This is a genomic window from Lichenicola sp. GTC18331 (assembly GCF_055386855.1).
This window is the reverse complement of record NZ_AP045015.1, coordinates 1,351,705-2,165,000: the sequence shown is the minus strand read 5'-3', so window position 1 is coordinate 2,165,000 and position 813,296 is coordinate 1,351,705. Positions and strand designations below refer to the sequence as shown.

General features: G+C 67.0%; 724 protein-coding genes, 5 tRNA genes, 1 other RNA gene, 3 pseudogenes and 4 riboswitches (1 of these 737 running past the window's edge). Of the genes and pseudogenes, 365 read left to right on the top strand and 368 right to left on the bottom strand.

Going from position 1 to position 813,296, the window contains the following annotated elements:
* The 6 genes from clpB to ACZ5BM_RS09915 form a co-directional block, all read right to left on the bottom strand.
* On the bottom strand, positions 1–1,141 hold the start of the coding sequence (gene clpB / locus ACZ5BM_RS09940) for an ATP-dependent Clp protease ATP-binding subunit (protein WP_498907743.1). Its footprint begins 1,478 nt before the window's first position; 1,141 of the gene's 2,619 nt are visible here — the first part of the coding sequence; its start codon is at positions 1,139–1,141; its stop codon lies beyond the left edge, outside the window.
* A gap of 114 nt (positions 1,142–1,255) precedes the next feature.
* Positions 1,256–2,344 (bottom strand): 2OG-Fe(II) oxygenase, encoded by a 1,089-nt coding sequence (locus ACZ5BM_RS09935; RefSeq protein WP_498907742.1) that lies wholly within the window; start codon positions 2,342–2,344, stop codon positions 1,256–1,258.
* Positions 2,345–2,453: 109 nt separating this feature from the next.
* A complete protein-coding gene (locus ACZ5BM_RS09930) occupies positions 2,454–2,864 on the bottom strand; it encodes a flagellar biosynthesis repressor FlbT (protein ID WP_498907741.1) in 411 nt (136 codons plus the stop codon).
* Between the two features lie 89 nt (positions 2,865–2,953).
* On the bottom strand, positions 2,954–4,027 hold the full coding sequence (locus tag ACZ5BM_RS09925; protein ID WP_498907740.1) for a flagellin family protein: 1,074 nt from the start codon (positions 4,025–4,027) through the stop codon (positions 2,954–2,956).
* A gap of 8 nt (positions 4,028–4,035) precedes the next feature.
* Complete coding sequence (flgK, locus tag ACZ5BM_RS09920; protein ID WP_498907739.1) at positions 4,036–5,598, bottom strand: flagellar hook-associated protein FlgK; 1,563 nt, start codon at positions 5,596–5,598, stop codon at positions 4,036–4,038.
* Positions 5,599–5,673: 75 nt separating this feature from the next.
* A complete protein-coding gene (locus ACZ5BM_RS09915) occupies positions 5,674–6,996 on the bottom strand; it encodes a flagellar hook protein FlgE (RefSeq protein WP_498907738.1) in 1,323 nt (440 codons plus the stop codon).
* Between the two features lie 246 nt (positions 6,997–7,242).
* Between ACZ5BM_RS09915 and ACZ5BM_RS09910 the strand changes: the two genes are divergently transcribed.
* The 4 genes from ACZ5BM_RS09910 to ACZ5BM_RS09895 all read left to right on the top strand — a co-directional run bounded on the left by ACZ5BM_RS09910 (position 7,243) and on the right by ACZ5BM_RS09895 (position 10,831).
* Positions 7,243–8,973: a flagellar hook-length control protein FliK gene (locus ACZ5BM_RS09910; protein ID WP_498907737.1), complete on the top strand. Its 1,731-nt coding sequence runs from the start codon at positions 7,243–7,245 to the stop codon at positions 8,971–8,973.
* 22 nt (positions 8,974–8,995) lie between these two features.
* Entirely contained in the window at positions 8,996–9,736 is a 741-nt protein-coding gene (locus ACZ5BM_RS09905; RefSeq protein ID WP_498907736.1) for a flagellar hook assembly protein FlgD, read from the top strand.
* 62 nt (positions 9,737–9,798) lie between these two features.
* Positions 9,799–10,155: a hypothetical protein gene (locus ACZ5BM_RS09900; protein ID WP_498907735.1), complete on the top strand. Its 357-nt coding sequence runs from the start codon at positions 9,799–9,801 to the stop codon at positions 10,153–10,155.
* A gap of 31 nt (positions 10,156–10,186) precedes the next feature.
* Entirely contained in the window at positions 10,187–10,831 is a 645-nt protein-coding gene (locus ACZ5BM_RS09895; RefSeq protein ID WP_498907734.1) for a DedA family protein, read from the top strand.
* On the opposite strand, the gene ACZ5BM_RS09890 is transcribed toward ACZ5BM_RS09895, so the two are convergent.
* Positions 10,828–11,337, bottom strand: coding sequence for a nucleoside deaminase (locus tag ACZ5BM_RS09890; RefSeq protein WP_498907733.1), 510 nt, complete (start codon positions 11,335–11,337; stop codon positions 10,828–10,830). The genes ACZ5BM_RS09895 and ACZ5BM_RS09890 overlap by 4 nt on opposite strands.
* A 104-nt stretch (positions 11,338–11,441) precedes the next feature.
* On the opposite strand from ACZ5BM_RS09890, the gene ACZ5BM_RS09885 reads away from it, so the two are divergent.
* A complete protein-coding gene (locus ACZ5BM_RS09885) occupies positions 11,442–12,983 on the top strand; it encodes a S10 family peptidase (RefSeq protein WP_498907732.1) in 1,542 nt (513 codons plus the stop codon).
* Positions 12,984–13,019: 36 nt separating this feature from the next.
* On the opposite strand, the gene pqqE is transcribed toward ACZ5BM_RS09885, so the two are convergent.
* The 5 genes from pqqE to pqqA are packed head-to-tail and all read right to left on the bottom strand — an operon-like array spanning position 13,020 to position 16,139.
* Positions 13,020–14,090, bottom strand: coding sequence for a pyrroloquinoline quinone biosynthesis protein PqqE (pqqE, locus tag ACZ5BM_RS09880; RefSeq protein WP_498907731.1), 1,071 nt, complete (start codon positions 14,088–14,090; stop codon positions 13,020–13,022).
* A complete protein-coding gene (pqqD, locus tag ACZ5BM_RS09875; protein WP_498907730.1) occupies positions 14,087–14,362 on the bottom strand; it encodes a pyrroloquinoline quinone biosynthesis peptide chaperone PqqD in 276 nt (91 codons plus the stop codon). The genes pqqE and pqqD overlap by 4 nt, the downstream gene beginning before the upstream one ends.
* On the bottom strand, positions 14,359–15,084 hold the full coding sequence (pqqC, locus tag ACZ5BM_RS09870) for a heme oxygenase-like domain-containing protein (protein ID WP_498907729.1): 726 nt from the start codon (positions 15,082–15,084) through the stop codon (positions 14,359–14,361). The genes pqqD and pqqC overlap by 4 nt, the downstream gene beginning before the upstream one ends.
* Positions 15,081–15,980, bottom strand: a complete 900-nt coding sequence (pqqB, locus tag ACZ5BM_RS09865; RefSeq protein ID WP_498907728.1) for a pyrroloquinoline quinone biosynthesis protein PqqB — start codon at positions 15,978–15,980, stop codon at positions 15,081–15,083. The genes pqqC and pqqB overlap by 4 nt, the downstream gene beginning before the upstream one ends.
* 21 nt (positions 15,981–16,001) lie before the next feature.
* Entirely contained in the window at positions 16,002–16,139 is a 138-nt protein-coding gene (gene pqqA / locus ACZ5BM_RS09860) for a pyrroloquinoline quinone precursor peptide PqqA (protein WP_498907727.1), read from the bottom strand.
* Positions 16,140–16,334: 195 nt separating this feature from the next.
* Here pqqA and ACZ5BM_RS09855 point away from each other — a divergent pair, with 195 nt between their 5' ends.
* Positions 16,335–16,700 (top strand): DUF4087 domain-containing protein, encoded by a 366-nt coding sequence (locus ACZ5BM_RS09855; protein ID WP_498907726.1) that lies wholly within the window; start codon positions 16,335–16,337, stop codon positions 16,698–16,700.
* 177 nt (positions 16,701–16,877) lie between these two features.
* Here the strand turns inward: ACZ5BM_RS09855 and ACZ5BM_RS09850 are convergent, their stop codons facing one another.
* Positions 16,878–17,795: a glycoside hydrolase family 19 protein gene (locus tag ACZ5BM_RS09850; protein WP_498907725.1), complete on the bottom strand. Its 918-nt coding sequence runs from the start codon at positions 17,793–17,795 to the stop codon at positions 16,878–16,880.
* A 168-nt stretch (positions 17,796–17,963) separates the two neighbouring features.
* Entirely contained in the window at positions 17,964–18,539 is a 576-nt protein-coding gene (locus tag ACZ5BM_RS09845) for a bactofilin family protein (protein WP_498907724.1), read from the bottom strand.
* A 414-nt stretch (positions 18,540–18,953) separates the two neighbouring features.
* Here ACZ5BM_RS09845 and ACZ5BM_RS09840 point away from each other — a divergent pair, with 414 nt between their 5' ends.
* From ACZ5BM_RS09840 to ACZ5BM_RS09805, 8 genes are all read left to right on the top strand, one after another.
* Positions 18,954–19,964 carry an adenosine kinase gene (locus tag ACZ5BM_RS09840; protein WP_498907723.1) on the top strand — a complete coding sequence of 337 codons (1,011 nt, stop codon included), beginning with the start codon at positions 18,954–18,956 and terminating at the stop codon, positions 19,962–19,964.
* Between the two features lie 28 nt (positions 19,965–19,992).
* Positions 19,993–20,430 carry an RbsD/FucU family protein gene (locus ACZ5BM_RS09835; RefSeq protein ID WP_498907722.1) on the top strand — a complete coding sequence of 146 codons (438 nt, stop codon included), beginning with the start codon at positions 19,993–19,995 and terminating at the stop codon, positions 20,428–20,430.
* Between the two features lie 231 nt (positions 20,431–20,661).
* On the top strand, positions 20,662–22,488 hold the full coding sequence (gene typA, locus ACZ5BM_RS09830; protein ID WP_498907721.1) for a GTP-binding protein TypA/BipA: 1,827 nt from the start codon (positions 20,662–20,664) through the stop codon (positions 22,486–22,488).
* Positions 22,489–22,762: 274 nt separating this feature from the next.
* Positions 22,763–23,041 carry a hypothetical protein gene (locus ACZ5BM_RS09825; protein WP_498907720.1) on the top strand — a complete coding sequence of 93 codons (279 nt, stop codon included), beginning with the start codon at positions 22,763–22,765 and terminating at the stop codon, positions 23,039–23,041.
* A gap of 116 nt (positions 23,042–23,157) precedes the next feature.
* The gene (locus ACZ5BM_RS09820; protein ID WP_498907719.1) at positions 23,158–24,432 is read left to right on the top strand and encodes an MFS transporter; all 1,275 of its coding nucleotides are present in this window, start codon (positions 23,158–23,160) and stop codon (positions 24,430–24,432) included.
* A 71-nt stretch (positions 24,433–24,503) separates the two neighbouring features.
* A complete protein-coding gene (locus ACZ5BM_RS09815) occupies positions 24,504–25,922 on the top strand; it encodes a protein adenylyltransferase SelO (protein ID WP_498907718.1) in 1,419 nt (472 codons plus the stop codon).
* Entirely contained in the window at positions 25,919–26,965 is a 1,047-nt protein-coding gene (locus ACZ5BM_RS09810; RefSeq protein ID WP_498907717.1) for an enoyl-CoA hydratase/isomerase family protein, read from the top strand. Before ACZ5BM_RS09815 ends, ACZ5BM_RS09810 begins: the two co-directional genes overlap by 4 nt.
* A 293-nt stretch (positions 26,966–27,258) precedes the next feature.
* A complete protein-coding gene (locus ACZ5BM_RS09805; protein WP_498907716.1) occupies positions 27,259–28,116 on the top strand; it encodes a MurR/RpiR family transcriptional regulator in 858 nt (285 codons plus the stop codon).
* A 10-nt stretch (positions 28,117–28,126) separates the two neighbouring features.
* On the opposite strand, the gene ACZ5BM_RS09800 is transcribed toward ACZ5BM_RS09805, so the two are convergent.
* Genes ACZ5BM_RS09800 through ACZ5BM_RS09780 form a run of 5 tightly spaced genes read right to left on the bottom strand, consistent with a single transcriptional unit; the run spans position 28,127 to position 35,196 of the window.
* Positions 28,127–29,623, bottom strand: coding sequence for a CoA-acylating methylmalonate-semialdehyde dehydrogenase (locus ACZ5BM_RS09800; protein WP_498907715.1), 1,497 nt, complete (start codon positions 29,621–29,623; stop codon positions 28,127–28,129).
* A 35-nt stretch (positions 29,624–29,658) separates the two neighbouring features.
* Positions 29,659–30,456, bottom strand: a complete 798-nt coding sequence (gene iolB, locus ACZ5BM_RS09795; RefSeq protein ID WP_498907714.1) for a 5-deoxy-glucuronate isomerase — start codon at positions 30,454–30,456, stop codon at positions 29,659–29,661.
* Entirely contained in the window at positions 30,453–31,334 is an 882-nt protein-coding gene (gene iolE / locus ACZ5BM_RS09790) for an IolE/MocC family protein (protein WP_498907713.1), read from the bottom strand. The genes iolB and iolE overlap by 4 nt, the downstream gene beginning before the upstream one ends.
* A 30-nt stretch (positions 31,335–31,364) precedes the next feature.
* Complete coding sequence (gene iolD, locus ACZ5BM_RS09785) at positions 31,365–33,224, bottom strand: 3D-(3,5/4)-trihydroxycyclohexane-1,2-dione acylhydrolase (decyclizing) (protein ID WP_498907712.1); 1,860 nt, start codon at positions 33,222–33,224, stop codon at positions 31,365–31,367.
* A 22-nt stretch (positions 33,225–33,246) separates the two neighbouring features.
* On the bottom strand, positions 33,247–35,196 hold the full coding sequence (locus ACZ5BM_RS09780; RefSeq protein ID WP_498907711.1) for a 5-dehydro-2-deoxygluconokinase: 1,950 nt from the start codon (positions 35,194–35,196) through the stop codon (positions 33,247–33,249).
* Positions 35,197–35,452: 256 nt separating this feature from the next.
* Here ACZ5BM_RS09780 and ACZ5BM_RS09775 point away from each other — a divergent pair, with 256 nt between their 5' ends.
* From ACZ5BM_RS09775 to ACZ5BM_RS09755, 5 genes are read left to right on the top strand one after another with little or no spacing between them, the layout of a single operon-like run.
* On the top strand, positions 35,453–36,592 hold the full coding sequence (locus ACZ5BM_RS09775; RefSeq protein ID WP_498907710.1) for an ABC transporter permease: 1,140 nt from the start codon (positions 35,453–35,455) through the stop codon (positions 36,590–36,592).
* Positions 36,592–37,431, top strand: coding sequence for a sugar ABC transporter ATP-binding protein (locus ACZ5BM_RS09770; protein WP_498907709.1), 840 nt, complete (start codon positions 36,592–36,594; stop codon positions 37,429–37,431). The genes ACZ5BM_RS09775 and ACZ5BM_RS09770 overlap by 1 nt, the downstream gene beginning before the upstream one ends.
* Entirely contained in the window at positions 37,431–38,243 is an 813-nt protein-coding gene (locus ACZ5BM_RS09765; protein WP_498907708.1) for a TIM barrel protein, read from the top strand. The genes ACZ5BM_RS09770 and ACZ5BM_RS09765 overlap by 1 nt, the downstream gene beginning before the upstream one ends.
* Positions 38,244–38,274: 31 nt before the next feature.
* On the top strand, positions 38,275–39,267 hold the full coding sequence (iolG, locus tag ACZ5BM_RS09760; protein WP_498907707.1) for an inositol 2-dehydrogenase: 993 nt from the start codon (positions 38,275–38,277) through the stop codon (positions 39,265–39,267).
* Positions 39,268–39,311: 44 nt separating this feature from the next.
* On the top strand, positions 39,312–40,268 hold the full coding sequence (locus ACZ5BM_RS09755; protein WP_498907706.1) for a type 1 periplasmic-binding domain-containing protein: 957 nt from the start codon (positions 39,312–39,314) through the stop codon (positions 40,266–40,268).
* Between the two features lie 188 nt (positions 40,269–40,456).
* Here the strand turns inward: ACZ5BM_RS09755 and ACZ5BM_RS09750 are convergent, their stop codons facing one another.
* From ACZ5BM_RS09750 to ACZ5BM_RS09705, 10 genes are all read right to left on the bottom strand, one after another.
* Positions 40,457–41,614 carry a Gfo/Idh/MocA family protein gene (locus tag ACZ5BM_RS09750; protein ID WP_498911568.1) on the bottom strand — a complete coding sequence of 386 codons (1,158 nt, stop codon included), beginning with the start codon at positions 41,612–41,614 and terminating at the stop codon, positions 40,457–40,459.
* A 101-nt stretch (positions 41,615–41,715) separates the two neighbouring features.
* Entirely contained in the window at positions 41,716–42,585 is an 870-nt protein-coding gene (locus ACZ5BM_RS09745) for a MurR/RpiR family transcriptional regulator (protein WP_498907705.1), read from the bottom strand.
* Between the two features lie 335 nt (positions 42,586–42,920).
* Complete coding sequence (locus ACZ5BM_RS09740; protein WP_498907704.1) at positions 42,921–44,174, bottom strand: MFS transporter; 1,254 nt, start codon at positions 44,172–44,174, stop codon at positions 42,921–42,923.
* Positions 44,175–44,176: 2 nt separating this feature from the next.
* Positions 44,177–44,623, bottom strand: coding sequence for a DMT family transporter (locus ACZ5BM_RS09735; protein WP_498907703.1), 447 nt, complete (start codon positions 44,621–44,623; stop codon positions 44,177–44,179).
* Between the two features lie 13 nt (positions 44,624–44,636).
* Positions 44,637–45,884 (bottom strand): arsenic transporter, encoded by a 1,248-nt coding sequence (locus tag ACZ5BM_RS09730; RefSeq protein WP_498907702.1) that lies wholly within the window; start codon positions 45,882–45,884, stop codon positions 44,637–44,639.
* The gene (locus ACZ5BM_RS09725; protein ID WP_498907701.1) at positions 45,881–46,999 is read right to left on the bottom strand and encodes a metallophosphoesterase family protein; all 1,119 of its coding nucleotides are present in this window, start codon (positions 46,997–46,999) and stop codon (positions 45,881–45,883) included. The genes ACZ5BM_RS09730 and ACZ5BM_RS09725 overlap by 4 nt, the downstream gene beginning before the upstream one ends.
* Positions 47,000–47,346: 347 nt before the next feature.
* Positions 47,347–47,432: transfer RNA gene (locus tag ACZ5BM_RS09720), tRNA-Leu, on the bottom strand.
* A 45-nt stretch (positions 47,433–47,477) separates the two neighbouring features.
* A complete protein-coding gene (locus tag ACZ5BM_RS09715; RefSeq protein WP_498907700.1) occupies positions 47,478–48,242 on the bottom strand; it encodes a M48 family metallopeptidase in 765 nt (254 codons plus the stop codon).
* Positions 48,239–48,754, bottom strand: a complete 516-nt coding sequence (locus ACZ5BM_RS09710) for a YcgN family cysteine cluster protein (RefSeq protein ID WP_498907699.1) — start codon at positions 48,752–48,754, stop codon at positions 48,239–48,241. Before ACZ5BM_RS09710 ends, ACZ5BM_RS09715 begins: the two co-directional genes overlap by 4 nt.
* A 10-nt stretch (positions 48,755–48,764) precedes the next feature.
* Positions 48,765–49,307, bottom strand: coding sequence for a hypothetical protein (locus ACZ5BM_RS09705; protein WP_498907698.1), 543 nt, complete (start codon positions 49,305–49,307; stop codon positions 48,765–48,767).
* 15 nt (positions 49,308–49,322) lie between these two features.
* Between ACZ5BM_RS09705 and hemA the strand changes: the two genes are divergently transcribed.
* The gene (hemA, locus tag ACZ5BM_RS09700) at positions 49,323–50,528 is read left to right on the top strand and encodes a PLP-dependent aminotransferase family protein (protein WP_498907697.1); all 1,206 of its coding nucleotides are present in this window, start codon (positions 49,323–49,325) and stop codon (positions 50,526–50,528) included.
* Positions 50,529–50,650: 122 nt separating this feature from the next.
* On the opposite strand, the gene ACZ5BM_RS09695 is transcribed toward hemA, so the two are convergent.
* Both ACZ5BM_RS09695 and ACZ5BM_RS09690 read right to left on the bottom strand, forming a co-directional pair.
* Entirely contained in the window at positions 50,651–51,832 is a 1,182-nt protein-coding gene (locus tag ACZ5BM_RS09695) for a type 2 periplasmic-binding domain-containing protein (RefSeq protein WP_498907696.1), read from the bottom strand.
* 140 nt (positions 51,833–51,972) lie between these two features.
* Complete coding sequence (locus tag ACZ5BM_RS09690; RefSeq protein ID WP_498907695.1) at positions 51,973–53,100, bottom strand: ABC transporter ATP-binding protein; 1,128 nt, start codon at positions 53,098–53,100, stop codon at positions 51,973–51,975.
* Between the two features lie 54 nt (positions 53,101–53,154).
* Between ACZ5BM_RS09690 and ACZ5BM_RS09685 the strand changes: the two genes are divergently transcribed.
* Both ACZ5BM_RS09685 and ACZ5BM_RS09680 read left to right on the top strand, forming a co-directional pair.
* A complete protein-coding gene (locus ACZ5BM_RS09685; RefSeq protein WP_498907694.1) occupies positions 53,155–53,436 on the top strand; it encodes a hypothetical protein in 282 nt (93 codons plus the stop codon).
* Positions 53,437–53,445: 9 nt separating this feature from the next.
* Entirely contained in the window at positions 53,446–53,886 is a 441-nt protein-coding gene (locus tag ACZ5BM_RS09680) for a phage holin family protein (RefSeq protein WP_498907693.1), read from the top strand.
* Positions 53,887–53,968: 82 nt separating this feature from the next.
* Here ACZ5BM_RS09680 and ACZ5BM_RS09675 read toward each other — a convergent pair whose 3' ends face one another.
* A complete protein-coding gene (locus ACZ5BM_RS09675) occupies positions 53,969–54,391 on the bottom strand; it encodes a flagellar FliJ family protein (protein ID WP_498907692.1) in 423 nt (140 codons plus the stop codon).
* 11 nt (positions 54,392–54,402) lie between these two features.
* Positions 54,403–55,773, bottom strand: a complete 1,371-nt coding sequence (gene fliI, locus ACZ5BM_RS09670; RefSeq protein ID WP_498907691.1) for a flagellar protein export ATPase FliI — start codon at positions 55,771–55,773, stop codon at positions 54,403–54,405.
* 155 nt (positions 55,774–55,928) lie between these two features.
* Between fliI and ACZ5BM_RS09665 the strand changes: the two genes are divergently transcribed.
* On the top strand, positions 55,929–56,660 hold the full coding sequence (locus ACZ5BM_RS09665) for a response regulator transcription factor (protein ID WP_498907690.1): 732 nt from the start codon (positions 55,929–55,931) through the stop codon (positions 56,658–56,660).
* Between the two features lie 168 nt (positions 56,661–56,828).
* Here the strand turns inward: ACZ5BM_RS09665 and ACZ5BM_RS09660 are convergent, their stop codons facing one another.
* The 11 genes from ACZ5BM_RS09660 to fliF form a co-directional block, all read right to left on the bottom strand.
* Positions 56,829–57,623, bottom strand: coding sequence for an NAD kinase (locus ACZ5BM_RS09660; RefSeq protein WP_498907689.1), 795 nt, complete (start codon positions 57,621–57,623; stop codon positions 56,829–56,831).
* Between the two features lie 23 nt (positions 57,624–57,646).
* Positions 57,647–58,495: a carbon-nitrogen hydrolase family protein gene (locus tag ACZ5BM_RS09655; protein WP_498907688.1), complete on the bottom strand. Its 849-nt coding sequence runs from the start codon at positions 58,493–58,495 to the stop codon at positions 57,647–57,649.
* A gap of 53 nt (positions 58,496–58,548) precedes the next feature.
* Positions 58,549–58,671 carry a hypothetical protein gene (locus ACZ5BM_RS09650; protein WP_498907687.1) on the bottom strand — a complete coding sequence of 41 codons (123 nt, stop codon included), beginning with the start codon at positions 58,669–58,671 and terminating at the stop codon, positions 58,549–58,551.
* A 129-nt stretch (positions 58,672–58,800) separates the two neighbouring features.
* Positions 58,801–59,562, bottom strand: coding sequence for a P-loop NTPase family protein (locus ACZ5BM_RS09645; protein WP_498907686.1), 762 nt, complete (start codon positions 59,560–59,562; stop codon positions 58,801–58,803).
* Between the two features lie 89 nt (positions 59,563–59,651).
* Positions 59,652–60,728 carry a flagellar biosynthesis protein FlhF gene (locus ACZ5BM_RS09640; RefSeq protein WP_498907685.1) on the bottom strand — a complete coding sequence of 359 codons (1,077 nt, stop codon included), beginning with the start codon at positions 60,726–60,728 and terminating at the stop codon, positions 59,652–59,654.
* A 12-nt stretch (positions 60,729–60,740) separates the two neighbouring features.
* On the bottom strand, positions 60,741–62,816 hold the full coding sequence (gene flhA, locus ACZ5BM_RS09635) for a flagellar biosynthesis protein FlhA (RefSeq protein ID WP_498911567.1): 2,076 nt from the start codon (positions 62,814–62,816) through the stop codon (positions 60,741–60,743).
* Between the two features lie 51 nt (positions 62,817–62,867).
* Entirely contained in the window at positions 62,868–64,214 is a 1,347-nt protein-coding gene (locus ACZ5BM_RS09630) for a sigma-54 dependent transcriptional regulator (RefSeq protein ID WP_498907684.1), read from the bottom strand.
* 2 nt (positions 64,215–64,216) lie between these two features.
* Positions 64,217–64,540: a flagellar motor switch protein FliN gene (gene fliN / locus ACZ5BM_RS09625; RefSeq protein WP_498907683.1), complete on the bottom strand. Its 324-nt coding sequence runs from the start codon at positions 64,538–64,540 to the stop codon at positions 64,217–64,219.
* A gap of 1 nt (position 64,541) precedes the next feature.
* Positions 64,542–65,213 carry a FliH/SctL family protein gene (locus ACZ5BM_RS09620; protein ID WP_498907682.1) on the bottom strand — a complete coding sequence of 224 codons (672 nt, stop codon included), beginning with the start codon at positions 65,211–65,213 and terminating at the stop codon, positions 64,542–64,544.
* An 8-nt stretch (positions 65,214–65,221) separates the two neighbouring features.
* Entirely contained in the window at positions 65,222–66,241 is a 1,020-nt protein-coding gene (gene fliG / locus ACZ5BM_RS09615; protein ID WP_498907681.1) for a flagellar motor switch protein FliG, read from the bottom strand.
* Entirely contained in the window at positions 66,238–67,926 is a 1,689-nt protein-coding gene (fliF, locus tag ACZ5BM_RS09610; protein ID WP_498907680.1) for a flagellar basal-body MS-ring/collar protein FliF, read from the bottom strand. Before fliF ends, fliG begins: the two co-directional genes overlap by 4 nt.
* 228 nt (positions 67,927–68,154) lie before the next feature.
* On the opposite strand from fliF, the gene ACZ5BM_RS09605 reads away from it, so the two are divergent.
* On the top strand, positions 68,155–68,634 hold the full coding sequence (locus tag ACZ5BM_RS09605) for a glutathione peroxidase (RefSeq protein ID WP_498907679.1): 480 nt from the start codon (positions 68,155–68,157) through the stop codon (positions 68,632–68,634).
* A gap of 70 nt (positions 68,635–68,704) precedes the next feature.
* On the opposite strand, the gene rocD is transcribed toward ACZ5BM_RS09605, so the two are convergent.
* Together rocD and ACZ5BM_RS09595 are read right to left on the bottom strand one after the other, a co-directional pair.
* Positions 68,705–69,922, bottom strand: a complete 1,218-nt coding sequence (gene rocD / locus ACZ5BM_RS09600; RefSeq protein WP_498907678.1) for a PLP-dependent aminotransferase family protein — start codon at positions 69,920–69,922, stop codon at positions 68,705–68,707.
* A complete protein-coding gene (locus tag ACZ5BM_RS09595) occupies positions 69,915–70,808 on the bottom strand; it encodes a dimethylarginine dimethylaminohydrolase family protein (RefSeq protein WP_498907677.1) in 894 nt (297 codons plus the stop codon). The genes rocD and ACZ5BM_RS09595 overlap by 8 nt, the downstream gene beginning before the upstream one ends.
* 181 nt (positions 70,809–70,989) lie before the next feature.
* Here ACZ5BM_RS09595 and ACZ5BM_RS09590 point away from each other — a divergent pair, with 181 nt between their 5' ends.
* On the top strand, positions 70,990–71,427 hold the full coding sequence (locus ACZ5BM_RS09590) for an Lrp/AsnC family transcriptional regulator (RefSeq protein WP_498907676.1): 438 nt from the start codon (positions 70,990–70,992) through the stop codon (positions 71,425–71,427).
* An 80-nt stretch (positions 71,428–71,507) separates the two neighbouring features.
* On the opposite strand, the gene ACZ5BM_RS09585 is transcribed toward ACZ5BM_RS09590, so the two are convergent.
* Both ACZ5BM_RS09585 and ACZ5BM_RS09580 read right to left on the bottom strand, forming a co-directional pair.
* Positions 71,508–71,583 (bottom strand) — tRNA-Ala (locus tag ACZ5BM_RS09585).
* Positions 71,584–71,670: 87 nt separating this feature from the next.
* A complete protein-coding gene (locus ACZ5BM_RS09580; RefSeq protein ID WP_498907675.1) occupies positions 71,671–72,279 on the bottom strand; it encodes a Maf family protein in 609 nt (202 codons plus the stop codon).
* A gap of 354 nt (positions 72,280–72,633) precedes the next feature.
* Here ACZ5BM_RS09580 and hemE point away from each other — a divergent pair, with 354 nt between their 5' ends.
* Both hemE and hemJ read left to right on the top strand, forming a co-directional pair.
* Complete coding sequence (hemE, locus tag ACZ5BM_RS09575) at positions 72,634–73,716, top strand: uroporphyrinogen decarboxylase (protein ID WP_498907674.1); 1,083 nt, start codon at positions 72,634–72,636, stop codon at positions 73,714–73,716.
* Positions 73,713–74,159 carry a CopD family protein gene (gene hemJ, locus ACZ5BM_RS09570; RefSeq protein ID WP_498907673.1) on the top strand — a complete coding sequence of 149 codons (447 nt, stop codon included), beginning with the start codon at positions 73,713–73,715 and terminating at the stop codon, positions 74,157–74,159. The genes hemE and hemJ overlap by 4 nt, the downstream gene beginning before the upstream one ends.
* A 66-nt stretch (positions 74,160–74,225) precedes the next feature.
* Here the strand turns inward: hemJ and ACZ5BM_RS09565 are convergent.
* From ACZ5BM_RS09565 to mnmE, 6 genes are all read right to left on the bottom strand, one after another.
* Positions 74,226–74,301: transfer RNA gene (locus ACZ5BM_RS09565), tRNA-Lys, on the bottom strand.
* A gap of 104 nt (positions 74,302–74,405) precedes the next feature.
* Positions 74,406–75,311: a ParB/RepB/Spo0J family partition protein gene (locus tag ACZ5BM_RS09560; protein ID WP_498907672.1), complete on the bottom strand. Its 906-nt coding sequence runs from the start codon at positions 75,309–75,311 to the stop codon at positions 74,406–74,408.
* Complete coding sequence (locus ACZ5BM_RS09555) at positions 75,308–76,150, bottom strand: ParA family protein (RefSeq protein ID WP_498907671.1); 843 nt, start codon at positions 76,148–76,150, stop codon at positions 75,308–75,310. The genes ACZ5BM_RS09560 and ACZ5BM_RS09555 overlap by 4 nt, the downstream gene beginning before the upstream one ends.
* On the bottom strand, positions 76,116–76,718 hold the full coding sequence (rsmG, locus tag ACZ5BM_RS09550; protein ID WP_498907670.1) for a 16S rRNA (guanine(527)-N(7))-methyltransferase RsmG: 603 nt from the start codon (positions 76,716–76,718) through the stop codon (positions 76,116–76,118). Before rsmG ends, ACZ5BM_RS09555 begins: the two co-directional genes overlap by 35 nt.
* Complete coding sequence (gene mnmG / locus ACZ5BM_RS09545) at positions 76,718–78,586, bottom strand: tRNA uridine-5-carboxymethylaminomethyl modification enzyme MnmG/GidA (protein WP_498907669.1); 1,869 nt, start codon at positions 78,584–78,586, stop codon at positions 76,718–76,720. The genes rsmG and mnmG overlap by 1 nt, the downstream gene beginning before the upstream one ends.
* 9 nt (positions 78,587–78,595) lie before the next feature.
* Positions 78,596–79,870, bottom strand: a complete 1,275-nt coding sequence (gene mnmE / locus ACZ5BM_RS09540) for a tRNA uridine-5-carboxymethylaminomethyl(34) synthesis GTPase MnmE (RefSeq protein WP_498907668.1) — start codon at positions 79,868–79,870, stop codon at positions 78,596–78,598.
* Positions 79,871–79,899: 29 nt separating this feature from the next.
* Here mnmE and ACZ5BM_RS09535 point away from each other — a divergent pair.
* From ACZ5BM_RS09535 to ACZ5BM_RS09505, 7 genes and pseudogenes are all read left to right on the top strand, one after another.
* Positions 79,900–80,112 (top strand): annotated as a pseudogene (locus ACZ5BM_RS09535) (hypothetical protein); the annotation flags it as partial.
* A gap of 6 nt (positions 80,113–80,118) precedes the next feature.
* A complete protein-coding gene (locus ACZ5BM_RS09530) occupies positions 80,119–80,403 on the top strand; it encodes a methylated-DNA--[protein]-cysteine S-methyltransferase (RefSeq protein ID WP_498907667.1) in 285 nt (94 codons plus the stop codon).
* The gene (locus ACZ5BM_RS09525; protein WP_498907666.1) at positions 80,400–81,374 is read left to right on the top strand and encodes a quinone oxidoreductase family protein; all 975 of its coding nucleotides are present in this window, start codon (positions 80,400–80,402) and stop codon (positions 81,372–81,374) included. Before ACZ5BM_RS09530 ends, ACZ5BM_RS09525 begins: the two co-directional genes overlap by 4 nt.
* A gap of 84 nt (positions 81,375–81,458) precedes the next feature.
* Positions 81,459–81,686: riboswitch (cobalamin riboswitch) on the top strand.
* 37 nt (positions 81,687–81,723) lie between these two features.
* Positions 81,724–83,982 (top strand): TonB-dependent receptor, encoded by a 2,259-nt coding sequence (locus ACZ5BM_RS09520; protein ID WP_498907665.1) that lies wholly within the window; start codon positions 81,724–81,726, stop codon positions 83,980–83,982.
* On the top strand, positions 83,982–84,737 hold the full coding sequence (locus ACZ5BM_RS09515) for an ABC transporter ATP-binding protein (protein ID WP_498907664.1): 756 nt from the start codon (positions 83,982–83,984) through the stop codon (positions 84,735–84,737). Before ACZ5BM_RS09520 ends, ACZ5BM_RS09515 begins: the two co-directional genes overlap by 1 nt.
* 5 nt (positions 84,738–84,742) lie before the next feature.
* Positions 84,743–85,690 (top strand): ABC transporter substrate-binding protein, encoded by a 948-nt coding sequence (locus ACZ5BM_RS09510; RefSeq protein ID WP_498907663.1) that lies wholly within the window; start codon positions 84,743–84,745, stop codon positions 85,688–85,690.
* Positions 85,687–86,676 (top strand): FecCD family ABC transporter permease, encoded by a 990-nt coding sequence (locus ACZ5BM_RS09505; RefSeq protein WP_498907662.1) that lies wholly within the window; start codon positions 85,687–85,689, stop codon positions 86,674–86,676. Before ACZ5BM_RS09510 ends, ACZ5BM_RS09505 begins: the two co-directional genes overlap by 4 nt.
* A gap of 31 nt (positions 86,677–86,707) precedes the next feature.
* Here ACZ5BM_RS09505 and rho read toward each other — a convergent pair whose 3' ends face one another.
* Positions 86,708–87,982, bottom strand: a complete 1,275-nt coding sequence (gene rho / locus ACZ5BM_RS09500) for a transcription termination factor Rho (protein WP_422863917.1) — start codon at positions 87,980–87,982, stop codon at positions 86,708–86,710.
* 260 nt (positions 87,983–88,242) lie between these two features.
* Here rho and ACZ5BM_RS09495 point away from each other — a divergent pair, with 260 nt between their 5' ends.
* Positions 88,243–90,339, top strand: coding sequence for a TonB-dependent siderophore receptor (locus tag ACZ5BM_RS09495; protein ID WP_498907661.1), 2,097 nt, complete (start codon positions 88,243–88,245; stop codon positions 90,337–90,339).
* 145 nt (positions 90,340–90,484) lie between these two features.
* Here the strand turns inward: ACZ5BM_RS09495 and ACZ5BM_RS09490 are convergent, their stop codons facing one another.
* Positions 90,485–91,081, bottom strand: coding sequence for a hypothetical protein (locus tag ACZ5BM_RS09490; RefSeq protein WP_498907660.1), 597 nt, complete (start codon positions 91,079–91,081; stop codon positions 90,485–90,487).
* Positions 91,082–91,104: 23 nt separating this feature from the next.
* A complete protein-coding gene (locus ACZ5BM_RS09485; RefSeq protein ID WP_498907659.1) occupies positions 91,105–92,118 on the bottom strand; it encodes a magnesium transporter CorA family protein in 1,014 nt (337 codons plus the stop codon).
* 141 nt (positions 92,119–92,259) lie between these two features.
* Between ACZ5BM_RS09485 and trpB the strand changes: the two genes are divergently transcribed.
* The 6 genes from trpB to ACZ5BM_RS09455 all read left to right on the top strand — a co-directional run bounded on the left by trpB (position 92,260) and on the right by ACZ5BM_RS09455 (position 99,055).
* Positions 92,260–93,564 (top strand): tryptophan synthase subunit beta, encoded by a 1,305-nt coding sequence (gene trpB, locus ACZ5BM_RS09480; protein WP_498907658.1) that lies wholly within the window; start codon positions 92,260–92,262, stop codon positions 93,562–93,564.
* Positions 93,561–94,424 (top strand): tryptophan synthase subunit alpha, encoded by an 864-nt coding sequence (gene trpA / locus ACZ5BM_RS09475; RefSeq protein WP_498907657.1) that lies wholly within the window; start codon positions 93,561–93,563, stop codon positions 94,422–94,424. Before trpB ends, trpA begins: the two co-directional genes overlap by 4 nt.
* Positions 94,421–95,287, top strand: coding sequence for an acetyl-CoA carboxylase carboxyltransferase subunit beta (gene accD / locus ACZ5BM_RS09470; protein WP_498907656.1), 867 nt, complete (start codon positions 94,421–94,423; stop codon positions 95,285–95,287). Before trpA ends, accD begins: the two co-directional genes overlap by 4 nt.
* 108 nt (positions 95,288–95,395) lie before the next feature.
* Positions 95,396–96,685 carry a bifunctional folylpolyglutamate synthase/dihydrofolate synthase gene (locus ACZ5BM_RS09465; RefSeq protein WP_498907655.1) on the top strand — a complete coding sequence of 430 codons (1,290 nt, stop codon included), beginning with the start codon at positions 95,396–95,398 and terminating at the stop codon, positions 96,683–96,685.
* Positions 96,686–96,777: 92 nt separating this feature from the next.
* Positions 96,778–97,971 (top strand): pectate lyase family protein, encoded by a 1,194-nt coding sequence (locus ACZ5BM_RS09460; protein WP_498907654.1) that lies wholly within the window; start codon positions 96,778–96,780, stop codon positions 97,969–97,971.
* A 139-nt stretch (positions 97,972–98,110) separates the two neighbouring features.
* Complete coding sequence (locus ACZ5BM_RS09455) at positions 98,111–99,055, top strand: nucleoside hydrolase (protein WP_498907653.1); 945 nt, start codon at positions 98,111–98,113, stop codon at positions 99,053–99,055.
* 22 nt (positions 99,056–99,077) lie between these two features.
* On the opposite strand, the gene ACZ5BM_RS09450 is transcribed toward ACZ5BM_RS09455, so the two are convergent.
* Both ACZ5BM_RS09450 and ACZ5BM_RS09445 read right to left on the bottom strand, forming a co-directional pair.
* Positions 99,078–99,698 carry a hypothetical protein gene (locus ACZ5BM_RS09450; RefSeq protein WP_498907652.1) on the bottom strand — a complete coding sequence of 207 codons (621 nt, stop codon included), beginning with the start codon at positions 99,696–99,698 and terminating at the stop codon, positions 99,078–99,080.
* Between the two features lie 259 nt (positions 99,699–99,957).
* Positions 99,958–100,488: a Fur family transcriptional regulator gene (locus tag ACZ5BM_RS09445; protein WP_498907651.1), complete on the bottom strand. Its 531-nt coding sequence runs from the start codon at positions 100,486–100,488 to the stop codon at positions 99,958–99,960.
* Between the two features lie 63 nt (positions 100,489–100,551).
* Here ACZ5BM_RS09445 and ACZ5BM_RS09440 point away from each other — a divergent pair, with 63 nt between their 5' ends.
* Genes ACZ5BM_RS09440 through ACZ5BM_RS09430 form a run of 3 tightly spaced genes read left to right on the top strand, consistent with a single transcriptional unit; the run spans position 100,552 to position 103,120 of the window.
* On the top strand, positions 100,552–101,490 hold the full coding sequence (locus ACZ5BM_RS09440) for a TroA family protein (RefSeq protein WP_498907650.1): 939 nt from the start codon (positions 100,552–100,554) through the stop codon (positions 101,488–101,490).
* Positions 101,487–102,269 (top strand): metal ABC transporter ATP-binding protein, encoded by a 783-nt coding sequence (locus ACZ5BM_RS09435; protein ID WP_498907649.1) that lies wholly within the window; start codon positions 101,487–101,489, stop codon positions 102,267–102,269. The genes ACZ5BM_RS09440 and ACZ5BM_RS09435 overlap by 4 nt, the downstream gene beginning before the upstream one ends.
* An 11-nt stretch (positions 102,270–102,280) precedes the next feature.
* On the top strand, positions 102,281–103,120 hold the full coding sequence (locus ACZ5BM_RS09430) for a metal ABC transporter permease (protein WP_498911565.1): 840 nt from the start codon (positions 102,281–102,283) through the stop codon (positions 103,118–103,120).
* Here ACZ5BM_RS09430 and ACZ5BM_RS09425 read toward each other — a convergent pair.
* Entirely contained in the window at positions 103,044–103,301 is a 258-nt protein-coding gene (locus ACZ5BM_RS09425) for a DUF3126 family protein (RefSeq protein WP_498907648.1), read from the bottom strand. The two genes, ACZ5BM_RS09430 and ACZ5BM_RS09425, sit on opposite strands and share 77 nt — an antisense overlap.
* 275 nt (positions 103,302–103,576) lie before the next feature.
* On the opposite strand from ACZ5BM_RS09425, the gene ACZ5BM_RS09420 reads away from it, so the two are divergent.
* Entirely contained in the window at positions 103,577–103,768 is a 192-nt protein-coding gene (locus ACZ5BM_RS09420) for a helix-hairpin-helix domain-containing protein (RefSeq protein ID WP_498907647.1), read from the top strand.
* Positions 103,769–104,146: 378 nt separating this feature from the next.
* Here the strand turns inward: ACZ5BM_RS09420 and ACZ5BM_RS09415 are convergent, their stop codons facing one another.
* The 3 genes from ACZ5BM_RS09415 to ACZ5BM_RS09405 all read right to left on the bottom strand — a co-directional run bounded on the left by ACZ5BM_RS09415 (position 104,147) and on the right by ACZ5BM_RS09405 (position 107,738).
* Positions 104,147–104,662, bottom strand: a complete 516-nt coding sequence (locus ACZ5BM_RS09415) for a DUF4142 domain-containing protein (protein ID WP_498907646.1) — start codon at positions 104,660–104,662, stop codon at positions 104,147–104,149.
* A gap of 165 nt (positions 104,663–104,827) precedes the next feature.
* Positions 104,828–107,332: a glycosyltransferase gene (locus ACZ5BM_RS09410; protein ID WP_498907645.1), complete on the bottom strand. Its 2,505-nt coding sequence runs from the start codon at positions 107,330–107,332 to the stop codon at positions 104,828–104,830.
* Positions 107,333–107,387: 55 nt separating this feature from the next.
* A complete protein-coding gene (locus ACZ5BM_RS09405) occupies positions 107,388–107,738 on the bottom strand; it encodes a Rid family hydrolase (RefSeq protein WP_498907644.1) in 351 nt (116 codons plus the stop codon).
* A 67-nt stretch (positions 107,739–107,805) separates the two neighbouring features.
* Here ACZ5BM_RS09405 and ACZ5BM_RS09400 point away from each other — a divergent pair, with 67 nt between their 5' ends.
* The 6 genes from ACZ5BM_RS09400 to ACZ5BM_RS09375 all read left to right on the top strand — a co-directional run bounded on the left by ACZ5BM_RS09400 (position 107,806) and on the right by ACZ5BM_RS09375 (position 114,519).
* A complete protein-coding gene (locus ACZ5BM_RS09400; RefSeq protein WP_498907643.1) occupies positions 107,806–108,273 on the top strand; it encodes an HPr kinase/phosphorylase in 468 nt (155 codons plus the stop codon).
* 233 nt (positions 108,274–108,506) lie between these two features.
* Positions 108,507–108,995 carry a PTS sugar transporter subunit IIA gene (locus ACZ5BM_RS09395; protein ID WP_498907642.1) on the top strand — a complete coding sequence of 163 codons (489 nt, stop codon included), beginning with the start codon at positions 108,507–108,509 and terminating at the stop codon, positions 108,993–108,995.
* Between the two features lie 11 nt (positions 108,996–109,006).
* Positions 109,007–109,300: an HPr family phosphocarrier protein gene (locus ACZ5BM_RS09390; protein WP_498907641.1), complete on the top strand. Its 294-nt coding sequence runs from the start codon at positions 109,007–109,009 to the stop codon at positions 109,298–109,300.
* A gap of 54 nt (positions 109,301–109,354) precedes the next feature.
* A complete protein-coding gene (ptsP, locus tag ACZ5BM_RS09385; RefSeq protein WP_498907640.1) occupies positions 109,355–111,241 on the top strand; it encodes a phosphoenolpyruvate--protein phosphotransferase in 1,887 nt (628 codons plus the stop codon).
* A 208-nt stretch (positions 111,242–111,449) separates the two neighbouring features.
* A complete protein-coding gene (gene purH, locus ACZ5BM_RS09380) occupies positions 111,450–113,024 on the top strand; it encodes a bifunctional phosphoribosylaminoimidazolecarboxamide formyltransferase/inosine monophosphate cyclohydrolase (RefSeq protein ID WP_498907639.1) in 1,575 nt (524 codons plus the stop codon).
* Between the two features lie 439 nt (positions 113,025–113,463).
* Positions 113,464–114,519 carry a helix-turn-helix transcriptional regulator gene (locus ACZ5BM_RS09375; RefSeq protein ID WP_498907638.1) on the top strand — a complete coding sequence of 352 codons (1,056 nt, stop codon included), beginning with the start codon at positions 113,464–113,466 and terminating at the stop codon, positions 114,517–114,519.
* Between the two features lie 93 nt (positions 114,520–114,612).
* Here the strand turns inward: ACZ5BM_RS09375 and ACZ5BM_RS09370 are convergent, their stop codons facing one another.
* Positions 114,613–115,035 (bottom strand): MAPEG family protein, encoded by a 423-nt coding sequence (locus ACZ5BM_RS09370; protein ID WP_498907637.1) that lies wholly within the window; start codon positions 115,033–115,035, stop codon positions 114,613–114,615.
* A 192-nt stretch (positions 115,036–115,227) separates the two neighbouring features.
* On the opposite strand from ACZ5BM_RS09370, the gene mbfA reads away from it, so the two are divergent.
* The 6 genes from mbfA (at position 115,228) to ACZ5BM_RS09340 (ending at position 120,317) form a co-directional block, all read left to right on the top strand.
* A complete protein-coding gene (mbfA, locus tag ACZ5BM_RS09365; protein WP_498907636.1) occupies positions 115,228–116,184 on the top strand; it encodes a VIT1/CCC1 transporter family protein in 957 nt (318 codons plus the stop codon).
* Between the two features lie 116 nt (positions 116,185–116,300).
* Positions 116,301–116,990: a LolA family protein gene (locus ACZ5BM_RS09360; protein ID WP_498907635.1), complete on the top strand. Its 690-nt coding sequence runs from the start codon at positions 116,301–116,303 to the stop codon at positions 116,988–116,990.
* Between the two features lie 146 nt (positions 116,991–117,136).
* Positions 117,137–118,081 (top strand): class I SAM-dependent methyltransferase, encoded by a 945-nt coding sequence (locus ACZ5BM_RS09355; RefSeq protein ID WP_498907634.1) that lies wholly within the window; start codon positions 117,137–117,139, stop codon positions 118,079–118,081.
* 83 nt (positions 118,082–118,164) lie between these two features.
* Positions 118,165–118,344, top strand: a complete 180-nt coding sequence (locus tag ACZ5BM_RS09350; protein WP_498907633.1) for a CsbD family protein — start codon at positions 118,165–118,167, stop codon at positions 118,342–118,344.
* 117 nt (positions 118,345–118,461) lie between these two features.
* On the top strand, positions 118,462–119,658 hold the full coding sequence (gene nagA, locus ACZ5BM_RS09345; protein WP_498907632.1) for an N-acetylglucosamine-6-phosphate deacetylase: 1,197 nt from the start codon (positions 118,462–118,464) through the stop codon (positions 119,656–119,658).
* Between the two features lie 185 nt (positions 119,659–119,843).
* On the top strand, positions 119,844–120,317 hold the full coding sequence (locus ACZ5BM_RS09340) for a GNAT family N-acetyltransferase (protein WP_498907631.1): 474 nt from the start codon (positions 119,844–119,846) through the stop codon (positions 120,315–120,317).
* A 54-nt stretch (positions 120,318–120,371) separates the two neighbouring features.
* Here ACZ5BM_RS09340 and rsmI read toward each other — a convergent pair whose 3' ends face one another.
* Positions 120,372–121,313: a 16S rRNA (cytidine(1402)-2'-O)-methyltransferase gene (gene rsmI, locus ACZ5BM_RS09335; protein ID WP_498907630.1), complete on the bottom strand. Its 942-nt coding sequence runs from the start codon at positions 121,311–121,313 to the stop codon at positions 120,372–120,374.
* A gap of 20 nt (positions 121,314–121,333) precedes the next feature.
* Here rsmI and ACZ5BM_RS09330 point away from each other — a divergent pair, with 20 nt between their 5' ends.
* Positions 121,334–122,704 carry a penicillin-binding protein activator gene (locus ACZ5BM_RS09330; RefSeq protein WP_498907629.1) on the top strand — a complete coding sequence of 457 codons (1,371 nt, stop codon included), beginning with the start codon at positions 121,334–121,336 and terminating at the stop codon, positions 122,702–122,704.
* A gap of 43 nt (positions 122,705–122,747) precedes the next feature.
* Here the strand turns inward: ACZ5BM_RS09330 and ACZ5BM_RS09325 are convergent, their stop codons facing one another.
* The 7 genes from ACZ5BM_RS09325 to fabI form a co-directional block, all read right to left on the bottom strand.
* Positions 122,748–123,110, bottom strand: coding sequence for a hypothetical protein (locus ACZ5BM_RS09325; protein ID WP_498907628.1), 363 nt, complete (start codon positions 123,108–123,110; stop codon positions 122,748–122,750).
* Positions 123,111–123,259: 149 nt separating this feature from the next.
* Complete coding sequence (locus ACZ5BM_RS09320) at positions 123,260–124,186, bottom strand: lysophospholipid acyltransferase family protein (protein WP_498907627.1); 927 nt, start codon at positions 124,184–124,186, stop codon at positions 123,260–123,262.
* Complete coding sequence (lpxK, locus tag ACZ5BM_RS09315) at positions 124,183–125,166, bottom strand: tetraacyldisaccharide 4'-kinase (RefSeq protein ID WP_498907626.1); 984 nt, start codon at positions 125,164–125,166, stop codon at positions 124,183–124,185. The genes ACZ5BM_RS09320 and lpxK overlap by 4 nt, the downstream gene beginning before the upstream one ends.
* Positions 125,163–126,464 (bottom strand): 3-deoxy-D-manno-octulosonic acid transferase, encoded by a 1,302-nt coding sequence (locus ACZ5BM_RS09310; protein WP_498907625.1) that lies wholly within the window; start codon positions 126,462–126,464, stop codon positions 125,163–125,165. The genes lpxK and ACZ5BM_RS09310 overlap by 4 nt, the downstream gene beginning before the upstream one ends.
* Positions 126,461–127,150, bottom strand: coding sequence for a lysophospholipid acyltransferase family protein (locus ACZ5BM_RS09305; protein ID WP_498907624.1), 690 nt, complete (start codon positions 127,148–127,150; stop codon positions 126,461–126,463). Before ACZ5BM_RS09305 ends, ACZ5BM_RS09310 begins: the two co-directional genes overlap by 4 nt.
* Positions 127,151–127,187: 37 nt before the next feature.
* Positions 127,188–128,261 (bottom strand): chorismate synthase, encoded by a 1,074-nt coding sequence (gene aroC, locus ACZ5BM_RS09300; protein ID WP_498907623.1) that lies wholly within the window; start codon positions 128,259–128,261, stop codon positions 127,188–127,190.
* Between the two features lie 26 nt (positions 128,262–128,287).
* Positions 128,288–129,130, bottom strand: coding sequence for an enoyl-ACP reductase FabI (gene fabI / locus ACZ5BM_RS09295; protein ID WP_498907622.1), 843 nt, complete (start codon positions 129,128–129,130; stop codon positions 128,288–128,290).
* Between the two features lie 176 nt (positions 129,131–129,306).
* Between fabI and pdxH the strand changes: the two genes are divergently transcribed.
* From pdxH to ACZ5BM_RS09280, 3 genes are all read left to right on the top strand, one after another.
* Positions 129,307–129,906: a pyridoxal 5'-phosphate synthase gene (pdxH, locus tag ACZ5BM_RS09290; RefSeq protein ID WP_498907621.1), complete on the top strand. Its 600-nt coding sequence runs from the start codon at positions 129,307–129,309 to the stop codon at positions 129,904–129,906.
* The gene (locus ACZ5BM_RS09285) at positions 129,903–130,811 is read left to right on the top strand and encodes a universal stress protein (protein ID WP_498907620.1); all 909 of its coding nucleotides are present in this window, start codon (positions 129,903–129,905) and stop codon (positions 130,809–130,811) included. Before pdxH ends, ACZ5BM_RS09285 begins: the two co-directional genes overlap by 4 nt.
* A gap of 99 nt (positions 130,812–130,910) precedes the next feature.
* Entirely contained in the window at positions 130,911–131,225 is a 315-nt protein-coding gene (locus ACZ5BM_RS09280; protein ID WP_498907619.1) for a hypothetical protein, read from the top strand.
* Between the two features lie 63 nt (positions 131,226–131,288).
* On the opposite strand, the gene ACZ5BM_RS09275 is transcribed toward ACZ5BM_RS09280, so the two are convergent.
* The gene (locus ACZ5BM_RS09275; protein WP_498907618.1) at positions 131,289–131,954 is read right to left on the bottom strand and encodes a histidine phosphatase family protein; all 666 of its coding nucleotides are present in this window, start codon (positions 131,952–131,954) and stop codon (positions 131,289–131,291) included.
* A gap of 93 nt (positions 131,955–132,047) precedes the next feature.
* Positions 132,048–134,234 carry a hypothetical protein gene (locus ACZ5BM_RS09270; protein ID WP_498907617.1) on the bottom strand — a complete coding sequence of 729 codons (2,187 nt, stop codon included), beginning with the start codon at positions 134,232–134,234 and terminating at the stop codon, positions 132,048–132,050.
* A 188-nt stretch (positions 134,235–134,422) separates the two neighbouring features.
* Between ACZ5BM_RS09270 and rfbB the strand changes: the two genes are divergently transcribed.
* Genes rfbB through ACZ5BM_RS09240 form a run of 6 tightly spaced genes read left to right on the top strand, consistent with a single transcriptional unit; the run spans position 134,423 to position 139,218 of the window.
* Positions 134,423–135,478, top strand: a complete 1,056-nt coding sequence (gene rfbB / locus ACZ5BM_RS09265; protein WP_498907616.1) for a dTDP-glucose 4,6-dehydratase — start codon at positions 134,423–134,425, stop codon at positions 135,476–135,478.
* Between the two features lie 30 nt (positions 135,479–135,508).
* Positions 135,509–136,384 (top strand): glucose-1-phosphate thymidylyltransferase RfbA, encoded by an 876-nt coding sequence (rfbA, locus tag ACZ5BM_RS09260; protein WP_498911563.1) that lies wholly within the window; start codon positions 135,509–135,511, stop codon positions 136,382–136,384.
* Positions 136,385–136,406: 22 nt separating this feature from the next.
* Positions 136,407–136,967 carry a dTDP-4-dehydrorhamnose 3,5-epimerase family protein gene (gene rfbC, locus ACZ5BM_RS09255; RefSeq protein WP_498907615.1) on the top strand — a complete coding sequence of 187 codons (561 nt, stop codon included), beginning with the start codon at positions 136,407–136,409 and terminating at the stop codon, positions 136,965–136,967.
* Positions 136,967–137,872, top strand: coding sequence for an SDR family oxidoreductase (rfbD, locus tag ACZ5BM_RS09250; RefSeq protein WP_498907614.1), 906 nt, complete (start codon positions 136,967–136,969; stop codon positions 137,870–137,872). The genes rfbC and rfbD overlap by 1 nt, the downstream gene beginning before the upstream one ends.
* 18 nt (positions 137,873–137,890) lie before the next feature.
* The gene (locus ACZ5BM_RS09245) at positions 137,891–138,817 is read left to right on the top strand and encodes a glycosyltransferase family 2 protein (RefSeq protein ID WP_498907613.1); all 927 of its coding nucleotides are present in this window, start codon (positions 137,891–137,893) and stop codon (positions 138,815–138,817) included.
* A gap of 11 nt (positions 138,818–138,828) precedes the next feature.
* Positions 138,829–139,218: a hypothetical protein gene (locus tag ACZ5BM_RS09240; RefSeq protein ID WP_498907612.1), complete on the top strand. Its 390-nt coding sequence runs from the start codon at positions 138,829–138,831 to the stop codon at positions 139,216–139,218.
* Positions 139,219–139,222: 4 nt separating this feature from the next.
* On the opposite strand, the gene ACZ5BM_RS09235 is transcribed toward ACZ5BM_RS09240, so the two are convergent.
* From ACZ5BM_RS09235 to ACZ5BM_RS09220, 4 genes are all read right to left on the bottom strand, one after another.
* Positions 139,223–140,152 carry a metallophosphoesterase family protein gene (locus ACZ5BM_RS09235; protein ID WP_498907611.1) on the bottom strand — a complete coding sequence of 310 codons (930 nt, stop codon included), beginning with the start codon at positions 140,150–140,152 and terminating at the stop codon, positions 139,223–139,225.
* 70 nt (positions 140,153–140,222) lie between these two features.
* Positions 140,223–141,134, bottom strand: a complete 912-nt coding sequence (gene prpB / locus ACZ5BM_RS09230) for a beta/alpha barrel domain-containing protein (protein ID WP_498907610.1) — start codon at positions 141,132–141,134, stop codon at positions 140,223–140,225.
* A gap of 10 nt (positions 141,135–141,144) precedes the next feature.
* Positions 141,145–142,293 carry a 2-methylcitrate synthase gene (prpC, locus tag ACZ5BM_RS09225; protein ID WP_498907609.1) on the bottom strand — a complete coding sequence of 383 codons (1,149 nt, stop codon included), beginning with the start codon at positions 142,291–142,293 and terminating at the stop codon, positions 141,145–141,147.
* The gene (locus ACZ5BM_RS09220; RefSeq protein ID WP_498907608.1) at positions 142,293–143,792 is read right to left on the bottom strand and encodes an MmgE/PrpD family protein; all 1,500 of its coding nucleotides are present in this window, start codon (positions 143,790–143,792) and stop codon (positions 142,293–142,295) included. The genes prpC and ACZ5BM_RS09220 overlap by 1 nt, the downstream gene beginning before the upstream one ends.
* A gap of 126 nt (positions 143,793–143,918) precedes the next feature.
* On the opposite strand from ACZ5BM_RS09220, the gene ACZ5BM_RS09215 reads away from it, so the two are divergent.
* Entirely contained in the window at positions 143,919–144,722 is an 804-nt protein-coding gene (locus ACZ5BM_RS09215) for a DODA-type extradiol aromatic ring-opening family dioxygenase (RefSeq protein ID WP_498907607.1), read from the top strand.
* Positions 144,723–144,774: 52 nt separating this feature from the next.
* Here ACZ5BM_RS09215 and ACZ5BM_RS09210 read toward each other — a convergent pair whose 3' ends face one another.
* The 3 genes from ACZ5BM_RS09210 to ACZ5BM_RS09200 all read right to left on the bottom strand — a co-directional run bounded on the left by ACZ5BM_RS09210 (position 144,775) and on the right by ACZ5BM_RS09200 (position 147,901).
* Entirely contained in the window at positions 144,775–145,806 is a 1,032-nt protein-coding gene (locus ACZ5BM_RS09210) for an NAD(P)-dependent alcohol dehydrogenase (protein WP_498907606.1), read from the bottom strand.
* A gap of 128 nt (positions 145,807–145,934) precedes the next feature.
* On the bottom strand, positions 145,935–146,342 hold the full coding sequence (locus ACZ5BM_RS09205) for a flagellar biosynthesis regulator FlaF (protein WP_498907605.1): 408 nt from the start codon (positions 146,340–146,342) through the stop codon (positions 145,935–145,937).
* Positions 146,343–146,413: 71 nt separating this feature from the next.
* Positions 146,414–147,901 carry a flagellin family protein gene (locus ACZ5BM_RS09200; RefSeq protein ID WP_498907604.1) on the bottom strand — a complete coding sequence of 496 codons (1,488 nt, stop codon included), beginning with the start codon at positions 147,899–147,901 and terminating at the stop codon, positions 146,414–146,416.
* A 175-nt stretch (positions 147,902–148,076) separates the two neighbouring features.
* Here ACZ5BM_RS09200 and ACZ5BM_RS09195 point away from each other — a divergent pair, with 175 nt between their 5' ends.
* Together ACZ5BM_RS09195 and ACZ5BM_RS09190 are read left to right on the top strand one after the other, a co-directional pair.
* Positions 148,077–149,027, top strand: coding sequence for a 2-hydroxyacid dehydrogenase (locus tag ACZ5BM_RS09195; RefSeq protein ID WP_498907603.1), 951 nt, complete (start codon positions 148,077–148,079; stop codon positions 149,025–149,027).
* 81 nt (positions 149,028–149,108) lie between these two features.
* Positions 149,109–151,769 carry a PAS domain-containing protein gene (locus ACZ5BM_RS09190; RefSeq protein ID WP_498907602.1) on the top strand — a complete coding sequence of 887 codons (2,661 nt, stop codon included), beginning with the start codon at positions 149,109–149,111 and terminating at the stop codon, positions 151,767–151,769.
* A 6-nt stretch (positions 151,770–151,775) separates the two neighbouring features.
* Here the strand turns inward: ACZ5BM_RS09190 and ACZ5BM_RS09185 are convergent, their stop codons facing one another.
* Together ACZ5BM_RS09185 and ACZ5BM_RS09180 are read right to left on the bottom strand one after the other, a co-directional pair.
* A complete protein-coding gene (locus ACZ5BM_RS09185) occupies positions 151,776–153,197 on the bottom strand; it encodes a diguanylate cyclase (RefSeq protein ID WP_498907601.1) in 1,422 nt (473 codons plus the stop codon).
* A gap of 209 nt (positions 153,198–153,406) precedes the next feature.
* Positions 153,407–155,776: a heavy metal translocating P-type ATPase gene (locus ACZ5BM_RS09180; RefSeq protein ID WP_498907600.1), complete on the bottom strand. Its 2,370-nt coding sequence runs from the start codon at positions 155,774–155,776 to the stop codon at positions 153,407–153,409.
* A gap of 213 nt (positions 155,777–155,989) precedes the next feature.
* On the opposite strand from ACZ5BM_RS09180, the gene ACZ5BM_RS09175 reads away from it, so the two are divergent.
* Positions 155,990–156,190 (top strand): heavy-metal-associated domain-containing protein, encoded by a 201-nt coding sequence (locus ACZ5BM_RS09175; protein WP_498907599.1) that lies wholly within the window; start codon positions 155,990–155,992, stop codon positions 156,188–156,190.
* A gap of 52 nt (positions 156,191–156,242) precedes the next feature.
* Here ACZ5BM_RS09175 and ACZ5BM_RS09170 read toward each other — a convergent pair whose 3' ends face one another.
* Positions 156,243–157,319 (bottom strand): type 2 periplasmic-binding domain-containing protein, encoded by a 1,077-nt coding sequence (locus ACZ5BM_RS09170; protein WP_498907598.1) that lies wholly within the window; start codon positions 157,317–157,319, stop codon positions 156,243–156,245.
* A gap of 65 nt (positions 157,320–157,384) precedes the next feature.
* Positions 157,385–159,370: a phospholipase C gene (locus ACZ5BM_RS09165; protein WP_498907597.1), complete on the bottom strand. Its 1,986-nt coding sequence runs from the start codon at positions 159,368–159,370 to the stop codon at positions 157,385–157,387.
* On the opposite strand from ACZ5BM_RS09165, the gene ACZ5BM_RS09160 reads away from it, so the two are divergent.
* A complete protein-coding gene (locus ACZ5BM_RS09160) occupies positions 159,369–159,509 on the top strand; it encodes a hypothetical protein (protein WP_498907596.1) in 141 nt (46 codons plus the stop codon). The two genes, ACZ5BM_RS09165 and ACZ5BM_RS09160, sit on opposite strands and share 2 nt — an antisense overlap.
* A 42-nt stretch (positions 159,510–159,551) precedes the next feature.
* Here the strand turns inward: ACZ5BM_RS09160 and ACZ5BM_RS09155 are convergent, their stop codons facing one another.
* Together ACZ5BM_RS09155 and ACZ5BM_RS09150 are read right to left on the bottom strand one after the other, a co-directional pair.
* A complete protein-coding gene (locus tag ACZ5BM_RS09155; RefSeq protein WP_498907595.1) occupies positions 159,552–159,968 on the bottom strand; it encodes a hypothetical protein in 417 nt (138 codons plus the stop codon).
* Positions 159,965–160,702: a tetratricopeptide repeat protein gene (locus ACZ5BM_RS09150; RefSeq protein WP_498907594.1), complete on the bottom strand. Its 738-nt coding sequence runs from the start codon at positions 160,700–160,702 to the stop codon at positions 159,965–159,967. The genes ACZ5BM_RS09155 and ACZ5BM_RS09150 overlap by 4 nt, the downstream gene beginning before the upstream one ends.
* Before the next feature lie 90 nt (positions 160,703–160,792).
* Between ACZ5BM_RS09150 and ACZ5BM_RS09145 the strand changes: the two genes are divergently transcribed.
* Complete coding sequence (locus ACZ5BM_RS09145; protein ID WP_498907593.1) at positions 160,793–162,967, top strand: TonB-dependent receptor; 2,175 nt, start codon at positions 160,793–160,795, stop codon at positions 162,965–162,967.
* Between the two features lies 1 nt (position 162,968).
* On the top strand, positions 162,969–163,640 hold the full coding sequence (locus tag ACZ5BM_RS09140; RefSeq protein ID WP_498907592.1) for a PKHD-type hydroxylase: 672 nt from the start codon (positions 162,969–162,971) through the stop codon (positions 163,638–163,640).
* A gap of 165 nt (positions 163,641–163,805) precedes the next feature.
* Here ACZ5BM_RS09140 and ACZ5BM_RS09135 read toward each other — a convergent pair whose 3' ends face one another.
* From ACZ5BM_RS09135 to ACZ5BM_RS09090, 10 genes are all read right to left on the bottom strand, one after another.
* The gene (locus ACZ5BM_RS09135) at positions 163,806–166,601 is read right to left on the bottom strand and encodes a PAS domain-containing protein (RefSeq protein WP_498911561.1); all 2,796 of its coding nucleotides are present in this window, start codon (positions 166,599–166,601) and stop codon (positions 163,806–163,808) included.
* A gap of 2 nt (positions 166,602–166,603) precedes the next feature.
* The gene (locus tag ACZ5BM_RS09130) at positions 166,604–167,308 is read right to left on the bottom strand and encodes a hypothetical protein (protein ID WP_498907591.1); all 705 of its coding nucleotides are present in this window, start codon (positions 167,306–167,308) and stop codon (positions 166,604–166,606) included.
* Positions 167,305–167,694: a response regulator transcription factor gene (locus tag ACZ5BM_RS09125; RefSeq protein ID WP_498907590.1), complete on the bottom strand. Its 390-nt coding sequence runs from the start codon at positions 167,692–167,694 to the stop codon at positions 167,305–167,307. The genes ACZ5BM_RS09130 and ACZ5BM_RS09125 overlap by 4 nt, the downstream gene beginning before the upstream one ends.
* 117 nt (positions 167,695–167,811) lie before the next feature.
* Positions 167,812–169,986: a PAS domain-containing hybrid sensor histidine kinase/response regulator family protein gene (locus ACZ5BM_RS09120; RefSeq protein ID WP_498907589.1), complete on the bottom strand. Its 2,175-nt coding sequence runs from the start codon at positions 169,984–169,986 to the stop codon at positions 167,812–167,814.
* 40 nt (positions 169,987–170,026) lie between these two features.
* Positions 170,027–170,308: a hypothetical protein gene (locus ACZ5BM_RS09115; protein WP_498907588.1), complete on the bottom strand. Its 282-nt coding sequence runs from the start codon at positions 170,306–170,308 to the stop codon at positions 170,027–170,029.
* On the bottom strand, positions 170,305–172,278 hold the full coding sequence (locus ACZ5BM_RS09110) for a chemotaxis protein CheA (protein WP_498907587.1): 1,974 nt from the start codon (positions 172,276–172,278) through the stop codon (positions 170,305–170,307). Before ACZ5BM_RS09110 ends, ACZ5BM_RS09115 begins: the two co-directional genes overlap by 4 nt.
* Positions 172,275–173,120 (bottom strand): CheR family methyltransferase, encoded by an 846-nt coding sequence (locus ACZ5BM_RS09105; protein ID WP_498907586.1) that lies wholly within the window; start codon positions 173,118–173,120, stop codon positions 172,275–172,277. Before ACZ5BM_RS09105 ends, ACZ5BM_RS09110 begins: the two co-directional genes overlap by 4 nt.
* Positions 173,117–174,205, bottom strand: coding sequence for a chemotaxis protein CheB (gene cheB / locus ACZ5BM_RS09100; protein WP_498907585.1), 1,089 nt, complete (start codon positions 174,203–174,205; stop codon positions 173,117–173,119). Before cheB ends, ACZ5BM_RS09105 begins: the two co-directional genes overlap by 4 nt.
* On the bottom strand, positions 174,202–175,614 hold the full coding sequence (locus tag ACZ5BM_RS09095) for a chemotaxis protein CheW (RefSeq protein WP_498907584.1): 1,413 nt from the start codon (positions 175,612–175,614) through the stop codon (positions 174,202–174,204). The genes cheB and ACZ5BM_RS09095 overlap by 4 nt, the downstream gene beginning before the upstream one ends.
* 19 nt (positions 175,615–175,633) lie before the next feature.
* A complete protein-coding gene (locus tag ACZ5BM_RS09090) occupies positions 175,634–177,541 on the bottom strand; it encodes a methyl-accepting chemotaxis protein (RefSeq protein WP_498907583.1) in 1,908 nt (635 codons plus the stop codon).
* A gap of 297 nt (positions 177,542–177,838) precedes the next feature.
* On the opposite strand from ACZ5BM_RS09090, the gene ACZ5BM_RS09085 reads away from it, so the two are divergent.
* Positions 177,839–178,975: a polysaccharide pyruvyl transferase family protein gene (locus ACZ5BM_RS09085; protein ID WP_498907582.1), complete on the top strand. Its 1,137-nt coding sequence runs from the start codon at positions 177,839–177,841 to the stop codon at positions 178,973–178,975.
* 26 nt (positions 178,976–179,001) lie between these two features.
* On the opposite strand, the gene ACZ5BM_RS09080 is transcribed toward ACZ5BM_RS09085, so the two are convergent.
* On the bottom strand, positions 179,002–179,937 hold the full coding sequence (locus ACZ5BM_RS09080) for an isopenicillin N synthase family dioxygenase (RefSeq protein WP_498907581.1): 936 nt from the start codon (positions 179,935–179,937) through the stop codon (positions 179,002–179,004).
* Positions 179,937–180,500: an NUDIX hydrolase gene (locus ACZ5BM_RS09075; protein WP_498907580.1), complete on the bottom strand. Its 564-nt coding sequence runs from the start codon at positions 180,498–180,500 to the stop codon at positions 179,937–179,939. The genes ACZ5BM_RS09080 and ACZ5BM_RS09075 overlap by 1 nt, the downstream gene beginning before the upstream one ends.
* Before the next feature lie 141 nt (positions 180,501–180,641).
* Between ACZ5BM_RS09075 and ACZ5BM_RS09070 the strand changes: the two genes are divergently transcribed.
* The 3 genes from ACZ5BM_RS09070 to ACZ5BM_RS09060 all read left to right on the top strand — a co-directional run bounded on the left by ACZ5BM_RS09070 (position 180,642) and on the right by ACZ5BM_RS09060 (position 182,671).
* Positions 180,642–181,874: an MFS transporter gene (locus ACZ5BM_RS09070; RefSeq protein ID WP_498907579.1), complete on the top strand. Its 1,233-nt coding sequence runs from the start codon at positions 180,642–180,644 to the stop codon at positions 181,872–181,874.
* A 42-nt stretch (positions 181,875–181,916) separates the two neighbouring features.
* Positions 181,917–182,513: an LOG family protein gene (locus ACZ5BM_RS09065; RefSeq protein ID WP_498907578.1), complete on the top strand. Its 597-nt coding sequence runs from the start codon at positions 181,917–181,919 to the stop codon at positions 182,511–182,513.
* A gap of 81 nt (positions 182,514–182,594) precedes the next feature.
* Positions 182,595–182,671: transfer RNA gene (locus ACZ5BM_RS09060), tRNA-Pro, on the top strand.
* Between the two features lie 81 nt (positions 182,672–182,752).
* Here ACZ5BM_RS09060 and hemH read toward each other — a convergent pair.
* A complete protein-coding gene (hemH, locus tag ACZ5BM_RS09055; protein ID WP_498907577.1) occupies positions 182,753–183,802 on the bottom strand; it encodes a ferrochelatase in 1,050 nt (349 codons plus the stop codon).
* A 113-nt stretch (positions 183,803–183,915) separates the two neighbouring features.
* Positions 183,916–185,406 carry a catalase gene (locus ACZ5BM_RS09050; RefSeq protein ID WP_498907576.1) on the bottom strand — a complete coding sequence of 497 codons (1,491 nt, stop codon included), beginning with the start codon at positions 185,404–185,406 and terminating at the stop codon, positions 183,916–183,918.
* A 160-nt stretch (positions 185,407–185,566) separates the two neighbouring features.
* Here ACZ5BM_RS09050 and ACZ5BM_RS09045 point away from each other — a divergent pair, with 160 nt between their 5' ends.
* The gene (locus tag ACZ5BM_RS09045; RefSeq protein ID WP_498907575.1) at positions 185,567–186,505 is read left to right on the top strand and encodes a LysR substrate-binding domain-containing protein; all 939 of its coding nucleotides are present in this window, start codon (positions 185,567–185,569) and stop codon (positions 186,503–186,505) included.
* A 134-nt stretch (positions 186,506–186,639) separates the two neighbouring features.
* Here the strand turns inward: ACZ5BM_RS09045 and ACZ5BM_RS09040 are convergent, their stop codons facing one another.
* Entirely contained in the window at positions 186,640–187,227 is a 588-nt protein-coding gene (locus tag ACZ5BM_RS09040) for a hypothetical protein (protein WP_498907574.1), read from the bottom strand.
* Complete coding sequence (locus tag ACZ5BM_RS09035) at positions 187,227–187,406, bottom strand: hypothetical protein (protein ID WP_498907573.1); 180 nt, start codon at positions 187,404–187,406, stop codon at positions 187,227–187,229. Before ACZ5BM_RS09035 ends, ACZ5BM_RS09040 begins: the two co-directional genes overlap by 1 nt.
* A 150-nt stretch (positions 187,407–187,556) precedes the next feature.
* On the opposite strand from ACZ5BM_RS09035, the gene ACZ5BM_RS09030 reads away from it, so the two are divergent.
* The 5 genes and pseudogenes from ACZ5BM_RS09030 (at position 187,557) to ACZ5BM_RS09010 (ending at position 191,927) form a co-directional block, all read left to right on the top strand.
* On the top strand, positions 187,557–187,841 hold the full coding sequence (locus tag ACZ5BM_RS09030) for an Lrp/AsnC family transcriptional regulator (RefSeq protein WP_498907572.1): 285 nt from the start codon (positions 187,557–187,559) through the stop codon (positions 187,839–187,841).
* A 203-nt stretch (positions 187,842–188,044) separates the two neighbouring features.
* Positions 188,045–189,247: pseudogene (locus tag ACZ5BM_RS09025) on the top strand (tyrosine-type recombinase/integrase).
* A gap of 139 nt (positions 189,248–189,386) precedes the next feature.
* Positions 189,387–189,821: a hypothetical protein gene (locus ACZ5BM_RS09020; protein WP_498907571.1), complete on the top strand. Its 435-nt coding sequence runs from the start codon at positions 189,387–189,389 to the stop codon at positions 189,819–189,821.
* 1,341 nt (positions 189,822–191,162) lie between these two features.
* Positions 191,163–191,285, top strand: a complete 123-nt coding sequence (locus ACZ5BM_RS09015; RefSeq protein WP_498907570.1) for a hypothetical protein — start codon at positions 191,163–191,165, stop codon at positions 191,283–191,285.
* Positions 191,286–191,303: 18 nt separating this feature from the next.
* A complete protein-coding gene (locus ACZ5BM_RS09010; protein WP_498907569.1) occupies positions 191,304–191,927 on the top strand; it encodes a hypothetical protein in 624 nt (207 codons plus the stop codon).
* 470 nt (positions 191,928–192,397) lie between these two features.
* Here the strand turns inward: ACZ5BM_RS09010 and holA are convergent, their stop codons facing one another.
* From holA to ACZ5BM_RS08985, 5 genes are all read right to left on the bottom strand, one after another.
* Positions 192,398–193,438, bottom strand: a complete 1,041-nt coding sequence (gene holA / locus ACZ5BM_RS09005; RefSeq protein WP_498907568.1) for a DNA polymerase III subunit delta — start codon at positions 193,436–193,438, stop codon at positions 192,398–192,400.
* A gap of 13 nt (positions 193,439–193,451) precedes the next feature.
* Positions 193,452–194,099, bottom strand: coding sequence for a hypothetical protein (locus tag ACZ5BM_RS09000; RefSeq protein ID WP_498907567.1), 648 nt, complete (start codon positions 194,097–194,099; stop codon positions 193,452–193,454).
* Positions 194,096–196,726, bottom strand: a complete 2,631-nt coding sequence (leuS, locus tag ACZ5BM_RS08995) for a leucine--tRNA ligase (protein ID WP_498907566.1) — start codon at positions 196,724–196,726, stop codon at positions 194,096–194,098. Before leuS ends, ACZ5BM_RS09000 begins: the two co-directional genes overlap by 4 nt.
* Positions 196,727–196,754: 28 nt before the next feature.
* Positions 196,755–197,279, bottom strand: a complete 525-nt coding sequence (locus ACZ5BM_RS08990) for a DUF3576 domain-containing protein (protein WP_498907565.1) — start codon at positions 197,277–197,279, stop codon at positions 196,755–196,757.
* Between the two features lie 65 nt (positions 197,280–197,344).
* Positions 197,345–199,564: an AfsR/SARP family transcriptional regulator gene (locus ACZ5BM_RS08985; RefSeq protein WP_498907564.1), complete on the bottom strand. Its 2,220-nt coding sequence runs from the start codon at positions 199,562–199,564 to the stop codon at positions 197,345–197,347.
* A 150-nt stretch (positions 199,565–199,714) separates the two neighbouring features.
* Here ACZ5BM_RS08985 and ACZ5BM_RS08980 point away from each other — a divergent pair, with 150 nt between their 5' ends.
* A complete protein-coding gene (locus ACZ5BM_RS08980; RefSeq protein ID WP_498907563.1) occupies positions 199,715–200,812 on the top strand; it encodes an alkene reductase in 1,098 nt (365 codons plus the stop codon).
* A gap of 42 nt (positions 200,813–200,854) precedes the next feature.
* Here ACZ5BM_RS08980 and ACZ5BM_RS08975 read toward each other — a convergent pair whose 3' ends face one another.
* The 10 genes from ACZ5BM_RS08975 to ACZ5BM_RS08930 form a co-directional block, all read right to left on the bottom strand.
* Complete coding sequence (locus ACZ5BM_RS08975) at positions 200,855–201,259, bottom strand: hypothetical protein (protein WP_498907562.1); 405 nt, start codon at positions 201,257–201,259, stop codon at positions 200,855–200,857.
* Positions 201,260–201,304: 45 nt separating this feature from the next.
* A complete protein-coding gene (locus ACZ5BM_RS08970) occupies positions 201,305–202,573 on the bottom strand; it encodes a transglycosylase SLT domain-containing protein (protein ID WP_498907561.1) in 1,269 nt (422 codons plus the stop codon).
* A gap of 124 nt (positions 202,574–202,697) precedes the next feature.
* Complete coding sequence (locus ACZ5BM_RS08965; protein ID WP_498907560.1) at positions 202,698–203,126, bottom strand: DUF1489 family protein; 429 nt, start codon at positions 203,124–203,126, stop codon at positions 202,698–202,700.
* Positions 203,127–203,171: 45 nt separating this feature from the next.
* Positions 203,172–204,278, bottom strand: coding sequence for a nucleoside hydrolase (locus ACZ5BM_RS08960; protein ID WP_498907559.1), 1,107 nt, complete (start codon positions 204,276–204,278; stop codon positions 203,172–203,174).
* An 11-nt stretch (positions 204,279–204,289) separates the two neighbouring features.
* A complete protein-coding gene (gene hemW, locus ACZ5BM_RS08955; RefSeq protein ID WP_498907558.1) occupies positions 204,290–205,453 on the bottom strand; it encodes a coproporphyrinogen-III oxidase family protein in 1,164 nt (387 codons plus the stop codon).
* Complete coding sequence (locus ACZ5BM_RS08950; protein WP_498907557.1) at positions 205,453–207,468, bottom strand: potassium transporter Kup; 2,016 nt, start codon at positions 207,466–207,468, stop codon at positions 205,453–205,455. Before ACZ5BM_RS08950 ends, hemW begins: the two co-directional genes overlap by 1 nt.
* Positions 207,469–207,508: 40 nt before the next feature.
* A complete protein-coding gene (locus ACZ5BM_RS08945; protein WP_498911559.1) occupies positions 207,509–208,279 on the bottom strand; it encodes a YggS family pyridoxal phosphate-dependent enzyme in 771 nt (256 codons plus the stop codon).
* Positions 208,280–208,314: 35 nt separating this feature from the next.
* Entirely contained in the window at positions 208,315–209,502 is a 1,188-nt protein-coding gene (locus tag ACZ5BM_RS08940; protein WP_498907556.1) for a hypothetical protein, read from the bottom strand.
* The gene (locus ACZ5BM_RS08935) at positions 209,499–210,797 is read right to left on the bottom strand and encodes a hypothetical protein (protein WP_498907555.1); all 1,299 of its coding nucleotides are present in this window, start codon (positions 210,795–210,797) and stop codon (positions 209,499–209,501) included. Before ACZ5BM_RS08935 ends, ACZ5BM_RS08940 begins: the two co-directional genes overlap by 4 nt.
* The gene (locus tag ACZ5BM_RS08930) at positions 210,790–211,932 is read right to left on the bottom strand and encodes a hypothetical protein (RefSeq protein WP_498907554.1); all 1,143 of its coding nucleotides are present in this window, start codon (positions 211,930–211,932) and stop codon (positions 210,790–210,792) included. Before ACZ5BM_RS08930 ends, ACZ5BM_RS08935 begins: the two co-directional genes overlap by 8 nt.
* Positions 211,933–212,044: 112 nt before the next feature.
* Here ACZ5BM_RS08930 and ACZ5BM_RS08925 point away from each other — a divergent pair, with 112 nt between their 5' ends.
* The 5 genes from ACZ5BM_RS08925 to ACZ5BM_RS08905 all read left to right on the top strand — a co-directional run bounded on the left by ACZ5BM_RS08925 (position 212,045) and on the right by ACZ5BM_RS08905 (position 218,826).
* Complete coding sequence (locus tag ACZ5BM_RS08925) at positions 212,045–213,319, top strand: 16S rRNA (cytosine(967)-C(5))-methyltransferase (protein ID WP_498907553.1); 1,275 nt, start codon at positions 212,045–212,047, stop codon at positions 213,317–213,319.
* A gap of 197 nt (positions 213,320–213,516) precedes the next feature.
* Entirely contained in the window at positions 213,517–215,070 is a 1,554-nt protein-coding gene (locus ACZ5BM_RS08920; RefSeq protein WP_498907552.1) for a thioredoxin family protein, read from the top strand.
* A gap of 94 nt (positions 215,071–215,164) precedes the next feature.
* Positions 215,165–215,851: a ribulose-phosphate 3-epimerase gene (gene rpe, locus ACZ5BM_RS08915; protein ID WP_498911558.1), complete on the top strand. Its 687-nt coding sequence runs from the start codon at positions 215,165–215,167 to the stop codon at positions 215,849–215,851.
* A gap of 19 nt (positions 215,852–215,870) precedes the next feature.
* Positions 215,871–217,613 (top strand): heparinase II/III family protein, encoded by a 1,743-nt coding sequence (locus tag ACZ5BM_RS08910; protein WP_498907551.1) that lies wholly within the window; start codon positions 215,871–215,873, stop codon positions 217,611–217,613.
* A 16-nt stretch (positions 217,614–217,629) separates the two neighbouring features.
* A complete protein-coding gene (locus tag ACZ5BM_RS08905) occupies positions 217,630–218,826 on the top strand; it encodes a glycosyltransferase family 4 protein (protein ID WP_498907550.1) in 1,197 nt (398 codons plus the stop codon).
* On the opposite strand, the gene ACZ5BM_RS08900 is transcribed toward ACZ5BM_RS08905, so the two are convergent.
* From ACZ5BM_RS08900 to ACZ5BM_RS08890, 3 genes are all read right to left on the bottom strand, one after another.
* Positions 218,741–221,329: a DEAD/DEAH box helicase gene (locus tag ACZ5BM_RS08900; RefSeq protein ID WP_498907549.1), complete on the bottom strand. Its 2,589-nt coding sequence runs from the start codon at positions 221,327–221,329 to the stop codon at positions 218,741–218,743. The genes ACZ5BM_RS08905 and ACZ5BM_RS08900 overlap by 86 nt on opposite strands.
* Positions 221,329–222,846 carry a site-specific DNA-methyltransferase gene (locus ACZ5BM_RS08895; RefSeq protein WP_498907548.1) on the bottom strand — a complete coding sequence of 506 codons (1,518 nt, stop codon included), beginning with the start codon at positions 222,844–222,846 and terminating at the stop codon, positions 221,329–221,331. The genes ACZ5BM_RS08900 and ACZ5BM_RS08895 overlap by 1 nt, the downstream gene beginning before the upstream one ends.
* 164 nt (positions 222,847–223,010) lie before the next feature.
* Positions 223,011–224,258: an aminopeptidase gene (locus ACZ5BM_RS08890; protein WP_498907547.1), complete on the bottom strand. Its 1,248-nt coding sequence runs from the start codon at positions 224,256–224,258 to the stop codon at positions 223,011–223,013.
* 122 nt (positions 224,259–224,380) lie between these two features.
* On the opposite strand from ACZ5BM_RS08890, the gene ACZ5BM_RS08885 reads away from it, so the two are divergent.
* Positions 224,381–225,625 carry a pyridoxal-phosphate-dependent aminotransferase family protein gene (locus ACZ5BM_RS08885; RefSeq protein ID WP_498907546.1) on the top strand — a complete coding sequence of 415 codons (1,245 nt, stop codon included), beginning with the start codon at positions 224,381–224,383 and terminating at the stop codon, positions 225,623–225,625.
* A 9-nt stretch (positions 225,626–225,634) separates the two neighbouring features.
* Here ACZ5BM_RS08885 and ACZ5BM_RS08880 read toward each other — a convergent pair whose 3' ends face one another.
* Positions 225,635–226,003: an HU family DNA-binding protein gene (locus ACZ5BM_RS08880; RefSeq protein ID WP_498907545.1), complete on the bottom strand. Its 369-nt coding sequence runs from the start codon at positions 226,001–226,003 to the stop codon at positions 225,635–225,637.
* A gap of 172 nt (positions 226,004–226,175) precedes the next feature.
* Entirely contained in the window at positions 226,176–226,505 is a 330-nt protein-coding gene (locus ACZ5BM_RS08875; RefSeq protein WP_498907544.1) for a hypothetical protein, read from the bottom strand.
* Between the two features lie 125 nt (positions 226,506–226,630).
* Here ACZ5BM_RS08875 and ACZ5BM_RS08870 point away from each other — a divergent pair, with 125 nt between their 5' ends.
* A complete protein-coding gene (locus tag ACZ5BM_RS08870) occupies positions 226,631–228,073 on the top strand; it encodes a glycosyltransferase family 4 protein (protein WP_498907543.1) in 1,443 nt (480 codons plus the stop codon).
* Between the two features lie 95 nt (positions 228,074–228,168).
* Here the strand turns inward: ACZ5BM_RS08870 and ACZ5BM_RS08865 are convergent, their stop codons facing one another.
* Positions 228,169–228,648 carry a lytic transglycosylase domain-containing protein gene (locus ACZ5BM_RS08865; RefSeq protein ID WP_498907542.1) on the bottom strand — a complete coding sequence of 160 codons (480 nt, stop codon included), beginning with the start codon at positions 228,646–228,648 and terminating at the stop codon, positions 228,169–228,171.
* A gap of 93 nt (positions 228,649–228,741) precedes the next feature.
* On the opposite strand from ACZ5BM_RS08865, the gene gspG reads away from it, so the two are divergent.
* The 4 genes from gspG (at position 228,742) to ACZ5BM_RS08845 (ending at position 232,863) form a co-directional block, all read left to right on the top strand.
* A complete protein-coding gene (gene gspG, locus ACZ5BM_RS08860) occupies positions 228,742–229,179 on the top strand; it encodes a type II secretion system major pseudopilin GspG (protein ID WP_498907541.1) in 438 nt (145 codons plus the stop codon).
* 10 nt (positions 229,180–229,189) lie between these two features.
* On the top strand, positions 229,190–229,927 hold the full coding sequence (locus ACZ5BM_RS08855) for a prepilin peptidase (protein ID WP_498907540.1): 738 nt from the start codon (positions 229,190–229,192) through the stop codon (positions 229,925–229,927).
* 219 nt (positions 229,928–230,146) lie between these two features.
* The gene (locus tag ACZ5BM_RS08850; protein WP_498907539.1) at positions 230,147–231,865 is read left to right on the top strand and encodes a GspE/PulE family protein; all 1,719 of its coding nucleotides are present in this window, start codon (positions 230,147–230,149) and stop codon (positions 231,863–231,865) included.
* 173 nt (positions 231,866–232,038) lie between these two features.
* On the top strand, positions 232,039–232,863 hold the full coding sequence (locus ACZ5BM_RS08845; RefSeq protein ID WP_498907538.1) for a glycerophosphodiester phosphodiesterase family protein: 825 nt from the start codon (positions 232,039–232,041) through the stop codon (positions 232,861–232,863).
* Positions 232,864–233,031: 168 nt separating this feature from the next.
* Here ACZ5BM_RS08845 and ACZ5BM_RS08840 read toward each other — a convergent pair whose 3' ends face one another.
* The 3 genes from ACZ5BM_RS08840 to hchA form a co-directional block, all read right to left on the bottom strand.
* Positions 233,032–233,769: an SH3 domain-containing protein gene (locus tag ACZ5BM_RS08840; protein ID WP_498907537.1), complete on the bottom strand. Its 738-nt coding sequence runs from the start codon at positions 233,767–233,769 to the stop codon at positions 233,032–233,034.
* 89 nt (positions 233,770–233,858) lie between these two features.
* The gene (locus tag ACZ5BM_RS08835; protein ID WP_498907536.1) at positions 233,859–234,578 is read right to left on the bottom strand and encodes a PA1136 family autoinducer-binding transcriptional regulator; all 720 of its coding nucleotides are present in this window, start codon (positions 234,576–234,578) and stop codon (positions 233,859–233,861) included.
* Positions 234,575–235,438: a protein deglycase HchA gene (gene hchA, locus ACZ5BM_RS08830; RefSeq protein ID WP_498907535.1), complete on the bottom strand. Its 864-nt coding sequence runs from the start codon at positions 235,436–235,438 to the stop codon at positions 234,575–234,577. Before hchA ends, ACZ5BM_RS08835 begins: the two co-directional genes overlap by 4 nt.
* Before the next feature lie 128 nt (positions 235,439–235,566).
* Here hchA and ACZ5BM_RS08825 point away from each other — a divergent pair, with 128 nt between their 5' ends.
* From ACZ5BM_RS08825 to ACZ5BM_RS08805, 5 genes are all read left to right on the top strand, one after another.
* The gene (locus tag ACZ5BM_RS08825) at positions 235,567–236,688 is read left to right on the top strand and encodes a PilN domain-containing protein (RefSeq protein ID WP_498911556.1); all 1,122 of its coding nucleotides are present in this window, start codon (positions 235,567–235,569) and stop codon (positions 236,686–236,688) included.
* Positions 236,685–237,332 (top strand): type II secretion system protein GspM, encoded by a 648-nt coding sequence (gspM, locus tag ACZ5BM_RS08820; protein WP_498907534.1) that lies wholly within the window; start codon positions 236,685–236,687, stop codon positions 237,330–237,332. The genes ACZ5BM_RS08825 and gspM overlap by 4 nt, the downstream gene beginning before the upstream one ends.
* Complete coding sequence (locus ACZ5BM_RS08815) at positions 237,329–238,024, top strand: hypothetical protein (RefSeq protein WP_498907533.1); 696 nt, start codon at positions 237,329–237,331, stop codon at positions 238,022–238,024. Before gspM ends, ACZ5BM_RS08815 begins: the two co-directional genes overlap by 4 nt.
* A 10-nt stretch (positions 238,025–238,034) precedes the next feature.
* Positions 238,035–240,425, top strand: coding sequence for a type II secretion system protein D (gene gspD, locus ACZ5BM_RS08810; protein WP_498907532.1), 2,391 nt, complete (start codon positions 238,035–238,037; stop codon positions 240,423–240,425).
* Between the two features lie 89 nt (positions 240,426–240,514).
* Positions 240,515–241,294, top strand: a complete 780-nt coding sequence (locus ACZ5BM_RS08805; RefSeq protein ID WP_498907531.1) for a hypothetical protein — start codon at positions 240,515–240,517, stop codon at positions 241,292–241,294.
* Between the two features lie 19 nt (positions 241,295–241,313).
* Here ACZ5BM_RS08805 and ACZ5BM_RS08800 read toward each other — a convergent pair whose 3' ends face one another.
* Entirely contained in the window at positions 241,314–242,516 is a 1,203-nt protein-coding gene (locus ACZ5BM_RS08800) for a glycosyltransferase family 61 protein (protein ID WP_498907530.1), read from the bottom strand.
* Between the two features lie 575 nt (positions 242,517–243,091).
* Here ACZ5BM_RS08800 and ACZ5BM_RS08795 point away from each other — a divergent pair.
* From ACZ5BM_RS08795 to pepT, 4 genes are all read left to right on the top strand, one after another.
* Positions 243,092–244,120, top strand: a complete 1,029-nt coding sequence (locus tag ACZ5BM_RS08795) for a GDP-mannose 4,6-dehydratase (RefSeq protein WP_498907529.1) — start codon at positions 243,092–243,094, stop codon at positions 244,118–244,120.
* 17 nt (positions 244,121–244,137) lie between these two features.
* Positions 244,138–245,070, top strand: a complete 933-nt coding sequence (locus ACZ5BM_RS08790) for a Rossmann-fold NAD(P)-binding domain-containing protein (protein WP_498907528.1) — start codon at positions 244,138–244,140, stop codon at positions 245,068–245,070.
* Between the two features lie 179 nt (positions 245,071–245,249).
* Positions 245,250–247,529 carry a DUF6600 domain-containing protein gene (locus tag ACZ5BM_RS08785; protein WP_498907527.1) on the top strand — a complete coding sequence of 760 codons (2,280 nt, stop codon included), beginning with the start codon at positions 245,250–245,252 and terminating at the stop codon, positions 247,527–247,529.
* 101 nt (positions 247,530–247,630) lie between these two features.
* The gene (gene pepT / locus ACZ5BM_RS08780) at positions 247,631–248,872 is read left to right on the top strand and encodes a peptidase T (protein WP_498907526.1); all 1,242 of its coding nucleotides are present in this window, start codon (positions 247,631–247,633) and stop codon (positions 248,870–248,872) included.
* On the opposite strand, the gene ACZ5BM_RS08775 is transcribed toward pepT, so the two are convergent.
* Positions 248,824–249,546 (bottom strand): restriction endonuclease, encoded by a 723-nt coding sequence (locus ACZ5BM_RS08775; protein ID WP_498907525.1) that lies wholly within the window; start codon positions 249,544–249,546, stop codon positions 248,824–248,826. The two genes, pepT and ACZ5BM_RS08775, sit on opposite strands and share 49 nt — an antisense overlap.
* A 373-nt stretch (positions 249,547–249,919) precedes the next feature.
* On the opposite strand from ACZ5BM_RS08775, the gene ACZ5BM_RS08770 reads away from it, so the two are divergent.
* The 10 genes from ACZ5BM_RS08770 to ACZ5BM_RS08725 all read left to right on the top strand — a co-directional run bounded on the left by ACZ5BM_RS08770 (position 249,920) and on the right by ACZ5BM_RS08725 (position 269,510).
* Complete coding sequence (locus tag ACZ5BM_RS08770) at positions 249,920–258,112, top strand: hypothetical protein (protein ID WP_498907524.1); 8,193 nt, start codon at positions 249,920–249,922, stop codon at positions 258,110–258,112.
* 81 nt (positions 258,113–258,193) lie between these two features.
* Positions 258,194–259,183: an NAD-dependent epimerase/dehydratase family protein gene (gene galE / locus ACZ5BM_RS08765; RefSeq protein ID WP_498907523.1), complete on the top strand. Its 990-nt coding sequence runs from the start codon at positions 258,194–258,196 to the stop codon at positions 259,181–259,183.
* Positions 259,184–259,228: 45 nt separating this feature from the next.
* Positions 259,229–260,968: a glycosyltransferase family protein gene (locus ACZ5BM_RS08760; RefSeq protein ID WP_498907522.1), complete on the top strand. Its 1,740-nt coding sequence runs from the start codon at positions 259,229–259,231 to the stop codon at positions 260,966–260,968.
* Positions 260,961–262,349: a glycosyltransferase family 4 protein gene (locus ACZ5BM_RS08755; protein ID WP_498907521.1), complete on the top strand. Its 1,389-nt coding sequence runs from the start codon at positions 260,961–260,963 to the stop codon at positions 262,347–262,349. The genes ACZ5BM_RS08760 and ACZ5BM_RS08755 overlap by 8 nt, the downstream gene beginning before the upstream one ends.
* Before the next feature lie 93 nt (positions 262,350–262,442).
* Positions 262,443–264,203, top strand: coding sequence for a glycosyltransferase family 2 protein (locus tag ACZ5BM_RS08750; RefSeq protein ID WP_498907520.1), 1,761 nt, complete (start codon positions 262,443–262,445; stop codon positions 264,201–264,203).
* Entirely contained in the window at positions 264,200–265,669 is a 1,470-nt protein-coding gene (locus ACZ5BM_RS08745; RefSeq protein ID WP_498907519.1) for a glycosyltransferase family 4 protein, read from the top strand. Before ACZ5BM_RS08750 ends, ACZ5BM_RS08745 begins: the two co-directional genes overlap by 4 nt.
* Before the next feature lie 64 nt (positions 265,670–265,733).
* The gene (locus ACZ5BM_RS08740) at positions 265,734–266,846 is read left to right on the top strand and encodes a hypothetical protein (RefSeq protein WP_498907518.1); all 1,113 of its coding nucleotides are present in this window, start codon (positions 265,734–265,736) and stop codon (positions 266,844–266,846) included.
* 69 nt (positions 266,847–266,915) lie between these two features.
* Entirely contained in the window at positions 266,916–267,761 is an 846-nt protein-coding gene (gene kdsA / locus ACZ5BM_RS08735; RefSeq protein WP_498907517.1) for a 3-deoxy-8-phosphooctulonate synthase, read from the top strand.
* Between the two features lie 10 nt (positions 267,762–267,771).
* Positions 267,772–268,509, top strand: a complete 738-nt coding sequence (locus ACZ5BM_RS08730) for a 3-deoxy-manno-octulosonate cytidylyltransferase (protein ID WP_498907516.1) — start codon at positions 267,772–267,774, stop codon at positions 268,507–268,509.
* On the top strand, positions 268,509–269,510 hold the full coding sequence (locus ACZ5BM_RS08725; RefSeq protein ID WP_498907515.1) for a KpsF/GutQ family sugar-phosphate isomerase: 1,002 nt from the start codon (positions 268,509–268,511) through the stop codon (positions 269,508–269,510). The genes ACZ5BM_RS08730 and ACZ5BM_RS08725 overlap by 1 nt, the downstream gene beginning before the upstream one ends.
* 10 nt (positions 269,511–269,520) lie before the next feature.
* Here the strand turns inward: ACZ5BM_RS08725 and ACZ5BM_RS08720 are convergent, their stop codons facing one another.
* The 5 genes from ACZ5BM_RS08720 to tyrS all read right to left on the bottom strand — a co-directional run bounded on the left by ACZ5BM_RS08720 (position 269,521) and on the right by tyrS (position 276,271).
* Complete coding sequence (locus tag ACZ5BM_RS08720) at positions 269,521–271,029, bottom strand: hypothetical protein (RefSeq protein WP_498907514.1); 1,509 nt, start codon at positions 271,027–271,029, stop codon at positions 269,521–269,523.
* Between the two features lie 234 nt (positions 271,030–271,263).
* Entirely contained in the window at positions 271,264–272,640 is a 1,377-nt protein-coding gene (locus ACZ5BM_RS08715; protein WP_498907513.1) for a hypothetical protein, read from the bottom strand.
* A gap of 111 nt (positions 272,641–272,751) precedes the next feature.
* Positions 272,752–273,846 (bottom strand): glycosyltransferase, encoded by a 1,095-nt coding sequence (locus ACZ5BM_RS08710; protein ID WP_498907512.1) that lies wholly within the window; start codon positions 273,844–273,846, stop codon positions 272,752–272,754.
* Between the two features lie 264 nt (positions 273,847–274,110).
* Positions 274,111–274,956: a hypothetical protein gene (locus tag ACZ5BM_RS08705; RefSeq protein WP_498907511.1), complete on the bottom strand. Its 846-nt coding sequence runs from the start codon at positions 274,954–274,956 to the stop codon at positions 274,111–274,113.
* Positions 274,957–274,981: 25 nt separating this feature from the next.
* Entirely contained in the window at positions 274,982–276,271 is a 1,290-nt protein-coding gene (gene tyrS, locus ACZ5BM_RS08700) for a tyrosine--tRNA ligase (RefSeq protein WP_498907510.1), read from the bottom strand.
* 92 nt (positions 276,272–276,363) lie between these two features.
* On the opposite strand from tyrS, the gene ACZ5BM_RS08695 reads away from it, so the two are divergent.
* On the top strand, positions 276,364–277,422 hold the full coding sequence (locus ACZ5BM_RS08695; RefSeq protein WP_498907509.1) for an anhydro-N-acetylmuramic acid kinase: 1,059 nt from the start codon (positions 276,364–276,366) through the stop codon (positions 277,420–277,422).
* 39 nt (positions 277,423–277,461) lie between these two features.
* Here ACZ5BM_RS08695 and ACZ5BM_RS08690 read toward each other — a convergent pair whose 3' ends face one another.
* Entirely contained in the window at positions 277,462–278,127 is a 666-nt protein-coding gene (locus ACZ5BM_RS08690; RefSeq protein WP_422864788.1) for an alpha/beta hydrolase, read from the bottom strand.
* Between the two features lie 354 nt (positions 278,128–278,481).
* On the opposite strand from ACZ5BM_RS08690, the gene ACZ5BM_RS08685 reads away from it, so the two are divergent.
* Genes ACZ5BM_RS08685 through mnmA form a run of 4 tightly spaced genes read left to right on the top strand, consistent with a single transcriptional unit; the run spans position 278,482 to position 282,141 of the window.
* Positions 278,482–279,600 carry a cysteine desulfurase family protein gene (locus ACZ5BM_RS08685; RefSeq protein ID WP_498907508.1) on the top strand — a complete coding sequence of 373 codons (1,119 nt, stop codon included), beginning with the start codon at positions 278,482–278,484 and terminating at the stop codon, positions 279,598–279,600.
* Positions 279,597–280,754 carry a cysteine desulfurase family protein gene (locus ACZ5BM_RS08680; protein WP_498907507.1) on the top strand — a complete coding sequence of 386 codons (1,158 nt, stop codon included), beginning with the start codon at positions 279,597–279,599 and terminating at the stop codon, positions 280,752–280,754. Before ACZ5BM_RS08685 ends, ACZ5BM_RS08680 begins: the two co-directional genes overlap by 4 nt.
* Positions 280,742–281,056 carry a ferredoxin family 2Fe-2S iron-sulfur cluster binding protein gene (locus tag ACZ5BM_RS08675; RefSeq protein ID WP_498907506.1) on the top strand — a complete coding sequence of 105 codons (315 nt, stop codon included), beginning with the start codon at positions 280,742–280,744 and terminating at the stop codon, positions 281,054–281,056. Before ACZ5BM_RS08680 ends, ACZ5BM_RS08675 begins: the two co-directional genes overlap by 13 nt.
* The gene (gene mnmA / locus ACZ5BM_RS08670) at positions 281,056–282,141 is read left to right on the top strand and encodes an MnmA/TRMU family protein (RefSeq protein WP_498907505.1); all 1,086 of its coding nucleotides are present in this window, start codon (positions 281,056–281,058) and stop codon (positions 282,139–282,141) included. Before ACZ5BM_RS08675 ends, mnmA begins: the two co-directional genes overlap by 1 nt.
* A gap of 132 nt (positions 282,142–282,273) precedes the next feature.
* On the opposite strand, the gene ACZ5BM_RS08665 is transcribed toward mnmA, so the two are convergent.
* From ACZ5BM_RS08665 to ACZ5BM_RS08655, 3 genes are all read right to left on the bottom strand, one after another.
* Complete coding sequence (locus ACZ5BM_RS08665) at positions 282,274–283,146, bottom strand: AraC family transcriptional regulator (RefSeq protein WP_498907504.1); 873 nt, start codon at positions 283,144–283,146, stop codon at positions 282,274–282,276.
* Between the two features lie 77 nt (positions 283,147–283,223).
* The gene (locus tag ACZ5BM_RS08660) at positions 283,224–283,907 is read right to left on the bottom strand and encodes an NrsF family protein (protein ID WP_498907503.1); all 684 of its coding nucleotides are present in this window, start codon (positions 283,905–283,907) and stop codon (positions 283,224–283,226) included.
* A complete protein-coding gene (locus tag ACZ5BM_RS08655; protein ID WP_498907502.1) occupies positions 283,897–284,451 on the bottom strand; it encodes a sigma-70 family RNA polymerase sigma factor in 555 nt (184 codons plus the stop codon). The genes ACZ5BM_RS08660 and ACZ5BM_RS08655 overlap by 11 nt, the downstream gene beginning before the upstream one ends.
* A 169-nt stretch (positions 284,452–284,620) precedes the next feature.
* Between ACZ5BM_RS08655 and ACZ5BM_RS08650 the strand changes: the two genes are divergently transcribed.
* From ACZ5BM_RS08650 to ACZ5BM_RS08640, 3 genes are all read left to right on the top strand, one after another.
* A complete protein-coding gene (locus ACZ5BM_RS08650; protein WP_498907501.1) occupies positions 284,621–285,268 on the top strand; it encodes a cytochrome b/b6 domain-containing protein in 648 nt (215 codons plus the stop codon).
* Positions 285,265–286,026, top strand: a complete 762-nt coding sequence (locus tag ACZ5BM_RS08645) for a molybdopterin-binding protein (protein ID WP_498907500.1) — start codon at positions 285,265–285,267, stop codon at positions 286,024–286,026. Before ACZ5BM_RS08650 ends, ACZ5BM_RS08645 begins: the two co-directional genes overlap by 4 nt.
* A gap of 101 nt (positions 286,027–286,127) precedes the next feature.
* Positions 286,128–286,463, top strand: a complete 336-nt coding sequence (locus ACZ5BM_RS08640) for a pentapeptide MXKDX repeat protein (protein WP_498907499.1) — start codon at positions 286,128–286,130, stop codon at positions 286,461–286,463.
* Positions 286,464–286,642: 179 nt separating this feature from the next.
* Here ACZ5BM_RS08640 and ACZ5BM_RS08635 read toward each other — a convergent pair whose 3' ends face one another.
* Complete coding sequence (locus tag ACZ5BM_RS08635; RefSeq protein ID WP_498907498.1) at positions 286,643–286,945, bottom strand: ArsR/SmtB family transcription factor; 303 nt, start codon at positions 286,943–286,945, stop codon at positions 286,643–286,645.
* Positions 286,946–287,021: 76 nt separating this feature from the next.
* Here ACZ5BM_RS08635 and ACZ5BM_RS08630 point away from each other — a divergent pair, with 76 nt between their 5' ends.
* Entirely contained in the window at positions 287,022–288,113 is a 1,092-nt protein-coding gene (locus ACZ5BM_RS08630; RefSeq protein WP_498907497.1) for an NADH:flavin oxidoreductase/NADH oxidase, read from the top strand.
* Positions 288,114–288,152: 39 nt separating this feature from the next.
* Here the strand turns inward: ACZ5BM_RS08630 and ACZ5BM_RS08625 are convergent, their stop codons facing one another.
* The gene (locus ACZ5BM_RS08625) at positions 288,153–289,028 is read right to left on the bottom strand and encodes a DMT family transporter (RefSeq protein WP_498907496.1); all 876 of its coding nucleotides are present in this window, start codon (positions 289,026–289,028) and stop codon (positions 288,153–288,155) included.
* A 79-nt stretch (positions 289,029–289,107) separates the two neighbouring features.
* Here ACZ5BM_RS08625 and ACZ5BM_RS08620 point away from each other — a divergent pair, with 79 nt between their 5' ends.
* Positions 289,108–289,809 (top strand): aminotransferase-like domain-containing protein, encoded by a 702-nt coding sequence (locus tag ACZ5BM_RS08620; RefSeq protein ID WP_498907495.1) that lies wholly within the window; start codon positions 289,108–289,110, stop codon positions 289,807–289,809.
* Positions 289,725–290,465, top strand: a complete 741-nt coding sequence (locus ACZ5BM_RS08615) for an aminotransferase class I/II-fold pyridoxal phosphate-dependent enzyme (protein WP_498911554.1) — start codon at positions 289,725–289,727, stop codon at positions 290,463–290,465. The genes ACZ5BM_RS08620 and ACZ5BM_RS08615 overlap by 85 nt, the downstream gene beginning before the upstream one ends.
* A 148-nt stretch (positions 290,466–290,613) precedes the next feature.
* Here ACZ5BM_RS08615 and ACZ5BM_RS08610 read toward each other — a convergent pair whose 3' ends face one another.
* A complete protein-coding gene (locus ACZ5BM_RS08610) occupies positions 290,614–292,179 on the bottom strand; it encodes a GMC family oxidoreductase (protein ID WP_498907494.1) in 1,566 nt (521 codons plus the stop codon).
* A 103-nt stretch (positions 292,180–292,282) separates the two neighbouring features.
* Between ACZ5BM_RS08610 and ACZ5BM_RS08605 the strand changes: the two genes are divergently transcribed.
* The 4 genes from ACZ5BM_RS08605 to ACZ5BM_RS08590 are packed head-to-tail and all read left to right on the top strand — an operon-like array spanning position 292,283 to position 294,887.
* Entirely contained in the window at positions 292,283–292,771 is a 489-nt protein-coding gene (locus ACZ5BM_RS08605) for a DoxX family protein (RefSeq protein WP_498907493.1), read from the top strand.
* Positions 292,768–293,211 carry a cupin domain-containing protein gene (locus ACZ5BM_RS08600; RefSeq protein WP_498907492.1) on the top strand — a complete coding sequence of 148 codons (444 nt, stop codon included), beginning with the start codon at positions 292,768–292,770 and terminating at the stop codon, positions 293,209–293,211. The genes ACZ5BM_RS08605 and ACZ5BM_RS08600 overlap by 4 nt, the downstream gene beginning before the upstream one ends.
* Positions 293,212–294,117 carry an SMP-30/gluconolactonase/LRE family protein gene (locus ACZ5BM_RS08595; protein ID WP_498907491.1) on the top strand — a complete coding sequence of 302 codons (906 nt, stop codon included), beginning with the start codon at positions 293,212–293,214 and terminating at the stop codon, positions 294,115–294,117.
* Positions 294,114–294,887 carry a VOC family protein gene (locus ACZ5BM_RS08590; protein WP_498907490.1) on the top strand — a complete coding sequence of 258 codons (774 nt, stop codon included), beginning with the start codon at positions 294,114–294,116 and terminating at the stop codon, positions 294,885–294,887. Before ACZ5BM_RS08595 ends, ACZ5BM_RS08590 begins: the two co-directional genes overlap by 4 nt.
* Before the next feature lie 48 nt (positions 294,888–294,935).
* On the opposite strand, the gene ACZ5BM_RS08585 is transcribed toward ACZ5BM_RS08590, so the two are convergent.
* The 6 genes from ACZ5BM_RS08585 to ACZ5BM_RS08560 form a co-directional block, all read right to left on the bottom strand.
* A complete protein-coding gene (locus tag ACZ5BM_RS08585; protein ID WP_498907489.1) occupies positions 294,936–298,016 on the bottom strand; it encodes a TonB-dependent receptor plug domain-containing protein in 3,081 nt (1,026 codons plus the stop codon).
* A gap of 551 nt (positions 298,017–298,567) precedes the next feature.
* Positions 298,568–301,492: a TonB-dependent receptor domain-containing protein gene (locus tag ACZ5BM_RS08580; RefSeq protein ID WP_498907488.1), complete on the bottom strand. Its 2,925-nt coding sequence runs from the start codon at positions 301,490–301,492 to the stop codon at positions 298,568–298,570.
* 470 nt (positions 301,493–301,962) lie between these two features.
* Entirely contained in the window at positions 301,963–303,390 is a 1,428-nt protein-coding gene (locus ACZ5BM_RS08575) for an OmpP1/FadL family transporter (RefSeq protein ID WP_498907487.1), read from the bottom strand.
* A gap of 121 nt (positions 303,391–303,511) precedes the next feature.
* Positions 303,512–303,934, bottom strand: coding sequence for a DUF3574 domain-containing protein (locus ACZ5BM_RS08570; protein WP_498907486.1), 423 nt, complete (start codon positions 303,932–303,934; stop codon positions 303,512–303,514).
* A gap of 2 nt (positions 303,935–303,936) precedes the next feature.
* A complete protein-coding gene (locus ACZ5BM_RS08565; protein ID WP_498907485.1) occupies positions 303,937–304,341 on the bottom strand; it encodes a hypothetical protein in 405 nt (134 codons plus the stop codon).
* Between the two features lie 135 nt (positions 304,342–304,476).
* Complete coding sequence (locus tag ACZ5BM_RS08560; protein ID WP_498907484.1) at positions 304,477–306,135, bottom strand: ArnT family glycosyltransferase; 1,659 nt, start codon at positions 306,133–306,135, stop codon at positions 304,477–304,479.
* A 289-nt stretch (positions 306,136–306,424) separates the two neighbouring features.
* Between ACZ5BM_RS08560 and ACZ5BM_RS08555 the strand changes: the two genes are divergently transcribed.
* Entirely contained in the window at positions 306,425–306,967 is a 543-nt protein-coding gene (locus tag ACZ5BM_RS08555; protein WP_498907483.1) for a GNAT family N-acetyltransferase, read from the top strand.
* A 131-nt stretch (positions 306,968–307,098) separates the two neighbouring features.
* Here ACZ5BM_RS08555 and ACZ5BM_RS08550 read toward each other — a convergent pair whose 3' ends face one another.
* From ACZ5BM_RS08550 to ACZ5BM_RS08505, 10 genes are all read right to left on the bottom strand, one after another.
* Positions 307,099–307,827, bottom strand: a complete 729-nt coding sequence (locus ACZ5BM_RS08550) for a glycosyltransferase family 2 protein (protein ID WP_498907482.1) — start codon at positions 307,825–307,827, stop codon at positions 307,099–307,101.
* Between the two features lie 22 nt (positions 307,828–307,849).
* Entirely contained in the window at positions 307,850–308,362 is a 513-nt protein-coding gene (gene atpF / locus ACZ5BM_RS08545) for a F0F1 ATP synthase subunit B (RefSeq protein ID WP_498907481.1), read from the bottom strand.
* 12 nt (positions 308,363–308,374) lie between these two features.
* A complete protein-coding gene (locus ACZ5BM_RS08540; protein ID WP_498907480.1) occupies positions 308,375–308,968 on the bottom strand; it encodes a F0F1 ATP synthase subunit B in 594 nt (197 codons plus the stop codon).
* Between the two features lie 14 nt (positions 308,969–308,982).
* Positions 308,983–309,207, bottom strand: a complete 225-nt coding sequence (locus ACZ5BM_RS08535; protein ID WP_422864018.1) for an ATP synthase subunit C family protein — start codon at positions 309,205–309,207, stop codon at positions 308,983–308,985.
* 48 nt (positions 309,208–309,255) lie between these two features.
* Positions 309,256–310,005, bottom strand: a complete 750-nt coding sequence (locus ACZ5BM_RS08530) for a F0F1 ATP synthase subunit A (protein WP_498907479.1) — start codon at positions 310,003–310,005, stop codon at positions 309,256–309,258.
* A gap of 22 nt (positions 310,006–310,027) precedes the next feature.
* Positions 310,028–310,360 carry an AtpZ/AtpI family protein gene (locus tag ACZ5BM_RS08525; RefSeq protein ID WP_498907478.1) on the bottom strand — a complete coding sequence of 111 codons (333 nt, stop codon included), beginning with the start codon at positions 310,358–310,360 and terminating at the stop codon, positions 310,028–310,030.
* Between the two features lie 74 nt (positions 310,361–310,434).
* Positions 310,435–311,832 carry a Dyp-type peroxidase gene (locus ACZ5BM_RS08520; protein WP_498907477.1) on the bottom strand — a complete coding sequence of 466 codons (1,398 nt, stop codon included), beginning with the start codon at positions 311,830–311,832 and terminating at the stop codon, positions 310,435–310,437.
* Positions 311,833–311,846: 14 nt separating this feature from the next.
* Positions 311,847–312,965: an NHL repeat-containing protein gene (locus tag ACZ5BM_RS08515; RefSeq protein WP_498907476.1), complete on the bottom strand. Its 1,119-nt coding sequence runs from the start codon at positions 312,963–312,965 to the stop codon at positions 311,847–311,849.
* 8 nt (positions 312,966–312,973) lie between these two features.
* Positions 312,974–314,356, bottom strand: coding sequence for a carbohydrate porin (locus ACZ5BM_RS08510; protein WP_498907475.1), 1,383 nt, complete (start codon positions 314,354–314,356; stop codon positions 312,974–312,976).
* A gap of 351 nt (positions 314,357–314,707) precedes the next feature.
* A complete protein-coding gene (locus tag ACZ5BM_RS08505; protein WP_498907474.1) occupies positions 314,708–315,103 on the bottom strand; it encodes a nuclear transport factor 2 family protein in 396 nt (131 codons plus the stop codon).
* Between the two features lie 114 nt (positions 315,104–315,217).
* Between ACZ5BM_RS08505 and ACZ5BM_RS08500 the strand changes: the two genes are divergently transcribed.
* Entirely contained in the window at positions 315,218–315,763 is a 546-nt protein-coding gene (locus tag ACZ5BM_RS08500; protein WP_498907473.1) for a TetR/AcrR family transcriptional regulator, read from the top strand.
* Positions 315,764–315,793: 30 nt separating this feature from the next.
* Here ACZ5BM_RS08500 and gcvP read toward each other — a convergent pair whose 3' ends face one another.
* The 4 genes from gcvP to ACZ5BM_RS08480 are packed head-to-tail and all read right to left on the bottom strand — an operon-like array spanning position 315,794 to position 322,564.
* Entirely contained in the window at positions 315,794–318,676 is a 2,883-nt protein-coding gene (gene gcvP, locus ACZ5BM_RS08495; protein ID WP_498907472.1) for an aminomethyl-transferring glycine dehydrogenase, read from the bottom strand.
* 14 nt (positions 318,677–318,690) lie between these two features.
* Positions 318,691–319,851: an aminomethyltransferase family protein gene (gcvT, locus tag ACZ5BM_RS08490; protein ID WP_498907471.1), complete on the bottom strand. Its 1,161-nt coding sequence runs from the start codon at positions 319,849–319,851 to the stop codon at positions 318,691–318,693.
* Complete coding sequence (gene glyA / locus ACZ5BM_RS08485) at positions 319,851–321,149, bottom strand: serine hydroxymethyltransferase (protein WP_498907470.1); 1,299 nt, start codon at positions 321,147–321,149, stop codon at positions 319,851–319,853. Before glyA ends, gcvT begins: the two co-directional genes overlap by 1 nt.
* Positions 321,150–321,160: 11 nt before the next feature.
* Positions 321,161–322,564: an L-serine ammonia-lyase gene (locus tag ACZ5BM_RS08480; protein WP_498911552.1), complete on the bottom strand. Its 1,404-nt coding sequence runs from the start codon at positions 322,562–322,564 to the stop codon at positions 321,161–321,163.
* Positions 322,565–322,764: 200 nt separating this feature from the next.
* Positions 322,765–322,862, bottom strand: a riboswitch (glycine riboswitch).
* 235 nt (positions 322,863–323,097) lie between these two features.
* Here ACZ5BM_RS08480 and ACZ5BM_RS08475 point away from each other — a divergent pair.
* The 15 genes from ACZ5BM_RS08475 to ACZ5BM_RS08405 all read left to right on the top strand — a co-directional run bounded on the left by ACZ5BM_RS08475 (position 323,098) and on the right by ACZ5BM_RS08405 (position 341,745).
* Positions 323,098–323,622: a hypothetical protein gene (locus ACZ5BM_RS08475; protein WP_498907469.1), complete on the top strand. Its 525-nt coding sequence runs from the start codon at positions 323,098–323,100 to the stop codon at positions 323,620–323,622.
* A 340-nt stretch (positions 323,623–323,962) separates the two neighbouring features.
* The gene (locus ACZ5BM_RS08470; protein WP_498907468.1) at positions 323,963–325,069 is read left to right on the top strand and encodes an ROK family transcriptional regulator; all 1,107 of its coding nucleotides are present in this window, start codon (positions 323,963–323,965) and stop codon (positions 325,067–325,069) included.
* Between the two features lie 167 nt (positions 325,070–325,236).
* Positions 325,237–327,048, top strand: coding sequence for a glycoside hydrolase family 15 protein (locus ACZ5BM_RS08465; RefSeq protein ID WP_498907467.1), 1,812 nt, complete (start codon positions 325,237–325,239; stop codon positions 327,046–327,048).
* Between the two features lie 235 nt (positions 327,049–327,283).
* Entirely contained in the window at positions 327,284–327,973 is a 690-nt protein-coding gene (locus tag ACZ5BM_RS08460) for a glutathione S-transferase (RefSeq protein ID WP_498907466.1), read from the top strand.
* 14 nt (positions 327,974–327,987) lie between these two features.
* The gene (locus ACZ5BM_RS08455; RefSeq protein ID WP_498907465.1) at positions 327,988–329,091 is read left to right on the top strand and encodes a glycosyltransferase family 4 protein; all 1,104 of its coding nucleotides are present in this window, start codon (positions 327,988–327,990) and stop codon (positions 329,089–329,091) included.
* Between the two features lie 26 nt (positions 329,092–329,117).
* Complete coding sequence (locus ACZ5BM_RS08450; RefSeq protein WP_498907464.1) at positions 329,118–330,473, top strand: O-antigen ligase family protein; 1,356 nt, start codon at positions 329,118–329,120, stop codon at positions 330,471–330,473.
* On the top strand, positions 330,473–331,447 hold the full coding sequence (locus ACZ5BM_RS08445) for a CobW family GTP-binding protein (protein WP_498907463.1): 975 nt from the start codon (positions 330,473–330,475) through the stop codon (positions 331,445–331,447). The genes ACZ5BM_RS08450 and ACZ5BM_RS08445 overlap by 1 nt, the downstream gene beginning before the upstream one ends.
* Positions 331,444–332,517 (top strand): WD40 repeat domain-containing protein, encoded by a 1,074-nt coding sequence (locus ACZ5BM_RS08440; protein ID WP_498907462.1) that lies wholly within the window; start codon positions 331,444–331,446, stop codon positions 332,515–332,517. The genes ACZ5BM_RS08445 and ACZ5BM_RS08440 overlap by 4 nt, the downstream gene beginning before the upstream one ends.
* Before the next feature lie 102 nt (positions 332,518–332,619).
* Entirely contained in the window at positions 332,620–333,969 is a 1,350-nt protein-coding gene (locus tag ACZ5BM_RS08435; RefSeq protein WP_498907461.1) for a methyl-accepting chemotaxis protein, read from the top strand.
* 248 nt (positions 333,970–334,217) lie between these two features.
* The gene (locus ACZ5BM_RS08430; protein WP_498907460.1) at positions 334,218–335,309 is read left to right on the top strand and encodes an aldose epimerase family protein; all 1,092 of its coding nucleotides are present in this window, start codon (positions 334,218–334,220) and stop codon (positions 335,307–335,309) included.
* A 138-nt stretch (positions 335,310–335,447) separates the two neighbouring features.
* Positions 335,448–337,178 carry an IlvD/Edd family dehydratase gene (locus ACZ5BM_RS08425; protein WP_498911550.1) on the top strand — a complete coding sequence of 577 codons (1,731 nt, stop codon included), beginning with the start codon at positions 335,448–335,450 and terminating at the stop codon, positions 337,176–337,178.
* A gap of 98 nt (positions 337,179–337,276) precedes the next feature.
* Positions 337,277–338,284 (top strand): arabinose ABC transporter substrate-binding protein, encoded by a 1,008-nt coding sequence (locus ACZ5BM_RS08420; RefSeq protein ID WP_498907459.1) that lies wholly within the window; start codon positions 337,277–337,279, stop codon positions 338,282–338,284.
* Positions 338,281–339,801 (top strand): ATP-binding cassette domain-containing protein, encoded by a 1,521-nt coding sequence (gene araG / locus ACZ5BM_RS08415; protein ID WP_498907458.1) that lies wholly within the window; start codon positions 338,281–338,283, stop codon positions 339,799–339,801. The genes ACZ5BM_RS08420 and araG overlap by 4 nt, the downstream gene beginning before the upstream one ends.
* A 99-nt stretch (positions 339,802–339,900) precedes the next feature.
* Entirely contained in the window at positions 339,901–340,905 is a 1,005-nt protein-coding gene (araH, locus tag ACZ5BM_RS08410) for an ABC transporter permease (RefSeq protein ID WP_498907457.1), read from the top strand.
* Positions 340,906–341,076: 171 nt separating this feature from the next.
* A complete protein-coding gene (locus ACZ5BM_RS08405; protein ID WP_498907456.1) occupies positions 341,077–341,745 on the top strand; it encodes a GntR family transcriptional regulator in 669 nt (222 codons plus the stop codon).
* Positions 341,746–341,787: 42 nt separating this feature from the next.
* On the opposite strand, the gene ACZ5BM_RS08400 is transcribed toward ACZ5BM_RS08405, so the two are convergent.
* From ACZ5BM_RS08400 to ACZ5BM_RS08380, 5 genes are read right to left on the bottom strand one after another with little or no spacing between them, the layout of a single operon-like run.
* Entirely contained in the window at positions 341,788–343,659 is a 1,872-nt protein-coding gene (locus ACZ5BM_RS08400) for a DUF885 domain-containing protein (RefSeq protein WP_498907455.1), read from the bottom strand.
* A 23-nt stretch (positions 343,660–343,682) separates the two neighbouring features.
* Positions 343,683–345,284 (bottom strand): DUF5597 domain-containing protein, encoded by a 1,602-nt coding sequence (locus tag ACZ5BM_RS08395; protein ID WP_498907454.1) that lies wholly within the window; start codon positions 345,282–345,284, stop codon positions 343,683–343,685.
* Entirely contained in the window at positions 345,284–346,486 is a 1,203-nt protein-coding gene (locus tag ACZ5BM_RS08390) for a M24 family metallopeptidase (RefSeq protein WP_498907453.1), read from the bottom strand. Before ACZ5BM_RS08390 ends, ACZ5BM_RS08395 begins: the two co-directional genes overlap by 1 nt.
* Positions 346,487–346,490: 4 nt before the next feature.
* Complete coding sequence (locus ACZ5BM_RS08385; protein WP_498907452.1) at positions 346,491–348,035, bottom strand: APC family permease; 1,545 nt, start codon at positions 348,033–348,035, stop codon at positions 346,491–346,493.
* 2 nt (positions 348,036–348,037) lie between these two features.
* On the bottom strand, positions 348,038–349,276 hold the full coding sequence (locus ACZ5BM_RS08380; RefSeq protein WP_498911420.1) for an NAD(P)/FAD-dependent oxidoreductase: 1,239 nt from the start codon (positions 349,274–349,276) through the stop codon (positions 348,038–348,040).
* A gap of 101 nt (positions 349,277–349,377) precedes the next feature.
* Here ACZ5BM_RS08380 and ACZ5BM_RS08375 point away from each other — a divergent pair, with 101 nt between their 5' ends.
* Positions 349,378–350,265 (top strand): dihydrodipicolinate synthase family protein, encoded by an 888-nt coding sequence (locus tag ACZ5BM_RS08375; protein WP_498911418.1) that lies wholly within the window; start codon positions 349,378–349,380, stop codon positions 350,263–350,265.
* A gap of 135 nt (positions 350,266–350,400) precedes the next feature.
* Entirely contained in the window at positions 350,401–351,408 is a 1,008-nt protein-coding gene (locus ACZ5BM_RS08370) for a proline racemase family protein (protein WP_498911416.1), read from the top strand.
* 30 nt (positions 351,409–351,438) lie between these two features.
* On the opposite strand, the gene ACZ5BM_RS08365 is transcribed toward ACZ5BM_RS08370, so the two are convergent.
* Positions 351,439–352,959 (bottom strand): alginate export family protein, encoded by a 1,521-nt coding sequence (locus ACZ5BM_RS08365; RefSeq protein ID WP_498911415.1) that lies wholly within the window; start codon positions 352,957–352,959, stop codon positions 351,439–351,441.
* Positions 352,960–352,970: 11 nt separating this feature from the next.
* Positions 352,971–354,320, bottom strand: a complete 1,350-nt coding sequence (locus tag ACZ5BM_RS08360) for a dicarboxylate/amino acid:cation symporter (RefSeq protein WP_498911549.1) — start codon at positions 354,318–354,320, stop codon at positions 352,971–352,973.
* Between the two features lie 225 nt (positions 354,321–354,545).
* Here ACZ5BM_RS08360 and ACZ5BM_RS08355 point away from each other — a divergent pair, with 225 nt between their 5' ends.
* Positions 354,546–356,267, top strand: a complete 1,722-nt coding sequence (locus tag ACZ5BM_RS08355; protein ID WP_498911413.1) for a sensor histidine kinase — start codon at positions 354,546–354,548, stop codon at positions 356,265–356,267.
* Entirely contained in the window at positions 356,264–357,541 is a 1,278-nt protein-coding gene (locus tag ACZ5BM_RS08350; protein ID WP_498911411.1) for a sigma-54-dependent transcriptional regulator, read from the top strand. The genes ACZ5BM_RS08355 and ACZ5BM_RS08350 overlap by 4 nt, the downstream gene beginning before the upstream one ends.
* A gap of 110 nt (positions 357,542–357,651) precedes the next feature.
* Here the strand turns inward: ACZ5BM_RS08350 and ACZ5BM_RS08345 are convergent, their stop codons facing one another.
* Positions 357,652–358,722: an SDR family oxidoreductase gene (locus tag ACZ5BM_RS08345; RefSeq protein WP_498911409.1), complete on the bottom strand. Its 1,071-nt coding sequence runs from the start codon at positions 358,720–358,722 to the stop codon at positions 357,652–357,654.
* 104 nt (positions 358,723–358,826) lie between these two features.
* On the opposite strand from ACZ5BM_RS08345, the gene ACZ5BM_RS08340 reads away from it, so the two are divergent.
* Complete coding sequence (locus ACZ5BM_RS08340) at positions 358,827–359,234, top strand: winged helix-turn-helix transcriptional regulator (protein ID WP_498911407.1); 408 nt, start codon at positions 358,827–358,829, stop codon at positions 359,232–359,234.
* Between the two features lie 79 nt (positions 359,235–359,313).
* Here ACZ5BM_RS08340 and ACZ5BM_RS08335 read toward each other — a convergent pair whose 3' ends face one another.
* The 4 genes from ACZ5BM_RS08335 to ACZ5BM_RS08320 all read right to left on the bottom strand — a co-directional run bounded on the left by ACZ5BM_RS08335 (position 359,314) and on the right by ACZ5BM_RS08320 (position 362,948).
* Positions 359,314–360,234 (bottom strand): Gfo/Idh/MocA family protein, encoded by a 921-nt coding sequence (locus ACZ5BM_RS08335; protein WP_498911405.1) that lies wholly within the window; start codon positions 360,232–360,234, stop codon positions 359,314–359,316.
* A complete protein-coding gene (locus ACZ5BM_RS08330; RefSeq protein WP_498911403.1) occupies positions 360,234–360,866 on the bottom strand; it encodes a 2-dehydro-3-deoxy-6-phosphogalactonate aldolase in 633 nt (210 codons plus the stop codon). Before ACZ5BM_RS08330 ends, ACZ5BM_RS08335 begins: the two co-directional genes overlap by 1 nt.
* Positions 360,867–360,886: 20 nt before the next feature.
* Positions 360,887–361,819, bottom strand: a complete 933-nt coding sequence (locus ACZ5BM_RS08325) for a 2-dehydro-3-deoxygalactonokinase (protein WP_498911401.1) — start codon at positions 361,817–361,819, stop codon at positions 360,887–360,889.
* A 295-nt stretch (positions 361,820–362,114) separates the two neighbouring features.
* Positions 362,115–362,948 (bottom strand): FadR/GntR family transcriptional regulator, encoded by an 834-nt coding sequence (locus tag ACZ5BM_RS08320; RefSeq protein ID WP_498911399.1) that lies wholly within the window; start codon positions 362,946–362,948, stop codon positions 362,115–362,117.
* Positions 362,949–363,124: 176 nt separating this feature from the next.
* On the opposite strand from ACZ5BM_RS08320, the gene ACZ5BM_RS08315 reads away from it, so the two are divergent.
* Positions 363,125–364,663 (top strand): aldehyde dehydrogenase (NADP(+)), encoded by a 1,539-nt coding sequence (locus tag ACZ5BM_RS08315; RefSeq protein WP_498911397.1) that lies wholly within the window; start codon positions 363,125–363,127, stop codon positions 364,661–364,663.
* A gap of 90 nt (positions 364,664–364,753) precedes the next feature.
* Here the strand turns inward: ACZ5BM_RS08315 and ACZ5BM_RS08310 are convergent, their stop codons facing one another.
* Positions 364,754–366,838 (bottom strand): putative bifunctional diguanylate cyclase/phosphodiesterase, encoded by a 2,085-nt coding sequence (locus ACZ5BM_RS08310; protein WP_498911395.1) that lies wholly within the window; start codon positions 366,836–366,838, stop codon positions 364,754–364,756.
* 257 nt (positions 366,839–367,095) lie between these two features.
* Between ACZ5BM_RS08310 and ACZ5BM_RS08305 the strand changes: the two genes are divergently transcribed.
* Positions 367,096–368,235 (top strand): PA0069 family radical SAM protein, encoded by a 1,140-nt coding sequence (locus tag ACZ5BM_RS08305; protein WP_498911392.1) that lies wholly within the window; start codon positions 367,096–367,098, stop codon positions 368,233–368,235.
* A complete protein-coding gene (locus ACZ5BM_RS08300) occupies positions 368,235–369,596 on the top strand; it encodes an amidohydrolase family protein (protein WP_498911390.1) in 1,362 nt (453 codons plus the stop codon). The genes ACZ5BM_RS08305 and ACZ5BM_RS08300 overlap by 1 nt, the downstream gene beginning before the upstream one ends.
* Here the strand turns inward: ACZ5BM_RS08300 and ACZ5BM_RS08295 are convergent.
* A complete protein-coding gene (locus ACZ5BM_RS08295) occupies positions 369,524–370,915 on the bottom strand; it encodes a uracil-xanthine permease family protein (RefSeq protein ID WP_498911388.1) in 1,392 nt (463 codons plus the stop codon). The genes ACZ5BM_RS08300 and ACZ5BM_RS08295 overlap by 73 nt on opposite strands.
* Before the next feature lie 5 nt (positions 370,916–370,920).
* Positions 370,921–372,078 carry a cation diffusion facilitator family transporter gene (locus ACZ5BM_RS08290; protein WP_498911386.1) on the bottom strand — a complete coding sequence of 386 codons (1,158 nt, stop codon included), beginning with the start codon at positions 372,076–372,078 and terminating at the stop codon, positions 370,921–370,923.
* 90 nt (positions 372,079–372,168) lie between these two features.
* Here ACZ5BM_RS08290 and ACZ5BM_RS08285 point away from each other — a divergent pair, with 90 nt between their 5' ends.
* The 5 genes and pseudogenes from ACZ5BM_RS08285 to ACZ5BM_RS08265 all read left to right on the top strand — a co-directional run bounded on the left by ACZ5BM_RS08285 (position 372,169) and on the right by ACZ5BM_RS08265 (position 376,043).
* Positions 372,169–373,800, top strand: a complete 1,632-nt coding sequence (locus ACZ5BM_RS08285; protein ID WP_498911384.1) for an NAD(P)/FAD-dependent oxidoreductase — start codon at positions 372,169–372,171, stop codon at positions 373,798–373,800.
* A gap of 61 nt (positions 373,801–373,861) precedes the next feature.
* Positions 373,862–374,473: a PAAR domain-containing protein gene (locus ACZ5BM_RS08280; RefSeq protein WP_498911383.1), complete on the top strand. Its 612-nt coding sequence runs from the start codon at positions 373,862–373,864 to the stop codon at positions 374,471–374,473.
* Positions 374,454–375,107 (top strand): annotated as a pseudogene (locus ACZ5BM_RS08275) (Tle-like phospholipase domain-containing protein). Before ACZ5BM_RS08280 ends, ACZ5BM_RS08275 begins: the two are co-directional and overlap by 20 nt.
* Before the next feature lie 125 nt (positions 375,108–375,232).
* The gene (locus tag ACZ5BM_RS08270; RefSeq protein WP_498911381.1) at positions 375,233–375,601 is read left to right on the top strand and encodes an ankyrin repeat domain-containing protein; all 369 of its coding nucleotides are present in this window, start codon (positions 375,233–375,235) and stop codon (positions 375,599–375,601) included.
* Entirely contained in the window at positions 375,591–376,043 is a 453-nt protein-coding gene (locus ACZ5BM_RS08265; RefSeq protein WP_498911379.1) for a DcrB-related protein, read from the top strand. Before ACZ5BM_RS08270 ends, ACZ5BM_RS08265 begins: the two co-directional genes overlap by 11 nt.
* A gap of 148 nt (positions 376,044–376,191) precedes the next feature.
* Here the strand turns inward: ACZ5BM_RS08265 and ACZ5BM_RS08260 are convergent, their stop codons facing one another.
* The 6 genes from ACZ5BM_RS08260 to ACZ5BM_RS08235 form a co-directional block, all read right to left on the bottom strand.
* Positions 376,192–376,482, bottom strand: coding sequence for a putative quinol monooxygenase (locus ACZ5BM_RS08260; RefSeq protein ID WP_498911377.1), 291 nt, complete (start codon positions 376,480–376,482; stop codon positions 376,192–376,194).
* Between the two features lie 64 nt (positions 376,483–376,546).
* Positions 376,547–377,656 (bottom strand): sulfate/molybdate ABC transporter ATP-binding protein, encoded by a 1,110-nt coding sequence (locus ACZ5BM_RS08255; protein ID WP_498911376.1) that lies wholly within the window; start codon positions 377,654–377,656, stop codon positions 376,547–376,549.
* Between the two features lie 11 nt (positions 377,657–377,667).
* Complete coding sequence (locus tag ACZ5BM_RS08250; RefSeq protein ID WP_498911375.1) at positions 377,668–378,507, bottom strand: ABC transporter permease family protein; 840 nt, start codon at positions 378,505–378,507, stop codon at positions 377,668–377,670.
* 244 nt (positions 378,508–378,751) lie between these two features.
* On the bottom strand, positions 378,752–379,600 hold the full coding sequence (cysT, locus tag ACZ5BM_RS08245) for an ABC transporter permease (RefSeq protein WP_498911373.1): 849 nt from the start codon (positions 379,598–379,600) through the stop codon (positions 378,752–378,754).
* Positions 379,601–379,604: 4 nt separating this feature from the next.
* Complete coding sequence (locus ACZ5BM_RS08240; protein WP_498911546.1) at positions 379,605–380,585, bottom strand: sulfate ABC transporter substrate-binding protein; 981 nt, start codon at positions 380,583–380,585, stop codon at positions 379,605–379,607.
* Positions 380,586–380,766: 181 nt separating this feature from the next.
* On the bottom strand, positions 380,767–381,657 hold the full coding sequence (locus ACZ5BM_RS08235; protein WP_498911371.1) for a hypothetical protein: 891 nt from the start codon (positions 381,655–381,657) through the stop codon (positions 380,767–380,769).
* 204 nt (positions 381,658–381,861) lie between these two features.
* On the opposite strand from ACZ5BM_RS08235, the gene ACZ5BM_RS08230 reads away from it, so the two are divergent.
* Positions 381,862–383,586, top strand: coding sequence for a methyl-accepting chemotaxis protein (locus tag ACZ5BM_RS08230; RefSeq protein WP_498911370.1), 1,725 nt, complete (start codon positions 381,862–381,864; stop codon positions 383,584–383,586).
* Positions 383,587–383,703: 117 nt separating this feature from the next.
* Here the strand turns inward: ACZ5BM_RS08230 and ACZ5BM_RS08225 are convergent, their stop codons facing one another.
* From ACZ5BM_RS08225 to metH, 7 genes are all read right to left on the bottom strand, one after another.
* Positions 383,704–384,477 (bottom strand): SDR family oxidoreductase, encoded by a 774-nt coding sequence (locus ACZ5BM_RS08225; protein WP_498911368.1) that lies wholly within the window; start codon positions 384,475–384,477, stop codon positions 383,704–383,706.
* A gap of 70 nt (positions 384,478–384,547) precedes the next feature.
* Entirely contained in the window at positions 384,548–385,234 is a 687-nt protein-coding gene (locus ACZ5BM_RS08220) for a Rossmann-fold NAD(P)-binding domain-containing protein (protein WP_498911366.1), read from the bottom strand.
* A complete protein-coding gene (gene purF, locus ACZ5BM_RS08215; protein WP_498911364.1) occupies positions 385,231–386,748 on the bottom strand; it encodes an amidophosphoribosyltransferase in 1,518 nt (505 codons plus the stop codon). The genes ACZ5BM_RS08220 and purF overlap by 4 nt, the downstream gene beginning before the upstream one ends.
* A 67-nt stretch (positions 386,749–386,815) precedes the next feature.
* Positions 386,816–387,358 (bottom strand): CvpA family protein, encoded by a 543-nt coding sequence (locus ACZ5BM_RS08210; protein ID WP_498911362.1) that lies wholly within the window; start codon positions 387,356–387,358, stop codon positions 386,816–386,818.
* 141 nt (positions 387,359–387,499) lie between these two features.
* Positions 387,500–387,886 (bottom strand): phosphoribosyl-ATP pyrophosphatase, encoded by a 387-nt coding sequence (locus ACZ5BM_RS08205; protein ID WP_498911360.1) that lies wholly within the window; start codon positions 387,884–387,886, stop codon positions 387,500–387,502.
* A 209-nt stretch (positions 387,887–388,095) separates the two neighbouring features.
* A complete protein-coding gene (locus tag ACZ5BM_RS08200) occupies positions 388,096–389,790 on the bottom strand; it encodes a Hint domain-containing protein (RefSeq protein ID WP_498911358.1) in 1,695 nt (564 codons plus the stop codon).
* Positions 389,791–389,954: 164 nt separating this feature from the next.
* Positions 389,955–393,455, bottom strand: a complete 3,501-nt coding sequence (gene metH / locus ACZ5BM_RS08195) for a methionine synthase (protein ID WP_498911356.1) — start codon at positions 393,453–393,455, stop codon at positions 389,955–389,957.
* A 132-nt stretch (positions 393,456–393,587) separates the two neighbouring features.
* On the opposite strand from metH, the gene ACZ5BM_RS08190 reads away from it, so the two are divergent.
* From ACZ5BM_RS08190 to ACZ5BM_RS08160, 7 genes are all read left to right on the top strand, one after another.
* Positions 393,588–393,947: a hypothetical protein gene (locus ACZ5BM_RS08190; protein WP_498911354.1), complete on the top strand. Its 360-nt coding sequence runs from the start codon at positions 393,588–393,590 to the stop codon at positions 393,945–393,947.
* Between the two features lie 131 nt (positions 393,948–394,078).
* A complete protein-coding gene (locus ACZ5BM_RS08185) occupies positions 394,079–396,343 on the top strand; it encodes a peptidase domain-containing ABC transporter (RefSeq protein WP_498911353.1) in 2,265 nt (754 codons plus the stop codon).
* Positions 396,344–396,345: 2 nt separating this feature from the next.
* Entirely contained in the window at positions 396,346–397,794 is a 1,449-nt protein-coding gene (locus ACZ5BM_RS08180; protein ID WP_498911351.1) for an HlyD family secretion protein, read from the top strand.
* Positions 397,795–397,836: 42 nt separating this feature from the next.
* Positions 397,837–399,621, top strand: coding sequence for a tetratricopeptide repeat protein (locus ACZ5BM_RS08175; RefSeq protein ID WP_498911349.1), 1,785 nt, complete (start codon positions 397,837–397,839; stop codon positions 399,619–399,621).
* 64 nt (positions 399,622–399,685) lie between these two features.
* Positions 399,686–402,871 carry a glycosyltransferase gene (locus ACZ5BM_RS08170; protein WP_498911347.1) on the top strand — a complete coding sequence of 1,062 codons (3,186 nt, stop codon included), beginning with the start codon at positions 399,686–399,688 and terminating at the stop codon, positions 402,869–402,871.
* Between the two features lie 40 nt (positions 402,872–402,911).
* Positions 402,912–404,012, top strand: a complete 1,101-nt coding sequence (locus tag ACZ5BM_RS08165) for a hypothetical protein (RefSeq protein ID WP_498911345.1) — start codon at positions 402,912–402,914, stop codon at positions 404,010–404,012.
* Between the two features lie 171 nt (positions 404,013–404,183).
* Positions 404,184–405,407, top strand: a complete 1,224-nt coding sequence (locus ACZ5BM_RS08160) for a glycosyltransferase family 4 protein (protein WP_498911344.1) — start codon at positions 404,184–404,186, stop codon at positions 405,405–405,407.
* Between the two features lie 61 nt (positions 405,408–405,468).
* Here ACZ5BM_RS08160 and ppa read toward each other — a convergent pair whose 3' ends face one another.
* On the bottom strand, positions 405,469–405,993 hold the full coding sequence (gene ppa, locus ACZ5BM_RS08155) for an inorganic diphosphatase (RefSeq protein WP_498911342.1): 525 nt from the start codon (positions 405,991–405,993) through the stop codon (positions 405,469–405,471).
* Between the two features lie 136 nt (positions 405,994–406,129).
* Between ppa and ACZ5BM_RS08150 the strand changes: the two genes are divergently transcribed.
* The 3 genes from ACZ5BM_RS08150 (at position 406,130) to ACZ5BM_RS08140 (ending at position 408,494) form a co-directional block, all read left to right on the top strand.
* Positions 406,130–406,202, top strand: a tRNA-Ile gene (locus tag ACZ5BM_RS08150).
* Positions 406,203–406,288: 86 nt separating this feature from the next.
* A complete protein-coding gene (gene ettA / locus ACZ5BM_RS08145; protein WP_498911340.1) occupies positions 406,289–407,968 on the top strand; it encodes an ABC transporter ATP-binding protein in 1,680 nt (559 codons plus the stop codon).
* 31 nt (positions 407,969–407,999) lie between these two features.
* A complete protein-coding gene (locus ACZ5BM_RS08140) occupies positions 408,000–408,494 on the top strand; it encodes a GNAT family N-acetyltransferase (protein ID WP_498911338.1) in 495 nt (164 codons plus the stop codon).
* Positions 408,495–408,548: 54 nt separating this feature from the next.
* Here the strand turns inward: ACZ5BM_RS08140 and ACZ5BM_RS08135 are convergent, their stop codons facing one another.
* Positions 408,549–409,193, bottom strand: a complete 645-nt coding sequence (locus ACZ5BM_RS08135; protein ID WP_498911336.1) for an MlaC/ttg2D family ABC transporter substrate-binding protein — start codon at positions 409,191–409,193, stop codon at positions 408,549–408,551.
* Positions 409,194–409,210: 17 nt separating this feature from the next.
* On the bottom strand, positions 409,211–410,005 hold the full coding sequence (locus tag ACZ5BM_RS08130) for an MlaA family lipoprotein (protein ID WP_498911334.1): 795 nt from the start codon (positions 410,003–410,005) through the stop codon (positions 409,211–409,213).
* Positions 410,006–410,152: 147 nt separating this feature from the next.
* Between ACZ5BM_RS08130 and metF the strand changes: the two genes are divergently transcribed.
* Positions 410,153–411,151, top strand: a complete 999-nt coding sequence (metF, locus tag ACZ5BM_RS08125; protein ID WP_498911332.1) for a methylenetetrahydrofolate reductase — start codon at positions 410,153–410,155, stop codon at positions 411,149–411,151.
* Positions 411,152–411,207: 56 nt separating this feature from the next.
* Here metF and ACZ5BM_RS08120 read toward each other — a convergent pair whose 3' ends face one another.
* Together ACZ5BM_RS08120 and ACZ5BM_RS08115 are read right to left on the bottom strand one after the other, a co-directional pair.
* Positions 411,208–413,859, bottom strand: coding sequence for a glucosidase family protein (locus ACZ5BM_RS08120; protein ID WP_498911330.1), 2,652 nt, complete (start codon positions 413,857–413,859; stop codon positions 411,208–411,210).
* On the bottom strand, positions 413,856–414,581 hold the full coding sequence (locus tag ACZ5BM_RS08115) for an N-acetylmuramoyl-L-alanine amidase (protein WP_498911329.1): 726 nt from the start codon (positions 414,579–414,581) through the stop codon (positions 413,856–413,858). Before ACZ5BM_RS08115 ends, ACZ5BM_RS08120 begins: the two co-directional genes overlap by 4 nt.
* Positions 414,582–414,705: 124 nt before the next feature.
* Between ACZ5BM_RS08115 and ACZ5BM_RS08110 the strand changes: the two genes are divergently transcribed.
* From ACZ5BM_RS08110 to adhP, 3 genes are all read left to right on the top strand, one after another.
* Positions 414,706–415,659: a sigma-54-dependent transcriptional regulator family protein gene (locus ACZ5BM_RS08110; protein WP_498911327.1), complete on the top strand. Its 954-nt coding sequence runs from the start codon at positions 414,706–414,708 to the stop codon at positions 415,657–415,659.
* 149 nt (positions 415,660–415,808) lie between these two features.
* Positions 415,809–417,329: an aldehyde dehydrogenase family protein gene (gene adh / locus ACZ5BM_RS08105; RefSeq protein ID WP_498911326.1), complete on the top strand. Its 1,521-nt coding sequence runs from the start codon at positions 415,809–415,811 to the stop codon at positions 417,327–417,329.
* A gap of 38 nt (positions 417,330–417,367) precedes the next feature.
* On the top strand, positions 417,368–418,396 hold the full coding sequence (gene adhP / locus ACZ5BM_RS08100; protein WP_498911324.1) for a zinc-dependent alcohol dehydrogenase: 1,029 nt from the start codon (positions 417,368–417,370) through the stop codon (positions 418,394–418,396).
* 25 nt (positions 418,397–418,421) lie between these two features.
* Here the strand turns inward: adhP and ACZ5BM_RS08095 are convergent, their stop codons facing one another.
* From ACZ5BM_RS08095 to queA, 7 genes are all read right to left on the bottom strand, one after another.
* Entirely contained in the window at positions 418,422–419,954 is a 1,533-nt protein-coding gene (locus ACZ5BM_RS08095) for a glycosyl hydrolase family 28-related protein (protein ID WP_498911322.1), read from the bottom strand.
* Between the two features lie 25 nt (positions 419,955–419,979).
* A complete protein-coding gene (locus tag ACZ5BM_RS08090; protein WP_498911321.1) occupies positions 419,980–420,822 on the bottom strand; it encodes a co-chaperone DjlA in 843 nt (280 codons plus the stop codon).
* 125 nt (positions 420,823–420,947) lie between these two features.
* Complete coding sequence (locus ACZ5BM_RS08085) at positions 420,948–421,127, bottom strand: hypothetical protein (protein ID WP_498911320.1); 180 nt, start codon at positions 421,125–421,127, stop codon at positions 420,948–420,950.
* Positions 421,128–421,192: 65 nt separating this feature from the next.
* Entirely contained in the window at positions 421,193–421,450 is a 258-nt protein-coding gene (locus ACZ5BM_RS08080; RefSeq protein ID WP_498911318.1) for a ribbon-helix-helix domain-containing protein, read from the bottom strand.
* Positions 421,447–422,544 carry a tRNA epoxyqueuosine(34) reductase QueG gene (gene queG / locus ACZ5BM_RS08075; protein ID WP_498911544.1) on the bottom strand — a complete coding sequence of 366 codons (1,098 nt, stop codon included), beginning with the start codon at positions 422,542–422,544 and terminating at the stop codon, positions 421,447–421,449. Before queG ends, ACZ5BM_RS08080 begins: the two co-directional genes overlap by 4 nt.
* A gap of 47 nt (positions 422,545–422,591) precedes the next feature.
* Positions 422,592–423,716 carry a tRNA guanosine(34) transglycosylase Tgt gene (gene tgt / locus ACZ5BM_RS08070; RefSeq protein WP_498911316.1) on the bottom strand — a complete coding sequence of 375 codons (1,125 nt, stop codon included), beginning with the start codon at positions 423,714–423,716 and terminating at the stop codon, positions 422,592–422,594.
* A gap of 109 nt (positions 423,717–423,825) precedes the next feature.
* On the bottom strand, positions 423,826–424,869 hold the full coding sequence (gene queA, locus ACZ5BM_RS08065; RefSeq protein WP_498911315.1) for an S-adenosylmethionine:tRNA ribosyltransferase-isomerase: 1,044 nt from the start codon (positions 424,867–424,869) through the stop codon (positions 423,826–423,828).
* Between the two features lie 98 nt (positions 424,870–424,967).
* Here queA and ACZ5BM_RS08060 point away from each other — a divergent pair, with 98 nt between their 5' ends.
* From ACZ5BM_RS08060 to ACZ5BM_RS08045, 4 genes are all read left to right on the top strand, one after another.
* Positions 424,968–426,329 carry an MATE family efflux transporter gene (locus tag ACZ5BM_RS08060; protein ID WP_498911313.1) on the top strand — a complete coding sequence of 454 codons (1,362 nt, stop codon included), beginning with the start codon at positions 424,968–424,970 and terminating at the stop codon, positions 426,327–426,329.
* The gene (locus ACZ5BM_RS08055; RefSeq protein WP_498911311.1) at positions 426,329–427,783 is read left to right on the top strand and encodes an MATE family efflux transporter; all 1,455 of its coding nucleotides are present in this window, start codon (positions 426,329–426,331) and stop codon (positions 427,781–427,783) included. The genes ACZ5BM_RS08060 and ACZ5BM_RS08055 overlap by 1 nt, the downstream gene beginning before the upstream one ends.
* Before the next feature lie 92 nt (positions 427,784–427,875).
* Positions 427,876–428,988, top strand: a complete 1,113-nt coding sequence (locus ACZ5BM_RS08050) for a YjgN family protein (protein WP_498911310.1) — start codon at positions 427,876–427,878, stop codon at positions 428,986–428,988.
* Positions 428,989–428,994: 6 nt separating this feature from the next.
* Positions 428,995–430,017, top strand: a complete 1,023-nt coding sequence (locus ACZ5BM_RS08045) for a M48 family metallopeptidase (RefSeq protein WP_498911308.1) — start codon at positions 428,995–428,997, stop codon at positions 430,015–430,017.
* A 129-nt stretch (positions 430,018–430,146) separates the two neighbouring features.
* Here ACZ5BM_RS08045 and ACZ5BM_RS08040 read toward each other — a convergent pair whose 3' ends face one another.
* The 6 genes from ACZ5BM_RS08040 to ssrA all read right to left on the bottom strand — a co-directional run bounded on the left by ACZ5BM_RS08040 (position 430,147) and on the right by ssrA (position 434,554).
* Entirely contained in the window at positions 430,147–430,821 is a 675-nt protein-coding gene (locus ACZ5BM_RS08040; RefSeq protein ID WP_498911306.1) for a TrmH family RNA methyltransferase, read from the bottom strand.
* Between the two features lie 80 nt (positions 430,822–430,901).
* The gene (locus ACZ5BM_RS08035) at positions 430,902–431,423 is read right to left on the bottom strand and encodes an SRPBCC domain-containing protein (RefSeq protein ID WP_498911305.1); all 522 of its coding nucleotides are present in this window, start codon (positions 431,421–431,423) and stop codon (positions 430,902–430,904) included.
* 4 nt (positions 431,424–431,427) lie between these two features.
* Positions 431,428–431,820, bottom strand: a complete 393-nt coding sequence (locus ACZ5BM_RS08030; protein WP_498911303.1) for a VOC family protein — start codon at positions 431,818–431,820, stop codon at positions 431,428–431,430.
* Between the two features lie 2 nt (positions 431,821–431,822).
* Positions 431,823–433,484 (bottom strand): fumarate hydratase, encoded by a 1,662-nt coding sequence (locus ACZ5BM_RS08025; RefSeq protein ID WP_498911302.1) that lies wholly within the window; start codon positions 433,482–433,484, stop codon positions 431,823–431,825.
* Positions 433,485–433,547: 63 nt separating this feature from the next.
* Positions 433,548–434,102 carry an SspB family protein gene (locus ACZ5BM_RS08020; protein ID WP_498911300.1) on the bottom strand — a complete coding sequence of 185 codons (555 nt, stop codon included), beginning with the start codon at positions 434,100–434,102 and terminating at the stop codon, positions 433,548–433,550.
* A 136-nt stretch (positions 434,103–434,238) separates the two neighbouring features.
* Positions 434,239–434,554: a transfer-messenger RNA gene (gene ssrA, locus ACZ5BM_RS08015) on the bottom strand.
* Positions 434,555–434,579: 25 nt separating this feature from the next.
* On the opposite strand from ssrA, the gene thyX reads away from it, so the two are divergent.
* Positions 434,580–435,545, top strand: coding sequence for an FAD-dependent thymidylate synthase (gene thyX, locus ACZ5BM_RS08010; RefSeq protein WP_498911298.1), 966 nt, complete (start codon positions 434,580–434,582; stop codon positions 435,543–435,545).
* Positions 435,546–435,563: 18 nt separating this feature from the next.
* Positions 435,564–435,737: a hypothetical protein gene (locus tag ACZ5BM_RS08005; RefSeq protein WP_498911296.1), complete on the top strand. Its 174-nt coding sequence runs from the start codon at positions 435,564–435,566 to the stop codon at positions 435,735–435,737.
* A 4-nt stretch (positions 435,738–435,741) separates the two neighbouring features.
* Here ACZ5BM_RS08005 and ACZ5BM_RS08000 read toward each other — a convergent pair whose 3' ends face one another.
* Positions 435,742–436,467 (bottom strand): SDR family oxidoreductase, encoded by a 726-nt coding sequence (locus tag ACZ5BM_RS08000; protein ID WP_498911294.1) that lies wholly within the window; start codon positions 436,465–436,467, stop codon positions 435,742–435,744.
* A 152-nt stretch (positions 436,468–436,619) separates the two neighbouring features.
* Here ACZ5BM_RS08000 and ACZ5BM_RS07995 point away from each other — a divergent pair, with 152 nt between their 5' ends.
* Together ACZ5BM_RS07995 and ACZ5BM_RS07990 are read left to right on the top strand one after the other, a co-directional pair.
* Positions 436,620–437,486 (top strand): AraC family transcriptional regulator, encoded by an 867-nt coding sequence (locus ACZ5BM_RS07995; RefSeq protein WP_498911292.1) that lies wholly within the window; start codon positions 436,620–436,622, stop codon positions 437,484–437,486.
* Between the two features lie 105 nt (positions 437,487–437,591).
* A complete protein-coding gene (locus tag ACZ5BM_RS07990) occupies positions 437,592–438,533 on the top strand; it encodes a hypothetical protein (protein ID WP_498911291.1) in 942 nt (313 codons plus the stop codon).
* 11 nt (positions 438,534–438,544) lie between these two features.
* Here the strand turns inward: ACZ5BM_RS07990 and ACZ5BM_RS07985 are convergent, their stop codons facing one another.
* Positions 438,545–439,492, bottom strand: coding sequence for an MYG1 family protein (locus tag ACZ5BM_RS07985; RefSeq protein WP_498911290.1), 948 nt, complete (start codon positions 439,490–439,492; stop codon positions 438,545–438,547).
* Between ACZ5BM_RS07985 and ACZ5BM_RS07980 the strand changes: the two genes are divergently transcribed.
* The 5 genes from ACZ5BM_RS07980 (at position 439,457) to ACZ5BM_RS07960 (ending at position 443,629) form a co-directional block, all read left to right on the top strand.
* Positions 439,457–440,512, top strand: a complete 1,056-nt coding sequence (locus tag ACZ5BM_RS07980; RefSeq protein WP_498911289.1) for a hypothetical protein — start codon at positions 439,457–439,459, stop codon at positions 440,510–440,512. The genes ACZ5BM_RS07985 and ACZ5BM_RS07980 overlap by 36 nt on opposite strands.
* A complete protein-coding gene (locus tag ACZ5BM_RS07975; protein WP_498911287.1) occupies positions 440,497–441,216 on the top strand; it encodes a fumarylacetoacetate hydrolase family protein in 720 nt (239 codons plus the stop codon). The genes ACZ5BM_RS07980 and ACZ5BM_RS07975 overlap by 16 nt, the downstream gene beginning before the upstream one ends.
* Before the next feature lie 2 nt (positions 441,217–441,218).
* Positions 441,219–441,932, top strand: coding sequence for a Rossmann-fold NAD(P)-binding domain-containing protein (locus tag ACZ5BM_RS07970; protein WP_498911285.1), 714 nt, complete (start codon positions 441,219–441,221; stop codon positions 441,930–441,932).
* Between the two features lie 206 nt (positions 441,933–442,138).
* Positions 442,139–443,170 carry a ribonucleotide-diphosphate reductase subunit beta gene (locus ACZ5BM_RS07965; protein ID WP_498911283.1) on the top strand — a complete coding sequence of 344 codons (1,032 nt, stop codon included), beginning with the start codon at positions 442,139–442,141 and terminating at the stop codon, positions 443,168–443,170.
* Between the two features lie 96 nt (positions 443,171–443,266).
* The gene (locus ACZ5BM_RS07960; protein ID WP_498911281.1) at positions 443,267–443,629 is read left to right on the top strand and encodes an HPF/RaiA family ribosome-associated protein; all 363 of its coding nucleotides are present in this window, start codon (positions 443,267–443,269) and stop codon (positions 443,627–443,629) included.
* A gap of 83 nt (positions 443,630–443,712) precedes the next feature.
* On the opposite strand, the gene ACZ5BM_RS07955 is transcribed toward ACZ5BM_RS07960, so the two are convergent.
* Positions 443,713–444,612 (bottom strand): LysR family transcriptional regulator, encoded by a 900-nt coding sequence (locus ACZ5BM_RS07955; protein WP_498911279.1) that lies wholly within the window; start codon positions 444,610–444,612, stop codon positions 443,713–443,715.
* A gap of 110 nt (positions 444,613–444,722) precedes the next feature.
* Here ACZ5BM_RS07955 and ACZ5BM_RS07950 point away from each other — a divergent pair, with 110 nt between their 5' ends.
* A complete protein-coding gene (locus tag ACZ5BM_RS07950; protein WP_498911277.1) occupies positions 444,723–445,553 on the top strand; it encodes an alpha/beta fold hydrolase in 831 nt (276 codons plus the stop codon).
* Here ACZ5BM_RS07950 and ACZ5BM_RS07945 read toward each other — a convergent pair.
* Positions 445,498–446,286, bottom strand: a complete 789-nt coding sequence (locus ACZ5BM_RS07945) for a tRNA1(Val) (adenine(37)-N6)-methyltransferase (protein ID WP_498911276.1) — start codon at positions 446,284–446,286, stop codon at positions 445,498–445,500. The two genes, ACZ5BM_RS07950 and ACZ5BM_RS07945, sit on opposite strands and share 56 nt — an antisense overlap.
* A gap of 174 nt (positions 446,287–446,460) precedes the next feature.
* Between ACZ5BM_RS07945 and ACZ5BM_RS07940 the strand changes: the two genes are divergently transcribed.
* A complete protein-coding gene (locus tag ACZ5BM_RS07940; RefSeq protein ID WP_498911543.1) occupies positions 446,461–447,411 on the top strand; it encodes a polyprenyl synthetase family protein in 951 nt (316 codons plus the stop codon).
* Positions 447,412–447,552: 141 nt separating this feature from the next.
* On the opposite strand, the gene ACZ5BM_RS07935 is transcribed toward ACZ5BM_RS07940, so the two are convergent.
* Genes ACZ5BM_RS07935 through ACZ5BM_RS07925 form a run of 3 tightly spaced genes read right to left on the bottom strand, consistent with a single transcriptional unit; the run spans position 447,553 to position 450,712 of the window.
* Positions 447,553–449,121 carry a glycosyltransferase 61 family protein gene (locus tag ACZ5BM_RS07935; protein WP_498911274.1) on the bottom strand — a complete coding sequence of 523 codons (1,569 nt, stop codon included), beginning with the start codon at positions 449,119–449,121 and terminating at the stop codon, positions 447,553–447,555.
* Entirely contained in the window at positions 449,115–449,990 is an 876-nt protein-coding gene (gene murI, locus ACZ5BM_RS07930; RefSeq protein ID WP_498911272.1) for a glutamate racemase, read from the bottom strand. The genes ACZ5BM_RS07935 and murI overlap by 7 nt, the downstream gene beginning before the upstream one ends.
* Positions 449,987–450,712 (bottom strand): orotate phosphoribosyltransferase, encoded by a 726-nt coding sequence (locus ACZ5BM_RS07925; protein ID WP_498911541.1) that lies wholly within the window; start codon positions 450,710–450,712, stop codon positions 449,987–449,989. Before ACZ5BM_RS07925 ends, murI begins: the two co-directional genes overlap by 4 nt.
* A 335-nt stretch (positions 450,713–451,047) precedes the next feature.
* On the opposite strand from ACZ5BM_RS07925, the gene ACZ5BM_RS07920 reads away from it, so the two are divergent.
* The 3 genes from ACZ5BM_RS07920 to ACZ5BM_RS07910 all read left to right on the top strand — a co-directional run bounded on the left by ACZ5BM_RS07920 (position 451,048) and on the right by ACZ5BM_RS07910 (position 456,087).
* On the top strand, positions 451,048–451,287 hold the full coding sequence (locus tag ACZ5BM_RS07920; protein ID WP_498911270.1) for a hypothetical protein: 240 nt from the start codon (positions 451,048–451,050) through the stop codon (positions 451,285–451,287).
* Positions 451,288–451,573: 286 nt separating this feature from the next.
* Positions 451,574–453,595 (top strand): S53 family peptidase, encoded by a 2,022-nt coding sequence (locus ACZ5BM_RS07915; RefSeq protein ID WP_498911269.1) that lies wholly within the window; start codon positions 451,574–451,576, stop codon positions 453,593–453,595.
* 467 nt (positions 453,596–454,062) lie between these two features.
* Positions 454,063–456,087 carry a S53 family peptidase gene (locus ACZ5BM_RS07910; protein ID WP_498911268.1) on the top strand — a complete coding sequence of 675 codons (2,025 nt, stop codon included), beginning with the start codon at positions 454,063–454,065 and terminating at the stop codon, positions 456,085–456,087.
* 186 nt (positions 456,088–456,273) lie between these two features.
* On the opposite strand, the gene gltA is transcribed toward ACZ5BM_RS07910, so the two are convergent.
* The 11 genes from gltA to ACZ5BM_RS07855 form a co-directional block, all read right to left on the bottom strand.
* Positions 456,274–457,575, bottom strand: coding sequence for a type II citrate synthase (gltA, locus tag ACZ5BM_RS07905; protein WP_498911266.1), 1,302 nt, complete (start codon positions 457,573–457,575; stop codon positions 456,274–456,276).
* Positions 457,576–457,730: 155 nt separating this feature from the next.
* The gene (locus tag ACZ5BM_RS07900; RefSeq protein WP_498911264.1) at positions 457,731–458,252 is read right to left on the bottom strand and encodes a SixA phosphatase family protein; all 522 of its coding nucleotides are present in this window, start codon (positions 458,250–458,252) and stop codon (positions 457,731–457,733) included.
* Positions 458,249–458,593 (bottom strand): chorismate mutase, encoded by a 345-nt coding sequence (locus ACZ5BM_RS07895; RefSeq protein ID WP_498911262.1) that lies wholly within the window; start codon positions 458,591–458,593, stop codon positions 458,249–458,251. The genes ACZ5BM_RS07900 and ACZ5BM_RS07895 overlap by 4 nt, the downstream gene beginning before the upstream one ends.
* A 65-nt stretch (positions 458,594–458,658) precedes the next feature.
* A complete protein-coding gene (locus ACZ5BM_RS07890) occupies positions 458,659–459,174 on the bottom strand; it encodes a GNAT family N-acetyltransferase (protein ID WP_498911260.1) in 516 nt (171 codons plus the stop codon).
* Positions 459,175–459,181: 7 nt separating this feature from the next.
* Positions 459,182–459,910: a metallophosphoesterase family protein gene (locus ACZ5BM_RS07885; protein ID WP_498911258.1), complete on the bottom strand. Its 729-nt coding sequence runs from the start codon at positions 459,908–459,910 to the stop codon at positions 459,182–459,184.
* Positions 459,907–461,352, bottom strand: coding sequence for a cryptochrome/photolyase family protein (locus ACZ5BM_RS07880; protein ID WP_498911256.1), 1,446 nt, complete (start codon positions 461,350–461,352; stop codon positions 459,907–459,909). Before ACZ5BM_RS07880 ends, ACZ5BM_RS07885 begins: the two co-directional genes overlap by 4 nt.
* 106 nt (positions 461,353–461,458) lie before the next feature.
* Positions 461,459–462,730: a GGDEF domain-containing protein gene (locus ACZ5BM_RS07875; RefSeq protein ID WP_498911254.1), complete on the bottom strand. Its 1,272-nt coding sequence runs from the start codon at positions 462,728–462,730 to the stop codon at positions 461,459–461,461.
* A gap of 153 nt (positions 462,731–462,883) precedes the next feature.
* Positions 462,884–463,585 carry a ligase-associated DNA damage response endonuclease PdeM gene (pdeM, locus tag ACZ5BM_RS07870; RefSeq protein WP_498911252.1) on the bottom strand — a complete coding sequence of 234 codons (702 nt, stop codon included), beginning with the start codon at positions 463,583–463,585 and terminating at the stop codon, positions 462,884–462,886.
* A complete protein-coding gene (locus ACZ5BM_RS07865; protein WP_498911250.1) occupies positions 463,582–466,095 on the bottom strand; it encodes a DEAD/DEAH box helicase family protein in 2,514 nt (837 codons plus the stop codon). The genes pdeM and ACZ5BM_RS07865 overlap by 4 nt, the downstream gene beginning before the upstream one ends.
* A gap of 455 nt (positions 466,096–466,550) precedes the next feature.
* Positions 466,551–467,099 (bottom strand): hypothetical protein, encoded by a 549-nt coding sequence (locus ACZ5BM_RS07860; RefSeq protein WP_498911248.1) that lies wholly within the window; start codon positions 467,097–467,099, stop codon positions 466,551–466,553.
* A 57-nt stretch (positions 467,100–467,156) separates the two neighbouring features.
* Entirely contained in the window at positions 467,157–467,585 is a 429-nt protein-coding gene (locus ACZ5BM_RS07855) for an Lrp/AsnC family transcriptional regulator (RefSeq protein WP_498911246.1), read from the bottom strand.
* A 73-nt stretch (positions 467,586–467,658) separates the two neighbouring features.
* Here ACZ5BM_RS07855 and ACZ5BM_RS07850 point away from each other — a divergent pair, with 73 nt between their 5' ends.
* Positions 467,659–468,870: an MFS transporter gene (locus ACZ5BM_RS07850; protein ID WP_498911244.1), complete on the top strand. Its 1,212-nt coding sequence runs from the start codon at positions 467,659–467,661 to the stop codon at positions 468,868–468,870.
* A 21-nt stretch (positions 468,871–468,891) separates the two neighbouring features.
* On the opposite strand, the gene ACZ5BM_RS07845 is transcribed toward ACZ5BM_RS07850, so the two are convergent.
* The gene (locus tag ACZ5BM_RS07845) at positions 468,892–469,815 is read right to left on the bottom strand and encodes a LysR family transcriptional regulator (protein ID WP_498911242.1); all 924 of its coding nucleotides are present in this window, start codon (positions 469,813–469,815) and stop codon (positions 468,892–468,894) included.
* A 148-nt stretch (positions 469,816–469,963) separates the two neighbouring features.
* Between ACZ5BM_RS07845 and ACZ5BM_RS07840 the strand changes: the two genes are divergently transcribed.
* The 4 genes from ACZ5BM_RS07840 (at position 469,964) to ACZ5BM_RS07825 (ending at position 475,288) form a co-directional block, all read left to right on the top strand.
* A complete protein-coding gene (locus ACZ5BM_RS07840) occupies positions 469,964–470,734 on the top strand; it encodes a substrate-binding domain-containing protein (protein ID WP_498911240.1) in 771 nt (256 codons plus the stop codon).
* Positions 470,731–472,026 carry a tricarballylate/proton symporter TcuC gene (gene tcuC, locus ACZ5BM_RS07835; RefSeq protein WP_498911238.1) on the top strand — a complete coding sequence of 432 codons (1,296 nt, stop codon included), beginning with the start codon at positions 470,731–470,733 and terminating at the stop codon, positions 472,024–472,026. The genes ACZ5BM_RS07840 and tcuC overlap by 4 nt, the downstream gene beginning before the upstream one ends.
* Before the next feature lie 71 nt (positions 472,027–472,097).
* Positions 472,098–473,561 carry a carbohydrate porin gene (locus ACZ5BM_RS07830; RefSeq protein ID WP_498911236.1) on the top strand — a complete coding sequence of 488 codons (1,464 nt, stop codon included), beginning with the start codon at positions 472,098–472,100 and terminating at the stop codon, positions 473,559–473,561.
* 92 nt (positions 473,562–473,653) lie between these two features.
* On the top strand, positions 473,654–475,288 hold the full coding sequence (locus ACZ5BM_RS07825) for an ABC-F family ATP-binding cassette domain-containing protein (RefSeq protein WP_498911234.1): 1,635 nt from the start codon (positions 473,654–473,656) through the stop codon (positions 475,286–475,288).
* Positions 475,289–475,309: 21 nt separating this feature from the next.
* Here the strand turns inward: ACZ5BM_RS07825 and ACZ5BM_RS07820 are convergent, their stop codons facing one another.
* Complete coding sequence (locus ACZ5BM_RS07820) at positions 475,310–475,708, bottom strand: VOC family protein (protein WP_498911232.1); 399 nt, start codon at positions 475,706–475,708, stop codon at positions 475,310–475,312.
* Between the two features lie 85 nt (positions 475,709–475,793).
* Here ACZ5BM_RS07820 and ACZ5BM_RS07815 point away from each other — a divergent pair, with 85 nt between their 5' ends.
* On the top strand, positions 475,794–476,492 hold the full coding sequence (locus ACZ5BM_RS07815; protein WP_498911231.1) for a helix-turn-helix transcriptional regulator: 699 nt from the start codon (positions 475,794–475,796) through the stop codon (positions 476,490–476,492).
* 119 nt (positions 476,493–476,611) lie between these two features.
* Positions 476,612–478,975: a TonB-dependent receptor gene (locus ACZ5BM_RS07810; protein ID WP_498911229.1), complete on the top strand. Its 2,364-nt coding sequence runs from the start codon at positions 476,612–476,614 to the stop codon at positions 478,973–478,975.
* On the opposite strand, the gene ACZ5BM_RS07805 is transcribed toward ACZ5BM_RS07810, so the two are convergent.
* Positions 478,976–479,920: a quinone oxidoreductase family protein gene (locus ACZ5BM_RS07805; protein ID WP_498911227.1), complete on the bottom strand. Its 945-nt coding sequence runs from the start codon at positions 479,918–479,920 to the stop codon at positions 478,976–478,978. It lies immediately after the preceding gene.
* 61 nt (positions 479,921–479,981) lie between these two features.
* On the opposite strand from ACZ5BM_RS07805, the gene ACZ5BM_RS07800 reads away from it, so the two are divergent.
* Positions 479,982–480,476, top strand: coding sequence for a MarR family winged helix-turn-helix transcriptional regulator (locus ACZ5BM_RS07800; RefSeq protein WP_498911225.1), 495 nt, complete (start codon positions 479,982–479,984; stop codon positions 480,474–480,476).
* Here ACZ5BM_RS07800 and ACZ5BM_RS07795 read toward each other — a convergent pair.
* The 3 genes from ACZ5BM_RS07795 to ACZ5BM_RS07785 all read right to left on the bottom strand — a co-directional run bounded on the left by ACZ5BM_RS07795 (position 480,428) and on the right by ACZ5BM_RS07785 (position 483,529).
* Positions 480,428–481,186 carry a siderophore-interacting protein gene (locus ACZ5BM_RS07795; RefSeq protein ID WP_498911223.1) on the bottom strand — a complete coding sequence of 253 codons (759 nt, stop codon included), beginning with the start codon at positions 481,184–481,186 and terminating at the stop codon, positions 480,428–480,430. The two genes, ACZ5BM_RS07800 and ACZ5BM_RS07795, sit on opposite strands and share 49 nt — an antisense overlap.
* Complete coding sequence (locus tag ACZ5BM_RS07790; protein WP_498911221.1) at positions 481,183–481,818, bottom strand: PadR family transcriptional regulator; 636 nt, start codon at positions 481,816–481,818, stop codon at positions 481,183–481,185. The genes ACZ5BM_RS07795 and ACZ5BM_RS07790 overlap by 4 nt, the downstream gene beginning before the upstream one ends.
* 127 nt (positions 481,819–481,945) lie before the next feature.
* Positions 481,946–483,529, bottom strand: coding sequence for an APC family permease (locus tag ACZ5BM_RS07785; protein WP_498911220.1), 1,584 nt, complete (start codon positions 483,527–483,529; stop codon positions 481,946–481,948).
* A gap of 185 nt (positions 483,530–483,714) precedes the next feature.
* On the opposite strand from ACZ5BM_RS07785, the gene ACZ5BM_RS07780 reads away from it, so the two are divergent.
* From ACZ5BM_RS07780 to rplT, 11 genes are all read left to right on the top strand, one after another.
* Complete coding sequence (locus ACZ5BM_RS07780; protein WP_498911218.1) at positions 483,715–485,553, top strand: glycoside hydrolase family 15 protein; 1,839 nt, start codon at positions 483,715–483,717, stop codon at positions 485,551–485,553.
* A 115-nt stretch (positions 485,554–485,668) separates the two neighbouring features.
* Positions 485,669–486,574: an SDR family oxidoreductase gene (locus ACZ5BM_RS07775; protein ID WP_498911216.1), complete on the top strand. Its 906-nt coding sequence runs from the start codon at positions 485,669–485,671 to the stop codon at positions 486,572–486,574.
* Between the two features lie 138 nt (positions 486,575–486,712).
* Positions 486,713–487,186 carry a hypothetical protein gene (locus ACZ5BM_RS07770; RefSeq protein ID WP_498911214.1) on the top strand — a complete coding sequence of 158 codons (474 nt, stop codon included), beginning with the start codon at positions 486,713–486,715 and terminating at the stop codon, positions 487,184–487,186.
* Positions 487,183–487,434, top strand: a complete 252-nt coding sequence (locus ACZ5BM_RS07765; protein WP_498911213.1) for a monovalent cation/H+ antiporter complex subunit F — start codon at positions 487,183–487,185, stop codon at positions 487,432–487,434. The genes ACZ5BM_RS07770 and ACZ5BM_RS07765 overlap by 4 nt, the downstream gene beginning before the upstream one ends.
* Positions 487,431–487,781 carry a cation:proton antiporter gene (locus tag ACZ5BM_RS07760; RefSeq protein ID WP_498911211.1) on the top strand — a complete coding sequence of 117 codons (351 nt, stop codon included), beginning with the start codon at positions 487,431–487,433 and terminating at the stop codon, positions 487,779–487,781. Before ACZ5BM_RS07765 ends, ACZ5BM_RS07760 begins: the two co-directional genes overlap by 4 nt.
* Positions 487,778–488,059 carry a DUF4040 domain-containing protein gene (locus tag ACZ5BM_RS07755; protein ID WP_498911209.1) on the top strand — a complete coding sequence of 94 codons (282 nt, stop codon included), beginning with the start codon at positions 487,778–487,780 and terminating at the stop codon, positions 488,057–488,059. Before ACZ5BM_RS07760 ends, ACZ5BM_RS07755 begins: the two co-directional genes overlap by 4 nt.
* Positions 488,056–488,829 (top strand): Na(+)/H(+) antiporter subunit B, encoded by a 774-nt coding sequence (locus ACZ5BM_RS07750; RefSeq protein ID WP_498911207.1) that lies wholly within the window; start codon positions 488,056–488,058, stop codon positions 488,827–488,829. Before ACZ5BM_RS07755 ends, ACZ5BM_RS07750 begins: the two co-directional genes overlap by 4 nt.
* Positions 488,826–489,194 carry a sodium:proton antiporter gene (locus tag ACZ5BM_RS07745; RefSeq protein WP_498911205.1) on the top strand — a complete coding sequence of 123 codons (369 nt, stop codon included), beginning with the start codon at positions 488,826–488,828 and terminating at the stop codon, positions 489,192–489,194. Before ACZ5BM_RS07750 ends, ACZ5BM_RS07745 begins: the two co-directional genes overlap by 4 nt.
* A 10-nt stretch (positions 489,195–489,204) precedes the next feature.
* A complete protein-coding gene (locus ACZ5BM_RS07740; protein ID WP_498911203.1) occupies positions 489,205–490,992 on the top strand; it encodes a complex I subunit 5 family protein in 1,788 nt (595 codons plus the stop codon).
* 191 nt (positions 490,993–491,183) lie between these two features.
* Complete coding sequence (rpmI, locus tag ACZ5BM_RS07735) at positions 491,184–491,387, top strand: 50S ribosomal protein L35 (RefSeq protein ID WP_176621972.1); 204 nt, start codon at positions 491,184–491,186, stop codon at positions 491,385–491,387.
* 13 nt (positions 491,388–491,400) lie between these two features.
* On the top strand, positions 491,401–491,760 hold the full coding sequence (gene rplT, locus ACZ5BM_RS07730) for a 50S ribosomal protein L20 (RefSeq protein WP_422863544.1): 360 nt from the start codon (positions 491,401–491,403) through the stop codon (positions 491,758–491,760).
* 72 nt (positions 491,761–491,832) lie between these two features.
* Here rplT and ACZ5BM_RS07725 read toward each other — a convergent pair whose 3' ends face one another.
* From ACZ5BM_RS07725 to ACZ5BM_RS07715, 3 genes are read right to left on the bottom strand one after another with little or no spacing between them, the layout of a single operon-like run.
* Entirely contained in the window at positions 491,833–494,160 is a 2,328-nt protein-coding gene (locus ACZ5BM_RS07725; protein WP_498911200.1) for a putative bifunctional diguanylate cyclase/phosphodiesterase, read from the bottom strand.
* Positions 494,161–494,164: 4 nt separating this feature from the next.
* Complete coding sequence (locus ACZ5BM_RS07720; protein ID WP_498911198.1) at positions 494,165–494,722, bottom strand: methyltransferase family protein; 558 nt, start codon at positions 494,720–494,722, stop codon at positions 494,165–494,167.
* A 4-nt stretch (positions 494,723–494,726) separates the two neighbouring features.
* Positions 494,727–495,410: an N-acyl amino acid synthase FeeM domain-containing protein gene (locus ACZ5BM_RS07715; protein ID WP_498911196.1), complete on the bottom strand. Its 684-nt coding sequence runs from the start codon at positions 495,408–495,410 to the stop codon at positions 494,727–494,729.
* A gap of 180 nt (positions 495,411–495,590) precedes the next feature.
* Between ACZ5BM_RS07715 and ACZ5BM_RS07710 the strand changes: the two genes are divergently transcribed.
* From ACZ5BM_RS07710 to ACZ5BM_RS07695, 4 genes are all read left to right on the top strand, one after another.
* Positions 495,591–495,818 (top strand): hypothetical protein, encoded by a 228-nt coding sequence (locus tag ACZ5BM_RS07710; protein WP_498911194.1) that lies wholly within the window; start codon positions 495,591–495,593, stop codon positions 495,816–495,818.
* A 128-nt stretch (positions 495,819–495,946) separates the two neighbouring features.
* Positions 495,947–497,035: a phenylalanine--tRNA ligase subunit alpha gene (pheS, locus tag ACZ5BM_RS07705; protein ID WP_498911192.1), complete on the top strand. Its 1,089-nt coding sequence runs from the start codon at positions 495,947–495,949 to the stop codon at positions 497,033–497,035.
* Between the two features lie 6 nt (positions 497,036–497,041).
* Positions 497,042–499,489, top strand: a complete 2,448-nt coding sequence (pheT, locus tag ACZ5BM_RS07700) for a phenylalanine--tRNA ligase subunit beta (RefSeq protein WP_498911190.1) — start codon at positions 497,042–497,044, stop codon at positions 499,487–499,489.
* 541 nt (positions 499,490–500,030) lie between these two features.
* A complete protein-coding gene (locus ACZ5BM_RS07695) occupies positions 500,031–501,149 on the top strand; it encodes an AI-2E family transporter (protein ID WP_498911188.1) in 1,119 nt (372 codons plus the stop codon).
* Position 501,150: 1 nt separating this feature from the next.
* Here the strand turns inward: ACZ5BM_RS07695 and ACZ5BM_RS07690 are convergent, their stop codons facing one another.
* A complete protein-coding gene (locus tag ACZ5BM_RS07690; RefSeq protein ID WP_498911186.1) occupies positions 501,151–502,719 on the bottom strand; it encodes an adenosine deaminase in 1,569 nt (522 codons plus the stop codon).
* Positions 502,707–505,847 carry an Rne/Rng family ribonuclease gene (locus ACZ5BM_RS07685; RefSeq protein ID WP_498911184.1) on the bottom strand — a complete coding sequence of 1,047 codons (3,141 nt, stop codon included), beginning with the start codon at positions 505,845–505,847 and terminating at the stop codon, positions 502,707–502,709. Before ACZ5BM_RS07685 ends, ACZ5BM_RS07690 begins: the two co-directional genes overlap by 13 nt.
* Positions 505,848–506,473: 626 nt before the next feature.
* Here ACZ5BM_RS07685 and ACZ5BM_RS07680 point away from each other — a divergent pair.
* Positions 506,474–507,358, top strand: a complete 885-nt coding sequence (locus tag ACZ5BM_RS07680) for an N-acetylmuramoyl-L-alanine amidase family protein (RefSeq protein WP_498911539.1) — start codon at positions 506,474–506,476, stop codon at positions 507,356–507,358.
* A 139-nt stretch (positions 507,359–507,497) separates the two neighbouring features.
* Here ACZ5BM_RS07680 and ACZ5BM_RS07675 read toward each other — a convergent pair whose 3' ends face one another.
* A complete protein-coding gene (locus tag ACZ5BM_RS07675) occupies positions 507,498–507,797 on the bottom strand; it encodes a hypothetical protein (RefSeq protein ID WP_498911182.1) in 300 nt (99 codons plus the stop codon).
* Positions 507,798–508,042: 245 nt separating this feature from the next.
* Between ACZ5BM_RS07675 and ACZ5BM_RS07670 the strand changes: the two genes are divergently transcribed.
* From ACZ5BM_RS07670 to ACZ5BM_RS07660, 3 genes are read left to right on the top strand one after another with little or no spacing between them, the layout of a single operon-like run.
* Positions 508,043–508,393, top strand: a complete 351-nt coding sequence (locus tag ACZ5BM_RS07670; RefSeq protein ID WP_498911181.1) for a LapA family protein — start codon at positions 508,043–508,045, stop codon at positions 508,391–508,393.
* Between the two features lie 10 nt (positions 508,394–508,403).
* Positions 508,404–509,111, top strand: coding sequence for a beta/alpha barrel domain-containing protein (gene pyrF, locus ACZ5BM_RS07665; protein ID WP_498911179.1), 708 nt, complete (start codon positions 508,404–508,406; stop codon positions 509,109–509,111).
* Positions 509,101–509,742, top strand: a complete 642-nt coding sequence (locus tag ACZ5BM_RS07660) for a phosphoribosylanthranilate isomerase (protein ID WP_498911177.1) — start codon at positions 509,101–509,103, stop codon at positions 509,740–509,742. Before pyrF ends, ACZ5BM_RS07660 begins: the two co-directional genes overlap by 11 nt.
* Before the next feature lie 45 nt (positions 509,743–509,787).
* Here the strand turns inward: ACZ5BM_RS07660 and ACZ5BM_RS07655 are convergent, their stop codons facing one another.
* Positions 509,788–510,162: a hypothetical protein gene (locus ACZ5BM_RS07655; RefSeq protein ID WP_498911175.1), complete on the bottom strand. Its 375-nt coding sequence runs from the start codon at positions 510,160–510,162 to the stop codon at positions 509,788–509,790.
* A gap of 152 nt (positions 510,163–510,314) precedes the next feature.
* Positions 510,315–511,616 carry an adenosylhomocysteinase gene (gene ahcY, locus ACZ5BM_RS07650; RefSeq protein WP_498911173.1) on the bottom strand — a complete coding sequence of 434 codons (1,302 nt, stop codon included), beginning with the start codon at positions 511,614–511,616 and terminating at the stop codon, positions 510,315–510,317.
* A gap of 140 nt (positions 511,617–511,756) precedes the next feature.
* Between ahcY and ACZ5BM_RS07645 the strand changes: the two genes are divergently transcribed.
* Positions 511,757–512,713, top strand: a complete 957-nt coding sequence (locus tag ACZ5BM_RS07645; protein WP_498911171.1) for a threonine/serine dehydratase — start codon at positions 511,757–511,759, stop codon at positions 512,711–512,713.
* A gap of 123 nt (positions 512,714–512,836) precedes the next feature.
* Here the strand turns inward: ACZ5BM_RS07645 and ACZ5BM_RS07640 are convergent, their stop codons facing one another.
* Positions 512,837–513,760 (bottom strand): dihydrodipicolinate synthase family protein, encoded by a 924-nt coding sequence (locus ACZ5BM_RS07640; RefSeq protein WP_498911169.1) that lies wholly within the window; start codon positions 513,758–513,760, stop codon positions 512,837–512,839.
* Positions 513,761–513,945: 185 nt separating this feature from the next.
* Between ACZ5BM_RS07640 and ACZ5BM_RS07635 the strand changes: the two genes are divergently transcribed.
* The gene (locus tag ACZ5BM_RS07635; RefSeq protein WP_498911167.1) at positions 513,946–514,830 is read left to right on the top strand and encodes a FadR/GntR family transcriptional regulator; all 885 of its coding nucleotides are present in this window, start codon (positions 513,946–513,948) and stop codon (positions 514,828–514,830) included.
* Here the strand turns inward: ACZ5BM_RS07635 and yjfF are convergent.
* The 5 genes from yjfF to ACZ5BM_RS07610 all read right to left on the bottom strand — a co-directional run bounded on the left by yjfF (position 514,760) and on the right by ACZ5BM_RS07610 (position 520,554).
* Positions 514,760–515,734, bottom strand: coding sequence for a sugar ABC transporter permease (gene yjfF, locus ACZ5BM_RS07630; protein ID WP_498911165.1), 975 nt, complete (start codon positions 515,732–515,734; stop codon positions 514,760–514,762). The two genes, ACZ5BM_RS07635 and yjfF, sit on opposite strands and share 71 nt — an antisense overlap.
* A complete protein-coding gene (locus ACZ5BM_RS07625; protein ID WP_498911163.1) occupies positions 515,731–516,792 on the bottom strand; it encodes an ABC transporter permease in 1,062 nt (353 codons plus the stop codon). The genes yjfF and ACZ5BM_RS07625 overlap by 4 nt, the downstream gene beginning before the upstream one ends.
* Entirely contained in the window at positions 516,789–518,321 is a 1,533-nt protein-coding gene (locus tag ACZ5BM_RS07620; RefSeq protein ID WP_498911161.1) for a sugar ABC transporter ATP-binding protein, read from the bottom strand. The genes ACZ5BM_RS07625 and ACZ5BM_RS07620 overlap by 4 nt, the downstream gene beginning before the upstream one ends.
* 13 nt (positions 518,322–518,334) lie before the next feature.
* Positions 518,335–519,495, bottom strand: coding sequence for a galactofuranose ABC transporter, galactofuranose-binding protein YtfQ (gene ytfQ / locus ACZ5BM_RS07615; RefSeq protein ID WP_498911159.1), 1,161 nt, complete (start codon positions 519,493–519,495; stop codon positions 518,335–518,337).
* A gap of 108 nt (positions 519,496–519,603) precedes the next feature.
* Positions 519,604–520,554 (bottom strand): type 2 periplasmic-binding domain-containing protein, encoded by a 951-nt coding sequence (locus tag ACZ5BM_RS07610; RefSeq protein WP_498911157.1) that lies wholly within the window; start codon positions 520,552–520,554, stop codon positions 519,604–519,606.
* A gap of 130 nt (positions 520,555–520,684) precedes the next feature.
* Between ACZ5BM_RS07610 and ACZ5BM_RS07605 the strand changes: the two genes are divergently transcribed.
* The 4 genes from ACZ5BM_RS07605 to ACZ5BM_RS07590 all read left to right on the top strand — a co-directional run bounded on the left by ACZ5BM_RS07605 (position 520,685) and on the right by ACZ5BM_RS07590 (position 525,171).
* Positions 520,685–521,641 carry a sugar phosphate isomerase/epimerase family protein gene (locus ACZ5BM_RS07605; protein ID WP_498911156.1) on the top strand — a complete coding sequence of 319 codons (957 nt, stop codon included), beginning with the start codon at positions 520,685–520,687 and terminating at the stop codon, positions 521,639–521,641.
* A 69-nt stretch (positions 521,642–521,710) separates the two neighbouring features.
* Positions 521,711–523,423 carry a dihydroxyacetone kinase family protein gene (locus ACZ5BM_RS07600; protein ID WP_498911154.1) on the top strand — a complete coding sequence of 571 codons (1,713 nt, stop codon included), beginning with the start codon at positions 521,711–521,713 and terminating at the stop codon, positions 523,421–523,423.
* Between the two features lie 2 nt (positions 523,424–523,425).
* Complete coding sequence (locus ACZ5BM_RS07595) at positions 523,426–524,199, top strand: triose-phosphate isomerase family protein (protein ID WP_498911152.1); 774 nt, start codon at positions 523,426–523,428, stop codon at positions 524,197–524,199.
* Between the two features lie 6 nt (positions 524,200–524,205).
* Positions 524,206–525,171 (top strand): 3-hydroxyacyl-CoA dehydrogenase family protein, encoded by a 966-nt coding sequence (locus ACZ5BM_RS07590; protein ID WP_498911150.1) that lies wholly within the window; start codon positions 524,206–524,208, stop codon positions 525,169–525,171.
* A gap of 55 nt (positions 525,172–525,226) precedes the next feature.
* Here ACZ5BM_RS07590 and ACZ5BM_RS07585 read toward each other — a convergent pair whose 3' ends face one another.
* Complete coding sequence (locus ACZ5BM_RS07585; protein WP_498911148.1) at positions 525,227–526,390, bottom strand: iron-containing alcohol dehydrogenase; 1,164 nt, start codon at positions 526,388–526,390, stop codon at positions 525,227–525,229.
* A gap of 122 nt (positions 526,391–526,512) precedes the next feature.
* Between ACZ5BM_RS07585 and ACZ5BM_RS07580 the strand changes: the two genes are divergently transcribed.
* A complete protein-coding gene (locus ACZ5BM_RS07580) occupies positions 526,513–527,148 on the top strand; it encodes a hypothetical protein (protein ID WP_498911146.1) in 636 nt (211 codons plus the stop codon).
* Here the strand turns inward: ACZ5BM_RS07580 and ACZ5BM_RS07575 are convergent.
* From ACZ5BM_RS07575 to ACZ5BM_RS07555, 5 genes are all read right to left on the bottom strand, one after another.
* A complete protein-coding gene (locus tag ACZ5BM_RS07575; protein WP_498911144.1) occupies positions 527,081–528,157 on the bottom strand; it encodes a LacI family DNA-binding transcriptional regulator in 1,077 nt (358 codons plus the stop codon). The genes ACZ5BM_RS07580 and ACZ5BM_RS07575 overlap by 68 nt on opposite strands.
* A 66-nt stretch (positions 528,158–528,223) precedes the next feature.
* The gene (locus ACZ5BM_RS07570; protein ID WP_498911142.1) at positions 528,224–529,234 is read right to left on the bottom strand and encodes a rhamnose ABC transporter substrate-binding protein; all 1,011 of its coding nucleotides are present in this window, start codon (positions 529,232–529,234) and stop codon (positions 528,224–528,226) included.
* A gap of 62 nt (positions 529,235–529,296) precedes the next feature.
* A complete protein-coding gene (locus ACZ5BM_RS07565) occupies positions 529,297–530,316 on the bottom strand; it encodes an ABC transporter permease (RefSeq protein WP_498911140.1) in 1,020 nt (339 codons plus the stop codon).
* The gene (locus ACZ5BM_RS07560) at positions 530,313–532,979 is read right to left on the bottom strand and encodes an ATP-binding cassette domain-containing protein (RefSeq protein ID WP_498911138.1); all 2,667 of its coding nucleotides are present in this window, start codon (positions 532,977–532,979) and stop codon (positions 530,313–530,315) included. Before ACZ5BM_RS07560 ends, ACZ5BM_RS07565 begins: the two co-directional genes overlap by 4 nt.
* A gap of 187 nt (positions 532,980–533,166) precedes the next feature.
* On the bottom strand, positions 533,167–533,589 hold the full coding sequence (locus tag ACZ5BM_RS07555) for an OsmC family protein (protein ID WP_498911136.1): 423 nt from the start codon (positions 533,587–533,589) through the stop codon (positions 533,167–533,169).
* Between the two features lie 110 nt (positions 533,590–533,699).
* Between ACZ5BM_RS07555 and ACZ5BM_RS07550 the strand changes: the two genes are divergently transcribed.
* A complete protein-coding gene (locus tag ACZ5BM_RS07550) occupies positions 533,700–535,049 on the top strand; it encodes a purine-cytosine permease family protein (RefSeq protein WP_498911133.1) in 1,350 nt (449 codons plus the stop codon).
* Positions 535,046–535,321: a DUF3297 family protein gene (locus ACZ5BM_RS07545; protein ID WP_498911131.1), complete on the top strand. Its 276-nt coding sequence runs from the start codon at positions 535,046–535,048 to the stop codon at positions 535,319–535,321. Before ACZ5BM_RS07550 ends, ACZ5BM_RS07545 begins: the two co-directional genes overlap by 4 nt.
* A 145-nt stretch (positions 535,322–535,466) precedes the next feature.
* Here ACZ5BM_RS07545 and ACZ5BM_RS07540 read toward each other — a convergent pair whose 3' ends face one another.
* From ACZ5BM_RS07540 to ACZ5BM_RS07525, 4 genes are read right to left on the bottom strand one after another with little or no spacing between them, the layout of a single operon-like run.
* Complete coding sequence (locus ACZ5BM_RS07540; RefSeq protein ID WP_498911129.1) at positions 535,467–536,462, bottom strand: DUF2891 domain-containing protein; 996 nt, start codon at positions 536,460–536,462, stop codon at positions 535,467–535,469.
* A complete protein-coding gene (locus ACZ5BM_RS07535) occupies positions 536,459–537,427 on the bottom strand; it encodes a 5-oxoproline transporter, DUF979 family subunit (RefSeq protein ID WP_498911127.1) in 969 nt (322 codons plus the stop codon). The genes ACZ5BM_RS07540 and ACZ5BM_RS07535 overlap by 4 nt, the downstream gene beginning before the upstream one ends.
* On the bottom strand, positions 537,424–538,071 hold the full coding sequence (locus ACZ5BM_RS07530) for a 5-oxoproline transporter, DUF969 family subunit (RefSeq protein ID WP_498911537.1): 648 nt from the start codon (positions 538,069–538,071) through the stop codon (positions 537,424–537,426). The genes ACZ5BM_RS07535 and ACZ5BM_RS07530 overlap by 4 nt, the downstream gene beginning before the upstream one ends.
* Positions 538,072–538,094: 23 nt before the next feature.
* On the bottom strand, positions 538,095–538,601 hold the full coding sequence (locus ACZ5BM_RS07525; RefSeq protein ID WP_498911125.1) for a winged helix DNA-binding protein: 507 nt from the start codon (positions 538,599–538,601) through the stop codon (positions 538,095–538,097).
* A 100-nt stretch (positions 538,602–538,701) separates the two neighbouring features.
* On the opposite strand from ACZ5BM_RS07525, the gene ACZ5BM_RS07520 reads away from it, so the two are divergent.
* Positions 538,702–542,274, top strand: a complete 3,573-nt coding sequence (locus tag ACZ5BM_RS07520; RefSeq protein ID WP_498911123.1) for a hydantoinase/oxoprolinase family protein — start codon at positions 538,702–538,704, stop codon at positions 542,272–542,274.
* A gap of 89 nt (positions 542,275–542,363) precedes the next feature.
* On the top strand, positions 542,364–543,212 hold the full coding sequence (locus tag ACZ5BM_RS07515; protein ID WP_498911121.1) for a Rossmann-fold NAD(P)-binding domain-containing protein: 849 nt from the start codon (positions 542,364–542,366) through the stop codon (positions 543,210–543,212).
* Between the two features lie 64 nt (positions 543,213–543,276).
* On the opposite strand, the gene ACZ5BM_RS07510 is transcribed toward ACZ5BM_RS07515, so the two are convergent.
* Genes ACZ5BM_RS07510 through ACZ5BM_RS07500 form a run of 3 tightly spaced genes read right to left on the bottom strand, consistent with a single transcriptional unit; the run spans position 543,277 to position 546,256 of the window.
* Positions 543,277–543,927, bottom strand: coding sequence for an NUDIX hydrolase (locus tag ACZ5BM_RS07510; RefSeq protein ID WP_498911119.1), 651 nt, complete (start codon positions 543,925–543,927; stop codon positions 543,277–543,279).
* An 11-nt stretch (positions 543,928–543,938) separates the two neighbouring features.
* On the bottom strand, positions 543,939–545,444 hold the full coding sequence (locus tag ACZ5BM_RS07505; protein WP_498911117.1) for a nicotinate phosphoribosyltransferase: 1,506 nt from the start codon (positions 545,442–545,444) through the stop codon (positions 543,939–543,941).
* Entirely contained in the window at positions 545,441–546,256 is an 816-nt protein-coding gene (locus ACZ5BM_RS07500) for a ribose-phosphate pyrophosphokinase-like domain-containing protein (protein WP_498911116.1), read from the bottom strand. Before ACZ5BM_RS07500 ends, ACZ5BM_RS07505 begins: the two co-directional genes overlap by 4 nt.
* 192 nt (positions 546,257–546,448) lie before the next feature.
* Here ACZ5BM_RS07500 and ACZ5BM_RS07495 point away from each other — a divergent pair, with 192 nt between their 5' ends.
* Together ACZ5BM_RS07495 and ACZ5BM_RS07490 are read left to right on the top strand one after the other, a co-directional pair.
* Entirely contained in the window at positions 546,449–547,471 is a 1,023-nt protein-coding gene (locus ACZ5BM_RS07495) for a lysylphosphatidylglycerol synthase transmembrane domain-containing protein (protein WP_498911114.1), read from the top strand.
* Positions 547,468–548,364, top strand: a complete 897-nt coding sequence (locus ACZ5BM_RS07490) for a prephenate/arogenate dehydrogenase family protein (protein ID WP_498911113.1) — start codon at positions 547,468–547,470, stop codon at positions 548,362–548,364. The genes ACZ5BM_RS07495 and ACZ5BM_RS07490 overlap by 4 nt, the downstream gene beginning before the upstream one ends.
* Positions 548,365–548,557: 193 nt before the next feature.
* Here ACZ5BM_RS07490 and ACZ5BM_RS07485 read toward each other — a convergent pair whose 3' ends face one another.
* The 7 genes from ACZ5BM_RS07485 to ACZ5BM_RS07455 form a co-directional block, all read right to left on the bottom strand.
* Positions 548,558–549,094 (bottom strand): GNAT family N-acetyltransferase, encoded by a 537-nt coding sequence (locus tag ACZ5BM_RS07485; RefSeq protein ID WP_498911111.1) that lies wholly within the window; start codon positions 549,092–549,094, stop codon positions 548,558–548,560.
* 168 nt (positions 549,095–549,262) lie between these two features.
* Complete coding sequence (locus ACZ5BM_RS07480; protein WP_498911109.1) at positions 549,263–551,533, bottom strand: AsmA family protein; 2,271 nt, start codon at positions 551,531–551,533, stop codon at positions 549,263–549,265.
* A 117-nt stretch (positions 551,534–551,650) separates the two neighbouring features.
* The gene (locus tag ACZ5BM_RS07475) at positions 551,651–551,833 is read right to left on the bottom strand and encodes a hypothetical protein (protein ID WP_498911107.1); all 183 of its coding nucleotides are present in this window, start codon (positions 551,831–551,833) and stop codon (positions 551,651–551,653) included.
* A gap of 178 nt (positions 551,834–552,011) precedes the next feature.
* A complete protein-coding gene (locus ACZ5BM_RS07470) occupies positions 552,012–552,164 on the bottom strand; it encodes a hypothetical protein (protein WP_498911106.1) in 153 nt (50 codons plus the stop codon).
* A gap of 73 nt (positions 552,165–552,237) precedes the next feature.
* Positions 552,238–553,146 (bottom strand): MlaA family lipoprotein, encoded by a 909-nt coding sequence (locus ACZ5BM_RS07465; protein ID WP_498911104.1) that lies wholly within the window; start codon positions 553,144–553,146, stop codon positions 552,238–552,240.
* A gap of 115 nt (positions 553,147–553,261) precedes the next feature.
* Positions 553,262–554,062, bottom strand: coding sequence for a phytanoyl-CoA dioxygenase family protein (locus tag ACZ5BM_RS07460; protein ID WP_498911102.1), 801 nt, complete (start codon positions 554,060–554,062; stop codon positions 553,262–553,264).
* Positions 554,059–554,856 (bottom strand): phosphocholine cytidylyltransferase family protein, encoded by a 798-nt coding sequence (locus ACZ5BM_RS07455; RefSeq protein WP_498911100.1) that lies wholly within the window; start codon positions 554,854–554,856, stop codon positions 554,059–554,061. The genes ACZ5BM_RS07460 and ACZ5BM_RS07455 overlap by 4 nt, the downstream gene beginning before the upstream one ends.
* 75 nt (positions 554,857–554,931) lie before the next feature.
* Here ACZ5BM_RS07455 and aepX point away from each other — a divergent pair, with 75 nt between their 5' ends.
* From aepX to aepY, 3 genes are read left to right on the top strand one after another with little or no spacing between them, the layout of a single operon-like run.
* Positions 554,932–556,719 (top strand): phosphoenolpyruvate mutase, encoded by a 1,788-nt coding sequence (gene aepX / locus ACZ5BM_RS07450; RefSeq protein WP_498911098.1) that lies wholly within the window; start codon positions 554,932–554,934, stop codon positions 556,717–556,719.
* Positions 556,716–557,045, top strand: coding sequence for a hypothetical protein (locus tag ACZ5BM_RS07445; protein WP_498911096.1), 330 nt, complete (start codon positions 556,716–556,718; stop codon positions 557,043–557,045). Before aepX ends, ACZ5BM_RS07445 begins: the two co-directional genes overlap by 4 nt.
* Before the next feature lie 40 nt (positions 557,046–557,085).
* The gene (aepY, locus tag ACZ5BM_RS07440; RefSeq protein WP_498911095.1) at positions 557,086–558,231 is read left to right on the top strand and encodes a phosphonopyruvate decarboxylase; all 1,146 of its coding nucleotides are present in this window, start codon (positions 557,086–557,088) and stop codon (positions 558,229–558,231) included.
* Between the two features lie 58 nt (positions 558,232–558,289).
* Here the strand turns inward: aepY and ACZ5BM_RS07435 are convergent, their stop codons facing one another.
* Together ACZ5BM_RS07435 and ACZ5BM_RS07430 are read right to left on the bottom strand one after the other, a co-directional pair.
* On the bottom strand, positions 558,290–558,589 hold the full coding sequence (locus tag ACZ5BM_RS07435; protein ID WP_498911093.1) for a hypothetical protein: 300 nt from the start codon (positions 558,587–558,589) through the stop codon (positions 558,290–558,292).
* 40 nt (positions 558,590–558,629) lie between these two features.
* Complete coding sequence (locus ACZ5BM_RS07430; RefSeq protein WP_498911091.1) at positions 558,630–559,529, bottom strand: bifunctional 5,10-methylenetetrahydrofolate dehydrogenase/5,10-methenyltetrahydrofolate cyclohydrolase; 900 nt, start codon at positions 559,527–559,529, stop codon at positions 558,630–558,632.
* Positions 559,530–559,593: 64 nt separating this feature from the next.
* Here ACZ5BM_RS07430 and ACZ5BM_RS07425 point away from each other — a divergent pair, with 64 nt between their 5' ends.
* From ACZ5BM_RS07425 to ACZ5BM_RS07410, 4 genes are all read left to right on the top strand, one after another.
* Positions 559,594–560,661 carry a threonine aldolase family protein gene (locus tag ACZ5BM_RS07425; protein ID WP_498911089.1) on the top strand — a complete coding sequence of 356 codons (1,068 nt, stop codon included), beginning with the start codon at positions 559,594–559,596 and terminating at the stop codon, positions 560,659–560,661.
* A 608-nt stretch (positions 560,662–561,269) separates the two neighbouring features.
* On the top strand, positions 561,270–561,950 hold the full coding sequence (locus ACZ5BM_RS07420; protein ID WP_498911088.1) for a peroxiredoxin-like family protein: 681 nt from the start codon (positions 561,270–561,272) through the stop codon (positions 561,948–561,950).
* Positions 561,951–561,954: 4 nt separating this feature from the next.
* The gene (locus ACZ5BM_RS07415) at positions 561,955–562,698 is read left to right on the top strand and encodes an SDR family NAD(P)-dependent oxidoreductase (protein WP_498911086.1); all 744 of its coding nucleotides are present in this window, start codon (positions 561,955–561,957) and stop codon (positions 562,696–562,698) included.
* A gap of 36 nt (positions 562,699–562,734) precedes the next feature.
* Positions 562,735–563,484, top strand: coding sequence for an SDR family NAD(P)-dependent oxidoreductase (locus ACZ5BM_RS07410; protein WP_498911084.1), 750 nt, complete (start codon positions 562,735–562,737; stop codon positions 563,482–563,484).
* Between the two features lie 145 nt (positions 563,485–563,629).
* Here the strand turns inward: ACZ5BM_RS07410 and ACZ5BM_RS07405 are convergent, their stop codons facing one another.
* Positions 563,630–564,553 (bottom strand): LysR family transcriptional regulator, encoded by a 924-nt coding sequence (locus ACZ5BM_RS07405; RefSeq protein WP_498911082.1) that lies wholly within the window; start codon positions 564,551–564,553, stop codon positions 563,630–563,632.
* A 114-nt stretch (positions 564,554–564,667) separates the two neighbouring features.
* On the opposite strand from ACZ5BM_RS07405, the gene ACZ5BM_RS07400 reads away from it, so the two are divergent.
* On the top strand, positions 564,668–565,825 hold the full coding sequence (locus ACZ5BM_RS07400) for an iron-containing alcohol dehydrogenase (RefSeq protein WP_498911080.1): 1,158 nt from the start codon (positions 564,668–564,670) through the stop codon (positions 565,823–565,825).
* 38 nt (positions 565,826–565,863) lie between these two features.
* Positions 565,864–567,384 (top strand): CoA-acylating methylmalonate-semialdehyde dehydrogenase, encoded by a 1,521-nt coding sequence (locus tag ACZ5BM_RS07395; protein WP_498911078.1) that lies wholly within the window; start codon positions 565,864–565,866, stop codon positions 567,382–567,384.
* 39 nt (positions 567,385–567,423) lie between these two features.
* Here the strand turns inward: ACZ5BM_RS07395 and ACZ5BM_RS07390 are convergent, their stop codons facing one another.
* From ACZ5BM_RS07390 to ACZ5BM_RS07380, 3 genes are read right to left on the bottom strand one after another with little or no spacing between them, the layout of a single operon-like run.
* On the bottom strand, positions 567,424–569,778 hold the full coding sequence (locus ACZ5BM_RS07390) for a PEP/pyruvate-binding domain-containing protein (RefSeq protein ID WP_498911076.1): 2,355 nt from the start codon (positions 569,776–569,778) through the stop codon (positions 567,424–567,426).
* Positions 569,775–570,662, bottom strand: a complete 888-nt coding sequence (locus ACZ5BM_RS07385; RefSeq protein WP_498911074.1) for a phosphatase PAP2 family protein — start codon at positions 570,660–570,662, stop codon at positions 569,775–569,777. The genes ACZ5BM_RS07390 and ACZ5BM_RS07385 overlap by 4 nt, the downstream gene beginning before the upstream one ends.
* A complete protein-coding gene (locus tag ACZ5BM_RS07380) occupies positions 570,655–571,560 on the bottom strand; it encodes a lysophospholipid acyltransferase family protein (protein WP_498911072.1) in 906 nt (301 codons plus the stop codon). Before ACZ5BM_RS07380 ends, ACZ5BM_RS07385 begins: the two co-directional genes overlap by 8 nt.
* Before the next feature lie 103 nt (positions 571,561–571,663).
* Here ACZ5BM_RS07380 and ACZ5BM_RS07375 point away from each other — a divergent pair, with 103 nt between their 5' ends.
* Positions 571,664–572,242 (top strand): TetR/AcrR family transcriptional regulator, encoded by a 579-nt coding sequence (locus tag ACZ5BM_RS07375; protein ID WP_498911071.1) that lies wholly within the window; start codon positions 571,664–571,666, stop codon positions 572,240–572,242.
* 17 nt (positions 572,243–572,259) lie between these two features.
* On the opposite strand, the gene ACZ5BM_RS07370 is transcribed toward ACZ5BM_RS07375, so the two are convergent.
* The 7 genes from ACZ5BM_RS07370 to ACZ5BM_RS07340 form a co-directional block, all read right to left on the bottom strand.
* Positions 572,260–575,631: an acyl-[ACP]--phospholipid O-acyltransferase gene (locus tag ACZ5BM_RS07370; protein WP_498911069.1), complete on the bottom strand. Its 3,372-nt coding sequence runs from the start codon at positions 575,629–575,631 to the stop codon at positions 572,260–572,262.
* 148 nt (positions 575,632–575,779) lie between these two features.
* A complete protein-coding gene (locus ACZ5BM_RS07365) occupies positions 575,780–576,286 on the bottom strand; it encodes a TspO/MBR family protein (RefSeq protein WP_498911067.1) in 507 nt (168 codons plus the stop codon).
* Positions 576,283–577,458, bottom strand: coding sequence for a Rossmann-fold NAD(P)-binding domain-containing protein (locus ACZ5BM_RS07360; protein ID WP_498911065.1), 1,176 nt, complete (start codon positions 577,456–577,458; stop codon positions 576,283–576,285). Before ACZ5BM_RS07360 ends, ACZ5BM_RS07365 begins: the two co-directional genes overlap by 4 nt.
* A complete protein-coding gene (locus ACZ5BM_RS07355) occupies positions 577,455–578,768 on the bottom strand; it encodes a BCD family MFS transporter (protein WP_498911064.1) in 1,314 nt (437 codons plus the stop codon). Before ACZ5BM_RS07355 ends, ACZ5BM_RS07360 begins: the two co-directional genes overlap by 4 nt.
* Positions 578,765–579,661, bottom strand: coding sequence for a UbiA prenyltransferase family protein (gene chlG, locus ACZ5BM_RS07350; RefSeq protein ID WP_498911062.1), 897 nt, complete (start codon positions 579,659–579,661; stop codon positions 578,765–578,767). Before chlG ends, ACZ5BM_RS07355 begins: the two co-directional genes overlap by 4 nt.
* Positions 579,658–581,070: a transcriptional regulator PpsR gene (gene ppsR / locus ACZ5BM_RS07345; protein WP_498911061.1), complete on the bottom strand. Its 1,413-nt coding sequence runs from the start codon at positions 581,068–581,070 to the stop codon at positions 579,658–579,660. The genes chlG and ppsR overlap by 4 nt, the downstream gene beginning before the upstream one ends.
* Positions 581,071–581,091: 21 nt before the next feature.
* On the bottom strand, positions 581,092–582,012 hold the full coding sequence (locus ACZ5BM_RS07340; protein ID WP_498911059.1) for a cobalamin B12-binding domain-containing protein: 921 nt from the start codon (positions 582,010–582,012) through the stop codon (positions 581,092–581,094).
* 228 nt (positions 582,013–582,240) lie between these two features.
* On the opposite strand from ACZ5BM_RS07340, the gene bchF reads away from it, so the two are divergent.
* From bchF to ACZ5BM_RS07250, 18 genes are read left to right on the top strand one after another with little or no spacing between them, the layout of a single operon-like run.
* Complete coding sequence (gene bchF / locus ACZ5BM_RS07335; protein ID WP_498911057.1) at positions 582,241–582,756, top strand: 2-vinyl bacteriochlorophyllide hydratase; 516 nt, start codon at positions 582,241–582,243, stop codon at positions 582,754–582,756.
* Positions 582,753–584,009, top strand: coding sequence for a ferredoxin:protochlorophyllide reductase (ATP-dependent) subunit N (locus tag ACZ5BM_RS07330; RefSeq protein WP_498911055.1), 1,257 nt, complete (start codon positions 582,753–582,755; stop codon positions 584,007–584,009). The genes bchF and ACZ5BM_RS07330 overlap by 4 nt, the downstream gene beginning before the upstream one ends.
* 1 nt (position 584,010) lies before the next feature.
* Positions 584,011–585,540 carry a ferredoxin:protochlorophyllide reductase (ATP-dependent) subunit B gene (bchB, locus tag ACZ5BM_RS07325; RefSeq protein ID WP_498911053.1) on the top strand — a complete coding sequence of 510 codons (1,530 nt, stop codon included), beginning with the start codon at positions 584,011–584,013 and terminating at the stop codon, positions 585,538–585,540.
* Positions 585,530–589,132: a magnesium chelatase subunit H gene (locus tag ACZ5BM_RS07320; RefSeq protein ID WP_498911051.1), complete on the top strand. Its 3,603-nt coding sequence runs from the start codon at positions 585,530–585,532 to the stop codon at positions 589,130–589,132. Before bchB ends, ACZ5BM_RS07320 begins: the two co-directional genes overlap by 11 nt.
* Positions 589,129–590,046, top strand: coding sequence for a ferredoxin:protochlorophyllide reductase (ATP-dependent) iron-sulfur ATP-binding protein (gene bchL, locus ACZ5BM_RS07315; RefSeq protein WP_498911049.1), 918 nt, complete (start codon positions 589,129–589,131; stop codon positions 590,044–590,046). The genes ACZ5BM_RS07320 and bchL overlap by 4 nt, the downstream gene beginning before the upstream one ends.
* Positions 590,046–590,744 (top strand): class I SAM-dependent methyltransferase, encoded by a 699-nt coding sequence (gene bchM, locus ACZ5BM_RS07310; RefSeq protein ID WP_498911047.1) that lies wholly within the window; start codon positions 590,046–590,048, stop codon positions 590,742–590,744. The genes bchL and bchM overlap by 1 nt, the downstream gene beginning before the upstream one ends.
* Positions 590,741–592,171, top strand: a complete 1,431-nt coding sequence (locus ACZ5BM_RS07305; RefSeq protein ID WP_498911045.1) for a BCD family MFS transporter — start codon at positions 590,741–590,743, stop codon at positions 592,169–592,171. The genes bchM and ACZ5BM_RS07305 overlap by 4 nt, the downstream gene beginning before the upstream one ends.
* Entirely contained in the window at positions 592,168–592,959 is a 792-nt protein-coding gene (puhA, locus tag ACZ5BM_RS07300; RefSeq protein ID WP_498911043.1) for a YlmC/YmxH family sporulation protein, read from the top strand. The genes ACZ5BM_RS07305 and puhA overlap by 4 nt, the downstream gene beginning before the upstream one ends.
* Positions 592,956–593,630: a photosynthetic complex putative assembly protein PuhB gene (gene puhB / locus ACZ5BM_RS07295; protein ID WP_498911041.1), complete on the top strand. Its 675-nt coding sequence runs from the start codon at positions 592,956–592,958 to the stop codon at positions 593,628–593,630. Before puhA ends, puhB begins: the two co-directional genes overlap by 4 nt.
* On the top strand, positions 593,627–594,088 hold the full coding sequence (gene puhC, locus ACZ5BM_RS07290; RefSeq protein WP_498911040.1) for a photosynthetic complex assembly protein PuhC: 462 nt from the start codon (positions 593,627–593,629) through the stop codon (positions 594,086–594,088). Before puhB ends, puhC begins: the two co-directional genes overlap by 4 nt.
* Positions 594,085–594,390 (top strand): O2-dependent cyclase accessory protein, encoded by a 306-nt coding sequence (locus ACZ5BM_RS07285; protein ID WP_498911038.1) that lies wholly within the window; start codon positions 594,085–594,087, stop codon positions 594,388–594,390. Before puhC ends, ACZ5BM_RS07285 begins: the two co-directional genes overlap by 4 nt.
* Positions 594,387–595,460 (top strand): magnesium-protoporphyrin IX monomethyl ester (oxidative) cyclase, encoded by a 1,074-nt coding sequence (gene acsF, locus ACZ5BM_RS07280; protein WP_498911037.1) that lies wholly within the window; start codon positions 594,387–594,389, stop codon positions 595,458–595,460. Before ACZ5BM_RS07285 ends, acsF begins: the two co-directional genes overlap by 4 nt.
* Before the next feature lie 12 nt (positions 595,461–595,472).
* Positions 595,473–597,194, top strand: coding sequence for a putative photosynthetic complex assembly protein PuhE (gene puhE, locus ACZ5BM_RS07275; RefSeq protein ID WP_498911035.1), 1,722 nt, complete (start codon positions 595,473–595,475; stop codon positions 597,192–597,194).
* The gene (gene bchI / locus ACZ5BM_RS07270; RefSeq protein ID WP_498911032.1) at positions 597,191–598,234 is read left to right on the top strand and encodes a magnesium chelatase ATPase subunit I; all 1,044 of its coding nucleotides are present in this window, start codon (positions 597,191–597,193) and stop codon (positions 598,232–598,234) included. Before puhE ends, bchI begins: the two co-directional genes overlap by 4 nt.
* Complete coding sequence (locus tag ACZ5BM_RS07265) at positions 598,231–600,024, top strand: VWA domain-containing protein (RefSeq protein WP_498911030.1); 1,794 nt, start codon at positions 598,231–598,233, stop codon at positions 600,022–600,024. The genes bchI and ACZ5BM_RS07265 overlap by 4 nt, the downstream gene beginning before the upstream one ends.
* Before the next feature lie 2 nt (positions 600,025–600,026).
* Positions 600,027–600,956, top strand: a complete 930-nt coding sequence (gene bchO, locus ACZ5BM_RS07260; RefSeq protein WP_498911028.1) for an alpha/beta fold hydrolase BchO — start codon at positions 600,027–600,029, stop codon at positions 600,954–600,956.
* Positions 600,953–601,210, top strand: a complete 258-nt coding sequence (locus tag ACZ5BM_RS07255) for a hypothetical protein (RefSeq protein WP_498911026.1) — start codon at positions 600,953–600,955, stop codon at positions 601,208–601,210. The genes bchO and ACZ5BM_RS07255 overlap by 4 nt, the downstream gene beginning before the upstream one ends.
* Positions 601,210–602,028, top strand: a complete 819-nt coding sequence (locus ACZ5BM_RS07250; protein ID WP_498911024.1) for a DUF429 domain-containing protein — start codon at positions 601,210–601,212, stop codon at positions 602,026–602,028. Before ACZ5BM_RS07255 ends, ACZ5BM_RS07250 begins: the two co-directional genes overlap by 1 nt.
* Positions 602,029–602,089: 61 nt before the next feature.
* On the opposite strand, the gene ACZ5BM_RS07245 is transcribed toward ACZ5BM_RS07250, so the two are convergent.
* The 3 genes from ACZ5BM_RS07245 to crtD form a co-directional block, all read right to left on the bottom strand.
* Positions 602,090–603,682 (bottom strand): GMC family oxidoreductase, encoded by a 1,593-nt coding sequence (locus ACZ5BM_RS07245; protein ID WP_498911023.1) that lies wholly within the window; start codon positions 603,680–603,682, stop codon positions 602,090–602,092.
* 76 nt (positions 603,683–603,758) lie between these two features.
* Positions 603,759–604,694, bottom strand: a complete 936-nt coding sequence (locus ACZ5BM_RS07240; protein WP_498911021.1) for a carotenoid 1,2-hydratase family protein — start codon at positions 604,692–604,694, stop codon at positions 603,759–603,761.
* Positions 604,634–606,166 (bottom strand): phytoene desaturase family protein, encoded by a 1,533-nt coding sequence (gene crtD / locus ACZ5BM_RS07235; RefSeq protein ID WP_498911019.1) that lies wholly within the window; start codon positions 606,164–606,166, stop codon positions 604,634–604,636. The genes ACZ5BM_RS07240 and crtD overlap by 61 nt, the downstream gene beginning before the upstream one ends.
* Positions 606,167–606,304: 138 nt before the next feature.
* Between crtD and ACZ5BM_RS07230 the strand changes: the two genes are divergently transcribed.
* The 18 genes from ACZ5BM_RS07230 (at position 606,305) to ACZ5BM_RS07145 (ending at position 624,924) form a co-directional block, all read left to right on the top strand.
* Positions 606,305–607,129, top strand: a complete 825-nt coding sequence (locus tag ACZ5BM_RS07230; protein WP_498911017.1) for a polyprenyl synthetase family protein — start codon at positions 606,305–606,307, stop codon at positions 607,127–607,129.
* On the top strand, positions 607,117–607,332 hold the full coding sequence (locus tag ACZ5BM_RS07225) for a hypothetical protein (protein WP_498911015.1): 216 nt from the start codon (positions 607,117–607,119) through the stop codon (positions 607,330–607,332). The genes ACZ5BM_RS07230 and ACZ5BM_RS07225 overlap by 13 nt, the downstream gene beginning before the upstream one ends.
* Before the next feature lie 3 nt (positions 607,333–607,335).
* Positions 607,336–608,400, top strand: a complete 1,065-nt coding sequence (locus ACZ5BM_RS07220) for a class I SAM-dependent methyltransferase (RefSeq protein WP_498911013.1) — start codon at positions 607,336–607,338, stop codon at positions 608,398–608,400.
* A 77-nt stretch (positions 608,401–608,477) separates the two neighbouring features.
* Positions 608,478–609,428 carry a chlorophyll synthesis pathway protein BchC gene (gene bchC, locus ACZ5BM_RS07215; RefSeq protein WP_498911011.1) on the top strand — a complete coding sequence of 317 codons (951 nt, stop codon included), beginning with the start codon at positions 608,478–608,480 and terminating at the stop codon, positions 609,426–609,428.
* Positions 609,425–610,342, top strand: a complete 918-nt coding sequence (locus ACZ5BM_RS07210; protein WP_498911009.1) for a P-loop NTPase family protein — start codon at positions 609,425–609,427, stop codon at positions 610,340–610,342. Before bchC ends, ACZ5BM_RS07210 begins: the two co-directional genes overlap by 4 nt.
* A 1-nt stretch (position 610,343) precedes the next feature.
* Complete coding sequence (bchY, locus tag ACZ5BM_RS07205; RefSeq protein WP_498911007.1) at positions 610,344–611,750, top strand: chlorophyllide a reductase subunit Y; 1,407 nt, start codon at positions 610,344–610,346, stop codon at positions 611,748–611,750.
* Positions 611,750–613,225 carry a chlorophyllide a reductase subunit Z gene (gene bchZ / locus ACZ5BM_RS07200; protein WP_498911005.1) on the top strand — a complete coding sequence of 492 codons (1,476 nt, stop codon included), beginning with the start codon at positions 611,750–611,752 and terminating at the stop codon, positions 613,223–613,225. The genes bchY and bchZ overlap by 1 nt, the downstream gene beginning before the upstream one ends.
* A gap of 3 nt (positions 613,226–613,228) precedes the next feature.
* On the top strand, positions 613,229–613,456 hold the full coding sequence (gene pufB / locus ACZ5BM_RS07195) for a light-harvesting antenna LH1, beta subunit (protein WP_498911003.1): 228 nt from the start codon (positions 613,229–613,231) through the stop codon (positions 613,454–613,456).
* Between the two features lie 12 nt (positions 613,457–613,468).
* Complete coding sequence (pufA, locus tag ACZ5BM_RS07190) at positions 613,469–613,675, top strand: light-harvesting antenna LH1, alpha subunit (protein ID WP_498911001.1); 207 nt, start codon at positions 613,469–613,471, stop codon at positions 613,673–613,675.
* 31 nt (positions 613,676–613,706) lie between these two features.
* The gene (pufL, locus tag ACZ5BM_RS07185) at positions 613,707–614,531 is read left to right on the top strand and encodes a photosynthetic reaction center subunit L (protein ID WP_498910999.1); all 825 of its coding nucleotides are present in this window, start codon (positions 613,707–613,709) and stop codon (positions 614,529–614,531) included.
* Between the two features lie 9 nt (positions 614,532–614,540).
* Positions 614,541–615,563, top strand: a complete 1,023-nt coding sequence (gene pufM, locus ACZ5BM_RS07180; RefSeq protein ID WP_498910997.1) for a photosynthetic reaction center family protein — start codon at positions 614,541–614,543, stop codon at positions 615,561–615,563.
* A complete protein-coding gene (pufC, locus tag ACZ5BM_RS07175) occupies positions 615,560–616,714 on the top strand; it encodes a photosynthetic reaction center cytochrome PufC (RefSeq protein WP_498910995.1) in 1,155 nt (384 codons plus the stop codon). Before pufM ends, pufC begins: the two co-directional genes overlap by 4 nt.
* The gene (locus ACZ5BM_RS07170) at positions 616,711–618,396 is read left to right on the top strand and encodes a c-type cytochrome (protein WP_498910993.1); all 1,686 of its coding nucleotides are present in this window, start codon (positions 616,711–616,713) and stop codon (positions 618,394–618,396) included. Before pufC ends, ACZ5BM_RS07170 begins: the two co-directional genes overlap by 4 nt.
* A gap of 18 nt (positions 618,397–618,414) precedes the next feature.
* A complete protein-coding gene (locus tag ACZ5BM_RS07165; RefSeq protein WP_498910991.1) occupies positions 618,415–618,618 on the top strand; it encodes a hypothetical protein in 204 nt (67 codons plus the stop codon).
* Positions 618,618–620,108 (top strand): phytoene desaturase family protein, encoded by a 1,491-nt coding sequence (crtI, locus tag ACZ5BM_RS07160; protein ID WP_498910989.1) that lies wholly within the window; start codon positions 618,618–618,620, stop codon positions 620,106–620,108. The genes ACZ5BM_RS07165 and crtI overlap by 1 nt, the downstream gene beginning before the upstream one ends.
* Entirely contained in the window at positions 620,105–620,995 is an 891-nt protein-coding gene (locus ACZ5BM_RS07155; RefSeq protein ID WP_498910987.1) for a phytoene/squalene synthase family protein, read from the top strand. Before crtI ends, ACZ5BM_RS07155 begins: the two co-directional genes overlap by 4 nt.
* Before the next feature lie 325 nt (positions 620,996–621,320).
* Positions 621,321–622,496 (top strand): acetate/propionate family kinase, encoded by a 1,176-nt coding sequence (locus ACZ5BM_RS07150; protein ID WP_498910985.1) that lies wholly within the window; start codon positions 621,321–621,323, stop codon positions 622,494–622,496.
* Between the two features lie 43 nt (positions 622,497–622,539).
* Entirely contained in the window at positions 622,540–624,924 is a 2,385-nt protein-coding gene (locus ACZ5BM_RS07145; protein ID WP_498910984.1) for a phosphoketolase family protein, read from the top strand.
* A gap of 46 nt (positions 624,925–624,970) precedes the next feature.
* On the opposite strand, the gene ACZ5BM_RS07140 is transcribed toward ACZ5BM_RS07145, so the two are convergent.
* A complete protein-coding gene (locus tag ACZ5BM_RS07140) occupies positions 624,971–625,429 on the bottom strand; it encodes a GNAT family N-acetyltransferase (RefSeq protein ID WP_498910982.1) in 459 nt (152 codons plus the stop codon).
* A 391-nt stretch (positions 625,430–625,820) separates the two neighbouring features.
* Between ACZ5BM_RS07140 and ACZ5BM_RS07135 the strand changes: the two genes are divergently transcribed.
* A complete protein-coding gene (locus ACZ5BM_RS07135; RefSeq protein ID WP_498910980.1) occupies positions 625,821–626,276 on the top strand; it encodes a hypothetical protein in 456 nt (151 codons plus the stop codon).
* Here ACZ5BM_RS07135 and ACZ5BM_RS07130 read toward each other — a convergent pair.
* The 14 genes from ACZ5BM_RS07130 to ACZ5BM_RS07065 form a co-directional block, all read right to left on the bottom strand.
* Positions 626,271–626,660: a DUF3293 domain-containing protein gene (locus tag ACZ5BM_RS07130; RefSeq protein ID WP_498910979.1), complete on the bottom strand. Its 390-nt coding sequence runs from the start codon at positions 626,658–626,660 to the stop codon at positions 626,271–626,273. The genes ACZ5BM_RS07135 and ACZ5BM_RS07130 overlap by 6 nt on opposite strands.
* On the bottom strand, positions 626,657–627,808 hold the full coding sequence (gene rodA, locus ACZ5BM_RS07125) for an FtsW/RodA/SpoVE family cell cycle protein (protein WP_498910978.1): 1,152 nt from the start codon (positions 627,806–627,808) through the stop codon (positions 626,657–626,659). Before rodA ends, ACZ5BM_RS07130 begins: the two co-directional genes overlap by 4 nt.
* Positions 627,809–627,911: 103 nt before the next feature.
* Entirely contained in the window at positions 627,912–629,360 is a 1,449-nt protein-coding gene (locus ACZ5BM_RS07120) for an FAD/NAD(P)-binding protein (RefSeq protein ID WP_498910976.1), read from the bottom strand.
* A 39-nt stretch (positions 629,361–629,399) separates the two neighbouring features.
* Positions 629,400–632,063 carry an excinuclease ABC subunit UvrA gene (locus ACZ5BM_RS07115; protein WP_498910975.1) on the bottom strand — a complete coding sequence of 888 codons (2,664 nt, stop codon included), beginning with the start codon at positions 632,061–632,063 and terminating at the stop codon, positions 629,400–629,402.
* Positions 632,064–632,111: 48 nt separating this feature from the next.
* The gene (locus tag ACZ5BM_RS07110; protein ID WP_498910972.1) at positions 632,112–632,525 is read right to left on the bottom strand and encodes a VOC family protein; all 414 of its coding nucleotides are present in this window, start codon (positions 632,523–632,525) and stop codon (positions 632,112–632,114) included.
* The gene (locus ACZ5BM_RS07105; RefSeq protein ID WP_498910970.1) at positions 632,522–633,124 is read right to left on the bottom strand and encodes an NUDIX hydrolase; all 603 of its coding nucleotides are present in this window, start codon (positions 633,122–633,124) and stop codon (positions 632,522–632,524) included. The genes ACZ5BM_RS07110 and ACZ5BM_RS07105 overlap by 4 nt, the downstream gene beginning before the upstream one ends.
* 142 nt (positions 633,125–633,266) lie before the next feature.
* Complete coding sequence (locus ACZ5BM_RS07100; protein WP_498910968.1) at positions 633,267–634,286, bottom strand: DUF697 domain-containing protein; 1,020 nt, start codon at positions 634,284–634,286, stop codon at positions 633,267–633,269.
* Complete coding sequence (locus ACZ5BM_RS07095; RefSeq protein WP_498910966.1) at positions 634,283–635,554, bottom strand: YcjX family protein; 1,272 nt, start codon at positions 635,552–635,554, stop codon at positions 634,283–634,285. The genes ACZ5BM_RS07100 and ACZ5BM_RS07095 overlap by 4 nt, the downstream gene beginning before the upstream one ends.
* A 77-nt stretch (positions 635,555–635,631) precedes the next feature.
* A complete protein-coding gene (locus ACZ5BM_RS07090) occupies positions 635,632–635,817 on the bottom strand; it encodes a YqaE/Pmp3 family membrane protein (RefSeq protein ID WP_498910964.1) in 186 nt (61 codons plus the stop codon).
* 92 nt (positions 635,818–635,909) lie between these two features.
* On the bottom strand, positions 635,910–636,620 hold the full coding sequence (locus ACZ5BM_RS07085; protein WP_498910962.1) for a hypothetical protein: 711 nt from the start codon (positions 636,618–636,620) through the stop codon (positions 635,910–635,912).
* A gap of 25 nt (positions 636,621–636,645) precedes the next feature.
* Positions 636,646–638,556 carry a penicillin-binding protein 2 gene (gene mrdA / locus ACZ5BM_RS07080; RefSeq protein ID WP_498910961.1) on the bottom strand — a complete coding sequence of 637 codons (1,911 nt, stop codon included), beginning with the start codon at positions 638,554–638,556 and terminating at the stop codon, positions 636,646–636,648.
* 58 nt (positions 638,557–638,614) lie between these two features.
* Positions 638,615–639,151, bottom strand: a complete 537-nt coding sequence (locus ACZ5BM_RS07075; RefSeq protein ID WP_498910959.1) for a hypothetical protein — start codon at positions 639,149–639,151, stop codon at positions 638,615–638,617.
* A 27-nt stretch (positions 639,152–639,178) separates the two neighbouring features.
* Complete coding sequence (gene mreC, locus ACZ5BM_RS07070; protein ID WP_498910957.1) at positions 639,179–640,114, bottom strand: rod shape-determining protein MreC; 936 nt, start codon at positions 640,112–640,114, stop codon at positions 639,179–639,181.
* A 95-nt stretch (positions 640,115–640,209) separates the two neighbouring features.
* Positions 640,210–641,256 (bottom strand): rod shape-determining protein, encoded by a 1,047-nt coding sequence (locus ACZ5BM_RS07065; protein ID WP_498910955.1) that lies wholly within the window; start codon positions 641,254–641,256, stop codon positions 640,210–640,212.
* A gap of 274 nt (positions 641,257–641,530) precedes the next feature.
* Between ACZ5BM_RS07065 and ACZ5BM_RS07060 the strand changes: the two genes are divergently transcribed.
* Together ACZ5BM_RS07060 and ACZ5BM_RS07055 are read left to right on the top strand one after the other, a co-directional pair.
* The gene (locus ACZ5BM_RS07060) at positions 641,531–641,767 is read left to right on the top strand and encodes a YMGG-like glycine zipper-containing protein (protein ID WP_498910953.1); all 237 of its coding nucleotides are present in this window, start codon (positions 641,531–641,533) and stop codon (positions 641,765–641,767) included.
* A gap of 3 nt (positions 641,768–641,770) precedes the next feature.
* The gene (locus tag ACZ5BM_RS07055; RefSeq protein WP_498910951.1) at positions 641,771–642,241 is read left to right on the top strand and encodes a YMGG-like glycine zipper-containing protein; all 471 of its coding nucleotides are present in this window, start codon (positions 641,771–641,773) and stop codon (positions 642,239–642,241) included.
* 35 nt (positions 642,242–642,276) lie between these two features.
* Here the strand turns inward: ACZ5BM_RS07055 and ACZ5BM_RS07050 are convergent, their stop codons facing one another.
* The gene (locus ACZ5BM_RS07050) at positions 642,277–643,512 is read right to left on the bottom strand and encodes an MFS transporter (protein WP_498910950.1); all 1,236 of its coding nucleotides are present in this window, start codon (positions 643,510–643,512) and stop codon (positions 642,277–642,279) included.
* Positions 643,513–643,576: 64 nt separating this feature from the next.
* Between ACZ5BM_RS07050 and ACZ5BM_RS07045 the strand changes: the two genes are divergently transcribed.
* Entirely contained in the window at positions 643,577–644,218 is a 642-nt protein-coding gene (locus ACZ5BM_RS07045; RefSeq protein ID WP_498910948.1) for a YoaK family protein, read from the top strand.
* 8 nt (positions 644,219–644,226) lie between these two features.
* Here ACZ5BM_RS07045 and ACZ5BM_RS07040 read toward each other — a convergent pair whose 3' ends face one another.
* From ACZ5BM_RS07040 to ACZ5BM_RS07020, 5 genes are all read right to left on the bottom strand, one after another.
* Positions 644,227–644,544, bottom strand: coding sequence for a hypothetical protein (locus ACZ5BM_RS07040; RefSeq protein WP_498910946.1), 318 nt, complete (start codon positions 644,542–644,544; stop codon positions 644,227–644,229).
* 54 nt (positions 644,545–644,598) lie between these two features.
* Positions 644,599–644,985 (bottom strand): hypothetical protein, encoded by a 387-nt coding sequence (locus tag ACZ5BM_RS07035; protein WP_498910944.1) that lies wholly within the window; start codon positions 644,983–644,985, stop codon positions 644,599–644,601.
* Positions 644,975–645,421 (bottom strand): hypothetical protein, encoded by a 447-nt coding sequence (locus ACZ5BM_RS07030; RefSeq protein ID WP_498910943.1) that lies wholly within the window; start codon positions 645,419–645,421, stop codon positions 644,975–644,977. Before ACZ5BM_RS07030 ends, ACZ5BM_RS07035 begins: the two co-directional genes overlap by 11 nt.
* 478 nt (positions 645,422–645,899) lie before the next feature.
* The gene (locus tag ACZ5BM_RS07025) at positions 645,900–646,529 is read right to left on the bottom strand and encodes a hypothetical protein (RefSeq protein WP_498910941.1); all 630 of its coding nucleotides are present in this window, start codon (positions 646,527–646,529) and stop codon (positions 645,900–645,902) included.
* 73 nt (positions 646,530–646,602) lie between these two features.
* Positions 646,603–647,427 (bottom strand): sulfotransferase family protein, encoded by an 825-nt coding sequence (locus ACZ5BM_RS07020; protein WP_498910939.1) that lies wholly within the window; start codon positions 647,425–647,427, stop codon positions 646,603–646,605.
* Positions 647,428–647,601: 174 nt separating this feature from the next.
* On the opposite strand from ACZ5BM_RS07020, the gene ACZ5BM_RS07015 reads away from it, so the two are divergent.
* From ACZ5BM_RS07015 to ACZ5BM_RS06980, 8 genes are all read left to right on the top strand, one after another.
* Positions 647,602–648,537, top strand: a complete 936-nt coding sequence (locus tag ACZ5BM_RS07015) for a sugar ABC transporter substrate-binding protein (RefSeq protein WP_498910937.1) — start codon at positions 647,602–647,604, stop codon at positions 648,535–648,537.
* A 4-nt stretch (positions 648,538–648,541) separates the two neighbouring features.
* Positions 648,542–650,077 (top strand): sugar ABC transporter ATP-binding protein, encoded by a 1,536-nt coding sequence (locus ACZ5BM_RS07010; RefSeq protein WP_498910935.1) that lies wholly within the window; start codon positions 648,542–648,544, stop codon positions 650,075–650,077.
* Positions 650,078–650,091: 14 nt separating this feature from the next.
* Positions 650,092–651,060 (top strand): ABC transporter permease, encoded by a 969-nt coding sequence (locus ACZ5BM_RS07005; RefSeq protein ID WP_498910933.1) that lies wholly within the window; start codon positions 650,092–650,094, stop codon positions 651,058–651,060.
* A 519-nt stretch (positions 651,061–651,579) separates the two neighbouring features.
* Entirely contained in the window at positions 651,580–652,293 is a 714-nt protein-coding gene (locus ACZ5BM_RS07000; RefSeq protein ID WP_498911711.1) for an RNA-dependent RNA polymerase family protein, read from the top strand.
* A complete protein-coding gene (locus tag ACZ5BM_RS06995) occupies positions 652,193–652,900 on the top strand; it encodes a reverse transcriptase domain-containing protein (protein ID WP_498910931.1) in 708 nt (235 codons plus the stop codon). Before ACZ5BM_RS07000 ends, ACZ5BM_RS06995 begins: the two co-directional genes overlap by 101 nt.
* A gap of 122 nt (positions 652,901–653,022) precedes the next feature.
* Complete coding sequence (locus tag ACZ5BM_RS06990) at positions 653,023–654,132, top strand: S-(hydroxymethyl)glutathione dehydrogenase/class III alcohol dehydrogenase (protein ID WP_498910930.1); 1,110 nt, start codon at positions 653,023–653,025, stop codon at positions 654,130–654,132.
* A 2-nt stretch (positions 654,133–654,134) separates the two neighbouring features.
* Complete coding sequence (fghA, locus tag ACZ5BM_RS06985) at positions 654,135–654,971, top strand: alpha/beta hydrolase family protein (RefSeq protein ID WP_498910929.1); 837 nt, start codon at positions 654,135–654,137, stop codon at positions 654,969–654,971.
* Positions 654,972–655,167: 196 nt separating this feature from the next.
* Complete coding sequence (locus ACZ5BM_RS06980; protein WP_498910927.1) at positions 655,168–657,345, top strand: prolyl oligopeptidase family protein; 2,178 nt, start codon at positions 655,168–655,170, stop codon at positions 657,343–657,345.
* A gap of 213 nt (positions 657,346–657,558) precedes the next feature.
* Here ACZ5BM_RS06980 and ACZ5BM_RS06975 read toward each other — a convergent pair whose 3' ends face one another.
* The 7 genes from ACZ5BM_RS06975 to ACZ5BM_RS06945 all read right to left on the bottom strand — a co-directional run bounded on the left by ACZ5BM_RS06975 (position 657,559) and on the right by ACZ5BM_RS06945 (position 667,795).
* Positions 657,559–658,749: a mannosyltransferase family protein gene (locus ACZ5BM_RS06975; protein ID WP_498910925.1), complete on the bottom strand. Its 1,191-nt coding sequence runs from the start codon at positions 658,747–658,749 to the stop codon at positions 657,559–657,561.
* 90 nt (positions 658,750–658,839) lie between these two features.
* Complete coding sequence (locus ACZ5BM_RS06970; protein ID WP_498910924.1) at positions 658,840–659,886, bottom strand: glycosyltransferase family 2 protein; 1,047 nt, start codon at positions 659,884–659,886, stop codon at positions 658,840–658,842.
* Complete coding sequence (locus ACZ5BM_RS06965) at positions 659,886–661,238, bottom strand: glycosyltransferase (RefSeq protein WP_498910922.1); 1,353 nt, start codon at positions 661,236–661,238, stop codon at positions 659,886–659,888. Before ACZ5BM_RS06965 ends, ACZ5BM_RS06970 begins: the two co-directional genes overlap by 1 nt.
* Complete coding sequence (locus ACZ5BM_RS06960; RefSeq protein WP_498910921.1) at positions 661,223–662,263, bottom strand: glycosyltransferase family 4 protein; 1,041 nt, start codon at positions 662,261–662,263, stop codon at positions 661,223–661,225. The genes ACZ5BM_RS06965 and ACZ5BM_RS06960 overlap by 16 nt, the downstream gene beginning before the upstream one ends.
* Positions 662,264–662,266: 3 nt before the next feature.
* The gene (locus tag ACZ5BM_RS06955) at positions 662,267–663,385 is read right to left on the bottom strand and encodes a class I SAM-dependent methyltransferase (RefSeq protein WP_498910919.1); all 1,119 of its coding nucleotides are present in this window, start codon (positions 663,383–663,385) and stop codon (positions 662,267–662,269) included.
* A 1,567-nt stretch (positions 663,386–664,952) separates the two neighbouring features.
* Positions 664,953–666,137 carry a hypothetical protein gene (locus ACZ5BM_RS06950; RefSeq protein WP_498910918.1) on the bottom strand — a complete coding sequence of 395 codons (1,185 nt, stop codon included), beginning with the start codon at positions 666,135–666,137 and terminating at the stop codon, positions 664,953–664,955.
* Positions 666,134–667,795 carry a hypothetical protein gene (locus tag ACZ5BM_RS06945; RefSeq protein ID WP_498910916.1) on the bottom strand — a complete coding sequence of 554 codons (1,662 nt, stop codon included), beginning with the start codon at positions 667,793–667,795 and terminating at the stop codon, positions 666,134–666,136. The genes ACZ5BM_RS06950 and ACZ5BM_RS06945 overlap by 4 nt, the downstream gene beginning before the upstream one ends.
* A gap of 208 nt (positions 667,796–668,003) precedes the next feature.
* On the opposite strand from ACZ5BM_RS06945, the gene ACZ5BM_RS06940 reads away from it, so the two are divergent.
* Positions 668,004–668,984, top strand: a complete 981-nt coding sequence (locus tag ACZ5BM_RS06940) for a DUF1796 family putative cysteine peptidase (protein WP_498910914.1) — start codon at positions 668,004–668,006, stop codon at positions 668,982–668,984.
* Positions 668,985–669,002: 18 nt separating this feature from the next.
* Here ACZ5BM_RS06940 and ACZ5BM_RS06935 read toward each other — a convergent pair whose 3' ends face one another.
* Positions 669,003–670,607: a glycosyltransferase family 4 protein gene (locus ACZ5BM_RS06935; RefSeq protein ID WP_498910912.1), complete on the bottom strand. Its 1,605-nt coding sequence runs from the start codon at positions 670,605–670,607 to the stop codon at positions 669,003–669,005.
* A gap of 114 nt (positions 670,608–670,721) precedes the next feature.
* Here ACZ5BM_RS06935 and ACZ5BM_RS06930 point away from each other — a divergent pair, with 114 nt between their 5' ends.
* Positions 670,722–670,961: a hypothetical protein gene (locus ACZ5BM_RS06930; protein WP_498910910.1), complete on the top strand. Its 240-nt coding sequence runs from the start codon at positions 670,722–670,724 to the stop codon at positions 670,959–670,961.
* Positions 670,962–670,974: 13 nt separating this feature from the next.
* On the opposite strand, the gene ACZ5BM_RS06925 is transcribed toward ACZ5BM_RS06930, so the two are convergent.
* Entirely contained in the window at positions 670,975–671,367 is a 393-nt protein-coding gene (locus tag ACZ5BM_RS06925) for a lysozyme inhibitor LprI family protein (RefSeq protein ID WP_498910908.1), read from the bottom strand.
* A gap of 109 nt (positions 671,368–671,476) precedes the next feature.
* A riboswitch (TPP riboswitch) is annotated at positions 671,477–671,572 on the top strand.
* On the opposite strand from ACZ5BM_RS06925, the gene ACZ5BM_RS06920 reads away from it, so the two are divergent.
* The 7 genes from ACZ5BM_RS06920 to ACZ5BM_RS06890 all read left to right on the top strand — a co-directional run bounded on the left by ACZ5BM_RS06920 (position 671,566) and on the right by ACZ5BM_RS06890 (position 680,796).
* Positions 671,566–673,893 carry a TonB-dependent receptor gene (locus ACZ5BM_RS06920; RefSeq protein ID WP_498910905.1) on the top strand — a complete coding sequence of 776 codons (2,328 nt, stop codon included), beginning with the start codon at positions 671,566–671,568 and terminating at the stop codon, positions 673,891–673,893. (Overlaps the previous riboswitch by 7 nt.)
* On the top strand, positions 673,893–674,846 hold the full coding sequence (locus ACZ5BM_RS06915; RefSeq protein WP_498910903.1) for a type 2 periplasmic-binding domain-containing protein: 954 nt from the start codon (positions 673,893–673,895) through the stop codon (positions 674,844–674,846). Before ACZ5BM_RS06920 ends, ACZ5BM_RS06915 begins: the two co-directional genes overlap by 1 nt.
* A gap of 206 nt (positions 674,847–675,052) precedes the next feature.
* Positions 675,053–676,633: an efflux MFS transporter permease gene (locus ACZ5BM_RS06910; RefSeq protein WP_498910901.1), complete on the top strand. Its 1,581-nt coding sequence runs from the start codon at positions 675,053–675,055 to the stop codon at positions 676,631–676,633.
* Positions 676,634–676,645: 12 nt separating this feature from the next.
* The gene (locus ACZ5BM_RS06905) at positions 676,646–677,806 is read left to right on the top strand and encodes an HlyD family secretion protein (protein WP_498910900.1); all 1,161 of its coding nucleotides are present in this window, start codon (positions 676,646–676,648) and stop codon (positions 677,804–677,806) included.
* 9 nt (positions 677,807–677,815) lie between these two features.
* Positions 677,816–679,249 carry an efflux transporter outer membrane subunit gene (locus tag ACZ5BM_RS06900; protein ID WP_498910898.1) on the top strand — a complete coding sequence of 478 codons (1,434 nt, stop codon included), beginning with the start codon at positions 677,816–677,818 and terminating at the stop codon, positions 679,247–679,249.
* Between the two features lie 76 nt (positions 679,250–679,325).
* Positions 679,326–680,102: a 5'/3'-nucleotidase SurE gene (surE, locus tag ACZ5BM_RS06895; protein ID WP_498910897.1), complete on the top strand. Its 777-nt coding sequence runs from the start codon at positions 679,326–679,328 to the stop codon at positions 680,100–680,102.
* Between the two features lie 154 nt (positions 680,103–680,256).
* Positions 680,257–680,796: a GNAT family N-acetyltransferase gene (locus ACZ5BM_RS06890; protein ID WP_498910895.1), complete on the top strand. Its 540-nt coding sequence runs from the start codon at positions 680,257–680,259 to the stop codon at positions 680,794–680,796.
* A 67-nt stretch (positions 680,797–680,863) separates the two neighbouring features.
* On the opposite strand, the gene ACZ5BM_RS06885 is transcribed toward ACZ5BM_RS06890, so the two are convergent.
* The 4 genes from ACZ5BM_RS06885 to ACZ5BM_RS06870 all read right to left on the bottom strand — a co-directional run bounded on the left by ACZ5BM_RS06885 (position 680,864) and on the right by ACZ5BM_RS06870 (position 685,508).
* Positions 680,864–681,880, bottom strand: a complete 1,017-nt coding sequence (locus ACZ5BM_RS06885) for an LLM class flavin-dependent oxidoreductase (protein WP_498910893.1) — start codon at positions 681,878–681,880, stop codon at positions 680,864–680,866.
* Between the two features lie 117 nt (positions 681,881–681,997).
* Complete coding sequence (locus ACZ5BM_RS06880; RefSeq protein ID WP_498911535.1) at positions 681,998–683,953, bottom strand: OPT family oligopeptide transporter; 1,956 nt, start codon at positions 683,951–683,953, stop codon at positions 681,998–682,000.
* 163 nt (positions 683,954–684,116) lie between these two features.
* The gene (locus ACZ5BM_RS06875; RefSeq protein WP_498910891.1) at positions 684,117–684,410 is read right to left on the bottom strand and encodes a nuclear transport factor 2 family protein; all 294 of its coding nucleotides are present in this window, start codon (positions 684,408–684,410) and stop codon (positions 684,117–684,119) included.
* An 81-nt stretch (positions 684,411–684,491) separates the two neighbouring features.
* Positions 684,492–685,508, bottom strand: coding sequence for a zinc-binding alcohol dehydrogenase family protein (locus tag ACZ5BM_RS06870; RefSeq protein ID WP_498910889.1), 1,017 nt, complete (start codon positions 685,506–685,508; stop codon positions 684,492–684,494).
* A gap of 98 nt (positions 685,509–685,606) precedes the next feature.
* On the opposite strand from ACZ5BM_RS06870, the gene ACZ5BM_RS06865 reads away from it, so the two are divergent.
* A complete protein-coding gene (locus tag ACZ5BM_RS06865; RefSeq protein ID WP_498910887.1) occupies positions 685,607–685,969 on the top strand; it encodes a winged helix-turn-helix transcriptional regulator in 363 nt (120 codons plus the stop codon).
* Between the two features lie 138 nt (positions 685,970–686,107).
* On the opposite strand, the gene ACZ5BM_RS06860 is transcribed toward ACZ5BM_RS06865, so the two are convergent.
* Genes ACZ5BM_RS06860 through ACZ5BM_RS06850 form a run of 3 tightly spaced genes read right to left on the bottom strand, consistent with a single transcriptional unit; the run spans position 686,108 to position 688,250 of the window.
* Positions 686,108–686,647: an ester cyclase gene (locus ACZ5BM_RS06860; protein WP_498910885.1), complete on the bottom strand. Its 540-nt coding sequence runs from the start codon at positions 686,645–686,647 to the stop codon at positions 686,108–686,110.
* Between the two features lie 11 nt (positions 686,648–686,658).
* Entirely contained in the window at positions 686,659–687,324 is a 666-nt protein-coding gene (locus tag ACZ5BM_RS06855) for an SDR family oxidoreductase (RefSeq protein ID WP_498910883.1), read from the bottom strand.
* 29 nt (positions 687,325–687,353) lie between these two features.
* On the bottom strand, positions 687,354–688,250 hold the full coding sequence (locus ACZ5BM_RS06850) for a polysaccharide deacetylase family protein (protein WP_498910881.1): 897 nt from the start codon (positions 688,248–688,250) through the stop codon (positions 687,354–687,356).
* 172 nt (positions 688,251–688,422) lie between these two features.
* Between ACZ5BM_RS06850 and ACZ5BM_RS06845 the strand changes: the two genes are divergently transcribed.
* The 5 genes from ACZ5BM_RS06845 (at position 688,423) to ACZ5BM_RS06825 (ending at position 694,282) form a co-directional block, all read left to right on the top strand.
* Positions 688,423–689,307, top strand: coding sequence for a LysR family transcriptional regulator (locus ACZ5BM_RS06845; RefSeq protein ID WP_498910879.1), 885 nt, complete (start codon positions 688,423–688,425; stop codon positions 689,305–689,307).
* A 121-nt stretch (positions 689,308–689,428) separates the two neighbouring features.
* Positions 689,429–689,809, top strand: coding sequence for a DUF2946 family protein (locus ACZ5BM_RS06840; protein WP_498910877.1), 381 nt, complete (start codon positions 689,429–689,431; stop codon positions 689,807–689,809).
* A 79-nt stretch (positions 689,810–689,888) separates the two neighbouring features.
* Positions 689,889–692,174: a TonB-dependent receptor family protein gene (locus tag ACZ5BM_RS06835; protein ID WP_498910876.1), complete on the top strand. Its 2,286-nt coding sequence runs from the start codon at positions 689,889–689,891 to the stop codon at positions 692,172–692,174.
* 3 nt (positions 692,175–692,177) lie between these two features.
* On the top strand, positions 692,178–693,515 hold the full coding sequence (locus ACZ5BM_RS06830; RefSeq protein WP_498910874.1) for a PepSY-associated TM helix domain-containing protein: 1,338 nt from the start codon (positions 692,178–692,180) through the stop codon (positions 693,513–693,515).
* A 257-nt stretch (positions 693,516–693,772) separates the two neighbouring features.
* Positions 693,773–694,282, top strand: a complete 510-nt coding sequence (locus tag ACZ5BM_RS06825; protein ID WP_498910872.1) for a phage fiber-tail adaptor protein — start codon at positions 693,773–693,775, stop codon at positions 694,280–694,282.
* Positions 694,283–694,334: 52 nt separating this feature from the next.
* On the opposite strand, the gene ACZ5BM_RS06820 is transcribed toward ACZ5BM_RS06825, so the two are convergent.
* From ACZ5BM_RS06820 to ACZ5BM_RS06800, 5 genes are all read right to left on the bottom strand, one after another.
* Complete coding sequence (locus ACZ5BM_RS06820) at positions 694,335–694,763, bottom strand: hypothetical protein (protein WP_498910870.1); 429 nt, start codon at positions 694,761–694,763, stop codon at positions 694,335–694,337.
* A gap of 54 nt (positions 694,764–694,817) precedes the next feature.
* The gene (locus ACZ5BM_RS06815) at positions 694,818–695,588 is read right to left on the bottom strand and encodes a DUF4145 domain-containing protein (RefSeq protein ID WP_498910869.1); all 771 of its coding nucleotides are present in this window, start codon (positions 695,586–695,588) and stop codon (positions 694,818–694,820) included.
* 346 nt (positions 695,589–695,934) lie between these two features.
* Positions 695,935–697,149, bottom strand: a complete 1,215-nt coding sequence (locus ACZ5BM_RS06810; protein ID WP_498910867.1) for an MFS transporter — start codon at positions 697,147–697,149, stop codon at positions 695,935–695,937.
* Between the two features lie 342 nt (positions 697,150–697,491).
* Positions 697,492–697,869, bottom strand: a complete 378-nt coding sequence (gene gcvH / locus ACZ5BM_RS06805) for a glycine cleavage system protein H (RefSeq protein WP_498910865.1) — start codon at positions 697,867–697,869, stop codon at positions 697,492–697,494.
* Positions 697,870–697,883: 14 nt separating this feature from the next.
* Positions 697,884–698,453, bottom strand: coding sequence for a hypothetical protein (locus tag ACZ5BM_RS06800; RefSeq protein ID WP_498910863.1), 570 nt, complete (start codon positions 698,451–698,453; stop codon positions 697,884–697,886).
* Positions 698,454–698,582: 129 nt separating this feature from the next.
* Between ACZ5BM_RS06800 and ispH the strand changes: the two genes are divergently transcribed.
* The 4 genes from ispH to ACZ5BM_RS06780 all read left to right on the top strand — a co-directional run bounded on the left by ispH (position 698,583) and on the right by ACZ5BM_RS06780 (position 702,867).
* A complete protein-coding gene (gene ispH, locus ACZ5BM_RS06795; protein ID WP_498910861.1) occupies positions 698,583–699,587 on the top strand; it encodes a 4-hydroxy-3-methylbut-2-enyl diphosphate reductase in 1,005 nt (334 codons plus the stop codon).
* 9 nt (positions 699,588–699,596) lie between these two features.
* A complete protein-coding gene (locus tag ACZ5BM_RS06790) occupies positions 699,597–700,568 on the top strand; it encodes a homoserine kinase (protein WP_498910859.1) in 972 nt (323 codons plus the stop codon).
* Positions 700,565–701,047: a ribonuclease H family protein gene (gene rnhA, locus ACZ5BM_RS06785; protein WP_498910857.1), complete on the top strand. Its 483-nt coding sequence runs from the start codon at positions 700,565–700,567 to the stop codon at positions 701,045–701,047. Before ACZ5BM_RS06790 ends, rnhA begins: the two co-directional genes overlap by 4 nt.
* Positions 701,048–701,181: 134 nt before the next feature.
* Positions 701,182–702,867, top strand: a complete 1,686-nt coding sequence (locus tag ACZ5BM_RS06780; RefSeq protein WP_498910855.1) for a methyl-accepting chemotaxis protein — start codon at positions 701,182–701,184, stop codon at positions 702,865–702,867.
* 18 nt (positions 702,868–702,885) lie between these two features.
* Here ACZ5BM_RS06780 and ACZ5BM_RS06775 read toward each other — a convergent pair whose 3' ends face one another.
* Positions 702,886–703,635 carry a dienelactone hydrolase family protein gene (locus tag ACZ5BM_RS06775; RefSeq protein ID WP_498910853.1) on the bottom strand — a complete coding sequence of 250 codons (750 nt, stop codon included), beginning with the start codon at positions 703,633–703,635 and terminating at the stop codon, positions 702,886–702,888.
* 202 nt (positions 703,636–703,837) lie between these two features.
* On the opposite strand from ACZ5BM_RS06775, the gene ACZ5BM_RS06770 reads away from it, so the two are divergent.
* Positions 703,838–705,712, top strand: coding sequence for a hypothetical protein (locus ACZ5BM_RS06770; RefSeq protein ID WP_498910851.1), 1,875 nt, complete (start codon positions 703,838–703,840; stop codon positions 705,710–705,712).
* Positions 705,713–705,904: 192 nt separating this feature from the next.
* On the opposite strand, the gene ACZ5BM_RS06765 is transcribed toward ACZ5BM_RS06770, so the two are convergent.
* Positions 705,905–707,308: a sugar porter family MFS transporter gene (locus tag ACZ5BM_RS06765; protein ID WP_498910849.1), complete on the bottom strand. Its 1,404-nt coding sequence runs from the start codon at positions 707,306–707,308 to the stop codon at positions 705,905–705,907.
* 138 nt (positions 707,309–707,446) lie between these two features.
* On the opposite strand from ACZ5BM_RS06765, the gene ACZ5BM_RS06760 reads away from it, so the two are divergent.
* The 3 genes from ACZ5BM_RS06760 to ACZ5BM_RS06750 all read left to right on the top strand — a co-directional run bounded on the left by ACZ5BM_RS06760 (position 707,447) and on the right by ACZ5BM_RS06750 (position 711,836).
* Positions 707,447–708,232: a sulfite exporter TauE/SafE family protein gene (locus ACZ5BM_RS06760; RefSeq protein ID WP_498910847.1), complete on the top strand. Its 786-nt coding sequence runs from the start codon at positions 707,447–707,449 to the stop codon at positions 708,230–708,232.
* Between the two features lie 104 nt (positions 708,233–708,336).
* Complete coding sequence (locus ACZ5BM_RS06755; protein WP_498910846.1) at positions 708,337–710,733, top strand: TonB-dependent receptor plug domain-containing protein; 2,397 nt, start codon at positions 708,337–708,339, stop codon at positions 710,731–710,733.
* Positions 710,734–710,750: 17 nt separating this feature from the next.
* Complete coding sequence (locus tag ACZ5BM_RS06750; protein ID WP_498910844.1) at positions 710,751–711,836, top strand: pyridoxal phosphate-dependent aminotransferase; 1,086 nt, start codon at positions 710,751–710,753, stop codon at positions 711,834–711,836.
* 45 nt (positions 711,837–711,881) lie between these two features.
* On the opposite strand, the gene ACZ5BM_RS06745 is transcribed toward ACZ5BM_RS06750, so the two are convergent.
* Positions 711,882–713,510, bottom strand: a complete 1,629-nt coding sequence (locus ACZ5BM_RS06745; RefSeq protein WP_498910843.1) for a Do family serine endopeptidase — start codon at positions 713,508–713,510, stop codon at positions 711,882–711,884.
* A gap of 125 nt (positions 713,511–713,635) precedes the next feature.
* Positions 713,636–714,094, bottom strand: a complete 459-nt coding sequence (locus tag ACZ5BM_RS06740; protein WP_498910841.1) for a nucleoside deaminase — start codon at positions 714,092–714,094, stop codon at positions 713,636–713,638.
* A gap of 43 nt (positions 714,095–714,137) precedes the next feature.
* Here ACZ5BM_RS06740 and ACZ5BM_RS06735 point away from each other — a divergent pair, with 43 nt between their 5' ends.
* The 4 genes from ACZ5BM_RS06735 to ACZ5BM_RS06720 are packed head-to-tail and all read left to right on the top strand — an operon-like array spanning position 714,138 to position 717,021.
* Positions 714,138–714,866, top strand: coding sequence for a gamma-glutamyl-gamma-aminobutyrate hydrolase family protein (locus ACZ5BM_RS06735; protein WP_498910839.1), 729 nt, complete (start codon positions 714,138–714,140; stop codon positions 714,864–714,866).
* A complete protein-coding gene (locus ACZ5BM_RS06730) occupies positions 714,863–715,612 on the top strand; it encodes a pseudouridine synthase (RefSeq protein WP_498910837.1) in 750 nt (249 codons plus the stop codon). Before ACZ5BM_RS06735 ends, ACZ5BM_RS06730 begins: the two co-directional genes overlap by 4 nt.
* Before the next feature lie 3 nt (positions 715,613–715,615).
* Entirely contained in the window at positions 715,616–716,176 is a 561-nt protein-coding gene (gene rsmD, locus ACZ5BM_RS06725) for an RsmD family RNA methyltransferase (protein WP_498910836.1), read from the top strand.
* The gene (locus ACZ5BM_RS06720) at positions 716,149–717,021 is read left to right on the top strand and encodes an AAC(3) family N-acetyltransferase (protein WP_498910834.1); all 873 of its coding nucleotides are present in this window, start codon (positions 716,149–716,151) and stop codon (positions 717,019–717,021) included. Before rsmD ends, ACZ5BM_RS06720 begins: the two co-directional genes overlap by 28 nt.
* 171 nt (positions 717,022–717,192) lie before the next feature.
* On the opposite strand, the gene ACZ5BM_RS06715 is transcribed toward ACZ5BM_RS06720, so the two are convergent.
* Positions 717,193–718,836, bottom strand: a complete 1,644-nt coding sequence (locus tag ACZ5BM_RS06715) for a putative bifunctional diguanylate cyclase/phosphodiesterase (protein ID WP_498910832.1) — start codon at positions 718,834–718,836, stop codon at positions 717,193–717,195.
* 259 nt (positions 718,837–719,095) lie between these two features.
* Here ACZ5BM_RS06715 and ACZ5BM_RS06710 point away from each other — a divergent pair, with 259 nt between their 5' ends.
* A complete protein-coding gene (locus tag ACZ5BM_RS06710) occupies positions 719,096–719,311 on the top strand; it encodes a DUF4396 domain-containing protein (RefSeq protein WP_498910830.1) in 216 nt (71 codons plus the stop codon).
* Between the two features lie 194 nt (positions 719,312–719,505).
* Here ACZ5BM_RS06710 and ACZ5BM_RS06705 read toward each other — a convergent pair whose 3' ends face one another.
* From ACZ5BM_RS06705 to ACZ5BM_RS06685, 5 genes are all read right to left on the bottom strand, one after another.
* Complete coding sequence (locus ACZ5BM_RS06705; protein WP_498910828.1) at positions 719,506–719,751, bottom strand: hypothetical protein; 246 nt, start codon at positions 719,749–719,751, stop codon at positions 719,506–719,508.
* Between the two features lie 79 nt (positions 719,752–719,830).
* Positions 719,831–720,571, bottom strand: coding sequence for an alpha/beta fold hydrolase (locus tag ACZ5BM_RS06700; protein ID WP_498910826.1), 741 nt, complete (start codon positions 720,569–720,571; stop codon positions 719,831–719,833).
* 685 nt (positions 720,572–721,256) lie between these two features.
* Complete coding sequence (katG, locus tag ACZ5BM_RS06695) at positions 721,257–723,509, bottom strand: catalase/peroxidase (protein WP_498910824.1); 2,253 nt, start codon at positions 723,507–723,509, stop codon at positions 721,257–721,259.
* A 311-nt stretch (positions 723,510–723,820) separates the two neighbouring features.
* The gene (locus ACZ5BM_RS06690) at positions 723,821–725,191 is read right to left on the bottom strand and encodes a hemolysin family protein (protein WP_498910822.1); all 1,371 of its coding nucleotides are present in this window, start codon (positions 725,189–725,191) and stop codon (positions 723,821–723,823) included.
* Positions 725,192–725,360: 169 nt separating this feature from the next.
* Positions 725,361–726,473, bottom strand: coding sequence for an NADH:flavin oxidoreductase (locus tag ACZ5BM_RS06685; protein WP_498910820.1), 1,113 nt, complete (start codon positions 726,471–726,473; stop codon positions 725,361–725,363).
* A 100-nt stretch (positions 726,474–726,573) separates the two neighbouring features.
* On the opposite strand from ACZ5BM_RS06685, the gene ACZ5BM_RS06680 reads away from it, so the two are divergent.
* The 3 genes from ACZ5BM_RS06680 (at position 726,574) to msrA (ending at position 728,257) form a co-directional block, all read left to right on the top strand.
* Positions 726,574–726,942 carry a winged helix-turn-helix transcriptional regulator gene (locus ACZ5BM_RS06680; RefSeq protein ID WP_498910818.1) on the top strand — a complete coding sequence of 123 codons (369 nt, stop codon included), beginning with the start codon at positions 726,574–726,576 and terminating at the stop codon, positions 726,940–726,942.
* Positions 726,943–727,013: 71 nt separating this feature from the next.
* Positions 727,014–727,526, top strand: a complete 513-nt coding sequence (msrB, locus tag ACZ5BM_RS06675) for a peptide-methionine (R)-S-oxide reductase (RefSeq protein ID WP_498910816.1) — start codon at positions 727,014–727,016, stop codon at positions 727,524–727,526.
* A 14-nt stretch (positions 727,527–727,540) separates the two neighbouring features.
* The gene (gene msrA / locus ACZ5BM_RS06670; RefSeq protein WP_498910814.1) at positions 727,541–728,257 is read left to right on the top strand and encodes a peptide-methionine (S)-S-oxide reductase; all 717 of its coding nucleotides are present in this window, start codon (positions 727,541–727,543) and stop codon (positions 728,255–728,257) included.
* On the opposite strand, the gene pspF is transcribed toward msrA, so the two are convergent.
* Positions 728,215–729,324 carry a phage shock protein operon transcriptional activator gene (gene pspF, locus ACZ5BM_RS06665; RefSeq protein WP_498910812.1) on the bottom strand — a complete coding sequence of 370 codons (1,110 nt, stop codon included), beginning with the start codon at positions 729,322–729,324 and terminating at the stop codon, positions 728,215–728,217. The genes msrA and pspF overlap by 43 nt on opposite strands.
* A gap of 194 nt (positions 729,325–729,518) precedes the next feature.
* On the opposite strand from pspF, the gene pspA reads away from it, so the two are divergent.
* From pspA to ACZ5BM_RS06645, 4 genes are read left to right on the top strand one after another with little or no spacing between them, the layout of a single operon-like run.
* A complete protein-coding gene (pspA, locus tag ACZ5BM_RS06660) occupies positions 729,519–730,229 on the top strand; it encodes a phage shock protein PspA (protein ID WP_498910810.1) in 711 nt (236 codons plus the stop codon).
* A gap of 11 nt (positions 730,230–730,240) precedes the next feature.
* Positions 730,241–730,522 (top strand): hypothetical protein, encoded by a 282-nt coding sequence (locus tag ACZ5BM_RS06655; protein ID WP_498910808.1) that lies wholly within the window; start codon positions 730,241–730,243, stop codon positions 730,520–730,522.
* Between the two features lie 12 nt (positions 730,523–730,534).
* A complete protein-coding gene (locus ACZ5BM_RS06650; RefSeq protein WP_498910806.1) occupies positions 730,535–730,966 on the top strand; it encodes a PspC domain-containing protein in 432 nt (143 codons plus the stop codon).
* A gap of 5 nt (positions 730,967–730,971) precedes the next feature.
* Positions 730,972–732,030, top strand: a complete 1,059-nt coding sequence (locus ACZ5BM_RS06645) for a DUF4097 family beta strand repeat-containing protein (protein WP_498910804.1) — start codon at positions 730,972–730,974, stop codon at positions 732,028–732,030.
* A 75-nt stretch (positions 732,031–732,105) separates the two neighbouring features.
* On the opposite strand, the gene ACZ5BM_RS06640 is transcribed toward ACZ5BM_RS06645, so the two are convergent.
* Together ACZ5BM_RS06640 and ACZ5BM_RS06635 are read right to left on the bottom strand one after the other, a co-directional pair.
* On the bottom strand, positions 732,106–732,444 hold the full coding sequence (locus ACZ5BM_RS06640; RefSeq protein ID WP_498910803.1) for a hypothetical protein: 339 nt from the start codon (positions 732,442–732,444) through the stop codon (positions 732,106–732,108).
* Positions 732,445–732,583: 139 nt separating this feature from the next.
* Positions 732,584–733,219 carry a class I SAM-dependent methyltransferase gene (locus ACZ5BM_RS06635; RefSeq protein WP_498910801.1) on the bottom strand — a complete coding sequence of 212 codons (636 nt, stop codon included), beginning with the start codon at positions 733,217–733,219 and terminating at the stop codon, positions 732,584–732,586.
* Between the two features lie 148 nt (positions 733,220–733,367).
* Here ACZ5BM_RS06635 and ACZ5BM_RS06630 point away from each other — a divergent pair, with 148 nt between their 5' ends.
* A complete protein-coding gene (locus ACZ5BM_RS06630) occupies positions 733,368–733,844 on the top strand; it encodes a Spy/CpxP family protein refolding chaperone (RefSeq protein WP_498910799.1) in 477 nt (158 codons plus the stop codon).
* Positions 733,845–733,846: 2 nt separating this feature from the next.
* Here ACZ5BM_RS06630 and ACZ5BM_RS06625 read toward each other — a convergent pair whose 3' ends face one another.
* On the bottom strand, positions 733,847–734,206 hold the full coding sequence (locus ACZ5BM_RS06625; protein WP_498910797.1) for a response regulator: 360 nt from the start codon (positions 734,204–734,206) through the stop codon (positions 733,847–733,849).
* 111 nt (positions 734,207–734,317) lie between these two features.
* Between ACZ5BM_RS06625 and ACZ5BM_RS06620 the strand changes: the two genes are divergently transcribed.
* Complete coding sequence (locus ACZ5BM_RS06620) at positions 734,318–735,532, top strand: hybrid sensor histidine kinase/response regulator (protein ID WP_498910795.1); 1,215 nt, start codon at positions 734,318–734,320, stop codon at positions 735,530–735,532.
* Here the strand turns inward: ACZ5BM_RS06620 and ACZ5BM_RS06615 are convergent.
* From ACZ5BM_RS06615 to ACZ5BM_RS06590, 6 genes are all read right to left on the bottom strand, one after another.
* On the bottom strand, positions 735,516–736,616 hold the full coding sequence (locus ACZ5BM_RS06615; RefSeq protein ID WP_498911533.1) for an AI-2E family transporter: 1,101 nt from the start codon (positions 736,614–736,616) through the stop codon (positions 735,516–735,518). The genes ACZ5BM_RS06620 and ACZ5BM_RS06615 overlap by 17 nt on opposite strands.
* A 248-nt stretch (positions 736,617–736,864) precedes the next feature.
* Complete coding sequence (locus ACZ5BM_RS06610) at positions 736,865–737,104, bottom strand: acyl carrier protein (protein ID WP_498910793.1); 240 nt, start codon at positions 737,102–737,104, stop codon at positions 736,865–736,867.
* 12 nt (positions 737,105–737,116) lie between these two features.
* Positions 737,117–738,985 carry an HAD-IIIC family phosphatase gene (locus ACZ5BM_RS06605; protein WP_498910791.1) on the bottom strand — a complete coding sequence of 623 codons (1,869 nt, stop codon included), beginning with the start codon at positions 738,983–738,985 and terminating at the stop codon, positions 737,117–737,119.
* Between the two features lie 31 nt (positions 738,986–739,016).
* Positions 739,017–740,177: a hypothetical protein gene (locus tag ACZ5BM_RS06600; protein ID WP_498910789.1), complete on the bottom strand. Its 1,161-nt coding sequence runs from the start codon at positions 740,175–740,177 to the stop codon at positions 739,017–739,019.
* A gap of 224 nt (positions 740,178–740,401) precedes the next feature.
* Complete coding sequence (locus ACZ5BM_RS06595) at positions 740,402–742,033, bottom strand: stimulus-sensing domain-containing protein (protein ID WP_498911531.1); 1,632 nt, start codon at positions 742,031–742,033, stop codon at positions 740,402–740,404.
* Between the two features lie 60 nt (positions 742,034–742,093).
* Positions 742,094–742,804 carry a response regulator transcription factor gene (locus tag ACZ5BM_RS06590; protein WP_498910787.1) on the bottom strand — a complete coding sequence of 237 codons (711 nt, stop codon included), beginning with the start codon at positions 742,802–742,804 and terminating at the stop codon, positions 742,094–742,096.
* A gap of 183 nt (positions 742,805–742,987) precedes the next feature.
* Between ACZ5BM_RS06590 and ACZ5BM_RS06585 the strand changes: the two genes are divergently transcribed.
* The 11 genes from ACZ5BM_RS06585 to ACZ5BM_RS06535 all read left to right on the top strand — a co-directional run bounded on the left by ACZ5BM_RS06585 (position 742,988) and on the right by ACZ5BM_RS06535 (position 753,053).
* A complete protein-coding gene (locus ACZ5BM_RS06585; protein ID WP_498910785.1) occupies positions 742,988–743,509 on the top strand; it encodes a hypothetical protein in 522 nt (173 codons plus the stop codon).
* 3 nt (positions 743,510–743,512) lie between these two features.
* Positions 743,513–743,959, top strand: coding sequence for a DUF421 domain-containing protein (locus ACZ5BM_RS06580; protein ID WP_498910783.1), 447 nt, complete (start codon positions 743,513–743,515; stop codon positions 743,957–743,959).
* Between the two features lie 119 nt (positions 743,960–744,078).
* Entirely contained in the window at positions 744,079–744,534 is a 456-nt protein-coding gene (locus ACZ5BM_RS06575; RefSeq protein WP_498910781.1) for a hypothetical protein, read from the top strand.
* A 182-nt stretch (positions 744,535–744,716) separates the two neighbouring features.
* Entirely contained in the window at positions 744,717–745,349 is a 633-nt protein-coding gene (locus tag ACZ5BM_RS06570) for a nucleotide exchange factor GrpE (RefSeq protein ID WP_498910779.1), read from the top strand.
* 168 nt (positions 745,350–745,517) lie between these two features.
* Positions 745,518–747,446 (top strand): Hsp70 family protein, encoded by a 1,929-nt coding sequence (gene dnaK / locus ACZ5BM_RS06565; protein WP_498910777.1) that lies wholly within the window; start codon positions 745,518–745,520, stop codon positions 747,444–747,446.
* A 113-nt stretch (positions 747,447–747,559) separates the two neighbouring features.
* Entirely contained in the window at positions 747,560–748,693 is a 1,134-nt protein-coding gene (gene dnaJ / locus ACZ5BM_RS06560) for a molecular chaperone DnaJ (RefSeq protein WP_498910775.1), read from the top strand.
* A gap of 2 nt (positions 748,694–748,695) precedes the next feature.
* Positions 748,696–749,439: a 4-hydroxy-tetrahydrodipicolinate reductase gene (gene dapB, locus ACZ5BM_RS06555; RefSeq protein WP_498910773.1), complete on the top strand. Its 744-nt coding sequence runs from the start codon at positions 748,696–748,698 to the stop codon at positions 749,437–749,439.
* 273 nt (positions 749,440–749,712) lie between these two features.
* On the top strand, positions 749,713–750,900 hold the full coding sequence (metK, locus tag ACZ5BM_RS06550; protein WP_498910771.1) for a methionine adenosyltransferase: 1,188 nt from the start codon (positions 749,713–749,715) through the stop codon (positions 750,898–750,900).
* Positions 750,901–750,918: 18 nt separating this feature from the next.
* Positions 750,919–751,605 (top strand): tRNA (guanine(46)-N(7))-methyltransferase TrmB, encoded by a 687-nt coding sequence (gene trmB / locus ACZ5BM_RS06545; RefSeq protein WP_498910770.1) that lies wholly within the window; start codon positions 750,919–750,921, stop codon positions 751,603–751,605.
* A 61-nt stretch (positions 751,606–751,666) separates the two neighbouring features.
* Positions 751,667–751,981, top strand: coding sequence for a hypothetical protein (locus ACZ5BM_RS06540; RefSeq protein ID WP_498910768.1), 315 nt, complete (start codon positions 751,667–751,669; stop codon positions 751,979–751,981).
* A 46-nt stretch (positions 751,982–752,027) separates the two neighbouring features.
* Positions 752,028–753,053, top strand: coding sequence for a LacI family DNA-binding transcriptional regulator (locus ACZ5BM_RS06535; protein ID WP_498910766.1), 1,026 nt, complete (start codon positions 752,028–752,030; stop codon positions 753,051–753,053).
* A 59-nt stretch (positions 753,054–753,112) separates the two neighbouring features.
* Here the strand turns inward: ACZ5BM_RS06535 and ACZ5BM_RS06530 are convergent, their stop codons facing one another.
* The 3 genes from ACZ5BM_RS06530 to ACZ5BM_RS06520 form a co-directional block, all read right to left on the bottom strand.
* Complete coding sequence (locus ACZ5BM_RS06530) at positions 753,113–753,346, bottom strand: hypothetical protein (protein WP_498910764.1); 234 nt, start codon at positions 753,344–753,346, stop codon at positions 753,113–753,115.
* A gap of 8 nt (positions 753,347–753,354) precedes the next feature.
* Positions 753,355–753,690 (bottom strand): hypothetical protein, encoded by a 336-nt coding sequence (locus ACZ5BM_RS06525; RefSeq protein ID WP_498910762.1) that lies wholly within the window; start codon positions 753,688–753,690, stop codon positions 753,355–753,357.
* 112 nt (positions 753,691–753,802) lie between these two features.
* A complete protein-coding gene (locus tag ACZ5BM_RS06520) occupies positions 753,803–755,698 on the bottom strand; it encodes an AI-2E family transporter (RefSeq protein ID WP_498910760.1) in 1,896 nt (631 codons plus the stop codon).
* A gap of 132 nt (positions 755,699–755,830) precedes the next feature.
* Between ACZ5BM_RS06520 and ACZ5BM_RS06515 the strand changes: the two genes are divergently transcribed.
* From ACZ5BM_RS06515 to ACZ5BM_RS06490, 6 genes are all read left to right on the top strand, one after another.
* Positions 755,831–756,592, top strand: a complete 762-nt coding sequence (locus ACZ5BM_RS06515) for an AIM24 family protein (protein WP_498910758.1) — start codon at positions 755,831–755,833, stop codon at positions 756,590–756,592.
* Positions 756,589–757,089: a GNAT family N-acetyltransferase gene (locus ACZ5BM_RS06510; protein WP_498910756.1), complete on the top strand. Its 501-nt coding sequence runs from the start codon at positions 756,589–756,591 to the stop codon at positions 757,087–757,089. The genes ACZ5BM_RS06515 and ACZ5BM_RS06510 overlap by 4 nt, the downstream gene beginning before the upstream one ends.
* An 82-nt stretch (positions 757,090–757,171) precedes the next feature.
* Complete coding sequence (locus ACZ5BM_RS06505; protein WP_498911529.1) at positions 757,172–758,155, top strand: DMT family transporter; 984 nt, start codon at positions 757,172–757,174, stop codon at positions 758,153–758,155.
* The gene (locus tag ACZ5BM_RS06500; RefSeq protein WP_498910754.1) at positions 758,152–758,796 is read left to right on the top strand and encodes a DUF2459 domain-containing protein; all 645 of its coding nucleotides are present in this window, start codon (positions 758,152–758,154) and stop codon (positions 758,794–758,796) included. The genes ACZ5BM_RS06505 and ACZ5BM_RS06500 overlap by 4 nt, the downstream gene beginning before the upstream one ends.
* A 174-nt stretch (positions 758,797–758,970) precedes the next feature.
* Positions 758,971–759,315, top strand: coding sequence for an SDR family NAD(P)-dependent oxidoreductase (locus ACZ5BM_RS06495; protein WP_498910752.1), 345 nt, complete (start codon positions 758,971–758,973; stop codon positions 759,313–759,315).
* A 1,912-nt stretch (positions 759,316–761,227) separates the two neighbouring features.
* The gene (locus tag ACZ5BM_RS06490; protein WP_498911527.1) at positions 761,228–761,800 is read left to right on the top strand and encodes an SDR family oxidoreductase; all 573 of its coding nucleotides are present in this window, start codon (positions 761,228–761,230) and stop codon (positions 761,798–761,800) included.
* On the opposite strand, the gene ACZ5BM_RS06485 is transcribed toward ACZ5BM_RS06490, so the two are convergent.
* The 5 genes from ACZ5BM_RS06485 to pip form a co-directional block, all read right to left on the bottom strand.
* The gene (locus ACZ5BM_RS06485) at positions 761,786–762,832 is read right to left on the bottom strand and encodes a diguanylate cyclase domain-containing protein (protein ID WP_498910750.1); all 1,047 of its coding nucleotides are present in this window, start codon (positions 762,830–762,832) and stop codon (positions 761,786–761,788) included. The genes ACZ5BM_RS06490 and ACZ5BM_RS06485 overlap by 15 nt on opposite strands.
* A 160-nt stretch (positions 762,833–762,992) precedes the next feature.
* The gene (locus ACZ5BM_RS06480) at positions 762,993–764,147 is read right to left on the bottom strand and encodes an MFS transporter (RefSeq protein ID WP_498910748.1); all 1,155 of its coding nucleotides are present in this window, start codon (positions 764,145–764,147) and stop codon (positions 762,993–762,995) included.
* A gap of 4 nt (positions 764,148–764,151) precedes the next feature.
* Positions 764,152–764,322: a hypothetical protein gene (locus ACZ5BM_RS06475; RefSeq protein ID WP_498910746.1), complete on the bottom strand. Its 171-nt coding sequence runs from the start codon at positions 764,320–764,322 to the stop codon at positions 764,152–764,154.
* A gap of 5 nt (positions 764,323–764,327) precedes the next feature.
* On the bottom strand, positions 764,328–765,347 hold the full coding sequence (locus ACZ5BM_RS06470) for an aspartyl protease family protein (protein ID WP_498910744.1): 1,020 nt from the start codon (positions 765,345–765,347) through the stop codon (positions 764,328–764,330).
* Positions 765,348–765,494: 147 nt separating this feature from the next.
* Positions 765,495–766,457 carry an alpha/beta hydrolase family protein gene (gene pip, locus ACZ5BM_RS06465; RefSeq protein ID WP_498910742.1) on the bottom strand — a complete coding sequence of 321 codons (963 nt, stop codon included), beginning with the start codon at positions 766,455–766,457 and terminating at the stop codon, positions 765,495–765,497.
* A 447-nt stretch (positions 766,458–766,904) separates the two neighbouring features.
* On the opposite strand from pip, the gene ACZ5BM_RS06460 reads away from it, so the two are divergent.
* Genes ACZ5BM_RS06460 through ACZ5BM_RS06450 form a run of 3 tightly spaced genes read left to right on the top strand, consistent with a single transcriptional unit; the run spans position 766,905 to position 770,541 of the window.
* Positions 766,905–768,074 (top strand): ABC-three component system protein, encoded by a 1,170-nt coding sequence (locus ACZ5BM_RS06460; protein ID WP_498910740.1) that lies wholly within the window; start codon positions 766,905–766,907, stop codon positions 768,072–768,074.
* Positions 768,071–768,580, top strand: coding sequence for a three component ABC system middle component (locus ACZ5BM_RS06455; RefSeq protein WP_498910738.1), 510 nt, complete (start codon positions 768,071–768,073; stop codon positions 768,578–768,580). Before ACZ5BM_RS06460 ends, ACZ5BM_RS06455 begins: the two co-directional genes overlap by 4 nt.
* Entirely contained in the window at positions 768,580–770,541 is a 1,962-nt protein-coding gene (locus ACZ5BM_RS06450; protein ID WP_498910736.1) for a DUF3732 domain-containing protein, read from the top strand. Before ACZ5BM_RS06455 ends, ACZ5BM_RS06450 begins: the two co-directional genes overlap by 1 nt.
* A 189-nt stretch (positions 770,542–770,730) precedes the next feature.
* Here ACZ5BM_RS06450 and ACZ5BM_RS06445 read toward each other — a convergent pair whose 3' ends face one another.
* Entirely contained in the window at positions 770,731–771,675 is a 945-nt protein-coding gene (locus tag ACZ5BM_RS06445; protein WP_498911525.1) for a tyrosine recombinase XerC, read from the bottom strand.
* A 588-nt stretch (positions 771,676–772,263) separates the two neighbouring features.
* Positions 772,264–773,241, bottom strand: a complete 978-nt coding sequence (locus tag ACZ5BM_RS06440; RefSeq protein WP_498910734.1) for a LysR family transcriptional regulator — start codon at positions 773,239–773,241, stop codon at positions 772,264–772,266.
* Positions 773,242–773,333: 92 nt separating this feature from the next.
* Here ACZ5BM_RS06440 and ACZ5BM_RS06435 point away from each other — a divergent pair, with 92 nt between their 5' ends.
* Positions 773,334–774,116: an NAD(P)H-dependent oxidoreductase gene (locus tag ACZ5BM_RS06435; protein WP_498910732.1), complete on the top strand. Its 783-nt coding sequence runs from the start codon at positions 773,334–773,336 to the stop codon at positions 774,114–774,116.
* A 156-nt stretch (positions 774,117–774,272) separates the two neighbouring features.
* Here the strand turns inward: ACZ5BM_RS06435 and ACZ5BM_RS06430 are convergent, their stop codons facing one another.
* Positions 774,273–774,932, bottom strand: a complete 660-nt coding sequence (locus ACZ5BM_RS06430; RefSeq protein WP_498911709.1) for a hypothetical protein — start codon at positions 774,930–774,932, stop codon at positions 774,273–774,275.
* A 56-nt stretch (positions 774,933–774,988) separates the two neighbouring features.
* Here ACZ5BM_RS06430 and ACZ5BM_RS06425 point away from each other — a divergent pair, with 56 nt between their 5' ends.
* A complete protein-coding gene (locus ACZ5BM_RS06425; protein WP_498911523.1) occupies positions 774,989–777,283 on the top strand; it encodes a primosomal protein N' in 2,295 nt (764 codons plus the stop codon).
* Between the two features lie 597 nt (positions 777,284–777,880).
* On the opposite strand, the gene ACZ5BM_RS06420 is transcribed toward ACZ5BM_RS06425, so the two are convergent.
* Positions 777,881–778,498 carry a hypothetical protein gene (locus tag ACZ5BM_RS06420; RefSeq protein WP_498910730.1) on the bottom strand — a complete coding sequence of 206 codons (618 nt, stop codon included), beginning with the start codon at positions 778,496–778,498 and terminating at the stop codon, positions 777,881–777,883.
* 595 nt (positions 778,499–779,093) lie between these two features.
* Here ACZ5BM_RS06420 and ACZ5BM_RS06415 point away from each other — a divergent pair.
* Entirely contained in the window at positions 779,094–779,504 is a 411-nt protein-coding gene (locus ACZ5BM_RS06415; RefSeq protein ID WP_498910728.1) for a YhaZ family DNA alkylation repair protein, read from the top strand.
* Positions 779,505–779,514: 10 nt separating this feature from the next.
* Here ACZ5BM_RS06415 and ACZ5BM_RS06410 read toward each other — a convergent pair whose 3' ends face one another.
* From ACZ5BM_RS06410 to ACZ5BM_RS06400, 3 genes are all read right to left on the bottom strand, one after another.
* The gene (locus ACZ5BM_RS06410; RefSeq protein WP_498910726.1) at positions 779,515–780,372 is read right to left on the bottom strand and encodes an Fpg/Nei family DNA glycosylase; all 858 of its coding nucleotides are present in this window, start codon (positions 780,370–780,372) and stop codon (positions 779,515–779,517) included.
* A 177-nt stretch (positions 780,373–780,549) separates the two neighbouring features.
* Positions 780,550–781,866 (bottom strand): xylose isomerase, encoded by a 1,317-nt coding sequence (xylA, locus tag ACZ5BM_RS06405; RefSeq protein ID WP_498910724.1) that lies wholly within the window; start codon positions 781,864–781,866, stop codon positions 780,550–780,552.
* Positions 781,867–781,885: 19 nt separating this feature from the next.
* Positions 781,886–782,914 carry a LacI family DNA-binding transcriptional regulator gene (locus ACZ5BM_RS06400; protein WP_498910722.1) on the bottom strand — a complete coding sequence of 343 codons (1,029 nt, stop codon included), beginning with the start codon at positions 782,912–782,914 and terminating at the stop codon, positions 781,886–781,888.
* 370 nt (positions 782,915–783,284) lie between these two features.
* On the opposite strand from ACZ5BM_RS06400, the gene xylF reads away from it, so the two are divergent.
* The 4 genes from xylF to ACZ5BM_RS06380 all read left to right on the top strand — a co-directional run bounded on the left by xylF (position 783,285) and on the right by ACZ5BM_RS06380 (position 789,576).
* Positions 783,285–784,349 (top strand): sugar ABC transporter substrate-binding protein, encoded by a 1,065-nt coding sequence (xylF, locus tag ACZ5BM_RS06395; RefSeq protein ID WP_498910720.1) that lies wholly within the window; start codon positions 783,285–783,287, stop codon positions 784,347–784,349.
* Between the two features lie 259 nt (positions 784,350–784,608).
* Positions 784,609–786,183 (top strand): xylose ABC transporter ATP-binding protein, encoded by a 1,575-nt coding sequence (locus tag ACZ5BM_RS06390; RefSeq protein ID WP_498910718.1) that lies wholly within the window; start codon positions 784,609–784,611, stop codon positions 786,181–786,183.
* Between the two features lie 46 nt (positions 786,184–786,229).
* Positions 786,230–787,441: a sugar ABC transporter permease gene (locus ACZ5BM_RS06385; protein WP_498910716.1), complete on the top strand. Its 1,212-nt coding sequence runs from the start codon at positions 786,230–786,232 to the stop codon at positions 787,439–787,441.
* A gap of 110 nt (positions 787,442–787,551) precedes the next feature.
* Positions 787,552–789,576: an alpha/beta hydrolase family protein gene (locus ACZ5BM_RS06380; RefSeq protein ID WP_498910714.1), complete on the top strand. Its 2,025-nt coding sequence runs from the start codon at positions 787,552–787,554 to the stop codon at positions 789,574–789,576.
* Positions 789,577–789,711: 135 nt separating this feature from the next.
* Here the strand turns inward: ACZ5BM_RS06380 and ACZ5BM_RS06375 are convergent, their stop codons facing one another.
* The 5 genes from ACZ5BM_RS06375 to ACZ5BM_RS06355 form a co-directional block, all read right to left on the bottom strand.
* A complete protein-coding gene (locus ACZ5BM_RS06375) occupies positions 789,712–791,889 on the bottom strand; it encodes a TonB-dependent siderophore receptor (protein ID WP_498910712.1) in 2,178 nt (725 codons plus the stop codon).
* 110 nt (positions 791,890–791,999) lie between these two features.
* On the bottom strand, positions 792,000–792,728 hold the full coding sequence (locus ACZ5BM_RS06370; RefSeq protein ID WP_498910710.1) for a DUF4386 domain-containing protein: 729 nt from the start codon (positions 792,726–792,728) through the stop codon (positions 792,000–792,002).
* A complete protein-coding gene (locus tag ACZ5BM_RS06365) occupies positions 792,725–793,171 on the bottom strand; it encodes a DUF6326 family protein (RefSeq protein ID WP_498910708.1) in 447 nt (148 codons plus the stop codon). The genes ACZ5BM_RS06370 and ACZ5BM_RS06365 overlap by 4 nt, the downstream gene beginning before the upstream one ends.
* Positions 793,172–793,313: 142 nt before the next feature.
* Positions 793,314–795,023 carry a hypothetical protein gene (locus ACZ5BM_RS06360; protein WP_498910706.1) on the bottom strand — a complete coding sequence of 570 codons (1,710 nt, stop codon included), beginning with the start codon at positions 795,021–795,023 and terminating at the stop codon, positions 793,314–793,316.
* 113 nt (positions 795,024–795,136) lie between these two features.
* Entirely contained in the window at positions 795,137–798,529 is a 3,393-nt protein-coding gene (locus ACZ5BM_RS06355) for a S41 family peptidase (RefSeq protein ID WP_498910704.1), read from the bottom strand.
* On the opposite strand from ACZ5BM_RS06355, the gene ACZ5BM_RS06350 reads away from it, so the two are divergent.
* The 3 genes from ACZ5BM_RS06350 (at position 798,528) to ACZ5BM_RS06340 (ending at position 800,415) form a co-directional block, all read left to right on the top strand.
* Positions 798,528–798,770, top strand: a complete 243-nt coding sequence (locus ACZ5BM_RS06350) for a hypothetical protein (protein WP_498910702.1) — start codon at positions 798,528–798,530, stop codon at positions 798,768–798,770. The genes ACZ5BM_RS06355 and ACZ5BM_RS06350 overlap by 2 nt on opposite strands.
* A 98-nt stretch (positions 798,771–798,868) precedes the next feature.
* Positions 798,869–798,976, top strand: a riboswitch (SAM-I-IV-variant riboswitch).
* Between the two features lie 60 nt (positions 798,977–799,036).
* Complete coding sequence (locus ACZ5BM_RS06345; RefSeq protein ID WP_498910700.1) at positions 799,037–799,378, top strand: hypothetical protein; 342 nt, start codon at positions 799,037–799,039, stop codon at positions 799,376–799,378.
* Positions 799,379–799,401: 23 nt separating this feature from the next.
* Positions 799,402–800,415: a 1-phosphofructokinase family hexose kinase gene (locus ACZ5BM_RS06340; protein ID WP_498910698.1), complete on the top strand. Its 1,014-nt coding sequence runs from the start codon at positions 799,402–799,404 to the stop codon at positions 800,413–800,415.
* A gap of 10 nt (positions 800,416–800,425) precedes the next feature.
* Here the strand turns inward: ACZ5BM_RS06340 and ACZ5BM_RS06335 are convergent, their stop codons facing one another.
* On the bottom strand, positions 800,426–800,950 hold the full coding sequence (locus tag ACZ5BM_RS06335) for a 2'-5' RNA ligase family protein (protein WP_498910696.1): 525 nt from the start codon (positions 800,948–800,950) through the stop codon (positions 800,426–800,428).
* Between the two features lie 195 nt (positions 800,951–801,145).
* Here ACZ5BM_RS06335 and ACZ5BM_RS06330 point away from each other — a divergent pair, with 195 nt between their 5' ends.
* From ACZ5BM_RS06330 to atpC, 5 genes are read left to right on the top strand one after another with little or no spacing between them, the layout of a single operon-like run.
* Positions 801,146–801,676, top strand: coding sequence for a F0F1 ATP synthase subunit delta (locus tag ACZ5BM_RS06330; RefSeq protein ID WP_498911521.1), 531 nt, complete (start codon positions 801,146–801,148; stop codon positions 801,674–801,676).
* On the top strand, positions 801,676–803,211 hold the full coding sequence (atpA, locus tag ACZ5BM_RS06325; protein ID WP_498910694.1) for a F0F1 ATP synthase subunit alpha: 1,536 nt from the start codon (positions 801,676–801,678) through the stop codon (positions 803,209–803,211). Before ACZ5BM_RS06330 ends, atpA begins: the two co-directional genes overlap by 1 nt.
* A gap of 7 nt (positions 803,212–803,218) precedes the next feature.
* Positions 803,219–804,100 carry a F0F1 ATP synthase subunit gamma gene (locus ACZ5BM_RS06320; protein WP_498910692.1) on the top strand — a complete coding sequence of 294 codons (882 nt, stop codon included), beginning with the start codon at positions 803,219–803,221 and terminating at the stop codon, positions 804,098–804,100.
* Between the two features lie 24 nt (positions 804,101–804,124).
* Positions 804,125–805,588 carry a F0F1 ATP synthase subunit beta gene (gene atpD / locus ACZ5BM_RS06315; RefSeq protein WP_498910691.1) on the top strand — a complete coding sequence of 488 codons (1,464 nt, stop codon included), beginning with the start codon at positions 804,125–804,127 and terminating at the stop codon, positions 805,586–805,588.
* Positions 805,589–805,592: 4 nt separating this feature from the next.
* Positions 805,593–806,012, top strand: coding sequence for a F0F1 ATP synthase subunit delta/epsilon (atpC, locus tag ACZ5BM_RS06310; RefSeq protein WP_498910689.1), 420 nt, complete (start codon positions 805,593–805,595; stop codon positions 806,010–806,012).
* A 314-nt stretch (positions 806,013–806,326) separates the two neighbouring features.
* Here the strand turns inward: atpC and ACZ5BM_RS06305 are convergent, their stop codons facing one another.
* A complete protein-coding gene (locus tag ACZ5BM_RS06305; protein WP_498910687.1) occupies positions 806,327–806,839 on the bottom strand; it encodes a hypothetical protein in 513 nt (170 codons plus the stop codon).
* 667 nt (positions 806,840–807,506) lie between these two features.
* A complete protein-coding gene (locus ACZ5BM_RS06300; protein ID WP_498910685.1) occupies positions 807,507–808,427 on the bottom strand; it encodes a LysR family transcriptional regulator in 921 nt (306 codons plus the stop codon).
* A gap of 98 nt (positions 808,428–808,525) precedes the next feature.
* Here ACZ5BM_RS06300 and ACZ5BM_RS06295 point away from each other — a divergent pair, with 98 nt between their 5' ends.
* Positions 808,526–809,386 carry an alpha/beta fold hydrolase gene (locus tag ACZ5BM_RS06295; RefSeq protein WP_498910683.1) on the top strand — a complete coding sequence of 287 codons (861 nt, stop codon included), beginning with the start codon at positions 808,526–808,528 and terminating at the stop codon, positions 809,384–809,386.
* A 6-nt stretch (positions 809,387–809,392) separates the two neighbouring features.
* Here the strand turns inward: ACZ5BM_RS06295 and ACZ5BM_RS06290 are convergent, their stop codons facing one another.
* Positions 809,393–810,502 carry a YeiH family protein gene (locus ACZ5BM_RS06290; protein WP_498910681.1) on the bottom strand — a complete coding sequence of 370 codons (1,110 nt, stop codon included), beginning with the start codon at positions 810,500–810,502 and terminating at the stop codon, positions 809,393–809,395.
* A 99-nt stretch (positions 810,503–810,601) separates the two neighbouring features.
* On the opposite strand from ACZ5BM_RS06290, the gene ACZ5BM_RS06285 reads away from it, so the two are divergent.
* Positions 810,602–811,504 (top strand): LysR family transcriptional regulator, encoded by a 903-nt coding sequence (locus tag ACZ5BM_RS06285; RefSeq protein WP_498910679.1) that lies wholly within the window; start codon positions 810,602–810,604, stop codon positions 811,502–811,504.
* A 143-nt stretch (positions 811,505–811,647) separates the two neighbouring features.
* Here ACZ5BM_RS06285 and ACZ5BM_RS06280 read toward each other — a convergent pair whose 3' ends face one another.
* On the bottom strand, positions 811,648–813,036 hold the full coding sequence (locus tag ACZ5BM_RS06280) for an MFS transporter (RefSeq protein ID WP_498910677.1): 1,389 nt from the start codon (positions 813,034–813,036) through the stop codon (positions 811,648–811,650).
* Between the last annotated feature and the right edge of the window lie 260 nt (positions 813,037–813,296).

Genomic DNA, 813,296 nt, shown 5'->3' with positions numbered 1-813,296 from the left:
AGCGGTTGCTCAGGTTGGCCGCGGCGATCAGCGCACCGTCGGTGATGCGGATGCCGTGATGAAGCTCGTATTTTTCTTTGATGCCACGGAGGATCGAAATCGTGTCGGATACGGACGGCTCACCCACAAAGACAGGCTGGAACCGGCGCGCAAGCGCCTGATCCTTCTCGATGTATTTCCGATACTCGTCGAGTGTGGTCGCGCCAATGCAGTGCAACACCCCGCGCGCCAGTTCCGGCTTCAACAGGTTGGACGCGTCCATGGCGCCGTCGGTGCGCCCGGCTCCCACTAGCGTATGCATCTCGTCGATGAACAGGATCACCTGCCCGGACGCCGACTCGATCTCCTTCAGGACCGCTTTCAACCGCTCCTCGAACTCGCCCCGGAACTTGGCGCCGGCCACTAGCGCACCGAGATCGAGCGCCAGCAGGCGCTTGTTCTTCAGCGCCTCCGGTACGTCGCCGTTGATGATCCTAAGTGCCAACCCCTCGACGATCGCCGTCTTGCCGACCCCGGGCTCTCCGATCAGCACCGGATTGTTCTTGGTACGCCGCGCCAGCACCTGGATGGTCCGGCGGATCTCCTCATCACGGCCGATCACCGGGTCGAGCTTCCCCGACCGCGCCACTTCCGTGACGTCGCGCGCATATTTCTTCAGAGCATCGAAGCCGGCCTCCGCATTGGCACTATCGACCTTGCGTCCCTTACGGGCCGCGGCGAGAGCCTGCTCCAGAGCGACGGCGGATGCGCCGGATCGCGCGAGAGCCGCACCGGCCGGCTGGTCAGAGGCCGCCAATGCCACCAGTAGCCTATCCTGGGCGACGAAGCTGTCGCCCGCCTTCTTGGCACCCTGCTCGGCCTGATCCAGCACCCGCACGAGTTCGGGCGTGGCTTGCGGATGACCAGCACCGGCCCCCTGCACCTTCGGCAGCTTGGCCAGATCGGCTTCCACGGCGGTTTTCGCGAGGTCCGGATTGCCTCCGGCGGCACGGATCAGCGCCGATGCTGCCCCCTCGGGGTCGTCGAGCATGGCCTTCAGCAGATGCTCGGGCGTCAGGCGCTGGTGATAGTCGCGAAGAGCGATGGTCTGAGCGGCCTGGAGGAAGCCGCGTGACCGTTCGGTAAAGCTTTCCATATCCATCAAATTCTGTCCCTTTTCAGCAGGCGACGATCGATCCGACGCTCAGAACGTCCCTCTTGGAGGCAACGCATAGGCCATCGGACCATCGAACATGTGGGACGCTCCGTCTCCGACTCAAGAGCCTGCGGACGCGGCGGCGGCGGCCTGATTGGTCCGCTTCAAGGCGGCACCCGCCTCGTCATAGACGAATGGCAGACAGGCGAGGCGCCTTCCGGCGGTGACAGGCGTCACCTGGTGCATCAAGGAACAAGAAAAGATCACCGCACCGCCAGTGCCGGGCCGATATCGCCTCATCCCGAACTCTGGAAACATCAGCTCGCCGCCTTCGAAACCATCATTCAGGTTGATGGAAACGGCGAACTTGCGGTGGGCCGTCGCCGAAACGGTGTTGTCCCGATGCGGCCCAAAACAGCCGAGCTCGGCACTGTCATAGGAAGCGAGAATCAGCCGGTCGAGCTGGGTTGCCTCGAACTGGAACGCGTTGCGGATCGCAGGCACCACGCGGCGCACGATACGGGCCTGGATCTGCTCCACCAGCGCCCGATCGCGTACCAGGCAATCGTTCCGGCGCTTGAACCGGTTGTCCGTCACGGCGTGCGAGGGCGCGTCGCCACGTTGAGTAAAGACGCCCGAAGGAGTTCCGCCCTGCCGCCCATAGTAGTCGATCAGCCTAGTGCAGAATTCGGGTTCGAAAACATTCGGCAAAACCAGCGCGGGTGCAGGCCATTCGATGGCCGCCTGCTCGTGCTGCAGAGCCCGTTCGAGTGCCGCCACCATCTGTTCCGCGGCTCCTGGTGCATCGAGCATCACTGCGATCACGCGCAGGGAGCGATCCAGAAGGAACCAGATGGTCCGTCCAGGGCCGTTCCCGTCAGCCGGTCTGCTGCCATAGAGCCGCCCGACGGTGCCGTCCGCATCCCTGAAGAAACGGATGCCGGGCAGAACAGCCTGCAAACTTTCCTCGTCCCCCGGGTCGGCGCTGACGCCGAAAAAAGAACCATTCCTGTCATCGAACAGGTCGCGTCGGCCGACAATTCGATCGAGGCCGCTGCGCACCGGAACAGCTGTCGAACTTCCGAACAGGAACAGCAGAACGAACCGGCCGGCGGACATGTCGAAGGTGTAGTCGCCGTGCGGAGTGGTGCAGCGCTGGCGGAACCAGGGCGCAGGATCGCCGATTAATAAAGTGGCGAACGAGCTCATGACACTCCCTCGGGGCTTCGCAATGGCCGCGCCCGATCGGGAGTATGCGCAACCGAGCCGACCGGGGCAACCAGACGCCCCCAGCCTCGCCGGTAGTCTGTGCGGCGCGCTAGACGGCCTCGGCCACGCGAGACCGGGCCGATTCCGTCGGCGCAGGCCGCAACGCACTACGAAGCAGCTTGAGAGCGGCATAGTGATCGCCGCGCTCGATCAGGGCGCCGATCCGCGCCGCCGCATCCGGCAGGCCCGGTAGCTCATCCGGCCTCATTTCGGACAGAAGCGCCTCGACGCGGGCGCGGGCGTCGGGTTCGCCGTCCGGCTGGCCGACGTATAGGGTCTGGATAGCGCAGTAGAGACGCTCCGGGACGGTCGCATCGTCATGATCCTCCAGGATCTGCTTGCCGAACAGAAAGCGCGCCTTGGACACCAGCTCCACCCTGCAACGGTTCCTGAAGCGGATGGCAGCTCCGTTCACGAGCATCGTCTCGCCGGGGCGAAGTTCAAGCACGAGATGAGACATTCGGCACCGTATCCTGCAAACAACTGGATCGCTGTTCGCGTTCTGAGACCATAAACCGAGGTCTGTTGCGAAAACGTTAAGCCTCCTCATCAAATATAGGAGGCCAGCGAAAGTCCTTTCATGTCCGCGATCAAACTGTAGGACGCGGTGAGCTGATTGCGGATATCCGAAAGCTGCGTAGCCAGCGTTGCCGGATCGGCATCTTTCAAACTGCCCAGTTGACGGGTCAGAGCGTCCGACAAGGTGGATAGCGAACCGGATTGCGTGGCGAGGTCGTTCTGAGTCTGGCCGAGCGCCGCCTGCGTCCCTGTGATCGCCGCACCCGTGGCCTGCACACTGCCGACCATGGTGTTCACCAGACTGGAAAAAGCCGCGCTGTTCGAGTCGGCGCTCGGTAGACTGGCCACGACGGCAAGCTGTCGGATCAGATCGCGTATTGGCGAGCCCGTCGAGCTGCTCGTGGCCGCAGTACCTCCTGTCAGAACGAAACCCACAGTCAGCCGGTTGTCCGATCCGACGATCGTGCTCTGCGCCTGCGCACTGGCCGTGGTCGGGTCTGTGCTCAGCGCAGCGGAGAACAGCGAGCGGCCGGCGCCGTTGTCGGACGCAGCAGCAAGCGTCGCGCCTTCCACAGCGTTGGCCCCCACGGTCCCTAGCGATGCCACGCTGGCAACGATCGAGGTCACGGTGGTGCTTTGAAGAATATCCCCCGGGTCCGATAGCGGCGGAGTGTCCTGCTGGGTGCCCGCGAACACGTAGGTGTTGCCGCTTTGCGTGTTGGCCAATGCTGCAAGCGTCGTCAGTGCCTGACGGGCCTGCGTGGCGATGGCACTGACGGTCGATGCACTATGGTCGCTCTGCAAGGTGATCAGGTTGGTCTGCAAGGTGCTGGCAATGTTGCCGATCTGGCTCAGCGCTGTCTGTGCCACGCTGAGATTGTTCTGGGACGTCGAGATGTTCTGCTGCCAACCGCTGATGGCAGTCAGCTGCGGCTGAAGCGACAAGGCTTGGTAGCGACTGGACCCGAGCCCGGCATAGCTATCCGACACGACGCCGGACGCCGTCTGGCCCTGCAACGACGCGTACTGCGTGTTCAGCCGATCCAGCGCCCCGGTGAGGGACAGCATGGAAGGCGAACCACCGTTGATGCTGGGGATCGTCATGGCGAAGCTCAGCTGATGGCGGTCAGAAGAGAGGTAAACATCGACTGCACAGCCGTGATCACCTTGGCATTGGCCGAATACGCATTCTGCAGAGCGACGATGGCCGCCATCTGGTCGTCCACCGAAACCCCGGACACCGAGGCGATCTTGCTGGTCATCGCCGTTTGCAGGGCGGTTCCGTCCGACAAGGCACTTGTAGTGTCGCCGATGGTCGCCCCTTGCGCGCTGGTCAGCGTCGCGGCCAGCGCGGTGAGAGATCCGCTCCCGCTATAGGGCGCAGAAAGGGTTCCATTGGCGCCCAGGCCGGTGGTGGCGGAAGCAACCTGGCTCACCCCGGGCTGCACGACTGTGCCGAGCGAGAAGGTCAGCAGACGGTTCAGCAAGGTGGTATCGCTACTGCCCCGCGTAGTGTTCACCGTGAAGGCCGACGCTCCCGTGGCCGATCCCGCCACATCGTGCGTACCGTCCCGCACTGTGGACGCATTGGCGGCAACCGCAGGATTGACCTGAATGGTGGCGGCAAAACCAAGCTGTCCCGCGGGCGCCATGGCGATGGTGTTGGCCCCCGGTACGGTGCCGTCGGAGTTGGAAAACAAGGTCAGACCCTGTGCATCGAAACGCGACGCAAGGGTCTGCGAGAACGAATCGAGTTCTGCCTGCATGGTCGGCAGGATCTGGTCGCGGAGCTGGATGTTACCGCCCAGAGTGCCACCGGACAGCGACGTCGTGACGTCCCGGTCCGGTGTCGAGGACGGCGTGCCATCCACATGCAACGTGATTGCCGGAATCGAGCCGGGATAGGCTTTCGTAGCGTCCAGCGTCGCGTCCGCAGTGAAAAGGGGGCCGTCGGCCTGATGGGTCGGCAAGTTGGTGCCGTCGGCGGCGCTCACCAGCATGTCACCGGTGGAGGTTTCCTGAAATCGAACCGAGAGAACGCTGGACAGACTGCTCATCGCCGCAGCACGCTGGTTCTCCAGATCGGCCGTGCTCTGGCCCATGACCCGGAGCTGGCCGATCTGCTTCGAAAGCTTGCCGATCTGCCCCAGATCCTGGTTCACGGTAGAGACCTGATCGACGATCGCCTCCTGCGACGCCTGCCGCGCGGTCTGGTAGGCCGCCGCGGTGGACCGCAGACCACTGGCCAGATTGCCGGCTGCACTCACCACCGCCTGCTGCGCCGCCGAATTGGTCGGATCGCCGTCCAGCGTCGTCAGGCTCGTTTGCAGATTGCCGACATTATCGGCCAAGGTATTGCTACTGCCGGGGGCGGCACTCGTGGAGCCCTGGAGCGCCGAGATGGTGGACAGCCCATCGTTGATGGTGGTCAGACTGCCGACCACCGCATTCTGAGTATATAGGCTGTTCTCCAACGCCGCGTTGACCGCGCGGGTCGTCAGACCGACTACGACGCCGCCACCCTGACCCCCCGCAGTACGCGACGAAACACTCGACCGTTCTGCGACATAGCCAACTGTGCTGGCGTTCGAAACATTCTGCGACGCAACAGCCATTTCCGACTGAAGCGCCGACAAGCCGCTGGATGCGATCGCCAGTGAACTGTTGAGCCCCACGGCTTTCTCCCGCCATTCTCCAAGCCGATTGCAGAGACGGCAGGATAGCGGCCAATCCTTTAGAAAGGGTTAACGCTACTGCTTCATGGCCAGAACGGTCTGCAGCATGTCGTTAGCCGTGGTCACCACCTTCGCGTTGGCGCCATAGGCCTGCTGCGCGGTGATCAACCGGGTGAGGTCGGTATCCAGGCTGGTGGTCGAGTTCTCTACCGACGAAGTTTCCAGCGCGCCGGCACCGTTCTGGCTCGCCAGAGACTGCACGGCCGTGCCGGAACCGGAGGACGATGTATAGGCCTGGCCGTCATGCGCCGTCAGAGCGTTCGCATTGGCAAAGGTGGCGAGGGGAATCTTGCCGATCAGCTGCGAGTGGTCGTTGTCGAACGTTGCCATGATATTGCCGTCCGAGGTCATGGTGATGCCGGTATAGGAACCCGACGTCACGCTATCGCTCTGGATGGTGGCGGCGGAGCCGGGGCTGGCGGGATTGGTCGCCATCACCGTACCCGAGCTCGACCCGATCGAACCCAACTTCACGGTGACGGCCTGCGAACCGCCGCTCAGACCGGTCGGCACCGAGAAGCTGGCCATGGACCCGGTGATGGTGGTGGCGGGCCCATAGGCTGCAGGGGTGGAACCCACATTGGTCTGTTGGGCAACGGATTGCATGGTGCCGTCCGACCCGAATGTCACCAGCGCCGACGCGCTCGGCGTGGAGGCACCGTCCACCGTCGAGGACACTGTCCAGCTATTGCTCGACCCGTTCACTGGCGTCCAGCTGAAGTTCATCGTGTGGGACTTGCCCGAAGAGTCGTAGACCGTCTGCGACTGCGTGGTCGCCGGGCTCGCCCCGCCGCCCGATGCGGCGCTCCCCGGCAGACTCGCCCCGTAGGTGATCGTCCCGGTCTGCGTCGGGCGGAACGTCACGTTGGATACATTGATCGGATTGAGGCTGGTGGTGTTCACCGAACCATCCGGATTCACCGTATAGGCCTTCAGATACTCGTTGGACGAGTTGACCAGATAGCCTTGATTGTTCTGCGTGAAATCGCCGTTCCGGGTATAATAGTTCGTCGTCTGGAACGCCGTCGAACTCGACGTGGAATCGCCGCTCTCCTCCGCCACGTTGAAGAACCCGTTGCCCGAGATCGCCAACGCCAACGCATTCGAGCTGGCCGTGATCGTGCCCTGGCTCTGGTTCTGATAGGTGGTCGCGGCACGAACCGTCTCGGACGTTCCCTGCGTCGCAGCGGATGTCAGCACGTAGTCGCTGAAGCTAGTCTCGGTGGCCTTGTAGCCCACCGTCTGGCTGTTCGCGATGTTGTTGCTGATATCCGTGAAAGCATGCGACTGCGCGGACAGGCCGCTGACTGCCGTGTTTAGTGCGCCGAAAACCGACATGGCCTGTTCCCTCGTGGATGGTGATCCGTTCAGAGGGCATAGAGCAGGAAGCGTGCCAGAGACTTCGCCACGTCGATCGGGCAGTTTTCGAACGAAACCCTATCTCGCCCCGTCCGATCTTGTGCCGATCGGCAGGAATTGCCGGGCCATTCCTGCCCAGCACGAACGATGCCGGCCCTTCAGTCGCGATCTTCGTGCGAAAAACGCACTGGCCCGTCGCTTGCACAGGCCGTGCAGGGGGTCTCGATGTCCAATATCACCGTGTGTCCGATCACCACGAAGATCGCAGCCAAATCGCCGTTGATCGACACGGCATCGGCAACCTCGTTCGGAACGCATCTCCAGGATGCATTGCAGACGGTTCCCGACCCGCGCCGGCCCGTCCAACCGTGTGTGTCGGACGATCCGAAAGGATCGAAGCCGCTTGCCGGCAATACGGCTGTGCCGAACCAGACCACTCTCGGCACGGCGTCGACCGCATCACAAGGCGACCTCCCAAACCAAATACCGGCGGAGAACGCGCTCAGCACGGCCACCGACATCGCGACTTCGGTTCCCCCAAACGGCCAACTCCGGACGAGTTCCGAGTCGATCGGCTCCCTCTCTCGCACGCCGTCGAGCCTCGCGGCCGTTACGATGACGCAGAATCAGACCGCCATCGCATCCGTCCGGCCCGACCCGGGAACGCGCACGGACGACCTGGATACGCCGTCGCCGACTGCCACGCGGCCCCACAGCGCACGATCCCGCACCGAGCGTCTGCGAACGGATGATTTTTCCGCATCTTCACAGAAAACTAACCAAAGGACGGCAGACTCCGACAGTCCAACCCCGCAAACGGACAAGCCGCGAACCGAGACGATGCCCAGCGATGCCCCAAGACCCGTCCTTTCACCGGAAACGATTTCGGCGAAGATCGCGGTGGATTCCGGCGCGGTTGCTTCTCCCGTCGCAAGCGGCATTCCGCCTGCGAGCACGGCCGTGACAGCCAAACCGTCGCAAGCGATCGCGCGTGCCAGAACACGACACGATGCGAAGGCTTCCGACGACGATGCGCCAAGCACGAAGCCGGCGGGCGAACTGCCATCCCCCCCTTCGCAGATAACAGCGGAACTGCCGCCCCCTCCGGAAACGGCTCAGCCGGGGCGAAACGGAACGCCTGGGGAAACGCACAGCCGAGCCAGCTCCGCCTCCGCCCATGCGGCGCAGTCCGGCACCGTGCAAGCAGGGGCACCGAAGAACGCGGGCGAGTCGGCTGGCGATACCGCCTCACAGGACACAAAGATTGCAGTCGCGGAAGCATCTTCGCATCCAGGCTCCAATCGCCTCGAAGCGTCGGCGACAACGGCCAACGCACCCGGTCCGCAGCAATGGGAGGTCTTGATGGCATCCCAGGCCCCGCAAGGTCCGGTATCCGTTGCGACGGGACCAGCACCGGTCGCAACAGCCACCGCCACCGAGCCGACACGATACGGGCAGGGTGCGGCCGAACAACTGACCGGTCCGGTCGTGTCGCTGGCGCAAGGCTCGAACGGTGCCAGCAGCATGGAAGTGTCGCTGCATCCGAAAGAACTCGGCGAGGTGAGGATCAGGCTCGATCGCGACGCCGCCGGTGCCGTTCGTATCGTCGTGGCCGCCACGGAGCCCGGAACGCTGCGCAGCCTGATGGCGGAGCAGACCCATCTGCATGCGGCGCTGGATGCCGCTGCGATCCCGGCCACAGACCGACAGATCTCATTCGAGTTAGCGCCACATCAGCCTGACACGACGACAACGAACACGGATACGGGCGGCCAGACCGGTAGCCAAACGGGCAGTCAGACCGGTAGCCAGGGAAGCGATCAATCCTGGCGCCAGGACCGTGAGCCCCAGCCGCGCCGGCCCAGCGACCGCCTTGCACAAAACGAGACACAGACAATCCCCGCCGCCTTCCTGGGGACCCGCACCTACCGGACCGGCGTGAGCATCACGGCCTGACGCAGCAAAAAGGACCTTCCCCGTGAGCAGCATCATCTCATCGACCGATCTGGCGACGGCGGCCGCGACGGCAGCCAAGAAAGCGCACACCAGCAACGTGGCCAGCAGCGCCGCTTCCAGCACCAGCGCGAACACACCGAACTCCCTGTCGTCGCTCACCAGCAACTACAACCAATTCCTCACCCTGCTCACGGCGCAGCTGCAGCACCAGGACCCGACCAGCCCCACCGACACCAGCAGCTTCACCAGCGAACTCGCCCAGTTCGCCGGGGTGGAAGAACAGATCAAGACCAACACCAACCTGAATCAGTTGATCGCCCTCAATCAGACCAGCGAGGTGAGTCAGAGTTCCTCGTTCGTCGGCAAGCAGGCCGTGGTGTCGTCCAGCCAGATGGCGCTTCAGAACGCCTCCGGCACGCTGCAATTCAATCTCGGCACGGCGGAAACAGTGGGCATCGCCGTCACCAACTCCGCCGGCAAGGTAGTCGCCAATCGGTCGGTCGACATTCCCGCGGGAACGAGCACATGGAGCTGGAACGGCAAGGACGACGCCGGCAACACGCTCCCGGACGGCACCTACGACGTCGCCGTGGTCACGCCGAACGCGTCCGGCAGCTCCAACGCAGTGCCGTTCAGCGTGATCGGCACCATCACCGGCATCAGCAAGAACAGCAATGGCGGCGTGAACGTGCAGATGGGCAGTACCTCCGTCGACATGAGCGCGGTGACATCGCTGCTCAGCGCCGCCACCACCTCCTCCTGAGACCACGCATGCCACCATCTCCCGGCCACGGCGTTGCAGCCGCTCCGGACGGGAGGAAACAGGTGGGCGAGAAACACAAGGCGGTGCCGGGCGAGATCACCACGGCGCGCGGCCCATGGACGACCTCCGTGCTTCTGTGTCGCAAATGCGGCAAGAAGCTCGGCGGCGGCTTCGGGCCCAAGGGCGACGAATCCCTCGCCGGCGTCCTCAAGCACACCCTCCGCGATCGCGGACAGCGAAAGCGTGTCCGGGTGATCCAGGTCGGTTGCCTGGATATCTGCCCGCGTGGCGGCGTGGTGGCGATGCGCGGCGATGCACCGGGCGAGATGATGATCGTCCCGGAAGGCATGAATGCGGACGCCATCGCCGAACGTCTCATCGGCCACGTCTTGACAGAGCCGGCCACAGCCGGTTCCTGACGGGTTCATCTGCGAGCGCTCCGACCCCCACATGCACCATCTCGACCATCTGCTCGCCCATTACGGATATGGCTTGGTCGGTCTTGTGGTGATGCTGGAAAGCATGGGTGCGCCATTGCCGGGCGAAAGCCTGCTGATCGGCACAGCCCTCTACTGCGCCACCACGCACAAGCTTGATATTTACTGGGTCATCGCCGTCGCCGTCACCGGCGCGATCATGGGCGACAATTTCGGCTATCTGATCGGCCGGTCGGTGGGCTTCCGCGTTCTCGCCCGATGGGGCCGTCACGTCGGCCTGACCGAGGACCGTCTCACTCTCGGCCGCTATCTGTTCCGACGCCATGGCGGCAAGGTCGTGTTCTTCGGCCGGTTCATCGCCATTCTGCGCACTTTCGCCGCCCTTCTCGCCGGCGCCAATCGCATGCCCTGGCACAGCTTCCTGTTCTGGAACGCGCTCGGCGGCATCGGTTGGGCCGGCGGCTACTCCTTTGCGGCCTACCTGCTCGGCAACCAGGTGGAGAAGCTCTCCGGCCCGATCGGCATCGGGATGGGCGTCCTCGCTCTGGCGATCGCGGTGCCGACCTTTATTTTCCTGAAGAAGAACGAACGCCGCCTCACCGAAGAAGCGATGAAAGCCGCCAAGGCGGAGAAAACCAGCGGGCGGCACAAACACTAGATGTTGGCCTGCTCCTCGACCGGAGGCTCGTCCCCGGGTCCGTAGTACAACGCCGCACAGTCCTCGCGCAGAACCCCGGCGGTGAAACGGATATCGTCGCGATACGCATCCGCCAGGATATCGTCCAGGTTCAGCGACCGGCACTCGAAATACATGCGATGCACGTCCGGTCGGCCGGCGCCATAGACGATCCGGCCCACGCTGGTCCAGATGCTCGCCATCGAGCACATGCCGCAAGGCTGCAGCGTCGAATACAACGTCGCCCCGCGAAGATCGTCGCGCCCCAGCGCCGCACAGGCCCGTCGGATCGCCGTGGTCTCGGCATGGGCGGTCGGATCGTGGTCGGCCGATACCTCGTTATGCGCCTCGCCTACAACCTGCCCGTCCAGCAGGATGACGCAGCCGATCGGACCGCCGCCACGGCTGTTCTCACCGGCGCGGGCAAGCTCCAACGCCCGTTGCATCCAGAGCGCATCGTCGTCGGTGGGCGGCATCATGTTCGGCATGGGCGCTCAACGGCGATGCCTGCACCGCGTTCCGCCGCGTACCCGACTGGACGCGGGCGCGGTTTGCCGAAACAGTCCAACCCGACTGCAACAACGGACACGCGATGACCCGCTCGTTTCTCCCGTCTCTTCTTCCCCTGGTGGGCGTGCTCGCACTCTCTGCAGCACCGGCCTTCGCCGCCGAACCTCCGGGCAAGACCACACAGCCACCCGAGGCCGCCACGGCACCGGCCGAGCCGCAGCCCAAGATCGACAACGCCCAGATCGCCCTGCTGCCGGGCGACAGCGTCACCCATCACAGCTTCAGCGCCCCCGGCGGCCCCGCCATTGCCTACACCGCCACGGCTGGCACGCTCGTGCTGCGCGACGACAAGGGAGCGCCTTCGGCGAAGGTCTTCTATGTCTCCTACGTCGCCGACGGTCAGGGCGCGCGGAAACGGCCGGTCAGCTTTTTCTTCAATGGCGGCCCCGGTGCCGGCAGCGCGTTTCTGCATCTCGGCGCGGCAGGCCCCGTGGTGCTGAACTTCCCCACCGCCAACCCGACCGACGGCGCCAACGCCATCCTGGCCCCCAACCCGGATAGCTGGCTGCGCTTCACCGACATGGTGTTCATCGACGCGGTCGGCACCGGCTACAGCCGCCCGGTCGATCCGGACAAGGCCGCCAAGGAATTCTACGGCGTCAAGCAGGACGGCTCCGCCTTCGCTCAGGCCATCCGCCTCTGGATCGAACGCAACCACCGCGAAAGCTCCAACAAATATCTGGTCGGCGAGAGCTATGGCGGCATCCGCTCCATCCGCACCGCCTATGCGCTGGAAACCGAGCAGAACATCCTGCTGTCCGGCATCGTCATGGTGTCGCCGGCGATCGAGATGGGTCTGCTCGACAACAACGCCGACCCGATCGGCAACGCCATCACCTTGCCCAGCCTCGCCGCCGGCGAGATGGAACGCCGCCACACTCTCACCCCGCAGGCGCTGGACGACGCCTATCACTACGCCTTCGGCCCCTATGTCTCGATCCTCGCCGGCGCGCCCCCCACCGGCGACGTGGCGAAACAGTTCTACGGCAAGATCGCCGACATGACCGGCGTGCCGGAACGCGTCGTCACCGCCCAGCGCGGCATGCTCGATGTGCAGTCGCACGATGTCCGCAGCCGCGACGGCCGCCTCTACAGCCTCTACGACGACACGCTCTCGATCGCCGACCCGTATCCGAGCGGGGAAGACAATTCGGACAGCCCCGAGCCGGTGCTCGCCGGGTTCGGCCTTGCCTACGGCAACGCCTTCACCGGCTATGTCGGCGACACGCTCGGCTTCCACACCGAGCTGAAATACGACCTGCTCAATCTCGAGGTGAACGGCGCCTGGGACTACAAGGCCGACGGCGAGCCGATGGCGCACAACATGCCGGAGCTTCGCAAGCTGCTGGCGCTGAACCCGTCGCTGCACGTGTTCATCGCCCACGGCATGTTCGATCTGGCCTGCCCGTTCTCCGGCTCGCGCTGGCTGGTGGAACATATCCCCGTCGGCCGCGACCGCATCCGCCTCAAGCTCTATCCGGGCGGCCACATGCTCTACACCCGTCCCGACAGCCGGGCCGCCCTCTCGCACGACGTGGCCGCACTCTACGCCACGGCACCCTGACCGCCCGCCCCGGTCCGGCTATCGCCGGGCCGGTTTTCAATACCGCCGGTAGACGAGTTCCGGCGCCACCACAGGCCGTTCCGCCAGGATCGCATCCACGGCGGAACGATGCGGCGACCGGCCGCATACCGGATCCATCGCCGACGCATCGCCCGCCAGCGCCAACGCCTGGCAACGGCACCCGCCATGGTCGATCGCGCGCCGGTCACAGCTCCGACATGTCTCGGGCATCCAATCCTCGCCCCGGAACCGCTCGAACGCCTCCGACCGCGCCCAGATCTCCGCCAGCCTCTGCTCGCGCACCGATGGAAACCGCAACCCCGGGATCGTCTGCGCCGCATGACACGGCAGCGCGATCCCGTTCGGCGCGACGTTCAGGAACCGACTGCCCCATCCACCCATGCACGGCTTGGGTTCGTCGGCATGATAGTCCGGCGTCACGTAGTCGATCGTCAGCCCATCGCCATGACGCAGCCGTGCTTCCGCCACCGCCCGGTCGGCCGCCTCGAGCTGGGCTCGATCCGGCAGCAGCGCACCGCGATTGGTCTCCGCCCAGCCATGATACTGGGTGTGGGCGATCTCCACCCGGTTCGCCCCCGCCGCGGCGGCGAAATCGATCATGGCGCCAATGCGCGCGCAGTTCTGCCGATGCACCACAAAGTTGAAGGTCAGCGGCAGATCGCCGTCACGGATCAGTTCCACCGCACGCAGCTTGGCGTCATGCCCGCCGCGATAGCCGCCGATCCGGTCCGCCTCCGCCGGCACGACGTCCTGGAAAGAGAGCTGCACATGGTCGAGCCCCGCCTCCGCCAGCGCCGCGACCCGCGCCGCATCCATCAGCACGCCGGAGGTGATCAGGTTGGTGTAGAGCCCCAGCCCGAACGCATGCCGCACCAGATCCGGCAGATCCGGCCGCGCCATCGGCTCCCCGCCGGAGAAATGCACATGCAGTACGCCCAGACCCGCCGCCTGGTCGAGCACGTCGCACCATTCCGCCGTGTCCAGCTCGCCCTCCCGCCGTTCCAGCGCCACCGGGTTGGAACAGTACGGACAGCGCAGCGGACAACGATGCGTCAGCTCGGCCAGCAGGCTGAGCGGGCCGTTCACGCCTTCAGCACCTTGCGCGCGATCAGGTCGTCCACCATCGCCAGAACGTCGGCCGCGATCACCCCGCGCGGCGCGTCGAAGCGCGCGGCCAGCTCGTCCACCATCGCGCCGATGCTGCGCGCTCCGTCCACGAGCTGCAGGACTGCCAGAGCGGTCTGATCCGGCACGAACAGCTTCTCTGGCGCCAACACCACCCAGCGATCCCGCGCCTTGTCGTGGCTCAGGCGCGTGCCGCGCACGAAGGCCGGCACGGAGCTCTCCGCCGCACTCACGGACGAAACGCTCCCGGAGGGATTTGGCCGGGCACCACATAGGCGTGCTCCAGCGCATCCAGCATCGACCAGAGCACATCGCATTTAAATCGAAGTGCCGCCAGAACCGCGTCCTGCTGCGCGGCCGTCACCGCATGCTCGCGCACATAGGCCAGGGCGAACGCGGAATCCTGCGGTGCCTGCGTCAAACGCGGCGTGAAATAGGCCAGCGCCCGCTGATCCACGAACGCGTAATGCCGGAGCATGCCCGATACGCGCTCGCTGATGATGGTCGGCGCGAACAACTCCGTCAGCGAGGAGGCGATCGCCTCCAGGATCGACCGGTCGCGCACGAAATGCACGTAAGCCTCCACCGCGAACCGCGTCGCCGGCAGGATACCGGACAGCGATTCCACGAAGGCGCGGTCGAGCCCGAGCGCATCGGTCAGAACCAACCAGCGGGCGACGCCACCCTCGCCCGGCACCTCGCCGTCATGGTCCACCAGACGCGTGCGCCACGCACGACGCAGCTCCGCCGTCGGCAGACGCGCCAGCAAGGTCGCGTCCTTCATCGGAATATGGCTCTGGTAGCAATACCGGTTCAGCGCCCAGGCCTGCACCTGGGTCCGGTCGAGCCGACCGTCATGCAGAGCGCGATGGAACGGATGCAGGTTGTGGTAGCGCTCGGCACCGATCCGGCGCAGAGCCGCTTCCAGCCCGTCCGGGGTCAGAATCCCGCTCACAGCACGATCTCCATGCCGTCGAACGCCACGCGCCAGCCGGCTTCCTCGGCCTCGCGCCGCTCCGGGCTGTCGCCCAGCAGCAGCGGGTTCGAATTGTTCAGATGGATCAGGATTCGCTGCCCGATCGCGATCCCGCTCAGCCCGGCGATCACCCCCGACGGGCCGGACACGGACATATGCCCCATGCGCGCCCCGGTCTTCGGACCGAGCCCGGCCCGGATCATCTCGTCGTCACGCCAGAGCGTGGCGTCGAACATCACCGTATCCGCCCCGTCGAGACGCGCCAGCAGCGCCTCCGTCAAACGGGCACATCCGGGCAGAAACACGAGGCGACGACCGCCGTCGTCAATCTCGAACCCGACCGTGGCATCGTCCGACGCATCGTTCTCGCCCGTCTCCGCATAAAGCGGCACCTTGCCAGGCGCGGCGAACGCCGTGATCTGCAGTCCACAGGCCTCCACCGCCACCGCCTCGTCCACCGCCAGGGCCGTGCGCGACACGACATCGCTCCTGAGCACGTCGAAGATCGGGTTGCGCGCCAGTTGCGCCAGCGTATCGGCGGTCGCCAGAAGCCGGAACGGCTGGGATTCGCGCAGGGTCAGGAGCCCGGCGACACTGTCCACCTCGGCGCCGGTGAGCGCCACTGCAGCGATCGGCGTGCTGCGAAGCCCGTGTTTCGGATGAAGCTGCGTCGTGCGCTCGATCTGAATGCGCAGATCGGGCGACGCGTTCAGGACGATCCAGCTTTCGCCGTTGCCGGACACGGCCACGGATGTCTGCGTGCGCGGCAGGGCGGCCGGATCGCCGGCACGCGCCCGGTTGCAACCGGGGGCATTGGAATTCCATTGCGGAAAACCACCCCCGGCCGCGGCGCCCAGCACGATGGCATGGATCATTCCGGATCGATCAGCGATCGATCAGGCGCGTGTGCCGCAAACGTAGCTGTTGATCTCGGCGCCGACGGGGATCTCGACGATGCGCGGGGTGGTCCAGGCCATGGGAAACTCCTTGCTGGATGGAAAGCGGACATGCGGCAGCCTGCGGCGACCCCGCACGCTTCCGGCCCGAGAGCCAAGCTAGCGACGCGGTCGCGCCCCTGTCGAGCCCGGAACCGGGCACGATTCCGGCATCCGAACGGATAACAGCCCCGCGCGAAGCGGTCCGCTCGGCGGCTTGGCAACCCGCACGGCTGCTGTAGCGTGTTCTTCGCCGGCGTGTTCGAGCACGCCCAGCCTCGGGGATGACGGATCATGAAACGGCACCATCTCGCCGTCGCCTTGTTTCTGGCGGCGCTCTCGGCCGCAGGCGCGGGCCAGGCCGCTCCCGCCCATCGCTGCGGCTGGGTGGAGAACCCGACCCCCGGCAACTGGTGGCTCAAGGACCGGAGCGGAACCTGGACCATCGCCGAACAAGGCGGCTTCACCGCCGACGGGTTCGACGACATGCCCGACATGTCCACCAAAGGATGGGTCGAGCAGAACGGATCGCACGGCTATGGCTGCGGCTGCATCGACGCGGAAACCGACCGCGGCACCATGCATGTGACCAAGCTGACGAATGCGACGCCGCTGCCGCTCGACCGTTGCCGCGCCGACAGACATTTGCCGCGCCCCTGATAGATATCATCTACTCAGAGTCGAAGACGGAAGGAGGAAGCGTTCTTTCTTGGAAGAAAGAACCAAAGAACTTCTGATTGCTTGATTACAGGCACGAGCCGCCAGACAGGACCAAGCGGATAAAAGTCTTTTTGCTTCTTTTTCTTCAGAAAAAGAAGACCCTTCACGCAATCCCCATCACGCGGCCGCCTTCGGCGTGATGCTCTCCATCAAACACGCCTCGATCGCACGGGCGATGCTGGCGATCGTTTCCGCCTGATCCATCCCGTTCACCATATGCCGCGCATGGGCATAGTCGCTCACGGCGCCGATGAAATAATCGCTGAACCGATGCCCGTTCGCGAAGATCGTGCCGTCGCACATGCCGGTGGACATGATGCGATAGGCATTGTCCGCGTCCAGAACCAGATCCGGGTCGAACAGGAAATCCAGCCCCTTTCCGGTCGCCGCACCCGCCTTGGCATAGTTGTACCACCAGGTGAGCTGCACGTAACCGCGCCCGAAATACACTCTGGATACGCCGGCGCCTCCGGCCGGACCGGACGCCGCATGATGCGGGGCCGACGTTCTGGCACGGTGATGGTGGCCACCCACGGCATGTTCGGGATGGTAGCTTCCGTCTGCGGCGACCAGAAACACCTTGCCGTCGCTGGCCGTCACCCGCGCGCCGTTGCCCGATCGCGCCACACGCACCGGCTTCGCATAGGCCCGCGTGCCGCCTTTGTCGGATTCTTCCACCGGCACGAAGGTCTCGGTCACACGGTAGTCGCCATGCCCGTGCTTCCGCTTGATGCCGGAATCGACGATATGCGCGCTTTCCCAATAGGTCGTCGCCAGCATGTACGCCGCCCAGCGCACATCCGTGATGGCCGGATCGTGATTGATGCGGGACGCGACGTCGCTCAGATTGGGAATGCAGAACCGATCGCCGATGGTCGAGTATTTCGCACCCAGAGTCCCGCTCTGGCCGGCATGCGCCTGGGCACCCTGCCTGAAACGCTCGATGAAGCCGGGAACGTCGATCGTCCGGCCCACCAGGGAATATCGCAAAGCAGTCGAAACGGCGCCTCGGGCGATATCCGGATCACTGGCCACGATCTGATCTCCGCTCTTCCAGCCAGATTATTCGGTGGCCGAGCGGAAAGAAAAGAGCTGTCCGCACGGCATCCGGCGACGATCGCCGGTGCCAGAGCGGAACCGGCCCGCCTGGAAAGCGGACCGGGCGGGGGAACCGGCGCGAAACGCCGGCTCCCGCAAACCGGATCAGGCCGGCGGCGCGGCGGGATCGAGCGCCGGGGTCGGCACCGGGGCCGGACGGCTGGCGGTGATCGGCTCGCCCACCGGGGTGGCCGAACGAGCGGCGCCGTCGGTGATCATCTCGAGACGGCCGGTCACCTGACCGCCATCCTCGACCTGGAGGCGGCGGCACTTGGCGGTGCCGATCAGGCGGCCGGTGGCGCGGATGGTCAGGTTGCCGCGCGCGGTCAGCGTACCGTCCACGGTGCCGGCCAGCTCGGCATCCTCGACCTCGACCTCGCCGCGGAACACGCCGCCCGGCGCGACCGACAGCTCGGTGGCATGGATCATGGTCGCCTCAACCGTGCCCTCGACCACCAGGCGCTCGGCATCCTGCACCACGCCCTGAACGGAGATGCCGCGGCCGACCACCAGGGTGCGGCGCTCCACGGCGTCCTTCTTCGGAGCGGCGGGGCCGCCGGGCTGGCCCGGAACGGCGCCGGGCATCGGCGCGCGCGGCGCGGCGCCGGGCTGGGCGGGCTGCGCGGCGGCAGGGGCCGCCGACGGGGGGGACGGGGGGGCAGGGAACGGGGAACGACCCATCGGGGCCTCCTTCGGCGCGGTTGGAGTGGATACGGGTGTGGAAGCGCTCCCGGCGGGAGCGCGGCCGGCCTCGGGGCCGTTCTGCATGGGGCTGGACGTCGCCGGGCCTGTCTTGATGGGGGCGGCTGCCACTTCGGGCTTGCGTCTGTTGAACAAATGAACCCCGCTGCTCTGATCGATCGTTCGGTTCCGAGCGGCGCTTGTGCTTTCCGGGCATCTGCCCTGCACAAGACCGATGAACGGCTTACACGCAGCCGATGGTGGGCGACAAGCAGGCGAATGAAGGGTTTGTAGGCCGTTCCGTAAGCCGAACGGAAACGAGGCGCCCCGGGAAGCGCCCGTTCGGGGCCCGCGTTGCCGCCCGATCGGGGCGGTGATAGCGAGACGCTTCCTTTCGCGAACGAGACCGACACCGTGCCATTTCTGTCCGCTTCCGCCGACGCGGAGTTCGATCTGCTCTGCATCGGCAACGCCATCGTCGACGTGCTGGCGCCCGTGCAGCCCGGTGTGCCGGAAGCCGAAGGGCTGGTTCCGGGCAGCATGACCCTGATCGACGCCGCCCGCGCCGACGCGCTCTATGCCCGCCTCACGCCGGAACAACAGACCGGCGGCGGCTCGGCCGCCAATACGGCGGTGGCGGCGTCGCTGCTCGGCGCACGCACCGCCTATCTCGGCACGGTCGCCGCCGACGCGCTCGGCCTCGCTTATGCCGACGATCTGCGCAGCGCCGGCATCTTCTACCCCACCGCGCCACTCGACGCGGACCGCGCGGGCGACCATTCCACCGCACGCTGCCTGATCCTGGTGACCCCGGACGGGCAGCGCACCATGAGCACCTATCTCGGCGCCTGCACCGCCTTCGGCCCGGCCGATCTGGACGAACGCGCGATCGCCACGTCGCGCATGCTCTATCTCGAGGGCTATCTGTTCGACCCGCCGGCAGCCCAGGAGGCGTTCCGGCGCGCGGCCGAGATCGCCCATGGCGCCGGCCACAAGGTGGCGCTCAGCCTCAGCGATCCTTTCTGCGTCGGCCGCCATCGCGACGCGTTCCGGGCGCTTGCCGCCGGCCATGTCGACATCCTGTTCGCCAACGAGGACGAGATCCTGTCGCTCTACGAGACGGATGATTTCGAGCGGGCCGCCGAGCATGCCGGGCGCGACGTCGACCTCGCGGTGCTGACGCGCGGCGAGAAAGGCAGCGTGGTGTTCTGCCGCGGCGAGCGCACCGACATCGCGGCGGAGCCGACCACCCTGCGCGACAGCACGGGTGCGGGCGACGCCTATGCGGCCGGGTTCCTGTTCGGTCTGGCGCGCGGCCTGCCGATCGCCGAATGCGGCCGGATCGGCGCGGTGGCCGCTTCCGAGGTGATCTCCCATTTCGGCGCCCGCCCGGAGGGCGATCTGCGCGCCCTGGCCGGACTCTGATCCCAACACGCTTTCGGAGTTCATCCCCATGCTGATCGGTATCGACCCGCTGCTGTCCCCCGAGCTGCTCCATTCCCTGGCCGCCATGGGCCATGGCGACGAGGTGGTGATCGTGGACCGGAACTTCCCGGCCGACTCCATCGCCACGCGCGTGCACCGCCTGCCCGGCATCAGCGCCGCACAGGCGCTCGACGCCGTGCTGTCGGTGTTCCCGCTCGACACCTTCGTGCCCAACCCGGCCGCGACCATGCAGGTGGTCGGCGATCCCGACGCCATTCCCCCGGCCGTCGCCGACCTCACCGCCGTGCTGGAACGCCACGGCGCCCGGGCAGCGGAAACCGTGGAGCGGTTCAGCTTCTACGAACGCGCCCGCAAGGCCTTCGCCATCGTCCAGACCGGCGAGGACCGTCCCTACGGAAACATCATCCTCGGCAAGGGCATCATCATCGCCAAGACCGAAGGCTGAATACCGCCCGGCGACGTGTCCGGCGGGACAGGCAGTCCTGCCAGAACCGGCCTGCGGGATTTTAGGGCGTGCAATCGGAACGGCATCGCTCTATCTAGCCGCCCAGCATCTTCCCCGATCCGGGGCCAAGCGGGTGTGCCTGCGTCGTCGTCGTCCGCCCCCGAACGGGGGACGGGCGCCGCCGGTGCTCGCTCTGCCCGCTTCACACGCGACGTCGAGAGCCAGTTCCGCATGGATATTCGCAACATCGCCATCATCGCGCACGTCGATCATGGCAAGACCACCCTGGTGGACCAGCTGCTGAAGCAGTCCGGCTCGTTCCGCGAGAACCAGCAGGTGGCCGAGCGGGCCATGGACCGCAACGACCTCGAGCGCGAGCGCGGCATCACCATTCTCGCCAAATGCACCTCCGTGGTCTGGAAGGACACGCGGGTGAACATCATCGACACCCCGGGCCACGCCGATTTCGGTGGCGAGGTCGAGCGCATCCTGAACATGGTGGACGGCGCGATCGTGCTGGTGGACGCCGCCGAAGGCGCGCTGCCGCAGACCAAGTTCGTGCTGACCAAGGCGCTCGCGCGCGGCATCAAGCCGATCGTGGTGGTGAACAAGGTCGACCGTCAGGACGCGCGTCCGGACGAGGTCCACACCGAGATGTTCGACCTGTTCGCGGCGCTGGGCGCCAATGACGAGCAGCTCGACTTCCCCATGCTGTTCGCGTCGGGCCGTCAGGGCTGGGCCGATACCGAGCTGGACGGGCCGAAGAAGGACCTGGCGCCGCTCTACGATCTGGTGCTGAGCCACGTGCCGGCGCCCAACCTCGACAAGGAAGCGCCGTTCGCCATGGTCGCCTCCATTCTCGAGGCCGACAACTTCCTGGGCCGCGTGCTGACCGGCCGCGTCGAGCAGGGCCGCGCCCGCGTCAACATGCCGGTGAAGGTGCTCCGCGCCGACGGTTCCGTGGTGGAAACCGGCCGCCTCACCAAGCTGCTGAGCTTCCGCGGCCTGGAGCGGGTGCCGGTGGACGAGGTGGAAGCCGGCGACATCGTCGCGGTGGCCGGCCTGTCCGAGGCGACCATTCCGGAAACCATCTGCGCCCCGGAAGTGGCCGAGGCGCTGCCCGCCATCCCGGTCGATCCGCCGACCCTGACCATGACCTTCCGCCTGAACGACGGCCCGCTGGGCGGCCGCGAAGGCAAGAAGGTGACGTCGCGCCAGATCCGCGACCGCCTGTTCAAGGAAGTGGAAGGCAACGTCGCCATCCGCGTCAGCGAAAGCCCGGAATCGGAAGCGTTCGAGGTCGCCGGCCGCGGCGAATTGCAGCTCGGCGTGCTGATCGAGACCATGCGCCGCGAAAGCTTCGAGCTGACCATCGGCCGTCCCCGCGTGCTGACCCGCGAGAATCCGGAAACGGGCGAGCGCGAAGAGCCGTTCGAGGAAGTGCTGGTCGACGTGGACGAGCCCTATTCGGGCGTGGTCGTGGAGAAGCTGTCGCTCCGCAAGGGCATGATGCAGGACATGCGTCCGTCCGGCGGCGGCAAGGTCCGCCTGACGTTCATGATCCCGTCGCGCGGCCTGATCGGCTACCACAGCGAATTCCTCACCGACACGCGCGGCACCGGAATCATGAACCGCCTGTTCGCGGGCTATCAGCCCTGGGCCGGCTCCATCGCCGGACGCGTGAAGGGCTCGCTGATCTCCTCCGAGGACGGCGCTGCGGTGCAGTACTCGCTGTTCTCGCTTCAGGATCGCGGCGTGCTGTTCGTCGACCCGGGCGAGAAGGTCTATGTCGGGATGATCCTCGGCGAGCATTCGCGCGAGAACGACCTGGAAGTGAACCCGATCAAGGAAAAGAAGCTCACCAACATCCGCGCCGCCGGCAAGGACGAGGCGCTTCTGCTCACCCCGCCGCGCAAGATGAGCCTGGAACAGGCCATCGCCTATATCGAGGACGACGAGTTGGTGGAGGTGACCCCGTCGGCGGTGCGTATCCGCAAGCGCTACCTCGACCCGCATGAGCGCAAGAAGGCCGAGCGCAAGGGCGACAGCGCGGCCTGATCCGATCCGGGGCGTGGGATTTCGGTCCCACGCCCTTTTTCTTTGCGCTTTTTCTCGGTTAACTCACGGACCGCCATAAATCCGACATGATTTGTTACCGGTGTCGCTGAGGATTTCGTTGTAATTCGGGCGCTTTCGTAAGAAACTTATTCGGATTGTCGAACTTGCCCCGCGACGCGCCTGAAACGGCGTGTTATGGATTCAGGGCGCGGCGGTTCCGGTCTCCGGACACCGCCAGCACGTAACGGCCCCGTCCCTACCCGCGGAGACATCCATGACCTTCACCACCCGGTTCCTCGCCACCGTTTCGACCGTTGCCCTGATGGGCGCCGCCGTTCCGGCCTTCGCCCAGACCACGACCGCTCCGGCCAACACGATGGCTCCGGCCGCCGCTGCCCCGGCCGCTCCGGCCGCCGCCGCACCGACCACCACCACCGAGGCTCCGGCTGCTCCGGCCGACACGATGGCTCCGAAGAAGTCCTCGCACCACCACAGCAAGCACGCCCACCACGGCAAGAAGGCCGCCGCTTCCAGCGAAGCCGCGCCGCAGTAATCGTCCTTCCGGACGGCGCCAGTTTCTGGCGTGGGGTCGGGGGCGCTCGGGTCGGGAAACCGGCCCCGGCGCCCCCGATCGTTTTCAGGGTCCGCTTTTCCCGCTAGACCCGCCGCATGAGCACCGAGCCCACGCAGCGCCCGTCCGCCCGCATGCTGGGATCGATGGGAGCGCTCGGCTTCGCGTCCGGCTTGCCGCTCTACCTGACGTTTTTCACCCTCCAGCAATGGCTGGTCGAGAACCACGTCTCGCTCCGCGCCATCGGCGGCGCCGCGCTGGTCGGATTACCTTACATCGTAAAATTTATCTGGGCGCCGTTGCTGGACCGCATGGCGCCGGGCCCGCTGCGACAGCTCGGACGCCGGCGCGGCTGGATGCTGCCGATCCAGCTCTGCCTCACCGCCACCATCGTCCTGCTGTCGCGATACGACCCCAGAGTGGCGTTGCCCGGCATCTTCGCCACCGCCTGCCTGCTGGCCTTCCTGTCCGCCAGCCAGGACATCGTGATCGACGCCTGGCGCATCGAGAGCTTCCCCGGACCGCTCCAGGCCGCGGCGCTGGGCGCGTATAGCTGGGGCTATCGCATCGCCATGCTGTGTTCCGGCGCCGGCGCGATCTGGCTGGCAGCCAGGATCGGCTGGCCGCATTCGCTGCTGGCAATGGCGGCGCTCAGCCTCATCGGGCCGTGCATGGCGCTAGTGATCCGCGAACCGGCGGTACCGGGCGCGGAACAAAGCGGCGACGGCTGGCGCGCGGCGCTGCGGCATCGTGTGATCGACCCGTTCCGCGACCTGCTCGGCCGTCCGGATTCGGTGCTGGTGATCCTGTTCGTGCTGGTGGCCAATCTCGGCACGCAGCTCGCCGACACCATGGCCTATCCGTTCTACCATGCGCTCGGCTTCGCTCCGACCACCGTGGCCGCCGCCAACGGCGTGCCCGCTCTGGTCGCCGCCCTGGCCGGCGCCGCCGCCAGCGGTTTCCTGGTCGCCAGACTCGGCCTCGGACGGTCGCTGATCCTCACCGCCTGCGTGCAGATGGGTTCCATCCTTCTCTATGTGGCACTGGCCCGTTCCGGCCCGGTGCCGGCATTGCTTTTGGCCAAGGTGACGCTGGAAGGTTTCGCCGAGGTGATGGCGGCAACCACCTTCTCGACCTACCTGTCCCGCCTGTGCTCGCTGAACTACACCGCCACCCAGTTCGCGCTCTTGTCCTCTCTGGCGCCTGTGGCATGGCGCACGCTCGGCGGCACCACCGGGATCCTGGCGCAGTCCTTCGGCTGGACCGGCTTCTTTCTGTTCGGGGTCGCGGCCTGCCTGCCCGGCATTGCGATCATGCTGACGCTGCTCCGCCGCCATCCGGGCGGGTTGCCGCAACGCGCCGCGCCGGTTTGAACTGCGGCCCCGTTCCCCATATGCGGGGGCGGGCCGCCGCTCCGGCGATCCTGTCTGCGGGGTTCGCGTTCATGGCCAGCACACCCGGTTTCCGCCCCTCCACGACCCATGCGGCGCTGGGCGAACTGTTCTTCGATCCGGTGCAGCCGGCCGCGTTTCCCCGGCATGTCCTGCGCTATCGCCATCAGGCCGCTTCACGCGAGGTCGGGCTGGACAACTTGTCCGATGACGACTGGGTGCGCCATTTCGGCCGGTTCGAGCCGCTCCCCGGCTCGTTCGAGCAGCCCCTGGCGCTGCGCTATCACGGCCACCAGTTCCGCTCCTACAATCCCGATCTCGGTGACGGACGCGGCTTCCTGTTCGCGCAGCTGCACGATCTCCGTGACGGGCGCCTGCTCGATCTCGGCACCAAGGGCAGCGGCACCACACCCTGGTCGCGCAGCGGCGACGGCCGTCTGACGCTGAAAGGCGGCGTGCGCGAGGTTCTGGCCACCACGCTGTTGCAAGCGCTCGGGGTCGACACCTCGCGCTCGTTCTCCTTGATCGAGACCGGTGAACGGCTCGCCCGCAACGACGAACCGTCGCCGACGCGTTCCTCCGTTCTGGTGCGGCTCAGCCACTCGCATATCCGCATCGGCACCTTCCAGCGCTTGGCCTATCTCGGCGAGACCGAAGCGATCCGCCGCCTGATCGATCACGCCATCGCGCATTATCTGCCCGAAGCGGCGCGGGACACGGAAGCGGAGCGGGTTCCGGCCTTTCTCGACGCCGTCTGCGCCCGTGTCGCGGCCACCGGCGCGCACTGGATGGCGGCCGGCTTCGTGCACGGCGTCCTGAACACCGACAACATCAACATCACCGGCGAAAGCTTCGATTACGGCCCCTGGCGTTTCCTGCCGACCTACGATCCGGGCTTCACCGCCGCCTATTTCGACAGCTCCGGCCTCTACGCCTTCGGCCGCCAGCCGGATGCGCTGCTCTGGAACCTCGCCCGCCTCGCCGAATGCCTGCTGCCTTTCGCCGAACAGGACGTGCTGGAAGCGGTGCTGATGCGGTTCGGCGCGATGTTCCACGACGCCCTGTCGCGCGCGATGCTATGGCGGCTCGGTCGCGGCAGCGCGGGCGAAGAGGCGGACCGCGCCCTGACGCGTCAGATCTGGGAGGCGCTGCGCGACAGCGGCGCCGGGTTCGAACGGTTCTTCTTCGACTGGTTCGCCACCGTGCCGCCCGGCTACGAGGGCGAGGCCTGCGACACGCTCCGCCTCCTGCTGGCGGCGCATCCCGTCACCGGCACGCGCGACCACCCGTATTTCGCCGGCGACGCGCCCTGCACGCTGCTGATCGACGAGGTGGAGCGGATCTGGTCCGCCATCGCCGACGCCGACGACTGGTCGGTCTTCGAGACCAAACTGGCCGCCATCGAGACGATGGGCCACGCCCTGCGCGGCTCGCATAACCTGCCCGCCAACACAGAAGGAACCGCCCGATGAGCGAAGCCAGGGTCAAGACGCGGCGCGAGGGCCGGCTCGGACGCATCGTGCTCGATCGTCCGCAGGCGCTGAACGCGCTCAGCCTCGACATGATCGAGCTTCTCGACGCGGCGCTGATAAGCTGGCGCGACGATCCCGAGATCGCCTGCGTCCTGATCGAAGGCAACGGCCCGCGCGGCCTTTGCGCGGGTGGCGACGTCCGCGCCATGCGGCAGAACGTCCTGGACGGTGCGCCGGAGCGCACCGACGCCTATCTGGCGGCGGAATACCGCATGAACGCGCGGATCGAGTCGTTTCCGAAGCCCTATGTCGCCTTCATGGACGGCATCACCATGGGCGGCGGCGTCGGCGTGTCCGCGCATGGCTCGCACCGGATCGTCACCGAACGCACCAAGCTGGCGATGCCGGAGGTGCTGATCGGCTTCCTGCCGGATGTGGGCGGAACCTGGCTGTTGTCGCGCGCACCGAACGAGTTCGGCACCCATGCCGGACTCACCGGGGCCGGTCTCACCGCGCATGACGCGATCGTCTGCGGTCTGGCCGACGTGCATGTGCGCTCGGATCGTCTGCCCGCTCTGGCGGAAGCGCTGGAGACGGCGGCGGATGCGGACGCGATCCAGCGGCTGATCGCAGACCATGCCAGCCCGGCGGACCCTGTCGGCTTCACCATCGATGGCGGCTGGATCGCGCGCTGCTATGCCGGGGACGATCCGCAGACGATCCTGCACGCTCTGCGAACGGCCTCGGAACCGGCGGCGCAATCGGCGGCCGCGGCGATCGAGGCGGCGTGTCCGATGTCGGTTGCGGCGAGCCTGCGTGCGCTGCGCCTCGCACCGGCACTCGACGGCTTCCACGCGTGCCAGGAACTGGAGCAGCGCGTCGGCGAAGCGCTGCTGCGACGGGCCGACTTCGCCGAGGGCGTGCGCGCCGTGGTGGTGGACAAGGATCGCGCGCCGCGCTGGTCGCCCGGGACACTGGCCGACATCGCTCCGGCCGAGCTGGACGCGGTGTTCGCGCACGCCCCCCGTCCACGGACGCGCTGAACGACATGTGCGGCGTTCACCCGCATACGGATCATGCTGCACTGCGGAATCATGCAGTCCACGACTTCGTATTCCGCCGTTCTTCTCCGGCGGAACCGGAAACGGCCCTTTTCGACATGCACGCCAAGCAGGCTCGCCGGATATCACGCCATCGGAATCGTTCGTTACCATTCCGGTCGCAATAACAAACGCGTCCTGCCGAACACATCGCCCCGGATTCGCCTGGCCGCTATGGTCGCCATTCGGTTCCGGTTCTATGCTGAGGCCTGGAAACGTTTCCGATAGGCTTTTCCATGGACGACGATACGCCTCGCAGCGCGCCGCACGATTTCGCAGGCTTGCGTTCCATGATCGTCGAGCGTCGCGCGTCGCTGCCGAAAAGGCTTGTCCAGGTCGCTTCTTTCGCCATCGAACATCCGCAGGAGATCGCGTTCGGCCGCGTCGCCGACATCGCGGCCCAGGCCGGCGTGCAGCCGTCCACGCTGGTGCGGTTCGCGCAGAGTTTCGGCTATTCCGGGTTCTCCGAACTCCAGGCTGTGTTTCAGGACCATGCCCGCCAGCGCTGGCCCGATTACCGGGAGCGTCTGGAAACCCTCGGCGAATCCGGCGACAGCGAGACCGAAACCGCGTCGCCGCAGCGCCGTCTGCACGGCTTCGTGCGTGCGGCCCAGCAATCGATGCGGGAGCTCGAGCAAGGGATCGATCATCGCGCGCTGGACGATGCGGTCGCGATCCTGTCCAGCGCACGCTCGATCCATCTGCTCGCGATGCGACGGGTCTATCCGGTGACGCTGTATCTGCTCTACGCGTTGCAGCGTCTCGGCGTGCGCTGCGAGCTGGTGGACGATGCGGGCGGTCTCGGCCTGCGTCAGGTGGAGTTGCTGGAACCGGGCGACGTGATGCTCTGCATCACCTTCACGCCTTATGCGCCGGAGACCCTGGAAATCGCCACGGCGGCGGCCCGGCGCGGCGTGCGCATCGTCGGCATCACCGACAGCCCGTTCTCCCCGCTCACGCCGATCGCGGAAACCTGGCTGGAGGTCGCGGAAACCGACCATGCCGGGTTCCGCTCCCTGTCCGCCACCTTCGTCCTGGCGACGACCCTGGCCGTGTCCGTGGCCGAACGGCGCGCGATCGCACCGTCCGGCTGACGGATCTTCCTCAGCCCAGCGTCGGCATCTGGAATTCGGCACCGGATCGGATGCCGGTCGGCCAGCGCGCCGTCACCGCCTTGAGCTTGGTGTAGAAGCGGATTCCTTCCGGTCCGTGCATGTGGTGATCGCCGAACAGCGACGCCTTCCAGCCGCCGAAGGAATGGAACGCCATCGGCACCGGGATCGGCACGTTGATGCCGACCATGCCGGCCTGCACCCCATGCGCGAAGGCGCGCGCGCTGTCGCCGTCGCGGGTGAAGATCGCCGTGCCGTTGCCGAACTCGTGCTCGTTCACCAGGGTGAGGGCCGCATCGAAATCCGGCACGCGCACCACGCTCAGCACCGGTCCGAAGATCTCCTCGCGATAGATGCTCATCTCCGGCGTGACGTGGTCGAACAAGGTGCCGCCGATGAAGAACCCGTTCTCGTAGCCTTGCAGCTTCAGGCCGCGGCCATCGACCACCAGCGACGCGCCTTCGCGCACGCCCGCATCGATATAGGAGCTGACCTTGTCGCGATGCACGCCGGTCACCAGCGGGCCCATCTCGCTGCTCTTGTCGGTACCGACGCCGATCTGCAGCGTGCGCACGCGCGGCGCCAGCGCCTCCACCAGCCTGTCGGCCGCGTTGCCGACTGCGACCGCCACCGAGATCGCCATGCAGCGCTCGCCGGCCGAGCCGTACGCGGCGCCCATCAGCGCATCCACCGTCTTGTCCAGATCGCAATCCGGCATCACCACGGCATGGTTCTTGGCGCCCCCCAGCGCCTGAACGCGCTTGCCGTAGGCGATTCCGGTCTGGTGGATATAGCGCGCGATCGGCGTGGAGCCGACGAAGCTGACCGCCTCGATACCCGGATGCTCCAGGATCGCGTCCACCACCTGCTTGTCGCCCTGCACCACCTGGAACACGCCCCTGGGCAGCCCGGCTTCAGCCAGAAGCTCGGCCAGAACCAGCGACGCGGACGGATCGCGCTCGGACGGTTTCAGGATGAAACAGTTCCCGGCGACAAGCGCCATCGGCGCCATCCACAGAGGCACCATCACGGGGAAATTGAATGGCGTGATTCCTGCCACCACGCCGAGCGGCTGACGCACGGTGTAGGCGTCGATGTTGCGGCCAGCCTGTTCGGTGAAATCGCCTTTCAGCAGCTCGGGCGCGGCGGTGGCGTATTCCACAACCTCCATGCCGCGCGTCACCTCGCCCATGGCATCGCTCAAAACCTTGCCGTGTTCCGCGGTGACGATCGCGGCCAGGCGCTCCGCATGCTTTTCCAGCAGATCGCGAAAGCGGAACATCACGCGCGCCCGCACCAAAGGCGGTGTCGCGGCCCAGGCCGGAAACGCGCGCCGTGCGGCCCGGACCGCCGCATCCACATCCGCAACCGTGCCCTGCACCACCTGACGCGCCACCGAACCCAGAGCCGGATCGAACACGTCGGCGCGGCGCGCGCCGGTGCCGGACACGAGCACGCCGTCGATGGAATGCTGAACGAGGTCGAGCATGAAAGGAGACTCCGAAAACAGGACCAGGATCGCGTTCAGTAGGGCAGATGCGCCTGATCGGGATCCATGGTGAATTTCCACTGCCGGACGGGACCGGCCATGACGTTCAGATAATAAAGGTCGAAGCCGTGCGGCGCGCCGACAGGATGGTATCCCTTCGGCACCAGAACCACGTCCCGATCGGCCACCGCCATGGTCTCGTCCAGCGATCCGTCCTTGGTGTAGACACGCTGCAACGCGAAACCGGAGCCGCGCCTGAGGCGGTGATAATAGGTTTCCTCGAGATAGGTCTCGTTGGGCGCGTCGTCGGTATCGTGCTTGTGCGGCGGATAGCTCGACCAGTGACCGCCCGGCGTGACCACCTCGACCACCAGCAGCGTTTCCGCCTCTGCCGTATCGGGAAGGATGTTGCGGACGTAACGAAGATTGGTGCCGGTGCCGCGCACGATCTCGCCCACCGCGTCCGGCGGGATCAGGCGCGCCGGAAAGCGGCCCTTGGCCGGCGAGGAGCAGACCGCCAGCTCGACCGGCCCCTCCGCCTCGACTGAAACCGACAGACCCGGCGGCACATAGACCGAATACGGGCTGCCCTCGAACGGCGACGTCCGGCCGCCGATCAGGCCGTAATCCTCGTCGCCCGCCCGGACACGCGCCGAGCCGGTGACGAGCACCAGGCACAGCTCGCGGTCGCCTTCCTCGCGCTCGAACCGTGCACCGGGAGCGAGATCGATCGCTTCGAAGCCGACGAAGCGCCAGCCGGCGCTTGCGGGCGTGATGCGATGCACGACGCCGTCTGCGGCACCCTTGCGCGGGCGGACCAGAAGCCGGCTCATCGCAGCCCCGCCTCGGCCAGGAAACGGACCATGTTGCGATGGCCCAGCGTGGCGTATTCGAGCGGGTTGGCGACCGCCGGATCCTGTTCCGCTTCCACCACAACCCAGCCCTGGTAGCCGGGCAATTCGCGGAACACGGAAACGAAATCGATATGGCCGTCGCCCGGCACGGTGTAGACGCCGTTCAGCACGCTGCGAAGAAAGCTCCAGTCCTCGGCATCGGCTTTGGCGCGCGTCTCGGCACGGATATCCTTGCCGTGCACATGCGCGATCCGGGCGCGATGGCGTTTCGCCAGCACCGCCGGGTTCGAGCCTCCCCAGGTGGCGTGACCGGTATCGAGCAGCAGATGCACGGCAGGCCCGGTCTCGCGCATCAGCCGGTCGATCTCGGCCTCGGTCTGCACGATCGTGCCCATGTGGTGGTGATAGACCAGCGTCAGGTCTTGCCCGGCCAGCAACTCCGCGAACCGCGTGAGCCGCTCTGCGAACCGCGTCCAGTCGGCATCGGGCAGAACCGGTCGCGTCGAGAGCGGTGCGTCGATAGTGCCGTGGATGGTGTTGGAACATTCGCACACGATCATCACGCGGCTGCCGGCGCCACGCAGCAGGCGGATATGCGCCTGCGCCGCCTCGAACTCGGCCTCCGCATCGCGCTCCAGCAGCGCCGTGGAATACCAGCCGGACACGAACGCCAGATCGAACGGCTTCAGCGCCGCCAGGAGCGCATCGGGATCGCTGGGGAACTTGTTGCCCTTCTCCAGCCCGTCATAGCCGGCCTGTTTCGCTTCCGCGAGGCAGGTCTCGAGCGGCGTGTCGCCGCCCAGCTCCGGCATGTCGTCGTTGGACCAGGTGATCGGGTTGATGCCGATGCGGATCATGGAACCGTTCCTTCGCAGCGCCGCGTTGTCTCAATGACCAATGCGCTGATGCTTGCGCTTGGTGACGTAGCTGTCGTGCGCGTCCTGCACCGTGGGGCGCACGGAGACTTCCGGCACAGCGACATCCCACCATGCGCCGCCGACCGTCGTGGTGGCCATCGGATCGGTGTCGATCACGATCAGGCTGGTGCGGCCCGAGGCGCGGGCCCGCGCGATCGCGTCTTCCAGCGCCGTCGGATCGGCCACCTTCTCCGCCTGAGCGCCCATCGCACGCGCATGTGCTGCGAAATCGATGCTGGGATATTCGGCCTGATGCTGGCTGTCGCGCCAGAGATTGTTGAACGGCGCGCCGCCACAGGCCTGTTGCAGGCGGTTGATGCAGCCATAGCCGTTATTGTCGAGCAGGACGACGATGATCGGCAGGCCCAGCATCACCGCGCTTTGCAGTTCGCTGTTCATCATCATGTAGGAGCCATCGCCGACCATCACGATCACGGTGCGATCCGGCTCGGCCATCTTCACGCCGAGAGCGCCGGCGATCTCGTAGCCCATGCAGGAAAAGCCGTATTCCAGATGGTAGCCGCCGGCCTTTTCCGTCCGCCAATGCTTGTGCAGTTCCGCGGGCAATCCGCCGGCCGCGCACACCACCACGTCATCGGGCCGGCTCTGGCGCAGAACCGCGCCGATCACCTGCGCGTCGGACGGCTTCTCGTTGCTCTCCGGCGCGGGCAGGGCGGTAAAGGTTTCGGCCTGCTCTCGCCATTCGGCACGCGCGCGTTCGGCATCCTCGCGCCACGCCGCCGGCGCGCGCCAGTCGCCCAGAGCCGCGTCGAGCGCGCCGAGCCCGGCCAGAGCATCCGAGACCAGGGGCAGGGATTGGTGCTTGGCGGCATCGAACGCCTGCGCGTTCAGGCCGATGATCCGCATTTCGGGGTTCCGGAACAACGCCCAGGAGCCGGTGGTGAAATCCTGCAACTTGGTGCCGACGGCGAGGATCAGATCCGCCTCGGCGGCGAGCGTGTTGGAGGCGCTGCTGCCGCTGACGCCGATGCCGCCCATGTTCAACGGGTGGGAATCCGGGATCGCCGACTTCCCGCCCTGCGTCTCGCAGACCGGCACGTCGCGTTCGGCGCAGAACCGCGACAGCGCCTCGTGCGCGCCGGAGTAGAGCGCTCCGCCACCCGCGATCACCAGCGGCCGCTTCGCCGCACGCAGCGCCGACACCGCCTGCTCCAGCTCGTGCGCGTCCGGGGCCTGACGACGCAGGCGATGGATGCGCTCGACGAAAAAGCTTTCGGGATAATCGAACGCTTCCGCCTGCACGTCCTGGCACAAAGACAGCGTCACCGGGCCGCATTCGGCCGGATCGGTCAGCACGCTCATCGCGCGCTGGAACGCCGGAACCAACTGTTCCGGCCGGGTGATGCGGTCGAAATAGCGCGACACCGGGCGGAAGCAGTCGGAGGCGCTGGCGGTGCCGTCGCCCCAATCCTCCACCTGCTGCAACACAGGATCGGGCAGGCGATTGGCGAACACGTCGCCCGGCAACAACAGCACCGGCAAACGGTTCACATGCGCCACGCCCGCACCCGTCACCATGTTGAGCGCGCCCGGCCCGATCGACGAGGTGCAGGCCATGAAGCGGCGTCGGCGCATCGCCTTTGCGTAGGCCACGGCAGCATGGACCATGCCCTGCTCGTTATGGCCGCGAAAGGTCGGCAGTTGCTCGCGCACACCATGCAGCGCCTCGCCGAGCCCGGCCACGTTGCCATGACCGAAAATGCCCCAGACCCCGCCGAAGATCGGCAGGATCTCGCCGTCGATCTCGCAGCGTTGCGCGGCCATGGCGCGGACCAGCGCCTGGGCCATGGTGAGACGGATGGTGTTCATCGTGCCGATCTCCAACCCGCGCTCAGGCCGCGCGGCTTTCGCCGTGTCCGGCCGGGCGCACCCGTTCCCAGGCCGCCACCAGATCGGCGAAGCGGCTCGCCATGCGGTCCACCGCCTCGTCGTCGCCGATCCGCCCGGCCATCCAGTCATGTGCCGGCTCGATGAAGATGGTGCGTCCGATCGCGAAACCCTTCACCAGCGGGATCGTCGCCGCGGCGCCGAACGCCTCCACCAGCTCGGCGGCCGGTGCTTCCAGGCCCAGCATGACGATGCCGCGGCAGAGCGGATCGTTGCGCTCCACCACGGCGGCGGTGCGTTCCCAGGCGGCGCGGTCGCGCTGCGGTTCCAGCTTCCACCAGTCCGGCTTCAGCCCGATCGCGTAGAGCCGTTCCAGGATGTGGGCCACGGTGTCCGGCGCCAGCGGGCCGTGCTTGCCAGCGATGATCTCGATCAGGAGGTCGCGGTTGAGGCGGCGGCAGGCATCCTGCGCGCGCAGCATCTCGCGCTCCTGCTGCGCCCGCAGCGCCGCGTCGTCGTCCGGATGGTAGAAGCACAGACACTTGATGACATGGTCGGTCGGCCATTCCACCAGAGCCGCGCCGAGGCTGCCCGCGGCGGTGCCGTCCGGCCCGCTTTCGAACTCCAGAGGGCGCGATCCGGTGCGTTCCACCGGCCGCGCGGTCCAGAGTCCAGCATGGGAGGCGTCGAACAGCGCCTCGCGGCCATAGCGCCCGTCCAGGAACATGCCGAAGCCGGGCCGTCCCGCCGCGACACGCGAAGCGGCGCGCACGGCCAGCCGCTTGAAGGCCGGAATACGGTCGAACGACACGCCTTCCGCCCTGGCGACCGCTTCGAGCTGCATGCGGTGGTCGCAGGCCAGCGCCAGGATACGCTCCGGCGTGGGTGCGCGGGTGGCGGTGGCCCAATGCAGATGGTTCAGCGTGCTGTCATGGCGCAGCGCGCGCAGAGAGCTGCCATCGCGCAGAAAGAACTGCAGTTCGGCGAAGCTCGGAATTTCCGGCGAGCAGAGCAGGCGGGACACCGCGAAGGCGCCGCACGCATTGGCATAGGCGCAGCAGGTCTCCAGCGCCTCGTCGCGCAGCCAGCCGCGCAGGAAGCCGGACATGAAGGCGTCGCCGGCGCCGAGCGTGTTGTAGACCTCGACGGGGAAGCCGGGGCCGCTGACGCCATCCTCCAGCCGCTCCGGGATCGCGCCGGGAAACACCACGCAGCCCATCGGTCCGCGCTTGCAGACGATGGTGGCGTCCGGGGCCAGAGCGCGGATCGCGCGGATCGCGTCGAGCGTGTTCTCGGAACCGCCGGCGATGTGCAGCTCTTCCTCGGTGCCGACGATCAGGTCGCATTCCGGCAGGATTTCGGCCAGGCGCTGCGTCACCGTTTCGGAACGGATGTATCGGTTCTCGCCGTCGCCATGCCCGGACAGGCCCCAGAGATTGGGCCGGTAATCGACGTCGAACACGACGCGACCGCCGTTGGCACGCGCGATCCGCATCGCCTTGCGCTGGGCGGCGGCGCTGTGCGGGCGGGAGAAATGCGTGCCGGTGACGACGATCGAACGCGCCGAGGCGATGAACCGCTCGTCGATGTCGCTCTCGTCCAGCGCGCCATCGGCGCAATCGCTGCGATAGAAGATCAGCGGAAACGTGTCGCTGTCGCGCACGCCCAGGATCGCCAGCGCGGTCAGGCGCGCGGGGTCGGTGCGGATGCCATCGGTGGCGACTCCCTCGCAGGCCATGCGCTCGCGAATGAAACGGCCGAAATGCTCGTCGCCGACGCGGGTGACGATGCCCGAGCGCAGTCCCAGACGGGCCGTGCCGATGGCGATATTGGCTGGACAGCCGCCCACCGCCTTGGAGAACGACCCCATGTCTTCCAGCCGCGCGCCGACCTGTTGACCGTACAGGTCCACCGACGAGCGACCGATGGTGATCACGTCCAGCATCTGGCTCATGGTGTTCAGCCCTCCGTCGCAATCCAGATGCGACGTTCCATGATTGCGGTCAACATGGAATTGACGATCCATATATTTTTCTGCGTTGCACAATAAGCGGGTGCAACAGAAGGATATTTAGAACTTGCTTGACAGAAAATCCGGACGGTCGGAATAAGCGTTCCAACAAAGCGCCGAAAGCAAAACGGCCTGCTTGCAGGAGGACGTTGATGATCCGCCAAACGGACCAGGCTTCATGTTCCACGGACGCGCCGTCATGAGCGCCGCCCAACAGAACGGCGCCGCCACCATCGCGCCTCCGCCGGCCAAGGCGCCCGACGAGCGCCTGCGTCGCTCCTCCCCGTTCGCTTCGCTGCTGCGACGTCCCGAACTCGGCGCCATCGGCGGCCTGGTGCTAGTGCTGGTGTTTTTCGGCATGACCGCCAACAGCGCCATGTTCACGCTGAACGGGCTGATGACGGTGCTGAACCCGTCGGCGCAACTCGGCATCATGGGGGTGGCGGCGGCACTCCTGATGATCGGCGGCGAGTTCGATCTGTCGATCGGCTCCATGGTCGCCTTCGCCGGGCTGATCCTCGGCGTGCTGATGGTGCAGCTTCATCTGCCGCTGCTGGTGGCCGTGCTGGGCACGATGGTGGTCGCCGCACTGGTCGGCGCGGTGAACGGACAGCTCGTGATCCGCACGCGACTGCCTTCCTTCATCGTCACGCTCGCCTTCCTGTTCATTCTGCGCGGCCTTTCCCTGGTTGGGCTGAAGCTCGCCACCGGCGGCAGCACGCAGATGCGCGGCTTCCATCCTCTGGTGGAGGCGAGCAGCCTGGCGCCGTTCTTCTCCGGCAACGCCTTCGGCGGCGTGTTCCGCTTCCTGGCGGCCCACCACATCATCGAGAGCCTGCCGGACGGCAGCCCGGCCGCGGCGGGCGTGCCGATCGCCGTGGTGTGGTTCGTGCTGATCACCGCGCTGGCCACCTGGGTTCTGCTGCGCACCAAGCTCGGCAACTGGATCTTCGCCAGCGGCGGCGACGCCAATGCGGCGCGCAATTCCGGCGTGCCGGTGGATCTGGTGAAGACCGGACTGTTCATGGTCACCGCCTGCTCGGCGGCCCTGGTGGCGGTGCTGACCGTGTTCGATGCCGGCTCCACCGACGCCATGCGCGGCCTGCAGAAGGAATTCCAGGCGGTGATCGCGGCGGTGATCGGCGGATGCCTGCTGACCGGCGGCTACGGTTCGGCGATCGGCGCCTTCTTCGGCTCCATCATCTTCGGCATCGTGTCCATCGGTCTCACCTACACCTCCTTCGACAGCGACTGGTTCCAGGTGTTCCTGGGCGCGATGCTTCTGGTGGCGGTGATCTTCAACAACGGCCTGCGTCGCCGCGTGACGGGAGAACGCTGATGTCCGCCGCTCTCGACTCGTTCCCCGCGCACACCGCCCATCCGGCCACGATGCCGCGCACCGACACGCCGCTGATCGAAATCCGCGACGTACGCAAGGAGTTCGGCCATGTGATCGCGCTGGCCGGCGTCTCCCTGACCGTGCGGGCCGGCGAGGTTCTCTGCCTGCTGGGCGACAACGGCGCCGGCAAATCCACCCTGATCAAGACGCTGAGCGGCGTGCATCGCCCGACCAGCGGCAGCTTCATGGTGGAGGGAAAACCCGCCGCGTTCTCCGGTCCGCGCGATGCGCTGAACGCCGGCATCGCCACCGTGTTCCAGGATCTGGCGATGATCCCGCTGATGTCGGTGACACGCAATTTCTTCATGGGACGCGAGCCGACACGCGGCGTCTGGCCGTTCCAGCGCGTCGATTTCAAGCAATGCCGCGACGTCACCCATGCCGAGATGCGCCGTATCGGCATCGACGTGCGAGACCCGGATCAGGCGGTCGGCACGCTGTCGGGCGGCGAGCGGCAATGCGTCGCCATCGCCCGCGCGGTGTATTTCGGCGCCAAAGTGCTGATCCTCGACGAGCCCACCTCGGCCCTCGGCGTCGCGCAGACCTCGATGGTTCTGAAATACATCAATCTCGTGAAGAGCCGTGGCCTGGGCGTGATCTTCATCACCCACAATGTCCGCCACGCCTACGCGGTCGGCGACAGCTTCACGGTTCTCAATCGTGGACGCACACTCGGCACCTATCGCAAGGACGAGATCGCCATGGATGCGCTGCAAACGCTCATGGCCGGCGGCAAGGAGTTGCAGGACCTGTCCTCCGAACTCGGCGGCACCGTGTGATGCAAGCCCGCGCAGCCGCCCCGGCCTCGTTCCCGCTCGCGGCTTGCGCGGAAATGCTCTACCGCGATCTGCCGATGGTGGATCGCGTCCGCAAGCTCCATGCGCTCGGCTTCATGGTCGAGCTATGGGACTGGACACGGCACGATCTCGACGCGCTGCGCGAGACCGGCGCGGTTTTCTCCTCCATCACCGGTTCCGTGTCCGGCCGTCTGGGCGACGCAGACGGTGCTGCCGAACTCCTGCAGTCGGCGAAACGATCGATCGCGGCGGCGCAGCATCTCGGCGCGCCACGGCTCAATCTGCACGGCACCGCGCTCGGTCCCGACGGATTGCCGCTCCAGCCCTGTTCCGAGCCGACCGGCGCGATGTGGACCACCGCACGCGACACGCTCCGCCGTTTGGCAGATCTGGGCGCGGAACACGATGTGACGTTCGTGCTGGAAAACCTGAACGCCGTTGTCGATCATCCCGGCGTTCCGTTCGGCCGCGCCGCCGATTGCCTGGCGCTGGTGCGCGCCGTAGATCACCCGAATCTGGGTCTGATGCTTGATCTGTATCATGCGCAGATCGGCGAGGGGAATTTGACGAGCTTGCTGCAGGAGGCGTTGCCGTTCATCGGCGAGATCCAGGTCGCCGACGTCCCCGGACGCTGCGAACCCGGCACCGGCGAGATCAACTACCCGCATCTCGCCCGCGCGTTGCAGCGGCTCGGCTACACCGGACCGATCGGTCTGGAAGCCTTCGCTTCAGGTGACGAGATCCTGGCCCTGGCGCGATTCCGGGCCGCCTTCACTCTTCCGGATACGCAATGATTTGTGTATTCTTTCCTCAAGGACGGATTCCATGATCTCTGTCGCTTTGCTCGGCGCAGGCCGGATCGGCGCGCTGCACGGACGCAACATCGCAGCGAGCCGCAGAGCGCGCTTCGCCGCCATCGCCGACGCGATCCCGGCCGCCGCGGACTCGCTCGGCCGCGAACTGGACGTTCCCGTGCGCGACGTGGACGAGATCCTCGACGACCGCTCGATCCAGGCGGTGATGATCTGCTCGCCAACAGACACCCATGCAGAGCTGATCGAGCGCGCCGCCGCCGCCGGCAAGGCCGTGTTCTGTGAAAAGCCGGTCGACCTCAGCGCGGAACGCATCCGTGCCTGTCTGCGCAAGGTCGAAGCCAGCGGCGCCACGGTGATGATCGGCTTCAACCGCCGCTTCGATCCGCATTTCGCCGAGGTGCAGCAGCGCCTGCGCGACGGCGAGATCGGCGAGGTCGAACTCGTCACCATCCTGTCACGCGATCCCTCGCCGCCGCCGGTCTCCTATATCGAGCGTTCCGGCGGCCTCTTCCGCGACATGATGATCCACGATTTCGACATGGCGCGCTTCCTGCTCGGCGAGGAACCGGTGGAAGTACACGCGGTCGGCTCGGCCCTGGTCGATCCGGCGATCGGCGCCGCAGGGGACGTCGACACGGCGGCGGTGCTGCTGAAAACGGCGTCAGGCCGGATCTGCCAGATCTCCAACTCGCGCCGCGCCACCTACGGCTACGACCAGCGCATCGAAGTGCATGGCGCCAAGGGCATGCTGCGCGCGCAGAACCTGCACAGCTCTGCCGTGGAGCACGCCGATGGCGGCGGTTTCCGCAGCGCGCCGGTGATGGATTTCTTTCTGGAACGCTATACGCCGGCCTATCATCGCGAGCTGGATGCGTTCTTCGATTGCATCGAGAAAGGCACGACGCCGAACCCGAGCGGGGAAGACGGTCTGCGCGCGCAGATCCTGGCCGATGCCGCAACCAAGTCCGCACAAACCGGACAGGCGCAGCGCGTCGATCTCTGATCGCGAGCTGTAAACAACAAAGACAAAACAAAGGGAGTTCTTCGATGGCGTCCATTCGTTCCGGTCTGCTCGCGACCGCTTTCGCGGCCATGTTGCCCTTCGCCGCGGCCGGTTCCGCATCGGCGGCGGCCGACAAGCCGATCACCATCATCCTGGTGGATCACGGCCAGCCGTCCGATCCGTTCCACAACGTGATCAAGCATGGCGCGCAGGATGCGGCCAAGCAGATGGGCGTTCATCTCGAGATCCGTCAGCCCGACACGTTCGACATGACGCAGATGGCCAACCTGATCACCGCGGCCGCCAACCAGCATCCCGACGGTCTGGTGACCACCGTGCCGGACGCGGAAGCTCTGTCAGGCCCGATCCACAACGCGATCGCCCAGGGCATCACCGTGATCACCACCAACGGCTCGCCCGCCAGCGGCCACAAGGTCGGCGCCGTGCTCAATGTCGGTCAGGACGAGACCGCAGCCGGCATCGCCGCCGGCAAGGCGATGGCGGCTGCCGGCGGCAAGAAGGCGCTCTGCGTGAACCATGAGGTCGGCAACGTGTCGCTCGATCAGCGCTGCGCGGGTTTCGCGGAAGGCTTCGGCGGCTCCTCGCGCGTTCTGCCCACCGACACCGATCCGAGCGTCACCAAGTCCAAGATCGAAGCCGCCCTGCGCTCCGATCCGTCGATCGACTCGATCATCACCCTGAACGCCTCGCTCGCCGGCGAACCGGCGGTGCAGGCCGTTTCCGATCTCGGCCGCACCGGCAAGGTGAAAGTGGCGTCCTTCGATCTCTCGCCCGGCATGCTGCGCAATGTCGCCAATGGCTCGGCGCTGTTCGTGGTGGATCAGCAGCCCTACCTGCAAGGCTACCTGCCGGTGCTGTTCCTCGCCCAGCATGCGAAGTACGGCTTGATCCCGAGCGGCGACGTCGCCACCGGCCCGAACCTGATCACCAAGGCCGATGCGGCAAAGGTGATCGACCTGACCAGCCAGGCCATTCGCTGAACCCGGGGTCGCCGACCGATGGAGAGGCTCCGGGGCGATTGCTCCGGGGCCTTTTTTCGTTTCGGACTGCAGAAAGTCGTTCTTTCTTGAAAGAAAGAACCAAAGAACTTCTGTTCGTTTGGGTTTGTACCAAACAGACAGAAGTCTTTTTGCTTCTTTTTCTTCAGAAAAAGAAGACCATCCCCGTCTCAAGCATCCGCAATCTCGTCCATACGCACCCAACGCTCTTCCGCCGACGACAAACGCGCCGCTTCCGTGACCCGCAGCACGGACAACGCATCGCGGAACCCGGTCTCGGCGTCCCGTCCCGCCGCCATCGCGTCGAGCAGCTTCTTCGCCTCGATCGTCTTCAGATCGTTGAAGCCGATCTGATGGCCGCCGGCAGGGCAGAACGCGCCGTACTCGCCATGCGCCGGCCCGGCATTGATGGTGGTAAACCCTTTGCGCGCGCCGTCGCCGCCGACACGGTAATAGCGCAGCTCGTTGAAGCGCTCCTGCGTGAACACCAGCGCACCCTTGGTGCCGCTGATCTCGAAGGCGAGCTGCATGTCGCGCCCGCTGGCGAGCCAGGAATTCGAGACGATGGCGGTGAAGGGCCGGTCGCGGAAGCGAAGCAGCATCGAGGCCTGATCGTCCACATGCACGGGTGCGGAGCCGCCGCCCGGTAGAGGACGCGCGGTATGGATCGTATCCAGGCTGGCGAAGACGCGATCCACCTCGCCGAGAAGAAAGCGCGCCATGGCGACGGCATGGCTGCCGATATCCGCCAGGGCGCCGCCGGCCTCCTCCGGGCGGCAGCGCCAGGAGAACGGCGCCTCCGGATCGGCCATGAAATCCTCGGCATGGATTCCGCGATAGCCAGTGATCTCGCCGATCTCGCCGGAGCGGACGATCTCGCGCGCGACCTCGACCATCGGGTTCTTCAGATAGTTGAAGCCGACCATGGTGGACACGCCGGCCGCTTCTGCGGCGCGAGTCATGGCGATCGCCTCCTCCAGCGTGGCCGAGAGGGGCTTTTCGCACCAGACATGCTTGCCATGCCGGATCGCGGCCAGCGCCATCGGCGCGTGCAGGCGGTTCGGCGTGGTGATCGACACCACATCCACCGCCGGATCGGCTACGAGCGTCTCCCAATCGGCGGTGGCCCGCCGGAAGCCCAGGGCGAGGGCCGCACGTTCCGCCGAATCCTCCGTGCCGTCCGCCAGCATCTCCAGCACCGGTCGCCGTTCCAGGCCGAACGCCTGTGCCACGGCGCCGAAGGCGAAGGCATGCGCCCGCCCCATGAAGCCGCTGCCGATCAGTCCAACGCCCGGACCCGAACGCGCCCCTGTTTGCGGATCGACCATTCGCTTCACCCCCTGATTTCGTTTGGGTGAAGTCTAAAACATTCCATTCTACCAGAGAAGATGGAACTCACTTTCCATGTGGTCTGCGATTGGTCGCGTGCTCAGGCCGGGCTCGGCAGGCGACGGCGTTCCGCGAGGGCCACCATGATGGTAATCGCCAGGGTCATGCTGGCGGTCAGGGAGCGGAACCCGCCATGGTCGGTTTCCACCACTTCGAGCCAGAGCGACGCCAACTGCGCCAAAGGCGAGAAGGCGCTGTCGGTCAGCGCCAGAACCTCGGCTCCGCCACGCACGGCAGCCTCGCAGAGTTCGAGCGTCTCGCCGGCATAGGGGGTGAAGCTGATCGCCAGTACCACGTCGCCCGCGCCCAGAAGCTCCACCTGCCGGTGGCCGAGACCGCCGGCATTATCCACCATATCGCAGCGTAAACCGAGTTTCCGCAGGCCGTAGCAGAGATAAAGCGCCACCGGGTAGACGCGGCGCATGCCGACGATGCTGACCGAGCGCGCATGGGCCAGACGGTCCAGCACGGCATCCAGGACGGTGGGATCGACGGTCTGGCCGAGATGGTCGAGCGAGACCTGGCCCGCATGGATGAAGGCCTGCAAGCGCGCGGGAGAGCCGTCCGGCGCCTCCGTGTCGGCATCACCCAGCGCCTCCAGACGCTCGCGATAATCCGGCCAGCGCTGCCGTGCATGGGCGCGGAACACGGCCTGGAGGTCGGAAAAGCCGGAATAGCCCAGCGCCTGCGAGAAGCGCACCAGGGTGGAAGGCTGCACGCCGGCCTGGGTGGCGAGTTCGGCCACGCGCCCGAACGCGATCGCCTGCGGATTCTCGACGATGAAGTCCGCCGCCTGCACCAGACGCTTCGGCAGCTTCGGGCGTCGCGCGGCGATCAGCGTGCGCAGACTTTGGAAATCACGCGGAATGTCGCCGGCAGCAGAGTCGATCACCGTTTCTGTTTCGGACACGACGCGATCCATGACTTCGTCCCAGCCCGGACCCGATCAGCCCGCAGCGGACCGGGCGTTTCGCCGCTGCTCCCACCAGGAAGTCACGGTCGCACCCGTCCGGCAAGATGGAATGAACGTTTCAGGCACGATCTCTCGCGTTACGCGTGTTCGGTCTGCAGCCTGGCATCGGAGATGGATGAGAAAAGTGTTCTTTCTTGGAAGAAAGAACCAAAGAACTTTTGTCTGTTTGGCTCCGTGCAAACCAGCACATTCAGAACCAAACAAACAGAAGTCTTTTTGCTTCTTTTTCTTCAGAAAAAGAAGGTTTCTACTCTGCTAGGATATTTCAGCGATCAGGCGGCCACTGCCTCGCAGGTCGGCGCGTTCTTGCCATCCTTGCGCATCGTCTCCGGCATCAGGGTCACGAACAAGCCGAAGCCGATCGCGGCCGCGATTGCCAGGGCGAACCAGGCGGCCTCGTAGGACTGGAATCCGTCATGCACCAGCCCGGCCAGAAGCGGGCTGAGCGATGCGCCCACGCCCATGGTGGTGGCGACGAGACCCTGGGCCAGATTGAACCGGCCTGTGCCACGGGTAAGATCGGCGATCATCAGCGGCACGATCGCGCCGTAGATGCCGGCACCGATGCCGTCCAGGATCTGCACGCCGATCAGCCAGGGCGCCGCATGGCTAAAGGTGTAGAGCACGCCGCGGATGGGCAGGATCGCGAACCCGGCCAGGAAGATGCGTCGCCGGCCCCAGGAATCCGCCTTGCGGCCGCACAGGATCGCCAAAGGCAGCATCACGCCCTGCGCCGCGATGATGCAGATCGACATCATGCCATCGGCCAGTTGCTTGTGCGTCTCCGCCAGCTCCTGCCCGACTAGAGGCAGCATGGCGGCATTGGCGAGATGGAACATGAAGGCGCTGGCGCACAGAACCAGCAGCGGCCGGCACTTCAGAAGCTTGCCGATCCCTGTGGCGGTGTCGCTTTCCTCGCTTTCGCCGTCATCGTGATCCATGCCGCGCGCGCGGCGGTTGTCGACCGCATCGGCCGGGATCGACAGCGTGGCCAGAATGGCCAGCAGGCCGACGATCGGCACCAGAAGAAACACGGCCCGTTCGGAGATCAGCGTGCCGACGGCACCGACGGTCAGCGCGATGACGATGTTGCCGGCATGGTCGAAGGCGTTGTTGCGGCCGATGCGGCGGGCCAACATGCGGCGGGCGGTGAGGCCCAAAGTCAGGGCGGTCACGGCGGGCGCGAACACGTCGCTGACTACGCTCACCAGACCGTTCGCGATCACCACAGGCCAGAAGGACGCCGTCAGCCACATCACCAGCGACCCGGCGATCAGCACCGAGACGGCGCCGACGATCACGCCGCGCCGCGCGGTGGTGCGGTCGATCAGCGCACCGGCCGGCGTCTGCAGGATCACCCCCGCAATGCCGGTGATCGCCCCCATCACGCCAACCTCGCGCTGCGTCCAGCCATGGAAGCTGGTGAGATAGACGATCAGGAACGGCCCCAGCGCGCCGCGAACGTCGGCCAGGGTGAAATTCAGCGCGTCCAGCGACGCGGGGTGATAGCGCCGGCCGCTGGCCATGGTCAGAACCGGGCGATCAGGGTGACGCCGGCGATCATCAGCAAGGCCCCCACGGCGCGCCAGCCATTGAACGAATGCTGGGCCATATGGAACAGGCCGAAATGGTCGATCACCAGCGAGAACAGGATGTTGGCGGTGATGGTGACGCCATTGACCGGGCCTGCGCCGAGTTTCTGGATCAGCATCAACCCGGCGAACACCGCCACGGCGCCGACGATGCCGCCTAAGGGCGCCCACCACGGCATGCCCGCCGCATCGGCAGCTGTCGGCAGCGGTCGCGGCATGCAGGCGAACAAGGCGATCGCCAGGAACAGGACCAGGAGGAACGAAATCGCGGTGGCGAGATAGGGATTCACCAGCGACTTGTTCAGCGCACCGTTCATCGCGGCGCCCATCGCCTGCATCATGCCGGCGACGAAGATGAAGGGGAATGCCCAGGCTGCGTTCATGGGAACCGTCCTATCAACCGAGAAGGAGCCGGGCGCCCAGCGCCGCGGCCAGGGCGGTCGGCATCACCACGATGCCCACCAGAAGGAAGCGCCAGAAGCCGACATCCTCGCCTTCGCGGCGGATCGCCTGCAGCCACAGGATGGTGGCAAGCGAACCGGTCACGGACAGGTTGGGGCCGAGATCGACGCCGATCAGCAGCCCGTCCACCACCAGACTGGGCGGATGCGCCTGCTTCACCATCTCGGACGCCACGAGGCCGGCCGGCAGGTTGTTCACGAGGTTGGAGCCGAAGGCGAGCACGGTGCCGCTGACCGCCGCCGCCTCGTGCGGATCGGTCATGCTCTTCACCAGGGCGGCGAGTTGTCCGATCACGCCGGTCTGTTCCAGCGCTTCCACCAGAACGAACAATCCCGCGACCAGAGGCAGGACGCCCCAGGACACATCGCGCACCAGCTTCACCGGCGATGTTCTGGTGAACAGCGAAACACCCAGCGCCGTGGCGATACCGGCCAGAGCGGTCGGCAGCCCCAGCGGCAGATCCACCGCGGACATCACGATCAGCAGCATCGCCGTCAGCACGATACCGCCCAGCGCCAGCATGCCGCCCTTGCTCAGCGACTCGCTCTCGATGCTGGCGGTGCATGCGCCGGTCAGACGACGGCGCTCCATCAGCCACAGAAACAGCAAAGTCACTACGATCGAGGCGATGGCCGGCAGGCCGAACGAGGCCAGCCAGTGCCCGAGCGGCGGCATGTGGCCCCCGTACAGCACCAGATTGGCCGGGTTCGAGATCGGCAGAACGAAGGAGGCGGCGTTAGCGATCAGCGCACAGGCCAGCAGCAGTGGCAGAGGTTCGGCTTCCGCCTTGCGCGCCACGGCGAACACGGCCGGCGTCAGCACCACCGCAGTGGCATCGTTGGACAGAAACGTCGTGACAACGACGCCGACGCCATAGACCAGCAGGAAAAGGCGCGTGTTCGAGCCGCGCGCGCCGTTCACGGCCGTGGCGGCGACCCAGTCGAACACGCCGTTCGCCCGCGCTGTCTCGCTCAACAGCATCATGCCGGTCAGGAACAGATAAACGTCCGAACCCTTGAGCACGGCATGCCCGGCACTGCCGAGGCTGATCAGCCCGAACACCAGGAGAAGTACGGCGCCGGACACGGCCCAGATCCATTCCGGCCAGCGCATCGGGCGGCCGATCACGCCGGCCGTCGCCAGGCCGGAAATCGCCCAGATGGCGGTTGTTCCTGTTGTCACCAATCCCGTCCGTTGCTGTTGGGTCCAAGGCGCGTTCCGAGAAGACCGGCTTCCGGCCAGGCGCCGATCGTATGGCAGGTGTCGCCGGGCACCACGACTGGACGCCGCTTCGGCAGACGCTCCAGCGGCCGCACCAACACGTCGATCTTGTCGCCGGCCGCGCCGCTGGAAACGGTCAAACGGTGCAACCCGGGCGCGTCGATCCGCAGATCGGCCTGCCAGAGACCGTTCTCACCCCGTTGCATCGCGACACTGTCGCCGCCATCGACGGACAGTATGGGCACATGCTCGATGGGGCCGAAGCTGCGCACGACCACCGGAACCGGACCAGGACGCGGCACCTGGGTCGTCTCGGCCGGCCGCGTGACCATGCGCAGATCGGCCGGAGACACGATCTGCAGAGCCGGCCAGGGCGCACCCAGGGACCGGAAACGCCAGCTCGGCACGCCCTCATGCACACAGACCAGCGTATAACCCGGCTGGCCGTCGGCTTCCTCGATCTGGCCGGTGGAGCGCGTGGCGCCATAGACCACGCGACCGTCGTTCAACAGCTCGTTGTAGTGGGTGTGCCCGGTATCGACGAAGCGCACGTCGCCGTCGGCCAGCACACCGGCGACCTCCGCACCGTCGGCAGCCAGATCGCAGGGATAGGCATGCATGAACACGAGGGCGGTCTGCCCGGCCGCTTTCGCCGTCGTCAGCTCCTCGGCCAGACGCAGACGCTCGCCCATCGGCAAACGAAAATCCGGCCCGCCCGCACCCTCGGAGACGATGTCGAGGAAGATGCAGCGATGCCCGGCGAACACCTCCTGCTTCGGACGGTTCTCTTCCGCGATCGCCGTCTCGTACTGCGTGATCGAGCGTCCCTCGAAATCATGGTCGCCCGGAATGGTGCGCCAGGGCAGCGTCAGCGGTTGCAGCGCCTGCAGCATCGCCGCGTATTCGTCCGGATGTGCGTTGTTGGCGTTGTCTCCAGGCAGAAACACAAAATCGATCCCGTGGCCGATCGCGTTCGCTTCCGCAACGATCGATTCCAGACGGCGCAGACTTTGCCAGCCGTCCGCAGCTTCGAGATGCAGGTCACCGACATGCAACCAGGCGATCGTGCGGCTCACACCGGCCTCCCTCTTGCGCCTTGTTATTTCGTTACGAATGCGGACAAGCCACGTGAGAACGCACGACGCTGAAATAGTTTCTCAAACGTTTTGGGTACGTCACATGTCCGTTCTCGCCAGTGCAACCGATCATCAACTCGGTTGGAGACAACCGAAATTTCGATCTGGTCTTCATGGCCGTAATAACAGGCTACCTCTATACGCGACGATCCATCGAAAGAGTCGGCACGGCAACCCTCGTTTCTCCCCGGACAGTCGCGGAGGCGAGGCTTTTGCGAACGAGGATTGCGGATCGGCGCGGAGGCGATGACGTCACCCATCGGCCTGGCGTCGATCAAGGCCGGCACTGGTGCCCGCCGCCGGACTCGAACCGGCACGCCCATACGGACTGCGGATTTTAAGTCCGCTGCGTCTACCATTCCGCCAGGCGGGCACGCCGTCACTCCTAGCCGCAACGCGCCGGGAAGGAAACGCCCGCTCAGCCCGTGCGCAGCAGGGCCGCGCCGTGATGCTTCAGCCAGCGCTCGGCCACCACGCGATGCGGCGTCAGCTCGGCCACCAGCGCCCAGAATCCCGGCCCATGATCCAGATGCCGCAGGTGCGCCAGCTCGTGCGCCACCACGTAGTGCTGCACGTCCGGGGGCGCCATCACCAGCCGCCAGGAAAACATCACCACGCGTTCCGACGAACAGCTGCCCCAGCGCGTCGCCGTGTCCTTGATCACCAGGCGCGACGGGGCGAGACCGCCGGCCGCCTCGGGTGACGCCGCGATCTCCGTCACCAGCCGGCTCAACCGCGCGCGCGCTTCCGCCCGCAGGAAATCGGCCACGCGACGCCGCAGGAACCCGGCCTCTCCGCTGACGCGGATCTCGCCGTCCTCAACCCAGACGCCGCGCCGCCCTTCCGGCACATGCCGGATCGGATGCAACCGGCCGCACAGCATCAGCTCGGCGCCCGCCTCGAACCGCACCGCGCTGGGCAGCGCGGCCAGACGGCTCGCCGCCCAATCCGCATGGGTGCGCAGAAGCGCCAGACCGGCATCGCGTGCCGCACGCGACGGCAACGTCACCACCACGGCCCCGGCCCTGGGATCGATCCTCAGCGAGATCCGGCGCGCCCGCGCGCAGCGGTTCCAGCGCACGGGCAGCGCCCCGTTCGGCAGCATCAAGGTCTCGGAAACGGATTGCGGAACGGGGTCGGCTTTCGGACGGCGCGCCGGACGACGGACCGCCGCGTCGCTCATCGGCGTCCGGCCGTGCGCTTGGCACCGGATGCGGTCACCCGTCGGATTTCCGGCACCGTGGCAGGCGGCAGCTCGCCCGGCCAGTCCACCAGATGGTCTTCCAGCGCCCCCGCGACCCGCTCGCTGATCACCCGGCCGCGCACAGAAATCCCCGCCTCGTGCACGGTCTCCGTGCTGCCCGACACCAGCGGATGCCACCAGGGCAGATCGGCCCCTTCCTTCACCAGACGGTAGCCGCAATTGGGCGGCAGCCAGTCGATCTCGCGCAGCTCCTCCGGGGTGAGCTGCACGCAATCCGGCACCTTGCGCCGGCGCCGCGGATAGTCCGAACACAGACAGCTCTCGGTATCCAGCAACCGGCACGACACCTCGGTATGGACCACCGCGTCGGTATCCTCGTCACGCAGCTTGTGCAGGCAGCAGCGCCCGCAGCCGTCGCACAACGACTCCCACTCGGCAGCATCCATCTGCTCGAGCGTCTTGGTTCTCCAGAAAGGCGGGTCCGCGTCCATGATCCCTAATCTAGGGTGCCGGGGAGGGCGCGGAAAGCGCCGATGCAAGGTGACGTCGCGCATAATGGGAAGCCGCCGCATCCGCTCCACCGGCCAGAAGCAACCCGGCCAGACATGCAGGCCCCATCTGCGGCCACCACAGCAGCCGGAACTGCGCGTAAGTCGCGGCGCCCAGCCCTCGTGCCGCCCGCCCCTGGCCCTCCGGCATACGGGCGAGCGACCACAAGGCGGGCAGCGCCAGAAGCGGCAGTGTCGCCAGCGCCCGGCAGGCGATCAAGGCCGGCTCATTCCGCATGCCGAACAGATCCGGCCGCAATGCCAGAACGAGCCCGGGCAGCAGCAGCGCCAACAGAACGGTGCGGACCAGCGCCGAAACCCGGGCACCCGCAAGCGCGCTCGCCGCCGTCACCAGCGCCGCCAGCAGCACCGACACGGGCAAACACATCCAGCCCATCACCTCGAACCGGCCTCCCACCGCATTGCCGCCGCCCCTGTCCTGCACACGGTGACGGTAGCGATCCGCCGCCGGTTGGTGGAAGATCGCCCGATCCACAGCGCCGAGGATGCCATGCGATACGAAACCTTCTTCCGCGACCAGTTGGCCGCTCTGAAGGCTGAAGGCAACTACCGCACCTTCGCCGAGCTGGAACGGATCAGCGGCCGCTTCCCGCGCGCCTTCCATCACGGCATCGGCCGCGAGGTGACGGTCTGGTGCTCCAACGACTATCTCGGCATGGGCCAGCACCCGGCCGTGATCGCCGCCATGCGCGACGCGGTGGAAAAGCACGGCGCGGGCGCTGGCGGCACACGCAACATCTCCGGCACCAGCCCGCAGCATGTCGCCCTCGAACGCGAACTGGCCGCCCTGCACGGCAAGGAAGCCGGTCTGCTGTTCACCTCCGGCTACATGTCGAACTGGGCCACCATCGGCACCCTCGCCGCCCGCATGCCCGGCTGCATCGTCCTGTCCGACGCCGCCAACCACGCCTCCATGATCGAGGGCATGCGCCATAGCCGCGCGCCCAAGCACGTGTTCCGCCACAACGACGCGGCCGATCTCGACCGGGTGCTCGGCGAATTGCCGGCGGACGCCCCCAAGATCGTCGCCTTCGAGTCGGTCTACTCCATGGACGGCGATGTCGCGCCGTTGTCCGACCTGTGCGACGTCGCCGAGAAGCACGACGCCATGACCTACCTGGACGAGGTGCACGGGGTCGGCCTCTACGGCCCGACCGGTGCCGGCGTCAGCGAACGCGACGGCGTGCAGCATCGCCTGACCGTGATCGAAGGCACGCTCGCCAAGGGCTACGGCACCGTGGGCGGCTACATCGCCGGCTCCGCCGCGCTCTGCGACTATATCCGCTCCTTCGCGTCCGGATTCATCTTCTCCTCCGCCCTGCCGCCGGCCGTCGCCGCAGCCGCCCTCGCCAGCGTGCGCCATCTGCGCGAAAGCAGCGAGGAGCGCCGCATCCATCAGCAACAGGTCGCCACGCTGCGCCGCCGTCTGGACGAGGAAGGCCTGCCCCATCTGCGCAACCCGAGCCATATCGTGCCGGTGATCGTGGGCGACCCGGTCCGCTGCCGCGGCATCTCCGAGCGTCTGCTCGACCGGCACGGCATCTACGTGCAACCGATCAACTACCCCACCGTGCCGCGCGGCACCGAGCGCCTGCGCTTCACCGCCACGCCGCTGCACAGCGATGCCGACATCGAGCATCTGGTCTCGGCGCTATCGGAAACCTGGTCGGAATTCAGCCTCGCCCGCGCTGCGTGAAATAGAGAGAGTGTTCTTTCTTTGAAAGAAAGAACCAAAGAACTTCTGTCTGTCAGGATTCAAACCAAACGGACAGAAGTCTTTTTGCTTCTTTTTCTTCAGAAAAAGAAGACCAACTCCGCCTACGGGTGGCTCGACGCCGTTCCTGCCAGCCAGCGATCGAACCGCGCCTGGATCGCCGGCAGATGCTCGGCCCAGAACGACGCGTCCACACGGATCGCGTCCTCGCGATGCTCGGCGGTATTGGCACTGTCCGGCGGCAGGCTTCCGGCCCCCGCCGGGTCCTTGCGCAGAAGACTTTGCGCCGGATAGCGCGACACGAACTGCATCTGGCGCGCAGGCGCCAGGGTGAAGTCGATCAGCGCATAGGCGTCGCGTTCGCGCTCGGTCAGGCCGGCCGGGGTGCCGGCCGCAGGCGGATGGCCCGGCAGAACCCAGTCCTGCATCGTGCTCAGGCTGTTCTCCCACTGGATGCCGAAATCGCGATGCCCGGCGCGGTTCGCCAGCGCGATCTCGCTGTTGGGCGCGCTGGTCATCAGAACGGCGCCGGTCTCGATGATCCGCACCGCCTCGGCCGGATTGCGCCACCACACCACGTAGGGCTTGAGCTGATCGAGCTTGCGGAAGGCGCGATCGAGCCCCGCCTCCGTGCCCAGAGTCCGGTACAGCGCATCCGGAGACACGCCGTCGGCCAGAAGGGCGATCTCCAGAGTGCCGCGCGGATCGCGGGCCAGACCGCGCTTGCCGGGACGGCGCGCCACATCCCAGAACATCGACCAGTTCGGCGCGGTGTCGATCCGGCTCTTGTCCCACGCCAGTACCAGATCGGTGCGGAACGCGCCGATGCCGCAAGGGCTGATGGAATCCACGTCCAGCGGCCCGTTGCCGACGCCCAGGGACGGGATCGCGGACGGGTCGATCGGCAGCAGCAGCCCCTGGCTGCACGCCGCAAGGGCCACGCTGTCGTCCATCAGCGCCAGACCGTTCCCGCTGGCCGGTGCGGCACCGTGCGGTCCGCTCTGGAGCCCGGCCAGAGTGCCGTCCCAACGCGTCACGCGTACGCGGCGATGCTGCTCGGCCGCGTACGGCCCGAAGAAAGCCGCCTGCTGCGCATCCTGGAGCGCCGGGCCCAGAGTGGCGACCTCGATCGGCGGTGGCGCGACCCTCGCGGCGGTGTGCTTGCCTTTGACATGGGCGTGAGCTTCGGCGCCGGCACCGAACCCGCCCGACAGAACGATGGCAACGCAGAGCAGGGCACGCGCGGAACGCGATGGGTGAACCGGAACGGCGGTGGGCGAAAGCATTCTCACGCTGGCTCGGTCTCGGCACGGCCCGGATACGGGGCCCGGCCGCTTGGGAAAAAGGTCATCCGGCCGGGGCCGATCGCTCTCGGGCACGAGGCTAGAACAGAAGCGCCGCTCTGTAACCCTCCGCCGGACGCCCTCTAATCGACAACGGGAAACACACGCGCCTGGTGCGCCTGCCAGGCCAGCATGGCGACACGGCCGGGCCGAAGTTCGGCCAGAACCGCGGCAGGAGGACGCCTGACCAGAAGCTCGGTGCCGTCGGCGAGACGGAACCGCAGGCGCAGATGGTCGCCCAGATGCACCACATCCTGCAGCGTCCCCGGAAGGGCGTCCTCGGCGGCCTCCATCTCCGAACCGCGACGGGTCAGGAAGGCGGTGGCAATCCGGTCCGGGCGGACAGCCAGCGTGCAGGCGGCATTCTCGGTCAAAGGGCCGCACGGCTCGGCATCCATCACATGCCCGGTGGGCAAACGCACGCGCGCCAATTCGCCGTCGTTCTCGATGATGCGCCCGGGCAGGAGGTTGGCATCGCCGATCCTCGCCGCGACGACCGCATCCTCCGGCCGCTCCAGAAGCGCGGCACCAGGGGCGACCTGGTGCAAGCGGCCCCGGTGGAGAACGCCGATCGCATCGCCCAACGACAGCGCCTCGTCGCGATCCTCCGTCGCGAGCAGCATGGTAAGCCCGCGCGCCGCGGCGAGACGCTTCAAACTGCGCCGAAGCTGCTCGCGCTCGTGGTGACGCAGAGCCTGCAACGGCGCGTCCAGAAGAAGAAGCGCGGGATCGGCGGCCAGAGCGCGGGCGATCGCCGCGCGCACGGCATCCGCGGGGTTCAGCGCAGCCGGACGCAGATGCGCCACGGCATCGAGCCCGAGCAGGGCCAACCCATCGCCGATGCGACGGTCGCGCTCGGCAGCAGGCAGACGGCGCGCGCGCAAGGGAAAACCGATATTCCCCCTGACATCGAGATGGGCGAATAACGGGTCGCGGGGCGAAACCAGCCCGATGCCGCGATCGCGCGGGGGCAGGGCATGGACCGGCTTTCCGTCGCAGGCCACCGCGCCACGATCGATCCGGGCGTGACCGGCGATCGCATCCAGAAGCAGGGACGTCCCATCCGCCGGCTCGCCCAGCAGCACCAGCGTCCGTCCCGCCTCGATCGAGAACGACACGGCCTCGAGGGATCGTCCGGCATCGTGTGCGCTCAACCCCTCGACGAGCAGGCGGGCGGACGAGTCGGTGGAAAGGGGGGTGGGTATCGTCATGGAACCAGCGATCTATGACGGCGTTCGTTTGCCCTGTCACGGAAGGGTCGAACGATGCTGTTTTGCAAGAAAGCCACCAAGAAGGCCAAGAACGTCGCCAGCGACACCCAGGACCAGATTCAGACCCTGCGCGCGCAGGTCGAGAAGCTGCTGAACCAGAAGGTGACGCCTGCGCTCGGCGATGCGGCCGACAAGGCGGAAACCGCGGTGAGCAACGCGCGCACGGTGACGAACGCGCAGGTCGAGAACGTGTCCGAGCAGGTTCGCAGCCAGCCGCTGATCGCCATTGGTATCGTTGCGGTGATCGGCTATCTGGTCGGCCGCATTCTTCGATAGGACCAGATCATGAAAGCCGTCGATCTCGCCAAGGTCGCAGCCGCCGCGGAAGGCCTTCGTATCAAGAAGCAGGCGCTGAGGGTCGGAAGGCAGATCGCCTTCCTGGTTCTCGCGGCGGTGTTCGGGTTCTTCGCACTCGTCGGCTTTCATGTGGTTCTCTGGACGATCTGCTACGGTCCCTGGGATTTCGGCAGGGTCGGCGCCTCGCTCGCCGTGTTCGGCTTCGATCTTGTCATCGCCCTGGTGCTGGTGCTGCTGGGTCGCAGCCGCGCACCGAGCATGGCCGAGATCGAGGCGCGCATCACGCGCGACCGGACCATCTCCGAACTGAAAAGCGCTGTTGCCCTGACGGCAGTGGCATCCACGGTAACCGGCCCGGCAGGTCGTTTCGCCGCGAGATCCGCCTGGGGTCTGGTGCGCAACATGCTGCCGAAACGCAGACGCGGCTGACATCGGGCACAAGGAAACGTTGCAAGGGCCGCCGATAAGGCGGCCCTTCGTCGTTTCGGGTGACAGACAAACGCGAGCCTGTTCAGCTGTTTCTGACAGCCTTGTCCCGACAGCGCAGGGCAAACTCGTCGAGTTCGATCTGTTCCTTCCGCGTCCGCCCGCGCGCCTGTTCGGCAGCACGCGTCTCCATCAGGGTCTCGACGGCCCGCGCCGACGCACGCGCAAGGGTCAGAACGGCGCGCACGCGATCCAAGGTCATGGTCGCCTCGCGCTGCTTGAGATGCGCGTCCGAGATTCGCTTCCGTCCCACGGGCAGCCATTTGGCGAAGGCTTCCACGGCGTCGTCGCCGGCCGAGAGGCTGCTGGCGACGCGCATCTCCTGTTCCAACGTATCCGTTTCCGCACGGACGGCAGCGATCGCCTCCTGCTCGACACGGTGTGCGTCGGCAAGGGCCTTCTGCGCTTCGTCAACCGCCGTCTGACGGAAGCGCAGCAGGGATGCCAAAGGATCACGGCTCATACGGCCACTCCCATGATGCCGCGTAGAGCGGCGAAACTCGCCTCGATCGTGGTGGCCTCGTTTCGGTCCTGATTGAGAAGCGACTCGATCCGCGGTGCCAAAGCGACCGCCTCGTCCACCACCGGGTCCGTACCCGTCTTGTAGGCACCCAATCTCACCATGTCCGCCATGTCGGCGTGAACCGACAGAACCGACCTGACCCGGCGCATCAGGGCGTTTTCCTCGGCGCTGTTGCAGCCGGGAACAGCGCGGGACAGGGAACGCAGAACATCCACCGCAGGATAGCGTCCCTGCTCGCCGATCCGGCGATCCATCACCACATGCCCATCCAGGATGCCGCGTACGGCGTCGGCCACGGGTTCGTTGTGATCGTCGCCTTCCACCAGAACGGTGAACAAGGCGGTGATCGAGCCGGCAGTGCCGTCCTCGGCGATCGGCCCGGGCCCGGCCCGTTCCAGCAGACGGGGCAGTTCCGCGAACACGCTGGGCGGGTAACCGCGCGTGGCCGGAGGCTCGCCGGTGGACAGGCCGATCTCGCGCAGGGCGAGGCAGAAGCGGGTGACGCTGTCCATCATCAGCAGCACGGATTTGCCCTGATCGCGGAAATGCTCGGCGATGGCCATGGCCGAATAAGCAGCTTCGCGACGCATCAAGGGCGGCGTATCGGAGGTGGCGATCACCACCACGGATCGCGCTAGACCGGCCTCGCCCAGATCGTCCTCGATGAATTCACGCACCTCGCGCCCGCGCTCGCCCACGAGGGAAATCACGGCGACATCGCAATCGGTATGCCGGGCCAACATGGACAAAAGGGTCGATTTGCCGACGCCGGAACCGGCGAACAATCCGAGCCGCTGTCCGGTCCGGCAGGTGGTGAAGCTGTTCAGAACCCGGATCCCCAGATCCAGACGCGGTCCCAGCCGTGCCCGGCGCGTCGCGTCGGGAGGCGCCGCGCGAACGGGACGAGGATGTTTGCCGCGCGGCATCGGCCCCTTGTTGTCCATCGGCCGGCCGAGCGGATCGATCACGCGTCCCAGCCAGCGATCGTTGATCGCGAGGGTTCCGCCATGAGTGCCGTCCCGGTGGCCGAAGCGGATGGATGCGGAGCTGCCCGGCCCCAGCCCGTCCAGCGGGCCATAAGCCATCGCCTGGGCATGTCGATCGCGAAATCCGACGATCTCGGCCGCGATCGGCTGACCGCCACGGGGCTGCAGGGCGACGCGATCACCCACGGCGGCATGTCGGTCGAACCCGGACAGCTGCACGCTGAGCCCGGATACGCCCACAACACGTCCCTGGATGATCGCAGGAGAGATATCGGCAAACTGGTCGGCCAAGTCGCCGAAATCGCCGCTCCCACCGTCCATTCCTCGCTCCTGTCGCCCTGGAATTCCTTCCTAACTAGCTGTAAACGTTTAATTACACGTTAAACGGGAAAAATTAATCGTTCTGCAACCGAATTTGCTTGAGCCTCACAACCTCGGATGGTAAAGATGTGTCAACAAAACCTGGAGTTGTAGACATGAGGGTCCTTCTCGTTGAGGGCGACGTCACCGCCGCGCAGGGTCTGACCGCGATCCTGCAAAACGCCGGCTTTCTGGTTGATCACACCGATATGGGTGGTGAAGCCCTGGAAATGCTCCGCCACTACGATTACGACCTGACCCTGGTCGAGCTTGATCTGCCGGATATGGATGGCAGCGAACTCGTCCGTCGCATGCGCATCGCCCGCCATCCGGTTCCTGCCATGGTGTTGTCCGGCGCCGCTCAGGCCGCCACCCGCATTCGCGCCCTGGTTGCAGGCGCGGACGACGTTGTCGCCAAACCGTTCGACTCCGCCGAGCTGATCGCCCGCGTGCATGCCATCATGCGCCGCTCCAAGGGCTATTCGGCCCCGATCGTGCAGGTCGGCCCGCTGGAACTGAATCTCGACAGCCGCAGCGTCACCGTCGACAGCCGCCCGGTCCATCTCACGGGCAAGGAATATTCCATTCTGGAGCTGCTGGTGCTCCGCAAGGGCGTCGTCCTGACCAAGGACGCGTTCCTCAACCATCTCTACGGCGGCATGGACGAGCCGGAGATGAAGATCATCGACGTCTTCGTCTGCAAGCTGCGCAAGAAGCTGCAGATCGCCGGTGCAGGCAACCTGATCGGCACGATCTGGGGACGTGGCTATATGCTGCGCGACGATGCGCCGGCGATTCCGACCGTGCGACCGGTCGCCTTGTCCGCGAGCCGCCTGGTCGCCGCCTGACGATCACCGCAGGCATGCCTGCGATGCCGTTTCCACGACAAAGGCCCGGTTGTCAGTTCGTCAGCGAACGCGCACATCAATCTGGTCGGCGCCGATGCGTGCCCATCTGCGACCGGACTGTGGTCGGCGGGAGGCGATGAGCCTGGACGCCGGCCACAACGGGAACCGTCACACGGTGAACTGTTCCACCAGGATCCTTTCCGACAGGCTCTGATCCGGGTCGAACAGAACGGTTGTCCGCAAGCTCCGGTCCTCGCTCACGGCCACCGACACCACATCGCGCACCTCGGTGAAATCGGCCACCGCCGCAACCGGGCGTTTGTCGACTTCCAATATCTTGAATTCCACATCCGCTGAGCTGGGAAGCAGCGCGCCCCGCCAGCGCCTGGGCCGGAAGGCGCTGATCGGCGTCAGTGGCAAAAGATCCGAGGATAGCGGCACGATCGGTCCGTGCGCAGACAGGTTGTAGGCGGTCGAACCGGCCGGGGTCGAAATCAGGATGCCGTCGCAGACCAGTTCCTCCAGCCGCACACGTCCATCGACCACGATCTGGATCTTCGCCGCCTGCCGCGTCTGACGGAACAGGAACACATCGTTCAGCGCCAGGGCTTCCTCGACGAGGCCCGATTGGGTGACCGCATGCATGCGAAGCGGATGCAGCACGGCCGCCTGGGTCCGCACGAGCCGTTCCGGCAGATCGTCCTCGCACAACGGGTTCATCAGAAAACCGACCGAGCCGCAATTGATGCCGTAGACCGGGGTATCCCGATGCAGCACCGTATGCAGCGTCTCCAGCATGAAGCCGTCGCCGCCAAGACACACCACGACTTCGGCCTCGTTGACCGGCACGTTGCCATAACGCTGCGTGAGCTGGGCGGCGCAGGTCTCTGCCAGTTCGTTCGGAGCGGCGACGAAGGCCAGCCGGGTCAGCACAGTGCCGACCGGCCAGGGGGAAGAACGCATTTCGGTCGTCCGCAAAGGCTGAGTCACTGCAGGCGCCGATGCTGCACCACCGGAATCGCGTTGCGGATCCTCTCCGTCATCGCCCGATCGACGGTGGCCGAGGCGATCCCTGGTCCACCCGACGCCTGCGCCACAACCGCGCCCCAGGGATCGACGATCATGGAATGGCCGAACGTCTGCCGCGTGCCGCCATCGGCATCTTCATGCGCACCGACCGTTCCGGCCGCCGCCAACCAGCACTGCGTCTCGATCGCCCGGGCGCGCAGCAAGGTTTCCCAATGCGCGGAGCCGGTTTCCATGGTGAACGCCGCGGGCACCACGAGCATATCCGCACCCTGATCGCGCAGTTGGCGGAACAACTCGCCGAACCGGATATCGTAGCAGATCGCCAGGCCCAGGCAGACGCGTCCGAAGCGACCCTCGATCGGCACAGTGACCACCTCGTCACCGGCCCGATAAGTGTCGCTCTCGCGGTAGCCGAGACCGCTCGGCGTCGTGATGTCGAACAGATGGATCTTGCTGTAACGCGCAACGATCTTGCCGCTCGGTCCGATCACCACCGAGGTGTTCAACAGGCGGTCGCCGGCCTTCTCGGCCATCGAACCGGCGTGGATGAACAGGCCGTGTTCGCGTGCAAGACGCCGCATCGCGGCAATCGCATCGCCGCCGCCATCGTCGCTTCCGACCGGGGGAATCTCCTCGGCGGCTGCGAATTTCTGCTCCGTCGTCCCGCCGAGACAAGTCCAGACTTCGGGCAGAACCACGATGTCCGGGCTATCCTGTCGGACGGCATGTGCCAAATAAGTTTCAGCCTGTATGATATTCGCGCGCTTGTCGCTTCCCGGCGACATTTGGACGACACTGACCTTCATGCGCGTATCCCGACCACCGTGAACGACGGGTGCGTTCTAGCACGGAATCAGGGTCAGTGTTCGCCACGCGGTTCCGGCTGCTCCGAGAGGATCGCCATTAATTCGTCCGGCACCGGCTCATCGAGCGCCTGATCGAAACGCTGCTGAAGCGTCGTCTTGAGCCAATTGTCGAACATGGGCGACTTTCCACTCACCGGAGCGCACCGACGCGAACCAGACGGGGTTTCCGGGCACATCATACGAAATCATCGTTTCGGTGCGGTGGAAGGTTGCATGTCGGGACGGGGGAGCACCGTTGTGGGTCATTATCGCAACAGCATGGTGGCGACGCGGGCGATGTCGCCGGCGACCTGTCCGTGCGGATGGCGACTGAGAACGGTGGTCTGCCGGCGGATGGAATCCGGCACATGGCTGTCGCGGCGGATCACCCCGGCAAGAGCCGGGGTGGCGCCGAGAAAGGTTTCGCAGGCGCGGGCCAGGGCATCGTAGGTGCGGCGGCCGCTGGTCTGGGTGGTGCACTGGTTGATCACCAGACGCACATCCGCCGGGGCGGCGCCCGGTTCGCGCGCCTTGCGGTCGCGCGCGTGCAGCTTCAGCACGGCATAGGCATCGGCCAGGGCGGTGGGTTCGTCGGTGGAGATGACCACGAGCGTGTCGGCCGACGCGGACAGGAAGCGTGTGGTGGGGTCGATGCCGGCGCCGAGATCGAGCAGTACCGTGTCGTAGCCCTGCAAGCGGCGGATGGCCTGCAACAGGCGCCCCAGGACGCCGACATCGAGAGCGGCCATGGAAGCCGCACCCGACCGTCCGGGCAGGATGTCGAAAGCCGCGTCGGGCAGATCCGGATCTCTGTGGGTCAGGATCACGTCGGGGATACTGCGCCGTCCGGCCAGGATCGCCGTCAGATCGTGATCCGGCATCAGGCCGAGCTGGATGTCGACATTGGCAAGGCCGAGATCGCAATCCACCAGCAGAACACGCCGGCCGCGCATGGCGAGGCTCTGGGCGAGGGCGATCGACAGCCAGGTCTTGCCGACGCCGCCTTTGCCCGAGGCCACCGCGATCACGCGATGGCTGGTTTGAGGCGTCGAGACAGCGGCCGGTGACGGGGTCCGGGTCCGACGTGGCGCCGGAACCGTTGCATGCGTCGTATCCATCATGACGGTTTCTTCCAGGATGCCATCCGGCTCTTGCCGGCCTGCGCTGCGATATGGGCGGACAGAACGTTGATGCCGGGTTGTGTCCGGCGGAACGGGACGATTTCGCCCTGGGGCTCGGATGCCTCGCGGGGTGCTGCCGCCTCGGGTGCCAGCCGAAGCGCGACCGTTTCGGCGGTGAGGGTTTCGAGGCCGTCCACCACGGCGGCGGCGACGCCGGCCTCGGTGAGGGCCAGATCGCCCGCGCGTGCGGCGGAAAGGATGCCCCCGAGGCGGCCGCGTCGATCGAGCCGGGTCGCCAACAGATGGCATGCGCCGTGTCCGGCGGCCTGCTGTGCCGTTTCCGCGGCTTCCATCGGATCGATCCCGCACGGCAGTACGAGGGCCGGCTCGGCCCTGGCGGCGGAAAGCAGGTCGGCCAGCAGCGTGTTCTGGCCCGGGTCGTCGAGATGCAGGCCAGGCGCATCGATCAGCACCGGCGCGCCGTTGGTTCTGCGCGAAAGAGCGCGTGCCAGCGTTTCCGGCCGTCCCGCCGCGATCAGGGTCAGGCCGAGAAGGCGTGTGAATCCCGCAAGCTGTTCCACCGCGCCCGCACGCTGCTCGTCGGCCGTGATGACCAGGGGAGTCTGGCCTGCGAGCACCAGCTTGGTGGCGAGCTTGGCGATCGTGAGGGTCTTTCCCGATCCCGGGGGGCCGACCAGCATCAGCGGCGGCGCGCCTTGCGCCAGCGGCAGGGATGCGAACCGGAACAAGCGCTGGCATACGGCCTGGACCGGTGCCTGCGAGAGCGCGTGCTCGATCTCGGGCGGCAGATTGTGGCGCGACCAGGGTCGAGCGACGGGCAGCGGCGTCGGCGGGAGAAGTTCCCCGACCGGTGTTTCGTCTCCAAACGCGATCACGCCGGGCAGGGGCGAGAAAACCTCGTCGTCCTGTTCTTCTTCCTCGACGGCGGCCGTGATCTCGACGCCGCCCTCGATGCGGACGGTGTCGAGGATCAGCGCGTCGAGACCGAGCGCGTCCCTGATCTCGGCCATCGCCTGGCCGACGGTGGCGGCGCGGAAGAGTTTAATCCGCATGCGGTGTCATCTTCAGATCGTCCCGATGGTGCGGATGCGGGCGCGTGGAAAGATCTCGGCCTGGGACAGCACCGGCGTCGCCGGACGCAGACGCTCCACGATGGCCCGCACGGGCGCGCGGATGCCGGAACTGGTCAGGATCACAGGCACTTCGCCTGCGGCACTGGCGGCGTCGAGAGCGGAGCGCAGACGTCCGATGAAGTCGTTGAGACGACTCGGTGCCATGGCGAGCTGGCGGTCCTCGTGCGGTCCGACCAGACTGTCGAGGAAGGCTTCCTCCCATTCCGGCGACAGCGGGATTAGCGGAATGTAGCCGGCCGGACCGACCAGGGAGTCGCTGATCTGTCGTGCCAGACGGGCACGCACATGCGCCACCAGAAGCGGCACCGCCCGGATGCCGTTGCCGCAGGCTTCCTGGAGCCCTTCCAGGATGGTCGGCAGATCGCGGATGGAGATGCGCTCGGCCAGCAGGCCTTGCAGAACACGCTGCACCGCTCCGGTGGAAATCTGCGACGGGATCAGATCGGCAACCAGCTTCTGTTGTTCGCGCGGCAGCTCGTCCAGCAGCTTCTGGGTTTCGGAATAGGACAACAGCTCGGCCATGGTCTCGCGCACGGTCTCGGTCAGATGCGTGGTGAGAACGCTGACCGGATCGACCACCGTGCAGCCACGGAACATGGCCTCCTCGCGATGGGACGCATCCACCCAGAGCGCCGCCAGACCGAAGGCGGGCTCGGTGGTGCGCTCGCCCGGCAGGTCCGGCACGCCGCCGCGCGGGTCCATCACGAGAAACGCGTTGGGGCGCAACATGCCTTTGCCGGCCTCGATCTCCTTGACGCGGATCGAGTAGTTGTCCGCGCCGAGCTGCATGTTGTCCTGGATGCGTACCGGCGGCAGCACGAAGCCCATCTCGCTGGCGATGGTTCTGCGCAGCGCCTTGATCTGCTCGGTCAGTCTCGGCTGTTCGCCACCGGCCAAGGGCAGCAGGCCGTAGCCGAGTTCAAGCCGGATCATGTCGATCCGCATGGCTTCGGCGATCGGCGGTTCGCTGGGCGCGCTGGACACGATCGACGCCGCTTCGTCCTCGGTTTCCGCCTTGGTCGGGGTCTTGTGCCGAAACCATGCGCCGGCGCCGGCGAGGCCGGCCAGACCCAGAAACGGCAGTGCCGGCAGGCCGGGCATCAGGGCCAGCAGCAGCGCCGCGCCTGCGGCCATCGCCATCGGCTTCGGATTGCCGCCGAGCTGGCGCACCAGGGCGGCATCGGCAGCCCCCTCCGTGCCTCCCTTGGTGACGACGATGCCGGACGCCGTGGACACCAGCAAAGCGGGGATCTGCGACACCAGACCGTCGCCGACGGTCAGGGTGGTGAAGGTGGCAGCGGCGTCGCCGAACGCCATTCCATGTCGCCCGACGCCAATGGCGAGGCCGCCGATGATGTTGATCACCGTGATCAGCAGGGACGCAATGGCATCGCCGCGCACGAATTTCGCCGCGCCGTCCATGGCGCCGTAGAAACCGCTTTCTTCCTCCAACTCGCGACGGCGCAGGCGCGCGACCTTGTCGGTGATGGCGCCGGCGGACAGCTCGGCGTCGATCGCCATCTGCTTGCCCGGCATCGCATCGAGGCTGAACCGCGCCGCGACTTCGGCGATACGGCCGGAGCCCTTGGTGATGACCATGAAGTTCACCACCAGGAGGATGATGAACAGGATGATGCCGATCACCACGTCGCCGCCCATCAGGAAGCCGCCGAACGCGGCCACCACATGGCCTGCGGCGGTGGGGCCTTCGTTGCCGTGGCTGAGGATCAGCCGCGTCGTGGCGACCTCGAGCGACAGGCGCAGCAGGGTGGTGAGCAGCAGCAGGGTCGGGAACGAGGTGAAATCGAGCGGGCGGCGCAGGAACAGGGCCACCATCAACACCAGCACCGAGGCCGTGACGGAAAGGGCCAGGCCCATATCCAGCACCATGGTCGGCAGCGGCAGGATCAGGATCGACAGCAGCACGACCACCGCCAGCGCGAGACCGATATCGGTGCCCGGCACGTAGTTGCGCCAGCGTCCGCCCGGCAAAGCGAGCTTCGGCATGGCGAACCCGCGACGCGGGCCTTCGACGGTGGCGACGGCGGTTTCGCTCACTCAGGCCACCATGCCGGCCATGGGCGGCGGCACGCATACGCCCTGGTTCGCGTAGTCGCGCAGCTTGTTGCGGAGCGCGCGGATGGAGATGCCGAGAATGGTCGCGGCATGAGTGCGGTTTCCGGCCGTGCTGCTCAGCGTTTCCAGGATCAGCGCCTGTTCCACCGCATCCATCCGCTGTCCGACCAGCGCAGACACGCCGGACGGCGCAGCGCTGTCGGCCGCGGCGGAACGCGTTTCGGAGACCGGAGCCGGGGAGAGGCCGAGATGCGTCGTGTCGATCTCGCCCCGTTCGGCCAGGAGCACCGCGCGGTGCATCATGTTCTCGAGTTCGCGGACGTTGCCGCGCCATTCGTGCCGCGCGAGGCGCGACAGGGCCTCTTCCGGAAGCGCCGGGGTGTCGACGCCGTTGGCCTGCGCGTAATGGCGGACATAGTGCGCGGCGAGCACGCCGATATCGCCGGGACGCTCGCGCAGAGGCGGGATGTCGAGCCCGACGACGTTCAAACGGAAATAGAGGTCCTCGCGGAACCGGCCGGCACCGGCCTCGGCACGCATGTCGCGGTTGCTGGTGGCAAGGATGCGCACGTCCACCGGCACCGGCGCATGACCGCCGAGACGGTCGATCTCGCGTTCCTGGATGGCGCGCAGCAGCTTGGCCTGGAGCCGCACATCCATCTCGCTGATTTCGTCGAGCAACAGGGTGCCGCCCGAGGCCGCTTCGAACCGACCGATGCGTCGCGCCACCGCGCCGGAGAACGCGCCCTTCTCGTGGCCGAACAACTCGCTTTCCAGCAGATGTTCCGGAATGGCGGCACAGTTCAGGGCGATGAACGGACCAGATGCGCGGCGCGAGCGGCGATGGATGTGGCGGGCGAGGATCTCCTTGCCCGTACCGGACTCGCCGGTGATGAGGATCGACGCATCGGAGCGTGCGATCTGTTCAGCGCGGCGCACCGTGGCCAGCATCACCGGATCGCGCGCGATCAGGGCGTGGGTTTCGCCGGAAGCCGCTTCGAGGATGGCGGCGATCAGTTCGGGATCAGGCGGTAGCGGCAGGAAATCCTGCGCGCCGTCGCGAACCGCCTGGACGGCTGCATCCGGATCGTTTTCCTGCCCGCAGGCGATCACCGGAACCGCGATGCGTTCGCGCACCAGACCGCGTACCAGCTCGCCGATCGGCTGACCCAGTTCGCACAACACCAGATTGACGCGCGCGTCGCGTCGCAGGCGGGACAGGCAGTTCGGCACGTCATCGACCTGATCGAGCTCGGCGCCGCGCGCCGTGGCGATCTGCGCGGCCCGCCCCAGTTCCCCGCCCAGCGATCCCACGATCAGCACGCGCATGATCAGAAGCCGCGCTCGGACTTGATGATTTCCGTCATGGTCACGCCCAGACGATTGTCATCCACCATCACCACCTCGCCGCGGGCGATCAGGCGGTTGTTGACATAGATGTCGATCGCTTCGCCGAGCTTGCGGTCGAGTTCCACCACCGCACCGCGGCCAAGCTTCAGGAGCTGGCTGACCTGCATGGTGGTCTTGCCAAGCACCGCGCTGACGGTGACGGGAATGTCGTAGACCGCTTCCAGATCCTGCGCGTTGCGGGGGATACCGGTTTCGGCGAACACGCTGGTTTCGGGCAGTTCGGTGAGTTCGACGTCCGTGGTCATCTCAGAAAGCCTTTGCGGAAGGGGTGGTTCGTTCGCGCATGCCGGACACCATCGCAGCGACCTGTGCGCAAAGGGCGCGCGTATCGCGGAGCATCATGCCGTCCTGCCATTTGACGCCGATATCACCGGGTTCCATCGCCTCCACCGCGATCCATTCGATCTGTGCCGATCCTGCCATCGCGATGGTTTCCAAATCGTTACGGAGCAGCTCCAGAAGCGACGGATTGACCCGAATCTGCAGTTTCGGTTCGTCGTCCATCGACGGCAGCAGCAAACGCAGAAGATCCTTTGCTTCAAACAAACCGTTTTCGGCGGCGAGTGCCGGAAGAATGGCGGAAACGCTGGCCAGAACGGCGCGTGACAGATCGGCGGCGGCAGCGCCGGCGATACGGCTGCAATCCGCGCGCGATTGACGCAGCGCGTCGGAGATTGCCGACAGGGCATCGATCTTTCGTGCCTCCAGCCCCATCGCTGCTTCCTCGCGCTCCTCCAGCCTACCTTCCTCGCGTGCGTGCTGCGCGGCGCTTTGCAGTTCCACCAGGCTGAAGGTCGGTTCCAGCACGACGGGTTCGGCGACCGGACGCGCCGGCTCGCGGTTCGCCGTTCGTATCTCGGGAGCATCAGCAGGAAGATCGAAATCCTCGGCGTACAGAACGCCTGGAAGGGAGCGCATGCCTTGCATCAGCCGATCATCTGCTCGTCTTCACGCTCGTTCAGTTCGATCTCGCCCTGCGCGCCGAGTTCCTTGGCTAGCAGCACGATCGCGCCCTGGGCTTCGTCCACGTCTCGCAGGCGGACCGGTCCGAGCGCCGCGATATCGTCGCGCAGGAGTTTGGAGGCACGTTCCGACAGGGTGCCGAGGAACAGCGTGCGGATCTCCTCCGATGCGCCCTTGAGGGCGATCGGCAGTTTCTCCTTCTCCACCGCACGCATCAGCTTGCCGACGGCATCCGGGGTCAGGCGGATCAGGTCGTCGAAGGTGAACATCAGCGACTTCACCCGTTCGGCCGCTTCGCGGTTGCGTTCCTCCAGGGCCGTCATGAAGCGGCCTTCGACCTGACGATCGAGATTGTTGAAGATCTCCGCGATGAGTTCATGACTGTCGCGTCGCGTGGAGCGGGCGAGGTTGGACATGAATTCGGAGCGCAGCGTCTTCTCCACGCTGTCCAGCACGTCCTTCTGCACGCTTTCCATGCGCAGCATGCGCATGACGACTTCCATCGCGAAGCTGTCGGGCAGAAGGCTGAGCACGCGCGCCGCGTGGCCTGGACGGACCTTGCCCAGTACCACCGCGACGGTCTGCGGATATTCGTTCTTGAGATAGTTCGCGAGCACGGCTTCGTTCACGTTGCCGAGCTTGTCCCACATGGTGCGTCCGGCGGGGCCGCGGATTTCTTCCATGATCTGCGCGGCACGTTCGCGGGAAAGGGATTTCTGCAGCAGCCTTTCCGTGCTGTCGAACGAGCCGATCAGCATGCCGGCCGATGTGATGCTCTGCGAGAAATCAGCGCAGACCGTTTCCACTGCCTGCGCCGATACGCTGCCGAGTTGCGACATGGCGAGCGAGATCTCCTTGATCTCTTCCTCGTGCATCATGGAGAAAAGCTGCGCGCACTGATCCTCGCCGAGCGCCAGCATCAGGATGGCCGCGCGTTGCAGCCCGGGATATTGGTTGGCCACCACGACCGCCGTGCTGCTCATGGGTTTCCCTCCTTCGCGAGCCATCCGCGAACGATGTTGAGGCTTTCCTCAGGGTGCTGATTCACCAGCGTCGCGATCTGCCGCAGCGACGCGGCGCGCAGACGGCCGTTCACGTTGGCGACGTTGACCATTCCGTCGTCATCGGACACGGGAACCAGATCGGTTCCCGTACCGGTGCCGGGGAGCGCCATGCCGCCGGACAGTCCGGCGAGCGCGCCGCCCGGGCCTGCGATCGCGACCTGCTGTGTGACGCCATCCGGTCCCGTGACCAGAAGGCCGGTTCCGGCATCGACCGAAGAGGCGCCGGTCATCCGGTTCACCATCGGCCGCACGACGAACACCAGGGCGAGCAGGAGGAACAGGCCCAGCACCACGTTCTGGCCCGCGTGCACCAGATCAGCCTGGTTCATCTTCAGGCCGAGCCAGCCGGCGGGAACCGGCGGCGGCTCGATGCTGCGATCGACGAACGGCATCGACACGACGCTGACCGTATCACCGCGTTTCTGATCATAGCCGATCGCGCTCTTCACCAGCGTGGCGATCTGGTCCAACTCGGCCTGGGACCGGGGCTGCCAGGTCGACTTGCCATCCGCGCCTTTCGCCAGTGTGCCGTCGACCATCACGGCGAGGCTGATGCGTTGAAGACGCGGCTGGTCCTGCACCAGCGTGCGGACGGTCTTGCCGATCTCGTAGTTGTTGGTTTCCTCGCGTCGGTCGCCCTGTGAACCGGCGGCGTTCTGCGCGGCCGGTGCGTTCGGCAGATTGTTCTGCACGCTGGTGTTGTTCTGTTCCGGCTCGGTGCTGCGGGTCTTGTCGCTCACCGTTTGCTGCGAGCGCAGCACCTGCTGGTTCGGATCGTAGCTCTCGCTGGTTTCGCGCACCTGATCCGTGTTCATGGTGACGGCCGCTTCGGCGCGCACATGGTCAGCACCGAGCGAGGGTTCGAGCATTTCTTCCACAGCGCGGGAGAGGCGCATTTCCATATTGCGCTTCTGTTCTTCCGCCGTACTGACCGCTCCATCGGCACCGGACGGAACGCCGGCCCGTGCCAGCACCGTGCCGTGATTGTCGATGATGGCGATGTTCTGGGCCCGCAGACCAGGAACGGCCGCGGAGACGAGATTGATCACCGCCTGAACACCCTCATGGTCGAGATGGGCGCCCCCCGACATCGACAGCAGCACGCTGGCCTGTGCCGGCACCTGTTCGGTGGCGAAAGGTTCGCGATGCGGCAGCACGAGATGCACCCGGGCGCCGCGCACGCCGCTGATGAGGCGGATGGAGCGCGACAACTCGCCCTCCAGCGCGCGTGTCTGGTTGATGGTCTGCTCGAACTGCGTGGCGGTGAGATTGTCGCCACGGTCGAAGATCTCGTAGCCGACCGATCCGCCCGACGGCAGGCCGCCTTTGGCCAGAAGCAGGCGCGCGGCTGCCACCTGATCCGCCGGCACCATGATGCGATCGTCGCCGGCAAGTTCGTGCGGGATATGCGACTTGTCGAGCAGGTCGGCCATCTGTCCGGCTTCGCGCAGGTCGAGATCGCCATAGAGAAGCGCCATCGGCTGGTGCCCGCCGCCCTGCGCCATCAGCACGCCCAGCATGCCCAGCACGATCGCTGCGACCACACCCATGGCCGCGAGCTTGGGCGTGCCGAGTGCCCGCAATCCGTCGAGAAGCGGCTTCACCGTGCCGGTTCGCAAAAGCTGGGGGACATGGCTCTGTTTCCCTGACGCGGCGAAATGCCGACGGAGGCAGGGTGGCAGCGAAAGATTAAGCTGCGATTAAGTGCCCGGCAGTTTTTGCCCGGCATTTTCAGCCGGGATGCGTGTCGACAGCGATTTCCACTGTGGATAGGGTTTCCGGAAGCAGGCGCGTTCGAGCACGGATAGCATCGCCGGCAGGAGCATGCGCGGATGAGCAGCGTCTACGATTTCACGGCCACCGATATCGCCGGCAACGCAGTTTCGCTGGGAGATTATCGCGGCAAGGTGCTGCTGATCGTCAACACGGCGAGCAAATGCGGGTTCACGCCACAATATGAGGGGCTGGACGCGCTCTACCGGGAGTTGGAGGGACGCGGACTGGTGGTGCTGGGATTTCCCTGCAACCAGTTCGGCAGGCAGGAGCCGGGCGACGCGACGGAGATCGCCACGTTCTGCAAGCTGACCTATGACGTCAGCTTTCCGCTGTTCGGCAAAGTCGCGGTCAACGGAAACGGGGCCGAACCGCTGTTCATGTGGCTGAAAGCGGAAGCGCCGGGGCTGCTTGGAACCAAACGGATCAAATGGAACTTCACCAAGTTCCTCGTGGACCGCAGCGGACAGGTGCGAAACCGGTTCGCGCCGAGCACCAAGCCGGCCGATCTGCGTGGGGCGATCGAAGCCTTGTTGTAAGCGCGTTGTTCGGGCTGGCCGGATTGTTTCACGTGAAACATCGCAGCCGACTGGCCGTCCGACCGCACGTTCAGACCAGCGCCCGGATCACGTTGCCGACCTGTTCCGCAAGCCAGTCCGCTTCCGCCATCGTCAGCACCAGAGGCGGCGACAGACGAATGGTGTGATGGTGCGTGTCCTTGCACAACAGACCGGCGTCACGAAGCGCTTCCACGAAGCGACGTGCGTCACCTAGTGCTGGATCGAGTTCGAGCGCCAGCATCAGACCGCGCCCGCGCACGTCACGCACGCCCGGCAGTTCCGCGGCCCGGAGGGTGCGGAGAAGATGCGCGCCGACACGATCGGCATTGCCGATCATGTCTTCTTCGACGAGCACGCGTAGAGCAGCTCGAGCCACGGCGCAGGCGAGAGGATTGCCGCCGAAGGTACTGCCGTGTTCGCCGGGACGTAGCGTGCCAAGCGCCTCGTTGTTGGAGAGCACGGCGCTGACGGGGTAGAAACCGCCGCCGAGTGCCTTGCCGACCAGGGTCATGTCGGCTTCGACGCCCTCGTGTTCTTCTGCCAGAAGGCGGCCGGTGCGGCCGAGCCCGGTCTGGATCTCGTCCAGCACCATCAGCACATTGTTACGGTCGCAAAGGCGTCGCACGGCGCGGAGATAGCCGTCGGGCGGAATGATGACGCCGGCCTCGCCCTGGATCGGCTCCAGAAGCACGGCGGCGGTGTTAGGCCCGATCGCAGCCTCCATGGCGGCGGCATCGCCGTAAGGAACCACGCGGAAGCCGGGCGTGAAGGGGCCGAACTCGTTGCGGGAATCGTCGTCGGTGCTGAAAGAGACGATGCTAAGCGTACGGCCATGGAAATTGTCGGCGCAGACGATGATCTCGGCCTGGTTTTCCGGCACGCCGCGATGGCGATAGGCCCATTTGCGGGCGACCTTGAGCGCGCTCTCCACCGCCTCGGCGCCGGAGTTCATCGGCAGGACGCGCGTGGAGCCGGTCAGTTCGGCGAGCTCCTGGTAGAACAGGCCAAGCTGGTCGTTGCGGAACGCGCGTCCGGTGAGCGTCAGACGACCGGCCTGCTGCGTCAGAGCCGACAGGATGCGGGGGTGGCAGTGCCCCTGGTTCACAGCCGAATAGGCGGACAAACAGTCGAGATAGCAGCGTCCGTCGAGGTCCCAGACCCAGACGCCTTCGCCGCGGCAGAGGACCACGTCGAGTGGTGCGTAGTTGCGCGCACCGTAGCGGTCTTCCAGCGCAATCAGAGCGTCCGGGCGAAGAAGCTCAGGCATGAGCGTGAACCGGTCGTGCGGCGCAGGCTTCGGTGGACACGGTCCGGTCCAGGCGCAGGGTCATGCAATAGGCAGCACCGCCGGAAAGAAGGAACGGCGCCAGATCGACCTGCCGCACGTCGTAGCCGGCTTCGACGAGACGCCGCCGCAGGGTATCTGGCGCCTTCGCCATGGTGACGGTGCGACCGATATTGACGGCGTTTACGCACAGGGCAGCAGCGTCTTCCTCGGTCGCCTCGATGCGGAATTCGGGCGGGACGTGACGATGGATCGTCGCCAGGCCTTCGGCATCGAACGCCGCCGGATAGAACAGCACATGACCGCCGGAAAGCGGGCAGAAGCAGGTGTCGAGATGGTAGAAGGAGGGCGACACCAGACGCAGGGTCACGATCTCCTTGCCGAAGAAGCGGCCCACGGCCTGAGCGCCGGCCAGATTCGATCGCTGTCCGTGACCGGCCCAGAAGAAACCGCGATTGGCGTCCCAGATCGCATCGCCGGCGCCCTCGTGCAGGACGCCGTCAGGCATGGCGGCGACCTCGGTGAACAGGCCGCGATTGGCCATTTCGGCAAAGATCCGATGAAAGCGCTGTTCCTCGTCCGCCCGCTCGGGATGTGCGAAGCGAGCCACGATCACGCGGCCATCGAGAACAACGCCAGCATTGGCGGGGAACACCATATCGGGCAGCCCCTCGACGCCGTCGGCGATCTCCAGGCGGGCACCCGCGGAGCGAAGCGCCGCGGACAGAGCATCGAACGACGTCCGTGCGGCACGGCAGTTGCGCTCTGCATCGGCAGCCCATGCGCCGGGTTCCATCCACGGATTGATCCGGTAGCTGACCTCGAAATGGGCCGGATCGACGAGAAGAAAGACAGGCTGGTCGGTCACGCGCGTCTCGCTCGCTGGAGAATGGAGCCGCACGGTGCAAAAGGCCGGCGTCGGCTGCAAGACGAGGATTGTCACGTTTCAAGGTCGTTCGATGAGCAGAACGAGCAGTCCCATGAGCATGATGCTCAAATCGGCTGGCCGACCGATTTTGCAGGATGCCTGTTTCGGCTAGGTTTCGCTCATGGACGATCTCGACCGACGGCTAGTGGCGCTTCTGTCGGAGGACGCTCGTCTTCCGGTCAAGACGATCGCCGGCCGCCTCGGCATCGCACGCAACACGGTGGAAGCGCGGTTGAGCCGCCTGCGGGCCAGCAGCGTGATCGCAGGCTTCACGGTCCGGCTGGGTCCTGCAGCGGCGGAGGACCGCGTCCGGGCGGTGATGATGGTGAGCGTCGCGTCGAAACGTCCGGAAGAGGTGATGGTGAGTCTGAGCAAGCTCGTCGGTGTGAGCATGGTGCATACGACGAACGGGCGCTGGGACCTGATCGCCGAGCTCAATTGCGCAGATCTGCGGGCGTTCGATCGCCTGCTCTCCGACGCACGAACCGTGGACGGTGTTTCGGAAACGGAAAGCTGCCTGCTCCTGACGTCGCGGGCGGGAGCGGTTCCGAATTGTTGAAGCGGTGCCGTCTCGGACTGTTGGACCGAAATTCGGATTCCGACTGAGATCGAAACGGGCGGATATCGTCCGGATCGGACTGGTGGAGCCGAGGGGAATCGAACCCCTGACCTCCTGAATGCCATTCAGGCGCTCTCCCAACTGAGCTACGGCCCCGCATCCGGGGGGCGGTCTCGCTTGCGGGATCGCCCTTGGGTGGCGGGCATATAGCCGGGTGCGAGAAGGCTGACAAGAGCGTCCGGCTCAAGAAATCAAAACGCCCTGCATACGGAGGAAATCCAGCAGCGGCAGAAGAGGCAGGCCGAGGATGGCGGCGTGCTCGCCCTGCACCGTTTCGAACAGCTGGATGCCCGGCCCTTCCAGCCGATAGGCGCCCACGCTCGACAGGACGGGCTCGCCTTCGGCTGCGAGATAGCGATCGATGAAGGCGTCGGAAACGGCGCGCAGACGCAGGCGCGGCCGGGCCAGATGCGACCAGATCGTTTCGCCGTTCCGTCGGCAGACCAGTGCGGTCTCGAGAACGTGCTCGCGGCCGCGAAGAGCGCGGAGATGCAACGCCGCTTCCGTCATATCGGCCGGCTTGTCGAACGAGCGACCGTCGCAGACCAGGATCTGGTCCGCACCCAGGACGAACCCGTCCGGATGCTGCCCGTCCAGACACGCTGCCTTGGCCTCCGCCAGCCGAAGCGCCGCCGTTCCGGCGTCGGGAGCGGATCGCTTGATCGGTGCTTCGTCGAGATCGGTGGGCTGGGCGGACACGTCGAGACCGGCCGCGCGGAGCACCTGCAGACGCACTGCGGAGGCACTGGCCAGAATCAGGGGTCGAGTCGCGTCCTGGAAGGGGTTCGGCATCGGTCCGGGAGTCCTGGGGTACATGGGGGTTGAATCGATGCGGTGTACAACCTGTACCGAGTCCTGGGGATGACGGGTACAACCGACGAGGGGGTGGAGTTGTACACAGCGTCGGTCGGATGGATTCGGGATAAGCCTGAAAAGCGGTTCGGAAACAGGCTACTGCGAGTTGTACACTCTGTGGGAAAAACGGGGTACGTTTTGCCGGAACCGGGTACCCCGACATCCACAGGGCCCCTTAAGACTCCCACCATTCTCTTCTTCTTTTTTCATGTTTAGACCTTGGGCAGATCGGAGCAGACAGGCAGCGTCGTTCCGGCGATCTTCGGCGAACAGGACGGGCGGTATTCGCGTATGACGGGAAAGAAACTGCTTCGGGCCCTGCACGGCGACGCTGTATGGCCGCCGCCGGTCTGGTTGATGCGCCAGGCCGGGCGCTATCTGCCGGAATTCCGCGCGCTCAGAGAGCAGGCGGATTTCATCACGCGTTGCATGACGCCAGACATAGCAACGGAAGTTACATTACAGCCCATTCGCCGGTACGCGATGGACGGGGCGATCCTGTTCAGCGACATCCTGATCCTGCCCTGGGCGATGGGTCAGCCGCTCGAATTCAAGGAGAATCTGGGCCCGGTTCTGGAGCCGATCCGTACGGAAGCCGATCTCGATCGTCTGCGTCCCGAGCGTGTGCGCGAAGCGACCGCGCCTGTGATGGAAACGCTGCGCAGGCTGCGCCGGACCCTGGATACGCCGGATGATCCCGCCGTTCTAGGCGCCGCGAAACCGGGCGAGACCACTCTGATCGGCTTTGCCGGATCGCCCTTCACCGTCGCCTGCTACATGGTCGAAGGTGGCGGTTCGAAGGAGTTCGCCGCCGTTCGCCGCATGGCCTATGCAGAGCCCGATCTGTTCGGGCGTCTGATCGACCTTCTGACACGCACGACGGCCGACATGCTGTGCGATCAGATCGAGAACGGCGCGGAAGCGGTGATGCTGTTCGACAGCTGGGCCGGGATCCTGCCGCCTGCTCAGTTCGACAAGCACGTGATCGCCCCCACACGTCGCATCGTGGATGCGATCCGCAGCCGCCACCCGACCGTGCCGATCGTCGGCTTTCCCCGTCTCGGCGGCGTTCTGGTCGGCCGCTACGCCCGGGAAACCGGTGTGGACGCGATGGCGCTGGATACGGCGTCGGATCTCGGCATCGTACGCGACATGGTCCCGGACACAGTGACGCTGCAAGGCAATCTGGACCCGCTCTGCCTCCTGGCCGGTGGTCCCCCCCTGGTGGAGGCCGTCAAGGCCGTCAGGAACGCAATGCGGGGCCGTGCGCATGTATTCAATCTGGGCCATGGCGTTCTGCCTCAAACTCCGCCGGAGCATGTCGGGCTTCTGGTCGAGACCCTGCGCGACGTGAGCGACGAGCCTGCGGCATGATCGCAGCGCTCGCGCCCTGGCTTCTGTGGGAGAAGGCGTTTCACGTGATCGCCGTGATCGCCTGGATGGCGGGGCTGTTCTATCTGCCGCGCTTGTTCGTCTACCATTGCGGCGTCGCCGCGGGGTCGGCACAGAGCGAACTGTTCAAGGTGATGGAGCGCAAGCTCCTACGTCAGATCACCACGCCGGCGATGATCGTGGCGCTCGTCTTCGGCGTGCTTCTGATCCTGACGCCGGGCGCCGTGGACTGGCATGCCGCCTGGTGGTGGACCAAGCTCGCCTGCGTCGTGGGGATGATCGTGTTTCACGGTTTCTGCGCGCGCTGGCGCAAGGATTTCCTGCAGGACCGCAACACACGTCCGCACCGCTTCTACCGGATGGCGAACGAAATACCGACCGTGCTGATGCTGGTGATCGTAATCATGGCGATCGTGCAGCCGTAGACGGCTTCGCGATCGAAAGGATCATCAAAATCTGGGAGGATTGTCACCGCCGGTTCGGAAGAACCGTGGTGGGCGCACAAGGACTCGAACCTTGGACCCGCTGATTAAGAGTCAGCTGCTCTACCAACTGAGCTATGCGCCCGATCGTGGACCTTGTGGGGTCGTTCACGGTGACGGCGCTATAGCAGCGGGATTCCGGGGCTGCAAGAGGGCAATACCGCCGTCATCCGGAAATCCTGCCGCAGATCAGCCGTTCAGCAGACGCAGAACGCCGTCGAGCTGGTCGAGCGTGTCGTAATGGATGCGCATCTGCCCACCCTTGCCGTTGAACTGAAGCTCGATCTTCAGGCCCAGCTTCTGCTTCAGCTCGCGCTCGAGCGCCACGATCTCCGGATCGCGATCCTCGCGCGCGCCGACCGGGATCCGCGCTTCCACCGGTGCGATCTTCGCCGCCGTGCTCTGGCTCTGCACCATCTGTTCCGTTTGGCGCACGGAGAGACGCTTGGCGATCACCGCCATCGCCGCCTTGGCCGGGTCCGGATGGTTGATCAGAGCCCGTGCATGCCCCGCGCTCAACGCGCCGTTCATCACCTCGCGCCGAACCCCTGAGGGCAGTTGCAGCAGGCGCACCGTGTTGGCGACGTGGGAGCGGGATTTTCCCACCGCGCCCGCGAGCTGCTCCTGCGTCATGCGGAACTCGCCCAGCAGGCGCTGCAAGCCCTCGGCCTCCTCGATCGCGTTCAGGTCGCTGCGTTGCAGGTTCTCGACCAGAGACGCGGCCATGGCATCGGCGTCGGGAAGGTCGCGCACATGCACCGGAACCTCGTGCAGTTCGGCCATCTGCGCAGCGCGCCAGCGTCTTTCGCCAGCGATGATCTGGTAGCGCCCCGGTTTGCCCGGATGCGGACGCGCCAGGATCGGCTGCAGGATGCCGCGCGTGCGGATGGAGGCAGCCAGCTCCTCGAGCTGATCCGGCAGCATGATCTGCCGCGGCTGGAACGGGCCGGCTTCCAGCAGATCCACCGCGATCGGATGCACGCCGTTCTGCCGTCCCGGGCGGATCGGATCCGTGTCCGGCCCCCTGTCGCCCAGCAGGGCCGCCAATCCGCGGCCCAGCCTCGGCGGCGGTGCGTCCTTGCGCTTGCTGCTCATTGTGCCGCCTTGTGGTTCGCCAGCCTCGCGAGCAGCTCATCCGCCAGCGCCGCATAAGCGACCGCACCGCTCGATTTGGCGTCGTACAGATGCGCCGGCTTGCCGTGGCTCTGCGCTTCGGAAATGCGGATGTTGCGCGGAATCACGGTCTCGAACACCTGCTCTCCGAAGAACCCGCGCGCATCCGCCGCCACCAGTTCGGACAGGTTGTTGCGCCTGTCGAACATGGTCAGCACCAGCCCTTCCATGCGCAGCGCCGGATTGAAGGCACGCCGCACCCGATCCACCGTCCGGATCAGCTGGCTGACGCCCTCCAGCGCGAAGAACTCGCATTGCAGCGGCACCAGTACCGAGCCTGCCGCGATCAGCGCGTTCAGCGTCAGCAGTCCGAGGCTGGGCGGACAGTCGATCAGGATGAAATCGTAGCCCTGGGCGTGCGCGTCGCCGTCTAGCGCCTGTTTCAGGCAGTATTCGCGCCGTTCGCGATCCACCAGTTCGATTTCCGAGCCGGCCAGCTCGTTGTCGGCCGGCACCAGCTGCAGCGTCTCGATCGCCGTATCGCAGACGAGGCCGCTCAATGCCGCGCCATCGGCGATCAGCGCATAGGACCCCGCATCGCGTCCGTCATAGGCGATGCCCAGACCCGTGGAGGCGTTGCCTTGCGGATCCAGGTCGATCAGCAGAACGCGCTTGTTCTGCAGGGCCAGCGCCGTGGCGAGATTGATCGCCGTCGTGGTCTTGCCGACGCCGCCCTTCTGGTTCGCGACGGCGATGATGTGCGGCGTCCGGACGGCAGCGGCAGTGCTATCGCCCGGTCGCCCGGTCGGGCTCTTTGACACGCCTGATTTCACTCAATCTGAGGATGACCCCGTCCGAACTGCTCCGGCTCGGGCGTCTGGAGACCGTCATGTGCCATTCCGCCCCGGCCGCGGTCAATTCGTCCTCGGCGTTACGGCCCTTCAGGAACAGGCAGAGTCCGTCCGGCCGCAGGAAGCGTGTCGCCCAGTCCAGCAGCAGCGGCAGCGGCGCCAGCGCGCGCGCCGTGACGATGCCGACCGACGCGATCTTGGCCTCCTCGATCCGTTTCGCCACCACCGTCGCGTCGGCTCCGGTGCTGCGCGCCGCTTCGCGCAGGAAGCTCGCCTTGCGCTGGTCGCTTTCCACCAGCGTGACCGGATTGCCTGTCGCGATCGCCAGGATCAGGCCGGGAAAGCCGCCGCCCGACCCCAGATCCACGAACGGCACGCCCGGCGGCATATCGTCGGCCAATTGCAGGCTGTCCTCGATATGGCGCGGCCAGAGCTGGGCCAGATCCTTCGGCGACACCAGATTGATGCGCTGGTTCCAGCGTTCCAGCAGCGACGCGAACACCTCCAGCCGCGCCATTGTTTCACGTGAAACATTCATCAGGCGGCGGTCCGCAGATGTGCCAGCAGCGCCATCAGCGCCGCCGGGGTGATGCCGGGCACGCGCTGCGCCGCGCTGAACGAGGCCGGACGAGCCGCCGCCAGACGCTCGCGCATCTCCGCACTCAACCCGCCGATGGCGGTGAAATCGAGTGTCGCCGGCAGAGACAGCGCCGTTTCGCTGCCGAGCTGGCGGATCTCCCGCGCCTGCCGGCCGAGATAGCCGCGATAGCGCGCCTCGGTCTCCAGATGCGCCCGCGCCCGTGGCGACAACCCATCCAGCCACGGCGCGAGAGCGGACAGACCGGGCGCCGCCGGATCGATCGCCAGCAGATCCAGCAGCGTACGGCGCCGACCGTCGGCCGGGGCACTCAGCCCGTGCTGGCTCAGAACCGGCGGCGAGAACAGTTCCGCTTCCGCACGCGCCGTCGCGTCGCCGATCTCCTCACGGTCGCGCCGGAACAAAGCGGCACGCTCCGCACCGACGCAGTTCCAGCCGATCCCGGCTTCGGTCAAACGCAGATCGGCATTGTCCGCCCGCAGCGTCAGCCGATACTCGGCGCGCGAGGTGAACATGCGATACGGCTCCGACACGCCCTGGGTGGTCAGATCGTCGATCATCACGCCGAGATAGGCGGTGCCGCGATCCACCGTCACCGCGTCCGCGCCGGAGGCCACGCGGGCGGCGTTCAATCCCGCCAGAAGCCCCTGCGCGGCGGCTTCCTCGTAACCGGTGGTGCCGTTGATCTGCCCGGCCAGAAACAAACGCGGCAGCGCCTTCAGCTCCAGGGTCGGCCAGAGCGCGCGCGGGTCGATATGGTCGTATTCGACGGCGTAGCCCGGCTGCACGATCCGCGCACGCTCCAAACCCGGCATGGTAGCGATCAAACGCGCCTGGATCTCGGCCGGCAGGCTGGTGGAGATGCCGTTCGGATACACCAGATCGCCGCCGGGATTGCCGGGCAGCGCTTCCGGCTCCAGGAACACCTGGTGCCGGTCCTTGTCGGCGAAGCGCACCACCTTGTCCTCGATCGACGGGCAGTAGCGCGGGCCACGGCCGGAAATCGCCCCGCCATACACGGCGGACAGATGCAGGTGCTCGCGGATCAGCGCGTGCGTCTCCGGGGTGGTGCTGCTCACCCGGCAGGACACCAGCGCGTTGTCGATCGACGCGGTCAAACGGCTGAACGGCACCGGCACGGCATCGCCGGCATCTTCCGGCAGCGCCTCCCAGTCGATGCTGTCGCGGGCCAGACGCGGCGGGGTTCCAGTCTTCAGACGCCCCATCGGCAGACCGAGCGCCTCCAGGCGTGCGCCCAGAGCCGCAGCCGGCGCCTCGCCCACACGCCCCGCTGCGGTCGTCTCGTGCCCGACATGGATCACGCCGCGCAGGAAGGTGCCGGCAGTCAGAACCACGGCCCCGGCGCGGAACCGGCGTCCATCCGCACACACCACGCCGCAGACGGCACCGTTCGCGTCCAGAAGCAGATCGTCCACCGCTGCCTCGACGATCTCCAGCCCCTCCTGCCGCGCCAGAAGATCGCCGATCGCGGCCCGATACAGGGATCGATCGGCCTGGGCGCGCGGGCCATGCACGGCCGGACCCTTGGACCGGTTCAGCAGCTTGAAATGAATGCCGGCCCGGTCCGCCGCCACACCCATCAACCCGTCCAGGGCGTCGATCTCGCGCACCAGATGGCCCTTGCCGATGCCGCCGATCGCCGGATTGCACGACATGGCACCGATCGTGGCGATCCGGTGCGTCAGAAGCAGGGTGCGGGCGCCGGACCGCGCGGCGGCGGCGGCAGCCTCGCAACCGGCATGGCCGCCGCCGATGACGATCACGTCGCAGGAGGAGGAATGGGACATGAGAAGGATCTACTTGCCGATGCAGAACTGGTTGAAGACGGTGTCTAGCAGATCTTCGACGCCGATCCTGCCGGTCAAACGTCCCAGCGCCTGCATGGCCAGTCTGAGCGCTTCGCCGCGCAACTCGGGCAGATCGAGACCGGAGGCTGCGTCCAGATGATCCAGCGCCTCCGTGATCCCGGCGCGATGGCGTGCCCGCGTCAGCGGCGGCGCCCCGGCCAGATCGGTCAGGCGCGCCACTTCTGCGGCCAGACGCGCACGCAACGCGTCCAGCCCGGCCCCGGTCTGCGCGCTCACGCCGAGCCAGCCCTCGGGTGCGACGGCCAGATCCGTCTTGTTCCAGACCAGGATGCCGTCCGTGCCCCCGGGCTCCGATCCGGCACAGGCGACGCGCAGCACCAGATCGGCGCGCTGGGCATGGCGTAGCGCACGACGCACGCCTTCCTGCTCCAGAGGGTCGTCGCTGTCGCGCACGCCGGCCGTGTCGATCAGCGTGACAGGCACATCGGCCAGAACCAGGCGAACCTCGATCGCGTCACGCGTGGTGCCGGCGATATCGGACACCATCGCCGCATCGTGCCCGGCCAGACGGTTCAGGAGGCTCGACTTGCCGACATTGGGCGGCCCGACGATCGCCACCACCAGGCCGTCGCGGATACGCTCGCCCTGCGCGCCGGTGCACAGATGCGCGCGCATCTCGTCCGCGAGCGATGCCGTGTCCTGCGTCAGCGCGTCCTCGATTTCTGGCGGCAGATCCTCGTCCGGGAAATCGATCAGCGCTTCCTGATGCGCGAGCAAGACGCGCAGACGCTGCGCCCAGCCATCGTAGAGTCGGCTCAGAACACCGTCCGCCTGCTGCAGGGCCTGCCGCCGCTGCGCCTGGGTTTCCGCTTCCACCAGATCGGCGATGCCCTCGGCTTCCAGAAGATCGAGCCGGTCGTTGGCGAAAGCGCGTCGGGTGAACTCGCCCGGTTCGGCAGGACGCGCACCCAGCGACGCCAGCGCCTCGGCCACGGCCTCCACCACGGCGGGACCGGCATGCAGATGCAGCTCCGCCCCGTCCTCGCCGGTGTAGCTGCGCGGCCCCGGAAACCACAGCACCAGGGCCCGGTCCAGCAGATCGCCGTCCCGGCGCAGGGCGCGCAGCGTGGCACGGCGCGGTTCGGGCAGGGTGCCGCACAAAGCGCGCAGGATCGCCGCCGTGTCCGGGCCGCTGAGGCGCAGAACCGCGATGGCGGCGCGGCCGGTTCCCGTGGCACGGGCGAAGATGGTAGATGGGTTCAAAGCTGCTTCCTTGAACAAGGGAGCCGGCCCTGCTCTGTTTTCTCGACCGGCTCCGGAGTGCGTTCGCCCTGCCTCAGCTCTCGCTGCATTCGCCGCTCGGCGACCTGACCCTCACGGAAGAGGACGACGCGATCGTCGCCCTCGACTGGGGCTGGGCCGGCGCACAGGAGAACACGGCGCTTCTCCGCCGGGCCAGGGACGAGATCAACCGCTATTTCGACGGCGAACTGCGATGCTTCACCGTTCCGGTGAATCCCGTCGGCGCCACCGCCTATCGCAAGCGCGTCTGGGCCGCCCTGTCGGCGATCCCGTACGGCGAAACCCGCACCTATGGCGCCGTCGCGCGCGACACGGGCGGCTCGGCCCGTTCCGTCGGCCAGGCCAACCGCTTCAACCCACTGCCGATCATCATTCCCTGCCATCGCGTGGTGGCGGCGGGCGATCTGGGCGGGTTCAGCATGGAAGGCGGCCAGGACACCAAGCGCTTCCTGCTTTCCCTCGAAACCGCCGATCTTTCGGGACTCGACCGATGACAGATTCCGTTCGCGTTCACGCCTATGGCGGCCCGGAAGCGCTGAGCTTCGACCAGATCCCCAAACCCGCCCCCGCCGCGGGCGAGATCCTGATCCGCCAGGACGCGATGGGGGTGAACTTCATCGACATCTATTACCGTACCGGCCTCTACAAACTGCCCAGCCTGCCCTGCGTGATCGGCATGGAAGCCGCCGGGGTGGTGGAGCAGGTTGGTTCGGACGTGTCGGGGATCGCGGTCGGCGATCGCGTCGCCTATCCGACCCAGCTCGGCGCCTATGTCTCCCACCGCACCATCGCCGCCGATCTGGTGGTGAAGCTGCCCGAGACCGTGTCCACGCGCACGGCCGCGGCGATGATGCTGCGCGGCCTCACGGTGCAGGTGCTGCTGCGTCAGGTGCGCATGCTCCAGCCCGGCGACACCATCCTGGTGCATGCGGCGGCCGGCGGAGTCGGGCTGATGCTGTGCCAATGGGCCGCCTATCTCGGCGCCACCGTGATCGGCATCGTGTCCACGGACGCCAAGGCGGAACAGGTCCGCGCGCGCGGTGCGCAGCATGTGCTGGTCGGCTACCAGGACGTTCCGGCCCGGGTGCGGCGCATCACCGGCGGAGCGATGGTGCCTGTGGTGTACGACAGCGTCGGCAAGGACACCTTCGTCGACAGCCTGGACTGCCTGGCCCCGCGTGGGCTGATGGTGTCCTACGGCAATGCGTCCGGCGAGGTCACAGACGTCGCCCTGCGCATGCTGGCCGCGCGCGGCAGCCTGTATGTGACCCGGCCCAAGCTCGCCACCTTCATCGCCCGGCCGGAACAACTCCGCGCCGCCTCCGCGGAACTGTTCGAGGTGGTCGGAAGCGGCGCGTTGACGGTGGAGATCGGCCAGGAATTTCCCCTGTCCCGCGCCGCGGAGGCGCATCGCGCCCTGGAAAGCCGCGCCACGATCGGCAGCACCATCCTGCTGCCGGGCTGACCCGGCGGCTCTGGTCTTCCCGATCAATGTTACGTTATACTATAACGTATGCGAGTTCCGATTGATCGCGCGACGGTTCGCGCCTACCCGTTTCCCGTCGATGGTCCCGCGCGAGCGGGTGAAAAGGGAACGCCGAAGGGTTCCGGCGGGACATTGCGTCCGGGAACCTCGTCGGCGGCTGCCCCCGCAACTGTGAGCGGGAAGCGCCGTGCCGGATGCCACTGGGCCCGCTTCCCCGGAAGCAGGCCCGGGAAGGCGGCGCGACGTGTCTGATCCGCGAGCCAGGAGACCTGCCATCGTCGCGTATCGAGCGCCGCCGGGCGGGGTGTACCGGAGGCCGGAGTTGTTCATGTCCGGTTTTCTTTGGGGCGATCCGCGCCCGTTCCGTTCCGTCCGGCCCTTCGCCGCGTTTCTGGTTCTGGCCGCGCCGTTCTGCGTTTCACACGCGGCTCTCGCGCAGACCTCGGCGACGGACGATCCCACCGAGCATCTCGACGTCCCGGGACGCCGTCCGCTCGACCGCCCCGCCCCGGTCGGCAGCCGCCTCGGCCTGTCTCTGCGCGACACGCCTGCCACGGTGGACACGATCTCCCGCGACACCGCCCTGCAACGCGGCGCCCTGTCGGCCGAGGCGGCGGCGGACATGCTGCCCGGCATCACCTCCGGCGGCTCGCCCGGCAATCCGGGCCAGTTCGTTCTGCGCGGCTTCACCGCCAACGAGATCACCGTTCTGCATGACGGCACCTATCTCGGCCCGGTGACGATGGTGAACAGGCCTCAGAACAGCTTCAATCTTCAGGACATCGAGGTGCTGCAGGGCCCGGCCTCGGTGCTGTACGGACAGGGCGCGGTCGGCGGCGTGGTGGACGAGCGCTCGCGCGATCCCGTTCTGGGCCGACGCTCGGCCGATCTGCTCGCCTCCTACGGCTCGTTCGACACCTGGAATGCCGGCATCGGCATCAACCAGCCGATCGGTCGCGATGCCGCCGTGCTGGTCGATGTCAGCCGCTCTTCCTCGAACGGCTATGTCCCGGGCTCCGATCCCGCCTCGCTCGACGTCACAGGCGCCCTGCTCTGGCACGCCCCGCATCGCGTCACGTTGCGCCTCGGTCTCGACGTCCTGCGCGACCAGCTCTCGTCCTATTACGGCACGCCTTTGGTCCCGGCCGCATCGGCCTCGTTCTTCGGCGGCATCGCGGGCGGCCTGCTTTCCTCCGGCACCGGCCTCGCCGTCGCCCGTGATTCGCTCTGGCAGAACTATAACGTGCGCGATTTCACCACGACCAGCACGTCGCTGCGCCCCACGCTGCGGCTCGATTGGCGCGCCACGGACCGGCTCACGATCCACGAGAAGGCCTATTTCTTCTACGCAGCGCGCCGCTGGCAGAACGCGGAAAGCTACAGCTTCATCCCACCGGGCACGGACGCCGTGGATGCGGACGGAAACGCGATCGCCGCAGGCAGCATCGCCCGCGACCGCTTCCATGTGTTCCAGAACCAGCATCAGGTGGGCGACACGCTGGACGCCACGCTCGACGGCCACCTGTTCGGGCTGCCCAATCGCGTGGTGGCCGGGATCGACGGCTCCTATCTCCGCTTCATTCGCGATCGCGGCTTTCCCGACGCGCCATACGCCGATGCCGTTTCGCTGTCCGACCCGGATCGCGGCGAGTACGGCGCCTTCGCCGGCGACCTGCCGTCGCGCAAATCCCCCACCGATCTCGGCGATCTCGCCCTGTTCGCGGAGGACGTGTTGTCGCTCACACGCACCCTGAAACTCGTCACGGGCTTCCGATACGACTGGCTCTGGCTGGGCCGCGACAATTTCAACCAGGACGGCTCCTTCAACGCCAGGACCAGCTTTTCCGGCACCTATCACCCGAACAACGGCCGCGTCGGCCTGGTCTGGAACGCCACACGCGATATCAGCCTCTACGGTTCCTGGACCAGCGCGGACGATCCGCCAGGCGCCAACATCTTCCTGGCCAATCGCGGCCAGTTCGACCGTCTGAGCCACGCGCAGCAGGCCGAGATCGGTCTCAAGGCCGCCCTGCCCGACGGTCGTGCGGATCTCACGCTTTCGGCCTACCATATCGAACGCAACAGGATGCTGGTCGCGACCGGGCCGGACACCGTCTCCACCGCGGGAAGCCAGCATTCCAACGGCATCGAGACGCAGGCGAACTGGCGTCCCGCAGCGCACTGGACCGTTTCCGCCAACGCCGCCTGGACACGGTCACGCTACGGCAGCTTCCACCCCGACGCCGCAATCGATGCCACGGGCAACCGGCCGCCCGACGTTCCGGCCCTGGTCGGCAATCTCTGGCTCGTGCGCGATCACGTCGCGGGCACGCCGGTGGATCTCGGCGGCGGCTGGCGCCATGTCGGCGACCGCGCAGGCGACTATGCCGACACCCTGTCGCTCAAGGCGTACGACACCGTCGATCTGTTCGCAGCTTACCATCTGCGCCCGGCGGTCACCCTGTATGGGCGGATCGGCAATCTTCTCGATCGGCACTATGTGCAATGGGCCGATGTGAGCTATCCGACGGAGGTGATTCTCGGCGCGCCGCGCTCGTTCTCCCTTTCCCTTCAGGCGAGCTTCTGATGCCGCTCGGTCCCATGCTCGTGGTGGAGAATGCCGGCATCCCCGGCATCCTGTCGCCCGTTTCCGTGTCGGTCGCGCAGGGCACGTTTCTCGCCCTGCTCGGCCCCAACGGCGCCGGAAAGACCAGCCTGATGCAGCTCATGGCCGGCCGCAAGGCGAGTGCAGGGCACGTCTCCATCGCCGGGCAATCGCTTCGCGCGCTGGACCCCAGGCGCCGGGCGCGTCTGGTGGCGCATGTCGCGCAACGCGACGATCCTGATCCGCACTTCGTCGTTCGCGACTACGTCTCTCTCGGACGCCTGCCGCATCAAGGCACGATCCACGCCCGGTCCGACGCCGCCGCCATCGCAGACGCGCTGGAGCGCTGCGGCGTCGCGTCGCTGGCAGGCCGCACACTCGGCTGCCTCTCCGGCGGCGAACTCCAGCGCGTGCGTCTCGCCCGCGCCGTGGCACAGGACACGCCGGTCCTGCTTCTGGACGAACCGACCAACCATCTCGACCCCGCCGCCGCCACCGGTTTTCTCCGCACCGTGCGCACGCTCGGACGCACCGTGGTCGCCGTTCTGCACGATCTGGCCTCGGCGGATGCGTTCGCAGACCGCGTGCTCCTGCTGCGTGGCGGCCGCACGGTGGCGGAAGGAACGCCTGGGGAATGTCTCCAGTCCGCCCTCGTGCGCGACGTGTTCGGTCTCGACTGCGCGCGTCTGCACGCACCGGACGGCACACGCCATTTCGTGCTGATGCCGGCCGGCTGAACAGGATGCGTTTCCTGCTCGCTGCGACAGCGATCTTCCTGTCTCCATGTGCACCCGCCCTTGCCGCCGGCTTTCCCCTGACCGTGGAAAGCTGCGGCAAGCCCGTCACCATCGCCGCACCGCCCGAGCGCGCCGTGGCGGTGGATCTGAACATGGCCGAGATGCTGTTCGCGCTCGGCGTGCAGACACGGATCGCGGGTCTGGCCGGCATCACCGGCTTTCATCGCGTCACGCAGCACTTCCGCTCCGAACAAGGCAGCATCCCGGAACTGTCGCCGCGCTACCCATCGCTGGAAACCATCCTCGCCGCACGCGCCGATCTGTTCGTCGCAGGCTGGAACTACGGAATGCGCGTCGGCGGCGACGTCACGCCGGAGACTCTGGCCCGTTTCGGCATCCCGACGCTGGTACTGACGGAAAGCTGCGCCATCGACGGCTCCGTGCGACGCGACCCGAGCATGACACTCCTCTACGACGACGAGCTGCGCCTCGGCCGCGTGTTCGGGCGGGAGGAACGCGCGCAGGCTCTGGTCGCCGGCTGGAAAGCCCGCATCGCCGCCCTGCGCGACCGCATCGGCACGGCCCCGCCGAAAACCGTCTTCCTCTACGACAGCGGCGACACCGCCCCCTTCACCGCCGGCCGCTACGCCCTGGCCAATGCGCTGATCGAGATCGCAGGCGGGCACAACATCTTTTCCGATCTCCCGACGAGCTGGGGCCAGGGAAGCTGGGAGCGCGTGGTTGCCGCCGATCCGGACTGGATCGTGCTCACTGATTCCGGCTTCGGCACCGATGCGCTGGTGCATCGCCTGCGCACCGATCCGGTTCTGAAGACCCTGCGCGCCGTCAGGGACGATCATCTTCTTCCCCTGCGCTACGAATCCCTCACCCCGGGACCGCAGGATATCGACGCGATCGAATCCCTCGCCGCCGCCCTGCATCCGCCGCGATGAAGCGTTTCCGGCTTCTCTTCCCGGCCGTGGCCGTCATCGCTCTTCTGTTCGTGGCCGAACTCGCGCTCGGCAGCGCCGGCATCGGCTGGCGCGCGTCGCTGCATGCGCTCTCGCCCGGTGCGCCGAAGGATGCCGGCTGGTTCATCGTCCGCGATCTGCGGCTGCCGCGCGCGATCCTGGCGGCGCTTGCCGGCGCCACTCTGGCCGTCTCCGGCGCCCTGCTCCAGACCGCCACGCGCAACGCCCTGGCCGACCCCTTCCTGTTCGGCCTGTCCTCCGGCGCGGCTGCCGGCGCCGTCGCCGTCATCACCCATGGCGGCGAGCGGTTCGGCGTCTGGTCGCTCCCGGCCGCCGCCTTGGCCGGTGCCCTGCTCTCCGCCGTTTGCGTCCTGGCGCTCGTCTCCGCCACGCGGCGCAGAGGCGGCGGCGCCGAACGTCTGGTGATCGGCGGTCTCGCCGTCTCGTTCTTGTTTTCCGCTCTCACCGACGTGCTTCTGTTCACGGGCGATCAGCGTGCGGCGCAATCGGTGCTGTTCTGGTCCCTGGGCGGCTTCGGCGGCGCGCGCTGGTCTACGCTGCCGCTCGCCCTGTTCGGCGCGATCACGATCCTCGCCGTCGGGCTCTGGCAGAAACGCGGCCTTGATGCGCTTCTGGCCGGCGACGACACAGCCTCGTCCGTCGGCGTGCGCGTCGATCGCCTGCGCATGCTCGCCTTCGCCACCGCCGCCATCGGCACGGCCTGTTCCGTGGCGCTGTGCGGCGTGATCGGCTTCGCCGGGCTGATGGTGCCGCATCTGTGCCGGGCCCTGGTCGGCATCCGCCACGGCGCGCTCGTACCCACATCCGCTCTCGGCGGTGCCGCGCTGATGCTCGGCGCCGATCTGTGCAGCCGCATCGTCCTGCCCGGCCAGGACATGCCGGTCGGCATCATCGTTTCCGCGCTGGGCGCCGCGTTCGTGCTCGCCCTGCTTCTGCGCCGGGCATAAAAAAGCCCCGCCGGAGCGGGGCCTTTCGCGATCAGGTGTTCATCGCGTCGAAGAAATCCTGGTTGGTCTTGCTGTATTTCAGCTTGTCCAACAGGAAATCCATCGCATCCATCGTGCCCATCGGGCTCAGGATGCGGCGCAGAACCCACATCTTCGACAGAGCGCTCTTTTCCACCAGAAGCTCTTCCTTACGCGTGCCGCTCTTGGTCACGTCGATCGCCGGGAAGGTGCGCTTGTCGGAAAGCTTGCGGTCCAGCACCAGCTCCGAATTGCCGGTGCCCTTGAACTCTTCGAAGATCACCTCGTCCATGCGCGAACCGGTATCGATCAGCGCCGTGGCGATGATGGTCAGCGAACCGCCTTCCTCGATGTTGCGCGCAGCACCGAAGAAGCGCTTCGGGCGCTGCAGGGCGTTGGCGTCCACACCGCCGGTCAGCACCTTGCCCGACGACGGCACGACGGTGTTGTAGGCGCGCGCCAGACGGGTGATCGAATCCAGCAGGATCACCACGTCGCGCTTGTGCTCGACGAGGCGCTTGGCCTTCTCCAGCACCATCTCCGTCACCTGCACGTGGCGGGTCGCCGGCTCGTCGAAGGTGGACGACACCACCTCGCCGCGCACGGTGCGCGCCATGTCGGTCACTTCTTCCGGACGCTCGTCGATCAGCAGAACGATCAGGAACACGTCGGGATGGTTGCGGGCGATGGCGGTGGCGATGCTCTGCAGCATCACCGTCTTGCCGGTGCGCGGCGGCGCCACGATCAGGGCGCGCTGGCCCATGCCGATCGGGGACACCAGATCGATCACGCGCGGCGTCATGTCGCGGCTCTGGCCCTTGGCCAGCACCGGCGGATTCTCGTCCTCCATGCGCAGGCGGCGATCGGGATAGAGCGGGGTCAGGTTGTCGAAATTGATGCGATGGCGCACCGCCTCGGGCGGTTCGAAATTGATCGAGTTCAGCTTCAGGAGCGCGAAATAGCGCTCGCCGTCGCGCGGGGCGCGGATCTGGCCTTCCACCGTATCGCCCGTGCGCAGCCCGTAGCGGCGCACCTGGCTCGGCGAGACGTAGATATCGTCCGGGCCGGGCAGGAAGTTGGCTTCCGGCGAGCGGAGATAGCCGAACCCGTCCGACAGGATTTCCAGAGTGCCTTCGCCATGGATCGCCTGGTCGTTCTCGGCCAGGGTCTTCAGGATGGCGAACATCATGTCCTGCTTGCGCAGCGAGGACGCGTTCTCGATCTGCAGCGACTCCGCGTAGGAGAGCAGGTCCGAGGGTGATTTTGCCTTGAGATCGGCGAGGTGCATGGGGGACGCCTCGTGTGCGGTCACGCAGAAGGGGGAGGAACGCAGGACGGGAATGGTCGCCCGGCGGGAGCCGCCGGAAAGGTCGCGACCGGAAGGACCGGGGGCCCTTCAGAACCGACATTGTTCCGAGTGGAAGCGTCCCGCAGGCACGGAATGCCACGAGACGACCGTTTGATAGGCGCGAAACCCGCACAACGTCAAGCAGATCAGCCTGCCGCTGATATTGCGAATGAATATCAATATCAGTTATGGACGCGGTCATGTCCCACGCGCCGTTCCGCACCGCCCTCCTTCTCATCCTAGGCGCCGCTCCGGCCTGGGCAGGGACGGCGCCGGAGCGGACACGCCCGCACGAGCGCATCACCGTGCAGGCGCAGCGCGGCGGCCTGCTCGCCCCCGCCACCAGCGCCGCGACCAAGACCCGCACCGCTCTGGTGCTCGTCCCGCAGAACGTCTCCGTCATCACCGCCGACCGCATGGCGCTGCTGAACGAGCGCAGCCTGAGCGAGGTCGTGCGCTACAGCGCCGGCGTGTCCGATTACGGCGGCAAGGACGACCCGCGCGGCTATTTCGGCACCATTCGCGGCTTCACGCCGGATATCTATCTCGACGGCACCCGCCTGCCCGATGCCGCAACATCGCTGTCCTGGGCGATCGAGCCGTTCGGCCTGGAACAGCTCGACATCCTGCGCGGTGCTTCCTCCGGCCTCTACGGCGCAGGCCAGCTCGGCGGCATCCTGAACGCCGTCAGTAAGCGCCCGCGCCTTTCCGCCACCGACAGCGCCGACATCCAGCTCGGCTCCTTCAAGCGCATGCAGGGCGATGCCGATCTCGGCGGCAGCCTGAACGCGTCGCACTCACTGCTCTGGCGGCTGGTCGGGCTGGCGCGCCATTCCGGCACCTATGCCGACAACATCCTCGACAACGAGATCTACGTCGCCCCGTCCCTGCGCTGGATCGCCGGTCCGCGCACCGACATCACCCTCCTGTCCAGCTACACGCAGCGCGACAACGGCTCCACCGCGCAGTTCCTGCCGGCGCTGGGCACCATCACGCCGAGCCGATACGGCCGCATCCCGCGCGACGCCCTGTCCAGCGACCGCGATTTCGACGTGTATTCCAAACGCCAGGTCTCGGTCGGCTATGCGCTGACGCACCGGCTGGCGGAAGGATGGACCGTCAACCAGACCGTCCGCTTCGCCCATCTCGACACGCTCTACCGCTTCGTCACCACCCAGTCCCTGGCCGCCGACCAGAAGACCCTCGCCCGTCAGGCCCTGCTGCAATCCGGCAACGACAACACGGTCACGGTCGATACCAACACCGAGCTGCGCGCCGTCACCGGCTCCGTGGCGCACGACCTGCTCGCAGGAGTCGATTTCCGCGACGATTTCGTGGGCATCCGGCGCGGCGCCCGCGCGGCGCCGTCCATCGACATCTACGCGCCGAAACCCGTACGCGTCGCCTATCCCCGCCCGGCCTCCACCATCAGCACCAACGAGACCGAGCACCAGACCGGACTGTATCTCCAGGATCAGGCCCAGTGGCGCCGCTTCACCCTCACGCTCACCGGACGCGAGGATCTCACCGGCAGCACCACCGTCGACAACCTGACCCGCCGCCAGACCCCGCAGACCAACAACGCGACCACCGGCCGGGTCGGTCTCGTGTACGCCGCGCCGTTCGACCTGTTCCCGTACGTCTCCTACGCCACATCGTTCCAGCCCCAGGTCGGCACCACCCGGCTCGGCGCGTCGTTCGTGCCCACCACCGGCAAGCAGATCGAGGCCGGGATCAAGTATCGCGCCCCGAACGGCCGCTTCCTCGCTACCGCGGATGCCTTCGATCTGGTCGAGCACAACGTGCTGACCACCGATCCGGCCGATTCCACCTACAGCATCCAGACCGGCGCGCAGCGGACACGCGGCGTCGAACTCGAAGCCACCGGCCGGCTGCCCGGCCGGATCGACGTGATCGCCGCCGCCACCTACCAGGAACCGCGCATCACCCGCAGCAGCGCCGCCGCGCAGATCGGCCAGCGGCCCGTGACCGTGCCGAGCCACATGGCCTCGGCATTCGTCGAGAAGGGCGTGCGGCTTTCCCCCACCGTGGATGGCGGACTCGGCGTCGGGATGCGCTACACCGGCAACACCGCCGGCGCGCTCCCGAACAGCTTCCTGGTACCGAGCCAATTGGTCTGGGACGCGCAGGCGCATCTGGACTACCGGAAGCTGCATCTGCAGCTCAACGGCACCAATCTTGCCGACCGGCACTATGTCGCGATCTGCACCCGGTCCGTTGCCTGCTCCTGGGCACCGGGACGCGCGGTCTTCTTCACTGCCGGCTATAGCCTTTAGAAGTTTTCATCCAGATTGATACTGGAGAGATAGATGTTCTTTCTTGAAAGAAAGAACCAAAGAACTTCTATCCGTTTGGTGCCGTATCCACCCACGCACGCATAACCCAAACGGATAAAAGTCTTTTTGCTTCTTCTTCTTCCTCCTAGGACGGAACGAAATCCGGCCTGCGCACGACCGGATCGAACGACGCCCCCGTCAGCCAGAACCGCCCGGTCGCATCGCTTCCGCCCCACCAGTGGATCAGCCGACCCAGCAATGCAGGACGCGGCGGCGCGGACCGCATTTCCCCCGCCAGGGTCGTGTCGGTGCAGGTGCCCACCATCAGAACCGTGCCCGCAGGCCGCAGCGTCGCCGCGGGCGCGCCGCCCGGCAGCGACACCCCGTCCACGGTCAGTTTCAGCCCGCACGCGCTCGCCGCGTTCGCTTCCGCGGGCCGGATCACCCCGTCGAGCGTGCCCTGCGCCACCATGCGCCGCGCATCGTCGAACAGGATCGCGCGGCCTCGCACGGCGCCGTCCGGCGCCGGCGTGTCGAGTCCCATCGCGATATGCACGGGCCGTCCGCCCACCTCGGGCAGACCCAGCAGCCCGCCTTCCAGATCGCCGCCATAGCGCAACGGTTCGGCGGCGATCGCCCGCATCAGCCCGACAGGGTCCGGTTGCGCCGTCTGTGCCCGCGCACCCGTCGCCATGGCGCCCACCGCCAGCGCCGCCACCAGTCCCAGCATCGCATCGCGCATCGCCCGCACTCCCCTTCGAACCTTCACCGGCTGCCGAGCCAGCCTTTGCGCCAGAACCAGATCAACGGAAGCACGATGGTCAGCGCCATCAGCGACAGCGCGTACCAGTAGCCGAAGCTCCAGTTCAACTCCGGGATATCCTTGAAGTTCATGCCGTAGATGCTGGCGATCAGGGTCGGCGGAATGCCGATCAGGCTCACAACCGTCAGCAGCTTGATGCCGTTGTTCTGTTCGATGTTGATGAAGCCCAGCGTCGCGTCGAGCAGGAACTGGGTCTTGTTGTTCAACTGCGCATCGTAATCGTTCAGGGACGAGATGTCCTTCGACATCAGCGTCAAACGCGCCCCGAACCGCTCCGAGCACGGCCTGTCGCCGTTCTCCCGAACGAAGGTGGCGATGCGCTGCAAGCCCAGAAGACTGTCCCGCACCGACGAGACCAGATCGGTCAGCGTGCCCAGCTTCGACAGAAGCGCGCGCAGCTTGCGATCGATATCGCCGCTGCGCGGCTGCTGGGCACTGAACACGCGCTTGGACAGCGCATCCAGATCGTGCCCGGCGATCTCCAGGATGTCGGCCAGACGATCCACCATCGCTTCCAACAGAAGCTGCATGATGGTCTCCGCATCCGGCGGCGTGCCCGGCTGCACCTCGCCCACGGTCGGGATCGCCGGCTTCTGGTCCGGTGGGGTCGCCAATTGCCGTCCCACCGTCTCGAACACCATGTAGTCGGTGTAGCGAATGGTCACGAGCCGGTCATGCGACAGAACGAAGCCCACGGGCGAGTTGAACGAGGTGTCCTCGAACCGGCGCACCAGAGGCGTGGACAGATACAGCACCTTGCCCACCGTATAGACGCGCGACGAGATCTCGATCTCCTCCACGTCCTGCCGGGTCGGGATGCGCAGCCCGGTCAGACGCTCGGCCAGGGCGTGCTCCTCGTCGGTCGGGTTCAGAAGATCGAACCAGGCGGCGATCGAAGGGTCCGTGCGCTCCGAAACCGGAACAGCCTCGGTGCCGAGCGGATGGGCAAGAAACATCGTCTCTCCGGGGAACAGAAAACGGGGGCGGGACAGGGTGAACGCGGCGGACCCCGCTTTCGTGTCATAGCATGAGCGACACGCCGGGACGTGACCTGCCGCGGGGCGTTTGATAGGACACGCGATCCAGGAGGGTTTCCGTTGAATACGCACGCACGTCCCATGCCGGCCGAAGCCGCCGGCGCGACCGCATCCGCGCAGCCGGTCTCGGCGCAGCTCGGCACGCTCGCGGCCGAACACCGCGCCAACACGCTGCGTGGCGGCCCGGACGAGCGCGGCCGGTTCGGCATCTTCGGCGGCCGCTTCGTCGCCGAAACGCTGATGCCGCTGATCCTGGAACTCGACGAGGCCTACGAGGCGGCGAAGAAGGACCCCGCCTTCCGCGCCGAGCTGGATTTCTACCTCAAGGATTACGTGGGCCGTCCTAGCCCGCTCTGGCATGCCAAACGCCTGTCCGGCGAACTCGGCGGCGCCAAGATCTATTTCAAGCGCGAAGAGCTGAACCACACGGGTTCGCACAAGCTCAACAACGTCATGGGCCAGATCCTGCTGGCCCGCCGCATGGGCCGCACACGCATCATCGCCGAAACCGGCGCGGGCCAGCACGGCGTCGCCACCGCCACGGTCTGCGCTCTGCTCGGGCTCAAATGCGTGGTCTACATGGGCGCCACCGACGTCGCGCGTCAGAGCCCGAACGTGTTCCGCATGCGTCTGCTGGGCGCAGAGGTGCATGCGGTGGAAACCGGCGCAGGCACGCTCAAGGACGCGATGAACGAGGCGATGCGCGACTGGGTCGCCAACGTGTCCGACACCTACTACCTGATCGGCACGGTCGCGGGCCCGCACCCCTATCCGGCCATGGTGCGCGATTTCCAGTGCGTGATCGGCGACGAAGCCCGCGCGCAGTTGCAGGAGGCCGAGGGCCGTCTGCCGGATGCGGTGGTGGCGGCGGTGGGCGGCGGCTCCAATGCCATGGGCATCTTCCATCCGTTCCTGGACGAGCCGGACGTGGCGCTGATCGGCGTGGAAGCGGCCGGTCGCGGCCTCGATTCCGGCGAGCAGGCGGCCAGCATCTCGCGCGGCCGCCCCGGCGTGCTGCACGGCAACCGCACCTATCTGCTCCAGGACGACGAGGGCCAGATCCAGGAAGCGCATTCCATCAGCGCCGGGCTGGACTACCCCGGCATCGGTCCGGAACATGCCTGGCTGCACGAGATCGGCCGTGCCCAGTATGTCGGCATCACCGACGACGAGGCGCTGGACGCGTTCCAGCTCTGCACGCGCACCGAGGGCATCATCCCGGCGCTGGAATGCGCGCATGCGTTGGCCTACGTCGCCAAGATCGCTCCGGCCATGGACCCGGAACGCATCATCCTGATGAATCTGTCCGGGCGCGGCGACAAGGACATCTTCACCGTGGCCGAGCGCCTGGGAGTGAAGCTATGAGCCGTATCGCCGCGAGGTTCGCCGCCCTCCGGAAAGAGGGTCGCGGCGCGCTGATCCCCTATCTCGAAGCCGGCGACCCGGACATGGAAACGGCGGCCGCGATCCTGGCCGGCATGCCGGACGCCGGCGCCGACCTGATCGAGATCGGCGTGCCCTTCACCGATCCGATGGCGGACGGCCCGATCATTCAGGCCGCCGCCCGTCGCGGGCTCAAGGGCGGCGCCACCCTGAAGCGCACGCTGGAGATGGTCGCCCGCTTCCGCGAACAGGACGACCACACGCCGATCGTGCTGATGGGCTATCTCAACCCGATCGACAGCTACGGCCCGGAACGGTTCTGCGCCGATGCAGGCCGCGCGGGCGTGGATGGGCTGATCATCGTCGATCTGCCCTCCGAGGAAGCCGATCTGATCGAGGCGCACAGCGCCGCCAACGCGATCGACATCATCCGTCTGGTCGCCCCCACCACCGCCGACGAGCGCCTGCCGCTGGTGCTGCGCAACGCGTCCGGCTTCATCTATTACGTGAGCATCACGGGCGTGACCGGCACGCGCACGGCCAGCGAGTCCGACCTCGCCGCCGCCCTGCCGCGTCTGCGCGCCAGGACCGATCTGCCGGTGGCGATCGGTTTCGGCATCCGCACGCCGGAACAGGCCGCCTCCGCCGTCCGCATCGCCGACGGCGCCGTGGTCGCCTCCGCCCTGATCGAAACCCTTTCCGGCACGCTCGATGCCGAAGGCCGCGCCGGACCCGATACGGTCCGTCTCGTGCTCGACCAGGTCAGAACCATCGCGAACGGCGTCCGGTCGGCGCGCGCGCGCCCCGAAACCCAGGCAGAAGCAACGGAGCTCCCGGCATGAGCTGGCTCACCACCTATGTGCGTCCGAAGATCCGCAACCTGCTGGGCAAGCGGGACGTGCCGGACAATCTCTGGACCCAGTGCGATTCCTGCTCGCAGATGATCTTCGCGGCCGATCTGCACAAGAACCAGAACGTGTGCCCGCATTGCGGCCACCATATGCGCGCTTTGGTCACGGATCGTCTGGACTGGACGTTCGATGCCGGGTCCTACACCCGCATCGAGCTGCCCAAGGCGCCGATCGATCCGCTCGGGTTCCGCGACCAGAAGCGCTACACCGACCGCCTCAAGGACCAGCGCGCCAAGACCCATCTGGACGAGAGCCTGGTGGTCGCGCACGGCACCATCACCGGCCACAAGGCCGTGGTCGCCGTGATGGCATATGAATTCCTGGCCGGCACCATGGGGGCCGCCCTGGGCGAGGGCATCGTCGCCGCCGCCCGTCTGGCCGTGCTCCAGCATGCGCCTCTGGTGGTGTTCACAGCCTCCGGCGGCGCGCGCATGCAGGAAGGCATGATCAGCCTGATGCAGATGCCGCGCACCACCATCGCGGTGCAGATGGTCCGCGATGCGGGCCTGCCCTACATCGTGGTGATGACCAACCCGACCACGGGCGGCGTCACCGCCTCCTTCGCCATGCTGGGCGACATCCAGATCGCCGAGCCGAACGCGCTGATCGGCTTCGCGGGGCCGCGCGTGATCGAGCAGACGGTGCGCGAAACGCTGCCGGACGGGTTCCAGCGCTCCGAGTTCCTGCAGGAGCACGGGATGCTGGACATGGTGGTGGCGCGGAAGGATATGCGCGAGACACTGGGGCGGATCATCGGGCTGCTCGGGCGTCAGCCGGTGGCGGATGCGGCCTGAGACCAGGGGCGCTGCCCCTGGACCCCGCCAGAGGCTCGCCTCTGGACTCCCATCGCTAGGGTCCAGGGACGACTGTCCCTGGCGGGTCCAGGGCGGAGCCCTGGTGCAGTGACCCCGGAGTTCACAGGCCGCCCCGGCGCCATCCTCCAGCGCCTGCAACGCCTCTACCCCTCCCTGATCGACCTCAGCCTCGGCCGTCTCGAAACCCTGCTGGCCAAACTCGGCCATCCCGAGCGCCGCCTGCCGCCCGTGATCCATGTCGCGGGCACAAACGGCAAAGGCTCCACCTGCGCTAACACGCGCGCGATCGCCGAGGCGGCGGGCTGGCGCGTGCACGCCACAACATCGCCGCATCTGGTGGACGTGGTGGAACGCTTCCGCGTGGCCGGAACGTTGGTCTCCGAGCCGGTGCTCAGCGAGACCCTGGAGCGGATCGAGCGCATCAACGACGGCGCGCCGATCACCGTGTTCGAGGTGCTCACCGCCTGCGCCTTCCTGTTGTTCGCGGAACACCCGGCCGAGCTGGCGGTGATCGAGGTCGGCCTCGGCGGACGGTTCGACGCCACCAACGTGCTGGCGAACCCCGCCGCCTGCGCCATCACCGCCTTGTCGATGGATCACGAGGCCTTCCTGGGCGACACGCTCGGCAAGATCGCCGGCGAGAAGGCGGGGATCATCAAGCCCGGCCGCCCGGTGGTCACGGGACGGCAGCCGCCTGAAGCCCTGGCGGTGATCGAAGCGGAAGCCGCGCGCCTCGGCGCCCCGCTCTGGCGGCGCGACCGCGACTGGTTCATCGAACAGACAGGGGACGGCACGCTGCTCTACCGCGACGCGCGCGGCACGCTGGCGCTTCCCGCGCCCGCCCTGCCCGGCCCGCATCAGATCGACAATGCCGGCCTCGCCGTCGCCACCCTGCGCGCGTCCGGCCTCGACCTGCCGGACGCCGCCTTCTCCGGCATCGCCCGAACGCGCTGGCCGGCCCGGCTGCAACGCCTCGACGGCGCGCTGGCGGACCGTCTCGGCCCGGGCTGGGAACTCTGGCTCGATGGTGGCCACAATCCGGGTGCGGGCGCGGTGCTGGCGCAAAGCCTCGCCGCCTGGAATGACCGCCCGCTGCACATCCTGGTCGGCATGAAACAGACCAAGGACCCGGCCGGCTTCCTCCGCCCGCTGCTGCCGCTCTCCACCACCCTGCACGCCGTCGCCGAACCCGATCAGCACATGGCGATGCCGGTGGAACAGATCGTCGCCGCGTCCGACGGCCAGGCCCATCCCGGCCCCACCCTCGCCGAAACGCTCGACCGGCTTCGCACCGAACCGCCTGGCCGCGTCCTGATCTGCGGCAGCCTTTACCTGGCCGGCGTCGTGCTCAAACAGGATGGCTGGGTGCCGAACTGACGATTAACAACATATTTTGATACCGATACGTCATCCTTGAGTTGTCGTGTTTGTGACTTTAAGTTTCAGGCGGGTAGCTAAGGATGTGACAGATGGCCAAAGTGCAAATCTTCGTCGCTCTAACGTGCATCGCACTAAACCAAACTCTGGAACGATACGCATACGCTCAGTCGAGCCCGTCAAACATCATCAATGTCAAAGATTACGGCGTAGTATATGATGGTGTGACAGACAATACCGCTGCTCTCAGAAATGCTTTTGCGGCAGCGCAGAAATACCTGACGGCTGGAACGCCGGTGCAGGTAATATTTGGCCCCGGGAATTTTTCGGTAGCTGGAACTCTTTCGCTTGATGCTTCGAAGGCGTCCGTATCAATCGTCGGTGCCGGTGCTGGGATAACAAATATCATCGAACACGGAACTGGAGATGCGATTGACATTCTGAATTCCGCAACATCGACCACCAATATTGTTGGATTCAGTATTGCCAGAAATGCAAGTTCTTCTATGGGAGGTAATGCTATCAGCATCGACAATCGTTCTGGCTTTCAACAGACAGGGAAAGCAACCGTTGAAGATGTTACGATCAATAACGTTTCGGGAGATGGAGGATTTGTGACTGGGATTGCTCTTCATAGCCAGTCCATACCAAACTTACACAATATAAAAATATTTGGAGGATACAAGGGTGCTAATGACGATGGAAGTTCCGGTGTAATAATAGATGGATACTCCGCAAGTGCGTTTTCGATCAACGTTAAGATTAGTGACTCGACGATGCAGGGACAGTGGGCAGGAATTCGTATTGGCAATTGGACACAGGGTGTGTTTGTAAACAATGCAGATATACTTGGAAATACGGTAGGAATTAATTGGACACCACAAACAAATACCGACACAGAGTATCTTACTGTAAGCAATAGCCACATAAATACGTCTGATTTTGGTATTCGCGTGTCAAATACGGACGGTCTTGTAAGTGGGTGCTACTTTTTAGCGTTCAAACAAGGACGAGTGTGGCACGCTGTTGATGCTGCCGGTCTTGCAAATCTTTCCGTTGTCGGGAATATGTTTCGAACCCAATCTGGCTTAACTAATGGTGATACGGGAATCTACTACAGCAACGGGCAGTGGGGCAATTTTTCGGCGAATACATTCGATGATTTTACGACAGCTATCGATTTGGAAGGATCCGCGTGGGCAACTATCGGCAGCAATGTTTATATATACGACTCAAATAGTATTGTAGACAACGCAAAAAGTCAGTACACTCACATCATAAACTAGAATTTGTCCAGAATGCATCCTAACCAGGACATCCGCATCATGTCGGATGTCCTGGCTTCTTCGGAAGACAAGGTAAGTCGATAGCTGACGGCTCGAACGCCCGTGTTATGCTGATTGTCGAATTGAATAGGGAACGACCATGCGCAAGGTGATCTTCGATACCGATCCCGGCGTGGACGACGCCATGGCGCTGGCCTTCCTGTGCCGCAGGCCGGAGCTGGAGCTGATCGGCGTCACCACCGTGCACGGCAATGCCGATATCGACACCGTCACCCGCAACGCCCTGTTCCTGAAGGACAGGCTCGGCTTCTCCGCCCCCGTCGCCCAGGGCTCCGGCGTCACCTTCCTGAACCGTCGCGGCAACACCGCCACCCATGTGCATGGCGACAACGCCCTGGGCGGCATCGCCATCGACGCGCCGCGCGCCACGCTGGACGGCCGCCGCGGCCATCGCATGATCATCGATCTGGTGCGCGCGCATCCGAACGAGGTGACCATCATCGCCGTCGGCCCGCTCACCAATCTGGCCCGCGCGCTCGACAAGGACCCCGAGATCGCCCGTCTGGTGCAGGGCGTCGTGGTGATGGGCGGCGCGTTCGGTTCTCACGGCAATACCGGCAACGTGTCGCCCGTGGCCGAAGCCAACGTCCATAACGACCCCGAAGCCGCCGACGCCGTGTTCACCGCCCCCTGGCCGGTGACGATCATCGGCCTCGACGTGACGCAGCGCGTGGTGATGGACGCCGCCTTCCTGCGCACGCTGGGCGAGCGTGGCGAAATCGGCCGTCTGCTGCACGATGTTTCGCGTTTCTACCATGGCTTCCACCAGCGCTCGCGCCGGCTGGACGGCATCTTCGCCCATGACAGCCTGGCCGTGCTGTATGCGGTGCGGCCGGATCTGTTCACGCTGCGTCACGGCCCGGTGCGGGTGGTCTGCGGCGGCATCGCCTCGGGCCAGACCATTCAGAAGCCGGAGGATTCGCCGTTCCCGATCGGCGCCTGGGACCCGCACCCGTCCCAGTCGGTCGCGGTCGATGTCGACGTGGAGGCGGCTCTGCGCTTCTACGCGGACAGCTTCGCGTGAGGATTAAATTACACGCTGCAACTTAATCGGCCTCGGCGGCGAGCAGGAACGAGGCCGGGTGGGGTCCGGGACGCAGGAACGGCTCCACCGCGATCCGCTTCAGCCGCAGCACCGCGATCCCGGCGGGGCTGAAATCCGGGTCCTCGGCCAGGGCGGCTAGTTGCGGCAGCACGGCCGGGCGGTCGGAGAGCAGCAGCGTTTCGCCCGCCTCGATCGGCAGGCCGTCACGCAGCGCGTCCTGCGCGCCGTCGCGGTCTGTGAGCCAGTAGAGCCAGGAATCCGGGCGCTCGTTGGGGCGGAAGGAGCGCGGATCGACGCGTTGCAGCAGGATCTCGTCCGGAAGCAGGGACGCGCGGACGGGTTCCGGCGCCGGCGGTTCCGGTGGGTGCGTTTCGACCGCCGGCGCGGCGGGTTCGGGCGTTTCGGGTGACGCGTCCGGGGTGGCCGGTTCGGGGGACCGGCGTTTCAGGGCGTTTCTGGCCGGTTTTTCCGCCTCGGTGGCGGCAACCGGTGTCGGTTCGGGGGCGCCTCCAAAAAGGTCGGCGACCGGCAGGGCGACGCGTCGGGCGCGCTTGACGGAAGCCGGGCGCGGGGCCGGGTTCTCGCCGCGCGGCATGTCGAGCGGCAGGGACGGTTCGATCACGCCTCGGTCGGCGCCCGGCGGCCGCACCGGTCTGCCGCGTGATACGGCAGGCCCGGACGTGTTCTGGCCGAAACCGGCTGTCCGGGACGGAGGACGCTCCGGCCGTGCCGGCTTGAGCGCGTCCGTGCCGGAGCCGTGGGGCTGGACCGGGTCCGGCTGCGGCCGGGATGGTTCCGGCTTGCTCCTTCCGGAACCGTCCGCCTGCGACCGGTCGCGCGGGTTCGGGAGGGGGGCCGGATCGTGCTGGGGCACGGCCGCTTCAGCCGGGTGCCTGGGCCTGTCCGGCGCTGTCCGCCTGGGCGACGCAATCGGCGCAGAGACCTTCCAGCTCGATAGTCGAGCGGCGGGGTACGAAGCCGTGTCGTGCCGCGGCGGCTTCCAGCGCTTCGGCGATGCGCGGCTCGTCGATCTCCACGGTGCGCTGGCAGCGGGAGCAGATCAGGAACTGCACCTTGTGGTCGTGATGGGCGTGGTCGTGGTCGTGATCGTCCTGCACGCAGCCGACGAAGGCGCTGAGGCGCTCGACCTTGTGGATCAGCCCTTGTTCCTGAAGGAAGTCGAGCGCGCGATACACGGTGGGCGGGGCGGCGCCCTTGTGCGACTGGCGCAGCCTGTCGAGCAGATCGTAGGCGCCGACCGGGCGGTCGCTGTCGAGCACCAGACCCAGAACATGGCGGCGTATATCGGTCAGGCGGGAGCCGTTGCGGTCGCATGTACGCGCGGCGCGGTCGAGCAGTTTGCCGGTTTCGCTGCCGAACGTGGCTCCCATCACCGCACCGGTCCCGGCCATCACGACCACCTTTCGAGTATCGACGTTATAGTATAACAGAGCGGCGGAGCGGAGGGCATCGTCATGCGCAAACCTATCACGACAATCCCGGCCGGGTTGCTTCTGTGCTGCGCATGGTTCCTTCCGGCCGCCGCCGCTCCGCAAGCCGCATCGCAGACCGCGCCTTCGGGCGAGCCCATCCGCATCGTCGCCGCCGAGAACATGTGGGGCGCGCTCGTCGAGCGTCTGGGCGGGGAGCATGTGAGGGTTCAAAGCATTCTGAGCAACCCCGACCAGGACCCGCATCTGTTCGAGGTCAGTCCCGGCGTGGCGCGGGCCATCGCCCGGGCCGACATCGTGATCCGCAACGGCATCGGCTACGACCCTTGGATGAAGGGGTTGCTGGGCGCGCGCGGCAAGGCGCCGGATGCTGTTCTGTGCGTGGCCGATCTGGCCGGCCGGCATGACGGCGACAATCCGCATCTCTGGTACGATCCGACCGTGATGCCTTTGGTGGCGCGGGCTCTGTCCGCGCAGCTCGCCAAGGCGGACCCGGCCGATTCAGCCTTCTATGCCGAGCGTCTGAAACAGGTTTTGGCCGCGATCGCGCCCGTTTCCGCGCGGGCCGCCGCTCTACGGGCGCGGTTCGCGGGAACGCCGGTGACGGCCACCGAGCCTGTGTTCGGCCTGATGGCGCAGGCGATGGGGCTCGACATGCGCAACCGGCGCTTCCAGCTCGCTGTGATGAACGACACCGAGCCCGCCGCCTCGGACGTCGCGGCGATGGAGACCGATCTGCGCCAGCATCGCGTGCGTCTGCTGATCACCAACAGCCAGGCCAGCGACAGCGCCGCCGACCGCCTGAAACGGATCGCGGCCGAAAGCGGCGTTCCCACCGTGGGCGTCACGGAAACCGAGCCTGCGGGAAAGAGCTACGAGGACTGGATGCTGGAACAGCTCGATGCCGTGGCGTCGGCGTTGCACTCCGGTCCGCACGGCGAGACGGCGTCGGCACGGCGGTGACGGACGCGGTCGTCTTCGACGGGGTTCGGCTGGCTCATCCGGGCGGGCGGGTGGTCCTGTCCGGTGTCGATCTGCGGATCCGGGCGGGCGCCTTCGTCGGGCTCGTGGGCGCGAACGGCGCCGGCAAGACCACGCTGATGCGGGCCATTCTGGGTCTGGTGCCGCCGCGTGCGGGGCGCATCGACCTGTTCGGCCGGCGGGCCGTGCGGGGCAGCGCCCTGGTCGGCTACATGCCGCAGATGCGGGCGGCCCTGAGCGTGCGTTTGTCCGGACGGGCTCTGGTCGCCGCCGCGGTGAACGGGCGTCGCTGGGGCATGGCGTTGCCGACGGCCGCCTTGTCGCGCGAGGTGGACCGGGTTCTGGAGCTGGTGGGAGCGGAGGCGCTGGCGCCACGTCCGCTCGACGAACTCTCCGGCGGCGAGCGGCAGCGTCTGCTGCTGGCGCAATGCCTGATCGGCGATCCGCGCCTTCTGTTGCTGGACGAACCTTTGAACAGCCTCGACCCGTCGCGTCAGGCGGAGCTGGTGGCGCTGGTGAGCCGTTTGCAGCGCGAGCACGGGATCACGGTCCTGTTCAGCGCGCATGAACTGAACCCGCTCCTGGGGGCGCTGGATCAGGTTCTGTATCTGGCTGGCGGCCATGCGGCCCTGGGCAGCGTGGATGCGGTGGTGACGAGCGAAAGCCTGTCGCGTCTCTATGGGGCGCCGATCGAGGTGATCCGCTCCGGCGGGCGGATCTTCGTTCTGCCCGGCGCGCCTGCTCTGGAGCGCGCGGCCTGATGCTGTTCGGCCTGCTCTCCTTCGGCTTCATGATCAACGCCTTCCTGGCGGCGACCGCCGTGGCGCTGGTGGCCGGGCCGGTGGGCTATTTCCTGGTGCTGCGCCAGCAGAGCTTCGCGGGACATGCGCTGTCGCATGTGGGCTTCACCGGCGCCACCGGGGCGGTCCTGCTGGGCCTGCCGCCGCTCTGGGGATTGATCGGCATGACGCTTCTGGCCGGTCTGGCGATGGGCTCGCTGGGCGAGCGTCTGGCCGGGCGCGACGTGGCGATCGGGCTTGTTCTGGCCTTGTCGCTCGGCCTGGGGCTGTTGTTCCTGCATTTCTTCACCGCCTATGCGGCGCAGGCGACGGCGCTTCTGTTCGGCAACGTGTTCGGCGTGGACCGTCCGACCCTGCTGACCCTCGTCGGGCTCGGCGTGGTGACGCTGGCCGGGCTGGCGGCGATCGCCCGGCCGCTGCTGTTCGCGAGCCTGCAGCCGGAACTGGCCGAGGCGCGCGGCGTGCCGGTGCGTCTGGTGTCGGTGCTGTTTCTGGGGCTGGTGGCGCTGACCACGGCGGGTTGCGCGCAGATCATCGGCGTTCTGCTGGTGTTCACGCTGATGGTGGCGCCTGCCGCCACCGCCCAGCGCCTGAGCGGGGGTGTGCGCGGGCGCTGGGGGGTAGGCGTCGGGGCCGGCGTGGCACTGTCGGCCGCCCTGGCCTTGTTCCAGGCCTGGGGCGGGCTCGTTCTGGCCTACGAGACCGACTGGCCGGCCTCGTTCTGGATCACTGCCCTCAGCGGCGGGTGCTACGGGCTGGCTTTGCTGCGTCGGCCGTCTCCGCCGGGGCCAGATCCTCTTCCAGCACGATGATGTTGATCGAGTAAGAGGTTTCGCCCTCGTCCTCGTCGCGATGCACCGTGCCGATCACCTCGGAGCCGACCGCCAGCTCCACCGTGGCGCCCTTGCGCGGCGGGGCCACCACATTGATCTTCTGGTTGTCGAGCAGCTGTCGCAGATAGGCCTGCACGCGCGCGATATCGTTTCCGGTCATTCTGGTTTCCGATCTGTCGGGGAAGCGTTGGCGGGGTGGATAGGCCGGAAACGCGCCGGAAGGAACCCGGGATGCGGCGATGCCGGGTCCGTCTGGCCTTGAGGGTCGGGTTCGCCGGCAAGCCGCGACGGGACCAGGCTTTCGTTGCGGCCGCGATCGGCCTGGGTGGCGGCGCCCCAACTCCGGGCGCGTTCGCGTGTTTCGTCGGGAAAGTCCGGGACGGGAACGCCGATGCGGCTTTCGTCCGGGCAGTCCATGCGTGGGGTAAAGCACCGATGATCGATCTGAACACGGCGACGGCGGCGGAACTGGACGAGGTGCCGGCGCTGAAGGGTCATGGTTTCGAGATCGTGCGCTATCGCGACGATCGCGGCCGGTTTTCCAGCCTGCGGCAACTCGACGAGGTTCCGGGTCTGTGCGGCAAGACGGACGGCATCGGGGACTCGGTGTCGGTCGGGGGCGGCTGACACCGGTCCCGGTTCGGACCGGCTCCCATGGGCCGGCAGTGTGCCGCGACCCGCCCGGTCATGATTCCGGTTGCACGTCGCCGCAGACACGGATCAAATCCGTAACGAATCGCCTGGCTCGTCGCGTTCGTGCGTGACGGCGGCTTCAGGCATGTTGCGATCGTCCTTGAACGTCGCGCGACAGGAAGGAGTCCGGTTCGGAACACGAGGCTGACCGGCGGCGAGGGTCGCGCGTTTCCTGACGCAGCGCCCAGGTTTCGCGATGGTCCAGCGCTGGGTGATGGGCACGGTTCTCGCGGGGCTGGCGCTGAGAATGACGACCGAGGCACGACGTTGAGCCGAGGTAGGCCGGTCCGTTGGCGGACCGGCCAGGGTTCGTCAGTTGGCGGGCAGGGCTTCGGCGGCGGTGAGGTGGGATTGCAGCACCGGCACGCCCTGGGCGGCGTATTGCTTCAGGGCCGGGTTGGTCCCGCTGGCGGCTTCGGTCTGGTAGGCCTGGAGCAGCGCCTTCTGGCGGGTGATCTCGCTGGCGGCGTAGTTCTTGTCGAACGTGGCGCCGCTCTGCTGCGACAGGGTGTTGATCGCGGCGAGCTGATCGGGGCTGGCGGCGGTGGGTACGGTGATGCCGGCGCCGGTGGCCGCGTTGCGCAGGCCCGCGTTCATGTTGTCGAAATCGGAGAGCATGCGGGTGGCGAAGCTCTTCGTGGCGGGTGCCGTGGCCTTGGAGGCGGCGTAGCTGGCGGCGAGTTCTTCCGCCATGCCGCCTTGGAACGCGGTCTGCACGAAGCCTGAATCGCCTGTCGCTGCCGGGCTGCCATCCGTTCCGGCGGGGCCTGCGCAGGCGGCCACGGCGAGGAGGGGAAGAAGCAGAAGCGCGTGCTTGCGTTGAATCATGCCGATGCATCCAGCTCTGGAGAAAAGGATGGAGCACGGCGGGGTCGCCGTGTCCCAGGATGATTTGTAACAAGATTGAGCCGGGGTTGTTGCGGAAGAGGTCATGATTTCCGGGATTTAACGTGCTCGTAGGCCGACACGCCCGGAGATTCGCATTGCGCCGGCTCAGCCACCCGGCGGATCGAGCAGGGCGCTGAGCACGCTGTCGGACAGGGCTTTCGGCGAGAAGCGGCGTGCGGCGAGCGCGCGCTGCGCGCCGGATCGGTCGCGCCAGAGCCTGTCATCGGTCAGCAGGGCGGCGAGGGCGGCGGCGATGCGGGCGGGGTCGTCGGAGATCGTGACCGCGTCGTCGAGATCGGGAATGCCTTCGGCGCCGATGGGTGTGGTGACGAGGGGCAGGCCGTGCGCCAGGGCTTCCACCACCTTGCCTTTGACGCCTGCGCCGGCGCGGAGCGGCACCACGGCGGCGCGTGCGGCACGATACTGCGCCTGCAGCGCCTCCTCGCTGAGGGCGCCGGTCACGGTGATGCCGGCACCGGCCAGCGCCTGCACGGCGCGCGTCGGGTGCGAGCCGGCGAGGACCAGGGCGACGTCCGGCACCTTCTCCCGCAGGAGAGGCAGGATCTCCGCGACCAGCCAACAGGCGGCGTCGATATTGGGCGGATGGGCGAAGCCTGCGACGAACAGCACGGTCCGGCCGGGCGGTGGAGCGGCGCGTGCGGGGGTGCGGTCGAATGCGAACGGGACGATGGCGCGGGCGTCCGCCTGCGGCACCAGGGTGCGGACCAGCGCCGCTTCCACCGCCGAGGGATAGATCACGGTGTCGAACAGCGCCCAGAGCGCGCGTTCGCGCCGTTCCATCGCATCGGCCTCGCGGGCCATCGCGTCGTCGTTCGTGAGCGCGGCCTGACGGCGCATGCGCAGATGGTGGACGTCGTGCCCGTAGAAGCTCAGGCGGGCGTTGGTGCGGGTCATGAGCCCGGACAGGAATTCCGGCGCGACGGTGGGGCGCATGACCAGGGCGTGGTCGAACTGGTGGCCTTCGCGGCCGATCCACTCGTCGAAGCCGAGCGGCATACGATGATCGAGCACGGCGATGCCCATCGCCTCCAGGATCGGCGTGTAGTCGTTGCGCTGCCTGTTGGCGGGCCAGAAGCGCACCACCCAGCCGGCGTCGCGCAGCGCGCGCAGGATGGCGAGCGTGGAGCGGGAGCCGGCGTCGCGGTCCGGTTCCGGCACGTAATGGTCGATCACCAGGATGGTGAATTTGTGCCGGGCGTGTTCGGCGGCGCGCATCGGCTGTTCGCCGGAGGGGAAGTGCTCGGCGGCGAGCAGCCTGGGCCAGCGCGACACGAAGCGGTGCCGGTTGATCTCCTGGTTCCGCTTGATGCCGGCGGTGATGTCCGTGCCGTGCGAGACGCCTTCGTGATGGATCACGAGGCTGGCCGGCTGCACCAGCACGCGCAGGCCGCGCGCGCGGATGCGGAAGGCGAGGTCGGTATCCTCGTAATAGGCCGGGGCGAAGAGCGGATCGAAGCCGTCGAGGGTTTCGAACAGGTCGCGCCGCAGCAGCATGGCGGCGCCGGACACGTAATCGGTGTCGCGCAGGGTATTGTATTCCGGGCGCTCGGCGTCGTCGTTGCGGCCGTAATTCCAGCCCGTGCCGTCCTGCCAGACGATGCCGCCGGCTTCCTGCAGGCGGCCGTCCGGGAACAGGAGCTTCGCGCCGACCAGCCCTGCGCGGGGGACCGCCTCGATGGCGCGCAGCAGCGCGTCGAGGAAGCCCGGCATGGGCTCGGTGTCGTTGTTGAGGAACAGCAGGTAGCGGCCGCGTGCGGACAGGGCGGCCTCGTTGCAGTTGTGGAGGAAGCCGAGATTGCGCTCGTTCCGGAGCAGGCGGATTCCGTCCACCTGAGCCAGCAGGGCGATGTCGGGGTCGCCGGACGCGTCCTCGGCGACGATCACTTCGAACGGTGTGACGGTTTCGGCGGCGGCGATGGCGCGCAGGCAGCGCAGCGTGACCGGGACCTGGCCGAAGCAGGGGACGATGATCGAGACAATCGGCGTGTCGCTGGCGGAGAGCCGGAGCGGCGGGTCGAGACGGGTGGGTGCAGGCGGCGTCGCGGGGGGCGGCGGTTCGGCCAGGGACAGGGGCAGGGGGGCGGCGATGGTTTCGGCCTGCACGGCGAGCCGGGCCTGCCAGTCGCGGCGTTCGCGGAGACGGCGCGTCCATTGGCCCGTGAGCGTCCACCAGCCGGCCTTGGCGGCGCGTCGTCCCGTGCGGGCGAGAACGGGATGGCGGTCCAGCGTGCGGCGCAACGGCCAGCTCGCGCGCCAGACGGCGCTGGTCTCGAAGGCGGCGAGATGCTGTCGCAGCCGGTTGATCTCGATGTCGCGTGCGTCCACGGCGGTTTGCAGGATCTCCACGCGGTCGTGGGCGGCGCGCAGGGCGTCAGTGACATCAGGATCGTGCCGGGTCGCCGAGACGGCGTCGCGCAGGGCGGCGAGCCGTGTTTCGGTCTCGATGCGCAGGACGCGCTCGTGGTTCTCGGCGCGCCGAAGGGTGAGGAGGCGGCTTTCCGCCAGCAGAAGCGCGTGTCGCAGCGCGGCGATCTCGGCCTGCGCTTCATCCAGTTCGGGGGCGGACGGCTCGGGCGCGGGGTCGCTCATGCGACCGGTTTAGAGCAGGCCGCGCGCGGGAGGAAACCGGCCCGGCGGCGGGGCCTCAGTTGGGGGCGCGGGTGCTCGCGACGAGTTCGAGCTCGATGCCGGTATCGGGCGTGTCGAGCCGGGTGACCATGCGCAGCGTGGCGGCGGGGCGGGCATCGCCGAACACGTCGCGCAGCACGGGAAAGCAGGTGGAGAATTCGGCGGAGTCGCGGACCAGGTAGACGACGCGGGTGACGTCCTCGATGGAGAGGCCTTCCGCGCGAAGCAGGTCGGCGCCGTTGGCGAAGGCCTGGCGACACTGATCCGACACGCTGGCGCTCAGCATGTCTCGCCCCGGTGTCGCGCCGGTCACGCGGCACACATGCTCGCGTCGACGCGGGTAGGAAACGCTCGAGGGACAAGGCATCGTTTCGGCTCCCCAATCCTGTGTCACAGATGCGTCATGAATTGCCGCACTGCAACAAGAAAATACGATGATTGATCAGGTTTCATTCGGCGGAGAGGGTTCGACGGTGCACGCGAGCTGCGTGTCGCGGGCCGGGCAGGGCGTGTTGATCCGGGGAGAGAGCGGCTCGGGGAAGTCGGATCTGGCGTTACGGCTGATGGATCGCGGTTTCGCGCTGGTGGCGGATGACCGTGTGGTTCTGCGGGGCGGGATGGCGGAACCGCCGGACGCGCTTCGCGGGATGATCGAAGTCAGGGGGGTGGGGATTCTGCGCGTGACGCCGGTGTTTCCGGTGACGGTGTCGCTGGTGGTGAGATTGTTGGAGCAGGCGCCGCGTTTGCCGGAGCCGGTGCGCGATCCGGTTCTGGGCGTTCCCGAGATCGTGCTGTGCGCGAGGGAAGCGTCGGCGGTGTTGAAGGTGGAACTGGCGCTGGCCTGCGTGTCGGGGGAGCGCAGCCTGGCGGCGGGATTTGTCGGGCAGAGCGATGTGGTTTAAGCATGGCCGCACTGTGACGGACACATGACAGTTGCGTCAGAATCTCGTCGCAAGCCCTTCATCCGCCCCATATTGGTGGGAACCATGTCGCTGTCGTGTCGTACCGGCGCTGCCCGTTTCCAATCCGATATGCCTGGACAGGGCCGGTTTGGTGCTGCGATGGCTCCGCTCGACGGAAACGTGGAGCATCGCCTTCCCGGCGACTGTGTTGTCTTTGTAATGGTTCGCGAACGATGATCGGCCTTGTGCTCATCACCCATGGCGAGATCGGCACTGCCCTGGCGGCGGCGGCCGAACATGTGGTCGGACAGCAGCAGCAGCTCCAGTGTTTGTCGATCGGCGCCGATGACAGCATCCAGGACCGGCGGCGCGATCTGCAGCAGGCGGTTGCGGCGGTGGATCACGGCGATGGCGTGGTATTGCTGACCGACATGTTCGGGTCGACCCCCTCCAATCTCGCCGTGGCGATGCTGGACCGTGCGGCCGGGATCGAGGTGATCGCCGGGGTGAACCTTCCGATGCTGGTGAAGCTCTGCAAGATCCGGTCGGACCGGACGCTCGCCGAATGCGTGGGCATCGCCGAGCTGGCCGGGCGCAAATACATCGCCGCCGCGTCGTCCCTGCCGGCGGATTGTCTGGGTGGCGCCGCGTGCTGCCAGATGAGTGCCGAGCCGATCCTGCGTCCCGCGATCGCCGAGCGCGCGCCCGCTCTCGCCAACTGAGTCCGGACAGCATGGCCGCCCCGGCCGACCGGCTCCGACGCAGCGTCACCATCGTCAATCTGCGCGGGCTGCATGCGCGTGCCGCGGCGCGTTTCGTGGTGGCCGCGGAACGGTTCGCGACGCCGGTCGATGTGTCCAAGGGCGGGGAAACGGTGTCCGCCCGGTCCATCATGGGTTTGATGATGCTGGGGGCCGGTCGCGGCGCCACCATCACCCTGGAAGTGGATGCGGACGGCTGGGATGCGCAGCAGGCGCTGGATGCGCTGGCCGCTCTGGTCGAATCCGGGTTTGATGAGGGAGAATAGGACCCCGTCTGGCGCGTAGCGTCCGGAGCGGGCGTTCTGGAGCATGAGCCGGCCGTGACCAGCAAGACAAGGCGCAGCGCCCCCGAGGGCACCAAGGCTCCCAAGAGCGCCGCACGCCGGCCGGCTCCGCCGAGGCGCAGGAAGCAGGACGCGCCGGCTCGATCCGCCGAGACGCACTACAGCGGGATCGGCGTGTATGCCGGGATCGCGGTCGGGCCCGTGGCCTTCGCGGACGAGGCACCGACGACGGTGGATCAGCGCCGGCTGGAGGCGGATCAGGTCGAGCCGGAATTGAAGCGGCTCGACGATGCGGTGGAACGCTCGCAGCGTCAGTTGGAGAAGCTGAAGAACCGGCTGGCGCTGCTGTCGGAGGACAGCCAGGCCGAGATCGCGCCGCTTCTGGATGCCTACCGGCAGATGCTGGGTCCGTCGCGTCTGCTGCGACAGGTGCGGCGGCGGATCGAGGACGATCGTCTGAACGCGGAGGCGGCGGTTCTGGCGGAATCCGAGACGCTGGCGACGCGTCTGGCGGATGTGACCCTGGCCGGCAGCGTGGATGCGGAGGAAGCGACCAACGCGCTGCGGCGTGCGGAAGAGGTGCGCGAGATCGGTCGTCGTCTGGTGCGCAATCTGATGCGGGCGCCGTTCCGGTCCTTCGCCGCCGTTCCGGCCGGGGCGATCCTGGTGGCGGAACAACTGCGCCCGGCCGACGCGGCGCTGATCGATCCGGCGCGCACGGCCGGCGTGGTGATGGACGAGGGCGGCACGGCGGACCACACCGCGATCATGCTGCGTGCGCTGGGGATTCCGGCGGTGCTGGGCGTGCACGGTTTCACCGCCCGGGCCCGGAGCGGCGCCAAGGTCGTGGTGGACGGCTCGACCGGCACGGTGACGCTGGACCCTGCGCCGGACACGCTGGAGATGGCCGAGCGCGCGGTGGTGGACTACGCCCGCGAGCGGCAGAAGCTGGGGCGTCTGCGCCGTCTGCCGGCGCGTTTGTCCGGCGGCGAAGGGGTGGAGCTGCAGGCGAACCTGGAGCTTCCGGCGGAGCTGCCGCTGATTCCGCAGGCGGGTGCGGCGGGGATCGGCCTGTTGCGCACCGAGTTCCTGTTCATCAACGCGGCGCAGATGCCGAGCGAGGGCGAGCAGGAGGCGATCTATCGCGCCGTGATCGCCGCCATGGGCGGGGATTGCACCACCATCCGGGTTCTGGACTGGGGCGGCGAGAAGCATAGCGAGGCGTTGAGCGGGATCGGCGTGCTGGGGGCGGACATCAATCCGGCCTTGGGCGAGCGCGGTTTGCGTCTGCTTCTGCGCCATCCGGCCCTGTTCGAGACCCAGCTCGCGGCGATTCTGCGCGCTTCGGTGGAGGGCCCGGTGCGGGTGCTGCTGCCGATGGTGACGACCGTCGATGAGTTGAAGGAAGCGCGGCAGATCTATGAGCGCGTGGCGCGACGCGTGCGCCGCAAGGGCGTGAAGCTGGGCGACACGTTGCCGCCTCTGGGCATCATGGTGGAAACGCCGGCTGCCGCTCTGGGGGCGGAGGTTCTGGGGCTGGAAGCCGAGTTCATGGCGATCGGCACCAACGATCTGACCATGTACACCCTGGCGGTGGACCGTGCCGCGGCCGGCGTGTCCAAACTGTATGATCCGCTGCATCCGGCTGTGCTGAAGATGATCGGGCAGGTGACGGATGCGGCACTGCGTTTGCGCCGGCCCGTGTCGCTGTGCGGCGAGATCGCCGGCGATCCGCTGGTGGTGCCGTTGCTGATCGGCATGGGTTTGCGGTCGTTCAGCATGAATGCGCAGTCGGTGCCGCGCGTGAAGCAGGTGGTGCGGCATGCCACGCTGGACGAATGCCGGCGTCTGGCGCGTCGGGCGATGGAGGAGAGCGATCCGAAGCGGATTGCGGAGCTGCTGAAGGCGTTTGCCGGGCGGTAGGTGTTCTTTTTTGCAAAAAAGAACCAAAAAACTCTTGTCCGTCTGGGGCGGAGAACCTGCCGGTTCTGCGAATCCTGAACGGATAGAAGTCTTTTTGCTTCTTTTTCTTCAGAAAAAGAAGAACAGCTCCAGACTCCGCGAACCGTTTCCGTTCCGCCGGATGATGTTCTAGAACCCGCCTCCTTCCACCTCCCCGAAGGTCCGTCCCATGCCTGACGATATTCTCCCCATCCGTCGCGCGCTTCTGTCCGTGTCCGACAAGACCGGCCTGGTGGAGCTGGCGCGGGCTCTGGTCGCGCAGGGGGCCGAGCTTCTGTCCACCGGCGGGTCGGCCAAGGCGCTGCGGGATGCGGGGCTGCCGGTGACGGAGGTGTCGGACCATACCGGCTTTCCGGAGATCCTCGACGGGCGCGTGAAGACGCTGGTGCCGCAGATCCATGGCGGCATTCTGGGGCGCCGCAATCTGCCGGAGCATCTGGCGCAGATGGAGCAGCACAGGATCGCGCCGATCGATCTGGTGTGCGTGAACCTGTATCCGTTCGAGGCCACCGTGGCGTCCGGCGCCGGGGCGGAGGACTGCATCGAGAACATCGATATCGGCGGCCCCGCGCTGATCCGCGCCGCGGCGAAGAACCACCAGCACGTGGCGATCCTGACCGATCCGTCGCAGTACGAGGCGGTGATCGACAGCCTGAAGGCGCTGAAGGGCACCACCATCGCCGATCGCCGTGCCTGGGCCGGCGCCGCCTATGCCCGCACCGGCGCCTACGATGCGGCGATCGCCGCCTGGTTCGCGCGCGAGCGCGGCGATGCTTTGCCGATGCGTCTGGCGATGGTCGGCACGCGCGCGGAAGCGCTGCGCTACGGCGAGAATCCGCACCAGTCGGCCGCGTTCTACTCCGACGGCAGCGATCGTCCCGGTATCGCCACCGCGCGGCAGGTCCAGGGCAAGTCGCTCTCGTACAACAACCTGAACGACACCGATGCCGCGTTCGAGGCGGTGGCCGAGTTCGAGCGTCCGGCCGTGGTGATCGTGAAGCATGCCAACCCGTGCGGCGTGGCCGAGGCGGCGGATCTGGCGACGGCCTGGGATCTGGCGCTGCGCTGCGACCCCGTTTCGGCGTTCGGCGGCATCGTTGCGGTGAACCGCACGCTGGATGAGGCGGCGGCGATCCGCATCGCCCGCATCTTCACCGAGGTGATCGTGGCGCCGGACGCGACCGAGGAGGCCAAGACGGTTCTGTCGGCGAAGAAGAACCTGCGTCTTCTGCTGACCGGCGGTCTGCCCGATCCGGCCAAGCCGGGCGTGGTGGTGAAGAGCGTGGCCGGCGGTTTCCTGGCGCAGACGCGCGATGACGGGCGCGCGACCGCGTTCAAGGTGGTGACCAAGCGTGCGCCGACCGAAAAGGAGCTGGCCGATCTGCAGCTGGCGTTCCGTGTCGCCAAGCACGTGAAATCGAACGCCATCGTCTACGTGAAGGACGGGGCGACGGTGGGGATCGGCGCCGGGCAGATGAGCCGTGTCGATTCCGCGCGCATCGCGGCCAGCAAGAGCGCGGAAGCGGCGCAGGCTGCGGGGATCGAGCAGCCCTTGACCACCAACAGCGTCGTCGCCTCGGACGCGTTCTTTCCGTTCGCGGACGGTCTGGAAGTCGCGATCGCGGCCGGTGCCACCGCCGTGATCCAGCCGGGCGGCTCCATTCGCGACAACGAGGTGATCGCCGCGGCGGACAAGGCGGGCGTGGCGATGGTGTTCACCGGGATGCGTCATTTCCGGCACTGAGCCGGGGTGGGTGTTCTTTCTTGAAAGAAAGAACCAAAGAACTTCTGTCCGTTTGCGGTTGAGAACCGGCAAGGTTCGAGAACAAAGAACGGGCAGGAGCATTCTTTCTTATTCTTCTCCATAAGAAAGAATGCTCTCTCAATATATTAAATTTGTTGTAATATGTAAAACTCTGAACGGTTCAGGTAAGCCAACAAATCAAATCTATTCGGGTTATTATTTATTTTGCAACAAAACGTCAATGCATGAAAGCTTTTTGACTTGCCATTCTTTCTGGTGGTGAGGTTGGTCTTAAAAACTACTTTGTGGCGCTGCTTTCCAGCCAGTTCGCTTTTGTCAGCGATCAGCCGCAGCAGCGCGTGTGAATCACTCTTGAGATTTCGGGATAAATGCGCATATATACGTATATATGAGATTGCTTTGAGAAATGAGCCAAGTGATGATCAACCGGCTGAAACATTTTCGGGTTATGAATGCCGAGACCCAAGCTCAAGCTGCCAAAGCGGCCGGGGTTACACAACCAACCTATCAACGCTGGGAAACCGGCAAGACCGAGATTCCGGCGAGCCACCTGACCAATCTCGCAAAGCATTTCGAAACTACCGAACTAGAGTTGCTTGGGCGGCATCCGCCGAAGCAAGTTACATTCTATGATAAAAAAGCGCCGAAAGATACGCAATATTACGGTGAATGCGCGGTTCACTTCTGCGGCGGCGGCGAGCCGTTAGTGCTTTCGATTTCGGAAGCGACGTATGAGCAAGTCTACAGCGAGATGCAGAGCAAAAAGCGGTTTATCGTCATGAAAGATCTGGGGAATCGAACTGTAGCAATTCGACAAAAATCTATATCCGAGTTCTATTTCTCGAGCGAAGCATATGACACTTATGGTCCAGATCATGGTGAATATAAAATAGCAACGCCGATCCAGATGTCTGATACTCGTGATTGGGCTATTGTTGAGGCTATCTACCGTGAGGAATTCGATGTGGACGAATGCATATCGAATTTCGCTCCAGAAGATGTCGAGCGCGTTCGGCACCAGATTATGATTACCGACGAGCAGTTCGAAAAACTTGTCTCCGAAGGAGCCATCAAATCTGAGAAGCTTGCGATAGAAAAGGCTGCAAGATCAGCAGAAACCGGGGAAATTCTGTCCCTATCTCACACGGTCACCATCCAGTTTTCGACTGGAAAGCGACGAGAAATAGACTATGTCGACTGCAATCTTTTTGAGTGTGTTGAGCCTCTCATCGATATTCACTACCCTTACGGCAATCACGATGACGATGAACCAAATATGATCCGATTGCCCTATGAGGGCTACGATCGTGCCGCGTTCTTCAATCCGGACGCACTGGACTATATCTCGTTCCCTACCCACAAGATTGAAGCAGATGAGATCGACAGTTATGACGATGGCATAATCGACGGAGAAGACTCTGATGATGAAGTGATCAAGTCGCCAAAGGTACAAAAGAAGGTGACGAAAAAATAAGTTTTTACAGGCTTACCGCCGCGTTGGGGCTTCACGTGAAGGAAGGGAAGCGGAGGTTCATTCTCTTCCAATTGAACAAGGGCTCAAGACCCTTTAGAGGCCTTTCCATCCAAAACCGAACGGCGCGCCGGCGACCAGCATGATCACGAGTCCGGCGACCGAGACCAGCCAAGCATAGGAGCGGATCTGTCGCACGCCGCCGAGATAGAGCGGCAGATAGACCACACGGGCGACCAGCCAGATCCAGGCGCCGAGGATCGCGAGATGGCTGAGCGGTGCGGTGAACAGGCAGAGCAGCGTCGCGGCCAGGAAGACGGGATAGGTTTCGCGGAAATTGTTGAAGCTGCGATCGGCGCGTGCGGCGACGTCGCTGAGCGGCTTCGGCGTCCCGTCGCGTGCGCCCATGTTCCAGCCGAGGCCGCGTTCGCGCGTCATGGTGAGGTCCTGCGCCAGAAGGTGCACGACGAACAGGATCACCGAGCAGAACAGGACGGTCAGCAGAGGGGACAGGATCATGGCGCCGTGCTCCGGGCTCGTGGCGCGCTCTTATCGGACGGCGCCGGGGCCTGCGGCAAGGAGACAGCCGCGGAACTGCGACTCAGTCTCGGATGCAGTGAGGTTGAGAATGATTGTCGTTATGCTGTTATGGCAACGATCAATACTTGCCGAGTGCTTTGACGATTTGGCGGACCATGCCATCATGCGGTCATGCGCAAATTCGATGACCTTTCCGAGAGCGAGCTTCTGGCCCTGGCGATCGCCGCGGAAGAAGAGGATGGGCGAATCTACGCCGATTTCGCGCATCATCTGCGGCGCGACTTTCCCGACAGCGCCGCGATCTTCACCGACATGGCGGAGGAAGAGAACGAGCATCGCCGGGTTCTGATCGACCTGTTCACCGAGCGTTTCGGCCCGCACATCCCCCTGGTGCGACGACAGGACGTGGCCGGTTTTGTGCAGCGCAAGCCGGCCTGGCAGGTGCAGCGCAGCGGGATCGAGGCGATGCGCCGCCATGCCAGCCAGATGGAGCGCGATGCGGCGCGCTTCTACCGGCAGGCGGCGATGCGCAGCACCGATGCCTCCATCCGCAAGCTGCTCGGCGATCTGGCCGCAGCCGAGGATGCGCACGAGCAGGAGGCCGGGCGCATCGCCCTGCGCCGCCTGCCTGCGTCGCGCCGCGAGATCGAGGACGAGGATGCGCGCCGGCGCTTCGTGCTGCAGGTGGTGCAGCCGGGGCTGGTCGGGCTGATGGACGGGTCGGTGTCGACGCTGGCGCCTGTGTTCGCCGCGGCGTTCGCGACCCATACCCCGCACAACGCGTTTCTGGTGGGTCTGGCCGCCTCGGTGGGGGCGGGCGTGTCGATGGGGTTCGCGGAGGCCTTGTCGGATGACGGCAAGCTGTCCGGCCGCGGCGCGCCCTGGCTGCGCGGTCTGGTGTGCGGCCTGATGACCATGGCGGGCGGCATCTTCCATACGGTGCCGTTCCTGATCCCGAACTTCGCCGAGGCGACCACGGTGGCGCTGGTGGTGGTGGTTCTGGAACTGGCGCTGATTTCCTGGATCCGCTGGCGCTGGCAGGACACGCCGTTCCTGTCGGCTGCCGTGCAGATCCTGTTCGGCGGCGGTCTGGTGTTCGCGGCGGGCGTGTTGATCGGGTCTTCCTGATCCGAGGGGCCTGCTGCGCCGGCCGGAACGCGCGCCCGGCTGCGTTGTTACTGGGGGTATCCCCTCCGTCCGCCTGATTCCGTTCGGCCGGGCGATGCTCTAGGCTCGGTTCCATCATGCGCCATTTCCGTTCCAGCCGTTTTCTGTCCGTCGCCGCCCTGCTCGCTCTTGGAGCGTCCATGGGAGCGTCCGTGCCGGCTCCTGCTCGTGCCCAGGCGCAGGCTGCCCAGGCACAGGCCCCGGCGGTATCCCAGGGCGGCGCGCAGGCGGCTGCGATCAGCCCGGCCGACCAGGGCTGGGTGGCGCGCATCCAGGACACGTTGAACGGCATCACCACGCTGAAGGGCCGCTTTCAGCAGATCGCGCCGGACGGCAAGCGCACCACCGGCACGGTCTGGCTGCATCGCCCCGGGCGGATGCGGTTCGAATACGACAAGCCGAGCCCGCTTCTGCTGGTGGCCGGCAATGGCAAGCTGGTGTTCACCGACAAGTCCGTCGGCCAGACCACGGATATTCCGCTCGACCGCACGCCGCTCGGCTTGTTGCTGCAGCCGCATCTGAGCCTGTCCGGCGACGTGACGGTGACGGGGTTCTCGCGTGCCAACGGCTTGTTGCAGGTGACGCTGGTGAAGACGGCGAGCCCGTCCGACGGCAGCCTGACCGTGATCATGAACGAGCAGCCTTTGGCGTTGCGCGGCTGGCGCGTGGTGGATGCGCAGGGGCGGGAAACGCGGGTCGACCTGTTCGACGTGACCACAGGCGTGTCGATGCCGGATCGTTTGTTCGACACCAGCGCGGCGGACTGAGCGGAGGCGTTCCGGCGGGGGCGCGGCGCTTACGCGCGCTTTATCGCCGGCCCCCATGTTCCGCATGGCCCGTTTACGCGGTTGGGGGCGAGCATGCGGCACCGCGCCGGGGACGACCAACCGGCGCGCCGATGCCGGAGTGTTCCATGTCGATAACCTTGCTGTCGCGTTCGGCGACGTTCGCGGATGTGCTGCCGGAAGAGGGCCGTGCCTATGATGCCGTGGGCGGGCGCTATTCCGCCTATGCCGATGGCGATCCGGAGCGCGTGTTCGATTTTACCGGCCGCTACGGTTTCGCGGATGGACGGATCTGGCGCGCGATCGACGCGGTTCTCGTGTCGATGGTGTCGTCCGGTCGCCGGTCACTGAACGTTCTGGATGTGGGTTGCGGGCCGGGCGCCTGGATCAAGCGCGTGGTGTTGCGGGCACGCGAACTCGGGTTCACCCGCATCCGCGTGCGGGGGGTCGATCTGTCGCAGGCGATGGTCGGGCGTGCCGTGGCGGTGGCGGAGGAGCTGCGTTGCGCGATGCCGCGTGGTGCCGCCTTCGTGTCGATCCAGCATGGCGATGCCACGATGCCGCTCGCCGAGGAGACCGGCTCCGTCGATCTGTGTTTGTGTCTCTACGGGGTTTTGAATCATCTGCCTGCGGAAGCGCTGCCGGGCGTCGCGGCGGAGCTGGCGCGCGTGACGGGCGGACATCTTCTGGTGACGGTACGTGCGGCCGGTAGTCTGCCGACGATCTATGTGGACGGGATCGAGCAGGCGGCGCGATTCCGGCAGGACAACCAGCAGGATCGGATGGAGGTGGATCTGGCGGATGGCCGGCACCTGAGTTTCCGCTCGCATCTGTTCCGCTCCGCGGAACTGGGCGCCTTGTTCGCGCCGCATCTGGGTCGGTTCTCCCTGCATGGTCTGGACCTGTTCCATTCCCGCTTCGCCGCCGATCCGCGCTGGAATCCGGCGTGGCTGAGCGCGGATGCGGCGTTCAAGGACAGGCTGGAGAAGCTGGAACTGTCCTGCGCCGACGATCCGGCTTTTCTGGATCGTGCCGCGCATATCCTACTGGACGGATCACGCGCTCGGCATTGACCGTTCCGCATGCGACCGGGAACCGCGCTTCGCAAAGCCCGTTTGCTCGACACGGGACATGTGGTCCCAAGGGAGAACAAGCGATGGACAAGGATCGCATCGACGGCGTCGCGCATCAGGTCAAAGGCGCGCTGAAGGACGTGGCCGGCAAGATCACCGGCAACAAGGAATTGCAGGCCGAGGGCAAGGCGGAAAAGACCGCCGGCAACGTCCAGGAAGGGTTCGGCAAGGGTAAGGACGCTGTTCGCGACGTCACGAAATAGCGCTTCCGATCCGTTCGTAAGCTCATCGCAGCCGGCCCGTTCGCAAGAGCGGGCCGGTTTTGCATGTGTAGCGTCGCGGGGTTCGACGGGCGGGTCGGACCTGCTAGACTCGGCCGAATGTTCCAGAAAGCATTGATCGGCGCGCCGATCTTCACCGGCGACGACCTGTTGATCGACCATGCGCTGTTGCTGGACGGCGATCGTGTGGTCGGCATGGCGCCGCTGTCCTCGCTGCCGCGCGACACGCGCATGCAGGAGGTGGACGGGCTTCTGGCGCCCGGCTTCGTGGATATTCAGGTGAATGGCGGCGGCGGTGTGCTGTTCAACGACAGCACGGATGCCGAAGGCGCCGCCGCGATCGCACGCGCGCATCTGTTGCATGGCTGCACGGCGATTCTGCCGACCTTCATCACCGGACCGGATATGGGCATCGCCGCCGCCATCGCAGCGGTGCGCGTGGCGATTGCGCGCGGTCTGCCGGGCGTGGCGGGGCTGCATCTGGAAGGGCCGTTCATCGCGCCTGCACGCAAGGGTGTGCACGATCCCGCCTTCATGCGTCCGATGGCGGAGCAGGATCTGCAGATGCTGCTGGACAGCGGCATTGAGCATCTGTTGCTGACGGTGGCACCGGAGATGGTCTCGCCGGAGCAGATCCGGCGCCTGGTGCGTGGCGGGGTCGTGGTGAGCCTGGGGCATAGCGATGCGGACCACGAGACCGTGTCCGCGGCGATCGATGCGGGGGCCACGGGGGTCACGCATCTGTTCAACGCCATGTCGCAGATGTCTGGCCGTGCGCCGGGTCTGGTGGGCACGGCTTTGGATCGTGGCGAGGTCTGGGCGGGTCTGATCGCGGATCTGCACCATGTGGATCCGGTGATGATGCGGATCGCGCTGGCGGCGAAGCGCGGGCCGGGGCGCTTGATCCTTGTGAGCGATGCGATGCCGCCGGCTGCCGGTGGGCCGGACCGGTTCGAACTGGGCGGGCGCACCGTGTATCGGCGCGACGGACGTCTGGAACTGGCGGACGGCACGCTGGCCGGGGCCGATCTGGGGTTGGACCATGCCGTGGCCTGCATGGTGGCGTCGCAGGGGGTTCGTCTGGAGGAGGCGCTGCGGATGGCGTCTCTGTATCCGGCACGGTTCATGAGCATGGACCACCGTCACGGGCGGATCGAGGCCGGGCGCAAGGCGGATCTGGTGCTGCTGGACGATGCTTTGTCCTGCGTCCGCACCTGGCAGAACGGGGTGGAAACGGTGCATGCGACGCCGATCCTGGTCGATGCGCCGTCGCGTTCGGGGGCAGTGCGGGGATAAGGCGCCGACCGGTTCCATCGGAGCCACCCGCGTTCTTTGCCGCGCGCTTCTTGTCGCTGTCCGGCGTCTTTCGGCCGGAAGATACTCTTGGACGGGACGGTAGCGTCGACACCAGGCAGGCCTCGGTCGACAGGATGCGCAGCGACGTTATAACGCAGACGCAGAATCATCGTCGGGAGGCGCGAATGGCGTTCGACAGCATGGGCCTCCGTCCGGCCGAGGAAGCGGACGTGCCGGTTCTGGTGCGCCTGCTTCAACGCTCCTGGATCGTCACCTGGGCTCCTGAACTTCCTTTCGAGGCCGTGCAGGTTTTCGCCGCCTCCGATCCGGCGCGTGCCTATGCGGAGAGTGCGTGGCGAGACTTCGTCGTGGCCGTCGGCGACGATGGGGTCGTCGGGATGGTGCATGTGGTCGGCGACGAGGTTGCGGCGTTGCATGTCGATCCGGGATGCTGGACCGGCGGTGTGGGCTCCGCACTCCTCGGTGCCGCCGAGCGACAGATCGCATTGTCGCATGCGGTGGCGCGACTCGAGGTTCGAGCTTTCAACACACGGGCTCACGCCTTCTACCTGCGTCGCGGATGGAGCGAGGCGCGGCGGTTCCCGGCCGAGGAATATGGAAGCCCGGTCGAGAGCATAGAGATGCGGAAATCGGTCTGAATTCCGGGTCTTGGTCTCGGCTCTTTCGGTGAACTGTCGTCTGACCGGGCCCGGTCAGTCGCCGCGTTCCTCGGCGACGTCACCGCGCGCGAGTTCCATGGCGCGGGAATAGACCACGCGCCGGGGCAGTTTCATCGCGCCCGCGACCAACGTGGCAGCGTCCTTGACCGAGAGCGTGGCGAGGGCTTCGCGCAGGCGGGTGTCGAGGCCGTCTGCATCCGCGCCGTCCTGTTCCTCCGGCGGCGGCCCGACCAGAACGGTGATCTCGCCGCGCGCGGGGGTATCGGCATAGAAGCGGGCGAGTTCGGCGAGCGTGCCGCGACGGACTTCCTCGAAGCGTTTGGTGAGTTCGCGGGCGACGGCGGCGTCGCGGTCGCCGAACACGGCGTGAAGATCGGCGAGCATCTCGGCGAGGCGGTGCGGCGCTTCGTGCCAGATCAGCGTGGCGGCGAGGCCGGCGCGTTCGGCGGCGCGCAGAGTGCCGAACGCTTCGAGACGTGCGGCCGAGCGCGGGGCGGGGAAGCCTACGAACAGGAAGGGGTGCGGCGGCAGGCCGGACAAGGTGAGCGCCGTGACGGCGGCATTGGCGCCGGGGGCGGTGCGGACCGGGATGTCGTTCTCCAGGCAGGCCCGCACGAGGCGGAAGCCGGGGTCGGAGAGCAGCGGCGTGCCTGCGTCGGAAACCAGGGCGATACGGCGTCCGGCCTGCAGCATGCCGAGAAGCGACGGAATGCGGTGTCGTTCGTTATGATCGTGCAGCGGCTCGGTGCGTGCGGCGATGCTCTTGGCGAACAGAAGGCGTGCGGTGACGCGCGTGTCCTCGCACAGCACCAGGTCGGCCTGTTTGAGGCATTCGACGGCGCGCTCGGTGATGTCGCCGAGATTGCCGATCGGTGTGGCGACGAGGGTGAGCCCAGGAAGGCCGTGTTGTGCTACGGACTCGGGTTCTGAGGTGGAGGAGGCGGACGGTGCGTCGGACGACGGAACTTCTGGCATCGAGCGAAAGGGCGCGCCGAATGGCGTCACGTCAATCTTTGTCGCGCCCCTTGTCGCGTCATGGCGCGATCCTGCCGGCGCTGACGGCGGGCGTTCTGCTGCTGGGCGGCTGTTCGCAGCTTCCCTGGGGGAGCGACTCCGGGACGGGCGCGCAGCCGGCCCCCGTGGTGACGGATAACGGCGCGATGACCGCGCCGCCGATCGGCCAGCCCGTTCTGCCGCCTCCGGGTCCCGTCGTTCCGCCAGGACCGAAAGTGGGGATTCTGCTGCCTTTGAGCGGGCCGAATGGCGGGCTGGGGGCGAGCATGCTGCGCGCGGCGCGTCTGGCCGTGGCGGCGCCGGGATCGCCGGTTCTGGACACGCACGACACGGCGGCGATGGGCGGCGACGCGGCTGCGCGTGCCGCCGTGCAGTCGGGCGACAAGATGATCCTGGGACCGCTGACCTCGGGCGAGACCGCCATCGTGGCGCCGGTCGCGCGAAGCGCCGGGATTCCGGTTCTGGCCTTCACCAGCGACGTGACCCAGGCGGGTCCGGGCGTGTGGGTGATGGGCGAGACGCCGGAACAGCAGGTGCGCCGTCTGGTTCTGGCGGCCAAGGCGGACAACCGGACGCGGATCGCAGCGCTTCTGCCAGGCAACGGGTTCGGCGACGCTTTGGCGACGGCACTGACCAAGGCCTGCGCCGATGCCGGCCTGCCCGCGCCGACCATCCTGACTCATGCGCCCGACAAGGACAGCATCGAGTCGACCATGAAGCAGCTGACCGACTACTCCGCGCGCCGGTCCGCGGCCGACCAGGCCGCTGCTGCGAATCCGGAAACGGGGGCGGACAAGGCTTCCGCGCCGATGCTGCCGACGCTGGCGCCGATCATGAAGGCGCCGAAGCCCGTGGCCGCTGCCGCCCCGCCGATGGCGCCGCCGCCGTTCGACGCGCTGTTGCTGGGCGATACGGGGCTACAACTCCAGTATGTGATTTCTGCCCTGAACGAGACCGGGGTGGACTCCGCGCATGTGCGGATCATGGGGCCGGGGCTGTGGGGGGCGTTCGCCTCCAAGCTGCGGGCGCTGGCGGGGGCGTGGTTCGCGGCGCCGGATCCACAGGCCCGTGTCGGGTTCGTGCAGCAATACCGGGCGGCCTATGGCCAGTCGCCGAAGCCTCTGGCCGATCTGACCTACGACGCGGCAGCGATGGCCCGCAGTCTGGCGGCGACTGGCTACGACACGGCCTCGTTGACACGCAAGGATGGGTTCGCGGGTGTGGACGGTGTGTTCACGCTGCAGCCGGACGGGCATGTGCGCCGGTCCTTGGCGATCTTCCAGATCGGGCCGAATGGCGGCGCGTCGCTGGTGCAGCCGCCCTTGGGTTCGACCTTCGCGTCGGGAAGCTGAGGAAGAAGCCGGCGCCTCCCTCGGGGCGCCGGATCCGCCCTGATCAGGCGGCGACGATTTCCTGCGCGACCAGAACGGGGCGGATGCAGGACAAGGCGGCCTCGAACGAGGCGAACGAGCCGAGGCGGTGGTCGCGCAGATGGTCGATCACCAGCCAGCGCATGCCGTCTGGACGGATGACGTAGGCCGGATCGGCGTTCTCGCGCACCCAGACGGTGACGTGTTCGAGAATCACGGGCGAATCGACGGGCGTGCGCGGCGAGACGTCGACGTCGCACAGGCCCATGCTGATGCCGGCGTCGAGCCAGCGCATGAGATATTCGCGATGACGCGGCAGGAAGCGGAGCCGCAGCGGCACCACGTTCGAGTTGGCCGGAAGGTCGGTAAGCGAGGCGAGCGTGGGCATTAAGGGACCCTCAGGCATCTGATCTCGATTTCGTGATCAAGATTAACGGGGCCCTGAGGGTGGGGGCAAACGGAATCTGCGGGACTCCGGGGCTGGAAGGCTTCGTTACGATTCCCGCCGCTGCTCTGTGGCAAAAAAGCAATGTAATATTACGATAGCGGTTGTTTCGGGTGCAGATGCTTGGGCCAGCGGCGGTGCAGCCAGAGCCAGCTTTCGGGCTTTTCGCGTATCCAGCCTTCGATCACGTCGTTGACACGCTGGGTCAATTCTGCCTGGTCGGCGCGGCGATCGCCGCTGTCGGGCAGGGGAACCGGCGGCTCGACCACCAGCCTGAGACGCGCCGGGCCGATGCGTTCGACGTGGCCGGGAATCACCGGACAGCGCAGGCGCAGCGCCATGGCGGCGAGGGCCGGTGCGGTCATGGCGGGATGACCGAACAGCCGCGCCTCGATGCCGTCGTTCATCTTCTGGTCGACCAGCATGCCGAGCGAGCCGCCGCGCAGCAGATAGGCCAGGGCCGCGCGTGCGCCGCGCTGTCCCTTGGCGAACATCGGCACGTCGGCCCCGATCGCGTCGCGTCGCAGCCCGCCGATGGTCGCGTCGACCAGGGGGTTGCCGGCGGCGCGGTAGAACGAGGCGAAGGGCAGTCCGAACGAGGCGACGGCGGCGGGCAGCATTTCCCAGTTGCCGATATGGGCGGAGCAGAACAGCACAGGGCCGCCTTTCGCCGCTTGCTGCTCCAGGATCTCGCCGCCGCGCACCTCCCAACCGGGGCCGGACGGGGTGTCGCGTCGGAGGCGGCCGAGATGAGGAAATTCGCCGACGGTTCGGCCGAGATTCTCCCAGACGCCGGCGACGATCCGCTTGCGTTCGGCGGCATCGAGCGTGGGAAGGGCGAGCTGGAGATTCCTGTCCGCGACGCGGGAGACCGGGAGCTTGGTGCCGATCGCGCGGGCCAGCGTGCCGCCGAGCGTGGAGGCGGCGGCGGGCGGAAGGGCGCGGAGCAGGGCGAGTACGCGTCCGGCGGCAAAGGCTTCCAGGCGGTGCTGCAGCCTGATCCTGTCAGGGGTGCTCATGCGGGGACGATCCTGTCGAGCAGACGATCGAGTGCGCGTTCGTCCGACCAGCGGAGGGAGACACGGGCGACGGCGATGCCGTCGCGCTCGGCCGGAGACAGGCGCACGGCGTCCTTGGCCGTGGTGACGAGGGTGGCGCCCAGGGCGGCGGCATCCGCGCGAAGGCGACGGAGCGCGTCGGGTTTGAATGGGCGGTGATCGGCAAAGCCGCGCGTGCCGGCGAGATCGAGGCCTTCGGCGCGCAGGGAGAAGAAGAATTTTTCCGGCCGGGCGATACCGGCGAAGGCGAACAAGGGTCGTCCGGCGAGGGTGCGGACGGCCGGGTCCATGGCGAGGGTCGCGCGCAGCACGGGAAGGTCGGGCGGCAGCAGTTCGGCGATGGGGGCGCGTTCGTCGCCGATGACGACGGCACATCGGGCACGGGCGGCAGCGGTGGAGACCGGCTCGCGCAGCGGGCCTGCGGGAAGGAGGCGGCGATTGCCGAACCCGACCGCGCCGTCGATCGCCAGGATCGGCATGTCCTGAAACAGGCCAGGGTTTTGCAGCCCGTCATCCATGATCAGGAGGTCCACGCCGGCGTCCACCGCTGCGCGTGCGGAGGCTGCGCGATCCGCGCCGACCCAGCAGGGAGCGATGGCCGCGAGGAGCAGGGCCTCGTCGCCGACCGTGGCGGCGTCGTGCCGGAGCGGATCGACGCGGGTCGGTGCGGTGGTGCCGCGACCGCCATAGCCGCGCGTGAGGCAATGCACGCGAAGGCCGCGCGCGTGCAGGCGTTGCGCCAGATCGAGCACCAGAGTGGTCTTGCCCGCGCCGCCGACGCCGGCATTGCCGCAGCAGACCACCGGGACGGGGGCCTTCCAGCCGGTTCCGCGCAGGCGGCGCGCGGTGAGGGCGGCGGTGATCGGTTCGATCGGCGAGAGCAGGGCGCCGGCGAGGCGCGCCGTGGGGGTATCCGAGAACCAGAAGCCGGGGGCTTTCACCGGCTCTGTTCCGGGAGCAGGGCGAGCAGGCGTTGTGCCAGGCGATCGGGGAGATCGTTGTCGCGTTCGGACAGGCGCTGCGCGGCATCGGATGCGGCGTCGCGCTCCGTCGGGTTCGACAGCATGCGGTCGAGCCAGTCCAGCATGGCGGACCGGTCGGGCAGAATGCGGAGGGCGCCGGCTTCCGTCATCTCGCGTACGTCCTCGGCGAAATTCTCCATGCGCGGGCCCGCGCCGAGCGCGCAGCCGAGTCTGGCCGGTTCCAGCGGGTTGTGTCCGCCACCGCGTCCGGCCACGTCGGCGAAACTGTTGCCGAGCAGCACGACCGGGCACAGGCGGTAGAGCAGGCCGAGTTCGCCCATCGTGTCGCAAAGCCAGACGGGGTCGCCCGGTTGCGGGATCGCGCCCTCGGAGCGGCGTGGCAGTCCGGGCGACAGGGCGGCGATCTCGTCGCCGCGCAGCGGATGGCGTGGGGCGATCAGCAGCAGCGCGTCGGGATGGCGTTCGCGCAAGGCCGCGTGCAGGGCGAGCGCTTCCGCTTCCTCGTTCGGGTGTGTGCTGGCGGCGAGCCAGAGCGGGCGGTGGCCGATCAGGTCGCGCAGGCGGGACAATTCGGCGTCGTCGCAGGGCAGCGCTGCCGCGGCGCGCTTGAGGTCGCCGTCCTCAGATACAAGGGCGGCGCCGAACACGCGCAGGCGCGCGGCATCCTCGGGCGATCGCGCCGAGATCATCGCGAAGCTGCCGAACAGGGCGCGGCCGATGGCGCCGCTGCGGTTCCAGCGTGCGAAGGAGCGTTGCGACAGCCGCCCGTTCACCAGCGCCAGGGGAATCGCGCGTGCGCGGCACCGTGCGATCAGCGTGGGCCAAATCTCGCTTTCCACCAGCAGCAGCAGATCCGGCTGCCAGCGATCGAGGAAGCGGTCGACCCAGCTCGGCACGTCGAGCGGGGCGAAGCGGACCAGAACCGGCGTTCCGGCCAGGCGCTCTTCGGCGAGGCTCTGCGACGTGACCGTCCCTGTCGTGAGCAGCAGGGAGAGCGTCGGATCGCGTTGGCGGAGTGCGTCGATCAGCGGTAGCAGGGACAGGGTTTCGCCGACCGAGGCGGCGTGCAGCCAGACCAGCCGGCCGGGCGGGCGCTGCGTGTCGTCGCGGCCTGTGCGCTCAGGCAGGCGTTCGGCGATCTCCTTGCCGGCGCGCACCCGCCTGCGCAGGCTGAAGCGGAGCAGCGGAATGCCGAGCGTGCCGAGCAGGCCCCACACGGCGAAGGCGGCGCGCGCATCGGCCCGGCTCCGCGTCACGCGCCGGTGCCTTGCACGAGCTGTTCCATGGCGTCGGCCAGGATCGCATCCGCCTCGCTTCTGTCGGTTCGGGCGAGGTTGATCGGGGCGGAGCAGCGGATCGTGCCGCGCCCGAACGGCAGCGGCAGCACCATGCGGTCCCAGGAGCCGAGGCGCTTATGCGCGCTGGTGCGGCCGGCGCAGGCGATCACCGGCACGCCGGACAGAGCGGCCAGACGTGCCGTTCCGGGTTGCAGCGTGCGTCTGGGGCCGCGCGGGCCGTCCGGCGTGATGGCGACGAGGCTGCCGTCGCGCAGCGTGTCCAGCAGCACGCGCACCGCCGCTGCGCCGCCCTTGTCGCGTCCGCCGGATTTCTTGGCGCTCGAGCCTGCGACGGCGCCGATCCCCCAGCGTCCGATGATGTCGGTGATCATGCGGCCGTCCCGGTGCCGGCTGATCAGCACGGAAACCCGCAGCGCCGGGTTGATGCTGTGGGCGCGCATCCAGAGTGCCGGGGTGAGCGGCAGGAATTCGTGCCAGAAGGCGATGATGACGGTGCGTCCGTCCTGGCCGGACAGGAACGGCCAGGATTCCGGCGGCACCTCGAAGCGCCAGCGCGTGGTGCGGAGCGCGAAGCCGAGATAAAGCCCGATCGCGCGTCCGAGCAGTCGATGCAGGGCGTCGCTGCGCAGAACCCGGCGGATCATCGCGTCCGACCTTGTTTCACGTGAAACACGAACCCGGTCAGCGTCCTGTCTGGCCGCGATGGCGGAGCATGTGATCGGCGAGGGTGCAGGCGAGCATGGCTTCGCCGACCGGCACGGCGCGGATGCCGACACAGGGGTCGTGACGGCCCTTGGTGGAGACCATCACTGCCTCGCCGGTGGAGGAGACCGACGGCACAGGGGTGAGGATCGAACTGGTGGGTTTCACGGCGAAGCGGGCGATGATCGGCTGGCCGGTGGAGATGCCGCCCAGGATGCCGCCGGCGCGGTTGCCGTCGAACGCCACCGCGCCGTTCTCCATCCGCATCGGATCGGCGTTTTCCTCGCCGGTCAGCAGGGCGGCCTCGAAGCCGGCGCCGATTTCCACCGCCTTGACCGCGTTGATCCCCATGAGTGCCGCGGCGAGGTCGGCATCGAGCTTGCCGTAGAGCGGCGCGCCCCAGCCGGGCGGCACGCCGATGGCCTCCAGAGCGATCACGGCGCCAACGGAGGAGCCGTTCTTGCGGATGGAGTCGAGATACTCTTCCCAGACCGGCACGGTGTCGGCGTCGGGGCAGAAGAACGGGTTCCGATCGACCGCGTCCCAGTTCCAGCGCGCGGGATCGATCGCGTGCTGGCCGATCCGCACCAGCGCGCCGCGGATGCGCACGCTCTCGCCGAGCACGCGCTGGGCGATGGCGCCGGCGGCAACGCGCATCGCGGTTTCGCGGGCGGACGAGCGGCCGCCGCCGCGCGGATCGCGCAGCCCGTATTTCCGGTCATAGGCGACATCGGCATGACCGGGCCGGTAGCGGTCGGCGATGGCGCCGTAGTCGCGCGAGCGCTGGTCGGTGTTCTCGATCAGCAGGGAGATCGGCGTGCCGGTGGTGCGGCCCTCGTAGGTGCCGGACAGGATACGGACCTGATCGGGTTCGCGCCGCTGGGTGGTGAAGCGCGATTGGCCGGGGCGGCGGCGATCCAGGAAGGGCTGGATCCAGCTCTCGTCCAGAGGCAGGCCGGGCGGGCACCCGTCCACGACGCAGCCGATCGCCTCCCCGTGGCTTTCGCCCCAGGTGGTGACGCGGAACAGGTGACCGAAGCTGTTATGCGACATGGGAGAACGGGTGCCGGTGGTTCGGGTCAGTCCTTGATGGCGGCGATATCGGGCGCGGCCGGGTTCTTCATGCCGACGATATGGTAGCCGCTATCGACGTGATGCACCTCGCCGGTGACGCCGGAGGACAGGTCGGACAGCAGGTAGAGCCCGGCGCCGCCGACCTCTTCCGTGGAGACGTTGCGCTCCAGCGGCGCGTTCAGCTGGTTCCATTTTAGGATGTAGGAGAAATCGCCGATGCCGCTGGCGGCCAGGGTCTTGATCGGGCCGGCGGAGATCGCGTTGACGCGGATTCCGGCGCCGCCGAGATCGGCGGCCATGTAGCGCACGGAGGCTTCCAGCGCCGCCTTGGCCACGCCCATCATGTTGTAGTGCGGCATCACGCGCTCGGCGCCGAGATAGCTCAGCGTGAGCAGCGAGCCGCCCGGCTGCATCAGCGCGCTGGCGCGGCGCGACACAGCGGTGAAGGAGAAACAGGAAATGTCCATCGCCTGCAGGAAGGCGTCGCGCGGGGTGTCGAGATAGCGGCCGCGCAGGTACTGCTTGTCGGCCCAGCCGATCGCGTGGACCAGGAAGTCGAGCTTCCCCCACTTGGCTTCGATCTGGGCGAAGGTCTCGTCGATGGCGGCGTCGTCGCTGACGTCGCAGGGCAGGACGATGTCCGAGCCGATGCTCTCGGCGAGCGGACGCACGCGCTTTTCCAGCGCCTCGCCCTGGAAGGTGAAGGCCACCTCTGCGCCCTGGAGCGCGCAGGCCTGCGCGATCGCCCAGGCGATGGAGCGGTTGTTGGCGACGCCCATGACGAGACCGCGCTTGCCCTGCATCAGGGTGCCTCGGGCGGGAAGTGCGGTGGTGTTGCCCTCTGACATCGCGATCTCGTTCCAGGATCAAGGGGGTGGGATGCTGCGCTCGTGGTCGCACACCGCTCCAACCCCGACAAGAGCCGGTGCCGTTTCCGGCCGCGCGGGTGCCGTCGCACCGGGCCCTTGGCGCATGCTCCGGCGCGGCGCACAGTCGTGCCCGACCCTTCACGGATGGATGCTGTATGCCCGACGCGGCTCTCGATCCTTCCCGCGACCCGTTCGAGCTGTTCGAGGAATGGCTGGCCGAGGCGCGGGAAAGCGAACTGAACGATTCCAATGCCATGGCTCTGGCGACGGCCTCGCCGGGCGGCATTCCGTCCGTGCGCATGGTGCTGCTGAAGGGCTGCGACCGGCGCGGCTTCGTCTTCTATACCAACAAGCAGAGCCGCAAGGCGTCGCAGCTTGCCGCCCATCCGGCCGCAGGGCTTCTGTTCCACTGGAAGTCGCTGCGCCGTCAGGTGCGGATCGAAGGCGTGATCGAGGACGTGACCGACGCCGAGGCGGACGCCTATTTCAACAGCCGTGCCCGCATTTCGCGCCTGGGCGCGCATGCCTCCGACCAGTCCCGGCCTTTGCTCGATCGCGCCGTGCTGGAGCGTCGACTGGCCGAGTACGACGCGCGCTATCCCGGCGACACGGTGCCGCGTCCGCCGCATTGGTCGGGGTATCGCGTGATCCCCGACATGATCGAATTCTGGCAGGACATGCCGCATCGTTTGCACGACCGTGTCGTTTATCGCCGTGACGGCGAAAGCTGGTCCAGCGAGAGGCTTTATCCATGACGGGCGACGCTTCGAACATCGCTTCGATCCTCCTGCCGCTGAACGGCGTGCCGAGCGAGAGCGAGGCGCTGCGGTTCGGCCTGACCCTGGCGCGTCGTTTCGGCGCCCGGCTGCAGGTGCTGCATGTGGCGACGGACGGGCGCGACGTGGCGCCCCTGGCGGGCGAGGGCCTGTCCGGCGCCATGGTCGAGGAGATGATGAGTGCGGCGGAGCGTGAATCCGACAGCCGCACCGTGTCGGCGCGGGCGCTGCTGCAGCGTTCCCTGGATGCGGATCAGGCCGTGTTCGGCAACGCCCTGCCGCTGCGGACCGAGGCATCGCCGCCGAGCCCGGGCGAAGCGGGCGTGGTGTTCCGCTGCGTGAAGGGGCGCGAGCACGACATGGTGGCCTATGCGGCGCGCCTGTCCGACCTGATCGTGGTGCCGCATCCGGATACGGTGGAAGAAGCGCTGTCCTCGGCGGAAGCCTTGCATGCGGTTCTGTTCGACAGCGGCCGGCCGGCGATCATCGCGCCCAAGACGGCGCCGGAAACGGTCGGACGGCGCATCTGCGTGGCCTGGAACGGCACCGCGGAAGGCGCGTCCGCGGTGTTCTGCGTGCTGGGCTGGCTGAAGCAGGCCGACAGCGTGCATGTGCTGCATTCGCCGGAATATCAGCGTCGCGGTCCGGTGGCGTCGGAACTGGTGTCCTATCTGGCGCTGCACGGAATCGCCGCGACCTCGTCGGAATTCACCCCCAAGGGCGGCGAGGTCGGCGCGGCGCTTCTGGCGGCCGCGGAGGCGCAGGGTGCGGACATGCTGGCGATGGGGGCGTATTCCCATTCCCGTCTGCGCCAGCTTCTTCTGGGCGGTGTGACGCGCCATGTGATCGCCAAGGCGACGCTGCCGGTGCTGATGGCGCGCTGATGACGGGGGCCTGAGACGCGGCGGTTCCGGCAGGAAGGCAACCGGCCGGGACCGGTCGTCGTTGTGTTCTCGCAACTTCACCACGGCGGGGAAACGACGATGGTCTTGCAGGAGAATCCCGGTCCGAGGACCGGCGGCACGGGTGGCGGTCTCGGCGGACTGATCGGCGGGCGCGGCCGGATCGGCATCGTCGGCATGGTGATCATCGTCGCGGCCGCTCTATGGTTTGGCGTCAGCCCGCGTGCGGCGTTGGATCTGTTCAACGGCACGTCGGGCGGCACGCCTGCCGCGCAGACCGGCGCGCCGGCCGGCACGGCGCCCGCAACGACGGCACCCACCACGACCGCCGTCCCGGGAACGCAACAGCCGACCGAGGCCCAGCCGGCGCCGCCATCGGAAGCGCCGCACTCCTGACATCGCGGTCGGGGATTGCGACGCATCGGCGCCGGATCGTTCCGGCCGGCGCGCCGCGGCTTCTCAGGCGCCGGGCAGCTCGTTGATGGTCACGACGCGCCATGACGCGGGATGGCGCTCCAGGATGGTCAGCGACAGGTTCTGCACCGAAAGGCGCAGGGCCGTATTGGCGCTGATGTCGAGCGCATGGGCGCAGGCCATGCGGATGGTGCCGCCATGGCTGACGGACACGATGTCGCGTCGGTCGTGACGATCGGCCAGACGTTCCAGGGCGCCGCCGACGCGCAGCAGCATCTGGTCCATGCTTTCGCCGCCTGGCGGGACCTCTTCCGCCGCCATCGGCCAGAACGGATGCGGCGTCATGCCGAGCCGCTCGGGCAGGCGGTGATGTTCCAGGCCGTGATAGTCGCCCATGGATTGCTCGATCAGGTCGGGCTCGACGCCGAACTCGGTGTGCGGATAGCCGGCCTTGAGGATGTGCTCGGCGGTGATGCGCGTGCGCGACAGCGGCGTCGTGATCCAGACCGCATCGCGCGGCAGGCGCGCGGCAAGGGATTCGTACATCGGCGTCTGCGACACCAGGCTTTCCGGGCAGAGCGGAACGTCGGTCGAGCCGTAGAGCCGTGCGCGGGCGTTCTCTTCCACGAGGGCGTGCCGGATCATCCAGAAGCGCGTGACGCCCGGGGCCAGGGCAGGGGTATCGAGAAAGGCACCGTATTGCTGCTTCATGGGAGTCCGATCCGAAATTCTATAGGCGAGACGCCGGTTGCCACCACAACATGACCACAGCAAGGCGGTTCGGGGGCGCGACCGGTTCGCAACTCAGATATTCAGCCCCGCGTCCGACGGTCGGCGTTTGGAGGCGTCCGGCGCGTAGCGCGGCACCGGATCGTGCTGCAGCAGGGCCGGCCAGCAGCGCAGCAGCAGGCCGATCTTGCCGAGAATGCGCGCGACGTCGCCGATCTCGCGCTGCATGCGCCTGTCGCCGCCGAGCCCCGCATGGGACGGCTCGCCGGACAGGAGGCGGGCTCCGACCGAGATCCTGAGCGCACCGGCCATGCCTGCAGCGTTCGTGCCGGCCAGCCTGTCGCAGCCGACGGGGGCGGGCTGGCCGATATGCACCAGGAGGCGGGCCAGATCACGATCCTCCAGCGTGGCGGTCGGCGGCAAGGCGCGCGTCACGTCGGCGTTGAGCCAGCGATACACCAGACGCGCCTGTGCGACGTCGAGCGGCAGGCGTTCCGCATCCTCCCGTGCCGGTTCCAGCACCAGGAAGGAGCGGATGGTCTGCACCTGATCCCAGCACGGGCCGTCGGCCGTGTCCGGCCGCTGCGGGGGCGGCACGTCCACGGCGACCACGTCCGGGCTGCGCGCGATCGCGGCGTCCACGCCGGCCACGAACCGGTCCACCAGGGCGCGCGCCGTGGCGTAAGGCACGGAACGGAACGCTTCCATTTCCATCAGTGCGGCCTGCCAGCGCAGCACCATGCCGGCATTGGCGCCGGGCGGGCACGGAACGGCCTGGGCGCCGGGCGGCCAGTCGGAAGCGCCGCCGTACTCGGCGAGGCCGCACGGCAGGCTGTGCGGGCCATGCAGCCGCGCGGCGATGGCGGGCGGCAGCAGCAGCGCGCCGCAGAAGGGCGGCCCGGTGAAGAATTTCGAGCCGGTGACCATGACCATCCAGCCGCGATCGAGGCTGTCGCGGATGCGGGATGCGTCGAGCCGGGCCTGACACGCATCCACCACCAGTTCGAGCCGGTCCCCCAGACGGGCCTGCAGTCGTTCGATGCAGTCCATGCCCGGGGCCAGCAGGCCGGTTTTCGACAGATCGAGCCTGTGCAGCAACACCGTGCGGCCTTCGGCGGCTTCCGCTTCCACGATGCGGGTGCAGTCCGCATCCACCACGTCCTGCGGCAGGAGGCGTCCGGCCGCATCGCGGATCGCCACGGGGAGGACGCGCGTGGTGTCCGGGAAACCGTCGACCAGCGCATTCCTGGTCACCGCGCGTCCGAGCGCGGTGTCGTCGGCGAAATGCCGGCCGGCCGCAGCCATCGGCACGCCGGTTCCGGTTTCCTCCGGCGCCAGTAGCACGTTGCTGATCGGTCTCGCTTCGGCCTCGCCGTCGCGCGGCAGGCTGCACAGGGCCAGGGCGGCCATTTCCAGGTCGGTGCCGGAGGCCGACAGCACCACGGCGCAGCCGGGCGGAAGCGCGTAATGGGCCGCGATTCCGGCGCGCACGGCTTCACATTCGGCCGCCAGTGCGGTTCGCGCGTCGCCATCCAGCGCTGCGACGGCGATTCTCCTGCGGGATGCTTCGGCACCCGCGAAGCCGCGTTCCGACAGGGAGGATGCGGTGGAGGAGGCGAAGGTGACCGCCCAGGGACGCGGCCTGTGCGAACAGCCGTAATGGTTGAGGCCGGTGGCGGGGTCCACCGCGAGACGGGCATCGCCGCCTTCCGCCATCAGCGTTTCTGCCGGTCCCAGCAGCGACCATGCGTTGCGCAGTGCCTCAAGAACGGCGTCCGTGACGGCGTCCGGATCGGTCAGGCCCGGCCCGTGTGCGCCCTGCAACGCCGAGAGCCGGCTCCATATCTGGGCCAGAACGTCGCGTCCGGGCATGGAGGGGGCGGACATGGTGGCCAGCCAGGAAACGGGATCGGGCTGGGGCGGTGCGCCGGGCGGGGCGGCATCCAGCAGAAAGAACCGTGCCGCGACGCGGGCGGCGGACAGGCCGGCCAGGATGGCGTGTTGCTCCGGCCCGGCGGAATTGTCCGGCGTCGCCGGGGCATCCAGCAGCAGGGAGAGTTCCAGCGCGTGACGGAGGTGGAAGGCGGAGACCCTGTCCTCGCCGGTGACGGCGCCGCCCAGGACGATGCGCCGGCCGCGATCGACGCGGAACGGCGTGTCGAGGGTGGGATCGAAACCGATCGCGCTGTCGCCCGCGACGATGCGCAGATCGGGGCGCTCGAGCGCACTCAGCAGCCGGGTGTTCAGGTCTTCGGCAAACACAAACCATCTCCCGCGCTTCGGCATCGCGTCATGACGGTTCTAAAGCAACCGGTTGCGTGGTCGAGGGTAGAATTGTTCGAGAAGATTGTGCGCTGCGAAGGTGCAACGGTTGCCTGTCGCCGTCCGCACTGCCATCGTGCGCGCGACGACATCATCCCCTCAACGGCGTTCGGCACGGAAAAAACGGAATGCGGATACTTCTGACCGGCGGTTGCGGTTTCATCGGATCGGCCGTGGTCCGGCATCTGATCCGGTCCACTGAACACTCGGTGGTGAACGTCGACAAGATGACCTACGCGGCATCCGAGGACGTGCTGGAAGAAGCGCTGACCGATCCGCGTCACACCCATATCAAGGCCGACATCGCCGATCTGGCGGCCATGACCGCGATCTTCGCCGAACACAAGCCGGATGCGGTGATGCATCTGGCGGCGGAAAGCCATGTGGACCGCTCGATCGACGGTCCGGCCGTGTTCATCCAGACCAACGTGGTCGGCACGTTCTCCATGCTGGAAGCGGCCCGCACCTACTGGTCCGGCCTGGATGTGGAGGCGAAGAAGCGCTTCCGTTTCCACCACATCTCGACCGACGAGGTGTTCGGTGCGCTGGATGCTGACGATCCGCCTTTCGTGGAAACCACGCCCTACGATCCGCGCAGCCCGTACTCCGCGTCCAAGGCCGCGTCCGACCATCTGGTCCGCGCCTGGTACCACACCTACGGCCTGCCCGCCTTCGTCACCAACACCACCAACAATTACGGTTTCTGGCATTTCCCCGAGAAGCTGATCCCGCTGGTGACCATCAACGCCATCGAAGGCCGTGAGCTGCCGGTCTATGGCGACGGTTCCAACGTGCGCGACTGGTTGTTCGTGGAAGACCATGCCAAGGCGCTGGTGCTGGCGGTGGAGAAGGGCGTTCCGGGCGAGACCTACGCGATCGGCGCCCGCCAGCCGCGCTCCAATCTCCAGGTCGTGCAGGCGATCTGCCGCACGCTGGACGAGTTGCGGCCCGATCCGGCCGGCCCGCGCGAGCGTCTGATCCGCTACGTCACCGACCGTCCCGGCCACGACTGGCGCTACGAGATCGACGCGACCCACGCCGAAAAGTCCCTGGACTGGAAGGCCGACCACGATTTCGAAACCGGCATCCGCCGCACCGTGCAATGGTATCTCGACAACCAGGAATGGTGGGAAAAGATCCGCGCCGGCCGCTACACCGGTCAACGTCTTGGAACGAAGGCTTAATTGATGCGCCCGACCGAAAGCCCCACCGGAATGAAGGGCATCCTGCTCGCAGGCGGCTCCGGCACCCGGCTGCATCCGATCACGCTGGCGGCGAGCAAGCAGCTGCTGCCGGTGTACGACAAGCCGATGATCTATTACCCGCTCAGCACGCTGATGCTGGCGGGCATCCGCGACATCATGATCATCTCGACCCCGGCCGATCTGCCGCAGTTCGAGCGTCTGCTGGGCGACGGGTCGCGTTTCGGCGTCCGGTTCGAATACCGCGTGCAGCCGAGCCCCGACGGCATCGTGCAGGCGTTCCTGATCGCCGATGACTGGCTCGGCAAGAGCCCCTGCGCACTGGCGCTGGGCGACAACCTGATCTTCGCCGACCATCTGGGCGTTCTGCTGCGTGCCGCCTCCGCACGTCCGGAAGGCGCCACCGTGTTCGCCTATCAGGTTCGCGATCCCGAGCGCTACGGCGTGGTGTCGTTCGACGAGAGCGGCCGCGCCCTCGAGGTGGTCGAGAAGCCGGCCAACCCGGCCAGCAACTGGGCCATCACCGGCCTTTATTTCTACGACAACCGCGTTCTCGATCTGGCCAAGAAGATCAAGCCGAGCCCGCGCGGCGAACTGGAGATCACCGATCTCAACCGGCTCTATCTCGAGGAGGGCACGCTGCACGTCGACCGTCTCGGCCGCGGCTGCGCCTGGCTCGATGCCGGCATGCCGGACAGCCTGATGCAGGCGGGCACCTTCGTGCAGACCATCCAGTCCCGCCAGGGCATGCTGGTCGGCTGCCCGGAGGAGGTCGCGTTCCGCATGGGCTTCATCGACGCCGCCCAGCTGCGCGATCAGGCGAAGAAGCTCAGCAAGACCGAACTCGGACGTCTGCTGCTCGAACTCGCCGACGGCGTGCACGCCTGAACCGCACGGAAAGAACGAACGCATGAAGGTCGAACGGCTCGCCATCCCCGAGGTGGTCCTGATCACGCCGCCGAAGTTCGGCGACGCGCGCGGCTTCTTCTCGGAGACCTACAACTATCCGCGTTTGAAGGAGGAGGCCGGCATCGACCTCGCCTTCGTGCAGGACAATCATTCGTTCTCGAAGCAGCGCGGCGTGGTGCGCGGCCTGCACTGCCAGCTCGACCCGCACGCCCAGGGCAAGCTGCTGCGCTGCTCCAAGGGCGCCATCTACGACGTGGCCGTGGACGCCCGCACCGGTTCTCCGACCTATGGCCAGTGGGTCGGCGCCGAGCTGACCGGCGACAACTGGGCCCAGCTCTGGATTCCGCCGGGCTTCCTGCACGGGTTCTGCACCCTGACCGACGATGTCGAGGTGCTCTACAAGTGCACGGATGTCTGGAACAAGGCGAGCGAGCGCGCCGTGATCTGGAACTGCCCCGAGATCGGCATCGACTGGCCGATCAAGCCCGAGGAAGCCCTGCTGTCGGAAAAGGACGCGGCCGCGCCGCACTTCTCCGAGGCTGCCGGCTGGTTCCAGTACTGATGGCGGCGCTTCCGGACGGCGGTCCGATCCTGGTCACGGGCGGCAACGGCCAGCTCGCGACCTCCCTGGTCCGGTTCGGCGGCGCGCGTATCCGACGCGTCGGCCGTCCGGACTTCGATTTCGATCGTCCGGAGACGATCGAGGCGTCGTTCCGCGCCATCCGGCCGTCGGCGGTGATCAACGCCGCCGCCTGGACCGCCGTGGATCTGGCCGAGACCGAGCAGGACGGCGCCGCACGCGCCAATCGCGACGGTCCGCGCCGTCTGGCCGAGCTCTGTGCCGAGGCCGGCATTCCACTGATCCACGTTTCCACCGACTACGTGTTCGACGGCGACAAGCGCGAACCGTATGTGGAAACCGATCCCACCTGCCCGACCGGCGTGTATGGCCGCACCAAGGCCGAGGGGGAGCAGGCCGTTCTCGCGGCCAATCCGCAGACCGTGGTGCTGCGCACCGCCTGGGTCTATTCGGCCTCCGGCAAGAACTTCGTCCGCACCATGCTGGGAGCCGGGGCGAAGAATCCGACCCTGAAGGTGGTGGGCGATCAGATCGGCTCTCCCACCTCCTCCGACGATCTGGCGGAAGCGATCCTGTCCATCCTGGCCACGATCGAGACCGGCGGCTGGAAGCCGGATTATGCCGGGCTGTATCACGCCACCGGGTCGGGCGAGACCTCCTGGCACGGCCTTGCCGTGGCGGCGCTGGAGCGCGCGGCCGAGCATGGCCAGCCCATGCCGGAGGTGCTGGCCATCCGCACCGAGGACTGGCCGACCCCGGCCAAACGACCGGCCGATTCCCGCCTAAATGGCAGCAAGCTGCATCGGGTGTTCGGCGTGCGTCTGCCGGACTGGCGTGCCAGCGTGTCGCGCACCGTGGACGAGCTGATGGGACGCTCGCCCGCATGATCCACGATCGCTGATCGCTTGGAGACTACCGGGCAGGTTTCCATCCTGCTCTCGACCTTCAATGGCGCTGCGTTTCTCCCGGCGCAGCTCGCCTCCTTCGGCACCCAGAGCTGGCGCGACTGGGTGCTGTACTGGCGCGATGACGGCTCCACCGACGGGACGCCCGATCTGTTGCGCGCCTTCGCAGCGGGCGACGGCAAAGGACGCTGCATCGAGATTGCCGATACCGCCGGCCATCTCGGCATCGCGGGCTCCTTCCTGACCCTGCTGCGCGCGGCCCCGCCCGATACCATCGCCGCTTTCGCCGATCAGGACGATGTCTGGCTGCCGGGCAAGATCGAGCGCGGCGTGGCGGCGCTGAGCGGGCTGCCGGAAACGCGTCCGGCCTTGTATTGCAGCCGTCAGACCCTGGTCGACGAGGAACTGTGCACGCTGGGCCTGTCTCCGCATCGCGGCGCACCGGCGGTGTTTCCGGCCGGCCTGACCCAGAACGTCGCCACCGGTTGCACCGTGATGCTGAACGGCGCCGCTGCCGCCCTGGTGCGCGCTTCGGACGCGCCGGACGGTACGCTGCATGACTGGTGGTCCTATCTCGTCGTCAGCGCCGCCGGCGGCGCTTTGATCAACGATCCTGTGCCGACCGTTCTGTATCGTCAGCACACGGCCAACGCCGTCGGCGCGCCGCATTCGGCGCTCAGCCGCGGCATCGCCGCGCTGCGACGCGGTCCGGATGCGTTCATGGGGCTGTTCCGCCGGCATGTCGCGGCCCTGCTGCGCACGCCGCGGCAATTGTCGCCGCAGGCGCTGCGCGATCTTCGAATGCTGGACCGGGCGCTGCAGGGCGGCCCGGTGGCACGCTTGCTGGCGATGGGGCGCGTCCGGCATCTGGTGCGACAAACCCGTCTGGAGACGGCCTTGTTCCGCCTCTGGTTCCTGCTCGGCTGAGGGAGAACGCGATGCGACGCGACCCGATCGGACTCGTCTGGCTGGCCGGGCTCGGCCTCGCCGTTCTGCTGACCGTGTATGGCCCGTCCGTCCTGGGCTTCGATCCGGGGCTGATCCTGAACCGGATCGGCGTCACGCTGCGCGGCCTGAGCGATCCGGCGCTGCGCATGGTCCGTGGGTTCGCCATTGCCGCGTTCGCGGTGTTCGTCGTGCTCTGCGTTCTGGCGCGCCGTCGCGGTCAGCCCGCCATGGCGATGGCGATCGTGGTGTCGGTCCTGTTCGTGATCCTGGCCGGCGGCCCGGGCGGCTGGAACACGCATCTGCACGACGCGCACTGGCCGGCGGCGCTGCTGGTGTCGCTGGTCGGCGCCCTGCTGATGACGGGGCGCCTGCGCCGCTGAGCGCTCAATCGTCGCGCCGGTCGACGCTCTTGAAGCCATAGGTCTCGTAGCGTGTGGTCAGACGGTTGTTGGCGACCTGCACCACCGTGAAACCCTCCGGCGTGCCCAGATGGGTGCCGTGCCACCAATTGCCGCTGACCGCGCCGCCGGTGATGAACGGGATGCCGCGCCAGAGCACGGTCTCGTTGACGTGCGTGTGACCCTGCAACACGCCGAGCACGTTGCGTCCGTAGAACAGCGCCAGCACTTCGGCCGCGTTGATCACGCTGAGCTTGTGCTTGCCGCAATCCGGAGACGGCGGCAGGTATTGCCCGTAGGCGGTGACCAGCGGGATGTGGCTGGCGACGATGATCGGCTGGCCCGGCGGCAATGTGTTCAACTCCGAAGCCAGCCACGCGATCTGCGCCGCGTTGATCCGGCCTTCGTAGTCGCGATCGTCGGTCAATCCGATCGAATCCAGCACGAAGAACTGCACGCCGCGATGGCGGAAGCCGTAATGCAGCGCGCCCCAATGGTCCTGGAAGTATTTCTTGCCGTAGAGCGGATCGCTCGGCAGCGCGCCGCTCTTGGGATAGACGCCGAAGCAGTCGTGATTGCCGATCATGTTGCGGATCGGCAGCGCCAGATCCTGTTCCGTCCGCTTGTACAGATCGGCCAGCATGTCCGCCCGTCCGCGTGCCACGCCCAGCGCGTCGAACACGTGGTCGCCGCCCTGGAGCACGAAATCGCCGCCGATCGCCCGGGCGCGCCGGAACGCGTCGGCGCAGCCGGCGGTGGCGTTCAGCTCGGGCTGGAGATGCGTGTCCGTGACGAACAGGAAGGAGAAGCTTTCATGCGGCAGCGGCGCGACGTCGGCGCGTGCAGCGCCGCCGATCAGGCCCAGAGTGGCGATGCCGCCGCCCAGAAGCGTGCGCCGTCCGATTGGCGTGGTCATGTCGCGGCTCCCGTTCGGTTCCGCGCCTGCATGCGCGCTGGGAGCCGGCGGGTAAAATGACGGTTTCGCGTCAGGACGGGTCCGGCAGCACTGTGCGGACGATGGAGGCGTCGAGCGCTTCGTAGTCGTCGTAGCCGATGGTGGCGTAGAGTTCGCGCCGCGTCTGCATGCGCGGCAGCATCGCCTCGGTCGAGCCGTCGCGCCGGATCGTCTCGTACAGCTCCTGCTGTGCCCTGTTGGCGACTCGCAAGGAACTGACCGGCCAGATCACCATCTTGTAGCCGAACTGCTCGAACGCCGCGGCGGTGAAGAACGGCGTGCGGCCGAACTCGGTCATGTTGGCGAGCAGGGGAACGCCCGGCATGCGTCGCGCGAATTCGCGGAACATCTCCGCGTCGAGCATGGCCTCGGGGAAGATCGCATCCGCACCGGCTTCGACGTAGAGTTTGGCGCGGGCGATCGCCGCGTCCATGCCTTCGGAAGCGGCGGCATCGGTGCGGGCGACCACCACCAGGTGGCGTCGCGCTTTTGCCGCCGCGGCGATTTTCACCGCCATGTCGGCCGGTGCGGCGAGTTTCTTGTCGTTCAGATGCCCGCATTTCTTGGGCAGGAGCTGGTCTTCCAGATGCAGCGCCGCAGCGCCCGCTTCCTCGAAGGCGCGCACGGTGTGCATTACGTTCAGCGCTTCGCCGTAACCCGTGTCGGCATCGACGAGAACCGGAAGGCCGGACGCGCGGGAGACCTGACGGATAAAGAAACACACCTCGTCCACGGTGATGATGCCCAGATCGGGCAGGCCCATGGAGGCGGTCATCGCGGCGCCGGACAGATAACAGCTTTCGAATCCTGCAGCCTTCGCCTGCAACGAGGCCTGACCGTTATGCGTGCCGGGAATCTGCAGAATGCCGTCGCGTTCGAGGAGGCGGCGGAAGCGAAGCCCTGCGGGTTCGGTCGGGAGATCCTGCGCGATGAGATAAGGCATGATTCTGTGCTCAACCGCGCGCGTCGAGCGGCACGAAGGGGAGGTTCTCCGGGCCGATATACTGCGCTGTCGGGCGGATGATCTTGTTGTCGGCGCGCTGTTCGATCGCGTGCGCGGCCCAGCCGGCCGTACGGGCCATCACGAACAGGGGCGTGAACATCGCGGTGGGAACGCCCATCGCGGCGTAGGACACGGCGGAAAACCAGTCCAGATTGGCGAACATCTTCTTGCTGTCGGCCATCACGCGTTCGATACGCTCAGCGACCAGAAACCGTGCGAGCGTGCCTGACTCTTCGGAGAGTTCGCGGGCGATCCGTTTGATCACCGCATTGCGCGGATCGCTGACGGTATAGACCGGATGTCCGAAGCCGATCACCACCTCCTTGCGGGCGATCCGCTCGGCGATATCCGCCTCCGCCTCGTCCGGCGTGGCGTAACGCGCCTGGATGTCGAGCGCGACCTCGTTGGCGCCGCCATGTTTGGGGCCGCGCAACGCGCCGATTCCTGCCGTTACCGCCGAATACAGATCCGAACCGGTACCGGCGACCACGCGTGCGGCGAAGGTGGAGGCGTTGAATTCGTGTTCCGCATACAGGATCAGGGAGATATGCATCGCGCGCACCCATCTCTCCGGCGGTTTCTCGCCGTGCAGGAGATGCAGGAAATGCGCGCCGATGCTGTCGTCATCGGTATCCACGTCGACCGAGACGCCGTTCTGCGTGGCGTGGAACCAGATCAGCAGCATGGAGCCGAGCGAGGCCAGCAAGCGGTCGGCGATGTCGCGCGCGCCGGCGAAATTGTGGTCGTCCCGTTCAGGAAGAACGCAGCCCAGCGCCGAAACACCCGTGCGCATCACGTCCATCGGGTGCGATGCGGCCGGCAGGTTTTCCAGAACGGCCCGCACCTGCGCAGGGACGCCGCGCAGACGCTTGAGCTTGCGCTTGTATGCGGCGAGTTCGGTACGGTTGGGCAACGAGCCGTGAACCAGAAGATGAGCGACTTCCTCGAACTCGCATTGTTCCGCAAGATCCAGAATGTCGTAGCCGCGATAATGAAGATCGTTTCCGGTGCGGCCGACCGTGCACAACGCCGTGTTGCCGGCGACCACGCCGGAAAGGGCGACGGATTTCTTCGGCTTCGGTGCCGTGTTCTCCGTCATCAGAAGATGCCCTTCTCACCGCGTTGTAGCGAGTCTCCGGGCAGGGCGATGGTGAGTTGCGACAGGTCCCGCGCGTCGAGGTCCGGCAGGCGCTGCACCAGGGAGAGATAGCGCTCCGACTCTGCCGGCTCGAGAATATCCCCGGTCAGGACACGGAATTTGCGAATGTAGTCCGCACGCTGCCAGGGCGTGCGGCCGAGCGTATGCGCGTTTGCGACGGCCAGTTCGCCGTCCACGACCGCGCCGTTGCGGAGCGTGATGACGATGCGACCGCCGAACGCCTTCACGGCGGGGTCTTCGGAATGGTAGCGCGCGGTCCAGTCCGGCGTTTCCACGGTGGAGATCTTGCGCCACAGAGCGACCGTATCCGGACGTCGCGCGCGCTCCGGCGCGTAGGAGCGCTCGTGGTGCCATTCGCCGTCCTGCAGCGCGACGGCGACGATATACATGATGGAATGATCGAGGGTTTCGCGCGATGCCTGCGGATCGAATTTCTGCGGATCGTTGGAACCGGTGCCGATCACGTAGTGCGTATGGTGCGAAGTCTCGATCAGGATGCTCTCGACATCGTCCCAGTTCTCGATGCGCTGGCCGAGATCGAAAGCCAGATCGATCAAGGCCTGGCTTTGATATTCGGCGGAATGTTCCTTGGTGTAGGTCGCGAGAATGGCGCGCTTCGGCTCGCCGGGTGCCGGAAGCGGCACGGTGTAGCGCGCGTCCCTGCCGTCCAGCATCCAGCTGATCACGCCGTCCTCGCCCTCGTAGATCGGGCTCGGCGCGCCCTCGCCGCGCAGGGCGCGATCCACCGCCTCGATCGCCAGCTTGCCGGCATGGCTGGGGGCGAACGCCTTCCAGGACGAGATCTCGCCTTTGCGCGACTGGCGTGTGGCCGTGGTGGTGTGCAACGCCTGCTGCACGGCCTGGAAGATGATCTCCGTCGGCAGGCGCAGCAGGGTTCCGATGCCAGCGGCTGCGGACGGGCCCAGATGCGCGACGTGATCGATCTTGTGCTTGTGCAGGGATATGCCGCGTACCAGATCGACCTGGATCTCGTAGCCCGTCGCGAGGCCGCGGACCAGCTCGGCGCCGGTGCAGCCGCATTGCTGCGCCACTGCCAGGATCGGCGGGATATTGTCGCCGGGATGGGAGTATTCCGCCGCGAGAAAGGTGTCGTGGTAATCCAGCTCCCGCACGGCGGTGCCGTTGGCCCACGCGGCCCACTCCGCATGCACGCGCACATCCGGGCCGCAGCCGAACACGGTGGCGCCGCCGGGACGGGGATGCGCCAGCGCCTGATCGCGCGCCGTGACCACCGGATGCCGGTTCGCCGACGCGATCGCCACGGCGGCATTGTCGATCAAACGGTTGACGATCATCTCCGCGACGTCGTGTTCCACGGCCACGGGATCGGAGGCCACAGTCGCGATCTTCCAGGCGAGCTGGTTTTCGCGCGGCAGGCGATCGCTTTCAGGATGAACGCGCACCTCGTGGGAAATCATCGGCAAATCCTGGAGCCGTGGGAACTGATCGCGACTATCCGCCGTGCGACGCGGACGGCAAAGCCCCGCCCCTGCATTTTCCTGTGATGCTGCAACGCACAAATGAATGTGACGTGGCGTTGCCGGATGATCTCTTCCGTTCCGGCGGGACGGCACCAGCTTCAGGCCATGCAGCCGACATTCCTCATCAACCACGGCGGCGCTCCATGCTTCTTTCTCGAACCCGGTCCCATACGCGACGCGTGGAGCGATCTGGAAACCCATCTCCGTGGCTTCGAGGCGGCGCTGGATGCGAAGCCGTCGGTGATCCTGGTCGTATCGGGTCATTGGGACGAGGCGGTGCCGACGGTCAACAGTGCCGCCGCGCCGGACTTGCTGTTCGATTACAGCGGCTTCCCGCCGCACACCTATGCGCTGCAATGGAATGCTCCGGGCGTGCGCCGCTTGCTGCGGGATCAGGGCACTCCCAACGGAGAAACGAGCCGGCGTGGCTGGGACCATGGCGTCTTCGTGCCGTTGAAGGTGGCGTTTCCGTCCGCCGAGATCCCGACGCTTCAGCGGTCCATGCAGAGCCATCTTGATCCGGCTGGGCATCTGGCGATCGGCCGGGCGTTGACGCTGCTGCGGCGGGAGAACGTGCTGATCCTCGGCAGCGGGCAGACCTATCACAACATGCGCGGATTCCGCGGCGCGGCTGGTGGCGCCGATGCCCGGGCAGAGGCCTTCGACGCATGGCTGCGTACGGCGATGACGAATGGCGACATGCGGGACGATGCGCTGATCGGCTGGGCGACGGCACCCGGCGCGCGCGACGCCCAGCCGCACGAGGACCACTTGCTGCCGCTGATGGTGGCGTCCGGCGAACCCGGCCGCTTGATGTTTCATGGCCGGGGTTTCGGCAAACCCTTGTCGGGTTTCCGTTTCGGTTAAGGACGGGTCTGCCCGGGGGGGAGGGGGACGCCAGGCCCCCGGGCAGACCGGCCTAGAGGCGAACGACTGGCTTGAGTTGTGCCGGATCGTGCGTGGCGTCCAAGGCGTCCTGGGTGTGGTCGAGGTCGAACACGCTGGTGATCATGCCGTCGAGGTCGACGGCACCGCTGGCGGCCAGATGGACTGCGGCAGGCCAGGTATCGGCATAGCGGAACGTACCGGTCAGGGTGATCTCCCGCACCTGGATGATGGAAACGGGTAGCGGAATTTCGTCCGCACCCATTCCGACCAGCACGGCATGACCGCCGCCGCGAACCGCCCGGATGCCGGACTGCACCGCGCGGGCGGCGCCGGAGCAGTCGATGAAGGCATCCACGTCCAGCGTCTCGACGCTTTCCTGCGACGGGTCGATCGTTCTGGTCGCGCCGAAACGAAGGGCCGTCTCGCGTCTGGCCGGCATCAGATCGGTGACGATCACCTCTGCCGCGCCGAAGGCCCGGGCGCACTGCGCCGTCATCACGCCGATCGGACCTGCTCCGGCGATCAGAACGCGCGATCCCGGCACGATCGCCGCCTTTCGGCACGACCAGATCCCGACAGAAAGCGGCTCGAACAGGGCGGCCGCATCGTCCGACACCGTGTCGGGAACGGCGTGGGCGAACATGTCCTGGATCGCCACGTAATCCTGGAACGCACCGTCGATCGGCGGCGTGGCGTAGAATTCCATCTTCGGGCAGAGATTGTAGCGGCCGGCCAGGCACTGCGCACAGCGTCGGCACGGACGCTGCGGTTCGATCGAGACGCGCTGGCCGAGCCTGGACCGGGACACATCGGTACCGACGGCGACGATGCGGCCCGATACCTCATGACCGAGCACCAAAGGCCGTTCGACCACGAAATCGCCGATACGGCCTTCGCGGTAATAATGCACGTCAGAGCCGCACACGCCGACCGACGCGACCTTCACCAGCACCTCGTCTGCCGCCAGGGTCGGAACCGGACGGTCTTCCATCCGGACGACGCCCTTTTCCATCAGAACCGCCGCCCGCATGCGGTCCGGGATGTTCGTGTCTGCCGTGGTCATGGATCGTTTTCCTCCTCGAGCCCCCGTTGTGCGACTATGGGGCTCGGCTTGGAAAGGGTTGGACGTTTTTTCCAGGACGCTTGTCGTGGTTTCGCGAGATTGTGGGGGACCGGGGGTTTCCGATGGTCTCAGGCCAGCGCGTGGGCGGGTGCGGACATGGTGCCGGCCATGACCGGTGCCGGCATCGCCGGGTCCGAACGCTCCGGGCGCTCAAGTCCATCGGCCATGTCGGTGTTGACCTGAACCAGAGGCGCCAGTGGCAGGTCGTTCAGCACTGCCTTGGTGGAGTAATTCAGGGAGAACACGGCCAGACGGAGCAGATCGTCGCGAAGAATTTGCGGCAACGCACAGCTCGGGCTGGTCACTTCGCGATAAACACCCGACCATACCCGATGATTGATGTTGAGCGCGTTGTTCCGGTCGGCCTTGTTGGACGCTTCCTTCAAGGTCCGTGCGGTCAGGCGGAACGCCATCGCCTCTTCCTCACGCGGTGACAGGGCGGGGGAGCGGGCGGAGTAGGCGGAATAGCCCTTCATGGCTTCGATTCCTCAAAACGGTTCGTCAAAACCGCCCGCCCCGATAGGCGGGGACGGGCGGTGAAGCGATATCAGCGGAACAGCGACATCAGCGACGAAGACTGCGAGTTCGCGATCGACAGCGACTGGATGGCGAGCTGCTGCTTGGTCTGCAGCGAGGTCAGCTTGGCGCTTTCCGCCGACAGGTCGGCATCGGTCAGCGCGCCTTCGCCGGTGGTCAGCGCGTCGCTCAGCGACGACACGGTGCTCTGGAGACCGGTCAGCTGGTTGGTGGAGGAACCCAGCGAGGAGCTGATCTTGTTCATGGACGTGATGGCGGCATTCACGGCCAGCAGCGCGTAGGTGGAGCCGGAGGTGTTGGTCGCCTTGGCATTGGCGTCGGAGGCGACGGTGACGGCCGCGCCGTTGACGGAGTCGAGGTTGCCGCCGGCGATCTGGAGGTCGCCCGTCGTGGAGTCCTTGGAAACGCCGAAGCCCTGGTTCTGCACCGCCGCCATCATCTTGTTCGCCGTCGTGCTCGCCGAGTCGGTGGACTTGGTCGCGACTTCGACGAAGGTGCTCTTGGCGGTGATGTTGCCGTTCTGGTCCATGCCGGTGGACACGCTGACGCTCATGTTGCCGCTGGCGTCCTGGCCATAGCTCAGGGTCTGGGCGGCGCCCGTCGTGTTGTTGGTGATGACCATGTTGGTCATGCCGCTGCTGTCCACGCTCGACGTGGCGGTGAAGCCGCTGCCGATGGTGACCGTCGGTGCCCCGCCCATGGTCGTCTGGTTGAAGGCGAAGGTGAATGCCTTGGTGGCCGTGTTGCCGGTGCCCTGGGTGTTGGCCTTGTTGTTGATCGCGGTGGTCAGCGCGGTCTCGCCGGCATCGTTGCCGCCGGTGGCGGATGCGACCTCGAACGTCAGGGAGTTCGCCTGATTGGTCGCGGATCCGGTGCCGCTGGCGACCGAGCTCGTCTGCAGCTTCAGGCTGTCGCCGGCGGCGAGGCCCGCGGTGCCGATCGAGATGTCGAGGCCGCTCTGGTTCACGTTGAGGCCGCTCAGACCCAGGCCGGCGGAGGTGGCGTTGTAGCCGGTCTGGGTGAACAGCGTGCCGTTCACGTCCTGGGCGGCGGTGGCCTTGGTGGAGGTGACGCCGTTGCCGATCGCACCGGCCAGCAGGTTGGCGCCCTTGAAGGTGGCGCCGTTGGCGGCCGCGTCGATCTGGCTCAGCGTCTTGTTGATGGTGTCGTTCATCGTCGAGGCATCGAGATTGCCGGTCTGGCCTTCGGTGAGCGACTGGGACAGGGTGGACAACAGGTTGGAGATGGTGGCGCCCTGCGTGGAAGCCATGCTCACGACCTGGGATGCGGTCTGCAGACCGGTGGACACGCCGGACAGGGCGGAGATCTGCGAGTTCATGGTCTGCGAGATGGCGTAGATCGCCGGGTCGTCGGACGCGCCGTTGACCTTCTTGCCAGTGGAGATCTGGTTTTCGGTCATGGTGAGCGCGGCATTGGTGCTGCGCAGGCTGGCGAGCGCCGCCATGGACGCGGTATTGGTATTGATGGAAAAGGCCATGATCGTTTTCCTTCGAGATTACTTCGGCATGATCGTGAGCCTTTGGGGTTAAGCGCAGGTTAACGGCTGCGAAGAGTCTCGTGTCCGTCGTGGAACAATCTGCGTGCGCGGGTTGAATTCGGTCCTGGTGCGGGCTTTTCTGCCTTTTCTCATCGCGAGAAGGGATCCGGTGCCGATGAGCCTGCCCGTTCTGTTGCAGCTTTGTCCGATGCTGCCTGCCACCGAAGATGTCCTGCGTGCTCGCTATACCGTGCTGCGCATGCCGCCGCCCGGCGCCTCCGAGGCCGAGCGGTCGCATTGGCTCGACACCGAAGGACCGGCCGTGCGCGTGGTGCTAACCGGCGGCCATCTCGGCATCGACACGGTGCTCGCGCGGCGGCTGCCGCAGCTCGGCCTCGTCGCGGTGAACGGCGTCGGCTACGACCGGATCGATCTCGATGCCATGCGCGCGCTTGGCATCGCCGTCTCCAACACGCCCGACGTGCTGACCGACGACGTGGCCGATCTGGCGATCGCCTTGATGCTGAACGCGATGCGGGCACTGCCCGCCGCCGAAGCGCTGGTGCGGCGCGGTGACTGGCCGCGCGAGCAGCCGCCGCTCGCACGGCGTGCCTCGGGCCTGAATTACGGCATCATCGGGCTTGGCCGGATCGGGCAGGCCATTGCCCGCCGTCTGGCCGGTTTCGGCGGACGCATCGCCTATACCGGCCCGAACCGCAAGGCGAGCGAACACCGGTTCCACGAGCGGCTGATCGATCTGGCGCAGGAGTCCGACGTGTTGTTCGTCGCCACCGCCGCCACGGACAGCACGCGCGGCATGGTGGATCGCACGATCCTGGACGCGCTCGGTCCGCGTGGCGTCCTGGTCAATGTGGGGCGCGGTTCTGTCGTGGATGAGCCGGCCTTGATCGAGGCGCTGGTCGAAGGGCGTCTGGGGGGCGCCGGCCTGGACGTGTTCGCGCACGAGCCCGACGTGCCCGAGGCCTTGCGCGCTCTGCCCACCGTGGCGCTGGCGCCGCATGTCGGCAGCGCCACGGTGGAAACCCGCGCCGCCATGGGCCAGCTCATGCTGGACAATGTGGACGCTTTCCTGGCCGGCCGACCGTTGCCCAGCCGTGTCGTCTGAACTTGCCCGGATGCGGCGCCGCCGCTAGATCGGCGATCATCCGCATCCCGTCTCCCACGGGCAGCGCCGGCGAGTAGAATCGTGTCCGATCCAAACGATCCCCTGTCGCGCCGCCGCCTGATCGGTGAGCCGCCTCTTGCCGCCGAGGACCCGGAGCTGGTGCGTCTGCGCCGGCGCGAGCGTGCGCTGGAAACCGCCAACACCGCGCTCCGCGTGCTTCTGGCCAGCCAGCCGTCCGGCCGTGGCGATCGCGGGGGCGCGTCTCTGGGCGACGACCACGCGCTGCTGTCGGCGACGGTGGAGAAAGCCCGCTCCGCCATGGTGGTGACCGATCCCACTCTGCCGGACAATCCGATCGTCTTCGCCAACAAGGCGTTCCGCACCCTGACCGGCTATTCGGCCGAGGAGGTGATCGGCCGCAACTGCCGCTTCATGCAGGGCCCCGGCACCGATCCTGCGGGGATCGCCGCGATGGCCGACGCGATCCGCAACCGTCACGACGCGACCATCGATCTGCTGAACTACCGCAAGGACGGTTCGAGCTTCATCAACGAGCTGTTCATCAGCCCGGTCTTCGGGCCGGACGGCGATCTGCGCTATTTCTTCGGTTGCCAGACCGATGTGACCCAGCTGCGCAATGCATCCGAGCGTCTGGTGGGGGCCGAGCATCGCTGGCGCCAGCGCTTCGAGCGCCTGCAGGAAGGGTTCCTGGTCGGCGAGATGCTGTGGGATGCCAGCGGGGAGCCGCAGGATTTCCGCTATCTCGAGGTCAACGACGCCTGGGGGCGTCTGACGGGTCTTCCGATCGAAACCACGCTTGGCCGACCGAACAGCGAGGTTCTGCCCGAACTCGAATCGGAATGGCTGGACGATTTCGCCGCCGTGGCCTTGTCGGGCGAACCGCGTACGGAAACGCGCTGGGTCCGCGCTCTGGGGCGGGCCTACGAAGCGCGCATATTCCGGCCCGAGCCGGGCCAGTTCGCGGTTCTGTTTCAGGATGTGAGCCTGCGACTGCGCGAGGAAGCCCGGCGCGACGTCCTGCTGCAACTGAGCGATATCCTGCGCGAAGAAAACCATCCCGACGAGCTCGCGCATCGCGCCGCGGCCCTGCTGGGGCAGAAGCTCGGGGTCAGCCGCGCCGGTTACGGTACCATCGATCTGGCGACCGAAACCATCCTGATCGCGCCGGACTGGCGCGGGCCCGGCATCCGTTCGATCGCCGGAACGCTGCGCTTTCGCGACTACGGTTCCTATATCGACGACCTGAAAAAAGGCGTCACGGTCGTCATCGACGATACGCGCCTCGATCCCCGCACCGCGGTGAACAGCGCCGACCTGGAAGCGATCAGCGCGCGCTCCTTCATCAACATGCCGGTCACGGAGGAAGGCGGTTTCGTGGCCTTGTTGTTCCTGAACAACGACGTGCCGCGCGCCTGGACCGAGGACGAGATCTCGCTGATGCGCGAGGTCGCCGAACGCACCCGCGTGGCGGTGGCCAGGCGTCGCGCGGAACGCGATCTGCGGCAGTTGACCGCTTCGCTCGAATCTAAGGTCGAAGCGCGGACCGCGGCGCTGCTGGCGGCGGAGGAGCAGTTGCGCCAGAGCCAGAAGATGGAAGCGGTGGGCCAGCTCACCGGCGGAATCGCCCATGACTTCAACAATCTGCTGACCGGGATTTCCGGCAGTCTCGAGCTGCTGACCGTTCGGCTGGCGCAGGGCCGGTTGAGCGAGCTCGGCCGCTACGCTGCCGCCGCTCAGGCCGCCGCCCAGCGGGCCGCTGCGCTGACGCACCGGCTGCTGGCCTTCTCGCGCCGGCAGACACTGGACCCCAAGCCCACCGCCGCCGATGTTCTGGTCGACGGCATGGAGGAGATGATCCGGCGAACCGTGGGGCCGGCGATCGAGATCGTGGTCAGGCATCCGGCCGGTCTGTGGCCGGCGATCGTGGACCCGAACCAGCTCGAGAACGCGCTCCTGAACCTGTGCCTGAACGCGCGCGACGCCATGCCCGACGGCGGCTGCATCACCATCGAGACCGAGAACGCGGCGCTGGAAGCGGCCGCTGCCCGCGCGCGCGATCTGCCGGCGGGCGACTACGTCTCGCTCTGCGTGATCGATACCGGTACGGGCATGACGCCGGATGTGATCGCCCGCGCTTTTGATCCGTTCTTCACCACCAAGCCGCTGGGTCAGGGGACCGGGCTCGGTTTGAGCATGATCTACGGTTTCGTGCGCCAGTCGGGCGGACAGGTGCGGATCACATCGGAGCCGGGACAGGGCACCACGATGTGCCTTTATCTGCCGCGCCATCACGGCAGCCTGGATGGGCATGGCCCGCAGCTTGCGGCTGGCACGCCGCAGCGTGCGGAGCAGGGCGAGACCGTGCTGGTGGTCGATGACGAACCCAGTGTCCGCATGCTGGTGACAGAGGTACTGGAAGAGCTCGGCTACGTGGCGATCGAGGCGGAAGACGGGGGTGCCGGGCTCCAGGTGCTGCAATCGGGCGCCCGGGTCGACCTTCTGGTGACGGATGTGGGGCTGCCCGGCGGGATGAACGGACGGCAGGTGGCGGATGCGGCGCGGATCCTGCGCCCGGATCTGAAGGTGCTGTTCATCACCGGCTATGCCGAGAACGCCGTGGTGCAGAACGGCCATCTGGAGCCGGGCATGCATGTCCTGACCAAGCCGTTCACCATCGATCTGCTGGCCGACAGGATCAGGAGCCTGATCGAGACGCCGTGACGGCGCTCACACCACCGCCTGGCGGACATGATCCCGGGTCCAGCCGAGCGAACCGGTCGAAACACGGTCGCCGTACAGGCGGAAACCGTCGCGCCCGGCTTCCTTGGCGGCGTAGAGCGCTTCGTCCGCGTGGCGGATCACCTCGTCCATCGTCTCGAGTGGAGCATCGAGCGCCGCACCGCCGATGCTGACAGACAACCGGGCCGTTCCGCCATCGAGATGATAAGGTGAGCGCGCCACGTCCAGGATCGCGGCCAGCGTGGCGCGCAGCGTCGTGTCGGTCGGCAGGCGCGGCAGAAACATCGCGAATTCGTCGCCGCCGAAGCGCGCCATCATGCCGCCTTGCGCCCGCGCGCAGCGTTCCATCCGCTCGCTGAACAAGCGCAGCACCGTATCTCCGGCCTGATGCCCCAGCGTGTCGTTCACCACCTTGAAATGGTCGAGGTCGATGAACAGGAGCGTCCCGCCCGGGCCGGCTGCCATGCAGGCGGCAAGTCTGGTCTTGAACAGCTGCCGCGTCATCAGCCCCGTCAGCTGGTCGTGGGTCGCCGCATGTTCGAGATGGGCGCGCAGCAGGCGGAGCCGCCGGGCGTAGCGCACCTTCTCGCCGACCATCGTGTTCGCCGGCAGGGCGGACAGAAACAGCGTCCAGAGATACGGCTGCAGCACGCCCTGTGTCCGCATCAGACCGTTCGGCGAGATCCGGGCGATGGGCCCCAGATCGTGTACGGTGAAGACGGACGCGATGATGGACACGAACAGCACGGTGCTGAGCGCCCAGACCGGGCGGGCCCGGAACGCCAGCGTCACCAGGGCGGGATAAAGAAAGAAGAACAGAAACGAGCGCGGCGACAGGAAGCTGACGATGGCGAGGAGAAGGATGCCGATCATCAGCACCATCGGTTCGACCGTGATGCCGGTCGGCAGGCGACGGTTGGGAAGCCAGTTCATCAGCAGCAGAACCGCCGGCGTGGCCAGCATCAGGCCCAGCGAGTCGCATAGCAGCCACTGGAACCAGTCGGCCAGGATGCTGTTTTCATCGCCCAGGAACAATCGTTCCACCGTCATGCCGATCGCCGCTTCGACCGCAGTGGTGACCAACACGATCAGGCCGAACCGTCCCTGACGCCGCAACCGGGTCAGGTCGGTGCGGGCGCCGCAGAACCGGCGGGTCGGCGGCGCGGCCAGCAGCACCAGCAAGATGTTCATCATGCAGGCGAGGATGCCCTCGCTCAGCGACAGGCCGCTGATTCGGTTCAACGCCAGATTGAGCGCGAAACAGCACACCAGCACGAGGCCGGCCAGGCCGGCACGCAAGCGCAGCAGCGCGACCAGAAGGGCGGCGTTGGCCGGCCAGAACGAGGAATAGCCATCGGCGTCCGCGCACAGAAGCCGCGTCATCAGACCCATCAGGGTGAAGACAAGCACCAGAACAGCGGCGGTTCCGATCCCCGCCCGAGGTTCGGCTGCACGGCAGGGGCGCCAAGCCTGAACCATCGTCCTCGTCATTCCCCCCGCAAGATCCGTCTTCACGAATAACAGGCAATCATGAGGAAACGGTAAAGCATTCCGTTTTCTCGATGATACCGTTTCGACGAGCGGGCGCGTGTCCAGGTTCGGCCCGGTTTATCGCTCCATCAGATCCCGCGCGGCCGCCAACGGCTGAGCAACAGGGCGTTGCAGACCACCAACACGCTGGAACAGGCCATCGCCGCTCCGGCCACGACCGGACTCAGCAGGCCGGCGATGGCCAGGGGAATCCCCAGCACGTTGTAGGCGAATGCCCAGAACAGCCCGGAGCGGATACGGCGCATGGTGCGCCCGGCGATATCCAGCGCGGCCGGCACCAGCATCGGATCGCCCCGCATCAGCGTGATTCCGGCCGCCTCCATCGCCACGTCGGTGCCGGTGGCCATCGCCATGCCGAGATCGGCGGCGGCCAGAGCCGGGGCGTCGTTCACCCCGTCACCCACCATCGCCACAGGGCCGCTCTCCCGGAGCGACGCCACGCGCGCGGCCTTGCCTTCGGGCGGCACGCGGGCATGAATGTCGTCGAGCGCAAGCGCGCGTCCGGCCGCGTCCGCCGCGCCCTGATTGTCGCCGGTCAGCAAGGCCACGCGCAGGCCTTTCCGGCGCAGCGCGGCCACCGCTCCGGCAGCCTCGTCGCGCAGCGGATCGGCGAAGCCGAACACGGCCAGCAGCCTCTCGCAAGAGGCCAGAAACGAGACCGTGCGCCCGTCCGCCTCCAACGCCTCGGCTTCCGCGGCCAGCGGCGCCGTGTCGATCCCGGCTTCCGTCATCAGCGCCTGATTGCCCATGCGAAGGGTGTGTCCGTCGACCGTGCCGCTGGTACCGCGACCGGGCAGGCTGCGGACCGACCCGGCGGCCGCCCCGCTCGCGTCCGGCGCGGCATCGCGGATCGCACGGGCCAGAGGGTGTTCGCTGTTGCGCTGCAGTTGGGCCGCCAGACGGAGAACCGTTTCCCGCGTTTGTTCCGGCGCGAGCCGCAGATCGGCCAGTTCGGGCCGGCCCACCGTGAGCGTGCCGGTCTTGTCGAACGCCACGGTGCGCACACGCTCCGCCTGTTCCAGAACGGCGGCATCCCGGATCAGGATGCCGTGGCGTGCGGCGGCGCCGATCCCGGCCAGCATCGCCGCCGGCGTGGCGAGACCCAGCGCGCAGGGGCAGGCGATCACCAGCACGGACACCGCGCGCACGATCGCCAGCTCCACGCTGCGCCCGGCCAGCCACCAGCCGAGCAGGGTCAGCGCCGCCACCAGCACCACGGCCGGCACGAACACGGCGCTGACGCGATCCACCAGTTTCTGCACCGGCGGCTTGGCGGCCTGGGCATCCTCGATCAGACGCACCATGCGGCCGAGACGGCTTTCCCCGCCGATCGCCGTCACCTCCGCCAGCAGCACCGCATCGCCGTTCAGCGCCCCGCCGACCAGGGCGTCGCCGGGCGCCTTGTCCACCGGCATGGATTCACCGGTCAGCAGGCTCTCGTCACAGCTTCCGGTGCCGTCGCGCACCACGGCATCGGCGGCGATCCGCTCGCCCGGACGCACCACCAGCAGGTCGCCGGGCCGGAGCCCACGAGCCGGAACGTCGCGTTCGCGGCCATCGGTCTCGCGCACGGTGGCGGTCTCAGGGGTGAGCCGGTCCAGCGCCCGGATCGCGCTGCCGGCCTCGCGCCTCGCCTTGCCTTCCAGCCACTTGCCGACCCGCACCAGCGCGATTACGGCGGCGGAGGCTTCGAAATAAAGCGGTGCCCCGGGATCGGTGAGCATCGCATACAGGCTCAGCCCGAACGCGGCGCTGGACCCGAGCGCCACCAGCGTGTCCATGTTGCCGCCGCCGTTGCGGAGAGCGACGAAGGCACCGCGATAGAAACGCGCGCCGAACACGAACTGGACGATGGCGGCGAGAACGAGCTGCACCGGCGCCGGCAGCATCGCATGGATCCCGAACGGCATCAGCAGCATCGGCAGGAGCAACGGCGTCGCGGTCAGGATGGCGCCGAGCGCGAACCAGCCGTCCCGGTCGCGCCGAACCGTGGCGGCTCCGTCGTTCGCGTCCGGCAGCACCACGCCATAGCCGGCGGCCTCCACCGCGTCGCGCAGCATCTCCGGTGTCGCGAGCCCGCTCGCCACGATCACCCGCGCCCGTCCGGTGGCGAGGTTCACCGTCGCCTCCCGGACGCCCGGGACGCGCTTCAGCGCCCGTTCCACCCGGCCGACGCAGGCGGCGCAGCTCAACCCGGAGATCTCCAGATCGATCGGCTCCGACGCGGCCGGGTAGCCGGCCTTGTCCAGCGCGGCCAATGCAGCGCCCAGCTCGAAGTCCCGGCTGGTTTCCATCGAAGCACGGGCGGTGGCGAGGTTCACGGACACGGAGGCCACGCCGGGCACGTTGCCCAGGGCGCGCTCCACCCTTTTGACGCAGGCGGCGCAGGACAGTTCGGTCAGGCCGATATCCCGCCTGATCGTCGTCGCTCCGTCCATGGTCCGATCCTCCGCACTGCCGGTTCCGGTGATCAGGTTATGACGGATGCCGGGGTCAAGCAGGACCTCAACGCAAACCGTCTCACCGGTTCGCGATGTCCGCTCCTTTATGAGGAATGATTCAGGAACGGGAAACGTTGTGTTCCACCGGTTGGCCTTCGGGGCGAACCGTACCATCTCGGCTGGGTTCGAGCTTCAAGGAAAGGCGATCCCATGACCACTTTGGCAGTTTCCGGCATGACCTGCGGCCATTGCGTGCGCGCCGTCACCGAGGCGATCCACGCCGTGGATGCTTCGGCCTCCGTGGCGGTGGATCTGAAGGGCGGCACCGTGACCACGGACAGCGCCTTGCCGAAAGACAGGCTGGTTCAGGCGATCGCCGCTGAAGGATACGAGGTGAAAGACGCGGCCTGAGGAATCGGGGGCCCGCCGGCGGAGCGGAACGCTGCCGGCGAGCCTCGGCCGGTCATTGCGGGGACTGCACCGGCAGCGACCACAGGGCACCGCCCCGTTCCACCGGCGCGCTCCGGCCGCGCGGCAGCTTCAGCTCGGAATGCGCGCCGACATCGCGATCGAAGATCTCTTCCGCGTTGCCGACCTGTTCCAGCGCCTTGGTGAAGCCGGTGTCGTCGATGCCGAGCGAACGGCCGATCCAGGGTTCGTGGCCGAGCAGGCGCTTCACCACCGGATCGGTGCTGTCTCCCAGCTTCGGCAGGGTGGAATGATCGATACCGTGGATCTCCGCCTGTAGCGGCGCCCAGATCGTCCAATCCACCAGCGCGGCCCATTGCGTGTCGCCGAGGCGATAGGCGGGCGAGAACGGGTCGGTGGACAGAACCGCGTCCAGAACGTGGAAATGCGCGGCGCGCTTGTCGAAGCTGTTGCGCACATTGGCCATGAGCGACACGTCGCCGGCCGTGGCGTCGCAATGACCATCCTCCAGCGCCACGTTCATCTCGCCGCGTTCCGAATACGGGAAACGCTTCTCGGGCGTCTTCAGCAGCGGTTCGAGCAGGTCGTAGACCGCATGTTCCGGCGCCGACGCGTTGATGAAGCAGAGACGCTTGCCGGACAGATCGGCGACCGTCTTGATTCCGCTCGAATCGGACACGAGAAAACCGAACCCGTCCAGCATCATCGGCGGTCCGAATGCCACGTGGTATGCAGAGCCCATCACCGGGCTGGGTGTGGCGCCGAACAGAACGTCGATCTTGCCGTCGCGCAGCTTCCTGAGTGCGGTGGGTTCGTCCGGCTGGGTCAGGAAGCGGGCGCGATTCTGGTCGCCGAAGATCTCCGCGGCCAGGGCGCGGCAATAATCGGCGCCGAGCGCGGACAGATTTCCGTGCGTATCGGCTTCGGAATAATCGTCCTCGTCGGCGATGAGGCCGCACGCGACGATCCCGGCTTTGCGCACATGCGCGAGCGTGGAGCCTGGCGCGGCATCGGGCGCGCCGACGGCGGACGGCGCCGATGCCTGGACGGAAACGGGAAAAGCGGCCGCAAGAAGCGAGGCCGCTGCGACAAACTTCGAGAAACGAGACACGTCGGATCGACTCCGGAAACGAAAACGGGAGCCGGCCGAAGCCGACTCCCGCGGAAGGCGGAAGATCAGGGCGTCCAGGTGCCCGAGGTCGGGATGCCCGGGGTGGTGGAGGGGCGGGGATTGAAGTCCGCCGGCGCCGGGTCGATCAGCTTGCCGTTCCGGTAATCGGTCGGAACGATGTTGAGCATGTAGCAGCCGCCCAGCGGATAATGCGGCAGGGACGGCTTCTGGTTCGGCTCGATCTCGGCATAGGAGGCCGGGAGCGGCGGGGCCTGACCGGTCAGGCGGGCATTGTCGAAGGCGGCCAGCATGTCGCCGACGCCGGGGGTGTTGTCGTCGGCCGGACCCATGAAGTCCTGGCCTTCCTGGCGCTTGCCGAGACGACGGCCACGCACCTCGTCCGGCAGATCGGCGAGCGGGATCAGGTCGAACAAGCGGTCCACGAACTTGATGATCGAGCTGTGCTCGGAACGCTCGCGGATGATGGCGTGCGCCTTGGCGTAGGGCGAGATCACGATGGCCGGAATGCGCGACGACGGCTCGAGCGCGTTGCCCTCGGGGTCCTTCACCCGCGTGCGCACCGCGTCATGGTCGTAAAGACCGTCGGTCTCGTCATAGGTGATGATGATCGCGCTGTCCTTCCAGTACGGGCTCTGCGCGATCGCGTTCACCTCGTCGGCCAGGAGCTGTTCGCTGATCTGAAGATCTGAATAGCCCGGATGATCGTCACCGCCCAGGAAGGCCTGCTGCACGGCCGGGTTCGGATCGACCGCGGTTAGACCGTCGTTGTTGTCGTAGCCGCCGCGCACATAGGCCACGCCGCCGTCGGAGGGCAGCATGCGGTATTTCACCGCCAGGAAGAAATCGTTCAGGCCGTACAGATGCTTCTGCGCGAGCTGCGGGTTGTCGCCGACATAGCCGAAATATTGCGGCGCGTTGTGATGGGTGATGTAGGAGCTGTGCTCGGGGAAGGCGGCGGTGTCGGTCGGCTCCGCGTCGTAGCCTTCCTGGAACCAGCCCCAGTTGGTCGGCTTCCTGCCCGTGCCGGCGATGGTGTCGATGTCGTGCTGCACGTCGGCCAGATCCAGCGCCGGGTTCTGGTCGGTGCTGGTGTCCTTGTGCGCCGCGCGGCCCATGAAGCTCAGCGGCAGGGTGGCGTAGGTCTGGTTCAGCGCGGGCGAGTTCGGGCTGACGTCGTTCTGGCCATAGGGCGGCTTGATCGTCGCGGTATCGAGGCTGGAACCGGCGAACGGGCCCTGATCGGTCACCATCGGCACGCCGCTGCTCTTGGCGACGACCGGGCTCGCGGTGTTGCTGCTGGCCTGATCGGGATGCAGCGCCCACTGCGTCAGGCCGCTCTGGCCGGCGATCATGGCGATCGCGTTCGGCGTGGAGGCCGAGGTGACCGTCATGTGGAAGTTGTCGAACATCGCGAAGCGGTCGGCGAACTGCCACATGTAAGGGGCGGTGTCGCAGTCGACGTGGCCCATCACCAGCTCGCCCATCTGCTTCTGCTTGAGCGTGGGGTTGGCGCTGGCCGGCAGACCGGTCTTGCGGCTGACGATGTTGCCGCTGGCGTCGGTGGTCAGGCCTTCCTCGTTCAGCGCGAAGCGGTCGTTCAACGAAACGTCGCTGACGAAATGCTGGCTGTTGACGATGCCGGTGTGGGAATGGTCGGTGGAGGCGGTGTCGGCCGGGTAGATCTGCACCGTCTTGCCGTTGATGTCCGTCACCGTCTGCGGGATCAGGAACGGGCTCACCGTGCTCACCGTGCCGTCGGTGTTGACGATCGGCTGGGTGAAGCCGGGGGTGCGGCCATGGCTCTGCGAGAACAGGCCGCGCACGCCGGGGAAGGTTCCGAAATAGAAGTCGAACGAGCGGTTCTCCTGGAACAGCACGAAGACGTATTTCACCTTCTTGCGCAGCAGCGCCACCTTCTGGGCGGTGGACAGGTAGGGCTGGCGCGAAAGGTCGGTCGCGAAGGAGCGCACGAGCGCACTGCTGCGCGGACCGATCGTCACCGCTCCGGGCGCCTCCTGGGCGCTGGCCATGACCGGCTGCGCCATCATCGAAAGCGTGAGGATGGTGGCACAACTGGATTTGCACCAGGTCCTGAACGTCATGTCTGCTCGCTCACACGAAGGGGCCGCGTTCATCGCCGCCCGGCGGCTCGCTTTTGAAACGTTCTGACATCAGATGGACAGAGATAATTCGATGACAGTCCTGTTGCGCTCACAGCGCGACCATCAGCATGGGGAGAGCGGTTCCCGCGGCCAGCAGCACCCAGCCCAGCTTCCGCCGCTTCACATGGGTCAGCCCCAGCCAGAGCCCCATGATCGTGGAGCCCATCAAGGCCAGCGTCGCGATCAGGAACATCCAGCGCAGCAGCAGGGTGCGGATCGACGGTGCGGGCGGGTGCGGCCGGTCCTCCCGCGCTCCGGGCCCGGCCGGAGCGGGACGGCGCGCCTGCGGAACGGCGAAACGCTGTTTCTTGTGCAGCATGGCGATCTGCTGCAGCAGCACCGGCGGCCGGTAGCCGTCGCGCGGTGTGTGCCAGTCGAACAATTGCAGCGCGCCGGTCAGGCAGAAGAACAGGATGATCGGCGCGGAAGCGATCGACAGATAGGCGTGCAGGCGGCGAAGCATCATCGGGCGGCGATCCCGGTCCGGCGGCGAAAACGATTCGGGGCCGGTGCGTGTGCGGTGGCGTCCGGCGGCGACGCTTGTGCCATCCGGCGCCGCACCGGGTCGAGCAGGGCCCGCGACCCTTCGGTGTCGATCTGCGACAACGCCGCCTCCATTGCCGACAGGATGTCGGGCGTGGCGTCGGTTAGCGCCCGCTCCCACCACGCCACCGCCTCGTCGATGCGGCCCATCTCGGCCAGCAGCGTCGCCAGATTGTGGCAGCCGCGATAATCACCGGCTTCGGCCGAGCGCCGATACCAGCGCGCCGCGGCGATACGGTCCCGCGGGCGATCCCAGCCTTCCTCCAGAAAGCGCGCCACCAGGTTCATCGACTTGGCATGGCCGTTTCCGGCCGCGTCGCGGAACAGCGCCCAGGCCCGCAACCGGTCCCATGCGACACCGCGCCCGCGCAGCAGCATGTTGGCGAGATTGTAGCGCGCCCAGTCGTCGCCCAGCGCCACCGCGCGCTCGTACCAGCAAGCGGCCTCGGCAGGATCGGCGACGACGCCCCAGCCTTTCTCCAGGGAGCGCCCGACCATGTTGCAGGCCGGTGCGAACCCGGCTTCGGCAGCGATCCGCCACCACGACAGCGCCCCTTCCGGGTCCGGCGGCCCGCCCGCCCCGTCCAGCAGCGCCTGGGCCAGAACGGTCTGCGCGGCGACATGTCCGTTCTCGGCGTCGCGTCGGATGCGTCGCAACCGTTGCGTTTCTTCACCCATTGACATAAACGACCGCTCGCAGCTTTGAATGAGAACCATTCTCATTATCCACGGTCGAGGGCGAACACAATGGCGGACGGAAACAAGCGGGCATGCTCGATCGGTCTGACCGCGACCGTGGGCGCGGCGATGGTCGGGGCCTTCCTGGCGCCGGAGGAAGGGTGGGCCCAGGCAGCGCCGGAGGCCGGCGCACAGGCGGAATCGAACGAGGCGCTCACCGTGGTCGGACAGCGGGCCGAGTTCCAGCAGACCAAACCGCATCTGAGCCGCATCACCACCTCGCTCAAGGACACGCCGCAAAGCATCGCCGAGATCCCGCAGAAGCTGCTGCGCGATCAGAACGACACCAACCTGCTCGACGCGCTGCGCTCGGTGCCCGGCATCAGCATCGCCGCCGGCGAGGGCGGCCAGCAGGGCGACAACCTTTCGATCCGAGGCTTCAACGCGCAGAACGATTTCTATCGCGACGGCATGCTTGATTTCGGCTCCTATTATCGAGACCCGTTCGATATCGATACGATCGAGGTGCTGAAGGGCCCTTCCGCCACCCTGTTCGGCCGCGGCTCCACTGGCGGCGTGATCAACGAGGTCACCAAGCGCGCGCAGATGGGTGCGATCACCGCCGGCACGCTGAGCTTCGGCACCGACGCCACCAAGCGCCTGACGATCGACGAGAACGTGTCGTCGCATTCGCTGGGTGGTTCGGCCATTCGCCTCAATGCGATGGTGCACGATGCCGGTCTGGCCGGGATCGACGACGCGCATATGCGCCGCTACGGCGTTGCGCCCTCCTTCGCGATCGGTCTCGACACCAGCACGCGCCTCCGGATCGATTATCTGCGGCAACAATCCTACGACACGCAGTACTACGGCATTCCCTGGCTGAACGGTCGCCCGGCGCCGGTGTCGCGCTCCAATTTCTACGGCTATGCCGACAGCGACTATCTGCGCTCCATTGTCGATAGCGGCACCGCACGACTGGAGCACGATTTCTCCGAAGCCGTCGAACTGCACGACCAGATCCGCTACTCCTCGTTCCATATCGGACAGCGCGCGGTGGAGCCGCTGCTGTTAGGTTACGGGCCCGGCACCAACATCGTCACCGGCAACCCTCCGCTCTCGTCGTTGAACGTGATGCGCAACGTGCTGGCCCTGTCCGGCCCGTCCACCCTGCTCGACAATCAGCTCGAGGGCACAGCGCGTTTCCACACCGGGCCGTTCCGCCATGCGCTGGTGTTCGGCTTCGAGGTGCAGCACCAGACCTCCGACATCACGCGCTACAACTATCCGCGCATCGCCACTTCGCTGCTCGACCCGATGCAGGATGCGCCGTTCCCCTACAGCTACACGCTGCGTTCGATGAGCAGCAGCACCAGCAACGACACGGCACCGTACCTGAACGACACGATCGATTTCGGCAAACGCTGGTCCGTGATCGGCGGCTGGCGCTTCGACCACTACACCACCGAATACAACCAGATCGTGGCGCCGCGCGTGCATGTCTCGCGCACGGACGACAAGCCGTCCTGGCGCGGCGCTCTGGTGTTCAAGCCGTCCGAAAACGGCAGCGTGTATTTCTCCTACGGCGATTCCTTCGATCCGTCCGGCGAGAACATCTCGCTCACGGCGGCGACCGCCGCCGTCGCACCGGAAAGCTCCGACACCTACGAGGTCGGCACCAAATGGGATATCGGCCGCCTGTCGCTGACCGGCGCGTTGTATCAGATCGAGAAGCACAACGCGCGCGAAACCGATCCGGCCGACGCGACCCGTACCATTCTCGCCGGCAACTACCGCTCGCGCGGCTTCGAGTTGACCGCGGCCGGACACATCACCCCGGTCTGGGAAGTGTTCGGCGGATACAGCTACAACGACGTGGTGGTGGTGGCCTCGCCGAACCGGCTGGAGATCGGCAACAGCCCGCCGAACGCGCCCAAGCATACGGTGGCGCTCTGGACCGAATACAGCTTTCCCGCCTACCGCCTCACCTTCGGCGCCGGCGTGAACTACACCTCGAGCCGCACGGCATCGTCTCTGCCACAGGCAGGCACGACGATCATCGAGCGCGCGCCCGGCTACACCACGCTGCAGCTGATGGCGAAGTACCACATCACCAGGCAGCTCACCGCGCAGGTTAACGTTCAGAACGCGACCGACACGCGCTACTACGCGGCGCTGCATCCGTCGCATATCGTGATGGGACCGGCGCGTTCGGCGCTGTTCTCGCTGGCCGCTTCCTACTGAGATGCTGAACGTTATTCGCGTTCTGTCGGAGGAGGAGGCCGCGTCGCTCCGCACGCGACTTCTGCCCTGCGACTGGGTCGATGGTCGCGTCACGGCTGGACATCAATCGGTTCGCACGAAGCAGAACCTGCAACTTTCGGAAGATGATCCGGTAGCGCGTGCCGAAGGAGAGACGCTTCTGCGCAGACTCGGCACGGTGCCGGTGTTCGTATCGGCGGCATTGCCCAAGCGCGTGTTTCCGCCCGTCTTCGCGCGCTATCGTCCCGGCGACCGCTTCGGTACCCATGTCGACAATGCGATCCGTTACGGTTCGCGCGGCACCATTCGCACCGATCTCAGCGCCACGCTGTTCCTGTCGCCGCTCGACGAGTACGACGGCGGCGCCCTGGTGATCGAGGACACGTTCGGCACGCGGGAGATCAGGCTCCGGCCTGGAGAGATGGTTCTCTACCCGTCTTCCTCGCTGCATCGCGTCACGCCGGTGGAGCGCGGCGAGCGGGTTTGCGCCATCACCTGGATGCAGAGTCTGGTGCGCGACGAGGGCGAGCGGCGGCTTCTGTTCGAACTGGATCAGCAGATCCAGGCTTTGGCTGCCGACACACCGGATGATGCGCGTGTGACGGCGCTGACCGGCATCTACCACAATCTCGTCAGACGCTGGGCCGATCCCTGAAGAGGTATCCTTTAAGATCCTTCAGGGAAGAGGAGAAGGATGTTCTTTCTTGGAAGAAAGAACCAAAGAACTTCTGTCCGTTTGGGCCTCGGTATGGCGGATTTCTAGAACCTAACGGACAAAGTCTTTTTGCTTCTTTTTCTCCAGAAAAAGAAGACCATTCCGTCAGGAATCCATCAAGGTCTTGATCCGCCCCGCCAGTGTTTCCATCGCGAACGGCTTGGTCAGCACATGCATGCCGGCTTCGAGCTGGCCGTTTCCGACCACGGCGGTCTCTGCGTAGCCGGTGATGAACAGAACCTTCAGCTCCGGGCGCGCCACGCGCCCGGCATCGGCCACCTGCCGCCCATTCAATCCGCCCGGCAGTCCGACATCCGTCACCAGAAGATCGACCCGCGCATCCGATTGCAGAACCTGCAGTCCGGCAGAACCATCCGCGGCTTCGATCGCGACATAGCCCAGGTCTTCCAGAACTTCCGTGACCAACATCCGCACGGTGGGTTCGTCGTCGACGATCAGCACGGTCTGGCCGGTCGTCGCGCGCAGATCGCCTTCCGTGTCGGGAACCGTGCCATCGTCCACACCATCGTCTCCCTGGTGACGCGGCAGATACAGACGCATGACCGTGCCGCGTCCCGGCTCGGACTGTATGCGAACCTGGCCGCCGGATTGGCGCATGAAACCGTAGATCATGCTCAAACCGAGACCGGTGCCTTCGCCGATCGGCTTGGTGGTGAAGAACGGGTCGAATGCGCGCGCCATCACGTCCGGCGTCATGCCGGTACCGGTATCGCTCACGCTCAACGACACGTAGTGGCCGGGCGGGATGTCGTGCTCGCGTGCAGCGGAATCGTCCAGCGCCACGTTCGCGGTTTCCACCGTGATGCTGCCGCCGTCGGGCATCGCGTCGCGGGCGTTGATGCAGAGATTCAGGACCGCGTTCTCGAGCTGGTTCGGATCGACCATGGTCGTCCATGGATCGGCGGCGAGCACGGTGTGCACCGCCACCTGCGGCCCCACCGTGCGCCTGACCAGCTCTTCCAGACCTTGCAGCAGCGCATTGATGTCCGTCGGTTTCGGATCCAGCGTCTGCCGGCGGGAAAAGGCCAGAAGACGATGCGTCAGAGAAGCTGCCCGCCGGGCGGCGCCCTGGGCCGCGTTGATGTAGCGTTCCACATCCTTGAAACGCCCCTGCGCCACACGCGTGCCGAGCAGTTCCAGACTGCCGGCGATGCCGGTCAGCAGATTGTTGAAATCATGCGCGATGCCGCCGGTCAGCTGGCCGACCGCCTCCATCTTCTGGCTTTGCCGCAACTGTTCCTCGAGCTGGAACCGTTCGGTCACGTCGCGCCCGGCGGCATAGAACGCGTCGTTGTCGCGGCTGTATTGCCAGGAATAGCGACGCCATCCGCCATCGGCGGCGCGGAGCCGCAGATCGATCGGATGACGATGCTCGTTTAGACAGGCGGCGAACTGGGCACGGGCAAGCGGCAGATCGTCCGGATGCACCAGCGCCTCGAACGGCGTGCCGACGATGTCCTCGATCCGGAAACCCAGCGAGGCGGTCCAGGCCGGATTGACGCTCCGGATCGTGCCGGACAGGTCGCACAGAACGAACAGATCCTGGCTGGTGCGCCACACCACGTCGCGCTCGCGCGTACTCTCTGCGACGCGAAGTTCCAGAGTCTCGTTCAGGAATCGCAGTTGTTTCTCGACCAGCTTGGCGGTGGTGATGTCGTAGATGACGCCGCAGAACCGGTCCGGCTGGTTGGTCTCGTCGTCCGGACGCCCGTCCACCTGTTCGCCACGGCGCGCGAGCCAGCGGATCTCGCCATCGCTCGGGCGGCGTATGCGCGTTTCGATCTCAGCGCCCATGGTGCCGCCGGCGCGCGCGCCGTTTGGGTCCAGCAAAGGTGGATCTCCCGGCAGCACGACGTTGTTGACGGTGCGTACCGGCAACTCCGCGCTCGGATGCAGCCCGAGAAGCTGGCAGAATTGCTGCGACACGGAGACGGTGGCGAAACCGTCCGTGTATTCGAACGTGCCGATCCCGCCTGCGGTCTGCGCAACGCGGAGTTGTTCCTGCACGCGTTTCTGTTCGGCGATGTCGACCAGAGCGCCGCTGAACGATACCGGACGGTCGTCCGCATCGTACAGGCAACGCGCTCTCGCATGCATCCAGCGCACCTTGCCGTTCGGCAGCGTCAGCCGGAACTCGCGCGACAGGAGCTCGGCCCCGCGCAGCATGCCGCCGATGGCGAGACGCATGCGCGTGCGATCGGAAGGATGGATCTGCGACACGAATCGTGCCGGCGAAATTCCAGACAGTGCCTCGGCCGGATCGATGCCGTAGAGGGCGGCGAAGCGCGCGTCGCCGACGATCCGCTCGGCGGCAATCTCCCATTCGAACGCCGCCGCCAGCCCGGAGCCGGCCAGCGCCGCCTGCAACCGCTCGCTGGTCGCATCGGCGGCCGGTGCGATCTGCACGGGCGTGGCCGATGCAACGGATTCGGAGACGATCTCCGCGACTGTGGCCATGAAGAACACCACGGAACCGTCCGCTCCGGCCAGGGGCGTGATGCAGAGGCGATTCAGAAAAGGCGTGCCGTCGGAACGATAGTTCAGGATCTCGGCATCGGCGCTGATCCCGGACCGGACCGCGGCGGCGAGCCGACGGCGGCTGTCGGGATCGGTGCGAGGACCCTGCAGCAGACGGCAATTGCGGCCCAACAGCTGTTCCGCTGCGTAACCCGTGAGACGCAGACAGGCATCGTTCACGAACACGATCGGATTGTCGGCCAGATGCGGGTCCGTCACCATCACCGCCATGCCCGAACGCAGAACGGCGTTGCAGGCAGCGTTGTTCAACCGTTGCAGCGCCAGCCTGACGTCTTCGCTGCCATGGTTCTCGGCGTTGAAGGCGGGGTGCTGGCTGGAATGGCTGGCGGCGAAAGCGGACATGATCAAGGCGCCGCCGTTCCGTCGTCCATGACGCTGTCGATGAACGTGCCGATCAGGCGCTTCAGCACCGTGAGCGACGGAAGGTCCATCAGCATGGCGATGTAGCCGCGGATGTTGCGGTCTTGAACGGTGAAGTTGATGTAGAGAAAGAGGACCAGCCCATCGGCGCCTGCCTCGCCGGAGAGATCGAACAGATCCTGTCCGGAACCTTCGGACACTTCGGGCAGCGACATGTTCAGCGACTGGCGCAGCATGTTCGCCATGGAAGCGAGACAGCCGTTCAGAATGATGTTGCCGGTTTCCGCCAGCGCCTCGCGCTCCATCTCGGCCAGCTCGGCTTCGTTCAGCGTATCTCCGGCGACCGCACGCACCAGATGGATGGAGGAGGAACGGGGAAAGATCAGCATCGCGCCGCCGGAGAACGCGCCCTCGAAATTCTGATGGACCGCGATCAGCCCTTCGGTTTCCCGTTCGGAGATCAGCGAGGAGGCCATGGCGCGGCTCATCGCCTCCACTGCCGGGATCGACAGGATGACCTCGCGCCCGACCATCTTGCGCAGCGCGGCGGCGGCGCGGCTGACGCCGATATTCACAAGTTCGGTCAGGGCATCGCGTTCCAGCTCGTCCAGGATCGGCGCGATCCCGCCCGTGGCGTCCGACCCAGCCCCCTGGGCGTTGCCGGCGTGATGCTCGGTGTCGGTGATCATGTGGTCTGGCTGGCGGCGCGCAGTCGCAGAGCCGCGCCGGACAGGAACGGACGCAGCGCCTCTTCCGTCACGGGTTTGGCGACGAACGCGGCGTTGGCGGCGCGGGCGCGGGCCACGATCTCGTCCTGGATGTTGGCCGTGATCACCGCGATCGGCATGGAAGGATAGTCCGCCCGAAGCTCTGCGGCCAGAACCAGCCCGTCCTTGCCCGGCATGTTGAAATCCACCAGCACCACATCCACCCCGCCGGCGGCCACGAGCGACAGCGCCTCGTCGGCATTGCCGGCTTCCAGACGTTGCCAGTCCGGTTGCAGCGCGTTCACCGTTTTCCATGCGACGATGCGGGCGAGTTTGCTGTCATCGACGATCAGAACGGTGGTCGGCATCGAACGGAACTCCAGCGCGGCCCGGACAAGGAAGCCGATCAGTAAAGCATCCCGCCCGTGCGCACGCCACGGTGGCGCCGCCAGCGGCCAGGACGAGACGACGCACGCGGCAACGCATCAGCGGTCGAAAGCCGCACGTACGGTGGCGGACAGAAGCGCGATGCCATAGGGCTTGGGCAGAAGAGCGGCGCCATCCACCAGCAACGCCTCCTGGCCACCGGTGTTGCGCGCATCCCCGCTGGTGAACACCACCTTCAGACCGGGGCGGCGCCGCCTGGCCTCGATCGCCAGCGCGCGCCCGTCCATGCCGGGCATGACGATATCGGTGAACAAGAGGGCCACCTGTTCATGGTCGTCCAGCAAGCGCATCGCCTCGGCCGCGGTTCCCGCTTCCAGAACGCCGTATCCCAGTTCGCGCAGACCCAGGGCTGCGAGTTCCCGCACGCGGCGGTCGTCTTCCACCACCAGCACCATTTCGTCCGCCCGGCCGGGGGACACCGCCTCGCGGACGGGGATCGGGGCGGGCGCCGTCGTGGTCTCGTCGAGACGCGGCAGAAACAACCGGACGCAGGTGCCGCGCCCGGGTTCGGACCGGATCCGCAGTTGGCCGGCGGAATGCGTCACCGCGCCCAGGACCTGGTTCAGCCCCAACCCGGTGCCCGCCCCGGCGCGCTTGGTGGTGAAGAACGGGTCGAGCACGCGCGCGGCCAGTTCCGGCGACATGCCGCAGCCGGTATCCATCACCTGCAACAACACGTAATGCCCCGGCGCGATCGCTTCCGCGTTCTTCGCGTCGGTTATGGAAACGTTGCCGGTTTCCACCACGAGATGCCCGGCGCCGTTCATGGCGTCGCGCGCATTCACCGCCAGGTTCAGCAAAGCGTTCTCGAGCTGGCTCGGATCGGCATGGACGCGCCACAGGTCCTGGAACAAACGCAGCTCCAGCACGATCGCCTCGCCGATCGTACGACGCAGCAGGTCGTCCATGCCCTGCACCATCGCGTTCAGGTCGAGCGATGCGAGCGCCAGCGGCTGATGGCGGGAAAACGCCATCAGCCGCTGCGTCAGGCTGCCGGCGCGCTGGGCGCCGTCCATGGCGGCGTCCACGAACCGGCCGATATCGGGATCGTTCTTGCGCAGACGGCGCTGCACCAGCTCCAGCGCACCGATCACCACCGCCAGCATGTTGTTGAAATCATGCGCGATACCGCCGGTGAGCTGGCCCAGCGCGTCCATCTTCTGGAGCTGGCGCACCTGTTCCTCGGCCAGGGCGCGCCGCTCCTCCGCGCCCGTGAACGCCAGCCGGCTGTTGCGCAGGTCCGAGGCGGCGGAAACGGCCTCACCCACCAGGCGGGCGTTGGTGCCCAGAAGCGTTTCCTCCGTGCGCCGGGCGGCGTCGATATCCTCGATCATCGCCACGGCGCCGGTGATGGCGCCCCGATCGTCGCGAATGGCGCCGCCGGTGACGCGCACCCAATGCCGGGCGCCGTCTTCGCCCGGACGGAGCGCTTCCAGGACCGGCCGTTCCTCGCCCGCCAGGGAACGGGCCAGAGGATGGGCGCCGGGAGGAACCCGGCTGTTGTCGGCGAAGCGGAAATCCCAGTCGGCATAGTCCGCGATCCGGGCGGAGCGCGGCCAGTCCGGGCCGAACAAGCGGTCGCAGGCGGAATTCGCCAGCACCAGTCGTCCGGACGGCGCTTCCGCGACGACGATGCCGATCGCCACCGTGTTGAACACGGCCCGCAGGCGGTTCTCGCTCTGCTCCAGCGCAACGCCGGTGCGGCGCGTCTCGGTTCGATCGGCGAGAACCTTCAGGAAACCGGTCGCGACATCTGCCGAATCACGGATCGGCACCAGAAGGCTGCTGCCCCAGAAACCGCTTCCGTCGCGCCGCGGATGCCAGCGTTGATGCCGGGCGCGCCCGTCGCGCAGCGCTTGCTCGAACTCGCGCTCCGGCACGCCGCCCGCGCGGTCTTCGGGCGTGAACAACGCTTCGGTGCCGGCACCAAGCATCTCGCTCTCGCGCCGGCCGAACAAGGCGGTCGCACCCGGGCTCCATTCGACGATCCGCCGGGCGGTGTCGAACACGATGAAGGCGCGATCCTCGGCACCGTCCAGAAGGGCGCGGAAACGATGCTCGCTGGACGACGGGGCGGGCGGCCCGCGCAGCACCTGTTCCAGGGCGTGAACCGCATCGGCTTGCGTGCGGAAACGCCCTGCCGCGACCGCTTCCGCGATCAGGTCGCCGAGCGCAGAGGAAGGGGAAGCGTTCGGGCCCGGGAACCGCACCATAACGTTCGATACTGCAACGATATCGGGGAAACAATGCTCTTTATGCGGGAGAATCTTTCGATGTGTTGCCGTTGTCGTCCTGCAACGTCGGCAAGAGCCACCGCGCGACGAAGGGGTGCCCGCCGCCGCCCAGAATGCGGGGTCGAAACAACAACAGAAGCTGCATCACCGCGCCGTGCGGCAACCCGGCTCCGTCCAGATCGACGGTCGCCCGGCGCCCGGCTGCCCGCTCCGCGCACAGGAAGCGCCAAAGCGGCTCGGCATCCTCCACCAGGGACGGAGCCGACAGCGTCGCCACGCCATTCGACACGCGAACGCTCATGCGGCCGGCTCCTGTCGCGACAAGAGTTGCGCCGGGTCCAGCACCATCAGAACGCGCCCATCCGGGCCGGTTGCCGTTCCCGCGACTCCGGGAATGCCGGACAGCACCCCGTCCAGCGCGCGCACCAACAGATCGGCCCGCGCCGAAACGCGGTCCACGCGCAATCCGACCGGGCGGTCCCGGTCGCGGAGCACCAGAACCGGCCCATCGGCCGATCCGGTTTCGGACAGACCCAGCAGCGGCGCGAGCGGGAGCAGCGGCACCACCTGGTCGCGCAGGGTGAAGGCGCTGGCCGAGCCGACCGCGACCAGCATCTCCGGCCGGGGTCGCACGATCTCGCGCACGCTGCCGGCCGGAACCGCGACACGTTCGCCTCCGGTCTCGCACAACAGCGCCGTGGTGATCGACAGGGCGCGCGGCAGGCTGATCCGCACGGCGGTCCCTTCGCCCGGCCGGCTGCTCAGCGACACGCGCCCCCCCGCCTCTTCCACCGCGCCGCGCACCGCATCCATGCCGACGCCGCGACCGGACAGTTCGGTCACGGCGGACGCGGTGGAAAATCCGGGCAGAAACAACAGGTCGAGACAGCCTGCGGAATCCAGCGCCGCCAGCCTCGCCGGATCGAGCAGGCCGCGTTCGGCGGCGATCGCCCGGATGCGTTCCGGATCGATCCCGGCCCCGTCATCCTCCACCGCGACCGTCACGGTTTCGCCGGCGGCTTCCGCCCGCAGCACGATCCGCCCGCACTCCGGCTTGCCGGCCGCCCGCCGCATGTCCGCCGATTCGATACCGTGGCCGACCGCGTTGCGGAGCATATGCACCAGCGGTTCGAACAACCGCTCCACCAGGGTGCGATCCAGCTCCACCCCGCCGCCCTGCACCGTCAATGCGACGGTCTTGTTTTCGGCAGCGGCGATGTCGCGCACCAGACGCGGCAAACGGCGGAACAACGGCTCCAGCGGCGCCAGACGCAACCCGGCGGCTTCCCGGTGCAGGGCACGGGCGACGCGGTCGATCTCGGCGAACGCCGTCGCCAGCGCATGCAGATCCCGGTCGCCGCCCTCGGCCGCCCGTTCGCCCAGCAGCGCACCCAGACGGTTGCGCGCCACCAGCAGCTCCCCGGCCAGATCCACCACCCCGTCGAGACGCGCGGCATCCACCCGCACCAGGCGTGCACCGCCTCCGTCCGCTTCCGCCAGGGCGGCCTCCGCCGGCACGGGAACGATCTCGATCTGGTCCGGCACTGTGCGGAAGGCATGGCGCAGCGCCTCGGCGGACGCCGTGCTGAGCAGGGTCGCCATCAGAACGCAGCGGAACGGATCCGACAGAACCCCTTCCGCATCCGGCACCGCCTCCAGCCGTAGCGCAACCGGCTCCGGCACCGCCGACAACAGCGCCATCGGGTCGTCGCCGAGAAAGAAGCAGTCCGGCACCGGGCGATACCGCACCGCGTGCAGGACGCGTCCGTCGCGATGTTCGCGCCGCACGGTCTCGGCCTCGTTCGCCAGCAGGGCGGCCATCCAGTCCGGCGTTGCGCTGTCCGCCTCGTTCCGCACCGGCACGATGTCGGCCGGCGGAGCATGGCGTCCGGGCAGAGCGCGAATCAGCGACGCCGCCAGACCGGCCGCATCGGGCGGCAAGGCGCCGCCGCGCTCGATCGCATCGAACCAGCTTTCGCACGCGCTGAGACTGTTCAGCAGGGCATCGAACGGCAGGATGCGCTGCCCGGGATCGTCGCGCAGCAGGCCGAGAGCGTCCTCGGAAGCATGCAGCAGCTCGCCCATCGGCCTGAGATCGAACAGCCCGGTCGACCCTTTCAGCGTGTGCACGGCGCGAAAGGCGCGATCCAGAACCTCCCGGTCCAACGCCATACCCGGCGGCGTCCGTTCCAGGATCAGCAGCGCATCCGCAGCGTCCTGGATCAGCTCCCGCCCTTCGAACAGGAATTGCGGCAGCAGCTCGTCCGTCATCGCCCGTTCTCCGGCGGACGTTGCGCGACCACGGCCTCGGCAAAGCGCCGCTGGGTGAAGCGCGTCGAGATCCGGCTCATCGATTCCGTGTGTCCCAGGCACACGAAGCCGCCGGGCAGCAGAGCGTCGAACAGAAGATCGGCGGCGCGTGCGCGTGAATCGTCGTCGAAATAGATCAGCATGTTGCGGCAGAAGATCAGGTCGAACCGTCCCTGCGCCGCCACCGACGCGGCATCCACCAGATTGGCGGTGGTGAACCGCACAGATTCGCGAAGGTCGCCGATGATCTGCCAGGTGTCGCGGTCGAGCGGCTCGAAATAGGCATGCAGCACCCGCGGCGGCAGACGATTCAGCGCCCTCGTGCCGTAGCGCCCGATCCGCGCAGTTTCCAGCGCCGCCGTGTCGATGTCGGAGCCGACGATCTCGATGTTGTAGGCATCCACGAGAGGCCAGTTCTCCAGCAGCCAGAGGGCGATGGAATAGGACTCTTCCCCCGTGGAACACGGCGCGGACCAGATCCGCACCAGATCGCCCGGACCGCGCCTCCGCACCAGCTCGGGCAGGATCGATTGGCCCAGGCAGCGCAGCTGGTGCTCTTCGCGATAGAAATAGGTCTCGTTCACCGTGATGCTGTTCACCAGACGTTCGGCCTCGGCCTCGTCGGCGGCGAGACGGGCCAGATAGGCCGACACGGTGCGCGACTCCGTGCGTCGCATGCGGTCGTTCAGGCGGCGCTCGATGAAATAGCGCTTGCCTTCGCCGTAGCTCATGCCGGTGCGGCGGTAGATGAAGCCGCAAAGCTGATCCAGCTCCGTCGCGGACAAGGGCGTCTGCTCGCTCACGGCAGCAGCGCCATCAGCTGCGCCGGTATCTCGTCCAGCGGCGCCACGATCTGCGCACCGCCGGCCCGGACCAGCTCGCCCGGCATGCCCCAGACCACCGCGCTCTCCTCGCTTTCGGCGATGGTGCGCCCACCCGAGGCCGCCAGCAGGCAGAGCGCGTCGGCGCCGTCATTGCCCATGCCGGTCATCAGGATGCCGGTCAAACGCGACGGGCCGAGCTCGATCATGGCCGAGCGCACCAGACGGTCCACGCTGGGGTGCCAGGGACCGGCGCCGGGCGGCGCCGCCATCGCCATCTCGACGCCGTCCCGGCGCGACACGATCAGATCCGCATCGCCGCGCGCGATGCACACCAGCCCGGGGCGCAACGGCAGCGGCTCGCGCGCTTCCAGGACCTCCAACGCGCAGAGCCGGTTCAGACGGCGTGCCAGCGCGGCGGTGAAGGAAGCGGGCATGTGCTGCGCCACCAGAACCGGCCAGGGGAAATCCGCTGGCAGGGCGCCCAGCAGCACGTCGAGCGCGGGCGGCCCCCCGGTGGAACAGCCCACCAGCACCACCCCGTCCGCCGGGCCGCGCGCGGGCGGCAACGGCACGGTCGACGGTCCGGCCGGGGCGTGGCGCTGCGCCGTCGCGGACGGCGGCTTGCGCGTGCGCAGACGCACCCGTTCGGTCAAACGCCGGGCGCGGCTCACCCGCGTGCGCGCGGCACCACGCACCTTGTCCAGCAGCACCGGCGCCAGGGTCTCCATCGACAAGGAGATCGCTCCCCCCGGCTTGGGCACGAAATCCACCGCCCCCGCGGCAAGCGCCTGCAACGTCACCTCCGCCCCGGCCTCGGTCAGGGACGACACCATCACCACCGGACAGGGCCGTTCCAGCATGATCCGGTCGAGACAGCGCAAACCGTCCATGCGCGGCATCTGCACATCCAGCGTCACCACATCCGGCCGGAAGGCATGGAGTTGAACCAGCGCCTCCTCGCCGTCGCGGGCGAAGGCAAGCTCGAACGCGCCGTCCCCGCCGAACACCTGGCCCATCAGGCGCCGCATCAACGCGGAATCGTCCACCACCAGCAGCCGGATCATGCACCGGCCCCTTGCAGCGCAGCGGCAAGATCGGCCGCCACGCCGCGCAACACGGCGTCGGGGTCGAGCAGCAGAACCGGCGCGTCGCTCCCATGTCCGCCCGGCGTCGCCACGCGGTCGAACGATCCCTCCGCACCGAAACCGGGCGCGGGGGACAGGGTTCCGGCGGGAAACCCGGCCAGCGACAGGGTCGCCTCCACGGCGATCCCGAGCGGAACCGTGTTCGCCATCACCACCACGATGCGGCGCTCCCGGTCCTGCCCCGGTCCGGCGCCGAGCCGCATCGCCTGGTCGATCACCGGCAGAACCCGGCCGCGCAGGCTGATCACGCCGTCCACGAAACCGGGCGCGTTGGGCAAACGGGTCAGCCGGCCCGGATGCCGCACCACCTCGCGCACGCAGGACAAGGGCAGGCCGTAGCGTTCGCCGCCGAGCCGCACCAGCAGAACCCGTTCGACCGCCTCCGCCGGTTCCGGCGTAGCTGCTTCCACGCCAATGCGCGGCAGAACCACCGCGCTGTCGCGCAACAACCGGTTCTGGTCCAGAAGCTGCACCAGCCGGGTGCCGTTCTCCAGACGGCACAGCCCCGCCACGCGGGCTTCCGCGCCTTGTCCGCGCTGCAACAGCGGCGGGACCGCGTCGATGGCGGCGGGATCGACATGAAGGATGCCGCTCACGCCCTCCACGGCGAGGCCGCACAGATGGCCGCCGGTTCGCAGCACGACGAGGCGGGTCGTCGTCCGGCGCGCCCTGCCGAGCAGAACGGCACCGCTCAGCACCGGCAGCGGCAAACGCCGCCATGCGATCACCCCCAGCATCGCCGCATCGCAATCCGGCACCGGCTGCGGCGCGGCCGGGCCGTCATCCGCGAGCGTCGTCACCGCATCCACGGCCGAGAGCGGCAGGGCGAAGTCCTGGCCGCCGATCCGGAACAGCAGCAACGCCACGCGGCGATCCGCCAGCAACGACTCGGTCCCGCGCGATCCGGCAGGATTCGGTTCGGAGCGGGCGGCTTCTCGTTCGGTCGCGCTGCCGCCCGGCGCGAACGAGGCAGGCAACAGCGTGGCCGGGTCGACGGCGCGCGCTTCCTCCACACGGCCGGGAAGCACCGCATCCACCAGAAGCCCGATCCGCTGTCCGCCGCGTGCGATCACGACGAGGCGCGCGGCGGCTCTCGTCGTCGCGACGCCGCCCAGCAGAACGGCGAGCGACGCCACCGGCAGCACCTGCCCGCGCAGATTGGCCAGTCCCAGCAAGGCCGGCGGCGCGTGGGGCACACGCGTCAGCGGGAGCGGACGCAGAATCTCCAGAACAGACCGGAGTGGAAACCGGACGATGTCGTGCCCGGCCGACACGCAAAGACCCGCCTGCGCGAGCGGAAGCGGCGCAGCGGAAGAGTCCGGCGCCATCGCGGCGGATCGCGCGTGGTCAGACGACGGACGCACGCAGCTCGTCGGCGAGGCTGGCGATCTCCTCGATCGCGGCGGCCAGATCCTCGGCCCCGCGCGCCTGCTGCCGTGCCGCCGTGGTGGCCTCGCCGGCGGCGTCGCTGGCTTCGGCGGCGGTGGACGCGATGCGCTCGGTGCCGGCCAGAACCTCACGCACCGTGCCGAGAACGCTGTCCGCGCCGCGCAGAACCTCGCTGGCGCCGTCGCGCAGGGCGTCCATCTCGGTTTCGACCTGGTCCAGACGCTCCAGGCTGCCGGTCTGGCGGCCGGTCTCGCCGCGCGCACCGAACTCGAGCTGCTCCATCTCCGCCCGGACGATGGCGATCTGGTCGCGGATGTCCCGCATCACGTCCTTCATGCGGTCGGCATTGGCGGCGCTGTCGCGGGCCAGCGCGCGGATGTCGGCGGACACGATCGAGAAACCCTGGCCGGACGCGCCGGCACGCGCGGCCTCCACGGCGCCGCTCACCGCCAGCATGTTGGTCTGCACCGCGACGAGGGCGATGGCGTCGACGATCTTCTCGATCCGGCGGGCGGTCGCATCCAGAGCGGCCACGTCACGCGCGATGGCGCCGGTTTCCCCGGCCGCGATGCCCACGCTGTCGGCCAGACGCCGCATCGCGTCGCGGCCTTGCGCGAACAAGGGCGCGATCGCCTCCAGGCGCGCCGCCTCGTCGGAGGCTTCGGTCTTCATCAAGGCGGCGGCGCGTTCGATCTGCGCCATGGCGGAAGCGGATTGCCGCGCCGCCGATGCCTGCGCTTCGGCCCCGCGACCGATCTGGTCGATCGCCAGCAGGATCTCGCCGGCAGCCCCGCTCAGTTCCTGCACGGTGGCCGACAGCTCCTCGGCGGAGGACGCCACGATCTGCACCGCGCTGGCGCCGTCATGCAGGGTCTCGCTGGTCAGCGCCAGCGCTTCGGCGGTCTGCTGGCTTTGTTCCAGCGCCTGGCTCTGCTGCTGCACGGCACGCTGCGCTTCGGCGGTGGCGGAGGATTGCTGCTCGGCGGCGATGGCGACCTGTTCGGCGCCGAGCCCGATCTCGCGGCCGCCATTCTCGGCCGAGATGGCGGCATCCAGGATCGCGCGCGAGCCTTCGGCGATCCGTTCCAGATCGCGCCGCACGGCCTCCAGCGTCCCGTTGACGCTGCGCCCGCGCTGCGCTTCCGCCTGTGCCCGCTCCGCGGTGTCGCGGATCCGGGCGGCGATGCCGCGCACGCCCTCGGCGATGGCAGCGACCAGCGTCTGCACGTCGCGCGCGCTGTGTTCGGAGGTTTCCGCGAAGGCGCGGACCTCGTCCGCCACCACGGCGAAGCCGCGCCCGTGTTCGCCGGCCCGTTCCGCCTCGATCGCCGCGTTCAGCGCCAGAAGATTGGTCTGGTCGGAAATCTCGCCGACCACGCGGGTGATCTGGTCGACGCGACCGGCCTGTGCTTCCAGCGCGCCGATGCGCGCCACGGCGGCAAGCTGGCGCTCGGCATGTTCGCTTACCGCGGCGACGGACGCATCCACCTGCGCCGAAACCTCGATCAGCAGCCCCTGCAAGGCGCCGGTGCGGTTGCGCGCGCCTTCCGCGCGGGTGCGGGAGTGGTTGAAGATGAGGCCCAGCTCGTCCACGGCGGTGCGGGACCGCGCGGCGGCATCGGCGGCGTGTTCGGCGGCGCCGGCGATCTGGTCCAGGGCGCGACGGAGCTGTTCGGCGGCGGCGGAGGCTTCGGCAAGCCCGGCGGCGAGCTCCTCGGTCGCCGCGCCGATGCGCTCGGCGGCCTTTTCCTGACGCAGCCGCGACCGGTCCTGGGCGCGCCGGCGGGCGGCGGTCGGCGCGGGGGCGTCGGTGGCTCGGTTCGCGAAACCGCGTGCGCCCAGCTCGGTCGTCTTCACCAGGGCCATGCGGATCTCCGGAAACACCGTTTCCGCCGATACACCGGATGGGCCGGGGACGGAAGTGGACCGCCACGCAGCGCCCGGTGCCGTGATTTTTGCAACGAAAGCTCTCCGGAGATTTTTGACAAATCGTGTTTCCGGCTCGGCAATCGTCGTCGAACCCACGCGAGTAACGATTTTGTAACGACTTTGACGCGTGGTGGCGAATCCTATACCGTCATTTCCGAGCTTGACGAGGCTGTGTCGGATTTCGAACCAAGCTGGCGAATCCGACGAGATTCGCCCATGCCGGGATTTGGAATCATGCGCAGACCCATCTTTCTCGGCATCGACCCCGCTCTTTCGGTTGAAGATCATTCCGATGCTGCAACACTGTTTGCCCGGACCGGTGGAAACACCGGCAATCTCGCCTTCCTGAACGCCGTCCGGTCTCATCTGGGCGGAGACGTGACCGCGCTGCCGTTGGGCGCAGCGCGACGCGACATCCGGGCGGCGGGCGATGTGCTCGTGGTGCCGCTGGCCAATCAGCTCGGCGCGCACACCGATCTCGGCGACTGGGCCAATTGGTTCACCGATTATGGCCTGCCGGTGATCGGCATCGGCCTGGGCGCGCAGGCGCTCAAGCAGGGCGAGGCGATCAAGCTGTCGGACGGCACGGCACGCTGGCTGGCGACCCTGGCCAGATTGTCGCCGGGCAACGGCCCGGCCCTCGGCCTGCGTGGCGCGTTCACCGCCGATCAGATCGCCCGGGCCGGTTTCCCCGACATCGCCACCGTCACCGGCTGCCCGTCCAACTTCACCAGCGTCGACAATCCTGCCGACGTGCTGGCCGAAGGTTACAAGCGCCGTCCGCAGCGGATCGCGGTGAATGCAGGCATTCCGTTCCTGCCGGCGTTGGCCAGGGTGGAGCGCATGCTGGTGCCGCTCGCGACCGGGGAGCGCGACTACATCGTTCAGCATGGGCTGGAGATGATCCGGATCGCTTACGGCGAGTTCGACCTGATCTCTCCGGGCGAACTCGAGCTCACCCACCGATACATCATGCCGGACCAGGACCTCGACACCTTCAAGAGCTGGTGCCGGACCCACGCCGTGGCGCTGAACAGCGTCCAGGGCTGGATGAATCACGTCAGGCAGTTCGATTTCGTGGTCGGAACGCGCTTCCACGGCGCCATGCTGGCGATCCAGGCCGGCGTGCCGGCAGGCTGCATCACCATCGACAGCCGCACGGAAGAGATGTGCCAGACCATGGGCATCCCGTACTGCAACTATCGCAAGATCGACGGGCTCACGCGCGATACCGTGCTGGATTTCTTCCCCTTCGATCCTGACAACTATCGCGAAACCCGCCGGACGCTGCTGGACCGCTATCTGAAGATCTACGCCGACGCCGATATCGCCATCAGCGACCATCTGCGCGCGGTGTCGCGCGCGACCTGAGCGGCCGCGCGACGGCGAGGCCCGCGTCAGGCCGCCTGGAGTTTGATCTCGCGCAGCCGCTCCATCAGGTAGTCATGCGCGGTGATCGGTTCGGGGAAATGGTCGCCCTCCGCGCCGATGCAGCCGGGCAGGCTGCGGATCACGTATTCCATGTTCGGCGCCAGGAAGAACGGCATCGAGTAGCGCGAGCGTCCGGCCCCGGCCCCGGCCGGGTTGTTCACCCGATGGGTGGTGGACGGATACACCCGGTTGGTGAGGCGCTGCAGCATGTCGCCCACATTCACCACCAGCGTGCCCGGCTCCGCCTCGATCGGCAGCCAGGCGCCGTCCCGGGTCAGGATCTCCAGGCCGGATTCGGTGGCGCCGACCAGAAGCGTGATCAGCGAGATGTCCTCATGCGCCTCGGCGCGCACGGCGGGCAGATCCTTCGGGTCGATCGGCGGATAATGCAGCGCGCGCAGGATGGAATCGCCGTGATCCACCACGTCGCGGAAGAAATCGGGCTGGAGGCCGAGATCGGAGGCGATCGCCGACAGGACGATGCCCCCGGCGTTCTCCATGGACGCGAACAAGGCTTCCGCATGGGTGCGGAACTCCGGCATCCCGGCCGGCCAGAGATTGGGTCGCAGCACCGGATCGCCGTTCGGTCCCGGCTCGCGGCCGATATGGAAGAACTCCTTCAGGTCGGGGATCGTGCTGGTGCGCGCGGTCTCGACCTTGAAGCCGACATAGCCGCGCCCGCCGCCGCCGGCGGTGGTGACGGCGCAGCGCCGCTTTTCCCCTTCGTCCTGCGCGAAGAAGCGCGCGAAGGCGGCATAGGCGTCGGCGATCACCGCGTCGTCGATGCCGTGATGGCTGAAGCAGCAGAAACCGAAGCGGCGATAGGCCGCACCCAGCTCGGCGACGAAGGCGTCCCGTTCCGTTCGGAAACGGCGCAGGTCCAGGGTCGGAACGCGGTCCATCACAGCAATCCCTTCAAACGCAGCAGGCCGATGGCGGCGATGGTGGTCATGCAGACGATCTCGCCGTCGCGGATCATCCGCTCCACCTCCGCCAAAGGAAAGACGCGGGAGATCATGTCCTGCTCGGTGTGCTCCCGGTCGGTCCCGGCTTCGCGCAGATCGGTGGCCAGAAACAGATGGCCCTTCTGCGAACAGAAGCCGGGTCCCTGATACAGGATGCCGACATGCCGCATCTCGGCGGCGACGAGGCCGGTCTCCTCCTGCAACTCGCCGTTGGCGATCTGCTCCGGCGCGGCGTCGGGGCGTTCCTCCCACATGCCCATGGGCAGCTCCCAGAGGCGCTGGCCGATCGGGTAGCGGAACTGTTCCACCAGGGCGAGGGTCGGCGCGCCGTCCGCGCCGATGCCGAGCGGCGCCACCACCACGAAATCCTCGCGCTCCACAACACCGTAGAGCCCGTCCGAGCCGTCGGGGCGGCGGATGACGTCCTCGCGCAGACGCAGCCAGCGGTTCTGATAGGCGATCCTGCTCGACAATGTGAGGTAGCCGCCGCTTGTCCGCATGGGCTCTGTGCTCCACAGCTTGTGTTGCGTTGCAGCGTGGCAGGGTAGACCAGCCCGGATCGATTCAGAACCGGGCAGCGTTCGAACCTGCCGCCGCGGCGTCCTGTTCCGTTCATGACGCCCGCCGGGAGAGTTCGAAGCGTGTCCGAAACCTCCTCGCGCCATCGCGACGCCGTCCGGATCGCGGGCACGGTGTTCTTTACCCTGCTGGCCTATATCTCCATCGGCCTCCCTTTGGCGGTGATCCCGTCCTTCACCCATACGGGGATCGGCTTCGACGTGGTGCTGGCGGGCCTCGCCGTCAGCCTGCAATATCTGGCCACCTTCGCGTCGCGGGGCCTCGCCGGACATATCGTCGACAGCATGGGCGCGCGGCGTTCGGTGCTGCTGGGGCTGATCCTGCTGGTGCTGGCCGGCGTGCTCACCGCGGCGGCGGGGGCCCTGGCGGCGACGCCATGGCTGGCGCTGGGGGCGCTGCTCCTGTCGCGTCTGGCGCTGGGCGCATCGGAAAGCTGCACGGGCACGGGCTGCATCACCTGGGCCATCGGCCTGGTGGGGCCGGCGCGCACGGCGCAGGTGATCTCGTTCAACGGCATCGCCTCCTATGGCGGCATCGCCCTGGGCGCGCCGCTGGGGCTCGCCCTGGCCGGCGGCCATCTGGCGCGCGGGCTGGAATCGGTCGGCGTGCTGACCGCCGTTCTGGGCGTGTTCGGCTTTCTGCTCGCCCGGACGCGCCCGGCGGTGCCGCCGTCCGGCGGCGGCGCCTCGGTGCGGTTCTGGCGCATCCTGCGCACGGTGTCGCCGTTCGGCGCGGCCCTGGGCCTGGCCTCGGTCGGGTTCGGCGTGATCGCCACCTTCATCACCCTGTTCTACGACCAGCAGGGCTGGCATCGCCCCGGCGTGGCGCAATCCGGCCCGTTCGGCGCCGGCACGGCGTTGTCCGTGTTCGGCATCGCCTTCATCCTGGCGCGCGTGTTCTTCGTGAACCAGATCGGCCGGCGCGGCGGCGTGGCGGTGACGATCGCCTCCCTGTGGGTCGAGATCGCCGGGCTGCTGCTGATCTGGCTGTCGCCGGCTCCGGTGGTGGCGGTTCTGGGCTGCGGGCTCGCCGGGGCCGGGTTCGCGTTGGTGTTCCCGGCCATGGGCGTGCTGGCGGTGGATCGCGTCGGGCCCGGCAGCCGCGGCTCGGCGATCGGCGCCTACAGCGTGTTCCTGGACGTCTCGCTGGGGCTCAGCGGGCCGGTGCTCGGCGTGATCTCCAAGGGGTTCGGCTATGCCTCGCTGTTCCTGTGCGCGGCCCTGGCCAATGCGGCGGCGCTGTGCCTGTGCCTGTGGCTGCGCCGCAGCCTACCGCCCCGGCAAACGCTCGGTTAGGCTGTCCGCCGTCCCGTCACCCTTCAGGAGGTTCGTTCCGCGATGCCGACCCGCTTTGCCTCCGTGGCCGTGTTTCTGGGCTCCCGCTTCGGTAGCAACCCGGCCTTCCGCGCGGCGGCCGAACAGTGCGGCCGCGCTCTGGCCGAGGCCGGCATCCGGCTGATCTACGGCGGCGGGGATGTGGGTCTGATGGGCGCCGTGGCGGATGCCGCGCTGGCCTCCGGCGGCGCCGTGTCCGGCGTGATCCCGCATTTCCTGAAGACGCGCGAGGTGATGCACCAGGGCGTCACCGATCTGGTCGTCACCGATTCCATGCATACCCGCAAGCAGAAGATGTTCGCCGATGCGGACGCGTTCTTCATCCTGCCGGGCGGGCTCGGCACGTTCGACGAGTTCTTCGAGATCCTGACCTGGAAGCAGCTTCGCCTGCACGACAAGCCGATCCTGATCGTGGACGTGGCCGGCTGGGGCGACACGCTGGTGGCGACGATCGACCGCGCCATCGCCGACGGTTTCGCCGATCCCTCCGCCCGCACCCTGTTCGAGCCCGTGGCGGGCGTGGACGCGGCGCTGGCGCGTCTGGCCGAATTGTCGCGCACGGCTGAACCCGCCCAGACCGCCGATCCCGCCATGCTGTGAACGCCGGACTGCCCGTCGCATCATCGCGCTGTCACACGGTCTTGCGTTCGGCCGGACGCCCCTGTATGAACCCGCCGCAGCCGGAGTGTAGCTCAGCCTGGTAGAGCACTGTGTTCGGGACGCAGGGGCCGGAGGTTCGAATCCTCTCACTCCGACCATTCGAAAAGCCCCCTCTCGCGAGGGGGCTTTTTCGTTTCCGGCGCCCCGATTAAATTACATGATGATATTTAATCGTCACCCTAACGCCAGCCGCCCAGCTCGCGCCTGACCAGACGCTCCAGCAGGGCGATCGCGTCGGGGCTGTCGTTCAGGCATGGGATGGTCGCGAAACGCTCGCCGCCGGCGTGCTCGAACGCCTCGCGCAGCTCGTTGCCGATCTCGTCCAGCGTCTCGATGCAGTCGGCCATGAAGCCGGGCGTGATGACCGCGATGCGCTTGATGCCGTTGGCGGCCAGTTTGAGCACCTTGGGCTCGGTATAGGGGCCGAGCCAGCGTGTGGGGCCGAAGCGGGACTGGAAGGTGAGCGGCAGTTCCTGCGGCGTCATGCGCAGTTCCTCGCGCAGCGCGTTCATGGTGCGCGCACATTCCGTCACGTAGGGATCGCCGCGCTGGACGTATTCCACCGGCAGGCCGTGGAAGGAGGCGATCAGCACCTCGGGGATCCAGTCCAGCTCGCCCAGGCGTTTGCGGACGCTGGCCGCCAGGGCCTGGATGTAGTCCGGGTCGTCCGGAAAGGAGGGGACGGTGCGGATGGCGGGCTGGCGGCGCAGGCGCATCAGGGCGCGGAAGGCCTGGTCGTTGGCGGTGGCCGTGGTGGTGGCGGAATATTGCGGATAAAGCGGCAGGAGCACGATGCGGTCGCAGCCGCGCGCGATCAGCCGGTCGATCGCGCTGGCGGTGCTGGGCGAGCCGTAGCGCATGCCCCATTCCACCGGGATGTTGTCGGCGGCGAGGCGGCCTTCGAGCTGTTCTGCCTGGGAGCGCGTGTAGGTGCGGAGCGGGCTTTCGTCCCGCTCGGTGTTCCAGATGCGCTTGTAGTTGGCGGCGCTCTTGCGCGGGCGCGTCACCAGGACGATGCCGCGCAGGATCGGCTGCCAGATCAGCGGGTTGGCCTCGATCACGCGCCGGTCGGACAGGAACTCGGTCAGGTACCGGCGGACGGACGGCGTGTCCGTGCCGTCTGGAGTGCCGAGATTGACCAGCAGGATGCCGGCCGTGCCGGGACGCACGGTTTCGGCCGCCGTGCCGCGATTGCCGGTGCGGATGTTCCGGGCGTCGATGAAGCTCATGGTCCCTTCAACTACCCCAAAACCCCCCGGTTGCGTAACAAGCTCACAACCGGGTTTCCAAAGGGCAAGCCCTTTGGCGGGGCTTGGGGCAGAGCCCAAACCCCTGCGTCAAACTACTCCGCCGCCTGCAACGGCGCCGACTCGCCACCGGCCTCCGCGGCCATCCGCGCCAGCGATGCCCTGACCCCTGCCTCCCAGGCCGGATCGGCGGCGCGGAAATGCGCCATCTGCCGCTCGACGATCGCGTCCGGTACGCCCTGCATGGCGCCTGCGATGTTGTCGAAGAAGCGCTGGCGCTGCGCCGCATCGAACATGCGGAACAGGTTGCCCGGCTGGGTGTAGTCGTCGTTGCCGGCGCGGTGGTCGTAGTAGCCAGCGTCGCCGTCGATGCGCAGCGGCGGCTCCTTGGCGGACGGCGCTTCCACCGGGCCGTTGAACGAGTTCGGCTCGTAATAGGCATCGGTGCCGCGCGGGGCGTCGAAGCGCATCGGGCCGTCGGCATGGTAGGAATGCACGGCGACGCGCGGGCGGTTGACCGGCAGCGCCTCGTAATGCGTGCCGACGCGGTAGCGATGCGCGTCCGCGTAGGCGAACAGCCGGGCCTGCAGCACCTTGTCGGGCGAGTAGCCGATGCCCGGCACGATGTTGGACGGCGAGAACGAGGACTGCTCGATCTCGGCGAAGTAGTGTTCCGGGTTGCGGTTCAGCTCCACCACGCCGACCTCGATCAGCGGGTAGTCCGCGTGCGGCCAGACCTTGGTCAGGTCGAACGGGTTGTAGGGCGTGTCGAGCGCTTCGGCTTCCGGCATGATCTGCACGCAGACGCGCCAGCGCGGGAAGTCGCCGCGTTCGATCGCCTCGTAGAGATCGCGCTGGGCGCTTTCGCGATCCTCCGCGATCACCGCGTTGGCCTCCGCGTTGGTCCAGTGCTTGTGGCCCTGCATCGACTTAAAGTGGAACTTCACCCAGAAGCGCTCGCCGTCGTCGTTCCAGAACGAGAAGGTGTGGCTGCCGTAGCCGTTCAGGAAGCGATAACCCTGCGGCAGGCCGCGATCGCTCATCAGGATCGCCACCTGGTGCAGGCTTTCCGGCGACAGCGACCAGAAATCCCACATCGCGGTCGGCGAGCGCATGTTGGTGCGCGGATGGCGCTTCTGGGTGCGGATGAAGTCCGGGAACTTCATCGGGTCGCGGATGAAGAACACCGGGGTGTTGTTGCCGACCAGATCCCAGTTGCCCTCGTCGGTGTAGAACTTCACCGAGAAGCCACGCACGTCGCGCTCGGCATCGGCCGCGCCGCGCTCGCCGGCCACGGTGGAGAAGCGCATCAGCAGATCGGTCTGCTTGCCGACGACGCCGAACAGGCTGGCCTTGGTGTAGCGGCTGATGTCGTGCGTGACGGTGAAGGTGCCGTAGGCGCCGGAGCCCTTGGCGTGCACCACGCGCTCCGGAATCCGCTCGCGGTTCTGATGGGCGAGCTTTTCCAGCAGCTGGTAGTTCTGCAGCAGCAGCGGGCCGCGCGGACCGGCGCTGAGGCTGTTCTGGTTGTCGGGCACCGGCGCGCCGGCGGTGGTGGTCAGCGTGGGGCGGACGATGTCGCTCATCGCGGGAAACTCCTCGGGCGGCGCGTCTGACCCGGAGGCCGACGCGTGATGGAGGTGTGATGCCGTGCGGGCGGAGATAAGTGAAATCGATCGTTCTTAACGGGATGATAGGAAGTCTCTATATGTCGGTGGCATCGACGTCTTGAAGGATCTTGCCCACATGGCGACTCTCCACTTGGCCGGTTTGTCCCTGCGCGATCTGGAATATGCGCTGGCCGTGGCGGAGCTGAACCATTTCGGGCGTGCGGCGGAGCGCTGCGGCGTGAGCCAGCCGGGGTTGAGCGAGCAGATCCGCAAGCTGGAGGCGCTGCTCGGCACGCCCTTATTCGAGCGCGGGCGAGGCGGAGTGAGCCCGACGGCGGCGGGACAGCTTCTGTTGAAGCAGATCGCCGTGGTGGTGCGCGATGCGCGTGCGCTTCTGGAGATGGCGCACAGCCAGACCGGCGCCCTGAACGGACGCGTCGATCTGGGCGTGATCCCGACCCTGGGGCCGTACTATGTGCCTCTGGTGTTGCGCGAACTGCGCCGACATTTCCCCGAGCTGGTGCTGCGTCTGCAGGAGCACCAGACGACGCAGCTCGTGGAGTCTCTGTCGCGCTTCACGCTGGATGCGGCTCTGGTGGCGTTGCCGGTGGAGGCGGAGGGGTTGACCGCCGAGCCCTTGTTCTTCGAGCCGTTCCGGGTGCTGCTGCCGCAGGATCATGCCCTGGCCGGGCGCGAGCGGATCGCAGTGCGCGATCTGGATGGCGGAGACCTGCTGCTGCTGGAGGAAGGGCATTGCCTGCGCGACCAGGCGGTGTCGCTGTGCCATGTGTCGGGCAAGGCGGAGGGGAACGCGCCGCCGCGCTTCGCCACCAGTCTGGAGATGCTGCGCCATATGGTGGCGGCGGGGGAGGGGTTCTCCCTGATGCCGGCTCTGGCGACGCGGGAGGCGGCCGAGCTGAACGGGCTCGTGCATCAGCGCCCGCTGGCCGATCCCGAGGCGGGGCGCACCATCGGGCTGGTGTGGCGCGCGACCGATCCGCGCGAGCCGGATTTCCGGCGTTTCGCGGCGCTTTTGCGGGAGAATGCGCCGCGGGGGACGGTGGCGGTGGGGTAGAAGCCTTCTTTTTCTGAAGAAAAAGAAGCAAAAAGACTTCTATCCGTTATGGGTTCTCGAACCTAGCCGGTTCTCCGCTCCCAAACGGACGAGAGTTTTTTTGGTTCTTTTTTTGCAAAAAAGAACGAAAGCCTTCAGTGCCTTATGTTCGGCGTGAACGGCCCCGGCGAACGATCCCGCCCGGTGCAGGCGGCCGGATCGTAGTTGGCGATCAACGCGGCGATCCGGGTGCGCAGCGCATCGCGGTCGGCCAGGATGGCGGCGGCTTCCGTGCGCTGCTCGGGTGACGGCAGGGCGGAAAGGGCGGCCAGACGCTGTGCCGCGGAGGCGGCCGGCACCTCCGACAAGGCGACGAAGCTGAGCGGCAGGGTGATCTCCTGGCCCTGGGTGCGCGATCCGTTGCCGGTGAGGGAGGTGGAAAGCGGACTCGGGCCGACGGTGAAGCCGCCGCCTGCGGTGAAGGAGCCGGTGAGGTTGATCTCCAGCTCGTGTGCCAGCAGCGGCACTTCGGGGTCGGCCTGTTTTCCCGCGCATTGCGCCTGCTTCACCACGGCGGCGAAGCGGGCCGGATCGGTGCCGACCGCGCTGACCATGCCGGCCTCCGCCAGTTGCCGCTGCACCTCGGTCAGTGCCTGGGCGATGGTGATCGGCGCGCTGGCCTGTGTGCAGGCGCCGAGCAGAAGCAGGGCGGACAGGGATGCGGCGCGGTGTCGGTTGACCATCAGGGGGCTCCCAGACGTCCGCCGCCCGTGTGCGGGGTGGGGCCCAGCGTCGGCCTGGGCGCGTCGCCCGGCTCCGGCGCGCTGGAGAGGTCGAGCGGCCCGCGTGCGGCGGGGGCTGGCGCCGGCGCGCAGGCGGACAGCAGCAGAAGCGGGAGCAGCAGGGGGACGAGCAGACGCATGGGGGAACGCTATCCGTTCCCCCGCGGCTTGTCTCGGCTGGTTGTCGCTCGACCGTTTCCCGCTTCGTCCTGCAGTTGCGGAGCCTCCCGGTTGGTTCCATCAAGGGTGTGCCGGTCGTGCCGCGCGGCGGTCCGGAGGATGGAGGCGACATGAGCAGTTCGAACGAGGGATCGGATGCGGCGGGGCGCCTGCGGCATATCTTCGTGCAGATTCGCTGCGATATCGGCCAGACCTACAAGGTGGCCGCCGAGATCGTGGACACGGTGGAGGATTGCGGCGAGCTGTTCTCGACCTCGGGCGATTACGACCTGATCGGGCGGTTCTATATCTCGCAGGGCGATCCGGGGCTGTTCGTGACGAACCAGCTGCACCGGATCAAGGGGATCACGGCGACGAAGACGATCATCGCGTTCGATGCGTTCACGCCGCGCTGAAGTGCTTTCATAAGGCGGGGAGGCTGGTGTCCGCGGCGGGATTCGAAATAGCGTGTCTCAGCGTATCCCGACGGGTCAAAAAGCCCAGCAATTCGAGGGACATATCCTGAACTGTGTGTCCTGTTGTGTCTCTGTGATCCCCTAAAGCCCACCCCTTAAGTTGGGTGGTAAGGTGGGGAGGGGGAGGTTAGAATCCGCCGATCATGAGCAAGCTGTCGCCCAATCAGATGACCGTGCGGAAGCTGGAGTCGCTCAAGGATGGCGTGCACGGGGACGGCGGCAATCTCTGGATCACGGTGGCCGGCAAGAGCCGAACATGGTCGGTGCGCTTCAAGAGCCCGGTGACGGGCAAGCGCCGCGAAATGGGCATCGGCAACGCTCGCGACGTGTCCCTTGCTGCCGCTCGGCTGGCTGCGTCTGAGGCCCGGGCGCTGCTCCGCGACGGCGTGGACCCGATCGAGCACAGGAAGGCCAGCAGGGCGGCATATGTCCGTCAGCAGGCGTTGACGTTCGAGGCAGTCGCGACCGGGTAGATCACTGACCAGACTGCCGGTTGGCGCGATCCTCGGTTGCCGGGGATCTGGACCAGCTCGCTCAAGCGGCTGGCGTATCCGACGATCGGCGGCAAGTCCGTGGACGCGGTGACGACGGAGGACCTGCTCGCCGTGCTCCGGCCGATCTGGACCACCACCAACGAGACGGCAAATCGGGTCAGGGGACGGATCGAACGTATCCTGGACTACGCCAAGACGCAGGGCTGGCGGGAGGGCGAGAACCCGGCCCGATGGAAAGGGCACCTGGCGCATATCCTGCCAAAGCCATCCACCGTAACGAGGGTCGAGCACCGTGCCGCCGTACCGTGGCAGGAGATCGGCCCGGTGATGGCGAAGCTGGCCGCGTCGAGCGGTATGGGCTCGCTGGCCGTCCGGTTCGCGTGCCTGACCGCCGCCCGTTCCGGTGAGGTGAGGGGTGCCACGTGGCGGGAGATCGACCTAGCGGCGAAGGTGTGGATCGTGCCGGCCGAGCGGATGAAGATGCACCGGGAGCATCGCGTTCCGCTGTCATCCGCGGCGCTGGCTGTGCTGGAGCAGGCGCGAGAGCTGGGCGACGAGCCGGATGCGCTGGTGTTTCCTGGAGCCAAGGCTGGGCGCCCGCTGTCCGACGTAACGCTTTCGAAGGCGCTTCACACGGCAGCCGGCACGAAGGACGTGACAGTGCACCGGCTGCGCTCCACCTTCCGCGACTGGGTGGCCGAGGCAACGGACTATCCGCGCGACGTGGCCGAAATGGCTTTGGCTCACGCCATTGGGGACAAGGTAGAGGCGGCGTACCAGCGTGGGGATCTGATGGCTAAACGGGTGGAGATGATGGAGGCGTGGGGTGTTGCTGCAGCTTACAACCTTTGATATCGCGTCGGCCCAGAGCACATCCAATTTGAGTGTTGTTTTTCGGCAACACCTACAACCAAACCCCTTTCGTGCCGTTGACTCTTGGTATTGTATGCTTCGGGTCTCTTTATGCCCGATTCGCTCCTGAGGTGATGATATGAGTTTCAAAAAAAGGATGGAGGAGCGATCAATTGCGAAAAAAGTATTCACCAGCCAGTATCAGAAACGGCAAGAAAACAAATCTCAGAAGAATCTAGATATCCATAAGCCGAGGGTTGTTGCTTTTGCAGATGAGCGATTTCTAACCTCCGCCGGAGACGATCTGCGACAGGATGTTTGGAATCTAGTTGTAGAGACGCTATCTCCGGCTAGGGTGCTCGATATCAAGGTTGCCGAGGGTGAAGATGGACATGGCAACCCGATCTACAGAATCGACGTGGTTCTCGACTTGTCAGCTAAGCAACCTGAACGAAGCAAGATGCTGGGTTTGGTACGCCGCCTCCACCCGCTTCTCGTTCAGCGGGAAGAGCGTCGTTTTCCTGTTCTCAGTTTCCTCAGCAAGACTGATGTGAAAACACGTGAGGTCGCCTGACCTGATCGAAGCTGCTCGGCTCCTGCTCCCTCATGGCAGGAAGCCGACGCAAGCTTGTCTTCGAAGGGCTCAGAGTACGGCGTACTATGCGCTTTTCCACTGTCTTGCCCGCGAGGGGGCCGATCTCCTAATTGGAACCACTAAGGCAGCTAGAAGTGATCTAGCTTGGCGACAGATTTATCGGTCACTAGACCACGGAACGGCAGCCAACCAATGCCAAGACGAAAAGGTGATGTCGAGATTTCCCGTTCCGATACAGGATTTTGGCTACCAGTTTCGAGCGATGCAGGCCAAACGACATGCTGCTGATTACGATCCTCACGCCTTCGGGACATTTACAAAAAACTCAGTGCGTTTTGATTTAGATATTGTTGAGTTAGCCATTCAAGATTTCCGAGCATGCCGGAAAAAGGATAGGAGAGCGTTTTGTACTTGGGTCTTATTCAAAAAAGCTCGGAACGAAACGATCCTGCCAGCCACAAGAACACTCGGACGTCCATAGTTCAATAGAGTGCCTACCGAGGGATTATGATATCCGGTTCGGTGGTAGAGCAGGCCTTCACACGGCGGGGGTCACAAGTGCTCAAGCTCTCCGGGACCTCGCGAACCACCGCCACGGCGATAGAACCAAGATAGTGCCGAAAATCAGACATTGCGTGCAGATGAGCCTCCTGCTGATCGTAAGCAATGCTCCAAGCCCCGCTGTCAGCGGTCGCAAGGTGGCTCGCGTACATCCCGGCGTCCGGCTGGGCGGATTCATAGGCGAAAAGACACAGACCGACTAAGCACGCCCCAACGCCAACGATGCGAGCTGGCGTCCAGCTTGCCGTCACTCCGGCGGATCCGCGCGCAGCCCCGCCTCGATCAAACGGCGGATGGCTTCAGGACGTGTGGGCAGGTCCGGGCGCGACCGCCGCCACGCATCCAGTTCGGCAAGATCAGCAGCTCCGATGCGAACCATGATAGGCGTCGTGTCCGCTCGCGGGCGGCCCCGCGACGATTTCTTAATATCTTCGCTTGCGCCTGTCATGCGGGATTGATATCAAGAAATCAGGCCGGGCGGAAGAGGCAACTTCCGCCCGGCCCTGACCACCAACCGACCGGAGATCGGCAATGGCTACCCCTACACTACCACGCCAAGGCGTGAACGGCACCGGCTGCTCGTTCGGCGTGCGCAACAGCGCCACATCCACCTCGCCGACCGTTCGGCCGTACAGGCAGCGATCCGGCACTTGGTCAACATTCTCGACGTACTGAACATGCGCCCACAGTTCTTCTCGGACCTCGCTATCGAGCGCGCGTTCTCCGGCACCGTCCCTCTTCTGCAACTGGTGTATTGATATGCCCTGGAGCAACCCGCTTGCGATTGCCGCTGCCGAACCGACGGTCGTGGAAGACCGGCACGAGGTCACGCAGGGCTTGTCCATCGGCTTCGTTGTCGGGCTCGACCTGGGCAAGTCGTAGGACTTCACGGCGGTTGCCGTGGATGAGTTGTTCCGGTGCGAGCGTCTCCACTGGCGCCGGACGGCGTTCGAGCCGCAACCCACGGTCCATCGTCGCCGAGCCGTAATCCGGCACCAGATCGTTAACCTGCACCGCTACCCGAAGGGCACGCCGTACCCGGAGATATACCGATCGGTGCAGGGCGTGATGCGGCAGTTGCCAGTGCGCGACCGGCCGTCCGAGCTGGTTGTCGACAAGACCGGCGTAGGCGCCCCCGTGGTGGACGCGATGCGAGAGATGGGCATGACACCCATCGCGGTTAGCATCACGGGTGGCCGGACGGTGCATATGGTCTCGTCCTGCGACTACACCGTACCCAAGGCGATGCTGGCGTCTGTCATCGACATTACGTTGGCTGAGGAACGGCTCGAGATCACCGAGGCGGCGCAAGCATCGCAGGCGCTTCGGGCTGAGCTGCAGGGCTTCCACGTTAGGATCAGTGCCACCGGGCGCGAAACGATGGAAGCCTGGCACGAAGGCGTGCATGACGACCTGGTGCTGGCGTCAGGACTGGCGTTGTGGCGCGGTGAGAATCTACCGGAGCCGGCGCAGTGGGTGAATATACCCCGGTTGGAGGGGTGCAACCCGTGGATGGCAAGGTAGGAAAGCACGCTTTGACGTGTCCCCACGTCTCCTACCAATGCAAGCTATAAGGTGGGGTTGAAGAACGATCGCCCCAATTTAGCGAGCGAGAACAATGCTTTGGATGGGACTGTTGGTGTCCGCGGCGGGATTCGAACCCACGGCCCCAGGATTCATCCCACTTCGGCTTTCGCCGCCGCCGCCCGGAGGGGGCGACGTTCGTGGTCTGGACTGTCCCTTCACCCTAGGCCGGAACCCTTAGGTGCCGCCCGTCCAGTCTCTACACCTTCCCGCCCCGGAGGGTGGGCTTGGCTCGGGATCGGCATGGCGCGAGAGCGCCGCAGCTTTCCCCGACTTTGAGCGGATCCATCACGCGGTTTCCCCTCGTGACGCCCAGTTGGTGACAAGGAATCCTGTGCTCTATCCGGCTGAGCTACGCGGACAACCGGGGCGGAGTTAAGCAGAAGCGCCGCTCAGCCACAACAGGATCGTCAGGCCCCGGCGCGCGCCCTGTTGCGGGCGCGGGCTTCGGCCATCGCCTGCGCCGCGACGGACGCGACGTGGCGGCGGCACAGGAGCGCGTCCGGAGCGCCGGTCTGTTTGCAGGCCAGCTCCAGCGCCTGGGTCTGTTCGGCCACGCGCATCAGGGCGGCAGCACTCCAGAGCGACAGGGCCTGACCGAAGGCGGCGCTGCGCTTGAAGAACACCGGTGGGCGCAGCGTGCGCATGGCATCGGCGGAGGACACGCCGTTCCGTTCCATCGCCAGACGGGCCAGGCGCAGGCGATTCACGTGCGACAGAAAGGCGCGCGCGACCGCGACCGGGCTGGTGCCTTCGCCGAGTGCGCGCTCGATGGCGAGATCGGCGGCGGGGCGGTCGCCGATCGTGGCGGCGAAGGCGGCCTCGTCCAGCGACACGCCTGCGGCGTCGCCGGAACATTCCATCGCGTCGTCCAGCGCGATCCGGCCGGACTCGCCCGCATACAGGATCAGTTTTTCCACCTCGCCGCGCGTGGCGGCGCGGTCGGCGCCGAGTCTGGCGCAGAGCCAGGTCAGCGCATCGGGGTCGATGCCGACGCCGTTGTCTTGCAGGAGCTGACGCACCTGCGCTTCGAGCGCGCGGCCTTCTTCCGGGTAGCAGGCGATGGCAGCGGCATCCGGCATCGCCTCGATCGCGGTCTTGAGCTTGGAGCGACCTGTGAGGCCGGGCCCTTCCAGAACCAGCAGCGTGTCGCCGGGCGTGGCGAAGGCGCGCTTGAGGGCCGGCAGCAGGGCGTCTCCGGCTTCGCGCACCCAGACCACGCGTCGTCCGCCTGTGAGGGAAAGGGCGCCGAGTTCCTCGTCCAGCCGGTCATGCGCTTCGCGCGCGAGAGTGGAAACGCGGAACGGATCGTCCAGCGTTCCGGCCACGGCGCGGACGGCGGTGATCGCGCGCTCACGGATCAGCCCGGTATCGTCGCCGTGCAGCAGGATCGCCCGGAGCGGCCCGGGCTGGGCCAGAACGCGTCCGGCCTGTCGGGCATCGAGCTTCACCGGCGGCCCGGGATCAGTTCATCGGCGCGCGGCCGGTGGCCGAGGCCGGCAGGCCGTCTGCGCCGACGGCGGTGAGCGGCGACTGGTCGGAATTGCCCGGCACGTTCTGCGGCGACAGCGTGCGGCTAGGCGCGACCACCGGACGGATCGTGGCGGGCGCCTGGTGGTTGGAGAACCAGGTGGCGATCTGCTGCACGATGGTATCCGCGAGCGCGTTGGCGACGCGCTGCTGCGTGGTGTCCTGCGCGACGCCCGAGGCGAAATACTGTTCGTTGATGATGTTGAAGCCGTCCATGGTGGTGGCGTCTCCGCTGGCCACCTGTTCCGGCACCGGCGCCACCGTGAACAGCACCCAGTGCGACCGGCCCATCACGCGCGTGCGTTCGGAAGTGTTGTCGCCATGGATGCCGATCGCTTCGCCGGACGCGGACATGGAGGCGACCAGCGTGTAGCCGTTCGGCTGCGCGTCGCTGGTGCCGGCCAGACGCTGTTGCAGCGCCAGGCGCAGCTCCTGCCCGGAGCGTTCCGGGATGTTGGCGACGTAGATGTCGGGCAGCCTGGCGGTCACGCTGTTGGCGCCGCCGCCGTAGAGCGGCTGGAAGCCGCACCCGGCGAGCGGGGCTGCCAGCAGGGTGGCCAGCAGGAGTGCCGCGCGCTTCATCCGGCGATCACCAGATTGACGATGCGGTTGGGCACGTGGATGCGCTTCACCACGCGCTTGCCTTCGATCAGACGCGCCACGTTCCCCTCCGCTTCCGCCGCCGCGATCACCTGATCGGCGGGGGCGTCGGGCGGCATCTCGATCGTGCCGCGCAGCTTGCCCATGATCTGCACCGCGATGGTCACGGTGCGCGCGACCAGCAGCGCCGCGTCCGGCTCCGGCCAGGCTGCGTCGGCGACCAGGCCGCGCTCCGGCAGCAGGGAGGACCAGAGTGTTTCCGCGAGATGCGGCATCATCGGGCCGATCAGCAGGGACAGGGTTTCAGCGCATTCGCGTCTGGCCCAGTCGAGATCGGCGCTGCGCGTCTGCTGAGACGCGTCCGACAGGGCGGAGGCGAGTTCGTGCAGGCGGGCGACCGCGGTGTTGAAGGTGAAGCCTTCCAGCGCCTCCGTCACGGCGGCGATCGTGCGGTGCGTGGCGCGGCGCAGCGTGTCGGCGGCTTCTCCGAAGGCGTCGGGCAGCGGGGCCGACGCGGTGTCGGCGGCGACCTGGGAGACGAGGCGGAACACGCGCTGGCCGAAGCGTGCGGCGCCAATCACGCCGGCTTCGGTCCATTCCATGTCCCGCTCCGGCGGGCTGTCCGAAAGCACGAACCAGCGCGCGGTGTCGGCGCCGAAGCGGTCGATGATCGCCTCGGGCGACACCGTGTTGCGCTTCGATTTCGACATCTTTTCGACGCGGCCGACCTGCACCGCCTCGCCGGTGTCGCGGCGCACCGCCCCGGTGGAGGAGCGGGTGATCTCGTCCGGATACAGCCAGCCGCCTTCGGCGTCGCGGTAGCTTTCGTGCAGCACCATCCCCTGCGTGAACAGGCGCTGGAACGGCTCGTCCACGCCGAGATGGCCGGTGGCGCGCATGGCGCGCGTGAAGAAGCGCGCATAAAGCAGGTGGAGAATCGCGTGCTCGATGCCGCCGATATACTGGTCCACCGGCAGCCATCCATCCGCCGCCGCGCGGTCGGTGGGCGTTGCGGCGTGCGGGGCGGTGAAGCGGGCGAAATACCAGGCACTGTCGACGAAGGTGTCGCAGGTATCGGTTTCGCGCAGTGCGTCGGCGCCGCAGCGCGGGCAGGCGACGTGTTTCCAGCTCGGGTGATGGTCGAGCGCGTTGCCGGGGCGTGCGAAATCGAGATCGTCGGGCAGGCGGACCGGAAGCTGGTTTCCCGGCACCGGCTGGGGACCGCAGGCGGCGCAGTGGATCACCGGAATCGGGCAGCCCCAGGCGCGCTGGCGCGAAATGCCCCAGTCGCGCAGGCGCCAGTTCACCACGCCGCGTCCGGCGCCGTCGGCTTCGAGCCGGTCGATCGCCGCGCGCTTGCCGGCTTCAGTGTCGAGGCCGTCCAGGAAGCCGGAATGGATCAGCGTGCCGTCGCCGTCGAGGGCGGTCTCACCGACCGCGATCGTCTCTGCATCGGCACCTTGCGGCAGCACCACGACGGGCACCGGCAGGTCGTATTTGCGGGCGAAGTCGAGATCGCGCTGATCGCCGCACGGGCATCCGAACACGGCGCCGGTGCCGTAATCCATCAACACGAAGTTGGCGATCCAGACCGGGAAGGTGGCGCCTTCGATGAAGGGATGGCGCACACGCAGCCCGGTGTCGTAGCCGCGCTTCTCGGCGCTCTCGATCGCTGCTTCGCTGGTGCCGAGGCTGCGGCATTCCGCCACGAAGGCGGCGGCTTCCGGGTCGCGCTCCGCGGCGAGGGCGGCGAGCGGATGGTCGGCGGCGATGGCCAGGAACGACATGCCGAACAGGGTGTCGGGGCGTGTGGTGTAGACCTCGATCGCGTCGATCGCGCCGGCGGGCTGGTCGAGAGCGAAGCGCACGCGCGCGCCTTCGGAGCGGCCGATCCAGTGCGCCTGCATCACGCGCACGCGCTCGGGCCAGTCGTCCAGCCCGTCCAGGGCGGACAGGAGGTCGGGCGCGAAGTCGGTGATCTTGAGGAACCACTGGCTGAGGCGCTTCTTCTCGACCACGGCACCGGAGCGCCAGCCGCGCCCGTCGATCACCTGCTCGTTGGCGAGCACGGTCTGGTCGATCGGGTCCCAGTTCACCAGCGCGTCGCGGCGTTCCACCAGCCCGTGGCGCCACATGTCGAGAAACAGCTTCTGCTGCTGGCCGTAATAGTCGGGCAGGCAGGTGGCGATCTCGCGATCCCAGTTCAGCGAGAGGCCGAGGCGCTTGAGGGTGCCGCGCATGGTGGCGATGTTGTCGAGCGTCCAGCCGGCCGGGTCGGAGCCGCGCTCGCGCGCTGCGTTTTCCGCCGGCAGGCCGAACGCGTCCCAGCCCATCGGATGCAGCACGGCGTGGCCGCGGGCGCGCTTGAAGCGGGCGAGCACGTCGCCCAGCGTGTAGTTCCGGACATGGCCCATATGGAGCTGGCCGCTCGGATACGGGAACATCTCCAGCACGTAGTATTTCGGCCGGTCGGCGGGGGGGATGTCCGGCACGGAGAAGCAATCCGCCGCGTCCCAGGCGTGCTGCCAGCGTGCTTCCGCCGCACCGAAATCGTAGCGTGCGCCGCCGGTCTCGGCGGGCGCGGCGGGGGATGCGGTGTCGGTGGTCATCGGCTCGAAGCGGCTCGTGTCGGGGTGATCAGTTGGTGCCGCCGGCGTCGGCGCGGAGCTGGCGGGCGCGGGCCAGGATCTTGCTGGTGATGTCGGCCGCCGTGTTGGGGGCCACCGGCTGGTCGACCCACTCGCCGCCCTGCCTGACCTGACGGAACACCGACACGCGGATGTTGTCGGAGCGCAGTGCCTTGCCCAGCACGTAGGCATTGGCCTTGAAGCGTTCGCCGCTGGTGGTGGGCGGGCTGTACCAGTCGGTGATGATGATGCCGCCCTGCGGTTCGGCCGCGGAGAACGGCATGAAGCTCAGCGTGTCGATCGCGGCGCGCCACAGATAGGCGTTCACCCCCGCGGCGCTCTCGTCGACGTTGTCCGAACCGGACGGGGAACCCATCAGATGGTTGTCGTGCACCGGCGCGGCCAGTGCCGCGGTGCTGCCCGTCATGGGGCTGGAGCTGTCGCTGCCATGCCCACAGGCGGCCAGGCCGGACAGGAGAGCGGCCCCGGCGAGGGCGCGGAGGGCAAACGCGGAGCGTGCGGGCAAGCGAAGCATCGTGACGCCTCTTCCAGGGAACGGGGCCAAAAGGGGGCTCGAACGAAACCGTTCTGCGGCTGTGTCTATCCTGCAAGCGGTTCCGCGCCAAGCGGCCGGCGCGTGCGCCGGGTCCGGGGGGCGGAAGCCCCGGTCTTGAGCGGGGCCGGCGGCGTGTTCGGCTGCGGATCGCCGCCCGGGGACAATCCGGCCAGAAGCAGCCCGTCATGCAGGATCGCGGCATGCGCCGGATCGCGCAGACCGGCGCGCGCGACCAGCGTGGCCGTATCGCTATCCGGCCAGGATTGCAGCAGACGCTCCAGGATGCGGGCCGCTTCGGCTGTGCGACGGAGATGACCCAGCGCGGCGAGATAGGGCACCTGCCCGGGCAGGAAGCCCGGATGCAGTTCGGTGTGCTGGAGTCCCAGACGCCCTGCTTCCTCGAAATCGCCGCGCAGCAGAGCGAGCATGATCCCGGCCGGATCGAGCATCGCCGCGAAAGGATGGGTGTCGTACAGGGTCTTGTAGCGCTGGTGATGTTGTGCGGCGTCGTCCAGCAGGCCGAGCCGGAGCTTGATGTTGGCGCCCACGGCCCAGGCGATGGACGAGTACGGATCGACCAGCAGGGCGCGTTCCACCATCACCAGGCCGGCATCGGGCCGGTTCTGGAGTTCGCTCAGCACCAGGGCGCAGCCGGCCAGGGCCACGGTCTCGGACGGTTTCAACGCGAGGGCGGCGCGAGCCTCCGCTTCCGCCCTGACCGTGTGCATCGCGGTGTCGCCCCACCGTTGCTGGGCCAGGATCAGATGCGACAGGCCCAGCACCACATGGAGATGCGCGCTGTCCGGCGTGGCCTCCAGTGCGCGGGTCAGCATGCCGATGCACAGCTCGATGCCGGCGCGGTCGGCTCCGTTCAACCGTTGCAGGACCAGGGCCGCCAGCTGGTGCGGTTCCAGTTCGGCGGTCGAGCTCCGGCGGGACTGAACCGCCTCGGCCATCACGATCTCCGTTGGTAGGCGGGCGGAGGCCTGTTCGGCGATCCGGTCCTGCAGCACCAGCAGAGCGTCCATACGGCCATCGAAGCGATGCGCCCACAACAGCTGGCCGTTGGCCCCGATATCGCTCAGCCGCAGGATCACCCGCACGGTCTCGCCCAGAGGCTGTACGGTGCCGTCCACCACGAACCGGGCGCCGAAGCGGCGGCGCAGCAGGGCGTCGTCGCGACCGTGCGACAGGCATTCGTCCAGGGCGCTCCCGGACACGACGCGGCTCCAGCTGTTGCCGACCAGCGTGGTCTGCAGCGTCTGCACTAGCCCGGCGGCGAAGCTGGCGATGCGGGCATCCGCATTCGCATCGAGTACCATGACCGGAACGATCACCAGCAGAGGCTGGTCGCCAGACTGGACCTGTTGCGCCGGCCAGACCGGCGCGCCGGCATTCGGCGTCGCGGCCGGGGTGGGCGCCGCGAGGTCGGCGGGGACGGGAAGGGCGTCCGTGTGGTCCCCGTCCGGACGGAGCGTCGCGGCGTCGGCCGGCGCGGTCTCGATCGCGGGCAACGAGCCGCCGAATTCGCGTTCCAGGCCCAGCGCCTGGAGTGCCTCGAGCAGGTCCGGCCCGGATGCGCTCAGCGATGTCGCGTCCATCGCGGCGATGCACCGTTCGCCGAGTTGGCGCGCGAGCGCCAGATTGCCGAGCTCCCGATGTGCCTGGAGGATCGAGAGCCAGGCGCGGGCGTGCTGCGGATTGAGCGACAGAAGCTGTTTCGCTACCGTGATGATACCGTCCGGGTCGCGGTGCCGCCCCAGCATCTCCTCGAACAGGGCGGTGGCGTGGTCGCGCAGACGCGAGCGCTCGGTCGCCAGCCAAAGGTCGAGCGCCGGGTCGGTGCCGTTCAGTTCTTCCAGCAGCACGCCGTCGATCGGCGGCAGCCCGTCCGCCTGACCGGGCCGGGCGGTGAGGATGCGCTCGGCGTCCACCGACGTCAGTGCCGGCTTGAGCGCCATGGTGTGACGGTCCACCGCGACCACGTCCGTGCCGAGCGGGCTCAGCGCCTCGCTCAGGCGATGGATTTCCTGGCGCAGGGAGGCGCGCGCCTGTTCCTCCGAACGGCGGCTCCAGAGAAGCTCGGCCAGACGCAGGCGCAGCACCGGACGGCGTCCGCTCATGGCCAGGATCGCCAGGAGTCCGCGCGTCTTGCGGCCCAGCGGCAGGACGCTCTCGTTTCCGAGCGTCAGCGCTTCCATATGGCCGATCAGCTTCAAGCGGAGCAGCACCGCGTCCGGCCTCGGCAGGGCCGGCCTGTTCATCAACAACACGTTCGCGCTCGCCTTTCCTTTTGGGCGATGTCGGGAAAACTCTCCGGCCGGAGCATCCTAGGCCCGTTTCGATTCGGTTGCCCATCCGACCGATCGCGACACGAGCGGAACTCGGGCGTCGATCGCGGCGATGGTGTGCGCATGAGCACAGACATCCTGTTTACCCCGATTTCCGCCGGCGCGCTGACCTTGCGCAACCGCATCGTGATGGCGCCCCTGACCCGCAGCCGCTCCAGCGAGGACGGCATCGTCCCGTCCTTCGCCGCCGACTATTACGCCCAGCGCGCCGGAGCCGGGCTGATCGTGTCGGAAGCGACCAATATCTCCCCTCAGGCGCGCGGCTACGCCATGACGCCCGGCATCTGGAACGCGCGGCAGGTGGAGGCCTGGCGCGGCGTGACCGATGCCGTGCATGCCAAAGGCGGCCTCATGGTGCTGCAACTCTGGCATACCGGCCGCATCTCCCATCCCGATCTGCATGGCGGCGATCTGCCGGTGGCGCCGAGCGCGATCCGTCCGGTCGGCCAGGCCTTCACCCGGGACGGCATGAAGGACCATGTCACCCCGCGGGCGCTGGAAACGGACGAGATCCCACGCATCGTGGAGGATTACCGCAACGCCGCACGCTGCGCCCGCGCCGCCGGGTTCGACGGCGTGGAGGTGCATGCTGCCAATAATTATCTTCTGGAACAATTCATCCGCGACAGCACCAACACGCGTGACGACCGTTATGGCGGCTCGGTGGAGAACCGCATCCGCTTTCCTGTCGATGCGGTGCGGGCGGTCACGGAGGAATGGGGCGGCGGCGATCGCGTCGGCATCCGCCTGTCTCCCGGTACCACCATGCCGGGCGAGACGCCGCTCGACAACGATCCGGCCGGGACCTACGGCGCATTGCTGACGGCGCTGAAACCGCTGGGCTTGGCCTATGTGCACATGATCGAAGGCGTGACGCAGCAGAAGCGCGATCAGCCGGAAGGGCTTGATGCGGCCTGGATGCGACGGCATGTGGACGGGATGCTGATCGGCAATAACGGTTATTCGGCAGAGATGGCGGCCGAAGCGATCCACGAGAAGCGCGTCGACGCCGTCAGTTTCGGGCGGCCGTTCATCGCCAATCCCGATCTGGTGGAGCGGCTCCGGACCGGCGCGCCGCTGGCCGAAGCGCCGAAACAATACTGGTACGGCGGTGGCAGCGTCGGGTACTCGGATTGGCCGTCGATGCCGTCCGGCGACTGATGTGCCGTCGGCCGGGCGGTGCGATCCGCCCGGCCGGCCATCTCAGAAACGGCGCGGCGCCTCGTTCAGCGCCATGTCGCGCATGTCGCTGCCGACCACGCCGTCCTCTTCGTCGGTGTCGGACAACGAGTCGCCGTTGGCGCTACGATCGCCATGGTGCTCCAGGATTTCGTGCTCGCGCGGACCTTCCGTGCGGTCGATCAGGAAAAGCCGGCCGATCCCGGCATCCTTCGCGGCCTCCGTGGCGCGCTGACGCGCCTCGTCCAGCGGCAGCGGCGTGCCGTCGCGGGTGATCAGACGGCTGGTTTCCTCGGACTGGTTCGCATGGATCACGATCAGCTCCATCATCAGCTGGTGCGGATCGTCTTCCTCGAACCGGTGCATCAGTACGACCGCGGGGCCGTCCGGCAGCGGGTCGTGCGGCTTCAGCGTAGTGAACTCGCTCATGGTTCATCCTCCTGTCATCGCAAACGATGCCGGGGAGGGGGCGGTTCATCCGCCGGGCTGCACCACCATGCAGGGAATGCTGTGCGCGGACAAAGAGGAGCAGGCCTGCCCGGCATCGGCGCGGGCCAGCCCGGCGAGGCGGGCGCGATACAGCACGCCATGACCGAAGGGGGTGGTGGGCTGCACCACGCTCTGACTGCCCGCGAGCAGGGAATAATCGGCCTGACGCGCCATGGTGGTGGCGAAGCGCGCCTGCTCCACCGAGGCATAGGCGCCGACCTGGATCGCCCAGTTGCCGAAATTGGCCGGGGCGCGGGCGGCCACCGGGATCGGCCTCGGGCGGGCATAGGCGGTCGCCGGCTGATAGGCGGGGACGGTCGCCGGTGCGGCCGAGGCGATGGCGACCGGGGCGGCGGTGATCGGGGCGGCGGGGCAGGGCTCGTCGTAGGCGGCGTCGGGATTGCTGGCGCAGCCGGGCTGTGGCATGGCCTGGGACTGGCCGATCGGGGGTGCCATCGGCACCGCGCTGGCGATCGCCACCGGGGCGGCGATGGGGATGGCGGCCGGAGGCGGCGGCGTCTGGCACGGCGCATCGGGATCGTAGGCCGCGTTCGGATCGTGCCAGCAGGCTGCGCCGCCGCGCCTGCGACGCGACCAGCTGCGCGAGACCGGCGTGCGGTAGGAGGCGAGCTGCACGGGGGCGGTGTAACTGTCCGGCGTGCCGCCTGTGGCGTAGGCGGCGAGCGGGCCGCTCATCGCGATCTCCGTGCCCAGATTGGGGGCGATGGAGGCGACGTAGTTCACCGTCTCGTTGGGCAGGGACCGGCCGCGATACAGGTAGTCCTCGAGACGCTGTGGGCCGGCATTATAGGCGGCCAGAAAGGCCGGCGCGCCGTACTTGCCGTACATCTGCCGGATATAGGCGGTGCCGGCGAGGATGTTGTCGTGCGGTTCGAACGGATCGTTGCCGAGATTGTACTGCGACTGCAGATCGGCATAGGTGGCTGGCATCAACTGCATCAGCCCCATGGCGCCGGCGCCGGACACGATCGGCTGGCCGTTCCTGTATTCGTGGCCGCCGGATTCCTGATGCATCACCGCGCGGATCCATTGCTGCGGCACGGAGAAGCGGTTGGAGGCGTCGCGGATATAGGGGCGCCACGGATCGCCCGGCGGGCCGGGTTCGGGATAGACCTGGCTTCCCGGCGAATAGGCATCCGTGCGGGCCAGACGCGATCCGCCGCCGCACGCTGCCAGCAGGCAGAGCGTCGGCAGCAGCCACAGACCGGGTGGCATCGAGGGGCGGGCGCGCATGAACGCATGGTGACGGGCCGGACAGGCCGGATCAATCTCCGGTTGTTCCGGTCAGACGATTCCTGGCCGTACTTGCCGATCTGCCACAGGCATGCACGCTAACTCATTGGTTCGTCTGGTCTGCTCACAGCAGACAGAGTGCCAGCAATGCGCGTCGCAGTTCCGGCGGCAGGGTGTCTCCCGTCGCCGGGTTGCCTTCGAGATCGGCCGGGGCGTCGGCGGCGGAAAGATAACGCCAGCCCTGAAAGGCTTTCACCGCGCGCGGCGTGACCGGCACGACGGGGCCGTCCAGCACCACGCCGGTGCAGGGTGTGCCGTCCTCGCGCTGGTCCGGCACGATGGCGTGGATGCGCTGCCGGCACAGCAGCATGCCGCCCGTAACCCAGTAGATCGAGCCGCCGTCGAGGATTTCGTCCGCACGGCGGGGGAAGTTGCGGGTGCGGAAGAAGGGGCGGCCGCCATGCGCGCCGGTTTCGGCGGCACGGCGCTTCTGCCAGCCGGCCAGCACCTCCGGCGTGGGCGAGCCGACCGCCAGCTTGATCAGATGAAGCATGGCTCTCTGTCTAGCAGGCGGGCGCCCTGCGCCAACAGCCCGGCGTCAGGGATGGGGCGGCGTGAACTGCGCGTCGTGCACGAAGCCGTCCACGAACCGCTTGAAGTCGATCTCCTGCACCACGCTGACCGGACGCAGACCCATGCCTTTCGGCGCCAGAGCCGGGGCCCAGACATGGGCATGGCCGTAATTCACTCCGTCGGTGAGATCGACATCCATCATCGCGTCCACGGCGTGGGTGATCAAAGACGGATCCACGGCGACGGCGGCGGCCATCTCGTCCCAAAGCGGCAGCGGCGCCATGTTCGCCTGGAGATAGGTGGTGAGCGGCGTCTTCACCGCGGCGATGCGGTCCATCAGTGCCTTGTCCATCATGATCTTGCCGGACACATTGCCGAGCGAGACGATCTTGGGCCAATCGGCGGTGAGCACGATATGGGCGGCTTCCGGATCGAAGATGAAGTTGAAGTCCGACGCCCAGTCGGCATTGCCGGTGACGGCCTCCATGTTGGTGTCGATCAGCGCGCCCATGAACACGAGCTGCTTGGCGTTGGCGGCGAAGGTGGGGTCGAGACGGATCGCGAGAGCGAGATTGGTCATCGGTCCGACGGCGACGATCGTCACCTGATGCGGATGCGCGTGCACTTCGCGGATCAGGAACGCGGCGGCGGTCTCTGCGCCGGTATGGGTGTGCGGTGCGCCTTCGGACAGAGTTCCGACCGGCGGCTGCGTGGCGGGGACGTTGTCGATCGAGCCGAGCCCGCCCCAGGCGCCCTTCCAGGGGATCGTGCCGAAGCGTTCTTCCCAGTTGCGCATGCGGGCGACGCTGTTCACCAGCGGCAGGGTGGCGCCGTCGAAGACCGGCACGTCGGAACGGCCGGCGATCTCCAGGAAGCGCAGCAGATGCGCCGCTTCCGCGTTCTCCCAGCCATCGCCGGCCACCACGGTGAAGCCCAGCACCTTCACATGCGGATTGGCGAGCAGAGGCAGGGTGGATTGCAGATCGGAGCCGCCCGGACCCAGGAAATCGTTGTCCTCGATCACCAGCATGGGCGCTTCCGCGCGGGCGTGCGGCGCGGCGAGCGTGGAGGCGGATAGCAGGGCCAGCGCGGCCAGTCTGCGGCCCCAATCCCGGCTTCGGGTTCTGTTCAACGCGTGCACTCCTATCTCACCAGCGCGCCCAGCAGCGCCTCGAGCCTGATCCGGCCGTCTTCGGTGGCACGCAGGCAACCGTCGTGCCAGTCGAGGTAGTTCTCGGCCAAAGCCTGTTCGAGAATGTCCGGCTCCAGCGCATCCGGCAGGGTTGTGCCCGTGCGAGCCTGGAAGCGGGCGGCATCAATGCCTTCGCGCAGACGCAGCCCCATGAGCAGCATTTCGCGTGCCGGCTCCGGGGCGACCAGAACGGTTTCGGCGGTGCTGCCGTGGCCGTCTCGTTCCACCAGATCGGCCCAGGGTTCGGGTGCGCGATGGCGTCTGGTGGCGTGGATGGCGAGGTTGCCGTCGGCATCCGGCAGGGTCAGCCGGCCATGCGCGCCCGGACCGATCCCGGCATAGTCGGCGTAGCGCCAGTAAGCGAGGTTGTGCCGGCTTTCCGAGCCGGGGCGGGCGTAATTGGACACTTCATAGGCGAGCAGGCCGTGCTGGGCGGCGACGCGCTCGGTTTCGGCGTAGAGTTCCGCGCCCAGCGCCTCGTCCGGCAGGGCGATGAGGCCCTGGCGGTGCAGCGCCTCGAACCGCGTGCCGGGTTCGATGGTGAGCTGGTAGAGCGAGAGGTGGTCGGCGGCGAGGGCCAGGGCGCGGTCGAGTTCGTCGCGCCACGACGCGACCGTCTGGCCGGGGCGGGCGTAGATCAGGTCGAACGAGAAGCGCGGGAAGATGGCGCGGGCGGTTTCCAGCGCCGCGATCGCCTGGGCGCCGTCATGTTCGCGGCCCAGCATGCGCAGATCGGCATCGTCCAGGCTCTGCACGCCGATCGAGATGCGGTTGATCCCGGCCTGACGGAAGGCGCGCAGACGTCCGATCTCGATTGAGGTCGGGTTGGCTTCGAGGGTGATTTCGAGATCCGGCGCCGGATCGAACAGGGTTGTGGCGTCGGCGATCAGGGCCGCCACCGTTTCGGGTGCCATCAGGCTTGGCGTGCCTCCGCCGAAGAAGATCGAGCCAAGACGCCGGCGGCCCAGACGTGCCGCCTCCCAGGCGAGTTCGCGACGCAGCGCGCGGGCGAAACGCTCCTGCGGCAGCACGTCGCGCACGTGGCTGTTGAAATCGCAGTACGGGCATTTCCGCAGGCAGAACGGCCAGTGGATATAGAGGGCGAGCGTCTGCATCAGATGGCGATACGGACGCCCAGCTCCACCACGCGGTCGGACGGGATGCGGAAGAACTCGATCGCCGGAACCGCATTGCGGGCCATGACCAGGAACAGCGACATGCGCCAGAGCCGCATCTTGGGGATGGTGCCGCGCACCAGCACCTCGCGGTTGATGAAATAGGAGGCCTGCATCGGGTCGAAATCGACCCCGTGCGCGCCGAGTTCCTCTAGGGCGCGGGGCAGGTTGGGGCTTTCCATGAAGCCCACCCGGATGGTGACGCGATGGATGTTCGGGGCCAGCTCCTCGACCTGCATGCGGCCGCCGGCATCGGCCTCGGGCTGGTCGAGATTCTGCACCGTCACGAACAGCACGCGCTCGTGCAGCACCTTGTTGTGCTTGAGGTTGTGCAGGAGGCAGGCCGGTACGTATTCGGCATTGGCGGTCAGGAAGATGGCGATGCCTGGAACGCGCAGGGTTCGCGATTGCGGCAGGCGGGCCAGAAAGGAGTTGAGCGGCAGGCTGTCCTGACGCCAGCGGTTCAGGATCAGGCCGCGCCCGGTCTTCCAGGTGGTCATCAGCGTCGTGAGCACGACGCTCAGCAGCAGCGGCACCCAGCCGCCTTGCGGGATCTTCAGGGCGTTGGCGGCGAAGAAGGTGGCATCCAGCAGGAAGAAGCCGCCGAACACGGCGACGGAGGCGAAACGCGACCATTTGTAGACGCGCCGGAACACGACCATGGCCAGAACGCAGGTGCACATGAAGGTGCCGGTCACGGCGATGCCGTAGGCGGAAGCGAGGTTGGCGGAGGAGCGGAACGCCAGCACCAGCAGCACCACGCCCACGGCCAAGGCCCGGTTCACCTGCGGCACATAGATCTGGCCTTCCTCGTCCGCATTGGTGTGCAGCACGCGCATGCGCGGGAAATAGCCGAGCTGGATGGTCTGGCGGGCGACGGAGAAGGCGCCTGTGATCATCGCCTGGCTGGCGATCACGGTGGCCAGGGTCGCCAGGATCACCATCGGGAGCTGCGCCCAGGGCGGGCAAAGCAGAAAGAACGGGTTCTTGATCGCCGCGGGATTGCCGATGATCAGCGCTCCCTGGCCCAGATAATTCAGGGCCAGGGCCGGCAGCACCAGCGCGATCCAGGCGGCGCGGATCGGCTTGCGGCCGAAATGGCCCATATCGGCGTAGAGCGCTTCGGCGCCGGTGACGGACAGCACCACCGCGCCCAGGGCGATGAAGGCCATGTAGCCGTGATGCGTCACGAACCGCACGGCATGATGCGGCAGCAGTGCCTGCAGGATGAAGGGGTGGTGGACGACTTCGGCGGCACCGATCACGCCGATCGCGCCGAACCAGAGCAGCATCACCGGGCCGAACACGCGGCCGACCCGGCCCGTGCCGCACCACTGCAAGCTGAACAGCGCCACGATCACGATCAGGGCGATCGGCAGCACCACTTCCGCGGCGCTCGGGATGCTGACTTCGAGCCCTTCCACCGCGGACAGGACCGAGATGGCGGGCGTGATGGTGCCGTCGCCAAAGAACAGGCAGGCGCCGACGATGCCGACCAGCCCGAGCGTGGCCCGGAGTTTCGGGCCCGGCGCCACGCGCTGCGCCAGCGCCATCAGCGCCAGGATGCCGCCTTCGCCGTTGTTGTCGGCGCGCATGATCAGGGCGACGTATTTCACCGTCACCACCAGGATCAGCGACCAGAAGATCAGGCTCTCGATGCCGAGCACTTCCCAGGGGGAGGGCGGGGCGTTGGCGCTGATGATGTTGATGGTGGAGCTGAGCGCGTAAAGCGGGCTGGTGCCGATATCGCCATAGACGACGCCGAGCACGGCCATCAGCGACGCGGCGGTGACCGCGCGGTTGCGGACGGTTCCGTGGCCGCCGCCGGGCGCAGGTGTGTCCGCGGCGCCGCGCGCGCCCTGCCGGCCGCTTGCAGGCGTTTGGGGCAGCGGACCCGTGGCGGGGGGTGCTGCGGCGCCCCCTTCGGGGCCGGACGTGCCGACGAGGTCGCTCATCGGGCGAAGCTCCGGAGGAGAGGGGACATCATGCCGCGGTTCATGCAATTGGGTTCGGCGGCGACTCAAGCGTCATCCCAGCACCCGGTTCCGGACGCGTGCCGAAGATGGCGCTGCCGACCCGGACGGAGGTCGCGCCGTGCCGGATCGCGATCGGGAAATCGTCCGACATACCCATGGACAGCTCGGACAGCCCGTGCGCCGCCGCGATCGCGGCCAGGCGGGCGAAGAATGGCGCGGAATCGGCGCCATTGGGCGGGATCGCCATCAGCCCGGTCAGCGCGGTGCCGAACCGGCGGCGGCACGCCTCGATGAACGCATCTGCGTGCTCGGGCGACACGCCGGCCTTTTGCGGCTCCTCGCCGATATTGACCTGCACCAGCAGGGACGGCAGACGGCCGTGCTTTTGTGCCGCTGCCTCGATCGCATCTGCCAGACGCGGACGGTCCAGCGTTTCGATGCGATCGGCGATGCGCACCGCGTCCGCCGCCTTGTTGGTCTGGATCGGGCCGATCAGATGCAGGCGCAGCGCGGGATGATCCGCCCGAAGCCCGGCGAACTTGTTCTCCGCTTCCTGCACCCGGTTCTCGCCGAACACGGTCTGGCCGGCGGCGAGCGCCGCGAGCACGGCCTCGTGCGGCTGGAATTTCGACACGGCGACCAGTTCGATCGCGTCCGGCGCGCGGCCGGAAGCCAGGGCGGCCTCGCGCATGCGAGCGCGGATCGTCGCCAGCGCAAGGGCGATCGACGTTGTTCCGGCATCGGCAACCGGGCGCCCGGAAGGGGGCGTTCGATCCAGGGAAGGAGACATCATCGGCTGTTGGTTCCTTCGCCTGGGCCGGAACGTCAAGCGCCGCCGATCTCCAGCAACAATTCCCGGGCGCGCAGACGCTCGTTCCGCGCCAGGATCATGGAGCTTCTGCTGGCCGGGTCGCCGGGTATCTCACCCTGCGGCCGGCTTTCGCCATTGCCGACTATGCGGGTCAGGATCGCCATTTCCGCAATCACCGCCTGCCTTCGCCCCGGCGTGTCCGGATCGAACCACAGCAGGCAAACGCGCGCCCAGCCATCGAGAACCGTTTCGAGCCGGTGCATCCAGTCCGGCCCCTGCCGGACGCCGTCGCGCCAGGCCGCCAGCAGCGGCATCGGATCGAGCAGGGCCGCATCCACTTCCGGCAGAAGCCGGTCCAGCGCGGCAAGACTTGCGTCCGCAGCCTGTATGATCCGGCCGATCACGGCACCGTCCGTACCGTGGCTGGCGCTGTGTTCCTCGGCGAGCGAGGTGCGGAGTCTTTGCAACAGCGTGGCGATGCGTCCCCAGCGTCCGGTCCCGTTGCGCGGGATGCCCGCCGGGCCCCAGTGGTCCGACGGCGCATGACCGTCGGCGGCGATGCCGGTGCAGACGGTGGCGAACTGCGCCGATACGGTCCGGAGCGATTCGGCGAGTTCGGGAGCGTGCCAGCCGAGCCGCCCTGCCAGTTCGAAGAAGCCGGCCCGGCTCAGGCAATGCGCCGCTTCCTCCGGCCGGGTGAAACCGGCACGCCGGGCGATCACCAGCAGAAGCTGGCCGCCCAGACGGAGAGCGCCGTTGCGCTGCTGTTCCTCCACGTCGCGTGCGGCCTCGGTCGCGCCCAGCCCGGCATGTCCTTCCTGGGCGACGGCGCGGGCCGCGTCGCGCACGACGCGAGGGTCGATCCGCTTCTCGCCCGACAAGCGTCCGATCAACAGCGTGTCGTGCAGGCAGGGCGTGGCGAAGCCGGTCACCACCGGCCAGGACGTGACGTAGACGCCGCGTCCGCCGGACGGGTTCGGCAGGATGAACTCGGTTCCGTTGCTGCCCATACGAAGCCGGAGCCCGGCCAGCGTGGGCGCCAGGAGCGGCAATTGCACGCCCGCATCGGAAGCGTTCTCGTCGCGCTGGAGCAGGACGCCGGGACCGCGGGTGTAGGGCGCGAAGGATCGGCCGCCCGCAGGACGAGCCGGAACGGACAAAGGCGCGACGCGGCCAGTTGGTGCGATCTGAGCGGCGATCATCGCGGTTCTCCCGGAACGGAGCGCCGCGCCCTGGCGAGCTGAACCGCCTTGTCGCTGCCGCACAACAGTTCGACCAGCCGCAGCCGGGCGACGGCGGTCTGGTTGTCCAGGACGCTCACCAACGGCATCACGCTTTGCTCGATCATGATCTGGTAATCCTGCCCGCGGTCCAGTCCGGCCGCGGCGGCGGCGAAGGCGTTCAGATGGCGGGCATCCGTCTCGATGGTCTCGAGAATGGCGAGATCGGCCGGATCGGGCGCGGACGTCGCCAGGGCCCGCTCGAATCTGTCGAGACGGCCGCGCAGGCAGCGACTGAACAGGGTCCGGCTGCCGGCATCCAGCACGTCCCTCAATCTTTCGGCGCGCTTTTGTTCGAAGCCGGGGCGGTTCTCGATCTGATTCAGGTCTGCCACGCGTCGCATCACCTCGAGACGGCGCAGCAGCAGGGCGGGATCGTCCGGGGACGGGTCGTCGCCAGCGGGTCGCGCGGCCTGTTCCAGATGCCCCAGCATACGCGTCACGGCCTGATCGATGCCCGTGCGGAGCATCGATCCCAGGCGATGGCCACGGGCGAACGTGCCGGCGAGGCGTATCAGCAGATCGGCCGGGACCTCTTCCATCAGCAGTGCGAGCATGACGCCCCAGCCGATCGGTCCGGTTTCCGCAGCCGTATCGAGCAGAGACAACAAGGCCGGTTCCAGCGCCGGGTCGCGCGGGGAGGGCAGGACGCGGATGGCGTGCGCGCTGCGGAACACGAGAACGAGCACGGGCAGAAACTCCCGCAGCGTCGCGGGGGAGATGCCGCTCGATGCCGCCCAGGCGGGGTCGTTCCAGCCGGACGGGATAAGCGAACCGCTCAGGATGGCCGCGGCCGCACGCCATAGCGGACGGCCATGCCGGGACAATTCGGTCGTGTCGTCGGCATCGAACACCGGGGGGGTGGGAAGGGTCTTGTCGTCTGCCGCCTCGAGCAGGGCGAGCACCGGGCCCACGATCGAACGTGGCACAGTGGGCGTGCCCGGCTGCCAGCGCGCGGCAGGAACGAGCAGACGGTCGAAAGGCGTGAACAGGAGCCGGTTGCGATGCATGGTCCGAACCGGGCGCAGGGTCGCCAGCCGGTCGCGCAGCGGTTCCAGCAACGCATCGGCGGCGCCGCGTTCGGGCATGCCGTCGATCAATCGGGTGACCTTGCGAAGCTTGGCGTCGCTGACCTCGCGGAACTCCTCGCCCAGGGCGGTCAGATGGGCGGTCGCCGTTTTGGGCGGAGTTGTTCCGATGCCCGGTGCGTCAACCATGCGCGCCGCCCAGATCCAGTTCCAGCACGCGCGCGCGTTCGTTGCGGGCCACCAGCTCCGAAGCCGATCCCGCGAAGCGGGGGCCTGCCGGGCGTTCGTCGTCCTCCGCCGCCGGTTCGGGGACGACCGGTTTGTGGACAGGATCCGGGACCGTGTCCGGATCGGTCTGACTCCGTTCCGCGGCCAGGCGGGCCAACAAGGCGAGCTCCGGCAACACCGCGATGCGCGCAGTGGCGCTGGTGGCGCTCATCCAGAGAGCGGCGATCCTGTCCCAGCCATCAAGCCCGGTTTCGACGTCGGCGATCAGCCGCAGCGGGGCGAGGGGACCCGCCTGCCACAGAATCAGAAGGTCGAGGGGCCGCTCCAGCAGGGACGCCGCCGCATCGAACACGGACTGACCGTGGTGCCGGCACCGTTCCAGGTCGGGCAACAACCGGCGCAAGGGGGCGGGCAGGTCGTGATCGCTGCCGCGGTCTGCCCGGAGCAGGGAGATCTCGTGCGCGATCTCGCCGCGCATGCGATCGAACCGGGTCAGCAGGACCGCAAACCGTCCGTTGGGGAGAACCGGCGTGTAGGCGGCGGAAAGACGGGCCAGGGCATCGAACAAGCCGGCGGGGGTCCAGCCCAGCCGTATCGACAGCGCTTCAAGACCGGGAGTCATCAGGCACGGGCCGGCCTGGCCCAGCTTCTGGAGATGCCCGATCCGTTCTTCGGGGAGCAGGCCGGCGGCGTCGATCAGGGCCATCAGAAGCCGCGACCAGAGCCGGAGCCGTTCGCCCTGCTCACGGGCAGCCGCGCGTTCGGCCGCTTCGGCGACGGCGCGCCCGGCGTAACCCTCCGACCCCACCGCTTGCGCCAGGCTGCGCACCGAGGGTGGATCGATCACGGGCAATTCCGCCAGCCGGCCGGCGAGAACCACGTCGTGCAGGGTGGGTGACGCGTACTCCGCGATCGACGCCCAGCTCACCACGTAGATCCCACGGCCTCCGGACGGATTGGGCAGCAGGAAATCGGTCTTGCTGCCGGCGCGGCGCACGCAGACGCCGCACAGAAGCGGCGCGGTGAAAGGAACGAGCGTGCCGGAGGGGTCGTCGGCGCTGCGCTGGTTTCGTTGCCACTCACGCGAGAGCATCATCGACGGTCATCCTGGGACACTTCTTGTCGGAGGCGGCGCCCTGGCGGTTCGTCCACTCGCGTGGCATTTGTCCGGCGGCGCACCGCACCGTGTGGAATACTGACCGAGAACGATGAACAGTCGATTAACGCGCCCCCCGTCTTCCGACCCGACCCGCCAGATCGCCTTCGACGTGCTCGTGGCCGTGAGCGAGAAACGCCGGGCGCTGGAGGATGCGCTCGATGCGGCGGATCCGGCGGACAGCCCTGTTTCCTCACGCGATCGCGCGGCGGCGCATCGTCTGGCGGCCACCGTTCTGCGTCGTATGGGCACGCTGGATGCCGCCGTGGAGCCGTTTCTGAAGAAAGCGCCGCCGGAGCGGGTGCGGCTGGCGCTTCTGATGGGCGCGGCCCAGCTGCTGCTGCTGGACACCCCAGCGCATGCGGCCGTCGGCACGATCGTGTCGCTGGTGCGCGCCAACAAGCTCGAACCCTTCGCCGGGCTGGTGAATGCGGTCCTGCGCCGTGTGGCACAGGCCGGGCCGGCGGCGCTGGAGGGGCTGGATCAGGCGCGCCTCGACGTTCCGGCGTGGCTCTGGTCGAGCTGGGGCGCCGATGCGCGCCGGATCGCCGAGGCTCTGGGCGGGGAAGCGCCGCTCGATCTGTCTCTCGCTCCGGAGGCCGCGGTGCCGGACGGCGGCATCGTGCTGCCAAACGGTTCGGTGCGCTTGCCTGCGGGCACGCGCGTGGCGGCGTTGCCGGGGTTCGAGGAAGGGGCGTTCTGGGTGCAGGACGCCGCAGCCTCTCTGCCGGCGCGATTGCTGGCGGCCCGGCCGGGCGAGTTCGTCGCCGATCTGTGTGCCGCGCCGGGCGGAAAGACCGCGCAGCTCGCCCATTCCGGCGCCCGCGTGGTGGCGGTGGAGCGCGACGCGCACCGTTTGCGCCGCCTGCGCGAGAACGTCGCCCGGCTTCGTCTGGAGGTGGAGCTGGTGCAGGGCGACGCCACCGAATGGCGACCCCCGCAGCCTTTGGACGCGGTTCTGCTGGACGCGCCGTGTTCGGCCACCGGCACAGCGCGTCGCCATCCGGACGTGCTGCGTCTGCGCCGCGTGGCCGATCCGGGCGGGCTGACCGAGACCCAGGACCGCCTGATTGAAGCGGCGGCGCGCATGCTGCGTCCGGGCGGTCGGCTGGTCTACGCCGTGTGTTCGATGCAGCCGGAAGAAGGGCCGCAGCGCGCGACGGCGGCGTCGCGGTTCGGTCTGCGCCCCGATCCGTTCACGGAGGCGGAGCTGGCGATGCTGCCGGAAGCGCGCACGGCCGAGGGCTGGCTGCGCACCCATCCGGGCCTGTGGCCGGAGCATGGGGGCATGGACGGATTCTTCGCCGCCCGGTTCTTTCGCGTCTGATCCTCCTGACGGCACCGAGACTGCGGCGATGGCTCCGCTGCCCGGTGCCGTCGACGCAGACCGTGGAGGCGCCGTAACATGCCCGCCTGACGGGGTGGTGCGGCGCGCGGCGCGCATCGCGACTGGCCAGCACGGCACGGTTCCTGCACGATCCCGCTGTCATGACGCGCAGGCGCCGTTCGCTGGAGGGTCGATCCATGGGTCGTTGGTTGGGACTTCTGGTCGCGGGATCGGCGATCGCGGCGATGGGTGCGGCACCGGGACTGGCACTGCCACCGGCTCTGGCGCAGGCCACGACGCCCGCCACCGCCGCGCAGAGCCCGGCCGCCGCCGCACCGCAGATCGACTGGCGCGAAGGCGACGTGGAGGATGCGTTCGCGGAAGCGCGCGAGAAGAACAAGCCGGTGCTGCTCTACTGGGGCGCCAAATGGTGCCCGCCCTGCAACCAGTTGAAGCAGGGCCTGTTCAAGGATCCGACCTTCATCGCCGAGACGCGGAATTTCGTGCCGGTGCATCTCGATGGCGATGCTCCGGACGCGCAGAAATGGGGCGAGCGCTTCGGCATCGCCGGCTATCCGACCGTGATCGTGCTGCTGCCCGACCACACGGAGATCACCCGCCTGTCCGGCGGCTCGATGGCCGATACCCTCACCGGCGTGCTGAAGCTGGCGGCCGCGCGCACCAGCTCCACCGAGGATCTGCTGGCGCGGGCGGAGAACCCGGCAAGTTTGTCGCCCGCCGACTGGCAGTTGCTGTCCAGCTTCGACTGGCTCGACGATCCGAAACATGTGGGCGATCTGGCCAAGGGGTCGATCCTGGTCGCCAGGCTGGCCAAAGCCGCGCCCGACCCGGCGATGCGACGCCATTTCGCGCTGACCGCCCTACTGATGGCCAGCGGCGATGCGGACCAGCCGAAGCTGTCCGCCGAACAGCAGGCGGTGCTGCGCCAGACCCTGCCCGGAATTCTGGCCAGCTATGCCGAGGTCAAGAACAACCGGCAGGAGCTGGCCGAGGGCACCGCGACCCTGATCCTGGCTTTGCCGCCGGGTGCGGAGCGTGCGCGTCTGGCGCATGATCTGGTCGCGGCGATGGACCGGATCGCCGCCGACGACACCGTGCCGCTCGGCGACCGCGTGTCGAGCATCGATCCGGAGATCGTGCTGTCCAAGGCCGCCCATCACGGCACCGTGCCGCCTGACGTGCTGGCCAAGGTGCGGGCCCGCGTGGCGATGGCCGATCGTCTCGCCACCAACCCGCAGCTGCGCCAGGGCGTGATGCCCGGCGCCGGGGAGTTGCTGGTCGAGGCCGGCGATCCCAAGGGGGGTGCCGCCGTGTGGGAAGCCGAGCTGCCGCATGCCGTGGCACCGTTCTACTACATGGCCGATCTGTCCGATCTGGCGGAGACCGAGAAGAACGACGCGTCGGCGCTCGACTGGGCGCGCAAGGCGGCGGAGTCCGCCGAAGGGCCGGCGACGCGCATCCAGTGGGCGATCCGGTATTCGGACGCGGTCATGAAGCTGGAGCCGGCGCAGAAGGAGGCGGTGTCGGCGGCGGCCTCGATGGTGATCGACCGGCTGGCGCACAACAGCAGCGGCTATGCCGAGCGGACGCAGCGCAAGGTGGCGCGCTGGGGCGACCAGCTTCGGGCCTGGAGCGCGAAGAACGACGGCGCGTCGGTGTTGCGGACGCTCGACGCCCAGCTGGACGCCGCCTGCGCCGGCGGTCGCTGCCAGAACGTGCTGAAGAGCTGACGGAGCGTTCGGCCGCCCCGGCGATCGTTTCGCCGGGAGCCGACCTTGTGCCGGCTGGTTGATCCATTGCACCATGCGCGCACGCATGAGCACCATCGAACCAGCCTCCGATCCGAACGCCATCCTGGTGGCGCCCAGCCTTCTCGCCGCCGATTTCGGCCGGCTCGACGAGGAGCTCGCCTCCATCGAGGCGGCGGGCGCCGACTGGGTGCATCTGGACGTGATGGACGGCCATTTCGTGCCGAACATCAGTTTCGGCGCCCCCGTGATCAAGGCGCTGCGTCCGCGCAGCAAGCTCGTGTTCGACGTGCATCTGATGATCGCGCCGGTCGACCCGTTCCTGGAGATGTTCGCGGAGGCGGGCGCCGAGCACATCCACCTGCATGTGGAAGCCGGCCCGAACACGCATCGTTCGCTCCAGGCGGTGCGCGCTCTCGGCATCAAGCCCGGCATCGCCATCAATCCCGCAACGCCGGCCGAGATGATCGCCCCGGTGCTGGATCTGGTGGACATGATCCTGGTGATGACGGTGAATCCCGGTTTCGGCGGGCAGAAATTCCTGCATTCGCAGCTGAACAAGATCCGTACGCTGCGTCGCATGGCGGACGAGACCGGGCGCCACATCCGCATCGGCGTCGATGGCGGCATCGACCACGAGACGGCCGGGCTCTGCACCGAAGCCGGCGCCGACGTGCTGGTGGCGGGAACCTCCGTGTTCGGCCAGGCCGACCGCGCGTCGGCGATCCGGTCCCTGCGCGGCGGCGGCTCCGTCGCCGCATGACGCATCGGCGCGGCCGCGAATGGTGATGGGTCGCTGGACACGGGACGCGCGTCTGGGAATCGCCCGCTTGTCGCTGGCCGGCATGCCCGGCCTGTCCGGCAGCCGCGTGCCCGACGCGCCGTCCGTGTCCATCCGCGATCCCTGGCCGGGTGATACCGGACGCGGCAGCCGCCTGATGAAGGGCGAACTCGTGTTCGCCGGCACCACCATCCGTCTGGCCCCAGGGCAAGGCGAAGGGCAGTGGAACGACCAGACCGTGCCCGAGACGCTCCGGGCGCACGCGCACGGCTTCTCCTGGCTGCGCGATCTGCGCGCGCTGGGTACGGATGGCGGCAGGCTGCGGGCGCGCGCCCTCGTGCTGGAATGGTTGTCGCGACCGCCGCACGATCCGGTGGCGCGTCTGCCGCATGTGGTGGCCTCCCGCGTCACCGCCTGGTTGTCTCATTTCGATTTCTTCGCCGCCTCCGCCGACGACGCGTTCCGGCAGAAGCTGATGACGCGTTTGTTCGCCGAGGCGCGCCTGTTGGCGGCGGGAATTCCGACGCCGGAGCACGACCATCATGCCCTGGCCTGTTTGAAGGGCCTGCTGGCCTGCGCCGTGGCGATGCCGGGACAGTCCGGCTACCTGTCGCGCACCCTGCGCCATGTCGGTCCGGAGATCGGCCGACAGATCCTGCCGGACGGCACCCATGCCGAGCGCAGCCCGGCTTCGCAGCTCGCCGCCTTGCGCGAGTTGGCCGAGATGCGTCTGCTGATGCAGACCGGACAGATCGCGCCGCCTTTGGCGATGGCCGCGGCCCTGGACCGGATGGCGCCGGTTCTGCGCGCGCTGCGCCATCCCGATGGCGGCCTGGCCTTGTTCAACGGCGCCTACGAGGAGAACCCGGCGCGGATCGATCTGGTGCTGAGCCAGGCCACGCGCGGCCGGTCGCAGGCGACGGCGATGCCGGATGGCGGTTTCGTGCGCATCCAGTCCGGTCGCGTCGTGCTGATCGCCGATGTGGGTCCGCCGCCGCCGCCGGGCTTTTCAGCCGACGCCCATGCCGGAACGCTGTCGTTCGAGCTGTCGGTCGGCCGCGAACGTTTGATCGTCAATTGCGGCGCGGGCACGGCACCGGCCTGGCGCGACGCGCTGCGCGCTACCGCCGCGCACTCCACCCTGGTGGTGGCCGATACCTCGTCTTCCGAGTTCCGCGCCGGTCATGTGTCGCGCCGGCCCAACAAGGTGACGGTGGATCATCACGAATCGTCCGGCGCGCATTGGCTCGATCTGACCCAGGACGGCTATCTGCCCGGCTTCGGCGCCACCCATGCGCGGCGCATCTATATCGCCGAAGGCGGCGAGGATATTCGCGGCGAGGACGCGCTTCTGGGCGAAGGGCTGGCGGACAAGCCGGTGCCGTTCGCGCTGCGCTTCCATCTGCATCCCGCCGTGACCGCGCGTCGGGAATCGCCGGCGGACGAGGATGGCGGGTCCGTGCTGCTCACGCTGGAGTCCGGCGCCAAATGGCGCCTGCGGGCCGATAGCGGCCGCTTGTCGGTCGAGGAAAGCATCTATCTGGGCGGCGAAACCCCCAGGCGCAGCGCACAGATCGTGATCGCGGTGACGCCTGCCGCCGCCAAGCCCGCCGACAAGGACGCGCCTGCATCGGAGACCTCCGCGGACGAAGCCGAACCTGCCGACGCCGTGCAGGAGACCGGACCGGACGCCGCTCTGGCCGCCCGTACCGTGCGCTGGGCGCTGAGCCGGGTGGAAACCTGACCGCGGCTGTGTCCCGATGAAGATTCTCGAGATCACCAACGTCGATTTCTCCCTGCGTCATTTCCTGCTGCCCTTGATGGAGGGGTTGCGCCGGAACGGGCACGAGGTGGTGGGGGTCTGCGCCGACGGGACGCTGCTGGACGACGTGCGCGCGGCCGGGTTCCGGGTTCTGACCCCGCCGATGGCGCGGTCCTTGTCGCCGGTCGCGCAGGCACGGGCCTTCTGGGCGCTGCTGCGGTTGATCCGGCGGGAAAAGCCGGATCTGGTGCACGCGCACATGCCGATCAGCGGCGTTCTGGCGCGTCTGGCGGCGCGTCTCTGCGGCGTCCGGGCGATCGCCTATACCTGCCACGGCTTTCTGTTCAACCAGCCTGGTTCGCGCAAAAGGCGGTGGCTGGCACTCGCGCTGGAATGGATCGCCGGGCGCGTCACCACGCTGTATCTGACCGTGTCCGACGAGGAGGCGGCCGATGCGCGCAGGCTCGGGCTGCATAAAGGCGCAACCGGCATCGGCAATGGCCGCTCGCCGACGCTGTTCCGGCCGGATGCGGAGGCGAGGCGGCGCATCCGCGACGTGTTCGGCGTGCCGGACGAGCGGCCGGTGGTGATCGCTGTGTCGCGTCTGGTGCGGCACAAGGGCTATCCGGAGCTGCTCGAAGCGATGGAGGCGGTGCCAGGGGCGGAGCTGTGGGTAGTGGGCGAGCGCCTGCCGTCCGATCACGGCGAGTCGCTCGATGAGGCCTTCGCGCGGGCCGAGCGTGTGCTGGGCCCGCGCCTGCGACGCCTCGGCTATCGCACCGACATCGCTGCCCTGCTCGCCGCCGCCGACATCTTCACCCTGCCCAGCCATTTCGAGGGGCTGCCCATGTCGGTGATCGAGGCCATGCTGTGCGGCCTGCCTGTGGTGGCGACCGATATTCGCGGCCCGCGCGAACAGGTGGTGCCGGGCGTCACGGGCCTGCTGGTGCCGCCGCGCGCCGTGCCGCCGCTGGCGGATGCGTTGCGGCGGCTGACGGCGGATGCCGCATTGCGCACCCGCATGGGCGCGGCCGGGCGCGCGCGGGCGGTGGAGCGCTACGACGAGGCGGCGGTGGTGGCGCGGACGGTGCGGTTGCTGGAAGGTAGTTCTAACCGATCGCTGCGTCGAGCTGCTGGCAAATCCCGCCTGCGCGGTCCTTCTCCAGCCAAGCGAAGACCAGACGCCCATCGCTGATTTCCTGGAGTCGTGCACCGATGTTGCGCTTTTCCAGGCTGTCCGCATTGTCGGTGCGGTCGGCGCCCTTGTACTCCGCGACAAGCATTCGCCCATCTGTTAGTTCGGCGATGAAGTCGGGATAGAAAAAGTCGCTCGATGTCGGGATCTTGTAGGACCACTCGGTTCTGTCGACATTGCGGACCCAAAGTTTCACGGCGGGATGGTCGTCGATTTCAACGGCGGCACAGTACTCTTCGCCGCCATGACGTAAGTCGCCGACCCGTGCGAAGAAATGTTTCTTGGGCTTCCATGGCCCCGTATAGGGCGTGCGCGGATCATAGCCCGCCCTGCTGAATCGGAAGGCAAGATCACCGTAATCGAGCTTTGGCGCCATGTCGTCGAGCACGAGCTGGAGACCCCTGCGTCCCGCCTCGTGTCTCAATTGCGCCACGCGCGCGATGATCGCGCGTCGGAGCGCGAACTTGCCGCGCACGAGGATCGGCAGCGCGATCCGCGTCGCCGCCTCCGTCACCACCCGTCGGCAATATTCCAGGAACACCGGCTGCGCGACATCCCGCTGTCGTGTCGAGCGATCCAGCCACCGGGAAAGGGTCGAGGCATCCCAGCCGGCGGCGTCATCGAGTGCCAGCTCCACTGTGTTCTCAATGCGGCTGAAAATTACGTGGTCGCCCTCTACATCCATGGCAAACACGTCCGGACGATCCGTCAGGGTGAAGCCGGGCAGAAGCGCATCAACCGTTCGAAGATCCCAGCCGCCCAAGTCAACGAAACTCTCTGGAAAGACGAGTTCGCGCTGACCGTCGGTGTCGAGTGTCAGCCGGGGCAGCACCAGCACCTGCCCCTGTTCAGCCGGTGATAGGGCGACCGCCGCCCTGGCCCGAAATCGATCCAAGAACGACTCCGCCTCCGGCGCATCATGCAGGATCGCAACGGCGACTTCGCGGACAACCGGCTCCGGCGTTGCCGGATCAATGGTGATCGCGACACTGCCATCCCCGCTGTCGGCGATCCGGGTTGCCGCGACCATCTCCGGCGTCCAGTTCGTCTGGTCGGGCCGCACCGTCGCCCGCAGCAACGGGGGTGTCGGCCGATCGGAAATGGGGTACTGGCCATCAAGGTTGAGCGTCGGGGGCGCCTCGACGATCGCCTCCAGCGCGCTGCGCTCGTCAAAACCCATCTCAACCAAACGGTCGCGCAAACCGTCCGCCGCGTCATGGAAGCTGCGCTCCGAGACGTGAGCGTAGGCGCGGTTCAGCTCCTCCGACGAGCGGCGCGTGGCGAACGGCATCCGCAATACCCGGCCCAGCAATTGCTCAACCGCGCCGCTGCTGCGAATGCTGGCCAGCGAGCAGAATACGTAGGCGAAGGAGCAATCCCAGCCCTCCCGTAGCGCATCGACGGTGATGACGTGCTCAATTACGCAGGCCGGATCGAACAGGTCGATCCCGTCCAACTCGCGCTGGCTGCCGGTGGCGACCGCGATTCGATCGGCGGGTATGCGGCAATTCTCGATCAGGTGCTGCTTTACCACCGCAACTTTCGCCTCCGCCCCCTCGCGCTCGGGCTGCGCCTGATAGAGCGCGATCGGGCGTATCCCGCCGCCATCCGTCGACGCAATGGCCGCCAGCCGTGCACGGTTATCGACCGCGTAATCGATCGCGGCCTGCCAGCCTGCATGTTGCGAGAGGTGGATCGGCAGCTTGATCATGTCCGCCGCCTTGAGCTCGGCGGCGGTGGCCGAGACGATCACGTTCGACCGCACCGGCGTCGCGGTGAACTCCACCACGGCGGCGGGGGACAGACGCTCGAAAACTTCGCCCGTCAGTGTGGAGATGAAGTTGTGCGCCTCGTCCACGATCAGCAGGGGGCGATGCAGTTTAAGCAGATTGGCGAAACTGGCGATCGGCCGGCCCCGGCGTGACCCGCTTTCATGCAGCATCAGACCAGGCTGCGACGGTATCGCGGCGAAATGCGGCTCCAACTCCTCGTCGTCGCGAAAAACATTGCGGTCGGGCGCGTTCCTGACCCGGAAGGACTGCACGGTCGCGATGATCACGGTGGCCGAGTCCGTCAGATCCTGCGGGCGAATCTGCCGCCGTTCGTCAATGCCGTAGACCCGCACTGCGCCGCCGAACGCGGTTTCCAGCGCCTGCCTGTAAGGATGACCGATGCGCTTGAGCGCGCCCAGTGTCTGCTCGGCGATGGTGGTGGACGTGACCAGCCACAGCACCACCGGGAATCGCCGGGCAAGGTAGGTATCGCGCGCGATGCCGATTGCGTGCGCGGCCAGAAGCGTCTTGCCGCCGCCGGTCGGCAGGCGCAGGCAGCAGTAGGGAACGTCTGGCAGGCCCGCGAGCGGGCGATAGCTGGCGGCATAGCTGCCTGGCCGGCCAAGCGCGCAGGCCGCCTCGTAAGCCTTGGCGTGGGGGCTGATCGTCGCTCGGTCCAGAAACACCCGCAGCGCATCGAGCGCGCGCGTCTGATAGCCTTTGAGCTGCATCAGCGTGCCTTCACGTCGTAGGGCGTCTGCTTGAACACGATTCCTGCATCGGCCAGCCGCTGCACACCCAGCCGGCTGCGCTCGCCATAGACAATCATCGGGCCGTCCGATCCCGCCTCCGCGCGTAGCCGCGTCAGCAACGCCGCCGTCAGCACGTTGCCGCCGTTCACTGAACGATCCCCGAGGATGCCGTTGTAAAGCAGCGCGTAGGCGGTGCCGTCATGCACGCCCAGCACCGGCCCGGTCACGGCACCGCCGAACGGCGTTCCCGTTTCGCTGAACCAGACATGGGCGGCCAGCGTGGCGAAGGAGATGCCGTCCGTGATGTGTCCGTCGGCATCGAACACCGTCTCGCCCAGCCGAAAAAAGCGGTAGCCACCGCCGCCACGCCAGCCGACCGCCTCCGAGATGCCTCCCTGCTCGCCGGCGATCACTTTGTCCAGCCGGAGCTTGCAATGCGTTTCCGCATGATCGCCCATTTCGATGCCGATCCAACGCCGCCCCATCTTATGCGCCACCGCCGCCGTGGTGCCGGAGCCGAGGAAGCTGTCGAGCACGAGATCGCCAGGATTGGTGGCAATATGGATTATGCGCTGAAGAAGACGTTCGGGTTTTGGAGTTCCGAACGGTGTCTCGTCATCAAACAGCGTTAAGATTTCTCGTTTCGACTCCTCGTTAGTGCCAACATCTCCAGCCAACCATAGGGACATTGGCACCAAACCTACTTCTTCGCCGGCAAACTGCTTGATACGCGGGCGGCCGCCACCCTCGCGTGGGAAGTAAACACGGTTCTCGGCCTCGTATCGGCGGAAAACCTGCTCGGTCGCGCCCCAGCAGCGGCCACGGGGCGGCTCATGTCGTTCGCCATTCGGCCCCTCGATGATATACATCTGATTAGGCCTGTGACCCTGTGCCGAGAATGGAATGGAGCGCCAAGGCCCGCGTGGATCGGCGTCCGGATTAGAAAAGCCGTTCAGGTTCGGCGGCAATGGGTTTCGGACTGTTTTCCAACGGGTGGGTGTCATCTTGCTATAAGCAAGCGCCGTGTCGTGTGCCAAGCCAATGGCAGCGCGATTTTCACGTGATGTGCGCTTCTGCCAAATGATTTCTGCTAGAAAATTTTGTCTCCCAAATACCTCGTCCATCACAACTTTGAGGTAGTGCCCCTCGTTGTTGTCAATCGAGACCCAAATGCTGCCGTCTTCTGCCAGTAACTCGCGCAGCAGCACGAGACGCGGGTAAATCATCGCCAGCCATTGGCTGTGTTCAAGATTGTCGTCGTAGTGCTCGAACGCCGAGCGAGTATTGTAGGGCGGATCGATATAGATGCAGCGCACCGCGCCCTTGTAGTAAGGTAGCAAGGCCTTCAGCGCGTCGAGATTGTCGCCCCGGATCAGCATGTTGGCCGGATCGGCGTTGCCGCCGTCCAAGTCGGGAGTCGGCTCCAGCAAACGATAGGGCACCGAGGCGGCTGCGTGTATGTCGGTTCCGCGCGTCATCCAGTCCAGTATCGGCACCCGGTCCCCGCCTTCGATGGAACCGGCGGCGAGCGGCCGGCGGTTTCCGGCAGATTATCGTCCGCGCCGGGTCGAACGCCAGTCCCGCCCGGTAGGGACGACCGGGTTAAAGCGCGCGCGCCGCCGGGACCGTTCGGCGGTCAATCGGACGATGTCAGGGATGTTCAGCACCATTCGCCGGCGCGCATCAGCGGAACCGCGTTGCCGCTCTTCTCGATCGCATCGACGTCGATCGCGCCGGAGCCGATCATCCAGTCGATATGGATCAGGCTTTCATTGGCGCCGCGTTCGGACAGCGTGCCGGGAACGCCGTCGCGCATGCATTTGCTGTAGGCCTGGCCCAGCGCGATGTGGCTGGCCGCGTTCTCGTCGAACAGCGTGTTCTGGAACAGGACGCCGCTTTGCGAGATCGGCGAGGAATGCGGCACCAGCGCCACCTCGCCCAGACGCGCGGCGCCCTCGTCGGTGCCGAGCACCTTCGCCAGCACGGCCTCGCCCTTCTCGGCATGGGCGTCCACGATGCGTCCGCCCTCGAACCGCACCTGGATGCCGTCGATCAGCGTGCCCTGGTAGGAAAGCGGCTTGGTGGAACGCACCGTGCCGTCCACGCGCAGGCGATGCGGGGTGGTGAACACCTCTTCCGTGGGCAGGTTCGGATTGCACAGCACGCCGTTGGCGGCATGCTCGGCGCCGCCGGCCCAGAGATGGCCGTCCGCCAGGCCCACCGTCAGATCGGTGCCCGGGCCACGGAAGCGAAGCGACGCGAAATCGCGGTCGTTCAGCATGCGGCCGCGCTCGGCCAGCACGCGGTTATGCGCTGCCCAGTCCGCGACCGGATCGGCGCCGTCGACGCGCGAGGCGGACAGGATCGCGTCCCACAGCCGCTCCACCGCCTCGGCTTCCGGCAGCGCCGGAAACACGGTGCGCGCCCAGGCCGGGGTGGCGTAGGCGACGATGCTCCAGTTGATCGCGAAATTGGTGATCAGTTCCAGCGACGGCCGGTTGACGCGCGACTGAGCCCGGCTGGCGCGGGAGACCTTGTCCGTGTCCTGTCCGGCCAGCAGGGATGGATCGTCGCCGGTGATCGCCAGCCTGGCCGCGTTCTGCCGGAAGGCCTGGGCGATGCCGTCGGCGAGCCAGCCCGACGCCGTATCGAAACTGTCGTCCGGCGCGAAGCGGAACCGGGCGAGGCGGCTTTCGTCGTCGTTGTAGAAGGTGGTCACCAGGGAGGCGCCGGCGCGATAGGCGTGCTCGGTGATGCGTCGCACCAGCGGCACGGCGTCGAGCGGCGCCGTGATCAGCAGCTCCTGACCGTGCTGGATGTTGAGGCCCACGCGTACGGCGGTTTCCGCCAGACGATCCAGCTTCTGCACGAACGGCGCGATCGCCTGGTCGGTCGGAATGGCGTTCATCGGCAATCTCCTGATCCAGACCCCTCTCTGCGCGGCTGGGGACAACGGTGCAAGTTGAAACCCGGCCACGCCCGGTGGATGCTCTTCTGATCCCCGTTCTCCGTCCGAAAGGTTGCCGCGACATGAATCCAGCCCAGACCGTCGCGCCGTTCGCCGAGATCGACCCGCCCGCGCGCCTGCTGATGGGGCCGGGGCCGATCAACGCCCATCCGCGCGTGCTCCGTGCGATGTCGGCGCAGCTTCTGGGACAGTTCGACCCCGAATTCACTGGCTACATGAACGAGACCATGGCGCTCTACCGCCGGGTCTTCCAGACGGAGAACCGCTGGACCTTCCTGATCGACGGCACCGCGCGCGCCGGGATCGAGGCTGCCCTGGTGTCGCTTCTGGAGCCGGGCGATCCGATCGTGATCCTTAGCGCCGGGCGGTTCGGTCTGCTTCTGCGCGAGATCGCCGAGCGCTGCGGCGCCGAGATCAGCGTGGTGGAGGCGGAATGGGGACAGGCGATTCCGTTCTCCGCTATCGAGGAGGCGGTGATCCGGGTGAAGCCGCGCGTCGTCGCCGCCGTGTTCGGCGATACCTCCACCACCATCGCCCAGCCGATGGACGGGATCGGGCGGCTTTGCACCCGGCATGGCGCGCTTCTCTATATCGACGCCACCGCCACCCTGGGCGGCATGGATGTGCCCGTGGACGGCTGGGGCGCCGACATCGTCACCGCCGGCTTGCAGAAATGTCTGGCCGGCCCGTCCGGCTCGGCTCCGATCACGATATCCGACCGGGCCGCGTCGCGGATCGACGGCCGCCGCCATGTGGAGAAGGGCATCGCTTCAGGAGGCGACCGGCCGGCTTCGGGGCGCCGCATCGCCTCCAACTACTTCGATCTGGCGATGTTGATGGATTACTGGTCCGAGCGCCGGCTGAACCACCATACCGAGGCCAGCACCATGCTCTACGGCGCGCGCGAATGCGCCCGTCTGGTGGTCGAGGAGGGGCTGGAACGCCGCATCGCCCGGCACAGGCTGAACGGCGAGGCCATGGCACGCGGGCTGGAGGCGATGGGGCTCAGCCTGTTCGGCGACCAGAACCACAAGATGCACAACGTGGTGGGGATCGAGATTCCGGCCGGCGTGGATGGCGAGCGGGTACGGGCCGCCATGCGCGAGGAGTTCCAGATCGAGATCGGATCGTCGTTCGGCGCCCTGGCCGGGCGGATCTGGCGCATCGGCACCATGGGCTACAACTGCCGCAAGGATGCCGTGTTGACGACGCTCGGCGCGCTGGAAGCGGTGCTGCGCGGCGAGGGTGTCGGGGTGCGCTCGGGCGCGGCCGTGGATGCGGCGCGCGCCCGATACGCGGAGGGCTGAAAGCCCGCCTTACTTCTTCTTCGGCGCGGCCTTCTTCGGCGCGGCGTCCTTCTTCGCGGCCGGCTTGTCGGACTCGCCGTTCAGCGCGTCCTTCAGGCCCTTGGCGGCGCGGAAGCGGGCCGCCTTGCTGGCCGCGATCGAGATCGCCTCGCCGGTCTGCGGGTTGCGGCCCTGGCGCGCGGCGCGCTCGGACACGTCGAAGATGCCGAGGCCGGAATAACGGACCTCTTCACCGGCGTTCAGCGCCTCGACGATGGTCTTCGCGACCGCCTCGAGCACCTGGCCGGCGGCGTCACGGGACAGATCGGCGTGCGATGCGACCTTCGCCACGAGATCGGCATGATTCATGGTTCTTCCTCCGATTGGTGAGAGCAGCAACGTTCGGCCCGCAGGAAGTTGCCGGGTCGGTCCGTGCTGCGGCTATGCCCCGCCTGGGGCCGATAGCACCTGGGAGCGAGAAAGACAGCACCTTAGGGCCGCTTCAAGCCCCCCGAATGCACGGAGATGTGGAAAACTCGGGCAATCGGCCCGGATTTCGCTGTTTTGGCGATCACGGTTGCGAAGGTGCAGCGATCTCCCACCCGTCGCCCACCGCGCGAAGGGGAAAATATTGCGGTCGCAGCACCACCTTGCCGTCGCCGGGACGGCGCACCTGCTCCCAGACCGAGCAGCGCAGACGGTCCGGCGTCGGGCCCGGCGCGGTCACGACGGGCGCATGCAGGATGCCCACATGCGACACATCGGCGCGCGCATCGGCCTGGTCCAGGAAATCGAGCACGTAGGGGTTGGCGCAGGAGCGGGGCGCGCAACCGGACAGAAGGGCGGCGGCGCACAGCAGAACGGGGATCGCCGCAGCGGCTCGGGGCTTGAGGACGGTCACGTTGACGCATGGCTCCAGATGGCGCATCCCCGGCCACCATTCGGCCGTGCGATCGAAACAAGTCTGGCAGTCCAGGCAGCCCGACGCCATCCCATGCGATGCCGAACCGATCGGGGGAGCGCTTGATGGGAACCGCGATCGGGCAGGCCCGGATCTGGGTCGATGTGGAAGATCTGTTCCAGTATGCGGCCACCAGCACGCGGCCGAGCGGCATCCAGCGCGTCGTGTTCGAGCTGTGCCGCGCGCTTCAGGCCGCGCCGGACGTGGCGGGGCGGATCGGCTTCCTGCGCCACGACCCGGTGCGGAACGGGTTCGTGTCGGTGTCGTTCGAGCAGATCGACGCCCTGCATCGCCGCCTGACGGCCCCTTCCCCGGCATCGCCCCCGAGCGCGCTCACGCAGCGCGACGCCAGCGCCGACGGCGCCGCCGCGCCTGGAGCCCTGCGCCGTCTGGCCTATCGCCTGCCGCCCGAGATCCGTGCGCCTGCCGTCCGTCTGCTCAAGGCGCAGAAGGAGGGCGTGGTGTCGGTTGCGTTTCTGGCGCTGGCGGTCGGGCGTCTCGGCGGCGGGCGCCTGCGCCGGTCGGGGCGGCGGGCCGCGAAGGAAGCCACGTCCGAGACGGCAGCGCCTTCGTTGCGGTTCGAACGGGACGTGCGGTCCGGCGACGTGCTGCTGGTTCCCGGTTCGCCCTGGTTCCACCCGTTCTATGCGGCGATGGTGTCGGACGTCCGCCAGCGTCACGGGCTGCGCGTCGCCGTGCTGTTCCATGACGTGATCCCTTTGATCCGGCCGGAATGGTGCCAGCGCAATCTGGTGGCCCGGTTCGGGCATTGGGTGGACACGCTGCTGCCTCTGGTGGACGTACCCCTGGCCGTCAGCCGCTCCACCGCACGCGATCTGGAGCGCCATGCCGCTCGCCAGAATGTCGCCCTGCCGCGTCCGCCGCACGCCATCCCGCTCGGCACCGGGTTTTCCAGGCCGGGACAGAGCGGGGCGGCGCGGCCCGCAGCGTCGGCGAGGCTGCCGGCCCCCGGCAGCTACGTGCTGATCGTGTCCACGGTGGAAGTGCGCAAGAACCATATCCTGCTGTTCCGGGTCTGGCGGCGTCTGCTGGACGAGATGCCGGTGGAGCGGGTGCCGACCTTGGTGTTCGCGGGGCGGATCGGCTGGATGGTGGAGGATCTGGTCGGCCAGCTCCGCAATACCGACTGGCTCGGCGGCAAGATCGCCTTCGTGGAAGACCCGGACGACGGCGAGCTGGAACAGCTTTATCGCGGCTGCCGCTTCACGGTGTTTCCGTCCTTCTATGAGGGCTGGGGATTGCCGGTGACGGAAAGCCTCGGCTTCGGCCGGCCCTGCGTGGCTTCGAACAGCAGCGCCCTGCCGGAAGCGGGCGGCGTGCTCGCCCGCTATTTCGACCCGGAGGACGGCAACGCTGCCTTCGCCGAGATCCGGCGGGCGATCGATGACGAAGACGGCACCGAGGCATGGGCGGCGCAGGTGCAGAGTGCGTTCCAGCCGGTCCGGTGGGACGAGACGGTCCGTGTGTTGCTGGAAGCGCTCGAATAAGGCGAAGCGTCGGCCCAAGCCGGGGAAAGCCAGGAAATTTGGGTTTCCAAAGGGCGACCGCCCTTTGGTGAGGTCTGGAGCGAAGCTCCAGCCACCTACGATCGGTTTTTGATCATCCGCCGCTGCAGCGCGATCCGCTGCGCTACGCTCCGTTGCACCACTGCCGGCGCCGCTCCCGGATCGAACAAACGCTGCGCCGAGCGCATCACCAGCCCCTGATAGGCGATGTTCAGTTCCGGCGTGTGCGAATGGTAGTTGCCCACCGCCCGCATCAGGTCGCCATGCGTCTCGTCCAGATAGGTGCGCATGATCGCGCCCGCCGCGGCCACGTTGTAGCAGGTGTCGTCGCGCAGGCGCCGATAGACCGTGGCCGGATCGGTGTGGGTGTAGCGCGCCAGGGGCCAGAGCCAGGTGGTGTTCACCTGCATCACGCCCAGATCCTCGGTGGCGTTGCTGTTGCGATGCACGAGACCGGGGCTGCCGCCTTCCACCGCCTGGATCGACGGCAGGACGCGCGGCGGCAGATGGTAGAGCCCGGCGACAAGTCCCATGCAGGCCAGAAACGGGACGGGCATCAGGGAGCATCGCGGCGGTGCATGGCGGGCATCCTATCGCATCCGCCGGCTTCGTGCGAAATCTTCTGCGTGCGGAGAAGAGCGAGACCATTCATGCGCAAGGCTGACCTGTTGCATCGCCGTGAGAACGAGGCGGGCTTCACCCTCATCGAGCTTCTGGTGGTGATCGCCATTCTCGGTCTGCTGATCGCCCTGGTGGCGCCGTCCGTGCTGCGTCAGCTCGGCGGGGCCAAGGTGTCGATCGCCAAGCAGTCGATCGAACGGGTCGGGCAGATCCTCGACCTCTACAAGCTCGATGTCGGCAACTACCCGACCGGCGACCAGGGACTGCAGGCGCTGGTGGTCAAGCCGGACGGGGTGGAGAACTGGAACGGCCCCTACGTGAAGAGCAACCAGGTGCCGCTCGATCCGTGGAACCACCCTTACATCTACCACAACCCCTCCACCCGCGAGGGGCTGGAGTACGATCTGTGCTCGCAGGGGCCGTCGGGAAACGCCGGCGATACGTCCTCGCAGATCTGCAACAAATAGCGCCGTTCCGGTGGGCGTCGTCTGGCCCGCCTGTCTGCTGCCGATCCTTTTCTCGCCGTTCATCGGCAGCCTGATCGGCGTGCTGGCGATGCGTCTGCCGGAGGGGCGACCGGTCGGCATGGCGCGGTCGGCCTGCGACGGATGCGGCCGCACGCTGGGCGTCCTCGATCTGATGCCGGTGCTGAGCTATCTGGCGCTGCGCGGCCGCTGCCGTACCTGTCGCGCCCCGATCGGCCGTGCGCATCTGTTTGTCGAGCTTGTCGCGATCGCCGTCGCCTGCGTGCCGGCGGTGTTCGAACCGGAGGCCAACCCGCTTCGGACCTGGAGCATCTGCACGCTCGGCTGGGCGGCGCTGCTGCTGAGCTGGATCGACTGGCGGGCGATGCTCCTGCCGGACGTGATCACCCTGCCGCTGCTGCTTCTGGGGCTCTTGCTGTGCTGGTTGGCCGATCCGGCCATGCTGCCGGACCATGCGCTCGCTGCCGTGTGCGGCTATGCGCTGTTGCGCGCCATTGCCCTCGCTTATCGACGGTTGCGCGGTCGGGAGGGCATGGGCGCGGGCGACGCCAAGCTGCTGGCGGCCGGTGGCGCGTGGCTGGGTTTGCAGGCCCTGCCGCTGATGCTGTTTGGCGGCGCCGTGGCGACGCTGCTGCTGGCGCTTGCGACCGGTCGTACGCGCGGCGGCGATGCGGTGCCGTTCGGGCCGGGTTTGGCCGTGGCGATGTGGGTGGTGTTTCTGGTGGGCTGAGTTGTTTTGTGTAATAAGATAGAAGAGATGTTCTTTCTTGGAAGAAAGAACCAAAGAACTTCTGTTTGTTTGGATCGGTGTCGAGCCGTTGCTCCGACCCAAACGGACAGAAGTCTTTTTGCTTCTTTTTCTTCAGAAAAAGAAGACCCTTGCTGCTTTCATCCTTCCAGATCGTATGACACCCTTTAAACTGGCTGTCCCGAGCATCCTGGGACCGCCATGAACCACATCCCGCCCACTCCGAACCCGCCCGAAGGCGAGACGCTGCTCGACCGGCTCGGCCAGATCCTGGTGGAAACGGGCCGTTGCGACGAGCGGAGCCTGGAGCGCGCGAAACGCGCGGCGGAAGAAAGCGGCCGCCGGTTCGACGGCGTGCTGCTGCAGCTGGGTCTGGTGTCCGAGCGCGGCCTCGCCGACAGCTTCGCCGCCCTGCTCGGCCTGCCGATCCTCCAGGCGGATGCCTATCCGGAAGAACCCGTGCTGCCGGAGCGTCTGCACGCACGCTTCCTGCGCGACGTGCGCGCTCTGCCGGTTTCGGCGGGGCCGCAGGGATTGATGCTGGCGGTGGCCGATCCGCTCGACGATTTCGCGGCGCAGGCGATCGGGGTCGCAACCGGTCTGCCCGTTTCGGTCGGCATCGCCGTGCCGATCGAGCTTGAGGCGGCGTTCGACCGGCTCTATCCGCGCGACGATACGGGCGCCACACCCGGCGGCGAAGACGAATCGCCGCTGGAAGAAGATGCAGAGCGGCTCAAGGATCTCGCCTCCGAAGCGCCCGTGATCCGGCTCGTGAACCAGATCGTGTTCCGTGCGGTGGAAACGCGCGCCTCCGACATCCATATCGAGCCGTTCGAGGACCGTCTGCGCATCCGCTATCGCTATGACGGCGTGCTGCACGAGATGGAAAGTCCGCCGCCGCGTTTGATCCCGGCGATCGTGTCGCGCATCAAGATCATGGCCAAGCTCGACATCGCCGAGCGTCGTCTGCCGCAGGACGGCCGCATCAAGCTCGCCGTGCGCGGCCAGGAAGTCGATTTCCGCGTGTCCACCATCCCGTCTCTGCACGGCGAAACCGTGGTGCTGCGCGTTCTCGACCGCAATGCGGTGACGTTCGATTACGAGAAGCTTGGCCTGGCGCCACGCGTCGTCGCGAGACTGGACGAGATGCTGGCGCTGCCGAACGGCATCGTTCTGGTGACGGGCCCGACCGGCTCGGGCAAGACCACCACGCTCTATACCGGGCTGCTGACGTTGAACGCGGTGACGCGCAAGGTGGTCACGGTCGAAGATCCGATCGAGTATCAGCTGCGCGGCATCAACCAGATTCAGATCAAGCCGCAGATCGGATTGTCTTTTGCCGCTCTGCTGCGTTCGATCCTGCGCCAGGATCCGGACGTGATCATGGTCGGCGAAATCCGCGATCTGGAAACGGCGCAGATCGCCATCCAGGCGGCCCTGACCGGGCATCTGGTTCTGTCCACGCTGCACACCAACTCCGCGGCTGCCGCCATCACGCGCCTGCGCGATATGGGCGTGGAGGACTACCTGCTCACCGCGGTTCTGCGCGGCGTGATGGGGCAGCGTCTGGTGCGCAGGCTCTGCGATTCCTGCAAGCGCGAGGAGGAGGCGGCGCCGGAGATGATCGAACGCTTCGGGCTCGACCGCCGCACGCAGCGTCGCCCGATCACCCTGTTCCATCCCGTCGGCTGCGCCGCCTGCCGCAACACCGGCTATCGCGGACGTCAGGCGATCGCGGAGTTCCTGGCGCCGGATGCGGAGGTGGAGCGTTTGATTTTTGCCAGAACCGATCACACAGCGATCGAGCGCGCTGCCGTGCAGGCTGGCATGGTGACGATGTTCGAGGCCGGCGTGGAAGCGGCTTTGGCCGGCACCACCACGATCGAGGAAGTGGCGCGCTCGATCCGTTCGGAGAACTGACGCACCGATGATTTGTCATCGTATGGTGTCTTGAAAGAAAGAACCAAAGAACTTTTTTTCGTTTGGTGCGGTGCTGAAACACACGCATAGCCCAAACGGACGAAAGTCTTTTTGCTTTTTTTCTTCAGAAAAAGAAGACCTTCTCCGTCTTTGTGCTCCTCCCGGAGAGCCGCATGAACCCCATTCCGCGCCTTCTGTGTCTTGCAGCTCTGGCCGGCTTCGGATCAGCTCCGGCATATGCCGCCGATCTCGCTGCGCGCCTGAATGGATCAGGGCCGATCATCTGCGCCCATCGCGGCTGGCTGTCGCCGTCCGAGACCGAGAACGATCTGCAAACCTTTCAGCACACGGAACAAGCCGATCCATTCATGCTGGAAATGGACCTGTCCGTCACACGCGATGGCGGCATCGTTCTGATGCACGACGCGACGGTCGACCGAACCACCGACGGGCATGGCCCGGTATCGTCCCTGGACACGGCGCAGATCGCGCAACTGCATCTGCGCCCGCGTGGTGGCGTCGCCGGGCCGGACGCGCCGCCGACTTTGGGATCGGTGCTGGCCTGGGCCGCCACCGATCCCGATGCGCTGTTGATGCTCGACATCAAGAAGACCCCGCCCGACAAGGCGATGAAACAGGTGCGTGCGGCCGGTATAACGCCGCGGGTTCTGCTGCTCACCTTCGATCGCGACACGGCTGCCCGTGCCTTCGCGTCGGACCCGGAGGTGCTGGTGTCGGTCCTGATCACGAAGGAGACCGATCTGGACCTTTATCGGGCGATGGCCGGCGCTGGACGTCGTTTCGCTGCCTATGTTCCGGCGAGCAGTCCGGCCGCTTTGTTCGAGCGCGCGCATCGAGCGGGTGCGTTCGTGATCACGGATCTGCTGGACCGCCGGGATGCACTGGCGCCAGGGGCCGATCCATCCGTTCTGGCGGGGCGGCATGCCGATATCGTCGTCAGCAACGATCCGCGCGCGACGCTTGCCGCCATGCGGTGAGCGACGTTTTCAGATCAAGCGACATAAGCACAAGGCAGATCTTCTTTTTCTGAAGAAAAAGAAGCAAAAAGACTTTTATCCGTTTGGGTTGTAAGTGTGTTTCTGCCGCCGTGCCAAACGGACGAAAGTTCTTTGGTTCTTTCTTTCAAGAAAGAACATTCCTCTCCTTCAGTGCGGCGGCCCGTCCAGCATGCTCTGATGCACCCAGCCCCAGGGCGCATCATCGCCCACCTGATACCAGCCGCCCGGCGCGGTGCCGAACACATGCAGCGCCGTGCCCTGCGGCACCACGCGCATGGATTCCCCCTGCGGCGTGGCATGCAGATTGGCGTTCTGGCGCATCGTCACGGTGCCGCTGGCCGGCGTCACCCCTGGCGCCGCACCCTGCGGCGTTCCCCCCGGGACGGCTGGCGCGCTCGCGGTGGACGAGGCGGTATTCTCCGACGGGCGTGGAATCTCGTTCGGCACCGGCGGGATCGGCGCCACGCTTTGCACGGGTCCGTCGGATGGGCCGCCCTTGTCGTAGCAATGCACCACGAGGGCGAGATAGGTGCGGTCGGCATCGGCCACGCTGGTGCCGATGAAACGCGCATCGTCCGGATTGCTCCAGCCGCCTTTCGCGTCGCGCTGCATCACCGCCACGAACGGCACGAACAGGGCCGGATCGTCCGGATAGGGCGAGACCTGGCCGCACACGGCGCGCCGGTCGTCCAGCGCCTGGGCGTAGCTCTGCACGCCGCGGAACGCGGCGCTTCTGGCGTTGGGCAGCGCCGCACGGATCGCGGCTTCTGCGGCGGAAACGGCGGCGGGGGCGGCTGCATCGGTGGCGGAAGCGGGCGTCTTGGCCGGCTTGCACCCGGCGACGAGCAGCATCGCCGCGAACCCCACCCAAACCGTCTTCCGCATGTGTTCATGTCCTCCCGCAGGCCCAACAGACGCCGGAAACAGGGCGGAAGTTCGTTCGGGCGGAAACAGTCCGGGCTGACGGCGCCCTTTCAGCCCTCCAGCTCGCCCCGGCGCATCGCGACGCGCACCGCCTGCGCCGTGGTGGCGACGCCCAATTTGATCCGAACGCGACGCAGATGGTTTTCCACCGTTCGTTCCGACAAGGCCAGGGTTTCGGCGATCTCGATCTGCCGCCGCCCCGCTGCGGTCCAGCGCAGCACCTCGCGTTCCCGCTCGGACAGGGCGGCGCCCCCGTGCCGGTCCGGCTGGATCAGCAGCCGTTCCGCCGCCCGGAACGCCGCCACCGCCAGCACGGGCAGAAACACGCGCGACACCGCACCGGACGCGATCCGCGCCCCGCCCAGGCTCATCGCTCCCTCCAGCCCGTTCGGCCCGAACACCGGCACCTGCAGGCCATGCAGTCCCGGTCCGGTGGGTGCGCGCCGGATGCGGTAACGCTCGCCGCTCGCCGTGTGCATCTTGCTCCAGAAGAACGGCGCCCGCGCGTCCAGAACATGCTGCGTCATCGGGCAACGCCGCACATAGGTGTCCGCATCCACGGCGTCGCCGTTCTCGAACCAGTCCCCCTCGATCCACAGGATGCGGTCCACCCCCGGCTCGGCGGAACCGGCGGTAGAAAACAGGACGAACCGGTCGAAGCCGAACGGTGCCGCGGCCGTCCTTACCGCATCCTGGACCTGCGCCGGCCGGTCGGCCGCCTCCACCGCCAGAACGGCGCGGAGGATCGAGCCGGCCGGGTCGTCGCTCAAGGCGCCAGATCGGCCAGCAGGGTTTCCGCCGCCAGTTTGCCGAGCGCGTTGGAGGCGAGCGGGCTGTCGCCGGTCAGGAGGCGGCGATCCTTGTGCACCTTGCCGGTGATGTCGTCGTTCAGGATCTCCACGCCCAGCGCCCGAAGGCGCTCGCCGACCAGCCAGGGCATCGGCCCGGGCAGATAGCCGATCTCCACATTGGCGCCTTTATCCAAAGCGTCGGGAAACACGCAGATCTTGTAGCCCTTGAACGGAAACGCATCCGTTTCGCCGTCCAGCCCGACGGCGAGCAGGGCGGCGGGACCGTGGCAGAGCGAGATGATGTGCCTGTTCCGCTCCAGCGCCCAGCGCAGGGCACGGCCGACATCGGCATTGTCCGGCACGCCGTTCAGAACGCCGTGGCCGCCCGGAACGAACAAGGCGACGTAATCGCCGCCATCCAGATCGGCCGCGATTTCCGACAGCTTGCGCGGCGATTTCAGCCGGTCGCGATACTTGGCGAAGGTCGCGTTCACCGCCGCATCCTCGTGCGGAAACGCCCACCATTCCAGCTTCACCGGATCGCCGGTGGGGGTGGCGATCTCGATCTCGAACCCGGCCTGATCCAGATGGTGCATCGGCAGAAGCATCTCGACCGGATGGTTGCCGGTGGAGAAGAAGGTGCCGTTGCCCATCAGCAGGTATCGCTCCTGCGAGGCGATCATCAGCACCTTGCCGGTGCCGGCGTAGCGGTGCGGATAATCGGCACCGTCGAAATCGGTCTTGGCGGCGGTGTATTGTCTCAACGAGTAGGGTGACGGAAAGAACGCGTTATCTTCGGCCCGGTCCGGCGTGGGTCGGCGATCGTCGGTGGTGGTCATGGCGTGCTGCCTTTCTTTCGACTGTCCGCGTCACTCTGGGTGGACGTGGCGGCGGCGCAATGCGGGTTTTCCCTCAATCGCCCCCGTCCGGACCCGGTTCGATCACGGCGGTTTGATGCCGCGTGTCGATGCTCTATCCTGCCGTCCGGATGATCCGCGACGCCCTCGTCTGGTGGTCGGACCAGATGCTCGATCTGGTGCCGGCGCGCTTCACCCGCCCGGACCCGTCCGAGGCGGGCGCGCTGCTCGTCGAGCCGCTGCCCGGCGCGGTGCGCCTGTGTCTGCGCGAAGCCGGGGCGGAGCGCGTGCTCGAAACCCTGCCTCTCGCCCTCGTCGTTCCGGCGCTGGTCGAACCGGATGCCGATCCCGCACCGCTGGTCGAGGCGGCCGATGCGGATGGCTTCCTCCGGGCGATGGAGTCGGCGCTCGGTCCGGAGCGCGCCATGCCGGTGCTGCTGCGCCTTCCCGCCGCGGCCGTTCTGCGTCGCGACGTGACGCTGCCGCTCGCCGCCGAAGCCGGGCTGGATCGCGTGCTCGCTTTCGAGATGGACCGGCTTACCCCGTTCTCGGTCGACGAGCTGTTCTTTTCTTCCGTCGTCACCGGGCGCGACCGTGCAGCGGGCCGCCTGCTCGTCCGTCTCGCCCTGCTGCCACGCGCACCCTTGCGGCCGGTCCTGTCGCTGCTGGCCGCAGCCGGCACGGAAGCGCAGGCGATCGACGTGCCTGCCGCCCCGGGCGAGCCCTCCCTGCGCATTCCCCTCGCGCATGAAGCGCCGGTTTCCGCACGCAGGCAGCGTTTCCAGCTCCGGGCCGCCTTCGGTGCCTGCGCGGCGCTGCTTCTGCTTGCCGTCGTCCTGCCGTTCGTCCTGCAGCAGATGGCGCTGAACACCGCCGAGCGACGCATCGCCGCGCTGCAAACCCCCGTGCATGCGGTGCAGGCGCTGCAGAGCCGCATCAATAGCGGTTCCGCCGGCGCGCTTCTGGTGCGGGCCGAACGGGCCCGGCTCGGCGACACGTTGTCGGTTCTCGCCGCCATCACCACAGTTCTGCCCGATGACAGCTACCTGACCGATCTGGCGCTGCGTCGCGGCGAGCTCACGATCAGCGGCCAGTCGCCCTCCGCAGCGCGTCTGATTCCGGCGATCAGTGCCGTACCCGCCTTCACCGCTCCCGCCTTCACCGCCCCGGTGACACGTATCGAAGGGCAGGGACAGGAATTGTTCTCCATCAAGGCCGGGATCGCGCCGTGAGTACTGCACGCACGCTGTCCCTGCCCACGGGACGTTCCGGCCGCCTTCTCGCCGTGGCGGCGTTGGTTCTGCTGCTTCTGCTGCTGTGGTCGGCCGTGGGGGCGCCGCTGCTCGGCTGGTATCGCGACCGCGCCGCCACCCTGGAGAACCGCCGCGCGGTGGCCGCGCATATGGCGGTGCTGGCGGAACGGCTGCCCTCGCTGCGGCAACAGGCGAGCGAAGCGGCGCTCAGCGCCGGTCCGTCCGCGCTCATGACCGGCAGCAGCGACGCCATCGCCGGGGCCGCACTGCAGGACCGGGTGCAGCAGATGGCGTCCTCGCTCGGCGCGACCCTGTCCAGCAGCGAAACCCTGGCCGCCTCGGCGGCGGGCGAGCATCAGGCCGGCGGTCCTTATCGTCGGGTCGGCGTCCGGATCGCCGTCACCGCGCCCTTTAATATCATGGTGAAATTTATTGCCGCGATCGAGCAGGCCTCCCCCGCCATGCTGATCGACGATCTTCAGCTCCATGGCCCCCGGATCCAGATCAGCGCCGACCCGCCGCTGGAATGCGCGATGACCGTTCTGGCCTTCCGCCATGCCGGTGCAGGCGACTCCACCGCCGCTCATGCCGATGCCGCAGCCGCCCCGGACGACGCGCCGTGAGCGGTGGTGCGACCCGGTCGATCCGGTTCGAGGTCCTGCTCGCCGCCGCCGGCGGCATGGCCCTGTTCCTGCTGCTCCTGCTGACGCTGGAACTGCGCGCGGGCCTTGCCGGGCCGGCCGCAACCGTCGCCGTGCCGCTCCATGCCGGGGAAAGCGGCCGCGAGGCCGCTCCGGCCGACGCCGTTTCCGCCTTTCTGTCGCCCGACGCGGTGGAAGACGCGCAGCGCGTGGTTCTGGCCAGGCCGGTGTTCAGCCCGCAGCGGCGGCCGCCCAGCGTGGCCGTGGCCGGTCCGCAGCAGCCGCGTTTGTCCGGCATCATCGTCGGTCCGCATGGGCGGCGGGCGATCTTCGCAGGCGCCGGCGATGCGCGCGGAGTGGTGGTGGATGTGGGCGGGCAGGCCGGTGCGTGGCACGTGCTGGCGATCGACGACCATTCGGTCCGGGTGAGCGGTCCGGACGGGCCCCGCACCCTGCACCCGTCGCGCGACAAGGCCGGTGGGCAGGACGACAACCCCCTGGGCGGCGCTCTGGGTGGCGGCGACGGATCGTCGCATCCGTCCATTCTCGATCTGCTTCGCAGCCGGGACGGTGGCCGTGGTATAGGCCCCGGCCTGATGGACGGTCAGTTGCCGCTGCCCCAGAACGGCGACGCGCAGACTCCGCAACAAACAGCCCCGGCGGCTCCAGAATGATTCTCGCCCGATGACCCGTTTCCGCCAGGCCGCGCCGATCCTGCCGCTGCTGCTTCTGTTCGGCTGCAATCACGCCGAGCAACCGGTGCTGGAACCACTGCCGGCGCTGCCGGGCGGCGTGCACAGCGCGCCGCCACGGCTGAACGGCGATATCGGCTCCACCGCGCCCAACCTGCCGGCCCAGGTGAGCTATGGACGGCCCCGCGTGCCGACCGTGCGCACGCCGAACGTATCGTCCAGCGGCGGTTCCACCACGCTGGATTTCGCCGATACCGACGTGCGCGACGCCGTGGCGCAGATCCTGGGCAATCTGCTGCATGCCACCTACACCATCGATCCGGCGGTGAAGGGCACGGTGACGCTGCATACCGCGGCGCCGCTCGACAACAACCAGCTCGTGCCGACCCTGCAGACGTTGTTGTCGCAGGTGGGCGCGGAATTGTTCCGGTCCGGCGCGATCTATCGGGTGGTGTCCGTTGCGAACGCCCCCGCTTCCGGCCCCGGCGTGGTCGGGGCCGCGGGCGCCGGCAACGCCGCCAACAACCAGGTTCTGTCCGGTGGCGAAGGGCTCGGCGGATCGTCGATGGTGCCACTGCGCTATGCCGGCGCCGAGGACCTGGCCAAGGCGTTGCAGCCTTTCGTGCAGTCCGGCGCCAAGATCGTGCCGGTGCAGGGCTCCAACGCCTTGCTGGTGAGCGGCGATCCGGCCGTGCGCGGCACGCTGTTGAGCCTGATCCAGGCCTTCGACACCGATGCGCTCGCCGGCCAGTCCTATGCGCTGCTGCCGGTGGATTCCGGCGACGCCAAGGACATCGCCGCCGCCGTCACCGAGGCGATGCAGGGCCGCGGCAAGTCGCTGAGCCAGGTGGTGAAGGTGGTGCCGATGACGCGGGTGGACGCCGTGCTCGTGATCGCCAGCCAGCCTGCCTATATCGACGATGCGCGACGCCTGTTCGGGGTGATCGAGCGCACCCGCCGCATGACCGTGCGCTCCTGGCACGTCTATTATCTCCAGAACAGCCATGCCAACGACGCCGCCTACGCGTTGCAGCAGGCCTTCACCCCAAACAACGTCACCGCCCAGCCCAGCACCAGCCCGCAGGCGAGCGGTCTGACCGGGCAGAGCAACGGCAACGGCTCCAGCGGTTTCGGCGGCATGGGCGGTGGCGGTCTCGGCGGCGGCATCGGGGGGCTGGGCGGTTCCGGCGGTGCCATGGGCGGTCTCGGCGGCAGCGGCGGTCTGGGCGGCGGCCTCGGCGGCGGTGGCGGGATCGGCGGTGGTCTCGGCGGCAACACCGGCCTTGCGGGCGGGCAGACGCCCGGCGCGCCCGGTGCCTCCAACACCCAGGCCAGCGCCAACCCCCTGCTCGGCGGTCTGGACAGTTCGGGCGGTGGCGGCAACGCCGATGTCAACGCGATGCGGATCATTCCGAACCCGCAGAACAATGCGCTGATGATCTATGCGACCGCCCAGGAGAACGACACGGTCAACCAGATGCTGCGCAAGATCGACATCCTGCCCTTGCAGGTGCGGATCGACGCGGTGATCGCCGAGGTGCAGCTCAACGACTCGCTGCAATACGGCACCCAGTTCTTCTTCAAGTCCGGCGGGGTGAACGGCATTCTGAGCACCGGAAGCGGCAACATCACCGGCCCGATCGCCAATGCCGCCCTCAACAGCACCTTGCCGGGCTTCGTGATCGGCGGGTTGAACAATGGCGGCGCGCCTGTGGCGATCAACGCGCTGCAGCAGGTCACCACCGTGCATGTGCTGAGCTCGCCCGAGCTGCTGGTGCTCGACAACCAGCCGGCCCGGCTCCAGGTCGGCCAGCTGGTTCCGTATTCGACCGGAACCTTCAACAGCACGCTCAACACCAACGGCAGCGCATTCAGCCAGTTTTCCTACCAGCCAACCGGCGTGATCATGCAGGTGACGCCGCGCGTGAACAACGGCGGTCTGGTCACGCTCGACATCAGCCAGGAGGTGAGTTCGCTCGCCGGCGGCAACGGGTCGTCCGCCAGCACGAGCAGCAATCCCACCTTCAACGACCAGTCGGTGGTGTCGCGCATCGTGGTGCAGGACGGCCAGACCGTGGGTCTGGCCGGTCTGATCACCGACACGGCCACGCGCGGCAATACCGGAATACCCTGGTTGAAGGACATTCCGATCCTCGGTTTCCTGGCCGGGAGCCAGAACAACAACCGGACCCGCAACGAGCTGCTGATCCTGATCACCCCGCATGTGATGCACGATCAGCGCGACGCCCAGGCGCTGACGGAGGATTTGCGCGACACGCTCAGCAACGCCGCCGCCGTGCCCTACGAGCTGGGGCCGATGCGCCAGAGCGGCAGTTCCGATCCGCAGCAGCGCGTCCGCAAGGCGGTCGGGATCGGCTACTGAGCAGCCTCGCCGCCCGCACCCGTGCCCAGGCCCGCGCCGTATCGGGGCGGGAGCGCGGCTTCGCGCTGCTGATCGTCCTGTGGTCGCTGGTGCTGTTCTCGCTTCTGGTGTCGGCGATCACCGCGGCAGGCGGCGGACGGGCGCGGGAAGCGGGCGAGCTGATCCGCAACGCCCAGCTTCGCGCCTGCGCCGAAGGCGGCATCGACCAGGCGATGTTCCATGTTCTGGAGCCGACCCCGGCGCGCTGGCCGGCGGACGGCGTGGCGCGGCTCCTGCGCGGCGATGGCTGCGCCTTGTCGGTGTCGGTCAGCAGCCAGGACGGCAAGATCAATCCCAACATCGCCTCTGCGGCTCTGTTGAGCGGGCTGTTCCAGGCTGCCGGCGTGGACCCGCATCAGGCACCGGTGATCGCCGCCGCCGTGGTGGCCTGGCGTTTTCCGGTCGCCCAGTCCGACGTGCCGCGCGGGATCGACTACAGGCCGCCGGGCGCGCCGTTCCAGAGCCTGAAGGAGATCGGGCTGGTGCCGGGCGTGACGCCTGCGCTGCTGGACCGGATCGCGCCGGTCCTGTCGCTGTATCACGACGGCGATCCCAACCTGTCCGACGCCTCGCCGCTGGTGCGGCGCGCCGTGTTTCTGGGCAGCGGCGTCGATCCGGACGGGGATGGGGGTCCGTCCGCCGCGCAGGGTCCGTCGCCCGCCTCCGGCGAGCGGTTCGACCCGTCCGTGGTGGAGGTGGTCGTGGCGGCATCGGACCGGACCGGGCACCGCGTCCGACAGGACGTGATCGCCGTGACGGGCGCTGGCGCCGGGCGGGATTCCACTGGAACCGCAGCGCCCTACAGGATCGTGGCGCTCGGCCCCCGGTAAGGGTCGCCTTCGGGCAGACTCAGGATGCGAAGCCCAGCTGCCGCAGACGTTCGAGAACGGTTTCCAGCACGGTCGCCGGCGCGAGGTGCCAGGGCGTGTGTACATAGCCGGGCCGATCGCGCAAGGCGGCATCGTCAGCGCGTCCGACGATCACGTCGAGGCTGCACGGGGCGTTGATCGAGGCGAGCATCTGTTCCGAGTATTGCACGAAAAGCGGAGACGTCATCACGATCACGGCCTGCACCGACCGGGCGAAGGCAAGATTGAACAGGTTGCTGCCGCTGCACCCGACAATCACCTTCGCCTGCGCGAACAGGTGGATCTGATCGTAGGGATGCATCGTTTCGGGAACGAGAACATGGAAGCCGAGGGATTGCAGGGCATGCTGGATCTGCTGTTCTTCCATCAAGGCTCTGGTCGGATTGATGTACCGGGAAACATAGAGCAGGTCGTGGCCTGATCCGGTCCTGTCGATCCGTTCCGCCATGCCCCACAACATCCGGGCAGCGGGCGGTGCGATGTATTGCTGGATCTGGAACGCCTTGCTTGCCAACACCAGCGATCGGCAGACGACGGGTTTGTTGATGAAGATGATCTTGTCGTGCGGCATGCCGAGCAGAACGAGAAGATCGAGGACGAAGGTGTAGTTCGGCCGAGAGCAGAGGATGGTCAGATCGGCGATGCCGAGAAACGACCGGCAATATTCGTAAGCCCAGCCCGGACTGAGCAGGTCTCCGAGAACGTGGCCGAACCAGTCGATGTGCTGATCGTCCAGGTAGAAGGCGGTGCCCTCGAAGCGGTCGATGTTGCCGGCATGAACGCCTCTGTCGGCGTTCGGATGCCATCGCCCGTCTGTCAGTCGCATATGCCGGTGCTGGCCCGTGTCCCATACCGCGCTGAAACTGTTGGCGAAGACGGTCCGGTCGCGAAACACGATGCCGCCGGGGACGCAGACCGCATGCGCGACGCGGGCGATCGAGAGGGTGGGATAGGCGAGGCGGGGCCGAAACCCGTCTCCCTGGAACGGCATGCCGATCGGTCTGTGGATCGGAACCGTTTCGGGAGGCACGAGGGCCGAGCGGATCGCCGTTCCGTCGCCACCGGTTTCCATCCGGCAGACCGGAACGGGCAAGTCGCTGCTGCCCGCGGCAACGACCGGTGTCCATCCTTCCGATCCGTTCGCCAGCTCGCTCGAGCCGATTTCCGGGAGAACCTGTTCCATCGGTTGCTGGATCAGGCCGTCCCCGACAGATCGGTTGTGATCGTTGATGGTGTCCGTCACGGTCGCTGGCGTGGCTGTCGTTGTCTGGCCGGTGGGTTCGGGGTCATCCGCATGGGGGGCCTCCGTGACCGATCCGTCCTGTGTGGACCGGCTTGCCGGCGGGATACGGTTCAGGGAACGACTGCATCACAAAACGACCGCGGTTGTCGCTGATATACGCCCGTGATGGCGGCGACCCTATGCTGGATGGGGCATGTGTCGGCTTGGAGATCCCCGGGGTGAGAAGGGCCGGCATTTGGGGTGCAAGCGAACGGAAAACTCTTCTTTTTCTGGGAAAGGGGAAAGAAGCAGAAAGACGTCTACATATTTGGTTCAGCTGAGCCGGTCGAACCCGTAATTAAACGGACCAGATCTCTCTGGTTCTTTCTCTCAGAAAGTACGCCTCTTCCACTCGTCTTCGGTTCCGAACGACCAGCAAGGCGTGCATGACACCCTCCGGACGGACCTGCCCACGACCAGATGGCGCATCCAAGCGCTTCTGGACCGGGGGCAAGGATTCCTCTATCGGCTTTCCCATGTCGGACATGATCAAGGACCCGCCTTCCGGTTCTACCAGGGCCAGTCGCACGGCGCTGGTTACCGGCATCACCGGTCAGGACGGCGCCTATCTGGCGGAACTGCTGCTGAGCAAGGGCTACCGCGTGGTCGGCATGGCCCGCCGCTCCGCCTCGGCCGACATGGTCAGCGCCCGTCTGCGCTGGCTGGGCGTGCTGGACCGGGTGGAGCTGGTGGACGGCGACCTGCTGGATCTGTCGGCGCTGATCCGTATCGTGCAGAGCGTGGAACCGGACGAGGTCTACAACCTCGCCGCGCAGTCCTTCGTGGCGGCGTCCTGGCAGCAGCCTCTGCTGACCGGACAGGCAACCGGCATCGGCGCCGCGAACATGCTGGAAGCGGTGCGCATCGCCCGTCCGCAGGCGCGTTTCTATCAGGCTTCGTCGTCGGAGATGTACGGCCTGATCCAGGAAAAGGTGCAGTCGGAGAAGACTCCGTTCTATCCGCGCTCGCCCTATGCCGTGGCCAAGCTCTACGCGCACTGGATGACGGTGAACTATCGCGAAAGCTTCGGCCTGCATGCCTCGTCGGGCATCCTGTTCAACCATGAAAGCCCGCTGCGCGGCATCGAGTTCGTGACCCGTAAGGTCACGGACGGCGTGGCGCGGATCAAGCTCGGGCTGGCGGAGACCCTGCCGCTCGGCAATCTGGAAGCCACCCGCGACTGGGGCCATGCGCGCGACTATGTGCGGGCCATGTGGCTGATGCTGCAGCAGGACGAGGCGTCGGACTACGTGGTCGCCACCGGCCGCACCACCTCCATCCGCGAGTTGTGCCGCATCGCCTTCTCCCATGCCGGCCTGAACTACGAGGACCATGTGCAAACCCGCGCCGACCTGATCCGGCCGGCCGAGGTGGACGTTCTTCTGGGCGATGCGACCAAGGCGCGCGAGACGCTGGGCTGGAGCCCGGTGACGACGCTGGAAGAGATGATCGCCGAGATGGTGGAGGCCGATCTGGCCCGCCATCGTGCCGCGTCCGTACGCTGAGTCCGGGGCACGGCGCCGTGAGCAGCGCCGGTCCGGTGCGGGTTCTGGTCACGGGTCTGTCCGGGTTCGTCGGGGTGCATCTGCATCGCAGCATGGCGCGTCACTGTCCGGACGCGACCCTGTTTCCGCTCGAATGCGATCTGTGCGACGCGGAGGCGGTGGAGCGTCGCGTGCGTGCGCTGCGACCGGATGCGTGCCTGCACCTGGCGGCGATTTCCGCCATTCCCGTTGCCCGTGCCGAGCCGGAACGCGCCTGGGCGGTCAATCTGCACGGCACCCTGTCTCTGGCCCAGGCGATGCGGGTCCATGTGCCGGAAGCGCCGCTCCTGTTCACCTCGTCCGCCGATGCCTATGGCGCATCGTTCCGGGCCGGGATCGCGCTGGACGAGACGGCGCCGCTCGCACCGATGAACCTCTACGGCGCCACGAAGGCGGCCGCCGATCTGGCGCTGGGCGCGATGGCGGCGGAAGGGGCGCGCGTGATCCGCTTGCGCCCGTTCAACCATGTCGGTCCCGGCCAGCAGACCGATTTCGTGATTCCCGCCTTCGCCCGGCAGCTGGCCTTGATCGCGGCGGGGCGTCAGGAGCCCCTGATCCGGACCGGCAATCTCGATGCCGAGCGTGATTTCCTGCATGTCGGCGACGTGTGCGACGCCTATGCGCTCTGCCTGCGCAGCGCGCGGGACCTGGCGCCCGGCACCATCCTCAACATCGCCTCGGGCACGCCACGGCGGATCGGCGACGTTCTGGACGATCTGATCCGGCTGGCCGGGCTCGACGTGTCGCGGGCGTTCGATCCGGCCCGGATGCGCGCGGCCGACATTCCCCGCGCCCTGGGCGATGCCGGCCGCGCGCGTTCGTTGCTGGGCTGGGAACCGCGCATCGCCTGGGAGCAGACCTTGCGGGACGTGCTCGACGACTGGACGAAACGGGTCGCGGCCGAGGCGTAGCACCCCAACCCGGTGCATCCCGTTCGGTGATATTTCGTAACCACTCCAAACGTCTGACGGGCCGGGGCTGGGAAACGACCGGACACAGAGCCGGATTGCGGCCTGTTCCAGTCCGAAACTGCCATCTTTCTGCCCTCTCCCGCGTTTCATGGTTTGACATAAACCAGGGGGTGGAAGCGATGCGGTTGTCTTTGCGCGACACGAGATGGGGGCGTCTTCTGGCGGCGACGGCGCTGATCGCCCCGTCCGTTCTGATGTCGCCTGTGCTGGCGATTCCGGCGCGGGCGCAGGTGCAGCCGCCGGTCCAGGGCGAGATCGCACCGTCCCGGGTCGGGCGTCTGGCCCGGATCGACGGTTCCGTGTCGGCGCACGGCGCCGGCGGCACCACCTGGACCGACGCCGTGATCAACACGCCGCTCTCCAACGGCGACGCGATCTGGACCCAGCCGGGCGCGGATGCCTGGATCGATCTTTCCGGCGATACCATCGTTCTGTCGGAGCAAACCGAGCTCGATCTGGCGACCATCGCCGAGCGGCAATTCGCCGCGACGACGCCGCAGGGCGAGGTGTTCCTGAATCTGCGCAATGCGCCGAGCGACGATACCTACGCGATCACCACGCCGCGCGGCGTGATCAGCCTGCAGCCGGGCGGCGAGTATGACATCGTTGCCGGTTCCAGTACCTCGCCGACCTTGGTGGCCGTGGTGGCCGGCGCGGCGCAGATCCAGAGCGGCTCCTTCTCGCTCGCGGTGTCCGCCGGACAGACCGCGACCGTGACCGGCAGCGACGCGCTCCAGGGCAGCATCGGGCCGATGCTGCACGACGCCTTCCTGGATGCGCGTCTGGCGCGTCCGGCGCCTGTGCCGGCCGGTCCGCCGCAGATCCGTTACATGACCGGCGCCAGCACGCTGGCCAGCTACGGCACGTGGCAGGCGCAGCCACAATACGGCCAGGTCTGGTATCCGCAGGTGCCGGCGAACTGGGCGCCGTACCGGGAGGGAAGCTGGTCCTACGTGCAGCCCTGGGGCTGGACATGGGTGGATGCGGAGCCCTGGGGGTTCGCGCCGTTCCATTACGGGCGCTGGTCGCAGTTCGACGGGCGCTGGGGCTGGGTGCCGTGCGCGCCGGGGGCGCCGCCGATCAGCTACGAACAGCCGGCCTACGCGCCGGCGCTGGTGGATTTCGTCGCCGCCGGTGCGGTGGCGGGCGCCCTGGCCGGTGCCGCCGTCGCCGCGCTGGATCATGGCGGTCCCGGCGGCTTCGGTGGCGGCTATGGCGGCGGTTCGGTCGGCTGGATTCCGCTGGGTCCGCAGGAAGCCTATCAGCCGCCGTTCCATGTCGGCCCGACCTACATGCAGCGTGTGAACTATGGCCGGATCGACAACATCCATATCAACAAGACGGTCATCAACAATAACAACACGACCATCATCAACAACTACGTCAATCGCAATGCGCTGACGGTGGTGCCGGCCGCAGCGATGGCCAATTCGCGGCCTGTGCGGGAGTTCGCCCGCACCGGTCCCGGCGCGTTCGGTCCGGCGGGTGCCGGCGGACGGGATCTGCATCTGGTGCAGACGGCGATGCCGGTGCGTCCCGTGGCCGATACGCGCGGCCTGACCCCGGTTGCCGCGCATGCGCTGGGGCTCGGCCCGATCGCGCGTCCCGCGGCGCCCGGACCGCAGATCGATCCGGCCCTGTTCCATCCGCACGCCTTGCCGCAGAGCCGGGCGCCGTTCCGCACCGACGTGGCGATGCAGCCGGGTGGTCGCCCGGAGATGCCCGGCATGGGCGCGCATCCGCAGCCGCCTGGAGCGGGCGCTCGTCCGGATGTGTTCGCGCCGGGTGCGCATCCGCCGGGAATGCCGGGCGGCGATGCCCGTGCCGGCCGGCCGGGCGACGACGTCCATCCGAGCCCGCCGGCGCCGGGTGCGCAGCCGGCACGTCCTGGTCTGCCGGTTCTCCGCGCGCAGGGTGCCGAGCGGCCCGGGATGCCCGAGCACGTGCGGGACGATGCGCACCGTCCCGGTGCCGCCGCGCCGCCTGCCGGCCCGCATCACGGACCGGAACAGCATCCAGGTCCGAACGGTGTCGCGCCGCGCGAGGAGATGCGGGCCATGCCGCACCCGGACGCGCGTCCTGCGGCGCCCCACGAGGCGGCGCCGCGTGCCCAAGAGCCACGTCCGCCCATGCAACATCCGTCGATGCAGCACCCCGAGATGCAGCGTATGGAGCAGCCGCGTCCGGAGGCGCCGCACGCCGCCTTCCATCCGCCTGCCGCCCCGCAGCCACAGATGCAGCGTCCGGAATTTCGGCCCGAGGCGCGTCCTGAGCCGCGACCGGAGCCGCGCCCCGAACCGCGTCCGCAGTTCCATCCGGAAGCCAGGCCCGCGCCGCGTCCCGAACCGCAGCACGCGCCGCCGCCGCATGAGGGCCGCCCCGACGACCATCCGCACTGACGGGTTTCCGCACCCGGCCGTCCTTCGGGGCGGCCGGGTCGCGTTTTTCGGTGTTGTGGGCGTGCTATGAGGACATGTTGCTGCGCGATCGGACCGTGCCCATGCCTCATGCTTTTCCCGACCTGTCGGAACGACTGGTCGGACGGTTTTTCCGCTATCTGTCCATCACCACGCAGAGCGACGCGCGCGCTACGACGCTGCCGTCCACGCCGGGGCAGTGGGATCTGGCGCGTCTGCTCCGGGACGAGTTGGACGTGCTCGGGCTCGCCGACATCCATCTCGACGAACACTGCGTGCTGACGGCGCGTCTGCCCGGCACGGTGGCGGATGCGCCCAGGATCGGGTTCTGCGCGCATCTGGATACGGTGGATGTGGGGCTGTCGCCGGATATACGGCCGCAGCGCGTCCGGTTCGACGGAGGCGATCTGGTTCTGTCGCCGGTCTGCACGATGCGCGTGGCCGAGCATCCCGAACTGATCCCTTATCGTGGTCAGGAGTTGATCCTGTCCGACGGCACCAGCGTGCTGGGCGCGGACGACAAGGCGGCGATCACGGTGGTGATGGAGCTGCTCCAGACGCTCGTGCGTGACACGCCGGCGCATGGCGACGTGGTGGTGGCGTTCGTGCCGGACGAGGAGATCGGTCTGCGCGGCGCCAAGGCGATGGATCTGTCGCGGTTTCCGGTGGATTTCGCCTACACGATCGATTGCTGCGCGATCGGAGAGTTCGTGTGCGAGACCTTCAATGCCGCCCAGGCGACGATCCGCATCGAGGGCGTCACCGCCCATCCGATGTCGGCCAAGGGGGTGATGGTCAATCCGGTTCTGGTGGCGACGGATCTGATCGGCCGGCTCGATCCACAACAGACGCCGGAGCATACGGAAGGGCGCGACGGTTATTGGTGGGTGAACACCGTCGTGGCCGATGCCGCCGAGGCGACGCTGACGGTGTCGATCCGCGATTTCGATACGGACGGGTTCGCGCGGCGCAAGCGCGTGCTGGAAGACATCATCGCGGCGGTCCAGCGGGATCATCCGCGTGCCGCCGTCTCGCTGCGGATCGCCGATATCTATGCCAACCCGGCCGGCGCCCTGGCAGAGGAGCCGCGCGCGGCGGCGTTGATGCGCGCGGCCTATGAGCGGGCCGGCGTGGCGCCGGAGGTGATCGCCATGCGGGGCGGCACCGACGGATCGGCGCTTTCCGCACGGGGCGTGCCGACGCCGAACATGTTCACCGGCGCGCTCAATTTCCATTCGCCGTTCGAGTTCCTGCCGGTGCCGTCCTTCCTCGCGTCCTATCGCGTGGCGGAAGGGATCGTGTCTCTGGCGGCGTCCGGCCGGTAGTCGCGCAGCTCCTCGTGGTGGAGGAGCGCCACGCGGTTGGTGCGGGCCAGCGCCTGGGCCGCGGCGGTGAAGCGTGCGTTCGAGACGACGATCGCCGCCTGGGCGTTCTGGTGCGCACGCGCCGCCGCGACCTGCTGCACCGCATCGTTGCCGACCGCGCTGCGGTAGAGCTTGCATTGCACGACGAGGCGGCAGCCGGCGCGTGACGCGAGGATATCGGCGCCCTGATCGCCGCTGGCCGGGGTGAGCTGCGTTTTCCAGCCCGCTTGTTCCAGCAGCCTTGCGCAGAAGCGTTCGTAATCCAGCGGGTGCATGCCGGGTTCGAACCCCGCGGGTCCGTTCCGGCCGCGCCAGGCGACGCGCTCGATGCGCCGCAAGGCGGATGGTTCGACGGTCGGCCACCAGCGTTTCAGTCCGCGCCGGGCGAGAGCGGGGCGAAGGGTCGCATCGCAGAAACGGATCTTTTCCTTTTCCCAGCGCTCCCGGTTCTGTCTGGTCCCGCGTCGCTCCGTGCCCAGAACCTGTAGCCGCCTGATGCGAAGCGCTCGTCCCGCCCGGTCGATCTCGGTCTTCACCAAGGCCAAGGCCAGCCGGCGGCGGCGTCGTCTGTGCCAACGGCGCAGAAACGGCGCCGAAGCACTGCCCAGCAGCAAGGCCAGGGACGCGGGAAGCATCCAGCCGAGAGCCTCTGGGTGCCGCAAAGCCGGGCGAGGCGTGGCGATCACGTGGGATGGCCGCGACGGAGAATGCGCCAACGGTTTGTGATGGGCGGCCAGCGACGTCCGGGGCGGCTGCGCGGCGGCGCTTGTTGGCGAGCTGTTGACGAGAAGGACGGAGCCGAGGGCGGCCAGAAAAATCTTCAAGCGGAATGTCGGCCCGGACGGAGGGATCAACCGCGTCGCGGCGGCCTGGGACTGTCCCTGAAGGGTCTTCGCATTGCGGTCAAATTTAATGTTGATTTAACGAAAATCGTTATAGACGTTTCGACCCAGAAAGTGTTTTGACGAATAGGCTAAGCGTTAAAAAGACGTAAAGAGGCTGTTAATCATGGCGTCTCCGAGCAAGACCTCCACCATCTTCGTCGGCAGCTCCTTCGGTCTGGACACGCTGTCGGCGAGTGCGATCGCGAACCCCCTGCTGGCCGATGGCGACGTCAGTTTCTACGGCCACATGAGCGGCGTCGTGCGGAGCTACATGGACGGCACCGAGCAGAAGGTGGTGTCGACCTGGGCAGGCACGGGGGCTGGCCTCACCGAGTTGAACGAGGACCCGATCAATGCGGTGATGCGCGTCAACATCGCCAACACGAGCGGCGCCGCCATTGTCATTCCGGTGGGAACGCTGGTGTCTTCGGCCAGTGGCATCCAGTATCAGATCGCCCTTCAGCCGACCTTGGCGCAGTACTGGTCGCAGGGGTCCGGTGGCGCGGGGATTTTCACCATACCGGCCGGGCAGTCGATCAGCGTGCTGGCCCAGGCTCTGGCGGTCGGTACGTCCGGCAATCTGGCCGACAACCAGGTGACCCAGATCGGCATCAACGGCGCTTCGATCGTCGGCTCGTCGTTGGATACGGCGGTTCTGCAATGGTCGAGCGGCACCATCACGCTGCAGAACACCACCGCCAGCAGCACGATCCTTTATACGTCGATGACGGTGACGGGCAGCAACGGCAAGACCTACCAAATCGCCGTCGATCCGACCGTGAGCGGGTTCGTTGCCACGGATGCAGATTCCAGCAGCGGCTATTATCGGCTGGCCGCCGGGGCCAGCATCACGGTGCCGATCGGCTCCGTATCGCCCAACACGGCGACGACGGCGGCCGGATACGTGCAGCAGGCGCTCGCGTCGAACGCGGCGGCGAACTCCATCACCGGCACGGGAACTCTGCCGTCCGGCGTGTCCATCCTGTCGTCAAGCGCCCTGGTGACCGCCGGCCCGACCAGCCCGGCGAAGGCCGGGATCGAGTCCGCGCTCGGCAGCACCTCGTTTCTGACGGATGCCCAGTCGCCGGTCTTCACTACGCAGCAGGGCTACAACCCGACCGAAGCGAATGTGAACACCTACAACGAGACCATCTGGAGTGCGCAGGATCTCGCGACGTGGAAGGGGTTCGTCGATAACGCACGTGCCCAGGGTTATCTGAATCTCGCGCCGATGATGGCGGAGTACGAGGAGGGCGATTTCGCCACGGCGGCCGCGACGGCCAATATCCGGGCGGCGGCGCTCTACAGCGGCGGCATCACATTCGATCTGCCGCCCTGGTTCTTTCTGGCGCGGGATACGGCGTTTCAGAAAAGCACGGAGGCGGAGATCAGATGGGCGACGGCCAACGGGCTGCGCTCGTCCATCACCTTGTCGCCGCAATTCGGCGGCGATCCCAACCTGCTGTCCGACACCAAGACGCTGGTGTCGATGTTACAGGCGGCGAATGCCATGCCGACGCAGATCGTGGTCAAGGATGGCGGGGCGACGGGAAACAGCGTTATCTATTCCAACAGCGATCCCAATGCGCTCAACAGTGTCGCCAATTGGCTGTCTTCCCTGACGCTGACGCCGTCCAATTCCGAAAGCGGATTGGAAGTCCGTGGGACCAGCGCCCGTCCGGACGATCTGATGACGGGCGTCGCCCCCAGCCTGTCCCTGATCGGCGGTGCGGCCCTGACGCCCTATGCGATCGCCCAGGTCTTCGCCGAAACAAGGACCACGACCGGAACCCTGACGGTGACGCTCAGCAGCGCGTCGCTGGGGCGGCTCGTCGCGGCGAGCGGTCTGGGCGGCGTGTCGCAGAACGGCACCGTATTCACGGCGTCCGGCACGATGGCGCAACTCACGGCGGCCTTGCAGGCGATGTCGTTCGCCGCTGCCGCCGGCGTGGTCGGCAACGGCGCCCTTACGGTCACCGTCACCGATGCCGCCGGCACCATCACGGGCCAGACGGCGATCGCGGTCGACAATTTGATCGCGCTGTCCGGCATGCCGTCGACGGCGACCGTTTCCGGCACGGTTCTGGCCGAGCAGTCGTTGGTCGTGAACGCGGGAAATGCCGCGACGGTGCTCACCGCGACCGTGACCCTTTCCAGCCCGATGCTGGCATCGTTCTGGAACACCGGCAGCGGTGTCCTGTCCGATGACGGTTCGACGCTGACCCTGGTCGGCAACGCTGCCACGTTGCAAACGGCGCTCAGGCAGCTCGAAACGGTGATGCAGGTCGGTGCGGCCGGAACCCAGGTCGAGACCGTTTCGATCACCGACGGCACCCAGACCGTATCCGCCGTCACCACGTTTTCCGTCACCGCCGCGACACAGCTGACGGCCGGGGGCGTTCCCAGCCTGATGCTGGCGGGGTCCATCGGCCAGACCTTGCCGTTCGGCAGTATTCTTGTCTCCAACACCGCCAATCCGAATGCGAGCCTAACGGCCACGGCGAGCCTGCCGCGCGGAGCGGCCAGACTGGTCGCCGGTGCCGGAGGCACCGTGTCGGCCGATGGGTCGACCTTTTCCGTGACTGGCAACGCAGCCCAGATCGAAGTCGCGCTGCGCGGATTGGGCGTGTCGGTGCCGCCTGGGACCGCTTCCGCCACCGAAGCGCTGACCTTGTCGATTCCCGGAATTGGCACCCACGTGACGATGCTCCAGCTCGGCTCGACGTCGACGGTATTTGTTGGTGCACCGGATGGGACGATGTCTGGGTATTCGTCGTCGTCGGTATCGTCTCCGCTGGTATCGACGGGGTCGGTCGGGTTGGTGGACGACTACAACGGCATCGTTTCCACGGTGGTGAGTGGCGGGGGTGCTGCGCTCAAGAGTGCCTGGTCCGGGACGGCGCCGGGCGTGTTCACCTTCACGGGCACGTCCGCGGTGGCGCAGCAGACGATCACGGTGCGCAATGGCGGGTCGGGGACGCTTTCGATCCCGGTGGGCACGCTGGCGTCCACGGCGACCGGCGTACAGTTCCAGGTGGTGCAGAGCGGGCTGGGCAACGCGAACTGGGTGTCCGGCACGAGCGGGGACGGATCGCTGGGGTCGTTCGTGGTGCCGGCGGGCGGCTCGATTACGCTGACGGTGGAAGCGTTGCAGGCGGGCTATGGCGGCAACGTTCCGGCCAACGCGATCACCAGCCTGTCGGGGATCGCCGGTGCGACGATCACCGGCTCGGCGCCGAGCGTGCTGGTGCCGGAAGTGGCGGGCGGCACGGTGACGCTGACCAATACCGGCAGCAGCACGGTGAACGTCTACGAGGGAACCCAGCTGAGCAATTCCACCGGCACCTACCAGATCGGCAACACGCCGACGGCGAACGGCTACACCGCGTTCGCGTCCGACAACAGCAACGGCTACTACATGCTGACGCCGGGCCAGAGCACCACGGTCGCGGTGTATGGAAGCAACGCGCTGTCCGGAACGGCGTCGAACCAGCTGAACCAGATCCTGGCGCAGACGACGACCGCGACCAACACGCTGTCGGGCACGGCGCTGCCGTCCGGCGTGGTGGTGAGCGGCTCGAGCGCGATCGCAGCCACGGGTCCGGCGACGGCGTCGCAGGTGGTGGGCTGGGGTGGTGCCGGTTTCGGCACGGGCATCCTGACGCAGAACGGCTATGGCCGGCTGGTGGCGGCGCCCGGGTTCGGGGGCAGCGAGAGCAGCCTGTTCATGCCGCTCTCGACCAACGCCACCGCGGCCGATCTGAGCGCCATGCAGGCCTATGTGGATACGCTGCGCGGGCTGGGCATGATGAACGTGTCGATCGCGGTGTCGGGGATCCAGGATTTCTCCTCCTCCGCGGCGACAGCCAATCTGCGCGCGGCGGCGCTGTATGGCGGCGGGATCGATCTGGACGTGACGCCGTCTGCCATTCTGTCGTCCGGTGCGTCCGGGCTGGCATCGATCGAGCATGACATCGCCTGGGCGACGCAGAACGGCCTGCGGTCGACGATGACGCTGCGGGCCTATGGCGATGCGTCGTTCATGGACGAGACGAAGTCGGTGATGACGCAGCTGCAGGCGGCGGGGACGCTGCCGAGCCAGGTTCTGGTGCTGGGGTCGCCCAGCCTGTCCTGGATCGACAGTTCCGAGCTTTCGCCCGCGGTGGCGGGCTATGTGGCGACGCTGGGTCTGACGCCGACCGCATCCGAGTCCGGTCTGCAAACCGTAGGCAGCACCGTGGATACGGTGATGACGGGGGTGCAGAACAGCGAAAGCGTGGTCGGCACGGCCGCGGTCGCGCCCTATGCGGTGGCGCAGGTCTATGCGCAGAACCCGGCCGCGGTGCTGACCGCGACCGCGGCGCTGACCAGCACGGTGCTGGGCACGCTGTCCCTGTCCGGCACGGTGGCGGCTGCCGCCACCGTCTCCGCCGACGGCTCCACCGTCACCCTCGTCGGCACACAGGGCCAGATCGACAGCAGCCTCGCCGCCATCCGATACACGCCCGCATCCGGCGCGAGCGGAAACACAGCCCTCAATCTCTCCGTCACAGACACAAACGGAACCATCACAGGACAAACAAAACTGGCGGTCGATGCGCCGCTGATGATCTCGGGCGTTGCCAACCAGTCGGTGAATGGCTGGATCCTCCTCCAGCACAATCTGACGCTGTCGGCCGCCGCCGGCGCTCTCGTTTCCGCCACCGTCACCTTGTCGAATCCGAGCCTTGGCAGCTACTGGAGCGTGAACGTGAACGGCGTGACCGTTTCCGCGGATGGCGGCACGGCGACCATGACGGGCACGGCCAGTGACGTGCAGAACTTCCTCTCCTGGCTGGTCTTCATGCCGACACGTACGGCGAGCGGGACCGAAACCGAAACCATCACCATCAGCGACGGTCTCGCCACGACCAGCGTCACCAGCACGTTGTCCATTTCGGTGGCGACCAATTTCGTGGTCAGCGGCCTCGTCGCCTCCCACACCATCTCGCCCTTGGTGGCGAACGCGCCGTATCAGGACATCGCCGTCACCAAATCGACCAGTCCCGGGCAGGATATCTTCGTTTGGGTCACCCTGTCGGCCGGGAGTGCGAAGCTCGTGTCTTCGGGCGTCGGCGTGGTGTCGTCCGATGGTCTGACCTACAGCTACGACGGCACGCCGGCCCAGCTTCAGGCGGCGCTACGCGGATTGACCGTGTCGGTGCCGACGGGCGCATCTCCTGCGACCCAGACCATAACGCTGTCTATCAACGGGCGTAACAACGTCGAAACCCTGACCATCGCACCGACGTCGACGGTATTTGTTGGTGCACCGGATGGGACGATGTCTGGGTATTCGTCGTCGTCGGTATCGTCTCCGCTGGTATCGACGGGGTCGGTCGGGTTGGTGGACGACTACAACGGCATCGTTTCCACGGTGGTGAGTGGCGGGGGTGCTGCGCTCAAGAGTGCCTGGTCCGGGACGGCGCCGGGCGTGTTCACCTTCACGGGCACGTCCGCGGTGGCGCAGCAGACGATCACGGTGCGCAATGGCGGGTCGGGGACGCTTTCGATCCCGGTGGGCACGCTGGCGTCCACGGCGACCGGCGTACAGTTCCAGGTGGTGCAGAGCGGGCTGGGCAACGCGAACTGGGTGTCCGGCACGAGCGGGGACGGATCGCTGGGGTCGTTCGTGGTGCCGGCGGGCGGCTCGATTACGCTGACGGTGGAAGCGTTGCAGGCGGGCTATGGCGGCAACGTTCCGGCCAACGCGATCACCAGCCTGTCGGGGATCGCCGGTGCGACGATCACCGGCTCGGCGCCGAGCGTGCTGGTGCCGGAAGTGGCGGGCGGCACGGTGACGCTGACCAATACCGGCAGCAGCACGGTGAACGTCTACGAGGGAACCCAGCTGAGCAATTCCACCGGCACCTACCAGATCGGCAACACGCCGACGGCGAACGGCTACACCGCGTTCGCGTCCGACAACAGCAACGGCTACTACATGCTGACGCCGGGCCAGAGCACCACGGTCGCGGTGTATGGAAGCAACGCGCTGTCCGGAACGGCGTCGAACCAGCTGAACCAGATCCTGGCGCAGACGACGACCGCGACCAACACGCTGTCGGGCACGGCGCTGCCGTCCGGCGTGGTGGTGAGCGGCTCGAGCGCGATCGCAGCCACGGGTCCGGCGACGGCGTCGCAGGTGGTGGGCTGGGGTGGTGCCGGTTTCGGCACGGGCATCCTGACGCAGAACGGCTATGGCCGGCTGGTGGCGGCGCCCGGGTTCGGGGGCAGCGAGAGCAGCCTGTTCATGCCGCTCTCGACCAACGCCACCGCGGCCGATCTGAGCGCCATGCAGGCCTATGTGGATACGCTGCGCGGGCTGGGCATGATGAACGTGTCGATCGCGGTGTCGGGGATCCAGGATTTCTCCTCCTCCGCGGCGACAGCCAATCTGCGCGCGGCGGCGCTGTATGGCGGCGGGATCGATCTGGACGTGACGCCGTCTGCCATTCTGTCGTCCGGTGCGTCCGGGCTGGCATCGATCGAGCATGACATCGCCTGGGCGACGCAGAACGGCCTGCGGTCGACGATGACGCTGCGGGCCTATGGCGATGCGTCGTTCATGGACGAGACGAAGTCGGTGATGACGCAGCTGCAGGCGGCGGGGACGCTGCCGAGCCAGGTTCTGGTGCTGGGGTCGCCCAGCCTGTCCTGGATCGACAGTTCCGAGCTTTCGCCCGCGGTGGCGGGCTATGTGGCGACGCTGGGTCTGACGCCGACCGCATCCGAGTCCGGTCTGCAAACCGTAGGCAGCACCGTGGATACGGTGATGACGGGGGTGCAGAACAGCGAAAGCGTGGTCGGCACGGCCGCGGTCGCGCCCTATGCGGTGGCGCAGGTCTATGCGCAGAACCCGGCCGCGGTGCTGACCGCGACCGCGGCGCTGACCAGCACGGTGCTGGGCACGCTGTCCCTGTCCGGCACGGTGGCGGCTGCCGCCACCGTCTCCGCCGACGGCTCCACCGTCACCCTCGTCGGCACACAGGGCCAGATCGACAGCAGCCTCGCCGCCATCCGATACACGCCCGCATCCGGCGCGAGCGGAAACACAGCCCTCAATCTCTCCGTCACAGACACAAACGGAACCATCACAGGACAAACAAAACTGGCGGTGGGCAACCCGGCGGTCTCGGTCAGCGTGGCCGCCGCATCCACGAAGGCCGCTCTCGATCCTGCACTCGGTGCGGGCGGCCAGAACGGCACGGCGGGGAATGCTGCCAGCACCGTCACGATCACCACCGGCTCGACCAGCGATGCTCTGCTGGCGACCGCCGGCGGCGCCGTGACCGGCAACAGCTTCACCGTGACGGGAACGGCGGCGACGGATGCCCATGCCCTGTCCGGTCTGATGCTGACGCCGGCCAACGGCAAGGTCGCCGATCTGCACATCACTTTGGCCGGCAGCGGGCTGAGCTTCACCGATACCAATCCCGGCAACGATCTGATCACGTCGTCCGGCGGCGAGGCCATTCACCTTTCCAATGGCATCGACACGGTGTCGGCCGGTCTCGGCGACACGATCTCCGCCGGCGCGGGATCGGTGTTCGCATCCGGCAGCCAGAACTTCACCTTCCTGGGCGGTCTCAGCGCGGCGGACAGCGTGGCCGGTGGGGCGGGCGGCGGCACGTTCACGGCCGGCAGCGGCGGGCGATCCGTTCTGGCCGCCGGCACCGGGGCCACCACCCTGAATGCCGCAGGCGCCAACGATACGCTGATCGGCGGCGGGGCCAGCGTGCTGAACGGCGCGGATAACCTGTCCACCCGCATCGTGGCCATGGCGGGCGACACGGTGAACGGCGCCATCGGCTCGATCATCCAGGGTCCGCACGGCGGAACCGCCCCGGCGATCATCAGGCTCGGAGCCGGCGGCGAGACCATCATCGGCGATACCGGCAGCATGAGCGTCACCGGGGGTGCCGGTGCCTCGCATCTCCAGCTCGCAAGCGGTGCCGCCACCGTCACCGGCGGATCGGGCGCGGAGGTCGTCAACGTGGTCGGTGCCACCCATGCCACGCTGATCGACGGTACCGGCGCCGAGCTGGTGTCGCTGACCAAGGGCCTGTCCGCAGGCGCCGTGCTCACGCTCAGCGGGTTCAGCCCAGCCAAGGACCAGCTGCTGTTGAAGGGATATGGCAGCGCGACGTCGGGAACGGGGAGCGCCTACAGTCAGCATGCGGTTTCGGGGGGGACCCAACTGACGCTGTCGGACGGCGCCACCATCACCCTGCTGGGTTTGTCGCACGTCGATGCGTCCGCGATCGTGCTGCAGTAACGAAGAGCGCCGCAGCCTCGACCCGAATGATCGTTTCGGCCATAGTTCGATCCGTTCGGGCAATCGGAAAGCGAGGCTGCGGTGAAACTCCTGGTCACCGGCGGTGCCGGCTATGTCGGCAGCAACGTCGTCCTGGCACTTCACGATCGCGGCGACGAGGTCGTCGTCTACGACAATCTCCGCCAGGGCCATCGCGAGGTTCTGCCCGGGGCCGTCCGGCTGGTGGAAGCCGATCTGGCGGATACGGCCACGCTGGATGCCACGCTGGCCGAAGGCGGCTGGGACGGCGTGCTGCATTTCGCCGCCCTGTCCCTGGTCGGCGAAAGCATGCAACGGCCGTTCTTCTATCTCCAGGAGAATGCCGGGCTCGGGTTTTCCTTGATCGACGCCTGCGTCCGGCACGGCGTGAAGCGTTTCATCCTGTCCTCGACGGCGGCCTTGTTCGGCAATCCGGACACCACGCCGATCACGGAGGAAACCCGGATCGATCCCGGCTCGCCTTACGGCGAAAGCAAGCTGATGATCGAGCGCGCCCTGCACTGGGCCGATCGCATCCACGGCCTGCGCTATGCCTGTCTGCGGTATTTCAACGCGGCCGGCGCCGATGCGGAAGGGCGTTCCGGCGAGGATCATCGGCCCGAGACCCATCTGATCCCGCTGGTGATCGACGCCGCCCTCGGTCTGCGTCCCGAGATCGTGGTGTTCGGCGACGATTATCCGACCGCCGACGGCACCTGCATCCGCGACTACGTGCATGTGTCCGATCTGGCGCAGGCGCATCTGGCGGCTTTGGGCCGGCTCGACGACGGCAGCGTCACCTACAATCTCGGCAGCGGCACCGGCCATTCCGTGCTGGAGGTGATCCGCAGCGTCGAGCGCGTCAGCGGCGTCCGCGTGCCGATGCGCATCGTCGATCGCCGTCCGGGCGATCCGGCCATCCTGGTGGCCAGCTCCGCCCGCATCCGGGCCGAAACCGGCTGGACCCCGCGCTACACCGAGCTGGACGAGATCGTGTCTACGGCGCTCAATTGGCGGCGGGCGCATCCGAACGGCTACGGCAACGAGGGCTGACCCGGCTGTCGACCACGGCCCGGACCGGCCTATAAGAAGATCGAGATGAGCGGCTGCGTCGACATTCACGGGTACTCGGAAGCCACCGGCAGCTATCTGCTGTGCGGCTGGGCGCCAATCGAGGCGTCGGACGGGCTTCCCGGCTACCGGATGGTGTCCCTTTCATTCGAGAAGGGTGTGGTCGCGGTCGAAGGGCTGATCGCGCACACGCTGCGTGACGACCTGGGCGGCCGAGGCCGCGGCGTGGCGATCCATCTGCCCGCCTCCGACCATGCCTTGGGCCCTCTGCGGTTCGCCGAGGTCGCAGCCCCGTCCGGCCTCGTGCATCTGGACACCACGGGCGGCACCGAGCACGCTCCGCCCCGGATCCTGCTGGACCGCATGCGCCAACAGCGTCTGGCGCCCGGCAGTGCCGGCGAACGGCTCCGCGCCGTGCTGGACCGTTCCGGTTTCGACGGGCGCGACACGCTGGACCGTCTCGACGGGCAGGTGGCGTTCCAGATCGACGAGGCGGTGTCGACCGGCACCACAGGCTTGCTGTTGAGCGGCTGGATGCTGAGCGCGCCCGACGCGGTGCGGTCGGTTCGGCTGCGCTCCGGCGGCCGGTCCACCCCGCTGCGGATCGACACGGCGATCCGTCTCGATCGCGCCGACGTCCTGGCCAAGCACGGCGACCGACTGCGCTCGCGCCAGGTGCGCTGCGGGTTTCTCCTCCCGGCGGAGAACTGCCTGGAGCCGGGCGAGCCCTGCTTCGTGGAGATCGAGACCGTGCACGGCGATGTCGGTTATCATCCCGTGCGCCTGTCCGCGCAGCACGGTCTGGTCGCCATTCGCGCCGCCCTTGCCAATCTGTCGCCGCGCTATGACGAGGTGGCGTCGGTGTTCGACCGGCTTGGACCCACCATCACCGCGCTCAATACCGATCGCCTCGCCGGCAAGCGCGACGGGCGCGAGATCCGGTTTGGCCATGCGCCGGCGGAGCCTGTCTGCTCCGTGATCGTGCCGCTCTACGGCCGGCTCGACTTCATGGAGGTGCAGGTGGCGCTTCTGGCCGGCAGCGGCTTCGCCGACCGGCACGAGCTGATCTACGTAGTGGACGATCCGGCCGCGTCGGGCGGCGCGATCCATCTCGCCGACACCTTGTTCCGGCGCTTCGGCACGCCGATCCGCCTGTGGCTGCAAAACGACAATCTCGGCTTCGCGCCGGCCTGCAACGTGGGTCTTTCGCTGGCTGCCGGCCGGACCGTGTGTTTCCTCAACTCGGACGTGTTCGGCACCGACCCGGACTGGATCGACCGGCTGGTGGCGGATCTGGAGCGCATCCCGGAGGTGGGCATCGTCGGCCCGCTGCTTCTGTTCGAGGATGGCAGCGTGCAGCACCAAGGTATGGGATACGCGCCGTTGCCGGAATTCGGCAACTGGCTGTTTCCGACCCATCCCGGCAAGGGCGCGCGGCCGCGCGGGCTGTCCGGCCTGGTGCGCGAACGGGTGATCACGGGCGCCTGCATGGTGATGACGCGCGACCTCGCCACCTCGCTGGGCGGGTTCGACGAGGCGTTCGTGATCGGCGATTTCGAGGATTCCGATCTCTGCCTGCGCGCGCGGGGCCTGGGTGTCGGCTGTGCCGTCGACCATGACGTGCTGATGTTCCATCTGGAACGCAAATCGCAGATCACCGGCGCCGAGCCCTGGCGTCTCAACGTCACGCTCTACAATGCCTGGCTGCACCAGAAGCGTTGGGGTCGGCGCCTCGCCAACGAGGCGGGAGGACGTGCGGATGGCTGATCGTTTCTTCGCCGACGGAGCGCCCGTGCGGGTGTTGATCGGCTCGCACAGCCATCCACGCGTGCAGAATGGCGGGTCGGAGGTGGCGTCGCACGCCCTGTTCGAGCGGCTGGAGGCGGAGCCGGGCTGGTCGGCGCATTATCTCGGCTGCGCACGGGGCACCGTGTTCCAGCGCGCGGGACAGGCCATCACCCAGCCCTTCGCCGAGAACGATCATCTCTACACGGTCGGTGAGTTCGACATCTTCAAGTTCGCCAATCGCGACATGGCGTTTCCGCGCGATTTCCGCGCTCTGCTGCGCGCGGTCGATCCGCAGATCGTGCATCTGCACCACTACGTCAATTTCGGCATGGAAACGTTCTTCCATGTGCGCGAAACGCTGCCCGATGCCCGGTTGGTGCTGACCCTGCACGAGTTCCTGGCGATCTGCCATCAGCAGGGACAGATGGTGAAGCGGCACACCAACGCGCTGTGTTATCGCGCCGATCCGGTCTCCTGCGCGCGTTGTTTTCCCGAGGTCGAGCCGCAGGATTTCTTTCTGCGCCAACTCTACGTGCAGCATTTCCTGCAATGCGTCGATCAGGTGATCGCGCCGAGCCGCTTCCTGGCCGGGCGCTACGCCGAATGGGGTATTCCGGCCGAGAAGATCGCGGTGATCGAGAACGTGCCGCGCCAGACCGAGGCCGCCGTCCTCACGGCGCGCCAGCCGCGGCCGGGCCGTCTGGTCGTCGGGTTTTTCGGTCAGATCTCGCAGCTGAAGGGCATGGACGTTCTGCTGGATGCGATCGAGCTGCTGCAGAGCGACGGCCGCACCGACATCGTGTTTTCCATTCATGGCGATCACACCAACCAGCCGCCGGCCTATCAGCAGCAATTCCTGGAGAGGATCGCACAGACGGGCAGCACGGTCTCGTTCCATGGCGCCTATTCCAACCTGTCGGTGGACGGGCTGATGGCGGCGGTGGATCTGGTGGTGGTGCCGTCCGTGTGGTGGGAGAACTCCCCGGTCGTGATCCAGGAAGCGTTCCGCAACGGTCGCGCCGTGCTGTGTTCGGATATCGGCGGCATGGCGGAAAAGGTGCAGCCGGGCGTCACCGGGGCGCATTTCGCGGTGGGCAACGCCCGGGCCTTGGCCGATTCGCTGGCCGATCTGGCGGCCGATCCGGGCGAGGTGGTGCGGCTCGGTCATGTCGCGTCGAGCCGTTGGGACGGGCAGGCCGCGTTCGACGCCCATCTGGCGCTGTATCGGCAGCTTCTGGGCGGCGAAAGCGCGTCGCACGTCGTGCCGGAGGCTGGGGCCGTGGTGCCGCCGCCACCGGATTTCCTGTCGGCGGAGCCGCCGCTGCCGCCTCGGGCGGTGCCGCGCTTCGGGATCGGGTGAAACGGTCCGGCCTGTTGGTCGCAGCCGGGTTCCATGGTGAAATGACGTCGTAGCGAACGGGTGGCGGAACCAATGTCGGGCATGTTTCCAGCGGTGACGTCACAGGGTTGCATCGATTTCCTGTGCTATGCGCCGAGCCTGGACGGGTGGCTCGCGGGCGGCTGGATCGATCTCGGCTGGGACGACCAGGACGAGGCGCCGCATTGCGCGCTCGAGCTGGGCGAGAAGACGATCACCGGTGATGCCGTGGTCATCACCTTTCCCCGCGCCGACGTGCGCAAGATCGGCTACGGGCTGATCCTGTTCGTTCCCGGTGAGAACACCCGCGCCGAAGGCCTTCAGGACGTCATTCTCACACGCCACGGGCAAAGCTTCCGTCTCACCCCGTCCGAACCACTGGACCATCTGACGGAAGCGGACGGGATCGCCCGGACCAAGGCTCTGGTCTCCACGGCGATGCGCTCCAGCCGGCGCGCGCATCTGCTGCGTTTGTTGAGCCGCCCGGCCTTTTCCGGTTACGACACGCTCGACCAGTTGCAGCCGCCCGTGTTCCTGGAGCTGGATTCCGCGTCCCTGTGTCCGCCGGATGGCCTGTTGTTGCGCGGCTGGATGCTGGATCCGTTCAAGAGCATCGAGTCGATCCGGCTGCGCTGCGCCGGCAACAGCGCGGTGATCGACCGAGACCATTTCGTGGCGATCGCGCGGCCCGACGTGCGCGAAGGATTCTCCAAGCAGTTCGGCGGCCTCAGCGATCTGTGCGGCTTCCTGTCCTATGCCGCAGGGGTCTATCAGCCGGGCGAGATCGTTTATTTCGAGGTTCGGACGGTCAACGGCGATATCGGCTTCAAGCGCATCCAGCAGGTGCGTTCGCCCGGCATCGACACCATCAAGGACACGCTCGGCCATCTCGAGCTGCGCTACGAGGCGATGGAGCGGGCCTACGACCATGTTTTGGGTCCGGCGGTGAAGGCGATGAACGCGTTCCGCCTCCAGAAGGAGGTGGGCTATCGCGAGATGGCGCTGGGCGAACAGCCCGAGGCGCCGCGCTGCACCATCATCGTGCCGCTCTACGGCCGCATCGATTTCATGGAACTGCAGCTCGCTTTCTTCTCGCGCACGCTGGGACGTCAGTACGAGATCATCTACGTGCTGGACGATCCGAACCTGCAGCGGGCGACGGAAGCGTTGGCGAATTCCTGTCTCGCCCGGTTCCGCCTGCCGTTCCGGCTGGTGGTGCTGGACGAGAATGTCGGCTACGCGCCGGCCAACAATGTCGGTCTCAAGCTCGCCCGCGGCGAGTATGTGTGTTTCCTGAACTCCGACGTGTTTCCGAAGACGCCGGACTGGCTCGACCATATGGTGGAAACCGCCGATGCGCGCCCGGATGTGGGCGTGGTCGGTGCGCTGCTGGTGTTCGAGGACGAGACGGTGCAGCACGAGGGCTGCTCCTACGAGATCCTGCCAGAGTTCGCCGGGTGGACCTTCTCGCTGCATCCGCGCAAGGGACGCTTTCCGTCCGACGATGACGGGATCGCGCCGGCCGACGGCATCACCGGCGCCTGTCTGATGATGCCGACGGCGCTGGCGCGCACGGTCGGCGGGCTCGACGAAGGCTATGTGATCGGCGATTTCGAGGATGTGGATCTGTGCCGGAAGGCGCAGGCGATGGGCCGGCAGTGCGTGGTGGACCGTCGTGCGCGGCTCTACCATCTCGAACGCCAGTCGCAGGGCGGCCAGCAATCCTTCTGGCGCCTGAACCTCACCCTCTACAATGCGTGGCGGTTCCAGAATCGCTGGACGCGCGGCACCGATCCGTGGATCGCGCCGTCCGAGGTCGCGGACGTTCCGGCATGAGCGGGTTCGAGAACGAGGAACAGCGGATGGACACGATCGCCGACACGCTGGTGTCCGTTGGCCGAAGCGACGGCGAGCGGCGCCTGCCCAGCGTGCTGGTGATGACCCATTCCCACCCGAAGCTGACGCGCGGTGGTGCCGAGATCTCGGCCAACACGCTGTTCCGCGAGCTGAAGGCGCGGGGCGCCAAGGCGTGGCTGATCGGTTGTTCCAGCCCCAAGAGCGAGGTGCGTCTGGGCGCTACGCTGACGCAGCCTTACGGGCCGGACGACTACGTCTATCACCCGAACGCGCCGTTCGATTACTTCAAGTTCGCCAACCCGGACCCGAAATTCCCCGACGAGATCGCGGAGCTGGTGGCGGAGCTGAAGCCGGACATCGTGCATTCGCACCATTTCGTCCGGTTCGGGGTCGAGATGTTCGCGGCGATCCGGCGTGGCTGGCCGCAGGCGAAGATCGTGCTCAGCCTCCACGAATACCTGGCCATCTGCAATCACCACGGCCAGATGATGAAGACGGTCACGTATCGTCTGTGCGAGAAGGAGACCTATTCGGCCTGCGCCGCGTGTTTTCCGCAGCATGGCGAGCGCGATTTCTTTCTGCGCAAGCGCTATCTGCAGATGTTCTTCGAGGACGTGGACCTGTTCATCTCGCCGAGCCACTTCCTGGCAGAGCGGTTCATCGCCTGGGGCCTGCCGAAGGAAAAGCTGGCGGTGCTGGAGAACATGCCGCCGGACCGCTCCGGCAGCCCGTTTGCGGCGGCATGGGACGCGCGGGGCGAGGGATTCGAGCCGGAGGCCGAAATGCCGAAGGCGCCGGTGAGGATCGCGACGATGCCGATGTTCTCCGGCGCGGGGCGCTCCTCCGCGGCGGAAGCCACCGGCACCCCGGCGACGAAGAAGCGCCCGTCCGCCGTGCGTCCGTTGAAGATCGGGTTCTTCGGTCAGATGTCGCCGCTCAAGGGCATCACGGTGCTGATGGATGCGGCGCGCCGACTGACGGCGCAGCAGATCGACAATCTGGTGATCGAGATCTACGGCGATTACTCGTCGCAGCCGCTTGAATTCCAGAAAGTCGTCACGGAAGCGCTGGAAGAAGCCGGAGAGAACATCGTCTTCCATGGTGCTTACGACAATTCGCAGGTGAACGAGTTGATGCAGCGCATCGACGCGATGGTGATTCCCTCCACCTGGTGGGAAAATTCGCCTGTCGTGATCCAGGAAGCCTTCACCAACGGCAAGCCGGTGATCTGCTCGAACATTGGCGGCATGGCCGAGAAGATCGTGCATGGCGTGAACGGGCTGCAGTTCGAGGTCAGCCGTCCGGCCAGCCTGGCGGAGATGCTGGCGGATCTGGCGACGAAGCCGGGATTGCTGGAGACGCTCGTCGCCGGTGTCCGGCCCCCGCCGACGGCGGCGGAAATGCTCGACAGGCATCTCGATCTTTACGATAGCGTTATGCCTTGAGAGCAGATCAGCGTTTCGTCTATGTTGCGCCGCGGCAGGAAGCCAGACTGGCAAAGGACGTCGAATGAACAGCGTGATGATCCGAGGCGCGGTGGATAAGCTGGACGGTGCCGGCGCCGTCGGCTGGCTCTACGGAGCGGGCTACCAGAATTCGCCTGTCGTGCGGGCGTTCCTGCATCACGAGCTGATCGGTGAAACCGTCGCCGACGAGTATCGCGGCGATCTGGAGCAGGTCGGGTTCGGCGACGGTCATTGCGGCTTCCGCATCGCCTTCAACCGTCCGATCGACGCTGCCTATCTCCCGTTCGTGACCATTCGTCCCGAGAACGTCGACCTGCTGCTGCCTTTGCCGCCTGCGGACGACAATTATCGTGATCTGATCAACAGCGTTCTGGTTGGATACCCGGCGGCGGGTCGCCATCGTTCCGTACTGGGCGGTTTGTGGACCGACCGCCTCGATGCGCCGCAACTCCTCGCCGGCCGCGTCGCGGTGGGGGCCTGCCCGGCCGATCTTCAGCCGGCGCTGCAGGGCCTGATCCGCGACGGCCACGTGTTGCTGCATAACGCGTTGGCGCCGCACGGTGTCACGGCCCGCGACGTGTCCGCATTCGAGGCCGCGACCGAATTCGGCGCTGCCGGCGACGGCCAGCGCAGCGCGGCGTTGAACACGGTTGCGACCGTTCTGTTCCGCGAACAGGTGGTGCGCCTGTTGCGCGCGTTGTTCGACGATCATCCGGTGGCTTACCGCTTCGACCTGCTCGCCGGCGACCAGCCCTATGTTCAGGCATGCGCCGTCGAGGACATGCCCTCGCCGAACGAATGCGTCGCTCTTTATGTCGGCAACCCGAACGCGACTGTTCGGATCGACTGCGTCCGCGACAGCCACGACCTGCCCGAATTCGGCCCGAGCGGCTTGTCGCGCTGGACCCCGAAGGGTGCGAACGAGGCAGGCAGGTTCGCCATGGATGCCGGTCGGTCGATCCAGATGCTGGAACTGGATGCGCTCGATATCGCCATCGTCGGTCCGGGCATGATGCATCGCGTCGTGGCGGAGGATGGAGCGCCGGCGTTCCGCGCCATTCTGGCGCCCCGTCGCATCACCCCGCGCCGCTTCCTGCGCGGCAACACCACTTGGTCCGAAGTCGGGCACGTTTCTGGCGCGCGCATCCGGGTGTAGGATGGCGGATCGCCCCGTCCGGCCCTGGAGCCGGCGGGGCGACCCGATCCCGTACCGGAGTTGCCTGTCGTGACCACCACCCCGAATGCAGTCGTCACCGCCGGAACGGTTTCGTTCGGCAACGCCCTGCCGTTGTCGCTGATCGCCGGCCCATGCCAGATGGAAAGCCGGGCGCACGCGTTCGAATGCGCTCATGCGCTGCGCGAGATCGGTCAACGACTGGGCGTCGGGATCGTCTTCAAGAGCTCCTACGACAAGGCGAACCGCACCAGCCTGTCCGGCGCGCGCGGCATCGGCCTCGACGGCGCGTTGCAGGTGTTCTCCGATCTGCGTGCCGAACTCGGCATGCCGACCCTCACCGACGTGCATGAGCGCGAGCATTGCCGCACGGTCGCGGAAGCGGTCGATGTGCTGCAGATCCCCGCCTTTCTGTGCCGTCAGACCGATCTGCTGATCGCCGCCGCCGAGACCGGCCGGGTGGTGAACGTGAAGAAGGGCCAGTTCCTGGCGCCGTGGGACATGCGCAACGTGCTGAACAAGGTGACGGCGTCGGGCAATCCGAACGTGATGGCCTGCGAGCGTGGCACGTCGTTCGGCTACAACACGCTGGTATCCGATTTCCGCGGCCTGCCGATCATGGCCGGGTTCGGTTCGCCGGTGATCTTCGATGCCACCCATTCGGTGCAGCAGCCGGGCGGGCAGGGCGGATCGTCCGGCGGACAGCGCGAATTCGTGCCGGTTCTCGCACGCGCGGCGGTCGCGGTCGGCGTGGCGGGGCTGTTCATCGAAACCCATCCGGACCCGGACAATGCCCCGTCCGATGGCCCGAACATGATCGCCCTGCGCGATTTCGAGGCGCTGGTGGCCGATCTGCTTCGGTTCGACCGGGTGGCGAAGTCGCGCCCGGCCGCCTGAGCGTTCCGACATGAACCCGATCGTGCTGGTTCCATCCCGCCTCGGCTCCACACGCCTGTCGGACAAGCCCCTGGCCGATATCGCGGGCGAGCCGATGATCGTGCATGTGTGGCGGCGGGCGACCGAAACGGGTCTCGGTCGCGTGGTGGTCGCCGCGGATCACGAACGCATCGCCGAGGCGGTGCGCGCGGCGGGTGGCGAGGCGGTGCTGACCGATCCCGATCATGCATCGGGCAGCGACCGGATCGCGGAAGCGCTGCGGACGATCGATCCCGAACATCGGCATGACGTGGTGATCAACTTCCAGGGCGACCTGCCGACGGTGGCACCGCATGTCAGCCGGCTCACAGCAGCGCTGCTGGACGACGCGGCGGTGGATATCGCCACGCCGGTGGCGCTGATCACGGAACCGGCGGAAGCGATCGCCGACAGCGTGGTGAAGATGGTGGGCAGTCCGTTTGCTCATGGGCGGTTCCGCGCGCTCTACTTCACACGCGCCCGCGCGCCCTGGGGCGACGGGCCGTTGTTCCACCATATCGGGCTGTATGCGTGGCGCCGGACGGCGCTCGAGCGCTTCGTGGCGCTTCCGCCTTCCGCCCTGGAGCGGCGCGAAAAGCTGGAACAACTGCGGGCTCTGGAAGCCGGCATGCGGATCGACGCGGTTCTGGTGGACGACGTACCGCTGGGCGTCGACACGCCGGCCGATCTGGAACGGGCGAGGACGCTGCTGTCGAAGGCCGCCGCGTGATGGATGCGGCCGGAACCGGGCCGAAACGCGCCGCCATCGAACAGGCCTTGGCCAGCGTGTCGCGCACGTTGCAACTGGAGCGCGCAGGGCTCGACGCGGTGGCGGCCGCACTGGAGAACGGACTGGCGGAAGCATTCGCCAGGGCGGCGGACCTGATCGAGTGGGCCGGCGGCAACGTGGTCGTCACGGGCATGGGCAAGTCCGGCCATGTCGGCAAGAAGGTCGCAGCGACGCTCGCCTCCACAGGAACGCCGAGCCATTTCCTGCATCCGGCGGAAGCCAGCCACGGCGATCTCGGCGTTCTGCGCGAGACCGACGTGGTGCTGGCTCTGTCCTGGTCAGGCGAGACCACGGAACTGGCCGATATCGTCGACTACACGCGGCGTTTCGGCCTGCCGCTGGTGGCGCTCACATCGCGTCCGGACAGCACGCTCGGCCGTGCCGCGGATCTGGGCCTGTTTCTGCCTCAGGCGGACGAGGCCTGCCCGAACGGGCTCGCCCCCACGACGTCGACCCTGATGCAGCTTGCGGCAGGAGACGCGCTGGCCGTGCTGCTGCTGGAGCGACGCGGTTTCACGGCCAGCGATTTCAATCGTTTCCACCCCGGCGGCAAGCTCGGCGCCCGTCTGGTGCAGGTCCGGCGGTTGATGCACAGCGGCGCCGACATGCCGCTGGTTCCACACACGGCCACGCTGTCTCAGGGCATCGTGGAGATGACCTCCAAGCGTTTCGGCATCGCCGGCGTGGTGGACGAGGCCGGACTGCTGGTCGGTGTACTCACCGACGGCGACGTCCGCCGCGCCTTTCAGGCCGATTTCCGTGACCGCCCTGTGATGGAAGCGATGGGCACATGTCCGCAAACGATCGACGGTGATGCGCTTGCGATGAAGGCGCTGTCCCGGATGAACGAGGCGCGGATCACGTCGATGTTCGTGGTGGAGGAGGGCAGGCCGGTCGGGCTTGTGCATATGCACGATCTGCTGCGGGCGGGGGTTGTGTGACCATACGGCATTAAGTTGCGACTTTTTCGGTCAGCCGTTCGCGAAGAGATTCCTGCGCCGGATGGCCGGGGCATTTTTCTTCCAAGAGATCAAGCATCCAAAGGGCTAACGACGGTTCGCCTCTCATCTCAAAAAGATAGGCGGATTCCAGGTAGAAGACAGGATCGTTTGGGAAACGGTGCATGCCCAGCGCTAGTAATGCTTGTGCTTCGTGAAAAAGACCAAGTTCTCGTGCGGCAATACCCCCTCTTACATAACCTTCGGTATGATCCGGGAAGCGTTCGCGCATCGTTCTAAAGCGCGTCCGCGCCGTTTCCCAGTCCCGGGCCGGAAAGCTGATCAGCGCGCATTCAAGGTATAAATTGGAATCATGAGGGAACATCGCCATCGCTAAAGAGCCAAGCTGTTCCGCTTCCTCAAAACGACTGGCTTCTCTTAGGCAGAGTACGCCCAACGAATATCCGTCTACTCTTGACGGTTCAAGTTCACGATAAGCCGCCCAAACATCAACGCCATCGTTCCAGGTGCGTTGGGCGATCTTTTCAAGGCCTTTCTTGTATAAAGTCTCAGGAAATAAGCGGTCCTGATGATATTTATGGAGATAACAAGCGACCAGAAGCTCTGCCTGAGTAGCCGGTATACCAACATCGTTAGCGTAAGCGACGGCGTCTATTGGTTGGGGAAGCAGGACGTTTGCGATCATGTTCGCGTTTTTTGGGGGTGTTCCGTTTTCCCACAGCAATAAAAAGCGATCAATCTCATTGCTGTCGACGATATCAAGCATCACGTCGCTCGAGACTCGCGGCGCATAATGCAAGCTATCGTAATAAACACTTTCATAGTCGAAAAAGTATTTCTTCAAATGATTTCCAACGCCATCAAATTCGCGAAGTGCATTTAAGTCTGTTGTATCAACAAAAGGCACAAGTTTATCGCGTGCGTTTTCCAGGAGGTTAGGGAAAGGTTTATTATGAAGGTGTACGTAGACGATATCGCAGGGCTTCCAATCTTTTCCGGATATTGAGCGAGCTTCATGAAATCCATGATCGATATCGATGAAATCGCTTGCCGGAACAATGCACTTGTAGTGACCAATCAACGCGAACGTGTCTAGGGAGCCCGGAACATTCATCAAGCAATGAGATGTCCTTAATATGGAATTTGATCCAATTCTTTCATTCAAGTAGTCATTGACCTGATCGCTATTTCCGCTGAATCGATGATTTGTTGTCACGCAAACAAACTCATCGCAGTCCATTGGAAAATAGAAATCAAACGAATTATCACTCTGTAGAGATCTTATTTTCTCTCCTATTATGAATCCCTTCCCGTTAAAATCATCAGGCTTGGAGTATTCTCTGTACACATTGACGCCGATATTCTCGTAATGTGTCAAAATGCTAGATATTTCTGGAATAGTCGAACCATTATCATAGACATGAAGGTTTCGATAACCAAACAAGTTGCCATGGTGCTTCAACCACGGCTCCAATAGCAGGGTTTCATTCTTTTGCATCATGAAACACGCTACTCTGGCCATGTGGATCCTCTGGCATGGGCTAGGCGATTATCTTATTGCATTCTCTCCGTGCTGAAAACGGTTACGATATGCGGACCCGTCCATGGCAGATTTGCCCATTTTGACGGCTATCGCCGAAGCGTGTCATCCGACCTCAGGACAGGCTTTTGTCGAGATTCCCGACGACGGGAAGGGCAGATGGTTTGCCAATCGCCAGACCTGCGATCCGACCTTTTATGGACTTCCAACTACGGGGGCGGTTTTGAAAATCGGCGCAGACCCATCATCCGGGAATCGTGCCAGCCTTACGCCGTTGCACCGCAATACGAGTCCCGAGGGCGACACGGTGCTATCATGGAAAAAAATACAGGCTGGACTGTATTGGATTGCGTTCCCATCAGCAAGAACAATGTTTCCCGGCACTACCGCTGACGTCGGCGAGAATGAGTAAAGCCGTTTGCCAGACGAGCCGATTATGGACACTTGCTGCAAAGCATCGTTCCTGATTGTGATATCGTTGGCGGTACCGTTTCCGTTGAAAGAAATGTAAGGAGAGCCAGACGCGGGTGCTGATCCGCTGCTCGTACCCAGCGTCAGATTACCATTCTTACCGTCGGTCCCCAGCGCGAATGTCGGCGAAGTCATGGACCCGCCCAGTCCCTTTGAACCTGTGCCGATGCGGATTGTCCCGTCTGGAAGGAACAGATTGCCGTTGCCGTCGATGTCGACAAACTGATCGCCGTCATAATGGGCAGCTTGGATTACGTGGTCGATGACACCATGCCCGAGCTTGCCTGCGGTGGAGCTGCTATCAACTTGTTCGACAAGTTGAAGGCCAGATCCGTGTCCATCGATCAGGGCCGCAAACCAAGCCTGCATCGCCGACTGACCGGCGGCTGTTCCGTCGTCGTTGGGGTGTCCGGACGTGTTGATAACGCCTTCCTGCATATCAAGAAAATAAGGAACGGTGTTGGTCGTCGTATCGACAACCGAGGTGTGCTCTTCCATGTAAGCCGTGAAATTCTGCGAACGAAGTGTGCTTGCGACGTCGATGAGAACGCCACCTAAATCGCCGGCGTCGCTCGCGGTCTGCGAGTTTGGATTGAGGCCGTCCTGTCGCCCGACGATATTGAGACAGTCGATCTCGCCGACAGCCGGAGCTGCACCGAAATAATCCTTTTTGATGCAGGTATCGCTGATCCCATGATGTGCCGTAGCGGGACCGGGAAATCCCGGCGTACCTGGAGTCACCATGTCGACGTCGATACCGCTTTGACTCGCGGCATTGGAGAGTGCAACCGGTGTTGCACTGGTTCCTATGCTTAGCGGCCCGGTCATGGTGCCTCCGCCTGCGGGCAGGGCTGTCGTCGCCAAAGTTTGGGCGGAGGCGATGGCACTGATCATGCCATTCAGCGTGGTGGAGCCGACGATGGCTGTTCCGTCGAGCGATCTGAAATGCGCGGTACCGGTATTGGCGTCGATCGAATAGGTTGGCGTTGGGCCTGGAGCCTGGATACTGCCCGTGTGGGAGAAAATGGGACCGTCAGCGAATGATGGAACTGGCGATCCCAGGATCATAACGCTGACAACGAAAGGCAATATCCGCATCACGGCACCCGTTCCAACCACATTGGGCCTTATATATGACCCTACAATCGGCTGCAGTATGCGGTGCTGATCGCATACGCAGTTCCCGGGTGAGCAATGCGAGCCGTATGTCTTTTAATTGTTCACGATATCATCGGTCAGCTGGCTATAGTGGCGTCTGGAGGGAAATATCAGGCTTTGCCCCTTCTTGTGCGCTATATCATGGTATAAAAATCCCTCGTCTGCGGATTTGATTGTGCGGTAGCTTGCCGCCGAGATAACGCGTTTTATTGCTATCGTGTAAGCGATCGGACCTGTCACCTTATAGACACCGAATGCTCCAACACCGACGGTTTTTCGGTCGTAGAGTTCGATACGCCGGATAACCTCATCGATAACGGAGGCTAAGAACTGATGCCCTGGTTCCGAAACGATGAACCATTGTTGAAATTCTCCATGACCAAACAAATCGATCAACTCGTCATGGTTGCCGAAATTGGAAAATTCGCTCCCCCAAAGAGAGAGCAGGAAGCTATCGTCTGGATTTATTATTTCGTCTAGATTTCTACTAACATTAGACTTAAGGTCTAGATATATTCCGCCAAGTTTATACATCAAAAGATAACGGAAAAAATCGGCTCTTGCCGCGCCATATCGAGGATTGATCAAAAGATATTTGCTGAGGACGCCGTGCCCATACCAGCTTAATATCGACTCTATTATTTCTTCATCAGTCCAAAATCTATGGGCGTAGTGACCGTTCTTTTCTCTGAAAGACTCTTTTTGGGAATCTATAAATTTAGATAGTATATTTCTTTTTATTCCGGTTCCTAAAAATACATTGTGTATAGTATTGGGAATTCTCCGTGGTGTTATTTCTATATATGTTTTTGCATCAGAGCACAGTGTTACAGAATTCAGATCGACAAGAGTGAAAGTCTCCCAACCCTGAGCGGAACTTCTGTCGTTGCTAACATTTCCATCTGGAGAGGGGCATAGATAGCCGTCTCTTTTGATGGCGACGGTCTTTCCGCCTTCCAAGATTGTAACCTCGAAATTGCTATCGATTTCTGGTTCGGGATCGTAGGGATCCGCCCAGGGCAGCCAAGCGGAAACACGAGGAACCGGAAGTGTGTCGATATCGACTACCAAAATCCGACCGAGAAACGTTCCAGAATGGGCGTGAGTTAGTCGGTTCGTTCGCATCTCAAAGTACAGGATCGTACCCAAATAACTCTTCAATGCGTATCGTGCCATGCCGAAATCTCACAAAACTTCGCGTTTGAACCGACTGCGCATAGAATGGCATATTTTCTACCTGAGAGAAAGGAATGACCAATTCGTCAGAACCGATGTTTAAAGTCTGCTTCAGGATTTGGGCTATTAGTGATAATATAATATATCAACAAATGCCTTCGACATATTATATGTAATTATTCATAATATATTCGCAATTGCAGAAAATTATAAATGCGTTATAGACTTTACTCATATCTAAATTTGTTCATAAAAGCTTTGTTCTTCCAAAATCCTCTTAACAATATTCTTTTCGGCAGGAAAGGTCTCATCAATATTGGCTAGAAAGGCTTTCATGCGGGTATGATATTTGGTTCCCGCAACGACGGGATGGTAAATCCGATCATTGAAAGGTACGGATTGAAGCCATTTTTCAGATGTTGGCTGCGTAAAGGTGAACGTGTCTCGCGTGCTGAACGCTCGGTGAAAATCGGCGAAAACCTGAATCGTCAAACCTTGCGCCTCGACAACCGCGCCAACGAACGCCTCATCGTTTGGCCACTGGTCGGCGGAGAGCCCGTTTCGAACAAACTCTCGCGTGAGTGCCTGTCGTCGGGACAGGAGTGTTGTTGCGGCTTTCCTGGAAAAGCGACAGAGCTGCATCATGCAGTTGTTGACGTTCGGATAGAACGGCGCAATCGATTTATACCAGACCCATGCGCTGGATGAGCGAACGAACCAAGGGGTAACGAAGTCAGTGCTTTCGTCGAGATGAGATCCGTCGAAGAATGATGCACTCCGCTCCGTGTGTATACGAACGTCCGGTTCAATGAGCCAAAAAAATTCTGTTTCCGGCAATGCTGCCTGAGCTGCATAGAGAAAATAATCCCCGCAGCGCCAGCCGAAATTCGCGTGCTCGTAAAGACCAAGTCGTGTCGGATTGACAGGAATCTTCAGCATATCTGCAGGGACTTCGACAGACCCTCCGGTTTCGTCGACAGCGATGACGACTTTCCGTCCAGAAGTGCGCTGCAAATCACGGACCAGATCGTCCGTCTGACGGTCGTAGACGTTGGTTCTCAAGACGATCGTTTCAGAAGTCACGGCTGAATGTCCTGATCGTTCGCGATCATATCGACTTCGGCACGAATGCGAACGACTTGGTATCGTCCGGTCGAATGAGAACGTGCTTTTTGCGGCCAACTGAAAGTTTCAGGCCTTCTGAACCGAAATCCGGGACTGTAACGACCCGATTCTCTTCGTTCATCCCGACCGGTTGATCACTGACGCGGATGCCGCCGCCTCGAATCAAACGCCGTCCTTCGCCATTGCTGGCCACAAGTCCCGTTTCCATCAGAAGCTGAAGCAGCGGAATCCCCGCCTCCAGCGCCTCCGCCGACACCACGTGCACGGGCAATGCCCCCACCGCAACACCGCCGCCTTCGAACTGCTGCCGCGCCGTTTCCGCCACCTGCTCGGCCGTCTCCCGCCCGTGGCACAGCGCCGTCGCCTCGGTCGCCAGCACCTTCTTGGCCTCGTTGATCGCCGCACCCTCCAGCGCGCCCAGACGCTCGCATTCCGCTATCGGCAGATCGGTGAACAGCTTCAGGAAGCGGCCCACATCCGCGTCCTCGGTGTTGCGCCAGAACTGCCAGTAGTCGAACGGCGACACCCGATCGGCCGATAGCCAGACCGCCCCGTTGGCGCTCTTGCCCATCTTGGCGCCCGACGCGGTGGCGATCAGTGGCGTGGTCAGGCCGAACAACTGCGTCCGGTCTGTGCGACGCGCCAGTTCCACGCCGGAAACGATGTTGCCCCATTGGTCGGAGCCGCCCATCTGCAGGACGATGCCATGCCGCCGGTTCAGTTCGCGGAAATCGTAGCTCTGCAGGATCGAGTAGTTGAACTCCAGGAAGCTCAACCCCTGTTCGCGCTCGAGACGCAGCTTCACGCTGTCGAAACTCAGCATGCGGCTCAGGGAGACATGCGGCCCGACGTCCCGAAGTAGGTCAATGTAGCCCAGCCGGTCCAGCCACTCGGCGTTATCGACGATCAGCGCGTCCGTTTCGCCGTCACCCAGACGCACGAAGCGACGCAGCACGCCCAGAATGCCGCGGCCGTTCTCCGCGATCCGCTCCGGGGTCAGCAGCTGGCGCGCCTCCTCCTTTCCGGAAGGGTCGCCGATCTTGGTGGTGCCGCCACCCAGAAGCAGGACCGGACGATGGCCGTGCTTCTGCATCAGGCGCAGCAGCATGATCTGCACCATGGAACCCACATGCAGGCAATCCGCGGTCAGATCGAAACCCGTATAGCCGGAAACGCGACCGGCCAGGAACGCTTCGTCCAGCGCCTCCTCGTCCGTGCACTGGAACACGAAGCCGCGTGCGCGCGCCTCGGTCAGGAAATCGCTTTTGCTCATCTCGGCCACCATACGCTGCCGCCTGTTCGCGCGGCCTTCCTGCTGTAGCATGGGCCCGAACCGGGTTGGAAATCGGCGGGAGCGAAGCGGCGATGCGCCGGGTGATCGGATTGATGAGCGGCACCTCGCTCGATGGCGTCGATGCGGCTCTGGTGGAGACCGACGGCGTGCGCGTGGGCGGGTTCGGCCGCACCCTCACTATTCCCTATCCGCCCCGGCTCCGTGCCGATCTGCGCGCGCTGCTCGACCGCGCCGTGCATCTTCCGCCGGACGATCCCGAGCTTCTCCGTCTCGAACGCGCCCTCACCCTCGTCCATGCCGAAGCCGTGCGCGCCCTGGCCGAGCCCGCTTCGCTGATCGGCTTTCACGGCCAGACCATCCTGCATCGCCCGGAGCAGGGCCGCACCTGGCAGATCGGCGATGCGGCCCTGTTGTCGCGTGAAACCGGCCTGCCGGTCGCGTTCGATTTCCGCTCCGCCGACGTTGAGGCCGGCGGACAAGGCGCGCCGCTGGTGCCCGTGTTCCACGCCGCCCTCGCTGCATCGCTTTCCTTGCCTGTCGCCGTGCTCAATCTCGGCGGCGTCGGCAATCTTACCTTCATCGGCGCGGACGGCGCCCTGCTCGCCTGCGACACCGGCCCCGGCAACGCGCTTCTGGACGATTGGGCGCTGCGCCATACCGGCGTGCCCTGCGACCGAGACGGCGCTCTCGCTTCGGCCGGGCGCGTGGACGAGTCGATTCTCGCCACGTTGATGGCGCACCCGTTCTTTTGCCGTCCGGCGCCGAAATCGCTCGACCGGCAGGCGTTTCACGACGCGCTCGACCGCATCGCCGCCCTGTCGCCGCAGGACGGCGCCGCCACGCTTGCCGCTTTCACCGTCGCCACCGTGGCGGCCACCATCCTGCCCGTCCCGCCGAAGCGCTGGCTGGTCTGCGGCGGCGGACGGCGCAATCCGGCCATCATGCAAGCGCTTTCGGCACGGCTCGATGCGCCGGTCGAGGCCGTGGAGTCCGTGGGTTGGGACGGGGATGCGCTGGAAGCGCAGTGTTTCGGGTTTCTGGCGGAACGCGTCCGCCTCGGACTGCCGCTATCTTTTCCGGGCACGACCGGCGTGAGGGGGCCGCAGACCGGAGGCCGGATGGTCGGCTGAACCCGGTCCGGCCGCGAGGCCGAACCGGGGCAGGGGGTCTCAGTCGGCGGCCAGGGCCAGCGCCTTGCGGGCGATGATCTTGCCGACATAGTCCTCGAGCGCCGCCGACACGGTGTCGGCATGGCTCGCGAACACATGGTCGGCGCCCGGACAAACCCGGTAGTCGATCGACACGCCCTTCTGGGTGTTCAGCTTATCGACCAGCTTGCGCACCGATGGCTCCGGCACCAGCTCGTCCGCATCGCCATGCAGCATCAGGCCGCCGCACGGGCAGGGGGCCAGAAAGCCGAAATCGTACGAGTTCGCCGGCGGCGCCACGCTGATCCAGCCGGAAATCTCCGGACGGCGCATCAGCAGCTGCATGGACACGAACGCACCGAACGAATAGCCGGCGATCCACAGCCCGGACGAGTTCGGATTGACCATCTGCATCCAGTCCAGCGCCGCCGCGGCGTCGGCGATCTCGCCGATGCCGCCGTCGTAGCGGCCCTGCGAGCGGCCCACGCCCCGGAAGTTGAAGCGCATCACCGAGAAGCCGAGCTTCTCGAACGACCGATACATCGAATAGGTGATGCGGTTGTTCATGGTCCCGCCATGCAGCGGGTGCGGATGCAGGATCAGGGCGAGCGGGGCATTGCTCTCGCTCGAATGATGATAGCGTCCCTCGAGCCGGCCGTCTGGACCGGCGAACATCACCTCAGGCATGATATCCCGCGATTCCCGAAAACTGCGCCCGATGGCATGGGCGGCAGTGAAGTTAATGTGCGATCGGCGACGGCGATGCCCCGCCCTGTCGCCCCGACTGAATGGCCGCCGTTCTTGATCCGGGGCCGCATATGGCGAATCGTTTTCCGTGTTTCAAACGCCCCGTGGCTCACGGGTGCAACTGACGCGGATCTCCATGTATATGAGAGGGGAACTGCGGTTCCGAAATACGGTCCGCATCCGCTGCATGCCTTGTCGGCCCGTTGAGCGTTGCCCTTCTATAACGGGCCTGTGCAAGCAAACACAACGGAATAGCGCATGCGTGCGCCGTTTAACTGATCGCGGAAGCCCGTCATGTCTTCGACCACCGTGTATCTGGACGCCAATGCCAGCGAGATCCTGCGTCCGGAAGCCCGCGCGGCGGCGATCGCGGCGCTCGATCTGGACGGCAATCCGTCCTCGGTCCATCGCGCCGGGCGCCGGGCGCGTGCGCTGCTGGAAGAGTCGCGCGAACGCATCGCCGCGGCCTTCGGCGCCGATCCCGCCGGGCTGGTGTTCACCTCCGGCGGCACCGAAGCCGATGCTTTGGCCATCGCGGCGCTGGGCGCCGGTCGCCGTATCCTGATCGGTGCCACCGAGCATGACGCCGTGCGCGCCGCCGCCCCGGACGCCGTGCGCCTGCCTGTGCGCCCCGACGGCACCCTCGATCCCCGTATCCTTCGAGATGCGCTCGATTCCGGTGACCGACCGGCGCTGGTCTGCCTGATGCTGGCCAATAACGAGACCGGCGTCCTGCACCCGATCGCCGAACTCGCCGCTCTGTGCCGCGACCGGGGTGCGCTGCTGCATGTGGATGCGGTGCAGGCAGCCGGGCGCATTCCCGTCTCCCTTCCCGAACTTGGCGCGGACAGCCTCGCTTTGTCCGCGCACAAGCTCGGCGGCCCCAAGGGCGCCGGGGCGCTGCTGCTGCGTTCCGGCGAGCGCGGCTTCCATCTCGCCGCGTCCATCGCTGGCGGCGGTCAGGAGCGTGGTCGTCGCGGCGGCACCCCGTCACTGCCGGCCATTGCAGGCTTTGCCGCCGCCACGGAGGCCGCCTGCGCCACGCTGCCCCGCTTCGCCGCGCTCGCCATCCTGCGCGACCGCATCGAGGCCGAGGCCCGTCGTCACGGTGCGCTGGTCGCCGGCGCCGACGCGCCACGCCTCGCCAACACCAGTTCCTTGGTTCTGCCCGGCCGTCGCGCCGACGCGCAGCTGATCGCGCTCGATCTCGCCGGCATCGCCGTGTCGGCGGGTGCAGCCTGTTCCTCCGGCAAGGTTGCCGCCAGCCACGTCCTGGACGCGATGGGCTTCGGCAACGGCGCCGAACAGGCGATCCGCGTGTCCCTGCCCTGGAACGCCACCGACGACCACGCCGACCGCTTCATCGCCGCCTATGCGCGCATGGCCGCGACCCCGTCGAGGCTGTCCGCATGATCTATCTCGACAACCAGGCCACCACGCCCTGCGATCCGCGCGTGCTCCAGGCCATGCTGCCCTGGTTTACCGAGCGCTTCGGCAATCCGCACGGCACCGAGCACCGCATGGGCCAGGACTCGGCCGACGCCGTGGAGCACGCGCGCGCTGCCGTCGCGACCCTGCTCGGCGCCGATCCGCGCGAGATCGTGTTCACCTCCGGCGCCACCGAGAGCAACAACCTCGCCATTCGCGGCGCCGCCTTGCAGGCCCTGGCGGCCGGCGACAACAGACGTCGTATCCTCACTGTCGCCACCGAGCATCCTTGCGTGCTGCAGACCGTGCGCGATCTCGAACCGCTCGGTTTCGAGCCGGTGATCCTGCCGGTCGGTTCGGACGGGCTGCTCGATCCCGACACGCTGCGCGCAGCGTTGTCCGCGCCGACCCTGCTGGTCAGCATCATGGGCGTGAACAACGAAACCGGCGTGATCCAGGATCTCGCCACCCTGGCGCCGATCGTCCGTGCGGCCGGCGCGCTGTTGCACAGCGATCTGGCGCAGGCGGCGGGGCGCATCCCGCTCGATGGGCTCGACCTCGATCTGGCCTCGCTCAGCGCCCACAAGATCTACGGCCCCAAGGGCGTCGGTGCGCTCTACGTCCGCAGGCGCCCCCGCGTGCGCCTCCGGCCGCTGTTTTCCGGCGGCGGGCAGGAACGAGGGCTGCGTTCCGGCACCCTGCCGACGCCGCTTTTGGTCGGGTTCGGCGTCGCGGCGAGCTTGGCCCAGGGCGAGCGCGAGACCGACGCCGCCCGCATCGGCCCGCTCCGTGACCGCCTGTTCGATCTGCTCGCCGCCCGCTTTCCCGGCCTCGCCCTCAACGGCAGCCGCACGCGGCGCATTGCCGGCAACCTCAATCTCCGCTTCCCCGGCCACACCGCCCGCGCGCTGATGGAGGGCGCGCCGGAGCTTTGCGTCAGCACCGGTTCGGCCTGTTCCAGCGCGGACCTCGCACCCTCCCATGTGCTCACGGCGATGGGGCTGGATGCGGCAGAGGCCGCAACGTGCTTGCGCCTGACGGTCGGACGCTTTACCTCCCCCGGCGATATCGACCGGGCCGCAGCGATGCTGGGCGGCGCCTCCGGCCTTTCCGTTCAAGGACCGCCATGCCTTCCATGACGTTCATCCAGCGCGATGGCACCCCTCTCACCGTGGACGCGAAGAGCGGCCTGTCGGTGCTGGAGATCGCCCATCGCCACAAGGTCGATCTCGAGGGCGCCTGCGAGGGCTCGCTCGCCTGCGCTACGTGCCATGTGGTGGTCGACCCGGACTGGGCGCCCAGGCTCGCCAAGCCGACCGAGGACGAGGAAGACATGCTCGACCTCGCCTTCGGCCTCGAGAAGACCTCCCGCCTCGGCTGCCAGATCGTCATGACCGACGCGCTGGACGGTCTGGTGGTGCGTCTGCCCCGCACCGGCTGATGCGCATCCTCGTCGCCATGTCCGGTGGCGTGGACAGCTCCGTGGTTGCCGCCATGCTGGTGGCGCAGGGCCACGAGGCGATCGGCGCCACGCTGCAGCTCTACGATCATGGCGCGGCCGCGAAGCGCAAGGGCGCCTGTTGCGCCGGCGACGACATCCACGACGCGAAGCGCGTCGCCGACCGGCTCGGCATCCCGCATTACGTGATCGACGCCGAACAGCGCTTCCGCGACAGCGTGATCGCTCCGTTCGCCGACGCCTACGCCGGCGGTGAAACCCCGGTGCCGTGCATCGCCTGCAACCAGGGCGTCAAGTTCACCGATCTGCTCGAGCTGGCGCGAGAGCTCGGCTGCGAAGCCATGGCGACGGGCCATTACGTGCGCCGCATCGACGGCGAAAACGGCCCGGAACTCCATCGCCCGCGCGATGCAGAGCGCGACCAGAGCTGGTTCCTGTTCGCCACCACCCGCGACCAGCTCGACTTCCTCCGCTTTCCGCTCGGCGACATGCCGGACAAGGACGCCGTGCGCGCCGAAGCCGCCCGCCACGGCCTCGTCACCGCCGCCAAGCCGGACAGCCAGGATTTGTGCTTCGTCCCCAACGGCACCTACAGCGATCTGGTCACACGCCTGCGCCCCGAAACCGCCCTGCCCGGCGAGATCGTCGATGCGAGCGGCACCGTGCTCGGCCGTCATGAAGGGCTCGCCCGCTTCACCGTCGGCCAGACCAAACGCCTTGGCGACGCCGCCATGGTGGATGGCGCACGCCAGCGCGTGGTGGCGCTGGAACCGGCCACCCGACGCGTGGTGATCGGCCCGCGCGAAGGCGCCGGCGAAACCCGCTTCACCCTGCGCGACCTGAACTGGATCATCCCCACACCGTCCGGGCCGGTCCGCTGCCAGGTGCAACTCCGCGCCCGCGAAGCCGTACGCGATGCGGTGATCGACGGCGACACCGTCGTGCTGGACCAGCCGGCTCTGCCCGCGCCCGGACAGGCCTGCGTGTTCTATCGTGGCTCCCAGGTCCTGGGCGGCGGCTTCATTCGCCGCAGCGACCCTGCAAACCGTGGAGCGGTCTGCAGTTGAAAAACGATAAATCTTCTTTTTCTGAAGAAAAAGAAGCAAAAAGACTTTGTCGGTTTTAGTATGAGTACCGGCTTAGCGTCGAGCCAAACAAACGAAAGTTCTTTGGTTCTTTCTTTCAAGAAAGAACAGTCTCTACACTAACGGCAGAAACAGCTCCGTCAGCGCCTCGTGTTCCGCCACGTCCGGAAATAGCCTCAGACGCCGGCAGAACAAAGGCGCATCGCGCAACACCTCGCCGCTCCCCGGCAACCAGTCCCGATACAGAAACCAGGCCGGCACCTCGAGATCGTCGCCACGCCCGTGTACCGTCAGCACGGCATGACGACCGCCGCCGATCTCGCTGTCCACGATCGCCTCGCCATCCGCCGGAACCGTCCGATCCACGCCCACGCAGAGATCGAGCCGGAACAGATCCGGCGGCGTCGCATGCGGATCGTCGTGGAACACGTTGAAGGTCGGATAGGAGGCGGGCGGCAAACGGTTGCGCTTCCGCCAGGCGATGAAGCGCGCGATCGTGTCGCCGATTCCCGCCGGGTCGCCCCGATGCGAGAGCATCGCCACACGGATCGGCTCGGTGGTGCGAATCTCCACCTGGGCGCAGGAAAACGATACCGGCCAGCTTCTCGCCGCGTCGAGCGACCGGAACGCCTCCCGCCACCGCGTCCAATCCGGCGCGTCCCGGAACGCGCTGGGAGACTGCCCGACATGCTGCCGGAACGCGCGCGCGAACCCGTCCGGGGTGTCGAACCCGGCCTCCAGCGCGATCTCGATCACCGACAGCGAACGCCGGAATGCCAGACGATGCGCCGCGCGCTTCAGCCGCAGCAGCTGATGGTAGCGATAGGGCGGAAGGCCGAACGAGGCCGCGAATCGCCGCTGGAAATGGAATCGCGAGCAGCCGGCCTCCGCCGCAAGCGCGTCAAGATCGAGCGCCGCATCCTGCTGCCGCTCCATCCGTCGCAGCGCGCGACGCATCCCCGCCTCGCCGTTCTCGCTCCCCCGCATCGTCCGCCCCGCTCCGGTTCGACCCGAGCAAGCCATATCGCGCCTTTGCGCGCCCGGCCGATCTTGCCATCCCGGCGCTACCAGCGCGCCACCCAGCCCAGGATCACGCGCGACACCGCCGACACCAGCGCCAGCCCGACAGCGTACCAGGCCGCGATGTAGAGCGGATCGTCGGATGGACAGGCGAACACGAACACGAACGCCCCCGCGGCCGCCGCCCCCAGCCCGCCGGCCCAGGACGTCGCCGCCCCGTCGAACGGCGCACCTCGGCGCAGCAGAACGCCGAAGCCGAGCACGGCCGGGATCGCCAGCACCGCCATCTTCCACACGCAGCCGATGCCCTGGCGCCAGTCCAGCCGCGCCAACAGCGCGGCGGTTCCGGGCCGCGCCGCATCCACCAGCCAACCCAGCGCCACGCAGAGCAGCACAAGCAGGAGCGTGATCCGCAGTCCGCGACGCGGCGACCGGGCCGGGTCCAGGGACAGAAGCGCCGTGCCCAGGCCCGCGATCCCGATCGCGCCCATGCTGCCCAGTTTCCACCACCAGGAGGGCTGTTTCATCGCCATCGGCATGTCCGGCCGCAGCCCGCCCATCGCGAGGAACAGCACCAGTTCGACCGCGACGATCGCCGCCAGCACGGCGGCATCGCGCCAGGCGGTCCGGCGCCGTACGGGTTTGAGGTCGCCGGCCAGACGCTCGATCAGCGCGCCGGTCGCGTCGTCGGCCCGGCGGCCTGAGGGGGGAGGGGCGTCAGCCGGCATCGTGAACTCTTCGCACGAGCGCGCCGAGACGGCGCAGACCGCGATGGATGTTAACCTTCACCAAAGACGGACTCTGCTTTGCCCGCAAAGCCGCTTCCTCCACGCTCAACCCTTCCAGCTTCACCAGACGGATCGCTTCCGCCTGCTGCGGCCGCAACTGCGCCAGCAGCGTGTCGAGCGTGAACGCATCGGACACCGCCGCGCCATGGTCGTCCGGGGCGGGCAGGGCCTCGTCCAGCACCTCGGTCGGCATGGTCCGCATCGCCCGCAGACGGTCGATCCATTTGTGCCGGGCGATCGCCGCCAGCCAGGGCTCGAACGGTCGCGCCGGGTCGTAGGTGTGGCGCTTCTCGTGCAGCGCGATCAACACGTCCTGCACGGCATCGTCCCACATCGGCGGCGGCAGGCGATGGGCGTAGTAGCGCCGCAGCCACGGCGTCACCTCGCCCAGCAGGCGCCGGTAGGCTACGGCATCGCCATCCTGCGCCGCGCCCATCAGCACGCCCAGACCGGCACCCGGCGCGAGATCTTGTTGTTTCTGCAACACCGAAACAGGAAGATCGAGAAACGCGCCGTCGTCAACGCCACTCCGCCCGATCGAGCAGTTCCTCGGCGCCAAAAAATTATCCACCCTGCTGTAACCGAAACCGCCTTGCGTCCGAACAACCGCCCATATTGCCACCGGCGAACAGGCCAGAACGGAGTCGATACCCGTGCCCATCCTCCAACGGCGACCAGGCCGCCGCGCCGCCCACCCGCTGATCGTCCGGCTCAGCCACTGGATCGCGGCGGCGGCGATGATCTGCATGATCATGAGCGGCTGGCAGATCTTCAACGCATCGCCGATCCTGCCCTTCCTGTTTCCCTCCTGGGCGACCCTAGGCGGCTGGCTCGGCGGTGCGATCGCCTGGCATTTCGCGGCGATGTGGGTCTTGTTCGGCGCCGGTCTCGTTTATCTCGCCTACGGCATCGGCAGCGGCCATCTGCGTCGCGACGTGGCGCCCGTCGGTGCAAGGGCGGTGGCGCGCGATCTGTTCGCCGCGCTGCGCTTCCGGCTCGCGCACGAACCCGGACATTACAACGCGGTGCAACGCCTGCTTTATGCCGGCGTACTGCTGGTCGCAGTGCTCACCGTTCTGACCGGTTTGTCGATCTGGAAACCGGTGCAGCTCGGTTGGCTGACCTGGCTGTTCGGCGGCTACGATCTGGCGCGACGCTTCCATTTCGCCTGCATGGCGCTGATCGTCGGCTTTCTCGTCATCCATATCGCCCTGGTGCTGATCGTGCCGCGCACGCTCTGGCACATGATCGCAGGCGGCCGCCTCGAGCCGGACACGCAAAATCCGGAGACCGCGCCATGAGCGATCCCAAATCCTATCGCCCCGATCTTTCCGCGCTCCAGCCGGAATTCCGCCGCATCGAACGTCGGCTGATGCTGCGCGGCGCCTTGTCGCTGGGTGCGCTCAGCCTGCTCGGCGGCTGCGGCGAGCTCGACAGCGACGACGCTGTGGACCGTGTCCTGCGCGACATGCTGTCCTTCAACGATCGTGTCCAGGCTTGGCTGTTCAGCCGGACGCGGTTGGCGCGCACCTTTCCCGCCAGCGCCATCACCAAGCCGTTTCCCTTCAACGCCTATTATCCGCGCAGCGAAGTGCGAACGGTCGATGCCGCGCAATGGCGTCTCGAACTCTCCGGTCTGATCGAGAACAAGAAGCCCTGGTCCCTGCGCGAGCTTCGGGCGCTGCCGCAACAGTCGCAGATCACGCGTCATATCTGCGTGGAAGGCTGGAGCGCGATCGGCTCCTGGTCCGGCGTGCCGTTGTCGCTGTTCCTGCAACGCATCGGCGCCGATCTGCGCGCGAAATATGTCGAGGTGAAGTGTTTCGACGATTATTTCACCAGCATCGACATGGAAACGGCGCTGCATCCGCAAACCATTCTGGCGCTCGACTACGCCGACGAAACCCTGCCGCCGGAATACGGTGCGCCGTTGAAGATCAGAATGCCGACCAAGCTCGGCTACAAGAATCCGAAATACGTGTCATCGATCGGCATCACCAACACCTACCCGGGCGGCTACTGGGAGAACCAGGGATATGACTGGTTCGGCGGATCGTGAGGAAAAAATCCTGACGCTGTAACCGGAAACGGCGTCGCGTCGAACAAGGAGATGATCGCACCGGCAATCCAGCGCGGTGCGAACGCCTCGGACATCGAACCATGACGATTCTTTCCTCCAAGCCCCTGTCGATCTTCGCCACGCTCGCCTGTCTCGCCGCACCCGTGGCGATGATCTCCACCGCACATGCGCAGGACAATTCCGCCATGAGCAATTCTGCCATGGCCCATGATTCGATGGGCCACGACTCGATGTCCCACGACTCGATGGCGCCCTCCGGGAAGGACGGCATGTCGCACGACTCGATGATGCACCATCCGACGAAGAAGGATGCGATGCAGCACGATTCCATGTCCAAGAATTCGATGTCGCACGATGCCATGTCCGGGGGCGCGATGTCGCACGACAGCATGTCCCCGAACCAGCCGAAGCCCTGATCGCGCCGCCCGGAACGCGCGGTCCCTCCGCGCCTTCCGGGCCTGCACCGCCTCTCTCCCGAAGCGACGCCTTTCTCAGATTGGAGCGGTCTTCCGGTCCACCCGCGATACGGTCGCCCACCGGCAAAAGCCGGGAGCGTCGGACAGGCCGGCACCAGACGCCCCTCCACACGACGTGATCAGGCGGCCGGCGCGCCCAGCACCGCCGCCAGCAACCCCGGAAACGCCTCGTCCAGTTCCGCCCGGCGCAGCGTGTTCATATGCGTGGTGCCCTCCGCCCAGGTCCGCACCAACCCCGCTTCGCGCAGGACCCGGAACTGATGCGACATGGTGGATTTCGGCCGCCCGCCATCGAGCGCGGCGCAGGAACTGTCGCCCTCCCGCGCCAGTTGCCGGACGATGCCCAGCCGCACGGGGTCTGCCAGCGCCTGCAACACGCGGCACAGATCGAGCGTCCCGTCCGGTGATCCGCCGCCTCGCATTTTTCCGGTCTCCACCCCTTGTTGTAGTTCGAATCATATCGAACTTAACGGCTCGTCAACCAGCCCGGAGCCGTTCATGCCCGCCTTGTTCGACCCCTACAGTCTGAAATCCGTCACGCTGCGCAACCGCATCGCCGTATCGCCCATGTGCCAGTATTCGGCCGTGGACGGCGTCGTGAACGATTGGCATCGGGTGCACTACGCCGGGCTCGCCCGCGGCGGCGCCGGGCTCGTCGTGGTGGAAGCCACCGCCGTGTCGCCGGAAGGACGCATCAGCTGGGGCGATCTGGGTCTGTGGAACGACGCGCAGGCGGAGGCGCTGCGCCCGATCGTCGCCTCCATCGAGGCGGCGGGCGCCGTGCCCGGCATCCAGATCGGCCATGCTGGCCGCAAGGCGTCCGCCAACCGGCCCTGGGAAGGCGACGATCACATCCCCGAGGGCGAGCCCAACAGCTGGGAAACGATCGCCCCCTCCGCCATCGCCTTCGGCGACGGCCTCGACCGCGCTCCCCGCGCCATGACTCTGGACGAGATCGCCCGCATCCAGAGCGACACGGTGGCGGCGGTGATCCGCGCCCGCGACGCCGGTTTCCGCTGGCTCGAACTGCACATGGCGCACGGCTATCTCGCGCAGAACTTCTTCTCGCCCTACTCGAATACCCGCGACGACCAGTATGGCGGTTCCGCCGAGAACCGCGCCCGTTTTCTGTTCGAAACCCTGAAGACCGTGCGCGCCGTCTGGCCGGAAGACCGTCCGCTGACCGTGCGCCTCGGCGTGGTCGAGTTCGACGGCAAGGACGGCATGATCGAGGAAGCGATCGCGCTTCTCCGCCGCATGAAGGCGGAAGGTCTCGACTTCGTCGACGTGTCGATGGGCTTCAACACACCGGACGCCCAGATCCCCTGGGGCCCGAATTTCATGGGCGACATTGCCGCCCGCGTGCGCGCAGAAACCGGCCTGCCCGGCACCACGAGCTGGTATATTGCCAAGCCGGAAGACGCCGATGCGCTGGTCCGCGACAACAAGATCGATCTGGTGAGCCTGGGCCGTCCGCTCCTGGCCGATCCGCATTGGCCCTATGCCGCGGCTAAAGCGCTCGGCGTCGAGAACCCGGCCTGGGCCACCCTTCCGGCGCCATACGCCCATTGGCTGGCGCGCTATCGCTGAGCCGGACCGGACGCGCGGGTGACGAACCCGCGCGTCTCGTCACGCGAACCGCTTTGCCCCCGCCACACAGACCAGTACGGCGCCGGCCACCGCCACCATGCCCGCCGGAACCGGCTCGCCCAGAACCATCCCGCACAGCGCCATGCCGCCCAGCGGCTGCAACAACTGCAACTGGCCCACGCGTGCGGTGCCGCCGATCGCCAGGCCGCGATACCAGAATACGAAGCCCAGCATCATGCTGAACGCGGACACGTAGCCGAGCCCGACCCAGGCTGGCATCGGCACCACCGCCCAGGAGACGGGCCGGAAGGCAAAGGCGAGCATCGTCATCGCCGGTGCGGCCAGGCACAGCGCCCAGGAGATCACCTGCCACCCACCGAGACGGCGCGACAGAACCGCGCCCTCCGCGTAGCCCAACCCCGCCGCCAGGATCGCCGCCAGCATCAACCCGTCGCCACGCCAGGAGCCGCCCTGGTCCTCGCCCAGGGCGAACGCCACCACGGCGGCCGCCCCGGCCAGGGAGAACAGCCAGAACCCGACCGAAGGACGCTCGCCCCCGCGCAGAACGCCGAACAGGGCGGTGGAAAGCGGCAGAAGCGCGGTCCAGACGATCGAATGCGCCGTGCCGATCGACCGCAGCGCCAGACCGGTCAGCAGGGGAAACCCCAGCACCACGCCGAGCGCCACCAGCAGCAAGGGCGGCAGATCGGCCCGTCGCGGCAGCGCGGCGTGCAGCCACAGCAGCATGGCCCCGCCGATCAGCGCCGCGATCGCCCCGCGCGCACCGGTCAGGAACACCGGATCGAAGCCGAGCTCGCCCAAACGCGTCGCCGGTAGCGTGCCGCTGAAGATGGCGATGCCCAGAATGCCGCTCCCGTAACCCGCCGTCCTGTTGATTGCATCGCCTCCTGTCATATCGTCGCATCATGCGACCGGGCGAGGTCGAACGACACATACGGTTCCATACGGTTTGATCGAACTGTATGGTTCCATCATGGCACACGACCCCGGCTTGCCGCCTCGAAGCGAGACCCGAACCGAGCAGGCCATGCGGCTGATCCGGGAGCGCATCGAGCGCGGGATGCTGCCGCCGGGAGACCGGCTCCCCTCCGTACGCCGTTTCGCCGCCCAGTGCGGCCTGTCGCCCTCCACGGTGGTCGAAGCCTATGATCGGCTGTCCGCCGAAGGGCTGATCCAGGCGAGGCCGGGTTCGGGTTTCTACGTGATGCGCGCTGTCACGCCGCCGGGCCCGGCCGGTCCGGAACGGCGCGAGCGCGTGGTGGACCCGTTCTGGGTATCCCGTCAGTCGCTCGACATGGACCCGTCGGTGCTCAAACCGGGCTGCGGCTGGCTGCCGGCCGATTGGATGCCGCAAACGGCGATCCGCCAGGCTCTTCGCGAGGCGGCCCGCGCACCGGACAGCGTCCTGGTCGATTACGGCCCGTCCAGAGGCGCGCGCGAATTGCGGGAGATCCTGTCGCGCCAGTTCGCGTCGGAAGGCCTGGCCGTCTCGCCCGATCGTATCCTGCTCGCCAACTCAGCCTCACACGCCACCGATCTGGTCTGCAGGCTGCTGCTGCGCCCCGGCGATGCCGTGCTGGTGGACGACCCCTGCTACTTCAACTTCCGCGCTCTTCTGGCCGCGTACCCAGTGCGCGTGGTGGGCGTGCCGTTCACAGGCCGCGCCTCTATCTGACCAACGCCGCCCTGCACAACCCGACCGGCGCGACGCTGTCGCCCGCCATCGCCCATCGCCTGCTCCGCATCGCCGCCGAGCACGGGCTCACCATCGTCGAGGACGACGTGTTCGCCGCTTTCGAACCGGAACAATCGGTGCGCATGGCGGCGCTCGATGGGCTGGAGCGCGTGATCCGTATCGGCAGTTTCTCCAAGACATTGTCCTCGTCGATCCGCTGCGGCTACGTCGCCGGCACGCCCGCCTTGATCGAGGCGTTGGCCGATCTCCAGGTCGCGACCGGCTTTACGGGACCCGGTCCGATCGCCACCAGCACGATCCGGGCCGTACTGCTCGGCGGCGGTTACCGGAAGCATCTGGATCAGCTGCGGCGCCGTCTGGCCCGTGCGCGACGCGACACGGCGGACCGTCTCGCGCCCCTCGGAATCACACCCTGGCTGATGCCGCGCGGCGGCTATTCCCTCTGGTGTCGTCTGCCGGACGGCGTGGATGCGACACGCATGGCCCGCACCGCCCTCGATCTCGGCATGCTGCTCGCCCCCGGCGACATCTTCAGCGTCTCCGGTACTGCCGGCGGTTTCATGCGCGTCAACGTGACGCAGATGCCGTATCCCGTTGCCTACGACGCCATGGCCCGCGCCATGGATGGAGGATAGGCAAGAAGTGTTCTTTCTTGAAAGAAAGAACCAAAGAACTTCTGTCCGTTGGAGGATGGACGAGCCGAACCTCCAAGCCAAACGGACAGAAGTCTTTTTGCTTCTTTTTCTTCAGAAAAAGAAGACACCCGTCAAATGATCGACGTGCTCAGCCCAAACGCGCCGCGATCACATCCGCCACACGCAGCGCATTGGCGATGATCGTCAGCGTCGGGTTCACAGCGCCGATTGACGGAAAGAAGCTGGCATCCGTCACATAAAGGTTGTCGAGCTCATGCGCCTTGCAGTTCGTATCGAGAACCGATGTGTCCGGATCGGTGCCGAACCGCAGCGTGCCGGACTGGTGCGCGGTACCGCCGATCGGCGTGTCCTTGCCGAGATACAGGCTCTTCTCGAACAAGTGCGGATGCATGTCGAGATCGTCCAGCATGCCGTGCAGCTTCTTCTTCAGCCGCTTCAGTCCTTCCATGTTGGTCTCGGTCAGGTCCAGATGCACCTTGCCGTCCTTGTAGAAGATGCGGTTCTGCGCCAGCGGCAGATCTTCCGCGGTCAGCCAGAAATCCACCGAGTGCTTGGCGATGTAGTCGAACGGCATCTCCGGCAACCATTGGAGGAAGGTCGGCAGACCTTCGCCATGCACCTGCACGCCGTCCGATTTGCCGACCATCTGGATATGGCCCAGCGGATAGTCCCAGTCGTCCGCCCCGAAATAGAAATCGTTCAGCCCGAGCGTCTTCTGGAAACGGGTCGGATTCGGCGTGCGCGACAAGGCCAGCATGGTGGAGTTGTTGTGCCGCATGTAGTTGCGGCCGACCTGATCGGAGCGGTTGGCCAGACCGTTCGGATGTGCATCGTTGGCTGAGCGCAACATCAGCAGCGCGGATGACAGTGCTCCGCACGCGGCGACGACGATATCGGCGGTAAAGGTCAGGCGCTCGCCTTCCTTGACCACCTCCACGCCGGTCACGCTCCGCCCGGACGGATCGGTCAGCAGCCGCTCCACATAGGCGTTGGTCATCAACGTGATGTTGTCGTTCTCCCGCACGGCCGGGTCCACGACCATGATCTGCGCGTCGGCCTTGCCATTGGTGGGGCAGGGATAGCCGTCGAACGCGTCGCAGCGCACGCAGCGGCTCCAGGGCAGCGTCACGCCGTCCTTCTCCTCCAGCAGCACGCCCACGGGCAGATGGAACGGGTGATGGCCGAGGCGCTTCAGCCCGTCGAAAAGCTGCTGGATTCGCGGCTCATGACTTACGGGAGGATGAGCGTAGGGCTGCGGACTTGGCGGTTCAGTCGGGTCCTCGCCCCGCTGGCCGTGCACGGCGAACAGTTCCTCCGCCGCCTGATAATACGGCTCGAACGTCTCGTATTTCACCGGCCAGGCCGGCGAGATCCCGTCCGGATGCTGGATCTCGTCGAAATCCCGCTCCCGCAGGCGCAGAAGAACGGAACCGTAGAACTTCGAGTTTCCGCCGACATAGTAGTGCAGGCCGGGATGGAAGGTCTTCCCGTTCGAGCTGTACCACGTCTCCGGGGCCTGGTACTTGCCGTCGACGAACACCTCCTTGCTGTCCCAGTTGTCGCGGCCGCGTACGAGATAGTCGCCGCGCTCCAGCAGCAGGATGCGCTTGCCGGTCTTCGCCAGCTTCCAGGCCATGGTGCCGCCGCCAGGGCCGGAACCGACGATGACGACGTCGTAATGCTGGCTGTCCATGCGATCACTCCCGCGTGCTTCCGCGCGGCAACGTTCCGACACGCGACGCGTTGCACTGCCCGATGCGGGCGACCTCCCGTCGCCGGCCCGCGCGGAGCACACGATGACCGGTCTCGGAATCCTGGCCACGATCGCCGTGCGCTATCTGCTTGTCATGCTGTTTTTCCCGTTCAGCGCCCTGGACAAGATCCTGAACTTCCCCGGCGCCGTGGCGCAGGCTCGCCAGGTCCTGCCGTCCCGCGCCCTGTCCACCCTGATGCTCATGGCGGGTCTCGCCACAGAGATCATCATGCCGGTCTGCATCCTGACGGGTTTCGCGGACCGCCTCGCCGCCTTCATCATGGCCGGCTACTGCATGGTCACGGCCCTCCTGTTCAAACAGTTCTGGGCGCCCGGCGATTTCTGGGCCGGCAGCGAGAGCAAGGGCCGTGGCCTGTTCTGGGATTTCCTGAAGAACTTCTCGCTGGCAGGCGGTTTCCTGCTCGTCACGGTCGGCACGATGTCGGTGGAAAGCTTCATCGCCGACCCGCTGTCCTCCACCCATCCCTACGCGGCGCATCCGGCCGCGATCGCAGCGAGCACCACCCCATGAGCGATCAGGACAAGCCGCGCATCCCTTACTGGCATATGTATGTCGATGCGGACGGCATCAGCCGTTTCGCCGAATGCGCCATGACCGAACTGGAGTTCAAATCGCTCACCAGCGCCCCGCAATGGCAGCACGAGAAAGAGACCGGGAAATTCAGCGTCTCCTTCACTGTGCTTCCCGTTGGCTGGTTCGGTGACTGGCATGAAAGCCCGAAGGCGCAATGGGTGATCCCGCTTTCCGGCTCCTGGTTCATCGAAACCATGGACGGCAAGCGCGTGACGTTCGGCCCAGGCGGAATCCATCTTGGCGAGGACATCGGCTGCACGACGATCGAGGGCAAGACAGGCCATCTCTCCGGCGTGGTCGGCGACGAACCCTGCGTGCAGATGATCGTGCAGTACGAAACGCCGCCGGTACGCAATCAACCCTGCCGGATCCGCTGAATGGACGGGTTCGACATCCGCGACCAGCGCTTCGCCAACATGGTGCTGGGCAACGCACCTTTGGAAAAACTCGGTGACGGTTTCCGCTGGATCGAGGGCCCGGTCTGGATGGCCGACTGGAACTGCCTCCTGTTCCAGGACCTCCCCAACAATCGCACCATGCGGTGGAGCGAGGCCGACGGCGTATCCGTCTGGCGCGCCCCGTCCAACTACGCCAACGGCCAGACACGCGACCGCCAGGGACGCCTGATCGCCTGCTCGCATCGCGGTCGATGCCTGTATCGTACCGAGCATGACGGCAGCGTCACGACGTTGGTCACCCACCATGACGGCAAACGCCTGAACGCGCCCAACGACGTGGTGGTGAAAACGGATGGCTCGATCTGGTTCTCCGACCCGCTCTACGGCCTGCTGAACGACTATGAGGGCGGTATCCAGCACAGCGAACAACCGCCTGCTCTCTACCGGCTCGATCCCGAAACCGGCGATCTTCGCGTCATGGCCGGCGATTTCGACGGACCCAACGGTCTCGCCTTCTCGCCCGACGAGAAGCGTCTCTACGTCGCGGAGACAGGCGATCAGAGCGGCCCGGACCCGAAGCAATATCTCCGCGTGTTCGACATTTCCGCCGACGGCCTCTCTCTCTCCGGCGGCGACATCTTCCACAAGGTCGAACCCGGCTATTCCGACGGCTTCCGCGTCGACCAGAGCGGCAATCTCTGGAGCAGCGCCGCAGACGGCGTCCATTGCATCGACCCGGACGGCAAACTCCTGGGCAAGATCCTGGTGCCCTATACGGTTTCCAACGTCACCTTCGGCGATCGCGCGAAAAGCCGGCTGTTCATCGGCGGCTCGCACACGCTGTACTCGATCTTCCTCGGCACACGCGGCGCGCAATACCCATGAGTCCGATCCGCTTCACGCTGAACAGCGCCGACCCGCAGCGGCTCGCCGCCTTCTATCGCGACGCCCTCGGCTTCTCGGTCGGAACGCCAGTCACCGATACCCCCCGGACGATCGCGCTCCAGCTCGGCGCGCAGCGGATCGACGTCATTGCAACCCCACCGGGCGGCGCCCCCTATCCCGCCGGCAGCACCAGCCATGATTCCTGGTTCCAGCATCTGGCCCTGGTCGCCACCGACATCGACGCTGCTTACACGCGCCTCGTCGCGACCCCAGGCTGGATGCCGATCAGCACATCCGACGGCCCCGTGCCGCTTCCGCCCTCTTCCGGTGGCGTTCGCGCCTTCAAGTTCCGCGATCCGGAAGGCCATCCGCTCGAATTGCTGCAATTCCCGCCCGGTAAAACCCCGCCACCCTGGTCGGATTTCGGTCCGGATGACGGACCTCTCGTCGGAATCGACCATTCGGCGCTCGTGGTCACCGATCTCGCCCGGAGCCTGTCGTTCTATGAACGGATCGGATTTGCGGTGATCGCCGAAAGCGAGAACACCGGACCGGAACAAGATGCACTCGACGGTGTCGTCTCGGTCCATGTCTCCGTCCGCGCCCTGTCGCGCAGCGACGGGCCGCCGCATCTCGAGTTGCTGGCCTATCGAAACCCGGCGGTGCGGGTCGGTCCGGTCGAACCGGACGGAGTGGCCTGCACCCGGACCGTCCTGGACGAGACCGGGGCCGCCGCGCATGACCCGGATGGTCACGCGCTGATCGTCTGACGAGCGGCCGATCCTTCCCGAGGAAAGAACCGGCCGCCGCCGTGCGGGTCAGAACGTGCCGTGGATGCCGAACTGGAAGTTGCGCTGAACGATGCCGTTCTGCGACCAGGCCGGGTTGTAGAGATAGCCGCCATAGGTGCCGAAATCGTACGGCGAGCGGAAGCCCAGCAGGTTGTAGACGTTCAGGTAGGCCGTCACCTTCGGCGTCAGGTCGTAGCTGACCGTCAGATCGACGTCCCACCATGCCTTCACGTGGCACTGCGACGGGTTGTAGGAGTTTGAGGATAGCGCCGTGGAGCAATCGTCCGCCGTGCCGGGACCGTTCTGATCCTCGGCCGTCGTCCGATAACCGCTGGTGTAGTACACCGTCGGCGTGACCGACAGCTTCTTGTAGATGAATGTATTGGACCAGTTGGCATGCCAGCCCGGCGTGCCGGACGCGGACACGGCGCCATAAGGGCCGAGCGTCCCGGCATAGTGATAGGTGCCGCCGCCATCCGGCAGGGTCAGGTTCAGGCTGTGCACATAGGTCGCGCGACCCTGGCTGATCCACATCACGTCGTGCAGCTTGCCCGGCAGATGAGTATGCGACTGCAAGGACAGATCGAAGCCGTCGGTGGTCAGCTTGTTGGCGTTGACGTAGCCCACATCCACTTCCGCCGGACGCAGCGCCGCGCCGGGGGGCGCCGCGGTGTCCGGGATATCCGCACGAACGCTGATCGGCAGACCGGTCGCCGGATAGGCGGCGTTGTTCGCAAGCCAGGCATTGCCGACCGTCGTGATCGCGACCGGGTTCGGCGTGATGTAGTTGTCCTTCTTGATGTAGTAATAGTTCGCCGTCAGCGTCAGCCACTTGGTCGGCATGAGGATCGGGCCGCCGGTGAAGTTGGTCGATTTCTCCGGCTGCAGGTTCGGATTGCCGACTGTGCGGTTGCCGATCGAGTAGGCCTGCGCATAGGCGTTCGGCAGGCCGTTCGGTGCCAGATGCTGCGCGAGGAAGTTCGGATCGGTCGGGGTGAAGGTGGTGTAGCCGACCGTGGTGCCGCCGGTTTCCGCAAAGCTCGGCACCCGGAAACCCTTGGAGAAGGTGCCGCGCAGCCAGAACTGCTCCAGCGGCTTCAGCGTCAGGCCGACCTTCGGCGAGAAATTGCTGAATCCTTCCGAGTAATGATCGTACCGGCCCTGAAAATCGAGATCCACCATCTTGATCAGCGGCGCGCTGATTTCGAAGAAGCCGGACTCAACCCAACGATGGCCGGAAGCGCTCACCGGATTGATCAGGCCGGTATACTGGTTCGGATCGCCGGACGGATACAGGTTGGCGCTCGGATCGTTCAAGCCCTCGTAACGGAAGTTGCCGCCAATCGCGAGATGTACCGTGCCGCCCGGAAGCTGGAACAAGCCTTTGCTCAAAGTGCCCTGCAGCGAATATTCCTGCGAGTCGGCCCGGATGTGGTTACGCGGCGCGATCGAGTCCAGCACAGCCTTCGAGTTCTGGCTCGGATCGACGAAGTTGTAGGAGCCGCTGTTGATCGCGTTCACGATGCCGCCGATGGTCGGCACGCCGGTGATGGTCTGGTCGAGAACGCTGTTCATGCCGACGAAATTGGCGTCGTAATTCCACTCCGAACCCCATTTGGATGGAATGTAGCCGTGGTAGTCGACCGATCCGCGATAATTCTGCGACAACTCCGTCGTGGTCGGTAGAAGATCGGCGAACTGATAGCTGATCTCGGCAGGAACGCCTTCGGCCGCGAACGGGTTGTTCGGGTTGAGCTGGCCGTTCGGCAGATACACCGGCAGCGGCGTCCGCAGCGTGTTGATCTGCCGGTCTTGGCTCTGCACGCGCACGGCATTGGGCGTGCCGGTCGTCACGGACTGCACCTGGCCGTAGTTGAACATCGTCACAAGCTGCGACCTGTCGGTGACGTTCGCGGTGAAGTGCGCCGTCGTGTTGATGCGGCGCAGAGATGGCGAGATCTGCGTGTAGCGCTGGCTGTTCTGTTCGCAGGCCTGGCTCTGGCCATTATCGCCGGCGACGGCGGAACCGGTCACGAGCCCGCCGATGCCGCTACCGTAGCAGCCGGCCGACGGATTCAGCAGCTGCCACGGTCCGATACCGCCGGTACCGCCGTTGCTCGGACGGACCACGGGAACGGTGGTCGCGGCGAAATTGTTGATGTTCCCCTGGCCGTCCGAGACATTAGTGTTGCCGTTGCCGCCGCCGATCGCGGTTTCGTCGCCGGTGTTGTAGGGACGGCCGGCCTGACGGCCGTAATAGGCGTCGTCCTGCTGGTATTCGCCGTTGATGTAGAAATTGTAGCCGTCATGGTTCAGATCGCCATGACCGTAGGTCAGGTAGAGGCGCTGATGGCCTGAATTGCCGTTCTGCGCCACGCCGCCTTCGGCGAGACCTTCCCAACCCTTGATCTGCTTGCGTGTGACCATGTTCACCACGCCGGCCACCGCGTCGGCGCCATAGGTGGCGGAACCGCCATCCTCCAGCACGTCGACCCGCTCCATGATCGACATCGGAATCCAGTTGGTGTCGACGAAGTTGCGCTCGCCGTCATCTGCCAGCGGATAGTAGGACAGGCGCTGCCCATCCATCAGCACGAGCGTCGAATCGGTGCTCAGGCCGCGCAGAGAGGGTGCGGATGCGCCGGCCGCGAAGCCGCCGCCGGCAGACCAGGAGTTGGTCAGGGTGCCGGCGCCGTTGGACGACAGGGTCTGCAACGCGTCCGTGACGGATTTGATGCCGCGACGGGACAGTTCCTGACGCGACAACCGTGTGATCGGCGAAGCCGTGGCCAGGTTCGGATCGCGAAACAGCGTGCCGGTGACGACGACGTTCTCGTTCTGAGCGGCCGGTGCCGCGGCCGTCGCCAGCGGAGCGGCAGCTGCGGCCGTTGCGGCGACCGGCGCTGCCGCGACTCGGGCTGCCGTCTGAGTCGCGGGCGCGGTACGCGTCGCCGCGTGCTTGCTGACGACGCAACGGCCGCGATGATCGTGCACCTTGCCGGTCGGGCATGCGGCAGCTTGCGCGTGGCCCACGGAAAGAATGAGGCAGCCTGCAAGTGCGGTCGATGACGCCAGCCATCTGCCGTAGGAGGAAACACGTTGCGTCATGGTGTTTTTACGACCCCAACCCGGAACGATGCGGTGGAACCGGGTTCCTTACCGCAGGAGCCAAATTGGTAACTTTTCGGACATGTTTCGGCAACGTGACAGAGCGTCTGTCGTAACACCGGCCGTCGAGGCAGTTGCCATTTTGCAACGCCCGATTCTGACATGGTTGGCATGTGTCTGGCGCATCGAAAGTCAGGCGCCATAACGGATAAAAACGGGTCGATTGCGCAATGAAAGCCGAATCTGGCGGTCCGTGATCGCAGCCGAACAAGAAAAAAATTCGCGATCGAACCCGAGGCGATCCGCCCGCAGCGGGGATATCGGTTCCGCCAACCGGCTGCCGATGGACCGGAACCAGCCTGGACCGGATTGGCGGAACGTCGTTCGCGCCGTCGTCCTCACGGATGATCGCTCCGGCGTCGACATCACGCTGAAAAGGGTGCCGGGCGATTTGCCGGCGTGTGGACCAGCGACAGAGTGATGTCGCTGGTCATGTCGTCTGCAGCGAAGGGTCGGACAGGAGCCGTGTTCCGGCCCTGTCCAGCCGTTTCTCAGAAACGAACGGACGCGCGCGCGAAGATGGTGCGGCCCGCGAAATCGTAGACGTTGGGATCGGTGTTGGTCGACGCGTCGAACACGAACGGCGGACGCTTGTCCAGAATGTTGTTGATGCCGCCGGTCAGAACGAAACGGCCAAGCAGGTAGGTGGCGGAGACGTCGTGGTAGAACACGCCCGGCACCTTGTACTGCCCGTCGACGCCCTTCACCAGATCCGACGATCCGTCGAACACCTGCATGCCGCCGATATACCGCATCTGGTAATTCACGCTCAGCTTGCGATGCGTGTAGGTGACGCTCGCCGTATCCCGCACCCGCGCATAGGCGTTGTAGGTCGAGGTATCGAGACGCCCGGCATAGTTGATGAACGGGCCATCCGCGACGTTCTGCGAGATGTAGCCGATCAACTGCTGATACTGGTTTTGCAGCGTGATCGAGTTGTGCTCGTTGATCCGGTAGAGATAGTTCAGACCGAAATCGATGCCGTTGGTCTTGGTGACGCCCAGATTCTGGTCGATCGCGTTAACGGACGAGATGTCGGCGCCGCCGGAACGTCCATTGATGTAGCTGCAATACGCCTCGTTCGTGCCGGTGTAGCACTGATCGACGATGTACTGCGTGCTGACCGCGCTGATCGTGTTGGCGATCGAGGTGTGCCAATAGTCGACCGTCGCCTGGAAGTTCGGCACCCAGCGCGGCGAGATCACCGTACCGATGGTGTAGGTTCGCGACGTTTCCGGCTTCAACTGGGCGTTGCCGCCAGTGATGGTCGCGATCTGCGAGCCGCTCTGCTGGAAGTTGGGATTGACCCCCTCCCGGGCGCAACGGGCTGCGACGCGACCCGATGCCGAGCCGTAGCTGGAAATGTTGGCGCAAGGATCGCTGGCGGTCTCGAACGACAGCGACTGGCCACCGAACAGCTCATAGATGTTGGGCTGACGGAACGCCGTCCCGATGGTGCCGCGGAACGCGATGTCGCGCGTCGGCGCCCAGAGCAGATCCACCTTCCAGTTCTGCGTGTTGCCGAAGGTGTTGTAGTGCGACCAGCGCCCCTGGCCGTCCAGGGTCAGTTCTTTGGCGAACGGCGCGTTGACCAGGAGCGGCAGCTTCAGCTCGCCATAGACTTCCGTCGCATTGAACCCGCCGCCGGTCGGCGACTGCGAGTTCTCCAGAGACTGGCCGGACTCGATGATCGGATCGGGCGTGTAGTTGCCCTGCTCGGAACGATGCTCGACACCGAAGCTGAGCCCGATCGGGCCGCCGAACTTGTAGGGCAGGCGCGCAAGCTTCGCGTTGCTGATGCGGAGATTGAAGTCGCGCAGTTGCTGTTCGGCATGCGCGTGCTGGGTGAAGCGCGCGTAGTCCACGCCTTCCGGCGTGATCGATCCGTTGCCGAAGATGTTCTGGATATGGCAGCCGGCCGAGGCGTGGCAGATCGAGGGATCGTAGACCACGGGGCTCGACGCATCGCTCGGATCGGTCTGGCGGATGCCGAGTTCCTGCAGAACGTTGGCGTAGTTGACCTCGCCCTGGCCGTTCAGGGTCGTCATCGTCTTGCCGTAGCCGAACGAGCCGTCGTACTTCCAGTCGTCGACGATCGTGCCGCGCAGGCCGGTGGTGATCTGATACAGATCCGCCGCCTGATCGGTCTGGCGCGGGCCAAATTCGTTCAGGCGTCGGAACAGCTGAAGATCCTGGCCGGGGAACGGGTTGTATGGATAGTCGCCCGGGATGATCAGCGGATTCGGCAGCGTGTTCGGCGGGATCGAACCCGTCATCGGCTGCGGCGCCAACTGTTGCTGCGCAGTGCGATGGTTGTAGTTGGCATCAACATACGCTTCGAAATGCTCGTTGAACTCGTAGCGCGCCTTGCCGACCACGTTCGAGTCCTGCAGGTAGTTCTGCAGCTGCGTATCGTTGTTGAAGTTGTAGCGGTCGCTGCTCCCGAACGGGTGCGGCGCCTGCCCCGGCTGCGACACGGCGTAAGAAGCCCCGTCCGGATCGTTCAGCTGCACAAATCGCCCACCGGAGGCGATGGAGGAACCATAGATCGGCGCCTCGCCGGCCGTGTTGCTCTGCTGCGACTGGGCCGACCAGGGACGATCGCGATTATAGATCGGTCCCTGCGTCTGGTAGTTGGCGCCGAGCGTGACGTTGCCGCGGCCCTGGTCGAAGTCGAAACCGCCCAGCACGCCGATATTGGCGGTCTTGCCGTCGCCGACATCGGTGAGCGAGCCGTCGGCATGCATCGACAGGCCCTGGAAATTCTTCTTGGTGATGACGTTGATCACGCCGGCGACCGCATCGGCGCCGTAGAGTGCGGAACCGCCATCCTTCAGGATCTCGATCCGCTCGACCATGTCGGTCGGGATCTGATTGAGGTCCACGCAGGAGAATCCGAACGCGCCGGACTGCACGCGGCGCTTGCCGTCGATCAGGATCAGCGTGCGCTGGAAGCCCAGGTTGCGGATGTTCTGGCAGCTCAGACCGTCGCCACCATTGGTGGTGGCATTGCCCTGCGGCGTGCCCAGAGACGGGATGCGGCGCAGGTAGTCGTCCAGCGTGATCGCCGAGGTCTGCGAGATTTCCTTTGCGGTGATCGTCTGCACCGGAGCGAGCTGCACCGCATTGCGCCGAGAGGCCAGCGACGAACCGGTCACGACGATCGTTTCGGCGCTCGAATTGCCACCGTTCGCCGTGGTCAGAGCCGCAGCGGGTGCCGTCGCCGCGGGGGTGATCGCGGTGTTCGCGATCGGCTGAGCCAGGGGCGAGTTCGGTCCGGCCGCGCTCGTGACGCCCTGCGCGAATGCCGGCATGGCCGGGAGCGCAAACAGAGGAGAAAACACCGTGGTGGCGATCAGGCCGACACGTACCGCTCGAGAGCGCGTGGCGACGCTCTGGCGTTGATCAACGGGCATAGTCAGGCCCCTCCGTTGCGAAATTGTCATAACAGAGGCGCTGATTACGCCTTCCTCTCCGGCAAAGCGATGCGCAAACGGTCCCGGAAGAGCCGATTGGTAACATTCCGGAGTCCGTTGTGACATTGCAGCAACAAAATCGCGCCGCCCGTCTCTGGGCGACCAAGATCCGGTCTGTCGGAACACACACAAGACCTGCGCTCTACATCGCCGATTCCGATCAAATTGATACCAAATCGAACCGACATCTTTTGGTCTCGAAACGATTACTTTGTCCGTTCGTGCGAGCGCGTTAGCCCAGGCGGGCGATCGGATCACCAAGCCTCGTGCAGGAAGAAGACAAACGAAAAAAGGGACCACCGGAATCCGGCGGTCCCTCTTCATGCCTGTGGCGAGCGGTGGGGGCGTACCGTCACGTCTCCTATCGAACGGGCCGGTTCACCCGCTCGATGCAAGACGCCCCGAACCGGTCAGAACACCTGCTTGAAGCCGATCGCCAGGGCGTCGTTCGCAAGGTTGTAATGGCCCCTGATGGTGCCCGAATTCAGCGTCACGTTGCCCAGCGGCGTTGCGCTGGAAACGTTGCCGATCGAGTTGTCGATCGTGTTGCTGCCGGGGAAGAAGTAGTGCGTGTAGGCCAGCGACAGGGTGATGTTGCGAGTTGCCTTGTAGGACGCGCCGACGCCGATCTCGACGCGGTCGCCATCCGGAATGGTCGCCTGCCGGTTGCTGTTGGTGACGGGGCTCTCGTCGTAGGTCACGCCGCCCTGAAGCATCAAACGCGGCTGCCAGCGCGGCCGGTAGTTCACGCCCACACCGGCCGTGACCGTATCGCGGAAATGATACTGGATGTCGGTGCTGGAGAAGATCGACGAATCGTCCGGCACGACCTTGTTGTGCTCGAACTGCGACCAGTTGGTCCAGGTCACGTTGCCCATCACCGCCCACTCCGGCGAGATCTGCCAGTAGGCCGAGGTATCCAACCAGCCCGGCAGGGTGACGTTCACCGACGCGTTGTAGGTCTGCGCCTTCAGCGAATTCGAGACGATGTTGCCGATGCCCGGGATCAGCGCGTTCAACGGATTCAGTGTCGCCACCGCTTCCGGCACGTAGGTGTCCTGGTAGCCATGCAGTTTGTAGTACGTGGCGGAGTGGTAGTTCATGCCCACGCGGACATTGTCGTTGAACTGATACAGGGCGCCCACGTCGTAGCCGACCGACCAGTCGTCGCCCCTGAACTGCGCCACCGGGTCCACGCCCTGCGGACCGAGCGAGATCGTTCCGAGTGCCGTCTGGGCGTTCTGCAAGTTCAGCGCATGCGCCTGCCGCTCCTTGAAATACGACACGATCGGACCGCCGCCGATCGACAGATGCCGGTCAATCGCATAGGCGACCGAGAACAGCGCCTGGATGTTGGTCGGAATGTTGCGGGTGGCCTGGTAGCGCCCGGTATAGTCGGCCGGCTCGAAGGCCAGACGCGAGGCGAACGGGCTCTGCACCGCCAGACCCAGCTTCAGCCGGGGTGACAACGAGATCACGGTCGCGGTGCCGCCGGTCACGGCGGAGTCGATGCCCTTGCTCGATTGCCGGCCCGGAACGGCGACCCCGTTCACGTAGTCCTGGCCCCGGAAAGCGACACTCGGATCGATCAGATTGACCGTGCCGTCGAACTCGTTGCCCTGGATGCGGACCATGCCCGCAGGGTTGGTCCAGGCCGTGCCGGCGTCATAGGCCTTGGCCGCTTCGCCGGCATAGGCGTTGGCCGTCCAGTCGGCCATGCCGTCATTCAGGCCGAACCCGGCATTGGCGTGCGCTATCTGCGGACTGAGCCCGATGGCCAAACCCACAACCGGTGCCAGACCCAGCCGGGCGGTCGACCGCGCGCTGCGTGTCGTCATGATCCTGTCGCTCCCAACGAGGCGCCCTTTGGCGGGCGCTCCCCTATTCGGCAACGCCATGGCGTAACCGTTAAGCGACAGCTTGACGCCCCTTGACGCCGTTTGCCAAGCCCGAAGCGGATCAGAACGAAACGCGTGCTGTTTGCGTCACACTCAGAACTGACCGGTCTCCGGTCATGCGCTTCCAGGCCGCCCGGATCACATCGAGGCGCGCATCGTCCGCCGCATCGTCGGGGTGATCGATCACCAAAAGCCTGGAACGCAGCCGTTCCGGCGCCGCGGCGCCCGGATCGCGCCACTGGCCGTACATGTCGATCACAGACAGGCCGGACGGAAAGCGAGGCGTCACCTCCCGGTCCAGAAACGCCCGCCATTGCGCCTCGCTGACACCCTTTGTCTTATCGTCGGCTGGCCCAAGCCCGAAGGAAAGCCTGGTTTCGGCCCAGCCGACCGCCTGAACGGGATGCGACGGATCGGCAGGCGCGGTGGCGGCGCAGCCGGAAAGCATCAGCGCCGCGACAAGGAAAGCGGATCGTACGCCCATCCTCACACCGCCTCCCGGCGCCACGCGGCCAGCAGACCCGTGCCGATCTCCCAGGCCGCCCAGATGAACCAGCCGATGCCCAGCCCCCAGGGCAACACCATCAGCACCAGGCCGAAGCCGAAGGTGACGGCGCCGAGCCCGGTCACGGCCGCATGCAGCAGACCGATCAACAGAAGCGCCAGCAGCGAGCGCCAGAACACGGAAATCTGCCGGTCGAAATGCGTGCGGGCCAACATCCCGGCCCGGTTGCGTGCCGCATGGGCCAGGATCACACCGACCACGGAGAGCGGCGGCAGGAGAAATGCGGCGGCAAACAACAGATAGCTCACCAGCACCAGATCGAAGCCGGGCGCCGCACCGGAGCGGTCCCAGCGATCATAGGGAAGGGAATAAGCCGGCGTGCGCATGGAGGGGCTCCGGAAGAAATATGCCCTCCTCATCGCAATCCGCGTGCCAATCCTTTCTTCCGCGTAACCTAACGCTTTTCGCCGTAGTTCTATGGGGCGCGTTGGCGAATCACGCCACGAATTGGCCGACCCCGCCTATGGCGCATCCTTCCCCGGATCGGCCCGATACAGACTCAGCGCAAGATGCTTGCCGTTAGAGTAATTCACCCCGTCGATCTCGGCGAGCTTCGACACGCCCATCCCGTCCAGGGCCGCCCGGAACGCCGCATCGTCGCGCGACCCGATCAGCGCCAGCCCGCAGGCGCGGTTCTCGCGCAGGAAGCCGGCCGCTCCGGCCGCGTTCACCAGACGCGTATCCTGACCGACCAGGAACACCAGACTCGGCTCCGAGAACGACGACGACGCCAGAACGCTGTCCGGACAGGGCCGCACGCGCGCCACGGTCTCGGCGATGCGCGGGCTCAGCCAGATCGTCGTCAGGCGCGGCACCACGACCAGGAACAGCCCGACATACAGAATGGCCGCCCCCCCGGCGATGCTGCACAAAGCGTCCTTGGGCCGACCGCGCAGCAGCAGATACGCCGACAGCAGCACCAGCGGCAAAGCCAGAACCGGCGCCACCAGGGACACCAGCGGCACGCCATGCTGCAGGATCGCCAGCAGAACCGGCCCCGCCACGCACAAAGCGAGGCCGATCGCCAGCCAGAGCACGGCATACACACCCAGCAGCGCACGCCCCCACCATGCCGCCGGCAGACGCCAGCCGCCCGCCTGCGCCAGTGACGCCGCGGCCAGAAGCGCGATCGCCGGATAGGTCGGCAGAACGTAGTGCGGCAGCTTGGTCGCGATCAGCTCGAACACCACCCAGTGCGGCACGATCCAGCACAACAGATAGCGCACAGACGGCGTGCGGCGGCGCAGCCAGACGAACGGGATCGCCATCGCCGCGAACAGCGAGCCGGGCCAGAACGCGATCGCGAACACTCCCAGATGGTAGCCGGGAGGCAAGCCATGCGCCTGCTGCCCGGACGCCACCTTGCCCAGGAAGTTGGTCCCCACCGCCCGCTCGAAGAACAGACCGTGCGACCGCAGCCAGATCGCCACGCACCAGGGCAGCACGATCAGAAGCGTCAGCGGAACGCCCCAGCCCGGCTGCAAACGACGCCACCAGCCCGTGCGACGCTCCACCAGCGCCAGGGCGGCGGGCGTGCCAAGCGCCGGGATCAACATCACCGGCCCCTTCAACATCAGCCCCACGCCCAGCGCCGCCCAGAACAGGATCGGCGCCCAGAGCGGCGTCCGGTTCTCCCCGTCCCGGTCCGACCAGGCGCGTACCAGCGCCAGCTGCACCGCCAGGATCGCCGACAGAAGGCAGCTATCGATCGTCGCCATCCGCCCTTCGGCGGTCATCAGCACCGAGACCGCCAGCAGCAGCGCGCCCATCAGCCCGGTCTCGAAGCCGAACAACACCACGCCCAGGCGCAGCGTCATCAGCACCGACGCCACCACCGCGATCAGCGTCGGCACCCGGTAGGCCCAGACCTCGCGCTGATCCAGCGTGCCGGTGATCGCCACAGAGGCCGCTTCCAGCCAGTAGATCCCGGCCGGCTGCAGATAGCGCGGCTTGTCCTGGAACCGCACGTCGATGAAATCGTGGCTGCGCAGCATCTGCGCGCTGGCTTCCATGTAGCGCGGCTCGTCCCGATCCAGAGGCGGCAGCGTGCTGCGCCCCGGCAGGAACAGGAGGAACACCATCAGGGCGGCGAGCAGGTAGGGGCGGACCGAGTGCGTCATCGCCGCACCGGATCGCACGACCGGGAAGGATTGAACAGAAGCAGGGTCGCGGTCCTGCTGCGTGCCGGTCAACGGGCGTCGGTCAAAATGTGGCACCGGTCCATGGAACGCCCCACTCCCGCCATCCATGGGCGCATCCGGCCGAACCGCCGGGCCACCGTGCGCCGCGATCCACCCCGGCCGATCGGTAGCGGCTTCTGACCAATCCCGGTATCAGTGGTGGACCGACCATCCGCGCCAGCCCAATGGCGGCGATGCCGTTCCGCGGTTGCGATCCTCGGAGATGTTCATGCTGCCGGACACGCTCGAAACTGACCGGGTGCGCCTGCGTCCAGCCGTCGTCGCGGATGCAGACTCTTTGTTCGCCGCCTATGCCGCAGACCCGGAGGTCGCGCGCTATACCACCTGGCGTCCGCACCGCAGCGTGACGGACACGGCGGATTTCCTGCGGAGTTGCGTCGGCCGGACTGCCGCCTGCACCTACATCCTGAACGAACGGGCGTCGCAGCAGCCGATCGGTGTGCTCGATCTGCGCCGCCCTTCGCCGAGCCGGATCGAGTATGGCTGCGCCCTCGGGCGCGCCTTCTGGGGACGGGGACTGATGACGGAGGTGGTGCGCGCGGCCATCGCCTGGGCCTTCCTGCAGCCGGAAGTGTGGCGCTTCGGCGCCTTCGTCGATCTGGAGAACCACGCCTCGGCGCGGGTGATGGAAAAGGCCGGATTGATCCGGGAAGGCGTGCTGCGCCGCTGGCTGGTGCATCCCAATCTCGATACCGCCCCGAGGGACTGTGCGTCCTATGCGGTCACGCGTGCCGACGGCATTGGAGACTGAGAGCCTTCTTTTTCTGAAGAAAAAGAAGCAAAAAGACTTTTGTCCGTTCAGGTGCGTGTGTTGGCTTGGCACGGAGCCAAACAGACAGAAGTTCTTTGGTTCTTTCTTTCAAGAAAGAACACCTTTGCCCCTTACCGCTCCCGCGTCGATCCCGGCAGGCGGGTGCGGTTCTGCAACCAGATCACGCCCATCATGTCGCGGATACCGACGATCGCGCGGTTCAGATTGGTGTATTTCGACGCCCCATGCAGACGGGCGCGATGATGCACCGGCTTGCAGATCAGCTCGCTGCCGTAATGCTGGAACAAGGCCGGCAGAAAGCGATGCACACCCTCGAATTGCGGCAGGCGCAGGAAATCCTCGCGCCGGAACAGCTTCATCGGCGCGCCCGTATCCGGGCAGCCGTCGCGCAGCAGGCGACGGCGCAGACCGTTGGCGAAGCGCGTGGCGAAGCGGCGGGAGAAATTGTCGTTGCGCTTCAAACGCACGCCCACCACCAGCGGGCCCGGCGCGCGGTTGCCGGCACGAAGCGCCAGATCCAGCATCGGCGGAATCTCGCGCGGATCGTCCTGGCCGTCGCCGTCGATGGTGGCGATCCAGGTCCCGTGTGCGGCCTCGATGCCGGTGCGCAACGCAGCGGACTTGCCGCAACGCTTGTCGTGGCTCACCACACGCATGTTGGGCAGAATGTCGCGCGCCGCCAGCAGCGCCTCCACCGTGCCGTCGGTGCTGCCGTCATCGACGAATACCACCTCCCAGCTCGGCAGGGAGGCAAGGGCGGCCGCCATCTCCTCGCAGACGGGCCGGATATTCTCCGCCTCGTTCAGAACCGCGGCGACGACGCTGAGGGTCGTGCTCATGGCGTCCACACTCCGCGTCGCCTCAGGCGGCGACGCGCTTGGCGAAGGAGGCGGGCAGGTTGCCGATGGCGCGATCGATCAGGCCGGCATCGGTCTGCGCACCCAGCGATTCCGCCACCACGGCACGGGCGGCATCGGCGGCGATCTCGGCCGCGGCGGTGCGGACCTCGTTCACGGCGGCACGCTCGGAAGCGGCGATGCGGTCCTGCGCCATGCGCTCGCGACGCTGCGCGGTCTGCTCCGCCTCGCGACGCGCGGCCTCGGCGATGCGGACGGACTCGGCGCGGGCATTCTCGATCATCGCCTTGGCATCGGCCAGGGCGGCCTCACGCTCGGCACGGGCCTCGTTCAGCATCTGCTCGGCTTCGCGACGCAGACGGGCCGCGCCGTCCAGCTCGGCGCGGATGTTGGCCGCGCGACGATCCAGCATCGCGACGAGCGGCCGCCAGATCCGGCGGCCGAACAGTACGAAGAACAGCACGAACGAGACGGTGTACCAGAAGATCGGCTCGTGCAGGAGGGACTGGGTTTCCATGATGGCGTTCCCTCAGGCGGCCGGACGGGCGGCCAGCGCCGCGTCCACCTTGGTGCCGACCAGACCGGCATCGGCGACATGCCCGGTCAGACGCTCGACCAGGGTCTGTGCGGTGCCGGTGGCGACCTCGCGCAGCGAGCCCATCGCGGTGGCGCGGGCGGCGGCGACGGACGCCTCGGCACGGGCCACGTCGGCTTCGAGGCGCGCATTCATCTCGGCGGTGCGCGCGGCGGCTTCGGCGCGCGCCTCGTTCACCACCTTGTCCACCATCGCGGCGGCTTCGGCGGCGGCGTCGCGACGGGCGCGGCGCAGTTCGATGGTCGCGCGGTCGGCCTCGTTCCGGGCGGCCTTGGCGGCATCCAGGTCGGAGTCGATCCGGCGGCGGCGCTCTTCCAGCACCGAACCGACGCGCGGCAGCGCCGAGCGGCTCAGGATCACGTAGAGCAGCAGGAAGATCACGGCGCCCCAGAACAGCTGGGCCACAGTGAGCGGATTGTTGAACTTCAGCTGCGGCATGCCTTCGGCGAAGGCAGGCGCGCTGGACAGCAGAAAGGCGGCCGGTGTCGCCGCAAACGACAGGATGGCGATCCTGAGGGCGCGCGACATGGCCGCCATCCTTCTCAGACGAACAGGATGATAAAGGCGATCACCAGCGCGTAGAGCGCGACCGCCTCGGTGAGCGCGAAGCCCAGGATGCCCAGGCCGAACACGTGCGGACGGGCGGCCGGGTTGCGGCCGATGGAGGAAACCAGGGCGGCGAAGATGTTGCCGATGCCGACGCCGACGCCGGCGAGAGCGATCACGGCGAGACCGGCACCGATATACCGAGCGGCGGCGAGATCCATGGGGTCAGTCCTTGTTCTTGAAATGGGAGAAGGAAACGGATCGCCGCGTCAGTGCGCGACGGCCTCACGCAGATAGATGCAGGTGAGGATGGCGAACACGTAGGCCTGCAACCCGCCCACCAGCAGCTCCAGCGCCATCAGGGCGATGTTGATGGCGATGGGGGCGATGCCGAGCACCGGGCCGATCAGGTGGATGCCGCCCAGCATGATGGCGAAGGCGGCGAACATCTCGAACATCACGTGTCCGGCCATCATGTTGGCGAACAAACGGACGCTCAGGCTGATCGGGCGCGACAGGTAGGACAGGATCTCGATCGGCACCAGCAGAGGGGCCAGCGCCACGGGCGCGCCTTCCGGCATGAAATGCGCGAAGAAACCGAAGCCCTGCGCGCGCAGCGCCACCAGCAGCCCGACCACGAACACCAGCAGGGCCAGGCCCGCGGTGACCACGATATGCGAGGTGAAGGTGAAGGAACCCGGCACGAGGCCCAGATAATTGCCGAACAGGATGAAGGAGAACAGCGTGAACACGAACGGGAAGAAGCGCTTGCCTTCCGGCCCGATCTGATCGACCGCCATGTTGTGCACGAACTCGTACATCACCTCGGCCGCGGCCTGGAGACGGCCCGGCACGATCGCGCGCGGACGCATGCCGACATACAACAGCAGCAGGATCAGCGCGGACGCGATCACCATCAGCAGCGCGGACTGGCTGAAACGCAGGCTCTCGCCCAGCGAACCCAGAACCGGGTGCAGTTCGAACTGACCGAGTGCGTCGATGGAATGCCCGCCCGCCACGTCCGTTTCCCCTTCCTAGACCCTAGCTCTTGCGGCCAGGGTTCGGTGCCGGCGACACGATGCGCCAGACATTGACCATCCCGGCGATCCCGCCGAGCACCACGAACAGAATCAGGAGAAACGGCCTGGTGTGGAACAAGCGGTCCAGCCCGTATCCGATCAACAAGCCCGCCACCACAGCCGAGAGCAGCTCGATGCCGACCCGGAAGAACACGGTAAAGGCGGACATGTCCGTCGGCACCGCGTTGGGCTGATCCGAAGGCCTGTCGAGACCCCGCTTGCTGCGGGCTTCGGCCAGTCTCGAATCGAAAGACTTGGTCTCGGTCGTTCCGGGGCCGGTCTTATCCTCATCCATGAAACGCACCTCCTGACAGGCGCATCGGCTCACTACCGGCGGTGCAACGACCTGTCAAGGAACTGGCAAACCTTTCAGTAGGATGCACTTTTCTTGGTCAGATCTGTGGCCGGCGCGGCACGCAGCGCCACACCCTCGAACAGGGACTGTCCGATATAACCGCCAGGACCTCCGGTGCCGGGCGGGATCAGGAACAGGCCGCCGCCCACATGGGTCGCGTACTGGTTCAACAGATCCAGCTTCGACATGCCGTCATAGATCCGCACGAAACCCGAACGCGGGTCGCGCTGGTAGCAGATGAAGAACAGGCCGGCATCGTATTCCAGCCCCTGGTGCCAGGGCGGCCAGCGCTCGGCCACGAAATTCAGCCCGTCATTGTAGGAATAGGCCCGGCGCAGGATCTCGGCCCCGTCCGTCGTCGCGGCGGAACCCAGGCGCACATGGCTGTTCTCGCCGATCACCGGGTTGCCGTCCTTGTCGGTCGCATCCAGGTCGAGCGGGTCGAACTCGCTCTTGCCCGTCAGCGGCGCTCCGCTCAGCTTCTTGCGGCCGAACACCTCCTCCTGGAACGACACCGCGGTGCGGTCCCAATGCTCCAGGAAGATGCGGATGCGGCGGGCCACCATGTAGGAGCCGTTGCGCATCCAGTTCTGGTCGTCGCCATCGGCCCAGACCACCTTCTCCGGCGAGCCCGAATAGAATTTCTTGCCGCCGCAGATCGCATGCACGTCGCCGGGACGGCTCGAGATCGGGTTCTGGGTGCCGTCCTTGAACCCCATCAGGTTGCGCGGCGTGTCCTTGGCCGCGAACTGGGCGTTGTAGCCGTTCTGAATCCAGCGCAGCTGCGCCACGCCGTCGGCCATGCGCGCGAGCTGCCGCACGGCATGGAACGCCACCTGCGGATCGTCGGCGCAGGCCTGGATCGACAGGTCGCCGCCGGTATTGCCCGGCACGAGCTGGTCGCCGTTGAACCGCGGCAGGTCGATCATCGCCGCCGGACGGCGCGACTTCAGCCCGTAGCGATCCACCCCGTTCTTCTCGAACAAACCGGCGCCGAAGCCGAAGGTGATCGACAGGCGCGCGGGTCCCAGACCCAGCGCGTCGCCGCTATCCACCGGCGGCTTCTCCGGATCGCCGTCCATCGGTGCCACGGTCTGGCCACGGCAAAGACGGCGCGCGGCCTCGGTCCAGCGCTGCATCAGCGCCTTCACCGCCGGGCCGTCCTCGGTCTCCAGATCCAGCGCCACGAAACAGGTGTGGTTCTGCAGCGGCGTCAGGATGCCGGCCTGATACGGCCCGTCGAACGGCACGCTTTCGTTGCGAGACGGGCCGCGCGCCTCGGGCGTGATCCCCTTGGCCTCGGTCTGGGTGGCGGCACGCGCGCCGGAAAACGGGCAAACGGCCCCGGCGGCGGCAAGGCCGCCGGCGCCCTTCAGGAAGTTCCGCCGCGAAGCGGACTCGTCGCTGGACAACGAACCGGTATCCTTCAATGGGCGAGAACGAGCGTGTTCACGTCGTCCTCGACATAATAGAAGCCCTTCTTGTCGGGCGTCAGGGCAAGGCCGAACAGATCGCCGCTGCCGGGCGGCTGCTGCGCCTTGTCCACGTCGATCCATTGCGACGTCACCTGCTTGTGCGCGGCGGGATCGATCTCCACCGCGCGGCCGTCGAGACCGTTCGTGGTCAGCAGCGTGTCCCCCGGTCCGTTGATCAGCGCCAGAGGCCGGTTCAGGAGCCCGTCCTTGGTGATCTCCACCCCGGTCCCGGCGCTGTCGGTGCGGGTCAGCGCGTCGGGGATCTGCACGATGCGGTTGCCGATCGCGTCCGAGACGTAGATCGACCCGTTCGGACCCAGCGCGACCCCGGTCGGGCCGATGATGAACACGCTCTTGTCGGCCTGCTCGGCGAACCCGTCCGCGACCACCACCGGCGCGCCATGCTCCGGCTTGCCGCCCTTGGGGATCGTCACCGGAATCCGCACCACGGTCGCTTTGGACACGATCGGCGCGGCGCCGGTCTTCGGGGGCGCCCCCACCCCATAGCCGGTGTTGCTGACGAACAAGGTGGCGCTGTCGCCCTTGTCGATCACCGCCATGTTGCCCCACGGCCCGTTGATCTTCGGGTCGGTCCACACATCGGCCAGATCGCCGTTCCGGTCGAACACCAGCAGGCAGCCCTGGCCCTTGGTCGCCGTGGTGCCGTCCTTGGACGGCAGGCTGCCGACGATCACCCAGCCGCTGCGCAGAACCGCCATCGCCGTGGTCAGACCCACGCCGCCGGGGCAGCGATCCAGCGTGCGCGGCACGGAGGCGAACAGGGACAACGACTTCTTCGCCGGATCGATCGACACCAGCGTGCCGCCCGCCCCCTGGAGATTGCCGTCATTGTTGAAATTGCTCACCAGCACATGGTCGCGCACCAGCTTGCCGGTGGTGACGGGCGACACCACCACCGCATAGGGGTTCTGGTCGCCATTGGCCGGAACGGTGGTGCTCACCGTGCTGCGACGCTTCAAGCCGGACAGGAACGACGCGTCGCCGGCGAGGGCCGGGCCGGCCAGAGCCAGCAGCGACACGGCGGCGGCGAGCAGGGATCTGGTGGTCATCGTGCGTCCTAGAAGGTGACGTTGAAACGGAGCCCGGCGACGAACTCGTTGGAGATCCGCCGGTCCGGCCGGTTCTGGTCGGCGATGCCTCCCCCCGGCGTGAAGATGTATTGCAGGTCTGGCTGCAGCATCAGCCACGCCACCGGGAAATACTGGTAGGCCAGCTCCAGATAGCTTTCCGACGTCCGGATCGGCGAATACACGCCCGGCCCGGCATAATCCTGCGCCATGCGCGACGCCTCGGTGGCGTTGCGCGCCAGCTTGGTGAACCCGCCGCCGAACATCGCCGAATCCGAAGACCGTCCGACGAACGGCTCGTGCAGCACCACGCCCAGATTGGCGGCGAAATCCACCAGGTTACGGTCGCCCGGCGCGCCCATCACCCGGCTGAACAGGTTCACGCTGCGCGCATCGTTCGGGTCCGGGCGCCAGATCATCTGATCCACCACCCCGTACATGGCGAAATTGTGCCGCCGCATCAGCTGGTGCCCGTTGCTGTCGGGCGAGGAGAACGGCACGAAGCGGTTGTCGTAGCGCAGGTCGGGGAAATTGGCGCTGTCGAACCACGCCCCCAGCTTGTAGGTGCCGGGCAGGCCGGGCCGGGCCGCACCCTTGGCCATCTCCCCCGACACGGGCGCGTTCAGCGCGTAATCGATCTCGGCGATCATCAGCGCGCCGGTCTTCAGGTTGAAGATCTCGCTGCCGCCGCTCGCCGGCTGCGGGTCGTTCTCGAACGGCCCGCCCCCCGGATTGTCGTCGAACACGCCGCCCAGAACGGTGAAGCGGCCGATATTCGCCCGTCCGCGCACGCCCAGCGACGACAACGGATAGGCAGGGCCGCCCGCATACATGTCGTAGGAGGGCAGGGCCGGCCAGCCGAACATGGTGTTGGCGAACAGAGCGGCGCTGGCGCTGGTGATGAATTCCTGGTCCAGGCTCTGCAGGCCGATCTTGGTGTCGATCTGACCGTCCCGGAACTGCTGGTCGTACCACAGCTCCCACAGCCGCGTGGCACGGCTCGCCTCGATGCCGCTGATGGTGTTCAGGTTGTCGAGATTGTCCTGGCTCAGGCTGCGGCCATGGATCTGGAACGCGCTGACGTTGAAAATGCCGCCCTGGAGACCGATCGCCCGCCCCAGATCGACGCCGACGCTGGCCTCGGTCAGCCCGTCATAGGTGGCGCCACGGTTGATGCCGCCGGTCGGATTGCCGAATACTTCGCCGATCTCGCTCAGCCCGAACGTCACGCCGTACTGGTTCAGCCAGGGCCGCGCGCCCCAGGCCGGCCCAAGCAGGTTGCCGCCGCTGGGCTGCGCATGCGCGGCCATCGGCAAGGTCAACAGCAGGGCGGCACCGACGGATACGGCGCGCGGATCGATCCGACGGGCCAAGCAGTATGTCTCCAAGACAAAGAATGACAATCAGTCGCAACAACGCGCGTGCTTGTAGGTCAGCCTGCCGAATACCGTCAATCGTCATGTTTTGACATCATCGAGACATCTCGATGTCGGCCGCGCCCGCTCCGTCGCGCCCACACCGGACCGGCGAACGCCGTATCGCGCATATCATCCTGGAATCATGCCGCCGATCTCCGATCGGTACTCCCGATCAACCGGCCAGACCCGGTTCCGCCAGGCGTGACGCCCCCCGGCTGGCGTCTGGCAGCCGCGCGTCGGCGCCATGACGGCGCCATGACGGCGGCAGCGGCGGCGACCGGCGAAACCCGGGCCTTGCCGTCTTTTTCAATCGATGGGCAGGCGCGCCATGTAGTCGCGCATCAACGTCACCTGTCCGTTCCGGCGGGTGATGAACCAGACATAACCGATCCGGAACGGCACCCCAGCCGTGTCGTGATGGTCACCGGTCGCCTCGACGATGGTCTCTTCACCGTCTTCGTGCACATGCGTGACGTCGAAACGCCCGAAGCGGATGCGGGCGAACACCGCCTCCAGATAGGCGCCGATCGCGTCGCGTCCTTCCACCCTGCGTGTGGACCCGGCATCGGCGAACGGAAATTCGTGTACCCCGTCCGGTGCATAGAGCGCCATCCAGCCGGCAAGCTCGCCCCTGGTCAGCGACGAGACGGCATCGGCCAGCCATTCGGGGAGAACGGGAGTTGCGATACGATCGTTGGGCATGATCAGCCATTCCCTGAATTAAGGACCATGAGTCCGAAAACCTCTAGCATAACGGACCCCGGGTCCGAAAGAGGCGAGCCGCGTCGCGGCCGACCGGCCGCCGATCCGGCACGTATGCTTGCGGCCGCCGAAACCCTCTTCCAGGCGGCGAAACAGCCCGGATCGGTCACGATGGAGGAAATCGCCGCCGCGGCCGGTGTCGGCAAGGGAACCGTGTTTCGTGCCTTCGGCACCCGCGAGGGCCTGCTCGACGCGCTCTGGGCGGCGAAAGGCGCCGATCTGAGGGCGCGGCTGGAACCCGCGCAGGCGGAGACGACCGAAGCGGCGACGCTCGAGACGCTGCTCGCGTGTCTCGACGCGCTCCTCGTCTTCAAGATCGCCAACCGCCATCTGGTACGGGCGCGGGAAGGCGCGCCGGACCTGGCCCGTTCGGAGAATTACCGCTGGGCGCGCCGCGTTCTCCGCACGCTGCTGGACCGCGCGGCACCCCGGGCGCCCACGGACCGCGTCGCCTATGCCGCCGAGCTGATGCTCGCGGGGCTCCACGTCGACCCGATCGAGCACCTGCTGGAACAAGGGCTCACGGAGCGGGCGCTGCGCGATACACAGCGCTTCCACGCCGAAGCCATCGTCGAGACGCTGCGCCAATGGCCGGCCTGACCACCGTCAGGGCCGGCCCCGGATGAAAGCCTATTCCGCCGCTTCGGCGTAGGTCTCCATCGGCGGGCAGGAACACACGAGGTTCCGGTCGCCATAGGAATTGTCGAGACGACCCACGGGCGGGAAATACTTGTCCTGCGCCGTCACGCCGCCGGGCAGACACCCCGCCTCCCGGCTGTACGGACGATCCCACCCGCTCGACACCAGATCCGCCAGCGTATGCGGCGCATGGCGCAGCGGGCTGGCGTCCACCGCCATCTCGCCGTTCTCCACCGCCTCGATCTCGGCGCGGATGGCCAGCATCGCATCGCAGAACCGGTCCAGCTCGACCCGGCTTTCCGACTCCGTCGGCTCGATCATGAAGGTGCCCGCCACCGGGAAGCTCACCGTCGGCGCATGGAACCCATGGTCGATCAGGCGCTTGGCGATGTCGTCCACGGTGATGCCGTGCTTGTCCTTGAACGGACGCAGATCGACGATGCACTCGTGCGCCACGCGGCCCTGCGCGCCCCGATACAGCACCGGATAGGCGCCCTCGAGACGCTTCACGATGTAGTTCGAGTTCAGGATCGCCACCTGCGTCGCGCGGCGCAGCCCGTCCGCCCCCATCAGCAGCATGTAGGCATAGGAAATCGGCAGGATCGAGGCCGACCCCCAGTTCGCCGCCGACACGGCATGCGCGCCGCCCCGGTCCGGACGACCGGGCAGGAACGGCGCCAGATGCGCGCCGACGCCGATCGGGCCCATGCCGGGACCGCCGCCGCCATGCGGAATGCAGAAGGTCTTGTGCAGGTTGAAATGGCTCACGTCGGCGCCGAACGCGCCCGGACGCGACAAACCCACCTGGGCGTTCAGATTGGCCCCGTCCAGATAGACCTGCCCGCCGGCCTCGTGCACCAGATCGCAGATCTCGCGTACCTGCTCCTCGAACACGCCATGCGTGGACGGGTAGGTGATCATGATCGCCGCGAGCTGGTCGCGATGCTGCGCGATCTTGGCGCGCAGATCGCTCACATCCACGTTGCCCTCGCGGTCGCAGCCCACCACCACCACGCGCATGCCGACCATATGGGCGGAAGCCGGGTTGGTGCCGTGCGCGGAGGCCGGGATCAGGCAGATGTCGCGATGCGCCTCGCCGCGTGCGCGGTGATAGCCGCGGATCGCCAGCAGACCGGCATATTCGCCCTGGGCGCCCGAATTGGGCTGCAAGGACACGGCATCGTAGCCGCTCACCGCGCAGAGCTTTGCTTCCAGATCGGCGAACAGCTCCGCATAGCCCTCGGCCTGATCGGCCGGCGCGAACGGATGCATGTCGCAGAAGCCCGGCCAGGTGATCGGCATCATCTCCACCGTGGCGTTCAGCTTCATGGTGCAGGAGCCGAGCGGGATCATGGTCCGGTCCAGCGCCAGATCCCGGTCCGACAAGCGGCGCAGGAAGCGCAGCATCTCGGTCTCGGAATGATGGGTGCGGAACACCTCGTGCTCCAGCAGCGCCCCGGTCCGGCGCAGCTCCGCCGGGATGGCGTCCTCCGCCGACAGGGACGCCTCGTCCGGCTGGCCGCCGAAGGCCTGCCACACCGCGCGGATGATCTCCGGCGTAGTGGTTTCGTCCAGGCTGACGCCCAGCCGCCCGTCATCGATCCGGCGCAGATTGATGCCCGCGTCGAGCGCGCGCGCCAGGATCGCATCGGTCTCGGTTCCGGTCTTCACCGTCACCGTGTCGAAGAAGCGGTCGTTCTCCACCGCGCAGCCCAGCGCGCGCAGACCCGCCGCCAGGACCTGCGCCCGGCGCGCCACGTGCGACGCGATCGCGCGCAACCCGTCCGGGCCGTGATGCACCGCATACATCGCGGCGATCACCGCCAGCAGAACCTGCGCGGTGCAGATGTTGGAGGTCGCCTTCTCGCGGCGGATATGCTGCTCGCGGGTCTGAAGCGCGAGGCGATAGGCCGGACGCCCGGCCGCATCGATCGACACCCCCACCAGACGCCCCGGCATGGAGCGCTTGAACGCGTCGCGCACCGCCATGTAGGCCGCATGCGGCCCGCCATATCCCATCGGCACGCCGAAACGCTGCATCGAGCCGATGGCGATGTCCGCGCCCAGCGCGCCCGGCGAAGCCAGCAGAACCAGCGCCAGCGGATCGGCCGCCATCGCCACCAGCGCGCCCGCCTCGTGCAGACGGGCGATCAGCGCGCGCGGATCGCGGATGCGGCCATGGGTGTCGGGATATTGCAGCAGCGCGCCGAACACGGCCCCAGCGTCGGCCGTTTCCGGATCGCACACGACGAGGTCGATGCCCATCGGCTCGGCCCGGGTCCGCAGCACCGCCAGGGTCTGCGGATGCACGCCCGCATCGACGAGGAAGCTGTTGCTCTTCGCCTTCGCCATGCGCTTGGCCAGCGTCATCGCTTCCGCCGCCGCCGTCGCCTCGTCCAGAAGCGAGGCATTGGCCACGTCGAGACCGGTCAGGTCGCAGACCAGGGTCTGGAACGCCAGAAGCGCTTCCAGGCGACCCTGGCTGATCTCCGGCTGATACGGGGTATAGGCCGTGTACCAGGCCGGATTTTCCAGGATGTTGCGCTGGATCACGCCGGGCAGGATGGTGCCGTGATAGCCCTGGCCGATCAGCGAGGTGAGAACCCGGTTGCGCCCGGCCATGCCGCGCAGCCTGGCCAGAACCGCCGTCTCGGTCAGCCCTTCGCCCAGACCCGCCGCCGCCCAGGCGTCGTCCCAGGCCCCCGGCGCCATGCGGATCGAGGACGGCACGGTTTCCGCCGTCAACGCTTCCAGATCGGCCGCGCCGATCACGCGCAACATCGCTGCGACCTCGGCCGCATCCGGGCCGATATGCCGCTTGGCAAACGAGTCGCCCGATGCGCTCGTGCCGGCCCAGAGTGTCTGCTCGGTCATCGGACTATCGATTCTTAACGCTTGTAGGTGGGGGGAACGAACGGGGTCGGGCTCACGGTCACGGAAACCGGACGGCCGCGCAGTTCGGACAGGAGAACGGTGCCCGGCTGGGCCAGGGCGGTCGGCACGTAGCCCATCGCCACGGGCGCCTGCAGCGTCGGCCCGAACGCGCCGGACGTCACATGCCCGACCGGCGTGGTCGGATCGTCCGGCAGGAACAACGGCGCACCCGCCCGCAACGGCGCGCGGCCGTCCGGGCGCAGACCCACGCGGCGGCGCGCGGCCCCGTTCTCCAGCTCGGCCAGAATGCGCGCGGCGCCGATGAACCCGTCGCCCCGCACGCCGCCGAAGCGGCGGCTCTTCTGGATCGCCCATTCCAGCGCCGCTTCCACCGGGCTGGTGCCGGTGTCGAGATCGGAACCGTACAGGCACAGACCGGCTTCAAGGCGCAGGCTGTCGCGCGCGCCCAGACCGATCGGCAGAACGTCGGGCTGCGCCAGCAGGCGGCGCGCGATCGCCTCGGCCGCACGGGCCGGCATGCCGATCTCGAACCCGTCCTCGCCGGTATAGCCGGAGCGCGACACGGTGCAGTCATGCCCGTCGATCGAGAGGCGGCGGAAATCCATGAACCGCATCGCCGTCACTTCGGGCGCCAGGGCGGCCAGAGCCGCCTCCGCGCCCGGACCCTGCAATGCCAGCAGCGCCCGGTCGGCCTGGAACACGATCTCGCAATCCGCGCCCAGATGCTGCTGCAGATGCGCCAGATCGGCCAGCTTCGGCCCGGCATTCACCACCAGGAACAGACGATCCTCTTCGGCGGCGACCATCAGATCGTCCGAGATGCCGCCTTCCGGCGTGGTGAACAGCGCATAACGCTGCCGCCCCGGCTTCAACGCGACGATATCCGCCGGCACCAGACGCTCCAGCGCCAGAGCGGCATCCAGCAGCTTGCCCGAGCGATGGCGCAGGCCGATCTGGCCCATGTGCGACACGTCGAACAGGCCGCAGGCGGAGCGCACATGGGTGTGCTCGGTCATGATCCCGGTCGGATACTGCACCGGCATCTCGTAGCCGGCGAACGGCACCATGCGGCCGCCCAGCTCGAGATGAAGCGCATGCAGCGGCGTGCGCGACAAAGGCTCCGGCGTCACCGCCGCGATGGCATGCTCGTCCATCAGGCAGCCTTCGCACCGGCGGACGCGGTACCGGCGCCGTAGAGCGGGAAGCGCTTGCACAAGGCCTTCACCGACGCATGCGCGGCGTTCTCCGCCGCCGAATTGTCGTCCGGATTCTGCTTCAGCCCGTCCAGGACGTCGGCGATCAGGTTCGCCACCTCGCGGAACTCGGCTTCGCCGAAACCGCGCGTGGTGGCGGCAGGCGACCCCAGGCGGATGCCGCTGGTCTGCGCAGGCGGCAGCGGATCGTAGGGGATGCCGTTCTTGTTGCAGGTCAGGCCGGCCCGCTCCAGGGACGCTTCCGCCGCCTTGCCGGTCACGCCGGCACGACGCAGATCCAGCAGAACCAGATGCGTGTCGGTGCCGCCCGCCACCAGCTCGTGCCCGCGCGCCACGAGCTGCTCGCCCAGCACACGCGCATTCACCACCACCTGGGCGGCATAGTCGCGGAAATCCGGACGCAGAGCCTCGCCGAACGCCACCGCCTTGGCGGCGATCACATGCATCAGCGGCCCACCCTGCTGGCCGGGGAACACCGCCGAATTGATCTTCTTGGCCAAAGCCTCGTCGTTGCACAGGATCATGCCGCCGCGCGGACCGCGCAGGGTCTTGTGCGTTGTCGTGGTCGCCACATGCGCGTGCGGGAACGGGCTCGGATGCGCGCCGCCCGCCACGAGACCGGCGAAATGCGCCATGTCCACCATCAGAAGCGCGCCCACCTCGTCGGCGATGGCGCGGAACCGGGCGAAATCGATCTGGCGCGGAATCGCCGAACCGCCGGCGATGATCAGCTTCGGCTTGTGCTCGCGCGCCAGGCTCTCGACCTGGTCGTAATCCAGCAGACCGTCCTGGCGGCGCACGCCGTACTGCACGGCGTTGAACCACTTGCCGCTCACGGTCGGCTTGGCGCCGTGCGTCAGATGGCCGCCGGCATCGATCGCCATGCCGAGAAACGTGTCGCCCGGCTTCAGCAGCGCCATCATCACGGCGCCGTTGGCCTGCGCGCCCGAATGCGGCTGCACGTTGGCGTAGCCGCAGCCGAACAGCTTGGTCGCGCGCTCGATCGCCGCCGTCTCGACCACATCAACCTCGGCGCAACCGCCGTAATAGCGCCGGCCCGGATAACCCTCGGCGTATTTGTTGGTCAGCACCGAACCCTGCGCCGCCAGAACCGCCGGAGACACGATGTTCTCGCTGGCGATCAGCTCGATGCCCTCGTCCTGACGCACCAGCTCGGCCGACAACGCGTCGGCGATCAGCGGATCGTCGCGGAGCGAGCGGGAAAAGAAGTCCGACATGGTGCTATCCTTCAGCATTCGACGTGGTTGACCGCGAGGTTGACCGGAAGGCGGCAGGTCACGGCAAGCCCGCCCAGGCTGGTTTCCTTGTATTTCGAACGCATGTCGTCGCCGGTCTGGCGCATGGTCTCGATCACGGCGTCCAGCGAGACGATGTGCTGCCCGTCGCCGCGAAGGGCAAGATAGGCCGCGTTGATCGCCTTCACCGCCCCCATCGTGTTGCGCTCGATGCAGGGCACCTGCACCAGACCGCCGATCGGATCGCAGGTCAGGCCCAGATTGTGCTCCATGCCGATCTCGGCCGCATTCTCGACCTGCGCATCCGTGCCGCCCAGAACCGCGCACAAAGCGGCGGCGGCCATGGAACACGCCACCCCCACCTCGCCCTGGCAGCCCATCTCGGCCGCGGAGATCGACGCGCGCTTCTTGTAGAGAAAGCCGATCGCCGCCGCCGTCAGCAGGAAACGTCGCGCACCCGCCGCGTCCGCGCCGGGGGTGAAACGCTCGTAGTAGCGCAGAACAGCGGGCAGAACCCCGGCAGCGCCGTTGGTCGGCGCCGTCACCACCCGGCCGCCGGCCGCGTTCTCCTCGTTCACGGCCAGAGCCCAGAGGCTCACCCATTCGAACACGTCCTGCGGACCGGGCGTGCGATCGGCGGCCTCCAGCGCCGCCTTGATCGCACCGGCACGGCGACGCACGCCGAGCCCGCCCGGCAGAATGCCGGACGCGCTGCAGCCGCGATCGATGCAGCCCGACATCGCCCCCGCCACGGCATCCAGAAACGCGTCGGTCTCCGCCTCGGAACGCCACACGGTCTCGTTGACCGACACCACCCCGGCAATGCCCAGACCGGACACGGTCGCCCGGTCCAGCAGCTCCTCGCCGGACGCGAAGGGGAAGGGCTGGCGCACATTGGCCGCCACCGGCGGCACGCCCGCTTCCAGAACCACCCCGCCGCCGATCGAATGGAACACGCGCTCCATCGCGCTGCCGTCTGCGAAGCCGCAGGTGAACAGAAGCGTGTTGGGGTGGCCGGGATGGAAGGTGTCGCGGTCGAACACCAGATCGCGCGCCTGGGCGAACGGCACCGGGACGCGGTCGCCCAGCATCAGCGTTCCGCCCGTCGCGATCGCACCCAGCAAAGCCGGCACGCGATCCGGATCGATCCCGTCCGGCGCCCAGCCGGCCAGACCCAGGATCACGGCGGTGTCGGTGGCATGGCCATGTCCGGTCAGCGCCAGGGAGCCGTAGAGGCGGCAATGCACCGAGACGGGCACGGTGCCGCGCTCGTCCGCCGTCTCGATCGCCGCCTGCGCGAACAAGCGCCCGGCCCGCATCGGACCCACGGTGTGCGAACTCGAAGGACCGATGCCGATCGTGTAGAGATCGAACACGCTGATCGCGCGGGCGAGCATGTCGCCGTTGGGGCGGCGTTCGGTGCGCAGGTCGGTGGTGTCGGCGTCGGTCATGGCACGGCGCTCCCGGGTGCGATCCTTGGTGCGATCGCCGGGGAACGGACGAAACGGTCCGTCAACGCGCCCCTTCTGTTTGCTTTGCCTGAGATCGTTATCCCGTCGGCGGACGCTCCCGCGGGGAACGCCTCTTTCCAGAAGTTCGAACCGATGCGGTCCTTCTGCCTGAGAGTTTCCGGGGCGGTTGCTCCTTCGGCGCCGGCCGGACCGAAGCCCCGCCGATCTCTCCCACATCGATGCCGGCTTCATCGCAGCCGGCAGGAACGGTGTCAATCAAAGAGACTCGGGCAAAGAGACACGGGACGCACCTCCAGCCAGACGGTCGCGTCCTGCCTGATGCGGACGACGCGGCGGACATGTCGGCCCTCCCGACGGAGACGGTTCTGTGCAAGCCTGCAACGATCAAGGAGCGTGCGGATCAACGAAGCGTCCGGTCGTGGAAGGCGTCGATGATCCGCCGAAATGCGAGAGGCCCCATGTCGCGACGACTGCTCGTCCTGCTCCGGGAAACCTTCGTTCCTTCCTTGCTCGTGGCGCTTCTCTCCGGGCCGATCGCGGCGCCATTCCTTGTTCTTGGCGCGTGCGTGCTCGAGCTTCGGAAAAATCTCTTTCAAGCTCCCGGCTACGTCGCCGCCTGGTCGAACGTCACGCTGGCGTGGTCGGATTTTTCCATGAGCCTGATGGTTCCGGTTCTCGGTCTGATCGGCTCTTTCGCGCTCTGGAAAACGACCTTGTCGTTCGGCTTCGTTTCTGCTCTCGCCCAGCATTGGGCAGGCCCATCCCGGCGAACCTCGATGGTAGTCGGCGCGATCTATGGTGGTGTCTGGGCCGTCTCATGCCGAATAATACATGTGGCCGAAGGCTCGGCGTGGATCCGCGCGGCATCGTTGATCGAAGACGTAGTTGTAAGCATCGCGATCGGCACGATCGTCGGCCGTCTCCTTCCATGGCGCTACCTGATTCGGTCCTGGTGGGAACCGGCCGAGAAGCGAGCCGAATGACGAACCACGGTCACGGCTCGTGACGCACCGACGATGTCGCCATCGCGGACGGCGTGCGGCGGAGGTCGTTCTGTCGCTGAAGGGTAGGACACAGTCGAGAAAGGAGATCGTGTCGACCGGATCGCGGCGGGGGGCTGTCTTTCTCCGGCCGGGCGCGCGGCGGGAGCGGCGTGATGCTTGGAAGGGGAGGCGACACTGCAGCCTCTTGCGGGCATTAAATTACACCATGTATGATAATGTGATCACGATCCCGTGGCGGTGGTTCCCCGTGCGGTTTCCGGGGCGGGGCAGGGCGTCGAAACGACGGGGCGTCATGCCGCGTCCGGCGGGTGGTTTTCCGATGGTCGATCGCGCAGGACGTTTCGCTTCCAGGACCGGCCCCCTGGCCGACCTGACGTCGCGCGAGCGGCTCGTGCTGCGCACGGTCCGGGCGCGCGGCACGGTGAGCCGCGCCGAACTGATCGAAGCAACCGGCCTGCCGGGCGTCGCCGTGTTCCGCGCCACCACCGATCTGGCCGGGCGCGGCCTGCTGGAGATCGGCGACACCGTGCTGCAGAAGCGTGGAAAACCCAGCAATGCGGTGCGACTGCGTGCGGGCGCCATCGCCGTGCTCGGCGTTTCCGTCATGGCCGATCATGCCGAGGCGGTGCTGATGGATTTCACCGGTACGATCCGCGCGGCGGCTCCCGTCGGCGTGCCCGGCCTGCACAGGGGCGAGGTGGCGGGTCGGATCGAACGGTTCCTCGACACCCAGCTGAACGGATCCGGATTGAAGCGGCGCGGCCTGATCGGCGCCGGGCTGGCGGTCGCCGGTTCCTTGCCCGGCGCGCCGGAGGACTGGACGCTGCCCGACCTGCCGGGCGCGATGCAGCAGGCGCTGGGCCTGCCGTTCGCGGTGGAGACCATCGCCCATGCGGCGGCGGTGGGCGAGCAGCTGCTCGGCGCCGGGCAGCGCTTCGAAAGCTTCGCGTATCTGGATATCGGGCATGGCTTCGGCGCCGGGCTGATCGATCGCGGCAGGCTGCTCCGGGGCAGGAGCGGCAAGGCGGGCGAGATGCAGGCTGTGCTGGCGGCGGCCGGTCTGCCCGTGCCGACGCTCGGCTCGCTCCGCGCCGATCTCGAGGGCGACGGGGTGCGGTTCCGCGACGCGGGCCATCTGGTCGCCGAACTCGATCCGTCCCTGCCGGCGGTGGAGCGCTGGATCGACCGGCACGCCCCGTCGGTGTCGTTCGCGGCGAACGCCGTGCAGGCCCTGTTCGACAGCGACGCCGTGGTTCTGGGCGGGCTGCTTCCTTCCGCCCTGGCCGATCGGCTGATCGGGCGCATCCGTTGGCCGGACGAGGAACGGGCGCTCCGGCCGCGACTGCTCAAGGCCGATGTGACGCGACACGCTGCCGCGACCGGCGCCGCCGCCACCCTGCTCGCCCAGGCCTTCCTGGACGGTTGAACGGCCGCGTCGGTCGGGACGCATCGGGGTCCCGAGGCGCGGAGAAGCCTGTTCCGGACCGGTCGAACGCCACGGTGAACGATGACGTGGTCACGGCGCAGATCGGCCGATGGCAACCGGGAGGCTCACCGTTCCGTTACGACGGACCAGCCACAGGAGTCCGCCCCGTGCCCCATGCGATCGAAGACCACGGCGTCATCGGCGATCTGCGCACCACTGCCCTGGTGGCGCTCGACGGAACCATCGATTTCCTGTGCTGGCCGCGCTTCGACAGTCCCAGCATCTTCGCCTCCCTGCTGGGCGGGGACGAGGACGGCTCGTTCTGTCTTCGCCCCGCGCTGAACGGGGCGCGTCACAAGCAGCTCTATGTGCCGGACACCAATGTCCTGCTGACGCGCTTCCTGTCGCACGAAGGCGTGGCGGAGGTGTCGGATTTCATGCCGGTCGCGGAAACGGCGGATTGCCAGCGCCTGGTGCGGCGCGTGAAGGCGGTGCGTCACGAATGCCGGTTCCGCATGCGTTGCGCGCCGCGGTTCGATTATGGCCGCGCCGCGCATACGGTGACCCTGGAAGGGAAATCCGCCGTGTTCGCGCCGGAGAACGGCGGTCAGCGTTTGCGTTTGTTGTCGACCAAGCCTTTGTCGATCGAGGATGGGGCGGTGGTGGCGGAGTTCTCCCTGAAGGAGAACGAGACCGCCGCGTTCGTGATCGAGGAAGCCGATCGCGCCGACAATGCCTGCCCGGACACGCTGGACGACGACATTGTGTCGCGCGATTTCAAGCGGACCTGCGATTTCTGGCGCGACTGGGTGGGGCGTGCGACCTATCACGGACGCTGGCACGATCAGGTGACGCGCTCCTCGCTCGCCTTGAAGCTGCTGTGCTCGGCCGAGCACGGCTCCATGGTGGCCGCGGCGACGTTCGGCCTGCCGGAAGAGATCGGCGGGATCAGGAACTGGGACTACCGCTACACTTGGCTGCGCGACTCCGCTTTCTCCATCTACGCCTTTCTGCGCATCGGCCATACGGAGGAAGCCAATCGCTTCATCAGCTGGCTCGGCGACCGCGCACGCGACCTTCCCGAAGGCGGTGCGCTCAGCATCATGTATTCGGTGGACGGTTCGCCGACGCCGGACGAGGAAGAGTTGCCACATCTGTCGGGCTATGCCGACAGCCAGCCCGTGCGGATCGGCAATGGCGCCAACGGGCAGTTGCAGCTCGACATCTATGGCGAGCTGATGGATGCGCTCTACCTCTGCGACGCGCATGGCGAGCAGGTGAGTTTCGAGCGCTGGAACGGCGTAGTGCGGTTTCTCGACTATCTGTCAGAGAACTACGACCAACCGGACGAGGGTATCTGGGAAGTTCGCGGCGGGCGGCAGCATTTCCTGCATTCGCGCCTGATGTGCTGGGTCGCGTTCGATCGCGCCATCCGTCTGGCGACCAAGCGTGGCCTGCCGGCGAAGACGCTCTGGACGGAATGCCGCGACGAGATCTATCGCGAGATCCACGAGGAGTTCTGGAACGAGGAGCTGGGCTATTTCGTGCAGTTCAAGGGCGGCACCGCCCTGGACGCATCCTGCCTGTTGATGCCTCTGGTGCGGTTCATCAGCGCCACCGATCCGCGGTTCCGCTCGACCCTGGATGCGGTGGGGCGCCTCCTGGCCGCCGACAGCCTCGTTTATCGCTACGACACCGACACGGCGGATGGCGGTCCCGGCCATGACGGGCTGCATGGCGACGAGGGCACGTTCACCATGTGCTCGTTCTGGTATGTGGAGTGTCTGGCGCGGGCCGGCGATGTGGCGCAGGCGCGGTTCCTGTTCGAGAAGATGCTCGGCTACGCCAATCATCTCGGTCTCTTCGCCGAAGAGCTGGGGCCGGCTGGCGAGCATCTCGGCAACTTCCCGCAGGCCTTCACCCATCTGGCGCTGATCTCGGCGGCGTACTATCTGGATCGGGCTTTGAGCGAAGGGTGAAGGATCTTCTTTTTCTGAAGAAAAAGAAGCAGAAAGACTTTTGTTCGTTTGGAGCGGTGGGGCGCCGCAATACGGAATCAAACGAACAGAAGTTCTTTGGTTCTTTCTTTCAAGAAAGAACGCCTCTTCGTCTCGCCATTCGATTCGCGCGCTGAGACCTCGTGGCGAGGCGGTTTGCGCCGGGACTGGTGGCTGCCCTAAGAACGGAGCGGTTTCAGCAGGGGGAGCGCTTCCGATGTCGAACAATCCCGGATCGCCCGATCCGCGGGACCGCGGCACGCTTCTGATCGGCACAAGGCGTTATTCCTCCTGGTCCCTGCGCGGCTGGCTGCTGGTGCGTCTGGCCGGGCTCGATCCGGCGGTGAAGCTGATTCCTCTGGGCCAGTCGCCGAGTGCCGTGGGCGATGCCAGCCCGAGCGGGCTGGTGCCGTTCCTGTTCCATGGCGGATTGCAGGTCTGGGAAAGCCTCGCCATCGCCGAATATGGCGCCGAACTGGAGCCGGCCTTGTGGCCGGACACGCTTGCGGCGCGGACCCATGCGCGGGTTCTGTCCGCGGAGATGCATGCCGGGTTCCGGGCGCTGCGCATCGCCATGCCGATGAATCTGGGCCGCGACCGGCCGCTCGCCGACGGCATCGCGGAGGATGTGCAGCACGATATCGACCGGATCGAGCAGCTCTGGTCCGACGCGCTGCATCGCTTCGGCGGCGGCGGGCCGTTCCTGTTCGGCGCGCGGTTCGGCGCGGCGGATGCGATGTTCGCCCCCGTCGTGGCGCGTCTGGACGGCTATCATGTGCAGACCGGCCCGGTCGCCACCGCCTATCGCGCCGCCGTCAGGGCGCATCCCCTGATGCGCGAATGGTATGACGAGGCCGCCGCCGAGCCTGCCTCCTGGCAGCTCGACCGCTACGAGGATGTCGCCTGATCGCCCCGCCTCCAGTGCCTTCCGCCGAGCCAGCACCGCGCATCGCCATCGTCCTGCCGCCCCGGGAGGGATTCTCGCCCGATTCCGTCGGCGCCGTCGGGCTGATGGTGCATCGGCTGGCCGGGGCGGAGGATCTGGTTCTGGGCCGGGCCGGGATCGACGCGCCGTTCGCCGGCACGCGGTTCCGGGGCGTGGTGCCGCCGCGCTGGTCGCCCCTGCGCGCGGCCCTGCGCTATGCCGCCGGGGTCGCCGCCATTCTGCGTCACGCGCCCGTGGACGCGATCGAGGTGCATAACCGGCCGGACGTGGCCCGGTCCCTGGCGCGCCGCTTTCCCCGCTGCCGGGTCAGTTTGTTTCTGCACAACGATCCGCAGGGCATGCGCGGCGCCGGAAGCCCTGCCGCGCGCCGGGGGCTGTTGAAGCGTGTGCGTGTGGTGGCAGTGTCGGATTGGGTGGCGCAGCGCTTCCTGGCGCGTTTGCCGCCGGGTGCCGCCGTCGAGGTTCTGCCGAACTGCCTCGATCTGTCCGCCCTGCCGACGCGTGCCGCGCGACGCGACCGCACCATCCTGTTCGCCGGGCGCACCGTGGCCGACAAGGGCGCGGACTGCTTCGTGCGGGCGATGGAAACGCTGCTGCCCGAGTTGCCGAACTGGCGCGCGGAGATGATCGGCGCCGACCGTTTCCGGGCGGACGCGCCGCGCACCCCGTTCGAGGACGTGGTTCTGCCGCGCGCCGAAGCGGCCGGGATCGTGCTGCACGGTCACCGTCCGCATGAGGCGGTGCTGGACGCGATGGCGCGTGCGGCGATCGTGGTGGTGCCGAGCCGCTGGCCGGAGCCGTTCGGTCTCGTGGCGCTGGAGGCCATGGCCAGCGGGGCCGCCCTGGTGTGTTCCGGCCGTGGCGGGCTGGCGGAGGTGGTGGGCAATGCGGCTCTGGTTGTCGAGCCGGAGCCTGCGGGAGCGCTGGAAGACGCGATCCGGCGTTTGGCGGGGGATTCGCGTTTGCGGAATCGTCTCGGCAAGGCCGGTCTGAAGCGGGCGGCCGGGTTCGATCTGCCGCAGGCGCGTGCGCGGCTGGCAGAGTGGCGCCTGGCGGAATGGCGGGGGACGGTGGGTTGAGCGGTCGGATCGGGGATGGGCGTGCGGTGTCCACCGCTGTGGAGCCGGTTCTGCCGCCGCGCCGTGCGGCGATCGTTCGCGTGTTCGACCGGATCTGCATCGGTGCGGCGCTGTTGTGTCCGCTGTTCCTGACCCATGGGCGCGGTCTGGCCGAGGCCTGCATCGACACCGCCGCGATCCTGTTCCTGCTGCGCTCCGTCGTGTCGGGCGGCTGGTTCTGGCTTCGCACGCCCTGGGTCGGCATGGCGGCCTTGTGGTGGGTCTGGCTGTGCATCTGCTCGATGCCGTTCGGGCCGTTCGGCGCCGGGGGCTGGCCCGGTCTGTTCCAGGCGCTGATGACGGTGCGGTTCCTGGTGTTCGCCGCCTGTCTCCAGCATGTGGCGCTGCGCGACGACCGCGTGCGCCGGGCGATGCGCTGGATCGTGGTGGCGTGCTGCCTCTACATCGCCGCGCAGATGCTGATCCAGGCGGTGCTGGGGTTCAACCTGTTCGGCGATCCGCGTTTCGGCGACGGTACGCTGACCGGGCCCTACGACAAGCCGCGTGCCGCAGCGCCCTTGTCGCGTCTGCTGCTGCCGGTGATGCTGGCGGGGAGCGTGTGGCTGGCGGCGCGCGTGGGGGCCGTGCGGGGGCGCGTTCCGGGCGGAATCGTCGCGGCGGCGCCGCTTCTGGCCGGGATCGCCGTGATGGTGCTGGCCGGGCAGCGTATGCCGCTGCTTCTGTTGTTGTTCGGGCTTCTGGTGTCGGGGCTGTTCCTGCGCAGCCTGCGGCCGATCCTGCTGGGCGTGCTGGTTCTGGCGCCTGCGCTGGTTGCGGCGTCCGCGCTGGTGTCGCCGGAGAGTTTCGGCCATCTGGTGCTCTTGTTCCAGCGCCAGATGGAGCATTTCGGGCGCAGCCCCTACGGGCTGATCTTCAACCGTGCCGCCAGCATCGCCTATTCCAACCCATTGACCGGGCTCGGTTTCGATGGGTTCCGGCATGGCTGCGACGATCCGGCCTATTTCCATGCCTGGCCGCCCTGGGGCGATCGTCCGGGCGATGGCGGCGGCGCGGATATCTGCGTGCAGCACGCCCACAACCATGCGCTGCAGGCGCTGACCGATGCCGGCGTGCCGGGGCTGATCCTGTTCGCCGCGATGGTGGTGTTCTGGCTGGCGGCGCTGGGGCGTGGGCTGTTGCGTCGGCGTCCTGGCACCGACGGGACGCTGTTCGCGTGGCGCGTCGGCCTGTTCGCGGCGGTGTTCATCCACGAATGGCCGATCGCCTCGTCCAGCGCCTTCACCAACATGCCGCTGGGCGGGTGGTTCTTTCTGCTCCTGGGCGTGGGGCTGTCCGAAGCCTATATCGAGCGCCGACGCATTCTCCCCCGGAGCGAGCCTTGATGTCTGACGTCCCTTCCAACACCCTGGTGCCGGTGACGGTGCTGACCGGCTATCTCGGCGCCGGCAAGACCACGCTGCTGAACCACATCCTGACCGCCAATCATGGCCGCAAATATGCGGTGGTGATCAACGAGTTCGGCGAGCTGGGCGTGGACAACGACCTCGTGGTGGATGCCGACGAGGAAGTGTTCGAGATGAACAACGGCTGCATCTGCTGCACCGTGCGCGGCGACCTGATCCGCATCCTGGGCGCGTTGATGAAGCGGCGGCAGAAGCTGGACGGGATCATCGTCGAGACCACCGGGCTGGCCGACCCGGCTCCGGTCGCGCAGACCTTCTTCGTGGACGATGCCGTGCGCGAGAAATGCCGTCTCGACGCCGTGGTGACGGTGGTGGACGCGCTGAACCTGCCCGCGCGGCTGACGGACAGCGCGGAGGCGCGCACCCAGGTGGCCTTCGCCGACGTGGTGATCCTGAACAAGTGCGATCTGGTGGACGAGGCGGCGCTGTCCGCGCTTGAGGATCGCATCCGCTCGATCAACCGGCCGGTGCGCATCCATCGCGCCGTGCGCGGCAACGTGTCCCTGACCGACGTTCTGGACCAGGGCGGGTTCGACCTGCAGCGGGCGCTGGAGATCGCGCCGGACTTCCTGGAGGACGAAAGCCACAGCCATGACGAGGACGTGTCGTCCTTGTCGTTCGAACTGCACGAGCCGCTCGACCCGAAGAAGTTCCAGAGCTGGATCGGTCAGGTGCTGCAGGAGCAGGGCGCCAACATCCTGCGCTCCAAGGGCATTCTGTCCTACGTCAACGAGCCGCGCCGCTTCGCCTTCCAGGCCGTGCACATGATGGCGGACGGCGATTTCGTGGCGCCGTGGAAGGAGGACGAGGCGCGCACCTCGCGCATCGTGTTCATCGGCCGCGACCTGAACCGCCCGCGCCTGCGTCGCGGGTTCGAAGGCTGCCGCGCATGAGCGACGCCGCCGACAACGCGGCTGCCATGGCCGATCACGACCATCTGCTGCGCACGCGCGGGGTGGAGCGCGGGCTGGACGGGTTCGTGTCCGGCTGCGCGTTCTCGCGCGACAACCGGACGGTGTGTTTCTCGACGGCGGAGGGGCGCGTCGCCCTGTGTTCGTCGGAGGGCGGCGACTGGCGCGACAGCGATGCGCATGACGGGGCGATCCTGTCTCTGGCGGCGGATTCCGGCCCGTTCGGGTTCGTGTCCGGCGGCGACGACAATGCGCTGAACCGGATCGACGCGGACGGCGCGGTCACGCCGATCGGCAAGGGGCGCCGCTGGGTCGAGCATGTGGCGAGCTTTCCGGGCAAGCCGGGTTCCGGCGCGGGCGGGCTGATCGCATCGGCGGTGGGCAAGCAGGTGGAACTGCGCGACGGCACCGGTGCGCTGTTGAAGACGCTGGAGCATCCGAGCACGGTGTCCGGGCTGTGTTTCGACGCCAAGGGCAAGCGGATCGCGGTGTCGCATTACGGCGGCGCGTCGGTGTGGTTCACCGCGTCGAAATCCGACACCCCGCGCCGTCTGGAGTGGAAGGGCTCGCATATCGGCGTGGTGCTGCATCCGGACGGCGAAGCGCTGGTGACGGCGATGCAGGAGAACGAGCTGCATGGCTGGCGTCTGGCGGACGGGCACAACATGCGCATGTCCGGCTATCCGTCGAAGTGCCAGTCGATGGCGTTCTCGCGCAACGGGCGCTGGCTGGCGACGGGGGGTGCGGAAGCGATCGTGCTGTGGCCGTTCTTCGGTGGCGGGCCGATGGGCAAGGCGCCGACGGAACTGGCCGGCGTGCCGGATGCGGTGGCGGTGCGCGTGGCGTTCCATCCGCAGCACGACATCGTGGCGGCGGGATTCTCCGACGGCACGGTGCTGATGTCGGATGTGGGCACGCGTCGTGTGCTGCCGGTCTGCGGCGCCGGACGAGGCGCGGTGTCGGCCTTGTGTTTCGATGCGAGCGGCACGCGTCTGGCGTTCGGGACCGAGAATGGCGCCGTGGCCGTGGTGGATCTGTCGGCGAAGACCTAATCAATGGGCGGCGTCCGGAATGATGGGCGCTATTAACCGTTTGTTCTCCTCTCGGTCTTACGATGCGGTTCTCGCCCAACGTTGGACCGATTAGGAACGATTATGTCAGGTCGTGTCGACCAGCAGCATCGCCGCCGGCTGGAAACATTCTGCATTCTCGATGTGGATCTGGATTGTCTCGAGACATTCGCGACATTCGCCCGGGATCGTCTGCCGCAACTCGTGGAGGACGCGCACCAGGAACTCTCGTTCTGGCCGGAGATCGCCCGCGCCCTGAAGGAGCCGGCGCTGCACAAGGCGCGCCTGGATCACTGGCAGCGCGTGGTCACCGGGCGGTTCGATGCCGAGTTTCTTCCGTCCGCCCAACGACTCGCGAACGCGTTTCTGGCCTGTCAGGTGCCCGGCTATGCCCTGGTGCTGTGCCATGCGACCGTCAGCAAGATGATCCTGCGGGACATGAAGCTCGACGTTCCGTGTAACCGCCGCACGGGCATCAAGGAATCCATCCGCAAACATACGCATGCCAATGCGCTGCAGAAGGCGGCGTGGCTCGATGTCGAGCTTCTGTTGGAAACCTATGCGGAACGGGAGACCGAGGCGCGCCGCCTGCTGGTGTCGGGTTTCGCGGATGCGTTCGGGGCCCGGATCGGCGGCGTGGTGGAGGAGCTGGATCGTTCCGCCGCCGCTCTCGGCAGCACCTCGCGCGGCATCGCCGATACGGCGGAGAATTCGGGCGGGTCGGTGGATGCGGTCGTGGTGGCGATGGCGGAGGCGAGTGCCGGCGTGCAGACGGTTGCCGCGGCGGCGGAGGAGCTGTCCGCTTCCGTTTCCGAGATCAAGCGCCAGGTGGACGAATCCGCCGGCGTGGCCGGGCAGGCGGTGGAGGATGCGCGCCGTACGGATGGGGTGGTGCAGGCGCTCGCCAACGGCGCCGCGCGGATCGGCGAGGTGGTGCGTTTGATCGAGGCGGTCGCGGGCCAGACGAACCTGCTGGCGTTGAACGCGACGATCGAGGCGGCCCGTGCGGGCGATGCCGGCAAAGGGTTTGCCGTGGTCGCCAACGAGGTGAAGGGCCTTGCGCAGCAGACGGCCAAGGCGACCGCGGATATCGCGCGCCAGATTGCGGACATGCAGGCCGCGACCACGGAGGCGGTCCAGGCGATCGCCGGGATCGCGCAGACCATCGCCCGGATGAACACCATCAGCAGCGGCATCGCCGCGTCGGTGATGGAACAAGGGGCGGCCACCGCCGAGATCGCCCGCAGCGCGTCTCAGGCGGCCACCAACAATCGTGAGGTGGATCAGCTGATGGCGGCGATCCAGACGGATACGCGTCGGACCACGGGCGCGACCCGGGAGCTGGATCGTTCCGTTCGGTCGATGACGGATCGCTCCGGGCGGCTGACCGATGCGGTGCGGGATTTCCTGGCCGAGGTGAAGAGCGCGGCATAGGCGTTTCGCCCCGGTTCCGAGGCGCGTCCGGCGAATTTGGGACGGCCGAATGGCCTGAAATGACGTGCGAGCGGGGAAGCTTCTCCGCGATCGGCGGTGGGTCCGGATAGAGGCGGCAGCAGGCGATCCGAAGACTGTTCGTCCGCTGGCGGTGTCGGCAGTCTGGGCTGCGGCGAGATCGAGGACGGTGTGATGAAACGCTCGTCCGGCCGCTTGCCAGTGGCCGGGATTGGCTTATTGTATGAGTAATGAAGACTCTCGATGATCCGGCGCCGGAGCGCGGTTCGTTCGGCGTTCTCGCGGACGGGACACCGGTCGCGTCCGTGTTGCTGCGCAACCGGGCCGGCATTCAGGCGCGGGTGATCGCCTTCGGCGCGACCTTGCAGGCGTTGCACGTGCCGGATCGGGACGGGCGTCCGGCGGATGTCGTGCTGGGCTATGCGAGCGCTGCCGAATACGAGAGCCGGCCGCAATATTTCGGCGCCACCATCGGCCGGTTCGGCAACAGGATCGGCGGCGGCCGGTTCTGTCTCGACGAGCGAGAATACCGCATTCCGCCGACGGACGGGGCGGAAGCGCTGCATGGCGGCGTGCGCGGTTTCGATGTGCGGCTTTGGGAGATCGAGCGGGTGTCCGGACCGGGCGAGGCGGCTTCCGTGACGTTCCGGCGCACCAGCCCGGACGGTGAGGAAGGCTTCCCCGGCACGCTGGACGTGCGGACCACCTATACGCTGGGCGAGGACGGGCTGGCGCTCGACTACGAGGCCGTCACCGACGCGCCGACCGTGATCAACCTGACCAACCACAGCTTCTTCAACCTGTCCGGGGAGGGAAGTGGGCGCAGCGCGTTGGAGCATCGCCTGATGGTGGCCGCGGACCGGATCACGCCGGTGGGTCCGACCATGATCCCGACCGGAGCGTTGATGCCGGTGGCGGGCACCGCGCTGGATTTCCGCACGCCGGCCCGCATCGCCGATCGCGTGCGCGACGCCTCGGAACCGCAGATCGTGCTGGGGCGCGGTTACGACCACAACTATGTGCTGCGCGATGCGCCCGCCGATGAGCCGGTTCTGGCCGCGCGTCTGGAAGACCTCCATTCCGGCCGCGTGCTGGAGGTTCTGACCACCGAGCCGGGGGTGCAGGTTTATTCCGGCAATTTCCTGGACGGCACCATCGCCGGAAAATCCGGCCTCCTTTACCGCCAGGGCGACGGGCTTTGCCTGGAAACCCAGCACTTCCCCGACAGCCCCAACCATCCGCATTTTCCCGACACCCGGCTCGATCCCGGCCGTGTGTTCCGGTCGCGGACGATATGGCGCTTTTCCACCGTCGCCGCCTGACAGGACCGTTCCATGAGCCAGCCCACCGATCCCGTCCTGTCGCCGGAACAGCAGGTCGAACGGGACAGCAAGCCGCATGATCGCGGCCGCACCCGTCTGCGCTCCCGCGCCTGGTTCGACGATCCGACCAATCCGGACATGACCGCGCTCTATCTGGAGCGCTACATGAACTACGGCATCTCGCAGCGCGAATTGCAGTCGGACCGGCCGATCATCGGCATCGCCCAGACCGGTTCCGACCTGTCGCCCTGCAACCGGCACCATCTGGTTCTGGCCGAGCGCCTGCGCGAAGGCATCCGCGAGGCGGGCGGCATCGCCATCGAGTTCCCGGTGCATCCAATCCAGGAAACCGGCAAGCGCCCCACCGCCGGGCTGGACCGCAACCTCGCCTATATGGGTCTGGTGGAGGTTCTCTACGGTTATCCGATCGACGGCACCGTTCTGACCATCGGCTGCGACAAGACCACGCCTGCCTGTCTGATGGCGGCCGCGACGGTGAACATCCCGGCGATCGCCCTGTCGGTCGGGCCGATGCTGAACGGCTGGTTCCGCGGCCAGCGCACCGGGTCCGGCACCATCATCTGGCGCGCGCGCGAGCTGCTGGCGACCGGCGAGATCGACTACGAGGGCTTCATCAAGCTCGTGGCCTCGTCCGCGCCCTCCACCGGCTACTGCAACACCATGGGCACGGCGACGACGATGAACTCGCTGGCCGAGGCGCTCGGCATGCAGCTGCCGGGCGCCGCGGCGATTCCCGCGCCGTATCGCGACCGGCAGGAATGCGCGTTCGAGACCGGCAAGCGCATCGTCGAGATGGTGCGCGAGGATCTCAAACCGTCCGACATCATGACCAAGGCGTCGTTCGAGAACGCGATCCGCGTCAATGCGGCGATCGGCGGCTCCACCAACGCGCCGATCCATCTGGCCGCCATCGCCCGCCATCTCGGCATCGACCTGCCGCTCGAAAGCTGGCAACGGCTGGGGCTCGACATTCCGCTTCTGGTGAACCTGCAGCCGGCCGGCGAATATCTGGGCGAGGATTTCTATCGTGCCGGCGGCGTGCCCGCTGTGATCGGCCAGTTGATCGGCCAGGGGCTGATCGCCGAGACCGCCATCACCGCCAATGGGCGCACGATCGGCGAGAATTGCCGGCACGCTCGTATCGAGGACGAGGAGGTGATCCGTCCCTATGGGCGTCCGCTGAAGGAGCGGGCCGGATTCATGGTGCTGACCGGCAACCTGTTCAACAGCGCGATCATGAAGACCAGCGTGATCTCGGAGGAGTTCCGCCAGCGCTACCTGAGCGATCCGACCGACCCGGATGCGTTCGAGGGCCGTGCCGTGGTGTTCGATGGGCCAGAGGACTACCACGCCCGCATCGACGATCCGGCCCTGGCGATCGGCGAGCGCGACATCCTGGTGATGCGCGGTGCAGGCCCGATCGGTTATCCGGGGGCGGCCGAGGTGGTGAACATGCGCCCGCCCGCTGCTCTGATCGAGCGCGGCGTGCATGCTCTGCCCTGCATCGGCGACGGGCGGCAATCCGGCACCTCGGGCTCTCCATCCATCCTGAACGCCTCGCCGGAAGCGGCGGCGGGCGGCAATCTGGCGCTTCTGCGCACCGACGACCGCATCCGCGTCGATCTGAAGACCGGGCGTGTCGACATGATGCTCCCCGAGTCGGAGATCGTCGCGCGCCGGCAGGATTTCGATCGTGCCGGCGGTTATCGCTACCCCGCGCACCAGACGCCATGGCAGCAGATGCAGCGCGCCGTGGTGGGGCAGCTGGAAACCGGGGCGGTTCTGGAACCTGCCGTGGAATTCCAGCAGATCGTCCAGACCAAGGGTTTGCCGCGCGACAGCCATTAAACATATTAATTGTTGAAACGAGCTATTTGTCCGACAAGACTTTCGCGCTAGAACGGCGCCAACGCGGCGACAAACAGCCGCTCTCCGGGAGGACCACCATGATCACCAGCAGACGCCGTCTTCTGCAGATGTCTTCGCTCGGCGCGGCCGGCGCCCTGGCCGGCGGCTTCGTCGGCCGTGCGGCCGCGGCCGACGCGCCGGTCAAGATCGGCTTCATCGTCAAGATGCCCGAGCAGGCCTGGTTCATCAACGAACAGAAGGCCGCGACCGAAGCCGGGCAGAAGGACAATTTCATTGTCGTGAACCTGGCCGGCACCGACGGTTCGGCGGTGATGAGCGCGATCGACAACCTGAATGCCCAGGGCGCCAAGGGCTTCGTGATCTGCCCGCCGGACGTCCGTCTCGGCACCGCGATCTACAACCGCGCCAAGGCCGACAACATGAAGGTCGTGTCGGTGGACGACCAGTTCGTCGGTCCCGACGGCAAGCCGATGGCCGATGTGCCGCATCTGGGCATGTCCGGCTACAAGATCGGCGAGCAGGTCGGCGAGGCGATCGCCGCCGAGATGAAGAAGCGCGGCTGGAAGCCGGAAGAGGTCGCGGCCTGCCGCATCACCGACCAGGAACTGCCGACGGCCCGCGAGCGCGTCGCCGGCGCCACCGACGCGCTGCTGAAGGCCGGCTTCCTGAAGGCCAACATCTTCGACGCGCCGCAGCGCACCACCGACACCGAAGGCGCCAACACCGCCGCGAGCCCGGTCTTCGCCCGCCACAGCAACTTCAAGAAATGGGTGATCTACGCGCTGAACGAGGAAAGCGTGCTGGGCGGCGTGCGCGCGGCCGAGCAGTTCCATCTCGGCGCGGACGACGTGATCGGCGTCGGCATCAACGGCACCGGCGCCGCCTTCGCCGAGTTCAGCAAGCCCGCCCCGACCGGCTTCTTCGGCACCGTCGCCGTCAGCTCGGCGCTGCATGGCCGCCAGAGCGCCGAGAACCTCGTGAACTGGATCCGCACCGGCACCCGCCCGCCCGCGAACACCCAGACCACCGGCGTTCTGATGACGCGCGACAACTGGCAGCAGGTGAAGGCGCAGCTCGGCTCATGAGCGAAGCGGCGGTTCTTCCGGATCCGAAGGAGGGCCGCCCGCTGCTGGCTCTGTCCGGGATCGTGGTCGAGTTTCCGGGCGTGAAGGCGTTGCGCGGCGTGGATCTCGCCGTGCATGCCGGGTCCGTGCACGGGCTGATGGGCGAGAACGGCGCCGGCAAGTCCACCCTGCTCAAGGTGATGAGCGGCGTGAACACGCCGCGCGCCGGCACCATCCATGTGGACGGTCAGGCGCTGTCGTTCCGCGGCGCCGCCGACGCGCTCGAAGCCGGCATCGCCATCATCTACCAGGAGCTGCATCTGGTTCCGGGGCTGAGCGCCGCCGAGAACCTGATGCTGGGCCAGCTTCCCAGCCGCCTGGGGCTGATCGACCGCAAGAGCCTTCGGGCGCGTGCGGAAGCGGTTCTGCGCGATCTGGGCGAGGATATCGACCCGTCCACGCCTGTGGGCCGTCTCTCGATCGGCCAGCGCCAGATGGTGGAGATCGGCAAGGCGCTGCTGCGCGATGCCCGCATCATCGCCTTCGACGAGCCGACCTCGTCCCTGTCCGCGCGCGAGGTCGAGAACCTCAAGCGGATCGTCCGCCGCCTGCGCGACGAGGGGCGGGCGATCATCTACGTGACCCATCGCATGGCCGAGCTGTTCGAGCTGTGCGACGCCGTCACCGTGTTCCGCGACGGCGCCCGCGTGGCGCACCATCCGACCATGGCGACGGTGACGCAGGACCGTCTCGTAACCGAGATGGTCGGCCGCGCGATCGAGGACATCTATGGCTGGTCGCCGCGCCCGGTGGGCGGTGTGGTGGCCGAGATCCGCGAGGTGACCGGCCCCGGCCTGCGCGCGCCGGTCTCGTTCGACGTGCGGGCCGGCGAGATCGTCGGTTTCTTCGGGCTGGTCGGCGCCGGGCGCACCGAGCTGATGCGTCTGCTCTGCGGCACCGAGAAGGCCACCGGCGGCAGCGTGACGCTGCGCGGCAAAGGGCTGCGTCTGGGCTCGCCGCGCCGGGCGATCGAGGCGGGCATCGCCATGTGCCCGGAGGATCGCAAGCGCGAGGGCATCTTCCCGATCGCCTCGGTGAACGACAACATCAACATCAGCGTGCGCCGCCGCTACGCCCACGCCGGCCTGGTGGATTTCGCCCGCGAGAAGCAGAACGCGGTCCGCGCCATACGCGACCTCGACGTGCGCACCGCCAGCGGCGAAACGCAGATCCGCACCCTGTCGGGCGGCAATCAGCAGAAGGCGATCCTGGGACGCTGGTTGTCGGAGAAGATCGAGCTGTTCGTGCTGGACGAGCCGACGCGCGGCATCGACGTCGGCGCCCGGGCGCAGATCTACAAGATCCTCTACGGCCTGGCCGAGAAGGGCATCGGCGTGATCGTGGTGTCGAGCGATCTGCCCGAGGTGAGTTCGGTGTGCGACCGCGTGCTGGTGATGGCCGACGGGCGTCTGACCGCCGATGTGCCGCGCGCCGAGATCACGCCTGAGCGCCTGCTCGGCCACGCTTTGCCGCGATAGGCGGCCGGACCCCGTTCCGCACCGGCCCGCCGGCCGGTGCGCAGACCCGACATCGAACCGAGACCGGCTCCGGGCCGGCGCATCGAACCGAGTGACGCCATGCAAGCCAGCCTTTCCGAGCCGCGCGCATCCGCCGCACCCCGAAGCGGCTCCACCGCCCGCACCATCCGCCGTCTGGTGCAGCAATCGGGCATCGTGATCGTGTTCCTGCTGCTGCTGGTGGTGCTGGCGGCGCTGGTGCCGGACTTCACCTCGCGCGGCAACATCACCGGGCTTCTGCTCAGCGTAACGCTCACCGGCACCATCGCCGCGAGCATGATGATGGTGCTGGCGCTGGGCGAGGTGGATCTGTCGATCGGCTCCATCGTCGCGTTTTCCGGCGTGGTGGGGTCGATCGCCGCCAATGCGCTGGGGGCGCCGCTCGGCATCCTGTGCGGCGTTCTGGCCGGCGGGGCGATCGGGCTGTTCAACGGCGTGGTGGTGGCCGGTTTCGGCATCAATTCGCTGATCGCCACGCTGGCGACCATGGAGGCGGTGCGCGGTCTCGCCTACATCTCCTCCGGCGGCGACGCGGTGGCGATCCTGGCGCCCTCCTTCTTCGGCCTGTCCGCGGCGAGCTTCCTGGGCATGACCACCCCGGTCTGGGTGATGTTTGCGAGCTTCGTCGTGTTGGGCTTCGTTCTGAACCGCACCGTGTTCGGGCGCGACGTCCTGGCGATCGGCGGCAACGTGGAGGCGGCACGTCTGGCCGGCATTCCCGTGACCCGGATCCGTGTCGCGGTGTTCGTTCTGCAAGGCCTGCTGGCCGGTCTGGCCGGCGTTCTGCTGACCTCGCGCATGGGTCTGGGCGACCCGAAGACTTCCATCGGCCTGGAGCTGGCGGTGATCTCCGCCTGCGTCCTGGGCGGGGTGTCGCTGTCCGGCGGCATCGCCACCATTTCCGGCGTGGTGGTGGGCGTGCTGATCATGGGCTGCGTGCAGGACGCGATGGGCCTACTGAACGTGCCGGCCTTCTACCAGTATCTGGTGCGCGGCGGCATCCTGCTTCTGGCGGTGATGTTTGACCGCTGGAAGACCGGCAGGAAGGCGTCCGTGCTGCGCTGAAACGGCTGCCGGCCTGCCCGGAAGACGACCATCCGGGCAGGTGATAGCCGGGGACGCCCGGCACGGCAGCGGTGCGGAAAAGTAACGCTGTCAGATCGATGGTTCTGTGTCAGAATGGCGGGGAATAGTTAATTATAAGGTAAGATGCCTAAAATATTGACAGAGCCCGCCGTGTCTGGTGCCGCCTTAGAGATACGAACCCTTGCGGAGCGGGTGCACGATCTGGTGCGCGACCGCATCCTGTCCGGCGGCATCGCTGCCGGCGAACCGATCCGCCAGGACACGCTGGCGGCGGAATTCGGCATCAGCAAGATCCCGTTGCGCGAAGCGCTGGTGCGTCTGGAACAGAGCGGTCTCGTGCGGTCCCAGGCGCATCGGGGCTATGTGGTGGCCGCCTTGTCGATGGCCGAAGCGGAGGAGGTGTTCGCGCTTCGTCTGCAGCTCGAACCCGCCGCCATCGCCCGCGGCAGCCGGTTCGCCGATCCTGCCGCCCATCGCGCCGCCCGCACCATGCTGATGTCCCTCGACGACAGCATCCATGCCGGTTCGGAAGACCAGGGACGGTTGAACCGGCTGTTCCACATGCTGCTGATGCAGCCGGGCGCCGGACCGCTCACCACCAGTTTCCTGGAACAGTTGCATACGCTGTCGGAGCGCTACACCCGTCTGCATCTGTTGCAGACCGGTCGGGACAGCCGCGCCTGCGATGAACACCGGCAGATGCTCCATCTGTGGATCGACGGGCAGCAGGATGCGCTGGAGGAACTGACCCGCAAGCATCTGCGCGACACCTTGCAGGATCTGCGTCTGGAATTGCTCGAGGGCCGGGGAGAAGGCTGAGTCATGCGCGGCGAACGGCCGGACGCCGGGTCCCCGCTTTCCTTATGTCCCGCCGGAAACGATCCAGTCCCGCACACGCTGCGACAGCACGGAAAGCGGCATCGCGCCCTGCAACAGGATCACGTCGTGGAAGCGGCGCAGGTCGAAATTCGGACCGAGTTTCGCTTCCGCGTCGGCGCGAAGTCCTGAGATGCGGAGCTGGCCGATCTTGTAGCCGAGCGCCTGTCCGGGCCAGGCGATATAGCGATCAACCTCGTTCTGGATGTTCTTCTCCGCGAGCGCCGTGTTCTGTCGCAGATAGGCGACGGCCTGATCGCGGGTCCAGTTCTTCCAGTGTATGCCGACATCGATTACGAGACGGCAGGCGCGCCACATCTCCATCGAGAGCATGCCGAAGCGCTGATACGGCGTTTCGTAGAGGCCGAATTCGCGCACGAGCTGTTCGCAATACACCGCCCAGCCTTCCACGTAGGCGGTGATGTCGGATTGCTGGCGGAAATCCGGCAGGTCGGTGAGTTCCTGCGCGAGGGCGATCTGCAGATAATGGCCGGGCGCGCCTTCATGCGCGACCAGCGAAGGCAGTTCGTAGAGCGGCCGCTGATCGAGATGCGAGGTGTTGATCAGTAGTTCCGCGGCGATGCCCTGCCTGGGATCGCCCGGCTGCGCGCGGCCGGAGGTGTAGCCGTCCTCGATCTCGCGCGGCACCTCGACGACGCCGTAGCTGAGGCGCGGCAGGGTGCGGAAGAAATGCGGCAACTGCCCGTCGATGCGCTTGGCGAGGCGGCAGGCCTTCTCCATCAGCGCCTCGCGCGTGGTGACGTAGAACTGCTTGTCGGTGCGCAGGAACTGCAGGAAGGCCGGGAAATCGCCGGTGAATCCGCTGGCGGCGATCTCGTGCAGCATCTCGGCATGGATGCGCTTCACCTCGCTTTCGCCGAGATCGAACACCTGGTCCGGCGTCATGTCGGTGGTGGTCTGGTCGCGCACGCGATAGCTGTAATAGGCGCGGCCGTTCGGCAGGGACGATACGCCCAGAGTGGTGCGTGCGGCGGGGATGTAGGTGTCGCGGAAGAAGATCGCCAGCGTGCGTTGCGCCGGCTGCACGGAATCGCGGATCGCCGCCACCGCGTCCGCGTGCAGGGCGTCGCGCGTAGCGGCGGGAATGGTGGGCGGCATGGCGTCGATCGGCGCCAGCAAAGGGCTTTTTTCGGGCGGAGTGGCGAGCTGCGCGTTCACCGTCGCCGCCGCCTTCTCCGCGACCAGACGCGGCTGCGTGAATTTGTCGGCAATGCCGCGCCGCATGTTGGCGATCTCGCGATCGTAATAGGCCGGCACGGCATGGAGACGGGCGATCCAGTCGCGCGCCTCGGTTTCGGTGTGGATCACGGTGCCTTGCGCCGCATAGCCGGGCACCAGGAAGAACCCGTCATCGGCGCTGAACGGGATGCGGTTCTCGTCGAACACGAAGGCGGCGATTTCCTGCCCGAGACGCCATTGCAGCAATTCACGGTTCAGCTTCTCTTCCGGCGACAACCCGGCATCGCCGATCGCATCCAGACGGGTCTTGCAGGCGCGCAGGGCATCTTCCTGCGTCCGGGTCGCGGCGGGGGAGTTGTCGGGCCAGCGCCGGCGTGCCGCGGCGTCGCCACGCTGCCCGGCGTCGATCGGGTCGGCTTCGCGTTCGATCCGGTCGTATTCGGCGATCACCGCGGCGAGGCGCTGCGACGGCGTGCCCGATCCGGGCGCGGCGGCAGGAGCGGGCCTGGTGCCCTGGGCCTGGGCCTTGGCGTCCAGCACGAGGCCGGCGACGGAGCTGGCCAGCAGCATGGTCGCGCTGCGCCGGCCGAACCGCACCGTGTCCGAGCGCCCGAACACCGAGAGACCGCAACAGCCGTTTTCGCAAACATGGTTCATGTCGAGTTCTCGCGGATGTCGTGTCAGGGGCCGAGCGTGACGCGGACGGTTTCGCCCTGCGGATCGAGCGCGATTCCGTAATCGGTCTCGTCGCCGTTCAGGATGCGGTCGGTGGTCCAGCCCGCATCGGTCATGTGTCCTTGCTCGACGCGCAGGATCTCGTGCGCGCCGGTGGCATCGTCTTTCGGTTGCAGCTCGATCCGTGCCGACATGCCGGCGATCAGGATATGCGTCGCGTCGATCGGCACCACCAAAACGCGGCCCGGCGCGAGCGCGTCGAACGGTGCGGTGGTCGGACTCGGTTTGCCCCACTCGGCGCCGAACGCGGCAGTGATGCGCCAATCGCCGATCTCGGTGGAGGGATTCGGTGCGCCGGGATCTTCGAGCAGGGCGGAGATGCGCTTCTCCCTGGCTGCTTCGGCCAGAAACGCGCCCATCGGTGCGAGAAGCTGGTTGTTGCGGCCATGGGCGATCAGCGCCGGAGTCAGATCCGGATCACCAGGCTGGTGGTCGATGCCGAATTGCGATGCGCCGATGCCGCCGCGCCCGAGCGTGTCGAACACCCAGCGCGCGGTGGCGGGGGTGATGCCGCTTTCGGACACGAACGGCACGTTGTCCGGCCGATCGTACGGCAGCACGCCCTTGCGGAATTCGGCGAGGGAGTTGGTGTAGACGTCGGTGCCGAGAACGCCGATCGCCGGCGTCATCGCCTTCCAGATCGGCAGCACGGTCCAGGCGCCGCCACCGCTCGGATAATCGGTGCCCGGCTGCGTCAGGCCGCGATAGCGCAGCCAGACATTGGCATAGATCGGCAGCGGATCGGCGGCGCGTCCTGCTTCGGCCACTGCATTCACGTAGCGCGACACGGACCATGCGGCGAAGCATTCGTCCGCGCGCGCGCCGAAGGCGTCGTGCCAGTTCGGATGGCCGCCTTTCGCGTCGATGTTCATCGCCCGCAGCACCGCATCCGGCACGGGCGCCGCGAAGGCGGCGTTGGCGGCATCGGTATGGTCGCGAACCGTGCCGAACAGTCCGCTCTCGTTCTCCACCTGAACGAGAATCACGGTGTGCTGCGCGCCGTCGATCGCCCGCACATGCTGCATCAACGCCGTGAAGGCGGCCTTGTCGCGGGCGAGGGTTTCGGTGCCGAACGGCGACAGGCCGTTGGCGGTGTCGTTGCCGTCCGCATCGCGCAGGCGCGGATAATGCTGCCGGTCCTGTTTGATCCAGTCCGGCACGTAGCCCATCGCGCCGTTCTTCCACGTGCCGAACCAGAGCAAGGCCAGACGCTTGCGATGCGTGCGAGCCTGATGGACCAGCATGTCGGTTTCGGCGAAGTCGAACCGTCCCGGCTGCGGTTCCAGGGTTTGCCAGTAGACCGGCGCTTCCAGCGTGTTGACCGCCATCGCGTCGGCCGCCGCCCAGACGGCGTTCATCCGGTCTGGCCAGGCGGAAGAGTTGTGCGGCTGGGCGGCCAGAACGAGAAACGGCCTGCCATCGACACGCAGCGACATGCGCCCGTGTCCGTCGTCCACGAAAGCGGGAGGCGGGTTCGGCGTGGGCGCCGCGGCAGCCGCGGCAGAGACACCCAGACAGGCGGCTGCCGCCAGGAGCCAGTGTCGCATCAGGCGGCTCTCCAATCGGTCGCCGGCTCGGTGAACCAGCGCGCGCCGGTGTCTGTGACGCAAACACAATCCTCCAGACGGACGCCGAAGCGTTCGGGGATGACGATCATCGGCTCGATCGAAAAGCACATGCCGGGTTCGAGCAGGGTGGTGTCGCCGCGCACGATATAGACCGGCTCGTGGATCGACAGGCCGATGCCGTGGCCGGTGCGATGCGGCAGGCCGGGCAGGGCGTAATCCGGGCCGAGCCCATGCGCTTCGAGCATGCGCCGCGCGGCCGCATCCACCGTTTCCGCTGCCACGCCGGGGCGCACCGCCGCGAACGCGGCCTGTTGGGCCTCGCTTTCGATCCGCCAGATGCGGTGCTGCTCGGCGTCGTCCGCGCCGATGCGCCAGCAGCGCGTCATGTCGGACTGGTAGCCGTGCAGGATGCAGCCGGTATCGACCAGAACGAGCGCGTCGCGTTCGAGAGACTGGTCGCCGGGAATGCCGTGCGGAAAGGCGGTGGCGCGGTCGAACTGCACGGCACAGAACGAGGCGCCGTCGGGCGCGCCGAGCGCACGATGCGCCAGATCGACGAAGCGACGGATCTCGCTGGCGCGCAGCCCTGGTTCCAGCGCCTCTGCCGTGGCGCGATGCACCCGGGCCGTGATGCGCATGGCGTGGTCCATGATCGCCAGCTCGGCCGCGCTCTTGCGGCGGCGCACGCACTCCAGCACCGGGGCGGCGTCGGACAGGCGCAGATCGGCGCGGTGCTCGGTCAGCGCACGGGAAAAGCGGAACGGCGTTTCGGGATCGAGCCCGAGACGCACGCCCTGTTTCAGCAGCGGCGACAGGATCGCGGCCGGGTTCTCGTGCTCGTCCCAGGGCAGCGGCTCGACCGGGAACGCGAGTCCTTCGGCGACGGAGCCGGTTTCGAAGCGCGGGCACAGCAGGCGTGGAACGCCGTCGCGCGGCAGCAACAACGCCACCGCGCGCTCCGTCGGGCTGAAGGCGAGGCCGGTCAGGTAACGCAGAAATGGACCCGCGCCGATCAGGATCGCATCGAGTCCGGCCGCGTCCATGCCGTGCAGTACAGCGCTCAGACGATCGCGGTGCTCGGCCGCCGCGATCGGCGGCGGCATCGGCGCGTCGTCCGGCGACAGGGTTTCCAGCGCGCGTTGCAGCCGGGACGGAAGAGCCAGAACGGAGCCGGATGCCATGCGGTCAGTCTTCCAGGAAAGCGCGGAACGGGTCGGGCCGTCCACGGCGTTGCGCCACGGCGAAGCAGCACAAGGACAGCGCCACCACCGCCACGTCGTCGAACGGATGCGCGATCCAGCCGCGCCCGCCGAAACTGCCCGCAAAAGACAGCAGCATCAAACCGGCGATCCAGCCGAACAGCCACGCACTCTCGTGCCACGCCTCGCGGCCGTAGCAAACGGCGACGGCAAGGCCAGCAAGACACTGGAAACCGAGCAGCCAGCGCAGCACCGGCCAGCCGGTCCAGAACACGATCAGGGAGGCAACCGCGAAAGAAACCGGCGCCACCACGGAAAAACCGCGCAGACGGAACGGGCGCGTCAGATCCGGCGCCGTGCGCCGCAATGCGGCGGCGGCCGTGGGCGCCAACGCATAGCTCATCATCAGCGCGGAGGAGACCACGCCGATCAGCGCCTGCCAGGACGGAAACGGCAGCGTCCAGAACACGGACAAGGCGAAGCACAGCCAGAGTGCTGGAACCGGAACGCCGCTGCGCGGATCGACGCGCCCGAACAGGCGCGGAAAGGTGCCGCTGCGTGCCCAGGCGAACACCACACGCGGCGTGGCGCCCAGATAAACGTTGCCGGTGCCGGTCGGCGAGGCCATCGCGTCGCACACCACCAGAGTCGCCAGCCAGCCCGCACCCAGCATCACCGCCAGATCGCGGAACGGCAGCGCCAGCGCCGTGTCGAGGCCGCTCCATCCCTGCACCAGCAGCGCCTGCGGTACGCTGCCGAGAAACGCGGCCTGGAGCAGCACGTAGACCAGCATCGACAAAAGCACCGAACACAGCAGCGCGAACGGGATCGAACGCTGCGGATCGCGCACTTCCGACGCCACGGACACGATCGGCGTCAGCCCCAGATAGGCGAAGATGATCCCGCCGGTGGAGATCGCCGCTTCCACGCCGGACGCGCCGCCCGGCGCGATGCCGTGCGCGACGAAATTCGCCACGTGCATGTGCAGAAGAAGAAAGATCGCGACCAGGGCCGGCACGCAGAACTTGAACAGAGTGACGATCGTGTTCACCAGCGCGAAGGTGCCGATGCCGACGCGATTGATCCCGAACAGAACGATCAGGATCGCGAGTTGCAGAAACCAGCCGGCCAATGTCGGATCGCCTGCCGCATCGCGTGTCAGGCCGGGAATCCAGGCGCCGGCATATTGGCGCGCGGCGACGATCTCGATCGCGATCAGCGACGTATAGGCGATCGTGGTGACGAGCCCCATCAGGAAGCCGCAGACCGGGCCGTGCGACCATTCCGGGTAGCGCACCACGCCGCCCGCATGCGGCAGAGCCGCGCCTAGTTCGCAATAGACCAGCCCCAGCAGCAGCACCGCGCCGCCCGCGACGATCCAGCTCAGGATGGAGGCCGGCCCGGCGATGGCCGACACGTGGGCGGCGGCGAACAGCCAGCCGGAGCCGAAGATCGAGCCGAATCCGATCATGGTCAGATCGAGACGGGACAAAGAGCGTTTGAAACCGCTCGCGTCGGGATCGTTGTTCATCGTCACGCTCCGAAACGGGCCGGGTCGAACGGCGACAGCCCCTCCACCGCCTCGCCGTGCAACAAGCTGAGCGCGATCTCTGCGGTGCGCGGGGCGAGGGTCAGGCCGAGATGGCCGTGCCCGCTCAGCACCATCAGGTTGGGCAGGCCCGGCAGCGTGCCGATCGCCGGCAGATAATCCGGCAGAGTCGGCCTGGCGCCCATCCAGTGCCGGAACGGCGAGGCGACCGGCAGACCGAGCGCGCGCACATGCTCTTCCAGACGCCGCCATTTGCGCCCGTCGGGCGGTGCGTCCTCACGGTCGAACTCCACGAAGGAGGAGGCGCGCAGACGATCGCCGAAGCGCGACACGATCAGGGCGCGCTCCTCGAACACCAGAGGCGGGAACGGCCAGGATGTCTCGTGCCGCCACTCGATATGATAGCCGCGCTCGGCGATCAGCGGCAGGACGCGGCCGATCCCGCGCAGCAGGCGCGCCGTGCCAACGCCAGCGGCGAGGATCGTCCGATCGGCCTCGACGGTCGCGCCATCCGCCAGCGTGACGATCCGCCCATCGGCGGAGATCGCCCGGACGCCCTGCCGTACCACCTGGCCGCCCGCCGCCGCGAACGCCTCCAGTACGACGCCGAGGCAGCGCACGGGGTCGTCCACCTGTCCGGTCTTCTCGAAGCGTATGCCGCCCGCAAAGGGTTGTCCGAGCCGGTCGGAAAGCGTGCGGAGCGTGTCCGGCTCGAGCGGACGCGACCGGGCCGTGCCGGTGTCGCCCCCCGCGGCCATCGCCTTCCGCAGCGCAACCGGGTCGCGCCACAACATCAGGTGGCCGTGATCGCGGACCAGGTCGGGTTCGCCGAGCCCGTCCGCCAGACGTTTCCAGGCCGGCAGGGCGTCGGCCAGCAGAAAGGCCAGCGCCCGCTCTCCGGCCCGGGCGCGTAGCGTGGCGCGCGCGAAACGCAGGCTCCAGGGCAGCCATGCGCCGGGCCTCCGCCAGCCCAGGTCCAGCGCGCCGCCGAAACGGAACAGCCGGCGCGGCGCGCTGAACAGGTAGGATGGATTGGCGAGCGGCCTGATCTGTTCGGTGGCGATATGACCGGCATTGCCGAACGTGGCCGGTCCGGTGAAATAGTCTCCGAACGGTACCTGCGCCGGATCGCGGTCCTGCGGCCAGCACAAGGTCACGGAGAAGCCGTTCCGCTGCGCCGCCAGAGCCGCGACGCGGCCGACGATGCCGCCGCCCACCACCACGAGGCGGCGCGGTCCCGGACACGACAGCGGACGGCTTGTTCTTGGAACTTGCATATCGTATACGATACATCACCATCGACGCCGTGCAAGCGAGGATCATCATGAAGTGGACAGGCGTTTTCCCGGCGGCGACGACCCAGTTCAAGGACGACTATAGCGTCGATCACGACGCCACGCGCGGCGTGCTCGATGCGCTGGTGCGTGACGGCGTGCACGGTCTGGTGGTGATGGGCACCTGCGGCGAGAACAACTCCCTGGAGCCGGACGAGAAGATCGCCCTGCTGCGCGAGGCGGTGGACGTGGTGGCCAGGCGCGTACCGGTGATCGTCGGCGTGTCCGAGTTCGACACCGCGCGCGCCTGCCGCTTCGCCGCCAAGGCGGCGGAACTCGGCGCGGACGCGCTGATGGTGCTGCCGGCCATGGTCTACGTGCCGCAGCCGCACGAGCTCGAAGCGCATTTCAGCGCGGTGGCGAAGGCGTCCGACCTGCCGATCATGCTGTACAACAACCCGCCGGCCTATCGCGTCAGCATCGGCATGGACGTGCTGGAGCGTCTCGCCGCGCTGCCGACCATCGCCGCGGTCAAGGAAAGCGCGCCGGATACGCGCCGCTTCACCGACCTGCACAACCGCTTCGGCGATCGCTTCGTGCTGATGGCCGGTCTGGACGACGTGGCGCTGGAAGGCCTGATGCTGGGTGCGGCCGGCTGGGTGTCGGGCCTGACCAGCGCCTTCCCGCAGGAATCGGTGGCGCTGGTGGAAGCGGCGATGCGCGGCGACTACGCCGAGGCGCTGCGGATCTATCGCTGGTTCATGCCGCTGCTGCATCTCGATGCCGAGCACGATCTGGTGCAGTCGATCAAGCTGGCCGAGCAGATCATGGGCCGAGGCTCGGAGCGCGTGCGCATGCCGCGTCTGCCGCTGACGGGCGCGCGCCGGGCGGAAGTGACGGCGATGGTGGAAAAGGCGGCGGCGACGCGGCCGTTGTGAGACCAGGGGCTTTGCCCCGGACCCCACTCAAGGCTCGCCTTGAGAATCCAGTTGTTTGATCAATTGGATTCCAAAGGCGAGCCTTTGGCGGGTCCAGGGCAGAGCCCTGGAATACGTTTTCGAGGATTCCCGCTCATGCGCCACACCTTCTTCTGCATCGACGGCCACACCGCCGGAAACCCGGTCCGTCTGGTCGCGGGCGGCGCCCCGCTTCTGCGTGGCAACAGCATGAGCGAGCGCCGGCAGGATTTCCTGGAGCGCTTCGACTGGATTCGTACCGGCCTGTGCTTCGAACCGCGCGGGCACGACATGATGTCGGGCGGTTTCCTGTATCCGCCGACGCAGCCGGACACGGATGGCGGCATCCTGTTCATCGAAACCAGCGGCTGTCTGCCGATGTGCGGCCACGGCACCATCGGCATCGTCACCTTCGCGCTGGAGAACGGGCTGTTCACGCCGCGCGAGCCGGGCAGGCTGCGTCTGGAAGTGCCGGCCGGAATCATCGAGATCGGCTACACGGAAGAGAACGGGCGGGTGCGGTCGGTGGCGATCCGCAACGTCGCATCCTTCGTCGCGGCCGAGGATGTGCAGATCGACGTGCCGGGGTTGGGGCCGCTTCGCGTGGATGTCGCCTATGGCGGCAACTTCTATGCGATCGTGGAGCCGCAAGGCGCGTTCGAGAGCATCGACGCGCTGGGCGCCGCGCGCATCCTGCAACTCAGCCCGGTCGTGCGCGCGATGATGCGCGAGAAGATCACGCCTGTGCATCCGCTCGATCCGACCATCAACGGCGTCAGCCATGTGCTGTGGACCGATGGCGCGCCGGTGCGCGGAGAAAACGGGATCGTCGGTCGCAACGCGGTGTTCTATGGCGACAAGGCGATCGACCGTTCGCCCTGCGGCACCGGCACGTCGGCGCGTCTGGCGCATCTGCATCATCGCGGATTGCTCGGCGTGGGCGAACGGTTCGAGCACCGCTCGATCATCAACAGCCGGTTCTACGGCACGGTTCTGGAGGAATGCCGCCTGGGCGACCGTGCGGCGATCATTCCCCGGATCGAAGGCTCGGCGATCGCCACAGGATTCAACACGGTCTGGATCGACCGGGACGATGCGTTCTGGCAAGGCTTCCAGGTCTGCTAACGCCTCTTGAAAGCCCTGGCCTGGAGCGTCTTAGAACCGATAACTCGCCCACCCCGCCAGGAAATCCGACCCGCTGAACCGCGCCCGCGTCAGCGCCGGCCCTGCCGCCAGATGCTCGTAGCGGCCGGTGAGGTTCAAACGCGGCGTGGCGGTCCAGACCGTTTGCAGACGCGTCACGTCGGCGACCTTGCGGGCGCGGTTGTTCTGGGTCCCGGCGAAGGCGGTGCCGTTGGCGCGATAGACCGCGTCGCCGGTGCTGTCGCGCCAGGTCCATTGCTGCTCGATCGTGATCCGCACGCTCTCGATCGGCGACACGGTGAAGCTTGGGGCCAGCGCGATGAGGTTGGTCGGCGTCAGATAGAGCTGGTAGCTGTAATAGATGTTGTTGCCGAACGGCGCGAAGGCGTCGTGCAGCGCGCCGCGATTATAGGCGCCGCCGCCGCTGGCGTAATCGGCATGGAAGCCGATACGCGGCGCGGTCGGCGATGTGCCGAGCTTGTAGGTCTGGGCTGCGAAAATCTGCCCGGCCTGGATCGGACGGTTGCCGGAGCGGCCGCCCTGGTAGTTCGCCGTCCAGTCGATCGTCCAGCGTCCGGCATCGCCCCAGAAACGGGCGCCGTAGTAGAACCGCTCCTCGGTGCTGTTGGTGCGTCCCCACACGGCATGGTCGTTGGCCAGCCGCCACACGAACGGGTCGAGATAAAGCTTCGATCCGCCCAGGAAATTCCGGGGAATCACCGCGCCGGTGGTGGCGCCGCTGAATCGGATGCTGCGCTCGACATAGTCGTCGCCGGCGCCGCCCACGCCGAGGCGGGTCGGATGGAAATCGAACAGATCGGCGCGGAGCGTCTTGCCGCGCACCCAGAGGCGCACGCCGTTCAGAACGTAGCGGATCGTGTTGTTGTCGCGCTGGGAGACGAGAAGGTTGGAACCGTCGGTGAATTCCTGCCGGCCGTAGCGCAGGCCGAGCCGCGCCTGCCCGATCGTCTGGTCGCCTTCCACGAAATATTGCTGGAAGATGAGCCGGTTCCGGAACGATCCGCTGACGGTGCCGAGTTCCTTTCCCCAGAGATCGGCACGGGCGATTTCCGCATAGGCGCGCAGATGCGGGCCGATATGCAGATCGGCGCCGCCGACGCTGCGCAGGATATCCTGCTTTTGGCGCGGGCCGAGCTTCAGGTTCGGATTGCTGGTCTGGTTGAAGCGCAGGCGCAGCTCGCCGGACAAAGTGAGATACACCGAGCCGCTCTTGTCGAGCGGCAGGTATTTCAAACGATCCAGCCAGTCCTTGCGCTTCTTCGGATCGCGCATGGAGCGCCAGTCCTCGGCCCAGCGCGACAGGTTGTAGCCGGCGGTGGAGAGACCGTCTCCGGCGGCCGGCGCCGGATAGGCGCTTACGGCCGGTTCGGCCGGGTTGCGTGTCAGGCCGCTGGTCGGGGCAGGATTGAGCTGCGCGCGTGCGGGCGTCGAGTCCAGAACGGGCAGCAGAACGGCGGACAGCAGGGCGAGCCTGGGGGTGGCGCCCCGCAGGGCGCGATCGAAACGACGCATGGAACCGCTCCTCAGGCTGCGGGGCGGATGGCGGCGGAAGCGGGAACCTCCAGATCGTCCTCGACGGCCGGCAGACGATTATGCAGGGCCGCATCGAGTTGTTCGTGGTCGAGCACGCCTTCCCAGCGCGCGACCACGATGGTTGCGACCGCATTGCCGATGAAGTTGGTCAGAGAGCGGCACTCGCTCATGAACCGGTCCACGCCCAGGATCAGCGCGATCCCGGCCACCGGAATGGTGGGCATGATCGACAAAGTGGCCGCCAGGGTGATGAACCCCGCCCCGGTCACGCCCGCCGCACCCTTGGACGACACCATCGCCATGGACAGAAGCAGAAGCTGCTGACCCAGGCTCAAATGAATCCCGTACGCCTGTGCGATGAACAGCGCGGCCAGGGTCATGTAGATGTTGGTGCCGTCGAGATTGAACGAGTAGCCGGTGGGTACCACCAGGCCGACCACCGATTTCGGGCAGCCCGCGCGCTCCATCTTCTCCAGCAGGCTCGGCAGGGCGCTTTCGGACGAGGACGTGCCCAGCACCAGCAGCAGTTCCGCTTTCAGATAGCCGATCAGACGCAGGATCGAGAAACCGCACAAGCGAGCGACGGTGCCCAGCACCACGAGCACGAACAGCAGCGAGGTGAGATAGAACGTGCCGACCAGGGCGGCGAGATTGGCCAGCGTGCCGACGCCGTACTTGCCGACGGTGAAGGCCATGGCGCCGAACGCGCCGATCGGAGCCGCCTTCATCAGGATGGCGACGATGCGGAACGCGATCGCCGAGACGTCCTCGATCAGGCCCAGCACGCGTTCGCCGCGCTCCCCGGCCATGGCGAGGGCGATGCCGGTCAGGATCGCCACGAACAGCGCCTGTAGGATGTTGCCCGAGGTGAAGGCGGACACGAAGGTGTCGGGGATGATGCCGAGCAGGAAGCCGGTGAGGGTGGTCTCGTGCGCGCGTGCGGCATATTGCGCGGCCTCGCCGCCGCCATGGGCGGAAGCGGGATCGACATGCATCCCGCTTCCGGGCTGGAGCACGTTGGCGACCACGAGGCCGACGATCAGCGCCAGGGTGGAGAAGAACAGGAAATAGGCGAAGGTCTTGCCGGCGACGCGGGCGGTGGCGCGCAGGTCGCGCATCCCGGCGATGCCCGAAACGATGGTGAGAAAGATCACCGGGGGGATCACCATCTTCACCAGACGGATGAACCCGTCGCCGAGCGGCTTCAACGCCGCGCCCGTTTGCGGCCAGAAATGGCCGATCACGACACCGGCGACGATCGCCACCAGCACCTGGGTGTAGAGATGTGCGTACCAGGGGCGTTTGGCGTGCGGCGCTGCGCCGTTGGCGGGCTGGATCATCATGCTGGGCTTCCTCGCGACATCGCGCGCCTTTCCCGGCGCGTCTTCATCGGAAGCATTCTTCACCCGGCGGCCATGCGGCGTCGCTTTTTCGGTGTGCGCCGCAATAAGGTCAAGGAAAACAACAATCTGTCCGGTTCCCGGCTGCGAACCCGTCCCGAAATCGGCACACCGCGCGGCGGCGTGTGTGCTGGTTTCGGCACAGGGCCGTGCTAGGCTCCGCGCGTGCGTATCGCCTCCGTTCCGATCCGGCCGGTGCTTCTGCTGCTGGCGGCCTTGTTCTGCGCCGGACTGGCCGCGCTGGCGGTGGGCGGACTGGTCGAGCACGCGGCAATTCGCGGCCTGCTCGACCGGGCCCGTTCGGATGCCGAATTGCGCGCCGCCCTGCTGAACAGCGAGATCGCCCGGTTCCGCCTGCTGCCGCTGGCGCTCGCCGACGATCGCGACATCGTCGCCGGTCTCTCCGGCGGCACCGCCGACCGGCAGATGTTGAACCGCAAGCTGTCGGATCTGGCGGCCAGCACCGGCGCCTCCGTGATCTACGTGATCGACCGAGACGGCATCGCGGTATCGGCCAGCAACTGGGACGGCCGCAACAGCTTCGTCGGACGCGACTACCGGTTCCGGCGCTATTTCCGGCAGGCGATCGCGCAGGGGCAGGACGACCAGTTCGCGCGCGGCACGGTGAGCCGCAATCCCGGGCTTTACCTGGCACGGCGCAACGAAACCGGCGGCGTGACCGTGGTGAAGGTCGAGTTCAACCGGCTGGAAGCCGAATGGGCCCGGGCCGGCGGCATCACCTTCGTCGAGAATCCGGACGGCGTGGTGCTGGTCAGCAGCCGTGCCGATTGGCGCTTCGGCGTGGCGCGTCCGCTGTCGCCGGAACGGGCGGCGGCACTCGGTGCGGAGAACAGCATCGCGCCGTCCGACCTGAAACCGCTGCCGGTGGCGGGGCAGGGCGACCGCGCCGTCGTGGACGGGCGCGCTTTCGTGTCGGCGACGGTGGACACGGCCGAGAATGGCTGGCGCCTGACCCTGCTGCTGCCGGTGGGGGCCGGGCCGAAGGAGGCCGCGCGCGGTGCCGCGGCGGTGACGGCGGTGGCGGTTCTGGCGGTTCTGTCGCTGTTGCGGGCGATGGGCGCGCGCCGGCGTCGTTTGCGCCTGCAAACGGCGGAGCTGGAACGGGCGGTGGCGTCGCGTACGGCGGAGCTGACGCGGGAGATGGAGGAGCGGCGGGCGATCGAGGCGCGCGCGGCCGACCTGCGCGAGCGTCTGCGACAGGCCAATCGTCTGGCGTCTCTGGGGCAGGTGACGGCCAGCGTGGCGCACGAGACCGCGCAGCCGGTGGCGGCGATCCGCACCTATTCCGAGACCAGCGAGAAACTGCTGGATCGCGGCGATCTGGACACGGTGCGCGGCAATCTGCAGGCGATCCGTCGTCTGGCCGATCGCGTCGGCGCGGTGACGACGGAGCTGCGCGGTTTCGCGCGACGGGCGACCGGGCAGCTTCGGCCAGTGGCGCTGGGCGAGGTGATCGACGGGGCGCTGCTGATCCTGCGCGAGCAGCTCGCCACGATCCGGCTGGAACGGCCGTCGGTGGACCCGTCCCTGCGCGTGATCGGCGGGCGCGTGCGTCTGGAACAGGTGCTGGTGAACCTGCTGCAGAACGCGATCGAGGCGTTGTCCGGGCGCCCGGATGCGTGCGTCGATCTGGTTGTCGCGCGGGAGGGCGAAACGGTGCGTCTGGTGGTGTCGGATAACGGGCCGGGCATTCCGCCATCGGTGGCCGATCGCTTATTCACCCCGTTCGTGACCACGCGCGACAACGGTCTGGGCCTCGGTCTGGTGATCGCGCAGGATATCATGATCGATCTGGGCGGTTCCCTGCGTCTGCTGGAGCGGGCGCAGGGAGCGGCGTTCGAGGTCACGATGCAGGCGGCGTCATGAGTGCCGCTGCCGGAACGGTTCTGCTGGTCGACGACGACGACGATGCGCGCGAGGCGACGCGACAATTGCTGATGCTGGGCGGGTTTTCCGTGCGCGCCCTGTCCGATCCGGTCGAGGCGTCGCGTCTTCTGGGGCCGGAGTTTCCCGGTGTCCTGGTGACGGATGTGCGGATGCCGCGTCTGTCCGGCATCGATCTGTTCGATCAGGTCCGCACGCGCGATCCGGACCTGCCGGTGATCCTGATCACCGGCCATGGCGACGTACCGATGGCGGTGGATGCGTTGAAGCGCGGCGCCTGGGATTTCCTGTCCAAGCCGTTCGACGGCGACGCGCTTCTGGCCAGCGTGGCGCGGGCCTCCGCGGCGCGGACCCTGGCGCTGGAGAACCGCGCGCTGCGCGAGGATGCGGAGCGCAGTGCCGCCGGCGGGCTGATCGGCGAGTCCGCGCCGATCCGCGGCTTGCGGGCGATGCTGCCGGTGCTGGCGGAGGCCGATCTCGATCTGCTGATCGAGGGCGGCGACGGTACCGGCAAGACCATGCTGGCGCGGGCGATCCATCGCAGCGGCCGCCGCGCCCGGCATCGTTTGACCGTGATCGATTGCGCCACCGCCTCCGCGCCGGAAATCCTGCCGTCCTTGTTCGCGCGCGGCGGCACCATCTCGCGCACCCATCGCGGTACGCTGCTGCTCGCCGGTCTGCATCGCGCGTCGGACGCTTTGCAAGATCGCCTGGTGCTGCTGGCGGAAACGCGATCCGTGGGTGCGGATGCGCGCGAGCCGGAAACGCTCGATCTGCGCATCATCGCCACCGTGCGGGAAACCGATCGTGCGCGTGTGCGGCCGGATCTGTTTCATCGCCTGGGCGGGATGCCGCTGCGGATGCCGCCCTTGAGCGAGAGGCGCGAGGATATTCCTGTGCTTTTCGCGTTTCTGGTCGCGCGTGCTGCCGAAGGAATGCGGCAACCGGCACCGCCTCTGCGCGATCTGCCCTACACGCTGGCCGGCCGGGACTGGCCGGGCAATGTGCGTGAGCTTGCGAACTATGCAGAGCGCTTCTGCCTCGGTCTGGCCAGCGATGCCGAAAGCGGCGGCGGATCGCTGCTTCTGGGCGACCGCATGGACGCGTTCGAGCGCACCCTGATCGAGGACGCCCTGCGCGCCGCAGACGGCGATGTGAGCCGGGCCGTGGTGGCGCTGGGGATTCCGCGCAAGACGTTCTACTACCGGGTCAAACGGTTGGGGCTCGACCTGACCTCTTTGCGCGGGCGGCGGTGATGGAGTGTTCTTCTGAGTTTTCTCAGACCGGAAGGTTCTCCGTCCCAAACAGACAGGAGTTTTTTGGTTCTTTTTTGCAAAAAAGAACAAGCCTCATCGTACCATCCTTTCTACGGGATCAGCCGGTCCGCCTTAAGTCGATCGAACAGATCGAAGAAGCTTTCGTCGGTGGCCTGATAATCCAGAAAGCCCAATCGCCGGCTCTTGCTCATATCGGTCACGACCTCGATCGGCCGGCCGAGATCGGCGTCCGTGTGCCAGGGCGAGGCGAGGCGCGACAGGTCCGGCTCCGCCAGGTTCTCGCGCCCGGCGATGCGGCGCCAGAGGGCGGCATCGTCCCTCATCTGTTCTTCCAGCGTCAGGAGCGTGCCGTCGAAGGGAGCGGGCTCCAGCCCGAAGCGGTCCGCGATCCGCTGCCACATCCAGCTCCACCGGAACACGTCGCCGTTGACGACATTGAATGCTTCGTTGGCCGCGTCCGGTGTTTCCGCCGCCCAAAGCAGCTGCCGGGCAAGCTGGCGCGCATCCGTCATGTCGGTAAGGCCGTTCCATTGCGCGGACGAGCCGGGAAAACGGAACGGGCGTCCCGTTTCGCGGCACAGTGAGGCGTAGACCGCCAGTGTCGTGCCCATGTTCATGGCGTTGCCGACGGCTTTGCCGATCACGGTATGCGGACGGTGGACGCTCCAGGTGAAACCGTCGCGGCGCGCGGCGGCGAAGAGTTCGTCTTCCTGCGCGTAGTAGAAATTGTCGACCGGGAGCCGGCCCTGACTTTCGCGGAACGGCGTCTGCGGAAGCGTGCCTTTTCCGTACGCCTCGAACGGACCGAGATAATGCTTGAGGCCGGTCACGAGAGCGACATGGCGGACCCCCTTGCGGCCATTCTCCGGCGACAGGGCATCCAGCAGATGGCGCACCATCGTGCCGTTGACGCGGATGTTCTCCGCTTCCGTCCGCTGGCGCAGCCAGGTGGTGATGAAGACGCAATCCGGCGCGTGGCCGGCGAGCGCCTTCTTCGTCGCACCGTCATCGAGCAGATCGGCCGCGACCGGCTCGATGCCGGGCTGGTCCACGGGGCGGCGCGCCAGGCCCAGCACCCGCCAGCCTTTATGGGCGAGAAGCGTGGCGAGCGCGCTTCCCGCGATGCCGCTGGCGCCCGCCACGAGTGCCGTTCTGGTCATGCCGCGTGTCTTCCTTCTGTAGGCGTCACGCTGACCTGGGCAGGCGGGAGATGAATCGCTAGACGGCACCGAATGGGGACATAGGCACCGGAAGGGATCCATCCATGCGGCCCGGCACTGCGGACGAGGAGTGGCGCGAGGATTGCGCGCCGCGACGTGTTCTCGAACTCTTCGCGACCAAATGGACCAGCATGGTCCTGCATACGCTCCACGCGCGACACGCCGGAGCGGCGCGCACGGGCGTCCTGCATCGCTCGCTGCCCGGCATCTCGAAGAAGATGCTGACGCAGACGCTGCGCGAGATGGAAGCAAGCGGGCTGCTCACCCGCCATGTGGCCGGGACGGTGCCGCCCGCGGTGGAATACCGGTTGACGTCGCTCGGCAGCCGGTTCGTGGAGCCCGTCGAGCTGCTTTATCGCTGGGGACGCGACAACGCGGACGCGCTCGACCAGATGGGCGAACGGGCGACGTCGCGGCGACGCGGTGGCCGTCCCGACGACGACCGGGCCTGACGGCCGACCGGTCCTGGGCGCGCTTGCGGCCTCATTCCCGGTCGCCGCACGGTACGGCGGCCCGTCCAGAACCGCTTGCTCACTCCCTCCGTGCGAGACTGAACGCGTCGGCGGCCAGCATCAGCGGGCGGATCTCCACGTCGGAGCGGCCGGCACGCACGAGATCGAGGAAATGCGCGTAAAGCCGGGGATATTCCGTGTCCGGCGCGTCGAGAAGAGCCTTGCCATCCAGCGCCAGCGCGCCGCCGCCGCGCGACAGGTCGAGGATGCCGCCGTCGTCCAGGGTCCAGCGAATGGTCCAACGTTCCAGGCCCCGATAGTCCCAGTCGAACCGTGCTTCGAGCCCGGTGTCGCGCGAGGGGGTGGCGAAAGCGAGATCGGCGGCGACGGGGGTTTGCTCGCCGGGACGGACGCGGAAGCTGGCCTGGCGGATGAACAGCGGCTCCGGCGAACAGGCCACCGCGATCGATAGCGCATTCACGCCCGGATCGAACACGCCCATGCCGCCCGGCTGCCAGAACCAGTCCACGCCGGGATGGAATTTGTGCACGTCCTCCTCCCAGTCGATCCGCATCGCGCGCATGCCGCGCTCGGCCAGGATCTTTCGCGCCGGGGCGACGGCGGCGGAGAACATGGAATGCCAGCTCGCCAGCAGGGTGCGGCCGGTCTCGGCGGCGATGCGGGCGAGGTCCTGCGTTTCCGCCACCGTCTGCGTCGGCGGCTTCTCCATGAACACGTGCAGCCCGGCCAGCAGCGCTTCCCGAACCAGCGCGTAGCGCACCTGCGGCGGGGTGCAGAGCACGACCGCGTCGATGCCGCCGGCGGCGATCATCTCGCCGAGCGTGGTGTGCAGCGCCACGCCCTCCGGCACCTCGGTCTGGGCCCGGCTGGCGATGGCGACCAGACGGAAGGCCGGGTTGGCGGCGATGGCCGGCAGATGCTGCACGCGGGCGATCTGGCCCAGCCCGACCAGGCCGAGGCGGAGCGGTGTGTCGGTCATCACTGCTCTCCGGAAACGCTGGCGCGCCAGGCGGTCTGGTATTCGGCGGCACGACGTCCGACCTCGGCGGCGTCGCGTCCCGGGGCGTAGAGGCCGGAGCCGAGGCCGAAGCCCGCCGCACCCGCCTTCAGGAATCCCCCGACATTGCCGGGCACGATCCCGCCCACGGGCAGGAACATCGTTCCACGCGGGAACACGGCGCGCATGGCCTTCAACACGTCCGGGCCCATCGCTTCGGCCGGGAACAGCTTCAGCGCGTCCGCGCCAGCCGCGAGCGCGGCGAAGCCTTCCGTGGGGGTGCAGATTCCCGGCGTGCAGAGCATGCCGGCCGCCTTGGCGGCGCGGATCACCGCCGGATCGCCATGCGGCATGACGATCACACGGCCGCCCGCCTCGCGCACCTTCGCCACGTCGGCGGGATCGGTGACGGTGCCGGCGCCGATCAGGCAGCTCTCGCCGAAACGATCGGCCAGGATGCGGATGCTCTCGAACGGCTCGGGCGAGTTCAGCGGCACCTCGATGATGCGCAAACCCGCATCGACGATGGCCTGCGCGACAGGCACCGCCTCCGCGGGCGTGAGGCCGCGCAGAATGGCGATGAAGGGCGAGGACTGGAGATGATCGGCCAGCACGGCGTCGCTTCCTTTCCGGTTCAGCCCGCCAGCCCGGCGGACACGGCGATTCGATAAAGCCCGCGCACCGCGGCGGCTTGCAGGGTTTCCGGCACGGGGCGGCCCAGAGCGGCGAAGGCGCTTGCGTAGCGCTCCGTCAGGGCAGGATCGCCGACCAGGACGATTCGGGAATCGGGCGCGGTGCGCAGCGCCGCGGTGAGTTCCTCGCCGATCAGCAGACCGGACAGATGCGCCGCTGTGCAGCCGGGATCGAGCGTACCGGTGAGCATGCGGGCGCGCGTGCGGAACAAGGCGGCGGCGAGGCCGGTCTCGGCGGCTTCGCGCACGGCCTCGGCGAACACCGTCTCCGTGTCGGCGGCGGGCTCGGCGGTGCCGGCCAGGATCGAGCGCGTGTTGAGCAGGGCGAACAGTTCGCCGGTCATGAAGGTGGAGAAGCCTTCGACCACGCCGCCGTTCACGCGCAGCCATTTGCTGTGCGTGCCGGGCATGACGAGCAGCAGCGGCTCCTTCGGGTGGCCGAGCGCTTCCAGCGCGCCGATCGCCTCGGTTTCCTCGCCGCGCATCACGTCCGGGCCGGCCGGATCGAGCAGGCCGGGGACGAGCCGGAGGGTGATCTCGCCGCCGTCGGGGAGCGGGCAGGCAACACTGTCGAGCGCATCGGCAAGGCCGGACGGATCGGCGGGCAGGGTGCGGTATTCGACCTGTTTCCAGCCGGCGCGGCTGCCGACCATGCCCGATGCGATCACGGGCAGGGCGCGGATCGGCCAGTTCTCAGTGATCTGAAGGAAAGCGGCCGGATAACCGCCGTCCGGCAGGGCGGAGATACCCCAGGGGCGATGTCTCTGTTCCAGCACCGTGCCGTCGGCTGCGAGCAGAAAGGCGCGCAGGCTGCTGGTGCCCCAATCGAGCGCGATCAGGGCGGCAGGGGCGGTATGGGAATTATTGTCAGACAAATCTCATCCTCCGCGAGCCTTATGCGCGTGCCACGCGCCGGCGACAAGTCGCGCCTGCGCGGTCCGGGCTGTTGCGCGGAGATCGGTCGGCAGGGGGGCTGCGTCGGATGCAAGACCCGGATCGGGCCGCCGGTGCTGCCACTCGCAACGGAAGGTCTGGATTTGTTCTGAACAACTCCAGGTTGTAAGAAGTTAACGAGAGGTCGGGCCGTCTCGTATTGTCGTTCGGATGACGGCCGTGCCCGATCGCCCCCGCCCCGGCTGGCGGGGCGACGGGCATCGCGTCAGGCGCGGCTCACGCGCGGGTCAGGCGGTCGCCGTCGGTGCTGAGCGAGAGCTGCATGTCGTCGAAGGCGAAGCCGACCAGTTCGGCCATGGCGTCGCGGGCGCGTTCCGGCTCGCGGGCGCGGATCGCGTCCAGAACCGCGCGATGCTCCGGCAAAGGATCGCGCGGGGGCTGCTGCGTGCGGGCCTTGAACAAGGTGGTCCACCAGATCGCCGCCGCCACGGTGGGCGACAGGGCGGAGATCAGCTCGTTGCCCGTGGCGGCGAGGATGGCCTGATGGAAGGCGCGGTCGGCGGCGCGGCCTTCCTCCGTGCCGAGCTGGAGCTGGGCCATGGTGTCCAGCGCCTCGGTCATGGCGTCCAGATCGCGTCTGGTGTGATGGGTCGCGGCCAGGGCGGCGGCCTGCGGCTCCACCATCTGCCGCACGCCGAACAGGTCGCGCACGAAGGCTTCGCTGGGCTTGGTTTCCAGGAACCAGCCGATAACCTCGGGGTCGAGAATGTGCCAGCGCGCACGGGGGCTGATGCGCGTGCCGGTCTTGGTGCGGCTTTCCACCATGCCCTTGGCGGCGAGGATGCGGACCGCCTCGCGATAGGCGGTGCGGGACACGCTGAACTGTTCCGCCGCCTCGATCTCTCCGGGCAGCAGGTCGCCGGGCTTCAGCGTTTCGGCGGCGATGCGGATGCCGATGCCGCGCGCGATGTTGTCGTGCAGGCGACGCGAGGCGGGGGTGCCGGCGGCACGGCCGCGCAGGGTCTGCGGACGCAGGCCGTCGATCGCGTCGTGACGGGTGCCGTGTCCGTCCTGCGCGGTTGCGGAATTCCGCTCGATCCGATCTGCCACGTGGAACGCTCCCTGCACCCAATCCGTCATTCTCGTTGCAAACCGCGTCTGGTGCCAGCCTTCACGGGGCTCGGGAGCCATTCTCGTCGCGACGGCGCCCGTGCCGCGTCGTTGCCGGACGTCGGGACGGATTGTAGATCGTGTACGGATCATTGCCCCGAGCAAAGGATTGCGAGATGACCACCCAGGCCGCCGCCTTCAGAAGCATCGACCCGCGCACCAATCAGACGACGGGGCCGGACCTCGCGGTGCATACGGCGGAGGACGTGGCGGCGGCGGCCGCGCGGGCGGCGGCGGCGTTCGATCCCTACCGGGCCACCACGCCGGAACAGCGTGCGCGTTTCCTCGACGCGATCGCGGCACGGCTGGAAGCGAACCGGGTCGCGATCGAGACGGCGGCGTCGCTGGAGAGCGGTCTTCCTCCGGCGCGCATCGCCGGCGAGCTGGGCCGCACCACCGGCCAGCTGCGTTTGTTCGCCCGCACGATCCTGCGCGGCGATTGCTTCGGCGTGCGTCTGGATCCCGCTTTGCCGGAGCGCACCCCGCCGCGTCCCGATCTGCGTCTGCGTCGCATCCCGGTAGGGCCGGTCGCGGTGTTCGGCGCGTCCAACTTCCCCCTGGCGTTCTCCGTTGCCGGCGGCGACACCGCGTCCGCGCTGGCGGCCGGCTGTCCCGTCGTGGTGCGCGGCCATCCCGCCCATCCGCACACCAGCCTGCTGGTGGCCGAGGCGATCACCGCTTCCGTGCGTGAATGCGGATTGCCGGATGGCGTGTTCGCGCTGATCTCCGGACCCGGCACGGCGCTGGGGCAGGCGCTGGTGGCCGATCCGCGCATCGCGGCGGTGGGGTTCACCGGCTCGCGTGCCGGCGGTCTGGCGTTGAGCCGGATCGCTGCCGAGCGTCCCGTGCCGATCCCGGTCTATGCCGAGATGAGCAGCATCAACCCGGTGATCCTGTGCCCGTCTGCGCTGGCGGCGCGTGGCGAAGCGATGGCGGACGGGTTCGTCGCCTCGCTGGTGCTGGGCTCCGGGCAGTTCTGCACCAATCCCGGCCTGATCCTGGCCGTGCGCGGCGCGGCGCTGGACGCGTTCGTGGCGCGGGCCGGGCACGGGCTGGCAGCGTCGCCGGGCGCCACCATGCTGACGGCCGGAATCCACGATGCCTATAACAGGGGCGTGGACGCGCGTTCCCTGGTGGACGGGGTGCAGCTCGTGGCGGCCGGTCTGGTGGGCGAGGGCGAGAACCAGGGCCGGGCGGCGCTGTTCACCACCGATGCGAAGCGGTTCGTCGCCGAACCGTCGCTGTCGGAGGAGGTGTTCGGCGCCAGCGCGCTGATCGTCGCCTGTGACGACGCGTCGGAGCTGCTGTCGGTGCTGGAACGGCTCGAAGGCCAGCTCACGGCAACGGTGCAACTCGACGACGCCGATCACGATTTCGCCGTGCGTCTACTGCCGATTCTGGAAACGCGCTGCGGCCGCATCCTCTGTAACGGTTGGCCGACCGGCGTGGAGGTGTGCGACGCGATGGTGCATGGCGGACCGTTTCCGGCCACCACGGACGGGCGCACCACCTCGGTCGGCTCGGCGGCGATCGACCGGTTCCTGCGTCCGGTGTGCTACCAGAACCTGCCGGCACCGCTGCTGCCGGCGGAACTGAGCGACGCCAATCCGTATCGCTGGCCGCGGCTCGTGGATGGGGCGATCGTGCTCGGCTAAGGCGCTGGGGCCCTTTCATCCCCGAACGTCTGGGTTTCCAAAGGGCGACTGCCCTTTGGTGAGGTCTGGAGCGAAGCTCCAGGATGATGCTCAATCGCTCGGGAGCGGATTGCTTTTGAGATGATCCAGCAAAGCCGGAAGCGGCAGCGGACGGCTGATGTAATAGCCCTGGACGTCGTCGCAGCCTTCCACGGCGAGCTGGGTGAACTGCTCCACCGTTTCCACCCCTTCCGCCACCACGCCCAAGCGGAGCCCGTGCGCCATCGCCACCACGGCGCGGACGATGGTGGCGTCGTCCTCGTCGGAGAGCAGGTTGCGGATGAAGGACTGGTCGATCTTGATCCGGTCCGCCGGCAGGGCCTTCACATGGCCCAGAAACGAGTAGCCGACGCCGAAATCGTCGATCGACACCTGCACGCCGGACGCGCGGAGCTGGCTCAGCGCCCGCGCCGCACCCTCGAGATCAGCCACCAGATCGCTTTCGGTGAGTTCGATCTCCAGCAGGCCGGGCGGCAGGCCGCTGTCGCGCAGCGCGGTGGCGATGGCGTCCAGGGTGCGATCGGTGGAGATGCGCGCGGGCGAGATGTTGACGCCGACGCGGACCTCCTCGAACCCGGCGCGGCTCCAGCTGACCGCCTCCCGGCAGGCGCGCCGGAGCACCCATTCGTCAATCTCGTTCATCAGGCCGACTTCCTCGGCGACCGGCAGGAATTCGCCGGGAAGCAGAAGCCCGCGCACCGGATGGTTCCAGCGCAGCAGCGCTTCCACCCCGCACACGCGGCTCGTGCGCAGGTTCATCTGCGGCTGGTAGTGCAGAACCAGCTCGTCCGCGCGCAGGGCGCGTTCCAGCTCCCGATGCAGCCCTGCCGAACGTTCGATGCGCCGGTCCATGTCCGGCACGAAGAAGCGCAACCGGTTGCCGCCCTCCTCCTTGGCCTGGAACATGGCCAGATCGGCATGGCGCAACATCTCCGCGGCACTTCCGGTGTCCACCGAGGACAGGCTGATGCCGATGCTGCCGCTCACCGCCACGGTCTGGCCGGACAGAACGGCCGGACGCGTGGTCGTTTCGAGAATCTGCTGTGCCAGAATGGCGGCGTCTTCGACCTGCACCACGGAATACTGCAGCACCGCGAACTCGTCGGCGCCGATGCGGGCAACCAGATCGGCCGGGCCGATGCAGGAGCGCAACCGGTCCGCGATCACCCGCAGCAACTCGTCCCCGGCCATCTGGCCGAGCCGGTCGTTGACCTGACGGAACCGGTCAAGATCCAGAAGATGCAGCGCCACCAAGCGGTTTCCCAGACCGGCGCGCTCCAGCGTCGCGTTCAGCCGCGCCTGCAGCATCGACCGGTTGGGCAGTTCCGTGAGGCTGTCATGGCTCGCCGCGTGCTGCAGATGCTGTTCGAGTTCCTTGCGTGCGGTGATGTCGAGCGAGGTGGTGAGAACCCCGTCCACCGCGCCGTTGCGGTCGCGCAAAGGCGATTTCGTGGTCAGCAGCACGCGCCGTCCGCCATCCTGGCTCGCGACCTCCTGCTCGAAGGTCGGCAAAGCCCGTCCGCTGCGGAACACCAGCGCATCCAGCGCCCGGCTGCGCTGCCGGTAATCCTCGTCGAAGGCCGGCACGCCGTGGAGAGGGGCATGGACGTTGCGCTTCGGATGGGCCGCATGCATCGCATTGGTGAAGACGACGCGCCCGTCCCGCGTGGCGGCGCTGATGAAGGCCGGCAGGGCGTCGATCATCTGCGACAGCGAGTCAACCCGTTCGCAGACGGTTCTGGCCATCGTCTGGTTCTGGAACGCGGAAACGTCGCATCGCTCCTGAAGCAGCCGATGCTGCCGGTTCAGGCGCAGCAGCGTCCGGCTGCGCGTCACGAACTCGAACCGGTCCACGGGGCCGGTCAGGAAATCGCTGGCTCCGGCATCGAGAGCCTGTTCGCGCTGCGTGCGGTCGTCCGCCGCGGTGACCACCAGCACCGGAACATGCTCCCGGCCCGGCAGGGCGCGCAGGCGTCGGATGAAGGCGGCGGAGTCGAGCTTCGGCATGTGGAAGTCGGCGACGATCAGATCGGCCTCGTAGAGTGCGAGCCAGTCCAGCGCTGCCAGCGGGTCGGCGAAGCCCCGCGCATCGTCGGCGACGTCGCGCGCGAAACGCAAGAAGGCGCTGCGATCCAACAGCTTTTCTTGGATAACGACGATCAACGACACGAGGACGCAACGCCGTGGGTGATCAGCATCGATATGATCCTGCTGCCAGGGGGCTGAGAGCCTAGCCGATCCTAAGCATTTGCCTAACGGGGTTTTATCGTTTCGCAACATTGTTATGGCGGCGCAAATGTTCCTATTTTGTTCTTGATTTGCCGTCGGGAAGGGTGGAGGATCGGGCCGTGGCCGCGATGGCCCCGACCGAGGCAGGACGCGGAGGCGGACCGATGGATCAATGGATGGATTGGGAGGCGAACCTGCCTCCAGTGCCGATCCGGCACGGACGCGGCGTGTCGGACAACGTGCCGAACCGGTTCGAGCGCACGGTGACGGAGCCGTTCGACGATGGCTGGCCGGGCGAGGCGGAGGCGGCGCCGATCGATGCGCCGCTGCCGCCGCTCGCCACCACGCTGACCCCCGACCGCAGCCGCAGCGCGATCTCGCGCAACCAGAGCCCGGATCTCGGATTCGACCGCGCGATCAACCCGTATCGCGGCTGCGAGCATGGCTGCGTGTATTGTTATGCGCGGCCGAGCCACGCTTATCTCGGCTGGTCGCCGGGGCTCGATTTCGAAACCAGACTGACCTTCAAACCCGGAATCGCCACCTTGCTGGAGCGCGAGCTGCGACGTCCAGGCTACGAGGCGCGGCCGATCGCGCTCGGGTCCAACACCGATCCCTATCAGCCGGTGGACCGGACGCTGGCGCTGACTCGTCAGGTTCTGGAGGTGCTGGAGCGGTTCGATCATCCGGTCAGCATCGTCACCAAGTCGGCCGGTGTGCTGCGCGACGCTGATATTCTGCGACGCATGTCGGAGCGTGGTCTGGCGCGCGTGTGGCTGTCGGTGACGACGCTGGACCATGCGCTGGCGCGCCGCATGGAGCCGAGGGCGGCGGCGCCGCATCGCCGTCTGCAGGCGGTGGAGCAGTTGGCGAAAGAAGGAATCGCGACCGGGGTTCTGGCCGCGCCGATGATCCCCGGGTTGAACGATGCCGAGCTGGAACGCATTCTCGAAGCCTCCGCCCTGGCCGGTGCGGATGCGGCCGGCTATACGCTTCTGCGCCTGCCGCTGGAGTTGCGCACCCTGTTCGAGACCTGGCTGCATCAGCATTATCCGCAACGCGCCGCGCATGTTCTGACGCTGATCCGGCAGACGCGGGACGGGCAGCTGAACGACAGCCGGTTCGGCCGGCGTTTCATCGGACAGGGCGCCTACGCCGACCTGCTGGCGCAACGCTTCGCCATCGCGTCGCGCCGGAACGGCCTGTCGCGGCCGGCATCGTTGCGATGCGATCTGTTCCATGTGCCGCCGGACCCGAACGCGATGGTCGCGCGCGGCGCGGAGCGGCAGATGGCGCTGTTCTGATGCGCGATCTGCGCGGATGCTCGGTTCTGTGCGACGCGTTCCATGCCCCGGCACTGGGAGAAGCATCGCGTCTGCGCAATGCGCTGATCCGGATCGACCGGGACGGGGTGATCGAGCGCGTTCTCGCAGCCGACGATCCCGACCATGCGGCGGCGGCGAAACGGGCCGACCGGGACGGAGCCTTGCTGCGCCTGGACGGGTTTCTTCTGCCCGGCTTCGTCGATCTGCACATCCATGCGCCGCAGATCCGTCAGCTGGGGCAGGCGCTCGACCGGCCTTTGGAAGAATGGCTGCTTCACTACACCTTTCCACTGGAAGTGCGTTTCGCCGATCTCGCTTTCGCCGATGCGACCTATGCCGCCCTGGTGGCCGATCTGCTGGAAGGCGGCACCACCACCGCGGTCTATTTCGGCACGCTGCACGGTGCCGCCACGCTGCGTCTGGCCGAACTCTGCGTGGCGCTCGGGCAAAGAGCGATGGTCGGGCGTGTGGCGATGGATCGCGCTGAGCTCTGCCCGGCTGATTATCGCGATCCGGACGCGAACGCGGCGCTGGACGGCACCCGCGCCTTGATCGAGCAGATCGCCTCGATCCCGAACAATCGCGGTCTGGTGCGGCCGATCGTCACGCCGCGTTTCGTTCCGGCCTGCACCGATGCGCTGCTGCACGGCCTGGGCGAGATCGCGCGCGCGCATGACTGCGCGGTGCAGACGCATTGTTCGGAAAGCGACTGGGCGCACCACGATGTTCTGCAACGCTTCGGACGCAGCGACGCCGCCGTTCTGGACGGGTTCGGCCTGCTGACGCGCCGCACGGTTCTGGCGCATGGCGTGGCGCTGCAGCCGGACGACATGGATCTGATCGCCCGTCGCGGCGCCGGCGTCGCGCATTGCGCGCTCTCCAACGCCTATTTCGCGGGCTCGGTGTTTCCCCTGCGTGCCGCTCTGGCGCGCGGCGTGCGCGTCGGGCTCGGCACCGATATCTCCGGCGGTCCGAGCGCGTCGATGTTCGAGGCCGCGCGCATGGCGGTGGCGGCCTCGCGCATGCTGGACAGCGGCGTGGACCCGTCTCTGCCGCCGGAACAACGCGGGCGTCCCGGATCGCGCATCGATATCGCCGCCGCCTTCCACCTCGCCACGGCGGGCGGGGCGGACGTGCTCGATCTGCCGGTCGGACGCTTCGCCCCCGGCATGCTGTTCGACGCGATCAGGATCGATCCCAACGCGCCGGGCGGCACGCTGCGGATCTGGGGTGGCGAAAGCGATGCCGATCTGCTGGCGACGCTGCTCTACGGCGCCTCGCGCGCCAACGTGGCCTCGGTCTGGACCGGCGGCAGGCTGGCGGGCCGCTCCGCACGCTGATGCGTGGTTCTGCGCGCCGGCAGAACCAGATTGAGCAGCACGGCAGCCCCCGCCCCCACCGCCGTGGCCGAGCCGAACAACTCGCGCACCGGCAACGGCCAATCGGCGATCAGTGCACGCGGCAGCAGCGCGGTGCCGAGCCCGAGCAGGATCGGCAGCCCGGCCACCATCGCCGTGCGCTCGTCATGCCCGTTCTCCTCCGATGCACGCGCCAGGATGCGCAGACCGTTCATCAGGATCACCACGCACAGCACGCCGAAAATGCCGCCGATCAATGGCGCCGGAACGCAGGCGATGAAAGCCGCCAGCTTGCCGCACAAACCGAACGCCACCAGAAACAACGCCGCCACCGCGAACACGCGCCGGCTGCTGACGCCCGTGAGCGCGATCACGCCGCCATTCGCGGAATAGCCCGTCACCGGCGTGCTGCCGAGCAGGGCGGACACGAGACAGCCGAGCCCTTCGCCCAACGCCCCGCGATCGGCCTGCTTCTCGCCGAAGGGCTGGCCGGTGATGGCCGACACCACCAGCCACGTGCCCGTGGTTTCCGCCAGCACCACCGCATAGACCAGCAGCATCGCCAGCATCGCGCCCGGCTGCACATGGAACGGGAAATCGAGGCCGATGAAGCGCGGCCGCGCCACCCAGGCGGCGGCCCGGACCGGCGATAGATCGAGCCGTCCCATCGCGAACGCAAGGAGCGAACCGCCCAGCAGCGCCACCAGCACGGAGCCGCTGCGCAGGATCGCGCCCGCGCGTCCCAACGACGCGCCGCCCAGGCTGGCGCCGACCAGGAGGGCGGCGGACGCCATCGCCAGCAGCAGGTTGCCGTCCAGACGCTCCGGCGCGTCGGCCAGAACATCGGCCTGGATCGCCACCGGCATCAACGTGATGCCCACCACCACGATCACCGCCCCGCCGACCAGAGGCGGCACCAGCCTGCGGATCACCCGGTGAAACAGGCGCAGCGGCCAGCCGACCAGGCAGAGCAGCAGCGCGCCGGGGATCAGTGCTGTGACCGCCGTGCCGATCCCGTCCACCCCGCCGCCGGCCGAGGCGGCGATCGCGATCATCGCGCCGATCGGCACGTAGGACGGTCCCTGCATCAGCGGCAGGCGCAGGCAGAGCTGCGACTGGATCAGGCTGGCGACGCCCGCCGCCACCAGCGACGCGGCGATCAGCGACGCCATCAGCGCGGCCGGCAGGCCCAGCGCCGTGCCGATCAGGAACGGGACGATATAGACGTCCATCGAAAGCGCGTGCTGCAGGCCGAGCGGTACGGCCTGCCAGACGGGAATGCGGTCGTCGACCCGGTGCATCGGGGTCAGGCCGCCGCGCAGTCGATGCAGTCGGCCGCCTGTTCCACCTGGAAGGTGGCATGGCCGATTCCGAAGCGCTCCTGCAACTGGACCGAGGCGGTGCGCAGCAGCGCATCGTCCGGCGGCAGGCCGGGACGGACCAGATGCACGGTGAGCGCCGTTTCCGTGGTGCTCATGCCCCAGATATGGAGGTGGTGCAGGTCGGACACGCCCGGGAGCGCCCGCAGATATTGCGCCACCGCCGCCTGATCGATCCCCTGCGGCACCGCATCCAGCGCCAGGGCGACCGACTGGCGCAGCAGCGACCACGTGCCGATCACGATGATCGCCGACACCAGCAGGCTGATCGCCGGGTCGATCCGCTCCCAGCCGGTCAGGGTGATCAGCAGCCCGGCCACCACCACGGCGGCGGCGGTGAGCGCATCGGACAGCATGTGCAGAAAGGCACCGCGCAGATTGAGGTCGTCCTTGGCGCCGGACATGAACAGCAGCGCGGTCACGCCGTTCACAACGATGCCGATCGCGGCCACGATCATCACCAGCGTGCCGCCGACCGGCACCGGATGCAGCAGGCGCCAGATCGCCTCCCAGGCGATGCCGCCGGTGATCACCAGCAGCAGGGTGGCGTTGAACAGCGCCGACAGGATGGAGGAGCGGCGCAGACCGTAGGTGAAACGCCCGGCCGGCCGTCGCTTCCCGAGCACGCTGGCGAGCCACGCCGCGCCGATGCCGAGCACGTCGCCGAGATTGTGTCCCGCATCGGACAACAGGGCGAGCGAGCCGCCGATCACGCCGTAGACGGCCTCGCCGGCGACATAGAGCAGGTTGAGGGTGATGCCGATGGCGAAGGCGCGGCCGAAACTGGCCGGGGCATGGGAATGGCCGCCGAGACCGTGCGAATGGCCGTGATGATCATGGCCGTGTCCGTGTCCGTGTCCGTGTCCGTGCGCGCCATGACCGTGCCCGTCATGGTCGTGATCGTGGTCCCCGGCACCGTGGCCGGAAGGGGCGTGCCCATGAGCGTGTTGATGGTCGTGGTCATGGCCGCAGCCGCAGCCATTTCCGTGGCTGTGATCGTGCGCACGGTCCTGCGCTCCGGCGTCGTCGGGGCCGTCTTCGCCGTGGCGATGGTCCGCCGTCTGGTCGTGATCTCGCTGCTGCATGGGCCACCTCCCTCATCCGTGCTTGCACGCCCCCGACGCCGGGGCGATATCCGGGCGCATGGTTTCTGCCCTTTCTAGCCGGGTTTCTCCATGCTGCGCGTGACGGAACTCAAACTGCCGCTGGATCATGCCCCGGAGGCGGTGCTGCCGGCCATCGCCGCGCGCCTCGCCGTGCCCGAAACGGACGTGCTGTCGCACGCCTTGTTCCGGCGCGGCTACGACGCCCGCAAGCGTGGCGCGATCAGCCTCGTCCACACCTACGACGTGGCCCTCCGCGACGAAGCCTCGGTGCTGGAGCGGCTCCGCGACGATCCGCGCGTAGGGCCGACGCCGGACATGCGCTACCGGTTCGTGGTCGAGGACGGCGAGGCGCGCGCGGTGCGTCCCGGCTATCGCCGTCCGGTGGTGATCGGTGCTGGACCGTGCGGCCTGCTGTCCGCGCTGATCCTGGCGCAGATGGGGCTCCGCCCGCTGATCCTGGAGCGCGGCCGCGCCGTGCGCGAACGCACGGTGGACACCTTCGCCCTGTGGCGGAAGGCGCGGTTCACAGCGGAAAGCAACGTGCAGTTCGGCGAAGGCGGCGCCGGCACGTTCTCCGACGGTAAGCTCTACAGCCAGGTCAGCGACAAGCATCATTACGGCCGCAAGCTGCTGCACGAATTCGTGCGCGCCGGCGCGCCGGAAGAGATCCTGACCGTCTCCAAGCCGCATATCGGCACCTTCCGTCTGGTGTCGATGGTCGAGCGCATGCGCGCAGAGATCGAGCAGCTGGGCGGGGAATACCGCTTCTCCGCCAAGGTGACCGGCTTTTCCATCGGACGCGACGCCGAGGGGCAGCGCCGCATCGAGGGCGTGACGCTGGAGAACGGCGAACACATCCAGGCCGACCACGTGGTGCTGGCGATCGGCCATTCCGCGCGCGACACCTTCGCCGCCCTGCACCAGGCCGGCGTCGAGATGCATGCCAAGCCGTTCTCCATCGGCGTGCGGATCGAGCATCCGCAATCGATCATCGACGCGGCCCGCTTCGGCGATCATGCCGGGCATCCGCTGCTCGGCGCCGCGGACTACAAGCTGGTGCATCACGCGAAGAACGGCCGCGGCGTCTACAGCTTCTGCATGTGCCCGGGCGGCACGGTGGTGGCGGCCACATCGGAAGAGAACCGCGTCGTCACCAACGGCATGAGCCAGTATTCCCGCGCCGAGCGCAACGCCAATGCCGGCATCGTGGTCGGATTGACGCCGGAGGATTTCGCGCCGTTCGGCGAAGGGCCGCTGGCTGGTCTCGCCTTCCAGCGCCACTGGGAAAGCCTCGCCTTCCAGGCCGGCGGCGGCGGCTACCGCGCGCCCGCGCAGCGCGTCGGCGATCTTCTGGCCGATCGCGCGTCGCACGAACTCGGCGCGGTGGAACCGTCCTACAAGCCGGGCGTCACGCCCACCCATATCGGCACCTGCCTGCCGGATTACGCGGTGGAGGCGATCCGCGAGGCGCTGCCGGCCTTCACCCGCCAGATCAGGGGGTTCGACATGGCGGATGCGGTGATGACCGGCGTGGAAACCCGCACCTCGTCCCCCGTGCGCATCACCCGTGGTGCCGATCTGCAAAGCCTGAACACGCGTGGCCTGTATCCGGCAGGCGAGGGCTGTGGCTATGCCGGCGGCATCCTGACGGCAGGGATCGACGGGATCAGGGTGGCGGAGGCGCTCGCTTTGGCGGGGTGATGCCGCCGGGTGGACAGGCCCCGCCCGGACGTGCACGGTCCCGATCCGGAACGGAGCCTGCATGAGCCTTCATCCCGCCGCCAGAGTGACGGATCGCTTCGGCCATAATGCCCAGCTGCAGGGCGTGTTGGCGAGGATCGCGGTCGGCGCATTGATCGGGCTGGGCATCGTCGCAACGGGCGGTCTCGGAGCGATCGCCGCCGGCGCCGCGGTGGCCACCACGGGCATCGCCGGTCTCCTGGGCGACGCGATCGGCAGCGCCATGGCCGGCCCCGAGACGGGCGCGCTCACGATCGGCTCGTTCAACGTGTTCATCAACGACCTTCCGGCGACCATGGTCCAGAAGGCCATGGGCGAATGCCTGATGCACGGCGAGGAGCCGCTGCCGGTCGCAACGGGCTCCGCCGCCGTATTCATCAACGGCCGCCCCGCTTCGCGCGTGACCGATCTGCTCGTCTGCGGCGCCATGATCCGCTCAGGCTTGCCCAACGTCTTCATCGGCGGACCGCGACAATCGCCGGTCTGTTCGGCGCTTCGGGGCCAGCAGAACGATCTCGCCCGCTTCGCCATCGACGCCCTACGATCCGCCAGAAACGCGCAAGGCGCCGGACGGATATCGCAATGCGACGACCGAGGACCTGACGGCGCTCGGTTTGACCGAGAAGATGCTTGAGCACCCTGGTGATCCAGACAATCATGACAAACCTACAGAGTTTCGCGCAGCCGTATTCGTAGATAATAAAACAGGGGCGCCGCTGATTGCCTTTAAAGGAACCTCTATTTTCAGCGGTCAGGACTGGCATGCCAATTTGAAGTAGGGTCTTGGCGATCAGACGTTCTACTACTCGCAAGCTCAGCTTATTGCCACGAACGTCGCCGGATCACCTGCCGGGGCAAGCGCCCGGTTCACTGGACATTCGCTGGGGGGCGGCATGGCGTCCGCTGCTGCGGAAGCATCCGGCCTCCCGGCTACGACATTCAATGCTGCCGGCCTCAATGCCCGAACAGTCCCCCATCCAGTTCCAGCCAATATCGATGCCGTCTACGTGAAAGGAGAGGTCCTGCGGGCGAGCCAAGCCATTCCTGGAATGCCGAAATCTGCCGCGACGCGGACCTGGGGACTGGATGCCGCAGATTATGGCCGGCAAACGGCGGTCGTCGCGTTGGCGGCTCTCGGACCGTGGGCCGCCGCGGGAGGGATCGCCGTACGAAGCGTTCTTCTGCACATGATGAGTTCGGTCAACGGCGCTCTGGCTCAGAAACAGGCGCAGGTATCCCAAGCGCTCATTGAGAATGGCTGTCTGTAATGCGGAAAGGCGTTCTGGTGTCTTGCCTGCTTCTTAACCTGGCCGTGATGCTCGCAGGTTTCAAAAGTATGGCAGGGGAGGATTTGATGAACGGATCTACAGGACGCTCACTCTTCGGAGCGATCATGCACGGCGACACGGACGGCGTGAAGGAACTGGTGGCTCAAGGACGAAATCTAAACGAGCGTAGTCCAGAAGATCAGGGAACTCCCATGATCCGAGCCTCACAAATCGACACATGGCCTCTGGTCGAGATTCTTCTGGATCACGGCGCCGATATTTGGGCCCACGATCAGTTCGGAATAACAGTCGCACAACGTGCAGTGGCGAGCCGCATCCTCCCCGGTTCGCCAGAAGACGCGGCCCGTCTCCGCGTGATCGAAAAGCTCAAGGCGCGCGGCTATCCGTTCCCCCCGCCGGGGCGTGCGGAAATCCTGGCGCTGGACAAAGACGGCAAGTGGCCGCCGAAGAAGGAAGACTCTCATGTCCGGTGACCTGACCAGCACGGTGCAATCCATGCGGATCACCTGCCCGCCGGGCTGGACGGATGCGTCCATGCTGATCGTCACGGCGGGAACGCCCGGTGCGTCGGGGGTCACGCCGACGCTGGTGGTGTCGAAGGAGGCGGTGCCGGACGACCTGCCGGAGGAGCGCGTCGAGCGCCTGACGCAGTTCGTTGACCGTCAGGTCGAGAAGATGCGCGCCTCGCTGGACCGGTTCACGCCGGTCTCCCGCCGCGACGCGACGCGCGAGCGCATGACGGTGGAGCTGCGCATACGCTGGGCGTCGAGCGGCATCCCGGTGACGCAGTCGATCCTGTTCGCCTTCGCGGACGACAAAACGGTTATCACCTCGACCGCCACGGCGGGCGATGCGGATTTCGCCGCGCTCGAACCGACCTTCCGCACCATGCTGCAGAGCTTCCGAAACGGTTGAGATCGGCGCAGCGTTTCTTCTTTTTCTGAAGAAAAAGAAGCAAAAAGACTTTTACCCGTTAGGGTTCTCGAACCTTGCCGGTTCTCAGCCCCGAACGGACAAGAGTTTTTTGGTTCTTTTTTGCAAAAAAGAACGCGAACCTCTCACCTCAAACAGGCGACAGAAACACCACCTCGGAACGCCCGTTCTCGACCAGATCGGCGATCGCGGCGTTGAACCGCAGCCCGTGCGCCGTGCGCATATGCGCCTGAAAGGCAGCCTCGTCGCGATAGGTCTCCTCGACGTGGAAATGGTTCGGCCGGTCGGCGAGCGTGTAGACCACGAAGCGTTCGTTGCCCGGCTCGGCCTCCACGTCCTGCTTCAGGCGACGCAGCAGATCGGCGACGATCTCCCGCTTGCCGTCGAGCGCCACCATCGTCGCATACAAGGTCACAGTCATCGTCCGCTCCGCATCGATCCGGGACCGGAGAAGGAAACGGATACCGGCGCCGGTCAAGCCGGTCTCAGGCGGCGACGAAACCGGGCGCTGCGTCCTCCGGGACCGGCGATGCGGCTCCGTCCGCGAACAGATGCGCAGCGGACAGATCCAGCACGCACGCACTGCCGACGGGAATCAACGCCCGGTCGGCCGGCACATGGATCTCGATTCCCGGCTCGGAGACCTGTCCGGCAGGCGCGACGCGGTAGCGCAGAAACGCCCCGCGCCGGATCGCACCGATCACCTGCGCCGCCGGGCCGGGACCGGACGAGGGCAGCAGCCCGATCGCATGCGGACGCGCCATCACCAGCACCGGACCGTCCGGCACCGAAGCCTGCGGCAGAACGATCCCGGCCTCGCCCCAGGCGCCGTCGAGACGGATCGCGCCGCCCGCGCTTCGGCCCGGCAGGGACACGGTCTCGCCCAGGAAGCGATGCACGAAGGGCGAGCACGGCGCGTCCTCCAGCATCGCCGGGGTGCCGATCTGCTCGATGCGCCCGTCGCGCAGGACCGCGATCCGGTCCGCCACCTCCAGCGCCTCCTCCTGGTCGTGGGTGACCAGGATGGAGGTGAGGCCGAGACGGTTGTGCAGCCCGCGCAGCCAGGTGCGGATCTCCTTGCGCACCAGCGGGTCGAGGGCGCCGAACGGTTCGTCCAGCAGAAGCAGCTCCGGCTCGGTGGCGAGCGCGCGGGCGAGCGACACGCGCTGCCGCTGGCCGCCGGAGAGCTGCGAAGGGTAGCGCCCGGCCAGATCGCCGACTTGCACCAGATGCAGCAGGGCGGACACGCGCTCGCGGATCTCGGCCCGGCCCGGCCGCGTCGCGCGGGGCCGCACCTTCAGCCCGAACGCCACGTTGTCGGCCACGCTCATATGCGGGAACAGGGCGTAGTTCTGGAACGCGAAGCCGATATTGCGGTCCCGGGCCGGAACATGCGTCACGTCGCGCGCGCCGATCCGCACGCTGCCGTCATAGCCCGGCTGGAGCCCGGCGATGATGCGCAGAAGCGTGGTCTTGCCGGCGCCGGACGGCCCCACCAGCGCCAGGAACTCGCCGCGCGCGACGGCGAGATCGATCCCGCGCACCGCCGGGGTCCGCCCGAACACGCAGGACACGTTCCGAAGTGCGACGCCCATTCCGTCTCCCGTCATGCCGCAGCGTCCCGTGCCGAAACGGCCCCACCCTGCCGGCGCCATTCCACCACGCCGCGTACGGCCACCAGCAGGCCCGACGCCAGCGCCAGAAGAGCCGCCAGGGCGAAGGCGGCGGTGGTCTCGTAGCCATCATACAGCGCCTGGATGCGCAGCGGCACGGTTTCGGTTAGGCCCGGCACATGCCCGGATACCACCGACACCGCGCCGAACTCGCCCAGGGACCGCGCGGCGCAGAGCAGGATGCCGGACAGAAGCGCGGCCCCGGCTTCCGGCAGGGTGACGCGGAACAGGATCGGCAGGAAACCGGCGCCGAGCATGGTCGCGGCTTCCTCCTGCGCCCGGCCGCGCGCCTCCATCGCCGGCATCACCGTGCGGGTGACGTAGGGAAAGGTCACGAACAACGTCGCCAGCAGAATGCCGGGCAGGGTGAACACCAGACGGATGCCGTGCGCGGCGAGGAAGGGCCCGAACCAGCCATGCCGGCCGAACAACAGCACCCAGACCAGACCCGCCACCACGGGCGACACCGAAAGCGGCAGCTCAATCAGCACCAAAAGCAGCGCGCGGCCGGGGAAATCGAACCGCGTCAGGGCGAAGGCGGCCAGAAAGCCGCAGGCGGCGTTGATCGGCAGAACGATCGCCGCGACCAGCAGGCTGAGACGGATGGCGGCGCGCGAATCCTCGTCCGCCAGCGTCGCCAGCGCCGCGGGAACGCCCTGGCGCAGCGCCTGCCCGAACAGGACGCCAACTGGCAGGATCAACATCAACAGCACCGCCAGCCAAGCCGCGGCGCTCAGCAACCACCCGACCGGCGTGATCCGCACGCGGCTCATGACCGTGCTCCGGAGCGGTCGCCGGTCCGGCGTCGCGGCGTCGGGCGCCGAAGCGAACAGACGGCGAGCACGATCCGGATGGGCCTCGCCGCCGCGCCCCGCGCAGCAGGCTCGAACGGTGTCGCGGCGTCGCGATCGCCGCCCACGCGGCAGGCCCGAACCGGGCGTGCTCCACGACTGCGCTCCGTGCAGCGCCCGCGGGCGACGACGATCGGCCATCCCACTCGCGTGGTTCCCGGCGGGATCATGGCCGCACCCCGCGCAGGGCCGGCAGGTGGCGCCGCAGCACGGTGACCAGAAGCAGGCAGACGGATGCGGCCAAGAGCATCAACAGACCGATCCCGGCGGCGCCGGCATAATCGTCCTCCGACAGGCGGATCACGATCAGCAGAGGGGCGATCTCCGAGCGCATCGGGCGGTTGCCGGCGATGAAGATCACGCTGCCGTACTCGCCGACGCCGCGGGCGAAGGCCAGCCCGAAGCCGGTGAGCAGGGCCGGCAGCAGGGCCGGCACGATCACCCGCCACGCGACCTGGAACGGCGCCGCACCGAGCGTCGCCGCCGCTTCCTCCAGCTCGAACGGCAGCGCACGCAGCACCGGCAGAACCGCACGCACCACGAACGGCAGACCCACGAACATCAAGGCGAGCACGATCCCGAGCGGGGTTCCGGCGACGGGTAGGCCGAGCCGGGCCAGGGGCGCGCCGATCAGCCCGGTGGGCGCGTAGAGCGTGGCCAGGGTGATCCCGGCCACGGCGGTCGGCAGGGCGAACGGCAGGTCGATCAAACTGTCCAGCAGGCGCCAGCCCGGCGGCCGGACCCGGTCCAGCACCCAGCAGATCAGCAGGCCGAGCAGGGTGGTGGACGCGGCGGCCAAGAGCGCGCAGCCGAACGACAGCCGCAAGGCCGCCAGCGTCCGGGGCGCCGACAGCGTGTGCAGCATGGTGCCGACGCCGTTCTCCCACGGCCGCGCCGCCAGCGCCGCCAAAGGCAGCAGCACCAGCAGACCGACCCAGAACAGAGTGATGCCGAAACTGGGCAGCGCCCCCGGGATCACCGAGGGCGTGCGCGGACGGCGCCGGACGAGGTTCACCCGGTCAGCGGCCGCCGCCGGAGATGCGGTCGAACACGCCGTTCTGATCGAAATGCTTGCTCTGGACAGCGCGCCAGCCGCCGATCTCGGCCACGTCGTACATCTTCACGGCCTGGAATTCGCCGGCATGTTCCTTGGCCACCGCCGGGTCGATCGGGCGGTAATGGTTCTTCGCCGCGATCTCCTGACCCTCATGCGAATACAGGAATTCCAAATAGGCCTTAGCCACCGTTTCGGTGTGGTGCTCACGCGCCACGCTCTCGACCACCGCCACGACGGGCTCGGCCTTCACGGACGTCGACGGGTAGACCACGTCGAAACTGCCCGCGCCGAGATCGTGCGCGGCCAAAAGCGCCTCGTCCTCCCAGGCCAGCAGAACGTCGCCCTGTCCGCGCTGCACGAAGGTGTTGGTGGAGCCGCGCGCGCCGGTGTCGAGCACGGGAACGTGCTTGTAGAGATCGGCCAGGAACGCCTCGGCCTTGGTCTCGTTCGCGCCCGGCTGGTGCAGCGCCCACAGCCAGGCGGCGATATAGCTCCAGCGTCCGCCGCTCGAGGTCTTCGGGTTCGGCGTGATCACCTGCACCCCGTCGCGCACCAGATCGGACCAGTCGTGCAGGTTCTTCGGATTGCCGTGCCGGACCAGGAACACGATGGTGCTGGTATAGGGCACCGCATGGTTGGGCAGCTGCTCGGTCCAGTTCTTCGCGACCAGTCCCTTATCGGCCAGCACGTCGATGTCGGACTGGATGCCGAGCGTCACCACGTCCGCCTGCAACCCGTCCAGCACGGCGCGGGACTGGGCGCCGGAACCGCCATGCGAGGTCTTGATGCGGACCGGACCGCCGCCCGGCTGCGTCTTCCACCAGTCGGCGAAGCGCGCATCCACCTGCTTGTAGAGTTCGCGCGTGGGATCGTAGCTGACGTTCAGCAGCGCGGTCTGCGCCAGCGCCATGCCGGGCAGAAGGCAGCCCATCGCGGACGCCATCAGCGGGCCGAGCAGCGTTCGGAAGCGATGCGTCATGTGGGTGATTCCCGTTCGGAAAGCGTGCCGATCTCGTTTCGACGGCCTAAGGAACGGGTATCATGGTGGTATGCGACATGCAATCACGCCGCATCGTTATTCGTATTAAATTACACGATGTATGAAAGTATTTCTTTCGCGTCGGTCAGGCGGCCAGCGCCCGCATCAGCCGCCCCGGATCGTCCACACGCAACAGCACCCCGCCCCCTGCCACGCCGAGCCGGAGATTCGGCTGGTCTAGCCCGAACAAACGCTGTTCGTCAGGCCGTCTCGGCGTTTCCCCGTCATGGGGACGCACGGTCTCAATGGCGGCGCGCTGCACCATCCGCCGTGCGACCACGCCCAGCCTGATCTCCAGCCGGTCCGAAAACAGAAGCGTGGGCCGGAACATCAACGATTTCGCATAACCGACGAGATAAACAGCAAGAATCGCGTGCAGCCCGGTGCAGATCCAGGCGGTCGGATGGCCGCAGAGATGCGCCAGCAGGACATGCATCAGCGGTGTCTCGATCAGGAAACCGGCCGCTGTCAGCCAGCACATCGCCACCTCCATGCCCGTGGCGGTGGCCGGAAACGGTTCCGCGCCCTGCGGCAGATCGGACGCATTCCGGCGCCAACGGCACAGGCCGAACCAGAACAACCGCAGTTCCGCTCCGGCGACCGGAACCAAATCCGGAAAGGCGCGCGCCAACAGCGCAGGCACGCCGCGTTCGCCGACGGGTGCTCTCCGTGCCACGCTCCAGATGCGCCAGAACAAGGCTGTCGCGAGCATCAGCCAGGCAATGGCGACGAGCGGGAGGCGGGAGGACATGCCGTCGGCCTGGACCAGCACCGAGGGTGTGGTGGCGGCCAGAACCAAAGGAAGCGCTGCATGTTCGGCGCGGAACGGACGCTTCAACAGCAGGGACAGAAGAAGCAGGCTCCCCGAGGCGATGGCCAGTGCCGCGGCATGGGCGTGCCGGATGCCGACATGGAGCAGCCAGGGGCCGAGCAGGGCGGCGAGACAGGCGAGAGTGGAGAGCATTCTGGCGCGCATGGTACGGTGGTCTCCGATCCTTGCGCAGTATGGCTGGACGGATCGTCTGAGGCGACAAGTCGATGCGGCAACCGTTCTTCCGCCCAAGACCTTCGTCCGTCAGGGGGGATGACGGCTCGGACGTCCGATACATTCTGTATCGGCGTTAGAACTTTCTTCAAGTTTTCGATCGTAGAACCGAACGGATAACGAAAGGTCCGCTCGATGCCTACGACCAGCAGCTCTTCCCGTCCCCTCGCGAACGTGCGGCTTTCCATAGGCACGAAGCTTGCCGCCAGCTTTCTCGGTCTGACACTGTTGACCGTCGCGATGGGAACCCTGTCCCTCAACCGGATGGCGGTCATGGACGCGGCTGCCGGCTCAATGCGGGACAACTACCTTCCGAGTACCCTGAACGCCGGCCTGATCGGGATCGGGATTGCCAATGTCAGGCGCCACGAACTGGGACTGACCGCCTTCGGCCTGACCGATCCCAAGATCCGTGGCGATCAGATCGACAAGCTCGAGGCCGGTATCGAAGCGGTCGATCAGGCTCGTCGTGATTACGAGCCGGTCATCGATGCCGGAGAAGAGCGAGAAAAATATACCGCTGTGTTCGACAAACTGTGGCCGGAATACAAGGAAAGCCTCCGTCGGATCATCGAACAGGTGCGGCAGAACCAGATCGCGACGGTTCCGAGGCAGGTCTTCGACGAAGGCGCGGCCTTCATCAACCCGCTCACCGACTTCGTGCATTGGGACATGGACTACGACAAGAGACTCGGCCAGCAATCCGGACAGATTTCGCTCGCGACGTACCAGACGACATGGTGGTGGCTCGTATCCGGTCTCGGAATCGCGATCGTGCTGAGCATCGCCCTGTCGATGTTCCTGATCCGGCATATCGCCGGCGCGATTTCCGCCATAACCGGCGCGATGCGTCGGCTGGCCAGGCGGGAAATGACCATCGACATTCCGGGGCAGGCGCGCACCGACGAACTCGGCGAGATGGCGGCTGCCGTGCAGGTGTTCAAGGACAACATGATCCAGGCGGACGCGTTGTCTGCCGCCCAGGCGACGGAACGGGCCGAGAAAGAGCAGCGCGCGAGCAGGCTGCAGGACCTCGTCAACGGCTTCGAGGCCAAGATCGCGCAGATGGTCGGTCTTCTCGCCTCGGCATCGACCGAACTCGCGGCGACGGCCAGGACCATGAACGGCACGGTGGAGCAAACCAGCCGCCAGTCCGGCATCGTGGTGGATGCCGCTCAGGAAACCAGCACCAATGTGCAGAATGCCGCCGCCGCGGCGGAGGAACTGTCGGCATCGATCCGCGAGATCAGCCAGCAGGTCTCCGCCGGCGCCGAGCAAGCCCGTTCTGTCGCCCAGGACGCCCAGCGCACGGATGCCGTGGTCGAGGAGCTGTCGCAGGCATCAGGCCGGGTCGGGCAGATCGTCGAACTCATCTCGTCGATCGCCAGCCAGACCAATTTGCTGGCGCTGAATGCGACCATCGAGGCGGCGCGGGCTGGTGAGGCCGGAAAAGGGTTTGCCGTGGTGGCCTCGGAGGTGAAGAGCCTGGCTCAGCAGACCGCCAAGGCGACGGACGGCGTGACCGATCAGGTCAAACAAATCCGACAGGCGACGGAAGCGGCCGTCGCCGCGTTGGGCGGCGTCCGAATCGGGATCGAGAACATCAACAGGAGTTCGGTCGCCGTCGCTGCGGCCGTAGAGCAGCAAGGTGCCGCGACCGGCGAGATCGCGCGCAACGTCCAGCAGACGGCCGCCGGCACCCGCACGGTCAGCGAAAGCATTCTGGCGGTCAGCCGCTCGACCCAGGAGAACGGCGCGGCGGCAACGCAGGTATTGGCGTCGGCCGGGGAACTGTCCCAGCAGGCGGAGATGCTCAATCGCGAGGTCAAGAGCTTCCTGCATCTGGTGAAGGCGAACTAGCACGATCCCGAACGGGCCAGACGGACAACCGAACGGAGACATGCGCCATGAGGATGCGGTGCCGGCCCGCTTCGTGGCGCGGCACCGTATCACGCAGGCCCGGCTGGGTCCGGCGGGTCAGGAGCCGCCTGCCTCGCGTGCGGCCCTGGCGCGTTCGTTGAGGGTGACCAGCGTGTCGGCGAAGCGGTTCTCGCGTTCGGCGTCGCGCAGGAAGCGGACGTTCTGCACTAGCAACTCGGCCGGTGTCGGGTCGGCGCTCCAAAGCTGCATGATCTCGTCGGCGAAGGTGTCGAGCGGCATGTAGCCGGGGCGTGTGGACTGCCCGGGCGTCAGACCGGTCTGCACGCCGGGCGGGGCGAGCTCGATCACCTCGACGCGGCCTTTCAGCTCGGCGCGCAGGCTTTCGGTGTAGGAATGGATCGCCGCCTTGGTGGCGGAATAGGTGGCCGTCGCGGTCAGCGGCACGAAGGCCAGGCCCGAGGTCACGTTGACGATCGCGCTGTCGGGCTGCGCGCAGAGATGTTCGACGAACGTGTCGATCAGGCGGATCGGCCCGAGCAGATTGGTGGCGATGGTGGCTTCCGCGTCGGCGAGGTCGCGTTTCCGGTCCAGGGTTTCGAACCGCATGATGCCGGCATTGTTCACCAGCACGTTCAGCGTGGGGTGATCGGCCAGGACCCGTGCGGCCATGGCGGCGATGGAGGCGGGGTCGTCCATGTCCACCGTGACGGCGTGCATGTTGGCGCGGCCGTCGATCGCGCGTTCCAGCATTTGCCTGCGTCGGCCGGACACGATCACGGTGTTGCCGGCATCGTGCAGCCTGTGTGCGAGGGCTTCGCCGATGCCGGAGCCGCCGCCCGTGATCAGAATGGTGTTGCCGGTCTTGCGCATGATGCCGCTCCTTCTCCGTTGCGAAGGGAAAGCGGATCGACGGTCGCCCGGTTCCGCCATCCCGGCCGGATCACTCGCGGCAGAGGGCGGCGATCCGCTCTCCTGCTGTGTCGGGTGCGGCCAGATGGCTCTTGTTCTCGCCCGGAAAGGCGCTGGCGCGGAAGCGCGTGGCGGTCGGTCCGGGGTCGAACAGATGGAGCCGGATGGCGGGATTCTCGGCGGCCCAGCTTCCGGCCATCGCGGCCAGTGCCGCGCGCGTCGCGGCAAGCGCGCCCCAGAACGGTTCGGGCGCGGCCGTGCCGGTCAGCAGCACCGCGCGCGGATCGGGCGCGCGGAGCAGCAGCGGGGTGAGGGTCCGCAGCAGGCGCCAGCCTGCGGACAGATTGACCGACAGCGCGCGGTCCCAGTCGCCGGCTGCGAGATGGGCTACCGGGGTCAGCGGCGGCGGGTGCGCCGCGGCATGCACCAGCAGGTCGAGCCGTCCGAAACGCTGCGCCAGCGTCGGGCCGATCGCATCGATGCTGTCGCCGTCGGCGAGGTCCATCGGCAGCAGGGTGGCCGGGGCGCCGCCCGCGCCCTGGGCGAGATCGTCGGTTTCCTCGAGACCGCCCACCGTGCGGGCCAGCAGAACGCAGCGCACGCCGCGCCGCGCCAACGCCACGGCAGCGGCGCGGCCGATGCCACGGCTCGCCCCCGTGACGAGGGCGATTGGGGCGACGGCGGCGGCGACCGGGGCGGTTGACGCGTTCGCGCTCAATGCGCGCCGGTCAGCAGATCGGGGCGGGCGCGGCTGTCCTCGTCCAGATCGACCAGGCTGATCGGGTAGTCGCCGGTGAAGCAGGCGTCGCAATAGAACGGCTTGCCGGCGTCGCGGCCTTCCGCGTGGCCGAGCGCGCGATACAGCCCGTCGAGCGAGATGAAGGCGAGGCTGTCGGCGCCGATCAGCCTGGCCATCTCGTCCGTGTCGTGATTGGCGGCCAGCAGCTTGCCGCGCTCCGGCGTATCGATGCCGTAGAAGCAGGAATGGGTCGTGGGCGGCGAGGAGATGCGCATATGCACCTCCTTGGCGCCGGCCGCGCGGACCATCTCGACGATCTTGCGCGAGGTTGTGCCGCGGACGATCGAGTCGTCCACCAGGATCACGCGCTTGCCCTCGATCATCGCCTTGTTGGCGGAATGCTTCAGCTTCACGCCGAGATGGCGGATCTGGTCGGTGGGCTCGATGAAGGTGCGGCCGACATAGTGGTTGCGGATGATGCCCAGCTCGAACGGGATGCCGCTTTCGTTGGCGTAGCCCATCGCCGACGGCACGCCGGAATCCGGCACCGGCACGATCACGTCCGCCTCGATCGGATTCTCGCGCGCCAGTTCGGCGCCGATCCGCTTGCGGGCCTCGTAGACGCCATAGCCGTCCAGCACCGAGTCGGGGCGGGCGAAGTAGATGTATTCGAACACGCAGAACCGGCCGCGCCGATCGCCGAACGGCTTGATGGAGCGCACGCCGTCATTGTCGATGATGACGATCTCGCCCGGTTCGACGTCGCGCACGAACTCGGCGCCGACGATGTCGAGCGCGCAGGTCTCGGACGCCAGCACCCAGGCTTCCTTGCTGTTGTTGGGGCCGATCTGGCCATCCGGGTGCGGGATGCGGCCCAGGATCAGCGGGCGCACGCCGAGCGGATCGCGCACGCCGATCAGCGATTCGCGGCTGAGCACGACCAGCGAATAGGCGCCGATCACCTGCTTCACCGCGTCGATCAGCCGGTCCACCACGTCGGTGTAGAGCGAGATGGCGATCAGGTGGATGAACACCTCGCTGTCGGTGGTGCTCTGGAAGATGCAGCCGCGCCGCACCAGCGCCCGGCGGAGGTTCGTGGCGTTGGTGAGGTTGCCGTTATGGCCGACCGCGAGGCCGCCGAACTCGAACTCGGCGTAGAGCGGCTGGACGTTGCGGATCAGCGTGGCGCCCGTGGTGGCGTAGCGGTTGTGCCCTACCGCCGCCGTGCCGGGCAGGCTGGCCATGATGCGCGCGTCGCCGAACACGTCGCCGACGAGACCGAGACCCTTATGGGTGTGGAAGCGGGCGTCCGGGCCGGTTTCGGAGAACGACACGATGCCGGTGGCTTCCTGGCCGCGATGCTGCAGGGCGTGCAGGCCGAGCGCAGTCATGGCGCCGGCATCCTGGGCGTTCCAGATGCCGAACACGCCGCATTCCTCATGCGGCTTGTCGTCGTCATAGGGGCCGATCGGCGCGCCGGACAGGTCGGTCATCGCGGGAAACTCCTGTTTCGGGGTGCGGACGCGGCGGAGCGGATCGGTCCTGGATCAAGCCGGGCGATCACGGGGAGCGGTCCGTTTGCGGAGGGGACAGGGCATCGTCCGGGCCGGACAAGGCAGCGTCCGGCCTGTAGCGATCGGGCAGCAGGGCGGAGACATGGGTGGCGGTGCTGCGTACCGGCGGCAGGAAGCGGCTCTGCGCCACGGCGGTGGGCCATTGCGACACCGGCCAGACAGAGACCGCGAGCATGGCGGCGATCACCAGCACGGCGAAGCCGCGCAGCAGGCCGAACAGAAAGCCGAACAAACGGTCGATCCCGCCCAGCACCGATCCGCGCGCGAGGCTGCCCAGGGCGGCGGCGACCAGCAGAAACACCACCAGCAGCACGGCGAACACCACCAGAAACGCGACCGGCCCGGCAATGCTGGGATCGGGGATCATGCGGCTGGCGAACGGCATCGCCTGCGGTGCGAGCCGGGCCGCCACCAGGGCGGCGCCGACCCATGCGGCGAGGCCGAGCGCTTCGCGGACGAATCCACGTGCCAGCCCGAGCAGGGCGGACAGCGCCAGCAGGATCAGCACGGCGATATCGACCCAGTTCATCGGGAGGGCCCGTGCGAGCGGGGGTGAGGAAGGGGATGGGGCGTCACGATGGGCGCTATATCGTCCCGCAGCCCCGGCAACGCCAGCCCAAACGTTGTGAAACAATCCTGCCGTGCGTCGGATCGTATACCGGATGGCGTGTCACGGCAGTTTGGTGCTGTCCACGCGCCAGGGTTTGAGTGCGCGCCGCGGCAGCCGGCTCTGTGCCTGGTTGAGCTGCATCAGCAGGGTGCCGAGCTGTTCGCGCTTGTGCAGCTCGATCCAGACCTCGCGCGGATCGAGGCCGATCCTGGCCCAGATCTCGAACAGATGGGCGAACAAGGCGGCGCTGTTGCGCACCAGTGCGTCACGATCGGTCCGGATGGAGGCGGACACGCAATCCATCGCCGTTTCGCCGAAGGCGCGTCCCAGGACGGAGATGTCGGCGGGGTGCGTTTCGGCCGGGTCCGTCGCGGGACCGGCCTGGGACCCGGCTTGCCGCCACAAGGCGCGGAGGACGGCTTGAACCGTATCGGTCCGCGACGTCATCGGGCCGGGGAACAGGGGTGGCGACGGGATCGCCGGGAAGGGCACAGGCGCATGGGGATCCGTTTCGTCGCCGACGGTGTTCCACCTATAGGGGGCCTGTGCCGATCCTGCGAGGATTACCGGGACGGCCCCGGAATTCCGCGTCGAGCATGCAATCGTCTCGACGAGCATCCCGATCCGCCGAACCGGTCCGCCCGGCGGACGATGCTCTAGCCGGCGTGGTAGCGCAGGGTGCCGGCGAGGTGCACGTCGAGGAACCGGTCCTCGTCCGCCGGCGGCAGGTCGAGCGCGGCGTTTCCGTCCGTCCAGCTCGCCATGCCGACCTCGCTGTGCCAGCCGCGGCCGCTGGTCGGCATGTCAGCGGCGTCGAGCCCGTTCCACAGCACCATCCGGTCCACCGCCACGCCCAGCGTGCGGCGATCGTCCACGAACGGGCCGATGGTCTCGGACGGGACCGCCGCGCGCGAGCGCAGCCGCACGGGCTGGGCGCCGCGCGGGATCTGGAACATGTGGCGCTGCGCGTCGCGGCGGCATGCGGCGATCTCGCTGCCGTCGTCCAGCAGCAGGCGCAAGGCGGGATCGTCGGTGAAGGCGGCCGGTGCCGTTCTCGCCGGGCGCAGGCCGAGCATGGCGGCGCGTTCGCGCAGCGCGTTCCAGACCGGTTCCACCAGCGCGCGCGACACCGCCAGGGGCGCCGCCAGTGCGACCGGCTCGGTCCCCGTGGCGGTCCGGTTCAGGTGCAGCCGGTTGTCGCCGTCCAGATAGCTTTCCGTTCGGAGCCCGTCGGACAGGATGATGGCGTGCTCCGGCAGTTCGACATGGAAATAGTCGTACCGGGTGAGATCGCGATCGATCACGATCGAGGCGCCGTTCACCAGCATGCGCGCCGGCACCAGGCCGGCATCGGTCAGGATGCAGTGCTCGGGCGTCACCAGCAGGTCGCGATGCGGCACCCTGGCGGCGAAGGCGTCGCGGCGGATCCGGATGGGAAACGCGCTGTCGCGGAAGGCGTGCTGCGCCGCATCCATGCTGTTGCCGCCGGCCCAGCGCACCGGGCGTGGCACCGGACGGCCGTCGACGATCGCCGTCACCAGATCGTCCTCGCGCAGGTCTTCCACCGCGCGTTCGCCGAACGGGGTGTCGATCATGGTGCCGCGCAGGAAGCAGGGCACGAAGGACAGCACGAGATTGCCGTTGAAGGTCTGGGTGTTTCCGCCCTCGACGGCGGCGGCGTTGCCGAGGCTGAAATTGCCGATGGCGGTGTCGGCGCCGAGGCCGGAGATCGTCACCACCGTGCTGGTCGTGCCGTTGGAGAAGCTCAGCGTGCCGGTCGTGGCCGTCGGATCGAAGTTGTAGGACAGGAGCCGGGCATTGCCGAAGGCGACGCCCTTGAACACGACCTGGTCGCCGGAAGCGGCGAAGCCGGTCAGGGCCAGGGCGCCGGGTTGGGCGCCGAGATTGAGCACCAGTGTGTTGTCGATGCCCTTGAAGGAGATGATGCGGGCCTGGGCGAAGGCGTCGGCGGACAATTCTATCGCGCCGTAGCCTTCGACGGGGTTATCGTAAGAATAGCTGCTCGACGTGTTGACCAGCGTGGTGCCGGTGTTGGTATTGGTCTTGTTTCCGCTCGCGATCGATGTCGAGCTGTAGCCGATCACGAAGTCGGATTTGGTGGGCGAGCCCTGAAAGGTTCCGCCCTTGCTCAGGATGGTCAGGTAGGAATAGGCGCCGGCGTCGATGATCGGGTTCGGAAACACGCTGGGCGCGTTGATGATGGCCGAGACGATTGCGCCGGGCGCACCGTAGCTGACGATCTTCCCGAAATTCTGCAGGTTCGTGTAGACGCTGCTGCTCGAATAGATCAGCTCGACATTCGTGTAGGCGAGGTCCGGAGAGGTGGTCATGCAGGCGATCCCGTTCGGCGGGTCGCCACGAAGCCCGGACCCACTAACTAAATGTTAGCTTGCTGGCGCCGGACTCTGCAACGAAAACTAACGAAGCGTTAGAAATCGTGATCGGTCGGTCGCAGGCAGGGTGCCGAGGTGTTGCTGCCTGCGATACTTCGGTGTCAGACCGCGAAATATTTCGCCTGCGGATTGAAGATCACCAGGGCGCTGGTCGACTGCTCGGGGTGAAGCTGGAACCCGTCCGACAGCGACACGCCGATGCGTTCTGCCTCCAGCAGGCGCAGCAGCGGCTCCTGATCTTCGAGCCTGGGGCAGGCCGGGTAGCCGAACGAGTAGCGCGAGCCGCGATAGCCCTGGCCCAGCATGCGCTCGATGTCGCGGTCGTCCTCGGCGGCGAAGCCGAGTTCGGCGCGCATGCGCTTATGCGCGTATTCGGCCATCGCCTCGGCCATCTCCACCGACAGGCCGTGCAGATAGAGATAGTCCTGGTAGCGGTTATTCTCGAACCAGACCCGGGCGACGTCGGAGGCTTTCTGCCCGACGGTGACGACCTGGAGACCGACCACGTCGCGGCGCTCCGGGCCATCGTCGATGTCGCGCACGAAATCGGCGATGCAGGCGCCGTCCTCGCGCGGCTGCCTGGGCAGGGCAAAGCGGGCGGCCTCAGTGATGCCGTCCGGTTCGAACAGGATCAGTTCGTTGCCGTGTCCGGCGGCCTTCCAGTAGCCGGTGATGGCCTGCGGGCGCAGGATGTCGTCTTCCGCGCACAGGGCCAGCATGCGCTTCATCACCGGGCGCAGTTCCTGGCGGGACCAGGCGAGGAATTCCTCCAGGGAACGGCCCTGTTTCCGGAAGCCCCACTGGAATTGGTAGAGCGAGCGCTCGTTCAGGAACGGGATCACGGCGCTGGGCTGGGCTTCGGTGATGCGTGCGCCCCAGAAGGGTGGCGTGGGAACGGCGAGGCCGTCGTTCAGGCGGCGTCTGCGGGCCTGTGCCGCCGGCACGTCGGCGGTGGCGTAGCCCCGGGTCTCGGCGATCTCCGGGGTGCGGGGCCGCGCCCGCGCCTTGCCGGCGCGGCGGGTCTGGATCGCGCCGAGATAGCCGTCGATCTCGCCGGAGGTGACCTTGTCCATCAGGCCGAGCCCGTCGAACGCATCGCGTGCGTAGGCGACGAGGCCGCCGCCATAGGCCGCCACGCATTCCTCCTCGACGTAGTTGCGGGTGAGCGCCGCGCCGCCGAGCAGAACCGGCAGAGTCAGGCCCTGTCGCGCCATCTCCTCCAGGTTCTCGCGCATGACCACGGTGGATTTCACCAGCAGGCCGGACATGCCGATCGCATCGGCCTTGTGTTCCTGGGCTGCGGCGATCATGTCGGCCAGCGGCACCTTGATGCCGAGATTCCAGACCTTGTAGCCGTTGTTGGTGAGGATGATGTCGACGAGGTTCTTGCCGATATCGTGCACGTCGCCCTTCACGGTGGCGAGCACGATGGAACCGCGCGCCTGTCCTTCGACGCGCTCCATGAAGGGTTCCAGATAGGCCACGGCCGTCTTCATGGTTTCGGCGGATTGCAGCACGAAGGGGAGCTGCATCTTGCCGGCGCCGAACAGCTCGCCCACCACCTTCATGCCGTCCAGCAGAACGGTGTTGATGATGTCGAGCGGGGCCATGGTGGCGCGGGCTTCGTCCAGATCGGCTTCGAGCCCCTTGCGGTCGCCGTCGACGATGCGGTCCTTCAGGCGCTCCGGGGCGGTTTCGGCGCGCTTCTTCTTGACGGCGTCCGCGGCCTTGCGGTCGGCGAACAGTTCCAGAAGCCGCTTGAGCGGATCGTAGCCGTCGCGTCGGCGATCATGGATCAGGTCGTCGGCGACCTGCACCTCTTCCGGCGCGATCAGATGGAGCGGGCGGATCTTGCTCACATGCACGATCGCCCCGGTCATGCCGGCCTTGACCGCCTGATCGAGGAAGACCGAGTTCAGCACGGCGCGGGCGGCCGGGTTGAGGCCGAACGAGATGTTGGACAGGCCGAGGATGATCTGGATGTCCGGGAAGCGCTCCCGGATCAGGCGGATGCCTTGGAGCGTCCACAGACCGAGCTTGCGGTCGTCCTCGTTGCCGGTGGCGATGGTGAAGGTGAGCGGGTCGATCATCAGATCGGATTGCGGCAGGCCGTGCTTGTCGCAGGCGAAGGCGACGAGGCGTTCGGCGATGCGGAGCTTGTCTTCCGCCGTCTTGGCCATGCCCACCTCGTCGATGGTGAGCGCGATCACGGCGGCGCCGAACTTGCGCGCCAGCACCATGCGGTCCTCGGCATGGCCCTCGCCGTCCTCGAAATTGATCGAGTTGATGATCGGCTTGCCGCCATGGAGCTTGAGGGCGCTCTCGATCACCGGTGTCTCGGTGGAATCGATCACCAGCGGGGCATTCACGGAGGCGGTGAAGCGGCGCACCACCTCGTCCATCTCCGCGACCTCGTTGCGGCCGACGAAGGCGGTGCACACATCGAGGGCGTTGGAGCCTTCCGCTGCCTGTTCGCGTCCGACGGACACGCAGCCGTCCCAGTCGCCGGCCTCCTGCAGCTCGCGCCATTTCTTGGAGCCGTTGGCGTTGCAGCGCTCGCCGATGGAGAAATAGCTGTTCTCCTGTCGCAGCGGGGTCTGTCCGTAGAGGCTGGCGACGGCGGGAATCCAGACCGGCTTCCGGGCCACCGGTGCCGGGCGGTGTCTGGCCTTCGCGCGTCCGCGCAGCATCTGGTCCAGCGCCTGGATGTGCGGGGTGGAGGTGCCGCAGCAGCCGCCGACGAGGTTGAGACCGTCCTCGACGATGAAACGCTCGACCCAGGAGGCCATCTCGGCCGCGCCGAGCGGGTAGTGGGTCTTGCCGTCCACCAGTTCGGGCAGGCCGGCATTAGGCTGCACGGAGATGAGGCGCGGCCAGTTCGCGGCCAGCCAGCGGACGTGCTCCGACATTTCCTGCGGCCCGGTGGCGCAGTTGAGGCCGATCAGCGGCACGTCGAGGGCATGGATCACGGTGGCTGCGGCGGCGATGTCCGGGCCGACCAGAAGGGTGCCGGTGGTTTCCACCGTGACCTGCACGAAGATCGGGGTGTCGGTGCCGGCGGCGCTGCGGGCGCGCTTGGCGGCGTTCACGGCGGCCTTGATCTGCAGCGTGTCCTGGCAGGTCTCGATCAGCAGCGCGTCCACGCCGCCGTCGATCAGCCCGGCGCACTGGTCGGCCAGGGCGGATTCAAGCGGGTCGTAGGCGACGTTGCCGAGGGTGGGCAGCTTGGTGCCGGGGCCGATCGAGCCGACCACGTAGCGGTGCCGGCCGTCGGAAAAGCTGTCCGCTGCTTCACGGGCGAGTTCGGCGGCGACCCGGTTGATCTCGTGGGTGCGGTCCTGGAGACCGAACTCGGCCAGGGTGATGGTGGAGCCGCCGAAGCTGTTGGTTTCGACCATGTCGGCGCCGGCCTCGAAATAGCCGCGGTGGATTTCGCGCACGAGTTCGGGCCGGGACAGGTTCAGGATTTCGGTGCAGTTCTCCTGGCCCCAGTAGTCGCGCTCCACCTCCAGATCGAGCATCTGCACGCGCGATCCCATGCCGCCGTCGCACAACAGGACGTGGTCGTGGAGCGCATCGAGGAGGTGGGGGCGGGTGGTCATGATGGGGAGGGTCCTGTCCGCGTCGGGCCGGGCCGGATTGCCGTGAGCGTCCCGAGGGGCGCACGCTTCTCACAAGATGACCGGATTCTGTCCAGCATCGCGTGAGCAGGGCAGGGTTCCAGGGGAGGGTCGATGCGTCTGGATGCGCGGATCGGGGTGCGGGTGGTGATCCATGGCGAGGAAGGGGCGCCGTCGGATGCGATCGCGCTGGTCAGGCTGGGCGACGGGGCGACGATCGATCGGGCGGGCTGGGCGGCGGTCTGCGTCCTGCCGACGGAGGCTGGCGGCAGGCATGAGGCGAACTGCCGATGCTGTGCCGGGCGTTCGGCTCTCGCCGACACGTTGGGCAAGCTGTTCACCCAAAGGGCAAGAGGTGAAGTCGGTTTTTTTGGACAAGTTCTGTTGTCTGTTCCAGGCGGTCTTGTTCACGAAGCGGTAGCAATTCTGGAACATGATCCGCTGATAGCCGGGCGATACAGGGTGCTCGGATGACTCGGCAATAAAACAGCTTCGGTGGCATCCGGCCTGTGTTATGGTAGTGGGTGTATGCCGAAAGGTTTCGGGAGACAGGTGGTCTCGTTCTTTCGGTGGCGGAACAGCACCGGCGTGGTGAAGGGAATAACGTGGACCAACGCAACGACGATGCCGGCCGGTCGAACCGTGCGACGCAGGGCCATGGTGAGAACCACGGCCATGCCGCCGACCCGGTGACGATCCGTCTGCGCGCGGCGATGGCCGCCGCGAAGTATCACGGTGTGGAGCTGGATCCGCGGACCTTCCGCGCGGAGCCGAACGAGCCGTCACCGTCTCCGGCGACCTTGGTGCGCTGGCTGGACGAGCAGGGGCTGGTGGCCAAGGGCATGCGCCTGAAATGGCGCTATCTGCTGCGGATGCACAACACGCCGCCCATCGTGCTGATGTTCAAGGATGGTTCTGCCGGTTTGTTCATATCGGCCGACCATAATCGCGGCGTGGTCTGGCTGCGCGATCCGATGGGGGGCGAAAGCGACCCCATGGTGGCGGTGGACGAGCTGCGTCTGAGCCAGGTCTGGACCGGCGACGTGCTGTTGTTGCGCCGCGCCCGGTCCGGCGCCGAGGTGGAGACGCCGGTCGACATTCGCTGGCTGATGCGGGTGGTGATGCGCGAGAAGAGCATCATGCGCGACATCATGCTGTCGTCGATGGTGCTGTCGGTGCTGACGATTCTTCCGGCGCTGATCATCATGCAGGTTATCAACAAGGTCATCTCGCAGCATTCCATGGCGACGTTGTTCTCCGTCACCATGATTCTCGTGATCCTGACGTTCTACGAGACCTTGCTGTCCTATGCCCGACGCGAACTGACGCTGGTGGTGACGGCGCGCATCGACAGCCGGATCAGTCTTCACGTGTTCAATCGCCTGCTGGCTCTGCCGCTCGAGTATTTCGAGCGACAGCAGACCGGTAACGTGATCGGTCGGGTGATGCAGATCTACAAGGTCCGCGACTTCATGACCGGTTCGCTGCTGCGGACGTTCCTGGACCTGTTCACCGTGATGGTGATTCTTCCCTTCCTGTTCGTCCTCAGCGCGACCCTGGCCTGGATGACGCTGGCGGCGGCGGGCGCGATCGGCCTGATCGTGATCGTGTTCATGGCGCCGGTAGGATATTACATCGGGCGCGTCATCGCCGCCGAGATGGAGCGCGGTTCTGTGCTCTACGAGAGCATCGCCGGTATCCGGACCCTGAAGACGCTGGCTTTGGAGCCGTCGCGTCGCCAGGAATGGGACGAGAAGACCGCGGAAGTCACGCGCTGGAAGTTGGCATCCGGCCGGATGAGCAACTGGCCGCAGACCATCATCATGCCGATCGAGATGTTCATCAGCCGCGGCGTGCTGCTGGTGGGTGCCTATCTGGCGTTGAAAGACCCGAACGGCAGCGCGGTGGGCGCCGGTGGACTGGTGGCCTTCATGATGCTGGGCGGCCGCGTGGCGGCTCCGCTGGTGGGGTTCGCTCGTCTGCTGGAAGACTTTACCGAGGTGCGTACAGCGCTGGGCGAAGTCGGTTCCGTGCTGAACAATCCGACCGAAACGCGAGCGCTGACGACCGGCATGCGTCCGACCATTCATGGTGCGCTGTCGTTCGTGGACGTGAACTTCACCTACCCCGGTGCGGCCAACAAGGCACTGGACGGTGTGGATTTCTCCATTCCCGCCGGGACCATGCTGGGCGTGGTCGGTCGAAGCGGTTCGGGCAAATCCACCATCACCCGTCTGCTTCAGGGCGTCAGCCGCTCCTACACCGGCTATCTGAAGCTCGACGGCATCGACATGCGCGAGATCAACCTGAACCATCTCCGCCGGTCGTTCGGCGTGGTGTTGCAGGACAACTTCCTGTTCCGCGGGACCATTCGCGACAACATCACTGCGGGCCGCCCGGGTCTGACGTTGGACGACGTGGTGCGGGCCGCGCGCCTTGCCGGAGCGGAAGAATTCATCGAGCGCATGCCGGCGGGATACGAGACCTTCATCGAGGAAGGATCGACCAACATCTCCGGTGGCCAGCGTCAGCGGCTGGCGATTGCCCGCGCGCTGATCTCGGATCCCAAGCTGCTGATCCTGGACGAGGCGACCTCGGCGCTGGACCCGGAAAGCGAGGCGCTGGTGAACGCCAATCTCGCCCGGATCGGCAAGGGGCGCACGATGGTGATCGTGTCCCACCGTTTGTCTTCTCTGGTGGATTGCGACCAGATCCTCGTCATGGAGCAGGGCAAAGTGAACGATATCGGCCCGCATAGCGTGCTGGTGGAGCGTTGCGCGATCTATCGCCAGCTCTGGCTGCAGCAGAATCGCCATCTCGATACGAATCGTTCGGCCGGGCCGGCGCCCATGCTGGCGGAAGGAGACTGACCATGAGCTCCACCGAGATGGTTCCGGGCGACCGGAACGAAGCCGCTCTCGCCGAAGTATCGCGTCGCCGCCGGTCGGAAGACACCGACGACATGCCGCCGGCGCTGCTCGAATTCCATTCGCCGAGCGCGGCGATGGCGTCGCTGCCGCCGACTCCCTCGGCGCGCTACGTTACCTGGATCATCTCGTCCATGGCGATCGCCAGCGTGCTCACCATGGCGTTGTTTCCGCTCGGCGAGGTGGTGACGGCTGCCGGCGGTCTGGTGCCGACGGTGCCGACCATCGTGGTGCAGCCTTTGGCGACCTCCATCATCCGGTCGATCGACGTCCATGAGGGCGAGATCGTGCATAAGGGCCAGATCCTGGCCCATCTGGATCCCACCAGCACCGACGCCGATTACGTCAATCTGCGGGATCAGGTTGCGAGCCTGACCGCTGAAGTGAATCGTCTGACCGCGACGGTGAATGGCAAGGATTATGTCGCCGTTCCGAACGATCCGGCCTCGACGCAGCAGGCCGCGATCTTCCTGCGCCGGCAGTCGGAGTTCAACTCCAAGCTCAGCAACTACAACCAGCAGATCGCCGCTCTGCAGAGCGATCTGGTCGGCTATCAGGCCAATGCCGCGATGTATGCCGGCCGGGTGAAAGTGGCCGCCGACGTCAACAACATGCGTCGGCAGCTCGAAAAGGCGCAGGTCGGCAGCCGATTGAATTCGCTCGCCTCGCAGGACGAGCTGATGGAGATGGAGCGTTCGCAGATCGGCGCCCAGCAGAACGCCGCGGCGGCGCGCAGCAAGCTGAACGCGATGATCTCCGAGCGCGACGGCTACGTTCAGAGCACCAAGGCCGACGATTATCAGGCGCTGACCGAAGCCCAGCGGAAGCTCTACGAAGCGACCGGGTCTTTCACGAAAGCGACCCAGCTTCGCGATCTGCTCGTAATGCGTGCCGACCGGGACGCGGTGGTGCTGAACATCGCCCATCTTTCGGTCGGTTCGGTGATCAGCGCGGCACAGCAGTTCATGACACTGACGCCGCTGGACGCTCCTCTCGAGATCGAGGCGCGTCTCCCGGCCGATCAGGCCGGCTACGTGAAGCCGGGTGATCTGGCGCAGGTGAAATTCCAGACCTTCTCCTACGTGCAGTATGGCGGCGCCGATGCTCACGTCGTGAACATCAGCGCGGACGCCTTCTCGCCGGATCAGGCACAGGCCGCCACAGCCGCGGCACCTGCGAACGGCCTCGCTACGCCGGGCAGCGGAAAGGAGACCTTCTACCGCGTCCGTCTCGTCGTGGATCGCTATACGCTCCATGGCGTGCCGAAATTCTTCAAGCCCACGCCCGGCATGAGCGTCAGTGCGGACATCAATGTCGGCAAGCGCACGATCTTGCAGTACCTGCTGGCCACGGTGATGCCGACCGTGACCGAAGGCATGCGCGATCCTGGCTGATCGGACGCGTGGCCGCGGCACGAAGGAGCATCGTCTGATCTCATGGTGAACCTTCTGGCTCAGCGGCTGGCCGCCGCGTTCTCTCCGCAGGCGAAATTCCGCTACGCCCAGTCTCTTCTGGCGTCGGGCGACACGGCGAAGGCGTTCGCGCCGATGAGCGCGGCGGCGATCGCGGGCATCCCGGAAGCACAGTTCCGGGTCGGCCGTGCCTATCTCGACGGTGCCGGAGTGCCGGTCAGCCGCGACGAGGGCGCGCGGTGGATCGAACGTGCCGCCGAATCGGGTTGGGTCGAAGCCCAGGTTGTTCTGGCCACCATGTTCCTGTTCGGGCTGCTCAGCGGTTCCGCCGCCAGCTCGATGTTCACTGTCGCGCCGGCGCGAGCGGACGCCCAGCCGAACTACGAGAACGCGGCGTTGTGGTCCCGTCGGGCGGCGGAAGCCGGCTCGCCGGACGGACAGGCTCTGTACGCCTATATCCTCACCTCCGGACCGGCCGAGCTGCGGGATATCGAAGCCGCGGACGCCTGGTACGAGAAAGCCGCCGCAGCAGGTTCGCCGCAAGGCCATCTGGGTGTCGCCCTGGCGCTGCTCCGGAACGCGCTCGATGCGGAAGGACAGAAGAAAGCCGCGACCAGTCTCGCCAAGGCTGCGGAAGGCGGCCTCGGTACCGCTTTGTATCTTCTGGGAGTGATGACCGAGCGGGGGGCCGGTGTACCGCAGGATATCGCGGCCGCGACCGATCTTTATCGTCAGGCGGCGGAACGTCGCGTTCGGTCGGGCGAGGCGCGTTACGGTCTTGCCCTGATGGAAGGGCGCGGCGTCGAACGGAACGTCACCGCCGGTGAAAGCTGGCTGCGTCGTGCCGCCTTGGCCGGCGATGCCGAGGCCGCCGCCCTGGTCGGCGATCTGTATTCCAAGGGCGGAGACCTTCCGCCGAATTACACCGAAGCCGCGACCTGGTACGGACGCTCCGCCGCCGCCGGCCATGCCGCGTCTGCGCGCGCGTTGGGCCTGCTTTATCTGACGGGCGCAGGCGTGCAGCGCGATCCGGAAGAAGCCGCGCGCTGGTTTCGTCATTCCGCGGAGCGGGGGGACCAGTCCGCGCAGGTGGATCTGGGCAATCTCGTTCTTGCCGGAGGCGGCACGGAAGAAGATCGATCCGCTGCGCGGGCGCGTTTCGAGCGCGCAGCGGAAAGCGGCGATCTGGTGGCGGCCTTCAATTTCGGCGTGTGTCTGGCGGAAGGCGTCGGGATCGAACGCAACGATCGTCAGGCGGCGCTTTGGCTGCGTCGCGCCGCGGACGGTGTCGTCAATGCGCAATACTGGTATGGCCGCATGCTGGCCGAAGGCCGGGGCGTCGAGGTCGATCTGAAGGAAGGCCGCTTGTGGATCGAGCGTGCGGCCGATGCCGGTCTGGCGGATGCCGAGATGGCGCTCGGCGAGATGCAACTGGCCGGGCGCGGTGGTCCTCGCGACCATCGTGCGGCTCTGCGCATGTTCGAACGCGCCGCGGGCCAGGGCAACGTCAACGCCATGTTCTCCGTGGCGGCGATGCATGGCGGCGGTCACGAGGTGCCGGAGGATCGGCCGACTGCCCAATACTGGTTCCGGCAGGCGGCCGAACGGGGGCATGCGATGGCACAGCTCATGCTCGGCCGTTACCTGTCTCGCGGGCTTGGTGGGGAAACCGACGTCGCGGAAGCGCGGCTCTGGCTGCAGCGCGCCCAGGCGCAGGGAATCACCCAGGCGGAAGCGGAGCTGGGGCGTATGGGCGGACGGCCGCCGGCTGCCCCCGCGCCCGTGGCGCGCGCCGCCAGCCAGCACTGACCGATCGATCGTCAAGGCAGGGCGGAAGCAGCGTCGTGCGTTCTCAAACCGGCCCGCGCCTTCCGTGAGCGGGAGCGATCTTTCATCCGCTACTCATGGGTCGCTGCGGATCAATCGCGTCACTGAAGCCGACCGTGCCGCCTGGCGCGCCTGGGCGACCGAGAGGGCTCAGGACTCGTTCCGTCGCGGACGCGAGGCGACCGAACTCGGCCAGTTCGCCGAGGCGCGACGGTGGTTGGAACGCGCGCATCGTTTCGCGCGCGAGTCGTCGATCGTGATCTTTCCCCTTGCGGTCGCCCGGTTGCAGACCGGCGATCCGCTCGGCGCGATCAGCCTGCTGCAGGGATTGTTGCGGCGGTTCGATCAGCGTGAATGTTGGGTCATGCTCGCCGCTGCCCGCATGGCCGCGCATCAGGTCGATCAGGCAGCCGAAGCATTGGGCGAGGCGTTGCGCCGGAATGCGCCCGATCGGGCGATGCTCGGGTTCATATCCGACATCGCACAGGCCGCGGGCTGGCCCGGCTGGTGCGGATTGTCCGGCGATGGAACGCTGTCCGCCGTTCTGGGCCGGGGCACCAGCGGAACGCCGGAAATCCTGATGGATGGCGTGCCGGTGAAGGCGCGTTCCAGAAATGGGCGTGTCGTGCTGCCCGCCGGCTGGGCCATGGCGCGTTCGATCGCGGTGTCTCGCCATGGCATTCCCTTGCTCGGCAGCCCGATCGACGTTGCCGCCGTGATCCGCACCGAAGGGTTCGTGGAGGCGGTGGACGGACAGCTCACCGGGTGGGTGTGGCACCCGGGCGAGCCGGAACGCGCCCCAGAGGTGATCCTGCGCGACAGCCTCGGCGGCAGCGTACGGGTGGCGATGGAGCAGATGGCCGAGATCGCCACGGCGGATGCGCCTTTGGCGCGTCCCCGCCTGCTGCGGTTCGATCCCGTGCACCTGGCCGGTCTGGCCGTCGCCTCAGGCGAAGTGACCGTGACGGGAAGCGATGGACGCGCCCTGGCCGGCAGTCCGCTGGACCCGGCTTTGGAGCATCGTGCCGCCGCCGCCCTGGCCGCGATCCAGGCGGGCGCCAGCAGCGTCGCCGCCTTCGCGCGCGCCGGTCTGAAGCGGCCGAAGCGTTCCGTGGCTCCGCCACCGGCCTTTCTGCCCGTGCATGCCGCGGTGATGGGCACAAACCCGGTCGTCGGCCCTGTCCGCGAGACCGACGTGGTGGTGCCGGTGTTCAAGCATCTCCGCCGGACGCTGGATTGTCTGGAAAGCGTTCTGGCGGTGATGCCGAAGGGCGGGCGGCTAGTGGTGGTGGAGGATCGCTCGCCCGATGCCGCCTTGGTGGCCGCTTTGATTGCCATGGCAGCGGAAAAACGCATCGTGCTGATCCGCAGGGCGGAGAATGGCGGTTTTCCGGCCAGCGCCAATGACGGGATCACTGCCTGCGCCGGGCGTGACGTGGTGCTGCTTAATGCCGATACGCTGGTCGCGCCGGGTTGGCTGGAAGCGCTGCGGCGGGCGGTCTACAGCGCGCCCGATATCGGCACCGCCACGCCGTTCTCCAACGAAGCCACCATCCTGTCCTATCCGGATCATCGCGACCGTAATGCCTGCCCTGATCTGGCCGGCACGCGCCGGATGATGGCACTGGCGGCGGCCGCCAACGGCGATGGCGTGGTGGACATCCCCACCGGGCACGGATTCTGCCTTTATCTGCGCCGCGATTGTCTCGATCAGGCCGGTCTGTTGCGCGAGGATCTGTTCGCGCAAGGGTATGGCGAGGAGAACGATTTCTGTCTGCGCGCGCGTCATCTCGGCTGGCGTCATGTGGCCGTGCCGGGCGTGTTCGTCGCACACGAGGGCAACGTGTCGTTCGGGGCCGCGCGCACCGGGCTGATGCGCCGGAACGGCGAGATCCTGAACCGGCTGCATCCGGGATACGACGCCTTGATCGCCGCCCATATCGAGGCCGATCCGCTGGCGCCGGCGCGGTTCCGGCTCGATGCCGCGCGCTGGGCCGCTTTGCGTCGCCGTGGCGAGCGGGAGCAGACGCCGCGCGCCGTTCTGCTGATCACCCATGCCCAGGGGGGCGGCGTCGATCGCGTGGTGCGCGAGCGGGCCCGTCAGGCGCAGATGCAGGGTCTGCGGCCGATCGCGCTTCGTCCGGATGGAGAGGGGGTGCTGCTGTCCGATCTTTCGGTCGAGGAGCGGTTTCCCAATCTGCGGTTCGCGCTGCCGGGGCAGTTCGAGGCCCTGGTGGCGTTTCTGCGCCCGGACGGGGTGGTGCATGCCGAATGGCACCATCTGCTCGGCCATCACGCGGCCTTGCGCGGCCTGTGCGCGCGGCTCGGCGTGCCGTTCGACGCCTTCATCCACGATTATGCCTGGTTCTGCCAGCGCATCGCTCTGGTCGGGCCGCAGGACCGCTATTGCGGCGAGCCCGATCCGGCCGGCTGCGAACGCTGCATCGCCGTGCAGGGCTCCAATCTGGCCGAACGGATCAGCGTTCCGGCGCTTCTGAAACGATCGGCGCGGGAGCTGGCGGATGCGCGACGCGTGATCGCACCGTCCGAGGATGCCGCACGCCGGATCGCGCGTCACTTCCCGGGCATTCGACCCGAAATCTCGTCCTGGGAGGACGACCGGCCGGATCTGTCTCTGGCCCGTCTGGCGGCGGTATCGTCTCCCGTGCCGCGCCCGCCCGGGCGTCGAGCAGGGCCCGACCGTCCGGCGCGGATCGTGGTGATCGGCGCGATCGGGCGTGAGAAGGGCTACGACGTTCTGTTGAACTGCCTGATCGACGCGCGTGCCCGTGCCTTGCCGCTGGAATTCGTGGTGGTGGGCCATACGCCGGACGACATGGCATTGATGGACCAGGGCTGCCTGTTCGTAACCGGCGAATATCGCGAAGAGGACGGCGTCGGGCTCGTGGCCGAGCAGGACGCGGATTTCGCCTTTCTGCCTTCCATCTGGCCGGAAACCTGGTGTTTCACCTTGAGCGTCGCGTGGCGTGCCGGATTGCCGGTGGCGGCGTTCGATATCGGCGCGCAGGCCGACCGGATCCGCGCCACCGGGCGCGGCGCGGTTCTGCCGCTCGGTTTGCCGATCGCCGATCTGAACACCGTGCTGCTGCGCCTGTGCCGTCCGAACGGTGGAATTGTGCAACAACCGAGATCGCACGGCGCGGTTGTGGCCGAACGTGCCGCGCAGCCCATTGCGAAGCGCACGCTGTCGTCGCACCATCCGCAACGATAACCTCCCCCCTTCTCCCGACATCAGCAGACGGATCATACGTATGTCGCAGACCAGCCCGACACCGAACCAGCGCGTGGTGACCGAGCTGAAAGTGTCGGCCCATCTGATGCTCCTCGATCCTGGGGTGTTCTGCATCTTTCATGCGCCGGGAACCCAGCCGCCCGATCCCGCGACCAACCTGCCGGGTGTCCGCGTGTCGCGTCCGCCCGCCGTGTCCGCCGATGCGGTGGAGATCAGCACCTTCAGCCCCGATGGCTGGCTGGGCGGGGAAGGCGGTGCGGCGCTGGTGCGGATCACCGGCGGCCAGACGCAGGTGCTGGTGTCGATCTACCAGTCGGTGAACAGCACCCAGGAAGCGCCCAAGCTGCAGGTTCTGCGTTTGAGCGAGCAGGCGGCCCCGTCGCAGCCGACGGTGCCGCAGCCGGCGCCGGAGCCGAGCGTGCCGGAGGCGCAACCGCAGCCGGCCGCGGCCGCCGCGCTGAAGCCCGAGGTCGCCGCCCATGTTCAGCGCTCCGGCGATCTGTTGACCCGTCTCGGCGAATGGATGGGCAAGCGCGGCAGCCAGAACTGGATCGAGGGTTTTGCCATCCAGCCGGCCAGCCGCATCGAGCCGACCGATATCGAATATCAGGCGGTTCTGGGCAAAGGCTGGCTGTCGCCCTGGGCCGAAGGCGGAAAATACTGCGGCAGCAAGGGGATGGCGCTGCCGATTCTCGGCCTGCGCGTGCGCCTGAAGGGCGAAGCGGCGGAGAAATACACCGTCAGCCTGCATGCCACCTTCATCGACGGGAGCGAGGTCGGCCCGGTGGACGGCAGCCAGACCGCCGAAACCGAGACCCTGGCGCCGCTGGAAGCCTTCAAGGTCGAACTCGTTCCTGTGAACGGCGCGGAAAACGAGGAAGCGGACCTCCCGGCCGCCGCACCTGCCGCTGCGGTTGCGACCAAGACCGCTCCGGCCGCGGCGTCGCCCAAGGGCAAGCCGGCCAAGCCGGCCCGTGCCGCGCCTGCGCCCGCTCCCGCCCGTAAAGCGGCGCCGGCGCGCCCGGCCGCTGCGGTGCGTTCCGCGAAAACCGCGCCGCAGCCTGCGGCCAAAGGCAGCACCCGCACCCAGAAGCCGACAAAGGGCGGCCGCTCGCGCTGAGCAGGCGCGTGTACGCGGAAACGTTTCGTCCCGCTGCAGGTTGGACACGTTTCCGCGACTCGGCCTGGTTCGTGAGCACAATCACGGACCGGCTTCTTTCCGAAGACGTCCATCCGTGATGCTGTGCGCTCCGACGCCCACAGAAGCGTCCAAGAACAACGCGAGCCGCTTTTGAAATACCTGTTCGTTCATCAGAACTTTCCGGGCCAGTTCCTGCATCTGGTCCGCCACCTCACCCGTCAGGGCAACAACGAGGTGGTGTTCATCAGCGAACCCAACAGCAACACCATGCCCGGCGTCCGGCGCGTCTTCTACAAGATGCCGCGCGGCGCGGCTCCCGAAACCTCGCCCGCGGCGCAGGAATTCGAGATCGCCACCTTGCGCGCCGAGATGGTGGCCGGCATGGCGCGCAGCTTGCGCGATCTGGGTTTCAGGCCTGACATCATCATCGGCCATCATGGCTGGGGCGAGATGCTGAACCTGCCGGACGTTTATCCGGACGTGCCGATGCTGGGCTATCTCGAATTCTATTATCACACCGACGATTTCGACGTCGGTTTCGATCCGGAATTCCCCAGCGATCCGCTGATGTTCCCGCGCATCCGGGCCAAGAACGCGGTGAACCTGCTTGCCCTGAACAATCACGGCGCCGGCCAGACCCCGACCCTGTTCCAGAAATCGACCTATCCGGACTGGTCGCACGACCGCATCACCGTGCTGCAGGAAGGCGTCAATCTCGATGTCTGCGCGCCGGACCGGTCTTTGGCCAAGGCGCCGTTCCATCTGCGCGGCATCACCGTCCGGCCCGACGAGAAGCTCGTCACCTATGTCTCGCGCGACCTGGAGCCGTATCGCGGCTTCCATCGCGTGATGCGGGCCCTGCCGCGCATCCTGGACGAGAGGCCGGATGCGCGGGTGATGCTGGTCGGCGGCGATGGCGTGTCCTATGGCGCCAAGCTGTCGCAAGGGACTTGGCGCGAACTGCTGCTGGCGGAGGTGGGCGACCGGCTCGACCTGTCACGCGTGCATTTCGTCGGCAAGCTCGACTATCGCGCGTATGGCGATCTGCTGAAGCGCTCCGACGCGCATCTCTATCTGACCTACCCGTTCGTCGCGTCCTGGTCCTTGCGCGAAGCGATGGCGACGGGCTGTGCCATCGTCGGCAGCGATACCGGTCCGGTGCGAGAGTTCATCCGCCATAAGAAGAACGGATTGCTGGTGCCGTTCTTGGATGCGGATGCGCTGGCCGATGCGGTTCTGGAGCTGCTGGAGAACACGACGCTCAACACCAAGCTGCGCCGGGCGGCGCGCAAGGATGCGGAGCGGAGTTTGGCGATGGAGGATTACCTCGCCAACTACGAGACCCTGATCCGGGACACGATCGAAGCCGGATAGAGCGGCCGGCCTCGCACGGGACTGCCTTCCTCCCCAGGAAGGAAGGCAGCCGGTCGCGTGTCTACTTCTTCGCGGCGTCGAGGGAGTCGCGGATCACCTGGCCGGCTTCTTCGCGCCCGGCCCAGCCGGTCACCTTCACCCACTTGCCCTTCTCCAGGTCCTTGTAGCGGGTGAAGAAGTGCTCGATCGCCTGGCGGGTGATCTCGGGAAGCTGGCTCACCTCGGTGATCTCGGTGAACTGGGTGTGCATCTTGTCGTGCGGCACGCAGACGATCTTCTCGTCCTGGCCGCTCTCGTCTTCCATGCGCAGCATGCCGATCGGACGCGCGCGGATCACCGCGCCCGGCACCACGGCGGCCGGCGCCAGCACCAGCGCATCGGCCGGATCGCCATCGGCGGCGAGCGTGTTGGGGATGAAGCCGTAAGCGGCCGGGTAGGCCATCGGGGTGAACAGGAACCGGTCGACGAAGATCGCGCCGCTCTCCTTGTCGAGCTCGTACTTCACCGACGAGCCGGCCGGGATTTCGACCACGACGTTGATGTCCCAGGGGACGTCCTTGCCGGCGCTGATCTTGGAGACGTCCATGACGGGTCCTGTTCTTCTTGAAGACGGTGCACGATTGCGCCCGGAAACTATCGGCGGCGGGGCTTTCTGCCAAGCGCGGCGCGCGTTCGGATGCTTGCCAAAACACGTGGTTTGGGCGATGGGGGAGGCGGCTTGTGCGCCTGTAGCTCAATGGTTAGAGCGGGCCGCTCATAACGGCTTGGTTGCGGGTTCGAGTCCTGCCGGGCGCATGTGCCGCCCTCGCGCCGTTCGGGCGCGCCGCGGCAGACCGCGCCGACCGTATCCAGCCGACCACCTCGTTCCCGGGAGCCTCTCCATGGCCGCCTACCAGTATGTCTATGTGATGAAGGACCTCACCAAGGCGTTCCCCGGCGGGCGCGAGGTGTTCAAAGGCATCACGCTCTCTTTCCTGCCCGGCGTGAAGATCGGCGTGCTTGGCGTGAACGGCGCTGGCAAGTCCACGCTGCTCAAGATCATGGCCGGGATCGAGAAGGAGTTCGGCGGCGAGGCCTGGGCGGCCGAAGGCGTCCGGATCGGCTATCTGGAACAGGAGCCCAAGCTCGACGAGACCCTGACCGTCGGCGAGAACGTGGCGCTCGGCTTTGGCGACCTGAAGAAGGCGGTCGACCGGTTCAACGAGATCTCCATGAAGTTCGCCGAGCCCATGGACGACGACGAGATGAACACCCTGCTGGCCGAGCAGGCCGAGCTGCAGGAGAAGATCGACGCCGGCGACGGCTGGGAGCTGGACCGCAAGATCGAGATCGCGCTCGGCGCGCTCGCCTGCCCGCCGGCGGAAAGTCCGGTGACCAAGCTCTCGGGCGGCGAGCGCCGCCGCGTGGCCCTGTGCCGCCTGCTGCTGGAAAAGCCCGACATCCTGCTGCTGGACGAGCCCACCAACCATCTCGACGCCGAGAGCGTGGCCTGGCTGGAGCGGACGCTGCGAGACTACGAAGGCACCGTCATGGTGATCACCCATGATCGCTACTTCCTGGACAACGTCACCAACTGGATCCTCGAGATCGAGCGTGGCCGCGGCTATCCGTTCGAAGGCAACTACTCCTCCTGGCTGACGCAGAAGCGCAAGCGCCTGGCCCAGGAAGAGAAGGAGGAGAGCGCCCGTTCGCGCGCGCTCGCGGCCGAGCAGGAATGGATCGGCGCCAGCCCGAAGGCGCGCCAGGCCAAGAACAAGGCGCGCATCCAGAAATACGAGGAGATGCTGGCGCAGAACCAGGAGCGCGCCACCGGCGTCGCCGACATCGTCATCCAGCCGGGTCCGCGCCTGGGCGGCACCGTCATCGAGGCGAACCAGCTGCGCAAGGGCTACGGCAACCGCCTGCTGATCGACGGGCTCGACTTCAAGCTGCCCCCGGGCGGCATCGTCGGCGTGATCGGCCCGAACGGCGCCGGCAAGTCCACCCTGTTCAAGATGATCACCGGCGACGACCAGCCCGATGACGGCTCGCTCAAGATCGGCGAGACGGTGAAGCTCGGCTATGTCGACCAGAGCCGCAACTCGCTCGACGACGACAACACCGTCTGGCAGGAGATCACCGGCGGCACCGACGTGATCTATCTGGGCAAGCGCGCCGTGCAGAGCCGCGCCTATGTGGGCGCGTTCAACTTCAAGGGTGCGGATCAGCAGAAGAAGGTCGGCATCCTGTCGGGCGGCGAGCGCAACCGCGTGCATCTGGCGAAGATGCTGCGCAAGGAAAGCAACGTCATCCTGCTCGACGAGCCGACCAACGATCTCGACGTCGACACGCTGCGCGCCCTGGAAGACGCGCTGGCCGAGTTCGCCGGCTGCGCCGTGATCATCTCCCATGACCGCTGGTTCCTGGACCGTCTGGCCACCCACATCCTCGCCTTCGAGGGCGACAGCCACGTGGAATGGTTCGAGGGCAACTTCCAGGCCTACGAAGAGGACAAGCGACGCCGTCTCGGCGAGCACGCGACCGACCCGGCGCGCATCAAGTATCGTCCGCTCGCCCGCTGAGGCGGGCCGTCCTCTGCTGACCCCGGCGCCGGTGGGACGCGTGGTGAGAACCGCGCGTCTCGTTCTGGCGCCGGTGGGGTGGCGCGATCTGGACGACATGGCCCGGTTGAAGGGCGATGCCGGCGCGTTCGCCCTGATGCTGGGCGGGGTGCGGTCGCGCGTTCAGGCGGAAGCCGAAATGGCGGACGACGTCGCCTTCTGGGCCAGACGCGGCGTCGGCATCTTCACCATACGCGAGAACGAACAGTTCGTCGGCATGACCGGGCTGCACGAGCGCCCCGACGGTCGCGGGCTGGGTCTGCGCTTCGCGTTGTTTCCACAGGCGCGCGGACGGGGGCTGGCCCGGGAAGCGGCTGCGGCGGCGTTGCGGTTCGCGCATGATGCGGGCGAGACGCGCGTGGTGGCGATCGCGCGGGAAAGCAATTTCGCCTCCCGCACCACGCTGGGCGGGATCGGCATGACGGTCTGCGACCGGTTCGATCGCGACGGCCATGCCATGCTGACCTATGAAAGCGTTCGCGGCTGAACGGCACCGTGGCCCGAACGGAGCGCCACCCGTCCGGGCGGCGCTCCTGCGCGATCAGTCGCGCGCGACCTGACGCTGCAGGGCGGCGATCAGCTTGCCGACATCGTTGCCGTTATGGGCGAGGAAGCTGGCATAGTCGCTGCGCTGGGTCAGGCTGAGGCTGACGCCCTCCGCCACCACGTCCACGATGCGCGGCGAGCCGCTGGCGTGGCTGATCACCCATTGCACGTTGGCGGTGGGCTGGTTCGGCCGGGAGATGACGGTGGCGACATAGGTCTTGCCGTCCTGCTGGGTGGCCTGACCGACGGTGATGCCGACGCCGCGATATTCGCCGAGCTTGTCGTCGATCGAGTTGGTCAGCACCTGATGGAACAACGCGGTGTATTTCGCCTGCTGGTCAGGGGTGGCGGTGCGCCAGAACCGGCCCAGGCAGAAGCGGGCGATCGCATCGACGTCGACGTCCTGATCCAGCATCGGCTGGATCTGCGCCTTCTTGGCGGCGGCCGAACCGGGGCCGTTGACCACGGCGATCATGCGCTGCGCCAGGCTCTGCACGAAGGCGACGTCGCCGGTGCTGCTCTGCGCCTGTGCGGTGGAGAGCAGGCCGGGGGCCAGCGGGGCGGCTACGGCGGTCGCGAGCCCGAGAGCCAGAGCGAGCGGGAGGCGCCGTGCGGGGGAGAGCGAGGAAAGCTTCGGCATCGTTCGTTGTTCCCGTTTCAGTGGGAGTACCAATCCGGAACCGTCGCCCGGTGGTCGTTCCGCATCGCCTCGATTTCGGCATTGGTGTGCTGACGGTAAAGGCTGCGGATCGTGGCGTAGGGATCCAGCGCGTTCTTCTTGATCTGGTCGAGATCGTTCAGAACCGAGGCGCGGGTGGACACGATCCCGACGCCGTAGAGCGCCCAGTTCAGCGTGATCAGCCCGTAGCCGCGCGGCACGTAGGTGAGCGGCGAGAAGCCGACATCCATCGCGAAGCCGGTGGCGGCGCGCGGGCTGGACGGGCCGACCAGCGGCAGGAACAGGTATGGGCCGGAGGGCAGGCCCCAGGCCGCCAGGGTCATGCCGCCATTGGCGGAATGCTTCGGATAGCCCCAGCCCTGGGCCACGTCGAACACGCCGGCCACGCCCACGGTGGAGTTGATCAGGAAGCGCATGAAGGTGTCGCCGGCGCGGCGCGGCTTGGCCTCGAACACGTCGTTGAAGAACACGGCCGGGCTGGAGATGTTGCTCAGAACGTTGGACACGCCGGTCCGTGCCGGCAGCGGCACCGCCCAGACATAGGCCTGCGCCACCGGCTTCAGCGTATAGGCATCCACCTTGTCGCTGATGTTGTAGATCACGCGGTTGGTGGGCTCGAGCGGGTCGTTGCGCTGGTTGTAGTCCGCGAGAGCCGTCGGATCGGTCGGCTTGGTGGCGCATCCGGCGGCGCCCAGCGCCAGCATGGCGGCGAGACCCATGCGGCCGGCCGCGCCACGGGCCTTCTTCGAACGGGAATGCTGGTTCTGCTGCATGCTCGACCTCGGCTGGAACGCGATGCCGGGGCTGGATCCCGGGCGTAGGCAGGAACCCACTTCATACCTGTCTAACATGGGACGCGTCCCGCGCAATCCGGGCGGGTGCTTGCGCCGGGGCGAGCGGGTTCTAAAATCGGTATCAATATGAATCATCCCCAATCTGACACGCCGGCCGCGACCGATGCGGCCGGACCCGCTTTCCCCGACGGGCGGGAGAAGCCCGCCCTCGTGCGCTGGCTGACCGGCCCCCGTTTCGGCGCTCTGCCGAAGCCAGACGCGTTCGCGCCGCCCCGGTTGTCGTTCGAGTTCTTTCCCCCGCGCACCGAGGCTTTGGAGCAACAGCTCTGGGCCTCCATCCGTCGTCTGGAAGCGCTCAATCCCAGCTTCGTTTCCGTGACCTACGGCGCCGGCGGCTCCACCCAGGCGCGAACGCACGACACCGTGTCGCGCATCGTTCGGGAGACGGCCCTGGTCCCGGCGGCGCATCTCACCTGCGTGGGCGCCAGCCGTGGCGAGGTCGACGACGTGGCGCGGCGTTACTGGGAATGCGGTGTGCGCCATATCGTCGCGCTGCGCGGCGATCCGGCGGAGAAAGGCAGCCGGTTCGAGCCGCATCCGGACGGGTATCGCAATGCGGCCGAACTGGTGGCCGGGTTGAAGCGCGTGGCCGAGTTCGAGATCTCGGTCGCGGCCTATCCCGAGGTGCATCCCGAGGCGTCGAGCCCGTCGGCCGACCTCGACAATCTGCGTCGCAAGCTCGATGCCGGCGCCACCCGCGCCATCACCCAGCTCTTCTTCGACGCCGACACCTATCTCCGCTTCCTGGACCGCTGTCTCGCCGCCGGAATCACCGCGCCGGTGGTGCCGGGCATCATGCCGATCTCGAATTTCGCCCCGGCCAAGCGGTTCGCCCTGTCCTGCGGCGCCACCGTGCCGGATTGGCTCAATGGCGTGTTCGAAGGCACCGAGCACGACCCCGACACCCGCCGCATGGTCGGGGCTGTGGTGGCGGCGGAGCTGGTGCGTCTGTTGCAGGCCAACGGCGTGGACGAGTTCCACTTCTACACGCTGAACAAGCCCGATCTGTCCTATGCCATCGCGCATATCCTGGGTGTGCGCCCGACGGCGACGACGGTCGCCTGAACGGCCATTCGCCGACAGGATGACGGGCTGACCGGCATCCTGTTGGGCATGTTCGGTCAGGGGCGGGGCGGGATCGCCTGCGGACCCGGCCAGGCGCGGTTATGGATCAGCAACGCCACCAGCCCGGACCACCCGGTCTGGTGCGACGCGCCGACGCCGCGACCGGTATTGCCATCGAAATACTCATAGAACAGCAATAGATCGCGGAAATGCGGGTCGTTCTGCAGCAGCTCGTGATCGCCATGCACCGGCCGCTTGCCGGACGGGTCGCGCACGAACAGGTCGATCAGCCGGTGCGACAATTCCGCCGCCACCTCGGCCAGGGTGAGCATGCGGTCCGAACCGGTCGGGCAGGCGATCCGGTAGCCTTCGCCATAGAACTGGTGAAGCCGCAGCAGGCTTTCCACCAGCAGGTAGTTCACCGGCATCCAGACCGGGCCGCGCCAGTTCGAGTTGCCGCCGAACAGGCGCGAGGTGCTTTCCGCCGGCTCGTAGTCGAGTTCGAACGTCTTGCTCTGCCATTCGAACCGGTAGGGTTCCGCCTTGTGGACCTTGCTGACCGCGCGCAGACCGTGCGGCGACAGGAACTCGTCCTCGTCCAGCATGCGGGTGAGGGTCAGCGTCATCCGATGGGCGCGCACCAGCGCCACCAGCGCCGTATCGGCGTCGCCGACCCGGTTCCAGTCCGAGACCTGTTGGGCCAGATCGGGGCGATGCTGGAGGAACCAGTTCATGCCGCCGGCGAAGTCCGGCAGCTTCTCGATCTTCTGCCGATCGAGACAGGTAACGGCCAGAAGCGGGATCAGCCCGACCATGGAGCGGGCCCGCAGCGGCACGCGCTTGCCGTCGTCCAGATTGAGCGTGTCGTAGAAGAATCCGTCCTGGTCGTCCCAGAGCGCGCTGCCATCCGCTCCGGCGATCAGCAGGAAATGCTCGAAGAACTTGGTGGCCATCTCCTCGTAGACGTCGTCCTGAAGCGACAGCTCGACCGAGATGTGCAGCATCGCCAGCGCATACATCGCCATCCAGGCCGTGCCGTCTGACTGCGACAGGGTTCCGCCCGTGGGCAGAGGCGAGGAGCGGTCGAAGATGGCGATGTTGTCGAGCCCCAGGAAGCCGCCCTGGAACAGGTTGTGCCCGTTCGCGTCCTTGCGGTTCACCCACCAGGTGAAGTTCATCGACAGCTTGTTGAACACGCGCTTCAGGAAGTCGTGGTCGGCGTGCCCGGTCAGGGTGCGGTCGGTTTCGAACACCCGCCATGCCGCCCAGGCGAACAAAGGCGGGTTGGCGTCGCCGAACGACCATTCATAGGCCGGCAAGGCGCCGTTGGGCGCCATGTAGCCGTCGCGCATCAGCAGACGGATCTGGTGCTTGGCAAAACCGGGATCGACGATCGCCAGGACGACCGTGTGCAGCGCCAGATCCCACGATGCGAACCAGGGATATTCCCATTTGTCCGGCATGGAGATGATGTCGGCGGCGTTGAAATCCGGCCAGTCGGCGTTGCGGCCGGACCAGCGCGCCTTGGGCGGGGCGGGTTCGGCCGCGTCGCCGCGCAGCCAGGTGCGGACGTCGTAGCGATAGAACTGCTTGGACCACAGCATGCCGGCGAAGGCCTGGCGCTGGACCAGTTTCTGGTCCGGGCATTCGATGCGCTCCTGGAGCGCGGCGTAGTACGCGTCCGCTTCCTGCTGACGCTGATCGAACAGCGTGTCGAAGTCGGCGAGACCGCTCCGGGTCCCGGCCGGGGCGAAGCGCAGGCGCACCACGCGCTCCTCGCCCGGCGCCAGGGTGAAGCGGTGCAGCACGGCGCATTTGGTGCCGGTGCGGGCCGGGTTCACCGCCGTGTCGCGCCCGTCCACGACGAAATCGTTGATCGCGTCCTTGGGATAGCCGGACGGAGGACGCCCGAACAGCCGCGCCTCGTTGGTGTCGTTGTCGCAGAACAGCAGCGCCGCACCGGGCTCCGCGTCGAGCCGCATCGGCGGCAGTTCGGGGTGGGTGGCGGACACGGCGGCGTCGCCGGCCGCCTGCAGGACCGGGCGATCCGTCCTGGCGTCCCAGGTCCAGATGTTGCGCGCCCAGAGCTGCGGCAGCAGGGTCAGCTCGGCCGGATCCGGTCCGCGATTGACCGCCCGCACCCGCATCAGGATATCGTCCGGCGCCCCCTTGGCGTACTCCACGAACACGTCGAAATATCGATTCTCGTCCAGCACGCCGGTATCGAGCAACTCGTATTCCGGCTTGTCCTGTTCGCGCCGCCCGTTCTCGTCCACCAGATCGGCGTAGGGGAACGCCTTCTGCGGATATTTGTAGAGCATGCGCTGAAAGGAATGGGTCGGCGTGGCGTCGAGATAGTAGTAGAGTTCCTTGACGTCCTCGCCATGGTTGCCTTCGGCATTGGTGAGGCCGAACAGGCGCTCCTTCAGGATCGGGTCCTGCCCGTTCCACAGCGCCAGACCCAGGCACCAACGCAGATGGGTGTCACCGAACCCGGCGATGGCGTCCTCGCCCCAGCGATAGGCGCGCGAGCGGGAATGGTCGTGCGGGAAGTAATCCCACGCATCCCCGCCTTCGCTGTAATCCTCGCGCACCGTGCCCCATTGCCGGTCGCTCAGATACGGCCCCCACTCCTTCCAGCGCAGCCCGTCCGGGCCGTTCAGCCGTTGCCCTTCGGCGGTGGCGGCGGTTTGCGGCTGGCCGCTCACGCGTAGAGCCCCGCTACGGCCCGGAGGCGCGCGACGGTGCCGGCATCGGCCAGCCCGTTCACCGTTTCCGGTCGCCAGCGGCGCTGGAATGCCAACAGAACGATGCGCAATGCCTGGTCCATCTCGCCCTCGCGATCGATGCCGAAGCCGATCGAACGCAGCGCGGCGCGAATGGGTGCGAGCCCCGCGGCATCGGAAACGGAATTCTCCGTACCCGCATCCGCGACCCCATGCGGGAACAGGCCGATCCCGGCTCGTGCAAGGTTCTCCCAGGGAAACAGCTCGCCCGGGTCCTGCTTGCGATCGGGTGCGATGTCGCTATGGCCGACGATGCGCCGCTGCTCGATCGGATGACGCGCCATAATGCCGAGGCACAGCGACCGCACCGCCTCGATCTGTGCTGGAGGGAACGGACGGTAGCCCCATTCATGGCCGGGATTGACGATCTCGATGCCGATCGAGCTGTCGTTCAGCATCTCCCGTCCGCGCCAGACCGAGATTCCGGCATGGGCGGCGCGCAGCTCTTCCGGCACCAGCCGGAACACGCGCCCGTCTTCCTCCACCACGTAATGCGACGACACTTCCGCCACCGGGTCGCGCAGACGGTCGATCGCCGCCTGTCCGCTCCGCATGCCGGTGTAATGCAGCACCAGCGTGTCGATGGCGGTGCCGTCCGGCCGGGCGCGGCGATTGGGGCTGGGCAGGTCGATGACGGAGGACATGCGGCGCTCCTGTTGGCGGGATGCGGCGAGCATGCCTGCACGCGACGGGCGAGGCGAGAGGCGCGGTCCGCCCATCGTTTGACCGGCGCCCGCGCCACGGATACGGTCGGAACCGGAGCCGATCATGACGCGATCTTTTTCCGATCACGCGAATGCCGTTCTGGCCACGGTCAGATCGCCGGGCCATGCGGCCACGTCGGAGATCGCGGCTTCGTGGCGGCGTTCCGCACTGCACCATAAGATCGATCCCGCCGCCACGGTCGAGCGCGACATCATCGAGCAGAAACGTCTGGCGGATCTGCGCGAGATGAACGGCTTCCTGCTCGCCGTCGCCGAACCGATTCTCGATCATCTGTATCGCGCCGTGGGCCGATCCGGATGCGGCGTCGTGCTGAGCGATGCGGAAGGCACGATCCTGGACCAGCGCATCGGGCCCGCCGATCGCGACGTGTTCGAGGCGGCCGGGCTGGTTCCGGGCGCAAGCTGGGCGGAAGCGCACGAGGGCACCAACGGCATCGGCACCTGTCTCTACGAGAAGAAGCCGGTGATCGTGTTCCGGCATCAGCATTTCGCGGCGCGCAATATCGGACTGAGCTGCGCGGATGCACCGATCTACGACCCGTCGGGCCGTCTGGCCGGCGCGATCGACGTCTCCACCTGCCGGACCGACCACGGCACGGAAACGGTGGAAATCATCGCCGCCCTGGTGGCCGACTGCGCGCGCCGGGTCGAGCGGGACCTGTTCTGCCGCCATTTCTCGTCCGCCCGGATCATCTTCCTGTCCGACGATCCGCATAGCGGCACCGTGCTTCTGGCGGCGGACCGGGACGATCTGCTGATCGGCGCCACGCGGGATGCGCGCCGGCGCTTCAATCTGGGCACCGATCTGGTGGCGGGCGTGCAGTCGATCAATCACGTGCTGGGCGACAATTCGGTTGCCGGATTCAACGACGGCGACCGTGCCGTGCTGCGTCAGGCGCTGGCGAACGCGAACGGAAATGCCAGCAAGGCAGCGGCACTTTTGGGAATCGGCCGGGCGACGTTGTATCGCCGGATGGCACGCGCCGGCCTCAGCTGATCGTGCCGCATCCGCGGTCCGGTCTGTCTCGCAGGTGAGACAGACGATCCGGTTTTCGCCCCGGACCGGCTTTAATCGCCGCAGGCACGGTCGCACTGTCCCTTCCCAGAACGACGGTCGGACACACGATCGCGACGGAGGGCTCTCTCATGGATACTTTGGCGCAGGATCTGGCGCTTTCGGCGAACGTGTTCGCTGAACGCTACGACAACTTCATCGGCGGCCGGTTCGTTCCGCCGCAGGCGGGGCGCTATTTCGACAATCCATCGCCGGTGCATGGACGCAATCTTTGTCAGATCGCGCGTTCGGATGCGTCGGATATCGAGCTGGCGCTGGACGCCGCCCATGCTGCACGCGAGGCCTGGGGCCAGACCGCGCCGGCGCAGCGCGCGGCGCTTCTGCTGAAGATCGCGGATCGCATGGAAGCCAATCTCGACCGTCTGGCGCTGGCCGAGACGCTCGACAACGGCAAGCCGATCCGCGAAACCACGGCCGCCGACATTCCTTTGGCGATCGACCATTTCCGCTATTTCGCCGGCTGCATCCGCGCCCAGGAAGGCTCGCTGTCGGAAATCGATCACGACACGGTCGCCTATCATTTCCATGAGCCGCTGGGCGTCGTCGGCCAGATCATTCCCTGGAACTTCCCACTGCTGATGGCATGCTGGAAGCTGGCCCCGGCCATCGCCGCCGGCAACTGCGTGGTGATGAAGCCGGCGGAACAGACGCCCGCCTCCATCATGGTGCTGATGGAGCTGATCGCCGACATTCTGCCGCCGGGCGTCCTGAACATCGTCAACGGTTTCGGTCTGGAAGCCGGCAAGCCGCTGGCGTCGAACAAGCGCATCGCCAAGATCGCGTTCACCGGCGAGACCACCACCGGCCGGCTGATCATGCAGTATGCCAGCCAGAACCTGATCCCGGTCACGCTGGAGCTTGGCGGGAAGTCTCCGAACATCTTCTTCGCCGACGTGGCCAACGAGGACGACGACTTCTTCGACAAGGCGCTCGAAGGTTTCGCGATGTTCGCGTTGAACCAGGGCGAGGTCTGCACCTGTCCGTCGCGCGCGCTGGTGCATGAAAGCATCTACGAGCGCTTCATGGAGCGTGCGATCAAGCGCGTCGAGGCGATCCGTCAGGGCGATCCGCGCGATCCCGCCACCATGATCGGCGCGCAGGCCTCCACCGAGCAGGTGGAGAAGATCCTGTCCTATCTCGACATCGGCAAGCAGGAAGGCGCGGAACTGCTCACCGGCGGCGGCCGTGCCGAACTCGGCGGCGACCTCGCCGGCGGCTGCTACGTGCAGCCCACCGTGTTCGCCGGCCATAATCGCATGCGCATCTTCCAGGAAGAGATCTTCGGGCCGGTTCTCTCCGTCACCCGGTTCAAGGACGACGAGGAAGCGCTGTCGATCGCCAACGATACGCTCTACGGGCTGGGCGCGGGTGTGTGGACCCGCGACGGCACGCGGGCCTACCGCTTCGGACGCGCGATTCAGGCCGGTCGCGTCTGGACCAACTGCTATCACATGTATCCGGCCCATGCCGCGTTCGGCGGCTACAAGCAGTCCGGTATCGGTCGCGAGACCCACAAGATGATGCTGGACCACTACCAGAACACCAAGAACCTGCTGGTGAGCTATTCCCCCAAGGCGCTCGGATTCTTCTGAGCAAAGCAAACAAAGAAACGAAACGGGAGAAACGTTCCATGTCCAAGACCATGAAGGCCGCGGTTGTTCGCGAATTCGGCAAGCCGCTGACCATCGACGAGGTTCCGGTCCCGCAGGTCGGGCCGGGCCAGATCCAGGTCGCGATCCGCGCCTCCGGTGTCTGCCACACCGATCTGCATGCCGCGCATGGCGACTGGCCGGTGAAGCCGAACCCGCCCTTCATTCCGGGCCATGAAGGCGTCGGCTACGTCTCGCAGGTCGGCGCGGGTGTGAAGAACGTCAAGGAAGGCGATGCGGTCGGCGTGCCCTGGCTGTACTCCGCTTGCGGACATTGCCGCCATTGCCTGGGCGGTTGGGAAACACTGTGCGAAACGCAGGAGAACACCGGCTATTCCGTGAATGGCGGTTTCGCCGACTACGTGATCGCCGATCCGAACTACGTTGGCCATCTGCCGTCCAACGTCGATTTCACGGCGATCGCCCCGATCCTGTGCGCCGGCGTCACGGTGTATAAGGGTCTGCGCATGACCGAGGCCCGCCCCGGCGATTTCGTCGCCATCAGCGGCATTGGCGGTCTCGGCCATCTGGCGGTTCAGTATGCCAAGGCGATGGGCTTCAATGTCGCCGCCATCGATGTCGATGACGCCAAGCTCGATCTGGCCCGCAGGCTCGGCGCGACCGTCACGGTGAATGCGCGCAAGGACGATCCGGCGACGGTGATCAAGCGCGAGACCGGTGGCGGCGTGGACGGCGTCCTGGTGACGGCGGTGAGCGAGAAGGCGTTCGAGCAGGCGATCGGCGTCACCCGACGCGGTGCCACCGTCGCGCTCAACGGCCTGCCGCCGGGCGATTTCCCGCTCAACATCTTCGGTCTCGTGCTGAACGGCATCACCGTGCGCGGCTCGATCGTCGGCACCCGTCTCGACCTGCAGCACGCGATCGACTTCGCCACGGCCGGCAAGGTCAAGGCGACGGTGGAGGCAGGCAAGCTCGAGGACGTCAACGCCATCTTCGACCGCATGCTCAAGGGCAAGATCGAAGGCCGCGTCGTGATGGAACTAAACTGACCGGAAGAAGAGCTGTTTCTGCGCGCTACCAGCTCGACAAGGGAAACCGCTTCCAGCGGTTGGTCGCGACGCAGAGATAGAAGAACGTCTCGTCATGCGCCGTCGTGTCTTTGGCGCAGGCGCTATGGGATGTGGACGGAACCGGGCCGCCGCCGAGCAGCACGGTTCCGTCCAGTTTCACGTTGGGACCGATCTCGATCGTGCCGGCCTTGTTCGGCAGATCCGTTCCGATCCAGGCGTTGCCGACATTGTCGGTGCTGATGCCGAGGCAGGATGCGGCATGATCGCCGCAGATCGCGGCGCCGTTCTCGAAACGCGGCGTGCTGGTGAAGCCGAACACGCCGCCATCCAGATTCGGGCCGATACCGTTGCTGGTGTTGCCGCTGCGGTCGATCACGCAGTTGCGTCCGAGACAAGTATTGCCGGAGATGGTGACATAGGCGGTGCCGCGATCGAGCACGATCGGCGTGCCGTAGAGATTGGTGAACACGTTGCCGGACACGACGCTGCCGGCCGCAGGATCGCCGCCGAGATCCCTGGTATGGATCATGATGTTCTGGGCCGGCCCGACGCTCGGGGGGCCGAGATAGAAGACGTTGCCGGTCACCACCAGACGGTCCATGTGCTCGGCGTGGATCGCTTCGGCGCCACCCAGGAAATACGAGCCGGTCACGATCAGCGTGTCGGCGCCGTCGTCGAAGATGTCGTCGTATTTCGCGTTGAGCTGAGCCCCCTCCACCGTGATCTCGTCGATCGGCCCATGCCCGGCGCTGGTCGCGACCAGGCAATGGTCGGTTCCGGTGCAGCTCAGGCCGCGGATGGTGAACCCCTGGAGCGGTCCGGTGAGGCCGGTATGGCCGATCCTGAGCCCGGTCGCGCCGCGCCCGTTCACGTAGAGATCCTTGATGTGATGCTCGACGCTGATCTGACCCGGCGTGTCGTAACGCACGCAGGTGCCGTGGAAGCCGACGCCGCAATAGGTGTCGCTCAGCGTGGTGACGTTGTCGGCGGAGAGAAGCAGGCCGGTGGCGAAGGAGCCCGTTCCGGCGAAGACGAGCTTGTCCGTGGCGACGCCCGGCATCATCGCTCCGCCGCCCTCCGTGGTGATGGCGAGGGCGGTTCCGCCGGTATCGTCGCCGCCATGGAGAAACGACAAACCACTGATCGCGACGGAGAAGCCGGATGAACCGGCTTTGCCGCCGCGCATGGCGACGGTGAGGAGCGTGTCCTTGTATCCGCCCGGAACGAGCAGCTTGGCGCCGTTCGTGCCGGGGCTGGCGATGGTGAACGACGTATCGCCGCCGATCTCGATATGCAGATGGCCCGCGATCAGATAGGTCCTGCCGCCCGGCACGAGCAGGGACCGCGCGCCGCGCCCGTCATCGCGTGCCGCGTCGAGCGCGTTCTGGAAGGCCCGCGTATCGTCCGCCACGCCGTCCCCGACCGCGCCGAAATCCTGCACGTTCAAGGCTGCCGGCGAAGAAGGAGCTGCCGCCAGACACGCGGCACCGTGCGACAGCAACAGAACCGCCAGCGCGCAGAAGCGGAAAACTCTCATCCCGACGCGCATCCGGCGGCCGGACTCACAGGCCGCGATCGCGCTTGATCCTGTCCCACGCGGCGTTGATGCGCGCCACTTTCTCCGAGGCGCCGGCGATCTCCGCCACGGAGGCACCGCGCGAGGCCATCGAATCCGGGTGGTTCTCGCGCATCAGGCGGCGCCACACGGCGCGCACCTCCTCGTCGGTGGCGCGGCGGGCGATGCCCAGAACGGCATAGGCGTCAGGCTCGTTCGGCGAAGGCCGCGCGCCCCCGTTCTCGGCGCGATCCCAGGCGCCGGGACCGAGGCCGAAGGCGCGGTTCACAGCGTTCAGGAAGACCAACTCCTTGTCGTTCACGGGCCCATCGGCGCGGGCGATGGCGAACAAGGCGGAAAGCGCGTTTTCCAGCATGGCGGGCTGGTCGGTGAAGGCGCGCGCCAGTTCCTCCGCATAGGGCAGAAAATCGTCGGTGCGGGACCGGGCCTGATCGAACAGGCGGCCGATCTCGCGTGCGTTCTCCGGCGGAATGCCGAAATTGCGCTTGAAGGCGTCGATCTCCTGCCGGTTCACCGGCGCGTCGCATTTGGCGAGCTTTGCCGACAGAACCACCACCACCAGGGCGAACAACTGGTCGCGCTTGCCGGTCAGCGCCGCCATCTTGGCGGCGAGACGCAGGGCGGCGTTGTTGGGATCGGCGGCCTGTCGATTGAGGGGATCTGTGCCGAGAAAGCCGGTGCCGCCCCAGGCGCCCCATTGGCCGGGCGGCGGATCGAGCAGCGAACCGCGATCGGCCGCATGGCCCAGGGCCGCGCCGATCACGGCCCCGATCGGGCCGCCCATCATCGCGCCCGTCACCCCGCCGAACAGCTTGCCCCAGATCGCCATGCCCTGCCTGTATCACATGCCCAGCAATTTGGGCTCCCGGCAAAACGGCGCGACCACGTTCTGGGTTCGCTCGAACGGAAAGGAGACCGGCGCCAGGGGATCGGCGCCGGGGCGACGTGGCGGGTTCAGCGCTGCGGTCCGTCGTTGCACACCGAATGCGCGAGACGCAGCAGGCGGGACGCGCTGCGCGGCAGGCCGGCGCGATGCGCTTCCTCGGCGAGGGACAGGAGCTGGTGGGACAGCATCAGCGGGCTGACCGGGTCGGCGCCGCGTGCGGTGTTGGTCTGGGTGCGGATGGGAGCCATGGATTTCTTCCTCGTGCTTTCGGCTCCGTTCTGGTGCCGACCAGCGCACGATGACTCTCCAACCCTTAACCCGCGGTAAACGGTGCGCCAGCCGGAACGATTTTTTTGGCGGTTTCTTCGAGCGCCAGGACGCGCAGGGCCGAGGCGAGGCTGCGCGCCGGATCGCGACCGGAATCCACCCGCTCCACGAGCTGCGGCAAGGTCTCGCCGCCTTCGGTGGCGATGCGCTCGAGGGCGCGCCAGAATTCCGGCTCCAGCGCCACGCTGGTGCCGTGCCCGGACAGAACCAGGCTGCGTTTGCTCATCGCCCGCGGCTTGCTCATCTCCCGTGCTCCAGCCGCGCCGCCGCCCAGCCGGCCGCTTCCGCCACCACAGGATCGGGGTCGTCCGTCAGCGCCCGCACGGAGGGCAGCAGGGCCGTGTCGCCGGAATTGCCGATCGCGATCGCCACGTTGCGCACGAAGCGGTTGCGGCCGATGCGCTTGACCGGCGAACCGGAAAACAGCGCCCGGAAGCCGGAATCGTCCAAAGCCGCCAGCGCGGCCAGATGTGGTGCGTTCAGCTCGGTGCGCGCCTGCAGCTTGGCGGTATGGCCGGCCACGGCGAAGCGGTTCCAGGGGCAGACGGCCAGGCAATCGTCGCAGCCATAGATGCGGTTGCCCATCGCCGGACGCAGCGCTTCCGGGATCGGCCCGGCATGTTCGATGGTGAGATAGGAGATGCAGCGCGTGGCATCGAGCCGATACGGCGCCGGAAACGCGTCGGTGGGGCAGGCGGACAAACAGGCGGTGCAGGTTCCGCAGCTCCCGGCCGGGATCGCCGATTGGGGCAAGGCCAGCGTGGTGTAGATTTCGCCCAGGAACAGCCAGGAGCCGTGCGTGCGCGACAGAAGGTTGGTGTGCTTGCCCTGCCAGCCGAGCCCCGCGCGTGCGGCGAGCGGTTTCTCCATCACGGGCGCGGTGTCGACGAACACCTTCACGCCGCCGCCGCCCTGCTTCACCACGAACTGCGCCAGATGCTTCAGCATGCCCTTCACCACGTCGTGGTAGTCGCGGTTGCGGGCATAGACTGAGATGGCGCCGCGATCGCGCAGAGCCTGGAGCGCACGCGGATCGTCCTCGGGCGCGTAGGACAGGCCGAGCGCGATCACGGACCGTGCTTCCGGCCACAGCGTGCGCGGGTCGCTGCGCTGGTCCACGCGTTCGGCGAGCCAGCCCATCTCGCCGTGATGGCCCTCGGCCAGGAAATCCACCAGACGGCGTCGCGCTTCCGGGCCCAGCGACGCTTCGGTGATGCCGAACGCATCGAAGCCGAGTGCGAAGGCGTGGTCGCGGATCCGGGCCGCCAGCCTTTCGGCATCGGCCGAAGCGGGCGACCCGGAGCGCAGCGTCGGCGGCGGACCGTCGTTGCCGCCCATGGCAGGCGTGGCGCCGGATGGCGCTTCTGCGCGCTCCGGCGCCTCCGTCATGGCGGCGGATCGCCTCCGGCCCAGGCGGCGCGCAGCTCGGCCGCATGCGCGTCCAGACGGTTCTCGGTGATGGCGGTGCGGATGCCGCGCATCAGCGACTGGTAGTAGGTCAGATTGTGCCAGGTGAGCAGCATCGGCCCCAGGATCTCGTCGGCCCGGAACAGGTGATGCAGATAGGCGCGGGTGTGCTTGGTGCAGGCCGGGCAGGCGCAGCCGGCCTGGATCGGACGCGTGTCCTCGGCATGACGGGCATTGCGCAGGTTCAGCGTGCCGAACGCGGTGTAGGCGCGCGCGGTGCGGCCGGCCCGGGTCGGCATCACGCAGTCGAACATGTCGATGCCGCGCTGCACCCCGCCCAGCAGATCGTCCGGCGTGCCGACGCCCATCAGATAGCGCGGCTTGTCGCCCGGCAGCAGCGGAACGGTGGTGTCCAGGGTGGAGAACATCAGCGCCTGGCCCTCGCCGACCGCGAGGCCGCCGACCGCGTAGCCCTCGAAGCCGATCCCGGTCAGGGCGCGGACGCTTTCGGCCCGCAACTCGGGTTCCACGCCGCCCTGGACGATGCCGAACTGGGCATAACCTTCACGCTGAATGAAAACCTCGCGCGACCGTGCCGCCCAGCGCATGGACAGGCGCATGGAGGCGGCGATGGTCTCGACCGATGCCGGGAGGGCCGGGCATTCGTCGAAGCACATGGTGATGGTGGCATCGAGCGCGTGCTGGATCTCGGTGGAGCGTTCCGGGGTGAGGCGGTGCTTGGAGCCGTCGATATGCGAGTTGAAGGTGACGCCGTCCTGGTCGAGCTTGCGCAGGCTGCCCAGCGACATGACCTGGAAGCCGCCGGAATCGGTTAGGATCGGTCCCGGCCAGTCCATGAAGCGATGCAGCCCGCCCAGGGCGCGGACGCGCTCGGCGCCGGGGCGGAGCATCAGATGGTAGGTATTGCCGAGCACGATGCCGGCGCCGGTGGAGCGCACCGCGTCGGCGGTCATCGCTTTCACGGTGCCGGCTGTGCCGACGGGCATGAAGGTGGGCGTTGGCACGGCGCCGTGCGCGGTGTGGAGGATGCCGGCGCGGGCTTCGCCGTCGGTGGCCTCGCGCTGCCAGAAGAAAGCGCTCATCTTTTCCCGAAGAAAACGAAATTCGTCTGTTTGGTGCTCACCGCGCGGCCAGTCTCCGGTCCAAACGGACAGAAGTTTTTTGGTTCTTTTCTACGAAAAAGAACACCCTTCATGACTGCCGCTCCAACAAACACGCATCCCCGAACGAATAGAACCGATACCCCGTCGCCACCGCATGCGCGTAGGCGTTTTTCATCCGCTCGGTGCCGGCGAAGGCGCAGACCAGCATGAACAGGGTCGAGCGCGGCAGATGGAAATTGGTGAGCAGCATGTCCACCGCCCGGAAGCGGTGCCCCGGCAGGATGAACAGGCTGGTTTCGCGATCGAACGGATGCACGGTGCCGGTCTCGTCCACCGCGCTTTCCAGCAGGCGCAGCGCCGTGGTGCCGATCGCCACGACCCGGCCACCTGCCGCGCGGGTGCGGTTGATCGCCCCTGCCGCGTCCGCGCCGAGAATGCCGCGTTCAGGGTGCATCCTGTGGTCGGACACGGCATCGGCGCGCATGGGCAGGAAGGTGCCGGCGCCGACATGGAGGGTGACGGTGGCGAGTTCGATGCCGAGCGACGCCGCTTCCGCCAGCAGAGCGGGGGTGAAATGCAGCCCGGCGGTGGGCGCGGCCACGGCGCCGTCATGGGCGGCGAACACGGTCTGGTAGTCGCTCTTGTCGGCCTCGGTCGGGCCGTCCGGGCGGGCGATATAGGGCGGCAGCGCCAGGCGGCCGGCTTCGCGCAGGAAGCGGTCGAACGCCTCGCCTTCCGCCGCGAAGCGCAGCTCCGCGCCGCCGCCCTCTTCAAGCGCGATCACCGCGGCGGTGGTCTCGCTGCCGGGAAAGCGCAGCTTGTCGCCGACGCGCAGGCGGCGGGCATTGCGCACCAGGGCATGCCAGCTTCCGTCCGGCAGAACGCGATCGAGCGTGATGCCGATGCGGGCTTCGCCGCGCAGGGCGGCCAGCTGCGCCGGGATCACCTTGGTGTCGTTGGCGACCAGGAGATCGCCCGGCCGCAGCAGCGTGGGCAGTTCGGACACGACCCGGTCGAACACGCCGTCGCCGCGCACGTCGAGCAGGCGCGCGCTTTCACGCGGCCGCGCCGGGGCCTGGGCGATGCGTTCCGGGGGCAGGGGAAAATCGAAATCGGCGGCGAGCAGAACCATGATGCGGCGGGATTTAACGGAGCCGGGCCCGATCGGCCAGCGTTTCGGGCCCGGGCCTGCTGGCGCGCGGACCGCTTTCATGGTCTGACAAGCACAAGATGCCGCCGCGCCATGATCCGTCCCGCCCGCTCTGGCTACAGTTCATGGGGTTTCTCGGCCCGATGATGCTGAGCAACGTGTTGCAGGCTTTGTCCGGCACGGTGAACAACATCTATCTCGGCCAGATGATCGGCACGGATGCGCTCGCGGCCAGCAGCGTGTTCTTTCCGGTGCTGTTCTTCTTCATGGCTTTGATCCTGGGGCTGGGCGCAGGCGCGTCGGTTCTGTTGGGCCAGGCCTGGGGTGCCGGGGATCGCGAGCGGGTGCGCGCCATCGCCGCCACGACGATCTTCGCCGCCCTGGTGCTGGGCGTGGTGCTGGCGGTGTGTCTGACGCCGTTTTCCGGTTCGATCATGCGCATGCTGCACACGCCGCCGCCGGTTCTGCCCGGCGCCATCGCCTACGCCACGGTGATGTTCGCGGTGATGCCGGTGATCTTCCTGTTTCTGCTCGTCACGCAGCTTCTGCGCGGCATTGGCGACACCACCACCCCGCTCTGGGGGTTGCTGCTGGCGTTGATGATCTCGCTCGTTCTGACGCCGGCGCTGATCCGCGGCTGGTTCGGCCTGCCGCAGATGGGGGTGGCGAGCGCCGCAGCCGCGGCCGGGGCGGCGTGGTTCGTGTCCCTTCTGGCGATGGGGGTCTATCTGCGTGTGCGCGACAGTGCGCTGGCGCCGGACGCGGCCTTTCTGCGCGCCATGCGTCCCAACCGTCGTTTGATGGCGCAGGTGCTGCGCCTCGGACTGCCGTCGGCGGCGCAGATGGTGACCATGGCGGTGGCGGAAACGGTGCTGCTGGGGCTGGTGAACCGGTTCGGCGCCGATGCCACTGCCGCCTACGGTGCCGTGAACCAGATCCTGGCCTATGTGCAGTTTCCGGCCTTTTCCATCGCCATCACGGTGACGATCCTGAGCGCGCAGGCGATCGGCGCAGGGCGCACGGCGCGCCTGCCCGAGATCCTGCGCACCGGGATGCTGGTGAATCTGGCCGTCACGGGCGGTCTGGTGCTGCTGGCCTATGCCCTGTCCGGGCCGGTGGTGCGGTTGTTCGTGACGCGGGGTGCTGTGGTGGCCGAAACCGAGCTGCTGCTGCACATCGTGCTGTGGAGCGCCGTGCTCTACGGGGCGGCGCTGATCCTCTCCGGGCAGATGCGGTCCAGCGGCGTGGTGCTGGTGCCGACCTTGCTGCAGATCGGCTGCATCGTGCTGGTGGAGGTGCCGGTGGCGTGGCTGCTCGGCGCGCGGATCGGCCTGTCCGGCGTGTGGTGCGCCTATCCGGCGGCCTTCTCGGCCATGCTGCTGGTGCAGGCGCTGTTCTTCGCGCTGGTCTGGCGCCGGCGTCCGGTGATGGCGATCCGTTGATGCAGGCGACGCCGACACAGAAAGGGCAGCGCCGTCCGGCGCGGTTCTGTTCCGGTTCGATCATGCGCCATACGGCGGTGATGGCCGGCACCGGCGCGATCGGCCTCCTGGCGCTGTTCGTGGTCGATCTGCTGAACCTGTTCTACATCTCGCGCCTCGGCGACAGGAGCCTGACGGCGGCGATCGGCTTCACGGGTGCTGTCGGCATGCTGCAGATGTCGGTCTCGATCGGGCTTTCGATCGGTCTCGGCGCGGTGGTGTCGCGGCTTCTGGGCGCGGGTCATGACGAGGAGGCGGGCCGGATCGCGTCCACCGCGCTGATCGGCATGTGCGCGCTGATGTTCCTGATCGGCATCGGCACGGTGGCGTTTCTCGGGCCGATTCTGCACGGGCTCGGGGCGAACGGTGCGACCGCCGAGGCTGCCGCCGATTTCATCCGCATCGTCTCGCCCTGCCTGTTCGTGATGCCGCTGACGATGGGGTTTTCCGCCCTTCTGCGCGCCGTGGGCGATGCGAGGCGGTCGATGACCATCACGCTCTGGGGCGCCGCCGTGTCGGCGATCCTCGATCCGGTGCTGATCCTGGGGCTGGGCACGGGTCTGCATCTGGGGCTGGTGGGGGCGGCGATCTCCACGCTCGCCTCGCGCGGCACCGTGGCGCTGCTGGGCTATGTCGGCGTGCGCCGGCATCATCTGCTGTATCGGCCGGTGGCGGCGACGGCTCTGGCCGATCTGCGCCGCGTCGGCACCGTCGCCATGCCGGCGATCCTGACCAATCTGGCCACCCCTGTCGGTGGCGCCTTCGTCACCCACGCCATGGCCCGGTTCGGTCTGCAGGCCGTGGCCGGGCAGGCGACCATCGACCGCATCACCCCCGTGGCGTTCGCCTTCATCTTCGCGCTGACCGGCTCCGTCGGGCCGATCATGGCGCAGAATCTGGGCGCCGGGCTGCTGCCGCGCGTGCGGGAAACCTTGCGCGCCTCGCTCTGGCAGGTGCTGGGCTGCGTTCTGGTCGCCTGGGCGGTGCTGGCGCTGTTGCAGAACCATCTGGCGGTCTGGTTCTCCGCCACCGGCACGGCGGCCGAGCTGCTGCACCTGTTCTGTTCGTTCGTGGTGGCGAGCTTCCTGTGGGTCGGCGCGCTGTTCGTGGCCAATGCCGCGTTCAACAATCTGGGCTTTCCGCTGCTCTCCACCGCGTTCAACTGGGGACGTGCGACGCTGGGGACGATCCCGTTCGTCTTGATCGGCATGCGCTACGGGCCGGTCGGCGTGCTGCTGGGGCAGGCGGCGGGCGGCGTGGTGTTTGGCACCGCCGCGGTGATCACGGCGTTCGTGGTGACGGGGCGGCTGAAGCCGGGGAGCGCCGGTTTCGGGGCCGCGCCGACGGTGCAGGCAGGCACGGCGAAGGCGGCGGGCGGGATGCTGGCGGAGGTGGACGGGACGGATCGGGAGTAGGGGCTTCATGTCCGCTCGGCCGTCAGGCGACTTGTAACAACGATCGGTTCGGGACCATTCTGCTCTCATAACGAGTGCGAAGGGAGGTTCGGATGACCGTGTCCCGCCAGGAGAACGTCGTTCCGTTTCTCCGCTATGACGGCCGTATCAGCGACCTTTACGGAATCTTCATCGTCAACCTGTTGCTGACGATCGTCACGCTGGGCATCTGGCGATTTTGGGCGGTGACCCGGATGCGGCGCTATATCTGGTCGCGCACGGCCCATTCCGGCGAACGCTTCGAATATGACGGCACAGGCGGCCAGCTCTTCGTCGGTTTCCTGATGGCGCTCGGGATCATCCTGGGGCTCGTGGTCGTCACGCTGCTGCTGTCTGTCGGTCTGGTCCGGGTCGAGAGATCCCTGGCCGTGCTGCCGGTGATCCTGTTCGAACTGGCGATCGTCGTTCTGGCGCTCGGTGCCCCGCTCTCGGCACAGCGTTATCGCCTGAACCATACGCTCTGGCGCGGCATTCGCGGCGGGTTGAACGGATCGATGCTGTTATACGGGCTGGTGTCGCTGCTGTATTTCGTTGCTTCCGTCTGCACGTTCTATCAGCTTCTGCCCTGGATGTGGCTGCGCCTGTTCGAGCGCCGCACCAATGCGAGCGTCTTCGGCACGCAGCGCTTCCAGTCTTCCAGCCGTGCGATGCCGCTTTATCTCGCGTGGCTCGGCACGTTCGTGGCGTTGCTCGCATTGCTGATCGCGGTGGCGGTCGCGTTCTGGCTGGTCGAATCCAGCGCGATCATTCTGTTCGTGCAGGCACATGAGCCGATGCTGCGCAACGCGGCGATCTCCATGATGCTGCCGGCATTGATCGTGGCCTATCTCGTGTTGTTCATCGGCAGCGCCTTGATCGTTTGCGGCTTCCAGGCGCGTTTCCTGCGCCAGATCGCCGGCAGCACGACGCTCGGCGGCATTCGCTTTTCGTCCGATGCGGATGCGGGAAGCGTGCTGCGTCTCGTCGGCGGAAACCTGCTGATCCTGTTCTTCACGTTCGGCTTCGGCCTGCCGATCATCATCCATCGCAACCAGCGTTTCCTGGCCGGGCATCTGCTGGCCGACGGCGCGCTCGATCCGGCGACGCTGCACCAGACCGATCAGCGTCCGTCCCGTTACGGCGAGGGCATGTTCCAGGCGCTGGACGCGGGCGCCGGGATCGGCTGAACCGCGATGGCGACCGGCCGGCTGTTCGATGGCAAGACGGCGCAGGCGCATCCGGTGCTGTTGACCCTGGACGGCGACGCGCTGGCGATTCTCGACCCGGTCAGCGGGACGATGCTGCGCTGGCCGGTCGCGGATATCGGCCGCGTCGATATCGACGGGCCGGGGCCGGAGATGACGCTGCGGCATCGTCGCGATCCGGCGCGGCTTGTGGTGTCGGACCCGGTGCTTCTCGAAACCCTGGCGTCCGCCAACCGGTCGCTGCGACAGCGCACGCGCTGGATGGCGCGGCACTGGTTCGGTGCCGTCTCCGCACTCGTGCTGTCGGTCGCCGCGGCGGCAGTGTTGGTGGACCGCGCGCCGCCGCTGCTGGTCGGGTTCGTGCCGCACTGGCTGGAACGGAAATGGTCGACGCAGATCGAGACGGCGGTGTCGCTGGGCTCGGACCGTTGCCATGGCGCGGCGGGGCAGGCGGCTCTGGACCGGCTTGTCGGCATCATGGCGCCCGCCGCTGGCATCGAACGGACCCCCTCGATCGCGGTGATCGACGACGAACAGGTGAACGCGTTCACCTTGCCCGACGGACGCATTCTCTTGTTGCGCGGGCTGATCGCGCATGTATCCGATCCCGACGAGCTCGCCGGCGTGATCGCGCACGAGCTCGGCCACAACCGTCGTCGCGACCCGACGCGCGAGGCGCTGCGTCGCATGGAGCTGTCGATGCTGACCAGTACGCTCGGCTGGGGCAGCCAGTTCGGCGGCCAGATGGCGGCGCTATCCTACGGGCGGCGGATCGAGGCCCGCGCGGATGCAAGCGCGGTTGCAACACTGCACAAGGCCGGGCTGCGCGCCGACGGGCTGGCGCGGTTCCTGGTGTCGCTGAAGACCGGCGATGCGGACACGCGCCTGGCCTTTCTTTCCGACCATCCGAACGACGCCGCGCGCATCGCGGTTCTGCCGCTGGACAAGAGCGGGCGCAGCGCGATGGGCGAGGCGGCGTGGCAGTCGGTGAAACGGATGTGCGATCGGTGAACAGATGGCATCTGGCAGAGGCTCATCCGTTCTGAGGACGCTACTGTGCGAAGCCGGCGGATGAGCAGCAACCGGGCGCCTGCGTATTCATGCCCCTTTCCGTTTACCAGCCATCTCGAACAAAGCGTGTCAGGTAAGCTCGGATTCTGACGCGATGACGACTGGCAGCGGATCGGCGCGTTCGCCGCGCCGGCGGCGGAACATGAACCGGCTTTGATAAGCGCGGCGCTGCTTCGTGATCTCATAGAACACGATGCCCGAACTCGTCCCAAGATTGAGGCTTTCGATCATGCCGAACATCGGGATGCTGACGCAGACATCGCTGCGCTCTACCGCACGGTCGCTGATGCCGACGGACTCGCTGCCAAACCACACGGCAAGTTTCGTGTAGGCGGTATAGTCGCCATCATCGAGAATGATGTTTTGCTTGCCTTTGACATGGGGTGAAGTCGCGATCGACCGATAGCCGAGATGTTCCAGATGGTCGAAGCACGCATCCGTACTATCGAAGCGCTTCGTGAACGTCCATTTGACGGCAGACACGGACGTTTTGCCGATCGACCGATTTTGGCGGAGTTGTTGCCAATCATCCGGGAGCGACCGTTCGCTATCGACGATATAGACTTTTTCGACTCCCAGTGCGTTCGCGTTGCGGATCACTGTGCCGATGTTCTTGACGTCGTGTGGATTCTCCAGGACGGCAACGAGGTGCCGGCATCGATACGGTTTGATCGCGTCTGCGCGCTGACGCATCGACGAACGCGGCCTGGCATGGGCGTCTTCCGCCAATGTCGTTTCTGTCATGTCGTCTCGCTCTACTCGTTCCGTCCACGCTGCCTGTTGAAAGGATGCGGGAGAATCACCGTGTTCGGTGTCGACGCTTATCACAGCGCCTGCCGTTTCGCTGCAATATCGAGCGCGACGAGCCAGCGTGCGTCCGTACCCGACAGATCGGCCCGATCCATGAACCAGCCAAGCAGGAACCCCGAGAGGGACTCGTCGCAACGCACGAGTGTTCCGCCGTCGCCGGTCGGGTGAAGCGTCCAGACATGCACGGCGTGGAACCAGAGTAGTCGGCCTGTCCAGGCGAGACGCTGGTCGGGCGAGAAGACGACGATACGGGAACGGATGTGGCCAGCATCCACGGTCCAGCCGAAGGTCGCGCCAAGGCGCAGGGTGGCATCGGCTTCGACGGCATGGATATCCGGCTGCCAGCGCGGCCAGTTTTGGATGTCGGTAAGGAGATGCCAGATCGTCGCGGGCGGGGCCGCGATCCGCTTTTCGAGGTGAACGACCAGCGGGGCGCTCAGGTCGATTTCGCCGGACGAGGAGGAATGACGATTCCTGCTGTCGCAACCGGACAGAAACAGAAGAACGGCGGCGATACGAAACCGCGCCGCTGCCACGCTTTCACCCCTGATACGAGGCGATCTCCACCAGATTCCCGTCCGGGTCCTTGCAGTACACCGACGTGATCGGCCCCAGCGCACCCAGCCGGTGCACCGGGCCTTCCGTCACCACCACGCCGCATTCGCGGAGATGGTCGATCACGTCCTCGCTCGCCACGGCGGTGACGAAGCAGAGATCCTGCGAGCCCGGCATCGCGTCGTCGGCCGTTTCCCAGCCATCGGCGCCGAAGGGGCGCAGATTGATCTTCTGGCCGCCGAAGCGCAGCGCGCAGCGACGGTTGCGGCCGTATTCCTCGTGCTCCATGCCCAGCACGCGCTGGTACCAGTTGGACGAGGTGGCCACGTCGCGGCAGGTGATCACCAGATGGTCGAGACGGTCGACGGTGAAGCGCATGATCAGGTCAGCCCGTCATAAAAATCGTTGCCCTTGTCGTCGATGACGATGAAGGCGGGGAAGTTCTCGACTTCGATGCGCCAGACCGCTTCCATGCCGAGCTCCGGATATTCCAGCGTCTCGACCTTGCGGATGCAATCCTGCGCCAGACGCGCCGCCGGGCCGCCGACCGAGCCCAGATAGAACCCGCCATATTTCTGGCAGGCCTCCTTCACGGCGCGCGAACGGTTGCCCTTGGCCAGCATCACGAACGATCCGCCCGCCGCCTGGAGCATGTCCACGTAGCTGTCCATGCGTCCGGCGGTGGTGGGGCCGAACGAGCCGGTGGGCATGCCTTCCGGCGTCTTGGCCGGGCCGGCGTAGTAGACCGGATGGTTGCGCAGATAGTCCGGCACGCCTTCGCCGCGATCGAGCCGCTCCTTGAACTTGGCATGGGCGATGTCGCGCGCCACCACGATGGTGCCGGTGAGCGACACGCGCGTCTTTACCGGGTAGCGCGACAGAAGGGCGCGGATCTGGTCCATCGGCTGGTTCAGATCCACCGGCACCACGTCGCCGCCGAGAATGGCATCGGTGGCCTCGGGCAAATAGTGCGCGGGATCGGTCTCGAGCTGTTCGAGGAAGATGCCTTCCGGCATGATCTTGGCCTTGATCTGCCGGTCCGCGGAACAGGACACGCCGATGCCGACGGGCAGGGACGCGCCGTGACGGGGCAGGCGCACCACGCGCACGTCATGGCAGAAATACTTGCCGCCGAACTGCGCGCCGATGCCGAGCGTCTGGGTCAGCTTATGCACCTCGCCTTCCAGCGCCACGTCGCGGAAGGCCTGGCCAAGCGCGTTGCCTTCGGTCGGCAGCGCATCGAGGTATTTGGTGGAAGCGAGCTTCACCGCCTTCAGCGTCAGCTCGGCCGAGGTGCCGCCGATCACCACGGCGAGGTGGTAGGGCGGGCAGGCGGAGGTGCCGAGCGTGCGGATCTTGGTGCCGAGCCATTCCAGCAGCTTGTCCTGGCTGGACAGCAGCGCGCGTGTTTCCTGGAACAGGAAGGTCTTGTTGGCCGAACCGCCGCCCTTGGCGATGAACATCAGATGCAGTTCGTCAGCGTGGTGGTCGCCAGGTGCCGCGGCGATGTCGAACTGCACCGGCAGGTTGGTGCCTGTGTTGACCTCGTCGAACATGGTCAGCGGCGCCATCTGCGAATAGCGCAGATTGGTCTCGGTGTAGGTGCGGTGGACGCCGTGCGAGAGTGCTTCTTCCTCGTTGCCGTCGATCCAGACGCGCTGGCCCTTCTTGCCGAACACGATCGCCGTGCCGGTGTCCTGGCACATGGGCAGCACACCGCCTGCGGAGATGGAGGCGTTCTTCAGCAGGTCGAGCGCCACGAAGCGATCGTTGGCGGAGCTTTCGGGGTCTTCGAGAATGCGGCGGAGCTGCGCCAGATGCGCCGGGCGCAGCAGATGCGACACGTCGTGGAACGCGGTGGCGGCGAGATCGGACAGCGCCTGCGCCGATACGGTGAGTACGCGCTTGCCGTCGTGCTCGGACACGGACACGCCCGGAATGTCGAGCTTGCGCCAGGGCGTCGCGTCCTCGCCCAGGGGAAACATCGGCCCGTACTGGAAGGGCTTCGGTTGCGGGCGGGACGGCGGCGTCATGGCGTTCATCGGCGGTTCCGGTTCGTGCGTCGCTTTACGGGGCGGGAGCGCTGCGCGGTCGCGCTCTGGGGGTCAGCTCGGGTTGGACCGCTTGCGGAACGCATCCAGGCTGACGACCTGCGGGGTCGGATCGGGCTTCTCGCCCTCTTCTTCCGGTTCCGGCGCCGCGGCCGCTTCGGTGCCGGAATCGGGCGCCGTGTCCTGCGGCGTGTCGTGCGGCTCGGGGGTGAAGCGCAGGGCCAGCCGCACCTGCGGATCGGCGAAGCCGGTGATGGCGCGCAGCGGCACGGCGAGCGTGGTGGGGACGGAGCCGAACGACAGGCCCACGGTGAGGAGCTCCGCGTCCTCGTCCACCTTCAGGTCCCAGAACTGATGCTGCAGGACGATGGTCATCTCGGTCGGGTACTGCGCCAGCATGCGCTTGGGCACGACGGTGAGCGGATCGTCGGTGCGGAAGGTCAGATAGAAATGATGCGCGCCCGGCAGTCCTTCGGCGGCGGCATGGTTGAGGGCGCGGATCATCACCTGGCGATAGGCCTGCTCGATCCAGCGATCGTACGGCAGCAGGCTGTCCGCCATCACGCCGTCATTCTCGTCGGCGATGCCGCCCGAATCGTCCTCGGCCATGATTGCGGCCCCCCTGCCATCTCGAACCGCGCGACGATGGTGTCTGTTCGCGGCTTTTCGGTGTCGTTCCGGTGCAGCCATGCGACAATTGGTGTTCTGCCGCAAGGCACAGCAGGGAACGAACCGGTCTTCGTGAAGTGGGGGGGCTTCTGTTGCCCGGTGCCCCCCCGAACCGCGCTTATCGCTTATGCAGCGACAGCGAGCGCCTCATGGTTATCATTGGCACTTGTGATTTGACCCGATGACGGCGGTATCATGCCGGGCAAAAGGTAGGTCTTTACCACGCGTGTCGAGCCTGTTTCGTCCCCATATGCCCCGTTTCCGGGATGGTGGAGACGCCGGGCACTGCCCCCGGGTCCACAACGTTTATTCCACGTACCGTTTATCGCCATAGCCGAGGTTGCCCTCTTGCACGGTCAGATATAGGTGACCGATCCGGCCGCGTCCAGGGCGAGTCGGTTGTTTCGGAGCCGCGCCATGCAGAACCTGACCGAGAGCCAGCTCCGCGAGATCGCCGAAAGCCGCGAAGCGAGCGCCCCCACGCGCCGGCCGATCAGCGAAGGGCTGGAGGCCATCCTGTTCCAGCCGGCGCCGGTTCTGGACAAGGGCTTCGTCCGCGTCGTTGACTACATGGGCGACGACAACGCGGTGGTGCAGGGCGCGCGCGTCTCCTACGGGCGCGGCACGCGTGCGGTGCAGAGCGATCGCGGCCTGATCCGCTATCTGATGCGCCATCGGCACACCACCCCGTTCGAGCTGTGCGAGATCAAGCTGCACGTCCGCGCGCCGATCTTTGTCACGCGGCAATGGTTCCGGCATCGCACAGCGTCCATCAACGAGTATTCCGCGCGCTATTCGGTGCTGGAGCGCGAGTTCTATTCGCCCGATCCCGGCGGCGTCGCGGCGCAGAGCGCGTCCAACCGCCAGGGGCGCGGCGAGGCGATGGCGCCGGAGGATGCCGCCCGCGTGGTGGCGATGCTGCGCGACGATGCGGCACGCTGCTACGACAACTATCTCTGGATGCTGAACGAGGACGAAAGCGGTGAGCCGGTCGATCCGGAACGACCGGGCGTGGCGCGCGAGCTGGCGCGCATCAACCTGCCGGTCGGCATCTATACCCAGTTCTACTGGAAAGTGAATCTCTGGAACCTGCTTCGGTTCCTGAGCCTGCGCGCCGATCCGCACGCGCAATATGAAATCCGCGCCTTCGCCGAAGCCATCGCGGAGATGGTCCGCGCCTGGGTGCCCGCCGTGTTCGAGGCGTTCGGCGACTATGTGCAGAACGCCACCACCCTGTCCGGTCAGGCGACGGCGCTGCTCCGCGCCGCCCTGGCCAGCGCGGAGAAGGTGGACCCGGCCGGGTTCGGCCTGTCGGGCCGCGAGCTGCGCGAATTGCTGGACACGGTGCCCGAACTGCGGAACAGGGTCATCTCCGGCGGCTGAACCCCGAAAGGCTTTCCGATGCAGGACCCCGACAAGCCGAGCAAGTTGCCGAGCCTGATGCCGTTCGTGGTGATCGCGGCCGTGCTCGTGCTGATCTATGCCGGGGTCTCGCTGTTTCCGTATTTCAAATCGTACATGGTGCGGCAGGACTGCATCGCGTCCGGTCAGACGAGCTGCATCCAGCCGCATTGATGGCTCACCACGCGACGACGCCGCCGTCGTCGAAGAATCCGCCGGTGGGGCCCTCCGCGTCCAGGGTCGCCAGCCTGACGGCGATGGCGGCGCCCTGTTCGGGCGTGCGATGGCCCTGGTGCTGGTTCAGATCGGTGGCGGTGTAGCCCGGGCAGCAGCTGTTCACCTTGAATCCGTCCGGTCCGAGTTCCTTGGCCAGGCAGAGCATGATCATGTTCAGTGCCGATTTGGAGCTCGCATAGCCGAGCAGGTTCACCTCCGACATCGGCGCGCCGAAGTCGGACGCCCAGCTCAGCGAGCCCAGCGACGAGCTGACCATGACGATGCGCGGCGCGTCCGCACGACGCAGCAAGGGCAGCATGGCCCGGGTGACGCGGATCGGGCCGAACACGTTCACCGCATGGATGTCGCGGATGCTGTCGAGGCTTTCTTCCGTGGGTTTGGCCCGGCCGGCCGCGATTCCGGCGTTGTTCACCAGCGCATCCAGCCGCTCTGTCTGATCCGCGAGCGCACGGGCCGCGTCCGCCACGCTGGCATCGTCCGTCACGTCCAGCGTCAGCGCCCTCACGTCGAGCCCTTCGCCGCGAAGCGCATCCGCCGCCGCGTCGCCGCGTCCGGCATCGCGGCTGCCGAGCCAGACGCGATAGCCGCGCCGCCCTAGCCCGCGTGCGATCTCCCATCCGATGCCCTTGTTGGCGCCCGTGACCAGCGCCGTCTTCCGATCCGTCATGGGTGTCTCCCTGGTTCCGACGCCGAGATGGGCGTTTCGCGCGGGGAGCGGATGTCGGTTCTGCGCGTCGATTTGCCCGTTCCGCTCAAACAGCCGCGCCGGTGGCATGGCGGGCGCTTGTCGGGACGCCGGCGTCGAACGATCTTGCCGGTATGCAGGACGTGCTGGACCGGATGTGCGAGATCGTCGGGCGCCATGTTGGCCGTCTGCCGCCGGAAGCGGGCGACGGGGTGTTCTCCCGGGTCGGCATGGTCGACGCTGCGCGGCCTCCGAGGCCTGTGGACGGTGTGTACCCGCCGACGATGGCGCTGATCCTGAGCGGAAAGAAGGACATCGCCATTGGCCGGAGCCGCCTGCACTACGATCCGGCCAGCTATTTCATCGCCACCGTGTCCCTGCCGGCGACGGGCTGCGTGCAGCACGAACCGTTCCGCGCCGTCAGTCTGACGCTCGATCCGCTCCTGCTGGCGTCGCTGCTGCCGGAGACCGCGCGGACAGAGGATCTGGATCCGCCACAGGCAGCGTTCGCGGTGAACCCGGTCACGCCCGAGCTGCTGGATGCGTGGTGGCGCTTGCTGCGTCTGCTCGACACGCCGTCCGATATCGCCGCGCTGGCCCCGCTCGCCGAACGCGAGATCCTGTATCGGCTGCTGCAGGGGCCGCAGGGGGCCATCCTTCGGCAGATCGCCCGCACCGACAGCCGCCATGGCCGCGTCGGCCGCGCGATCGCCCTGATCCGTGGCGAATTCGACCGGCCGCTGCGGTCGGAGCGGCTGGCCGATGCGGCCGGCATGAGCGTCGCCTCGCTGCACCGGCATTTCCGGGCCGCCACGGCGATGAGCCCGCTGCAATACCAGAAGGCGCTCCGTTTGCACGAGGCGCGCCGCCTGTTGCTGGGCGGACGGGAGGTGTCGGCCAGCGCCTATGCGGTCGGCTATGAAAGCCCGTCCCAGTTCAGCCGCGACTATAGCCGCTTGTTCGGTACCGCGCCGTCGCGCGATGCGGTCCGGGCAGCCTGAGCGAATGCCGGAGCCTGCCGTCTTCGGCGGCGCTTTGGACGTTAACGCCGGGTTAGAGTTCCGCTGCTAGGGTCGTTCTGCTTTCGGAAAGACGAGGAACGGGACATGCTGCGTTCGGTTTTGGTTCTGCTGGGCCTCGTCGTGGCCGCGCCCGCGTTCGCCCAAGGGGGCGCGCTGTCCATTCCCGTGCTGCCGTCGCACGCCGGCGGCAAGCCGACCTATGTTTCCGTGTCGATCGGCGGCGGTCCGCCCAGCCCTGTCGGCATTGATACCGGTTCCACCGGGCTCTACGTGTTCAGGCGCGACATCGGGCCCGACATCCAGTTGAGCGACGAGCCGCTCCATCAGAGCTATGTGGACGGAACCAATTTTCGCGGCGTGATCGGAACGGCGCGGGTGGTGTTCACCGAAGCCGATGGGCGGGTGGAAACCAGACCGATGAGGATCGGGGTCATCACCCAGGTTTACTGCGCAGAATCGCACCCGAACTGCCCGGGCAGCGATCAGAAGCCGGGCGTCATGGGGATCGGCATGGATACGGGCGGCCGGTTGGCCAGCCCGCTGGCGCAGATCGACGGGCCGGGCGCGGACGGGTTCATCGTCGATCTGCGACAGGGCGCGGAACCCAGAATCGTGGTCGGACCGACCCCGCGTGTTCTGCGCGATTTCCGCTTCACGCCGCTGAAACCGGGTCGTCCCAGCACTATCGGATTGCCGTCCTGGGATGCGGGCTCTGCGGTGGGCATCTACGGCGTCAACGGCGAGCGGAGCGCGCCGCAACAGGTGATCCTGGATACGGGCGAGTTCGACACCGTGTTCGATCCTGGTCCGATCCGCGCCATGTCGCTGGGGCCGCGCGGCTTTCTGCTGCCCGGACAGGACTTCACCCTGACGATTCCGGGCGTGCTCGACGTCGCCATCCGCACCGACCGGACGACCTTCATCAAGCCGAAAAGCACGCCGCGATCCAATAGCGGCGTGCTGCTGTTCCGCCATGTGGCGGTCGCGTTCGATGCCCGGAACGGGCGGGTCGGCTTTTCCCGCTGAGGCGTCGGACCTCAAGCGTTCCGAAGCGCCAGTCGGGCCATGGCGATCGCGCCCTCGCGGCTGCGCGCCGCCGCCACGAAACGGCGCAGATGCGCGAACACGGCATCCGGCACGCCGGTGAGGGTGCGCAGTTCGCCTTCCGGCAGTCCGCCCCATTCCGCCGGGAGAGGCAGCTTCTGCGCGAACGAGCCCGGCTCCGGCGGCACCGTATCCAGCATCCAGTTGCCGTTGGAGGCCGGGGACACGGCGAGCAGCACCGGCAGATCGCGTGCCAGAACCACGTTCTTCCACGGCATGCCGCGGTCCAGCACCAGCAGGCGCGGATCGCTCCCGGACGCGTGCGCCGTCAAGACCTCGGTTTCGGCGGCAAGACGCGCGCGCATCACCTCGATCTTGCGGCGCAGCACGGCTTCGGCCAGGGCGGAGGCTTCGGCGAAAGCGGCGTCGCCGGCGGTGTCGCCGGTGGCGGCCGGATCGTCCCAGGTCGGATTGAAATCGCCGATCAGGGAGGCGAGACCGAGCGAATCCCGGCGACGCGGTCCGTCCTGGCCAACGCCGTTGTCGATCTCGTCGATGGTGCGAACCACGCCCTCGTCCAGGTCGGCGGCGATCACGGCGGCCTTGCCGGCATCCGTGTCCGGCAGAACGGCACGCACCGCCTGCTCGCCGAACCGGCGCCACACCAGACCTGCGGACGAGAACGGCGTTCCGTCCGGGCGCAACGGCGCGCCGCGCTGGTGATGGTCGAACCGATCGGTCGCCTCGTCATGAACCCCGCCGACATCGAACACGATGTCGCCGGCCTCGATCGCGGCCGGCTTGCGCGTGCGCAGCAGCGTGTGATCGCGGCCGGCGTGCTGCAGACCGAGCGCCAAACGCAGCACCGCGTAGGCGAACACTTCGTCGCAATGGAACTTGCCACTATGGGTGACGAGAACGGGGCGGGTTTGATCGGTCATCAGGGCAGGTTCCGGCGGTTCGGCGCGCTATACAGCATGGATGCGGGGTCGCCGATACTGTCGGCGAACCGGCCGCATGCGGTGTTGCGACGGCTTCATTTGCCGAAGAAGCGGAACCGGGTTAGTAAAGCTCATTGCCGTTCGATTCCTCCCGCGTTTTCGGCGGGCGAAGAAACGGCACTCCATGCAGAACTTTCGCGCGGTTCCGGTTTTTCGGTGCCGCCGGCCCGAGGCCAGCCGCGCGCCCCTGCGACAGGATGTGTTTTGAATCAAAAGCTTACTTTGAATCCGACCGCGGATTCGTCGGACGATGTCTCCATCCCGTCCGACGATGCCGTTCGTCAGGCGTTGTTGCGCATGGGCTCGGGCCGGCCGCGTGTCGGTACCATGACCAAGCAGCCGGAACGCGGCCTGGAACGCAGCAACGAGCGCGCGCACGGATATCAGCAAGGCGGAAACCGTCGCGGCAACGATACGGCGCAGACCGCTTCGCCCGATGCGCGCCGTCGACGTTTCAGTCAGAACGAACACGTTCCGGTGGAATACGTGTCGCGCGATCGTCCGGCACGCGGCCAGGAGACGATGCGTCTCGATCTGGGCCGGGTCGAGACCGCCGAACCCGTCGACGACCGTGCAGGTTTTCTGGAGCGCGAGCTGGATCGGGAGCGCCAGGCACGCCAGGCCGCCGAAGCCGCGCTGGCCGAAAAGACCAAGGTGATCGAGACGCTCCGCACGCGCGTCGTTCATCTGGAGATCGACATCCAGGAAGCGCGTTCGCAGCGTCAGGCGATGATCGATCTGGCCCAGTCCGCTGCACAGCAATCCGCGGCGCAGCAGGCCGCTGCCGCGCAGCAGGCGGCCGAGGCCCGCGCCGCCGCGGCCGCGCTTTCCGCCGCGAATGACGAGGACGATGCCGGCGAGCCGTCGCCTGTGCGTCGTGGCCGGGGGCGTCCGCGCCGCGTGCCGGTGCAGGTCGAGGCGGATGCCGAGCCGGAACCGGTGAAATGGTGGACGGACTGATCTCCATGCCGCCGATCGTGGTGGCGCTTCCGGTCGTGCCGGTGCGTGGCCAGCAAGCGCCGTTTCCCGTGCGCCGGATCTGGTGCGTCGGACAGAACTACGCCGACCACGCACGCGAGATGGGCGGCGATCCCGATCGGGCGCCGCCGTTCTTCTTCTCCAAGCCCGGCGATGCCGTAGTGCCCGGCGGCGGCGATCTGCCTTATCCGCCGCAGACCGGCAATCTGCATCACGAGGTCGAGCTGGTGGCGGCGATCGGCATCGGCGGCAGCGAGATCGCAGCGGAGAACGCCCTGGCGCATGTGTTCGGCTATGCCGTGGCGCTGGACATGACCCGACGCGACCTGCAGGCGGAGGCCAAGGCGGCCGGGCGTCCCTGGGCGTTCAGCAAGGGATTCGACCAGTCCTGCCCGATCGCGCCGATCGTGCCGGCGGCCGAGATCGGCCATCCGCAGAAGGGGGCGATCACCCTGACCGTGGACGGCGTGCTGCGTCAGACCGGCGATCTGGCGGACATGATCTGGAGCGTGGCCGAGGCGATCGCGTTTCTGTCGCGCTTCGTGGCGCTGGCGCCGGGCGATCTGGTCATGACCGGGACGCCGGCGGGGGTGGGGCCGGTGAAACCGGGCGAACGGATCGTCGGCGCGTGTTCCGGCGACGGGTTCGATCTGGGCGAGATCGCCGTCCGGTATGGAGCGGCCTGATCATGCTGGTGGTGGTCACGGGCGGGTCTCGCGGTCTCGGTGCCGCCTTCGTGCGGGCGCTGCTGGCACGCGGCGATACGGTGGTCGCGGCTGCGCGCGGCCAGGCGCCGCTGGAGCATCCAAACCTGCATTGGGTTCCGGCGGATCTGTCCGATCCGGCGCAGGCCGGCGACTGGATCGAGCAGGCGCTGGCGCCCTTGCCGCCGTTCGAGCGCGCGTCGCTGATCCTGAATGCCGGCATGATCGACCCGCTCTGCCCGGTCGCAGCTCTTCCGGTTGATGCGCTCGACACCCATCTGCGCGTCAACCTTACCGGGCCGATGCTCAGCACGGCGGCGTTCCTGCGCGCCACCGAAGGCTGGGGTGCCGACCGGCGCGTGCTGGCGATCTCGTCCGGGGCCGGGCGACGCGGCGTGCCGCACTGGTCTGCCTATTGCGCCGCCAAGGCCGGCCTCGACGGCTTCATCCGCGCCCTGGCGAGCGAGGCGGATGTGCGCGCCGTGTCGATGGCGCCCGGTCTGGTGGATACGGCGATGCAGGAGATCGTGCGCACGGTGGACACGCCGACGCGTTCGCGTTTCCAGGACGCGCACGAGACCGGCGGGCTGGCGAGCCCCGATTCCGTCGCCGCACGCCTGATCGAGCATCTCGACTCCGAAGCGTTCGGCGACAAGGTCGTGGACGACATCCGCGAGCTGGAGCCGCGCGGAGCTTGAGGCTCGGTGCGAGGGATAGGGGTTTCGCTCCCGCTCTCGCACAATATCTTGTGGATAGACGAACGATGCCCGGTTTCCCGCCAGGGCGCTCTGCGGCATAGTCCGGCCCGCGCCCGACACTCTCGCGAGTCCCGGGCAAATCCTTCCGATCGCATGCGAGACGCCGTTTCGGCGGACGCTGCGGCTTGCTTTTGGAGCGTCACGTCATGGACCAAGCCGTTGGGGAAACCAGGTTCGACCTGCTGACCGCGAACCCGGTCTATAAGCCGTTCCGTTATCCCTGGGCCTATGAGGCCTGGCACACGCAGCAGCGCGTGCACTGGCTGCCGGAAGAGGTTCCGCTGGCCGACGACGTCAAGGACTGGCACCGCAACCTGTCCGATGGCGAGCGCAATCTCGTCACGCAGATCTTCCGCTTCTTCACGCAGTCCGACGTGGAAGTGAACAACTGCTACATGAAGCATTACAGCCAGGTCTTCAAACCGACCGAAGTGCTGATGATGCTGTCCGCCTTCTCCAATATCGAGACGGTGCACATCGCGGCATACAGCCATCTGCTCGACACCATCGGCATGCCGGAGCAGGAATACTCGGCCTTCCTCCAATACAAGGAGATGAAGGACAAGTACGATTACATGCAGGGCTTCTCGGTCGACAGCAAGCACGAGATCGCCAAGACGCTGGCCGCGTTCGGCGCCTTCACCGAAGGCCTTCAGCTCTTTGCCTCGTTCGCGATCCTGCTGAACTTCCCGCGCTTCAACAAGCTCAAGGGCATGGGGCAGATCGTGACCTGGTCGGTGCGCGACGAGACGCTGCACTGCCTGTCCGTGATCCGCTTGTTCCGCACCTTCGTGCAGGAGAATCCGGAGATCTGGACCGACCAGCTCCGTGCGGAGCTGAGCGAGATCTGTGCCACCATCGTGCATCACGAGGACGCATTCATCGACCTCGCCTTCGAGCTGGGTCCGGTGGAAGGGCTCGATGCGGCGCAGGTGAAGCAGTATATCCGCTTCATCGCCGATCGCCGCCTGATCCAGCTCGGACTGGAACCGCTCTACAACGTCGCCAGCAACCCGCTGCCCTGGCTGGACGATCTGCTGAACGCCGTCGAGCACGCCAACTTCTTCGAGAACCGTTCCACTGAGTACAGCCGCGCCTCCACATCCGGCACCTGGGAGGAGGCGTTCTCCTCCTCCATCGGCGCCGACTGGCATGAGGAAACATCGGTTCCGGCCTGATCCCGGCGGTGGCGAGCGGCCGAAACCCGTTCGTCACCCGACCGTTTGGTTCTCTTGCCGCAGGTGACCTGTCGCCTCGGCAAAAGGAGACAAGCCATGGACCGTCCGCTCGAAATCGCCTTCCACAATCTGCAGCGCTCCGAGTCGCTCGAAGAGGAGATCAGGGCGCAGGTCGAGAAGCTGGAAGCGCGCTACGGGCGATTGATCGGTTGTCGTGTGTCCGTGGAGGCGCTGCATCAGCAGCACCAGACCGGAAACTCCTACGAAGTCCACATCACCTTCTCCGTTCCGGGCCAGGAGATCGTGGTCTCGCACGAGCCGCATCATGCCAAGGAGCGTCGCGCACACCCGGACGTGCGCAGCGCCACGAAGGAAGCCTTCAAGGCGGCCGAACGGCGTTTGGAGAGCTACAAGAGCCAGAAGCGCTCGAACGACAAGATCAAGCAGGACGTCGTCTGAACACAGGTTCGCGCGGTGTCGGTGCGTTTGCCCGGCACCGCATCTGCGCTGGGAGTCGCTGTCGCGGCGTGTCGTCTCGCCCGTCACGGATCGCGTCGGAGCTGCTCCGCAAGCATGTCGATGAAGCAGCGCACGTGGGTGCCGACATGTCGCCTGGATGGGTACACGACATGGATGTCCAGGGCCGTCGTCGCATGGTCCGGGAGAATACGCTCCAGAACGCCGCGATGCAGAGACGCGGCGAAGGCGAAATCCGGTCCGAACGCGATGCCCGCACCGGAGACGGCGGCTTTGACGAGCACATCGACGGAGTCGGCACGCAGACGGATACCGGCCTCGTTCTCGATCGTCGTGGCTCGGCCGTCGGGATCGACGAAACGCCAATCGCCGGGCGAGGTCGCGCCGGCAAAGACGAGCCGGTCGAAATCCCGCAACTGTTCGGCCGTGGCCGGGCGGAAGTGACGGTCCAGATAGGCGGGCGAGGCGCAGGCGATCAGGCGGCACGTGCCGACCCGTCTGGCCACGAGGCTCGATTCCGCCATCTCGCCGATGCGGATGGCGAGATCGAACCCGCCTGCAACCAGATCGGTGAGACGGTTCTCGGCCGTCATATCGATCCGCACCCGGGGATAGCGTAAGGCGAAGTCGGCCAGGAACGGGCCGAGCCGGTGGGTCGCGAAGGTGGGCGGCGCCGCGATCCGCAACGTGCCGCTCGGTTCGCCGTCCGCGTCCCGCGCGGCGCGGTCGGCCTCGTCCACCGCCTCCAGAATGGCGCGAACGCGCTTGTAATAGAGATCGCCCGCTTCGGTGGGATGCAGACGCCGCGTCGTCCTGTGCAGGAGCCGCGTGCGCAAACTCGTTTCGAGAGCGGCGAGGTGTTTCCCGGCCATCGCCGGGGTCATGCCGAGAGTGCGGGCGGCAGCGGCGATGCTGCCGCGTTCGACCGCTTCCGTGAACACGCGAAATCCCGTCAGCCGGTCCATTCGATCGTCCTGTGATCGAGTGCCGTCGGAAACGCACAGATTATCGCGCGGTTCGTGTCGTCGCATCGTCTCCGCCAAGGACGGTCCCGTCCTCAGAGGAGAGATAATCGATGATGATCGACACAGGCGACGTGAAGCTCCACGCCGAAATGCGCGGCGAAGGCGATGTCGCCATCCTGTTCCTGCATTATTGGGGCGGAACCGCCGAAACCTGGTCGGCGGTCGCCGAAGCGCTGCCGGATGGCGTCCGCGCGATTGCCCTGGACGCGCGCGGCTGGGGCGGGTCCGACCGCCCCGACACCGGCTACGACATCCGCACCATGGCCGACGACGTGCTGGCGGCGATCGATGCGCTCAGGCTGGAGCGTTTCCTTCTCGTGGGTCACTCCATGGGCGGCAAGGTGGCGCAGCTGGTGGCGTCGCGGCGGCCGCGAGGGCTGATCGGTCTGGTTCTGGTGGCGCCGTCGCCGGCCCAGGGCAAGATACTGCCGGCAGAACAGCGCGCGGCGATGCGCGCGGCGTATCTGAGCGAGGAGGCCGCTGCCTTCACGGTCGACCACGTTCTGGGCGGCGTGTCGCTGCCGTCGGAGGTGCGGGCGCGGGTGATCGCCGGCAGTCTTGCAGGCGCGGCCGAGGCCAAGAAGGCCTGGCCCGCGCACGCCATCGCGGAGGATGTCGGCGAGGACCTTCCACGGATCGCCGTTCCGGTTCTGGTGATCGGAGGCACCGCCGACCAGGTCGACACGGTGGCGATGCTGCAAGACGTGGTCGTGCCGTCGCTGCCGAGGGCGGTGCTTGAGATCGTGAACGGGGCCGGACATCTGCTGCCGCTGGAAGCGCCGCCGCGCGTGGCGGCACTGATCGCGGGGTGGCTGGACCGTTGCGTCAGCGCAGAGGCAGCGCTGCACCGTGGCGCAGAACCGCCTCCGCCTCGTCGGTGAAACCGCCCTCCGGGCGGTGCAGCACCAGCCCGGGCGACACGACGCCGTCGCCACGCCCGCCCAGCACGCCCTGCACGAGCACGATCCGCGCCGAACGGCCGGGCTTCGGCCAGAACGGAAACAGCACGAGGCTCCCGCACCCGGACGCAAGCAGGGCGGAGGCGGCTTCGGCGTGCTGGCTGGCCGGGAGCGCCAGGGTGAGGGTGCCGCGATGCGAGAGACGTGCGGCCAGAGCGTCGGCCCATTCCCGAAGCGTGCCGGGCGCGGCGCGGCGCGCCAGGTCGCGTCTCGGATCGGGGGACGCCGTGGCGGCGGCGCGATGCCAGGGCGGGTTGGCGAAGGCGTGGTGGACCGTTCCCGTTTGCTCGGACCCTAAGTCCTGCAGCGCCGTTTGCAGCACCGGCCAATCGAGCCCGTTCGCCGAGAGATTATGTCGCGCCAGCGTCGCCATGGCCGGATCGCGCTCGATGCCGGCTCCGTGCAGACCAGCGACGCGCGCGTTCAAACACAAGAGGCCGGCGCCGGCGCCGCAACCGGCTTCCAGCACACGCTGTCCGGAGCGCGCCGGAACGGCGGCGGCCATCAGCACCGGTTCCAGCCCGGTGCGATAGGTGGCGCGATACTGGCGGTAGGACACCCGGCCCCCCAGAAGGGCGCCGTCGGTGGCGAGCAGCGTGTCCGTATCGTCCTCGGGGGCGGTGCCCTGCTTGACCCACCCCGGATCGCCGCTCATATGTGCCTCGCCTTTATGTGGCCGTTCGCCGCTGCCGCAAAGCATCGCCTCAAGGAGCATTCCGTTTTGGGCCTAGCCGACAGTCGCGACGCCAAACTGACGGAAACGCCCCAAACCTCAAGGCCGCAAGGCGAGGAAGCGTTGGCCGCCCTGTCCGCGCTTCTGGCGGACGACATGGCGGCGTGCAACCGCGCCATCGTCGCCCGGATGGACAGTCCGGTTCCGCTGATCCCGCAGCTTGCCGCCCATCTGGTGGCGGCCGGCGGCAAGCGTCTGCGTCCGCTGCTGACCCTCGCCGCGGCGCGCCTGTGCGGCTACGCGCCCGAGCCGGGACAGCCGGCGCGTCATGTCGGTCTCGCGGCCTGCGTCGAGTTCATCCACACCGCGACCCTGCTGCATGACGACGTGGTGGACGAAAGCGCGCTCCGTCGCGGCCTCGCCAGCGCCAATGCCGTGTTCGGCAATAAGGCGTCGGTTCTGGTCGGCGATTTCCTGTTCGCGCGCTCCTTTCAGCTGATGACCGAAGACGGTTCGCTGGAAGTGATGGCGATCCTGTCCCGCGCCGCCGCCACCATCGCCGAGGGTGAAGTGCTGCAGATGGCGACCCAGAACGATCTCTCCACGTCCATGGAGAAATATCTGGAAGTGATCCACGGCAAGACCGCCGCCTTGTTCGCCGCCGCCTGCCGCGTCGGCGGCGTGGTCGCCGAGCGCCCCGCGGTGGAGGCCGATGCGCTGGACGCCTACGGCACCAATCTCGGCATGGCGTTCCAACTCGTGGACGACGCGCTCGACTACGCAGCCGATCAGCGCACGCTGGGCAAAACGGTCGGCGACGATTTCCGCGAAGGTAAGATCACCCTGCCGGTGCTGGCCGCGTTCCATGCCGGCACGGACGAAGACCGGGTCTTCTGGCGCCGCGTGATCGAGCAGAGCGAACAGACCGAGGCTGATCTCGATCATGCGCTGTCGTTGATCGACCGGACCGGTGCCATCCGCACCACGATCGAGCACGCCACCGCCTATGCGGACCGCGCCTGCGCCGCGCTTGAGATCTTCCCGGACAGTGAGGTCCGGCAGTTGCTGACCGAGGTGGCGGCTTACACGGTCAGTCGCGGGCGCTGAGCGCAGTTCAGAGAGCTGCACTCTGTGTTGCCGCGATCCATCGGCTTGGTCCCGGCTGGAAGCGAGCGGCTGCATGTCAGTCTGTTTTGCGTCCCGAAAGGGAACTGGTTCGTGCGGGAGTTAGATGGTTCAGGTGATCGACTAGAAAAAGGTCGGCGTTCTTTCTGCTAGTTTCAGACCGAAAACTTCGACCTGATCCAGATGCAGGAAGTCGCGGCCTTCGAGTGAAACACGAATGAATCGCGTTTCGAACGGGCGATCCGACCACCACCGCCAGGGGGTACGGTTCGGATCGCCGCCGTAATCGTCTGTCTGTTCGCGTCGGGTCAGCTTGCGCCAAATATTGCCGTCATTCGATGACGACAGGATGAGATGTCGGGCGCGTTCGCGGGCATCGTCGTTTCGGTTGTAGATTCGGATCTCGGTCACCAGACAGCGTTGCTCGAGGTCCACCTGCCACCAGGGCTGATCGTCCGGTCCGGTATGGAATTGATACGTGGCGCTTAGTCGCCCGCTGACGGCGCCGCGTGCTTGCTGCGCCGTATCGCCGTCGTTGCGGCTCCAGGCGGGGTCGGCCGAACTCATCTGCGTCGGTCTTCCGCGCGACAGGTTGTGTCCGAAGGGTTCGTCCAGATAAAGGGAAGAAGAGAGCGTGTCCTCCATTCTCCGAAGCCGCATGCAGTCGTTCGTATTCTGCAAATAGGTAATCGCCCGCAAGGCTGCGCCTGCGGTGACGGGCGGGTCCGTCAGCCGTAGCGCAGAGTCGAAGCCGGGACGCTGCTCGCCGACGGCGAAGTCGTCCGAGCAGTTCAGATACAAACACTGGTGATCGGCAACCGTGTCGATCAGGACCTGGTTCGACGGGGCAAAAGAGTTGCTGCTCAGACTCAGCAGCTTCTTGTTGCGGACGAAAATGGCGTTGTGTCCGGCCGATCCTTCGAACGACATGATGAGAGGATGGCGACGCCAAAGCCGTATCTGCTCGGCGAGCGTCAATGTTTCCGGACTGGCAACGACGACGCCAGCCCTTTCGAGCACGGCAGCGAACTCGGCTTCGCCATCAATCGTGCGAACGCCGCCTTGCAGTCTGTGTTTGCTGAGGAAGAGCGGGCGGCCGTCCCGGTCGCGTGTGTCGTCCGGGCCGGCGATCCGTTCGGCAAGCTCGATCGCGAAGCGCGAGAATTCCGTATGCGCCGCACTGTTCTCGACCAGCAGCGCTTCCGGAACGGCGATGCTCGGAAAGATCGTACCGTCCGGAACAGCGATGACCCTGTCTGCCGTTATGCCGAGAGCGTCGAAAATCGTCGTTACGAACGGAAGTGCGAGGGTCTTCTGCAATTGCCCCGACCATGGGGTGACCAGCTTTGCGTTCGGTGCCTGCCGCAGGATCGACCACAGGCGCGATACTGTGCTGATCAGGAAATGACCGAAATGCTCGTGCATATGGCCGATCCAGACATACTCCTCGGTGTCGGGCATGACCTGCCCGACGCGGATGTTCCGGTTGGTGGTGCTCTCGGCGCCGATCGTGGTCAGTCCTAGGCGGCCGCTTTGAAGACCCTCGCGGGTGAAGGGTGAATCCGGCACCAGAAGACGACGATCGTCGTACAGCGCCCAGCCGATGACCATCGCGTTCCGGATCACCGTCAGTCGCGGCACGTCGTCCCGGATATCGAAGCCGCCGAATGCGGTTCGGGTGCGGATCAGCATGCGGGCTTCTGCTCCAAAAGCGTGATGTCCGAATAACCGTGGGCGGCGATCCCGCTCCGTAGGCGATCCTGCTCGCAAGGCGTCGCGGTGAACCAGGCGCGCCCCGGCGTGGCCCGACCGGACGGGATCGGACGCTGGCGCGTCGCGACGAGGTTCGTTGTCTGGCGGGCGACGGCCCCGGCAGGATCGAGCCACGTCACCTCCCGCGGCGACAAGCGCCGCAGGGCGGGCAGCAGCACGCTATAATGCGTGCAGCCGATGCCGACCACGTCGATCCCATCGCCACCCGGCTGGCCGAACAACCCGTCAAGTTCGCGCCCAATCGCCGTATCGTCGGGATCGTGGCCGCGAAACACCTGCTCCGCGATGTCGGCCAGACCGCGCGCGCCGTGCGCCAGCAGGGTGCAATCGGCGGCGAAGCGCTCCTGCAGATCGCGCAGATAGGGGCGCCGCACCGTGGCGCGTGTGGCGAGCAGGCCGATGGTGCGCGTCCGGCTGAGGCTCGCCGCCCACTTGATCGGCGGCACGCAGCCGACGAACGGGATGGCGAAACGCTCGCGCATCGCGGCCAGAGCCACGGTGCTGGCGGTATTGCAGGCGATCACGACCACATCCGGCTGCGATCGCGCGATGGCGGCGGCGAGCACGGCCTCGACGCGGGCGATCAGCACGTCGTCGGCAAGTTCGCCGTAGGGAAACACCGCGTTGTCGGCGACGTAATCGACATGCAGCCCAGGCGCCTGTTCCCGGATCGCCCGGACGATCGACAAGCCGCCGATCCCGGAGTCGAACGCCAGCACGCGCCCGTTCGACAAGTCAGGGTCCGGCGCTTCGGGTTGCAGAATGTCCGGGGCGGCGCCCTGGATCACTTCTCCCCCATCTTCCGGGCCAGCGCTTCCTCGGCGCTCGCCACGCCGCCATGCTTGGCGGACCAGGAACACGGATCCTCCAGGAAGCGGCGCACTTCGGCGGCTGCCGCGTCGGAGAAATACGGCCGTTCGCGGCAGGCCTCGAGCACGTCCCACCAGGTGCAGAGCGCATGCAGCGACACGCCCATGTCGGCCAGCGTGCGATGCGCGCCGGGAAACACGCCGTAGAAGAACACCACGAAGGTGTGGTCCACCACCGCACCCGCCTCGCGCAGCGCGTTCGCGAACACGATCTTGGATGCACCGTCGGTGGTGAGATCCTCCACCAGCAGGGTGCGCTTGCCTTCCGGCACGTCGCCTTCGATCAGCGCGTTGCGGCCGAAGCCTTTCGGTTTCTTGCGCACATAGGCCATCGGCGCCGACATGCGGTCGGCGATCCAGGCCGCGAACGGAATGCCGGCGGTCTCGCCCCCCGCCACCACGTCGATGCTCTCGTAGCCGATATGACGGCCGATCTTCTCCACCGCCAGCTCCATGATCTTCGCTCGGGCGCGGGGGAAGAAGATGATGCGGCGGCAGTCGATATAGACCGGCGACTTCCAACCCGAAGTCAGGGTGTAGGGCTCCTCGGGACGGAAATTGACCGCCTTGATCTCGAGCAGAAGGCGCGCGGTGGTCAGCGCCGCATCGCGGTCCCAATCGGTCGGTGCGGTGCGGATCATCGGGCCGGGTTCCGCCTGGAAGGACGCGTCTGCGCTCATGCTCGTGGTTCCTTTGTATCCGGGTATCTGGACCCGGCGTCCTGTCCATCTCCAGTATCGTTTATCGCCCGGGTCCGAAAGCCGCACGGAAGGCGGGGGGCGTAGTCAGGGCGGCGCGGATCGCTTTCGATGTTCCGGCGGAGGAAGCAGCGTGTCCTATGGGACACCGATCGGCCGTCATCTGCCGCACTGCGGAACAGAAGCCTTGAACCAGGCCTGCCAGAGCGCGCATAATAGAGCCCTGCAAGTTGCGAACGATTTGCAATTCTTCTCCGTGTTTTCGAAGGATCACCCCATTGAGCGATCGGACGACCGGGATCACGCGCAACTGCGAACGCGCCGTGGTGACCGCATATCGCGAATTGCGGGCGTGCGGCACAGTCGACATGCAGGCGTTCCACGCCTGCACGACGCTCTACCGCATCCATCACCCGGAAGCGTCCATCAGCGAGGCACGCCGTCTCGTGTCGGAGTGGATCGACCATCATGTCGTGCGCGAAGCCACCGGCGAAACGCCCGGCTGCGATTGCGACTGACGGGATTTCCGTCCGCTTCGTTGTCGAGGCGCCACCATTCAGAGCCCGCCCGCTTTGCCGGGGCGGGCTTTTTTGTTGCGCGCTTCCAACCGGTCGACCTTCCGAAAATGTCCCGGAACAGGTCGATTTGATTTCGGAACGAATTGCGGACTGGTCATTCCGTCGATAGTATACCTTCAACTCGGGCAGGGGTTGCGTGAAACGCATGGATCGATGTCCGGCTGACCAGGCGCGGCTGCCTGCCAGCACCTGAACCGGGTGACATCGGCAAGGAAACACCACCTCCATGATGAAGGTTCTTCTGAAACCCGTTCGCGCCCTGACCGGTGCGGCCCTGCTTCTGGCGGGCACGGCTTCGGTTCCTGCAGCGCATGCCGCGACGGCGTTGGATCTGGGCACGGCCCCGGGCAGCACCGTCCTGAGCGCCCGCGTCACGCTGCCGTTCGCCAACCAGGCGGCGCTGAACGAGGCGCTGAAGGCGCGCTACACGTACGGCAACCCGCTGTTCCACCACTGGCTGTCCTCGGCCGAGGTTTCGGCGCTGGGCCCGAAGAGCGACGACATCGCCGCCGTGAAAACCGCGCTGGCCAGGGCCGGCCTGACGGTCACCGGCACCAGCAAGACCGGCACGGTGAGCGTGCGCGGCACGGCCGCCGCCATGCAGCGCGCCTTCGGCACCTCCATCCACACCATGAGCCGAAACGGCGTACGCTCCTTCGCCGCCGGAAACTTCCATCCTCAGGGCGCCTTGGCCGGACGCATCTCCGGAATCTCGGGCCTGACGGTCGGCGCGATGCAACCGATGCTGGCGCATCAGCGCAATGCCGACGGCAGCATCGTGGCGGGCGTTCCGGTTCCGGCCGCCGGCAGCAATGCCGCGTCGCCCTTGGATTCTTACACGAACAAGTGCTTCACCAACGGCAGCAGCTTTGTCGCCCTGTCGTCCGGTTCGACCTCCGCCACCTATAGCGGCATCGGCTATCAGCTGGACGGCAAGAGCTGCGGCTACACCCCGCAGCAGATCGCCAAGCATTACGGCCTGGATCAGGCCTATGGCTACGGCATCGACGGCCGTGGCCAGACCATCGTGATCGTCGACGCCTATGGCTCGCCGACCGCCAAGGCGGATGCCGCCACCTTCTTCAATGCAGTCGGCATCACGCCATTCACCGACGACAACTTCCAGATCATCTATCCGGCGGGCCAGCCGACGACGACCAGCGCCAACTGGGCGCTCGAAACCGAGCTCGACATCGAGATGGCCCATGCCATCGCGCCGGGCGCCAAGATCGTGCTCGCCGTTTCGCCGACCAGCAGCAATGCCGACCTTCAGGCGACGGTGCAGTACGTGATCGACAACCATGTCGGCAACGTGGTGTCGAACTCCTACGGTCAGCCGGAAAGCACCAGCGACGCGCCGACCATGGCCGCATGGGACAAGCTGAGCCAGGAAGCAGCGCTCCAGGGCATCTCCCTGCTGTTCTCCACCGGCGACAGCGGCGATTACGCCGCCGAATACGGTGCGACCGCCACCTCGTCTCCGTCCGACTCTTCCTGGGCCACCGCGGTCGGCGGCACCGCCATCGACATTCCGAGCGGCAACGGCTTCGCCGAAACCGGCTGGGGCAACGATTACTCCGCGCTGAGTTCGGCCAACGCGCCCCTGGCCGCGCCGAAACCGTCCGGCTTCCTGTTCGGCGGCGGCGGTGGCGTCAGTACCGTGATCGCCAAGCCCTTCTGGCAGAGCGACCTGCCCGGCAATTATCGTCTCGAGCCGGATATCGGACTGATCGGCGATCCGTTCACCGGCGCGATCATCGTCGAGCCGCAGGCGAACGGCCCGTCCGTGTTTGCCGTTCTCGGCGGCACCAGCCTCGCGGCACCCGTGCTGGCGGCGATGTGGTCGATGGTGAACGAGGCCTCCGGCTGGAACCCGGCCGCCGGCCAGATCACTCCCGGTTCGTCCTTCGGCGTGCCGGGTCCGCAGCTCAAGACCTTCCAGTCCTATCTGCTAACCGACGCGCTGCCGCTCACCCCGCCGTCCCCGGTGGCGATCTCCATCACAACCACCAGCAACGGCACCCCGACCACCACCACCTATGACGGGTTCAGCGCGCTCGGCATCGCCAGCAACCCCGGCGCGATCACTGTTCTGCGCCGCAGCGTGGTCTCCAAGAGCTACTCGGTGCTGAGCTTTAACACCGACAGCTCGCTCACCACCACGACCGGCTACGACAACACCACCGGTCGCGGCGTTCCGAACGGTGCCGGTGCGGTGGCGCTGGCGGCCATGCTGTTCGGCCACTGATCGCACCACGCGATCGGCTTCCGGATCGACGCCAACGGGCCCCGATGCAAGTCGGGGCCCGTTCTCTGGATCAGCAGGCCGGCAGCCGGGCAACGCTTCCGAGAACGGTCCTGATGTCCGGCCGCTGCCACCTGTCTCGACGGCCGGGATTCCGCGAATTTCCGGCGTGGTGCGACCTGCGGCCAGGCGTCGCCGCCACCGTCACGCAACTCTGCCGAGGATACCCTCCGTCGGTAAGAGCTTACGCAAGACATGATTACATTTTGTTGCTGTGGTCATCTTTTTTAACCAATTTGACCGATCTGTCTTCGGAACGGATTGCTGGCCCGTAATGTCCTCGCTAGGCTGCTTTCAACTCGGAGCAGGGTTGCAAAATACGCAGGGATAACCGTCCCGACGGGTGAAGCAGCGTGTCTGCGCATCTGGTCCCTCGCCCGGGCGAAGATCGGCAAGGAAACACCACCTCCATGATGAAGGTTCTTCTGAAACCCGTTCGCGCCCTGACCGGTGCGGCCCTGCTTCTGGCGGGCACGGCTTCGGTTTCTGCGGCGCATGCCGCGACGGCGATGGATCTGGGCACGGCCCCGGGCAGCACCGTCCTGAGCGCCCGCGTCACGCTGCCGTTCGCCAACCAGGCGGCGCTGAACGAGGCGCTGAAGGCGCGCTACACGTACGGCAACCCGCTGTTCCACCACTGGCTGTCCTCGGCCGAGGTTTCGGCGCTGGGCCCGAAGAGCGACGACATCGCCGCCGTGAAAACCGCGCTGGCCAAGGCCGGCCTGACGGTCACCGGCACCAGCAAGACCGGCACGGTGAGCGTGCGCGGCACGGCCGCCGCCATGCAGCGCGCCTTCGGCACCTCCATCCACACCATGAGCCGAAACGGCGTACGCTCCTTCGCCGCTGCCGGCGGGTTCCGTCCGCAGGGTGCGCTCGCAGGTCGCATCTCCGGCGTGTCCGGTCTGGTGAAGGGCCGGATGCAGCCGATGCTGGCGCATCAGCGCAACGCCGACGGCAGCATCGTGGCGGGCGTTCCGGTTCCGGCCGCCGGCAGCAATGCCGCATCGCCGCTGGATTCCTTCTCGAACCAGTGCTTCACCAACGGCAATACGTCCGCCATGCTTTCCTCCGGCAGCACGTCCGCGACCTATAGCGGCATCGGCTTCCAGTTGAACGGCAAGATCTGCGGCTACACCCCGCAGCAGATCGCCAAGCACTACGGTCTGGATCAGGCCTATGGCTACGGCATCGACGGCCGCGGCCAGACCATCGTGATCGTCGACGCCTACGGTTCGCCCACGGCGAAGGACGATGCCAACACCTTCTTCAATGCGGTCGGCATCACGCCGTTCACCGACGACAACTTCCAGATCATCTATCCGGCCGGCAAGCCGGCATCGGTGAATTACGGCTGGGCCGGCGAGACCGCGCTCGATATCGAACTCGCCCACGCCATCGCGCCGGGCGCCAAGATCGTGCTCGCCGTGGCGCCGACCAACTACGACACCGACCTTCAGGCAACGGTGCAGTACGTGATCGACAACCATGTCGGCAACGTGGTGTCGAACTCCTACGGCGAAAGCGAGAACGACAGCGACGCCGAGACCATGGCCGCGTGGGACAAGCTGAGCCAGGAAGCAGCCCTCCAGGGCATCTCGCTCCTGTTCTCCACCGGTGACGATGGCGACTATTACGCGAAGCAGGGTGCGAAGAGTGTTTCGTCCCCGTCCGACTCCTCCTGGGCCACCGCGGTCGGCGGCACCTCGCTCGACATTCCGAGCGGCAACGGAGTGGCCGAAACCGGCTGGGGCGGCTACTACGCCAATCTGAGCAAGGCCAACACGCCGCTCGCAGCGCCGAGCCAGCTCGGCTTCCTGTTCGGCGGCGGCGGCGGCGTCAGCACCGTGATCGCCAAGCCCTTCTGGCAGAGCGACCTGCCCGGCAATTATCGTCTGCAGCCGGATGTCGGCGTGATCGCCGATCCCTATACCGGCGCGATCATCGTCGAACCGCAGGACGGTGCGGCGTCGGTGTTCACCACCATCGGCGGCACCAGCCTCGCTTCGCCGGTCTTCGCCGGCATGTGGGCGCTGGTGAACGAGGCCTCCGGCTGGAACCCGGCCGCAGGCCAGATCACTCCGGGCTCGTCCTTCGGCGTGCCGGGTCCGCAGCTCAAGACCTTCCAGTCCTATCTGCTGACCGACGCGCTGCCGCTCACACCGCCATCGCAGGTGGCGATCTCCATCACCACCACCACGAACGGCACCCCGACGACGACGACCTATGACGGTTTCAGCGCTCTGGGCATCACCGGGAACAGCGGTGCGCTCACCGTGCTGCGCCACAGCCCGTCTTCCAAGAACTACGCGGTGCTGAGCTTCAACACCGACAGCTCGCTCACCACCACGACCGGCTACGACACCACCACCGGCCGTGGCGTTCCGAACGGCGCCGGTGCGGTGGCGCTGGCCGCCATGCTGTTCGGCCACTGATCGCACCACGCGATCGGTCTCCGGACTGAAGGAAAGCAGGCCCCGGCATACGCCGGGGCCTGTCCTGTTGCTGCGAGTCGGACGCCGGCGTCCTTCTTCCGCGGCCCCCGAAACGAAACGGGCCCCGGCAGAAGCCGAGGCCCGTTCCAGATTTCGAAACGACCGGGGAGAGCTCCCGGGCAATCCTCAGCCGCGCTGGGCGAGCGGAACCAGATCGCGCTTGGCGGCGCCGGTGTAGAGCTGACGCGGACGGCCGATGCGCTGGCCCGGCTCCTCGATCATCTCCTTCCACTGGCTGATCCAGCCCACGGTGCGCGCCACGGCGAACAGCACGGTGAACATGGAGGTCGGGATGCCCATCGCCTTCAGGATGATGCCCGAATAGAAATCGACGTTCGGATACAGCTTGCGCTGAACGAAATACGGATCCTCGAGCGCGATCCGCTCCAGCTCCACCGCCAGGTCCAGCATCGGCTCGTCGGTGATGCCGAGTTCGGCCAGCACCTCGTGACAGGTCTGCTGCATGATCTTCGCGCGCGGATCGAAGTTCTTGTAGACCCGGTGTCCGAAGCCCATCAGCTTCACGCCGGAGTTCTTGTCCTTCACCTTGGCGACGAAGTCCGGGATGTTCTCCTTGCTGCCGATCTCGGCCAGCATCTTCAGCACCGCCTCGTTCGCGCCGCCATGGGCGGGGCCCCACAGGGCGGCGATGCCGGCAGCGATGCAGGCGAACGGGTTCGCGCCGGTGGAACCGGCCAGACGCACCGTCGAGGTGGATGCGTTCTGTTCGTGATCGGCATGCAGGATCAGGATGCGGTCCATCGCACGGGCGAGCACGGGGCTCACCTCGTACTTCTCGGACGGCATCGCGAACATCATGTAGAGGAAGTTCTCGGCATAGGTCAGATCGTTGCGCGGATACACGAAGGGGAAACCCTGCGTGTATTTGTAGGCCCAGGCCGCCAGGGTCGGCACCTTGGCGATCAGCCGCATCGCGCAGATCTCGCGCTGCTTCGGATCGTTGATGTCGAGATGGTCGTGATAGAACGCAGCCAGCGCGCCGACCGTGCCGCACAGCATCGCCATCGGGTGGGCGTCGCGTCGGAAGCCGTTGAAGAAATGACGCAGCTGCTCGTGCAGCATGGTGTGCTGGCGCAAGGTGGCGTTGAACGCCGCGTCCTCGGCCTGGGTCGGCATCTCGCCGTTCAGCAGCAAAAACGCCACCTCGGGGAAGGTGGCGTTGGTGGCGAGCTGGTCGATCGGATAGCCGCGATGAAGGAGCACGCCTTCGTCGCCGTCGATGAAGGTGATCTTGCTGTCGCAGGCCGCCGTGGTGCCGTAGGCCGGATCGTAGGTGAACACGCCCAGCTCGGCCTGGAGCTTGCGGATATCGGCGACGGCCGGGCCCAGCGTCCCCTTCAGGACGGGCAGGCTGGCCGTCTTGCCGTCGAGACTGATGGTGGCCGTGGACGTTGCTGTCGCGCTCATGACGTTATCCTGTGGTTCGTGGACAGGCGGCGTTTCCGCGCATGTCGTTCAGGCTTGGCGTTTCGCCGCGGAGGATGGAACGTTGGTTTTTGCGACGCAACACCCCGGATCCCTCCTGCCTGTCCGCATTCCCCTTCCGGCCGCCGATGCTGCGGTCAGGGACGTATCTGATCCAGCACGGCGAGCGTTTTCCCGCCGAGTTCGGTCCAGCTCTGATCGGCCGCCAGCCGCACCATGGTGCAGGTGTTCAGCCCGGCGCGCAGCGAAGATGGCGCCGCATCGCCGGCCAACAGCAACGCCAGCTGATGCAGACCTGGGTTGTGCCCGATCACCAGGAGGGTCCGAACCGCGTCCGGAACGGACCGGATCGCCGCCAGCAGCTCCGGCGGTTCGGCCAGATAAAGCCGGTCGCTCACCAGAAGCGCCGGCTGCGGGTCGTCGAACCGGCCGAGCATCTCCCAGGTGCGCACCGTGCGCCTGGCGCTGCTGACCAGCGCCATGTCCGGCCGCAGGGATTGCCGGCGCATGATCCGGCCCATGGCGGACGCGTCGTGACGGCCGCTATCAGCCAGATCGCGCGCATGGTCGTTGGCGTCGCCGGCCGGGCCGGGATCGCTGGCGGTGGCCTTGGCGTGGCGCAGCAGCAGCAGCTGGTGCGGGGGAGGGGTGTCGTTCATTCTTTGCGCCCGGCCTGCTCGTCGGAGCGGGCGATCGCCTCGTGATGGCGGATCACCTCGCGGATCACGAAGGCCAGGAACTTCTCGGCGAAATCCGGATCGAGCCTCGCGTCTCGGGCCAGTTCACGCAGGCGCGCGACCTGCCGGCTTTCGCGGTTCGGATCGGCCGGGGGCATGCCGTGCCGTGCCTTCAAACGCCCCACCGCCTGGGTGCAGCGGAACCGCTCGGCCAGCATGTGGATGAGGGCGGCGTCGATGTTGTCGATACTGCCACGCAGCGATTCCAGCGTCGCGACCGGGTCGCTTTCCTGTTCGGGCAACAAATCTGGCGTCACGCTCACCTCCGGGTCCGATCCCTGCACGCGTTCGGCAGTTCCATCAAGGGGACCGGCCGGCCGCCGCCCGTTCAATCGGCCAGCAGGGCCCAGCGCTGGTGATCCCGCCACGCGCCGTCGATCCGCAGATAGCGCGGCGAGAACCCTTCCAGGCGGAATCCGACCCGCTCCACCAGCGCGATCGAGCGCGCGTTGCCCGGCTGGATGTTCGCTTCCAGCCTGTGCAACTCCATCCGGCCGAAGGCTTCCTGAGCGACGAGCCGAAGCCCCGAAGTCATCAGCCCCCGGCCGCCGAAACCCTGCAGCCCCCAATAGCCGAGATAAGCGCTGCGGAAATTGCCGAGCGCGATCCGCGACAGGTTGAACACGCCGGCAATGTCGCCGGAGCGGCGCTCCAGGACGAGAAAGCTGGCGGCGTCGTCCCGGGTCTGGTTCTCGAACCAGGCGTCGAACGCCGTTTCGGTCAGGAATGGCGATACCCATGGCGAAAGGGCGGCGCGGCTTCGATGGTTGCCGGCAAGCAGTGCCTGCTCATCGTCGCGCCGAACGTGTCGGATCATCACGGAGGAGCCGGACGCAGTCGTCATCGTCCGGTCAGTCGGCGCCGGAGGCAGGGACCTCGATTTCGGCCGGCAGGTCGATCCAGGCCAGATGGCCGCCCTTTCCGGCACCGGTATCGGTGAACACGGCGAGACCGCCGGCACGGCCGCGCTTGCGCCAGGGGCGACCGTCGGTGGAGCGCTGGTCATGGCCGCAATACACGGTGAAGCCGTCCGGAATATGGTCGATCCAGTTCAAACGCCGTTCTGGAAAACCGTCATCCTGCATGCGGCCGGTGGTTTCGCCGAACAGGGCGCGCGACAGCAGATGTGTCACCCGCTCCAGACCCGGCGGCGGCAGTTGATGCAGCATGCCGGTATGGAAGCCGCCATGCACGAAGCCGGTGCGGCCGCGCACGATCCAGGCCGGAGCACGGGCGATCTCGTCGAAGGCGCGCTCGGTCAGCGCGGAATCCCGCTGCAACTGGCGGAGCGTCGCCTCCAGAGGCGGATCGGGACGCATCTTCCGCCCGGCCAAAGCGCGACCGAGCTTGCGGTCGTGATTGCCGAGCAGGAACAGCCCGCGCCCTTCGTCGATCAGGTCGAACATGATTCGCAGAACGGCGGCGCTGTCCGGGCCGTGATCCACCAGATCGCCGAGCTGCACGACGAACCGGTCGGTCGCCACGGCGTGACGAAACGCGGTGGCGTCGCCATGCACGTCGCCCACGACACGCACCTTCCTGTCGGGCGGGATCAGCCCCCGCTCGCCGGCCGCGTTCATGCAGCCTTGTCCTTCTTCGCGCCGCGCACGTGTTTTCTGTACGCCTCAAGCGCGCGGTCGCGACCCTCGTCGAGATCGAGGATCGGCGCCGGGTAATCGCGCCCGAGCACGATCCCGGCCTTGTCCAGCACCGGATCCGGCGCCTGCCACGGACAATGCAGCCACCGGTCGGGCAGGGTTTTCAGCTCCGGCACGTATTGCCGCACGTAACGCCCGTCCGGGTCGTGCGTCTTGCCCTGGGTCACGGGATTGAAGATGCGGAAGAACGGTTGCGAGTCGGTGCCGCAGCCGCCGATCCACTGCCAGGACGCGGCGTTGGTCGCCAGATCGGCATCCACCAGCGTATCGGAAAACCAGGCTTCGCCATCCTGCCACGCCACCAGCATGTGTTTCACCAGAAACGAAGCGGTGATCATGCGCACACGATTATGCATCCAGCCATGCTGCCAGAGCTGCCGCATGCCGGCATCGACGATCGGGATGCCGGTGCGGCCCTGCTGCCAGGCGCGCACGCCCTTCGCGTCACGGCGCCAGGGCAGCTTCGCGTAGGCTGCGCGAAGCGGTTCTTCCGGCATGTCCGGGTTGTGGCGCAGCAGATAGGCGGAGAAATCGTGCCACAGGATCTCGGCCGAGAAACTGTCCCAGCCTGCCTTGGCTTTCCCGTGCCCGGCCGCTTCCCGGGCTGCGTGCCAGACCTGGTTCGGCGAGATCTCGCCCCAGCGCAGATGCGGCGACAACATCGACGTGCCTTGCGGATCGCCCGGGACGTTGCGCGAATCTCCGTAGCCGCCGAGCCGGTTCTTCAGGAAATCTCGCAGCTTCTTGTCCGCGCCGTCCTCGCCGGGCTTCCACATCGTGCCGAAGCCGCCGGACCAGTCCGGCTTGGTGGGCAGAAGATCCCAATCGTCGAGTGCCTCGGAGCGCGGCAGTTTTTTCGGCGAAGGGATCGACGTCGGCGCCGGTATCGGCGCGTCCGGCTCCGGCTGGGCACGGCAGGCGCGCGCGAACGGGCCGTAGACACCGTAACGACCGCCGGTCTTGGTGCGGATCGAGTCCGGATCGAACAAGGTGGCCACGCGGCGACGATGCACGGGCACGCCGACGGCTTTCTCGACGGACTCCGTCAGCGTTCCGAGCCACGGCTCATGCGTCTCGCCGCAGAACAAGGCCTCCGCGCCGGTTTCCCTCACCAGATCGGTCAGAACGGAAACGCTGTCGCCACGGCGCAGGACCAGACCGGATTTGTGCTTGCGCAGGGCCGTATCGAGCGAGGCCAAGCTGTGGTGCAGCCACCATCGCGCCGCCCCGCCGACCTGCCAGCGTCCCGCTTTCGCATCGTCGAGCACGAACACCGGAACGATCCGGCTGTAGCCTTCCAGAGCGGCGGCGAGCGCGTGATTGTCGGACAAACGCAGATCGTGACGCAGCCACAGGATCGCCACGCCGTCCGTTGGCCCGCGTCTTGATTCCGTGCGGGCCATTCTGTGCGTTCTCCCCAGGAAAGGATGGGAAGAACAATCGAGCCCCGCCCAGGGTTTCGCCCTGCCGTCAGCGGATCGCCGGCTGAAGCGAATGGCTGGCGCTGTCGCGTTCGTCTGATGCTGCGGAATCCGGAACGGTGGCGCTCTGCGCGGGGCCGGGAGAGCTTCGAACCTGTGCCACCACGACCCGGTTGCGACCGCCTTTCTTGGCTTCGTAGAGCGCATCGTCGGCGACGCGCAGCGGCTCGGCCGGCATGCGGCAATCGGGATGGACGAGCGTCACGCCGGCGCTGGCCGTGGCGGAAATCGCCGTTCCGGACATGATCGTGGGGATGGCCGCGAAGCGCCGGAGCACCGCCTCGGCGATCAGCGCCGCTTCCGTGATGTCCGCAACCGGCAGAAGCACCGCGAACTCCTCGCCGCCGAGGCGCACGAACACCGCGTCCGGTCCGAACACGCTCCTGCCTACCCCGGCGAAACACCGCAGCACCATGTCGCCCGCGGCATGGCCATGCTTGTCGTTGACCTGTTTGAAGTGATCGAGATCGAACAGGATCAGCGCCACCCGGCGCCACGTTCCGGCCTCCGAGACGACCCCCGGCAGCGCCTCGTTGAACATCTGCCGGTTGCCGAGCCCGGTGAGATAATCCGTGCGCAGCGCCGTGTTGAGGAGCCCCTGCCATTCCTCTCGCAGCAGAAGCAGCAGGGCGGTCGGCAGCGCCACCGAGAACACCACGCCTTCGTACATCGTCGCCTCGGCCAGCAGCTCCATCCCGTGACGGGTCAGATGCGACGCCAGCAACGGCAGTGCGGTAGCGCGGCCGAGATAGATCACGGCATGAATCGACAGGATCGTCACCACCACCGGGATCGAACGGGTGCCGCCGAGATCGCGGTTGCGTGCCATGTCGTACGCGGTCGCGGCGCAGACCAGCGCGATCTGCGCGCCGCAGGCGAAGGTCCACATGCTCACGACGTGATGCAGACCCCAGAACAGCCACACCGCCGCGCTGGCCCCGAACACAGCTGCACAGAAGCCGCGTCTGTCGCGTCCATCCAGGCGGGCGATGCCGAGCTGGATCGCCAGATATCCCGCCACGATCAATAGGTTGGCGGTCATGTCGAGCAGGGGTGGCGACAATCGCGGCGCATAGGCGGCCAAACGAAGCACGACCACCGCGCAGCCCGTCGCCAGCAGCCCGTAGCCGATCGCCCAGGAACGGAGCGCACGGCCATGACGGGGGCGCCCATGGCTCTCCCAGAGCGTCATGGCAGCACCGGTGAGCAACGTGCCGATCACCAGGCAGTACAGCGTCAGGAGGGTTCCATGAGTCGACATGCCCGCGGTCTCGGCCGGAAATCAGAAATCGGTCTCACCAGATTATCGTTACTCTGTCGTTAAAGCACCATCGGGTGCAGCCGCCGCGAGACAGGAAGACAGCGAGGGCCGACCGAAACTGTTGCGAAAACACAACGATCGGGCAGCATCGTATCAGGCGGCCTGACGGCGTATCTCCGTGAGCGCGAACGAAAACAGCCGATCGGCTCCGAGCAGGAACGCACGGCCGCCGCGTGGAAACAGCGTCGCGATCGCCGGATGGAGCACGTCGAGACCGCCGGTGTAGCAGCCGAATGCAGGCAGGATCAGGCGTTGCTCGGTGCCGATGAAGCACGGGCGCGACACGGCGCCGCCACGCGTGACGACCCGCGCCTTGGGGTGGTGATGGCCGCAGATCTCCGCGCCCTCTCCCGGTGGTGCCGGCGAGCGGCCGAGCGATTCATGCCGGAAAGACAACGGACCCATGCGTAATTCCGCCATCGCTTCGCCGGGCAGGCCCTCCGGGGGCACCGGATCGTGGTTGCCCAGCACCCAGATCAGACGCATCTGCGCGGCGATCCGGCGCAGGCGGTCGGCCTCGGCCGCGGGCAGGCGGGACGGCCCGCCCGGATCGTGGAAACTGTCGCCCAGCGCGACCAGGATCCTGGGCCGGAACGCAGCGATCCGCAGCAGCAGCCGGTCCAGGGTCAGACGACTGTCCCAGGGCGGCACCAGACCGCCACGCTTCGCGGCGGCACTGCCCTTTTCCAGATGCAGATCGGCCACGGCCATCAGCCCCGTGGCAGGCCAGAACAGGACGCCGGACGGGTCGAGCATGACCCGTTCACCGGCCAGATGGAACGGTGCAGGCGTCACGCGGGCAGGCCGCGCCCGCCACCGGGGATCGTTCGACGCCGACGCTCGCGCGCCCGGTCCCGACCGCGTTCGCGTCCGCCCGGCGTGCGGGTCAGGCGGCGCAGCTCCTGCGCATGGCCGGGCGCCAGCACCAGTTCTTCCGTGGAGGGTTCCGCTTCGCCCTTGGCCTCGGCCAGCAGCGCCTCGGTTTCGGCCAGCAGTGCATCCTCGTCCGCCTCGTTGCGCACGAATTCGCGGCCGATATCGAGCATCACCGGAATCGCCAGGGGGGACACGCGCGACAGACGCGCTACGCGGATATGGTCCTGCACCCGCACCAGCATGTCGGCCAGACGATCCACGTCGGTCAGGCCGCCGGATGCCTCTGCCCGCGTCGCGCGCAGGAGAACATGGTCCGGCTGATGCCGCCGCAGGACGTCGTAGACGAGGTCGCTGTTGATGGTGACCTGACGCCGCGTGCCGGTTTGGCCCGGATGCTGTCGCTCGATCAGCCCGGCGATCACCGCCACGTTCCGGAACGTCCGCCGCAGCATCGAGCTTTCCGCCATCCAGTCCTCCAGATCGTCGCCCAGCATGTCCGGCGCGAACAAAAGAGGAATATCGCCGGGAGGGTTGGCGCACCAAAGGGCCAGGGCATAGTCGGTGGCGACGAAGCCGAGCGGTGCCGCCCCCTCGCGCGACAGCCTTCGCGTCAGCAGCATGCCCAGGGTCTGGTGCGCGTTGCGGCCCTCGAAGCAGTAGGCCACCAGGAAGAAGCGGCCATGGCGGGGAAACACCTCCACCAGCAGATCGTCCGGCCCGGGCAGAAGCGAGCGTTCTCGTTGCAGTTCCAGCCATTCCCGCACCGGCTCGGGATAGGCGCTCCAGGCCGAGGGATCGTGCAGCATGCGGCGCACGCGCGCGGCGAGGCCGGAACTCAGCGGGTATTTCGACCCGGCATAGGTGGGCACCACCGGATCGCCCGGGCCGCCCTCGCTCACCTCCACCACCGTTTCACGCAGACGCTGGAAGCAGAGCTTGCGTCCGGCGAACAGGAACGCGTCGCCGGGGCGCAGCGCATTGGCGAAGCTTTCCTCGATCTCCCCCAGCGTAAATCCACGCGGCCCGCCCAGGCGCACCTTCAGAACCGGCGCCTCCACGATGGTGCCGGCATTCATCCGCGCCTGGCGTGCCACCCGCTCACCGCGGATCTGGATCAGCCCCTCGCTGTCGCGGAACAGCTTGCGATAGCGCTCATAGGCCTGCAGCGCGTAGCCGCCATCTTCGACGAAGCCGAGCGTGTCGTCGAAATCGCGACGGCTGAGCGTCGCGTACGGTGCCGCCAGACGCACCTCGTCGAACAGCGCATCCGCGGTGAACGGCGCGCTCGCCGCCATCAGCAGGATATGCTGCGCCAGCACGTCGAGCCCGCCCGGACGCGGATGCTCGCCATCCAGCTCCATCGCCTCCACGCCGGCGATCGCCGCCTGGCATTCCAGCACCTCGAACCGGTTCGCCGGCACCAGCACAGCGTTGGACGCCTCGTCCATGCGGTGATTGGCACGGCCGATCCGCTGCAGCAGGCGCGACACTCCCTTGGGCGCGCCAACCTGGATCACCTGATCCACACCGCCCCAATCGATGCCGAGATCGAGCGAGGATGTGGCGATCACCGCACGCAGACGCGCGCGCCCGTCGCCACGCGCACCGCGTGCCATCGCGGCCTCCACGCGTCGGCGCTGCTCGATGTCGAGGCTGCCGTGATGCAGGGCGATCGGCAGCGTGTTCTCGTTGATGCGCCAGAGCGCGGCGAACAACAGCTCCGATTGCGCCCGCGTGTTGACGAAGACGATGGTGGTCTCGGCGTCCTCGATGCGTCGCAGGATCACCGACGCGCCCGCCAGCCCCATGCGCCCGGACCACGGCACATGCGCCTCTGGCAGCATCATGGATAAGGCGGGCGGCGTCCCGCGCGGCGCCTCGATCAGCGTGGCGGGCCGCTCCGGCGTGCCGACGAAGGAGCGCAGCGAGTCCGGCCAGGCCACGGTGGCGGACAGGCCGATGCGCCGCGCCTCCGGCGCCAGCTTCCGCAGACGCGCCAGACACAAGGCGAGCTGGTCGCCGCGCTTGATCCCGGCCAGGGCATGAACCTCGTCGATGACGATGCGGCTCAGCCCGGCGAACGCCTCGGGCGCATCCGGCCGCGACAGCAGCAGAAGCAGGCTTTCCGGCGTGGTGAGCAGGATCTCCGGCGGATGCGCGCGCTGCCGGGCCCGACGGTCGGCAGGCGTGTCGCCGGTGCGCGTTTCCACGCGCAGGCCGAGCCCCATCTCGTCCACGGGATCGAGCAGATTGCGGGCGATGTCGGTGGCCAGCGCCTTCAGCGGGCTGACATAGAGCGTGTGCAGCCGGCCGCGTTCGCCGGTTTCGCTCAACGCGACGAGGCTGGGCAGGAACCCGGCCAGGGTCTTGCCCCCACCCGTGGGCGCCACCAGCAGCACGTCGGCACCCGCTTGCGCCGTTTCCAGCACGGCAAGCTGATGCGGACGCGGACGCCAGCCGCGCCCGGCGAACCATGCGGCGAACCGTGGCGGAAGAAGTGCGTGCGCGGTGTCGGTCCGGCCGGGCTGGTCTTTCCGCTTCGACCGCGCCGCGTTGCTCGACCCGTTACGCTTTTTCGGCGTCGAAACGGGATTTCCGCTCGCCGACGATGGGCGTCTCTGCAGCGACTCGGCGGCATCGGTCTCGACCGCGGTTCCAGCACGCGCCGGCCGCCGTTTCGGGGGCGCCGTTACGGTTCCTTCGCACGCTCCGGCCTCTCCGACGGCGCTCGACGACGCCTTCAGACGCTTGCCCGTTGGTCCGGACGCCTCCGCTTCAGCCTGCACCGCGATATCGGGCGAGAGCGGCACGGGCTGGGCTGATCTGCGGGACGGCATGATGCAGCAGATAGGCGGTCGATCGCCGTTCCGAAACCGCCGTCCTCTCACGCATAGAGCGAGGACACGCGTTTCAGCTCCATGGCGTTCAGCATGTCCGCCGTGACCGGGCCGCCTTCTCCGCCCGGGTCGCCGATCCTGGTGCCGCTCGCCGCCGCATAGGCGGACAATTCGGCGGCGGTCCAGGGCCGGTCGGCGGAATCGGCGCCTGCGCCCGCCGCACCGGTCGCGGGGGTAACCGGGGCACTGCCCGCATGCGCTGCCTCGTCATGGTGGAATACGCGATGCAGCAGCGAACGGGCGATCCGCTCCGGGTCGATGCCGGTGATCTTCTCCGCCACCGTAATGCCCACGCCGAGCGGTCCGCCCAGCGCGAAGGAGGTGCCGAGCGAGGCGACGAAGCGCATCGTCTGGTTGCCTTCGTCGCCGGTGACGGCGCGATACACGGCGCCCACCACGGGGATGTATTGCAGCGGATTGATGTCCGACAGGAACTCGCGGAACGTCAGCCCGCCTTTCGCGGATGGCGCAGGGGCGGCCACCGCACCGGTTCCGCTCGCCGCCGTCACCGATGCCGCGTCTCGGACCGACCCCATGGAACGCCCCCTTCACCCGGAAGCCTAGCGTCCAAAGATGAATCCGCGCTTAACGTCTCAGCGCTGGATGCGCGTGCTGAGCAGCACCATCGAGTGCGTCCGGCTCACCCCGTCCAGCGCCGCGATCCGGTCGATCACACGGTCCAGCTCCGCGGTGTCGGCGGCGGCCAGAACCGCGATCAGATCCACGGTGCCGCCCACGGCATGCAGTTCCCGCACCTGCGGCAGCCCGCGCAGAACGTTTTCCACCGAGGCCGTCTGCCGCGCGGACAGGGTGATGTGCACATGCGCCCGGACCTCCGCGCCGGGGCGTGGCGTGGTGCGCAGCGTGTAGCCCTGGATGGTGCCGTTGCGCTCCAGACGCTCGATCCGGCTCTGCACCGTGGTGCGCGACAGGCCGAGCCGGCGCCCGATGGCGGCGGCGGGCAGGCGTGCGTTCTCGGAAAGCAGCGCGAGAAGCTGCCCGTCGGTGCTGTCGGATGGCATGCGGCAAACGGTAGCGGCGAGGGGCGGGCGGTTCAATCTGGACCGCATTGCCCGAGGCTCTATCGTGCCGCGCATGATCAAGACAGGCGTACTGGCAGAACCCGATTTCCGTCGCCTGCTCGCGGCCGATCTGGTGTCCATGACCGGCAGTTCCATGGTGCCCGTCGCCCTGTCCTTCGCCCTGGCCGGACGGGGCGCCGGCGCCGGCGCGATCGGCAGCGTCCTGTTCGCCGAGACCATGCCGATGGCGCTGCTCCTGCTGCTGGGCGGGGTGGTGGCCGACCGCCTGTCGCCGCGCCCGGTGATGGTGGCGGCCGATGCGGTGTGTTTTCTGGCCCAGGCCGTCCTGGCGGTCCTGCTGTTCACCGGCCGGGCGCCTTTGGTCGCGATCATCCCGTTATCCGCGCTGATCGGCATCGGCGCCGCGTTCGCCATGCCGGGCCGCTCGGCTCTGCTGGTGCGCATCGTCGCCGGCGAGCAGCTGCAAAGCGCCAATGCGCTGCTCACCATGGCGTCCTCGATCAGCTCGCTGATCGGGCCGGGCGTGGGCGGGCTGCTGGTCGCGTCCGTCGGGCCGGAAAGCGCGGTCGGGATCGATGCCCTGTCCTATCTGGTTTCCGCCGTGCTGCTGCTGCATCTCCGCCTGCGCATCCCGCCGCCCGAACGGCAGGCGGAGAGCTCCGTCGCGGCCTCCTTCGCCGCAGGATGGACGGAGTTCCGCCGCCACCGCTGGATCTGGCTTCTCGCCGCCCAGGCGAGCCTCGTGTTTCTGCTGTCCTGGGGTCCGTTCACCGTTCTCGGCGCGCTGACCTACGCCGCCCTGCCGCACGGATCGGTGCAATGGGGCGGGCTTCTGTCCATTCTGGGCGCCGGCGTCGGGATCGGTGCGCTGCTTGGCGCCAGGCTCAGGCCGGAACGGCCGATCCTGTTCTGCCTGCTGGGGTTCCTGATCTATCCGGTCGTCCCGTTCGGGATCGCGTTGCACTGGCCGTTCGCGGTGCAGGCCTGCTGCATGCTCGTCGCGGGAACCGGCTTCGGTCTCTACAACGTCCTGTGGGAAACCAGCGTGCAGCGTACGATCCCGCCGGACCTGCTCTCGCGCGTGTCGTCCTTCGATCAGTTCAGCTCGTTCTGCATGATGCCGCTCGGCTTCGTGGTCGCAGCACCCTTGTCGGATTGGCTCGGCACCGATCGGGCGCTCATTCTGGGCGGCGTCATCACCGTTCTCTGCATCACCCTCTGTCTCGGCCTGCGCGACATCCGCGACGCCGCCCGCACGCGCTGATCGCGCCGGTCGCGACGCGGTTCACCCCTCCGGCACGTCCGGGCGGCGCAGATGCCTGCGGCAGGTGGAGATGAAGTTGCGTTTGCTGGCGCTCATCGGCAGACGCGCGAAGGCCAGAAACAAGGGCGCACACAGCGCCGTGCCGGGTGCCAGCGGACGCATCGCCACGTCGCCGCCGGCGAACCGCGCCATCGAGGCCGGAAACAAAGATACGCCGAGACCGGTCTCGATCAGGGTCAGGGCCGACAGCATGCGCGGCACGACCTGCGCTTCGACCGGCACGAAGCCGGCCAGCGCGCAGGCTTGCAGGATCGCGGCATGGAAGCCGGGATTGTCGGCGACGCGATAGCAGACGAACGGTTCCTCGCGCAGTTCGGCCAGTGCGATCGGCATGTCGGCCGGGCGCTCGGCCAGGGCGTGCCCGCGGGGTACCGCCACGACCATCGGCTCTTCCGTCAGCTTCTCCAGCGCGATCCCGTCGGGCTGCTCGTTCGGTGTGCGCAACAGCGCCACATCCACCTCGCCGACACTCAGCTCGTGCAGGAGCGGGCCCGTATTGGCGTCGCGGATGATCAGCTCCACATCCGGCCACGCTTCACCGAAATCGCGTAGCATCGCGGCGGCGGCCGGATGGCACAGGGCGGAGCTGGTCACGCCGACGCAGAGCCGCCCGAGCTGGCCGCGCGCGGAACGTCGGATCCGGCGCAGCATCGCGTCGTGACGGTCGATCAGCGCGTCCGCTTCTTCCAGCAGCGCCTGCCCGGTTTCGGTCAGGCGCATGCCGCGCGCGGTGCGGTCGAACAGGCGCGTGCCGAGTTCGCCCTCCAGCGTCGCGATCTGTCGGGTCAAAGGCGGTTGCGCCATGCCGAGCCGCTCGGCCGCACGGGTCACGCCGCCTTCACGCGCGACGGTGACGAAACTTCGCAGCAGTCGCAGTTCGATCATGCAGCACCATACCGTCTCGGTATGGAAGATGACAAAGACACGTATGGGGGAATGTGCCACCTCTCGGCCTCGGGTCGTGCGGCGGAGATCGCGCACCCGGAACGGGGTGGATCACGGTTCATCTCGGCCATGCGGGGAAACGTGGATCATGATCAGACATGCTGCTCCGGCCGTCTTGGCGGCCGTCCTGCTCTCGTCTCCGGCAGCGCGCGCCGCGGATGTCGTGGTGATGGCGTCCGGCGGCATGGCGGCTTCGCTTCGGGCGCTGGAGCCCGCCTTCGCGCGCGGCGGCGACCACCTCGTGTTGGTGCGCGGCCCGTCGATGGGCGCCACGGCGGACGCGATCCCGGCCCGGCTGGCGCGCGGCGAACGCTGCGACGCGGTGGCGATGGTGGGCGGCGCGCTGGACCGGCTGCATGCGGAAGGGCTGATCGGCGCCGGCACCGTGCTGGCGATGTCGCGGATCGGCGTCGTGGTGCGGGCCGGCGCGCCGCATCCGGCGATCGACACGCCTGAGGCGTTGCGCCGCACCCTGCTCGAAGCGCCGTCGGTTGCCTATTCCGACAGCGCCAGCGGGGTCTACGTGTCGCACGCGCTGTTCCGCCGCCTCGGGATCGCGGACCGGATGCAGGGCAAGGCGCGGATGGTTCCGGAAACGCCGGTGGCGGAGGTGGTCGCCGCAGGCAAGGCGGCGATCGGCTTCCAGCAGATCAGCGAGATCCTGCCGGTGAAGGGCGCCGAGCTGGTCGGGCCGATCCCGGAGGATCTGCAGAAGCGCACCCCCTTCGCCGTGGCCTCGTGCCGCGACGCGCCCGACCCCGCCGGTGCGCAGGACCTTCTCCGCTTCCTGTCCTCCGAAACGGCCCGAACGGCAATGCGATCGAGCGGGCTCGATCCGGTGGAACGAGCAACGCCATGAGCGATATCGCCGCCGCGCCGTCCGTGTCGTCCGGAAGCGGACAGGCGAGAAGGGGCGCCATCGCCAACGCGTTCCGTGCGGCGTCCGGCAATTTCCTCGAGATGTACGACTTCATGGTGTTCGGCTATTACGCCGGCGCCATCGGCCGGGCGTTCTTTCCCGCGGGCGGGGGCGCCGCCACCTCGCTTCTGCTCGCCTTCGCCACCTTCGGCGCCGGCTTCCTGATGCGTCCGCTCGGCGCGGTCCTGCTCGGCAGCTATGTCGATCGGATCGGCGTGCGTCGCGGCCTGATGCTGACCCTGTCCCTGATGGCGGTGGGCACGCTGACCCTGGCCCTGATGCCGGGCTACGAAACGGTCGGGCTGCTGGCGCCGATCCTGGTGCTGTTGGCGCGTCTGCTGCAGGGCTTTTCCGCCGGGGTCGAGCTCGGCACCACCTCGATCTATCTCAACCTGATCGCCCCGCCCGGACGGCGCGGCTTCTTCGTGTCGTTCCAGTCCGCTTCGCAGCAGGTGGCGGTGATGTTCGCCGCCGTGCTCGGGCTTGCGATGAACACGCTGCTGACGCCGGCGCAGATGGCCTCCTGGGGCTGGCGCGTGCCGCTGTTGATCGGCTGTCTGATCGTGCCGTTCCTGTTCGTGCTGCGCCGGAGCCTGGGCGGGGACGGGTCCCATGTGCAGACGCATGAGAGCCTGGGCGTTCTGCTGCGCAACCTCGTGTCGCATTGGCGGGTGGTGCTGGCCGGCAGCCTCATGGTCTGCATGACCACGGTGTCGTTCTACCTGATCACCGCCTACACCCCGACCTACGGCGTGCGCGAACTGCATCTTTCCACCCGCGCGGCCCTGATCGTCACCTTCTGCGTCGGCGCGTCCAACCTGGTCTGGCTGCCGCTGGCGGGCGCGCTCTCCGACCGGATCGGCCGCAGGCCGATCATGATCGCCGCCACCGCCGTCGCGGTCCTCACCGCCTATCCCGCCTTGTCCTGGCTGGTCGCGGCCCCGTCGGTGGAGCGTCTGCTCGCCGTGCTGCTGTGGCTGTCGTTCCTCTACGGATCCTACAACGGCGCGATGATCGTGTTCCTGACCGAATACGTGCCGCGCCGGGTCCGCACCTCCGGCTTCTCCGTCGCCTACAGCCTCACCACCTGCGTCGGCGGCTTCACGCCCGCGATCTGCCAGCTGCTGATCCGCGGCACGGGGGACGGCGCGATCCCGGCGGTGTGGCTGATGGCGGCCGCAGCGCTCAGCCTCGGCGCGGTGCTGATGGTCCGCGAACCGCTTCCGGACTGAGTGTCCCGGCGCCGGGACGCGCCCGGCGTAACCGGTCGTCTCGAACCCACAAGAAAAACGGGCAGGAAACCATGAGGGTCTCGTCTCGCATGGCAGCGAGCGCGCGTCCGCGCTCGTCGCCGGCTGCCGTTCTCGTTCTCGCCGCCGGGCTCCTCGCGGCGACGCTCGCTTCCCCGGCCAGGGGGCAGGCGATCAATGGCGGGCTGTCGATCAGCCCCAGCCTCAACCTCGCCACGCCGATCCGCCCCGGCCTGCCGTTCTTTCCGGACACCGTCCTGCCGACCGTCCACCCGATCTACGGCGATCCGTTCGGGCTGCGGAACCGGCTGCGCGACCGGGGCGTGGATATTCTGGCCGATCTGCGCAGCGAGCTGGGCGGCAACGTGTCCGGCGGCACGCGGCGCACCTCCGCCATGGTCAACCAGATCGGCCTCGAAGCCGATATCGACTGGAACCGCCTGGCGCGGATTCCCGGCCTGTCCACCTCCATGGTGGTGGTCAACCGCACCGGCGCCTCCGTCAGCGGCGGCTACGGCGACAGTTTCGTGCGTAGCCAGGACCTGCTGCGCTCTTCGAGCGGCGGCGCCGTCGCGCATCTGGTCTATGCCTATGCGGAAGAGAAGATCGCGCATGGCCGGCTGGCGCTTCAGCTCGGACGCGAGCCGGTAGCGCTCGATTTCGCATCCTCGCCGCTGAACTGCGCCTTTCTGTCCAACGCGCTGTGCGGCAACCCCAAGGCGCTCACCGGACGCGATCCGGGCTTCAGCGTGTATCCCAACTCCACCTGGGCCGGCCGCCTCATCGCCTATCCGCTGCGCAATCTCTATGTCCAGGCCGGCCTGTTCGCGCTCGATACCGGCGCCGATGCCGGTGCCACCTTCGATCATACCGGCTGGCAGTTCGACTCCGCGCGCATCAAGGGCACCACCAGCGTGGGCGAGATCGGCTACATCCCGAGCATCGGGCCCCGGGCGCTGATCGGCCACTACAAGGCAGGGATCGCGCACGAACACGGGCCGTTCACCGAGATCGGCACCGACGTGAAGGGCGCGGCCCTCGGCGTCACCGGACGCGCCGCCCGCAATGCCAGCAACCGCACCAAGGAATGGGTGCTGTTCGACCAGATGCTGGTGCGACACGGCGCGGGCATTGATGGTGGGCTGATCGTGGTCGGCGGCTATGTCCACAACCAGCCTTCCGTGTCCAACTACGGCGACCAGCGTTATCTCGGCCTAGTGGACCGGGGATTCCTGAAGCGCCGCCCGGCGGACACGGTGGGTCTGCTGTACTCCACCGTGTCGGCGAGCGAGGTGCTGACCGAGACCCAGCGTCTCCAGACCGCGCATCGGCATCGCCTGTCCAACGGCGCCGGCGGGGTGCAGACCTCGGAGACGATCTTCGAGGCGTTCTACGACATGCATGTCTGCACCGGGCTCAATGTCGCGCCGGATGTGCAGTACGTGATCCGCCCGAACGCGGAGGCCCGGATTCCCAACGCCACCGTGCTGAGCGTGCGCAGCCGGGTGTCGTTCTGACGACCGGCACGCTGCCCGGGGCGGCGCGCAGCCGTTTCCGCCGCCGGGCCGGGCTTGTTTGCAGCGCGCCGCCGATGTCCTAGAAGCCGCCCATGCTCCAGATCGACAGCATCACCCTGAACGCCTGGGGTCGGCGATTCTTCGACCGCGCCTCCGCCAGCCTGCCCAATCCGAGCAAGGTCGGGCTGGTCGGGCGCAACGGCGTCGGCAAATCCACCCTGTTCAAGCTGATCAAGGGCGAGCTGCAGCCCGATAGCGGCGAGATCGGCATTCCCAAATCCGCCCGCATGGCGACGGTGGATCAGGAGCATCCGGCCACCCCCGTGTCGCTGATCGACACCATCCTCGCCGCCGATGTCGAGCGCGCAGCACTGATGGCGTCGCTGGAAACCGCCGAGCCGGAAGCCATGGGCGACATCTGGGCCCGGCTGATGGAGATCGACGCCGACACCGCCCCTTCGCGCGCGGCCGAGATCCTGAACGGTCTCGGCTTCTCCACCGCCGATCTCGATCGCCCGATGGCCGAGTTCTCCGGCGGCTGGCGCATGCGCGTGGCGCTGGCGGCCGCCCTGTTCTCGCAGCCCGATCTGCTGCTGCTCGACGAGCCCACCAACTATCTCGACCTGGAAGGCGCGCTGTGGCTGGAAGCGCGTCTGGCGCGCTATCCACATTCGGCGATCATCATCTCGCATGACCGCGAATTGCTGAACAACTCGGTCGATTTCATTCTGCACGTCACCGAGCGCAAGCTCGAACTCTATACCGGCGGCTACGACAGCTTCGAGAAGCAGCGCGCCGAGAAGCTTCGTCTGCAAAGCGCCGCGCGCGCCAAGCAGGAAGCCGAACGCGCCCATCTGCAATCCTTCGTCGACCGCTTCAAGGCGTCCGCCGCCAAGGCCGCCCAGGCGCAGAGCCGCGTGAAGCGTCTGGCCAAGATGGAACCGATCGCCACTACGATCGAGGAGCGTGTGGCACCCTTCATCCTGCCCTCGCCGCCGCGTCCTCTCGCGCCGCCCTTGATGCGCCTGGAGAATGTCGAGATCGGCTACGGCGACGATCCCGCCGTGCTGCGCGGGCTCGATCTTCGTCTCGATATCGACGACCGTATCGGCCTTCTGGGCGTGAATGGCGCCGGCAAATCCACCTTCGCCAAGATGGCGGCCGGCGCCCTGCAGGCCCGTTCGGGCCGGGTGACGCGCTCGGCGCGCATGGAGGTGGGCTGGTTCCATCAGCATCAGATCGAAGCGCTCGATCCCAACCAGACCCCGCTCGACATCATGCGCGAGGCGCGCCCGCAGGACAGCGACCAGTCGCATCGCTCGCGTCTGGCGCAGTTCGGCATCGCCTTCGAAAAGCAGGGCACCACCGTGTTCAACCTCAGCGGCGGCGAGCGTGCGCGTCTGCTGCTCAATCTGGTGGCGATGGCCTCGCCGCATCTGCTGATCCTCGACGAGCCCACCAACCATCTCGACATCGACAGCCGGCGCGCGCTGCTGGATGCGCTGAACGAGTACGAAGGTGCGGTGATCCTGATCACCCATGACCGCTCGCTGATGGAGCTGGTCGCGGATCGCCTGTGGCTGGCGGCGGACAACACCGTGGTGCCATTCGAGGGCGACATGGACGATTACGCCCGCTTCGTGATCGAGCGCGCACGCGGGGGCACCTCCGCGCCCTCCCAGGCGGCCGCCAAGGAGAAGCGCAACAAGAAGAACAAGCGCGGCTGAACGGCCTGCATCGCTTTCCTTTTAGCGCCCGGCGAAGCGCTGCCGCGCCGTGTCGCTGACCGGTGTGTAGAGCGACACCAGTGTTCCCTCCGGGTCTCGGATCAGCATCGTGCGGTTGCCCCAGGGCAGCGTCTTCGGGGCGTGGACCAGATCCACTCCTCCGTCGAGACGCGCGAACGCCGCGTCCACGTCGTCTACCTGGAATTCCAGGATGGCCGTGCGGTTCACACCGGCTTCGGCGCTGCCTTCCTGGAACAGGGCGACGGTCTCGAGGCCGCCGATGGCGAGGGATGCGCCCGGGGTGACGATCTCCGCGAATACGGGCGCAAGCCATTCCGCCGCATGACCGGTGACCCGCTCATAGAAGCTGACCATGACGTGAAGATCACGGGCGATCAGGCGGGTGGATGCGAACTTCATGGCAAAGTCTCTCGGAACAGTCAGTGACCGCAGCGTTATGCGCCCTCGCTGCTGACAGCGTCGTGGCAACAGGCGATCATGGCCGATGCGCCGCGCCGATCGATTGTTCCAGATCATCCAGATCCTCCGCCGGTCCCACCGGCCGGTCACCGCCGCCGCCTTCGCGGACGAGCTGGAGGTGTCGGTGCGGACGGTCTACCGGGACATCGCCGACCTGACCGGACGGCGCGTGCCGATCCAGGGCGAGGCAGGTCTGGGCTACGTGCTGGCGTCCGACTTCGACATGCCGCCGCTCATGCTGACGGCGGAAGAGATCGAGGCGCTGGTGCTCGGTGCACAATGGGTGAGCCGCCTGCACGACCCCCAACTCGCAGCCGCCGCGCGCGACGGGATCGCCAAGATTGCCGCCGGCCTGCCTGCGGCGTTGCAATCCTCCATCGCCGAACCGGCCATTGTGACCAAGCCACCCGAAACGCCCGGCATGCCCGGGCTCACCCTGCGCTCGCTCCGTCAGGCGATCCGCCAACATCGCAAGCTGCATCTGAATTATCGAGACGGGAACGAAGACGTCACCGACCGGACGGTCTGGCCGGTGGTGATTGGCTATGACGAAACGCATCCCCTGCTGATCGCCTGGTGCGAAATGCGCGAGGCGTTCCGCCATTTCCGCATCGACCGCATCCTCGCCATGGAGGTGTCGGACCAGTCCTATGGGCCGCGTCGAAGCGACTTGCTGCGGCGATGGCAACGGTGGCGCGAGGCTGAGCGCGGAAAGACGGCGTGACCTGAACGCGGCCCCTCCCGCCCCGGGAGCGGGCCGGACCAATTGGCATCGTCCTTGCATTGTTTTGTCATGAGACCGTTCCGATAGCGTTGCGGTCGCCAAAACAGTGGGGACCAGTCATGACCGCGCGCCTCCCGACCCTGCTGCTCCTCGCCGGAACCGCCCTCGGCTCGCAGGGCTTCCTGTCCGCAATGGCCCTGGCACAGACGTCGGAGTCTCAGACCACCTCGACCAGCGTGGACAAGAACGGCACCGAGGAGGTGCGCGTGACCGGCACCGCCGGGCATCGCAGCGCCGACGGCGTGACCGGGCTGCAACCGGGCGGCGGCCTGATCAAGGTGCAGACTGCGCCGAAATCGGTCAGCACGGTGAGCAACGACTACATCCAGAAGCAGGCGCCGGCGACCAGCCCGTTCATGCTGGTGCAGCTTCTGCCGGGCGCGGTGGTGTCGGAAGTGGATCCGTGGGGACTTAGCGGCGGCTCGATCGCGCTGCGCGGCCTGGACCAGACCGAGATGGCATTCATCTGGGAAGGCATGCCGATCTCCGATGTCGGCGTCTACACGACCTACCCGTCCGAATTCGCCGATGGCGAGAACATGAGCGAGCTGTCCCTGCAGCAGGGCTCTTCCAACATCGACACGCCGACCATCAACGGATCGGGCGGCCTGTTCACCTTCCACGACCGCGATCCGTCGCAGCACATGGGCGGGTTGTTCGACTACGGCTACGGTTCCTACAAATACAATCGCGAATTCGGCCGCTTTGATACGGGCGAGATCGGCAACACCGGCATCCGCGCCTTCATCTCCGCCTCCTATCAGCACGATCGCGCCTGGCGCGGCTCGGGCGTCGACAACAAGACGCATATGGACTGGAAATTCCTGAAGGAATGGGGCAACGGCAATCGCGTCGCCCTGGCCGGCGCGTATCAGTATGCGATCCAGAACAGCTATCCCAACCCGACCCTGGCGCAATGGGACCAGTATGGCCGCTCGTTCAATTTCGACGGCACCTACAGCTATGGCGACCTGAACTACTGGAAGCTGAACCGCAATCCGTACCATAATTTCGAGATGTCGGCGCCGTCGCACTTCAATCTCGGACGCGGCGTGACGGTCGATTTCACGCCCTACATGTGGCACGGCTACGGAAACGGCACGATCGCGCTGCCGGTCTATAACGGCGTCAATTTCCTCGGCGCGCAGGCGGTGAATCTATCGGTTCCGGGCGGCGATTCTGAAAACGGTGCACCGTTCCTCTACGCCTTCATCGACGACCAGTACCGCTCCGGCTTCAACAGCACGGTGAAATACCGCTCCGGCATCAACACGGTCTATGCCGGCTGGTGGTTCGATTACTCCAACGACCACGATTACTATACCTACAGCCCGGTCGGGCAGAACGGCGAGCCCGTCAGCGTCTGGGGCGATCGCGGCATCCTGCGCGACACGGACGGTACGCCGTTCCTGGGCCGCAACGACGACACCAAGACCACCATCCACGCGCTGTATCTCGGCGATCAGCTTTCCCTGCTCGGTGACAGGTTGAAACTCGATGCCGGCTTCAAGGAAGCCATCATCAACCGCGACGGCACCAATTATCTGCCTGGCCCGCAGTACAAGGCGGTGCTGAACGATTCGCAGCCGCTGCCGGCGATCTCGGCGCATTACCAGGTCAACGAAAAGAACCAGATCTTCGCCAGCGTCTCGACCAATTTCCGCTCGCCGGTGAACACGACGCTCTACAACACCTATTCCTATCTCGACGGGTCGGTGGCGAATATCGGCTCCACGGACGTGCGCGACGAGTATTCGATCTCGGAGGAGCTCGGCTATCGCTATACCGGCACGGAGCTGGTCGCGTCCGTTTCCTATTTCCACTACAACTTCACCAACCGGCAGATCGCCACCGCCGTCGCCGGCACCAACGGCGCCGTCACCACCAGCATCAATGCCGGCGGCCAGACCTCGGACGGCATCAACGTCGAACTCGGCACACGGCCGTTCTTCCATTTCCGCCCCTACGTCGCCGCGCAGTATCTGCACACGAGCATCGACAACAACATCGCCGTTGGCGGCGACGATTTGCCGACCAGAGGCAAGGATGCCGTACGCTCGCCGCATTTCGTCGGCTCCGTCGGCATCGATTGGGACAATGGCCGGTTCTTCTGGAACTGGAACATGCGCTATATCGGCAAGCAGTATTCCACCTTTATGAACGACGAAGCGATCCCGGCCTATTACGAGATGGGCGGCACCGTCGGTCTGCGACTGCCCGATATCGGCCGCGCCAAATCGCCGACGCTCCAGCTCAATCTGGTCAACCTGACCGACAACCACTTCCTCAGCGGCATCAACTCGGTCTCCACCAATGCGCTGAACACGGTGGGCAAGTTCGGCACCGTCATCGACGGCACGGCACCGAACTACAATGTCGGCGAAGGTTTCGCCGCCATCGCCACGGTCAAGGTCGGGTTCTGATCACACGGCGAACACGATCCGGGCGTCGTTTTCCGGCGACGTCCACGCCGTGTTCACCTCGGCCAGCGGCACGACGCGATGCCGCACGCTCAGCTTTGCCGCCAGGGACGCAGCGAACACGCCGCCGATACCCGCCACCAGACGCGGCAGCGACACGCTGCCGAGCCCGCTGCCCATCACGCTGATCGGGCGCGAACGCAGGGCCGCCGCCGGTAGAACCAACTCCGGCCCGGTCAACGAGCCGATCTGCACGAAACGCAGTTCGCGATCCGGTTTCTGCGTTTTCGCCGCCGCCATCAGCAGCCCCTTCGCGCTGTCGCCGCACAGGTAATCGAGCACCACGTCGACGCCCGCCTCGAAAATCGGCCGGCAGGCAGCGTCGAACGCGTCCGGATCGGCGTCCAGAACCAGGATCGCATCCGCACCGAGCGCTTGCAGCTTCTCCTTGTTGCGCCCGGTAGCGATCACACGCGACGCGCCGAGATGCCGCGCGATGCCGATCGCCAGCCGTCCCGATGCACCGGTGGCGCCGTTGACCAGCACGGTCTCGCCCCTGACCAGCCTCGCCCGTTCCGTCAGCGCCGCCCAGGACGACATGCCGGGATTGGCGAGCGCCGCCGCTTCTGCGGGGTCCAGCCCGTCCGGCAGCGCGACGCAGTGCGTCCGGTCCGCCACGCTCCGCTCCGCCATCGCGCCGAACGGCGCGCGCGGCAGCACGAAATACACGCGCTGCCCGTCGGAAAGGCGCCCGACCCCGTCCACGCCCGGCACGAACGGCACCGGCGTCCGGTCGCTGTAGTGCCGTCCGGAGGCGCGCCCGCGCGTGAGCTGGCTCAAGGCGGCGAACTCGACCGCGATCAGGTGCTCGGATGCGGTCGGCTCGGGCTGCGGGAACACACCCAGAACGGGGGCCTCACCCAATGTCTCGACAAGGGCTGCTTTCATGGTTCGTCCTTTCGTGTGCATAATGCACACATAAAGGCCGCCGCGAAGGAACGTCAACTCCGTGCATGATGCACACTTTAGCGCGCAGCTTCGCGCGCTCCACGATGCGCTGCTGAGCATCGTCGCCGTGATCAACCGGCCGGAACGGGACGAGGTGCTGATGCGCGACGCCGGCATCCAGCTTGATCGTGCCCTGTTTCCCCTGCTCGTCCTCGTGGAGCGCTACGGGCCGATCGGCATCGTCGATCTGGCCGGCAGGGTCGGGCGCGACCACAGCGTGATCAGCCGGCAGGTCGGGCGGCTGATCGCGCTGGGCCTGGCCGAACACGTGCCGGATCCGTCGGACCGGCGCGTGCGCATGGCCGCGCCGACCGCACAGGGCCGCGCCATGGCGCGCGCGATCGACGCGGCGCGCGAGCGTTTCGGCCGTGCCGCCCTGGCGGACTGGTCGGACGCGGAGGTGACCCAGCTCGTGACGCTGATGAGCCGCTTCGCCGCCGCGATCTCTCAGGAATCGACCCGGCCGCCGCCATCGGACGCGCCCAGCCGCCAGTAGCCGGCAGCCCGGATGCGGGCGCGGTCGATGCCGCGCTCGGCGATCAGCCCGTCGCGCAGACGCCGCACCGTGTCGATCTCGGCGGCGATCCGGAACACGGCCCCAGGAGGCAGGCTGGCTTCGCGCAGTGCCCGGTCGAGCAGATCGGACTGTCCGGCCTCCACTCCGTCGCGATGCAGGAACCGGATCGTGGCGTTGCCCGGCGTCGGTAGGTAGCGCTCCTCGTCCGCGTCGGCCACCTCGATCAAGGCGAGACAAGGCTGGCCGGGACGCAGCTCGGACAAGGCGCGGCCGATGGTGGGCAAGGCGGTCTCGTCGCCGATCAGCACCCAGGGCGTGTCGTCGTCCGGCGGCACCAGGGAGCCGCGCGGCCCGGCCACGCCGAGCAGGTCGCCCGGCGCGGCGGCGGCGGCCCAGGACGAAGCCGGACCATGCCCGTGCAGCACGAAATCCAGCGTCAGTTCCAGCCGTTCGGGGTCGAAGCGCAGCGGCGTGTAGTCGCGTCGCGGCGACGCGAACACCGCCTCAGGTTCCAAGACCCCGGCCTTCGGGAAGAACAGCTTCACGTGGTCGTCCGGCCCGAGCGACACGAACCCGGCCAGCTCCGCGCCGCCGACCACGATCCGCCGCATGCGCGGCGAGACCGGCTCGGCCGACACCACCCGCACGAGGCGGCGTCGCAACTCGTGCGAAACGCGTGTGCCGATCATGACGGCTTGCCCGCGGCGATCTCGGCGGCGGCCCGCTCCAGCACGCCGGCGATGCGTCGCAGCTCGTCCGGGGCAGAGCCGCGTGCCCGAACTAGGGCGGCCTTCAGCGCGTGGCGGGCCCGGAACAGCGCGTCCGACGCCTCCGGGTCGATATCGCCCAGCCCGGCATAGGCTTCGCGCACCCCTTCCATGCGGGCGGCGATACGGGCGAGCATCTCCAGCATGGTCGCGACATCCGCGCGCTTGCTGTCCAGATGGGCACGGCCTTCGTCGGTCAGGGTGTAGAGCTTGCGATTGCCGTCGGGGGAAACGGCGGCGTGGCCGATCTCGTCCAGATAGGTAAGGGCCGGATACACCATGCCGGGGCTGGGCGCGTAGAAGCCGCCCGATCGTTCTTCCAGCGAGCGGATCAGTTCGTAGCCATGCGCCGGACGTTCCTCCAGCAGCGCCAGAAGCAGCAATTGCAGATCGGTGGAGGTGAAACGGCGCCCGCCGGGCATGCCGTCGCCGCCGCCCCAGAAGCCGCGGCCGCCGCCATGACGGCCACCTCCGAAGCCGCCATGTCGTCCGGGGCCGGGACCGCGCCCGGCGTGAAAGGGATAGGTGAAGGGGGAGTTCGTATCTTCAAACATATCTTACGATATGTCTCACGATCGGTGGATTGCAAGAGCGGATTTCGAAGGCCGGGCTCGAAAACGAAAAAGGGCCAGAACCGCGTGGCCTGAGCCACGCCGCTCCGGCCCGGATCGGCGGAGGCCGTCAGGCTTCGATCAGATCCGCCAGGATCGGCTCGGCGAGACCGCTGCGCACGCCCCAGAAGCAGAAACCGAGCGAGACCAGACCCACGATCAGCATGTCCCAGCCATAGGGCAGGATGCCGATGCCGCCGAACTGTCGGCTGCCGATCCAGCTCAGGAACGCCAGCGACGGCAGGAAGCACAGCAGCCAGATCGAGGCGCGGAACTCGGCCATCAGCGCCTCGGCGCCGGCATTGCGACGGTAATAGCCGTAGATCGGCACGGCAGCGGCCAGAAGCACGATGATCTCGGCGGTGAGCGGCCAGCGCGCCCAATAGAGCAGCTCGGAGGCGACCACGAAGGCGACCGGGCCGAGCACGCCCAGAGCCGGGGTCCGCACGGGGCGGCGCAGGGCGGGCGCGGTGCGGCGCAGGGTCAGGGCCGCGATCGGGATCATCAGATAGGAGATCACGGTGGCGACAGACACCACCGCCGCGAGCGCGCCCCAGCCGCGGAAGAAATAGAGAAACACGAAGGAGATCACGAGGTTGAACCACAGCGCGTTGCGCGGCGCGCCGTAGAGCGGATGGACGCGTCCCAGAGCGACCGGCGCGGTGCCGTTGCGCTCCATGCCGACGATCATGCGCGAGGTGGAGGCCATATAGGCCGAACCGGTGCCGCTGGGCGACAGGAAGGCGTCGAAATACAGCAGGAAGGCCAGCCAGTTGAGCTGGAACGCCAGAGCGAGCTGGGCGAAGGGCGAGGAGAAGTTGATACGCGCCCAGCCGCCCGCGGACAGGAGCTGCGCCGGGTTGATCGCGCCCAGATAGGACACCTGCAGCAGCACGTAGATCACGGCGGCGATGGCGACCGAGCCCACCACCGCGAACGGAATGGAGCGGTCCGGATTGCGCGCCTCGCCGGCCAGGTTCAGCGGGCTCTGGAAACCGTTATAGGCGAACACGATGCCCGAGGTGGCGACGGCGGTCAGCACGCCGGCGGCGCCGAACGGCATGAAGCCGCCGCTGCCCGGCGTGGTGCCGGACACGTTGCCGGAATGGAATTCGGAGCAGAACAAGGCGACGCCGGTCAGCGCCGGCACCACCAGCTTGAAGATGGTGATGGCGAGATTCGACTTGGCGAAGATCTGCACGCTCCAATAGTTCAGCAGCATGTAGATCACGACCAGCACGCCCGCGATCAGCAGGCCCGGCGTGGTCAGGCTCGAGCCGGTATAGAGCGCGTGCGCCCAGGCATAGGGCCAGGAACTCATATACTGGACGGACGCCTCGGCCTCGACGGGAATGGCGCTGACGATGGCGATCCAGTTGGCGAAGCCGGCCAGGAAGCCGACCAGCGGCCCATGCGTCGCGTTCGAGAAGCGCACCATGCCGCCGGAGACGGGAAACATGCCGCCGAGTTCGGAGGCCACCGTCGCCAGGATCAGCACCACCGCGGCGCCAATCAGCCAGGCCAGGATCGCGGCCGGACCGGCGATGGAAGCGGCGCGCTCCGCACCGAACAGCCAGCCCGAACCGATGATCGAGCCGATCCCGGTGAACAACAGCGACCAGCCGCCGACCGAACGTTTCAAGGATGGGGGCATGGGGCGCGATACTCCTGACACTGGCCGGTCGTTCTGGGCCGCGCCCTGTCGCTTTTTTGACTTCGGCGCATGGCCGGTATGCCGTAGAAGCGGGATCATTGCCATAGCGGCAACAAAATCCCGCCCCGCGAACCGCTCCCCCGGTCCCCACGTTGCCCAGGTCCAGTGCGGGAGCGGGCAGCCCTATGAACTACGAGATCGGTGCGAGCGACGGCCAGAACCATCCTTCTGGGCCGAACGATGGGTTCTGGCCGATCGGCGATTACGCGGCGCTCGGGGACGGGCGTTCGGTGGCGCTGGTGGCGCCGGACGGGTCGACCGATTGGTGGTGCGTGCCGAACCTGGACTCGCCTCCGGTGTTCGACCGTCTGCTCGACCGGAAGGGCGGCTTCTTCCAGCTCCGCCCGACCGAAGCCTTCACCGTGGAGCGCCATTATCTCACGGACAGCAATGTCCTGCGGACGGTGGTGCGGACGGAAGGGGGCGAGGCGCGGGTCACGGAATCGCTGAACAGCTCGCTCGCCGGCCGTCTGCCCTGGACCGAGTTCGCACGCCGGATCGAAGGGGTGAGCGGGCGGGTATCGTTCCGTCTCCTGGTCCGGATGGGCACGTTCTGCGGCACGGCGTCGCCCTGGCTGCAACCGAACCCGAACGGGTGCATCTTCCATGTCGGCACGTTGCTGGGGATGCTGCGTACCACCGAGAACGTCCGCATTCTTCGGGAAGAGGACGAGCTGATCGAGGCGGTGGTCGAGGTCGGCGAGGGCGAACAGGCGACGATCGCCATTCTCGCCGGAGACGACGAGCCCCTGGGCGTGCCGCCGGTCTGCGAGATCGACGGCCGCATCAACACCAGCGACGATGCGTGGCGCGAATGGGCCGACAACCTGCATTATGACGGGCCGCATCGCGATCTGGTGCGCCGCTCTGCGCTGGCGCTGAAGCTGCTGCTGTATTCGCCGAGCGGGGCGATCGTCGCGGCGGCGACGACTTCGCTGCCGGAACGGATCGGTGGCGACAAGAACTGGGACTACCGGTTCGCCTGGATACGCGATTCCGCCTACACGGCGAACGCGTTTCTGCGTCTGGGCGCGGTGCCGGAAACCAAGGCGGCGTTCACCTGGCTGATGAAGCGGCTCGGCGATCACGGTCCGAAGGTCCTGTATTCGCTGTCGGGCGACATCGTCGGCGATCAGATCGAGCTGGACGAGGTGGAAGGCTATCGCGGTTCCAGGCCGGTGGTGATCGGCAACCAGGCGACGCATCAGCATCAGCACGGAATCTACGGCGACATCTTCGAGACGGCGTCCCTGTTCGTGCGCTGCGGCAACATCCTCGATCAGAAAAGCGCGCGTCTGCTCGCTGAGCTTGCCGATCAATGCGCCGATCGCTGGCGGCAGAAGGATGCCGGCATGTGGGAGCTGACCGATCAGCGCCACTACACCATGAGCAAGATCTCCTGCTGGCAGGCTCTGGCACGCGCCTGCGAACTGGCGAAGGACGGTCACATTCCGGCCGATTGCCTGCCGCGCTGGACGCGCGAACGCGACCGGGTCGAAAGCTGGATCAACGAGCATTGCTGGTCGGAGGAGAAGGGCGCGTATCTGTTCTATCCTGACAGCGACAGGCTTGATGCGTCTTTGGCGCTTGCGGTGCGGTTCGGCTTCGACGGTAAGGCGCGCTGGGTCTCGACCATGCGCGCCATCCGTCGCGAGCTGGGGCACGGGCCGTTCCTGTTCCGTTATTCCGGCGCGGAAAAGGAGGAGGGCACGTTCCTGGCGTGCGCGTTCTGGATGGTGGAAGCGCTGGCGACGCTCGATCTTCGCGACGAGGCCTCCGATCTGTTCGACGAGATCGTTTCCGCCATCAAGCCCAATACCGGAACGCTCGCAGAGATGATCGATCCGAAAACCGGCGATCAGATCGGCAACACGCCGCAGGGGCTCAGCCATCTGGCGCTCGTGCACGCCGCCTGCACCATGGCCGAACAGGAATGTGCGCCGATGCAGAACTGCAACGACTGATCGTTTCGACCGCGTCACCCTCGCGCAATCGTGGGTGATGCTTTCGGGACGCGCTGAAACCGCTTGCGCCCTGTGTTCTTAGAGGGGCCGCAACCGATTGAGACGAGTTTTTCCCATGAGCGACAGCAAGACCAACCGCGTCACCATGCAGGATCCGCGCTTCCAGTATCCGCAGCCGCCGTTTCCGCGTCAGCCGCAGAGCGCCCCCGGCCTGGACGCGGAGATGGACCCGAAGCCGGATCATGGCGAATCCTCCTATGTCGGTCACGGTCGTCTTTCCGGCCGCAAGGCGCTGGTGACGGGCGCGGACTCCGGCATCGGCAGCGCCGCCGCGCTGGCCTTCGCACGCGAAGGCGCCGACGTGGCGCTGAGCTTTCTGCCGGAAGAGGCCAAGGACGCGCACAAGATCGCCGCTTTGATCGAGGCGGAAGGACGCAAGGCGATCCTGCTGCCGGGTGACATCACCGATCCCGCCTTCTGCAAGACCTTGGTGAAGGACGCAGTGGACGCGCTCGGCGGTCTCGACATCCTGGTCAACAATGCCGGCAAGCAGACCAATCAGGAGAGCATCGACGACGTGTCGGAAGAACAGTTCGACCGCACGTTGAAGACCAATCTCTACGCGATGTTCTGGATCACCAAGGCGGCGGTGCCGCACATGAAGCCGGGCGCGTCGATCATCAACACCGCGTCGGTTGTGGCCTACAAGGCGCCGGAAATCCTGCTCGACTACGCCACCACCAAGGCCGGCATCATCACCTTCAGCAAGGTTCTGGCGAAACAGCTGATCGAGAAGGGTATTCGCGTGAATGCCGTGGCGCCCGGCCCGTTCTGGACCGCTCTGCAGCCGTCCGGCGGTCAGCCGCAGGATGCGATCGAAAAGTTCGGCTCGTCCGTGCCGCTGGGCCGTCCGGGACAGCCGGTCGAGATCGCGCCGATCTACGTGTTCCTGGCGTCGCAGGAGGCCAGCTACGTCACCGGCGAGACTTACGGCGCCACGGGCGGCACCGGTCTGGCCTGACCGCGAAAGAGACCCGTCACCGTGCTCTGGCACGGTGATTTTGTGTTGCTGGACGGAGCCGGGGAAAGCCCCTAGGCTCCGTTCTCGCGTCTGGGACCGCGGATCTCCCGTGTCGTTCGGCGCAGGCGGAGCGTCGCGGTGGGGTTGGTCCGTCCGGTTCTCCTGCTCTGCGCGCTTCTGCTGCTGTATGCAGCGTTCGCCGGTAGCGTCAGCATCCACGAAATCCTGGCCGGAATCGGCTGCGCCGTGCCTCTGGGCGTTCTCGTTGCGGTTCTGCATCGTGGCGAACGCCGCAAGCTGGTTCTGCGACCGCCCTTGCGCGTGTTTCTCCTTGTCGCCTCCGCTCTTCTTGTCGATACGCTGCGCGTCGGCCGTGTTCTGTGTGCTGCGATCCTCCGTCGTCCCGCCGGACGCGCCGGCACGATCGACACCGTCGCCTTCCGGCATGGCGATCATCGTCCCGACGAGGCCGGACGCCGGGCGGTGGTGGTTCTGGCGGCCTCCCTGGCCCCGAACGGCTTCGTTCTGGCCGCCCCGCGCGGGCGCGACGAGCTGGTGATGCAGAGGCTGGGGCCCGCGCCCGATCCTGCCGGGCGCGAGTGGCCGGTATGACGATCTGGATGCTGGCGACATTGGGTCTGCTCCCGCCCGCTGCCGCGGCACTTCTGTGCGCGGGGCGCGGCGACAGCTTCAAGCGTTTGGCGGCGTTGCAGTTGGGCACGTCTCTTTCGGCTATGGTGCTGGCGCTGATGTGTTTCGCGTTCGATCAGCCAAGCTTCATGGATCTGTCTCTGACGCTGGTGTTGCTGTCCGTGCCGGCGACGTTCGTGTTCGCGTTGTTCTGGGAGCGCTGGCTGTGACCGCCGTCGCGATTGGCATCCTGCTGGGGCTGGCGGTTCTGTGCGCCGTCATCGGCACGCTCGGGTTTCTGCGCCTGCGCGACACGCTGGACCGGATGCATTGCGCCGTGTTCGTGACCACCAGCGTCGGGTTTCTCCTGACCGTGTCTGCGTTCCTGTCGGACGGCGCCTCGGACCGGGCGATCAAGATGGCGCTGATCACGCTGTTCGCACTGCTGGGCGGCGCGGCGTCGTCGCATGTGCTCGGCCGGGCGATGGTCGCGCGCGGTGGCGTGCCGGAGGCGCTGCCGGCCTCCGCTCTGCCGGAACCGTCCGACGCGCATCATGGCGACGAGAGACTCGGATGAGCCTGCTGCTGCCGCTTCTACTGCTGGTCGCGATCACCGGCACGGCCATCGTGTTTTCCCGCGTGCCGCGCCGTCAGGTGGTGGCGATCGCCGCCAACGGAATCGCCCTGTCGCTCCTGTTCATGGCCTTCCGGGCGCCGGACGTGGCCTTCGCGGAGCTGGCCGCCGGCAGCGTGGTGACCCCGCTTCTGTTTCTGGTGGTTCTGGCCAGCGTGCGGACCGATCTGACGACGGAGCGCGTCGAGCGCCCGGACGATGGAGAGGATGCGCCCTCGTGAGCCCGCGTATACGCCGCACCCTGTTTCTCGTCTTTTGTGCGCTGATCCTGCCGGCGGTGCTGCACGTCGCCGCGCACATGCCGCGATTCGGCGATCATCCGATGCCGTACGGCGATCTGATCAACGCCGTGGGCCTGGCCGAGCGTCACACCACCAACATGATCAGCGCGATCAACTTCGATTATCGCGGCTTCGACACGCTGGGCGAGGAATTCATGCTGCTCTGCGCGGTGGGAGGGGCCACCGTTCTGCTGCGCGGCAGCCGCGGCGAAACGGAATGCGATCCGCAGCGCGTGCCGGGCCGTCCGATCATCGCCCGCGCCGACAGCACCGTTCTGGCGTGCCGCCTGTTCGGCGCGGTGATCGTGCTGTTCGGCCTGTACGTTCTGCTGCATGCCATGACCACGCCGGGCGGCGGGTTCCAGGGCGGGGCGATCATCGCCACCGGGTTGCTCTGCGTGTTTCTGGGCGAGGGCTATGCTGGCTGGCGCCGCGTCGCGCATTCGGAGCTGTTCGACGCGCTCGAGGGCGGCGGCGCCGCGCTCTATGCCCTGTGCGGTTTCGCGTCCCTGCTGATGGGGCTGCCGTTTCTCCAGAACATGCTGCCGCTCGGGCAGAAGGGCGATCTGTTCTCGGGCGGCCTGATGCAGTTCGAGAATGCCGGCGTGGGCGCCGCCGTGACCGGCGGGTTCGTGATCCTGCTGATCGAGTTCCTGGAAGAAACGCGCGAGCCGGTCCCGGACGGCGACGACGAGGGCGACGATCCATGAGTGCCATGCTGCATGCGCCGCCCTTCACCTTGCTGCCCTGGCTGGTGGCGGCCTGGTTGTTCGGCATCGGCCTCTACGGCATCGTCACCTCGCGGCACTACGTGCATCTGATCGGCTGTCTCGGCGTGGTACAGGCCTCGACCTATGTCCTGCTTCTGGCGGTCGGCTATCGCTGGGACGCGCCGGCGCCGATCTTCTATTCGCATCCGCCCGGCCGTGCGGTGGACCCCGTGGTGCAGGCGCTGGTGCTGACCGATATCGTGATCGGCGTGACGGTGACGGCACTGTTGCTGGCGCTGGTGCTGCAACTGCACAAGCGGAAGGGCACGCTCGATCCGGAGCGCGTGCGTCCGATGCAGCCATGAGTTCGCGGGAATGAGCCTCCAGCAGATGGTGGTGCTGCCGGTGGCGATTCCGCTGCTCTGCGCGGCGCTGATCCTGGCCACCGGATCGTTCCTGCCGCGCCGCGTGCCGGATGTGCTGGCGATCCTGGTCGCCCTGCTCAGCGCCGGCTTGTGCGGGTTCCTGGCCGACAAGAGCGCGGCCGGCCCGATCGTAAGCTGGTTCGGCGGCTGGACCCCGCGTGGCAGCCAGCCGATCGGCATCGCCTTCGCGGTGACGCCCGCGGGCGGGTGGATCGCCGCCTTCATCGCCGCCTTGTTCGCGACCACGCTGGTGTTCTCCTGGGGGTTCTTCCGCAGGACCTCGGCGCATTACCACCTGCTGATGCTGTTGTTCATGGCCGGGCAGATCGGGTTCTGCCTGACCCACGATCTGTTCAACCTGTTCGTGTGGTTCGAACTGATGAGCGTGGCGGCGTTCGCGCTGACCGGCTACGCGCTGCGCTCCTCCGCTTTGTCCGGGGCGCTGAACTTCACCGTGGTGAACACGATCGGCGCCTATCTGATCCTGGCCGGGATCGGCCTGGCCTATAGCCGCACCGGCGCGCTCGATTTCGCCGGTGTTGCCCGTGGCGTCGCGGCTTCGCCGGACGATCCGGTGGTGGTGGCGGCCTTTTGTCTGCTGTCGGCGGGGCTGCTGATCAAGGGCGCGCAGGTGCCGTTCCAGTTCTGGCTGCCGGACGCGCATTCGGTGGCGCACAGCCCGGTCTCGGTGATCTTTTCCGGCGCGATGGTTGCAATCGCCCTGTTCGGCATCGCCGAGCTGTACTGGGCGGTGTTCGCTGCGGCGCCGGTGGTGCATGCGCTGATGCACGGCCTGTTTCTGGGCATGGGCACGGCGAGCGCGGCGCTGGGCGGGGTGATGGCGCTGCTGCAGCGGCATTTCAAACGGATGCTGGCGTTTTCCACCATCTCCCATGCCGGGATCATGCTGCTCGGGTTCGCCCTGCTCGAGCGGAACGGCGTGTCGGGCGCGCTGGTCTATCTGGTCGGGCACGGGCTGGTGAAGGCATCCTTGTTCATGGGCGCCGGAATTCTGCTGGCGAGCCTGGGCGGCGCGGACGAGATCGGATTGCGCGGCGCCGGGCGGCGGATCTGGCCCGCTGGCGTGGCGATCGGATTCGGCGGCCTGCTGCTGGCCGGGCTGCCGCTGGGCGTGATGGATGTCGGGCTGGAGCGGATCTGGCATGCGGCCTGTGCGGATGGGTGCTGGCCCGCGCAGATCGCGATCGTCATCGGGCTGGTGTGCACGGGTGCTGCGGTACTGCGGGTGACGGGCCGCGTGTTCGCCGGGCTGGGGCCGGTGCCGGGCGAGGAAGAGCGCTCGCCCACGGAGCAAGAGCGCGAGGACGCGGACCGGCCGCTTTGGCTGATGCTGTTGCCGGTGGCGGTGCTGCTGGTGCTGTCGGTTCCGCTCCGTCACGAGGCGGACCGGCTCGGCTGGCTGGCCGCCGAGGCGCTGATGGCGCCGCAGACGGACGCGATCCTGGGCCTGGGGGCGCTCCATGCGATCGTGCCGCCGCCCTGGTCGGCGGCGCCGTCTTCCGTGCTGCCCTGGCTGGCCACGGCGGCGGCGATCCTTCTGGCGGCGTTGGAGCTGTTCTGGCACCACCTGCCGCGTGGACTCGCACGGGGATTCGACCGAGGCGTGGGGCCGGTGCTGCGAGGGCTGTCCGCGCTGCAAAGCGGCAAGGTGGCGGATTACGTTCTGTGGCTGGCGGCGGGGCTGGCCCTGTTCGGGGTGGCGGCGTCGTTCGGTTAAGGCCGGGGATGCCGAATCCCGCGCCGGGACTCGCGATCTCGCTTGCTTCGGCGGCCGGTTGCCCCTAAACGTCCGCGCTCGTTCGCGCGTCCGGGCCTGGAATGGGCATGCCCGGCCGCGACGGCTGTTTCGGGGTCCGATGGCGGACCGGCCCTTCGGGGCAAGAGGCAGCTCCAGTCGAGGAGATCGAAATGCCCAAGATGAAGACCAAGTCGTCGGTCAAGAAGCGGTTCAAGATCACCGCGACCGGCAAGGTGCTCGCAGGTCCCGGCAACAAGCGCCACGGGCTGATCAACCGGCCGCAGAAGATGAAGCGGACCAACCGGGGCAGCCAGACGCTGACCGAGATGGACGGCAAGACCGTCAAGCAATGGGCCCCGTACGGGCTGGCCTGAGGAGCGCTGAGATATGGCACGCGTCAAGCGGGGCGTTACCACGCACGCCCGTCACAAGAAGGTTCTGGCCCAGAGCAAGGGCTTCGTCGGCCGTTCGTCGACCAACTATCGCATCGCGCTCGAGCGTCTGGAGAAGTCGCTCCAGTACGCATATCGCGATCGCCGCAACAAGAAGCGCGAGTTCCGCGCCCTGTGGATCCAGCGCATCAACGCCGCGGTGCGCGAGCACGGCCTGACCTACAGCCGCTTCATTGCCGGGCTGAACACGGCCGGCATCGAGATCGACCGCAAGGTCCTGTCCGCGATCGCGTATGACGATCCGGCGGCATTCGGCGAGATCGTCGGCAAGGTGAAGCAGGCGATCGCCGCCTGATCGGCTGATCGTCCTGATCGGGAAGAGGCCGCTCCCTGCCGGGGAGCGGCCTTTTTCGTATGGGCGTGGTCCTCAGGCCGGGCCGTGCTCCACCGTGCAGGCCGTGATCTGGCTGCGTTCGGCGGCGGCAAGCGCCATGGCGCTGACGGGGTCGGTCCCGGGCCGGCCGAGCAGGAAGCCCTGGGCGAAGGCGATGCCGTTGCCGCGCAGCCAGCGGAGCTGTTCCTCTGTCTCGACGCCTTCCGCGGTGACGTAGATGTTCATGTCGGAGGCGAGGCGTCCGATGGTGCGGACGATGGCGCCGACCTTGCGCGAATGCGGCAGGTCGCGCACGAACGACGCGTCGATCTTGATGCCGTCCACCTCGAAGCGGCGCAGATAGGTCAGCGACGAATATCCGGTGCCGAAATCGTCCAGTACCAGCCGCACGCCCATGGCGCGGATCACGTCGAGCTGGTGGATGATGCGCTGGCTCGCATCGAGGAACACGGTTTCGGTCACCTCCAGGATGAGCCGGTTCGGCGGCAGACCGGTCGCGGCCAGACATTCGGTGAGGATCGGCACGAAGCGGCCGGACCGCAGCTGACGCGGCGACAGGTTCACCGAAACGGGGATCGGGGCCGACCAGTGCATCGCCGCCTCGCAGGCAAGCCTGAGCATGCGCGCGCCCAGCGGTTCGATCAGGTCGCTGCCCTCGGCGGCGAGAACGAAACTCCCAGCCGTGAGCTTGCCGCGTGAGGGATGCGACCAGCGCACCAGCGCTTCGGCCGAGACGATCTGGCCGCTGCCGATATCGGTGATGGGCTGGTACTCGGCGAAGATCTGGTCCTGGTCGAGCGCGGTGGCGAGTTCGACCAGCAGACGCTGGCGGCTCAGGAACGCATTCTCCATGCGCATCTCGAACAGGCGCGCGATGCCTTTGCCCTGGCTCTTGGCCTCGTAGAGCGCGAAATCCGCGCGGCGCATCAGCACATCGAGGCCGCAGCCATGATCGGGCGAGACCGCCAGGCCGACGCTGGCGCTGGTGGGTAGGCTCGAACTGCTGCTTCCGGCATCGATCAGCAGGGCTTCGCTGAGTTTGATGGCGCGTGTCTCGGCCGCTGCCCGATCCGGCACGCGGATCAGCAGGGCGAACTCGTCGCCGCCGATCCTGGCCGCCAGCTCGTCGGGTTGCAGGTCCCGCGTCAACCGGGCCGCCACCGCTTCCAGAAGCGCGTCTCCGGCGGCATGGCCCAGATCGTCGTTCACCTGCTTGAAATCGTCGAGATCGACCAGGATCAGCGCGTTGGTGCGGTCCGGATGTCGATTGAGCAAGGCGTCGGTCTCGGTGACGAAGGTGCGGCGGTTGAGCAGACGCGTCAGCCCGTCATGCCGGGCCATGAACTCGATCCGTTGCCGGTCGAGCCGGACGGTGGTGACGTCGGACCCGATGCCGCGATAGCCCTTGAAGACGCCCTTGTCGTCATGCACCGGGTGGCCGGTGACGCTCAGCCATCGCGTACCGTTCGGCCCGGCGACGACGATCTGGCGGTCACGGAACGCGATGCCGTTGCGCATCGCCTCGATGACGCCGGCTCCGTCGCTGTCGTCGAATTCCGGCGTTCCGGGATGCTGGAACAGGTCGAGGCTTTCCAGCCGTTCGATGGTCGTGTTGAGCACCTCGGTCAGTCTCGGCGCCACGTTGCGCAGCCGGTGGTTGGAATCGGTCTCCCAGAGCCAGTCGGTGGAGACTTCCTCGTACTCGCGCAGAAAGACCTGGACGATCTCGTGCTCCCTCTGGAGCTGCAGGCGTCCGAGCAGACGGTCCATGATGGTCTTGTTGGTGTAGAAGATCCCGCACAGGGCGAAAATCAGATAGGCCACGAAGGAGATCTGCACGGCATAGCCGACATCCACCGCGGCGATGATCACGTGCAGGCAGGCGATCGCGACCGGAACATAGAACGCGAGCGCCGCCAGCAACGGCACGCTCAGCATCGGCGAGGCGACGAGGGCCATCGTGATGCCGACCAGGGCCGGCTGCATGCCCGGTTCGTAGGCATCGGCGAACAAGGTGACGAGGCCGCCCCACGCGGTGCCGAGGCAGAGCAGCAGGGGAATGGACGAGCGGATCAGGCGCACGTGACGGCCGCTGCGGCGCCAGCTCAGGGCGACCGCGAGAAGGCTGGCATAGATCAGCTGGACGACGATATAGGCGGCGGTGGTCGCCGGGTCGCTCCAGCCGTCGAACGCGACCATGAAAAGCGCGGAAACGCAGATCCCGCATACGATATACAAGCGGTTCGTCTGGAACAGGATCGATGCCTGTTCCGACTGCAATGTCGCCTCGGTGGGGAGGCGGCACTGCACGTCGAAAAACGAGACCATCGCTGCAAGAATCGCGTTCCCGCGCAGCGCCATTCGGCTATCTCCAAATCGACGGGATGAACATTCCCGTTCTCTGCCTGTAGTCGGCATAGGCGGCGCTATGATTGGACTGGGACAGGCGGCGTTCCTCCGATCGGGCGATCCTGGCGTACCAGACAACCATCAGAAGAACGGGGATCCATTGCCAGGCTCCAGCAAGCAAACCCGTACCGATCCAGAAAAGAAGGTACGCAGTGTAGAACGGATGTCTTACCAAAGCGTAAGGGCCGGTCGAAACGATGTCGTCGGTGCTGCCTTTCTGATAGGCGATCCGCAGACCGATTGTCGATGTGGTGCCGACCGCCCACCAGAACACCATGGTGGCGGAGCAGAAGGCGATCTGCCCGGCAATGGTTTCGAAAAGATCGGGCGGTGACGCTCTGAGCGCCAGAAAGGCAAGAAAGCTTGCATAGACGGCAGCGTTGAAAAACGTCAGCGCCCGCATTGCGTGCGGCATGGGGCCAGGGCAAACGAAATGCTTCCGGGCCGCCCAGGCGAAGGACGCGAACGGAATCGTCGACAGCGCGGCGCTGCTCAGCGTGATGGCGTTGTTCATGATGTCAGGGTCCCACGATGGTCAAAGACACGGGTTCGCCGGCCAGAAAGCCGTTCAGTGGTCCGGTGGCCGCCGTGTAGGCATCCACGACCGGGTAGGTGAAACGCATGTGGTCGAAAGCCGCCCGCGTGCAGAACAGAAGCTCCATCGGGCAGTTGAGCCCGGGATAGGGACGGGCCGGCGCCGCCGGGCGAAGTCCCAGGCGCTTGTAGAAGGGAAGGTGATGCGGACGGACGCAGGCGAAGATCAGCTGGGAATGCGACGTCATCGCGACGTAGCCGGCCATCCGGTAGAGCAGGAGAACCAGCCCCTGGTTGTTCTCGCATTCCGGGCTGCGAACCAGACGGTTGAATTCGATCCCTCTTTGTTCTCCCGCCGGAACGGCGGTGAGCAGCGAATCGACGGCATCGGAGAAGATGTCCCCGGCCGCGCAGCGCTGACCGTGTCCGACGGACATGATACTGGTCCGGACCGACGCTACCGGGCGCCCATCCAGTTCGAGTAGGATGCTGACGCTGTTCGGAAGATCGTCGTATTCGTCTTTGAAGAGCTCGTCGGCGTTAGGGGAAATGTAACCGTGTGCGAGGTATGCACGGTAGCGCAGGCGGTAGACGGCCTCTCTCGCTTCGGGACTCAGGGCGACACGGGCCGTGTACTGCGCCGGTATGAGGCGGGGCAGAGGAACCATGATATCGCTGGATCGCGACGGTCTCTGGGAGATACCAGTCATCCTATCACCTTTTTCGTTCGAGACGGGTTTCAGGGCGGCTCAGGACACGCGCCGCCCGGGTCGGTGCCGGACAGCAGCCCGGCATTCGAACCTTTCGGTTCGTCCGCATCATGGAAAGGTACGGCGATGACAGAATACGTGCCTGTCACAACAGTCGAGGAGTATCGACTTTTAGACGAGGCCGAGATCCTGGAAGGTTATCTCGATGGCGTATCGAACGGTCCCGAGCCGGGATCGCGACGTTCGCGCGCTTACTGGCATGGCTGGCTGAACGGTTGCGTGGATGCCGGCCGTTCGTCGCCGACGCCGGCGCAACAGCAACTCGAGGCGGCGTTCGAGGCCTTGCGGCACTCCGCCCTGCATTGACCCCTCGGTCTGCCGCGCGGGACGCAGCCCTGTTCGCGCGGGGGTGGATCGGATAAGCCACGCCCGGAACAATGACCGGCTTTCCAGGGCGATCGCTCCCCGGAAGGCGACCAAGGGCGGGAAACGCGATGCCGGACGATCTCGACGCGCTGAAACACGACACGCTGGCCGCTCTGGCGGACGCGGCGGATCATCGCGCCTGGGACGCGGTGCGCGTCGGCACGCTGGGCAAGTCCGGCCGTCTCACCGGACTGCTGAAGGAGCTGGGCCGCGCCGCGCCGGAAGAGCGCAAGAGCCGGGGTGCGGCGCTGAACGCCCTGCGCGACGAGCTGGGCCGGGCGATCGAGGCGCGCGGACGCGAACTGGAGCGTGCGGCGCTCGATGCGCGCCTGGCCAACGAGCGCGTGGACGTCACCCTGCCGCCGCCGCCGGAAACCGCTGGGCTGATCCACCCTTTGTCGCGCACGATGGAAGAGATGGTGGCGATCTTCGGCGCGATGGGTTTCTCGGTCGCCGAAGGACCGGACATCGAGACCGACTGGCACAATTTCTCCGCGCTCAACACGCCGGACCACCACCCGGCGCGCACCGATCACGACACCTTCTATCTGCCGCCTCTGCCGGGCGAGGGGCCGAACAGCCGGGTGCTGCGCACGCAGACCTCCGGCGTGCAGATCCGCTCCATGCTGGAGCAGACGCCGCCGCTGCGGATCATCGCGCCGGGACGCACCTATCGCGCCGATCACGACGCCACCCACTCGCCGATGTTCCATCAGTGCGAGGGGCTGGTGATCGGTCCGGCGACCGGCGCCGGCGCCATCACGCTCGGCCATCTGAAGGGCACGGTGATCGAGTTCCTGCGCGCCTTCTTCGCCCTGCCGGAGCTGCCGGTGCGGTTCCGCGCCTCCTATTTCCCGTTCACCGAACCGTCGATGGAAATCGACATCGGCTGGAACAAGCGCACGGGCGAGCTGGGCGGGGGCGGCGACTGGTTGGAGGTTCTCGGCTCCGGAATGGTGCATCCGCGCGTTCTGGCCAATTGCGGTCTCGATCCGCGCCAATGGCAGGGCTTCGCCTTCGGCATGGGCATCGAACGCCTGTGCATGCTCAAGCACGGCATTCCCGATCTGCGTTCGCTCTACGAGAGCGACCTGCGCTGGCTGCGCCATTACGGCTTCAGCGCCCTGTCCCCCGCCACCCTGCATGAGGGGATCTGAGCCGTCATGAAGTTCACCCTGTCCTGGCTGCGCACCCATCTCGACACCGGGCATTCGCTCGACGAACTCTGCGCGGCGCTGAACCGCATCGGGCTCGAAGTGGACGGCGTGGAGAATCGTGGCGCCGCCCTGGCGCCGTTCCGCACCGCGCGCATCCTGAGCGCCGAACAGCATCCGAACGCCGATCGGCTGCGCGTGTGCCGGGTCGATGCCGGGCTGGAGGAGCCGGTGCAGGTGGTGTGCGGCGCCCCCAATGCGCGCACGGGGATTTCGGTGATCTTCGCGCCGCCGGGCACCTATGTTCCGGGCCTCGACATCACCATCAAGAGCGGCGAGATCCGCGGCGAGAAGAGCGGCGGCATGCTGTGCTCCCTGCGCGAGCTGGGGCTCGGCAACGAGCATGACGGCATCGCCGAGCTGCCGGACAACACCACGCCGGGCCAGAGCTACAGCAACTATGCCGGGCTGGACGATCCGGTGATCGACGTGGCCATCACCCCCAATCGCGGCGATGCGCTCAGTGTGCGCGGCATCGCGCGCGATCTGGCCGCCGCCGGCATGGGGCATCTGCGTCCCTGGCTGGCCGAAACCGTGGAAGGCTTGTTCCCGAGCCCGATCCGCTGGGAGAACCGGTTCCCCGAAGCGTGCCCCTGGGTGCTCGGCCGCCTGGTTCGCGGCGTCCGCAACGGACCCAGCCCGTCCTGGCTGCAGGAGCGTCTGCTGGCGGTGGGGCTGCGGCCGATCAGCGCGCTGGTGGACATCACCAATTTCTTCGCCTTCGATCTCGGCCGTCCGCTGCATGTGTTCGATGCCGGCAAGATCGCCGGCGACGTGCTGGTGATCCGTCGTGGCGCCGGCGAGACCATGCGGGCGCTGGACGGCAAGGATCGCGTCGCCGACGCCGAAGACTGCGTGATCGCCGATGCGGCGGGCGTGCAGTCCTTCGCCGGGTTGATGGGTGGCGAGCCGACCGGCTGCACCGACGAGACCACCGACGTGTTCGTGGAATGCGCCTTGTTCGACCCGGTGCGGATCGCGCTGAGCGGGCGGCGTCACGGCATCAGCTCGGATGCGCGCCAGCGTTTCGAGCGCGGCGTCGATCAGGCGCTCCCCGTGGCTGCCCTGGAAGCGGCCACGCGCATGATCCAGGAGCTGTGCGGCGGCGAGGCGAGCGACGTGGTCAGTGCGGGCGCCGAACCGGACTGGCAGCGCGACGCGAGCTTGCGCTTCGCGCGCATCCGCGAACTGGGCGGCCTCGATCTCGCGCCGGACGAGGCGGTGCGGGGGCTGGAGCATCTCGGTTTCGCCGTGCGCACACGCGATGAGGCGAGCGTCACCGTGGCGGTGCCGTCCTGGCGCAACGACGTCGCGGCGCCGATCGCGCTCGCGCTGCGCAACGCGGACAGCCTCGCAGACGCGGTGGAGTCGGTGCGCAATGCCGAACCGGAAGCGGAGCTGATCGAGGAGGTGCTGCGTCTGCGCGGTCTCGACAGCGTGCCGCCGGTGCCGCTCCCGTCGCTGAGCCCGGTGCCTCTGCCGTCCTTGACCCCACGCCAGACCCGCAATGCGGTGGCGCGCCGGGTGCTGGCGTCGCGCGGTCTGGCCGAGTGCGTCGGATTTTCATTCACGGCGCATGATAATGCGGCCCGGTTCGGCGAGACGCCAGAGAGCCTGCGTCTGCTGAACCCGATCGCCGCCGATCTGGACCAGATGCGCCCGACCCCGCTCGCCACCCTGGTGGAAGCGGCGTCGCGCAATCTGGCGCGTGGCCAGCAGGGGCCGTCTCTGTTCGAGATCGGCGTCGGGTTTGACGAAGGCGGCCAGCGGACGATCGCTGCCGGACTGCGCACCGGCCATGCGCCGCGCCATCCCGGCCGGGCTTCGGCGGCGGTGAGCGTGTGGGAAGCCAAGGCCGATCTTCTGGCGGTTCTGGCGGCCCTGGGCGTGCCTGCGGAAGCGTTGTCGGTGACCGCCGATGCGCCGGAGCACTACCATCCCGGCCGCTCGGGCGTGGTGCGCCAGGGGCCGAAGATCGTTCTGGGCCGGTTCGGCGAGTTGCATCCGGCCCTGGTGGCGGCCACCGATCTGGGTGGGCCCGCGGTGGGGTTCGAGCTGTTCCTGGATGCGGTGGCGGATGGCAAGAAGCGTCGCAAGGCGGCGCCGGACCTGTCGCCCTTGCAGCCCGTGCGGCGCGATTTCGCGTTCCTGGTCGGCGGCGGCGTGACGGCGGAGGCGGTGCTGCGCGCCGCGCGGGGCGCCGACCGTGCGCTGATCGCCGGGGTATCGCTGTTCGACGTCTACGAGGGCGAGAAGCTGGAGCCGGGCATGCGGTCGCTGGCGATCGAGGTGGTGTTCCAGCCGCGCGACCAGACCCTGACCGAGGCGCAGCTCGAAGCCGCCTCCGCCCGCGTGGTGGCGGCGGTGGGCAAGGCGACCGGCGCGGTTCTGCGCTGAGGGCCTGCCTCCGCCGGCGTCCGCCCGTGCCGGGTCGGCATCATCGGGGGCCGCATTGTCGTCCCGGCGGGGGATGGGCGCGTCTGTCCCGCAGGATGGGGTGAGCCCTGTGCCGGGCCGATCCGGAGCGATCGGCCGCTCGGTGGAGTCTGCGAGATGGGGTTCCAGCGCGAACCATGTCGCGGCATGCCTGCACGATCGGCTGCGACCGATCTGCGCGCTGTCGGGCAGGAGCGGGTTTGCGGGCGGAAGGGCGACTCGCGCCGCCTCGGGGTCAGCCGTTCAGGGCGGCGACCATGTGATGGGCATCGTGGTCGACCATCGCAAGCGCGATGCCGACAAGGGCCGCAGACACGACAAGACGAACGATGCGCATGGGATTGTCTCCGCCACCCATATGGCGAGCCTTTGGCGGCGGGACAGAGGGGTCGCCCGGGATATGCGGCGTCCTCGTTCCGGCTGCAAACGAAATCGGCGCTTAAGCGTTGGGAAAGGCTGGGGTCTGCCGTTCGCGCAGCGCGCATGAAGAAGAGGTAATGTCATGGAGACACGAGCTGCCGATCCGCAAGGGGGCGTTGCCGGCGCGGGGGTGGCCGTGGAGACCGATCCGCGTGCGGCCGCGCTGAACCGGATCTATGCGCTGCTGCGTCTGGCGCTGGCCGCGACCTTCATTCTGCTGGCCGTGTGGCTGGTGAAGGACGTGCTGACCGTGGTGTTCGCCGCCTCCCTTCTGGCGGTGATCCTGCACGGGGTGGCGCGTCTGGTGCAGCGCTTCACCCGGATGCCGTTCTGGTTGTCGCTGACCCTGGTGGTGCTGGTGATGATCGGGCTGTTCGCCGGCTTCGTGCTGGTGGCGGGGCCGGGGCTCGCGGACCAGACGGTGAAACTGAAGAAGGCGTTGTCGGATCAGGCGCATGGGCTGCACGACCGTCTCGCCGGCACCAGCTGGGGCGATGCGGTCCTGAACCAGTTGCCGGCATCCCTGGGCGGCAACCAGGAGGGTGGCAGCCTCGGCAGCGGCTCGATCAGCAAGGAGATGTTCGGCTCGGTGGCCGGAATCCTGGGCTCGGTGTTCGGCCTGTTCGGCACGCTGCTGGTGATCGTCGTGGCCGGTCTGTATCTGGCGGCGTCGCCGGAGACCTATGCCAACGGCGTGCTGCGCCTGGTCTCCAAACCGCATCGCGAAAAGGCCAAGGAATTGCTGCAGGCGGCGGGGAGCGCGCTCTGGGCCTGGAGCGCCGGACAGGCGCTGGACATGCTGGTGGTGGGCGTCCTGTCCGGTCTGGGTCTCTGGGCGATCGGCGTACCCTTGGCGCTGGTGCTCGGCGTCGTGGCCGGCTTGTGCAATTTCGTGCCCTATATCGGCGCGGCGATGGGGGCGATCCCGGCGATCATCATCGCGTTCTCCGTGGGGTCCGGTGCCGGTCTGGAGACCTGCGCGCTTTATGCCGTGATCCAGGGCTTCGAAGGCAACGTCATGGCGCCCCTGATCCAGAACCGGGCGGTGCATCTGCCGCCGGGGCTGACCATTCTGTCGCAGACCGCGTTCGGGGCGATTCTGGGCGTGCCCGGGCTGATCTTCGCGACGCCCTTGACCGCCGCGATCCTGGCAGTGATGGGCAAGGCCACCAAGAAGCTGTCGGAGAACGAGTCGCTCTGATTCAGGGCGGCGTGGCGAGGATCGTCTTCTCGAAGGCGGCCAGATCGCGCTCCAGCGCCCATTGTTGTCTGGCCTTGTCGCTGCTCTGGAGCAGCGACGGGCCGGGCGGATGGGCGAAGTCGGTGCCGGGCGGCAGCGGCGCGCCGGCGAGGAAGCTGTTGAAGACGGCCGAGCGGGCCATGTCCTTCAGGGCGGGATAGTCGAGCTTCCAGCTTTCGACGGCACGGACATATTCGTGGGTGAGGTCGATCCGCTCCACGCCCTCGTCGTCGGTGGAAAGGGTGAGTGGCACGCCGTGGGCGCGGTAGAGCGGGAACGGGTGCTGCGCGCCCGTGACGCCGAGGATCTGCTCGTTGCTGGTTTGGTTGATCTCGACGGTCACGTGTTTCTGGGCCATCTCCCGCAGCAGACCTGTGGGGTCCTGCTCAGAGGCGATGTCGACGCCGTGGCCGATGCGGGAGGCGCCGGCGATCTCGACCGCCTCGCGGATATGGGATTCGAGCGCTTCCGGCGGCACCAGACCCAGCGCCAGCTCGCCCGCATGCAGGCTGAGCCGCACCTCCGGGTGGGCGCGGTGGAAAAAGCCGAACATACGCATGTGCAGGTCGTAATCGCGCAGCGCGACCGGATCGTCCTCCGGGGCGACGATGTTGACGCCGACGAAACGCGGGTCCGCGGCCACCAGCGCGTAGCTGTAGGCCATCTGCGCGAACACGGCGCCCGGCGGCAGCACGCGGAGCAGGAAGGTCTGGAACCGGATGGTGACGCGGCAGCCGGGATCGGCCTCCGGCGTGTCGCAGCGGAGCACCTGACGCATGCGCGCCATCGCCTGGTCGGTGTCGGTCTTCGCCTCGGCGAGCAGGGTGGGGATGCCGGGCGTGATGGCGGCGAGGTCGGCGGGAAAATCGGTCGGCGAGAACGGGTGGGACAGGCCGAGCGCCGCGGAATCGCGCACGCGGGGGTACCACATGATCTCCAGATAGCCGGTATTCTCGGCTGCGGCGCGATGGGCCTCCTCGGCCAGCACCTCGCCGATGCGGCCGGTCGCGGCGGCGTCGAACTTGTGGAAGGTGGCGAAGAAATGGTCGTGCCCCGAGGCGTCGCCGGGACGGGGGACGAAGGCGCGCATGGAGAGCGCGTCGATCATCGCGTCGCGGAAGGCGGGATCGCGCGCCTGCATCTCCGCGAGGGCGGGATGGGCCGGATCGCAAGGCGGGCGCGAGATCGTATGGGTGTTCGGGTCGACGCAGAGGCCGCCCGCGCCGGCCCAGTCGAGATAGCTTTCGGCGTAGACCGCGCCGGCCAGATGATTATGCAGATCGCCGCCCTTGGGCATGGCGTGCAGGAAGGCGCGCAGGCGGGCCGGGTCGGTCTCGACGCGCCGGAACAGGGCGGACACGGCGTTCGTCGTGTCCGCGGCGTTGTTCGTGATGCTCTGGGCGGCGGCGAGGGCCGGGAGCGGGGCGGCGCAACAGAGAGCGGCGCTGGCGAGCAGCACGCGAACGCGCTGTCCGCCGCCCTTTCGGGCGACGGACAGAACGGAACGGCGTCTGCGGCTCAGCGCTTCCACCAGCCGGTGCGGCGTGTGGCCGGCGGGGCGGCGTCGCCGATCACCCGCGGCTGCACGATGCTGGGATCGACCTCGGTGGCGGCGGGCGCGGCGGCTTCGGCGACCGGGGCCGGTGCGGCCGTCGCTTCGGGCGCTGCCTCGACCGGGGCGGCGTCTGGAGCGGCCTCGGGCGCAGCGACGGTCTCGGTGGCCGCTTCGACGGCCTTGGCGGCGGTCTTGCGGCTGCGCGCCGGGGCCTTGCGCTTCGGCTTGGCCGGAGCGGCATCGGAGGCTTCGGCCTCGGCGACGGCTTCCGGCGCGACGGCGGCGGCAGCCTTGGCGGGCTTCTCCTTGGTCGTCGCGGTCGCCGCGGCCTTGGGCTTGCGCGGCGCACGCGGCTTGCGGGCCTTGGTTTCCGTAACCGGGGTTTCGGAAACCGGAGCTTCGGCGTCGGCCGGAATGGCGTCCGCGGTTTCGACCGTTTCCGCCGCCACGGGCTCGGACGCCGTTTCGGCAACCGGCACCGTGTCGATGACCGGCTCGGCCTGCGGCGCTTCCACCACCGGCTCCGCTGCGACGGGCTGCGCGACAGGGGGCGTGGTCTGAACCGGGGCCTGGGCCGCCACCGCGTCCATCTCGTCCGCGTCCCGGTCCATCATCTCGAAGATGTCGAACGAGCCCGCGAACGGGTCGGCCGGGGTCGGGCCGTTATAGGCGCGCTGCGCGGGGCGGTTCTCGGTCTGCTCGTGACCGGACTCGCTCTCGTGCTGACGGTTGCGGTTGCGCCCGCCGCGACGGCGACGGCCACGCGGGGCGTTGTCGCCTTCGGCGGTCTCCGTGCGTTCGGTCGCGACCGGTTCGGCCGACGGGGCGGCGTCGGCTTCGGCGGCGACCGGCGTGGTCTCCGCGTCGTCGTCGCCCTCGTCCTGATCGGACTCGTGCTCGTTCTGCTCGCTGCCGGTCTCGACACCGTTCTCCGTGCCATTCTCTGGGCCGTTCTCGCGACGTCCGCCACGGCGGCGGCGGCGGCGCTTGCGGCGGCGTCCGTTCTCGTCGCCCTCGCTCGCGGTGCTGCCGTCGGTCTGCTGTGCGGCGGGACGCGCGGCCTCATCGCCGGCCTCAACCGTGTCATCCTGCTCGAACGGATCGAGCGAAGGCGGCGCGGCGGCAGCGATCGGCACGTTGGTGACGGCGGCCGTCTGCTGCGCGGGGGCGTAGCTGGCGGGGGCTGCCGGCGGCAGATAGGGGCGGATGCGGTCGATGCGCAGATTGGGCGGCAGCAGCGAGTCGTCGGCGGCCAGATGCACGGTGAGGCCGTAGCGGGCCTCGATCTCGCCGAGCCAGGTGCGCTTGTGGTTGAGCACATAGAGCGCGACCGGTCCGGCGACATGCACCAGGATCTCGGACGCCTTGCGCTTGCCGGCTTCTTCCTCGATCGCGCGCAGGACGTGCAGGGCCGAGCTTTCCGTGCCGCGCACGAAGCCGGTGCCGGCGCAATGCGGGCAGGTGACGAAGGAGCTTTCGGCGATGGACGGGCGCAGGCGCTGGCGCGACATCTCCAGCAGGCCGAAATGCGAGATGGAGCCGACCTGGATGCGGGCGCGGTCGTTGCGCAGCGCGTCCTTCAGGCGGCGTTCCACCGCGGCGTTGTTGCGCCGGACTTCCATGTCGATGAAGTCGATGACGATCAGACCGGCCAGATCGCGCAGGCGGAGCTGACGGGCGACCTCGTCAGCGGCTTCCATGTTGGTGCGGAACGCCGTTTCCTCGATGCCGCGCTCTCGCGTGGAGCGGCCGGAGTTGACGTCGATCGCGACCAGGGCCTCGGTCTGGTTGATCACCAGATAGCCGCCGGAGCGGAGCTGCACGGTGGGCTGCAGCATGGCGTCCAGATGGTGTTCGACGCCGTGATGGCCGAACAGGGTCTGGCTGCCGTCGCGCCACAGGCTGACCTTGTTGGCGTTGGCCGGCATCAGCATGCGCATGAATTCGCGCGCGCTCTTCCAGCCGGCTTCGCCGTCCACGACGATCTCTTCCACGTCGCGGGTGTAGACGTCGCGGATGGCGCGCTTGATCAGGCTGGCTTCCTCGTAGACGAGGCAGGGCGCGGTCGAGGCGAGGGTGGTTTCGCGGATGTCGTCCCAGGTGCGCAGCAGATATTCGCCGTCGCGGCGGATCTCGGCGCGCGGGCGCTGCGCGCCTGCGGTGCGGACGATCATGCCCATGCCGCGGGGGATCTCGAGCTCCTGGGTGATCTCCTTGAGGCGGCGTCGGTCGGCGGCCGAGGTGATCTTGCGCGACACGCCGCCGCCGCGTGGCGAGTTCGGCATCAGCACGGAGAAGCGGCCGGCAAGCGAGATGTAGGTGGTCAGCGCGGCGCCCTTGTTGCCGCGCTCTTCCTTGACGACCTGCACCAGGATGATCTGGCGACGGCGCATCACTTCCTGGATCTTGTACTGACGCAGGAAGCGGGCGGTGCGGCGCTGGGCGTGGCCGTCATCGGAGGATTCGCCGCTGACGGTTTCCGGCGCCGGGCCGTGCTGCTCGTCGCCATCCTCGAAATGCTCGCCGTCGGCGGCCTGCGCCGCGTCGCTTTCGGCGACCACGGTCTCGGCCTCGATCTCGAGCGGCATCTCGATCACCGGGCGGTCGTCGCCGGAGGCGGGCTCGTCCGAGGAGGCGTCCGGCGTGGCGGGCAGCATGGCCTCGGTGGCGGGCACGTCCGGATGGGTGTCGGCGCCGATATCGATCCCGGCATCGGGGGCGGCGTCGTGTTCGGTGGATGCGGAGTCGTCGCCATCGCGGGCGGCGCGCTCGTTTTCCTCGTCCTCGCGATCGGCGCGGGCTTCCTCGGCGCGGGCTTCTTCTTCCTGAAGCGCGATCAGCCTTTCGCGGTCGGCGACCGGGATCTGGTAGTAGTCGGGGTGGATTTCGCTGAAGGCCAGGAAGCCGTGGCGATTGCCGCCGTATTCGACGAACGCGGCCTGGAGGCTGGGTTCGATGCGAACGATCTTGGCGAGGTAGATATTGCCCTTGAGTTGCTTCTTGGCGGACGTCTCGACGTCGTAATCGTCGAGTCTGTTACCGTCCAGGACGACGACGCGCGTTTCTTCTGCGTGCGTCGTGTCGATCAGCATACGCTTGGTCATAAGCGGGAAAGCTCCGAAAGGCCGGGGGGCGGCGTCCCGGACCCGGATCAGCCGCGTGCCGGGGGCGATCGGATCGCGCCGGGTTCTGGCCTGTCGGGGTGGGGGCGGTCGCGGCTCGCGCGGCGAGGATGGGGGATCGAAACGGCGATACGGCGCGCAGAACGCGAACCAGAACGGACGCGGCACGGTGAAACACCGTTCTCGTTCCGTATGGGCTGGTCGGCGGGTTCGCGGCGGTCATCCGGTCCTTAGGCGTCATGGTGGCGGAACCGCGCGATGCCTGATGAGGCACCCGGGCGGGTTCCGCCGAGGCGGGCGTGGCCTTGTGGGAACGATCGGGATCGTCCTGGCGGGCGCGGCATTCCGTTCGTCGCGTGACCGCTCGCCCGGCCTGGGGGCGTCGAACGCGATACACCCGCGAACCGGGATGCCGGACGGTTTGCAGTTGCCGCTGGCGATGGTTTTCGAAACCGTCGCTCCGCCTCGCCTGCATGCGCGTCACACGCCGTCAGAATGCGCGAAAGCGGCACGAACCGCAAGCGTATCCCGGTTCCGGGGTGGAAACGCTGGCGGCGGGGGATCGGTGGGGCTAGTTTATGCCCCATCACGATCGACGCGGTGCGCTGATGGCGAACGACGAAGCGGGCCCGGTAATAGCGGGGTTGGACGGGGTTGGGGGAACGCGGCGGCGGTTTCTCGGCCTGGGCGGCGCCGGGACGGTGCTGGCTCTGCTGGGGACGCGGCACGCCGAGGCGGCGCCGCATCGCAGACTGGCCGCGCCGGCCGTGGTCGGCCGTGCCGCGCCGCCCAAGCCGCTGGTGATGCTGGATCCCGGCCATGGCGGAAAGGATCCCGGCGCCATCGGCGTGTCCGGCACCTATGAGAAGCACATCGCCGAGGCGGCGGCGACCGAGTTGCAGACCATGCTGATGCGGTCGGGGCGTTACCGCGTGGCGATGACGCGCGGGCGCGATATCTTCATTCCGCTGGAGGATCGGGTCGGCATTGCCGAGGGCAAGCAGGCGGCCTTGTTCGTCTCCATGCACGCGGACGCGCTGCACGATCCCGGCGTGCGCGGAGCCAGCGTCTATACCTTGTCCAGCGGGGCGTCGGACGCGCAGACGGCGGCCCTGGCGAACACGGAGAACAGTGCCGACCGCTTCGCCGGGCCGCGTTTCCATGGCACCTCGCCCGACGTGCAGCGAATTTTGGCGAGTCTCGTGCGCGAGGAGACCCGGGCGGGGTCAGCGCGGATGGCGGGGAGCGTGGTGCGGTCGTTCCGGCCGAGCGGGATCGGGCTGCTGACCAATCCGTCGCGCCATGCCGCGTTCGTGGTGTTGAAGGCGGCGGACATCCCGAGCGTGCTGGTCGAGATGGGGTTCATGTCCAACCGGCAGGACGAGGCGGCGTTACGCCAGGCATCGCACCGGACGGTGGTGGCGAGCGCGATGATGCGGGCGGTGGACAGGTTCTTTGCCGGAGGGAGCGCGTATACCGGGCTTCAGGGATGAGTAAGGTGTTCTTTCTTGAAAGCAAAAACCAAAGAACTTTTAGCTGTTTGGCTCCGTAATAAGCCGTCTGCTCGTTACTAAACGGATAAAAGTCTTTTTGCTTCTTTTTCTTCAGAAAAAGAAGACTCTCCTCGTGTTTTCAGATGAACTGCCCGCGCAGGAAGCCGAGCGCGGGCAGCGGGGTCCAGGCGCGAGGAAGATCGGCACGGCGGATCGGGGCGACGCTGTAGCGCGGAACCGGCTCGCGCAGGCTACGCAGGAAATGGCTGTAAGCGCGCACCTGTTGCTCGCGCCAGGCGCGATCGGCCAAAGCGGCGTCGCGGGCGGCGAAGATTTCGGCGACCCGGCTGGTGCGTCCGGCTTCGGCGATGACGGCCCAGAGCGTGTCCTCGCGGCCGCCCTGCGGCGAGGCGGGGCGGAAGGGGACGATCTCGCTCATCGGCCGGTCTCGTCCGTCCGGGGCGCACGCGAGCGGGACGATGCCGCCGGAGTGGCGAGGCGAGGCTTCGGCGCGGTTGCGATGATGCTCACCGGGATACGAGACCATGGTGGCGGCGGCGCGGCAAGATGACGGTTGGGCGGCGGGCCGGAACCGTCCCGCCGGGCGGTCGTTGCGTCGGGAGGGCGACCGGTGCGCGTTTGTCGCGCTTGCCGCGGCCGGTCCGGGGCGATAGGAGCCGTTGCATGCTGCGACTCATCATGATGCTGCCCTTCTTGATCGTTCTGGTGGCCTTCGTGCTGATGAACCAGACGCCGGCCGCCATGGAGCTGCCCTCCCTGTCCTGGCAGTCCTCGGCCGGGGCGGTAGCGCTGATCTTCGCCGGCGTGTTCTTTCTGCTCGGCGCGCTGCTGGTGTGGTTCTCCGAGCTGGGACAGCGCCGTCGGGCGCGCCGGGCCGAGCAGCAGGTGAAGCAGCTCGAAGCAAAGCTGGCGGAGCTGCATGCGCAGATGAGCCAGGCGGTGGCCCAGCACAGCACGACCTACGTCGCGACGCCGGGCGCCGTTCCCGCGATCGGTCCGTATTCGGCGCCCTGAGGCTGGTTCGGTGACCCGTCGTACCAAGCTGATCCTGGCGCTCGACACCACCGACGCCGGACAGGCGAGCGCCTGGGCCGATGCGGCCGGCCGGAGCTGCGACGTGCTGAAGCTGGGGCTGGAATTCACCTATGCACGCGGGTTCGATGCGGTGCGGGCGGTGGCTGGCACGCGGCCGTTGTTTCTGGACCTGAAGCTGCACGACATCCCCAACACCGTGGCGGGTGCGCTGCGCGCGCTGGCGCCTGTGCGTCCGGCGATGCTGACGATCCATGCCGGCGGCGGTGCGGCGATGATCGAGGCGGCGCGCCGGGCGGTGGATGACGGGTTTCCGGAGGGCGAGCGGCCGATCCTGCTGGCGGTGACGGTGCTGACCAGCCTGGATGCGGAATCGCTGCATGGGGTGGGCGTGGCCGGTGGGCCGCGGCAGCAGGTGCTGCGTCTGGGCCGGCTGGCGATGCAATCCGGGGCGGACGGGCTGGTGTGCAGTCCGCACGAGGTTTCGGCTTTGCGCGATACGCTGGGCGGCGCGCCCTGTCTGGTGGTGCCGGGGATTCGTCCGGCGGGTGCGGCGCAGGGCGACCAGAAGCGGGTGATGACGCCGGGCGAGGCGGCGCGTGCGGGTGCGGACTGGATCGTGGTCGGCCGTCCGATCACGGGAGCCGCCGACCCCGCTGCCGCTGCGCGCGCGGTGGCGGCCGAGCTCGATGCCGGCTGAGGCCGGGCGGGTCCGGGTCAAGATTTGCGGCCTGTCCGAGCCGGACACGGTGGATGCGGCGGTTCAGGCCGGTGCCGACTGGGTCGGGTTCGTGTTCTTTCCGCGCTCGCCGCGCTGCGTATCGGTCGGAACGGCGATGGCGTTGCGCCAGCTTGTGCCGGACACGGTGGGGGTGGTCGGGCTGCTGGTGAAGCCGAGCGACGCCGAGGTCGACGCCGTGTGCGCGGCGCTGCCGGGGGCGATCCTGCAGATCTACGACGATGCGGCGCGTTGCACGGCGATCCGGGCACGTGTGGGGGCGCCGGTCTGGCGGGCGATCGGCGTGGATCGGGCAGAGGACCTGCCAGCGGAGACCGGGCTGGACGGGCTGGTGGTGGAATCGCGCCCGCCTGAAGGGGCGGATCGGCCGGGGGGCAACGGGCAGGGGTTCGATTGGCGGATCACTGCCGGTTGGCAAGCGCCGTCGCCCTGGCTGTTGGCGGGCGGATTGCGGCCGGACAACGTGGCCGAAGCGGTGCGGCAGAGCGGCGCTCGGGCGGTGGACGTGTCGTCCGGTGTGGAAAACGCACCGGGTCGGAAGGGTGCCGGGATGATCGCGGCGTTCGTCAGGGCGGCGCGCGGCAAGGCGTAGTTCAAACGCGAACCGCGCGGGGTGAGCCGCGCGGTGGGGCCACGATCAGTAGCCGTAATAGCCGTAGGACGGGGTGACGACCACGGGCGCTGGGGCTGCGTAGCCGTAGACCGGGGCCGGGGCGACGTAGACCGGCGGGGGCGGCGGCGGGGCATAGGAATAAGCCGGATAGCCATAACCGTAACCGCCATACGGTGCGGCTGCGGCGGCACCGATGGCAGCGCCGGCCAGGAGTCCGACGCCGAGTCCGACGCCCGCGCCACCCCAGCCGTGGTGGTAATAGCCGCCACCCCAGCCGTGATGGTAACCGCCCCAGCCGCCGCGATAATAGCCGCCCCAGGCATGGGCCGGCTGCGCGGCGATGGTGGTGCCTGCCAGACCGAGCACGGCGGCAGCGGCGAGCAGCATGGACCTACGCATCGACATCTCCCTCTCCGGCGGTCAGTTGAGCCGGCATGTGGAGATAAGGCGCCGATCTGGACGAAACAAAGGCGGCAACGTGTCGGGATCGTATCCGCCGCGATTCGTGATCGCCGCCGCCGCCCGGACGGACCGGGCGGCGGTGGGACGGATCAGTAGCGGTAGAGGTCGTGCTTGAACGGGCCGGCGTTGGACTCCAGGCCGATATACTCCGCCTGGGCCTGCGACAGGCGGGTCAGCTCGGCGCCGACCTTGGCCAGATGGAGGGCGGCGACCTTTTCGTCCAGCGCCTTGGGCAGGGTGTAGACCTTGCGCTCGTACTTTCCTTCCGGCGCGGTCCACAGCTCGATCTGGGCCAGGGTCTGGTTGGTGAAGGAGGCCGACATCACGAAGGACGGGTGGCCGGTGGCGTTGCCGAGGTTCACCAGGCGGCCTTCGGACAGGACGATGAGGCGTTTGCCGTCCGGGAATTCGACCTCGTCCACCTGTGGCTTGACGTTGTCCCAGCGGAAGTTGCGCAGGCCCTCGATCTGAATCTCGGAGTCGAAATGGCCGATATTGCAGACGATGGCGCGGTGCTTCATGGCGCGCATGTGGTCGACGGTGATGACGTCGATGTTGCCGGTGGCGGTCACGAAGATGTCGCCGCGCGGGGCGGCCTTCTCCATGGTGACGACCTCGTAGCCTTCCATTGCCGCCTGAAGGGCGCAGATCGGGTCGGCTTCGGTGACCAGCACGCGGCAGCCTGCGTTGCGCAGCGAGGCGGCCGAGCCCTTGCCCACGTCGCCGTAGCCGGCGACCACGGCGACCTTGCCGGCCATCATGACGTCGGTGCCGCGACGGATCGCGTCCACCAGGCTCTCGCGGCAGCCGTAGAGGTTGTCGAACTTGGACTTGGTGACGCTGTCGTTGACGTTGATGGCCGGCACCTTGAGCGTGCCCTTCTTGGCCATCTCCCACAGGCGATGCACGCCGGTGGTGGTTTCCTCGGAGATGCCGCGCACGTCGGCGAGCAGCTCGGGATACTTGTCGTGCATCAGCACGGTGAGGTCGCCGCCGTCATCGAGGATCATGTTCGGCGTCCAGCCATCCGGACCGCGCACGGTCTGCTCGATGCACCACCAGAACTCTTCTTCCGACAGGCCCTTCCAGGCGAACACCGGAATGCCGGCCTCGGCGATCGCGGCCGCGGCCTGATCCTGGGTGGAGAAGATGTTGCAGGAGGACCAGCGGACCGTCGCGCCGAGCGCGATCAGGGTCTCGATCAGCACGGCGGTCTGGATGGTCATGTGCAGGCAGCCGGCGATGCGCGCGCCCTTGAGCGGCTGCGATGCGCCGAATTCCTCGCGCAGCGCCATCAGGCCGGGCATCTCGCCTTCGGCGATGGAGATTTCCTTGCGGCCCCAGCCGGCGAGGCTGATGTCCTTGACCTTGAAGTCCTGCGTCTGGCTCATGATGCCGTCCGATCCTTGTTCGCGCGTCGTGTTGGGCGCGGATATATCGCGGGGTGGCGCAAAGCGGAAGGAAGGGCGTCTGGCCGGGTGAGGTGGCACCTGCGCAGAATGGCGGCTCGTCGCTGGAGGATCGCCGCCTTATGTTCACGCTCGCCGAGCTGGAAGTCGCCCTGGAGGCGGTGCATCGGGTGTTTCCCGGCACGCCTCACTATGACTGGCCGCTGCTGAGCGCGCGGGTCGGAACGGAGTGCTGGGTCAAGCACGAGAACCATACCCCGACCGGCGCCTTCAAGGTGCGCGGCGGGCTGATCCATGTGGAGCGTGTGGCGCGCGACGGGGCGGCGCCGAACGGGCTGATTTCCGCCACGCGCGGCAATCACGGCCAGTCCCTCGCCTTCGCCGGGCGGCGTTTCGGCGTACCGGTGACCATCGTCGTTCCGCACGGCAACAGCGCGGAAAAGAACGCGGCCATGCGGGCCTTGGGCGCCGAGCTGGTCGAGCATGGCGCGGATTTCGATGCCGCGCGTGGGGAGGCGATGCGTCTGGCGGCGGAGCGCGGGCTTCGGTTCGCGCCGTCGTTCCATCCCGATCTGGTGCTGGGCGTGGCGACCTGGGCGCTGGAGCTGTTTCGCGGCGCGCCGGCTCTGGACGTGCTGTATGTGCCGATCGGGCTCGGTTCGGGGATCTGCGGCGCCATTCTGTGCCGCGATCTGCTGGGGCTTTCGACCGAGATCGTCGGTGTGCAGAGCGAGGGCGCGCCTTGCTATGCGCGCTCCTTCGCGGAAGGGCGGCCGGTGCATCTGGACAGGGCCGACACGCTGGCCGACGGGCTGGCGGTGCGGGTGCCGGACCCGGAGGCGCTGCGGATCATAAGCGGCGGGGCGTCGCGGATCGTGACCGTTTCGGACGATGCGATCGCGGACGCCATCCGGGCCTACTGGACCGACACGCATAATCTAGCGGAAGGGGCCGGTGCGGCGCCGCTGGCGGCTCTTCTGGGCGAGCGTGAACAGCAGCGTGGGCGGCGCGTGGGTGTGGTGCTGTGTGGGGGGAATATCGATCTGGCGTTGTTCGGGCGGTGGGTTCTGAAACACTAGGGAGGGTGTTCTTTTTCTGAAGAAAAAGAAGCAAAAAGACTTTTGTCCGTTTGGTATGAGTGTTCGTCTGGAGCGTTGCCAAACGGACAGAAGTTCTTTGGTTCTTTCTTTCAAGAAAGAACATCACGTCCCCCAGCGCAGCACCAACGGATCGAGTCGCCGCGCGATCTCGATCAGCCCGGCGCGTGTCTCGGGATGCAGCGGGGCGACCGGGGCGCGGGGGGCGTCGCAGCCGATGATCCCCCCTTCCTGCATCAGGATCTTTGCCGCCTGAGGGCCGCATTGGCGGTTCTCGTGATTGATCAGCGGCAGCCAGCGCGCATAGGCGGCGGCGGCTTCTTCGCGGTCGCCGGCGGCATGGGCGTCGACGATGGCGCGGATGCCGTCCGGAAAGCCGGCGCCGGTCATCGCTCCCGTGGCGCCGGCATCGAGATCGGCCATCAGGGTGATGGCCTCCTCGCCGTCCCACGGGCCCTCGATGGCGTCGCCGCCGAGCGCGATCAGTTCGCGCAATTTGGCGGCGGCCATGGGGACTTCGATCTTGAAGTAGCAGACCTGCTCGATCTCTTTCGCCATGCGGGCCAGCAGGGGAGCCGACAGGGCGGTGCCGCTGACCGGTGCGTCCTGGATCATGACCGGGATGCGGATCGCGTCGGAGACCGTCTGGAAGAAGCGCTCGATGCCGGCTTCCGGCACCCGGATGGTGGCGCCGTGATAAGGCGGCATGATCATCACCATCGACGCGCCCATCGCCTGGGCTTCGTGCGAACGCTCGGCGCAGATCTGCGTGGAGAAGTGGGTGGTGGTGACGATCACCGGCACGCGGCCTGCGACATGATCCAGGATGGTGCGGGCGAGCAGGGTGCGTTCCGCGTCCGAAAGGGCGAACTGCTCGGAGAAATTGGCGAGGATGCAGAGGCCGTCGGAGCCGGCATCGATCATGAAATCCACCGCGCGGCGCTGCCCGTCGAGATCGAGCGCGCCCGTCTCGTCGAAGATGGTCGGCACCACGGGGAACACGCCGCGGAAGCGGGCAGGCCGGATCATAGCGTTTTTCTCCCCGGATATGATTTGTCTGCTTAATGCGGATCGCATCGGGGAACAATCCGGCGGCGCGTCGCGTCCATGACTGGCGCTGGGGCCGAGGCTGGGGGATCGGTTCCCAGCCGGTGGTCACGCGCTATAACGAGGGAGACCGGTGTTGCGGTTCGTCCTGCCAGGAAAGTTCGTCGATGACAGAGCGACCGCGCCGTTCCGCGATTCCCGTCGATGCGCCCGTGCGTCGCCGCCGGGCCATGCACGATCTGGCGTTCGGCAAGATCGGCTCGGCCATCGTGCGCGGCGATTATCCCGAAGGCTCTCTGCTGCCGTCCAAGGACGAGCTGATGGCGGAGCTGGGCGTGTCGCACACGACCATCCGCGAGGCGATCCAGACGCTGACGGCCAAGGGGCTGATCGCGGCGCGTGCGCGCGTGGGTACGCGCGTCCTGGACCGGTCGCACTGGAACATGTTCGACGCCGACGTGCTGGAATGGCGTCTGGAGGCGGGCATGCCGCGCTGGATGCTGTCCATGCTGGTGGAGATCCGGCAGAGCGTGGAGCCCTTGGCGGCGGCGCTGGCGGCGACGCATCACTCGGACGCCGATCTGGCGCGGCTGCGGGCGTTGCTGGAAGAGATGCGGAGCCATTCCGGCTGCGGGGAAGGGTTCGTGCGGGCCGATGTGGCGTTCCACAGCCTGATTCTGGGCCTGTCGGGCAATGCGTTCATGGCGTCGCTAGCGGCGGTGACGGGGGCGGCGCTGTCGGCCTCGTTCCAGCTCAGCGCGCCGGACCGCGACGCGGCGCTGGCGCGCAAGGTTCATGAGCAGCACGCCGCGATCGTGGAGGCGATCGAGCGTCGCGACCCGCAGGCGGCCAGCGACGCGATGATGCTGGCGATCCGCCAGGGCTGGACCAATGCCGGCGGCGACCAGCCTTCGCCGCTGGCCCGGCTGGAGGTGTTCTCGTTTCCCGCCGGCGCGGAGGAGGCGGGGACGCCGAAGCCGGTCAGGCGGAAGCGGGCTTCCGGCGCAGCGAAGACAGCAGGCCCCCGGACAGGATCTGCTGGAACGCGATGAAGGCGAACAGAAGCGCGCCGGTGACGATCTTGGCCCACCACGAGGACAGGTTGCCGTCGAAGGTGATGTAGGTCTGGATCAGCCCCTCGATCATCACGCCGACGAAGGAACCGAACAGGGTGCCGACGCCGCCGGACAGCAGCGTGCCGCCGATCACCACGGCCGCGATGGCGTCGAGCTCGTTGCCGACGCCGGACAGCGAATAGCCGGACGAGGTGTAGATCGAGAAGATGATGCCCGACAGCCCGGCCAGCAGCGAAGAGAGCATGTAGACGCGGATGGTGGTGCGGGCGACGGGAATGCCCATCAGCGTCGCCGAGCTGCGGCTGCCGCCGAGCGCATACACGTTGGCGCCGAAGCGGGTGAGATGCAGCAGCACGCCGAACACCACGAACACCAGCAGCATGAGCATGGTGATGAAGGGGATCTGTCCGCCGCCGGGCAGATGCAGGCGGAAGCCGACCAGCGCGTTGTAGAACGGCGAATTCACCGGAATGGACTGTGTGGACAGCAGGAACGCGCCGCCGCGGGCCAGGAACAGGCCGGCGAGGGTCACGATGAAGGGCGGCATGTCGAGATACTGGATCAGCGCGCCCATGACGGCGCCGAACGCGGCCGAAAGGGCCAGCACCATGACGAAGGCGAGCGGTGCGGGGATGCCCCAGTGCCCGATCGCCAGGGCCAGGAACACGGTGGTGAAGCCGAGCACGGCGCCGACCGAGAGATCGATGCCGCCCGAAATGATGACGAAGGTCATGCCCACGGCGAGCACGCCGAGATAGGCGTTGTCCGTGAGCAGGTCCGCGACCACGCGTGTGGAGGCGAAATGGCGGAAATGGAATCCGCAGAGCGTGAAGCCGAGCAGGAAGACGATCGTGGTGACGATCACCGGCAGTCGCCTCATGGCTGTGCTCCCTGCTGGGGTGTCGCGGCCTGTGCGGCCGGTTTCGGTGCGGGCGGGCTTCTGCCGAACAGGGTGCGCAGGCGCGGCGCCTGGGCCAGCAGCACAGCGAGCACCACGACCGCCTTCACCACGAGGTTGAATTCCGCCGGCAGGCCGGACAGGAGGATGCCCGTGTTCATGGACTGGATGATCAGCGCGCCGACCACGGCGAGACCGATGGAGAAGCGTCCGCCCAGCAGCGACGTGCCGCCGATCACCACCGCGAGAATGGCGTCGAGTTCGAGATAGAGACCCGCATTGTTGGCGTCCGCGCCGAGAATGTCGGCGGCGACCAGGATGCCGGCGACGGCGGCGCACACGCCGGACCAGGCATAGACCGCGACCGTCATGCCGCGCGTCTCGATGCCGGCGAGGCGGCTGGCGCGGGCATTGCCGCCTGTGGCTTCGACCATCAGGCCGAGCGCTGTGCCGCGCACCAGCAGGCCGGTGACGACGACGGCGCCGGCCGTGACCACCACCGCGGCCGGCACGCCGAGCACCGATCCGCCGCCGAACCAGGACAGGCCGGGATCGGAGAAGGTGAGGATGCGTCCGCCGGTGATGAGTTGCGCCACGCCGCGGCCTGCGACCATCAGGATCAGGGTGGCGACGATCGGCTGGATGCGCAGGAACGCGACCAGGATGCCGTTCCATACGCCGCAGAGAAGGCCGATCAGCAGGGAGGCGCCGAGGGTGACGACCAGCGGTTCGCCCGCGAGCGTGGCGGCGACGGCGCCGCTGATGGCCATCACCGCGCCGACGGACAGGTCGATGCCGCCCGTGGCGATGACGAGCACCATGCCGAGCGAGAGCATCGCGACCGGCGCGCCGTGATTGAGCACGTCGATGACGCTGCCGAACAGGCGGCCGCCGCTCATGCGGATATCGAAGAAGCCGGGCGAGACGATGCGGTCGATGGCGAGGATGGCGACCAGGGCGACGATCTGCGGCAGGGCCGCGCGGGGAATGCGCGGCATACGGCGCGTGTCGGCCGACGCCGTGCGTATCGCGCCGCTCATGCCACCTGCTCCGTGGTCGCGGTGTCGTCGGATGCGATCGCCGCCAGGATGGAGGATACGGTCACGGATTCTCCTGCCAGGCTGGCGACCTGCTTGCGATCGCGCAGCACGATGACGCGATCGGCATAGGTGACGATCTCGTCGAGCTCGGAGGAGACGACCAGCAGTGCCAGGCCGTCTTCACAGAGTTTGCGGATGAGCTGGATGATCTCGGCATGCGCGCCGACATCGATGCCGCGTGTGGGTTCGTCGAGGATCAGGATGCGCGGTTCCGTGGCGAGCCAGCGCGCCAACAGCGCCTTCTGCTGGTTGCCGCCGGAGAGCAGGCCGATCGGACGTTCCGGATCGGGCGGGCGTATGTCGAGCGCCTTGATGAAGCGCTTGGCGATCGCGTCCTGTTCGCGACGGGGGATCGGCCGCCACATGCCGCGCCGCGCCTGGAGGGCGAGGATGATGTTCTCGCGCACGGTGAGTTCGGCGACGATGCCTTCGGTCTTGCGTTCTTCCGGGCAGTAGCCGATGCGTCGGCGCAGCGCGTCGCGCGGGGACTGCAGGCGGGCTGTCTTGCCGTCGAGTTGCGTGGTGCCGGTGTCGGCCTTGTCGGCGCCAAACACCAGCCGGACGGTTTCGGTGCGGCCGGAGCCGAGCAGGCCGGCGAGACCGACCACTTCGCCGCGATGCAGGTCGAGATCGAACGGATCGATCGATCCGCGACGGCTCATGTTACGGAATTCGCCGATGCGCTCGCCGAGCGCGCGTCCGGCTTCGCGCGTGGATACGGAATGTTCGAGCGCGCGACCGAGCATCATGTGGATCAGGTCCATGCGCGGCAGCGTGGTCTTCTCGCGCTCGCCGACAAGGCGGCCGTTGCGGAGCACGGTGATGCGGTCGCACACCGCATAGACCTGATCGAGGAAATGCGTGACGAACAGGATGGCGAGGCCGCGTGCGGCGAGATCGCGCATCACGCCGAGCAGGATCTCGACTTCGTGCGCGTCGAGGCTGGCGGTGGGTTCGTCGAGGATCAGCACGCGTGCGGACAGATCCACCGCGCGGGCGATCGCGCAGATATGCTGCACCGCGACCGAATAGGAGCCGAGTGGACGGGCCGGATCGATGTCGAGCCCGAATTCCTGCAGCAGCACACGGGCGCGTTTGCGCATGACCCCGCCTTGCACCACGCCGAAACGCGTGGGTTGGCGACCCAGGAAGAGGTTCTGCGCCACCGACAGGTTCGGCAGCAGGTTCACTTCCTGGTAGACGGTGGCGAGGCCGGCCGCCACCGCTTCTTCCGTGGTGCGCGGGGCGATCTCTCGTCCGCACAGCCTCACCGTTCCGGCGTCACGTCCCTGCACGCCGGTGACGGTCTTGATCAAGGTCGATTTGCCAGCCCCGTTCTCGCCGAGCAGGGCATGGATTTCGCCCGCGCGCAGCACGAGATCGACCCCGTGCAGCACCTGGATCGCGCCGAAGCTCTTGGACAGGCCGCGGATTTCGAGCAGGATTTCCGCGTTGGGGCTGGCATTCATCGTGTCGGCCCGATCAGTAGCCGAGGTTCTTTTTCTCGTCGTAGATCTGCTGCAGGTCGCTGTCCTGCGACGTGTGCAGGGTCGACTTGGTTTCGATCCATTTCGGCGGAACGGTGCCGGACTTCTTGTAGGCGTTGAGCGCCTGGAAGGCGGGGCCGGCCATGTCGGGGGTGAGTTCGACGGTGGCGTTGGCGTCGTGGGCCATCATCGCCTTGAACATGTCGGGGACGGAATCGACCGACACGGTCAGGATGTCCTTGCCCGGTTTCAGCCCGGCTTCCTTCATCGCCTGGATGGCACCGATCATCATGTCGTCGTTATGCGCGTAGACCGCACAGATGTTGTTGCCGCCGACGGATTTGATGAAGCTTTCCATCACCTGCTTGCCTTGCGAGCGGGTGAAGTCGCCGGTTTCGGAGCGGACGATCTTGATGTTCGGGTCCTTGGCGACGGCGTCGTCGAAGCCCTTCTTGCGGTTGGCGGCGACGGAAGCGCCGACGGTGCCTTCGATCTCGACCACGTTGCAGGGCTTGGAGCCCACCTGCTTCACCAGCCAGTCGCCGGCGACGGTGCCTTCGTGCACGCTGTCGGAGGTGACGGCGGTGAGATAGAGCGCCTTGTCGGCCGGATCGATGTCGCGGTCGAGCAGGATCACCGGGATCTTGGCGTCCTTGGCCTCGGTCAGCACCTGCGTCCAGCCGGTGGCGACCACCGGAGCCAGGAAGATGCCGTCCACGCCCTGGGCGATGAAGGAGCGGATCGCCTTGATCTGGTTTTCCTGTTTCTGCTGGGCGTCGGCGATCTTGACGGTGTCGCCGTTCTTCTTGGCTTCTTCCTTGGTGACGGTGGTTTCCGCCGCGCGCCAGCCGGATTCCGAACCGATCTGCGAGAAGCCGACCGTCAGCCCCTCGGCCCTGGCCACGCCGCCGGCGCACAGCGTCGCTGCGATCGCCGCAGGCAGCATCACGCTCCTGATACCCATTCTGTTTCTCCCCGTTTCGATCTTCTTCGGATCGTGTTCCGACGGTGCTTCGCCGTCGCGATGTTTGGTTTGAGCCCGGTTCTCGTAGCACCCGTTCAAAAATAGTAAAATACCATGATAGCGGATGTGCGATGAACCTTCCGACCTGACGTGGAACCTCCCGCTTTTCGTCTCGCTCGTGCTGCGCTGCAAAAAACGCGAACGGTTCTTCCGCTGACGCCAGCATCCGCCGAACGCGGGACGGAGGCAACTGCTTGTCTGACAAAATGGCCGGAGGTGTCCGCAGGGCAGTGCGGCGTTTCACGACTGCTCGGTCGTCTCGGTCGGAAAAAGCAGGCGGATCATTGTCGCCGCCGCCGGCGAGAGCGGCCGGTGCGCGGGCAGGATCAGCCCGTAGCGTCCGGCCGAGACCTCGGCGGACAGGGGCAGGATGCAGACTTGGCCGCAGGCCGCCTGCTGCCGTGCCACCGCCTCCGAGACTATGCTGATCGCATCCGTGCCGGTGACGTAGGCCAGGGTCATCAGCAGGGAGTTGGCGCTGACGATGCGCTGCGGCGGCGTTTGACCGGCCTCGTGGAACATGGCGTCGACGCGGGCGCGCAGACGCGAGCCTTGCGCCTGGAGGATCCAGTGTTCGTCGCGCAGTTCTGCCGGCGCCAGCCGCGTTCGGCGGGCGAGCGGGTGGCCGATCCGGCCGATCAGCAGCAGCGATTCGTCGGCGATCTCGCGATAGGTGATCAGCCCGGCATGTTCGCCGCCGGTCGGACGGCCGAGCACCATGTCGAGCTGACCGGCGACCAGACGCTCCAGCAGCACGCCGCTGGATTCGGCCTGCACCTCGACTTCCATGCGCGGGTAGAGCGTTTGTGCCTGCGCCACGGCGCGCGTGACGGTGAGGATGGCGGGCGCGTCGATCGAACCGATCGCGACGCGGCCGAGATGGCCGTCCTGGAGCGCGTTGATCTCGTCCCGGGCACCTTCCAGCTCGGCCATGATCGCCTGCGCCCGGCGGGTGAGGATGGCGCCGAACGCGTTGGGCTCGAGCGCGCGGCTGCGGCGCTCGAACAAGGGTTGCTCCAGGGCGGTTTCCAGATCGATCAACAGCTTGGAGGCCGCAGGCTGGGACAAGCCGACCTGATCCGCCGCCTTGTGCAGCTTGCCGTGCCGGGCGAGTGCCACCAGCACTTGCAGGTGCCGTAGGCGCAGGCGGCTCTGGAGAAACCATTGGGGCGGCAGGCGGCGGCGTTCCATGGCGATCCATATCAGAAACGGTATGGATCACCTCTATCTTGCAATTAGACGGACATGTCACCAAAACCCTAGTCTTGTCTGACAAAACCGCGGGCGCTTAACGTGCCGCGTCCTGGGGGAGAGCGAGACGGTGGCCGAGATCGACGCAAACGGTGCGATGACGCGCGAGAACTGGCCGATCGCCGCGGCGATGATCCAATACGCCAACGTCCTGCCGGACGGGTCTTCCGTGCAGGAGCAGAGCGCGGAAGCCTGGGCCGCGACCATGGGCGAGATCGCCGATGCGGGCTTCACCGAGATCGATCCCACCGATTGCTGGCTGCGCGTCGCCGATCTGACGCAGGCGCGCCGTGACGAATTCAAGACCGCGCTGAAGGCGGCCGGGCTGACGGTGCCGGCGATCTCCACCGCGCGCCGCTCAATCATCGATCCCGAGCGTGGCGGCGAATATCTCGAATACTGTCATCGCGTGATCGATGCGGCGGCCGATCTGGGCGCACGCACCGTGTGTTTCGGTTTGTTCGGGCCGCTGACCGATGCGCAGAAGCAGGTTCTGTGGTTCTGGACCGTGGACGGCTATCGCAACCCCGACGATCCGGCGGTGTATCGCCGCGCCGTGGACGGGATGCGCGAACTCGGTGCGCACGCGGAGCGGAACGGTCTCGATATCGCGCTGGAGATGTACGAGGACACCTATATCGGCACCGCCGACGGTGCCGTGCAGTTCGTGCGCGACGTGAACCACCCCGCCGTCGGTCTGAACCCCGATCTCGGCAATCTGATCCGTCTGCATCGCCCGGTCGAGCATTGGGCGAGCATGGTCGAGAAGACGATGCCGTTCGTGCGCTACTGGCATGTGAAGAACTATCTGCGCATCGTCGACGAGAGCAAGGATGTGTATCTCAGCGCGCCGGCGCCGCTCGAGACGGGTCTGATCAACTATCGAGTCGCGGTGAAGCAGGCGATCGCGCATGGCTTCCGCGGCGCGTTCTGTTGCGAGCATTACGGCGGCGACGGTCTGAGTGTGAGCGCCAGCAATCGCGCGTATCTGCGTCGCATTCTGCCGAAGGAGCCGGTTTTTCGCTGACGCGCCCAGCGATTCCGAGAACGCCTCCGTCGATGTTGTTTCCCCTCGCGGGGACAGAAAGCCAGGACCATGACTCATATCGTTGAAACTGCCGAGAGCTTTGCCGATACCGCCGTGCGGGGGTATTGCGCCGTGTATGAGCGCCTCGTGCGTCCGGTGCCGGGCGGCGTGCTGCGCTCCACCGCGACCCCGGAGGGCAAGGTCGCCGTGGTGATCGGCGGCGGCAGCGGCCATTATCCGGCTTTCGCCGGTTATGTCGGGCATGGTCTTGCCGATGCGGCGGTGGCGGGCGACGTGTTCGCTTCGCCGGCCACGCGTCTGGTCGCGTCCGTGGCGCGCAAGGCGCATCGCGGTGGCGGAATCCTGCTCGGATTCGGCAACTATGCCGGTGACGTGCTGAATTTCGGCTTTGCGGCACAGCAGCTTCGCGCCGACGGCTACGATGTGCGTGTGCTGGCGGTCACCGACGACGTAGCGAGCGCCGCGGCGGACGATACCGCGCGCCGTCGTGGCGTGGCGGGCGACATTCCTGTGTTCAAGATCGCCGGGGCGGCCGCCGAGGCGGGTGCCTCTTTGGATGAGGTGGAGCGTCTGGCCCGCCACGCCAATGCGCGCACCCGCTCCTTCGGTGTGGCGTTCGGCGGCTGCACCCTGCCTGGCGCGCATGAGTCGCTGTTCACCGTGGCGGAAGGGCTCATGGCGATCGGCCTCGGCATTCATGGCGAGCCGGGTGTGAAGGAAACCGCGATCCTGCCGGCCTCGGAGCTGGCGCAGCTTCTGGTGGATCGCCTGGTCGAGGAAGCGCCGCCGGGTGCGTCCGGGCGGGCGGCGGTTCTGCTGAACGGTCTCGGCGGCACCAAATACGAGGAGTTGTTCGTTCTATGGACGTTCGTGAGTGCTGCGCTGGAGAAAGCCGGACTCACGGCGGTGGCGCCGCTGGTGGGCGAATACGTCACCAGCCTGGACATGGAAGGTTGCTCGCTGAGTATCACCTGGCTCGACGAGGAGCTGGAGCCGCTCTGGCTGGCGCCGTGCGATTCCGCGGCCTTGCGTGTCGGCACCGTGCCGGCGGCCGAACGGGCGCCGGCTTTGCCGCCGGACGATGAAGGCCGGATGTCATTTCCCGACGCGACGCCGGAGGGCCAGGCGGCGGGTAAGATCATGACGCTGGCCCTGGCGCGCCTTGCCGCCACGCTGCGGAGCGCGGAGGCCGAGCTGGGCCGGATCGATGCCCTGGCCGGTGATGGCGACCATGGCCAGGGCATGACGCGAGGCTCCCAGGCGGGCGCCGATGCCGCCGCAAAGGCGTCCGAGGCGGGGGCCGGCGCTGCCGGCGTCCTGGCGGCAGCGGCCGATGCCTGGGCGGCGCGTGCCGGGGGAACCTCCGGCGTGATCTGGGGGCTTGGTCTGCAAACCGCCAGCACGGCGCTGAACGATCGCGAACGTCCCACCGCGACGCAGATCCGCGAGGCGGCGACGGGCGCGCTGGAAGCGGTGATGCGTCTGGGTGGGGCGCGTCCGGGCGACAAGACGCTGGTGGATGCGTTCGCGCCGTTCGCGGAAACCCTGGCGGCGGATCTGGAACGCCGGGAGCCGATCAAGGTCGCCTGGGCGCATGCGACCGAGCGTGCGTTCAACGCCGCCAACGCCACGGCCGATCTGATGCCGAAGCTGGGGCGTGCGCGCATCCACGAGGATCGCAGCAAGGGGCATCGCGATGCCGGTGCGGTGTCGTTCGCGCTGGCCGCGCGCACCATCGGCGACACGATCAACGAGCAGTGAGGATGGCGAGCGTGAACGGGCGCCGTGCGATCGTCGGTGTCAGCCTCAAGATGTATATGGGTCTGGCGCAGACGAGGCGCTGGATGGATGCGCTTGCCGCGATGGCGGCGGACGCTCTGCCGGACGGGGTCGACCTGTTCGTGATCCCCACCTTCGTCTCCCTGCAGGATGCGCGTGAAAGCCTGGCCGGCACGCCGGTGATGCTGGGTGCGCAGGACGTGTTCTGGGAAGATGCGGGCGCCTTCACCGGCGAGATCTCGCCGCCGATGCTGGTCGAGGCCGGTTGCCGGATGGTGGAGATCGGCCATGCCGAGCGTCGTCGTCTGTTCGGCGAAACCGATGATGTGGTCAACAAGAAGACCGTCGCTGCCCTTCGTGCGGGTCTGGTTCCGGTGCTGTGCATCGGCGAGCACGAGCGCATGGAACCGGAGGCGGCGGTTGCGGCCTGCATGGCGCAGTTCCGGGCCGCGACCGAGGGCACCGATCCCGCTTCGCCGCTGGTGGTGGCGTGGGAGCCGGTCTGGGCGATCGGCGCCGCCGAACCGGCCGGGCCCGATTTCATTCGTGCGGTCGGCGCCGGTCTGCGTGCGGCGCTGAGCGATCGCGCCGGAACGCGCCTGATCTATGGCGGCAGCGCCGGCCCCGGGCTGTTGCAGCAACTCGATGGTGCGGTGGACGGCTTGTTCCTGGGCCGGTTCGCGCACGACATCGACAATCTTCGCCGCGTGCTCGCGGAAGCGGGCGATTGCGTTTCTTCTCTTTCTCACGCCGGATAAACAAGAATGATCGAAACCATCAGAACCGCCGCGGTGATCGGCGCCGGCTATATGGGCGGCGGCATCGCGCAGTCGCTCGCCGCTGCCGGGATCTCCGTGACCTTGGCCGACGTGTCCGCCGAGGCCACCGAGGCGTCGCTCGAGCGTCTGCTGCGCGAAGCGGGCGAGTTCGAGGCGCAGGGACTGTTTCCGGCCGGATCCACCGCCGCGATCACCGCCAATCTGCGTACCGCCCCGTCGATCGAGGACGCCGTGCGCGACGTCGATTTCGTCGAGGAAGCGGTCCCGGAGGTGCCGTCGATCAAGCACGACGTGCTGCGCCGCATCTGTGCCGCCGCGCGGCCGGATGCGATCATCGGCACCAACACCTCCACCCTGCCGGTGAAGCTGCTGGTGACGGCGGTGACGAATCCGGAACGCTTCCTGACGGTGCATTTCTCCAACCCGGCGCCGTTCATTCCGGGTGTCGAGCTGGTGTCCGGCGAGGCGACCGATCCGGCGGTGATCCCGGTGGTGAAGGACATGCTGCGACGGGCCAGGCGGTCCAGCGCGGAAGTGGCCGACGTGCCCGGCTTCGTTTTGAACCGTCTGCAATACGTGTTGCTGAAGGAAAGCAATTCGATCGTCGAGGAAGGCATCGCCACGGCGCAGGATGTGGACACCATCGTCCGCTCCACCTTCGGTTTTCGCTTGCCGTTCTTCGGGCCGTTCGCGATCGCCGACATGGCCGGACTCGATGTGTATGCGAACTGCTTCAAGACGTTCGAGGATTCGTTCGGCGAACGTCTGGCGACGCCGGAACTGCTGAAGTCGCTGGTGGCGGGGGGCAAGTACGGCGTGAAGAACGGCGAAGGCTTCTACGGCACATTCGATCCGGAGATGGCGGCGAAGCTGGTTGCGTATCGCAACAAGGCCTATGCGCGCATGGCGCAGCTTCTGGAAGAGCTGGGGCCCTCGCCGCTGGAGCGATAAGAGCGTCCTCGCAGCGAAACGACGCGCGGCCTGTTCGGGCCGCGCGTTTTCGTGTTCATCCGAGCGCGTCGCGATAGATCGCCAGCGCATCCTCGCGCGTGACCGGGCGGGGATTGTTCACCAGCAGGCGGGTTTGCAGCATGGCGTCGTCCGCCATCTGTGGAAGATCGCTTTCGGTGACGCCGATCTCGCGCAGCGTGGTCGGAAGCCTCACCGACCGGGCCAAAGCGTGCAGCGTGTCGATCAGGGTTTCGGCGCGCTGCGGGGGCGGAATGTCGAGCAGAGGCGGCGAGACGTCCGAGGCGATCTCCGCATAATCGTCGGCGCAGGCGGTAAGATTGAACCGCATCACCGGACACAGCATCAGCGTGGTGGACACCCCGTGCGGCACATGGAAGCGTGCGCCGATCGGATAGGCCAGCGCATGCACTGCCGCCACCGGCGCGTTGCCGAAGGCCTGCCCGGCCATGCAGGAGCCGAGCAGCATGGCGCCGCGCGCCGACGCGTCGCTGCCGTCCGACACGGCGCGCTGCAGATTGGCGCCGAGCAGGCGGAGGGATTCCCGCGCCAGACCGCGCGAGATCGGGTTTGCGCTGGGCGCTGCCGAGCTGTGCGCCTCGATGGCGTGGATCATCGCGTCGAGACCGGTGGCGGCGGTGATGGCGGGCGGCAGGCCGAGGGTGAGATCCGGGTCCAGCAGGGCGATGTCGGGGATCAGCAGCCGGGACGAGACGCCTTTCTTGCTGCCGCCTGCGGTGAGAATCGCGACGGGCGTCGCTTCGGAGCCGGTGCCGGCGGTGGTGGGCACCAGCAGGAGCGGCAGGCGCGGTCCCTTCGCCAGGTTGACGCCATAGATCGCCTCGAGTGCTTCGCCGCCGCCGGCGATCAGCGCCGCGAGCTTGGCGACGTCCATCGCCGAGCCGCCGCCGAACCCGACCACGCCGGTGGCGCGCATCTCCCTGGCCATGGCGACGGCGGCGTGGACGTTGTCGTCCGGCGGTTCCGGCAGCACGTCGGAGAAGAGGGCGATCTCGGCGCCGGTTTCCTGCAAGGCGGCCACGAACGGGTCGGCGAGGCCGAGCTTTCGCACGCCGTTATCGGTGACCAGCAGCACGCGCGGGCCGAGCAGGGCGGTGACCTCCGTGGGCGGCTTGGCGGCGAGACCGGCGCCGAAGCGGATCTGGCGCGGCACCTGGAAATCGAAGGGTCGCATGGTCATGGCCTCCCGTTTTCCCGAGCTTGCCGTCAGCGGGCGCGCGGGGCGAGCCCGGGGCCGAACACGATGGGGCGAACGGGATCTCGCTTCCCGCCGGGACGGGAAGCGGTGCTAGACTCCGGCGCATGAGCGAATCGCCGTCGCTGTTTCCCCAGACCGAACCCGTTCCGCTGCGGCTGCCCTGGGAGATCCATCCGTCCCTGAAGGAAGAGCGGCTGAAATTCTGCGCCCGGATGCTGGCGGAGGCCCGTGCGGACGCCGTGCGGCTCGCTCAGCCCAGGCTGGGGGACGATGGCTGGTCCGTGGGGTGCCGCGCCTATGCGTTCGGGCGCAAGCGTTTGCGGCGTGCCGCGGACGAGGGCGCGCATCCGTGGCTGAGCATCCGGGATTCGTCCAGCCGTTTCATCTTCCGCATCGGCGATGTGGATGTGCGGTTCTTTCGCGGTTCGGCCGAAGAGCCGACGCGCCGGACTTTGCGGCGCTACGGCGAAGAGGCACGGCAGATGGCGCTGGCGCTCCATGTCGACATCACCGCCGGGCTGGTGTTCCGCTTCGCGCTGGAGGTGGACGAGGCCGGGGGCACCGAGCGCGTGGTGTTCCTGGCTCTGCACGGCGAGGACGGGCATGCGGAGTGCTTCTGGCCGATCCCGCTGGATGCGGCGCCGATGCGTCATGCGCGGGCCAGCGGGCAGCTCAACCTGTTGGGCGAGGACGGGCAGTCGGGCGATTGGCGGGAGGGGGGCGGCGCGGCGAAAGCCTGAGCGGCGTCCGGAGCAGTGCCGCGGGCAGGTTGGTGCCGCAGGAATCGCGCACCACCAGGGTCGGCGCATAGGTGACGGTGCGGGGCGGTGCGGTCGGGTCGGCAATCGCCGTTTCCATCAGCGACAGGGCGGTCTGGCCGATCCGGTCCACCGGTTGCGCGACCACGGTGAGGCGCGGATGGAAGCTCGCGGCCCATTCGAAATCGTCGAATCCGGCGATGGCGAGGTCGTGCGGCACCGACAGCCCGGCATCGTGCACCGCCTGCATCAGGCCGATGGTGGAATGGTTGTTGGCGGCGATCACCGCGCTCGGTCGTTCGGTGTGCGACAGAAGCCGGGCTCCGGCCCGTCGCGCGGCGGCCACGTCGACGGTGCCGTCTTCCACCAGATCATCCGGCGCGTTCGTGAGCTGACGAAAGGCGGCGACGCGCTGTTCGGTGGTGGCGATGCCGGGCTGGCCGCTGATCAGCCCGATGCGGCGATGGCCGAGCGCGTGCAGGTGCGAGACCAGCAGGCGCATGCCCTCGGCGTTGTCGCTACCGGTCTGGCTGAAATCATCGCGCACGATCCGGTCCACCAGCACGGTGGGGAGCTTGACCGAGGCGAGATAGTCCAACGTCGGCCAGGGCGCTTTCGTCCCTGCGGCGGCGAGCAGGATGCCGTCGACCCGCCGGTGATGGAACGAGCGCACCACGCTGAGTTCCTGGTCGGGATCCTCGTTGGTGTCGGCCAGGAACACCATGACGCCGCGCTCGGAGCATGCGTGCAGGATGGATTGCACCAGTTCGATGAAATACGGGTTGGACACGGCGGAGATGGCGAGGCCGAGCGTGTTGGTGCGGGCGCCGCTTCTGGCCAGCGACCGGGCCAGCATGTTCGGCACGTAGCCCGTGGCGACGATGGCCGCTTCGACTGCCGCGCGCGTGTCGGGTTGCACGTGCCGCGTGTTGTTCACCACATGCGACACGGTGGACACCGTGACGCCGGCGTGGCGCGCCACCTCCAGCATGGTCGCCAGGATCGGTCCTCCCCGTTTGAACGGCCCGGAGGCGAGGTGCCTCCGGACCGGGTGATGTCAGAACGGGAAGCTGTCCACGTTCTCCGGCGTCGCGACTTTCGGCGGGCCCAGCAGCACGATTCCGTCGGCTCCGACGGTGTACTTGCCCAGATGGCCAGCCTCGAAGGTGGCGCCGGCTTCGGGCTTGACCTTGCACTGCGCCAGCGCCTGCGCCGCGTAGTACGATAGATAGCCGAGATCGGGCACGTTCCACCACACATCCTGCAACGATCCGTCACGGACGTATTTCTTCACCAGGCTGACCGGGCCGAGGCCGGACAGCTTGATTTTGTTGGACAAACCGGCCTGATCCAGGGCGCGTGCCGCGGCCGGAAGACCGATGCCGGCGGGAACGATGATGCCCTTCAGCTCGGGAAAGGCCTGCACCAGCGCCAGGGTCTGCTGCTGGTTGATCTGTTCGCTTTCCTGGCCGTAGGCGACCTGGACCAGCTTCATCTTCGCGAATTTCGGGTCTGTGGCGATGGTGTGCTTCATCGCCGCGATCCACTTGTTCTGGTTGGTCGCGGTCGGCGTGGAGGAGAGGATGGCGAACTGGCCGTCATAGTTGATGGCCTTGCCGAGGCTTTCCAGCATCTGCGCACCGAGCAGCGCGGAATCGGCCTGGTTGATGAACAGGGAACGCGCTTTCGGCGCGACGTCGGAATCGTAGGCGATCACCCAGATGTTCTGGGCTTCGGCGCGTCGCAGAGCGGGGGCTACCGCATTGGCGTCGTTGCCGGAGATGGCGATCACGTCGACGCCCTGGGTGACCATGTTGTTGATGAAGGCGATCTGCGCTTCCGCCGTGGCTTCGGAGGGGGCCTGCAGCAGCAGCTTGCCGCCGATCTCCTTTTGCGCCTGTTCCGCGCCCGTGTTGGCGGAGCGGAAGAACGGATCGGTATCGAGCTTGGGGATGTAGCCCACGGTGACGGGGCCTTTGCGGCATTCCGCGGCCTGCGTGGCGGCCGGGAGGGCGGCGCCGAGGGCGAGAAGCGAGGCCGCTGCGAGCAGCGTGCGTGTGCGGGACATGGTTGGTTCCGTTTCCTGTTGTTCGTTGCCGGGTTCTTTTGTTCCGTTCGTCGCCGGTCCGGTCAGACCGGCGACACCACGGTCGGGGGAGGGGGAGCGGGCGGCACCGGAGCAGGGGGCGCGCGACGACGCGCCGCCGCCGAGCGGGCCTGCACCACGCCGTTGAGCAGAAGGGCGCCGATCAGCAGCAGACCCACCGCGATTCCCTGCGCATCGCCGCCGATGCCTTCGAGGCCGAGCACGTCGCGTAGCAGCGCCAGCAGCAGCACCGCCCAGATCACGCCGCTCAAACGGCCGCGTCCGCCGAACACGCTGATGCCGCCGAGCAGCGCCATGGTGATGATCTCGAGTTCGAAGCCTTGTGCGTTGTTGGCGCGCGCGTTGGACAGGCGTGCGGTGAAGACGATGCCGGCGACGGCGCACAGGACGCCGGACAGGGTGAACAAACCGATCCTGATCCTGTCGGCGTCGATGCCGGAATAGCGTGCGGCCTCGGGGCTGCCGCCGATCGCGTAGAGGCGGCGCCCGGTGGCGGTGGCATGCAGCACGAAGGCGAAGATCGGCGCCACCACGAGGAACGGCACGATGGTCTGCGGCAGGAACGCGGTGAAGGCGGTGCCGATGCCAAAATCGCTGAGTGCGTCTGGCAGTTCGTTCACGGAATCCGCGCCGAGCAGCACGTAGCCCAGGCCGCGATACAGCCCCATGGTGCCGAGCGTGACCAGCAACGAGGCGAGGCCGAGACGGGTGACGAGCCAGCCGTTCAGCGCGCCGCAGAGTGCGCCGGCCAGGATCACCACCGGGATCGACGCCGCCAGCGGCCAGCCTTGTTGCAGCAGCGCGCCGAGAATGCAGGAACACAAGGCGAGGATGCTGGCGACCGACAGGTCGATCTCGCGCACGATCATCAACAGGGCCATCGGCAGCACGATCAGTGCTTTTTCCGAAACCAGTGCCAGGGCCTGGGAGATGTTGAAGCTGCTGGCGAAGCGCGGCACGGCGACGGCGGAGAGCAGGATCGCCAGCAGCGTCACCGCGCCGAGGCAGGTATCCCAGGTGAGGAAGCGACGCACGCCGTTCATCGCACGTCTCCGGAAGCGGGTTTGGTGGCGCGGGCAGGGGGAGGCGGCGTTCGGGCCAGGGGCGCCTGCGGGCCGCGTGAGGTGCGGGCGCGTGCGGCGCTGCGCACCACCAGCGCATCGAGCGCGATCGCCAGAACGATCACCAGCCCATACACGCCCTGCAGCCAGAGCGGGTTCACCCGTACCAGCGTGAGCGCGTTCTGGATCGCCAGCAGCAGCAGAGCGCCCAGGACAACGCCGGACAGCGTGCCGACCCCGCCGCGTATGGCGGTGCCGCCGACCACGACGGCGGCCACCACGGTCAGTTCGTAGCCGCTGGCGACGCGCGCATCGACCACCGCATAGCGCGAGGCCCAAAGCGCGCCGTCCAGCCCGGCCAGAATGCCGGACACGACGAAGGCCAGCAGCACGAGTTTCTCGCGCGGAATGCCGATCAGGCGGGCGCCGTCCGGGTTGGAGCCGATCGCGAAGAGTTCCCGTCCCTGACGCACGAAGCGGAGAAACACGGCCATCGCCGCCATGACCAGTGCGGAGAGCAGCAGGATCGCCGGAATGCCGAACAGATGCGCGCCGGTGAGGTCGAGCCAGCCTTGCGGCACCTGTTCGGAGGAGATCTGCCGTCCGCCCGCGACCATGCTGTCGAGGCCGCGGATCAGCGACAGGCTGCCGAGCGTGACGACGATGGAGGGCACGCGGCCGATCGCCACCACCAGACCGTTGCCGAGTCCGCACAGGGCGCCGACGAGACAGGCCAGCAGCACCGCGCCCGCCACCGGCATGCCGGGAAACAGCCGGAAGGAATCCGCTGCGACATAGGCGCCGAGACCGATCACGGACGCCACCGACAGGTCGATGTTGCGGGTGATCATCACCACCATCATGCCGGCGGAGACGATCATCAGCAGGGCCAGATCCATCGCCACGGCATCGAGGTTGGCGGCGGACAGCATGCGGGGATTGACGAGCGCCGCCGGCAGGATCACCGCGGCGACCGCGGCCAGCAGGCCGAGTTCGCGACGCATCCAGCTTCGGCGCGACGGCACCGGCGGGCGGACGTCCGGATCGGCGCGCGCGGCGAGCACCGCGCCGGTATCGGTCGCCTTCTCCTCACCCACGCTGTCTTCGGGCGGAAGGCGGAGGGCGGCGCCGGCATCGGTGGCGGCACGCAGAACCGCTTCCTGGCTGGCTTCGGCACGCGGCATCAGCGCGGCGAGATGGCCCTCGCGGAACACGGCGATGTCGTGGCACATGCCGAGCAGTTCGGGCATGTCGGAGGAGATGACGATGATCGCCATGCCCTGGCGTGCCAGCTCGGCGACGATGGCGTGCACCTCGCCCTTGGCGTTGATGTCGATGCCCTGGGTGGGTTCGTCCAGGATCAGCACGCGCGGTTCGGTCGCCAGCCATTTGGCGAGCACGACCTTCTGCTGATTGCCGCCGGACAACGTGCTGACGGGCTGGTCGTAATCGTTGAAACGGAGCCGCATCTTCCGCAGCGGCTCCTGCACCAGCGAGAGCGAGCGGGCGCGGTCCACCACGCCGTGACGCGTGGCGCGCGGCAGGACGCTGAGCACGGCGTTGTCGAGGATGGAGAAATCCATCACCAGGCTTTGGCCGAGCCGGTCCTCGGACACGTAGGCGATGCCGGCGCGCATGGCGTCTCCGGCGCTGCCGAAATGCTGCGGCTGCCCGTCCAGCAGGATGCGGCCGCCGTCGGGGCGGTCGATGCCGAACAGCACGCGCGCGACCTCGGTGCGTCCTGCCCCGACCAGACCGCCGAAGCCCAGGATCTGTCCGGCGCGGAGCGAGAAGGAAACGCCGGTGAAGGCGCCGTGTCGCGTGAGACCGTCGACACGCAGGACTTCCCGCTCCGTGGCGGGGGCGAGGGCGGGAAACAGGTCGGCCAGGGCTCGGCCGATCATGAGGGTCACCGCGGCGTTCTGGTCCAGCGCGGCCGCGCTTCCTTGTCCGACCTGGCGCCCGTCGCGCAGCACCACCACGCGGTCGGCGATGCGATAAACCTCCTCCATGCGATGGCCCACGAACATCATCGCCACGCCCTGACGCTTGAGCCCGGCCACCACGGCGAAGAGTTTCTCCACCTCGCCACGCGACAGGGAGGCGGTGGGTTCGTCCATGATCAGCACGCGCGCATCGACCGACAGCGCGCGGGCGATCTCGACCAGCTGCTGTTCGGAGGAGCGCAGCGACCCCAGGATCCGGTCCGGCGAACACTCCAGCCCGACCGCGCGCAGCAGACGGCGCGCATCCGCGTCCATCCGCGTGCGGTCGAGTGTGCCGAGCGCTGCGCGTGGCATATGGCCGATGGCGATGTTCTCGGCGACGCTCAGATCGGGAAACAGTCCGGGATGCTGATGCATCACGCCGATCCCGGCGGCGAGCGCGTCCTGCGGCGACCGCAGCGAGACATCCTTGCCGTCGACGCGGACGCTGCCGGTATCGGGTTGATGGACGCCTGCGAACAACTTCACGCAGGTGCTTTTGCCGGCGCCGTTCTCGCCCAGAAGCGCCACGACCTCGCCGGCATGCAGTGCGAAATCGGCATGGGCCAGCGCCACGACGCCGCCGAAGCGTTTGCTGACCCCGGCCAGTTCCGCTGCCGGCACCGTACGCGGTTCGGCTGTGTCGATCGCGATCGACATGTTTCCTCCTCGCATGCGCTTGCCCGGGTCCGTTTTCGGACTCCCGCGCATGCCGTTCCGTCTCGATTGTGCAATTATCGAAGCGTTTGCGCAAGCGCTTGTCTGAGGAATCGATGGGCGATCGGTCTGAGACAGAAAAAGCCCGCCTGCGAGCAGGCGGGCCGACGGAACGGTGCTGGAAGCCTGATCAGGCCAGCTTGGCGTCCAGCGTAACCTCGGCGGTGAGCAGCTTGGAGATCGGGCAGCCGGCCTTCGCCTTTCCGGCCAGCTCCTGGAACTTCGCGTCGTCGATGCCAGGCACCTTGGCGCGGAGCGTGAGGGCGGAGCGGGTCACGGCGAAACCGTCCCCCTGCTTGTCGAGGGTGACGACGGCCTTGGCGTCGAGTTCGTCGGCGGTGAAGCCCGCCTCGCCGAGGATGTTGGACAGGGCCATGGCGAAGCAGCCGGCATGAGCCGCTGCGACCAGTTCCTCCGGGTTGGTGCCTTTCTTGCCTTCGAAGCGGGTGTTGAAGCCGTAGGGCTGGTTGGCGAGCACGCCGCTCTCGGTGGAGATATGGCCGGTGCCGTCCTTCAGGCCGCCTTTCCAGACGGCGGAAGCGAACTTGTCCATGAACGGTGATCCCATGCTGTTCGTGTTCATGCGGACCAACGCGACGCGGGCGCGGTTGTTCAATGCCGGTTCGCGCCGCACCATGCGTTCCGCTGGAAGAGGGGCGACGCATGGCGGGCTGGCGCGACGGTCTGGTGATGGAGGAAGCCGGCGCCGGCGCGGTGTCGGAGCCGGTGCCACCTGAGCGCAAGACCATGCGCATGGACCGGGTGTTCTGGAGCCATTTCTCGCCCAATCTCGGTCCCGGCGGCTGGGTGACGGGCGTGCTGCTGGTGCATCTGGGGCTCGGGTTCTGGAGCGGGCTGGCGGCGATCCTGGTGGGCAATCTGGTGGGGGCGCTGCCGGTGGCGCTGGCGGCCGCGATCGGGCCGGTGACGGGGTTGCCACAGATGGAGGCGTCGCGCCGCGCGCTGGGTCGGCTGGGCCTGCGTCTGCCGGCCTTCCTGAACTGGATCTACTGCATCGGCTGGGATGCGGTGAACAACGTGCCGGCGGCGGTGGCGCTGATCGCGCTGCTGGCCCTGGGCGGGGTGGGGGCGCCGTTCTGGCTGGCGCTGGGCGTGCTGGCCTCGGTCCAGATGGTGGCGAGCATCTACGGGCACGATGTGGTGCAGGCCTTGCAGAAATATCTGGGGGCGCTGCTGCTGGTGACGCTGGGGGCGATCGGCATCCTGGTCCTGGTTCGGTCCGGCGGGGTGCCGCATGCGGCGCATGCGCCGGGGGCAGCGGTCTTCGTGCTCGCGACCGCGATCCTGGCGTCGTTCAATCTGAGCTGGGCATCCTATTCGTCGGACTATACGCGCTATCTGCCGGCCGACAGCGATCCGGCGCGCGTGGTGCGTCTGGCGTTGTTCGGCTTGCTGGGCTCGGCGGTGCCGTTCCAGGTGTTGGGCCTGCTGACGGCGTCGGCCAGCGCGGAAGCCTCGCCCACGGCGGTGATCAACGGTCTGGCGCAGCAGGCGGGCTGGCTGGGGCCGGTGGTGCTGGGGGCGATCGCGCTCTCGTCCATCACCGGCAATTCGTTCAACGACAACACCGCGAGCTACAGCCTGATCTCGGCCGGCATCCGCGTGCCGCGCGTTCTGGCGGCGATCCTCACCGCCGCGATCGGCTATGCGCTGGCGGTGGCCGGGGCCGGGCATTACGCCGATCTGTATGCGTCCTATCTGGTGATGACGTTGTACTGGATCGCGCCCTGGATCGGCATCGTCCTGGCGGACTGGTATCTGGTGCGCGATCGCAGGCCGCTGTCCGATCCGTCGGGCTGGACACGCGGTGCGACGATCTTCGTGGTCACCGCCGTTCTGACCATCGCCCTGTTTTCCGTGAGCGATCTCTACACCGGGCCGGTGGCGCGACTGCTCGGCGGCGCGGATATCGGCTATTATGTCGGTTTCGCCGTGGCCGCCTTGTGGTATGCCGCCGGCCGCAAGACCGCTCGAGTTGGAACCCCTGCATGACCGAACAGAACGACACCCTGCCGGACCGCCTGGCTATCAATCCGCGCTCGCCGCATTTCGACGAGGCGCTGCTGGCGCGCGGCATCGGCATCCGCTTCAACGGCGTCGAGAAGACCAATGTCGAGGAATACTGCGTCAGCGAGGGCTGGATCCGTGTCGCCGTTGGCAAGACCATGGCGCGGGATGGCAGCCCGATGACCATGAAGCTGAGTGGCAAGGTCGAGCCCTATCTGCGCGACCAGAACGGGGCCGAGCCGGCTGCCGACATTTAACGCAGTCAGAAGGAAGAGTGTTCTTTCTTGAAAGAAAGAACCAAAGAACTTCTATCCGATTGGCTCCACGCCGAGCCGTCTGCTCGGCAGCAAACGGATAGAAGTCTTTTTGCTTCTTTTTCTTCAGAAAAAGAAACCTCTTCCCTCAGTCGGTAAGCGCCAGCAGGGCGAAACTCGCCAGCCAGTGCTCGCCCATATAGTCGCCAGCCACGTTGCCGAGCGATGCGGCCAGATGGTCGTCGGCGGCCTTCAAGAGAACCGTTTTCGCGTCGCCGTCATCGAGCGTCCGCGCCAGACCGCGCATGCACCAGGCGCGGCTCAGATTGAGCCCGTCCAGATGGGCGATGCGGCCATCGCTCCTGTCGCTGACGGACACGGGGGTGAACAGGGCGGCGGGTTCGCGCTCAGCCAGGTGCGGCAGGAAGCCCGCGAACCAGGGCGCGAACCGCTCCGGCGGCAGAAGACGCGCCATCGCCAGGGATTCCACCAGGATCGGCGACAGGAAATCCTCGCCGCTGGGTTCGAAGCCGCGCGCGTCGGTGTCGGCGCCGAACCAGTGAGACGCGCGCTCCTGCAGCAAAGTGTGGAACGCGGTGTCGCCGGAAAGGCGGGCGTAGCGTTGCATCAGCACCAGGGCGAAACCGGTGCTGGCATGGGTTCCGGCGCGTACCGGAAAGGAAAGTTTGGGGAAGTAGTCGCGGCAGAGCGACGCGAAATCCTCGGCGAGCGGGCGTAGCGCGTCCGCGTGCGGATCGCCGCTTGTCTGCAATTCGGCCCACAGCATCATCAGCCATGCCCAGCCATAGGGACGCTCGAAGCTGCGTGCGCCGGGGCGGTGCAGATAGGCGCGTTCCGCGGCGATCTTCTCCCCCGTGAAGCTGTCGGCGAACAGGCTGTCGATCGCGCCGGTTTCGACGATGTCGGGATGCAGGCGGCGGACGCGGGCGAGCAGCCAGAAACCGTGCACGCAGCTATGCCAATCGAAACTACCGAAGAAGATCGGGTGCATGTCCCGCGGCAGATACGCGTCCGTGTCCGCGCTCATCACGTGGTCGGCCTTGTGCGGGTATTCGCGCGTGACGTGGCCGAGCGCGATGCGGGCGAAGGTGCTGGCCAGCCCGGCGGGAAACGAGTCGGTCATGGCGAGACTCCGGGAAAGGCGCAGACCAGAAGGACGGCGACGTTGACGAGAAGCAGCAGCATCGCGGTCGGTGCCTGCACGCGGATGACGGCGTATTGGCTGCGCAGATCGAGCAGGGTGGTCGGCACCAGATTGAAGGTGGCCGCCATCGGCGAGACCAGCGTACCGCAGAAGCCGGACAGCATGCCGAGCGATGCGACGATCGCCGGGTCGGCGCCCATGTGGCGCACCAGGATCGGAATGCCGATGCCGCCCATCATGATCGGGAACGCGGTGAAGGCGTTGCCGATCAGAACGGTGAGTCCGGCCATGCCGATCGCGAACAAGGCCGTCATGAGCAGATGGGAATCGAAGGGGACCACGGCGGCGGTAGAGGCGGCGATGATCTTGCCGACGCCGGCCATGGCGAAGATGCCGCCGAGTGCGGCCAGAAGCTGCGGCAGCACCATGGCCCAGCCGTAATCGTCGGACAGGCGGCGCGATTCCGCGACGATCGCGCCGCGTGGCGGCCGGGTCAGCAGCAGGGCGAAGGCGGTTGCGGCCAGCAGGCCGATGGTGAGCCCGTACAGCGTGGCATTGCGCGGATCGGTGAGAGGGCGGCCGTGCCATGCGAGTTTCGGCAGTAGGATGGCGCCGGAAAAGGTCAGCAGCGGTGCGGAAAGGGCTGGCAGGAACAGGCGATACCCGAAACGCCGGGCCGAGACCGCGCGCTGCGCCTCGCTCGTGGACCGCCCCGCCCCGGGCCGGAGGCCGATCGTCGCCAGGGTGACCATGAGCAGAACCAGAGCGCCGTTCGCGAGGGAAGGCAGAAACGGTCCTGCACCGGCTGTGATGGCGAAGGCGCCCCAGAAGGTGGCGTTGCGGAATCGCCTGGGAGAGTCTCGATCGGTCAGATGATGCAGCGCCGCCGCGGCCGGCAGCAGGGCCAGCACGACGCCCAGGACCGTGTCGCCGTGCAGGGTCACGGGGCCCGGTCGCGGCGCAAGCGGCGGTCCAGCAGAAGAAGCCGCGCGCCATGGATCAGCAGCGCGGCGATGGCGGTGGGGATGGCCCAGAACGCCACGCGCAGCGGCGCGACGTCGATGCCGTTCTGCGCCAGGACCGCGCGGATCAGCAGTACCGATCCGACCGCGACGAACACGTCCTCGCCGAAGAAGGAGCCGATATTGTCGACAGCGGCGGCATGGGCGCGGAGGAGACGGCGTTTCGGCGCGTCCGCCTCCGGTTCCGCTGCTTCGGTCATCGGCGCGACGATCGGCCGCACCATCTGCACGTGGCCGCCGAGACCACGCAGGCCGAGCGCTGCGGATAGTTCGCGGAATGCCAGGTAGGCCAACAGGATCCGGCCGGGCGTGGCGCCGCGCAGGCGGCCGATCAGGTGTTTCGCCTGTTCGCGGAGCCCCGCGCGTTCCAGCACGCCGACCATCGCCAGGGCGAGCAGGGGCAGAGACAGCAGCCGGTTCTCGACGAAGCCGTGTCCGATCATGGCGATCACGGCGAGCGGCTCGTAACCGGCTGCCATCGCGCTGGCGAAGGCGGCGAGGGTGACGACCAGCATCGGGTTCAGGCCGAGCCCGAAGCCGATCACGATCACCAGAATGCCGGACAGGACCAGGATGGTTCGGGTGTCCTCTACAGCGTCGCGGCGGCACGGGCCGCCTGATTGTACTGCCCTGACAGGCGCCGGAGCAGGGCGGCTGCGTCGGACAGGATGGCGCCGTTCGGTTCGGCATCGGCGACGGAGGCGGCCAGGATCTGTTCGCGAACCTCCCGATAGCGGGCGCAGAAGGCGCGGCCCCTGGCGGTGGCGCCGACCAGCTTCTCCTTGCCGTCGCGTTTTGTGCTGACCAGACCGGCGGCTTCCAGCTTGCGCAACGCGTAGGTGACCAGATGGATGTCGTCGATGTCGAGCACCAGGGCGATGTCGGCGAGGCGTTTGAAGCGGTCGCGATGGCGCACCGTGTGCAGGATCAGCACTTCCAGCGGCGACAAGGACAGGCCCGCCGCCGAGGCGCAGCGGCCGATCCAGCGCTGATAGGCGGTGGCGGCCAGAGTGAGGCTGAATTCGAGCTCGCTGAGCGCAGGCGAGGCACCGTCCGCCAGATGCGCCGAGGACACGATCGCCGGTCTGCCGCTCATGCCTGTTCCCCGCTGCCGGGCGCAGCATCGGTTCTGGCGAGGCTGGCTGTCAATCTGTATACGATACGGCGACGATTTCTCGACAAATCGGGAGGGTTCCATGGGCGGCTGGGAATTCTGGATCGACCGCGGGGGTACCTTCACCGACATCGTGGCGCGCGATCCGGACGGCGTGCTCAGCACCGCCAAGCTGTTGAGCGAGAACCCGGAGCGCTACGACGATGCCGCCGTGGCCGGCATCCGTGCCATTCTCGGCGTCGCCCCGGGCGAGGCTTTGCCCCGTGCGCTGATCCGCTCGGTGAAGATGGGCACGACGGTGGCGACCAACGCGCTGCTGGAGCGCAAGGGCGCGCGGACGCTGCTGGTGGTGGATCGCGGCTTCGGCGATCTGCTGCGGATCGGCACCCAGGCGCGGCCGCGTTTGTTCGATCTGCATATCCGCCTGCCGGAACCGATCCACGAGGCGGTGGAGGAGATCGGCGGCCGGATCGATGCCGAGGGCAGGGTGGTGGCGCCGCTGGACGAGGCGGAAACGCTCCGGATGCTGCGTTGCCGGCGCGCGGAAGGGTTCGAGTCGGTGGCGATCGTGCTGGCGCACAACTGGCGTTTCCCCGAGACCGAGCAGCGCGTGGCCCTGCTGGCGCGGGAGGCGGGTTTCACGCAGATCTCGGCGAGCCATGCGGTGTCGCCCCTGGTCGGGCTGGTGTCGCGCGGGCGCACCAGCGTGGTGGATGCGTATCTGTCGCCCGTGTTGCGCGGCTACGTGAACCGGGTGTCGTCGGCGTTGGGCGATACGGCGCTGAGCTTCATGCAGTCCAATGGCGGTCTGGCGGCGGCGGACCGGTTCGGCGGCAAGGATGCGATCCTGTCCGGGCCGGCCGGCGGCGTGGTGGCGGCGGCGCGCACGGCGGAGGCGGCCGGATTCGGCGACGTGATCGGCTTCGACATGGGCGGGACCTCCACCGATGTGGCGCTGTATTCCGGCCGGTTCGAGCGTGTTTTCGATACGGTGGTGGCCGGGGTGGAGATGCGCGTGCCGATGATGCGCATCGACACGGTGGCGGCGGGGGGCGGTTCGATCCTGCATCACGATTCCGGCCGGTTCCGGGTGGGGCCGGACAGTGCCGGCGCCCGGCCCGGCCCGGCCTGTTACCGCAACGGCGGTCCGTTGACGGTCACGGACGCCAATCTGCTGACCGGTCGGCTCGATCCGGCGCATTTCCCGTCCTTGTTCGGACCGAACGGCGATGCGCCGCTGGACCGTGCAGTGGTGGAGCAGAAATTCGCCGCGCTAGCGTCGGATATCGGAGGCGATGTCGATCCGCGTGACGTTGCGGAGGGGTTTCTGCTGGTGGCGGTGAACACCATGGCCGCCGCCATTCGGCGTGCGGCGCTGGAGAAGGGCCGGGACGCGTCGGATTTCACCCTGCAATGTTTCGGTGGGGCGGGCGGCCAACTCGCCTGTCGCGTGGCGGAATCGCTCGGCATGCGACGTGTTCTGATCCACCCGATGGCCGGCGTGTTGAGTGCGTTCGGCATGGGGCTGGCCGATCGCATGGCGATGCGGCAGCGTTCGGTGGAGCGCGCGCTCGACGCGGAAAGCGCCGAACTGATCGCGGAGGTCGCGGAAGAGCTCGCTCGGGACGCTGAGGGCGAACTGGGCGTGGCCGATTCCAGGCGCAGCGTGGAGGTGATGCTGCGCTATCGCAACAGCGATACGGCTCTGGCGGTGACGCCTGGACGTTTCCCCGGATTGCGCGAGCAGTTCGAGGCCGTTCACCGCGCACGCTACGGATTCGTCGATCCGGCGCAGACCGTGATGGTGGATAGCGTGGTGGTGGAGGTCGTATCGGCGGGTGCGGCCGTTTCCTTGCCTGTGCTGCCGCCACGGGCCGGCGCGGCGCCCGTTCCGGTCGGTCGTGTCGTGCTGTGGTCGGACGGGCAGGCGCTGGATGCGCCGGTGCTGGAGCGGGCTTCGCTGCGTCCTGGCGATCGCATCGACGGGCCTGCGCTGATCCGGGAGCCGATCGCGACCACGGTGGTGGAGCCGGGCTGGCGGGTCGAGATCGGCGCGCAGGGCGAAATCCTGCTGCATCACGCGACGGCGATGCCGAAATCTGCGCCCGATCCGGACGTGCCGGACCCGGCGCAGCTCGAATTGTTCAATATCCGTTTCATGGGCATCGCCGAGCGCATGGGCGTCGTGCTGCGCCAGACCGCCAGCAGCGTGAACATGAAGGAGAGGCTCGACTTTTCCTGTGCGCTGTTCGACAGGGATGGTCAGCTGATCGCCAATGCGCCGCACGTTCCGGTGCATCTGGGCGCGATGGGGGAGAGCGTGCGTGCGGTGATTCGGTCGCGCGGGAACACGCTCAAGCCGGGCGATGCCGTGGCGCTGAACAATCCGTTCAACGGCGGCACGCATCTGCCGGACATCACCGTGATCTCTCCTTCGTTCGACGATACCGGCGCAATCCGGTTCTTCGTCGCCAATCGCGGCCATCATGCGGATATCGGCGGACTGACGCCGGGCTCGACGCCGCCCGGATCACACCGGCTCGACGAGGAGGGCGTGGTGATCGACGATTTCCTGCTGGTCGGGAACGGCGTTCTTCGGGAGGAGGCGTTCCGCGATCTGTTGACCGGCGCGCGCTGGCCTGCGCGTTCGCCCGACACCAATCTGGCCGATATCCGCGCCCAGCTCGCCGCCAATCAGGCCGGGCTGGCGGAGCTGGCTGCGCTCGTGCGCGAGCATGGCTGGGCGCTGGTGGAGGCGTATATGGGCCATGTCAGGGCCCATGCGGAAGAAAGCGTGCGTCGCGTGATCGGGCGTCTGGAAGACGGCGCCTTCAGTTATTCGATGGATGACGGAGCGACTCTTCGTGTAGCGATCGGGATCGATCGGGACAGCCGGTCGGCGGTGATCGACTTCACCGGCACTTCGGCCGCGGATGGCGGCAATTTCAACGCACCGCCGGCGGTGACGCGCGCCGCCGTGCTCTATGTGTTCCGCTGCCTGCTGGACGAGGATCTGCCGCTGAACGAAGGTTGTCTGGCGCCGTTGCGGATCGTTCTGCCGGAGAACAGCTTTCTGAGCCCGCCTCCCGGCAGCGCCGTGGTGGCCGGAAACACGGAGATCAGCCAGGCCGTGTGCAATGCGCTGCTGGGGGCGCTCGGTGCGCAGGCGGCATCGCAGGGCACGATGAACAACCTGCTGTTCGGCAATGAACGTTGCCAGTACTACGAGACCATTTGCGGCGGTGCGGGTGCCGGGCCAGGCTTTGACGGTGCGTCGGGTGTGCATACGCACATGACCAATACGCGCATCACCGATCCGGAGATCCTGGAGATGCGTTATCCGGTCAGGCTCGACCGGTTTTCCTTATGGCCCGGATCGGGCGGGGCCGGGCGTTGGTCGGGCGGATGCGGCGTGGAGCGGGCGATCGTGGCGTTGGAGCCGATCGAGGCGACGATCGTCTCATCGCGGCGCAGCGTGGCGCCGTTCGGTGCCGCAGGTGGCGAAGCAGGCGAACCCGGGCGGCAACATGTGGATCGCGCGGACGGCACGCGATATGATCTGGCCGGACGCGATCGGGCCCTGCTGGCGGCCGGAGACAGGCTGGTGGTTCTCACGCCTGGCGGCGGCGGATGGGGTGTTTCGGAAGCATCCTGATCCCGCCATCGTCCTTTTCAAGCGCGAGACGGTCGCCGAAACCCGGTACCGATCGCGTCGTTCGCGCCAAGATCTGAGGAGGTTTCGTCATGTCGGATACCAACACACCTGTCTGGTTCATCAGCGGCTGCTCCACCGGGTTCGGCCGCGATCTGGCGACGCTGGTGCTGGAGAAAGGGGGGCGTGCCGTGGTCACGGCGCGCGATGCCGCGCGCGTGGCCGACCTGGTGGAAGGACATGAGAACGATGCGCTCGCGGTCGCGCTCGACGTGACGGATCAGACGGCGATCGACCGTGCCGTGGCGGCGACAATCGAGCGTTTCGGCCGCATCGACGTTCTGGTGAACAATGCCGGCTACGGCTACCAGGCGTCGATCGAGGAAGGCGACGACAAGGAGATCCGCGCGCAGTTCGACGCCAACGTGTTCGGCTTGTTCGCCCTGACGCGTGCGGTTCTGCCGGCCATGCGGGCGCAGCGGCGCGGGCATGTGATCAACATCACCTCGATGGCGGGTCTCGTCGGGTTTCCGGGCTCCGGTTACTACTCGGCCAGCAAGCATGCGGTCGAAGGCTGGTCGGACGCGTTGGCGATCGAGGCCGCACCTCTGGGGATCAAGGTGACCTGCATCGAGCCGGGTCCGTTCCGCACCGATTGGGCCGGTCGCTCCCTGCGTCAGACTCCTGGCCGCATCGCCGATTATGCAGAGACGGCGGGTGCGCGGATGAAGAACACCGCTGCGGCCAGTGGCGAACAGAAGGGCGATCCGAAGCGGGCGGTGCAGGCGATGTTCGAGATCGCTCTGAGCGAAACCGCGCCGCGTCATTACGTTCTGGGCGCGATGGCCAACGATGTGGTCCTGTCGCGGCTGAAGCAGCGCATGGCGGAGATCGAAGCCTGGCAGGAGAAGGGCCGGGCGACCGACTTCCCGGAAGGCTGAAGAGCGGCGCGCCTTTCGGACCGCCCGGTCAGGAGGCGTTCTCGCGCTTCGACGACCGGCCGGATCAGCTCAGCAGCGGGCGCCGGAACAGCAGTTCGGCGCCCGGACGGACACCGAAAAGCTGGGTCGGACGACCGATGTCGCGTCGCTCGCCGCGTTTTTCCAGCACGTCCTGCGCCAGCAGTTTGCGCCGGAAATTCGCCGCGTCGATCGGGCCGCCTGCGACCAGCCGGTAGGCGGTCAGCGCTTCCGTCAGGGTGAAGGGTTCGGGGATCAGGAACAGCGGCAGGGCGCTGTAGCTGGCTTTGGCACGCAGCCGGTCGAGCGCCTGGGCGACGATCTCGGCGTGGTCGAAGGCGAGGGGCGGCAGGTTCTCGGCATCGTGGAACTCGAGGCCGGGTGCGGGGCCGGACAGAATGGCGGCGTAGGACACCGACAGGCTCCAGCCGCGCGGATCGCGCCGCGCGTTGCCGCGCGTGCCGAGCTGCTCGCCATAGGCCGGCTCGGCGCCGACCTTCGTGCGCAGCACACGCCGCATCACCGCGTCGAGATCCGCATCCTCGCCCACGCGGACGAACCCGCCCGGAAGGGCGCGTTCGCCATAGGCGGGTTCGTCCGGTGCGTCGCGGCGGAGCAGGCCCACGGACAATGCTCCGTCCAGAAGGGCCAGCACCACCACATCGACCGTGGCGATCGGGCGTGGATGATCCGCCATCGCCGTCCGGCTCAGAAGATCTGCGCGGCCAGACGGGCGCGGATCTGCGCCAGGCTTTGTTCGCGCAGAAGCTTGCCGTTCTCGAACACCGGCTCCAACGCGCCGCCTTTTTCCTGTTCGGGCGTCTGGTGATCGTGCTGGACGTAGGTGCCGTCCTGTTCTTCCACCCGCAGCAGGCCGGCGGCGGAGCGCTTGGCGCCGGCCGAGGTTTTCGGGTCTTTCATCAACAGGCGCGGTTCGCCGTTCACCTGCGCCCAGGTCGCCTTCATGGCGATGGAATAGCTGTCGCGGGTGACGAGCTGATAGGAGAACGAGCCGATTCCGAACACGAGGTTGGTGGAGGCGTAGCCCTTCGCTTTCAGCCCTTCGATGATGTCGGTGGCGCGTTCCAGCGTGATGGCGTCGCCGTAGATCAGCCCGACGGCGGGATGGAGCACACGGTAGCCTTGTTCGGTGGTGGTGCCGCCGAAGATGTCCCACAGGATCTCGACGGACCCCTTGCGTGCGGGATCGCCCTCGGGCGCGTCCGGGTCGCCGCAGATGATGCGGACGGGATCGCCGGAATCCGGCCGGAACACCACTTTGGCCATGCCGTTCGCATCCGGCGTGCGGGCCAGGATCTCGGTCTTGAGCCGGCGCGTGTAGTCTTCGAGCACCTGGAAGTAGTCCCAGGTATCGGACACGATGGAGACGATGCCGCTCGGGTGGACGTCGCAGATCAAACGGCGATAGGTCTCGATCTCCTCTTCCTGGCCACCGATGCACATGACCATGTGCTCGGTGGCGGGCACGGAGGCGCCGATCAGATAGGGCGGCCGCATGTCGTCGCCGCCGTAGAAGCGTTCCGCCACGTCCAGGGCCGCCACCGTGTCCGTGCCGACGAAGGAACAGAGATGGGCCACGCCTGAATTGGCCGCGTCCAGATGCCCGCTCATGCCGCGCATGGAGAAGTCATGCCCCTGGAACGGGACGAAATCCGCGTTTCCTGTCGTCTCGATCGCGGCCTTTTCCAGCAGACGACGGAATTCGAACGCCTGGCTGGCATTCACGCAGGGCTTCCAGAGTTCGGCCGAAAGGACGGATTCGAGATAGTTGGTGAGCCAGGGGAAGCGCGGATCTGTGTTGATCACGGTGAGCGGCGCCACCTGCATCGGCACGCGCGCGCCTTCGGGAAGGGCCTTGATCAGCAAGGGAAGATGGCCGAGCCGGTGCAGGGCGCGGAAGCCTTCCACGTCGGCGCAGCCCGGCCCGATCGCGCCGTCGATGCGCGCGCGCAGCTTTTCGATCACCTCGTCCTCGGGGCGATGGAAGAAGGTCTCGTTCCACTGCCCGATCAGGAAATCCTTGATGAAGCGCTGGAGCCCGAAGAACACCATGCGGTGGTCGCTGTCGGGCAGTTCGCGCGCCAGCTTGGGCGAACGCGGGGTGAGGTTGGAATAGATGTATTCCGTGCCTGCGGGCAGCATCTTGTGGTGGCCGGTCTTGTAGAAATCGACCGCGTGCGGAGCGAAGATCATCGAACGTTCTCCTGGCCGGCGGGAAGGGAAACCAGTGTCACCTGATCGGCGAGCGACGGGTCGAACAGATTGGCGCACAGAACCTCGTCGAAGATTTCGCGCAGTTCGCCGAGGCCCTGCGAGAAGATGCCGTGCGTGACGTAGAGGCGCAGCGGGGCGCGCGTGACCGTGCGCAGGAAGCGGCCGAGATGGGTGAAGGTGCGGCCGCCGTCGCAGATGTCGTCTACCACGAGCACCGGTTCGTCGGGGCCCAGGGCGTCGAGCAGTTCCGGGTCGCGCACGTCGCCGGTATCGGGGTCGCGTCGCTTGATCGCGCGCAGCAATCTGTGGTCGTCGTCGGCGCAGGCGCCGGAGCGTTCCACCGCGCCCTTGTCCGGCGCTACCACGCGCTCTCCCTTTTTCAGATGGGGGCGGACGAAGGCGGCGGCGGGGATCGAGCGCAGCCTGGGCACCTGTTCCAGCGAGACCGGGGAATGCACGTCCCAGGTGACGATCTCGGCCCAGTCGTGCAGCGCCAGCATGCGGCCGAGAACGGACAGGGCGAAGGCCTCGCCGGTCCATGCGGCGCGGTCCTGGCGGGAATAGGGCAGGTAGGGGATCAGCAGGTGCATCGGCGCCGGGCTCAGGCGACGGATGGCGTCGCCCACCAGCATCAGCGCCATCAGCGTGTCGGAGTCGTGGACATGGGCGGTGACGTCCCAGCGTGCGACGTGCTCCGGCGGATCGAGCAGCCTGATCTGCACCTCGCCTGCGGAGAAGTTGAAGCGCTTGAGGCCGATCTCCTGCCCGTCGGCGCGGATGGTGATGCTCATCCGGAACTCCCTCGGTCGTTGTTGAGAGTAAAATGCACATTGCAAATAATAAGGACAAGTCACGGCTTTGCGAGCGCCCCGCCTGAAGCCGGATCGGCGCGACCCTGCCCGGCCCAGCGCGCTGTGGCACGGGCGGACGCGAGGGTGTAGGGAGCACGCTTTCACGGAACAGCGACCGGAAGGGCCGCCCGCTTGAAGACGGTCTCCCTCCTGCTGGCTTTGCTGGGCGTGGCCCTGCTGACGTTTCTGGCCGGCTGGTTCGGCGCTGGCGCGGTTCTGAAGGCGGTTCTGTCCGTCGGCGCAGGCGGGTTTGCTGCCCTGGTTCTCGCCCAGCTCGCCATCGATCTGGTTCTGGGCGTGGCCTGGAGCGTGGCCTGCCCCGGCATCGGATTCCGCCGTCTGTTGTCCGCGCGGATCGTGCGCGAGGCGGCGACCACCTGCCTGCCCTTCTCCCAGCTCGGCGGCATCCTGATCGCCATCCGTGCGACGTGTTTTCCCGCCACCCGCCGCCGTCATGCCGTGCTCTGGCCGGAGGCGTCGGCTGCGAACGTGGTGGACATCACGGTGGAGGTGCTGGGGCAGATCCTGTTCGTGCTGCTGGGGCTGCTGTTCCTGCTCGACCGCCGGCCGGACAGCTCGTTCGCCGGGCCGGTGGCGCTGGGCATGGGGCTGATGCTGGTGGCGATGGGAGCGTTCATCGTCGCGCAACGGAGCGCGTCGGGCCTTCTGCGCCGTATTCTGGGCGGGCTCGGGCGTCACGTGGCCGGGCAATGGCAGGAGGCGATGCGGGACGGCATCGACGCGCTGCAGGAGCGGCTGAACCTGTTCTATGCGCGTCCGGGCCGCCTGGCAGTGGCCGCCTTGGTCCATTTCGCGGCGTGGACGGCCGGTGCGGCATCGGTTTGGCTGGCCTATCGCCTGCTGGGTTCGCCGATCGGGTTCGGGGACTCGCTGGCGATCGAAGGCGTGGCCAGCGGCGTCCTGTCGGTGTCGTTTCTGGTGCCGGCGGCGTTGGGCGTGCAGGAAGCCGCCTACGTAGCGCTGGGAAGTTTGTTCGGCGTCGATCCGGCCGTATCGCTCGGCCTGTCCTTGCTGCGCCGCGGCCGCGATCTGGTGATCGGCATTCCGGCGCTTCTGGTCTGGCAACTCGTCGAATTCGTCCGTTTGCGTCGGCAAGAGGCCGGCGCACGGCCGCAACTGGAGCCTTCCGCATGAGCGCCGTTCCCGAAGCGCCCATTTTCCGCCGCCTCTGCATCGTCGGGCTGGGCCTGATCGGATCTTCCCTGGCGCGGCGCGTGCGGCAAGACCGGAGCGTGGCGGAGGTGGTGGCCTTCGATGCCGATCCCGCCGTGCGGAAGCGCGTGGCCGAGCTGGGCATCGCCGATCGCGTGGCCGAGACCGCGCAGGAGGCCGCCGAAGGGGCCGATTGCCTCGTGCTGTGCGTGCCCGTCGGCGCCATGGGACGGGCGGCCGCCGATCTGCTGCCGCATGTGCCGCCGGGCGCGGTGGTGACGGATGTGGGATCCACCAAGGTGTCGGTGATTCGCGAGGTCCTGCCGCTCGTGCCGGACGGCGTGCATCTGGTGCCGGCGCATCCTCTGGCAGGCACCGAATATTCGGGCCCGGATGCCGGGTTTTCCACCCTGTTCGACGGGCGCTGGTGTCTGCTGACCCCGATCGAGGGCAGCGAGCGCGCGCCGGCGGAGGCGGTGGCGGCGTTGTGGCGGCGTTGCGGCGCCATGGTGCAGGAGATGGACCCGGAGCATCACGACCGCGTTCTGGCGATCACCTCGCATCTGCCGCATCTGCTGGCCTTCACCATCTGCGGCACCGCCGACGATCTTCAGGGCGAAACGCGTTCCGAGGTGCTGCAATTCGCCGCGTCGGGCTTCCGTGATTTCACCCGCATCGCCGCGTCCGATCCGGTGATGTGGCGGGACATCTTCACCAACAACCGGGACGCGTTGCTGGAGATGCTGGCGCGCTTCACCGAGGATGCGCAGGCGATGGCGCGCGCGATCCGCTGGGGCGACGAGGATTTCATCGTCGATCGCATCGAGCGTGGCCGGCGTATCCGGCGCAGTCTGATCGAGATCAAGCAGGCCTGACCGGAATTGGAACGGTCTTCTTGTTCCGAAGAAGCAAGAAAGTTCTTACCCGCTCAGGGAAAGTGAGCCTGAGTCGATCATGCGGCGAGAAACAAAGTTTTTGTTTCCTCCTGGAGATTGTTCGGCTCTGACACGCTGCCGAGACCTGCCCTGCCGTACTGACGCTCCATAGCTGATACCAACCCTCCAGCTCTCAATCACGCAGATGGGCGTCGCCTCCGACGGTTCGGCTGAATACGATCCGGCGATGGCTCCGGGTCTTGAACGTATCAGGACCGACTCGCTGAATTTCGCCGAATCCCAGCCTTTTCCAGAAACGTTCCGCCGCGCCGTTTTCCTCGAGCACGGCCAGGCGGATAACATCTGCGCCTCGGCTAGCCGCGTATTCCTCGATTGCTGCATAGAGTCGTTGACCATACCCCTGGCTCCGGATGGCGGCATCTACCAGCAGGAAGCCAAGATACCACGTGCCGGGTGATGGAAAATCGCGAAGTATCGCCGCGACGGCATAGAGCTCCTTTTCGTTCTTCCAACCGAGAATGGCTTGATCGTCGGGAGATTTTTCGGATGGGACATCGGTGAAGAGCTCGAACGCATCCGCGAGGGCTGGTGCAACACCGTCCTGTAGGATGAAGTAATCGGTGCATCGACGGTAAAGGCTCTCAACATCGAGCACGTCTGTTGTCGATAATTCAATCGGAGGATCGGGGGACAGATTTCGATCATTCATAACCGGAACCTATTGGCATGGTTGGTAACCGAACGCCCACTCCTCTCTCGAAGTCCTGGTAACGGTCGGTGCGATAGGCGATCGCGCGTCACCTCACACCCAGGAGTGCCGCGTGAGCATACCGTCACAGACCGCTCGCGTTCCTCCATCCAAGGACGAATATCTTCTCTATTCTGTTTCCAATCCAGCATCCCGGCACGTATGCGGGTGATCGCCGCCGAACAGCGCGTCGAGCAGCAACCCGACCTTGTCCAGCCCGTCGGCATCGACGGTGACGGAAGGGGCGTCGAACGGGCCTTTGACGACCACCGGAACCGAGACGCGCGATCCGACCAGGCGGGCGAGCGGGTGCAGTTTCAGCGCGAGTGTCTTCTGGACGAGATCGATTGTGCCGACGCCGCTCAGCACGAGGCTGCCTGTATCCACCGCCAGGGTGGAGAGTTTCAGCACCCCGTTCGCGACGGTGCCGCGCAGGCCGAAGCAGCGGACGATCGTGTGGTTGTCATGCGGTGCGCGGGCGCCCAACTGTTTCAGGGCCGGTGCTGCCAGGGCGGAGAGCGTGTCGTAGCTCATGCCGGCGCCGGCGGTGGCCATTGCCACCGTGCCGTCGAGGCTGGACAGCAACGCCTTCGGGGTGTCGCCTCGTGCAGACAGATCCAGCGCCATGCGCAGGGTGCCGGTGACGGGGTCGCTGGGCGGCATCGGCAACCCGGCCAGCCCGAGCAGAGGGCGCAGCGGAAAATCGTGCGTGTGCACCGAGAGCCGGACCGGCACCGCGGCCGGATCGGCGATGGCGTTCACGCTCGCGGTTCCGCGCAGGGCGCCGTCCGGCATGTCGATCGACAGCGCGCCGCGGTCCAGGATGGCGTGCAGGGCCAGGGCCGGCCATTGCTGTCCGTGCCAGTCGATCCTGTCGATGCGCCAGTCCAGATCGAGCCGGTTCGCGTGACGGAGCGCGTCCCAGGGCAGGCGTGTCTGCAGGAATGGCGTGTCGCGTTTGGCCGTGCCGGAGGGCAGCAGCGTGTCGAGCGACAATCGGTCGGTGTGGAGCGTGGCGGAAAGCGAGGGGGTGCTGCCGCGTCGCAGAAGAATGTTGCCGGCGAGATCGCCTTCCTCGGTTCGCAACGACAGGGAGCGCAGGTCGATGCGGTCGAGCCCTGCCGGCACGCTGATACCGGATTCGAACGACAATCCGGTGAAGGCCGGCAGGGCGGGGGAAACGAGCGGCCGGAACCCGGCCAGTGTCGCGCTGCGAAGCGACATCTTGCCGACGAAGCCGTCGAACGCGGCGGTCTCCAGCGTCAGCCGGCCGTCGAGAGCGAATCTGTCGCCGGGATGGAGACTGCCGTTGCGGCCGGCCGTGACGGTGAGTCCGGCGCTGCCCGTGGAGCGCCCGTCGAGATGCGTCGGCAGGTCGAACCGCCCGTCCAGCCGGAATGGCTGGTCCTTGTAGCGCCCGTCGGACTGGAAGGTCGCGACGGCGCCCTGCTCCGGCACACTCAGATGCAGCTTCGACAGGGACAGGCCGGCGACATGGTCGTTCATCGACAGGCTGTCCGCCGTCATCTCGGTCCTGCCCGGATCGGGCAGCGTTCCGGCTGCCTTGTCGATCAGGTGAGTGGACAGAACCATGCCGTGCAGGGGCGGCAGCTGGAGCGAGGGCAGCAGTTGGTTGAGCTGTTCCAGCGCCGGTGCGTGCAGCTTCACGTTCAGATCGAACGCGCCGGACAGGCTGGTCGTGCCCTCCGCTTGCAACGATTCGTCGAACGCATGCGCCTCGAGCCGGGTGGTCCAGGGGGCGAACGCGTCGCCGGTCGGGATGGCGGTCGAGTGATACGAGAACGGTTTGAAGTCGCGATACACGAACACCGCGTCGAGACGCAGCGGGTCGGTCCACAGCACATGCGCGTAATCCAGCGAGCGCACGCCGATGACGTTGGTGCGTGCCGGGAAATGGAACGTCAGCATGCCGTTCTTGACGTGAGCGGTCTCGATCGAGAGGCCGGGGGCGTTGTTGGCGTGTTTGGGTGTCGCCGCGGCGCGTTTGAAGGTCCAGTTCGGAACGCCGTTCGCCGGTTCGAACAGGATATTGGGACCGATCAGGGTCAGCCGAGTGACGACGAGTCGCCAGTGCAGCAGGGCGAGCAAGGAGAGCCGGGCGTCGATCCGGTCGACGATGGCCATGTCCGGGCGCGATCCGCCCGGAAGATTGCTCAGGCGAATACCGGAGAACGACAGGGTCGGTTGCAGAGCCCAGCTGATCTGGATCGGGCCGTCGATCGAGAGCGTGCGTCCGGTCTGCGCGGCGACCAGCGCCTCGATGCGCGGTTTGTAGCGGTCGGGCTGGATCAGCGATGCCGCGACGACGAGTCCCGCCGGCGGCAATGCGACCACAACCGCGCCGATCGCGATCGCCCATCGTGTCTTTCGTCCCGCCACCGTCCCTCCCGTGTCGGCCGCTCACGGGCGGGCCGAACACGGTGGTGCCATCTGGAAGGGAGCGTGGCCAGTGCGAGCGCCCCCGCGTGGCGTGTCGAACGGTTCAGCGCCGCGGCCTCAATGGGCGATGAACAGCCAGGCGATGGCGGAAAAGGGCATCAAGGCGAGGGAGAAACGGATCGCCAGATCAGTGGTGGCGGTCAGGCTTTCCGGGGGCAGCGGATCGGCGCGGTTGGCGGTACGCAGGACGGCGTTGGCGAAACCGGCGGCGCGGACGCTGTGGAGGCTGATGCTGTTCATGGTGCTTCCCTTTCGTGTTTCTGGCCAGTGCGGCCACGAAAGAGAGGTTGCATCAGGCGTGCCAAAGCCTAAGCTCTTGAAATAGAAGGTTTATTTCTGCCGTGCCAACATAACGATGCCAAATCGCGCCAAGATTTCCATTTCTGGACTCGTTCTTGGCGAATTAAGCCATGTCTGTTCAAATGATGCTGGTCCAGCGCCGTTCATCCTGTCTCGGCAGCGGTACCGCTTCGTCGGTTTCGTGGTCGAGCGCGACGATCAGCGAGGTGAACAGCAGACCCAGCGCCAGAACGGCGCCACTGGCCAGCACGACCATCATCCAGAACGACATCGAGCGTCTCCTTTCCGCGAGATGTCTGCTCTAGCGCAGTCTCGCGGAACGGATTCGGGCGAATTGTAGCGGGTTATTGCGGCGTGGCGGCGGTCGCGCCTGCCTGCGGCGTGCCGGCATGCGACACGACGGGGCTGATCACCGGCAGCGGCAGGGTATTGTGTGCCGGCGTGGCCGGTTTCGGCCCGCCCGTTGCGCCGGGGTCCGGATACCAGTCCGGCACGGTGGCGCGCTTGTCGTCTTCCACCGATTTCAGGCGCGATTGCTGAAGCTGCCGATACAGCGAACGCTGGGTGGCGTAGGGATCGAGGGCTTCCTCGTTCAGCTTCTTCAGATCGTCGATATGCGGCGCGACCGCATCCACCGCCGACAGACCGGTGGAGATGGCGTTCATGTGGTTCACGCCGTTGAAGGTCACCCAGGTATAGGGGTTCACCGCCGAATCCACGCCGCGCCCGATGCCGTCGCGCACGCCGGACGGCCCGAACAAGGGCAGATAGAGATACGGGCCGGCGGGAATGCCCCAGACCGCCAGCGTCAGGCCGCCATCGGCGGAATGATCCGGGTAACCGATCGACTTGGCGACGTCGAACACGCCGCCGATTCCGACGGTGGAGTTCACCAGGAAGCGCACGAAGGTGTCGCCCGCACGTCGCGGCTTTGTTTCCAGCACGTCGTTGGCGAACTGAACCGGCGAGCCGAGATTGTTCAGCACGTTGTGGATGCCGGTGCGCACGGGCTGCGGCAGCACGTAATTGTAGCCGCGTGCCACGGGCGTCAGCACGTAGGTCAGCAGCCCGTCATTGATCGAATAGAACACGCGATTGGTGGGTTCGAACGGATCGTTGGTGGCCTTGTAGTCCGCCAGCGCGTCCGGATCGCTTTTCGGCGGCGGGGTAGCGCAGCCGGACAGCAGCGTCGCGCCGAGCCCGGCGACGATGGCTGCCGCGCTCGTTCTGAAGCCCCGGATCGGTCGCCGCATCGTGTCACCCCATTCGCGCGTCCCGAACGATCGCGCCCAATCCGGCATGGATACGGTGCCGCGACGATCAGCGAAAGAGCAGGCGTGCCACACAGAAGAGCCGAAACGGTATGGCTCAGACCCGAAACACGTAGGTGTCGCCGGCCTTGCGCTCGATGTCGGGCGGAAAGGCGGCGCGCTTCTCGTCGAAATAGCGCCGGCGATGGTCGCCCGCATCGGCCAGATTGTAGGTCAGATACAGCACGCGTCGCTGGGTCTGCGTCAGGTTCGGCTTGGAGGCGTGCGGCACGTAGCTGTCGAAGAAGATCACGTCGCCGGGCTCGGTCGGCACTGCGACCAGACCGAGCGCATCCTCGGACAGCGGCTCCCATTCCGCCCCGATCATCTCGGTGGTGCGCGGCATGGTGGCGATCTCCAGGCAGCCGTTCTCCACCGTGGCGCGATCGATCGTCACCAGCGCGGTCACGAACAGGGGGGCGTAGCGGGTCCAGCCGGCGGCTTGGTCCTGATGCGCCTTGAAGCCGTCGCCGCCCGGATACTTGAAGTTGATCTTGTCCTTGAACAGCACGGTTTCGCCGCCCATCAGCGCTTCCAGCCAGCGGCTGAGGGCGCCGTTGCGCGCCACCTCGTCCATGGCGGGATGGAACGAGCAGAAATCCTCGATCCGCTGGATCACGCGTTGGCCCGGTTCCAGCAGGCTGTTCTCGCCGTATACCATCTGCCCGCCCGCCACTTCCGGCTGCGCGGCGATATGGGTGGTGAGGGCGACGAGCGCCTCGGTCTCTGCGGCGGAGAAGAAGTTCGGCACCACCAGATAGCCATCGCGGCGCATGCGGGCGATCTGCCCGGCATCGGGCAGGGCGGCGCCTGCACCCAGAAGGTCGGTGCGTCGTTCGGGGGCGGACAGCTCGTTCATCGCGACGGCTCCATCAGATGCGGGACCAGCGCTTCCGCCTTGGCCACGTCTTCCACGAAATCGATCTCGGTCCAGGGCAGGCCCGACACGTCCTCGAAGCCGAACCGGTTGCCGTCGCGATCGGCCTTGATCAGCGCGCGGATCGGTTCCTCGTATTCCAGCGCCTCGCCGTTTTCGGCCGACATCATCTGCCGGGCACGATCGGCCAGCTCCGCGGCCAGCGCCGGCTCGAAGCGGAAGAAGCCGACGCTTTCCCCGTGCCACTCATGCGGCGTGTCCGGGCGCTTGGCGAAGTCCACCATCCGGCCCTGCGCGTCCACGCAGATCTTCACCGGCTCGTCGCCGGGTTCCAGCTCGCGGTCGAGCAGCAGGGCGGCCTCGAAACGGCTGGCGAACAGCCGGTCGATCAGCATCTGTCCGTAGATCACGTCCGCATCCATCAGCACCACCGGCCTGCCGGAGCGCAGCACCCTGTCGCCGGCCAACATGGAGACGATGCTGCCGGTCTGCCAGTTCGGATTGCGGATCAGCTCCACCCGGGCGCTCTGGCCGAGTCGATCCAACTCGGCCGCGATCCGGTCCGCCTCGTAGCCGACGACCAGCACGATGCGACCGGCGCCGGCACGCTCCAGACGCTCCAGATGACGATCCAGCAGGCTGCGTCCGCCGAAGCGCTGCAGGATTTTCGGGCCGTGGTGATGCGGGCCCAAACGCTTGCCGCGCCCGGCCGCCAGCATCAGCACATCCGGCGCCGCGTTCGGGCGTGCGGGCAGGACGGGATCGGGGGGGAGCATATTTCGGGTGGCCGAACCGTCAGGAATGAGGCAGGAAAGAGACCGTTACATGACAGTTCGACGAGGATTTCGCAATTGGCGAACCGATACGAGCCTACCCGCGAGAATGCCGACCTGCGCGCGACGGCTCCCGCTTCCGATCGCCCCGCCGCCCCGTCCAGCCGGTTCGCCCGGCTGAAGCACATGCTCCAGGGGCCCGACCTGGCCTTTCTGATGGAAGCGCATAGCGGCCTGTCCGCGCGCATCGTCGCCGAGGCCGGGTTCGACGGCATCTGGGGCTCCGGCCTGTCGATGAGCGCCGCCATGGGCCTGCGCGACAACAACGAGGCCTCCTGGACCCAGGTGCTGGACCAGGTCGAGTACATGGCGGACGCGTCGGACCTGCCGATCCTGCTCGACGGCGACACCGGCTACGGCAATTTCAACAATGTCCGCCGTCTGGTGCGCAAGCTGTGCGAGCGCGGCGTCGCCGGCGTGTGCATCGAGGACAAGCTGTTCCCGAAGACCAACTCCTTCATCGGCGAAGCCCAGCCGCTGGCCGACATGGAGGAGTTCTGCGGCCGCATCCGCGCCGGCAAGGACAGCCAGACCGATGCGGATTTCCAGCTCGTTGCCCGGGTGGAAGCGCTGATCTCCGGCCATTCCATGGATGAGGCGCTGCGTCGTGCCGAGGCGTATCATCGCGCCGGCGCCGACGCGATTCTGATGCACTCCAAGAAGCGCACCGCGCAGGAAATCCTCGGCTTCATGGAGCGCTGGGGCGATCGCTGCCCGGTGGTGATCGTGCCGACCATGTATTACGGCACGCCCACGGACGCGTTCCGTCAGGCCGGGGTGTCCACCATCATCTGGGCCAACCATCTGGTGCGCTCCTCCATCACCGCCATGCGCGAGACCGCCGCCACCATCCGCGCCGAACAGTCGCTCACCGCGATCGAAGGCCGGGTCGCCAGCGTGAAGGACATCTTCGCGCTGATGGACAATGACGAGCTGGAGCGGGCCGGCGACCGCTACCTGCCGGTGGTCGGCGCGCCCGTCACCAGCGTCGAGCCCGAGATCGCCGCCGCCACCGGCGCCGCGGGCGATCTCGCCGCTCCGGCCGAGCCGGTGCGCGGCATCGTGCTCGCCGCGTCGCAGGGTGCCGCCCTCGGCGTGCTGACCGCCGACCGCCCGAAATGCATGGTGGATGTGCGCGGCCGGCCGCTGTTGACGCAGCTTCTGGAAACCCTCCGCCAGAGCGGCGTGCGCGAGATGGCCGTCGTGCGCGGCTACGCCAAGGACGCGATCAATGGGGAGACCGTTCCGGCGGACGGCGTGGTGCTGCTCGACAACGACGCCCATGCCGAAACCGGCGAGGTGTTCTCGCTGCTGCGCGCGGCCGAGCACCTGAACGGCGAAACCGTTCTGGTCTACGGCGACGTGCTGTTCCGCCGCTACATCCTCGACGCGCTGATGGGCGTGGAGGCGGATATCGTGGTCGCCGTGGATGCGCTGCGCCAGCGGGCCCAGAACGAGCGGGACGCGCGCCGCGCCCATCCGCGCGATCTGGTCGCGGCCGACAAGCCGTTCTCGGCCGATTATCTCGACGACGCCCCGGCGCGCCTGTCCGCGATCGGCGAGGTCGCGGCCGAGGACAGCGCCGGCGAGTGGATCGGCCTCGCCCGGTTCAGCCCGCGCGGCGCGGCCCTGGTGCGCGAGGAACTCGCCGCCATGCAGGCCGACGGCACCGCCGAACAGGCCGACATTCCGGCGCTGTTGTCGCGTCTCGCCGCACGTCACGAGGTCGCGGTGCACTACATCACCGGCCATTGGCTCGATGTGGACACGGTGGCCGATCTGGCCGACGCGCGGAACTTCCAGTGATCGCCGCCCGCCTGTTCCCCCTGCTCCTGCTTGCCGGTTGTGCGGGCGGTGCGGTGGAGCAGGCGGGCGAGACCGACGTCGCCTGCATCCATCGCCTCTACGATTTCCCCAACCGCGCCGTGCCGTTTCCGAGCGCGGTCGCGCAATGCGCGGGCGACCGGAAGCCGGATCTGACCGGGGACAAGCGGTTCCAGCTTCAGGCCAGCACCTTCAACATTCCCTATGTCGACCACGACCCGGCCGGAACGCCGGGCCTTGTCGTCACGGGAAGCCGCTTGCCGGTGCCGACCGACCAGCCCCTACCGCCGCAGCAGCAGATCCGCTGAACCGCTTGGCGGACACGCCGCGCTCCGGCTAGACCGGCGCATGATCCAAGCCCAGACCTTCCTCGACGAGGCCGCCGCGCGCGGCCTCGATTTCTACAGCGGCGTGCCGTGCTCGTTCCTGACCCCGATGATCAACCGGGTGATCAGCCGGGCCGGCAGCGGCCTCGATTATGTTGGCGCCGCCAGCGAGGGCGAGGCGGTGGCCATCGCCGCGGGGGCCTGGCTGGGCGGGCGCGGCGGCGTGGTGATCTGCCAGAACTCCGGGCTCGGCAACTGCGTCAATCCGCTCACCTCGCTCAACGTGCCGTTCCGCATCCCCGTGCTGCTGGTCACCACCTGGCGCGGCCAGCCCGGCGTGAAGGACGAGCCGCAGCATGTGCTGATGGGCCAGATCACCCAGCAGATGCTGGATCTCTGCGGCGTGCCGAACCTGCCGTTCCCGACGGCGAACGAGGCGATCCGCCCGGCTCTGGATGCCGCCGCCGCGCGTTTCGAGCGCGATAGCCTGCCGTTCGGCTTGGTGATGGAACAGAACAGCGTCGCCGAGGAGGATCTGTCCGAGCCCGCTCCGCGTGCTCTTCCCTCTGGTATTTTCTCCGATTTGCGCCGTCATGGCGAGCGCCCGAGCCGCGTGACGCTGCTGGAGCGTCTGCTCGCCGGTCTGCCCGAGCGCGCCGCCGTAATCGCCACCACCGGCAAAAGCGGGCGCGAGCTGTTCACGCTTCAGGACCGCGAGCAGCACCTCTATCAGGTCGGCTCGATGGGTGGCGCCTCCGGCATGGCGCTCGGCGTCGCCCTGACCGTTCCGGACCGGCCCGTGGTTGTGCTGGACGGCGACGGCGCGGCCCTGATGAAGCTGGGTTCGCTGGCGACGATCGGCGCGCGTCAGCCGCGTAATCTGGTGCATGTGCTGCTGGATAACGGCGTGCACGATTCCACTGGCGGGCAGCGTACCGTGTCTGCCTCGGTCGACTTTGCGGCGGTGGCGCTGGCCTGTGGCTATCGCCGGGCGATCGCGGTGGACGATGTGGCAGGGTTCGATGCGGCCCTGGCGGAAGCGCTGGCGGGCGAGGGACCGGTGATGATCCATGCCCGGATCAGGCCGGGGTCGATGAAGGTGCTGGGGCGCCCGACCGTGGCGCCGCATGAGGTGGCGCGGCGGTTCAGGGATTTTCTGCGGGGGTGAAGGCCAGGGGCGCTGCCCCTGGACCCCGCAAAGGGCGGTCGCCCTTTGAACCCTGACGTTATTCCGCGGCGGCTTTCTTCGCGGCGTGTTTGGCGTCCGCCGCGGCGGCTTCGGCGGCGGCAGCGGCGTCGGCCTCCGCTTTCTCGCCGTGGATCGTCGTGTAGATCAGCGAGGCTTCGGTGGCGTGACGGGTGCCGATCTGGCTCTGGTCCAGCGCCGAATGCGAATAACGCTCCGCTTTTTCGTAATTCGCCGAGCCGGCATGCTTGGCCGCTTCGCGATGCGCCTGCGCGGCATGCTCGAACGCGGTCGCGGCCGCCTCGTGATGCTCGACGGCCTGTTCCTTGTGGGCGGTCATGGAAAACCCTCCTTCGATGGTGGGCGCTCCAACGATCCGGTCAGGCGTCGGGTTGCAGCCCACGCACGGAACGCTCCGCCGCCGTCAGCGTGTTGCGCAGCAGACAGGCGATCGTCATCGGCCCCACCCCGCCCGGCACCGGCGTCAGCCGCCCGGCGCGACCCATCGCCTCCTCGTGCACAACGTCGCCCATCAGGCGGCTCTTGCCTTCCTGGGTCGTGACCCGGGTGATGCCGACATCGATCACCGTGGCGCCCGGCTTGATCCAGTCCCGACGCACCAGCCCCTTATGGCCCGTCGCCACCACCAGAATGTCCGCCTGACAGGCGAGCGACCCCACATCCGGCGTTGCCACATGGCAAACGGTCACCGTGCACTCTTCCTGCAGAAGAAGCTGCGCCATCGGCCGGCCGACCAGATTGGACTTGCCCACCACCACGGCATGCAGCCCTCGCAAGGTGCCCAGTTCCGAACGCAGCAGCAGCAGACAGCCCAGGGGCGTGCACGGCACCAGACCTTCGAGCCCGAGCGTGGTGCGGCCCACATTCTCCGGCGTCAGACCGTCCACATCCTTGCCCGGATGGATCGCGCCGGTGATCCGGTCGGACGAGATGCCGCGCGGCAGCGGCAACTGCACCAGAATGCCGTGCACCTCCGGATCGCGGTTCAGGCGGTCGATCAGCGCCAGAAGCTCCGCCTCCGTGGCCGAGCCCGGCAGCTTGTGCGCCACCGAGCGCATGCCGACGCCTTCCGTGTGCGCGATCTTGTTCCGCACATAGACCTCGCTGGCCGGGTTGTTGCCGACCATCACCACGGCCAGACCCGGCACCACGCCGTGCTTCTCGCCCAGGGCCGTCACCCCGTCGCGCACGGCGTCCGTCAGCCGGCGCGCATACGCCTTGCCGTCGATCAGGCGGGTCTCGATCGGGGCGGGCTGCATGCGGGACACTCCATCGGGCGCGGCGCTCTGGAACTTCCCCCGCCGAGAGGGCAAAAGAGCGGTCATGACCACGCCCATACGGAAGAATTTCAGCAGCGACAATGTCGGTCCGGTCTGTCCTGCCATCATGCAGGCGATGATCGAGGCCAATACAGGCGACGTTCCGTCCTATGGCAGCGACCCCTGGACCGAAAAGCTCACCGCCATCGTCCGAGAGCGCTTCGAGGCGCCGGAAGCGGAGGTGTTCGCCGTGTCCACCGGCACGGCCGCCAATGCGCTGGCCTTGTCCGCGCTGGTTCCGCCCTACGGCGGCATCTATTGCGATGGCGTCGCCCATATCCAGACCGACGAGTGCGGCGCGCCCGAATTCTTCACCGCGGGCGCCAAGCTGCTCACCCTCCCCAGCTCGGACGGCAAGCTGTCGCCCGAGGCGCTGCGCCGCAAGCTCGATGCCAGCCGGTCGCTCGGTGTCAACCACGTGCTGCCGACCGCCATCAGCATCACCCAGGCGACCGAATGGGGCACGCTCTATGCGCCGGACGAGGTGCGCGCCATCACCGGGCTCGCCCGCGATCTTGGCCTGCATGTGCATATGGACGGCGCACGTTTCGCCAACGCGCTCGCCACGCTCGGCTGCGCGCCGGCCGAACTGACCAGCCGCGTGGGCATCGACGTTTTGTCGCTCGGCGCCACCAAGAACGGCGCCATGGCCGCCGAGGTGGTGATCTTCTTCACGCCGTCCCTTGCGCAGGAATTCGCCCGCCGCCGCAAGCGCGCCGCGCATACCTGGTCCAAGGCCCGGTTCCTGAGCGCCCAGCTGATCGCCTATCTTTCCGACGATCTCTGGCTGGAGAACGCCCGCACCGCCAACCGCGCCGCCACCCGCCTCGCCGAAGGTCTCGCCGCGATCCCGGGCGTGGAGCTGCTATTTCCCGTGCAGATCAACGAGCTGTTCGTGGTGATGCCGGACGTGTTGATCGCTCGTCTCCGGGACGCGGGATATTTGTTCTACGACTGGTATCTGCCGGATGGCGTCGCGTCGCGGGAAGGGGCGTCGCCCGTGCGGCTGGTGACGTCGCTGGATGCGACGGAGGCGGATGTGGAAGGATTGCTGGGGGTCATTCCGGTTTGAAGGCGGCAACAAGACTCTTCATGCCCTAGATCACGCACCGACTCTGCGCGTCATCTCGAACATCCGGAAACGCGTCTTCATTGGCAATAGCGGACGCAATTGTGTGCGTCAGTTGAGATCGTCCGCGCGAGGATGCGATGCCAACAAGACTGCCGGACGCAAGCGGCACATCGCGGTGGATACGCATGGTCAACCGCCGATCGTGACGTGACCCCAGCCGGTTTCTGCGACATCCTCGCCGGTATCCACAAGCGGTGGCCGTGACTGAAAGCGCCTCTATGCCGGCGGCGCCAGGTGAAGGATTGCGAGAAGCGTCTCGACGTATCCGGCGCCATGATCGAAGCCGCCTTTGGCGCTCTGCTGCTCGGCTATATGAATCAACAGTCTTCGATGGTCATTCCACCGCAGAGTAGCAACGCAGCAAGAGATAGAACCGAGAAAACCAAAAAATACAGTTTGGATATTCCGCGGTGGAATAATGGAAATGCCTCCCGGTGTTCTACGGGCATACCGAGATCGTCGTTAAGTCCAGAGGCAGAGCCCGCCGGTGCGGGCCCATGCTGAGCTGCCCGTTACGGGCATTCGACGCTCATACGGATGGACCCATTATGACCCTGCAAAACAAGCTGGATGCGTTCAAGGCAGATTTTGAGGCCGGCAAGCCGCCCTACAACGTTCCGCACTCGGTCATCGAGACCATGCACAAGGCCACCGCCGAACTGAAAGCCTCCGGCCTCGCCGATCGCGCGAAGAAGGTTGGCGACAAAGCGCCGGTTTTCAGCCTGAGGGACCCCGAGGGCAATCTCGTATCGTCCGAGGATCTGTTGAAGAAGGGGCCCTTGGTCGTCAGCTTCTATCGCGGCGTCTGGTGCCCTTATTGCAACATGGAACTGCAGGCGCTCCAAGCAGCCTCTTCCGAATTCGAGAAGCTCGGCGCCAGCCTTGTCGCGATCTCGCCTCAGACGGCACCGAACAGCCGCAAATCCACCCGTCAGAACCAGCTGACCTTTCCGATCCTTTCGGATGAGAAGGGCAAGGTTGGCGAGGCTTTCGGCCTCAAGTTCGAGTTGCCCGGTTATCTGGTCGATCTCTACAAAAGCCTGAAGAACGATCTTCCGACCTTCAACGATGACCCGGCCTGGACCCTGCCAATGCCGGCCCGCTATGTCATCGGCCAGGACGGCACGATCGTCTACGCTGAAGTCAATCCGGACTATACGCAGCGCCCGGATCCCGAAGAACTCTTGCCAGCGCTGCGCCAGGCCAGCGTCGGCACGACCAAGGCCTGACCCCGTGACCGATCTCACAGGTCGTAAGGCATTGGTCACGGGAGCCTCGCGCGGCATCGGCCGCGCGATCGCTCTCTCGCTTGCGCAGGCAGGTGCCCACGTTGTCGTTCATTACGGAAGCAGCCATGGCGAGGCGCAGAACGTCGTGGAAACAATCCGATCGGCAGGTGGAGCGGCCGATCTGGTTTGCGCTGATCTCAGCAGCCCGCAGGGGCCGGCTTCGCTTGCCGAACACGTCGGCCAACGTGTCAATCGGCTCGACATTCTCGTTGCCAATGCAGGGATCGGCGGTGCCGCTTCGCTCGTGGAACAAGAGCTGAATCACTTCGATCGTTTGTATGCGGTGAACGTCCGGGCGCCTTTCTTCCTCGTCCAGAAGCTTCTGCCGTTGCTGGGGGACGGGTCAAGCGTCACCGTCATCACGTCGCTGTCGGCTCGCGCTGCCGTCGGCGATCTGTCGGCCTACGCAACGACGAAGGGTGCGACTGAGACGATGGTCCGGCATTTCGCCTCGAAACTGGGCGAGCGAGGGATCCGTGTGAACGCGCTGGCACCCGGCATCGTTGATACCGAAATCTCGAGTTTCACGAAGACGGAGAGCGGGCGTGATTACGCTCTCGGGCTCCAAGCTTTGAAGCGTATCGCGACGCCCGAAGACGTCGCTCCCGTCGTGCGGTTTCTGGCGTCCAGTGATGCCCGATGGATCACCGGCGCATCGATCGCTGTCGATGGCGGCTCCAGGCTCTGACCGCGGACCTGATCAAAAACAAATAAGAGGACTGTCATGAATCGACTTCGAAACAAGGTCGCGGTGATCACCGGTGGAACGAGCGGCATCGGTCTGGCGACAGCCCAACGCTTTGTCGCCGAAGGGGCGTTCGTTTACATTTTTGCGCGCCGTCAGGAGGAGCTCGACAAGGTTGTCGCCGCGCTCGGTGCCAATAGTGCCGGCGTATCGGGCGATGTGCGCAACCTCGCGGATCTCGACCGTCTCTATGCCAAGGTGGCGTCCGATGGCAGGATGATCGACGCCGTCGTCGCCAATGTCGGTGCTGTCGACAGCGTGAAGCTCGCCGATGTCACGGTCGACAGCTTCAACCACAATTTCGAGGTCAATGCTCGCGGCGTTCTCTTCACTGTCCAGAAATCCCTGCCGCTTCTGAACAAGGGCGCGTCGATCGTTCTGACAAGCACGATCGCTTCCCTGCGAGGCTTCCCTGGTCGCTCAGCCTATGCCGCATCTAAAGCCGCACTTCGGTCCTACACCCGAACTTGGACGATGGAACTCAAAGATCGCGGCATTCGCGTGAACACCATTACGCCAGGCCCTTGCGACACGCCGCTGATCGACGCTCAGGAGAAGTCGCCAGAAGCGGCAGCAGCAGTGCGGGCGAGACATGCGGCAAACATACCGCTCGGTCGCATGGCAAGGCCTGAGGAGATAGCGTCCGCAATTCTGTTCCTGGCTTCGGAAGAGAGCAGTTTCGTTGCCGGTAGCGAGTTGCTGGTGGATGGTGGGATGTGTTCCGTGTGATGCGTTCACGCTGCCGAACGGCTCTGTGACGCGGCGGTCCGAAATTCCGGATACTGTCGGCTGCTGATGGAGAGGCGCCTGGAGGACGAGGATTTGCCGGTCTGCTCCCGCTGTTTCCGGAAGACTGATTCCTGGCGTCGTGTATTTATCGCGCCTCCTCCTCCCGCACCGGAAAGAACCCCGGCACCTCCGCCTGCGCCACCGTGTCCCGCAGGAAGCGCCGCGTCAGACGCACCTGCGCGCTTTCCGCCATGTCCGCGTCCGAGACCATCCAATAGGATCGTGTCAGCGTCAGCATCTCCGGCAGAACCGGCACCAGATCCGGCATCGCGCAAGCCACGTAATCCGGCAGCACGCACAGCCCGACGCCCTGCGCCGTGGCGACCAGCTGCGCCTGCAAACTGCTGTTCTGGAGCCGGGCGCGCAGATGCGGGCCGATCTCGTTCAGGTAGTTCAGCGCGCGGGTGAAGATCAGATCGTCCACGTAGCCGATGAATGGATGCGTCAGCATGTCGTCGCGGCTTCGGATCGGCGCGTGCCGGTCGAGATAATCGCGCGCGCCATACACATGCAGCCGGTAATCCGCCAGGCGCTCCAGCACGACGTTGCCGGCGGCGGGCGGGGTCATGGTGATCGCCACGTCCGCCTCGCGTCGTGACAGCGAGACGATCTGCTGGATGGTGATCAGCTCCACCGTCAGCCCCGGATAGGCGGCGATCAGCGCGCCGATCCGGCTTGCCAGAAAGAAATTGCCGAACCCCTCCGGCGTGCTGATCCGCACGGCCCCGGTGACGCCGTGCTGGTGTCCCGCGGCGGTCTCGGAAATACGGTTCGCATCCGCCTCGATCGACCCCGCGAGGCTTAGCAACGCCTCGCCATGACGCGTCAGCAGATAGCCGCGCGGCCCGCGCTCGAACAGCTGCACGCCCAGCGCCTCTTCCAGCATGGTGATGCGCCGCCCCACCGTGGCGTGGTCCGCCCCCGTGCGCCGTCCGGCCACGGACACGGTACCGTAGCGCGCCACGGCCAGAAAGAAACGGAGGTCGTTCCAGTTGAACGGCTGGGTCATTGTGCAATCCTGCACGGAGATTGGTCGAAAACACTTATTTCAGTGCAGTCCCGTCGATGCTAGCCCAAGGGAATGCAAGCCCGAACGGGCGATGGTCGAAGGGGAGCTGGACGGATGGCCTCGATTTTCCTGCCGCGCGCGATGCGGGTCGGCGGCGGCACGCTTCAGGAGCTGCCGGCTGCCCTGGCGCAGCTCGGCTTCAGCCGGCCTGTGATCCTGACTGACGCCTTCATGACCAGCTCCGGCATGCTCGCGCGCGTCCTGACCGTGCTGGCCAAGGCCGGGATCGAGGCGCGCAGCTTCTGCGGCGTGGTGCCGGATCCGACGGTGCGCGCGGTGGACGAGGCCGTGGCCTATGTCCGCGAAGGGCAGCACGACTGCATCATCGGCTTCGGCGGCGGCAGCTCGATCGACACCGCCAAGGCGGTCGCGGTTCTGGCCGTGCGCGGCGGCACCATGCGCGCGCTGAAAGCCCCGCATCAGGAGGACGAGCCCGGCCTCCCGATCGTGGCGATCCCCACCACCGCCGGCACCGGTTCGGAAGCGACCCGCTTCACCGTGGTCACGGACGAGGCCAATGACGAGAAGATGCTCTGCGCCGGTCTGGCCTATCTGCCGACGCTGGCGATCGTCGACTACGAACTCACCCTCGCCAAGCCGCTGCGCCTGTCCGCCGATACCGGCATCGACGCGCTGACCCACGCGATCGAGGCCTATGTCTCCGCCAAGGCCAACCCGTTCTCCGACGCCCTGGCGCTGGCGGCGATGGGCGCGATCTGGCCCAATCTGCGACGCGTCTGCGCCGAGCCGGGCGATCGTGCCGCGCGCGAGGCGATGATGCTGGGCGCGCTCCAGGCCGGCATGGCGTTCTCCAACAGCTCCGTCGCCCTGGTGCATGGCATGAGCCGGCCGATCGGCGCGCATTTCCATGTCGCGCACGGCCTGTCCAACGCCATGCTGTTGCCGACCGTCACCGCCTGGTCGGCGCCGTCCGCGCTCGGCCGTTATGCCGCCTGTGCCCGCGCCATGGGCGTCGCGGAAGCGGGCGAGGGCGATCAGGCTTCGGTGGCGCGTCTGGTGGACGCGCTGAAGCAGATCAACCAGGACCTCGCCGTGCCGACGCCGCGCTCCTACGGCATCGACGAGGCGCGCTGGTTCGCCCTGCTGCCCTCCATGGCCGAGCAGGCTCTGGCCTCCGGCTCCCCCGCCAACAACCCGCGCGTGCCGGACGCGGCGGAGATCCAGGCGCTGTATCGCGAAAGCTGGTCCTGACCGAACGCATCGCAACCGACACCAGAAGGATATTTCCCGTGTACGACACGCCCTCGACCGACACCGTGATCGATCATGTGATCGACAACCGCGACTCTCCGGCACAGCCTGCCGGCGACACTGCCCGCGTGTTCAACCCGGCCACCGGCGCCGTCACCGCCACGCTGGTGCTCGGCGGTCCCGCCGAGGTGGAGCAGGCCGTCGCTGCCGCCGCCCGCGCCTTTCCCGGCTGGGCGGCGACCGCGCCGCATGTGCGCGCCCGCGTGCTGTTCCGGTTCCGCGACATGGTGGAGCGCAATCTCGACCGCCTCGCCGCCATCATCACCGCAGAGCACGGCAAGGTGCTGAGCGACGCCAAGGGCGAGGTGATCCGCGGGCTCGAGGTGGTGGAGTTCGCCTGCGGGATTCCGCAGATGCTGAAAGGCGAGTTCTCGGAGCAGGTCGGCACGGGAATCGAGGCGGTGTCGTTCCGCCAGCCGCTCGGCGTCGTCGCCGGCATTACCCCGTTCAACTTCCCGGCCATGGTGCCGATGTGGATGTTCCCCGTCGCCCTGGCCTGCGGCAACTGCTTCATCCTGAAGCCGTCCGAGCGCGATCCGAGCCTCGCCAACGAGATCGCCGCCATGCTGAAAGAGGCCGGGCTGCCGCCGGGCGTGTTCCAGGTCGTTCATGGCGGCAAGCCGGTGGTGGATGCGCTGCTCGACCATCCGGGCGTGGATGCGGTGAGCTTCGTCGGCTCCACGCCGATCGCCGAATACGTGTATCGGCGCGGCACGGAAGCCGGAAAGCGCGTGCAGGCGCTGGGCGGCGCAAAGAACCACATGATCGTCATGCCGGACGCCGATCTGGACAAGGCGGTCGACGCGCTGATGGGCGCTGCCTACGGCTCGGCCGGCGAACGCTGCATGGCGATCTCCGTCGCCGTGCCGGTGGGCCAGGAGACTGCCGACGCGCTGGTGGCGCGTCTGGCCGAGCGCGTCCGGGTGTTGAAGGTCGGGCCGGGCACCGACGCTGCTGCCGAGATGGGCCCGCTGGTGACGCGCGACCACGCGGCCAAGGTGCGCGGCTATATCGACAGCGGCGTGGCCGAGGGCGCCGAGCTGGTCGTGGACGGACGCGAGATCGCGGTGCCGGGGCACGAGAACGGTTTCTTCGTCGGCGGCACCTTGTTCGACCACGTCACGACGGAGATGAAGATCTATCGCGAGGAGATCTTCGGCCCGGTTCTGTCCGTCGTGCGTGCGCAGAGTTTCGACGAAGCGCTCGGATTCATCAACAGCCACGAGTTCGGCAACGGCACGTCCTTGTTCACCCGCGACGGCGACACCGCGCAGGCCTTCATGACGCGCGTGCGCGCCGGCATGGTCGGCATCAACGTGCCGATCCCGGTGCCGATGGCGTTCCATTCCTTCGGCGGCTGGAAACGCTCCTTGTTCGGCGACCACCACATGCACGGCCCCGAGGGCGTGCGGTTCTACACCCGTCTCAAGACCGGAACCGTGCGTTGGCCGAAGGGCATTCGCAGCGGCGCTGATTTCGTGATGCCGACCCTGAAGTAAGGAAACGCCGCCGGGTCGTCCACGCCCCGGCCAGGACAGTCATGCCTCCGCGTCCAGTGCGGTGACGACGCCGCTTCGGCCGTCGATCCGGACGCGTTGCCCGTTGCGCAACGTCGTCATCGCGCCGCGCACCGCCATCACCGCCGGAATGCCGTGTTCCCGTGCGGCGATCGCGCCGTGCGAGAGCGGGCCGCCGCTTTCGGCGACGATGCCCGCGGCATGCGCGAAGATCGCGGTCCAGGCCGGCGTGGTCGCACGCACCACCAGAATGGCCCCGTCCGGACAAGCGCCGAAATCCGCCGGCGAGCGCAGAATGAAGGCCGGCCCCTCCGTCCTTCCGGGGCTGCCGGGAATGCCGGACAGGGCATCGTCCGAGACCGTGTCGTCCCGGCTTTCGTCCAGGGTCCAGGGCGGCGAGGCCAGTGTCTGTTCGGCGTGACGCTGTTTGGCGTCAGCGATCTTTCTCCCCAGAGCGTGCCAGCCAGACGCGTCGTCGCGCGCGACAGCTTCGGCCAGAGCCGCTTCGCTGGCGAAGAACAGATCGAGCGGCGTCTCGATGGCGCCGATCGCCGCGGGATGGCGGCCGAGCGCGCCGATCGCGCGTCGCAGCAGGGGGGCCAGGCGGGCGGTGTGGTAGTGCTCGACATCGTCGAGTTCGGTATAGAGCCGCGCCAGACGCACCAGCTCGCCCAGAAGCAGCGCGGTGTCGTCCGGTAGCGAGGCGCTCAGACGACGCAGGGTGCGTTCCGCCGCGATGCGGTCTGCCAGAGTGTCGCGTGGCGTTGCCGGGCGATCCAGACGGGCACGCACGGCCTCGAGTGCGGCATCCGGCGCTTCCGCCCAACCCGGCTGATACGGATCGAAATCGAGTTCGCGATGGCCGTGCTCGTCGAGCAGCGCGGTCCAGGCCGTGTGGAACATCGGGAACCCGGTCAATGTGCCGCGTGCGATCAGCTCCGCCGCGCCTTGTTCCCGCAATGCTCGCGATAAGACGGCATCGTTCCGGGCGATGGCGGCAAGCTGCTCCAGCGCGTCGTTCACATGGGCGGTGCGCGTGCGCACGGGGGCCATCAGCGTGTCGTAGGCGGAATCGGCATCGTGTGTGAGAGTCTGCAAAAGTGCGCGAAGCGCCTTGTGAATCGCGGTCTGGCCGATCGAGATGGCGATGTTGTGCCGGAAATACGCGCGACCGGCGCGGTTGATCTCGCCGACATGCGCCCAGATCGCCGCTGCCGGCAGCGCGTCGAGCGGTTGTGCCTTGAGCCTGCCGACATCGAGCAGGAAACGGTCCAGAGAACGTTCCCATTCGCCGGGCAGCTCGAGCAGCCAGCCGAAGCGTCGCACCAACTCCGGCAAGGCTGCTTCCAGGGACGGGCCGGACGGCATCGGCGTGCGGCCGAGATAGATCTCCACGGCGGTCTGGTTGCCGTAGATGAAACCGTCGAAGCGCCCGAACCATTTGGCACGCAAAGGTGGCAGACCCATCCGGGCAAACGATGACGACAGCGCCTCATGGAAACCGGCCTCGGCGAAATCCCAGGCCAGAGGCGTGACCGGAGACGGAAAGCGTTCGGCGGACTCGTCCCGGGTCCAGCGCGGCGGCAGGGCGGTGACGGGGCGCGCCTGCAGCACGCGCACGCCGGTCCCGTCCACCGCCCATTCCACGTCCTGCGGGAATCCGGCCTTTTCTTCCACGGCACGCGCGATCGCGGCGATCGCGGCGGCTTCGCTCTCCGTCAGACACGGCGCACCGCGCGGAAAGGCCGTGTCGCGGACGGTGAGATCGGCTTTGTTCAGGACGAAACGATCCACCTCCGCCTCACCGCCGACCACGGCCTCGCCCAGACCGGGATGCGCCGAAAGATGGATCTCGTCGAGTTTTCCGTTGATCGGATCGAGGGTGAAGGCAACACCTGCGGCGCGCGCATCGACCATGCGTTGCACCAGAACCGCCATGGACGGTGTCTCGTCGATGCCATGGTGGCGGCGATAGGCGACGGCGCGCTCGTCGTAGGCTGAGGCGTAGCATGTGCGGATCGCGTCCTCGATGGCGGAGAGACCGATGCAACCGAGCACCGTGTCGTGCTGTCCCGCGAACGACGCCTCGCCCAGATCCTCCAATGTCGCGGAAGAGCGGACGGCATAGGCGACATCGTCGCGAACGAAGTCGCGCAGAGCACGGAGAACCGGCTCCGGCAGTGCGATGTCGTTTAGAGCCGCCCGCGTCACCACGCCGCCCGGAAGGCTCTCCGCCACCTGACGATAGGCCTCCACCGTGACGATCAGAGCGTCCGGAACGTCGAAGCCCCAGTGGACGAGTTTCGCCAGCCCAGCCGCCTTGCCGCCGCACAGATCGACGCGCCCGGCATCCGGATGACGGAGATCGAGGATCATGCCCATGAACGTGCTCCGTGAGGGATCGTGGTTCGGGAAGAGATGTTGCGGCGTGTGCGCAGCAGAAGGGCGGACAGAAACAGACAAGCGATCGCCAGCAGGAAACCCGCCAGAACATCGACGCCGTAATGGAAACGCAGCGCCAAAGTGGAGAGCCACAGAATGCAAACCGGCAGCGCGCAGAAGGCGGCGCGGCGTCCGGAGCCGAACAAGGCCTCGAAACCGAGCAGAAAGGCCGTGACGGCGCAATGCAGAGACGGAAACGCGTCCGCGCGGTTGGTGCCAAGCGGTACCGCATCCAACAGCATGCGCGTGATGGCGAAACCATGGACCGGCTGCGCGAAGGACATGGTCGCGTACGGGCCGAGCGCCGGCAGCAGCGTATAGCCGGTGAATCCGATCGCGTAGAGCGTGAACAAACCGCTGTAGAACGCGCGCGCCTTGCGCGGCGCGGCGAACAGCCAGCCGATCGTACAGACCAGGAGATACGGAAAGAACAACGCGTAGCAGAGGCTCATGGCGTCGGTGGCCGCAGGTCCGAAGCGGCCGGAAAGCCATTCCGGGAGGCTCAGACCGAAGATGCGCAGATCGAGCGTTTGCAGAAGCGTGTCGACATGGACGGGATGGAACAACGGAACGCTTTGCCGAAGATCGCGAAACACGAAGCACATCAAAGGCACAAATAGAAACAACCGCGCACGCCAGGCCCAGCGCGATATGCTGCAAGAGAAAAGCAGGATCGCTAGCGGAAGCGCGACGGTAAGCCCGCCCAGAAACAGTGTTTGCGGATTCGACCAACCGGCATGCACCCCGACGCGCAGCGCGGTGACGGCGAGGAAGGCGATGAACAAAGCCTCGTGCAGCATGAGACGACGATCAGGCATCGAACCGTTCCGTGCGACGCGCGAACCGGATCGCGAACAGGGCGGCATAGATTGCGGCGAGCCAGGGCAGGCCAAACCGGATGGCGGCGCAGACAATCGTTGCCGACCAGCAGAGCTGCAGCGGCAGCAGCAGGAGTGCGGCGATCGGCAGCACGGCGGTATCGTCGTCGGCAAGGCGCCGTCCGAGCCATGTCGCCAGCAGGCGCACCGGCGCGTCGATCCCGTCGAGAGGACCGGCCCCGGCCTCCGGCGCGGCCGAGGGCAGGGCGCGCAGCATCGCATCCATGCGCGCCTGCGCCTGCGGAACGGTGGCGTTCACCAGGCGGCGCGCCGGTCCGAAGCAAATCGACACCGCCGTGCCCAGCGAACGCGGATCGGCATAGGTGATCGACACCGGCACCACCTGCACGCCGGAGGACACGATCGCGAGCCGCGCCGCGCCGGGCTGCAGCGGCAGAAGCGCATCGTCGAGCGTGCTGGTGCCTTCCGGGTAGACGAACAGTGCGCCGCCCGACTCCAGCACGCGACGGCATTCGTCGCGTGCGGCCTTGTTCGCGACCGAGCGATCCGCATCGCCGTCGCGGCGGCGCTTCACGGCGATGCCGCTTACCAGCGGGCGCAGCCACCATTTTCGTTTCAGCTTCTCTGCGATCATGAAGCGGGCCGGGCGCGGCAGGGCATGGGCGTGCAGCCAGCCATCGGTCAGGCCGGTTCGGTGCCGGGCCACGAACAGCACCGGGCCGTCCGGCGGCACATGGCCCAGCCCGCGCACCTCGACCCGGCCGGCGAACAAACGCGCCGCCAGAAAGGGAAGGGCGCGGTCGAACCAGAACGAGCGCGGCATGGCCGGGACCGGGACCGGACGGACGGCGCAGACGGTATGGACGCTTGCGATCACGATGTCGCTCTCTTATGAACGTTGTTCACGAGGAGACGCTAGCTCGGCCATGAACATCGTTCAAGATGAAAATGAACATCGTTCACGCGATCGTAATCCGGTCTTGTTCGACCGCCTGCTGGCGCTCGCCGAGCACGCCATCGCCGAAAGCGGGCTGGATGGGGTGAAAGCGCGTCCGCTGGCGGAAGCCGCCGGATGCTCGGTGGGCGCGATCTACAACCTGTTCCCCGACCTGCACGCGCTGGTGCTGGCGGTGAACGGCCGCACGCTGGACGCGATCTCGGCGGCGATGGCCGCGGTGTCGGACGGCACGGACCCTGCCGACACGCTCGTCCGCCTCGCCGATACCTATCTCGATTTCGCCATCGCCAACGGGCCGCGCTGGCAGGCGCTGTTCGCGCACCGTCTGCCGGCGGGCCGCGTGCTGACCGACGCCTACGAAGCGCGGCGTCTGGCCGCCTTTTCATTCATCGAGCGGCCGTTGGCGGGTCTGCGTCCCGATCTTGGCGAGGACGACCGTGCGATCCTGGCGCGGACCCTGTTTTCCGCTGTGCACGGCATGGTGGAGCTGGGGCTGAGCCGGAAGCTGGGCATTCTGACGGTGGACGCGTTGCGCGAACAGGTCCGAATTGCCGTGTCCGCGATCGCGGCGGGCGTGGTGCGGATCGCCCCCCGGCGCTGAGGCCGGAGGGCGACACGTCAGGCCGCCAGCATCTTGCCGGCGGCACCATAATCCACCTTGCCCGTGCCGAGGCGGGGCAGCGAGTCCACCACGTGAATGGTGCGCGGCACCGCGATCTCGGCGCTTCCGCGCTGGCGGGCATGGGCCAGCAACGCGGCGGTTTCGGCGTCTTTCTGCGTGGTCATCAGAACCAGCGCCTCGCCCTTGCGCCCGTCCGGCACCGACAGAACGGCGTGGTCCGCGTCCGGCCAGAGCGACGCGGCCAGCGCCTCCGCCGCCGGCATCGAGACCATCTCTCCGGCGATCTTCGCGAAGCGCTTGGCGCGGGCGAGGATGGTGATGAACCCCTCCGCATCCACCTCGCAGATGTCGCCCGTGTCGTACCAGCCGCCTTCCGGCGCTTCCAGAACGCCCGGCGCAGTGGCGCGGAGATAGCCCAGCATCACGTTCGGGCCGCGCACGATCAGACGGCCGCCCTGGGGAATCCCCTCCACGGGCTCGAGCCGATACTCCATGCCAGGCACCAGACGGCCGGCGGCGCCCGGCTTGCTGTGCATCGGCGAGTTCAGCGCCAGAACCGGCGCCGTCTCGGTGGCGCCATAACCCTCCAGCACGCGCACGCCGAATTTCTCCGCATAAAGCCTGCGGGTTTCGTCGCGCAGCTTCTCCGCACCGGCGAAGATGTAACGCATGGAGTAGAAATCGTACGGATGCGCGAAGCGCGCCCAGCCGGTCAGGAACGTATCGGTGCCGAAGGCAATGGTGGCGTCGGTGTCGTAGCTCAGTTCCGGCACGATGCGGTAATGCAGCGGCGACGGGTAGAAAAACGTCCGCACGCCGGACAGCAGCGGCAGCAGGGTTCCGCCGGTGAGGCCGAAGGAATGGAACATCGGCATCGCGTTCAGAACGCGATCGGTGCTGTTGAAGTCGATCACCGAGGCAACCTGGGCGATGTTGGACAGGATGTTGCGATGGCTCAGCACCACGCCTTTCGGCGCACCCTCCGAACCGCTGGTGAACAGCACCACCGCCGGCGCGTCGGGGTTCGCCTGCGCACCCGGCAGTCTCTGCGCCAGCAACGCGTCGAGCATGCCGCGCAGCTTGTCGCCGAAGCGGAAGCCTGCGCGCACGTCTTCGAGCCAGACGAACCGGACCTGTTCCTCCATCCGCGCCACCACGGGCAGGAGCTTGGCGCGTTCCACGAAGGCGCGTGACGACAGAACGGTCTTCACTTCGGCAGCAGCGCAGGCCGACAGCATCGCATCCGCGCCGGCAGAGAAGTTCAGCATCGCCGGAACACGGCCCCAGGCCTGGAGCGCCATGAACGTCACCACCGCGCCGTTGGCGTTGGGCAGCATCAGTCCGACCTGTCCGCCTCCGGGTGCTTCCCGCGACAACCGGCGTCCCAGAACCGCGGCGCCCAGCAACAGCTTTCGGTAAGAGAGCGGTTCGCGCGCGATGTCCTCGGCAATCAGGAAACCGGGCCCGTAGCGATGCTTTGCCGCCAGCAGAGCGGCGAACACGGTGCGGCCGGTCGGCGCGGTGGCGAAGGCGGATTGCTCCATCACGCCCTGCAGGATCGTGCCCACCGCCGCGCGACGCTTGCGGCCGAACAGGTCTTCGCCGACGTGCAGCGACACTTCCGGCAGAACGGTCAGACTGAGCAGCGGAAACCAGCGTCGCGGCGTGCGTCCGGCGAGGCGCGTCATGCGGGTGAATTGCAGCCCATCGATCCGCACGGGCACGATCGCCGCGTCCGCCTTGTCGGCGATCATGCCGGCGCCTTCGTAGACCTTCATCAGGGCGCCGGTGGTGGTGAGCCTTCCTTCCGGGAAGATCACCAGGCGCTCGCCCTCGCGCACGGCATGCACCATGGTGCGCGTGCTGAACGGATTGGCCGGGTCGACCGGAAAGCAGCGTATCGCCAGAAGCAGCGGCTTGAACCACCAGCGGCGGGCGATGTGGATGTTGATGGCGAAGACCGGTGCGCCGGGCAGAAACGCGGCGACGAAGCAACCGTCCAGGAAGCTCTGATGATTCACGACGAACACCGTGCGGCGTCCGGCTTCGGGAATGTTCTCCAGCCCGCTGACCTTCACGCCATGGAAGACGCGGAAATACCAGCGCATCATCCCGCGCAGCGTTTCGCGCGGCAGGATGCGAACGATCCAGATCGCCACAAGGAGATTGGCGATCGCGCCGATGCGCAGGATGGAGGCGGGGCTGTTGCCGCACCAGATCAGCCCGGCCACGACGGCCGCGGAGGCCACCATCGCCGCGGCGTTCAGCAGATTGTTCGCGGCCACCATGCGCGCCTTCTCGGTCGCACCGGACCGTTCCTGCATCACGGCGTAGAGCGGCACGGAATAAAGCCCGCCGCAGACGGACAGAAGCAGAAGGTCGATCAGCATGTGCCAGCCGGACAGGCTGTGCAGCACGGCGCCGATATCGGGCAGCGCGCCGGCATGGGCGGCGGTGCGCCCGAAATCGAACAGGAACACGGACAGGCCCAGGGCCGCGAACGGAACGATGCGGGCCGTCACCTCGCCGCGCAGCAGACGCGCGCACAGCATCGAACCGAGCCCGGTGCCGACGGCGAAAAACCCGAGCATCAAGGAGAACACGACCGGCACGGCCTGCAGCGTGTCGCGCACCAGGATCGGCAGTTCGGCCAGGATCACCGCGCCGATCGCCCAGAACCAGCTCAATCCCAGCAGGGACAGCCAGACCGGACGGTTGCCGCGCGCGTCCCGCACGAGCCGGGCGGTTTCGGCCAGGACGTTCAACCTGATGCGCAGATCCGGCGTACGCGATGGGGCGCGGGGAACGAAGGCCGCGGCGAGAATCCCGCAGGCGGACACGGCGAGACCGGCGATCGACACGATCCGCGGCCCGTCCGGCAAGGCGAACAAGGCGCTGCCGGCAAGAGTGCCGAACAGGATGCCCAGAAACGTGCCCGCTTCCATCAGCCCGTTTCCGGCCACCAGCTCAGCCTTGCGCAGGTGGATCGGCAGGATGCCGTATTTCAGCGGCCCGAAGAACGTGGCCTGGGTGCCGAGACCGAACAGGACCGCGAACAGGAGCGGCATGGCATGGAGCAGGAACCCCGCAGCGGCCAGCGCCATCAGCCCGATCTCGCAACACTTTGCGAGCAGGATCAGCCGGCCCTTGTCCCAGCGCTCCGCCACCTGTCCCGCCGTCGACGAGAACAGGACGTAGGGGAGGATGAACACCCCGCCCGCCAGTGCCACGAGGGAGGGCGCACCGCTCGCACCGGCCCGAAACAGGATCAGTACGACCAGGGCGTTCTTGAACAGATTATCCGCAAGCGCACCCAGCATCTGGGTGATCAGCAGGGGCAGCAGGCGCCTGGACAACAAGAGCGGCATGAAGAGCGTTCCCGTCCGTGAACATTGTTCAAGGACGGATAGACGGCCTGTGAACGTTGTTCAAGCTTCCCGTTCACGTATCACGCTGTCGTGCGCGTGAATCGGTTTGCTGTCATAACGATCCCGTTGCCGGCGGGTTCGCCCGGCCTCAGGCCGCACGGTGCGCCTCGGCGCCGAACGGCTGGTTCAACCGCACGATGGCGCGGTTGAGCACGGCGGCAATGCCGACCCAGACCAGATAGGGCAACAGCAGAACGGCCGCGAACGGCGACACGACCCAGCTCAGCACCACGAGGCTCAACACCGACAGCCAGAGCGGCACCACCTCGACCAGAGACCAGTCCGGACGCTGCAGATGGAAGAACAGGCCGCTCCAGAGCACGTTCAACACGCCGTTGATCGCGAACAGCGTGATCGCCGTGCCGGTCAGGCCCGCCGCGGACAGGCCCGGCCAGGCCTGCGACACGGACCACACGGTGAGAACGGCGATGCTGGTCCAGACGGTGGGGAACACCCAGCCCGGCGGCTGCCAGGAGGGTTTGCGCAAGCGCTCGTACCACGGGCCGAGCCTGGTCAAAGCCCCGCCCAGCCCCATCACCACCGTGGCGCCCACGGCGGCGACCACCACGGGACGCTCGAGAAACGCGCCGATCATGCCGCGACCAATCCCACCAGATGAGCGATGTTCTTGCAGAAGATGCGCAGATGCGCCGCCGGCTTCGCCCGCACCAGCGCCTTGGTCATATAGGCCGCCCAGGTCAGATCCTGCACGTCGGGATCGCGGCAGATGGAACAGAAACGCTCGCGCCGGTCGTCGTTGGCGTACCAGAAGCGCTGCATCATCCCCAGCATGCGGAACACGTTGCCATGCGCGCGCATGAAGGCGCGCCGTGCGCCGCGCAACGCCCGAACGTCGCCGGTGCGGCAGAAATCCTCCGCCGCCTGCGCCGCCAGCCTGCCGCCCAGCAGGGCGTAGAAGATCCCCTCGCCGGACGCGGGCGCCACCACGCCGGCTGCGTCCCCGGCCAGAACCACGTTGCGGCCGTCGTCCCAGCGCCGCAGCGGCTTCATCGGGATCGGCGCGCCCTCGCGACGCAGCAGCGCGGCGTCCGCCAACCCGGCGGTGCGACGCAGCCCGTCCAGCGCCGGGCGCTGCCGGAATCCCTTGCGCGCACTGCCGAGCCCGACGCTGGTGGTTTCTCCATGCGGAAACACCCAGCCGTAGAAATCCGGCGAATGGACCCCGCCGTAATACACGTCGCACGCATCGGCGGCGGGATCGGGCGACCGGACGATCTCGTGCACGGCATAGACATAGGGCATGCGCGCCGCCCCCTTCACGGTCTGGAGCGCCACCGCCGAGCGCGCGCCGTCCGCCCCCACCACCACGCGCGTCCGCACCTCCCGCTCGGCACCGTCCGGCCCGGCATAGATCACCGTCGCGTCGCCGCCGGGCTCCCGGCGCAGACGCAGAAAGGTGCCGCAGCGTCGTTCCGCGCCGGCTTCGGCGGCACGCACGCGCAGCCATTCGTCGAACCCGTCCCGGTCCACCATGCCGACGAACCCGCCATCGCGGATCGGCATATGCGCGACCCGGTTGCGCGGTGATACGATCCGGGCCGATGTGATCCGGGCCTTCAGCAGCGAGTCCGGCAGCGCGAACGCTTCCATCGCCACGGGCGGGATCGCGCCGCCGCAGGGCTTGATCCGTCCGGCCCGGTCCAGCAGCAGAACCGGGCGCCCGGCCTGCGCCAGCTCGTGCGCGGCCGTGGCGCCGGCCGGACCGCCGCCCACCACCACCACGTCGAACCGATCCACGCCGTTCATCCGATCGCTTCCTTTTCCGCCGGCGCGAAGCCGCCGCCGAACACGCGCATCGCCTGCAGCGCCGCCGCGCCGAACAGAACCGCCTCCAGCCCGAGCAGCACCGCGAACGCCGAAGCGGGCGCGGTCAGGAACCGCATCGAGGCCTGCATCGCGATTCCGGCCCCCAGATCGCCGGCACCCATCGCCAGGGCCTGCGCCGCCCCCCACAATCCGATCCTGACCCCGCCGCCGCGATGCCCGGCCATCTGCATCATCGCCCCGACCGCCGCCACGGCGAACACGCCGTTGCCGAGACCCAGCAACAGTACCAGCGGCGACAACAGTGCCGATTGCCCGGCCAGGGCGCAGCCCGCCAGCCCCGCCAGCGCCAGGGCGGACAGCAGACAGCCGCCCAGAACCCAGTGCCGTACCGGCGGCGACCAGCGCCAGGGCGACAGAACCGCCACCAGCAGCATGCCGACCAGCGCCCCCGCATGCTGCTGTCCGGTGAGCTGCGCCGTGCTGCCGGGCGGCCAGGCGAACACGAAGCCGGCGAACGGCTCCAGCAGGATCTCTTCCGCGCTGTAGGCCAGCATCGACAGCGCCACGAACACGGTAAAACGACGCGCTACCGGATCGCGCCACGCCTGTGTCAGCGCCGCCCCCAAGGTCGGACCACCCGGGGCCGCGACCGTTCGCACCGCCGGCCTGCGCTCGATCCCGATCGTCGCCAGGATCGCGAGCCCAACCGCCAGTGCTGCAACGATGCCCGTTACGACGAACAAACGATGCAAGGAGAACGGTGCCAGCGCGTGCCCGGCCACGCCCGCGCACACGGCGATCCCGGCGATCATCATCATCCACACCACGGCCGCTGCACTGGCCCGACGCGACGGTGCGACCGCCTGACCCAGCAGCGCCAGCAGCGCCGTTCCCGCCGTGCCGACGCCGATGCCGATCAGCGCATAGGCCAGAACCGCCAGCGCGATCCCCGCCGGACGCGCGCCGCCGCCGATCAAGGCCAGCGATTCCGCCGCCAGCAGTGCGCTCCCCGCCATCAACAACACGCCGCCGCGTATCCACGGCACGCGCCGCCCGCCGCGATCGGAGCCGTGCCCCATCGCCGGGCGGATCACCTGAACGAAATACTGCAGAGCGACCAGAAAGGCGGGCAGGGTGGCAGGCAAACGCAGCTCCACCAGCATCACCCGGTTCATGGTCACCGTCACCAGAACCACCACGGCGCCGAGCATGGCCTGCACCAGCCCCATGCGCAGGATTCCGCTCCAACCGAGCGGTGGCGCATCCTCGGTCGTCGCGGCGCCGATCACCCCTGCACCCGCAACGCCAGCGCCGCCGCCAGCATGCCCAGCACCAGAAGCGAGGTGCCGGTCGCATTGTAGCGGATCGCTTCCCGTTCCGGCGCCCGCAGCAGGCGCGGCATCAGCACGAACTGCGCCAGCAGCAGCACTCCGACCACCCCGGCATGAACGGGCGCCTGCCAATGCAGCAGCAGTGCGATCACCACCCCCTGCGGCAGCGCCATCGCCACGCAGGCCAGCCGGCAGGCCCGATCGACGCCGAGCTGCACCGGCAGGGACCGGAGACGCAAAACCGTGTCGCCGCCGACGGACTTGAAATCGTTCAGGATCATGATGCCGAAGGTGGCAAGGCTGTAGAGCACCGCCAGCCAGATCGTCCGCCAGCCCGGCATGGTCCCGGCCGCCGCCGCGGCGCCCGCGAACCAGGACAACCCCTCATAGGACACGCCCACCGCCAGATTGCCGAACCAGCCATTGCCCTTCAAACGCAAGGGCGGCGCGCTGTAGGCCCAGGCCAGAACCGTGCCGAAGGCGGCGGCAGCGAAAACGACCGGCCCCAGCAGCCAGGACGCCGCCAGCGCCAGCAGGCTCCAGCCGATCGCGATCCCCAGCCCCCAGCGACCGGGAATACGCCCGGACGGGATCGGCCGCTCCGGCTGGTTGATCGCGTCCACATGGCGGTCGAACCAGTCGTTGGTCGCCTGGCTGGCGCCGCACAGGAGCGGCCCGGCCAGCACCGCGCCGAGCAGGGCCACAGGCCAGCAACGCCCGAGTGGCACACCCGCCGACAGGATGCCGCAGCCGAACGCCCAGACCGGGGCGAACCAGGTGATCGGCTTCAGCAATTCCAGCAGCGCGGCCGGCGCGATCGTTCCGCGACGGGGCGCCAGGGTCGTGCTCACCTCGAATCGTCCCCGAGCTCCGCGTCCACCAGACCGAACCGGCGCAGCTTCACATAGAGACTCTGCCGGCTCAGCCCCAGCATGTCGGCGGCGGCGGCGCGGTTGTTGCCGGTCATCTCCAGCGCGCCCTCGATGCACATGCGCTCGATCGTGTCCGCCGATTCGCGCACCAGCTCCTTGAGCGGAACACGCCCGATCAGCGCCCCCATGCCATCCGCCGGGCGCGGCACCGCCGCCGCACGATCCGGCGGCACGGGGCGGCGCCCAACATCGCGCAGATAGAAGGCGAAACCGCGCCCTTCGCCTGGACGCAGGCTGGCCGACAGCTCCACCTCCGTGCGCAGCCCGCCTTCACCATGCATCTCGGTCGCGAACAGGCGCACCGCGCCGCGCTGGCGCAGATTGGAGATCAGCACGTCCAGATCCACGCCGTCCCGTCCGACCCAGCGCGACAGCGGCTCGCCCGCGACAGGCTGCTCCCGCGCCAGACCGGCCAGGGCCCGGAACGCATCGTTGGCGGCCACGACGTCGCCGCGCTCGTCGGTCAGCACCGCCGCATCCGGCATCAGGGACAGCAGATCGGGCAGCGCCTCGTCCCCGGCGGCCGGCTCGGACGGCGGATCGTCCGGAGACAGGCGCGCCAGCAGGAACCAGCCCTCCTCCTCGCGCAGCCCGGTCACGGTGATCCGCACCGGGCGGTCGCCCAGCCGGGCCTGCACGGGACCCGGCTGGCCGCCGGCACGGGCGGCATTGAGCGCGCCGGCGACGGCCGCGTCCGGGTCGGCGAACCATTCGGCGAAGGAGCGGATCGCGGCGCGGCGCGCGTCCCGGCCCAGCAGCGTCCGCGCCGCCGGATTCAGCTCGATCGGCCGGAAGGTGGCGGCGTCGAGCACCGCGATCCCGTCGCGCGCGGTTTCGAACAGGATCCGGTAGCGCGCTTCCGTGCGTCGCAGTGCGAGATAGTCGCGCTCCAGATATTGCTGCGTTTCCACCAGACGCTGCTGAAGCACGGCGGTCTGGCGCATGTCGCGACCGATCAGGATCGCGCCCTCGTTGCGGTTGTCGGGCACGGCGGACCAGGAGATCGCCACGTCGATCCCGTCGGTGGCGGGATGGTTGAGCTGGCGCCAGCGCACCGGCTTGTCACCGGCCGCGTCGGCCAGCATCGCGTCCAGCTTGGGCCGGCTTTCCACCGTCATGCCGTTGCGCCAGTTGCGGTCGAGCCAGTCGCCGCGATCGGCCAGCTCCCCCCGCAGGCTCTGGTCGCGGAACTGCACCTCGCGCACCGTTCCTGCCCGATCGAGCCGGAGCGCCACATCCGCCGCGGTCAGCACCATGGTCCTGACCGTTCCGGCGTCGAGGTCATGAAACAAGGGATCGGGCAGGGAGGAGATCGCGTTCTTCACCATGTCGTCGCCATATCGGATCGATCACGCCGGTCGGCTCGGGAGGGCGGACCGGGCAAGACCCGCATCCAGACCCCCGGCACCGCGTCTGGCCGCGGAATCCGGCAGCATTGCGGCCAGCCTGGCCGGAGCACGGGCGCCATCTGTCACCACCAGATCGGCGTCGAACCGCGTCGCCATCCCGGGCTGAACCACGAAAAGCGGACCGCCCAGCGTGATGCGGATCCTCGGATTGCGCGACACCGCACGCACCATGCGCAGCGTTTCCGTCAGCCGCTCGACCTGGACGTCGCAGCTCACCGCCAGACCCACCGCATCCATCTCGTGCGCGCGCAGATGCCCCTCCAGCCCCAACGGCGAGGCGGCGCCATCCGTCACTATCCAGCCCGCGTGCCGGAAGAAATCCGCCGCCATGCTCAGTCCGAACGTGTGCTGGTTTCCCGCCAGCGGCATCATCAGGATGGTCGGCGCACGCGAAACCCCGCGTCGCGGCGGCAGAACCGGCAGCAAGCCGTACAGGGCGCGCTCCAGACGCATGGTGCCCAGCGTCACGTCCACGAAATCGAGCTGGTCTTCCACCCAGAGCTTGCCCAGATGACGCGCCGCCGGGGCCAGAACGTGCAGGCAGAGTTCCTCGGGATCGGCGCCGCCCTCCAGCAGCCGCTCCAGCCGTGCCCGCACCCGTTCGGGGTTCGCCCCCACCGCGTCCACCGCCATTTCCACCGAAAGGCGCGCAGAGAATTCCGGCGTGCCGGTGATGAACGCACCGTCGGGCGGCTGTGCTCCGTGCAGCCCCAGCAGATGCGGCACCACGCGCTGCTCGATCATGTGGCGCAGTTCCGCCCCACGCGACGCGGCCGGAGAGGCCGCCGCCGCGCCTCCCGCACCGCCTGAAGTGGCGGCCGGGCCGGGCCGGCTCGAACCGGTATGCTGGATGCCGTTCATCGCCCTACCTCGCGGTCCACAAACTGGCGAGAACCCGGCTGAAGTGTCAAGCAAGGTTTACGTTCGGTTTGCTTGACACTTTCCGTCATGGACGCCTAGCGTGTCATGAAGGCGGAACAATCGTGCCGCCATCCGGAGTGTCGGACGGAACCGGCCTTCTCGCCAGTGCAAAACCGTCCGGACACGCGATCGCCCGAATCCGCCGGGCGCTGGAGTGGAGGCTCGATCATGCCGAAAGCTCTTTCCCGTAGGCCGCTCTACACACCCGCCGAGCGCGAACGGCGCGATGCCTCCCCCTGGACGGTGGTGCAGGGCGCCCTGGCGCCGCTCCAGTTCCTCCTTTTCGGGATCAGCCTGGTCCTGGTGCTGCGCTTCCTGCTCACCGGCGACGGCCTGCACGAGGCGATGCTGTCCGTGCTGCCCAAGGTCGCGGCGCTCTACGCCATCATGATCACCGGCGCGCTCTGGGAACGCGACGTGTTCGGCCGCTACCTGTTCGCGCCCGCCTTCTTCTGGGAAGACGCCGTGAGCATGATCGTGATCGCGCTGCACACGGCCTATCTGGCGGCGCTCTGGTTCGGCATCCTTCAGCCGCGCGCGCTCATGCTCCTCGCCCTGCTCGCCTATGCCAGCTACGTTGTGAACGCGGCGCAGTTCGTGCTGAAGCTGCGCCGCGCCCGGCAGGATCCGGTGCTGCCCTCCTCCTTCAAGTCCTGCGCCCTCGCGGGAGACATGGCGCGGTGAACGCGATCCTGCCCGCACGCGATACGGAGATCGTCCGCGAAAGCGGACAGCGTTCCGTGTTCTGCGGTCTCACCGGCATCGTCTGGCTGCATCGCCGCATCCAGGACGCGTTCTTTCTCGTGGTCGGCTCGCGCACCTGTGCGCATCTGCTCCAATCCGCCGCCGGCGTCATGATCTTCGCCGAGCCGCGCTTCGCCACCGCCATCATCGAGGAACGCGATCTCGCCGGCCGCGCCGACCCGGAAGACGAGCTCGATCGCGTGGTGGAACGCCTGCTGGAGCGCCGCCCGGATATCCGCCTGCTGTTCCTGGTCGGCTCCTGCCCGTCCGAGGTGATCAAGCTCGACCTGTCGCGCGCTTCCGCACGGCTCTCGCGCCGCTTCGCCCCCGCCGTGCGCGTGCTGGATTATTCCGGCAGCGGAATCGAAACCACCTTCACCGAGGGCGAGGATCGCTGCCTCGAAGCCCTGGTGCCGACTTTGCCGCAGGACGATGCGTCGGCCCTGCTGGTGGTCGGCGTGCTGGCCGACGTGGTGGAAGCGCAGTTCCGCCGCTTGTTCGAAGCACTCGGGATCGAACGCGTCCGCTTCCTGCCGGCCTCGCGCGCCGGCGAGATGCCGGCGATCGGCAGCGGCACGCGGATCCTCTGCGCGCAGCCTTTCCTGCACAACACGGTGCAGGCCCTGCAACGACGCGGCTGCGTGCCGGTCGCGGCGCCGTTTCCCCTCGGCGCGGAAGGCACCACGCTTTGGGTCGCGGCGGCGGCGGCGTCGTTCGCGATCCCGCCCAAGCGTGTCCGCGCCGTGTGCGAAGCCGGCGAAGCCCGTGCCCGCACCGCGCTCGCGTCGCATCGTGCGGCATTGTCCGGCAAGACCGTGTTCCTGTTCCCCGACAGCCAGCTCGAAGTGCCGCTCGCGCGCTTCCTGCAACGCGAACTCGGCATGGTCGCGGTGGAGATCGGCACGCCTTTCCTCCATCGCGGCGCGCTTACCCCCGAACTCGCTCTGCTGCCCCCCGGTTCCGCCGTGGTGGAAGGCCAGCACGTCGACCGGCAGCTCGACCGCTGCCGTGCCGCGCGGCCGGACATCACCGTCTGCGGACTCGGACTCGCCAATCCGCTCGAAGCGGAGGGCCTCACCACCAAATGGTCGATCGAGCTTCTGTTCACGCCGATCCAGGGCTTCGAACAGGCCGCCGATCTTGCCGCCCTGTTCACGCGCCCGCTCGACCGGCGCACGCGATTGGCGGTCTGAGATGCAGCTCGCCCTCTGGACCTATGAAGGACCACCCCATGTCGGCGCGATGCGCGTCGCCACCGCGATGAAAGGCGTGCACTACGTTCTGCACGCGCCGCAGGGCGATACCTACGCCGATCTGCTGTTCACCATGATCGAGCGTCGCGGCCAGCGCCCGCCGGTCAGCTACACCACCTTCCAGGCGCGCGATCTCGGCGGCGACACCGCGACTCTGTTCCGCGACACGCTGTCCGACGCGTTCGAACGCTTCCAGCCGCAGGCGATGCTGGTCGGCGCATCCTGCACGGCGGAACTGATCCAGGACGATCCGGGCGGTCTGGCCCGCGCGCTCGCCTTGCCGGTGCCGGTGGTGGCGCTGGAACTGCCCTCCTATCAGCGCAAGGAGAACTGGGGCGCGGGCGAGACTTTCTATCAGCTCGTGCGCGCCTTCTGCGGCGACGAGAAGCCGCCACGCGCCGAGAACGCGGCGCCCTCCTGCAACATTCTCGGGCCCACCGCGCTCGGCTTCCGCCATCGCGACGATCTGCGAGAGATCCGCACCCTGCTGGACGAGATGGGCATTCGCGTGAACGTCGCGGCGCCTCTGGATGCGACACCTGCCGATCTTTCCCGGCTCTCACAGGCCGATTTCAACGTGGTGCTCTATCCTGAGATCGCGGGTCCGGCCGCGGCGCTGCTGGAGCGACGGTTCAAACAGAAGCAGACGCGCACCGTGCCGATCGGCGTCGGCGCCACGCGCGATTTCATCCGCGAGGTCGCAGTCCTGGCCGGCATCGATGCCGAACCGATCCTGTCGCGCGCGCAATCGAACCTGCCCTGGTATTCGCGCTCGGTGGATTCCACCTACCTCACCGGCAAGCGCGTGTTCGTGTTCGGTGACGCCACCCACGCCATCGCCGCCGCGCGCGTCGCCACCGAGGAACTCGGCTTCACCCTGGTCGGCCTCGGTACATACAGCCGCGAACAGGCACGCGATCTGCGTGATGCGGCGAAGAAGCACGGCATCGAGCCGCTGATCAGCGACGATCATCTCGACGTGGAGGCCGCCATCACCGCGTCCGGCGCCGAACTGGTGCTGGGCACGCAGATGGAGCGGCATATCGCCAAGCGTCTCGGTATTCCCTGCGCGGTGATCTCGGCGCCGGTGCATGTGCAGGACTTCCCCGCGCGCCATTCGCCGCAGATGGGGTTCGAAGGCGCCAACGTCCTGTTCGACAGCTGGGTGCATCCGCTGATGATGGGGCTGGAAGAACATCTTCTCGGCCTGTTCAAGGACGATTTCGAGTTCGCCGACGGCGCCGCGCCGTCCCATCTGGCGGCCGAGGAGCCGGTCATGGCGGTGGCGGCCGAAACGCCCGTATCGGACACGACCGTCTGGGACGCGGATGCGGAGCGCGAGCTGTCCCGCGTGCCGTTCTTCGTGCGCGGCAAGGCGAGACGCAACACCGAGCGCTTCGCGAGGGAGCGTGGCCTGTCGAGCATCTCCCTCGAAACGCTCTACGACGCCAAGGCGCATTATGCGCGGTGACGGCCCCCTTCCCGTCGCACCGGTGCGGGTGGCGATCGTCACCATGGACAGCCATCTGTCCTCCGCGGCGACGCGCGCGGAAGCGATGCTGCGCCGGGAGATGCCAGGCCTCGAACTCGTCGTGCATGCGGCGGCGGAATGGAACAGCCGGCCGGACTCCCTGCAGGACTGCCTGCGCGACATCGCCCGCGCCGATATCGTCGTCGCCACCATGTTGTTTCTCGACGAGCATATCCGCGCCGTCCTGCCCGCACTGAAAGCGCGCCGCGCCAATTGCGACGCCATGGTCTGCATCATGGCGGCGGGCGAGGTGGTGAAACTCACACGCCTCGGCCGTTTCGACATGTCGGCGGAAAGCAGCGGCGCGATGGCACTGCTTCGCAAGCTGCGCGGCAATCGCGGCAAGAGCGGCGGCGCGCCGTCCAGCGGCGAGAAGCAGATGCGCATGTTGCGACGCCTGCCGCAGCTCCTGCGCTTCATCCCCGGCACGGCGCAGGATGCGCGCGCCTATTTCCTGGTGATGCAGTACTGGCTGGCCGGTTCGGATCAGAACATCGCCGGCATGGTCCGACTTCTCATCGGCCGCTACTGCACGGGAACGCGTCAGCCGCCGGCCTCGTTCGCACGCCTGCAGGCCCCGGTCTCCCACCCGGATGTCGGGCTGTATCATCCGTCCCTGCCGCAGCGCATGACCGAAACCCTGTCCGATCTGCCGAAAGGTTCCGCATCACACGGCACGGTCGGACTTCTGCTGCTGCGTTCCTATGTGCTGGCCGGCAATGCCGGTCATTATGACGGCGTCATCGCGGCGCTCGAGGCGCGCGGTCTGCGTGTCATCCCGGCCTTCGCCGCCGGGCTCGACCAGCGTCCGGCGATCGAGCGGTTCTTCCTGCGCGACGGAGCGCCCACCGTGGATGCGATCCTGTCGCTGACCGGATTCTCCCTCGTCGGCGGCCCGGCCTACAACGACAGCGACGCGGCGTCGGAGATCCTCGCGCGTCTCGACGTGCCCTATCTCGCCGCCCATCCGGTCGAATTCCAGTCTCTGGAGGAATGGGAGAAGAGCGCGCAGGGTCTCGGCCCGGTGGAAGCGGCGATGATGATCGCGATCCCGGAGCTGGACGGTGCCACCGGCCCGATCTGCTTCGGCGGACGCTCGCAGAAAGCGGAATCGCGTCATGACATGACGGCGCATGCGGAGCGCGCCGCGACGCTGGCCGCGCGCATCGCCAGGCTCGTCGCCCTGCGCCGCAGTGCGCGCAGCCACCGTCGCGTGGCGATCGTGCTGTTCAACTTCCCGCCCAATAGCGGCGCCGTCGGCACGGCGGCCTTCCTGTCCGTGTTCCAGTCGCTGCACAACACGCTGCAGGCTCTGGCCGGTGCGGGCTACGACGTTTCGCCACCGCCGGACGTGGAGGCGCTGCGACGCGCGATCGTCGAGGGCAACGCGGCGCAGTACGGCACAGACGCCAACGTGGCAGCGCGCATCCCGGCAGACGAGCATGTGCGCCGCGAACCGCATCTGCGCGAGATCGAGCGCTGCTGGGGCCCGGCACCCGGCAGGCAGAACAGCGACGGCCAGACCATCCAGATTCTCGGCGCACGGTTCGGCAACGTTTTCGTCGGCCTGCAACCGGCGATCGGCATCGAGGGCGACCCGATGCGTCTGCTGTTCGAAGGCACCTTCGCCCCGACCCATGCCTTCTCCGCCTTCTACCGTTTCCTGCGCGAAGACTTCGCCGCCGATGCGGTGCTGCATTTCGGCACCCATGGCGCGCTGGAATTCATGCCCGGCAAGCAATGCGCCCTGTCCGCCGCCTGCTGGCCGGACCGGTTGATCGGCGATCTGCCGAATCTCTATCTCTACGCCTGCAACAACCCGTCCGAGGGTGCTCTGGCCAAGCGCCGCGGCGGCGCCACGCTGATCTCGCATCTCACCCCGTCTTTGGCTCGGGCCGGTCTGTATCGCGGCCTGCTCGACCTGCGCGCGTCGCTGGATCGCTGGCGCGCGCTGCCGCCCGACGCTCCCGCCGAACAGCGCGCGCTGCTGCACACGCTGATCCAGGCCCAGGCCGCTTCGGTGGAGATGGCACCGGCCGAACCCGCCTGGACCGACCCGGAAGCCGCGCTCTCGCGGCTGGTGCCGGCCCTGCTCGAACTGGAACAGGCGCTGATCCCGCACGGCCTGCATGTCGTCGGCGCTCCGCCGGATGCCGAAGCGCGCGCCGCGCTTCTGGACGCGATGCCGGCGGCGGATGCGGAAACCCGTGCGCGCATCGACGCTCTTCTGGCGGAGGACACCGAGCTTCCCGCCATCCTGCACGCACTGGATGGCGGTTTCGTCCGTCCCGCACCGGGCGGCGATCTGGCGCGCACGCCCGCGGTGCTGCCGACAGGACGCAATCTGCATGGTTTCGACCCGTTCCGGATTCCGTCCGCCTTCGCCGTCGCCGATGGCCGCCAACAGGCCGATCGGCTGCTCGCACGCCATGAAGCCAGCGGTGCCTCGCTGCCGGAAACCGTGGCGATGGTTCTGTGGGGCACGGACAATCTGAAAAGCGAAGGCAGCCCGCTGTCGCAGGTTCTCTGGCTGCTGGGCGCCGTGCCGCGTCACGATTCCTATGGCCGGCTTTGCGGCGCGACCCTGCTGCCCCTGGCCGAACTCGGCAGGCCCCGAATCGACGTTCTCGTGACCCTGTCCGGCATCTTTCGCGATCTGCTGCCGATGCAGACGCGCCTGATCGCCGAAGCCTGCCTGCTGGCCGCGCAGGCGGATGAACCCGTCGAGCGGAACTACGTCCGCAAGCACGCTCTGGCCTTCATGGCCCAGCAGGGCGGCAGCATCGAGGATGCGGCTCTGCGCGTGTTCTCCAACGATGACGGCGCCTACGGCTCCAACGTCAATCTTCTGCTCGACGACGGCGCATGGCAGGACGAGACCGAACTGTCGGAAGCCTTCCTGCGCCGCAAGGGGTTCGCCTACGGCGCCACCGGCGCACCGCGCCGTCATGACGCCCTTCTGTCGCACGTCCTGTCCGCCGTCGATGTCGCCTACCAGAATCTCGAATCAGTCGAACTCGGCGTCACCAGCCTCGACCATTATTTCGATACGCTCGGCGGCGTCACCCGTGCCGTCCGCGCCACGCGCGGCGACGATGCCGCCTCCGTCTATATCGGCGACCAGACGCGCGGCGACGGCGTGGTGCGAACCCTCGCCGAGCAGGTCGCGCTGGAAACGCGCACGCGCGCGCTGAACCCGAAATGGTTCGAGGCCCTGCTCGAACACGGCCATGAAGGCGTCCGCCATATCGAGGCGCATGTCACCAACACGCTCGGCTGGTCCGCCACCACGGGACAGGTCGCTCCCTGGATCTATCAGTCCCTGTCCGAAACCTATGTTCTGGACGATGCCATGCGCGAGCGTCTTGCTGCGCTGAACCCCACCGCCGCCCTGCGCATCGCCAACCGTTTGATCGAGGCGCATGAGCGTCGCTACTGGAGCCCGGATCCTTCGGTGATCGACCGTCTGCGACGCGCGGGCGAACAGATCGAGGACCGGCTCGAAGGATTGCCCATGGAGCACGCCGCATGACCGTCCTCGATCTCCCGGCCAAACTCCGTGCCGCCTCCGCCTGCAACACCTGCGAGGACGGCGAAGGCAGCGTCCAGGTGCGTCTCGACACCGGCGCCCGAGTCGGCGCCGCCAAGGTGTTCGCGGTCTACGGCAAGGGCGGCATCGGCAAGAGCACGACCTCGTCCAATCTTTCCGTCGCCTTCAGCAAACTCGGCAAGCGCGTGCTGCAGATCGGCTGCGATCCCAAGCACGATTCCACCTTCACCCTCACCAAGCGCCTCGCTCCCACGGTGATCGACGCACTGGAAGCGGTGGATTTCCACCCCGAGGAGCTGCGCGCGGAGGATTTCGTGTTTCCCGGCTATAACGGCGTGATGTGCGTCGAAGCCGGCGGTCCTGCGGCCGGTACCGGCTGCGGCGGCTACGTGGTCGGCCAGACCGTCAAGCTGCTGCGCGAACACCATCTTCTGGAAGAAACCGACGTCGTCATCTTCGACGTTCTCGGTGACGTGGTGTGCGGCGGGTTCGCCGCTCCCTTGCAGCATGCCGATCGCGCCCTCGTCGTCGCCGCCAACGATTTCGACTCCATCTTCGCGATGAACCGCATCGTCGCCGCCATCGCCGCCAAGTCCCGCAACTACGACGTGCGTCTCGGCGGCGTCATCGTGAACCGGTCCGCCGACACCGATCAGGTCGCGCGCTACAACGACGCCACCGGCATGCGCACTCTGGCGCATTTCCCCGATCTCGACGCCATCCGCCGCTCCCGCCTCAGCAAATCCACCCTGTTCGAGATGCCGGACTCTCCCGAACTCGACGCGGTCCGTGCCGAATATCTCCGTCTGGCCCAGTCGCTTTGGGACGGCGTCGATCCGCTGCCAGCCGCGCCGATGAAGGATCGCGACATCTTCGATCTTCTGGGGTTCGAGTGATGAGCGCCGCCTACGCCGAACGCCGCGACACGCTGCATCGCTATTTCGATCGCACCGCGGCCGATGCCTGGGCGAAACTCACCTCCGACGCGCCGGTCGGCCGAATCCGCGCCACTGTGCGCGCCGGGCGCGACGCGATGCGGCAGACGTTGCTCGACTGGCTTCCGGCCGATCTGTCCGGCACGCGCATTCTCGATGCCGGCTGCGGGACGGGTGCGTTCAGCATCGAGGCCGCGCGGCGCGGTGCGGAGATGGTCGCGCTCGATCTCTCCGACACGCTGCTGCACACAGCACGCGAACGCCTCCCCGCCGATCTCGCCGGCCGCGTCCGGTTCGAGACCGGCGACATGCGCGACGCCGCCCGCTTCGGCAGCTTCGACCACGTCGTGGCGATGGACAGTCTGATCCATTACCCGGCAGCCGAGATCGCCGCCGTGCTCGCCGCCTTCGCCCCCGTGATTCGCCGCTCGATACTGTTCACCATCGCCCCGCGCACCCCCGCTCTCGCGGCGATGCATGCGGTCGGCCGCCTGTTCCCGCGCGGCGACCGCGCGCCCGCGATCGAGCCCGTATCCTGGCCGAACGTCGCCGCCCGCATCGATGCCGAACCGGCTTTGTCGGGTTGGCATGCCGCGCGTCACGCCGCCATCTCCACCGGCTTCTACAAGAGCCACGCACGCGAGCTGGTGCGCGCATGAGCGGCGCGGTTCCGGCCCGGACCACGCGTTGGGGCGAATGGCTGCTGCCGTTCGCCAACGTGTCCACGCCGGAACTGCCGCTGAACCGCATCCTGCGTTTGTCGCTGTTCCAGGTCTCCGTCGGGATGGCGCTGGTGCTGGTGATCGGCACGCTGAACCGGGTGATGATCGTGGAGCTCGGCGTTCCGGCCTGGCTGGTCGCGACCATGATCTCCCTGCCGCTGGTGCTGGCGCCGCTGCGCGCGGTGATTGGCCACCGCTCCGACGAGCATCGTTCGCTTCTCGGCTGGCGCAGACTACCGTTTCTGTGGATGGGCACGCTGCTGCAATTCGGCGGCTTCGCCATCATGCCGTTCGCGCTGATCGTGCTGTCCGGCGATGCGCCACGCGCGCCACACATCGTCGGTCCTGCTGCCTCCGGCCTCGCCTTCCTGCTCGTCGGCGCCGGGCTGCACACGGTGCAGACCACGGGCATGGCGCTGGCCACCGATCTCGCCCCGCCACGCGCCCGCACCAAGGTCGTCACGCTGCTCTGCGTCATGCTTCTGCTCGGCATGCTCGGCAGCGCGGTTCTGTTCGGCCGTCTGCTGTCGCCGTTCAGCGAAGTGAAGCTGATCCAGGTGATCCAGGGCGCCGCCGTTCTCACGCTCGCCCTGAATTTCATCGCCGTCTGGAAGCAGGAAGCACGCGACCCGAACCGCACCGCCGCATCCGCGCCGCGCACCAGTTTTGCCGACGCCATGCGCGCTTTGTCGAACGGCGACCGTCCGGTCCGCCGCCTCGCCAGCGTCGCCCTCGGTACGATCGCGTTTTCCATGCAGGACGTTCTGCTGGAGCCCTATGGCGGTCAGGTGCTGCATCTGCCCGTCGCGATGACCACCGCACTCACAGCCCTGCTCGCCGTAGGCGGTTTGCTCGGCTTCACCGTGTCCGCAGGCTGGCTGTCGCGTGGCGCCGACCGGTATCGCCTCGCCGCGATCGGCATCCTAAACGGCCTGCTCGCCTTCATCCTGCTGATCTTCGCCGCCCCCGCCGCGTCCGGCGCCCTGTTCGCCGCCGGCACGCTGCTGATCGGCTTCGGCAGCGCCTGTTTCGAGGTCGGCACCCTCTCGGCTGCGATGGAACAGGCGCGCTCGGGCCGCGGCGGTCTCGCGCTCGGAACATGGGGCGCGGTGCAGGCCTTCGCCGCGGGTCTTGCCATTCTCGGCGGCGGGATCACGCATGATCTCGTCGGCGCGCTCGGCCGCTCCGGCCGCCTCGGCGCCACGCTGGCGGTGCCCTCGGTCGGCTACGGCGCCGTCTACGTCATCGAGATCGTTTTGTTGTTCGCGACCCTGGCAGCGATCGGACCACTCGCCGCCGGGCCTCGTTTTCAGATACCCGCTTTCCCGGCCGCGTCCCGGCCCCTCGGAGGATCGCCCACGTGAGCGCCGCCATCACCGGATATGTCGACGTCGCCCAGATCGCCCTCTACATCTTCTGGGGCTTCTTTCTGGCGCTCGTGATCTACATCCGACGCGAGGACAAGCGGGAAGGCTATCCGCTCGTGGGCGAGGGGCCGCAACGCTTCGTGCGCGGCGCCATCGAAGGCTTTCCACCCACACCCGCACCGAAATTCTATCGCCGCAAGGAGGGCACGCTGGCCCCGGCCCCGCAGACCGTCCCGCCCGACGGTCCCGTGATCGGCGCGGTGCCGATGGAATCCCATCCCGGCGCGCCGCTGATCCCCACGGGCGATCCGCTGCGTGACGGCATCGGCCCGGCCGCCTGGGCGATGCGCCGCGACATCCCGCTCCGCACCTGGCGCGGCCAGAACATCATGCGGCCGCTGCGCCTCGCCACCGAATACTCCGTGTCGCGCTTCTCCACCGATCCGCATGGCTGGCCGGTCGTGGGTCTCGACGGCATCGTCGCAGGCCACGTCGTCGATATCTGGATCGACGACGAGGAGAACGACACGCGCTATCTCGAGATCGCGCTCGTGTCCGCCATCGACGTCGCCGAACGCCGCGTGCTCGTGCCGCATCCGTTCGTGCGTTACGACCGCCGCCGCGAACGCGTCGTGGTGCGCGCCCTGCACGCCGCACAATTCGCGCACGTGCCCGCACTGGCGAACCCGGATCAGGTGACCGCGCGCGAGGAAGATCGTCTGGTCGGCTATTACGGCGGCGGCATGCTGTACGGCACCCGCAACCGCATGGGGCCGCTGCTGTGATCGGCCGCACCAAGCGTCCGCTGGTCCGCCGGCGAGACGATCCTCTGGGCGGACTGCCGGCGCGCCTGCCTGAAGGCGAGCGCGTCCTGTGGCAGGGCCGGCCCGATGCGTCGCTGCTGGCACTCCGCGCTCTGCATGTGCGCAAGATCGCCGTCTATCTCGCGATCATGCTCGCCTGGTTCACGATCAGCGACTTCTCCGTCGCGCACTGGCAGAGAACCGTTGCCGGCATTCTCTGCCTCGCACTGGCGGGTGCGGCGGCGATCGGCCTGCTCTGCGGGTTCGCCGTTCTCCTGTCGCGCAGCACGATCTACACGCTCACCGATCGCCGCGTGGTCCTGCGCTTCGGCGTCGCCCTCACCATGAGCGTCAACCTGCCTCTGGTGCTGGTCGAGAACGCCGATCTGCGCCGTGCGCCTGACGGCAGCGGCGACGTGATCCTGCGCATGAGCGGCCGTCAGACGCTCGGCTACGCGCTGCTCTGGCCGCATGCCCGGCCCTGGCGCTTCTCCCGCCCGGAGCCGATGCTGCGCGCGGTGCGGGACGTGTCCGCCCTGGCTGCCCTGCTGTCCGAGGCTCTCGCGCACACCGTTCCGGAACGTGAGGCCTCCATCGCATCCGGCGAAAGCGTGCTCGTCAAGGCGCCGTCGCCCGTCATGGTGCCGGCATGAGCGCTCGTGCCGCTCCGGCCGGGCTGCCGATCGGGCCGTTCCTGGCCGCGGCGGGCGTACTCTTCATCGTGGCGCTCGCTCTGTGCCTGCCGAAGAACCACGGCGCACTGATCCCCGTTTATATCGACAAGGCGCCGATCCTGTCCGCTCGCGCCTTGCGCTTCGACGAACACGCCGACGGCACATTGGACGTCTTCGATGCTGCGAACGGCGCGTTGATCGAGAACCTTCCGGTCGATCGCAACGGTTTCCTGCATGCGCTGGTGCACGGCCTCGGCGCCACACGCAGGCGTGCCCACGTGCCGCTCGCGCAATCCTACAGCCTGACCCTGTTCAAGGACGGAAGACTGGTGCTGGCCGATGCCGCCACGCACACCAGTATCGACATGGAAGGCTTTGGCCCGACCAACATACACGGCGTCCTGGCGCTGCTCGCCGGGCAGGGATCTCGGCCGTGAGCCGCACCCTGTCCGTTCGCTGCGCGGTGGAGATCGCGAAGACGCCGGAAACCTTTCACGCCTATGCGGTGCCGGAAGGCGTCGCCCTGCGTCCCGGCGATGCGGTTCTGGTGCACGACGCGCCGACCGAGATTGCGTTCGGAGAAACTCTCCGGCGCGATTGCCGCGCCACCGTGCGACGTGCCGGATGGCTGAAACGCGCCTGGACGCGCGCCACCTCGATCTTCCTCCTCACCAGCCTCTATGAGGTCGGCTTCGAACCGAAACCGGCCCTCCCTGCCTGCGGGACCTCACACCCATGAACGCCACCACACGCATCGTGCCCGAGGGAACGCCCAACGACGCCACGCGCAGCGCGCAGGAAAACACCGTCCTGTCGCCGCGTTTCTACACCACGGACTTTCCGGCCATGGACCGGATCGATGTCGGCGGCGTGCGCAGGGAGTGGGATGACCTGATCGCGGAACTGCGTCGCGACGACAACCGTCACCACTTCCTGCGCGACGAGTCCTTCGATCTCGACCTGTCCACCCTGCCGCCCGATCTGCGCGCCGAATTCCTCGACTTCCTGATCAGCTCCGTCACCGCCGAATTCTCCGGCTGCGTGCTTTATGCCGAGATCAAGAAGCGCATCACCAATCCCGACATTCGCGAGCTGTTCAGTCTGATGGCCCGCGACGAGGCGCGTCATGCCGGGTTCATCAACGACACGCTCAAGGATTTCGGCGTCGGCGTCGATCTCGGCTTCCTCGCGCGGGAAAAGAAATACACCTTCTTCAAACCGAAATTCGTCTTCTACGCGACCTATCTGTCGGAGAAGATCGGCTACGCACGCTACATCTCCATCTTCCGTCAGCTCGAGCGGCACCCGGAATACCGCTTTCATCCGATCTTCCGCTGGTTCGAGAAATGGTGCGGCGACGAATTCCGTCATGGCGAAGCCTTCGCACTGCTGATGCGCGCCGATCCGAAACTCCTCCGTGGCCGCAACAGGCTCTGGATCCGCTTCTTCCTGCTGGCCGTGTTCGCCACCATGTACGTGCGCGATCATGCGCGGCCTGTGTTCCACGCCTCTCTCGGGCTCGACCCGACCGAATACGACATGCAGGTGTTCCGCATCACCACCGAGATCACCCGGCAGGTGTTTCCGGTCTCGCTCCCGCTGGACGATCCGCGCTTCGCCGCCGGCCTCGAAACGCTGCGCGGCATCACCGAGCGGATGCGTGCGGCGGCCGCACGTGGCGGCATCGCCGGCCGGGTCGCCAAGCTCCGGCTGACGCTTCAGGCCGGCCTTGCCTTCGCGCGGCTCTATGTTCTCCCGGTGCAGCGCAACCGGCTGCCGCGCACGGTGCGCTTGCAACCGGTCTGGTAGGAAACGGAGAGCATGACCACGCATCTCTGGCCCGTTCTGTTCGCCCTGTTCGTGTGGTGGTTCAGCACCGGCATCATCATGTTTCTCGACGGTCTGCCCAGACGGACCTTCAAATGGAGCATGATCGGCGCGACGGTGTTGCTGGCGACCTCGTTCTGGGGCCTGCACGCATCCAGCACCGATCTGTCCGTGCGCGGCGCCTATATCGCCTTCACCTGCGGCCTGCTCGCCTGGGGCTGGCAGGAGATCTCGTTCTACATGGGCTACGTCACCGGCCCGCGCAAAGATCCCTGCCCGGAAGGCTGCTCCGGCTGGCGCCATTTCGGCCACGCGATCCAGACCAGCCTGTGGCACGAGCTGGCGATCATCGCCGCCGGCATCGCCGTGGTGCTGCTCACCCGTCACGGACAGAACCAGGTCGGCACATGGACCTTCATGGTGCTGTGGTGGATGCATCAGAGCGCCAAGCTCAACGTGTTCCTGGGCGTGCGCAACCTGAACGAGGAATTCCTGCCGGAACATCTGCAATTCCTGCGTTCCTTCCTGCGCAAGAAGCCGATGAACCTGCTGTTTCCGGTTTCGGTCACGGTTTCCACGGTGATCGCCGCGCATCTGGTGTCGCTGGCGATCCACAGCACCGATTCGTTCTCGCGCGCCGGATACGATTTCCTGTCGGCGATGATGGTTCTGGCGATCCTGGAGCATTGGTTGCTGGTGCTGCCGCTTCCGGCCGCATCGCTTTGGGGCTGGAGCCTGCGTTCGCGCGGCACGATCAAGCCGTTCGAGGTCGAGGTGGTCGCGGGCTTCCTCGGCGCCGGCAAGACCACCTTTCTCCGCAACGTCCTGTTTGGCCATTCCGAGCGCCGCACCGTTGTCCTGGTCAACGACTTCGCCGCCGTGGGCGTGGACGGTTCGCTTCTGCGCGAACGCGGCGCCGACGTGGTGGAACTGCCGAACGGCTGCATCTGCTGCTCGCTCAAATCCGATCTCGCCACGCAGATCACCGCTCTCGTGCAGACATGGAAGCCGGAACGCGTGCTGATCGAGCCGAGCGGCGTCGCTGATGTCGCGGCGCTGATGGGCGTTCTCGGTCAGCCGGCGTTGAAACGCCAGATCAGCACCCTGCGCGTTCTGTCCGTGATCGATGCGGGCGCGTTTCTCCGCGACTTCGCCCGCAGACGCGCCTTCTTCGAGGCGCAGGCGCGCGTCGCCGATGTTCTCGTGGTCAACAAGGCGGATCTGGTGTCCGACGCTGAGCGCGCGATGGTGGAAACCACCCTGCGCGGGCTCAATCCCGCCGCATCCATCGTTCCGGCCCGATACGGCATCCTTCTGCCCGGCCATGCGCTGCCGCGTGCGGCGGCGCGCGCCGCCGAAGCGGCAGAACACGCGCACCACCACGATCATCATCACTACCACGATGGTGCGCCCGCCTTCCAGTCCTGCGTCGTGTCGCTCGACATCCCCTGCGATCCCGAGCGCGTGCGCGCGGTTCTCGCACGCGCCGCCGAAGGCGCGTTCGGGCGGGTGGAACGTCTCAAGGGCATCGCCCGCACGCGCATCGGCTGGATGCGATTCGATCTGGCCGGCGGCGTGCCGTCGATGGAAGCCTTCGCCGCCGACGAGACCGAAGTGCCGCGCGTGATCGCCATCGGCGCCGATCTCGACGATGCCGCCCTGGCCGCGGCCTTTGCCGACTGCGCGCAGGACACGCGTCTTCCGGCGCCGGTATGATGGACGGCCTGGCGCATCGCGTGCGCGCACGCCGTCGAACCGCGTTTCCGTTTGCCGCCATTGTGGCGCAGGAAGACATGAAACGCGCGCTGCTGCTCGCGGCGATCGATCCGTCCATCGGCGGCGTTCTCGTGTTCGGCGATCGCGGCACCGGCAAATCCACCGCCGTGCGCGCCCTGGCCGATCTCCTGCCGCCGATGGCCGTGCCGGAAGGTTGCCGTTTCAACTGCGATCCGGCCGACGGTCCGCTCTGCGTCGAAGGCTGCACCCATGACGGTGCGCCGATCGCCATTCCCGTGCCGATCGTCGATCTTCCCTTGGGCGCCACAGAAGATCGCGTCGCCGGCGCGCTCGATCTGGAGCGGGCGCTGTCTTCCGGCGTGCGCGCCTTCGAACCGGGCCTGTTGGCCCGGGCGCATCGCGGCTTCCTCTACATCGACGAGGTGAACCTGCTCGAGGATCATCTGGTCGATCTCCTGCTCGACGTCGCGGCCTCTGGCGAGAACCTCGTCGAGCGCGACGGACTCAGCATCCGTCACCCCGCACGCTTCGTTCTGGTCGGCAGCGCCAATCCGGAAGAAGGCGAGCTGCGCCCGCAACTTCTCGATCGGTTCGGTCTGGCGGTGGACGTGTCCACACCGGCCACGCTGGCCGAGCGCGTCGAAGTGGTGCGCCGTCGCGACCGCTTCGATCGCGATCCGCTCGGCTTCGCGCGCGACTGGGAGCCCGACGCCGCGCAACTCCGCGAGCGCCTGCGCGACGCACGCGTCCGCCTGTTCGACGTCGTCGTGCCGGACGCCGTCGTGGAAGCCGCAGCCGCGCTCTGCATGGCGCTCGGTACCGATGGCTCGCGCGGCGAACTCGCGCTGCTCCGTGCCGCACGCGCCCTGGCGGCTTTCGACGGCAAGACCGAAGCCGATCTCGACACGCTCCGCACCGTCGCCGTCACCGTCCTGCGCCACCGTTTGCGCCGCAATCCGCTGGACGAGACCGGCTCCGCCGCCCGAGTGGAGCGCGCGATCGCCGAATTGCTGCCGTGATCGAGCCCGATGCGCCGCCGGCCGCATGGCCGGACGGAACGCTGATCGCCGCCCTTGTCGCCATCGAACCCAGCGGTCTCGCCTTGCGCTGCCGCCTCCCGCCCGGCGCCGCGCGCGACTCCTGGTTGTCGCTGCTTCGCACAGGGCTTTCGCCGAACCGGCCGATCCGTCGCGCGCCGGCGGCGCTGGACGACGACCGCCTCCTCGGCGGACTCGACCTCGCCGCCAGCCTCGCCACGAAACGCCGCGTCATCCGCCCTGGCCTGCTCGACGAGGCAGCGGACGGCGTCCTGATCCTGTCCGCGCCGGAACGCCTGCCGCCGCATGCGCTGGCGCATCTGGCTGCCCTGCTCGACGACGCCCGCGCCGCCCTGGTGCTGCTGGACGAGACCGGTCCCGACGATCCGCCCCTGGCCACCATGCTCGCCGACCGCCTCGCCTTCACCTTCTGCGACGCGCCCTGCGCACGCAGCGCCGATCCGCTCGCGCCGCCCGAGCCGTTCGCGCCTCCGCCCGGCTATGCTGCCCGTCTGCAACGCGCCAGGAATCGCCTGCCGACCATCGAAACCCCGGACGATCTCCCGGGCGCTCTCTGCGCAGCCGCCCTTTCCGCGGGAATCGCCTCCCTCCGCGCGCCTCTGCTCGCTTTGCGCGTCGCCCGCATCGTCGCCGCCCTGCACGATGCCGACACCGTGACACCCGATCACGCCGCCATTGCCGCCCGGCTGGTTCTGGCCCCACGCGCCGTTCTCGCCCCCCCGCCGGAGCGTGCCGAAGCGGAGGACCAGAGCGCCGACACCCCGCAACAAGCGCCGGACACCGCAGACGATGCCGGTGCGTCCCCGGAACATGCACCCGACCAGTTCGACGCCGATCGGGCCGCCGGCACCGACATGACCGGCACCGTGCTCGCAGCCCTGCGTGCAGCCCTGCCGCCCGATCTGCTCGACCGGCTCCGCGCTCCCGCCGGCAGTACCCGCCGCGTCGCCGAGGGCCGCACCGAAGCCGGCCGCACCATCCGTCCGCGCCTGGCCCGTCGCGGACGGCCGATCGGCGCGCGCCCCGGCGATCCGTCGCGCGGCCGCCTCGACGTGCTCGCCACCCTCCGCGCGGCACTGCCCTGGCAGTTCCTCCGTGGCCGCGCCGATACCCGCATCCAGGTCCGACGCGCCGATCTGCACATCACCCGCTTTGCGCCGCGCCTTCGCATGGTGACGATCTTCCTGGTCGACGCCTCCGGCTCCGCCGCCCGCGCCCGTCTCGCTGAAGCCAAAGGCTGCGTCTCGACCCTTCTTGCCGAATGCTATGCCGATCGTGATCAGGTCGCGCTGATCGAATGCCGCAACCGTGCCGCGACCGTGCTGTTGCCCCCCACCAGCTCCGTGGTCCGCGCCAGACGCGCGCTGGAGTCCCTGCCGGGCGGCGGCGGCACCCCGCTGGCGGCCGGGATCGAAACCGCGCTCGCCCTCGCGCATCGCATCCGGCGCGAGGGCGGCACGCCGCGCCTGGTTCTGTTCACGGACGGACGCGCCAACGTCGCCCGGGACGGCAGCGCCGACCGCGACCGGGCCGTGCGCGACGCCGTGGCCGCCGCCACGCTTCTGCGCGCCGCCGGATTGCCGTCCATGCTGGTGGACATCTCCGCGCGCCCCGGCCCCGCTTCGCCTGCCCTGGCGAAAGCTCTCGGCGCGAACCTGCTGCTTTTGCCACGCAACGACCCGGAAAGAATCGCGCGGGAAGCCGCTTCGCTCGGTCGGCCCGGCGCCCCGATGCGCCTCGCCGCCCGATGACCATGGTTCTCTCCGCCGGCCCCCGCTCCCTCCCGGCCGGCGCCCCGCGCATCGGTGTCGCCCCGCATCCGGACTGGGCCACGGACGGGCGCGACTGGCCCAACCGGGCGTCGAGCCGCTTCGTCTCGGCAGCCGGTTTGTGCTGGCATGTGCAGCGAGCCGGTTCCGGCCCGGTCGTTCTGCTCCTGCACGGCACGGGCGCCGCCACCCATAGCTGGCGCGACCTGCTGCCGCTGCTGGCACGGAATTTCGACGTGGTGGCCCCCGATCTTCCCGGCCATGGCTTCACGGGAACGCCGCGCGCGGCGCTGATGGGCCTGCCCGGCATGGCGCGCGGCGTGTCCGCGCTGCTCGACCGTCTCGGAATCGTTCCCGATCTGGTGGTCGGCCATTCCGCGGGCGCCGCGATCGGCGCGCGCTTGTGCCTCGATCGCAGCGTCGCGCCGCGAACGCTTCTGTCGCTGAACGGCGCCTTGCTGCCGCCGCCCGGTCTGCAGGCGACCTTGTTTCCCGTCGCCGCACGCCTGCTCGCAGGCCTGCCGCTGCTGCCGCATCTCGTCGCGCGCACCGCTAGCGACGCGCGTGTCGAGTCGCTGCTGCGCGATACCGGCTCGGTGCTCGATCACGAAGGCCTCCGTTTCTACCGGCGCCTTTTCCGTCGCCCGGACCATGTCGCGGGCGCCGTCGCCATGATGGCGCGCTGGGATCTGCGCAGCCTCCCGGACGAACTCCCGCGTCTCGGACGCACCCTCGTTCTGGCGGCCGGAAACAAAGACGGCATGATTCCCGCCGAGGCCGCCCGCACCGTACACGAGCGCGTTCCGGGATCGCGCCTCGTCGCATTGCCCGGCCTCGGCCATCTCGCGCACGAGGAAGCTCCCGACCGTATCGCCGCCCTGATCGCCGATCTTCTGCCGGCGCCGCGCCCATGACCAGACGCCTGGCCGAATGCGTCCTCGCCGTCCTGTGCGTCGAGGCGCTCTTTCTGTCCCTGCGCCGCACACGCACGAACGCGACGCCCTCCCTCCCGGACATCGCAGCCACGACCGGCGCAGGCGCGTTTCTCTGCCTCGCCCTGCGCGCCGAAGCCCAACGCCGTCCGGCCACTCGGATCGCCGTTTTCCTCGCTCTCGCCGGTCTCGCCCATGTTCTCGACCTGCGCTTCCGTCTCGCCGGAACGCGCTGATGCGTTTCCTCGGCATCGACTTTTCCGGCAGCGCCGGGCAATGGTCGGCCGGCTGTCGCCGTCCCACGGTCTGGATCTCCACCGTCTCCGAACCGGAAACCGGCCGCTTCCAACTGCATGATCTGGTGCCGGTGCAGGCGCTGCCCGGTTCCGGCACGCCGTTCGACCGGTTCTGCGCCATGCTGCGCGCGGGCGATTTCGCCGCGGCTTCCATCGACGCGCCGTTCTCCGTGCCGGCCGCGTTTCTTCCCTCCGGCGGCCATGCGGCGCTGCTCCGCGACGTCGCCGCGCTGCCGATCGAGACCGGCAGACCGTTCCCGCGCGGCGGCGCCCTGCTCGATCTCCTGCGAGCGAGCGGTCCGGACACGACGCTGCGCGACGCGCCACGCGGCATCAAGCATTATCGCGACACCGAACGCGGTCGCGGCGTGAACGTCCGCTCGACGCTCTGGAACGGTCCGCGCGGTGGCGCCCCCTTCACGGTCGCCTGCCTCCTGGCACTGGCCCGCGCGGATCGTCCGATCTGGCCCTGGCGAAGCGGCCCCGGCATGCTGGCGGAAGCCTTCCCGACCGCTCAGCTCCGGCACTGGAACCTCCCATCCAGCCGCTACGGTCTCGACCATCAGACCGCGACACGCGCCGACATCCTCGCCGGGCTCGAACCCTTCCTCCATATCGAGAACGGACATCGCAGCCTGATGCTCGAACACCCCGACGCGCTGGACGCGGTTCTGGCCGCGTTCGGCGCCGTCGCCGCCACGCGCGAAGGCGTGATCGCCGATCCGCCCGCCGATGGCCGGATCGCCCTGTTGGCGTAAAGGCGAAACGAAAAGGCGTTCTTTCCTTCTTTTCCTCAGAAAAAGAAGACCCTTTCCGTCTTTACCCTTCCAGGATCATCGCCGCCGCCTTCTCGCCGATCATCACCGTCGGCGTCTGCGTGTTTCCGCTGATCAGGCTCGGCATGACCGACGCATCCGCGACGCGCAGACCCCGCACGCCGCGCACCCGCAGGCGCGGATCGACCACGGCGCCGTCGTCCGAGCCCATGCGGCAGGTGCCGACCGGATGATAGATCGTGTCGGCCCGCTGCCGGATCAAAGCGCGCAGCGCGTCGTGGTCCTGGTTCTTCTCCCCATAGGCCGGCCGGCCGCCCAGCGATGCCATGGCCGGCGCGTCGAGGATTCGTTCCGCCAGGCGCGTTCCCGCCACCAGCGTTTCCAGGTCGCGCTCATCGGAGAGAAAACCTGGATCGATCACCGGCGCCGCGCGCATGTCGCTGCTCGCGATCCGCACCGCGCCGCGACTCCAGGGACGCAGCGCGCAGACATGCACCGAATAGCCCGGCCCCAAGCGCGGCCGGCGATTATGGTCGTCCACCAGTCCGATGCAGAAATGCAGCTGCACATCCGGCCGCTCCACCGCGTCCGACGTGCGCAGGAAGCCGCCTGCTTCGGCGACGTTGCTGGTCAGCATGCCGCGACCGTGCCGCCTCCAGCGCAGATACGCCCCCGGCAGACGCCGTGCCGTGCGGAGGTCGATGCCGAACAGCCCTTCGGCCGGGCAGCGCATGTTGATCGTGTAGTCGAGATGGTCCTGGAGGTTGCGTCCAACCTCCGGCCGGTCAACCACCACCGGGATGCCCAGGCCGCGCAGGGCGTCGGCGTCGCCGATGCCGGAGGCGAGCAGAAGCTGGGGGGTGCCGAACGCGCCCGCGGCGAGAATGATCTCGCATCCGGCCTCGATCGTCTCCGATTTCATATCACGGTGTAATGTAATCCCGATCGCCCTCCCGTCCCGGAACCGGATGCGCGAGACGAGCGCCCCGGACAGGATGCGCAGATTGGGCAGCCGCGTCCGCGCGTTGGCGAGATAGGCGGTGCCGGCATCGCGCCTGCGGCCGCGATCATGGAACACCTGGAAACGGCCGACGCCCTCCTGGCTCTCGCCGTTGAAATCGTCGTTGATGGCAAATCCGGCCTCGAGTCCGGCCCGGATGAACCGTTCCGTCACCGGGTTGCGCTCGCGCAGTTCCTCGACCCGCAGCGGACCGCCGGCGCCATGCCATTCGGTCTCGCCGCCGACATGGTCTTCGAGTTTGCGGAAAAAGGGCAGAACGTCGTCCCAGCCCCAGCCGTCGCAGCCGGAATCCTTCCAGCCGTCGTAGTCCTGGCGCTGGCCGCGAATGGAGATCATGGCGTTGATCAGCGTCGAGCCGCCGATGCCGCGTCCGCGCGGCTGGTAGCCCTTGCGTCCGCCGAGGCCGGGCTGCGGCACGGTGTTGAAGGCGTAGTTGTGCCGGCCCTTCAGCCCGACCAGTCCGGCGATGCCGAGCGGGATCCGGCACAACGGCGACGGTTCGGCAGGACCGGTTTCCACCAGCATCACGGTCCGGTCGGGTCTGGCCTCCGCCAGCCGGGCCGCGACCGCGCATCCGCCCGCGCCGGCTCCCACCACGATGAAGTCCGCCTGCATGCGCCTCTCCGGCCGTCGTTTCGGCGAAACATGCGCCCTGTCGGTCACGCGCGCATCGTGCAGTGCAGCGCGCGGCTCAGCCGAGGCGCTTCGCAACCCGGAACGGCAGCATCGCCTGCACGGGCAGGGCGCGGAACCGGTCGCAATCCAGGCTCTCATGCACGCAGGCGCCGCGCTCGCCGCCGAGCCGCGCGTCGATCAGCGCGCGGGTGTAGAACGGCGCATCGACGAAACTGCGACCAGCGCGGGCCCAGCCATCCTCCGAGCGCGTTTGCCGGGACACACCCCAGCGGGACCGAGCCAGCGTGACCGGGGGCGGCGGCTCGATCGCCGATACGCCGCCGTCGCGGCCGATCCGCAAGGCGAGCCCGGTCCAGCCGTCCGTGCGCCGCTTGGCATCGTAGAGGATCACGGCGCCGTCTCCGCGTGGCGCGCGGCACCAGTGCCAGGAGCGGAACGCCTCCTCGATCGCGCCCGCGCCGTGATTGCCGTCGAGATAACCGTCGCCGCTCCAGCGTGCGTCGGGGGCGGAAAGATCGACCTCGACGCGCGCCCGCGGCGAGAGCGGCGTCCAGCGATGATCGCCGGTCTCGGACAGGACCGCCTCGAAACCGGTGAAGGCCTGCGGACGCACGATCACCGTGCCGCGCACGCGCTCACCCCAGGGCATGGTGCGCTCGTCGATGCGGATGGCGAGCGCATCGCCGCGCCATTGGAGCGCGCTCGGGCCGATCCGCAGGGTGGCGGCGTCGCGCTCGACCGCATCTGCGCCGCGTTCGGTCATGCACCAGCGTCGCGGCGCACGCGCCCCGCCGGTGCGATACAGCGCCACATGCAGCGCGCTGTGGGCGAGCGGATCGGCCGCACCCCTGCGTCGCGCCCAGGCATAGAACGGGGAAAACACGCTGCCCAGAAAGGCGATGACCGTGATGCCGGAACAGCCATCGTCGCTCAGCGCGTCGACATACCACCAGCGATAGCCGCCGGGCGCGACAGGCTGGTCGAAACGCAATCCGCCAGCATCGCCTCCGCCGCCATCAGACCGGACAGCGCCGCCATGCTCAGCCCCGGCCCCGGATGCGCGCTGCCTCCGGCCAGATAGAGCCCCGGCAGCCGGCTCCTGCTGCCCGGGCGCCGGAACGAGGCCAGCGGCCCGTGCGTCGCCTGACCGTAGAGGCCGCCCCCCGTCCCGGGAAACAGGCGCGCGAACTGCGCCGGACCGGTGATCCATCCCGGCGCCGCTTGACGAATCTCCATCCCGCATCGGCGCAGTTCCTTGAAAGACGCTCGTTCGTATCGTCGCAACTCCGGCGTGTCGCGTCCATGCGCGGAACCGGGCGCGTCGCCGTTCGCCGGGGCGTTCATGACCAGAAGCAGTCGTTCGCCGTCCGGCACGGGATGCAGCAACGCGCCCCGGTCGTCGCGATCCTGGGCGCAGACATAGACGGTCGGCGCGTCCGGCAGGCGTCCGGCGGCAAGGGCGGCGAACTCCGCCGGATAGTCGCGGGAAAAGAACACACCATGCCGGGTGAGGGGAAAGCCGGAGATCTCGGCGCGCAGCGCGATCGTCATGGCGGAAAAGGAACGTCGGTCCGGTCGCGTCCTCGGCACCGCGCGACGGGCGGCATCGCCGAACATGCCGCAGGACAAAGCGGAGATGTCGGCGTTGAACAGAACCGAGTCGGATGCGATCTGCTCGCCATCGTCCAGCACCACGGTGTTGCAACGCCCGTTCGTGACGCCGATCTCCCGCACGCCGCTGCCCAGCCTGAACACCACGCCGCGTCGTTCACATAGCGCGCGCAGCACGGTGGCGATCCGCGCCATGCCGCCCTCGCACAGCCAGACGCCGCTGCGTTCGACATGCGACACCAGCATCAACGTCGCCGGCGCCCGGAACGGCGACGATCCGCAATAGGTGGAATAACGGCCGAACAATTGCCGCAAACGCGGATCGCGGAAATACCGGGCGGTCTCGCGCCAGAGCGTGCGGAACGGGTCGATTCCGGCGAGCTGTCCTGGCGGCACGTCGCGCAGCAAGCGCAAGAGACCGGGCTTCGGCCGCTGCATGAACGGACGATCCAGCGTGTCGTGGATCTCGCGCGCGCGTTCCGAATAACGCAGGAAGGCACCGGACTCTTCTGCACCGCACAAAACGCCGATTGCGTCCGCGGAGCGTTGCAGGTCGGCGAACAGATCGAGCCGGTCGCGATCGTTCCAGGCGTGCCGCGCAAGGATCTCCGCCGGTTGCAGCTGAAGATGCGATTCCAGCGTTTCGCCGGCCGCGTCGAACACGGCGTCCAGCACCGGACGCATGGTGAGCACCGTCGGGCCCGCATCGATTCCATCGATCTGCCGCAGCTTGCCGCCCACCGAAGTCGCGCGGTCCAGCACCGTCACCGCAGCACCGTTCTGCGCCAGCACCAGCGCTGCGCAGAGCCCGCCCATGCCGGCGCCGATCACCGTGACACGATGTGTCAGCATTCTGTTGTGAGTGTCCATCTCTCGTGACACTAATAAGAGACAGGCTATCCTGACAGTCCATATGAGGACGCCGGTGATCCTCGGGAGGCAGCGATTAGCGACGAATCTGCCCACATCAACCAGATCCTGCTGCAGGCCATGGAGACGGCGACGGGACCTGGCGCACCGCCCGGCCTCGCCGCGGCGCTCCATCATGCCGTATTTCCGGGAGGGGCGCGCATCCGTCCCAGGCTGTGCCTGGCCGTGGCCGAGGCCTGCGGCATGCCGCATCCGGTCCTGTCCGGCGCCACCGCCGCGGCGATCGAACTCGTGCATTGCGCGTCTCTCGTGCACGATGACCTGCCGTGTTTCGACGACAGTGCGCTGCGTCGCGGCCGTCCCTCCGTGCACGCGCAGTTCGGTGCGCCTTTGGCGGTTCTCGCCGGCGATGCGCTGATCGTGCAGGGCTTCGAGACCCTGGCGCGTTTCTGCCACGAGGCGCCTCTGCTGCTGCCGAAACTCGTTTCCGTCCTGGCTGCATGTTCGGGCATGCCGCATGGCATTGCCGGTGGGCAGGGGTGGGAATGCGAACCGCGCGTCGACCCCGTCGCCTATGCACGCGCCAAGACCGGCGCCTTGTTCGCCGCCGCGACCATGGGCGGGGCTGCCAGTGCGGGTGAAGCGCCCGAGCCCTGGCGCGCGGTTGGCGAACAGCTCGGTCTGGCCTATCAGGTGGCCGACGATCTGGCCGATCTTCTGTCCGATCCGGCGGCGATCGGTAAACCGGTCGGGCGAGACGGAACCCTCGGCCGGCCCAACGCAGCGACCCTGCTCGGTGTGGACGGGGCGCGTCTGCGTCTGGAAACGCTGGTGGGCGAAGCCGTCGACGCCGTGCCGCCATGCCGAAACCGGGACCGGTTGGTGTCGCTGGTTTCCGCCGAAGTCAGACGCCTGCTGCCCGCCGATCTGTCGTGCGCGGCATGAGGGCGGCCTGCCGCACGCTGCGCCAGCAACCACGCGGCAATCATCGCGGCCGCGTTGCAACGGTGCGCACGCGCTCGTTCCGCCGTCGGCGCCGCGTTGCCGCGCCGCGTATCGACCGTTGGGGCGTCCTGTGCGCCGCCGCCTGGGCGGCCTTGCATTCGGGACGGCCGAGCCTGACGCCGCCGGCGCAGTTCGACAGCTGATCCGTGCTGGAACGTCTGCAGGCGAGCGGCCGGTTCCGCGCCTTCGCGGCGGCGATGCCGCTGCTGCGTTTGGTCGCGCGCCGTCGTGCCCGCGCCGTGTTCGATCTGTGCGCCGGCTTCGTCTACACCCAGACGCTTCTTGCCCTGGTGCAGCTCGGGATTCCGCAGGCACTCCTGTCCGGTCCGAAACAGGCGGACGAGCTGGCGCGAGACCGCGATCTGCCGCCGGAGCGGATGGAACGGCTGCTGCGCGCCGGGGTGTCGTTGCGCCTGCTGCGCCGTTCGGGAGAACGGTTCGCGCTGGGCCCGCTGGGTGCCGCGCTGATCGACAATGACGGGCTGGATGCGATGATCGCGCATCACGCCGTGCTTTATGCCGATCTGGCCGATCCGGTGGCGCTGCTGCGTCGCGGCGCGGGATCGCTGGCGCCGTTCTGGGATTATGCCGCGGACGCACCGGAAGAGCGCGTCGCGGCTTATTCCACCCTGATGCGGCGTTCGCAGCCGATGATCGCGGCGGAGATCCTGGCCGCCCATCCGGTTCGTCGTCACCGTCTGCTGCTCGACGTCGGCGGCGGATCAGGTGGTTTCGCGTGCGCCGCATTGCGGAAGGCGCCGGATCTGCGGGCAATCGTGTTCGACCGGCCCGGCGTGGCGGCGGAAGCGGAACGGGTGGTGCGCGAGACCGGCCTCGCCGGGCGGTGCAGGGTCATCGGCGGCGATTTCCTGCACGATCCGTTGCCGGACGGCGCCGATCTGGTGTCGCTGGTGCGCGTCCTGCACGACCATGACGACGAGAACGCGCTGCGCCTGCTGCGACGCATCCGCGCGATCCTGCCGCCCGGCGGGATTTTGCTGCTGGCCGAACCGATGTCGGACACGGCGGGCGCGGCGCCGGTGGGGGACGCGTATTTCGGCTGGTATCTGCTGTCGATGGGGCGCGGTCGGCCGCGCAATGCCGCGCGGATCGGCGCGATGCTGCGACAAAGCGGGTTCGACACGGTGCGTCTCCGGGCGACCCGTATGCCGATGCTGGCGCAGGTGATGACCGCGCGTGTCGCGAAATGAGTTTTTGTCCATTCCCATTTACAACGTAACGTGTAAGGTAAGCCTGACAGTTTCGAGATCGGCTTGAAACGAGGTGCATGATGCAGACCAACGCCGTGCTTCTCCGTCAGCCGGAACATCTCGTTCTGGAAACCCTCCCGCTCGATGCGCCCGGTTCGGACGATCTCGTTGTCGCCGTGGACTGGTCGGGAATCAGCACCGGCACGGAGCGTCTGCTGTTTTCCGGCCAGATGCCGCCTTTTCCCGGCATGGGTTATCCGCTTGTGCCGGGCTACGAGGCGGTCGGACGTGTGATCGAAGCCGGCGCCGAATCCGGAATCGCCGTGGGAACGCCGGTTTTCGTGCCCGGTGCGCAATGTTTCGGTGCCGTGCGCGGTCTGTTCGGGGCGTCGGCGTCGCGTCTGGTGGTACCGGCGTCGCGTGCTCTGCCGCTGGGACCGGCGAACGGAGAGGTTCCGGATCGGAGCTTCGTGCTCCTGGCCTTGGCCGCGACGGCGCAGCATGCCCTGTCCGCAGCGCCGGTTCTGCCCGAACTGATCGTCGGTCATGGCGTGCTGGGACGGCTGCTGGCGCGTCTGGTGTTGGCGGCCGGCGGTGCCCCGGTGGTGTGGGAGCGCGACCCGGCGCGGCTGGGCGGTGCGGTGGGCTACACCGTCTGCGATCCCGCTCGTGATTCGTGCCGCGATTATCGCGCCATCGTCGATGCCAGTGGCGATTCCGCTCTTCTGGATACGCTGATCGGGCGCGCGGCGCGCGGCGGCACCGTGGTTCTGGCAGGGTTCTATCCCGACCGGGTCGGCTTCGCGTTCGCACCCGCCTTCATGCGCGAGATCACGCTGCGGATCGCCGCGGAGTGGCAGAAGGCGGATCTCGACACGGTGCGACGGATGGTGGGCGACGGAACGCTGTCGCTCGCCGACCTGGTCAGCCACGCGCAACCGGCATCGAACGCCGATCGCGCCTATCGCACGGCCTTCTTCGATGCGGCCTGCATCAAGATGGTCCTGGATTGGAGTGCGTACGCATGAGCGAAAAGCCGGAAACCCAGATCATCGCCATCTACGGCAAAGGCGGGATCGGCAAGAGCTTCACGCTCGCCAATCTCAGCTATTCCATGGCACAGTCCGGAAAGCGCGTTCTGCTGATCGGCTGCGATCCGAAGAGCGACACCACCTCGCTCCTGTTCGGCGGCCGGGCGTGCCCGACCATCATCGAAACCTCCGCCCGGAAACAGGCGGCGGGCGAAAAGGTGCAGATCGGCGACGTGTGCTTCAAGCGCGACGGCGTGTTCGCGATGGAGCTGGGCGGCCCGGAAGTGGGCCGCGGTTGCGGCGGGCGGGGCATCATCCACGGTTTCGAGCTGCTGGAGAAACTCGGTTTTCACGACTGGGGTTTCGACTACGTGCTGCTCGATTTCCTGGGCGACGTGGTGTGCGGCGGTTTCGGTCTGCCGATCGCGCGCGACATGTGCCAGAAGGTGATCGTGGTCGGTTCCAATGACCTGCAATCGCTCTACGTCGCCAACAACGTGTGTTCTGCGGTGGACTATTTCCGCAGGCTGGGCGGCAATGTCGGCGTGGCCGGGCTGGTCATCAACAAGGATGACGGGACGGGCGAGGCGCAGGCTTTCGCCGATGCGGTCGGCATCCCGGTTCTGGCCGCGATTCCCGCCGATGACGACATCCGCCGCAAGAGCGCCAATTACGAGATCGTCGGCCGTCCCGGCGGTCGCTGGTCGCCGTTGTTCGAGGCGCTGGCGGCGGAAGTCGGGAGCGCACCGCCGCTGCGGCCGACGCCGCTGAGCCAGGACGGGCTGCTCGATCTGTTCAAGGGCGAGGCCGTGGGCCGCGACGTCGTGCTGGTGCCGGCGACCATGGAGGATATGTGCCCGAACGGGACGGCGGACAGACCGTCTCTCGAAATCCTCTACGAGCCCGCCTGAGATGGACGGGATCGCCCATCTCGACGAGCAGGCGGTCCGGACGCTGGAAAGCGCGTCCGGTTGCCATGGCGGACGCGAGACCATGCTCGACGCCGCCGCGCGCGCCGGCAAGAGCGAGGCGATGGATGCGCTGATGCGCGATTATCCGCGTGGGCCGCACGACCAGCCGCAATCCATGTGCCCGGCCTTCGGCTCCTTGCGCGTCGGCCTGCGCATGCGTCGCGTGGCGACGGTGCTGTGCGGCTCGGCCTGCTGCGTCTACGGTCTGAGCTTCACGTCGCGTTTCTACGGTGCGCGCCGCTCGGTCGGCTACGTGCCGTTCAACTCGGAAACGCTGGTGCGTGGCCAGGTGTTCGAGGACATCCGCGACGCCGTGTTCGGTTTGGCCGATCCGGATGCGGTCGATGCCGTCGTGGTCATCAATCTCTGCGTTCCGACCGCTTCGGGCGTTCCGCTGGATCTCCTGCCGCGCACGCATAACGGCGTGCGGATCATCGGCATCGACGTTCCCGGTTTCGGCGTGCCGACCCATGCCGAAGCCAAGGACGTTCTCGCTGCGGCGATGCTGCGTGTGGCCCGTGGCGAGGCCGAGGCCGGACCGGTTCAGCGCCCCGCGGGGGCTGTGGACGGCGTACGGACGCTGGCGCTGATCGGCGAGATGTTCCCGGTCGATCCGATCTCGATCGGCGCCCTGATCGAGCCGATGGGTCTGGCGGTGGCGCCGCCGACGCCGGCGCGGGAATGGCGCGATCTCTACGGCGCCCTCGACAGCGTGGCGGCCTGTGCGATCCATCCGTTCTATGTGGCGTCCGTGCGTGAGTTCGCGGCGGCAGGACGGCCGGTGATCGGCTCCGCGCCGGTCGGGCTGGACGGCACGGCGGCGTGGCTGGATGCGGTGGCGCGCGTGGCCGGTGTTCCTGCGGCGCAGGCCGATGTGGCGCGTGCGCGCGCGCTCGAGCCGCTGAGCGCCGTGCTGGATGCGAACAGGATCGAGTCCCGAATCACCGTGTCCGGCTACGAAGGTTCCGAGTTGCTGGTCGCGCGCCTTCTGATCGAGATGGGCGCGCATGTGCCTTACGTCGGCACCGCCTGTCCGCGCACGGACTGGAACGAGGCCGATCGCGACTGGCTGGAAGCGCATGGCGCGCATGTGCAGTTCCGCGCCGCGCTGGAACAGGATCTGGCGGCGATGCGCGAGGTGAAACCCGATCTCGCCATCGGCACCACGCCGCTGGTGCAGGCGGCGAAGGAGCAGGGAATTCCGGCGATCTATTTCACCAACATGGTGTCCGCGCGGCCCTTGTTCGGGCCGGCCGGGATCGGTGCGATGGCGCAGATCGTGCGGGCGCAGGCCGGCGGTCGGGAACGGTTCGGGCGCATGCTGTCCTTTTTCGAAGGGGACGCCTGATGCTCGTGCTCGATCACGACCGGGCCGGCGGCTATTGGGGCGCGGTGTATGCGTTCGCGGCGCTGAAGGGGCTGCGCGTGCTGATCGACGGCCCGGTGGGGTGCGAGAATCTGCCGGTGACCGCGGTGCTGCATTACACGGATGCGCTGCCGCCACACGAATTGCCGGTTTCCGTCACCGGACTGGCCGAGGATCATTTGTCGATCAGCGGCACGGAAGGCGCGATGGCGCGCGCCGACAAGGCCGGGGACAGCCGGGTCCCGGGTGTGGTGGTGACGGGATCGATCGCCGAGATGATCGGCGGCGGCGTCGTGCCCGAAGGGGCCAATCTGAAGCGCTTCATTCCGCGCACCATCGACGAGGATCAATGGCAGTGCGCCGATCGCGCGCTGTTCTGGCTGCACGCGCAATACGGCGCGCGCAAGAAGACCGTGGTGCGTCGCAACGCGAGTGAGGGCGAGACCGTCGCGACGCCGCGCGTCAATCTGATCGGCGCGATCTACGGCGCGTTCAACAGCCCGTCCGACATCGCCGAGATCCGTCGTCTGGTCGAAGGCATCGGCTGTTCGGTCAATCTGTGCTTCCCACTCGGATCGCATCTCGACGATGTGCCGAAGCTGACGGAAGCCGACGTCAATATCTGCCTGTATCGCGAATGGGGCCGTTCGCTGTGCGAGGAGCTGGGCAAGCCCTGGCTCTTCGCGCCGATCGGACTGTTCTCCACCACCGCGTTCCTGCGCAAGCTGGGCGAACTGACCGGGCTCGATCCCGAGCCGTTCATCGCGCGCGAGAAGGACACCACGATCAAGCCGATCTGGGATTTGTGGCGATCGGTGACGCAGGATTTCTTCGCGACGGCCTCCTTCGCCGTGGTGGCGGGCGAGACCTATGGGCGGGGGCTCCGTCAGTTTCTCGAAGACGAGATGGGGATGCCGTGCGCATTCGCGATCACGCGCCGTGCGGGGGAGAAGACCGATAACCGGGTCGTACGGACGAAGATCCGCGAAACGCCGCCGATGGTGATGTTCGGTTCGGTGAACGAACGGATCTACATGGCGGAGGAGCGCACGCGCGGTACGTGGATCGCCGCATCGTTCCCGGGCGCCATCATCCGTCGTGCCACCGGAACCCCGTTCATGGGATATGCCGGCGCTACATACATCGTTCAGGAATTCTGCAACGCCCTGTTCGACGGCCTGTTCAACATGCTCCCGCTGGCGGGCGATCTCGACCGCGTGGCGCCGACGCCGGCGCGGTCGGGCCAGGATCGCGAACTCGCCTGGGATGCGGATGCGCTGATCCTGCTGGACGAGGCGGTGTCGCGCGAACCCTTCCTGCTCCGCATCTCCGCTGCCAAGCGGCTGCGCGAGCGCATCGAACGACGTGCCGCCGAAGCCGGCGAGAAGCGCGTTTCCGTTTATCGCGTCCGCGAGGAAACGGACCCCGTCACCCATACCAACAACAAGGAGTTCTGAGCGATGTCCGACAATCCCGAACGCTCGAGCCTGTCGGGCCTTTCCGTCGGCGAGGCCAAGGAGTTCAACAAGATCTTCGTGATCTCCTTCATCATCTTCGTGGCGATCGCGATCGTCGCGCACTACCTCGCCTGGATGTGGCGCCCGTGGCTGCCCGGCGTGCACGGCTACCAGACCTCCATGCTCGACGCCGCCGACATGGCCCACCACCTCGTCTCCGCGATCGGCTAGGGAGAACCCGCCATGTACCGCGTTTGGCTGATGTTCGATCCGCGCCGCGCGCTGATCACCTTGTTCGTGTTCCTGCTGGTGCTCGCACTGACGATCCATTTCATTCTGCTGAGCACGGATCGCTTCAACTGGCTGGACGGCCCGCATCACGATGCGCTGCGTAGCTCCGCGCAGATGCAGCAGATGACGCCGCTGCCCCCCGGTCAGGCACCGCAATAGCGCAACCGCGCCGAGCGGAAAGGTCCCGCCCATGTCCATGCTGAACTACGAACCGAAATACAGGGTCCGCGGCGGTACGCTCGTCGGCGGCGACCTGTTCGATTTCTGGGCGGGGCCGTTCTATGTCGGCTTCTTCGGCGTCACCACGATCTTCTTCACGCTGATCGGCGTGTCGCTGATCCTGTGGGCGGCGTCGCTGGGGCCGACATGGAACATCTGGCGCATCTCCATCGCGCCGCCGGACCTGAAATACGGTCTGGCGCTGGCACCCCTGCGCGAGGGCGGGCTTTGGCAGCTCATCACCGTCTGCGCGGTCGGTGCCTTCGTGTCCTGGGATCTGCGCATGATCGAGATCGCGCGCAAGCTCGGCATGGGATTGCACACGCCGATCGCCTTCGCCTGCGCGATCGCCGCCTACGTGACGCTGGAGGTGATCCGTCCGGTGCTGATGGGAGCCTGGGGAAACGCGTTTCCCTACGGAATCATCTCGCACCTCGATTGGGTGTCGAACGTCGGCTACCAGTATCTGCAGTTCCACTACAATCCGGCGCACATGATCGCGGTGACGTTCTTCTTCACCACGACCTTCATCCTGGCGATGCATGGCGGCGTGATCCTGTCGTCGCTCAATCCGCCGGCAGGCGAGGAGGTCAAGGAAGGCGCGCATGAAGACGCGTTCTTCCGCGATCTGATCGCCTATTCCATCGGACCGCTCGGCATCCATCGCGTCGGTTGGTTCTGCGCCATGAATGCCGGGCTGTGGAGCGCGCTCTGCATTCTGCTGAGCGGCCCGTTCTGGACACGCGGCTGGCCGGAATGGTGGTCCTGGTGGCTCAATCTGCCGTTCTGGAAGTAGGGGAAGCACGTGCTCGAGAATCGCGCGCGCCTGAACGACCGTCCGGGCGGGATCGAATACCAGAATCTGTTCAACCGCGTGCAGATCGAGGGGCCGCTGCATCCGGGTCCGCCATTGGCGGCCAGCAGCGAACCGCGCTCGGGCCGGCCGGTCTTCTCCTGGCTGATGGGCGTTCTGGGCTCGAACCAGATCGGCCCATTCTATCTCGGCAAGCTCGGCATCGCCTCGCTGATCTGCGGCCTCATCGCCTTCGAGATCATCGGGCTGAACATGTTCGCCTCGGTGGGCTGGGATCCGGTGCAGTTCGTGCGCCAGCTCTTCTGGCTCGGCCTGCAACCGCCGGCGCCGTCCTGGGGGCTGCGTATCCCGCCCCTGAACGAGGGCGGCTGGTGGCTGATGGCCGGCTTCTTTCTCACCGCCGCGATCTTGCTGTGGTGGGTGCGCGTGTATCGGCGCGCACGGGCGCTCGGCATGGGCACGCATGTGGCCTGGGCGTTCGCTTCGGCGATCTGGCTTTATCTGGTCGACGGATTTCTTCGCCCGCTGCTGATGGGCTCCTGGAGCGAGGGCGTGCCGTTCGGCATCTTTCCGCATCTGGACTGGACCGCGTCGATTTCGATCCGGTACGGCAACCTTTACTACAACCCGTTCCATATGCTCTCGATCGTGTTCCTCTACGGATCGACGCTCCTGTTCGCGATGCACGGCGGCACCATTCTCGCCACCTCGCGCTATTGGGCCGAGCGTGAGGTGGAACTGGCGGTCGATCGCGGCACGGCGGTGGAGCGCGGCGCATTGTTCTGGCGCTGGGTGATGGGCTTCAACGCCACCTTCGAATCGATCCATCGCTGGGCGGTGTGGTTCGCGATCCTGTGCACCCTCACAGGCGGCATCGGCATTCTTCTCACCGGCACGGTCGTCGACAACTGGTATCTCTGGGGCGTCAAGCACGGTTTCGCGCCGCAATACCCGCGCGTCTACGCACCGATCACCGATCCCGGTTATCTCAGGGCAGTTACGGCGCAGCCATGAGCACCTCCCATAGCAAACCCGGCCTGGTCGCAGCGCCGTTCGCGGCCGTCGCCCGCGCGATCGCCGCAACGGTCGAGACAGTCCGCACGCACCCCTGGCTCAGCGCCACCGCAGCGGCGGGCCTGTGCGGGGTCATTGGCGTCGGGGCCCTGGCGCTCACGCTGGAGCGCCCCCCGCTCCAGGTGGTGCAGACCGGTTTCCGCGGCACCGGCATGCAGGCGGTGTACAACGACCACAATCTGCTTGCCGAAGCGCGCTTGCAGCATCCCGACGCGCCCCTGCCCGCGGTGCAGCTCGCAGGGCGTCCGGCATCGGCGGTCTACAAGAACGTCAAGGTCCTGGGCGCGGTGGACGCCAACGAGTTCCTGCGTCTAATGGCGGCGATGACGCAATGGGTGGCACCCGCGACCGGCTGCGCCTTCTGCCATTCGCTCAACAACATGGCCGACGACAGCTCCTACAATAAGATCGTCGCCCGGCGCATGTTGCAGATGACGGCCGATATCAACAGCCAGTGGAAGGCGCATGTGGGCCAGGGCGGCGTCACCTGCCAGACCTGCCATCGCGGCGAGGCGATCCCGGCAGGCGCCTGGTTCGTGCAGCCGGCGCCCTACGGCACGCGCGGTCTCACGCAGGCCGATAGCGGGCAGAACGTCGTCTCGCCCGTGGCCGGGCTGACGGCGCTGCCGTACGATCCGCTCACACCGTTTCTCCTCCAGGCGAACCCGATCCGCGTGACGCCCACCACGGCGCTGCCGAGCGGCGGCGTGCGTCCGTCGATCAACCAGACCGACTGGACCTATGCGCTGATGATCCATTTCAGCGACAGCCTCGGCGTGAACTGCACTTTCTGCCACAACACGCGCGCCTTCGAGGAATGGGACCAGGGCACGCCGCACCACGTCACCGCCTGGCACGGCATCCGCATGGTGCGAGCGATCAACAGCACCTACATGAACTCGCTCGCCGGCACCTTCCCGCGCGCGATGCGCGGACCGCTCGGCGACGAGGCCAAGGTGAGCTGTGCATCCTGCCATGCCGGCGCCTACAAGCCCTTCTTCGGTGCCTCCACCCTGTCGGCCTATCCGGCGCTGTCGCAGGTGTCGCAGGACTGGACGCCGCCGGCCGCTCCGGGGGGAGCCGCGCCATGAGCAAGTTCTCTTTTCTTCTCGGCGCCACCGCGTTGTTCGGCGTTTCGGTCGCGAGCCTGCCCGCCTCGGCGCAGGAGCGCGCGTGGAACGGCACCGAGACCTACAACAGCAACGTCCCGGCCGATCAGCCGCCGAGCTTTCCGCAGGGCAAGCCGACCGCGGCGCAGCTCGATCCCGCCAGCGTGGCCAAGGGCGCCGACGCCACCGCGACCGATATCCTGGCACGCGGCAAGTATCTGACCGACATGGCGGACTGCGCGTCCTGCCACACGCATGACGGCGGTCCGGAATTCGCCGGCGGCCGGCCGATGGGGATGCCGTTCGGCACGCTCTATACGCCCAACATCACGCCGGATCGCGAGACCGGCATCGGCGGCTGGACGATCCAGGATTTCGTCACCCTGTTCCGCAAGGGCCGCAACAAGCACGGCCAGAACGTGTATCCGGGCATGCCGTACCCGTGGTACGCGTCCATGCGCGACGACGACATCAAGGCGATCTACGCCTATATCATGTCGCAGGCGCCGGTCCGGTACAAGATCCCCGAGAACAAGATCCTGTTCCCGTTCAACTTCCGGCCGGCGATTGCGCTCTACAATCTCGCTTTCGTTCCCAGCGGTATTTTCAAGGACGATCCGAAGCAGAGCGCTCTGGTCAATCGCGGCGATTACATCGTCAACTCCTTCGCGCATTGCACGGAATGCCATAACGGCCGCACCCTGCTCGGCAAGCGGGACATCGCTCTGCCGTTCGCGGGCGGCGTGATCACGCACTGGGCCACGCCGAACATCACCAACAACAAGGCGAGCGGCCTCGGCCGCTACACCGACGACCAGCTCTTCAACTATCTGAAGACCGGCGCGGACGACGTGATGGGCACGGCCGTCGGGCCGATGCGCGAAACCGTGGATGTCAGCCTGTCGAAGTTCCGCGACGAGGATATCCGGGCGATGATCGCCTATCTACGCACGCAGGACAGGCCGTCCACCTACAGCCCTTACAAGCGCGATGCCTACAAGGGGCCGAACCCGCCGGGCGCGCAGGTCTACAATTCCTTCTGTTCGTCCTGCCATGGTGCGAACGGCAAGGGCGAGAAAGGCGTCGTGCCGGCGCTGGACGGAAACGGCATGATCCTGGCGGCGGGACCGCACAACGTCATCAACGTGATCATCGGCGGCGTGGAAGCCAAGGGATCGTTCGGCGTGATGCCGGCGCTTGGCGACAGCATGACCGACAAGCAGATCGCCGACGTCGCCAACTACGTGCGCCAGGCCTGGAGCAACAACGCGCCGCCGAACGCGGATGCGTTCCTGGTTTCGGTGAACCGGGTGGATGCGGACGGCGCGGCGCAGAGCATGCTGAACGGCAAGCATGCCGGCGGATGCCCGAAGCTCGACGAACCGGAGCTGGAGAAGGTTCTCGCCGATAACGGCAACGGCATCCAGGCCGCACTCTCGGCGATGACACTGCCGACCATGCTGCCGACGGTGAACGACGTGGTGGCGAAGGTGAGACAGGCCGCGCCGGATCTGAAACAGGAACAGATCGTCAACGGTCTCACCGTGGCGTATTGCCCGATCCTGTATCGCGACAGCACCGTCGCCCCCACGCAGAAAAGCGCGCAACTCGCGAATTTCAGCGCGCGCGTCTACACGCAGCTCAGGACCGATGGCGCCTACTGATGCGAACCGGAGCGTGACATGTATTTTCCGCTGGTGATCACCGTGGTTCTGGTGGCGCTCTGGCTCGCCGGCGGGATCGTGTACGGGTGGTGGAAGCGTTTCTTCGGCTGGTTCGTGGCGCTCGGCGCCCTGGGCGCGGTGGGGGGCAGCGCACTCCTGATCATCCTGTTCGTCGGCCCTTACTGGAAGGTGATCTACGACACGGTGATCCAGCCGGGCTGATGAGGGCGGAGGCGAAACGGTCTGGCCGTGTCGTGGTGATCGGTGCGGGCTTCGGCGGTCTCGCCGCCGCATTGCGTGCACGGGCCATGGGTTACGACGTGCAGGTGATCGAACGTCTCGACCAGCCGGGCGGACGCGCACGCGTGTTCCGGCGCGACGGCTTCACCTTCGATGCCGGACCCACCGTGATCACCGCGCCCGATCTGTTCGACGAACTCTGGCGCCTGTTCGGCGAGGAGCGCGCGGAGCATGTCGCGTTTCTGCCCGTGCAGCCCTGGTACCGGATCGGCTTCGCCGATGGGCGCTTCTTCAATTACGGCGGCACGGTCGAGGAGATGCGCGCGCGCGTCGCAGCCTTCGCGCCCGGCGACGCGGCGGGTTTCGAGCGTCTGGCCGAACGCACGCGGGCCTTGTACCAGGCAGGCTACGTCCGGATGGGCGCGATGCCGTTCCATCGCCCGTTGGCGATGCTGCGTGCCGTGCCGGCGCTTCTGCGTCTGGGGGCGTGGCGCTCCCTGTATCGCTTCGTCGCACGCGATATCGCCGACGAATCGCTGCGACGCGTGTTCACCTTGCAGATGCTGCTGGTGGGCGGCCATCCGTTCCGCTCCCCGGCGCTGTATGCGCTGATCCAGCAGCTCGAACGCGAGGGCGGAGTCTGGTTCGCGCGGGGCGGCACCACCGAACTTGTCCGGCAGCTCGTGCAACTCGGCGAACGGCACGGCATCGCGATGCGCTATGGCGCGACGGCGTCGCGTCTCTCGGTCGAGAATGGCGAAACGCGCGGCGTGGTCCTGGAAAGCGGCGAGTTCGTGCCGGCCGAGATCGTGATCGCCAATGCCGACGCGCCGATGGTGCACGAGACCCTGCTGCCGCCGGGCCGGCGTCGCTCCAAACGGCGCCTGGATCGTTTGCAGCCCTCGATGGGGCTGTTCGTGCTGTATTTCGGCACGACGCGGACCTATCCCGCCGTCGCGCATCACACGATCCTGCTCGGACGATCCTACCGCGAACTGCTGGACCGGATCTTCGGCACGGATCCGGCGCTGCCGGAGGATCTGTCGCTGTATCTGCACCGGCCGACGGCGACCGACCCGTCTCTGGCGCCGCCGGGGCAGGATGCGTTCTACGTGCTCGCACCCGTGCCGAATCTGCGCGCGCCGATCGACTGGGACCGGGCGCGGGTGGTGCTGCGCGACCGCATCGTCGCCCTTCTGGCAGAGCGGACCCTGCCGGGTCTCGAACGCTGCATCACCTCCGAAAGCAGCCTCGCGCCGACGGATTTCAAGACCGATTATCTGTCGCGTGATGGTGCGGGCTTCTCCATCGCGCCGATCCTGCGCCAGTCGGCCTATTTCCGGTTCCACAACCGCGTACGCGCGGTGCGCAACCTGTATCTGGTCGGCGCCGGCACCCATCCGGGTGCGGGCGTGCCGGGCGTTCTGTGTTCCGCCAAGCTGGTCGAAACGCTGATGCGGGAGGCGGCATGAGCGGGCTCGCGCATGAGCTTCCGGCCTCGGTGCGCGCGGAGGAGGCGATTTTCGACGCAGCACCGGCCGATCTGGCGGTTCTGTCGCGTCACGGGCGCTCGTTCCGTCTCGCCGGACGCCTGATGGGGCGGGATTCGTTCGCGCGTGCGGCGGCGCTGTATGCCGCCTGCCGCGCCGTGGACGATCTGGCCGACGAGGCGCCGGACCCTGTCTCGGCACGCGTGTCGCTGCTGGCGATCGAGGCCGATCTCGCGGGGCAGGGGCCCCGCACGGCCCTGGGCGCGCGGTTCCGGCAGCTCGGCGTGTGCCGGATCAGCGCCGCCGCCCTGGTGCGCGCGATGCTGTCCGATCTGGAACCGGTGCGGATCGCTGACGAGGCCGCGTTGCTGCGCTATGCCACTGGCGCCGCGGGCACGGTGGGCGTCATGATGTGCGACGTGCTCGGTATCGCGGACCGGACGGCCAGGACGCAGGCCGAGGCGCTCGGCATCGCCATGCAGCTCACCAACATCGCTCGAGACGTGGCGGAGGATGCCGGGCGGGACCGCATCTACCTGCCGGCCTGTTGGCTGCCTGCCGACAGCGTGCCGGACACGCTGCTGCAAGACCCGTCCGCCGTGTTCCCCGCCGTGCGCAAGCTGCTGGCCCTGGCGGAGCGGCATTATGCGCTCGGGGCGCTGGGCTATGCGGCGCTGCCGTCGCAGGCGCGGTTGTCGATCCCGGTGGCGGCGGCCCTGTATCGGCGGATCGGCGAGACGATCCTGCGACGCGGGCCATCCTATCTTGTGGGGCCGCGCACGGTGGTATCTGGTCCTGCACGTGCCGCTCTGGTGATGCGGACCGTTTTCGCCGAATGGATCGCCGTGAACGGCCTGCCGCGGCGCTGACCGGCACCCGACGATCGAGCGTCCCATGTTCGGACGGAGCTGCGTCCGCACACAATCGCGTCATGCCGACCAACACCGCAAGAGCGGGACTGGCGGGTCGAATCCTCCTCCGGGCGGCGCTCCGCCTGGACCGAGCCCGTGCCCACCGCCGGCGATGGCGGCACTGCCCCGCCGGGGCGTCACGCAAACATCATGACGCGAAGCGTGGTCCAGGACGCCGATCGGCGCTCGATTGATCTGGATCATGGTCCGGACGAGGGCCGCGGATCATCGTTCTCCTGCGTGCCGGGCGAGAGCCGGCCGCATGCCCAAGGATCGGAGCGTCATGTTCCTTGCCCTGAACGCTGGGTCGTCGACCCTGAAATTCGCCTTGTCCGCCCTCGGCGCGGACGGCACGCCGCGACGCCGCATCACCGGACAGGTGGAGGCGATGGACGGCGAGGCGCATGTGCGCGCGACGGATTCGGCCGGTGCCACGGTGCTCGACCGGGCTCTGGCGGAAGGCGACCATGACGCACGGCTGGGCGAGTTGCTCGGCTGGATCGAGAACCATGCCGAGGACGGTCTGGCGGGTGTCGGCCATCGCATCGTGCATGGCGGGCGCGATTATGCCGAACCGGTGCGGGTCACGCCCGAGGTGCTGGAGACACTGGAGCGGCTGACCGCGCTGGCGCCGCTGCACCAGCCGCACGGTCTGGCGCCGGTGCGGGCGCTGGAAACGCTGCGGCCTGGTGTGCGGCAGGTCGCGTGTTTCGACACCGCGTTTCACCATGCCATGCCCGAAACCTCCTGGCGGTTTGCTCTGCCGGAAGCGTTCGCACGGCAGGGGATCAGGCGTTACGGGTTCCACGGCCTGTCCTACGAATACATCGCCGCGTGTCTGCGCGAGCACGAGCCGGATCTGGCGTCGGGCCGTGTCGTGGTGGCGCATCTCGGCAATGGCGCCAGCCTGTGCGCGATGAACAACGGTCGCAGCGTCGACACCACGATGGGATTCACCGCGCTGGACGGGCTGGTGATGGGCACGCGCTGCGGTGCGCTCGATCCGGGCGTGATCCTGCACATGATGCAGCAGCTCGGCATGGATGCCGACAGGATCGAGGACGTCCTGTATCACCGCTCCGGCCTGCTCGGCCTGTCCGAGGGGCTTTCGAGCGACATGCGCGTTCTTCTGGAAAGCGGCACGCCCGCGGCGAAGCGTGCGGTGGACATGTTCGTGAGCCGCGTCGCACGCATGATCGGGGCGATGGCGGTTTCGCTCGGCGGGCTCGACGGGATCGTGTTCACCGCCGGGATCGGCGCCCATGCGGCGGCGATCCGCGCGAAGATCTGCGCGCAGCTCGGATGGCTCGGCGTTTCGCTGGATTCTGACGCCAACGAACGGCATCGCGACACCATCTCGATCCCGGAGAGCCGGATACGCGTGCTGCGTCTGGAAACGGACGAGGAAGCGATGGTGATCCGGCACACGATCGACACGCTGAACGGCGCTTGCGGCTGAGGTCGCGGCCAGCCGTTCCGACGACACCATGATGGAGAAACCGATGATGCAGAGCCGATCGAACGACGGCGCGGCCGTTTCGGCACCCCTGGACGCGGAGGAATTGCGGCGGATGGACGGTTGGTGGCGCGCCGCCAACTACCTGAATGTCGGGCAGATCTACCTGATGCAGAATCCACTTCTGCGCGAGCCGCTCAGCGTCGATCACGTCAAACCGCGTCTGCTCGGGCATTGGGGCACGTCGCCGGGGCTGAACCTGATCTACGTGCATATGAACCGGCTGATCCGCAAATACGATCTCGATGCGATCTACATGGCCGGCCCGGGCCATGGCGGTCCCGCCCTGATCGCCAATGTGTGGCTCGAAGGCAGCTACACCGACATCTATCCGCAGGTGACCCGCGACGAGGCGGGGATGCTGAAGCTGTTCCGCCAGTTCTCGACGCCGGGCGGCGTGCCGAGCCATGTGAGCGTGCCGACGCCGGGCTCGATCCATGAAGGCGGCGAACTCGGCTATGTGCTGGTGCATGCGTTCGGCGCGGTGATGGACAATCCCGATCTGCTGGTGGCGGCAGTGGTGGGCGACGGCGAGTCCGAGACGTGCCCCCTGGCCGGAAGCTGGAAGAGCATCGACTTCATCGATCCGAGCCGCGACGGCGCGGTTCTGCCGATCTTTCATCTGAACGGCTACAAGATCGCCGGACCGACGGTCTGGGGGCGCCGCTCCGACGCCGATCTGGAGCAGTTCTTCCGCGGCCAGGGCTACGACCCCGTGTTCGTGGAAGGCGACCGGCCGGCGCAGGTGCATCAGGATTTCGCCGCTGCCAGCGAGGCCGCGATCACCAAGATCAAGGCGATCCAGCAGGCGGCGCGCAGCGGTGCGAGGCCGGACGATCTGCGCTGGCCGATGATCGTTCTGCGCACGCCGAAAGGCTGGACCGGACCGAAGATCGTCGACGGCGTGCAGGTTGAAGGCACGTTCCGCGCGCATCAGGTTCCGGTGGCGGAGGTGAAGACCAATCCGGCGCATCTTCGCATCCTGGAAGACTGGATGCGCAGCTACCGCCCGGAAGAGTTGTTCGACGAGAACGGCGTCCTGCGTGCGGAATACGCCTCCCTGTCGCCGGACGGCGCACGCCGGATGGGCAGCAATCCGCACGCCAATGGCGGCCTGCTGCGCAAGCCGCTCGATCTGCCGGATTACAGGGACTACGCGATCGCCTTCAGCCAGCGCGCTGCCGAACGCACCGGATCGACCGCCGTGCTCGGCCGCTATCTGCGCGACATCTACAAGAACAATCCAGACAATTTCCGTTTGTTCTGCCCGGACGAGACGAACTCGAACCGGCTCGGCGCGGTGTTCGAGGTGTCCGATCGCTGTCTCGCCACCGAGATCCTGCCGAACGACGACCACGTGTCGCATGGCGGGCGGGTGATGGAGGTTCTGAGCGAGCATTGCTGCCATGGCTGGCTCGAAGGCTACACGCTGACAGGGCGGCACGGGTTGTTCGCGAGCTACGAGGCGTTCGCGATGATCATCGATTCGATGGCGATGCAGCACGCCAAATGGATCGAGCATGCGCGTCGCCTGCCCTGGCGTGCGGACATTCCCTCCTTCAACTATCTGCTGACATCGACCTGCTGGCGCAACGACCATAACGGTTTCAGCCATCAGGGGCCTGGCTTCATCGACACCGTGATCCATCGCAAGCCGCTGGTGGCGCGCGTGTATCTGCCGCCCGATGCGAACTGCCTGCTCAGCGTCGCTAATCATTGCTTCCGCAGCGTGAACTATCTGAACCTGATGGTGATCGACAAGCAGCCGCAATTGCAGTGGCTGACCATGGAAGAAGCGGACGCGCATTGCCGCCTGGGTGCGGGCATCTGGCCGCAATACAGCCGTGAGCCGGAACAGCCGGATGTGGTTCTCGCCTGCGCCGGCGACATTCCGACCCAGGAGATCGTCGCCGCTTCCTGGCTGCTGCGCCGTCATGCGCCGCAGGTGAAGGTGCGTGTGGTGAACGTCGTCGATCTAATGCGGCTCTGCCCGCAGGACCGCCATCCGCACGGCATGGAAGCAGCCGATTTCAACGCCATCTTCACCGAATCCGCGCCGGTCGTGTTCGCGTTCCACGGTTATCCCGGCGTGGTGCACGATCTGCTGCACGGGCGCGCCTGGCACGACCGGTTCCATGTGCGCGGCTATCAGGAGGAAGGCACTACCACCACGCCGTTCGACATGGTGGTGCAGAACGAGATGAGCCGTCTGCATCTGTGTCTCGATGTGACGCGCTATCTGCCGCATCTCTTCGCCGATACGGCGCTCGCCGATTACTGCGAGACCACGCTGGCGCGGCACGACGCCCATATCCGTGAGGCGTTCGACGATCTGCCCGAGATCCGCGACTGGGTGTGGACCGAGGACTGACGCGATACATCCGGGGCGCTGCCGGCGCGGCGCCCCGTTCGCGCGTTCAACCCTGCGTCTGCCGGCGCAGCGAGCGCACCATGCGGCTGCCGAGCATCGTGAAGCCGGTCGCAGCACCGAATTCGGCCAGCGCCGGCGCGTCCGGGCCGATCTCCAGCACGATCCGGTCGCAGCCCGCCACGCGCGCCGCCTGCGATGCGGCCTTCACCAGCAACCGTCCGATGCCGCGACGACGCTGCTCGCGATCCACCAGCAGCGTGCTGATCCGCGCCACCGGATGCGCCTCGAACAAGGACGGGTGCCAGTGCATCGACACCATCCCGCTCGGCGGCCCCCATTCCAGCGCCAGCAGAACGGTACCGCTCGGCGTCGCGCGCTGGAGCTCGATGCGCTCGGACAGAATCCGCGCGGGCAGGGCAAGGCCGTTTGCGTCCAGCATCTCCGACAGCCCGGCCGCATCGGCAGACTGGGCCGCGCGGATCTCCAGCCCGTAGCGGCTGCTCATAGCGAAGCGCTCAAGATGCACCGTAACCCACAACTGCCCTGTCTCTCTGATGAAAATATGTCGAACGTGGGAGTCCAAAGAAGAATCAATGTGGACTCCCATTGATCGGTTCGTTGTGAAAACCATCTCCTTGCGGGGAGGGAATGTTATGTCGCTGGATCATCCTCACTTGCGTAAGCTTCTCTGTCTGTTTTTCGCAGACCCTCGACTACGGCGACGGAAACTACGAGAAGATATACGATCTCAGCTTGCAAAAGATGCAGGCGTTAAGGGAGGTGGGGGAGACTTCCACGTACCATTCTGGGCCGATGCCAAAAGTCATGTCTTCGGCAGGCTTGATTTGGCAACTGTAAGCCGAGAGCGTATAGGCAAGAACTCAAGGCGGAGTAACTTGTATCCGCAATTGTCGCAAGGCTTTCTCAAATGGTGGAACGATCGCAGGCGATGGACGAACACCCCATTCTATCAAGGTAAGTCCTACAAAGCGGACTTTCCGTTTGACGCCTTGCAAGCATCTGTAAAAATCGACAACATTCTTTCTGTGGTAGATGCTGATGGTGCTGAGCGTCTGGTCTACCCGTATTTCTCGTCTAGCCCTGAATTGTCTGTTGAAGGTGCAAGGCTGGGTTTGTGGATTATCTCGTCTGCTTTCCCAGACGTTCCGCCTGAAAATATTCGAATACTCGATGTGATTCGCGGCAATACGTACTCTATTGACCGAGACCCGTTGCTTGGTGATGAGGCATCGGACTTTCATCAACGGTATGAAGCTTTGCTTTCGGAGCGGGCGGCTCTGGAAACGGAATATCCCCGAAGAAAGAAGGACGGTAAGCGGTCAAATTCATAATAGGAGCAACTCGGCCGGCCGGTCGCGCCGCAGCACCAGGATAGCGTTCTGCCGGAAGCGCCGGGCCAGGATCGCGGCCGGGCGTGCGGGCAGGCGCGCCAGCAGCAGCGGCTCGCCCCAGCGTCCCAGCCGTCCTTCCCCCGCGACATGCGGCACCCGTCGTAGCGCCTGTTCCAGACGCCGCATGGCGCGCCGGTTCCAGCCCTCCGGCATCAGCCGCCCGCCCGGATTGGCGGCGCTCAGCATCGCGAGCGTTTCCCGAGGCCCATAGCCCGTCATCCCGCGCGGCACCCGGCCGACATGCGCAACGACCGGACCGGCGCGATAGGTGCTGAGGCGGTAGGAACGCAGAACCGCCGGCGTCGGCGGCAGGATGCCGCTCAAGCGTTGCCCTCGTTCTCGCCGAACGACGCGTCGCGATGCACGTAGACGGAAAGCAGCAGCCCGAAGCCGAACATCACCGTCAGCATGGCCGATCCGCCATAGGAGATCAGCGGCAGCGGCACGCCGCCCACCGGGATCGCCCCCATCACCATGCTCAGGTTCACGACGCAGTAGAGAAAGAAGTTCATCGAGATGCCGAGCCCGAGCAGCCGGCCGAACTGGTGCTTGCAGCGCATCGACATCAGCATCCCGCCCATGATGATCAGCAGCAGCAACCCCATCACCGTCAGCCCGCCCACCAGCCCCCATTCCTCGGCGATCATGGTGAAAATGAAGTCGGTCTGCTTCTCCGGCAGGAAGTTGAGCTGCCCCTGGGTGCCGTGCAGATAGCCCTGGCCCCACATGCCGCCCGAGCCGAGGGCGATCTTGCTCTGGATGATGTTGTAGCCGGCGCCGAGCGGGTCGCTCTCGGGATGCAGGAAGGTGGTGATGCGCGCCTTCTGGTAGTCGTGCAGATGGGAATAGGCGAACTTGCCCAGAAAGGGGATCGGCGCCACCAGAAGCGCGATCTGCCACAGCCGCATCCCGGCGGCGAGAAAGATGGACGCGCCCACCGCGGCGATGATCACCGCCGTGCCCAGATTGGGCTCCTTCAGCACCAGACCCACCGGCAGCAGCACTAGGATCGCCGGCGGGACCAGGAACAGCGGATTGCCCATGCGCTTGTGCCCGGCGCGGTGGAACCAGGCAGCCAGAACCAGCGCCAGGGCGATCTTGGCGAACTCTGAAGGCTGCACCTGCATCCCGCCGATGATTAGCCAGCGTTCCGCGCCCTTGCCCACATGGCCCATATGCAGAACGGCGGCCAGCAGCAGCAGGGACAGGCCGTAAAGCGGCCAGGCCAGACGTGCCAGCACGCGCGGGCTCAGCATCGCCACGCCCAGCATCAGCACCAGGCCGAAGCCGAAGCGCAGGCTCTGCGGACCCGCGAACGGCTTGGCCGAGCCGCCACCGGCGGAATACAGCGCGCCGTAGCCCACCCCCGCCAGAACGCAGATCAGCAGCACGTAGAGCCAGCTGACCCGCCACAGCTTGGCCAGGAACCGGAAGCTCGGCTCCGCGCGCAGAAGGCGTTTCTCGGTGATCATGGGCGCACAGATGCCGTGGCGCCGCGCACGAGTCTATCACCAAGGTTGGCACCAAGGTGCGAGCGGGCCCGATCGTTCCGCCGACGCCGCGTCCGATCGGCGGTCACGGCCTCCGCCGCGGCCAGATCGCCGCCACCGAGGCGGCCACGTCGCGCGGTTGCAGCGCCACCTGCGGCAGACCCATCAACTCGCCATGGGTGCCGCGCGCGAGCGGCCCGGCGACGAACAGGCCGGGCGAGGGGGCGCCGTCGCGATCCAGCACGCGGCTCTCCCCATCCACGTCGATGCCGAGACGGCACGGGTCCGCCCGCAGCGCGCCCCGCTCGGCCAAGGCGCGCAGCAGGGGATGGGCCTCCACCACCGAGCGATGACCGGGGCCGGTGCAGTTCACCACCGCCGCCACCCGCACGACGTCGATCCCGCCGCCGCGCCGCCCGATCCGCACCGTGATCACTTCGCCATCCGACGCGCTATCCGCCTGGACGTCCAGGAGGCTCCCGGCCCGTACGGTCAGCCAGCCCGCCTCCCGTCCGTCCGCGATCACCCGGTCGATCTGCGGCGCGCACTGGAAGCGATGCACATCCCAGAACGGCCGGACATGGCGCAGCAGCCGTTGTTTCTCGGCGACCGGCAGCGCGCCCCAGACCACCCGCGCCTGGTTGCGCAGCGCCGCGATCACGTCCTCCCAGGGCCGGCCGAGCCCCGTCGCCTCCGCAACGGCGGCACGCACGCGTCGCAGCAGGGCGAGCGCCGTCGCTGCCGGCCATTCGTCGAACCGGCCGAAACTTTCCACCGGCAAGAGCGTGCGCGGGCGCGGCAGCAGACCACGGCGCGACACCATGGAGATCCGCCCGCGATGCCCGCGCGCGCGGAGACTCGCCACCACGTCGCAGCCGGTCAGTCCGGTGCCCGCCACCAGCACCGCATCGTCGGCGCCGATCCCGGCCAGGGCGTCGCGCACCCAGGGATCGGCGACCAGACGGGGATCGCCGGACAGGGACCGCATCGGGCCGGGCAGCGCGGGCGCGCTGTGGCCCACCGCCAGCACCACCAGCGGCGCCAGCCAGTGCGCGCCATCGTCCAGCGTCAGCACCCAGCCCTCCGGCACCCGTTCGGCGGACAAGGCGCGGGCGCGCAGCCGCACCACCTCCAGCGGCGTTTCCGCGATCTGCGCCGAGACGGTCTCGTGCACGTAGCGGCCGAACAGCGCCCGCCTTGGATGCAGCGACCCGTCCGCACCCAGCGCCTCCCGGTCGGGCACGGCCGCGCCGGTGCGGAACAGCCAGTCGGCGAAATGGCCCGGCTGGTCGGGAAACACGGACATGCGCCCGGCCGCCACATTGACCCGGTGCGCCGGGTCGCAGGTGCCGTAGGCGAGCCCTGCGCCGAGACGCCGCCCCGGCTCGATCACCAGCACACGCCCGCGCAAGGCGGGATGGTCGCGCAGCAGATGAACCAGAAACGCCGCCCCGGACAGACCCGCCCCGACCAGGATCAGATCGGCCCGATCCGGGTTCTCCGGCGCCGGGGGCGGGGTCGATGCCATGGTCATGAGACCGATTTGCGACGCTCCGTCGCGATCCGTCCAGCGTCACCCCGCCGGGGCGTGCAACGCGGCGGCCAGAAACGGCGCGGTCTGACTCTCTGTTCGCTGCGCCACCAATTCGGGCGGCCCGCTGGCGACGATCCGCCCGCCCGCCTTCCCGGCGCCGGGGCCCAGATCGATCACCCAATCGGTCTGCGCGATCAGGCGCATGGTGTGTTCCACCACCACCACCGTGTTGCCGGCCTCCACCAGCCCATGCAGATGGCGCATCAGCCGGTCGGCATCGGCGGGGTGCAGGCCCGAAGCCGGCTCGTCCAGCACATAGAGCGTGTCGCCGCGCTGTGCGCGTTGCAGTTCGGTGGCCAGCTTCACGCGCTGCGCCTCGCCGCCCGACAGTTCCGTGGCCGGCTGGCCCAGACGCAGATAGCCGAGGCCGATCTCGCGCAGCAGGTCGAGCGCCCGCGCGACCGGCGGTTCGTCGCGGAACACGGTGCAGGCATGGTCCACCGTCATCTGCAACACGTCGGCGATGCTGTGGCCGTTCCAGTCCACCTCCAGCGTTTCCGGGTTGAAGCGCGTGCCGCCGCACGCGGAGCAGGGCGCATAGACGCTGGGCAGAAACAACAGCTCCATCATCACCGAGCCTTCGCCCTCGCAAACCGGGCAGCGGCCCTCGGCAACGTTGAACGAGAACCGGCCTGGCCCGTAGCGCCGCTTGCGCGCCAGCGGCGTGGCGGCGAACAACCGGCGCACATGGTCGAACAGGCCGCTATAGGTGGCGAGGTTGGAGCGCGGCGTGCGGCCGATCGGCTTCTGGTCGACCCGCACCACGCGCCTTATGCCGCCGAGATCGCCCGTCACGCGCCCTTCCGTGACCGGATCGGGCGTGTCGAGCAGAAGCGCGTCGTCTTCCGCGTCTTCCGCAGGCGCGTTCTGGCCCAGGCGTTCGCCGACCAGATCGGGCAGGGCCTGGCTGACCAGGGTGGATTTGCCCGAGCCGGACACGCCGGTCACGGCGGTGAAGCAGCCGAGCGGAAATGACACGTCGAGCCCGTGCAGCGTGTTGCGCTCGATGCCGGTAAGTTTCAGCCAGCCGCTCGGCGTGCGTGCTTTGCGTGTGGCGGCACGCGGCGGATCGAACAGATAGCGGCGCGTGGCGGAGTCCTGCACATCGGCAAGACCGGCGATCGGCCCGCTGTACAGAACACGTCCGCCGCCCGTGCCGGCGGCGGGGCCGACATCGACGATCCAGTCCGCGTTCCGGATCAGATCGAGATTGTGCTCGACCACGAACAAGGAATTCCCGGCTTCGCGCAGACGATGGAGAATCGTCAGCAGCGCCGCATCGTCGGCCGGATGCAGACCGGCGGAAGGTTCGTCCAGAACATAGACCACGCCGAACAGATGCGAGGAAAGCTGCGTCGCCAGACGCAGGCGCTGCATCTCGCCGGAGGACAGGGTGGGCGTGGCGCGATCGAGCGAAAGGTAGCCGAGACCGAGATCGATCAGCGGATGCAGCCGTTCCAGCAGCTCTTCCGCCAGACGTTTCGCCGCCAGACGCTTCTCGCCGGACAGGTTCGGCGTGCGCCGGATATCGGGCGCGGAACCGTGCGCCGAGCCGCCCGCGGCGACGCGCTTGGAAACGGCATCGGCGCGTTTTTTCTTGTCCAGAACGACACCATCCGGAATCTCGCCGCCGAATTCGCCGCGCGCGATCGGTGTGAACAGGTCGCGCAGTTCGGAGAACGGCAGCGCACCCAGGCCGGCGATGTCGTGGCCGGCGAAGGTGACGGACAGCGCTTCGGGCTTCAGGCGCTTGCCGCCGCAGGCGGGACAATCCCGGCCGATGATGTAGCGCGACACACGCTTCTTCATCATCGCGCTCTTGGAATTGGCGAAGGTTTCCAGAACGTAGCGTCGCGCGCCGGTATAGGTGCCCTGGTAGCTCGGCTCCGCCTGGCGCCGCAGCGCGTCACGCGTCTGCTTGGGCGTCAGCCCGGCATAGACCGGAACCGTCGGCGATTCCTCGGTGAACAGGATCCAGTCGCGATCCTTGCGCGACAGATCGCGCCAGGGCACGTCGATGTCGTAGCCCATCGAGACCAGGATATCGCGCAGATTCTGCCCGTGCCAGGCGGGCGGCCAGGAGGCGATGGCGCGTTCGCGAATGGTGAGCGACGGGTCCGGCACCATGGTCGCTTCGGTGGCGTCGTAGATCCGGCCGAGACCGTGGCAATCCGGGCAGGCGCCCTGCACCGTGTTGGGCGAGAAATCCTCCGCGTACAGCATCGGCTGATCGGCGGGATAGGTGCCGGCGCGCGAGTAGAGCATGCGCACGAGGCTGGACAGGGTGGTGACGCTGCCGACCGAGGAGCGCGCCGTGGGCGTGCCGCGCTGCTGTTGCAGGGCGACAGCCGGCGGCAATCCGTCGATGCGGTCGACTTCCGGAACGCCGGCCTGATCGATCAGCCGGCGCGCATAGGGGGCGACGGATTCCAGATAGCGCCGCTGCGATTCCGCATAAAGCGTGCCGAAGGCGAGCGAGGACTTGCCGGAGCCGGACACGCCGGTGAACACCACGAACCGGTCGCGCGGAACATCGACGTCCACATCGGCGAGATTGTTCTGCCGCGCGCCCCGCACGACCACGAAGCCGGTGTCGGTCCGCGCGTCGCGAGCGGTTCGATCCGCTGTGTTCGGCTCAGCCATGCAGAAACTCTCGAAATGGGACCAAGGTGGTTTCGAATTCGGTCCGGCTCACGACGCCGTCGCGGCCGGCGGAAAATAGGGCGCGGTCGTCATGCGTTGCAGCACCCACCTGAGCGTTCCGGCAGGATCACGCACGCCGCCCTGCCTGTCGCCATAAGGCATGTCGGCAACGTCCATGACCCGGACCGCACCGGCGCCTTCCACCCGACGCATCGCCGCATCGGCGTCGGACACGAACAGATAGAACGCGGCGCGGCTTGCCGGAAACACCTCCGATGCCTCGCCGAGCATGATGGTCGTTCCGGAGAAACGAAGCTGGCAGTTGGCGATCCGCCCATCCGGAAGGACGCTGCGGCCGGTCTCCTCCGCGCCGAAGGCATCCTGGAGAAACCACGCATGCGCGTCCACGCCATCGACGAAGACATAGGGCGTGACGGTCCCGAAGCCGTCGGGAACGTTCACGATCCGGCGTCCCCAGGACGGCCGGATCGCGTCAAGGCCGCATGTTGCAGCATGACGATCGTCTTCGCATCGGTGATGCTGCCGTCGCGCATCATCGACAGCGCCTCGTCCAGGGTCGGCTCCAGAATGCGGATGCGTTCGCCTTCCTCGTCCAGCCCGCCGCCGGCCGCGACGCGATCGTGCTCGCCGTAATGCGCGGTGAACAGATGCACCTTCTCCGTGGTGCTGCCGGGATTCATGTAGAGCACGAAAGCCGGTTCGATGTCGTGCAGACGATAGCCCAGCTCCTGCAGGGCCTCCTTCTCCACCGTGCGTTCCGGCGCGTCGCCCTCGTCCACCATGCCGGCGCAGAGTTCGGTCATGTAGGCCGGATCGCCGTTCAGATGGGCTGCGATGCGAAGCTGGCGCACCAGCAGGATCGTGCCGCGCGACGGATCGTACGGCAGAACGGCGGCGCCGGGCCCGTTATGGTAGACCTCGCGATCGAGAATCTGTTCCTTCCCGTCCTTCTGGCGGAATTCAATGCGCTCGAGCTTGCGGAACGCTTCGGACAGCATCGTGCGTCCGGTGACGTCTATCTCGGGGAATGACAGGGTCATCGGTGCACTCCGGAAGGGTGAGGATCTTCTTTTTCTGAAGAAAAAGAAGCAAAAAGACTTTTGTTCGTTTGTGGCGAAGAACCGGCTCGTCCATGCTTCAACGGACGAAAGTTGTTTGGTTCTTTCTTTCAAGAAAGAACATCTATTCCGGCGGCAACGGCGTACACGCGACCGCAGCCGCCCGTCCCAGCACCACCATGCGTCGCGCGGCGACAGCGCCCCCGGCCATCTCCCCGGCCAGATGGCTCAGGAGCGGCGTGCTCAGCAGCGCATGGGCGGCGCTGTTGATCGCGACCTCGGTCACGGCGGTGGCGGTCGCGGCGCCCGCGGTCCGTCGCAGCAGCCCCAGCGTGCCGAGCAGGCCGGGACGCATCCCATAGAGCGTCGCCACCTGACGGATCAGACGCAAACCCCGCCAGCTCACCAGCAGGACAACCAGGGACGGCGCAGGCGTCGCCGCCATGCCGGCCACCACGCCCATGGCCGCGCGACGCCCCAGCGCATCGGCCTCGCGCCGCAGCCGCGTTTCCACACCGGCCCGCAGCAGCGGCAGAACCGCGTCCGGATCGTTCAGGGCATCCAAAGCCGGGCGCAGCGACGCGCCGCCGTCCACCATCGCCAGCCAGTGCCGCGCCGCGTCGACGCGGGCGACGGCGTCGGTCCCGGCCAGGGCGGCGCGGAGGCGATCGACACTGCGCAGACGCATCACCGCACGCAGCTCGCGCCAGATCCCGGCCAGAACCAGCCCGAATCCACTCACCGCCACGGCCAGCGTCACCCAGCCGAGAATGGCGGAACGGTGGAACTGCTCGGCGACGAAGTTCCCGGTCTGCAATCCGGCCAGACCGAGCGCCAGCACGGAGAAGCCGCTCAGCACCAGGGTCGGCATGCCCCAGCCGGGATCGACCGGCGCGGCGAGCGTTTCCGGCACGCCGGGTGCCGCGAGCGACAGGCGCGCGGCCAGCGCGGCTTCCTGCTCGATCCGGGGCGACGGGCGGGGCGGTTCCGGTTCGGCGAAGGCGGGGCCGACGCTGGCCCGGCTCCTGCCGGAGGCGACGGCATCGTCCTGCGCCTGCCCCGTCCTGCGCGGCTCCGCCCCTTCGGTCTCGATCCGGGGCGACGGCCGGAACGGCTCCGGCGCGATCCCTGGCTCGTCGTTCACAGCAGATCCCCCAACAGCGTTTCCAGCAGCGCGTCGAGGCCGATATTCGGCACGCCGTTGCGCCCGCCATCGGCGAGCACGGGTGGTTCGAACACGGGCAACGCCAGAAACGGATGCTGCCAGAAGTCCGGCCCCGGCGCCCGGTCCGGCACCTCGCCGGGATAGGAGCGCGTCATCCGGTCCTCGCCCAGACGGCGCCCGCGCACGGCGGACACCGGATGGCCTTCCAGCGTCCAGACGAAATCCTCGGTGCAGCGGAGCGAGGCGATGGCCAGACTGCTGGCCCCGTTCTCGGTGCGCAGGCCGCGACGCTGCGGCGTGTCGGTGAGCGCGCCCATCAGGGCGGCCAGATTGCCACGCTGGCGCTCGGACACGTGGTCGGCCTTGCTGGCGGCATAGCAGACGCGGGAGATTACACGCGGCGGCAATTGCAGGCGGGCGAGCGCGGCCACGGCATGCAGCCAGGAGCCCTGCCAGCGCAAAGCCCCGGACGCCGCCGCCAGAGCCGCCTGCGCGTCCGCGAAGGCGTCCGGCCCGGCATGCAGCGCGCCGAGAATATCGGCCAGCACCACCAGACGGTCGATACGCCCGAAGGCCGGCGACAGCAGCGAGTCCCGCGTCGCCTCGACATACTGCTCGTAGCGGCGCTCCATCAACCGGGCGAGCGAGGAGGACGAGGCCAGCGGAAAGAACACGCTCCAGGGCGGCGCCTCGCCGGGGGCGGGCATCAGGAAGCGTCCAGGCTGCAGCAGGGACAGGCCGAACCGGTCGCGCAAGGCTTCCAGCGTCGAGACGTAGAGGCGATGCCCGGCCGCCACCAGCGCCTCGTCGGCCTCCGCACCGGCAGGGAGCGCCGTGGCAAAGCGCAGAAACGGCTCTGTGACCTCACGAACCGACGGGGCTTCCAGCCGCGCCATCACCTGACGCGACCAGTCGCCGAACGACAGGTCCAGTAACGGCAGGTCGAGCAGCCATTCGCCGGGATAATCCAGCAATTCCAGCCGGATCTGCCGGTCGGGCAGACGCCCGCCGTCGAGGGTAAGGTCGAGCGCCAGCAAGGACACGGCGTTGGTGCGATCCGGCCAGCGCGGCGGGTCGGCCGCCAGTGCCGCCAGATGACGCGCGACATCGAAGCGCGGCAGCGTCTCGGCGCCGGCAGGAGCGATCCGGGCCGAGACCACACGCCCGCCCAGCGCGCCGCGCGCCAGCAGCGTCGCCGCCAGCGTCGTCAGCAGCACCGTCTTGCCGGAGCGCGCCAACCCGGTCACCCCCACGCGCACCGTGCGCGGGCGCAGATGGTCGAGCGGGTTGCGCAGACTCAGCCCGGCCAGGGCGGGCGGCAGGCTCAGCGGGCGAAGCCCAGCTTGCGGTCGGTGTTGTACTCGTTGAGCGCATACACCGCCCAGATCGCCGCCGGCACCCAGCCGATGATGGTGATGTGCAGCAGCAGACAGATCAAACCGGCAACGGGGCGGCCGATGGTGAAGAACAGCAGCGGCGGCAGCACCAGGGCGATCAGAAGACGGAACATGGACGCGAACTCCGGTCTCGGGGACGTTGCCGCATCAACGCCGCGAGACGGGCCGGGGCTGCATGGCCGGGCATGTCGATTTGTGCGCCCACTCATTCGATCCGGAGGAAGCGCGTGCGGGGAAAGCCCGGCGGTTCGCCATAGACGTCAGCCAGCGCCTCGTAATCGGCCCAGTCGGCTGAGGTTTGTTCGGCATAGGCCGCCTTGTCGGTGCGGCCGGCCCTGAACGCCGCCGCGTGCCCGGTCATGCAGCGCTCCTGATCGGCGAACAGGGCGTCCACCGTGTCCGGCGGCGTCCGGCCTTCGTCGCGCCATTCCGTCCAGACCCGCTCGGCGAGATCGACCCTCGTGCCGGCGGGCAAGGTGTCGGCTAGGCGCCGGAACCCGGCCATCTCTGGATGCGCCACCAGGGCGGCATAGCGGTGCGCGAGCTGTCGTTGCCCGGCCTCGTCCTGGAGCTCCTGCACCCCGAAGACGCCCAGACCGGCCACGATCGGCAGGGTCGGCACCAGCAGCAGCCAGTCCCACGGCCGGGGTCTGCGTCGCGCGACCGCACTGCGGACCGCAAGGCCGAAGCTCGCGGCGAGACAGAACGGCGCGGCCCAGAGCGCGAAGGTGAGCGCCAGCATGGCCGTCGTCAGCAGGCCGCGATCCATCGCTTTCGGATCGTCCCACAGGAAGGGCGACATGACCGCGGCGAGAAGGGCCGGCGGAGCGATCAGGACGTCGTAGACGACGATCAGCAGCGCGGCGATCCGGCCGTCGAGAAGGCGCCATTTGGCGGGAAACGAGGCCTGGCTCACGGGCGTGCCTTTCCCGGACCCGCGTTCAGATCGCGTCCGCGACCTTCTGGCCAGGCGCGTCCTTGTGGTTCACCGGGTCGCGGGTGAGGGTGTCCATCATGATGTCCCGGGCCAGCGGGGCGGCCACCTCGGCGGCGGCGTTGCCGTGCTCGACCACCACGGCGGCGGCGTAGCGCGGATTGTCGTACGGCGCGAAACAGATGAACAGGGCGTGCGGGCGGAATTCCCACGGCAGCTTGGAGCTGTCGAAATGGCCGTTCTCGCGCGCGAAGCGGCTGACGTGCCGGACCTGGGCCGAGCCGGTCTTGCCGGCCATCTGCACCCCGGCCAACGGCAGCCGGGCTTTCGGCGCGGTGCCGTGCGGCTCGTTGACCACCGCGTACATGCCGGAGCGGAGGGCCTCGAGATGGCCCTCGGGGAACGGGATCGCCGGCCAATGCTCCGGGTTCACCGTCGGCTGAGTCGCCTCGTCGATGGCGCGGGTCAGATGCGGCTGCACCATGCGGCCGGTGGCGAGGCGCGACGCGTAGGTGGCGAGCTGGAGCGGGGTGACGGTGACGAAGCCCTGGCCGATGCCGGCATTGATGGTGTCGCCGCCGTTCCAGTGATGGCCCTGGGCGCGTCGCGTGGCCGGCGTCGGGATCGCGCCGGTGCGCTGATGCGGCAGCTCGATGTCGAGTTTGGTGCCCAGTCCGAACACATGCGCGGTGGCGGCGATCGGGTCCATGCCGGTGCGCCGGGCGACCTCGTAGAAGAACACGTCGCAGGAGAACTTGATGCCCTGATGCAGGTCGATCGAGCCGTGGCCGTGCTTGGCCCAGCAATGGAACCGCGCCCCACCCACGTCGATGTAGCCGCGGCAGGTGATGCGGTCGCCGGGGGTGAGGGTGCCGGCCTGGAGCGCCGCCATCGCCACGGCGGGCTTGAAGGTGGAGCCGGGCGGATACACGCCGGCCACCGTCTTGTTGATCAGCGGTGTGCGCTGGTCGGCGGTCCATTCCGCCCATTGCTGTTGGCTGACGCCGGAATCGAACAGGCTGGGGTCGAAGGAGGGGGTGCTGACCATGGCCAGCACCTCGCCGTTGCGGGCATCCATCACCACCGCGCTGGCGGCCTGATCGGCGATGCGTCCGAGCACGGCCTGTTGCAGGCCGAGATCCACCGTCAGGCCGATCGTCTTGCCCTGCTGGCCTTCGCGGCGGTCGAGCTCGCGCATCACCCGGCCGACGGAGTTGACCTCCATCTGCACCGAGCCCGGCGTGCCGCGCAGGGCCAGATCGTGGAACTGCTCGATGCCGGCGCGGCCGATGCGCATGCCGGGCAGAGCGAGATCGGGGTCCTTGGCGACGTCGCGCTCGTTGGGCGGCGCGACGTAGCCGACCACATGCGCCATGGTCGGACCCTGCGGGTAGAGCCGCGTGGTGCCGACATCGATCAGGATGCCGGGCAGTTCGGGGGCATTCACCTCGAGCCGGGCCATGTCGTCCCAGCTCAGGAAGTCCTGCACCACCACGGGAATGAACTTGCGGCCGTGCTTGAGCTCGCGATCGATCCGGGCGCGCTCGCGGTCGTCGAGCTTGAGGATGCTCGAATAGCGGTCCAGCGTGCCGTTGACGTTGGTGGTCTGCTCGGCCAGCAGCAAGGCGCGCCAGTTGACCTTGTTGCCGCCGAGCGTGGCGCCGAAGCGGTCGACGATGCGCCCGCGCGGCGGCGACAGCAGGCGCGTGCTGACCCGGTTGTTCTCGGCCAGCGTCGCGTATTTACGGCCGTCGGAGACCTGGAGCTGATAAAGCCGGTTGCCCAGCGCGCCCAGGGCGGCGGTCTGCAGACCCATCAGCACCAGGGCGCGGCGTGTGAAGATGCCGCGCGACGGGGTTTCGTTGGGCGTGCGCGCCGGCGCGCGCCGGGTCGCGGCGGCGCCTTTGCGGGACAGCATCGTCCCGAAGGGCAGTTTCCTGGTTGCGCGCCGGAACGACCACCGCCTCATGCGGCACCTAGGCCCGCGACGGATCGGCGATGCCGCGATGCGCCCAGGTGAACAGGGCGCTCAGCAGCGGATACACCCCGGCCGACAGCGCCAGCTCGAACAAAGCGGGCTGCGGCGGCAGCAGACGCAGCGTGAAGGCGCAGAGCAGGGCGAAATCGAGCACGATGGCGACCGAGGCCACCAGCAGAAAGGTGAACCACACCAGCACGAAGCCCTGACGGGCCAGATTGTGCCGCACGCCGATGCCCACCGCGTGCACCAGCAGCAGCGTGACCGCCTCCAGGCCCGGCGGGGAGAAGCTCAGCAGATCGTACAGCATGCCGATCAGGAACACGATCGGCGCCGGCATGGAGGCGGGGCGGAACACCGACCAGAAGAACACCGAGGCCAGGGTGACGCCCGGCAGCATCGCCTGCTGCTGCGGAATGTCGAACGGCGCGCACAGCAGCAGCACCAGCAGCGCGGTGAAGGCGGCGGGCAGGGCGCGCCGCGCCGCCGCGTCCAGCCTGCGCCAGATCGTCGGTCTCGGCCGGATTCCCGGCATGCGTTCCGATTGCGAGAGTTTGCCCACTCATCCGCGCCCGATCTGCACCGGACGGCCCGGCACAGTCCCGAACTCGCTTTGGTCGCGGCCGCCGTCGCCGTCGGCATGAGTGCGGGGGATCACCCGGCCCGGCGCTTCCGGCGGGGTGATCGCGGACAGGCCGTAATCGAACAGCCGCAGGATGCTGACGTGGTCGAGCCGCGCATAGGGCTCGAGCACCGGCTGCCCGGAGGGGAGGTAGTGCACCGTGCCGACCGGCAGTCCGGCGGGAAAGGCGTTGGCGACGCCGCTCGTGACCACCCGCTCGCCTTCGACCGGACGAACATCCTCGGGGTAATCCATCAGCCTGGGTGCCGCGCTGTTGTTGCCGGCGACTATAGCGGGTGCGTGCGAGGCTTCCAGCATCACCGGCACGCGGGAGGTCATGTCGTTGATGAGCATGACGCGGGCCGACCGGCTGCCGACCTCGGTGACGCGCCCGACCAGCCCCGCGGCGTCCATCGCCACCATGCCCTTGCTGAGCGCGTGGCCTTCGGGAACGAACAACAGCACGGAGCGGGCATAGACGCCGCTGGCATCGGCCACCGCGCGGGCGGTGACGAAGGCGGGCGCCGGTTCGGGCATCCAGTTCAGGTCGGTCTTGAGCGTCGCGTTCTCGGCCGCCAGCGCCATGGCGACGTCGTACCAGCGTCGCAGGCGCTGGTTCTCGGCGCGCAGACGCTCGTTCTCCTCGGCGACTCCGACCAGCGAGCGGGCTTCGCGTCCGATCGCCCGCATCCGGTCGATCGGCTGTGCCAGGAAGCCGTAGAACGGCGCCAGCAGGTCGGCGACGCCGGTGCGGGCGCTTTCGGCCAGACGCCGGTCGGCCTGACCCACGAGCATCACCAGACAGGCGAGCGCCAGAAGCAGCGGCAAGGTCAGCTTGCCCAGCGCCTGACGCAACTGGATCGACAGGCTGAACAAAGAACCGCCCTCCCCAGGGTCTCGTGGTTGGTCTCGTCGTTAACGAATCAGCAGGCGGACATGCGACCGGAACGTTGCGGCGCTGTTCCGGCTTCCTAATACATGCTTGTGAGCACGTTCCGAAGCCGCTTCATCTCTTCCAACGCGCGTCCGGTTCCAAGCGCGACGCAGGAGAGCGGATTTTCCGCCGCCATGACCGGCAGGCCGGTGGCCTCGCGCAGCACCTCGTCCAGACGATATAGCAGAGCGCCGCCGCCCGTGAGCATGATTCCCTTGTCGACGATGTCTGCGGCGAGCTCGGGCGGCGTATTCTCCAGCGCCGTCTTCACCGCGTCCACGATCTGGCTGACCGGCTCGGCCAGGCTTTCGGCGATCTGGCGCTGGCCGACCACGACTTCGCGCGGCACGCCGTTCATCAGGTCGCGGCCCTTCACTTCCTTCCAGGGGCCGTGATCGTTGTCGTCGTCGGGCACCTTGGCGGCGCCCAGCTCGATCTTGATCTTCTCGGCCGAGCTCTCGCCGATCAGCAGGTTATAGTTGCGGCGGATATAGGAGATGATCGCCTCGTCCATCTTGTCGCCGCCGACCCGGACGGAGCGGGCATAGACGATGCCGCCCAGCGAGATCACCGCGACCTCGGTGGTGCCGCCGCCGATATCGACGATCATGGAGCCGGACGGTTCGGTCACCGGCAGCCCGGCGCCGATCGCGGCGGCCATCGGTTCCTCGATCAGCAGCACCTTGCGGGCGCCGGCGCTTTCCGCGCTTTCCTGGATGGCGCGGCGTTCCACCGCGGTGGAGCCCGACGGCACGCAGACGATGATCATCGGCGAGGCGAATCCGCGCCGGTTGTGCACCTTGCGGATGAAATGCTTGATCATCTCCTCCGCCACCTCGAAATCGGCGATGACGCCGTCGCGCAGCGGACGGATGGCGGTGATGTTGCCCGGCGTGCGGCCGACCATGTTCTTGGCCTCGTTGCCGACGGCCAGCACCTGCTTCTTGCCGCGCACGTCGGCGATCGCCACCACGGACGGCTCGTCCAGCACCACGCCGCGGCCCTTCACGTAGACCAGCGTGTTGGCGGTTCCGAGGTCGATGGCCATGTCGGCCGACATGATGCCGAGCAGGCGAGAAAGCATCCGAAACTCCAGTCTTGATCCGGTCCGGCCATTGGAGCGCGTTCGAACCGGGCCGCCGTGCCGGGCGAGGGCGGGCACGGCTTAGCGGTGTGCCGCCCGCCCGGCAAGGCGGTGTATGAGATTTCACAGCGCCGTGAGGTTACGCTCTGCCACGCTTTGGACCCGTAACCGCCACGATCACGGCGCGTTGTGCTGATTTGGAAGGTGCCGGAACGGTTTCCGGCGTGTCCAAGGGGCCGCTCCCGGGCCTCGTATTCAACAAGGAAGAACGGTCATGATCCGCAAGATTTCGCTTCTCACCGCCGCTGCCGCCATGACCCTGGGTCTGGCTGCCTGCGACCCCTACAGCCCGGGCCAGCGCGCGGTCGGCGGCGGTCTGCTGGGCGCAGGCGCCGGTGCCGCGATCGGTGGTCTGGCGGGCGGCGGCAGCGGTGCCGGCATCGGCGCCCTGGCCGGTGGTGCGCTCGGCGCCGTCGGCGGTGCGGCCACGACCCCCAGCCGCGGCTACTGAGGCATGACCGTCCCCGCGATGCGTGCGACGCCACGCATCCGGCTCGGGCGGGCTCTGCCGCTGCTCGTTCTGGCGGCGGCGACCGGCCTGGCCGGATGCACCGATGCGTATGACCCCGGTCAGCGCGCGGTCGGGGGCGGATTGCTCGGTGCGGGTGCCGGGGCTGCCCTCGGCGCCATCGCCGGCGGTGGACGGGGCGCCGCGATCGGCGCCCTGGCCGGCACCGCCGTGGGCGCCGTGGGCGGCGCTGCGACCACCCCCTCGTATCGGGGCGGTTCGTCCTATGGCGGCTATGCGGCCCCGGCGCCCGCGCCGGTCTACGCGCAACCGGCCTACGCCCAGCCGACCTATGTCCAGCCCACCTACGTGGCACCGGCTCCGGTCTACGTGCAGCCGGCCTATCCGGCGCCCGTCTACGCGGCACCGCCCGCGCCGCCACCGCCACCGCCTCCCGGCTATGGTTACGGCTACTGACGGATTGGGGCGGCTTCGGCCGCCCCGTCTGATTTTCAGGGAAGGCGTTCCGTTCCCATCCGGACATGACGCGTTTCCCGCCCGAACAGCGTCAGCACCGCCACCAGCACCGAAACCGTCCCGATCACCACGGCCAGCGACCAGCGTATGTCGCCACCGAACATCCGGGTCAGCCAGAGCTGGATGTTGGCGTTCGGCGCCGAGAACAGATTGCCGAGCTGGTAGACCACGCCGGGGAAGGTGGCGCGGATGGTGTCCGGCGAGATCTCGTTCAGGAACGCGGGAATGACGCCCCAGGCGCCCTGCACGGCGAACTGGAGCACGAAGCCGCCGAGGGCGAGCGCGAGCACGCCGTGACCGAATGCCCAGAGCGGAATCGCTGGCAGGGCCAGCAGGGCGGCGCCGGCCAGGGCCCAGCGCCGGCCGATGCGCTGCGACAGGAAACCGAGCGTCAGGCCGCCGACGATGGCGCCGACATTGTAGCTCACCATCATCCAGACCACGACGCGGTGCGGCAGGTGGTGATATCCGGTCAGGAACAGCTTCGGATAAAGATCCTGTGATCCGTGCGAGAAGAACAGCATGGCGGTGAGCAGGAGCACGGCGTAGAGGGTCAGCCCCTTGTTGCGGCCGAGCACGGACAGGATTGGTTCGCGTGTCTCGTGCTGCTGCAGTGCCCAGTCCGGGCTTTCGGGCACCGTGCGCCGGATATACAGCACCAGCAGCGCGGGCAGGGCGCCGACCACGAACATGCCGCGCCAGCCGAGCCACGGCTCGGCCGCGAACAGGAGCGAGGCGAGCAGATAGCCGGTGGGATATCCGGTCTGCAGGATGCCCGACACGAGGCCGCGCCAGCGTCCGGGGATGCTTTCCATCGCCAGCGACGCGCCGACGCCCCATTCGCCGCCCATGGCGACGCCGAACAGGGCGCGCAGGATCAGGAACACGGTGAAGGACGGGGCGAAGCCGGACAGGAGTTCGAGCGCCGCGTAGCTGAGCACGTTGATCATCATCACCGGGCGGCGTCCGAACCGGTCGGCGAGCCGTCCGAAGAAGGCTGCGCCGATGACGCGGCAGGCGAGCGTGGCCGTGAGCGCCCAAGCCGTGGCGCCGACGCCGACGCCGAAGGTCTTCGCCACCGTGTCGAGCACGAACACCATGATGAAGAAGTCGAAGCTGTCGAGCATCCAGCCGAGATAACAGGCGATGATCACGTGGACTGGGGAGCCGGCGGCCGGGGGGAGGGGGTCTGTTCGGGTGCTTGCGCTCACGGTACGATCCTCGACCAGGATGGCGGGCCGGGGTCGGCAGCCTGGAACCGGTTCAGCGAAGCACATGACACCCCAAGAGAGAACCGCCCGCCGATCCAACCTCGCGCTGGGTTTCGGTCTGGCCGCCGTGGCCGGATGTTCGGACTCGATCGCCTTTCTGTCCCTGCACGGGTTCTTCGCCTCGTTCATGAGCGGCAATTCGACGCGTCTGGCGATCGGCCTGGCACAGCGGAACCTGCATGATTTGCTGGAAGCGGCGGTGCTGATCGGGCTGTTCGTCGCGGGCGTGGTGACGGGTGCGCTGATCGCGGTGCCAGGACGCGTGCTGATGGCGGTGTCGGTGTTGCTGGTGCTGTCGGCGGGGATGGCGAGCCTGCCTGCGCTCGCTCTGCCGCATCATGCGCCGATCCTGCTGCTGGTGCCGGCCCTGGGCGCGATGAACAACGTGGTGCAGCGCGTCGGCAAGGTGAGCGTCACCGCGACCTACATCACCGGAACGCTGGTGCGTCTGGGGCAGGAGCTCGCGCAGGCCTTAAGGGGCGGGCCGCGTTGGGATTGGCTGCCTTACGCGGTGCTGTGGTCGTCGCTGCTGACGGGGGCGGTGATGGGGGCTGCGTTGTTTCCGGCGGTGGGATTGCGGGCGCTATGGCTGCCGGCGGCAGGCGTGGTGTTGCTGACGGTCTGGAAGGGGCGGGTTGGGGGCTGAGGGCCGACCTACAAGGAGCGCCAGATCGCCGTCGGGACGATGAACCCGTCGCGGACCGCGCCATGAATGTCGGTCAAGAGAACGTCGAGCCAGAAGAGGGCTTCTGCCTCGGTCGGAGTCAAACGTTCACGGCAGGCTTTCAGTGCCGCGACGGATTTCATGCAGCCGCCCAGTTCCATCGAGGCGGCCGCAGATCCAACCCCGATCATTGGTAGCAATATTTGATTGTAGGGTAGCGAGCGTGACCAATCCGGAAATGAGCCAGTCTCACGTTCGATAACGGGGCTCAGAAGATCGACAACGGTCTCGAATCCAACGCGGATCATGTCGGAGCGGCACATCCTGCGCCAGAGGTCGGGTGCTCGCACATCGCCGACGACTTAGAGTGGGATAAATGCAGTCCAGGCTTCGGCAGGGAGAGATTGAGACTCGAATGTTTGTATGTGATAGTCACGAATGGTCGTCCAAGGCAGCTCTATCTGTCCACTATTCATCTGCTGTCTGGCAGTTATATCTGCGGTCATGAGCAGTTCGCTAATTTGAAGCCAGACGTGTTGGTCCACGGAGATGCCTGATCGACGTCCGACTTCCACCGCGAAGTTCTTGGCAACCCTGCCGGAGATGAGGGATTGCTTGACGACGCCAAGTGCAAGACTGCCATAAGGGTCGCCGTTATCGCGAACGATCTCGTAGTATTTTGTTCTGTCTCTCCTGTCGTAGGCATCCTGCAGGCTTGATAACATTGTGACGTGAGAGCTATCCGGCATTTTTAATCTCCGAGAAGGAGGAAATCTTACCTAAGACGGCATTTTTGATTTCTAGCCACTCTCCTACGAGGTTTCTTGGATAGGTAATTTGATAGTAGAAATCTCTGTCAGTAAAATTCTGTATACATGTTGGATGAGGTGCCGTGATCTTTGACGAACATGAAATTATATCACTGGGGTCCTTTCTGTTAACGACATAAATCTGTTTCCATGGCGTGAGTGGAAGAACCTTCGCCGACAACATTGCTTCCAAACCGTTTCCTTTTGGCGTGGCCTCAGCTGCTGAGCTGATCTTTGTAAGATCAGTATCTTTGTGCCCTAATTCTGTTACCGCGTGTAGGCGCCTCGCCATTGAGAGCTGTACACTACCGCCAGGGCCGAAAGGTTGGATCAGGATATGAATTCCGCGTGCGTCTTCATTGCTGTCGCCTGTCATGGCTGGCTAGTCGGCGCCGAGCAGGAGGCCGTCCGCTTCGCTACCTTTTTGCGGGAAAATTCCATCCAGAAAGTATTCTGCGGGAATCGATAAGTGACGCCCGCCCATCGTTACACTAACGATTTCACCGGCCGCGTTTGCCACAGTTGTAAGTGTGGTCGTGGCCGTCAGCAGGAGGACCGCTAAAAGACGTGTGGAGCTTAGCATGCTTCACCCTTTCGATGGCTATGCAGCATGTCCTTCCTTGCTTCTTGATAGGGTAGGTCGGTGACCGTTTCGAAGCCGATGGGGATCATGTCGGATCGGCACATCCTACCCCATAAGCTTGGTGCTCGGTCGTCTCCGACGACGTTGAGTGGGACGAGGGCAGTCCGGGCTTGGCCGGGGAGATGATGAGTGCCGAATGTTGCAAAGTGATCGTTGCGAATGGTTACCCATGGTCGTTCGAACTGATCGCCGGTCGTGGTCTGTCTGATTTTCACCGTCCCTCGAAGTGGGAGAAGAGCCGTTCGGTCTGTGTCTTGATGTTGCTCCAGTTCGTGACAAGGTTTCGTGGATACGTGATCTGAAAAAGGAACTGGCCAAAAGCGAAATGCTGTATGCAGCTGGGAACAGGGATATCCTTGATAGACGCGCATTCGATGATGTCAGTCGGGCTTGAAGGATTTACGACATACGTCTGTTTCCAGATGTAAATGTCGAACACCCGTGGCTGGGGGACCAGCTCAATTCCATCGCCTTGCGGTACAGGTTCCGCACCTGTTTGCACTTTCATGGACGTATTGCCCATACGGGTCAGGAACTCAAGCCGTCTTGACAGGATAGACGCACCACTCTTGTTGCCGGTGATGGGCTGGATCAAGATACGCAGTCCTTGCGCATCTTCATCGCTATTGCCCGTCATCGCCGGCCAGTTCGCGCCGAGCAGCAGGCCGTCCGCTTCGCTCCCCTCGCGCGGGTGGATGCCATCCAGGAAATATTGCGCGGGGATGGCGAGATGCTGGCCGATCATCGTGACATGAATGACGTCCTGGGCGGTGGCGGCATGGGATGCCCCGCAAAAGGCGGCAAGCAAGGCTCCAAGGAGAAGCCGTTCACGGCGTCGCATGGGTGGTCGTCTCCGAACCGTCAGGTTGAGCGTGCTATGTTCTGAACTTGGAAGCAACGACCCGGCCGCCGCTTCAATCCTGCCCGATCACGAACGCGCCGCCGGGATTGTTCGTCTCGTCGCGCCAGAAGGCAGTGTCGGCGAGGCGGGACACGATCTGAGGCGGCAGGATGGTACGACGATGCGTGCGGCCGACCGAGGGGCGCAGCGCGTGCAGGCCAGGCGTGTGCAGATCGGCGTCAAAGGCGGCCGCGTCGATCGGCGGCACATTCGCCGGATCGTGCGCGAAGGCGGGTAGGCGCAGTCGATCGTAGAGAAGTGCCAGCACGCGCAAAGGTTCGGCGACCAGAGCGTCGTAATCGACCACGACGAGACGGTGCGCATGTTCGCCGAAGAAGGCGTCCTGCAACGCTTGCCAGGCCGCGCCGAACGCCCCGGTGACGGCCATGAGCCGCTCCACGCGATCGAACACGGTGGCGGCGTGTGCGGCGCCATGCAGGCCGGAGATCCGGTAGGTGTTGCGTCGGATGAGCTGCTCGAAACTGTCGATGATCCAGACGGGATCACGCACACAGGCGATCACGACTGCATCGGGACAGAGATCGGCAATCAGCCGCATATGTGCGCACCAGGCGCGATTGGTGTCGATGGTCACGCGCCCGGGCGCGTCGTGCCCGAGGAAGCCGTCGACCAGACCATGCAGCACGCGCCGGCGCAGAGCATCGTCGAACGCGCTCGCGTATTCCCCAGCACCCATCAACGGCAGGAGTTTCTCCACCATCACCGCCAGCGGCGAACTCATGCCGGTGCGGAGGAGCGGGTTCTGCGACAGCAAGGCGGCGAGCAAGGTCGAGCCGGAGCGCGGCAGGCCGGACAGGAAATGGATCGAACGGGGCATGCGCGGGCTCGCTGTAGTTCCGTCGGGCGTTGTGCCACGAAACGGGTGTGTCCTGAATGCTGCGCTGCCGCAAACGCCGCTTCCACAGCGGGGCGACTTCCCTCCCGTGCTTTCCATCGCTAGGGTCGCGACCAAGAGACCGGCAAAAGATCGGCTCGGGAGGAGTTCGTTTCCATGGATCGTCGTACGTTCCTGGCTGGCATCGGTGCCGCCGGGGTTCTGTCGCTGCCGTTCGGCACGGCATTGGCGCAGTCGAAGAAGCCGGTCGTCGGGCTGGTGATGAAGTCGCTGGCCAACGAGTTCTTCAAGAACATGCAGGAAGGCGCCGTCCAGCACGTGCAACAGCTCGGCACCTGCGAGCTCATCCCGCTGGGTATCCAGTCCGAGACCGACATCGATGGGCAGATCGCGCTGGTGGAGAACCTGATCACCCGCAAGGTCGACGCGATCGTGATCGCGCCGGCCGACAGCCGTGCGTTGATCCCGCCGCTCGTCCGCGCGGCCAAGGCCGGGATCAAGCTCGTCAACATCGACGTTCTGCTCAATGCGAACGACCTGAAGAAGCATCACATCGATATCGTCTTCGTCGGCCCCGACAACCGCGAAGGTGCGAAGATGAGTGCCGATGTCCTGGCCAAGGCGCTCGGCGCGGGTGGCAAGGTCGTGATCCTGGAGGGCAACCCGGGCGCCGCGAACGGCGTGCAGCGCAAGGAGGGCTTCATGGATTCGATCGCGCAAAACAAGCTCGATCTGCTCGACAGCCGCACCGCGCATTGGGAAACCGAAGAGGCCAACACGGTGTTTTCGAACATGCTGACCGCGCACCCGGATATCCAGGGCGTGATGGCGGCGAACGACGACATGGCGCTCGGCGTGGTGAAGGCGATCGAGGCGGCGGGCAAGAAGGGCAAGATCAAGGTGATCGGCTTCGACGGCATCGCCGCGATCCAGCCGCTCATCAAGGACGGCGAGGTGCTGGCGACGGTCGACCAGTTCGGGGCGCAGCTTGCCGCGGACGGCATCGATACGGCGCTAAAGGAAATCGGCGGCCAGACCTTCACCGGCTGGGTGAAGACGCCGATGAAGCTGGAAACGGCATCGACGATCTGATCACGTGACGAACGCGAACGAGCCCATTCTCAGGCTCAGCGGGGTTTCCAAGCGCTTTCCGGGCGTGCTGGCCGTGGACGGGATCAGTCTCGACGTGGCGCCCGGAGAGATGCTGGCGCTCGCTGGCGAGAACGGGGCCGGGAAATCCAGCCTGATCCGTCTTCTGGCCGGCATCCACAGGCCGGACAGCGGCGAGATGCGTCTTGCGGGGCAGATCTATGCGCCGCAAACGCCGCTCGACGCGATCCGCGCCGGGGTGCGCGTGGTGCATCAGGAATTCAACCTGCTGCCTGCGCTCAGCGTGGCCGAGAACCTGCTGTTCGAGCACCTGCCGCGACGTCGGTTGGGCCCGATCGGCGGCATCGTCGACCGGCGCGAGATGGATCGTCGCGCCGAGGCGCTTCTGGCCCGTGTCGGGCTGGACGAGATCGGCCCCCGCACGCCCGTGGAGCGGCTCGGCATCGCTCAGAAGCAGCTGGTCGAGATCGCGCGCGCCTTGTCCGGCGACGGGCGCGTCCTCGTGCTGGACGAGCCCACCGCCACGCTGACGCCGCGCGAAGCCGGGCGCCTGTTCGAGCAGATCCGTCTGCTGAAGGCGCAGGGCATGACCATGCTCTACGTGTCGCATCACCTGGCCGAGATCTTCGATCTGTGTGATCGCGTCTCCATTCTCCGCAACGGCGCGCTCGTGGACACGATGCGCATCGCCGACACCGATCCGGCCGCGCTGGTGCGCGCGATGATCGGACGCACCCTGGCCGCGCAGGCGCCGATCGGCGGCGGCACTCTGGGCGGACCCGCGCTCGGCGTGCGGGCGCTGCGTCCGCGCGGATCGCCGGAGGACGGCGCGCTCGACTTCACCGTGCGGGAAGGTGAGATCGTCGGTCTGGCGGGGCTGGTCGGGGCCGGGCGCACGGAAGCGGTACGCGCGATCTTCGGCGCCGATCCCGCGATCTCCGGCACGATCGAGCGCGACGGCAAGCCCGTGCGCATCCGTTCGCCGCGCGATGCGGTGGATGCGGGCATCTGTCTGCTGACCGAGAACCGCAAGGAAGAGGGGCTGGTGCTGCCGATGGCGGCGCGCGTGAACACCACGCTGGCGCGCCTGAAGATGGTGTCCCGGTTCGGCTGGCTGCGCCCTGCGGCGGAGCGCGCGGAAACCAGGCGGCTGGCGAAGGATCTGGCCACCAAGATCACCGGGCCGGAACAGCCGGTGATCGAACTCTCCGGCGGCAATCAGCAAAAGATCGTTCTGGCGAAATGGCTGATGGGCGACAAGGCGCGCGTGCTGATGCTGGACGAGCCGACGCGCGGCATCGATGTCGGCGCCAAGGCGGAGATCTACGCCCTGCTCGGCCGCCTGGCGCGGGAGGGCAGGGCGATCCTGGTGGTGTCGTCCGAACTGCCCGAGCTGACGCATCTCTGCGACCGCATCCTGGTGCTGTCGCGCGGCGTCCTGGCCGGCGAGGTGGCACGGCCCGATTTCTCGGAAGAGCGCATTCTGTCGCTCGCCTATAGCCGCTACATGCGGACCCATTGAAGGGACCAGAAAGAGTGTCTTCCGCTTCTTCCGCCACGATCCGGCGCGTTCTGCGCGAGGCCGGCATCGGTCTCGCCCTTCTGGCGATGGTCGTGTTCTTCGCCGTCGTGGCGCCCGATTTCAGCACGCACGAGAACATCTCCAACATCCTCACCCAGATCACGATCAATCTGATCCTGGCGACGGGCATGACCTTCGCGATCCTGATCGGCGGCATCGATCTGTCCGTGGGCGCGGTGATGGCGCTGTGCGCCGTGGTCGCTGGGCGTCTGCTGACGCTGGACGGGGTCTCCGAGCCGCTGGCCGTGGCGCTCGGCGTGGCGGGCAGCCTGCTTGTCGGCATGGTCTGCGGCGCCGCGAATGGCTGGATTTCCTCGTTCTGGGGAATCCCGTCCTTCATCGTGACGCTGGGCATGTTGAACATCGCCCGTGGCGGCGCCCTGCAGGTCACGAACGCCCGCACGATCTACGACTTTCCTGACAGCTTCAACGCCTTCGGCACCGCGACCGTGCTGGGCGTGCCGGTGATGTTCGTGCTTGCGCTGGTTCTGCTCGGGCTGGGCTGGCTGGTGCTGACGCGCACCGTGTTCGGCCGCATGATCTACGCCATCGGCAACAACGAGGAAGCCGTGCGCCTGAGCGGGCACCGTCCGATGCTGACCAAGGTGCTGGCCTTCACCGTCACCGGCCTGTTCGTCGGCATCGCCGCGATCGTCTACATGGCGCGCCTGACCATCGCCAACCCGATCCTGGGCGTGGGCTTCGAGCTGAACGCGATCGCCGCCGTGATCATCGGCGGCACGTCGCTTTCCGGCGGGCGCGGCTCGCTGATCGGAACGCTGCTGGGCGCCGCGATCATCGGCGTGCTGGCGAACGGGCTGATCCTGATGGGGGTGAGCGATTTCATCCGGCAGATCGTGACCGGGGTGGTGATCATCCTGGCGGTGGTGTTGGATTCGTATCGAGCGCGGTTGACTCGGTGATACCATGCGGTTCCTCCGCGGATGCAGAGGGATGAGGATTGGAGTCGAATCGGGAGCTTTTACTGAGGCCGCGTTTAAAATCAGCACCTTAACGCTGAAGCACGCAACGAAGAAATTTTTGGATGGCATTGCTCTGTGGGAACAGAGTATAAAGGTGATGCCTCCCGAACTGGCGGGAAGGGAGAAGTGTTGAAGTTGTCAAGTAGACGCCAGATGATGCCGTCGCCATGTCCTAGGACATGCCGCCAGCACCACCCGGCTACCGCTTTGATGATCATGATTGCTAGCTCCTCTTTGAGCAGATCATACCACTGACCGTTGTGTTACGCGTTGCGGAGCTTCTCAGCGCCGTGAGTAGGGGATAGGGCTCAGTGCAATCCGCATTGTGGTTTGAGTCCCCAGCTGATACTTATTAGACAGTGTCGGCTGAGAATTCGAGAGGGTCATGCCTTTTCTACTATTTGGGTATGGGTCTATAGGCCGGATACACGCGCATTCCTGCCCTCTCGAACTTCACAAATGCTAACATCGAAGCGTCAGGCACGGCGTGCGAAGAGAGTAGACTGGTATCCAATCAAATCTTACAAGCATTTTGATGTGGCGCCGTCGCGCGTTAACGCCACTAAGTTTGTAACCGACCCCGTTGAAGTCGCGTCGCATGACTTTCTGCCATTTATTACGTTTGATAGAATTGATCGACGCTACAGAAGGAAGAAAAAGGGCATCGAGATTAGTCAGAAAGTTCGAAGACTTGCTTACTGTTCAAACGTAGACGCATGCGTATTTTCTTATTACGCCTCAATATTGAACAATTCATATGAGGATATGATACGGAAGCATGCCCTGGACAAAGTGGTAGTTGGCTATAGGAAAAACGGATCTAATATAGATATTGCGATGGAAGCTTTTTATGAGATTAAATCAAGAATCAAATGTGTAGCGTTCGCGTTTGATATATCTGGATTTTTCGACGATATAAGCCATAAAGTTCTCAAAGAAAACTGGAAGCTGGTTTTAGGTTGCGGCAGCCTTCCTGATGATCACTACAACGTATTCAAGCATATTACAAAGTACTCCTCTATTGATCGGCGTGCTTTATTGCGTCGTCTGGGATTCGACCCGAAGGCAAAAGATGCTGCCCTTCCAGGGCCCCCCTTGTGTTCAATCTTGGAATTCCGCAAAGTCATTCGCGGCGGGGACGGTTATCAACGTAAATCTTGTGGCGCCCGGTGATAAACGTAAGCGGGGGATACCACAAGGCAGCCCAATATCTGCCGTCGCAGCAAATATTTCTATGCTTAAATTTGATCTGCATTTGATGTCGGCGCTGCGAGAAATTGGTTGTTCGTATAGAAGATATTCTGACGATATATTGATTGTCGCTCCTGTAGAATACGCTGAGACGATCGAGCCGCTGATTCGACAGATGTTGCGGACCCATGCGGGAGGGCTTGAAATAAATGACAAGAAAACAGGGAAAACCATTTTCGATCTAACAAAATCAACCGCTGCGGGCTTTAAGCCACTTCAATATCTGGGGTTTCTCTACGACGGCCAGAAAACTCTTATTAGGCCTAATACAATATCCAAATACTGGAGGCGTGTACATCAAGAGGTGCGGAGGGCGAAGCGGCTGCGAAGACGGGCATTGGCGAGCGGTAAGCTAGCTACTTCCGCACCATTGCACAGAAAGAGCTTGCTGCGGAAGACGACTCACTTAGGGTCCGACAATATCGTGGCAACCTACGTCCGCTCTGCAGAGAAGAAGATGAATGGGAAATTCATAAAGAGACAATTCAAAAATCATGCAAGAAAAATAAATCGGTTGTCGGTCTGCTAAGAAAGAAGCGTTGTTTCAGCTCTCTTCTTCGGGCCTGTTGATGTTCCGAGGGGTGTTCGTAAATCTACCCAGCACCTTGTATGCTCCGATCTGGCCGTCCAACATCTAGGAGCACCAACACCATGAAGACACGCGCAGCCGTCGCCTTCGAGGCCAAGCGTCCTCTGGAGATCGTCGAACTCGACCTCGAAGGTCCACGCGAGGGCGAGGTTCTGGTCGAGATCATGGCGACCGGGCTGTGTCATACAGATGCCTATACGCTGGGCGGGCTGGACAGCGAGGGGCTGTTTCCGTCCGTGCTCGGCCATGAGGGCGCCGGCATCGTGCGGGAGGTCGGCGCGGGCGTGACCTCGGTGAAGCCCGGCGACCACGTGATCCCGCTCTACACGCCGGAATGTCGGCAGTGCAAAAGCTGCCTGTCGCGCAAGACCAATCTCTGCACCTCGATCCGGGCGACGCAGGGTAAGGGGTTGATGCCGGACGGGACCAGCCGGTTCTCTTACAAGGGCCAGACCATCTTCCATTACATGGGCTGTTCGACCTTCTCGAACTTCACCGTGCTGCCGGAGATCGCGGTGGCGAAGATCCGCGAGGATGCGCCGTTCGACACCGCCTGTTATGTGGGTTGCGGCGTGACCACGGGCGTGGGTGCCGTGGTGAACACGGCGAAGGTCGAGCCGGGATCGACGGTGATCGTGTTCGGGCTCGGCGGGATCGGGCTGAACGTGATCCAGGGGGCGCGTCTGGTAGGCGCCAAGCGCATCGTCGGCGTCGATCTGAACAACGACAAAGAGGAATGGGGCCGTCGTTTCGGCATGACGGATTTCGTCAATCCGAAGGATGTGGACGGCGATATCGTCGCGCATTTGGTGGCACTCACCGAGGGCGGCGCGGACTACACCTTCGACTGCACCGGCAACACGACCGTGATGCGTCAGGCGCTGGAAGCGTGCCATCGCGGCTGGGGCGTGTCCGTGGTGATCGGCGTGGCGGAAGCGGGCAAGGAGATCTCGACGCGTCCGTTCCAGCTCGTGACGGGGCGTGTGTGGAAGGGCTCCGCATTCGGCGGCGCGCGCGGGCGCACGGACACGCCGAAGATCGTGGACTGGTACATGGACGGCAAGATCGAGATCGATCCGATGATCACGCATCGCCTGACGCTGGAGCAGATCAACGAGGGGTTCGAGTTGATGCACCAGGGCAAGTCGATCCGCTCGGTGGTGGTGTTCTGAGCATGGAGATCGTCTCGCGCGAGCGGGCGCATGGCGGCGAGCAGTTCGTGTGCCGGCATCGTTCGGACAGCACGGGCACGGAGATGGCATTTTCCGTGTTCGTGCCGCCGCACGCGCTTGGCGCGCGCCTGCCTGTGGTGTGGTTCCTGAGCGGGCTGACCTGCACGCATGCGAACGTGACCGACAAGGGCGAATATCGAAGGCTCTGCGCGGAGCTGGGGCTGGTGTTCGTGGCGCCGGATACGAGCCCGCGGGGCGAGGGCGTGCCGGACGATCCCGATGGCGCCTACGATTTCGGGCTCGGGGCCGGGTTCTATCTGGATGCGGTCCGTGCGCCGTTTGCCGAGCATTACCGGATGCGGCGCTACGTGCTGGACGAGCTGCCGGCGCTGATCGCCGCGGAGTTCCCGGTCGATCCCGCGCGGCAGAGCATCACCGGCCATTCCATGGGCGGCCATGGCGCGCTGACGCTCGGGTTGTCGAACCCGGAGCGGTTCCGGGCCGTGTCGGCCTTCGCGCCGATCGTGGCGCCGAGCCAGGTGCCGTGGGGGCAGAAGGCGTTCCGTGGCTATCTGGGCGAGGATCGTGCGGTGTGGCGTCGCCACGATGCGGTGGCGCTGATCGAGGACGGGGCGCGCGTGCCGGCGCTGCTGGTGGATCAGGGCGACGCGGACCAGTTCCTGGCGGAGCAGTTGCGGCCGGAGCTGCTCCGGGAAGCGTGCGTGCGAGCGGGGATCGCGCTCGAGCTGCGTCTGCAGCCGGGGTATACGCATTCCTATTTCTTCGTGTCGTCCTTCATGGAGGATCATCTGCGCTGGCATGCGGCGCGGCTTGGGTAGAGGTTCTTCTTTTTCTGAAGAAAAAGAAGCAAAAAGACTTTCATCCGTTTGTTGAGTTTCAGGTTCGCCAGTTCTTCGTACCAAACGGACAAGAGTCTTTTGGTTCTTTTTTGCAAAAAAGAACGAAGACCCTCCGCGCTTGACCGACGACGACGAGGCGACGACGCTACGGCGTCCCACAGCCCGGAGTTCCCCGATGCGCCTCGGTCGCGCCATGCCCTTCGCTCTGCTCGGCGTGGTTCTCGCGCAGCCTGCCCATGCAGCAACGCTGCCGAAGCCGCCCGTGGCCAAGGTGGCGCCCGTCACCGACGATTATTTCGGCACCAGGATCACCGATCCGTATCGCTGGATGGAGTCGCGGCCGCAGCCGCAATTCACGGCGTATCTGCGCGGGCAGGACACGTACGCGCGGGCGGTTCTGGGGCGGATCCCCGGACGCGACGCTCTGGCGCGTGAGATCGGCGCGGTCAGCGGGTTGTTGCCGCGCGTGCATTCGGTGGTGCTGGCCGGCGATCGCGTCTTCTATCTGAAGCGTCCGGCCGGCGCGCAGGTGGACCGTCTGGTGATGCGGGACGCCAAGGGGCGCGAGATCGTGCTGGTGGACCCGTCCACGCTGGGCAGCAACGGGCGCCATGCCGAGATCGACCAGTTCGCGCCGACCGAGGACGGTTCCAAGGTCGTCTACGGCGTGTCCGAAGGCGGGTCCGAGAACAGCACGCTGCATGTGATCGACACCGAAACCGGCAAGGTCGGGCCGGACAGCATCGACCGCGCGCAATTCGCCAGCGTGAGCTGGGCGCCGGACGGCAAGAGCTTCTTCTACGACCGGCTGCCGGCTTCCGCCGCGACGGCAAGCCCCGTGGACCAGTACGCGCATCAGATCGTGTTCCGCCATCGCCTCGGCGAGGACCCGAGCCAGGATACGCCGGTGCTGGATTCCGACCATCTGCCGTTCCCGTTCAAGGCGGCGGCAGTGTTCCCGTCGATCGCCATCGTGCCGGGCTCGGATTTCGCGCTGGCCTCGATTTCCAACGGCGTCGCGCCGGAAATGACGCTGTATGCCACGCCTCTGACGGCGCTTCTGGCCGGGCATCCGGACTGGAGGAAAGTGGTGACAGCGGAGGATGGCGCGGTCGATCTCGCCGTGCGCGGCGACCGGATCGATCTGCTGACGCACAAGGATGCGCCACGCTTCCAGATCGTGGAAACCAGCCTCGCCGCGCCGGATCTGGCGCATGCCAAAGTCGTGGTGTCGCAGGGCGAGGGCGTTCTGACCAGCACCGATGCGGCGCGGGACGGGCTGTATTACACCAGCCGCGACGGCGCGACTTTCTCCTTGCATCGTCTGGGCGAGGGCGCGGTGCGTGCGGACGACATCGCCCTGCCGTTCGCGGGCACGATCGCGCCGGAGGGTGGGCTCGTGACCGATCCGACCCGGCCCGGCGCGCTGGTGAGCCTGGAATCCTGGGTGCGTGCGCGGGAATGGCTGCGCTACGATCCGACCGCCGGTTCGCTGTCGGACACGCATATCCTGCCGCCGTTCCCGCGCGACCTTTCGGCGTACCAGTCGGAAGAAACGGTCGCGGTGGCGCCGGACGGGACGCAGGTGCCGGTGTCGATCGTCAGCCGCAGGGATGCGCCGCATGACGGCAAGCGCCCGACCTATCTGGTCGGCTATGGCGCCTACGGCATGAGCTACGATCCGGCCTTCAACCCGTCCTTCCTGCCCTGGCTGGATCGTGGCGGGATCTATGTCGTGGCGCATGTGCGCGGCGGTGGCGAGAAGGGCCAGGCCTGGCACGATGCGGGCAAGATCGAGACCAAGCAGAACACGATCCACGACTTCATCGCCGCGGGCGAGATGCTGATCGCGAAGGGCTACACCGACAAGGCGCATCTGGGCGGCGAGGGCACCAGTGCCGGCGGCATCCTGATCGGCGGGGCAATCACGCAGCGTCCCGATCTGTTCCGCGCGGCGCTGATCCGCGTCGGCGCCACCAACACGATCCGCGAGGAATACACCGCAGGCGGGCCGGCCAATATTCCCGAGTTCGGCACGGTGACGAACAAGGAACAGTTTCCGTCCATGCTGGCGATGGACGCCTACAACAACGTCCGCAAGGGCGTGGATTACCCGGCGGTTCTGCTGACCGGTGGTGCGGAGGACCCGCGCGTGACGGTGTGGATCCCGGCCAAGATGACGGCGAAGCTGCAGGCGGACACGGCGAGCGGACGTCCGGTGCTGCTGCGCGTGGAGTTCGACGCCGGGCACGGCATCGGCTCGACCCGCAAGCAGCGCGACGACGAAACGGCGGACGAGTTCGCGTTCCTGTTGTGGCAGTTCGGCGAGAAGGGGTTCCAGCCGGCGCACTGACGAAACCGTTCGTCGTCACGTCGAAACACGAGATCGGCGTCTGCGCGGCGCCGGTGTCGTGCGGCCGGACGCTTCTCCTGCATCTGAAGAAATAGAAGCAAAGAGATTTCTGTCCGCTTGGATACAGATGGTCGGCTACGCAAATCTGCCTTTGCCGAGAGACAGGCGGGACATGCGTGATTCCTGTCGGCACGATGCGGAGCCCGTCGGCGGTCAGGTCATGAAGGCCGACAGGTTGAACCACGCGAACACCAGCACGACCTGCGCCGCGCCGAACAAGGCCGGCACGCTCCAGCGCACCGGCAGGGGCAGCTTCTCCAGCGCCACCACGATCAGCGCGATCGAGACCGGGTTGCAGAACATGTAGCGTGGCTCGGACTCCAGTCCGGTGGCGCTGGACAGGATCAGCGTGCCGAGCAGAAACACCCCTTCCACGGGCGCGCCCAACGCGAACGCCCACAGGATCAGCGGCAACGACAGAAGCGCGAACAGCGCCAGATAGGTCTGTGGGCGGTACTCGGATGACAGGAAATGCGCCGCGCCCATGTCGTGCAGCGACAGGGCGTAGCCGATGCGCGCCAGCGGACTAGCATAATGCCGGTCCCAGGCCCCCATGGCATGCGAAAAGGCGAGCGGATCGCCGACCAGCCTGTCGAGATAGAGCGCGTAGCACAGCAATCCGGCGACGCCGATGATGCCGAACGCCGCCAGACGTGCCACCTGCGGCATCGCGGTGCGGAGGGTCTGCTGCCCGCGCAGCAGCGCCATGACCAGGCGGACCAGCGCCACCAGACCGATGCTGCCGACCAGCAGGATCCCTGTCGGGCGGCAGAAGCAGGCCAGGCCGGCGAACAGCCCCGACGCGAGCAGCCTGCCGCGCGCGGCAAGCAGCAGCGTCGTCAGCACCAGCAGGCCGTAGAGGCTTTCCGAGTAGGGAAGGCGGAAATAGATGCCGATCGGAAAGCACAGGAACACCAGGGCGACGAAGAACGGGTCACGCGATCCGAAGCGCTGCCGGCAGAAAGCCGCGCCGGCGACCACGACCGCGAAGAACGCGGCGAAGTTCAGCGCCGAGGCGCAGGTGACGAAACTCTCGCCGCTGAGATGCATCAACCCGCGCGACAGCAGCGGGAACAAGGGAAAGAACGCCCAGTTGGCATAGCCGCGCCCGTCCGGATGCGCGTCGTAACCGCGCGTGGCGATCTCGCCGTACCAGTTGCAGTCCCAGTTGCAGACCGTGTTGCGATACGAACCGTGCGTGGCGCCGATCAGCAGATAAACGCAGAAGATCGCGATCTCGAACGCGGCCACGAACACGAGCAGGCGCCGGTCGAGCAGGATGCGGAGCGCGTCATCGGCCGCAGGGCGCATGAGGTCGCCGGCAGCGCGGCTTCTGGGCAGCATGGGATGATCCGAATTCATCGCGCCGGGATCGCGCATGGACAGGGCGGCGTGGAGAAAGGCCGCGACCGGCAGGCCGCGCCGCGGCGCAACCTACCGGCGATCGCCGATCGGGTCCAATCCCACCGCCCCGCCCTCGGTCTGGCCGCCATGATCGAGCTTGGCCACATGAAAGCGCGGGCGTGCCTTGGCTTCGAGATAGATGCGGCCGACATATTCGCCGACGATGCCGAGGCCGAGCAGTTCGATCCCGCAGGAGAGGTAGACCGGGATCACGATGGAGGCCCAACCGGGCACCACGGCCGGGTTGACGATCCGGGTATAGAGCGCCCAGACCGCCATCAGGAGCGAGACCAGCGAGATCAGGAATCCGGCGATCGCCACCAGGCGCAGCGGCCGGATCGAGAACGAGGTCACACCTTCAAGCGCCAGGGACAGCATCTTGCGCAACGGATAGTGCGAGGTGCCGGCGAAACGCTCGGCGCGTTCGTAGGTGACGATCGCGGAGCGGAAGCCGAGTTGCGGGATCAGCGCGCGCAGGAACAGGTTGGTCTCGCCATATCCGCGCAACGCTTCCACTGCCCGTCGGCTCATCAGCCGGTAGTCGGCATGGTCGAACACGATCTCCACGCCGAGCTTCTGCAGGATGCGGTAATAGAGCCGCGCGGTGACCCGCTTGCCCACGCGGTCGGTGGCGCGCGACGAGCGCACGCCGTAGACGATGTCCGCCCCCGCCTCATGGGCGTCGAGCATCCGGTGCACTGCGTCTACGTCGTCCTGCAGGTCGGCATCCATCGACACGACGATGTCGCCGCCTGCGTTCAGAAGTCCGGCCAGCAGGGCGTTCTGATGCCCGCAATTGCGCGACAGCATAAGGCCGCCGAACATTGGCGCCCGGGCATGGGCGGCCTCGATCAGCGCCCAAGTGGAATCGCGCGAGCCGTCATCCACGAACAGCACGTGGCTATCCCCGGCGATACGGTTTCCCTGCTGCAGCATGGCGACGAGGGCGCCCAGGCGGCGCATGGTTTCCGGCAGCACCGCCTCCTCGTTGAAGCACGGCACCACGATCGCCAGGCGTGGCGGTTTCGTCAGGCCGGCGGGCGGCGGATGGAGAAGGCTGGCCTCTGCGGTGCGCATCAGCCGACGGCGGACTGGATGGCATCGTGGCCGATATCGGTCTTCGCGTCGGGCTCGCGCGTCGCCGGTACGACATCGGCGCCGAACAAGGCGAGGACGGCGCGTTCGGCCAGCAGCGTATCTGGCCGATTCGGCTTGCGGAAGCGCTGCGTCAGCGCACGCGCCAGCGTGGCCCGTTGCCGTTCACGCTCGCCCTGCAGGATCTGCATCAGGGCCGACACGTAGTCGCGCGCATCGTGCGTTGCGCGAACGTGGCGGAGTCCCGCTTCGCCCATGCGGTGGTAGTGATCGGGGCGGCAACAGAAATCGATCAGCAGATGCATCAGGTCGTCCGCCTCGCTTTCGGCGTCGATCTTCTGCACGCAGTCCGACGGCAGATCGGCGTACCAGCCATGGTCGGTTACCACGGAAGCGGCACCGTTGGCCCAGATGCGCAGCTGACTGCCGGATGCTTCGCCCACGGTCGGATTGCGCAGGTTCAGCACCAGATCCGCCGCGGCGATCGCCGCGTTCAGCGTCTCGAACGAGACGAAGCCATGCACGGAGACGATGTCGCCCAGATCGTACTCCTCGATCAGCGCCTCCAGTGCTTCGGGATCGTGGAACATGCCGTAGATGTCGAGCGTGTAGTTGTCCCGCATCGGGCTGTCCGCCAGCACGTGCAGGATCTGCTCGACGCGCCGGTTCTTGCCGAGGAAACCGAACGCCACCAGCCGGTACGGTTTGCGCGCCGCCGGACGCGGCGACGGTTCGGGCCAGTCGCGATCGGCAAAGGGCAGCGGCAGAAAGAAGACCGGCACCGACGTCTCGGCGGCGAGCGCCGTCGCTGCGGACCGGTTGTGCATCAGGATGCCGGTGGCGCGTGCCGCCGGGGCCATGGTGCAAGGATAGCGCTTCATCACATCGCCCATCCCGCCATGGGCAAGCGCGTGCCGCGCCTCGTCGAGCGCCGCCACGCCGTGGCAACGCGTCATGATCTCGGCATAGGTGGCGAGACGGCCGGCATGGTACATCTCCAGCGAGAAGTCATGCAGGTTGACGTCGTGCAGCACCACCAGTCCGGGCACGCGACGGGCCACATCGAAGATGTCCTCGTGCATCTCGCGATTGTTGCCGATATGGAAGATGTTCACGTCGGCGGCGTTGAGATCCCAGAACGCGATCGCGTCGGCGCGGAACGGATGCACGCGTATGCGGCGATCCTCCAGAGGGTCCCAGTATTCCTGCGGCGTCCAGACCGTGACGTCGGCCACGTCCTGCATCAGGCTGATGATCGGCAGGTTGACGTTGGCGATGTCCGTGTGCGCGGGCGGCAACGGCGTGAAGACGTTGACCCTCAGTCGAGCAGACATGACACCACGTTGTCCCAGGAGATGTTGAGGGAGCGGTAGCGCTCCCATCCCGCCTCGCCGGCCTGGCGCGCGAAGGCTGGGTTGGTCCAGATCCGGTCGAAAGCGTCCGCCAGAGAGGCCGCCTCCGGCGCGGTGATCAGGCCGGTATGGTCATGCTCGACGAACTCCAGCGAGCCGCCGGAATCGGTGCAGGTGATGACCGCCTTGCCGGACACCATGGCTTCCAGCGTGCCGTAGCCGTAATCCTCGTCGATCGGCGGAAACACCACCGCGCGCGCGTTGGCGTAGAGCCTGATGCGCTCTTCGTCCGACACGAACCCGGTCCAGGTGACGCGATCGCCCAGCGGCAGCGAACGCTTGCGCAGCATGTCGCCGTAATCCGGGCGGTCGGGATGGCCCATGAACACCACACACACATCGGTGCGGCATAACGCCAACGCTTCCAGCACCAGATCTTGACGCTTGGTCTCGTTGATGCGCGCCGGAACCAGCAGGTAGTCGCCGTACTCGCCGCGATGCAGTTTCTCCACACCCGGCGGCGGATGATAGAGAACGCGCGAACCGAGCCCGCAATAGGTCTCGAGCCTGCGGGCGACGTTGCGGGAATTGGCGAACACGTGCCGCGCGCGCGGGATGTAGTGTCGATCGGTCTCGCGCAGGAAGTCACGGATCGCCCCGCCCTCGGGATCCACCGCCAGCGCGTTGTTGGTCTCGCCCCAGAGATCGTACGCCTCGCGATGCTGGTGCAGCATCCAGATCACCTGGTCCGGATGATTGGCCAGATAAGCGGGAAACTTCAGCGCGATCACCTTGTCGATCGGCACGCCGTTGCTGGTGGACAGGTCGATCAATCGCCAGATCGCCATCTGATCGACCAGACGCGCGGCCGGATACCATTTGAACGGAACCGAAACGATATCCACCTCGTGTCCGGCGTGCTTCAGCGCGCGCTGGAGTTCCTCCGCATGGAACTCGGCGCCGCCGCGCACGAACGGCACCTGAACGGTGGTGATGGCGATGCGCATCGCTCAGAGCTTCCTGGCGATCATCGCGTAGTCCTGGGGACCGAAGAACAACGCGTCGAGCTGGGCGATCAGCTCCTGGTCCTGACCCCGGAAGCGGCTGTCGGACGGGTTCATGCGCCGGATCTCGACGCTGTCGAACCCGCGCGTCTCCGCGACGATGCGCACCATCAGGCTCGGCATCGGATTGTGGTGCGTAGGGTCCATGTAGAAGGTGTGGCTGCCGACGATGACGTTTTCCGGATCCGGCGTCTCGAACAACAGGATGCCGCCCGGGGCGAGCACACGCAGCGCCTCGTCCAGCAGGCCTACGAACACCGCGTAGGGCAGATGCTCGATGATGTGGAAGCCGGTGATCAGGCCGATGGACTCGTCGGGCAGCGTACGCAGGGTGCCGAGCGCATCGGCCTCGACGCAATCGAGCCCCAGCGCCTGGCACGACGCCACCATCGCCTGGTTCAGGTCGACGCCGCGCGCCTGCTTCTCGTGGTCGCGCAGCAGTTCCAGCCACTCGCCGCGACCGGCGCCGAGATCCAGGATCGGACGTTCGGCGCTGCCTGCGCCGGCCTCGTCCAGCAGCGGCAGATAGGTCGCCTGGCGCTGCTTGATCTGCTCGCGGCTGCCGCGGGCGCGGTCCTCGAAGGCGAGATAAAGCAGGTCGAGCGCATGATCCTGTTCGGCCGGCGCGGCCGCACCCTCGGCGGCCGCCGACACGGCACGCAGCGCCTGCCGCGAGCGGCCGGACAGCACGCGCTGCAGCATGTCCTGCCGTTCGGCGATGGCGGCGATCTGCGCGCCGAGATCGTCGGCCAGATCCCCGGAGCGTCGCTCCCCGCCGGTGGCCAGGGCCTCGACGCGCTCCTGCATCGCTGCCACGTCCTGGGCGAGCGCGTCCACGCGCTCCACCAGCCCGGACAGGGAGGCGACGAACTTTTCCGCCATGCGCTGCTGTCCGGCGATCTGTTTCGCCCGCGCCATGCGGAACCCGTCGACCTCGGAGGCCATGGTTTCCAGAAAGGCGGTGCGCTCGGCGGAAGTGCGGGCCCAGCCCTCCATCAGGTCGACGCGCTTCTCCAACGCATCGGCCCGGAGGCGGAGCCGGTCGGTCTCGGGGTTGCTGCGCACGGTCTGCACCAGGTCCTTGACAAGAGAGTGACTAGCTTGGTTGCCGACCGTTTCGGACGGCAATGGGCGGGCCGCTACGTTCACTCCAGCAACTTTTGCAGACGCCAATCTGGCGGGGGGCGGAGGGAGGGCGGGATTAGAATGCGAAGCTGAGCCTTGACGGCTGTTTGGAAACCGAACCAGTTCACGGATTATCCGCCTGGTACGCTCACCAAGTTGACGGATCGGATGCGCAGACAAGTCCAACAATCTCCATGATTCGACAGGGCTTCCCGCCCCAAGGGTACAGACTGTCTAATCAAATGTAAAATCGCTGCCTATTGCCAGCTCATACAGGCGGTCCTGGCTGTCAGTAGCTCGCTTTCTCGTAAGGGACAGTCGGTTTGACATACTACCCCTTACGTATATCTGCTACCTGACGAATGTCTGATAGATGACTATCTGACTATCCATTTGGGTTCGACATGACAATGTGTGCATTCAAATTCGTAGGAACTTAGACTTCAAAATAATACGCGGCAACATAACTATTGCCGATGACGTATCGGCAACATACCCCATAAATGTAACGAGCGGCTTCCCGTGATCCATTGGAGGCAACACAGCCGCCATGGAGAACGATGAAGCCTTATCACTGTTAAGTATATCGTGCTTAAGCAAAGTCGTCTCGTCGAGCGAAGTTGGTGCCAAACTTCGATCTTATATCTATTGAGTAATGCTTGATCTTATTTGTCGAATCTGAAGAAAAACATAAGAAATAGTGTATTCACCCATTTTTGAAGCGTTTCTAGTTATTCTGCTAATATAATTCACGAGAGATTATGAATGGCGCTGGGATATGAATTTTTCTTTGAGAGAATATTGAGCTGCCTACTGTGACTCTGAAGACAAAAGCAGCGTCGCGCTATCGTTTTCCGTCGTGCTCTGTCCTATTCTTTTCTAACAAAAATCTTATCTATGCAGACGCTCTTGGGTCTAAGTTGCGTTAAAAGAGATGTGATATTTGGAGATATTCCAACAAATGTTTCTGCGGTATCCTCTGTTACAAAGGGTAATCCATACGTAGACCTACCCGGAAAGTCTACAGAGAGACTCCTTTTTGTAAGGCAGATATCGTTGGACAGATTTATTATAATGACTTGACTTGACAATTTGTGGATTATTTTACCTTTATTATTAATAAACAAGTCTACGGCAACGCTGCCGTAGGAAAGAGCAGGTTTGGATTTGTAAGACAGATAGAACCCTTCGACTGATTTTCTCTGCACGTTGTCATAGCTCTCATATTCTTTCTTTCCAGTAACATTAAAGTGCGTATGAAATATACTGTCCATATTACTGGGTCGAACCGCATCAACCGCGATCAGGGTTCTAATGTGCGAAACGAGCTCTGCATTTTGGGCGGGTTCGCTTGAATTTGCACTGAAAAAAACCGTCGGAAGCCAGGAAAAAATGACTCCAACTATAAATCTAGTTACAACACGCCGTGGCCAAGCCATAAACTACTTCCACAATAATAGTCTATGACAAAAACTGTCACCTTTGTTACACAAGCTCATTGAAGCCATCATGTCAAGAACGCCCAGCCGTTGAACCAGGCCAGCACCAGCACCGTCTGCAGCATCAGGAACACCGACAACACGCCCCAGCGCACCGGGGCCGGTGCCCGCGCGAACAGGCTGCCGATCAATAGGATCGACACGGGATTGCACAGCGCGATCCTGGGCAGTGCTTCCAGCGAAGTGGAGATGGCGGCGAACAAGGTCAGGAACAGGAAGATCGCTTCAGCCGCCAGGCGACGAGCCACCGCCACGCCCACCAGAACAAGCCCCGCGACGCCGGCCAGCGCCAGATAGCGCCCGCTGTTGGTTGAACGGCTGAGAAAGTTCGGCATCAGCATGTCGGGCGTGCGGAGCCCGTGCCAGAGCCGCAGCAGCGGATTGCCGAATTCGCGGTTCCAGGCATGTTCCACATGGCTGAAGGCGAGCGGGTCGCCCACATGCAGATAGAGATAGAACATGTAGGACAGCAGGCCGCAGCACCCCATCGCCACGAACAGGACGCCGCGCAGCAGCCTGATCGCTGCGGCACGACGATCCTGCGCGAGCAAGAGCGCCGTCTGGCCCAGGAAACACAGGCCGATCGCGGCCACCAGCAGGATGCCGGTCGGCCGCGTGGCGCACAGCAGGGCGGCGAACACGCCCGCCAGCACGACGCGGCCGGCGGCATGGTTCCACAGCGTCAGCAGGATCAGCAGCCCATACACGGCCTCGGAATACGGCACGCGGAAATACAGCCCGAACGGGAAGCTGATCAGCAAGGCGGCGACGAAGAACCCGTCCTCCATGGCCAACCGCCGTCTTGCGTAGCCGACGCCGGACAGAAGCAGGGCCAGAAAGGCGAAGAAGTTCACCGCCTCCAGCGATGGCACGAAGAACAGTCCGAAAACGCGCGAAACGGCCCTGCCCAACAGCGGCACCAGCGGAAAGAACGCCCAGTTGGCGTAGCCCTGCGCATCCGCCTGCTTGTTGTAGCCGCGCTCGATGATGCTGCCGTACCAGTTGCAGTCCCACTGACAGACAGCGTGCGAAAACCCGCCGAACAGCTGGGCCAGCCCGACATAGCCGCCGAACACGGCCAGATGTGCCAGCAACGCGAACAGGGCGATCCGGCCGAATCCGGCACGCGGCCGCCAGTCCTGTGCGGAGGCGCGCGCAGTATCGTCCACGACGATCTCGGTGCTCCCGCTCACAGGGACGGCCTGCAAACGGCGCGATGCGGCTGGATCGCGCAGGGCAGACCGAACACCAGGGTCATCCGTACCAGACGTGGATGCGCGTCGGCAGGAACGTTCACATCCGGCGTCAGGTGGATCAGGGCATCGCCGGCCGGCAGCGGACGCAGCGCGCTGAGCGCGAACCCGCCCGGCAGCGGCCATGCCTTGAGATCGCCGTTGTAGCCGAACGAGCGTCCACCTTCGTCGATACCGTCCGGACCGCCGTAGATCGCATCCTCGCCACCGCTGGCCGGCACCAGCACGGCCAGATCGGGCCGGGTCAGGCCGCCGCGTACCAGCAGTTCATGTGGGCCGCGCACCGTCACCGCGTCGGCGCGGCCCGGCACGTCGACCATCCGCACATGCCAGCAACAGCACAGCAGCACGATCCCGATTGCTCCGGCGACGGCGGCGCGATCGGTGCGACGCAGCAGCGCCCGGCCCAGCGCCAGCACGAGCAGCAGGGCGTAGAAGCACAGCAGCCCCTGCGTCCACTTGAAGTAGTGGTAGTTGCTGAAGCGCCAGAGCCCCTCGGGATGCAGGTCGCGGTAGCAGAGATACACGCACCAGTGCACGACGATCGCACCACCGACCAGAAGATGCACCGGACGGTCGCTGCGGCGGGCGAGAATCGCGGCCAGGATGCCGGCGAAGCCCGGCAGCACCCAGGGAAACACCACCGCCAGCCCCTGGAAGCGCTCATGCGCCGGACGCGCATCCAGCACCAGCCAGCTCCAGCGCAGCGGCAGCAGGCGCAGCTCGAAGCCGGTGCCGAGCGATTGAAGGAAATAATCGCCCCAGCTCCAGCCCCAGACGATCCAGTGCAGCCAGACGGTCACGCCTGCCAGCAGCAGGGCGGCGCCGATTCCGGCCGTAGCGGCACGCACCCGCGCCGCCACCGGCAGTTTTGCGCGGAGCACGGCCACGGCGCAGAACAGGATCGCCGGCAGCGAGGACCAGGTCGCCTCGGTCGGCCGGGTCATCAGGATCAGCCCCCACAACCCGCCGCACAGGGCGGCGAGTCCGGCGCTGGGACGCTCCCGCAGGGCGAGCGCCGCCAGAAGCAGGCCCAGCAGAAGCGGCGCCGTGGGGGTGGTGGTCCAGGGCTCCACCCAGCTCTTGATCGCGAACTGCGCCGAGATGTCGGACACGTGGAAGGTCAGGTCAGCCACAAAGAACGCCACCGCGCCCCAGAAGCGCGCGAACGGCAGTTCGGGTGCGATCCGCGGAGCCAGGGCGCACAGCAGCACGCCGCTGAGGCCGAAACACACCGTGTCTGGAACAAGAAAGGGCTCCGCCCGGTTGAACGGCACGAACAGCGCGCCGAGTAGGGAGTAGAGCGGCAGATACCAATGCTGCGACGGGCGTAGATCGCCGCCGGCCCAGGCCAAGGACTCGCGGTAATAGCGGCCCTGATCGGTCCAGTTCCACCAGCCATCGTGCATGGACGGCTGCCGCGGCACCATCGGGTAGTGATGATAGGCATCCAGGTAGAGCCACAGCGACACCAAAAGCACGGCATAGGCGAGCAGCGCGCCTGCACCCCATGGTCCGTTATGACCGAAGCGGCCGATCACACCCGACGGAGAAGCCAGGTTGGGGTCCCGGCGAAGACGGGTCGGGGAGGAAAACATGGACGCGGAGCCTCGGCGAGAACCGGGCCGAACGGCCCCGGCAGGATCATCGACCGGGTAGGTGGCATATCGTCCCGCCGGAGGCCATGGTATTTCGGCCTCCGGCACGCTCCGGCAAATCCGCATCGCAGATGAAGGCCGGCACGAGACCGAACCGGCGATGCGGAGCGCCCCGGGGGTCATCGGAGGCGTGCCGGGAGAACGAATCATGAGCGTGTCCAGCGACGTACCCGAAACCGCGCACGTGTCCGACATCACCCCGGAGGCGGTGATCACGTCGCTGTATCTGGCCTTTCTCGGCCGCGCGCCGGATGCGGATGGGCTCGGCTACTGGAGCGGTGTTCTGTCGGACGGCCTTGCCCATCGCGACGCTGCGGAGCTGTTGCGCGATATCGCCGCCGGTTTCGTCGCCACGCCCGAAGCGCAGCGCAAGCTCGTCGCCAGCCTGGCGGCCAACCCGGACGCCTCGGCCGAAATCCGCGCGGGCGAGGCGATACGGGCTTCCATACGCGAGGAGTTCCTGGTGCCCGGCACGCGGCCGAAGCTCCGCGACGTGATCAGCCTCGGCAGCAACTGCTACCCGGCCTCGCTGCTGTCGCGCTTCGGCGCCCGTTCGGCGAGCGGTCCGTTCGACTGGGTGTTCTCAACGCCCGCCATGGTCAGGGACTGCCTGGACGACGATTTCGCCGCCTTTCTGGACCCGTCGCATTATCGCTTCGTGCCGATCGAGGAGCGGGCCGACCCGGACTACAACCGCGTGTCCCATACGTTGTTCGAACAGCGCTACGCCATCGCGGCGCCGGTCTTCAACCATACCGACGCGCATCTCCCTGCGGGACAGGCCTATCTCCGCCGCTGCGTCGACCGGCTGAGAGCCGCACTGGCCGAAACGAGGCCGACGCGCTTCCTGCTGATCGTCCAGAAGAGGCCGGGTGAGTCGGATGTGTTCCGCCAGACCCTGACAGCGCTGAAGAAACACTGTCGGCAACCGCTGCTGGTGCAGGTGTCCGTGCTGCCGGAAGACAGCCAGGGGAGCGAGCCGCGTCACGCGACGCTGGACACCGATCCGGCCGGCCGTCTGCTGTCGTTCCGACCTGCCAGCGCATGGCGGGCGACGCGCTTCGACGACCTGCTGGACGATCTGTTGCTGATGCGGGCGATCGAGGAAGCGTTCGCCGCACTTGGCTGAGCCGCCCCGACCGGGAACTCAGGGTGCGGCGCGCACCTGATTCAGTACCGTGTCCCACTGCCCCATCAGGCGCCTGGTCCCATACAGTTCGGCCCGTTCCAAACTGCGCGCGCGCAGCGAGGACAGGCGTTCACCGTCGCGCGGCAGGGCGGCGATGGCCATGATCTGCTCGGCCAGCGCCCGCTCGTCATAGGCGTCGAAATACTCCACCGCATCCTCGCATACCCAGCGATGCACCGGGATGTCGGAGGCGAGCACCGGTGCGCCGCAGGCCATCGCCTCCACCGTAGCGAGGTCGAACCCTTCTGCGCGGCTCGGGCACACCACCATGTGGGCCGCGCTGTAGAGCGAACGCAGATCGGCCGACGGCACCTCGGTGAGGTGATAGACGATGCCCTCGCGGACCAGGGTGCGCAGAAGGGACATCTCGTGCTCGCTGCGCCAGCCGATGTTGGCGACCATCACCAGACGGATGCGGGCGCCCGAGCGCCATGCCTCGGCAACGGCATTCATCAGCATCTGGTAGTTCTTCCGCGGCTCCAGCGTGGAGACGGCCAGAAGGAATGGTTCGTCCAGAGAAAGGGGACGCTTGTCGGAAACGACGTCCTTGTCCTGATGCACGCGCTCGCCGTTGTAGGTTTCGAGCTTCAGCGCGGCGGCTCTGCCGCGCTGAATGATCTGGGTGATCTCCTCGCGCGGGCGCGGATCGGGCCGGTAGATCGGCGCCGACATGGTGGGAATCACCGCGGTGCGGTTCTCCACCTCGGGGAACACGCTGAGCAGGTCCTGCCGCACCGGCTCGGAGGTGCAAACGAACCACGCGCCGTTGGCCACATTGGACTGCAGCATGCGGAAATGCCCGTAGGCGTGCGGACCGGCCTGATCGATCGTGTGCGGCCAGAGCAGCGGAATCGCGTCGTGATAGCGCACCACCAGCTTGCCGTTGGTGATCCGGTACGGGCACGGCGTATGGGCGATATGCACGTCCCAGCCCGATGCGCCGAGATCGAGGGTCGGGCGGAAGCGCGGCCGTGCCGCCGCAAGCTGGGCGGAATCGCCCCAGCACAGGCGCGGGAGCGGAAAGGTCGCCTGACGCAGCAGCGGCCTGTCGGCCGGCGCCATGCCGAGGCGGAACAGGCGCGTCCAGAGCCAGTCGTGCGACAGCTCGGGATCGAGCGCCGCATCCAGCGCCTCGACCATGTTGTAACGACCCAGGTTCTGCGCCCGCTGATGGATCGCCTGCGGCAGCACCTTGCGCATCAGGCGCTCGGGAATGGTCGGACGCTGCAGCGAGCCGGGGCCGCTATCCAAGGCGATCAGGCGCATGGTCTGCTGGAACAGCTGGGTGGCCGCGGTGCGCTGGCGCTGTCCGAAACGCTGCTGCTTCTGCTCGGCGAACGCACCCAGCGACTGGCCGCCATTCAGGAGACCGCCGATCTTGCTCCGGCCCGAACGCACCAGCTCGGCGAACAGCAGCCGGGTCTCCTGCGGAATGCCGGCATAGCCGTCGAAGCAGGGCCGCAGTTCCATCAGGATGCGGTCGCCGGCGGTGGAGCGGTTGTCTGGAAGAGCAGGCGTGTTGTCGTGGGTTGAACGCTCGTGCCAACCCGGTGTGCGGTTCATCTAATCTTGTTTCCTTGACTGCCGTCTCGAAACGATATCGCAGCGGGACAAAAGTGACGGCGACGAGAGGCGATCCCAACGGCTTGTACAAACGAGCCGGATCGGAGGCTGTTATTGACCTGGGGCGAGTTGTGCGGCCTGCCGGGGCATGATGCAAGCGACCGTGACGAGGATCGGCTCACAAAGGACTGCGGCACCGCGCTCGTGGTCCTTCGCCAAACGCCGCAGAAACACGATCCGGGTGGTGGATCGCTGAAACACTTTGTCATCTCCGCGGCGATGGCCAGGTTCGGTCACGGTCGAGAAACGGGGCTTGCGCCCGCCGGTTTCGCGACGATTGGCCCCGCTTTCTGAAACCTCCGGCCAGCTACAGCTTGCTGTTCATGCAGCCGGACGAGACGCATTCGCGGATGCGCGCCTGCAGGAACTCTGTGCGAGCTTCCGTGGTGTCGGTGGCGCATTGGAGATTGATGTAGAAGCTGGTGCCCTCGTGGCGGCTGCAACTGTCGTTGCGTGCTTTCAGCCATTGAAGCTGGGTCGATCGCAGCGGCTTCTGGCCATCGGCGTCCAGCTTGCTCTTGAGCTGCGTGAACGCGGTATTCAGGTCGTGGTCGGCCTGCTGATAGACTTTGCTGAGGCAATAAAGCCCGTCGAAATCGTTATGGGTGTGGTCGCAGGCCGAATCCGCCCACGCGGCGGAACCGGTGGCGAGCGGGGACAGCAGCAGGGCGGTGGCGAGAAGGAGACGATGCTGTTTCACGGGACGTTTCCGGTTGGTTGCGAAGGCGGAATCCTGCGCCGGCGACGCCGTGCGCGCCAGCCCCGTTTCCGGGCGGCCTTGACGGCATCGCCGTGAAGGCGGAATGACAATCGCATGACCGGGGTGCCCGCCGATGCGGGCTGAGATCAAACCCGTCGAACCTGATCTGGGTCATTCCAGCGAAGGGAGGCATAAGCGATGTTGTCCGTCCGTACGCGTGCGTTCTGGAGTTCCACCCTGTTGGGCTCCACTCTGTTGTCCGGCGCAGCCCTGGCGCAGGAAAGCCTGACGGTGGAGGGGCGTTCCGGCGCGCCCACCGCCAACGGTCCCGTGGGCGCGCAGGCTGGCGGCGGGTTGATCCGCGCGCAAACGGCGACGCGATCGCTATCGACGGTGTCGTCGGATTTCCTGCGCCGTGCCGCGCCGACCGAGAACGCGTTTCAGCTCGTCTCGCTTCTGCCCGGCGCCAATGCCGCCAGCGCCGATCCGCTCGGCATCTCGGCCGAGAACACGCTCAGCCTGCGCGGGCTGGGTTCGGACGAGATCGGCTACGTGCTGGACGGCATGCCGCTGAACGACATCGCCTATTACACCGGATATCCGAACCAGTTCGCCGATACGGAGAATCTGGACCGGATCGATCTGTCGCAAGGCACGGGCGATCTCGACAGTCCGGTGATCAATGCCGCGGGCGGGCTGATGTCGCTGCATCTGCGCGATCCCGCGCGGGATGCGGGCGGGTTCGTGGAAGGATCCTACGGCTCCTATCACACCAATCGCGAATTCGTTCGGCTCGATACGGGGGCGATCGGCGGGAGCGGGATCAGGGGATTCGTCTCCTACTCGCATTCCGCCGCCGACAACTGGCGCGGTTCTGGACGCGACCAGCGGCAGCATGTGGATTTCCGCTTCCGGCGCGACTGGAGCGACGGATCGACGATCTCCCTGCTCGGCACCTGGAACGATGCCGTCACCTCCGCCTATCCGCTGGTCACCCAGGCGGATTGGAAGCAGTACGGCCGCTCCGGCTCGAACAACTACGACGGCACCTACACGCAAGGCGACACCAATTACTGGCGTCTGTATCAGCAGCCTTACCGATTGTTCTATGTCGCCGCACCCGTGGAATGGCACGCCGCGCACGCGCTGACGTTTTCTGTCGTGCCGTACGCTCAGTACGGCTACGGCAACACGCCGGGCGGAACCACCCTGCCGGAACAGGGCGTGTTCCAGGGCACGCAGCCGGTGGCGGAGCCCTTGTCCCTGCCGGGAGCGGTGGACGGCGTCGCCACGGTCGCATCGAACTATCAGCAGACCAGCTACCGGGCCGGATTCACCTCCAAGCTCGATTGGCGCTGGCGCAATCACACCATCACCGCCGGGTTCTGGTACGACTACGCCGACGATCACGAGCCCGGCACGTTCAGCGCCTTGTCGGAAAACGGCACGCCCGCGAACATCTGGGCGGATTCCGCGCGCGACGTGATCCATCTCTCCGACGGACGAAAGCTTCTGTTCCAGGACGATCACAGCATCGCCCAGGTGAATGCGCTGTTCGTGGGCGACAGCATCTCGCTGCTCGATCGGGCGCTCACGATCGATCTCGGCTTCAAGCAGGCGATGGTGACACGCGACGGCTGGAACGCCGTTCCGGGCGCCACCTACCGCACCGGCATCGACAGCTCGGCCCCTTTGCCGCGTGCCGGCCTGCGCTGGCAGATCGACCGTCGCAACCAGGTCTTCGCCAGCGTGTCGACCAATTTCCGCACGCCTTCGGCGAGCACTTTGTTCGACAGCTTCGATCCTTCCAGCGGCGCGCTGATCAACCAGGCCGCGCGAAACCTGCGCGACGAATACTCGATCTCGGAGGAGATCGGCTATCGTCGCCAGGGCGACTGGATCATCGGCAGCATCACCGCGTTCAACTACAACTTCACCAATCGTCAGATCGCCACGGTGATCGATCTCAATGGCGTGCTCACCGGCTCGACGATCAATGCCGGCGGCCAGACCTCGCGCGGCGTGGACGCGGAGATCGGTCTGCGGCCCTGGCATCATTGGAGCCCGTATCTCAGCGGCGAATATCTGCACGCCACCATCGACAACGATCTCGCCGTGAACGGCGATCTTCTGCCCACCGCCGGGCACGAGGCGGTACGCAGCCCGCGCTGGCAGGGCGCGGCCGGCCTCACCTACGACGACGGCACCTGGTTCGGCACCGTTTCGTTGAAATATGTCGGCGCGCAATACGCGACCTTCACCAACGACGAGCGCATCGCCGATCATACCCAGGGCGACGTCACTCTGGGTGTGCGTCTGCCGACGCTCGGCCCGGCCAGACATCCGGAGTTCCGGCTCAATCTCGTCAACGTCACCGACCAGAACGCGCTGTCGGGCGTGGCCTCGCCGACCCTCAACGCGCGCGACACGGTGGGGCGCTACGGCACCACCATCGCCGGCAGCGCACCCACCTATTATCTGGGCGGCGGTTTCGCGGCCCTCCTCACCGTCGCGAGTGCGTTCTGATGCGAAATCTGTTTTTCGGCGCGGTTCTCGCGTTGATTCTCGTCCGCCCCGCCGTCGCCGCGCCCGATCCGGCGCCCCAACGCCTCGACGTGATCCTCGACTGGTTCGTGAACGCGAATCACGAGGCGCTGCTGTCGGCGCAATACAGCGGCGCCTATGCGCGTCACGGGCTCGACGTGCATTTCATCGCACCGACCGATCCGGCCTCGCCGCCGCGTCTGCTCGCCGCGCATCAGGCCGATCTGTGCATCGGCTATCAGGTGCAGTTGCCGCTCCTGGCCGAAGGCGGACTCGATCTGGTGCGCGTCGGCACGCTGGAGAACACGCCGCTCAATACCCTCATCGTCGCCGCGGACGGGCCGATCCACACTTTGGCCGATCTCAAAGGCAAGCGCATCGGCGCCTCCGTGGGCGCCGCCGACGAGGCGCTGCTCAAGGGCATGCTGGAATCGGCCGGGCTGAAACCCGGCGACGTCACCGTCACCGACGTCAATTTCCAGCTCGAACAGGCGCTGATGACGCATCGCGTGGATGCGATCATGGGCGCGATGCGCAATTACGAGCTGATCGATCTGGAGCAGCGCGGCTTCAAGGCGCGGGCCTTCTTTCCCGAGGAGCACGGCGTGCCGCTCTATGACGAGCTGATCGTGCTGGCGCGTCGCGACGAGCTCAAGGACCCGCGCATCCCCCGCTTCATGGCGGCGTTGCAGGAGGGCACGATCGCGCTGCTGAACCACCCGGACGCGATGTGGGACGCGTTCGTGCACGACCATCCCGAGCTGGACACCAAGCTGAACCATGCCGCCTGGACCGCCAGCCTGCCCCGGCAGGACAGCGAGCCGGCGCTGCTCGACGTGGCGCGCTATCGCCAATTCCAGGATTTCATGGTGAAGCAGGGCACGCTGAAGGCGGTGCTGCCGGTGGACCGGATCGCCGTTCAACCGACGCCGTGACATCACGGTTCCGTGAGTGCCACGGCTGTTGCCGGGGGGCTTCCTCGAAGCTATCGGAGACACATAGGGTCAAGAAACGCTGCGACGGGCGTCGGTCGGTTCGGAAGCGAATCGTGGGCTGAGCCGCTCGCGTGCGCGATCCAGAACGCCTGCCGTCGTTGACGTGACGAACGACCGGTTCCGGCCGGATGGAGAGAAGGATCGGCATGGCGGTGCAGCTGCGGCCCCTTCTGGGCCTGTTCGGAGTGATCACCGCGGCGATCGGCGCCGAATTCAACGATCAGGTCGCCAGCATCGCCGGCGGCGACATTTCCGGCGGTCTCGGCCTCAGCCACGATCCGGCCACCTGGTTCGACAGCCTCTACGTCAGCGCCGAGGTGTTCGGCATGGCGGTGTCGCCGTTCCTGCTGGTGACCTTCTCGCTGCGGCATTTCTCCTTGTTCGTGGTGCTGCTGAACGTCTGCTCCTCCATCGTCATTCCCTACGCGCCGGATGCGACCGCGCTCTATCTGCTGCGCATCGTGCAGGGCCTGTCTGGCGGCCTCACCATTCCGCTCCTGATGACCACGGCGCTGCGCGTGCTGGAACCGTCGATCCGGCTCTACGGGCTCGCCGTGTATGCTCTGACCGCCACCTTCACCCCGGCGCTCGCCACCTCCATGGCCGCACTCTGGACCGATCTGGTCGGCTGGCAGTTCGTGTTCCTGGAGGCTGTGCCGTTCTGCACCCTGGCCGGCCTGCTGATCTGGTTCGGGATCCCGCAGGACCCGGCGAAACACGAGCGGTTCCGCAAGTTCAACTGGCGCGGCGCGCTGCTGATCCTGCTCGGTTTCGGCAGTCTCAGCACCATGCTGCAGCAGGGCGACCGGCTGGACTGGTTCAACTCCGACCTGATCTGCATCCTGGCCGTGATCAGCGCGATCTCGCTTCCGCTTCTGGTGGTCAACGAGTGGTTCGTCGAGATCCCGCTGCTGAAACTGCAGATGCTGAGCACGCGCAACTTCGCTTATGGCGCGGTGGCGCTGTTGCTGTTCGTGGTGATCGCGCCGTCGGCGTCGAGCGTACCCAACACCTTCCTGCGCGAGGTGCAGGGGATGCGGCCGGAGCAGTTCTACACCGTGTCGCTGCTGATCGCGGCGCTTCAGCTCGTTCTGCTGCCGTTGATGGCGTTCCTGCTCGACTTCCCGCAGATCGATCCGCGCATCTTGAGCGGGATCGGCCTGCTGCTGATCGCGGGCGGCTGCATCGGCGCCTCGTTCTGCACCATCGCCTGGTTCCGCGAGCAGTTCTATCTCTGGCAGATCATGCAGGGGATCGGCCAGCCGATGGTGGTGATGCCACTGCTGATGATGGCCACCAACACGGTGAAGGACCCGACCCAGGGGCCGTTCGCTGCCTCGCTGGTCAACACGCCGCGCGCCATCGCGGAAGGGGTGGGGCTGTGGCTGATCCAGCTGGTCGAGCGCTGGCGCGGCGGGCTGCATTCCGCGCGCCTGACCGACCAGCTCGGCCAGGAACGGTTCGGCGTGCTCCAGGGCGTGCCGCACGGTGCGTTTCCCGGGCCGCTGACCGGCCGCGCCCTGCCGCCGGTGTTCCTGCCGAACGGCCAGCCGGCCTCGCCCGAGGCGCTCGGCCGGCTCAACGAGATGGTGGCGCAGCAGACCCAGATCCTGACCGTCAGCGACATGTATCTGGTGTTCGCCGGGCTGACCGGCGTGCTGATGCTGGTGCTGCTGATCCTTCCGGTGCGCACCCTGCCGCCCCGCCTCGAATTCGCGAAGAAATAGGACCCGCCGCCCATGGCCGACCAGGACGACCGGAAGAAAGATGACGGCCAAAAGCAGGGCGACAAGCAGGAGCAGTCCGCGCCCAAGCCGCAGCCGGTGCCCAACCTGCCAATCTGGCCCTGGATCGTCGGCGGGCTGATCATCCTGGCGTTCCTCGCCGTGGTTCTGTTCATCCTGCTGGCGCCCAAGCCCGATCCCTGGACCAACGACGCCTATGTCAGCGTGCATTACAGCACCGTGGCACCGCGCGTGTCGGGGCAGGTCGACGCCGTGCTGACCGACGACAACCAGGCGGTGCAGGCCGGGCAGCCGCTCGTCACGCTCGATCCGCGCGACTACCAGACCGCCGTCGACATGGCCGAGGCGGCGATCGCGCGCGATTCCGCCCAGGTCGGCAACGCGTCCGCCAATGTCGCGCGCCAGCCCGCCATCATCGACGAGCAGCAGGCGAACATCGCCCAGGTGCAGGCGCAGCTCGGCTTCGCGTTGGCGGACCAGAAGCGCTACGGCAACCTCGCCGCCACAGGCGCCGGCACCAACCAGCAGCGTCAGCAGGCCGACAGCACCGTCGCCGAACTGCGCGCGAAGCTCGATGCCGCACGCGCCGCGCTGGACGCCTCGCGCAAGCAGCTCGACGTGCTGAAGAAGCAGGTCGCGGCCGGCGAAGGCACGGTGAAGGCCGACCGGGCGCAGCTCGAACAGGCCAAACTCAACCTCAGCTACACCACCATCCGCGCGCCCCTGAACGGCCTGGTCGGCCAGCGCAGCGTGCAGGTCGGCGACTATGTCGGGCCGGGCACGCCCTTGATGGCCGTGGTGCCGATGGACCGCGTGTTCGTCATCGCCAACTATCGCGAACTTGCCCTGCGGCATGTGCGGATCGGCCAGCCCGTGACGATCCATGTGGACGCCTACAACATCGACCTGAACGGCGTGGTGGACAGCCTGCCGCCGGCCTCCGGTGCCACCTTCTCGCCGATCCCGCCGCAGAACGCGACCGGCAACTTCACCAAGATCGTGCAGCGTCTCCCGGTGAAGATCCTGGTGCTGCCGAACCAGCCTCTGGCGGGTCTGCTCAAGGTCGGGTTCTCGGTGGAAACCACCATCCACACCGGTCTGGCCGATGTGGTGGCGGCGCAGGAACAGGCCCCCGACCGGCAAGTGGCGCGCTGAGCGATGCGGATGACGCACCGTCTCCGTTTGTTCCTCCTGCTGCCCGTGCTGGGCGGCTGCACGGTCGGGCCGGATTTCCATCCGCCCGCCGTGGTGGCGCCCAGCGTGTGGGGGCGGGAGAACCCGTCGGTTCCCGCCACCACCAGCACGGCGCCGATCGATCCGAGCTGGTGGCAGAGCTTCCGGGATCCGGAGCTGACCGCCCTGGTCGGTCGTCTGGTGCAGGAGAACCTGTCCCTGCGCGAGGCGGCCGAGCGGATCGTCGAGGGCAGGGCGTCGCGCCGGATCGCCGCCGCCCAGGGGCTGCCGCACCTGAACGAGCAGTCGCATCTGATCCACCAGCGCATGAGCCCGTCCGGGCTGCTGTCGCTGATCACCCCCGCGCCCAATGCGCCGCTCGACTACGACGATTGGAGCAACGGCATCCAGGCTTCCTGGGAGCTGGATTTGTTCGGCCGGGTGCGGCGTCAGGTGGAGGCGCAGACGGCCCAGTTGCAGGCGCAGGTGGAGGATCGGCGCGCCATCGCGCTCGCCGCCATCTCCGAGCTGGCGCAGGACTACATGCAGCTGCGCGGCATCCAGGCGCGTCTCGCCATCGCCCGCTCCACCCTGGCGCTGGCGGAACGCAACACAGAACTGGTGCAGACGCGTTTCGCCAACGGCGTCGCCACCACGCTCGATCTGGCCCAGGCGCGCGGCCAGCAGGCCGGGATCGCCGCCACGGTGGCGCCGCTGGAGATGCAGCAGGCGGCGGCGATCAACGCGATCGGGCTGCTGCTGGCCCTGCCGCCGCGCACGCTGGAGGCCGAGCTGCAAGCGCCGCAGCCGGTACCGGCAATCCCGGCCCTGATCCCGATCGGCCTGCCCGGAACCCTGGCGCGTCGCCGCCCGGACGTGCGCGAGGCGGAAGCGAAGCTGCACGCCGCCACCGCCCAGACCGGCGTCGCCGTGGCCAGTTTCTATCCCGACATCTCGCTGACCGGGGTGATCGGCGCCGACGGCCGCATGGCCGCGAACGCGTTTAGCCTGCCGGCGCGCATGTATCAGGTGGGCCCGCAGATCTCGATCCCGATCTTCCAGGGCGGGCAGTTGCGCGGCCAGCTGCAGCTCCGCAAGGCGCAGCAGCGCGAAGCGGCGCTCGACTTCCAGCAGGTGGTGCTGCGCGCCTGGACCGAGGTGGACGATGCGCTCACCGCGCTGAACGAGGCGCAGCAGGCGCGCAAGGACATCCTGGTCTCGGTGGATCAGAACCAGGCAGCGCTGGATGCCGCAAGGCAGCGCTACGCCCAGGGCGCGTCCGACTTCCTGAACGTGGTGTCGGCCGAGGCGGCGCTGCTGTCCGCGCGCAACCAGCTCGCCGGAAGCGACACCGAACTCGCGACCGATCTGGTGTCGCTGTATCGCGCGCTGGGTGGCGGATGGGAGGCGGCGGAGCCGGGCTGATCGCCGGAAAGGCTTGCCGGATCGCGTCCGGCGGCCGATGCAGGGTGCCGGGAAAACCGAACCGAGGACGCGGGCGATGCTGTTCGAGCGTGTGCTGCTCACCAACGATGACGGGATCGACGCGCCCGGGCTGCTGGTCCTGGAACGTGTCGCGGCGACGCTCGCCCGCGAGGTCTGGGTGGTGGCGCCCGCGCGCGACAGGAGCGGCGTGTCGCACGCGCTGAGCTTCCACGCCGAGATCGCGCTGGTCGAACACGGGCCGCGCCGCTTCGCCGTAGACGGCACGCCGGGCGATTGCGTGGTGATGGGCGTGCGGCACATCCTGCGTGACGCCCTGCCGGATCTGGTGTTGTCCGGCATCAATCGCGGCTCGAACATCGGCCGCGAAACCGTGTTTTCCGGCACGGTCGGCGCGGCGATGACCGGCCTGCTGCTCGGCGTGCCGTCGATCGCGCTGAGCCAGTCCTTCCGCCATCCCGACCCGGTGAAATGGGACACCAGCGAAGCGCTCGCCGGCGATGCGATCCGTGCCCTGGCGCGGCCGGAGGTGCTGGCGCTGTGGCGCGACCATGCCTGCCTGAACATCAACTTTCCGAACTGTCCGCCGGAACAGGCGGGAACGCCGACCCTGGCGCAGCAGGGGCCGGGGCTTCTCGGCGGGTTCGACGTGGAAGCGGTGGAGGATGCGCCGGACCGGTTCCGCCTGAAGCCGTTCCGGGGCGTGCAACTGGATCGAGCCGGCAGCGAGGCCGCGGTTCTGGCCGCGCACGGTATCGCGGTGACGCCGTTGCGGTTCGAGCGCACGGACGAGGCGTGTTTCGCGCGGCTGCGCGATGTGCTGCCGAGGGTTTGAGGATGTTCTTTCTTGAAAGAAAGAACCAAAGAACTTTTGTTTGTTTGGCTCCGTGCGTTGTCGGACTCCTAACTCAAACGGATAAAAGTCTTTTTGCTTCTTTTTCTTCAGAAAAAGAAGATCCCTTCAAGATGTATGACATTTCCCAGCCATCATGACGCCTTCCGTTCATCTGCGACGCCCGGCGGAAACCGACCTCGCCGACTATCTCGCCTATCGCAATGACCCGGAGGCGATGGCGGCGCAATCTCTCGATGCGATCGGCGACGTCGCCGCACGCGATTTCCTCCGACACCAGGCGCTGCGTCGCGACGACGAACCCGGCTGGCAGATGTTCGTCGTCGAGAAACGGAACATCCCCGGACTGATCGGCGAAGTCGGCGTGTTCCGTTCGGAGCGCGAGCCGATGCAGGGCAATATCGGCTGGTGGATGCATCCCGGCCATCGGCGACAGGGCCATGCGCTGGAGGCGGCGTTGCTGCTGATCGACTGGTGCTTCGACGAACGCGATCTGCACCGGCTGACGGCCAACTGCCTTGCGACGAACACCGCTTCGCAAAACCTCATGCGGCGTCTGGGCATGCGGCTGGAACAGATGTCGGTCGAAGGCCGCCTCAGCAATGGGATTTGGCAGGACGAGGTCGGCTACGCCCTGTTGCGGCGCGAATGGGCGGCGGTGCGGGCAGGACGCTGACATTAGACGGCCCGGACGGAAACACCCGCGAACGAGACGGTGCTTTCGTGGAGGCCGCCCGCGCCGATCAGGCCGCGCTAGCGGCGCGCTCCTCTTCCGCCAGTGCGCGATGCGCCTCCGACACCAGCGCATAGGATCGCAGCCGGCTTTGATGATCGTAGATCTGGCCTGCGATCATCAGCTCGTCCGCACCCGTGCGGGCGATGAAACTGCGCAACCCGTCGCGCACCGTGTCGGGCGCGCCGACGATCGCGGTGGACAGGGTCTGCCGCACCTGCGCCTCCTCGGCCGGCGACCACAAACCCTCCATGCTCCGCACCGGCGGTTTCAGTTTGCCCGGCGTGCCACGACGCAGGCTCAGGAATTGCTGCTGGGCGGAGGTGGCGATGAACTGCGCCTCCTCCTCCGCGTCGGCCGCGAACACGTTCAGCCCCAGCATCACGTAAGGACGTGACAGGACGTTGGACGGTTCGAACCGGTCGCGATAGATCGCGATCGCGTCCTCCATCAGCGCCGGCGCGAAATGCGAGGCGAAGGCGAAGGGCAGGCCCAGAATGGCGGCGAGCTGCGCGCTGAACAGGCTGGAGCCGAGCAGCCAGATCGGCACATGCAGACCCGCGCCCGGCACGGCCTGGATCGGCTGGTTCGGCTGCGGCGCCTCGAAATAGTTTTGCAGCTCCACCACGTCGCGCGGGAAATTCTCGGCGGTGGCGGGATCGCGTCGCAGCGCCATCATCGTGCGCCCGTCCGAACCCGGCGCCCGCCCGAGCCCCAGATCGATCCGCCCCGGATGCAGCGAGGCCAGCGTGCCGAACTGCTCCGCGATCGCCAGAGGCGAATGGTTCGGGAGCATGATCCCGCCGGCGCCGACGCGGATCGTGCGCGTGCCCGACGCGACATGGTTGATCACCACGGCGGTCGCGGCCGAGGCGATGCCCGGCATGTTGTGGTGCTCCGCCAGCCAATAGCGGTTGAAGCCGAGCGCTTCCGCGTGCCGTGCGAGATCCAGCGTGTTGCGAAAGGCGTCGGCAGGCTCGTTGCCTTCGATGACGGGGCAAAGATCCAGCACGGAAAAGGGAATCATGGCGGCGGCATCCGATGCGGTCGCCGTACCGGAGCGGAAAGGCGCGCCGGTCCGGCCTGCCGGGGAGATGGGGTGCGCCGGGCGGATGTCAAACCGCCTGCACCCCGCGCGCCCGGCCTACCGCCGCGCCGCCGCGCGCAGGAACCAGACGCAGATCCCGACGAAACACAGGAAGCCCAGCAGCGTCGCGGTCTCCGCGAAGCCCGGCCCCACGAGCGCCAGCGCCTTGTCCGAGCCCGCGCCGCCGATGATCGCGGCCAGCGCCACGCCCATCAGGCTTTCGCCGACGATGAAACCCGAAGCCAGCATCACGCCGCGCCCGGAATGCATGTCTTCCGCCGCGCCGCGACGGCCGCGCTTGATCAGCCAGGACAGGATCGCGCCGATCACCAGCGTCACCGACACGGTGGGCGGCAGATACAGGCCGATGCCCACCGCCAGAACCGGCAGCGAGCGCCCCGCGCGCCGCATCAGCGCATCGGCCCCCACCAGCATCGCGCCCAGCGCCACGCCGCACAGGATCATGCTCCAGTCGAGCTGGTGCAGGAAGATACCCTTCGCCAGCGTCGACAGAAGCAGCGCCTGGGGGGCCGCCAGCGCCTGCGACGGGTCCATGCCCGCGCGCGGCAGGGCGCCGGAAAACCCGTAGGCCTGATACAGCAGGTTCAGCACCGGCGGGATCACCACCGCGCCCACGACGCAGCCGACCAGAAGCGCCACCTGCTGCCGCCAGGGCGTCGCGCCGACGAGCTGGCCGGTCTTCAGATCCTGCAGATTGTCGTTGGAGATCGTCGCCGCCGCCAGCACCGCGGAGGTCACGAACAGCACGCTGCCGATCGCCAGCTTGCGGCCATCGGCATCGAACACCGACGGCAGAAGCCCGGCCGCGTCGAGACCCAGCAGCACGAGCGACACCAGCGACACCGCGACGATGGCGATGCCCGAGATCGGCGAGGAGGAGGAGCCGACGATGCCGGCCATGTAGCCGCAGGCCGCCGCGACCAGAAAGCCGAACACCGCGCAGAATAGCACGCAGGCCAGCGCCACGCCGAGCATCGCGCCCACGCCGCCGCCGGCCGGCAGCATGAACCCCGCGAACGCCGCCAGAAGGCAGCCCAGCAGCACGGCGCCCAGAACGCCGATCACCCGCGGCGACAGGTCGCGATCGGTTTCTACCGCGCCCGGCACGTGCGGCGTCCGCGCCCGCAGCGCCTCGCGCAACCCGGATGCGACCGGCCTGGCCAGACCGAGCAGGGTCCAGACCGCCGCCACGAAGATGGTGCCGGCGCCGATCAAGCGCACCTTGTGCGACCAGATGCCCATCGCGAACGCGGCCGGATCGACCCCGGCCGGATGCGGCGTCAGCGCGGTCAACACCGGCACCGCCACCAGCCAGCTGATCGCCGCGCCGAGCAGCATCGCCAGACCGCCGCCGATGCCCACCAGATAGCCCGCCCCGACCAGGGCCAGGGAGAAGCCCGTGGACAGACGGAAGATCGCCGAACCGGCCGTGAACGTCACGGCGGCGCTCTCGCCCAACACCCGCAACCCGCCGATCAGGAACGCGAACACCGCCGAAACCAGCCCGCCCGTCACCAGCGCCCGCAACCCCCCGGCGGCGTCGCCCTCGCTCGCCGCGTCGGCGGAACCAGCCCGCAGCACCTCGGCGGCGGCGGTGCCTTCCGGGTAGGGCAGGGTGGAACCCGTCACCAGGGCGCGGCGCAGCGGAATGGTGAACAGCACGCCCAGCATGCCGCCGGCGGCGCAGATCGCCACCACCGGCCAGAACGGGAAGCGCGCCCAGTAGCCGATCATCAGCAGACCGGGCAGCACGAAGATGATGGACGACAAGGTGCCCGCGGCCGAAGCCTGCGTCTGCACCATGTTGTTTTCCAGCAGCCCGCCCCGGAACCGGCGCAGCGCCGCCATGGAGATCACCGCCGCCGGGATCGAGGATGCGAAGGTGAGGCCGACCTTCAGGCCGAGATAGATGTTCGACGCGGTGAAGATCACCGTCAGCAGCGCGCCCAGGATCAGGCCGCGCACGGTCAGTTCGCGGGGAGACGGCCCCATCGGGCGGGCGGGGATCGGCATCCGGATCAGAACCTCGGCTGGGAACCGGTCCGGAATGTTTCATTCCCGCTGCCGTGGCAAGTCCCGCCGCCGCTCAGCCCGCGTCCAGACGCCGCTCGCCGATGCGGAACCAGGCGCGGGCGATCAATCTGTTCTCGACCTCTTAGAAACACAGCACGTCCAGCTCGCCCGGCCCCTCCGGGAAGGTGCGCCGCACCGTCTCGTGGTCCACCACCAGATTGCCCACCACCGAACGATGCAGCAGCGTTCCCCGCAGGTCCGGCTCGGCGAACCGCTCCACGTGCCGGGCCCGGATCGCGGCCGCGCCCTCGGCCAGCAGCGTGTCCGGAAAGGCGAGATAGCGGCAGTCCGGCGCCCACCAGCGCATGAAATCGTCGATATCGCGCCGGTTATAGGCGTCGAGCTGCATCCGCACCGGGTGTTCGATCTCGTCCATGCCGCTTCGTCCCTGGCGCGTCGACGTCCGGCGAGCCTGCCGGCGGCCGGCCGAAACCATCCGCCCGCAGCATCGCGCCGCTCAGTCCCAGCCGTCCAGAACCACCTTGCCGCGCATGGCGGCACTTTCCACCAGCGCATGCGCACGCTTCAGATTGGCGGCATTGATCGGGGCCAGCCGCTCGGTCAGCGTGGTGCGGAGCCTGCCCGCATCCGCGAGCGTCGCGACCTCCGCCAGAAGCTTGCCTTGCTCGCCGATATCGGGCGTGCCGAACAGAGAGCGCGTGAACATCAGCTCCCAATGCACGGACACCGATTTGCGCTTGAACGGCACCACGTCGAGCGTGGCCGGATCGTCGATCAGCGCGAACCGGCCCTGCGGCGCGATCAGTTCGACGATCTCGCCGATATGCCGGTCGGTATGGGTGGTGGAGAACACGAAGCCGGGCGCGCCGAGGCCGAGCGCTTCGATCTGCGCCGCGAGCGGCTGGCTGTGGTCCACCACGTGATGCGCGCCCATCGTCCGCACCCAGTCCTGCGTTTCCGGCCGCGACGCGGTGGCGATCACCACCAGATCGGTCAGTTGCCGGGCGAGCTGGATCGCCATCGACCCCACACCGCCCGCACCGCCGATCACCAGCAGCGCCCGGGCGGCACCCGGCACCGGAATATTCACCGTCAGACGGTCGAACAGAACCTCCCAGGCGGTGATCGCGGTTAGCGGCAGGGCGGCGCTCTCCGCCCAGTCGAGGCGTTCCGGCTTCTTCGCGACGATGCGCTCATCCACCAGATGCAGCTCGGCATTGGTGCCGTCGCGGGCGATGCTGCCGGCATAGAACACGGCATCTCCCGGCCGGAACCCGGTCACGTCCGGCCCCACGGCGCGGACGATCCCGGCCGCATCCCAGCCGAGCACGCGCCAGTCTCCGCCGGACCGGGCGGCACTCTGGCGCACCTTCACGTCCACGGGGTTCACCGATACCGCCTTCACCTCGACCAGCAGATCGCGGCCGGTGGCGACGGGATCGGGGCGTTCGACATCGAGCAGGGCGTCCGGACGGTCGATCGGCCCGGCTTCTTTGTAGGCGACGGCACGCATGGCGTGACTCCTGTTGTCTCGGGACGGAATTTAGCGCTACGTGGCAGGGGGTTCGATACGCACAACGGATGCTACTAGTGTCAAAAAGGATACCGTCGATGGCTAAACCCCGTCATTCGAACTTCGACTGCGCGCCCGGCTGCGCGGTGGAAGCGGCGATCAGCCTGATCGACGGCAAGTGGAAATGCGTGATCCTGTTCCACCTGCTCGACGGCACAAGACGCTTCAACGAGATCAGGCGGCATATCCCCGGCGCCACGCCGCGCACGCTGACCAACCAGCTCCGGGAGCTGGAGATGGACGGGCTGATCTGCCGCAAGGTCTATGCCGAGGTGCCGCCCAAGGTGGAGTACAGCATCTCCGAACTGGGCCGCAGTCTCAGCCCGATCCTGATCGCGTTGAAGCAATGGGGCGACAGCAACATGGAGCGGTTCGGGGCGGTGGAGCGGGTCGCGGCGTGACGGAAAGAACAGGAATCTTCTTTTTCTGAAGAAAAAGAAGCAAAAAGACTTCTGTCCGTTTGGGTAGGACGGCAGCGTCGCACTTACTCAAACGGACAGAAGTTCTTTGGTTCTTTCTTCCAAGAAAGAACATTCTTGCTACGGCACCGCCCCGATCTCTTTCAGGAAGGCAAGATTGTCTTCCAGATGCCAGTTGTCGGTGATGCGCCCGTTCTTCACCGCCAGGATGTCGGTGGCGATGAAGTCGATCGGCTGGCCCGCCCCCTTCCGGCCCTGGAAAGTGCCGGTGAAATGGCCGGTGAAGTGCAGGCCGCTCACCACGCGATCACCCACCACCAGACGCTGCGTCACCGCGACGCGCAGATCCGGCACGGCGCCCAGAAACGCACGCGAGGCGACCATCGGCCCTGTCGGCCCCTGCGGACGGCCCGGCGGCAGGGCGTGGTCGAAGAAATCCGGCGCGATCGCCGCGTCGAGAAGCGCCTGGCTGCCGTTGTTCCAGAAGCCGTAGAACGCATCGACCGGTTTCAGGAGCGCTGCCACCGTCGACGGTGGCAGGCTCTTGTCGACGATCTGCTTTTCCGGCCGGGCGATGGCGATCGCGGCCTGGTCGTCCACCCGGGCGGCCAGAGCCGGGCCGGCGGCGAACATCAGTGCGACAGCGGGCAGGAAACGCATGGTCGTCCTCCTCAGGCGGCGATGGTGCCGCCGCCATCGACGGTCACGGTCGAGCCGGTCGCGAACGGGTTGGTGGCCACGAACAGGATCGCCTGGGCGATGTTCTCCGGCTGGCCGATGCGACGGGCGGGCAGGCGGCCGGCGGTCTTCTCGAACATCGCGTCGCGCGCCGCCGCATCCATCCTGGCGTAGAGCTTGGTGTCGATCAGGCCCGGAGACACGGTGTTCACCCGCACCGGCGCGCGCTCCAGCGCCAGGCCGCGGCCCAGCGCTTCCAGCGCCGCATTGATCGCGCCCTGGAACACGGAAGCCGGACTCGGGCGCTGCGACAGGAAGCCGGACACGAAGGTGATCGAGCCGCCATCGTTGACCTTCACCGCCTTGACCACGCGGTAGGCGCCGAAGAACTTGCTGTTCATCGCCGCCTGCGCATCCGACACCGACAGGTTGGCGACGGTGCCGGTCTTGGTCTGCGCGGCCGAAACGACGACATGGTCGAACGGCGCGGCATCGGCGAAGAACGCCTCGACCGAAGCGTCGTCGGTGAAATCCAGCGCGTCGCGGCCCGGACGCGTCACCTCGGCGCCGGCAGCGGCGAAGGCATCCGCCGTCGCGCCGCCGATCCCGCCGGATGCGCCGACCACCAGAACGCGGGCGCCATTCAGATCGATGCTCATGATGTGGTCTCCTTCAGAGGGAAGCAGGTTCAAAGGGAAGCAGGGCCGGGAAGGCCGGTTTCGGTGGGAGGGCCGCGACGGATCACGGGCGTGATGCCCTTGGTGTCGGCCGCGTAGGCGGCGATCTCGTCCTTGCGCGCGAACCACACGCCGGGCCTGGAACGGGCATAGGTGAGGAAGCGATCCAGCACCCGCACCCGGCCGGCATGGCCGGAGATTCGGTCGTGCAGGCTGATCACCATCATGCGCCGGCGATGCGCCCCTTCCTCGTAGAGCTGGTCGAACTCGTCCCTGAGCGCCTGCTCGTACGCCGTCGGGTTCCAGTTCTCGAACGGAAAGGAAACGATGTCGTTCATGTGGAAGGTGTAGGGGACGGTGACGAAATCGCCCTTGGCCAGCGGGACGATGAACGGCTCGTCCCGGCTCGGCTCGTCGATGTGGTAGCGGAAGCCCAGGCTCTGCAGGATGTCGAGCGTGCTTGGGCTGTTGCGCATCCAGTAGGCGTTCCAGCCCACGGGACGCTGGCCGGTGATCTGCTCGATCGCGGTCACGCTGTCGGCGATGAAACGGCGCTCGTCGGCTTCGGGAAGCTGGTAGCTGTTCTGCCAGGTGCGTCCGTGCGCCGCCGCCTCGTGGCCGCGTTTCACGATCTCCCGCGCCACGTCGGGCGCCTTGCGGATCGCCTCGCCGATCATGAACGAGGAAAGCTTGATCTGGTGCTTGTCGAGCAGGTCGAGAATGCGGGGAATGCCCTCGTTCGGCCCGTAGGCGAAGAAGGCGTTGGTCGGCAGGTCGGGCAAACCGTCCTGGATCGGATCGGGAATCACCCCGCCCGCACCCGAGATCGGCTGGCCGCCGCCTTCGAACATCAGGCTCAGGCTGACGGCGAGGCGTGCATTGCCCGGCCAGAAAGGCTGGTTCGGCATGGCGCGTGTTTCCTTGTGGGCCGCGACCGTGGCGAGGGCGGCGCTTCCGGCGAGGAAGCTGCGGCGATCGAGGTCGAAGCGGGATGATGCGTTTGACACAAGGCCAACATAGAGCTTCGTTTTCGGACGATAACCGACTTATCGCGAGAGACAGTTTCAACCGGGAGGCAAGATGCTGGACGATCTGAACGAGCTTCGCACCTTCCAGCAGGTGCTCGCCCATGGCTCCCTGACGGGCGCCGCCCGCCTGCTCGGCGTCAGCGTCGCCGTGGTCAGCAAGCGCCTGGCCACGCTGGAGAAGCGCACCGGCATCCGGCTGGTCAACCGCACCACCAGAAGCCTGTCGCCGACCGAGGAGGGCGCGCGCCTGCTGGTCGAGGTCGATCGCGCGCTGGAAGCGATCGCCCAGGGCGAGGAACTGCTGGCGACGGGGCGCGACGAGCCGGTCGGCACGCTGCGCGTGTCCGCCCCGGTCTCGTTCGGCCGCAGGCACGTCGCCCCGGTGCTGGGCGACCTCACGCGGCGCTACCCGCAACTCGCCATCTCTTTGTCGCTGGACGACAGGCTGGCCGACGTCACCGGCGGCGCGATCGACGTCGCCATCCGCATCGGCGGCCATATGGCGGCCGGGAGCGCCTCCATGCGCAAGCTCGCCGACAATCTGCGCATCCTGGTCGCGTCCCCGGCCTATCTCGACTGCCGCGGCCGCCCGCGGACGCTGGACGATCTCGCGGCGCACGACCTGCTGCGCTATGGCGATGGGGTCGGCCCCTGGCGCCTGTTCGACGGCAAGGGCCGCGAGCAGCTCGTCCCGGCCCCGGCGCGGCTTCGCGTCGACAATGGCGATGCCGTGCATGACTGGTGCGTGTCCGGCCTCGGCATCGCGCTGAAATCGGAGGTCGACGTGGCGCCGGATCTGCGCGCCGGAACGCTCGAACACATCCTGCCGGACTGGCATGCCGGCGACACGCCGATCGTCGCCCTGTTCCCCGACCGCATCGCGATGCCTCGAAAGACGCGCGTGTTTCTGGACGCGATGCTGGCCGCTCTGCACTGACGCAGCCCTGCCGGCGGTGCTAGTGTGCTCCGGCATGTCCGGCTCGTTCGCATCCGGCCGGCCCGGACAACTCCTTTCTTCCGGCCCGGGCCGAAGTCCCACCCGTTCCCGCTTCGGCCTCGTGATCGCGATGCTGGCGGTGCTGGTGCTGAGCTGGGCGGGCGCGCAATCGGCCGTGATGCAACTGGCCGCCCTGGCGCCGGAGGCGATGCCGGCCGGCATGGACATGTCCGCGCCGGAGGCGATGGCGGACTGCCCGGAGATGATGCCGGAGGCCGACGCGCACGGGCCGGCGGATCAGCACAAGCCACCGCACGAGGCGCCCTGTCCGATCTGCTCGATCGCGGCGCATCTGCCTTTGCCGGTCGTGCTGCCGCCGATCGTCTTTCATCGTGCGATCTGCGCGCTGCGTTTCCAGCACGGACGCTGTCCGCAGCCGCGCGGCCCACCCGCGGAACCGCCGCGCGCCCGCGGCCCGCCGGCTCCCGTCTTCCTTCCCTGATCCGCGTCCCGTGCCGTTTCGGCGCGGGATCGTTGCTGGCTGAAGAAAAGGGTCCGTCGCCGGGCCCGGGACGGTATTCATGCGACCGCTTTTGTTCGCGAGCGCCTCCACGCTCGCCCTTCTCGTTTCCCTGACCGACACCTCCGCGCAAACCGGCTTCGGCACGCCGGTCATGGTGCCGGACGTTCCGCCGCCTTCCGAGCAGATCACCGTGTCCGGCGTGGCGCGCCGGCCGCCGACCAGCCGCCCGGCCGGGCAGACCACCTACAGCGCCGATCGCATCACCTTCGCCGATACGCCGGCGCTGAGCGTCGCCGACATGGTCGCGACCGTTCCGGGCGTCACCGTCCAGGCCGGCAACGGCCCGCGCGACAGCGTGGTGTCGGTGCGCGGGTCCGGGGCGCGTCAGTCGAACGGCTTGAAGAACATCCAGGTGACGGAAGACGGGTTTCCCGTGACCCAGCCGGACGGCATCGCCCGCGCCGATCTGATCGACCCGCATGCCTATCAGGGCATCGACGTGTTCCAGGGTCCGGCATCGACGCTGTATGGCAACTACGCCATCAACGGCGCGATCAATTTCCGCACCCGCGACGGCGCCGCGATCGACGGGCTCGAACTGGGTTCGGATTTCGGATCGTTCGGGCAGTTCAACCAGTACATGTCGCTGGGTGCTGCCGGGCGTGGCTACGATCTGTCTGTGTTCGCGAGCGATGTGCGCGGCAACGGGTTCCAGCCCAACGCGTCGTTCGACACCTCGACCGAGAACGCGAAGCTGCGCATCACGCTCGGCGCGCGGGACCGGCTGGTGTTCAAATTCATCAACAACGTCACCGACACGATGCTGCCGTTGCGGCTATCTTTATCGCAGTTCAGGATCAACCCGTTCCAGCAGGGCTGTGTCGACGCGTCGCATGCGGCGGCCGGCTGTGCGTCGGTGACATTGTTCAGGGATGGCCGCTCGGGTCCGACGGTGGCGGCGAGTCCGCAGCAGGCGGGGCTCGGACGGTTCGACCGCCGCACCATCGTCGGGTCGCGCTGGGAGCACGATCTGGACGATCGCACCACCTGGCGCACGCAGTTCACGTACGACCAGCGCCATGTGGACCAGCCGACCACGACCACCGCGTTCACCGGGCCGTTCAACTCGTACAATGCGCAGACGGACCTCACCAACCGCGCCGATCTCGGCGGCACGGCGCTCACCTCCTACGTCGCGGCGAGCTACGATTATCTCGATCTCGGCTACGTGGTCTTTAATCTGACGTCGCAGGGCGGGGCGACGCACGGCGCCCTGAACGCGACCACCTACGGCCATCAATCCAATGCCGGTCTGCGTTGGCAGGAGGATTGGCGGTTCGCACCGAAATGGCATGCGGTGATCGGTCTGGGCGGCACCTATTCCGAGATCGGCGCGTTCCAGACGGTGTACAGCTACAAAGGAATGTCCACGTTCCTGCACGGCATCACCGCCAACCGTTTCTTCTTCAACCTGGCCCCGGAAGCGGCGCTGACCTACGCCCCGACGCGCGACTGGACGCTGCATACGCGTCTCGGAACCGCCTATGCCACGCCGGCCTATTCCGCCTTGTTCGTGACGCCGCAAGGCACATACGGCAACAACACACAGCTCAAGAGCCAGACCAGCCTCGGCATCGATCTCGGCGCGGACTGGCATCCGTCACCCGCGATCACGGTGCAGGCGACGGGATTCTACGAGTTCTATCGCAACGAGCTGGTGAGCCAGTCTCCCGGCATCAACGCGCCGGCCGGGAGCTACATGTTCAACGCGCCGGCCTCGCAGCATCGCGGCGTCGAGCTGGCCGCGACCTGGAAGCCGTTGCCGTCGGTTCTGCCCGGCGCCAGCACCATGCTGTCCTATACCTACGACAACCAGATCTATACCGACTACACCGAGACCCTTTCCAACAGCACGCTGTCGCGGTCGTTCTCGCGCGACGGCAATCGGATTCCGGGCGTGATGCCGCATGCGCTCGATGCGCGCCTGCTCTACGACCAGCCGGACGGGGCGCTGGAAGGGTTGGGCGGTTTCGCCGAGTTGAACTGGCGATCCTCCTTCTTTCTCGACAACGCCAATCGCGTTTCCGTGCCGGACTATGCGCTGGTGAATCTCGAGATCCATTATCATCCGCCGGCGCGGTTCGGCTGGGTGCATCGTCTGCAAAGCTGGTTCGAGATCCAGAACCTCACCAACCGGATTTATGCAGCGGGCGCCACGGTGATCTCCGACAGCCTGCTCGCAAACGGGCAGCAGGCGGGGGGCTCGGCGCTCGCGAACAAGACCGGCTCGATCTATGCCGGAGCGCCGCGCGCGTTTCTCGGCGGCGTGCGGGTGGGGTTCTGAGCGATGCGCGGTGATCTCGCTTCGCTCTGGCCGGACCGGCGCACGGTCTGGCGCTGGCATTTCCTGTCCGGCCTGTTCTGTTTGCCGTTCGTCGCGTTTCTGTGCCTGACAGGCACGATCTATCTGTTCAAACCTCAGGTCGATGATTGGATCGACCGGCACTACGACCATTTGCCGGTCGCCGCGGCGCAGGCCACGCTTGACGCGGAGGTGCGTGCGGCGCTGGCATCGGTGCCGAACGGCAATCTGCTGGCGCTCGAGCTGCCGCGCGGTCCCGGGCACGCCGCGCGCGTGATCGTGGATCGGGGCGGCGAGGCGATCCGGGTCTATGTCGATCCGTCCTCTCTGCAAATCCTGAAGCAGGTGAAGGAGGAACATCGGTTCGAGCGTATCGTGATGAAACTTCACGGCCAGCTTCTGCTCGGCAATGCGGGATCGGTGGTGATGGAGATGGTCGCCTCCTGGACGGTCGTTCTGATCGCGACCGGGCTTTATCTGTGGTGGCCGAGACCGGTGCGCGGCGTGGCCGGCGCGGTGTTGCCGAGGATCAGGACCGCTGCGCGCTGGCGCGATCTGCATGCGGTCACCGGATTCTGGGTGTCGGCGTTCCTGGCGTTGTTTCTGGTCTCGGGCCTGCCCTGGTCCTTCGTCTGGGGGCAGGCCTTGGCGCAGCTGCAGCATCGTTTGTCGTCGGCGCAGACGGTGCAGGATTGGGAGATCGGCGCGCAGCCCGTCGGCACGGCGATCGCGGGCCATCCTGTGCCGGCACCGATGCCGGCCTCCATGCCCGGCATGGACATGAACGCGCCGCCGCCAGCCGCCGCCGATGCCCTGACCGGGCTCGATGCCGTGGCCGCGACCGCGCGCCGGCTCGATTTTCCGGCGCCGGTCATGATCGTGCCGCCAGCACCTGGTCTGTCGCTCTGGCATGTGCGCTCCGACACCCAGGACCGGCCGCTCCGGGTCGAGGCGCTGGTGACGCCGGACGGGGCCGTGTCGTCGGTGAAGCGGTTCGGCGCCAAGCCGTTGCTGGATCGCGCGGTCGGCTACGGCGTGGCGGCGCACGAAGGGCATCTGTTCGGCTGGGCCAACCAGGTGCTGAATCTGCTGGTTGCGACAGGGCTGTTGCTGATGAGCGTGGCCGCGACGGTGCTCTGGCTGCGTCGGCGCCCGCCCGGCGCGCTCGGGGTGCCGGGACGTGCGCCGGAGCCGCGCGTCGGGATCGGCGCGGTGCTGGCGATGCTGGTGCTGGGCGTGCTGCTGCCGGAGCTGGGGGCGTCGCTGCTGGCGCTGGTGGCGGGGGCGTTCGTGCTGGGGCGGGCGCGCCGAAACGAGAGATGAAAGAATTGTTCTTTCTTGAAAGAACGAACCAAAGAACTTTTGTCCGGTTCGGTATGAGCGAACTCCGCTGCTGAGGTCTAAACGGATGAAAGTGCTATTGCCTATTTTCCTTCAGAAAGAGAAAGCGCTTCTTATCGTTAATCGGTTGATTGGTAGAATCAAAAACCCATTCAAATTTGAGTTACAAGACTAAAATAAATACACTTTGTTGAATTCGTAATACGATCTTATAAACAAGAACTTAAATAACAACAAAATTGAGGACACCTTTTTACAATCCATCTACCAAAGTTTACATTCCAGGCAACGTGGACTTATCAACGGTTGCCCTCAATTTTCGAGCAGAGGATGCCAGCGAAACCGTTGGCTATAGCCTAGACATCCATGGACGCATGGATCCCAGTGACAAAATTGTTAGCGCGAAGATCACCAGCGGCGACGCCACGATCACCATATTCAACGTTCAAATATTGGGCACGGTGATCGCTTGCACGATCAGCGGGGGAACGACCAACACCTACAGCGGCGTTGTGGTGGAATATGCCACGCTGTATGGGGACAACCGCACACCCAACATTGGGCTGTGGGTTGCTCCCCAAGGCTTAGCCAGTGTTACACCACCTGTGGCCTTTCCCATTGCCCTATCACCGGCTCAGTTTGCCGCACTGGCTATGGCCTGGCTAAACACCCTACCCAATGCGGCACCCACTGCCGGCGGACCTTGGTTAGATGGTGGCCGCCTTGAAGTGGCATTACCCACCCCATAATTGCCCTCAGAACGTCACTGAGGGCAGGGTACGGGTAGGAACGCACAAAGCCCTAGCCCTTCATATAAAATGCAATCGCATCAACGAGCGCGCCGGAAAACAGCAGGTCAAATCCCAACACCAAAAGTATCCAAGCCACCTTCCTATGTTTTGGTTTCTTGACGGCTTTTTTCATTTTTTGTCGAGCAATATAAACTCTCATTACGACAAGGGCTATTGAGATAATAAAGAGAATGGCCATTGCCCAACAATACCCTAGATAGAGTGCTGTTGATTGATCAAGGAAAAAAGTAAGTATCCAAGAAATTACTGGTATTAATGGCAATGGAAACCAAAGCCATTTGGTTCTGAAAACTTCAGATGTTTCCTTTTCAACAGCATCAACGCCAAGATAGATTCCGGCCACAGCCGAAAGGAATGCTCCCAAAGCAACGAGAACCTTGGTGACTCCTTCTAGCGCTTTTGCAAATTCTGGTGTCATGTATAACTCCTACAGTGAAGGACAGCTATGTAAGGGAAAAAGCAGCAGCGCACGCTATGTGCTTGTTTTGGGATCGGCGGGCTTTTTCATGGGTTTGCGGGGCGGAACGGATTTGGCCATCTTTTCGGCACGTGCATCAAGCGCGGCCCTGTTTTTAGGACCCACAATCGTCTCATTCAAAAAGTGCTCAAGTATGTCCATCATTGTGTTTAGTTCGTCAGCTTTGGGAATCCAACCACGATGTGCGGAAGCATTTCCAGCATTCACGATAACTTCAAGCCGATTGCGATCCCATTGGGCAATTTTGCTGGCTGCCACCAGTGCATCAAGTTTTTGAGAAAATGGTAGTTCGGTATCTACTCCCAGCAATTCACTGGCGATATCATAACACGTCCGAATGCCAATCCCGGCCAGCATTCTCAAATCGTTATTCAAAGCGCTGTAAACTTCAAACAAAGCTCTATTAAGTTTGATATTGGCGTTATCCGTCGAAACAACACTTGAATATCCAAAAATCCATTCAGGTTGCTTTCGGCGAGATAATGCAGGCCAAAATGCGACTTCCTCATTTAATTGGCAATAATGCTGTCCATCTTCGTCGATTTCGTCGGTATAGTCCTCGCTGTTGGTGTCTACTGTGCGCGCGAACGTATAATCGCAACCGCGACATTGCAATATCTGCCACTTCCTCCATGACTCATATATTCCGTCCTCATACGAAGAGGTATGCTCAGCTTTGATATCGCATTTCCTCATGCCATTGCACCGAGCGCAAACTGTAGAACAAGTCTGCGGTTCTGAGCCTTTGCTAGTGGCATCGGACATTTGAATTCAGTCACCTTCCAGCGGATACAAGTGGCATTGCACGGCCAATTAAATGTGCGTGGTTAGGCACTCAATGGTAGATATCACTCCCTGGCTGCCGCGCAAGATATAGCGCTGAGGTTTGATCTCAAATATAACTAGAGAGACCCAAGAGAATATTTGGTTGTTTCGAACAATAATATGCACGCCTTTCTCACTTATTCCAGAGCGTTCAATGAAATCAACGCAATCGTTGCAAATTATCTAAAGAGACCATTGATATTGAATGCTGGCGGACTAAATATCAAACACTTTGGCAAATGTAAAGATGTGATTGAAAATACTAGTAATACTCAAACTTGATATATCAAGCCCTCCGCCATGGGGCCGGACCGCGCCCACGCCACAGCAGCGCCGCGCCCAGCAGCATGACGAGGCTGGTGGCCAGGAAGACCGGACGCATGCCGAGATGCGCCGCGACCGCGCTGCCCAGCAGCGGGCCTGCAACGAAGCCCACATATTGGGCGGAGATGTTGAGGGCGAGGATGCGCCCGGCGATTCCGGGCGGCACGGCGTGGCGGATCAGGCTGGTGATCGACGGCAGCAGCCCGGCCAGGGCGATGCCCATCAGGAACCGCAGCACGAGCAACTGCCACGCCGCCTGCACCGCCGCCTGCGGCAGCAGCAGCAGGGCGCACAGCACCAGACCTGAGAGGGCGACGCGCCTGTGGCCGATCCGGTCGGCGAGTCGTCCCACCCTGGCCGCAGCCAGGACGCTGCCGAGGGCGGCGGCGGCCATGATCGCGCCGGACCAGGGGGCGACCGTGGCTTTTGTCGAAACGAGTTCGGCCACGAACAGGGTCACGATCGGCTCGATCGACATGTTGGCCAGGGTCAGCAGCATGCCTGCGAACAGCAGCGTCGCGACCAGACGGCGATCCGGCACCTGACGCCAGGCGCTGGGCTGTTTTTCGCCGGACGGGCGCGGTCTGGGCGCTTCCCGCACCAGGGCGATCACCAGCAGGAAGGCGAGGAAGATCAGCGCTCCGGCAAGAAAGAACGTGTTCCTGGTGCCGATGGCCGGGGCGAGCAGGCCGCCCAGCAGCGGGCCGGCGACGCTGCCGGCCATGGTGCCGGAGGACAGGATGCCGAGCGCCCAGGCGGAGCGCTCGCGCGGGGTCTGCGTCGCCACCAGCACCGTCGCGCCGGACGCGAACCCGCCGACCAGGCCGGCCACGAAACGGAGCGCCAGGAGCTGCCAGAGGGATTGCGTGACACCGATCAGCGACATGCAGACCGCCATGCCGAGCGAAGCACGGATCAGGATCTGCTTGCGCCCGAACCGGTCCGCGACCTTGCCCCAGAGCGGTGCCGCGAGGCCGGAGGCGAGATAGGTCGCGCCGAAGCACAGCGCGGACCAGCGGGCGATCCCGGCCTGATCGAGCGTCCGGTGCTGTTTCTCCGCCAGCTCGGAAACGAACAAGGGCAGAAAGGGTAGCAGCACCGTCATCGCCAGCACGGTGGTGAAGGCGCCGAAGGTGCACACGAACAGGTTGCTGCGCCAATGCGGTTCGGCGGTCATGAGGCGTGGGTCCATGGCGGCAGGGGCCCGATCGCGTGGCTGCGGCTCGGGCGGGACAGCGTGCGGGCGGCTTGCCGGCAGAAACTGTGCTGCCGGGTTTGGGAGCGTCCGGCCGCTGTCGTCATCGCGCGCCGGCGAACGGGACCATACCGTCATGCAGGTCGCGCTGCGCGCTTCCGGGGCAGCCGGGGCGACGCGGATCGTGTCGGACCGGTTGTGCGGTGGGTGTTGTCCAGACCGAGCGGCTGTCGCGCCGGCCGGCACGAGGCGGCGTCGAACGCGACCGGGGGGTGATAAGCGCGGTCCCGGCGACCGCGTCGGGGCGGCCGCCGGGTGTTGAGATCAGAGCGACTCGAGGAACTGCTTGTAGGCGTCGGCGTCCATCAGGGCCTCGAACGCCTCGGCATCGTCCAGCTCCATGCGGAAGAACCAGGCCTCGTCCTCGGGATCGCGGTTCACCAGGGAGGGGTCTTCGGTGAGCAGCTCGTTGGTTTCCGAGACCTTGCCGGCCAGCGGGGCGTAGATGTCGGACGCCGCCTTGACGCTCTCGACCACGGCGACGCTTTCGCCCTCGGCCACGGTGCGATCGGTCGCGGGCAGTTCCACGAACACGATGTCGCCCAGGGCTTCCTGGGCATGGTCGGTGATTCCGACCGTGGCGGTGCCGTCTTCTTCCAGACGAACCCACTCGTGATCCTTGGTGAAGCGAATCTCGGCCATGAAACGGGGCTCCGTCAGTGTGTGATGTGGGAACGGTTATAGGCGAGCTGGGCAGCGTCGAGCTGGAACCCCACCTCGATCCTGTAGGATGTGCCCGGCTGGGCACGGGAGACCGGCAGGTCGAACTCGACCGGGTCCGTGCGGACCAGCACGCGGTCGGCATTGCCCGGGAACTGCGCCTGCGCGGTCAGGGTCTGCTTGCTGATCACCTGCCCGTCGCGCGTCACGGCGATGAAGTACGGCACCGGCAACGAGGAAGCGCCGGTGGCCGGGCCGCGCGTGATGCCGAGATCGAGCCGGATCTGGGTGTGGAGCCGGGTGTTGTTGGCGGCCGACGAGCAATGGCCGGAAACGCCCAGGATGGAGCCGTGCGAGATCAGTTTGGACAGGTCCGGCCTGTCCTCGGCCGTGCCGTAATCGCTGTAATCGGCCGCATCGCCCAGGATGCCGACCGGGGCGCAGGCGGGTGCGAAGGCGTTGGGGTCGTCGTTGGCGCAGGCGGCCAGGCCGCTCAGCAGCAGGGCGGCCGGCGCCAGGGCGCGGATCGCGGTTCGGACGGGGCTGGACACACGCGGCACGTTCATTCTCGACTCTCGACCGGCCGCGCCTGTATGGCAGGGCGGCAGTTGCAGGCGACGCGCCAGGACACCATGGACCTTTCATGGACCGGGCTGGCGCGCCATATAGGACGCCACGGAAGTTTGGGGAACAGGATGCCGGATCAGATGCAGAGCGACACGCTCGTGTCCGGGATTGCCGGAGCGGGCTCGCTGCCCCGGTTGAAGCTGCTGCTGGCCGGCCCGCGCGGGTTCTGCGCCGGGGTGGACCGGGCGATCCGCGTGGTCGAGGAGGCGCTGAAGCGCTACGGCGCGCCGGTCTACGTGCGGCACGAGATCGTCCATAACCGTACGGTGGTGGAAGAGCTGGAGGCCAAGGGGGCGGTGTTCGTCGAGGAGCTGGACGAGGTTCCGGCCGACGGTCACGTGGTGTTTTCCGCCCATGGCGTGCCGAAATCGGTGCCGGCCGAGGCCGAACGGCGCAACCTGCTGTATCTGGACGCGACCTGCCCGCTGGTCTCGAAGGTGCATCGCGAGGCCGAGCGGCATTTCGCCGGCGGCGGCCCGGAGTCGCGCCATATCCTGATGATCGGCCATGCCGGGCATCCCGAGGTGGTCGGCACCATGGGCCAGCTTCCGCCCGGCGCGGTGACGCTGATCAACGATTCCGAGGAGGCCCGCCGCGTGCAGCCGGCCGATCCGGCGCGTCTGGCGTTCATCACCCAGACCACCCTGTCTGTGGACGACACCGCCGAGATCGTCGACATCCTGCGCGAGCGCTTCCCGCTGATCGAGGGGCCGAAGCGCGAGGACATCTGCTACGCCACCACCAATCGGCAGGAAGCGGTCAAGGCGATCGCGCCGGGCTGCGATCTGGTGATCGTGATCGGCTCGCCCAATTCGTCGAACTCGCAGCGCCTGCGCGAAGTGGCGGAGCGCTCCGGCGTGCCGCGCGCGATCCTGGTGCCGCGTCTGCGTGATCTGGACTGGTCGGTGCTGGAAGGGGTGTCCACCGTGGGCATCACCGCCGGGGCTTCGGCGCCGGAAGCGCTGGTGCAGGAGATGGTGACGGCGCTCGGACAGCGTTATGCGCTGGACATCGAGGAGCGCACGGTGAAGCTGGAGGACGTGATCTTCAAGCTGCCGGCTCCGCTCGGCTGACCTCTTTCCATGGCTGTCTACACCGACGTCGGCGACGAGGCGCTCGCCGCGTTCCTGGGCGACTATGCGCTGGGTGAGCTGGTGGCCTTCCGCGGCATCGCGGAAGGCGTCGAGAACTCGAACTTCTCGCTCCGCACCTCGTCCGGCGATTTCATTCTCACCCTCTACGAGAAGCGGGTCGATCCGGCCGAGCTGCCCTGGTTCCTGGGGCTGATGCGTCATCTGGCGGCGCGCGGCGTGACGTGCCCGCAGCCGATCGCGGGGCGGGACGGCGAGGCCCTGCGCGAGCTGGCCGGGCGTCCGGCGGCGATCACCTCGTTCCTGCCCGGTGTGTGGCCCAGGCGCGTGCGTCCGGAGCATTGCCGCCCGCTCGGCGAAGCGCTGGCGCGTCTGCATGTCGCGGGCGCCGATTACGAGGCGGAGCGGCCGAACGGACTCGGGCCGCAGAGCTGGCGTCCGTTGCTGGAGAAGAGCCGGGCGACCGGGGATCGTGTGCAGCCGGGATTGGTCGCCGAGCTGGATGCGGCTTTAGACCGGATTCTGCCGCACTGGCCGGAGGATCTGCCGCGCGGGCAGATCCATGCCGATCTGTTTCCGGACAACGTGTTCTTCCTGCGCTCGTCGGGCGGGCGCGATCTGAGCGGGCTGATCGATTTCTATTTCGCCTGCACCGATTTGCTGGCCTACGATCTCGCCGTCTGCTTGAACGCCTGGTGCTTCGAGCCTGATCTGGCCTTCAACGTCACCAAGGCGCGGCTGATGCTGGGCGGCTACGAGACTGTCCGCAAGCTCGGCCGCGACGAGCGCGATGCCTTGCCGGTGCTGTGCCAGGGGGCGGCGATCCGGTTTCTGCTGACGCGTTTGTTCGACTGGGTGAACACGCCGGACGGCGCCATGGTGACGCGCAAGGACCCGCTGGAATATCTCCGCCGCCTGCGTTTCTTTTTGGCGGCGGACGGGCCTGGAGCGCTCGGGCTGTGAGCGAGGCGACACCCGCCCCGGGCGGTCCGGAGGTCGAGATCTGGACGGACGGCGGCTGCAAGCCGAATCCCGGTCCGGGCGGCTGGGGTGTGCTGCTGCGTTTTCGCGGCCATGAGCGCGAACTCTCCGGCGGCGAGGCGGCGACCACCAACAACCGGATGGAGCTGACGGCGGCGGCGGAAGCGCTGGAGGCGCTGAACCGGCCCTGCCGCATCGTGCTGCATACGGACAGCGAATACGTGCGCAACGGCGTGACGCGCTGGAGCACGGGTTGGGTGCGCCGCAACTGGCGCAACGCGTCCGGCGATCCGGTGGCGAACATGGATCTGTGGCGCCGCGTGCTGGATGCGGCCAAGCGGCACGAGGTGGAGTGGCGCTGGGTGCGCGGCCATTCCGGCGATCCGCAGAACGAGCGCGTGGACCGTCTGGCGACGGAAGCGCGGCTGGCGCTGGAGAGCGGAGCTGTCGGACAGGGCTGATCGCCGCAGCGGGCCGGGCGGTTTCGCGAGGGGTGCGATCCGAAGCGATCGGCCGTCCGCTTTGTCCGGGCCGCCGAAACCGTTTGTTAATCGTTGTGACATAGCGTGTCGCTGTAAATTAAGAGGCGAACGTTATGGGCCTGCTCCACAACATCTCCGTCGGCCGGAAAATGGCCTCGGCGTTCTTTCTTCTGGCGGCGCTCATGTGCGCTGCGGGCGGTTTCAGTTACGCACAACTGGTGTTCCTGCGAACGAGCGGTGCCTGGACTGCCCATACCTACAAGGTCATCGAACAGGTCGATCGGATGATGATCTCGATGATCGACCAGGAAACCGGTCTTCGCGGCTATCTTCTGTCGGGATCGGACACGTTTCTCGATCCCTATAAGGCTGGCCAACAACGTTTCGAGGCTGCCCTGACGCAAGCGACGGCTCTGACGTCGGACAATCCCGCCCAGCAGCGTCGTCTCGAGACGATCAGGTCGCTTGATGCGACATGGCATCAGGATTTCGCCGAAAAGGAGATCGCGCTCATGGCCAGCGACCGGGTTGAGGCGCTCCGGATCGAGGCGTCGGGCGCCGGCAAGGCGACGATGGATGGTATCCGTCAGCAGGGCCTGGAGATGGAGAACGCCGAACGATCCTTGCTGATGAAGCGTTCCGTCGACGAACAATCCGCCTTCACCAGCGCTTTGTTCGTGATCGTCGCCGGCTCGGCCCTTTCCGTTTGTTTGGCGACGATTATGGGCTTTTTGCTGACACGCAGCATCGGCGTGCCGATTCGGACCATGACGCACACCATGGCCCGTTTGGCGGAAGGGGATCTGGAGGTCGCGTTGATGCCGGCGACGCGGCAGGACGAGATCGGGAAGATGGCCAAGGCGGTCGCGGTGTTCAAAGTCCATGCGATCGAAAAGGCGCGGCTGGAAGCGGAGCAGATCGAGGCGCGACGTTTGGCGAGCGCCGAGAAGAAGCGAAGCATGGAGATTCTTGCTGAAAGCTTCGAGTCGAAGGTGGGCCGTCTGGTGGCGATGTTGTCTTCGTCGTCGACGGAGTTGGAAAGCACCGCCAAGTCGATGTCCTCGACCGCCGCGACCACGACCCGAACCGCCGCGCATGTCGCGACCGCCGCCGAGGAAACAAGTCTCGATGTGCAGACGGTGGCTGCCGCCTCCGAGGAGCTTGCTGCTTCCATCGGCGAGATCAACAGGCAGGTGACGACGTCGGCCGGGCTGTCGGGAAAGGCCGTCGACAGCGTGCGCCGCACGGACGAGACGGTGCGTGCTCTGGCCGACAGTGCGGCGCGGATCGGCGATGTCGTCGGTCTGATCACGACCATCGCCGGCCAGACGAATCTTCTGGCCTTGAACGCGACGATCGAGGCGGCGAGGGCGGGCGAGGCCGGCAAGGGCTTCGCCGTGGTGGCCTCCGAGGTGAAATCGCTCGCGCAGCAGACCGCCCGCGCGACGGAGGAGATTTCCGGCCAGATCGGCGAAGTCCAGGCGGCGACCCAGGGGGCGGTGGATGCGATCCGCGAGATCGGCAGGTTGATCGAGGAGGTCGGCGTCGTCACCACCTCGATCGCCGCGGCGGTGGAGGAGCAGGGGGCCGCCACGTCCGAGATCGCCAGGAACGTTCAGCAGGCTTCAACCAATACCCGGGACGTGACCGTCAACATCGCCCATGTCAGCGCGGCGGCGAACGACACGGGCGCCGCCGCGACGCAGGTGCTGAGTTCCGCCGGAGATCTGAGCCAGCAGACGGAACAACTCGATCGGGAGGTCCGCGACTTCCTCGACGGCGTTCGCGCCGCGTCGTAGAGCGCGAAGCGCGCGTGTTCAGGCCTTGAGCACGCGCGAGAACAGATCGAGCATCAGCCCGACGCATTGCAGGAACAGAGCCGGATCGTAGCGCGGGCCTTCGTCGCGCAGGAAGGCGTGCGGCGCGTTCACCTCGTGCCATTCGTAGCGCGCGCCGGCTTCTTCCAGTCGCGCGCGGATCCGCTCGCGTCCGGCGAACGGGACGTGCGGATCCTGGCGTCCCCAGACGAACAGGATTTCCGCCCTGAGCTCGTCCATGCGGGCGAGGCTGTTGTCGTTCTTGTTCTCGCCCAGCGTGCCGGAATGGATGTCGGTGGCGTAGAAGCAGGCGGCGGCGGACACGTCCGGGTTCAGCGCGGCGCGATAAGCCAGATGACCGCCCAGGCAAACGCCGGCGGTGGCCAAACGCCCGGAACACTCCGGATGATCGCGCAGAAAGGCGAGGGCGGCGGCGAAATCGGCGTCGAACGCGGCGACAGGTTTGCTGAATTTCAGCGCGTTGCCGCGATCCGTGCCCTCCTGGTCGTAGCGCAGCACCGTGCCGGGGGGCTCGTATTCGTGATACACTTCCGGCACGGCGACCAGATAGCCCTGACCGGCCAGCAGGGCCGCCAGACGGCGGATCGGCGCCGTGACCTGGTAGATCTCGGAGAAGAACAGGATCCCGGGAAAGCGCCCCGGAACGGCGGGGCGGAACAGATGCATCCGCATCACGCCTTCGGCGCCAGGAACCGGAAGATCGACCGTCTCGTCGCTTCGGATGATCACGATGGAGGCTCCGTTCGGGGCGGCCGGGAGGTGCGGTTTCCCCGGGGACCGCTGGGCGCGCATCCTGCTGAACGTCCTCGTCTTCCACAAGGGCGTCGGCGGGTCCGGCTCGCGTTGAGTGCGGCGGCAAAGTCGGCCAGTATGCCGGCACTGCGTCCGGCACAGGCTGGCGGACTCCCGCTCTCGATAGGATCGACGCTTCATGGCCGTGACCACCGAGCACTTCATCCGCGATGTGACGGCTGCGACGAACATCACGGACGGTGGACGCCCGGCCCGGTTCGCGGAGGGATGGAAGCCGACCTTTCTCTACACCGGCCTCGCTCCCGTCACGGTGGTCTGTTTCGAACACGAAAGCGGCCAGCCGGCCTCCTGGTATCTCGACGAGTCTCTCGAGCGCCGTGGCGGATCAATCGGCGAACTGCACGGCGACTTGCGTCTGCAGGTCCTCGTCGCGGCCGCCGCGTTGTTCGACGGTCTTTGGCGCAAGATCATGCTGACGCCGGTTCCGCCGCCGCTCGACGCGCGCGAGAAGGGCTTCTTCCGTTTGCCGGAAGGAACGCGCCGCGAACTTCTGGACCTTTATCTCGGCAGCTTCGATTCCACGACGCCGCTGAAGACCGTGGATCAGCTCGATCCCAACCGCGCCGAAAGCCAGATCGTCGACCTGGGCAGCAAACGCATCCTGATGCGCCCCCAGCTTCTGCACGCCCTGTTCAATCCGGGATTGCTGCAGGACCAGCTGCCCCACTTCCTCCAGAACGGCGCCATGGCGTTTCCGTCGCCGTCGGACGGCTCGCCCATGCCGTCCTGCCATGCCGTGGTGATGCACGGCGTGATCCACGGCTATCGTTGCGTCGAGCCGCAGTCTCAGACCGTGATGTTCGTCATGGCGGGGGAGATCTTCTTCCGGCCGATCGCGCTGTTCGTTCCGGAAGGCCGTTTGTGCGTCGCCCTGGTTCCGGACTCGATCCGGTCGCAGATGCCCGAACTGTTCCGGGAATTCTTCGCCCGCGTCATGCAGCACGGCGATCTGCTCGCCGAATACTTCGCCGAACCTCACATCAAGCCGGTGCATGTCTGGCGCGGCATCACCGCCATGCATATCGGTCACGTTCTGTGGAACGACATCTCCGGCATCTCGCAGATGATGGGCAAGGTGCCGCAGAAGGCGCTGCCGCAGTTCCGCTTGTTCGACGCCCATCTGCATCCCGAGATGTACGGTCCGCTCGACCGGATCTTCCCGGAGCTGGACGGGCTGATCGACCGCCAGAACGGCCCGTTCCAGGAGGCCATCCCGGATTTCTATCGCAATCGCGAATGTCCGGTGCGGTCTTCGGCCATGACCGTGCCGAAGGACGTGCGCGACCGGATCTCCGCGACGCTGGAGCCCATGAGCGAGTCGTCGCCCGCGGCGATCTGTCGTCAGGCACGCCGGGACGGCATTCCCGTGGTGCTGTTCGGTCTGCGCGTCGAGAACCGGACGGTGGTCGATCTGGAAGCGTTCTGCGAGGCGCTGGTGGATCAGCTTTCCGCTTCGCTCGGCCGTTGCGTCCTGGTCGTGGATGGCCATAACAGCCGGCCCGGCGAACCGGACAGCTTCATCTGGAGCCATGGCGAGCTCTCCGCCAAGACCCGCCCGATCGACTACGAGCGGGTGCTGGTCGAGCACATGCGCGATCATTCCGCGGGGACGCGCGTGACGGTGATCGACACGATCGGCCTGCCGATCACGGAAAGCCTGGCCTGCGGGCAGCAGGCCCAGGCGCTGGTGGCGATCTGGGGCGCCGGTCTCGCCAAGTATCGCTGGGTCAACAACCTGCCCGGCCTGATCATCACCAACCACGCCAACCTGTCCGATTTCGGCGATCTGCACCTCTACGACAGCCCGCACGCGATGGAGCATCCGACGCCCGTGCGCTTCATCGACAGGGCGCTGGTGGAGGATGTGCGCGATGCGCCGCTGATGGTGCCGCTGGGCCCCGACTTCATCCCGTCGATCTGCAACTTCACCATCGACGAGACGGCGGCGATGGCCTCCGTTCATGAGATGCTGACGGATCTCGGGCTGGCGTAGCAGGCAAGGAAGAGAAGGTTCTTTCTTGAAAGAAAGAACCAAAGAACTTCTGTTTGTTTGGGTAAAGACAGTCCCGCTGCCTCAGTCCTGAACGGATAAAAGTCTTTTTGCTTCTTTTTCTTCAGAAAAAGAAGACTTGTTCTATTTCCGAGGTAGACAGCCGGCGCCGCGAAGGCGCCGGCTCTGTGCGGATCAGCGGCCGATGCGACGCAGCGGCAGGCCCTGGAACAGCCTCTGCTCGATGGTCTCCAGGCTGACGCCCTTGGTTTCCGGCACCAGCATCAGCACGAACAGGATGAACACGCCGTTGAAGATCGCGAACGACCAGAAGGTCAGCGACTGGCCGAGATGGGTCAGCATCAGCGGAAAGGCGAAGCCGATCACGAAATTGCCGCCCCAGTTGGCGAAGGTGGACACAGCGACGCCGAAATCGCGGCCCTGGAGCGGCTGGATCTCCGAGCACAGCGTCCAGATCAGCGGACCGGGTGCGGCGGCGAAGCCGGCCACGAACACCAGGACGAGGGCCACCAGCAGATAGCGCGTGGTCTGGTCGTGGATGCCGAGCGACAGCATCACGCCGATGATCGCCATCGACACGGCCATGATGATGAACGAGGCGTTCAGCATCGGGCGGCGCCCCCAGCTATCGGCGAAGCCGATCGCCAGCAGGGTCGCGACCACGTTCACGAGGCCGGTGACGGTGGTGGCCCAGGCGGCGGCGGAGGCGCCGAACCCGGCCAGGGTGAAGATCTTCGGCGCGTAATACATGATCACGTTGATGCCGGTGAATTGCTGCACGAGCTGCAGGCCGACGCCGAGCGCCACCGAGCGGCGGAAGTTCGGGTTGGCCGTGAACAGCTTGGTGCCGAGCTGGCGGACGGACAGCTGCTCGCCGATCTCGCTGACTTCGCGATCGACCTCGGCCTTGTCGCCGCGCAGCTCGTTCAGCACCGCACGGGCCTCTTCCTTGCGGCCGCGCAGCAGGAACCAGCGCGGGCTTTCCGGCATGAACAGCACGGCGATCAGGAAGGCCAGGCCCGGAACGGCGATGATGCCCAGCATCAGGCGCCAGTTGCCCGAACCGGTCAGCAGCGTGTCGCTCAGGAAGGCCAGCACGATGCCCAGCGTCAGCATGAACTGGTAGAGCGACACCATCGCGCCGCGCCAGGAGGCGGGGGCCATCTCGGAGATGTAGAGCGGGCCGGTGAAGGACACGACGCCGATCGCCAGACCGAGAACGAAGCGGCCGATCAGCAGGATCGACAGGGACGGCGCCAGCCCGCACAACAGGGCGCCCGCCACGAACAGCACGGCACCGATCAGCAGCGATTTCTTGCGGCCGAGCTGGTAGGACACGGTGCCCGCGGCGGCGGCGCCGACGGCCGCGCCGATCATCATGATCGACACCACCCAGCCCTGGGCCTCGTCGGACAGTTCGAACGCCTGGCGGATGAAGTCGAGCGCGCCGGCGATCACGCCGATATCGAGGCCGAACATCAGCCCGGCGAGGCTGGCCAGGCCGCAGATCAGAAAGGCACGCGGCGGAACGGAATGCCCGCTCACCCCCATGCCCGGGTTGCCGATACTGGTGGACATAGGGCTACTCCTGTTCGTTCATCCCTGGTCGACCCTTCCGCACAAGAGTCGATAGCCCCTAGCCCCCCTGCGCCCGGCCTGCAATGGACAGGATCCGGCCTGCCCTGTTTCGTGGCCGGGCTCACAACGGAATCGTTCATGGCTCATCACTCCCTTTCCGTCGCCTATGCCTTGTCGGGTTTCGTGATCGGCGCGCTGGTCGGGCTGACCGGTGTCGGCGGCGGCTCGCTCATGACCCCGCTGCTGGTGCTTCTGTTTCGCTTCCATCCGGCCACCGCCATCGGCACCGACCTGCTGTATGCCGCCACCACCAAGACGGTCGGCACGCTGGTGCACGGGTTGTTCGGCACGGTGGAATGGCGCGTGGTGGCGACCCTGGCGGCCGGCTCCGTTCCGGGCACGCTGGCGACCTTGTGGGCCTTGTCCGAGCTGGGGCCGCTGAGCCACGTCACCAGCCATTTGCTGACGGTGGTGCTCGGCGGGGCGTTGCTGCTGACAGCCCTTAGCCTACTTCTGCGTGACCGGCTGATGCGCTGGGCCGAAGCACGCGACCTCGTTCCCAGCCCGAAACGGGCGGCGATCCTGACGGTGATCCTCGGCCTCTATCTCGGCGTGTTCGTCACCATCTCGTCCGTGGGCGCCGGCGCCATCGGCGTCACCGCGCTCATCATCCTGTATCCGAAGCTGTCCACCGCCCGCGTGGTGGGGTCGGACATCGCCCACGCCGTGCCGCTGACCCTGATCGCCGGGCTCGGACATTGGTGGATCGGCTCCATGGACTGGCCGCTCTATGTCAGCCTCATCTCCGGCTCGATCCCGGGCGTGGTGATCGGCAGCCTGCTCGGTTCGCGCGTGTCCGAGCGCGTGCTGCGTCCGATCCTGGCGGTGATCCTGGTGGTGGTCGGGATCAAGATGCTGGGATGAACCTAAACAACGATACAACTTAGTTGATATATGTAAAACCATATTGACGTAGGGTAATTTTGTGACACAACGGGAATGACCCCATTGCGCACAGGATTGCCGCCATGCGCCCGTTCGTCCGGTTCATCTCGACTCTCCTGGCCGGTTCGATGGCGTCGGCCGTCGCCCAGGCTCAGCAGGCGCCGGTCCCGCCGTCCCAGGCTCCGGGCTCGTCCGCGGAAACGTTGATCGTCACCGGCACGCGGGACACGCGACGCACGGCGCGGCAGAGCCTGTCGCCGATCGACGTCGTCACGGCGCGCGACATCGCCGATACCGGCCAGACCAACCCGACCGCCGCGCTGGTGCAGCTCCTGCCGTCCGTCACCACGCCCGCGGTCGGCATCTTCGACGGCGCGCCGACCGACTTCATCAGCCTGCGCGGACTCAACCCGAATCAGACCCTGGTGCTGGTCGACGGCAAGCGGCGCCACCAATCCTCGTTCCTGTTCATCGACGGCTTCGCCGACGGCGCGACGCCGGTGGATCTGGATCTGATCCCGCCGGCGCTGATCGACCATGTCGAGGTGCTTCGCGACGGTGCCGCGGCGCAGTACGGCGCCGATGCCATCGCGGGCGTGGTCAACGTCATCCTCAAGAAGGCCGACCATGGCGGGGTCGCGTCCGGCGAGATCGGCCAGACGGAAGCGGGGGACGGGTTCGTCGCCCAGGCGAGCGCCCAGGGCGCCGGTCGGCTCGGTGCCGACGGCTTTCTCGATCTCGCTTTCGATTACCGCCATCAGGACCACACCGTGCGCAACGAGGCCGACGACCGCACCGGCACGCGCGTCACCGAGATCCTCGGCGACCCGGAAAGCACGCGCTACGATCTCGGCGCCAATGCGGGGATCGGGCTTCGTTCCGGCGCGCAGCTCTACGCCAATGCCAGCTACGCCTATCGCTTCACCGACGTGACCCAGGTGTATCGGCTGCCGAGCCGGCTGCCTGCGCTTTATCCCGGCGGCTTCTCGCCGCACCAGACCGATTTCGAGAACGATTTCTCCACCACGCTGGGCGCCAAGGGCACGGACCTGTTCGGCTGGAGCTGGGACGTCTCCTCCACCTATGGCGGCGATTTCCTGGACGTGAACCTGCGCAACAGCGCCAACATCGCCCTGTACGAGGCGACCGGCGCCACCCCGACCGGCATCCATCTGTTCAATGCCTCGACGACGCAGCTCACCAACGATCTCGATCTGCGCCGCAGCGTTTCTCTGCCGGTGTGGCGCTATCCGCTGACGCTCGCCTTCGGGGCCGAGCATCGCTTCGAGACCTACGGCACCGGAGCCGGCAGCCCGGCCTCCTATCTGTTCGGCGGCAGCCAGGCGCAGGCGGGTCTGCGGCCGGAAGATGCCGGGCCGCACAGCCGGGTCGTGTATGCGAGCTACGGCGATATCGGCACGCGGATCACGCGGAACTGGCAGGTCGATCTCGCCGGCCGGTTCGAGCACTACACCGATTTCGGCAACACCTTCACCGGCAAGATCTCCACGCGCTACGAGATCTCGCCTGCGATCGCCCTGCGCGGCACGCTCGGGAACGGCACCCGCGCGCCGTCCCTGGCCAACGAATACTACAGCGCGCTCGCCGTCGGACCGGACAGCGCCAGCGGGACGCTGGCGGCGAACTCCGCCGCCGCCGCCCTGCTTGGCGCTTCGCCGCTGAAGCCCGAACGCTCCACCAACCTCACCGCGGGCATCGTGCTGCATCCGGCCGAGGCGCTGTTCCTGACCCTGGACGCCTACCAGATCGACATACGCGACCGCATCGTCAGCGGTGCCGGCGTGTCGGGGCCGCTGGCGCTGCAGGCGTTGCAGGTCCAGGGGATCGCTGTCTCGCCGACCCTGGCCCCGGACGACGTGTCCGCCTCGTTCTTCGCCAACGCCGCCAGCACGCGGACGCGCGGGATCGACGCCACGCTGCGCTACAGGACGGTGCTGGGACGGCACGGCGCAGGGCAGGCGGCGCGGGATTGGGGAACGATCGACTGGGACGCCGCCGTGAACGCCAACGTGTCCCGCATCACCCATGCCAACACGACGGCGAACGGAGACAGCGACCTGTCGGCGCAGAACATCGCCTATCTCACCACCAGCACGCCCCGGAACCGTTTCACCATCGGCGGACGCTGGTTCACCGAGCGCTGGGACCTGATCCTGCACGAGCAGCGCTTCGGCGAAACGAAGGATGCGCTCACCTTCTTCGAGGGGCCGGATGCCTATTCCACCACGCGCTTCCAGCCCTTCGTGAACCGGCCGCGTTGGATCACCAATCTGGAGATCGGCTTCAAGCCGTTGCAGCGTCTCCGTGTGGCATTGGGCGCCAACAACCTGTTCGACGCGCATCCGAGCCGCATTCCGCCGGAGAACGGCTATTACGGTTCGGTGCCGTATGACGGCGGCGGCAGTCAGATCGGCATCGATGGCGGGTTCTATTACGGCCGGATGACCGTGCAGTTCTGAGCGGAAAGGACGCAGCCATGTTTCTCCCACGACGGTCCCTGCTGGGCGGCGGCGCCCTGTTCGGTCTGGCCGCCACCCTGTCCCGCGCCGCCGCGGCGCCGTCGGCACGCCTGTCCCTGAACGAGAACCCGTACGGGCCCGCCCCGTCCGTGCGCGCCGTTCTGGAGAATCAGCTCGGCGACCTGTCGCGCTATGGCGACTCGAGCGCGGCGGATGCGCTGGTGGCCGAGATTTCCCGTCTCGAATCCGTGCCGACGGACCAGATCGTGCTGGGCGAGATCCTGACCGTGCTCGGGCTGTTTCTGGCCGCGCAGGCGCCTGCCGGCGGGCGGTTCGTGTATTCGGTGCCGGGATACACCGCGCTGGTGGATGCGGCGCGGCCGTTGGGCGGGGAGGTGATCGGCGTGCCGCTCGATCCCCGCTCGCTCGGCAACGATCTTCCGGCCCTGGAACGCGCCGCCGCCGGCGCCAAGGTGCTCTATCTCATCAACCCGCATAACCCGACCGGCACGGTGAGCGATCCGGCGGCGTTCGAAGCGTTTCTGCGCCGGGTATCGCGCCGGACCCTGGTGGTGGTGGATGAGGCCTATCTCGAATATGCCAGCGGGGCGGCGACCGTGGCGCCTCTTGTCGCCGAAGGGCTGAACGTCGCCGTGTTCCGCACGCTGGACAAGATCTACGGCCTCGCGGCGCTGCCGGTCGGCTACCTGCTGGCGCCGAAACAGCTGGCGACGTCGCTCCGGGCCGCCGGTTTCGGCGATGCGCACGAGTTGGGCCGGCTGGAGATCGCGGCGGCGCGGGCGGCATTGGCCGATCAGGGTCGCGTGGCCGAGATTCGACGCCGCATCGCGGCGGGGCGGGCCACGCTGACGGCGGCGCTTGACCGGCTGCATCTGCAACACACGGCCTCGCAGGCCGATTTCGTATTCTTCCGCAGCCCGCTCCCGGCGGACGGGGCGCGCGAGGCCCTGGCCCGGCACGGGATCATCGTCGCCCGGGCCTTCCCGCCGCTCGATCAATGGATCCGGATCAGCGTGGGCACGAAGGAGCAGGTGAGGAACACCGTCGCCGCGCTGGAGGCGGTTTTCGGGTCGAAACCCTAGAACGCGAACGGCCCGGCTTGGGAAAGCCGGGCCATCGCCTCCGGATCAGCCGGGCGTGGTGTCGCCGCCGTTGTTTCCGCCGTCGTTTCCGTTTCCGCCGCCATTGTCGCCGTTGTCGGAATCGCCGTTATCCGGCGTGGCGCTGTTGTCGCCCGGCGTGACCGCCACGAACAACATCTGCCCCTGATGCAGCACGCGCAGGGCCACGGTGCCGCCGCCATGCAGCGCCGCGTGCACCGCATCCACGGCTTCCTTGGGGGTGGAGACGGTGCGGTTTCCGACCGCCACGATCACGTCGCCGGCGCTCAGGCCCGCCTGATCGGCCGCGGAGCCCTGGCGCACGTCGCGGATCACCACGCCCTTGATGCCGTCGTCGATGCCGAGCTGCTGGCGCAGATCCGGGGTGAGCGGCGACAGGCTCACGCCCAGCGAGCCGTTATTGCCACCACCGCCACCGTTGCCCGACGACGAATCGCCGCCATGCTTGGCGAGGTTGGCCACCGTCACGGTGGCGTTCTGGCTGCTGCCGTTGCGCAGCCACGTCACCTGCGCCTTGGTGCCGGGCGCCACGCCGGACACCTTGATCGCCAGATCGCGCGGGTTGCTCACCTTCTGGTTGTTGAAGGAGGTGATCACGTCGCCGGCCTTGATGCCGGCCTTTTCCGCCGGGCTGTCGTTCTGCACGCTGGCCACGAGCGCGCCGGATGCGGGGGCGCCGTTGGTGCTGGGCAGGTTCAGCGCCTTGGCCATGCCGGGCGAGATCTCCTGCGCCGAGACGCCGAGATAGCCGCGGGTGACGTGGCCGGTCTTCTCGAGCTGGGCCACCACGTTCTTCACCACGTCGGACGGGATGGCGAAGCCGATGCCGACCGAGCCGCCGGTCGGCGACAGGATGGCGGTGTTCACGCCGACCACCTTGCCGTCCTGGGTGATCAGCGGGCCGCCGGAATTGCCGCGATTGATCGGCGCATCGACCTGGATGAAGCTGTCGTACGGCCCGTCGCCGATGTCGCGACCGCGTGCCGACACGATGCCGGCCGTCACCGAGCCGCCGAGGCCGAACGGATTTCCGACCGCGATCACCCACTGGCCGGGCTGCACGTCGTCGCTTTCGCCGAGATCGATGAAGTTCAGCTTGGAGGACGGCTTCACCTTCAACAGCGCCAGATCGGTGCCGGCATCGTGGCCGACCACCTTGGCCTTCAGCGTGGTGCCGTCATCCAGCGTCACCGTCACCGAGGTCGCGTGCTTCACCACGTGATTGTTGGTGACGATGTAGCCATCCGGCGAGATGATGAAGCCCGAGCCGCGCGCCTCGATGGTGCGGCTGCCGCGGTTCTGCGGCTGCATCTGGAACGGGAAGGGGAACGGGAACGGCATCTGCTGGCCGCCGCCGTTCATGCCGCCGCCGCCATTGCCGCCGCCCTCATCGTCGGAGCCGTCATCCTTGATCATGGAGGTGATGGACACCACCGCCGGGCGCACCTGCTTCACCAGATCCACGAAGTCCGGCAGCTTTTCCTTCATGCCGCTGGGCTGGATCGCGTTCTGGGCCACGGCGGGGCTGGACCCCAAAGCGAAGCCGCCCAGCGCCGTGCCGCAGGCGAGCGACGCGGCCAGGACGCCGGCATGGATGCGGCGGCGGGGTATCGTGGTGGAGGTGTGGTCGGTCATGGCGTTCCCAAGCTTCGCCGCGATCCCGGGACGGGTGCGACGTTCGATCTCGATGGGTGGAGGATAGGGTTCGCCGTCGCAACCCCGCCTCACATCACGATGAAACCTGCGTCATGCGGTTCGGTTCACCCGCGCAACGCCGCGAAGAAGCCGCGCAACAAGGCGGCGGCCTCCCGCTCCCGCACCCCGCCCACGGTTTCCGGCCGGTGCAGGCAGGTCGGCTGCGCGAACACGCGCGGTCCGTGCTCCACCCCGCCGCCCTTGGGGTCGTAGGCGCCGAACACCACCCGCCCCACCCGGAAATGGCTGATCGCCGCCGCGCACATCGGGCAGGGCTCCAGCGTGACCACCAGGGTGCAGCCGAGAAGGCGCGGATTGCCGAGCCGGCGTGCGGCCGCGCGCATCGCAAGCAGTTCGGCATGGGCGGACGCGTCGCGATCGGCTTCCACACGGTTGCCGGCCTCCGCCAGAACCGCGCCATCCGGTCCCAGCACCACCGCGCCCACCGGCACCTCGCCGCGCGCCGCCGCCAGACGCGCCTGATCCAGCGCCCGTTGCATCGGCGCGTCGCTGTTTCGGTCCATGGTCCTCGTTCCAACCGGGCGCATATTGCTCTAACCAGGGCCGATGAAGCGAACCCGTCCCGTGATCGGCGTGACCCTGGACAGCGAGGAGGGCGGCCCGAAGGGGAGCGCCTACTCCCTCTACCCCTGGTATGCGTTGCGCCAGAACTACATGTCCGCGCTGGCCGAGGCCGGCGGCGTGCCCGTGGCCCTGCCGCACGAGGCGGCCCTGGCGCCCGACATGCTGGACGCGATCGACGCGCTGGTGGTGACCGGCGGCGCGTTCGACGTCGATCCGGCGCTCTATGGCGACGACACCACGCACGACACCGTCACGCTGAAGCAGGGCCGCACTGCCACCGAGCTGGCGCTGATCCGCGGCGCCATGGAGCGCGGCATGCCGATCCTGGGCATCTGCGGCGGCCAGCAGCTTCTCGCCGTGGCGCTGGGCGGCACGCTGATCCAGCATATCCCCGACAGCGTCCCGCACGCCCTGCCGCACGAGCAGCCCAACCCGCGCGACGAAGCCAGCCACGCCGCCATCATCCGGCCGGACTCGCTCCTGTTCCGCATCGTCGGCAGCGACCGCATGCAGGTGAACAGTTCGCACCATCAGGCGGTGCGCGATCCGGGGCGCGGCGTGGTCAACGCCACGGCGCCGGACGGGGTGATCGAAGGGATCGAGGATCCGTCGCGCCCGTTCTGCATCGGCGTGCAATGGCACCCGGAATTCACCATCGACGGCGGCGACCGCCGCTTGTTCGCCGCCCTGGTCGAGGCCGCACGCGTATGAGCACCCCGGAGAACAGCGACCAGAACAGCGAGCGCGGCGAGCGCATCGCCAAATGGCTGGCCCGCGCCGGCGTCGCCTCCCGGCGCGACGCGGAAAAGCTGGTGGAGGACGGCAAGGTCCGTTTGAACAACCAGGCGGTGACGCATCCGGCCACCTTCGTACAGACGGGCGACACGGTGCAGGTCGGCGGCAAGCTGGTGGACCAGCCGGACCGCACCCGTCTGTGGCTCTACCACAAGCCGGACGGGCTGGTGACGACGCACAAGGACCCGGAAGGCCGCCCCACCGTGTTCGCGGCCCTACCGCCGGGCCTGCCGCGCGTGGTGTCGGTGGGCCGGCTCGACCTGAACAGCGAGGGCCTGCTGCTGCTGACCAATGACGGCGCGCTGGCCCGTCAGCTCGAACTGCCGGCCAATGGCTGGATCCGCCGCTACCGCGTGCGCGTGTTCGGCACGGTGAACGAGCGCCAGCTCGCCGAGTTGGCGCGCGGACCCGTGGTGGAGGGCATCAAATACGGCCCGATCGAGGCGGGGCTCGACAGCCAGAAGGGCGACAATGCCTGGATCACGGTGGCGTTGCGCGAAGGCCGCAACCGCGAGATCCGGCGCGTGATGATGAGCCTCGGCTTCCACGTGTCGCGCCTGATCCGCATCTCCTACGGCCCGTTCCAGCTGTCCGGGCTGGAGCGCTCCGAGTTGCAGGAAGTGCCGGGCAAGGTGCTGCGCGAGCAGCTGCCGAAGAGCTAGCCGATGCGGATCGTCGCCGGAACGTTGCGCGGGCGCGGGCTGATCGCGCCCACGAGAGCCACAACGCGCCCCACCGCCGACCGTGTGCGGCAGGCCTTGTTCGACATGCTGGCGCATGCGTCCTGGGTCGGGGATGCGCTGGACGGTACGGTGCTGGACGCGTTCTCCGGCACGGGTGCGCTCGGGCTCGAGGCACTGTCGCGCGGCGCCCCCCGCGCGGTGTTCGTGGATCGCGATCGTCATGCGCTGGCCTGCACCAAGGCCAACATCGCGGCGTGCGGCATGGAGGCGCGTACCCTGGTGGTGGCCGCCGACGCGACCAGGCCCCCGCTGCCGAAAGCCGGCTGGGACGAGGCCGGGCTGGTGTTTCTCGACCCGCCCTATAACGGCGATCTGGTGGAGCCTGCGCTCGCCGCCCTGCTGCGCAAAGGCTGGGTGCGCGCGGACGCGCTGGTGGTGGCCGAGATCGCCGCCGACGAGGCGACGCCCACGGACGCGACGCTGCTGGCCGAACGCGCCCATGGCGCGGCACGGCTGTGCTGCTGGCGTCTCGGCCAAAGCTGAACGAGGCCGTGCCGGAAGCGGACACGATCCGCGAGAACGCGCCGCCCCGGACGCAGGAAAGCCTCGTCGCCGATCTGCGCGCGCTCGGCGTTGCCGCGGGCGATACGGTGCTGGTCCACAGCGCGCTCAGCGCCCTCGGCTGGGTGTGCGGCGGCGCGTCCGCCGTGATCGGCGCGTTGTGCGACGTGCTGACCGCAGACGGCACGCTGGCGATGCCGGCGCAATCCGGCGATCTGAGCGATCCCGCCACCTGGGAAGCGCCCGCCGTGCCCGAGGCGTGGCACGAGGAGATCCGGCGCACCATGCCGCCGTTCGATCCGAGGCGCACGCCGACGCGCGGCATGGGCCGGATCGCCGAACTGTTCCGCACCTGGCCCGGCGTCGAACGCAGCGATCATCCTACCGGTTCGTTCGCGGCCTGGGGGCGGCATGCGCGGCGGATTGCCGAGGCGCCGCAGCCGCTCGGCGATCCGTTCGGCATCGGCTCGCCGCTTTCGGCGCTGCTGGACATGGATGCGTCCGTGCTCCTGCTGGGCGTCTCGTTCGAGAGCTGTACGGCGCTGCATCTGGCGGAGCGTCTGGTATGGCCGGACGCGCCAATGCGGCCCGACGGGTCGCCGGTGCGGATCGAGGGCGAGCGGCGCTGGGTCGTTTATCGTGTGCCGGAGTACCGCACAGACCTGTTCGAGGCGGCCGGGGCGGCCTTGCTGTCGCGCGGGATCGCCCGGAGCGGTGCCGTCGGTGCCGCGAACGCGGTGCTGGTCCCGATGCGCGGCATGATCGAACTGATCGTCCCGCTGTGGCGAGAATGCGGGCCAGCCGGCTTCCCCGCTTTGCCGGACTGACAAACGGAAAGCACAGCCGGAACGTGATCCGACACCGTCCCCGATCATGTCGATGTCGTCGGAAGGTTCCGAAACCGGCGCGCTAGGAACCGCCGGATCATCGCGTCCATGCCGTCCTCCCACGTGCAGATCGCGTGAGATGCACACGAAACGGAAGCGCTGGCGCGGCAGTCAACGCGCGTGGTTGAGCGCCGCGACCTTTTCGATATCGGGCTCGGCCGGTTGCGGCCGGCCGAAGAAATAGCCCTGCACCTCGTCGCATCCTTCCTGAATCACGCAACGCAGATGCTCGCGGGTTTCCACGCCTTCCGCGACGGTCCTGACGCCCAGACGTTTGCCGAGATCGGCGATGGCCCGGACCACGGCGGCGCATTCCGGCCTGCTGACGGCATCCCGGACGAACGAGCCGTCGATCTTGATCTTGTCGAACGGAAACGCCCGCAGATGGGTCAGCGAAGAATAGCCGGTGCCGAAATCGTCGAGCGCGATCCGCACCCCCATGTCGCGCAGCCGATGAAGATCGCTGCCGCCGCCATGCTTCTCGTCCAGAACGGCCGTTTCGGTGACTTCGATCTCCAGCCTGTTCGCGGGCAGGCTCGAGCTTTCCAGCGCGGAGAGAACGGTCTCGACGATCGTGTTTCGGCCGAGCTGCATCGCCGAAACGTTGACGGCGACGCGCGCGCCGTCCGCCCAGCCCGCCGCTTCCCGGCAGGCGGTCTGCAGGACGAACGTGCCGATCCGGTCGATGAGCCCGCTCTGTTCGGCGATCGGAATGAACTCTGCGGGAGAGATCCAGCCGCGTTTGGGATGGTGCCATCGCACCAGCGCTTCCCGGGACGTCACGATCTCGGTTTCGGCATCCACGATCGGCTGGTAGAACACGAACAGCCCGTCGTTGTTGATGAGCGCTTCCCGAAGCTTGCCCTGAAGACGCACGCGTTCCTGGAACTCGTCTTCCATGTCGCCGGAAAAGACACGGAAATGCCCTTTGCCGGAATTCTTCGCGGCGTAGAGCGCGATGTCGGCTCTGGCGAGAAGAAGATCGCTGACGGTGCCGTGATAGGGCGCCAGGGCGATCCCGATCGACGCCCCGATCTGCGCGGGCCGGTCGTGGTCCAGCGTGTAGGGTGCCGTCAGCGCCTCGATGAGCCTGGCGGCGAGACATTCCGCAGCCGCAAGCTTCCCGTTGGGCATGAGCACGGCGAACTCGTCTCCACCCAGTCTTCCGATGATGCAGCCGTCGGCGTCGCAAACCTCGCGAATGCGATCCGCGACCTTACACAGCAGCTTGTCGCCCAGAAGATGACCGCCTGTGTCGTTGATGAGTTTGAAGCCGTCCAGATCGATATAAAGAAGGCTCGCCCCGCTTCTGGAAAAGATCAGCTTGCTTCGGAGATGTTCCTGGAACGTCGTGCGGTTGGCCAGGCCCGTCAACGTGTCGAAATGCGCGAGTTGCAGGATGCGCTGTTCCGCCGCGACCTCCTTGGTGACGATCGCCCAGGTCAGCATGGGGCCGATATAGCCTCCATCCTCCGCGGTGACCGCGGTCACCTTCAGTTCCAGAACCTCCGAACCGAGCGTGATCCGTACGCTGTGCGGCAGATTAGCGGGATCGGACAGGATGCGACGCTGGTGCTCCGGATGACGGTGGAACAGATCGATCGACGATCCGATCAGCGAATCCGCCTTGATTGGCAGGAGATGCTCGATGCGCCGGACCAGCGCCCGCGAGGTCTCGTTCACGTAGGTGATGAGGAACGTCTTCACATCGACCGTCATCACGGCCAGAGGCAGGTCGTCGAGCATCCGGCGCATCAACCGCCGTTCGCTTTCCCACTCGGGCGTCGTCGACCTGATATGGCGCTGTGGGGCCGGGGCGATAGCAAGTCCGATATCGCTCATCTTATCAGTGCCTCGGAACTCAAGACGTGATCACAATCACTGTCACGTCTACCGGGAAGAGGTAAAGACTTCGCTAAAAGCGGACGCGGCTTTCGCAGACGATCACGCCTCCCCACCATCGCCCCAGGAACCCGCTGTTCCGCCCGGTTCTCGCGTTGAACCGGGTCTCCCCGTGCGCGACGGCCTCGTCGCGGCGATCAAGGCGAATACTTTGTCGCTGCTGTCCTGGCAGACCGGCATGTTCGCGTTCATGGCCTTCGCGCACTTCGTCCTGTTCGCGCGGTTGTTCGGCACGCAGGTGAACGCGGACAGTCCCGTGTTCTGGTTCGCGATGCAGGGGGGCGATGCTGTGCGGGTTTGTGACGTTTCCGATGAACCGTTTGGCTGATCGGGATCGAGTTGAAGGATGGGATGTGAGAGGGGGGGGGCTTTGTTGGCCTTGTCCTGTGCGGGCATGAACCTGGCTGTCCGCTTCTGCAAAGGGCAGGGTAAGCGGCCTCCGCCGTCCGTGTCGCATTCGGCTGGCATTGACCTACAAGCGGACTCTCGCTGTCGTCGTCAGCATGTCCAGTTTTTCCCCAATCAGGATCGAAATTCGGGAAAAACCGGGTCAGTTCTGTAAGATTTCGAACTGCCGCGCGTATGCGATTGACAGTTCACGGATCGGGCGATGAAGCGGTTGCGGTGAATATCAAGGTGGATGGATCCGGCTTTCTGAACGTCGGTGCCGTCAGCGGTTGCGATCGTCGGGTACAGGGTGGCACTGAGAAACTGCCCCGAACTGTCAGGATGAATCTTGCCTGCGCCAAGCGGATCGTCGTGCGCCATGGCCACCTTCCCGAGGCCAAGCTCGTGATGTCCGGCTCGGCTTCCCGCGATTGTCCCTGCTGGCTGTATTTCTCAAGTTTTAACGAACCGCAAGGTTCTCCAACACCGCAGCGGCGAACAGTTCTGTCTGTTCGAGCATCATGAGATGGCCCGTCCCGGGAATGACCTTGTCGGACGCGGCCTTGTCCGACAGCCAGCCCGGTACGCTCCAGCCGTCCCGGGAACGGGCACCGGAGAGGAGATGGATCGGCAGCCCCGATGCCGCCACCAAGCGAAGGCCGTCAAGGTAGGCGGCCTCGCCCGTCGCCGCGACGACAGCCCTGGCCTGGGCGCGAAGTGTGGATGCCGGCTGATTGGCGAGCCAGTCGGCAGCCGTGGCGAGATTGGCGGGCGTAGGCGGCACACCAGACCGCGCGAGCCATTCCGCGATGTCGGCCCGAAACCCGGAGACTTCCGCCTCGATCTCGGCGAGCGACCAATCTGCGATCTTCCGCGACCAGAAAGCGTCGTTGAGCGTCAAATTGCCTTCGACGCTGGTCAACGAAAGGGTGAGTTCGGGATGCCGGCATGCGAACAGGACCCCGACCGCACCGCCCACGGAGTGGCCGACCACATTCACCGGTTCGTTTACGCGTCCGCGCAGCCACGCGGCGACATGATCGGCCTGGTCCTGAAGTGTCCATGCCTCGGGCGCACCCTCGCGATAAGCGCCATAGCCGATCAGGTCGGGAGCGAGGACACGGACATCGCCAAAGGCGGCGACGATGGCCGGCGCGCTTAGGGAGCCGAATAGCCCGTGGATGAGGAGAACGGGAGGCATGAAGCGCCTTTCTGTGCGTAAGCTTGCGTCGATACGGCGCCCCATCGAAATAGGAGAGTCGGGTATTCGATCGCTCTGCCATCCGACAATCACCGAAGGTCGGTCCTTACCGCGGCCATTCCGTCTGATGCACTCGCAGACGATTCCCGCGGCGGAACCTGGAGCGGTAAACCTGGGGCCTCTCGCGACGAGGTGGCGCTGTGATCGCTTTCCACCAGACGCGGTCTTCCATCTTGGCGGCCGCGCCAGGCCGTGGGGGGGCGGAAGCGGAAGGTCAGCTCTGGATAGAAGGCGGCAGTGCGCGAGCCTTTTACTTGCCTGCCGAGCGACCGACTGCTGTCGTCCCGATTGGTGGGCTGTAAGCGGAATGCCACCCCTGGCGGACATCGAGGACGGGGACGTATTCACTACTTATCGGCCGATGTTGTCTCATCGTCAGTAGTTTGGTCCTGGATATGACGATGGCAGACTGCCCTGCGACGGCATAAGCGGGCCATCTACAGGTTATCCATTCTTGTCAAAGCCCTTTTGGAACTCGGGTTCATGGACTCTGCTGTTGGGCGAAAAGGTGATTCATCCTCGGGATGCGGACACCTCAAGCCGGAGCACGTATGGCAGCTCCCTTCCGCAAGGCGGCGCACCGTTCCCGGCACGCCGCCCCCTCAAACCGAATCCTGACGCCCGATCAGCCCTTGGCGAACAGCGCCGCCGGGTTGGTCGACACGTCGTAGCGGTCGAGGTTCATCACCTTGGTCCACACGGCCACGAAATCGGCGACGAAGGCCGCTTCGGAGTCGGTGCAGCCGAACACTTCGGAAATGCCGCGCAGGATCGAGTTCGAACCGAAGATCAGGTCGGACCGGCTGGCGGTCCAGCGCAGATCGCCGGTGCGACGGTCGCGGCCCTCGAAGCGTTCGTCGTCCGTGCCCGGAACGGCGGCCCAGGTGGTGCTCATGTCGAGCAGGTTGCGGAAGAAATCGTTGCTCAGCACGCCGGGGCGGTCGGTGAACACGCCCAGCTTGCTGCCGCCATGATTGGCGCCGAGCACGCGCAATCCGCCGAGCAGGACGGTCATTTCCGGACCGGTCAGCGTCAGCAGATGGGCGCGATCGACGAGGTGTACCTCCTCGGTCTTGCCGCGGGCGTGGCCGACGTAGTTGCGGAACCCGTCCATCCTCGGCTCGAGCACGGCGAAGGAGTGGACGTCGGTCTGCTCCTGGGTCGCGTCGGTGCGGCCGGGCACGAAGCGGACGCTCACGTCATGGCCGCCATCCTTCGCCGCCTTCTCCACGGCAGCCGAGCCGGCCAGCACGATCAGATCGGCGAGCGACACCTGCTTGCCGCCGGTCTGGGCCGCGTTGAACTCGGCCTGGATCGCTTCCAGCGTGCCGAGAACCGTGGCCAGCTCGGCCGGCTCGTTGACTGCCCAGTCCTTCTGCGGCGCAAGACGGAGGCGCGCCCCGTTGGCGCCGCCGCGCTTGTCCGTGCCGCGGAAGGTCGAGGCCGACTTCCAGGCGGTGGACACGAGCTGGGCCACGGTCAGGCCGCTGTTCAGCACCTTCTCCTTCAGCGCAGCCTGATCGGCCTCGTCGATCAGCGGATGATCGACCGCCGGGACCGGGTCCTGCCAGAGCAGCTGCTCGGCGGGAACGTCCGGGCCGAGATAGCGGGCGACCGGCCCCATGTCGCGATGGGTCAGCTTGAACCAGGCGCGGGCGAAGGCGTCGGCGAACGCCTCGTGATCGGCGTGGAAGCGCCTGGAGATCTCGAGATAGGCCGGGTCGGTGATCAGCGCCATGTCGGAGGTGTACATCTGCGGCGCGTGGCGCTTGGCCGGATCGTGCGCGTCGGGAACCATGTCGGACGCGGCGCCGTCCTTCGGGAACCACTGCCAGCCGCCGCCGGGACCCTTCTTCAGCTCCCACTCGAAGCCGAACAGATTGTCGAAATAGCCGCTGTCCCACCGGGTCGGCTCGCTGGTCCAGGCGCCTTCGAGCCCGGACGAGATCGCGTCCTTGCCCTTGCCGGTGCCGAAGCGGTTCTTCCAGCCGAGGCCCATCTGCTCGATGGAGGCGGCTTCCGGCTCGGGGCCCACGAACTCCTCGGCGCTGGCCGCGCCATGGCCCTTGCCGAAGGTGTGGCCGCCGGCGATCAGGGCGACGGTTTCCTCGTCGTTCATCGCCATGCGGGCGAAGGTCTCGCGGATGTCGCGGGCCGAGCGCATCGGGTCCGGCTGGCCGTTCGGGCCTTCCGGGTTCACGTAGATCAGCCCCATCTGCACAGCGCCGAGATAGTCCTGCAGCTCGCGGTCGCCGCTGTAGCGTGTGTCGCCGAGCCAGGTGTCCTCGGGACCCCAGTTGATGTCCTCTTCCGGCTCCCACACATCGGCGCGGCCGCCGGCGAAGCCGAACGTCTTCAGACCCATGGATTCGAGCGCGCAGGTGCCGGTCAGCACCATCAGATCGGCCCAGCTCAGCTTGCGGCCGTATTTCTGCTTGATCGGCCAGAGCAGCAGGCGCGCCTTGTCGAGATTGGCGTTGTCGGGCCAGGAGTTCAGCGGCGCGAAACGCTGCGTGCCGGAGCCGGCGCCACCGCGCCCGTCGCCGACGCGATAGGTGCCGGCGCTGTGCCAGGCCATGCGGATGAAGAGCGGGCCGTAATGGCCGTAATCCGCCGGCCACCAGTCCTGCGAGGTCTTCATCAGCGCGAAGATGTCCGCCTTCACGGCGGCGAGGTCGAGCGTCTTGAACTCGGCGGCGTAGTCGAACTCCGCCTTCAGCGGGTTGGCCTGCACCGAATGCTGGTGAAGGATCTTCAGGTTGAGGGCGTTCGGCCACCATTCCTGGTTGGAGCGCGGCCAGGCGGCCGAGGTCTTGGCCGAATTGCCGGTCGCGGCGCCGTGCACCACCGGGCACTTGCCGACATTGTCTCCGTCCATGGTTTCCTCCGTTTACGGTCCGTGCCCGTGTTTCAGGCCGGGGAGCGGGTTCGTCCCGCTTCCCGCGACCTTAGGCGAGCCAGTGCCCGGACCCTAGCCGCGACGGCGGAAGCAGGATAATCGGCCGCTCCTATCGACCCGATCGCCGCCTCCTATCGTGGAGGGTGTTTCGGAAAATCTTCTATGCGTGGCAGGGGCGTTCTGTCCGGACCGTCTTGGCACGACCGAAAATCCTTCACGAAACCGTCAAACGGGCGCGCTCTTTATGGGCCTTTGCGCGGAACGTTCTGCCGTCCGGGAAGCGGTCCCGGTCACCCTTTCCGCGTCACCAGCAACTGGTTGATCCGGAACCCGTCCACATCCACCACCTCGAAGGTGAAGCCGCCTGCCTCGATGCGGTCGGCCTTGCGTGCCACGCGTCGCATCTTGTGCATCACGAAGCCGCCGATGGTCTCGTAGGCGCCGGTCTGCGCGCCCATCGCGCCGAGCCCGATCTCGCCATTGCCCAGCCCCAAAGCGCGGGCCACGTCGCCCAGATCGGCGATTCCGTCCACCAGCCAGCTGTTCTCGTCGCGGCGCACGATCGCCTGCTCCTCGAACGGGTTGGCCAGACCGTCCATCAGCGCGCCCATGATGTCCTTGAACGTCACGATGCCGACCACGACGGCGTATTCGCTGACGATCAGGGCGAAACCGGCGCCATGCTGCTCGAACGCCCCCAGCGCCTGCCAGAGATTCAACGTTTCCGGCAGCGAAAGCACGTCGCGTCGCATCTTGGCGAGCACGCGCGCACCCGGCGCCGACGGCACGCCGGCCTGGGGCGGCGGCTCCACGGCGACCGGGTCCGACGGCGTCTCGCCTACCATCACCGCCAGAACGTCCTCGGCGCGGATGGAGCCGATCACACGGTCGAGCCCGCCATCGCAGAGCGGATAGCGCGAATACGGCTTGGCGCGGACCTTCTCGCGCTGACGCTCCAGGCTTTCGCGGATGTCTAGGTAGACGATGTCGTCGCGCGGCGTCATCGCCGAGGTAATCCAGCGATCCTGCAAACCCAGAACGTTCTGGATCAGCCGATGCTCCTGCTCCAGCAGCACGCCGGAGGCGGTGCCGGCCGCAAGCATCGCCCGCAGATCCTCCGGCGTGACATGATCTGCCGTCGGCGCCACGGGAATGCGCAGGGCGCGCAGAAGCGCATCGGCGATGCGCGAGAACACCCAGACGAACGGAAACAGCACACGCACCGCCAGCTGCGGGAACCAGCCGACGGCCAGCGCCACACGGTCCGGCGCCAGCATCGCGATGCGCTTGGGCAGAAGATCGGCGAACAGAACGAACAGGAACGTCACAAGGCAGAAGCCGAGCACCGCGCCGAGCTGCGCGCTGCGGTCAGGCGACAGGCCGCATTCGGCGAGCAGCGCCGCGATCTCCGGCCCCACCAGGCCGTCCGAGGCAATGCCGCCCAGCACGCCCACGGCGTTCAAACAGATCTGCAGAACCGTGATCACCTGGCCGCTGTTGCGGCGCAGGGCCAGGAAGCGGATCGCCCGACGGTCGCCGCGCTCGGCCTCGTTGCGCATGCGCGAGTCGCGTGCGGCGGCGAAGGAGATCTCCGACATGGAGATCAGCACGCTGAGCGCGACGAGGGCTGCGATCACGGCGAGGCCGAGAAACAAGCTCATGATACGGTCCAAAAACGATCAACCGCCGCCCCGGGATCGGAACGGCGGTCGCGGGAATGCGCGCGATCGAGCGGACCGGCGCGTGTCGATCGTCAAACTATCAGATCGGACCGTCCGGCGCACGGCATGCGTCCCCTGCGGGAAACGGATGCCACACGATTGAAACAGGTCAGTTCAGGGTGGCGAGCGCCGCGCGATCGAAGCCGGCCAGTTCGTCCTCCCGGCCGTCGCGCACCTTCCGGACCCAGTCCGCGTCGCTCAGCAGCGCGCGCCCGACCGCGATCAGGTCGAACTCGTCGCGCTCCATCCGCTCCACCAGACGGTCCAGACCCACCCCGGTCGAGGCCTCGCCGCCGAAGGCGGAGATGAAATCGCCCGAAAGCCCGACCGAGCCCACGCTGATGGTGGTGGCGCCGGTCAGCTTCTTGGCCCAGCCGGCGAAATTGAGGCCGTTCTCACCGTCGATCTCCGGAAATTCCGGCTCCCAGAAGCGACGCTGCGAGCAATGCAGCACGTCCGCTCCGGCCTCCACCAACGGGCCGAGCCAGTCTTCCATCAGCGCGGGCGTTTCGGCGAGCCGGGCCGCGTAATCCTGCTGCTTCCACTGGCTGACGCGCAGGATCACCGGGAAATCCGGCCCCACCGCGCGGCGGATCGCCGACACGATCTCGGCCGCGAAGCGCGAGCGCTGCCGCAGCGTTTCCCCGCCATAGCGGTCGTCGCGCCGGTTGGTGCCGGACCAGAAGAACTGGTCGATCAGATAGCCATGCGCGCCATGGATCTCGACCGTGTCGAAGCCGAGCCGCTTCGCGTCGGCGGCGGCGCGGGCGAAGGCCGACACCGTGTCGGCAATGTCGGTCTCCGACATCGTCGCGCCGCGCTCCTTGCCGGGCGCCACCAGACCGGACGGGCTTTCCACACTCAGCTCCGGCTCCCAGCCGCTCTGCCCGCGCACGGAGCCGGTGTGCCAGATCTGCGGCCCCATCCGCCCGCCGGCCGCATGCACGGCGTCGATCACCCCCTGCCATCCGGCCAGCGGCGCGTCGCCATGGAAGAACGGGATCGCCGGCTCGTTGCGGCTCTGCGGCCGGTCCACCACCGTGCCTTCGGACAGGATCAGCCCCACGCCGCCTTCGGCACGACGGCGGTAATAGGCGGCGATCTGCTCGGTCGGCACGCCGCCAGGCGCGAAGGTCCGGGTCATCGGCGCCATGACGATGCGGTTGTCGAGGGCAAGGGAACCGATCCGCAACGGGCGAAACAAGGTATCGGTCGGACGCATACGGAACACTCCGGTTTTCGGCGCCGATTAGGTATATCGGGGAAACCTGGCGTCAATAACGCACCGTCCGGCGCCTAGGTAGGATTGCGGATACCGACCCATGCAGGACCAGAAGCGTTTCTCTGCCAATTGCCCGGCCCGGGCCCTGCTCGATCAGGTGGCGGATAAATGGTCGATGATGGTGCTGGCCGTGCTGCGCGACGGGCCGCATCGCTTCAACGCCATCAAGCGCCGCCTGGAAGGCGTCACGCAGAAGGCGCTGACGCAGTGCCTGCGGCGCCTGGAGCGCAACGGCATGGTGTCCAGGCGCGTGATCCCGTCGGCGCCGGTGGGGGTCGAATACGCCATCACCCCGCTCGGCGCCTCGCTGCAGGTCCCGTTCGGCGCGCTGTATCGCTGGATGGTGGAGCACCAGCCGGAGGTGGATGCGGCGCAGCGCCGCTTCGATACGCGCCCCCCGGCAGATTAAGCTTTGTTCGGGTGGCTGGATTCTCCGTTGCCGGGATCCCATGTCGCGGACAGCAAAGATCTGGAACACCCATGTCCTTCGTCTCGCCGACACGACGCCACCTGCTGCAAACCGCCACGGTGCTGGGCGTGGGCCTCGCCGCCGGCGCGCTGCTGCTGGAGGACGGCGCCCTGGCGCGGGCCGCGGACGGCGCCTATCGCCTGTCGGACGCCGACTGGCGGCGCAAGCTCACCCCGGCGCAATACGACGTGCTGCGCGGGGAAGGCACCGAGATGGCGTTCTCCTCGCCGCTGGACGAATTCTGGCAGGCCGGCACCTATCACTGCGCCGGCTGCGGCCAGGCGGCCTATTCCTCGCGCACCAAATTCGAAAGCCATACCGGCTGGCCGAGCTTCTGGCAGCCTCTGCCGCAGGCTGTGGCCGAGCGCAGCGATTCGACGCTCGGCATGGAGCGGACCGAGGTGCATTGCTCGCGCTGCCAGGGCCATCTCGGCCACGTGTTCGATGACGGGCCGAAACCCACCGGTTTGCGCTACTGCATGAATGGCGTGGCGCTCAGCTTCCAGCCCGGCACCCCGGCCTGATCGGAACCCAGACCATGACCCTTCGCAGTCTCGCCCTGTTCGCCGGCACCGTGCTCGGCGTCGCAGCACTCGCCCTGCCGGTTTTGCCGGTGATCCCCTCCGCCTTCGCCGAGGAAGCACCGCATCTGGTGCCGGCGCCGGCCCGGGCAATGCCGCAACAATCCGGCCTGCAGCAGCTCACCGTTTCGGGCGGCTGCTTCTGGGGCATCCAGGGCGTGTTCGAGCATGTGCGCGGCGTGCGCCAGGCGGTCTCCGGCTATACCGGCGGCAGCGCCGATACCGCGCAGTACGAGACCGTCAGCGGCGGCGATACCGGACACGCGGAATCGGTGCAGATCACCTACGATCCGTCCGTGGTAAGCGAAGCGACGCTTCTGCGCATCTTCTTCTCGGTGGCGCTCGATCCGACCATGCTGAACGCGCAGGGGCCGGATCGCGGCACCCAGTATCGCTCCGAGATCTGGTACGCCACCCCGGCGCAGGCGGAGGAAGCGCGCGCCTATATCGCCCAGCTCGACGCGTCGCACAGCTTTGATGCGCCGATCCGCACGCGCGTCGATCCGCTGCATGGCTTCTATCCGGCCGAGCGCTACCATCAGGACTACCTGACCCTGCACCCCGAGTCCGGCTACATCGTCTACAACGATCTGCCGAAGGTCGAGGCGCTGCAACGCTTGTTTCCGGCGAACTACGTGTCCGCGCCGGCCAGGGTGCTCGCTTCCGCCGACTGATCGCCGTCCGCACGCTCGCGTCCGGGCCGGTTCAGCAGGTTGTGCACCTTCAGATGATGCCTGAACTGGTAATAGGTCAGGCCGAGCGCCTTGGCGGCGTTGCGCTGGTTGAACCGGCTCCCTTCCAGCGCGTCGCGCAACAGGCGCTGCTCGAAATCCCTCGTCAGCGCCTCGAAATTCCCTGAAACCGGCGCCGGGGCGGCGGGGGCGGGCAGGGCCGTCGCCGTCGCCACGGGCGCCTCCGCCGGGCGCGCGGATGGGGAAAGCCCTGTTCGGAGCGACGGAAACGGGTCCAGCACAATGCGCGACAGCGGCTTGTTCGGGTTCTCCATCCGATACACGCTGCGCTCGATCACGTTGCGCAATTCGCGCACGTTGCCGGGCCAGTCATGAGACTTCAGAACCGCCATCGCCTCCGGCGCGAAGCCCGCGAACAATTCCCGCCCCAGCTCGCGCGTCATCCGCACGGCGAAATGCCCGGCCAGCAAAGGAATGTCCTCCTGCCGTTCGCGCATCGGCGGCACCGGCACCACGTCGAAGGCCAGACGATCCAGCAGGTCGGCGCGGAATGTCCCCGCCCGCACCAGAGACGGCAGATCGGCATGCGTCGCCGCCACCACGCGCACATCCACATGCTGCGGCTCGTTGCCGCCCACGCGCTCGAAAGTGCCGTATTCGATCACGCGCAGGAGCTTCTCCTGCACCGCCATGGAGGCGGTGGCGATCTCGTCCAGAAACAACGTCCCGCCATCAGCCAGCTCGAACCGGCCCGCGCGACGCCTGCTGGCGCCGGTGAACGACCCCGCCTCGTGCCCGAACAATTCGCTATCCAGCAGGGCGTCGCCGAGCACGGCGCAGTTCAGCTTGATGAAGGGCCGGTCCCAGCGCTGCGACAGAAAGGCCAGGCGGCTTGCCACCAGCTCCTTGCCGGTGCCACGCTCGCCGATCACCAGCACCGGCCGGTTCAGGGGCGCCGCGATCGAGATATGCGCCAGCATGGCGAGGAAGCTGGGCGCTTCGCCGATCGGCGTCGTGGTCTCGCTGTTCTGGCTGGGGGATCGCGCCAATGATTGGTCCTCCTGGCCATTCGGGGCCGGTGGTCCATCCTGCTGATCTCGCGTCCGTCCGGCAAGGGACGATCGAAACCCCAGGCGAATCAACCCTCTGGAGGCCCTGGCGACCACGACCACGCTCTGGCACGGAAGCTGCTCAGAGATGGCATCGAATACAGGAGCGGTCCCCGACCGAAGGAACCCAGGCCATGAGCATCTTTTCCCGCTTGTCCGACATCGTGAACGCCAACATCAACACGCTGGTCGCCCGCGCCGAGGACCCGCGCAAGATCATCCGCCTGATCATCCAGGAGATGGAGGATACGCTGGTCGAGGTGCGGTCCTCCGCGGTGCAGACCATCGCCGAGCGCAAGGAACTGGAACGCCGCATGGCCCAGCTCGCCCGTGACGAGGCGGAATGGGAGCGCAAGGCCGAGCTGGCGCTCACCCATAACCGCGAGGATCTGGCGCGCGGCGCGCTGCAGGCCCGCACCCATCTGGGCAAGACACGCGAAAGCCTGCGCACCCAGCACGAACAGATCGTCTCCGGCCTGGCGCAGCAGAACGACGACATCGCCAAGCTCCAGGCCAAGCTCGCCGACGCCAAATCGCGCGAACAGGCGCTGATGTCGCGCGCCTCGATCGCCAATTCCCGCGTGAAGCTGCGCGAGCGTCTTTATGACGAGCGCATCGGCGACGCGTTCGGACGCTTCGAGCAGGTGGAACGCAATCTGGACGCGCTGGAAGGTCGTGTGGAATCCTTCGACCTCGGCCGACGCACGCTGGAGCAGGAGATCGAGGGTCTCGAAGCCGACAGCGCCGTCGAAACCGAACTGGCCGCGATGCGGGCACGCCTGCGCAAGCGGGACGAGGCGCCGTCCGCCCCGGCCGTAGAAGGTCCCGAAACCCCCCGATCCTAAGGCGAACCGAAATGGACCCTGCAACCCTTGCCGTACTGGGCGGTAACCATTTCGTAGGCGATATCACCGGCCTGATCGCTGTTGTCTGTCCGTTTCTGTTGGCAGGCTGGATCATCAAGCTCCGCCACGAGCGCCGCATGCGCGAAGGCCAGACCGCCACGCTGGGCGTCGAGGAACGCCGCGCGCTGGACGAGATGAGCGCGCTCGCGCAGCGGATGGAACAGCGCGTGGAGAACCTGGAGCGCATTCTCGACAACGAGCTGTCCGGCTGGCGCAGCCGGATGCCGCGCTGAGGGAGGACGCGCATGAACGGCTTCGGCGAACCGCCGCGCCTCTGGCGGCACGATAACGGCGCCATCTTCGCCGGCGTCTGCGCCGGTCTGGCTGAGGATCTCGACCTGCCCCTGCCGCTGGTGCGTCTGGTGTCGGTGCTGTTCGTGGTGCTGCCCACCGGCCTCGCCTATCTGGCGCTCGGCGTGCTGCTGCGACGCCGCCCCGGCGCTGCCGCCGCCTTTGCGGAACGGGCCTTCACCGCCCGCAGCACCGGCCCGGTTCGTTCGGGTTCGCGCCCGGCTCCGCGTTCGGCCGCCGCCCCGTCCGCCCTGCCGCCCCGGCAGGAATGGGCGCTGCTGCAACATCGCCTCATGGCGCTGGAGCCTCGCATCACCCGTATCGAAGGCGTGGTGACGGCGGACGATTTCGAGCTGCAGCGCGATTTCCGGCGCATGGAGCCCTGAGCGCCATGCCCTGGTTCCCCATCACCGACCCGTCGCGCGCCGACGATATCCGCATGCGACGCAAGCGCGCCGTGATGCTGCTTGGGCTGATCGTGTGCGTGCCCTGGCTGATGTGGGGCAACCATGCCGAGCACAAGGCGAGCCGTCACAGGATCTCGGTGACCTTTCCCGACATCCCGGTGCCGCCCGTGCCCCTCGTACCCCCCGTACCCCCCGTGCCATCGGTCCCGCCGATGCCGCCCGTCGAAGGGCAGAGCCAGCGCTTCGCCGCCGCCGCCCTCACGATCGATCTTCCCTGCGCCGATTCCGTTTCGGTGCGGCAGGACGACTCCCTCAACGGCCAGACCGTGCTCACCGGCGATCAAAGCGCGCTGGATGCCGTGTCGATCCGCAATGGCGTTCTGACCGAACGGCGCGGCTGTTCCGCCGATACCGGTCTCGTGATCCGCACCGGCCGCACCACGCCGCTCACCCTGATCCAGTCCGGCGACAACGAAATCCATGTCGGCCATTTCGACGGTGCGGTGTCGCTGGTGGTCGAGGGCAGCGGCGACGTGCGCATCGACCATGCCGGCAGCCTCACGGTGCACGGCAACAGGAGCGGCGACGTGTCGGTGGGTTCGGTCAGCGGTCCCGTCACCGCGATCATGACCGGATCGGGCAATCTCGACATCGACGGCGGCACCGTGCCGCGTCTGGATGCGACCGTGCGCGGCAATGCCGATCTCGACATGGGCAACGTGCGGGTGCTGTCGGGCCAAGTGACGGTCACCGGCAGCGGCAACGTGACCCTTGCCTTCGCGCAAGGCGGCTTCGGCGCCGATCTGCGCGGCAGCGGCGATCTGTCGATCCGCAGCGTCGATCTGCAACATCTCGAGCTGAAGGCCTACGGATCGGGCGACGTCAAGATCGGGACGGGCCGGATCGCCTTGATGAACGTGGTCCGCTACGGCTCCGGCAATCTGTCCATCGACGCGGATATCGGCAGTGGCCGGCTCGATCACAGCGGCAGCGGCGACGTCGACATTCCGCATCGTGGGGATCTGCAGTCCACCCACGACTGATCGTCCATCTCCTGAACCAAGAAGGGGCGGAACCGCATCCACGGTTCCGCCCCTTTCCGTGTTCGAGCGTGACGCTCAGTGCCGCGGCTGGTCCGCGGCCGGCGTCGCGGGAGCAGCCGTGGCGGGTGCGGCGGCGGCGGCCGGCGGCGTCTTGCCGTCATTGGCGTGCTCGGCGCGATAGGCGGCGGCGTCCTGACGCTCCTTCTTGCGATACTTGTGACGCACGTACATGCCGGTGGCGCAGCCGCCGGCGGCGCCCAGAACGCCATGATGGGCCAGATGGCCGCCGACGGCGCCGGCCGCACCGTATTTCAGGCAGCCGCCCGGCTCGGCCAGGGCGGGCGCCGCCGGAAGCACGGCGGCACCCAGGAACAGGGCCAGCGCGGCGCGGGCGGTGGAGCGTTTCAACTGCATGATAAGCCTTCGCGTCTGATGATGGACCGCAAACGTCGCAAACCATGTCCGGCTGCATCGCTTGCGTAATAAAACACGAGGATGGAACGGGGAGATCGTGGCGAAGCGGCGGCGAAGCGGAGGTGTTTCCGTGAAGTCCTCAGCCCGGCAGCAAACGGAACAGCCGCGTCGGCCGCATGTCGCGATCCTCCAGCTCCAGGGAGGTCGGCACGTCGAAGGCGGCGATCGGCTCCAGACCGTCCGACGGCAGATAGGCGCGCCCCGGATCGGCCACCCACACCTCGGTCTCCCCGGCGAGACGGCGCAGCCAGGGCAGGATATGCCGCGTCATCGGCGCCTCGTAGCAGACGTCGCCGCACAGGATCAGATCCCACTCCGATGGCGCACCCACCACGTCGCGGCCGAGCGGCGAAACCGCCACCCCGTTCAGGGCCGCGTTCAGCTCGATCGCGGCGATCGCCATCGGGTCGATCTCGGCCGCGTCCACGGACGCAGCGCCCGACAGGGCGGCGGCGATCGCGGCGATGCCGCCGCCTGCCGCGAAATCCAGCACGCGCCTGCCGCGCACCAGCTCCGGCCGGTCCAGCAGATGACGGCTCAGCGCCTGCCCACCCGGCCAGGCGAAGGCCCAGAACGGCGGTTCCACCCCGCTGCGCTCCAGCCACGCCTCCGAGGCCTGCCAGATCGGCGTGATCTCGGTGGCCAGATGCAGCCGGATCTCCGGCACCAGGGGTGCGCTGGCGATGGCGGTGTGGGCGGCGATGAAATCCTGCATCGCGCCTATCTGCCCGAATGGCGTCCGACGCGCATCCCCCGGCATCCCGGGTTACGTTCGGTCACCACGAGGCGGGACATGCGGTTACGAAGCCGGGTCATGGTCCGGCCATGCCTCGTTCCGGGGCACCCTGCCGAATGGACATGCCATGCTCAAGACACCCACCCTCGCGGCCCTGTCGCTCGGCGCCATGCTCGCCGTGGCGACACTCGGCACCGCCCAGGCCGAGCCCGGCGCGGGCTTCTGGCGTCACGATCCGCTCTTCGCCGGCGTCACCCTGACCGATGCCCAGCAGCAGAAGATCGACGCGCTCCGGAAGGCCGACCGCCAGGCCAACAAGACCCTGTTCGAGCAGGTCCGCGCGATCAACAAGAAGATCGACGCCGCCCTGCTGGCGCCCGGCCCGGTGAGCGAGGCCAATCTTGCGCCGCTGGTGCAGCAGAAGGCGGCGCTGATGGCGCAGCTGGACAGCGCGCATCTCTCGCAGGAGATCGCCGCGCGCAACCTGCTGACCGACGACCAGATCGCCAGCGCCGCCAGCACCAAGGCCAAGTTGGATTCGCTTCGCGAGCAGGAACACGCGCTGCACGCCGCAGGCAGCGCGCCGGCGCCGTCCGGGAACTGATCTCAGTTCATCAGCGTCCGCGCGAGCTCCACCAGCTCGTGCGGACGATAGGGCTTCTGCAGCAGCGAGAAATTCAGCTCCGTGCGCCAGCTCTGCCGGAACACGTCGGGACGGCCGGACACGATCACCACGGGCAAAGCGGGCGCCTTCTCGCGGATGCGCTCGGCCAGGGCGCCCCCGTCCATCTGGCCGGGCATGTTGAAGTCCGTCACCAGCATGGTGAAATGCTTCGGGCGCTGGTCGAACAGATCCATCGCCTCCTGGCCGCTGGACGCACCCACCACATCGAAGCCCGCATCCCGCAGGCTCTCGCTCATGATCTCCCGGATCAGTTCCTCGTCTTCCACCAGAAGAATACACACGTCGCTTTGTCCCACCTCCCGCAGCCCGGGTTAACCCGGAGCCGGGGCTTTGGTTCGCCGCCGACCACGCCCCCCATGACGACGAACACGGGCTGTTGTAATGTCGGCACAATGACAGGAGCGAAAGACACCGTCGCGACGCCGGCCGAACCGGCGAACGAAAGGGCGCCCGTTCCGGTCCCGAAGCAGGCCGGCGGACCCGGAATCATCCGCAGCCCGGGGCTGGACGGCCATGGCGACGTGTTCTTCGCCGCCATGCAGCTCAGCCGGATGGCCATGTGCCTCACCGATCCAACCCTGCCGGACGAGCCGATCGTCTTCTGCAACCAGGCGTTCGAGGAGCTCACCGGCTATACCGCGACGGAGGCGGTGGGCCGCAATTGCCGTTTTCTCCAGGGCGCCGACACCGACCGCGCCGCGGTCTCCTCCATCCTCCCCCGTCTTCGGAACGGCGAGGACGTGCGGATTGAGGTAGTGAACTACCGCAAGGACGGCTCCGCCTTCTGGAACGAGCTGTCGATCTCGCCGATCCGCGACGAGGCCGGCGCCACGCGCTACCATTTCGCCAGCCAGACCGACGTCACCCGCAGGCGCGAAGCCGAAACCGTGCTGCGCCAGTCGCAGCGCATGGAAGCGCTGGGCGGCATGGCGGCCAGCGTCGCGCACGAGTTCAACAACCTGATGACCATCGTGCTGGCCAATCTGGAGCGCGCTGCGGACGGAGAGGATGCCGAACGGCGCCGCCGCCAGATCGACCGGGCGAGCTGGGGCGCCCAGCGCGCCGCCCGCCTCACCGGTCAGATGCTGCGCTTCGCCCGGCGCCAGTTCCACGACTCCGAGGTGATGGACGTGAACCGCACCATCGCCGATTGCGACGTGATCCTGGACCAGATGGCCGGCGAACAGGTCGCGGTGCATCTGGCCCTGGCCGGCGAGCCCTTGTTCGCCGCACTGGATGCCGGCCAGCTCGAGCTGGTGCTGCTGAACCTGGTGCGCAACGCGTCCGACGCGTCCGAGCCGGGCCAGGCGGTCCGCATCTCCACCGGCCTGATCGAACAGGACGGCGAGGCGGCGGTGGAGATCGCGGTGGCGGATGAAGGCAGCGGCATGCCGCCTCTGGTGCTGCGACGCGCGACCGAAGCCTTCTTCACCACCAAGGGGCCCGGCAAGGGCACCGGGCTCGGCCTGTCCATGGTGCGTCGCTTCGCGGAGCAATGCGGCGGACGCCTGCTGATCGACAGCCGGGAAGGCGAGGGCACCACCGTGCGCCTGCGCTTCCCCTGCCAGACGGCGCCGGTGGCGGACGAGACTACGCCGCCCGCTTGAACGGCAGGGCGGTCTGGATACGCCCCTTGCGCGGCGCGCCGCCGACGATGTGGCCGATCGCGGTCAGGCTTTCCACGTGGTCGCAGACGATCTTGAACACGGCCAGAAGCGGCACGCTCAGGAACGCGCCGGGAATCCCCCAGAGCCAATCCCAGAACAGCAGCGACGCCATCACCAGCACCGGATTCAGCGTGAACCGCTTGGCCAGCAGCATCGGCGTGATGGTCTCGCCTTCCAGCAGATGAATGGCGAAATAGATCGCCGGCGGCAGCAGCGCGTGCAGAGGCGAGGGGAAGGTGAACAGGCCCACGAAGAAATACACGATGATGCCGGTGAACGGGCCGATGATCGGAATGTAGTTCAGCAGGAACGCCAGCACCCCCCACAGCAGCGGGTTGGGCAGACCGAGCAGCCAGCACTGCACGAAGTTCAGCACGCCCACCAGCAGGTTCATCACCGTGATGGTGGCCAGATACAGAGACACGTTGCGCTCGATCTCGGACGCGATCTGCACCGTGCGGCGCTTGTCGGCGAAGGTCGGCATGATCTCCACGAAACGGCGGAGCAGACTGTCGCCCTCGTAGAGCAGGAAGAACAGCAGCAGCAGCATGGAGAAGAGCTGGCCGAGAAAGGCGCGCGTGCCGATCAGGATGCTCGATCCGACCGAGGTCAGGCCGGGACTGCCGGCCTGCTGCACGGTCAGGACGCGTCCACCGCCGCCGCCGCCGGTCTCGAACAGCCGGCCGATCTTGTCCATGCCGGTCTGGATGGCGTGGATCGGATGGTTCAGGAACGACAGCTTGTGCTGCAGCGCCGGCAGGCTTTCCGGCGCCTTGGAGATCCAGCCCGAGGCCGGCACGGAGATCGCCGCGCCGATCGCGCCCACCACGCCGAACAGAAGCCCGATCAGCAGCAGCGCCGCCAGCACCTTGGGGATGTGCAGCCGGTTGTGGAGGAACCGCATCGGCCCGCTGAGCAGCAGGTTCAGAACAGCGGCCAGAACGAAAGGCAGCACGATGTCGGAGGTGAAATACAGCGTGTAGAACACCGCCAGCACGGTCAGGATCAGAATGCAGACCGACATCAGGCTGAGGCCGCCGCTCTGCCGGTGCGCCAGCACGGAGGCCTGGGCCCTGATCTGTTCCGTGCGCGACGAGATCACGGGGTCGTCGCTGTTGATCGGGTCCATTCTGGTTCGTCGTCCGTTTCGCTGCGGCCGTGTAACGTCCGGCGACCGCGTTTGGTGACGTCGCCCCGGCGAAAAATCACTCCCGGCGCAACGATCGCGGCAACGATGGCACCGGGGGGTCGCAGGGGCGCGCGAGGGCGGTTCTAGACCTTGGCGCGGATCAGCGCCGCGAGATCGCCCACCGTCTTCAGCCCGTCCACCTCGCGCGAGCGCAGCCGGATGCCGAACCGCTCCTCCACCGCGACGATGATCGTCACCATCCGCACCGAATCCCAGCCTTCCACCTGATCCGCGCTCAGATCCGGCCTGAGCCGCATCGCGTCGTCGCCGAACACCTCGCGGAAGATCTCCGTGAGACGTCCATCGATCTCGTCATCCGTCATGCTGGCCTGTCCTTATCCGTTGCGCGCGTCGGCGATGGCGATGGTGTCGGGCGCGAAATCCCGTCCGGCAAGGGCGACATGCGCCGCGTGGCCGCCGCCCTCCTCGTCCGGAACGACGGTGAAGCCGAGCCCGGCATAATGCCCCGCGACCATGCCGTTCTTCGCCGTGGGCCGATAGCGCCCCGTCACGGTCTCCGCGCCACGTTCCCGCGCCGCATCGGCCACGACCTGCATGCAGGCCCGCTCCACGTCGCGTCCGAGCACGCGGCAGCTCATCAGCCAATCCTCGATCCGGCAGACCGTGCCCTCCAGACGGGCGACGATCACGGCGACGATGCCGTTGTCGCCGAACCGGTCGGTCAAACGGAACTGGAGCGCGATCGCCACCGGATCGTCGATCAGCCGCGCCAACTCGGCGTCCGTGTGCCGTCGCGTGGCGAGGTTGAACTGGTTGGTCTTGTTCACCAGCTGGGCGATCCGGCCGAGACCGATGCGATCGAACGGACTCCACACCAGACGCATCTCCAGATCGCGCAGATAGGCGCCGAGATCGGATCGTTCGGAACGCAGTGCGTCGCGGGCCTGGTTCGCCTGATACTGGGCGGTGCGGGCCGCATCCTCGCCGGTCAGCGACAGCGCCTCGAAATAGCCCGCATCGGCCAGAAGCCCCGGCACCAGGGCCGGTTCGTCGTCCGGGACCTCCGGTACGCTCACCTCTGGCAAGGCGCTGCGCACAAGATTGCGCTCGAACGGGTTGTCGTCGAGCAGCACCAGACTGTCGAGGCCGATGTTCAGCATCGCGGCGATCCGGCGCAGACTGGCGGCCTTGTCGTCCCAGTTGGCGACGAAGGCGGCGATGTCGCTCCGGCGCAGCAGCATCTCCGGATGGCGCTCGAACGCAGACAACGCGTTGTTCTCGTCGTTCTTGGAACACACGGCGAGAAGAATGCCGCGTTCCGCAAGGCGCTTGGCATGACGCTGCACGGACAGGAACGCCTCGCCCTCGGCGCTGCCCTGGCCGACCACGATGCCGTCCAGCCCGTCATCGCCGATCACCCCGCCCCAGAGCGTGTTGTCCAGGTCCAGGACCAGGCATTTGGCCGACCGGCCCTGCTGGGCTGCGAGCAGACGGCCCACCAGATCGCCATACACCGGCGCCGCGACCGGACGCACCTCCTGCTTGGCGCGATGCCACAGAACCGGGTCGCACCAGTCCCGCAACCCGTCCCGGGCGGCGCGCTGGTCCACCGACACCAGATGCACGCCGGCCGAGATCGCTTCGTCGCGCAGGGCCGCGTTGATGCGTTCCGCCGCCCCGGCCGGAGACCCGGCATGGCGGTGCTCGTTGCTGCCCAGCAGCGCCGGCTCGGTCGGCAGAACGGTCTGCTGCAGAACCGTCGCGTTCCAGTGCGTCCGCGCCAGCGCCCAACATCGGCGCATCAGCGCGATCGCGTCCTCCGGCGAACGGCCGGCCAGATGCGGCATGTCGAACGCGAACAGCACCGTACCCGGCGCGAAGGCGTGCAGGGCGGAACCGGTCTCCTCCAGCTCCTGCTGATACTGGCCGTACTCGCCCTGGAACAGCTGTAACCAGATGTTCCGCCTAAGGGCCGCGACGCGCAGCCCGGCGGCGAGATGGGTGGCGGTGGAGGACGACAGCAGCGCCAGACGCACCGGACGGGTCGGCAGCCCCTCCGGCGGAGCCGAGGCGAAATGACGCAGCAACAACCGGTCCAGACGCTCGGTCTTCAGGAAATCCAGGCGCAGATTGGCAAGCGACACCAGCGCCGGCCACGCCACCCGGTCCTGCGCTTCCAGCACCTTGATCCGATCGGGGAACGACCCCGCCTCGGGGAGCCAGTCGAGTTCGGGCTTCGTCATTCGGCTTCTCCCCGCCTGCCGGTCGACCCGATCAAACGGAACCGGCGATCTGGAACGCGGCCGCCGCGCGACGGCACAGCAGCAGCCAGTGATCCGGATCGAAATGCTGAGGATCGCCGTGCGGATTGGCCGAGTAGCCGCGCAGCACCCCGGGCGCCACCCATTCCACACTGCCGGCCGGCCGGTCCGGCACGCAGCGCGTCACCCAGAACAGCTTGTTCGGCGCATGGCGGTTCAGCGCCTGGCTGAGCGCTAAAATTTCGGCCGGATCGGCATGGTCCGTATCCTTGCGGACCCAGATCTTCTCGCCGTCTTCCAGATCCTCGACGATCTTGCGGGACAGAAACCGCAGCTTGGTCTCGTTGTCGCGGATCACGTCCGCCTCGGCGTGCTCCGGCGGCCCCCGGAAGGTGTGGAAGCTATACTGGTAGCGGTTGTCGGCCAGATAGAATTCGTGAACCCGCTCGGGCTCTTCCGGCGGCCGGATGCGCATCCAGATCGTTTCCGTCGCGGTGATCGTGCCCGGTTCGCCCAGCCTGCGGAAATCGCTGTCCAGCAGATCCAGCAGATTGCCGGAATGGCGGACCCCGGCGAAGTTCAGCAGGCCGATCCGGTTGATGCCGAAATGCCGCTGCACGAAGCCGAACTCGCAATCGTTCCCCAGGCTTTCGAACCCGCCGAGCAGGGCGGCCGGATCGTCCGGCAGTGCCGCGGTCGCGGCCGGTGCGCCGAGATCGAGAGCGCAGCCGGCCAGCTCCAGATGGTGCGGTCGCGCCTGCGCGCAGGCGACGGGATCGAACGCGAGGCTCAGGATCGCCCGATCCCCCTGCAGCGCCTCGCCGGGGATCTCGAACGCCAGCCCGGTCGGCGCGTCGCCCCGCTCGCTCAGGGCATGGCGGCCCAGCACCCAGCCATCGACCAACACGGTCAGTACGCCGGCCGGATCGGTGTCGCGAAGCCGCAGGGACAGCCGCGCCCGCTGCGGCCTGTAAGGCAGATCGAACGCGATCTCCGCCACCGCCCCGGTTGCGAACACGCGCATCGGCGCCGCCCCGTCCGTGACGCGCGCGGCGGCGAAATTCGGCGTCGCGGTTCTGCGCCGCCAGCCTTGTCCGAGCGCCGCGACCGTCTCCGCGGTGAACGGATCGAGCCGCAGCGTGGTCGGCAGGCAGCCCATCCGTCCCGTCGTCATGTCCGAATTCCGTGCTGCAAAGCGTCCTTGCTTGCCGAGTCATAGAACATATCGGAAGCGGTCGGAACCACGCTGTTGTATGTCAGAAAGAGACCTTCTTTTTCTGAAGAAAAAGAAGCAAAAAGACTTCTATCCGTTAGCGCTGAGTAACGGATATTATAATATCTAACATCCAGAAGTTCTTTGGTTCTTTCTTCCAAGAAAGAACACCTCATCTCTTTCCGTCACGAAGCCCGCGGCAACCTGACCACGAAGCGCGCCCCGATCACGCCCCCATCCGCGCCGATCCGGTTCTCCGCCGCGATCGAGCCGCGCAGCGCTTCCACGATCTGCCGGCTGATCGACAGCCCCAGACCGGAATGGGTGCCGAAATTCTCCGCCGCCGGACGCTCGGAATAGAAACGCTCGAAGATGCCGTCGAGCTTGGCGGCCGGAATGCCGGGCCCCTCGTCGGACACGGCGATCTCGACGATGGTTGCCGTGCCGGACGCTTCCAGAACGATGCGTCCATTCGGCGGCGAGAACGAGACCGCATTGCCGATCAGGTTGCGCAGCACCTGCACCAGACGGTCCTCCACCGCCAGACACAGCAGAGGCCGCTCCGACGGCGCCGCGTCCACGCTCAGAAGCGGATCGCCGTCCTTGCGCGTGGTCTGGTTGATCTCCGCCAGCACGTTCAGGATCGGCAGCACCTCCACAGGCTCCGTCACCGAACGCGACAGCTCGGCATCGATCCGGCTCGCGTCGGAGATGTCGGTGATCAGGCGGTCCAGACGGCGCACGTCGTCGTTGATGATCGCCAGCAGACGCCGCTGCTGCGCTACGTCCTCGATCCGCATCAGCGTCTCGATCGCCGATCGGATCGAGGAGAGCGGATTCTTGATCTCGTGACTCACATCGGCGGCGAAACGCTCGATCGCGTCCATGCGCGCCCACAGCGCCCGAGCACTTTCCTCCAGCGCCTGCGCCAGCTCGCCCAGCTCGTCCTTGCGGCACAGAAGCTGGCGCGGCACCGAGCCGGTGCGGCCGATCGTCTCGCGCATCACATGCGCCGACGCCGCCAGACGCAGCAAAGGCCGGGCGATGGTCTGCGACAGATACCAGGACAGCAGGACGGTGATCGCCAGCGCCACCAGGAACAGCACGAGGATGGACGAGCGCACCGCGAACAGGGAGCGGTCCACCTCGCGCGCTTCCCGGGTCAGCTGGATGATGCCCACCGTCTGCCCGTCATGCGCCACGGGCTCGGCCACTGTCACCAGCAGCAGCCCGTTGGCGGTGCGCCGGATGAAGGGCGGCGTCTCGCTGCTGTCGTTGTCGCGCAGGCGAAGCTGCTCGCGCACCTCCGGCTGGGCGTTGGGATCGGCATTGGCCGCCATCGTCGCCAGACGGCGATGCGGCAGAAGCAGCAGCAGGCGGTCGTAGAGCCGCTCCAGACCGCTGCGGAAACTCAGCACGGGCGTGCCGTCGCCGCCATCGGCGGCCGGCTGCACGTCGGGACGGCTGTCGGCGATCTGCTGCCCGTCCGGCGCGAACAAACGGGCCTGCGCGCTGGGGGAGGGCTCGGTCAGACGCAGCAGAAGCGGACGGGCGAGGGCGGCGGACAGATCCACCGCATTGTCCGCGTCGGCGCTGCCCGAATGGGCGCGATGCGGCCGGTGCGCCGCGGTCACGGCGGACTGGCCCAGCGCGCCGGCATAGATGCGCGCCTGCTCGCGCAGCGCACTCACCTCGGCTTCCAGCAGGCTGTTCTGGAACTGGTTCAGATACAGCAGCGTGGCCACCAGCAGCGCCAGCGGCACCACGTTCACCAGCAGGATGCGCCGCATCATCGGCGACACCCAGCGCCGGTACATGCGCCCGAGCGAAACCGCGAAGGCGCCGGTCTGGAACCCGCTCACGCCCCGGCCCCGCCGTCACTCCTCCTTGTAGCGGTAGCCGATGCCGTAGAGCGTCTCGATATGGTTGAAGCCGTCATCGATCTGCCGGAACTTCTTGCGCAGGCGCTTGATGTGGCTGTCGATGGTGCGGTCGTCGACGTAGATGTTCTCGCCATAGGCCGCGTCGATCAGCTGATCGCGCGACTTCACCAGACCGGGACGCGCCGCCAGCGCCTTCACCAGCAGGAACTCCGTCACGGTGAGCTGGATGTCCGTCCCGCGCCACAGGCACTGGTGCCGCGTCTCGTCCAGGCTCAGCTCGCCGCGCACCATCACCCCCGCCGGCGTCGCCCCGGCCGCCTCGGCACGGATCGCCTCGCCACGGCGCAGAAGCGCGCGGATGCGCTCCAGCAGCAGGCGCTGCGAGAACGGCTTGGTGATGTAGTCATCGGCGCCCAGGCGCAGACCCATCAGCTGGTCCACCTCCTCGTCCTTGGAGGTGAGGAAGATCACCGGAAGCTGCGAGCGCGCGCGCAGGCGCTGCAACAGCTCCATGCCGTCCATGCGCGGCATCTTCACGTCCAGAACCGCCAGATCCACCGGGCGGGTCGTCAGACCCTGCAGGGCGCTTTCCCCGTCCGTGTAGGTGCGCACGACGAAACCCTCCGCCTCCAGGGTCATGGAGACCGAGGTCAGGATGTTTCGGTCGTCGTCCACCAGGGCGATCGTATGCTTGGTCGGCTCCATCCGGCCCTCCTGCTTGCCGCGAACTGTTGCCTCAAACCGGCTCTGGAACCAAATCCCGGCCCGCACAGCCCTGCCCTGCGTCCGCGCGGCGGCAGGGAAGGGCGGCCCCGCCCGCGCCGGATGCCGGCACCCGGAACTCTCTTCCGGGCGGATCATTAAGCCCCCCGCCACACGGAGCGCGCCGTGAAGATCATCCACGACGATCCCGCCATGCCCGACGAGATCGCGGCCGGTTTCTATCCCCGCTTCGAACACGGATGGCGCATCACCGAGGTGATCGGCCGCATCGTCATGGCCGTCTTTGTGCTCGGGTGCCTGGCCGGCCTGCTCGGCTCCGGCCCGCTGAACAGGCGCTCCGCCACCAACGAGGATTCCTCGCTCACCGCGCATTACGACGCGGTGGTCCGCTCCGGCGCGCCCACCGTGGTCAGTCTCGACACGCGCGTGCCGCCGGGCGGCAGCGAGGTCGCCGTCACCGTGTCGCGCGATCTGGTCGACGATCTGGTGCTAAGCGGAATCACCCCGAACCCGCGCCTCTGGCAGGTCGGCAACAACAGCATCCGCATCACCTTTCCCGTGGTGGCCGGCGAGAAGCGCGCCTTCATCCGCCTGTCCGGCTCCCCGGACTTCATCGGGCGACGGCACTTCACCATCCGCCTCGACGGCGGGGAAACCTTGTCCTGGTCGCAGATCGGGGTGCCGTAGACCATGCAGATCGTCATCAAGGCCGCCCTGGCCTATCTGATCGTGCTGCTGGTGATCCGCATCATCGGCAGGCGCACCGCCAGCCAGCAGGCGCCGATGGACATGGTGGTGCTGTTCCTGTTCGGCGGCATGACGGTCAGCGCGGTGCTGGGCGAGGACCACAGCTTCTTCAGCGCCATGAGCGCCCTGTTCACGGTCGGGCTGCTGCATGTCTGCGTCTCCTGGCTCAAGCTGCGCTTCGTCTGGCTCGAGCGCGTGCTCGACGGAACGCCGATCGTCGTGTTCCGCGACGGCGTCTGGGACGAGGGCGCCATGCGCCGCCTGCGACTGCAACAGGCCGACCTCCGCACGGCGGCGCGGCAGCAGGGCCTGGACGATCTCGCCGACATCGCGGTGGCGATCGTCGAACGCGACGGAACCCTGTCCGTCATAGAGAAGAGAAAGTCGTAATGACGAAAACCATAATACAGAAATTATCACTATTTTAAAACCCTGGATTTGTTCTGAAACCGGTTCCGCCCAAATCGGTTCCTCCGCCGCCCTAACGGCATCAATGAAGGAACAAGACCATGAAAGAAGCGATCGAAATCGTCGGCACCGTCGAGGACATCTTCGCCCACAGTGTCACGCTGAAGACGGAAACGGGCAAGACGCTGGTCGATTTCGGACCCGGAGCCGATCTGGCGGAAATCAAGCCCGGCCAGGAGATCGGCGTCCGGGGCGAACAAAAGCCCGGCGAACTCAAGGTGCGTGAGATCCGCACCGGATCGGGCGCGTGGGCATCGGTCTCCGCCGAAGAAAAGCACCCGAAACAGGACGGCAAGGACAAGACGACCGGCAAGAGCGACGCGGGAGCCCCCGACGATGCGCGCGTCACCGCCCTGCTGGACGAGGCCGGCTATACCGATCACGCCGAGCGGTCCCGCAAGCCGAAGCATGTGGAGGTGACGGCGTCCAAGGACGGCAAGCGCCACATGGTGCATGTCCATGCCGACGGCGTGAAGAAGGTCGAACCGGTCAACTGATCCCTCACTCCGCTCCTGCGGTGACAAGCCGGTCCCGGCGTCGTTCCAGACGCCGGGGCCGCTCGGCGCATGTCCGGTCTCCCGAAGAAACGACGCCGCGTTGACGACTTGTTCATCCGGGCGTGGTCTCCTACTTCACCCGCATGGACGACACCCCCTCCCACCCTTCGACTGGCGAGACCATGACCGACGTGCACGAGCCCACGCCCGTTCAGACAACCGACACCGTGCCCCCGGGTGCGGCGGAGGCGCATGAGCCCACCACCGAAGGGCTGATGCAGGAAGCCGGCGAGCGCATCCGGACGCTGGAAGCCCAGCTGGAAGAGATGCGCGAGAAGTGGATGCGCGCCGAGGCGGAGAACCAGAACGTCCGCACGCGCGCCAAGCGCGACGTGGACGACGCACGCCAGTACGCCGTCACCAAGTTCGCCAAGGACGTGGTGGAAGCGGCCGAGAACCTCCGTCGCGGCCTGTCCTCCCTGCCGGCCGACATGGGCGACAACCCGGTGCTGACCAAGCTGCGCGAGGGCTTCGAGGGCGTGGAGCGCTCGTTCCTGGGCATCCTGGAGCGCAACGGCATCGCCGGCACCGACCCCACCGGTGCGCCGTTCGACGCCAACCTGCACCAGGCCATGGCCGAGCAGCCCTCCGCCGACCACCCGCCCGGCACGGTGATGCAGAGCTGGACCTCGGCCTGGACCCTGAACGGCCGTCTGCTGAAGCCGGCCATGGTGGTGGTGGCCAAGGCGCCGGAAGGCGCACCGCCGGCGCCGTCCGCCGAGTCCGAGCCGGTCTCGATCGACCGCACGGCCTGAACCACCGGCTTCGGACCGTCTTTATCGTTCGGACCCGCCCTTCCGCCCTTGTCTGACGGGTTGGGTCTGAATACATCCGTTCCCGCGTCCGGATCACAGATCCGGGCTTCCCCAAGGGCTGGGGTCGGTGCTTCGGGCCGGCAACAGCCGCTGATCAGGAGAGTTTGAATGAGCAAGGTTATCGGCATCGACCTCGGCACGACCAACTCGTGCGTCTCGATCCGCGAAGGTGACGAGAACCGCGTCATCGAGAACAGCGAAGGCGCCCGCACCACCCCGTCCATGGTGGCCTTCACCGAGAGCGGCGAGCGTCTGGTCGGCCAGAGCGCCAAGCGCCAGGCCGTCACCAACCCCGCCAACACCCTCTACGCCGTGAAGCGCCTCATCGGCCGCCGCTTCGACGATCCGACCGTCGAGAAGGATCGGGCCCTGGTGCCGTACGCGATCGTCAAGGGCGAGAACGGCGATGCCTGGGTCGAGGCGCGCGGCGAGAAATACGCCCCCTCGCAGATCGCCGCCTTCGTGCTCGGCAAGATGAAGGAAACCGCCGAGACCTATCTCGGCGAGACCGTGTCGCAGGCCGTGATCACCGTTCCGGCCTACTTCAACGACGCCCAGCGTCAGGCCACCAAGGATGCCGGCCGCATCGCCGGCCTTGAGGTGCTGCGCATCATCAACGAGCCGACCGCGGCGGCGCTCGCCTACGGCATGGAGAAGAAGAACGGCGGCACCGTCGCCGTCTACGACCTCGGCGGCGGCACGTTTGACGTGTCCGTGCTCGAGATCTCCGATGGCGTGATCGAGGTGAAGTCCACCAACGGCGACACCTTCCTCGGCGGTGAGGATTTCGACGCCCGCGTGATCGCCTACCTCGCGGACGAGTTCAAGCGCGAACAGGGCATCGACCTGCGCCAGGACAAGCTGGCCCTCCAGCGCCTGAAGGAAGCGGCCGAGAAGGCGAAGATCGAGCTTTCCTCCTCCAAGGAAACCGAGATCAACCTGCCCTTCATCACCGCCGACGCCACCGGCCCGAAGCACCTCGTGCTGAAGCTGAGCCGCGCCAAGCTGGAAAGCCTGGTCGACGACCTGATCCAGCGGACCCTCGGCCCGTGTAAGGCGGCGATGAAGGACGCGTCCGTCACCGCAGGCGAGATCGACGAGGTGATCCTGGTCGGCGGCATGACCCGCATGCCCAAGGTCATCGAGGTCGTGAAGCAGTTCTTCGGCAAGGAGCCGGCCCGCAACGTCAACCCGGACGAGGTCGTGGCCATCGGCGCCGCCGTGCAGGGCGCGGTGCTGAAGGGCGACGTGAAGGACGTCCTGCTGCTCGACGTGACCCCGCTCTCGCTGGGCATCGAGACGCTGGGCGGCGTGTTCACCCGCCTGATCGACCGCAACACCACGATCCCGACCAAGAAGAGCCAGACCTTCTCCACCGCGGACGACAACCAGTCCGCCGTGACCATCAAGGTCTCTCAGGGCGAGCGCGAGATGGCGGCGGACAACAAGCCGCTCGGCCAGTTCGACCTGATGGGCATTCCGCCGGCCCCGCGCGGCGTGCCGCAGATCGAGGTCACGTTCGACATCGACGCCAACGGCATCGTGTCCGTGTCCGCCAAGGACAAGGCCACGAACAAGGAGCAGCAGATCCGCATCCAGGCCTCCGGTGGCCTGTCCGATGCCGATATCGAGCGCATGGTGAAGGAAGCCGAGGCGAACGCCGAAGCCGACAAGGCCAAGCGCGCCGGCGTCGAGGCCCGCAACCAGGCTGAAAGCCTGGTGCATCAGACCGAGAAGACCCTGGCCGACAATGACGGAAAGGTTCCGGCCGCCGAGAAGACCGAGGCCGAGTCGGCCATCGCCGCGGTGAAGTCGGCGCTGGAAGGCACCGACCTGGACGCGGTGAAGTCGGCCACCGAGCGTCTGGCGCAGGTGTCGATGAAGATCGGCGAGGCGATGTACAAGGCCGGTGCGGAAGCGCCGAGCGCCGAGCAGGCTCCGGGTGCCGGTGCCGCCCAGGGTGGCGGTGCGGCCGGCGGCGAGCGCGTCGTCGATGCCGATTTCGAGGATATCGACGACAAGAAGAAGTCGGCCTGATATCGCGTCTCCGGGGAGCGCGGCGTGCAAGCGCCCGCTCCCCCTTTTTCTTGTGTGTTCATGACGGGATCGCGCGCCCATGAATGGGGCGCGATTTCGCCGATGAGGGTTCGATGGCCAAGCAGGACTACTACGCGACCCTGGAGGTCGCCCGGGATGCCTCTGCGGACGACCTGAAGAAGGCGTATCGCAAGCTTGCCATGAAGTTCCACCCGGACCGTAATCCGGGCGACAAGAGCGCAGAAGCGCGCTTCAAGGAAATCAGCGAAGCCTACGACATCCTCAAGGATGATCAGAAGCGCGCCGCCTATGACCGCTACGGCCATGCCGCCTTCGAAGGCGGCGGTCCGGGCGCCGGCGGCTTCGGCGGCTTCGAGGGCGGCCTCGGCGACATCTTCGACCAGATGTTCGGCGACATGATGGGCGGCCGTCGCGGCGGCGGCGGGCGCGCTCGCACCGGCAACGACATCCGCGCCCAGGTCGAGATCAGCCTCACCGAGGCGTTTTCCGGCATCAAGGTGCCGCTCAAGGTGCCCAGCCGCGTGTCCTGCGACAGCTGCGGCGGCACCGGCTCCGAGGACAAGAGCCGCGGCGCGGAGACCTGCCCGACCTGTCACGGCGCCGGCAAGGTGCGCGCGCAGCAGGGCTTCTTCCTGGTCGAGCGCGGCTGCCCCACCTGCGGCGGCGCCGGGCGCGTGGTGCGCAACCCGTGCAAGGTCTGTCGCGGCGCCGGAACGGTGGAGAAGGAGCGCTCGCTCTCGGTGGACATCCCCGCCGGCATCGAGGACGGCACCCGTCTGCGCGTTGCGGGAGAAGGCGAGGCGGGCCCGCAGGGCGCGCCGAACGGCGATCTCTATCTGCATGTCGGCGTGAAGCCGCACGAGATCTTCCAGCGCGACGGCTCCACCGTGGTGGTGCGCCTGCCGCTCGACATGGTCACCGCCACCCTGGGCGGCCATGTGGAAGTCCCGGTGGTGGACGGAACGCGCGCGCGCCTGTCCGTCCCGGCCGGCTCGCAGACCGGCGATCAGCACAGGCTGCGCGGCAAGGGCTTCTCCGTGCTACGCTCCGCCGCGCGCGGCGACATGTATGTGGTGTTCGCGGTGGAAACCCCGCGTCATCTCACCAAGCGCCAGCGCGAGCTGCTCGAGGAGTTCCGCGGCGAGACCGGCGAGAACGACAAGAGCCATCCCGAAACCGAAGGCTTCTTCGGCAAGGTGCGCGACTTCTTCGAAGGCCGCGCCTGACCATGGCCGATCTCCCGCGCATCGGCATCGCCGGCCTGTCCGGACGGGTCGGCAACCTGCTGCGCGAGGAGATCGAGTTCACCGCCCTGCCGTTCGCGGGCGGGATCGGTCGTGACGGCGATCTGGCCGAACTCGCCGCACGCTGCGACGTGGTGATCGATTTCACCCACGCCGACACCGCCCCGCGTCACGCCGCCGTTCTGGCCGAGGCGGGCGTCAACTGGGTGCTCGGCACCACCGGCCTGTCCGACACCGCGCAGAAGGCGGTGGAAGATGCCGCATCCCGCATCGTCGTCGTGCAGGCCTCGAATTTTTCCCCGGGCGTGGTGCTGATGACCGCGCTCGCCCGACGCGCGGCCGCGTCGCTGCCCGCCGACCAGTACGACGCCGAGATCCTGGAAACCCATCACCGCCAGAAGGTCGATGCCCCCTCCGGCACCGCCCTGTCGCTCGGACGCGCCGTCGCGGATGCGCGCGGACAGTATTTCGACGTCATACGCGACAGCGGCCGCGACGGTCATACCGGTGCCCGACGCCCCGGCGCGATCGGCTTCGCCGCCCTGCGTTCCGGCCAGATCGTCGGCGAACACACGCTGTCCTTCACATCGGACGCGGAACAGCTCTCGATCGAGCATCGCGCCTTCGACCGTCGCGTCTTCGCCACCGGCGCGTTGCGCGCCGCCCGCTGGGCGTATCGCCACGCACCGGGTTTGTTCGGCATGGAAAACGTACTCGATCTCGTGTGACCGCAAAATTTCAAGAATCCTGCCGCTCCGACAGGATCAATCCAAAGCCCTGATTCCAGGCCCCGTTTTCTGTCCATCACGGCATCGTTGCGCGTGAAATCCCTGTTTCACCGCCTCGCGCGCGCCGGTTGCATCGCCGCTACCCGCACGCCATCCTTGACCCCCCCCTCCGTTTCCGTCACACCCCCCAACCTTCGGCAGCCGCTCACGGGGAGCGGCGGCCTCTATGGGCGCGTCCGACCCCTTGCTCGGCGCCACATCGGGGATAATGTCATGCGCAACAAGGGCGACTTTCTGTTCACCTCGGAATCCGTTTCCGAAGGTCATCCGGACAAGGTTGCCGACCGTATCAGCGATACGGTGCTCGATTGCTTCCTGCGGGCCGACCCGGAAGCGCGCGTCGCCTGCGAAACGCTGGTGACCACCAATCGCATCGTGCTGGCCGGCGAAGTGCGCGGTCCGTCCTCCGTGAACCGGGACCTGCTCGAGAACGCCACGCGCGAAGCGGTGCGCGACATCGGCTACGACCAGTCCGGCTTCTCCTGGAAGGACGCCGAATTCCAGTACTACCTCCATGCGCAGTCCGCCGACATCGCCGTCGGCGTCGATAGCGCGGGCGAGAAGGACGAGGGTGCCGGCGACCAGGGCATCATGTTCGGCTTCGCCACCACCGAAACCGAAAGCCTGATGCCGGCGCCGATCTCGTATTCGCACGAGATCCTTCGCAGCATGGCCGCCTATCGCAAGAGCGGACACGCGCTCGGCCAGGGCCTGCAGCCCGACGCCAAGAGCCAGGTCACGCTGCGCTATGTCGACGGCAAGCCGGTGGGCGCCACCTCGGTCGTGATCTCCACCCAGCACGACGAGGGCAAGAACCAGAACGAGATCCGCGAGGCGCTGCGCCACGTGGTCGCCGAGGTGCTGCCGGAAGGCTGGACCGTGCCGGAAGACCAGTTCTACGTGAACCCGACCGGCATCTTCGTGATTGGCGGCCCTGACGGCGATTGCGGCCTCACCGGCCGCAAGATCATCGTCGACACCTACGGCGGTGCGGCCCCGCATGGCGGCGGCGCGTTCTCCGGCAAGGACCCCACCAAGGTAGACCGTTCGGCCGCCTATGTGTGCCGCTACCTCGCCAAGAACGTGGTCGCCGCCGGTCTCGCCGATCGCTGCACCCTGCAGCTCTCCTACGCCATCGGCGTGGCGCACCCGCTGTCGCTCTATGTCGATCTCGACGGCACCGGCAAGGATGTCGACGAGGCGCGTCTCGAGCGCGTGCTGCGCGAGGCGGTCGACCTCACCCCGCGCGGCATCCGCCGCCACCTTCGCATGAACCGTCCGATCTACGCCCAGACCGCGGCGTACGGCCATTTCGGCCGCACCCCGGACGCGGCGCAGGACGACTTCACCTGGGAGCGCACCGACCTCGTCGACACGCTCCGTCAGGCGTTCAACCGCTAAGCGGACACGGAAGCCTTCATGGTCAAGCCGCCGCCCGACCGGCTCTACGGACGGCAGCGCTCCCATCCGCTGCGTCCGCGCCAGCAGCTTCTGCTGGACGCGACGCTGCCCAGGCTGCGCTTTTCCGGCCCCGACGCTCCGGCGTCGGCGTTCGGGATCGCGCCCGCCGAACTCTGGCTCGAGGTCGGGTTCGGCGGCGGCGAGCACGCGCTCGCCCAGGCCGAAACCCATCCCGGCATCGCGCTGATCGCCTGCGAGGTGTTCGAGAACGGGCTCTGCTCGCTGCTCGGCCGTCTGGTGCCCGAAGGCGGTGAGGACAGCGCGCCGCTGCCCGCCAATCTGCGTTTGTGGGACGACGACGCCCGCACCCTGTTGCGGCAGATGCCGGATCGCTGCCTGGACCGGCTGTTCCTTCTGTTCCCCGATCCCTGGCCCAAGGCGCGTCACGCCAAGCGCCGCTTCGTGCATCCCGAGACCATCCCGCTGCTGGCCCGCGTGCTCAAGCCCGGCGCCATCTGGCGCGTCGCCAGCGACGATCCGACCTATCAGAACTGGGTGCGCGAGGTGATGGCGGCGCAGACCCTGTTCGAGACCCCGGAACCCGCCACGGAGCGCCCGGAAGGCTGGCCGCCGACACGCTACGAGGCCAAGGCCCTGCGCGCGGGGCGTCAGCCGCTCTACTGGTCCTTCGTCCGGCGCGGCTGAGCCGCGCGGCAACCGTTCCCGCCATCGGGCGATGGAGCTTCCATCCGAAGGAGCCCCGCCCATGCTGACCAGAACCGCCCTCTACGAAGGCTCGATCGAAGCGGGCGGGGAAGACGCCTTCTTCGCCGATGTCGAGAAACGCCTCGTTCCCATCTGGAAGCAGTTCCCCAACGTGCTGGACGTGCGCGTGCAGCGGGTGCGCTCCTCTGATCCCGGCGCGCTGCCGATCGTCATGATCCTGGAGATGGATTTCGCCGACCGCGCCGCGCTGGACGAGTCGCTCGCCTCCGACATCAAGACACGCGCCCACGCCCTCACGCTCGAGGTGCTCAAGCCCTTCACCGGCCGCTTCTTCCATCTGATCGCCGAGGCCTGAACCCCGTGCTTTGATCTGGCGGGCGGTCGGGGCTACCACCGCTGCCATGTCCGACCATGCGCCGCCGAAACGCTTCGTGTCTTCCGTCGCGGTGGCGCGTCTCGCCGGCGTGTCGCAATCGGCGGTGTCGCGTACCTTTTCCGAGAACGGCAGCGTGTCGGCCCGCACACGCGAGAAGGTGCTGCAGGCGGCGGCAGCCCTCGACTACCGTCCCAACCACATCCCCCGCATCATGCTCACCGGCCGCTCCCGCCTGATCGGCATCGTGGTGGGCGGGCTCGACAACCCCTACTACGCCGCCGTGCTTGACCGCTTCGCACTCGCCCTGCGCGAGAACGGACAGCAGGTGGTGCTGGTGCGGATCGACACCGGCCTGGCGCTGGACGGCGCGCTCCAGCGCCTGTCCGCCTATCGCGTCGACGCTGTGCTGACCGCGATCCCGGTCCGCACGGAGCAGGCCGCGCAGGCCTTGTCCGCGCTGCGCATTCCGGTGATCTGCTTCAACGCCGACCCCACCGCGGAGAACGTCTTCTCCATCCGCTCCGGCAATCGCGCCGCGGGGGCGCAGGCCGCCGAAACATTGTTCGCACGCGGCGCGCGCCGCTTCGCCTTCGTGGGCGCACCTGCGGTGCACGCCGCCTCGCAGCAGCGCGGCGGCGGCTTCCGCGACGCCCTGGCGCGTCTGGGCGCGGCTCCGCCGGTCGAACGCACCGGCGCGGACGATTACCGCTCCGGCTTCGCCATCGGCGCCGAGCTGTTCGCCGGAAACGCGCCGCTCCCGGACGGGGTGTTCTGTTCCAACGACCTGATGGCGTGCGGCGTCATCGACGCGCTGCGCGAGCGCGGCCTTGCCGTGCCCGGACAGGTGCGGCTGATCGGCTACGACAACATCCCGCAGGCCGAATGGCGCGGCTACGACCTCAGCAGCTTCGACCAGCAGCCCGATCGGATGATCGAGGCCGCGCTGGAGATGCTGGCGCTGGTTCTGGGGGGAGGGGAGCCGGCGGAGCGGAGCCGGACGATCCCAGCGCGGCTGGTGGAACGCGGCAGCAGCGCGGCGGGGAAAGGATAGAAACGGAAGCGGTTCGAGCCGCTTCCGTCGGTCCGCCCCGCGAACGGGGCGTCCGGTCTTCAGGCGACGCTGGTCGCCTCGGCCTGCTGCACGGCCACTTCCTCGCCGACCTTCACCCAAAGCGCAGCGGCTTCGAGATTGTCCTCGGCGCGGAGTTCGGCCGCACGCTTCAGGGCCCAGGCGCGGGCGTTGCGTCCATGCTTGTTGATCATCAGGCGCGCGGCCTGGCGGTAGCTCATACGCGGCTTCACGACGGCGGGGCGCACGGCCTCCGCGGTCTGCGTGGTCATCATCGCTGCCATTATTCCTTGTCCGCGTCCTCGTCGTCTTCTTCGTCGTCCTCGTCCTCGTCGGTCTCGATCAGGAACACCGCGAACTCGTCACGGTCGTCCTCGCTGATCTCGCCATCGGCGGACGCTTCCGCGAAACCCTGCTCGTAATGCTGGGCTTCGGTCTCGTTGGCTTCGCGCACCGTCAGCTCGGCCTCGCCGTCCCACACCGGCTCGCCGTCGCGCTCGAATTCCTGCAGGGCCTCGGTGACGTTGCCCGTCGCCGCTTCTTCCTGGGCCAGCGCAAGCGTTTCTTCCGGGAACACCAGGATCGGCTCCCCGGCAATCTCGATCACAAACAAGGGCATCGCTTACGACCTTCCAGTCCCTTTCCGCTCGTGGGGAGCGGTTCTCGTGCGCCGTCCTTATCAGGGAACCGGACCCGGAAAAAGCGACAGATTCAGGGGACAGGTCGCACGTTTACGCGGGAACCGTCACTTCGGGGCCACGCCGCGGCGCCGGAATGCTCTCCTCCGACAGCAAACGGACCATCGCCCGGCTGCCCGCCACCAGACGATCCGCCGAAACGGTTCCGCGCGGCCCGTCCCCGCCCGAACGTTCATCCGTGCGCTCACCTGGGCGCTCGTCCGGCCAGAACCCCAGGATCACCGGCGCGTCCGGCGCCGCCCGACGCAACGCGCGCAATGCCGCCCGCGCCGGCGCCAGACGCGCGACGGTGCCGGCCGAACACAGACATATCACCGTGCCGGGCGGCGTTTCGGCGGTCCCGACCGCGGCAGCGCCGGGCAGAACGCGCGCCGCGATCCCGTGCCGTTCCAGCACGATCGCCATCATCCGCGTCGCGCTCCGGTCCAGCGCGAAGGCCCCGGCCACGCACAGAACCGGCACCCCCGGCGCCCCCATGTGCGGCAGACCGTCCTCCTCCGCGTCGCGATGCTCTTCCAGCCCGTCCAGAACCTCGTCCAGGGCGCCCTCCATCGCCTGCAGGCGCGACTCGGACAGAACGCCGCGCTCCGCATCCAGCGCCGCCAAACGCAGCGCCTCGATCGCCACCTCGTCGAACAAGGCGGCCAGACTCCGGTCGCGCAAAAGCGCCTCGCACTGGTTCTCGATCTCGTCCAGATCGCCGGCCAGAAGCCGCTGATACAGGCTTTCCACCGGCGACAAAGGCGGCTGGTCGCCCAGCAGCACGTCGAGAAACCGCAGCGGCTCGACATGCCGACCCAGCACCACCGCGCACACGGTCAGCGGCGTGCTCAGGATCAATCCCAGCGGCCCCCACAGGAACGCCCAGAACGCCGCCGCCAGAACCACGGACAAGGGCGACAGGCCGGTGCTGTGTCCGACCAGCATCGGCTCGGCGAACTGCCCCAGCAGCTGGTCCACCAGAACGAACAGCCCCAGAACCAGCGCCGCATGGCCCCAGCCGGGAAACGACGCCGCCGCCAGCAGAACCACGGGGGCGGCGGAAAACACCAGCCCCACATACGGCACGTAGCGCAGAAGCGCGGCCAGAATGCCCCACAGCACCGGGCTCTGCACGCCGAGCGCGAACAGGCCGCCCGAGATCAGCGCGCCGAACACCGTGTTGATGGCGAGCTGCGTCAGGAAATACCGGCTCAAACGCGCCCCGGCATCGTCCAGCGCCAGCGTCGTGCGATGCAGGTCGCGCGTCCCGAACAGGCGGATCAGACGGTCGCGCAGATCCTCCCGCTGCAACAGCACGAAGATCGTCACCACGAACACCACCAGCGCCGTCATCAGCGGATGCGCAAGCTGCATCGCCAGCACGCGCAGGATCGTTTCCGGCGTTTCCGGCGGCTCCACCACGCGCACCGGCTGCACCGGCACGCCGCCCGGGGCGGGCGACGCGGTGCCGGACCCGGCCAGCAGACGGCCGAGCTGGTTCTGCACCGAATCCAGACCGGCCAGATGGTTGCCGCCGTTGAAGAGCTGCCGCAGCGCCGTCAGCTTGCGCTCGATGGTCGCGTGATCCCCGGCCAGCTGCTGCGTCAGCCCCATCAGCTGCCCGCCGATCAGCCAGAACAGCCCCGCCACCAGCCCGAGCGCCAGCACCACCGACAACAAAACGGACAGCACCCGCCCCAGACGCGCCCGGCGCAGCAGCACCACCAGCGGCTGCAACAGAAACGACAACAGAACCGACAGAACCACGGGGATCAGGATCGAGCGTCCGAAATACATCGCGGTGATCACCACCACCGCCACCTGCAGGCTCAGCAGCGCCTGCATCCCCGGCACGTCGCGCGGGATCACCGAACGGGTGCGGCGCGCGCCGCTCGCCGTCTGGCGCCGATCGTCGCCGGCGAGGCCGGAGGAGGCAACAACACGCATGACCCACCCACTCCGCGCCGGAAACGGTGTTCGTCCCCGTTTGTCCGAGTTGAACAGCGCCGCAACGATCCGGTTGCGTGCCCGACACGCTTCCCCGCAGGATCACACGTCGTCGTCACGAACGGGATCGCCATGCAGCACAGGATCGAAGGCCACTCCCTGCCGGTTCTCACCGTCTTCCTGGAGCCGAACGAGTCCGTGCTGGCGGAAACCGGTGAGCTGTCCTGGAAGAGCACCAACGTGTCGCTCTCCACCACGCTCGGCGGCGGACAGAACACAGGCTTCCTCGGCGCGGTGAAGCGCTCGATGGCCGGCGGCGGCCTGTTCATGACCGAATACACGGCGCAGGGCGGCCCAGGCTACGTCGCCTTCGCCGCCAAGGTGCCCGGCGCCATCGTCGAACACGTCGTCATGCCGGGACGCTCGGTGATGGTGCACAGGCACGGCTTCCTGTGCGGCCAGCAGGGCATCTCCGTCGGGCTCGGCTTCCAGCGTTCGCTCGGCGCCGGCATCTTCGGCGGCGACGGATTCCGGCTCCAGCAGGTGTCGGGGGAGGGAACCTTCTTCGCCCTGCTCGGCGGGCACGTGGTCAGCAACGTGCTGGCGCCCGGAGAACAGATCGATGTCCATCCCGGCCATGTCGGCATGTTCGAGGACAGCGTCGATTTCAGCATCGCCATGCTGCCCGGCATCCGCAACAAGCTGTTCGGCGGCGACGGCTTCTTCGTCGCGCGCCTCACCGGCCCCGGACGCGTCTGGCTGCAGACGCTGACCGTGCCCGGCCTCGCCCACGCGCTTGCCCCCTATCTGGGCGCCGAAACCACCACAGCCACCGCCGAAGGCGGCGTGCTCGGCGCCGCGGCCGCCGGGATCTTCCGCAAGATCATGCAGTGACCACGGCCGAGCCGCCCTGGCGCCTTCTGCGCCGGTCGCTCCTTCTCCCGCTGCCGGCCCCCGTTTGGCCGGACGGCGCTGCGCCACGCCCGTTCCACCCCGGCCGGGACGCACGCGCCATTCACGCCCTGCTGCAAGACGCCTATCGCGACGGCGGCGGCCGCGTCCCACCGTTCGACCCCTGGTGGGCCGCGGTCCGCACCGATGCCGAATTCGACCCTTCCCTGCTGGTCACCGTGGCCGATCCGTCCGGCCGGCTCGTCGCCGCCGCCCTGTGCTGGCGAAGCGCGTTCATCAAGGATCTGGCGGTCGCGGCGCCCTCTCGCCGTCGCGGTGTCGGCGAAGCCCTGCTGCTGCACCTGTTCGCCATCTTCGCGAACCGTGGCGCCTCTCGGATCGACCTCAAGGTCGAACTGTCCAACCCGTCCGGGGCGGAACGGCTTTATCGCCGCCTTGGCTTCCGCCCCGTCGAACCGGATCGCGCCGCTCTGCCATGATCCCGCCCGGCGATGCGCCGGACACCGGATCGCCTATGCTGCGGCCATCTCCGTTTCCGCCAGCCGAGTTCGTTCCGCCCGCATGCACGCCCCCGATCTCGCCACTCGCCCGCGCACCGATCTCCGCCCCGATCTCCGCTTGGGCCTGCTCTGCGGCATCGGCGCCGGCGCGCTCTGGGGATTCGTGTTCCTGGCGCCCCGGCTGACGCCGGATTTCACCCCGCTGCAACTCGCGGTCGGCCGTTACGCCGCCTACGGACTCCTGTCCGCGCTGCTGCTCGGCCGACGCATCCCCATTTTGCTGCGCTCCCTGCCGAAGCGCGTCCTGTTTCAGCTTCCCGTGCTCGGCCTGCTCGGCAACACGCTCTACTACGCGCTGCTCTCGCTCGGCGTGCGCGGTGCCGGCGTGTCCACCACCGCCCTGGTGATCGGCTTTCTTCCCGTGCTGGTCTCGCTCTCCGGCCGCAACGATCACGGCGCCGCCGGGCTCCGGCGCATGGCGCCCTCCTTGCTGTTCTGCATCGCCGGCGCGTTCTGCGTCGGCGCAGGCGTGTTCGGCGCCCAGCCCAATGGCCCCGATGGACGCCTGCTCGGCGTGCTCGCCGCGATCGGCGCGCTGCTGTCCTGGACCGCCTTCGCGATCGGCAATGCCCGCGCCCTGCGCCATCTGCCCGGCGTGTCGGCGCAGGACTGGAACCTGCTCACCGGCCTGTTCACCGGCGCGCAGGCGCTGCTGCTCCTGCCGCTCGCCTTCCGCCCCGCCGCCCTGCCGCATGGCGCAGGCTCGTCCGGCTGGGCCGGCTTCGTTCTCCTGTCCGTCTTCGTCGCCGTGTCCGCCTCCATCGGCGGCAACGCGCTCTGGAACAGGATGAGCCGCCTTCTGCCGATGACCATGGCCGGACAGATGATCCTGTTCGAAACCCTGTTCGCGCTGATCTATGGCTGCCTGTGGAACACGCGCTGGCCCTATCCGAGCGAGATCGGCGCGCTGGTCTGCATCGTGTGCGGCGTGCTGCTGGCGATCGGCGCACACCGCCCCGCCCGAACCGGCCCGGACGACGCGTGAAACGACGCGCCGCCGTCGCGCTCCTGCTGCTCCTGCTCGCGTCCGGCTGCACACCAACGCCCCTGCCGCGCTGCGACCCGGCAGCGGACGACCACGCCGACCTGTTCGTCATCGATCACGGCTGGCACACCGATCTCGCGATTTCCGCCGACGCGCTTCAGGGGCGGCTCGCCACGTTCCGCACGATGTTTCCCGGCCTGCGCGTGCTTCAGATCGGCTTCGGCCGGCGCACCTTCATGACCGCGCCCGTCACAGGCCTGTCCGATCTGCTGATCGGCCCGTTCCCGGGCGACGGCACCCTCCTGGTCGCAGGTCTCACCGCGCCCCCCGATCGCGCCTACGCGGACGGACACATGGCCCGCTTCCATATCGACCCCGCTGCCGCAAGGAAACTCTCCGATTTCGTCTGGAACACCTTCCGCCTCGACGACGCAGGCCGCCCGGTCCGCATCGCCGACGGCTTCTTTCCCGGCAGCCGCTTCTACGCCACCCGGACCGGCTATTCCGGCCTTTACACCTGCAACAGCTGGACCGAGGACGCGCTGCACCAGGCCGGTATCGCCCCCGCCGCACGGCTCACGATCCTGTCGTCGCAGGTGATGGCGCATCTCCGCCCCGTCTGCGATATCGCCGCACGCTGACCGGTATGATCGAGGGCGTTGCTGCAAGAAGCCGTCTTCTTTTTCTGAAGAAAAAGAAGCAAAAAGACTTCTGCCCGTTGAAGACCGAGGTGTCGGCTGGCCCATCACCAAACGGACAGAAGTTCTTTGGTTCTTTCTTTCAAGAAAGAACACCCCTCCCGCCCAAAGGACATCATGCAAAGACTGCACAGCAAACTCTGCGTCGTGACCGGCGCGGCACGCGGCATCGGGCGCGCCATCGCCGCACGCTTCCACGTCGAAGGCGCCACCGTCATCGCCACCGCCACCGATCTCGACGAGGCGGCCGGCACGAGCGCCGTCACGGAGATCGGCTGCCGCTTTCACCCGCTCGACGTCAGACAGCAAGTAAGCGTTTGGCAGCTGCACGCTGACACGGGCATCGCGATCTGTTTTTCGGATGACTTACGGTCGGAAGCCCTGGGTTGGCACGAACCGAGTTCTGGCGCGGTCATGTCGACGCCGCCAAAATCCAGACCGAGGTCGGCCGTCTACGGCTGATCATCCTACAGTTCGAGCGTACGCGTTTCGGACGTAGCGCCGAACGTTTCGATCCCGACCAGATGGCGTGTAAGCGTCTGGCCATCGCACGTTTACGTCAGCAGCCAGATAGGTGCCGCGATGATCAAGACAGTCAGTGCGCTGATGTGAGGCAAAGATAGCTTTCTAATAAGGTGGCAGACTCGGGCATGGACCTACTAGACCGAAGCTGGGCGGCGAGGTGCAGATGACCTCCAGGTCCATATCTCCAGTCACGATCATGTAGTGCTTGGCGCTCGGGAACACGCTTTCTACCCACCTGCCTCCGCTGACCTGTCGTACGAACGCTCCGTTCACTACCTCATGCAAAACCGTCTGCTGACATGCCGTTTTCACGAGGTTTGACTTCCAGCAGGACGACGGATGGTAGCTCCTCTGTAGCTCGAAATGAAATTGGTTGCTTGAACTCAGCTCGAACAAGTTGGTCGCTGTCTGGAGTAGAATAATACGCATAGAGATTGCCGTATGTTTCCATAAGCCCTCTCCACCCGCAATCAGCCTGACGAATCGGGTATGGCACTTCGAGATGTGTGGAACTCGGTAGATGGAGTCTCCTGATTGCTAGGTTTCAGGTGTCACTCCAATGAGGCTGGATTAGAATAGTAAGTCACACAATATCGATGCTTGATAGAAAACAGATTTCATCGAACTCAGTTGCAGCTCATCCGGCCTAACCATAGCACAAGATCATCGAGGCATCTTTTCCTGATAGCCATCTACTATGAGAGCAAGGCTGTGACGAAGCTACGCAAATGGATCAACGCCATCGAGCTTGGCAGTCTCGACCAGCGAGGCGACGATCGCCAGGCGGTTAGCCCCGCCCTCGCTGCCTGCGAACAGAAAGTTCTCGATGGCGTTCGGCCTCGAGGAACGGAGGGCGACATCGCCCGCGCCCAGGTATGGTGGAGGGGTAACAGCATCATCGGCTCGACGGGCTGATATCATACACATGACCAATCAGAGTCGGTCCTGATTGATGATATCATTGAACAGTGTAGCTATGCCACTCTATAGCAAGCATGACGAACTCATGCTCATTGTTGTCAGCCCTCAAAAGTGATTTGCCCCAGCGAAGGGTAGACATGATCGGGGTGTACCATCCTGCTGCCTGATAGGCAGCAGCTTTCCACGGGTTCTCGGGAAGACGGCCGATGGCAGATCAGGAATCCGGCAGCACAATGAGCGGTCAAGGCTCCTCCCAGATTGCATCAACTTGTGGATCTGGCCGCTGCTTAAGGCCCGGACCCGGTGGTGTCACGTCTACCTGGACTTGGAAAAAGCGGCCGCTCCGCTCCTTCCACTCGAGCACGCACACGTAAATGTCTGCGGCACAGGCGTCGAGTTCCTGGTAGCCGCAGAACTTGTCGTCGAACTCGCAGAGGAGCGTTCCTCCCTGCGATTGCTGCTTACGGACATCAATGGGGATATTTCCCCTCGCCATTAGCGTCGATCGTACTCTCGAGTAAGGTTTGCCTACGAGATCGGAGTCAATCAGGTGAACGCTGGGCCCGTTGTGAGCGCCCTTTTCTGCCTGCGCGGCGTCAGCGGCCAGTATCATAGCAGCGGTAATGAGTAATATTCGCATCGAACGAACCAGTTGCAAATCAATGTTAGCTCTCGCCGTTCTTAGCCGTAAAGCAGACTGGCAGCTACTGACCATATCCGGCTATAGGAGCACTTCTCGGGGATAGCGGCTTCAGCCTCTGCAAGACGCCGACACCGGATGCGCGATAGGAAACAGCCGTTCGAGCGTGAGCTTGTTCCATGTCTGGCGGTAGACATTGACCATGGAGCCGTATAACTCCGGCCATCCTGTCAGCGTACCACGGCCCGACGCTTACGGCAGGAAAGCGACTGGTCCCGTCTCGCGGAGATCGCGCACGCCATCGATGTGATGGTCAACAATGCCGGCATCACCGGCTTCGAGAACGGCCCGGTGCCGCACGATCCAGAACAGGCGAGCCTCGCCGACTGGCGCGCCGTGTACGCGGTCAATCTGGACGGCATGTTCCTCGGCTGCCGCTACGCCATCGGCGCGATGAAACAGAAAAGACAAGGCTCCATCATCAACATCTCGTTGCGTTCCGGCATGGTCGGCATTCCCGCCGCCGCGGCCTACGCCTCGTCCAAGGCCGCGATCCGAAACCACAGCAAGAGCGTCGCCCTCTACTGCGCGCAGAACGGCTGGAGCATCCGCAGCAATTCGATCCATCCCGGCGCCATCCTCACGCCGATCTGGGAGCCGATGCTGGGGGAGAGGCCCGATCGCGACGAACGGATGCGGGCGCTGGTCGCCGACACCCCTCTGCGACGCTTCGGCCTGCCCGAAGAAGTCGCCGCCGTCGCGGCGATGCTCGCCTCCGACGAGGCGGCCTACATCACCCGCTCCGAGATCACCATCGACGGCGGCCTCCTGGCCGGCTCCGCCGCATCACCCGGACGCTGAGCGGACCGCATCGCTTTCGCGCGATCCGCCGGCCCGATCCCGCCCCGCCGGCGCGGCGGAAGCCGGGCGCGCACCCTTCGCCTGCACCCGCACCAGACCCGGCGCCAGCGCCCAATCGTTCTTGCCGCGCGACTTCACGGCATAGAGCGCCAGATCCGCCTGCTTCATCAGGCTGGCCAGATCGCCGCAGCCCGGCGCGGCCGAGGCTGCGCCGATGCTGACACGGATGCGGTGCTCGCGCCCCCGGTAGGTGATCGGCCGCGACAACGCCTTGAGCACCCGACGCGCCGCCTCCTCGGGCCCCTTCATGCCGCGCCCATCGATCAGAACCGCGAACTCGTCGCCGCCGATCCGCGCCGGCAGCTCATGCACCCGGCAGCAGCGACGCAGCCGCCGCCCCAGCGTATGGAGAACGTGGTCGCCCGCATCGTGGCCGCTTCCGTCGTTGATCGCCTTGAAATCGTCCACGTCGATCGCGAGCAGCGCGCAGCCCGCCCGCCCGGACGCGGTGCGCAACAGGCTGGCGGATTGCCGCCGCAACAGGCGCAGATTGGCAAGCCCGGTCAACGGATCGCAATCCGACGCCAGGCGCAGCTTCCGCTCGGCCTCCATCTGCCGCGTGATGTCGCGCGACACGCACAGAACCGCCAGAACCGTCCCGCCCGCATCGCGGATCGGCGTCAGCAGATTGTCCCAGTGCACCACCTTCTGCCCGGGAAGCTTGCTGCGGCCCGGAAACTTTGCCGGCTTTCCGCCAGCCGCCACGCGCAGGGCCCGCTCGGCCGTGGCCAACAACTCGGGCGGCAACAACCCCGGCCAGAACATGCCGAGCGGCCCCCGGTCGAGCGGCAAGCCGAAGGCCAGCCGGCCGGACCGGTTCAGCCGCAGCAACCGCCCGTCCAGCCCGATGATCGTGATGCAGTCGATGCTCGCATCCAGCATCAACTCCAGAAACACACGCTCCGTCTCCGGCGTCGGGTCCGTGTCGTGGAGATCGCACCCGTTCGGGCAGGGATGTCGGGGTGGGATCATGACACGCGAAACTCGGGCTGAAAAAACGCTTCCGCGCTCGGGGCGCGACCCTGGCAGGCGGCCATCACCGCCAGAGCCGACGTCGCCCCGTTCGTTCCTGAGCGCAGTGTAGTCCCAGCCACCGCAACGCGAAACGGTTTTCCATCGCCCGCCGCCGCGCCTACGCCTCGCGCCCGATCCCGGCCACCACCCCGGCCAGAAGCGGCACCGAACACAGCAACACCGCCAGCACGGCGAACGCCTCCGGCAGACCGATCGCATGCGCGATCCCACCCACCGCGGCCGGCCCCACCAGAACCCCCGCATAGCCGACGGAGGTCACCGCACTCACCGCCAACGGCACCGGCATCGCCCGCTGCGCACCCGCGCGTCGGAACAACACAGGCACCATGTTTGCCGCCCCCAACCCGATCAGAACGAACCCCGACAGCGCCAGCGGCGCCCAGGGTGACAGCAACAGCAAACCGAACCCGGCCAGGGACACGCAGCCGCCCCAGCGCAACAGCATCCGGTCGCCCCAGCGCGCCGCCAGACGATCGCCGGTCAGACGCCCCGCCGTCATCGCCACCGCGAACAAACCGTAGCCCACGCCGCCGAACCGCTCGCTCACCAGCCTCGCACCGGTCAGCAGCAGCGCGCCCCAGTCCAGCATCGCCCCTTCCACCAGAAAGGTTACGGCCGCCAGAAACGCCAGCAGCCACACTACGCCGCGCGGCATCACCAGAAGCGGCCCCGGCTCGGCATCGGCCTCCCCGCCCGGCCCGCGCAGAAGCCGCGGCAGCGACAACCCCATCGCGATCAGCATCGGCACCGAACACACCGACGCGCACAGCACCGGCGACAGCTTCAGTGCCAGCAGCGCCGTCATCGCCCCGGCGCCCACGAACCCGCCGATGCTGAACAGCGCATGGAACCCCGACATCAGCGGACGCCCGCTCAGACGCTCCACCTCCACCGCATGCACGTTCATCGACGCATCCAGCGCCCCCAGAGCCGCCCCGAACAGGAACAACGCCCCCGCCATCGACAGCGGCGTCCCCGCGAACGACAGCACCGGCAGAACCAGCGCCATGCCGATCCCGCCCGTCAGGATCGCGGGCCGCGCGCCGAACCGCGCGCACACGGCGCCGATCCCCAGCATCGCCACCACCGAGCCAATGCCCAGACACAGGAGCAGAAGCCCCAGCGCCCCGTCATCCACCCCCAGACGCTGACGCGCGAACGGCACCAGAGGCGCCCAGCACGCCAGCCCGAACCCCGCCACAAGGAACACGAGACGCGTGGCCAGCCCGGCCCGCGCCGTCAGCGCGTCCACCCCCTCAGCCCGGCGGGCGCGTGGTCGTCTGCACCGGCACGGCCTCGCCGCTCGGCATCACCACATAGGTCCGCCCCGGCGACGACCCGCCGCCACTCCCGAACGACGAGGAACACCCGCCCAACGACGCCGCTGCGACCAGACCGACAACACAAGCCAAAACACGCGCACGCATCGGCATCACCTCGAACCGTCTCGAACGATCCGCACGTTACCGCCCGCCGTCCCCGCTGGCGAACCCGGCCCACGCACGAACACCTGGCCGCTCGCATACGAGATCCACACATCCCGCCCGCTGAACCAGTCCGACCCCAGCAGAAGATCGAACCGCTCCGCGATCGGCGCCACCGTCAGAACCGGCCGCACGAACCGCTCCCGCCCCACCGCCAGGCTGGCGAAACGATGCCAGTGATACGTGCTCTCATGCCCGTCCACGCCGGCATTGATCCCGCCCGGATCGGCCGCCAGCACCTCCGCACTCACCCCCGCCTGCTCCGCCGCCCGCACCGACACGATCCGCGACCGCGCCCCGCTATCCAGCAGCGCCACCATCTCCCGCCCGTCCAGACGCACGCTCAGCACAGGCCGCCCGCCCTCCAGACGCATCGGCAGCGTGTCGAACGGCGCCGGCCAGTTCGGCGGCGGCGCACACACCACCGAGTCCGACCCGCGACGCCAGAACAGCAATCGCCCGCGCGGCAGGTCGAACTCCAGATCGAACCGCGACAGAAGATCCGCCCCGATCAGCCCCGCCACGGGCGGCGCGATCATGGGCATCGCCGGCAACGCCCCCACGGGCACGCTCCCGCCCGGCAGAACCAGCCCCTCCAGCCCGATCGGCGGCAGAAGCGCGTTCTGCACCACGCGCCCGGTGCCGCCGGTGCCCTGCAACTGCGTCCGGTGCGCCCGGTCCGGCCTCAGCCCCAGCGCGGACACCGCATGCGGCGTCAGCAACCCGGTCTCCGACCCCGTATCCACCAGGAAACTGACCGCACGCCCCGCCACATCCGCACTCAGCGTGATGAACCCGTCATCCGACCGCAGCTTCGCCATCCCCGCCAGCGTCCAGGCGCAAGACGCCCCCTCCGCCCGCGCCCCCGGCGATCCCATCAGCCCCAACGTCGCCAACGCCGCCGCCAGCCCCGCCGCAATCCCCCGCACCAACCGCCCGCGCAGCGCCCTCCCGGCGATCCCCCGCATCACCGCCCGTCTCCACCACGCCATCCGCCACCCGACACAAGCCCGCTCCCGCCGCCCGGCCACGCCCCGGCCAGCCCGCCCATCACCGCACACCAATGTCCGAACCACCGCCCCGCCGCCGCGACGCACGCCCCGCGCGCGATCCCCTCAACGCAGACGCTTCACGAACCCGTCCGTCGCCTCGATCAGCGCCGACGCGATCCCGGGCTCCGTCATCGCATGCCCGGCCGCCTCCACCACGCGGAATTCCGCCTCCGGCCACGCACGATGCAGCTCCCACGCCGTCCGCATCGGCGTCGCCACGTCGTAGCGCCCCTGCACGATCACACCGGGAATCTGCGCGATCCGCCGCGCATCCCGCAGCAACTGCCCATCCTCCAGCCACGCCCCATGCACGAAATAGTGGTTCTCGATCCGCGCGAACGCCAAGGCGAACGACGCATCCCCGAAATGCCCGCTCGCCGCCGGGTCCGGCAGCAGCGTCAGCGTCTCGCCTTCCCACAGGCTCCACGCCCGCGCCGCCACCGCCTGCGCTTGCGCGTCATCCCCGGTCAAACGCTTGCGATACGCGCCGATCATGTCGCCACGCTCCGCCTCCGGAATCGGCGCCACGAACCGCTCCCATTTCTCCGGAAACAGCCAGGACGCCCCCTCCTGGTAGTACCAAAGCAGCTCCGCCCGGCGCATCCCGAAAATCCCGCGCAGCACCAGCCCCGTCACGCGCTCCGGGTGACACTGCGCATAGGCGAGCGCCAGCGTGCTCCCCCACGACCCGCCGAACACCAGCCAGCGCTCGAACCCGTGCAGAACACGCAGCCGCTCGATATCCGCCACCAGATGCCAGGTCGTGTTGTTCTCCAGGGACGCATGCGGCACCGACCGCCCACACCCCCGCTGATCGAACAGGACGATGCAGTAGGCCGCCGGATCGAACATCCGCCTCTGCGCCGGCGTACACCCGCCCCCCGGCCCGCCATGCAGAACCACCACCGGAATTCCACGCGGATTGCCGCACATCTCCCAGTAGACCGAATGCCCCTCCCCAGTCTCAAGCATCCCCTGCCGAAACGGCGCCACAGGCGGGTAGGGGACTCGCAACGGCGTGGTCATGCTGGGTGTATCTCCGTTCTGCGGGGCTCTGCCCCGCACGCCCCGGAAAGGGGCTGGGCCCCTTTCATCCCCGGATGTTTAGGGGGAATGCACGTGGTTGGGGGAGTAGTCACGAGACGGGAATTCATAACGTAGGCGCTGACCAATGGACCAGGAGCGACCCGATCGGTTCGGCTACCATTGGGCAGATAGTGCCGGTGTGTAATCATCAGGACAATAACATGTGTGTCGATCAACCCGACAACCAGCGCGATATGCGTACAAAGCTTGCGCGGTATGACAATCTGACGAATGGCGGAGGCCTTGGCATTATAGCGAACGGCTGGATTGTTGCAGCCAAACAATCAGCTCGCGACGCCTCACAACTGACTTGTGCGGAATCGCATATAGCGCAATTATTACATTTTGATCACGTGAGGCTTGCCGAATTTAGTAAGGGGGTGACAGTTGGATGTCGATTTGAAACCAACGAAGCATAGCGCTCCGGGGCCATATCTCGGGTTTGCATTGCAGCCAGTCCGAGCTTTTTTCTACCTGCTCACAACCCCCAAAGGCGCACGGGTTGCTCTCGAGCTACAAGATGACGTTTCTGTCCATTACGCTGACGGCAGTACTTGTCTTGAACAGACAAAGAGCGCCCTTAAACAAAATCCGATAGCGGATTGGCACGAAGATCTCTGGAAGACTTTTGTTAATTGGTATACCATGGTCAATGCTGGTCAATGCGATGTGAGCTCCACTAAATTCCGACTTTACGTGACGCCCGCTAAAAAGGGCACGTTTGCAGAGGCCTTAGCCGCCGCAAAGTCCAGAGAGGAGGTTGATGCCGTACTTAAAATAATACAGATAAAACTTAAAAAGAAGAAGGATCCTCCGGCCACCGCTGAAAAGATCAGAATGTTACTGGATGCTCCAGAGGGAAATCGCCGTAGTCTGTTCGAGAACTTTGAACTGGAGGCGAATGCCAGCGACCCTCTGGAAAGCATCAGGAATTGTCTGCGGCCTTCGGTGACCGAGGCTAATATCAACGTTATCGTGTGCTCCGGTATTGGTCAGGCCAAACAGGCAATGGATCGACTGATTCAGCGGGGTGAAAAGCCAATTCTCGATGCCGAACTGTTCCGGCGCGGTTTTCACGCATTCATACGCCAGAACAACCTGCCAGGATTGCTGACTTCTCTTGGCGCCTTACCCGATAACACGCAGATCGCCGGTGTTGCTGCGGCACGGCCGGTATTTGTGCGGCAGCTCGAACTCATAGGGGCGACAGAAGAAGACCGGCTTCGCGCCGTCAGCGATTATCTTCGCGCTTCTGCAGATAAGGCGGATTGGGCCGAGCGTGGCGAGATTTTTGCCGGCAACCTGCGTGGTTGGGATGAGGAGCTAGTCAACAAGCAGAGGATGGCTAAAGGCGACGTCGCCGACCTACACGGCGAAAAGTCGGCAATGGTTCAAGGACGGCTAGTATATCGGCAGTGTGCTCAGCATGTCGCTTCTCTCGAAGGTCGGGCGGTTCCCAATCATTTCGTTCACGGCAGTTTCAATGATCTAGCCGACCGTCGTCGCCTTGGCTGGCATGGCGACTATCTAAAGCTGCTAGAGGGGGATGGCGGATGACGGCCTTATCTGCCTTGGGGCTTACCGAACTTGACATCGTACAGAACCCCGCGATTGGCGCCTATCTGATTTGGCAATCCACGATCGGCTATCAAGAAGATGGGGCCGAGACGGCGCCAATCCCATTGGCGTTCCTGGTGCTCCCGATGCTTCTGCACAGGCAGACGTTCGACAAAGTGGCGTTAACCCGGAAGGCGTCAGGCCTGCCTCTGTTTGCGGCGAAATTCGACAAAGAGCGAGAAGTCCTGATGGGTATTCATGAACGTGCGATCCAATTGCGGCTGCTTAGTCTCCAGTCGATTGGCGTGGCTGCGACATCGAAACTAGTCCGGATTGATTACGATACCGCCAAGCTTCGTGGATATCCGATTGATCTTCTCGATGCCGTCAAACCAAGACTACCCGAACGACTGAAGGGCTTCGCGGCAGCGGCCGACAAGCTCGGCTACTGGTTTTCCAAGCTTGATCTGGCGCAGGTGGCCTCAACGTTGAGGGTGGACTTCTAATGTATTTTCAACTGCGTAAACTCATCCTTTGGCCCCGGCACGACAGCGAACCGCGCATCGTCGAGTTCCGCCCAGGCTGCGTGAACGTCATCAGCGGAGCGTCGAAAACCGGAAAATCCGCTGTAATTCCCATTATCGATTACTGTTTGGCGTCCGATAAATGCGCCATTCCGGTAGGCGTGATCAGAGAGAACTGTAGCTGGTTCGGCGTGTTGATCGACACGGTCGAGGGGCAGAAGTTGCTAGCGCGTCGCGAACCTGGCGACAAGCAAAGCACCAGCAGCATGGTGATGATTGAGGGGCCCGAGATCGCAATTCCGGCGCGCATCGAGGGCAAGGGGACAACCACACAAGTTGTCAAGATGATGCTTAATCGCCTCGCAGGTCTGACCAACCTCGATTTCGAACCGGAGTCGGACTCTAACTTTAAGTCGCGGCCAAGCTTCCGCGATCTCATGGCCTTTACCTTTCAACCGCAGAACATTGTTGCCAATCCTGATGTTATGTTTTTCAAGGCAGATACGACGGAGCATCGCGAAAAGCTCAAGACAATTTTTCCCTACATTCTCCAGGCGGTGACGGCAGATGTCCTGCAGGCCCGCTACGAGTTGGACAGGTTGTCCCGCATCCTGCGCCGACGGGAGAACGATCTTAGGGCTTTAGTGACCGCCACCAACGCATGGCAGATGGAGGCACAATCCTGGCTCGGGCAGGCGATCGAGTTCGGATTGCTGCCGGCCAACCAGATCATTCCGACGGACTGGCCGGAAATTGTCGATCGGCTCCGTAAAGTCGTCAGAAGCAGTGGCGATGCAGCGCATCCCACCGTCGCAGGTGTTGATGCGGCGCTCGACCGCCTCGAGGCGCTTCGAGCCGAAGAGACTGAAGTTGCTACCACGCTAACGCGGCATCGCCAGCGTCTTAGCGAACTGCGTCGCTTGTTAGAAAGCAGCGATATCTACGGAAGCTCGCTTCGTATTCAACGAGACCGCCTCGCGCTCTCCGTTTGGTTGCAAGAACTGTCTGCGGACGCAGAAGCAAGTGAGCCGCTCGCGCTCTTATCAGATGGTGGTAAGCTGAAGATCGAGCAGCTTACGGACGCCCTTGCATCAATCGAGGTTCGGCTTCGGACTCATCCGACCGTGTCTGACACACTAGACCGCGAAGTATTTCGCCTGCGCACAGCGGCAGAAACGCAGCTCGTAAGGCTCAACGAGATCCGCCGAGAGATCGGCGTGCTCGAGCGGGATTCGGAGGCAGCCAAGCAGGCGATCGGTCGGTTTGACCGTATGGAACGCTTTCTCGGCCGTCTGGAACAGGCGCTTGACCTATACGACCGCACTGACCAGTCCGCCGGTCTGCGGCAGGAAATTGATACGCTTAAAGCGCAGATCGCAGAGCTACAGCGTAGAGTTTCCGAAACCGAAATCGGGCGAAAGCTCCGCAACTCGATCGACAGCATCGAGGCTACGACGGGGCGTCTGATACCACGCCTGGATGCTGAGTGGCCGGATGCGCCGGTAAGGCTTACGATTTCCGATCTCACGGTCAAGGTTATCAGGGGTACGCGCGACGACTACCTCTGGGAAATTGGTAGCGGTGCCAATTGGCTAGCCTATCATGTCGCCTTGACGCTGGCCCTTCAGATCTTCTTCCTTCATCTCCCACATCACCCAGTCCCAGGTCTCTTGATCTATGACCAGCCTAGTCAGGTCTATTTTCCGCGGCGGACTGCCGGGGATAGCGATGCCGACACCGTAGTTTGGCGTGATGAAGATGTGGTCGCGGTGCGGAAGGTCTTCTCGCTTTTGGGCGAACAAGTGGCGGCTGCGGGAGGTAGGTTGCAAGTCATCGTGCTTGACCATGCAGATGATGATGTGTGGGGCGATTTGGCTAACGTCGTTTTGGCAGAGGAGTGGCGTGAAAGGGCATTGGTGCCATTCGATTGGTTGGTGGAGTAATAATTCGGAAAACAGATTGGATTCTATTTTAGAATGCAGTGGGGTGCTTGAAGTGTTGTTCAAGGACTTGGCTTTGATCTTTTATGCGATCCAGAAATCTATGTCCCTTTTAGTGTTCAGTATGTCGTGGCCGTGGGGGCGGTGTCCGGTATCACTATGTAGAGGCATTCTCAGGTAGGCTCTAAACCATCACCCCGCCCGCGGATGCGTCCTCCGCCAAACCTCCATCAAATGCGTCTCATCCGCCAGCGTATACCGCTGCGTCGAGCTCAGGCTCGCATGCCCCAGCAACTCCTGGATCGACCGCAGATCGGCCCCCCCCTCCAGCAGATGCGTCGCGAACGAATGCCGCAGAGCATGCGGCGTCGCATGCTCCGGCAGCCCAGCCAGCCGCCGATACTCCCGCATCGCCTTCTGCGCCACGGCCGGATCGAGCCGCCCGCCGCGCACGCCGGGAAACAACGGCGCATCCGGCGACGGCGACGGATGCTGCCGCACCCAGCGATGCAGCGCGCCCATCACCGCCGGCAGCAGAGGCACAAGCCGCTCCTTGCCCCCCTTGCCCAGCACGCGCAGCACAGCGCTCCCACCCGTCTCCGCCGGCACATCCCGCAGATCGAGCGCCAAGGCCTCCCCGATCCGTAACCCCGCCCCATACAGAAGCGTGAACAACGCCGTATCCCGATGCTCCGCCAGCGCAGACCGCGCAGTCCCCGCAATTCCGGACGGCACAGCCAACGCATCCGCCACAGGCAAAGGCCGCGGCAAAGGCGTCCGCGTGCGCGGAGACGCCATCAGGGCAGGGGCCGCATTCTCGATCTCGTAGCGTCGCGACAAATGCCGAAAAAAACTCCGAACCGCCGACATCCGACGCACACGCGTCCGGTTCGCCTTGTCCCGCACGAACCCGGCCCGCTCCGCCGCACGCCCCGCCTCGTACGCCAGCCACGCCCGCAAATCCGCCGCCCGCAACTGTTCCAGATCCCGCAAGCAAACCTCCCCACCGAGATGCTCGCCGAGAAACCGCAGAAACCGCCCCAAATCCCCCCGATACGCCTCCACCGTCGCCCCGCTCGACCGCTTCTCCAGCGCCAGCCAATCCAGAAAATCCACCACCGCCACCGACGCCGCCACACCCCGCACCCCGTCGCGCACCCCGCCCGCCGTCTCGCTCTGCTCCGACCTCTCGCCGCCCGGCGCAGCACGCCCCCCCGGCCGCCATCCGCTCATCCCAGCCACTCCGCCACCCTTCGCCCCATCGCACACCAGCCCGCCGCACCCATCAACCCGCCCTCACACACCCGGGCACCGCCACGCCCTCCAGCCCCTCGAAACACCGGCACAGGACACCCCGCCTCCCGCCCCGGACAAGGCCGCGCCATCCCCCGCGCGTCCCGCCATCACAGACCCGCTCGCCGCCAGGCGCCGCCACGCCCTCCAGCCCCTCGGAACACTCGCACAGGACACCCCACCTCCCGCCCCGGACCGGCCGCGCCATCCCCCGCGTGTCCCGCCATCACAAACCCGCTCGCCGCGCGCTCACCCCCACGACCCGCCTCGCACGGCGCGCACGATCCGCCCACGCCCGGTATCGCTCCGCCCCTCCAGCACCCTCGACACGCCCCGCCCCGGAACGCTCCTCCACGCAGCAACCCGCCACCCGCATCGGCGCAATCACACGCTTGACCGCCCCGCCGCCCACCCGCGCGACCCATCCAACCCTCACGCCGCCCCATCTTCCGCCACCCCGGCCGCAGCATGCTCCCACGCAGCCCCGGCGTCCTCCACGGCAAACCCCGGCACGGTCCGCAGGAACGACGCCAAGGCGTCGATCACCAGGCGCACACGCGCGATCCGCGCCCGCGCCGGCACGAACAGCAGCGAGCACGGCATCGCCTCCAGCCCCAGCTCCGGCAACACGCGCACCACGGCGCCCGAGCGCAGCAGATCGTCCACCAGCCAGACATGGCACGCGCCGATCCCGCGCCCCTGCAACACCGCCTCCCGCGCCGCCAGGCCGTGATCCACCAGCAAAGGCCCACCCACGGGAACCGTCTGTCGCGCCCCGTCCGCCCCCAGCAGCGTCAGGCTCTCGCTTCCCGCCACGTTGCTCATTCGGATGAACGCATGCGCCGACAGCGCGGACGCCGCCCGCGGCCGCCCATGCCGCGCCAGATACGCAGGCGACGCCACCAGAACCCGCATCGAATGCCCGACCACGCGCCGGTGCAGCGCACTGTCCGACAGCGGCCCCAGCCGCACGGCCACATCCACCGCCTCGCGCACCAGATCCACGCGCACGTCCGACAGGCTCAGATCGATCCGCAGGCCGGGATGCCGGTCCTGCAACGCGAACAAGCCGCGCGACACGTGCTGGATGCCCAGGGCCGCCGTGCTCGACACACGCACGATCCCCGTCGCCGCCCCGCCGGCATCGCGCAGATCGTCCGCAGCCTCGTCCAGATGCCTCAGGATCGACCGCGCCTCCTCCAGGAACCGCTCCCCCTCCGGCGTCAAACGCAGACGCCGCGTGGTGCGGAACAACAGGGCCACCCCCAGCCCGCGCTCCAGCTCGGCCAGATGGCGCGTGATGGTCGACTGCCCGACGCTCAGCTCGCGCGCCACGCCGGACAGGCTGCCCCGCTCCGCGACACGCACAAAGCTGCGCATCCGCTCCAGCGTGACCAGCGATCTATCCATTCGGCGGAACGATCCTATCCATTCGCCTCCACTACCGCATGGATGCGCGGCGGAATAGCGAGAGCCTGAACCGCTTTTCCGGAGTTCCCGTCATGAACATCCTGATCGTCTCCGCCCACCCGGACCCCGCCTCCCTCACCAACGCCCTGCGCGACGTCGCCGCCGACGAACTGCGCGCCGCAGGCCACGCCGTCCGCATCACCGATCTCTACGCATCCGGCTGGAACCCGCTCGTCGACCGCGCCGACTTCCCCAACTGGCCGGCAGACGAACGCCTCCGCGTCGCCGACGCGTCCGGCAAGGCCTTCGAAGCCAACGCCCTCACCGCGGACGTGACCGCCGCCCAGGCCGATCTCCTCTGGGCCGATGCGCTCGTCCTCGCCTTTCCGCTCTGGTGGTTCTCCATGCCGGCGATCCTGAAAGGCTGGGTCGAACGCGTGTTCTCCTTCGGATTCGCCTACGGTGTCGGCGAACACAGCGAAAAGCGCTGGGGCGATCGCTACGGCGAAGGCCGCCTCGCCGGAAAACGCGCCATGCTGCTGGTCGCCGCTGGCGGATGGCAGACCCATTACGGACCGCGCGGCGTGAACGGCCCGATCGACGACCTGCTGTTCCCGATCCAGCACGGCATCCTGTTCTATCCGGGCTACGCCGTGCTGCCGCCTCATGTCCTGTATCGCGCCGACCGGCTCGACGACGCCGCCTTCGACGCCGCCGCTCTCGCCCTGCGCGCCCGCATGCGCGCCCTGTTCACCGACGCGCCGATCCCGTTCCGAACCCAGAACGGCGGCGACTACGCCATCCCCTCCATGGAACTCCGCCCCGAAGCCGTCCCCGCCAGCATCACAGGCTTCGCCGCCCATCTCCGCACGTGAGAGAGACGTTCTTTCTTGCAAGAAAGAACCAAAGAACTTCTGTCCGTTTGGCTCGGTGCCAAGCCACATATTCACAACTCAAACGGACAGGAGTCTTTTTGCTTCTTTTTCTTCAGAAAAAGAAGATTCTTCATGTCCTAGTCTTCACCAAACGCATCACGCTCCCAAATCGCCCCGCTCCAACCGCGCCCCCAACGCCGCCGCCAGGAACCCCAGCGCTCCTTCCGCACCGGCCCCCTCCAGCATCGCCCCGTCCCGCGCCGCCAGGGCCAGAAGCAGGGCAGGGGCGTCCCTGCACGGCACGCGCAGCAGCGCCTCCCGCACCGCCAGCCCCGCCGCCTCGCCATGCAGCGACACGGCATCCGCCCCGCCGCCGGCCGCGCGCACCACCACCTCGTGCCCGCCCATCACCCGCGCCACACTCCCCGGCGCAAGCGCCGCGACCCCGCGCAGCCCCCCGCGCTCGCCGCACAAACGCGCCGCATCCACCCCCAGCAGTTGCGGCAGATCGTCCGACACCCAGTCCGACACATCCACCGCCCGGATCAGCGCCACCACCGCCGCACGCACGCGCTCGCCCAGCCCCAGCCCCGCGCGCCCCGCATCCAGAACCACGCGCGACCGCGCACGCGCCGCCTCGATCATCGCCGCCATGTGGTCCGCAAGCGCCTCGCCATGCACGCGACGCGGCGGCGACAGGCAGTCGTAGAGCCCGGCTTGGCGGCTCAGCCAGTCCGGATGGTCGCGCAGGAACCGCTCCACACGCGCGCTTTCCGCGCTGTCGATGCTGCTCTCGCGGCGCCGCTCATTGTTCATCCGGCCCATCGCTCCCATTCTGGAACCCCATCCCCGAAGCCGAGCCGGAACCGACCCTGTCCCCGAAGCGTCCCACGCGCCCCGACGCCGTTACGCCCTCCGCCAACGCACCGGCAAGCGGTTCCGTCGCATCGGCGGATCGCCCCGCCGAGCGCGTTCCCGTGCTGCTGCCCTATCCGTTCGCAGGCCCGTTCGATTATCTCCGCCCGCCCGAGCTCGATCTCCAACCCGGCGACATCGTGCTGGTCCCCCTCAACCGACGCGCGGAACTCGGCGTGGTCTGGGACGATCCCGGCCTCCCGGACGGCCTCGCCACCGAAGGCGCCCCGCCGGTCCCCGCACACAAGCTCAAACCCGTCACCGCCCGCATGGACGGCCCGCCGATCCCGCGCACGCTGCGCCGCTTCGTCGACTGGGTCGCCGCCTACACACTGTCCCCACCCGGCCTCGTGCTCGCCATGGCCATGCGGGCCCATTCGGTGAAACCCGAAACCGTGCTGCTCGGCTGGGTCCGCTCCGGCAGCAACGAGGCCGTCGCACGCGACACCCCGGCACGCACGCGCGTCCTCGCCGCGCTGGCCGACGGACGCCCGCGCCCCACAGCCGAACTCGCACGCGACGCCGGCGTCTCCTCCGGCGTCATCCGCTCCATGGGCACGCTCGGCCTGCTGCGCGAAACCCCGATCGACCAGCCCGCCCCCTTCGCCCTGCCCGATATCGACCACCAGACCCCCGACCTGTCCCCCAACCAGGCAAGCGTCGCCGAGACCCTCGCTGGAATGGTCCGCGCACGCCGTTTCCAGCCGGTGCTGCTCGACGGCGTCACGGGATCGGGCAAGACCGAAACCTATCTCGAGGCCATCGCCGCCTGCATCGCCGACGGGCGACAGGCCCTGGTGCTGCTCCCCGAGATCGCGCTCTCCTCGCAATGGCTGCAGCGGTTCACACGCCGTTTCGGCGCCGAACCCGCGATCTGGCATTCCGATCTCGGCTCCGCGCGACGCCGCGTCACATGGCGCGCCGTCGCCAACGGCGAGGCCCCGGTCGTGGTCGGCGCACGCTCCGCCCTGTTCCTGCCCTTTCCCGATCTCGGCCTCGTCATCGTCGACGAGGAACACGAGACCGCCTTCAAGCAGGAAGACGGCGTCACATACCACGCACGCGACATGGCCGTGGTCCGCGCACGCCTCGCCAGCGCCCCCGCCGTGCTCGTTTCCGCCACGCCCAGCCTGGAAACCCTGCACAACGTCGAGCAGGGCCGCTACCGCCACCTCACGCTGCTGTCCCGTCACGGCGGCGCACGCCTGCCCACCGTGTCCGCCATCGACATGCGCGAATTCCCGCCCGAGCGCGGCCGCTTCCTCAGTCCACGCCTGATCCAGGCCGCTGCCGACACCATGCGCGCAGGCGAACAGGCAATGCTGTTCCTCAACCGGCGCGGCTACGCACCGCTCACTTTGTGCCGCACATGCGGCCACCGCATCTCCTGTCCGAACTGCACCGCCTGGCTGGTGGAGCACCGCGCCCGCAAGCAGCTCTGCTGCCATCATTGCGGCCACATAGAAGCCGTCCCCGTCCACTGCCCCGAATGCCAGGCCGAGAACAGCCTCACCCCGATCGGCCCCGGCGTGGAACGCATCACCGAGGAAGCCCGCGAAACCTTCCCCGACGCGCGCATCCTCGTCATGGCCTCCGACACCCTGCCGGGCCCCAAATCCGCCGCAGAAGCCGTGCGACGTATCGCCGACCGCGAGGTGGATCTGGTGATCGGCACACAGATCGTCGCCAAAGGCTGGCACTTCCCGGGACTCACCCTGGTCGGCGTGGTCGACGCCGATCTCGGCCTCGGCGGCGGCGATCTCCGCGCCGCGGAACGCACGGTGCAGCTGCTGCATCAGGTCGCAGGCCGCGCAGGCCGCGCCCAGGCCCCGGGCCAGGTGCTGCTGCAGACCTACACCCCCGAACACCCCGTCATGCAGGCCCTCGTCGCCAACGATTTCGGCCGCTTCATGCAGCGCGAAGCCGCCGAACGACGCCCCGGACACTGGCCCCCCTACGGCCGCCTCGCCGCCCTGATCGTCTCCGCCGACAGCGCCACGGACGCGGACCACGCCGCCAACACCCTCGGACGCTGCGCCCCGCGCGGCGACGGCATCGAGGTGCTCGGCCCGGCCCCGGCCCCCCTCGCCATCCTCCGCGGCCGCCACCGCCGCCGCCTCCTGCTCAGAACCCGACGCGACACCGCCGTCCAACCCATCCTCGCCCACTGGCTCCACCAATGGCGCCAAACCACCCCGTCCCCCCGCTCCGTCATCGTCGACGTGGACGTCGATCCGATCTCTTTTTTGTAGGAAGACCCAGGGCGCTGCCCTGGACCCGCTGGGGCCTAGAGGCCCCAGACCCCCTTCCGACTTGTTCTGAAACCTGCCCTTGGCCCTTACCGCTAGCCGGTGTCATGCTTAGTGATCAGCATGGAGATAGCAGTGAGAGAGCTCTATCGAATGCGGCGGAGATGGCGCGGAGGCGCGGCCAGAACGACAGCGGCCAGAACGACAAGAGCTTTCGTGCACGCCTCCGTCGAAATCTCCCAGAGATGCATACCGAAGGCTTCTTGGGAGATGCTGATCGGCTACGAGAAGCATCGCCGTATGAAGATCGAACTCGCGGCATTGGAAGCAAAACGTGCTTGAGGGCTTCCGAAACGAGAAACGCCCTACCGACGTGCTCGGCGCGACGGCGACCGCCTGATCATCGAACCCGTCCGCCCCCTGGGCCTCCTCGCCACACTCGCCGCGCTCCAACCGCTCGACCCCGCCGACGCCTTTTCATATGTCGATAACACTGGCCTAACTTTGAGTAGAAAGAATTTGAGTTTATATACAGATGCAGCGCAAGGCTGGCGTGTATTTGGAGAACTCAAATAATAACCATAGTTATATCAATACAACTCATTTACTCATTAGCGCATCTATGATGAGGATCATTGCCCATATGGCAAAAAATTCGACCACAATTCCAGCAATCACAATGGGGACCAATAAATAGATTTTATTAACACCTCTTCTCATTATAAAGAGCTGAGACGGTATTGACAAAAACCAGGCCATTCTAGTATAGCCAAAAACTGCCCAAACAAAGAACGAAATAAATGCCACAACAGTACAAGCAACCTGTTCGGATATCGACGACGTTTTAGAGATTGTCTTAATAAAAAAAGATACTATGGCAAGCCATGCCAGTGACTTAAAATATACATCTGCCCACTTATAACATAGTGATGCGCGATTTTTTGTTTTCTGTCCATAGGCTATAGAATCATCTAACTTTTTCTGTGATTCTTGATTATTTTCGGTGATTAATTCCTTTTGCCGACTTTCCAGCTTGCTTATGACAAAGGTGCGAATCTTGGATTTACTCCCGTCAAGAAGTTCTCCTAAACCAAAGAGTATAGAGATTACTAAGGCAATAAGAAAAGTGAATATTACGAAGTATTCAGCAATACTTGAGTAGTCATCGTCTCCTGCTCTTTCTGTTTTAAATATGTCAGATATAGTCATCCAGTCCATTTCGGCCTCATATCGCAGAGTAGGAGATTGTGATTTGTCAAAACATATCTACGTGTTTGAGGTCTTTTGGGGACACAGTCAAGCCTATTCGTATTGGTGAGAGCAATAAGATTCAAAGATACCCAAAGCAGTAAAGTCTGCTCTAACGTCTAGAGTTCCCGAATTATTATATTGATTATCATAATATATTGGTTATATTGTAGTCAATATATCAAATTAAGACATTCGTTTGTTCTTCGTAACAATTTCAGACAATAGCTGCAGAGAGTGATTTAAATATTATAGCATTCTTTCTTACCGACGATGATGTTGCCGACGTTCGACATGTTCACACTCTTTTGGTGCCGTGTTCATCATTCCTAGCGTTATGAATCACCCGGAATGCCTCAGCTTCTTTCCTGATCAGGTCTGGAAGCATATTGGAGAAACCAGATGCTAATCCACGAACGGCTCAAGGACAATTCCCTCCTCTAAGTGCGCTCCCCATCACAAACAAAATGAACGACATCGCCAAGGACAATTTACCTGTAGTCCTCGGAACATGCCGTCGCTGGTCGAAAGGCGCACCGTGCGCATCTCGCTTAGAGGAACCGCCATGCCTTGCGCTCCCTGCTCCTGGATCAAGGTCGGCGACAAGGACGCCATCCGCATCCTCGGCGGTTCGGAGCAGACGGCGGCGCGCGTCACCTGCCTCGGCATCGCTCCGCAACGCATCGCGCTCGGCGAGACCGTCCGCGTCTCGTTCGAGATCGAAAGCACAGCCCAGAAAACACAGCATCTCCTGATCGGCAACGCCGTGCACTACGTCAAAGCCAACGGCAGCACGCGCCCGAAGATCTTCAAGCTCGGCGCACGCAGCATCGAGCCCGGCGAGAAGATCGTTCTGAACGCCAGGATCTCCGTCGTCGCCATGACGACACGACGCCATTTCCCCGGCCGCCATCGCATCGACGCGATCATCAACGGCAATACTTACCCGCTCGGCGATGTCGACATCGTCGCCTAGCCGACCACCGTCACCCCACCTGACACCGTTCGCACCAGAACAACATCCGCCCCGCCATCGTCTCCGACCGCACCGCCGTCCCGCACACACGGCACGGCAATCCCGCACGATGCGCCACGTAGAACGAATCCTCCCGCCGCACCGGCCCCTTCCGCTTCGGCCGATCCTCCGGCCGCGTGCACACGATCCGCCCCAGACGCACGCCCTCGCGCAGCAGATCCCCCGCATCCCGCCACAAACCATCCCAGTCCGCACGCGACAGATCGCGCCCCGGCTTGTGCGGCTCCAGACGCGCCCGGAACAACAGATCGGCACGATAGATATTGCCGATCCCGGCCACGATATCCTGCCGCATCAGCAACGCAGCGATCGGCATGCGCGACGCGGCGATCTTCGCAAAAGCCTTGTCGGGATCGGCATCCGCGCGCAACGGGTCCTCGCCCAGGCCCGCCACGAATGCATCGTGCTCCTCGGGCGTCATCAGCATGCACGCCGAAGGCCCGCTCAGATCCGCCACGTTGCGCCCGGTATCCAGACGCAGACGCACAGCCCCCATCGGCGCCGGCGGATACGCCTCCGGCGCCGACGCATCCGACAGCACCACGCTTTCGCGCCCGAATCCGGCCAGCCCCTCGCCGTGGAACCGCCACATCCCGTACATGCCCAGATGCACGCGCAGCCAGACGGCATCGCCGAAGCGCAGGAACATGTGCTTGCCATGCGCATCGACCGCCGACAGCGTCAGCCCGTCGAGGAGCGCGGCGCCGTCCGCGAACCGCCCCTGCGGGCTCGATGCCGCGACACGCTGCCCCTCGAACCGTGCCACGAAAGCGTCGGCCAAGCGCCTGACGCTATGTCCCTCCGGCAATGATCGTCCTCCCGCAAAGGAAAGGAGAACGCAGGGGAGGGGATTGGTTCAAGACCCGGGGCTCTGCCCCTGGACCCCGCCAAGGGCAGTCGCCCTTGGAACCCCATTGTTAGTCAACCGGGTTTCCAAAGGGCGACCGCCCTTTGGCGGGTCCAGGGCAGAGCCCTGGAACACCCCTCAGAAGAACCGCGAAACCAGGTTCTCCAACCGCTCCTGCCCACCCGAACGCGGCTGCGGCGCCAGATTGCGCTCCTCCGCCTCGGCCGCGATCGACTCCAGCGTCGCGTTGCCGTTCAGCATCGCCTGCGCACCGGGCTGCTGCCAGCCGGCGTAGCGCTGCTTCAGCGCCCCCTCCAGACGGCCATCCTCGATCATCGTCGCCGCGATCAGGAACGCCCGCGCGCAATGGTCCATGCCGCCCACATGCGCATGCACCAGATCGGCCGGATCGATCGACTGGCGACGGATCTTCGCGTCGAAATTGCAGCCGCCCAGGCCCAGACCGCCGGAGCGGATCACGTGATACAGCGCCATCGCCGTATCCTGCAGGCTGCTCGGGAACTGGTCGGTGTCCCAGCCCAGCAGCGGGTCGCCACGGTTGATGTCCAGAGACCCCAGAATGCCGAATCCGGCCGCCATCGCGATCTCGTGCTCGAAGCTGTGCCCGGCCAGCAGCGCGTGATTCGCTTCCAGGTTCAGCTTCACCTCGCCCAGCAGCTTGTAGCGCTGCAGGAAGCCGTACACCGTCGCGGTGTCGAAATCGTACTGGTGCGCCGACGGCTCCTTCGGCTTCGGCTCGATCAGGATTTGACCCTCGAACCCGATCTTGTGCTTGTATTCCACGACGAGATTCAGGAACCGCCCGAGCTGGTCCAGCTCCTGCGTCAGATCGGTGTTCAGCAGAGTCTCGTAGCCCTCGCGACCGCCCCACAGAACGTAGTTGGCGCCGCCGAGCGTCCTGGTCGCATCCATGCAGCTCTTCACGGTCGCGGCGCTGAACGCGAACACGTCCGGATCGGGATTGGTCGCGGCCCCGGCCATGAAGCGCGGATGCGAGAACAGATTGGCCGTGCCCCACAGCAGCTTCGTCTTGCTGCCCTCCATCTTCCGCCCGAGATAATCGACCATCTCGTGGAAGTTGCGCAGAGACCCGCGCAGATCCTCGGCATCCGGCGCGACGTCGCGATCATGGAAGCTGTAGAACGGCACGTCGAGAACGCGAAACAGGTCGAACGCCGCATCCGCCTTGTCGCGCGCACCCTGCATCGGGTCGGCATGGTGCATCCACGGGCGATGCAGCGTTGGCGCGCCGAACGGATCGGCGCCGTTCATCGCCAGGCTGTGCCAATAGGCGACGGCGAAGCGCAGATGCTCGCGCAAGGTGCGCCCCAGCACCACGCGGTCGGCGTCGTAGTAGCGATATTCCAGCGGATCGCTGGAGTCCGGGCCGCCGTAGCGCACGGTCGGCATCGCGCTGAACAAGGTCTCGGTCATGGTCGTCCCTTTTCCCGTCTTAGGGAACGTTGTCCCTGAGGAAGATCTGCAACCGCATCGGCTTGATCGGCCGACCCGGAACGCCGTGCGCCAGACCGCGCAGGGCGGAGATCGCATCCTCCACCTCCTGCTCCTGGTCCTGGTGCAGAACGGCGGTGAAGAGGCCGGACAACAGCGCATCGCGCGCATGCGCCGACAATTCGTGCGCCACCACCACGGGGGCGGGCAGGCGCCCATCCGCACGCAGAGCGGCAATGATGCCCCGGTTGCCGGCCCCGGCGCTGTAGACCGCCACCAGATCCGGCCGCTCGGCCAGGATCCCCCGCATCAGCGGCTCGGAAACGGCGCTGTCGTCCAGCGTTTCCGCCGTCGGCAACAGCGCCAGATGCGGAAACTCGCGTCGCAGCACCTGCTCGAACCCGAGCCGCCGGTCGGCATGATCGTGCAGCGTCATCCGCCCCACCAGCAGCGCCACGGCACCCGGCCGCGCCGGCGACATCCGCCCGATCAGAGAGGCCGCCACACGCCCGGCCGCCGTGTTGTCGATGCCCAGGAACCGCGCCCGGCGCGACGGCGACACGTCCGACACCAGCGTCACCACCGCCACGCCGCGCTCGGCCAGCAGATCGATCTCGCGCCGCACGGCGGGCGACTCCGTCGCCACCACCGCCACGCCATGGCAACGCTCCGGATCGATGCCGGCCAGCGTTTCCGCCAGGGCGGCATCGTCGAAGGCCGGATAATCCACCGTCGCGATCGACACGCGCTGGTCCGCCATCGCCGCCGACGCGGCGGAAACGGCATCGTGCAAGGCGCGCATGAAGGAGTTGGTGCCGGCATCGGGCAGAACGAACACGAACCGCTCCACCCGCCGGGTCGCCAGGGCGGCGGCGAACGCGTCGCGCCGGAAGCCGAGCTTGTCCACGGCCGCCTGCACCCGGTCGATGGTCGCCTGCCGCACGCCCTTCCGGCCGTTCAGCACCCGGTCCACCGTCGCCAGACTCACGCCCGCCTGCGCCGCGACCTCGAATACGGTGACCTTGCCCATCGCCACTCCCCGTCCGCCGCGATCCCTGCCGCAAACTCTGAGGCACGTCAATCATATGATCATTCGCCCGCGGCCGAACCTCCCGGCCGGGCTCACGCTCGCCTAAATGGTGCGACGCACAATTCCGAGTCGCTGCAACCCGGCTAAGCCGCTCAGGACGCTCGCGAAAACCGCCCGGTGAGGCATTTGTGCAATGGGACGAACATCCGTAACGGAACATCCGACGAGCCTCTTGCGCTACGTGAGGCAATTTGCTTTCGTCCGAGCAATGTCACCGCCCCCCGTCACGCGACGGACAAAAAGGGCAGGACGCGAAGCTCGGCCCGTCGCCACCATGCGACGGCAGCCGGCATTTCGGAGGATCAGTTCGGTGTCGCAACTCCCCACCCGGTTCGGTCAGGCCGGTCGGCTTTTCCGTCGCAAGCTCCTGGCAGGCGCCGCCCTGTCGCTCGGTCTGGTCGCCATGGGTGCCACGATGGTGCCGGGCCACGCCCTCGCCGATGCCGCCCACCCCAAGATCGGCTTCTCCATCGACGACCTCCGCCTCGAGCGCTGGGCGCATGACCGCGACTATTTCGTCGCCGCCGCCAAGAAGCTCGGCGCCACGGTGAACGTCCAGTCCGCGGACGCCAGCGAAAGCCGCCAGAACGCGCAGATCGAGAACCTCATCTCGCGCGGCATGGACGTGATCGTGATCGTGCCGTTCAACGGCAAGGCCCTCACCAACGTCATTAACGAAGCCAAGCAGGCCGGCATCAAGGTCATCTCCTATGACCGCCTGATCCTCGACGCCCCGATCGACGCCTACGTGTCGTTCGACAATGTCCGCGTCGGCGAGATGCAGGCCCAGGGCGTCGTCAACGCCCAGCCCAAGGGCAACTACTACCTGCTCGGCGGCGCACCCACCGACAACAACGCCAAGCTGCTGCGCGAAGGCCAGATGAAGGTGCTTCAGCCGCTGGTCGACAAGGGCGACATCAAGATCGTCGGCTCGCAATGGGTCCAGGAATGGAGCCCCACCACCGCGCTCGGCATCATGGAAAACGCGCTGACCGCCAACAACAACAACATCCAGGGCGTGGTCGCCTCCAACGACGCGCTGGCCGGCGCCGCCATCCAGGCGCTCCAGGCCCAGGGCCTCGCCGGCAAGACCGCCGTGTCCGGACAGGACGCCGATCTCGCCGCAGCCCAGCGCATCGAGAAGGGCACGCAGACCATGACGGTCTACAAGCCGCTCAAGCTGATCGCCACCACCGCGGCGGAAATGGCCGTCGACCTCGCCAAGGGCAAGACCCCGAACTACACCAGCAAGATGAACAACGGCACGGAGGACGTGAACACCATCCTCCTGACCCCGATCGCGCTCACCAAGAGCAACATCGACCGTCTCGTCACCGACGGCTACTTCACCCAGGCGCAGATCGACGGCAAGTAAGCGCCGCATCGGTCCGGGCAGGACGGCGCCTTCGCGGAACCATCCCGCGAAGGCGCCGCTCCCTTCGCCTTCGAAACGCATCCGGCGAGCCTCTCGCCCGATCCGCACGTAAAACGCCGCGGCAACAAGCGGCGGACAACATCATCTCGATCCAGAACACGCGAACGCGTGGCATCCCGCTCCGGCCCAGGCCGGAGGGATGCGCGCCTCGCCGCGTATGAACGGCGTCCGGTGCCAAAGCGCCGCGGGAGTGAACGGCATGTCAGGCTTTCTTCTGGAGATGCACGGCATCGCCAAAAGCTTTTCCGGCGTGAAGGCCCTCGACGGGATCGACCTGCGCGTCCGTCCCGGCGAATGCGTCGGCCTGTGCGGCGAGAACGGCGCCGGCAAATCCACCATGATGAAGGTGCTCTCCGCCGTTTACCCCTACGGCACATGGACCGGCACCATCCTCTGGAACGGCGCCGAACTCCGCGCCGCCTCCATCCGCGAAACCGAAGACGCCGGCATCGTCATCATCCATCAGGAACTGATGCTGATCCCGCAGCTCTCGGTGGCGGAAAACATCTTCCTCGGACGCGAACCCCGTACACGCGGCGGCCTGATCGATTTCGACCGCATGTATGTGGAATCGGCCAAACTCATGGCCGAGCTGCGCATGAACCACATCAACGTGGCCATGCCGGTCGCCAACTACGCCGGCGGCGAACAGCAGCTCATCGAGATCGCCAAGGCGCTCAGCAAGAACGCCAAGCTGCTCATCCTCGACGAGCCCACCTCCTCGCTCACCAAGCGCGAGATCGCCATCCTCCTGCGCCTGGTCAAGGACCTCAAGGCCAAGGGCGTCGCCTGCGTCTACATTTCCCACAAGCTCGAAGAGATCGAGGAGATCGCCGACACCGTCACCGTGATCCGCGACGGACGCTTCATCGGCGAGGCGCCCATGCGCGACATCACCACCGGCGACATCATCCGCATGATGGTCGGCCGCGACATGAGCAACCTGTTCCCGCGCGAGGAACATCCGATCGGCGACGTGGTGTTCGAGGCGATCGGCATCACCTGCCTCGATCCCGAGAACCGCGCCCGCAAGCGTGTCGACAATGTCAGCTTCTCGCTCCGAAAGGGCGAGATCCTCGGCATCGCAGGCCTCGTCGGCGCAGGCCGCACCGAACTCGTCAGCGCCCTGTTCGGCGCCTATCGCGGCCCCCATTCCGGCGAGGTCCGTCTCGACGGCAAGCGGATTCACGTCCGCACACCCCGCGAAGCGGTGGGGCAGGGCATCTGCATGGTCCCGGAAGACCGCAAGGCGCACGGAATCGTCCCAGGCCTCGGCGTCGGCCACAACATCACGCTCAGCGTGCTCGACGAATTCACCTCCGCAGGCCTGATCGACGAGAACCGCGAATTCTCCGATATCGGCACCGCCATCCAGCGCCTGCGCATCAAGACGGCAAGCCCGCTGCTCGCCATCTCCAACCTCTCCGGCGGCAACCAGCAGAAAGCCGTCATCTCCAAGATGCTCGCCGCCAACCCGCGCGTGCTGATCCTCGACGAACCCACGCGCGGCGTCGATGTCGGCGCCAAATACGAGATCTACAAACTCATGTTCGCCCTGGTGCGCGAGGGCCTGTCGATCATCATGGTCTCCTCCGAACTCTCCGAGGTGCTCGGCATCAGCGACCGCGTGCTGGTGATCGGCGAAGGCGAGCTGCGCGGCGACTTCGTCAACGACGACAGCCTCACCCAGGAACGCATCCTCGCCGCAGCCATCACCCCGGCCCGTCACGCGACACAGGCCGAACAGCCAGGCCTCGCCCCCGCCCTGTCCTGATCATCCCCCGCACGGATCGCCCTTCGAGCCCGGAATTCCAAGCACCATGACCGAAACCACCTCCATCGCGCCCAGCCCGGCAGACGTCGCCGCAGCGGATGCGGATCAGCGCCGCACCATGCGCGCGGAACGCATCAAGACGCTGTTCGCACGCAACAAGATCCTCGCCCTCGTGGTCGCGATCGCCATCATCTGGGCGCTGTTCACCTGGCTCACCCAGGGCGACTTCCTCACCGCACGCAACCTCAGCAACCTGCTGCGACAGATGGCCATCACCGGCATGCTGGCCAGCGGCATGGTGTTCATCATCATCTCCGGCGAGATCGACCTGTCCGTCGGCTCCCTGCTCGGCCTGCTCGGCGGCCTCGCCGCCATCCTCGACGTCAACTTCCATGTCCCGCTCTGGATCAACATCCCCGTCGTCATGGTCGTCGGCGCCCTCGTCGGCCTCTTCAACGGCTACTGGGTCGCCTATCTGCGCATCCCGTCCTTCATCGTCACACTGGCCGGCATGCTCGCCTTCCGCGGCGTGCTGCTCGGCATCACCGGCGGCGTCACCATCGCCCCCGTGTCCGCACCGCTCGTCGCCGTGGCGCAGAGCTATCTGCCCGACATCGCAGGCTACGTGCTCGGCGTGCTCGTCTTCGCCGCCCTCGCCGCAGCCACCCTGCGCGGACGCGCCAAGCGCGCCCAGTACGGCCTGCCGGTGCCGCCGCTCGCCTCCGACCTCGTCAAGCTCGGCGTCGCCGCCGTGGTCATCGCCGGCTTCTTCGGCATCCTCGACGCCTATCGCGGCGTGCCGCTGCCCGTGCTCATCGTGCTCGTGCTGCTCGGCCTGTTCACCGTCATGGCCCGCCGCACCGTGTTTGGCCGGCGCATCTACGCCGTCGGCGGCAATCTCGAAGCCACGCGCCTGTCCGGCGTCAACGTGCAGGGCGTCAAACTCGCCGTGTTCGGCCTCATGGGCGCCATGGCAGCACTCGCCGGCATCGCCACCACCGCACGCCTCGCCGCAGCCTCGCCCTCGGCCGGCACAGGCGCCGAACTCGACTGCATCGCCGCCTGCATCATCGGCGGCACATCCATGCGCGGCGGCTCCGGCACCGTGTTCGGCGCCCTGATCGGCGCCCTCATCATCGCCACGCTCGACAACGGCATGTCCATGCTCGGCGTCGACACCTACTGGCAGATGATCGTGAAAGGTACGATCCTCCTCCTCGCCGTCTGGCTCGACGTCGCCACTAGCCCCAAGCGCTGATCGATCCGCCCGAAACGGCGCCGGCCCGGTTCATCCGGACGGCGCCGTTTTCGTCCGATTTCCCCGCCGATCCGCTCGACGCTTCGCCGCCCGCCCGGCATGGTTCGGTCATGTCCACGCCCTTCCGCTCGGTCCTCCCCCTGCTGCTCCTGCCCGCGATCGCGTCGGCCGCCCCGCAGCGCACCCCTCAGCACACGCCCCAGCACGTCCAGCAGCATCTGTTCGGCCCCGTCGCCGTCTCGCCCGACGGCACCACCGTCGCGGCGCTGGAAGCCACCGAACCCGCCGATCCCGCCGCCGACCCCGCCTGGAGCATCCGCCTCCACCCCGTCGCGGGCGGCATTTCCACGGGCACAACCCTCCCGCTCCCCTGCAGCGGCAATGCCTGCGTGCCCTCCTCCATCGCCTGGGCCCCGAACGGAAAACACATCGCCTTCGTGCTGCGCGAGCCCAAGCAGACGCACCGCTTCGTCTTCGTCGTCCCCACCGAAGGCGGCCCCGCCGTGAAGGCGCTCGACTTCGACGGCACCCTCCAGGATCTGCGCTACGGCCCCGACGGCACGCTCGCCGTGCTCGCCACCGCCGGCGCACACAAGGAACCCGGCGCCACACAGGCCGCCGCGAAACTCTCCGGAGAGATCGGCGTCGAGGAAGACGAGCAGCGCATCGGCCTGATCGCCGACAACAAACTCGAATTCCAGTCCCCCGCCGACCTCTACGTCTACGAATACGACTGGCAGCCCGATCCGGCTCAGCCAGGACGGCACCGCTTCGTCGCCACCGCAGCCCACGGCAACGGCGACAACAACTGGTGGACCGCCAAGCTGGTCGCGGTCGAGAACGGCAACGCCCGCGTGCTCTACACGCCGCCGCAGAAACAACAGCTCGCAGATCCGGTGGTCTCGCCCGACGGCAAGGCGGTCGCCTTCGTCGGCGGGCTGATGAGCGATTTCGGCTCCACGGGCGGCGACGCGTTCCGCCTCTCGCTCGACGGCCCCACCAATGCGCAGCCGGTGCTGCAGAACCTGTCGCCCAATCTGCGCGGCAGCGTCACCGACCTCTCCTGGAGATGCAGCGCAGATCCGGCCGTGCCCGGCCTCGTCGCCACGGTGCTGGCAGGCGCCAACACCGAGCTGCTGCCGCTGGTCGGCGGCGGCGATCCGTCGCGCCCGATGTTCTCTGCCCCGGTCACTCTCAGCGGCCCCACACGCGGCCTCGGCATCGCCTGCGGCGGCGGCGTCGCGGCGGCGGTGCAGCAGGACTTCACCACCGCCCCCGAGCTCGTCGCAGGCCCGGTCGGCCGCTTCCACCCGCTCACGCGCGAGAATGACGGTCCCAAACCGGCGGTCGACGCGCGCAGCATCACCTGGCGCTCCGACCAGTTCGAGGTGCAAGGCTGGCTGCTCTCGCCGAAATCGCTCCCGAACGAGATGGGCGGCGCCAAGAGCCCGATGATCGTCTCCATCCATGGCGGCCCCGCCGCCGCCAACGAGCCGCGCTTCCTGCACGACCGCGACCTCACGCTGTTCCTGCTCCAGGCCGGCTATCGCGTGTTCCTGCCCAATCCGCGCGGCTCGTTCGGCCAGGGCGAAGCCTTCACCCAGGGCAATGTGCGCGATTTCGGCCATGGCGATCTGCGCGACATCCTGTCCGGGATCGACGCGGTGGAACGCACGGTGCCGGTGAACGACAAGCGCCTCGGCATCATGGGCTATTCCTATGGCGGCTACATGACTATGTGGACCGTCACCCAGACCAACCGCTTCCACGCCGCGGTGGCCGGCGCCGGAATCTCAGACTGGCAGAGTTACTATGGAGAAAACGGAATCGACCAGTGGATGATCCCGTTCTTCGGCGCCTCCGTCTATGACGACCCGCAGATCTACGCGCGCTCCTCGCCCATCACCTTCATCCGTCAGGTGAAGACGCCCACCTTCGCCTTCGTCGGCGACGCCGATGTGGAATGTCCGCTGCCGCAAACACAGGAATTCATCCACGCACTCCGCACATTCGGCGTGCCGAACGAATTCGTGGTCTATCCCGGACAGGGCCACGGCATGCGCGACCCCGCCGACTGGGCCGACGCCAAGAAGCGCAGCCTCGCCTGGTTCGATCGCTATCTGCGTGGGAACTAGAGAAGACGTTCTTTCTTGGAAGAAAGAACCAAAGAACTTCTGTCCGTTTGAAGTACGCGAGCCGCTCCTCCGACCCAAACGGACAGACGTCTTTTTGCTTCTTTTTCTTCAGAAAAAGAAGATTCCCCCTCCGCACTACCAATGATAGCGCACACCCCCCAGAACCGTCCGGCGCGGACCGTAGAAACACCATTGCTGCCCGTAGCACGCACTCAGATAGGTGCGGTCGAACAGGTTCGTCGCATTCACGTAAAGCTGCGCATCCTGCGCGCCGGGCCGGTGCAGCGGCAGCGTGTAGTGCAGCTGCATGTCCACCAGCGTCGTCTGCGAGATGTTCAACGTATTCTCCGCATTGCCGGCGGACGGCCCGATGAAGCGCACGCCGCCGCCGCCGCCGAACCCGGCCAGACGCCCGCGCTGCACGGTATAATCCACCCAGCCCGAAGCGGCATTCTTCGGCACGGCCTGGAACGCGTTGCCCTGCAGGCCGGTGTTGTCGCGCGTGTAGATCGCGTCGAGATAGGTGTAGGCGCCGACGAGATCGAGCCCGGGCAGAGGCGTCGCATGCGCTTCCAGCTCCACGCCGCGTGAACGCCCCTGGCCGGTCTGCACCGTGTTGCGCGGATTCAGCGGATCGGTGGTACTCAGATTGTTCTGCGTGATCTGGAACGCCGCCGCCGTCAGCAACGTGTTCCAGCCCGGCACCTGATATTTCAAACCGACCTCGTACTGCTCGCCCGTGGTCGGCTTGAACCCTTTGCCGTACAGATCGGTGCCCGTCACAGGCTGGAACGATTGCGAATACGAGAAATACGGCGACATCCCGTTGCTGAATTCGTAGAGAATGCCAGCGCGCCCGGTAAACTTGCGATCGAACCGGCTCGATACCGTGCGCAGAAGCCGGTTGTCCGTGTCGGTCCCGGCCAGATCGAAGCGCCCGCCACCCAGGATCACCAGACGCCCCAGCTTGATCTGGTCCTGCGCGTAGAAACCGAGCTGGCCGAAACTCTGCGTGCTGTCCCCATAGACCGGCGGCCGCTTTACCGGCAGATCGTGCACCGGCGCCCAGATATCGATCGGCGGCGCGCCATTGCCGCTGAAATCCCCGGCCAGAACCGTGGCGCTCTGCTGGTTCTGGTAGTCGATCCCGCCCAGGGTCACATGCGCCAGAGGCCCGCTGCGCCAGCTCAGCACCGCCTGGTTGTCCAGCGTGAACGTGTTGGCTCCGGCCACCGAACCGATGATGCCGCGCGACAGCATGGAATTGTCCGGCAAGGTCGCGGTCTGGTAGCCGATACCGGCGGTATAGACGCTGCGATAATCGCCGTTCACCTGCAGCCAGCGGAATTTCTGCCTGACTGAAAAATGCTCGCCGAATCGGTGCGAAAGCTGGTAGCCGATCCCGTACTGGGTGCGGTCGAACTTTTCGAAATTGCTGTCGCCATCATAGAAGGATCGCGGCAACTGCCCACGCGGATTGGCCAGGATCGTGCCCGATAACGGGAACGCGCCGTAATAGCCGCCATACGGATCGCGCTGGTAGAATCCCTGCACCGTCAGCGTGGTGTCGGAATCCGGCACCCAGCTGATCGAGGGCTGCACCAGAACGCGACGCTGCTTCACGTCGTCCACCTGCGCACCGCCATTGCGCACCAGACCGGTCAGCCGATACAGCCAGTGCCCCTGCCGGTCGATCGGCCCGGACAGATCCGCCGTGCCTTGCACCTGCCCGAACGTGCCGCCTTCCACACCGATCTCGTGATACGACGCTGCGGTCGGCAATTTCGAAACCTCGTTGATCAGGCCGGCCGGATTGCTCTGCCCATACAGAACCGAGGCAGGCCCTTTCAGGACCTCGATTCGCTCCACGGCATAGCTGTCGATCTGCGGTGAGATGTAGGTCGCCCCCAGCAGCTTCATGCCGTCGAGATAGGTGTTGTTGATGCTGCCGATGGTGCCGAAACCGCGGAACGAGAACTGGTCGTACTGGTTGCCGGACGAACCGCGCGTCTGCGTGTCGATACCGGCGGTGTAGCGCAGCGCCTCGTTCAGCGTATGCGCATCCTGCTCGGTCAACTGCGCGCGCGGAATCACGGTGACGGATTGCGGCGTCTCGATCAAAGGCGTGTCCGTCTTGGTGCCGGACGACGCGTTGCCCGCCATGAAGCCGCGCTTCTGCCCCACCACCTGAACCTGCTCGGCCCCCTCCGGCCTGATCTCGTCCTCCTGCGACAGGGCAGGGGAAGCGATGGCGGGAATCAGCCCCAGCGCCAGCGCGGCGGCATGCGTCGCCCGTCTCGTGGATGCGGTCATGGATCAGGCCCCCGGAGTGACGGGACCAGAGCTATTGCAAATGAAAACGATTCGCAACTCCCGCGCACAGTTTGTCACGGCAACCGCCCCGGCCCGCGTATCCTCCGCTGCTACGCGGCCGCCCCCCGGCCCGCCCCGCCCGCGACCGGCCCCGCCTTCACCCCACGCGCCACCAGCCAGACAGCCAGAGCCGCCTCGCCCAGCAGCGTCGGGTCCATCAGATGCGGCGACAGCGCCCTTGCCAGACCCGGCGCCGCCAGACCGGACAGGCTGTTCAGCAGATAACAGAACCCGGCCAGCCCCATCAGCGCCCCGATGGCCCGAGGCAAGAACCCGCTTCTCCAGACCAGCCAGCCGAGCAGCGCGCAGTAGCCGCCGAAGAACACCAGACCGACCGCGTAGCCGTCGGCATGCAGCCTCAGGCACAGCAGAGCCGCGGCCTGCCGCTGCGCCAGCCCGAGCGGTACCAGAAACGCCGATCCCCCCAGCAAACGCAGCGGCGCCAGCAACAGAAGCGTGTTCGACGCCAGAACCGCGATGCCCGTCAGGCTGAACACGGCCGCGATCTGCGACACGCCCCGGTCCACCGCCCGGAACAGGTCGTGGAACAGCGCCGTCACGCCGAGATAACAGGCCAGCATCGCCAGATCGGCGACGATGCCGCTCCGGAACAGCGCGGCATGCGCCAGCAGGGCCTGCGCCGTCGCCGCCGCATCGCCGTCCACGATCAAGGCATCGCGCGATCCCAGTTCGGCGAACAGCCCGCAGACGATCGTGCCCAGATACAGCACGCCGGCCAGTCGCGCCCGCCCCGGCGAGGCGACGCCCCGCCCGGTCATCGCACCGCCCCGCGCGGCCAGCGGAACGCGACCACGGCGACGGCCAGGGTCAGCGCCATCTCGATCGCGCCCATCACCTGGTAGAACAATGCGGAACCGGGCAGGCTGACGCCCATGATCGCCGTGTAGACCAGCCCCAGAACGATGCAGCCCCAACGGCACAACACCACCGGCAGCAACAGCGACAACGCCACCATCGCGCTCGGAAGCGCCATCATCAGCGCAACCCCGACCAGCAAGCCCGATCCGGCATGGCCCAGCGGCCCCATCTCGCCCCGGTTCATCTCCAGCACCGTGCCCGGCACGTAGAGACCGAAATAATCGCCGTAGACGTAGCAGAACACCGTCGAAGCCCAGAGCCCGGCCAGCTTCAACCGCGTCGGAACCGGCTCGTCCCGCCAGACCAAGCGCCGCCCCTCCTCAACCCGTGTGGGAACGGCCATCCTATTCCGAAACCGAACCGAAACCAGCCTGTTGCTTCGAGCCGGACACGCGACGCCCATCGCCCCGCATCCGAAACCGATCGCCGCCGCCATCCCGCGACGGAGGCGGCGATCGCCACCCCGCGATCCGGTCCGCCGGCCGCTACGGCGCCCCCACCTCCGGCACCCCATCCGCCACGGCCCTGACGTCGCGCCAGGATGCGGAGGCATTGAAATCCCGCACCCCGATTGCCCCGGTGGCGAAGCGCGCATCGGTGAACACGATCTGCCCCAGCACCGCATCGTCCGCCTTGTCGCGCAAGACCGCCCGGAACGTGGCACCATGCGCGGACACGGCCAGGTTGTACCAGTGCCCGGTCACGAGAGGCTTGGTCGGCGCAGAAGCGAGCCCGCTCCAGCCGCCATCCTCGCGCCCGCCGAACAGGACGCCGGTCGCCGAATTGATGCCGATGAAATACCCCTCGAGCGCATCGGCGCCGATGCCAGGCTTCGAGGCGCGCACCAGCACACCCGCCTGGCCAGGCTGGTTCAACCGGATGTCGCTGGACAGAACGATGTTCCGCCACCCGGTCTGTCCCGCGATCGCCTTCGAGCCCGGCCCGCCCGCATCGGTGTAGACACCGGCGCTCGCCTCGCGCGACACGCGCCACGCACCGCCGAAATCCAGCCAGCCCTCATCCGCACCCTGGCCGAACGGATCTCGATACGGCAGCACACCGGCATTGGCGCTGGCGGTCAGGACGAAGGGCCGGTTGCCGCCGGTCTGGCGCATCCGCATCCCGTCCGGAGACGGCAGCAGGCAGGCGCTGTACTGCCGGTGCGCGGGCAGATACGGGCGCGGCGCCCATTGCCACGCATCCGGCCGGAAATCCGGGCTCTGGTTGATCAGCATCACCGCGGAGGGCGCGTTCGCGCTGTATTCCGAGATCATGGTCAGGCGCCCGTTGCGCCCGCCGACCGGCGACCACACCAGATACGGATTGTTGGCCGGATCCTGCCCGTCGCGCGCCGACACGGCATCGCCCAGACCCTCCGGCCAGGAAACGCCATCCGGCGAGAATTTGGTATGTACGGGGCAATTCGCCACGCGCAGGCTCGAACACACCTCGAACGACGCCATGTAGCCGCGACCGGGAATATGCGCGATCGTGACCATGCCGGGCCGGTCCGTCGGCGAGCCGGATGCCAGATCGATCTCGTGCGCGGTGTCGAACCGGTTCGTCGTCTCGTCGAACACGTAGCCGCCGAGGAACTGCGAATACCGGTCGTGCTGCCGCTCGTCGGAAAGATACATCACCAGCCGGCCGGCCGCGTCCAGAAACAGGAACGGCTCCCACACGCCGCGCTTGTCCCCGTCGCCCTTGGTCACCAGCGACTGCTCCTGCCAGGAGCTGCCCTCGTCGGCGCTGCTGAACAGGAAGATCTGCGTGCGCGGCTTGTCGGACGAGTTCTCCGCCAGAAGGATCGTGCCCTCGGGGTATTTCCCGATCCGCTTCGGCAGTTCCAGCAGGAAAGGCTGCCACATGGTCGGCCAGCGATTCGGCTCGGGAATGGTCGCTGCCGTGCTCCACGTCGCGCCGTCATCGGTGCTGCGGCGGATCACCAGGGAGCCGGGCGAACCGTCCAGCATGGTGTGCTCGAACGTCGCCAGCAACGTGCCGTTCGTACGCCCCGCATGCGCGAGACGGATCACGCGCGGATACTCGATGCCCTCGTTCCGCTTGTAGGGCCCGTAGAGCGGATCGCCGGGCGCATCCGCGAAAGCGGCCGGACTGGCCGAAAGGAAACAGAAGGCGGTCAGCGCCGCCTTCCATCTGCGTGTCGTCGTTTTCTGGCTCGATGCCGCGATCATGAAGCGTGACCTCCCACGCCACCATCGCTCGAGCCGGCGAAACCGTGTGTTTCGGACTGAATCGATCCGTTCGCAGGCCGTCGGGTGCGGAGCGAACCCCGCACCCCGCCGCGTCAGTGCATCGGCGGCACGACACCATCCGCCGGATAGGCCGGCATCGCCGGCGGCGGCAGGACCGTCTTGTGCGGATGCGCGTTGAGCTGATCCACCAGCACCTTCACACCCGTTTCCAGCTGGATGTCGTGGTCGGTCAGGAACTCGCTCGGCGTATCCTCGACCACCACGTCCGGATCGACGCCGTGGTTCTCGATCGCCCACTTGCCGTCGAGACCGTAGAGCGCGTCTTCGGAAATCGTGATCGAGCCCCCATCCAGCAGCCCCCAGTTGCCGCGAATGCCGCGCACGCCGCCCCAGGTGCGCGTGCCGATCAGCTTGCCCAGCCCGTATTTGCGGAAATAGTACGGGAAGATGTCGCCGTCCGACGCCGAATAATGGTTCATCAGAACCGCCTTCGGCCCGTCCACCACCTCCTGCGGCGTGGTCGACGCCATGCCCTCGCGATTGGTGCTCATCCCCACCAGAACGCGGCGCAGACGCTCCAGCACGATCTGGTCGATGAAGCCGCCATTGTTGTAGCGGTCGTCGATCAGCAGCGCCTGCTTGTCGAGCTGCGAATAGAACTGGCGGATGAACTGCTCCATCCCCAGGCTTTCCATGTCGCTCAGATAGATATAGCCGACACGGCCGCCCGAAAGCTGGTTCACCTTCTCGCGGTTATGGTCGATCCAGTACTGCTCGCGCACGGCCAGCTCGTTCGGGATCGGGTTCACCGTCACGTCGCGGCGCGGCCCGGTGGTGGAATGCGCCACGGTGAGGGTAATCGGCCCGGTCAGACCCACGAACAGGCTGAACGGATCGGTCGGCGCCTTCAGCTCCACACCGTTCACCGCCAGCAGATAATCGCCGGCATGCACGTTCACGCCCGGCTCCGTCAGAGGGCTGCGATACTCCTTCCGGCTGTTGTCGCCAGGATAGATGCGCGCGAAGCGATACCGTCCGGTCGCGCTGTCGAGCGCGTAATCCACACCCAGAAGCGGCGTCGGCACCTGCTCGGTCTTGTCGTTGTCGTCGCCGTTGTTGGAATAGGTATGCGAATTGCCGAGCTCGCCCTGCACCTCGCCGATCAGCCAGGTCAGATCGGCACGCGATCCCAGCAGAGGCAGAAGCTTGCCGTAGCGCTCCCGCACCTTGTTCCAGTCGTCGCCGTTCATCGACGCGTTGTAGAAAAGATCGCGATCCAGGCGCCAGGCGTTGTTGAACATCTCCGCCCATTCCTCGCGCGGATCGATCCGCGAGCGCATGTCCGCGGTCGGCAGCGTCTTGTCGTCGCCATGGCCCGGCTTCGCGTCGGCGATGTGCCAATCCTTGTCCTGCTTGAATAGAACACGCTTGCCGTCGCGCGACAGAACATAGGACGACAACCCGTCCACCACCGTCTCGTCCTTGCGCGCGGTCAGATCATAGGCATGCAGTACCGCCTTCTCGCCCGGAACCTGGCCTTCGATCAGCGGAATCCCGGAGGTCTGGTAGAACACGGTGTTGCCGCGCACATCCATCGCGTCGATATGCGCCGGCGGGATCGGCAACGGCACCGCCCGCTCGATCAAACCGTCGACATCGATATGCAGCACGCCGGCATTGGGATTGCGCGAATCCGCCGACGCATCGTGATGCGAGGCCGACGCATCCGCCGCCTTCTTCCCAGGCCCGGCATCGCCGGACGCGGCAGGCGTCACCGCCCCCTCGTCCGAACGCGGCGCGAACGGAGACGGCGTGTCCGCCTGCAACGTCGCCAGATAGATGCCGCTCGACTTCACCGTGGCAATGTTGAACTCGCTGTCCGAGAACGCCGGCAATTCGTGACGTTCCGAGATGAACGCGAGATACTTGCCGTCCGGCGTGAAGGCGGGATCGTGGTCGCTGTTCTCCGGACGGCTGATCACGCGATCCTGGCTCACAGCGATCTCGTAGAGATGCAGCTCCCTGCGGCTGTGATCGCGCGTGGTGCTGAACGACAGCCACTTGCTGTCCGGCGAGAACGTGACGTCGTGGATCTCGTTGATCGGATCCTTCGCCACCAGACGCGCCTCGCCGCCACTCGCGGGGATCAGCCACAGATTGTGGTTCGCATCCGGCACGGCCAGCAGCTTTCCGTCCGGCGACCAGACCGGCGTGTAGAAGAACCCGGTCGGGAACCGCGTCAGCAGCTTCTCCGGCCCGCCCTCGGCCGGACGCACAGCGATCTGCTGGTTGCCGCTGCCGTCGGTGGTGTAGGCGATCTCGGTGCCGTCCGGAGACCAGGACGGATGGTCCTCGTCCGCATCCGACGTGCGGGTGATGTTGCGGATCGCCCCATGCTCCGCCGGCACGGTCACGATGTCGCCGCGCGCGGAGAACGCCGCACGCTCGCCGTTCGGCGAGATCGCGTAATCCACGTCGCCCGCCGTGTCGGTGTCCCGGATCGCGTCGCCCACCTTCACCCAGCGCGGCTGGATGCGCGTGCCGTCATCGGGAACCGACACCTCGACCTGATGCAGCTGCTCCGACGGCAGATCGATCCGCCACAGCTTGCCGCCTTGCTGGAAGCTGATCGCGTTGTCGCCATAGGACGGGAAATCCACGTCGTAGTCGCCGAAATGCGTGACCTCGGCGAACTGCTTCGTGTCCAGGTCGTAGCGCCAGATGTTGGCGCGACGGTTGCTGTCCCGATCGGACAGAAAATAGATCCGGCGCCCCACCCACATCGGCTGTGTGTCGGTGCCCTTCCAGTCCGTGATCCGCACCGGCGCCTTGCCGGAGAAATCATAGGTGTAGATGTCCGACGCCCGCCCGCCATCGTAACGCTTCCAGGTGCGGAAATCGCGGAAGATGCTGCTGTACGTGATGCTCTTGCCATCCGGGCTGTACGTCAGGAACCCGGCCCGGTTGATCGGCAGACGCTGCGGCAACCCGCCCGTCACCGGAACCGTGAACAGCTCCTGCACCGACGGATTCCAGCTCTCCGCACGCGACATGAACACGACGTTCTTCGAATCCGGCGTCCAGGTCACCACCATGTTGTTGGGGCCCCAGCGCGTCGGCGCCTTCGCCACCACGTCGGAATGGAACGTCAGACGCTTCGCCTCGCCGCCCGTGGACGGAATCACGTAGACGTCCTGGTTGCCCTGGTCCGTCGCCGTGTAGGCGATCCATTTCCCGTCTGGCGAGAAGCGCGGCAGCAGGTCCTGCCCGTCATCCGCCGTCAAACGCGTCGCGGTGCCGCCGGCATAGGGCACGGTCCAAAGATTGCCGTCCGCCACGAACACGATGCGCCCGCCCTGCGTGTTCGGATAGCGCATCAGGGTCGGGGCAGGGGCGGCCTGCGCGGGCGTGGGCGCACCGGACAGGGCGGTGCCGCACAACAAGGCGACAGCCAGCGCGGCCCCCGACCGAAAGAACTGAGCCATGCTCGGGATCATCCTGCTTCGAAAAAACTCGGGCGGGATGGGAACCGTTGCCGTTCCGCGGGTCAAGGCCGCGCCGCCCGAAGACCCGCCGCTTTCCCGCCCGCAGCCGCACGGGCACGACCCCTGCATCCAACCCGGTCCGCGCCGGCCGACCCCGCATCGCCGCGTGTCCGCGCGCCGCGAACCGCCGATCGCGCCGCGCGCCGCGCCGATCCGGTCGTCATCGAAGCGGAACGATTAAATGTTCGCTCATCTGCCGCCCGCATCCCCTCCGCCCCTCCCGGCGCCACCCCGCGCGATTTCTCCGCTTGCAGCCCCCGGCCTCCCCCTGTAAGACCCGCACTGCATCAGGAGTTGGGTTCGTCCCCAACGCCAACCTGCCGGTCCCGGCAAGGTGGCGTCCCGAAACGGGAGATGCGGCCGCTTCCGGCAACCAACGGGAACACGCCGCTCCATCTCTGCGTCGCCGGGAACGAACCCGCTCCACACGCCTGGAGTCCGGTTCCCGTGTTCGACGCCCTTTGTTTCGCCCATCCCGTGCAGGACGATGCCGCGCTGCTGCGCCGCCTCCGAATGCCGATCGCGGTGAAGCCGGGCGACACCACGCGCTTTCTCGGTCTCGGACACACCCCGCACCTCAACCGCATGCGTCCCTGCGGCTGGCATCTCGCCGTGCATCGCACCCCAGGGGACAAACCCTGGACACATCTGTACAAGGTGCTCCCGGAAGGGGACGGCGCCGTGCTGGTGCTCCTGCACGCGACGCTGGAAGGCGATTGCGCGCAGACGCCGGAGCGGTTTTCGGGCTGGCCTCTTCCCGTCGACGCCCGAGGCTGCGAGGCTGGGTGAAAATCCCCGGGAAGGACGTTGCCATGACCGCCCCAGCTTCTGGTTCCGCCACCCCCGCTCCGGCGGGACCGTCCATCGTGACGGTGACGCTGAACCCGGCGATCGATCACACCATCCGCCTGGACGAGCTGGTGCCCGGAACCGTGCTGCGCGCGCGCTCCTCGGTCCGTCAGGCCGGCGGCAAGGGCGTCAACGTCGCCGGATGCCTCGCCGACTGGCGCCGCCCGGAAGACCCGCCGATCGTCGCCACCGGCCTCGTCGGCGGCTCCAACGCCGCCACCTTCGAGGACTTCCTCGCCTCCAAGGGCATCATCGACCGCTTCGTCCGCATCCCCGGCCACACCCGCAACAACATCAAACTGCTGGACGAGGCCGCAGGCGACACCACGGACATCAACCTCCCCGGCCTCACCCCGCTGCCGGTCCACATGGCCCAGCTCCGCGCCGTGGTCGCCAGCGAAACCGTGCCCGGCGGAATCGTCGTGCTGTCCGGCTCGCTCCCGCCCGGCGTGCCCGCGAACGGCTATGTCGATATGCTCGCCTCGCTCAAGCGCGACGGCGCGCGCGTCATCCTCGACACCGCCGGCCCGCCGCTGCGCGAAGCCCTGGCCGGCCCCGCCGATTCGATGCCCTGGGCGATCAAGCCCAATCAGGAAGAACTCGAGGACGTGGTCGGCGAAAGCTTCTCCGACATCAACCACATGATCCGGGCCGCACGCTCCATCTGCCGGCGCGGAGTCGGCCTCGTGGTCGTCTCGCGCGGCGCCGAAGGCGCACTCTACGTCAGCGAACGCGCCGTGCTTCTCGGCCTCGCCCCCGTGCTCGCCGTCGGCGTCTCCGTCGGCGCGGGCGACGCGCTGGTCGCCGGCCTGGTCGCCGCCCTCGCCGAGGACGCGGAACCGGAACACGTCGCCCGCCTCTCCCTCGCCTTCGCCGCCGCCAAGCTCTCCCAGCTCGGCCCGCATCTGCCCAACCGCGAGGCCGTGCTGTCCCGCATGGACGGAATCCAGATCGAACGGCGCGAGGTCGCCGGCTAGGGGAGGGGGCTCACCCCTCCCGCACCGCCAGCTCCAGCACCGACAGCGCCTCCCACGGCCCGCCCAGATAGCGCCACAGCCGGATCGCCACACCCTCGGTCTCGAACGGCACGAACCCCGCGCTCAGCCGCGCCAGCAGCGCCTTCGCCACCGCCGGCTCCACCTTGTTCTGCACCGTCACATGCGGCCGGAACGGCTGCCGGTCCTGCGGCGTCAGCCAGAGCGCCCAGTCCGCCGCCAGCGCCGCCCGGATCTGCGCGAGCCCCGGCGAATGCAGCCTGAACCCCACGCCACGCCCCATCGGATACGGCGCATCGACCCGCACGGCCGGACGCACCGCCAGCCCGTCCTTTTCCAGCCTCTCCAGCCGCTTCTGGATCTGCCCGCGCTCCTCGCCCGGCAGCGCATGGAACAACGACACATGCGCCGGCACCACGTTGCGCTCGGGCGGGAAATGCCGGTCGCGCAGCGCCTGGAACAGCGTCTGCGCCGGCTCCCCCAGCGTCAGCGTCAGCAACAACGGCGCACGCGCCACACCCGCAGGAGGCGTCGCGCAATCCGTTACGGTTCCGTCTGCGTGTTGCGTGGTGATTTACCCCATGGTAGACGCGCCGCAACGATCAGGGCGGCCAATAATCCGCATGAAGCGAAGGGACGCGCAAGAGTGACTCCGGGCAGCACCCCAGCGTTCCAGTTCGGCCAGGACGCGGCAACCGTTCCGCCCGGCGGCGTGGCGCGACGCTACGCCACCGCGCTCTACGAGCTGGCCGACGAACGACGCGCGCTGGACGAGGCGGTGGATCAGGCCGACGCCCTCGCACGCCTGATCGACGAAAGCGCCCCGCTCCGCGCCGTGCTGTCCAACCCGGTGCTCGACAACAAGGCGGCCCGCAAGGCGGTCGACGCCGTGCTGGCCGGACAGGGCTTCGGCGACCTCGTGCGCCGCTTCGCCGCCGTGGTGGTCGCCAATCGCCGCCAGAGCCATCTGCGCGACATCCTGCGCGCCTTCGCCGCCATGGTCGCCGAGCGACGCGGCATCGTGGTGGCCAGCGTGTCCAGCGCCCATCCGCTGTCGGACCTCCAGCGCACACAGCTTCAGGCGCGCCTGGCCGATGCCGGCTACGGTCGCGTCAACATCCAGGAGCGGGTCGATCCCGCTCTGCTCGGCGGACTGGTCGTGCGCGTCGGCGCACGGCTCTACGACGCTAGCCTCAAATCCCGCCTCGCACGCCTGCAGTACGCCATGAAGGGAGCCGCGTGATGGATATCCGTCCCGCCGAGATTTCGGACATCCTCAAGCAGCAGATCGCATCCTTCGACACCGAAAGCGACATCGCCGAAACCGGCACCGTCCTTTCGGTCGGCGACGGCATCGCCCGCGCCTACGGCCTGCAGAACGTCATGTCCGGCGAGATGGTGGAATTCCCCTCCGCCGGCGTGCGCGGCATGGCGCTCAACCTCGAAAGCGACAATGTCGGCATCGTGGTGTTCGGCGACGACCGCGCCATCCGTGAAGGCGACACCGTCGCACGCACCGGAACCGTGGTGGACGTGCCGGTCGGACGCGGCCTGCTCGGCCGCGTGGTGGACGGCCTCGGCAACCCGATCGACGGCAAGGGCCCGCTGGTCGACGTCGAGCGCCGCCGCGCAGAGGTGAAGGCGCCGGGCATCATGCCGCGCCAGAGCGTGTCCGAGCCGATGCAGACCGGCATCAAGTCGATCGACAGCCTGGTGCCGATCGGGCGCGGACAGCGCGAGCTCATCATCGGCGACCGCCAGACCGGCAAGACCGCCATCGTGCTCGACAGCTTCATCGCCCAGAAGCCGGTGAACGCCCTCGGCGACGACAAGAAGAGCATGTACTGCATCTACGTCGCGGTGGGGCAGAAGCGCTCCACGGTCGCGCAGATCGTCCGCACGCTCGAAGAGAACGGCGCGATGGAATACTCCATCGTGGTCGCAGCCACCGCCTCCGATCCGGCGCCGATGCAGTATCTGGCCCCGTATACCGGCGCCGCCATGGGCGAGTTCTTCCGCGACAACGGCATGCACGCCCTGATCGCGTATGACGACCTCTCCAAGCAGGCCGTCGCCTATCGCCAGATGTCGCTGCTGCTGCGCCGTCCGCCGGCACGCGAAGCCTATCCGGGCGACGTGTTCTACCTGCACTCCCGCCTGCTGGAGCGTGCGGCGAAGATGTCCGACGCGTTCGGCGCCGGCTCCCTCACCGCCCTGCCGGTGATCGAGACCCAGGCCGGCGACGTGTCGGCCTATATCCCGACCAACGTCATCTCCATCACCGACGGCCAGATCTTCCTGGAGACCGAACTGTTCTTCAAGGGCATCCGCCCGGCGGTGAACGTCGGCGGCTCCGTGTCCCGCGTCGGTTCGGCCGCCCAGATCAAGGCGATGAAGCAGGTCGCCGGCAAGATCAAGCTGGAGCTGGCGCAGTATCGCGAGATGGCGGCCTTCTCCCAGTTCGCCTCCGATCTCGACGCCGCCACCCAGAAGCAGCTCGCACGCGGCGCACGCCTCACCGAGCTGCTGAAGCAGCCGCAGAACACCCCGTACCCGGTGCAGGAGCAGGTGGCGGTCCTGTTCGCCGGCACGCGCGGCTTCCTGGACAAGGTGCCGGTGGACAAGGTCACCAAGTTCGAGAAGCAGATGCTGATCGAGCTGCGCTCCAACGGCGACGGCATCCTCGACGCGATCCGCGACCAGCGCGAGATCAAGAAGGACACCGAAGAGAAGCTGACGAAGTTCCTCACCGACTTCGCCCGCCGCTTCGAAGGCTGAGGCTTCGATGCCGTCGCTGAAGGACCTCAAGGCGCGGATCACGAGCGTCAAGTCGACGCGCAAGATCACCAGCGCCATGAAGATGGTCGCGGCCGCCAAGCTGCGCCGCGCGCAGACGCGCGCGGAAGCGGCGCGCCCCTACGCGGAAAGCATGCAGCGCATGCTGGCCGAGCTGGCCCGCAACATGGCCGGCCGCGACGGCGCGCCCAAGCTGCTGGCCGGCAACGGCCGGGACCGCACCCACCTGATCGTGTCCGTCACCAGCGATCGCGGTCTGGCAGGCGGCTTCAACTCCAATATCGGCCGCGCCACGCGCCGGCTGATCCTGCGCCTCCGGGGCGAAGGCAAGACGGTCCGCCTGCTGCCGGTCGGCCGCAAGGGCGCCGACTTCCTGCAGCGCGAATTCCGCGGCGACATCGTCGATCGCGTTCCCGGCTCCGCCGGCAAGGACGTGGCCTTCGCCGCCGCGCAGGAACTGGCCGACCGCATCGCCCTCATGGTGGAGCGCGACGAGGTCGACGTGGTGACGCTGGTGTTCAACCGCTTCAACAACGTCATGTCCCAGACCCCGACCGAGCTTCAGCTCGTGCCGCTGGCCCTGCCGTCCAACGACAACGAGCTGGGCGACAGCGACGCGTCCTACGAGTTCGAGCCGGACGAGGAAACCATTCTGGCCCGGCTGCTGCCGCGCAACCTGGCGATCCAGCTCTACCGCGCGATGCTGGAAAGCGCAGCGGGCGAGCAGGGCGCGCGCATGACCGCCATGGACAGCGCCACGCGGAACGCCGGCAAGGCGATCGACCGTCTGACGCAGACCTACAACCGCACCCGCCAGGCCAACATCACCAAGGAACTCATCGAGATCATCTCCGGCGCCGAAGCCGTCTGATCCCGTTTCCCAGGAGCTGAATCCATGTCCACCACGCTCGAGGCTCCTGCTGTGAACCAGGGCCGCAACATCGTCGGACGCGTCACCCAGGTGAAGGGCGCCGTGGTCGATGTGCAGTTCGAAGGCGAGCTGCCCTTCATCCAGAACGCGCTCACCTGCAAGGTCGGCGACATGACCCTGGTGCTCGAAGTGGCCCAGGAGATCGGCGAGCGCGAAGTGCGCTGCATCGCCATGGACACCACCGACGGCCTGGTGCGCGGCGCCGAGGTGCAGGACACCGGCGCGCCGATCCAGGTGCCGGTCGGCCCGGGCACGCTCGGACGCATCCTCAACGTCATCGGCGAGCCGATCGACGAGCGCGGCCCGGTGCCCGCCACGAAATACTACCCGATCCACCGCGACGCGCCGTCCTTCGAGGACCAGGCCGCCTCGTCCGAGATCCTCGTCACCGGCATCAAGGTCGTCGACCTGCTCTGCCCGTACCTCAAGGGCGGCAAGATCGGCCTGTTCGGCGGCGCGGGCGTCGGCAAGACCGTGCTGATCCAGGAACTGATCAACAACATCGCCAAGGCGCATGGCGGCGTGTCCGTGTTCGCGGGCGTCGGCGAGCGCACCCGTGAAGGCAACGATCTCTACTACGAGATGATCGACGCCGGCGTGATCAAGCTGAACGAGGACAACACCGAGGGCTCCAAGGTGGCGCTGGTCTACGGCCAGATGAACGAGCCGCCGGGCGCCCGCGCCCGCGTCGCGCTGAGCGGCCTGTCCGTCGCGGAATATTTCCGCGACGAGGAAGGCCAGGACGTGCTGTTCTTCGTGGACAACATCTTCCGCTTCACCCAGGCCGGCTCCGAAGTGTCCGCCCTGCTGGGCCGCATCCCGTCCGCGGTGGGCTACCAGCCGACGCTGGCCACCGACATGGGCGCGCTGCAGGAACGCATCACCTCCACCAAGAAGGGCTCCATCACCTCGGTGCAGGCCATCTACGTTCCGGCCGACGACCTCACCGACCCGGCGCCCGCCACCTCCTTCGCCCATCTGGACGCGACCACGGTGCTGAACCGCTCGATCGCCGAGCTGGGCATCTATCCGGCGGTCGATCCGCTCGACTCCACCTCGCGTTCGCTCGACCCGGCCATCGTCGGCGAAGAGCACTATCAGGTGGCGCGCGACGTGCAGCGCATCCTGCAGACCTACAAGTCGCTGCAGGACATCATCGCCATTCTCGGCATGGACGAGCTGTCGGAAGACGACAAGCTGGTGGTCGCGCGCGCCCGCCGCATCCAGCGCTTCCTGTCTCAGCCGTTCCACGTGGCCGAAGTCTTCACCGGCGCCCCCGGCAAGCTGGTGTCGATCGAGGACACGGTGCGCTCCTTCAAGGCGATCGTCGCCGGCGAGCATGACGACCTGCCGGAAGGCGCGTTCTACATGGTCGGCTCCATCGACGAAGCGATCGAGAAGGCCCGCACCATGAAAGAGCAGGGCTAACAACATGCCGATCGACGTCGAGATCGTCAGCCCCGAGAAGCGCCTGCTGAGCCGCGCCGTCGAGATGGTGGTGATGCCGGGTTCGGAAGGCGATCTCGCGGCGATGCAGGATCACGCGCCGACCATCGTGCTGCTGCGCGGCGGGGTGGTCTCGCTTTATGACACCCCGAACGTGACCGGCGCGCCGGACGAGCGCTTCTTCGTGGCCGGCGGCTTCGCCGAGATCACCGCCGGCCGCTGCACCATCCTGGCCGATTCGGCGACCCCGGTCGCCGAGCTGTCCCGCGCAGACGGCGAAACCCGCCTCCGCGACGCCGAAGCCGCCTACGACGCCGCAGACAAGAGCGACGTCCCGGCGCTCGAACCCCTGCTGGAACGCATCCAGTCCGCCCGCGCCCAGGTCGAGACCGCCGAAACCAACTAGGCCTTTCAACCTCCGAAGCACGCCCAAACAAGCTCCGGCGATCGTTTCGGAGCGGGTGGCCAGGGCGCGTCATTCTTTGAGGCGCGCCCAAAGCTGTTCGGCCGGGTTACGGTGGATGGAAATCCAGGCCGGACAGGTGACCGAGCCCTCGTTGCCGCTTGGCGCGCTGGCGGACCGCTGGCATGGGGCCGCACCGCCCCGACCAAGCGCTCAAGCACCCTCCATTGCGCGTCCGTCAGCATCCAAGCCATCCTGCCCAAAGCCAGGACCAATCCCCGAAACAGCCACGTCGTTCACGCCAACAGAGCCAGCCTCTATCTCGGATTGACCAGCCAACCGATGCGCCGGGCGGCGAAAGAAAACGGCGTCAGAAGAACGCCAACAACCGAAAATACAAGGGCCACGCCTGAAAGAACGTGGAATGTCTCAGACGTATCGGGCGGTGCGAAAAACCAGACTGCCGAAGAGATCAGCAATCCGACGACTGACAGGACAATCGATATCGTTGGGACGATCCGCAGCTTTTCGATGAGCACGATGCGGCGATCGCGATCCCTCATCTGATAGGCGCGACGCATTGAGATCTGGACAAACCAAACGAAGAAAATTGCCAGTATGAATCCAGGAAGCGTGGCGATATGTCTTCTGTCTTCAGGAAAGAGATAAAGAAACAGAGACATTCCTCCGCCGGTCAGGCCAAGGGCAGATGGTCCTGCAAATCCAACGATAAACAACCTGTTTTCGTTGGGGGTTGTCCCAATATTATCTTCCGTAAGTGCGCTCCGTATGTAATTTACTGAATCCCTATTTGTATTATCGTTTTTCATTTCTGTTCGCCGATACGATGTGGAATCCAAGGCTGCGGATAGTGCGGGCGACGATATCGTCGCTCTCCGGGTCCAACTCGTCCTTGCCCATCAGATAAAGGCTCGGCGGGACGGCGGGACGGTGAGACGGGGCGTCACATCGTGCAGGCCGGTTTCGGTGAGCTTGACCGCCGAACCCACGGCGTCGTCGATCGCTTTGCCCATGGCAAGTTGGGACTGGCCCTGCCGGATGGCCAGGCGTCCCTGTTCCTCGAAATAGCGGTGTCGCCACCCATTCACCCTGTTCCGCAACCCGCGATGCGGGGAGGGCCCTTTAGGTGCGGCCGGGACGCCTCCATTCGACAACCACCATCGGTTCCTGTCATGGCCGACGCTCACTGCCCGGACAGGCAATTCTCACCTGCTCCGGGAAAACCGCTCAATCCTTCATGGGCATCCTGGCCCGTGTCGCAGTCATGGACGGGATCGGATGCTGACAGGGCCGAGAGGGTCTCGGACACGGTGGGGATGTGAAGCAGAAGAAGCCTTCTTTTTCTGAAGAAAAAGAAGCAAAAAGACTTCTGTCCGTTTGGCGCCGTAACCGGCCCAGTTCTCAGAACCAAACGAACAAAAGTTCTTTGGTTCTTTCTTTCAAGAAAGAACAACACCTCCTTTGACCCCGGGCCTCTCACCCGTCGATCGCTCGCTCGATCTCCCCCAGCGTTTCCTTCAGAACCGGCACGGCATGCTCGATGAAGCGCCGCGTCAGCCCAGGCCGCGCCCGGTCCGACGGAAACACCAGCTGCGCCGGGATCGGTCCCGGCTCCTGGTCCCGCAGCAGACGCACCAGACGCCCCGATTCCAGATGCTCCGCCACCTGGTAGGAGCGCGCATTCACGATCCCCCGGCCCCTAAGCGCCGCCTCGATCGCCGCAGACGCGGTGTTCACCGCCAGACGCGTCCGCACATGCTGCGCCCGCACCAGGGGCTTTTGCGCCGTGCCGGTGTTGAAGCTCCACAGCGCCCCGTCGCCGTCGCCGTTCTGGCCGATGCAGTCGTGCCGCTCCAGGGCGCGCGGCGTGTCCGGCGTTCCATGGCGGGCCAGATAGTCCGGCGCGGCGCAGATCAGACTCCTGACCTCGCCCAGACGGATCGTCATCAGGGTCGAACTCCTGAGCGGCGCCAGACGCACCGCCACATCCACCCCTTCGCCGACCAGATCCACCACACGATCCAGCAGAAGCATCCGCGCCGACACGTCCCGGTGCGCGTGGAGGAACCCTTCCATCACCGGCATCACATGCAGGCGCCCGAACATCTCCGGCGCGGTCAGCACGAGGGCGCCGCGCAGCCCGTCCTGCTCCTGGCGCGGACGCCGCTCCAACATCCACAGCACCTCGCACCAGACTAGCATGTGCCGGACCCCGGCCGCGGTCGGCTTCAGCTTGCGGGTTGACCGCAGCAGAAGCGGCTCGCCGACATGCGCTTCCAGCAGCGCCACCGCACGGCTCACCGTGGCGGCGGACCGGCCATGACGCCGCCCCGCCTCGGCCAGAGACCCGCCCTCCACCGCCGACACGAACAGGCTCATGGCATCGAGACGGTCCATTCGTTCAGATCCTGCAAGCAAGCCGTACAACCGTCGGGCATTCTTCCCGTCCCTGAAACATGCGTCGATAGGGCGACCGTTCGAAAGGAACCGCCCCGATGTCTCCCATCCGCTACCGCACCCAGACCGTCGGCGAGCACGAGGTGTTCTTCCGCGAGGCCGGCCCCGCCGACGCGCCGGTGCTCCTCCTGCTGCACGGTTTCCCCACCAGCAGCCACATGTTCGCCACCCTGATCCCCGAACTCGCCGACCGCTTCCGGGTGATCGCGCCCGACCTGCCCGGCTTCGGCCTGACACGCTCGCCGCCCCGCGACCGCTTCCGCTACAGCTTCGACGCGCTGGCCGAGGTGATCGACGGTTTCGTGGCCGCGCTCGGCCTGGATCGTTTCAGCCTCTACATCTTCGACTACGGCGCCCCGGTCGGGCTCCGTCTGGCGTCGCGACGGCCGGAGCGGATCAGCGCCATCGTCAGCCAGAACGGCAACGCCTACGAAGAGGGCCTGAGTGCCGATTGGGAGCCCTGGCAGCGCTACTGGCGCGAGCCGACCGAGGCGAATCGCGACGCGGTCCGGGCCTTCCTGGCGGACGATGCGCTGCGTTTCCAGCACGAGCACGGCGCTGCGCCCGGCAGCGTATCCCCCGATGGCTGGCTGCTCGACAGCCTGTTCATGCACCGGCCGGAGGCGGACGAGATCCAGCTCGACCTGATCCTGGACTACCGCTCCAACGTCGCGCTCTACCCCGATTTCCAGCGTTATCTCCGCAGCCACCGCCCGCCTCTGCTGGCCGTCTGGGGCCGGAACGACGCGTTCTTCCTGCCGGCCGGCGCCGAGACCTATCGGCGCGATGTGCCGGATGCGGAGATCCATCTGCTCGATGCCGGCCATTTCGCGCTGGAAACCCATCATCGCGAGATCGCTGCGCTGATCGGCGATTTTCTCGAACGCAGGCTCGGCTGATCTCCCTCAGTGCAGCCCGATGAGGCGGATCAAACCGCCGCCGATCAGCGCCAGACACAGCAGCGACAGCATCACCACCGCCGTCACCCGCGCCCCGGCGCGGGCGGCGACGCGCAGATCGGTGCCGAGACCCAGGGCCGCCATCGACACCACGGTCAGCAGGCTGGCCGCGCCCGCAGCCGGATGCAGCAGAGCGGCGGGGACCAGCCCGGCGGAGCGCAGAGCGGCCAGACCCAGGAAGCCGAGAATGAACCACGGCACCAGACGGTGCAGGGGAAGACGGCCCGGCTTCGGCCGGTCGCCTGCGGTCAGATGCGGCGGCGCCTCGTCGGTCTCGTCGCGCAGATGGCGGCTCAGCAGCGTGGCGCCCACCACCACCGGCCCCAGCATCAGCACGCGCGCCAGCTTCACCAGCGTGCCGATCTGCACCGCAACCGCTCCGGCCGGCGCCGTTGCCGCCAGAACCTGCGGCACCGCATAGACGGTGAGCCCGGCCAGGGCGCCGTATTGTAGCCCGCTCAGGTGCAGAACCGGCACCAGCAGCGGCAGAACCAGCACCAGCAGAACGCCGAACAGGGCGGTGAACGAGATCGACGCCGCGACATCCTCGCCATCCGCGCCGATCACCGGCGCGATCGCGGCGATGGCCGAATTGCCGCAGATCGCGTTGCCGCAGGTGACCAGGGTCGCCATGCGATGCGGCAGGCCGAACAGGCGGCCGAGCGTATAGCCGCAGGCGATCGCCAGCACCACGACCGCGGCGATGCCGAGCAGCAGCGCCGGTCCTGCCGCCAGAACGGTCGCGGCGCTGACCGACGCGCCCAGCAGCACCACGGCGATCTCCAGCAGGATCTTGGCGCTGAACGCGATCCCGGGCTGCCAGACGCGGCCCGGCGTCCAGACCGTTCGGATCGCGGCGCCGACCACGATCGCCAGCACCAGCGGTTCCAGCCACACCGCCCCGAGCAGATGCCGCTCGATCCCGGCCAGAAGCGTGGCCAGCATCGTCACGAACGCGCACAGACCCAGCCCCGGCAGAACCCGCCTCACGCAGGACGGCACCAGCCGCGACGCAGGCAGGACGTTCCTGTCGGACAGCAGCGTTGTGGCGGTCATGCGAGCATCCTTCTCCGGTCGGCCACAGGATCGGCCGTCCGGATCGTTGCTTCCAACGGATTGTTCTGTTCAGAATGATCCGATCGGAGGATCGATTGCGTGACCCTGGAACAGCTCCGGATCTTCCTGGCGGTAGCCGAGCGTCAGCACGTCACCGCGGCGTCGCGCGCGCTCAACCTGACCCAGTCCGCCGTCAGCAATGCCCTGGCGGCTCTGGAGGAACGGCACGCGATCCGCTTGTTCGACCGGGTCGGGCGCGGCATCGTTCTGAACGAGAACGGGCGGGCCTTCCTGCCCGAGGCGCGTGCGGTGATCGACCGCGCCGCGCTGGCGGAAGCGGTTCTGGACGATCTCGGCGGACTGCGGCGCGGGCGTCTGCGGCTCCATGCCAGCCAGACCATCGCCGGCTACTGGCTGCCGGAACGTCTGGCCCGCTTCCACGCCGCCTATCCCACGGTGGATCTCGACATCCATGTCGGCAACACCAGCGACGTGGCGCAGGCCGTGCTGGACGGCGGCTGCGAGATCGGTTTCGTAGAGGGTGCGACCGGCCATGATTGTCTGGAACGGCTGGAGGTCGGCCAGGACCGGCTGCTGATCCTGTGCCATCCCGCGCATCCCTGGGCCGGGCGCGCCTCGCTCACGGCGACCGACCTGTCCGGCGCCGCCTGGATCATGCGCGAGGCGGGCTCCGGTACGCGGTCCAGCCTGGAAGCGGCCCTGTCCGAGGCGGGTTGCGACCCCGCCGCCCTACGCGTCAGCCTCGTTCTTCCCTCCAACGAAGCCGTGCTCAGCGCGGTGCAGGCCGGAAACGGCGTTGCCGCCCTGTCGCAGCACGTGGCGCGGGCGGCTTTGGCCGCCGGGCTGGTGATCGCGCTGCCGTTCGCGCTCCCGGCGCGTCCGTTCCACGCGCTCCGGCACCGTGAGCGCTACCGCACCCAGGCTGCCGATGCGTTCGTGCGGTCGTTGACGTCGACAGGCGAAGGGGATGTTCTTTCTTGAAAGAAAGAACCAAAGAACTTTTGTTTGTTAAAGTGAGTGCAGCGCCAATTATTTAGATTTAAACGGATAGAAGTCTTTTTGCTTCTTTTTCTTCAGAAAAAGAAGGCTCTTTCTGTTTCTGTCTTTTATCCACTCGGGCCCTATCACGCCGCACCGGCAGCGGATGCCTGGCGATGGCGGCGGAACCGCCCGACGCTGAACAGGGCGGCGAGAACCGCCAGCACGGCGCAGGCCAGCATCTCGATGCGCTCGCCGCCATGCGGCAGCAGGCGGAAGCCGATCGCGGCCAGGGTGGCGCCGCCGGTCTGGCCGAACAGGCGGGCGGTGGCCAGCATGCCGCTGGCGGCGCCGGCGCGGTCTCGCGGCGCGGTGCCGAGCATGACGCGGTTGTTGGGCGCCTGGAACAGGCCGAACCCGGCGCCGCAGATCATCATGCGCCAGGCGATCGCCACCGGCCCGGCATCGTCCGGCAGCAGCGCCAGCAGAACGAAGCCGGTGGCCAGGATCGCCATGCCGACGCCGCCCAGAAGGGCGGGGGCGATGCGTTCGGTGAGGCGTCCGGCCATGGGCGCGATCACGGTGATCGCCGCCGGCCAGGCCGTCATCAACAGGCCGGTCTGCACCTGACCCAGATGCAGCGCGTCCTCGAAATGGAACGGCAGCGCCAGAAAGGCGAGCGCGTAGGCGCTGAAGGCGCAGACCGATGCGCAGATGGACAGGGCGAAGACCGGGATCCGCATCAGATCCACCGGCATCAGCGGCCGCTCGAGCCCGGCGGCGCGCCGTAGGCCGATCGCGCCGATCGCGATCGCCGCCGCGAGCACCAGCGCGCCGGCGATGCGCGCGCCGCTGCCATGGGTGAGGATGTCGATGCCGATGAAGAACAGCCCGAAACACAGCATGTTCAGCAAGGCGCCGATCTTGTCGAGCGGCCCTTGGGACAGCTCCGCATGCGGCAGGAAGCGGCGCGCCAGCCACAGGTTCACGAGGCCGATCGGCACGTTGACGGCGAACAGCCATTCCCAGTTGGCGACCGCCAGCACGGCGGCGGCGACGCTGGGTCCGACCGCCGCGGCCAGACTCACCACCAGCGCCAGAAGCCCGACCCCGCGTCCCAGCAGGGCCAGCGGCCAGACATGGCGCACCAGGGCGCCGCTGACGCTCATCATTCCGGCCGCGCCCAGCCCTTGCGCGACGCGCGACGCGACCAGCAGCGGCAGGCTGTCGGACAGGGCGCAGAACAAGGAGCCGGCCACGAACAGGGCGAGGCCCGCGCCATAGACGCGCCTGTAGCCGGTCTTCTCGCCAAGCGCCGCCAAGGGCAGCATGGTGGCCACCAGAACCAGCTGATAGGCGTTCACCACCCAGACCGCCTCTGCGGGCGTCGCCTTCAACTGGCGGGCGATGGTCGGCAGCGCGATGTTGGCGACGGAGGCGTCCAGCACCGCCATGATGGTGCCGAGCAGGATCGCCAGCATGCCCCAGAAACGCAGCCCGGAGGGAAGGCCGTCCGGATGGATTCTGGACTGCATGCGGTTCTCCGATCCTGTGGGTGCGCGCCGGGCAACGCAGCCGCGACGGCGCGTGTTGCATCGGGCGGGATGGCGCGGGAGGCAAGCGCATCTCGAAGCGTGTCAGCGCTGCGGAAACAGCGTTCGTTTCGCGAAAATCCGCCATCAGGCTGCGTCCGCGCCAGGGTGATCGTGGTTCGTCCGGGCGGTTGACAATATCGTGTGGGCTGCGCCGACGCAGCCGTGTTCGCGGCCACTGTTTTTGTCGGTGTGCGGAGGGG

Coding starts and splice junctions, on each gene's coding strand:
- ACZ5BM_RS08605 (WP_498907493.1), top strand. CDS start 292,283: ATGACCGGTCTCGGAATCCTGGCCACGATCGCCGTGCGCTATCTGCTT.
- ACZ5BM_RS08850 (WP_498907539.1), top strand. CDS start 230,147: ATGAACCACATCCCGCCCACTCCGAACCCGCCCGAAGGCGAGACGCTG.
- ACZ5BM_RS06375 (WP_498910712.1), bottom strand. CDS start 791,889: ATGACCGCATCCACGAGACGGGCGACGCATGCCGCCGCGCTGGCGCTG.
- tcuC (WP_498911238.1), top strand. CDS start 470,731: ATGAGCGATATCGCCGCCGCGCCGTCCGTGTCGTCCGGAAGCGGACAG.
- ACZ5BM_RS08945 (WP_498911559.1), bottom strand. CDS start 208,279: ATGTCTCCTTCCCTGGATCGAACGCCCCCTTCCGGGCGCCCGGTTGCC.
- ACZ5BM_RS08555 (WP_498907483.1), top strand. CDS start 306,425: ATGCTGCCGGACACGCTCGAAACTGACCGGGTGCGCCTGCGTCCAGCC.
- ACZ5BM_RS07715 (WP_498911196.1), bottom strand. CDS start 495,410: ATGGTTCCTCTGCCCCGCCTCATACCGGCGCAGTACACGGCCCGTGTC.
- ACZ5BM_RS07820 (WP_498911232.1), bottom strand. CDS start 475,708: ATGAAGTTCGCATCCACCCGCCTGATCGCCCGTGATCTTCACGTCATG.
- ACZ5BM_RS07435 (WP_498911093.1), bottom strand. CDS start 558,589: ATGACCGCCCACAAGGAACAGGCCGTCGAGCATCACGAGGCGGCCGCG.
- ACZ5BM_RS06630 (WP_498910799.1), top strand. CDS start 733,368: ATGCTCAAGACACCCACCCTCGCGGCCCTGTCGCTCGGCGCCATGCTC.
- ACZ5BM_RS08340 (WP_498911407.1), top strand. CDS start 358,827: ATGCGGCCCGGCACTGCGGACGAGGAGTGGCGCGAGGATTGCGCGCCG.
- ACZ5BM_RS08475 (WP_498907469.1), top strand. CDS start 323,098: ATGTCGCGACGACTGCTCGTCCTGCTCCGGGAAACCTTCGTTCCTTCC.
- puhE (WP_498911035.1), top strand. CDS start 595,473: ATGACCACGCATCTCTGGCCCGTTCTGTTCGCCCTGTTCGTGTGGTGG.
- bchM (WP_498911047.1), top strand. CDS start 590,046: ATGAGCGCCGCCTACGCCGAACGCCGCGACACGCTGCATCGCTATTTC.
- ACZ5BM_RS08225 (WP_498911368.1), bottom strand. CDS start 384,477: ATGCGCAAGACCGGCAACACCATTCTGATCACGGGCGGCGGCTCCGGC.
- ACZ5BM_RS07490 (WP_498911113.1), top strand. CDS start 547,468: ATGAGCGCCGTTCCCGAAGCGCCCATTTTCCGCCGCCTCTGCATCGTC.
- ACZ5BM_RS08505 (WP_498907474.1), bottom strand. CDS start 315,103: ATGCCCAACGATCGTATCGCAACTCCCGTTCTCCCCGAATGGCTGGCC.
- ACZ5BM_RS07810 (WP_498911229.1), top strand. CDS start 476,612: ATGACCGCGCGCCTCCCGACCCTGCTGCTCCTCGCCGGAACCGCCCTC.
- ACZ5BM_RS08600 (WP_498907492.1), top strand. CDS start 292,768: ATGAGCGATCAGGACAAGCCGCGCATCCCTTACTGGCATATGTATGTC.
- ACZ5BM_RS07950 (WP_498911277.1), top strand. CDS start 444,723: ATGATGATCGACACAGGCGACGTGAAGCTCCACGCCGAAATGCGCGGC.
- ACZ5BM_RS09525 (WP_498907666.1), top strand. CDS start 80,400: ATGACAGATTCCGTTCGCGTTCACGCCTATGGCGGCCCGGAAGCGCTG.
- katG (WP_498910824.1), bottom strand. CDS start 723,509: ATGGACGGAGACAATGTCGGCAAGTGCCCGGTGGTGCACGGCGCCGCG.
- ACZ5BM_RS08565 (WP_498907485.1), bottom strand. CDS start 304,341: ATGCGCACGCCGGCTTATTCCCTTCCCTATGATCGCTGGGACCGCTCC.
- ACZ5BM_RS07885 (WP_498911258.1), bottom strand. CDS start 459,910: ATGAACGCGGCCGGCGAGCGGGGGCTGATCCCGCCCGACAGGAAGGTG.
- ACZ5BM_RS08045 (WP_498911308.1), top strand. CDS start 428,995: ATGGCGACCGGCCGGCTGTTCGATGGCAAGACGGCGCAGGCGCATCCG.
- ACZ5BM_RS07040 (WP_498910946.1), bottom strand. CDS start 644,544: ATGATCCGCGTTGGATTCGAGACCGTTGTCGATCTTCTGAGCCCCGTT.
- ACZ5BM_RS07590 (WP_498911150.1), top strand. CDS start 524,206: ATGATCGAAACCATCAGAACCGCCGCGGTGATCGGCGCCGGCTATATG.
- ACZ5BM_RS06810 (WP_498910867.1), bottom strand. CDS start 697,149: ATGACCGCCGAACCGCATTGGCGCAGCAACCTGTTCGTGTGCACCTTC.
- ppa (WP_498911342.1), bottom strand. CDS start 405,993: ATGGACGTCTCCAAGATCAGCGCCGGCAAGGACGTCCCCTGGGACATC.
- rsmI (WP_498907630.1), bottom strand. CDS start 121,313: ATGCCAGAAGTTCCGTCGTCCGACGCACCGTCCGCCTCCTCCACCTCA.
- ACZ5BM_RS06360 (WP_498910706.1), bottom strand. CDS start 795,023: ATGATCGCGGCATCGAGCCAGAAAACGACGACACGCAGATGGAAGGCG.
- purH (WP_498907639.1), top strand. CDS start 111,450: ATGCCTGACGATATTCTCCCCATCCGTCGCGCGCTTCTGTCCGTGTCC.
- ACZ5BM_RS09775 (WP_498907710.1), top strand. CDS start 35,453: ATGAGCGCCGCCCAACAGAACGGCGCCGCCACCATCGCGCCTCCGCCG.
- ACZ5BM_RS06295 (WP_498910683.1), top strand. CDS start 808,526: ATGTCTCCCATCCGCTACCGCACCCAGACCGTCGGCGAGCACGAGGTG.
- ACZ5BM_RS09445 (WP_498907651.1), bottom strand. CDS start 100,488: ATGGCCGGGACCGGTGCGGTGATGGGAGCCACGTTCGGCAGCGAAACC.
- queA (WP_498911315.1), bottom strand. CDS start 424,869: ATGGTTCTGCTCGCCGCCGATTTCGATTTTCCCCTGCCCCCGGAACGC.
- ACZ5BM_RS08870 (WP_498907543.1), top strand. CDS start 226,631: ATGGGAACCGCGATCGGGCAGGCCCGGATCTGGGTCGATGTGGAAGAT.
- ACZ5BM_RS08210 (WP_498911362.1), bottom strand. CDS start 387,358: ATGAACTGGGTCGATATCGCCGTGCTGATCCTGCTGGCGCTGTCCGCC.
- ACZ5BM_RS09115 (WP_498907588.1), bottom strand. CDS start 170,308: ATGAGCGTTCGCGTGTCGAATGGCGTGGCGACGCTGTCGGCTCCGTCC.
- ACZ5BM_RS07150 (WP_498910985.1), top strand. CDS start 621,321: ATGTTCCTTGCCCTGAACGCTGGGTCGTCGACCCTGAAATTCGCCTTG.
- ACZ5BM_RS07685 (WP_498911184.1), bottom strand. CDS start 505,847: ATGACCAAGCGTATGCTGATCGACACGACGCACGCAGAAGAAACGCGC.
- ACZ5BM_RS07855 (WP_498911246.1), bottom strand. CDS start 467,585: ATGCCATCCGACAGCACCGACGGGCAGCTTCTCGCGCTGCTTTCCGAG.
- tyrS (WP_498907510.1), bottom strand. CDS start 276,271: ATGAGCAAAAGCGATTTCCTGACCGAGGCGCGCGCACGCGGCTTCGTG.
- ACZ5BM_RS08515 (WP_498907476.1), bottom strand. CDS start 312,965: ATGACCACCAGATCCCTGCTCGCCGCCGCCGTGTCGCTGCTGGCTCTG.
- ACZ5BM_RS08055 (WP_498911311.1), top strand. CDS start 426,329: ATGCAGGCGACGCCGACACAGAAAGGGCAGCGCCGTCCGGCGCGGTTC.
- ACZ5BM_RS07755 (WP_498911209.1), top strand. CDS start 487,778: ATGAGCCTGCTGCTGCCGCTTCTACTGCTGGTCGCGATCACCGGCACG.
- ACZ5BM_RS07505 (WP_498911117.1), bottom strand. CDS start 545,444: ATGATCTTCGCTCCGCACGCGGTCGATTTCTACAAGACCGGCCACCAC.
- ACZ5BM_RS07635 (WP_498911167.1), top strand. CDS start 513,946: ATGACAGAGCGACCGCGCCGTTCCGCGATTCCCGTCGATGCGCCCGTG.
- ACZ5BM_RS07465 (WP_498911104.1), bottom strand. CDS start 553,146: ATGCGGCGACCGATCCGGGGCTTCAGAACGAGCGCGGCAGCCATCGTC.
- ACZ5BM_RS09765 (WP_498907708.1), top strand. CDS start 37,431: ATGCAAGCCCGCGCAGCCGCCCCGGCCTCGTTCCCGCTCGCGGCTTGC.
- ACZ5BM_RS06535 (WP_498910766.1), top strand. CDS start 752,028: ATGTCCGACCATGCGCCGCCGAAACGCTTCGTGTCTTCCGTCGCGGTG.
- ACZ5BM_RS08095 (WP_498911322.1), bottom strand. CDS start 419,954: ATGAGAGTTTTCCGCTTCTGCGCGCTGGCGGTTCTGTTGCTGTCGCAC.
- ACZ5BM_RS07460 (WP_498911102.1), bottom strand. CDS start 554,062: ATGAACGAGCTGTCCGCCCCCGAACGACGCACCGACCTTCTGGGTGCA.
- ACZ5BM_RS08360 (WP_498911549.1), bottom strand. CDS start 354,320: ATGATCCAGCCCGCCAACGGCGCAGCGCCGCACGCCAAACGCCCCTGG.
- ACZ5BM_RS07900 (WP_498911264.1), bottom strand. CDS start 458,252: ATGAACGACACCCCTCCCCCGCACCAGCTGCTGCTGCTGCGCCACGCC.
- ACZ5BM_RS09420 (WP_498907647.1), top strand. CDS start 103,577: ATGATCGATCTGAACACGGCGACGGCGGCGGAACTGGACGAGGTGCCG.
- ACZ5BM_RS06440 (WP_498910734.1), bottom strand. CDS start 773,241: ATGGATAGATCGCTGGTCACGCTGGAGCGGATGCGCAGCTTTGTGCGT.
- rsmD (WP_498910836.1), top strand. CDS start 715,616: ATGCGGATCGTCGCCGGAACGTTGCGCGGGCGCGGGCTGATCGCGCCC.
- ACZ5BM_RS09180 (WP_498907600.1), bottom strand. CDS start 155,776: ATGGACGGAGCGACGACGATCAGGCGGGATATCGGCCTGACCGAACTG.
- cheB (WP_498907585.1), bottom strand. CDS start 174,205: ATGATCCGGCTGCTGGTGGTGGACGATTCCGCGTTGATGCGGCGCCTG.
- bchF (WP_498911057.1), top strand. CDS start 582,241: ATGCCGAAAGCTCTTTCCCGTAGGCCGCTCTACACACCCGCCGAGCGC.
- ACZ5BM_RS08795 (WP_498907529.1), top strand. CDS start 243,092: ATGTCGGACATGATCAAGGACCCGCCTTCCGGTTCTACCAGGGCCAGT.
- bchZ (WP_498911005.1), top strand. CDS start 611,750: ATGCTCGTGCTCGATCACGACCGGGCCGGCGGCTATTGGGGCGCGGTG.
- ACZ5BM_RS06515 (WP_498910758.1), top strand. CDS start 755,831: ATGCAGCACAGGATCGAAGGCCACTCCCTGCCGGTTCTCACCGTCTTC.
- pheS (WP_498911192.1), top strand. CDS start 495,947: ATGCCGGACGATCTCGACGCGCTGAAACACGACACGCTGGCCGCTCTG.
- ACZ5BM_RS06525 (WP_498910762.1), bottom strand. CDS start 753,690: ATGCCCTTGTTTGTGATCGAGATTGCCGGGGAGCCGATCCTGGTGTTC.
- ACZ5BM_RS09510 (WP_498907663.1), top strand. CDS start 84,743: ATGCGTTTCCTGCTCGCTGCGACAGCGATCTTCCTGTCTCCATGTGCA.
- ACZ5BM_RS06940 (WP_498910914.1), top strand. CDS start 668,004: ATGAGCGTGTCCAGCGACGTACCCGAAACCGCGCACGTGTCCGACATC.
- ACZ5BM_RS07250 (WP_498911024.1), top strand. CDS start 601,210: ATGCGTTTCCTCGGCATCGACTTTTCCGGCAGCGCCGGGCAATGGTCG.
- ACZ5BM_RS07090 (WP_498910964.1), bottom strand. CDS start 635,817: ATGTTCCGTCTTCTGATCGCCCTGGTGCTGCCGCCGCTGCTGTTCTTC.
- ACZ5BM_RS06885 (WP_498910893.1), bottom strand. CDS start 681,880: ATGATTCCCTTTTCCGTGCTGGATCTTTGCCCCGTCATCGAAGGCAAC.
- rfbA (WP_498911563.1), top strand. CDS start 135,509: ATGAAGGGCATCCTGCTCGCAGGCGGCTCCGGCACCCGGCTGCATCCG.
- ACZ5BM_RS08865 (WP_498907542.1), bottom strand. CDS start 228,648: ATGCCCGTCCCGTTTCTGGCCTGCATGGGACTTGTCGCCGGGCTCTAC.
- ACZ5BM_RS07955 (WP_498911279.1), bottom strand. CDS start 444,612: ATGGACCGGCTGACGGGATTTCGCGTGTTCACGGAAGCGGTCGAACGC.
- ACZ5BM_RS06780 (WP_498910855.1), top strand. CDS start 701,182: ATGGGCCTGCTCCACAACATCTCCGTCGGCCGGAAAATGGCCTCGGCG.
- ACZ5BM_RS08395 (WP_498907454.1), bottom strand. CDS start 345,284: ATGCGACACTGGCTCCTGGCGGCAGCCGCCTGTCTGGGTGTCTCTGCC.
- flhA (WP_498911567.1), bottom strand. CDS start 62,816: ATGCCGAAGCTCGCTTTGCCGGGCGGACGCTGGCGCAACTACGTGCCG.
- crtI (WP_498910989.1), top strand. CDS start 618,618: ATGAGGGCGGAGGCGAAACGGTCTGGCCGTGTCGTGGTGATCGGTGCG.
- mrdA (WP_498910961.1), bottom strand. CDS start 638,556: ATGCTGTCCCGCAAAGGCGCCGCCGCGACCCGGCGCGCGCCGGCGCGC.
- typA (WP_498907721.1), top strand. CDS start 20,662: ATGGATATTCGCAACATCGCCATCATCGCGCACGTCGATCATGGCAAG.
- ettA (WP_498911340.1), top strand. CDS start 406,289: ATGGCCGCCTACCAGTATGTCTATGTGATGAAGGACCTCACCAAGGCG.
- ACZ5BM_RS08760 (WP_498907522.1), top strand. CDS start 259,229: ATGAGCGGCTGCGTCGACATTCACGGGTACTCGGAAGCCACCGGCAGC.
- ACZ5BM_RS06485 (WP_498910750.1), bottom strand. CDS start 762,832: ATGATCCCACCCCGACATCCCTGCCCGAACGGGTGCGATCTCCACGAC.
- rho (WP_422863917.1), bottom strand. CDS start 87,982: ATGCACCTCGCCGATCTCAAGGCAAAATCACCCTCGGACCTGCTCTCC.
- ACZ5BM_RS07995 (WP_498911292.1), top strand. CDS start 436,620: ATGCAGGACGTGCTGGACCGGATGTGCGAGATCGTCGGGCGCCATGTT.
- ACZ5BM_RS07850 (WP_498911244.1), top strand. CDS start 467,659: ATGATCAAGACAGGCGTACTGGCAGAACCCGATTTCCGTCGCCTGCTC.
- ACZ5BM_RS09460 (WP_498907654.1), top strand. CDS start 96,778: ATGGCCAAAGTGCAAATCTTCGTCGCTCTAACGTGCATCGCACTAAAC.
- ACZ5BM_RS08280 (WP_498911383.1), top strand. CDS start 373,862: ATGAGCCTTCATCCCGCCGCCAGAGTGACGGATCGCTTCGGCCATAAT.
- ACZ5BM_RS06575 (WP_498910781.1), top strand. CDS start 744,079: ATGAAAGAAGCGATCGAAATCGTCGGCACCGTCGAGGACATCTTCGCC.
- ACZ5BM_RS06860 (WP_498910885.1), bottom strand. CDS start 686,647: ATGCGTTTCCTGCCCGCTGTCGCACTGATGTTCGCCGCCGGCCCGGCT.
- ACZ5BM_RS08370 (WP_498911416.1), top strand. CDS start 350,401: ATGCGCCACACCTTCTTCTGCATCGACGGCCACACCGCCGGAAACCCG.
- hemA (WP_498907697.1), top strand. CDS start 49,323: ATGCGATACGAAACCTTCTTCCGCGACCAGTTGGCCGCTCTGAAGGCT.
- ACZ5BM_RS08680 (WP_498907507.1), top strand. CDS start 279,597: ATGATCTATCTCGACAACCAGGCCACCACGCCCTGCGATCCGCGCGTG.
- ACZ5BM_RS09805 (WP_498907716.1), top strand. CDS start 27,259: ATGGACGACGATACGCCTCGCAGCGCGCCGCACGATTTCGCAGGCTTG.
- ACZ5BM_RS07890 (WP_498911260.1), bottom strand. CDS start 459,174: ATGACGACTGCGTCCGGCTCCTCCGTGATGATCCGACACGTTCGGCGC.
- rpmI (WP_176621972.1), top strand. CDS start 491,184: ATGCCCAAGATGAAGACCAAGTCGTCGGTCAAGAAGCGGTTCAAGATC.
- ACZ5BM_RS07365 (WP_498911067.1), bottom strand. CDS start 576,286: ATGATCGGCGCGTTTCTCGAGCGTCCCGTGGTGGTCGCCGCCGTGGGC.
- ACZ5BM_RS09370 (WP_498907637.1), bottom strand. CDS start 115,035: ATGATCCTGTCCCCTCTGCTGACCGTCCTGTTCTGCTCGGTGATCCTG.
- ACZ5BM_RS08270 (WP_498911381.1), top strand. CDS start 375,233: ATGCACGGCGACACGGACGGCGTGAAGGAACTGGTGGCTCAAGGACGA.
- ACZ5BM_RS06340 (WP_498910698.1), top strand. CDS start 799,402: ATGACCGCCCCAGCTTCTGGTTCCGCCACCCCCGCTCCGGCGGGACCG.
- ACZ5BM_RS09885 (WP_498907732.1), top strand. CDS start 11,442: ATGACCCGCTCGTTTCTCCCGTCTCTTCTTCCCCTGGTGGGCGTGCTC.
- crtD (WP_498911019.1), bottom strand. CDS start 606,166: ATGCTGACACATCGTGTCACGGTGATCGGCGCCGGCATGGGCGGGCTC.
- ACZ5BM_RS08300 (WP_498911390.1), top strand. CDS start 368,235: ATGCGCGATCTGCGCGGATGCTCGGTTCTGTGCGACGCGTTCCATGCC.
- ACZ5BM_RS09320 (WP_498907627.1), bottom strand. CDS start 124,186: ATGAGCACCCCTGACAGGATCAGGCTGCAGCACCGCCTGGAAGCCTTT.
- atpA (WP_498910694.1), top strand. CDS start 801,676: ATGGATATCCGTCCCGCCGAGATTTCGGACATCCTCAAGCAGCAGATC.
- ACZ5BM_RS06430 (WP_498911709.1), bottom strand. CDS start 774,932: ATGAACAATGAGCGGCGCCGCGAGAGCAGCATCGACAGCGCGGAAAGC.
- ACZ5BM_RS06995 (WP_498910931.1), top strand. CDS start 652,193: ATGCTGCCCTTCCAGGGCCCCCCTTGTGTTCAATCTTGGAATTCCGCA.
- ACZ5BM_RS07015 (WP_498910937.1), top strand. CDS start 647,602: ATGGATCGTCGTACGTTCCTGGCTGGCATCGGTGCCGCCGGGGTTCTG.
- ACZ5BM_RS06700 (WP_498910826.1), bottom strand. CDS start 720,571: ATGCCTCCCGTTCTCCTCATCCACGGGCTATTCGGCTCCCTAAGCGCG.
- ACZ5BM_RS07400 (WP_498911080.1), top strand. CDS start 564,668: ATGGCCTCGATTTTCCTGCCGCGCGCGATGCGGGTCGGCGGCGGCACG.
- ACZ5BM_RS08720 (WP_498907514.1), bottom strand. CDS start 271,029: ATGATGCAAAAGAATGAAACCCTGCTATTGGAGCCGTGGTTGAAGCAC.
- ACZ5BM_RS08825 (WP_498911556.1), top strand. CDS start 235,567: ATGCTCTATCCTGCCGTCCGGATGATCCGCGACGCCCTCGTCTGGTGG.
- ACZ5BM_RS09275 (WP_498907618.1), bottom strand. CDS start 131,954: ATGAAGCAGCAATACGGTGCCTTTCTCGATACCCCTGCCCTGGCCCCG.
- ACZ5BM_RS08460 (WP_498907466.1), top strand. CDS start 327,284: ATGTCGAACAATCCCGGATCGCCCGATCCGCGGGACCGCGGCACGCTT.
- ACZ5BM_RS08435 (WP_498907461.1), top strand. CDS start 332,620: ATGTCAGGTCGTGTCGACCAGCAGCATCGCCGCCGGCTGGAAACATTC.
- ACZ5BM_RS08575 (WP_498907487.1), bottom strand. CDS start 303,390: ATGACGACACGCAGCGCGCGGTCGACCGCCCGGCTGGGTCTGGCACCG.
- ACZ5BM_RS09140 (WP_498907592.1), top strand. CDS start 162,969: ATGCTGAACGTTATTCGCGTTCTGTCGGAGGAGGAGGCCGCGTCGCTC.
- ACZ5BM_RS07620 (WP_498911161.1), bottom strand. CDS start 518,321: ATGAATGCCAGCCCCAACGCGGAAATCCTGCTCGAAATCCGCGGCCTG.
- ACZ5BM_RS07795 (WP_498911223.1), bottom strand. CDS start 481,186: ATGATCGGCACACGCGTTTCGCACGAGTTGCGACGCCGCCTCGTGCGG.
- ACZ5BM_RS09895 (WP_498907734.1), top strand. CDS start 10,187: ATGCACCATCTCGACCATCTGCTCGCCCATTACGGATATGGCTTGGTC.
- ACZ5BM_RS07960 (WP_498911281.1), top strand. CDS start 443,267: ATGGACCGTCCGCTCGAAATCGCCTTCCACAATCTGCAGCGCTCCGAG.
- ACZ5BM_RS06355 (WP_498910704.1), bottom strand. CDS start 798,529: ATGGCTCAGTTCTTTCGGTCGGGGGCCGCGCTGGCTGTCGCCTTGTTG.
- ACZ5BM_RS09045 (WP_498907575.1), top strand. CDS start 185,567: ATGGCGACTCTCCACTTGGCCGGTTTGTCCCTGCGCGATCTGGAATAT.
- ACZ5BM_RS06770 (WP_498910851.1), top strand. CDS start 703,838: ATGGCCGTGACCACCGAGCACTTCATCCGCGATGTGACGGCTGCGACG.
- ACZ5BM_RS07775 (WP_498911216.1), top strand. CDS start 485,669: ATGAGCGACAGCAAGACCAACCGCGTCACCATGCAGGATCCGCGCTTC.
- ACZ5BM_RS07255 (WP_498911026.1), top strand. CDS start 600,953: ATGACCAGACGCCTGGCCGAATGCGTCCTCGCCGTCCTGTGCGTCGAG.
- ACZ5BM_RS09355 (WP_498907634.1), top strand. CDS start 117,137: ATGTCGATAACCTTGCTGTCGCGTTCGGCGACGTTCGCGGATGTGCTG.
- ACZ5BM_RS06705 (WP_498910828.1), bottom strand. CDS start 719,751: ATGGCGCACGACGATCCGCTTGGCGCAGGCAAGATTCATCCTGACAGT.
- pufB (WP_498911003.1), top strand. CDS start 613,229: ATGTCCGACAATCCCGAACGCTCGAGCCTGTCGGGCCTTTCCGTCGGC.
- ACZ5BM_RS09855 (WP_498907726.1), top strand. CDS start 16,335: ATGAAACGGCACCATCTCGCCGTCGCCTTGTTTCTGGCGGCGCTCTCG.
- ACZ5BM_RS09400 (WP_498907643.1), top strand. CDS start 107,806: ATGATTGATCAGGTTTCATTCGGCGGAGAGGGTTCGACGGTGCACGCG.
- ACZ5BM_RS07155 (WP_498910987.1), top strand. CDS start 620,105: ATGAGCGGGCTCGCGCATGAGCTTCCGGCCTCGGTGCGCGCGGAGGAG.
- ACZ5BM_RS09305 (WP_498907624.1), bottom strand. CDS start 127,150: ATGATCCGCCGGGTTCTGCGCAGCGACGCCCTGCATCGACTGCTCGGA.
- yjfF (WP_498911165.1), bottom strand. CDS start 515,734: ATGAGGCGACTGCCGGTGATCGTCACCACGATCGTCTTCCTGCTCGGC.
- ACZ5BM_RS08785 (WP_498907527.1), top strand. CDS start 245,250: ATGCGGTTGTCTTTGCGCGACACGAGATGGGGGCGTCTTCTGGCGGCG.
- ACZ5BM_RS07140 (WP_498910982.1), bottom strand. CDS start 625,429: ATGAGCAGCCGCTACGGGCTGGAGATCCGCGCGGCCCAGTCTGCCGAT.
- ACZ5BM_RS07525 (WP_498911125.1), bottom strand. CDS start 538,601: ATGAGCGGCAGACCGGCGATCGTGTCCTCGGCGCATCTGGCGGACGGT.
- ACZ5BM_RS07485 (WP_498911111.1), bottom strand. CDS start 549,094: ATGAATGATCGAAATCTGTCCCCCGATCCTCCGATTGAATTATCGACA.
- ACZ5BM_RS06620 (WP_498910795.1), top strand. CDS start 734,318: ATGACAGGAGCGAAAGACACCGTCGCGACGCCGGCCGAACCGGCGAAC.
- ACZ5BM_RS08090 (WP_498911321.1), bottom strand. CDS start 420,822: ATGGCGATCTGGGGCAAGCTGTTCGGCGGGGTGACGGGCGCGATGATG.
- bchC (WP_498911011.1), top strand. CDS start 608,478: ATGATGCAGACCAACGCCGTGCTTCTCCGTCAGCCGGAACATCTCGTT.
- thyX (WP_498911298.1), top strand. CDS start 434,580: ATGCAGAACCTGACCGAGAGCCAGCTCCGCGAGATCGCCGAAAGCCGC.
- ACZ5BM_RS09440 (WP_498907650.1), top strand. CDS start 100,552: ATGCGCAAACCTATCACGACAATCCCGGCCGGGTTGCTTCTGTGCTGC.
- ACZ5BM_RS06790 (WP_498910859.1), top strand. CDS start 699,597: ATGGCTGTCTACACCGACGTCGGCGACGAGGCGCTCGCCGCGTTCCTG.
- ACZ5BM_RS06540 (WP_498910768.1), top strand. CDS start 751,667: ATGCTGACCAGAACCGCCCTCTACGAAGGCTCGATCGAAGCGGGCGGG.
- ACZ5BM_RS08235 (WP_498911371.1), bottom strand. CDS start 381,657: ATGCGCGCCAGAATGCTCTCCACTCTCGCCTGTCTCGCCGCCCTGCTC.
- ACZ5BM_RS09415 (WP_498907646.1), bottom strand. CDS start 104,662: ATGATTCAACGCAAGCACGCGCTTCTGCTTCTTCCCCTCCTCGCCGTG.
- ACZ5BM_RS09425 (WP_498907648.1), bottom strand. CDS start 103,301: ATGACCGGAAACGATATCGCGCGCGTGCAGGCCTATCTGCGACAGCTG.
- ACZ5BM_RS07385 (WP_498911074.1), bottom strand. CDS start 570,662: ATGCCTGATCGTCGTCTCATGCTGCACGAGGCTTTGTTCATCGCCTTC.
- ACZ5BM_RS07560 (WP_498911138.1), bottom strand. CDS start 532,979: ATGTCGATCGCGATCGACACAGCCGAACCGCGTACGGTGCCGGCAGCG.
- ACZ5BM_RS07695 (WP_498911188.1), top strand. CDS start 500,031: ATGGAGACACGAGCTGCCGATCCGCAAGGGGGCGTTGCCGGCGCGGGG.
- ACZ5BM_RS08385 (WP_498907452.1), bottom strand. CDS start 348,035: ATGAACAACGATCCCGACGCGAGCGGTTTCAAACGCTCTTTGTCCCGT.
- ACZ5BM_RS09915 (WP_498907738.1), bottom strand. CDS start 6,996: ATGTCGGTTTTCGGCGCACTAAACACGGCAGTCAGCGGCCTGTCCGCG.
- hemE (WP_498907674.1), top strand. CDS start 72,634: ATGACGGGAAAGAAACTGCTTCGGGCCCTGCACGGCGACGCTGTATGG.
- ACZ5BM_RS08315 (WP_498911397.1), top strand. CDS start 363,125: ATGACCACCCAGGCCGCCGCCTTCAGAAGCATCGACCCGCGCACCAAT.
- ACZ5BM_RS07805 (WP_498911227.1), bottom strand. CDS start 479,920: ATGAAAGCAGCCCTTGTCGAGACATTGGGTGAGGCCCCCGTTCTGGGT.
- iolB (WP_498907714.1), bottom strand. CDS start 30,456: ATGAGCCGGCTTCTGGTCCGCCCGCGCAAGGGTGCCGCAGACGGCGTC.
- ACZ5BM_RS09755 (WP_498907706.1), top strand. CDS start 39,312: ATGGCGTCCATTCGTTCCGGTCTGCTCGCGACCGCTTTCGCGGCCATG.
- ACZ5BM_RS08285 (WP_498911384.1), top strand. CDS start 372,169: ATGCTGCGCGTGACGGAACTCAAACTGCCGCTGGATCATGCCCCGGAG.
- ACZ5BM_RS09515 (WP_498907664.1), top strand. CDS start 83,982: ATGCCGCTCGGTCCCATGCTCGTGGTGGAGAATGCCGGCATCCCCGGC.
- ACZ5BM_RS06730 (WP_498910837.1), top strand. CDS start 714,863: ATGAGCACCCCGGAGAACAGCGACCAGAACAGCGAGCGCGGCGAGCGC.
- ACZ5BM_RS09650 (WP_498907687.1), bottom strand. CDS start 58,671: ATGTTCGACAATTGGCTCAAGACGACGCTTCAGCAGCGTTTCGATCAG.
- leuS (WP_498907566.1), bottom strand. CDS start 196,726: ATGACCACCGACACCGCATCCCCCGCCGCGCCCGCCGAGACCGGCGGC.
- ACZ5BM_RS06935 (WP_498910912.1), bottom strand. CDS start 670,607: ATGAACCGCACACCGGGTTGGCACGAGCGTTCAACCCACGACAACACG.
- ACZ5BM_RS09210 (WP_498907606.1), bottom strand. CDS start 145,806: ATGACCACGGCAGACACGAACATCCCGGACCGCATGCGGGCGGCGGTT.
- ACZ5BM_RS08665 (WP_498907504.1), bottom strand. CDS start 283,146: ATGCGGGGGAGCGAGAACGGCGAGGCGGGGATGCGTCGCGCGCTGCGA.
- ACZ5BM_RS07990 (WP_498911291.1), top strand. CDS start 437,592: ATGCTGCGTTCGGTTTTGGTTCTGCTGGGCCTCGTCGTGGCCGCGCCC.
- ACZ5BM_RS07970 (WP_498911285.1), top strand. CDS start 441,219: ATGCTGGTGGTGGTCACGGGCGGGTCTCGCGGTCTCGGTGCCGCCTTC.
- ACZ5BM_RS09665 (WP_498907690.1), top strand. CDS start 55,929: ATGAGGGTCCTTCTCGTTGAGGGCGACGTCACCGCCGCGCAGGGTCTG.
- nagA (WP_498907632.1), top strand. CDS start 118,462: ATGTTCCAGAAAGCATTGATCGGCGCGCCGATCTTCACCGGCGACGAC.
- msrA (WP_498910814.1), top strand. CDS start 727,541: ATGACCCTTCGCAGTCTCGCCCTGTTCGCCGGCACCGTGCTCGGCGTC.
- ACZ5BM_RS09410 (WP_498907645.1), bottom strand. CDS start 107,332: ATGAGCGACCCCGCGCCCGAGCCGTCCGCCCCCGAACTGGATGAAGCG.
- gcvP (WP_498907472.1), bottom strand. CDS start 318,676: ATGACCGAGCAGACACTCTGGGCCGGCACGAGCGCATCGGGCGACTCG.
- ACZ5BM_RS08695 (WP_498907509.1), top strand. CDS start 276,364: ATGCGCCGGGTGATCGGATTGATGAGCGGCACCTCGCTCGATGGCGTC.
- ACZ5BM_RS07545 (WP_498911131.1), top strand. CDS start 535,046: ATGACCGAACAGAACGACACCCTGCCGGACCGCCTGGCTATCAATCCG.
- ACZ5BM_RS08180 (WP_498911351.1), top strand. CDS start 396,346: ATGAGCTCCACCGAGATGGTTCCGGGCGACCGGAACGAAGCCGCTCTC.
- ACZ5BM_RS06680 (WP_498910818.1), top strand. CDS start 726,574: ATGCAGGACCAGAAGCGTTTCTCTGCCAATTGCCCGGCCCGGGCCCTG.
- ACZ5BM_RS08595 (WP_498907491.1), top strand. CDS start 293,212: ATGGACGGGTTCGACATCCGCGACCAGCGCTTCGCCAACATGGTGCTG.
- ACZ5BM_RS07245 (WP_498911023.1), bottom strand. CDS start 603,682: ATGCAGGCGGACTTCATCGTGGTGGGAGCCGGCGCGGGCGGATGCGCG.
- ACZ5BM_RS09325 (WP_498907628.1), bottom strand. CDS start 123,110: ATGCCCACGCTCGCCTCGCTTACCGACCTTCCGGCCAACTCGAACGTG.
- ACZ5BM_RS07115 (WP_498910975.1), bottom strand. CDS start 632,063: ATGGCTGAGCCGAACACAGCGGATCGAACCGCTCGCGACGCGCGGACC.
- ACZ5BM_RS08525 (WP_498907478.1), bottom strand. CDS start 310,360: ATGGATGAGGATAAGACCGGCCCCGGAACGACCGAGACCAAGTCTTTC.
- ACZ5BM_RS07600 (WP_498911154.1), top strand. CDS start 521,711: ATGACTCATATCGTTGAAACTGCCGAGAGCTTTGCCGATACCGCCGTG.
- ACZ5BM_RS06760 (WP_498910847.1), top strand. CDS start 707,447: ATGGCTCATCACTCCCTTTCCGTCGCCTATGCCTTGTCGGGTTTCGTG.
- ACZ5BM_RS06435 (WP_498910732.1), top strand. CDS start 773,334: ATGAACATCCTGATCGTCTCCGCCCACCCGGACCCCGCCTCCCTCACC.
- ACZ5BM_RS08725 (WP_498907515.1), top strand. CDS start 268,509: ATGGATGCGGCCGGAACCGGGCCGAAACGCGCCGCCATCGAACAGGCC.
- ACZ5BM_RS09815 (WP_498907718.1), top strand. CDS start 24,504: ATGGCCAGCACACCCGGTTTCCGCCCCTCCACGACCCATGCGGCGCTG.
- ACZ5BM_RS06385 (WP_498910716.1), top strand. CDS start 786,230: ATGACCGAAACCACCTCCATCGCGCCCAGCCCGGCAGACGTCGCCGCA.
- ACZ5BM_RS07670 (WP_498911181.1), top strand. CDS start 508,043: ATGCTGCGACTCATCATGATGCTGCCCTTCTTGATCGTTCTGGTGGCC.
- ACZ5BM_RS09580 (WP_498907675.1), bottom strand. CDS start 72,279: ATGCCGAACCCCTTCCAGGACGCGACTCGACCCCTGATTCTGGCCAGT.
- ACZ5BM_RS08295 (WP_498911388.1), bottom strand. CDS start 370,915: ATGCACCGGGTCGACGACCGCATTCCCGTCTGGCAGGCCGTACCGCTC.
- bchB (WP_498911053.1), top strand. CDS start 584,011: ATGCAGCTCGCCCTCTGGACCTATGAAGGACCACCCCATGTCGGCGCG.
- ACZ5BM_RS09040 (WP_498907574.1), bottom strand. CDS start 187,227: ATGGTCAACCGACACCGCGCCGCATCCCTGTCCGCCCTGCTTCTGCTC.
- ACZ5BM_RS09340 (WP_498907631.1), top strand. CDS start 119,844: ATGGCGTTCGACAGCATGGGCCTCCGTCCGGCCGAGGAAGCGGACGTG.
- ACZ5BM_RS09770 (WP_498907709.1), top strand. CDS start 36,592: ATGTCCGCCGCTCTCGACTCGTTCCCCGCGCACACCGCCCATCCGGCC.
- trmB (WP_498910770.1), top strand. CDS start 750,919: ATGGTCAAGCCGCCGCCCGACCGGCTCTACGGACGGCAGCGCTCCCAT.
- ACZ5BM_RS06920 (WP_498910905.1), top strand. CDS start 671,566: ATGTTGTCCGTCCGTACGCGTGCGTTCTGGAGTTCCACCCTGTTGGGC.
- tgt (WP_498911316.1), bottom strand. CDS start 423,716: ATGAGCGCTTTCTTCTGGCAGCGCGAGGCCACCGACGGCGAAGCCCGC.
- ACZ5BM_RS06505 (WP_498911529.1), top strand. CDS start 757,172: ATGCACGCCCCCGATCTCGCCACTCGCCCGCGCACCGATCTCCGCCCC.
- ACZ5BM_RS07785 (WP_498911220.1), bottom strand. CDS start 483,529: ATGCCCCCATCCTTGAAACGTTCGGTCGGCGGCTGGTCGCTGTTGTTC.
- ACZ5BM_RS07815 (WP_498911231.1), top strand. CDS start 475,794: ATGCGCCGCGCCGATCGATTGTTCCAGATCATCCAGATCCTCCGCCGG.
- ACZ5BM_RS06640 (WP_498910803.1), bottom strand. CDS start 732,444: ATGCAGTTGAAACGCTCCACCGCCCGCGCCGCGCTGGCCCTGTTCCTG.
- mnmA (WP_498907505.1), top strand. CDS start 281,056: ATGCGCATCCTCGTCGCCATGTCCGGTGGCGTGGACAGCTCCGTGGTT.
- ACZ5BM_RS09090 (WP_498907583.1), bottom strand. CDS start 177,541: ATGGCCCTGGTGAAGACGACCGAGCTGGGCGCACGCGGTTTCGCGAAC.
- ACZ5BM_RS06875 (WP_498910891.1), bottom strand. CDS start 684,410: ATGGACGAGATCGAACACCCGGTGCGGATGCAGCTCGACGCCTATAAC.
- ACZ5BM_RS09390 (WP_498907641.1), top strand. CDS start 109,007: ATGGCCGCCCCGGCCGACCGGCTCCGACGCAGCGTCACCATCGTCAAT.
- ACZ5BM_RS08560 (WP_498907484.1), bottom strand. CDS start 306,135: ATGACGCACTCGGTCCGCCCCTACCTGCTCGCCGCCCTGATGGTGTTC.
- ACZ5BM_RS06845 (WP_498910879.1), top strand. CDS start 688,423: ATGCTGGACGATCTGAACGAGCTTCGCACCTTCCAGCAGGTGCTCGCC.
- ACZ5BM_RS09910 (WP_498907737.1), top strand. CDS start 7,243: ATGTCCAATATCACCGTGTGTCCGATCACCACGAAGATCGCAGCCAAA.
- fghA (WP_498910929.1), top strand. CDS start 654,135: ATGGAGATCGTCTCGCGCGAGCGGGCGCATGGCGGCGAGCAGTTCGTG.
- ACZ5BM_RS09085 (WP_498907582.1), top strand. CDS start 177,839: ATGCGCAGACCCATCTTTCTCGGCATCGACCCCGCTCTTTCGGTTGAA.
- ACZ5BM_RS08675 (WP_498907506.1), top strand. CDS start 280,742: ATGCCTTCCATGACGTTCATCCAGCGCGATGGCACCCCTCTCACCGTG.
- ACZ5BM_RS09030 (WP_498907572.1), top strand. CDS start 187,557: ATGAGCAGTTCGAACGAGGGATCGGATGCGGCGGGGCGCCTGCGGCAT.
- ppsR (WP_498911061.1), bottom strand. CDS start 581,070: ATGGTGAAGAACGCGATCTCCTCCCTGCCCGATCCCTTGTTTCATGAC.
- ACZ5BM_RS06530 (WP_498910764.1), bottom strand. CDS start 753,346: ATGATGACCACGCAGACCGCGGAGGCCGTGCGCCCCGCCGTCGTGAAG.
- metH (WP_498911356.1), bottom strand. CDS start 393,455: ATGACCACCCGCCCCCACCTCCTCGATGCGCTCCACGACCACGTCCTG.
- ACZ5BM_RS06600 (WP_498910789.1), bottom strand. CDS start 740,177: ATGACGACGGGACGGATGGGCTGCCTGCCGACCACGCTGCGGCTCGAT.
- ACZ5BM_RS07165 (WP_498910991.1), top strand. CDS start 618,415: ATGTATTTTCCGCTGGTGATCACCGTGGTTCTGGTGGCGCTCTGGCTC.
- ACZ5BM_RS06855 (WP_498910883.1), bottom strand. CDS start 687,324: ATGAGCATCGATCTGAATGGCGCCCGCGTTCTGGTGGTCGGCGCATCC.
- ACZ5BM_RS08590 (WP_498907490.1), top strand. CDS start 294,114: ATGAGTCCGATCCGCTTCACGCTGAACAGCGCCGACCCGCAGCGGCTC.
- ACZ5BM_RS08630 (WP_498907497.1), top strand. CDS start 287,022: ATGCCCGCCTTGTTCGACCCCTACAGTCTGAAATCCGTCACGCTGCGC.
- hemJ (WP_498907673.1), top strand. CDS start 73,713: ATGATCGCAGCGCTCGCGCCCTGGCTTCTGTGGGAGAAGGCGTTTCAC.
- ACZ5BM_RS09890 (WP_498907733.1), bottom strand. CDS start 11,337: ATGCCGAACATGATGCCGCCCACCGACGACGATGCGCTCTGGATGCAA.
- ACZ5BM_RS06870 (WP_498910889.1), bottom strand. CDS start 685,508: ATGCGTGCCGTCGCCTACAAAGAAGCCGGGCCGATCGACCGTCCGGAC.
- ACZ5BM_RS07980 (WP_498911289.1), top strand. CDS start 439,457: ATGGGTGACGAGAACGGGGCGGGTTTGATCGGTCATCAGGGCAGGTTC.
- ACZ5BM_RS08845 (WP_498907538.1), top strand. CDS start 232,039: ATGAACCCCATTCCGCGCCTTCTGTGTCTTGCAGCTCTGGCCGGCTTC.
- ACZ5BM_RS08335 (WP_498911405.1), bottom strand. CDS start 360,234: ATGACCGACACACCGCTCCGCCTCGGCCTGGTCGGGCTGGGCCAGATC.
- ACZ5BM_RS09685 (WP_498907694.1), top strand. CDS start 53,155: ATGCTGTTTTGCAAGAAAGCCACCAAGAAGGCCAAGAACGTCGCCAGC.
- rfbC (WP_498907615.1), top strand. CDS start 136,407: ATGAAGGTCGAACGGCTCGCCATCCCCGAGGTGGTCCTGATCACGCCG.
- atpD (WP_498910691.1), top strand. CDS start 804,125: ATGTCCACCACGCTCGAGGCTCCTGCTGTGAACCAGGGCCGCAACATC.
- ACZ5BM_RS07055 (WP_498910951.1), top strand. CDS start 641,771: ATGACCGTCCCCGCGATGCGTGCGACGCCACGCATCCGGCTCGGGCGG.
- ACZ5BM_RS08190 (WP_498911354.1), top strand. CDS start 393,588: ATGCGTCTGGATGCGCGGATCGGGGTGCGGGTGGTGATCCATGGCGAG.
- ACZ5BM_RS06815 (WP_498910869.1), bottom strand. CDS start 695,588: ATGTCCGATGCCACTAGCAAAGGCTCAGAACCGCAGACTTGTTCTACA.
- ACZ5BM_RS09035 (WP_498907573.1), bottom strand. CDS start 187,406: ATGCGTCTGCTCGTCCCCCTGCTGCTCCCGCTTCTGCTGCTGTCCGCC.
- ACZ5BM_RS07645 (WP_498911171.1), top strand. CDS start 511,757: ATGTTCACGCTCGCCGAGCTGGAAGTCGCCCTGGAGGCGGTGCATCGG.
- ACZ5BM_RS08625 (WP_498907496.1), bottom strand. CDS start 289,028: ATGACAGGAGGCGATGCAATCAACAGGACGGCGGGTTACGGGAGCGGC.
- ACZ5BM_RS08685 (WP_498907508.1), top strand. CDS start 278,482: ATGTCTTCGACCACCGTGTATCTGGACGCCAATGCCAGCGAGATCCTG.
- fabI (WP_498907622.1), bottom strand. CDS start 129,130: ATGTCAGAGGGCAACACCACCGCACTTCCCGCCCGAGGCACCCTGATG.
- ACZ5BM_RS08770 (WP_498907524.1), top strand. CDS start 249,920: ATGGCGTCTCCGAGCAAGACCTCCACCATCTTCGTCGGCAGCTCCTTC.
- ACZ5BM_RS08030 (WP_498911303.1), bottom strand. CDS start 431,820: ATGCGCTTCACCGTCGACCGTCTCGACCATCTGGTGATCACCTGCCGC.
- fliN (WP_498907683.1), bottom strand. CDS start 64,540: ATGACCACGGACGTCGAACTCACCGAACTGCCCGAAACCAGCGTGTTC.
- ACZ5BM_RS09235 (WP_498907611.1), bottom strand. CDS start 140,152: ATGACCACGCCAATCGGACGGCGCACGCTTCTGGGCGGCGGCATCGCC.
- ACZ5BM_RS08255 (WP_498911376.1), bottom strand. CDS start 377,656: ATGGGCGTCGCACTTCGGAACGTGTCCTGCGTGTTCGGGCGGACCCCG.
- ACZ5BM_RS08000 (WP_498911294.1), bottom strand. CDS start 436,467: ATGACGGATCGGAAGACGGCGCTGGTCACGGGCGCCAACAAGGGCATC.
- ACZ5BM_RS09455 (WP_498907653.1), top strand. CDS start 98,111: ATGCGCAAGGTGATCTTCGATACCGATCCCGGCGTGGACGACGCCATG.
- hchA (WP_498907535.1), bottom strand. CDS start 235,438: ATGACCACCACCGACGATCGCCGACCCACGCCGGACCGGGCCGAAGAT.
- ACZ5BM_RS06380 (WP_498910714.1), top strand. CDS start 787,552: ATGTCCACGCCCTTCCGCTCGGTCCTCCCCCTGCTGCTCCTGCCCGCG.
- ACZ5BM_RS08130 (WP_498911334.1), bottom strand. CDS start 410,005: ATGCAGCAGAACCAGCATTCCCGTTCGAAGAAGGCCCGTGGCGCGGCC.
- ACZ5BM_RS08390 (WP_498907453.1), bottom strand. CDS start 346,486: ATGGCATCCGGCTCCGTTCTGGCTCTTCCGTCCCGGCTGCAACGCGCG.
- ACZ5BM_RS08110 (WP_498911327.1), top strand. CDS start 414,706: ATGACGCGATCTTTTTCCGATCACGCGAATGCCGTTCTGGCCACGGTC.
- ACZ5BM_RS06690 (WP_498910822.1), bottom strand. CDS start 725,191: ATGAGCTTGTTTCTCGGCCTCGCCGTGATCGCAGCCCTCGTCGCGCTC.
- ACZ5BM_RS06740 (WP_498910841.1), bottom strand. CDS start 714,094: ATGGACCGAAACAGCGACGCGCCGATGCAACGGGCGCTGGATCAGGCG.
- metK (WP_498910771.1), top strand. CDS start 749,713: ATGCGCAACAAGGGCGACTTTCTGTTCACCTCGGAATCCGTTTCCGAA.
- ACZ5BM_RS08305 (WP_498911392.1), top strand. CDS start 367,096: ATGGATCAATGGATGGATTGGGAGGCGAACCTGCCTCCAGTGCCGATC.
- hemW (WP_498907558.1), bottom strand. CDS start 205,453: ATGCAGACGCTCGCCCTCTATATCCACTGGCCGTTCTGCCTGCGGAAA.
- pdxH (WP_498907621.1), top strand. CDS start 129,307: ATGCCCGACGCGGCTCTCGATCCTTCCCGCGACCCGTTCGAGCTGTTC.
- ACZ5BM_RS08965 (WP_498907560.1), bottom strand. CDS start 203,126: ATGCTTCATCTGATCAAGCTGGCGGTCGGCTCGCCCACGCCGGAGGTG.
- ACZ5BM_RS07030 (WP_498910943.1), bottom strand. CDS start 645,421: ATGACAGGCGACAGCAATGAAGACGCACGCGGAATTCATATCCTGATC.
- ACZ5BM_RS06965 (WP_498910922.1), bottom strand. CDS start 661,238: ATGTCTGCTCGACTGAGGGTCAACGTCTTCACGCCGTTGCCGCCCGCG.
- ACZ5BM_RS07570 (WP_498911142.1), bottom strand. CDS start 529,234: ATGTCCCGCACACGCACGCTGCTCGCAGCGGCCTCGCTTCTCGCCCTC.
- ACZ5BM_RS07025 (WP_498910941.1), bottom strand. CDS start 646,529: ATGCGACGCCGTGAACGGCTTCTCCTTGGAGCCTTGCTTGCCGCCTTT.
- pufA (WP_498911001.1), top strand. CDS start 613,469: ATGTACCGCGTTTGGCTGATGTTCGATCCGCGCCGCGCGCTGATCACC.
- ACZ5BM_RS07580 (WP_498911146.1), top strand. CDS start 526,513: ATGAGCGAATCGCCGTCGCTGTTTCCCCAGACCGAACCCGTTCCGCTG.
- ACZ5BM_RS07230 (WP_498911017.1), top strand. CDS start 606,305: ATGGAGACGGCGACGGGACCTGGCGCACCGCCCGGCCTCGCCGCGGCG.
- ACZ5BM_RS08755 (WP_498907521.1), top strand. CDS start 260,961: ATGGCTGATCGTTTCTTCGCCGACGGAGCGCCCGTGCGGGTGTTGATC.
- ACZ5BM_RS08080 (WP_498911318.1), bottom strand. CDS start 421,450: ATGAGCAAGCCGCGGGCGATGAGCAAACGCAGCCTGGTTCTGTCCGGG.
- ACZ5BM_RS08230 (WP_498911370.1), top strand. CDS start 381,862: ATGCCTACGACCAGCAGCTCTTCCCGTCCCCTCGCGAACGTGCGGCTT.
- ACZ5BM_RS09605 (WP_498907679.1), top strand. CDS start 68,155: ATGAGCAGCGTCTACGATTTCACGGCCACCGATATCGCCGGCAACGCA.
- ACZ5BM_RS06820 (WP_498910870.1), bottom strand. CDS start 694,763: ATGACACCAGAATTTGCAAAAGCGCTAGAAGGAGTCACCAAGGTTCTC.
- ACZ5BM_RS08445 (WP_498907463.1), top strand. CDS start 330,473: ATGTCTGACGTCCCTTCCAACACCCTGGTGCCGGTGACGGTGCTGACC.
- ACZ5BM_RS09925 (WP_498907740.1), bottom strand. CDS start 4,027: ATGACGATCCCCAGCATCAACGGTGGTTCGCCTTCCATGCTGTCCCTC.
- ACZ5BM_RS09710 (WP_498907699.1), bottom strand. CDS start 48,754: ATGGACGCGGACCCGCCTTTCTGGAGAACCAAGACGCTCGAGCAGATG.
- ACZ5BM_RS07520 (WP_498911123.1), top strand. CDS start 538,702: ATGGGCGGCTGGGAATTCTGGATCGACCGCGGGGGTACCTTCACCGAC.
- ACZ5BM_RS08645 (WP_498907500.1), top strand. CDS start 285,265: ATGAGCGATCCCAAATCCTATCGCCCCGATCTTTCCGCGCTCCAGCCG.
- ACZ5BM_RS06715 (WP_498910832.1), bottom strand. CDS start 718,836: ATGCGCCGGATGCTCGACGACCTGCCTCTGGCCGTGATGACGGTCGAT.
- ACZ5BM_RS07550 (WP_498911133.1), top strand. CDS start 533,700: ATGGCGGGCTGGCGCGACGGTCTGGTGATGGAGGAAGCCGGCGCCGGC.
- ACZ5BM_RS09015 (WP_498907570.1), top strand. CDS start 191,163: ATGCCCTGGAGCAACCCGCTTGCGATTGCCGCTGCCGAACCGACGGTC.
- ACZ5BM_RS09740 (WP_498907704.1), bottom strand. CDS start 44,174: ATGGCCAGCGGCCGGCGCTATCACCCCGCGTCGCTGGACGCGCTGAAT.
- ACZ5BM_RS06520 (WP_498910760.1), bottom strand. CDS start 755,698: ATGCGTGTTGTTGCCTCCTCCGGCCTCGCCGGCGACGATCGGCGCCAG.
- ACZ5BM_RS08500 (WP_498907473.1), top strand. CDS start 315,218: ATGCTTGCGGCCGCCGAAACCCTCTTCCAGGCGGCGAAACAGCCCGGA.
- ACZ5BM_RS07065 (WP_498910955.1), bottom strand. CDS start 641,256: ATGCTTTCTCGCCTGCTCGGCATCATGTCGGCCGACATGGCCATCGAC.
- ACZ5BM_RS06595 (WP_498911531.1), bottom strand. CDS start 742,033: ATGTACCGGCGCTGGGTGTCGCCGATGATGCGGCGCATCCTGCTGGTG.
- ACZ5BM_RS06645 (WP_498910804.1), top strand. CDS start 730,972: ATGCCCTGGTTCCCCATCACCGACCCGTCGCGCGCCGACGATATCCGC.
- ACZ5BM_RS07985 (WP_498911290.1), bottom strand. CDS start 439,492: ATGACCGATCAAACCCGCCCCGTTCTCGTCACCCATAGTGGCAAGTTC.
- ACZ5BM_RS07020 (WP_498910939.1), bottom strand. CDS start 647,427: ATGCCCCGTTCGATCCATTTCCTGTCCGGCCTGCCGCGCTCCGGCTCG.
- ACZ5BM_RS07390 (WP_498911076.1), bottom strand. CDS start 569,778: ATGATCCTCGATCTCCGTCATCCGGATGCCGGGCGCGTCGATCTGTGC.
- ACZ5BM_RS07660 (WP_498911177.1), top strand. CDS start 509,101: ATGCCGGCTGAGGCCGGGCGGGTCCGGGTCAAGATTTGCGGCCTGTCC.
- ACZ5BM_RS07925 (WP_498911541.1), bottom strand. CDS start 450,712: ATGATCCGCACCGCACCGACCGATTGGGACCGCGATGCGGCGCTGACC.
- bchI (WP_498911032.1), top strand. CDS start 597,191: ATGATGGACGGCCTGGCGCATCGCGTGCGCGCACGCCGTCGAACCGCG.
- ACZ5BM_RS07915 (WP_498911269.1), top strand. CDS start 451,574: ATGATGAAGGTTCTTCTGAAACCCGTTCGCGCCCTGACCGGTGCGGCC.
- mnmG (WP_498907669.1), bottom strand. CDS start 78,586: ATGTCCCATTCCTCCTCCTGCGACGTGATCGTCATCGGCGGCGGCCAT.
- ACZ5BM_RS09485 (WP_498907659.1), bottom strand. CDS start 92,118: ATGTTTCTTGCCCATCCGCTCGGCACCGAGGCTGTTCCGGTTTCGGAG.
- ACZ5BM_RS09285 (WP_498907620.1), top strand. CDS start 129,903: ATGACGGGCGACGCTTCGAACATCGCTTCGATCCTCCTGCCGCTGAAC.
- accD (WP_498907656.1), top strand. CDS start 94,421: ATGAGCTGGCTCACCACCTATGTGCGTCCGAAGATCCGCAACCTGCTG.
- ACZ5BM_RS08620 (WP_498907495.1), top strand. CDS start 289,108: ATGGCACACGACCCCGGCTTGCCGCCTCGAAGCGAGACCCGAACCGAG.
- ACZ5BM_RS09735 (WP_498907703.1), bottom strand. CDS start 44,623: ATGAACGCAGCCTGGGCATTCCCCTTCATCTTCGTCGCCGGCATGATG.
- ACZ5BM_RS08885 (WP_498907546.1), top strand. CDS start 224,381: ATGAATCCAGCCCAGACCGTCGCGCCGTTCGCCGAGATCGACCCGCCC.
- pepT (WP_498907526.1), top strand. CDS start 247,631: ATGCCTCATGCTTTTCCCGACCTGTCGGAACGACTGGTCGGACGGTTT.
- ACZ5BM_RS07305 (WP_498911045.1), top strand. CDS start 590,741: ATGAGCGGCGCGGTTCCGGCCCGGACCACGCGTTGGGGCGAATGGCTG.
- ACZ5BM_RS09205 (WP_498907605.1), bottom strand. CDS start 146,342: ATGAAGGGCTATTCCGCCTACTCCGCCCGCTCCCCCGCCCTGTCACCG.
- hemH (WP_498907577.1), bottom strand. CDS start 183,802: ATGAGCTTCATCGACGCCCGGAACATCCGCACCGGCAATCGCGGCACG.
- ACZ5BM_RS09195 (WP_498907603.1), top strand. CDS start 148,077: ATGAGCCTGCCCGTTCTGTTGCAGCTTTGTCCGATGCTGCCTGCCACC.
- ACZ5BM_RS09110 (WP_498907587.1), bottom strand. CDS start 172,278: ATGACGGACGAGCTGCTGCCGCAATTCCTGTTCGAAGGGCGGGAGCTG.
- ACZ5BM_RS09120 (WP_498907589.1), bottom strand. CDS start 169,986: ATGGTGCGGTTCCCGGGCCCGAACGCTTCCCCTTCCTCTGCGCTCGGC.
- ACZ5BM_RS09000 (WP_498907567.1), bottom strand. CDS start 194,099: ATGAAGCGCGCGGCACTCCTGCTGGCCACCCTGCTGGCAGCCCCGCTC.
- ACZ5BM_RS09800 (WP_498907715.1), bottom strand. CDS start 29,623: ATGCTCGACCTCGTTCAGCATTCCATCGACGGCGTGCTCGTGTCCGGC.
- ACZ5BM_RS06605 (WP_498910791.1), bottom strand. CDS start 738,985: ATGACGAAGCCCGAACTCGACTGGCTCCCCGAGGCGGGGTCGTTCCCC.
- gltA (WP_498911266.1), bottom strand. CDS start 457,575: ATGAGCGCGACAGCAACGTCCACGGCCACCATCAGTCTCGACGGCAAG.
- bchY (WP_498911007.1), top strand. CDS start 610,344: ATGGACGGGATCGCCCATCTCGACGAGCAGGCGGTCCGGACGCTGGAA.
- rsmG (WP_498907670.1), bottom strand. CDS start 76,718: ATGAATGTTTCACGTGAAACAATGGCGCGGCTGGAGGTGTTCGCGTCG.
- iolG (WP_498907707.1), top strand. CDS start 38,275: ATGATCTCTGTCGCTTTGCTCGGCGCAGGCCGGATCGGCGCGCTGCAC.
- ACZ5BM_RS08060 (WP_498911313.1), top strand. CDS start 424,968: ATGCCGCCGCGCCATGATCCGTCCCGCCCGCTCTGGCTACAGTTCATG.
- ACZ5BM_RS08970 (WP_498907561.1), bottom strand. CDS start 202,573: ATGCGCGCCCGCCCCTCGATGCCACCCGGTCTGTGGCTGCTGCCGACG.
- ACZ5BM_RS06655 (WP_498910808.1), top strand. CDS start 730,241: ATGGACCCTGCAACCCTTGCCGTACTGGGCGGTAACCATTTCGTAGGC.
- ACZ5BM_RS08240 (WP_498911546.1), bottom strand. CDS start 380,585: ATGGCGTCCGCGATGGGCTGCCTTCTGCCCGGCATGGCGCTGGCGCAG.
- gspG (WP_498907541.1), top strand. CDS start 228,742: ATGCGCAAGGCTGACCTGTTGCATCGCCGTGAGAACGAGGCGGGCTTC.
- ACZ5BM_RS09750 (WP_498911568.1), bottom strand. CDS start 41,614: ATGGTCGATCCGCAAACAGGGGCGCGTTCGGGTCCGGGCGTTGGACTG.
- puhC (WP_498911040.1), top strand. CDS start 593,627: ATGAGCGCTCGTGCCGCTCCGGCCGGGCTGCCGATCGGGCCGTTCCTG.
- ACZ5BM_RS07455 (WP_498911100.1), bottom strand. CDS start 554,856: ATGCTCCCCCCCGATCCCGTCCTGCCCGCACGCCCGAACGCGGCGCCG.
- ACZ5BM_RS06290 (WP_498910681.1), bottom strand. CDS start 810,502: ATGACCGCCACAACGCTGCTGTCCGACAGGAACGTCCTGCCTGCGTCG.
- ACZ5BM_RS09935 (WP_498907742.1), bottom strand. CDS start 2,344: ATGAGCTCGTTCGCCACTTTATTAATCGGCGATCCTGCGCCCTGGTTC.
- ACZ5BM_RS06450 (WP_498910736.1), top strand. CDS start 768,580: ATGTATTTTCAACTGCGTAAACTCATCCTTTGGCCCCGGCACGACAGC.
- ACZ5BM_RS07320 (WP_498911051.1), top strand. CDS start 585,530: ATGCGCGGTGACGGCCCCCTTCCCGTCGCACCGGTGCGGGTGGCGATC.
- trpA (WP_498907657.1), top strand. CDS start 93,561: ATGAGCCGTATCGCCGCGAGGTTCGCCGCCCTCCGGAAAGAGGGTCGC.
- ACZ5BM_RS09825 (WP_498907720.1), top strand. CDS start 22,763: ATGACCTTCACCACCCGGTTCCTCGCCACCGTTTCGACCGTTGCCCTG.
- pip (WP_498910742.1), bottom strand. CDS start 766,457: ATGACCACGCCGTTGCGAGTCCCCTACCCGCCTGTGGCGCCGTTTCGG.
- ACZ5BM_RS07720 (WP_498911198.1), bottom strand. CDS start 494,722: ATGAACAACGCCATCACGCTGAGCAGCGCCGCGCTGTCGACGATTCCG.
- ACZ5BM_RS08610 (WP_498907494.1), bottom strand. CDS start 292,179: ATGGACAGCCAGCATTACGACGTCGTCATCGTCGGTTCCGGCCCTGGC.
- ACZ5BM_RS06865 (WP_498910887.1), top strand. CDS start 685,607: ATGGCTAAACCCCGTCATTCGAACTTCGACTGCGCGCCCGGCTGCGCG.
- ACZ5BM_RS06300 (WP_498910685.1), bottom strand. CDS start 808,427: ATGGACCGTCTCGATGCCATGAGCCTGTTCGTGTCGGCGGTGGAGGGC.
- metF (WP_498911332.1), top strand. CDS start 410,153: ATGAATCATCCCCAATCTGACACGCCGGCCGCGACCGATGCGGCCGGA.
- ACZ5BM_RS06685 (WP_498910820.1), bottom strand. CDS start 726,473: ATGCGTCCGACCGATACCTTGTTTCGCCCGTTGCGGATCGGTTCCCTT.
- ACZ5BM_RS07475 (WP_498911107.1), bottom strand. CDS start 551,833: ATGAACAGCATCAGCCTCCACAGCGTCCGCGCCGCCGGTTTCGCCAAC.
- adh (WP_498911326.1), top strand. CDS start 415,809: ATGGATACTTTGGCGCAGGATCTGGCGCTTTCGGCGAACGTGTTCGCT.
- ACZ5BM_RS08290 (WP_498911386.1), bottom strand. CDS start 372,078: ATGCAGCAGCGAGATCACGACCAGACGGCGGACCATCGCCACGGCGAA.
- ACZ5BM_RS07425 (WP_498911089.1), top strand. CDS start 559,594: ATGACCACGCCCATACGGAAGAATTTCAGCAGCGACAATGTCGGTCCG.
- ACZ5BM_RS06830 (WP_498910874.1), top strand. CDS start 692,178: ATGCGCGGTGATCTCGCTTCGCTCTGGCCGGACCGGCGCACGGTCTGG.
- ACZ5BM_RS07035 (WP_498910944.1), bottom strand. CDS start 644,985: ATGCCGGATAGCTCTCACGTCACAATGTTATCAAGCCTGCAGGATGCC.
- ACZ5BM_RS08690 (WP_422864788.1), bottom strand. CDS start 278,127: ATGCCTGAGGTGATGTTCGCCGGTCCAGACGGCCGGCTCGAGGGACGC.
- ACZ5BM_RS07610 (WP_498911157.1), bottom strand. CDS start 520,554: ATGGAACGCCGCCGCCTGCCGCCCCAATGGTTTCTCCAGAGCCGCCTG.
- ACZ5BM_RS09240 (WP_498907612.1), top strand. CDS start 138,829: ATGCGACGCGACCCGATCGGACTCGTCTGGCTGGCCGGGCTCGGCCTC.
- ACZ5BM_RS07765 (WP_498911213.1), top strand. CDS start 487,183: ATGACGATCTGGATGCTGGCGACATTGGGTCTGCTCCCGCCCGCTGCC.
- ACZ5BM_RS09590 (WP_498907676.1), top strand. CDS start 70,990: ATGGACGATCTCGACCGACGGCTAGTGGCGCTTCTGTCGGAGGACGCT.
- ACZ5BM_RS09560 (WP_498907672.1), bottom strand. CDS start 75,311: ATGAGCAGCAAGCGCAAGGACGCACCGCCGCCGAGGCTGGGCCGCGGA.
- ACZ5BM_RS06580 (WP_498910783.1), top strand. CDS start 743,513: ATGCAGATCGTCATCAAGGCCGCCCTGGCCTATCTGATCGTGCTGCTG.
- ACZ5BM_RS07840 (WP_498911240.1), top strand. CDS start 469,964: ATGATCAGACATGCTGCTCCGGCCGTCTTGGCGGCCGTCCTGCTCTCG.
- ACZ5BM_RS07145 (WP_498910984.1), top strand. CDS start 622,540: ATGATGCAGAGCCGATCGAACGACGGCGCGGCCGTTTCGGCACCCCTG.
- ACZ5BM_RS08925 (WP_498907553.1), top strand. CDS start 212,045: ATGAACAGTCGATTAACGCGCCCCCCGTCTTCCGACCCGACCCGCCAG.
- ACZ5BM_RS06610 (WP_498910793.1), bottom strand. CDS start 737,104: ATGACGGATGACGAGATCGATGGACGTCTCACGGAGATCTTCCGCGAG.
- ACZ5BM_RS07565 (WP_498911140.1), bottom strand. CDS start 530,316: ATGAACGGCGTGCGTCGCTTCCTCACCTGGGATACCTGCCTCGGCGCG.
- glyA (WP_498907470.1), bottom strand. CDS start 321,149: ATGTCGGACTTCTTTTCCCGCTCGCTCCGCGACGATCCGCTGATCGCC.
- acsF (WP_498911037.1), top strand. CDS start 594,387: ATGAACGCCACCACACGCATCGTGCCCGAGGGAACGCCCAACGACGCC.
- iolD (WP_498907712.1), bottom strand. CDS start 33,224: ATGAACACCATCCGTCTCACCATGGCCCAGGCGCTGGTCCGCGCCATG.
- ACZ5BM_RS08260 (WP_498911377.1), bottom strand. CDS start 376,482: ATGACTGTGACCTTGTATGCGACGATGGTGGCGCTCGACGGCAAGCGG.
- ACZ5BM_RS08990 (WP_498907565.1), bottom strand. CDS start 197,279: ATGCTTCGCTTGCCCGCACGCTCCGCGTTTGCCCTCCGCGCCCTCGCC.
- ACZ5BM_RS08005 (WP_498911296.1), top strand. CDS start 435,564: ATGCAGGACCCCGACAAGCCGAGCAAGTTGCCGAGCCTGATGCCGTTC.
- ACZ5BM_RS08135 (WP_498911336.1), bottom strand. CDS start 409,193: ATGCCGAAGCTTTCCTCGCTCTCCCCCGCACGGCGCCTCCCGCTCGCT.
- ACZ5BM_RS08980 (WP_498907563.1), top strand. CDS start 199,715: ATGAGCACAGACATCCTGTTTACCCCGATTTCCGCCGGCGCGCTGACC.
- ACZ5BM_RS07000 (WP_498911711.1), top strand. CDS start 651,580: ATGCTAACATCGAAGCGTCAGGCACGGCGTGCGAAGAGAGTAGACTGG.
- ACZ5BM_RS07585 (WP_498911148.1), bottom strand. CDS start 526,390: ATGACCATGCGACCCTTCGATTTCCAGGTGCCGCGCCAGATCCGCTTC.
- ACZ5BM_RS09630 (WP_498907684.1), bottom strand. CDS start 64,214: ATGCGCGTGCTGATCGTGGGATCGCTGGGCGGGGAACTGGGGCGGGCC.
- ACZ5BM_RS08085 (WP_498911320.1), bottom strand. CDS start 421,127: ATGGCTCCCATCCGCACCCAGACCAACACCGCACGCGGCGCCGACCCG.
- ACZ5BM_RS08025 (WP_498911302.1), bottom strand. CDS start 433,484: ATGAACGCCATGACGCCGCCGTCCCGCCCGCAACCGAAGCCCTTCCAG.
- surE (WP_498910897.1), top strand. CDS start 679,326: ATGCTGTTCGAGCGTGTGCTGCTCACCAACGATGACGGGATCGACGCG.
- ACZ5BM_RS09690 (WP_498907695.1), bottom strand. CDS start 53,100: ATGACGATACCCACCCCCCTTTCCACCGACTCGTCCGCCCGCCTGCTC.
- ACZ5BM_RS07910 (WP_498911268.1), top strand. CDS start 454,063: ATGATGAAGGTTCTTCTGAAACCCGTTCGCGCCCTGACCGGTGCGGCC.
- fliI (WP_498907691.1), bottom strand. CDS start 55,773: ATGGACGGTGGGAGCGGCGATTTCGGCGACTTGGCCGACCAGTTTGCC.
- ACZ5BM_RS08175 (WP_498911349.1), top strand. CDS start 397,837: ATGGTGAACCTTCTGGCTCAGCGGCTGGCCGCCGCGTTCTCTCCGCAG.
- ACZ5BM_RS09405 (WP_498907644.1), bottom strand. CDS start 107,738: ATGCCTTGTCCCTCGAGCGTTTCCTACCCGCGTCGACGCGAGCATGTG.
- ACZ5BM_RS08375 (WP_498911418.1), top strand. CDS start 349,378: ATGAAGTGGACAGGCGTTTTCCCGGCGGCGACGACCCAGTTCAAGGAC.
- ACZ5BM_RS07410 (WP_498911084.1), top strand. CDS start 562,735: ATGAATCGACTTCGAAACAAGGTCGCGGTGATCACCGGTGGAACGAGC.
- ACZ5BM_RS07430 (WP_498911091.1), bottom strand. CDS start 559,529: ATGCAGCCCGCCCCGATCGAGACCCGCCTGATCGACGGCAAGGCGTAT.
- ACZ5BM_RS07360 (WP_498911065.1), bottom strand. CDS start 577,458: ATGAACGGCGTGGATCGGTTCGACGTGGTGGTGGTGGGCGGCGGTCCG.
- ACZ5BM_RS08900 (WP_498907549.1), bottom strand. CDS start 221,329: ATGCAGCTCAAAGGCTATCAGACGCGCGCGCTCGATGCGCTGCGGGTG.
- ACZ5BM_RS08580 (WP_498907488.1), bottom strand. CDS start 301,492: ATGCCCGTTGATCAACGCCAGAGCGTCGCCACGCGCTCTCGAGCGGTA.
- ACZ5BM_RS08940 (WP_498907556.1), bottom strand. CDS start 209,502: ATGATCGCCGCTCAGATCGCACCAACTGGCCGCGTCGCGCCTTTGTCC.
- ACZ5BM_RS07470 (WP_498911106.1), bottom strand. CDS start 552,164: ATGTCGTTCTGGATGATGGTCGTGCTGGCCAGTGGCGCCGTTCTGGCG.
- rfbD (WP_498907614.1), top strand. CDS start 136,967: ATGGCGGCGCTTCCGGACGGCGGTCCGATCCTGGTCACGGGCGGCAAC.
- ACZ5BM_RS09165 (WP_498907597.1), bottom strand. CDS start 159,370: ATGGCCAGCGCCCAGGAGGCGCCCGGAGCGGTGACGATCGGTCCGCGC.
- ACZ5BM_RS06915 (WP_498910903.1), top strand. CDS start 673,893: ATGCGAAATCTGTTTTTCGGCGCGGTTCTCGCGTTGATTCTCGTCCGC.
- ACZ5BM_RS07675 (WP_498911182.1), bottom strand. CDS start 507,797: ATGAGCGAGATCGTCCCCTTCCGCCCCGCCTCGCCGCAGGGCGGCCGC.
- fliG (WP_498907681.1), bottom strand. CDS start 66,241: ATGAGCAGCACGGCGGTCGTGGTGGCCAACCAATATCCCGGGCTGCAA.
- ACZ5BM_RS07420 (WP_498911088.1), top strand. CDS start 561,270: ATGACCCTGCAAAACAAGCTGGATGCGTTCAAGGCAGATTTTGAGGCC.
- ACZ5BM_RS08935 (WP_498907555.1), bottom strand. CDS start 210,797: ATGGTTGACGCACCGGGCATCGGAACAACTCCGCCCAAAACGGCGACC.
- ACZ5BM_RS08775 (WP_498907525.1), bottom strand. CDS start 249,546: ATGCTTCCCGCGTCCCTGGCCTTGCTGCTGGGCAGTGCTTCGGCGCCG.
- ACZ5BM_RS09155 (WP_498907595.1), bottom strand. CDS start 159,968: ATGATGCTTCGCCGCCTGCACGCCTATCTGTCGATCGCTTCCGCGCCG.
- ACZ5BM_RS07725 (WP_498911200.1), bottom strand. CDS start 494,160: ATGGCGCTGCGCGGGAACGCGATTCTTGCAGCGATGGTCTCGTTTTTC.
- purF (WP_498911364.1), bottom strand. CDS start 386,748: ATGACCGACCTGTCCGGCGCGCCGATCGGCCCCTATGACGACGACAAG.
- ACZ5BM_RS06590 (WP_498910787.1), bottom strand. CDS start 742,804: ATGGAGCCGACCAAGCATACGATCGCCCTGGTGGACGACGACCGAAAC.
- ACZ5BM_RS08350 (WP_498911411.1), top strand. CDS start 356,264: ATGAGTGCCGCTGCCGGAACGGTTCTGCTGGTCGACGACGACGACGAT.
- ACZ5BM_RS06900 (WP_498910898.1), top strand. CDS start 677,816: ATGACGCACCGTCTCCGTTTGTTCCTCCTGCTGCCCGTGCTGGGCGGC.
- ACZ5BM_RS08800 (WP_498907530.1), bottom strand. CDS start 242,516: ATGGAACAGGTTCTCCCGGAAATCGGCTCGAGCGAGCTGGCGAACGGA.
- ACZ5BM_RS09640 (WP_498907685.1), bottom strand. CDS start 60,728: ATGCGGATTAAACTCTTCCGCGCCGCCACCGTCGGCCAGGCGATGGCC.
- rplT (WP_422863544.1), top strand. CDS start 491,401: ATGGCACGCGTCAAGCGGGGCGTTACCACGCACGCCCGTCACAAGAAG.
- ACZ5BM_RS07940 (WP_498911543.1), top strand. CDS start 446,461: ATGGCGGCGTGCAACCGCGCCATCGTCGCCCGGATGGACAGTCCGGTT.
- ACZ5BM_RS08430 (WP_498907460.1), top strand. CDS start 334,218: ATGAAGACTCTCGATGATCCGGCGCCGGAGCGCGGTTCGTTCGGCGTT.
- ACZ5BM_RS08420 (WP_498907459.1), top strand. CDS start 337,277: ATGATCACCAGCAGACGCCGTCTTCTGCAGATGTCTTCGCTCGGCGCG.
- ACZ5BM_RS09080 (WP_498907581.1), bottom strand. CDS start 179,937: ATGGACCGCGTTCCGACCCTGGACCTGCGCCGTTTCCGAACGGAACGG.
- mbfA (WP_498907636.1), top strand. CDS start 115,228: ATGCGCAAATTCGATGACCTTTCCGAGAGCGAGCTTCTGGCCCTGGCG.
- atpF (WP_498907481.1), bottom strand. CDS start 308,362: ATGGAAACCCAGTCCCTCCTGCACGAGCCGATCTTCTGGTACACCGTC.
- msrB (WP_498910816.1), top strand. CDS start 727,014: ATGTCCTTCGTCTCGCCGACACGACGCCACCTGCTGCAAACCGCCACG.
- rfbB (WP_498907616.1), top strand. CDS start 134,423: ATGCGGATACTTCTGACCGGCGGTTGCGGTTTCATCGGATCGGCCGTG.
- ACZ5BM_RS07120 (WP_498910976.1), bottom strand. CDS start 629,360: ATGACCATGGCATCGACCCCGCCCCCGGCGCCGGAGAACCCGGATCGG.
- ACZ5BM_RS09160 (WP_498907596.1), top strand. CDS start 159,369: ATGACCGGCTGCGCCATCATCGAAAGCGTGAGGATGGTGGCACAACTG.
- araG (WP_498907458.1), top strand. CDS start 338,281: ATGAGCGAAGCGGCGGTTCTTCCGGATCCGAAGGAGGGCCGCCCGCTG.
- ACZ5BM_RS07875 (WP_498911254.1), bottom strand. CDS start 462,730: ATGTCGACTCATGGAACCCTCCTGACGCTGTACTGCCTGGTGATCGGC.
- prpC (WP_498907609.1), bottom strand. CDS start 142,293: ATGACGGAGAACACGGCACCGAAGCCGAAGAAATCCGTCGCCCTTTCC.
- ACZ5BM_RS09395 (WP_498907642.1), top strand. CDS start 108,507: ATGATCGGCCTTGTGCTCATCACCCATGGCGAGATCGGCACTGCCCTG.
- pufL (WP_498910999.1), top strand. CDS start 613,707: ATGTCCATGCTGAACTACGAACCGAAATACAGGGTCCGCGGCGGTACG.
- ACZ5BM_RS06470 (WP_498910744.1), bottom strand. CDS start 765,347: ATGCGGGGGATCGCCGGGAGGGCGCTGCGCGGGCGGTTGGTGCGGGGG.
- aroC (WP_498907623.1), bottom strand. CDS start 128,261: ATGTCGCATAACAGCTTCGGTCACCTGTTCCGCGTCACCACCTGGGGC.
- ACZ5BM_RS09280 (WP_498907619.1), top strand. CDS start 130,911: ATGGTCTTGCAGGAGAATCCCGGTCCGAGGACCGGCGGCACGGGTGGC.
- ACZ5BM_RS07935 (WP_498911274.1), bottom strand. CDS start 449,121: ATGCTGATCCGCACCCGAACCGCATTCGGCGGCTTCGATATCCGGGAC.
- ACZ5BM_RS08265 (WP_498911379.1), top strand. CDS start 375,591: ATGTCCGGTGACCTGACCAGCACGGTGCAATCCATGCGGATCACCTGC.
- ACZ5BM_RS06970 (WP_498910924.1), bottom strand. CDS start 659,886: ATGCGCACCGCAGAGGCCAGCCTTCTCCATCCGCCGCCCGCCGGCCTG.
- ACZ5BM_RS06420 (WP_498910730.1), bottom strand. CDS start 778,498: ATGGACTGGATGACTATATCTGACATATTTAAAACAGAAAGAGCAGGA.
- ACZ5BM_RS08165 (WP_498911345.1), top strand. CDS start 402,912: ATGTCGCAGACCAGCCCGACACCGAACCAGCGCGTGGTGACCGAGCTG.
- rodA (WP_498910978.1), bottom strand. CDS start 627,808: ATGATCACCGAGAAACGCCTTCTGCGCGCGGAGCCGAGCTTCCGGTTC.
- ACZ5BM_RS07075 (WP_498910959.1), bottom strand. CDS start 639,151: ATGCCGGGAATCCGGCCGAGACCGACGATCTGGCGCAGGCTGGACGCG.
- ACZ5BM_RS06835 (WP_498910876.1), top strand. CDS start 689,889: ATGCGACCGCTTTTGTTCGCGAGCGCCTCCACGCTCGCCCTTCTCGTT.
- ACZ5BM_RS07845 (WP_498911242.1), bottom strand. CDS start 469,815: ATGATCGAACTGCGACTGCTGCGAAGTTTCGTCACCGTCGCGCGTGAA.
- ACZ5BM_RS07625 (WP_498911163.1), bottom strand. CDS start 516,792: ATGAGCGGCGCGATACGCACGGCGTCGGCCGACACGCGCCGTATGCCG.
- ACZ5BM_RS09175 (WP_498907599.1), top strand. CDS start 155,990: ATGACCACTTTGGCAGTTTCCGGCATGACCTGCGGCCATTGCGTGCGC.
- ACZ5BM_RS08470 (WP_498907468.1), top strand. CDS start 323,963: ATGGTCGATCGCGCAGGACGTTTCGCTTCCAGGACCGGCCCCCTGGCC.
- xylA (WP_498910724.1), bottom strand. CDS start 781,866: ATGACCGAGACCTTGTTCAGCGCGATGCCGACCGTGCGCTACGGCGGC.
- ACZ5BM_RS07370 (WP_498911069.1), bottom strand. CDS start 575,631: ATGCCGCTCTTGTTGTCCAGGCGCCTGCTGCCCCTGCTGATCACCCAG.
- ACZ5BM_RS07640 (WP_498911169.1), bottom strand. CDS start 513,760: ATGATCCGGCCTGCCCGCTTCCGCGGCGTGTTCCCCGTGGTGCCGACC.
- ACZ5BM_RS07500 (WP_498911116.1), bottom strand. CDS start 546,256: ATGAGCATCACCATCCGCGCCGACGGGCAGGAGATCGGCCTCAAGCGC.
- ACZ5BM_RS08540 (WP_498907480.1), bottom strand. CDS start 308,968: ATGTCGCGCGCCCTCAGGATCGCCATCCTGTCGTTTGCGGCGACACCG.
- ACZ5BM_RS06910 (WP_498910901.1), top strand. CDS start 675,053: ATGGCGGTGCAGCTGCGGCCCCTTCTGGGCCTGTTCGGAGTGATCACC.
- ACZ5BM_RS08745 (WP_498907519.1), top strand. CDS start 264,200: ATGAGCGGGTTCGAGAACGAGGAACAGCGGATGGACACGATCGCCGAC.
- pspA (WP_498910810.1), top strand. CDS start 729,519: ATGAGCATCTTTTCCCGCTTGTCCGACATCGTGAACGCCAACATCAAC.
- dapB (WP_498910773.1), top strand. CDS start 748,696: ATGGCCGATCTCCCGCGCATCGGCATCGCCGGCCTGTCCGGACGGGTC.
- ACZ5BM_RS09200 (WP_498907604.1), bottom strand. CDS start 147,901: ATGGCCTTTTCCATCAATACCAATACCGCGTCCATGGCGGCGCTCGCC.
- iolE (WP_498907713.1), bottom strand. CDS start 31,334: ATGATCCGCATCGGCATCAACCCGATCACCTGGTCCAACGACGACATG.
- bchO (WP_498911028.1), top strand. CDS start 600,027: ATGGTTCTCTCCGCCGGCCCCCGCTCCCTCCCGGCCGGCGCCCCGCGC.
- ACZ5BM_RS08400 (WP_498907455.1), bottom strand. CDS start 343,659: ATGAACCATGTTTGCGAAAACGGCTGTTGCGGTCTCTCGGTGTTCGGG.
- ACZ5BM_RS07515 (WP_498911121.1), top strand. CDS start 542,364: ATGTCGGATACCAACACACCTGTCTGGTTCATCAGCGGCTGCTCCACC.
- ACZ5BM_RS08365 (WP_498911415.1), bottom strand. CDS start 352,959: ATGCGTCGTTTCGATCGCGCCCTGCGGGGCGCCACCCCCAGGCTCGCC.
- pheT (WP_498911190.1), top strand. CDS start 497,042: ATGAAGTTCACCCTGTCCTGGCTGCGCACCCATCTCGACACCGGGCAT.
- ACZ5BM_RS07790 (WP_498911221.1), bottom strand. CDS start 481,818: ATGTTTGAAGATACGAACTCCCCCTTCACCTATCCCTTTCACGCCGGG.
- ACZ5BM_RS08570 (WP_498907486.1), bottom strand. CDS start 303,934: ATGGGCGTACGATCCGCTTTCCTTGTCGCGGCGCTGATGCTTTCCGGC.
- ACZ5BM_RS06415 (WP_498910728.1), top strand. CDS start 779,094: ATGCCTTGCGCTCCCTGCTCCTGGATCAAGGTCGGCGACAAGGACGCC.
- araH (WP_498907457.1), top strand. CDS start 339,901: ATGCAAGCCAGCCTTTCCGAGCCGCGCGCATCCGCCGCACCCCGAAGC.
- gspD (WP_498907532.1), top strand. CDS start 238,035: ATGACCCGTTTCCGCCAGGCCGCGCCGATCCTGCCGCTGCTGCTTCTG.
- ACZ5BM_RS08910 (WP_498907551.1), top strand. CDS start 215,871: ATGGTGATGGGTCGCTGGACACGGGACGCGCGTCTGGGAATCGCCCGC.
- ACZ5BM_RS06390 (WP_498910718.1), top strand. CDS start 784,609: ATGTCAGGCTTTCTTCTGGAGATGCACGGCATCGCCAAAAGCTTTTCC.
- ACZ5BM_RS09820 (WP_498907719.1), top strand. CDS start 23,158: ATGAGCACCGAGCCCACGCAGCGCCCGTCCGCCCGCATGCTGGGATCG.
- ACZ5BM_RS06615 (WP_498911533.1), bottom strand. CDS start 736,616: ATGTCGGTCTGCATTCTGATCCTGACCGTGCTGGCGGTGTTCTACACG.
- ACZ5BM_RS09810 (WP_498907717.1), top strand. CDS start 25,919: ATGAGCGAAGCCAGGGTCAAGACGCGGCGCGAGGGCCGGCTCGGACGC.
- queG (WP_498911544.1), bottom strand. CDS start 422,544: ATGGGCGGCAACGACGGTCCGCCGCCGACGCTGCGCTCCGGGTCGCCC.
- ACZ5BM_RS08585 (WP_498907489.1), bottom strand. CDS start 298,016: ATGACGCAACGTGTTTCCTCCTACGGCAGATGGCTGGCGTCATCGACC.
- ACZ5BM_RS06850 (WP_498910881.1), bottom strand. CDS start 688,250: ATGCCGAACCAGCCTTTCTGGCCGGGCAATGCACGCCTCGCCGTCAGC.
- ACZ5BM_RS08425 (WP_498911550.1), top strand. CDS start 335,448: ATGACCGCGCTCTATCTGGAGCGCTACATGAACTACGGCATCTCGCAG.
- pqqB (WP_498907728.1), bottom strand. CDS start 15,980: ATGATCCATGCCATCGTGCTGGGCGCCGCGGCCGGGGGTGGTTTTCCG.
- ACZ5BM_RS09350 (WP_498907633.1), top strand. CDS start 118,165: ATGGACAAGGATCGCATCGACGGCGTCGCGCATCAGGTCAAAGGCGCG.
- ACZ5BM_RS08115 (WP_498911329.1), bottom strand. CDS start 414,581: ATGTCCTCCGTCATCGACCTGCCCAGCCCCAATCGCCGCGCCCGGCCG.
- ACZ5BM_RS08040 (WP_498911306.1), bottom strand. CDS start 430,821: ATGACAGAAACGACATTGGCGGAAGACGCCCATGCCAGGCCGCGTTCG.
- ACZ5BM_RS09215 (WP_498907607.1), top strand. CDS start 143,919: ATGATCTCTTCCGTTCCGGCGGGACGGCACCAGCTTCAGGCCATGCAG.
- ACZ5BM_RS09065 (WP_498907578.1), top strand. CDS start 181,917: ATGCCGACCCGCTTTGCCTCCGTGGCCGTGTTTCTGGGCTCCCGCTTC.
- ACZ5BM_RS06305 (WP_498910687.1), bottom strand. CDS start 806,839: ATGAAAAACGATAATACAAATAGGGATTCAGTAAATTACATACGGAGC.
- bchL (WP_498911049.1), top strand. CDS start 589,129: ATGACCGTCCTCGATCTCCCGGCCAAACTCCGTGCCGCCTCCGCCTGC.
- ACZ5BM_RS08345 (WP_498911409.1), bottom strand. CDS start 358,722: ATGACCAGAACGGCACTCGTGGCGGGCGCCAGCGGCATCGCGGGAAGC.
- ACZ5BM_RS06370 (WP_498910710.1), bottom strand. CDS start 792,728: ATGACCGGGCGGGGCGTCGCCTCGCCGGGGCGGGCGCGACTGGCCGGC.
- ACZ5BM_RS08640 (WP_498907499.1), top strand. CDS start 286,128: ATGACGATTCTTTCCTCCAAGCCCCTGTCGATCTTCGCCACGCTCGCC.
- ACZ5BM_RS09220 (WP_498907608.1), bottom strand. CDS start 143,792: ATGATTTCCCACGAGGTGCGCGTTCATCCTGAAAGCGATCGCCTGCCG.
- ACZ5BM_RS08920 (WP_498907552.1), top strand. CDS start 213,517: ATGGGTCGTTGGTTGGGACTTCTGGTCGCGGGATCGGCGATCGCGGCG.
- ACZ5BM_RS06650 (WP_498910806.1), top strand. CDS start 730,535: ATGAACGGCTTCGGCGAACCGCCGCGCCTCTGGCGGCACGATAACGGC.
- ACZ5BM_RS06975 (WP_498910925.1), bottom strand. CDS start 658,749: ATGCTGCCCAGAAGCCGCGCTGCCGGCGACCTCATGCGCCCTGCGGCC.
- ACZ5BM_RS09050 (WP_498907576.1), bottom strand. CDS start 185,406: ATGAGCGACATCGTCCGCCCCACGCTGACCACCACCGCCGGCGCGCCG.
- ACZ5BM_RS09135 (WP_498911561.1), bottom strand. CDS start 166,601: ATGTCCGCTTTCGCCGCCAGCCATTCCAGCCAGCACCCCGCCTTCAAC.
- ACZ5BM_RS08740 (WP_498907518.1), top strand. CDS start 265,734: ATGAACAGCGTGATGATCCGAGGCGCGGTGGATAAGCTGGACGGTGCC.
- pufC (WP_498910995.1), top strand. CDS start 615,560: ATGAGCACCTCCCATAGCAAACCCGGCCTGGTCGCAGCGCCGTTCGCG.
- ACZ5BM_RS06980 (WP_498910927.1), top strand. CDS start 655,168: ATGCGCCTCGGTCGCGCCATGCCCTTCGCTCTGCTCGGCGTGGTTCTC.
- ACZ5BM_RS06495 (WP_498910752.1), top strand. CDS start 758,971: ATGCAAAGACTGCACAGCAAACTCTGCGTCGTGACCGGCGCGGCACGC.
- ACZ5BM_RS06880 (WP_498911535.1), bottom strand. CDS start 683,953: ATGGGGCCGTCTCCCCGCGAACTGACCGTGCGCGGCCTGATCCTGGGC.
- atpC (WP_498910689.1), top strand. CDS start 805,593: ATGCCGATCGACGTCGAGATCGTCAGCCCCGAGAAGCGCCTGCTGAGC.
- ACZ5BM_RS06365 (WP_498910708.1), bottom strand. CDS start 793,171: ATGGCCGTTCCCACACGGGTTGAGGAGGGGCGGCGCTTGGTCTGGCGG.
- ACZ5BM_RS08985 (WP_498907564.1), bottom strand. CDS start 199,564: ATGAACAGGCCGGCCCTGCCGAGGCCGGACGCGGTGCTGCTCCGCTTG.
- ACZ5BM_RS09680 (WP_498907693.1), top strand. CDS start 53,446: ATGAAAGCCGTCGATCTCGCCAAGGTCGCAGCCGCCGCGGAAGGCCTT.
- ACZ5BM_RS07860 (WP_498911248.1), bottom strand. CDS start 467,099: ATGGGGTCGGTCCGAGACGCGGCATCGGTGACGGCGGCGAGCGGAACC.
- ACZ5BM_RS06945 (WP_498910916.1), bottom strand. CDS start 667,795: ATGTTTTCCTCCCCGACCCGTCTTCGCCGGGACCCCAACCTGGCTTCT.
- ACZ5BM_RS09145 (WP_498907593.1), top strand. CDS start 160,793: ATGGCGGACGGAAACAAGCGGGCATGCTCGATCGGTCTGACCGCGACC.
- ACZ5BM_RS06745 (WP_498910843.1), bottom strand. CDS start 713,510: ATGACCGACCACACCTCCACCACGATACCCCGCCGCCGCATCCATGCC.
- ahcY (WP_498911173.1), bottom strand. CDS start 511,616: ATGAGCCAGACGCAGGACTTCAAGGTCAAGGACATCAGCCTCGCCGGC.
- ACZ5BM_RS08440 (WP_498907462.1), top strand. CDS start 331,444: ATGAGCGACGCCGCCGACAACGCGGCTGCCATGGCCGATCACGACCAT.
- gcvH (WP_498910865.1), bottom strand. CDS start 697,869: ATGGCCGAGATTCGCTTCACCAAGGATCACGAGTGGGTTCGTCTGGAA.
- ACZ5BM_RS09095 (WP_498907584.1), bottom strand. CDS start 175,614: ATGGCGCCGGACTCTTCCGCTGCGCCGCTTCCGCTCGCGCAGGCGGGT.
- ACZ5BM_RS08930 (WP_498907554.1), bottom strand. CDS start 211,932: ATGATGCTCTCGCGTGAGTGGCAACGAAACCAGCGCAGCGCCGACGAC.
- adhP (WP_498911324.1), top strand. CDS start 417,368: ATGTCCAAGACCATGAAGGCCGCGGTTGTTCGCGAATTCGGCAAGCCG.
- ACZ5BM_RS09655 (WP_498907688.1), bottom strand. CDS start 58,495: ATGAAGGTCAGTGTCGTCCAAATGTCGCCGGGAAGCGACAAGCGCGCG.
- ACZ5BM_RS07510 (WP_498911119.1), bottom strand. CDS start 543,927: ATGGCGGATCATCCACGCCCGATCGCCACGGTCGATGTGGTGGTGCTG.
- ACZ5BM_RS07575 (WP_498911144.1), bottom strand. CDS start 528,157: ATGCTGGAGGTGGCGCGCCACGCCGGCGTCACGGTGTCCACCGTGTCG.
- ACZ5BM_RS06990 (WP_498910930.1), top strand. CDS start 653,023: ATGAAGACACGCGCAGCCGTCGCCTTCGAGGCCAAGCGTCCTCTGGAG.
- ACZ5BM_RS07965 (WP_498911283.1), top strand. CDS start 442,139: ATGGACCAAGCCGTTGGGGAAACCAGGTTCGACCTGCTGACCGCGAAC.
- ACZ5BM_RS07045 (WP_498910948.1), top strand. CDS start 643,577: ATGACACCCCAAGAGAGAACCGCCCGCCGATCCAACCTCGCGCTGGGT.
- ACZ5BM_RS09495 (WP_498907661.1), top strand. CDS start 88,243: ATGTCCCACGCGCCGTTCCGCACCGCCCTCCTTCTCATCCTAGGCGCC.
- ACZ5BM_RS08480 (WP_498911552.1), bottom strand. CDS start 322,564: ATGCTCGCCCGCGCGATCAGCGTGTTCGATCTCTACACGATCGGCATC.
- ACZ5BM_RS08635 (WP_498907498.1), bottom strand. CDS start 286,945: ATGCGAGGCGGCGGATCACCGGACGGGACGCTCGATCTGTGCCGCGTG.
- ACZ5BM_RS06475 (WP_498910746.1), bottom strand. CDS start 764,322: ATGCGTGCGCGTGTTTTGGCTTGTGTTGTCGGTCTGGTCGCAGCGGCG.
- ACZ5BM_RS06455 (WP_498910738.1), top strand. CDS start 768,071: ATGACGGCCTTATCTGCCTTGGGGCTTACCGAACTTGACATCGTACAG.
- ACZ5BM_RS06635 (WP_498910801.1), bottom strand. CDS start 733,219: ATGCAGGATTTCATCGCCGCCCACACCGCCATCGCCAGCGCACCCCTG.
- ACZ5BM_RS06280 (WP_498910677.1), bottom strand. CDS start 813,036: ATGCAGTCCAGAATCCATCCGGACGGCCTTCCCTCCGGGCTGCGTTTC.
- ACZ5BM_RS09520 (WP_498907665.1), top strand. CDS start 81,724: ATGTCCGGTTTTCTTTGGGGCGATCCGCGCCCGTTCCGTTCCGTCCGG.
- ACZ5BM_RS08905 (WP_498907550.1), top strand. CDS start 217,630: ATGAAGATTCTCGAGATCACCAACGTCGATTTCTCCCTGCGTCATTTC.
- ACZ5BM_RS06800 (WP_498910863.1), bottom strand. CDS start 698,453: ATGAACGTGCCGCGTGTGTCCAGCCCCGTCCGAACCGCGATCCGCGCC.
- ACZ5BM_RS08250 (WP_498911375.1), bottom strand. CDS start 378,507: ATGAGCCGCGTGCGGATCACGCCGGTCGGGTGGTTGCTGAGCGCCGCG.
- ACZ5BM_RS09130 (WP_498907591.1), bottom strand. CDS start 167,308: ATGATCACCGACACCGAGCATCACGCCGGCAACGCCCAGGGGGCTGGG.
- ACZ5BM_RS07405 (WP_498911082.1), bottom strand. CDS start 564,553: ATGACCCAGCCGTTCAACTGGAACGACCTCCGTTTCTTTCTGGCCGTG.
- ACZ5BM_RS09125 (WP_498907590.1), bottom strand. CDS start 167,694: ATGCCGACCACCGTTCTGATCGTCGATGACAGCAAACTCGCCCGCATC.
- ACZ5BM_RS06320 (WP_498910692.1), top strand. CDS start 803,219: ATGCCGTCGCTGAAGGACCTCAAGGCGCGGATCACGAGCGTCAAGTCG.
- ACZ5BM_RS09075 (WP_498907580.1), bottom strand. CDS start 180,500: ATGCGGACAAGCGGCGGCTACCTCACATTGTCGAGCAGGATCGCCTAT.
- aepY (WP_498911095.1), top strand. CDS start 557,086: ATGATCCAAGCCCAGACCTTCCTCGACGAGGCCGCCGCGCGCGGCCTC.
- dnaJ (WP_498910775.1), top strand. CDS start 747,560: ATGGCCAAGCAGGACTACTACGCGACCCTGGAGGTCGCCCGGGATGCC.
- ACZ5BM_RS08975 (WP_498907562.1), bottom strand. CDS start 201,259: ATGAGCGAGTTCACTACGCTGAAGCCGCACGACCCGCTGCCGGACGGC.
- ACZ5BM_RS09620 (WP_498907682.1), bottom strand. CDS start 65,213: ATGCGCTCCCTTCCAGGCGTTCTGTACGCCGAGGATTTCGATCTTCCT.
- ACZ5BM_RS09845 (WP_498907724.1), bottom strand. CDS start 18,539: ATGGGTCGTTCCCCGTTCCCTGCCCCCCCGTCCCCCCCGTCGGCGGCC.
- ACZ5BM_RS07745 (WP_498911205.1), top strand. CDS start 488,826: ATGAGTGCCATGCTGCATGCGCCGCCCTTCACCTTGCTGCCCTGGCTG.
- ACZ5BM_RS08730 (WP_498907516.1), top strand. CDS start 267,772: ATGAACCCGATCGTGCTGGTTCCATCCCGCCTCGGCTCCACACGCCTG.
- ACZ5BM_RS07060 (WP_498910953.1), top strand. CDS start 641,531: ATGATCCGCAAGATTTCGCTTCTCACCGCCGCTGCCGCCATGACCCTG.
- ACZ5BM_RS08950 (WP_498907557.1), bottom strand. CDS start 207,468: ATGAGCGACCTCGTCGGCACGTCCGGCCCCGAAGGGGGCGCCGCAGCA.
- ispH (WP_498910861.1), top strand. CDS start 698,583: ATGCCGGATCAGATGCAGAGCGACACGCTCGTGTCCGGGATTGCCGGA.
- ACZ5BM_RS08050 (WP_498911310.1), top strand. CDS start 427,876: ATGACCGTGTCCCGCCAGGAGAACGTCGTTCCGTTTCTCCGCTATGAC.
- ACZ5BM_RS09660 (WP_498907689.1), bottom strand. CDS start 57,623: ATGCGTTCTTCCCCCTGGCCGGTCGGCACTGTGCTGACCCGGCTGGCC.
- ACZ5BM_RS07595 (WP_498911152.1), top strand. CDS start 523,426: ATGGCGAGCGTGAACGGGCGCCGTGCGATCGTCGGTGTCAGCCTCAAG.
- ACZ5BM_RS09780 (WP_498907711.1), bottom strand. CDS start 35,196: ATGAGCCAGATGCTGGACGTGATCACCATCGGTCGCTCGTCGGTGGAC.
- ACZ5BM_RS09835 (WP_498907722.1), top strand. CDS start 19,993: ATGCTGATCGGTATCGACCCGCTGCTGTCCCCCGAGCTGCTCCATTCC.
- ACZ5BM_RS08205 (WP_498911360.1), bottom strand. CDS start 387,886: ATGACGTCGCGGACCGATACGGTTCAAGCCGTCCTCCGCGCCTTGTGG.
- ACZ5BM_RS07170 (WP_498910993.1), top strand. CDS start 616,711: ATGAGCAAGTTCTCTTTTCTTCTCGGCGCCACCGCGTTGTTCGGCGTT.
- ACZ5BM_RS06960 (WP_498910921.1), bottom strand. CDS start 662,263: ATGCGCATCGCCATCACCACCGTTCAGGTGCCGTTCGTGCGCGGCGGC.
- ACZ5BM_RS07210 (WP_498911009.1), top strand. CDS start 609,425: ATGAGCGAAAAGCCGGAAACCCAGATCATCGCCATCTACGGCAAAGGC.
- ACZ5BM_RS06905 (WP_498910900.1), top strand. CDS start 676,646: ATGGCCGACCAGGACGACCGGAAGAAAGATGACGGCCAAAAGCAGGGC.
- ACZ5BM_RS06350 (WP_498910702.1), top strand. CDS start 798,528: ATGCTCGGGATCATCCTGCTTCGAAAAAACTCGGGCGGGATGGGAACC.
- ACZ5BM_RS07825 (WP_498911234.1), top strand. CDS start 473,654: ATGCTCCAGATCGACAGCATCACCCTGAACGCCTGGGGTCGGCGATTC.
- ACZ5BM_RS08890 (WP_498907547.1), bottom strand. CDS start 224,258: ATGAACGCCATTCCGACCGACCAGGCGATCGCGCCGTTCGTGCAGAAG.
- ACZ5BM_RS07975 (WP_498911287.1), top strand. CDS start 440,497: ATGGTGGACGGACTGATCTCCATGCCGCCGATCGTGGTGGCGCTTCCG.
- ACZ5BM_RS07540 (WP_498911129.1), bottom strand. CDS start 536,462: ATGACCGACTCGTTTCCCGCCGGGCTGGCCAGCACCTTCGCCCGCATC.
- ACZ5BM_RS06400 (WP_498910722.1), bottom strand. CDS start 782,914: ATGGGCAAGGTCACCGTATTCGAGGTCGCGGCGCAGGCGGGCGTGAGT.
- dnaK (WP_498910777.1), top strand. CDS start 745,518: ATGAGCAAGGTTATCGGCATCGACCTCGGCACGACCAACTCGTGCGTC.
- ACZ5BM_RS07740 (WP_498911203.1), top strand. CDS start 489,205: ATGAGCCTCCAGCAGATGGTGGTGCTGCCGGTGGCGATTCCGCTGCTC.
- ACZ5BM_RS06755 (WP_498910846.1), top strand. CDS start 708,337: ATGCGCCCGTTCGTCCGGTTCATCTCGACTCTCCTGGCCGGTTCGATG.
- ACZ5BM_RS09330 (WP_498907629.1), top strand. CDS start 121,334: ATGGCGTCACGTCAATCTTTGTCGCGCCCCTTGTCGCGTCATGGCGCG.
- ACZ5BM_RS06735 (WP_498910839.1), top strand. CDS start 714,138: ATGAAGCGAACCCGTCCCGTGATCGGCGTGACCCTGGACAGCGAGGAG.
- ACZ5BM_RS08550 (WP_498907482.1), bottom strand. CDS start 307,827: ATGAGCACGACCCTCAGCGTCGTCGCCGCGGTTCTGAACGAGGCGGAG.
- ACZ5BM_RS07555 (WP_498911136.1), bottom strand. CDS start 533,589: ATGGACAAGTTCGCTTCCGCCGTCTGGAAAGGCGGCCTGAAGGACGGC.
- ACZ5BM_RS07655 (WP_498911175.1), bottom strand. CDS start 510,162: ATGCGTAGGTCCATGCTGCTCGCCGCTGCCGCCGTGCTCGGTCTGGCA.
- ACZ5BM_RS08535 (WP_422864018.1), bottom strand. CDS start 309,207: ATGGATCTCGCCGCCGCTCGGTATATCGGTGCCGGTCTCGCCGTGATC.
- ACZ5BM_RS07780 (WP_498911218.1), top strand. CDS start 483,715: ATGAACTACGAGATCGGTGCGAGCGACGGCCAGAACCATCCTTCTGGG.
- ACZ5BM_RS07680 (WP_498911539.1), top strand. CDS start 506,474: ATGGCGAACGACGAAGCGGGCCCGGTAATAGCGGGGTTGGACGGGGTT.
- prpB (WP_498907610.1), bottom strand. CDS start 141,134: ATGCCTTATCTCATCGCGCAGGATCTCCCGACCGAACCCGCAGGGCTT.
- ACZ5BM_RS07830 (WP_498911236.1), top strand. CDS start 472,098: ATGAGGGTCTCGTCTCGCATGGCAGCGAGCGCGCGTCCGCGCTCGTCG.
- rocD (WP_498907678.1), bottom strand. CDS start 69,922: ATGCCTGAGCTTCTTCGCCCGGACGCTCTGATTGCGCTGGAAGACCGC.
- ACZ5BM_RS09505 (WP_498907662.1), top strand. CDS start 85,687: ATGAAGCGTTTCCGGCTTCTCTTCCCGGCCGTGGCCGTCATCGCTCTT.
- ACZ5BM_RS09930 (WP_498907741.1), bottom strand. CDS start 2,864: ATGTCTCATCTCGTGCTTGAACTTCGCCCCGGCGAGACGATGCTCGTG.
- ACZ5BM_RS09490 (WP_498907660.1), bottom strand. CDS start 91,081: ATGCGCGATGCGATGCTGGGACTGGTGGCGGCGCTGGCGGTGGGCGCC.
- ACZ5BM_RS09020 (WP_498907571.1), top strand. CDS start 189,387: ATGAGTTTCAAAAAAAGGATGGAGGAGCGATCAATTGCGAAAAAAGTA.
- ACZ5BM_RS09715 (WP_498907700.1), bottom strand. CDS start 48,242: ATGAGCGACGCGGCGGTCCGTCGTCCGGCGCGCCGTCCGAAAGCCGAC.
- ACZ5BM_RS08660 (WP_498907503.1), bottom strand. CDS start 283,907: ATGCCGGCTGACGCCCCTCCCCCCTCAGGCCGCCGGGCCGACGACGCG.
- ACZ5BM_RS06750 (WP_498910844.1), top strand. CDS start 710,751: ATGTTTCTCCCACGACGGTCCCTGCTGGGCGGCGGCGCCCTGTTCGGT.
- ACZ5BM_RS09695 (WP_498907696.1), bottom strand. CDS start 51,832: ATGCTTTCGCCCACCGCCGTTCCGGTTCACCCATCGCGTTCCGCGCGT.
- ACZ5BM_RS06570 (WP_498910779.1), top strand. CDS start 744,717: ATGACCGACGTGCACGAGCCCACGCCCGTTCAGACAACCGACACCGTG.
- ACZ5BM_RS06890 (WP_498910895.1), top strand. CDS start 680,257: ATGACGCCTTCCGTTCATCTGCGACGCCCGGCGGAAACCGACCTCGCC.
- ACZ5BM_RS07340 (WP_498911059.1), bottom strand. CDS start 582,012: ATGAACGGCATCCAGCATACCGGTTCGAGCCGGCCCGGCCCGGCCGCC.
- ACZ5BM_RS08200 (WP_498911358.1), bottom strand. CDS start 389,790: ATGACCACCTCTCCGGACCTCGCCTACACGAATGTCGAGCTGATCTAT.
- gcvT (WP_498907471.1), bottom strand. CDS start 319,851: ATGGACGAGCATGCCATCGCGGCGGTGACGCCGGAGCCTTTGTCGCGC.
- ACZ5BM_RS09375 (WP_498907638.1), top strand. CDS start 113,464: ATGATCAACCGGCTGAAACATTTTCGGGTTATGAATGCCGAGACCCAA.
- ACZ5BM_RS08020 (WP_498911300.1), bottom strand. CDS start 434,102: ATGGCCGAGGACGATTCGGGCGGCATCGCCGACGAGAATGACGGCGTG.
- ACZ5BM_RS09360 (WP_498907635.1), top strand. CDS start 116,301: ATGCGCCATTTCCGTTCCAGCCGTTTTCTGTCCGTCGCCGCCCTGCTC.
- ACZ5BM_RS07105 (WP_498910970.1), bottom strand. CDS start 633,124: ATGACCCTGTCATTCCCCGAGATAGACGTCACCGGACGCACGATGCTG.
- ACZ5BM_RS07945 (WP_498911276.1), bottom strand. CDS start 446,286: ATGAGCGGCGATCCGGGGTGGGTCAAGCAGGGCACCGCCCCCGAGGAC.
- ACZ5BM_RS08840 (WP_498907537.1), bottom strand. CDS start 233,769: ATGCGGAAGACGGTTTGGGTGGGGTTCGCGGCGATGCTGCTCGTCGCC.
- ACZ5BM_RS06765 (WP_498910849.1), bottom strand. CDS start 707,308: ATGTCCACCAGTATCGGCAACCCGGGCATGGGGGTGAGCGGGCATTCC.